Origin of the sequence: Aeromicrobium sp. CF4.19 (assembly GCF_051262555.1) — a bacterium.
Lineage (GTDB): Bacteria > Actinomycetota > Actinomycetes > Propionibacteriales > Nocardioidaceae > Aeromicrobium.
This window is the reverse complement of sequence record NZ_JBIMEU010000001.1, coordinates 1-888273: the sequence shown is the minus strand read 5'-3', so window position 1 is coordinate 888273 and position 888273 is coordinate 1. Positions and strand designations below refer to the sequence as shown.

General features: G+C 70.8%; 883 protein-coding genes, 12 tRNA genes, 1 other RNA gene, 2 pseudogenes and 6 riboswitches. Of the genes and pseudogenes, 512 read left to right on the top strand and 386 right to left on the bottom strand.

Annotation, left to right across the window (positions count from 1 at the left end):
• Positions 1-101: 101 nt before the first annotated feature.
• Entirely contained in the window at positions 102-671 is a 570-nt protein-coding gene (locus tag ACHAAC_RS04490; protein WP_435714759.1) for an MOSC domain-containing protein, read from the bottom strand.
• A 149-nt stretch (positions 672-820) separates the two neighbouring features.
• Between ACHAAC_RS04490 and rpsF the strand changes: the two genes are divergently transcribed.
• The 6 genes from rpsF (at position 821) to ACHAAC_RS04460 (ending at position 5009) form a co-directional block, all read left to right on the top strand.
• A complete protein-coding gene (rpsF, locus tag ACHAAC_RS04485) occupies positions 821-1111 on the top strand; it encodes a 30S ribosomal protein S6 (RefSeq protein ID WP_435714781.1) in 291 nt (96 codons plus the stop codon).
• A 93-nt stretch (positions 1112-1204) separates the two neighbouring features.
• On the top strand, positions 1205-1735 hold the full coding sequence (locus ACHAAC_RS04480; RefSeq protein ID WP_435714758.1) for a single-stranded DNA-binding protein: 531 nt from the start codon (positions 1205-1207) through the stop codon (positions 1733-1735).
• 31 nt (positions 1736-1766) lie between these two features.
• Positions 1767-1997, top strand: a complete 231-nt coding sequence (gene rpsR, locus ACHAAC_RS04475; RefSeq protein ID WP_435714756.1) for a 30S ribosomal protein S18 — start codon at positions 1767-1769, stop codon at positions 1995-1997.
• A gap of 14 nt (positions 1998-2011) precedes the next feature.
• A complete protein-coding gene (gene rplI, locus ACHAAC_RS04470; RefSeq protein ID WP_435714755.1) occupies positions 2012-2458 on the top strand; it encodes a 50S ribosomal protein L9 in 447 nt (148 codons plus the stop codon).
• 54 nt (positions 2459-2512) lie between these two features.
• Positions 2513-4192: an ABC transporter family substrate-binding protein gene (locus ACHAAC_RS04465; RefSeq protein ID WP_435714753.1), complete on the top strand. Its 1680-nt coding sequence runs from the start codon at positions 2513-2515 to the stop codon at positions 4190-4192.
• A gap of 7 nt (positions 4193-4199) precedes the next feature.
• A complete protein-coding gene (locus tag ACHAAC_RS04460; RefSeq protein WP_435714752.1) occupies positions 4200-5009 on the top strand; it encodes a siderophore-interacting protein in 810 nt (269 codons plus the stop codon).
• Between the two features lie 106 nt (positions 5010-5115).
• On the opposite strand, the gene ACHAAC_RS04455 is transcribed toward ACHAAC_RS04460, so the two are convergent.
• Complete coding sequence (locus ACHAAC_RS04455; RefSeq protein ID WP_435714750.1) at positions 5116-6423, bottom strand: MATE family efflux transporter; 1308 nt, start codon at positions 6421-6423, stop codon at positions 5116-5118.
• A gap of 372 nt (positions 6424-6795) precedes the next feature.
• On the opposite strand from ACHAAC_RS04455, the gene dnaB reads away from it, so the two are divergent.
• Entirely contained in the window at positions 6796-8208 is a 1413-nt protein-coding gene (dnaB, locus tag ACHAAC_RS04450) for a replicative DNA helicase (RefSeq protein ID WP_435714748.1), read from the top strand.
• Positions 8209-8257: 49 nt separating this feature from the next.
• Here the strand turns inward: dnaB and ACHAAC_RS04445 are convergent, their stop codons facing one another.
• Together ACHAAC_RS04445 and ACHAAC_RS04440 are read right to left on the bottom strand one after the other, a co-directional pair.
• A complete protein-coding gene (locus ACHAAC_RS04445) occupies positions 8258-8755 on the bottom strand; it encodes a hypothetical protein (protein WP_435714747.1) in 498 nt (165 codons plus the stop codon).
• Complete coding sequence (locus tag ACHAAC_RS04440) at positions 8752-9813, bottom strand: MerR family transcriptional regulator (RefSeq protein WP_435714745.1); 1062 nt, start codon at positions 9811-9813, stop codon at positions 8752-8754. The genes ACHAAC_RS04445 and ACHAAC_RS04440 overlap by 4 nt, the downstream gene beginning before the upstream one ends.
• An 800-nt stretch (positions 9814-10613) precedes the next feature.
• Here ACHAAC_RS04440 and ACHAAC_RS04435 point away from each other — a divergent pair.
• The 3 genes from ACHAAC_RS04435 to ACHAAC_RS04425 all read left to right on the top strand — a co-directional run bounded on the left by ACHAAC_RS04435 (position 10614) and on the right by ACHAAC_RS04425 (position 14691).
• Positions 10614-11363 carry an IclR family transcriptional regulator gene (locus ACHAAC_RS04435; protein WP_435714744.1) on the top strand — a complete coding sequence of 250 codons (750 nt, stop codon included), beginning with the start codon at positions 10614-10616 and terminating at the stop codon, positions 11361-11363.
• Between the two features lie 84 nt (positions 11364-11447).
• Entirely contained in the window at positions 11448-12902 is a 1455-nt protein-coding gene (locus tag ACHAAC_RS04430) for a sodium:solute symporter family protein (RefSeq protein ID WP_435714742.1), read from the top strand.
• A gap of 286 nt (positions 12903-13188) precedes the next feature.
• Positions 13189-14691, top strand: coding sequence for a N,N-dimethylformamidase beta subunit family domain-containing protein (locus ACHAAC_RS04425; RefSeq protein WP_435714740.1), 1503 nt, complete (start codon positions 13189-13191; stop codon positions 14689-14691).
• A gap of 324 nt (positions 14692-15015) precedes the next feature.
• Here the strand turns inward: ACHAAC_RS04425 and hisD (ACHAAC_RS04420) are convergent, their stop codons facing one another.
• The 3 genes from hisD (ACHAAC_RS04420) to ACHAAC_RS04410 form a co-directional block, all read right to left on the bottom strand.
• Complete coding sequence (gene hisD / locus ACHAAC_RS04420) at positions 15016-16332, bottom strand: histidinol dehydrogenase (protein WP_435714739.1); 1317 nt, start codon at positions 16330-16332, stop codon at positions 15016-15018.
• A gap of 110 nt (positions 16333-16442) precedes the next feature.
• Entirely contained in the window at positions 16443-16583 is a 141-nt protein-coding gene (locus ACHAAC_RS04415; protein WP_435714738.1) for a hypothetical protein, read from the bottom strand.
• A gap of 27 nt (positions 16584-16610) precedes the next feature.
• Positions 16611-16937, bottom strand: a complete 327-nt coding sequence (locus ACHAAC_RS04410) for a hypothetical protein (RefSeq protein ID WP_435714736.1) — start codon at positions 16935-16937, stop codon at positions 16611-16613.
• Positions 16938-17179: 242 nt separating this feature from the next.
• On the opposite strand from ACHAAC_RS04410, the gene ACHAAC_RS04405 reads away from it, so the two are divergent.
• Positions 17180-18094, top strand: a complete 915-nt coding sequence (locus tag ACHAAC_RS04405; RefSeq protein ID WP_435714735.1) for a LysR family transcriptional regulator — start codon at positions 17180-17182, stop codon at positions 18092-18094.
• 144 nt (positions 18095-18238) lie between these two features.
• The gene (locus ACHAAC_RS04400; RefSeq protein ID WP_435714733.1) at positions 18239-18394 is read left to right on the top strand and encodes a hypothetical protein; all 156 of its coding nucleotides are present in this window, start codon (positions 18239-18241) and stop codon (positions 18392-18394) included.
• Positions 18395-18408: 14 nt separating this feature from the next.
• On the opposite strand, the gene ACHAAC_RS04395 is transcribed toward ACHAAC_RS04400, so the two are convergent.
• The gene (locus ACHAAC_RS04395) at positions 18409-18858 is read right to left on the bottom strand and encodes a DUF6841 family protein (protein ID WP_435714731.1); all 450 of its coding nucleotides are present in this window, start codon (positions 18856-18858) and stop codon (positions 18409-18411) included.
• Positions 18859-19124: 266 nt separating this feature from the next.
• Between ACHAAC_RS04395 and ACHAAC_RS04390 the strand changes: the two genes are divergently transcribed.
• From ACHAAC_RS04390 to ACHAAC_RS04380, 3 genes are all read left to right on the top strand, one after another.
• Positions 19125-19694, top strand: coding sequence for a hypothetical protein (locus ACHAAC_RS04390; RefSeq protein ID WP_435714730.1), 570 nt, complete (start codon positions 19125-19127; stop codon positions 19692-19694).
• Positions 19695-19758: 64 nt separating this feature from the next.
• The gene (locus tag ACHAAC_RS04385; RefSeq protein WP_435714729.1) at positions 19759-20319 is read left to right on the top strand and encodes a GNAT family N-acetyltransferase; all 561 of its coding nucleotides are present in this window, start codon (positions 19759-19761) and stop codon (positions 20317-20319) included.
• 311 nt (positions 20320-20630) lie between these two features.
• A complete protein-coding gene (locus ACHAAC_RS04380; RefSeq protein WP_435714728.1) occupies positions 20631-20954 on the top strand; it encodes a hypothetical protein in 324 nt (107 codons plus the stop codon).
• Between the two features lie 6 nt (positions 20955-20960).
• Here ACHAAC_RS04380 and ACHAAC_RS04375 read toward each other — a convergent pair whose 3' ends face one another.
• A complete protein-coding gene (locus ACHAAC_RS04375) occupies positions 20961-21701 on the bottom strand; it encodes a MerR family transcriptional regulator (protein ID WP_435714727.1) in 741 nt (246 codons plus the stop codon).
• Between the two features lie 128 nt (positions 21702-21829).
• Between ACHAAC_RS04375 and ACHAAC_RS04370 the strand changes: the two genes are divergently transcribed.
• Together ACHAAC_RS04370 and ACHAAC_RS04365 are read left to right on the top strand one after the other, a co-directional pair.
• The gene (locus ACHAAC_RS04370) at positions 21830-23401 is read left to right on the top strand and encodes an alpha/beta fold hydrolase (protein ID WP_435714725.1); all 1572 of its coding nucleotides are present in this window, start codon (positions 21830-21832) and stop codon (positions 23399-23401) included.
• A 112-nt stretch (positions 23402-23513) separates the two neighbouring features.
• Positions 23514-26513, top strand: coding sequence for a glycine--tRNA ligase (locus ACHAAC_RS04365; protein ID WP_435714724.1), 3000 nt, complete (start codon positions 23514-23516; stop codon positions 26511-26513).
• Positions 26514-26523: 10 nt separating this feature from the next.
• Here ACHAAC_RS04365 and ACHAAC_RS04360 read toward each other — a convergent pair whose 3' ends face one another.
• Positions 26524-28002, bottom strand: coding sequence for a hypothetical protein (locus ACHAAC_RS04360; protein WP_435714723.1), 1479 nt, complete (start codon positions 28000-28002; stop codon positions 26524-26526).
• A 77-nt stretch (positions 28003-28079) separates the two neighbouring features.
• Between ACHAAC_RS04360 and ACHAAC_RS04355 the strand changes: the two genes are divergently transcribed.
• Positions 28080-28757 carry a DedA family protein gene (locus tag ACHAAC_RS04355; RefSeq protein WP_435714780.1) on the top strand — a complete coding sequence of 226 codons (678 nt, stop codon included), beginning with the start codon at positions 28080-28082 and terminating at the stop codon, positions 28755-28757.
• A 42-nt stretch (positions 28758-28799) separates the two neighbouring features.
• A complete protein-coding gene (locus ACHAAC_RS04350) occupies positions 28800-30278 on the top strand; it encodes an NAD-dependent succinate-semialdehyde dehydrogenase (RefSeq protein WP_435714721.1) in 1479 nt (492 codons plus the stop codon).
• 3 nt (positions 30279-30281) lie between these two features.
• On the opposite strand, the gene ACHAAC_RS04345 is transcribed toward ACHAAC_RS04350, so the two are convergent.
• On the bottom strand, positions 30282-30845 hold the full coding sequence (locus tag ACHAAC_RS04345) for an NYN domain-containing protein (protein WP_435714720.1): 564 nt from the start codon (positions 30843-30845) through the stop codon (positions 30282-30284).
• A 133-nt stretch (positions 30846-30978) separates the two neighbouring features.
• On the opposite strand from ACHAAC_RS04345, the gene ACHAAC_RS04340 reads away from it, so the two are divergent.
• Together ACHAAC_RS04340 and ACHAAC_RS04335 are read left to right on the top strand one after the other, a co-directional pair.
• Positions 30979-31629, top strand: a complete 651-nt coding sequence (locus tag ACHAAC_RS04340) for a hypothetical protein (protein ID WP_435714719.1) — start codon at positions 30979-30981, stop codon at positions 31627-31629.
• The gene (locus ACHAAC_RS04335; protein ID WP_435714718.1) at positions 31626-32291 is read left to right on the top strand and encodes a hypothetical protein; all 666 of its coding nucleotides are present in this window, start codon (positions 31626-31628) and stop codon (positions 32289-32291) included. The genes ACHAAC_RS04340 and ACHAAC_RS04335 overlap by 4 nt, the downstream gene beginning before the upstream one ends.
• A gap of 10 nt (positions 32292-32301) precedes the next feature.
• Here ACHAAC_RS04335 and ACHAAC_RS04330 read toward each other — a convergent pair whose 3' ends face one another.
• The 5 genes from ACHAAC_RS04330 to ACHAAC_RS04310 form a co-directional block, all read right to left on the bottom strand.
• Positions 32302-34254 (bottom strand): ABC transporter ATP-binding protein, encoded by a 1953-nt coding sequence (locus tag ACHAAC_RS04330; protein WP_435714717.1) that lies wholly within the window; start codon positions 34252-34254, stop codon positions 32302-32304.
• Positions 34254-34562 carry a hypothetical protein gene (locus ACHAAC_RS04325; RefSeq protein WP_435714715.1) on the bottom strand — a complete coding sequence of 103 codons (309 nt, stop codon included), beginning with the start codon at positions 34560-34562 and terminating at the stop codon, positions 34254-34256. Before ACHAAC_RS04325 ends, ACHAAC_RS04330 begins: the two co-directional genes overlap by 1 nt.
• A gap of 29 nt (positions 34563-34591) precedes the next feature.
• Positions 34592-35506 (bottom strand): DAPG hydrolase family protein, encoded by a 915-nt coding sequence (locus tag ACHAAC_RS04320; RefSeq protein WP_435714713.1) that lies wholly within the window; start codon positions 35504-35506, stop codon positions 34592-34594.
• The gene (locus ACHAAC_RS04315; RefSeq protein ID WP_435714712.1) at positions 35503-35766 is read right to left on the bottom strand and encodes a hypothetical protein; all 264 of its coding nucleotides are present in this window, start codon (positions 35764-35766) and stop codon (positions 35503-35505) included. Before ACHAAC_RS04315 ends, ACHAAC_RS04320 begins: the two co-directional genes overlap by 4 nt.
• 80 nt (positions 35767-35846) lie before the next feature.
• Complete coding sequence (locus ACHAAC_RS04310; protein ID WP_435714711.1) at positions 35847-36692, bottom strand: SDR family oxidoreductase; 846 nt, start codon at positions 36690-36692, stop codon at positions 35847-35849.
• Between the two features lie 54 nt (positions 36693-36746).
• On the opposite strand from ACHAAC_RS04310, the gene ACHAAC_RS04305 reads away from it, so the two are divergent.
• Genes ACHAAC_RS04305 through ACHAAC_RS04295 form a run of 3 tightly spaced genes read left to right on the top strand, consistent with a single transcriptional unit; the run spans position 36747 to position 38707 of the window.
• A complete protein-coding gene (locus ACHAAC_RS04305) occupies positions 36747-37601 on the top strand; it encodes a hypothetical protein (protein WP_435714709.1) in 855 nt (284 codons plus the stop codon).
• A 9-nt stretch (positions 37602-37610) separates the two neighbouring features.
• Positions 37611-38201 (top strand): rhomboid family intramembrane serine protease, encoded by a 591-nt coding sequence (locus tag ACHAAC_RS04300; protein WP_435714708.1) that lies wholly within the window; start codon positions 37611-37613, stop codon positions 38199-38201.
• Positions 38189-38707: an N-acetyltransferase family protein gene (locus ACHAAC_RS04295; protein ID WP_435714706.1), complete on the top strand. Its 519-nt coding sequence runs from the start codon at positions 38189-38191 to the stop codon at positions 38705-38707. Before ACHAAC_RS04300 ends, ACHAAC_RS04295 begins: the two co-directional genes overlap by 13 nt.
• 3 nt (positions 38708-38710) lie before the next feature.
• Here the strand turns inward: ACHAAC_RS04295 and ACHAAC_RS04290 are convergent, their stop codons facing one another.
• From ACHAAC_RS04290 to ACHAAC_RS04260, 7 genes are all read right to left on the bottom strand, one after another.
• Positions 38711-39085, bottom strand: coding sequence for an SIP domain-containing protein (locus ACHAAC_RS04290; protein WP_435714705.1), 375 nt, complete (start codon positions 39083-39085; stop codon positions 38711-38713).
• Positions 39086-39163: 78 nt separating this feature from the next.
• A complete protein-coding gene (locus ACHAAC_RS04285; protein WP_435714704.1) occupies positions 39164-39667 on the bottom strand; it encodes a Dps family protein in 504 nt (167 codons plus the stop codon).
• A 136-nt stretch (positions 39668-39803) separates the two neighbouring features.
• Positions 39804-40691, bottom strand: coding sequence for a phosphotransferase (locus tag ACHAAC_RS04280; protein ID WP_435714703.1), 888 nt, complete (start codon positions 40689-40691; stop codon positions 39804-39806).
• Positions 40692-40723: 32 nt separating this feature from the next.
• The gene (locus tag ACHAAC_RS04275; protein WP_435714702.1) at positions 40724-42964 is read right to left on the bottom strand and encodes a heavy metal translocating P-type ATPase; all 2241 of its coding nucleotides are present in this window, start codon (positions 42962-42964) and stop codon (positions 40724-40726) included.
• A 32-nt stretch (positions 42965-42996) separates the two neighbouring features.
• Positions 42997-43221, bottom strand: a complete 225-nt coding sequence (locus ACHAAC_RS04270; protein WP_435714701.1) for a heavy-metal-associated domain-containing protein — start codon at positions 43219-43221, stop codon at positions 42997-42999.
• Between the two features lie 124 nt (positions 43222-43345).
• Positions 43346-43642: a metal-sensitive transcriptional regulator gene (locus tag ACHAAC_RS04265; RefSeq protein WP_435714699.1), complete on the bottom strand. Its 297-nt coding sequence runs from the start codon at positions 43640-43642 to the stop codon at positions 43346-43348.
• A complete protein-coding gene (locus ACHAAC_RS04260) occupies positions 43635-44162 on the bottom strand; it encodes a DUF305 domain-containing protein (protein WP_435714697.1) in 528 nt (175 codons plus the stop codon). Before ACHAAC_RS04260 ends, ACHAAC_RS04265 begins: the two co-directional genes overlap by 8 nt.
• A gap of 83 nt (positions 44163-44245) precedes the next feature.
• Here ACHAAC_RS04260 and ACHAAC_RS04255 point away from each other — a divergent pair, with 83 nt between their 5' ends.
• Positions 44246-44674 carry a PaaI family thioesterase gene (locus tag ACHAAC_RS04255; RefSeq protein WP_435714695.1) on the top strand — a complete coding sequence of 143 codons (429 nt, stop codon included), beginning with the start codon at positions 44246-44248 and terminating at the stop codon, positions 44672-44674.
• A gap of 7 nt (positions 44675-44681) precedes the next feature.
• Here ACHAAC_RS04255 and ACHAAC_RS04250 read toward each other — a convergent pair whose 3' ends face one another.
• Entirely contained in the window at positions 44682-45017 is a 336-nt protein-coding gene (locus tag ACHAAC_RS04250) for a UBP-type zinc finger domain-containing protein (protein ID WP_435714693.1), read from the bottom strand.
• A 73-nt stretch (positions 45018-45090) separates the two neighbouring features.
• A riboswitch (ZMP/ZTP riboswitch) is annotated at positions 45091-45190 on the top strand.
• Between the two features lie 39 nt (positions 45191-45229).
• Between ACHAAC_RS04250 and serA the strand changes: the two genes are divergently transcribed.
• Positions 45230-46486 (top strand): phosphoglycerate dehydrogenase, encoded by a 1257-nt coding sequence (gene serA / locus ACHAAC_RS04245; RefSeq protein ID WP_435714778.1) that lies wholly within the window; start codon positions 45230-45232, stop codon positions 46484-46486.
• Here the strand turns inward: serA and ACHAAC_RS04240 are convergent.
• Positions 46479-47315, bottom strand: coding sequence for an NAD-dependent protein deacetylase (locus tag ACHAAC_RS04240; protein ID WP_435714691.1), 837 nt, complete (start codon positions 47313-47315; stop codon positions 46479-46481). The genes serA and ACHAAC_RS04240 overlap by 8 nt on opposite strands.
• Before the next feature lie 209 nt (positions 47316-47524).
• Here ACHAAC_RS04240 and ACHAAC_RS04235 point away from each other — a divergent pair, with 209 nt between their 5' ends.
• Positions 47525-47680 (top strand): hypothetical protein, encoded by a 156-nt coding sequence (locus ACHAAC_RS04235; RefSeq protein WP_435714689.1) that lies wholly within the window; start codon positions 47525-47527, stop codon positions 47678-47680.
• A gap of 66 nt (positions 47681-47746) precedes the next feature.
• Here ACHAAC_RS04235 and ACHAAC_RS04230 read toward each other — a convergent pair whose 3' ends face one another.
• From ACHAAC_RS04230 to ACHAAC_RS04210, 5 genes are all read right to left on the bottom strand, one after another.
• On the bottom strand, positions 47747-48265 hold the full coding sequence (locus ACHAAC_RS04230) for a DUF1697 domain-containing protein (protein WP_435714687.1): 519 nt from the start codon (positions 48263-48265) through the stop codon (positions 47747-47749).
• Positions 48266-48344: 79 nt separating this feature from the next.
• Entirely contained in the window at positions 48345-48608 is a 264-nt protein-coding gene (locus ACHAAC_RS04225; protein WP_435714686.1) for a GlsB/YeaQ/YmgE family stress response membrane protein, read from the bottom strand.
• A gap of 82 nt (positions 48609-48690) precedes the next feature.
• On the bottom strand, positions 48691-49719 hold the full coding sequence (locus ACHAAC_RS04220; RefSeq protein WP_435714685.1) for an NADP-dependent oxidoreductase: 1029 nt from the start codon (positions 49717-49719) through the stop codon (positions 48691-48693).
• A gap of 128 nt (positions 49720-49847) precedes the next feature.
• Entirely contained in the window at positions 49848-51899 is a 2052-nt protein-coding gene (locus ACHAAC_RS04215; protein ID WP_435714684.1) for an FAD-dependent oxidoreductase, read from the bottom strand.
• Positions 51896-52285: a nuclear transport factor 2 family protein gene (locus ACHAAC_RS04210; RefSeq protein ID WP_435714683.1), complete on the bottom strand. Its 390-nt coding sequence runs from the start codon at positions 52283-52285 to the stop codon at positions 51896-51898. The genes ACHAAC_RS04215 and ACHAAC_RS04210 overlap by 4 nt, the downstream gene beginning before the upstream one ends.
• Here ACHAAC_RS04210 and ACHAAC_RS04205 point away from each other — a divergent pair.
• Entirely contained in the window at positions 52280-52582 is a 303-nt protein-coding gene (locus ACHAAC_RS04205; RefSeq protein WP_435714682.1) for an SCO4848 family membrane protein, read from the top strand. The genes ACHAAC_RS04210 and ACHAAC_RS04205 overlap by 6 nt on opposite strands.
• Here the strand turns inward: ACHAAC_RS04205 and ACHAAC_RS04200 are convergent.
• Positions 52485-53075 carry a PadR family transcriptional regulator gene (locus ACHAAC_RS04200; RefSeq protein ID WP_435714681.1) on the bottom strand — a complete coding sequence of 197 codons (591 nt, stop codon included), beginning with the start codon at positions 53073-53075 and terminating at the stop codon, positions 52485-52487. The genes ACHAAC_RS04205 and ACHAAC_RS04200 overlap by 98 nt on opposite strands.
• Positions 53076-53182: 107 nt before the next feature.
• Here ACHAAC_RS04200 and ACHAAC_RS04195 point away from each other — a divergent pair, with 107 nt between their 5' ends.
• Positions 53183-53461, top strand: a complete 279-nt coding sequence (locus tag ACHAAC_RS04195) for a YciI family protein (RefSeq protein ID WP_435714680.1) — start codon at positions 53183-53185, stop codon at positions 53459-53461.
• On the top strand, positions 53461-54477 hold the full coding sequence (locus tag ACHAAC_RS04190; RefSeq protein WP_435714679.1) for an alpha-hydroxy acid oxidase: 1017 nt from the start codon (positions 53461-53463) through the stop codon (positions 54475-54477). The genes ACHAAC_RS04195 and ACHAAC_RS04190 overlap by 1 nt, the downstream gene beginning before the upstream one ends.
• Here the strand turns inward: ACHAAC_RS04190 and ACHAAC_RS04185 are convergent.
• Positions 54467-55576 (bottom strand): ABC transporter ATP-binding protein, encoded by a 1110-nt coding sequence (locus tag ACHAAC_RS04185; RefSeq protein WP_435714678.1) that lies wholly within the window; start codon positions 55574-55576, stop codon positions 54467-54469. The genes ACHAAC_RS04190 and ACHAAC_RS04185 overlap by 11 nt on opposite strands.
• Before the next feature lie 235 nt (positions 55577-55811).
• Between ACHAAC_RS04185 and ACHAAC_RS04180 the strand changes: the two genes are divergently transcribed.
• From ACHAAC_RS04180 to ACHAAC_RS04155, 6 genes are read left to right on the top strand one after another with little or no spacing between them, the layout of a single operon-like run.
• Entirely contained in the window at positions 55812-57101 is a 1290-nt protein-coding gene (locus ACHAAC_RS04180; RefSeq protein WP_435714677.1) for an ABC transporter substrate-binding protein, read from the top strand.
• On the top strand, positions 57098-58087 hold the full coding sequence (locus ACHAAC_RS04175; protein WP_435714676.1) for a carbohydrate ABC transporter permease: 990 nt from the start codon (positions 57098-57100) through the stop codon (positions 58085-58087). Before ACHAAC_RS04180 ends, ACHAAC_RS04175 begins: the two co-directional genes overlap by 4 nt.
• Entirely contained in the window at positions 58084-58908 is an 825-nt protein-coding gene (locus tag ACHAAC_RS04170; RefSeq protein WP_435714675.1) for a carbohydrate ABC transporter permease, read from the top strand. The genes ACHAAC_RS04175 and ACHAAC_RS04170 overlap by 4 nt, the downstream gene beginning before the upstream one ends.
• A complete protein-coding gene (locus ACHAAC_RS04165; RefSeq protein WP_435714674.1) occupies positions 58905-60362 on the top strand; it encodes a glycoside hydrolase family 1 protein in 1458 nt (485 codons plus the stop codon). Before ACHAAC_RS04170 ends, ACHAAC_RS04165 begins: the two co-directional genes overlap by 4 nt.
• A gap of 31 nt (positions 60363-60393) precedes the next feature.
• Positions 60394-61404, top strand: coding sequence for a LacI family DNA-binding transcriptional regulator (locus tag ACHAAC_RS04160; RefSeq protein ID WP_435714673.1), 1011 nt, complete (start codon positions 60394-60396; stop codon positions 61402-61404).
• A gap of 18 nt (positions 61405-61422) precedes the next feature.
• Positions 61423-62430: an adenylate/guanylate cyclase domain-containing protein gene (locus tag ACHAAC_RS04155; RefSeq protein WP_435714672.1), complete on the top strand. Its 1008-nt coding sequence runs from the start codon at positions 61423-61425 to the stop codon at positions 62428-62430.
• Here ACHAAC_RS04155 and ACHAAC_RS04150 read toward each other — a convergent pair.
• Both ACHAAC_RS04150 and ACHAAC_RS04145 read right to left on the bottom strand, forming a co-directional pair.
• Entirely contained in the window at positions 62405-63478 is a 1074-nt protein-coding gene (locus ACHAAC_RS04150) for an FAD-dependent oxidoreductase (protein ID WP_435714671.1), read from the bottom strand. The genes ACHAAC_RS04155 and ACHAAC_RS04150 overlap by 26 nt on opposite strands.
• Before the next feature lie 38 nt (positions 63479-63516).
• Positions 63517-64338, bottom strand: coding sequence for an alpha/beta fold hydrolase (locus ACHAAC_RS04145; protein ID WP_435714670.1), 822 nt, complete (start codon positions 64336-64338; stop codon positions 63517-63519).
• Between the two features lie 112 nt (positions 64339-64450).
• On the opposite strand from ACHAAC_RS04145, the gene ACHAAC_RS04140 reads away from it, so the two are divergent.
• The 3 genes from ACHAAC_RS04140 to ACHAAC_RS04130 are packed head-to-tail and all read left to right on the top strand — an operon-like array spanning position 64451 to position 67700.
• Positions 64451-65629 carry a CaiB/BaiF CoA transferase family protein gene (locus tag ACHAAC_RS04140; RefSeq protein WP_435714669.1) on the top strand — a complete coding sequence of 393 codons (1179 nt, stop codon included), beginning with the start codon at positions 64451-64453 and terminating at the stop codon, positions 65627-65629.
• On the top strand, positions 65626-66768 hold the full coding sequence (locus ACHAAC_RS04135) for an acyl-CoA dehydrogenase family protein (protein WP_435714668.1): 1143 nt from the start codon (positions 65626-65628) through the stop codon (positions 66766-66768). Before ACHAAC_RS04140 ends, ACHAAC_RS04135 begins: the two co-directional genes overlap by 4 nt.
• Positions 66765-67700 (top strand): alpha/beta hydrolase, encoded by a 936-nt coding sequence (locus ACHAAC_RS04130; protein ID WP_435714667.1) that lies wholly within the window; start codon positions 66765-66767, stop codon positions 67698-67700. Before ACHAAC_RS04135 ends, ACHAAC_RS04130 begins: the two co-directional genes overlap by 4 nt.
• Here ACHAAC_RS04130 and ACHAAC_RS04125 read toward each other — a convergent pair.
• Entirely contained in the window at positions 67697-68407 is a 711-nt protein-coding gene (locus ACHAAC_RS04125; RefSeq protein ID WP_435714666.1) for a MerR family transcriptional regulator, read from the bottom strand. The two genes, ACHAAC_RS04130 and ACHAAC_RS04125, sit on opposite strands and share 4 nt — an antisense overlap.
• Before the next feature lie 46 nt (positions 68408-68453).
• Here ACHAAC_RS04125 and ACHAAC_RS04120 point away from each other — a divergent pair, with 46 nt between their 5' ends.
• The 3 genes from ACHAAC_RS04120 to ACHAAC_RS04110 all read left to right on the top strand — a co-directional run bounded on the left by ACHAAC_RS04120 (position 68454) and on the right by ACHAAC_RS04110 (position 72590).
• Positions 68454-69035 (top strand): thermonuclease family protein, encoded by a 582-nt coding sequence (locus ACHAAC_RS04120; RefSeq protein WP_435714665.1) that lies wholly within the window; start codon positions 68454-68456, stop codon positions 69033-69035.
• Between the two features lie 116 nt (positions 69036-69151).
• Positions 69152-70366 (top strand): acetyl-CoA C-acetyltransferase, encoded by a 1215-nt coding sequence (locus tag ACHAAC_RS04115; RefSeq protein WP_435714664.1) that lies wholly within the window; start codon positions 69152-69154, stop codon positions 70364-70366.
• 34 nt (positions 70367-70400) lie between these two features.
• Positions 70401-72590 (top strand): 3-hydroxyacyl-CoA dehydrogenase NAD-binding domain-containing protein, encoded by a 2190-nt coding sequence (locus tag ACHAAC_RS04110; protein ID WP_435714663.1) that lies wholly within the window; start codon positions 70401-70403, stop codon positions 72588-72590.
• 206 nt (positions 72591-72796) lie between these two features.
• Here ACHAAC_RS04110 and ACHAAC_RS04105 read toward each other — a convergent pair whose 3' ends face one another.
• Both ACHAAC_RS04105 and ACHAAC_RS04100 read right to left on the bottom strand, forming a co-directional pair.
• Positions 72797-73363 carry an HNH endonuclease signature motif containing protein gene (locus ACHAAC_RS04105; protein ID WP_435714662.1) on the bottom strand — a complete coding sequence of 189 codons (567 nt, stop codon included), beginning with the start codon at positions 73361-73363 and terminating at the stop codon, positions 72797-72799.
• Complete coding sequence (locus ACHAAC_RS04100; RefSeq protein WP_435714661.1) at positions 73299-74000, bottom strand: DUF222 domain-containing protein; 702 nt, start codon at positions 73998-74000, stop codon at positions 73299-73301. The genes ACHAAC_RS04105 and ACHAAC_RS04100 overlap by 65 nt, the downstream gene beginning before the upstream one ends.
• Before the next feature lie 47 nt (positions 74001-74047).
• Here ACHAAC_RS04100 and ACHAAC_RS04095 point away from each other — a divergent pair, with 47 nt between their 5' ends.
• Positions 74048-74335 (top strand): hypothetical protein, encoded by a 288-nt coding sequence (locus tag ACHAAC_RS04095; protein ID WP_435714660.1) that lies wholly within the window; start codon positions 74048-74050, stop codon positions 74333-74335.
• On the opposite strand, the gene ACHAAC_RS04090 is transcribed toward ACHAAC_RS04095, so the two are convergent.
• Positions 74336-74581, bottom strand: coding sequence for a hypothetical protein (locus ACHAAC_RS04090; RefSeq protein WP_435714659.1), 246 nt, complete (start codon positions 74579-74581; stop codon positions 74336-74338).
• Positions 74582-74614: 33 nt separating this feature from the next.
• Positions 74615-74821 (bottom strand): hypothetical protein, encoded by a 207-nt coding sequence (locus tag ACHAAC_RS04085; protein WP_435714658.1) that lies wholly within the window; start codon positions 74819-74821, stop codon positions 74615-74617.
• Between the two features lie 73 nt (positions 74822-74894).
• Between ACHAAC_RS04085 and ACHAAC_RS04080 the strand changes: the two genes are divergently transcribed.
• From ACHAAC_RS04080 to ACHAAC_RS04050, 7 genes are all read left to right on the top strand, one after another.
• Complete coding sequence (locus ACHAAC_RS04080; RefSeq protein WP_435714657.1) at positions 74895-75116, top strand: hypothetical protein; 222 nt, start codon at positions 74895-74897, stop codon at positions 75114-75116.
• Between the two features lie 20 nt (positions 75117-75136).
• A complete protein-coding gene (locus ACHAAC_RS04075) occupies positions 75137-75418 on the top strand; it encodes a hypothetical protein (protein WP_435714656.1) in 282 nt (93 codons plus the stop codon).
• Between the two features lie 216 nt (positions 75419-75634).
• Positions 75635-77128, top strand: coding sequence for an alanine/glycine:cation symporter family protein (locus tag ACHAAC_RS04070; RefSeq protein ID WP_435714655.1), 1494 nt, complete (start codon positions 75635-75637; stop codon positions 77126-77128).
• A 106-nt stretch (positions 77129-77234) separates the two neighbouring features.
• Positions 77235-78221: an ABC transporter substrate-binding protein gene (locus tag ACHAAC_RS04065; protein ID WP_435714654.1), complete on the top strand. Its 987-nt coding sequence runs from the start codon at positions 77235-77237 to the stop codon at positions 78219-78221.
• Complete coding sequence (locus ACHAAC_RS04060; RefSeq protein WP_435714653.1) at positions 78218-79270, top strand: FecCD family ABC transporter permease; 1053 nt, start codon at positions 78218-78220, stop codon at positions 79268-79270. Before ACHAAC_RS04065 ends, ACHAAC_RS04060 begins: the two co-directional genes overlap by 4 nt.
• Before the next feature lie 4 nt (positions 79271-79274).
• Positions 79275-80345 carry a FecCD family ABC transporter permease gene (locus tag ACHAAC_RS04055; RefSeq protein WP_435714652.1) on the top strand — a complete coding sequence of 357 codons (1071 nt, stop codon included), beginning with the start codon at positions 79275-79277 and terminating at the stop codon, positions 80343-80345.
• Positions 80342-81220 (top strand): ABC transporter ATP-binding protein, encoded by an 879-nt coding sequence (locus ACHAAC_RS04050; protein ID WP_435714651.1) that lies wholly within the window; start codon positions 80342-80344, stop codon positions 81218-81220. The genes ACHAAC_RS04055 and ACHAAC_RS04050 overlap by 4 nt, the downstream gene beginning before the upstream one ends.
• Before the next feature lie 7 nt (positions 81221-81227).
• Here ACHAAC_RS04050 and ACHAAC_RS04045 read toward each other — a convergent pair whose 3' ends face one another.
• On the bottom strand, positions 81228-81842 hold the full coding sequence (locus tag ACHAAC_RS04045) for a DUF998 domain-containing protein (protein WP_435714650.1): 615 nt from the start codon (positions 81840-81842) through the stop codon (positions 81228-81230).
• 310 nt (positions 81843-82152) lie between these two features.
• On the opposite strand from ACHAAC_RS04045, the gene ACHAAC_RS04040 reads away from it, so the two are divergent.
• A complete protein-coding gene (locus tag ACHAAC_RS04040; protein ID WP_435714649.1) occupies positions 82153-82833 on the top strand; it encodes a hypothetical protein in 681 nt (226 codons plus the stop codon).
• Between the two features lie 42 nt (positions 82834-82875).
• Positions 82876-83094, top strand: a complete 219-nt coding sequence (locus ACHAAC_RS04035; RefSeq protein WP_435714648.1) for a hypothetical protein — start codon at positions 82876-82878, stop codon at positions 83092-83094.
• Positions 83095-83102: 8 nt separating this feature from the next.
• Here the strand turns inward: ACHAAC_RS04035 and ACHAAC_RS04030 are convergent, their stop codons facing one another.
• From ACHAAC_RS04030 to ACHAAC_RS04020, 3 genes are all read right to left on the bottom strand, one after another.
• Complete coding sequence (locus ACHAAC_RS04030; protein ID WP_435714647.1) at positions 83103-84569, bottom strand: SDR family oxidoreductase; 1467 nt, start codon at positions 84567-84569, stop codon at positions 83103-83105.
• Between the two features lie 46 nt (positions 84570-84615).
• Entirely contained in the window at positions 84616-85740 is a 1125-nt protein-coding gene (locus ACHAAC_RS04025; protein ID WP_435714646.1) for a Fic family protein, read from the bottom strand.
• Positions 85741-85841: 101 nt separating this feature from the next.
• Complete coding sequence (locus tag ACHAAC_RS04020) at positions 85842-86162, bottom strand: hypothetical protein (protein WP_435714645.1); 321 nt, start codon at positions 86160-86162, stop codon at positions 85842-85844.
• Between the two features lie 163 nt (positions 86163-86325).
• Here ACHAAC_RS04020 and ACHAAC_RS04015 point away from each other — a divergent pair, with 163 nt between their 5' ends.
• Positions 86326-86754, top strand: a complete 429-nt coding sequence (locus tag ACHAAC_RS04015) for an OsmC family protein (protein WP_435714644.1) — start codon at positions 86326-86328, stop codon at positions 86752-86754.
• Here the strand turns inward: ACHAAC_RS04015 and ACHAAC_RS04010 are convergent.
• Positions 86738-87598 carry an SDR family oxidoreductase gene (locus ACHAAC_RS04010; protein WP_435714643.1) on the bottom strand — a complete coding sequence of 287 codons (861 nt, stop codon included), beginning with the start codon at positions 87596-87598 and terminating at the stop codon, positions 86738-86740. The two genes, ACHAAC_RS04015 and ACHAAC_RS04010, sit on opposite strands and share 17 nt — an antisense overlap.
• A 92-nt stretch (positions 87599-87690) precedes the next feature.
• Here ACHAAC_RS04010 and ACHAAC_RS04005 point away from each other — a divergent pair, with 92 nt between their 5' ends.
• From ACHAAC_RS04005 to ACHAAC_RS03995, 3 genes are read left to right on the top strand one after another with little or no spacing between them, the layout of a single operon-like run.
• Entirely contained in the window at positions 87691-88548 is an 858-nt protein-coding gene (locus ACHAAC_RS04005) for an alpha/beta fold hydrolase (protein ID WP_435714642.1), read from the top strand.
• Positions 88545-89312, top strand: coding sequence for an enoyl-CoA hydratase (locus ACHAAC_RS04000; RefSeq protein WP_435714641.1), 768 nt, complete (start codon positions 88545-88547; stop codon positions 89310-89312). Before ACHAAC_RS04005 ends, ACHAAC_RS04000 begins: the two co-directional genes overlap by 4 nt.
• 5 nt (positions 89313-89317) lie before the next feature.
• Positions 89318-89992: a nitroreductase gene (locus ACHAAC_RS03995; protein WP_435714640.1), complete on the top strand. Its 675-nt coding sequence runs from the start codon at positions 89318-89320 to the stop codon at positions 89990-89992.
• Positions 89993-90090: 98 nt separating this feature from the next.
• On the opposite strand, the gene ACHAAC_RS03990 is transcribed toward ACHAAC_RS03995, so the two are convergent.
• From ACHAAC_RS03990 to ACHAAC_RS03980, 3 genes are all read right to left on the bottom strand, one after another.
• The gene (locus ACHAAC_RS03990; protein ID WP_435714639.1) at positions 90091-90933 is read right to left on the bottom strand and encodes a hypothetical protein; all 843 of its coding nucleotides are present in this window, start codon (positions 90931-90933) and stop codon (positions 90091-90093) included.
• 144 nt (positions 90934-91077) lie between these two features.
• Positions 91078-91644 (bottom strand): hypothetical protein, encoded by a 567-nt coding sequence (locus tag ACHAAC_RS03985; protein WP_435714638.1) that lies wholly within the window; start codon positions 91642-91644, stop codon positions 91078-91080.
• 104 nt (positions 91645-91748) lie between these two features.
• The gene (locus ACHAAC_RS03980; RefSeq protein ID WP_435714637.1) at positions 91749-93176 is read right to left on the bottom strand and encodes a hypothetical protein; all 1428 of its coding nucleotides are present in this window, start codon (positions 93174-93176) and stop codon (positions 91749-91751) included.
• A 139-nt stretch (positions 93177-93315) separates the two neighbouring features.
• Here ACHAAC_RS03980 and ACHAAC_RS03975 point away from each other — a divergent pair, with 139 nt between their 5' ends.
• From ACHAAC_RS03975 to ACHAAC_RS03960, 4 genes are all read left to right on the top strand, one after another.
• The gene (locus ACHAAC_RS03975; RefSeq protein ID WP_435714636.1) at positions 93316-94893 is read left to right on the top strand and encodes a molybdopterin-dependent oxidoreductase; all 1578 of its coding nucleotides are present in this window, start codon (positions 93316-93318) and stop codon (positions 94891-94893) included.
• Between the two features lie 26 nt (positions 94894-94919).
• Positions 94920-95579: a fasciclin domain-containing protein gene (locus ACHAAC_RS03970; RefSeq protein WP_435714635.1), complete on the top strand. Its 660-nt coding sequence runs from the start codon at positions 94920-94922 to the stop codon at positions 95577-95579.
• A gap of 139 nt (positions 95580-95718) precedes the next feature.
• On the top strand, positions 95719-96702 hold the full coding sequence (locus ACHAAC_RS03965) for an ATP-binding cassette domain-containing protein (protein ID WP_435714634.1): 984 nt from the start codon (positions 95719-95721) through the stop codon (positions 96700-96702).
• Positions 96699-97538, top strand: coding sequence for an ABC transporter permease (locus tag ACHAAC_RS03960; RefSeq protein WP_435714633.1), 840 nt, complete (start codon positions 96699-96701; stop codon positions 97536-97538). Before ACHAAC_RS03965 ends, ACHAAC_RS03960 begins: the two co-directional genes overlap by 4 nt.
• Positions 97539-97545: 7 nt before the next feature.
• On the opposite strand, the gene ACHAAC_RS03955 is transcribed toward ACHAAC_RS03960, so the two are convergent.
• A complete protein-coding gene (locus ACHAAC_RS03955; RefSeq protein WP_435714632.1) occupies positions 97546-99081 on the bottom strand; it encodes an ATP-dependent DNA ligase in 1536 nt (511 codons plus the stop codon).
• Positions 99082-99141: 60 nt separating this feature from the next.
• Here ACHAAC_RS03955 and ACHAAC_RS03950 point away from each other — a divergent pair, with 60 nt between their 5' ends.
• Genes ACHAAC_RS03950 through ACHAAC_RS03940 form a run of 3 tightly spaced genes read left to right on the top strand, consistent with a single transcriptional unit; the run spans position 99142 to position 101375 of the window.
• A complete protein-coding gene (locus ACHAAC_RS03950) occupies positions 99142-99792 on the top strand; it encodes a histidine phosphatase family protein (RefSeq protein ID WP_435714631.1) in 651 nt (216 codons plus the stop codon).
• Between the two features lie 31 nt (positions 99793-99823).
• On the top strand, positions 99824-100624 hold the full coding sequence (locus ACHAAC_RS03945; protein WP_435714630.1) for an SDR family NAD(P)-dependent oxidoreductase: 801 nt from the start codon (positions 99824-99826) through the stop codon (positions 100622-100624).
• A gap of 1 nt (position 100625) precedes the next feature.
• Positions 100626-101375, top strand: a complete 750-nt coding sequence (locus ACHAAC_RS03940) for an SDR family oxidoreductase (RefSeq protein WP_435714629.1) — start codon at positions 100626-100628, stop codon at positions 101373-101375.
• Positions 101376-101384: 9 nt separating this feature from the next.
• Here the strand turns inward: ACHAAC_RS03940 and ACHAAC_RS03935 are convergent, their stop codons facing one another.
• Positions 101385-102176, bottom strand: a complete 792-nt coding sequence (locus ACHAAC_RS03935; RefSeq protein WP_435714628.1) for an SDR family NAD(P)-dependent oxidoreductase — start codon at positions 102174-102176, stop codon at positions 101385-101387.
• 22 nt (positions 102177-102198) lie between these two features.
• Positions 102199-103089 (bottom strand): NAD-dependent epimerase/dehydratase family protein, encoded by an 891-nt coding sequence (locus ACHAAC_RS03930; protein WP_435714627.1) that lies wholly within the window; start codon positions 103087-103089, stop codon positions 102199-102201.
• Between the two features lie 205 nt (positions 103090-103294).
• On the opposite strand from ACHAAC_RS03930, the gene ACHAAC_RS03925 reads away from it, so the two are divergent.
• Positions 103295-103675 carry a hypothetical protein gene (locus tag ACHAAC_RS03925; protein ID WP_435714626.1) on the top strand — a complete coding sequence of 127 codons (381 nt, stop codon included), beginning with the start codon at positions 103295-103297 and terminating at the stop codon, positions 103673-103675.
• Between the two features lie 38 nt (positions 103676-103713).
• Positions 103714-104400, top strand: a complete 687-nt coding sequence (locus ACHAAC_RS03920) for a TetR/AcrR family transcriptional regulator (protein ID WP_435714625.1) — start codon at positions 103714-103716, stop codon at positions 104398-104400.
• Positions 104401-104425: 25 nt separating this feature from the next.
• Here the strand turns inward: ACHAAC_RS03920 and metX are convergent, their stop codons facing one another.
• The 3 genes from metX to ACHAAC_RS03905 all read right to left on the bottom strand — a co-directional run bounded on the left by metX (position 104426) and on the right by ACHAAC_RS03905 (position 108268).
• Positions 104426-105535 carry a homoserine O-acetyltransferase MetX gene (metX, locus tag ACHAAC_RS03915; RefSeq protein WP_435714624.1) on the bottom strand — a complete coding sequence of 370 codons (1110 nt, stop codon included), beginning with the start codon at positions 105533-105535 and terminating at the stop codon, positions 104426-104428.
• On the bottom strand, positions 105532-106821 hold the full coding sequence (locus ACHAAC_RS03910) for a bifunctional o-acetylhomoserine/o-acetylserine sulfhydrylase (protein WP_435714623.1): 1290 nt from the start codon (positions 106819-106821) through the stop codon (positions 105532-105534). The genes metX and ACHAAC_RS03910 overlap by 4 nt, the downstream gene beginning before the upstream one ends.
• A gap of 127 nt (positions 106822-106948) precedes the next feature.
• Positions 106949-108268 (bottom strand): ATP-dependent 6-phosphofructokinase, encoded by a 1320-nt coding sequence (locus ACHAAC_RS03905; RefSeq protein WP_435714622.1) that lies wholly within the window; start codon positions 108266-108268, stop codon positions 106949-106951.
• Positions 108269-108446: 178 nt separating this feature from the next.
• Between ACHAAC_RS03905 and ACHAAC_RS03900 the strand changes: the two genes are divergently transcribed.
• A complete protein-coding gene (locus ACHAAC_RS03900) occupies positions 108447-109097 on the top strand; it encodes an SIMPL domain-containing protein (RefSeq protein WP_435714621.1) in 651 nt (216 codons plus the stop codon).
• 70 nt (positions 109098-109167) lie between these two features.
• Positions 109168-110388 (top strand): alpha/beta hydrolase, encoded by a 1221-nt coding sequence (locus ACHAAC_RS03895; RefSeq protein ID WP_435714620.1) that lies wholly within the window; start codon positions 109168-109170, stop codon positions 110386-110388.
• A gap of 14 nt (positions 110389-110402) precedes the next feature.
• Here the strand turns inward: ACHAAC_RS03895 and ACHAAC_RS03890 are convergent, their stop codons facing one another.
• Together ACHAAC_RS03890 and ACHAAC_RS03885 are read right to left on the bottom strand one after the other, a co-directional pair.
• Positions 110403-110996, bottom strand: a complete 594-nt coding sequence (locus tag ACHAAC_RS03890) for a class F sortase (RefSeq protein ID WP_435714619.1) — start codon at positions 110994-110996, stop codon at positions 110403-110405.
• 7 nt (positions 110997-111003) lie between these two features.
• Complete coding sequence (locus ACHAAC_RS03885) at positions 111004-112056, bottom strand: hypothetical protein (RefSeq protein WP_435714618.1); 1053 nt, start codon at positions 112054-112056, stop codon at positions 111004-111006.
• Positions 112057-112242: 186 nt separating this feature from the next.
• On the opposite strand from ACHAAC_RS03885, the gene ACHAAC_RS03880 reads away from it, so the two are divergent.
• Positions 112243-112842: a TetR/AcrR family transcriptional regulator gene (locus ACHAAC_RS03880; protein WP_435714617.1), complete on the top strand. Its 600-nt coding sequence runs from the start codon at positions 112243-112245 to the stop codon at positions 112840-112842.
• A complete protein-coding gene (locus tag ACHAAC_RS03875) occupies positions 112839-113630 on the top strand; it encodes a TIGR03084 family metal-binding protein (protein ID WP_435714616.1) in 792 nt (263 codons plus the stop codon). The genes ACHAAC_RS03880 and ACHAAC_RS03875 overlap by 4 nt, the downstream gene beginning before the upstream one ends.
• 7 nt (positions 113631-113637) lie before the next feature.
• Here ACHAAC_RS03875 and ACHAAC_RS03870 read toward each other — a convergent pair whose 3' ends face one another.
• Positions 113638-113940 (bottom strand): putative quinol monooxygenase, encoded by a 303-nt coding sequence (locus ACHAAC_RS03870; protein ID WP_435714615.1) that lies wholly within the window; start codon positions 113938-113940, stop codon positions 113638-113640.
• Positions 113941-114063: 123 nt separating this feature from the next.
• On the opposite strand from ACHAAC_RS03870, the gene ACHAAC_RS03865 reads away from it, so the two are divergent.
• The 9 genes from ACHAAC_RS03865 to ACHAAC_RS03825 all read left to right on the top strand — a co-directional run bounded on the left by ACHAAC_RS03865 (position 114064) and on the right by ACHAAC_RS03825 (position 127167).
• Positions 114064-114642 carry a hypothetical protein gene (locus ACHAAC_RS03865; protein WP_435714614.1) on the top strand — a complete coding sequence of 193 codons (579 nt, stop codon included), beginning with the start codon at positions 114064-114066 and terminating at the stop codon, positions 114640-114642.
• 32 nt (positions 114643-114674) lie between these two features.
• Positions 114675-116495: an acyclic terpene utilization AtuA family protein gene (locus tag ACHAAC_RS03860; RefSeq protein ID WP_435714613.1), complete on the top strand. Its 1821-nt coding sequence runs from the start codon at positions 114675-114677 to the stop codon at positions 116493-116495.
• Positions 116492-117646: an acyl-CoA dehydrogenase family protein gene (locus tag ACHAAC_RS03855; RefSeq protein ID WP_435714612.1), complete on the top strand. Its 1155-nt coding sequence runs from the start codon at positions 116492-116494 to the stop codon at positions 117644-117646. Before ACHAAC_RS03860 ends, ACHAAC_RS03855 begins: the two co-directional genes overlap by 4 nt.
• Before the next feature lie 10 nt (positions 117647-117656).
• Entirely contained in the window at positions 117657-119246 is a 1590-nt protein-coding gene (locus tag ACHAAC_RS03850; protein WP_435714611.1) for an acyl-CoA carboxylase subunit beta, read from the top strand.
• 124 nt (positions 119247-119370) lie between these two features.
• Positions 119371-121371 carry an acetyl/propionyl/methylcrotonyl-CoA carboxylase subunit alpha gene (locus ACHAAC_RS03845; protein WP_435714610.1) on the top strand — a complete coding sequence of 667 codons (2001 nt, stop codon included), beginning with the start codon at positions 119371-119373 and terminating at the stop codon, positions 121369-121371.
• Positions 121368-122585 carry an acyl-CoA dehydrogenase family protein gene (locus ACHAAC_RS03840; RefSeq protein WP_435714609.1) on the top strand — a complete coding sequence of 406 codons (1218 nt, stop codon included), beginning with the start codon at positions 121368-121370 and terminating at the stop codon, positions 122583-122585. The genes ACHAAC_RS03845 and ACHAAC_RS03840 overlap by 4 nt, the downstream gene beginning before the upstream one ends.
• 16 nt (positions 122586-122601) lie before the next feature.
• Positions 122602-123351, top strand: coding sequence for an enoyl-CoA hydratase-related protein (locus tag ACHAAC_RS03835; protein WP_435714608.1), 750 nt, complete (start codon positions 122602-122604; stop codon positions 123349-123351).
• A gap of 112 nt (positions 123352-123463) precedes the next feature.
• Positions 123464-125572 (top strand): HelD family protein, encoded by a 2109-nt coding sequence (locus ACHAAC_RS03830; RefSeq protein WP_435714607.1) that lies wholly within the window; start codon positions 123464-123466, stop codon positions 125570-125572.
• Complete coding sequence (locus ACHAAC_RS03825; RefSeq protein WP_435714606.1) at positions 125569-127167, top strand: metallophosphoesterase family protein; 1599 nt, start codon at positions 125569-125571, stop codon at positions 127165-127167. The genes ACHAAC_RS03830 and ACHAAC_RS03825 overlap by 4 nt, the downstream gene beginning before the upstream one ends.
• 12 nt (positions 127168-127179) lie before the next feature.
• On the opposite strand, the gene ACHAAC_RS03820 is transcribed toward ACHAAC_RS03825, so the two are convergent.
• From ACHAAC_RS03820 to ACHAAC_RS03805, 4 genes are all read right to left on the bottom strand, one after another.
• Entirely contained in the window at positions 127180-127500 is a 321-nt protein-coding gene (locus ACHAAC_RS03820) for a hypothetical protein (protein ID WP_435714605.1), read from the bottom strand.
• Positions 127501-127566: 66 nt separating this feature from the next.
• The gene (locus ACHAAC_RS03815; RefSeq protein WP_435714604.1) at positions 127567-128787 is read right to left on the bottom strand and encodes an ArgE/DapE family deacylase; all 1221 of its coding nucleotides are present in this window, start codon (positions 128785-128787) and stop codon (positions 127567-127569) included.
• Positions 128788-128792: 5 nt separating this feature from the next.
• Entirely contained in the window at positions 128793-129164 is a 372-nt protein-coding gene (locus tag ACHAAC_RS03810; protein WP_435714603.1) for a type II toxin-antitoxin system death-on-curing family toxin, read from the bottom strand.
• Positions 129161-129364 (bottom strand): CopG family transcriptional regulator, encoded by a 204-nt coding sequence (locus tag ACHAAC_RS03805; protein ID WP_435714602.1) that lies wholly within the window; start codon positions 129362-129364, stop codon positions 129161-129163. The genes ACHAAC_RS03810 and ACHAAC_RS03805 overlap by 4 nt, the downstream gene beginning before the upstream one ends.
• A gap of 188 nt (positions 129365-129552) precedes the next feature.
• On the opposite strand from ACHAAC_RS03805, the gene ACHAAC_RS03800 reads away from it, so the two are divergent.
• Positions 129553-131442 carry a chorismate-binding protein gene (locus ACHAAC_RS03800; RefSeq protein ID WP_435714601.1) on the top strand — a complete coding sequence of 630 codons (1890 nt, stop codon included), beginning with the start codon at positions 129553-129555 and terminating at the stop codon, positions 131440-131442.
• A 10-nt stretch (positions 131443-131452) separates the two neighbouring features.
• On the opposite strand, the gene ACHAAC_RS03795 is transcribed toward ACHAAC_RS03800, so the two are convergent.
• The 9 genes from ACHAAC_RS03795 to ACHAAC_RS03755 all read right to left on the bottom strand — a co-directional run bounded on the left by ACHAAC_RS03795 (position 131453) and on the right by ACHAAC_RS03755 (position 139373).
• Positions 131453-131668: a DUF2945 domain-containing protein gene (locus ACHAAC_RS03795; RefSeq protein ID WP_435714600.1), complete on the bottom strand. Its 216-nt coding sequence runs from the start codon at positions 131666-131668 to the stop codon at positions 131453-131455.
• 41 nt (positions 131669-131709) lie between these two features.
• Positions 131710-132627, bottom strand: coding sequence for a DMT family transporter (locus ACHAAC_RS03790; RefSeq protein WP_435714599.1), 918 nt, complete (start codon positions 132625-132627; stop codon positions 131710-131712).
• A gap of 109 nt (positions 132628-132736) precedes the next feature.
• Entirely contained in the window at positions 132737-134293 is a 1557-nt protein-coding gene (locus ACHAAC_RS03785; RefSeq protein WP_435714598.1) for a trypsin-like peptidase domain-containing protein, read from the bottom strand.
• A 72-nt stretch (positions 134294-134365) separates the two neighbouring features.
• The gene (locus ACHAAC_RS03780; protein WP_435714597.1) at positions 134366-135811 is read right to left on the bottom strand and encodes an ATP-binding protein; all 1446 of its coding nucleotides are present in this window, start codon (positions 135809-135811) and stop codon (positions 134366-134368) included.
• On the bottom strand, positions 135808-136500 hold the full coding sequence (locus ACHAAC_RS03775) for a response regulator transcription factor (protein WP_435714596.1): 693 nt from the start codon (positions 136498-136500) through the stop codon (positions 135808-135810). Before ACHAAC_RS03775 ends, ACHAAC_RS03780 begins: the two co-directional genes overlap by 4 nt.
• A 59-nt stretch (positions 136501-136559) precedes the next feature.
• Positions 136560-137435 carry a fructosamine kinase family protein gene (locus ACHAAC_RS03770; protein ID WP_435714595.1) on the bottom strand — a complete coding sequence of 292 codons (876 nt, stop codon included), beginning with the start codon at positions 137433-137435 and terminating at the stop codon, positions 136560-136562.
• Positions 137436-137458: 23 nt separating this feature from the next.
• On the bottom strand, positions 137459-137962 hold the full coding sequence (locus tag ACHAAC_RS03765) for a low molecular weight protein-tyrosine-phosphatase (RefSeq protein ID WP_435714594.1): 504 nt from the start codon (positions 137960-137962) through the stop codon (positions 137459-137461).
• A complete protein-coding gene (locus tag ACHAAC_RS03760; RefSeq protein ID WP_435714593.1) occupies positions 137959-138345 on the bottom strand; it encodes a phage holin family protein in 387 nt (128 codons plus the stop codon). Before ACHAAC_RS03760 ends, ACHAAC_RS03765 begins: the two co-directional genes overlap by 4 nt.
• 59 nt (positions 138346-138404) lie before the next feature.
• Positions 138405-139373: an EamA family transporter gene (locus ACHAAC_RS03755; protein WP_435714592.1), complete on the bottom strand. Its 969-nt coding sequence runs from the start codon at positions 139371-139373 to the stop codon at positions 138405-138407.
• A gap of 97 nt (positions 139374-139470) precedes the next feature.
• On the opposite strand from ACHAAC_RS03755, the gene ACHAAC_RS03750 reads away from it, so the two are divergent.
• From ACHAAC_RS03750 to ACHAAC_RS03735, 4 genes are all read left to right on the top strand, one after another.
• Positions 139471-140532 carry a histidinol-phosphate transaminase gene (locus tag ACHAAC_RS03750; protein ID WP_435714591.1) on the top strand — a complete coding sequence of 354 codons (1062 nt, stop codon included), beginning with the start codon at positions 139471-139473 and terminating at the stop codon, positions 140530-140532.
• Positions 140533-140709: 177 nt separating this feature from the next.
• Positions 140710-141843 carry a pyruvate dehydrogenase (acetyl-transferring) E1 component subunit alpha gene (gene pdhA, locus ACHAAC_RS03745; protein ID WP_435714590.1) on the top strand — a complete coding sequence of 378 codons (1134 nt, stop codon included), beginning with the start codon at positions 140710-140712 and terminating at the stop codon, positions 141841-141843.
• 76 nt (positions 141844-141919) lie between these two features.
• Positions 141920-142915 (top strand): alpha-ketoacid dehydrogenase subunit beta, encoded by a 996-nt coding sequence (locus ACHAAC_RS03740; protein ID WP_435714589.1) that lies wholly within the window; start codon positions 141920-141922, stop codon positions 142913-142915.
• Positions 142916-142925: 10 nt separating this feature from the next.
• The gene (locus tag ACHAAC_RS03735; protein WP_435714588.1) at positions 142926-144239 is read left to right on the top strand and encodes a dihydrolipoamide acetyltransferase family protein; all 1314 of its coding nucleotides are present in this window, start codon (positions 142926-142928) and stop codon (positions 144237-144239) included.
• Between the two features lie 15 nt (positions 144240-144254).
• On the opposite strand, the gene ACHAAC_RS03730 is transcribed toward ACHAAC_RS03735, so the two are convergent.
• The gene (locus tag ACHAAC_RS03730) at positions 144255-144848 is read right to left on the bottom strand and encodes a DUF1684 domain-containing protein (protein WP_435714587.1); all 594 of its coding nucleotides are present in this window, start codon (positions 144846-144848) and stop codon (positions 144255-144257) included.
• A gap of 8 nt (positions 144849-144856) precedes the next feature.
• Complete coding sequence (locus ACHAAC_RS03725) at positions 144857-145111, bottom strand: hypothetical protein (RefSeq protein ID WP_435714586.1); 255 nt, start codon at positions 145109-145111, stop codon at positions 144857-144859.
• A gap of 74 nt (positions 145112-145185) precedes the next feature.
• On the opposite strand from ACHAAC_RS03725, the gene ACHAAC_RS03720 reads away from it, so the two are divergent.
• Complete coding sequence (locus tag ACHAAC_RS03720; RefSeq protein ID WP_435714585.1) at positions 145186-146484, top strand: MFS transporter; 1299 nt, start codon at positions 145186-145188, stop codon at positions 146482-146484.
• 66 nt (positions 146485-146550) lie between these two features.
• On the opposite strand, the gene ACHAAC_RS03715 is transcribed toward ACHAAC_RS03720, so the two are convergent.
• The 5 genes from ACHAAC_RS03715 to ACHAAC_RS03695 all read right to left on the bottom strand — a co-directional run bounded on the left by ACHAAC_RS03715 (position 146551) and on the right by ACHAAC_RS03695 (position 151534).
• Positions 146551-147009 (bottom strand): GNAT family N-acetyltransferase, encoded by a 459-nt coding sequence (locus ACHAAC_RS03715; protein WP_435714584.1) that lies wholly within the window; start codon positions 147007-147009, stop codon positions 146551-146553.
• A 141-nt stretch (positions 147010-147150) separates the two neighbouring features.
• Positions 147151-148080 carry an oxidoreductase gene (locus tag ACHAAC_RS03710; protein WP_435714583.1) on the bottom strand — a complete coding sequence of 310 codons (930 nt, stop codon included), beginning with the start codon at positions 148078-148080 and terminating at the stop codon, positions 147151-147153.
• A gap of 38 nt (positions 148081-148118) precedes the next feature.
• A complete protein-coding gene (locus ACHAAC_RS03705; protein WP_435714777.1) occupies positions 148119-148907 on the bottom strand; it encodes a maleylpyruvate isomerase family mycothiol-dependent enzyme in 789 nt (262 codons plus the stop codon).
• 2 nt (positions 148908-148909) lie between these two features.
• Positions 148910-149461 (bottom strand): hypothetical protein, encoded by a 552-nt coding sequence (locus ACHAAC_RS03700; protein ID WP_435714582.1) that lies wholly within the window; start codon positions 149459-149461, stop codon positions 148910-148912.
• Between the two features lie 210 nt (positions 149462-149671).
• On the bottom strand, positions 149672-151534 hold the full coding sequence (locus tag ACHAAC_RS03695; RefSeq protein ID WP_435714581.1) for an acyl-CoA dehydrogenase: 1863 nt from the start codon (positions 151532-151534) through the stop codon (positions 149672-149674).
• A 403-nt stretch (positions 151535-151937) separates the two neighbouring features.
• On the opposite strand from ACHAAC_RS03695, the gene ACHAAC_RS03690 reads away from it, so the two are divergent.
• Entirely contained in the window at positions 151938-152852 is a 915-nt protein-coding gene (locus tag ACHAAC_RS03690) for a LysR family transcriptional regulator (protein ID WP_435714580.1), read from the top strand.
• Positions 152853-152861: 9 nt separating this feature from the next.
• Here the strand turns inward: ACHAAC_RS03690 and ACHAAC_RS03685 are convergent, their stop codons facing one another.
• The 13 genes from ACHAAC_RS03685 to ACHAAC_RS03625 form a co-directional block, all read right to left on the bottom strand.
• Positions 152862-153614, bottom strand: coding sequence for an enoyl-CoA hydratase (locus ACHAAC_RS03685; RefSeq protein WP_435714579.1), 753 nt, complete (start codon positions 153612-153614; stop codon positions 152862-152864).
• 68 nt (positions 153615-153682) lie between these two features.
• Positions 153683-153856 carry a CsbD family protein gene (locus tag ACHAAC_RS03680; protein WP_435714578.1) on the bottom strand — a complete coding sequence of 58 codons (174 nt, stop codon included), beginning with the start codon at positions 153854-153856 and terminating at the stop codon, positions 153683-153685.
• Between the two features lie 31 nt (positions 153857-153887).
• Positions 153888-154472 (bottom strand): hypothetical protein, encoded by a 585-nt coding sequence (locus ACHAAC_RS03675; protein WP_435714577.1) that lies wholly within the window; start codon positions 154470-154472, stop codon positions 153888-153890.
• Positions 154469-154789 carry a DUF6286 domain-containing protein gene (locus tag ACHAAC_RS03670; RefSeq protein WP_435714576.1) on the bottom strand — a complete coding sequence of 107 codons (321 nt, stop codon included), beginning with the start codon at positions 154787-154789 and terminating at the stop codon, positions 154469-154471. Before ACHAAC_RS03670 ends, ACHAAC_RS03675 begins: the two co-directional genes overlap by 4 nt.
• Positions 154747-154983, bottom strand: coding sequence for a hypothetical protein (locus tag ACHAAC_RS03665; RefSeq protein ID WP_435714575.1), 237 nt, complete (start codon positions 154981-154983; stop codon positions 154747-154749). Before ACHAAC_RS03665 ends, ACHAAC_RS03670 begins: the two co-directional genes overlap by 43 nt.
• Positions 154980-155375 carry an Asp23/Gls24 family envelope stress response protein gene (locus tag ACHAAC_RS03660; protein WP_435714574.1) on the bottom strand — a complete coding sequence of 132 codons (396 nt, stop codon included), beginning with the start codon at positions 155373-155375 and terminating at the stop codon, positions 154980-154982. Before ACHAAC_RS03660 ends, ACHAAC_RS03665 begins: the two co-directional genes overlap by 4 nt.
• A complete protein-coding gene (locus ACHAAC_RS03655; RefSeq protein ID WP_435714573.1) occupies positions 155368-155544 on the bottom strand; it encodes a DUF2273 domain-containing protein in 177 nt (58 codons plus the stop codon). Before ACHAAC_RS03655 ends, ACHAAC_RS03660 begins: the two co-directional genes overlap by 8 nt.
• 14 nt (positions 155545-155558) lie before the next feature.
• On the bottom strand, positions 155559-155789 hold the full coding sequence (locus ACHAAC_RS03650) for a hypothetical protein (RefSeq protein WP_435714572.1): 231 nt from the start codon (positions 155787-155789) through the stop codon (positions 155559-155561).
• Positions 155786-156073, bottom strand: coding sequence for a hypothetical protein (locus ACHAAC_RS03645; RefSeq protein WP_435714571.1), 288 nt, complete (start codon positions 156071-156073; stop codon positions 155786-155788). The genes ACHAAC_RS03650 and ACHAAC_RS03645 overlap by 4 nt, the downstream gene beginning before the upstream one ends.
• Positions 156066-156518 carry an Asp23/Gls24 family envelope stress response protein gene (locus ACHAAC_RS03640; protein ID WP_435714570.1) on the bottom strand — a complete coding sequence of 151 codons (453 nt, stop codon included), beginning with the start codon at positions 156516-156518 and terminating at the stop codon, positions 156066-156068. The genes ACHAAC_RS03645 and ACHAAC_RS03640 overlap by 8 nt, the downstream gene beginning before the upstream one ends.
• 109 nt (positions 156519-156627) lie before the next feature.
• Complete coding sequence (locus tag ACHAAC_RS03635) at positions 156628-157074, bottom strand: hypothetical protein (protein ID WP_435714569.1); 447 nt, start codon at positions 157072-157074, stop codon at positions 156628-156630.
• Positions 157065-157616 (bottom strand): RNA polymerase sigma factor, encoded by a 552-nt coding sequence (locus ACHAAC_RS03630; protein WP_435714568.1) that lies wholly within the window; start codon positions 157614-157616, stop codon positions 157065-157067. Before ACHAAC_RS03630 ends, ACHAAC_RS03635 begins: the two co-directional genes overlap by 10 nt.
• A 57-nt stretch (positions 157617-157673) precedes the next feature.
• Positions 157674-158387 carry an SGNH/GDSL hydrolase family protein gene (locus tag ACHAAC_RS03625; protein ID WP_435714567.1) on the bottom strand — a complete coding sequence of 238 codons (714 nt, stop codon included), beginning with the start codon at positions 158385-158387 and terminating at the stop codon, positions 157674-157676.
• 389 nt (positions 158388-158776) lie between these two features.
• Here ACHAAC_RS03625 and ACHAAC_RS03620 point away from each other — a divergent pair, with 389 nt between their 5' ends.
• From ACHAAC_RS03620 to ACHAAC_RS03585, 8 genes are all read left to right on the top strand, one after another.
• Positions 158777-160066, top strand: coding sequence for an MFS transporter (locus ACHAAC_RS03620; protein ID WP_435714566.1), 1290 nt, complete (start codon positions 158777-158779; stop codon positions 160064-160066).
• Positions 160063-160821, top strand: a complete 759-nt coding sequence (locus ACHAAC_RS03615) for an alpha/beta fold hydrolase (RefSeq protein WP_435714565.1) — start codon at positions 160063-160065, stop codon at positions 160819-160821. Before ACHAAC_RS03620 ends, ACHAAC_RS03615 begins: the two co-directional genes overlap by 4 nt.
• A gap of 52 nt (positions 160822-160873) precedes the next feature.
• On the top strand, positions 160874-162271 hold the full coding sequence (locus tag ACHAAC_RS03610) for an MmgE/PrpD family protein (RefSeq protein WP_435714564.1): 1398 nt from the start codon (positions 160874-160876) through the stop codon (positions 162269-162271).
• 54 nt (positions 162272-162325) lie between these two features.
• Positions 162326-163084 (top strand): FadR/GntR family transcriptional regulator, encoded by a 759-nt coding sequence (locus tag ACHAAC_RS03605; RefSeq protein WP_435714563.1) that lies wholly within the window; start codon positions 162326-162328, stop codon positions 163082-163084.
• A gap of 253 nt (positions 163085-163337) precedes the next feature.
• Entirely contained in the window at positions 163338-163868 is a 531-nt protein-coding gene (locus ACHAAC_RS03600) for a MaoC family dehydratase (protein WP_435714562.1), read from the top strand.
• Between the two features lie 19 nt (positions 163869-163887).
• A complete protein-coding gene (locus ACHAAC_RS03595; protein ID WP_435714561.1) occupies positions 163888-165156 on the top strand; it encodes a CaiB/BaiF CoA transferase family protein in 1269 nt (422 codons plus the stop codon).
• A gap of 68 nt (positions 165157-165224) precedes the next feature.
• The gene (locus ACHAAC_RS03590; protein WP_435714560.1) at positions 165225-166385 is read left to right on the top strand and encodes an acyl-CoA dehydrogenase family protein; all 1161 of its coding nucleotides are present in this window, start codon (positions 165225-165227) and stop codon (positions 166383-166385) included.
• On the top strand, positions 166382-167248 hold the full coding sequence (locus tag ACHAAC_RS03585; RefSeq protein WP_435714559.1) for an HpcH/HpaI aldolase/citrate lyase family protein: 867 nt from the start codon (positions 166382-166384) through the stop codon (positions 167246-167248). The genes ACHAAC_RS03590 and ACHAAC_RS03585 overlap by 4 nt, the downstream gene beginning before the upstream one ends.
• Before the next feature lie 6 nt (positions 167249-167254).
• On the opposite strand, the gene ACHAAC_RS03580 is transcribed toward ACHAAC_RS03585, so the two are convergent.
• Positions 167255-167968 (bottom strand): SGNH/GDSL hydrolase family protein, encoded by a 714-nt coding sequence (locus tag ACHAAC_RS03580; protein ID WP_435714558.1) that lies wholly within the window; start codon positions 167966-167968, stop codon positions 167255-167257.
• 175 nt (positions 167969-168143) lie between these two features.
• On the opposite strand from ACHAAC_RS03580, the gene ACHAAC_RS03575 reads away from it, so the two are divergent.
• Positions 168144-168467, top strand: coding sequence for a nuclear transport factor 2 family protein (locus ACHAAC_RS03575; protein ID WP_435714557.1), 324 nt, complete (start codon positions 168144-168146; stop codon positions 168465-168467).
• Between the two features lie 52 nt (positions 168468-168519).
• Positions 168520-169725 (top strand): NAD(P)/FAD-dependent oxidoreductase, encoded by a 1206-nt coding sequence (locus ACHAAC_RS03570; RefSeq protein ID WP_435714556.1) that lies wholly within the window; start codon positions 168520-168522, stop codon positions 169723-169725.
• 9 nt (positions 169726-169734) lie between these two features.
• Here ACHAAC_RS03570 and ACHAAC_RS03565 read toward each other — a convergent pair whose 3' ends face one another.
• Positions 169735-170535 (bottom strand): SDR family NAD(P)-dependent oxidoreductase, encoded by an 801-nt coding sequence (locus tag ACHAAC_RS03565; RefSeq protein WP_435714555.1) that lies wholly within the window; start codon positions 170533-170535, stop codon positions 169735-169737.
• Positions 170536-170685: 150 nt separating this feature from the next.
• Between ACHAAC_RS03565 and ACHAAC_RS03560 the strand changes: the two genes are divergently transcribed.
• A complete protein-coding gene (locus tag ACHAAC_RS03560; protein ID WP_435714554.1) occupies positions 170686-171462 on the top strand; it encodes an alpha/beta fold hydrolase in 777 nt (258 codons plus the stop codon).
• Between the two features lie 33 nt (positions 171463-171495).
• Entirely contained in the window at positions 171496-171891 is a 396-nt protein-coding gene (locus ACHAAC_RS03555) for a MerR family transcriptional regulator (protein ID WP_435714553.1), read from the top strand.
• Positions 171892-171913: 22 nt separating this feature from the next.
• On the opposite strand, the gene ACHAAC_RS03550 is transcribed toward ACHAAC_RS03555, so the two are convergent.
• Positions 171914-173419: a SulP family inorganic anion transporter gene (locus ACHAAC_RS03550; RefSeq protein ID WP_435714552.1), complete on the bottom strand. Its 1506-nt coding sequence runs from the start codon at positions 173417-173419 to the stop codon at positions 171914-171916.
• 334 nt (positions 173420-173753) lie between these two features.
• Here ACHAAC_RS03550 and ACHAAC_RS03545 point away from each other — a divergent pair, with 334 nt between their 5' ends.
• Together ACHAAC_RS03545 and ACHAAC_RS03540 are read left to right on the top strand one after the other, a co-directional pair.
• Positions 173754-174224 (top strand): hemerythrin domain-containing protein, encoded by a 471-nt coding sequence (locus ACHAAC_RS03545; RefSeq protein WP_435714551.1) that lies wholly within the window; start codon positions 173754-173756, stop codon positions 174222-174224.
• Positions 174225-174276: 52 nt separating this feature from the next.
• Positions 174277-175857, top strand: a complete 1581-nt coding sequence (locus ACHAAC_RS03540; protein ID WP_435714550.1) for a peptide chain release factor 3 — start codon at positions 174277-174279, stop codon at positions 175855-175857.
• Position 175858: 1 nt separating this feature from the next.
• Here the strand turns inward: ACHAAC_RS03540 and ACHAAC_RS03535 are convergent, their stop codons facing one another.
• Positions 175859-176215 carry an ArsR/SmtB family transcription factor gene (locus ACHAAC_RS03535; protein WP_435714549.1) on the bottom strand — a complete coding sequence of 119 codons (357 nt, stop codon included), beginning with the start codon at positions 176213-176215 and terminating at the stop codon, positions 175859-175861.
• Between the two features lie 109 nt (positions 176216-176324).
• Here ACHAAC_RS03535 and arsB point away from each other — a divergent pair, with 109 nt between their 5' ends.
• The 5 genes from arsB to ACHAAC_RS03510 are packed head-to-tail and all read left to right on the top strand — an operon-like array spanning position 176325 to position 181128.
• A complete protein-coding gene (gene arsB, locus ACHAAC_RS03530) occupies positions 176325-177422 on the top strand; it encodes an ACR3 family arsenite efflux transporter (protein ID WP_435714548.1) in 1098 nt (365 codons plus the stop codon).
• On the top strand, positions 177419-178039 hold the full coding sequence (locus ACHAAC_RS03525; protein WP_435714547.1) for a three-helix bundle dimerization domain-containing protein: 621 nt from the start codon (positions 177419-177421) through the stop codon (positions 178037-178039). The genes arsB and ACHAAC_RS03525 overlap by 4 nt, the downstream gene beginning before the upstream one ends.
• Positions 178040-178056: 17 nt before the next feature.
• A complete protein-coding gene (locus ACHAAC_RS03520) occupies positions 178057-178476 on the top strand; it encodes an arsenate reductase ArsC (protein WP_435714546.1) in 420 nt (139 codons plus the stop codon).
• Positions 178477-178479: 3 nt separating this feature from the next.
• The gene (locus ACHAAC_RS03515) at positions 178480-179823 is read left to right on the top strand and encodes an FAD-dependent oxidoreductase (RefSeq protein WP_435714545.1); all 1344 of its coding nucleotides are present in this window, start codon (positions 178480-178482) and stop codon (positions 179821-179823) included.
• A 42-nt stretch (positions 179824-179865) separates the two neighbouring features.
• Positions 179866-181128 (top strand): APC family permease, encoded by a 1263-nt coding sequence (locus ACHAAC_RS03510; RefSeq protein ID WP_435714544.1) that lies wholly within the window; start codon positions 179866-179868, stop codon positions 181126-181128.
• Here the strand turns inward: ACHAAC_RS03510 and ACHAAC_RS03505 are convergent.
• Positions 181112-181963, bottom strand: a complete 852-nt coding sequence (locus ACHAAC_RS03505) for a hypothetical protein (RefSeq protein ID WP_435714543.1) — start codon at positions 181961-181963, stop codon at positions 181112-181114. The two genes, ACHAAC_RS03510 and ACHAAC_RS03505, sit on opposite strands and share 17 nt — an antisense overlap.
• A gap of 305 nt (positions 181964-182268) precedes the next feature.
• On the opposite strand from ACHAAC_RS03505, the gene ACHAAC_RS03500 reads away from it, so the two are divergent.
• Both ACHAAC_RS03500 and ACHAAC_RS03495 read left to right on the top strand, forming a co-directional pair.
• A complete protein-coding gene (locus tag ACHAAC_RS03500) occupies positions 182269-183885 on the top strand; it encodes a DUF262 domain-containing protein (protein ID WP_435714542.1) in 1617 nt (538 codons plus the stop codon).
• A complete protein-coding gene (locus tag ACHAAC_RS03495) occupies positions 183882-185117 on the top strand; it encodes a type II toxin-antitoxin system HipA family toxin (RefSeq protein WP_435714541.1) in 1236 nt (411 codons plus the stop codon). Before ACHAAC_RS03500 ends, ACHAAC_RS03495 begins: the two co-directional genes overlap by 4 nt.
• A gap of 184 nt (positions 185118-185301) precedes the next feature.
• Here ACHAAC_RS03495 and ACHAAC_RS03490 read toward each other — a convergent pair.
• Positions 185302-185375: transfer RNA gene (locus ACHAAC_RS03490), tRNA-Gly, on the bottom strand.
• Positions 185376-185466: 91 nt separating this feature from the next.
• On the opposite strand from ACHAAC_RS03490, the gene dcd reads away from it, so the two are divergent.
• From dcd to ACHAAC_RS03460, 6 genes are all read left to right on the top strand, one after another.
• Complete coding sequence (gene dcd / locus ACHAAC_RS03485) at positions 185467-186042, top strand: dCTP deaminase (protein WP_435714540.1); 576 nt, start codon at positions 185467-185469, stop codon at positions 186040-186042.
• Complete coding sequence (locus tag ACHAAC_RS03480; protein ID WP_435714539.1) at positions 186042-186959, top strand: pseudouridine-5'-phosphate glycosidase; 918 nt, start codon at positions 186042-186044, stop codon at positions 186957-186959. The genes dcd and ACHAAC_RS03480 overlap by 1 nt, the downstream gene beginning before the upstream one ends.
• Positions 186956-187873 (top strand): carbohydrate kinase family protein, encoded by a 918-nt coding sequence (locus tag ACHAAC_RS03475; RefSeq protein WP_435714538.1) that lies wholly within the window; start codon positions 186956-186958, stop codon positions 187871-187873. Before ACHAAC_RS03480 ends, ACHAAC_RS03475 begins: the two co-directional genes overlap by 4 nt.
• Positions 187870-188400 (top strand): hypothetical protein, encoded by a 531-nt coding sequence (locus ACHAAC_RS03470; protein ID WP_435714537.1) that lies wholly within the window; start codon positions 187870-187872, stop codon positions 188398-188400. Before ACHAAC_RS03475 ends, ACHAAC_RS03470 begins: the two co-directional genes overlap by 4 nt.
• A gap of 18 nt (positions 188401-188418) precedes the next feature.
• Complete coding sequence (locus ACHAAC_RS03465) at positions 188419-188616, top strand: matrixin family metalloprotease (RefSeq protein WP_435714775.1); 198 nt, start codon at positions 188419-188421, stop codon at positions 188614-188616.
• Positions 188617-188686: 70 nt separating this feature from the next.
• A complete protein-coding gene (locus ACHAAC_RS03460) occupies positions 188687-190090 on the top strand; it encodes a GntP family permease (RefSeq protein WP_435714536.1) in 1404 nt (467 codons plus the stop codon).
• Positions 190091-190093: 3 nt separating this feature from the next.
• Here ACHAAC_RS03460 and ACHAAC_RS03455 read toward each other — a convergent pair whose 3' ends face one another.
• The 7 genes from ACHAAC_RS03455 to ACHAAC_RS03425 form a co-directional block, all read right to left on the bottom strand.
• On the bottom strand, positions 190094-193288 hold the full coding sequence (locus tag ACHAAC_RS03455; protein ID WP_435714535.1) for a heterodisulfide reductase-related iron-sulfur binding cluster: 3195 nt from the start codon (positions 193286-193288) through the stop codon (positions 190094-190096).
• A 115-nt stretch (positions 193289-193403) separates the two neighbouring features.
• The gene (locus ACHAAC_RS03450; RefSeq protein WP_435714534.1) at positions 193404-194588 is read right to left on the bottom strand and encodes an MFS transporter; all 1185 of its coding nucleotides are present in this window, start codon (positions 194586-194588) and stop codon (positions 193404-193406) included.
• Positions 194589-194640: 52 nt separating this feature from the next.
• Entirely contained in the window at positions 194641-195174 is a 534-nt protein-coding gene (locus tag ACHAAC_RS03445; protein WP_435714533.1) for an N-acetyltransferase family protein, read from the bottom strand.
• Positions 195171-195716 carry an NUDIX hydrolase family protein gene (locus ACHAAC_RS03440; protein WP_435714532.1) on the bottom strand — a complete coding sequence of 182 codons (546 nt, stop codon included), beginning with the start codon at positions 195714-195716 and terminating at the stop codon, positions 195171-195173. Before ACHAAC_RS03440 ends, ACHAAC_RS03445 begins: the two co-directional genes overlap by 4 nt.
• Before the next feature lie 46 nt (positions 195717-195762).
• Entirely contained in the window at positions 195763-196455 is a 693-nt protein-coding gene (locus ACHAAC_RS03435; protein WP_435714531.1) for a GOLPH3/VPS74 family protein, read from the bottom strand.
• A gap of 4 nt (positions 196456-196459) precedes the next feature.
• On the bottom strand, positions 196460-196804 hold the full coding sequence (locus tag ACHAAC_RS03430; protein ID WP_435714530.1) for a hypothetical protein: 345 nt from the start codon (positions 196802-196804) through the stop codon (positions 196460-196462).
• Positions 196805-196894: 90 nt separating this feature from the next.
• Positions 196895-197491, bottom strand: a complete 597-nt coding sequence (locus tag ACHAAC_RS03425) for a hypothetical protein (protein ID WP_435714529.1) — start codon at positions 197489-197491, stop codon at positions 196895-196897.
• A 54-nt stretch (positions 197492-197545) separates the two neighbouring features.
• Here ACHAAC_RS03425 and ACHAAC_RS03420 point away from each other — a divergent pair, with 54 nt between their 5' ends.
• The 4 genes from ACHAAC_RS03420 (at position 197546) to ACHAAC_RS03405 (ending at position 200926) form a co-directional block, all read left to right on the top strand.
• Positions 197546-197920, top strand: a complete 375-nt coding sequence (locus ACHAAC_RS03420; protein WP_435714528.1) for an ankyrin repeat domain-containing protein — start codon at positions 197546-197548, stop codon at positions 197918-197920.
• Positions 197921-197938: 18 nt separating this feature from the next.
• A riboswitch (TPP riboswitch) is annotated at positions 197939-198049 on the top strand.
• Positions 198038-198679: an ECF transporter S component gene (locus ACHAAC_RS03415; protein ID WP_435714527.1), complete on the top strand. Its 642-nt coding sequence runs from the start codon at positions 198038-198040 to the stop codon at positions 198677-198679. (Overlaps the previous riboswitch by 12 nt.)
• Positions 198586-200124, top strand: a complete 1539-nt coding sequence (locus tag ACHAAC_RS03410; RefSeq protein ID WP_435714526.1) for an ABC transporter ATP-binding protein — start codon at positions 198586-198588, stop codon at positions 200122-200124. The genes ACHAAC_RS03415 and ACHAAC_RS03410 overlap by 94 nt, the downstream gene beginning before the upstream one ends.
• Before the next feature lie 103 nt (positions 200125-200227).
• Complete coding sequence (locus ACHAAC_RS03405) at positions 200228-200926, top strand: energy-coupling factor transporter transmembrane component T family protein (protein ID WP_435714525.1); 699 nt, start codon at positions 200228-200230, stop codon at positions 200924-200926.
• A 95-nt stretch (positions 200927-201021) separates the two neighbouring features.
• Here ACHAAC_RS03405 and ACHAAC_RS03400 read toward each other — a convergent pair whose 3' ends face one another.
• Positions 201022-202224, bottom strand: a complete 1203-nt coding sequence (locus ACHAAC_RS03400; RefSeq protein ID WP_435714524.1) for an ROK family protein — start codon at positions 202222-202224, stop codon at positions 201022-201024.
• 108 nt (positions 202225-202332) lie between these two features.
• Here ACHAAC_RS03400 and ACHAAC_RS03395 point away from each other — a divergent pair, with 108 nt between their 5' ends.
• From ACHAAC_RS03395 to ACHAAC_RS03335, 13 genes are all read left to right on the top strand, one after another.
• On the top strand, positions 202333-203886 hold the full coding sequence (locus ACHAAC_RS03395; RefSeq protein ID WP_435714523.1) for a sugar ABC transporter ATP-binding protein: 1554 nt from the start codon (positions 202333-202335) through the stop codon (positions 203884-203886).
• Positions 203883-204926 carry an ABC transporter permease gene (locus ACHAAC_RS03390; RefSeq protein WP_435714522.1) on the top strand — a complete coding sequence of 348 codons (1044 nt, stop codon included), beginning with the start codon at positions 203883-203885 and terminating at the stop codon, positions 204924-204926. The genes ACHAAC_RS03395 and ACHAAC_RS03390 overlap by 4 nt, the downstream gene beginning before the upstream one ends.
• Before the next feature lie 54 nt (positions 204927-204980).
• Positions 204981-206018, top strand: a complete 1038-nt coding sequence (locus tag ACHAAC_RS03385; protein WP_435714521.1) for a substrate-binding domain-containing protein — start codon at positions 204981-204983, stop codon at positions 206016-206018.
• A gap of 97 nt (positions 206019-206115) precedes the next feature.
• On the top strand, positions 206116-207297 hold the full coding sequence (locus ACHAAC_RS03380) for a Gfo/Idh/MocA family protein (protein WP_435714520.1): 1182 nt from the start codon (positions 206116-206118) through the stop codon (positions 207295-207297).
• On the top strand, positions 207294-208301 hold the full coding sequence (locus ACHAAC_RS03375; RefSeq protein WP_435714519.1) for a sugar phosphate isomerase/epimerase family protein: 1008 nt from the start codon (positions 207294-207296) through the stop codon (positions 208299-208301). Before ACHAAC_RS03380 ends, ACHAAC_RS03375 begins: the two co-directional genes overlap by 4 nt.
• A 66-nt stretch (positions 208302-208367) precedes the next feature.
• On the top strand, positions 208368-208832 hold the full coding sequence (locus ACHAAC_RS03370; RefSeq protein WP_435714518.1) for a MaoC family dehydratase: 465 nt from the start codon (positions 208368-208370) through the stop codon (positions 208830-208832).
• A gap of 1 nt (position 208833) precedes the next feature.
• Positions 208834-210057 (top strand): acyl-CoA dehydrogenase family protein, encoded by a 1224-nt coding sequence (locus tag ACHAAC_RS03365; RefSeq protein ID WP_435714517.1) that lies wholly within the window; start codon positions 208834-208836, stop codon positions 210055-210057.
• On the top strand, positions 210054-210872 hold the full coding sequence (locus ACHAAC_RS03360; RefSeq protein WP_435714516.1) for an SDR family oxidoreductase: 819 nt from the start codon (positions 210054-210056) through the stop codon (positions 210870-210872). The genes ACHAAC_RS03365 and ACHAAC_RS03360 overlap by 4 nt, the downstream gene beginning before the upstream one ends.
• Before the next feature lie 127 nt (positions 210873-210999).
• Entirely contained in the window at positions 211000-211293 is a 294-nt protein-coding gene (locus tag ACHAAC_RS03355) for a GNAT family N-acetyltransferase (RefSeq protein WP_435714515.1), read from the top strand.
• A gap of 84 nt (positions 211294-211377) precedes the next feature.
• Positions 211378-213543, top strand: a complete 2166-nt coding sequence (locus ACHAAC_RS03350; RefSeq protein WP_435714514.1) for a choice-of-anchor I family protein — start codon at positions 211378-211380, stop codon at positions 213541-213543.
• A gap of 166 nt (positions 213544-213709) precedes the next feature.
• Entirely contained in the window at positions 213710-215113 is a 1404-nt protein-coding gene (locus ACHAAC_RS03345) for a DEAD/DEAH box helicase (protein ID WP_435714513.1), read from the top strand.
• A 101-nt stretch (positions 215114-215214) separates the two neighbouring features.
• Positions 215215-216432, top strand: a complete 1218-nt coding sequence (locus tag ACHAAC_RS03340) for an Nramp family divalent metal transporter (RefSeq protein WP_435714512.1) — start codon at positions 215215-215217, stop codon at positions 216430-216432.
• Between the two features lie 41 nt (positions 216433-216473).
• Positions 216474-217541, top strand: a complete 1068-nt coding sequence (locus tag ACHAAC_RS03335) for an alpha/beta hydrolase (protein ID WP_435714511.1) — start codon at positions 216474-216476, stop codon at positions 217539-217541.
• A 53-nt stretch (positions 217542-217594) separates the two neighbouring features.
• Here the strand turns inward: ACHAAC_RS03335 and ACHAAC_RS03330 are convergent, their stop codons facing one another.
• The gene (locus ACHAAC_RS03330; RefSeq protein ID WP_435714510.1) at positions 217595-218641 is read right to left on the bottom strand and encodes an NAD(P)-dependent alcohol dehydrogenase; all 1047 of its coding nucleotides are present in this window, start codon (positions 218639-218641) and stop codon (positions 217595-217597) included.
• Between the two features lie 101 nt (positions 218642-218742).
• Here ACHAAC_RS03330 and ACHAAC_RS03325 point away from each other — a divergent pair, with 101 nt between their 5' ends.
• Positions 218743-219606, top strand: coding sequence for an Fpg/Nei family DNA glycosylase (locus ACHAAC_RS03325; RefSeq protein WP_435714509.1), 864 nt, complete (start codon positions 218743-218745; stop codon positions 219604-219606).
• Between the two features lie 3 nt (positions 219607-219609).
• On the opposite strand, the gene ACHAAC_RS03320 is transcribed toward ACHAAC_RS03325, so the two are convergent.
• Positions 219610-220437, bottom strand: coding sequence for an EamA family transporter (locus ACHAAC_RS03320; protein WP_435714508.1), 828 nt, complete (start codon positions 220435-220437; stop codon positions 219610-219612).
• A 111-nt stretch (positions 220438-220548) separates the two neighbouring features.
• On the opposite strand from ACHAAC_RS03320, the gene ACHAAC_RS03315 reads away from it, so the two are divergent.
• Positions 220549-221175 carry a hypothetical protein gene (locus tag ACHAAC_RS03315; RefSeq protein WP_435714507.1) on the top strand — a complete coding sequence of 209 codons (627 nt, stop codon included), beginning with the start codon at positions 220549-220551 and terminating at the stop codon, positions 221173-221175.
• Positions 221176-221183: 8 nt separating this feature from the next.
• On the opposite strand, the gene ACHAAC_RS03310 is transcribed toward ACHAAC_RS03315, so the two are convergent.
• The 3 genes from ACHAAC_RS03310 to ACHAAC_RS03300 are packed head-to-tail and all read right to left on the bottom strand — an operon-like array spanning position 221184 to position 223229.
• Entirely contained in the window at positions 221184-221777 is a 594-nt protein-coding gene (locus tag ACHAAC_RS03310) for a TetR family transcriptional regulator (protein WP_435714506.1), read from the bottom strand.
• 10 nt (positions 221778-221787) lie between these two features.
• Positions 221788-222516, bottom strand: coding sequence for an ABC transporter permease (locus ACHAAC_RS03305; RefSeq protein ID WP_435714505.1), 729 nt, complete (start codon positions 222514-222516; stop codon positions 221788-221790).
• On the bottom strand, positions 222513-223229 hold the full coding sequence (locus ACHAAC_RS03300; protein ID WP_435714504.1) for an ABC transporter ATP-binding protein: 717 nt from the start codon (positions 223227-223229) through the stop codon (positions 222513-222515). Before ACHAAC_RS03300 ends, ACHAAC_RS03305 begins: the two co-directional genes overlap by 4 nt.
• A 59-nt stretch (positions 223230-223288) precedes the next feature.
• Here ACHAAC_RS03300 and ACHAAC_RS03295 point away from each other — a divergent pair, with 59 nt between their 5' ends.
• Positions 223289-223852 (top strand): antibiotic biosynthesis monooxygenase, encoded by a 564-nt coding sequence (locus ACHAAC_RS03295; RefSeq protein ID WP_435714503.1) that lies wholly within the window; start codon positions 223289-223291, stop codon positions 223850-223852.
• Positions 223853-223855: 3 nt separating this feature from the next.
• Here ACHAAC_RS03295 and ACHAAC_RS03290 read toward each other — a convergent pair whose 3' ends face one another.
• On the bottom strand, positions 223856-224344 hold the full coding sequence (locus ACHAAC_RS03290; protein WP_435714502.1) for a universal stress protein: 489 nt from the start codon (positions 224342-224344) through the stop codon (positions 223856-223858).
• A gap of 23 nt (positions 224345-224367) precedes the next feature.
• Positions 224368-225735: an APC family permease gene (locus tag ACHAAC_RS03285; RefSeq protein ID WP_435714501.1), complete on the bottom strand. Its 1368-nt coding sequence runs from the start codon at positions 225733-225735 to the stop codon at positions 224368-224370.
• 105 nt (positions 225736-225840) lie between these two features.
• Here ACHAAC_RS03285 and ACHAAC_RS03280 point away from each other — a divergent pair, with 105 nt between their 5' ends.
• Positions 225841-227343 (top strand): cobyric acid synthase, encoded by a 1503-nt coding sequence (locus ACHAAC_RS03280; protein ID WP_435714500.1) that lies wholly within the window; start codon positions 225841-225843, stop codon positions 227341-227343.
• Between the two features lie 119 nt (positions 227344-227462).
• On the top strand, positions 227463-228203 hold the full coding sequence (locus tag ACHAAC_RS03275) for a cobalt-precorrin-6A reductase (protein ID WP_435714499.1): 741 nt from the start codon (positions 227463-227465) through the stop codon (positions 228201-228203).
• Between the two features lie 29 nt (positions 228204-228232).
• On the opposite strand, the gene ACHAAC_RS03270 is transcribed toward ACHAAC_RS03275, so the two are convergent.
• From ACHAAC_RS03270 to ACHAAC_RS03235, 8 genes and pseudogenes are all read right to left on the bottom strand, one after another.
• On the bottom strand, positions 228233-229207 hold the full coding sequence (locus tag ACHAAC_RS03270) for a cobalamin biosynthesis protein (protein WP_435714498.1): 975 nt from the start codon (positions 229205-229207) through the stop codon (positions 228233-228235).
• The gene (gene cobT, locus ACHAAC_RS03265) at positions 229204-230277 is read right to left on the bottom strand and encodes a nicotinate-nucleotide--dimethylbenzimidazole phosphoribosyltransferase (protein ID WP_435714497.1); all 1074 of its coding nucleotides are present in this window, start codon (positions 230275-230277) and stop codon (positions 229204-229206) included. Before cobT ends, ACHAAC_RS03270 begins: the two co-directional genes overlap by 4 nt.
• 135 nt (positions 230278-230412) lie before the next feature.
• Positions 230413-230865: a histidine phosphatase family protein gene (locus tag ACHAAC_RS03260; protein ID WP_435714496.1), complete on the bottom strand. Its 453-nt coding sequence runs from the start codon at positions 230863-230865 to the stop codon at positions 230413-230415.
• A gap of 8 nt (positions 230866-230873) precedes the next feature.
• The gene (gene cobA, locus ACHAAC_RS03255; RefSeq protein WP_435714773.1) at positions 230874-231614 is read right to left on the bottom strand and encodes a uroporphyrinogen-III C-methyltransferase; all 741 of its coding nucleotides are present in this window, start codon (positions 231612-231614) and stop codon (positions 230874-230876) included.
• Positions 231615-231668: 54 nt separating this feature from the next.
• Positions 231669-231875 (bottom strand): annotated as a pseudogene (locus ACHAAC_RS03250) (NAD(P)-dependent oxidoreductase); the annotation flags it as partial.
• A complete protein-coding gene (locus tag ACHAAC_RS03245) occupies positions 231872-234340 on the bottom strand; it encodes a cobyrinate a,c-diamide synthase (RefSeq protein WP_435714495.1) in 2469 nt (822 codons plus the stop codon). The gene ACHAAC_RS03245 and the pseudogene ACHAAC_RS03250, both read right to left, overlap by 4 nt.
• The gene (cobO, locus tag ACHAAC_RS03240) at positions 234334-234948 is read right to left on the bottom strand and encodes a cob(I)yrinic acid a,c-diamide adenosyltransferase (protein WP_435714494.1); all 615 of its coding nucleotides are present in this window, start codon (positions 234946-234948) and stop codon (positions 234334-234336) included. Before cobO ends, ACHAAC_RS03245 begins: the two co-directional genes overlap by 7 nt.
• Positions 234948-237137 (bottom strand): VWA domain-containing protein, encoded by a 2190-nt coding sequence (locus ACHAAC_RS03235; RefSeq protein WP_435714493.1) that lies wholly within the window; start codon positions 237135-237137, stop codon positions 234948-234950. The genes cobO and ACHAAC_RS03235 overlap by 1 nt, the downstream gene beginning before the upstream one ends.
• A riboswitch (cobalamin riboswitch) is annotated at positions 237134-237289 on the bottom strand. It overlaps the preceding gene by 4 nt.
• Before the next feature lie 131 nt (positions 237290-237420).
• Between ACHAAC_RS03235 and cbiE the strand changes: the two genes are divergently transcribed.
• Both cbiE and ACHAAC_RS03225 read left to right on the top strand, forming a co-directional pair.
• Entirely contained in the window at positions 237421-238836 is a 1416-nt protein-coding gene (gene cbiE / locus ACHAAC_RS03230; RefSeq protein ID WP_435714492.1) for a precorrin-6y C5,15-methyltransferase (decarboxylating) subunit CbiE, read from the top strand.
• A complete protein-coding gene (locus tag ACHAAC_RS03225) occupies positions 238833-239582 on the top strand; it encodes a cobalt-precorrin-4/precorrin-4 C(11)-methyltransferase (RefSeq protein WP_435714491.1) in 750 nt (249 codons plus the stop codon). The genes cbiE and ACHAAC_RS03225 overlap by 4 nt, the downstream gene beginning before the upstream one ends.
• A 118-nt stretch (positions 239583-239700) precedes the next feature.
• On the opposite strand, the gene ACHAAC_RS03220 is transcribed toward ACHAAC_RS03225, so the two are convergent.
• The 7 genes from ACHAAC_RS03220 to ACHAAC_RS03190 form a co-directional block, all read right to left on the bottom strand.
• Positions 239701-241233, bottom strand: coding sequence for a precorrin-2 C(20)-methyltransferase (locus ACHAAC_RS03220; RefSeq protein ID WP_435714490.1), 1533 nt, complete (start codon positions 241231-241233; stop codon positions 239701-239703).
• On the bottom strand, positions 241230-241898 hold the full coding sequence (locus ACHAAC_RS03215) for a precorrin-8X methylmutase (protein WP_435714489.1): 669 nt from the start codon (positions 241896-241898) through the stop codon (positions 241230-241232). Before ACHAAC_RS03215 ends, ACHAAC_RS03220 begins: the two co-directional genes overlap by 4 nt.
• On the bottom strand, positions 241895-242773 hold the full coding sequence (locus tag ACHAAC_RS03210; protein ID WP_435714488.1) for a nitrite reductase: 879 nt from the start codon (positions 242771-242773) through the stop codon (positions 241895-241897). The genes ACHAAC_RS03215 and ACHAAC_RS03210 overlap by 4 nt, the downstream gene beginning before the upstream one ends.
• Before the next feature lie 166 nt (positions 242774-242939).
• On the bottom strand, positions 242940-243353 hold the full coding sequence (locus ACHAAC_RS03205; RefSeq protein WP_435714487.1) for a hypothetical protein: 414 nt from the start codon (positions 243351-243353) through the stop codon (positions 242940-242942).
• Between the two features lie 106 nt (positions 243354-243459).
• Positions 243460-244371, bottom strand: a complete 912-nt coding sequence (locus ACHAAC_RS03200) for an SMP-30/gluconolactonase/LRE family protein (protein ID WP_435714486.1) — start codon at positions 244369-244371, stop codon at positions 243460-243462.
• A 31-nt stretch (positions 244372-244402) separates the two neighbouring features.
• Positions 244403-244675, bottom strand: a complete 273-nt coding sequence (locus ACHAAC_RS03195; protein WP_435714485.1) for a hypothetical protein — start codon at positions 244673-244675, stop codon at positions 244403-244405.
• A riboswitch (cobalamin riboswitch) is annotated at positions 244672-244856 on the bottom strand. (Overlaps the previous gene by 4 nt.)
• A gap of 37 nt (positions 244857-244893) precedes the next feature.
• Positions 244894-246309 (bottom strand): DUF222 domain-containing protein, encoded by a 1416-nt coding sequence (locus tag ACHAAC_RS03190; protein WP_435714484.1) that lies wholly within the window; start codon positions 246307-246309, stop codon positions 244894-244896.
• Between the two features lie 171 nt (positions 246310-246480).
• Positions 246481-246664: riboswitch (cobalamin riboswitch) on the top strand.
• 57 nt (positions 246665-246721) lie between these two features.
• Here ACHAAC_RS03190 and ACHAAC_RS03185 point away from each other — a divergent pair.
• The 8 genes from ACHAAC_RS03185 to cobF all read left to right on the top strand — a co-directional run bounded on the left by ACHAAC_RS03185 (position 246722) and on the right by cobF (position 256682).
• Complete coding sequence (locus ACHAAC_RS03185) at positions 246722-247702, top strand: ABC transporter substrate-binding protein (RefSeq protein ID WP_435714483.1); 981 nt, start codon at positions 246722-246724, stop codon at positions 247700-247702.
• Positions 247702-248766 carry an iron chelate uptake ABC transporter family permease subunit gene (locus ACHAAC_RS03180; RefSeq protein WP_435714482.1) on the top strand — a complete coding sequence of 355 codons (1065 nt, stop codon included), beginning with the start codon at positions 247702-247704 and terminating at the stop codon, positions 248764-248766. Before ACHAAC_RS03185 ends, ACHAAC_RS03180 begins: the two co-directional genes overlap by 1 nt.
• Complete coding sequence (locus tag ACHAAC_RS03175; protein WP_435714481.1) at positions 248763-249554, top strand: ABC transporter ATP-binding protein; 792 nt, start codon at positions 248763-248765, stop codon at positions 249552-249554. Before ACHAAC_RS03180 ends, ACHAAC_RS03175 begins: the two co-directional genes overlap by 4 nt.
• Positions 249547-250194: a (2Fe-2S) ferredoxin domain-containing protein gene (locus tag ACHAAC_RS03170; RefSeq protein ID WP_435714480.1), complete on the top strand. Its 648-nt coding sequence runs from the start codon at positions 249547-249549 to the stop codon at positions 250192-250194. Before ACHAAC_RS03175 ends, ACHAAC_RS03170 begins: the two co-directional genes overlap by 8 nt.
• 34 nt (positions 250195-250228) lie before the next feature.
• The gene (locus tag ACHAAC_RS03165; protein ID WP_435714479.1) at positions 250229-251284 is read left to right on the top strand and encodes an alpha/beta hydrolase family protein; all 1056 of its coding nucleotides are present in this window, start codon (positions 250229-250231) and stop codon (positions 251282-251284) included.
• A complete protein-coding gene (locus ACHAAC_RS03160) occupies positions 251281-251970 on the top strand; it encodes a (2Fe-2S)-binding protein (RefSeq protein ID WP_435714478.1) in 690 nt (229 codons plus the stop codon). Before ACHAAC_RS03165 ends, ACHAAC_RS03160 begins: the two co-directional genes overlap by 4 nt.
• Positions 251971-252133: 163 nt before the next feature.
• Positions 252134-255769 (top strand): cobaltochelatase subunit CobN, encoded by a 3636-nt coding sequence (cobN, locus tag ACHAAC_RS03155; RefSeq protein ID WP_435714477.1) that lies wholly within the window; start codon positions 252134-252136, stop codon positions 255767-255769.
• A gap of 154 nt (positions 255770-255923) precedes the next feature.
• Entirely contained in the window at positions 255924-256682 is a 759-nt protein-coding gene (gene cobF / locus ACHAAC_RS03150) for a precorrin-6A synthase (deacetylating) (protein WP_435714476.1), read from the top strand.
• Positions 256683-256734: 52 nt separating this feature from the next.
• Here the strand turns inward: cobF and ACHAAC_RS03145 are convergent, their stop codons facing one another.
• Positions 256735-258702: a BCCT family transporter gene (locus ACHAAC_RS03145; RefSeq protein ID WP_435714475.1), complete on the bottom strand. Its 1968-nt coding sequence runs from the start codon at positions 258700-258702 to the stop codon at positions 256735-256737.
• A gap of 204 nt (positions 258703-258906) precedes the next feature.
• Between ACHAAC_RS03145 and cobU the strand changes: the two genes are divergently transcribed.
• Complete coding sequence (cobU, locus tag ACHAAC_RS03140) at positions 258907-259437, top strand: bifunctional adenosylcobinamide kinase/adenosylcobinamide-phosphate guanylyltransferase (protein ID WP_435714474.1); 531 nt, start codon at positions 258907-258909, stop codon at positions 259435-259437.
• A gap of 69 nt (positions 259438-259506) precedes the next feature.
• Here cobU and ACHAAC_RS03135 read toward each other — a convergent pair whose 3' ends face one another.
• The 7 genes from ACHAAC_RS03135 to ACHAAC_RS03105 all read right to left on the bottom strand — a co-directional run bounded on the left by ACHAAC_RS03135 (position 259507) and on the right by ACHAAC_RS03105 (position 267373).
• Entirely contained in the window at positions 259507-260262 is a 756-nt protein-coding gene (locus ACHAAC_RS03135) for an adenosylcobinamide-GDP ribazoletransferase (protein ID WP_435714473.1), read from the bottom strand.
• A gap of 188 nt (positions 260263-260450) precedes the next feature.
• The gene (locus ACHAAC_RS03130) at positions 260451-261293 is read right to left on the bottom strand and encodes an SCO6745 family protein (protein WP_435714472.1); all 843 of its coding nucleotides are present in this window, start codon (positions 261291-261293) and stop codon (positions 260451-260453) included.
• 75 nt (positions 261294-261368) lie between these two features.
• Positions 261369-263804, bottom strand: a complete 2436-nt coding sequence (locus tag ACHAAC_RS03125) for an ABC transporter permease (protein ID WP_435714471.1) — start codon at positions 263802-263804, stop codon at positions 261369-261371.
• A complete protein-coding gene (locus tag ACHAAC_RS03120; protein WP_435714470.1) occupies positions 263801-264571 on the bottom strand; it encodes an ABC transporter ATP-binding protein in 771 nt (256 codons plus the stop codon). The genes ACHAAC_RS03125 and ACHAAC_RS03120 overlap by 4 nt, the downstream gene beginning before the upstream one ends.
• 121 nt (positions 264572-264692) lie before the next feature.
• Positions 264693-265370 (bottom strand): response regulator, encoded by a 678-nt coding sequence (locus ACHAAC_RS03115; protein WP_435714771.1) that lies wholly within the window; start codon positions 265368-265370, stop codon positions 264693-264695.
• 96 nt (positions 265371-265466) lie between these two features.
• Complete coding sequence (locus ACHAAC_RS03110; RefSeq protein WP_435714469.1) at positions 265467-266648, bottom strand: sensor histidine kinase; 1182 nt, start codon at positions 266646-266648, stop codon at positions 265467-265469.
• 92 nt (positions 266649-266740) lie between these two features.
• Entirely contained in the window at positions 266741-267373 is a 633-nt protein-coding gene (locus tag ACHAAC_RS03105) for a DUF2461 domain-containing protein (protein ID WP_435714468.1), read from the bottom strand.
• A gap of 119 nt (positions 267374-267492) precedes the next feature.
• Here ACHAAC_RS03105 and ACHAAC_RS03100 point away from each other — a divergent pair, with 119 nt between their 5' ends.
• The 4 genes from ACHAAC_RS03100 to ACHAAC_RS03085 are packed head-to-tail and all read left to right on the top strand — an operon-like array spanning position 267493 to position 272712.
• Positions 267493-268977 carry a pyridoxal phosphate-dependent decarboxylase family protein gene (locus ACHAAC_RS03100; RefSeq protein WP_435714467.1) on the top strand — a complete coding sequence of 495 codons (1485 nt, stop codon included), beginning with the start codon at positions 267493-267495 and terminating at the stop codon, positions 268975-268977.
• A complete protein-coding gene (locus tag ACHAAC_RS03095; RefSeq protein ID WP_435714466.1) occupies positions 268974-270347 on the top strand; it encodes a lysine N(6)-hydroxylase/L-ornithine N(5)-oxygenase family protein in 1374 nt (457 codons plus the stop codon). Before ACHAAC_RS03100 ends, ACHAAC_RS03095 begins: the two co-directional genes overlap by 4 nt.
• Positions 270344-270910 carry a GNAT family N-acetyltransferase gene (locus tag ACHAAC_RS03090; RefSeq protein ID WP_435714465.1) on the top strand — a complete coding sequence of 189 codons (567 nt, stop codon included), beginning with the start codon at positions 270344-270346 and terminating at the stop codon, positions 270908-270910. The genes ACHAAC_RS03095 and ACHAAC_RS03090 overlap by 4 nt, the downstream gene beginning before the upstream one ends.
• On the top strand, positions 270907-272712 hold the full coding sequence (locus tag ACHAAC_RS03085) for an IucA/IucC family protein (protein ID WP_435714464.1): 1806 nt from the start codon (positions 270907-270909) through the stop codon (positions 272710-272712). The genes ACHAAC_RS03090 and ACHAAC_RS03085 overlap by 4 nt, the downstream gene beginning before the upstream one ends.
• A 36-nt stretch (positions 272713-272748) precedes the next feature.
• On the opposite strand, the gene ACHAAC_RS03080 is transcribed toward ACHAAC_RS03085, so the two are convergent.
• The 5 genes from ACHAAC_RS03080 to ACHAAC_RS03060 all read right to left on the bottom strand — a co-directional run bounded on the left by ACHAAC_RS03080 (position 272749) and on the right by ACHAAC_RS03060 (position 278110).
• Complete coding sequence (locus ACHAAC_RS03080; protein ID WP_435714463.1) at positions 272749-273525, bottom strand: hypothetical protein; 777 nt, start codon at positions 273523-273525, stop codon at positions 272749-272751.
• A gap of 21 nt (positions 273526-273546) precedes the next feature.
• Positions 273547-274506: an NADPH:quinone oxidoreductase family protein gene (locus ACHAAC_RS03075; protein ID WP_435714462.1), complete on the bottom strand. Its 960-nt coding sequence runs from the start codon at positions 274504-274506 to the stop codon at positions 273547-273549.
• A 56-nt stretch (positions 274507-274562) separates the two neighbouring features.
• Positions 274563-275258: a hypothetical protein gene (locus ACHAAC_RS03070; protein ID WP_435714461.1), complete on the bottom strand. Its 696-nt coding sequence runs from the start codon at positions 275256-275258 to the stop codon at positions 274563-274565.
• A gap of 68 nt (positions 275259-275326) precedes the next feature.
• Complete coding sequence (locus tag ACHAAC_RS03065; protein ID WP_435714460.1) at positions 275327-276562, bottom strand: cytochrome P450; 1236 nt, start codon at positions 276560-276562, stop codon at positions 275327-275329.
• Between the two features lie 81 nt (positions 276563-276643).
• The gene (locus ACHAAC_RS03060; protein WP_435714459.1) at positions 276644-278110 is read right to left on the bottom strand and encodes a flavin-containing monooxygenase; all 1467 of its coding nucleotides are present in this window, start codon (positions 278108-278110) and stop codon (positions 276644-276646) included.
• Positions 278111-278176: 66 nt separating this feature from the next.
• Here ACHAAC_RS03060 and ACHAAC_RS03055 point away from each other — a divergent pair, with 66 nt between their 5' ends.
• Complete coding sequence (locus ACHAAC_RS03055) at positions 278177-278788, top strand: TetR/AcrR family transcriptional regulator (RefSeq protein WP_435714458.1); 612 nt, start codon at positions 278177-278179, stop codon at positions 278786-278788.
• 179 nt (positions 278789-278967) lie between these two features.
• Here the strand turns inward: ACHAAC_RS03055 and ACHAAC_RS03050 are convergent, their stop codons facing one another.
• Positions 278968-279510, bottom strand: coding sequence for an inorganic diphosphatase (locus ACHAAC_RS03050; protein WP_435714457.1), 543 nt, complete (start codon positions 279508-279510; stop codon positions 278968-278970).
• On the opposite strand from ACHAAC_RS03050, the gene dacB reads away from it, so the two are divergent.
• From dacB to ACHAAC_RS03025, 5 genes are all read left to right on the top strand, one after another.
• A complete protein-coding gene (gene dacB, locus ACHAAC_RS03045; protein WP_435714456.1) occupies positions 279511-280932 on the top strand; it encodes a D-alanyl-D-alanine carboxypeptidase/D-alanyl-D-alanine endopeptidase in 1422 nt (473 codons plus the stop codon).
• 121 nt (positions 280933-281053) lie between these two features.
• Positions 281054-282190, top strand: coding sequence for a peptidoglycan-binding domain-containing protein (locus tag ACHAAC_RS03040; RefSeq protein WP_435714455.1), 1137 nt, complete (start codon positions 281054-281056; stop codon positions 282188-282190).
• Positions 282191-282289: 99 nt separating this feature from the next.
• The gene (locus tag ACHAAC_RS03035) at positions 282290-282460 is read left to right on the top strand and encodes a hypothetical protein (RefSeq protein WP_435714454.1); all 171 of its coding nucleotides are present in this window, start codon (positions 282290-282292) and stop codon (positions 282458-282460) included.
• Between the two features lie 2 nt (positions 282461-282462).
• The gene (locus ACHAAC_RS03030) at positions 282463-283752 is read left to right on the top strand and encodes a cupin domain-containing protein (RefSeq protein WP_435714453.1); all 1290 of its coding nucleotides are present in this window, start codon (positions 282463-282465) and stop codon (positions 283750-283752) included.
• Positions 283753-283763: 11 nt separating this feature from the next.
• Positions 283764-284657, top strand: coding sequence for a sucrase ferredoxin (locus tag ACHAAC_RS03025; protein ID WP_435714452.1), 894 nt, complete (start codon positions 283764-283766; stop codon positions 284655-284657).
• Between the two features lie 18 nt (positions 284658-284675).
• On the opposite strand, the gene ACHAAC_RS03020 is transcribed toward ACHAAC_RS03025, so the two are convergent.
• On the bottom strand, positions 284676-285206 hold the full coding sequence (locus ACHAAC_RS03020; RefSeq protein ID WP_435714451.1) for a hypothetical protein: 531 nt from the start codon (positions 285204-285206) through the stop codon (positions 284676-284678).
• 60 nt (positions 285207-285266) lie between these two features.
• The gene (locus ACHAAC_RS03015) at positions 285267-286115 is read right to left on the bottom strand and encodes an SDR family oxidoreductase (protein ID WP_435714450.1); all 849 of its coding nucleotides are present in this window, start codon (positions 286113-286115) and stop codon (positions 285267-285269) included.
• A 101-nt stretch (positions 286116-286216) separates the two neighbouring features.
• Here ACHAAC_RS03015 and ACHAAC_RS03010 point away from each other — a divergent pair, with 101 nt between their 5' ends.
• A complete protein-coding gene (locus ACHAAC_RS03010; protein ID WP_435714449.1) occupies positions 286217-287032 on the top strand; it encodes an exonuclease domain-containing protein in 816 nt (271 codons plus the stop codon).
• A gap of 6 nt (positions 287033-287038) precedes the next feature.
• Here ACHAAC_RS03010 and ACHAAC_RS03005 read toward each other — a convergent pair whose 3' ends face one another.
• Both ACHAAC_RS03005 and ACHAAC_RS03000 read right to left on the bottom strand, forming a co-directional pair.
• A complete protein-coding gene (locus tag ACHAAC_RS03005) occupies positions 287039-287884 on the bottom strand; it encodes an alpha/beta fold hydrolase (protein WP_435714448.1) in 846 nt (281 codons plus the stop codon).
• A gap of 86 nt (positions 287885-287970) precedes the next feature.
• On the bottom strand, positions 287971-292371 hold the full coding sequence (locus ACHAAC_RS03000; protein WP_435714447.1) for a glycoside hydrolase family 97 catalytic domain-containing protein: 4401 nt from the start codon (positions 292369-292371) through the stop codon (positions 287971-287973).
• A gap of 154 nt (positions 292372-292525) precedes the next feature.
• Between ACHAAC_RS03000 and ACHAAC_RS02995 the strand changes: the two genes are divergently transcribed.
• Positions 292526-293692, top strand: a complete 1167-nt coding sequence (locus ACHAAC_RS02995; RefSeq protein ID WP_435714446.1) for an ROK family protein — start codon at positions 292526-292528, stop codon at positions 293690-293692.
• A gap of 119 nt (positions 293693-293811) precedes the next feature.
• The gene (locus ACHAAC_RS02990; protein WP_435714445.1) at positions 293812-294972 is read left to right on the top strand and encodes an NAD(P)/FAD-dependent oxidoreductase; all 1161 of its coding nucleotides are present in this window, start codon (positions 293812-293814) and stop codon (positions 294970-294972) included.
• Positions 294973-295005: 33 nt separating this feature from the next.
• Here the strand turns inward: ACHAAC_RS02990 and ACHAAC_RS02985 are convergent, their stop codons facing one another.
• Positions 295006-295764 carry a lysophospholipid acyltransferase family protein gene (locus ACHAAC_RS02985; RefSeq protein WP_435714444.1) on the bottom strand — a complete coding sequence of 253 codons (759 nt, stop codon included), beginning with the start codon at positions 295762-295764 and terminating at the stop codon, positions 295006-295008.
• Positions 295765-295840: 76 nt separating this feature from the next.
• Positions 295841-296485 carry a lysoplasmalogenase family protein gene (locus ACHAAC_RS02980; RefSeq protein ID WP_435714443.1) on the bottom strand — a complete coding sequence of 215 codons (645 nt, stop codon included), beginning with the start codon at positions 296483-296485 and terminating at the stop codon, positions 295841-295843.
• 108 nt (positions 296486-296593) lie between these two features.
• Here ACHAAC_RS02980 and ACHAAC_RS02975 point away from each other — a divergent pair, with 108 nt between their 5' ends.
• From ACHAAC_RS02975 to ACHAAC_RS02965, 3 genes are read left to right on the top strand one after another with little or no spacing between them, the layout of a single operon-like run.
• A complete protein-coding gene (locus ACHAAC_RS02975; RefSeq protein ID WP_435714442.1) occupies positions 296594-297733 on the top strand; it encodes an acyl-CoA dehydrogenase family protein in 1140 nt (379 codons plus the stop codon).
• Between the two features lie 46 nt (positions 297734-297779).
• The gene (locus tag ACHAAC_RS02970; RefSeq protein WP_435714441.1) at positions 297780-298535 is read left to right on the top strand and encodes an SDR family NAD(P)-dependent oxidoreductase; all 756 of its coding nucleotides are present in this window, start codon (positions 297780-297782) and stop codon (positions 298533-298535) included.
• Positions 298532-299314 carry an enoyl-CoA hydratase/isomerase family protein gene (locus ACHAAC_RS02965; protein WP_435714440.1) on the top strand — a complete coding sequence of 261 codons (783 nt, stop codon included), beginning with the start codon at positions 298532-298534 and terminating at the stop codon, positions 299312-299314. The genes ACHAAC_RS02970 and ACHAAC_RS02965 overlap by 4 nt, the downstream gene beginning before the upstream one ends.
• A gap of 14 nt (positions 299315-299328) precedes the next feature.
• Here the strand turns inward: ACHAAC_RS02965 and ACHAAC_RS02960 are convergent, their stop codons facing one another.
• The 8 genes from ACHAAC_RS02960 to ACHAAC_RS02925 form a co-directional block, all read right to left on the bottom strand.
• Positions 299329-300306 (bottom strand): NAD(P)H-dependent flavin oxidoreductase, encoded by a 978-nt coding sequence (locus ACHAAC_RS02960; protein ID WP_435714439.1) that lies wholly within the window; start codon positions 300304-300306, stop codon positions 299329-299331.
• Positions 300306-300902 (bottom strand): TetR/AcrR family transcriptional regulator, encoded by a 597-nt coding sequence (locus ACHAAC_RS02955; protein ID WP_435714438.1) that lies wholly within the window; start codon positions 300900-300902, stop codon positions 300306-300308. Before ACHAAC_RS02955 ends, ACHAAC_RS02960 begins: the two co-directional genes overlap by 1 nt.
• A gap of 51 nt (positions 300903-300953) precedes the next feature.
• Positions 300954-301649 (bottom strand): aspartate/glutamate racemase family protein, encoded by a 696-nt coding sequence (locus ACHAAC_RS02950; protein WP_435714437.1) that lies wholly within the window; start codon positions 301647-301649, stop codon positions 300954-300956.
• Complete coding sequence (fdhD, locus tag ACHAAC_RS02945; RefSeq protein WP_435714436.1) at positions 301646-302461, bottom strand: formate dehydrogenase accessory sulfurtransferase FdhD; 816 nt, start codon at positions 302459-302461, stop codon at positions 301646-301648. The genes ACHAAC_RS02950 and fdhD overlap by 4 nt, the downstream gene beginning before the upstream one ends.
• Positions 302458-302712, bottom strand: coding sequence for a DUF6457 domain-containing protein (locus ACHAAC_RS02940; RefSeq protein WP_435714435.1), 255 nt, complete (start codon positions 302710-302712; stop codon positions 302458-302460). The genes fdhD and ACHAAC_RS02940 overlap by 4 nt, the downstream gene beginning before the upstream one ends.
• An 11-nt stretch (positions 302713-302723) precedes the next feature.
• The gene (mobA, locus tag ACHAAC_RS02935) at positions 302724-303320 is read right to left on the bottom strand and encodes a molybdenum cofactor guanylyltransferase (protein ID WP_435714434.1); all 597 of its coding nucleotides are present in this window, start codon (positions 303318-303320) and stop codon (positions 302724-302726) included.
• Positions 303321-303383: 63 nt separating this feature from the next.
• The gene (locus tag ACHAAC_RS02930) at positions 303384-304739 is read right to left on the bottom strand and encodes a DUF222 domain-containing protein (protein WP_435714433.1); all 1356 of its coding nucleotides are present in this window, start codon (positions 304737-304739) and stop codon (positions 303384-303386) included.
• A gap of 112 nt (positions 304740-304851) precedes the next feature.
• Entirely contained in the window at positions 304852-305349 is a 498-nt protein-coding gene (locus tag ACHAAC_RS02925; RefSeq protein ID WP_435714432.1) for a DoxX family protein, read from the bottom strand.
• Between the two features lie 85 nt (positions 305350-305434).
• Between ACHAAC_RS02925 and ACHAAC_RS02920 the strand changes: the two genes are divergently transcribed.
• Positions 305435-306052, top strand: a complete 618-nt coding sequence (locus tag ACHAAC_RS02920) for a GNAT family N-acetyltransferase (protein ID WP_435714431.1) — start codon at positions 305435-305437, stop codon at positions 306050-306052.
• Positions 306053-306239: 187 nt separating this feature from the next.
• Here ACHAAC_RS02920 and ACHAAC_RS02915 read toward each other — a convergent pair whose 3' ends face one another.
• Complete coding sequence (locus ACHAAC_RS02915) at positions 306240-306893, bottom strand: TetR/AcrR family transcriptional regulator (protein WP_435714430.1); 654 nt, start codon at positions 306891-306893, stop codon at positions 306240-306242.
• Between the two features lie 151 nt (positions 306894-307044).
• On the opposite strand from ACHAAC_RS02915, the gene ACHAAC_RS02910 reads away from it, so the two are divergent.
• Positions 307045-308295, top strand: coding sequence for an MFS transporter (locus tag ACHAAC_RS02910; RefSeq protein WP_435714429.1), 1251 nt, complete (start codon positions 307045-307047; stop codon positions 308293-308295).
• Positions 308296-308424: 129 nt separating this feature from the next.
• On the opposite strand, the gene ACHAAC_RS02905 is transcribed toward ACHAAC_RS02910, so the two are convergent.
• Positions 308425-308497: transfer RNA gene (locus tag ACHAAC_RS02905), tRNA-Lys, on the bottom strand.
• Between the two features lie 453 nt (positions 308498-308950).
• On the opposite strand from ACHAAC_RS02905, the gene ACHAAC_RS02900 reads away from it, so the two are divergent.
• The gene (locus tag ACHAAC_RS02900) at positions 308951-309352 is read left to right on the top strand and encodes a DUF302 domain-containing protein (RefSeq protein WP_435714428.1); all 402 of its coding nucleotides are present in this window, start codon (positions 308951-308953) and stop codon (positions 309350-309352) included.
• The gene (locus tag ACHAAC_RS02895; protein ID WP_435714427.1) at positions 309352-309633 is read left to right on the top strand and encodes a metal-sensitive transcriptional regulator; all 282 of its coding nucleotides are present in this window, start codon (positions 309352-309354) and stop codon (positions 309631-309633) included. Before ACHAAC_RS02900 ends, ACHAAC_RS02895 begins: the two co-directional genes overlap by 1 nt.
• On the opposite strand, the gene ACHAAC_RS02890 is transcribed toward ACHAAC_RS02895, so the two are convergent.
• The 7 genes from ACHAAC_RS02890 to ACHAAC_RS02860 form a co-directional block, all read right to left on the bottom strand.
• On the bottom strand, positions 309630-310835 hold the full coding sequence (locus tag ACHAAC_RS02890; protein WP_435714426.1) for a histidine kinase dimerization/phospho-acceptor domain-containing protein: 1206 nt from the start codon (positions 310833-310835) through the stop codon (positions 309630-309632). The genes ACHAAC_RS02895 and ACHAAC_RS02890 overlap by 4 nt on opposite strands.
• Positions 310828-311571 carry a response regulator transcription factor gene (locus tag ACHAAC_RS02885; RefSeq protein ID WP_435714425.1) on the bottom strand — a complete coding sequence of 248 codons (744 nt, stop codon included), beginning with the start codon at positions 311569-311571 and terminating at the stop codon, positions 310828-310830. Before ACHAAC_RS02885 ends, ACHAAC_RS02890 begins: the two co-directional genes overlap by 8 nt.
• A 1-nt stretch (position 311572) precedes the next feature.
• Entirely contained in the window at positions 311573-311953 is a 381-nt protein-coding gene (locus ACHAAC_RS02880; protein ID WP_435714424.1) for a hypothetical protein, read from the bottom strand.
• Positions 311953-313482 (bottom strand): Ig-like domain-containing protein, encoded by a 1530-nt coding sequence (locus tag ACHAAC_RS02875; RefSeq protein WP_435714423.1) that lies wholly within the window; start codon positions 313480-313482, stop codon positions 311953-311955. Before ACHAAC_RS02875 ends, ACHAAC_RS02880 begins: the two co-directional genes overlap by 1 nt.
• Before the next feature lie 80 nt (positions 313483-313562).
• The gene (locus ACHAAC_RS02870; RefSeq protein WP_435714422.1) at positions 313563-314255 is read right to left on the bottom strand and encodes a signal peptidase I; all 693 of its coding nucleotides are present in this window, start codon (positions 314253-314255) and stop codon (positions 313563-313565) included.
• A 142-nt stretch (positions 314256-314397) separates the two neighbouring features.
• Positions 314398-314928, bottom strand: a complete 531-nt coding sequence (locus ACHAAC_RS02865; protein ID WP_435714421.1) for a TasA family protein — start codon at positions 314926-314928, stop codon at positions 314398-314400.
• A gap of 153 nt (positions 314929-315081) precedes the next feature.
• Positions 315082-316269: a sensor histidine kinase gene (locus ACHAAC_RS02860; protein ID WP_435714420.1), complete on the bottom strand. Its 1188-nt coding sequence runs from the start codon at positions 316267-316269 to the stop codon at positions 315082-315084.
• A gap of 204 nt (positions 316270-316473) precedes the next feature.
• Between ACHAAC_RS02860 and ACHAAC_RS02855 the strand changes: the two genes are divergently transcribed.
• From ACHAAC_RS02855 to ACHAAC_RS02845, 3 genes are all read left to right on the top strand, one after another.
• Positions 316474-316623 carry a hypothetical protein gene (locus tag ACHAAC_RS02855; RefSeq protein WP_435714419.1) on the top strand — a complete coding sequence of 50 codons (150 nt, stop codon included), beginning with the start codon at positions 316474-316476 and terminating at the stop codon, positions 316621-316623.
• A 79-nt stretch (positions 316624-316702) separates the two neighbouring features.
• Entirely contained in the window at positions 316703-317320 is a 618-nt protein-coding gene (locus ACHAAC_RS02850) for a DUF47 domain-containing protein (RefSeq protein WP_435714418.1), read from the top strand.
• Positions 317321-317340: 20 nt separating this feature from the next.
• The gene (locus tag ACHAAC_RS02845) at positions 317341-318345 is read left to right on the top strand and encodes an inorganic phosphate transporter (protein WP_435714770.1); all 1005 of its coding nucleotides are present in this window, start codon (positions 317341-317343) and stop codon (positions 318343-318345) included.
• Between the two features lie 3 nt (positions 318346-318348).
• Here ACHAAC_RS02845 and pstB read toward each other — a convergent pair whose 3' ends face one another.
• The 5 genes from pstB to ACHAAC_RS02820 form a co-directional block, all read right to left on the bottom strand.
• Positions 318349-319128, bottom strand: coding sequence for a phosphate ABC transporter ATP-binding protein PstB (gene pstB, locus ACHAAC_RS02840; RefSeq protein WP_435714417.1), 780 nt, complete (start codon positions 319126-319128; stop codon positions 318349-318351).
• Positions 319129-319132: 4 nt separating this feature from the next.
• On the bottom strand, positions 319133-320209 hold the full coding sequence (pstA, locus tag ACHAAC_RS02835) for a phosphate ABC transporter permease PstA (protein WP_435714416.1): 1077 nt from the start codon (positions 320207-320209) through the stop codon (positions 319133-319135).
• A complete protein-coding gene (gene pstC, locus ACHAAC_RS02830) occupies positions 320209-321156 on the bottom strand; it encodes a phosphate ABC transporter permease subunit PstC (protein ID WP_435714415.1) in 948 nt (315 codons plus the stop codon). The genes pstA and pstC overlap by 1 nt, the downstream gene beginning before the upstream one ends.
• Before the next feature lie 86 nt (positions 321157-321242).
• Positions 321243-322343, bottom strand: coding sequence for a phosphate ABC transporter substrate-binding protein PstS (pstS, locus tag ACHAAC_RS02825; RefSeq protein WP_435714414.1), 1101 nt, complete (start codon positions 322341-322343; stop codon positions 321243-321245).
• A gap of 144 nt (positions 322344-322487) precedes the next feature.
• Positions 322488-323414 (bottom strand): NUDIX hydrolase, encoded by a 927-nt coding sequence (locus ACHAAC_RS02820; protein ID WP_435714413.1) that lies wholly within the window; start codon positions 323412-323414, stop codon positions 322488-322490.
• 52 nt (positions 323415-323466) lie between these two features.
• Here ACHAAC_RS02820 and ACHAAC_RS02815 point away from each other — a divergent pair, with 52 nt between their 5' ends.
• Positions 323467-324492 (top strand): hypothetical protein, encoded by a 1026-nt coding sequence (locus ACHAAC_RS02815; RefSeq protein WP_435714412.1) that lies wholly within the window; start codon positions 323467-323469, stop codon positions 324490-324492.
• Between the two features lie 23 nt (positions 324493-324515).
• Here the strand turns inward: ACHAAC_RS02815 and ACHAAC_RS02810 are convergent, their stop codons facing one another.
• Positions 324516-324812 carry a HigA family addiction module antitoxin gene (locus ACHAAC_RS02810; protein WP_435714411.1) on the bottom strand — a complete coding sequence of 99 codons (297 nt, stop codon included), beginning with the start codon at positions 324810-324812 and terminating at the stop codon, positions 324516-324518.
• Between the two features lie 134 nt (positions 324813-324946).
• On the bottom strand, positions 324947-327055 hold the full coding sequence (locus tag ACHAAC_RS02805) for an RNA degradosome polyphosphate kinase (RefSeq protein ID WP_435714768.1): 2109 nt from the start codon (positions 327053-327055) through the stop codon (positions 324947-324949).
• Positions 327056-327274: 219 nt separating this feature from the next.
• Here ACHAAC_RS02805 and ACHAAC_RS02800 point away from each other — a divergent pair, with 219 nt between their 5' ends.
• Positions 327275-328318: an alpha/beta hydrolase gene (locus ACHAAC_RS02800; RefSeq protein WP_435714410.1), complete on the top strand. Its 1044-nt coding sequence runs from the start codon at positions 327275-327277 to the stop codon at positions 328316-328318.
• A 102-nt stretch (positions 328319-328420) separates the two neighbouring features.
• On the top strand, positions 328421-328894 hold the full coding sequence (locus ACHAAC_RS02795; protein ID WP_435714409.1) for a nucleotidyltransferase domain-containing protein: 474 nt from the start codon (positions 328421-328423) through the stop codon (positions 328892-328894).
• A gap of 168 nt (positions 328895-329062) precedes the next feature.
• On the opposite strand, the gene mshD is transcribed toward ACHAAC_RS02795, so the two are convergent.
• Together mshD and ACHAAC_RS02785 are read right to left on the bottom strand one after the other, a co-directional pair.
• Positions 329063-329875, bottom strand: coding sequence for a mycothiol synthase (gene mshD / locus ACHAAC_RS02790; RefSeq protein WP_435714408.1), 813 nt, complete (start codon positions 329873-329875; stop codon positions 329063-329065).
• Positions 329876-330052: 177 nt separating this feature from the next.
• Positions 330053-331489 carry a carboxyl transferase domain-containing protein gene (locus ACHAAC_RS02785; RefSeq protein WP_435714407.1) on the bottom strand — a complete coding sequence of 479 codons (1437 nt, stop codon included), beginning with the start codon at positions 331487-331489 and terminating at the stop codon, positions 330053-330055.
• A gap of 113 nt (positions 331490-331602) precedes the next feature.
• On the opposite strand from ACHAAC_RS02785, the gene ACHAAC_RS02780 reads away from it, so the two are divergent.
• A complete protein-coding gene (locus ACHAAC_RS02780; RefSeq protein ID WP_435714406.1) occupies positions 331603-332505 on the top strand; it encodes a formylglycine-generating enzyme family protein in 903 nt (300 codons plus the stop codon).
• Positions 332506-332520: 15 nt separating this feature from the next.
• Here the strand turns inward: ACHAAC_RS02780 and betC are convergent, their stop codons facing one another.
• A complete protein-coding gene (betC, locus tag ACHAAC_RS02775) occupies positions 332521-334044 on the bottom strand; it encodes a choline-sulfatase (RefSeq protein WP_435714405.1) in 1524 nt (507 codons plus the stop codon).
• Between the two features lie 98 nt (positions 334045-334142).
• Positions 334143-334886 (bottom strand): winged helix-turn-helix transcriptional regulator, encoded by a 744-nt coding sequence (locus tag ACHAAC_RS02770; RefSeq protein WP_435714404.1) that lies wholly within the window; start codon positions 334884-334886, stop codon positions 334143-334145.
• On the opposite strand from ACHAAC_RS02770, the gene ACHAAC_RS02765 reads away from it, so the two are divergent.
• Complete coding sequence (locus ACHAAC_RS02765; protein ID WP_435714403.1) at positions 334878-335270, top strand: MoaD/ThiS family protein; 393 nt, start codon at positions 334878-334880, stop codon at positions 335268-335270. The two genes, ACHAAC_RS02770 and ACHAAC_RS02765, sit on opposite strands and share 9 nt — an antisense overlap.
• A 35-nt stretch (positions 335271-335305) precedes the next feature.
• Positions 335306-336115, top strand: a complete 810-nt coding sequence (locus ACHAAC_RS02760) for a hypothetical protein (protein WP_435714402.1) — start codon at positions 335306-335308, stop codon at positions 336113-336115.
• Positions 336116-336134: 19 nt separating this feature from the next.
• On the opposite strand, the gene ACHAAC_RS02755 is transcribed toward ACHAAC_RS02760, so the two are convergent.
• The gene (locus ACHAAC_RS02755) at positions 336135-337313 is read right to left on the bottom strand and encodes a DUF222 domain-containing protein (RefSeq protein WP_435714401.1); all 1179 of its coding nucleotides are present in this window, start codon (positions 337311-337313) and stop codon (positions 336135-336137) included.
• 191 nt (positions 337314-337504) lie between these two features.
• Here ACHAAC_RS02755 and ACHAAC_RS02750 point away from each other — a divergent pair, with 191 nt between their 5' ends.
• The 3 genes from ACHAAC_RS02750 (at position 337505) to ACHAAC_RS02740 (ending at position 340665) form a co-directional block, all read left to right on the top strand.
• Positions 337505-337936, top strand: a complete 432-nt coding sequence (locus ACHAAC_RS02750; protein ID WP_435714400.1) for a TlpA family protein disulfide reductase — start codon at positions 337505-337507, stop codon at positions 337934-337936.
• Positions 337937-338092: 156 nt separating this feature from the next.
• Positions 338093-339376: a Vi polysaccharide biosynthesis UDP-N-acetylglucosamine C-6 dehydrogenase TviB gene (gene tviB, locus ACHAAC_RS02745; protein ID WP_435714399.1), complete on the top strand. Its 1284-nt coding sequence runs from the start codon at positions 338093-338095 to the stop codon at positions 339374-339376.
• A 44-nt stretch (positions 339377-339420) separates the two neighbouring features.
• Positions 339421-340665, top strand: a complete 1245-nt coding sequence (locus ACHAAC_RS02740; protein WP_435714398.1) for a lipopolysaccharide biosynthesis protein — start codon at positions 339421-339423, stop codon at positions 340663-340665.
• A 638-nt stretch (positions 340666-341303) separates the two neighbouring features.
• Here the strand turns inward: ACHAAC_RS02740 and ACHAAC_RS02735 are convergent.
• The 12 genes from ACHAAC_RS02735 to ACHAAC_RS02680 all read right to left on the bottom strand — a co-directional run bounded on the left by ACHAAC_RS02735 (position 341304) and on the right by ACHAAC_RS02680 (position 354394).
• The gene (locus ACHAAC_RS02735) at positions 341304-342059 is read right to left on the bottom strand and encodes a class I SAM-dependent DNA methyltransferase (RefSeq protein WP_435714397.1); all 756 of its coding nucleotides are present in this window, start codon (positions 342057-342059) and stop codon (positions 341304-341306) included.
• 9 nt (positions 342060-342068) lie between these two features.
• Positions 342069-343661, bottom strand: coding sequence for a DapH/DapD/GlmU-related protein (locus tag ACHAAC_RS02730; RefSeq protein WP_435714396.1), 1593 nt, complete (start codon positions 343659-343661; stop codon positions 342069-342071).
• On the bottom strand, positions 343658-344782 hold the full coding sequence (locus ACHAAC_RS02725) for an O-antigen ligase family protein (protein WP_435714395.1): 1125 nt from the start codon (positions 344780-344782) through the stop codon (positions 343658-343660). Before ACHAAC_RS02725 ends, ACHAAC_RS02730 begins: the two co-directional genes overlap by 4 nt.
• A gap of 71 nt (positions 344783-344853) precedes the next feature.
• Positions 344854-345837, bottom strand: a complete 984-nt coding sequence (locus ACHAAC_RS02720; RefSeq protein WP_435714394.1) for a glycosyltransferase family 4 protein — start codon at positions 345835-345837, stop codon at positions 344854-344856.
• Between the two features lie 32 nt (positions 345838-345869).
• Positions 345870-346805, bottom strand: coding sequence for an NAD-dependent epimerase/dehydratase family protein (locus ACHAAC_RS02715; RefSeq protein ID WP_435714393.1), 936 nt, complete (start codon positions 346803-346805; stop codon positions 345870-345872).
• Entirely contained in the window at positions 346802-347998 is a 1197-nt protein-coding gene (locus tag ACHAAC_RS02710) for a glycosyltransferase family 4 protein (RefSeq protein ID WP_435714392.1), read from the bottom strand. Before ACHAAC_RS02710 ends, ACHAAC_RS02715 begins: the two co-directional genes overlap by 4 nt.
• Positions 347999-348190: 192 nt before the next feature.
• Complete coding sequence (locus tag ACHAAC_RS02705) at positions 348191-348739, bottom strand: GNAT family N-acetyltransferase (RefSeq protein ID WP_435714391.1); 549 nt, start codon at positions 348737-348739, stop codon at positions 348191-348193.
• A complete protein-coding gene (locus ACHAAC_RS02700) occupies positions 348736-349368 on the bottom strand; it encodes a sugar transferase (RefSeq protein ID WP_435714390.1) in 633 nt (210 codons plus the stop codon). The genes ACHAAC_RS02705 and ACHAAC_RS02700 overlap by 4 nt, the downstream gene beginning before the upstream one ends.
• Before the next feature lie 10 nt (positions 349369-349378).
• Complete coding sequence (locus tag ACHAAC_RS02695; RefSeq protein ID WP_435714389.1) at positions 349379-350395, bottom strand: GNAT family N-acetyltransferase; 1017 nt, start codon at positions 350393-350395, stop codon at positions 349379-349381.
• Complete coding sequence (locus ACHAAC_RS02690) at positions 350392-351429, bottom strand: hypothetical protein (RefSeq protein WP_435714388.1); 1038 nt, start codon at positions 351427-351429, stop codon at positions 350392-350394. Before ACHAAC_RS02690 ends, ACHAAC_RS02695 begins: the two co-directional genes overlap by 4 nt.
• Positions 351426-352559: a DegT/DnrJ/EryC1/StrS family aminotransferase gene (locus ACHAAC_RS02685; protein WP_435714387.1), complete on the bottom strand. Its 1134-nt coding sequence runs from the start codon at positions 352557-352559 to the stop codon at positions 351426-351428. The genes ACHAAC_RS02690 and ACHAAC_RS02685 overlap by 4 nt, the downstream gene beginning before the upstream one ends.
• Positions 352556-354394, bottom strand: a complete 1839-nt coding sequence (locus ACHAAC_RS02680; RefSeq protein ID WP_435714386.1) for a polysaccharide biosynthesis protein — start codon at positions 354392-354394, stop codon at positions 352556-352558. Before ACHAAC_RS02680 ends, ACHAAC_RS02685 begins: the two co-directional genes overlap by 4 nt.
• 191 nt (positions 354395-354585) lie before the next feature.
• On the opposite strand from ACHAAC_RS02680, the gene ACHAAC_RS02675 reads away from it, so the two are divergent.
• Positions 354586-355557 (top strand): hypothetical protein, encoded by a 972-nt coding sequence (locus ACHAAC_RS02675; protein ID WP_435714385.1) that lies wholly within the window; start codon positions 354586-354588, stop codon positions 355555-355557.
• A 15-nt stretch (positions 355558-355572) separates the two neighbouring features.
• Here the strand turns inward: ACHAAC_RS02675 and ACHAAC_RS02670 are convergent, their stop codons facing one another.
• Positions 355573-357204, bottom strand: coding sequence for a polysaccharide biosynthesis tyrosine autokinase (locus tag ACHAAC_RS02670; protein WP_435714384.1), 1632 nt, complete (start codon positions 357202-357204; stop codon positions 355573-355575).
• A gap of 66 nt (positions 357205-357270) precedes the next feature.
• Positions 357271-358353: an LCP family glycopolymer transferase gene (locus ACHAAC_RS02665; RefSeq protein ID WP_435714383.1), complete on the bottom strand. Its 1083-nt coding sequence runs from the start codon at positions 358351-358353 to the stop codon at positions 357271-357273.
• Positions 358354-358675: 322 nt separating this feature from the next.
• Here ACHAAC_RS02665 and ACHAAC_RS02660 point away from each other — a divergent pair, with 322 nt between their 5' ends.
• From ACHAAC_RS02660 to ACHAAC_RS02640, 5 genes are all read left to right on the top strand, one after another.
• On the top strand, positions 358676-359113 hold the full coding sequence (locus ACHAAC_RS02660; protein ID WP_435714382.1) for a DUF4395 domain-containing protein: 438 nt from the start codon (positions 358676-358678) through the stop codon (positions 359111-359113).
• A 61-nt stretch (positions 359114-359174) separates the two neighbouring features.
• A complete protein-coding gene (locus ACHAAC_RS02655; RefSeq protein ID WP_435714381.1) occupies positions 359175-360023 on the top strand; it encodes a sulfurtransferase in 849 nt (282 codons plus the stop codon).
• A 1-nt stretch (position 360024) separates the two neighbouring features.
• Complete coding sequence (locus tag ACHAAC_RS02650) at positions 360025-360342, top strand: DUF1416 domain-containing protein (RefSeq protein WP_435714380.1); 318 nt, start codon at positions 360025-360027, stop codon at positions 360340-360342.
• A 196-nt stretch (positions 360343-360538) separates the two neighbouring features.
• Positions 360539-361303, top strand: a complete 765-nt coding sequence (locus tag ACHAAC_RS02645) for an LPXTG cell wall anchor domain-containing protein (protein WP_435714379.1) — start codon at positions 360539-360541, stop codon at positions 361301-361303.
• 71 nt (positions 361304-361374) lie between these two features.
• Positions 361375-363150, top strand: a complete 1776-nt coding sequence (locus ACHAAC_RS02640; protein ID WP_435714378.1) for a DUF4012 domain-containing protein — start codon at positions 361375-361377, stop codon at positions 363148-363150.
• A 47-nt stretch (positions 363151-363197) separates the two neighbouring features.
• Here ACHAAC_RS02640 and ACHAAC_RS02635 read toward each other — a convergent pair whose 3' ends face one another.
• Positions 363198-364313, bottom strand: a complete 1116-nt coding sequence (locus ACHAAC_RS02635; RefSeq protein ID WP_435714377.1) for an LCP family protein — start codon at positions 364311-364313, stop codon at positions 363198-363200.
• 268 nt (positions 364314-364581) lie between these two features.
• On the opposite strand from ACHAAC_RS02635, the gene ACHAAC_RS02630 reads away from it, so the two are divergent.
• On the top strand, positions 364582-365895 hold the full coding sequence (locus ACHAAC_RS02630; protein ID WP_435714376.1) for a DUF222 domain-containing protein: 1314 nt from the start codon (positions 364582-364584) through the stop codon (positions 365893-365895).
• A gap of 77 nt (positions 365896-365972) precedes the next feature.
• Here ACHAAC_RS02630 and dtd read toward each other — a convergent pair whose 3' ends face one another.
• On the bottom strand, positions 365973-366395 hold the full coding sequence (gene dtd / locus ACHAAC_RS02625) for a D-aminoacyl-tRNA deacylase (RefSeq protein ID WP_435714375.1): 423 nt from the start codon (positions 366393-366395) through the stop codon (positions 365973-365975).
• Positions 366396-366454: 59 nt separating this feature from the next.
• Between dtd and ACHAAC_RS02620 the strand changes: the two genes are divergently transcribed.
• The 6 genes from ACHAAC_RS02620 to manA all read left to right on the top strand — a co-directional run bounded on the left by ACHAAC_RS02620 (position 366455) and on the right by manA (position 373283).
• Positions 366455-366967 (top strand): FABP family protein, encoded by a 513-nt coding sequence (locus ACHAAC_RS02620; protein WP_435714374.1) that lies wholly within the window; start codon positions 366455-366457, stop codon positions 366965-366967.
• A gap of 25 nt (positions 366968-366992) precedes the next feature.
• Complete coding sequence (ygfZ, locus tag ACHAAC_RS02615) at positions 366993-367916, top strand: CAF17-like 4Fe-4S cluster assembly/insertion protein YgfZ (RefSeq protein WP_435714766.1); 924 nt, start codon at positions 366993-366995, stop codon at positions 367914-367916.
• Positions 367913-368443 (top strand): hypothetical protein, encoded by a 531-nt coding sequence (locus ACHAAC_RS02610; protein WP_435714373.1) that lies wholly within the window; start codon positions 367913-367915, stop codon positions 368441-368443. Before ygfZ ends, ACHAAC_RS02610 begins: the two co-directional genes overlap by 4 nt.
• Positions 368444-368560: 117 nt before the next feature.
• Positions 368561-370117 carry a sugar transferase gene (locus ACHAAC_RS02605; RefSeq protein ID WP_435714372.1) on the top strand — a complete coding sequence of 519 codons (1557 nt, stop codon included), beginning with the start codon at positions 368561-368563 and terminating at the stop codon, positions 370115-370117.
• 113 nt (positions 370118-370230) lie between these two features.
• Positions 370231-372051: a DEAD/DEAH box helicase gene (locus tag ACHAAC_RS02600; RefSeq protein WP_435714371.1), complete on the top strand. Its 1821-nt coding sequence runs from the start codon at positions 370231-370233 to the stop codon at positions 372049-372051.
• A 47-nt stretch (positions 372052-372098) separates the two neighbouring features.
• Complete coding sequence (gene manA / locus ACHAAC_RS02595) at positions 372099-373283, top strand: mannose-6-phosphate isomerase, class I (protein WP_435714370.1); 1185 nt, start codon at positions 372099-372101, stop codon at positions 373281-373283.
• Positions 373284-373422: 139 nt separating this feature from the next.
• Here the strand turns inward: manA and ACHAAC_RS02590 are convergent, their stop codons facing one another.
• Positions 373423-374511: a mannose-1-phosphate guanylyltransferase gene (locus ACHAAC_RS02590; RefSeq protein ID WP_435714369.1), complete on the bottom strand. Its 1089-nt coding sequence runs from the start codon at positions 374509-374511 to the stop codon at positions 373423-373425.
• Between the two features lie 175 nt (positions 374512-374686).
• Here ACHAAC_RS02590 and ACHAAC_RS02585 point away from each other — a divergent pair, with 175 nt between their 5' ends.
• From ACHAAC_RS02585 to ACHAAC_RS02570, 4 genes are all read left to right on the top strand, one after another.
• Positions 374687-375610, top strand: coding sequence for an asparaginase (locus ACHAAC_RS02585; RefSeq protein ID WP_435714368.1), 924 nt, complete (start codon positions 374687-374689; stop codon positions 375608-375610).
• Between the two features lie 76 nt (positions 375611-375686).
• Positions 375687-376100 (top strand): helix-turn-helix domain-containing protein, encoded by a 414-nt coding sequence (locus tag ACHAAC_RS02580; RefSeq protein ID WP_435714367.1) that lies wholly within the window; start codon positions 375687-375689, stop codon positions 376098-376100.
• On the top strand, positions 376097-376837 hold the full coding sequence (locus ACHAAC_RS02575; protein WP_435714366.1) for a hypothetical protein: 741 nt from the start codon (positions 376097-376099) through the stop codon (positions 376835-376837). Before ACHAAC_RS02580 ends, ACHAAC_RS02575 begins: the two co-directional genes overlap by 4 nt.
• 80 nt (positions 376838-376917) lie before the next feature.
• A complete protein-coding gene (locus ACHAAC_RS02570; protein ID WP_435714365.1) occupies positions 376918-377178 on the top strand; it encodes a DUF2516 family protein in 261 nt (86 codons plus the stop codon).
• Between the two features lie 20 nt (positions 377179-377198).
• Here the strand turns inward: ACHAAC_RS02570 and ACHAAC_RS02565 are convergent, their stop codons facing one another.
• Complete coding sequence (locus ACHAAC_RS02565; protein WP_435714364.1) at positions 377199-377510, bottom strand: hypothetical protein; 312 nt, start codon at positions 377508-377510, stop codon at positions 377199-377201.
• Complete coding sequence (locus ACHAAC_RS02560) at positions 377507-377965, bottom strand: GbsR/MarR family transcriptional regulator (RefSeq protein WP_435714363.1); 459 nt, start codon at positions 377963-377965, stop codon at positions 377507-377509. The genes ACHAAC_RS02565 and ACHAAC_RS02560 overlap by 4 nt, the downstream gene beginning before the upstream one ends.
• Before the next feature lie 71 nt (positions 377966-378036).
• Here ACHAAC_RS02560 and ACHAAC_RS02555 point away from each other — a divergent pair, with 71 nt between their 5' ends.
• The 4 genes from ACHAAC_RS02555 to ACHAAC_RS02540 all read left to right on the top strand — a co-directional run bounded on the left by ACHAAC_RS02555 (position 378037) and on the right by ACHAAC_RS02540 (position 382069).
• Positions 378037-378939, top strand: coding sequence for an ATP-binding cassette domain-containing protein (locus tag ACHAAC_RS02555; protein WP_435714362.1), 903 nt, complete (start codon positions 378037-378039; stop codon positions 378937-378939).
• Complete coding sequence (locus tag ACHAAC_RS02550; protein ID WP_435714361.1) at positions 378936-380516, top strand: ABC transporter permease; 1581 nt, start codon at positions 378936-378938, stop codon at positions 380514-380516. The genes ACHAAC_RS02555 and ACHAAC_RS02550 overlap by 4 nt, the downstream gene beginning before the upstream one ends.
• Positions 380517-380548: 32 nt before the next feature.
• On the top strand, positions 380549-381205 hold the full coding sequence (locus ACHAAC_RS02545) for an alpha-ketoglutarate-dependent dioxygenase AlkB (protein WP_435714360.1): 657 nt from the start codon (positions 380549-380551) through the stop codon (positions 381203-381205).
• A gap of 390 nt (positions 381206-381595) precedes the next feature.
• On the top strand, positions 381596-382069 hold the full coding sequence (locus tag ACHAAC_RS02540) for a hypothetical protein (RefSeq protein WP_435714359.1): 474 nt from the start codon (positions 381596-381598) through the stop codon (positions 382067-382069).
• 150 nt (positions 382070-382219) lie between these two features.
• Here the strand turns inward: ACHAAC_RS02540 and typA are convergent, their stop codons facing one another.
• Positions 382220-384088: a translational GTPase TypA gene (typA, locus tag ACHAAC_RS02535; protein ID WP_435714358.1), complete on the bottom strand. Its 1869-nt coding sequence runs from the start codon at positions 384086-384088 to the stop codon at positions 382220-382222.
• A gap of 170 nt (positions 384089-384258) precedes the next feature.
• Here typA and ACHAAC_RS02530 point away from each other — a divergent pair, with 170 nt between their 5' ends.
• The 3 genes from ACHAAC_RS02530 (at position 384259) to ACHAAC_RS02520 (ending at position 386810) form a co-directional block, all read left to right on the top strand.
• Positions 384259-384723, top strand: coding sequence for a MarR family winged helix-turn-helix transcriptional regulator (locus ACHAAC_RS02530; RefSeq protein ID WP_435714357.1), 465 nt, complete (start codon positions 384259-384261; stop codon positions 384721-384723).
• On the top strand, positions 384720-386306 hold the full coding sequence (locus tag ACHAAC_RS02525; protein WP_435714356.1) for a DHA2 family efflux MFS transporter permease subunit: 1587 nt from the start codon (positions 384720-384722) through the stop codon (positions 386304-386306). The genes ACHAAC_RS02530 and ACHAAC_RS02525 overlap by 4 nt, the downstream gene beginning before the upstream one ends.
• A gap of 75 nt (positions 386307-386381) precedes the next feature.
• The gene (locus ACHAAC_RS02520; protein WP_435714355.1) at positions 386382-386810 is read left to right on the top strand and encodes a hypothetical protein; all 429 of its coding nucleotides are present in this window, start codon (positions 386382-386384) and stop codon (positions 386808-386810) included.
• A 78-nt stretch (positions 386811-386888) separates the two neighbouring features.
• On the opposite strand, the gene ACHAAC_RS02515 is transcribed toward ACHAAC_RS02520, so the two are convergent.
• Complete coding sequence (locus tag ACHAAC_RS02515; protein WP_435714354.1) at positions 386889-388619, bottom strand: BCCT family transporter; 1731 nt, start codon at positions 388617-388619, stop codon at positions 386889-386891.
• A gap of 124 nt (positions 388620-388743) precedes the next feature.
• Positions 388744-389487: an SDR family oxidoreductase gene (locus tag ACHAAC_RS02510; protein ID WP_435714353.1), complete on the bottom strand. Its 744-nt coding sequence runs from the start codon at positions 389485-389487 to the stop codon at positions 388744-388746.
• A gap of 131 nt (positions 389488-389618) precedes the next feature.
• On the opposite strand from ACHAAC_RS02510, the gene mshA reads away from it, so the two are divergent.
• Genes mshA through ACHAAC_RS02495 form a run of 3 tightly spaced genes read left to right on the top strand, consistent with a single transcriptional unit; the run spans position 389619 to position 392077 of the window.
• Positions 389619-390893: a D-inositol-3-phosphate glycosyltransferase gene (gene mshA, locus ACHAAC_RS02505; protein ID WP_435714352.1), complete on the top strand. Its 1275-nt coding sequence runs from the start codon at positions 389619-389621 to the stop codon at positions 390891-390893.
• Positions 390886-391383 carry a YbjN domain-containing protein gene (locus ACHAAC_RS02500; protein ID WP_435714351.1) on the top strand — a complete coding sequence of 166 codons (498 nt, stop codon included), beginning with the start codon at positions 390886-390888 and terminating at the stop codon, positions 391381-391383. The genes mshA and ACHAAC_RS02500 overlap by 8 nt, the downstream gene beginning before the upstream one ends.
• Before the next feature lie 34 nt (positions 391384-391417).
• A complete protein-coding gene (locus ACHAAC_RS02495) occupies positions 391418-392077 on the top strand; it encodes a DsbA family oxidoreductase (RefSeq protein ID WP_435714350.1) in 660 nt (219 codons plus the stop codon).
• Here ACHAAC_RS02495 and ACHAAC_RS02490 read toward each other — a convergent pair.
• Entirely contained in the window at positions 392044-392649 is a 606-nt protein-coding gene (locus tag ACHAAC_RS02490) for a hypothetical protein (protein ID WP_435714349.1), read from the bottom strand. The genes ACHAAC_RS02495 and ACHAAC_RS02490 overlap by 34 nt on opposite strands.
• Before the next feature lie 57 nt (positions 392650-392706).
• Between ACHAAC_RS02490 and ACHAAC_RS02485 the strand changes: the two genes are divergently transcribed.
• Entirely contained in the window at positions 392707-393453 is a 747-nt protein-coding gene (locus tag ACHAAC_RS02485) for a phosphoglyceromutase (protein ID WP_435714348.1), read from the top strand.
• A 106-nt stretch (positions 393454-393559) separates the two neighbouring features.
• On the opposite strand, the gene ACHAAC_RS02480 is transcribed toward ACHAAC_RS02485, so the two are convergent.
• Positions 393560-394240 (bottom strand): response regulator, encoded by a 681-nt coding sequence (locus ACHAAC_RS02480; RefSeq protein WP_435714347.1) that lies wholly within the window; start codon positions 394238-394240, stop codon positions 393560-393562.
• Complete coding sequence (locus ACHAAC_RS02475) at positions 394237-395376, bottom strand: sensor histidine kinase (protein WP_435714346.1); 1140 nt, start codon at positions 395374-395376, stop codon at positions 394237-394239. The genes ACHAAC_RS02480 and ACHAAC_RS02475 overlap by 4 nt, the downstream gene beginning before the upstream one ends.
• Positions 395377-395508: 132 nt before the next feature.
• Between ACHAAC_RS02475 and phoU the strand changes: the two genes are divergently transcribed.
• On the top strand, positions 395509-396159 hold the full coding sequence (gene phoU / locus ACHAAC_RS02470) for a phosphate signaling complex protein PhoU (RefSeq protein ID WP_435714345.1): 651 nt from the start codon (positions 395509-395511) through the stop codon (positions 396157-396159).
• Positions 396160-396232: 73 nt separating this feature from the next.
• On the opposite strand, the gene ACHAAC_RS02465 is transcribed toward phoU, so the two are convergent.
• Positions 396233-396802: a hypothetical protein gene (locus ACHAAC_RS02465; protein WP_435714344.1), complete on the bottom strand. Its 570-nt coding sequence runs from the start codon at positions 396800-396802 to the stop codon at positions 396233-396235.
• A gap of 176 nt (positions 396803-396978) precedes the next feature.
• Between ACHAAC_RS02465 and ACHAAC_RS02460 the strand changes: the two genes are divergently transcribed.
• Positions 396979-397464, top strand: coding sequence for a CarD family transcriptional regulator (locus ACHAAC_RS02460; RefSeq protein WP_435714343.1), 486 nt, complete (start codon positions 396979-396981; stop codon positions 397462-397464).
• Between the two features lie 448 nt (positions 397465-397912).
• Here ACHAAC_RS02460 and ispF read toward each other — a convergent pair whose 3' ends face one another.
• Both ispF and ACHAAC_RS02450 read right to left on the bottom strand, forming a co-directional pair.
• Entirely contained in the window at positions 397913-398386 is a 474-nt protein-coding gene (gene ispF / locus ACHAAC_RS02455; RefSeq protein ID WP_435714342.1) for a 2-C-methyl-D-erythritol 2,4-cyclodiphosphate synthase, read from the bottom strand.
• Between the two features lie 17 nt (positions 398387-398403).
• The gene (locus tag ACHAAC_RS02450) at positions 398404-399648 is read right to left on the bottom strand and encodes a peptidase C39 family protein (protein ID WP_435714341.1); all 1245 of its coding nucleotides are present in this window, start codon (positions 399646-399648) and stop codon (positions 398404-398406) included.
• A 93-nt stretch (positions 399649-399741) separates the two neighbouring features.
• On the opposite strand from ACHAAC_RS02450, the gene cysS reads away from it, so the two are divergent.
• Together cysS and rlmB are read left to right on the top strand one after the other, a co-directional pair.
• Positions 399742-401166 carry a cysteine--tRNA ligase gene (gene cysS, locus ACHAAC_RS02445; RefSeq protein WP_435714340.1) on the top strand — a complete coding sequence of 475 codons (1425 nt, stop codon included), beginning with the start codon at positions 399742-399744 and terminating at the stop codon, positions 401164-401166.
• Positions 401166-402113, top strand: coding sequence for a 23S rRNA (guanosine(2251)-2'-O)-methyltransferase RlmB (gene rlmB / locus ACHAAC_RS02440; RefSeq protein WP_435714339.1), 948 nt, complete (start codon positions 401166-401168; stop codon positions 402111-402113). Before cysS ends, rlmB begins: the two co-directional genes overlap by 1 nt.
• Positions 402114-402204: 91 nt before the next feature.
• Here the strand turns inward: rlmB and galE are convergent, their stop codons facing one another.
• Both galE and ACHAAC_RS02430 read right to left on the bottom strand, forming a co-directional pair.
• Entirely contained in the window at positions 402205-403227 is a 1023-nt protein-coding gene (gene galE / locus ACHAAC_RS02435) for a UDP-glucose 4-epimerase GalE (RefSeq protein WP_435714338.1), read from the bottom strand.
• A gap of 19 nt (positions 403228-403246) precedes the next feature.
• A complete protein-coding gene (locus ACHAAC_RS02430; protein WP_435714337.1) occupies positions 403247-403846 on the bottom strand; it encodes a flavin reductase family protein in 600 nt (199 codons plus the stop codon).
• Between the two features lie 78 nt (positions 403847-403924).
• Between ACHAAC_RS02430 and ACHAAC_RS02425 the strand changes: the two genes are divergently transcribed.
• The gene (locus ACHAAC_RS02425; RefSeq protein ID WP_435714336.1) at positions 403925-404425 is read left to right on the top strand and encodes a CoxG family protein; all 501 of its coding nucleotides are present in this window, start codon (positions 403925-403927) and stop codon (positions 404423-404425) included.
• Here the strand turns inward: ACHAAC_RS02425 and ACHAAC_RS02420 are convergent, their stop codons facing one another.
• From ACHAAC_RS02420 to ACHAAC_RS02405, 4 genes are all read right to left on the bottom strand, one after another.
• On the bottom strand, positions 404426-405307 hold the full coding sequence (locus tag ACHAAC_RS02420; protein ID WP_435714335.1) for a phenylalanine 4-monooxygenase: 882 nt from the start codon (positions 405305-405307) through the stop codon (positions 404426-404428).
• A 130-nt stretch (positions 405308-405437) separates the two neighbouring features.
• Positions 405438-405980 (bottom strand): DinB family protein, encoded by a 543-nt coding sequence (locus ACHAAC_RS02415; RefSeq protein ID WP_435714334.1) that lies wholly within the window; start codon positions 405978-405980, stop codon positions 405438-405440.
• A gap of 55 nt (positions 405981-406035) precedes the next feature.
• Positions 406036-407337, bottom strand: coding sequence for a D-arabinono-1,4-lactone oxidase (locus tag ACHAAC_RS02410; protein WP_435714333.1), 1302 nt, complete (start codon positions 407335-407337; stop codon positions 406036-406038).
• Positions 407334-408512, bottom strand: coding sequence for an alanine racemase (locus tag ACHAAC_RS02405; RefSeq protein ID WP_435714332.1), 1179 nt, complete (start codon positions 408510-408512; stop codon positions 407334-407336). Before ACHAAC_RS02405 ends, ACHAAC_RS02410 begins: the two co-directional genes overlap by 4 nt.
• 81 nt (positions 408513-408593) lie before the next feature.
• Here ACHAAC_RS02405 and ACHAAC_RS02400 point away from each other — a divergent pair, with 81 nt between their 5' ends.
• The 7 genes from ACHAAC_RS02400 (at position 408594) to ACHAAC_RS02370 (ending at position 415227) form a co-directional block, all read left to right on the top strand.
• Positions 408594-409337 (top strand): hypothetical protein, encoded by a 744-nt coding sequence (locus tag ACHAAC_RS02400; protein WP_435714331.1) that lies wholly within the window; start codon positions 408594-408596, stop codon positions 409335-409337.
• 10 nt (positions 409338-409347) lie between these two features.
• On the top strand, positions 409348-409932 hold the full coding sequence (locus ACHAAC_RS02395) for a nucleotidyltransferase family protein (RefSeq protein ID WP_435714330.1): 585 nt from the start codon (positions 409348-409350) through the stop codon (positions 409930-409932).
• A gap of 96 nt (positions 409933-410028) precedes the next feature.
• Complete coding sequence (locus ACHAAC_RS02390; RefSeq protein WP_435714329.1) at positions 410029-412407, top strand: molybdopterin cofactor-binding domain-containing protein; 2379 nt, start codon at positions 410029-410031, stop codon at positions 412405-412407.
• Positions 412408-412415: 8 nt separating this feature from the next.
• A complete protein-coding gene (locus tag ACHAAC_RS02385) occupies positions 412416-412898 on the top strand; it encodes a (2Fe-2S)-binding protein (protein ID WP_435714328.1) in 483 nt (160 codons plus the stop codon).
• A 2-nt stretch (positions 412899-412900) separates the two neighbouring features.
• A complete protein-coding gene (locus ACHAAC_RS02380) occupies positions 412901-414076 on the top strand; it encodes an XdhC family protein (RefSeq protein WP_435714327.1) in 1176 nt (391 codons plus the stop codon).
• Between the two features lie 76 nt (positions 414077-414152).
• A tRNA-Thr gene (locus tag ACHAAC_RS02375) sits at positions 414153-414225 on the top strand.
• 141 nt (positions 414226-414366) lie between these two features.
• Entirely contained in the window at positions 414367-415227 is an 861-nt protein-coding gene (locus ACHAAC_RS02370; protein WP_435714326.1) for an alpha/beta fold hydrolase, read from the top strand.
• Between the two features lie 67 nt (positions 415228-415294).
• On the opposite strand, the gene ACHAAC_RS02365 is transcribed toward ACHAAC_RS02370, so the two are convergent.
• From ACHAAC_RS02365 to ACHAAC_RS02350, 4 genes are all read right to left on the bottom strand, one after another.
• On the bottom strand, positions 415295-415759 hold the full coding sequence (locus tag ACHAAC_RS02365; protein ID WP_435714325.1) for a hypothetical protein: 465 nt from the start codon (positions 415757-415759) through the stop codon (positions 415295-415297).
• Positions 415760-415857: 98 nt separating this feature from the next.
• The gene (locus ACHAAC_RS02360; protein ID WP_435714324.1) at positions 415858-416799 is read right to left on the bottom strand and encodes a glucosyl-3-phosphoglycerate synthase; all 942 of its coding nucleotides are present in this window, start codon (positions 416797-416799) and stop codon (positions 415858-415860) included.
• A complete protein-coding gene (gene folP, locus ACHAAC_RS02355) occupies positions 416792-417658 on the bottom strand; it encodes a dihydropteroate synthase (RefSeq protein WP_435714323.1) in 867 nt (288 codons plus the stop codon). Before folP ends, ACHAAC_RS02360 begins: the two co-directional genes overlap by 8 nt.
• A 12-nt stretch (positions 417659-417670) precedes the next feature.
• Entirely contained in the window at positions 417671-418570 is a 900-nt protein-coding gene (locus ACHAAC_RS02350; protein WP_435714322.1) for a MerR family transcriptional regulator, read from the bottom strand.
• Positions 418571-418686: 116 nt separating this feature from the next.
• Between ACHAAC_RS02350 and ACHAAC_RS02345 the strand changes: the two genes are divergently transcribed.
• Positions 418687-418980 (top strand): WhiB family transcriptional regulator, encoded by a 294-nt coding sequence (locus ACHAAC_RS02345; protein WP_435714321.1) that lies wholly within the window; start codon positions 418687-418689, stop codon positions 418978-418980.
• 57 nt (positions 418981-419037) lie between these two features.
• Here ACHAAC_RS02345 and ACHAAC_RS02340 read toward each other — a convergent pair whose 3' ends face one another.
• Positions 419038-420282 (bottom strand): AI-2E family transporter, encoded by a 1245-nt coding sequence (locus tag ACHAAC_RS02340; protein WP_435714320.1) that lies wholly within the window; start codon positions 420280-420282, stop codon positions 419038-419040.
• Positions 420283-420291: 9 nt separating this feature from the next.
• Positions 420292-420975: a uracil-DNA glycosylase gene (locus tag ACHAAC_RS02335; protein WP_435714319.1), complete on the bottom strand. Its 684-nt coding sequence runs from the start codon at positions 420973-420975 to the stop codon at positions 420292-420294.
• A gap of 66 nt (positions 420976-421041) precedes the next feature.
• On the opposite strand from ACHAAC_RS02335, the gene ACHAAC_RS02330 reads away from it, so the two are divergent.
• The 5 genes from ACHAAC_RS02330 to ACHAAC_RS02310 all read left to right on the top strand — a co-directional run bounded on the left by ACHAAC_RS02330 (position 421042) and on the right by ACHAAC_RS02310 (position 426551).
• Complete coding sequence (locus tag ACHAAC_RS02330; protein ID WP_435714318.1) at positions 421042-422250, top strand: MFS transporter; 1209 nt, start codon at positions 421042-421044, stop codon at positions 422248-422250.
• Positions 422251-422451: 201 nt separating this feature from the next.
• Entirely contained in the window at positions 422452-423141 is a 690-nt protein-coding gene (locus ACHAAC_RS02325) for a FadR/GntR family transcriptional regulator (protein WP_435714317.1), read from the top strand.
• Entirely contained in the window at positions 423138-423899 is a 762-nt protein-coding gene (locus tag ACHAAC_RS02320) for a creatininase family protein (protein ID WP_435714316.1), read from the top strand. Before ACHAAC_RS02325 ends, ACHAAC_RS02320 begins: the two co-directional genes overlap by 4 nt.
• A 109-nt stretch (positions 423900-424008) precedes the next feature.
• Complete coding sequence (locus ACHAAC_RS02315) at positions 424009-425019, top strand: alpha/beta hydrolase family esterase (RefSeq protein WP_435714315.1); 1011 nt, start codon at positions 424009-424011, stop codon at positions 425017-425019.
• Entirely contained in the window at positions 425016-426551 is a 1536-nt protein-coding gene (locus tag ACHAAC_RS02310) for an AbgT family transporter (protein ID WP_435714314.1), read from the top strand. The genes ACHAAC_RS02315 and ACHAAC_RS02310 overlap by 4 nt, the downstream gene beginning before the upstream one ends.
• Before the next feature lie 54 nt (positions 426552-426605).
• Here the strand turns inward: ACHAAC_RS02310 and ACHAAC_RS02305 are convergent, their stop codons facing one another.
• The 4 genes from ACHAAC_RS02305 to ACHAAC_RS02290 are packed head-to-tail and all read right to left on the bottom strand — an operon-like array spanning position 426606 to position 430593.
• Positions 426606-427187 carry a GNAT family N-acetyltransferase gene (locus ACHAAC_RS02305; protein WP_435714313.1) on the bottom strand — a complete coding sequence of 194 codons (582 nt, stop codon included), beginning with the start codon at positions 427185-427187 and terminating at the stop codon, positions 426606-426608.
• A gap of 31 nt (positions 427188-427218) precedes the next feature.
• Positions 427219-428637, bottom strand: coding sequence for a pyridoxal phosphate-dependent decarboxylase family protein (locus tag ACHAAC_RS02300; RefSeq protein ID WP_435714312.1), 1419 nt, complete (start codon positions 428635-428637; stop codon positions 427219-427221).
• The gene (locus tag ACHAAC_RS02295) at positions 428634-429956 is read right to left on the bottom strand and encodes an MFS transporter (RefSeq protein WP_435714311.1); all 1323 of its coding nucleotides are present in this window, start codon (positions 429954-429956) and stop codon (positions 428634-428636) included. The genes ACHAAC_RS02300 and ACHAAC_RS02295 overlap by 4 nt, the downstream gene beginning before the upstream one ends.
• A 25-nt stretch (positions 429957-429981) precedes the next feature.
• Positions 429982-430593: a TetR/AcrR family transcriptional regulator gene (locus ACHAAC_RS02290; RefSeq protein ID WP_435714310.1), complete on the bottom strand. Its 612-nt coding sequence runs from the start codon at positions 430591-430593 to the stop codon at positions 429982-429984.
• Positions 430594-430657: 64 nt separating this feature from the next.
• Here ACHAAC_RS02290 and ACHAAC_RS02285 point away from each other — a divergent pair, with 64 nt between their 5' ends.
• A complete protein-coding gene (locus tag ACHAAC_RS02285) occupies positions 430658-431377 on the top strand; it encodes a GAP family protein (protein ID WP_435714309.1) in 720 nt (239 codons plus the stop codon).
• Positions 431378-431383: 6 nt separating this feature from the next.
• On the opposite strand, the gene ACHAAC_RS02280 is transcribed toward ACHAAC_RS02285, so the two are convergent.
• On the bottom strand, positions 431384-432820 hold the full coding sequence (locus tag ACHAAC_RS02280; protein ID WP_435714308.1) for an alpha,alpha-trehalose-phosphate synthase (UDP-forming): 1437 nt from the start codon (positions 432818-432820) through the stop codon (positions 431384-431386).
• Between the two features lie 9 nt (positions 432821-432829).
• Positions 432830-433810, bottom strand: coding sequence for a Gfo/Idh/MocA family protein (locus ACHAAC_RS02275; protein WP_435714307.1), 981 nt, complete (start codon positions 433808-433810; stop codon positions 432830-432832).
• A gap of 62 nt (positions 433811-433872) precedes the next feature.
• On the opposite strand from ACHAAC_RS02275, the gene ACHAAC_RS02270 reads away from it, so the two are divergent.
• The 9 genes from ACHAAC_RS02270 (at position 433873) to ACHAAC_RS02230 (ending at position 440875) form a co-directional block, all read left to right on the top strand.
• Entirely contained in the window at positions 433873-434169 is a 297-nt protein-coding gene (locus ACHAAC_RS02270; RefSeq protein WP_435714306.1) for a DUF3263 domain-containing protein, read from the top strand.
• Between the two features lie 14 nt (positions 434170-434183).
• Positions 434184-434732, top strand: a complete 549-nt coding sequence (locus ACHAAC_RS02265) for a LytR C-terminal domain-containing protein (RefSeq protein WP_435714305.1) — start codon at positions 434184-434186, stop codon at positions 434730-434732.
• A gap of 8 nt (positions 434733-434740) precedes the next feature.
• Positions 434741-435586, top strand: coding sequence for a trehalose-phosphatase (otsB, locus tag ACHAAC_RS02260; protein WP_435714304.1), 846 nt, complete (start codon positions 434741-434743; stop codon positions 435584-435586).
• Between the two features lie 10 nt (positions 435587-435596).
• On the top strand, positions 435597-436028 hold the full coding sequence (locus tag ACHAAC_RS02255) for a hypothetical protein (RefSeq protein WP_435714303.1): 432 nt from the start codon (positions 435597-435599) through the stop codon (positions 436026-436028).
• Between the two features lie 114 nt (positions 436029-436142).
• A riboswitch (SAM riboswitch) is annotated at positions 436143-436254 on the top strand.
• A 10-nt stretch (positions 436255-436264) separates the two neighbouring features.
• Positions 436265-437539 carry a threonine synthase gene (gene thrC / locus ACHAAC_RS02250; RefSeq protein ID WP_435714301.1) on the top strand — a complete coding sequence of 425 codons (1275 nt, stop codon included), beginning with the start codon at positions 436265-436267 and terminating at the stop codon, positions 437537-437539.
• A 12-nt stretch (positions 437540-437551) separates the two neighbouring features.
• On the top strand, positions 437552-437827 hold the full coding sequence (locus ACHAAC_RS02245; RefSeq protein ID WP_435714299.1) for a MoaD/ThiS family protein: 276 nt from the start codon (positions 437552-437554) through the stop codon (positions 437825-437827).
• A gap of 378 nt (positions 437828-438205) precedes the next feature.
• Positions 438206-438406 carry a cold-shock protein gene (locus tag ACHAAC_RS02240; protein WP_435714297.1) on the top strand — a complete coding sequence of 67 codons (201 nt, stop codon included), beginning with the start codon at positions 438206-438208 and terminating at the stop codon, positions 438404-438406.
• Positions 438407-438783: 377 nt separating this feature from the next.
• Entirely contained in the window at positions 438784-440424 is a 1641-nt protein-coding gene (groL, locus tag ACHAAC_RS02235; protein WP_435714296.1) for a chaperonin GroEL, read from the top strand.
• Between the two features lie 82 nt (positions 440425-440506).
• Positions 440507-440875 carry an MmcQ/YjbR family DNA-binding protein gene (locus tag ACHAAC_RS02230; RefSeq protein WP_435714294.1) on the top strand — a complete coding sequence of 123 codons (369 nt, stop codon included), beginning with the start codon at positions 440507-440509 and terminating at the stop codon, positions 440873-440875.
• A gap of 15 nt (positions 440876-440890) precedes the next feature.
• Here ACHAAC_RS02230 and kynA read toward each other — a convergent pair whose 3' ends face one another.
• The 8 genes from kynA to ACHAAC_RS02190 form a co-directional block, all read right to left on the bottom strand.
• Positions 440891-441727, bottom strand: a complete 837-nt coding sequence (gene kynA, locus ACHAAC_RS02225) for a tryptophan 2,3-dioxygenase (RefSeq protein ID WP_435714293.1) — start codon at positions 441725-441727, stop codon at positions 440891-440893.
• Positions 441728-441752: 25 nt separating this feature from the next.
• Positions 441753-442631 carry a biotin-dependent carboxyltransferase family protein gene (locus tag ACHAAC_RS02220; protein ID WP_435714291.1) on the bottom strand — a complete coding sequence of 293 codons (879 nt, stop codon included), beginning with the start codon at positions 442629-442631 and terminating at the stop codon, positions 441753-441755.
• Positions 442632-442767: 136 nt separating this feature from the next.
• Positions 442768-443361, bottom strand: a complete 594-nt coding sequence (locus ACHAAC_RS02215; RefSeq protein WP_435714289.1) for a 5-oxoprolinase subunit B family protein — start codon at positions 443359-443361, stop codon at positions 442768-442770.
• Positions 443362-443526: 165 nt separating this feature from the next.
• Positions 443527-444216 (bottom strand): LamB/YcsF family protein, encoded by a 690-nt coding sequence (locus ACHAAC_RS02210; RefSeq protein ID WP_435714287.1) that lies wholly within the window; start codon positions 444214-444216, stop codon positions 443527-443529.
• 235 nt (positions 444217-444451) lie between these two features.
• Positions 444452-444889: a VOC family protein gene (locus ACHAAC_RS02205; RefSeq protein WP_435714285.1), complete on the bottom strand. Its 438-nt coding sequence runs from the start codon at positions 444887-444889 to the stop codon at positions 444452-444454.
• A gap of 9 nt (positions 444890-444898) precedes the next feature.
• Entirely contained in the window at positions 444899-445105 is a 207-nt protein-coding gene (locus tag ACHAAC_RS02200; protein WP_435714764.1) for a hypothetical protein, read from the bottom strand.
• Positions 445044-445418, bottom strand: a complete 375-nt coding sequence (locus ACHAAC_RS02195; protein WP_435714283.1) for an AraC family transcriptional regulator — start codon at positions 445416-445418, stop codon at positions 445044-445046. Before ACHAAC_RS02195 ends, ACHAAC_RS02200 begins: the two co-directional genes overlap by 62 nt.
• The gene (locus tag ACHAAC_RS02190) at positions 445415-446572 is read right to left on the bottom strand and encodes a class I SAM-dependent methyltransferase (protein WP_435714282.1); all 1158 of its coding nucleotides are present in this window, start codon (positions 446570-446572) and stop codon (positions 445415-445417) included. Before ACHAAC_RS02190 ends, ACHAAC_RS02195 begins: the two co-directional genes overlap by 4 nt.
• Before the next feature lie 353 nt (positions 446573-446925).
• On the opposite strand from ACHAAC_RS02190, the gene groES reads away from it, so the two are divergent.
• From groES to guaB, 7 genes are all read left to right on the top strand, one after another.
• Entirely contained in the window at positions 446926-447216 is a 291-nt protein-coding gene (gene groES, locus ACHAAC_RS02185; protein WP_435714281.1) for a co-chaperone GroES, read from the top strand.
• Positions 447217-447407: 191 nt separating this feature from the next.
• Positions 447408-449009 carry a chaperonin GroEL gene (gene groL / locus ACHAAC_RS02180; RefSeq protein WP_435714280.1) on the top strand — a complete coding sequence of 534 codons (1602 nt, stop codon included), beginning with the start codon at positions 447408-447410 and terminating at the stop codon, positions 449007-449009.
• Positions 449010-449151: 142 nt separating this feature from the next.
• Positions 449152-450135, top strand: a complete 984-nt coding sequence (locus ACHAAC_RS02175; protein WP_435714278.1) for an ABC transporter substrate-binding protein — start codon at positions 449152-449154, stop codon at positions 450133-450135.
• Entirely contained in the window at positions 450132-451145 is a 1014-nt protein-coding gene (locus ACHAAC_RS02170) for an ABC transporter substrate-binding protein (protein WP_435714277.1), read from the top strand. Before ACHAAC_RS02175 ends, ACHAAC_RS02170 begins: the two co-directional genes overlap by 4 nt.
• A 77-nt stretch (positions 451146-451222) precedes the next feature.
• A complete protein-coding gene (locus ACHAAC_RS02165; protein ID WP_435714276.1) occupies positions 451223-451894 on the top strand; it encodes an SIP domain-containing protein in 672 nt (223 codons plus the stop codon).
• A gap of 64 nt (positions 451895-451958) precedes the next feature.
• Positions 451959-452717: an ABC transporter permease gene (locus ACHAAC_RS02160; RefSeq protein WP_435714274.1), complete on the top strand. Its 759-nt coding sequence runs from the start codon at positions 451959-451961 to the stop codon at positions 452715-452717.
• Between the two features lie 66 nt (positions 452718-452783).
• Positions 452784-454295 carry an IMP dehydrogenase gene (guaB, locus tag ACHAAC_RS02155; protein WP_435714272.1) on the top strand — a complete coding sequence of 504 codons (1512 nt, stop codon included), beginning with the start codon at positions 452784-452786 and terminating at the stop codon, positions 454293-454295.
• Between the two features lie 103 nt (positions 454296-454398).
• On the opposite strand, the gene ACHAAC_RS02150 is transcribed toward guaB, so the two are convergent.
• Positions 454399-455646 carry a Fic family protein gene (locus tag ACHAAC_RS02150; RefSeq protein WP_435714271.1) on the bottom strand — a complete coding sequence of 416 codons (1248 nt, stop codon included), beginning with the start codon at positions 455644-455646 and terminating at the stop codon, positions 454399-454401.
• Positions 455647-455864: 218 nt separating this feature from the next.
• Here ACHAAC_RS02150 and ACHAAC_RS02145 point away from each other — a divergent pair, with 218 nt between their 5' ends.
• The 3 genes from ACHAAC_RS02145 (at position 455865) to ACHAAC_RS02135 (ending at position 460356) form a co-directional block, all read left to right on the top strand.
• Entirely contained in the window at positions 455865-456971 is a 1107-nt protein-coding gene (locus ACHAAC_RS02145; RefSeq protein ID WP_435714269.1) for a GuaB3 family IMP dehydrogenase-related protein, read from the top strand.
• Between the two features lie 97 nt (positions 456972-457068).
• Positions 457069-458619: a succinic semialdehyde dehydrogenase gene (locus ACHAAC_RS02140; RefSeq protein ID WP_435714267.1), complete on the top strand. Its 1551-nt coding sequence runs from the start codon at positions 457069-457071 to the stop codon at positions 458617-458619.
• A gap of 48 nt (positions 458620-458667) precedes the next feature.
• A complete protein-coding gene (locus ACHAAC_RS02135; protein WP_435714266.1) occupies positions 458668-460356 on the top strand; it encodes a GMC oxidoreductase in 1689 nt (562 codons plus the stop codon).
• Between the two features lie 121 nt (positions 460357-460477).
• Here the strand turns inward: ACHAAC_RS02135 and ACHAAC_RS02130 are convergent, their stop codons facing one another.
• Positions 460478-461296, bottom strand: coding sequence for an adenylate/guanylate cyclase domain-containing protein (locus ACHAAC_RS02130; RefSeq protein WP_435714264.1), 819 nt, complete (start codon positions 461294-461296; stop codon positions 460478-460480).
• Between the two features lie 238 nt (positions 461297-461534).
• Between ACHAAC_RS02130 and guaA the strand changes: the two genes are divergently transcribed.
• From guaA to ACHAAC_RS02085, 9 genes are all read left to right on the top strand, one after another.
• Entirely contained in the window at positions 461535-463103 is a 1569-nt protein-coding gene (guaA, locus tag ACHAAC_RS02125; protein ID WP_435714262.1) for a glutamine-hydrolyzing GMP synthase, read from the top strand.
• Between the two features lie 148 nt (positions 463104-463251).
• A complete protein-coding gene (locus ACHAAC_RS02120; RefSeq protein ID WP_435714261.1) occupies positions 463252-465987 on the top strand; it encodes a DUF4040 family protein in 2736 nt (911 codons plus the stop codon).
• The gene (locus ACHAAC_RS02115) at positions 465984-466373 is read left to right on the top strand and encodes a sodium:proton antiporter (protein ID WP_435714259.1); all 390 of its coding nucleotides are present in this window, start codon (positions 465984-465986) and stop codon (positions 466371-466373) included. The genes ACHAAC_RS02120 and ACHAAC_RS02115 overlap by 4 nt, the downstream gene beginning before the upstream one ends.
• Positions 466370-467878, top strand: coding sequence for a monovalent cation/H+ antiporter subunit D family protein (locus ACHAAC_RS02110; RefSeq protein WP_435714258.1), 1509 nt, complete (start codon positions 466370-466372; stop codon positions 467876-467878). The genes ACHAAC_RS02115 and ACHAAC_RS02110 overlap by 4 nt, the downstream gene beginning before the upstream one ends.
• Positions 467875-468243 (top strand): Na+/H+ antiporter subunit E, encoded by a 369-nt coding sequence (locus ACHAAC_RS02105; RefSeq protein ID WP_435714256.1) that lies wholly within the window; start codon positions 467875-467877, stop codon positions 468241-468243. The genes ACHAAC_RS02110 and ACHAAC_RS02105 overlap by 4 nt, the downstream gene beginning before the upstream one ends.
• Complete coding sequence (locus tag ACHAAC_RS02100; RefSeq protein ID WP_435714254.1) at positions 468240-468497, top strand: monovalent cation/H+ antiporter complex subunit F; 258 nt, start codon at positions 468240-468242, stop codon at positions 468495-468497. Before ACHAAC_RS02105 ends, ACHAAC_RS02100 begins: the two co-directional genes overlap by 4 nt.
• Positions 468494-468853 (top strand): cation:proton antiporter, encoded by a 360-nt coding sequence (locus tag ACHAAC_RS02095; protein ID WP_435714252.1) that lies wholly within the window; start codon positions 468494-468496, stop codon positions 468851-468853. Before ACHAAC_RS02100 ends, ACHAAC_RS02095 begins: the two co-directional genes overlap by 4 nt.
• Positions 468854-468863: 10 nt before the next feature.
• A complete protein-coding gene (locus ACHAAC_RS02090; RefSeq protein WP_435714250.1) occupies positions 468864-470399 on the top strand; it encodes a gamma-glutamyltransferase in 1536 nt (511 codons plus the stop codon).
• A gap of 178 nt (positions 470400-470577) precedes the next feature.
• Positions 470578-471600: a glycerophosphodiester phosphodiesterase family protein gene (locus ACHAAC_RS02085; protein ID WP_435714249.1), complete on the top strand. Its 1023-nt coding sequence runs from the start codon at positions 470578-470580 to the stop codon at positions 471598-471600.
• Here ACHAAC_RS02085 and ACHAAC_RS02080 read toward each other — a convergent pair.
• The 3 genes from ACHAAC_RS02080 to ACHAAC_RS02070 are packed head-to-tail and all read right to left on the bottom strand — an operon-like array spanning position 471533 to position 473413.
• Positions 471533-471769 (bottom strand): PspC domain-containing protein, encoded by a 237-nt coding sequence (locus ACHAAC_RS02080; RefSeq protein WP_435714247.1) that lies wholly within the window; start codon positions 471767-471769, stop codon positions 471533-471535. The two genes, ACHAAC_RS02085 and ACHAAC_RS02080, sit on opposite strands and share 68 nt — an antisense overlap.
• The gene (locus ACHAAC_RS02075) at positions 471741-472100 is read right to left on the bottom strand and encodes a hypothetical protein (RefSeq protein ID WP_435714246.1); all 360 of its coding nucleotides are present in this window, start codon (positions 472098-472100) and stop codon (positions 471741-471743) included. Before ACHAAC_RS02075 ends, ACHAAC_RS02080 begins: the two co-directional genes overlap by 29 nt.
• Positions 472097-473413, bottom strand: coding sequence for a PspC domain-containing protein (locus tag ACHAAC_RS02070; protein WP_435714245.1), 1317 nt, complete (start codon positions 473411-473413; stop codon positions 472097-472099). Before ACHAAC_RS02070 ends, ACHAAC_RS02075 begins: the two co-directional genes overlap by 4 nt.
• Before the next feature lie 130 nt (positions 473414-473543).
• Between ACHAAC_RS02070 and ACHAAC_RS02065 the strand changes: the two genes are divergently transcribed.
• Positions 473544-474821, top strand: a complete 1278-nt coding sequence (locus tag ACHAAC_RS02065; protein WP_435714244.1) for an ATP-binding protein — start codon at positions 473544-473546, stop codon at positions 474819-474821.
• Positions 474818-475477, top strand: a complete 660-nt coding sequence (locus ACHAAC_RS02060) for a response regulator (protein ID WP_435714243.1) — start codon at positions 474818-474820, stop codon at positions 475475-475477. Before ACHAAC_RS02065 ends, ACHAAC_RS02060 begins: the two co-directional genes overlap by 4 nt.
• Before the next feature lie 32 nt (positions 475478-475509).
• Here ACHAAC_RS02060 and ACHAAC_RS02055 read toward each other — a convergent pair whose 3' ends face one another.
• A complete protein-coding gene (locus tag ACHAAC_RS02055; protein WP_435714242.1) occupies positions 475510-475926 on the bottom strand; it encodes a DUF2000 family protein in 417 nt (138 codons plus the stop codon).
• A 49-nt stretch (positions 475927-475975) separates the two neighbouring features.
• On the opposite strand from ACHAAC_RS02055, the gene ACHAAC_RS02050 reads away from it, so the two are divergent.
• On the top strand, positions 475976-476824 hold the full coding sequence (locus tag ACHAAC_RS02050) for an AraC family transcriptional regulator (protein ID WP_435714241.1): 849 nt from the start codon (positions 475976-475978) through the stop codon (positions 476822-476824).
• Here ACHAAC_RS02050 and ACHAAC_RS02045 read toward each other — a convergent pair.
• Together ACHAAC_RS02045 and ACHAAC_RS02040 are read right to left on the bottom strand one after the other, a co-directional pair.
• Positions 476817-477650: an ABC transporter permease gene (locus ACHAAC_RS02045; RefSeq protein WP_435714239.1), complete on the bottom strand. Its 834-nt coding sequence runs from the start codon at positions 477648-477650 to the stop codon at positions 476817-476819. The two genes, ACHAAC_RS02050 and ACHAAC_RS02045, sit on opposite strands and share 8 nt — an antisense overlap.
• Entirely contained in the window at positions 477647-478558 is a 912-nt protein-coding gene (locus ACHAAC_RS02040) for an ABC transporter ATP-binding protein (protein ID WP_435714238.1), read from the bottom strand. The genes ACHAAC_RS02045 and ACHAAC_RS02040 overlap by 4 nt, the downstream gene beginning before the upstream one ends.
• Before the next feature lie 126 nt (positions 478559-478684).
• Here ACHAAC_RS02040 and ACHAAC_RS02035 point away from each other — a divergent pair, with 126 nt between their 5' ends.
• Both ACHAAC_RS02035 and zwf read left to right on the top strand, forming a co-directional pair.
• Positions 478685-479074 carry a hypothetical protein gene (locus tag ACHAAC_RS02035; RefSeq protein ID WP_435714237.1) on the top strand — a complete coding sequence of 130 codons (390 nt, stop codon included), beginning with the start codon at positions 478685-478687 and terminating at the stop codon, positions 479072-479074.
• Between the two features lie 251 nt (positions 479075-479325).
• A complete protein-coding gene (gene zwf / locus ACHAAC_RS02030; RefSeq protein ID WP_435714235.1) occupies positions 479326-480759 on the top strand; it encodes a glucose-6-phosphate dehydrogenase in 1434 nt (477 codons plus the stop codon).
• A 17-nt stretch (positions 480760-480776) separates the two neighbouring features.
• Here zwf and ACHAAC_RS02025 read toward each other — a convergent pair whose 3' ends face one another.
• Entirely contained in the window at positions 480777-481391 is a 615-nt protein-coding gene (locus ACHAAC_RS02025; RefSeq protein ID WP_435714233.1) for a TetR/AcrR family transcriptional regulator, read from the bottom strand.
• A gap of 45 nt (positions 481392-481436) precedes the next feature.
• Between ACHAAC_RS02025 and ACHAAC_RS02020 the strand changes: the two genes are divergently transcribed.
• Positions 481437-482690, top strand: coding sequence for an oxygenase MpaB family protein (locus ACHAAC_RS02020; protein WP_435714232.1), 1254 nt, complete (start codon positions 481437-481439; stop codon positions 482688-482690).
• On the opposite strand, the gene ACHAAC_RS02015 is transcribed toward ACHAAC_RS02020, so the two are convergent.
• From ACHAAC_RS02015 to ACHAAC_RS02005, 3 genes are read right to left on the bottom strand one after another with little or no spacing between them, the layout of a single operon-like run.
• Positions 482659-483102, bottom strand: a complete 444-nt coding sequence (locus ACHAAC_RS02015) for a GNAT family N-acetyltransferase (RefSeq protein ID WP_435714230.1) — start codon at positions 483100-483102, stop codon at positions 482659-482661. The two genes, ACHAAC_RS02020 and ACHAAC_RS02015, sit on opposite strands and share 32 nt — an antisense overlap.
• Positions 483099-483461: a GntR family transcriptional regulator gene (locus ACHAAC_RS02010; RefSeq protein ID WP_435714228.1), complete on the bottom strand. Its 363-nt coding sequence runs from the start codon at positions 483459-483461 to the stop codon at positions 483099-483101. The genes ACHAAC_RS02015 and ACHAAC_RS02010 overlap by 4 nt, the downstream gene beginning before the upstream one ends.
• Entirely contained in the window at positions 483458-484285 is an 828-nt protein-coding gene (locus ACHAAC_RS02005) for a hypothetical protein (RefSeq protein WP_435714227.1), read from the bottom strand. The genes ACHAAC_RS02010 and ACHAAC_RS02005 overlap by 4 nt, the downstream gene beginning before the upstream one ends.
• 137 nt (positions 484286-484422) lie before the next feature.
• On the opposite strand from ACHAAC_RS02005, the gene ACHAAC_RS02000 reads away from it, so the two are divergent.
• Positions 484423-486807, top strand: a complete 2385-nt coding sequence (locus tag ACHAAC_RS02000; RefSeq protein ID WP_435714225.1) for a UvrD-helicase domain-containing protein — start codon at positions 484423-484425, stop codon at positions 486805-486807.
• 68 nt (positions 486808-486875) lie between these two features.
• On the opposite strand, the gene ACHAAC_RS01995 is transcribed toward ACHAAC_RS02000, so the two are convergent.
• On the bottom strand, positions 486876-487826 hold the full coding sequence (locus ACHAAC_RS01995) for a DUF559 domain-containing protein (protein ID WP_435714224.1): 951 nt from the start codon (positions 487824-487826) through the stop codon (positions 486876-486878).
• 169 nt (positions 487827-487995) lie between these two features.
• Positions 487996-488781 (bottom strand): M23 family metallopeptidase, encoded by a 786-nt coding sequence (locus ACHAAC_RS01990; RefSeq protein WP_435714223.1) that lies wholly within the window; start codon positions 488779-488781, stop codon positions 487996-487998.
• A gap of 161 nt (positions 488782-488942) precedes the next feature.
• Here ACHAAC_RS01990 and ACHAAC_RS01985 point away from each other — a divergent pair, with 161 nt between their 5' ends.
• A complete protein-coding gene (locus ACHAAC_RS01985) occupies positions 488943-489212 on the top strand; it encodes a hypothetical protein (protein WP_435714222.1) in 270 nt (89 codons plus the stop codon).
• A gap of 11 nt (positions 489213-489223) precedes the next feature.
• Here the strand turns inward: ACHAAC_RS01985 and ACHAAC_RS01980 are convergent, their stop codons facing one another.
• A complete protein-coding gene (locus ACHAAC_RS01980; protein WP_435714221.1) occupies positions 489224-490132 on the bottom strand; it encodes an alpha/beta fold hydrolase in 909 nt (302 codons plus the stop codon).
• A 151-nt stretch (positions 490133-490283) separates the two neighbouring features.
• On the opposite strand from ACHAAC_RS01980, the gene sucC reads away from it, so the two are divergent.
• On the top strand, positions 490284-491453 hold the full coding sequence (sucC, locus tag ACHAAC_RS01975) for an ADP-forming succinate--CoA ligase subunit beta (RefSeq protein WP_435714219.1): 1170 nt from the start codon (positions 490284-490286) through the stop codon (positions 491451-491453).
• A gap of 1 nt (position 491454) precedes the next feature.
• Positions 491455-492351 carry a succinate--CoA ligase subunit alpha gene (sucD, locus tag ACHAAC_RS01970; RefSeq protein WP_435714217.1) on the top strand — a complete coding sequence of 299 codons (897 nt, stop codon included), beginning with the start codon at positions 491455-491457 and terminating at the stop codon, positions 492349-492351.
• Between the two features lie 74 nt (positions 492352-492425).
• Here sucD and ACHAAC_RS01965 read toward each other — a convergent pair whose 3' ends face one another.
• Entirely contained in the window at positions 492426-494255 is a 1830-nt protein-coding gene (locus tag ACHAAC_RS01965; protein ID WP_435714215.1) for a hypothetical protein, read from the bottom strand.
• A 70-nt stretch (positions 494256-494325) separates the two neighbouring features.
• Here ACHAAC_RS01965 and ACHAAC_RS01960 point away from each other — a divergent pair, with 70 nt between their 5' ends.
• The 3 genes from ACHAAC_RS01960 to purH all read left to right on the top strand — a co-directional run bounded on the left by ACHAAC_RS01960 (position 494326) and on the right by purH (position 497729).
• Entirely contained in the window at positions 494326-495543 is a 1218-nt protein-coding gene (locus tag ACHAAC_RS01960; RefSeq protein WP_435714214.1) for a cell division protein PerM, read from the top strand.
• Entirely contained in the window at positions 495446-496096 is a 651-nt protein-coding gene (gene purN, locus ACHAAC_RS01955) for a phosphoribosylglycinamide formyltransferase (RefSeq protein WP_435714212.1), read from the top strand. Before ACHAAC_RS01960 ends, purN begins: the two co-directional genes overlap by 98 nt.
• Positions 496097-496172: 76 nt before the next feature.
• Positions 496173-497729 carry a bifunctional phosphoribosylaminoimidazolecarboxamide formyltransferase/IMP cyclohydrolase gene (purH, locus tag ACHAAC_RS01950; protein WP_435714210.1) on the top strand — a complete coding sequence of 519 codons (1557 nt, stop codon included), beginning with the start codon at positions 496173-496175 and terminating at the stop codon, positions 497727-497729.
• 32 nt (positions 497730-497761) lie between these two features.
• Here the strand turns inward: purH and ACHAAC_RS01945 are convergent, their stop codons facing one another.
• Positions 497762-498415 carry a TetR/AcrR family transcriptional regulator gene (locus ACHAAC_RS01945; protein WP_435714209.1) on the bottom strand — a complete coding sequence of 218 codons (654 nt, stop codon included), beginning with the start codon at positions 498413-498415 and terminating at the stop codon, positions 497762-497764.
• A gap of 179 nt (positions 498416-498594) precedes the next feature.
• Between ACHAAC_RS01945 and ACHAAC_RS01940 the strand changes: the two genes are divergently transcribed.
• Complete coding sequence (locus tag ACHAAC_RS01940) at positions 498595-499452, top strand: bifunctional methylenetetrahydrofolate dehydrogenase/methenyltetrahydrofolate cyclohydrolase (RefSeq protein WP_435714207.1); 858 nt, start codon at positions 498595-498597, stop codon at positions 499450-499452.
• On the top strand, positions 499449-499733 hold the full coding sequence (locus ACHAAC_RS01935; RefSeq protein WP_435714205.1) for a DUF3017 domain-containing protein: 285 nt from the start codon (positions 499449-499451) through the stop codon (positions 499731-499733). Before ACHAAC_RS01940 ends, ACHAAC_RS01935 begins: the two co-directional genes overlap by 4 nt.
• 112 nt (positions 499734-499845) lie before the next feature.
• On the opposite strand, the gene ACHAAC_RS01930 is transcribed toward ACHAAC_RS01935, so the two are convergent.
• On the bottom strand, positions 499846-500832 hold the full coding sequence (locus ACHAAC_RS01930) for a malate dehydrogenase (RefSeq protein ID WP_435714203.1): 987 nt from the start codon (positions 500830-500832) through the stop codon (positions 499846-499848).
• Positions 500833-500984: 152 nt separating this feature from the next.
• Between ACHAAC_RS01930 and ACHAAC_RS01925 the strand changes: the two genes are divergently transcribed.
• The 3 genes from ACHAAC_RS01925 to ACHAAC_RS01915 all read left to right on the top strand — a co-directional run bounded on the left by ACHAAC_RS01925 (position 500985) and on the right by ACHAAC_RS01915 (position 506082).
• Complete coding sequence (locus ACHAAC_RS01925; protein WP_435714201.1) at positions 500985-501458, top strand: Fur family transcriptional regulator; 474 nt, start codon at positions 500985-500987, stop codon at positions 501456-501458.
• A gap of 46 nt (positions 501459-501504) precedes the next feature.
• Positions 501505-503709 (top strand): catalase/peroxidase HPI, encoded by a 2205-nt coding sequence (gene katG / locus ACHAAC_RS01920; RefSeq protein ID WP_435714763.1) that lies wholly within the window; start codon positions 501505-501507, stop codon positions 503707-503709.
• 156 nt (positions 503710-503865) lie between these two features.
• Positions 503866-506082, top strand: a complete 2217-nt coding sequence (locus ACHAAC_RS01915) for an NADP-dependent isocitrate dehydrogenase (protein WP_435714200.1) — start codon at positions 503866-503868, stop codon at positions 506080-506082.
• A gap of 76 nt (positions 506083-506158) precedes the next feature.
• Here the strand turns inward: ACHAAC_RS01915 and ACHAAC_RS01910 are convergent, their stop codons facing one another.
• The 4 genes from ACHAAC_RS01910 to ACHAAC_RS01895 form a co-directional block, all read right to left on the bottom strand.
• A complete protein-coding gene (locus ACHAAC_RS01910; RefSeq protein WP_435714199.1) occupies positions 506159-507757 on the bottom strand; it encodes a catalase in 1599 nt (532 codons plus the stop codon).
• 91 nt (positions 507758-507848) lie between these two features.
• Positions 507849-509387, bottom strand: a complete 1539-nt coding sequence (locus tag ACHAAC_RS01905; protein ID WP_435714197.1) for an AMP-binding protein — start codon at positions 509385-509387, stop codon at positions 507849-507851.
• A gap of 1 nt (position 509388) precedes the next feature.
• Positions 509389-510516: a DUF5938 domain-containing protein gene (locus ACHAAC_RS01900; RefSeq protein ID WP_435714196.1), complete on the bottom strand. Its 1128-nt coding sequence runs from the start codon at positions 510514-510516 to the stop codon at positions 509389-509391.
• A gap of 1 nt (position 510517) precedes the next feature.
• Entirely contained in the window at positions 510518-511312 is a 795-nt protein-coding gene (locus tag ACHAAC_RS01895; protein WP_435714194.1) for an SDR family NAD(P)-dependent oxidoreductase, read from the bottom strand.
• 134 nt (positions 511313-511446) lie between these two features.
• On the opposite strand from ACHAAC_RS01895, the gene ACHAAC_RS01890 reads away from it, so the two are divergent.
• Positions 511447-512082 carry a TetR/AcrR family transcriptional regulator gene (locus ACHAAC_RS01890; RefSeq protein WP_435714192.1) on the top strand — a complete coding sequence of 212 codons (636 nt, stop codon included), beginning with the start codon at positions 511447-511449 and terminating at the stop codon, positions 512080-512082.
• A gap of 135 nt (positions 512083-512217) precedes the next feature.
• Entirely contained in the window at positions 512218-513405 is a 1188-nt protein-coding gene (locus ACHAAC_RS01885) for an MFS transporter (RefSeq protein ID WP_435714190.1), read from the top strand.
• Here the strand turns inward: ACHAAC_RS01885 and ACHAAC_RS01880 are convergent.
• The 10 genes from ACHAAC_RS01880 to galK form a co-directional block, all read right to left on the bottom strand.
• Positions 513315-514316 (bottom strand): hypothetical protein, encoded by a 1002-nt coding sequence (locus ACHAAC_RS01880; protein WP_435714189.1) that lies wholly within the window; start codon positions 514314-514316, stop codon positions 513315-513317. The genes ACHAAC_RS01885 and ACHAAC_RS01880 overlap by 91 nt on opposite strands.
• A 106-nt stretch (positions 514317-514422) precedes the next feature.
• Positions 514423-515379 carry a sulfate/molybdate ABC transporter ATP-binding protein gene (locus ACHAAC_RS01875; RefSeq protein ID WP_435714187.1) on the bottom strand — a complete coding sequence of 319 codons (957 nt, stop codon included), beginning with the start codon at positions 515377-515379 and terminating at the stop codon, positions 514423-514425.
• Positions 515369-516199 carry a sulfate ABC transporter permease gene (locus tag ACHAAC_RS01870; RefSeq protein WP_435714186.1) on the bottom strand — a complete coding sequence of 277 codons (831 nt, stop codon included), beginning with the start codon at positions 516197-516199 and terminating at the stop codon, positions 515369-515371. The genes ACHAAC_RS01875 and ACHAAC_RS01870 overlap by 11 nt, the downstream gene beginning before the upstream one ends.
• On the bottom strand, positions 516192-517046 hold the full coding sequence (gene cysT / locus ACHAAC_RS01865) for a sulfate ABC transporter permease subunit CysT (RefSeq protein WP_435714185.1): 855 nt from the start codon (positions 517044-517046) through the stop codon (positions 516192-516194). The genes ACHAAC_RS01870 and cysT overlap by 8 nt, the downstream gene beginning before the upstream one ends.
• Complete coding sequence (locus ACHAAC_RS01860; RefSeq protein ID WP_435714184.1) at positions 517043-518062, bottom strand: sulfate ABC transporter substrate-binding protein; 1020 nt, start codon at positions 518060-518062, stop codon at positions 517043-517045. Before ACHAAC_RS01860 ends, cysT begins: the two co-directional genes overlap by 4 nt.
• A 267-nt stretch (positions 518063-518329) precedes the next feature.
• Positions 518330-518800 carry a hypothetical protein gene (locus ACHAAC_RS01855; RefSeq protein WP_435714183.1) on the bottom strand — a complete coding sequence of 157 codons (471 nt, stop codon included), beginning with the start codon at positions 518798-518800 and terminating at the stop codon, positions 518330-518332.
• Between the two features lie 144 nt (positions 518801-518944).
• Positions 518945-519811 (bottom strand): formyltetrahydrofolate deformylase, encoded by an 867-nt coding sequence (gene purU, locus ACHAAC_RS01850; RefSeq protein WP_435714181.1) that lies wholly within the window; start codon positions 519809-519811, stop codon positions 518945-518947.
• 95 nt (positions 519812-519906) lie between these two features.
• Complete coding sequence (locus ACHAAC_RS01845) at positions 519907-521031, bottom strand: GNAT family N-acetyltransferase (RefSeq protein ID WP_435714180.1); 1125 nt, start codon at positions 521029-521031, stop codon at positions 519907-519909.
• A 36-nt stretch (positions 521032-521067) separates the two neighbouring features.
• Complete coding sequence (locus ACHAAC_RS01840; protein ID WP_435714179.1) at positions 521068-521934, bottom strand: prephenate dehydratase; 867 nt, start codon at positions 521932-521934, stop codon at positions 521068-521070.
• Positions 521931-523019, bottom strand: coding sequence for a galactokinase (gene galK / locus ACHAAC_RS01835; protein ID WP_435714177.1), 1089 nt, complete (start codon positions 523017-523019; stop codon positions 521931-521933). The genes ACHAAC_RS01840 and galK overlap by 4 nt, the downstream gene beginning before the upstream one ends.
• A gap of 83 nt (positions 523020-523102) precedes the next feature.
• On the opposite strand from galK, the gene trpS reads away from it, so the two are divergent.
• The gene (gene trpS / locus ACHAAC_RS01830) at positions 523103-524143 is read left to right on the top strand and encodes a tryptophan--tRNA ligase (protein ID WP_435714176.1); all 1041 of its coding nucleotides are present in this window, start codon (positions 523103-523105) and stop codon (positions 524141-524143) included.
• On the top strand, positions 524136-524660 hold the full coding sequence (locus ACHAAC_RS01825; RefSeq protein WP_435714175.1) for a 2'-5' RNA ligase family protein: 525 nt from the start codon (positions 524136-524138) through the stop codon (positions 524658-524660). The genes trpS and ACHAAC_RS01825 overlap by 8 nt, the downstream gene beginning before the upstream one ends.
• 29 nt (positions 524661-524689) lie before the next feature.
• Here the strand turns inward: ACHAAC_RS01825 and ACHAAC_RS01820 are convergent, their stop codons facing one another.
• On the bottom strand, positions 524690-525562 hold the full coding sequence (locus tag ACHAAC_RS01820; protein ID WP_435714174.1) for a LysR family transcriptional regulator: 873 nt from the start codon (positions 525560-525562) through the stop codon (positions 524690-524692).
• A gap of 82 nt (positions 525563-525644) precedes the next feature.
• Between ACHAAC_RS01820 and ACHAAC_RS01815 the strand changes: the two genes are divergently transcribed.
• From ACHAAC_RS01815 to ACHAAC_RS01805, 3 genes are read left to right on the top strand one after another with little or no spacing between them, the layout of a single operon-like run.
• Positions 525645-526367: a succinate dehydrogenase cytochrome b subunit gene (locus tag ACHAAC_RS01815; protein WP_435714173.1), complete on the top strand. Its 723-nt coding sequence runs from the start codon at positions 525645-525647 to the stop codon at positions 526365-526367.
• Positions 526364-528358 carry a fumarate reductase/succinate dehydrogenase flavoprotein subunit gene (locus ACHAAC_RS01810; protein ID WP_435714172.1) on the top strand — a complete coding sequence of 665 codons (1995 nt, stop codon included), beginning with the start codon at positions 526364-526366 and terminating at the stop codon, positions 528356-528358. The genes ACHAAC_RS01815 and ACHAAC_RS01810 overlap by 4 nt, the downstream gene beginning before the upstream one ends.
• A complete protein-coding gene (locus ACHAAC_RS01805) occupies positions 528355-529101 on the top strand; it encodes a succinate dehydrogenase/fumarate reductase iron-sulfur subunit (protein ID WP_435714171.1) in 747 nt (248 codons plus the stop codon). The genes ACHAAC_RS01810 and ACHAAC_RS01805 overlap by 4 nt, the downstream gene beginning before the upstream one ends.
• Before the next feature lie 16 nt (positions 529102-529117).
• On the opposite strand, the gene ACHAAC_RS01800 is transcribed toward ACHAAC_RS01805, so the two are convergent.
• On the bottom strand, positions 529118-529552 hold the full coding sequence (locus ACHAAC_RS01800) for a hypothetical protein (protein ID WP_435714170.1): 435 nt from the start codon (positions 529550-529552) through the stop codon (positions 529118-529120).
• 330 nt (positions 529553-529882) lie between these two features.
• Here ACHAAC_RS01800 and ACHAAC_RS01795 point away from each other — a divergent pair, with 330 nt between their 5' ends.
• The 9 genes and pseudogenes from ACHAAC_RS01795 to ACHAAC_RS01755 all read left to right on the top strand — a co-directional run.
• Positions 529883-530086, top strand: a complete 204-nt coding sequence (locus tag ACHAAC_RS01795) for a hypothetical protein (protein WP_435714169.1) — start codon at positions 529883-529885, stop codon at positions 530084-530086.
• 74 nt (positions 530087-530160) lie between these two features.
• Entirely contained in the window at positions 530161-530322 is a 162-nt protein-coding gene (locus ACHAAC_RS01790) for a hypothetical protein (protein ID WP_435714167.1), read from the top strand.
• A gap of 13 nt (positions 530323-530335) precedes the next feature.
• Entirely contained in the window at positions 530336-531211 is an 876-nt protein-coding gene (locus ACHAAC_RS01785; RefSeq protein WP_435714165.1) for a PqqD family protein, read from the top strand.
• On the top strand, positions 531208-531954 hold the full coding sequence (locus tag ACHAAC_RS01780) for an ABC transporter ATP-binding protein (RefSeq protein WP_435714164.1): 747 nt from the start codon (positions 531208-531210) through the stop codon (positions 531952-531954). Before ACHAAC_RS01785 ends, ACHAAC_RS01780 begins: the two co-directional genes overlap by 4 nt.
• A complete protein-coding gene (locus ACHAAC_RS01775) occupies positions 531951-533390 on the top strand; it encodes a hypothetical protein (RefSeq protein ID WP_435714162.1) in 1440 nt (479 codons plus the stop codon). Before ACHAAC_RS01780 ends, ACHAAC_RS01775 begins: the two co-directional genes overlap by 4 nt.
• Positions 533390-534070 carry a hypothetical protein gene (locus ACHAAC_RS01770; protein ID WP_435714160.1) on the top strand — a complete coding sequence of 227 codons (681 nt, stop codon included), beginning with the start codon at positions 533390-533392 and terminating at the stop codon, positions 534068-534070. Before ACHAAC_RS01775 ends, ACHAAC_RS01770 begins: the two co-directional genes overlap by 1 nt.
• A gap of 82 nt (positions 534071-534152) precedes the next feature.
• A complete protein-coding gene (locus ACHAAC_RS01765; RefSeq protein ID WP_435714158.1) occupies positions 534153-534563 on the top strand; it encodes a MarR family winged helix-turn-helix transcriptional regulator in 411 nt (136 codons plus the stop codon).
• Between the two features lie 43 nt (positions 534564-534606).
• Complete coding sequence (locus ACHAAC_RS01760) at positions 534607-535989, top strand: MFS transporter (RefSeq protein ID WP_435714157.1); 1383 nt, start codon at positions 534607-534609, stop codon at positions 535987-535989.
• Positions 535928-536290 (top strand): annotated as a pseudogene (locus tag ACHAAC_RS01755) (SRPBCC family protein); the annotation flags it as partial. The gene ACHAAC_RS01760 and the pseudogene ACHAAC_RS01755, both read left to right, overlap by 62 nt.
• 3 nt (positions 536291-536293) lie before the next feature.
• Here ACHAAC_RS01755 and ACHAAC_RS01750 read toward each other — a convergent pair.
• Together ACHAAC_RS01750 and ACHAAC_RS01745 are read right to left on the bottom strand one after the other, a co-directional pair.
• Positions 536294-536521 (bottom strand): hypothetical protein, encoded by a 228-nt coding sequence (locus tag ACHAAC_RS01750; protein WP_435714156.1) that lies wholly within the window; start codon positions 536519-536521, stop codon positions 536294-536296.
• Entirely contained in the window at positions 536518-536805 is a 288-nt protein-coding gene (locus ACHAAC_RS01745) for a hypothetical protein (protein WP_435714154.1), read from the bottom strand. Before ACHAAC_RS01745 ends, ACHAAC_RS01750 begins: the two co-directional genes overlap by 4 nt.
• A 95-nt stretch (positions 536806-536900) precedes the next feature.
• Between ACHAAC_RS01745 and ACHAAC_RS01740 the strand changes: the two genes are divergently transcribed.
• Positions 536901-538079: an amidohydrolase gene (locus ACHAAC_RS01740; protein ID WP_435714153.1), complete on the top strand. Its 1179-nt coding sequence runs from the start codon at positions 536901-536903 to the stop codon at positions 538077-538079.
• A gap of 26 nt (positions 538080-538105) precedes the next feature.
• On the opposite strand, the gene ACHAAC_RS01735 is transcribed toward ACHAAC_RS01740, so the two are convergent.
• Positions 538106-538489, bottom strand: a complete 384-nt coding sequence (locus ACHAAC_RS01735; protein WP_435714152.1) for an FmdB family zinc ribbon protein — start codon at positions 538487-538489, stop codon at positions 538106-538108.
• A gap of 84 nt (positions 538490-538573) precedes the next feature.
• Here ACHAAC_RS01735 and ACHAAC_RS01730 point away from each other — a divergent pair, with 84 nt between their 5' ends.
• The 4 genes from ACHAAC_RS01730 (at position 538574) to ACHAAC_RS01715 (ending at position 544005) form a co-directional block, all read left to right on the top strand.
• Complete coding sequence (locus tag ACHAAC_RS01730) at positions 538574-539959, top strand: hemolysin family protein (RefSeq protein WP_435714150.1); 1386 nt, start codon at positions 538574-538576, stop codon at positions 539957-539959.
• Positions 539956-540996 carry a hemolysin family protein gene (locus ACHAAC_RS01725; protein ID WP_435714149.1) on the top strand — a complete coding sequence of 347 codons (1041 nt, stop codon included), beginning with the start codon at positions 539956-539958 and terminating at the stop codon, positions 540994-540996. Before ACHAAC_RS01730 ends, ACHAAC_RS01725 begins: the two co-directional genes overlap by 4 nt.
• A 38-nt stretch (positions 540997-541034) precedes the next feature.
• Positions 541035-541448, top strand: coding sequence for a VOC family protein (locus ACHAAC_RS01720; protein ID WP_435714147.1), 414 nt, complete (start codon positions 541035-541037; stop codon positions 541446-541448).
• Between the two features lie 61 nt (positions 541449-541509).
• Positions 541510-544005 (top strand): penicillin acylase family protein, encoded by a 2496-nt coding sequence (locus tag ACHAAC_RS01715; protein ID WP_435714146.1) that lies wholly within the window; start codon positions 541510-541512, stop codon positions 544003-544005.
• Between the two features lie 22 nt (positions 544006-544027).
• On the opposite strand, the gene ACHAAC_RS01710 is transcribed toward ACHAAC_RS01715, so the two are convergent.
• The gene (locus ACHAAC_RS01710) at positions 544028-544615 is read right to left on the bottom strand and encodes a 5-formyltetrahydrofolate cyclo-ligase (RefSeq protein ID WP_435714145.1); all 588 of its coding nucleotides are present in this window, start codon (positions 544613-544615) and stop codon (positions 544028-544030) included.
• An 18-nt stretch (positions 544616-544633) separates the two neighbouring features.
• Here ACHAAC_RS01710 and ACHAAC_RS01705 point away from each other — a divergent pair, with 18 nt between their 5' ends.
• From ACHAAC_RS01705 to ACHAAC_RS01635, 15 genes are all read left to right on the top strand, one after another.
• Complete coding sequence (locus ACHAAC_RS01705) at positions 544634-546001, top strand: UTP--glucose-1-phosphate uridylyltransferase (protein WP_435714144.1); 1368 nt, start codon at positions 544634-544636, stop codon at positions 545999-546001.
• 5 nt (positions 546002-546006) lie between these two features.
• On the top strand, positions 546007-547362 hold the full coding sequence (glp, locus tag ACHAAC_RS01700; RefSeq protein WP_435714143.1) for a molybdotransferase-like divisome protein Glp: 1356 nt from the start codon (positions 546007-546009) through the stop codon (positions 547360-547362).
• Between the two features lies 1 nt (position 547363).
• Positions 547364-547852 carry a cyclic pyranopterin monophosphate synthase MoaC gene (gene moaC, locus ACHAAC_RS01695; RefSeq protein ID WP_435714141.1) on the top strand — a complete coding sequence of 163 codons (489 nt, stop codon included), beginning with the start codon at positions 547364-547366 and terminating at the stop codon, positions 547850-547852.
• Entirely contained in the window at positions 547849-548358 is a 510-nt protein-coding gene (locus ACHAAC_RS01690) for a MogA/MoaB family molybdenum cofactor biosynthesis protein (RefSeq protein WP_435714139.1), read from the top strand. Before moaC ends, ACHAAC_RS01690 begins: the two co-directional genes overlap by 4 nt.
• A 14-nt stretch (positions 548359-548372) precedes the next feature.
• Positions 548373-548948 carry a GNAT family N-acetyltransferase gene (locus tag ACHAAC_RS01685; RefSeq protein ID WP_435714137.1) on the top strand — a complete coding sequence of 192 codons (576 nt, stop codon included), beginning with the start codon at positions 548373-548375 and terminating at the stop codon, positions 548946-548948.
• An 81-nt stretch (positions 548949-549029) separates the two neighbouring features.
• Complete coding sequence (gene sepX, locus ACHAAC_RS01680) at positions 549030-550001, top strand: divisome protein SepX/GlpR (protein WP_435714135.1); 972 nt, start codon at positions 549030-549032, stop codon at positions 549999-550001.
• A gap of 73 nt (positions 550002-550074) precedes the next feature.
• A tRNA-Ala gene (locus ACHAAC_RS01675) sits at positions 550075-550147 on the top strand.
• A 421-nt stretch (positions 550148-550568) separates the two neighbouring features.
• The gene (locus ACHAAC_RS01670) at positions 550569-551057 is read left to right on the top strand and encodes a tripartite tricarboxylate transporter TctB family protein (protein ID WP_435714133.1); all 489 of its coding nucleotides are present in this window, start codon (positions 550569-550571) and stop codon (positions 551055-551057) included.
• A 34-nt stretch (positions 551058-551091) separates the two neighbouring features.
• Complete coding sequence (locus tag ACHAAC_RS01665) at positions 551092-552714, top strand: tripartite tricarboxylate transporter permease (RefSeq protein WP_435714131.1); 1623 nt, start codon at positions 551092-551094, stop codon at positions 552712-552714.
• Between the two features lies 1 nt (position 552715).
• Positions 552716-553702 (top strand): tripartite tricarboxylate transporter substrate binding protein, encoded by a 987-nt coding sequence (locus tag ACHAAC_RS01660; protein WP_435714129.1) that lies wholly within the window; start codon positions 552716-552718, stop codon positions 553700-553702.
• A 123-nt stretch (positions 553703-553825) separates the two neighbouring features.
• Positions 553826-553993 (top strand): hypothetical protein, encoded by a 168-nt coding sequence (locus ACHAAC_RS01655; protein WP_435714127.1) that lies wholly within the window; start codon positions 553826-553828, stop codon positions 553991-553993.
• A gap of 202 nt (positions 553994-554195) precedes the next feature.
• Entirely contained in the window at positions 554196-555659 is a 1464-nt protein-coding gene (sauS, locus tag ACHAAC_RS01650; RefSeq protein WP_435714126.1) for an acylating sulfoacetaldehyde dehydrogenase, read from the top strand.
• Positions 555660-555664: 5 nt separating this feature from the next.
• Positions 555665-556840, top strand: a complete 1176-nt coding sequence (locus ACHAAC_RS01645; protein ID WP_435714125.1) for a succinate--CoA ligase subunit beta — start codon at positions 555665-555667, stop codon at positions 556838-556840.
• Positions 556837-557730 (top strand): succinate--CoA ligase subunit alpha, encoded by an 894-nt coding sequence (locus tag ACHAAC_RS01640; RefSeq protein ID WP_435714123.1) that lies wholly within the window; start codon positions 556837-556839, stop codon positions 557728-557730. Before ACHAAC_RS01645 ends, ACHAAC_RS01640 begins: the two co-directional genes overlap by 4 nt.
• A gap of 267 nt (positions 557731-557997) precedes the next feature.
• Positions 557998-558786, top strand: coding sequence for an IclR family transcriptional regulator (locus ACHAAC_RS01635; RefSeq protein ID WP_435714121.1), 789 nt, complete (start codon positions 557998-558000; stop codon positions 558784-558786).
• A 45-nt stretch (positions 558787-558831) separates the two neighbouring features.
• Here the strand turns inward: ACHAAC_RS01635 and ACHAAC_RS01630 are convergent, their stop codons facing one another.
• Both ACHAAC_RS01630 and ACHAAC_RS01625 read right to left on the bottom strand, forming a co-directional pair.
• Entirely contained in the window at positions 558832-559827 is a 996-nt protein-coding gene (locus tag ACHAAC_RS01630) for a DUF4349 domain-containing protein (protein WP_435714120.1), read from the bottom strand.
• A complete protein-coding gene (locus tag ACHAAC_RS01625) occupies positions 559824-560432 on the bottom strand; it encodes an RNA polymerase sigma factor (RefSeq protein WP_435714118.1) in 609 nt (202 codons plus the stop codon). The genes ACHAAC_RS01630 and ACHAAC_RS01625 overlap by 4 nt, the downstream gene beginning before the upstream one ends.
• A 334-nt stretch (positions 560433-560766) precedes the next feature.
• On the opposite strand from ACHAAC_RS01625, the gene ACHAAC_RS01620 reads away from it, so the two are divergent.
• The 13 genes from ACHAAC_RS01620 (at position 560767) to ACHAAC_RS01560 (ending at position 571634) form a co-directional block, all read left to right on the top strand.
• Positions 560767-560955, top strand: a complete 189-nt coding sequence (locus tag ACHAAC_RS01620) for a Flp family type IVb pilin (protein ID WP_435714117.1) — start codon at positions 560767-560769, stop codon at positions 560953-560955.
• A 137-nt stretch (positions 560956-561092) separates the two neighbouring features.
• Complete coding sequence (locus ACHAAC_RS01615) at positions 561093-561464, top strand: TadE/TadG family type IV pilus assembly protein (RefSeq protein WP_435714116.1); 372 nt, start codon at positions 561093-561095, stop codon at positions 561462-561464.
• Entirely contained in the window at positions 561452-562780 is a 1329-nt protein-coding gene (locus ACHAAC_RS01610) for a TadE/TadG family type IV pilus assembly protein (protein ID WP_435714114.1), read from the top strand. The genes ACHAAC_RS01615 and ACHAAC_RS01610 overlap by 13 nt, the downstream gene beginning before the upstream one ends.
• A 39-nt stretch (positions 562781-562819) precedes the next feature.
• Positions 562820-563500, top strand: a complete 681-nt coding sequence (locus ACHAAC_RS01605; RefSeq protein WP_435714112.1) for a hypothetical protein — start codon at positions 562820-562822, stop codon at positions 563498-563500.
• The gene (locus ACHAAC_RS01600; protein WP_435714110.1) at positions 563497-564699 is read left to right on the top strand and encodes an AAA family ATPase; all 1203 of its coding nucleotides are present in this window, start codon (positions 563497-563499) and stop codon (positions 564697-564699) included. The genes ACHAAC_RS01605 and ACHAAC_RS01600 overlap by 4 nt, the downstream gene beginning before the upstream one ends.
• Positions 564696-566096 (top strand): CpaF family protein, encoded by a 1401-nt coding sequence (locus ACHAAC_RS01595; RefSeq protein WP_435714109.1) that lies wholly within the window; start codon positions 564696-564698, stop codon positions 566094-566096. The genes ACHAAC_RS01600 and ACHAAC_RS01595 overlap by 4 nt, the downstream gene beginning before the upstream one ends.
• Before the next feature lie 2 nt (positions 566097-566098).
• Positions 566099-567046 carry a type II secretion system F family protein gene (locus ACHAAC_RS01590; RefSeq protein ID WP_435714107.1) on the top strand — a complete coding sequence of 316 codons (948 nt, stop codon included), beginning with the start codon at positions 566099-566101 and terminating at the stop codon, positions 567044-567046.
• A 9-nt stretch (positions 567047-567055) separates the two neighbouring features.
• On the top strand, positions 567056-567925 hold the full coding sequence (locus ACHAAC_RS01585; RefSeq protein ID WP_435714105.1) for a type II secretion system F family protein: 870 nt from the start codon (positions 567056-567058) through the stop codon (positions 567923-567925).
• A gap of 220 nt (positions 567926-568145) precedes the next feature.
• Positions 568146-569351, top strand: coding sequence for an alkane 1-monooxygenase (locus ACHAAC_RS01580; RefSeq protein ID WP_435714104.1), 1206 nt, complete (start codon positions 568146-568148; stop codon positions 569349-569351).
• 1 nt (position 569352) lies between these two features.
• On the top strand, positions 569353-569601 hold the full coding sequence (locus ACHAAC_RS01575) for a rubredoxin (RefSeq protein ID WP_435714103.1): 249 nt from the start codon (positions 569353-569355) through the stop codon (positions 569599-569601).
• On the top strand, positions 569598-569762 hold the full coding sequence (locus tag ACHAAC_RS01570; protein WP_435714102.1) for a rubredoxin: 165 nt from the start codon (positions 569598-569600) through the stop codon (positions 569760-569762). The genes ACHAAC_RS01575 and ACHAAC_RS01570 overlap by 4 nt, the downstream gene beginning before the upstream one ends.
• Before the next feature lie 4 nt (positions 569763-569766).
• A complete protein-coding gene (locus ACHAAC_RS01565) occupies positions 569767-571029 on the top strand; it encodes an NAD(P)/FAD-dependent oxidoreductase (RefSeq protein ID WP_435714101.1) in 1263 nt (420 codons plus the stop codon).
• Positions 571026-571634, top strand: a complete 609-nt coding sequence (locus tag ACHAAC_RS01560; protein WP_435714100.1) for a TetR/AcrR family transcriptional regulator — start codon at positions 571026-571028, stop codon at positions 571632-571634. The genes ACHAAC_RS01565 and ACHAAC_RS01560 overlap by 4 nt, the downstream gene beginning before the upstream one ends.
• On the opposite strand, the gene ACHAAC_RS01555 is transcribed toward ACHAAC_RS01560, so the two are convergent.
• Positions 571635-573149 (bottom strand): dolichyl-phosphate-mannose--protein mannosyltransferase, encoded by a 1515-nt coding sequence (locus tag ACHAAC_RS01555; RefSeq protein ID WP_435714099.1) that lies wholly within the window; start codon positions 573147-573149, stop codon positions 571635-571637.
• A 153-nt stretch (positions 573150-573302) separates the two neighbouring features.
• Positions 573303-574259 (bottom strand): hypothetical protein, encoded by a 957-nt coding sequence (locus ACHAAC_RS01550; protein ID WP_435714098.1) that lies wholly within the window; start codon positions 574257-574259, stop codon positions 573303-573305.
• Between the two features lie 264 nt (positions 574260-574523).
• Here ACHAAC_RS01550 and rsmI point away from each other — a divergent pair, with 264 nt between their 5' ends.
• The 7 genes from rsmI (at position 574524) to ACHAAC_RS01515 (ending at position 582972) form a co-directional block, all read left to right on the top strand.
• Positions 574524-575354, top strand: coding sequence for a 16S rRNA (cytidine(1402)-2'-O)-methyltransferase (gene rsmI, locus ACHAAC_RS01545; protein WP_435714097.1), 831 nt, complete (start codon positions 574524-574526; stop codon positions 575352-575354).
• 32 nt (positions 575355-575386) lie between these two features.
• Positions 575387-576961 (top strand): methionine--tRNA ligase, encoded by a 1575-nt coding sequence (gene metG / locus ACHAAC_RS01540; RefSeq protein ID WP_435714096.1) that lies wholly within the window; start codon positions 575387-575389, stop codon positions 576959-576961.
• Positions 576958-577830 (top strand): TatD family hydrolase, encoded by an 873-nt coding sequence (locus ACHAAC_RS01535; protein WP_435714095.1) that lies wholly within the window; start codon positions 576958-576960, stop codon positions 577828-577830. Before metG ends, ACHAAC_RS01535 begins: the two co-directional genes overlap by 4 nt.
• Before the next feature lie 95 nt (positions 577831-577925).
• On the top strand, positions 577926-579068 hold the full coding sequence (locus tag ACHAAC_RS01530; protein WP_435714094.1) for a transglycosylase family protein: 1143 nt from the start codon (positions 577926-577928) through the stop codon (positions 579066-579068).
• Positions 579069-579358: 290 nt separating this feature from the next.
• On the top strand, positions 579359-580222 hold the full coding sequence (gene rsmA / locus ACHAAC_RS01525; RefSeq protein WP_435714093.1) for a 16S rRNA (adenine(1518)-N(6)/adenine(1519)-N(6))-dimethyltransferase RsmA: 864 nt from the start codon (positions 579359-579361) through the stop codon (positions 580220-580222).
• Between the two features lie 50 nt (positions 580223-580272).
• A complete protein-coding gene (locus ACHAAC_RS01520) occupies positions 580273-581181 on the top strand; it encodes a 4-(cytidine 5'-diphospho)-2-C-methyl-D-erythritol kinase (protein WP_435714092.1) in 909 nt (302 codons plus the stop codon).
• Between the two features lie 3 nt (positions 581182-581184).
• On the top strand, positions 581185-582972 hold the full coding sequence (locus ACHAAC_RS01515; protein ID WP_435714091.1) for an ABC-F family ATP-binding cassette domain-containing protein: 1788 nt from the start codon (positions 581185-581187) through the stop codon (positions 582970-582972).
• A gap of 15 nt (positions 582973-582987) precedes the next feature.
• Here ACHAAC_RS01515 and ACHAAC_RS01510 read toward each other — a convergent pair whose 3' ends face one another.
• Positions 582988-583461, bottom strand: a complete 474-nt coding sequence (locus tag ACHAAC_RS01510) for a hypothetical protein (RefSeq protein ID WP_435714090.1) — start codon at positions 583459-583461, stop codon at positions 582988-582990.
• Positions 583462-583496: 35 nt separating this feature from the next.
• On the bottom strand, positions 583497-584012 hold the full coding sequence (locus tag ACHAAC_RS01505; protein ID WP_435714089.1) for a MarR family winged helix-turn-helix transcriptional regulator: 516 nt from the start codon (positions 584010-584012) through the stop codon (positions 583497-583499).
• Positions 584013-584097: 85 nt separating this feature from the next.
• On the opposite strand from ACHAAC_RS01505, the gene ACHAAC_RS01500 reads away from it, so the two are divergent.
• Positions 584098-585432: an amidase family protein gene (locus tag ACHAAC_RS01500; protein ID WP_435714088.1), complete on the top strand. Its 1335-nt coding sequence runs from the start codon at positions 584098-584100 to the stop codon at positions 585430-585432.
• Complete coding sequence (locus ACHAAC_RS01495; RefSeq protein WP_435714087.1) at positions 585429-586199, top strand: methyltransferase domain-containing protein; 771 nt, start codon at positions 585429-585431, stop codon at positions 586197-586199. The genes ACHAAC_RS01500 and ACHAAC_RS01495 overlap by 4 nt, the downstream gene beginning before the upstream one ends.
• Before the next feature lie 10 nt (positions 586200-586209).
• Here ACHAAC_RS01495 and ACHAAC_RS01490 read toward each other — a convergent pair whose 3' ends face one another.
• Positions 586210-586605, bottom strand: a complete 396-nt coding sequence (locus ACHAAC_RS01490) for a VOC family protein (RefSeq protein WP_435714086.1) — start codon at positions 586603-586605, stop codon at positions 586210-586212.
• A gap of 67 nt (positions 586606-586672) precedes the next feature.
• Here ACHAAC_RS01490 and ACHAAC_RS01485 point away from each other — a divergent pair, with 67 nt between their 5' ends.
• Both ACHAAC_RS01485 and ACHAAC_RS01480 read left to right on the top strand, forming a co-directional pair.
• The gene (locus ACHAAC_RS01485; protein ID WP_435714085.1) at positions 586673-587338 is read left to right on the top strand and encodes a winged helix-turn-helix transcriptional regulator; all 666 of its coding nucleotides are present in this window, start codon (positions 586673-586675) and stop codon (positions 587336-587338) included.
• A 37-nt stretch (positions 587339-587375) separates the two neighbouring features.
• Positions 587376-587457 (top strand) — tRNA-Gln (locus ACHAAC_RS01480).
• A gap of 27 nt (positions 587458-587484) precedes the next feature.
• On the opposite strand, the gene ACHAAC_RS01475 is transcribed toward ACHAAC_RS01480, so the two are convergent.
• The gene (locus tag ACHAAC_RS01475) at positions 587485-589191 is read right to left on the bottom strand and encodes a CapA family protein (protein ID WP_435714084.1); all 1707 of its coding nucleotides are present in this window, start codon (positions 589189-589191) and stop codon (positions 587485-587487) included.
• A gap of 52 nt (positions 589192-589243) precedes the next feature.
• On the opposite strand from ACHAAC_RS01475, the gene glmU reads away from it, so the two are divergent.
• The 15 genes from glmU to ACHAAC_RS01400 all read left to right on the top strand — a co-directional run bounded on the left by glmU (position 589244) and on the right by ACHAAC_RS01400 (position 604470).
• Positions 589244-590677, top strand: coding sequence for a bifunctional UDP-N-acetylglucosamine diphosphorylase/glucosamine-1-phosphate N-acetyltransferase GlmU (gene glmU / locus ACHAAC_RS01470; protein ID WP_435714083.1), 1434 nt, complete (start codon positions 589244-589246; stop codon positions 590675-590677).
• 31 nt (positions 590678-590708) lie between these two features.
• The gene (locus ACHAAC_RS01465) at positions 590709-591647 is read left to right on the top strand and encodes a ribose-phosphate diphosphokinase (RefSeq protein WP_435714762.1); all 939 of its coding nucleotides are present in this window, start codon (positions 590709-590711) and stop codon (positions 591645-591647) included.
• A 320-nt stretch (positions 591648-591967) separates the two neighbouring features.
• Complete coding sequence (locus ACHAAC_RS01460; RefSeq protein ID WP_435714082.1) at positions 591968-592645, top strand: 50S ribosomal protein L25/general stress protein Ctc; 678 nt, start codon at positions 591968-591970, stop codon at positions 592643-592645.
• Positions 592642-593208: an aminoacyl-tRNA hydrolase gene (gene pth, locus ACHAAC_RS01455; RefSeq protein ID WP_435714081.1), complete on the top strand. Its 567-nt coding sequence runs from the start codon at positions 592642-592644 to the stop codon at positions 593206-593208. Before ACHAAC_RS01460 ends, pth begins: the two co-directional genes overlap by 4 nt.
• The gene (gene mfd / locus ACHAAC_RS01450) at positions 593209-596688 is read left to right on the top strand and encodes a transcription-repair coupling factor (RefSeq protein ID WP_435714080.1); all 3480 of its coding nucleotides are present in this window, start codon (positions 593209-593211) and stop codon (positions 596686-596688) included. It abuts the gene before it with no gap.
• A gap of 48 nt (positions 596689-596736) precedes the next feature.
• Positions 596737-597372: a hypothetical protein gene (locus tag ACHAAC_RS01445; protein ID WP_435714079.1), complete on the top strand. Its 636-nt coding sequence runs from the start codon at positions 596737-596739 to the stop codon at positions 597370-597372.
• 2 nt (positions 597373-597374) lie between these two features.
• A complete protein-coding gene (locus ACHAAC_RS01440) occupies positions 597375-598226 on the top strand; it encodes a MazG family protein (RefSeq protein WP_435714078.1) in 852 nt (283 codons plus the stop codon).
• An 88-nt stretch (positions 598227-598314) separates the two neighbouring features.
• Positions 598315-599595: a phosphopyruvate hydratase gene (eno, locus tag ACHAAC_RS01435; RefSeq protein WP_435714077.1), complete on the top strand. Its 1281-nt coding sequence runs from the start codon at positions 598315-598317 to the stop codon at positions 599593-599595.
• Between the two features lie 38 nt (positions 599596-599633).
• A complete protein-coding gene (locus tag ACHAAC_RS01430) occupies positions 599634-600188 on the top strand; it encodes an FtsB family cell division protein (RefSeq protein ID WP_435714076.1) in 555 nt (184 codons plus the stop codon).
• Between the two features lie 2 nt (positions 600189-600190).
• Positions 600191-600718, top strand: a complete 528-nt coding sequence (locus ACHAAC_RS01425) for a DUF501 domain-containing protein (RefSeq protein ID WP_435714075.1) — start codon at positions 600191-600193, stop codon at positions 600716-600718.
• Positions 600715-601449, top strand: coding sequence for an SIR2 family NAD-dependent protein deacylase (locus tag ACHAAC_RS01420; RefSeq protein WP_435714074.1), 735 nt, complete (start codon positions 600715-600717; stop codon positions 601447-601449). Before ACHAAC_RS01425 ends, ACHAAC_RS01420 begins: the two co-directional genes overlap by 4 nt.
• 9 nt (positions 601450-601458) lie before the next feature.
• A complete protein-coding gene (locus ACHAAC_RS01415; protein WP_435714073.1) occupies positions 601459-602388 on the top strand; it encodes a Ppx/GppA phosphatase family protein in 930 nt (309 codons plus the stop codon).
• A 66-nt stretch (positions 602389-602454) separates the two neighbouring features.
• On the top strand, positions 602455-603372 hold the full coding sequence (locus ACHAAC_RS01410) for a 2-hydroxyacid dehydrogenase (protein WP_435714072.1): 918 nt from the start codon (positions 602455-602457) through the stop codon (positions 603370-603372).
• 104 nt (positions 603373-603476) lie between these two features.
• The gene (locus ACHAAC_RS01405; RefSeq protein ID WP_435714071.1) at positions 603477-604343 is read left to right on the top strand and encodes an aldo/keto reductase; all 867 of its coding nucleotides are present in this window, start codon (positions 603477-603479) and stop codon (positions 604341-604343) included.
• A 53-nt stretch (positions 604344-604396) separates the two neighbouring features.
• Positions 604397-604470, top strand: a tRNA-Leu gene (locus ACHAAC_RS01400).
• 305 nt (positions 604471-604775) lie between these two features.
• Here the strand turns inward: ACHAAC_RS01400 and ACHAAC_RS01395 are convergent.
• Entirely contained in the window at positions 604776-605303 is a 528-nt protein-coding gene (locus tag ACHAAC_RS01395) for a sigma factor-like helix-turn-helix DNA-binding protein (RefSeq protein ID WP_435714070.1), read from the bottom strand.
• Positions 605300-605509 carry a type II toxin-antitoxin system HicA family toxin gene (locus ACHAAC_RS01390; protein ID WP_435714069.1) on the bottom strand — a complete coding sequence of 70 codons (210 nt, stop codon included), beginning with the start codon at positions 605507-605509 and terminating at the stop codon, positions 605300-605302. Before ACHAAC_RS01390 ends, ACHAAC_RS01395 begins: the two co-directional genes overlap by 4 nt.
• A gap of 154 nt (positions 605510-605663) precedes the next feature.
• On the opposite strand from ACHAAC_RS01390, the gene ACHAAC_RS01385 reads away from it, so the two are divergent.
• Together ACHAAC_RS01385 and ACHAAC_RS01380 are read left to right on the top strand one after the other, a co-directional pair.
• Positions 605664-605843, top strand: coding sequence for a hypothetical protein (locus tag ACHAAC_RS01385; protein WP_435714068.1), 180 nt, complete (start codon positions 605664-605666; stop codon positions 605841-605843).
• Between the two features lie 53 nt (positions 605844-605896).
• Positions 605897-607174, top strand: coding sequence for a uracil-xanthine permease family protein (locus ACHAAC_RS01380; protein WP_435714067.1), 1278 nt, complete (start codon positions 605897-605899; stop codon positions 607172-607174).
• Positions 607175-607177: 3 nt separating this feature from the next.
• Here the strand turns inward: ACHAAC_RS01380 and trmB are convergent, their stop codons facing one another.
• Positions 607178-607912: a tRNA (guanosine(46)-N7)-methyltransferase TrmB gene (gene trmB / locus ACHAAC_RS01375; RefSeq protein WP_435714066.1), complete on the bottom strand. Its 735-nt coding sequence runs from the start codon at positions 607910-607912 to the stop codon at positions 607178-607180.
• A gap of 35 nt (positions 607913-607947) precedes the next feature.
• On the opposite strand from trmB, the gene ACHAAC_RS01370 reads away from it, so the two are divergent.
• Together ACHAAC_RS01370 and ACHAAC_RS01365 are read left to right on the top strand one after the other, a co-directional pair.
• Complete coding sequence (locus tag ACHAAC_RS01370; protein ID WP_435714065.1) at positions 607948-608535, top strand: DinB family protein; 588 nt, start codon at positions 607948-607950, stop codon at positions 608533-608535.
• Positions 608536-608576: 41 nt separating this feature from the next.
• Complete coding sequence (locus tag ACHAAC_RS01365) at positions 608577-609431, top strand: Bax inhibitor-1/YccA family protein (RefSeq protein WP_435714064.1); 855 nt, start codon at positions 608577-608579, stop codon at positions 609429-609431.
• Between the two features lie 76 nt (positions 609432-609507).
• On the opposite strand, the gene ACHAAC_RS01360 is transcribed toward ACHAAC_RS01365, so the two are convergent.
• Positions 609508-610422: an SGNH/GDSL hydrolase family protein gene (locus ACHAAC_RS01360; RefSeq protein WP_435714063.1), complete on the bottom strand. Its 915-nt coding sequence runs from the start codon at positions 610420-610422 to the stop codon at positions 609508-609510.
• An 86-nt stretch (positions 610423-610508) separates the two neighbouring features.
• On the opposite strand from ACHAAC_RS01360, the gene ACHAAC_RS01355 reads away from it, so the two are divergent.
• From ACHAAC_RS01355 to ACHAAC_RS01345, 3 genes are all read left to right on the top strand, one after another.
• Positions 610509-611186 (top strand): tyrosine-protein phosphatase, encoded by a 678-nt coding sequence (locus tag ACHAAC_RS01355; protein WP_435714062.1) that lies wholly within the window; start codon positions 610509-610511, stop codon positions 611184-611186.
• Between the two features lie 173 nt (positions 611187-611359).
• Positions 611360-612256: a pirin family protein gene (locus ACHAAC_RS01350; protein ID WP_435714061.1), complete on the top strand. Its 897-nt coding sequence runs from the start codon at positions 611360-611362 to the stop codon at positions 612254-612256.
• A gap of 67 nt (positions 612257-612323) precedes the next feature.
• Positions 612324-613142 carry an SDR family NAD(P)-dependent oxidoreductase gene (locus ACHAAC_RS01345; RefSeq protein ID WP_435714060.1) on the top strand — a complete coding sequence of 273 codons (819 nt, stop codon included), beginning with the start codon at positions 612324-612326 and terminating at the stop codon, positions 613140-613142.
• 120 nt (positions 613143-613262) lie between these two features.
• Here ACHAAC_RS01345 and ACHAAC_RS01340 read toward each other — a convergent pair whose 3' ends face one another.
• Positions 613263-615251, bottom strand: a complete 1989-nt coding sequence (locus ACHAAC_RS01340) for a M13 family metallopeptidase (protein WP_435714059.1) — start codon at positions 615249-615251, stop codon at positions 613263-613265.
• An 18-nt stretch (positions 615252-615269) separates the two neighbouring features.
• On the opposite strand from ACHAAC_RS01340, the gene ACHAAC_RS01335 reads away from it, so the two are divergent.
• Positions 615270-616112, top strand: coding sequence for a siderophore-interacting protein (locus ACHAAC_RS01335; RefSeq protein ID WP_435714058.1), 843 nt, complete (start codon positions 615270-615272; stop codon positions 616110-616112).
• Positions 616113-616191: 79 nt separating this feature from the next.
• Here the strand turns inward: ACHAAC_RS01335 and ACHAAC_RS01330 are convergent, their stop codons facing one another.
• A complete protein-coding gene (locus tag ACHAAC_RS01330) occupies positions 616192-617460 on the bottom strand; it encodes a DUF6716 putative glycosyltransferase (protein ID WP_435714057.1) in 1269 nt (422 codons plus the stop codon).
• 207 nt (positions 617461-617667) lie between these two features.
• On the opposite strand from ACHAAC_RS01330, the gene ACHAAC_RS01325 reads away from it, so the two are divergent.
• Genes ACHAAC_RS01325 through ACHAAC_RS01315 form a run of 3 tightly spaced genes read left to right on the top strand, consistent with a single transcriptional unit; the run spans position 617668 to position 621317 of the window.
• Positions 617668-618942, top strand: coding sequence for a cytidylyltransferase domain-containing protein (locus ACHAAC_RS01325; protein ID WP_435714056.1), 1275 nt, complete (start codon positions 617668-617670; stop codon positions 618940-618942).
• Complete coding sequence (locus tag ACHAAC_RS01320) at positions 618935-619828, top strand: N-acetylneuraminate synthase family protein (RefSeq protein WP_435714055.1); 894 nt, start codon at positions 618935-618937, stop codon at positions 619826-619828. Before ACHAAC_RS01325 ends, ACHAAC_RS01320 begins: the two co-directional genes overlap by 8 nt.
• 19 nt (positions 619829-619847) lie before the next feature.
• On the top strand, positions 619848-621317 hold the full coding sequence (locus ACHAAC_RS01315; RefSeq protein ID WP_435714054.1) for a DUF6716 putative glycosyltransferase: 1470 nt from the start codon (positions 619848-619850) through the stop codon (positions 621315-621317).
• Between the two features lie 7 nt (positions 621318-621324).
• Here the strand turns inward: ACHAAC_RS01315 and ACHAAC_RS01310 are convergent, their stop codons facing one another.
• From ACHAAC_RS01310 to ACHAAC_RS01295, 4 genes are read right to left on the bottom strand one after another with little or no spacing between them, the layout of a single operon-like run.
• Positions 621325-621792 (bottom strand): adenylyltransferase/cytidyltransferase family protein, encoded by a 468-nt coding sequence (locus ACHAAC_RS01310; protein ID WP_435714053.1) that lies wholly within the window; start codon positions 621790-621792, stop codon positions 621325-621327.
• 29 nt (positions 621793-621821) lie between these two features.
• A complete protein-coding gene (locus ACHAAC_RS01305) occupies positions 621822-622817 on the bottom strand; it encodes a glycosyltransferase family 2 protein (protein ID WP_435714052.1) in 996 nt (331 codons plus the stop codon).
• 44 nt (positions 622818-622861) lie between these two features.
• Complete coding sequence (locus ACHAAC_RS01300; protein WP_435714051.1) at positions 622862-623113, bottom strand: DUF6752 domain-containing protein; 252 nt, start codon at positions 623111-623113, stop codon at positions 622862-622864.
• A complete protein-coding gene (locus tag ACHAAC_RS01295; protein ID WP_435714050.1) occupies positions 623110-624687 on the bottom strand; it encodes a methyltransferase domain-containing protein in 1578 nt (525 codons plus the stop codon). The genes ACHAAC_RS01300 and ACHAAC_RS01295 overlap by 4 nt, the downstream gene beginning before the upstream one ends.
• 518 nt (positions 624688-625205) lie before the next feature.
• Between ACHAAC_RS01295 and ACHAAC_RS01290 the strand changes: the two genes are divergently transcribed.
• Positions 625206-626867 carry a methyltransferase domain-containing protein gene (locus ACHAAC_RS01290; protein WP_435714049.1) on the top strand — a complete coding sequence of 554 codons (1662 nt, stop codon included), beginning with the start codon at positions 625206-625208 and terminating at the stop codon, positions 626865-626867.
• A gap of 87 nt (positions 626868-626954) precedes the next feature.
• Here the strand turns inward: ACHAAC_RS01290 and ACHAAC_RS01285 are convergent, their stop codons facing one another.
• Complete coding sequence (locus ACHAAC_RS01285; protein ID WP_435714048.1) at positions 626955-629081, bottom strand: CDP-glycerol glycerophosphotransferase family protein; 2127 nt, start codon at positions 629079-629081, stop codon at positions 626955-626957.
• Positions 629082-629091: 10 nt separating this feature from the next.
• On the bottom strand, positions 629092-633168 hold the full coding sequence (locus tag ACHAAC_RS01280; protein ID WP_435714047.1) for a CDP-glycerol glycerophosphotransferase family protein: 4077 nt from the start codon (positions 633166-633168) through the stop codon (positions 629092-629094).
• On the opposite strand from ACHAAC_RS01280, the gene ACHAAC_RS01275 reads away from it, so the two are divergent.
• From ACHAAC_RS01275 to ACHAAC_RS01260, 4 genes are all read left to right on the top strand, one after another.
• A complete protein-coding gene (locus ACHAAC_RS01275; protein WP_435714046.1) occupies positions 633131-634753 on the top strand; it encodes a TylF/MycF/NovP-related O-methyltransferase in 1623 nt (540 codons plus the stop codon). The genes ACHAAC_RS01280 and ACHAAC_RS01275 overlap by 38 nt on opposite strands.
• A 159-nt stretch (positions 634754-634912) precedes the next feature.
• Positions 634913-635773: an ABC transporter permease gene (locus ACHAAC_RS01270; protein WP_435714045.1), complete on the top strand. Its 861-nt coding sequence runs from the start codon at positions 634913-634915 to the stop codon at positions 635771-635773.
• Between the two features lie 40 nt (positions 635774-635813).
• Positions 635814-636542 carry an ABC transporter ATP-binding protein gene (locus tag ACHAAC_RS01265; protein WP_435714044.1) on the top strand — a complete coding sequence of 243 codons (729 nt, stop codon included), beginning with the start codon at positions 635814-635816 and terminating at the stop codon, positions 636540-636542.
• Positions 636543-636625: 83 nt separating this feature from the next.
• Complete coding sequence (locus tag ACHAAC_RS01260; protein WP_435714043.1) at positions 636626-638098, top strand: polysaccharide pyruvyl transferase family protein; 1473 nt, start codon at positions 636626-636628, stop codon at positions 638096-638098.
• Positions 638099-638220: 122 nt separating this feature from the next.
• Here ACHAAC_RS01260 and ACHAAC_RS01255 read toward each other — a convergent pair whose 3' ends face one another.
• From ACHAAC_RS01255 to ACHAAC_RS01240, 4 genes are all read right to left on the bottom strand, one after another.
• Positions 638221-639345: an acyltransferase family protein gene (locus ACHAAC_RS01255; RefSeq protein ID WP_435714042.1), complete on the bottom strand. Its 1125-nt coding sequence runs from the start codon at positions 639343-639345 to the stop codon at positions 638221-638223.
• A gap of 95 nt (positions 639346-639440) precedes the next feature.
• On the bottom strand, positions 639441-640670 hold the full coding sequence (locus ACHAAC_RS01250) for a polysaccharide pyruvyl transferase family protein (RefSeq protein ID WP_435714041.1): 1230 nt from the start codon (positions 640668-640670) through the stop codon (positions 639441-639443).
• Positions 640667-641665, bottom strand: coding sequence for a lysylphosphatidylglycerol synthase domain-containing protein (locus ACHAAC_RS01245; protein ID WP_435714040.1), 999 nt, complete (start codon positions 641663-641665; stop codon positions 640667-640669). Before ACHAAC_RS01245 ends, ACHAAC_RS01250 begins: the two co-directional genes overlap by 4 nt.
• A complete protein-coding gene (locus ACHAAC_RS01240; protein ID WP_435714039.1) occupies positions 641665-642738 on the bottom strand; it encodes a nitroreductase family protein in 1074 nt (357 codons plus the stop codon). Before ACHAAC_RS01240 ends, ACHAAC_RS01245 begins: the two co-directional genes overlap by 1 nt.
• A gap of 182 nt (positions 642739-642920) precedes the next feature.
• Here ACHAAC_RS01240 and ACHAAC_RS01235 point away from each other — a divergent pair, with 182 nt between their 5' ends.
• Positions 642921-644099 carry a DUF222 domain-containing protein gene (locus ACHAAC_RS01235; protein WP_435714038.1) on the top strand — a complete coding sequence of 393 codons (1179 nt, stop codon included), beginning with the start codon at positions 642921-642923 and terminating at the stop codon, positions 644097-644099.
• A gap of 101 nt (positions 644100-644200) precedes the next feature.
• Here ACHAAC_RS01235 and ACHAAC_RS01230 read toward each other — a convergent pair whose 3' ends face one another.
• The gene (locus ACHAAC_RS01230; protein ID WP_435714037.1) at positions 644201-645208 is read right to left on the bottom strand and encodes a glycosyltransferase family 2 protein; all 1008 of its coding nucleotides are present in this window, start codon (positions 645206-645208) and stop codon (positions 644201-644203) included.
• 152 nt (positions 645209-645360) lie between these two features.
• On the opposite strand from ACHAAC_RS01230, the gene ACHAAC_RS01225 reads away from it, so the two are divergent.
• Together ACHAAC_RS01225 and ACHAAC_RS01220 are read left to right on the top strand one after the other, a co-directional pair.
• The gene (locus ACHAAC_RS01225; protein WP_435714036.1) at positions 645361-647238 is read left to right on the top strand and encodes a hypothetical protein; all 1878 of its coding nucleotides are present in this window, start codon (positions 645361-645363) and stop codon (positions 647236-647238) included.
• 118 nt (positions 647239-647356) lie between these two features.
• Positions 647357-649252 (top strand): hypothetical protein, encoded by a 1896-nt coding sequence (locus tag ACHAAC_RS01220; protein WP_435714035.1) that lies wholly within the window; start codon positions 647357-647359, stop codon positions 649250-649252.
• A gap of 27 nt (positions 649253-649279) precedes the next feature.
• Here ACHAAC_RS01220 and ACHAAC_RS01215 read toward each other — a convergent pair whose 3' ends face one another.
• Positions 649280-650575: a UDP-glucose dehydrogenase family protein gene (locus ACHAAC_RS01215; protein WP_435714034.1), complete on the bottom strand. Its 1296-nt coding sequence runs from the start codon at positions 650573-650575 to the stop codon at positions 649280-649282.
• A 131-nt stretch (positions 650576-650706) separates the two neighbouring features.
• Between ACHAAC_RS01215 and glf the strand changes: the two genes are divergently transcribed.
• Complete coding sequence (glf, locus tag ACHAAC_RS01210; protein WP_435714033.1) at positions 650707-651864, top strand: UDP-galactopyranose mutase; 1158 nt, start codon at positions 650707-650709, stop codon at positions 651862-651864.
• Positions 651865-651887: 23 nt separating this feature from the next.
• Here the strand turns inward: glf and ACHAAC_RS01205 are convergent, their stop codons facing one another.
• The 3 genes from ACHAAC_RS01205 to ACHAAC_RS01195 all read right to left on the bottom strand — a co-directional run bounded on the left by ACHAAC_RS01205 (position 651888) and on the right by ACHAAC_RS01195 (position 657062).
• Positions 651888-653462, bottom strand: coding sequence for a BNR-4 repeat-containing protein (locus tag ACHAAC_RS01205; protein ID WP_435714032.1), 1575 nt, complete (start codon positions 653460-653462; stop codon positions 651888-651890).
• A 118-nt stretch (positions 653463-653580) separates the two neighbouring features.
• The gene (locus tag ACHAAC_RS01200) at positions 653581-655164 is read right to left on the bottom strand and encodes a DUF2142 domain-containing protein (protein ID WP_435714031.1); all 1584 of its coding nucleotides are present in this window, start codon (positions 655162-655164) and stop codon (positions 653581-653583) included.
• Positions 655161-657062 (bottom strand): glycosyltransferase, encoded by a 1902-nt coding sequence (locus ACHAAC_RS01195; RefSeq protein ID WP_435714030.1) that lies wholly within the window; start codon positions 657060-657062, stop codon positions 655161-655163. The genes ACHAAC_RS01200 and ACHAAC_RS01195 overlap by 4 nt, the downstream gene beginning before the upstream one ends.
• A gap of 104 nt (positions 657063-657166) precedes the next feature.
• Here ACHAAC_RS01195 and ACHAAC_RS01190 point away from each other — a divergent pair, with 104 nt between their 5' ends.
• A complete protein-coding gene (locus ACHAAC_RS01190; RefSeq protein WP_435714029.1) occupies positions 657167-657871 on the top strand; it encodes an IspD/TarI family cytidylyltransferase in 705 nt (234 codons plus the stop codon).
• 105 nt (positions 657872-657976) lie between these two features.
• On the opposite strand, the gene ACHAAC_RS01185 is transcribed toward ACHAAC_RS01190, so the two are convergent.
• Positions 657977-658948, bottom strand: a complete 972-nt coding sequence (locus ACHAAC_RS01185; RefSeq protein WP_435714028.1) for a glycosyltransferase — start codon at positions 658946-658948, stop codon at positions 657977-657979.
• 127 nt (positions 658949-659075) lie between these two features.
• Between ACHAAC_RS01185 and ACHAAC_RS01180 the strand changes: the two genes are divergently transcribed.
• The 4 genes from ACHAAC_RS01180 to ACHAAC_RS01165 all read left to right on the top strand — a co-directional run bounded on the left by ACHAAC_RS01180 (position 659076) and on the right by ACHAAC_RS01165 (position 663296).
• On the top strand, positions 659076-660422 hold the full coding sequence (locus ACHAAC_RS01180; RefSeq protein WP_435714027.1) for a TrkH family potassium uptake protein: 1347 nt from the start codon (positions 659076-659078) through the stop codon (positions 660420-660422).
• A complete protein-coding gene (locus tag ACHAAC_RS01175) occupies positions 660415-661089 on the top strand; it encodes a potassium channel family protein (RefSeq protein ID WP_435714026.1) in 675 nt (224 codons plus the stop codon). Before ACHAAC_RS01180 ends, ACHAAC_RS01175 begins: the two co-directional genes overlap by 8 nt.
• Positions 661090-661207: 118 nt before the next feature.
• Positions 661208-662935 carry a sodium:solute symporter family protein gene (locus ACHAAC_RS01170; RefSeq protein WP_435714025.1) on the top strand — a complete coding sequence of 576 codons (1728 nt, stop codon included), beginning with the start codon at positions 661208-661210 and terminating at the stop codon, positions 662933-662935.
• Positions 662936-662945: 10 nt separating this feature from the next.
• Complete coding sequence (locus tag ACHAAC_RS01165; RefSeq protein WP_435714024.1) at positions 662946-663296, top strand: hypothetical protein; 351 nt, start codon at positions 662946-662948, stop codon at positions 663294-663296.
• 9 nt (positions 663297-663305) lie between these two features.
• On the opposite strand, the gene ACHAAC_RS01160 is transcribed toward ACHAAC_RS01165, so the two are convergent.
• The 3 genes from ACHAAC_RS01160 to ACHAAC_RS01150 form a co-directional block, all read right to left on the bottom strand.
• Positions 663306-663962 carry a response regulator gene (locus ACHAAC_RS01160; RefSeq protein ID WP_435714023.1) on the bottom strand — a complete coding sequence of 219 codons (657 nt, stop codon included), beginning with the start codon at positions 663960-663962 and terminating at the stop codon, positions 663306-663308.
• A complete protein-coding gene (locus ACHAAC_RS01155; RefSeq protein ID WP_435714022.1) occupies positions 663959-665080 on the bottom strand; it encodes a sensor histidine kinase in 1122 nt (373 codons plus the stop codon). Before ACHAAC_RS01155 ends, ACHAAC_RS01160 begins: the two co-directional genes overlap by 4 nt.
• A gap of 148 nt (positions 665081-665228) precedes the next feature.
• A complete protein-coding gene (locus ACHAAC_RS01150) occupies positions 665229-666239 on the bottom strand; it encodes an MsnO8 family LLM class oxidoreductase (RefSeq protein WP_435714021.1) in 1011 nt (336 codons plus the stop codon).
• A gap of 214 nt (positions 666240-666453) precedes the next feature.
• Here ACHAAC_RS01150 and leuS point away from each other — a divergent pair, with 214 nt between their 5' ends.
• The 7 genes from leuS (at position 666454) to holA (ending at position 676186) form a co-directional block, all read left to right on the top strand.
• Entirely contained in the window at positions 666454-668979 is a 2526-nt protein-coding gene (leuS, locus tag ACHAAC_RS01145) for a leucine--tRNA ligase (RefSeq protein WP_435714020.1), read from the top strand.
• Positions 668976-669854 (top strand): DegV family protein, encoded by an 879-nt coding sequence (locus ACHAAC_RS01140; RefSeq protein ID WP_435714019.1) that lies wholly within the window; start codon positions 668976-668978, stop codon positions 669852-669854. Before leuS ends, ACHAAC_RS01140 begins: the two co-directional genes overlap by 4 nt.
• A gap of 107 nt (positions 669855-669961) precedes the next feature.
• Complete coding sequence (locus ACHAAC_RS01135) at positions 669962-670765, top strand: helix-hairpin-helix domain-containing protein (protein WP_435714018.1); 804 nt, start codon at positions 669962-669964, stop codon at positions 670763-670765.
• Positions 670762-673020, top strand: coding sequence for a DNA internalization-related competence protein ComEC/Rec2 (locus ACHAAC_RS01130; RefSeq protein ID WP_435714017.1), 2259 nt, complete (start codon positions 670762-670764; stop codon positions 673018-673020). The genes ACHAAC_RS01135 and ACHAAC_RS01130 overlap by 4 nt, the downstream gene beginning before the upstream one ends.
• Positions 673021-673050: 30 nt before the next feature.
• Positions 673051-674535, top strand: coding sequence for a hypothetical protein (locus ACHAAC_RS01125; RefSeq protein WP_435714016.1), 1485 nt, complete (start codon positions 673051-673053; stop codon positions 674533-674535).
• Positions 674535-675179 carry a hypothetical protein gene (locus tag ACHAAC_RS01120; protein WP_435714015.1) on the top strand — a complete coding sequence of 215 codons (645 nt, stop codon included), beginning with the start codon at positions 674535-674537 and terminating at the stop codon, positions 675177-675179. Before ACHAAC_RS01125 ends, ACHAAC_RS01120 begins: the two co-directional genes overlap by 1 nt.
• 35 nt (positions 675180-675214) lie before the next feature.
• Positions 675215-676186 (top strand): DNA polymerase III subunit delta, encoded by a 972-nt coding sequence (holA, locus tag ACHAAC_RS01115; protein ID WP_435714014.1) that lies wholly within the window; start codon positions 675215-675217, stop codon positions 676184-676186.
• Positions 676187-676255: 69 nt separating this feature from the next.
• On the opposite strand, the gene rpsT is transcribed toward holA, so the two are convergent.
• Positions 676256-676513 (bottom strand): 30S ribosomal protein S20, encoded by a 258-nt coding sequence (gene rpsT, locus ACHAAC_RS01110; RefSeq protein ID WP_435714013.1) that lies wholly within the window; start codon positions 676511-676513, stop codon positions 676256-676258.
• Positions 676514-676694: 181 nt separating this feature from the next.
• On the opposite strand from rpsT, the gene ACHAAC_RS01105 reads away from it, so the two are divergent.
• The 5 genes from ACHAAC_RS01105 to hemW all read left to right on the top strand — a co-directional run bounded on the left by ACHAAC_RS01105 (position 676695) and on the right by hemW (position 682788).
• The gene (locus ACHAAC_RS01105; RefSeq protein WP_435714012.1) at positions 676695-677033 is read left to right on the top strand and encodes a hypothetical protein; all 339 of its coding nucleotides are present in this window, start codon (positions 676695-676697) and stop codon (positions 677031-677033) included.
• Positions 677034-677068: 35 nt separating this feature from the next.
• Complete coding sequence (gene lepA / locus ACHAAC_RS01100; protein WP_435714011.1) at positions 677069-678925, top strand: translation elongation factor 4; 1857 nt, start codon at positions 677069-677071, stop codon at positions 678923-678925.
• 110 nt (positions 678926-679035) lie between these two features.
• The gene (locus ACHAAC_RS01095; RefSeq protein WP_435714010.1) at positions 679036-679662 is read left to right on the top strand and encodes an MOSC domain-containing protein; all 627 of its coding nucleotides are present in this window, start codon (positions 679036-679038) and stop codon (positions 679660-679662) included.
• 126 nt (positions 679663-679788) lie between these two features.
• The gene (locus tag ACHAAC_RS01090) at positions 679789-681627 is read left to right on the top strand and encodes an AMP-dependent synthetase/ligase (protein WP_435714009.1); all 1839 of its coding nucleotides are present in this window, start codon (positions 679789-679791) and stop codon (positions 681625-681627) included.
• Positions 681628-682788, top strand: a complete 1161-nt coding sequence (gene hemW, locus ACHAAC_RS01085) for a radical SAM family heme chaperone HemW (protein ID WP_435714008.1) — start codon at positions 681628-681630, stop codon at positions 682786-682788.
• Positions 682789-682880: 92 nt separating this feature from the next.
• On the opposite strand, the gene ACHAAC_RS01080 is transcribed toward hemW, so the two are convergent.
• Both ACHAAC_RS01080 and ACHAAC_RS01075 read right to left on the bottom strand, forming a co-directional pair.
• Positions 682881-683714, bottom strand: a complete 834-nt coding sequence (locus ACHAAC_RS01080) for a DUF3097 domain-containing protein (RefSeq protein WP_435714007.1) — start codon at positions 683712-683714, stop codon at positions 682881-682883.
• Entirely contained in the window at positions 683707-684132 is a 426-nt protein-coding gene (locus ACHAAC_RS01075; protein WP_435714006.1) for a hypothetical protein, read from the bottom strand. Before ACHAAC_RS01075 ends, ACHAAC_RS01080 begins: the two co-directional genes overlap by 8 nt.
• 219 nt (positions 684133-684351) lie before the next feature.
• Between ACHAAC_RS01075 and hrcA the strand changes: the two genes are divergently transcribed.
• The 9 genes from hrcA to era all read left to right on the top strand — a co-directional run bounded on the left by hrcA (position 684352) and on the right by era (position 691991).
• Positions 684352-685371, top strand: coding sequence for a heat-inducible transcriptional repressor HrcA (gene hrcA, locus ACHAAC_RS01070; protein ID WP_435714005.1), 1020 nt, complete (start codon positions 684352-684354; stop codon positions 685369-685371).
• A 15-nt stretch (positions 685372-685386) separates the two neighbouring features.
• Positions 685387-686544 (top strand): molecular chaperone DnaJ, encoded by a 1158-nt coding sequence (gene dnaJ / locus ACHAAC_RS01065; RefSeq protein ID WP_435714004.1) that lies wholly within the window; start codon positions 685387-685389, stop codon positions 686542-686544.
• 118 nt (positions 686545-686662) lie between these two features.
• Positions 686663-687001: an HIT domain-containing protein gene (locus tag ACHAAC_RS01060; protein WP_435714003.1), complete on the top strand. Its 339-nt coding sequence runs from the start codon at positions 686663-686665 to the stop codon at positions 686999-687001.
• Positions 687002-687067: 66 nt separating this feature from the next.
• Entirely contained in the window at positions 687068-688087 is a 1020-nt protein-coding gene (locus ACHAAC_RS01055; RefSeq protein ID WP_435714002.1) for a PhoH family protein, read from the top strand.
• Complete coding sequence (gene ybeY / locus ACHAAC_RS01050; protein WP_435714001.1) at positions 688065-688586, top strand: rRNA maturation RNase YbeY; 522 nt, start codon at positions 688065-688067, stop codon at positions 688584-688586. The genes ACHAAC_RS01055 and ybeY overlap by 23 nt, the downstream gene beginning before the upstream one ends.
• Positions 688583-689902 (top strand): hemolysin family protein, encoded by a 1320-nt coding sequence (locus tag ACHAAC_RS01045; protein ID WP_435714000.1) that lies wholly within the window; start codon positions 688583-688585, stop codon positions 689900-689902. The genes ybeY and ACHAAC_RS01045 overlap by 4 nt, the downstream gene beginning before the upstream one ends.
• On the top strand, positions 689886-690215 hold the full coding sequence (locus ACHAAC_RS01040; RefSeq protein ID WP_435713999.1) for a cytidine deaminase: 330 nt from the start codon (positions 689886-689888) through the stop codon (positions 690213-690215). Before ACHAAC_RS01045 ends, ACHAAC_RS01040 begins: the two co-directional genes overlap by 17 nt.
• Complete coding sequence (locus tag ACHAAC_RS01035; RefSeq protein ID WP_435713998.1) at positions 690212-691078, top strand: EamA family transporter; 867 nt, start codon at positions 690212-690214, stop codon at positions 691076-691078. The genes ACHAAC_RS01040 and ACHAAC_RS01035 overlap by 4 nt, the downstream gene beginning before the upstream one ends.
• Positions 691071-691991: a GTPase Era gene (era, locus tag ACHAAC_RS01030; RefSeq protein ID WP_435713997.1), complete on the top strand. Its 921-nt coding sequence runs from the start codon at positions 691071-691073 to the stop codon at positions 691989-691991. The genes ACHAAC_RS01035 and era overlap by 8 nt, the downstream gene beginning before the upstream one ends.
• A 15-nt stretch (positions 691992-692006) precedes the next feature.
• Here era and ACHAAC_RS01025 read toward each other — a convergent pair whose 3' ends face one another.
• Complete coding sequence (locus ACHAAC_RS01025; protein ID WP_435713996.1) at positions 692007-692273, bottom strand: acylphosphatase; 267 nt, start codon at positions 692271-692273, stop codon at positions 692007-692009.
• A gap of 33 nt (positions 692274-692306) precedes the next feature.
• On the opposite strand from ACHAAC_RS01025, the gene ACHAAC_RS01020 reads away from it, so the two are divergent.
• A complete protein-coding gene (locus tag ACHAAC_RS01020) occupies positions 692307-693317 on the top strand; it encodes a PHP domain-containing protein (RefSeq protein WP_435713995.1) in 1011 nt (336 codons plus the stop codon).
• A gap of 60 nt (positions 693318-693377) precedes the next feature.
• Here ACHAAC_RS01020 and ACHAAC_RS01015 read toward each other — a convergent pair whose 3' ends face one another.
• The 3 genes from ACHAAC_RS01015 to ACHAAC_RS01005 all read right to left on the bottom strand — a co-directional run bounded on the left by ACHAAC_RS01015 (position 693378) and on the right by ACHAAC_RS01005 (position 695492).
• Positions 693378-694100, bottom strand: coding sequence for a hypothetical protein (locus ACHAAC_RS01015; RefSeq protein ID WP_435713994.1), 723 nt, complete (start codon positions 694098-694100; stop codon positions 693378-693380).
• A 31-nt stretch (positions 694101-694131) separates the two neighbouring features.
• Positions 694132-694503 (bottom strand): hypothetical protein, encoded by a 372-nt coding sequence (locus ACHAAC_RS01010; protein ID WP_435713993.1) that lies wholly within the window; start codon positions 694501-694503, stop codon positions 694132-694134.
• 83 nt (positions 694504-694586) lie between these two features.
• Positions 694587-695492 (bottom strand): LysR family transcriptional regulator, encoded by a 906-nt coding sequence (locus tag ACHAAC_RS01005; protein ID WP_435713992.1) that lies wholly within the window; start codon positions 695490-695492, stop codon positions 694587-694589.
• Positions 695493-695574: 82 nt separating this feature from the next.
• On the opposite strand from ACHAAC_RS01005, the gene ACHAAC_RS01000 reads away from it, so the two are divergent.
• Entirely contained in the window at positions 695575-696912 is a 1338-nt protein-coding gene (locus tag ACHAAC_RS01000; protein WP_435713991.1) for an aspartate aminotransferase family protein, read from the top strand.
• Between the two features lie 22 nt (positions 696913-696934).
• Here ACHAAC_RS01000 and ACHAAC_RS00995 read toward each other — a convergent pair whose 3' ends face one another.
• Positions 696935-697420 carry a flavodoxin family protein gene (locus tag ACHAAC_RS00995; RefSeq protein ID WP_435713990.1) on the bottom strand — a complete coding sequence of 162 codons (486 nt, stop codon included), beginning with the start codon at positions 697418-697420 and terminating at the stop codon, positions 696935-696937.
• Positions 697421-697539: 119 nt separating this feature from the next.
• Between ACHAAC_RS00995 and ACHAAC_RS00990 the strand changes: the two genes are divergently transcribed.
• The 3 genes from ACHAAC_RS00990 to ACHAAC_RS00980 are packed head-to-tail and all read left to right on the top strand — an operon-like array spanning position 697540 to position 701907.
• A complete protein-coding gene (locus ACHAAC_RS00990) occupies positions 697540-698469 on the top strand; it encodes an AAA family ATPase (protein ID WP_435713989.1) in 930 nt (309 codons plus the stop codon).
• A complete protein-coding gene (locus ACHAAC_RS00985; protein ID WP_435713988.1) occupies positions 698466-699755 on the top strand; it encodes a DUF58 domain-containing protein in 1290 nt (429 codons plus the stop codon). The genes ACHAAC_RS00990 and ACHAAC_RS00985 overlap by 4 nt, the downstream gene beginning before the upstream one ends.
• Complete coding sequence (locus ACHAAC_RS00980) at positions 699742-701907, top strand: transglutaminaseTgpA domain-containing protein (protein WP_435713987.1); 2166 nt, start codon at positions 699742-699744, stop codon at positions 701905-701907. Before ACHAAC_RS00985 ends, ACHAAC_RS00980 begins: the two co-directional genes overlap by 14 nt.
• Before the next feature lie 9 nt (positions 701908-701916).
• Here ACHAAC_RS00980 and ACHAAC_RS00975 read toward each other — a convergent pair whose 3' ends face one another.
• Complete coding sequence (locus ACHAAC_RS00975; RefSeq protein ID WP_435713986.1) at positions 701917-702951, bottom strand: glutathione S-transferase C-terminal domain-containing protein; 1035 nt, start codon at positions 702949-702951, stop codon at positions 701917-701919.
• A gap of 207 nt (positions 702952-703158) precedes the next feature.
• On the opposite strand from ACHAAC_RS00975, the gene leuA reads away from it, so the two are divergent.
• Positions 703159-704892: a 2-isopropylmalate synthase gene (leuA, locus tag ACHAAC_RS00970; protein ID WP_435713985.1), complete on the top strand. Its 1734-nt coding sequence runs from the start codon at positions 703159-703161 to the stop codon at positions 704890-704892.
• Between the two features lie 114 nt (positions 704893-705006).
• Here the strand turns inward: leuA and ACHAAC_RS00965 are convergent, their stop codons facing one another.
• Positions 705007-705930 (bottom strand): LysR family transcriptional regulator, encoded by a 924-nt coding sequence (locus ACHAAC_RS00965; protein ID WP_435713984.1) that lies wholly within the window; start codon positions 705928-705930, stop codon positions 705007-705009.
• 91 nt (positions 705931-706021) lie between these two features.
• On the opposite strand from ACHAAC_RS00965, the gene ACHAAC_RS00960 reads away from it, so the two are divergent.
• From ACHAAC_RS00960 to ACHAAC_RS00890, 15 genes are all read left to right on the top strand, one after another.
• Positions 706022-707110 carry a saccharopine dehydrogenase family protein gene (locus ACHAAC_RS00960; protein ID WP_435713983.1) on the top strand — a complete coding sequence of 363 codons (1089 nt, stop codon included), beginning with the start codon at positions 706022-706024 and terminating at the stop codon, positions 707108-707110.
• Complete coding sequence (gene amaB / locus ACHAAC_RS00955) at positions 707107-708618, top strand: L-piperidine-6-carboxylate dehydrogenase (RefSeq protein WP_435713982.1); 1512 nt, start codon at positions 707107-707109, stop codon at positions 708616-708618. The genes ACHAAC_RS00960 and amaB overlap by 4 nt, the downstream gene beginning before the upstream one ends.
• A 14-nt stretch (positions 708619-708632) precedes the next feature.
• Positions 708633-709838, top strand: a complete 1206-nt coding sequence (locus ACHAAC_RS00950; protein WP_435713981.1) for a 2-oxoadipate dioxygenase/decarboxylase family protein — start codon at positions 708633-708635, stop codon at positions 709836-709838.
• Positions 709839-709893: 55 nt separating this feature from the next.
• The gene (recO, locus tag ACHAAC_RS00945) at positions 709894-710622 is read left to right on the top strand and encodes a DNA repair protein RecO (protein ID WP_435713980.1); all 729 of its coding nucleotides are present in this window, start codon (positions 709894-709896) and stop codon (positions 710620-710622) included.
• Positions 710622-711410: an isoprenyl transferase gene (locus ACHAAC_RS00940; RefSeq protein ID WP_435713979.1), complete on the top strand. Its 789-nt coding sequence runs from the start codon at positions 710622-710624 to the stop codon at positions 711408-711410. The genes recO and ACHAAC_RS00940 overlap by 1 nt, the downstream gene beginning before the upstream one ends.
• Positions 711411-711420: 10 nt before the next feature.
• Positions 711421-711858: a hypothetical protein gene (locus ACHAAC_RS00935; protein WP_435713978.1), complete on the top strand. Its 438-nt coding sequence runs from the start codon at positions 711421-711423 to the stop codon at positions 711856-711858.
• Between the two features lie 149 nt (positions 711859-712007).
• The gene (locus ACHAAC_RS00930; protein ID WP_435713977.1) at positions 712008-712652 is read left to right on the top strand and encodes a peptidylprolyl isomerase; all 645 of its coding nucleotides are present in this window, start codon (positions 712008-712010) and stop codon (positions 712650-712652) included.
• A 61-nt stretch (positions 712653-712713) separates the two neighbouring features.
• On the top strand, positions 712714-713493 hold the full coding sequence (locus tag ACHAAC_RS00925; protein WP_435713976.1) for a fumarylacetoacetate hydrolase family protein: 780 nt from the start codon (positions 712714-712716) through the stop codon (positions 713491-713493).
• Positions 713486-715018, top strand: a complete 1533-nt coding sequence (gltX, locus tag ACHAAC_RS00920) for a glutamate--tRNA ligase (protein ID WP_435713975.1) — start codon at positions 713486-713488, stop codon at positions 715016-715018. The genes ACHAAC_RS00925 and gltX overlap by 8 nt, the downstream gene beginning before the upstream one ends.
• A 76-nt stretch (positions 715019-715094) precedes the next feature.
• Positions 715095-715166 (top strand) — tRNA-Gln (locus ACHAAC_RS00915).
• 26 nt (positions 715167-715192) lie between these two features.
• Positions 715193-715265 (top strand) — tRNA-Glu (locus tag ACHAAC_RS00910).
• A 43-nt stretch (positions 715266-715308) separates the two neighbouring features.
• A tRNA-Glu gene (locus ACHAAC_RS00905) sits at positions 715309-715381 on the top strand.
• A 164-nt stretch (positions 715382-715545) separates the two neighbouring features.
• The gene (locus tag ACHAAC_RS00900; RefSeq protein WP_435713974.1) at positions 715546-716340 is read left to right on the top strand and encodes an NYN domain-containing protein; all 795 of its coding nucleotides are present in this window, start codon (positions 715546-715548) and stop codon (positions 716338-716340) included.
• Positions 716341-716344: 4 nt separating this feature from the next.
• Entirely contained in the window at positions 716345-717283 is a 939-nt protein-coding gene (locus ACHAAC_RS00895) for a DNA-3-methyladenine glycosylase family protein (protein WP_435713973.1), read from the top strand.
• Positions 717280-717744, top strand: coding sequence for a methylated-DNA--[protein]-cysteine S-methyltransferase (locus ACHAAC_RS00890; protein WP_435713972.1), 465 nt, complete (start codon positions 717280-717282; stop codon positions 717742-717744). The genes ACHAAC_RS00895 and ACHAAC_RS00890 overlap by 4 nt, the downstream gene beginning before the upstream one ends.
• Positions 717745-717852: 108 nt before the next feature.
• On the opposite strand, the gene ACHAAC_RS00885 is transcribed toward ACHAAC_RS00890, so the two are convergent.
• The 4 genes from ACHAAC_RS00885 to ACHAAC_RS00870 form a co-directional block, all read right to left on the bottom strand.
• Positions 717853-718266: a class F sortase gene (locus ACHAAC_RS00885; protein ID WP_435713971.1), complete on the bottom strand. Its 414-nt coding sequence runs from the start codon at positions 718264-718266 to the stop codon at positions 717853-717855.
• Between the two features lie 190 nt (positions 718267-718456).
• A complete protein-coding gene (locus ACHAAC_RS00880; RefSeq protein WP_435713970.1) occupies positions 718457-719278 on the bottom strand; it encodes a CHRD domain-containing protein in 822 nt (273 codons plus the stop codon).
• Between the two features lie 157 nt (positions 719279-719435).
• On the bottom strand, positions 719436-720041 hold the full coding sequence (locus tag ACHAAC_RS00875; RefSeq protein ID WP_435713969.1) for a class F sortase: 606 nt from the start codon (positions 720039-720041) through the stop codon (positions 719436-719438).
• Complete coding sequence (locus ACHAAC_RS00870) at positions 720028-720732, bottom strand: CHRD domain-containing protein (RefSeq protein ID WP_435713968.1); 705 nt, start codon at positions 720730-720732, stop codon at positions 720028-720030. Before ACHAAC_RS00870 ends, ACHAAC_RS00875 begins: the two co-directional genes overlap by 14 nt.
• Positions 720733-720861: 129 nt before the next feature.
• On the opposite strand from ACHAAC_RS00870, the gene ACHAAC_RS00865 reads away from it, so the two are divergent.
• The 3 genes from ACHAAC_RS00865 to ACHAAC_RS00855 are packed head-to-tail and all read left to right on the top strand — an operon-like array spanning position 720862 to position 722643.
• Complete coding sequence (locus ACHAAC_RS00865; protein WP_435713967.1) at positions 720862-721464, top strand: sigma-70 family RNA polymerase sigma factor; 603 nt, start codon at positions 720862-720864, stop codon at positions 721462-721464.
• Positions 721461-722144 carry a hypothetical protein gene (locus ACHAAC_RS00860; protein ID WP_435713966.1) on the top strand — a complete coding sequence of 228 codons (684 nt, stop codon included), beginning with the start codon at positions 721461-721463 and terminating at the stop codon, positions 722142-722144. Before ACHAAC_RS00865 ends, ACHAAC_RS00860 begins: the two co-directional genes overlap by 4 nt.
• A 58-nt stretch (positions 722145-722202) precedes the next feature.
• Positions 722203-722643 (top strand): hypothetical protein, encoded by a 441-nt coding sequence (locus tag ACHAAC_RS00855; RefSeq protein ID WP_435713965.1) that lies wholly within the window; start codon positions 722203-722205, stop codon positions 722641-722643.
• Between the two features lie 6 nt (positions 722644-722649).
• Here the strand turns inward: ACHAAC_RS00855 and ACHAAC_RS00850 are convergent, their stop codons facing one another.
• Complete coding sequence (locus tag ACHAAC_RS00850) at positions 722650-723366, bottom strand: IclR family transcriptional regulator (protein ID WP_435713964.1); 717 nt, start codon at positions 723364-723366, stop codon at positions 722650-722652.
• Positions 723367-723492: 126 nt separating this feature from the next.
• On the opposite strand from ACHAAC_RS00850, the gene leuC reads away from it, so the two are divergent.
• The 4 genes from leuC to ACHAAC_RS00830 all read left to right on the top strand — a co-directional run bounded on the left by leuC (position 723493) and on the right by ACHAAC_RS00830 (position 727591).
• Positions 723493-724920 (top strand): 3-isopropylmalate dehydratase large subunit, encoded by a 1428-nt coding sequence (gene leuC / locus ACHAAC_RS00845; RefSeq protein WP_435713963.1) that lies wholly within the window; start codon positions 723493-723495, stop codon positions 724918-724920.
• Positions 724921-725009: 89 nt separating this feature from the next.
• A complete protein-coding gene (gene leuD / locus ACHAAC_RS00840) occupies positions 725010-725609 on the top strand; it encodes a 3-isopropylmalate dehydratase small subunit (protein WP_435713962.1) in 600 nt (199 codons plus the stop codon).
• Positions 725610-725613: 4 nt separating this feature from the next.
• Positions 725614-727089, top strand: coding sequence for a hypothetical protein (locus tag ACHAAC_RS00835; protein WP_435713961.1), 1476 nt, complete (start codon positions 725614-725616; stop codon positions 727087-727089).
• 40 nt (positions 727090-727129) lie between these two features.
• Positions 727130-727591: a hypothetical protein gene (locus ACHAAC_RS00830; RefSeq protein ID WP_435713960.1), complete on the top strand. Its 462-nt coding sequence runs from the start codon at positions 727130-727132 to the stop codon at positions 727589-727591.
• Between the two features lie 43 nt (positions 727592-727634).
• Here ACHAAC_RS00830 and ACHAAC_RS00825 read toward each other — a convergent pair whose 3' ends face one another.
• A complete protein-coding gene (locus ACHAAC_RS00825; protein WP_435713959.1) occupies positions 727635-729719 on the bottom strand; it encodes a hypothetical protein in 2085 nt (694 codons plus the stop codon).
• A 180-nt stretch (positions 729720-729899) separates the two neighbouring features.
• On the opposite strand from ACHAAC_RS00825, the gene ACHAAC_RS00820 reads away from it, so the two are divergent.
• Both ACHAAC_RS00820 and ACHAAC_RS00815 read left to right on the top strand, forming a co-directional pair.
• Complete coding sequence (locus ACHAAC_RS00820) at positions 729900-730637, top strand: lysophospholipid acyltransferase family protein (protein ID WP_435713958.1); 738 nt, start codon at positions 729900-729902, stop codon at positions 730635-730637.
• Positions 730637-731638, top strand: a complete 1002-nt coding sequence (locus ACHAAC_RS00815) for an NAD(P)H-dependent glycerol-3-phosphate dehydrogenase (RefSeq protein ID WP_435713957.1) — start codon at positions 730637-730639, stop codon at positions 731636-731638. The genes ACHAAC_RS00820 and ACHAAC_RS00815 overlap by 1 nt, the downstream gene beginning before the upstream one ends.
• A gap of 15 nt (positions 731639-731653) precedes the next feature.
• Here the strand turns inward: ACHAAC_RS00815 and ACHAAC_RS00810 are convergent, their stop codons facing one another.
• Positions 731654-732718, bottom strand: coding sequence for a trans-sulfuration enzyme family protein (locus tag ACHAAC_RS00810; protein ID WP_435713956.1), 1065 nt, complete (start codon positions 732716-732718; stop codon positions 731654-731656).
• A 36-nt stretch (positions 732719-732754) separates the two neighbouring features.
• On the opposite strand from ACHAAC_RS00810, the gene ACHAAC_RS00805 reads away from it, so the two are divergent.
• Positions 732755-733825 carry a D-alanine--D-alanine ligase family protein gene (locus ACHAAC_RS00805; RefSeq protein ID WP_435713955.1) on the top strand — a complete coding sequence of 357 codons (1071 nt, stop codon included), beginning with the start codon at positions 732755-732757 and terminating at the stop codon, positions 733823-733825.
• 6 nt (positions 733826-733831) lie between these two features.
• On the opposite strand, the gene ACHAAC_RS00800 is transcribed toward ACHAAC_RS00805, so the two are convergent.
• On the bottom strand, positions 733832-734284 hold the full coding sequence (locus tag ACHAAC_RS00800) for a DUF3515 domain-containing protein (protein WP_435713954.1): 453 nt from the start codon (positions 734282-734284) through the stop codon (positions 733832-733834).
• A gap of 20 nt (positions 734285-734304) precedes the next feature.
• Positions 734305-734541, bottom strand: a complete 237-nt coding sequence (locus tag ACHAAC_RS00795) for an Lrp/AsnC family transcriptional regulator (protein WP_435713953.1) — start codon at positions 734539-734541, stop codon at positions 734305-734307.
• Positions 734542-734621: 80 nt separating this feature from the next.
• On the opposite strand from ACHAAC_RS00795, the gene ACHAAC_RS00790 reads away from it, so the two are divergent.
• Positions 734622-735605, top strand: a complete 984-nt coding sequence (locus ACHAAC_RS00790) for a thiamine-phosphate kinase (protein ID WP_435713952.1) — start codon at positions 734622-734624, stop codon at positions 735603-735605.
• A gap of 10 nt (positions 735606-735615) precedes the next feature.
• Here the strand turns inward: ACHAAC_RS00790 and ACHAAC_RS00785 are convergent, their stop codons facing one another.
• Entirely contained in the window at positions 735616-737025 is a 1410-nt protein-coding gene (locus ACHAAC_RS00785) for an amidase (protein WP_435713951.1), read from the bottom strand.
• 12 nt (positions 737026-737037) lie between these two features.
• Entirely contained in the window at positions 737038-737223 is a 186-nt protein-coding gene (rpmB, locus tag ACHAAC_RS00780) for a 50S ribosomal protein L28 (RefSeq protein ID WP_375000230.1), read from the bottom strand.
• Between the two features lie 166 nt (positions 737224-737389).
• Here rpmB and ACHAAC_RS00775 point away from each other — a divergent pair, with 166 nt between their 5' ends.
• From ACHAAC_RS00775 to coaD, 4 genes are read left to right on the top strand one after another with little or no spacing between them, the layout of a single operon-like run.
• Positions 737390-738988 carry a DAK2 domain-containing protein gene (locus tag ACHAAC_RS00775; protein ID WP_435713950.1) on the top strand — a complete coding sequence of 533 codons (1599 nt, stop codon included), beginning with the start codon at positions 737390-737392 and terminating at the stop codon, positions 738986-738988.
• A gap of 8 nt (positions 738989-738996) precedes the next feature.
• A complete protein-coding gene (gene recG / locus ACHAAC_RS00770) occupies positions 738997-741159 on the top strand; it encodes an ATP-dependent DNA helicase RecG (RefSeq protein WP_435713949.1) in 2163 nt (720 codons plus the stop codon).
• The gene (gene rsmD / locus ACHAAC_RS00765; protein WP_435713948.1) at positions 741156-741740 is read left to right on the top strand and encodes a 16S rRNA (guanine(966)-N(2))-methyltransferase RsmD; all 585 of its coding nucleotides are present in this window, start codon (positions 741156-741158) and stop codon (positions 741738-741740) included. Before recG ends, rsmD begins: the two co-directional genes overlap by 4 nt.
• Positions 741737-742216, top strand: coding sequence for a pantetheine-phosphate adenylyltransferase (gene coaD / locus ACHAAC_RS00760; RefSeq protein ID WP_435713947.1), 480 nt, complete (start codon positions 741737-741739; stop codon positions 742214-742216). The genes rsmD and coaD overlap by 4 nt, the downstream gene beginning before the upstream one ends.
• Positions 742217-742228: 12 nt before the next feature.
• On the opposite strand, the gene dinB is transcribed toward coaD, so the two are convergent.
• Positions 742229-743428, bottom strand: coding sequence for a DNA polymerase IV (gene dinB, locus ACHAAC_RS00755; RefSeq protein WP_435713946.1), 1200 nt, complete (start codon positions 743426-743428; stop codon positions 742229-742231).
• A gap of 143 nt (positions 743429-743571) precedes the next feature.
• On the opposite strand from dinB, the gene ACHAAC_RS00750 reads away from it, so the two are divergent.
• Genes ACHAAC_RS00750 through mutM form a run of 4 tightly spaced genes read left to right on the top strand, consistent with a single transcriptional unit; the run spans position 743572 to position 745911 of the window.
• A complete protein-coding gene (locus ACHAAC_RS00750; protein ID WP_435713945.1) occupies positions 743572-744135 on the top strand; it encodes a YceD family protein in 564 nt (187 codons plus the stop codon).
• A gap of 2 nt (positions 744136-744137) precedes the next feature.
• Positions 744138-744323, top strand: a complete 186-nt coding sequence (gene rpmF, locus ACHAAC_RS00745; RefSeq protein WP_435713944.1) for a 50S ribosomal protein L32 — start codon at positions 744138-744140, stop codon at positions 744321-744323.
• 35 nt (positions 744324-744358) lie between these two features.
• Entirely contained in the window at positions 744359-745042 is a 684-nt protein-coding gene (rnc, locus tag ACHAAC_RS00740; RefSeq protein ID WP_435713943.1) for a ribonuclease III, read from the top strand.
• Positions 745043-745050: 8 nt separating this feature from the next.
• Positions 745051-745911, top strand: a complete 861-nt coding sequence (mutM, locus tag ACHAAC_RS00735; RefSeq protein ID WP_435713942.1) for a bifunctional DNA-formamidopyrimidine glycosylase/DNA-(apurinic or apyrimidinic site) lyase — start codon at positions 745051-745053, stop codon at positions 745909-745911.
• Between the two features lie 274 nt (positions 745912-746185).
• Here mutM and ACHAAC_RS00730 read toward each other — a convergent pair whose 3' ends face one another.
• From ACHAAC_RS00730 to ACHAAC_RS00715, 4 genes are all read right to left on the bottom strand, one after another.
• On the bottom strand, positions 746186-747037 hold the full coding sequence (locus tag ACHAAC_RS00730) for a nitrilase-related carbon-nitrogen hydrolase (RefSeq protein WP_435713941.1): 852 nt from the start codon (positions 747035-747037) through the stop codon (positions 746186-746188).
• Positions 747038-747041: 4 nt separating this feature from the next.
• Positions 747042-748208 (bottom strand): hypothetical protein, encoded by a 1167-nt coding sequence (locus ACHAAC_RS00725; protein ID WP_435713940.1) that lies wholly within the window; start codon positions 748206-748208, stop codon positions 747042-747044.
• A gap of 31 nt (positions 748209-748239) precedes the next feature.
• Positions 748240-749238: an ester cyclase gene (locus ACHAAC_RS00720; RefSeq protein WP_435713939.1), complete on the bottom strand. Its 999-nt coding sequence runs from the start codon at positions 749236-749238 to the stop codon at positions 748240-748242.
• A 179-nt stretch (positions 749239-749417) separates the two neighbouring features.
• On the bottom strand, positions 749418-750419 hold the full coding sequence (locus ACHAAC_RS00715) for a LacI family DNA-binding transcriptional regulator (protein ID WP_435713938.1): 1002 nt from the start codon (positions 750417-750419) through the stop codon (positions 749418-749420).
• Positions 750420-750566: 147 nt separating this feature from the next.
• Between ACHAAC_RS00715 and hisD (ACHAAC_RS00710) the strand changes: the two genes are divergently transcribed.
• The 3 genes from hisD (ACHAAC_RS00710) to ACHAAC_RS00700 are packed head-to-tail and all read left to right on the top strand — an operon-like array spanning position 750567 to position 753387.
• Positions 750567-751892: a histidinol dehydrogenase gene (gene hisD, locus ACHAAC_RS00710; RefSeq protein WP_435713937.1), complete on the top strand. Its 1326-nt coding sequence runs from the start codon at positions 750567-750569 to the stop codon at positions 751890-751892.
• Positions 751889-752647 carry an SDR family NAD(P)-dependent oxidoreductase gene (locus ACHAAC_RS00705; protein ID WP_435713936.1) on the top strand — a complete coding sequence of 253 codons (759 nt, stop codon included), beginning with the start codon at positions 751889-751891 and terminating at the stop codon, positions 752645-752647. Before hisD (ACHAAC_RS00710) ends, ACHAAC_RS00705 begins: the two co-directional genes overlap by 4 nt.
• Positions 752644-753387, top strand: a complete 744-nt coding sequence (locus tag ACHAAC_RS00700; protein ID WP_435713935.1) for an HpcH/HpaI aldolase family protein — start codon at positions 752644-752646, stop codon at positions 753385-753387. The genes ACHAAC_RS00705 and ACHAAC_RS00700 overlap by 4 nt, the downstream gene beginning before the upstream one ends.
• On the opposite strand, the gene ACHAAC_RS00695 is transcribed toward ACHAAC_RS00700, so the two are convergent.
• The 6 genes from ACHAAC_RS00695 to ACHAAC_RS00670 form a co-directional block, all read right to left on the bottom strand.
• Positions 753384-754097: an alpha/beta fold hydrolase gene (locus ACHAAC_RS00695; protein ID WP_435713934.1), complete on the bottom strand. Its 714-nt coding sequence runs from the start codon at positions 754095-754097 to the stop codon at positions 753384-753386. The genes ACHAAC_RS00700 and ACHAAC_RS00695 overlap by 4 nt on opposite strands.
• A 1-nt stretch (position 754098) precedes the next feature.
• Entirely contained in the window at positions 754099-754998 is a 900-nt protein-coding gene (locus ACHAAC_RS00690) for a carbohydrate ABC transporter permease (protein WP_435713933.1), read from the bottom strand.
• Complete coding sequence (locus ACHAAC_RS00685; RefSeq protein WP_435713932.1) at positions 754995-755864, bottom strand: carbohydrate ABC transporter permease; 870 nt, start codon at positions 755862-755864, stop codon at positions 754995-754997. The genes ACHAAC_RS00690 and ACHAAC_RS00685 overlap by 4 nt, the downstream gene beginning before the upstream one ends.
• 65 nt (positions 755865-755929) lie before the next feature.
• Complete coding sequence (locus ACHAAC_RS00680) at positions 755930-757243, bottom strand: ABC transporter substrate-binding protein (protein WP_435713931.1); 1314 nt, start codon at positions 757241-757243, stop codon at positions 755930-755932.
• A gap of 99 nt (positions 757244-757342) precedes the next feature.
• A complete protein-coding gene (gene hisD, locus ACHAAC_RS00675) occupies positions 757343-758668 on the bottom strand; it encodes a histidinol dehydrogenase (RefSeq protein WP_435713930.1) in 1326 nt (441 codons plus the stop codon).
• A 128-nt stretch (positions 758669-758796) separates the two neighbouring features.
• On the bottom strand, positions 758797-759870 hold the full coding sequence (locus ACHAAC_RS00670; protein ID WP_435713929.1) for an ABC transporter ATP-binding protein: 1074 nt from the start codon (positions 759868-759870) through the stop codon (positions 758797-758799).
• 345 nt (positions 759871-760215) lie between these two features.
• Here ACHAAC_RS00670 and ACHAAC_RS00665 point away from each other — a divergent pair, with 345 nt between their 5' ends.
• The 10 genes from ACHAAC_RS00665 to ACHAAC_RS00620 all read left to right on the top strand — a co-directional run bounded on the left by ACHAAC_RS00665 (position 760216) and on the right by ACHAAC_RS00620 (position 769681).
• Positions 760216-761445 carry a deoxyguanosinetriphosphate triphosphohydrolase gene (locus tag ACHAAC_RS00665; RefSeq protein WP_435713928.1) on the top strand — a complete coding sequence of 410 codons (1230 nt, stop codon included), beginning with the start codon at positions 760216-760218 and terminating at the stop codon, positions 761443-761445.
• A gap of 104 nt (positions 761446-761549) precedes the next feature.
• Complete coding sequence (gene dnaG, locus ACHAAC_RS00660) at positions 761550-763427, top strand: DNA primase (protein ID WP_435713927.1); 1878 nt, start codon at positions 761550-761552, stop codon at positions 763425-763427.
• 88 nt (positions 763428-763515) lie between these two features.
• Positions 763516-764133 (top strand): sigma-70 family RNA polymerase sigma factor, encoded by a 618-nt coding sequence (locus ACHAAC_RS00655; protein WP_435713926.1) that lies wholly within the window; start codon positions 763516-763518, stop codon positions 764131-764133.
• Positions 764124-764196 (top strand) — tRNA-Asn (locus tag ACHAAC_RS00650). The genes ACHAAC_RS00655 and ACHAAC_RS00650 overlap by 10 nt, the downstream gene beginning before the upstream one ends.
• 435 nt (positions 764197-764631) lie before the next feature.
• Positions 764632-765636, top strand: a complete 1005-nt coding sequence (locus ACHAAC_RS00645; protein ID WP_435713925.1) for a LacI family DNA-binding transcriptional regulator — start codon at positions 764632-764634, stop codon at positions 765634-765636.
• Positions 765636-766595, top strand: a complete 960-nt coding sequence (locus ACHAAC_RS00640) for a ribokinase (RefSeq protein ID WP_435713924.1) — start codon at positions 765636-765638, stop codon at positions 766593-766595. The genes ACHAAC_RS00645 and ACHAAC_RS00640 overlap by 1 nt, the downstream gene beginning before the upstream one ends.
• Complete coding sequence (locus tag ACHAAC_RS00635; RefSeq protein ID WP_435713923.1) at positions 766573-767025, top strand: RpiB/LacA/LacB family sugar-phosphate isomerase; 453 nt, start codon at positions 766573-766575, stop codon at positions 767023-767025. The genes ACHAAC_RS00640 and ACHAAC_RS00635 overlap by 23 nt, the downstream gene beginning before the upstream one ends.
• Positions 767026-767046: 21 nt before the next feature.
• Positions 767047-768504 carry an Nramp family divalent metal transporter gene (locus ACHAAC_RS00630; protein ID WP_435713922.1) on the top strand — a complete coding sequence of 486 codons (1458 nt, stop codon included), beginning with the start codon at positions 767047-767049 and terminating at the stop codon, positions 768502-768504.
• Positions 768504-768869: a hypothetical protein gene (locus ACHAAC_RS00625; protein WP_435713921.1), complete on the top strand. Its 366-nt coding sequence runs from the start codon at positions 768504-768506 to the stop codon at positions 768867-768869. The genes ACHAAC_RS00630 and ACHAAC_RS00625 overlap by 1 nt, the downstream gene beginning before the upstream one ends.
• Complete coding sequence (locus ACHAAC_RS00620; RefSeq protein ID WP_435713920.1) at positions 768866-769681, top strand: NAD(P)-dependent oxidoreductase; 816 nt, start codon at positions 768866-768868, stop codon at positions 769679-769681. The genes ACHAAC_RS00625 and ACHAAC_RS00620 overlap by 4 nt, the downstream gene beginning before the upstream one ends.
• A gap of 33 nt (positions 769682-769714) precedes the next feature.
• On the opposite strand, the gene ACHAAC_RS00615 is transcribed toward ACHAAC_RS00620, so the two are convergent.
• The 5 genes from ACHAAC_RS00615 to ACHAAC_RS00595 form a co-directional block, all read right to left on the bottom strand.
• The gene (locus ACHAAC_RS00615; protein ID WP_435713919.1) at positions 769715-769888 is read right to left on the bottom strand and encodes a hypothetical protein; all 174 of its coding nucleotides are present in this window, start codon (positions 769886-769888) and stop codon (positions 769715-769717) included.
• Positions 769889-770045: 157 nt separating this feature from the next.
• The gene (locus ACHAAC_RS00610; protein WP_435713918.1) at positions 770046-771488 is read right to left on the bottom strand and encodes an aspartate ammonia-lyase; all 1443 of its coding nucleotides are present in this window, start codon (positions 771486-771488) and stop codon (positions 770046-770048) included.
• A complete protein-coding gene (locus ACHAAC_RS00605) occupies positions 771485-772633 on the bottom strand; it encodes a M20 family metallopeptidase (RefSeq protein ID WP_435713917.1) in 1149 nt (382 codons plus the stop codon). The genes ACHAAC_RS00610 and ACHAAC_RS00605 overlap by 4 nt, the downstream gene beginning before the upstream one ends.
• Positions 772634-772637: 4 nt before the next feature.
• Positions 772638-773306, bottom strand: coding sequence for a DUF1028 domain-containing protein (locus ACHAAC_RS00600; protein ID WP_435713916.1), 669 nt, complete (start codon positions 773304-773306; stop codon positions 772638-772640).
• Positions 773303-773770 carry a RidA family protein gene (locus ACHAAC_RS00595; RefSeq protein ID WP_435713915.1) on the bottom strand — a complete coding sequence of 156 codons (468 nt, stop codon included), beginning with the start codon at positions 773768-773770 and terminating at the stop codon, positions 773303-773305. Before ACHAAC_RS00595 ends, ACHAAC_RS00600 begins: the two co-directional genes overlap by 4 nt.
• A 273-nt stretch (positions 773771-774043) precedes the next feature.
• Here ACHAAC_RS00595 and ACHAAC_RS00590 point away from each other — a divergent pair, with 273 nt between their 5' ends.
• The 3 genes from ACHAAC_RS00590 (at position 774044) to ACHAAC_RS00580 (ending at position 777827) form a co-directional block, all read left to right on the top strand.
• Positions 774044-775300 (top strand): flavin-containing monooxygenase, encoded by a 1257-nt coding sequence (locus tag ACHAAC_RS00590; RefSeq protein WP_435713914.1) that lies wholly within the window; start codon positions 774044-774046, stop codon positions 775298-775300.
• Between the two features lie 99 nt (positions 775301-775399).
• A complete protein-coding gene (locus ACHAAC_RS00585; RefSeq protein ID WP_435713913.1) occupies positions 775400-776308 on the top strand; it encodes a LysR family transcriptional regulator in 909 nt (302 codons plus the stop codon).
• 190 nt (positions 776309-776498) lie between these two features.
• On the top strand, positions 776499-777827 hold the full coding sequence (locus tag ACHAAC_RS00580) for an MFS transporter (protein ID WP_435713912.1): 1329 nt from the start codon (positions 776499-776501) through the stop codon (positions 777825-777827).
• A 64-nt stretch (positions 777828-777891) separates the two neighbouring features.
• Here ACHAAC_RS00580 and ACHAAC_RS00575 read toward each other — a convergent pair whose 3' ends face one another.
• The 6 genes from ACHAAC_RS00575 to ACHAAC_RS00550 all read right to left on the bottom strand — a co-directional run bounded on the left by ACHAAC_RS00575 (position 777892) and on the right by ACHAAC_RS00550 (position 783010).
• Complete coding sequence (locus ACHAAC_RS00575; protein ID WP_435713911.1) at positions 777892-778350, bottom strand: C40 family peptidase; 459 nt, start codon at positions 778348-778350, stop codon at positions 777892-777894.
• A gap of 326 nt (positions 778351-778676) precedes the next feature.
• On the bottom strand, positions 778677-779288 hold the full coding sequence (locus ACHAAC_RS00570; protein WP_435713910.1) for a response regulator transcription factor: 612 nt from the start codon (positions 779286-779288) through the stop codon (positions 778677-778679).
• On the bottom strand, positions 779285-780442 hold the full coding sequence (locus ACHAAC_RS00565) for a histidine kinase (RefSeq protein ID WP_435713909.1): 1158 nt from the start codon (positions 780440-780442) through the stop codon (positions 779285-779287). The genes ACHAAC_RS00570 and ACHAAC_RS00565 overlap by 4 nt, the downstream gene beginning before the upstream one ends.
• Before the next feature lie 11 nt (positions 780443-780453).
• Complete coding sequence (locus ACHAAC_RS00560) at positions 780454-781218, bottom strand: ABC transporter permease (RefSeq protein WP_435713908.1); 765 nt, start codon at positions 781216-781218, stop codon at positions 780454-780456.
• The gene (locus tag ACHAAC_RS00555) at positions 781215-782156 is read right to left on the bottom strand and encodes an ABC transporter ATP-binding protein (RefSeq protein WP_435713907.1); all 942 of its coding nucleotides are present in this window, start codon (positions 782154-782156) and stop codon (positions 781215-781217) included. The genes ACHAAC_RS00560 and ACHAAC_RS00555 overlap by 4 nt, the downstream gene beginning before the upstream one ends.
• An 86-nt stretch (positions 782157-782242) precedes the next feature.
• On the bottom strand, positions 782243-783010 hold the full coding sequence (locus tag ACHAAC_RS00550; RefSeq protein ID WP_435713906.1) for a PIG-L deacetylase family protein: 768 nt from the start codon (positions 783008-783010) through the stop codon (positions 782243-782245).
• Positions 783011-783131: 121 nt separating this feature from the next.
• Between ACHAAC_RS00550 and ACHAAC_RS00545 the strand changes: the two genes are divergently transcribed.
• The 4 genes from ACHAAC_RS00545 to ACHAAC_RS00530 all read left to right on the top strand — a co-directional run bounded on the left by ACHAAC_RS00545 (position 783132) and on the right by ACHAAC_RS00530 (position 786167).
• Positions 783132-784835, top strand: coding sequence for a carbon starvation CstA family protein (locus ACHAAC_RS00545; RefSeq protein WP_435713905.1), 1704 nt, complete (start codon positions 783132-783134; stop codon positions 784833-784835).
• A 7-nt stretch (positions 784836-784842) separates the two neighbouring features.
• Positions 784843-785103, top strand: a complete 261-nt coding sequence (locus tag ACHAAC_RS00540) for a cory-CC-star protein (RefSeq protein WP_435713904.1) — start codon at positions 784843-784845, stop codon at positions 785101-785103.
• Positions 785094-786053, top strand: a complete 960-nt coding sequence (locus ACHAAC_RS00535; RefSeq protein ID WP_435713903.1) for an ArsA family ATPase — start codon at positions 785094-785096, stop codon at positions 786051-786053. Before ACHAAC_RS00540 ends, ACHAAC_RS00535 begins: the two co-directional genes overlap by 10 nt.
• Before the next feature lie 40 nt (positions 786054-786093).
• Positions 786094-786167: transfer RNA gene (locus tag ACHAAC_RS00530), tRNA-Ile, on the top strand.
• 11 nt (positions 786168-786178) lie between these two features.
• On the opposite strand, the gene ACHAAC_RS00525 is transcribed toward ACHAAC_RS00530, so the two are convergent.
• Complete coding sequence (locus ACHAAC_RS00525) at positions 786179-786970, bottom strand: IclR family transcriptional regulator (protein ID WP_435713902.1); 792 nt, start codon at positions 786968-786970, stop codon at positions 786179-786181.
• 89 nt (positions 786971-787059) lie between these two features.
• Between ACHAAC_RS00525 and eda the strand changes: the two genes are divergently transcribed.
• From eda to ACHAAC_RS00475, 10 genes are all read left to right on the top strand, one after another.
• Positions 787060-787719, top strand: a complete 660-nt coding sequence (gene eda / locus ACHAAC_RS00520) for a bifunctional 4-hydroxy-2-oxoglutarate aldolase/2-dehydro-3-deoxy-phosphogluconate aldolase (protein WP_435713901.1) — start codon at positions 787060-787062, stop codon at positions 787717-787719.
• A 1-nt stretch (position 787720) separates the two neighbouring features.
• Entirely contained in the window at positions 787721-788824 is a 1104-nt protein-coding gene (locus ACHAAC_RS00515) for a sugar kinase (RefSeq protein ID WP_435713900.1), read from the top strand.
• Between the two features lie 20 nt (positions 788825-788844).
• Positions 788845-789939 (top strand): aminotransferase class V-fold PLP-dependent enzyme, encoded by a 1095-nt coding sequence (locus tag ACHAAC_RS00510; protein WP_435713899.1) that lies wholly within the window; start codon positions 788845-788847, stop codon positions 789937-789939.
• 160 nt (positions 789940-790099) lie between these two features.
• Entirely contained in the window at positions 790100-790918 is an 819-nt protein-coding gene (locus ACHAAC_RS00505) for a transporter substrate-binding domain-containing protein (protein WP_435713898.1), read from the top strand.
• Between the two features lie 14 nt (positions 790919-790932).
• Complete coding sequence (locus ACHAAC_RS00500) at positions 790933-791586, top strand: amino acid ABC transporter permease (RefSeq protein WP_435713897.1); 654 nt, start codon at positions 790933-790935, stop codon at positions 791584-791586.
• Between the two features lie 10 nt (positions 791587-791596).
• Positions 791597-792244, top strand: a complete 648-nt coding sequence (locus tag ACHAAC_RS00495; RefSeq protein ID WP_435713896.1) for an amino acid ABC transporter permease — start codon at positions 791597-791599, stop codon at positions 792242-792244.
• Positions 792241-792972, top strand: coding sequence for an amino acid ABC transporter ATP-binding protein (locus ACHAAC_RS00490; protein WP_435713895.1), 732 nt, complete (start codon positions 792241-792243; stop codon positions 792970-792972). Before ACHAAC_RS00495 ends, ACHAAC_RS00490 begins: the two co-directional genes overlap by 4 nt.
• A gap of 2 nt (positions 792973-792974) precedes the next feature.
• Entirely contained in the window at positions 792975-794162 is a 1188-nt protein-coding gene (locus ACHAAC_RS00485) for a M20 family metallopeptidase (protein ID WP_435713894.1), read from the top strand.
• A gap of 22 nt (positions 794163-794184) precedes the next feature.
• A complete protein-coding gene (locus ACHAAC_RS00480) occupies positions 794185-794574 on the top strand; it encodes a RidA family protein (RefSeq protein WP_435713893.1) in 390 nt (129 codons plus the stop codon).
• 78 nt (positions 794575-794652) lie between these two features.
• Positions 794653-795087: a hypothetical protein gene (locus ACHAAC_RS00475; protein ID WP_435713892.1), complete on the top strand. Its 435-nt coding sequence runs from the start codon at positions 794653-794655 to the stop codon at positions 795085-795087.
• 3 nt (positions 795088-795090) lie between these two features.
• Here ACHAAC_RS00475 and ACHAAC_RS00470 read toward each other — a convergent pair whose 3' ends face one another.
• On the bottom strand, positions 795091-795408 hold the full coding sequence (locus tag ACHAAC_RS00470) for a GNAT family N-acetyltransferase (RefSeq protein ID WP_435713891.1): 318 nt from the start codon (positions 795406-795408) through the stop codon (positions 795091-795093).
• A 186-nt stretch (positions 795409-795594) separates the two neighbouring features.
• Between ACHAAC_RS00470 and ACHAAC_RS00465 the strand changes: the two genes are divergently transcribed.
• Positions 795595-796095 carry a DUF3145 domain-containing protein gene (locus ACHAAC_RS00465; protein ID WP_435713890.1) on the top strand — a complete coding sequence of 167 codons (501 nt, stop codon included), beginning with the start codon at positions 795595-795597 and terminating at the stop codon, positions 796093-796095.
• Positions 796096-796099: 4 nt separating this feature from the next.
• Here ACHAAC_RS00465 and ACHAAC_RS00460 read toward each other — a convergent pair whose 3' ends face one another.
• Positions 796100-796906 carry a phosphopantetheine-binding protein gene (locus ACHAAC_RS00460; RefSeq protein ID WP_435713889.1) on the bottom strand — a complete coding sequence of 269 codons (807 nt, stop codon included), beginning with the start codon at positions 796904-796906 and terminating at the stop codon, positions 796100-796102.
• Positions 796907-796984: 78 nt separating this feature from the next.
• On the opposite strand from ACHAAC_RS00460, the gene ACHAAC_RS00455 reads away from it, so the two are divergent.
• Positions 796985-797935, top strand: a complete 951-nt coding sequence (locus ACHAAC_RS00455; RefSeq protein ID WP_435713888.1) for an alpha/beta fold hydrolase — start codon at positions 796985-796987, stop codon at positions 797933-797935.
• Here ACHAAC_RS00455 and ACHAAC_RS00450 read toward each other — a convergent pair.
• Entirely contained in the window at positions 797881-798945 is a 1065-nt protein-coding gene (locus ACHAAC_RS00450) for a phosphatase PAP2 family protein (RefSeq protein WP_435713887.1), read from the bottom strand. The genes ACHAAC_RS00455 and ACHAAC_RS00450 overlap by 55 nt on opposite strands.
• Positions 798946-799011: 66 nt before the next feature.
• Positions 799012-801774: a pyruvate dehydrogenase (acetyl-transferring), homodimeric type gene (gene aceE / locus ACHAAC_RS00445; protein ID WP_435713886.1), complete on the bottom strand. Its 2763-nt coding sequence runs from the start codon at positions 801772-801774 to the stop codon at positions 799012-799014.
• Between the two features lie 168 nt (positions 801775-801942).
• Between aceE and ACHAAC_RS00440 the strand changes: the two genes are divergently transcribed.
• The 6 genes from ACHAAC_RS00440 to ACHAAC_RS00415 all read left to right on the top strand — a co-directional run bounded on the left by ACHAAC_RS00440 (position 801943) and on the right by ACHAAC_RS00415 (position 806207).
• Positions 801943-802329: a DUF3052 domain-containing protein gene (locus tag ACHAAC_RS00440; RefSeq protein WP_435713885.1), complete on the top strand. Its 387-nt coding sequence runs from the start codon at positions 801943-801945 to the stop codon at positions 802327-802329.
• A 27-nt stretch (positions 802330-802356) separates the two neighbouring features.
• On the top strand, positions 802357-802815 hold the full coding sequence (locus ACHAAC_RS00435; RefSeq protein WP_435713884.1) for a peroxiredoxin: 459 nt from the start codon (positions 802357-802359) through the stop codon (positions 802813-802815).
• Between the two features lie 4 nt (positions 802816-802819).
• Positions 802820-803119, top strand: a complete 300-nt coding sequence (locus ACHAAC_RS00430; RefSeq protein WP_435713883.1) for a thiamine-binding protein — start codon at positions 802820-802822, stop codon at positions 803117-803119.
• A gap of 256 nt (positions 803120-803375) precedes the next feature.
• Positions 803376-803861 carry a hypothetical protein gene (locus ACHAAC_RS00425; RefSeq protein WP_435713882.1) on the top strand — a complete coding sequence of 162 codons (486 nt, stop codon included), beginning with the start codon at positions 803376-803378 and terminating at the stop codon, positions 803859-803861.
• Between the two features lie 85 nt (positions 803862-803946).
• Positions 803947-804020: transfer RNA gene (locus tag ACHAAC_RS00420), tRNA-Val, on the top strand.
• Positions 804021-804071: 51 nt separating this feature from the next.
• The gene (locus tag ACHAAC_RS00415; RefSeq protein WP_435713881.1) at positions 804072-806207 is read left to right on the top strand and encodes a RecQ family ATP-dependent DNA helicase; all 2136 of its coding nucleotides are present in this window, start codon (positions 804072-804074) and stop codon (positions 806205-806207) included.
• A gap of 9 nt (positions 806208-806216) precedes the next feature.
• Here the strand turns inward: ACHAAC_RS00415 and ACHAAC_RS00410 are convergent, their stop codons facing one another.
• Positions 806217-806816: a cysteine hydrolase family protein gene (locus ACHAAC_RS00410; protein WP_435713880.1), complete on the bottom strand. Its 600-nt coding sequence runs from the start codon at positions 806814-806816 to the stop codon at positions 806217-806219.
• Positions 806817-806926: 110 nt separating this feature from the next.
• Between ACHAAC_RS00410 and ACHAAC_RS00405 the strand changes: the two genes are divergently transcribed.
• Genes ACHAAC_RS00405 through ACHAAC_RS00395 form a run of 3 tightly spaced genes read left to right on the top strand, consistent with a single transcriptional unit; the run spans position 806927 to position 809984 of the window.
• Positions 806927-808069 (top strand): Nif3-like dinuclear metal center hexameric protein, encoded by a 1143-nt coding sequence (locus ACHAAC_RS00405; protein WP_435713879.1) that lies wholly within the window; start codon positions 806927-806929, stop codon positions 808067-808069.
• A complete protein-coding gene (locus tag ACHAAC_RS00400; RefSeq protein WP_435714761.1) occupies positions 808027-808809 on the top strand; it encodes a zinc ribbon domain-containing protein in 783 nt (260 codons plus the stop codon). The genes ACHAAC_RS00405 and ACHAAC_RS00400 overlap by 43 nt, the downstream gene beginning before the upstream one ends.
• Positions 808806-809984, top strand: a complete 1179-nt coding sequence (locus ACHAAC_RS00395) for a bifunctional RNase H/acid phosphatase (protein ID WP_435713878.1) — start codon at positions 808806-808808, stop codon at positions 809982-809984. Before ACHAAC_RS00400 ends, ACHAAC_RS00395 begins: the two co-directional genes overlap by 4 nt.
• Before the next feature lie 15 nt (positions 809985-809999).
• On the opposite strand, the gene ACHAAC_RS00390 is transcribed toward ACHAAC_RS00395, so the two are convergent.
• The 4 genes from ACHAAC_RS00390 to ACHAAC_RS00375 all read right to left on the bottom strand — a co-directional run bounded on the left by ACHAAC_RS00390 (position 810000) and on the right by ACHAAC_RS00375 (position 813068).
• The gene (locus tag ACHAAC_RS00390) at positions 810000-810764 is read right to left on the bottom strand and encodes a YaaA family protein (RefSeq protein ID WP_435713877.1); all 765 of its coding nucleotides are present in this window, start codon (positions 810762-810764) and stop codon (positions 810000-810002) included.
• A 16-nt stretch (positions 810765-810780) separates the two neighbouring features.
• On the bottom strand, positions 810781-811854 hold the full coding sequence (locus tag ACHAAC_RS00385) for an SLC13 family permease (RefSeq protein ID WP_435713876.1): 1074 nt from the start codon (positions 811852-811854) through the stop codon (positions 810781-810783).
• Between the two features lie 43 nt (positions 811855-811897).
• Positions 811898-812479 (bottom strand): TMEM165/GDT1 family protein, encoded by a 582-nt coding sequence (locus ACHAAC_RS00380; protein WP_435713875.1) that lies wholly within the window; start codon positions 812477-812479, stop codon positions 811898-811900.
• 190 nt (positions 812480-812669) lie between these two features.
• Positions 812670-813068: an ACT domain-containing protein gene (locus tag ACHAAC_RS00375; RefSeq protein WP_435713874.1), complete on the bottom strand. Its 399-nt coding sequence runs from the start codon at positions 813066-813068 to the stop codon at positions 812670-812672.
• Between the two features lie 66 nt (positions 813069-813134).
• Between ACHAAC_RS00375 and rnpB the strand changes: the two genes are divergently transcribed.
• An RNA gene (rnpB, locus tag ACHAAC_RS00370) (RNase P RNA component class A) lies at positions 813135-813506 on the top strand.
• Positions 813507-813631: 125 nt separating this feature from the next.
• Positions 813632-814840, top strand: a complete 1209-nt coding sequence (locus ACHAAC_RS00365) for a DUF222 domain-containing protein (protein ID WP_435713873.1) — start codon at positions 813632-813634, stop codon at positions 814838-814840.
• A 9-nt stretch (positions 814841-814849) separates the two neighbouring features.
• On the opposite strand, the gene ACHAAC_RS00360 is transcribed toward ACHAAC_RS00365, so the two are convergent.
• The 3 genes from ACHAAC_RS00360 to map are packed head-to-tail and all read right to left on the bottom strand — an operon-like array spanning position 814850 to position 818108.
• Positions 814850-815878 (bottom strand): CNNM domain-containing protein, encoded by a 1029-nt coding sequence (locus ACHAAC_RS00360; RefSeq protein ID WP_435713872.1) that lies wholly within the window; start codon positions 815876-815878, stop codon positions 814850-814852.
• Complete coding sequence (locus tag ACHAAC_RS00355) at positions 815875-817254, bottom strand: hemolysin family protein (RefSeq protein WP_435713871.1); 1380 nt, start codon at positions 817252-817254, stop codon at positions 815875-815877. The genes ACHAAC_RS00360 and ACHAAC_RS00355 overlap by 4 nt, the downstream gene beginning before the upstream one ends.
• Entirely contained in the window at positions 817248-818108 is an 861-nt protein-coding gene (map, locus tag ACHAAC_RS00350) for a type I methionyl aminopeptidase (protein WP_435713870.1), read from the bottom strand. Before map ends, ACHAAC_RS00355 begins: the two co-directional genes overlap by 7 nt.
• A 51-nt stretch (positions 818109-818159) precedes the next feature.
• Between map and ACHAAC_RS00345 the strand changes: the two genes are divergently transcribed.
• Both ACHAAC_RS00345 and ACHAAC_RS00340 read left to right on the top strand, forming a co-directional pair.
• A complete protein-coding gene (locus tag ACHAAC_RS00345) occupies positions 818160-818357 on the top strand; it encodes a hypothetical protein (protein WP_435713869.1) in 198 nt (65 codons plus the stop codon).
• On the top strand, positions 818354-818611 hold the full coding sequence (locus ACHAAC_RS00340; protein WP_435713868.1) for a hypothetical protein: 258 nt from the start codon (positions 818354-818356) through the stop codon (positions 818609-818611). The genes ACHAAC_RS00345 and ACHAAC_RS00340 overlap by 4 nt, the downstream gene beginning before the upstream one ends.
• A gap of 9 nt (positions 818612-818620) precedes the next feature.
• On the opposite strand, the gene ACHAAC_RS00335 is transcribed toward ACHAAC_RS00340, so the two are convergent.
• The 3 genes from ACHAAC_RS00335 to ACHAAC_RS00325 all read right to left on the bottom strand — a co-directional run bounded on the left by ACHAAC_RS00335 (position 818621) and on the right by ACHAAC_RS00325 (position 822002).
• Entirely contained in the window at positions 818621-819328 is a 708-nt protein-coding gene (locus ACHAAC_RS00335) for an SDR family NAD(P)-dependent oxidoreductase (protein ID WP_435713867.1), read from the bottom strand.
• A gap of 5 nt (positions 819329-819333) precedes the next feature.
• Positions 819334-820179, bottom strand: coding sequence for a 3-methyl-2-oxobutanoate hydroxymethyltransferase (panB, locus tag ACHAAC_RS00330; RefSeq protein WP_435713866.1), 846 nt, complete (start codon positions 820177-820179; stop codon positions 819334-819336).
• Positions 820180-820241: 62 nt separating this feature from the next.
• The gene (locus tag ACHAAC_RS00325; protein WP_435713865.1) at positions 820242-822002 is read right to left on the bottom strand and encodes an NAD+ synthase; all 1761 of its coding nucleotides are present in this window, start codon (positions 822000-822002) and stop codon (positions 820242-820244) included.
• Positions 822003-822081: 79 nt separating this feature from the next.
• Here ACHAAC_RS00325 and ACHAAC_RS00320 point away from each other — a divergent pair, with 79 nt between their 5' ends.
• The 3 genes from ACHAAC_RS00320 to ACHAAC_RS00310 are packed head-to-tail and all read left to right on the top strand — an operon-like array spanning position 822082 to position 827254.
• The gene (locus tag ACHAAC_RS00320) at positions 822082-823419 is read left to right on the top strand and encodes a glutamine synthetase family protein (RefSeq protein ID WP_435713864.1); all 1338 of its coding nucleotides are present in this window, start codon (positions 822082-822084) and stop codon (positions 823417-823419) included.
• On the top strand, positions 823416-826328 hold the full coding sequence (locus tag ACHAAC_RS00315) for a bifunctional [glutamine synthetase] adenylyltransferase/[glutamine synthetase]-adenylyl-L-tyrosine phosphorylase (protein ID WP_435713863.1): 2913 nt from the start codon (positions 823416-823418) through the stop codon (positions 826326-826328). The genes ACHAAC_RS00320 and ACHAAC_RS00315 overlap by 4 nt, the downstream gene beginning before the upstream one ends.
• 2 nt (positions 826329-826330) lie before the next feature.
• Complete coding sequence (locus ACHAAC_RS00310; RefSeq protein ID WP_435713862.1) at positions 826331-827254, top strand: DUF3152 domain-containing protein; 924 nt, start codon at positions 826331-826333, stop codon at positions 827252-827254.
• A 45-nt stretch (positions 827255-827299) separates the two neighbouring features.
• Here the strand turns inward: ACHAAC_RS00310 and ACHAAC_RS00305 are convergent, their stop codons facing one another.
• Entirely contained in the window at positions 827300-827581 is a 282-nt protein-coding gene (locus ACHAAC_RS00305; RefSeq protein ID WP_435713861.1) for a WhiB family transcriptional regulator, read from the bottom strand.
• Positions 827582-827820: 239 nt separating this feature from the next.
• Here ACHAAC_RS00305 and ACHAAC_RS00300 point away from each other — a divergent pair, with 239 nt between their 5' ends.
• Complete coding sequence (locus ACHAAC_RS00300; protein ID WP_435713860.1) at positions 827821-828606, top strand: enoyl-CoA hydratase/isomerase family protein; 786 nt, start codon at positions 827821-827823, stop codon at positions 828604-828606.
• 24 nt (positions 828607-828630) lie between these two features.
• Here the strand turns inward: ACHAAC_RS00300 and ACHAAC_RS00295 are convergent, their stop codons facing one another.
• The 6 genes from ACHAAC_RS00295 to ACHAAC_RS00270 all read right to left on the bottom strand — a co-directional run bounded on the left by ACHAAC_RS00295 (position 828631) and on the right by ACHAAC_RS00270 (position 835394).
• Entirely contained in the window at positions 828631-829407 is a 777-nt protein-coding gene (locus ACHAAC_RS00295; protein ID WP_435713859.1) for a LuxR C-terminal-related transcriptional regulator, read from the bottom strand.
• 159 nt (positions 829408-829566) lie between these two features.
• Complete coding sequence (locus ACHAAC_RS00290; protein WP_435713858.1) at positions 829567-830805, bottom strand: class I SAM-dependent methyltransferase; 1239 nt, start codon at positions 830803-830805, stop codon at positions 829567-829569.
• Positions 830802-831575: a DUF1365 domain-containing protein gene (locus ACHAAC_RS00285; protein WP_435713857.1), complete on the bottom strand. Its 774-nt coding sequence runs from the start codon at positions 831573-831575 to the stop codon at positions 830802-830804. Before ACHAAC_RS00285 ends, ACHAAC_RS00290 begins: the two co-directional genes overlap by 4 nt.
• Entirely contained in the window at positions 831572-832837 is a 1266-nt protein-coding gene (locus ACHAAC_RS00280; RefSeq protein WP_435713856.1) for an NAD(P)/FAD-dependent oxidoreductase, read from the bottom strand. Before ACHAAC_RS00280 ends, ACHAAC_RS00285 begins: the two co-directional genes overlap by 4 nt.
• A gap of 166 nt (positions 832838-833003) precedes the next feature.
• Entirely contained in the window at positions 833004-834275 is a 1272-nt protein-coding gene (locus ACHAAC_RS00275; RefSeq protein ID WP_435713855.1) for a fatty acid desaturase family protein, read from the bottom strand.
• 15 nt (positions 834276-834290) lie between these two features.
• A complete protein-coding gene (locus tag ACHAAC_RS00270) occupies positions 834291-835394 on the bottom strand; it encodes a ferredoxin reductase (RefSeq protein ID WP_435713854.1) in 1104 nt (367 codons plus the stop codon).
• A gap of 156 nt (positions 835395-835550) precedes the next feature.
• On the opposite strand from ACHAAC_RS00270, the gene ACHAAC_RS00265 reads away from it, so the two are divergent.
• Positions 835551-836180: a TetR family transcriptional regulator gene (locus ACHAAC_RS00265; RefSeq protein ID WP_435713853.1), complete on the top strand. Its 630-nt coding sequence runs from the start codon at positions 835551-835553 to the stop codon at positions 836178-836180.
• A gap of 1 nt (position 836181) precedes the next feature.
• Here ACHAAC_RS00265 and ACHAAC_RS00260 read toward each other — a convergent pair whose 3' ends face one another.
• Positions 836182-836589, bottom strand: coding sequence for an SRPBCC family protein (locus tag ACHAAC_RS00260; protein WP_435713852.1), 408 nt, complete (start codon positions 836587-836589; stop codon positions 836182-836184).
• Positions 836590-836732: 143 nt separating this feature from the next.
• On the opposite strand from ACHAAC_RS00260, the gene ACHAAC_RS00255 reads away from it, so the two are divergent.
• From ACHAAC_RS00255 to ACHAAC_RS00245, 3 genes are read left to right on the top strand one after another with little or no spacing between them, the layout of a single operon-like run.
• Complete coding sequence (locus tag ACHAAC_RS00255; RefSeq protein WP_435713851.1) at positions 836733-837422, top strand: VOC family protein; 690 nt, start codon at positions 836733-836735, stop codon at positions 837420-837422.
• Entirely contained in the window at positions 837419-837565 is a 147-nt protein-coding gene (locus tag ACHAAC_RS00250; RefSeq protein ID WP_435713850.1) for a hypothetical protein, read from the top strand. The genes ACHAAC_RS00255 and ACHAAC_RS00250 overlap by 4 nt, the downstream gene beginning before the upstream one ends.
• Positions 837562-838080 carry a GNAT family N-acetyltransferase gene (locus tag ACHAAC_RS00245; RefSeq protein ID WP_435713849.1) on the top strand — a complete coding sequence of 173 codons (519 nt, stop codon included), beginning with the start codon at positions 837562-837564 and terminating at the stop codon, positions 838078-838080. The genes ACHAAC_RS00250 and ACHAAC_RS00245 overlap by 4 nt, the downstream gene beginning before the upstream one ends.
• Before the next feature lies 1 nt (position 838081).
• Here the strand turns inward: ACHAAC_RS00245 and ACHAAC_RS00240 are convergent, their stop codons facing one another.
• On the bottom strand, positions 838082-838597 hold the full coding sequence (locus ACHAAC_RS00240; protein WP_435713848.1) for a mycothiol transferase: 516 nt from the start codon (positions 838595-838597) through the stop codon (positions 838082-838084).
• A 31-nt stretch (positions 838598-838628) separates the two neighbouring features.
• Between ACHAAC_RS00240 and dapE the strand changes: the two genes are divergently transcribed.
• Together dapE and ACHAAC_RS00230 are read left to right on the top strand one after the other, a co-directional pair.
• Positions 838629-839690 carry a succinyl-diaminopimelate desuccinylase gene (dapE, locus tag ACHAAC_RS00235; protein WP_435713847.1) on the top strand — a complete coding sequence of 354 codons (1062 nt, stop codon included), beginning with the start codon at positions 838629-838631 and terminating at the stop codon, positions 839688-839690.
• On the top strand, positions 839687-840412 hold the full coding sequence (locus ACHAAC_RS00230) for a TIGR00730 family Rossman fold protein (RefSeq protein WP_435713846.1): 726 nt from the start codon (positions 839687-839689) through the stop codon (positions 840410-840412). Before dapE ends, ACHAAC_RS00230 begins: the two co-directional genes overlap by 4 nt.
• Before the next feature lie 13 nt (positions 840413-840425).
• On the opposite strand, the gene ACHAAC_RS00225 is transcribed toward ACHAAC_RS00230, so the two are convergent.
• Positions 840426-841157: an ion transporter gene (locus ACHAAC_RS00225; protein ID WP_435713845.1), complete on the bottom strand. Its 732-nt coding sequence runs from the start codon at positions 841155-841157 to the stop codon at positions 840426-840428.
• Between the two features lie 371 nt (positions 841158-841528).
• On the opposite strand from ACHAAC_RS00225, the gene ACHAAC_RS00220 reads away from it, so the two are divergent.
• The 4 genes from ACHAAC_RS00220 to ACHAAC_RS00205 all read left to right on the top strand — a co-directional run bounded on the left by ACHAAC_RS00220 (position 841529) and on the right by ACHAAC_RS00205 (position 844733).
• Positions 841529-842716 carry a S1 family peptidase gene (locus ACHAAC_RS00220; protein ID WP_435713844.1) on the top strand — a complete coding sequence of 396 codons (1188 nt, stop codon included), beginning with the start codon at positions 841529-841531 and terminating at the stop codon, positions 842714-842716.
• A gap of 795 nt (positions 842717-843511) precedes the next feature.
• Entirely contained in the window at positions 843512-844117 is a 606-nt protein-coding gene (locus tag ACHAAC_RS00215; RefSeq protein ID WP_435713843.1) for a hypothetical protein, read from the top strand.
• Positions 844118-844223: 106 nt separating this feature from the next.
• Positions 844224-844385, top strand: coding sequence for a DUF3117 domain-containing protein (locus ACHAAC_RS00210; protein WP_435713842.1), 162 nt, complete (start codon positions 844224-844226; stop codon positions 844383-844385).
• A 30-nt stretch (positions 844386-844415) separates the two neighbouring features.
• Positions 844416-844733, top strand: a complete 318-nt coding sequence (locus ACHAAC_RS00205) for a hypothetical protein (protein WP_435713841.1) — start codon at positions 844416-844418, stop codon at positions 844731-844733.
• An 11-nt stretch (positions 844734-844744) separates the two neighbouring features.
• Here the strand turns inward: ACHAAC_RS00205 and ACHAAC_RS00200 are convergent, their stop codons facing one another.
• Entirely contained in the window at positions 844745-845410 is a 666-nt protein-coding gene (locus tag ACHAAC_RS00200; protein ID WP_435713840.1) for an O-methyltransferase, read from the bottom strand.
• 114 nt (positions 845411-845524) lie between these two features.
• Here ACHAAC_RS00200 and sigE point away from each other — a divergent pair, with 114 nt between their 5' ends.
• From sigE to ACHAAC_RS00185, 3 genes are all read left to right on the top strand, one after another.
• The gene (gene sigE, locus ACHAAC_RS00195; protein WP_435713839.1) at positions 845525-846115 is read left to right on the top strand and encodes an RNA polymerase sigma factor SigE; all 591 of its coding nucleotides are present in this window, start codon (positions 845525-845527) and stop codon (positions 846113-846115) included.
• Positions 846115-846954, top strand: coding sequence for an anti-sigma factor family protein (locus ACHAAC_RS00190; RefSeq protein ID WP_435713838.1), 840 nt, complete (start codon positions 846115-846117; stop codon positions 846952-846954). The genes sigE and ACHAAC_RS00190 overlap by 1 nt, the downstream gene beginning before the upstream one ends.
• A 152-nt stretch (positions 846955-847106) precedes the next feature.
• Entirely contained in the window at positions 847107-850784 is a 3678-nt protein-coding gene (locus tag ACHAAC_RS00185; RefSeq protein WP_435713837.1) for a hypothetical protein, read from the top strand.
• Positions 850785-850838: 54 nt separating this feature from the next.
• Here ACHAAC_RS00185 and ACHAAC_RS00180 read toward each other — a convergent pair whose 3' ends face one another.
• Positions 850839-851147: a sec-independent translocase gene (locus ACHAAC_RS00180; RefSeq protein WP_435714760.1), complete on the bottom strand. Its 309-nt coding sequence runs from the start codon at positions 851145-851147 to the stop codon at positions 850839-850841.
• An 18-nt stretch (positions 851148-851165) separates the two neighbouring features.
• On the bottom strand, positions 851166-852347 hold the full coding sequence (locus ACHAAC_RS00175) for an Mrp/NBP35 family ATP-binding protein (RefSeq protein WP_435713836.1): 1182 nt from the start codon (positions 852345-852347) through the stop codon (positions 851166-851168).
• A gap of 83 nt (positions 852348-852430) precedes the next feature.
• On the opposite strand from ACHAAC_RS00175, the gene ACHAAC_RS00170 reads away from it, so the two are divergent.
• A complete protein-coding gene (locus tag ACHAAC_RS00170; protein ID WP_435713835.1) occupies positions 852431-853006 on the top strand; it encodes a hypothetical protein in 576 nt (191 codons plus the stop codon).
• Positions 853007-853022: 16 nt separating this feature from the next.
• On the opposite strand, the gene ACHAAC_RS00165 is transcribed toward ACHAAC_RS00170, so the two are convergent.
• The 3 genes from ACHAAC_RS00165 to ACHAAC_RS00155 are packed head-to-tail and all read right to left on the bottom strand — an operon-like array spanning position 853023 to position 855558.
• Positions 853023-853715, bottom strand: coding sequence for a spermidine synthase (locus tag ACHAAC_RS00165; protein ID WP_435713834.1), 693 nt, complete (start codon positions 853713-853715; stop codon positions 853023-853025).
• 3 nt (positions 853716-853718) lie between these two features.
• The gene (locus ACHAAC_RS00160; RefSeq protein WP_435713833.1) at positions 853719-854303 is read right to left on the bottom strand and encodes a DUF1003 domain-containing protein; all 585 of its coding nucleotides are present in this window, start codon (positions 854301-854303) and stop codon (positions 853719-853721) included.
• A complete protein-coding gene (locus ACHAAC_RS00155) occupies positions 854296-855558 on the bottom strand; it encodes a magnesium transporter MgtE N-terminal domain-containing protein (RefSeq protein ID WP_435713832.1) in 1263 nt (420 codons plus the stop codon). Before ACHAAC_RS00155 ends, ACHAAC_RS00160 begins: the two co-directional genes overlap by 8 nt.
• 112 nt (positions 855559-855670) lie before the next feature.
• On the opposite strand from ACHAAC_RS00155, the gene ACHAAC_RS00150 reads away from it, so the two are divergent.
• The gene (locus ACHAAC_RS00150) at positions 855671-857194 is read left to right on the top strand and encodes an OFA family MFS transporter (protein ID WP_435713831.1); all 1524 of its coding nucleotides are present in this window, start codon (positions 855671-855673) and stop codon (positions 857192-857194) included.
• A gap of 16 nt (positions 857195-857210) precedes the next feature.
• Here ACHAAC_RS00150 and ACHAAC_RS00145 read toward each other — a convergent pair whose 3' ends face one another.
• Positions 857211-857984: a hypothetical protein gene (locus ACHAAC_RS00145; protein WP_435713830.1), complete on the bottom strand. Its 774-nt coding sequence runs from the start codon at positions 857982-857984 to the stop codon at positions 857211-857213.
• 278 nt (positions 857985-858262) lie between these two features.
• On the opposite strand from ACHAAC_RS00145, the gene ACHAAC_RS00140 reads away from it, so the two are divergent.
• Positions 858263-858754, top strand: coding sequence for a hypothetical protein (locus ACHAAC_RS00140; protein WP_435713829.1), 492 nt, complete (start codon positions 858263-858265; stop codon positions 858752-858754).
• Between the two features lie 16 nt (positions 858755-858770).
• On the opposite strand, the gene ACHAAC_RS00135 is transcribed toward ACHAAC_RS00140, so the two are convergent.
• Together ACHAAC_RS00135 and ACHAAC_RS00130 are read right to left on the bottom strand one after the other, a co-directional pair.
• Entirely contained in the window at positions 858771-861164 is a 2394-nt protein-coding gene (locus ACHAAC_RS00135) for an FdhF/YdeP family oxidoreductase (protein WP_435713828.1), read from the bottom strand.
• A gap of 59 nt (positions 861165-861223) precedes the next feature.
• The gene (locus ACHAAC_RS00130) at positions 861224-862279 is read right to left on the bottom strand and encodes an alpha/beta hydrolase (protein WP_435713827.1); all 1056 of its coding nucleotides are present in this window, start codon (positions 862277-862279) and stop codon (positions 861224-861226) included.
• Positions 862280-862576: 297 nt separating this feature from the next.
• Between ACHAAC_RS00130 and ACHAAC_RS00125 the strand changes: the two genes are divergently transcribed.
• From ACHAAC_RS00125 to ACHAAC_RS00110, 4 genes are all read left to right on the top strand, one after another.
• A complete protein-coding gene (locus tag ACHAAC_RS00125; RefSeq protein WP_435713826.1) occupies positions 862577-863950 on the top strand; it encodes a WS/DGAT/MGAT family O-acyltransferase in 1374 nt (457 codons plus the stop codon).
• A gap of 105 nt (positions 863951-864055) precedes the next feature.
• Positions 864056-864952 (top strand): DMT family transporter, encoded by an 897-nt coding sequence (locus ACHAAC_RS00120; RefSeq protein ID WP_435713825.1) that lies wholly within the window; start codon positions 864056-864058, stop codon positions 864950-864952.
• 91 nt (positions 864953-865043) lie between these two features.
• Positions 865044-866252 carry an acyl-CoA dehydrogenase family protein gene (locus ACHAAC_RS00115; RefSeq protein WP_435713824.1) on the top strand — a complete coding sequence of 403 codons (1209 nt, stop codon included), beginning with the start codon at positions 865044-865046 and terminating at the stop codon, positions 866250-866252.
• Positions 866253-866281: 29 nt separating this feature from the next.
• Positions 866282-866770, top strand: coding sequence for a general stress protein (locus ACHAAC_RS00110; RefSeq protein ID WP_435713823.1), 489 nt, complete (start codon positions 866282-866284; stop codon positions 866768-866770).
• Positions 866771-866779: 9 nt separating this feature from the next.
• On the opposite strand, the gene ACHAAC_RS00105 is transcribed toward ACHAAC_RS00110, so the two are convergent.
• A complete protein-coding gene (locus ACHAAC_RS00105) occupies positions 866780-867439 on the bottom strand; it encodes a hypothetical protein (RefSeq protein WP_435713822.1) in 660 nt (219 codons plus the stop codon).
• Positions 867440-867536: 97 nt separating this feature from the next.
• Here ACHAAC_RS00105 and ACHAAC_RS00100 point away from each other — a divergent pair, with 97 nt between their 5' ends.
• The 4 genes from ACHAAC_RS00100 (at position 867537) to ACHAAC_RS00085 (ending at position 870575) form a co-directional block, all read left to right on the top strand.
• The gene (locus ACHAAC_RS00100) at positions 867537-868580 is read left to right on the top strand and encodes a MaoC family dehydratase (protein WP_435713821.1); all 1044 of its coding nucleotides are present in this window, start codon (positions 867537-867539) and stop codon (positions 868578-868580) included.
• Positions 868580-869152, top strand: a complete 573-nt coding sequence (locus ACHAAC_RS00095) for a histidine phosphatase family protein (protein ID WP_435713820.1) — start codon at positions 868580-868582, stop codon at positions 869150-869152. Before ACHAAC_RS00100 ends, ACHAAC_RS00095 begins: the two co-directional genes overlap by 1 nt.
• 9 nt (positions 869153-869161) lie before the next feature.
• Positions 869162-869989 carry a PHP domain-containing protein gene (locus ACHAAC_RS00090; protein WP_435713819.1) on the top strand — a complete coding sequence of 276 codons (828 nt, stop codon included), beginning with the start codon at positions 869162-869164 and terminating at the stop codon, positions 869987-869989.
• Between the two features lie 64 nt (positions 869990-870053).
• On the top strand, positions 870054-870575 hold the full coding sequence (locus ACHAAC_RS00085; protein WP_435713818.1) for a hypothetical protein: 522 nt from the start codon (positions 870054-870056) through the stop codon (positions 870573-870575).
• Between the two features lie 38 nt (positions 870576-870613).
• Here ACHAAC_RS00085 and ACHAAC_RS00080 read toward each other — a convergent pair whose 3' ends face one another.
• From ACHAAC_RS00080 to ACHAAC_RS00065, 4 genes are read right to left on the bottom strand one after another with little or no spacing between them, the layout of a single operon-like run.
• Complete coding sequence (locus tag ACHAAC_RS00080) at positions 870614-871306, bottom strand: FAD-binding oxidoreductase (RefSeq protein WP_435713817.1); 693 nt, start codon at positions 871304-871306, stop codon at positions 870614-870616.
• 10 nt (positions 871307-871316) lie between these two features.
• Positions 871317-871940 carry a sulfite oxidase-like oxidoreductase gene (locus tag ACHAAC_RS00075; RefSeq protein ID WP_435713816.1) on the bottom strand — a complete coding sequence of 208 codons (624 nt, stop codon included), beginning with the start codon at positions 871938-871940 and terminating at the stop codon, positions 871317-871319.
• Positions 871937-872779 (bottom strand): alpha/beta fold hydrolase, encoded by an 843-nt coding sequence (locus tag ACHAAC_RS00070; RefSeq protein WP_435713815.1) that lies wholly within the window; start codon positions 872777-872779, stop codon positions 871937-871939. Before ACHAAC_RS00070 ends, ACHAAC_RS00075 begins: the two co-directional genes overlap by 4 nt.
• Positions 872776-873531, bottom strand: a complete 756-nt coding sequence (locus ACHAAC_RS00065) for an SDR family NAD(P)-dependent oxidoreductase (protein ID WP_435713814.1) — start codon at positions 873529-873531, stop codon at positions 872776-872778. The genes ACHAAC_RS00070 and ACHAAC_RS00065 overlap by 4 nt, the downstream gene beginning before the upstream one ends.
• Before the next feature lie 62 nt (positions 873532-873593).
• Here ACHAAC_RS00065 and ACHAAC_RS00060 point away from each other — a divergent pair, with 62 nt between their 5' ends.
• Complete coding sequence (locus ACHAAC_RS00060) at positions 873594-874349, top strand: ParA family protein (protein ID WP_435713813.1); 756 nt, start codon at positions 873594-873596, stop codon at positions 874347-874349.
• Positions 874350-874375: 26 nt separating this feature from the next.
• On the top strand, positions 874376-875023 hold the full coding sequence (locus ACHAAC_RS00055; protein WP_435713812.1) for a L,D-transpeptidase: 648 nt from the start codon (positions 874376-874378) through the stop codon (positions 875021-875023).
• 170 nt (positions 875024-875193) lie between these two features.
• On the opposite strand, the gene ACHAAC_RS00050 is transcribed toward ACHAAC_RS00055, so the two are convergent.
• Positions 875194-876642 carry a DEAD/DEAH box helicase gene (locus ACHAAC_RS00050; RefSeq protein ID WP_435713811.1) on the bottom strand — a complete coding sequence of 483 codons (1449 nt, stop codon included), beginning with the start codon at positions 876640-876642 and terminating at the stop codon, positions 875194-875196.
• 125 nt (positions 876643-876767) lie between these two features.
• On the opposite strand from ACHAAC_RS00050, the gene ACHAAC_RS00045 reads away from it, so the two are divergent.
• On the top strand, positions 876768-877466 hold the full coding sequence (locus tag ACHAAC_RS00045) for a ferritin-like fold-containing protein (RefSeq protein WP_435713810.1): 699 nt from the start codon (positions 876768-876770) through the stop codon (positions 877464-877466).
• Between the two features lie 14 nt (positions 877467-877480).
• Here the strand turns inward: ACHAAC_RS00045 and ACHAAC_RS00040 are convergent, their stop codons facing one another.
• Genes ACHAAC_RS00040 through ACHAAC_RS00030 form a run of 3 tightly spaced genes read right to left on the bottom strand, consistent with a single transcriptional unit; the run spans position 877481 to position 879240 of the window.
• Positions 877481-878209 (bottom strand): YqjF family protein, encoded by a 729-nt coding sequence (locus ACHAAC_RS00040; RefSeq protein ID WP_435713809.1) that lies wholly within the window; start codon positions 878207-878209, stop codon positions 877481-877483.
• Between the two features lie 54 nt (positions 878210-878263).
• The gene (locus ACHAAC_RS00035) at positions 878264-878497 is read right to left on the bottom strand and encodes a DUF3107 domain-containing protein (protein ID WP_435713808.1); all 234 of its coding nucleotides are present in this window, start codon (positions 878495-878497) and stop codon (positions 878264-878266) included.
• Between the two features lie 2 nt (positions 878498-878499).
• A complete protein-coding gene (locus ACHAAC_RS00030; RefSeq protein WP_435713807.1) occupies positions 878500-879240 on the bottom strand; it encodes a TetR/AcrR family transcriptional regulator in 741 nt (246 codons plus the stop codon).
• A gap of 130 nt (positions 879241-879370) precedes the next feature.
• On the opposite strand from ACHAAC_RS00030, the gene moeZ reads away from it, so the two are divergent.
• Genes moeZ through nudC form a run of 5 tightly spaced genes read left to right on the top strand, consistent with a single transcriptional unit; the run spans position 879371 to position 888176 of the window.
• Positions 879371-880543: an adenylyltransferase/sulfurtransferase MoeZ gene (gene moeZ / locus ACHAAC_RS00025; RefSeq protein WP_435713806.1), complete on the top strand. Its 1173-nt coding sequence runs from the start codon at positions 879371-879373 to the stop codon at positions 880541-880543.
• Positions 880544-880579: 36 nt separating this feature from the next.
• A complete protein-coding gene (locus tag ACHAAC_RS00020; protein ID WP_435713805.1) occupies positions 880580-880876 on the top strand; it encodes an MGMT family protein in 297 nt (98 codons plus the stop codon).
• Positions 880877-880921: 45 nt separating this feature from the next.
• Positions 880922-884173, top strand: a complete 3252-nt coding sequence (locus ACHAAC_RS00015; protein WP_435713804.1) for an ATP-dependent helicase — start codon at positions 880922-880924, stop codon at positions 884171-884173.
• Positions 884173-887304 (top strand): UvrD-helicase domain-containing protein, encoded by a 3132-nt coding sequence (locus tag ACHAAC_RS00010; RefSeq protein ID WP_435713803.1) that lies wholly within the window; start codon positions 884173-884175, stop codon positions 887302-887304. The genes ACHAAC_RS00015 and ACHAAC_RS00010 overlap by 1 nt, the downstream gene beginning before the upstream one ends.
• Positions 887301-888176, top strand: coding sequence for an NAD(+) diphosphatase (gene nudC / locus ACHAAC_RS00005; protein WP_435713802.1), 876 nt, complete (start codon positions 887301-887303; stop codon positions 888174-888176). Before ACHAAC_RS00010 ends, nudC begins: the two co-directional genes overlap by 4 nt.
• Positions 888177-888273: the final 97 nt, after the last annotated feature.

Below are 888273 nucleotides of genomic sequence, written 5' to 3'. Positions count from 1 at the left end.
TCCTCGATCTGCACGGGTTCTTTCCCGTGCAGATGAAGGAAAGCCGTGCAGCTGTGCTGGTTCCCATGTCGACCTGGGAATCTTGGGACCAGGGGGGCGGGTCAGCGGGCAGCGTCGAGGGCGCTGCGCCGCAGGGCGGTGAGCTCCTCGGGACCGAGGCGCTGGACGTCCAGCAGCCGCACGGCCCCGAGACGCAGCTCGCCGTCGTCCAGCGGCTCGCAGCGGATGCCGGCGTGGCCGCGCATCGCCCGGTGCGCGCCGTCGGCGTAGGCCCCGTTCATCCACGCGCACGGGTTGGCGCGGGTCAGCGAGCGGAAGCGGATCGGCCCGGCTCCGCCGTCCAGGGTGAACTCGGTGTGCACGAGGTCCTCCACGTCCAGGCCGCTCGTGACGACGTTGCGCCGCGCCAGCACCGGATCGAAGGGCGCAGCACCGCGAGGGAGGGGGCCGAGCTCGTCCTGCAGCCGCTCGACCGACTCCCGCGCGATGAACGACACCGACGCGAAGCGGTGCCGCGTCCCGAAGTAGCGGTCCCCGACGAGGCCGCGGTGTGCGCGCACGATCACGCGGTCCGTGGTCTCGGGCCCCACGACGGGCTTGGGCCCGTCCGCCGGCCGCCCGTCGTAGCGATGGCGCGGCGAGACCAGCAGCGTCACGATCCGTCCGTCCACACCCCGACGCTACCGGGCCTCGGACCGGATTTGGACTGCACCGCCGGGCACGGATAGACTCTCCAGGTTGCCCGCCCCCAGACGGCGGGCCGACTCTCCTGCTGCGGATCGTCCGCAGCCGTCCAGACCGAAGGAGGGCGCACGTGTCGTTGCGTCAGTACGAAGTCATGGTCATCCTCGATGCCAGCCTCGATGAGCGCACGGTCGCTCCGAGCCTGGAGACCTACCTCAACGTCGTCACGAACGATGGCGGCACCGTCGAGAACATCGACGTGTGGGGCAAGCGTCGCTTCGCCTATGAGATCAACAAGCAGAACGAGGGCATCTACGCCGTCCTCGAGCTCACTGCCACGCCGGACACCGTCAAGGAGCTGGATCGCCAGCTCGGGCTCAACGAGTCCATCGTCCGCACCAAGGTCATTCGCCCCGACGTGAAGTGATCCGCCGCCGCAGGTTGTGGACAGCGCCGACGCACTGTCAGCGGCCTGCGGTTCCATGGAGTCAGACATCATCCACCTGAAAGGCTGAGCCTCATGGCTGGCGAGACCCCCATCACCGTCATCGGCAACCTCACCGACGACCCGGAGCTCAAGTTCACGCCCTCCGGCGCCGCGGTCGCCAACTTCACGGTCGCCTCGACGCCACGCACGTTCGACAAGCAGACGAACGAGTGGAAGGACGGCGACGCGATGTTCTTCCGTTGCGCCGCCTGGCGTCAGATGGCCGAGAACGTCGCGGAGTCCCTGCAGAAGGGCCACCGCGTGATCGTCCAGGGCAACCTGCGCATCCGCAACTTCGAGCGTCAGGACGGCTCCCGTGGCACGAGCGTGGAGATCAACGTGGACGAGGTGGGCCCCTCGCTGAAGTGGGCGACCTCCAAGACCACGAAGGCCTCGCGCTCCGGCGGCAGAGACTTCGGTGGTGGCGGATCCGGTGGCGGGGCCCCGCAGGGCGGCGGCAACGCCAACCCGTGGTCCAGCCAGCCGCAGCAGTCCGGCAACGCCGGTGGACAGTCCGACGCCTGGGGCGGCGGTGGCGCAGCCTCCGACGAGCCCCCCTTCTAAGACACCCCTTAACACCTGGAGCACCAACATCATGGCCAAGCCAGTCATCCGCAAGCCGAAGAAGAAGAGCAACCCGCTCGCTCGCGACACCACGATCGACTACAAGGACACCGCGCTGCTGCGCAAGTTCATCTCCGATCGCGGCAAGATCCGCGCGCGCCGCGTCACCGGCGTCAGCGTCCAGGAGCAGCGTCTGATCGCCAAGGCGATCAAGAACGCCCGCGAGATGGCGCTGCTGCCCTACACGTCCACCAACCGCTGAGGGAGGAACTCACCATGAAGCTCATCCTCACCCACGAGGTCTCCAACCTCGGCGAGCCCGGCGACGTCGTCGACGTCAAGGACGGCTACGGCCGCAACTTCCTGCTGCCGCGCCACTATGCCATCCGCTGGACCAAGGGCGGCGGACGCCAGATCGAGTCCATCCGGGCCGCCCGTGACGCGCGCGCCGTGCACGACCTCGAGGAGGCCCAGCAGATCAAGGGCCGCCTGGAGGCCGAGCCGGTCAGCGTCAGTGCCCAGGCGGGCGAGGGCGGACGGCTCTTCGGTGCCATCACGCTCACCGACATCGCCGCGGCCCTGGAGGCCGTCGGCGGCGCGGTGGACAAGCGTCGCATCGAGGTCGGCAACCCGATCAAGTCGCTCGGCACCCACGACGTCACCGTGCGGGTCCACTCCGAGGTCGTCGCCCAGGTGCGCCTCAACGTGGTCGCCGCCAAGTAGGACTCCTGACGCACGGGGCCCGGGGCACCCCGGGTTCCGTGCGTCTGTCGTCTCATGACTCCCCGCCGCCTGCTCGTCCTGCTGAGCGCCCTGCTGCTGCTCGGTGGCTGTGGCCTGTTCGGGGGCGGGGAAGGCTCCGCCGACCAGACGCCGGGTGCCGGTCCGGACCCCGACGAGCTTCCACTGACGGGCTGGAGCGACGTCCCCGCCGACGAGGTCGGTGACGGGGGGACCCTGCGCCTGGCCGTCGGCACCGTCCCGGCCACGTTCAACCCGGCACACGCCGACGCCGGGACCAGCTTCGGGACCTCCGAGCTCGAGCGGCTCCTGGGCCCGACGAGCGGCAGCGCCGTCCGGATCACCGAGGACGGCGGGTGGGAGGTCGATGAGAACTACGCGGAGTCCGTCGAGGTCGTGCAGGAGGACCCGCTGACCGTCCGGGTTCGGCTCAACCCCGACGCCGTGTGGGAGAAGGGCAGCCCGATCACGGCGGCGGACATGCGCGCCTACTGGCAGGCCATGAACGGCTCGGGCGACGCCTACCGGGTCTCCTCGACCGAAGGCTTCGACGACATCTCCTCCGTGGAGGAGGGCGACGACGAGCTCGAGTATGACGTCACGTTCGAGCGGGCGCGCTCGGACTGGCCACGGTTCGTCTATCCTCGGCTGCCGAGCAGCATCAGTGCCGACGCCGAACGCTTCAACGAGGCCTACACCGAGCAGGCGGTCCCCTCCAACGGCCCGTTCGTCATCACCGGCATTGATCTGGAGACCGGCACCGTCACCCAGGAGCGCAACCCCCGCTGGTGGGGGCCGGCTCCGCGGCTGGAGGCCATCCAGTGGCGCGTCGCCGCGCTCGACGTCCAGGCCGAGGCCTACGACGCCGAGGAGCTCGACGTCATCGATGTCGACTCCGAGACCGCGGGCGGGGTCGATGCCGAACGGCTGCGACGCGCCGCCGGCTCGCGATGGTCGCACCTGACGCTCAACGCCGGTGGCGGACCGCTGGAGGACCCTGACGTGCGCCGAGCCGTCGCCCTCGCGCTGGACCGTGAGGAGATCGCCACCGACGGGGTCGAGGGGCTCTCCACCCCGGCGCGGGTAGCCGGCAGCCTGTTCACGGTCCCGGGCCAGCAGGGGTACAGCGACGCTGCGGGGGAGGTGCTCGGGCGCGACGTCGAGCAGGCCCGGGGGCTGCTGGAGGGTGCCGGCTACGAGGTGGGGGAGGAGACGACCCGCGACGGGGAGCAGCTCACCCTGACCCTGCCCGTGCCCGAGGACAGTCCCGGCGTCGAGCGTCGCGCCGAGGTCATCGCCGGAGACTTGGCGGAGATCGGCATCGCGGTGGAGAGTCCGCGCGTCCCGCTGGAGGACTTCTCCGAGGCCGTCCTCGTGCCGCTCGACTTCGACCTGGTGACCTTCTCGTGGGACGCCTCGGTGCTGGGCGTGGAGTCCGCACAGTCACGGTTCCGCCCGGTCGACTCACCGGCGAACCTCACGGGCGTGGAGTCGGGCCGGGCCGGCACCTGGTCGGAGGTGGCGGGAGCTCTCGACGACGAGAACCGCCACGAGGCCGCGACCGAGCTCGACACGGCACTGCTGGAGCGCTTCGTCATGGTGCCGCTGGCGGTGCAGCCGAGCGTGATGGCGGTCCGCGAGAACGTCGTCAACCTCGGGCCGTCGTCGTTCGAGAAGCCCGACTACACCGTCGTCGGCTTCTCCGCGCAGGACTGAGCCATCGGTGGCCCGGTCCCGCAGGGAGAGCGCGACGATCGGCGCCGTCGTGCGTGAGCTCGAGGTCGCGCGCGTCCACGACGTCACGGTCGGCATGCGGCGGGTGACCCTCACCGGGGAACGGCTCGGCGCCGGCGAGGTCGACGGCGTGGCCGTGCCGGCGTTCAGCACGCCGGGCTTCGACGACCACGTCAAGGTCCTGCTGCCCTCGCCCGGCCATGATCGCCCCGTCCTGCCGGTGCAGGAGCCCGACCGGCTCGACTGGACGGCCGGTGGCGTGCGGGCGATCCATCGTGACTACACCCCGCGCCGCTGGGACCCGATCGCGGGCGAGCTGGACCTGGACTTCGTGCACCACCCCGGTGGCCATGCCGCCTCGTGGGTGGGCGCCGTGCGACCCGGGGACCCGGCCTGGATCGTCGGCCCGACGATCACGGCGTCCTTGCCGCACGGGGTCGACTGGCTGCTCGTGGCGGGGGACGAGACGGCCCTGCCCGCCATCGGACGGTTGCTGGAGGAGCTCGGGCCCGAGCACCGTGCCCAGGTGTTCGTGGAGGTCGCCGACGCCGATCACGAGCAGGACCTGCAGACCCGCGCGGACGTCGACCTCACCTGGTTGCACCGCGACGGCGCCGCTCCCGGCTCCACCGACCTCCTGCCCCGCGCGGTCATGGCCGCGGAGTGGTGGGGCGGTGAGGTCTTCGCCTGGGTCTCGGGGGAGTCCTCGATGCTGCGCCCCATCCGCCAGTACCTCAAGACCGAGCACGCCGTCCCCCGCGACTGCCTCGACCTCACCGGCTACTGGCGCCACCGCTGACCGACCCCCCGGATGTCGGTTTACCACGGTCCCTCGGTGAGCTGACACTTCCCCACGGATACTTCCCGCGGGATGTGAGGGTTTGCCGAGGGGTCATCGCTGACCGTCAGGCGCCGAGGACGAGCCAGGTGTCACCGCGCTGGCGCCACCAGAGCGTGGCCAGGCGGGCCAGCTGGAAGCCGGCGTAGGCGGCCCAGAGGCCGACGAGCCCGGTGCCCAGGGCCTCGGCACCGATCGCGAGCGGCACGTAGGCGAGCAGCACCAGGACTCCGGCCCACGCCAGGAAGACCCCGTCACCGGCACCGATGAGCACGCCGTCGAGGACGAAGACGACCCCGGAGACCGGTTGCACCAGGGCGACGACGAGCAGTGCGGGCACCAGTGCCTCGTGCACGGCGACATCGGGCGTGAACCAGGGCCCGAGGAAGGGCGCCAGGGCAGCGAGGAGCGCCCCCGCGACGACCCCGGACCCGATGCCCCAGCCGATCATCCGGCGGGTGAGGGCTCGGGTGCCGGCAGCGTCCCCGGCTCCCAGGGTCCGGCCGGTCAGGGTCTGCCCGGCGATCGCGATGGCGTCCATGGCGAAGGCGAGGAAGGACACCAGGGTCGTGGCCACCTGGTGCGCGGCCAGGGGAGCGTCGCCCAGCTGGGCGGCCAAGGTGGTCGCGAGCAGCAGGGCCGTGCGCAGGGTGGCCGTCCGGGCCAGCAACGGCAGCCCGGCACGCGCGGCTCGCAGGACCCTCAGCACCCGGGGCGTCGACCCGGCTCCGGCACGTCGCGCGCCGCGCACGAGGACGAGGACCAGCCACACGGCCGCCACCCACTGGGCCACGACGGTGCCGAGCGCGGCCCCGGCGATGCCCTGGTCGAGACCGTGCACGAGCCAGGTGCTCAGGGCTGCGTTGAGGACGTTGGCGACGATCGAGACCACGAGGGGTGTGCGCAGGTCGAGCACTCCGCGCAGGGCACCGGTGGCCGCGAGCATGATGAGCATGGCGGGCACGGCGGCCGCACTGAGACGCAGGTACGTGGTGGCCTGGTCGGCGACGTCGGGCGAGTCGGCAATGACCTCGACGATCGGCCTCGCCCCGACCGCCAGGCCGACGGCGAGCACCGCCCCGAGCGCCGCCGCGAGCCAGACACCCCCCATCGCATCGAGGTAGGCCTCGTCCTCGCGACCGGCGCCGTGCAGACGACCCACGCCGGCCGTCGTGCCGTACGCCAGGAAAACGCACAGGCCGACGACGGTCAGCAGGATCGTCGAGGCCACCGCCAGGCCGGCGAGTGGGGTGGTGCCCAGCCGGCCGACGATGGCGGTGTCGGCCAGGAGCATGGCGGGCTCGGCCACCAGGGCCACGAAGGCCGGCAGCGCGACGGCCGCGATCTGGCGATCCACGGGGGAGAACAGGCTCATCGAAAACCCTCATCCTGTGGATGACGGTGTGCTAAGAGGCCGGAGTCGACATGTCGATCAGTCCGCGGTGTGGGTCGAACAGCCAGAAGATTCACTGTGGCTCCACACCGGTGCACGGACGTCTTCGCAGGTCAGAGGGCATGAGGGGGGACAACTTTCTTGGTCGTCCACAGTGCTGTCCACGGACTGTGCACAGTCCCGTCGGCGTTTTCCACACCCTGGATGATGTTGTCCCCAGGGGGTGTGGGGACAGGACTTCCCTCAGCGCTCGCACGGCTCTAGTGTGACGCGTCGGCGCGGCGCCGAATGGCGTGCCCGACGTTGTCGGTCCGCGCCCGTAGCGTGAAGTCCATGGAGAGGAGAGCAGGCCCAGTGAGTGTGGCGGACCTGTACGAGCCAGCACCGGAGCCGAGCGACGATCAGGCCTCGGCAGCACGGGTCCCACCGCAGTCCATCGACGCCGAGCAGAGCGTCCTCGGGGCCATGCTCGTGAGCAAGCAGGCCATCGACGTCGCCGGCGACGTCCTCGATGGCCGCGACTTCTACCGCCCGGCGCACGAGCTGGTCTTCGAGACCATCACCTCGCTCGCGGGACGCGGGGAGCCGGCCGACGCCATCACGGTCGCCGCGGAGCTGCAGCGTCGCGGTGAGCTGACCCGCGTCGGTGGGGCCCCCTACCTGCACACCCTCGTGGCCGGCGTGCCGATCGCCTCCAACGCCGACTTCTACGCCGAGATCGTCCGGGAGAAGGCCGTGCTGCGCCGGCTCATCGAAGTCGGGCAGAAGATCGCCGGGCTCGGCTGGGCGGAGACGGGCGAGATCGCCGAGCTGGTCGACCGGGCCCAGGCCGAGGTCCTGGAGGTGGACGGCTCTGCCGCCGTGGACGACTTCCGGGCCGTCTCCGCGCTCATCCCCGACGCCATCCAGGAGATCGACGACATCCAGAACCGCGACGGCGAGATGGCCGGCGTGGGGTCCGGTTTCCCGGACCTGGATCGTCTGACCACCGGCTTCCGGGGCGGTCAGATGATCGTCGTCGCCGCCCGACCCGGCGTCGGCAAGTCCACGCTCGGCCTGGACTTCGTCCGCGCCGCCTCGATCGCCCAGGGCAAGCCGTCGGCCATCTTCAGCCTGGAGATGACGGGCGCCGAGATCGCCATGCGTCTGCTCTCGGCCGAGGCCCGTGTCGCCATCCACCACATGCGCGGCGGCGGCATGACCAACGCCGACTGGGACGCCATCACGCGGGCGATGCCCCGCGTCAACGCCGCCCCGATCACGATCGACGACTCGCCCAACATGACGATGCCCGAGATCCGCTCCAAGGCGCGACGGATCAAGAAGCAGCACGGCCTGGAGCTCGTGGTGCTGGACTACCTGCAGCTGATGACCTCGGGCAAGAAGGTCGAGAACCGCCAGGTGGAGGTCTCGGAGTTCAGCCGCGCCATCAAGCTCCTGGCCAAGGAGCTCGACGTCCCCGTGATCGCCATCAGCCAGCTGAACCGAGGCTCCGAGCAGCGCACGGACAAGACGCCCCAGCTCTCGGACCTGCGCGAGTCGGGATCGATCGAGCAGGACGCCGACATGGTCATGCTGCTCAACCGCCCCGACGCGCACAGCGCCGGTGAGTCCGAGCGCCCCGGCGAGGCCGACATCATCCTGGCCAAGAACCGCTCCGGCCCCGTCAACCGCGTCGCCGTCAGCTTCCAGGGCCACTACTCCCGCTTCACCCCTATGGCCCGCGACGCCGAGGCCCCCGGCGCCGCCGCCGGCGAGTTCTACTGAGCTGTCGTGTTGTCGTTCGCTGCGCTTTGACGCAGATCCACCAGGCGATCTATCTCGCTGGTCCCCAGGCGTTGCTGCGCGGGGCGGTGTCGTGCTGGTTGATCGCTGTCTCGACCTCGGTGATCGCGGTGCGGATGAGATCGCCGTACTCGTCAGCTGCGAGTGCTCCTGCGTGTCCCTTGGCGGCGGTGATGTGCTCGCTGGCGAGGTCGAACGCGCCGAGTCTGCGGTAGCCGTCGGCGAGGTTGAGATGGAGCGACGGGTAGAAGCCGGCGATGTGCAGGCTGGCGTGGTGTTCCTGGACGCGGTGGTCGGTGACGGCTTCGGCGGCGTCGTAGGCGCGGATGTCCCATGCAAGGGCGGCGGCGGGATCGTCGTGGAGGTCGGCCAGAAAGTGAGCAAGGGTGCATCGGTGTAGCGGATCCCCGGTGACTCCGACATCGCCCCACAGTGAGAGGAGCCGCTGTCGTGCTGAGTCGATCTGGCCCTCGCGCCCTGCCGCGACTGCTTCGGTGATGGCTTTCATGGTGGGGTCGGGAGTGGTCATGGCGTTCCTCTGCTGGAGTGGTCCGGATCGACGGGCATGGCGAGGGTGGTCAGGTCCCCGGCGTCCGCTGACCTGATGGTTGCGGGGAGCTCGGCGCTGCGGAGGTCGAGCATGATGTCTGGGCCGAGGGCGCTGCTGATGGCCGGGTAGAGCGTGGTCAGCGCGAACACCACCGTGAGTGCGGGTCCGTCGACAGCGCTCGTGAGGGTGATGTCAGAGCCGTCATCACTGGAGACCAGGATGCCGGTGTGGTCGACCTGCAACCGGACGACCGTGTGGTTGGACTGCTGCTCGAGGACCTCCAGGAGGGCGTCGCGTCGGATGGTCGCCCTGGTGGTGACCGGATCGAGGGCCGAGAGCAGCAGGCGGTGGTCGGGGTAGTCGCCAGGGAGGAGCCGGCAGTGCCGGGAGGTGTGGTCCGGCAGCGTGAGCCAGGCATCGTGTGTAGTGGTCTCGAGGTGCACTGCGGTGCTGCGCCGTGCTTCCTGCAGGACGCCGCGCAGGTCGTCGCTGTGCAGGGTCCCTCGCCACGTCTGGCCGTAGAGCGCCACCGGGACGAGGGTCCGGGTGGAGAGGCGGTAGCGGTCGGTCGCGGTGAGCGTCACCGTCTCCTCCTCGGCCTCGAGGCGCAGCCCTCTCAAGATCGGTGGATCCCCGGGTGAAGCGGTTGCCGTCAGCACCTGCTCGATCGCGGCGGCCATGGAGGGTCCGTGCACGGTCGCGATCCGTGCGCGCGGTGAGGATGTCAGCGATTCCTTGACGGCGGCGGCAGTCAGCCGAGCCTCGTCGACGCTTCTGATGGCGGCGTCGATGTGGGCGTCGATCAGCGTGGCAGCCTGTGACGGGTCACGGCTCAGGAGCTCGCTGATGGCAGCCAGGGGCATGTCGATCTCGCGCAGCCGGCGAATGGTGACGCCTTGGCCCACCTGGTCGTCGCAGTAGTAGCGGTAGCCCGACGTGGGATCGACCTCCACGGGTGGCAGGAGTCCGGCGTCGGCGTAGAAGCGAACCGCGCTGACCGTCAGCCCACAGCTGTGGGCGAACGCTCCGATCGACATCCGGTGAGAACGTGGCACCTCGTCATCATGAAGCCTCAAGCAGCCTGAGACTCAAGCCAAGGCCCCGCGCGGGAGTCCCGCTGCCGATCCACCGTGAAGATCAGACACCCCTACGCAGCGACGGCGATCGGTGCAATCTCGCCCGGTGATTCTGTGCAATCGTCACCGCGCACCGACAGAGCGTCTTGTCTGTCGCTGTGCAAGGCAGATGGCAAGCGGCACTTGACGGTCGAAAGACCCGGGCAGGTCTCACTCGACCTAGCGATGCGGCAGTTTCGGTGACCCACGCAGCCGATGGATCCCCGCCGTAGCAAGAGATGGAGGGATCGCCCCAACGGCCTCCTGGAGTCTTCATCGACGTTCCAGGCTGCCCGAGATCGCCAGCGACGTTGCCGGGGGCGAATGCCTTGGGCCGGAGTCGAATGGGGCCCTGCCTATTGACATCTGCCGAAGACGCACGATCATTGCAGGATCGGAAATAGATCCAGCGTTGCGCATAGAGAGATGTCTGCTTTGAGCTCACATGGTCACCACATCGGAATAACATCGCGCCGGCGGTTTGCGGTACAGCAGCTTGACGCCGACATCGTCTGGGTCAACGCGGTGCATCGGCTTCATCCAGGAGTTCCCTACGGCGGGCGCCGTCAGTCCGGCCTCGACACCGAGATTGGCACCGGGGCGCGGCACGAAGGCAGGCAGCCCAAGACCGTGTGGCAGGGCTGGAGTTCCCCGTGGGCGTGACTTCCAAGAAGGAACCAGACGTCCAACCCCCGCTGGGCGACGGCGCCCCCTTGCGGACCGTGGACCGCGCCTTGCAGCTGTTGACGACTTTCGACAGTGCGCATCCACAGTGGCGGGCCAGGGATCTGTCCCGGCAGCTTGGTTGGGACAAGTCGGTCACGCACCGGATCTTGACGACCCTGACGCGGCGCGGCTTCCTGCTGGTCGACTCCCGCACCCACGCCTACCGTCTCGGACCTGCGGTGTACCACCTCGGGCAGCTCGCAGCGAGGGACAACCCGATGGTTCCGATGGTGCGTCCGACCCTGCACGAACTGGCGATGCGGTGCGGGGAGACGGTGCTGTTCACCGTGCCCGACGGAGACGAGGCACACTGCGTGGCCGCCGTGGAAGGACCCTCACCGATTCGATACTCCACCCGCGCCGGGTCGAGGGTGCCCGGACATACTGGCGCAGGCGCCAAGGTGCTGTTCGCCTGGCGAAGTGAACGCGAGCAGCGCAGGCTGTTCGGTGGCCGGACCTTGGCTCGCTACACCGATCACACCATCACCGATCTGGACCTGCTTGTCGCCGAGTTCGCGAGAGTCCGGGACGCCGGCGTTGCAGTCAGCGTCGGCGAGATGGACCCCGATGTGGGTGCTGTGTCGGTGCCGGTGTGGGCCGGGCACACCACCGTGGTGGCCGCGCTGAGCGCAGTCGGGCCGCTGGCGCGGGTGCAGCGCGAGACCACGCAACTGAAGGAGGCGTTGGCAAGCGCCGCCACGGAGGTGTCGGACCGGCTGACCGAGCACGACGCCGTGACGGCTTAGCCCCGAGACCGCCCAAGACGGCTCCTCCTTGTCCGGGAGTCGTCTCGCTTCTCCCCTCCCAACCACGCGCAGAAGGAATTCATCATGGAGAACTCTGTCATCATCGTGGTGGCATTCGTCGCCTACTTCGTCCTCGTACTCGCACTCGGGCTCTACCACAAGCGAGACATCTCCACACAGGAGGATTTCTCGGTAGCCGGACGCAACGTGTCATTTTGGCCGCTGGTCGGCACCGTCGTCGGCACCAACATCGGCGGCGGCACACTGATCGCTGTCACCGCGGGCGCCTACGAAACCGGGCTGTCAGCCGCGGTGCCGTTTCTGTCTGCGTACTTCTTCATCATGATCTGGGCACTGCTGTTCGTCCGCTACATCAACCGGATCCGGCAGTTCACACTGCCCGACTTCTTCGCACTTCGGTTCGGTGAACGGGTCCGCGTGCCATCCGCGATCTTCACGATGAGCCGCTCGATCATTCTGACTGGCATGCAAATCCTCGCCATGGGCGGGGTGATGTCGGTCGTGATCGGCTGGCCGCTGGAATTGTCGATGGTCGTATCCACGGTGGTCACCGTCGTCTACTGCCTGATGGGTGGGATGCGCTCGGTGATCGTCACCGACGGGCTGCAGACCGTGCTGCAGACCCTCGGCCCGGTCGTGCTGCTGGTGCTGCTGTTCGCGCAAGTCGGCACCGCCCCGATCACCGCTCCGTCCGTGCCAGACACATGGTCGATATCGGCGACCGGCTGGGGGGTGTTCTTCGGACTGGTGGCCGCATCGGGCCCCTACTACTTCATCTACCAGCCGATGTGGCAACGCACCTATGCCGCCAAGGACGAAGACACCGCCTACCGGGGCATGACCATCGGCACCATCCTGTCCTTTTTCAGTCTGGTGCTGCCGATCCTGATCGGCGTGCTGGCCCGCGATGTGGTGCCTGGCAACGTGGACCCCGCCCAGGCGCTGCCACACCTGTACCTGCAGGAGATGCCAACGTGGGCAGGCGCTCTGTTCGCGGTGTCGCTGGTCGGCTCGATCATGTCGGTGCTGGACTCGATGGTCCTCGACGCCACTGCCAACTTCGTCCGCGACATCTACCAGAAGCGAATGGGAGTCGTCGACGAGGTCAAGCTCGTCCGCGCCGGTCGGGTGTGCACCGTGGTGGTCTGCGCCGTCGGACTGGCGATGGCGTTCACCATCACCGACCTCGGCCAACTGTTCGTGCTCGGCAACGCCCTTGCCACCGGAGGCCTGTTCGTCGTCGCCGTCGCTGCATGGGCCTCGCGACGCGCGACCGCCACCGGCGCATGGTCGGCGATCGTCCTGGGCGGCGGCGCCACCGTTGCCGTCGCGGCAGCCTCGTGGCTGCTGCGAGGCGATCCCGCAGTCGGGTTCTTCGGCATCACCCCGGTCTACGCGGCGTTCATCGTCGGTGCCCTCGCGCTCATCGTCGGATCCCTCATCTCGTCGCCGGCACCCGAGGAAGACCCAGACTCCACCCTGTGGTCGCAACAGCTGGCGCGGCGGCGGGCCAAGTGAAGGCGGGTGCGCCGTATCCACGCCGAGAGGCCACGCCACCCACAGGCCCTCCCGCCGTTCGAGACGCATCCTCGACCGCGCATCCTGGCCCGGACGACAACAGGAAGAGACTCACATGACCACGTCCCCCGCGACCGGGTCGCGCCCCGGCGGTGACATCACCCCCGAGAGCGTGTCCGGACTACCGCCCGGCGCCCAACGAGTCTGGGTCGAGATCCCTCGGGAGGACGGCCATCCCGCAGCGTGGTGCTATTCGGACAAGCGATCGTACCTGCACGGTGAGACGGTGGATCTGTTCATCTCCTCCACCGTTTCGGAGCTGGACCTACGGATCTACCGAGATGGGTTCCAGGAAACGACGGTTCACCAGAGTCGCCACACTCCGGTCAGTTTCCAGCCTGTCGCTGCGAATGCATACGAGGCTGGCTGCGGCTGGACCGTCACGGACTCGTGGACCGTCCCGGAGGATCTGGAGCCGGGGCCGTACCTGGTCGAGATGCGCGACTCTCGCGCGCCGAAGGGCGCACGGCCGCTGGGCCACCACTTCTTCATCGTTCGCAGTCCAGCCGCCGGCACCAAGGCGATCGTGCAGGTACTGGCCACATGCACCTGGTCTGCGTACAACGACTGGGGCGGAGCAAGTCACTATTTCGGCTTGACCCCCGACACTGCCCGCGGGCGATCCCCCATCCTGTCCACCCAGCGTCCATGGGCCCGCGGACAGGTCTGGTTGCCCGATGGTGCTCCTCGCATGGTCAGCCCTGCCCGACCCAGCAGACCCCAGCCGCCTCGCTACGAGTTCGTGGAGTGGGCCTACCTCAACGGTTACGCCAAGTACTACGCCGCTTCGGGGTGGGCGACCTACGAACGCCATTTCTTCCGCTGGGCGGAGGCACAAGGCCACGAAGTCGACCTCCTTGTCCAGGAAGATCTCCATGCAGAGGCCGAGGCTCTTTCGCCCTATCGATGCGCAGTGTTCTCAGGTCACGACGAATACTGGACGACGCAGATGCGGAGCCACGTCGACGACTATGTCGCCGCAGGCGGGCACGTGGCCCGTTTCGCCGGCAACTTCATGTGGCAGATCCGACTCGACCTGGAACAGGGGCAGCAGGTTGCCTACAAGTACGACGCCACCACCCAGGATCCGGTGGCAGGTACCGAGGCGCAACACTTGCTGACCGGTGCCTGGGAGGAGCCTGCTGTCGGAAACCCCGGCGCCACAACCTTCGGGGTCAACGCATTGCGCGGTATGTACGCGGGCTTCGGCGCCTTCGCGCCACGCTCATCGCGGGGCTACACGATCTTCCGGCCTGAACATTGGTCGCTCGATAGCACCGGCCTCGGCTATGCCGACACCGTCGGCGACGAAGCCGCCGTCTTCTCCTACGAAGTCGACGGCCTCGATTATGTGTTCCGAGACGGTCTCCCTTACCCAAGCGGAACCGACGGAGCACCTGAGAACCTGCAGATCATTGCGATGAACTGGTCGACGGCCGCCGAAGACGGCCGGGACGTCGACGAGAGCTACTTCATGCTCGGCGACGGGGATGCTCGATACCGCGCCAGCATCGCAGGAGAGGACTACACCGAACAGAACCGCCGCCGCTTCGCCCGCGGGGCGGGAATGATCGTCTCCTTCCAGCGCGGCGCAGGCGAGGTGTTCACTGCAGGAACCTGCGAGTGGGTGAACGGACTTCGTGTCCGCGACCACTACGTCACCGCGATCACCGACAACGTCCTGCGCAAGTTCGGCGGGGCCGCACGACGCGGAGGCCCGTCGACGTAGGAGGACGCCGGCAGATCGTCGCCGAACTTCTCGGACCACTCCGGGACCTGCGGGATCTCGGCCTTCCACTCCTCCGGGCCAACCGCGAGCGCCTCCTTGGTCATGGTGAGACCGTGCGCATCGAGCGAATCCGGTGCCGTGACATGGCCGATCCGGGTCTCGACCGCGGCGGCCTAACCGTCGATCCGCTCGACGATCTACGTGAGCACTCGACTGTTCTCGCCGAAACGGTCGCGTTTGGCAAGCGCTGCGACCTCTTCGACCGATCGGCGATTCCTCGACAGGTGGGTGGCTACCCGATGCCTGTGTGCTCTCACCGCCCGATCACTCCGCGATCCGCTCGAGTCGCATGGTGGCAGTGGCGCTGTGTGCGGCCATTCCCTCGGAGTCGGAGATGATCTGCACCGCGTGAGCCAACTCGGGCGTCGCCTCGCGGGTGACCTTCTGGTAGGTCAGCGGTTTGACGAAGCGCGACACGCTGAGGCCCGCGCTGTGCTTTGCACCGCCCGCGGTCGGAAGCACGTGGTTCGTGCCGGCCATGCCCTTGTCTGAGTAGGCAACCGTGCTCCACGGGCCGATGAACAGAGAGCCGTAGTTCGTCAGGTTCGCGTGGTACCAGCCGTCCTCGGAGGTGATGATCTCCAGGTGCTCGGGGGCCAAGTCGTCCATGAGCTTGGCAGCGCTCTCCTTGTCGCGAGCGACCGTCACACTGCCGTAGTCGCGCCAGGCCGGCCCGCAGATGTTCGACGTCGAGAGTTCGGCCAGCTGGCGCTCCACCGCATCGAGCACTTGCTGACCCAAGGCCTCCGAAGTGGTGATGAGTGCCGCAGGAGAGTCTTTGCCGTGCTCTGCCTGGCCGAGCAGATCGGCAGCGACGATCTCGGGGTCGGCGGTCTCGTCGGCGATGACAGCCACCTCGGAGGGGCCTGCGAGAAGGTCGATGGCCGCGCGACCGAAGAGCTGTCGCTTCGCCTCGGCCACGTACGCGTTGCCCGCGCCTACCAGCATGTCCACCGGGGCATCCTCGAGGAGCCCAAAGGCCATGGCGGCCAGAGCCTGCACACCACCGAGCACGAATACTCGGTCCACACCCGAGACATGAGCGGCGTAGACGACTGCATCGTTGGCCCCTCCGCCGGGTTGCGGGGGAGTGCAGCTGATGACCGTCGGCACGCCTGCAGCCTTCGCGACGTTCACAGTCATGAACGCGCTTGCCGTGAGCGGGAATTGACCAGCGGGCAGATAGGCACCCACCCGCGACACGGGCACGTACTTCACCCCTGTGACCATGCCCGGCAGGATCTCAGTCTCGAAGTCCGTCAGGTGGGAACGTGTCTCGGAGGCGAAGATCGCGGTCCGCTCGGCGCCGAGCTCGATGGCCTGGCGTAGGTCGTCGGGAAGGCGCGAGCCGCTCTCAGCAATCTCCTTCGGCGTCAACTCGATCTCGCTTCCCTCCCAGCCGTCGAGCTGCTTGGCGTAGTCGAGGACCGCGTCCATGCCTCGCTTCTGAATATCGCTGAGCATGGTGGTCACAGTCTCGATGACCTGCGGATCGCGCTGCGCGGACGGAGTGTCGGAGCCGGGCTTGAGGTGGTGGAAGGAGCCCTCGAGCTCGGCGAGGATGTCCGGTGAAAAGCGCATTCTTGGTTCCAATCGTTGTTGTACTCGTTGTTGTATGAAGGGCAGCAGACGAAGCCCACCCGGAAGGGTTGGGGGCGGGTCGTCCCGCCACTCGGTCGAGATGACGCTGCTCAAAAGAGGGGCGGGTGCTTGGGGTGGCCAAGCACCAGAGCGGTCGAACCTTTCTCCACGACCAGCTCTGCCCCTGGCATGACGACGATGCGACCGGCGGTCTCGCGGGCCAACTGCATCTCGTGGGTGACGGTCATCATCGCTGTCCCTCGACGCTTCCCACGCGATCAACGCCGGCCGCGCGCGTTTCTCTCCTCGAGCGCGCGGTGCAGGTCATCCTCGGCATCCTGTCCCGGCGCGATCCCCCGCGGGATCCGAAGCAGGAACACGGCGCCCAGCACCCACCATGCGACGAACAGGATGTACGACGCCGGACTGATCGATGCGGGCATGCCCGGGATGTACAGGCTCAGCAGCCCCGCGCACAGGACGACGCCTGCGACGCCGAGGGCAGTGCCGCGCGCGCCCGAACCGCCGGCGACGAAGGGCCGGTGCATGCCTGGCTCTCGCCGCCGCAGGATGACGAACACGACGCACACGAGCAGGTAGGTCACGACAATGCTCGGCGACCCAGCGTCCACGAGCCAGCCGAGCATGTCCGCACCGAAGAACGGCGATCACCGACAGCGCTCCGACGACCAGCACGCGTTCACGGGCGTGCGGAACCGCGGGCGCGGTTGGGCGTGCCATGGATGCTCCGGGGTCTCGGCGGGTTCGGTGGTTGGTCAATGACGGTATGAGACCCCGTCTCATAACACAATCGGGGTTTTCAGGGCTTTTAGCATAGGGTTTACCTGTGACATTGGCGCAGCTTCGAGCCTTCGTGACCGCGATGGAGCTCGGGACCTTCACCGCGGCGGCGGACAAGTTGGGCATCTCGCAAGCGTCGATCTCGGAGCTCGTCGTTCGGCTCGAAACCGAGATCGCGGCGCAATTGTTCGTGCGAGGAGGCCCCCGTCGGCTTGTCCCGACCGCCGCGGCCTCCGAGCTGCTCTCGCATGCCAGGAAAACTCTGGGTGCCGCCGACGACGCAGCGTCGGCGATGCGCTCGCTCAACTCGCTCGAGGGGGGCGTCGCGACGTTCGGCGTGCTGCGGAACGCCGAGTACTACGGCCTGTCGAACCTGGTCCATGACTTCCGCCAAGCTCATCCCGGCGTGCGCGTCCGGATGGTCGGGCTGAACTCGCACGCGGTCGCCAAGGCCGTTTCTGCCGGCGAGCTCGAGGCGGGGTTGGTCGTGCTGCCGGTCACCGACGCAGGCCTCGACATCGAACCCCTCATGGTCGACAACGTGCTGTTGGCGACGCGCGGCACGCCCCCTCCCGGTGGGCGGGCATCCCTGCAGCACCTCATCGAGCGAGGCACGATCCTCTACGACGCCACGAGCGGGTGGGACGATCCGACGCGGAGACAACTCATGGACAGGGCGCACGCAGCCGGCCTCAGGGTTGAGCCGGAGATCGAGGTCGAGCACGCGAGAGCCGCGCTCTCGCTGGTCGCCGCCGGTGCGGGCGCGACGATCGTGAGCGCGTCGATCGTCCGCAGCGCAGCCGTGCCGGACGGGGTCGACACCTATCCGTTCGAGGAGCCGTTCCAGGAGACGATCGCGCTGGTGACGAGACGCGGCGCTCCCGTCTCACGCGCCACGCAGGTGATCGTCGGCACCGTGAGGCGCACGATCGTGCAGTGGACTCCGTCCGCGGACACGTGACCCAGGGTCAGCGCTCGAGCCGGTACGGCGCCATCCTGCCGTGCGCGCCTGCATCGCCCGCTGCTGGCCGGCGGCGCCACCCCGCCGGAGCCAGCCAACCGGGTGATCGAGCTTCTCACCCCGGCGCCGCTCACTTCACTGGTCGTGGCGAGCACGTTCGGGGACGGTCAGAGCCTGGTCATCGATGCACGCTTCGCCGGCGTGCTCCTCGTCCTGGCTCTCCTCTGGCTCCGAGTGCCCTTGTTCCTATGCCTGGTGGCCGCGGCTACCACGGCAGCACTGGTCGGCACCATCTCGTAGTGCTGTTCCTTCGCTCAGTCGTTGGTGAACGTGGCCAGGTCGATGCCGCGTTCGGTGGCGAGGGCTTGGAGCTTCTCGGCGTCGTCGGTCTGGATGCAGACGCAGGCCTGGAGGCCGTCGTCGTCGCGTCGGACGATGTAGTAGGCGTTGCTGTCGGTGAGCTCTTCGCCGTCGGTGTCGTGGAAGAGCCAACGGACCTCGATGAGCTTGATCGCGTCGGTGAGCTGCTGGATGTCGAGGCATTCGTGGCTGACCGACGCGAGGCCGAGCTCGCGGTACAGGGGATAGGACTGCTCGAGGCCTTGGGCCATGGACTCGCGGTCGTCGAGAACGCCGGCGAAGCTGTCGTCGATGATCATGCCGGGTGTGGCCCACAGGTCGGCGGCGGCCTCGGCATCGAAGGCCGTGAGGGTGGCGGCGTAGCGAGTGAGGTAGTCGTCGACCTCGGGGTCGGTGTGGTTCATTCCTCGACCCTAGGTGCGACCGCCCTCAGGGCCGTGGTGGCGCTTGGGATGCCCCAGCGATCCGGGTGCGATGTTCACCGCGCACCGACAGCAGTGCAGATTCAGAGAATGAGCCTCGGGCACTGGAAGATCTGGAATCTCCGTCGTGCAGGCGAACGGGCGCTCGATGGTCATGCGTCCACTAGGCTCACTGACGACCCGAGGTCAGGAGCTGAAGTGCCCACGTGAACCATCCACCGCAACATCGCCCGCCGATCGACCAGGCCGTGAGCCACGTTCGCCGGCTGCGGGCACAGGGCACCCCCGACCTGGAGATCGAGCATCAGCTCCTCCGGTCCGGGTGGCCACGTCCGTTGGTGCGTAAGGCGCTTCGAGGTGTGCAGCCGTCCGGGTTGCGGCGCTACACCGTGCCCGCCGTGGTGCTCTTCGCGATCTCGGCCCTGCTCTTCGTCGTCGGGCTCGTGCTGCCGGCCTACGAGACCCTCGCGCCGGACGGCCCGTCGACCAACCTCGGTGCACAGGCCTTCTTCCTGGGAGCCCTCTACTTCTGGTGGCCCGTCGGCTGGTGGGCGGCGTGGTGGGCTAATCCCCTCATCTGGTTCGGCGTCATCCTGCGTACGTGGCTGCCCAGAGCCGGCATCGCCGGCGCGATCGTGGCCACAGCGGCGGTCCCGCTCGGACTGGTCGCGCTGACGGCACGCACGACCTATCTCAACGAGAACCTCGACGAGGCCCCGGTCGAGGTCGGTCCCGCTGCCTACGTCTGGGTGGCCTCACTGCTGTTCGCCGTCATCGCGCTTTGGCTGCCGCACCGGAGGGAAGCCGCGGCCCGGTGATCTCGGCCCATCCCAGCCGTGAGGACACGGTGCCGTCTCGCAGCGCTGAGTCCATCATAGAGCCATGACCTCGTCCCCGCTCCCGCCGTGGCCGAGGACGCCACCGGCGCACGGCAGGGTCGAGCTCCGGGCGGTCGCAGAGCGCGACGCGGGGATGGCCCGGGAGCTGTCGAGCGACCCCTACGTGCCACACGTCAGCTCGCTCCCGGCCGATGCCAGCGAGGTCGACGCCCTGGCCTGGGTGGAACGACAGCAGGGCCGTCACGCCGAGCGAGCCGGGTTCTCCTTCACGATCGTGGAGGCAGCGACCGAGGAGGCCGTGGGGCACTGCGGGCTCTGGCTCGAGGAGCTCGACGAGGGGCGGGGCACTGCGGGCTGCTCGATCATCCCTTCGGCCCGTGGACGGTGGCTGGCTGCCGACGCCCTCTCGGCGCTCACCGTGTTCGGGTGGACGCTGCCGGGCTTGTTCAGGATCGCGCTGTACATCGAGCCCTGGAACGTCAGGTCGATCCGGACCGCCGAACGGGCCGGTTACGCCCACGAAGGCCTGCTGCGCAGTCACCGGGTGATCGCGGGTCAGCGTCGAGACATGCACCTCTATACGGCCATCAGGCCGGTCGAGTGAACACCAGCCATGGCTGAGCACGGTCACGCCCTGTCCGTGGGGCGGGGCTGACAGCGATGTACGAGCAGCGCGAGGGGACCGATCCCGGTCAGCTCGTGCAGATGCGGGAGCTGGCGAGCCGTGCGTGGAGCTGGTCGAGCCGATGGCATCCGGGCGAGCTGGCCTGGTTCTGGTGGGAGCACGGTGGTCCCTTGGCCGCCTGGCAAGTCTCCACGTGGCGAACGAACGGAAGGGCGGTCGCCTGGCCAGTACCTCTCGATGGCGTTACGGTCGACGGAAGGTCACTCCAGTCGATCCCCGGGGGGATTCCCATGAAGATGCTCCGTTCCGTGCTCGCCGTCGTGATGATGGCGAGCATGCTCATTCTCGGTCAGGGACTCACGTCCTCGGCGTCCGCGGCCCCGCAGTGTGAGGGTGAGTACAAGCCGGGCGTGGTGTGCGAGACCGGAACGTTCCGGCAGGGCTTCTACCAGACTCCGCTGGCCTGTGACCGACAAGGCCGCTACTACGTCGACACCGTGCGCCAGGAGACCAGTGACGGCCCGGTCGGCTGGTACACGTGGGAGTGCGACTCCTACCAGACGGTGGACGGCCAGGTGTGGCTGCTGCTCCTGCGTGGTCTGGTCAAGAAGTAGGACACGTCAGCGGGCCTCGCGTCGCGGGGGCCCGGCGAGCATGATGGCTCGCGCGACGACGTCGACTTGGGCCCGGTTGTACAGGTGCTCGGTCGCCAGGTCGAGGGCCCGGGTCGCCGCGCTCCTGCCCACCGGCGAGCCCGTCGTCGGGTCCTGCAGCAGCGGATCCTGCTCCCGCGTCAGACGCATGGAGGGGGTGAGCCGCTCGGCAAGGGCGGCCCGGGCTGCCTCGTCGGCATCGACGGGCAGCGCGTCGAGCTCGGCCAGGACGGGGTCGTCCTGCATGGCCAGCACCCGCTCGGCATAGGTCTGCAGGACCTCGGGACTGACCACTCGCGCCAGGATCGTCTGGAAGTGGCGGTCGGCGTCGGTGAGGTCGTGGTCCGCGAGAGGGAACAGGCGCTCGTCGTGGTCGATGCCTCGCGAGGGCTCGTCCAGCACCTCGGCGAGTCGCGCCCGGGTCCGCTCCAGCCGCTCGATGGAGGCGGCCAGCTCGGCATCAAGGCGCCGCAGCTCCTCGGTCGAGTGCTCGGGGTCCTCCGGTAGATCGGCGATCTCCGAGAGGCTGAACCCGAGATCCACCAGGGAGCGGATCCACAGCAACCGCAGCAGGTGCGGGACGCCATAGGTCTTGTAGCCGTTGACGCGACGCTCGGGCACCTCGAGCAGCCCGACCTCGTGGTAGTGCCGCACCGCCCGCAGCGTCGTTCCGGCCAGCTCGGCCAGCTCACGCGTGCTCCACGCCATGTTCGCCCCCGGTCCTCGCGGGCCGCCCGGACCGGGTCCCGCGTCTGCGACTTGACTATGCCGCAACGGCACGGTGTGGGCTAGCCGGGTCGACGTCGCCACTCGGGGGACGTCCAGCGAGGAGGATCATGTCTGCCCACCGCCCGTATCGCCACCCGCGCCGTCGGTCCGTCACCGTCGCGGCGGCTCTGACCGCCCTGCTGGCCGCGACCGCCTGCACCGCTGGCGGCTCGTCCGAGGACGATGCCCTGGAGCGTTTCCACGACCAGGAGCTCTCCTGGGGGTCCTGCGAGGGAAAGGAGCCCTCCGACGTCGAGAAGGAGCTGTTCGTCGACCCGTTCGAGTGCGCTGCCCTGGAGGTGCCGCTCGACTACGACGACCCCGACGGCGAGACGATCGACATCGGACTCATGCGCCTTCCCGCCAAGGGCGACGCGGACGAGCGGGTCGGGTCCCTCGTCCTCAACCCCGGTGGGCCCGGCGGCCCCGGCACGGCCCAGGCGGCCGTGGCGTCCGTGGCCTTCAAGGACACCCGGGTGGCGGAGCAGCTCGACGTCGTCGGGTTCGACCCCCGCGGCGTCGGGACGTCCGAGCCGGCCGTCAAGTGCTTCACCGACGAGGAGCAGGACGCCGGCGACAACCAGGTGACCCTCCTCGGATCCGCCGGTGAGTGGGACGAGGAGGACGTCCGGGCCCTGCGCGACCGCTGCGCGGAGCACTCCGGCGGGGAGGAGATGCTCGGTGCCGTCGGCACGCGCAACGTCGCGCAGGACATGGACGTGCTGCGCGAGGCCCTGGGGGACGAGAAGCTGACCTTCGCCGGACAGAGCTACGGCACTCGCCTCGGCGCCGTGTACGCCGAGATGTTCCCCGACAACGTCCGGGCGATGGTGCTCGACGGTGCGGTCGACCCCACCCAGGGCACCGCGGAGCGACGCCGGGACCTGCACGAGGGGTTCCAGAGGTCCTTCGACCTGATGGCTGCCGACTGCGCAGAGCAGGAGGACTGCCCCCTCGGTGACGACCCCGAGCAGGCGACCGAGGTCTTCCAGGACCTCGTCCGCCCGCTCGTGGACGACCCGGTGCCGGCCGGCGACGGTCGGACCCTCGGGTTCAACCTGGCGACCGGCGGCGTCACCTCCGGCCTGTATTACGCCGAGCAGTGGCCCGCGATCATCGACGGCATCAGGCAGCTGAAGGACGAGGGGCGCGGTGACGTGCTCATCGCGCTCGGCGACACCTTCGGCGCCCGCGCGGAGTCCGGGAGCTGGAACAACCAGACGGAGGTGAACCTCGCCATCAACTGCAACGACGAGCAGCGCCGAACCCCCGAGGAGGAGGAGCAGCTGCGTCAGGACACCTTCGATGCCAGCCCGTTCATGGATCCCGGACGTCCGGTGGAGGGCGTGACCCGCGACGCCTGCGAGGACTGGCCGAGCGAGCCCACCCTCGGGTTCCCCTACGCGCAGGACGTGGAGGAGCTCCCCGAGTCGCTCGTCATCTCCGTCACCGGCGACCCGGTCACGCCTTTCGAGGCCGGCCAGAGCCTGGCCGACTCGCTCGGCGGCACCGTCCTGGAGGTCGAGGGGGAGCGGCACACCGTCTTCCAGGCGGGTCTCAGCCCGTGCGTCACCGAGGCCGCCGTCGACTATCTCGTCGACCTGGAGATGCCGGACCCGGAGCTGCGCTGCGAGCTGTGACGCCTGGCCTTCCTGGCCGAGTCCGCCGTGCCTTCCACGGCACGGCGGATTCGGTGCGGGGCGGCGGCGCAGATAGGCTCGGACGGTCCCCGCCCTCGATGAGTGAAGAGCCATGACGACGACGCCCGCCCCCTCGGTCCCCACGATGCAGCAGGTGATCCTGCGGCTCCAGAAGTTCTGGTCCGAGCGCGGCGCCCTCATCGGTCAGCCCTTCAACACCGAGGTCGGCGCCGGTACCGGCAACCCGTCCACCGCCCTGCGGGTCCTGGGCCCCGAGCCGTGGAACGTCGCCTACGTCGAGCCCAGCGTCCGGCCCGACGACGCCCGCTACGGCGAGAACCCCAACCGGCTGCAGACGCACACGCAGTTCCAGGTCATCCTCAAGCCCCCGCCGGGCAACCCGCAGGAGATCTACCTGGAGAGCCTGGAAGCACTGGGCATCAACACCCGCGCGCACGACATCCGCTTCGTGGAGGACAACTGGGCCTCCCCGGCGCTCGGTGCGTGGGGCCTGGGCTGGGAGGTCTGGCTCGACGGGATGGAGATCACCCAGTTCACCTACTTCCAGCAGGCCGGCGGCCTGCCGCTGGACCCGGTCGCCGTGGAGCTCACCTATGGCCTCGAGCGCATCGTGATGTCGCTGCAGGGCGTCTCCCACTTCACCGAGATCCAGTACAACGACACCGTCACCTACGGCGACGTCTACCTGCAGTCCGAGTACGAGATGAGCCGGTACTACCTCGACGATGCCGACGTCGAGCTGAACCGCCAGCTGTTCGACTCCTACGCCGCCGAGGCGCAGCGGATGATCGAGGAGAAGCTGCCCGTCCCGGCGTACTCCTACGTGCTCAAGTGCAGCCATGCCTTCAACGTGCTCGACGCCCGCGGCGCCATCAGCACCACCGAGCGGGCCCGCTCCTTCGGGCTGATGCGCAGGCTGACGCGCGCCGTCTCAGAGCTGTGGGTGGCCCGCCGCGAGGAGCTGAATTTCCCGCTCGGCCGGCCTGAGCCGTTCGTGGCGCCGGAGGTCGAGGCCCTGCCCACCGTCGAGGACACACGATCGCTGCTGGTGGAGATCGGCGTCGAGGAGCTGCCGCACACCGACGTCCTGCGCGCCGAGCAGCAGGTGGCCGACGCCGTCCGTGAGCACCTCTCCGCGACGTCCCTGGAGCACGGCGACATCGCCGTGCACGCCACGCCGCGCCGCATCGTGCTGACGATCGCCGACGTCGCCCCGGGGGAGGCCGACTCCGCCAAGACCGTCCGCGGCCCCAAGGTGGCCGCCGCCTACGACGACGCCGGTGAGCCCACCAAGGCGCTCGCCGGGTTCCTGCGCGGCAACGGCGCCGAGCCCGACGACGTCGTGAAGGCCGAGATCGACGGCAACGAGTACGTCACCGTGGAGAAGCAGGTCACCGGCCGCCCCTCGCCGCAGATCGTCGCCGACCTCGTGGGCGTGGCCGTCCGCTCGCTGCGCTCCGAGCGCAACATGCGCTGGGGCGATCCCGAGCTCAGCTACTCCCGACCGATCCGCTGGCTCGTCGTCCTGCTGGGCGAGGACGTCGTGCCGGTGGCCGTCTCGTCCCTCGTCTCGGGCCGCACCACGCGCGTCCTGCGCAAGGCCGCCACGGAGCTGGTGGAGATCACCAGCGCCGAGGCCTACGCCGGGGTGCTCTCGAACCACAACATCATCGTCGATCGCGACGAGCGGCGTGAGGTCGTGGCCAACGCGGCCGTCGGCGTCGCCCGCGAGATCGACGGTCGGGTCGACGTGGAGGCCGAGTCCGCCCTGGTGGATGAGATCACCGATCTCGTGGAGGACCCCCATCCCATCCTCGGCTCCTTCGAGGAGCGCTTCCTGGAGCTGCCGACGCCCATCCTGACCACCGTGATGCGCAAGCACCAGCGCTACCTCCCGGTGGTGGACGAGTCCGGTGAGATGCTCCCCAGCTTTGTCACGGTCGCCAACGGCCCGTGCGACCGCGAGGCCGTGCGCGCGGGCAACGAGTCGGTCATCCGGGCCCGCTACGAGGACGCCGCCTTCTTCTGGCGAGCCGACCTCGAGGTCACCCCGCAGGAGCTCCGCTCGCGCCTGGACGCACTGACCTTCGAGACCCGGCTGGGATCCTTCGACGACCGCGTGAATCGGATCGCCGCGCTCGCCGACGTCCTGCTGGAGTCCTACGACCTCCCCGAGGAGGACGTCGCCACGGTGCGCCGCGCAGCAGAGCTCGGCAAGTTCGACCTCGCCTCCCAGATGGTCGTCGAGCTCTCCTCCTTGGCCGGCACGATGGCGCGCGAGTACGCCGTGCGCGGCGGTGAGACCGAGGCCGTCGCCCAGGCGATCGCCGAGATGGAGATGCCCCGCACCGCCGCTGCGGCCGGACCCCAGAGCGTGCCCGGCGCGGTGCTCTCGCTGGCCGACCGGTTCGACCTGCTCACCAGCATGTACGCGATCGGCTCCATCCCCACCGGCACGTCCGACCCCTACGGCGTGCGTCGTACCGCCCTGGGCATCGTGCGTGTGCTGCGCGAGTTCGGTCAGCTGAACGCCGTCTCGGTGCCCGAGGGCATCGCTGCCGCCGCCCGGCGGTTGTCGGCCGACGGCATCGAGGTCGACCCGGCGGCGCTGGAGCAGGCGGCCGCCTTCGTCCGCCAGCGCTACGAGCTGCAGCTGCTGGACGCCGGCGCCCGGCACGAGCTCGTCCGCGCGGTGCTGCCTGCCGCCGATCGGCCGGCCGCCGCGGATGCTCTGCTCGCCTCCCTGACCGAGGCCGTGGAGGCGGACACCGACGGGGCCGTCCTCGGGGCCGTCCAGCGCGTCCTGAGGATCCTGCCGCCGGACACGCCCACGAGCGACGTCCCGGCCGAGACTCCGGCCGAGCGCGCCCTCGAGCGCGAGGTCGTCCGCCTGGAGGAGGCGATGTCCGGCCGCGACCACGACGTCGCGCACCTGTTCGCCTCGGCGGGAGACCTGCCGGCCTTCGTGGAGCAGTACTTCGAGGACGTCCGGGTGATGGACCCCGACCCCGACGTCAAGGCGGCACGTCTCGGCCTGCTCGCCCGCCTGGCCGCCGTGGCCGTTCCCGTCGTCGCGTGGAACGAGCTCTGAACCACGGCCGTCACTGGTAGGTGACGAGGTCCGGCGTGGGGTCGATCCTCCACGTGGCCCGGGGGTCGAGCATCGGCTCGTCCTCGTCGATGAAGTTCTTCCAGCCCCAGGCGATCCCCTCGGGGGCGCCGCGGCGGATCGTGCCCCACGTGTCTCGCTTGGCACCGGGAGTGCCCTGACCGTCGACGTGGATGACGGTGGTCAGCTCGGGGTGGGTGGTCACGAGGTCCCCGCGGTCGCGGATCATCGGTCGGGAGAACTGGTGCAGCACGAAGAGCTTCTGGGGCAGACCCGCGTCGCGGGTGAGCTCGGCCAGCCATGCCGAGACACGGTTGACCTCACCGGCGGAGACGGAGCCGATCTGGCGCAGGTGACGCTGCCCGCGGCCCAGCCTCCACTCGGGATCCAGCGCCAGGCCGACGTGCGGTCGCTCCAGCAGGCTGCGGTACCGCTTGGCCTGGGTGAGGAAGTCCGTTCGGCCGGGCTGGAGGTCGAGCACGACGTACATCCCGGCCTCCTCGGCGGCACGGACGAGCGGCTCGACGTCCGCCACGTCGGTCTCGGCAGAGAAGTCCTTGTCCCGGCCCGGCTCCGAGGAGGCCACGGTCACGATGAGCTCGAAGGCAGGGACCACCGGGTCGTCGGCGATCCGGTCGTAGCGGGCGGCGAGCCGCTCGGCCCGCTGCACCGACGCTCGGGGGCCCTGCTCCCCGAGCAGACCGAGCGAGGGGCTGCGGTGATGCCCGTAGAGCGCCACGAGGTGACGGCCCGGAAAGACCAGGAGCCCGCCGCCGAGCTGTTGGCGATCCTCGCGGATGCTGTCGACCTGGTAGCGCAGACCGTGACGGAACGATCGTCCGAGCCCGACGACGGGCGCCTGCGGTCGGGCCGCGAGCACGTCGACGGCCTCGGGCGTGGCGCGCGGGTCGGACGAGGGCACCTCCACGACGTCGGCCCCGGCGTTGCGCGCGGTCGTGACGGCGGCGCGGGACCCTGCGGCATCGCGCACCAGCACCACCGCGTCGTTCTCCTGCTCCTCGGGCACGTCGTGCGTGCGTCCGACGTCCTCGACCGCGGCGTCGACAGCCTCCTCGGTGGGCTCGACCTGCCGGCTCCGCGCGACGTCGGACGTCGCGCCGACGCTCAGGACGACCTCGGCACCCAGGCGGTCCAGCTCCTCATCGACCGCTCGCGACTCCAGCAGGACCGGGGCGCGCAGCGCGGCGCCCGCGCGGGTAGCCAGCTGTTGCGCCTCGCCCGCCTCGGCCGGCGCGAGCACGGCCACCTCGGAGGAGGCGTAGAAGCGTCGCGCGGCCTCCAGGGCGAGCCCGGCCGGCGTCCGCGCCTCGGCCACGTCGACGTCTCGTTCCAGGGGCGTGAACGTCGCCGCACCCGAGCGGATCGCCCCGTCGTCGGTGCAGGCGGTGAGGGCCGCGGCTGACAGGGTCACGCACAGCAGGAGACGCGTCGCGCGCACGGACAGGGCCACGGCCCAGACGGTAGGCGTTGGCACGCGGGACCGTGAAGTCGGGTTGTCCGTCCGGCTATCCTCCTCAGGTGACGTCGATGGTCGGGCCAGCAGCGCTGTCCCAAGCCGCTGCCGATGGCCCCGACGGCGGGCTCGCCGGGTTCTTCGTCGAGCTGATGGACCGGCTGGGTCTGCTGGGTGCAGCCATCGCCGTCGGCGCCGACAACCTCTTCCCGCCGATCCCGAGCGAGATCATCCTGCCGCTGGCCGGGTTCGCCGCCGCCCAGGGCACCTTCTCGCTCACCGGCGCTCTCCTGGCCACCACCGCGGGGTCGGTCATCGGCGCGATGGTGCTGTACTGGCTCGGCCGTGGCTACGGTCGCGAGCGCACGGTGTGGGTCTTTGAGAAGACGCCGCTGCTGAAGGTGAGCGACCTCGAGCGCACCGAGGCGTGGTTCACCAAGCACGGCTACAAGGCGGTGTTCTTCGGCCGGATGGTGCCGATCTTCCGCAGCCTCATATCGCTGCCTGCCGGGGTCGAGAAGATGAGCTTCGGCATGTTCATCGCGCTCACCACCGCCGGCAGCGCGCTGTGGAACTCGATCTGGGTCATCGCCGGATACCGGCTCGGCGCCGAGTGGGATCGCGTCGAGCCCTACGCCGACACCTTCCAGAAGCTCGTGATCCTCGCGGTCCTGCTGGTCATCGCCGTGTTCGTCGTCGTGCGCGTCCGCCAGCTGCCGCGCTTCCCGCGCCGTCGGCCACGCAAGCCCTGAGCGGGAGAGCCGGACGCTCGTCGCCGCGCTAGGGTCGGCCGCATGAGCATCTCGTCGTTGTCAGGGGCCGAGCAGCAGGCCATCGAGTCCGTCCACCCGCGTCTCCTCATCGGCGGTGAGTGGCGTGACGCCTCAGACGGGGCGACGCTCCTCGTGGAGGACCCCTCCACCGGTGGCCCGCTCACGAGCGTCGCCGACGCGACGGTGGCCGACGGCGCGGCCGCGCTCGACGCCGCCGTCGCAGCCCAGCCCGACTGGGCCGCCACTCCTCCGCGCGAGCGCGGCGAGATCCTGCGCCGCGCCTTCGACATGGTCATCGAGCGGACCGAGGAGCTGGCCCTGCTGATGACGCTGGAGATGGGCAAGCCGCTCGCGGAGAGTCGCGCCGAGATCGCCTACGGCGCGGAGTTCCTGCGCTGGTTCTCCGAGGAGGCCGTGCGGGTCTCCGGCCGCTACTCGGTGGCCCCCAACGGGGCCACCCGCCTGCTCACCCTGAAGCAGCCGGTCGGGCCGTGCCTGATGATCACGCCGTGGAACTTCCCCCTCGCGATGGGCACCCGCAAGATCGCACCGGCCGTCGCGGCCGGCTGCACGATGGTCGTCAAGCCCGCCTCGCTCACCCCGCTCACCATGTTGTGGCTGGCCGGCGTGATGCGAGAGGCCGGGCTGCCCGACGGCGTCCTGAACATCGTCACGACGTCGCGCACGGGCGAGGTGATGGAGCCGCTCATCCGCGACCCGCGGCTGCGCAAGCTCACCTTCACCGGGTCCACGGCCGTGGGTCGCTCGCTCGTCGAGCAGAGCGCCGAGGGCCTGCTCCGCGTCTCGATGGAGCTGGGTGGCAACGCCCCCTTCGTGGTCTTCGACGACGCCGACCTCGACGCCGCCGTCGACGGAGCGATGCTCGCCAAGATGCGCAACATCGGCGAGGCCTGCACCGCGGCCAACCGTTTCATCGTGCACGAGTCGGTGGCGCAGGAGTTCGGTCGACGCCTGGCGGAGCGGATGGGTGCGCTCAGGGTGGGCCGCGGGACCGGTGACGACGTCGAGGTCGGCCCGCTGGTCGAGCAGAAGCAGCGCGACTCCGTCGCCGAGCTCGTCACGGAGGCCGTCGACGCCGGGGCCACGGTGCTCACCGGTGGTGAGGTGCCGGACGGGGCGGGATGGTTCTATCCGCCCACGGTGCTGACCGACGTCCCGCTCACCGCACGAGTGGCCACCGAGGAGATCTTCGGCCCCGTGGCACCGATCTTCACCTTCTCCACCGAGGAGGAGGCGCTGCGCATGGCCAACGACACCGAGTACGGGCTGGTCGGGTACGCCTTCACGCGTGATCACGCCCGCGTCGTCCGGGTCTACGAGGGCCTGGAGACCGGCATGGTCGGCATCAACCAGGGCATCGTCTCCAACCCGGCCGCCCCCTTCGGCGGCGTCAAGGCCTCCGGCTTCGGTCGTGAGGGCGGCTCGGAGGGCATCGAGGAGTACCTCGAGACCAAGTACGTCGGTCTCGGCGGCCTCTGAGGCTCAGAGGAAGTCGGCCGGGTCGAACTCGTCGATCGGGATGATCCGCAGGCGCGGCAGCGTCACGGTGAACGCCTCGACGTCGTGCTCGAGGTCCAGCAGCTCCAGGCCCCGGGCCTCGAGGGCGTCGAACCCGCCGTTGCGGAACTCGTCGAAGCCCATGACGGCGACGCGCCGTTCGCCCTGCACGAGCGCCTCGACCTGGGGGAGGAAGTCGCCGTCGTTGCTGGCCAGCACGACGTCGTCCTCCCGACCGGCCAGCTCGGCGAGCGTGCGCTGGATGGCGATGTCGACGACCTTCTGGTCCGGCTGTCCGGACAGCGCAACCGGTCGGTAGCCGATGGCCGTCAGCGCCTGCACGAACGTCATCGGCAGCTCGTGATGAGTGACCGCGAGGAAGAAGAGCCCCTTGACCGGCTGGTCCCAGTGCGCCTCGGTGAAGCGCAGCAGCCGGTCCCATCGCGGACGCTCCTGCGACTGCGGTCGACGGCCGAGGATGGAGACCCCGAGCGTGGCGTCGATGTTCTCGCCGTCGACGAGCAGGTAGGTGGTGCGGGCTGCGTCCATGCGCGCAGCCTACGACGCCGCGGTCACAGGGACGGCCGTGCGCGCCTCGACTCCAGCATCAGGCCGCCCCGACGGCGTCGTATGCTGCCGTGACGACGAGGCCTCGGGGCCGAAGGGGGTGGCGACGATCCGAATGGTCGACAGGCGGTGGGTCGCGATGCTGCTGGCGCTGCTCGTGGTGGCAGGATGCAGCGCCGACGAGGTCACGACGGATGAGTCCGAGGGTGCTGCCGAGCAGGTGGGTGAGGAGCTGCCGAGGATCATCGGCATCCTGAACTACGACCTCGACGCCGATCTGCGCCGGCAGACGCTCGATGCGACGGCGACGGCGGCGGGCCGCGAGGTCCTGCGCAGCGAGATCGAGCGGCTCCGGGGGGCCGACCTGCGCGAGGCCCTCGCCGAGGACGTCGACGTCGAGACGCAGCGGTACGCGCGCATCGGGTCGGCCATCACCCCCTGGGTGCGGGTGCAGGGATTCCTCGATGCTGCTGCCGCACAGGACGCCGAGGTCGATGAGATCGATGAGGCACGCATGGGCCGTGAGTCCTTCGGACCGCTCAGCATCGACACGGTGGTGGCGATGGTGGGCTCCGGTGTCGTGGCGGGGGACGAGCTCCCGGACGCGTTGCGCGGGGCCCGGTCCGGTGACGCCGAGGACCTCGAGGCCGAGGAGCGGGCGGAGCTGACGAGCGAGGCCCTGGTGGTCGTCGGCGACTACGTCGCGCCGGCGGACCTGATCAGCATCTACCGACTCGGGATCGACGACTGGAGGGCGACGCAGTGAGGCTTCGCAGGATGTCGCTCGCCGGCATCGCCGCACTCGCGCTGGCGCTCGCTGCGTGCGGCGGCGAGGAGGTCACGACGGCCGAGTCCGAGCGCGCTGCCCGGGGCGTGGCTGAGCAGGTCCCCGCGATCGGTGAGCGGCTCTATGCCGACCCGGATGCGCTGGTGGCCCGTCGCGACGACGTGGCCGTCGCCGCCGCCTCTCCGTCCGGCCGGGAGCTCCTGCACGCCGCCGTCGACGAGCAGCGGATCTCCGAGCTGCAGGCCGTCCTCGACGACGACCTGCGTGACCCCGTGCGCCACCAGCGGATCAGGATCGTCCTGCAGCGCTGGGTGGAGGTCCAGGGCTTCGTCGACGGGGCGGCCGTGGTCGCTGACGACCGTGCCGGGGACGATGACGAGGAGCTCGAGGAGGATCGCCGTCTCGGCTCCAGCACGGCCAGGATCGCCACGGCGCTCGCCCTCGTGGAGCTCGACATCGTGCCTCGAGACGAGGTCCCCGACCAGCTCCTGCGTGACGGCGAGCCCGTCGTGCTGGAAGACCTCGACGAGGACGAGCTGGGCAACGCGCACCAAGCGGCAGAAAACGTGGCGAACGGGAACCTGACCTACCAGGACGTGGTGATGGCCCACGAGCGGGGCTTCGACCAGGCCCTCGAGTGAGGCGCCGCGGTCACAGGGGGACGTCGGCTCGACGTGAGTCGGGCCGTCCGCCGCGCCGCTCCTGGGTGAACTGCTCGGTGTAGAGCCGGGCGTACAGGCCGCCGGCCTCCAGCAGCTCGTCGTGCGTGCCCTGCTCGACCAGCCGCCCGTCGGAGATGCCGAAGATCACGTCGGCGTTGTGGATCGTGGAGAGCCGGTGCGCGATGGCGATGGTCGTGCGGTTGTCGGTGGCCCGCTCGAGGGCCTCCTGCACCAGCCGCTCGGTCTCGGTGTCCAGGGCCGACGTCGCCTCGTCGAGGATGAGGATGCGGGGGTCCTTCAGCAGGACCCGGGCGATCGCCAGGCGCTGCTTCTCGCCACCGGAGAGCCGGTACCCGCGCTCCCCGGTGACGGTGCTGTAGCCGCCGGCGAAGCCCATGATCCGGTCGTGGATGTTGGCGTCGCGGGCCGCCTGCTCGATCTCGTCGTCGCTCGCGTCGGGCCGGGCGTAGGCGAGGTTGTCGCGGATCGTGCCGTGGAAGAGGTACGGCTCCTGGGTGACCATGCCGACGGCGTCGGCGAGCGAGCCCATCGTCAGGTCACGCACGTCGTGACCGTCCACGAGCACGGCCCCTCGGGTGGCGTCGTAGAAGCGCGGCACGAGGTAGGTGGCCGTGGTCTTGCCCGAGCCGGAGGGACCGACGATGGCCGCCAGCTGCCCGGGCTGCACCCGCAAGGAGACGCCCCGCAGGGCCCACCCGTCGGACCGCTCCGGCTGGTCGGCGTCGACGGGCCGGTCACCGTCGCCGTAGCGCGAGCGTGCCGGGCTCCCGGTGAGGGTCCGCGGCTCGGGGTAGCGGAACCAGACGTCCCGCAGCTCCACGCCACCGGCGGCACGAGGATCCAGCGCCACCGCCGCCTCGCGCTCGGTGATGGCCGGCGTCAGGTCGAGGTACTCGAAGATCCGGCGGAACAGGGCGAGCGACGTCTGCACGTCCAACGTCACGCGCATCAGCTGCAGCAGGGGCATCTGCAGCCGCGCCTGCAGCGTCGTGAACGCCACGAGCGTGCCGGCCGTCAGGGCGGCGTCACCCCCGGGCATCGCGCCGGTCAGCATGAGCCCGGCCACGAGGTAGATGAGCGCCGGGGTGATGGCGAAGAACGTCTGCACGGTGGCGAAGAACGTTCGGCCCGTCATGGCCTGGTCCACCTGGAGCCGCACCTGCTCGCGGTTGGACTCGCGGTAGCGCTCGGTCTCGGCGTCGGCCCGGTTGAACACCTTGGACAGCAGGATGCCCGACACGCTCAGTGCTTCCTCGGTGATCGCCGTCATCTCCGACAGCGACTCCTGGGACTTGCGGGCGAGCTTCTGGCGTCGCTTGCCCACCTGCAGCTGGACGGCGATGAAGACGGGCATCAGGATGAGCGTCAGGATGGTCAGCTGCCACGACAGCAGCAGCATCGCGATGAACGCCGCGGCGACGGTGACCGTGTTCTGCAGGATGGTGGTCGCCGTGTCGGTGAGGACGGTGCGCACGCCGGCGACGTCGTTGGCCAGCCTGGACTGGATGGCACCGGTCTTGGTGGCGGTGAAGAAGGCCAGCTCCATCTTCTGCAGGTGCTCGAACAGGGCACCGCGCAGGTCCGCCATCGCGGAGTTGCCGACCGTGGCGGTCAGCCAGTTCTGCCCGACCGAGATCAGAGCCGTGACGACGGGGATCGCGCACATCGCCGCAACGAGCCAGCCGAGCAGCCTGAGGTCACGGCTGCCGCCGTCGGTGGGGAAGAGCGCGTCGTCGAAGACCGCCTTGGTCAGGAACGGGACGACGGAGGTCAGTCCTGCGGCGATGACGACGGCGATGCCGACGAGCACCAGCTTGCTGCGGTAGGGCCGCAGGAGGGTGGCGATGCGTCCGAGGACGGGGCCGTTGTCGGCGCGGATCTCCTCCTCGTCGAGGTGCGTGACGTTGACCCCGCGGGGCATCAGCCGTCGACCCGCGAGAGCACCAGCTCCTCGCGCAGCGTGACCAGCTCGGGGGTGCCCCAGACGCCCGCGTCGGTGCGGAGCATGGCCCACAGGCGCAGACCGCCGGGCGTGGGGGCGAGCGTGGCGTCGACGGTGAGCTCGAAGGGCGTGTCGGCCTCGGTGGCGGCGACGGCCACGGCGGCGAGGACCTCACCGTCCTTCGTGACCAGCTTGACGGTGAGCACGCCGGCGGCCGGTGGCTCGGCGTGGTCGCGGATCGTGGCCGAACCGGTGACGGACAGGACGGCGTCGGTGCTCGTGGTCATGCCTCCAGCCTAGGTGCATCGAGTGCGGTTCACGGGGTGCCGTCGAACTCCCGGTGGAGGTCGGGAAGGAAGGAGGCGAGGTGGTTCATCTCGGCGGCACAGTGGACGACCATGTCGTACCCGACGTCGGGCCCCATCACCGTGGCGATGACACGGGGGAGCACGGCGTCGCCGAGCGTGCGGGCGGCCGGGCGGGTCAGGAGAGCAGCGCCCCGCCCGTGCACGGAGTGAGCCGGTAGGTCGAGCACCTGGGAGTCGCTGAGGAAGAAGCGGCTGCGCATCTCGCAGCCATGGTCGGTGGGACGGATCTGGTGGATGAGCCAGCCCATGGCCACGGGGTACTGGCTGAGCCCGACGCGGGCGCAGATCACGGTGTTCCCGGGGGCGGGTTCGTCGAAGCCGAGCCGCGTGGGGTCGAGGAAGCGGATGGCGAGGCGCTGCAGGGTGCCACCCACGTACTCGTCGGCGTAGGAGACGTTGTCGATGTAGCGCTGGCGGTCGGTGAGGGTGCGGTCGGCGCTGCGGTTCTCACCGACGGCCGTGAACTGGTGGGCGTCGGGGTGCCACAGCTTGTAGCGGGCGCTCTCGCAGGAGTGCCAGCCGAACCACCAGTCCCACATCTCTGCGGTGACGTTCGGCATGTCGGTCAGGACGTTGATCATCCATCCGCCGGGGACGCGGGTCCATCCGGTCTCCATCTTCTGGTAGCCCGGTCGCGACATGATGCGGGCGGCGTCCTCAAGACCGTAGGCGTGCTCGGTCGGGGCCATGCCTGAGAGCAGCACCTCACGGACGTGGTCCTGGACGGGCAGGCAGTCGGTGCGGAAGTACGGGGCGTACGGCTTGGCCATGTCGTCGTCCCGGTAGCCGAGGTAGCGGGGCTCGGCCCGGTAGGTCGCGGGGAGGGGAGCGCGGTCGGTGGCGGTGGGGACGTACTGACTCATGCCGGTTCCTTTGCGGGTCGGGGCGCAGGCGGCGGGGGCAGATCCCGGGGCATGCGGTGGGCGTGCACGATGCTGACGACCATGACGATCAGGAACCCGGCGAGATGGCTCAGCAGTCCCGCGCTGACCCCGACGTCGATGGCGGGAAGGACGAGTCGTCCGACGAGGTAGAGCGCCAGGGCGGCGGTCAGCGGGCAGAGGACTCCGTGCGTGATCTTCATGCGCAGCGCGAAGGCAAGCCTGCGGAAGTGGCTGTTCATCGAGTCATCCCTTCGCCTGACGTTGACGAACCCTCTCCATCGTGCCCACGACGGAGGGGTCTGCGCCAGTCCCTGCTCGCTCAGCGCGCCCCGGGTGAACCGGCGACGGCCTTCTCGAAGGTGGTGGCGGGTCGCCCGAGCAACGCCTCGACGTCGCCGCTGACCGCGGCGAGCTCGCCGTCGCGGATCGCGGTGTAGGTGCTGACCCAGGCGTCCATCTGCCACGCCGGTGCTCCGTAGGAGGCGCGGCTCGCGCGGGCCTCGTCCTCGCTCTCGTCGACGAAGGTGTGGTCGCGGCCGGTGACGCTGGTGAGCCGCTCGGCGATCTCGGTCAGGGTGAGCGCCTCGGGGCCGGTGAGGTCGTAGGCCCGGCCGGTGTGGGATCCAGGGTCGGCGAGGACGGTCGCGGCGACGGCCGCCACGTCGTGCTGGGACACGGCAGCCACCCGACCGGACCCGGCGGGGCCACGGATGACGCTGGACTCGTCGGCGAACAGGGCGAAGACCTCGGCGTAGAAGCTGTCCCGCAGGAAGGTGTGGTCCAGACCGGAGTCCACGACGATCTGCTCGGTGGCGCCGTGGTCGCGCCCGAGTGTGAAGGTCGACGTGGGGGACGCCCCGACGAAGGAGGTGTAGACGAGGTGCTGCACCCCGGCCTCGCGGGCGGCCCGGACGAGGGTCGTGTGCTGGTCGAGCCGGTCGGCATCCTCCCGACCGGACACGAACAGCGCCACGTCGACGCCTTCGAGAGCGTCGCGGGCCCCGGTGAGGTCGGCGTAGTCGCAGTGCGCCGTCGGCAGGTCGACGGCACCGAGCCTCTCCGGACGCGGGGCGAGCAGGCGGGGGCGGTGGCCTGCGGCCGCGAGCAGGCCCGCGGTCAGCCCGCCGATCACGCCGGTCGCGCCCGTGACGGCGATGGTGGTCATGGTCGGCTCAACCACGGGTGGCCCCGGCCGATTCCCGCGGCTACCGTCGTCGAGGTGGGGGCACCGGCGAACGACGCGGTCAGGACGTACCGATTCCTGCGCCTGGCGATCGTCGCGCTCGTGGTGCTGCTGGCGGCGTCGGTGGCGATCGACTGGCTCGCCGTCGGACGGGACTGCTGGGAGCGCTCGATCAGCGACTACCACCACACGCCGGCTCGCTCGGTCTTCGTCGCCTCGGTGGTCGCGGCAGGCGTGTGCATGATCGTGCTCAAGGGCGTCACCGAGGTCGAGGACGTCCTGCTCAACCTCGCCGGGATGCTGGCCGGCGTCGTCGCCTTCGTCCCGACCTCCGAGCCGAGCACGTGTCGACCGGGTGTGGCCGGCACCGGCGACGGCACGCCGGCCGTGGAGAACAACGTCTGGGCGTTGCTCGCCGCAGGTGTGGCCGGTCTGCTGATCGCGTTCCTGACGCGGCGACGCTCCGGACTGGCCCCGCACGCCGCCGCTGCCCATCGTGTCGGTCTGCTGTCCGCCCTGGGCGTGCTGGTCGCGCTCGCCGCCTGGTTCCTCCTCGGCCGGGAGAGCTTCGTGGCGCACGCGCACTACGTCTCGGCGGTCGTCATGTTCGCGTGCATCGTCGCCGTGGTCGTGGTGAATGCCCGCGGCGTGGATCTCGCCCGTGGCATCGACGGGCCGACCTGCGGTGCCCGCAACCGCTACACGGTCATCGCCGCCGCGATGGTGGTCAGCGTGGTCGGGGTGGGCGGCGCGGGACTGCTGACCGGGTGGGAGCACACCGTCCTGTGGGTGGAGGCGCTGGTGCTGGGTCTCTTCGCGACCTTCTGGGCCCTGCAGACCCACGAGCTGTGGGACCACGGCGTGCGGCCGCGCCTTGACCGTGCGCCCTAGTCTCGAGCCATGCAGCTGACCCAGGGCGCGCCGCGCAGGGCCGCCGTGCTGATCGCCTGGTTCGTGGGGGCCCTGTGGGTCCTGGAGATCACCGACGCCGTCCTGCCGATGAGTCTGGACCAGTACGGAATCCGGCCCCGCGACACCGGCTCGCTGGAGGGCATCGCCCTCGCGCCGCTGCTGCACGCCGGGTTCGGCCATCTGATCAGCAACACCGTCCCGTTGCTCGTCATGGGCTTCTTCCTCGCGCTCTCCGGGCTGCGGACGTTCGTCGGCGTGACCGCTGTCATCTGGGTCGTCAGCGGGGTCGGGACGTGGCTCGTCGGCCAGACCGGCAGCATCCACATCGGGGCGTCCGGCGTGGTCTTCGGCTGGCTGGTCCACCTCGCGGTGCGGGGGCTGATCAACCGCGACGGTGCGCAGATCGTGCTCGGCGGGATCATGATCATCGCCTACGGCGGGATCCTCGTCGGTGTGCTGCCCGGTGTGCCCGGCGTCTCCTGGGAGGCCCACCTGTTCGGTGCCCTCGGCGGTCTCGTCGCGGCCCTCGTCGTCCGAGGGCGCAGACGACCCCGAGAGGACCGGACGTGGGCGGCCTGACGCCCGGCCCGGTCCGGCCGGCGCGCGCCGACGACGCGGCAGCGCTGCGATCCGTGGACGCCGCCACCTGGGGGTCGCTCACCTCGCCCGCCCCGGCGCCGGACCCGGCCGCGCCGCACCCGTTCTTCTCCGGGGAGCGGAGCCCGGACGGCTTCCTCGTCGCCGAGCTGGAGGGCGCCGTCGTCGGATACGTCGGACTGCACCGGACGATCCCTCTCGCCTCCCATGCGCACGTGCTGACGATCGACGGGCTCGGGGTGCTGCCGTCGGCGTGCGGTCGCGGCGTGGGCCGCGCGCTCGTCGAGGCGGCCGTTGCGGCCGTTGCCCTTGCCGCCGAGCGCGGCGCCCGGCGGGTGACCCTGCGGGTCCTGGCCCCCAACGAGTCCGCGCGACGGCTCTACGAGCGCTGCGGCTTCGAGGTCGAGGGCGTCCTGCGCGGTGAGTTCCACCTCGAGGGTCGCGACGTCGACGACGTCCTCATGGCACGGACGCTCCAGGGGGAATGAACCTCAGGGGGTGCTGACGAGGCTGCGCAGGTCGAAGCACTGGGACGCCACCGAGGTGGCGCAGGTGCTGCCGAGCCAGACCCCGACGCTGCGGTGCGGATCGGGCTCCTCGGGCAGCCACTCGGCGAGCCAGGCAGACACGGCGCGCGAGAGTGCCGTCCCCGTGGGCTCGGTCGGCACAGGACGGATCCGCTGGACGGTGACGCGGGCGGGAGCGTCGAGATCCGCGAGCACGACGTCGTCGTGGACCTCGAGGAGGACCTGGCCGTAGGCGTCCGACGGCAGCATGCTCAGCAGCGCCCGCATGCAGGCGATCTCCTCGGTGCTGCCGGCGATCAGGACGTGCGGCACGGGGGTACGTCGACGATGGGTCCTCACGCAGTCAGTATAGGCTTACCTATCCTGACATGAGTAAGGGTGTCGCACGGATCACATCCCGCGCCGTCGTCCGAGGGCTCAGGAGGCGACGTGGGCCTGCAGGAGCCAGCGATCCTTGGTGAGACCGCGCTCGATCTCGATGGCGACGTCCTGGCTGCTCAGGTCGATGTCGTCCAGACCGGTCACGGCAGCGCGAACCGTCACGAGCGCGGCGTCGATCTGCGCGACGACCTCGGCGATCGTCTGCTCGTACTGCTGGAACCCGTCGCTGAGCGGCGGGAGCGTGGCCTTGGCCGCCACGGTCTCCAGGCGGGCGTCGAGCGGCAGGCCGAGAGCCACGACCCGCTCGGCGGCGGTGTCGGCGAAGTCCTGCGCGTGGGCGACGAGGTCGTCCAGCAGAGCGTGGACGCCGGCGAAGCTGCCGCCGCGCACGTGCCAGTGGGCCTGCTTGCCGTTGACGACGAGAGCCTCGAGGTCGTGCACGGCGGGGGTCAGGAACTGTGCGGCGCCGGCCGCGACCTCATGGGTGGAGGCGAGGGCCGACGGGGCCTGGGGGGTGGGGGCGCTGGTGGTGGTCGACATGGCTCCACTTCCTGGTGACTCGATGTGTTGTCTTGACCAACAGTCCCCCGAAAGGGCCGTGATTTCAACGAAGAACAGCCTGCCCTAACGGTAGCGGAGGCTGTCCTCATCCCTCAGCGAGCGGTCTGGGTCGTCGTCAGTCGGCGACGGCGGCGAGGTGCCGCAGCGACGAGGCGAGCAGCGCCTCGAGACGGCTGTCGTGCGCGTAGGAGGCGACGGCGGCGAGCGAGAAGACCGCCATGGTGCGGCCGCGCAACATCGTGTCCTCGTCGATCTCGCCGTAGGCCGCCCAGAACGTCGGCCGGTGCTGGGGCAGCAGGGCGCTCCAGACGAACGCGAGGTCGACGCTGCGCGGGGCGGCGCACAGGTCGCCCCAGTCGATGACGCCGCTGGCCCGCCCATGTGTGTCCACGAGGACGTGCCGCGCGTACAGGTCGCCGTGGCTGGTGACAGTCTCGCTGTCGGGGGGTGCCGCGGAGCCGGCCCGTGCCAGCAGCTCCTCCACGGCGGGGTCGGAGTCCCACAGGCCCGACTCGGCCAGGTTCGAGAGCATCTCCCGGGCCCGCGCGGCGCGATCGGGGGCGTGGCTGCGGCGCATCGGGTCGACCGGCAGGGCCGGGTCCACGGGCACGGAGTGCAGGGTGCGCAGGAAGTGGCCCATGGCGTCGGCGACCTGCTCGGCGTCGGCGTGCTCGCTGACGGCGAGCTCGGTGCCGGGCAGCACGCGTGCTCCCCAGAACGTCCACGGTGGCTCGCCGCACGAGCCACGGTGCTCCGGAACGGGGATGGGCAGCGGCAGCGATGGCGCGAGCCGGGGGAGGTGCTCGAGCTCGCGCTCGACTCCCGGCAGGGCGATGCGTCGGCGCGGGAAGCGGAAGAGCCAGACGTGGTCGACCGCGATCACGGTGTTGTCCCAGCCGGAGGCGACGTGCTGGACCTCGTCGCCGGCCAGCCCGAGCTCTCGCACCTGCACCCGGGCCTCCTCCACGGAGATCTGCCGCTCGGGTCGCCATGGACTGCTCATCACCCCAGCATGCCCCATGGCGGGGGTCGCGGCTACGCCCCGAAGCGGCGCAGGCGCAGGCTGTTGGTGACCACGAAGACCGAGCTGAGGGCCATCGCGAGCCCGGCGATCATCGGGTTGAGCAGCCCGGACATTGCCAGCGGGATGGCTGCCACGTTGTAGGCGAAGGCCCAGAACAGGTTCATCCGGATGGTGCGCAACGTGGCCCGGGCGAGGCGGACCGCGTCGACGGCGGTGGCGAGGTCGCCCTTGACCAGCGTGAGGTCCGACGCCGCGATCGCGACGTCGGTGCCGGTGCCCATCGCGATGCCGAGGTCTGCGGCGGCCAAGGCTGCGGCGTCGTTGACACCATCACCCACCATCGCCACCGCTCGACCCTCGGACTGCAGGGCCTGGACCGTCCGGAGCTTGTCATCCGGAGTCACCTCGGCCTGCACCCTCTCGATGACGACCTCGGCCGCCACGGACTCCGCCACGGCCCGCGCGTCGCCGGTGAGCAGCACGGGCTCCAGGCCGAGTGCACGCAGGTCGGCGACGGCCTGGCGCGAGGACCCCTTGACGGTGTCGGCCACGGTGATGGTGCCGAGCAGCTGCCCGTCGGCCTCGACGGCGATCGTCGTGCCGTCGACCTCCGGACGCGGGACGTCGTCGGCGATCCAGTCCGGGCGGCCGGCGCGCACGTGACGGCCGTCCACGACGCCGCTGACGCCGAGGCCGGGGTGATTGGCGAAGTCCGTGACCTCGCCGGTGTCGGTCAGACCGGCGATCGCCCGCGCCACCGGGTGCTCCGACGCGTGCTCCAGCGTCGCCGCGAGGTGCTCGAGGTCCGTGCGGCGGACACCGTCGGCGGGGCTGACGTCGACGACGCTCATGACGCCGGTCGTGATGGTGCCGGTCTTGTCGAGCACGACGGTGTCGATGCGGCGGGTGGACTCCAGCACCTGGGGCCCCTTGATGAGGATGCCGAGCTGGGCGCCCCGCCCGGTGCCCACCATCAGCGCCGTGGGCGTGGCCAGGCCGAGTGCGCAGGGGCAGGCGATGATGAGGACCGCCACGGCGGCGACGAACGCTGCGGTGACGTCGTCGCCGAGGACCAGCCAGGCGAGGAAGGTCAGCAGGGCGAGGGCGATGACGGCCGGCACGAACCACGCCGAGACGCGATCGGCCAGGCGTTGGACGTCGGCCTTGCCCTCCTGGGCCTCCTCCACCAGCCGTGCCATCTGGGCCAGCTGGGTGTCGGAGCCGATGGCTGTGGCCCGCACCAGGAGGCGTCCGCCCTGGTTGACGGTGGCACCGGTGACGGTGTCGCCGATCGTGACCTCGACCGGGACGGACTCGCCGGTGAGCATCGACTCGTCGACAGCCGACGCCCCCTCGACGACCTCGCCGTCGGTGGCGATCTTCTCGCCCGGGCGGACGATGAACTCATCGCCCGCGTGCAGGTCGTCCACCGGCACGGTCACCTCTGTGTACCGATGGGCCGCCCCAGGCCCGGCACCCCCGCCGGGGCCGTCGCGACGCACGGTGACCTCCTTCGCGCCCAGGTCCATGAGGGCGCGCAGGGCGGCACTGGAGCGTTGCTTCGCGTTCGCCTCCAGGTAGTGACCGGCGAGGATGAACGTGGTGACGACGGCGGCCACCTCGAAGTACACCTCGTGCATGCCCGTCCCGAGCAGGGACCACTCCATCCGCATCCCCGGGTCGCCGGCGCCACCGAGGAACATCGCCCACAGGGACCACAGGTAGGCCGCGCCGACGCCGACGCTGACCAGGGTGTCCATCGTCGCAGCACCGTGGCGGGCGTTGGTGATGGTCGCGCGGTGGAAGGGCCAGGCCCCCCACGTCACGACGGGGGTCGCGAGGGCGAGCACCACCCAGGTCCAGTAGTCGAACTGCAGCGGCGGGACCATCGAGAGCAGCAGCACCGGCAGGCTCAGCGCGGCCGCGACGAGCAGGCGTCGTCGCATCGACGCCGCGCCGTGCAGGCCCTCGTGGTCGGCGCCGTGGTCGTCTCCGCTCCCACCGGACCCGCCCTCGGACCGCACCGTCGCGGAGTACCCGGTCTGCTCCACCGTCTCGAGCAGGGTCCGGTGGTCCAGGCCCTCGGGGACCTGGACGGTGGCCTTCTCAGTGGCGTAGTTGACCGATGCGTCGACGCCGTCGAGCCGGTTCAGCTTCTTCTCGATGCGCATGGCGCACGACGTGCAGGACATGCCCTGCACGTCCAGACGCACGGTGTGGCGGGTGTCGTCGGTGTGGGTCGGGTGGGACACGGGGATCGCCTCCTGGCGACGTGGGGTGGGGTTCAGGCGGGCGGGGAGTCGGCCAGGGCGTACCCGGCCTCGTCGATCGCCGCCGCGACCCGCTCGGGGTCGGGGGTGGACTGGCTCGTGACGGTGACGGTGGACGCCCCGCCGGCGACGAGGGCGACGGTCACGTCGGTGACCTCGGCCAGATCCTGCAGCTCCTCGGTGACGGCCCGGGCGCAGTGCTCGCAGGTCATGCCGGTCACGCGGTACTCGGTCTCCATGTCAGCCTCACCCTTCACTCGATTCCCATGTCGACATGGGAATCCTCGATTCGCACGGGTTGCTTCCCGTGCAGATGAAAGAAAACCGTGACTCTGCGAGCCCTCGGGTGGTCGACAGGCGACCTCATGAGCGCACCAGTCGTGCGATGGCGTCGGACGCCTCCTTGACCTTGATCTGCGCCTCGGGTCCGCCGGCGCGGGCGGCGTCGACGACGCAATGGGCGAGGTGCTCGTCGAGCAGCTTCAGCGCGACGGCCTCCAGGGCCTTGGTCGTGGCGCTCACCTGGGTGAGCACGTCGATGCAGTACGTGTCGTCCTCGACCATGCGCGTGAGGCCGCGGACCTGGCCCTCGACGCGACGCAGGCGCTTGAGGACGGCCGTCTTGTCGTCGCTGTAGCCAGGGGTGGTGGGATCAGTCATCGAGCAGCTCCTGCATCTCGGTGATCTCCGCCTCTTGGGCGGCGGTGACCTCGCGGGCCAGTGTGGCGACCTCGGCGTCCTCGCCCTCGGACAGGACGTCCTCGGACATCGCCACTGCCCCACGGTGGTGGTCGATCATCATCGTCAGCCAGAGCCGGTCGAACGTCGCTCCGGTGGCGTCCTGCAGCGCCCCCATCTGCTTGCCGCTCATCATCCCGGCCATGTCGTGGTCCCCCGTGCCAGGAGCCTCGGCGTCCCACTCCTGCAGCCAGCCCTGCATCTGCTCGATCTCGGGCGCCTGGGCGGCCTCGATGCGGGTGGCGAGGTCCCGGACCTCGGGGGAGGCGTCGGCCCCGTCGTCGACCAGGGCCGTCATCTCGACGGCCTGCTCGTGGTGGGGGATCATCGCCCGGGCGAACTCGACGTCGGCCTCGGCAGGGTCGTCGCCGGACCCGTTGGCGCATCCCACCACCAGGAGCGCGGTGGCGACCACGGCGGCGGCGCGAAGGATTGGGTTCATGTCTCGACTATACCCCTAGGGGGTAAAGGTATCAAGTCAGGACCTCGTGCGGGTCGGCGCGCGTGCGGGGCTAGGGTCGCCGCATGAGCGAAGTTCCCGGTCTGGACGGTGTCCTCGGCGTCGAGCACGTGGAGGTCGGACGCGACAAGGTCGTCGTCCGCTTCACCATCGGCGAGCACCACCTGCAGCCCTTCGGCATCCCGCACGGCGGCATCTACTGCGCCGTCCACGAGTCCACGGCCAGCACCGCCGGCCAGGTCTGGCTCGGCACCGAGGGCGTCGTCGTGGGCACCAACAACATCTGCGACTTCGTCCGTCAGGCCGCGGTGGGCGACACCATCACCACGACCGCGACGCCCGTGCACCGCGGCCGCACCCAGCAGCTGTGGCACCTGGATTCCCTGGACCAGGAAGGCAGGCTCATCGCCCAGGGCCAGGTACGCCTGGCGAACCTGGACCGGCCGATCCCACCGGAGGCCCTGGCGAAGTTCGGCATCACGCCCGAGGGCTGAGCCGACGTCAGTCGATGAGGTCGCGCCAGTTCTGCGGCACCATGCCCGCCGGGCCGGGCGCCGGCTGGTCCGGCGGGTGGCTCGACGGCCCCTGCAGCTCGTAGCCGTCCGCGGGCTCCCCGGTGGCGAAGTCGTAGAACCAGCTCTCGCCGGGCTCGAAGCTGGTCATGACGCGGTGGCCCGTCGAGCGGAAGTGGGCGGTGGCGTGCTTGCCCGGTGACGAGTCGCAGCACCCGACGTGGCCACAGGCCGCGCAGCGCCGCAGGTGCACCCACCAGCCGTCAGCCTCCAGGCACTCCTGGCACCCCGTGCCGCTCGGTGGGACCTCGGGATCGATGGTCATGGCAGTACCTCCTCCTCCCAGTGTCCGCTCTTGTGAAGCTCCCGTCGAGCACGTGACGCGCCGGGTAGACTGACGGGGTCGGCGCGACTGGCGTTGAGGTGGATACCACCGGGGAGCCCGACCAGATCGACACGACGACATCGACTTCGGGACCGTTCGCCTGGGCCCCGCGTCAGCCAGATCCACCGCTGACCAAAGGCCCCGCCATGATGATGACCATGAATCCTGACGCCCGCGCCCTCGCGGCGCCCACCACCATCGACGACGGTGACGTCCGCGTCCTGCTGCTGGAGAACATCCACGCCGACGGGCGCGACTTCCTGCGTGGCAAGGGCTACCAGGTCGAGACGCGTGACGGCGCGCTCGGCGAGGACGAGCTCATCGAGGCGGTGCAGGGCGTCCACCTGCTGGGCATCCGCTCCACGACCTACCTGACCGAGAAGGTCCTGGACGCCGCGCCGGACCTGCTGGCCGTCGGTGCGTTCTGCATCGGCACCAACCAGATCGACCTCCCGGCCACCGCGGCGCGCGGCGTCGCGGTCTTCAACGCGCCCTACTCCAACACGCGCTCGGTCGTGGAGCTCGCGATCGCCGAGATCATCTCGCTCGCTCGTCGCCTGCACGAGAAGTCCACGGCGATGCACGACGGCGTCTGGAACAAGTCGGCCGCCGGCAGCCACGAGGTCCGCGGCCGCACGCTCGGCATCGTCGGCTACGGCAACATCGGCAGCCAGCTGTCCGTCGTCGCCGAGGCGCTCGGGTTCAAGGTCGTCTTCTACGACATCGACGACAAGCTCGCCCTCGGCAACGCGCAGCGCTGCTCGACGGTGGAGGAGCTGCTGGAGATCGCCGACGTCGTGACGCTGCACGTCGATGGACGCCCCGGCAATGCGGGTCTGTTCGGCGACGAGCAGATGCGCCGGATGAAGCCGCGTGCGCTGTTCCTCAACCTCTCGCGCGGCATCGCCGTCGACACCGCGGCGCTGAGGGGACACCTGGAGTCCGGTCACATCGCGGGTGCGGCGGTCGACGTCTTCCCGGTGGAGCCCAAGCGCCAAGGCGACCCGTTCGAGTCCGAGCTGCGCGGCGTACCCAACGTCATCCTCACGCCGCACGTGGGTGGGTCCACCGAGGAGGCGCAGCAGGACATCGGTCGCTTCGTCGCCTCCAAGCTGCGCTCCTACGCCTCGTTCGGCAGCACGTCCCTGAGCGTGAACTTTCCGGAGATGAACTTGCCGGCCGACAGCTCGCGCACGCGTCTGGCGCTGGTGCACCGCAACGCCCCCGGCGTCCTGGCCACCATCAACGGGCTGCTCGGTGAGCACGAGGTCAACATCGAGGCGCAGTCGCTCGCGACGCGTGGCGAGATCGGCTACGTCGTCACCGACATGGCCCAGTCGGTCACGCCGGACGTGCTGACCGCGCTCGCCCAGCTCCCCGAGACGGTTCGCCTGCGCCAGCTCAGCTGACCCTCTGGCCCGTCGCGGCGAGGGTCTCAGAGCACCCGGCGTCGATGCGCAGGGTGGCAAGGGTGTCTCCCCGGGTCGCGCCACGGTTGACGATGACCACCGGGATGCCGCGGGCGTGCGCGCGACGGACGAAGCGCAGGCCGGACATCACGTGCAGCGAGGACCCGACCACGAGCAGCGCGTCGGCAGCGTCGGTGAGATCGAAGCAGTGGGCCACCAGCGGCTTGGCCACGCTCTCACCGAAGAACACCACGTCGGGCTTGAGCCGTCCGCCGCAGCGTTCGCAGTCCGCGACGACGAATCGGTCGGTGTGCTCGAGCACGACGTCGCCGTCGGGGGCGATGACGGCCTCCTGCTCCGACCACCCGGGGTTGAGCTCGTCGAGCCGTCGCTGCAGTGATGCGCGGTCGGACAGGTCGCCGCAGTCCAGGCAGAGCACACGGTCGATGCGGCCGTGCAGGTCGACGACGTCGGCGTGTCCGGCCCTGGCGTGCAGGCCGTCGACGTTCTGGGTGATGAGGCCGCTGAGCCGGCCCTCGTGCTGCAGCGCGGTGAGCGCCAGGTGCCCGGGGTTGGGCTCTGCCGAGCCCATCCGGGCCCAGCCCACGTGGGAGCGGGCCCAGTACCGCCGGCGGGCCTCGGGGGTGGCGATGAACTCCTGGTACGTCATCGGGGTGCGTGGTGGCGAGCCCGGCCCCCGGTAGTCGGGGATGCCGGAGTCGGTGGACAGTCCTGCACCGCTGATGACCAGGCAGCGGTGCTCGCGCAGGAGGGCGTCGAGCCGCTCGATGTCCTGCGCTGCCGGGGTTCGCCAGCTCTCGCCCGTCACCCGATCAGCCTAGGCTCCCCCGGCCCGATCGGCGCGGGACGTCACGCCGATCATCACCCGGCGGCCCTCGCGGTCACCCACCGCTGCACAGCCATCTGACCGACGACGGGGAGAGAACTGACCATTCGAGGTGCGCCGATCGGTGGAGTGCGTAGGTTGTTCAAGGTCTCGATGCCGAACGGCATGGAGACAGAGAGGGAGGAACAAACATGATCATTCTTGGAATCATCCTGCTCATCCTGGGCGCGGTGCTCGATGTCTCGATCCTGTACACGATCGGTGGCATCTTGGTGCTCATCGGCGTCGTGCTGTTCGTGCTGGGAGCGCTCAACAAGGGCGTCGGAGGAAGAAAGCACTACTTCTAGGCCACAAGCCCCGCAGGACACAGGCCGGCCGGTCAGCACCACGCTGACCGGCCGGTCTTCTCGTGCTCATCGCGACAGCTCGATGAGCTTGCGCACGGTGTTGAGGTTGCGAGCGGTGCCGGGGACGCCGAGCGCCCGACCGATCGAGGCGGCCTTCATCTGCGGTCGACCGGCCCCGTCGGCGTAGCGGACGTGCATCTCCCGTCCGAGGACCTCCCAGCGGTCGTCGCCCGTGGAGAACGTCTGCGCCTTCTCGATGGCGGTCGGCTCGGGCTCGGCGAGCAGGAACGTGACGTAGGAGTACTTGGGCTCCACCACCTCGAAGGGATGCACGTCGAGGGCGCGCTGCAGCTCGTCGGGGCTGCGGGAGATCACCTCCCGGAAGAAGCCGAAACGCTCCTGCACGGCCTGCTCCAGGGCGCGCTCGAAGCCGACCGCGTCAGCCGGAGGGGTGCACAGCAGGTTGCCCGAGGCGATGTGGGTGCTGACGTCCGTCGCACCGAGACCTGCCGCGAGCTCCCGGAGGTCGGCCATGGGCAACGTGGCCCCACCGACGTTGACCGCGCGCAGCAGGTGGATCCGCATGGCAGCAGTATCGCGCGCCGCAGCGCGCATGACGAGGGCCCGCCGACGGTGTGGTCGGCGGGCCCTCGTCGGGTCAGGATCAGGCGCGGGTGCGGCGACCCGCCACGGCGCGGTAGATCAACAGCGCGACGATGGCGCCGATGATCGACAGGATCAGGCCGCTGGTGTTGAAGTCGAGGACGCTGCCGCCGGAGAACAGCGAACCGATGACGCCGCCGACGAACGAGCCGATGACACCCAGCACGAGAGTGCCGATGATGCCCATCGGGTCCTTGCCGGGGACGAGGAGACGAGCGAGCGCGCCGGCGATCAGCCCGACGATCAGCAAGGTGATGATGCCCATGATGTGTCCTTTCGCGGGGTGGGGCCGGTCTGACCCCAGCGGACCACGTTACGGGCACTGGCCGATCTCGCACGTCGAACGATCAGGCCGTCGGGTCGTCCCCCACCCGCACGAGCAGCTTGCCGAGGTTGCGCCCCGTGAGCAGCCCGCGGAAGGCCTCCAGCGCGTTCTCCAGCCCGTCGACCACGTCCTCGCGGTGGCGGACGGACCCGTCACCGACCCACCGGGCCATCTCGGCGAGGAAGGCCTCGTGGTGCGTGCGCGTGAACTCGTCCTGGATGAAGCCGCGGACCGTCAGGCTCTTCACCAGGACGTTGGAGAAGAACCCGGGGAACGTGAAGTCGCTGTGCGGCGCCTCGGTGGCGTTGTAGTTGGCCACCAGCCCGCACACCGGCACGCGTCCGTAGGTGTTCATGCGCCGCAGCGCCGCCTCCCCGACCGGCCCGGCGACGTTCTCGAAGTAGACGTCGATGCCGTCGGGCGTCGCGGCGGCCAGATCGTCGGCGAAGGACTCCGAGCGGTGGTCGATCGCCGCGTCGAAGCCGTACTCCTCGACCAGCAGGCGGCACTTCTCGGGCCCTCCCGCGATGCCGACGGCCCGGGCCCCCTTGAGCCGGGCGATCTGCCCGACGGCCGAGCCGACGGGGCCCGTGGCCGCCGCGACGACGACGGTCTCGCCCTCGGCGGGCCGGCCGATCTCGAGCAGGCCGGCGTAGGCGGTGAAGCCGGGCATCCCGAGCACGCCGAGTGCGGTGGAGACCGGTGCCTCGGCGGGGTCGAGGCGGCGGGTGTGCCTGGCCTGCGCGACGCCGTGGGTCTGCCAACCGGTGTAGGCCAGGACGATGTCACCGACGGCACGGCGGTCCGAGCGGGACTCCAGGACCTCGCACACGGTGCCGCCCTCCATGACGTCACCGAGCTCGACCGGCTTGGCATAGGACTTGGCTGCGCTCATCCGTCCGCGCATGTACGGGTCGAGCGAGAGGTAGATCGTGCGCAGCAGCACCTCACCCTCGGCGAGCTCGGGGAGGTCGACGGTAGCGGTCTCGACGTCGCTGTCCTTGGGCTCGCCGACGGGTCGGGCGGTGAGGCGGATCTGTGTGGTCTGCATGGGTGCTCCCTCGGTTCGGTGGACGATCATCTGCACGGTTCTCCCACGTTTGCACGGTTCGCAACCCGTGCATCTGCGGGAAAACCGTGCAGCCGTGCTGATTCCCATGTCGACATGGGAATCGGTGGTCAGAGGCGGGCGGCCAGCTCGGTGGCCTGCTTGATGGCCCGCTTGGCGTCGAGCTCGGCGGCGACGTCGGCGCCACCGATGACATGGGTCGTGACGCCGGCCGCCTCCAGCGGCTCGACGAGGTCGCGCACGGACTTCTGACCCGTGCACAGCACGATGGTCTCGACGTCGAGGCAGCGCTCCTGCGCATCGTCCTGCCCCTTGCGCAGGGTGATGTGCAGGCCGTCGTCGTCGATGCGCTCGTAGGTGACGCTCTTGACCATGTCGACGCCGGAGTCCTTGAGCGTGGTGCGGTGCACCCAGCCGCTCGTCTTGGCCAGACCCTTGCCCAGGCTCGTGGACTTGCGCTGCAGCAGGTGCACGGTGCGCCGTGCGGGTGCCTTGACCTTGGTGCCCAGCCCGCCCCGCGCGCCGCCCTCCACGCGCTCGTCCGGATCGACGACGCCCCAGCGCTGCATCCAGTCCTCCACGGACTCGTGGGGCTCGTGCAGGAGGAACTCGCTCACGTCGAAACCGATGCCGCCGGCGCCCATGACGGCCACCGACGCACCGACGGGAACGCGCTCGCCCACGACCTGCTGGTAGGTCACGACCTTGGGGTGATCGATGCCCGGGAGGTCCGGCACTCGCGGCTCCACGCCCGTGGCGATGACGACCTCGTCGAACCCCTCGGCGACGAGCTCGTCCGCCGTCACGCGACGCTCCAGGTGCAGGGTGACGCCACGGACGTCGATCATCCGGCGGTAGTAGCGGACGGTCTCGGTGAACTCCTCCTTGCCGGGAATCTGCATCGCGAGCTTGAACTGTCCACCGATCTCGGGCGAGGCCTCGAACAGCTCGACGTGGTGCCCACGCCCGGCGGTCTCGACGGCTGCCGCCAGGCCCGCGGGGCCGGCGCCGACGACGGCGATCCGCTTGGCCCGCTGCGTCGGCAGGAGCACCAGCTCGGTCTCGTGCGCGGAGCGCGGGTTGAGCATGCAGGTGGCCCGCTGGTTCTTGAAGGTGTGGTCCAAGCAGGCCTGGTTGCAGGCGATGCAGGTGATGATCTCGTCGGCACGACCCTCCGCCGCCTTGACGACGAAGTCCGGGTCGGCCAGCAGCGGGCGGGCCATCGAGACGAGGTCGGCCTGGCCGGAGGCCAGGATCTCCTCGGCCACCTCGGGGGTGTTGATCCGGTTGGACGCGACGACCGGCACGTCCACGGCTTCTCGGAGCCTGGCCGTCGTCCAGGCGAACGCCGCCCGCGGCACCGAGGTGACGATGGTGGGGATGCGAGCCTCGTGCCAGCCGATGCCGGTGTTGATGATGGAGACGCCCGCCTCCTGCAGCAGGTGCGCCAGCTCGACGGTCTCCTCCCAGGTCTGGGCGTCGTCGACGAGGTCGAGCAGGCTCATCCGGTACATGACGATGAAGTCCTCGCCCACCAGCTCCCGGGTCCGCTTGACGATCTCGACCGGGAAGCGCATCCGCTTCTGCGCGGTCCCGCCCCACGCGTCGGTGCGGTCGTTGGTGCGGGCGGCGAGCATCTGGTTGATGAGGTAGCCCTCCGAGCCCATGATCTCCACGCCGTCGTACCCGCCTCGTCGGGCCAGGGCAGCAGCCTCGGCGAAGTCGGTGGCCGTCCGGTCGACCTCCTTCGTGCTCAGCGGCGAGGGCTTGAACGGCGTGATCGGCGACTTCTTGGCCGACGCCCCCTTGGAGAAGGGGTGGTAGCCGTACCGTCCGGCGTGCAGGACCTGCATCGCGATCTTGCCGTCGTGCTCGTGCACGGCGTCGGTGACCAGGCGGTGCTTGTCGGCGAGGCGACCGTTGTTCATCGTCCCGCCGAAGGGCAGCAGCCAGCCGCGGCGGTTGGGGGAGTAGCCGCCGGTCACCGAGAGCGCGACGCCACCCTTGGCCCGCTCCGCGAAGTAGGCCGCGAGCTTGGGCAGGTCCTTGGCGCGGTCCTCCAGCTTGGTGTGCATCGAACCCATGACGACGCGGTTGCGCAGCGTCGTGTGGCCGAGGTCGAGCGGGCTGAGCAGGGTGGGGTAGTCGGGGTGCGTGCTCATCGGGACTCCATGGCCTCGGTCTGGATCTGCGGGAACTGGGCACCCATGGCCTCGGCCAGGGCGTGGGCGGCCGACAGTGGGCGCACCATCACGGTGAGCTCGCTGATCAGCCCGTCGTCATCGACGGTGATGAAGTCGCAGCCGTGCAGGGACACGTCCCCGACGCGGGTCTGGAACACGAGCGCGTGCCGCTGTTCGGCGGCGAGCTCGTCGACGTAGTGGAAGTCCTCGAAGACCCGGCCGACACCGCGCAGGATGGCGGTCACGAGCGGACGACCCTCGTAGGGCCGGAAGGCGACGGGACTGCGGAAGACCACGTCCTGCGCGAGCAGGTCGCCGAGGGCGTCGAAGTCGCCGCGCTCCACGGCGTCACGGAAGGCGTGCATGGTCAGCTCCTGGTGGTGTGGTGCGATGGGGCGGTGATCTCGAGGTTCTCGGCCTGGCTGCTCGTCGCAGCCGGTGTGTTCAACGTCGTCATCTGGCCGCGCTTCGCCAAGGCGATCGTCGACGATGAGCGGGCCTGGTCCGGCGAGGCCTGGAGCAGCGCTCCGACGTCGTTCCTGTGGGTGCACGCGGTGCTGATCGTCACGGCGATCGCCTTCGGCCTGTGCGTGCTGGTGATCGGGGCGCGGGCGTTGCGTTCCCACCGGTCAGCGCAGCGAGGATCTCGTCGCACCACGTGATGCCGCCCTGCTCGGCCAGCAGCCCGCCGCGCAGCACGAGCCAGGCGCCGAGCTCGTCGTCGGCCACGGCGCTCGGATCCGGGTAGAAGCGGGCGGCGCTCTCCTCGTAGTACGAGAGCTTCTCGACGTGCTGCTGTCGTCGCCGTCGCACGTCGGCGACGGTGGTCTCCCGGTCGGCAAAGGGCAGGGCCCGCAGCTTGACCGCGAACTCGCTGCGCAGCACCTCCGGCGGGGTCGGCGAGACGGCGAATCGGCGCAGCTCGTCTCGGCCCGCCTCGGTGAGGGCGTAGACCTTCTTGTCCGGGCGATGGTCCTGGGCGACGAGGCGGGACTCCACGAGACCGTCGGCCTCCATGCGCCCCAGCACCTTGTAGATCTGCTGGTGGCTGGCCCTCCAGAAGTTGCCGATCGACGCGTCGAAGCGCCGGGCGAGCTCGTAGCCGCTCGCGGAGCGCTCCGCGAGGGAGACGAGGATCGCGTGCTCCAGGGCCATGGCGGGGACCCTACTATGCAACGAGTTGCACTGCAATGGGGTGCACCCGATCCATGGATGCAGCAAGGCCACCGGGTGCAACAGGCCCTCGGTCTAGGCTGGCGTGCATGTCGATCTACGTCGTGACCTACGCCTACTCCGCCCACGAGAGCGACCTCGCCATCCGACGCGTCGAGCACCGCGACTACCTCGCCGGACTCGACGAGCTGGTGGTGAGCGGTCCGGCCGAGCGGGGCCGTCGGGCCGTGCTGGTCTTCCGGGCGGAGAGCCGCGAGGACGTCGAGGAGCTCGTCGCGGCCGACCCGTTCGTGGCCGCCGGCTTCGTCGGCGAGCGCGTCGTGCTGGAGTGGGACCCCATCCTCGGCTCGCTGGCCGAGCACTTCTGATGGACGACGAGCTGATCGACCTCCTCGGCGAGGGGGCGCACGGGTACTTCGCCGGTGGTGCTGGTGATGAGATCACGCTGCGCGAGAACGACCACTCATGGTCGCGGCTGCGGCTCGCGCCGCGGGTGCTCGTCGACGTCTCCGAGCGCGACGCGTCCGTCGAGCTGCTGGGTCGGCGACGTCCGAGCCCGCTGCTCGTGGCCCCGATGGCCTACCAGAAGCACGTGCACCCCGACGGCGAGCTGGCCTCGGCCCGTGCCGCGGAGCAGACGGGGACGGGGTACGTGCTCTCCTCCCAGACGACGACGTCACCGGCCGAGGTGGCCGCGGTCGCCCCCGCCGACCGGTGGTTCCAGCTCTACGTCTTCCGCGATCGCCAGATCTCGCTCGACCTCGTGGCCCAGGCCAAGGAGGCCGGGTACGAGGCGCTCGTCCTCACGGTGGACTTCCCGGTGGCCGGCTGGCGCGAGCGGGACCGCCGCTCGGGCTTCAAGGTCGAGCACCCGATCGCGCTCAACCCCGAGGGGCCGGCGCTCACGACCGAGGAGCTCTTCGCGATGCACGACCCGAGCCTCACGTGGGACGACATCGGTGCGTTCGCCGAGGCTGCTGGCATGCCGCTGCTGCTCAAGGGCATCCTGCGACCGGACGACGCCGAGCGTGCAGTGGACGCGGGTGCCGCGGGCGTCATCGTCTCCAACCACGGGGGCCGCCAGCTCGACACCGTCCTCACCGGGGCCGAGGCGCTGCCGCCGGTCGTCGAGGCCCTGGCCGGGCGGGCTGACGTCCTCGTCGACGGTGGCGTGCGGCGCGGATGGGACGTCGCCAAGGCCCTGTGCCTGGGAGCCAGTGGTGTGCTCGTGGGTCGCCCGGTCCTGTGGGGCATGACGCGTGACGGGCAGGCCGGGGCCGCGGCGGTGCTGGAGCAGCTGCACGCGGAGCTGGACTCGACGCTCGCCCTGCTGGGGTGCCCGCGTGCCGCCGACCTGGACGAGAGCTTCCTCATCAGGCAGTGAGGCGGTCCCCGGTGCCGGAGTCGAAGACGTGGAGGGCCTCGGGGTCGACCGTGAGCTCCAGCTGTTGCCCGGGCTGCAGGCGACGACGCCCGTCCAGACGCACCACCACCGACGGGCCGGGGTCTGCTGTCTGGTCCGGAGCGGGTGTCCCCGCGGGTCGCCCGTAGACGAAGGCATCCGACCCCAGCTCCTCCACGACGTCGACCGTGACGACCAGGCCGCTCTCGTCGGAGGTGGCGATCCGCCAGTCCTCGGGGCGGATCCCGAGCATGAGGGCCCCGGAGCTCGCTGCCCCGGTGACCGACCGGGGTACCGCGACCTGGTGCCCGTGCAGGACTGCCGAACCGTCGCCCCGGGTGGCGGCCGGCAGCAGGTTCATGGCCGGCGAGCCGATGAAACCCGCGACGAAGAGGTTGGTGGGGCGCTCGTACAACGCCAAGGGGGTGTCGACCTGTTGCAGGACGCCGTCCTTGAGCACGGCGACGCGATCCCCCATGGTCATGGCCTCGACCTGGTCGTGGGTGACGTAGACGGTGGTGACCTCGAGGCGCCGCTGCAGCGCGGCGATCTGGGTGCGGGTCGAGACGCGTAGCTTGGCGTCGAGGTTGGACAGCGGCTCGTCCATGCAGAAGACCTGGGGCTGTCGCACGATCGCCCGGCCCATCGCGACGCGCTGCCGTTGCCCTCCGGAGAGCACACGGGGCTTGTGGTCGAGGACGGCCGTGAGGTCGAGGAGCTCGGCGGCCTCACGGACCCGCCGGCTGCGCTCGGACCGGGGCACCCGCGCGACCTTGAGGGCGAAGGCCATGTTCTCGCCCACGGTGAGCTGGGGGTACAGCGCGTACGTCTGGAAGACCATGGCGATGTCGCGGTCCTTGGGGGCGACGTCGGTGACGTCCTGGCCGCCGATCCGTATCGAGCCGGAGCTGATCTCCTCCAGGCCGGCGAGCATGCGCAGCGAGGTGGACTTGCCGCATCCGGAGGGCCCCACCAGGACCATGAGCTCGCCGTCATGGATGTCCAGCTCGAGGTCGTCGACCGCGGGACGCTCGGCGCCCCGGTAGGTGTGAGCGGCGTGGTCGAAGCGGACCTGGGCCATGGACGGGCTCCTCTGCACGGCCCGGGCGCTGTGGTCCGGGCTCACGGGAATGTGTCCCACAGGAAAGCACAGACGCCACGAAAGTGGAAGCGCTCCCACGCCAAGGGGCGCGCCTCGAGGGACCGTCTACCGGGCGGTCCAGGAGGAGGTTGACAAGCAGGACGACCGATGTCAGGGTGAGCCGCATCACATTTGTGGAAGCGCTCCCACGCTTCGCCAACCCGCAGGAGTCACCGTGCGTCCCACCACCCGCAACCGCCTGGCCGTCGGCGCCGCCGCCGCGACGCTGGCCCTGACCGCCGCCTGCAGCAGCGGCGGCGACCCCGCAGCGTCCTCCGAGCAGGAGGCCCTCGCCGAGGGTGAGGCGCTGACCATCACGACCTTCGGCGAGTTCGGCTACGACGAGCTGATCGCGGAGTGGAACGAGGCCAACCCCGACCTCCAGGTCGAGCAGACGAAGGTCTCGCAGTGGGACGACTGGAAGAACGAGATCAACACCAAGCTCCAGGCCGGGTCGGGGCTCCCGGACCTCGTGGCGGTCGAGGGGGACTTCATGCCCGCACTCGTCGCTGCGCCGGACCGCTGGGTCGACATGTCCTCGTCGGACGTCGAGGGTCGGTGGCTGGACTTCAAGGAGGAGGCAGCCACCACGCCGGACGGCGAGCTCCTCGGTTATGCGACGGACGCCGGTCCCGAGGCCATCTGCTACCGCGCCGACCTGTTCGAGGAGGCGGGCCTCCCGTCCGAGCGGGACGAGGTCGCCGAGCTCATGACCACCTGGGAGGACTACTACGCCCTGGGCGAGCGATTCACGCAGGCGTCCCCCGACGTCGCGTGGTACGACTCGTCCGGCTCGGTCGCGCAGGCGATGCTGAACCAGGTCGAGTTCCCCTTCCAGCAGGCCGACGACACCGTCGACGTGGAGAACGCCGAGCTCATGGAGGTCTTCGACACGGTGTCCGCGAACTCCGACGCACTCTCGACCCAGGCCGCGCAGTGGAGCGACGACTGGAGCGCGGGCTTCACCCGGGACGGCTTCGCGACCGTCCCGTGCCCGGGCTGGATGCGCAGCAACATCCGCGACAACACCGGCGACCCGGCTCCCGACGGTGTCGAGTGGGACATCGCCGACGTCTTCCCGGGCGGGGGCGGCAACTGGGGCGGCTCCTTCCTGACGGTCCCCACGACCTCGCCGCACCAGGAGGAGGCGATGGAGTTCGCCACCTGGCTCACGGCGCCCGAGCAGCAGATGAAGATCTTCACCACGCTCGGCAACTTCCCCTCCCAGGTCGACACCCTGCAGGACGAGGAGCTGCTGTCCGCGACCGATGAGTACTTCAACGATGCGCCCGTCGGTGAGATCTTCTCCGCCCGGGCCGAGGCGATCGACGTGCAGCCCTACCAGGGGCCGCTGTACTCCGACATCCTGACCAAGTTCCAGGACGCCATCGTCCGGGTCGACCAGGGAACCGCCCCGGACGACTCGTGGCAGACCTTCCTGTCGGAGGTCGAGGCACTGCAGTGAGCCATCTCCTCGAGCGTCCCGCGGCCGGGGCCACCGATCAGGTGCCCCCGCCGCGGGACCGGGCCAGGCTGCTGCGCCGCCAGCGACGTAGCCGCTGGGACATGCGGCTGGCCCCCTACCTGTACATCTCCCCGTTCTTCGTCCTCTTCGCGCTGGTCGGCCTCTACCCACTGCTCTACACCGGGTACCTGTCGCTGTTCGACTGGGACCGGGCAGCGTACGTCCGCGGTGAGTTCGTCGGCCTGGCCAACTACGCGTTCGTCCTGGGCGATCCCGTCTTTCGCAAGACCCTGGTGAACACGTTCAGCATCTTCGTGATGTCCTCGATCCCGCAGGTGGTGATCGCGGTCGTGGTCGCGGCACTGCTCGCCGGGAACCTGCGCGGGCGGACCGTGTGGCGGATGAGCGTGCTGCTGCCCTTCGTCGTCGCGCCGACGGCCGCGGTCCTGATCTTCGGCAGCCTGTTCGCCGACCGCTACGGCCTGGCCAACGCCGTCCTCGCCGAGGTCGGTCTCGAGCCCATCCGCTGGCACGTCGAACGATGGTGGAGCCACGCCGCCATCGCCGGCATGGTCAACTGGCGGTGGACCGGGTACAACGCCCTCATCTTCCTTGCGGCGATGCAGGCCGTTCCGCGCGAGCTCTATGAGTCCGCCGCGCTCGACGGCGCCGGTCGCGTGCGCCAGTTCCTCTTCATCACGCTCCCGCTCATCCGCCCGACGATGATCTTCATCATCGTCACCAGCACCATCGGTGGCCTGCAGATCTTCACCGAGCCGCGGCTCTTCGACGACAGCCCGGCACGCGAGGGCGGACCCAACCAGCAGTACATGACCACGACGCTCTACGTGTACGCCCGCGGCATCGAGGACCAGTTCTACGGACGCGCCTCGGCCGCGGCATGGGTGCTGTTCGTCATCATCATCCTCGTCGTGGCTCTCAACTTCGCCATCACGCGCGCCGTCACCCGAAGGAGCGTCCGATGACCCGACGACCGGGGTTCCTCGTCTACGGGCTGCTGGCCGCGTTCGTGCTCGGCTCGGCCCTGCCGCTGTACTGGTCGTTCGTCATCGGCTCGCACACCAGGGGCGAGGCCAACACCTTCCCGCCGCCGCTGCTGCCCGGCGGACACTTCCTGCAGAACGCCGCGCGGGTGCTCGACACGGTCGACTTCTGGCAGGCGCTGCTCAACAGCCTGCTGGTCTCCACGGCCTGTGCGGTCTCGGTCGTCTTCTTCGCCACGCTCGCCGGATTCGCCTTCGCCAAGCTCCGCTTTCGTGGCAGCAACGTCCTGATGGGCTTCGTCGTGCTGACCATGGCGGTCCCGACCCAGCTCGCGATGGTGCCGTTGTTCATCCTGATGCGCGACTACGGGCTGCTGGACACCCTCACCGCGGTGGCCCTGCCGACCCTCGTGACCGCGTTCGGCGTCTTCTTCATGCGCCAGTACCTGCTGGACGCGGTCCCGGACGAGCTCATCGAGGCTGCTCGCATGGACGGCTGCTCGATGCTGCGGACGTTCTGGACCGTCGCCGTGCCCGCCGCCCGACCGGCCATGGCCATCCTCTTCCTCTTCACCTTCATGCAGGTGTGGACCGACTACATGTGGCCGCTCGTCGCGCTGCAGAGCACCGAGACGCTCCAGATCGCCCTGGACCGTCTGGCGCTGACCGGGCAGGGACAGACGACCGACTACGGCCTGGTGCTCGCCGGTGCCGCCATGTCGACGATCCCCCTGCTGATCCTGTTCGTCGTCGCCGGTCGACAGCTCGTCGCCGGCATCATGCAAGGAGCCGTCAAGGGATGACCACGACCACCGCACCACTCACCGCGGGCAGCTCGCTCACCTTCCCGCCGGACTTCCTCTGGGGCACGGCCACCGCGGCGTACCAGGTCGAGGGCGCCGCCCACGAGGACGGGCGGACGCCGTCGATCTGGGATGCCTTCAGCCGTCTGCCCGGAGCCGTGCTGAACGGCGACACCGGTGACGTCGCCTGCGACCACTACCACCGCATGGAGGCCGACGTCGCCCTGATGGCCTCCCTCGGCCTCGGGGCCTACCGGTTCTCCACCGCCTGGCCGCGCATCCGCCCCGATGCCGGACAGCCCAACCAGCGCGGCATCGACTTCTACTCACGCCTCGTCGACACGCTGCTCGAGCACGAGATCACCCCGTGGCTGACCCTCTACCACTGGGACCTGCCCCAGTCCCTGGAGGACGCGGGCGGCTGGACCAGCCGTGAGACCGCCCATCGGTTCGCCGAGTACGCCCTGACGATGCACGACGCCCTGGGGGACCGGGTGCCGTTCTGGACCACGATGAACGAGCCGTGGTGCTCGGCGTTCCTCGGGTACACCGGCGGCCAGCACGCTCCCGGGCGACAGGAGGGAGCCGCCGGGCTCGTCGCCGCCCACCACCTGATGCTCGGCCACGGGCTCGTGGTCGATGAGCTGCGGCGTCGCGGCGTCGACGACGGGCTGGGCATCACGCTGAACCTCACGGTCGCCGAGCCGTTCGACCCGCAGCAGCCGGAGGACGTCGATGCGGCCCGTCGTGTCGACCACCTGTGGAACCGGGTCTTCCTCGACCCGATCCTGACCGGCGACTACGCCGAGGAGCTGCACGACATCACCGACGCGATGACCTGGCAGGGTCGTCCCTGGCAGGACGTGATCCTCGACGGCGACATGGGCGTCATCTCCACCCCGCTGGACGTCCTGGGCGTGAACTACTACCACGGTGACGGAGTCTCGGGCCGTGCCCACCCGCCCGAGCAGGTGCTCGGCTGGCGAGCGAGGCACCCCCCGCGCCCCACCCGTTCGCCCTTCCCGGGCGGGGACGACATCACCTTTCCCCGTCGTGGGTACCCGACGACCGGCCTGGACTGGGAGGTGCAGCCCGAGGCGCTGACCGGACTGCTGGTCAGGCTGCACGAGGAGTACGACGTCCCACCGATGTACATCACCGAGAACGGTGCGGCCTACCCCGACGTCGTCGGACCGGATGGAGAGGTCGACGATCCCGAGCGCATCGTGTTCGTCGACGGGCACCTGCGGGCGGTGCACGCTGCCAGGGAGCTCGACGTCGACGTGCGTGGGTACTTCCTGTGGTCGTTCCTGGACAACTTCGAGTGGGCCTACGGGTACGCCCAACGGTTCGGGATGGTCCACGTCGACTACGCGACCCAGCACCGCACCCCCAAGTCCAGCGCTCTCTGGTACGCGCGGCTGGCGGAGACCGGCCTCCTGGAGGACCGCTAACGTGCCTCGGGTGAACGATCAGGTACCGAGCGTGGGCGCCACCACCCCCACCCTCGACGAGGTCGCGCAGGTGGCCGGAGTCTCACGGGCCACGGCGTCCCGGGCGATCAACGGCGGCAACCGGGTCTCGCCGCGGGCGCTCGCGGCGGTCGAGGACGCGGTCCGGACGCTCGGCTACTCGCCCAACCCGGCCGCCCGCAGCCTGGTCACCCGTCGTACGGAGTCCATCGCGCTCGTGGTGCCCGAGCCCGACGAGCGCGTCTTCGCCGACCCGTTCTTCGGTCACACGCTGCGCAACGTCAACCGGACCCTGGACGACCGCGACCTCCAGCTGGTGCTGCTGCTCGCCCGGTCGGGGGAGGAGGGGCGGTTGCTGCGCTACCTGAGTCGGCGCAACGTCGACGGTGCGCTCGTGGTGTCCCACCACCGCAACGACCGCCTGGCCGAGCATCTCGTCGGGCTGGGGCTGCCGTGCGCCTTCGTGGGGCGTCCCTGGACCCATGCCGATCAGATCTCCTACGTCGACACCGACAACCAGGCCGGGGGGCGAATGGCCACGCGGCACCTCCTGGATCGCGGATGTCGGCGCATCGGCACCGTCGCGGGCTCGATCGACATGGCCGCCGGGGTGGACCGCCTGGCCGGGTGGCGCGAGACGCTCGCGGCGGCCGGGCAGGCGTCCGACGCGGTGGCGCACGGTGACTTCACCGAGGAGGGTGGCGTCGCTGCGGCCCGGAGCCTGCTGCAGCAGCATCCCGACCTCGACGGGCTCTTCGTCGCCTCGGACCTCATGGCCGTGGGGGTGATGCGCGTGCTCGCCGAGCGCGGGCTCGCGATCCCGCGGGACGTCGCCGTCGTCGGCTACGACGACCTCGACGCGGCCGAGCGGACGGTTCCGGCGCTCACCACGATCCGGAACCCGGTCGGCGAGATGGCCGAGAACGCCACCCGCCTGCTGTTGGAACAGCTGGGGCAGAAGGCGCCGCCACCCCCGGTCCGGGTGATCTATCCGCCGGCCTTGGTCCAGCGGGACAGCGCCTGAGCGCACTACCATCGGGCCGTGGACACCTCCGATGAGTCGGCGTTCGACCCCTCGCTGCTGATCGACGTCGCGCACGAGTTCCTCTTCGACGGTCAGCCGACGTTGACGCAGCGGGAGGTGGCCGAGCGCGCGGGCGTCGACCTCGACGTCGCGAACGACCTGTGGCGCTACCTCGGCTTCTCCGTCGTCGGCGACGACAACGTGGCCTTCTCCGAGACCGACGTCGAGGCCATCAAGGTGACGCAGCGGCTCACCGAGCTCGGCATCGTGAGCCCGGAGACCATCCCGCAGTTCGTGCGCGCGCTGGGGCGCAGCTTCTCGCGTCTGGCCGACTGGCAGACGCGGCTCCTGCTGAGCTCGATCTCGGAGTCGGCCGACGAGGAGGGTCCGCCGCTGGAGGTGATCAGCGAGGTCATCCCGATGGTCGAGGAGGTCCAGGCGTACGTCTGGCGGCGCCATCTGCTGGCGGCCGCGAGCCGGATCGCGATGCGGACGGCGGCCGATGAGTCCTCCGGCCCGACGGTGGTGGGGTTCGTCGACATCGTCGGCTACACCTCGCGCAGCCGGCAGATGAGTGCGCGCGACCTCGCCGAGCTGGTGGAGCACTTCGAGCGCGTCGTCACCGAGCTCGTCGTGGACGCCGCCGGTGTCGTGGTCAAGACCATCGGCGACGAGGTGCTGTTCACGGTGGACGACCCGGCGGACGCGGCGGAGGTCGCCCTCTCGATGGTCGAGCAGGGCGAGGACGAGGACGTGCTGTTCCCCCAGGTCCGGGTCGGCCTCGCGCACGGTCCGGTGCTGGCGCGGCTGGGCGACGTGTTCGGGCCCACGGTCAACCTGGCGTCACGGCTCACCTCGGTGTCCCGGCCCGGCCGGATGCTCATCGACCACGACCTCGCGATGGTGCTGCGCGAGCTCGACGAGGACGGCGAGAGGTGGCGGCTGCGACGCACCCGCCGCACCTCCGTCAAGGGGTATGAGCACCTGGAGCCGTGGTCCCTCAAGCGTCCGCGGGAACGCTCCTGAGCGATGCCAGCTGGTCTCGCACCGCGATCGCGGCGAAGCGCCCTGCTCGGTTGGCGCCGATGGTGGACGCCGACGGCCCGTAGCCCACGAGCTGGACCCGCGGGTCGGCCATGGCCGTCGTGCGCTCGAGCTGGATGCCTCCGTGCTCGGAGCGCAGCTGCAGGGGGCCGAGGTGTGCCACGGCCGGGCGGAAGCCGGTGGCCCACAGGATGGCGTCGACGGGCTCGAAGGAGCCGTCGTCCCACCGCACGCCCTCGGGCTCGATGCGATCGAACATGGGCAACCGGTGGTAGGCGCCGAGCCGGGCGGCTTCCGCCTCCTGGGGTCGGAGCATGAGTCCGGTGACGCTCACGACGCTGGTGGGCGGCAGACCGCGACGCACCCGGTCCGCGACCAGGGCGACGGCCTCGCTGCCGGCCTCCGGGTCGAAGGGCTCGGTGCGCCAGACCGGCTCGCGACGCGTCACCCACAGCGTGTCGGTCACGGGGCGCAGCGCACCGAGGAACTGCACGGCGGAGGCGCCACCGCCGACCACGAGGACCCGGCGCTCGCGGAAGTGGTCCGGTCCCGGGTAGTCCACGGTGTGCAGCTGCTCGCCGCGGAACGTCTCGGTTCCCGGGTAGTGCGGCACGAAGGGCTGCGTCCACGTGCCGGTGGCGTTGACGAGGGTCCGGGTCAACCACCGGCGGTCCCCGGCCTCCACGCTCAGCAGGCCCCCCTCGTCACGGCCCGGCGCGTCGCGGACTGCGGCCACGTGGACGGGCCGCAGCACGGGCAGCTCGTGCCGGCGCTCGTAGTCGGCGAAGTAGGCGGGCACGAAGGTGTTGGCACGCTCGCTCCCGGTGTCCGGGGGGACGGGGCTCTCGGGCAGGTCGGCCACGCGGTGGACGTCGTGCATCGTGAGCGCGTCCCACCGGTGCTGCCAGGCCCCGCCGGGGGTCTCGTCGGCATCCAGCACGACGTGCTCGACGCCCCGGCGGCGCAGGTGGTAGGACGTGGAGAGCCCGGCCTGGCCGGCGCCGATCACGAGGCTGTCGAGGACGTCCACGGCAGGGTCAACGTCCGGGACCGGCGCGGTATGCCCGCTCAGCCCCCCAAGGGGTGCAGGCCCCGCGTCGCCCGTCCGACCGTCTGCTCGATGACCCGGGTGACGAGGTCCGGGTCATCGCCCATCGGGACGTGGCCGCAGCCGGGCAGGTCGACGTGGTGGGCCCTGGGCAGCCGGGCCCGGGCGGTGGCCGCCTGCGAGTGGGGCAGGATCCGGTCACGTGTCCCCCAGGCGACCGTGGTCGGGACGGGGACCTGCTGGTCGAAGCGGTACACGACGCCCTCGCGAGCGGTCCGCTCGAAGGCGGTGGCGTGCCGCAGGGCCAAGGAATCGCCGTAGGTCGAGTCCGCGTCGTGGCGCTCCGGCCGGGAGTACAGCACCCAGCCGATCAGACGGCGCCCCCGCGGGTCCGCGGCCATCCGGCGCAGCACCGCCTTGGGGGACAGGACAGCGAGCAGCCGCATGAGGGTGAGGGGGACGAGGGCCTGGAACCGGCTGACCGGTCCGAAGAAGCCGGCGGGGCTCAGCGCGGTGACGGAGGAGACGAGGCCGCGAGCCCCGAGCTCGAGCGCGATCGCGCCACCGAGGGAGTTGCCGACGACGTGCGGCTTGGTCACGCCCCACTGCTCGAACTGGCCGAGCAGGTGGTCGCACGCGTTGTCCATGGAGTAGCGGACGCCACCGGCGAAGGCGGGAGACTCACCGAAGCCCGAGAGGTCGGGTGCGATGACGTCGTGGTGCTCGGCCAGACGCTCGATCACCGGGCCCCAGGCCTGGCGACGGTGCCCGATCCCGTGCAGCAGCACGAGCGGAGGCGCTCCGGGAGTGCCGTGTCGGGTGAAGGCGAGGTCGGGGTGCATGGCAGGGATCGTGACACATACCGTCGGTATCCGACAATGGTCTCCGGATGTGCCGTGGCTCCCACTCGACCCGGTCTCGACATTGTGACAGCGCTACTGTCACAATCGTGGTGTGAACGTTCAGAGGTCCGGCCCACTCGCCGGTGTACGTGTCGTGGAGATGGTCGGCATCGGCCCCGGCCCCTTCGCGGCGATGCTGCTCGCCGACCTCGGCGCCGACGTCGTACGCGTCGATCGTCCTGGAGGAGGCGGCCTCACGCTCGTCCCGCCCGAGAAGGACCTGCTCGGGCGCGGGCGGCCCTCCGTCGCCCTGGACCTGAAGGACCCACGCGGGGTCGAGACGGTGCTGCAGCTCGTCGAGCGTGCCGACATCCTCATCGAGGGCTTCCGGCCGGGGGTGACCGAGCGACTCGGCATCGGCCCGGAGGCCTGCAACGCCCGCAACCCCGCCCTCGTCTACGGCCGGATGACAGGCTGGGGCCAGGACGGGCCGCTGTCCTCCACCGCCGGTCACGACATGAACTACATCTCCGTCGCCGGGGCGCTCGACCCACTGGGCCGCCGTCCGGAGGACGCGCCCACCTTCCCCATGAACCTGCTGGGCGACTTCGGAGGCGGCTCCCTCTACCTCGTCACCGGCGTGCTGGCAGCACTGACCCACGCTCGTTCCACCGGTGAGGGCCAGGTGGTCGACGCCGCCATCACCGACGGCACCGCGCACCTGATGTCCATGGCCGTCACGATGCAGCAGGCGGGCATCTGGGACGGCCGCCGCGGCACCAACCTGCTGGGCGGGGCCGCCCCGTTCTACGACGTCTTCGCGACGTCGGACGGCCGGCACATGTCGGTGGGGCCCCTCGAGCCGCAGTTCTTCGCGGCCTTCGTCGAGCTCATGGGGGGCGACTTGCCTGCGCAGTACGACCTCGCCCAGTGGGGCGAGCTGCGGGCCGAGCTGACCCGCCGCTTCGCCACCCGCACCCAGGCCGAGTGGGCCGAGGTGTTCGAGGGCACCGACGCCTGCGTCGCGCCGGTCCTGCCGCTCGCCGAGGCCTACGAGCACCCGCACAACGTGGCCCGCGGGACGTACGTCGAGCACCACGGCACCACCCAGCCGGCCCCGGCCCCGCGGTTCTCCGCCACCCCCGCAGCCCTGTCCACCCCGCCGACACCACCCGGGGCCGACACCCGGGTGGCACTGACCGCCTGGGGCATCGACGACGTCGACGACCTCATCACCGACGGCGTGGCCGTCCAGTCCGATCCCGCCCCCACCGATGGAGACCCCTCATGAAGCGCACGATCTTCGACGCCGACCACGAGTCCTTCCGCGACACCGTCCGCACCTTCTGCGAGAAGGAGGTGGCGCCGCACCACGATCAGTGGGAGAAGGACGGGATCGTCCCGCGCGAGGTCTGGGAGAAGGCCGGGGCGATGGGACTGCTGGGCTTCATGATGCCCGAGGAGCACGGCGGCGGCGGGATCGAGGACTTCCGCTACAACGCGATCCTGTCCGAGGAGATCACCCGCGTCGGCGCCAGCGGGATCGGCTTCGTCATCCAGACCGACCTCGTCTCGGGCTACCTGCTCTCCTACGCCAGCGAGGAGCAGAAGGCGCGCTGGCTCCCCACCTTCTGCAGCGGCGAGATGATCACGGCGATCGCCATGACCGAGCCCGGCACCGGCTCGGACCTGCAGGGCATCAAGACCACCGCCAGGCGCGAGGGCGACGAGTGGGTCATCAACGGCTCCAAGACCTTCATCACCAACGGCATCAACGCCGACCTGGTGCTCGTGGTGTGCCAGACCGACCCCGAGGCCGGCGCCGGGGGCTTCTCGCTCATCGCCGTCGAGCGCGGCGCGGAGGGCTTCGAGCGCGGCCGCAACCTGGACAAGATCGGCCTGAAGGCCCAGGACACCGCCGAGCTGTTCTTCGACGACGTCCGGGTGCCGGTGACGAACCTCGTCGGCGAGGAGGGCAAGGGCTTCATCTACCTGATGGAGAAGCTGCCCCAGGAGCGGCTGTCCATCTCCGTCGTCGCCGCCGCCGCGTGCCGCGCCTCGATCGACATGACGCTGGACTACGTCAAGGAGCGCAAGGCGTTCGGCAAGCCGATCGGCTCCTTCCAGAACTCCCGCTTCGTGCTGGCCGAGCTGGAGACCGAGGCGCGCATCGCGCAGGTCTTTGTCGATGAGTCCATCACCCAGCACAACCGAGGTGACCTCACCGTCTCCGACGCCGCGATGGGCAAGTGGTGGACCACCGAGCTGCAGAAGAAGACGGTGGATGCGTGCCTGCAGCTGCACGGCGGCTACGGCTACATGAGCGAGTACCCGATCTCCAAGGCCTACCTCGACACCCGCATCCAGACGATCTACGGCGGGACGACGGAGATCATGAAGGAGATCATCGGTCGTACGATGGGGTTGTGACGGGCTGGAACCCTCTCGAGTGGCCGAGCGCCCTGCTGGTGCGGCACGTCTTCCGCGGTGGTGGCGAGCGGACAGCGGCCTCGATGGCGACGTACGAGCCGGACGGCATCGACTCCCGGCTCGACCTCGCCTACGGTGCGGACCCCGCTGAGCGGCTCGACGTGCATCGTCCGGCGGGCGCCGACGGGCCCCTCCCGGTCGTCGTGTGGGCCCACGGCGGGGGCTGGGTCGGGGGCGACAAGTCCGAGGTCCGGACGTACCTGCAGATCTTGGCGGCGCAGGGGCATGCCGTCGTGGGGATCAACTACACGCGGGCTCCCTCGGCGCGACACCCCACCCCCGCCCGTCAGACGAGCGCGGCGCTGCTGTGGCTGGCCGAGCACGCGGAGGAGCTCGGACTCGACCCCGGACGCGTCGTGCTCGCCGGGGACTCCGCGGGAGCCCAGGTCGCCGCCCAGCTGGCTGCCGCCATGACGAGCCCGGCGTATGCGCTGGCCCTCGGGCTCGAGGCCCCGCTGCCGTCTGCCGCGCTACGCGGCGTCGTGCTCGACTGTGGCGCCTACGACCCCGGCCGGCTCGCCGAGGGCGGCGCCGGCCTCGTCGGGTTCCTCACGCGCACCACCGTCCGTTCCTACCTCGGCCGCCCCTGGCAGGAGGCCGCCGCGCAGGCCAAGGTGCTCGACCACGTCGGCCCCGACTTCCCCCGCACGTGGATCTCCGCCGGCAACGACGACGGGCTGCAGGTGCAGGGCCACGCCCTCGCTGAGCGCCTGCGGGAGCTCGGCGTCGACGTCACCGCGCTGTTCTACCCCACCGACCACCGACCGTCGCTGGGCCATGAGTACCAGTTCGACCTGGCGGGCGCCGACGGGCCGGCCGCCCTGCGCAGCACGATCGACTTCCTGGCCGACGCCTTCGACCTCTCGTCCTAGGTGCGCTTGCGAATGGTGTCGCGCTTCTCGTCGTCCACGGCCTCCTCGTAGGCGCGCACGAGCGCCTGGACCGTGAGGGGCTTGAACCGCTCCACCATCGCGGTCATCAGCTCCGGGGGATGACCCGACGACTTCAGCTGCGGCCACACCTCAGTGCGGAACAGCTCGGTGAGCTCCTGCGCGAGGGCGCGGCCGTGCCCGGTGATGATCCGCCGAGCGGCGAGGGCGGCGTCGACCGGGAGTCCGGCGTCGAGGAAGCCGATGCCGACGGCCAGGTGGGCCGCGGCCACGTTGAAGCGGTCCTCGGTGGGGGTCGGCTCCACGATGCCGATGGCCACCAGCACCTCGAGGTCGTCGTCGCTGAGGGACCGACCAGCCCGCGTCTCCAGCTCCGCGCGCTCGAGGGTCTCGGGCATCGACGGGGCCCACGGGGCCAGCAGGGTGCGGTGCAGCGCGACCTCGCCCGGGGTCGCCGCTCCGGGGATGTGGGCGAGGTAGCCCTCGATGGCCGAGAGCGTGAACCCGTGGGCCTGCAGCTCCTTGACCAGCTCCAGCCGGGCCAGGTGGTCCGGGCCGTAGTACCCGTTGCGACCCTCGCGGCGCGGCGGCGGGATCAGGCCGCGTCCGGCGTAGAACCGCACCGTCCGGACGGTCATGCCGACCCGGGAGGCCAGCTGCTCCACGCTCAGGGTGTCTGTCTCGCTCACCAGCGGAGCCTATCCACAACAGCGCCGGTTCTGACATGATCCGTGCGTGGATCAGCTCCGGGGGAAGAACTCAGCCTTGTTCATCGTGGTCATCGTGGTGGCCGCCGGCATCTGGTACTTCGTGCTCGGGGGCCCATCGGGCTCGAGCTCCAGCGTCGAGGACACGCTCACGAAGAAGCCCAGCAACGCCTTCCAGGTGAGGGTGGGGTCGGTCCAGTCCGACGGCTCCTTCCGCGGTCAGGTCGAGCCGGCGGACCGGCAGGCGAAGCGTGGCCTCGAGGCGATCGGCACCGACGAGCGGGTGACCCTGCGCCTTGCCGACCTCGAGCCGCTGGACCCGGTGCGCGACGAGTGCTGGGCCGCCGAGGGGCAGGCCGCCATCAAGGAGCTCATCGGCGGTCGGATCTGGGTCGACCCGGACGACGTCGACCAGCAGGGCCGGGGCACGTTCCTGGTCTACGCCTGGAACGCCGACGACGTCTTCGTGCAGGAGAAGCTCCTGCGCGACGGTGACGCCAGGGTCTTCGTCGGCCAGGTCAGGCCGGCCCTGGAGGACGTCCTTGCCGAGGCCGAGGAGGAGGCCGCCACGGCCGAGCGCGGCCAGTGGGGCACCTGCGCGGCACAGTGACGCGGCGTCCGTCGGTTCCCGGGGCCGCTCTGGAACTCTGACAGTGATGGTGTCACAATCGGGGTAGTCGACGTCCGCCCTTGGGGCGTCACCCCGAGCTCGCGAGGAAACTCACCATGACCGACGCGTTCATCTACGACGCCATCCGCACGCCGCGTGGTCGCGGCAAGAAGACCGGCTCCCTGCACGAGATCAAGCCGATCTCGCTGGTGAACGGCTTGCTCGACGAGCTGCGGGGCCGCAACCCCGACCTCGCCCCCAACGAGGTGGACGACGTCATCCTCGGCGTCGTCTCGCCCGTGGGTGACCAGGGCGCGGACATCGCCCGCACCGCCGTGCTGGCCTCCGGCTTCGGCCAGCAGGTCGCGGGCGTCCAGCTGAACCGCTTCTGCGCGTCCGGCCTGGAGGCCGTCAACCAGGCCTCCGCCCGGGTCAAGTCCGGGTGGGAGGACCTCATCGTCGCCGGCGGCGTCGAGTCCATGAGCCGCGTCCCGATGGCGTCCGACGGCGGCGCGTGGGCGATGGATCCCGAGACCGCCCTCGCGACCGACTTCGTGCCCCAGGGCATCGGCGCCGACCTCATCGCGACCCTCGAGGGCTACAGTCGCGAGGACGTCGACACCTTCGCCGCGGAGTCCCAGGCTCGCGCCGCCAAGGCCATCGCCAACGGCTACTTCTCCCGCTCGGTCGTCCCGGTCAAGGACCAGACCGGCATGCTCGTGCTCGACCACGACGAGTTCGTCCGCGAGGGCACGACCGTGGAGTCCCTCTCCGGCCTGGGCCCGTCGTTCGCGCAGGTCGGCGACTTCGGCGGCTTCGACTCCGTCGCGCTGGAGAAGTACCACACGGTCGAGAAGATCAACCACGTCCACCACGCCGGCAACAGCTCCGGCATCGTCGACGGCGCCGGCCTGGTGCTCATCGGCAACGAGACGGCGGGCGAGCGTCACGGCCTCAAGCCCCGGGCGCGCGTCGTCTCCACCGCCGTCGTCGGCTCCGAGCCCACCATCATGCTGACGGGCCCCGGCCCGGCCTGCCACAAGGCGCTGGCCAAGGCCGGCCTGTCCATCGAGGACATCGACCTCATCGAGATCAACGAGGCGTTCGCCGCCGTCGCGATGCGGCTGATGAAGGACCTCGGCGACTACCCGCACGAGCAGACCAACGTCAACGGCGGCGCCATCGCGATGGGCCACCCGCTCGGCGCCACCGGCGCCATGATCCTCGGCACCCTCGTGGACGAGCTCGAGCGCCGCGAGAAGCGCTACGGCATGGCCACGCTGTGCATCGGCGGCGGCATGGGCATCGCCACCATCGTCGAGCGCGTCTGATCCCCCCGACCTCACTCCAGGAGAGAACCCCCTTATGACTGAAGCAGTGCGCTACGAGGTCGACGGCGGCATCGTCAACCTCGTGATCGACGACCCCAGCCAGAACGCCAACACCATGAACCAGGCCTACTCGGACTCGATGGCCAAGGCCGTCGACCGCCTGGTCGAGGAGATCGCCGCGGATGGCGACGCGATCAAGGGCGTCATCGTCTCCTCGGCGAAGAAGACCTTCTTCGCCGGCGGCGACCTCAAGCTCATGACCCAGGCGACCCCGGACGACGCCCAGCAGCTCTTCGACAACGTCGAGGGCATCAAGGCGACGCTGCGCCGGCTGGAGACGTGCGGCAAGCCCGTCGTCGCGGCGATCAACGGCGCCGCGCTCGGCGGTGGGCTCGAGATCGCCCTCGCGTGCCACCGGCGCATCGCCGCCGACGGTCGCTACGAGATCGGCCTGCCCGAGGTGACCCTGGGCCTGCTGCCCGGCGGTGGCGGCGTCACGCGCACCGTCCGCATGTTCGGCCTGCAGGACGCGCTCATGAACGTGCTGCTGCAGGGCCCGCGGATGAAGCCCGCGGTGGCCCAGTCCAAGGGGCTCGTCGACGAGGTCGTCGAGGGCCAGGACGCCCTGCTGCCCGCCGCCAAGGCATGGATCGAGTCGGTGCAGGGCGATGAGGAGGCTGCGACCCAGCCGTGGGACCGCAAGGGCTACAAGATCCCCGGCGGCACCCCGTCGTCCCCGAAGCTCGCGCAGTTCCTGCCGGCGTTCCCCTCCAACCTGCGCAAGCAGACCAAGGGCGCCCCGTTCAAGGCGCCGCGCAACATCATGAGCGCGGCCGTCGAGGGCGCGCAGGTCGACTTCGACACCGCGTCGCGGATCGAGTCGCGCTACCTCGTGGAGCTGCTGGTCGGTCAGCAGTTCAAGAACATGACGCAGGCGTTCTTCTTCGACCTCTCCTCGATCAACGCCGGTGGCTCACGCCCCGAGGGCATCGAGCCGCGCACGTTCACCAAGGTCGCCGTGCTCGGCGCCGGCATGATGGGTGCGGGCATCGCGTACGTCTCGGCCAAGGCCGGCATGGAGGTTGTGCTGAAGGACGTCAGCCTGGAGGCCGCGCAGAAGGGCAAGGCGTACAGCGAGAAGCTGCTCGCCAAGCAGCTCGAGAAGGGCCGCACGACGCAGGACAAGGTCGATGAGCTCCTGGCGCGCATCACCCCGTCGGACGACTACGCCGACCTTGAGGGCTGCGACCTCGTCGTGGAGGCGGTCTTTGAGTCCGTGGAGCTGAAGCACCAGGTCTTCGGCGACCTGCAGGACGTCGTCAAGCCGGACGCTCTGCTCGGCTCCAACACCTCGACGTTGCCCATCACGGACCTTGCTGCGGGCGTCACGCGTCCGGAGGACTTCATCGGCATCCACTTCTTCTCCCCGGTCGACAAGATGCCGCTCGTGGAGATCATCGCCGGAGCGAAGACCGACGACGCCGCGATCGCCGGTGCGCTGGACTACGTCCGGCAGATCAAGAAGACGCCGATCGTCGTCAACGACAGCCGTGGCTTCTTCACCAGCCGCGTGATCGGCACCTTCGTCAACGAGGGCCTGGCGATGCTCGCCGAGGGCGTCAACCCGAACTCGATCGAACGAGCGGGCACGCAGGCCGGCTTCCCGGTCGGCGTCCTGCAGCTGAGCGACGAGCTCAACCTGGAGCTGATGAAGAAGATCCGCATCGCCTCCCAGAAGGCCGTCGAGGAGGAGGGCGGCACCTGGGACAAGGCCACCGCCGAGGACGTCATCGACACGATGATCGACCTGGGTCGCTCCAGCCGCCTCGTGGGCCAGGGCTTCTACGACTACGAGGACGGCAAGCGCGCCGGTCTGTGGTCGGGCCTGGCCGAGCAGTTCTCGGCATCGGCGGACCAGCCGGCGTTCGACGACCTGAAGGAGCGGCTCACGTTCATCATGAGCCTGGAGACGATCAAGTGCCTGGAGGAGGACGTGCTGCGCACGGTCCCCGACGCGAACATCGGCTCGATCTTCGGCATCGGCTTCCCGGCCCTGCACGGTGGCGCCATTCAGTACGTCAACGGCTACGAGGCGGCGGACGGCTCCATCGGCGTCGAGGCGTTCACCGCCCGCACCCAGGAGCTGGCGCAGACCTACGGCGACCGCTTCGAGCCGCCGGCGCTGCTGCTGGAGAAGGCCAAGAACGGCGAGAAGTTCAGCTGATCGAACGCCGCTGAACGCCCCCGGGACCGCAAGGCCCCGGGGGCGTTCCTCGTCAGATGTCCTTGCTGATCTGTTCCCACACGATCCAGGCCGACGACGGCGCCGGCGAGGACGAAGACGACGAAGCGGACGGCGAGTGAGTCCATGATTCCCCGTGGATCGATGTCTTCCTGATGATGACATCACCGAGGCAGGGCGTCCCGCGGTCAGGGCACGTAGTCCACGACCGTGGTGGCGAGCAGGTGTTCCGCCTTCGACGGATCGGGTGGTCGGGGGAGATGCTCGGTGCTCCCGGCAGGGGCGGTCCGGCCGTCGGGCAGGACCCACTGCAGGACTTGGTGTCCCTTGAGTGTGTGGTGCCGTCGGCACAAGGCCCAGATGTTCGATGCGTTGGTGGCCCCGCTGGGCCAGGGTTCTCGATGATCCAGATCGCAGCGTTCAGCCGGCACACGACAGCCCGGGGCACGACATACGCCGTCCCTGAACTGGATCGCCTTGGCGAGCAGCTCTGGTGCGAAGCGTCCGACGTATTCGTGGGCCAAGACGTCTGAGGTGATCGGGTGGATCAGCAGTCGATGCCAGAACGCGGTTCCGTTAAGTGCTTCGTCGAGGATCCAGGAGGCGGGGACGGCCCAGGAGCCGTCGGTGGCGTCGGCGAATCCGTTCTTGAGTCCGGTGAGGACGTCGGCCTCGATGGTCACGGCGATGTCAGAGACGAGCGTGGTCTCGGTGGCTTCGCTGGTGGTGGTCCAGGAGGCGAGGAGGTCGGCCATCCTCTGGGGCTTGGTGCGTGGGTCGTCGGCACCCAACGCTTTGGCCTCGCGGACGAGGCGCTTGCCGATGGCCGCGGCGACGTGAGGGAAGGTAGGCGTTGAGCCAGGCCATGGAGTCCTCCACGTGCACGACCTCGACGTGGCGGTCCTCGCGGGCCTTCTCGGCGCGCTCGCGCTGCAGGTCCTCCTCCACGCGCAGAACGAATCGCTTGAGCCAGACCCGGAGCTCGGCGACGGTGTGGCCGGTGGCGTAGGCGATGACCGATCCGTCCAGCCGCAGCCAGGACTCCACACGCTCCAGACGGTCCAGCGTGGAGGAGATCTCCCGGACCCGGGCGGCATCGACCCTGCCCGCCTGGAAGGCCAGCCAGGTGCGTGGTGCCCGCTCGTGGACCCGGTCGGCGACCGCGAGCCGGGCGTGCACCTGGGCCTCGGACAGCCCGGCCGACTGGGCGATCTCCAGCACGACCCCGGCCCGCTCGGCCAGTCGCCGCAACGGCGACTCCAGCGCATCGATCCGGGCCAGCTCGGCATCGCGGAAGGCGACCATCGCCGTCCACTCACCGGCCTCGGCCTGCGCACGCTGGCCCGCGAGCTCGGTGATCCGAGCACTCGAGGGAGCCTGCGTAGTGTCCATAAATCAAACATACATGCGATCACTGACACCATTTTCGCACGCGATCGATGTCATCGTGCAGGACAACCAGCCACGGCGGCTCCGGGGGCCAGAAGAGCCCCGGCCCGACGATCGAGAAGGCGCAGACCGTCCTCAACCGCTGGTGCCCCGCGGTGAACAACCACGGTGGGTTCGGGCGGTGGGGCTATGTAGAGATTGACACGATGTTCAGGGTGCGGGAGACGCTCGCCGGGGCGATCGAGTCGGTCTACGCCGACGGGTTGGTCATCGGGGACGCGGAGGTCATGGACTTCGGGCGGACAAGGGCCAGCGAGGTGCTCGGTGGCCTTCGCTGATCAGCGCGCTCGCCCGAAGCGCTCGTGGGCCGCCTGCCGTGTCGTGTCCATGGCGGCGCCGATGATCGTCCAGGAGTCACCGGCCTCGCGCGCGGCCTGGACGGCCTCGCGCAGGCCATCCTCGGCGTCGGAGACCTGCTGGCGCGCCGCGACGATGCGTCGGAAGTGCACCGCGTCCCGCGCCGGCGCCGTGGCGGGGTCGAGGTCGTCGAGGCCCGTGGCCTCGTGCTGCGTCACCTTGGACATCTCATCACCTCAAGTAGTCGTGGAACCTCGGTCTCAACAGGTCGGCGTGGATGATGCGGGTCGGCTTCCTGCCGGGACCGCGACGAGCTCGAGGAGTCGGCCGGAACGACCCGGGCCGATGACGAGCAGCCGGTCCTCGCCGTCGTACTCATACTCCACGAGGCGGAGGGCGTTCTCGAAGGCGTGCTCGATCTCATCGGCGGACATGCCGTGCCGGTAGGCCGCCCCCGCGATCTCCACACTGTCAAGTGTGCCCTGACAGTTCACCAGCGTCAAGTCTGCCTTGACGGAGCCGATGTGAGGAGCGCTCTCCATGGCGCGTAGAGCCAGACCGACCGGACCCAAGCCCGTCGAGGTGCACACCCACACCGACAAGCGGCCGAACATCCCCACGGCCGATGCGCAGGAGCTTGTCGACCCCGATCTCGCGGAGTCGCGGTGGGTGGGAGTGGAGCGCCGGCTGCCCACCCCGGAGCTGCTGTGGCGGACCTCTCCCACCTGCGGGATCGCCTCGCCGTCGCGCGCGACCTGCTGACCGAGAGTGGTAGCTGCTTCGTGCAGATCGGCGACGAGAACGTGCACCTCGTGCGGAGTCTGATGGACGAGGTTTTCGGCCCGGACTTGCTTGAGAAGACCGGCACCGGCAACTTGTTCACGGTCCTCGGCGAGCCCGACATCGACGTACGGCAGGACGATGCCGGCGTGGTCGTCGAGCTCCGCGGTGTCGACGTGTACGACCCGACCACGGGCGAGGTTGGCAGCGACGGCACCGACCGGATCGCCCTCTGGATGATCGACACTGACTACGACGAGGAGTCGTTCTACGTCCGCCACTGATCGATGCCGACGCATGGGCGACCCTCTACTCCACCGTTTCGCGCCCCTTCGACCGCCCGACCACAGGCAAGATCGCGGTCAAGGCGATCAATGACTACGGCGACGAGGTGATGAAGGTCTTCACCGTCGAGTAGTCCGCTGTGATGGGGCGGCCCTCCTGGATGACATTTCGGTTTCCCGCTTGCCATGAGACCTCAGTCACGGTTGGCTGTCCCGATGGACGTCTCAGGCCTCGAGTCAGGCATCGACCGCTTCTTCGCTCCGGTGGCGGACTTCGTGTCCGGCATCATCTTCTACGAGCTGACGATCGGCGGTGTTGCGTTCCCGTTGATCGTCTTCTGGCTCGTGATCGGTGCGCTGATCTTCACGGTCGCCTTCAGGGCCCCCCAGACTTGGGGCGTCGGCCACGCCATCGAACTCGTTCGAGGCCGGTTCGACCGACCGGATGACCCCGGCGAGGTCACCCACTTCCAGGCATTGGCGTCGGCGCTGTCCGGCACGGTCGGGCTCGGCAACATCGCGGGTGTGGCCGTCGCCGTGACCCTGGGTGGCGCGGGTGCGACGTTCTGGATGATCGTTGCCGGCCTCCTGGGCATGTGCACCAAGTTCGTGGAGTGCACGCTCGGCGTGAAGTACCGCGAGCAGCACGAGGACGGCACGGTCAGCGGCGGCCCCTTCCGCTACCTGCCCGTCGCCTTCGCCCGCTTCGGCTCGGCGGCGTCCACCATCTTGACCGGCATCTTCGCCGTGGCGATCTTCTTCTTCGGCGCTGTCGGCGGCAACATGTTCCAGGCCAACCAGACCTTCGCGCAGGCGCGCAACGTCACCGGCGGCGACGACGGGCCGCTCGCCAGCGACGGTGCGTCGCTGGCCTTCGGCATCGTCCTGGCCATCCTTGTGGGCTTGGTCATCATCGGCGGCATCAAGTCCATCGGACGCGTCACCGAGAAGCTCGTGCCCTCCATGGCCATCGTCTACATCCTCGGATGCCTCACCGTCATCGTGGTCAACATCGACCATGTCTTCCCGGCTCTCGGCGAGATCATCACCCGCGCGTTCAACCCCGAGGGAATTACCGGTGGCATCGTCGGCGTGCTCATCATCGGGTTCCAGCGCGCCGCCTTCTCCAACGAGGCCGGCGTCGGCTCGGCTCCCATCGCCCACTCCGCCGTCAAGACCCGCCGTCCCGCCAGCGAAGGCTTCGTCGCCCTGCTGGAGCCGTTCATCGACACCGTCGTCATCTGCACGATGACCGCCTTGGTCATCGTCATCGCGGAGCCGCAGAGCTGGTTGGACGGCCAGGCCGCCGTCGCCGCCGGCGAAGCCCCTGACCCCGACGGCGTGGTGCTCACCTCCGACGCCTTCGAGTCGGTCATCTCCTGGTTCCCGATCGTGCTTGCCTTCGCGGTAGCCCTGTTCGCCTTCTCCACCCTCATCACCTGGGCCTACTACACCCAGAAGGCCTGGACCCACCTGTTCGGCCGGTCGGTGCTCAAGGAGCGGATCTTCCAGGTCATCTTCTGCCTGTTCACGGTCTTCGGCTCGGTCGTCACCCTGAGCGACGTCATCGACCTCGCCGACTCGATGCTCTTCCTGTGCGCATTGGTCAACATCTTCGGCCTCTACCTGCTGCTGCCGGTGGTCCGCAAGGAGATCAAGGAGTACTGGGCGGACAAGAAGGCCGACCGGTTGGTGCGCGCGGAGGACTGACGCCGGGGTGCGGACGACGTGACCCACTCCACCTGTGTGATGAGGCTTTCCTAAGTTAGGGTGGCCTGTGGCTCCGGGACGGTCCCGGGGTCAGCACAGGAGAGTCATGTCGCGCATGCGTCCTCTCGTCGGCCTGGTGGCCGGCGCCGCCCTGGCCCTCGCGGCCTGCGGCACCACCTCCCCGGAGTCCGGCGGCGACGCCTGGACCTACGAGTCCGGCGACGGCAAGACTCACACTGCCGACGAGGTTCCCTCCCGGATCATCGCCCAGGCGGATGCAGCAGCTGCCCTCATCAGCAACGGCATCAGGCCCGTCGGCATCTTCCTGAGCCAGCCGCTGGACGAGACCAAGTCGCTGAGCGGCCTCGACCTCGAGGGCATCGAGATCGTCGGCGAGACGTGGGGGAAGATCGACGGCGAGAAGGCTGCCTCCCTGGACCCCGACCTCATCGTCTCGGGCTACTGGGAGGTCGAGGAGGCCTATGGCGGCCTCGAGGAGAGCGTGGACGCGGAGACCAAGAAGGTCGCCGACCTGGCGCCGGTGGTGGGCCCGGCGGTCGAGGACTCCGTGGTCTCCATGCTGGAAGGCTTCGAGGAGCTGGCCGTCTCCTTGGGGGCCGACGTCGACGCCCCGGACGTCGCCGAGGGCAAGGCGGCCTTCGAGAAGGCCAAGCAACGCTTCCAGGAGACCGTGGCCGCCAACGAGGGACTGACGGCCCTGGGCGTCTCCCCGGCCGACGACCTGCTCTACGTGGCGGTGCCCGAGAACTCCGCCGAGCTGTCGGACTTCACCGACTGGGGCCTCGACGTGATCGTCCCCGACGCGCCGGACCCGAGCTTCCCCTACTGGGAGAACCTGAGCTGGGAGCAGGCCGACAAGTACCAGCCGGACCTTGTCCTGATGGACGACCGAACCTACGACTCCAGTCTCAGGACAGCCGAGAAGCAGCCCACGTGGGATCAGATCGACGCCGCCGAGTCCGGTGCGATCGTGCCGTGGCCGGCCTTCTGGATCAGCACGTACGCCGCCTACGCCGATCAGCTCGACCAGCTGAGCGACGCCATCGACGAGGCTGACCCGGGCCTCACGTGACGACGCTCGCCGAGCGGGGGACCCCGACGTCGACGCCCGAGCGGACTCGCTCGGGTGCGGGGCTGACCGCCGGGCTGCTCGCCGCGCTCGGCGTCCTCGCCGTGGTGGCCTTCGTCAGCATCACGTTCGGATCGCGCGGGATCACCCTGGCCACGATCTGGACGGCCTTCGCCGACTTCGACCCGGACTCCGCGGCGCAGACCGTGATCCGCGAGCTGCGCGTCCCGCGGACGCTGCTGGGCCTGCTGGTGGGATCGGCACTCGGCCTCGGTGGTGCGGTGCTGCAGGGCGCGACCCGCAACCCGCTGGCCGACCCGGGGATCATGGGCGTCAACGCAGGCGCAGCGGCGTTCATCGTCGTGGGGATCCTCGTCCTGGGTCCACTGCCGCTGAGCGTCACGGTGTGGTTCGCGTTCCTGGGGGCGGGCGCCGCCACCGCCGCGGTCTACGCCGTGGCCTCCTTCGGCAGGGAGGGAGCGACGCCGATCAAGCTCGCGCTCGCCGGTGCGGCCATCAGTGCGGGCCTGTACTCGGTCACGACGGGCGTCGTCATGACCAGCTCCGCCGCCCTCAACGAGCTGCGCTTCTGGCAGGTCGGCTCGCTCGCGGGGCGCTACTGGCCGGTCCTGACGCAGGTCGCCCCGTTCCTCGTGCTGGCCATCCTCGTGGCCCTGGCGTGCGGCCGGCTGCTCAACGGCCTGGCTCTCGGCGACGACATGGCCACCGCCCTGGGTCAGCGGGTACGTCTCACGCGGACGGTGCTGTTCGTGCTCGTCGCGGTGCTGTGCGGGGCGGCCACCGCGGCCTGTGGTCCGATCGTCTTCGTGGGGCTCGTGGTGCCGCACATCGCGCGAGCCATCTGTGGCCCCGACTATCGATGGATCATGGTCTACAGCGCGGTGCTGAGCCCGATCATCCTGCTGGCTGCCGACGTCGCCGGCCGCGTCGTGCTGAGCCCGAGCGAGCTGCAGGTTGGCGTCGTGCTCGGCGTGCTCGGCGCCCCGGCATTCATCGCTCTCGTCCGCTACCGCAACCTCGCGGAGCTCTGAGCCGATGAGCGTCGAGACCCTGACCCCGCCCAGAGACGAAGACAGCGACGCGCCCACTGCGGTCATCGACGACCGTCGCTCGCGCCGCCGTCGTGCCGTCGTCGTCACCTCGGCGCTCGGGCTGCTGGCGCTGACGCTCTTCGTGGTCACGATGATGGTCGGTGGCTCCCGGCTGTGGCCGTGGGAGGTCGTCGCGTCCGTGCTGGGGTTCTCAGGGGACCCCGCCACGGACTTCGTCGTCCGCGGGCTGCGGCTGCCGACGGCGACGACCTCGGTGTTCGTCGGTCTCGCCCTCGGCGTGGCGGGCCTGGCCTTCCAGCGACTGTTGAACAACCCCCTGGCGTCACCGGACTTCGTGGGGATCTCCACCGGTGCGAGCCTGTTCGCGGTCACGTCGATCATCCTGCTCAACTTGGCCGCGATCCAGGTCGCGGGGGCCGCGCTCCTCGGCGCCCTGCTGACCGCCTTGCTCATCTACCTGCTCGCCTGGCGTGACGGCATCACCGGCTACCGCTTCATCCTCATCGGGATCGGCATCAGCGAGCTGCTGCGGGCACTGGTGGGCTGGGTCATCGCCCGGGCGGAGCTGTTCGACGCACGTGAGGCGATGACCTGGTTGGTGGGCTCCTCCGGCCGGGCCGGCACGGTGGAGCTGCGGATCCTGGTGGCGTCGGTGGCGATCCTGCTGCCCATCATGCTGCTGCTCTCGCGGCCGCTCGGCGCCCTGGAGCTGGGCGACGAGACGGCCAAGGGGCTCGGCGTCGGGGTCGAGGCCGCGCGGATCGTGGTCCTGGCGATCGCCGTCGTGCTCGTCGCGGTCGCCACCGCGGCGGCCGGTCCCATGGCGTTCGTCGCCCTCATCGCCGGACCGATCGCCGTCCGGCTGCTCAAGGGCGCGGGGATGGGTCTGCTGGCGGCGGCGCTCGTCGGCGCGTGCATCGTCCTCGCCGCAGACCTCGTCGCGCAGAACGTGCTGCCGGTCGCGCTGCCCACGGGCGTCGTCACCGGCGCGGTCGGTGCCCCCTACCTCATCTGGCTCCTGATCCACGTCAACCGGGAAGGACGCGGCGGATGACCCCCTCCTCCGACCAGCAACGGCACGACCTGCGAGCCCAGGACCTCAGCCTCGGCTACACCGACACCGACATCGTGTCCCACTTGGACGTGCAGGTGCCGCCCGGGCAGATCACGGTGATCGTCGGGGCCAACGCCTGCGGCAAGTCCACCCTTCTGCGCGGCCTGGCCCGTCTGCTCAAGCCGCGCTCCGGCGCCGTGATGCTCGACGGCGAGGACGTCGGCGGCATGCGCAGCATCGACGTCGCCAAGGTCGTCGGTCTGCTGCCCCAGACACCGGTCGCCCCCGACGGGATCACGGTCGCCGACCTCGTCGGCCGGGGTCGCTACCCGCACCAGGGGTGGTTCCGGCAGTGGCGTCCCGAGGACGACGAGGCCGTCCAGGCCGCGCTGGAGGCCACGGGGACCGCGCCGCTGGCCGACCGCCGCATCGCGGAGCTGTCCGGTGGTCAGCGCCAGCGCGTGTGGGTCGCGATGACGCTCGCCCAGGACACCGACGTGCTGCTGCTCGACGAGCCCACCACCTACCTGGACATCAACCACCAGGTGGAGCTGCTGGACCTGCTCACCGACCTCAACCGCTCGCACGGCAAGACGATCGTGATCGTCCTGCACGACCTCAACCTGGCGTGCCGCTACGCCGACCACATCATCGCGATGAAGCAGGGCAGCATCGCCTGCGAGGGTGCCCCGCGCGACGTCATCGACGCGAGCGTCGTCACCGACGTGTTCGGCCTGTCGTGCGAGGTCGTCCCCGACCCCGTCTGCGGCTTGCCGATGATCGTGCCCCGCGGGCGCCACCACGTGCAAGCCCTGACGCCCGACCCCGAGCCGGACCCGGGGTCGGACCCGGAGCCGGCCACCGCCGACGCCTGAGGAGTCGTCACGGCAGGAGGTGCCAGCACAGGAGCGCGAGCCACGACCAGCCCACGACGATCGCGAGCTTCTGCAGCAGCCCGGTCCGGGGGCCGTCGGCCTCCCACGCGGCCCCGAAGGCGAGCAGCAGGATCGTGAACGCGACCGCCGTCACCCCGGAGGCGACGGCCCACGCGGCGTCGTCGATCACCAGGACGGCCACGGCCGCCGCCGCCGGCAGCGCGGTGAACACCACGGCCCCGGCCCAGTCGTGCACCCGGTGCTGCATGCTCACGACCTCGGGCGTGTCCTTCGTGGCGCCGGGTGGGTAGCCCCGCATCGGATCCATCCGGAACAGGCCGGAGACGACGAGAGCCACGCCGAAGACCGCGATCGCGAGGCCGAGCACGAGGCTGCCCGAGGCCGCTCGGACGCCGATGGATGCGACGGTGACGGCCAGCCCTGCGAGCAGGAAGCTCACGGTCTGCAGCCACCTCCGAGGCCCCAGGGCCAATGCGCTGACCGTGTGGTGCATCGGCTCGTAGCCGGCACGGGTGGTGCCGTCCAGGAGGAAGGTGATGACGAACAGCGGTGGCGCCAGGACGCCGCAGGACAGCGTCAGCGTCACGAGGGTGTCGTTCATCGAGGTCTCCTGGTGGTGCGGGCCGGCGCGTCGGCCACGGTCCCCGCCACGGTGGACCGGACCGAGTGCCCTGCGCCAGTGCCGATCGTCACGGAGCCAGCCGGATGAGAGGCTCCGGCGCGTCCTGCCCGCTTCGGGCGCCCGCGCGGTTGACACTGGTGGGCACCGGTCGCGACGGAAGGACCACCATGAGCGAGCGCCAGCTGGGGGTACCACCCTGCACGAAGCGAAGCGGAGTGCTCGGGGGAGAGAACGGGGAGCGCCTCATGCGAGCACGCTCCTACGGTGGGTTTGCAGAGGACGTGGTCGCATGAGCACGCACACGGTCGAGACGAGCTCGTACCCGGTCGATGAGTGGGACGAGCGCAGCGAGCGCGTCTACACCGGCGAGGAGCTTCGGGCGTCCGAGGCCCCAGTGCTCACGGCCGCGGAGCGTCAACGTCAGGCGTACGGCGGCGTCAGCGCAGGGGCCGCCTTCTTCGGCTGGCTGAGCGCCCTGGGGGTCGTGGCCCTGCTGGCCGCGGCCGCGGGCACGATCGCCGTGCTGCTCGGCCTGGTCCAGGGGCCGTCCGACACTGGCAACCTGGTCGTCGGCCCGACGACGGCCCTGACGGCCGCGATCGGCGGCACCGTCCTGCTCGTGATCGGCGCCTACTCCGGCGGGTACGTCGCGGGACGGCTGGTGCGCTTCGACGGGGGCCGCCAAGGCGTCGCCGTCTGGTTCCTCGTGGTCCTGGCCGGCCTCTTCGTCGCCGGCGCCGCCGTGATCGCCGATGCTCAGTACGCCGTGCGCGAACGAGCCGCGTTCCCCGTCGTCAACATCCCCACGGGCGACCTCGTGCTCGGCGGTGCGATCACTCTCGGCGTCGTCCTGCTGCTGACGGCGCTCGTCGCGGTCGGCGGGGGCAAGGTCGGCGTCCGCTACCACGCCAAGGTGGACCGCTCGGCCCTCGACCCCGCCACCCCGGTGGAGCCGGACGAGACCGCCTGACTCGGCGCTGCGGGCTCGCCCGGCCCCTCCTACCGTGGACTCATGACGAGCTACGGAAGCACCGAGATCGAGACCATCCAGGCAGTGGTCGACCGCGTGAGCAGCTACCAGGACGGGGCCCCCGAGGGCACCGTCGCGGCCGAGCTCCGCAGGGGCCTGTACGAGGCCGGGATGGAGATCGACGAGAGCGAGATCGACTCGCTGGCCGATGCGATCGAGTCCGCGAACGGAGACGTCTCCGCCGCCTCCGTCCTGGGCTGACCGGCCCCCTACGCCTCGAGGGCCTCGGCTGCCTTGGCGATGTTGCGCTGCATCGAGCCGAAGATGATGCCGTGGAACGGGTAGATCGCCCACCAGTAGGCGTGGCCGAAGAGCCCTCGTGGGTGGAACAGAGCACGATGGTGGAACGTCGTGGTGCCGCCCTCGGTGGAGCCCACCTGCAGCTCCAGCCATGCCAGTCCCGGCACGCGCATCTCCGCGCGGAGCCGCAAGAACGTCGCGTCGTCGGTCTCCTCGACCCGCCAGAAGTCGAGCGCGTCGCCGACCCGGAGGTCCTTGTCGTTGCGTCGGCCTCGCCGCAGCCCCGGCCCGCCGACGACGCGATCGAGGATGCCGCGTACCCACCAGGCGAGCGCCCAGGAGTACCAGCCGTTCTTGCCCCCGATGCCCTCGATGACCGACCACAGTGACGCGGGGGCGGCGTGGACCTCGCGAGTGCGCTCGTCGGTGTAGAGCGAGCCGCCGGCCCAGTCAGGGTCCGAGGGCAACGGTTCCGAGGGTGCTCCCGCGGGCGTGGAGGACGACCATCGCGTGGGGACCTCGAGGTTCTGGATCCGGGTCAGTGCCAGCTCCACGGCGCGGTCGAACCCGATGAGCCCCTCCGGCGGATCGGGCACGTACCCGCGGATGTCGTCGTCGGTGGCGACGACGGTGTTGCGCAGCGACTCCACCAGCGGGCGGGCGATGGACGCGGGGACGGGCGTGATGAGGCCGACCCAGTGGCTGGAGAGCCCGGGGGAGAGCACGGGGACCGGGAGCACCCGGCGACGCGGCAGACCGGCGACGGCCGCGTACCGCTGCATCATCTCGAAGTAGGTCAGGACGTCCGGGCCGCCGACGTCGAACGCCCGGTTGACGTCGGCGGGCAGGTCCGCACAACCGACGAGGTAGCGCAGCACGTCGCGGATGGCGATGGGCTGGATCCGGGTGTGCACCCAGCGCGGCGTCACCATGACCGGGAGCCGCTCCGTCAGGTAGCGCAGCATCTCGAACGACGCGGAACCCGAGCCGATGACGATGCCGGCCTGCAGCACGGCGGTCGGCACACCGGAGTCCAGCAGTGCTTGGCCGACGCGCTGGCGGGAGGCGAGGTGCTCGGAGAGCTCCTCGCCCTCGGGGTCCATGCCGCCGAGGTACACGATCCGCGAGACCCCGGCCTGCTGGGCCTCCTCGGCGAAGCCCTCGGCCATCTCGCGCTCGGTGTCGGCGAATCCCTCGCCGCTGCCGATGGAGTGCAGGAGGTAGTACAGGACGTCCACGCCCGCCATGGCACGCGTGACGTCCTCGCGGTTCGTCGCGTCGCCCTGGACGATGTCGACGTGCTCGGACCACTCGTGGGCGCGGGCCTTGCGCTCGTCGCGCACGAGGACCCGCACGTCGTGGCCGGCATCGAGGAGCTGGGGGACGAGGCGTCCACCGACGTAGCCGGTGGCACCGGTGACGAGTGAGAGGGGCATGCCCTCCAGTCTCCCGGCCTCCCGGTGGTGACGCAGCGCGAAGGATCTAGAAGAGTGCTCCCTGAGCACGATGCTGGGCGGGCAGCTCGCGCCTGGCCAGCACGTCGAGGAAGTCACGGTTGACGAAGAGACGGTCGCGTCCAAGCTTGATGTCGTCCAGGAGCCCCGCACCGGCCAGCGCGGACAACCAGCTCGTCGCGGTCGGCCGAGACACTCCGCAGCGCTCCATGACGATTCCGATGCGGCAGTACGGCTGCTCGAAGAGCAAAGAGAGCAGCTCGGCGTCTGATCCTCCGCGAGAGACAGTCCGGGCACGGGCCGCGAATCGGTCCTGCAGCTCACGAACGGCGCTGATCTTGCTCAAGGTCGACAGCGAGGTCTGCCGCACGCCGTCGAGCACGTAGAGGATCCATTCCTCCCACGTCCCGCGCTGTGTCACGTCGAGCAGCAGCCGGTAGTACTCGGACTTGGTCTCGATGATGTAGCGGGACAGGTACAGGGTCGGCTGATGAAGCATGCCCGCCGAGACGAGCATGAGGATGTTGAGGATGCGTCCTGTCCGTCCATTGCCGTCAGCGTATGGATGGATGGCCTCGAAGTGATAGTGCGCAGCGGCCATCCGGACGATGGGGTCGAGGTCGTCGTCAGCATGGATGTAACGCTCCCACTCGCTCAACTTCTCAGCGATGACCTGACGGCCTTCAGGAGGGCTGTAGGTGACCTCCCCGGTGGCACGATTCCCGATGCGCGTGCCGGGAAGCGCCCGGACGTCCATAGGCTTGCCCTTGATGGTGCTGCAGATGGCGGAGGCCGTGTTGACGGTGAGCCCGCGTGTCACGGTGGCCTCGAAGCCGGTGCGCAACGCCGTGCGGTACCTGAGAGTCTCTCGGGTCGCGGGGTCGTCGGGGGCCTCGTCGTCGCTCAGATGACGAAAGAGATCGTCCGAGGTCGTCACGATGTTCTCGATCTCCGAGCTCGCCTGGGCCTCCAGCAAGGGAATGGTGTTGATGAGCACCGAGGGATTGGGGATCGACCGCGCGGCTTGGTCGAGCTGCGCGAGGGCCCGATGGGCCGAGACCGCGGACTTCAGGACGGCGCGAGTCTCCAGCTCGCCTGGGCCGGGCGGGGGAGCGAGATCGTTGAAGGGGACGTCGGCGCGCCAGCTGGTCATGTCAAGAGAGTGACACCCGCAGGAGCGTCATGTAAAGAAAGTGCAAAAAAATTTTACATGTTTTGCTGGTACGTCAAGCTTCTTGCCATGACCTCTGAGGATCAGCCGACGCGGTGCAGCTCGACGTCCTGGTAGGCGTGCGCGTACGGGAAGTCCAGCGGCCTGCCGGGTGTCCCAGTGGGCACGACGAGGCCCGGGTCGGGGATCGCGACGTCGCACTCCGGCCGGTGTCCGTCGTTGCGGCGCACGAGCCGGTCGCCGATGACCGATCCGAGGTAGCGGCCCTCGACGTCCACCACGTCGCAACCCTTCCACGGCTGGACACCCAGACACTGGCCGTCCACGGCGAACACGTACCTGTCGTCCCAGGTGCGGCGGAAGGCGATGGGGTTGCCGTCGATGTCGAAGAGGTAGATGCTCATGCGTGCTCCGGTGCCGCTTCCAGTGGCTGGTGTGACAGGTGGGGTCAGGGAGAATCTAACCTCGCCGCCGCCGTGGCGCGGGCGAAACGCCGAGAAATGACCCTGAAGGATCAGCCGCCGTGGGCGGTGCGGGGGAGTGAGGTGCCCGCGAGAGGATGGGGTCATGAACGACGAGCACAGAAGCATCGAGATCGAGCGCGTGGGCCGGGGACGGTTCCGCGCCACCAACACGCGGGGCGGGACGCTGGAGCTGGGCCAGGGTGAGGATGACTCCTTCACGCCGGTCGAGCTGCTCCTGGTGGCCATCGCCGGGTGCAGCGCCGTGGACGTCGACCTGCTCACCACCAAGCGAACCGAGCCCGAGCGGTTCACCGTCGCGGCGTCGGGGGAGAAGATGCGTGACGATGCCGGCAACCGGCTGCGTGACCTCCTGGTGGAGTTCGACGTCGAGTTCGGCGACGACGATGCCGGCCGCGCGGCGACCGAGCGGCTGCCCGGAGCGGTGGCGACGTCCCACGACCGGCTGTGCACCGTGAGCCGCACCGTGGAGACGGGGACCCCCGTGCAGGCGAGGCTCAGGCCCCCATCGTGAGGTTCGGGTCGTGGGGGCCCTTGGGCTCGACCCAGAAGTCGAGCGCGAGGTCCTCCTCGGCGCCGCCGTTGAGGTAGACGGAGAAGTCGGTCACGCCGGCCGCCTCGAGCACGTCGTCGTCGATGAAGAACTGGCCGGTGACCTCGCGCGAGGGCTTGATGAGGATCTCGTGGGCGGCGTCGGCCATGATCTGCGGCGTTCGTGAGTGCTTCAGAAGCCCTGCGCCGACGACGTTGCGCACGGCCGCGGTGTCGATGGCGGTGCGCGGCCACAGCGAGTTGGCCGCCACGCCGTGCTCGGCGAGCTCACCGGCCATGCCGAGCGTCACGATGCTCATGGCGTACTTGGCCATCGTGTAGGCCGTGTGCCGGGTGAACCACTTGGGATCGGTGCTGATCGGCGGCGACAGCGTCAGGATGTGCGGGTTCGCCGCCTGCTTGAGCCAGGGGATCGCGGTCTTGGACAGCAGGAACGAGCCCCGGGCGTTGATGTCGTTCATGAGGTCGTACTTCTTCATCGAGACGTCCTCGGTGCTCGACAGGTCGATCGCGCTCGCGTTGTTGACCACGATGTCGATGCCACCGAACCGCTCAGCCGTCTGCCGCACCGCCTCCTCGACGAACGCGTCGTCACGGATGTCACCCACCAGCGGCAGGGCCTGTCCCCCGGCCCGCTCGATGGCCTCGGCCGCCGTGTGGATGGTGCCGGGGAGCTTGGGGTGCGGCTCGGTGGTCTTGGCCAGCAGGGCGACGTTGGCGCCGTCTGCCGCCGCCTTGACGGCGATCGCCTCGCCGATGCCCCGGCTGCCGCCGGACATGATGATGGTCTTGCCGGCCAGGCTCATGCGAGGCTCCTCGTCAGGGGGATGGTTCCTCGCTATCGTGCTGGGTGGAGCCTGAAACAGTCAAGGCTGACGGTTTGTTGTTCGGAGGAGTCATGGAACGTCCCGCGTGGTTCGACGCCGCGCTCGCCGAGGAGCCCGAGCACAGGACGGTCGACGTCGGGGGCGCGGCGATCGCCTACCGGTCGTGGGGGCCGGTCGGCGCACCCGTCACGGTGCTGGTGCACGGCGGTGCTGCGCACGCCGGGTGGTGGGACCACGTGGGCCCGCACCTGGCCGATCAGCACCGGGTGCTCGCGCTGGACCTCTCCGGCCATGGCCGCAGCGGGCACCGGGAGACCTACACGCTCGAGCAGTGGGCCGGTGAGGTCCTCGCCGTCGCCCGGTCCGAGGACTCCGACGCCCCTGTCGTCGTGGGCCACAGCATGGGTGGCTTCGTCGCCCTCACGGCAGCGCGCGAGCACGGAGCGTCGCTGGCCGGCGTGGTCGCCATCGACTCCCCGGTACGGCAGATGTCTCCCGAGGCGCGAGCCTGGCTGGACTCCCACCCCGACCCGCCGCCGCACAAGGTCCACCCGACGCGCGAGGCGGTCCTCGCGCGGTTCCGCACCCTGCCCGAGGACGACGCAACCCTGGAGTTCGTGCGCCGACACATCGCCGAGGAGTCCATCGCTGCGGTCGAGGGCGGCTGGTCGTGGCGCTTCGACCCCCGCATCTTCCTCAGCACGCGGATGGAGCCCTCGGCCCTGGCGGCGGCGCAGTGTCCCGTGGCCCTCCTGCGTGGCGAGCGCGGGATGGCGACCCGCGACATCACCGCGACGGTCGCGCGGGAGCTCGGCGGTGGCGTCCCGGTCACGACCGTCCCAGACGCCGGGCACCATGTCATGCTCGACCAGCCGGTCGCCCTCATCGCGGCCATCAACGTCCTGCTCGGCCAGTGGAGGCGCACATGAGCACGCATGAGCACGACCCCGGCGACGAGATCGTGGTCAGCACCAAGGACGACGTCCTCACCATCACGTTGAACCGGCCGGACGCGCTCAACGCCGTCGACGGGCCGATCCTGCAGGCCGCGGCCGACGCCGTGGAGCAGACGACGGCCCGAGTGGTGGTCATCACCGGTACCGGACGGGCGTTCTGTGCCGGGGCCGACCTCCACCGCATCCAGCAGGGCGGAACCCAGGCCGGCGGCAACCGACTCGTCCGCACGATGCTCTCAGCCCCTCGCCCGGTGGTCGCCGCCGTCAACGGCCCGGCGGCGGGCATCGGCAGCTCCGTGGCGCTCGCGGCGGACCTGACCGTGGCGCACGAGTCGGCCTACTTCCTGCAGGCGTTCGTGAACATCGGCCTGATGCCCGACGGGGGCGGCACGCAGCTCGTGGCGGCTTCCCTCGGCCGCGCCCGGGCCCACCGGATGGCCCTGCTCGGTGAGCGGCTGCCCGCCGAGGAGGCGGCCCGGCTCGGGCTCATCGAGCAGTGCTGGTCCGACGGCGAGTACGCCGACGGTCTCGCCGCCCTGGTCGAGCGCCTGGCCGCGGGCCCGACCCTCGCCTACGCCGAGACCAAGGCGGCCCTGAACGCCGCGACCCTCGCCGGCCTGGACGCCACCCTGGACCGGGAGATGGCCGGCCAGGACCGGCTCGGTGCGAGCAAGGACTTCGAGGAGGGCGTCGCCGCCTTCCTCGCCAAGCGACCCGCCACCTTCGAAGGACGGTAGACGACATGAGGGCTTCTGACGTGGGCGCCGACGTGCTCGAGCAGGTGCTCGGCGAGCGGTGGAGCTGTCGCGGCTACACCGATGAGCCCGTGGCACCGCAGACCTTGGATCGGCTGCTCACCATGGCCGGCCGCACGCCGTCGTGGTGCAACACGCAGCCGTGGAACGTCGAGGTGACCTCCGGCGAGGCGACGGTGCGCCTGAAGGAGGCGATGGCGGCCGACGAGCGGTTCGGGCCCGACATCGACTTCCCCGCGTCCTACGACGGCGTCTATGCCGAGCGGCGGCGGGAGTCCGGCTGGCAGCTCTACGAGGCGGTGGGCGTCGCCAAGGGCGACCGCGCCGGCTCCGCGGCTCAGACCATGCGCAACTTCGAGTTCTTCGGGGCACCGCACGTCGCGATCATCAGCACGACGGCGTCGCTGGGGCCGTACGGCCTGGTCGACTGCGGGCTGTACGTGCAGACCTTCCTGCTCTCCGCGCAGGCACTGGGGCTCGGTGCGTGCGCGCAGGCGGCGGTCGCGATGCGGTCAGAGTTCCTTCGTGACTGGTTCGCGATGGACGACGACCGCCAGATCGTCTGCGGCATCGCGTTCGGCCACCCCGATCCGAGTCATCCCACCGCGTCCTATCGCACGACCCGCGTGTCGCAGCCCGAGTCGGTCACCCTCCACGACTGACCGCGGCAACGGTGCGCCCGCGGTGCCGGGACAGACGACGGCCCCGAGAGCATCATGTGGCTCTCGGGGCCGCCGTCGGGATCAGCGGATGCTGTCGTTCAGGCTCCGGTGTCGACGCGCTCCGGGCGAGTCGGCGCGGCCGGGGAGTCCTCGTCGTCCTCGTCGCCCGCCTGCGGATCGCTCGGGGCGGGGTCGGTCGGGATGGTGCCGTCGTCCTCGGTGGCCGTGACGTAGTAGTTGACCGTCCCCTCGGTGGCGTCGATGGAGACCCGGAAGGCGTTGCCGGGGCTGGCGTTGATGATCGTCAACGTGCCCTCGCCGGAGCCGTCCGGTCCGAGCGTGGCGGCGAAGTCGCCGATGGTGTCGTACTCGCCGGTCTCGGGGTTGAAGAACTCGATGTCCCCATCGATCGACTCGTCGGGCTGGAAGCCCGCGAACTCGAGGTCGATGCCCTCGGCCAGCTCGCCGACGGTCGCGTTCTCCGGGCCGCTGACAGACAGGCCCTCCTCGATCGTCAGCTCGACGCTGTCGCTGACGAACTGGGCCTCGCCCTCAGCGTCCTCGTAGGAGTAGCTCGCGGTGGCCGTGTACTCGGGGAACCCGTCGGCATCCGGGGCCACGGGCGCAACCTCGCGCGGCGGGGTGATGTTGCCGGTGTAGGAACCGTCGGTCTGCTCGTCGGCCTGGATCGGGTCGGCAACGGGGCCGGCACCGTTGCGACCCGCAGACCCGATCGTGAGTGTGATCTCGTCGACCTCCTCGGGAACGTCGGTGACGACGAAGTCGACACCCTCGCCCCAGCTGCCGGCGGTGAACGTGTCGTTCTCGACGGCGAGGCTGATGGGATCACCGAGGTCGGCGGAGGCGGGAGCCGCGAGGACCCCCAGGCTGAGGGCGCCGGCGCCGACGAGGGCGAGCGCTCCGCGCGTGATGTTTCGCATGTGGTCCTTTCGATCGACCACGCGTCGTGGCGCGGTCGCAAGTGAGCAGAATGGCGCGATTTACTCCAGCGCTCTCACGAGACCCCGGCACGCGGTACCAGCCAACCACAGTGGAACGCGCGAGGACCACTTCCGTGACGTGCGTCACGCCGCCCTGGTGGCGATGATGATGTCGTTCTCGTCGTACTCACCGGTCTCGGGGTCCAGGATGCAGGTGATCACGACGATGCGGTCGGGATCGTGGTCCCAGATCTCCTGCTCGGCGATCTCGTCCTTGTCGATCTCGATCTTCTCCTGCACGACGAAGTCGTCACCGCGATAGCTGAGACGGTCCTCGGCCTCCAGGGTGCGAACCTGGTCGCCTGCACACTGCCCGTCCTCACACGCGTGAGCGAGGATGAAGTCCGTCCCGCCGTCCTCCGGATAGCCGTTGTCCGGGTCGACCACCTGCCAGAAGCTCTCGCCCTCGTCAGGTGGATTCCAGACCGCGGTGTACGGCATCGACTCGGTCTCGTCGATGGAGACCTTCGCGTCCGGCTCGGGCGTCGGGGTCGACAGCTCGGCGCTGGCCCGCGGTGTCGAGGGTCCATCCTCATCCGCCGACCCGAGAACGCCGGTGAGCACGAGGGCGAGCGCCGCCGCCCCGATCAGCAGCAGGACTCCGCCGGCGAACCATGGCCAGCGACGTCTCTGGGTGGCGGTGGGCTCCACGGTGGTCTTGGCCTCTCGGTCGTCGGGCGCAGCGTCGGGAGAGGGTCCCGGGCCGCCGTCACCCTACCGACCCCGCCCGGGCCGGTACTCGGCTCCTCGTGGACTCAGCCGCGCAGGGAGCCGACGCCCAGGACGGCGGCCAGGCCGAGGGCGCTGCGGGGGTGGTAGGCGGCCGTCCACAGGCCGCCGTGGGCCGCGGCGAACGCCTCGTCCTGCCAGGGCTCGGGCTGCGGTGCGACATCGGCCCGCAGGTCGTGCACGAGCAGCGCGGCCATGAGCGTGTTGGACGTCGCCGGGTCGAACACCTCGACGCCGAAGCGGTGTGCGCCGGCGTAGGCGGCCGCGAGGGCCCGGTTCTTGAGCACCGAGCGGGTGCGGGTCGACGGCGCGACGTTCATCGAGACCGTGGCGCCTGCCTGCCGGGCGGCGGTGGCGCGCCAGCGCTGCACCCGCTTGGCCAGCGCGTAGTTCGGGCCCTGCTGGGGGACGAGCGCGTCGCACAGCCCGGGGTCGGCGCCCGGCGGGTAGTTGCGCTGCAGGAGCCGCCCCCGGCTGGCCATGCGCACGGTGCTGCGGACGGTGCGACCAGCCCGGCCCTTGGAGTACGCGAGCTCGGAGCGGTCGACCTCGTCCTTCGGCACGGCGAACACGTCGGTGGGTGTCGCCAGGTAGGCCAGCGCGGTGTCCGGGCGCCGGTCGAGCAGGTGCGCGGCGAGGGCGTCCGCCGCTGCGGAGACTCGGACGTGCTGCCCACCGTCGGCGTAGCAGTAGTTTCCCAGCACGAGGCGCCCGCTGAAGGACTCCAGCCAGTGCGCGACGGCCGGGAGCTCGCGCACCAGGTCGGCACCGATGTCGGCGTCGGCGTCGGTGACGATCCGGGACGGCACGTGCACGGTCCCCGCGCCGGACTGTGCGACCTCGTGGATGCGTCCCTGCACGTCCGCGTGCGGGAGGTCGACGGCCACGACCTGCGCCCCCCAGCGCTGCAGTGCACGGTAGGGGCCCATCTCGGCGCCGGCTCCGAGCACGACGACGACGTCACCGTCCAGGCGCAGCCACTCCGGGTGCTCCAGCACCGTGGTGGCGGCGTCGACGCACGACTGGGTGATGACCCCGCGGTCGTGCCAGTCGTGCAGCTGCTGCTCGACCTGGCGGCCACGGAGCCTCTCGCCCCGGTAGGGGAGGGTCAGCTCGGTCTCCGGGTCCTGGGTCCCCGACGCGGTGGTGGTGTGGAAGACCTGCTGCAGCGACGAGACGCCGATGGCCTCACCGAGGGGGACGTCCTCGAATCGCAGCTGGCGGTGCAGGGACTCCAGTCCTGACTCGGCGATGGAGTGCGCGGCGGCGGCATCCCCGACCCCGGCCTCGACGGCGCGACGGAAGTGCGCGAGGTACTCACGACGCCACCCCGTCTCCTGGTCGACGGCTCGCGCACCCACCGGGTCCGCCTTGCGCAGGGCGTCGGCAAGGACGGCACGAGCCGTGGCGGACGTGCTGGAACCCGGGAACGAGACTCCCTCGATCGCGCTCATCTGCCCACCCTAGGAATGCCCGGCATCGCAGGGGAAGACCTTCGCGCCGGTAACTTCGCGACACGCCCGGGATGGCAGCCTGCCGAAGAAAACCGCGTCGTCGACCCATCCGGTCGGACCCGTGTGGCGAATGACGGGCATGACCACCACGGAGAGCACGGAGCGATCGGCTCGGAGCCGCGCCACCGCGCCGTGGTGGGCCGGCGTCCTCGCGGGCGTGCTCGCTGCCACCTGTGGCGTGGCGCTCGGCAGTGGCCTCGCCGCTCTCTTCACCGGTGTGCCGACGCCGATCGAGTCCGTCGGCAACCGCTTCATCGACCTCACCCCGCCGTGGCTGAAGGACTTCGCCATCGAGCAGTTCGGCGACAACGACAAGGCGGTGCTCATCGGCGGCACGGTCGTGACGCTGCTGCTGCTCGCCGCGGTGGCGGGCTTCATCGGCCTGCGCCGCCCTCCCGTGGCCTTCGCCCTCACCGCCGTCCTCGGGCTGGTCGCACTGGTCACCGCTGCCATGGACCGCACCGCGACCGCGCCGCGAGCCCTGGTGCTGCTGCCCGCGCTGGTGACCCTGGCCGTCAGCCTGATCGCGCTCGGGGTGATGCTCCGCGCCCTGGAGCTGACACCCAAGCCCGGCGACGACGTCCCCGGCACCTTCGACCGTCGCGCCTTCATGCGGGCGGTGCTGGCCACGAGCGCAGGCATCGTCGTCGGCGGAGCGGCGTGGCGATTCCTCGGCAGCCGTGCCGCCGCGGAGGCTCGCGAGAGCGTCAGCCTGCCGCGACCGGCCGACCCGGCACCCGCCGTCCCGGCCGGTGCCCAGGCCGACGTCGACGGCATCAGCCCCTACATCACGCCGAACAAGGACTTCTATCGCATCGACACGGCCCTGCGGGTCCCGCAGGTCCCGATCGAGGGCTACTCCCTGCGCATCCACGGCATGGTCGACAACGAGCTCAACCTGAGCTTCCGCGACCTGCTCGCCGAACGCCTCGTGGAGCGCCGGATCACCCTCACCTGCGTCTCCAACGAGGTCGGTGGGCCCTACGTCGGCAACGCCGCCTGGCTCGGCGTGCTGACCAGCGAGCTGCTGGAGCGAGCCGGCGTGCAGGACGGTGCCGATGCGGTGCTCAGCAGGAGTGCCGACGACATGACCATCGGGACCCCCCTGGACGCGCTCACCGACGACCGTGAGTCCCTCATCGCCATCGGCATGAACGGTGAGCCGCTCCCCCTGGAGCACGGCTTCCCCGTGCGGATGGTGGTGCCCGGCCTCTACGGCTACGTCTCGGCCACCAAGTGGCTCGTGGACATCGAGGTCAGCCGCTTCCAGGACTTCGAGGCCTACTGGACCCCGCGCGGCTACTCCGCGGAGGCGCCGATCAAGATGTCCTCGCGCATCGACGTCCCGCGGTCCTTCGCGGCCCTGCCTCGCGACAACGTCCGCATCGGTGGCGTGGCGTGGGCCCAGGACACCGGCATCGAGCGGGTGGAGGTCCAGATCGACGACGGTTCCTGGCAGGACGCCGAGCTCGCCGACGAGGACACCATCAACACCTGGCGACAGTGGTCCTGGACGTGGCAGGACGCCACCGAGGGCACCCACAGCGTCACCGTCCGGGCGACCGACGCCCAGGGCGAGACACAGACTTCCGAGCGGGCTCGCATCCTGCCCGACGGAACGACCGGCTGGCACAGCGTCCAGTTCCGCGTCGAGTAGCAAGAACCCAACCAGAGGAGAATGAAATGCGTACGACCAAGACCGGCAAGACTCTTGCCATCGCCGCCGTCTCGTCGCTGGCTCTGTTCACCGCCGCTTGCGGTTCGAGCGACGACGACACGAGCTCCGACACCGCCACCGAGGAAGCACCCGAGGAGGAGGGCGCCGACGACGTCGCCGCCGATCTCGCGGGACCGGGCTGCGAGGACTACGCGGCCGAGAACCCCGAGGGCGCCGGCTCCGTGGAGGGCATGGCCCAGGAGCCCGTCGCGACCGCGGCCGGCGGCAACCCGCTGCTGACCCAGCTCGTGTCCGCCGTCAGCGGCGAGCTGAACCCGGACGTCGACCTCGTCGACACCCTCAACGGTGGCGAGTTCACCGTCTTCGCGCCGGTCGACGACGCGTTCGCCGCCCTGCCCGAGGACACCGTGGCCACGCTGCAGACGCCCGAGGGTGCGGAGACGCTCTCCTCGGTCCTGACGTACCACGTCGTCGAGGGTCAGATGACCCCCGACGAGATCGCCGGCCAGACGTTCACGACGGTCAACGGTGCCGAGCTCAGCATCGAGGGCGAGGCCGACGCGCTCACCGTCGGCCCCGACGGCGCCAACGTCATCTGCGGTGGCGTCAAGACCGCCAACGCGACGGTCTACCTGATCGACGCCGTCATGATGCCGCCGGCCTGATCGGCTGACGGACTCCCTTCGCGGGGATCGCGCGACCGGACCGCCGGAGCCCTCGGGCTCCGGCGGTCCGCTGTGTTCACCGAGAGGTCACCGAACTGGCACTTGTTCCTAGTCGGAACATGGGGGTAGGGTGACCGGCATGAACGATTTCGCCATCCAGACCCGCGGTCTGGTCAAGGTCTTCGGTGACAACCGTGCCGTCGACGGCGTCGACCTCTCCGTCCCCAGCGGAGGCGTCTACGGCGTCCTCGGGCCCAACGGGGCCGGGAAGACCACCGTCATCCGCATGCTCGCCACGCTGCTGCGGCCCGACGGCGGCGAGGCCACCGTGCTCGGGCACGACGTGGTCGCCGAGGCCGCCATGGTCCGCTCCAAGGTGGCGATGACCGGGCAGTTCGCCTCGCTCGACGAGGACCTCACCGGCCTGGAGAACCTGCAGATGCTCGCCCGCCTGTACGGGTTCAAGGGCGCTGCCGTCCGGCAGCGCGCCGGTCAGCTGCTCGACGCCTTCGGGCTGGAGGAGGCCGCGGACCGTCAGGTCAAGAAGTACTCCGGCGGCATGCGTCGGCGTATCGACATCGCCGGGAGCATCGTCGTGCGGCCCGAGCTGATGTTCCTCGACGAGCCCACCACGGGCCTGGACCCGCGCAGTCGCAACCAGGTGTGGGCCATCGTCCGGGCGCTCGTCTCGGCGGGGACCACCATCCTGCTCACGACGCAGTACCTCGACGAGGCCGACCAGCTGGCCGACCGGATCGCCGTGATCGACCACGGCACGGTCATCGCCGAGGGCACGAGCGGCCAGCTCAAGGCGTCGGTGGGCTCAGGAGCGGTGCACGTCCGTCTCGCCGACCCGGCGGAGCGGGAGCGGGCCGCGGACCTGCTCGGCCGGGCGCTGCACACCGACGTCCTGCGCGAGTCCGACCCCTACGCACTCAGCCTGAGCGTCGACGACCCGGGTGCGGTACCCGAGGCGCTCGTCCGGCTCGGGGCCGAGGGCATCACGGTCGGCGAGTTCTCCCTCGGCCAGCCGAGCCTGGACGAGGTCTTCCTCGCTCTCACCGGCCAGCCCGCCCACGACGAGACCACCCCCGAGGCCGGCACCGAGGAGATCAGCGCATGACCATCGACACCCAGACCACGACGCTCTCCATGGATGCCAAGGTGCGCGAGGCGCTCGGCTCGGGCGAGCGTCCGGAGCCCGCGTCGGCGCTCTCGTCGTCGCTGACCTTCACCCACCGTGCGCTGCTGAAGATCAAGCACGTGCCCGAGCAGCTGCTCGACGTCACGATGTTCCCAATCCTGTTCACGCTGATGTTCACCTACATCTTCGGTGGCGCGATCTCCGGCTCCACGGCCGCCTACCGCGACTACCTCGCCCCCGGCATCCTCGTGCAGACGGTCGTGATGATCACGATGTACACGGCGATGACGATCAACAACGACATCGAGAAGGGCGTCTTCGACCGCATCCGGTCCCTGCCGGTGTGGCGCCCCTCGCTGATGGTCGGCTCGCTGCTCGGTGACACGCTGCGCTACACGATGGCCTCGGCCGTCATCCTCACGGTGACGATGCTGATGGGCTACCGGCCGCCCGGGGGCTTCGTCGGTGTGGTCTCGGCGGTCGCGCTGCTGCTGGTGTTCTGCTTCAGCGTCAGCTGGATCTGGACCCTCCTGGGCTTGAAGCTGCGCACCCCGAACGCCGTCATGGGCGTGAGCATGATGGTGATGTTCCCGCTGACGTTCCTGTCCAACGTCTTCGTGCCGATCGAGACGATGCCGGGCTGGCTGCAGCCCGCGGTCGAGAACAACCCGATCTCGATCCTCGTGGTCGCCGTCCGGGGCCTGATGACCGGCGACGTCGACGGGGGAGCGATCGTCACGGTGCTGGTCATCTCCGGCGTCATGGTCGCGATCTTCGGGCCGCTCACGATGCGGACCTACACCCGCAAGACCTGAGGGCTCATCAGGTCCGCAGGGCCAGCACGGAGTCGATCGTGTCGGCCTCGGACGCGGGCTTGTCGTCGCGGTGGCGCACGACGCGGGCGAACCGCAGGGCCACGCCGCCCGGGTAGCGGGTCGAGGCCTGCAGTCCGTCGATCGCGATCTCGACGACCTGCTCGGGCCGAACGTGAACAACGTGGCCCTCCCGGTGCGTCTCCAGGCCCAGGAAGCGCTCGGTCTGCCAGGCGAGCATCTCGTCGGTCATGCCCTTGAAGGTCTTGCCGAGCATGACGAAGCCACTGGGCGTCGAAGGGTCCCGGGCGCCGAGGTGCAAGTTGGACAGCCACCCGGTCCGCCGTCCGGAGCCCCACTCCACGGCCAGGACCACCAGGTCCAGGGTGTGCACGGGCTTGACCTTGACCCAGCCGGTGCCCCGGCGCCCTGCCGCGTACGGCGCCGCGAGGGACTTGACCACCACGCCCTCGTGTCCCGCCGCGACGGCCTCGTCGAAGAAGGCGGCGGCCACCTCGGGGTCGTCAGTCACCCGACGCGGGATCCGCAGGTGCTCGGGCGCCAGGGCGTCGAGGCGGGCGGTGCGGACGTGTCCGGGCTCGTCGAGCTGGTCCTGCTCGCCGATGAGGAGCGCGTCGAAGAACTGCGGGGTCAGTGGTACTGCGCGGCGGAGCTCCTCGGCGTCGCCGCGCTGCGCCGTCCGCGATCCGGTCTCCTGGAACGGGCGGGGCCGGCCGCCCTCGTCCAGGGCGATGGCCTCCCCGTCGAGCACCAGGGGGTCGGCCTCGAGCGACTCCACGGCTTCGACGACCTCCGGCACCCGGGACGTGATGTCGTCCAGGCTGCGGGTGAAGACGGTGACGGTGCCGTCGACCTTGTGCACCTGGATCCGGATGCCGTCGAGCTTGGTGTCGACGGCCACCAGCTCCCCGTCGGGCGCGGCCTTGGTGACGGCGGCGCGGACGTCGGGAGCACTGGAGGCGAGCATCGGCAGCACGGCCCGGCCCGGCTCGAGGCGGAAGGCCGCCAAGTCGGCCTCGTCGCCGGCGAGTGCCGCGGTGGCCACGCGGCTGAGCCCTCCGCCCAGCATCGCGGCACGTCGCACCGAGTCGACAGGACGTCCCGAGGCGTGCGCGATGGCGTCGAGCAGCACCCCCTCGAGGGCGCCCTGGCGCAGCTCGCCGGTCATGAGGGCGGCGAGGTGCCGTTGCTCCTCTGCGGTGGCGAGCGCGAACAGCTCCTCCACGAGGCGCGTGCGCCGCTGCTGCGAGCCGGCCCCGGCGACGGCCGAGACCTCCTCGAGGCGCCGGTCTACGTCGAGCACCTCGAGCGTCGGCGCTGTCGCGGGGTCGGGCAGCGTGCGCAGTGAACGATGGCCCACGCCTGTGCGTCGTTGGGTGAGCGAGCCGGCCAGGTAGGCGGTGACGACAGGGACCTCGTCGGGCTTGGCGCGGCGCAGGAGGGCCGAGAGAGCCTCGGTCTTCGTGCGCCGCGAACGGGTCGCCGCGACGGCGGCCGAGGTGGAGACGAGATCGACGAGCAGCACCGTCCCATCGTCCCGCAACCGGCCGAGGGTGCCACCCGGCACATGTCCTAGGTTGACTGCGTGGGCGCACTGCATCTGATCCGGCACGGCCAGGCCTCGTGGGGCGCGCAGGACTATGACCAGCTGTCCCCGCTCGGCGTGCAGCAGGGATCGCTGCTGGGCACGGCCTGGGAGGCAGGCGACTGGGCTCCGGCGCACTGCGTCGCGGGCTCGCTGAAGCGCCATGCCCAGACGGCGGTGGCCACCATCGACGCGTGCGGTCAGGGAGACGGGTACGACGTCGACGGCGGGTGGGACGAGTACGACGTCACCGGCCTGCTGGACGCCCTCGCCCGACGAGCCGACGGGCAGGAGGTCACGCCCCGGGAGTTCCAGCCCCTGCTCGACGCCGCCCTGGGGCGCTGGGTGGCGGGCGAGGACGAGCTCGGGACGAGCTTCGAGCAGTGGAGCGGTGCCGTGCGCGGTGCGCTCGACCGGGCGATCGAGCGGGCTGCGGGCAAGGGTGAGCAGGTGGCCGTGTTCACCTCCGGCGGTCCCATCGGCCTGGTCGTCTCCCACCTGCTGACCGGCGACGACTCCCTGTTCGTCCGGCTCAATGCCGTCGTCGTGAACTCCTCCGTCACCACGGTGATCGTGGGCTCCACGGGGCCGCGGCTGCTGACGTTCAACGAGCACGGCCACCTGCCGCGCGATCTCGTCACGTTCCGTTGAGACCAGTTCGGATACCGGTAGTATCTGAATTATGAAGATCACTCCCGGTTCCCGCACCCTCGTCACGGGTGCCGCCTCCGGCCTCGGCCTGGCCCTCGTCCAGCAGCTGGCTGAGCGCGGGTGCACCGTGCTCGCCACTGACGTGCACGCCGAGGTCCCCGCCTCGCTCGCCGCGCTGGAGGCCGTCACCTACCGCACGCTCGACGTCACCTCCGACGTCGACTGGCTCTCCACGCGTGACTGGGTGCTGGAGGAGTGGGACGGGCTGGACCTGCTGTTCAACAACGCCGGCGTCGCGGCAGGCGGCCGCATCGAGCTGACCGAGATGGACCAGTGGCAGTGGATCGTGGACATCAACCTGCTCGGTGTCGCCCGTGGCTGCCGCACCTTCGTGCCGATCATGAAGGAGGCCGGTGCGGGCCACGTCGTCAACACCGCATCGGCGGCCGGCCTCGTGCACCCGCCCCGGATGAGCGAGTACAACGCGGTGAAGGCGGCCGTCGTCGCCCTGAGCGAGACGCTGCTGCACGAGCTGCGGCCCTTCGGCATCGAGGTCAGCGTCATCTGCCCGACGTTCTTCAAGACCAATCTCACCGCCTCGCTGCGGGGCAAGGACGCGTCCGCCCGCGATGCCGCGGCCAAGCTCATCGACGGCTCCAGCCGAACCGCTGACGACATCGCCCGCATCGTGCTCCGCAAGGTCGAGAAGGACACCCACATCATCCTGACCGACCGTGAGGGCGTGGTGGCCTACGCCGCAAAGCGCTTCCTGCGACCGCTCTACTACCGTGAGATGGCCAAGGCAGCCGTCCGCATGGGGCGAAAGGACTGACGTGCGCAAGAACATCCTGATCACCGGTGCGAGCGCCGGGCTGGGAGCCGAGATGGCCCGCCAGCTCGCCGCCAAGGGCCATCACCTCGCGCTCACGGCGCGCCGAGTCGACCGGCTGGAGGAGCTGCGCGGCGAGATCCTCGCCGCGCACCCGGACGTCGAGGTCGTGGTGCACGCCCTCGACGTGAACGATCACGACCAGGTCTTCACGGTCTTCGAGCAGGCCGCCCGGGACCTCGGAGGGCTGGACCGCGTCATCGTCAACGCCGGCGTGGGCAAGGGCGCCCGCGTCGGGACCGGCGCGTTCCACGCCAACCGTGAGACGGCGGAGACCAACTTCGTCGCCGCGCTGGCCCAGTGCGAGGCTGCGATGCAGCACTTCTACGAGCGCAAGACCGGCCACCTGGTGGTCATCTCCTCGCTCTCGGCCATGCGCGGCCTGCCGTCGTCGATGACGACGTACGCCGCCACGAAGGCCGGCATCGCCCACCTCGCCGAGGGCATCCGGATGGACCTCATCGGCCGCAAGGGTCTCGACATCGAGGTCACGACGTTGTTCCCCGGCTACATCGCCTCGGAGATGAACGAGCAGGAGCAGCGACTCATGGTGGACACCGTCACGGGGGTGCGCGCCATGGTGAGGCTCATCGACAAGGAGGTCGCCGAGGCGAGCGTCCCGCCGTGGCCCTGGGCTCCGCTGGGCAAGGTGCTCAAGCACGCTCCGCTGGGAGTGGTCCGCAGGCTCGTCTAGCCCCTGCGCTCAGGGCGCGATCGCGTCGACGTAGCCGCCGTCGACCCGCAGTGCCCCGCCGGTCGTGGCCGAGGCGAGGGGCGAGGCCAGGTACGTCACCATGTTCGCGATCTCCTCGGGCTCGATCAGTCGCTCGATGAGGGACTGTGGTCGGTGCTCGCGCATGAAGACGCGCTGGGCCTCGTCCCACGGGAGGTCGTCGCCCACGAGCGAGCGCGCGAACTCCTCCACGCCCTCGGTGTGCGTGGGCCCGGCGATGACGGAGTTCACGGTCACCCCGGTCCCCGAGGCCACCTTCGCGAAGCCACGGGTGACGCCCAGGAGAGCGGTCTTGGAGGTGCCGTAGTGGATCATCTCGACCGGCGTCACGAAGGCGGAGTCGCTCGAGATGGCCAGGACGCGCCCCCAGCCCTGCGCGGTCATCCCCGGAAGGTAGGCGCGGATCAGGCGCACCGCGGAGAGCACGTTGACGTCCATGAAGCGGCGCCACTCGTCGTCGGTGATCTCCAGGGCCGGTCGGGCCCCGAAGATGCCGAGGTTGTTCACGAGGACGTCGACGTGCGGGAGCGTGTCGAGGAGCAGCGCCAGTCCCTCGTCCGTGGTCACGTCCGCCGCCGCCTCGACCACCTCCGCCCCGGTCTGCTCGCGCAGCGTGGCGGCGACGCTCGTCACCTTCTCGGCCGTGCGGCCGTTGACCGCCACCCGGGCGCCGGCTCGCGCGAGACCGGTGGCGATCGCCAGCCCGATGCCCTGGGTCGATCCGGTGACGAGAGCGGTGCGTCCGGTGAGGTCGATGTGCATGCCTCCACGCTAGCGGGGCCCCTCAGACCGGGATGGTCGCCGTCGCCACGACGTCGAGCGCCGTGGCGTCCACCCCGAGGTCGGCACGCGTGGCCGAGAAGTCCAGCTCGAGCGGCTCGGTGAAGAGGTAACCGGTCTGCGCGATGGTCCGGGTCTCGCGGTGGACCGCTCCGACGGCACGCAGGACCCACAGCGGGACGGGCCGGACGCTCGGGACCGCCACGCTGCCGGCCTGCGCGAACGCGGTCACGAGCTCCCGCTGGGTGGCGTGGACGGCCGGGGCGACGACGAGGGACTCGCTCGGCCGGGCCGCTGCCGCGACCATCGTCGCGGCGAGATCCGGTAGGTACGTCCATGCGTGCACGGTGTCGACGTCGCCCACCGGGCGGACGGCCCTGCCGGCGAGCGTCGGCCTCCACATGCGGGGCCCGGCGTGCGACTGGTCTGCGCCGGGGCCGATGAAGTCACCCGCGACGACGCTCACGGTACGTGCTGCGGACTCCGAACGCTGCTGCAGGAGCTCGCGACGCACCTCGCCGAGAGGACTGCGCGGTGCGCAGGGGGAGTCTGCCCGGACCGGGCTCGACGTGTCGAAGGCGTAGACGCTCTCGGGGAACACGACGGTCGTCCCCGTGGCCGCCGCGGCCTCGAGCACGACCCGCTCCAGCGTGGGGAGCTCACGCCGCCAGACGTCGTCGCGGTACGCAGAGGCGTGCAGGCACAGGTGGAGGACGTCGATCTCCGCGAGGCCGCGGCGCAGGGCCTCGCCGTCGGAGGCGTCGAGCGTCATGGTGGCGAGGCCGGAGGGCCCGCGTCCGGAGCGGGTGGCGATGGTGACGGACTCGCCGGAGTCGGCGAGGTGGCGTGCGACGTACGGACCGATCTGGCCGGCGCCGATGACGAGTGTGGACATGGCTGCATCCTCAATGTGTGAACGATGTTCTCTATCTCAAGAATGCGACGACGTGGAGTCGTTGTCAAGAACAGCGTTCTCGAATATCGAAAATAAGAGAACAGTGCTCTTGACATGGGCGAGAGAGTGCGCCAGTCTCATCGTTATGAGAACGCTGTTCTCGATTCGCGGCGACCGTCGGTCGCCTCCAGGAGAGGAAGTCACCATGTCGTCACTGTCCGCAGCAGGCACATCCACTGGGACCGGCCACGCCGGACGCTCACGCAGGGACCGCGCCGGTCGGCGACGGACGCTCGTCCCGGCGTTGCTCGTCCCCGTCATGATCGCGAGCGGATTCGCGATGGTCGCGATCCTCCCGGTGGCCCTGGTGGTCCGCGGGGTCCTGAAGGACGACCGGCTGCGCCGACTGCGGCCGTGGGCGGGAGTGCTGGCGGTGGCGTACCTCGTCCCCCTCGCTCTGTGGGCCGTGCACCCCGACCGTGCGCCCAGCCTGACCAAGGACATGCACCCGGCCTTCGCCGTGGGCATCATCGCCGCCGCCCTGGCCTACGTCGCTGCCTACGTCGCCGAGGCACGCCGCCGGTGACCGACCAGGTGCCGGCGACCGGGCGGTACGGTGACGCCATGCCCACCCCTCGGCAGCTCGCGCGCGAGCAGATGATGCGCGACATCGTCCGAGTGGGTGGCGAGCATCTCGCCACCGGCCCGCCGGGAGACCTCTCCCTGCGGGCCGTGGCGCGCGACCTGGGCGTCGTCCCCTCGGCCATCTACCGCTATGTCCGCGATCGCGACGCCCTGTTGACCCTGCTCATCGTCGATGCCTACGACGACCTCGGGGCCGAGGTCGAGGCCGCCGTGGCGGCGGCCTCCCGCCGTGGACCCCGGGCGCGCTCCTTGGTGGCCTGCCAAGCGTTCCGCACGTGGTCGCTGCGCGAGCCGTCACGCTTCGCGCTCCTGTTCGGCACCCCGGTGCCGGGGTACGCCGCGCCGGCCGACCGCACCGTCGAGCCCGGCACCCGCGTTCCCGGAGTACTGCTCGGGCTCCTTGAGGAGGCGTGGCTCGCCGGCGACCTGACCCCACCGGACGGCTCGTTGCCGCGGTCGGTCCGACGTGACATGGAGGGCGTGCGTCGCGAGTTCGGGCTGACCGTCCCCGCGCCGGCCCTGGCCAAGGGGGTTGGCCTGTGGTCGGCGCTCGTCGGCGCGGTCTCCTTCGAGGTGTTCCACCAGTACGGTCCGGACACGCTCACCGAGCCGGACACGTTCTTCGACCTGCACCTCACCGCCCTGATCGACGCCCTGGGCTACTGACGCCCGCTCGCCGACGCCGAGGTGCTCAGTCGAGCAGGCGGGCGGCGAGGGTGCCGACCTGCTCGGCCTCCACAAGGAAGCCGTCGTGCCCGTGCAGCGAGCTCACGACGTCGAGGCCCTCGCAGCCCGGGATGAGGCCGGCCAGCTCCTGCTGCTGGTGCACGGGGTACAACCGGTCGGAGTCGATGCCGGCCACCACCGTCCGCGCGGTGATCCGGGCGAGGGCCGCGGCCGAGCCGCCACGGCCCCGACCGACGTCGTGACCGTCCATGGCCCGGGTGAGCACGAGGTAGGACCCCGCGTCGAAGCGGCTGACGAGCTTGTCGCCATGGTGGTCCAGGTAGGACACGACGGCGAAGCGTCCATCGGGCTGGACCTCGCGGCCGAATCGCTCCTGCAACTCGGGCTCGCTGCGGTAGGCGATGTGCGCGATGCGTCGGGCGAGGTCGAGCCCGTCGGCCGGCCCGCGCTCGTTCTCGAGGTAGTCCCCGCCGGCGAAGTGGGGGTCCTGGGTGATGGCGGCCTGCTGCGTCGACGACAGCGCCACCTGCTCGGCCGAGGCCGCCGCGGACGTCGCGAGCAGGAAGAGGCGGTCGACCCGCTCGGGGTGCTCGATCGCCCACTCCAGTGCCCGCATCCCTCCGGCCGAGCCGCCGATGACGCCGTGCCAGCGGTCGATGCCGAGGGCATCGGTGAGGGCGAGCTCCGCGGCCACCTGGTCGCGCACCGTGATCTCGGGGAAGCGGCCCGCCCATGGCCGACCGTCCGGGTGCGTCGAGGCCGGCCCGGTCGTCCCCTGGCACCCGCCGAGGATGTTGGCGGCCACGACGAAGAACCGCTCGGTGTCGATGGCCCGACCGGGGCCCACGACGTCGTCCCACCACCCGGGGGAGAGGTGACCCGGGCCGACCGGGCCGAGCACGTGGGAGTCACCGGTCAGGGCGTGCAGCACCAGGACCGCGTTGTCGCCGGTGAAGCTGCCCCAGGTCTCGTACGCCATGCGGACGTCGGGGAGGGTCGCTCCACTCTCCAGGGCGATCGGCCCCACGTCGAGGAAGCGTCGGTCCCCGACAGGATCGCCCTCACGCCACGCTCCGGTGACGCGAGGGCGACCTGTGGGATCTGGCTGTGTCACTTCGCCGCGCGGAACCCGGCGTCGAGGTCGGCGAGGATGTCGTCGATGCCCTCGAGGCCGACGGCGAGCCGCACGAGGCCCGGGGTGACACCGGTCGCGGCGTGCTCCTCGGGCGTGCCCTGCGAGTGCGTCGTGCTGGCGGGGTGGATCGCGAGGCTGCGCACGTCACCGATGTTGGCGACGTGGCTGTGCAGCTCCAGCGAGTCGATGAACGCCTTGCCAGCCTCGACGCCGCCGGGCAGCTCGAAGGTCAGGACGGCGCCGGCACCCTTCGGGACGTACTTGTCGGCGAGCTCCTTGTAGGGGTTGCCGTCCAGGCTGGCCCACGTGACCTTCGAGACGTCCTCGCGGGCCTGCAGCCACTCCGCGACCTTGCGGGTGTTCTCGATGTGGCGCTCCATGCGCAGGCTCAGCGTCTCCAGGCCCTGGGCGAGCAGGAAGGCGTTGAACGGCGAGATCGCCGCGCCGATGTTGCGCAGGTACTGCACGCGCAGCTTGGCGATGAAGGCGGCCGGGCCGAGGGCGTCGGCGAACACGAGACCGTGGTAGCTCTCGTCCGGGGTCGTGAAGCCGGGGTACTTGTCGCCGTGGGCGGCGTAGTCGAACGTGCCGCCGTCGATGACGACGCCGGCGACCGTCGTGCCGTGGCCGCCGATGTACTTGGTGGCCGAGTGGATCACCGTGTCGACGCCGTGCTTGAGCGGGTTGAGCAGGAACGGCGTGGCCACGGTGTTGTCCACCATGAACGGGACGCCGACCTCCTTGGCGACCGCCGCGACGGCCTCGAGGTCGAGGACGTCGCCCTTGGGGTTGCCGATGGTCTCGCCGAAGAACACCTTCGTGTTGTCCTGCGTCGCGGCGCGCCACGCCTCGGGGTTGTTGTTGTCCTCGACGAACGTGACCTGGATGCCCAGCTTCGGGAACGTGTGGCGCAGCAGGGCGTCGGTGCCGCCGTAGAGGCTGGCGGAGGCGACGACGTGGTCGCCGGCCTCGGCCACGTTGGTCAGCGCACCGGTGGTGGCGGCCTGCCCGGAGGCGAACAGGAGCGCGCCCACGCCGCCCTCGAGCGCGGCGAGACGCTGCTCGACGGTGTCCTGCGTCGGGTTCATGATGCGCGTGTAGATGTTGCCCGGCTCGGCGAGGCTGAACAGGTCAGCGGCGTGCTGGGTGTCGCGGAACTGGTAGGACGTCGTCTGGTAGATCGGCAGCGCGCGGGCGCCGGTGGTGGGGTCCGGCACCTGGCCGGCGTGGATCTGCTTGGTCTCGAAGGACCAGTTCTCGCTCATCGTGGCTCCTGGGGTGCGGGGAACGGGGGGACTCCACGGTCGCACCGTTTCGCACCGGTGCACGGACGTCTCGCGATGCGGACCGTCCCGCCGGTGGCGCGGAGCTGGCGGTAAACCGGCAGGCCGCTCAGGCCATCGTGAACGGCTGCGCCGTGGACTCCAGGACGCTGAGCCACAGGTCGCCGTCGGGGGAGACGCTGTGCGAGCCGCGAGTCACCAGGGGGATCGGCACGTGCACGAAGCGGTGGCGCCGCCGGCCGACCACGAGGTCGGTCCGTCCAGCCATCGCGGCATGGACGGCCGTCTGGGCCAGACGGGCACAGTAGACGGAATCCGAGGCATCGGCCGGCACAGACCGGATCTGGTAGCCGGGGCTGAAGAAGCGCATCGTCAGCGGCAGGCCCACCCGTTGGAAGTGGGTCGAGATCTGCTCCCGCAGGTGTCCGGCGATGTCGCTCAGGACGGCGTTGCCCGAGGCGTCGGTGCGCTCGCTCGCCTCCAGCAGGCCCTGTCCCGCGCCCTCGGCGAGCACGACGACGGCATTGCCCCGCTCGCGCACGCGCTCCTCCAGCAGGGCGAGCAGCCCACGCTCGCCCCCGAGCCCGAACTCGACCTCAGGGATCAGCACGAAGTCAGCGTCGTGGTTGGCCAGGGCGGCGTAGCAGGCGATGAAGCCGGCGTGCCGGCCCATGACCTGCACGAGCCCGACACCACCCATCGCGGCCTCCACCTCGATGCGGGCGGACTCGATGGACTCGGCCGCCTTGCCGAACGCGGTCGCGAAGCCGAAGCTCTGGCCGATGTGGGGGATGTCGTTGTCGATGGTCTTGGGCACGCCGACGACGGCGATCGGCAGGTCGCGTCGCCGCAGCTCGTCGGTGAGCAGGTGGGCGCCGCGCATCGACCCGTCGCCGCCGACGACGAAGAGCATGTCGATCTCCAGCTCGACGAGCCGGTCGGCGACGCGAGACATGTCCTGGGCGCCTCGCGACGTGCCCAGGATGGTGCCGCCGCGCTGGTTGATGGTGGACACGATCTCGGGCGTCAGAGCGATCGGGTCGGGTGTCGCGCCGGGGATGAACCCGGCGTAGCCGTGGTGGAAGCCGGTCACGTCGTGCACGCCGTAGTGCTCGGCCAGCTCCAGCACGACGGCCCGGATGACGTCGTTCAGGCCCGGGCACAGACCACCGCACGTGACGATCCCGGCACGGGTGGTGGCGGGGTCGAAGTAGATCTTGCGCCGTGCGCCCCCCGTCTCGAACGTGGGGAGCTCCTCCAGCGGCACACCACGGCGCTTGATCAGCTCCACCGTGTCGTCGTAGAGGACGCGGTCGTCCTCACCGACGTAGTACTCGTTGGTGGCCCGTCCTCCCACGTAGTGCGCGAGCGGGGACTCGACGGTGCAGGGGCCGAGGGTGCGGACCTCGAGGTCAGCGCGGGTCACCATGGCTCAATCCTAGGTTCGTGCGGTGCTGCGCCATGCGCTCGGGCACGATGGAGGTCATGAGCGAGCGACAGCGAGTGAACAATGAGGACCGCCCCCAAGTACTGCGCTGCGCTCCGTACTGGGAGGGACCCCCAATGCGAGCACGCTCCTACCGTGGTTCTTCTGAGGACGTGGTCGCATGAGCTTGCAGATCACCGTGCGTGGATCGGCCGAGGAGCGCCATGCCGCCGAGCGGGCCACCGTCGAGCTGGCGGCCGCCGTCGAGGGCGAGGACAAGGACGACGTCCTCGCCGAGGCCGTCTCCGTGCAGGAGCCGCTGACCCACCAGCTGCGCTCCCTCGCCGAGCGAGGGGCCGTGACGGCGTGGTCCAGCGACCAGCTGCGGGTCTTCAGTCATCGGCCGTGGCGTGGCGACGAGCAGTCCTCCACGCCCGTCCACACCGTCAGGGTGCACGTCACGGCCGAGTTCGGCGACTTCGAGAGGCTCAGCGGCTTCATCGGGCACTGGGCCGGCCACGACGGCGTCGAGGTCAAGGGCGTGACGTGGGACGTGACCGCCAAGAACCGCCGTGTCTACGAGGCGGACGTCCGCAAGGCCGCGGTCGACGACGCAGTCACCAAGGCCCAGGCCTACGCCGACGCGGTCCGGCGAGGTCGCGTCACGGCGCTGGAGCTCTCCGACCCGGGGATGCTGGACGGTGCCGGGTCCGAGCCCCCGGTGACGATGGCCCGTCTGGCCAGTGCCGAGGCGCCCGCGGGATCGCTGGCCCTGGAGCCGGACGACATCGTCATCCACGTCGACGTGGACGCGCGGTTCAAGGCCGACTGACGGCTCAGCTCCCCGGCAGGACGTGACGCACGTCGTTGTCCTCTCCACATACCGGCGGTACGCTAGCGGAATGTGGTGGGACTCCCTGCGGCGCAGACTGACGTCGCTCGTGCGCCGTCCGGCCTCGGAGCCACGTCGCCGGGTGCGGGTGAACGTGCCGAGCAGGCGTCGGGAGTTCCGGGTCGCCCACCAGGACGTGGTCATCCACGAGGACAGCAGCCTGCAGGCCAAGATGCTCGGCCGGATGGCCAGGATCGTCTTCAAGCCGATCCTGCACCTCGCCCCCCTCAACGACCGGACGCTGCTGACGATGCGCTCGTTCGACAAGCTCTCCGCGCGCGGCCCGCGCTCGCGCTTCGTGGAGCCGGTCGCCTTCGAGCTCGGTGGTGTGCCCGTGGAGTCCATGGCGCACCGGTACGGGCCGACGAGCGCCATGACGGTGCTCTACCTGCACGGGGGCGGGTTCTTCTCCTGCGGCATCGAGACGCACCGACGCATCTGCGAACGGCTCGCGCTCTACACGGGTGCCGTCGTGGTCTCTGTCGAGTACGTGCAGCTGCCCGAGGGCTCGGTGGCCGACTCCGTGCAGGACGCGATCGCCGCCTACGAGGCGCTGCTGGACATCGCGGAGGACCCCGCCAAGGTCGTGGTCGCCGGGGACTCCGCCGGTGGCTACCTGACCATGAAGGTCGCCGAGCTCGCCGCACGCCGTGGGCTGCAGAAGCCGGCCGCGCTGCTGGGCTTCTCCCCGTTGCTCAGCCTCGACCCGGACCTGGAGAAGGAGACCGTCCAGCGGGTGGCCCGCGTGCGCGACGCCTACCTCCCGGTGCGTCGGGTGGCGCTGATCCGCGAGCGCTGGCTGCCGGTGGGATCTCGCATCGAGGGGTGCGTCTCGCCGCTGGAGGCCACGGACCACATCGACTCCCCGACCTTCCTCGTCGGGGTGGAGGACGAGATGCTCCGCCCCGAGATCGAGGCGATGGCCCTGCTGCTCAACGAGCAGGGCGTCGAGGTGGAGACCCACCTGTGGCGCGGTCAGGTGCACGCCTTCCCCGTCATGGCCGACGCCCTGCCCGAGAGCCGGCAGGCGCTCAAGCTGGCGGCCGACTTCGCCCGGCGGGCGGTGGGCGAGCCGGCCCTGCACGGTGAGGATCAGTCGCCGACCCACGAGGAGCCGCTGGAGGGCGAGCTCGTCGAGGAGCCGCGCGACGTCGGTGACGACGTCATCGACGTCGAGCTGGAGACCTCCGGTCGCGACTCTCGCCGCCGCTGGTTCTTCCAGGCGTCCTGACCCGGCAAGGGTCGTCAGGCGGGCTCGGCGTGCACGATGACGGTGGTCTCGAACTCCTCGCCGTTCCAGTCGCCGCACGTCATCAGCACCAGGCCGCTGTCGCCCTCGGTGCGGTAGATGTCGGCCGCGACGGTCCCGAAGTCCGCGACGGGCACGACCTCGCTGCGCACGACGTCGAAGGCGAGTGAGCCGTCCTCGCCGGTGACGATGACCTCGTCGCCCTCCTCGATGTCCACGAGCGGGTCGAAGACGCCGTCGTCGGAGGAAGCGGTGTGCCCGACGATCACCGCGTTGCCGGACGCGCCCGGCACGGCCCCGTCACGCCACCAGCCGGTCTCGTCGAGCGCGGCCGGCACCTCCTGGGCGTTGTCCGGCGTGCTGCCGACGGCCATCACGGGCGCGTCGACGTCCAGCGACGTGATCTCGAGCCGTTCGGGAGTGCCCACCGGGCCGTCGGCCATGTCCCGTGCCGGCTCGGGCGACGGGCTGGGAGCAGCGGCGACGGCTTCGGGCTCTCCGCGGCCGGGCTCGTCCTCGGGCAGGTTGACGAACACCGCCGCGGCCACGAGGGCCGCGGCGGTGATCGTCGCAAGGAGGTTCTTCTTCACTGCTGGGTCACGCGGCGGCACGCAGACGACGTGCGCCCAGCAGGCCCATGCCGATCAGCGCGGCGACGGCCAGGGCGCCGGTGGCACCGGCGCTGGAGGCGTCACCTGCACCGGCGGCCGGAGCGACCGTCGGGTGATCCGCACCGGCGCTGGCCGGCGTGCAGTCCTGCTCGACCTCGACGAAGCCCTGCTGGTCCGGGGCCGTCTGCTCATCCCCTTCGCGGTCAGAGAGGTAGTAGACCAAGTCGCGGTCGGTGCTGACCGTTCGATCGGCTCCGGCGGCGAGCTCGAACGTCTCATCGGCGTTCTCCTCGGTGACGTCGCCGTACTGCACGAAGAGCGTGTCGTCGGTGGTGTTGGTGAACGTCACGCCCTGGCAGATGGCCTCGGCCTCGACGAGCTGCGGGAAGCAGTCCTGTGACGGGGTGACCTCGTAAGCAGTCTGTGCGTCCTCGGGGAACGTGAAGCCCTCATCCGCGATGGCGTAGAAGGTGACGGGCTCGCCCAGGTTGTAGTAGTCAGCGAGGTTGACGTCGCCGGTGTCGTCGATTTCGCCACCGGACTGGCCGGTGCCGACGCCGTAGCTGACGTTCTCGGTCTCGGGCAGGACGACGGTGCACTCGTCGGGGAAGGTGATCTCGGGTGCGGGGATCTCCGTGGGCGGCACTTCGTCGGCCTCTTCGACAGTGACGGTGATCTCGTCGGAGAAGCCGTCCGCCTCGCCCTCCTCCTCGGCACGGACCTGGAAGGTGTAGGTGCCGGGCTCGTCGAACGTCACGGAACCGGTGAAGCCGAAGCCGTCACCGCCGCTGCCGCCACCGAAGTTGCCGCTCCAGCCGGAGACTCCCGGGTTGTCGGCAGCGTCGCCGTCGGCGAACAGGTCGAACTCACCGACGGACGAAGCCGTGATCGAGTACTCGACGGAATCGCCCACCTGGGCGGTGAAGTCGGCGGCGCCTCCGTCGAGCGTGAACTCATCGACGGTGGCGGCGTTGGCCGGCGCGGCGACGAAGAACACCGCCATCAGGGCCAGGATGGGAACGAACAGGATACGGCGCACGAGGGGGGTCCTCCCGATGGATGGTGACGGTCGAGAAGACCGACGAGAATGAAGGAAAGGTAGCAGCATGTGGAACCCCCGCGTACCCTTTTTCCGCCCTGCGTCTCACCAGGTGGAGTGAACAGTCCGCGACCGCAAAAACAAGCAGACTTGACGGTTTTTGGCCGACGGCTCCATCATGATCAGGTGACGACCGCCCGTACGCCCCAGGCCGAGCGCACCGCCGCGATGCGGCAGCGCCTGCTGGAGGCGACGATCGAGTGCCTCGTGGAGCTGGGATGGTCCGGGACGTCGACGACGGTCGTGAGCCAGCGCGCCGGCGTGAGCCGGGGAGCGCAGCTGCACCACTTCCCGACCAAGCAGGCTCTCGTTGTCGCGGCCGTGGAGCACCTCACGGAGCGGCGTCGCGACGAGCTCACCCGGGTCGCAGGTGAGCTGCCGGCGCAGGGCCGGACCCGCGCCGTCCTCGACATCCTCGCGGCGCAGTTCACCTCGCCGGTCTTCTTCGCCGCCCTGGAGCTGTGGGTGGCCGCGCGGACGGACGCCGAGCTGCAGCGTGCCGTGGCGCCGCTGGAGCGCCGCATGGGCCGAGAGACGCACTCGCACGCGCTGAAGCTGCTGGACGTCGACGAGTCCCGCGGCAGCAACCGTGCCCTCGTCCAGGCGACCCTCGACCTCCTGCGCGGCCTCGGCCTCGCGGCCTCGCTGAGTGACGACACCGCCCGTCGTGACGCGATCCTCGACGCCTGGGCGGCGACCCTCGAGAGCGAGCTGGAGCACTCATGACGACCCTGGACGACGTCCTGGCCGACCTGGCCGTCGAGAGCGAGCAGCTGGAGAGCTGGGTCGCCCCGCTCGATGATGCCCAGTGGGCCACGGTCACCACGCCCGAGGGCTGGACCGTCGCCCACCAGGTGGGACACCTGGCCTGGACAGACGAGGCGTCACTGGCCGCAGTGACGCATGACCCGTCCTTCGGCGAGGGCATGAAGGCCGCTGCCGCCAACCCCACCGGCTTCGTCGATGATGCGGCGGCGCAGTGGGCGGCCAAGCCGGCGGCTGAGCTGCTGGAGCAGTGGCGCGCCGGTCGCGCCCGGCTGGCCGAGGCGCTGCGTGCCGTGCCCGAGGGCGAGAAGGTTCCCTGGTTCGGGCCGCCGATGAGCCCGACGTCGATGGCCACGGCCCGTGTCATGGAGACGTGGGCGCACTCCCACGACGTGGCCGAGGCCCTGGACGTCGCCGTGCCGCAGACCGACCGCTGCCGGCACGTGTGCCACATCGGCGTCCGCACGCGCGGCTTCGCCTACCTCGTGCGCGGCCAGGAGGCGCCGGGCGTCGACGTCCATGTCGCCCTCACCGCGCCCTCGGGCGACGTCTGGACATGGGGACCGGCGGATGCCCCCGAGCGGGTCACCGGATCCGGCCACGACTTCGCCCTGCTGGCCACGAGGCGACGGCACCCCGACGACGTCGACGTGCACGCCGAGGGTGAGCACGCCGCGCACTGGCTGACCATCGTGCAGGCCTTTGCCGGCCTGCCGGGCAGCGACCCGAAGCGGCTCGCCGACCGCTGAACCCTGCTCAGTCGCGCAGCGGGGAGCCCGCGACGTCGAAGTGGAAGCCGCCCATCTCCCCGGACAGCAGGGGCATGGCGGTGGCGATGGACTCCTGCACCTCGGGCAGCTCGAGCGAGGCGCGGTGGGCCTGCTCGGACGTCCAGAGCTCCAGGACGAACACGGTGTCGGGGTGGTCGTGGTTGACTCCGACCTCGTAGGCGAGGCAGCCGATCGCAGCCAGGGCGTCGGACCGGCGGGTCAGGTGGGCGACGAGCTCGTCGCGTCGTCCGGGGGCGGTGCCGAGCGAGCCGGCGTTGGCGAAGGTCATGGGTAGGAACGTAGGTGGACGGTCCGACGTTTCGTGGTCTCGGCCCGGCTGGCTTGAACGGCGCCCGGTTCGAGGCCATGCTCAGGCCGTGGCGAGGCGCGTGGGCGGATGGTCGGTCCGACGATGATCGATCCCGCCTTCGTCTTCCTCGGTGCCGTCTTCTCGCTGGTCGGCAGCGGACGCCACGCGTGGCTCACCGTGCAGGGCAGGACGCGACCGAATCGCGTGTCCTGGTTCCTGTGGGGCGCCGTACCGGTGGTCGGGTTCCTGGCGCAGGTGGACGAGGGAGTGGGCCTGCCGGCGGTGCTGACCCTGTCGATCGGCGTCGGTCCTCTCATGGTGTTCGTCGCCTCCTTCGTCAACCCGCTCAGCGTCTGGCGACTCACGCCGTTCGACCTGTGGTGCGGCTCCCTCGCGGTGGTGGCGGTGGTCGTCTGGCAGGGCCTCGGTGACGCGTCGACGGCCATCCTGCTCGCCGTGGCAGCGGATGCCGCGGCCGCCGTGCCGACCATCCGCAAGGCCTGGCGGACACCGGCGTCGGAGAAGTCCGCGGTCTACGTCCTGTCAGGGGTGAACGGGACCATCGCGCTCCTGACCATCCAGGACTGGACCCCGGCGACGTACGCGTTCCCGGTGTACGTGGTGTGCCTGACCACCATCCTGACCGTGCTGATCCTCAGACCCATAAACAAGCAGGCTTGACTGTTTGTTGATCCGAGGTGCATGCTCGTGCCGTGACGATTCGTGTGGGCAACTGCTCCGGCTACTACGGCGACCGTCTCTCCGCGATGCGCGAGATGCTGGAGGCGCCCGAGCCGCTCGACGTGCTGACGGGTGACTACCTCGCCGAGCTGACGATGCTCATCCTCGGCAAGGATCGGATGAAGGACCCGTCGCTGGGCTACGCCAAGACCTTCGTGCGCCAGATGACGGACTGCATGACGCTGGCCAAGGAGCGTGGCGTGCGGATCGTCGCCAACGCCGGTGGCCTCAACCCTGCCGGGCTGGCGGAACGTCTGCGGGAGATCGCGACCGAGCAGGGCGTCGACCTCGCAGTCGCGCACGTCGAGGGGGACGACCTGCGCGAGCGGGCCGAGGAGCTCGCCCAGAGCAGTGGACACAGCGGGGGCGTGCTCACCGCGAACGCCTACCTCGGCGCGTTCGGCATCGCGTCGGCCCTGAAGGGAGGGGCCGACGTGGTGGTGACCGGCCGGGTCACCGACGCCTCGGTGGTGATGGGCCCGGCGATCTGGGCGCACGGCTGGGGTCGGGAGGACCACGACGCCCTCGCCGGCGCGCTCGTGGCCGGGCACGTCATCGAGTGCGGCACGCAGGCCACCGGTGGCAACTTCAGCGGGTTCACCGACCTCGACGTCACGCAGCCTCTCGGCTTTCCCGTGGCGCACATCGCGGCCGACGGCTCGTCGGTCATCACCAAGCCCGCCCGCACCGGGGGAGCGGTCACCGTCGACACGGTCACCGCCCAGCTCGTCTATGAGATCCAGGGCCCGACCTATCTCAACCCTGACGTCGTCGCCCACCTCGACACCATCGAGCTGTCGTCCGGACAGGGTCCTGACGGGCAGGACGGGGTGCGAATCGCAGGGGTCCGGGGCAGTGCGCCGCCGGCCACCACCAAGGTGTGCCTCAACGGCCTCGGCGGCTTCCGCAACAGCGTCGAGCTGCTGCTGACCGGCCTGGACATCGACGCCAAGGCGGCCTGGGTGCGCCGGCAGGTCGAGGCCGGGCTGGCGCAGTCACCGCCGGACGAGGTCGTGTGGTCGCTGGACCGTACCGACGTCGTCGACCCGCCGTCGCAGGCCGCCGCCACCTCGATCCTGCGCTGCCACGTCAAGAGCGCCGAACCGGACCCGGTCGGGCGTGCGTTCAGCGACGTCGCGGTGCAGCTGGCCCTGGCGTCGTATCCCGGCTACACGCTGACTCGCCCCCCGGCCGCGGCCACCCCGTTCGGCGTCTATCGCGCCGGGTACGTGCCGCAGGCCGACGTGCCGCACGTCGTCGTGCACGCCGACGGTCGTCGCGAGGACGTCCCCCCGCCCGCCGTCACCCCCCTCGGGTCCCCGGCTGGGGGCACCTCCCGCTTGCGGGGGAGTGGCGCAGATTCGCGACGACACGCCGTCCAGAATCGCGATCTTGCGCCACTCGGGGACGGGTCTGCGCCACTCGGCGACTCCGCGACCCTGCGGGTTCCCTTCGGCACCCTCGTGCACGCGCGCTCGGGCGACAAGGGCGGCGACGCCAACATCGGTGTCTGGGTGCCCGCCGCACACCCGCAGCGTGAACGCGCGGTCGCCTGGCTGCTGGCCGAGCTGACGCCGGATCGGGTGCGGATCCTCCTGCCGGAGGCGAGCGAGCTGGACGTCGACGTGCACCCGCTGCCGAACCTCGGCGGCGTCAACGTCGTGGTCCACGGGCTGCTCGGCGAGGGCGTCGCGTCGTCGACCCGGCTGGACCCGCAGGCCAAGGCCCTCGGTGAGTGGCTCCGGGCCCGCGACGTCGACATCCCCGCCGAGCTGCTGGAGGAGACCGCATGAGCACCCTGTGGTGCACGCCTGAGCGACAGGCGCTGCGCGCGGCGGTGGAGCAGTTCACGCAGCGGGAGGTCGTGCCGCACCTGGCGCAGTGGGAAGACGACGGACAGCTCCCGCGCGAGCTGCACGCCACGACGGCCAAGGCGGGTTTCCTCGCCGTGGGCTACCCCGAGGAGGTCGGAGGCGCGGGCGGCGACCTGCTCGACGCGTGCGTCGTCACCGAGGCGATGCTCGCGGCCGGCGGCTCGACCGGTCTGCAGGCCAGCCTCTACACGCACAGCATCGCGCTGCCGCACATCATCGACACCGGGAACGTCGACCTCGTCGACCGCTACGTCCGCCCGACGTTGGCCGGAGAGATGATCGGCGCCCTGGGCGTGACGGAGCCCGGCGGCGGGTCCGACGTCGCGAACCTCCGGACGCGAGCGGTGCGCGACGGCGACCACTACGTCGTCAACGGCGCCAAGACCTTCATCACCTCCGGCGTCCGTTCCGACTTCGTGACGACGGCCGTCCGGACCGGCGACGACGGGCACGGTGGCATCAGCCTGCTCGTCATTGACAAGGACTCGCCTGGGTTCACCGTCAGCAGGAGCCTGCGCAAGATGGGCTGGCACTGCTCCGACACCGCCGAGCTGTCCTTCGACGACGTGCGGGTGCCGGCGGAGAACCTCGTCGGCGAGGAGAACGGTGGCTTCTACCTCGTCATGCAGCAGTTCGTGGGCGAGCGGCTGGGGCTGGCGGTCCAGGCCTACGGCACGGCGCAGCGCGCGCTCGACCTCGCCACCGCCTACGCCCGCGAGCGCGACACGTTCGGCAAGCCGCTCGTCACCCGCCAGGTGATCCGGCACAAGCTCGTCGAGATGCACTCGCGCACCGCTGCCGCCCGGGCCCTGACCCGCGACGCCGTTGAGCGCGCGCTCCAGACGCCGCGCACCGACCCCTCGCTCATCCTCGACGCCGTGGTGGCCAAGAACGTCTCCGTCGCCGCCGTCGAGCACGTCGTCCACGAGGCCGTGCAGGTCTTCGGCGGGATGGGCTACATGCGCGAGTCCGAGATCGACCGCCACTACCGCGACGCCCGCATCCTCGGCATCGGCGGCGGTGCCACCGAGGTCATGAAGGACCTCGCCGCCAAGCTGCTGGGCTACTGAGAGAGGCACGATGAAGACCACCGTCGACCCGGAGACACCGGGCTACGCCGAGAACCGCACCGCGATGCTCGAGCGCGTCGCCGACCTCGCCGAGCAGCACGCCAAGGCGCTCGCCGGCGGCGGGCAGAAGTACGTCGACCGCCACCACGCGCGCGGCAAGCTCACGGCGCGCGAGCGGATCGAGCTGCTGCTCGACCCCGACGCGCCGTTCCTGGAGCTCTCCAGCCTCGCCGCCTGGGGCACCGACTTCGCCGTCGGCGGCTCCATCGTCACCGGCATCGGCGTCGTGGAGGGCGTCGAGTGCATGATCGTGGCCAACGACCCCACCGTGAAGGGCGGCTCGTCCAACCCGAGCACGCTGCGCAAGGGCCACCGGGCCGCGCAGATCGCGGCGGAGAACCACCTGCCGACGATCAACCTCGTGGAGTCCGGCGGCGCCGACCTGCCGACCCAGAAGGACATCTTCATCCCGGGCGGCAAGTCCTTCCGCGACATCACCCGCGCCTCGGCCGCCCGCACGCCCACCGTGGCCCTGGTGTTCGGCAACTCCACGGCGGGCGGCGCGTACATCCCGGGCATGAGCGATTACGTCGTCATGGTCAAGGAGGGCGCGAAGGTCTTCCTCGGTGGCCCGCCGCTGGTCAAGATGGCCACCGGCGAGGAGTCCGACGACGAGTCGCTCGGTGGTGCGGAGATGCATGCCCGCACCTCCGGCCTGGCCGACTACCTCGCCACCGACGAGCGCGACGCCATCCGCCTGGGTCGCCAGATCATCCGACGGATCAACTGGGAGAAGAAGGGCCACGCGCCTGCCGCCGACTTCGCCGAGCCCGTGCTCGACCCCGAGGACCTGCTGGGCATCGTGCCCACCGATCTCAAGGTGCCCTTCGACCCGCGCGAGGTCATCGCCCGGATCGTCGACGGCAGCGCTTTCGACGAGTTCAAGCCGCTGTACGGGCCGAGCCTGGTCACCGGCTTCGCGCAGCTGCACGGCTACCCCGTCGGGATCCTCGCCAACGCCCAGGGCGTGCTGTTCAGCGAGGAGGCGCAGAAGGCGACGCAGTTCATCCAGCTCGCCAACCAGACCGACACGCCGCTGCTGTTCCTGCACAACACGACCGGCTACATGGTGGGGGCGGAGTACGAGCAGGGCGGCATCATCAAGCACGGCGCGCAGATGATCAACGCCGTCTCCAACTCCACCGTCCCGCACCTCTCGGTGGTGATGGGCGCCTCCTACGGCGCCGGCCACTACGGCATGAGCGGACGCGCGTACGACCCTCGGTTCATGTTCAGCTGGGTCGGCGCCAAGTCCGCCGTGATGGGCCCGGCGCAGCTCGCCGGCGTCATCTCGATCGTCGCGCGGGGGGCGGCCGAGGCCAAGGGCCAGCCCTACGACGAGGAGGGCGACACGGCGATGCGCGCCTACGTCGAGCAGCAGATCGAGGAGCAGTCGCTCGCCTACTTCACCTCGGGGATGCTCTACGACGACGGCGTCATCGACCCGCGCGACACCCGCAGCATCCTGGGCATCTGCCTGTCCGCCATCCACACCGCCGAGGTCCGCGGCGCCGAGGGCTACGGAGTGTTCCGCCCGTGAGCCATCGCTGCAGTGCCGGTTTACCACGGTCCCTCGGTAAACCTTCACTCCCCAGGGGAAGTTCCCCACGGGAAGTGAGTGCTTGCCGAGGGACCGTGGTAAACCGACGTCAGGAGGAGACCCGATGATCCGTTCCGTTCTCGTCGCCAACCGGGGGGAGATCGCTCGTCGGGTGTTCCGGACGTGCCGGGACCTCGGGATCGAGACTGTCGCCGTGCACTCCGACGCCGACGCCGACGCGCCCTTCGTCCGCGACGCCGACCGGGCCGTGCGGCTCCACGATCCATCGGCCTCCGCCGGGGCCGGCAACGCACCCGGCGACACCTACCTGCGCGGGGACCTCGTCATCGCCGCAGCACGCGCGGCCGGTGCCGACGCCATCCATCCCGGGTACGGCTTCCTGTCCGAGAACGCCCAGTTCGCGCGCGACGTCGCCGACGCGGGCCTGGTCTGGATCGGCCCGACGCCGGAGTCCATCGAGGCGATGGGCAGCAAGATCCGCGCCAAGGAGCTCATGGCCGCCGCCGGGGTCCCGATCCTCAGCGTCGATCCCGCAGTGCTGTTGAAGGAGGGGGCGAAGCCAGGCGACTTCCCCCTGCTGGTGAAGGCATCAGCCGGCGGTGGGGGCCGCGGCATGCGCGTCGTGGACGACCCGGCCGACTTGGCCGGCGAGCTCACCGCGGCGGCCGCCGAGGCCGCCTCGGCGTTCGGCGACGACACCGTGTTCGTCGAGCCCTACCTGCCCACGGCCCGGCACGTCGAGGTGCAGGTGCTGGCCGACACCCATGGCACGACGTGGGTCGTCGGTGACCGGGACTGCTCCATCCAGCGCCGGCACCAGAAGGTGGTGGAGGAGGCTCCGGCCCCCGGGCTGTCGGAGGCCGTCCGCACCACGCTGCACGACGCGGCCCGCGCCGCTGCCGAGGCGGTCGGCTACGTCGGCGCCGGGACCGTGGAGTTCCTCGTCGACGCAGAGCGTGTCTGCTTCCTGGAGATGAACACGCGTCTGCAGGTCGAGCACCCGGTCACCGAGGCCGTCACCGGACTCGACCTCGTCGCGCTGCAGCTCGCCGTCGCCGAGGGGCGCACGCTCGAGGGCAAGCCACCCACGACGACGGGGCACGCCGTGGAGGTGCGGCTCTACGCCGAGGACCCCGCTGCGGACTGGGCGCCCCAGACCGGCACCGTGCGCACCTTCGACGTCGACGGCGCCGCCTTCGCCGGCCCGGTCGGAGCCGGCCTGCGCATCGACTCCGGAGTGGAGTCCGGCAGCGTCGTCGGCTTCCACTACGACGCGATGCTCGCCAAGGTGATCGCGCTCGGGCCGGACCGGCTCTCCGCCCTGCGGATGCTGGACGGCACCCTGCGTCGCGCCCGCGTCACCGGCGTCACCACCAATATCGCCCTGCTGCGGGCGATCCTCACCGACGAGGAGTTCGTCGCCGAACGGGTGCACACCGCGCTGCTCGACGAGCGCCGGGAGGCCTGGACGGCGCCGGCCCACGACGAGCCGGCGTTGCGGCGGTTCGCCCTGGCAGCCGCGCTGGCGTCCGCACGATCGGCGACGGCGAGTGCGCCCGTGCTCGGCCGCATCCCGTCGGCCTTCCGCAACGTGCCCTCCCAGCCACGGACCCGCACGTTCTCGCTTGGCGACACCGAGATCGAGATCTCCTACGCGGCTGCCGGTCGTGCTCTCGTCTCCGACGCGGTCGAGGGCACGAACGTCGTCGACGCCACGCCCACCCGGGTGCGGCTCTCCGTCGACGGGGTCGTCGAGACCTACGACGTGGCGGTCGCCGAGGACGCGGTGGACGTCGCGGGCCCCGCCGGCAGCCTCGCCCTCACCCCGGTCCCGACCTTCGTCGATCCGGCCGACGTCGTCGCCGAGGGCTCGCTGCTCGCGCCGATGCCGGCGACCGTCGCGACGGTCGGCGTGGAGCAGGGGCAGGCGGTCACGGCCGGCCAGACCGTGGTCGTGCTCGAGGCCATGAAGATGCAGCACACCATCACGGCGCCGATCGACGGCGTCGTCACCGATCTCGCGGTCGCCGCGGGCCAGCAGGTCGAGTCCGGCGCGGTGCTTGCCGTCATCGAGGACCCGGCCGAGGGAGAAGGAGAGTCATGACCATCGCATTCAGCGAGACCGCGGAGCGCCAGGCGCTGCGCAAGGCGGTCCGCGACCTCGGTCGCAAGTACGGCCGCGACTACTTCATCAAGGCCGACGCCGAGGGGCGCAAGACCACCGAGCTGTGGACCGAGGCGGGCAGGCTCGGCTACCTCGGCGTGGCCGTGCCGGAGGAGTTCGGTGGGGGCGGGGGTGACATCGGTGACCTCGCCGCGGTCTGCGAGGAGCTTGCCGCCGCGGGCTCGCCGCTACTGCTCATGGTCGTCTCGCCGGCCATCGTCGGCACGATCATCGCGCAGTACGGCACCCCCGAGCAGCAGCAGCGCTGGTTGCCCGGTCTCGCCGACGGCACGGCGACGTACGCCTTCTCGATCACCGAGCCCGACGCCGGCTCGAACAGCCACAAGATCACCACGACGGCCCACCGCGAGGACGTTGCCGATGAGAAGGGGGGAGCCTGGCGCCTGACCGGCGGCAAGACCTACATCTCCGGCGTCGACGAGGCCAGCCACGTGCTCGTCGTGGCGCGCACCGCCGACGCCCGCCCCGGCGGGGGTGCCGGGCCGGGGGCGGCGAACGGCGCTGCGAACCTCAAGCCGGCCCTGTTCATGGTGCCCACCGACGCACCGGGGCTGGAGTACACCGAGATCCCGATGGGCATCGTGAGCCCGGAGAAGCAGTTCACGCTGTTCTTCGACGACGTCCGGGTGCCGGCCGACGCGCTCGTCGGCAGCGAGGACGCCGGCATCGAGCAGCTGTTCGCCGGTCTCAACCCCGAGCGCATCATGGGCGCCTCGTTCGCCACCGGCACGGCCCGTCTCGCGCTGGAGATGGCCACCGAGTACGCCAAGGAGCGGGAGGTGTGGAAGGCGCCGATCGGTGCCCACCAGGCCATCGCGCACCCGCTCGCGCAGTCCTACATCGAGATCGAGTCCGCCCGCCTGCTGACCCAGCGTGCGGCTGCGCTCTACGCCGCCGGGGACCACATGGCGGCCGGGGAGGCGGCCAACATGGCCAAGTACGCCGCGGGCGAGGCGGTCTGCAACGCCGTGGACCGGGCCATCCAGACCCATGGTGGCAACGGCCTCGCCGAGGAGTACGGCCTGGTCCAGATGCTCGCCGGCTCCCGCCTGAGCCGCATCGCCCCCGTGAGCCGGGAGATGGTGCTCAACTTCATCGCCCAGTTCTCGCTCGGCCTGCCCAAGTCCTATTGACCAGGAGGATGATCCCATGACCGAGCTGGTGCACCTGGGCATCGACGATGCCGTCGCGACGATCACGCTGGACAGCGAGCACAACCGCAACGCCCTGAGCAGGCAGCTCGTCACCGAGCTGGCGGCCCACCTTGCGACGGCCGAGGACACCGAGGGCGTGCGAGCCGTCGTCGTGCGCTCGGCGCACCGCGTCTTCTGCTCCGGCGCGGACCTGTCCGAGGCGGCCGAGGGCGGCATGGCCGAGAGCGCCTCGGCGATCGTCGCCCTGCAGCGCCGGATCGCGACGATGGGCGTGCCGGTCGTCGTCGAGCTGGCCGGGCCCGTCCGGGCCGGCGGCCTGGGCATCGTCGGGGCGGCCGACGTGGTCCTGGCGGGCGAGTCCGTCACCTTCGCCCTGACCGAGGTCCGCCTCGCGCTCGCGCCCGCGATCATCTCGCTCTCCCTGCTCGAGCGATTCACCGACCGCGCCGCCGCCGACCTGTTCCTGACCGGCCGGACCTTCGACGCCGCCGCGGCGCAGCGCGCCGGTCTGGTGACACGGGCAGTGCCCGACGACGCCCTCGCCGATGAGGTCTCGGCCGTGGTCGACGACCTCGTCAAGGGCTACCCGCAGGGCCTGCGCGAGACGAAGAAGCTGCTCAACCACGACCTCGTCGCCCGGATCGACGCGCTGGGCGAGCAGGTCGCGGCGCAGTCGGCCGAGCTGTTCGGCAGCGACGAGGCCCGCGAGGCGATGATGGCCTTCCTGCAGCGCGCGAAGGGCTGAGCGCAATGGGCAGGACGTCGCTGGTCACTCCCGGGGGACCCGACGACGGGAACAGTCCCGCGGCATAGAATGTTCTGTTCCGTGCCGGAGCAGGATCGATGAAGCGAGTGCCGTGACCAACCCCGAAGTCGAGCAGCGAGAGATCGCCGCCGAGCAGGCGTACGTCGACGTCGTCCACGAGCGCCTGGGCGAGTCGACCAAGGTCGCGGCGGCCATGGTCAAGGAGGGCTACGAGCGCATCAACATCGGCAACGAGGGTGGTCTCGTGGAGCGCGACGCCATGGTCTTCCAGGCGCAGCGCCGGCTCTCGGCCCTGAACGCCGCGCACGACGGGCTGGTCTTCGGGCGGCTCGACCTCGTCAGTGGAGAGCCCCGCTACATCGGTCGGATCGGCGTGCGGGACGCCGATCGCGAGATCCTGCTCGTCGACTGGCGGGCACCCGCCGCCGCCCTGTTCTACCAAGCCACCGCGCAGGACCCGACCGGCGTGGTGCGGCGCCGTGTGCTGCGCTGCTCGGGCCAGCGGGTCGTCGGTGTCGAGGACGACCTGCTCGATGCCTCGGCGGCTCCCGACGACATGGCGATCATCGGCGAGGGCGCCCTCATGGCCACCCTGAGCCGCGCCCGCGACTCCACGATGCACTCGGTCGTCGCCACCATCCAGAAGGAGCAGGACGACGCCATCCGGGCTCCCGTCCGCGGGGCGACGATCATCGGTGGGGGACCCGGCACGGGCAAGACCGTCGTCGCACTGCACCGCGCGGCGTTCCTGCTCTACAACGATCGGCGTCGCTTCGAGCGTGGCGGGGTCCTCGTGGTGGGCCCCTCCTCGGTGTTCATGGCCTACATCGAGCGGGTGCTGCCCAGCCTGGGTGAGACCGCCGTGACGCTGCGCTCGCTCGGCGAGGTCGTCAACGGCGTCCCGGCCGCCGCGCACGACGACGCCGTGGCGGCAGCCGCCAAGGGGTCGGTGCGGATGTTGACCGTCCTGCGCCGGCTAGTGGCCGCCCCGCAGACCGGCGAGCCCACGGATCTGCGCTACTTCTACAAGGACGACGTCCTGCGTCTGGATGCCCGCCAGCTGGCCGCGATCCGCCGCCAGCTGCTCTCCGGCCTCAAGCGCAACCAGGCCTTCAGTCGCGCACCCGCGGCGGTGGCCACCGCGCTGTGGCGCCAGGTCAGCGGTGAGCGTGCGCTGGAGAAGGGCGAGGCGGAGTTCCTCGACGTCCTGACGTCGGACCACCGCTTCGTCGACTTCATCGAGGCGTGGTGGCCCCCGGTCGACGCCGTCCAGATGTGGCGGACGTTGTCGCACCGCGTCGCCGAGCTTGCCGACGGCGCCTTCGACGCCGCGGAGCTGGAGGCGCTCAAGGCCTCCTGGGTCGACGGCGTGCCCAGCATCGAGGACGTGCCGATCATCGATGAGCTGCGCTACCTCCTGGGGGAGGTCCCACTTCCCGAGGACGAGGCCGACGACGCGCCCAAGCAGCTGATGAGCTTCGAGCGACGTGAGCGCGAGCGCGAGGACGAGCTCCGGACCACCGGCAGCATCGAGGACGACGGGTACGCCCACGTGCTGGTCGACGAGGCGCAGGACCTCTCGCCGATGCAGTGGCGGATGCTCGGTCGTCGCGGCCGCCAGGCCAGCTGGACCATCGTCGGCGACCCGGCCCAGTCGTCGTGGCCGTCCCCCGAGGAGGCCCGGGCCGCGCGCACCGAGGCGCTCAAGGGCAAGGAGGAGCACGTCTTCCGGCTCTCCACCAACTACCGCAACTCCGCGGAGGTCTACGACCTGGCCGCACGGGTCGCCAACGTCGCGATCCCGGGGGCGGACCTCGCCGACGCCGTCCGGCGCACCGGCGAGGAGCCCGAGCACCGGTGGGTGGCCGAGGCCGCGCTCGCCGACTCCGTGGTGGAGGGGACTGCGGAGCTGCTGGAGCGCGTCGCGGGCACCGTGGCCGTCGTCGCGCCGCGTGCCCGACTGGCCCAGGCACGTGCTGATCTCGCCGGTCTGCTGCAGGCCGACCCGGCACGGTTGCGGGTGCTGGACGGCCTGGACACCAAGGGCCTGGAGTTCGATGCCGTGCTCGTGATGGAGCCGGACGAGATCATCGCGGAGTCAGAGGCCGGGTGGCGTACTTTCTACGTCGTGCTCACTCGCGCCACGCAGCTCCTCATCACCGTCGGGACGAGCGAGACCTGGTTGTCGCGCGTCTCATGAGAACACTCTTGGGCACGCTGGCCGCCCTGGCGCTCGGGCTGGTCGTGACGGCTCCGCTGTCCGCCGCATTGTTCACCGACAGCCAGCGCGAGCTCTCCATCGGCCCGCACCAGGCGTCGGTCCGCCCGGCCTTCGACGGCAACGCGACCTTGGACTTCGGCCCCCTGCTCCCGCGCGTCCGCATCCCCGTCGACGCGCCGGGCCCCCTCGGCGTGGACATCCGGCTCGGTCAGGCCGAGGTGACCAGCCTGGAGGAGCTCGTCCAGCAGGACGCGGTGATCGCGAGCCAACCGCAGGGCGAGATCGCCGCGGTCCGTGAGGTCGTCGTGGACATGGGGCGGGTGGCCGTGCTGCAGGGCGCCGGCGTCGGTGTGCTGGTCGCGGTCAGCGCCGCGGTGGCGTGGCGCTCGGTGGGTCCGGTGCGGCGGCGCCGGCTCCTGCACGACGCGATGCACCCGGCGCGACCGCAGCTCGTCCGCGGTGGGGTCGTGATCGTCGCCATCGCCACCGGTGTCGCACTGGTGGTGGTTCCCCAGCACGACGAGCAGCTGCCCGAGCCCCAGTGGACGGCGGCCCGTGACGTCTTCCCGGAGCTGCCGGCCAACGGCGTCCTGGACTCGCTGGAGATCAGCGACGGCTCGATCACCCGCGGGAGCCGGGCTCTGGTGGAGGGTGCGCTGTATCTGTACGAGGACTCGGTGAGCTTCTACGGTGAGCTCGCCGAGCAGGCACGGGAGACGCAGGTCCGGACGCCCGGGGAGGACGAGCGCACGGCCCTGGTGGTCACCGACCGGCACGACAACATCGGCATGGACCCGGTGGCGAGGATCATCGCCGACCAGGCGGAGGCCGAGGTGCTGATCAACCTCGGCGACGACACCTCCCAGGGAGACAGCTGGGAGCGGTTCAGCATCAACTCCCTGGCCGATGAGTTCGACGGCTTCGAGCGGGTCGCCGTCGCGGGCAACCACGACTCCAGGACCACCGTGGAGCAGCTCCGCTCGGCCGACTTCACGGTGCTGGAGGGCGAGCCTGTGGAGGTGGCCGGCATCCGCTTCCTGGGTGATCACGACCCGAGGGGCACCACGCTCACCGGGTACACCGGCAGCGCCGACCAGCGCGATGACGACCTCGCCGTCCAGGACGAGGCCCTCACCGGTGTCGCGTGCGAGGCAGACGAGGCGGACGAGCGGGTGGGGGTGCTGGCGGTGCACTCGTGGGCCTCCGGCAAGCAGGTCGCGGCCAGCGGCTGCGTCGACCTCGTCCTCACCGGCCACCTGCACTACCAGGTGGGGCCGACGGCGATCGACGGTCCCGAGGGCACCACGACCACGCGCCTCACCACGGCCAGCACCGGTGGAGCGGTCCTGCCGTTCGCCCTGGGCAGCAGCCTGCGGCGTGAGGCCCAGGTGACCCTCGTGACCTTCGACGAGGACGGCGGGCCCGTCGGGCTGCAACCGGTCTCCTTCATGCCCTCGGGCCAGATCGACGTGGCCGACTACGTCCCGCTGCCGCTGGCCGGGCAGGACGACGAGCCCGACGAGGACACCGACGGCACCGACGGCGGCGAGGACCTGGAGGAGGACCTCCCCTGACGCCTCAGGGCGTCACGGTGCGATGTAGCAGAGCCTGACGACGTGGCCCTTGCCGTCGGCCAGCGAGCCGGACCTGATGGTCTGACCGGTGAGGTTGCTGGTCGCCCGGTAGGTGATGGCCCCGTTGTAGGTGAGCGCGGGCGACGTCCGGCGGGACCCCACGACGATCGTGTCGCCCTCGTTGACGGACCCCGAGGAGACCGTGACGGCGAACGGGCAGTAGTTGGCGTAGACGACGCCGCTGGCGGCGCTGGCAGAGGACGCCGTGGCCGCCAGGACCCCAGCCGCCCCGATGATGGCGGACGTCGTCAGTGCGGTCAGTCGATGGCGCATGGGCGCACACCCCCCGGTGCTCGATGTTCCTCGACGGTAGCAGCAGCATCGGTCCGGCAGGGCGGCTCAGCCGCAGATCTCCAGCAGGAGACGGGCGTAGGTCTGGGCGCTGCGCTCGACCTCGTCGATCGGGACGTACTCGTCGACGGCGTGTGCCTGCTCGATGTGGCCCGGGCCGAACTGCAGCGTCGGGATGCCCTGTGCGGCGTACTGGCGCAGGTCCGAGCCGTACGGTGCGCCGATGAGCTCGGGCCGGGGCGCTCCGGTGGACGCGACGGCGTCGGCGACCTGCTCGCCGAAGGCGTGGCCCGGGGGCAACGTCCCGGCGGCGAAACGCCCTCCGGGCCAGCTCACCTGGATCGGGTGCTCGCGCAGCCACGGCTCGTCGAGGTCGGCCATGGCCTGCTCGAAGACGGCCATCGCGACCTCGAAGGACTCCCCGGGCATGACGCCGAAGCGCCCCTCCGCCACGACGAGGTCGGGAACGGTGCTGGCCCAGTCGCCGGCGTGCACGATGCCGATGGAGATCGGCCACGGTCGTTCGCCGAACGGGTGCGGCGGTGCCACGTTGCGTCGCGCGTCGAGAGCCTTCAGCTCGGCGTTCACGCGCTCGAGGAGGTCGAGTGCGCTGAGTCCGCGACCGGCCATGGAGCCGTGCGTGGCGCGACCTCGGATCTCCATCCGGAAGGTCAGGGACCCGGCGTTGGCCGAGACGATCCGCCCGTCGGTCGGCTCGGCGATGAGGCACAGGGCGCCGGTGTGGCCGCGGCGCAGGGTGGCGAACGTGCCGAGGCCGCCGTCCTCCTCCCCGATCACGGTGTGCACCGCGAACGGCCTGGTGAGCTGATCACCCACGGCGCGGACGGCGGCGAGGATGGCCACCACCCCGCCCTTCATGTCGCACACCCCACGGCCGTACCAACGGTCGTCGGCCTCGTGCAGGTACCAGGGGTCGTGCCCGGTCCACCACTCCGTGTCGCCCGGGGGGACGACGTCGAGGTGGCCGTTGAGGATCAGCTCGGGCACGGCGTCCGCGGCCGCACCCTCGGGGCGCCACGTGCCGACGCAGCCCCACGCCTCCTCGCGCTCGACCTCCTCGCCGGGATGGTCCGGGTCGGCGCGCAGGGCGTCGAGGTCGAGCGGCCACAGGTCGACGTCGAGGCCGAGACCCTGCAACGTCGCGGCGCTCCAGCGCTGCACGCTGGCCTCGGACTGGCTTCCGCCGATGCTGTCGTAGCTGACCAGCTGCGCGAGGTCGCGCCGGATCAGGTCGAGGTCAATGTCCACGAGTTTCACGCCCCTCTCAGTGCCGCAGCGATGTCCGACACGTCGGGCAGCTCGCCCGTCGCCACTGCGATGACGAGATCGTAGGCGGGGCCGTCGTCCCCGAGATCGAGCGGTGCTCCGTTGAGGGTGAGGAAGACCGAGACGCAGGCGAATCCGAGCCGCTTGTTGCCGTCGACCAGGCCGTGGTTGAGCACGAGCGACTGCAGCATCGCCGCAGCCTTCTCCTCGAGCGAGTCGTAGGCGTCCCGACCGAAGACCGACGTGCGGGGCCGAGCGAGGGCCGACTCGACGAGCCCGAGGTCGCGGATCTGCGGTGGCTCTCCGAGCACCGACTCGGCGATGCGCAACGCCTCCTCCAAGGTGAGGTGGCGTGTCATTCGCCCAGACGCCGGATGGTGTCGGGGTAGCGGGTGAGGGTGTCCGTGATCGCCAGGTCGAGCGCTCGCTCGTCCTCTGCACGACGTCGTGCCTCTCGGATGGCGCGAAGAGCGGCCTCGTTCTTGCTGATGCCGTGCGCCTGCGCCAGCGCGGCGAGTGCAGCGTCGTCGGCGTCGTCGAGCCTCAGGGTCATGGCCATGCTCCGATGGTATCCCGGTGGTATCAGGTGCTCAAGAGGCTAGGCTGCCTCCATGACAGTCCACGTCAGCACCTGGTGGCGCCTCCCGTAGAGGAGGACTGTCGACGCGACCACGCCCAGACCCCCTCGTCGGAGGTCTGGGCGTTTCGGTGTCCACGCGGCCGACGAGGACCGACGAAGGAAACGACATGACCCTGCTGGACGAGCTGCTCTCCCAGCCCGCGTTCGCGCTCGTGCGCAGCCGCGACGCCGACATCGTCACGCTCATCGGGGGACCCCGCGTGGACGTCGACATGCTGGCCGACGTCCCCCTGTCCGACGGTGGCGCCACCGGCAGGCCGGAGTGGGACTCCCTGGTGCTGGTGCCCTTCGCGCAGGCGCGGGAACGAGGCTTCGAGGCCCACCAGGACGGCACGCCGCTCACCGTCATCGAGGCCCGCGTCCGGCACGAGGTGCCCCTGGACGACCTCCTGGCCATGCTCCCCGACGTGCCGATCGAGCTGGCCGACGCCGGCGGCTTCGAGACGTCCGACGACGAGTACGCCGCCATGACGCGCCGCGTCATCGAGCAGGAGATCGGCCGCGGGGAGGGCGCCAACCTCGTCATCGGCCGGCACTACCGGGCGAAGGTCGCCGACTGGGGCCACGACCGGGCGCTCACCGTCCTGCGCCGTCTGCTCGAGCGCGAGCGTGGCTCGTTCTGGACGTTCTGCGTCTTCACGGGGGACCGGTACCTCGTCGGCGCGAGCCCGGAGCGGCACGTGAGCGTGGAGGCGGGCAACGTCCGCATGAACCCGATCAGCGGCACGTTCCGGCTGCGCGGCCTGGAGACCCATGCGGACCGCACGCGCGAGCTGCTGCGCTTCCTCTCCGACGAGAAGGAGATCTACGAGCTCTTCATGGTCGTGGACGAGGAGCTCAAGATGATGTGCGACATCTGCCACGAGGGCGGCCTCGTGCTCGGCCCCTACCTCAAGCCGATGAGCCACCTCGTGCACACCGAGTACCTCCTCGCCGGTCGCACCGACCGCGACGTCCGCGACGTCCTGCGCGACTCGATGTTCGCCGCCACGGTCACGGGCAGCCCCGTGGAGAACGCCTGCCGGCTGATCAAGCAGTACGAGGAGCACGGCCGTGGGTACTACGCCTCGGTCGCGGCGCTCGTGGGTCGTGACGCCGACGGCGCGCCGATGGTCGACGCGCCCATCCTCATCCGCACCGCCGACGTCGACCTGGAGGGCAACCTCACCGTCACCGCGGGCGCGACGCTCGTGCGTGACTCCGACCCCGTCCACGAGACCACCGAGACGTGGGCCAAGGCGTCGGGAGTGCTGTCGGCCTTCGGGCTGGTCGACGCCGCCCCCACACCGACCGAGGGCATCGACGCCTTCACGCGGGACGACGAGGTCCTCATCGCGCTCGGCTCTCGCAACCAGCGGCTCAGCCAGTTCTGGCTCTCCGACCAGTCAGGAGCCGCCCCCGAGGCGTCGCTGCAGGGCAAGCGGGTGGTCGTCCTGGACGCGGAGGACGACTTCGTCAACATGCTGGCCCACGTGTTCGGCGTGCTCGGCATGACGACCGACGTGGTGCGACACGACTCCGCCCTGCTGCGGGACGAGGGCCCGGCCGCGTTCCAGGACTACGACCTGGTGGTCGTGGGCCCCGGGCCGGGCGACCCGCGCGAGAGCGACGACGCCAAGATCGCCGTCCTCGACCGTGCCGTCACCGAGCTGCTCTCGCGCGAGCAGCCGTTCCTGGCGGTGTGCCTGGGTCACCAGGTGCTGAGCCGTGCTCTGGGCCTGGACCTGGCGTTCAAGGACATCGTGTTCCAGGGCACGCAGTCCCGGCTGTCGGTGCTCGAGCGTCCCGAGACCGTCGGCTTCTACAACACCTTCGTGGCACGTGTCGGCCCCGCCGGACTGCCACCCGGGGTGACGGTGGAGCGCGACGACGCGACGGGCGACGTCCACCACGTGGCCGGTCCGCACTTCCACGGCATCCAGTTCCACGCCGAGTCGATCCTCACGCAGGGCGGCTTCGGGGTGCTGCGGGACCTCGTCCTGGACCTGCTCGACTGACGCGGGGAGGTCAGCCCTTCAGCCTGCGCAGCGCGGCGGCCGCGTGGGCCGCGCGGGCGCCGGTCTTCTCGCTCTCCACGACGTACTTGGGCTCGTCCTCGCTCGCCCGCCACTGCTGCTCGGCGAGCTGGAAGTCCTTGGTCTTCCGCTCGACGACACGCCCCTGGGTGCGTCCCTGAGGCGTCTTCCAACTCACCCGGTCCCCGGTCTGCAGCTCCTTCGTCATGATCCCACGATGCGCCGAGGCGCCGGGCCCCGCACGTCGGCTCAGTGCGGAGCCGGGGCGCGCCGCGGGCGCCAACGGGTGACGGCGACGCCGATCAGGCACAGTGCGCCCCCTGCGAAGGCCAGCGGGGCAGGGACCTCGTCGAGGAGCACCCAGGAGATCGCCGTGGCCACGACGGGGACCAGGTAGGTCGTGGAGGCCACCTGGCCCGAGCTGAGCCGCTTGAGCGCGTAGGCCCACGCAGCGAAGCCGATGGCCGTCGGGAAGACCCCGAGGTAGACCACCCAGGCGATCTCGCCGACCGTGGCCTCGCCCAGCTGCGTCAGCAGTCGCGGCAGGAAGGGCAGGCAGGCGACCGCGCCGATCGTGCAGGCCAGCCAGACCGACATCGCCGGAGTGGTCACGGCGAGGGTCGGCTTCTGCGCGAGCGCACCGATGGCGTAGAGCACGGCGGCTGCGACTCCCAGCAGGACGCCGGTGGTGCTGGCCGTCTCGACGGCGGAGTCCTGGCGCGTGCTCAGGGCGATGAGCACGACGCCCGCGAACGCCACGAGCATGCCGATCATCAACGGGCGGGGAAACCCCTCCTTGAAGATCAGGCCGGCGCCGAGGACGATCAGGATCGGTCCGATGTTGACCACGAGGGCCGTGGTCCCGGCGTCCAAGGTGGTCTCTGCGGCGTTGAGCGCGATGTTGTACAGACCGAACCAGGCGACGCCGTAGAGCACGACGAGGCTGAGGGTGCTGCCCCCGGGGATGCGCTGCCGCCACGGACGCGCGATCACGGTGAGTGCGAGTGCCCCGACCACCAGCCGACCCAGGGAGAGGGGGCCGGGGTCGAAGGCGTCGGCGACGGCTCGGATCCCGACGAACGCCGAGGCCCAGAGCAGGACGACGGTGCCGAGGGCGAGCAACGTCAGGTCGACGCCGACGCTCCGGTCGGCCGTGGGGGCGGTCACGACTCCGAGGCTACGAGGAAGGACTGGTCAAGGCGACGGGGGTTCCGGACGTCCGAGCACGAGATCCCGCCACCGAGCGGTGACGGGACCTCGTGCCGGGAGCGCGGCGTCAGTCGGAGGTGTTGCCGCCGTCGGAGTCCAGCGTGACGTCGACCTGCTGGGACTCACCGTCGCGCTGGAAGGTCAACGTGACCTCGTCACCGGGCCGATAGGCGCGGATCGAGGCGACGAGTGCGTTGGAGCTGCCGACCGGGACGTCGTCGAGGGAGGTGATCACGTCGCCCTGCTGCAGACCTGCCTCCCCGCCGGCGCTCCCGTCGGCGACCTCGACGATCTCGGCACCGATGCCGGTGATCTCGTCGTTGTCGACGGCCGGTCGGACCGTGACGCCGATCTGGGCGTGCTCGACCGTTCGGCCCTCACGCAGCTGCTCAGCGACGCTCTCGGCGAGGTCGACCGGGATGGAGAACCCCAGGCCGATGGACCCGGCCTCGCCACCGGCCGAGGTGCCGGAGCGGATGGCGGAGTTGATGCCCACGACGCGGCCCTCGAGGTCCACGAGAGGGCCGCCGGAGTTGCCGGGGTTGATGGCAGCGTCGGTCTGGACGGCAGGGAAGACGGTGGAGTCGCCGCCGGCGCCGTCGGAAGAAGCCACCGGACGGTTCAGGGCGCTGACGATGCCGCTGGTGACGGTGCTCTCCAGGCCGAACGGCGAGCCGATCGCCACGACCTCCTGGCCGACGGTCAGGTCGTTGGAGGAGCCGAGGGTCGCGGGCTGCAACCCGCTCTTGCCCTCGGCCTTGATCACGGCGAGATCGGTCTTGGGGTCACGCCCGACGATCTCGGCCTCGGCGTTGGTCCCGTCGCTGAACCCGACGGTGATGGTGCCGTCGTCCGCGGCGGCCTCGACGACGTGGTTGTTGGTGAGGATCTCACCGTCGGAGCTGATGATGATCCCGGTGCCGGAGCCCCCGGCGCCTCCGCCGGCCACGTTGATCTGGGTGACGGACGGCAGGACGTTGGCGGCGACCCGCTCGACCTGGCCCTCGGGCGCGGAACCGCCGTCGCCGTCGTCGCCGCCCAGCGAGCTGATCACGCCGGTGCCCCCGTCCGTGCCCCACTGGTCGTAGGCCGCCGCGCCCCCGATGCCGGCGGCGCCGGCGAGCAGGACCAAGGCAAGGACGCCCGCCAGGGCGCGGCCACGGCGCTTCTTGGGCGCGGCCGGCGTCGACGCGGTGCCGGGCGGCTCCTGGCCCCATCCGCCACCGTCTCCGCTGCCACCGGCCGGGACCGCGGCGTAGGCCGTCGTGTGCTCGGACTGCTGGGCGGGGGCGGGTGCCTGCGGGTCGGGGCGGCCGCTGCCGTGCTGCTGCGCGGTCGCCGCCCCAGCGGCGGACCGGTCGGCGTATCGGTGAGAGTGCGACGGGGCCGAGTCGTGCGGCAGCTCCTGCGTCGGTTCGTGCCGGCCCACGTCGGAGCCGGACGGCACCTCCACCGTGGACTCGTGGTCGGGGCTCTGTGGCGTGGTGTCCCGGGGCGCGTCGCCGGTGGCGCCGGGGGAGGTGTCGCCAGAGTCGTGATCGCTCGCGTCCTGCGGCGTGTTCCCCTCCCGACGGTGGGGGGGCACGTACGGCTGGGAGTCGAACGGGTCGTTCTCATGGCTCATGGGACAACATTGTTCCGCATGACTGAGAACGCGCTGAGCGGCACGTGTGACAGGCCGAAGAACCCCGAGATGTCAGTCGTCGAGCGGCCCGTCTCGGCCGGGGATGCTCATCGTGAACATCGTTCCGCCGGACTCGGGGCAGGCGGCCTCCACTGAACCGCCGTGTCGCTCCGCGGCACGCCGCACGATCGAGAGGCCCAAGCCCGACCCGGGCAACGTCCTCGCCTCCGGGGAGCGGTAGAAGCGGTCGAAGACGTGGGGGAGGTCCTCCGCGGCGATGCCCGAGCCCTCGTCGCGCACGGTGAGCTCACCGGCGTGCAGGCGGATCGTCACGGTGCCACCGTCAGGGCTCCACTTCACGGCATTGTCGAGCAGGTTGGTCACGGCCCGCTCGAGCAGGGGTGCCTCCCCGTGCACGATCCACGGCTCGTTCTCGGTGATGATCCGAAGGCCCAGGGCACGGGGCCGGACCCGCTCGACGGCATGGGTCACGACGTCGGCGAGGTCGAGCTCTTCGGGTGCTTGGTTCATCGGCTCGTCGCGCGCGAGCTCCACGAGGTCACCGACGAGCGTCGTCAGCTCCTGCAGCTGCAGCCGGACGTCGGCCATGATCTCGCCACTCTGCTCTGCGGTCAGGGACCGGTCCGGGTTCTCCGACGCCTGGCCGAGCAGCTCGATGTTGGTGCGCAGGCTGGTGAGCGGGGTGCGCAGCTCGTGGCCGGCATCGGCGACGAGCTGGCGCTGTCGCTCCTGCGAGGCCTCCAGCGCCAGCAGCATCTGGTTGAACGACGTCGTGAGCCTGGCCAGCTCGTCGTGCCCGGAGACCTCGATGGGACGCAGCTCGCTGGTCCGTGCGACCCGCTCCGTGGCGGCGGTGAGCCGGCGGACGGGCCGCAGCCCGTTGGCGGCGACGACCCACCCGGCGAGACCGGCCACGAGGATGCCGGCGGCCGACGTCATGACGAGCACGAGCTGGAGCCGGTCCAGCGACCGCTGGGTCGACTCCATCGACTGCGCGAGCACGAGAGCCTGCCCGGGACCGGCCTGCACGGCGACGACGCGCCACGGCTCGTCGTCGATCGTCGTGGTGCGGCGCGAGCTCTGGGCCTCGCCGATGGAGACGGCGATCTCGCGGCGGTCGTACGGGAAGTCGGCGTCGGCGCGACGGGTGAAGACCTGTCCGCCCTCCACGGCGATGAAACGGATCCCGAACGCCGAGAGCAGGTCGGCGTCTTCCTCGTTCATCGCACCGGGGCTGTAGCCCGCGCTGACGGCGGCCTCGGCGCGCTTGAGGAGCGTGTCGTCCAAAGCGTCCTGCAGCTCGGCGCGCACTGTCACGTAGATGACGGCGCTGGCCACCGTGAGGACGGCGGCGACGGCGCCGGTCGTGAGGAGGGCGACACGCAGCGCGAGGGATGCCCGTGCGGTCCAGGGGTGGATGGTGCGACGCGCCGCCTCCAACGCTGCCCCCACGGGGGCCGAGCGGCCGCGGGCCTGCGTGCCTTCCGCATCGCTCACGGCGGGGTCTCGCGCAGCACGTAGCCCACGCCACGCACGGTGTGCAGCAGACGGTCCTCCCCCTCGGCCTCGAGCTTGCGGCGCACGTACCCGACGTAGACCTCCAGGGAGTTGGCGGTGGTGGGGAAGTCGAACCCCCACACCTCCTCGAGGATGAAGGACCGCTCGAGCACACGCTTGGGGCGCTGCATGAACAGCTCCAGCAGGGCGAACTCGGTACGGGTCAGGGAGATGGAGCGCTCGCCGCGGGTGACCTCCCGCGTCACGGGATCGAGGGTGAGGTCCGCGAACGACAGGGGTGCCTCGTCGGCCTCGATCTCGGCCCGCCGCGTGGACCGGCGCAGCAGGGCGCGGACGCGAGCCAGCAGCTCGTTGAGGGCGAACGGCTTGGTCAGGTAGTCGTCCGCTCCGGCATCGAGACCGTCGACCCGGTCCGAGACCGCGTCTCGGGCCGTGAGCACGAGGATCGGGACGTCGTTGCCCGCGCTGCGCAGAGCCCGTGTCGCCTCCAGGCCGTCCAGCCGCGGCATCATGACGTCCATGACGATGACGTCGGGGTCGATGCGGGGCACCTTGGCCAGCGCCTCGGCGCCGTCGGAGGCCAGCTCGACGGTGTAGCCGTTGAACTCCAGGGAGCGGCGCAGGGAGTCGCGCACGGCTCGATCATCGTCGACCACCAGGATCCGCATGACCCCAGTGTGCCCAACCCGCCTGAACTGGTGCTGAAGCCCGGCCGGGAACGACGGCGTCAGTCGTCCCGGGGCTGCAGCGCGGCCTGTGCCGCGGCGGTGGCACGCGAGCCATAGCTGCCCCCGAACATGACCGCGTGCACCAGCAGCGGGTGCAGCTGGTGCAGCGGGACGCGACGCCGCCAGCCGTCGGCGAGGGGCGCGGCCTCCTGGTACGCGTCCAGGATGCGCTGCAGGTGCGGTGCGCCGAACAGCGCGAGCATGGCGAGGTCGGTCTCCCGGTGCCCGCCGTGGGCCGCGGGGTCGATGATCCAGGCCCGACCCTCGGTGGACCAGACGACGTTCCCGGACCACAGGTCGCCGTGCAGGCGGGAGACGGGTTCCTGCGGTCCGGCGATGTCGTGGATGCGGCGCATCGTCGCCTCGATCGTGCCGGCCTGCTCGACGGTCAGGGCCTTGCGGTCCAGGGCGGCGCGGACGTAGGGCATCACGCGGCGGGAGGCGTAGAACTCCGGCCAAGTCTCCAGTGGCCGGTTCGGCAGTGGAGCCATGCCGATGTAGCCGTCGTCAGCGGCGCCGAAGGTCGGTGCTCCGGCCCCGTGCGTGGTGGCCAGGCCGCGGCCGAGCTGCTCGGCCGCCTCCGACGTCGGCTTGCCCGGCTCCACCCACGACAGCACGAGGCACTCGTCGTCGACCCCGAGCACCTCGGGGACCGGTGCGCCGCCGGCCTCTCGCAGCCAGGCCAGCCCCTCGGCCTCGCGGCGGAAGAAGCCCGCCGGGGCCTGCGGTCGGGTCTTGATGACGGCGTTGCGCCCATCGCTGAGGCGCAGTCGCGTGGCCGTGCAGATGTCGCCACCGGCCACGGGGGTCGTGGAGACGACGCCGTGGCCGATGAGCGCTTCGGCGCGTGCCGCCGTGCCTGCCATGCGAGCCATGTGGGCAGGTTACCGGGCGGGGGTCAGCGGTCGCGGTCGGTCCGCAGACCGTCGACCTGCTGGACGATCGCGTCGACCGTGCGCTCGATCATCGTGAGGACCTCCTCGAACCCGTCCTCCGAGCCGTACCAGGGGTCCGGCACCTCCTGGTCACCCTCGGTGGCCACGGGGTCGAAGGACCGGAACATCCGGAGCTGTCGCTGCTCGTCGACCGTCGGCGCGGCCTCCGCCATGTCGGCGTGGTTGGCGGCGTCCATCGCCAGCAGGAGGTCGTGGTCGGCGTACCAGTCGCGATCGAAGGTCCGGGCGCGGTGTCGGCTCGGGTCGTAGCCGGCGGCCGAGAGCGTCGTCGCGGCACGGGGGTCCATCGGCTCGCCACGGTGCCATCCGCCCGTGCCGGCCGAGGTGACCTCCACCTCGCCGTCCAGCCCGGCGGAGCGCAGCCGGTCCTCGAGCACGACGTGGGCCATCGGCGAGCGGCAGATGTTGCCCAGGCAGACGAGGCCGATGCGGTAGGGCTCGCTCACCGCTTGTCCCCGGCGAAGGCGCCGAGCACGGCGTTCACGATCGAGATGATGATCGCCGCGGCCACGGCCCACCAGAAGCCGTTCACCATGAACTCCCAGCCGATGGCGTCGGCGATCCGCTCCGTGAGCAGCAGCATGAGGGCGTTGATGACGAGCAGGGCGAGCCCGAGCGTCAGGATGATGAAGGGCAGCGAGAGGAACTTGACGATGGGCGCCACGACCTGGTTGATGACGGTGAAGACCGCCGCCACGGCTGCCAGGGTCAGGAGGCGCTCGTCGGTGGGGTCGGTGCCGTCGCCGATGCTCATCTGCTCGCCGAGCAGCCACGCGGCCGTGGCGAGCGCAGCGGCGTTCAGCACCCACGCGGTGAGGAGTCGGATCATGGCGTCATCCTCTCAGGCACCGCAGCGCGGCGGCGAAGGCCGCGGAACACGTTCCGGCCTCACGTGGTCGGGGGCAGGGCCGGGTCGATGACCCTGCGCCGAGCCGTCTGCGCGAGCACGATGCCCGCGAGCACCGCGAGCACACCGCCCACCTGCAGGGGGGAGAGGGACTCCGAGAACCAGGCCCAGCCCACGATCGTCGCCACCACCGGCTCGAGCATCGCCACGACGCTGACCACGACGGCCGGCAGCGCCCGGAGGGCGAGCAGCAGCAGGAAGAACGGTGCCACGGTGCCCAGCACGATGGTGGCGGTCATGGCCGACCACGCCGGCACGGAGAACGCGTCCAGACGACCCAGCATCGACGCCTGGACGCCCAGCTCGGTGGCGGTCCACGCCGGTCGCACGACGGTCATGAGGACGGCGGCGGCCACGAGTGCCCAGACGAAGTAGCGCAGCGGCTCGGCCGAGACCCGGCCGTCCTCGCCGAGGAGGAAGTAGGCGGCGAGGCACACGGCGGCACCGAGCGCCATGACCACGCCGAGCCCGTCGAAGGCCAGTCCGCTCCACACCTGCCCGACGACGGCGAGTCCCACGAGGGTCAGCAGCAGCGCGGGCCACACCCGCCGGTGCACCGGCTCGCGGCGGCCGAACCGCACCCACAGCACCACGAGGACCGGCCCGGTGTACTCCAGCAGCAGGGCGATGCCCAGCGGGAGGCGGTCGATCGCGACGTTGTACAGGCCCTGCAGACCGACGATGCCCACGACGCCGAGTCCCACGACGAGCGGCACCTCGCGCCAGGAGGGGGGCCGCAGGGCGGTGCGGTCCACGACGAGGGCGATGAGCACGACGAGCACCATGGCCCCCGTGATGCGCACCGACGTGAACGTGGTGACGTCGGTGCCCGAGCGCAGCGGGACGCGGGTCATCCCGGCATTGATGCCGAAGAGAACCGCCGCCGTGAGCGCCAGCACGTAGCCGATGACGGGCGAGCGGTTGCTGTGCTGCGATTCGACGGCGGCCACGACGGCATCCTGCCGCACCCTCACCGCGTCGGCAGGAGCGGCGGGGCCCAGTCCGTCGGCTGAGCCGCGGACACCGGTGCGTGGTTACCCTCGGACGGTGCCAGCTCCCGAACCCCGTCCCGCCCTCGCGGGCATCCCCGTCTACCGGGCCGGTCGTCCCGCGGGCAGCGACGACCTCAAGCTCTCCAGCAACGAGAACCCCTACCCGCCCCTGCCGGGGGTCATGGAGCGCGCTGCCGCGACGCTCGGTCGGATGAACCGGTACCCGGACGCCGGGGTCACGGACCTGTACGAGGCGCTGGCCCGCACGACGGGACTGGCGGCGGATCGCTTCGCCGCGGGCACGGGCTCGGTCTCGGTGCTCTTCTCGCTCATGACGGCGTACTGCGGTCCCGGCGACGAGGTCGTCCTGCCGTGGCGGTCCTTCGAGGCCTACCCCATCGCCATCGCCGCGGCGGGCGCCACGGCCGTTCCCGTCCCGCTGCGCGCCGACGCCACCCACGACCTCGACGCGATGGCTGCGGCCGTCACGGAACGCACCCGCGTCGTGCTGGTCTGCACGCCCAACAACCCGACCGGTCCCGTGGTGACGCAGGCCGAGCTCGAGCGGTTCGTCGCGGCGGTCGCGGACCACGTGCTCGTGGTGGTCGACGAGGCGTACGTCGAGTTCGTCCGCCGTGACGATGCCGCGACCGGTCTCTCCTTCCTGGCGGCCGGCCGGCAGAACGTCGTCGTGCTGCGGACGTTCTCCAAGGCCTTCGGTCTGGCCGGGTTGCGCGTCGGGTACGCGATCGCCGACGTCCTGGTCGCCGAGGCCGTGCGCAAGGTGACGCCGCCGTTCGGCGTGACGGACCTCGCGCAGGCCGCCGCCGTGGCCTCCCTGGAGGCCGCCGACGAGCTGGGGGAGCGCGTCGAGGCCGTCGTGACCGGGCGGATCGCGCTGCTGGAGGGCCTGCGGGCCCAGGGCTGGGAGGTCCCGGACAGCCAGGCCAACTTCGTCTGGCTGCCCCTCGGACCCGATGCTCATCTGCTCGCCGAGCGCGTCCACCCCGTCTCTGTCCGGCCGTTCGCCGGGGAGGGAGTGCGGGTCAGCGTCGGGACGCCTGAGGCCTGCGACCGCTTCCTCGACCTCGCGGCACGCTGGCTGACGGGCCGCTGAGCCCGGACCCGGGCGGCCCCCATCGTGGCGGGCTGGCTCGGGGGCGCCCGGTCGTCTACGCTGGGTGCAGGTGTGATGCCAGTCACGCCCGTGTCGACATCGGCCGCCACCCATGGCCCGCGTCGGCACTGACGCCATCGGCGCGGTGATCCCGCAGCCGGTCGACCGAGGAGCAGCATGCCCGTTCCCTCCACCGCTCACCCGACGGACGATCCCGCCATCGTCCAGCTCCTGACGCCGGACGGGGTCCGCGTCGAGCATCCTGACTACGCCTTCGCCGGCGACGACGAGTCGATCCGCGCCCTGTACCGCGACCTCGTCCTGGTCCGCCGCATCGATGCCGAGGCCACTGCCCTCCAGCGCCATGGTGAGCTCGGGCTCTGGGCGCCGTGCCTGGGCCAGGAGGCCGCGCAGGTCGGCTCCGCGCGAGCCTTGGGCACGAGCGACTTCGCCTTCCCGACCTACCGTGAGCACGGCGTCGCGTGGTGCCGTGGCATCGACCCGGCCAAGCTGCTCGGCCTGTTCCGCGGGGTGGAGCTCGGGGGGTGGGACCCCGCGCAGACCGGCATGGCTCTGTACAGCATCGTCATCGGTGCTCAGACCCTGCACGCCACGGGCTACGCCATGGGCCTGACGCTCGACGGGCAGGTCGGCCACAGCGCCGACGAGGGAGGGGACGAGCGCGACGGCGCCGTGATCGCGTACTTCGGCGACGGTGCCACGAGCCAGGGCGACGTCAACGAGGCCTTCATCTGGGCGGCGTCGTTCTCGGCTCCGGTCGTGTTCTTCTGCCAGAACAACCACTGGGCCATCTCGGTGCCGCTGGAGCGGCAGACCCGCGTCCCGCTGGTGCAGCGCGCCTCGGGCTTCGGCTTCGAGGGCGTGCGTGTGGACGGCAACGACGTCCTCGCCGTCAAGGCCGTCACCGAGGCGGCGCTGCAGCGGGCCCGGGCCGGCCAGGGACCGATGCTCATCGAGGCGGTCACCTACCGCATGGGCGCCCACACGACCTCCGACGACCCCGGCCGCTACCGCGACCCCGCGGAGGTGGAGATGTGGCGTGGCCGCGACCCGCTGGCCCGCGTCGAGTCGCTGCTGCGCGCCGGTGGCACGCCGGAGGCGTTCTTCACCGACCTGGCCGAGGAGGCCGAGCACCTGGGCGAGCACCTGCGTGCCGCGTGCCACGCCCTGCCCGAGCCGGACCTCGCCGAGCTCTTCTCCCTCGTGCACGCCGACCAGACACCAGAGCTCGCGACGCAGCGAGCGGAGTACGTCAGCTATCGCGAGTCGTTCGAGGGGAGCCCGGCATGAGCGAGCGCCAGCGAGTGAACAAGGAAGATCTCATGCGAGCACGTTCCTACGGTGGTTTTTCGAAGGACGTGATCGCATGAGCCCCCACAGCAGCACCGCACCCGGCACCACGGCCAGCATCGCCAAGGCGATCAACGCCGGACTGCGGTCCGCGCTGGAGGGCGACGACCACGTGCTCGTCATGGGCGAGGACGTCGGTCCCCTGGGCGGCGTCTTCCGCGTCACCGACGGGCTGCAGAAGGACTTCGGCGTCCACCGCGTCATCGACACGCCGCTGGGCGAGTCGGGCATCGTCGGGGCCGCTGTCGGCCTGGCCTACCGCGGGTACCGACCCGTGGTGGAGATCCAGTTCGACGGCTTCGTCTACCCCGCGTACGACCAGATCGTCAGCCAGGTGGCCAAGCTGCACTTCCGCAGCGGCGGACTCGTGAAGATGCCGATGGTCATCCGGATCCCGTTCGGGGGTGGCATCGGGGCCGTCGAGCACCACTCGGAGAGCCCGGAGGCGCAGTTCGCCCTCACGGCCGGGCTGAAGGTCGTGTCCCCGTCCACCGCCCACGACGCCTACTGGATGATCCAGCAGGCCATCGAGTCCGACGACCCGGTCGTCTTCATGGAGCCCAAGCGGCGCTACTGGGACGCCAGCGAGATCGGCCCCGAGCCGCACCCCCTGCACGCCTCCCGCGTCGTGCGGTCCGGCTCGGACGCCACCCTGCTCGCGTACGGGCCGATGGTGCGCACGTGCCTGGAGTCGGCCGAGGCGGCCACGGAGGACGGCCTGGACCTGGAGGTCATCGACCTGCGGACGCTCTCGCCCCTGGACCTGGAGCCCGTGCACGAGTCCGTGCGTCGGACGGGACGGGTGATCGTCGTCCACGAGGCCGCGCGCACGCTCGGCCTCGGGGCAGAGATCGCTGCGCGGGTGCAGGAGGAGTGCTTCCACTCGCTGGAGGCGCCCGTGCTGCGCGTCACCGGCTACGACCTGCCCTACCCGCCCAGTCGGGTCGAGGAGGAGTTCCTGCCGGACCTCGACCGGGTGCTCGACGCCGTCGACCGCTCGATGGCGTTCTGAGGAGGTGGCGATGAGCGAGTTCAAGCTGCCCGACGTGGGCGAGGGCCTCACCGAGGCCGAGATCGTGACGTGGCACGTCGCCGTGGGCGATGAGATCACCGTCAACCAGACCATCGTGGACATCGAGACGGCCAAGTCCGTCGTGGAGCTGCCGAGCCCCTACGCGGGGACCGTGTCGGCCATCCACGTCGACGAGGGGGCCACGGTGCCCGTCGGCACCCCGATCATCGCGATCGGTGCGTCGTCCGCCGACCCGGACGACGCGGGCGATGAGTCGCAGGCCGAGCCCAAGGCCGAGCGCCAGAGCGTCCTCGTGGGCTACGGCCCACGGACCGGGGTGAGCACACGCCGACGTCGGCGGACGGGTCAGGCCGACGCCGCCACGTCGCAGGCGGAGGCCGAGCCGGAGACCGTGGCGGAGGTCGACCCGCCGTCCCCGACAGTGAGCACCGAACCTCGACCGGTGCGGGCGCTGGCCAAGCCACCGGTGCGCAAGCTGGCCAAGGACCACGGCATCGACCTCGCGGCGGTTCCGTGCGACGGACCGATCGTCACCCGATCCGACGTGGAGGCCTTCATCGAGGGTCGCCAGCAGCCTGCCGCGGTCGCGGCGCCGGCCACCACCGGCGACGTGCGGATCCCCGTCAAGGGGGTGCGCAAGATGACGGCCGAGGCCATGGTCGCCTCGGCGTTCACCGCGCCACACGTCACGGAGTGGGTCACGCTCGACGTCTCGGCCACGATGGCCCTGGTGGAGCGGCTGAAGACGGACCGCGCGTTCGCCGATGTCAAGGTGTCGCCGACGCTCGTCGTCGCCCGGGCCGTGTGCCTGGCGCTGCGCCGGACCCCGGAGATGAACGCGACCTGGGACGAGCCCGCGCGCGAGATCGTCGTGAAGGCCGACGTCAACCTCGGCATCGCCGCGGCGACGGACCGAGGCCTCGTCGTGCCCAACATCCCCGCCGCGCAGACGATGTCCCTGCACGCGCTGGCGCAGGCGCTCGGTGAGCTGACGGCCACCGCCCGCGCCGGCCGGACGCAGCCGGCCCAGATGAGCGGTGGGACGTTCACGATCACCAACATCGGCGTGTTCGGCGTCGACGCGGGCACGCCGATCCTCAATCCGGGGGAGTCGGGGATCCTGGCGCTCGGCGCCATCGAGCGTCGGCCGTGGGTGGACGAGGACGACCTGGTCGTGCCGCGCTGGGTGACGACGCTCGCGCTGAGCTTCGACCATCGCGTCGTCGACGGCGAGCAGGGCTCCCGCTTTCTCGCCGACGTCGCCGCCATCCTGCGGGACCCGGCGCTGGCCCTCACCTTCTGAGGCCGACCTCCCCGGTCAGGGCATGCGTTCGCCGGCCTCGACCGGGGTGGCGATGGTGTTGCCCGGTGCGGCGAGCGGGCAGCGCCAGCGGTCGTCGTAGCGACACGACGGGTGGTAGGCGAAGTTCAGGTCCAGCACCAGCTGGTCGGCCTCGCCCCCGAGCCATGCTCCCTTGGCCGTGTCGAGCACGTAGCGTCCGGCGCCGTAGGAGCCCCGGCCGGCGGTCCCGTCCTTCAGTGGCACGAACAGCCCGCCGCCGTACTGCACGAGCGACCACACGTCGAGCGTCTCCTGCGTGGGCAGCGTGACGCGGCCGATGCGCTGCATCGCGAGCACCCCGGTGTCGGCCGTCTCGAGCTCACGATCCTCCGCCTCGGCCTCATCCACCGCGACGCGGAGCCGCCAGGCCGGGTCGTAGGCCCAGAACGGGAGTCCGGTCTCGCGCAGCAGGTCGCGTGCGGGCAGCGGTGAGTGTGGGTGGGTGCGGAAGAGCTGGTCGCGTCCGGCCCGCCACGTGGCGTGGCCGCGCTCGGGATCGGCGTCGGCGCGCACCGACGCATAGAGGTCGCTGACGCGCGCCCGCCAGTCGGCGAGATCGGTGTGACTCATGCGAAGGATCAGCGGGAGTAGGTGAACGACCCGGTCCACTGCCCCTTGATGTATTGCGAAGGGCTGCACGGAGTGGTCGATCCGATCACCCAGCCCTGGGCGACCAGGCCTCCCGCCGATCGCTTGAGCTGAGCGTTGCACTCGGTCTGGCTGCCACCGTGTGAGTGCCACAGGCGCGCGGAGGCCTGGGCCGGAAGCGCCGAGGTCAGCAGAAGGACGAGGGTGACGATGCCCGCCGCGGCGGGCCGGATGAGCGTGCGCATGCCTCAAACCTCTCACGTCAGCGTCACGGACGCCCCGGGACACGGGTGGGCGGGCCGCCTGCTTCACTGAACGAGTGAGCACGTTCGCGCCGGTCCCGCGTCGGGCCCTGCGCATCTGGCTCGTGGGACTCGCCGTGTACTTCCTCGCCGTGTTCCACCGCTCGTCACTCGCCGTGGCCGGGCTGGAGGCCACGGACCGGTTCGGCATCACCGCCGCCCAGCTGTCGTCGTTCGTGATGCTGCAGCTGGTGGTCTACGCCGGGATGCAGATTCCCGTCGGCCTCATGCTGGACCGCTTCGGCTCCCGGCGGATCCTGACGATCGGCACCATCGTGCTCGTGCTCTCCCAGGGCGCCTTCGCGCTCGCCGACTCCTACGGAGTCGCCCTGGCGGCCCGCGTCTTCGTGGGCCTGGGCGACGCGATGACCTTCGTGTGCGTGCTGCGCCTGGTCAACACCTGGTTCCCGCCTCGGCGCATCCCGCTCGTCACGCAGATGACCGGCGTCACCGGCCAGCTCGGGGCGATCGTCGCGGCCATCCCGATGACCTGGGCCCTGGCCGAGCTCGGCTGGACCCCCACGTACCTGGTCGCGGCCGGCCTGGGCATCGTGCTGCTGGTGGCACTGGTCCTGGTGGTCCACGATGCGCCGGAGCAGCGCCGGATGCTCGGACCGGCGCTCTCCTGGACGGTCGTGCGCAGCAGCCTGGCGGAGTCGTGGCGCCACCCTGGCACGCGCCTGGGCTTCTGGACGCACTTCACCACGCAGTTCAGCGCGACGACGCTGAGCCTGCTGTGGGGCTACCCGTACTTCGTGCGGGGAGAGGGCCGCACCCCGGCCGAGGCGGGACTGCTCCTGACCGTGCTGGTGGTGGCGGTGATGGCCGCGGGGCCCCTGCTGGCGCTGTTCATCACCAGGCAGCCTTGGCACCGCTCAGATCTCGTGCTCGGCATCCTCGGGGCGATCGTCGTGGTCTGGACGGTCGTCCTGGCGTGGCCGGGGCCTGCGCCGATGGGGCTGCTCGTGGTGCTGGTCGTCGTCGTCGGCGTGGGCGGGCCGGCGTCGATGATCGGCTTCGACTTCGGGCGGAGCTTCAATCCCGCTCACCGGCTGGGCACTGCCACCGGCATCATCAACCAGGGTGGTTTCATCGCCTCGTTGCTGCTGGTGATCGCGATCGGCATCGTGCTGGACTGGCGCACCCCGGGCTCCAGCGCTGCCTACACTCCCGAGGCCTTCGTGTGGGCGATGGCTGTGCAGTACGTGCTGTGGAGCGTGGGGATCGTCCAGATCTGGCGGCTGCGGCGCAGGACCCGCGCCAAGCTGCTGGCCGAGGACCCCGAGGCCCGGCGCCGGATGCAGGAGCTCGGCTGACCCCCGACGCGAAGAACCCCGCCGCCTGACGGGCAGGGGCGGGGTTCGTCGGGTGGTGGGGTGCGATCAGTCGGCGGGGCGGACGAACATGATGTTCGTGGTGCCGCCGTGCTCGAGCTCGCCGACCGGCTCGAAGCCGCGGCCCTCGTGGAAGGCCAACGAACCGTCGTTGTGGTCGTAGACCTCCAGCGCCACGGGCTTCTCGCCCTCGATCTCCTCGTACAGGCGCGAGGCGACGCCCTGGCGGCGGTGGGTCTCGGCGACGACGATCCGGTCGAGGTACACGTAGTCCTTCAGGCGTGACTCGAACCAGTCGTAGCGGCTGGACTCGTACACCGCGCCCGTGGGCAGCGTGATGACGAATCCGGCGATGTCGCCGTCGTCCTCGAGCACGAGGGCCTGGTCGGCCTCCTCGACGAGGTGGCTCAGGCTCTCGTGGTCGAGTGGCCCGACCCCTTCGAGAGCGTTCTGGTTGATGTCGATCACCGTGTCGAGGTCGTCGCGCTCGATCTGGCGGAGGGTCATCTGGTCAGCAGGGCTTGTCATCACTGGGCTCATCGGCGTCTATGTTACGTCAACCTGGGTCCGCTGGCTAATCGAACACCGTGGGCCGAGGAAATCGAACACGTGGATGAGGTCGTGCTGGACGACCGGACCCGTGCCGCGTCAGACCGAGAAGTCCACGGCGACCGCGGCCTCCGACGCGGTCCAGAGGGTCGCGCCGAGGTGCTCGTCGCGGGCCGCGCGTGTCATGCCGACGGGGACGGGCCGCCCGCGGGTGCCACCGAGGCTGGCCGGGCCGACGTACTCACCACCCGTCAAAGTGGGGTCGGTGGCGGCCCGCTCCAGCGGCCAGGCGCCGTGCGCCGCCGACTGCGAGACGATCTTGCTGACCTGCGCGAAGGCGCTCCCGGCGAAGGGGCTGCCCATGCCGACCCCGGTCTTCTGCAGGTTGGTCGAGGACAGCCCGGGGTGGGCGGCCACGCTGACGACGTCGAGCCCGGCGGCCTTGACGCGTCGGTCGAGCTCGAGGGCGAAGACCAGGTTGGCGAGCTTGGACTCGCCGTAGGACTGCCACCGCCGGTAGCGCCGCGGGGAGCCCGCGACGGTGAGTGAGGCCAGGTCGATGTCCCGGGCCGCGCTGTGGGCCAGGGAGGCGACGGAGACGACCCGAGCGCCCGAGGCGCGCAGCGTCGGCCACAGCCCGGCCGTCCAGGCGAAGTGCCCGAGGTGGTTGGTGCCGATCTGCAGCTCGAAGCCGTCGGTCGTCGTGGTGTACGGCGGGACCATGATGCCGGCGTTGTTGACGAGGACGTCGATCCGGTCGTGCCGAGCCGTCAGCTCCTGGGTGGCCCTTCGGACGTCGGCGAGGTCGGCGAGGTCCAGGGCCAGCACCTCCACGTCGACCTCCGGCAGCTCCCGGCGCAGCCGACCCACGGTGTCGTCGGCCTTGCGCGGGTTGCGGGCCGTGACGGTGAGTGCGGCGCCGCGGCGGCCGAGCTCGAGCGCGGTGTGGAACCCGAGCCCGCCCGTGACGCCGGTGATGACGGCACGTCGGCCGTCGAGGTCGGGGATGTCGTCGGTGGACCAGGTCATGCGCCCACGGTAGCGAGGTGGGCGCACCTGCGCCGGACTCAGATCGTGAGCGTCATCGAGGCCAGGACCCGGCGGCCGAGGTCCTCGTCGCCGGTGATCTCCACGTCGACGTCCTCGGGCCGCCTGCGCCCCGCGGCGACGATGCAGAAGGCCTGCGACGACAGCGTGATGGTGCACGTGGGGTGGTCCGGCGCCCCGGAGCGGGCGCGGCCCTCGTCGTCGACGGTGGCGCCGACCTCCAGGGGGATGTCACCCGTGATGTGCCAGTGGACGCTGGTGCCCGGGCCGGGGGCCACCTTCTTGCCCAGCACGAAGGGCATCGCGGCGGCGAAGGTGCGGGCCGTCACCTCGGCGCCGGGCGAGTCCAGGCTCCCGGGCCGGTCCAGGGCGCGGCGCATGTCCTGCTCGTGGCACCACATGTCGATGACACGGTTGCGCAGCAGGGTCTCCCACGTCCAGGGGGCGGCGCCCGGGGTGCGGTCCGCCGGGGTTGACGGGTCCTCGGGCAGCTCTGTCAGGTCGGCGTCGCGGGTGGCGAGGGCCGCCCGCAGCTCGGCGAGGATGTCGCTCGTGCTGTGCGTGCGGCGGGTCTGCACGCCGCCCTCGGTGTACGTGCTGACGACGCCGGAGGCCGTGGCGTCGACCTCGGTGTCGGGCACCTGCCCGGCCAGCACCGCCTCCAGGTGGGCGAGGTGGGCGAGGACGTCGTGCACCGTCCAGCCCGGGAGGTCGGTGGACAGCATCCACTCGTGGTCGGCGACGTCCTCGGCGAGGTCGAGCACGGCCTGGCCACTGTGCCGCCAGGCGTCGACGTAGGTCTGCAGCATGGTCACGGGGAGCTCTCCTGGCGGTTGCGGCGGCGGGACATGAAGACGAAGGCGGCGAGCACGACGCCGAGCAGGGTGCCGGTCCAGCCGACCCCGTTCCCCACGTTGGCCTGCTCCTGGACCCCCTCGGCCGCCGCGACGGCGTAGCTCGCGCTGTCGCCCGCGTCGTCGGCCGGTTGGCACGCCACGCTCAGCTCGTCGCGGCCCTCGATGAGGAAGCCGACGAGGTACCAGCTGGTGCCCTCGCTCGTGGCGGTCAGGTCCAGCGGGGCGGCGGGCACGTCGACCGGCTCGGCGTCCTCTCCCGGTGGGGTGGCGGTGCAGGTGATGTCCCGGTCCGGCTGCAGGACGTCGGTGTAGACGGCGAGGGAGGCACCGCCGGCGTCGATGGGCTCGCTGGTGCCGACCGGGTCCGCATCGCGCACGGCGTCCCACGAACCGGCTGCCACGGCGGTCCCGGTGACCTGCCCGCCGAGGGCGAGCAGGAAGGTGGCGAGGTACCACAGCGGGTTGACGAGCCTGATGACGTGCCTCCTAGGTCGAATCTTGAGCATAGGCGTCCGCACGCGCCCCGACGATGAGGCCGAGCCGTGCCCACCTCGATGGGGCGCACGACCCGGCCGGTCGCCACGGGGCTCGCGCAGATGCACGAAGAACTGGCAGATGCACGGGAAACAACCCATGCATCTGCCAGTTCTCCATGCACCTGTGCTGATTCCCATGTCGACATGGGAATCAGGGGTCCCGTGGGGCGGGAGGGGCTCTCAGAAGGCGGCTTCGTCGAGCTCCATGATCGAGTCGTCGATGGACTCGGCCACGGCGCGCTCGCCGGCGAGCTTGGGCAGGACGTTCCTGGCGAAGAACGAGGCCGCGGCGACCTTGCCCTCGTAGAACGCCTTGTCCGACGCCGACACGTCGCCGCCGAGCTTCTCGAGCGCGACCTCGGCGCCGCGCAGCAGCAGCCAGGAGACCACGAGGTCACCGAGGACGTACACCAGGCGGGTGGTGTTCAGACCCACCTTGTAGATGTTGGTGATGTCGCCCTTCTCATCGGCCGGGTTGCTGGCCATGAGGTCCGCGAACGCCACGCCGAGGATGGCCTGGGCGTCCTCCAGCCCCTTGGCGAGCAGCTCGCGCTCGACCTTGAGGCGACCGTTGCCGGCATCGCTCTGGGCGAAGGCCTGGATCTCCTGCGCGAGGTGGCCGATGGCCTGGCCCTTGTTCTTCACGATCTTGCGGAAGAAGAGGTCCTGGCCCTGGATGGCGGTCGTGCCCTCGTACAGCGTGTCGATCTTGGCGTCGCGGACGTACTGCTCCAGCGGGTAGTCCTGCAGGAAGCCCGACCCGCCGAAGGTCTGCAGGGACTCGGTGCCGAGCAGGGTCCAGGAGCGCTCCGAGCCGTAGCCCTTGACGAGCGGCAGGAGCAGGTCGTTGACGGCCTCCTCCAGCGACGCGTCCTCGCCGGCGTCCTCCTTCTGCATGACCGCGTCCTGCCAGGTGGCCGTGTAGAGCATGAGCGTGCGCAGGCCCTCGGCGAAGGACTTCTGCGTCAGCAGGGAGCGACGCACGTCGGGGTGGTGCGTGATCGTGACGCGCGGCGCGGTCTTGTCCGAGGCCTGCGTCAGGTCGGCACCCTGCACGCGCTCCTTGGCGTACTCCAGCGCGTTGAGGTAGCCGGTCGAGAGCGTCGCGATGGCCTTGGCGCCCACCATCATGCGGGCGTTCTCGATGACGCGGAACATCTGGTTGATGCCGTCGTGGACCTCACCGAGCAGCCAGCCCTTGGCCGGAGCGCCGTCCCCGAAGGTGACCTCGCACGTCGTGGAGACCTTGATGCCCATCTTCTTCTCGACGTTGGTGACGTAGGCGCCGTTGCGTTCGCCCGTCAGCTCACCGGTCTCGTGGTCGAAGTGGAGCTTGGGGACGAGGAAGAGCGAGAGCCCCTTGGTCCCGGGGCCGCCGGCGCCCTCCACACCCACGGGGCGCGCGAGGACGAGGTGCATGATGTTCTCGCTCATGTCGTGCTCGGCGGAGGTGATGAAGCGCTTGACGCCCTCGATGTTCCAGGAGCCGTCCTCGTTGGGCGTGGCCTTGGTGCGGCCGGCGCCGACGTCCGAGCCCGCGTCGGGCTCGGTGAGCACCATCGTGGCGCCCCAGCGGCGCTCCACCATGTACTCGGCGATCTTCTTGTCCCGCTCGGTGCCGTTCTCGAAGACGATCCTCGCGAACCCGGGGCCGGCGGCGTACATCCAGACGGCGGGGTTGGCGCCGAGCACGAACTCCGCCGTGGACCAGATGAGCGAGGCGGGCGCGCGCTGACCACCCAGTGCCTCGGGGACCTGCAGGCGCCACCACTCGGCGTCCATCCAGCTCTGGTAGCTCTTGGCGAACGCGGGGTTCATCGTGACCGTCTTCTCCGCGGCGTCGTAGACCGGGGGGTTACGGTCGGCATCGTCGAAGGAGGTGGCGAGGTTCTCGCGGGAGAGGCGATCGACCTCGCCGAGGATGCTCCTGGCGGTGTCGACGTCGATCTCGGCGAAGGTTCCCTGGCCGAGGACGTCGCCGCGCCCGAGAAGCTCGAAGAGGTTGAACTCGACGTCGCGCAGGTTGCTCTTGTAGTGGCTCATGCTGCCTGTGTCCTCAGGTGGGGGAATCGGGTCCGGCGCACAAGTTACCGAGGAGTGCTACCGGCTGGTAACCAGTATCCGTCTCGGCGGGTCCCCAGACAAGTCGTTCGGTGCAACGAGATGACGAAGGGCCGGGACGACCGTCGAGGTCGTCCCGGCCCTCAGGGCTCGGCGGGGCCGCTGCGTCAGTAGCGCTGGACCGTCGTGACGCGGTGCAGGCCGTCGGTGGCGACGAGCCGGACGGTGTGCACCGTGCCGATGACGAGGGCAGCGGCGCCGAGGGTGGCGAGCGTGAACATGGTGCCTCCTGGCGGGGTGTGGGGTGGTTCGGTACCTCCATCGTCGCGCGGCCGATCGTCAAGGACAAGCGCACAGAACTTCACCATCCATGTAGCCTCTCTACATGGATGTGAAGCGCCTGGGGATCCTGCGGGAGCTGGCCGAACGCGGGTCGGTGGGCGCGGTCGCCGATGCGATCAAGATCACCCCGTCGGCCGTCTCCCAGCAGCTCAAGACGCTGGAGCGCGAGGTCGGGTACGTGCTCGTGGAGCCGGCCGGACGTGGCGTCGCCCTCACCGAGGCGGGCCGGGCCCTGGCGCGGACCGCCACGGAGATCGCCACCGCGATCGAGCGGGCCGAGGGATCGTGGCGCGAGTTCATGGCCCAGCCCGCCGGACGCGTCACCCTCACCACGTTTCCCACCGGTGGCGAGATGCTGCTGCCCGGCGTCCTGGGCCGGATGGCCGAACGCGCCGACGTGGAGCTGGAGTGCTCCGACGTGGAGGTCTCCGGCGACTACGCCGAGCTCACGACCGACCACGACGTCGTCGTCTCCGACAGTCCCGCGACATCGGCCACCTGGCACGAGCGGGCCCTGCAGGTGGTCCCGCTGATGACCGAGCCCCTCGACGTCGCCATGCCGGAGGACCACCCACTGGCCGGGCGTCGTTCACTCTCCCCGCGGGACGTCGCGACGCAGACGTGGATCGGGGTGCCACAGGGTCAGCCGTTCGACCAGGTGCTGGAGCAGGTGGTGGCGGCCACCGGTGAGCCCGCGCGCGTGGTGCAGCGCTTCACCAACAACGGGGTGGTGGAGGCGATGGTCGCCGCCGGGCACGGTCTGGCCATCCTCCCGCGCTTCACGACCCGCGAGCACGGCTACGGCATCGCCACCGTGCCGCTCACCGGCATCAGGGCGCGTCGGGAGATCTCGGCACTGCTGCGGCCCGACCGGTTCGAGCGTCCCTCGGTGCGCCTGGTCCTGCAGGCGCTCAAGGACGAGGCGCGTGCGGTCGCGGAGGCCCACGCCGTCGTCTGACCGCCACGATCACTGCTGGGCGAAGCGGGCGGCGAACGCCTCGAACTCGGCGCTGGAGAGCGACTCCGCCTGGGCCGTCGCCTCGAAGTCCAGTGACGTCGCCACGTCCGAGCTCTCGGCGAGTCGGATCGAGCGCTTGATGTCGGCCATCAGGGCGGGGTTCCGCTCGGCGTAGGTCGAGGCGAGCTCGGCGGCGCGGGCCCCCGGCTCGTCGATGAGCTCCTGGGCGATGCCGAGGCGCAGGGCGGTGGCGCCGTCGATCACGTCTCCGGAGTAGAGCGCCGCTGCGGTGTTGGCGCTGCCGATTCGCTGGGTGAGCATCCAGGTGCAGCCACCGCCGGGGTGCAGCCCGATCTTGGAGAACGTCGGGCCGAAGCCGGCCCGCGGCCCGGCGACGATGACGTCGCACGCCAGGGCGATGTTGAGCCCGGCGCCCACCGCGGCGCCCTGGACGGCAGCGACGGTCGGGATGGCGAGGTCACGCAGGCCGAGGAAGGAGCGGTAGACCTGCATCAGGTGCTCGCGCAGCTCGGGCACCGGTCGGGTCCGATCGCCGAACAGGTTCTCCAGGTTGGCGCCCGCGCAGAACGCCTTGCCCTCGCCCCGCACCACGAGCGCCCGGGCCTGGGTGTCGGCCGCGACCGTGTCGATGGCGGCGCGCAGCTCCTCGAGCAGCGGCCAGTCGAGGGCGTTGCGCCGTTCGGGTGCGTTCAGGGTGATGGTGCGGACCGGTCCGTCGGTCTCCAGCAGGACGAGAGGCATGGCCCCAGCGTAGGGAGCACGCGAACGCGCCCGGTCGGGTACCGACCGGGCGCGCTGCAGGCCGCCGACTACTTCTTGAAGGCGTCCTTGACGTTCTCGCCGGCGTCCTTGACGGACGACGAGGCCTGGTCCTTCTTGCCCTCGGCCTTGAGATCGTCGTTGTTGGTGGCGTCACCGACGGCCTCCTTGGCCTTTCCGGCGAGGTCCTCGGCGGCGTTCTTGGCCTTGTCTGCGATTCCCATGATGTTTCCTCTCTTGTTGGTCGTGCTGCGGTCAGTGGACCCTGGCCGGTCCACTGGTCTTGGTGAGCGGCAGGCGCCGCGGGGCATCGAGCAGCACGCGGGTGGTGGGCTCGGCGTCGTCCAAGGAGGCTGCGACCTCCTGCGTCGTCCGGGCGGCCACGGCGTGCACGAGCTCGGCATCGGCGCGGAGGTCCACGCGGGCCCGGAGCTCGACGACGTCATGGCCGGCGACGGTGCGGCACGCCCCCGAGGTCTCGAGCACGGGCGCGAGGCTCCCGAAGCGGTCGGCGGCCGCCGTGGCGATGGAGCTGAGGTCCACCCGCACCGACCCGGTGCGGTCACCGGACTCGACGCGAACCTGGGTGCCCTGGGGGCGTGGCGTGTGGGCGAGCAGCCACCAGAGCCCGAGGAGGCCGAGCAGCAGCGTGGCACCGGCGACCGCCCAGGCGAACCAGGCCGCGCTGGCGAGGTCGGAGACCGCGGTGGCGTCGAGGCTCTCGGGCCACGGCAGGACGGCTCCGAGCTGCCAGTCGACGAGGGCGAGCCCGCCGGCCGCGAGGGCGACGCCCACGACGAGGGTCACGACGCGGTCCAGGAGGGCGAGGCGGCGGGTCATGGCATGGCCTTTCGGACGGTGATCTTGGCAGGCTTGGCGAGGAAGCCACCGACGGCCTGCTCCACGGCGTCGCGGACCAGCGGCTCGGCATCCTCCCCAGCGGCCCGGACCCGGACGGTGAGGCGGCGGCGGGTCATGGCGTCCACGGACACCACGCCCGGGACGCGCTCCACGGCCTGCTCGGCGAGGCGGCTGAGAGCCGACCGGCTGATCCAGACCTCGGCGTCCTTGCTCGGAGTCAGCACGTGGGTGCGTCGTGCGGGACGGAGCACGGTCAGCACGAGGACGAGTCCCACCAGGGCCAGGCCGACACCCACGGCGGTCGTGACCGGTCCGGCGGTGAGACCGTCGCCCGCGTCGATCGCGGACTCGGTCCAGCTCGACCGTCGATCCAGCCGAGCGTGACGGCGAGGTCACGCAGGCCGGCGACGGCCAGGGCGACGAGCGCGATCCCGAGCAGGAGGGCCGGCCAGGTGACGACCGGTCGGCGGGCGGGGGTGCGAGTGCTCACTGGACTCTCCTCTCCTTCTCGCTCTCGGGGGTGATGACGTGCACGGTGACGTCGAGCCGCTCGACGTGGACGCCGCCCAGGGCGGCGACACGCTCGGCCACGCTCGACCGCGTGCGCTCACCCAGGTCGTGCAGGTCGCAGGGCCAGGCGCCGGCGACGTCGAGCTCGATCCACGCCCGTTCGCCGAGCACGGAGACCGAGGCGTCGGGGTAGCGGTGGCGCCCCAGACCCGACAGGCCGGCGCTGCGGTGCACCGTTCCGGCCACGTCGGCCGAGGCACGTCGAGCGAGCTTGGCCAGGACGCGGTCCTTGATCTCCAACGTGCCGCGCTCGGCGGCGGGGCGATCGGCCCCGCGTCCGGGGAGGTCGGACAGGGCGAAGTCGTCACTCACGATGGCTCGGCAGAAAGTCGTTCACGTCGACGCGTCCGTCCAGCTGTGCCCCGACGACGAGCCCGACGCCGCCCAGCACGAGGGCGAGCAGGAAGCCGGTGAACCCGCCGGTGGCGATGGCGACGGCCAGCAGGAGTCCGGCGACGAGGCCGGTGTGGGTGTGCGACATGGGAGTTCCTTCGTTCAGAGGATGGTGGTGGTGCGTCGTCGGGGGAGCCGGTGGCGCAGTGATCGCAGGACGTGCGTCACACGTCGTCGGACCGGGTGCCGCACGACGACTGTGACCGCGCGTCGCTCATGGGGAGCGGGCGCGTCTGAGGCCATCGCGGCGATGAAGGCCTCGTGCGAACCGCCCGCGTCCGGGTGCGTCGCCCGGGCGACGGCGCGGCGTCGACGGATGGCCTCGTCGGTCATGACCGGTTCACGGCCCGGGGGTCAGCGACGTCCTCGATGATGACGTGGACGGGTCCGTCGACGAGCGGCTCGACCGCCCGGCGAACCTCGTCGCCGGTCGGCAGGAGGGGAGCTCCCCAGCGGAGCACGACGTGCACCTCGGTGCCGTCGGCGTCGCTGCGGATGCCGGCGACCCGGCGCCCGGGGAGGTACGTGGCGACCTCGCCCAGGGCGCCGCCGTGCAAGCCGTCGACACCGTCGATGGCGAGCACGGACGCGGCGATCCGGTCGGCGAGGTCACTCAACGCGGGCGACCTCGGCCTCGTCGTGATCCTCCTCCGGGAGGTAGATGTCGTTGACGGTGATGTTGACCTCGGTGACCTCCAGGCCGGTCATCCGCTCGACGGAGCTGATGACGTTGGAGCGGATGCCGGTGGCGAGGTCGGCGATGGCGACGCCGTACTCGGCCACGACGTCGATGTCGAGGGCGGTCTGACGCTCGCCCACCTCGACCGAGACACCTTGGCGGGCGTTGACGCGCGAGCCCGGGATGCGCTCACGGATGGCACCGACCGTGCGGGCCGCCCCGCCGCCGAGGTCGTGGACGCCGCTGACGTCACGGGTGGCGATGCCGGCGATCTTGGAGACCACGGTGTCGGCGATGGCGGTCCGGCCCAGGTCGCTCACGAGGGCGGAGCTGGTCGCCTGGGTCACGTCGGTGCCGGGCTTGGGGGTGGTGGTCTCGGCCATGGTGGTGAACCTCTCTCTGCGGGGAGTCGCCCTCGTGGAGCGACCTCGTTCTTGCCCGTTAGTCGTTGGCCGGTCCCGCTTCCTCACGCCCGGACGGACGTGACCTGCCTCACTCGACGTCGACGTCGACGTCGACGTCGACGACGTGCACGTCCACGGGCACGTCCCCGTCCGGGCCCAGGGTGGACACGAGCGTGGCCTCTGCGACGGCTCGGGCCTGCTCCGCCTCGTCGACCATGTCCGTCCCGTAGGGACAAGCCAGGTCGAGCCGGAGCCGCACGATCCGGCCCTCCTCGACCTGCATCTTCGCCCCGGCGAGCGAGCTCCGGCCGAGGTTGATCGCGTCCCTGAGCATGAGACGCAGGACGCGGTCGGCGACTGCCACGGTCGAGCCGCGCTCGTTCGGACCGGTCCCGGCCCGCAGGTCGACACCCCGGCGGACCGTCGTCTCCACGGCGTCGCGGATGGACTGCGACAGCTCGACCCAACCGGGTTGCTCCTGCTGGCGCATCGCACGGGTGGCTCGCTCGAGGGGAGAGCTCTCGTTCATCGCCATGGGGACATCCTCTCGGACAGCGCGGATCGAGCACGGTGAAGAAGGCCCCGGACGCTGTCCGGGGTGGTGGCGAGCGCCTCGGCGATCTCGTCGTAGGACATCTGCTCGACCTCGCGCAGGAGCCAGGTGGCCCGCTGGGAGCGGGGGAGCTCGAGCAGGGCGGACTGCAGGGCCTCCACCAGCTCGTCCTCCAGCACCCGCTGCAGCGGGTCGCCCTGCTGGGGCGGGAGCAGCGTGGCGATGCCCTCGTCGTCCACCGGCGTGGGCGTGCGCCGCCGCTGCAGGTCGACGGCGCGGCGATGGGTGAGTCGCAGCAGCCACGTCGAGAAGGTGGACCGGCCCTCGTAGTGCTCGAGGTCCTTCCAGGCCGAGATGAAGGCCTCCTGCACCGCGTCGCGGGCGTCGTGGTCGTCGCCGAGCATGCGCAGTGCGAAGCGATACATCTGGGGACCGTGCAGGTCGACCAGCCCGCCGAAGGCCCGGCGGTCACCCAGGCGGGCGTCGCGCAGGAGCCGCGCCTCGTCGAGAAGGAGTTCGTCCACCTGTTCATCGTGGCCCGAGATGACCCCGGGTGCTCGACAACCGGGCGCCGGGGTCGATCAGAGGTCGAGGGCGCGGGCGATGATCGTGGCCATGGCGGCGTAGCCGGTGTCGTTGGGGTGGAAGTGGTCGGCGGCGAGGCGGCCCCGCCACGAGCGCATGTCGGGGACGCGGAACTCGGCCACGCGGACGCGACCGTCGCGCGCGGCGACGTCGATGGCCTCGTTGACCATGAGGGCGGAGCCTTGGGCGCCCGGCTGGGTGGCCACGACGGTGCCGCGGGGAAGTCGGCGCAGCAGGTCGGGCATCGCCGTGGGGATCTGGCGGCGCCAGCTCCGGCTGTTCATGTCGTTGTTGCCGACCATGAGCGTCACCAGGGCGGGGCGGTTGCGATGGGCGAGGGCCAGGTCCTCCATCGCGGGGAGCTGGCGACCCAGGACGTCATCGATCCGTGCACCGTTGAAGGAGAGGTTGACGATCGGCAGGTCGACGCGCGTCGCGAGCTGGCCCACCCAGCCCCGGTCCGCGGCGCTGGCGCCGATGCCCTGGGACATCGAGTCGCCGAGGACCGCCCACCAGCGTGCACCGGCGGCGACCTGCTGCACGCTCGCGGCATTGACCCGTTCCCAGTGATGGGCGTAGGGCTCGACGTGCTCCTGCACCTCGCGGACGCCACGCAGGACCCGGGACAGCGCCGAGACGACGGGGCCGGTCGGCCGTCCACTCAGGTTGGAGTACCGGAAGTCGACCGTCCCGCCGTCGTCGTCCGTCATGACCCCAGCCTGTCAGTGCCGCTACCCCCTGGCCGACCAGATCCACGAGGACGCCACCGAGCGTGGCACCTCGCTCGGTCCGCGTGAGTGCACTCGGGTCCGATGACCGGCCCCGGCGGTGGACTCATGTGGCGGTGCCCGTGGTGATCAATGGAAGTGCTCTTGATGCCATTTCCGTTGACAGTGAATACGTCTGATGTTTATATGTGATCGACGGCACACGACATCACGGGCCGTCACGGTCGTGCCACCCCCGGTCGGCCGAGGCCTCGTCGCAGGAGTTGCAAATGAATCCATCAACCCGTGTCAGCTCGGGAGCTCGGCTCGACAGGTTGCCCGTGTCGAGGTTCCACTACACACTGTTGCTGCTCGTGGGAGCAGGAGCCTTCGTGGACGCGTTCGACGTCTATCTCGCCGGCGGAGTGGTGGCCGCGATGATCGACGAGGGCTTCGCGACCGTTGACTCGAGCGCGGTCTTCATGTCGGCAACTTTCTTCGGGATGATGCTGGGAGCCGCTGCAGGCGGTCTGATCGGTGACCGGTTCGGACGCAAGGCGACCTATCAGATCAACCTGCTCCTTTTCGGCCTTGCCTCGATCGCGGCGTTCTTCGCCCCGAACATCGAGACCCTCACCGTCCTGCGATTCATCATGGGGCTGGGTCTGGGGGCCGAGCTTGTGGTGGCCATGGGAATGATTGGTGAGTTCGTTCCCCCGGGCAAGCGCGGACGGTTCGCCGCGATGCTCTCCACCATCATTGCGGCGGGTCTCCCTGCCGCATCGTTCGTCGGTCTCTGGGTGATCCCGACCTTCGGCTGGCGTTACATGTTCGCCATCGCCGGTGTGGCGGCACTGCTCATCTGGGTCGCCCGCGCGAGGATGCCCGAATCCCCGCGGTGGCTGGAATCCCAGGGTCGACTGGACGAGGCCGACGCCATCGTCGCGCGAATCGAGGAGTCGGCCGTCGCGGCTCATGGGACGCTTCCCCCCGTGAAAGCCACTCCGCAGCCGGCCGTCGCGCCGGCAGAGCTTCGGGACCTGATCCGGCCGGGAGTGCGCCAGCGGCTCTTCCTGGCGATCCTGCTCCTGGTCACGATCAACGTCACGGTCTACGGCTTCATCTCCTGGTTGCCCACGCTGCTGGTCGAGCGGGGAATGACCGTCACCGGGTCCTTGCTGTTCACGGCAATGATCAGCGCTGGTGCGATTCTCGGATCCCTGGTTTGCGTGTTCCTGGCCGACAAGATCTCGCGCACAAGCGGCCTTGCGCTCGCTTCTGGCGCGACGGTCGCCCTGGGAGTGGTGTACGCACTCGCCCAGTCCGATGCGATGGTCCTCGCGGTAGGCCTCCTGCTGGTCAGCTCGGTGTACTTCCTCGTCGCGCTGGGCCAGTTCGGCTACACGCCCGAGCTGTTCCCGACCGCGCTTCGCCTGCGCGGATCCGGACTCGCCAGCATGTGTGGTCGGGCAGCGGCGATCGGCATGCCCTTCGTCACCGTTTGGGTGATGGGTTGGGTTGGCCCCGTCGGTGTCGTGGGCATCGTGGTCGTCCTGAACGCCCTGCTTGTCGTGTCGATCCTGAGCGTTCGCCTGGAGACGACCGGACGGTCGCTGGAGGACATCCAGTCGGGGGTCATCACAAAGACCGAGAGCACCAGTCCTGCACGGCGCCGAGCGTGAGCCCGAACCCTGGGGCCGAAGGGTCGCCCAGTGCGACGTTCGTCCTTGTCCACGGTGGTTTTCACGGCGGATGGTGCTGGCGAGACGTGGCTGACCTCCTGCGGGCGGCGGGCCACCGTGTGACGACCCCGACCCAGACCGGAGCGGGCGAGCGCTCGCACCTCTTGCACGAGAGCATCACGCTGGAGACCTTCGTGAGCGACGTCGTCGCCCACGTGCAGTACGAGGATCTGACCGACGTGATCCTGGTTGGGCACAGCTTCGGCGGCTGCTCCGTCGTGGGCGCAGCAGATCGAGTGCCAGAGCGGATCCGGCATCTTGTCCTGCTCGACGCCCTGGTCCCGGAGTCGGGGAAGACAGCGCTGGAGGTGCTGGACGACGAGTCGCGCGCCGCCCGCGAGGCGCTGGTCGTGCAGACCCCCGCCGGCGCAGTCCTGCCGAGCCCCCCGGTGGAGGCGTTCGGGATCCCCGCCGATCATCCCAGCGCCTCGTGGGTCCGCGACCGGTTGACACCCCACCCGGCTCGCACCTACAGCACGAGCATCGAGCTGAGCGGGCCTGTCGGGGCCGGCCTCCCGGTGACGTACGTCGCCGCGACCGCACCGCCCTACCCCGCGTTGCTGACGACTCGGCAGTGGGTGAAGCGGAACCGCCCGGACTGGCAGTTCCGGGAGATCGCTGCCTGCCACGACGCGATGGTCGTGGCTCCGAAGGAGACTGCCCAGATCCTCCTCGACGTCGCACGGCGCCCATGACCCCGCCACCATCGCCCGCCATGACCTTCGCAGTAGAACGGAGCCCCCATCGATGACCAGCCCGGAACCACTCGCCCACCTCATCGCTCAGTTTGCCGTCGACCTGCAGTGGAAGGACATCCCCGAAGAGGTGCAGGAAAAGGCGACCCTGCTGTTCCTCGATGCCGTGGGGGTCGCCGTCGCCGCCACTCCGTCGGAGTTCGCCGACCGGGCGTGGAACGCCATCGGGACGATGTCGGAACCCTCCGAGCACGGAGTCAGCGTGATCGGCAGGCAACAGAAGCTGCCGCTGCGGGACGCCGTGATGATGAACGGTCTGCTCGTGCACGGTCTCGACTTCGACGACACCCACCCCGGCAGCGTGGTCCATGCCAGCGCCAGCACGGCTGTCACGGCGCTGGCGATGGCTGAGCAGGTCGGAGCCAGCGGTCAGGAGCTCCTCACCGCCTACGTTGTCGGCCTGGAGGTCGCCACTCAGCTTGGCCTGCCTGCCCGGGGCGCGTTCCACCGCCATGGTCTGCACCCGACTGGGCTGCTCGGTGCCTATGCCAGTGCGGTCGTCGCCGCCCGGCTGCGTGGCCTGACCGTCGACCAACTGGCCGGTGCCCAGGGGGTGGTGCACAGCTTTGCCTCCGGCTCCCTGGAGTTCTTGCAGGACGGGGCCTGGACGAAGCGTCTCCACCCGGGCTGGGCGGCAGTCGCCGGGGTGACGGCTGCAGCATTCGCCTCGGTGGACTACGTGGCGCCCAGTCGCCCCTACGAGGGTCGCTTCGGTCTCTTCGCCACACATGCTCGGCTCGACGATCCCGATCTCGAGACGATCGCCTCGAACCTCGGGGTCGTGTGGGAGACCAGCGCGGTCGCCGTGAAGCCGTACCCTGCGTGCCACTTCACCCACGCGTTCGTCGACGCGGCGATCGCGTTGCGCACCGCGAATGCCCTGGATTCGCGGGACATCGCGCGCGTACGCTGTCTCATCGCCGAGGACGAGGTGCCGGCTGTCTGCGATCCGCTCGACGCCAAGCGACGACCGACCACAACCTACGAGGCGCAATTCTCCCTCCCCTACGTCACAGCGACCGCCCTCGTGCGTGGCGCGTTCACGCTCGACCACCTCGAGCCGGACCAGCTGATCTCGCCGGACGTCCTTGCGCTCGCCGATCGCGTCACCTACGAGCTCGACAGCGACAGTGCCTTCCCATCGGCCTTCTCCGGGGAGATCATCATCGAGCTCCACGACGGCCGGGAGCTACGTCACCGCGAGCAGGTCAATCGTGGCGCCGCCGATCGACCGCTGTCCCCGGCCGACGTGATGGCGAAGTTCGGCACGACGGCGGGCACCGTGCTCGGGACCGAGGAGGTCGATCGGTTGCGTGACGCCGTGCTGGACCTGCACCGGTCGCCGGATGTCGCCTCGCTCACTGCTCGGTTACGTACCGCTGCACCCTGAGGGGCTGCGGATCTGCCGAGACGTAGAGTTGGGCCGTCGAGGAGGAGGTGCGTCATGGGCAAGAACGGTCCGGACGAGCCAGCTGGTGGCCGGTCGGCCCTCGCGTTGCAGAGGGTCCGTCCCGCCTACGAGCAGGTCGCCGAGCAGCTACGGCGGCAGATCTTGGATGGAAGCCTGCGCGCTGGCGACCGCCTGCCCCCCGAGACCCAGCTCCTGGAAATGTTCGGCGTCAGTCGCAGCACCTTGCGAGAAGCGCTGCGGGCGCTCGCAGCGCGCGACCTCGTGCACACCACACGTGGTGTCGCCGGAGGCACCTTCGTCTCGCAGGTCAATGCCTCCCACGTGCGGTCCTACCTCGAGGCGAGCCTGGGGTTGATGTCGGGAAGTGACGCCCTCTCGGTGCAAGAGCTGCTCGAGGCACGAGAAACGTTGGAGGTCCCGGCAGCGCGGCTCGCCGCCAGTCGCGCGACGCCGGCTCAGATCGACGGTCTGCGTGCCGCTGCGGGCCGTGAGACGGCGCACGAGATGGTCAAGGAGCGCTTCGAGGAGCGTTTCGAGGAGCGCAAGACCTTCCACACGTTGCTGGTCGAAGCGTCCGGGAACCGCCTCCTCGCCATGATGAACGAGCCCAACTTCCGCATCCTGGGCTCGAAGTTCCGCCGGTCCGACGTCTCGAACGACGTGTGGAGAAGCATCGACGTCGACCATGTCGAGATCGCCGACCACGTCGCTGCCGGGGACGGGGACGCGGCCGCGCAAGCCATGCACGGCCACCTCCATCGACTCCGGGACATCTACCTGCCGGCGGAGTGATCGGGGCGCTCGACCGCTCTGCGGCTCCCGTCGTCCCGGTGGCCCGAGTTCACGTCCGTCAGGCCTCGCGGTGGTCCTGGCGAACGTGAACTCCGTGCTGTCACGCGCCGTCGAGATCGGCGCGCCCCGCGGCGCCGATCGGATCGGCGGTGACGGTCGAGACGAAGACCTTGACCAGAAAACATCAGACATTTACAGTTGTCTTTGTCCGAGACAGACGTGGCGGCAGTGACGCCGGGAGCAGGAGAGCGACATGAGCATCGAGCCGGGCTGGTCCGGGAGATACTTCGAGGACTTCGAGGTAGGTGCGATCTATCAGCACCCGCTTGGTCGCACGATCAGCGAGACCGACAACACCTGGTTCACGTTGATGACGATGAACACCAGCCAGATGCACTTCAACGACGAGTACGCCGCTCGTTCGGAGTTCGGGCGGCCGATCGTCGTCTCCACGCTCACGGTGGCCATCGCTGTAGGCCAGAGCGTCACCGACCTCACCCAGAACGCGATCGCCAACCTCGGCTGGGACGACATCAAGATGACGCACCCCGTCTTCGCGGGTGACACCGTGTTCAGCGAGTCGGTCGTCCTGGAGAAGCGCGAGAGCGGAAGCCGTCCACACGCCGGAATCGTCACGGTCAAGACGCGCACCCTGAACCAGGACGGCATCGAGGTCTGCTCGTTCCTACGCACGTTCCTCGTCCACCGTCGCGGCTCCGAGCAGCTGCAGGGTCTGTTCCCGAAGGCTGCCAAGCCCATCGTCGACCCCGCGACATCGGCCTGAGTGCCGGAAAGGAGTGACCATGCTGCCGCTGCAGGACGTTCGCATCATCGCCATCGAACAGTACGGAGCCGGACCCTGGGGGAGCGTGCACCTGGCTGACCTCGGAGCCGAGGTGATCAAGGTCGAGGAGCCCACGTCGGGAGGTGACGTCGGCAGGTACGTGCCCCCGTACGCCGAGGACGAGGACTCGCTGTTCTTCGAGGCCTTCAACCGCAACAAGCGAAGCCTCTCCCTGGACATCACCAGCGCCGAGGGCCGGACGGTCTTTGAGGACCTCGTTCGCAACGCCGACGTCGTCTACTCCAACCTGCGCGGCGACGTCCCGGCGAAGATCGCCATCACCTATGACGATCTGAAGCACCTCAACCCGGCGATCGTCTGCTGCTCCCTGACTGGCTTCGGCATGACCGGCCCTCGTCAGAAGCAACCCGGGTACGACTACGTGTTGCAGGGCCTCGCCGGGTGGATGGACATCACCGGTGAACCCGGTGGCCCGCCCACCAAGTCCGGCCTGTCCCTGGTGGACTACTCCGGCGGGTACGTGGCGGCGCTCTCCTTGTTGGCCGGTCTGCACGCGGCCCGTCGTGACGGAATCGGCATGGACTGCGACGTCAGCTTGTACGACACCGCGATCTCGATGCTCAACTATCCCGCTGCGTGGCACCTGAACGCAGGCTTCGAGCCGGTGCGCACCCGTCACTCCGCCCATCCCTCACTCGTGCCGTTCCAGGCCTTCGAGGCGGCCGACGGATGGATGGTGGTGGGCTGCGCCAAGGAGAAGTTCTGGCACCGACTCGCCGCGGTCCTCGGTCGTCCGGAGTGGGCGACCGACCCCCGGTTTGCGACCTTCGCCGACCGCCAGCGCAACCAGGACGAGCTCATCGCGCTGCTCGAGCCAGAGTTTCGCACCCGCGGTGTCGAGTCGTGGATCGCGGAGCTGTCCGACGCGGCGATTCCCTGCGCGCCGATCAACACGGTGGGCCAGGCGCTCGACGACGAGCACACCCGAGCCCGGAACCTGGTCGTGGAGACCGAGCACCCCCGGTGGGGGACGGTGCGACAGGTGGCCTCGCCCGTGCGGGTGGGCACGGAGACGCCGCAGTACCGACGGGCACCCACGCGGAACGAGGACCAGGCCTACGTCCTGAAGGACGTCGCAGGGTACGACGACGAGCGCATCGAGCGGCTGCGCACGACCGGTGCCTTCGGCGAGGCCCCCGGGCAGCGGGTCGACCACGCACCGCAGGCCGAGCCAACCCCCCGTGAGATCGAGGGCGCTGCCAAGTAGACCGCGGGCATCACGAATGACATTGCCGTCCGGCCGGGCGGCACGCCACAGGCAGAGAGGTAATGACCATGGACTTTGAGTTCACGCAGGAGCAGCAGGACTTCCGTCGCGTCCTGAGAAACTTCGTCGATCGCGAGATCATCCCAGTTGCGCGCGAGTGGGAGCAGTCGGGGCGCTACCCGACGGAGATCGTCCAGGGACTCGCCGACCTCGGCCTGTTCGGCATGACCGTCCCGGAGGAGTACGGCGGGCTCGACCTCGACGCGGTCTCCTTCGCCATCGTCTTCGAGGAGCTCTCCCGCGGTTGGATGGGTATCGCGGGCATCCTCGGCAGCCACTCGCTGTCCTGCCGGATGGTCGCCATGCACGGTACCGAGGCGCAGAAGAAGCGGTACCTTCCTGAGCTGGCGACCGGCGAGCGGCGCACGGGACTGGGTCTCACCGAACCCGGGGCGGGCACGGACATGCAGGGCATCCGGACCACTGCCCGGCTCGAGGGCGATGAGTACGTCATCAACGGCACCAAGATGTGGATCACGAACGCCCGCTTCGCGAATCCGCTGCCGGTCATCTGCAAGACCGACCCGACGGCCGATCCCAGGCACAAGGGCATGAGCGTGCTGCTCGTCGAGCAGGGCACTCCCGGGTTCGAGGTTCTCAAGGACATCGACAAGCTCGGCTACAAGGGCCCCGAGTCGTGCGAGGTGCTGCTCGACAACGTGCGGGTACCCGTCGAGAACCTGCTCGGCGGCGTCGAGGGGTCCGGCATGAAGCAGACCCTCTCGGCTCTGGAGTGGGGACGCGTGAACATCGCGGCCCGATCCGTCGGGGTCGCCCAGCGAGCCTTCGACGAGGCGCTGGAGTACTCCAAGGTGCGCGAGGCCTTCGGCCAGCCGATCAACGAGTTCCAGGCCATCGAGCTCAAGCTCGCCACGATGGCGACCAATCTGCAGGCCGCGCGACTGATGGCCTACTGGGCCGCGGACAGCGTGTCCAAGGGACGCGCCGACGCAGCGACCGGCATGGCCAAGATCTTCGCCTCCGAGGCGGCGATGGAGGCCGCCGTCGACTCCATGAAGGTGCACGGCGGCTATGGCTTCTCCAAGGAGTACGAGATCGAACGTCTCTACCGTGACGCACCGCTGATGAGCATCGGTGAGGGGACCAATGACGTCCTGCGTACCGTGGTGGCCAAGGCGCTGGTCTCGGGGCGGGCGAGCGTCGGATGAACGCTGACGTCCTGCCCCGGTCCTACCTCTACGTCCCGGGGGTCTCGCCCGAGCGGATGCCGAAGGCGTACGCCAGCGAGGCGGATGCCGTCATCGTCGACCTCGAGGACGCCGTTCCGCTTGACGCCAAGGAGCAGGCGCGCCGGTGGACGACGGAGTGGATCGCCTCGCTCCCGAGGGTGCGGGACACCGAGGTGTGGGTACGGATCAATCCCGGACCGCTCGGGGAGGAGGACCTCGCCGCACTCGTCGAGCTCGGCGATCTTGACGGAATCATGCTCGCCAAGGCTGACGCCGCAGGGCTCACACGCGCTCGAGGCATCCTCACCGGCAGCGGCCACGACTGGGCGCTGAGCCCGCTCGTCGAGACACCAGGAGCGTTGTTCGACGTGCGTGCGCTCGCCGCGGTCGACGGAGTCTCACGGTTGCAGCTCGGCGAGTACGACCTGTGCGCAGAGCTGGGCGTGCAGCCGGGGCAGGACGAGCGCGAGACTGACTGGCCCAGGGCGATGCTGGTGGCGGCGAGTGTCGAGGCCCGGATCGATCCGCCGGTGGCGCCGGTCTCGGTCGTCATCAAGGATGTCGAGGCGCTGGCGACGTCGACGCTCCGTGCACGACGGCAGGGTTTCGTCGGGCGCGCCTGCATCCATCCGGCGCAGATCTCTGCGGTGCACGAGGTCTTCACCCCCACCGATCGCGAGGTCGAGGACGCCGAGGCGATGATCGGGCTGTTCGAGCAGGCGGCGGTACAGGGCAGCGAGGTCGTGGTTGACGCACAAGGCCGGATGGTGGACCGTGCCACGGTGCGATCGGCGCGGCGCACGCTGGCGATGTCGAGGAGCGCCACGGCGATCTCCGAATGAGTGCGCTCACAGGACCGCGTGGACGACCTCGGCCATCTGGGAGTACCCACGGTCGTTGGGGTGGAAGAAGTCGCGCCCCAGTCGGCCGAGGAAGTCGCGCAGGTGCGGGATGCGGAAGTCGGCGACCGTCAGGTCACGACGTGCCGCGGTCTCGTCGACGACGGCGTTGAAGGCCCGGGCCGAGCGCTGCATCCCCGGCTGCGTGGCCACGACCGTGCCGTCGGGGACTCGTTCGAGCAGCCGCGCCATCGACGGAGCGAGGTCCCGGCACCAGCGTGGGCTCATCAGGTCGTTGTTGCCGATGAGCAGCGTCACCCTGGCGACGTCGTGGTGCCGGCGCAGCACGTCGTGCGCGGCCAGCTGGCGCTCGAGAACGTCGAGGACCCGAGCACCGTTGAAGGAGAGGTTGACGACAGCCGCGTCCCGCAGGGTCGGCGGCGGGTCCTCGGCGATCAGTCCGACCCACCCCCGGTCCGGGGCCGTGGCGCCGATGCCCTGCGAGAGGGAGTCGCCGAGCACGATCCACAGCGGTCGGTCGGACGCCAGCGCGCGCCGGTTGCTGGCCTCCCACCAGGCCGCGTAGGGAGCCACCTGGCTCATGACGTCGTGGACACCGGGCACGACCCGGGCGAGCCGGGTGACGACGGGACCGGGAGGACGGTTGCTGTGGTTGGAGTAGGCGAAGGGGAGCGCCGGTGCGCGCTGGAGCATCTCCGTCATGAGTCCGAGGGTGCCAGCGTGGCGGCCGGGCGGCACGGTGACCGGCCGGCGTCACGCAGTGTTCAGGTGATCGTCACACGTCGCCTGCACGGCGGTTCCCCACCATCGACAACACCGGCGCCACCGGCCATGCTGGTGGCCCGGAGTCCTTCCCACGACCTGCTGAGGAGCACGCATGACCGACCTTCCCGAGCCCGTCGCCTCCTTCGTCGCGACGGTCAACCGCCACGACGAGGAGGGCTTCCTCGCAGCCTTCGCCGAGGACGGCTTCGTCGACGACTGGGGCCGTGTCTTCACGGGCCGCGAGGCGATCAAGGGGTGGAGCGACGGTGAGTTCATCGGCGCACAGGGAGTGCTGACCCCCGAGGAGGTGCAGGTGGACGGGCAGACCGTCGACGTGGTCGGCGACTGGCGCAGCACCCACGCGAACGGCCGCAGCCGCTTCACCTTCGTGACCACGGGTGACCGGATCCTCTCCATGACCATCCGCGAGGGATGACGGCCGCTCCCGTGGGCGTGCGGTCCCGCGCGACCTCGCGCACGCTGGAGGAATGAGTGACCAGACGACGTACGTGATCATCGGTGCCGGCATGACGGGCGATGCCGCGGCCAAGGGCATCCGGGCCGTGGACGAGTCGGCGGACATCGTGCTCGTCGGTGAGGAGCCGACGTCGCCCGTGCCCCGGCCGGCGCTGTCCAAGAAGCTCTGGACCGACCCGGACTTCACGCTCGAGGACGCCGACCTGCACACCGCCGAGGAGTCAGGTGCCCGGCTCGTGCTCGACGCCCGGGTCGACGGGCTCGACCTCGAGGACCGCGTCGTGACGACGTCGGACGGTCAGCGCTTCCCCTACGACCGGCTGCTCATCGCCACCGGAGGCCACCCGACCCGTGTCGAGGGCCTGGAGCCCGGCGACCGCGTCGTGTACTTCCGGACCTTGACGGACTACCACCAGCTGCGACGGCTCTCGCGCTCCGCGCCGTACGTCGCCGTCGTCGGCGGTGGCTTCATCGGCACCGAGATCGCCGCGGCCCTCGTGCAGAACGGCTGCACGGTCTCGCTGCACCACCCGGAGCGGACGCTCAACGCCTCGAAGTTCCCGGCGCCGATCGCGGCGGCGTACGAGCAGCGGTTCCTCGACGCGGGCGTGGACGTGCAGGGTGGCTCGACCGTGGAGCGCGGCGAGGACCGTGACGACCGGGTGCGGCTGACACTCGACGACGGCTCGACGCTGGACGCCGATGCCGTCGTCGTCGGGCTCGGCATCGAGCCGGCCGGCGACCTCGCAGCGGCCGCCGGCCTGCAGATGGCCGAGGACGGCGGGATCGTCGTCGACGAGCGGCTGGCCACGAGCGCGCCGGGCGTCTGGGCAGCCGGGGACGTCGCGCAGTACCCCGACGTGCGCCTGGGCCGCAGCCGTGTCGAGCACGTCGACAACGCCACCACGATGGGCGACGTCGTGGGCCGGATCATGGCCGGCGACGACCAGGTCTACGACCACACGCCCTACTTCTACTCCGCCGTCCTCGGCGTGCGCTTCGAGGCCGTGGGCACGCTCGACTCGAGCCTGGAGACGGTGATCGACGAGCGCGACTCGGGCTCCAGCGTCGTGCTGTACCTCGACGACGGTGCCGTGGCCGGCGTGCTGCTGTGGGACGCGGAGGAGGAGGGCGGCGAGGATGCCCGGGACGCCGCGCGGGCGCTCATCGGTGAGCAGGGCGACGCCGCGGAGCTGGCTGCGCGGATCCCCCAGTAGCCGCGCGGCTCAGATCGTCGCGACGGAGCCGGAGTCGACCCGGTACTCCGAGCCGTTGACGAAGCTGGCGCGCTCCGAGCACAGGAACGTGACCACGGCAGCCGCCTCCTCGGGCTCGCCGCGACGTCCCAGCTCCATGAACGGACGCTCCTCGGCCAGGAACGACTCGACGGCCTCGTCGAAGGTGACACCGAGCTCGTCGGCCCGCTTGGTCATCATCGCGTCGGTCATCGGGGTGCGGATGAAGGCCGGCGAGACGCAGTTGACCAGGAGTCCCTCGGAGGCGTAGCTGCGGGAGAGCCCCTTGGCGAAGGACAGCACCCCGGCCTTGGCCGCGCAGTACGGGAGCTCGTCGTCGTAGGGCTGGGTCGCGTCCTCCGACGTCAGGTAGACGATGCGACCCCAGCCGCCCTCGCGCAGCGCGCCGATGAACGCGCGGGTCACCCGCACGGGGGCGAGCAGGTCGGTGGTCAACGTGTCCACCCAGCCCCGGTCGTCGATCTCGTGGAACATGCCCTGGGCCCCGGTCACGCCGGCGCCGTGGACGAGGATGTCGATGGAGCCGACGGCAGCGCGCACGTCCTGCTCCAGCTGCTCGACGGCCTCCAGGGTGTCGAGGTCGGCGGCCACCTGGTGCAGCGCGCCCTCGGGAGCCCGGAGCGTCGCCGCCGACTCGGCCAGGGCGTCGGCCTCCTTGTCGCTGACCACGACGGTGACGCTCTCGTCCAGCAGCATCTGGGCCGTGTGCCAGCCGATGCCGGAGTCCGCCCCCGTCACGAGTGCGGTGCGTCCGGCGATGCCGAGGTCCATGGGTGTCCTCCCGATCGGGTGCGCGGGTGACGGGTCGTCGCCGCAGCTCTCAGTGAACGGGGCGTCTGCCGGTTCCGCATCTCGGCGGCGTGGCCGTGCGAGCCCGCTCCGGCCGGGCGACGATGGTGCTCCACGGAGGAGGGGAGCGGCATGGGCCTGGCTCGGCACGACCACGGCGGTGACGGACCGCCGCTCGTGCTGCTGCACGCGTTCCCGCTGGACGGCACGACGTGGCGTCGTCTCGTGTCGCCGGCCCGACGGGCCTGGCGACCGATCTCGGTCGACCTGCCGGGCCTGGGCGGCAGTCCCGTGCCGGCCGACGCTCCGTCGATGTCGGTGGTGGCGGACCTGGTGCTCGACGTGCTGGACGACCTGGGCCTGGACCGGGTGACGGTGTTCGGGGTCTCGACCGGCGGGTACGTCGCCCTGCAGCTGGCCGAGTCCGCGCCCGAGCGGCTCGCGGCTCTCGTGCTGGGCAGCACCACGACGCGCACGGGAGCCCCCGACGATCCGGACGGCCGGCGCCGTGACGCCGACGAGCTCGAGGCCTCCGGCAGCACCGACGTCGTGGCCGCCAGCGCGCAGGAGGGTCTCGGGGCGACCGCCCGCCGCGAGCAGCCGGAGCTGGAGCGGGAGCTGACCAGCCTCATCGCGGGTGCGGACCCCCGCGGCGTCGCCTGGCTCGCCCGTGCCATCGCCTCGCGGCACGACACCACCGACGTGCTGGCCGCCTTCGACGGGCCGGTCCAGCTCGTCTTCGGCGACGAGGACCTCGCCACGCTGCCGTCCGTCGCAGCGGCCCTGCGCGCGTGCCGGCCCGACCACCTCCCCACCCGGCTCGACGTGCTGGGCGGCACCGGACACCTCGCCGCGCTGGAGCAGCCCGAACGGGTGCTCGCCACGCTCGCCTGGCTGCTCCGTCGCTAGAGTCTCCCGCACGGACTGAGGGCGGAGGACGTCGTGGACGAACGGATGAAGATCGGCGAGGTGGCCGACCGGGTCGGCCTGAGCCTGCGCACCATCCGCTTCTACGAGGAGGCCGGACTCATCACGCCGGATGCACGCAGCGCCGGTGGGTTCCGGTTGTACTCCGACGTCACGGTGGAGCGGCTCAAGCTCATCAAGGCGATGAAGCCGCTGGACTTCACCGTCGAGGAGATCGCCGGCATCCTCGTCAGCCTGGACCTGCTGGACGACGACGGGTCCTCGCAGGAGGCCCGGCGGGGGGCGGTGGAGCAGGTGGTCGCCGTCCGCGACGTCGTGGACGAGCGACTCTCCCGCCTGCTGGAGCGTGCCGAGCGGGCCCGGGAGTTCGCCTCGATGCTCGACGACGTCCGCGCCCGGCACGACGACTGACCGTCACCGCGCCGGGGATGCGTCAGTGCCCGGCGCCCAGGTGGCCGGCGAGACGGCGATGGCGGTCCAGGCTCGAGTCGTTCAGACCACGGATGTCGACCGACGTGCCCTTGGCGGCGTACTTGGTCTCGATGGCGTCGAGCGCGGCGACGGTGGAGGCGTCCCAGATGTGTGACTCGGACATGTCGATGACGACGCGGTCCGGGTCGCCGGCGTAGTCGAACTGGTAGACGAGGTCGTTGCTGGAGGCGAAGAACAGCTCGCCCACCACCTTGTAGACGCGGACTCCGGGGTCGGGCTGGTCGACCACCACGACCTCGCTGAAGTGTGCGACGCGTCGGGCGAACATGACCATCGCGACGATCACGCCGACGATCACGCCGATGGCGAGGTTGTGCGTCACGACCACGACGGCGACGGTCGAGACCATCACGAACGTCTCGCTCTTGGGCATCCTGCGCAGGGTCGACGGGTGGATGCTGTGCCAGTCGAAGGTCGACACGGCGACGACGATCATCACGGCCACGAGGGCGGCCATGGGGATGATGGCGACCAGGTCGCCCATGCCGACCACGAGCACGAGCAGGAAGACGCCGGCCAGGAAGGTCGAGATCCGGGTGCGGGCGCCGGAGGCCTTCACGTTGATCATCGTCTGGCCGATCATCGCGCAGCCACCCATGCCGCCGAAGAAGCCGGTGACGACGTTCGCGATGCCCTGGCCGCGGGCCTCGCGGGACTTGTCGGAGTGGGTGTCGGTGATGTCGTCGACGAGCTTGGCCGTCATGAGCGACTCCATCAACCCGACGAGCGCCAGGCCGAGGGCGTACGGAGCGATGATCTGCAGCGTCGCCAACGTGGGCGGGACGTCGGGGATCAGGAGGAACGGCAGGCTGTCGGGCAGCTTGCCCTCGTCGCCGACGTCGGGGACCGTCAGGGCGAAGGCCACGGTGACGGCGGTCAGCACGATGAGCGCCACGAGGGGTGCCGGGACGGTCCTGGTGAGTCTCGGCAGCGCGACCATGATCGCCAGGCCGGCGCCGATCATCGGGTAGACCAGCCACGGCACGTCGACCATGTGCGGGACCTGGGCGAGGAAGATGAGGATCGCCAAGGAGTTGACGAAGCCGACCATCACCGAACGTGGGATGAACCGCATCAGCTTGGCGACGCCGAGCAGGGCGAGGACGAGCTGCATGATCCCGCCGAGGACCACGGTGGCGAGCAGGTAGTCGAGTCCGTGCTCGCGGGCCACGGGGGCGACGACCAGGGCGACCGCGCCCGTGGCGGCGGAGATCATCGCGGGCCGACCGCCGGTGAAGGCGATGGTCACGGCCATCGTGAAGGAGGCGAAGAGCCCGACACGGGGATCGACGCCGGCGATGATCGAGAAGGCGATCGCCTCGGGGATGAGGGCGATGGCGACGACGAGCCCGGCGAGCACCTCCGTGCGCAGGATGCGGGGTGAGCGCAGGGCGGAGCGGACGCTGTCCGTGGAGTCGGCCTCCCGGGGGCGAGCGGGAGAGGGCATGAGGCTCCGTTCGAGCAAGCAGGAGAAGAAGGGGTTCGTGGCGCACGAGCCGGTCGGGAGCGGGGCAGGGCCACGCCGGCATGGACGAGCCGCGAGGCGGCTGGTTGCCCGGTGCCGGATGCGTGATCCGGGGCCTCGCGGCGCACACTGCACTCTACCGTAGGGTGAGGGTTGGGTCCACCTCGGCAGCGTCGTTCCGGAGTGAGGGTGGTGAAGGTCACCTGACCGAGGGGGATAGTCTGACGGCAACGTCGCGTGCCGGTGGCAGACCGTGCCAGGCATGGAGGCGCCGGACGGAAGGAGTCGACCATGACGTCGTCCCCTTCGTTCTCGCGTGACTGAGCGCGAGACGACCAGGCTGACGGCCTGGAGCAGCGAGCTCCGCAGGGTGCACCAGCGCCTGCGCGAGGCGCTGGAGGTGACCCGTGCGTCGCTGCGCGACGGTGATCTGGGCGAGAGTGCCACTCGGGACCTGCTGCTGTACTGCCACGGGTTCTGCACTGCGCTGGACGCGCACCACCGGGGCGAGGACCGAACCCTTTTCCCGGCGATCGAGGCCGCTCATCCGGAGCTGGCGCCGGTGCTGCGCTCGCTGCAGCAGGACCACTCGATGATCGACCACCTGCTGCAGGGGCTGGCCGACGCCGTCGAGCGCTCGGCCACGCCGGCGGAGCTCGACCGGCACCTGGAGGGCATCGCTGCGATCATGGAGAGCCACTTCCGCTTCGAGGAGCGCCAGCTGCTCACGGTGCTGGAGACGCTCGAGCTGACGGCGAGCCCGCCGACCGTCCTGGGACCGTTGTGACCGGCGCGGGCGCGGGGACGGGACCACTCTCCAGCAACGTTAGGGTCGAGGAATGGACATCGTGCGAGAGGCCCGCAGGCGGCGGACGTTCGCCATCATCTCGCACCCCGACGCCGGCAAGTCGACGCTGACCGAGGCGCTTGCGCTGCACACGCAGATGATCGGCGAGGCCGGCGTCACGCACGGCAAGGCCGGGCGTCGTGCCACCGTCTCGGACTGGATGGAGATGGAGAAGGCACGCGGCATCTCCATCTCGTCCACGGCGCTGCAGATGGAGTACGGCGACCACGTCATCAACGTCGTGGACACGCCCGGTCACGCCGACTTCTCCGAGGACACCTACCGCGTGCTCGCCGCCGTCGACGTGGCGGTCATGGTGCTGGACGCCGCCAAGGGCCTGGAGCCGCAGACGCTGAAGCTCTTCGACGTCTGCCGACGCAGCGGCATCCCGGTGATCACCGTCGTCAACAAGTGGGACCGCCCGGGCCTGGACCCGTTGGAGCTGCTGGACCAGGTGCAGCAGCGGCTCGGCATCGTGCCGACGCCGGTGACGTGGCCGATCGGCATCGCCGGTGACTTCAAGGGCGCGCTCGACCGCCGCACCGGCCGCACCCTGCTCTACGAGCGCACTGCCGGTGGCGCCACGGTCGCAGGGGAGCGTGTGCTCGAGGACGACGAGGCCCGCGAGCTGATGGGGGTGGACTGGCAGGACGCCGTCGAGGGCGCGGAGCTGCTCGAGGCCGACGACCTCGTCCACGACCAGGAGACGTTCCTCGCCGGAGCCACCAGCCCGGTCCTGTTCGCGGCCAGCCTGCTGAACTTCGGCGTCGCGCAGCTGCTCGAGGTCCTGGTGGACATCGCGCCACCGGCGGCGGCCCGGCCTGATGTGACCGGCGAGCCCCGACCGGTGGACGCACCCTTCAGTGCGTACGTCTTCAAGGTGCAGGCCGGGATGGACAAGGCGCACCGCGACCACGTCGCGTTCGCCCGGATCTGCTCCGGGGTCTTCGAGCGCGGCGAGGTCGTGGAGCGCGCCGCCACCAGCAAGCCCTTCGCCACGAAGTACGCCCAGAGCATGTTCGGCCGGGACCGCACGACGGCCGACCTCGCCCTGCCCGGCGACATCATCGGACTGGTCAACGCGTCAGGACTGCGGATCGGTGACACCCTGCGCGCGCCCGGGGAGAAGGTCGAGTTCCCTGCCGTGACCAAGTTCGCTCCCGAGCACTTCGCCGCCGTCCGCTCGGTCGACACGGGACGCTACAAGCAGTTCCGCCGCGGCATCGAGCAGCTGGACGCCGAGGGCGTCGTGCAGGTGCTCCGCTCGGAGCTCCGGGGTGACCAGGCGCCGGTCCTGGCAGCCGTCGGCCCGATGCAGTTCGAGGTCGTGCAGGACCGTCTGCTGCACGAGTTCAAGGCCGAGACGCGGTTGGAGTCGCTGCCCTACTCGTTGGCGCGCGAGCTGGCGAGCGCGGACCGGCCGGTGCTCGCCGGGCTGTCGGGCGTCGAGACCTTCGAGCGCAGCGACGGCGTCGCGCTGGCGCTGTTCACCGACAAGTGGCGGCTCCGCTCGGTCGAGCGGGCGAACCCGGACCTCGAGCTCGGGGTCCTGGCCGCCGACGTCGAGCTGTGAGTCAGCTCGGCGTGCCCAGGGCCGCGGCGAGCTCGTCGAGGGCGCCGGGGACGAGCGCGTAGAAGGACCAGGTGCCCCGACGGGTGCGGGTGACCAGGCCGGCGTCGACGAGGACCTTCAGGTGGTGCGAGACCGTGCCCTGGGTGAGGCCGATCGGCTCGGTGAGGTCGCACACGCACGCCTCGTGCTCCTGCTGCGCGGCGATGATCGAGAGCAGCCGCAGCCGGGTCGGGTCGCCGAGTGCCTTGAAGCGCCCGGCCAGGCTGCCGGCGGCCTCGCCGTCCATGCCGCCGCCTGGACCACCGCTTGGGCCGGTGACGCAGCAGGCGAGATCGGCGGTGGGCAGCGAGGCGGTCATGGGGCCAGTATGCCCGACGCATTGACAACTGTCGATGAATGCGGTTCGCTTCTTGCATCGACGTTCGTCGATGAACATGGACGCGAGATGAACACGATCGAGGAGACACGTGAGCGACGTCGTGCACGAGGCCCCACGCGGCGGACCCGATGACGCGGTGGTGGCGAGGCTGTCCCGCCTGGACCGGTTCCTGCCGGTCTGGATCCTGCTGGCGATGGCCCTGGGCCTGCTGCTCGGCCGGGTCTGGCCCCAGCTCGTCGAGTCGCTGGACTCCTTCACCGTCGGCTCGGTCTCCGTGCCGATCGCCATCGGACTGCTGGTGATGATGTACCCGGTCCTGGCCAAGGTCCGCTACAGCGAGACCGCTCGCGTGACCGGCGACCGACGCCTCCTCGGTGCATCGCTGGCGCTCAACTGGATCGTCGGCCCGGCCCTGATGTTCGCCCTGGCCTGGCTGCTCGTGCCGGACCTGCCGGAGTACCGGACCGGGCTGATCATCGTCGGGCTCGCCCGCTGCATCGCGATGGTGCTGATCTGGAACGACCTCGCCTGCGGCGACCGTGAGGCTGCCGCCGTGCTGGTGGCCATCAACTCCGTCTTCCAGGTCTTCGCCTTCGCCGCTCTCGGCTGGTTCTACCTGCAGACCCTGCCGGGCTGGCTGGGCCTGGAGACCACGAGCGCTGAGTTCTCCCTCTGGGCCATCACGGCCAGCGTCCTGGTCTTCCTCGGCATCCCGCTGCTGGCCGGCTTCCTGACCCGGGTCATCGGCGAGCGCGTCAAGGGCCGGGAGTGGTACGAGGAGACGTTCCTGCCGCGGCTGGGCCCGTGGGCGCTCTACGGCCTGCTGTTCACGATCGTCCTGCTGTTCGCGCTGCAGGGCGAGGCGATCACCAGCAACCCGCTGGACGTCGTGCGGATCGCCATCCCGCTGCTGGCCTACTTCGCCATCACCTTCGCCCTGGGCATGGTGCTGGGACGACAGCTCCGGCTGGGCTACGCCAAGAGCGCCACGTTGGCGTTCACCGCCGCCGGCAACAACTTCGAGCTGGCGATCGCCGTCGCCATCGGCACGTTCGGCATCACGTCCGGACAGGCCTTGGCCGGCGTCGTCGGACCGCTCATCGAGGTCCCGGTCCTGGTGGGCCTGGTCTACGTGGCCCTGTGGGCCCGCAAGTTCTTCCCCTCTGCGCAAGGAGCTTCCACATGACCACTTCTTCGTCTCCCGTGGACACGGCACGGCTCCTGGAGGAGCTGAGCTATGACTTCGACGGCGTCTTCACCACCGACGAGGTCGCCGACGCCGTCGACCGCGCCTCCCGGGCGCTAGAGCCCACGGCTACGGTGACCACCTATCTGCCCGTGCTGGTCAAGCGCTACGCCTCCGAGCTGCTCGTTGCGTCGGCACAGGCCGACGGCAGGACGGCGAAGTTCGTGCCGGAGCTGCTGTTCGTGTGCGTGCACAACGCGGGTCGCTCGCAGATCGCCGCCGCCCTGGCCGCGCACCTCGCGCCCGGCAAGGTGCACGTCCGCTCCGCGGGGTCCAGGCCGACCGGGGAGATCAACCCCGTCGTGGTCGAGGCCCTCGCCGAGCGCGGCATCGAGCTCACCGAGGCGTACCCGAAGCCGCTGGCCGACACGGTCGTCCGCGCCGCTGACGTGATCGTCACGATGGGCTGCGGCGACGAGTGCCCGTACTTCCCCGGCAAGCGCTACGAGGACTGGCAGGTCGCCGACCCCGACGGAGCCTCGTTGGAGGCCGTGCGCGACATCCGCGACGACATCCAGACCCGCATCACCGCGCTGCTGCGCGACCTCGACCTCTGAGAACCGAAGGAGTCACCATGAGCGTGTCCCGACCCACCGTCCTGTTCGTCTGCGTGCACAACGCCGGCCGGTCCCAGATGGCCGCGGGCTTCCTGCGCGAGCTGTCCGCCGGCAGCGTCGAGGTCCTCTCGGCGGGATCGATGCCCGGCGACCAGGTGAACCCCGTCGCCGTCGAGGCGATGGCCGAGCTCGGCATCGACATCGCCGGAGAGCAGCCCAAGAAGCTCTCCGAGGACGCCGTGCGCGTCTCCGACGTCGTCATCACGATGGGCTGCGGCGACGAGTGCCCGTTCTTCCCCGGCAAGCGCTACGAGGACTGGGAGCTGACCGACCCCGCCGGACAGGGGCTGGACGTCGTGCGCGAGGTGCGCGACGAGGTTCGAGCGCGGGTCGAGAAGCTGCTCGCCTCGCTCGACGTCCCGGCGACGGAGGGCTGAACCATGGCAGCGGATGTGGCGAACCTTCCGGTCGTGGTCATCGGGGCCGGGCCCATCGGGCTGGCCGCCGCGGCGCACCTGCGGGAACGAGGTCTGGATGTCGTCGTGCTGGAACGTGGTGCCACGGCGGGCGCCGCTGTGCGGGAGTGGTCGCACGTCAGGCTGTTCTCGCCGTGGTCGGAGGTCGTGGATCCGGCGGCACGGCGACTGCTGGAGTCGCGCGACTGGGACGCCCCCAAGCCCGCGCGTTATCCCACGGGCGGCGACTGGGCCGAGCAGTACCTGCAGCCGCTGGCCGACGCGCTCGGCGTCGTGCGGTACGGCCACGAGGTCACCGGCGTCGCCCGCCTCGGCCGGGACCTGGTGGTGGACTCCGGGCGGGAGTCCTCGGCGTTCACGGTGCACGTGCGCAGCGCGTCGGGTGAGGAGCGCATCGCCGCCCGCGCCGTCCTGGACGCGTCCGGCACCTGGGCCGGCGTCAATCCACTCGGCTCGGACGGCCTGCCGGCCGCGGGGGAGCGCGCCCACGTCGACCGCATCGCCTACCGCGTTCCTGACTTCGGCGACGAGGCCGCTCGCGAGCGCTACGCCGGGCGTCACGTCGTGGTGGCCGGAACCGGCGCGTCGGCCAAGACCGCGCTCATCGCGCTCGGTCGGCTGGCCAAGGAAGAGCCCACCACCCTGGTCAGCTGGCTCGTGCGCCGCCCCAGCGCGGCCGCGGCCTTCGGCGGTGGCGAGAACGACGAGCTGTCCGAGCGCGGTGCCCTCGGCGACCAGGCCAAGGCCGTGGTCGGCGACGGCGCGGTGCGCACGTCGACCGGCTTCCGGACGGCCGCGGTGGACCGGCAGGAGGACGGCCGGCTCCGGCTGACGTCCGAGGACGGGCAGACGGTCGACGACGTCGACGAGGTGCTCGTGCTCACCGGCTTCCGCCCGGAGCTCGGCCTGCTGTCGGAGGTCCGGCTCGACCTCGACCCCGTCCTGCAGGCCCCGCGTCTGCTCGCCCCGCTCATCGACCCCAACGTGCACTCGTGCGGCACGGTCTACCCGCACGGCGTCACCGAGCTCGCCCAGCCCGAGGCAGGTCTGTACCTGCTGGGGATGAAGAGCTACGGCCGGGCGACGTCGTTCCTCGCGCTGACGGGGTTCGAGCAGGTCCGGTCCGTCGTGGCCGAGCTCGCGGGCGACCACGAGGCCGCGACGGCGGTGGAGCTGGTGCTGCCCGAGTCGGGCGTCTGCGGCGGGTCCGGTGACTTCGACGAGGCCGAGAGCGTCGGTGGCGGATGTTGCGGCGCTCCCGTCGAGGCTCCCGAGGTGCTCACGCTCGGGGTGCGGTCCGGGGTCTGAGCACTGCCATCATGGGGACATGAGCGGCAGGGGGGTGCGCGGGTGAGCGCGGAGCAACCGTCGCTGGCCCGCCGCCTGGGCACCGGCGACGCCGTGCTCATCGGGCTGGGCTCGATGATCGGTGCCGGCATCTTCTCGGCCTTCACGCCGGCCGCGGCGGCCGCCGGCTCGGGCCTGCTGATCGGCCTGGGCATCGCCGCCGTCGTGGCGTACTGCAACGCGACCGCATCGGCCCAGCTCGCCGCGCAGTACCCGACCTCGGGCGGGACGTACGTCCACGGCCGTGAGCGGCTCGGGCCGTGGTGGGGGTTCCTGGCCGGGTGGGCGTTCGTCATCGGCAAGACCGCCAGCTGTGCCGCGATGGCGTTGACGGTCGTCGCCTACGCGGTTCCCGCGGACTGGCAGCGGCCGGCCGCGGTGGTTCTCGTCGCGGCGGTGACCGCCATCGCCTATCGCGGCGTCACCCGCACGGCACGCGCGACTCGCGTCGTCGTGGCGGTGACGCTGGTGTCGCTGGCCGTGGTGGTCGTCGCCGGCCTCGTCGCCCCAGGCGCCGAGCCCGCCCGAGCCGTGCCCCGCATCGACGCCGACCTGGGCTGGTACGGGGTGCTGCAGTCCGCGGGCCTGCTGTTCTTCGCCTTCGCCGGGTACGCGCGGATCGCCACGATGGGGGAGGAGGTGCGCGACCCGGCCCGGACCATCCCCCGCGCCATCGTCGGTGCCCTCGCCCTGACTGTCCTCGTCTACGCCGCGGTCGCCGTGGCGGTCCTCGCCGCGCTCGGGCCCGCGGGGGTGGCCGGTGACCCGGCCCCGCTGGTGGCGGTGGCCGAGGCGGGCGCCGGGGACTGGGCCGGGCCCGTCGTGCGCGTCGGGGCGACGGCCGCGGCGCTGGGCGCACTGCTCGCGCTCATGGCCGGCGTCGGGCGCACGACGTTGGCGATGGCGCGAGAGGCTGACCTGCCACCGTGGCTCGCCGCCGTGCATCCGGTGCACCGCGTCCCGCACCGTGCGGAGCTGGCGCTGGGGGTGGTGGTCTGCGTCCTCGTACTGACCGTCGACCTGCGCGAGGCCATCGGCTTCTCCTCCCTCGGCGTCCTGCTCTACTACCTCGTCGCCAACCTGTCCGCGTTCACGCAGGGCAGGGAGCACCGCCGCTTCCCGCGAGTGCTGCAGGTGCTCGGCGCAGCCGGGTGCGTCGTGCTCGTGGCCACGCTGCCGCCGGGGTCGATCGTCGCTGGCCTGGCGGTGCTGGCCGTGGGCGTGGCCTACCGCGTGGCGAGGCTCGGACTCACGGGGCGAGCGTGAGCTTGTAGTGCAGCCGAACCGCTCTCATCGACCACAGCCGCAGCTCGTGATCGGTCCGCAGCACCCCCTCGGCATCGACGTAGACCAGGAACCTCTCGTGGATCGGCACTCTCGCGGCGTGGGCGCGGCCGCCCTTCTCCACGACGACGTAGGCGCCGTCCTCCCCGAAGGTCCCGGCGGGTGAGCTGAGCTCGAGCGAGCCGTCCGGCAGGGCGCGAGGCCGGAGGAAGACCTGGACGTTGCCGGCCTCCAGCGGGAAGGCCACATGGACGCCGGTCTGGTCCGAGGAAGGCAGCTGGCGGGCGGAGTAGCAGCCGCTGTAGACGTGGTCGCCCGTCGACCGAAGCGTCCGGATCCATCCGGCCGCCTGCTGCTCGCCGTCGGCATCGACGATGGGGACCACCCTGCTGTCGGTGCCGAGCGCGACGTCAAGAGGCCGGGTGGGCAACGCCAGCTGCTGGACCCGGCGACCGAAGAACCTCGTGACGAGCTCACCGCCGGGCTGGAGGAGGGGGTTCCACTGCGTCCAGATCTCCATCCGCCACTGCGAGGTGTGCTCGTAGAAGTGGCGGACCTCGGGCCTGACGTCTGACGCCGAGAAGCTCGGCCCGTCGAGCCGGGCCAGGTCGGGAAGGAGGCCGGCGCTCTCAACGTCGTGGCTCACGGAGCCTCCGAGAGCCTTGGCGGCCGCCGCCATCCAGGAGTCGCCGACGCTCGGGCCGTGGTGCATCGGGGCGGCCAGCCACTCCTCGTCCCTGTGGAGGTCCACCGGGCGGCCGGTGGCTCGCCAGAAGGTGCGGGTGGCCCGGTCCACCCACGGCATCGGTGACGTCATGGCCTCAGCCTGCCCGAGACGATCGCCCGATGCGACAAGGCTCCTACTGCCTGGGCCTGCGGCAGGTGTCAGCCGAGCAGGGCGGTGCTGTCCCGGCCAACGGAGCCGCGTCCATCCGCACACACTGAAGCAGTGTGGTCTTGCAAACGTTCTCGTCCCTACCAAATCGGATGCGACTCACGGTCAGGGGCAACCGCCTCGGCAAAACGAGCGACCGATCAACGGGTCACACGTGTGGTGACGCTCGAGCCAGATGTCGTGACTCCGTGAAAGACTGGCGACAGCAACTACTAGAAGGACACGCCATGACAGTCGCCACGTCGCCGCTCGACAGGTCAATGTCGAGTTCAACGACTTATGATATTCCGCGACTTCTCCATTTGGCATCGACCGGCGGACTGCGCGTGCCTAAGTTCCAGCGTTCGTTCGTTTGGGACGCGTCTGACGTGAGGAGCCTCTTCGACAGTATTTACAGAGGTTTCCCGGTCGGCACATTGTTGCTGTGGCGGCAAGAGGTCAAGGCCGAACGGGTGTCGTTCGGCGGCGTTGCGTTCCAAGCGCCCGCGAACAACGACGCACTGATGGTCGTTGACGGCCAACAGCGGATAACCACTCTGGTTGCGGCGCTCACGTCGGGTACGCGCGAAGTCGACGAGCGCTTTGAGGTCTACTTCGACATCGCAAAGCGCCGTTTCGTCGGGCCTAACCGAGGAATGCCACCCCCTCGATCAATTCCCGTTCGCGAGACGCTCGAGTCGCGCAGCCTCCTCGCTTGGCTCCGGGAACACGGGGACGAACTTGAGGACGGCGACCTCGAACTTGCTGACGAGTTGGGCGGAGCCCTCCGCGACTACCGCGTACCCGCCTACATCGTGGAGGGCAACGACGAACGTCTGTTGCGTGAGGTATTCGACCGTGTCAACAGTGCCGGAAAACCGATCACGAGGGCGCAGGTCTTTCATGCGCTGTTCGCGAATGAGTCGGAGCCGGGCAGCCCTGCCACCGTTGTTCAGGAGTTGGAGCGCACCGGTTTCGGCCAGGTCCCAGAGAATCGAGTCGTTCAGAGCCTGTTGGCCATGCGCGGGGGCGACGTCCAACGCGACATCCACGATGAGTTCGCTGAGGGCGAAGATCCCGCAGACTGGTACGAGCAAACTGAGCGAGCTCTCGACCAGAGCATTAGGTTCATCCAACAGGAGGGCGTGGCACATCAGTTGCTGATGCCTTCGAGTTTCCCACTGCCTGTGCTTGCTGCGTTCTTCCACTTACATCCCGAGCCGGAATCGGCCATCACTAAATTGCTGTCGAGGTGGCTGTGGCGCGGCTGGCTCCACGGCTACGGCCGCGAAGGCGGTCAGACGCCGTCCCTTCGCCGTGCTGTGCGATCCATAAATCCCAAGAAGCGCTTTCCAGATCTGGCGCCAGATGAGTTCACCGCCGTCAGTTTCTTGCTTGATCATGTACGTGATCAAGAGCTCTGGCAGCTTGGCCTTACGACCTTCCGAACGGATAACGCCAACGCACGGCTCGCTCTAATTGCTCTCGCGTCGCTCAAGCCTCTAGACCCAGAGGGCAAACCGCTAGACATTGCCCACGCTCTCCGCGAGCACGGCGTGGAAGCGATCGGCGATCTCGTTCCGAAGGCGCGGTCGAATCTAGGTGCACGCGGCTTCTGGTTACCCGACTGGCCGTTGCCATCCGGACACGAGGACCGGGCAGTGCTGATCAGCCACGCAATCACTGATGAAGCAGCGGCTCATCTCCGAAGCGGCGAACTGGACGCGTTCTTGCTTGCTCGTTCACGCTACGTTGAACAGATCACCGTGCACAAAATAAACAGTAAACTGGCAACCGGTATGAGATCGCAACCGCCGCTTTCGACTCTGCTTGTCCCGGACCCAGACCCGGACTCTGCGCGATGACGGACGATGCTTTGGTAGTGCAATTGCAGCGCCCATTGGGGGACTGGGTGGATGTCGGTCTCTTTCGAAGTCGCAACAATACTAACTGGTTTGAAGCGCTAGATGAGTACTGGGACCTCCCCCGGCGACCTGTACTTGGTCAAGTTTTCGAGGACCGTCCGAGGGAGTGGAAACCAAGCACTCGTGTTGCGCTCCCCCATTGGTTTTCACATTTGCTGCCCGAGGGACGTTTACGTCAGGCGGTCGCTTCCGCAGCAGGAGTAAGCGAGTCAACAGAACTGAGGCTCTTGGCGATCCTCGGCGCCGATGACCTGCCGGGAGCGGTTCGCGTCTTGCCGTGGGACCAAGACGTCGGGGCACATGTTCCCGAGGCGGTCCGAGAGGAGCTGGACGAAGAAGCCACGGATCCAGTGCTCAAGTTTAGCCTCGCGGGCCTACAAATGAAGTTCTCAGTCCAGAAGACTGACCGCGGATTGACAGTCCCGATTTCTGGCAGCGCGGGAAATATGATCTTGAAGCTGCCGGATGCTCGAATTGGATTTGAGGGGGTGCCCGAAGCCGAATTCGCAGCCATGAAACTCGCTGACGAGGCGGGAATTCGTACTCCGTCCGTCGAGCTGGTGGACGCCAACGTCGTCGAAGGCTTGGGGCGCTGGGGAGCGGCCACTGGGAGGTCGTCATTTGCAGTAGCACGGTTCGATCGGCTCGGCGATGACCAGCGTGTCCACGCGGAGGAGTTCGCTCAAATTTTGCACATTCCGACCGCACGCGCAGGTGTCAAGTACACGCACACCAATTTCGAGGCCGTGGCGAATGTTTCGGCTCGACTGGCAGGGGTGGAAACCGTCGGTGAGGTTATCGATCGGATCGTACTAAACGTGCTGGTGGGCAATGGTGACGCACACTTAAAGAATTGGTCGATGTTTTACCCTGATGGGATGAATCCTGCGCTCAGCCCTGTGTACGACGTGGTGCCGACGGTGCTGTATGTAGAAAACGATGACTTGGGCCTCAACCTGAACGGATCGAAAAAGTTCACCGAGGTTAATCCCAAGAGTTTTGAGCGAATGGGTGCAATCACTGAGTACGGCGCCGATGCGGCACGAGAGAGGGCGCGCGAGGCGTCCGAGCGTGTGCTTGAAGCTTGGTCTGTATTGAGTGAATTGCTACCAGAGGATCAACGAGAGAGATTGACTCGTCGACTGAGCGACCTTCCCTTAGCTAAGAGCTGAATCGGGTCCGTACCAGCGCTGCCGCGCCCAATTGCCGCGAAGAGACCTGCGACGTTGGTTTCGCAGGGAGGGCCGATGAAGGGATCCCTCGCTGGGCGGCGCCCAGAGGCGGCTTCGCCGCGGTGGGGCGCCGCGTCGGTGGGGCCCGACTCGATTCCCGTCATCGAGTCGGACGCCTGCGGCGTGGAGCCGATGACGGGAATCGAACCCGCATATCTTGCTTGGGAAGCAAGCGCTCTACCACTGAGCTACATCGGCGTGGTGGGTCCACTCTAACCACGAAGTCTCACGGCCCTGAGACAGCACCGGTTCCTGTTCCGACGAACCTCGGGCGTACTAGGGTTTGACCGTGCTTCTCTCCGATCGCGACATCCTCGCCGAGCTCGACGCCGGCAGGGTCCAGCTCGAGCCGCTCGAGCGCGAGATGATCCAGCCCTCGAGCATCGACGTCCGCCTGGACAAGTACTTCCGGATCTTCGACAACCACAAGTACCCGCACATCGACCCCGCGGCCGACCAGTCCGACCTGACCCGCACCTTCGAGGCCAGCGGTGACGAGACCTTCGTGCTCCACCCGGGTGAGTTCGTCCTCGGCTCCACCTACGAGCAGGTCACCCTCCCCGACGACATCGCCGCCCGCCTGGAGGGCAAGTCCTCGCTCGGGCGCCTCGGGCTGCTGACGCACTCCACCGCCGGATTCATCGACCCCGGGTTCTCCGGCCACGTCACGCTGGAGCTCGCCAACGTCGCCACCCTGCCGATCAAGCTCTACCCGGGCATGAAGATCGGCCAGCTGTGCTTCTTCCGGCTCAGCTCACCCGCCGACCACCCGTACGGCTCGCAGAAGTACGGCTCCCGCTACCAGGGCCAGCGCGGGCCCACCGCCTCCCGCTCCCACGCCAACTTCCACCAGACGAGCATCTGATGCCCCTGTCCGACACTCCCCTGAGCGTCAGCCACGACGTCGCCGACGCGCTCTCCTCCGGCACCCCCGTCGTCGCCCTGGAGTCGACGATCATCTCCCACGGCCTGCCGAAGTCCGAGGCGCTCGACGCAGCGCACCGCTTCGAACAGCTGCTGCGTGATCAAGGGGTCGTCCCCGCGACGGTCGCCGTGCTCGACGGCCGGATGCGGGCAGGGCTCACCGAGTCCGAGCTCGAGCGGGTGGCCACCGAGGACCTGCCCAAGCTCAGCATGCGTGACCTGCCCGTGGTCCTGGCCCGAGGGGGCAGCGGATCCACGACGGTGGCCTCGACGTCCTTCATCGCCGACCAGGCCGGCATCCGGGTCTTCGCCACCGGTGGCCTCGGCGGCGTGCACCGCGGAGCCGCGCAGAGCTTCGACGAGTCCGCCGACCTCAAGACCCTCTCCGAGGTGCCCATCACGGTCGTCTCGGCCGGGGTCAAGTCGATCCTGGACATCCCCGCGACGCTCGAGCGGCTGGAGAGCCTGGGGGTCATCGTGCTCGGGTACGGCACGGCGGAGTTCCCCGGCTTCTGGCTGTCCTCCTCGGGCCAGCCGCTGGACTGGTCGGTGCCCGACGCCGATGCCGTCGCCGCAGTGATGGAGTCACGCGAGCAGCTGGAGATGTGCGAGGGGATCATCGTCGCCAACCCCCTGCCGGTCAGCGAGCAGCTCGACCCGGAGGTGCACGACCGCGCGCTGGAGGAGGCGCTGCGGCGCGCCGGTGAGAAGCAGGTCGAGGGCAAGGACGTCACGCCGTTCCTGCTGAGCAGCATCGTGGAGCTCACGGCGGGCCGCAGCCTGGCCGTCAACCTCACGATCGTCGAGAACAACATCCGCGTGGGCGCGGAGATCGCCACGGCCTGGGCGAGGCTTTGACGCGGGTCCTGGTGCTCGGCGACCTCGTCGACGACATCAGCGTCCTGCCGCTGGAGGCCACGACGGCCGCGAGCGACACCAACGCCGAGATCCGGATGCGCCCCGGTGGGTCGGCGGCCAACGTCGCGGCGTGGCTGGGCCACCTCGGGGTGGAGGCCACGTTCGTCGGTCGTGCCGGCGTGGACGGCGTGCAGCGCCACGTGGACGCCCTCGTCGGGCACGGGGTGCGCGCGCTCGTGGCCGGGGACCCGGACCTTCCGACCGCCACGATCGTGCTGCAGCTGGACGCGTCAGGCGAGCGGACGATGTTCGTCGATCGCGGCGCCAACGCCAACCTCGCGCCCGCCGACGTCCCGGCCGAGGCCTGGGACGACGTCGACTGGTTGCACCTGACCGGGTACAGCTACTTCGACGCCGGAACCCGCCCCGTGGCCCAGGCCGTCGTCGCCGAGGCGCGGGAGCGCGGGATCGGAGTGAGCATCGACCCCAGCACCGTCTCCTTCCTCCGTGCGTGCGGTGGCGCGACCTTCCTGGAGTGGGTCGAGGGCGCCGACCTGCTCCTGCCCAACCTGGAGGAGGCGCGGGTGCTGGTCGAGTCCCGCGGACCCCACGTCGACCTCGACGCCCTCGCCTCCCGCTTCGGAGCCGTGGTGGTCACGCTCGGCCCGATGGGTGCCGCCTTCGTCGCGCGAGGGGCCGACGGCGAACCGGTGCGCGAGCAGGTGACGGCCCCGCGGACCGAGGTGGTGGACACCACCGGCGCGGGCGACGCCTTCGCTGCGGGGTTCCTCGCCTCGTGGATCGGCGATGAGCAGGAACGGGACGTCCACGCGGCCCTGGAGTCCGGTCGCGCCGCCGCTGAACGGTGCATCACCCGGATCGGGGCCCGCCCACCCGGCACACTGTCGAGGTGACGACCCGCACCGCCCCGCGACGGGCCAGACGCCGCGCCGTCATCGCGGTCAGCGTCTTCCTCGTGGTCCTGGGCGGCCTGATGGCGAAGATCGTCCTGGACCCCGAGAGCACCGGGGTCGTCGTCACGGCCGATCCCTCGGCCGTCGCCGACCCCTCCGACGTTCAGACAGGGCCTGACGGCGGCCAGTTCGCGTTCCTGCAGACCCAGGCCGACTCCGAGCAGCCGGTCACCTACGACCCCTGCGTCCCGATCCGCGTCGTGGTGAACACCCGCACCGGCCCGGACGACGCGGAGGCCGTGACGGCGTCAGCGCTGGAGGACCTGGCCGAGCTGACCGGGCTGACCTTCCGTCTCGAGGGCACCACGACGGATCCGCCCGAGCAGGACTGGGTGCCGGAGCGCGAGGGCGACGACTGGGAGCCCGTGCAGGTCTCGTGGACCGACCCGGGCGAGTTCGTGGAGCTGGAGGCGTCCGTCGCCGGCCTGGCAGGCAGCGCGTGGAGCGAGGAGGACGACCACCGCTGATACACCACCGGACGGGTGATGCTGGATGGCCCGCAGCTGGCCTCGCTCGACTCCGAGCGCTCGCGGGCGGTGCTCCTGCACGAGCTCGCCCACCTCGTCGGGCTCGACCACGTCGACGACACCGACGAGCTCATGTACCCCACGAGCGGACCGCTGGAGTGGGGGCCGGGCGACCTGGCCGGGCTGGAGGCGCTCGGCGAGGGTCGCTGCGCCTGAGGCACGCCACTACAGTGGCCCGGGTCACGCGACGGCACCCCGCACCGCCGCCCGTCCCCGGGAGAGCCCCATGGATCTCGTCCTCGTCCTGCTCGGCGTCGTCGCACTGATCGTCGTCGCCACCACGTGGCTCAAGCTGCACCCGTTCCTGGCGCTGCTGATCGCGGCCCTGGTCGCCGGCTTCGGCCTGGGCCTGCCCGGTGGGGACGTGGTCACCACGGCCACCGAGGGCTTCGGCGCGATCCTCGGTGGGATCGGCATCGTCATCGTCCTCGGCACCATCATCGGGGTCATCCTGGAGCGCAGCGGCGCGGCGGTCACGATGGCCGACGTCGTCATCAGGGTCGTGGGCAAGCGCCACCCGACGCTGGCCGTCTCGATCATCGGCTACATCGTCTCCATCCCGGTGTTCTGCGACTCCGGCTACGTCATCCTCAACTCGCTCAAGGAGTCGCTCGCCCGCCGCACGGGGACCTCGCCGGTGGCGATGTCGGTGGCGCTGGCCACCGGCCTGTATGCCACCCACACCCTCGTCCCGCCGACGCCCGGGCCCATCGCGGCGGCAGGCAACCTGGACCTCACCGACCAGCTGGGCCTGGTGATCCTCGTCGGGCTCGTCGTCTCCCTGCCGGCAGCAGGAGCCGGCCTGCTGTGGGCCAGTCGCTTCCGTGAGGAGCAGCCCCGGGGCGAGGTCAGCGACGCCCTGCTGGAGGCCACCGAGGAGTTCGACGCGCTGAAGGACAGCTACGACCGTCTCCCGAGCCCCGCCGCGGCACTCGCGCCCATCGCTGTCCCGATCCTGCTCATCTGCCTGGGCTCGGTGGCGGCGCTCCCGGCCGCTCCGTTCGGCGACGGAGCGGTCGTCGACGTGCTCGCCTTCCTCGGCTCGCCCGCCATCGCGCTGCTCGCCGGCGTGGCGGCGGCACTTCCGCTCATCGGCTCCCGGGCGCGCGTCAGCACGGCGGCCAGCACCGGTGCGGGCAGCCCGGACTCCTGGCGTGACCGCTTCCAGACCGACGTCGCCGGGGGCATCACGGCCAGCGCACCGATCCTGCTCATCACCGGGGCCGGCGGCGCCTTCGGGGCGGTCATCCAGGCCAGCGACGTCGGCGACTACCTCGGCAGCAACCTCTCCTCGCTGGGCATCGGGGTCTTCATGCCGTTCCTCGTCGCCGCGGCGCTGAAGTCCGCGCAGGGCTCCTCCACGGTCGCGCTCGTGGCGACCTCGGCCCTCGTCGCACCGCTCGTGGGCGACCTCGGGCTCGACTCCGACCTGGGCCGCGTGCTCGTCGTGATGGCGATCGGTGCGGGCGGGATGACCGTCTCCCACGCCAACGACAGCTTCTTCTGGGTCGTCACGCAGTTCTCCCGCATGAGCGTGGCCCAGGCCTACCGCGCCCAGACGGTGGCCACCCTGCTGCAGGGCGTCACCGCGATCCTCGTGACCTGGGTGCTCGCCCTGCTGCTGGTGTGAGGATCAGCCGGTCGGCTTGTCGCCGTCGTCCTCGCCGGTCGACTCGTCCTCGTCGCCTGCTGCGGCGGTCGCGGCCTCGCTGAGGTCGGCGCCGCTGGGGTTGGCGTCGGTGAGCTCCGCGGAGTCCTCCGAGACGGAGTCCGTGGTCGGAGCGTCCTCGACGGCGACGATCTCACCATCGGTGGCGACCGGGGTGGACGCCGCACGGGACTGGGCCGTGGGCTGCTCGTCCACCTCGTCGGTGGCCTCCTCGGCCTCCTCCTCGCGGGCGTCACCCTCGACGGTCTCCTCCGACGGATCCGCCTCGGGAGCGGCCTCCTGCGGGTCGGCGTCGTCTCCGGAGCCGGGGCCGTCGTCCTCGGCGGGCACGGCCTCGGTGTCGGGCTCGACGACGTCGCCCTCCTCCGGCTCGGGGTCGGGGGTCGGGGCGCCGTCACCGGAGGAGTCCTCGGCGGTCTCCTCGGTCTTGGCCGGAGCGTCCGGGGTCAGGTCGGTGTTGACGGCACCGACGTTGGCCCAGGCCGCCTTCTCCTTCTCCGAGGCCTCCTCGGGAGCCGCGTCCTCGGCCGCGGGCTCGTCGCCCTTGTCCTCGTCCGGCGACTCATCCTCGGCGGGCTCGGTGGCCTCGTCGGCCGGCTGAGGTGCCGTCTCCTCCGACGCGTCCTCATCGCCGTGGGCGCTGCCCTTGTCGTCGATGTCGACGTTGTGCTCGGCGGCGACCTCGTCGTCGGCCTCGTCCGACGTCGACTCGGGCTCGTCCTTGGGCTCGTCGGAGGCTTCGACCGCGGTCTCGGAGGCGTCCTCGTGGGCATCGGCGGCCGCGCCGACGTCGGCCGTCTCGGTCACCGTCTCGGGGTCGGAGGCGTCCTCGGCGTCGGGCTCGGCCTGCGTGGCCCGGTCCTTGCCCTCGTCACCGCCGGTGGCGGCAGCGGCCGTGGCGGCCTCGGCCTCTCCCACGACGTCGTCATCGTCCTGCGCGGTCGGCTTCTCGGTGCGCTTCACCGAGGCGAGCAGCATCTGGGCCACGTCGAGCACCTCCACTTCCTCACGGGCCTCGCCCGCGGCCTGCTGGGCGGTGAGCCCGTCGGACAGCATGACGCGGCAGAACGGGCAGCCGACGGCGATCTGGTCGGCACCGGTGGCCACAGCCTCCTGCGTGCGGTTGACGTTGATCCGCGAGCCCAGGTTCTCCTCCATCCACATGCGAGCGCCACCGGCACCGCAGCAGAAGGACTTCTCGGAGTTGCGGGGCATCTCGGCGAACTTCGCGCCCGGGATGACGTTCAGCAGCTCACGGGGCGCCTCGTAGACCTGGTTGTGGCGGCCCAGGAAGCACGGGTCGTGGTAGGTGATCGTCTTGGTGTTCTCCGACTGAGCGTCCTCGGCCTGGGCGGCGTCGCTCCCGCTGGGGGCGACCGGGGTCAGCTTCTTCTCCCGCACCAGGCGGTTGAGCAGCTGCGTGTGGTGCACGACCTCCAGCTCGACGCCGAACTCGGCGTACTCGTTCTTGAGCGTGTTGAAGCAGTGGGCGCACGTGGAGACCACCTTCTTGGCCTTGGTCTCCTTGAGCACCTCGGCGTTCTCCATGGCCAGCTGCATGAAGACGACCTCGTTCCCGGCACGGCGGGCGGGGTCACCGGTGCAGGTCTCCCCGTCACCGAGGACGGCGAAGTCGACGCCTGCGGTGTTCAGCAGCTCCGCTACGGCCTGCGTCGTCTTCTTGGCGCGGTCCTCGAAGGCGCCGGCGCAGCCGACCCAGAACAGCCACTCGACCTCGTCGAGGTCCTCGACGTCCACGCCGACCTGCTTGACCTCGAAGTCCAGCTCCTTGGCCCAGTCCATCCGGTGCTTGGGGTTCATGCCCCAGGGGTTCCCCTTGCGCTCCAGGCCCTTGAAGATGTTGTTGAGCTCGGCGGGGAAGTTGGACTCCACGAGCACCTGGAACCGGCGCATGTCATCGATGTGGTCGACGTGCTCGATGTCGACGGGGCACTGCTGGACGCAGGCGCCGCAGTTGGTGCACGACCACAGGACGTCTGGATCGATGACGCCGAACATGTCCTCGTCACCGATGAGGGGGCGCTCCTGCTCCTTGCGCTGCTCCTCGGTGAGGGACTCGGGGTCGGCGTCCAGGTGCGGGATCTTGGCGTAGGCGTGCTCGCGCAGGCCCATCACCAGGAGCTTCGGGCTGAGCGGCTTCTCGGTGTTCCAGGCCGGGCACTGGTCCTGGCACCGGCCGCACTCGGTGCAGGTGGTGAAGTCGAGCAGGCCCTTCCAGGAGAAGTCCTCGACCTTGCCGGTGCCGAGCTTCTCGAAGTCCTCCTCCTCCAGCTCCTCCATGGCCTCCATGTCGAGCGCCTTGCCGTCGATCATGATCGGGCGCAGGCCGCCCAGGGCGACGGAGCCGTCGTCCTCGCGCTTGAACCAGATGTTGACCCAGGCGGTGAAGCGGTGCCAGGCGACGCCCATCGTGATGTTGCGGGCGATGACGATGAGCCAGGTCATCGAGACGACGATCTTGATCATCGCGAACAGGAAGACCAGGTTCTCCAGCGTGCTCAGGCCGAGCCCGGTCCAGGCCTCGCCCATCCAGAACATCGTCGGGAAGTGCGAGATCCCGCCCTGGGCGGCGGCCTCGGCGTGCTCGGCCTGGTAGTCGGCGTTGTTGAGGATCGCGTACTCCAGCGTGCGCAGGAGGATGCCGAGCAGGACGACGGCGAGGATGACGGCCTCGACGAAGTAGGCCTGCCAGAAGGTGGAGCCGAAGAAGCGGCTCTTGCGCTCGAGCTTTCGCGGGTGGTTCTTCTGGCGGACGAAGATCAGGTACAGGATGCCGACGAGGGTCAGCCAGGAGAGCGCCTCGACGGGCCACTCGTAGACGCGCCAGTGGCCGATGATCGGGAACGCCTGGTGCGGGTTGAAGAGCTGCAGGTAGGCGCCGGCGACCAGCGTGGAGAGGAAGATGAACCCGGCCATCACGAACCAGTGCATGGCGCCGACCCAGGTCAGCTGCAGCATGCGCGTGTGACCGAGGGTCTCGGTGAACATGGTCTTCCAGCGGCCCGCCTTGTTGCCGGTGCGACCCGGCGCGGGAGCGCCGGCGCGGACGACCGCGGTCATGTCCCTGATGGCCTTGGCCGCCAGAGCGACGGCGACGGCCGTGATCGCCAGGGAGACGACGATGGCGACGATCTGCATGAGTGCCCCTTCGGCTGGGTCGACCGTGACGCGTGACCGACCGTGACAGTTGGACTGACATTAACGCGGGAAAGGGGCGGACGCGCACTAAGGCTCCCCAAAGGAGACGGGGGTCTCAGGTGGCGGGCACGCGCTCGCTGCGCACGGGGACCAGGGCCACGGCGAGCAGGGGGAAGAGCGCCACGAGGGCGAAGGCCGCGGCGTATCCCTGCCAGGCGATCAGTGCCCCGATCACGGGTGGGACGGCCGCACTCACCAGGTACTGCCCCGTGTTCTGCACGCCGAGGGCACGGCCCGACCAGTACGGCCCACCGATCTCGGCGACGGACGTGAAGGCCAGCCCGTTGTCGGCCACGGTCACGGCCGTGGCCAGGACGATGAGCGCGACTGCTGCCGGCGTCGGCTCGAGCACGCCGAGGGCCAGCATCGTGACCGCGGCGGCTACGGCCACCAGGCGCATCGGGCGCATCCGGCTGCCGGCCCGGTCCGACCACCAGCCCACGCCGATGCGGCCGGCGGCGCCCAGCAGCTGGGTCGAGGCCACCAGGGCACCGGCAGCGGCGGCCGCCCACTGCCGCTCGTCGATGAGCCAGACCAGCATGTAGGTCCAGACGGTGAACTGCGGGATCACCAGCAGTGCGGAGGCGGCGTGGATCCGCAGCAACCGACGATCCGCCACGTAGGGGTTCTGCAGCTGGCCGAGGTCGGCGGCCTCGGTCCGCGGCAGCCGGGGTGCGTCCACGACCAGCAGGGCCGAGGCGAGGGTCGCGACGGCACAGAGTCCGGCGACGACCAGCAGGGTGGCGGGCAGATCGACCCGTTCCACGAGCACGGGGACCATCAGGGCGGCCGCGCCCACGCCCAGCGGCAGCGCGGTCTGGCGGATGCCCATCGCCGTCCCGCGACGCCGTGCCGGGAACCAGCCGACCACCAGGCGCCCGCTCGCGGAGTTGGTGCTGGCCAGGCCGAGGCCGCCGACGAAGAAGCAGGCGGCGAGGGCGAGGTAGGAGTCCGCGAGTGCCGAGGCGGCGAGGGCGGCTGCGGTGACGATCGCCAGGCCGCCCGCGAGCGAGACGCGCTCTCCGAGCCGGTCGATCACGATGCCCCACGCCACGAGCGAGACCGTGGTGCCGGCCAGGGCCATCGACGCCAGGGCGCCGGCCTGCACGAGCGTGAGTCCACGCTCGAGGTGGAAGTAGGGGATGAGGAACGCCGCCGCGTTGGCGAAGACGGTGCCCGAGGCCTGGGCGAACATCCCCACGGCCAGCATCAGCCAGCGGTTCGGATCGGCGTCACGCACGGTGCCATCCTGCTCCCGCCCGCTCACGTCGGCTCACCCGGGCGGCTCCGGCTCAGAGGTACTTCTTCATCCCGACGTGACTCGCCACGTAGCCAAGTCGGTCGTAGAAGCGGTGGGCGTCGTGTCGTTCCTTGTTGGTCGTCAGCTGCAGCCGGGCGGCACCACGTCGGCGCGCCTCGTCCTCGACGTGCGCCATGAGAGCCGCTCCGATGCCGCGACCACGCAGGGCCGCGTCGGTACGGACACCCTCGACCTGGCAGAACAACCCGCCGTCGGCCAGGAGCGTCCTGATCCACGTCACCTGGCAGGTCGCGACCACGACGCCGTCGACCTCGCCGACCAGCTGCTGCTGGTGCGGGTCGGCCGTGGGGGCACCTCCCTGCACGGAGCGCAGCGGAGTGCTTGGGGGAATCTCGGCCAGGGCGGAGTGCTGCGCATCGGTGACTCCCGCCGGCTCGGTGTATCCCCCACCGCTATGCGCCTTCTGTGGGGGTGCCCCCAAGTGCATCGAGTCCTGGCCGGTCAGCTCCAGGATGCGGGCGAGGTCGTCCGGCACGGCCTCGCGGACGTCCAGGCGGTCCGTCATGGAAGGCAGCCGAGGTGGGAGAGCGCCTGCTTGAGCAGGGTTCCGCGCCCCCCTTCCAGGTCCGCGAGGACCTCGGGGTCGGCCGCCTCGGCCGGGGTCAGCCACGTGAGCTCGAGCGCGTCCTGGCGGGGCTCGCAGTCACCCGTGACCGGGACGACGTACGCCAGGGCCACGGCGTGCTGGCGCGGGTCGTGCAGCGGGGCGACGCCCGGGAGGGGGAAGTACTCGGCGACGGTGAAGGGGGTGATGGTCGGTGGCAGCTGCGGGAAGGCCGTGGGGCCGAGGTCCTTCTCCAGGTTGCGCATCAGCGCCCCGCGGACGGACTCACCGTGCATGACGCGCCCGGAGATGAGCGTGCGGGTCATCGCGCCGGTGGTGGGGGACCCGCGCAGCAGGACGCCCACCTGCTCGACCTGCCCGAGCGCGTCGACGCGGACGGGCACGCCCTCCACGTAGAGGATCGGCACGCGGGAGCGCGTCTCCTCCAGGGCGATGTCGGAGAGCCAGCCAGGATTCGGGTCGGGAGTGCGCACGGAGGCCATGGCTCCATTGTCCAGCACGGGCGAGACCGCGCCGTGGCGACTCGACTCAGGCGGCGCCGGCCGCCGCGCCACTCGCCATCGCCGCCGTGATCGCCGCCTGGCCGGCGGCGACCGCCTGCCGGACACCATCGGCCGCCCAGTCGCCCTCGGCCACGATGGCGGCGCGGGCCTTGGCCTGCCGGTGGTCCGGACGCTCCACGACCAGGCCCAGCAGGTTGGCCGCGAGCAGCAGGCCCACGAGCGGCCCGGTGTCCTCGTCGGCCGGCTGGTCCTGCAGCAGCACCGCGCGCAGTCGAGCGACGAGGCCATCGCGTCGTGCGGCGTCCAGCAGCTCGAAGCGCTGCACAGCGATGCCGAGCACCTTCGCATCACGGTGGCTCAGGACGCCTTGCTGGACGAGGGCGCTCAGGACGCCGGGCCGGTACCCCTTGCCGAGCCGGCCGACGGCTTCGCGGGGCGCCTGCCGGCCGCGCTGGCGGATGCGTCCGAAGGCGGCCTCCAGGCCCGGGTCCGAGACGGGCGTCGGGTCGATGGTCAGGACCCGTGCCTTGCGCCCCGCGCCCTCGACCCCCACCCGGCCGAGATGCACCAGCTGGACCAGCGCGGCCCCGCCCAGCACGGGGTCGGTCCGCGTCGACTGGATGCGGACCTTGCCCGAGGACGGGTCCAGCGCGACGAGCAGCAGGTCCTCCGCGAGGTTCATGGCCCCCACATTAGGACTGCCGTCGGCAGGGGTCATTCCGTCAGAGTCGCTTGATCTTCTCGAACGGGTAGGCGGCGAGGGTCGCGATCAGCAGGCCGTAGACGCCCAGGACGATCAGCATCGGCATCGTCACGGGATCGTCGACCTCACGAACGATGACCCAGATCATGAACCCCACAGGGGCCAGGCAGAGCCCGGCGAGGAGCGTCCCCCACCAGGCCACGATGTCGTTGGCCTGCTTCCTCAGCTCGGGGTCGGAGGAGACGTGCGCAGGTACGCCGTAGCCGTCCTTGCTGTGGGTCACCTGGCCGCGGCGGGCCGTGATGACGGCCAGGATGGACACGATGGCGCCAACCAGGAAGATCAGGGCGATCAGCCAGGGCACGGTGCCTCCTCGACAGGCCCGGCTCCGGGAGTCGGGTTCTCGACCGGCGTGGGATCCGCGACGTCCATGGCCCCCACGGTAGGACTGCCCTCAGGGTTGGGCGAGGCCCTCGACGTCGGGCAGCTCGTGCGGCGTCACCCTGCTGCGGCGCAGGGCGTGGCGCAGGATCGTCGCGGCGGCGACGTTGAAGGAGACAGCGATCGCGAGCATGAACGGGACCATCGTCCAGTTGCCGGTCGACAGCGCCAGGGCGGTGCCGAACCAACCGAGCAGGGCCGCCAGCGCAGCCACGGTGCCGACGACGAGGGGAAGCAGTCCGGCTCGACGCCACGAGCGGTCGGGAACGAGGGCATCGTCCAGCTCGGCCCACCACAGCAGGGCGTCGCTCACCGCGCGTCCGGTCCGGACCAGCACCCAGCCGCCGGTGCCGCACACCAGCAGGAGCACGAGGCCGGCGACGGTCAGGACCGTGGCCGCCGTGGCATCGGTGGAGCCGATCCCGGCCGACACCAGGAAGCCGCCCAGCGTGCATCCCAGGACCGCCCAGACCCCGAGGTACTGCCGCAGCGGGTGCTCGGACTCGCCCAGCAACGCCACCACGGCGAACGGTGCGTCACTCGGGTGCTCGGAGGAGCCACGGACACCGTCGACGACCCAGTCGCGAGCGCCCTCGGTGATCAGACGCACGGTGACCTCATGGGGGAGGATCCTACCGATGGGTCGCCCACCTACGCTGGCTGCATGGCTGATGTGGATCCCCGTCTCGTCGAGCTCGCGCACCAGCTCCTCGACCTCGCCCGCGCGGGTGAGACCGGTCAGCTGGCCGCCGCGGTGGACGCGGGAACGCCCGCTGACCTCACCGACGCGGTCGGCAACACCCTGGTGATGCTCGCCGCCTACCACGGCCACCCCGTGACGGTGCAGGCCCTCGTGGAGCGCGGCGCCTCGGTGGACACGCTGAACGACCGCGGTCAGAGCCCGCTGGCCGGAGCGATCTTCAAGGGCGAGGACGACGTGGTGCGCGTGCTGCTGCAGGCAGGCGCGGACCCTGACGTCGGCCAGCCGTCGGCCCGCGAGACCGCCCTCATGTTCGAGCGCTCCGACCTGCTCGACTGACGACGCAGTACAGTCGGCGGTACACGACAGGGGAGCGCCACCCGCAGAGGCGCTGAGAGTGCGGATCAGCCGCAGACCCTTGAACCTGCTCCGGCTAGCACCGGCGAAGGGAGTCACATGAGTTCTGCATCCCCGTCCTCACCGACACCGTCCTCACCAGCACGAGGTCGCTACCGCACGATCGACCTCGTCACCATCGCCTCGCTGGGCGTCGCCTTCGGCGTCGTCTTCTGGGCCTGGGGGAAGCTCTACGGCATCATCGACCTCGCCGCGACGGTCGGCTACCCGCCGGCCGGGGGCCTGCTCGCGGGCCCGTGGCTCATCGCGGGCATCGTCGGCGGACTCATCGTCCGCAAGGCGGGTGCCGCCTTTGCGACCGAGCTCGTCGCCGCGATCGTCTCGATGTTCGTCCTCGGCGGCACCGAGTGGGGCTTCACGGTCTTCTTCTCCGGGGTCGTCCAGGGTCTCGGGGCCGAGCTCGTGGTGCTGGTCTTCGCCTACCGACTCTGGACGCTCCCGGTGGCGGTCCTCATGGGCGCGATGTCCGGGGCCCTCGGGGCCGTCTATGAGGCATTCGTCCTGTATCCGGACTGGACCGTGGGCCACCAGCTGGTCTACGGCGTCCTCTTCGCCCTGTCCGGGGCGGTCGTCGCCGGCGGCCTGGGGTGGGTGCTCGTCCGGGCCCTCGCGGGAACCGGCGCGCTCGATGCCTTCCCGGCCGGGCGCGAGGCCCACGACCGGGACGCAGCGCTCACCTGAGCGTGTCGTCCTCGTCCAGCCAGGGCAGGGTGACTCCGCCGGTCGGTGCCCGCTTCGAGGGCTTCGGGTGGCGCCCGCTGGGGCGGCGCGTGCCCGTGTTCACCGGCCTCGACCTCACGATCGAGCCCGGCGAGCGTGTCCTGCTCGCCGGGCCGAGCGGGTCGGGCAAGTCGACGCTGCTGCACGCGCTCATCGGCGCGCTCGGCGACACCTTCGCCGGTGACCTGAGCGGTCGGGCGACTGCCGACGGCGCCATCGGCCTGGTGAGCCAGAACCCCGGCGACGCCGTGGTCGCGGGTCGGGTCGGGCGTGACGTCGCCTTCGGCCCGGAGAACCTTGGCCTCTCGCGGGAGGAGACCTGGCAACGCGTCGACGCGTCGCTCGCCGCCGTGCGCCTGACCCAGGGACGACGCCACCCGACGGACGCCCTCTCCGGTGGTGAGCTGCAGCGGCTCGCCCTCGCCGGCGCACTGGCGATGCGGCCGGGGCTGCTCCTGCTCGACGAGCCCACCTCGATGCTCGACGACACGAACGCACGCGCGGTTCGCGCGGCCGTCGCGGAGGTCCTCGACGCCACGGGGTCGACGCTGGTCGTCGTGGAGCACCGCATCGAGCCGTGGCTGGACCTGGTGGACCGGGTCGTCGTGCTGGGGCGTGGTGGTGAGGTTCGGGCCGACACCGACCCGCGGAGCTTCGTCCGGGAGTGGCGCGACGAGCTGGGCGACCTGGGCGTGTGGATGCCGGGCCTTCCGCCTCCCACACCCCGCCCGGTGCCGGAGGCCCTCGTGGCGCCCGAACCACCGCCGGAACCTCGGATCGTGCGAGACCTCGGCGTGACGCTGACCCGCCGCTCCCTGCAGGGCTCGGTCAGCACCGTCGCGCTCGATGGTCTGGACGCCGACCTGGCCCCCGGCCGCGTGCACGCCGTCGTCGGTCCGTCGGGAGCTGGCAAGTCGACGCTCGTCAGCGTCCTGGCCGGTCTCCAGCCCCCGACACGGGGCGTGGCGGGTGGGTCGGACCGCCTCGCATCACGCGATCTGGCCGAGCGGTCCGGCTGGGTCCCTCAGCAGCCCGAGCACGGCATCCTCGCGCGCACCGTCGCCGAGGAGGTGGCGCTCACCGCCGCCACGCTGGGAAGGACGGTCGACGTCGAGGCTCTCCTGGAGCACCTCGGCCTCGCCCACCTGGCCGGCGCCAACCCGCACCGGCTGTCCGGCGGCGAGCAGCGTCGGCTCGCGATCGCGGCGGCCCTGGCCCACCGGCCCGGCACGGTGCTGCTCGACGAGCCCACGGTGGGTCAGGACCGGCTCACCTGGGCGGCCGTGGCCGGCTGGGCCACGTCGGCGGCGACGGCCGGGGCGCTCGTCGTGACGGCGACCCACGACGCCGACCTCGTCGCGCTCGCCGACGAGGTCGTCGAGCTCGAGGCAGGAGCGCGGCGATGACCACGCCGAGTGGCGCAAAGCCGACCCCGAGTGGCGCAGATCCGTGCGACACGCCGTCTCACTTTCGCGAATCTGCGCCATTCGCGGGAGAGGGGGGAGGGCGATGAGGGGGTGGCTGCCGCGCGCCAACCCGCTCGCGCTGCTCGTCGTCGGGATGGCGTCGGTCCCGGCGTCCCTTGCGGTGCGGTCGTTGACGGTGGCGCTGGTGACGGTCGCGGTCTACGCCGTGGCGGCGTTCCTGCTCGTGCCCTCGGTGCGCTACGTGCTGCTGTGCCTGGCCTTCGCGGTGTTCGCCGGCCTGACCGTCGCCTACTCCACGTGGCGGCTCGGCGGCCACGACGAGGTGGTGGCGCTGACCGCCGGGCTGCGCATCGTCGTGCTCGCCTGGCCGGGATCACTCCTCGTGGTGCTCATCGACCCTGCCCGCCTGGGCGACCACCTCGGCCAGAACCTGCGGCTCCCGGCCCGACCCGTGGTGGCCGTGACCGCCTCGTTGCAGCAGGCCGGCGAGCTGCTCGGGGTGTGGCGCGAGCTCGGTCGCACGCGCCGGGCCCGTGGCGTGGCACCGGCCCGTGGAGTGGCGGCACGCGTCCGGCACGGGGCGTCGATGGCGTTCGCCCTGCTCGTGGCCTCGTTGCGATCGGCGTCGCGTCGCTCCGTGGCGCTCGATGCTCGCGGGTTCGCCCAGGCCACGCACCGGACGTGGGCCGAGCCGGCGCCGTGGACCCGGCTCGACGTCGCCGTCGTGCTCGGTGGCCTCGCGCTCGCCGCCGTCCCCGTGACGATGCATTTCCTCGGCTGAGTCCCCGAGCCCCAGATTCGTGAGCGCCAGCACCCACATCGGCTCTAGGGACCAGATGTGCGTGCTGGCGCTCACACATCTTGGTGCACTCGACGTCAGCCGGTGGCGTGGAGCGCGCCTCGGCTCACGAGCTGGTCGACGGACTGTGCGGACAGCACCTCGTCCAGGACCAGCGCGCCGGCTCCGACCAGCGCGGCGCGATCACCCTCGGAGGCCGTGACGACGCGCAGGTCCTTGGTGGCCAGAGGCAGCGAGCGCTGGTAGATGACCTCCCGCACGCCGGCGACGAGCTGGTCGCCGGCAGTCGACAGCGTGCCCCCGATGACGATGACGGAGGGGTTGAGCAGGTTGACGCACATGGCCAGGACCCCACCGATCGCGCGTCCGGCCTCGCGCACCGCGCGGCCCGCGGAGGCGTCACCACCGCGGACGGCGTCCACCACGTCCTGCGAGGTGGAGGCCTCGACCCCGCTCTCCCGCAGCGCCCGGGCCACGGCCGGACCGGCGGCCACGGCCTCCAGGCAGCCGGTGTTCCCACAGCGGCAGACGACGGCCTCGTCCACCTCCACGATGCGGACGTGCCCGAGGTCGCCGGCGGTGCCGACCGCCCCTCGGACGAGCCGCCGGTGGGAGACGATGCCGGCGCCGATGCCCGTGGCGACCTTGACGTAGAGCAGGTGCTCCTCGGTCGCCCACGGGCCGGCGTGCTCGCCGAGGGCCAGGACGTTCACGTCGTTGTCGACCAGCACGGGGCCCGCGAAGTGCTGGTTGAGGTGGGCCGGCACGTCGAACTCGTGCCACCCCGGCATGATCGGCGGATGCATCGGGCGGCCGGTGGAGTGCTCGACCGGCCCCGGCACGCCGATCCCGATGCCCACGACGTCCGTCGTGTCGAGGCCTAGGTCGGCCAGCAGTCCGCGGGCCAGCTCGGCCACACGATCGAGCACCGGTTCGGGCCCCTCGGCGATGTCGGACGCGACGCTGGTCTCGGCGCGGACGGTCCCGCTGAGGTCGATCACGGCGACTGCGGTGTGTGATGCACCGAGGTCGACGCCGAGCACGGCACGCGCCGAGCCGTCCAGTGCGAAGCGGGTCGGCGGACGTCCGCCCGTGGAGGCGGCCTCGCCCACGGGACGCAGCAGCCCACTCGCCACGAGGGCGTCCAGGCGGGTCGAGATGGTGGACCGGGCGAGCGAGCTCAGCTCGGCGAGCTCGGCCTTGGTCCGCGCGCGTCCGTCCCGCAGGTGCTGGAGGAGCTCTCCGGCACCGCTCGCGCCTGGGGTCGGGCCGGTCGTCATGGGATCAGTGAACCACCTCCGCTTTTGAAGTCAAGAGGGACTGAAGTTCGTCGATGAGTCTTCGACTTTTGGTTGACAGCCGTCAGAACATGTGACTACGGTCACGCCATGGTCGAGACGAACGATGCCGGGGCCGGCACCGGTCCCCTGATGACGATGCGCGGCATCGTCAAGGTCTTTCCCGGGGTCAGGGCGCTCGACGGCGTCGACCTCACGGTCCGCGCGGGCGAGGTGCACTGCCTGCTCGGCCAGAACGGAGCCGGCAAGTCGACCCTGATCAAGGTCCTCGCCGGTGCCCACGAGGTCGACGGGGGCGAGATCCGGTGGGAGGGCGAGCCGGTGACCTTCCGCACGCCGCAGGACTCCATCGCCACCGGCGTCGCCACCATCTACCAAGAGCTCGACCTGGTGCCCGGGCTGAGCGTCGCCGACAACATCTTCCTCGGTCACGAGAAGTCCCGCGCCGGCATCACCCGCCGCTCCGACTCCGTCGCGGCCGCTCGCGAGCTGCTCGACCGGCTCGGCCACTCCGAGATCTCGCCCACGCGTGAGGTCGGGTCGCTGTCCGCGGCCTCGCAGCAGATCGTCTCCATGGCCCGCGCCCTCTCGCACCGCGCCCGCGTCATCGTCATGGACGAGCCGTCCGCGGTCCTGGACCCCGACGAGGTCGACGGCCTGTTCCGCGTCGTGGCGGACCTGCGGGCCGAGGGTACGGCCGTCATCTACATCTCCCACCGCCTGGAGGAGATTCGCCGGATCGGCGACCGCCTCACCGTCCTGAAGGACGGTCGCACCGTGGCCTCCGACCTCGACGCCCGCGAGACCCCCACCTCCGAGCTCATCTCCCTCATGACGGGCCGCAACCTGTCCGCCGCCTACCCCGAGCGCCGCGTACCCCCACCGTCGGAGTCGCCGCTGCTGGTCGTCGACGGACTGGCCCGCGCGGGCGAGTTCGCCGACATCTCCTTCGAGGTCCGCCCGGGAGAGATCCTCGGGATCGCCGGGCTCGTGGGCGCGGGGCGCAGCGAGATCGTCGAGACGGTCTTCGGCGCGCGTCGCGCGGATGCGGGCACCGTCAGCGTGGACGGTCGCACCCTCTCGCGCGGCTCCGTGGCCGCCGCGGTGTCCGCCGGCGTCGGGCTCTGCCCGGAGGAGCGCAAGTCCCAGGCCCTCGTCCTCGACGACGCCATCTACCGCAACGTCTCGCTCGCCAGCCTCGGTCGGTTCTCCCGCTGGGGCATCAGCGCCGATCGTGCCGAGCGCCAGGCTGCCGAGCAGGCCGCCCAGTCCGTCGACGTCCAGCCGCTGCACCTCGACCGCCACGTCCGGACCCTGTCCGGCGGCAACCAGCAGAAGATCGTGCTGGCCCGATGGCTGTTGCGTGAGTGCCGCGTCCTGCTGCTCGACGAGCCCACCCGCGGCGTCGACGTCGGCGCCCGGGCCGAGATCTACGCCCTCGTCCAGGACCTCGCGGAGTCGGGCGTGGCCGTCGTCGTGGTCTCCAGCGACCTCGAGGAGGTCCTCGGGCTCACCCACCGCACGCTCGTCGTCGCCGACGGCCGCGTGATCCACGAGGCCGGCAGCGACGCCCTCACCCCGTCCGACGTCCTGGACCGCATCCTCGCCCAGCACGAGACCCACCAGAAGGGAGACGCCGCGTGAGCACCCAATCGTCGGCCCCATCCTCATCAGCACAGTCCTCGCCCACCGCCGCCCCGGGACCCGCCCAGCCGGACGAGGGCGGCTCGCGCGCGATGCCGGCGGGCTTCGTCCGCAACCTCGGCCTCGTGATCGCCCTCGCGGTGCTCTGCGTGGTCGGTGCGGTCACCGCGGGCGACCGCTTCACCAGCGTCGACAACCTGATGACCGTCCTGCGGCTCGCCTCGGTCCTCGGGGTCGTCTCCGTGGGCATGACCTTCGTCATCACCGGCGGCGGCATCGACCTGTCGGTCGGAGCCGTCCTCGCGCTCGCCTCCGTCTGGGCCACGACCACCGGCACCCAGGCGATGGCCGACAGCTTCGGCTGGATCGCGATGGTCTTCACGGCCGTGCTGGTCGGCACGCTGTGCGGTGTCGTCAGCGGCGTCGTCATCGCCTACGGCAAGGTCGTCGCGTTCATCGCGACCCTCGCGATGCTCGTCTCGGCACGCGGCCTCGCGGAGATCCTCGCCGACCGCAAGACCCAGATCGTCAGCAACCAGGGCTTCCTGGACGTCTTCCGCTCCGCCCCGCTCGGCATCCCGTTCATCGTCATCATGTTCGTGGTGGTCGCGGCGGCCGGGTGGTTCCTGCTCAACCGCACGACGTTCGGCCGACGCACCTTCGCCGTCGGCGGCAACCCCGAGGCGGCTCGCCTCGCCGGCATCAAGGTGCAGCGGCACACCGTCTACCTCTACGCCCTCGCCGGCATGTGCGCCGGCATCGCCGCGGTCATGATCATGTCGCGCACGACCACCGGGTCCTCCACGCACGGCACCCTCCTCGAGCTCGACGCCATCGCCGCCGTCGTCATCGGCGGCACCCTCCTGCAGGGCGGTCGCGGCACCGTCGGCGGCACGCTCTTCGGCGTCCTCATCCTCACGACGCTGACCAACGTCTTCACGCTCAACAACCTCTCCACCTCCGCGCAGGCCGTGGCGACGGGCGTCATCATCGTCGCCGCCGTCCTGCTGCAGCAGCGAGTCGCCCGACGCAGCGGCTAGCCAGCCCACCGGTTCCCCACCCAACCCCCGCCCCACCCAGCAAGGAGCACGATCATGACCCTCCCCACCCGACATCGCGCACTGCGTGCCACCACGGCCGTCGCGGCCGCCGCCCTCTTCCTGGGCGCCTGCACGAACAGCTCGGACTCCGACAACTCCTCCGTCGCCAACGCCGGCGGGGAGAACGACGAGTCGGGCGACACCGTCCAGATCGGCTTCTCCGCCCCCGCCGCCGACCACGGCTGGATGGGCGCGATCAGCGAGAACGCCGTCGCCCAGGCCGAGGAGTACGACGACGTCGAGCTCGTCAACGCCGAGGGCACCAACGACGTGAGCCTGCAGATCTCGCAGGTCGAGACCTTCATCAACGACGGCGTCGACGCCATCGTCCTGCTCCCGTTCGACGGTGCGGCGATGACCGAGGTCGCGCAGCAGGCGATGGATGCCGGCATCCCGGTCATCAACGTCGACCGGGAGTTCAGCGCTCCCTCCGCGGCGCGCACGACGGTGCTCGGTGACAACTACGGCATGGGCCGCTCCGCCGGTGAGTACGTCTGCGAGCAGGCCGACGGCGACGAGGATGCCGTCGTGGCCGAGATCGCCGGCATCGACTCCCTGCCGCTGACGCAGGATCGCTCGCAGGGCTTCGAGGACGCCCTCGAGACCTGTGGCCTGGACGTCGACAACCGCGTCGCCGCCGAGTTCACGGTGGAGTCCGGCGAGAGCGCGGCCTCCAACCTGCTGCAGGCCGCCCCGGAGATCGACTTCCTGTGGAACCACGACGACGACCAGGGCGTCGGCGTCATGGCGGCCATCGAGAACGCCGGACGCGACGAGTTCGTCATGATCGGTGGCGCCGGCTCGGCCAACGTCATGCGTGAGATCGAGGCCGGTGACTCGGTCCTGAAGGCCACGGTCATCTACCCCTCCACCCAGGCGGCCGACGGCATCAAGCTGGCTCGCCTCGTCGCGCAGGGCAAGGCGATGAGCGACCTCGCCGAGATCGAGGTGCCGCGCATGGTGCAGCTCGCCGCCCCGGTCGTCACCGCGGAGAACGTCGAGGAGTACATGGACTCGGCCTTCGAGTCCTGATCCGACCCGTCCGCGTCCCCACCCCCGGGTGGGGACGCGGGCACCGGACGTCGCAGCCCGCCCCCTTCGGACCCCGCCCTCGAAACAAGGGAACCTCATGACCCAGCGTGACCTCGGCGTCGCCATGATCGGCTACTCCTTCATGGGCGCCGCCCACTCCCAGGCCTGGCGCACCGCCCCGGCCTTCTTCGACCTGCCGATGCGGCCCCGCCTGCGGGCCGTGTGCGGCCGCGACGCCGACGCCGCCGGAGCCGTGGCCGGCCGGTTCGGCTGGGAGTCCATCGAGACCGACTGGCGCGACGTCCTCGAGCGCGACGACATCGACCTCGTCGACATCTGCACCCCCGGAGACACCCACGCAGAGATCGCCATCGCGGCCCTGGAGGCCGGCAAGCACGTCCTGTGCGAGAAGCCGCTCGCCAACACCGTCGCCGAGGCCGAGAAGATGGCCGCCGCCGCCCGGGAGGCCCGCGCACGCGGAGTCCGCTCGATGGTGGGCTTCACCTACCGGCGCACCCCGGCCGTCGCACTGGCTCGCCGGCTCGTCGAGGAGGGTCGCATCGGCACCGTCCGTCACGTCCGGGCGCAGTACCTGCAGGACTGGCTCGCCGACGAGGACGCACCGATGAGCTGGCGCCTGGACCGCTCGAGGGCCGGCTCGGGGGCCCTCGGGGACATCGGCGCGCACATCGTCGACATGGCCCAGTTCGTCACCGGCGACACCGTGGTCAGCGTGGGCGGCATGCTCGAGACGTTCGTGACGTCGCGGCCGGTCGCCGGCACGCACGCCACGCTGGGCGGCTCCTCCAGCGGGGAGGGCGAGCGCGCTGAGGTGACGGTCGACGACGCCACGGCGTTCACGGCCCGATTCCACTCCGGCGCCCTCGGTGTCTTCGAGGCCACCCGGTTCGCGACCGGCCGCAAGAATGCCCTGCGGCTGGAGGTCAACGGCACGCACGGCTCGCTCGCCTTCGACTTCGAGGACATGAACGTGCTGGAGCTCTTCGACGCCACCGAGGACGCCAGCACCGCCGGCTTCCGCCGGATCATCGCCACGGAGGCCGACCACCCCTACATCGCGGCGTGGTGGCCGCCGGGCCACGGCCTCGGCTACGAGCACGGATTCACTCATCAGGTCGTCGACCTCGTCACCGCGATCGCCGACGACACCGACCCCCGCCCGAGCTTCGCCGACGGACTCGCCGTGCAGCGTGTGCTCGGAGCGGTCGAGAGCAGCGCCGCCGCCGGCGCCGTCAAGAACGTGGAGGAGAACCGATGACCCGACCCATCACCCTGTTCACCGGCCAGTGGGCCGACCTGCCCTTCGAGGAGGTCGCGAGCCTCGCCGCCGGGTGGGGCTACGACGGCCTCGAGATCGCCTGCTGGGGCGACCACCTCGACCCGTGGCGCGCCGTCGAGGAGGACGGGTACATCCAGACCCGGCTCGACATCCTGGCGAAGCACGGCCTGTCCGTGCACGCCATCTCCAACCACCTCAAGGGCCAGGCCGTCTGCGATGACCCGATCGACGAGCGCCACCATGACATCCTGTCGGCCCGCGTGTGGGGCGACGGCGACCCCGAGGGCGTGCGCCAGCGAGCCGCCGAGGAGATGAAGCACACCGCACGCGCCGCCCGGATGCTCGGCGTCGACACGGTGGTCGGCTTCACCGGCTCCTCCATCTGGAAGTACGTGGCGATGTTCCCGCCCGCCTCCGAGGCGATGATCGCCGCCGGCTACCAGGACTTCGCCGATCGCTGGAACCCGATCCTGGACGTCTTCGACTCCGAGGGTGTGCGCTTCGCCCACGAGGTGCACCCCAGCGAGATCGCCTACGACTACTGGACCACGCACGCCGCTCTGGAGGCCATCGGTCACCGCGAGGCGTTCGGGCTCAACTGGGACCCGTCGCACTTCGTGTGGCAGGACCTGGACCCGCTCGGCTTCCTCTGGGACTTCAAGGACCGGATCTACCACGTCGACTGCAAGGACGCCCGCAAGCAGGTGGGCAACGGCCGCAACGGGCGGCTCGGCTCGCACCTGCCGTGGGCCGACCCGCGCCGTGGGTGGGACTTCGTGTCCACCGGTCGGGGTGACGTGCCCTGGGAGCAGTGCTTCCGGATGCTCAACTCCATCGGCTACCAGGGCCCGGTCTCGATCGAGTGGGAGGACGCCGGCATGGACCGGCTGCTCGGAGCCCCCGAGGCGTTGGCCTTCGTCAAGGCGAACCTCTTCGACGCACCGGACGCTGCCTTCGACGCTGCCTTCTCCTCCAGCTCCTAGCCAAGGGACCCGAGGGGGACTAGGGTCGCAACTAAGCAAGCGCTTAGTTTCTCTGTGGAGGTTCCCATGACCCGTGTGTTCGACAGTCTCGACGACTTCAAGGCGGCCGCCGGGGAGGAGCTCGGCACGAGCGACTGGGTCACGGTGACCCAGGAGCAGATCAACACCTTCGCCGACGCCACCGGTGACCACCAGTGGATCCACGTCGACCCCGAGCGGGCCGCCTCGGGGCCGTTCGGCACGACCATCGCCCACGGCTACCTGACGCTCTCGTTGCTGCCGGTCTTCTCGGCCGCGATCTACGAGGTCAGGGGTCTGGCGATGGGGGTCAACTACGGCGCCAACAAGGTGCGGTTCCCCAACCCCGTCCCGGTGGACTCCCGCCTTCGGGCCACGGCGACGCTCAAGGAGACCAGCGACATCCCCATCGGGACGCAGGCGGTGATCACCTTCGTCGTGGAGCGCGAAGGTGCCGAGAAGCCGGTGTGCATCGCCGAGGTCGTGTACGTCATGGCAGCGCAGGAGGCCTGAGATGCACTTCGCCTTCGACGACACGACCCAGGAGCTCATCGGGACGCTCGAGAGCTTCATGGACGAGCACGTGTACCCCGCCGAGCCCGAGGCCCACGAGCAGATCCAGGCCCTGCTCGCCGAGGACCGCTGGGACCCGCCGGCCGTGCTGGACGGCCTCAAGACCGAGGCGCGAGAGCGCGGCCTGTGGAACTTCTTCCTCGCCGGCCACCCGGAGCACGGTGGGCTGACGAACCTGCAGTACGCGCCGCTCGCGGAGATCACCGGCCGCAGCATCCAGCTGGCCCCGTCGGCGCTGAACTGCGCGGCCCCGGACACCGGCAACATGGAGGTGCTGACGATGTTCGGCACCGACGCGCAGAAGGAGCAGTGGCTCGACCCGCTGCTCGGCGGCACGATCCGCTCTGCGTTCGCCATGACCGAGCCCGACGTCGCGTCGTCCGACGCCACCAACATCGAGCTCTCGATCGTCCGTGACGGCGACGACTACGTCATCAACGGGCGCAAGTGGTGGATCACGGGCGCGATGAACCCGAATTGCCGGGTCTTCATCGTCATGGGCAAGACCGATCCCGACGCGGAGCGGCACCGCCAGCAGTCGATGATCCTCGTCCCGCGGGACACCCCGGGGCTCGAGATCGTCCGCGGCATGCACGTCTTCGGCTACCAGGACCGCGACCACGGCGGTCACGCCGAGCTGCGCTTCACCGACGTCCGAGTCCCTGCCGCCAACATCATCGGCGGCGAGGGGGAGGGCTTCGCGATCGCCCAGGCCCGCCTGGGGCCCGGCCGCATCCACCACTGCATGCGCTCCATCGGTCTGGCCGAGCGGGCCGTGGAGATGATGTGCCGCCGGGCGCTGGACCGCACGACCTTCGGCAAGCCCGTCGCCCAGCAGGGCGTCGTGCAGGACTGGATCGCCGAGTCCCGCGTCAAGCTGGAGCAGCTGCGCCTGCTGACGCTCAAGACCGCCTGGCTCATGGACACCGCCGGCAACCGTGGCGCCCACAAGGAGATCCAGGCCATCAAGATCGCCACGCCGCAGACGGTGGAGTGGATCCTGGACAAGGCCATCCAGGTGCACGGCGCCGGCGGCCTGAGCCAGGACTTCCCGCTCGCCGAGATGTTCGCCGGCATCCGCACCCTGCGCTTCGCCGACGGGCCGGACGAGGTGCACAAGGCCTCGCTCGCCCGGGCCGAGCTCAAGAAGCACGCCGCCCGATGAAGGTCGAGGGGGCGAGCGCCGTCGTCACGGGCGCTGCCGGAGGCATCGGGGCGGCCATCGCCCGACGCCTCCTCGAGCGTGGCGCCGACGTCGTGCTGGGCGACCTCGAGGGCGACCGGCTCCACGGGACCGCCGACGCGCTGGCCGAGGAGTTCGGTGACCTCGTGCACCGACGGTCGGTGGACGTCACGAGCGAGCTCGGCGTCTCCGCACTGCTCGAGGCGGCACCCCGACCGGTCGACCTGTACGTCGCGAACGCCGGCGTCTTCCGGGGCTTCGGCCTCGACGCCACGCCGCAGGAGTGGGCCGCGTCGTGGGACGTCAACGTCATGGCCCACGTCAACGCGGCGCAGGCGCTCGTCCCGGGGTGGCTGGAGGCCGCCGCCGACGGCAGCGGGGGCGGTTGCTTCGTGAGCGTCGCCTCGGCCGCCGCCCTGCTCACCCAGCTCGGCTCGCCCACCTACTCCACGACCAAGCACGCCGCACTTGGGTTCGCGGAGTGGCTCGCCGCCACGTACGGCGACCGCGGGGTGCAGGTGTGCTGCGTGTGCCCCATGGGGGTGCAGACGCAGATGCTCGACACGGGCCGCACGAGCGACGACGCGGACGCCTCGCTGGGCATGCGCGCCGTCACCACGGCCGGTGCCGCCATCGAGCCGCTCGACGTCGCCGACGCCATGCTCGCCTCCGTGACCGAGGGGCGTTTCCTGGCCCTGCCCCACCCCGAGGTGGCGACGATGCACGCCCGCAAGGCCGAGGACCACGACGGCTGGCTCGCCGGGATGCAGCGCTTCCGCCGCTCCCTGGAGGGCTGAGCCGCCGCCCCAGACGAGTGGCGCAGATCCGGCGCCGAGTGGCGCAGATCTGCGCGACACGCCGTCTCAGGATCGCGAGCTTGCGCCACTCGCGGATCACCCGACGGAGCGTGCCTAGACTCGGGGCATGACCAACGATCCCCTCGTCACCGTCATCCAGAACGCCCGCGAGCCGCAGTACGACATCATCGTCGGCGGCGAGGTCGTCGGGTTCACGCAGTACGAGGAGGCCGACGACGACGTCCACCGCTACGTGCACACCGAGATCGAGCCCGAGCACGGCGGGCACGGCTACGCCGGCATCCTGGTGCGCTCGGCCCTGGACGCCGAGCGCGAGGCCGGCCACCGCGTCGAGGCCGTGTGCCCGTTCGTGAAGAAGTTCATCGACGAGAACCCGCAGTACGCCGACCTGCTGGCCTGATCGACGCGGGACGTCGCGCACTGGTCGGGCCGGGTTCACCTGCTGATCGCCGCCCGGCCACCCGGCATCCCTAGCGTTCGGGCGGTGTCATCCACCCTTCGCAGCGTCCTGGCTGCCAGCGCCCTCGTCCTCCTCGCCTCGACCGCAGCGGTGGCGGTCGACTCGCCGCCCACCACCTCGGCCGACGACGCCGTCCTCGGGCTGGAGCCGCTCGGCACCCACCGGACCGGCGTCTTCGACGCCAGCGCCGCCGAGATCGTCACCTTCCACGCGGGCACCGAGCAGACCTTCGTCGTCAACGCCGAGTCCGGTCGCGTCGACGTGCTCGACGCCGCAGACCCGATGGACCCGAGGCTCGAGACCTCGATCAGCGTCGCCGGCGTGGAGTCCGCGGACGGGTCGGTGGTCCCCGACGGCGCCGTGGCCAACTCGGTCGCGGTGCGTGAGGACGGACTCGTGGTCGTGGCGGTGGAGTCCGACGTCAAGACCGACCCGGGGTGGCTGGTCTTCCTCGACGCCGAGGAGCTCGACTCGCTCGGCGCCGTCCGGGTCGGTGCGCTGCCGGACATGGTGACCGTGACGCCCGATGGCGGCCAGGCGGTCGTCGCCAACGAGGGCGAGCCGAACGACGACTTCGACGTCGACCCGGAGGGATCCGTCGGTGTGGTCGGCCTGCCGGACGAGCTCGCAGCACCGGCACAGTCAGCGGTTCGCACGGCCGACTTCCGGGCCTGGGACCCGGACGGCTCCCGCACGCTGCCCGAGGACGTGCGGGTCTTCGGACCGGTCCTCGATGAGGAGCGTCGCGTCTCCACCAACCTCGAGCCCGAGTACGTCGCCGTCGACCCGGCCGGGGGTGTCGCGTACGCGGCGCTGCAGGAGGCCAATGCCGTGGCGGTCGTGGACCTCGACTCCGCCGAGGTCCTGGACATCTGGCCCATGGGCTTCAAGGACCACTCCGTGGCGGGGCAGGGGATGGACTCCTCCGACCGTGACGACGCGATCGCCATCGAGCCGCGCCCGGTCAAGGGCATCTACATGCCCGACGGCATGGAGGCGTACACGGCGCAGGACCAGACCTACCTGGTCACCGCCAACGAGGGCGACGCCCGCGAGTGGGGCGGCTACGTCGAGCCCGCGCGGGTCAAGGACCTCGGTGACGACGGTCTCGCGCCGATCTGCGAGGACAGCCCGCTGGCCGACCTCGCCGGCGACGCGCAGCTGGGCCGTCTGAACGTGACCACCGCGGACGGTCTCACCGCCGACGGTGACGGTGGCGAGTGCTACGAGGAGCTCTACTCCTTCGGCTCGCGGTCCTTCTCGATCTGGACGCCGGACGGTGACCTCGTCTTCGACTCCGGCGACGACTTCGAGCGCATCACCGCGCAGGCCTCGGCCGAGTTCTTCAACTCCAACCACAGCGAGTCCAACCTCGAGGGCCGCAGCGACGACAAGGGCCCGGAGCCGGAGAACGTGGCGATCGGCCAGGTGGGCGAGCGCATCTACGCCTTCATCGGGTTCGAGCGCGTCGGCGGCATCGCCGCGTACGACATCACCGACCCTGACGAGGCCTCGTTCGTCACCTACCTGAACAACCGCGACTTCTCGGTCTCGGTCGAGGACGCCGAGGACCCGCAGGCCGTCCTGGACGACGCCGGCGACCTCGGCCCGGAGGGCGTGGAGCTCATCCCCGCCGAGGACTCCCCGACGGGGCAGGCCCTCGTCGCCGTCGGCAACGAGGTCTCCGGCACCACGAGCTTCTTCGGCATCACCGCCGAGTTCACGCGTGCCTCTGCTCCGACGATCGAGGGCACGCCCCGGGTCGGCGAGGAGCTGACGGCCCAGGTCCAGCCGTGGTCGCCGGAGGCGGACTTCGCCTGGCAGTGGCTGCGGGACGGCGATCTCATCGACGGCGCGATCGTGCAGACCTACGAGCCGACCCGGGAGGACGCCGGTGCCGAGATCAGCGTCCGCGTCACCGGCTCGGCACCGAGCCATGCCGACACCAGCCGCACGAGCGAGTCGCAGCAGGTCGAGGCGGGCGCGACCGACCCGGCCGAGCAGGACCCGGTCACCGTTCCGGCCGCCTCGGGATCCGGAGCCGGTGATGACGCCGGGGCTGGGGGCGACGCGGGGGCGGGGGGGCTGCTCCCCGATGCCGGAGCGCCGGCCATGCTGGTCCTGCTCCTGCTCGGACTCCTTGCCGTGGTGGCCGGGGCCGTCGCGATGACGGTGCGCTCCAACGACTGACGGCCGACGTGTGACGCGAGGCACCGGCTCGATCGGGGCTCGGGAGGGGCTGTCGCTGGTAGGGTGAGGATGCTGCACCGCACGCCGCGTGTGCAGATCCTTCACCCCCGGCTCCGCCGCGCTCGACGCGCCTGAGCGGTCCCGGACCCCAATGTCTGAGAGACCAGTGAACAACGTTGCCGACGGCCGTGCGCCGTCCACCCCGTCCGACTCCGCCACGACCCAGCCCACCACCGGACTGTCCGACCTCGGCCTGCCGAAGGTCGTCGTCAAGGCTCTCGCCCGTGAGGGCATCACCGAGCCGACCCCCATCCAGCAGGCCGTGCTGCCCTCGGCACTCGCCGGTCACAACGTGCTCGGCCGCGCCAAGACCGGCTCGGGCAAGACGCTGTCCTTCGGGCTGCCCGTGCTCGACCAGCTCGCCGGCGGCGAGCGACGCTCCAAGGCGCCGCGCGCCCTGATCCTGGTGCCCACCCGCGAGCTCGCCAACCAGGTGCAGCGAGCGCTCGCGCCGCTCGCCGCGGCACTGCACCTGCGCATCGCGACGGTGCTCGGCGGCGTCCCGATCAACCGGCAGATCAAGACGCTCAAGGACGGCGTCGACCTGGTCATCGCGACCCCCGGTCGACTGACCGACCTCATCGACCGTCGCGCCTGCTCCCTGGAGCACATCGAGATCACGGTGCTGGACGAGGCCGACCACCTGTGCGACCTCGGCTTCTACAAGCCGATCGACGCCCTGCTGGCCAAGACGCCAGCCGGTGGGCAGCGCCTGCTGCTCTCGGCCACCCTCGACGGTGACGTCGACAAGCTGGTGCGCCGCCACCTGCCGCAGCACGTCCTGCACGAGGTCGAGTCCGACGTCGCCGACGAGGGCGTCATGGAGCACCACGTCCTGGTGAGCGAGCGCAGCGACAAGATCGCCACGGCCAAGCGACTGCTGGAGCAGAACCCCCGGAGCATCGTTTTCGCCCGCACGCGCCGCGGTGCCACGCGCCTGGCCAGGCAGCTCACCACCGCGGGTGTCGACGCCGTCGACCTGCACGGTGACCTCGACCAGCGCAAGCGTGAGCGCAACCTCGCGAGCTTCAGCAACGGCTCCGCCTCGGTCATCGTCGCGACCGACATCGCCGCGCGCGGCATCCACGTCGACGACGTGCGTCTCGTCGTGCACTACGACGTGCCGGCCGAGCACAAGGCCTACACGCACCGCTCGGGCCGCACCGCCCGCGCCGGCGAGTCCGGCACCGTCATCACGATGACCACCCCGGAGGACCTGCGCGACGTCGTGGCGCTGCAGCGCAAGGCCGGCGTGAACGCCCGCCAGCACCGGGCCACCGCGACGCCCGACCCGATCACCCCGCAGTCGCTCGCCACGGGCGGGACCCTGCCCGATCCGGCGACCCAGCAGCGTTCGGGTGGAGCACGCAAGCCGTCCGGCGGCCAGGGTGGCGGCGGCCAGCGCCGTGGTGGTCACTCCGGCGGCGGTCGCCCCAACGGCGGCGGTGCAGGCTCCGGCGGCAACCGCAACCGAAATCGCAGCCGTCGCGGCGCCCCGGCTTCTCGCTGACCGAGGCGAGCTGAGTGTGACGTCTCCGCCCCAGAACCGGTGGTTCCGGGGCCGAGACGTCACACTCAGCGAAGCATGCGCGAGGCGCTAGCCTGCTCCCGATGATGTCCGCCGTCCCGCTCCGACGGCGCCTCGTCCTGCTGGGGCCGGCGTTCATCGCCGCCGTGGCCTACGTGGACCCGGGCAACGTCGCCACCAACGTCACCGCTGGGGCGTCGTTCGGGTACACGCTCGTGTGGGTGGTCGTGCTGGCCAACGTCATGGCGGTGCTGGTGCAGTACCTCTCGGCCAAGCTCGGGCTCGTGACGGAGCGGTCGCTCGCGACGCACGTCGGCCAGCGGCTCGATCGCGGACCTCGACTGGCCTACTGGCTGCAGGCCGAGGCGATCGCGATCGCCACCGACCTGGCCGAGGTCGTGGGCGGGGCGATCGCCCTGTACCTGCTGTTCGACCTGCCACTCATGGCCGGAGCGGTCGTCACCGCTGCGGTCTCCCTGCTCATCCTGAAGGTCGGCGACGTACGCGGTCAGAGCGCGCTCGAGCGGGTCATCATGATGTTCCTCGCGCTCATCGCCGTCGGCTTCATGGCCGGCCTGGTGGTCAACCCGCCTGAGGCGGCGCCGTTCGCCGCGGGGCTCGTGCCGACCTTCGCCGGAACCGAGAGCGTCCTGCTCGCGTCGGGCATCATCGGCGCCACCGTCATGCCCCACGTCATCTACCTGCACTCGAGCCTGACCGTCGACCGGCTCGGGGCGCGAGGGGCCGCGATCGGCCTGGCCGGCCTGATCCGCGCGACGCGTTCCGACGTCGTGCTCGCGCTGGTCCTCGCGGGGCTGCTGAACCTCTCGCTGCTCGTGGTCGCGGCGGCGGGCCTGCAGGGCCTGCCGGGAACGGAGACCCTCACCGGGGTCCACGCCGTGGTGACCTCGGAGCTGGGTGCGGGCGTCGCGCTGCTGTTCGCGGTCGCCCTGCTCGGCTCAGGTCTTGCCTCGACGTCCGTGGGCAGCGCCGCCGGAGCGGAGGTCATGCACGGCCTGCTCGGCGTGCGGGTGCCGCTGCTGCTGCGCCGCGCGGTGACCGTCATCCCCGCCCTGGTGGTGCTCGGTCTCGGCGTGGACCCGAGTCGGGCGCTCATCGTCTCGCAGGTCGTCCTCTCGATCGGGATCCCCTTCGCCCTGGTGCCGCTCGTACGCCTCACGGCCAGTCGCGAGCTGATGGGGGAGCACGTGAACCGGCGTGGCACGACGCTCGCGGCCTGCTGCGTCGCGGCCGTCGTCATCGTGCTCAACCTCGCCCTGCTGTACCTGACCTTCGCCTGACCCCGTCGGTCGTGCGGCCCGAACTCTGACAGGATGCGGGCGTGTCACTCCTCGCCCCCCGGATCCCCCGGGACCTGCACGCGGCGGGCGCGAACCTGCAGGACAAGCTGCGACGCCGACCCCTCGCCGACCTGCGGCAGACGCCTCGGACCCTGGTGAAGGTCACCGAGCACGCCTCGCTGTACCGCTACGACCCCGTGCCGGGCGTGCAGCAGCATGGTCACCCGCTGCTGCTCGTCCCGCCACTCGCGGCGCCTGCCCTGGCGTTCGACCTGCGGCGCGGCAACAGCGTCGTGGAGCACTTCGTCCACGAGGGCCGCCCGGTCTACCTCATCGACTACGGGCCGGTGAGCTTCGAGCACAAGGACCAGGGCATCGAGCACTGGGTGGACACCGTCATCCCCAAGGCCATCGGGCACGTCGTGGCCGATGCCGGTGCCCCCGGCGTCCACCTGGCCGGGTGGAGCCTCGGCGGCATCTTCACGATGCTGGCGACGGCGGCCGACCCGAGCCTGCCGATCCTCACCGCGACGGCAGTCGCCAGCCCCTTCGACCTGCGCCAGGTGCCGCTGCTGGCGATCGCGAGGCCCGTCAACGCCGTGGTCGGGCCCCTGGTCGGCGCCGCCTACCGCGGGATCGGTGGGGTGCCGGCCACCCTGACGCGGCTCGGCTTCCAGATCTCGGCCATCGACAAGTACCTCACCAAGCCGTTCGCGATGCTGACCCATGCCGACGACCGCGACTTCCTCGCCCAGCTCGAGGCCGTGGACCACTTCATGGACAACATGTACGCCTATCCGGGGCGCACGTTCGGGCAGCTGTACCACGTGATCATGCGATCGAACGAGTTCGCGACCGGGACGATGCAGCTCGGCGGTCGGCCGGTGCACCTCGCCGACATCGACAAGCCGGTGCTCGTCGTGGCCGGTCTCGGTGACACGCTCGCTCCGCTGCCGGCGGTGGAGCACCTGCTCGAGCTGGTGCCCCACGCACCGGACACGCAGCTGGTCGAGGCGCCCGGCGGCCACCTCGGCGTCCTCACCGGCCGGGCCGCCAAGCGGACGACCTGGCCGGCCATGGAGGGCTTCTACGCCCGCCACGACACCTGACGACTCGCGGGTCCGTGGGAGTGACTCGCGGGTCCGTGGGAGTGACTCGCGGGTCAGCCGAGGGTCGAGGCGTCGATGACCGCCCGGTAGCGGACGTCGCCGTCGACGATGCGGTCGAAGTACTCATCGACCTGAGTGCCGTCGATGACCTCGACGGTGGCGGTGATGCCGTGCTCGGCGCAGAAGTCGAGCATCTCCTGGGTCTCGGCAAGGCCACCCACCATCGATCCCTCCATCCGGCGGCGGTACGTGAGCAGGGAGAATGCGGAGGCCTGCAGCGAGTCGCTCGGGGCGCCGAGGTTGATCATCGATCCGCCGCGGTCGAGGAGGCCGAGGTAGGCGTCGAGGTCCACCGCGGCGCCGACGGTGTTGACCAGCAGGTCGAAGCTGCCGGCGAGGTCGGTGAAGACCGACTCGTCCTCGGTGGCGTGGTAGGCGGTGGCGCCGAAGGACAGGCCGTCCTCCTGCTTGGCCGCGGTGCGGCTGAGGACGGAGACCTCGGCGCCCATGGCGGCCGCGATCTTGACCGCCACGTGGCCGAGCCCGCCCATGCCGATGACGCCCACCCGGGTGCCCGCGCCGACGTCGTGGCGCCGCAGCGGCGCGTAGGTCGTGATCCCGGCGCACAGCAGGGGCGTGGTGCCGGCGTGGTCGACACCGTCGGGGATGGAGACGACGAAGTGGTCCCGGACCACGACCTGTCGGCTGTAGCCGCCCCGGGTGACCTCGCCGTCGTAGCCCTTGTCGGAGTACGTCTGCACGACTCCCTGCGTGCAGAACTGCTCCTCGCCGTCGCGGCAGGGCTCGCACTCCAGGCAGGAGTCGACGAAGCAGCCGACGCCCACGACGTCGCCCACCGCGTGCGAGGTGACGGCGGAGCCGACCTCCTCGACGGTCCCGAGGATCTCGTGGCCCGGGGTCATCGGGAAGATCCCGCCGCCCCACTCGTCACGGGCCTGGTGGATGTCGGTGTGGCAGATGCCGGCGTAGGCGATCGCGATGCGGACGTCATTGTCACGCAGGTCTCGGCGCTCGATCTCGGTGGGCTCGAACCCGGCCCCGGCCTCGGGCGTGGACAGGGCGGCGACGGTGGTGCTCATGGGGTGCCTCTCGATGGTGTTCAGGGCCTCGTCGAGTCTGCCCGGCCTGGACCGGCTCGCAACTCGGGCCCGGTGTCGCCGCGCGAGGCTAGGCTGGGGGCATGCCGGAGATGCCGGAGGTGGACGCCCTCGTGGCGTTCCTGCGTGAGCGTGCGGTCGGTGCCGTCGTGGCCGAGGTCGAGCTCGCGTCGTTCTCGGTCCTGAAGACCTACGACCCGCCGGTCACGGCTCTCTCCGGCCTGCAGGTGACCGGCGTCGCCCGACACGGCAAGTTCATCGATCTCGAGGTCGACGGGCTGCACTTGGTCATCCACCTTGCCAAGGCGGGCTGGCTGCGCTGGGCCGACTCCTTCACCGACAAGCGCCTGCGCATGGGCAACGGACCCCTCACGGCGCGGGTGCGGCTCGATGCGGGCGAGGGCCCGCACCTCGGCTTCGACGTCACCGAGGCCGGGACGCGCAAGGGCCTGGCGATGTACGTCGTGCGGGACCCGGCGGACGTCGAGGGCATCGCGGCCCTCGGTCCGGACCCGCTCGGCGACGGTTTCGAGCTGGCCCCCCTGCTGCAGGGGCGGCGCATGCAGGTCAAGCGGTTCCTGCGTGACCAGAAGATCCTCGCCGGCATCGGCAACGCCTACAGCGACGAGATCCTGCACGCCGCGCGGCTCTCGCCGTTCGCGCTCGCGTCCGAGCTCGACGCCGAGCAGGTCGCTCGCCTGGCGGCGGCGATCCCCGAGGTCCTGCAGCAGGCCCTCGCGTCGGCGCACGGCAAGCCGGCCGCCGAGCTCAAGGACGCCAAGCGCGGCGGGATGCGGGTCCACGGCCGCACCGGCGAGGCCTGTCCGGTGTGCGGCGACGCCGTCGCCGAGGTCACCTTCAGCGACTCCTCGCTGCAGTACTGCCCCACCTGCCAGACCGGAGGCAAGCCGCTCAAGGACCGCGCGACGAGCAGGTTCCTCAAGTAGCCCTCACCCGAGCGCGACGAGGGAGACCGCCCCGGCAGCGAGCGCGAGCCCGACGCCCTGCCAGGCATGGATGCGTTCGGAGAGCACGAGCGCGGCCAGCAGCACCGTGATCGCGGGATAGAGCGAGGAGATCACCGCGACGACCGAGAGCAGGCCGTAGGTCGTCGCGACGAGGAAGGTGCTCGTGGCGAGGGCGCCCAGCGGGCCCATGACGATCGCCCGCCAGGCTGCCGGGTCACGCGGGACCCAGGCCTGGCCCAGGGCGAGGGCCGTCAGCACCACGCTGACCACCGAGAACCCCTGCGTGAGGATCAAGGGGTAGAGCCCGGCCTCGTCGCCCACCTGACCGAGCGCGGCGAACAGCATGCCGAACCCGAGTCCGGCGAGGATCCCGTCGACGACCCCGCCGCGGTGGGACGGGTCCTCATCGACCATGCGCGAGATGAGCAGGATGGCCGGAAAGGCCAGCACGATGCCGACCGCCGCGAGCAGGCTGGGGCGCTCCCCGACGGCCAGCCCGACGGCCACGGGCAGCAGCGCGCACGTGACGGCCGACAGTGGCGCGACCACGCCCATCCGTGCGCCGGCCAGGCCTCGGTAGAGGAAGGCGGTGCCGATGCCGCCGCCGAGCCCCGCAGCCGCTCCCCAGAGCCAGTCGCCCCGCGTCGCTGCGCCGCCGATGACGAGCGCGGCGACGCTGACGCAGGCCGTGGAGGACAGCTGCCCGACGAACGCGACCTGCCACGCCCCGGCCCGCTTGGCGAAGATCCCTCCGAGGAAGTCGGACACGCCGTAGGACACGGCGGAGAGCAGGGAGAGCAGGATCGCCACCAGCGAAGCCTAGGGGCGAGGCGACGCCCACGTGCCGGCGGCCACACCACGACGGTGCCGCCATCGTCCGCGGGGCGGGGACGACGTGGGGCGCCCGCCTAGACTGGGGCCATGGAGAAGCGTCGTTCCTGGGGAGCCCGCGCCAACAAGAGCGTCGGCTCGATGACCGGGCGCGTCGACGGCCAGACGTCGCAGGCGGCCCAGCACGCGACGATGGTGATCGTGCCGGCGGTCCGGCTGCTGCGTCTGCCGACGCTCGCTCTGCTGGTCGTGCCTCTCCCGTTCATCCTCACGACCCTGGCCCTGGGCCTGGCCACGGACGGCCCCGCCCGGATCGTGCTGGTCGTCATCGCCCTGCTGATGGGCCTGGTGTCCCTCGCCTTCGGAGCCCGCCGGCAGCGGATCCTGCGCGCCGTCGAGGAGCCCGAGGTCCTGGCCACGGAGCTCGGCATCGCGGTGAGCCTGAGCGACCGCGTCGATGAGACCCGCGGCGTCCTCACTGCGATCGGCGGCGGGGGCGGTGCGCGGGTGTTCTCCCGACTGCGCGGACTGTGGAGCGGCGTCACGATGACGGGGCGCTGGATCGACGGCGTCGACGACCTCGAGCGGGCGCGCTACTTCCTCCCGCCGAAGATCGGCACCACCGTGACGGTCGCGGTCGCCGCGCTGTGGCTGGTGCCCGTCTCGCTCGTGGTGGCCCTGCTCAGCGTGATCACCGTGCTCGCCCGCGCCCTCTGACCGGCCGCTCAGTCGTCGACGAGAGCCTGGATCGCCGACCCGTGGCGGACCGCGACGTCCTCGACGACGGCCGAGGCGAGGGGCTCGACCTGCATGACGTACCGGGCGACGCCCAGGCCGAGCACCTGGCTCACGACGAGCGAGGCCCGCAGCTCGGCGTCGTCCCCGTCCAGGACGTCGGCGAGCTGGTCGCGCAGTACGGTGCGCACCATCTCGAGCACGGGGCCCGTGGCCTCGGGGGACTCCACCAGCCCGGTCCGCACGATGGCCGCGAACACCGCAGGGTGCGGGTCCCAGCTGGACAGGAAGGTCCGCACGAGACGTTCCCCCAGTCCTTCCGTGCCCTGGTCGAGCACGCCACGGATGCGAAGGAGCGGGTTGACCGGAAGCTCCAGCGTCTCGATGAACAGCCCCTGCTTGTCGCCGAAGTAGTGATTCACCAGGCTCGCGTCGACCCCGGCCTGCGCCGCGATCGAGCGCAGCGACGCCTGGGCGTAGCCCTTGGCTGCGAACTGCTCGCGTGCCGCGTCCAGGAGTGCGGTCCGTCGGTCCACGCCGTCGACGGCGACCGGCCGTCCCCGGCCCCGCCGCTCCTGCGCCATGGGCGTCAATCTACGGCGTGCGTCGCCGCAGCGTCAGCGAGGCCAGCCCCACTGCCACGGCGCCGAACCCGACGAGCACGCCGAGGTCCGACCACAGGGCGGCGGACATCCCCTCGGTCGTGAGCGTCGCCGTGAAGGCGTCGGTCGCGTAGCTCAGCGGCAGTGCGTCGGAGAGGACGTGCAGGGCGCCGGCCATGTCTTCGCGGGGCGCCAGCAGTCCGCACAGCAGGACCTGTGGGATGACGACGAGGGGCATGAACTGCACGGCCTGGAACTCCGTGCGGGCGAAGGCCGAGGTCAGCAGCCCCAGTGCGGTGCCCACCACGGCGACGACGACGGCGAGCACGACGACCACCCAGGGAGACGGCAGCTCCAGCCCGAGGACCCAGATGGCGACGGCCGACGTGAGGCCGGCCTGGGCCAGGGCGGCGAGGCCGAACGCGAGCGCGTACCCACCCACGAGCTCAGCGCGCCGCAGCGGGGTGGTGAGGATGCGCTCGAGGGTGCCCGACGTCCGCTCGCGAACCATCGTCACCGAGGTCACGAGGAACATGACGGTGAAGGGGAAGATGCCCAGCAGCTGGGGACCCACCCGGTCGAAGACGCCGGGTGAGCCGGCGAAGACCTCGCTGAAGAGCCACAGCAGCAGCGACGGGAGGACGAGCACGAGCGCGACGCTGCGGTGGTCGTGACCCAGCTGGCGCAGGACCCGCACGGCGGTGCCGACAGCCCGTCTCATGCGGCACCCGCCTCGGCGATCGTGAGGAAGGCCTGCTCGAGGTCGTCGGAGCGGCCGGCGCGGCGCAGGCCGGCGGGGGAGTCGTCCGCGAGCAGCCCGCCGGCGCGCATCAGCAGCACGCGGTCGCACCGGCCCGCCTCGTCCATGACGTGGCTGGAGACCAGCAGCGTCGCGCCGTCGGCCGTCAGGGCGGCGAAGAGCTGCCAGAGGTCGCGGCGCAGCACCGGGTCGAGCCCGACGGTGGGCTCGTCGAGCAGGTACAGCTCGGGCCGGGCGAGCAGGGCCGCAGCGAGCGAGACCCGGGTGCGTTGCCCGCCGGAGAGGTGACCCGTGACCTGAGAGGCCTGGTCGGTGAGGCCGACCTCCGACAGCGCGCGATTGACGTCGGCCGAGCCGGCGCCGGTGAGCGTGGCGAAGTACTCCAGGTTCTGCCGAGCGGTCAGGTCGGGGTAGACCGAGCTGGCCTGGGTCACGTAGCCGACCCGGGAGCGGTTGGCCGGTGACCCGGCGGGCTCGCCGAGGACGGTGACGGAGCCGGAGGCGACCTGCTGGGTACCGGCGACGCACCGGATCAGCGTCGTCTTCCCGCACCCGCTCGGGCCGAGCAGGCCCGTGATCGTGCCACGGCCGACCGACAGCGACAGGTCCTGCAGCACGACGCGTCGGCCGCGCCGCACGGTCAACGCATCGACCTCCACACTTGAATTCATCATGCGTTGAATATAGGGCAGGTCGGGGCGCCCGTCAACGGTGCCGACCCTAGGGTGGAGGCATGCCCGGACCCGTCACCGTCTCCATCACCCGCCACGTGGATCCCGCCCAGGAGATGCAGATGCTCGCCTGGCTGCGGGCCGGGATGGAGATGGCCGAGCGGTTCGACGGCTTCCTCGGATCCGGCTGGGTGCGGCCGTCACCCGGGTCCGCCGAGTGGCACATGCTCTACCGCTTCGCCGACGCCGACCACCTCGAGGGCTGGATGACCTCCGAGCAGCGCCGCTGGTGGCTGGACTCGGCCCAGGGCCTCGTCGATGAGTCGATGCTGGAGCGGCGCACGGGGATCGAGGGCTGGTTCGACGAACCGTCCAGCGTGGACGTCGAGGACCTGCGGCCGGCGCCTGCACCTCCACCGCGCTGGAAGCAGATGGTGGCGATCTTCATCGTGTTCTGGCCGCTCAGCCTGGTGACGAACACGCTGGGTGCGTGGGCGGCGCCGGACCTGTGGCTGCCCGCACGCGTCACGCTCACCGTGTGCCTCATGACGCCGCTCATGACCTACCTGCTGCTGCCGTGGATCACCGGGTTGCTGGCGCCCTGGCTGAGTCGCCGTCGCGCCTGAGCGTCAGTCCTGCTTCCGAGCCTTGCTCGCGGTCTTGCGGGCCGGCTTCTTGGGCTTCTGGCCGGGACGGTGCACGAGCACCGGGCACGTCGCCTGGTTCATGACCCGGTGCGCCACCGAGCCCATCAGGACGGCCTGGGTGCGGGTGCTCTGGCTGGCGATGACGATGAGCCCGGAGCCGAACCGGTTCGCCGCCTTGATGATCTCCGAGGACGGTGAGCCGCTGTAGATGTGGGTGCTGACCGGCGGGCCCCAGTCCGCCAGGGCCTCGGACAGCTGCTGTGTCGCCTTCTCCGCGGATCGGCGGAAGGACAGCTCGTCGATGGACTGCTTGCCCCCGCTGTCGTCGCCCGCGAAGGGCACGGCGGCGAGCGGGCTGACGACGGCCACGACGCCGACCTTGGTGACGCTCTCGGGGTCGACGATCGAGCGCAGGAACGTGGCGGAGGCCAACGACTGACGTGATCCGTCCGTGGCGATGAGGATGTGCATGGTGGTGCTCCTGTCGGGTCGGCTCAGCCGGCGATCTCGTCGGCGTCGATGGGCGGGGGATCTGCGCGGGTGAAGGCGTTGTTGACGAAGTAGAGGACGACGCCGACCGCGAGGATGCCGGCGCACCACACGATGGATCCCGGATCGTCCCACATCGTGTAGAGCAGGATGGCGAGGTTGGCGACGACGCCGAGCACCAGGATCCACGTGGGAGCCCGGTAGTGGTCGTGGTCCATCGGGGCGCCGCGGAGCTTCAGCGCCGCCAGGCAGACCATGCCGTAGACGACGATGAGGAACAGCACCGTGACGGTGGCGAGCCGGTCGACGTCGGCGAGTGCCAGCAGCAGGCACACCATGCCCGCGGTGAAGATGATGGAGACCCAAGGAGTGCGCCGCACCGGGTGGGTCTTGGCGAAGACCCTGGGCACGATGCCCTGCTTGGCCATCCCGTACATGATGCGCGACTGCGCGACGAGCGAGACGAGGGCGGTGTTGGTGACGGCGACCAGCGCGATGGCCGAGAACAGCGCCGACGGCACGGGCAGCGGGCCGTACTCCACGACGGTGAGGAGGCTGCCGCCGCTGCCCTCGTCGGCGCCGAGCTCGTCGATGGGGGCGACCATCGCCGCGATGAACGCGATGATGACGTAGAGGACACCGGCCAGCGTCATCCCGCCCAGCAGCGCCTTGGGGAACACCCGGGTGGGCTCGCGGGTCTCCTCGGCGATGTTGGCGGCGTTCTCGAAGCCGGTCATGGCGAAGAACGCCAGCGCCACGCCACTGAGGACGACCAGGCCCGCGTTGCCGTCGTTGAGCTGGAACGGCTGGTCAAGGTTGGCCTCGCCGCTGCCCACCACCATCACCCCGATGATGAGGATGAGCACCAGGCCGGTGCTCTCGACGAGCGTCATGACCATGTTGGCCCAGACGGACTCGGTGATGCCGCGGAAGTTCAGCAGTGACAGCGCCACGATGAACGCGATGGCCACCACTGTCGTCGGCACGCCGCCGATGAGCGACTGGAAGTACGGGCCGCCGAAGACGCGGGCCAGCGTCCCGGCTGCGGCGATCGTCGCGGCGAGCAGGCAGAAGGTCACGAGGAAGGTGAGTGGGCGGTTGCCGAACGCCTTGTGGGTGTAGAGCGCCGCCCCGGCGGCCTGCGGGTACTTGGTGATCAGCTCGGCGTAGGCGAAGCCGGTGAGCAGCGCGACCGAGACGCCGACGACGAAGGAGAGCCAGAACGCGCCGCCGACGGTGAAGGCCATGACACCGATGAGCGCATAGATGCCGGAGCCGAGCACGTCGCCGAGGACGTAGAAGAAGAGCAGCCGGCCCGTGATGGAGCGCTGCAGCTCCTCGGCTTGGCGTGGCACGGCATCACTGTCAGCCATGGGCTCCCCTCGGTGGTCCGTCTCATCGTGGCGGCGCGTCCCTCGGTGCGCAAGCCCTGGGCGGCTCCGGCGGGTCGGCGGTCAGCGGGCCCTAGGGTGTGTCGCATGCCCGGCTCGTTGCTCGTCGCCGGCACGACCTCCGACGCCGGCAAGAGCGTCGTGACGACCGGTCTGTGCCGGGCCCTCGCGCGCCGTGGCCTGCGGGTCGCGCCGTACAAGGCGCAGAACATGTCCAACAACTCGATGGTCGTCGCGCACCCGGACGGGGGCGGGGCCGAGATCGGCCGGGCGCAGTGGGTGCAGGCCCTGGCCGCCGGGGCCGTGCCGGAGCCGGCGATGAACCCGGTCCTGCTCAAGCCCGGGGGCGACCGGCGCAGCCACGTCGTCGTGATGGGGCGTCCCGCGGGTGAGGTCTCGGCCAGCGACTTCGTCGACGGCCGACGACACCTCGCGCGTGCGGCGCACGACGCGTACGACGACCTCGCAGGGCGGTTCGACGTCGTGGTGGCCGAGGGCGCCGGCAGTCCTGCGGAGATCAACCTGCGCTCGTCGGACTACGTCAACATGGGGCTGGCGCAGCACGCGTCGATGCCGACGGTGGTGGTCGGCGACATCGACCGCGGAGGCGTGTTCGCCGCGATGCTCGGCACCGTCGCCCTGCTGGACGCGTCGGACCAGGCGCTCGTGGCGGGGTTCGTCGTCAACAAATTCCGCGGTGACCCGTCGCTCCTGACCCCCGGGCTCGATCGGCTGGAGGCGCTCACCGGGCGGCGCGTCTACGGCGTGCTGCCGTGGGACCCGACGCTGTGGCTGGACTCCGAGGACGCGCTCGACCTCGAGGGCCGTCGCTCGAGCGGGTCCGGCCTGCGCGTGGCCGTCGTGCGGCTGCCCCGGATCAGCAACTTCACCGACGTCGACGCGCTGGGCATCGAGCCGGGCGTCGACGTCGTGTTCGTCTCCGAGCCGCGTGACCTCGCCGGGGCCGACCTCGTCGTCCTGCCCGGCACTCGGTCGACGGTCGAGGACCTCGCATGGCTCCGCTCGCGCGGGCTGGACCGGGCCGTCGAGCAGCACGTCGCGTCGGGACGGTCGGTGCTCGGCATCTGCGGCGGGTTCCAGATGCTCGGCCGCAGGATGCTGGACCCCGACGGCGTCGAGAGTGGCGAGCCCGCCGACGTGCCGGGCCTGGGGCTGCTCGACGTCGAGACGCGGTTCGCGGCGGAGAAGGTGCTGCGCCTGCCGGTCGGCGAGGCCTTCGGGCAGCCGGTCAGCGGCTACGAGATCCACCACGGGCGCATCACGACGGGCCTCGACGAGCAGTTCCTCGGTGGCGCGCGTCGGGGGTCGGTGCACGGCACGATGTGGCACGGGAGCCTGGAGTCGGACGGGTTCCGGCGCGCCCTGCTGGCGCGGGTCGCCGAGGCGTCCGGGGTGGACCTGCCGGCCTCGGACGTCTCGTTCGCGGCGCTGCGCGAGGCGCGGCTGGACCGCCTCGGGGACCTCGTCGAGGAGCACCTCGACGTCGACGCCCTGCTGGCCCTCGCCCGCGACGGCGTCGGGCCCGTCCCGCTGCTCCCTCCCGGCGCCCCGACTCCCCGAGATTCGTGAGCGCCCGCACCCGAAAGACCGTCAGGCCGTGGTTCTGGGTGCCGGGGCTCACACATCGTGGGTGGCTAGGCTGGGTCGGTGAGCGCCCTGACTGATGTCTCGACTCCAGAGGGGCCGGCATGATCCTCGTGCTCGGCGGCACGGGTGAGGCGCGGGAGCTGGCGCGGCTGCTGCAGGAGTCCGGGGTCCGGTTCGAGTCGTCGCTCGCGGGCCGGGTGGCGCGGCCTCGGATGCCGGAGGGTGCGGTGCGGATCGGCGGGTTCGGTGGCGTCGACGGTCTGCGCGCCCACCTGCGCAACGCCGGGGTCACCGCCGTGGTGGACGCGACGCACCCCTTCGCTGCAGGCATCACGCGCAACGCCGCAGTGGCCTGTGCCGCGGAGGGCGTCCCGCTGCTGCGGCTCGAGCGGCCCGGCTGGACCGAGCACCAGGCGGCGGCGTCCTGGCACTGGGTGGACGACCACGCCGCGGCCGCGCTCGCCGCGGCCGCGCTCGGCAGCAGGCCGTTCCTGACGGTGGGACGGCAGTCGCTGGCGCGCTTCACGGGGCCGCTCGGAGAGAGCGATGCCCTCGTGCGCGTCGTCGACGCCCCGGACGTCGAGCTGCCACCGCGCTGGACCGTGCTGCACAGCCGTGGTCCCTACGACGCGGCGTCCGAGCGGGAGCTGATGGACCGGCACGGGGTGGACGTCGTGGTCACCAAGGACTCCGGCGGCAAGCACACCGTCGCCAAGCTCGACGTTGCCGCCCGGCTGGACGTCCCCGTCGTGGTCGTCTCGCGGCCCCCGTCACCGGCCGGCATCGCGACGACGCCCGACGTCGAGGCCTCCGTCGCGTGGTCCTTGCGCCACGATCTGTGAGCACCTGCCCCCAAGACGGCCCCCATGCGTCATGTCGTGTGCAGGCGCTCACGAATCTTGAGGACCAGGGGTGGAAGGACGAGGGTGCCGAGGACGGCGGTGGCAGCCGTGGCGAGGTCGACGGCGCGGGCGAGACGGGTCGCGCGGGTGATGTCGCCGCGCTCGGGGGCGGGGCCGTCGCCGAGGGTGTGGCGATCCTCGACCTGCCCGGCGTAGACGTTCACGCCACCGAGGGTGATGCCGAGCGCACCGGCGAAGGTCGCCTCCACCGGACCGGCGTTCGGACTGGGGTGATGCGGCGCGTCCCGACGCCAGGCGCGCGCCGCGGCGGCGGGTGACCCGGCCACGACGGGAGCCGTCACCGCCGCGGCCACGGCCGCGACGCGGGCGGGCACGAGGTTGAGCAGGTCGTCCAGGCGGGCCGCCGCCCACCCGAACCGCTCCAGTCGCGGGGTGCGGTGCCCCACCATCGCGTCGAGCGTGTTGGCCGCGCGGTAGCCGAGCAGACCCGGCACGCCCGCGACGGCGCCGGCCAGCAGCGGGGCGACGACGGCGTCCGACGTGTTCTCGGCGACCGACTCGATCGTCGCCCGCACGACCGCGGCCTCGTCGAGCCCGGACGGGTCACGGCCCACGAGGTGGGTGACGCGCCGGCGGGCGGCGGGGAGGTCGCCGGCTGCCAGCAGGTCGCCGACCGTGTGGGCCTCGCGCTCCAGCGAACGCCCCCCGAGCACGGTCCAGGTGGCCAGTGCGGTGGTCACGACCTCCGCCGTCGGCCCGACCCTGCGTGCGCCACGCTCGGCGACGAGCCCGAGTGCGACGGCGCCACCGACCAGTGTCGCGACGTGCAGGACACCGGCCGGACGTGCGTCGGCATAGGTCCGTCTCTCCAGGGCGGCGGCGACGCGTCCGAAGCCGGCCACGGGGTGGCCGCGTCGTGGGTCGCCCAGCGCGAGGTCGAGGACGAACCCGAGCACCAGGCCCCGGGCCCGCGGTGAGGTCACAGGACGTCGCGCAGGAGGGCCGTCTCGGACAGCAGCAGGGCGGCCGAGCGGAGCAGGGGCACGGCGGCCACGGCGCCGCTGCCCTCGCCCAGGCGCATCCCGACGTCGATGATCGGCTCCAGCCCGAGCTTGTCCAGTGCAAGGCCCTGGGCGGGCTCGGTCGAGCGGTGCCCCGCGACGAACCACGCGCTCGCACCCGGCGCGAGGTCCTCGGCCGTCAGGGCGCAGGCGACGGAGATGAGCCCGTCCAGCACGACCGGGACGCCGGACCGGGCCGCCTCGACGAGGAAGGCGACCGTGGCGGCGAGATCGGCACTGCCGAGCGCGGTCAGGCGGTCGACGGCATCGTCGACACGGCCGCCGGCGCGGGTCAGGGCCGCATCGACGACCGCCGTCTTGTGCACGAGGGCGGTCTCGTCGATGCCGGTGCCGCGTCCCACGACCTCGGCAGCGGGCAGGCCCAGCGACGCCGCCACGAGCGCGGCGCTCGGGGTGGTGTTGCCGATGCCCATGTCGCCGCCGATCAGCAGGTCGGCCCCGGCCGCGATCTCCTCGGCGGCCACGACGGTCCCGACGGCGAGGGCCTGCTCGGTCTCCGCCCGGGTCAGGGCGTCCTCGACGTGGATGGCGCCGCTGCCGCGCCGCACCTTGTGCGCGGTGACGGCAGGGTCCACCCCCGCCAGGTCGTCATCGACCCCGAGGTCGAGCACCCTGAGCCCGACGTCGTGCTGGCGGGCCAGGACGCACACGCCGGCGGTCCCGGCGACGAAGCTCCGCACCATGGCGGGGGTGACGGCCGGCGGGTAGGCCGAGACCCCGTGTGCCGCGACCCCGTGGTCGCCGGCGAAGACGACGGCGTGCACCGAGTGAGGCGGCGCCGGCGGGACCCGTCCCTGCACGCCGGCGAGCCACACCCCCAGCTCGCCGAGTCGACCGAGCGCCCCGGCAGGCGTCGCGAGCCCGGCGAGGCGCTCCGAGGCGGCGTCGATCACTGCAGCGTCGGGCGTGGGGACCGCGCGGCTCGGCGTTTCCCGGTGCTGGCGGGCGGCGTCACGACAGGGCTGACTCACGGGGGCCTCCTGAGGGATTCCTGCGTCCCGGTGGTGGATGGGCTGTCCACGGCGGGGTCTGACTCCACCCGGAGCGGGTGTCACAGTAGCGCGACTGTGCCGGAATCTCACCGGCTTCCTCGACCGCGGACGCGCTCAGCATAGGACATCGGCACGCCAGCCGGGAGGGGTTGCACGGGTGACGAGACGCAGGACCGAGCCGTTGCCCGGGACCGTCGGAGCCAGGCCCGCGAGGAGGTGGGCGGCGTACCCGATGACGTCGCCGTGGGTCACCAGCAGGGTGCCGGGCGCGGGCACCGACGCCACGACCGCCCGGATGCGGGCCTCGACCGACTCCCACGTCTCGTCCAGCCCCCGCTCCACGAGCAGCGGGTCCTCCCGGACGTCGAGCCCCAGCCGGGTGGCGACGATCGCGGCGCTCTCGGTGGCGCGACGGGCCGGGGAGGTCACGATGCCGGTGACCCCGGACTCCAGGAGCGTCTGCGTCGCCTCCTCCACCTGGGCCCGGCCGAGGTCGGTGAGCGGTGGGGTGGGGTCCTGGCCCTGCATCCGTCCGGCGGCGTTCCACGTGGACTCGCCGTGACGCATCCACAGGATCACGGCAGGTCGGCGATGTCGGCCACCTCGCCGATGACGGCAATGGCCGGAGGCCCGACCTGGGCCTTCTCGCTGAGCTCGGTGATCGTGCTGACCGTCCCGCGCACACGGACCTGGCTGGGCAGCGTCGCGTCGGCCACGACGAGGGCCGGTGTCCCGGGCGGGAGGCCGTGGTCGACGAGGCTCTCGCAGATGGCCTCCAGGGTGCGCACACCCATGAGCACCACGAGCGTCGTGCCGGCGCGGGCCAGGGCGGCGTAGTCGAGGGTCGAGGTCGGGTCGTCGGGAGGAACGTGCCCGGAGACGACGGTGAATCCCTGCGTCAGCCCGCGGTGGGTGACGGGCACACCCGCGGCGGCCGGCCCGGCGATCGACGACGACACCCCCGGCACGACGCGCACCTCGACGCCTGCCCGAGCGCACGCGACGGCCTCCTCGCCGCCACGTCCGAAGACGAAGGAGTCACCGCCCTTGAAGCGGACCACGTGCCGTCCGGCCTTGGCCCCGTCGATGAGCATCCGGTTGATCTCGGTCTGGTCCGTGCTGCGTCCGCCCGGGATCTTCCCGACGTCGACGATCTCGGCGTGTGCCGGTGCCCAGCGCAGGGCGGCGAGGGGAGCGAGCCGGTCGGCCACGACGAGGTCGGCGCACTCCAGCGCCTCCCGTCCCGCGACGGTCACCAGCCCCGGGTCCCCGGGACCACCGCCGACCAGGGTGACCCGGCCGGGTCCACCGCGCACGGGTCCGCTGCCTGGCGGGACGTCCTCGCGTGGACGGGGGTGCACGACGAGGTCGGCCGCGGCGAGGTCGTGCTCGTGAGGTGCTCGATGCTCCCACCGGATGAGTCCTCGGTCGGCCAGGTCGTCGATGGCGGGGCAGACCTCGGGGGCCGCCACGGTGACGTCGGCGCCGGCGTCCAGCAGCGCGCCCACCTCGGCCGCCGCCGCGGCGTCGCCGCCGACCACGAGGACCCGGCGGGCGGTGACATCCAGACCGCTCATCCCAGCTCGATCCGCAGCGTCGCGAGGAGCTTGCGCGTGACGTCGGGCCGACGCACCGACAGGCGCACCCAGGTGTCGTCGAGGCCGGGGAAGGTGTCGGCTCGACGCACCGCGAACCCCGCCTCGCGCAGCCGGGCGCGGACGCCGAGGCCGAGGCGCGCCAGCACGAACGGCGCCGGGCCGTGGACGAACGGGACGCCCAGCTCGGTGAGCCCGTCGGTGAGGACGGCGCGCTGGCGCACGAGGGCGGTGGCCCGGGCGGCGGACTCGGTGCGCGCCTGCTCCGAGGAGCACGCGTGCATCGCGGCGAGGGCCTGCGAGCCCACCGACCACGGCGTCTGCCGCTCGCGCAGCTGCGCGACGACGTCCTCGGCGCCCAGCACGTACCCGGCGCGGACTCCGGGGATGGTCCACAGCTTGGTCAGGCTGCGCACGACCAGCACGCCCGGGACGGGCTGCTCCGCCAAGGACTCCGGCTCACCGGGCAGTCCGTCCATGAAGGCCTCGTCGACGACGACGAGCCGCCCGGGGCGGCGCAGCGCGCGGATCTGGTCGGCGGGGTGCAGTACACCCGTGGGGTTGGTGGGGTTGCCGACGACGACGAGGTCGGCCTCCTCAGGGACCCGGTCGGGCTCGAGGGCGAACCCGGCTCCCGGGTCGCACAGCACACGCCGGACGGTGTGGCCGGCGCGCTGCAGGGCGACGTCGGGCTCGGTGAACTGCGGGTGCACGACGACCGGGCAGTGCCACGGTCGCAGCCCCGCGACGAGCGTGAACGCCTCCGCGGCACCCGCGGTCGCGAGCACCTCGGCCGGGCGGCGGCCGTGGCGTCGTGCGACGGCGGTCTCGGCGTCGGTGGGGTCCGGGTAGTGCGTCGGGTCGGCCGACGTGAGCGCCTCGTCGAGCCAGGTGGGGCGAGGCCCGTCGAAGGTGTTGACCGCGACGTCGACGAGCCCCTCGGCGAGCTCGCGGTCGCCGTGCCAGGAGGTGTCGGGGTGCTCGACGTCGTGGCGCGAGCGGGCGGCGTCGAGACGGTGAGCGGGCGTCGCGGCTTCGCACGGGATCGTGGCCGAGGAGGTCGCGTCGGCCGGCGTCGCGGCTCGGGCGGCGGCGGCGAAGCGGTGCGCCATCTGGGGGTGGCCGGCCCAGTGCGTGTGCAGGTAGGAGGCGTGCACCGAGCCGTGGGCGAAGCCGGCCGGTCCCTGCGGGCCGGTCCAGGCCGCCGTGTCCGCGGCGACCGGGGAGACGAGGGTCCGGTGGAACTCGTGCCCGGTGACGCGGGTGCCTGCAGCGGCCACGAGAGAGTCCTGCGGCGCCACCCAGGTGCGGTAGGCCAGCGTCAGCCTGGGTGCCATGGCGGCCGTGGCGTCGAGCGCGCCCACCATCGGGGCGCCGTCGACGGAGCGGCACAGGTAGAGCAGGCCGGCGCACTCCGCGTACGTGGGCAGCCCGGCCTCGACGGCGGCCCGCAGCGACGCGCGCAGCGGGGCGTTGGCCGACAGCCCGGCGGCATGCACCTCGGGGAAGCCGCCGCCGAGGTAGAGGGCGCTGGTGCCCTCCGGCAGGGCCTCGTCCGCGAGCGGGTCGAAGACCGCCACGTCGCACCCGAGAGCGGTGAGCATCTCGGTGGTCTCGGCGTAGCGGAACGTGAAGGCGCGGCCTCCGGCGACGGCCACGACGGGCCTGGCCCCGGAGGTGTCGGTGCCGGCGGGCGGCCCGGGGGGCTGCCACGGCCGGGCGTCGAGCGGCGGGGCCGTCCTGGCCAGGGCGACGACCTGCTCGAGGTCGACCGTGCGGGCGATGCTGTGCGCCAGGCGGTCCAGCGACTGCGCCGCGTCGTCGCGCTCGTCGGCGGGCACCAGCCCGAGGTGCCGGGAGGGTGCCACGACGGCGTCGTCGCGGAACAGGATGCCGAGCACGGGCACGCCGGTCTGCTCCATCGCGCGGCACACCTCGTCGGCGTGCCGCTGCGTGCCGACCTTGTTGAGGATGACGCCGACGACGCGGACGGTGGGGTCGAACGTGACCATGCCGTGCACGAGGGCGGCGATCGACCGGGAGGCGTGGGAGACGTCGACGACCAGGACGACGGGGCTGCCGGTGGCCTGGGCGACGTGGGCCGTGGACGCGAACCCGTCACCGCCGATGCGGCCGTCGTAGAGCCCCATGACGCCCTCGATGACCGCCAGGTCCGCCGGGGCGGGGCCGTCGATGCCGGCACCGTGGGCGAGCAACGGCCCCAGCTGGTCCTCGGCGACGAGGTGCGGGTCGAGGTTGCGGCCGGGGCGACCCGTCGCGAGGGCGTGGTAGCCCGGATCGATGTAGTCCGGCCCGACCTTGTGCCCCGACACCGTGTGCCCCGCACGTGAGAGGGCGGCCATCAGCCCCGTGGCGACGGTGGTCTTGCCGTGCCCGGACGCCGGAGCGGCGATCACCAGGCGCGGCAGGGGCGCGGCGCTCACCACTCGATCCCCCGTTGGCCCTTCTGGCCGCGGTCGAACGGGTGCTTGACGTGCTGCATCTCGGTGACGAGGTCGGCGACCTCGACGAGCCGGGCGTCGGCACGGCGCCCCGTGACGATGACATGCTGCCGGCCCGGCCTGAACGCCAAGGTCTCGACGACGTCGTCGACGTCGACCCAGCCCCACTGCATCGGGTAGGTGAACTCATCGAGCACGTAGAGGTCGTGCTGCTCCCGGGCGAGGCGACGCTTGACCTCGGCCCACCCCTCCGCGGCGTCGGCCGCATGATCCTCGACTGAGCCCTCCTTGCGGGACCACGACCAGCCCGAGCCCATCTTGTGCCACTCGATCGGCCCCCCGATCCCGGTCTCGTCGTGCAGCTCGGCGAGCCGCTCGAGGACCGTCTGCTCCCCGATGCGCCACTTGGCGGACTTCACGAACTGGAACACACCGATGTTCCAGCCCTGGTTCCACGCCCGCATCGCGAGCCCGAACGCGGCGGTGGACTTTCCCTTGCCGTCACCGGTGTGCACCATCAGCAGCGGCTGGTTGCGGCGCTGGCGCGTCGTGAGGCCGTCGTCGGGGACCGAGAGTGGCTGGCCCTGGGGCATCAGGCGGCCCCCCGGTCGCCGGCGGACGAGGGTCCCTGTTCTCCACGGACGACACCCGTGAGGGCCTCGGCGCTCACGTCGCCGAGCGGGACGTGCTCGGCACGCAGGGCGTCGGCCAGGCGTTGGCCGAGGCCAAGGCGGAAGCGGCCCGTCTCGCAGTCCACGACCACGCTCGCCACGCCGGTGTCGGCGACGTGGGCGGCGGCCTGCTGGGCGCGCACGAGCGGGTCGGCTCCGTGCGTCGCGCGGCCATCGGTGATCACGACGAGCAGGGGACGACGCCGCGGGTCGCGGACCTTCTCCAGCCTCAGCGCGTCGGCAGCCTGCAGCAGTCCCTCGGCGAGCGGGGTGCGGCCCCCGGCCGGCAGGTCCTCCAGGCGTCGGGCGGCGATGTCGATCGACGACGTCGGTGGCAGCGCGAGCTCGGCGTGGTCGGCGCGGAAGGTCACCAGCCCCACCTTGTCCCGACGCTGGTACGCGTCGAGCAGCAGCGACAGGATCGCGGTCTTGACCTGCTCCATGCGCCTGCGTGCCGCCATCGAGCCGGAGGCGTCGACGCAGAACAGGACCAGGTTGGACTCGTGCCCCTCACGGACCGCGACGCGCAGGTCGTCGGAGCGGAACATGATACGCCGGGCGGCGTCGTCGGCCGGCGGCCCGTCGGCCCGGCGCGCTGCCTGGTGGGGGGCGGCGGCGCGGATGGTCTCGGTGAGGTGGATGCCCCCGCCCTGACCGATCCGCCCGGCGCCGATGCGGCGTCCGTTGGAGGTGACGGCGCGGGAGCGACGCCCCGCCTCGCCGGCGCCCGTGCCGCGCACCGTGAACAGGCGCGGCCGATAGGGCTGCTGGGCCTGCACGACACTCGTCGGGTCCTGGCCACCGGGTGCCTGCGTCGGGGCGGGCTCGGCGTCGTCGGTGAGGTCCCGCGGCTCGGGCCCGTCCTCGCCCCCATGCTCCCCAGCCTCCCCGGGCTCGTCATCGGTGGAGCCCGTCGGTCCGTCGGGTGCGCGGGACGGATCCGAGGGGTCCTCGCCACCCTCGGGAGGCGCATCGAGGTCCGCCGGGTCCGTCTCGGGGCCACCCTCGGGCGCACCGTCGTCACCCGGGCCGTCGGTGTCGTCGTCGGGCGTGGGAGGCGGTTCGTCGTCGCCGAGGATCCGATCGAGCAGGTCCTCGTCGATGCCGGGCGCGTCGAAGGGGTTGCGCCGGCGCCGGTGCGGCAGCGAGAGCCGAGCGGCGGCGCGGATGTCCTCGCGCAGGATCTCCAGCCGACCGTTCCACGCGGCGTGGGCGGCCGCGGCACGGGCCGTGACGATGTCGGCGCGCATGCCGTCGACGTCGAACGCGGCGCACACCTGGGCGATCTTGAACAGGGCCCAGTCGCTCGGCTCGACCTTCTCCACGAGGCTCTGGGCGGAGCGGATCCGAGCGGTGAGGTCGGCCTCGGCCTCGGCGAAGCGGGCTCCGAAGGCGTCGGGATCGGACTCGAAGGAGATCCGTCGCCGCACGACCTCCACCCTCGTGGCGGGGTCCCGAGGGGCGGCGACCTCGACGGTGAGCCCGAACCGGTCGAGCAGCTGCGGGCGCAGCTCACCCTCCTCGGGGTTCATCGTGCCGACGAGCACGAAGTGGGCGGCATGCTCCACCGAGATGCCGTCCCGCTCGACCGTGGAACGGCCCATCGCGGCGGCGTCGAGCAGGAGGTCGACCAGGTGGTCGTGCAGGAGGTTGACCTCGTCGACGTAGAGGACTCCGCGGTGCGCCTTGGCCAGCAGGCCGGGCTCGTAGGTGGTGACGCCCTCGCTGAGTGCCTTCTCCAGGTGCAGCGACCCGAGGACGCGGTCCTCGGTCGCACCCACGGGCAGCTCCACGAGACGGACCGGGCGGGTCTCGACCTGCGGATCCGGGCCGAACGGGCCGTCGGGGGACAGGGGGGTGCGCTCACGCGGGTCGGTGGAGAAGCGGTCACCGGCGACGACGTCGATGGGCGGGAGGACGGAGGCCAGGGCGCGCACCATGGTCGACTTGGCGGTGCCCTTCTCCCCGCGCACCAGGACGCCGCCGACGGCGGGCGAGACGGTCGTGAGGACGAGGGCGAGCGCCATGTCGCCGAGATCGTCCGGCTCTGCGCCCACGACGGCGCTGAAGGGGTAGTGCTGTGGCATGAGGGCTCCCGCTCGATCTGCCATGCGATCAGCTCGAGGCCGGTCTTCGGACTTCCCGTCACCACCGAGGTGGCTCCGGGTCACCGCAGCGGACCCTGTGCCGGACTCTCACCGGCTTCCCGATTCTCCCCACCCGACGGTCGTCGTCGCGGGGCACCTCGAGCTGTTGGACCCCCACAGGCTACAGACACCGGACCCCGCCCGGGAGAAGACACCGTCACAGGGACCCGGACCGGTGTGCTCGGTACGTGTGCCGGGACGAGCCGCCGCCGGTGGACGGCCCTCGGGTCCGTTAGTGTCGCGCCTCATGGGAACGAACATCACCGTCGTCGGAATCGGTGCCGACGGCTGGTCCGGTCTGGACGACCCCCGCCGCGAGGCCGTCCTGGAGGCCGCCGTCGTCCTCGGCGGCGAACGTCACCTCGCACTCCTGCCGGAAGAGGTCGACGCGGAGCGCGTGCAGTGGCCCTCGCCGCTCCGGGAGGAGCTTCCGGCGCTGCTGGACTCGCTGGAGGGCACCGTCGTGGCGCTCGCGTCCGGCGACCCGCTCGTCGCGGGCATCGGCACGACCCTCGTCGAGCTGCTGGGACCGGACGCCGTGACGATCCTGCCGGGCGTCTCGTCGGTCTCGTTGGCCATGGCCAGGATGCGTTGGCCTGCCGACGACGTCGTGGTGCTGCGCCATCACGAGCGACTGCTGCGCCACCTGCGTGAGGGTGCCCGCGCCGTGGTGCTCTCCGACGACGAGTCGACGCCCGCCCTCGTGGCCGCCTCGCTCTCGCGGGCCGGCTACGGAGCCAGCGCGCTGACCGTCCTGGCCGACCTCGGCGGCTCCCAGGAGCTCGTGCAGCACGGGCTCGCAGCCTCGTGGGGCGAGGCGGCCGTGCCGCGGCTCAACCTCGTGGCCGTCCAGGTCCGCAGCTCCGGCGGGCGGGTCCTCCCGCTCGCACCGGGGCTGCCCGACGACGCCTTCGAGCACGACGGCCAGGTCACCAAGCGTGACGTCCGGGCCAGCGCCATCGCCCGGCTCGCCCCGGGTCCCGGTCTGCTCTGGGACGTCGGCGCCGGCGCGGGGTCGGTGGGCATCGAGTGGGCCCGTCAGCACGTCGACGCCGCGGCGATCGCGGTGGAGGTGCGTCCCGACCGTGCCGAACGGGTGGAGCGCAACGCCCTCGCCCTCGGCGTGCCGGACCTGCAGGTCGTGGTCGGGGAGGCGCCGGACGCCCTCGACGGCCTCCCGGCCCCCGACTCGGTGTTCGTCGGCGGCGGCGCCACGGATCGCGGCCTGCTCTCGACCTGCTGGTCGGCCCTGCGTCCGGGCGGTCGGATCGTCGTCCACGGCGTGACGCTGGAGACCGAGCAGGTGCTGAACGAGTGGTACTCGCGTCACGGGGGCGAGCTCACCCGCCTGCACGTCGAGCACGCCGCACCCATCGGCGGCTTCACCGGCTGGACACCGGCTCGCGCCGTCACGCAGTGGGCCGCCACCAAGCCCGAGGACGACGCCGTGCGCACGCAGGACCCGGCGACGTCCGTCCCGACGCGGGAGGCCGAGGTGAGCGAGTCCGCCGACGAACCGGTGGAGGCCGCCGCCTCCGAGTCGGCGCTGCCCGAGTCGGCCCCGTCGGAGTCGGCCCTGCCCGAGACGGCCGAGCACGACGGGTTCGGCTCGTGGGAGCAGCACGAGGAGGCCGTGGGCGACGACCCGCAGGAGCGGGCGTGACCGTCCGCTTCGTCGGCGCCGGACCCGGCGCCGCGGACCTGCTGACCCTGCGGGCCGCGTCGCTGCTGGCTGCGGCCGACGTCTGCGTCTACGCCGGGACGTACGTCGCGGCGGTGCTCGCACACTGCCGCGAGGACGCACGGCTGGTCGACACGCAGGACCTCGACCTGGACCAGATCATCGACGTGCTCGTCGGCGCCCATGGCGAGGGCCTGGAGGTCGTCCGCCTGTGCTCCGGCGACCCGTCCCTGTACTCCGCGCTGCACGAGCAGACGCGGCGGCTCGACGCCCACGGCGTCCCGTGGGACGTCACCCCGGGCGTGCCCGCCTACGCTGCCGCCGCGGCCCGGCTGGGTGCTGAGCTGACGGTCCCGGAGGTCGTGCAGTCGGTGGTGCTGACGCGCACGCAGGCGCGGTCCACGGCGATGCCGGAGGGCGAGTCGCTCGCCGCGTTCGCCGCGACGGGCGCCACCCTGGCGCTGCACCTGGCCATCACCCGCACGCGTGAGCTGGCGGCCCAGCTCGCCGAGACTCACGGCGACGACTGCCCGGTGGCGGTCGTCGCGAACGCGTCGCAGGAGCGCGAGATGGTGCTGTGGGGCACCCTTGCCGACATCGCCGACCAGGTCGAGGCCGCGGGCCTGCGCCAGGCCGCCGTCATCCTCGTGGGCCGCTCGCTCGGCGAGCCCGACGGCACCGAGTCGTTCCTGTACTCCACGGAGCGCGACCGCCCGTCCCGCTCCTGACCCGGTGACGACCCGTGGGCGGTGACCTACTCGTCCTACCTCAGACCGATCGGTGGCGTGTTCGTGGAATGGCGGCTCCATCCACGAACAGGTCACCGCCTACGGGTCGTGGTCCCGGTCAGTCGACGTAACGGGGGGTCCAGGTCTGGCCGGCGGCGGTGACCCGGGTGGAGGAGGCGCCGACGATCAGCAGGCACTTCATGTCGATGGACTCCGGATCCAGGTCGGCCAGCGTCGTGACGGTGAGGGACTCCTCGGCCCGTCCGACGTCGCGGCCCACGACGACCACGGTCTCGGGCGCCTTGTGCTCCAGCATGATGCGCTGCAGGTCCGTCACCTGCGTCGTCCGGGAGCGAGACGCCGGGTTGTAGACCGCGAGCACGAGATCGGCCTCGGCGATCGCGCGCACCCGCCGCTCCACCACGGCCCACGGCTTGAGCCGGTCCGACAGGCTCAGCACCGCGAAGTCCGCACCCACGGGAGCTCCGGCCCGCGCCGCCACCGCCTGCACCGCGGACACCCCGGGCAGCACCCGGATCGGCACGTGGGCCAGGGCGGGGTCCTCGGCCGCCTCGAAGACCGCCGAAGCCATGCCGAAGACCCCCGCGTCGCCGCCGGAGACGATCGCGACCCGCTCGCCGCCGGCTGCGAGCTCCAGCGCCTGCCGTGCACGGTCGACCTCCACGGTGTTGCCCGACGCGTGCCGGGTCAGTCCCACACGCTGCGGCACGCGCTCGACGTACGGCCCGTAGCCGACGACGTGGTCGACCTGCGCGAGCGCCTCGGTCACCTCGGGGGTCACCCAGTGGTCCGGCCCGGGACCGAGCCCGACGACAAGCAGCTCCGTGGCCGGCGAGGGCCCGGGTTCCGCCGTGGCGGTGACCGGCGGAGCGTCGTAACGGGCACCCACCCCGTCGCCCGGGACGATGACGAGGGAGAAGTACGGCACCGAGTCCGGGTCGACGTCGGCCACCGGCAGCCAGCGTTCCTGCGGCATCGAGGCTCGCTCGACGTAGACCGCGTCGTCCAGACGTCCGGCCTGCTCCAGCGCACTCACCACCGCCGGGAACGTCCGCCCCAGCTTCATGATCACGGCACCGTCGGTGTCGGCGAGGCGTCGGGCGAGCTCGGGCTCGGGCAGGGTCCCGGGCAGCACCGTGAGCACGTCGGTCTGCCGCACGAGGGGCACACCCGCCGTCGCGGTGGCCGCCGCGAGCGCCGGGACACCGGGAACGACCTCGGCCTCGAAGCGCCCGCCTGACTGCACGGCCAGCCGATCGTGCAGGTACATGTAGGAGCCGTAGAACAGTGGATCGCCCTCGGCCAGCACCACCACGTCGCGGCCGGCCTCGAGATGGGCGGCGAGGCGCTCGGCGCACTCGGTGTAGAAGTCGGCCATCGCGCCCGCGTAGCCACCGGGGTGCTCGGTCGTGCCAGTCGTCACGGGGTACTGCAGCACCTCCTCGACGGCCCCGGCGGGAACGAGGTCGTCGGCGATGCGTCGTGCGTTGGACTGCTTGCCGACGCCCTGGTGGTAGGCGACGACGTCGGCCGAGGCGATCAGCCGGGCGGCCTTCCGCGTGATGAGCTCGGGGTCGCCGGGGCCCACCCCCACGCCCCACAGACGTCCGGGCGTCGCCCGGCTGCTCACTCGCGCTCCTGGGCGAGGGCGTTCAGTGCCGATGCGGCCATGGCCGAGCCGCCGCGGCGACCCCGCACGGTCACGAAGGGCACGTCGACGTCGTGGTCGTGGGCGAACGCCGCCAGGGCGTCCTTGGACTCCGCGGCGCCGATGAAGCCCACCGGCACGCCGACTATGGCCGCCGGTCGGGGGGCGCCGTCGATGAGCATCTCCAGCAGGTGGAACAGGGCGGTGGGGGCGTTGCCGATCGCGACGACGGCACCCTCGAGCCGGTTCGCCCACAGCGAGACCGCGGCTGCGGAGCGCGTCGTGCCCCACCGGGAGGCCAGCTCCGGCACGCGCGGGTCCCGCAGCAGGCAGACGACGTCGTTGTCGTGGGGGAGCCGGGCTCGCGTGACCCCCGAGGCCACCATGTGTGCGTCGGTGAGGATCGGCGCCCCGGCCTCGAGCGCGCCGCGCGCGGCAGCGACGAGACCGGGATGGATGACGAGGTCGTCGGACAGGTCGGTCTGCCCGGTGCCGTGGATCATCCGGACGGCCACCTTCTCGGCGTCGGCAGGGATGCGCGAGAGGTCGGCCTCGCGGCGGATGGTCGCGAAGGAGTCGTCGTAGATGGCCGAGCCGATGCTCTCGTAGGCGTAGCGGCTCGGGGGCGGACCGATCAGGTTCGTCATGCGTTCTCCAGGTCGGGCAGGATCAGGCTGCGCCAGGGCGTGACGACGACGTCGCGTCCGGCGAGCGCCAGGATCCGCGTCGCGAGGTCGTGGGTCAGGACACCGCCGGGGACGTCGACGTGCAGGGCGGTGCGGCCATCGTCCTGGTGCAGCGTGTCGTGGGGGACGGGCAGGGCGTGGACCTGCGTGCGCAGGTCACGGGCATGGTGGGTGTCCAGCATCGCGGCGCCCGCGTCGGGGAGCTCGTCGACGTGCCACGCGCCGGTGCCGGCCTCCTCGCGCAGGTGCCGGAACCGGTGCGCGAGGTGGACGAGCACCTCGGGAACCTGCTCCATGGCCACGACCTCGCCCCAGTGCTCACCGACGCGCAGCTGGGCCTGCTCTGCGTCCACCGCCATCAGCCCGAGGTCGAGCGAGCGGTCCACGAGGTCCCCGCGCCCGTCGTCCAGCACGACGAGGAATCGGGCCGAGAGGTCGGCGAGGTCAGGATCGGCGCACAGCAGCTCGTCGAGCCGCGACGCCACGGGGCGCAGGTCGGCACGACCCGCGAGCCGCCCGGACAGGGGCGAGACCATGATGTTGCGGACCAGCTCGTGGCTGCGCGAGGGCAGCAGGCCGGTGGCGGCGACCGCCCGGACGAACTCGGGGTCGGCCTCCCCGTCGGCGTGACGCACCCCCCGCACCTGCAGGTTCGCCCGTCGGGTGAGGTGCACGTCGCCGTTCCCGTGGCGGCCGGAGACGAGGACGAGGTCCGCCAGCTGCTGCGTCGGCAGGGCACCCCCCACGAGACGCAGCCGGACGAGGGCGCCGTCGTCGGCGATCCACGGTCGCAGCACACCGGGGCACCGGTCGGTGCGGTCGCGCTCGACGCTCATGCTGTCACGTCCTCCGAGGACCGGGGGAGTCGTGGCGGGCGCCACGACCGTCCCATGATGGAGCATCGGCCTGATCGCCCTCGCACGTGCCCGGACGCAGCGAGGCCGCGGTCACCCGGGGGTGACCGCGGCCCCGTGCTGCTGTGGTGCCGTGCTGTGGTGGTGGTCAGGCGTTGCAGAGGTCGTTCAGCGTCTGAGCCTGGTCCATGATGCCCGAGGAGGCATCGGTCAGCTTGCCGGAGACCTCGGTGAGGGCGTCAGGGTCTTCGCCGGCCTCCTGCAGCTCGGCGAAGATGCCGGAGAGCTCACCGAACTGGTCGGCCAGGTTCTGCACCTCGGTCTTGACCTCCTCGTTCTCCAGGCTGTCGGCGCTGGAGCTGAGCTCCTCCTCCAGCGAGGAGATCATCTCGCCGCTGCCCTCGGGATCGGTGGGCGAGATGGACGAGAGGTCGGAGGTCGCCTCGGTGGCGTCCTCGTTGGCGGTCTGGCACGCGTCCTCGACGGACTGGCCGCCGCACGCGGTGAGGCCGAGGCTGAGGACCACGGCAGCGGTGGCGATGGCTGGCTTGCGAAGGTTCACGGATTCTCCCCTGGAAGGTGTGGGGCTCCGCGACCGCGACGCCCCCGTCGTCTTGACGGCACGACCCTACTGTGGGATCAGGGGGGTGCGGAGGCGAGTCCGCTGATCAGGGGCGACCGGCGTGCGGGACGTCGACCCGCACCGCCCGGATCTGTGCCTCGCGGGCGCTGCTGCGCGCGTGCTCGTCGAAGTCGGGTGCACAGCACAGGAACAGCGTCCGGCCGTCGGCGCCACCCAGCATGCAGGCGAAGACACCGCTGCCCGGCGCGACCTCGTCGACGATCTCGCCGCCCTCGCGGACCCGCAGGGCGCGCCCACCCAGGGCGTCGGCGACCCACAGGCAGCCGTCGGCGTCCAGGCCGCAGCCGTCGGGCGCGACCTTCAGCTGCGCCAGGGCGTCCTGCAGGCCACGGGCGGTGGGCGGCTTGCCGAAGACGGCCCAGTCGCGGCGTGGGCCGAGGGACCCGTCGGCGTCGACGTCGAACGCGCTGACCCGGTTGCCGAACGTCTCGTCGACGAGCAGGGTGCCGCCGTCGGGCGTCAGGACGCTGCCGTTGGGGAACCACAGGTCCTCGGCCACGCGGGTGACCGTGCCGTCGGGGTCGATGCGCAGCAGTCCTGCGGTGGTGACGTCGGCGCCGCCCATGAGGTCGAAGCCGAAGCTGCCCAGCCAGCCTCGACCCTGCTCGTCGATGACCATGTCGTTCGGGTGCCCGGTGACGTGCTCGGAGACGTCGGCATGGGTGACGAGCGAGCCGTCGGCCTCTCGGCGCAGGACCCGGCGGTCCTTCATCGAGACCACGAGCAGTCGACCGTCGGGCAGCCAGCCCAGGCCCGACGGCTGCTTCGGCACCTCGGCCTCGGTCCGCAGGTCGGTGCCGTCCTCGGCCACGGAGCAGACGACGTGGGTGTAGAAGTCGACGAACCACAGTCGGTCGTCGTGCCAGCGCGGACACTCCGTGAACGACATCCCCGAGACGACGGTCCGGATCTCGCGTGACGACGTCTCAGTGACCATGGTCACACCGTAGCGCTGGAGGGTGTCGCGGTCAGAGCGGTCGGGTGAACCGCACGTGAGGGACGCCGCTCTCCAGGACAACGGTCGCCTCGACGGCGTAGACCTCCGCGATGAGCCGTGGCTCGATGACCTCTGCCGGCCGCCCGGTCGCGCGCACCCGGCCCTCGTGCAGCACCACGACCTCGTCGCAGTAGGCGGCCGCGAGATTGAGGTCGTGCAGGGCCATGACCGTGGTGGTGTCCGTCGAGGTGACGAGCTCCAGCAGCTCGGTCGGTTCCTGGGCGAGCGCGCGAGCGATCTGCACTCGGTGGTGTGCCAGCAGGTCTTCGGACTCGAGCCGTTCGCGCCGGGCACCTTCCCGGACCGTGACGGTCCAGTGGTCTTGCGCCCGACTCGCGACTCATACCGCTGCGCGTCAGTCCCGGGTTCTCACCGGGTTCCCTCGGCCCGGTTTCCCGGGCACGACTGGCCTGCGTACCGTAGCGCGTCGCGGCAGCCTCCGGGAACGACCGGTGAAGCAGGTCACACTCGGCCCGCGGTCAGCCGGGCAGAGCTCTCCCCGGGGTGTCGGCTCTGGTGTCTGAAGCGGTCGTGCAGGCGGGGTCGGCGTCGGGGGTCGAGCGTGGCGGGTGGGACGAGGGCGGGGTGGCCTCGTTCGTTGAAGATGATGTCCCAGCCGTCGGCGTGGAGGATCCGGTGGTGGTGGGGGCAGAGGAGGACGCCGTCGTTGAGGTCGGTGCCGCCGCCCTCGGCCCAGGTCCTGCGGGCGTGATGGGCGACGCACCAGCCGGGTGGTCGATCACATCCGGGAAACACACATCCGCGGTCGCGTAGGGCGAGGCCTTGGCGCTGGTGGAGGGTGAAGAGTCGCTTGTCGCGTCCCAGGTCCAGCGGGAGCGACTCTCCGCCGAGGACCGCGGGGAGGAGCCGGTGCTCACAGGCCATGCGCCGGGCTTGTCCGGCGGAGATCCGTTCTCCGGTGGAGAGGGTCGCCACCTTGAGTCGTTCGAGGAGGGTGGCGAGGTCGAGGTTGATGGTCAGGATGGGTCCGAGGTTGTTGGTCTCGGGGAGCTTCTCGATCGGCAGCAGCTCACACAGGCAGGTGAACGCCCAGCCCTGACGCGTCCGGCAGGAGGGTCGTTCGTCCAGCAGCACCTCGCCGGTCCTGCGGGACAGGCTGGAGGGTCCGGTGATCTCCACCTGTGGTGCGCACAGGGCGTCCATCGCCACGCGGAGCTGGGCGGCTTGGGCTTCGGGGATGGTGAATCCGCCTTTGACCAGCCCGTCCACGGCCGGCCCCATCCAGAAGTCCGCGTTGTCCCAGGCTCGCTTCTCACGGGCCGCAACGAGGTTGTTCTCCGCGGCATCGAGGTCGGACTTGTCCCCGGTCTCGTCCTCGGTGGTGGTGAGGAAGTGGCCCACGACCCGGTCGGCGTGGCGCTCGAACTGCTTGAGGTCCATCCGGGGTGCGTCCTCGACCAGCTGCGTCTCACACGCCTCACGCTGGACGGCAGTGACGGTCTTGGGGAGCTGGTCCAGGGCCCGGCCAATCGCCTTCACCTGACGAGCCGACAGGCTCCCGTTGGCCATCGCCTGATGCGTCTGAGGGGTCGTGGTGATCCGCTTGGCCTGCTTGACCGTCGCATCAGCACCACGACGATCGCCACCGAAGTCACCAGCGATCAAGGAGCCGGTCGAGGAAGCGCCTTCACGGCGCGCCTCACCCGAGGACTCCACCGCCGCGACAGCCGAGAGCTTCAACGCCACCGCCCGGGCCTCGAGCCGGGCCAACGACGCCGCCGCCTCGCGCTGACGCCCCCCGGACAACCCGACGAACCCGCCGACCCCGACCGAGTCCAGCAGCGCATGCACCCGCGCGAGCGTCGCGACCACGTCACCAGCGAGGACGGGCTGCTGCTCCAGCAAGGGTGCGGCCATCGGGCTCTGCCTCCAAACATCCTTTATCGAGTGGATGTTCCCATCATAGAACCCACCACCGACACCCACCACAGACACGAGACTGACCTGTGGACGGCACGGTTGCACGCGGACGGGGAAGCAGCCCGAGTGCCGCTCGCGTCTCTGCCGGTTCCGCCCCGCACGACTCGCTGCTACATTGCCCGTGCCAGTCGTGCTCGAGGTTGAGCCAGGGAACCCGGTGAGAGTCCGGGACTGACGCGCAGCGGTGAGGGTGGCGGGCGAGGCAACGTGCCACTGGGTCCTTCGGGGCCCGGGAAGGCGTCTCGTCCGGTGGAGCCCGAGTCCGAAGACCTGCTGGCCGTGGACCCCTGTGTCCGCGTGACCGATCAGCAGGCTCTCGCGACCGGAGCCTCGACGGAGAAGAGAACCGATGACGACCACCCGTCGTTCCTTGCCCATCGCCCTCGGGACGCTCGCCCTCCTGGGCGCCTGCGCCGGGGCGCCCACGCCCGACGAGTCCGGCACCGGCGGTGCCGGCTACCCGCTGACCGTCGACGACTGCGGCACCACCGCCACCATCGAGCAGCGTCCTGAACGGGCCGTCACGATGAACCAGGGCGCCACGGAGGTGGCCCTCGCGCTCGGCCTGCAGGACCGGCTGATCGGCACCGCCTACCTCGACAACCCGGTCGCCGAGCGATGGAGCGACGCCTATGAGTCCGTCGACGTCCTGTCCGACGCCTACCCGGACCAGGAGTCGCTGCTCAGCGCCGAGCCGGACTTCGTCTACGCCTCCTACGGCAGCGCGTTCGAGGACGAGGAGGTGGCCGGGCGGGAGGAGCTGGCCGACCTCGGCGTCGGCACCTACACCTCCCCGCTGGGCTGCAGGAACGACGAGGCGCCGACGGCAGTGACGTTCGAGTCGGTGTGGGACGAGATCGACACGGTGGCTGAGGTCTTCGGCGTTCCCGAGCGTGCCGAGGAGATCCGGGCCGAGCAGGAGGACCTGCTGGCCGAGCTGACCGAGCGGGCCGACGGTGACGGGCTGGACGTCTTCTGGTTCGACTCCGGTGACAAGGCCGCGTTCGCCGGGGTCGGCGAGGGCGGCCCACAGCTCGTCCTCGATGCCGTCGGCGCCACCAACGTCTTCGCCGACGTCGACGGCGAGTGGGCCGACGTTCCCTGGGAGGACGTCGTGGCCGCCGACCCCGACGTCATCGTCCTGGCCGATGCGTCGTGGTCCTCCGTCGAGGAGAAGAAGAAGCTGCTCGCCGACGACCCCGCCCTTCGCGGGCTGACGGCCGTCGCGCAGGAGCGGTACGTGGAGCTGCCGTTCAGCGCATCGACCCCCGGGGTCCGGCTCGCCGAGGGCGCCGAGACCGTCGCGAAGCAGCTCGCCGAGCTCGGCTGATGCACGACACCCGGCCGAGCACGGCCCGCACCCGCCGCTCGTCGGTGGGTGTGCCCGTCGCCGTGCTCACGGTGGTGCTGGCGGTGACGATGGCGGTGGCCCTGGGCATCGGCAGCGTCTCCCTCCCGGTGGGCACGGTCCTGGAGGTCGTGGGCCGGCGCTCCGGGCTCGTCGATCCCGACGTCTCGGTGCTGCACGACCGGATCGTCTGGGAGCTGCGGATGCCACGCGTGGTCGGCGCGGCCGCGGTCGGTGCGGGTCTCGCCGTCGTGGGGGCTGTGCTGCAGTCGCTCACCCGCAACGACCTCGCCGACCCGTACCTGCTGGGCATCTCCGGCGGCGCGACGGTCGGCGCGGTCAGCGTCATCGTGCTCGGCCTGGGGACGGGCACGGTGCTCGCCACGATCGCCCTGACGTCGGGCGCGTTCGTGGGAGCGCTCGGTGCGCTCGTGCTCGTGGTCGGGCTCGCGGCGGGACGCTCGGGCGTGCTGCCACCGACGCGGACGGTGCTCGCCGGTGTGGCGATCGGCCAGCTCTGCGCGGCCTACACCTCTTTCGTCGTCATCGTCTCCGGCGACCGCGACTCGGCCCGCCGGGTCCTGACCTGGACGCTCGGCAGCGTCGCCGGTGTCCGGTGGTCCACCGCCCTGCTGCTGCTCGCGGTGGCCGTCGTGGCGTGCGTCCTGGTGCTCGGCTTCACGCGGCACCTCGACGCGTTCGCGTTCGGCGAGGCCGCGGCCGGCTCGCTCGGGGTCCGGGTGGAGCGGACCCGGTGGACCCTGATGGTCGGCACGGCGCTCCTGACCGCGTGCCTGGTCGCCTTCACCGGAGCGATCGGGTTCGTCGGCCTGGTGGTCCCGCACGTCGTGCGCCTCGTGGTGGGGCCGGCGCACGCCCTCGTGCTCCCGCTGAGCGCCCTGGGCGGAGCCATCCTGCTCGTCTGGGCCGACACGGTGGCCCGGTCGCTCGTCGACGGCCGTGAGATCCCCATCGGGGTGGTCACGGCGGCGGTCGGTGCGCCGGTGCTGGCCTGGCTGCTGCGGCGGGAGGCGAGGGCCACGTGAGCGACGCGACGCTGTGTGCTGAGGGCATCGCCTGGGGCACGTCGACCACGACGATCATCCACGACGTCGAGCTCGTGGCCGAGGCGGGAACGGTCACGGGGCTGCTGGGACCGAACGGGTCGGGCAAGACCACCCTGCTGCACGTGCTGGCGGGCCTGCGCCGGCCGACGGCCGGGACGGTCCGGCTCGGCGACGTCGACCTGCACGACATGCCCGCCAAGGACCGAGCGCGACGCGTCGCCGTCCTGGAGCAGCACGCCACGACGGGCCTGGACCTGGGCGTCCGGCAGGTCGTGGAGCTGGGGCGGATCCCGCACCGGGGCCGGTGGTCCCTGGGGGTCCCGGACGACGGGGACGTGGTCGAGGAGGCGATGCACCACGGCCGCATCGAGCACCTGGCCGAACGTCGCTGGGCCACCCTCTCCGGTGGCGAGCGGCAGCGCGTCCAGCTGGCCCGTGCGCTGGCCCAGCAGCCCGACGTCCTGCTGCTCGACGAGCCCACCAACCACCTCGACCTCGGGCACCAGATCGACTTCCTGGCCACCGTCCGCTCCCTCGGCCTCACCACCGTCGCCGCGCTGCACGACCTCGAGCAGGCGGCGGCGTCGTGCGACCGGCTCGTCGTGCTGGACGGCGGTCATCTCGTGGCGGCCGGCGGCGTCCAGGAGGTCCTGACCGACACGCTGCTCGACGACGTCTACGGCGTCGAGGCGCGCGTCGCGCGGGACGCCTACGCCGAGCGCCAGCACCTCACGTGGCGGCGCACGAGCCGGGCGCCCGATGCCTGACGCCGTCGTCATGGTCGCGATGGGCGTCGACGCCGAGCGGCACGTCGACGACCTGCTCGACCTCGCGTGGGCCACCGGCGCCACCCTCGCCCACCTGCAGGGCCGCGACCCGTCGGTGGCCGCCGAGCTGGACCGCCTGCGTGCCACCGGGGCCACGAGCGTCACGCTCGTCCCGGCCAGCCTGGGCCACCGGGCGCCGACGCGCACCTGGCTGCGCCGGATCGCTGCCGACTGGTCGCGCCGTCACCCCGACGTCCGGGTGGACGTGGCCGGGCGAGAGGTCACGGGTCGCGAGGCGCCCCTGACCTCCGCGGCGTGGGAGCACGTTCCCGACCACGCCCGTCAGGTCCTCGTCTGCCGCGGGCCACGGTGCTCGGCCCGCGGCGCGGGGGAGACGGCCGCCGCCCTGGACGACGCGCTCACCGTCCGCGGGCTCGGCGACGACGACGTCCTCGTGACCCAGACGGGTTGCCTCTTCCCGTGCAACCACGCGCCTGTCGTGGTGGTGCACCCCGAGGACACCTGGTACGGCCGGGTCGGCGTCCCGGAAGCGTCACGCATCGTGGACGAGCATCTCGTCGGTGGAGAGCCGGTGACCGGTCTGGAGCGTCCCAGGGTGCGGGGAGCGGCTCGTCGTTGAGCGGTCGCCGGCGTGGTGGCGGAGAATCGGCAGCATGAGAGCCGGTGTCCTGCTGCTCGCCGTCGTGCTCGTGCTCACGGGCTGCACGGGCGAACCCGACCCGGCGCCCTCGACGTCGCCCTCCGCCGAGCCGAGTCCCACTCCGACGACGAGCCCGACCCCGACCCCGACGTACGACCCGGCCTCGCTCGGTGCTGCCCTCGACGACGAGGTCACGGGTGGCGACCTCGAGCGGGTCGGGCCCGCGCAGGACGTCGGGCCGTACACGCGGCAGGAGGTCCGGTACTCCAGCGACGACGTCCGGGTCTCCGGGGTGCTCCTGGTGCCCGACGGCGAGGGTCCCTTCCCGGCGGTCGTGCTCAACCACGGGTACATCGACCCGGCCGCCTACGTCACCGGCCAGGGCATGCAGCGCGAGCAGGACTATCGCCCCCAAGCACTCCGCAGAGCTCCGTGCAGGGAGGTACCCCCAGCCCGTGAGGGCTGGGTGGTGCTGCACACGGACTACCGCGGGCATGCCGGCTCCGACGACGTCGGACCGCTGGAGCAGGAGCTCCGCGTGGGCTACGCGCGGGACGCCATCGCCGGAGTGGAGACCCTGCGGGAGCTGGAGTCCGTCGACCCCGACCGAGTGGCGATGTTCGGTCGCTCCATGGGTGGCGGGGTCACGCTCAACGCCCTCACGATCGCCCCGGACGTCGTCGACGCGGCGGTCGTGCACGCCTCGGTCAGCAGCCGGTTCGAGGACAACCTGAGCCAGTTCACCGAGCGCAGCCGGCCCGACCGGGTCGCGTCGATGCGGGAGCGCTGGGGGAGCCCGCGGGAGGCGCCGGACTTCTGGGACTCCCTCTCCTCGCGCACCTACGCCGACCGGGTGGAGGCCGACGTGCTGATGATCCACGGCGAGCAGGACGACACCTGCCCCGTGGACTGGGCTCGGGACACCGAGGAGTCGTTCACCGAGGCCGGCGCCGACGTCACGCTGCGCCTCTACGAGGGTGAGGGTCACACCTTCGAACGCCGAGTGGGTGGACTCCATGCGCCGCACGGTCGACTTCCTCGAGCGGCGGACCGGTGGCTGAGCGCATGAGCCCGGACGACAGCCGTCGCGAGGTCGCTGCCCTGGGCGACTTCTTCGTCGTCGAGGCGGCCGATGCCCCCGGCGCGTGGCGAGGCATCGACGACCTGGTGGCGGGGCCAGCCCTGGCCGAGCGGGTCGAGGCCACCCGGGCCGCGCTGGAGCGGGTTGCCGGGAGCACGGTGGAGCCGCGGGTCGCGAACTCGACCGCGTCGCTGGGCCTGTTCGCCCGACTGCTCTCCCCGCCGCTGGGGGCACGACTGCTCGGGCTCCTCGGCCCGGCGCCCGCCGGCCTGCAGTGGCGCGCCGCCCCGACGGGCCCGCTTCCGCTGAGGGGAGCCGCCTGGTGGGACGACGCGCTCGAGAGGGTGCTGGCCGACGTCGTCGCGCCGCTGGCCGAGCGCCTCACCGGTGAGCACGGCCTCGCGGAGACGGTGGTGCGCGGCAACGTCGCGTCCGCGGTCATGGGGTCCCTGCGGATGGCGGTCACCGCCCGCCCCGACCTCGCACCTGCCGCCGGCAGCGTGGCCACCGAGCTGTTCGCGACGCCGCTGCTGACCGGGACCTCACTGCACGGCCGGCCGTTCGTGCGTCGCTCCTGCTGCCTGTACTACCGGCTGCCCGGCGGGGGCTACTGCGGCGACTGCATCCTCGCGCCCCAGCACCGCGAGCGCGTCACGGCGGACGCGCAGCGCTGAGCAGACCGCTAGGCTGACCCCGATCCGTCGCCGCGGATCACGGGAAGCGGGTGAGACCCCCGCGCGGTTCCGCCACTGTGAGGCCCGGTCAACACGGGTCGCAGCCAGACACCGACCGCGGCGACTCCCAGCCACCGGGGCGAGAACCCCGAGGAGGAACCCGATGACCCGCATCGCGCTGCTGTCCACGTCCGACACCGACCTGCTCTCGGCCCGCGCGAGCGGCGCCGACTACCTCTACGCCAACCCCGGGCGGGAGTCGGCCGGCCACCAGGACATGGGGGCCGCGATCGAGGCGGCGGACCTCGTCCTGGCGCGCGTGCTCGGCTCGCCCGGCGACCTGTGCTCGGGCTTCGCGCGGATCCGTGACCTGGGGACGCCGATGGTCGTCCTCGGTGGCGAGCAGACGCCCAACGCCGAGCTGATGGAGATGTCGACCGTCCCGATCGGCATCGCCGCCGACGCCCACACCTACCTGGCAGAGGGCGGGCCGGACAACCTCGCCCAGCTGCACGCCTTCCTCTCCGACACCGTCCTGCTCACCGGTGAAGGCTTCGAGCCGCCCGCCGTCGTGCCGGCCTGGGGCCTGGCCCCTCGGGTCGCCAAGCCGGACGACGAGGGCAAGCCCCGCGTCGGCGTCCTGTACTACAGGGCCCACGAGGCGAGCGGCAACGCCGGCTTCGCGCACGTGCTCGCCGAGGCCGTCGACGCGACCGGCGAGGCCGTCGGAGTCCCCATCTTCAGCTCCTCCCTGCGCTCCGCCCCCGATGAGCTCTACGCAGAGCTGGGCACCCTCGACGCCCTCATCGTCACGGTGCTGGCCGCCGGCGGCACCACGCCCGGCGGCGCCAGCGCCGGTGGCGACGACGAGGCGTGGGACGTGGAGCGGATGGCTGCGCTGGACATCCCCGTCCTGCAGGGCCTGTGCCTGACCTCCAGCCGCGAGGAGTGGGAGGCCAACGACGACGGCGTCACCCCGTTGGACTCCGCCAACCAGATCGCCATCCCCGAGTTCGACGGCCGGATCATCACCGCCCCCTTCTCCTTCAAGGAGATCGACGAGGACGGCCTGCCCCGCTACGTCGCCGACCCCGAGCGGTGCGCGCGCGTCGCCGGCATCGCCGTCAACCACGCGCGGCTGCGCCACACGCCGCCGGCCGAGCGCCGGCTCGCGCTGATGCTCTCCGCCTACCCCACCAAGCACAGCCGCGTCGGCAACGCCGTCGGGCTGGACACGCCGGTCTCCACGATCCGTCTGCTGCGCCGCCTGCGGGACGCGGGCTACGACCTCGGCCCCGCCGACGGCCCGGTGCACCGCTTCATGGACATGGCGGACGACACCGAGGCCGGCGACGCGCTCATCCACGCGCTCATCGACGCCGGCGGCCAGGACGAGGAGTGGCTGACCCACGCGCAGCTCACCGAGAGCCACGTCCGCATCAAGCCCGATGACTATCGCCGCTGGACGTCGCACCTGCCCGCCGAGCTGATGGACGACGTCGTCGAGGCGTGGGGCGAGGCACCCGGCGAGCTCTTCGTCGCTCCATCACCGGACGGGGGAGCCGGTGAGATGGTGCTGGCCACGATCCAGGCCGGCAACGTCGTGCTGCTGATCCAGCCGCCCCGGGGGTTCGGCGAGAACCCCGTCGCGATCTACCACGACCCCGACCTCGCCCCCAGCCACCACTACCTCGCGGCCTACCGCTGGCTGGAGAACCTGCCCGAGGACGGGGGCTTCGGCGCGCACGCCGTCGTCCACCTCGGCAAGCACGGCTCGATGGAGTGGCTGCCGGGCAAGAACGCCGCCCTCTCCGCGTCCTGCGCCACCGACGCGGCCATCGGCAACCTGCCGCTCGTCTATCCCTTCCTCGTCAACGACCCCGGCGAGGGTGCGCAGGCCAAGCGCCGTGCCCACGCCACGATCGTCGACCACCTGATCCCGCCGATGGCGCGCGCGGAGTCCTACGGCGACATCGCCAAGCTGGAGCAGCTGCTCGACGAGTACGCCAACATCGCCGCGATGGACCCGCCCAAGCTGCCGGCTGTCCGCGCCCAGATCTGGACGCTCATGCACGCCGCGGAGATGCACCGCGACCTCGGGCTGGAGGAACGGCCCGACGACGAGGAGTTCGACGACTTCATCCTGCACGTCGACGGCTGGCTGTGCGAGGTCAAGGACGCCCAGATCCGCGACGGCCTGCACGTCCTCGGCCAGGCGCCGGAGGGTGAGGCGCGGGTCAACCTCGTTCTCGCGATCCTGCGGGCCTCGCAAGTCTGGGGCGGCGAGGCCGGGTCGCTGCCCGGCCTGCGTGCCGCCCTCGGCCTGAAGGAGGGCGCCGAGCAGGTGGGCGCCGTCGACGAGATCGAGACGAGGGCCAAGGCGCTCGTGCAGTCCATGGAGGACGCCGGCTGGGATGCCGGTGCCGCCGCCGGACTGCACGACGACACCACCGTGGTGGAGGTGCTGCAGTTCGCTGCCGAGCAGGTCGTCCCTCGCCTCGCCGGCACGGCGAACGAGCTCGACGCGGTGCTGCACGCCCTCGACGGTGGCTTCATCGCGGCCGGTCCCTCGGGCTCGCCGCTGCGCGGACTGGTGAACGTGCTGCCCACGGGTCGCAACTTCTACACCGTCGACCCGCGCGCCGTTCCGTCGCGGCTGGCCTACGAGACCGGCCTCGCGATGGCCGACTCCCTGCTCGAGCGGCACGTGGCCGACACCGGTGAGCACCCGCGCTCGGTGGGCCTCTCGGTGTGGGGCACGTCGGCGATGCGGACCTCCGGCGACGACATCGCCGAGGTGCTCGCGCTCATCGGCGTCCGTCCGGAGTGGGACGAGGCGTCGCGTCGGGTCAACGGTCTCGAGGTGGTCTCCCTGACCGAGCTCGGCCGGCCGCGCATCGACGTCACGGTGCGCATCTCCGGCTTCTTCCGCGACGCCTTCCCGCACGTCATCGAGATGCTCGACGACGCCGTGCGGATGGTGGCCGAGCTGGACGAGCCCGAGGACCAGAACTTCGTCCGGGCCCACGCGCAGGCCGACCTCGCCGAGCACGGCGACGAACGTCGCGCCACGACCCGTATCTACGGCTCGGCCCCCGGCTCCTACGGCGCCGGCATCCTGCAGGTCGTCGAGGCGGGCAACTGGCGCGACGACAACGACCTCGCCGAGGTCTACACGCAGTGGGGCGGCTTCGCGTACGGCCGTGGGCTGTCCGGTGAGCCGGCCGCCGACGACATGCGCGCCAACTACCGGCGCATCCAGGTGGCGGCCAAGAACATCGACACCCGCGAGCACGACATCGCCGACTCCGACGACTACTTCCAGTACCACGGCGGCATGGTGGCCACGGTCCGTGCGCTCACCGGTGTGGAGCCCAAGGCCTACGTCGGGGACTCCACGACGCCCGACGCCGTCCGCACCCGGTCGTTGTCGGAGGAGACCGCGCGCGTGTTCCGGTCGCGGGTCATCAACCCGCGCTGGATCGGGGCGATGCAGCGGCACGGCTACAAGGGCGCGTTCGAGCTGGCGGCGACCGTCGACTACCTCTTCGGGTTCGACGCCACGGCCGGCGTCGTGCACGACTGGATGTACGAGAAGCTCGCTCAGGAGTACGTCCTCGACGAGGACAACCAGGCCTTCATGAAGAAGTCCAACCCCTGGGCGCTGCGCGGCATCGTGGAGCGGCTGAGCGAGGCCGCCGACCGTGGCCTGTGGGCAGAGCCGGACCCCGAGACCATGGCCGCGATGCAGCAGGTCTACCTCGACGTCGAGGGCGATCTCGAGGACCGCGAGTCATGACCCGCCCCCCTCGCGAGTCACTCCCACGAGCTGGCGAGTCACTCCGCCGGGGTCGCGAGTCACTCCGCCGGGGTCGCGAGTCACTCCGCCGGGGTCGCGAGTCACTCCCGTCGGCTCGCGAGTCACTCCCGTCGGCTCGCGAGTCGATCCGACGATGACGGACCCCCGACGCGTCCGCGTCGTCGGCATCGGTGCCGGCCACCCGGACCAGGTGACGGTCGAGGCGGTGAAGGCCCTCAACGCGGCGGACTACGCGATCGTCGCGCAGAAGAGTGACGACGACCCGCTCGTCGCACTGCGCCGCGCGCTGCTGGACCGTCACGCGCCCAACCTGGACGTCGTGCCCGTGCGTGACCCCGAGCGGAACCGGACGGCGCAGGCCACCGGGACGCTGGCCGACTACGAGGGCGTCGTCACCGACTGGCACGAGGCCCGAGCCGCCGCCTACGAGCAGGTGCTGCTCGAGCGGCCGGGTGACGTCGCCTTCCTGGTCTGGGGCGACCCGGCCTTCTACGACTCCACCATCCGCATCGTCGAACGCGTCCTGCGCCGCGGGGCCGTGACGTTCGACTGGGACGTCGTGCCGGGCATCTCGGCGCTGCAGCTGCTGGCGGCTCGGCACCGCATCGTGCTGCACGAGGTGGGCCAGCCCATCGTCGTGAGCACGGGCAGGCGGCTGGCCGAGGCTGTCGAGGCCGGCGCGGACAACGTCCTCGTCATGCTGAGCCGCTCGCTGGAGCTGGAGGGTCTCGACGACTGGCACATCTGGTGGGGCTCAGACCTTGGGACCGATCACGAATGCCTGGTGAGCGGCCGGGTGGGTGAGGTCCGTTCGATGATCCAGGCAGAGCGTGCCCGGACCAAGGCCGAGGCCGGCTGGATGATGGACGTCTTCCTGCTCCGTCGACCGTGAGGCCGCCCGCCCTCGCGGTGACCGCGCCCGAGATGACCGCGGATCGAGGGCGTCAGCGTCCGTCCTCTCCTGTCTCCTCAGCCTGCTCGGACGCCTTGGAGTCCGCCGCCGTGTCCGACTCCGGGCTCCAGCCGTCCTCCCACTCCCCGGTGTCGTAGTCATAGCCGACCGGGGCTCCGTCCTCGTCGGTGCGTCGGTACCACGACGTGTAGGTGTCGTCCGTGGAGTCGATGTCCGAGCCCGCGCCGGTGCCGGGCTCGGCCTCGGAGACCTGCAGCGCGAAGTCGTCGCCGTACCGGTCGACGCCGTCGATCACGGCGTTGCTCATCGCGTTGAGCGCGTAGTGGTGACGCAGCGCCAGCGGGTCGGTGCGGAGGTCGCGGAACCACGCCACGATGATCAGCAGCATCACCACGGCGAACGGCACCGCGGTGACGATCACCAGCTGCTGGAGCCCCTCCAGCGCCGTGGCGTCACCGAGGGACAGCATGACCGCGGCGATCCCCGACATGACCAGGCCCCAGAACACGACCACCCACCGGCGCGGCTCCTGGTCGCCCTGGCTGGAGAGCATGCCCATGACGACGGACGCGGAGTCTGCCGAGGTGATGAAGAAGATGGAGAGCACGACGATGACGAGGAAGGGCAGCCATCCCGCGTACGGCAGGTTGTCCAGGAGCGCGAAGAACACCTCCGGTGGCGCCATGTCGGCCGAGAAGCCCTCCGCCCCGTCGCGGTACATCCAGATCGACGTCCCGCCCATGATCCCGTAGGCGACGAACAGCAACGAGGACGGGATGACGATGGTGCCGAGCAGGAACTGCCGGACGGTGCGCCCCCGCGAGATGCGGGCGATGAAGATGCCGACGAACGGTGACCAGGAGATCCACCAGGCCCAGTAGTAGACGGTCCAGGTCGACTGGAACTCCTGGGTCGCCTCGCCCCACGACAGGGACCGACCCATCATGTCCACCATGGATCCGGCGTACTCCATGCCGGCCGAGGGGAGCAGGTTCAGCAGGAACAGCGTCGGCCCGAGGACGAGCACCGTGCCGACCAGCCCGACCGTCAGCACGATGTTGATGCTGGAGAGGTAGCGGATGCCGCGGGCGACGCCGGAGACCGCCGAGATGATGAAGCCGACGGTCAGGAGCGCGATGATGACCACCAGCATGGTGTTGGTCAGCTCTCCGGCGCCGGAGACGATGCTCACGCCGGTGCCGATCTGCATGGCGGCGATCCCGAGGGCGGCGGCGGTGCCGAAGAGCGTCGCGACGATCGCGAAGATGTCAATGAGCTTGCCGGCCACGCCGTTGGTGTGCCGCTCGCCGAACAGGGTGCGGAAGATGGAGGACATCAGCAGTGGCCGGCCGCGCCGGTAGGCGGCGTACGCGACCGCGCCGCCGACGAGGGCATACATCGCCCAGGCGTGGAACCCCCAGTGGAAGTAGGTCTGGGCCATCGCCTGGTGGAGCGCCTCGGTGGACTCGGCCTCGTTCGTCAGCGGCGGCGGGGACGTGAAGTACGTCAGCGGCTCGGAGGGGCCGAAGAACAGCACCCCGATGCCGATGCCGGCAGCGAACAGCATGGCCACCCAGGCGAAGGTCCCGAACTCGGGCTCCTCGTCGTCCTTGCCCAGCGGAATCCGTCCGTAGGGGGAGAAGGCGATCGCGAGGAGCGAGAAGAGGACGACGATGGCCACGATGTTGAACAGCCAGCCGAGGTTGGTCGTGGACCAGACGAAGGCCGCGCTGGAGACCTGGGAGACGCCCTCGGAGTCCACGAGCCCCCAGATGACGAAGGCCACCGTGAAGACGCCGGCGACGGCGAAGACCAGCGGGCTGAGGCGGTAGCGACGCCGCTGCTCGTCGATCGAGATGCCGGGGACGAGGGCGGGATGGATGTCGTGGGGGTACCCGGGGCGTTGGTAGTCCAGGTGCCCGAGGGTGCGACTGGCGCGGCGTCCGGCGTCCTTGGCCTCCTCGATCCTCTGACGGGACGGTCGCTCGTTCGTGGGCATGGGATTCACTCCAAGCGTGGTGTGTGGCAGCAGACCTCGCGTCGCAGGCAGGAGCAACGAGGCCGTCCGAGCATTCGCGCATCCTAGCAACGGCGGGTCCCGTGGTGCCCCGGTCCGCTGGGGTCGTCCGCGTCCCGTTCCGGCGGGTCCCGGGAGCACAGCGGCGGGGGTAGGCTCCGCTCAAGGTCGAGCGGAGGTGTGCGGATGAAGGTGCTGGTCACCGGTGGGGTGCGGTCCGGCAAGTCGTTCCACGCGGAGTCGCTCGTCGTGGCCGAGGACGTCGTCACGTATGTCGCGCCCGGTCCGCCGGCGGACCCCGAGACCGACCCCGAGTGGGCATCGCGGGTCGAGCGGCACCGCGAGCGTCGGCCGTCGTACTGGCAGACGCTGGAGACGCAGGACCTCGCCGCGGCCATCGAGTCCGGCGAGGGCGCGGTGCTCATCGACTGCCTCGGCACGTGGCTCACCAGCCAGGTCGACGAGCTGGACGGTTGGGACCAGGTCCGCGAGGACTGGGAGTCGGTGCTGCTGGGGCGCGTCGACGAGGCGGTGCAGGCGCTGGGCCGGACCGAGCGCACGGTCGTCGTGGTCACCAACGAGGTCGGCCTGGGCGTCGTGCCAGAGCACCGCTCCGGCCGGATCTTCCGTGACCTGCTGGGGGTCGTCAACCAGCGTTTCGCCGCCGAGTGCGACGAGGTCCTGCTCGTCGTCGCCGGCCGCGTCCTCTCCCTCTGAGACTCGTGACCCCGTGGGAGTGACTCGTGACCCCGTGGGAGTGACTCGCGGTCGCGTGGGAGTGACTCCTCAGGTGGCTGCGAGCAGCAGCGCCGCGAGGCTGAGCTCGATGCAGGCGCCGAACACGTCCCCCGTCACCCCACCGATGCGGCGGAGAGCGCGGTGCACGACGAGAGCGACGACGACGATCGCGGCGGCAGCGGCCAGCGGACCGCGCCACCACCCTTCGTCGACGAGCACGAACCCCGCAGTTGCCGCGGCCGTCAGCAGCAGCCAGACCAGGATCGTCACGGCAGGGTGGACGGCGCCGACGTACGTCGCGCCGAGTCCCTCGGTGCGCGCTCCCGGCACCCCGCGCATGCACGTGATCGCCACGGCGCCGCGTGAGACGACGACGAGGATCCCGGCCAGCCACGGGCCGTGGTCGTGCTGGAGCAGGGCGGCGATCGCGGCGGCCTGCACACCGAGCACGAGCACGAGCGACGCGGCTCCGGCAGGACCGACGTCACCGGTCCGCATCACGGCGAGGGACCGCTCGCGCTCGTAGGAGGCGGTGAGGCCGTCGGCGGTGTCGGCCAGCCCGTCGAGGTGGAACGCCCGGCTGCCCAGGGCGAGCGCCCCGACGGCGGTGATGGCGACGCCCAGCGGGGCGAGGCCGAGCTCGCGACCACCGAGACAGACGAGCGCGACGAGCAGCCCGAGCGGGACGACCGCGAGCGGGGCGAGCACCATCGCCGGTCCGGTGACGTCGCGGTCGGCACTGCGCGGCATCCGCACCGGGATGGCGGTGAGGGTGCCCACTGCGAAGCGCCAGGAGTCGAGCATGGGCCTCAGTCTGCCGCGTCAACCGCGACACCGGGCGAAGGGTGCGAGGAGCAGTCCGGCGACACGCTGCTCGTCACCGCGGAGACGTCTCTCGTCACCGGAGGAGAAGTCTCTCGTCGGCGTGGGGGAAGTCTCGCCCCCGAGCCCTCCGCAGGCTCCGTGCAGGGGGCACCCCCAGTCAGCGTTGGTCAGGGGCGCTGGTTGCCGGTCGGGTTCGGGAAGGCGACGACCCCGGACTCGAGCACCGCGCGAGCCGCGGCCCGCAGTGCGTCGCTCACCGCCACGGCGTGCGCCGTGGACTCCCGGTCCATGAAGGCCTCGCAGGAGCGGTCGGTGGCGTCCTCGAGGCGCTCGCGGGCGACGCGGCCGGACTCGGTGGCCGCGCCGTCGGCGTCGACCCAGCCACGGTTCCGCACGTCCTCGACGGCAGCGGCCCACTCCTGCTCGGTCCAGCCGCGGAGCTGCCGCTGGTGCTCCGGCGCCTTGCCCACGGCCACCTGCAGGACGTTGGACGTCGTGCCGCTCAGCCCCGCGGCGACCAGGACGCCGACGTGGCAGTCGCCGCGGAACTCCCGCAGCACGGTCAGGTGGTGCCAGAACGCCTGCACCGGGTCGGCCGGTGCGGTGAGGGACAGCTGCGCGGCGGCGAGCGGCTTGCCCGCGACGTCCAGTCCCTTCGCCGCCCCGGCCAGGCGGGTGGTCATGGCCGCGATGTCGTGGTCGGCCAGTCCGGGACGCAGCGCGTCGGCCGCGACGGCCGCGCGCTCGGCCAGGACGGCGTCGCGGTCGGCCATCGACCACGCGTCCGGCAGGGCGCGGGCGACGATGGCGGGGGAGAACCCGTGGAACGTCGCGGTGACCAGCTCGGGGCCCGGCGTGCCGAGCGCGGCACCGCGGGAGGCGAAGTACCCCATCCAGTAGCCCTTGAGGCCGAGCGCCTCGTACCGCTCCTTGGCGTCGGGCGCGAAGTAGACGACGGCGTGCACCGTGTTGACGGCGCGCCAGAACGGGGTGAGTGCGGAGTCGGCCATGGCCCGAGTGTGCCGCATCGGGCCCCGGCGTCGGGAGGTGACGCCGGGGCCCGGAGCCGGCCGGGCTGCTCGGGCTCAGTCGAGGGTGAGGCCCTCGGCCGGGGTGACGCGGGCAGCGCGTCGAGCCGGCAGCACGCACGCGGCAAGCCCGGCTGCCGCAGCGGCCGCGACCACGCCGGCCAGCTGACCCCACGGCACCACGACCGATGCTGCGGGAATCGACGACTGGATCACCGTCACGACGCCGAGCCAGCCGTACGTCACGCCGAGCACGGTCCCGAGCAGCGCCGCGACGAGCGCCAGCAGCAGGCCCTCGGCAGCGAGAACCCGCCGCAGCTGGCGCTTGGTCAGCCCGAGCGCCCGCAGCAGGGCGTGCTCACGTCCGCGCTCCAGCACCGAGAGTCCGACGGTGTTGGCGATGCCGACGAGCGCGATCGCGACGCCGACGCCGAGCAGGCCCAGCACCGCCCCGACGAGGACGTTCATCTGCAGGTCCACCCAGGCCCGGTCCTGCAGTGCATTGGTGGTCTCCAGGCCGGCATCACGCGCCAGGGCGCCGAGGTCGCCGCCGATGGCGTCGGCGTCTGCGCCGTCGTCGGCTCGCACCCACAGGGCCATCGGCTCCGAGACCGCACCGATCTCGGCGAGGGTGTCGGGTGACACCAGGGCGCTCGGCCCCCAGTCGGTGCCGACGACCGTGGTGCGCAGGACGGTCTCGCGACCACCCACCGTGACCGTCACCTCCTCGGGCAGTCCGTCCGGGAGGTCGCGGAGCAGCGTGATGGGCACGAGGATCTCGCCCTCGCCGGCCGTGAGGGCCTCGGCCTCGCGGGCCACCGCCTGCTCCTCGGCACTCGGGCCGAGGACGGTGACGTCACCGATCGCCTCGACGTCGGCCACCGCACCGGGCACCGCGACGGCGTCGTCGACGTCCGGGGCATCCTGCACCGCGGTCAGCAACGACTCGTCGACCGCGCTGGTCCCGGTGAGCGCGACGTCGACGGGATGATCGGCGTCCATCTGGTCGTCGAGCGTGCCTCGGGCGCTGGCCATGCCGGTGAGGACGGCCGTCGTGAGGGTCACTCCGACCAGCAGCGATGCCGTGGTGGCCGCGCTGCGTCGAGGGTTGCGGACGGCGTTCGCCGATGCGATGCGGGCCGACGGGCCGGTGCGGCCCAGCGCGCCACCGAGCAGGCGCAGGAGCGCCGGAACGACGAGAGGCCCGAGCAGCAGGACGCCGACGAACGACGTGATGCCGCCCAGCATCAGCAGCTCCATGCTCTCGGCCGCGGCCGCCGCGGCGAGCACGCCGGCTCCGAGGACCACGACGATCGTGCCCAGTGCGATGCGCCACCGCCCGGAGCCGGTCTGGACGCCCGGGTCCGCCGCGGGCCGCAGCGCGGCGAGCGGGCTCACGCGCACGACGGCGCGGGTCGGCCACCAGGCGGCGAGGAGCGTCGTCAGGACGCCACCGACGAAGGCGGGCGCCAACCACGCGGCCGAGAGCTCGACGGCGCCGACCGAGTCACTGAGGAACAGCCGCACGACGGCGGCGATGCCGTACCCGGCAGCGGCGCCGCCGACGAGACCGACCGTCGAGGCGATGACGGCGAGCGCGAGCGACTCCAGCCGCACCGAGCGCAGCACCTGCTTACGGGTGGCGCCGACGCAGCGCAGCAGAGCGAGGTCGCGCGTGCGCTGCGCGAACAGGATCGTGAAGGTGTTGGTGATGACGAGCACCGCGACGAACCCGGAGATGGCGGCGAACAGCAGCAGCAGGTAGCTGACGACGTCGACGCCCTGGTTGACCGTCGTGACGCGCTCGTCCACGTAGTCGTCGCGCGAACGGACCTCCGCAGAGACCGCCTCGCGCAGGGCGTCGGCCCGGGAGTCGACGGAGGAGCCGTCAGCGGCGGCGTAGGTCACGGCGTCGGTGGCGGTGCTGGGCAGCTGCGACAGCGTCGCCCACGGGACGTGCACGTCGGCGGACAGGTAGGACGTGGAGGCAGCCAGTCCGACGACCTCGACCTCCTGCGCCTCAGCGCCTCGCCCGAGCGTCAGCGTGTCCCCGGTCTCGATGCCGGCGGCCGTGGCGGCGGCCTCGTCGACGAGCGCCTCGTCGGCCCCCTCGGGGGCTCGCCCGGAGGTGACCTCCTGACGTCGCAGCTCGGGGGTCTCGGCCACCGTGCTGACGGAGGTCTCGTCACCGAGGGAGGTGCCGTCCACGGACACCGGCATCCACCCACTGCCCACGACGGCGGCGGCGTCGCCGTTGCGATCCGCCTCGGCCAGGGTGGTCTCGACGTCCTCCTCGGGCAGCCCGTACTGGTCACCGACCACGAGGTCGGCCCCGGGGTAGGCCTCGTCCACCCCTGCGGAGAGGCCGTTCTTGGTGGCGGAGGCGAGCGCGTTCGTGACCACGACGAAGCCGACGGCGATGGTCACCGCGAGGAGGGCGGCGACGTAGCGACGTGTGTGGGTGCGCAGGGAGGCGATCAGGACGGTTCTCATCGGGCCACCTCCGTGGTCGGGTCGGCCTGGAGGGCGGCGACGAGCTCGGCCCCGTCCGGGGCGGTGAGATGCGTGCGGACCCGGCCGTCGGCGAGGACTACGACGTCGTCGGCGTATGCGGCCGCGTCCAGCTCGTGGGTCACCATGACGACGGTCCGACCCAGCTCGCGGACCGTGCGTCGCAGGTAGGACAGCACCTCGGCGGAGGTGGTGCTGTCGAGGTTTCCGGTGGGCTCGTCGGCAAAGACGATCGCGGCGTCGCCGACGAGCGCACGGGCGATGGCGACCCGCTGCTGCTGCCCGCCGGAGAGCTCGGCGGGCCGGTGGCTGAGACGGTCGGCCAGCCCGAGCACGTCGACGACCTGCTCGAGCCGACGTGCGGTGGCGTCGTCGGTGCGACGGCCGGCGAGCTCCAGCGGCAGCATGATGTTCTGCCGGGCCGTGAGCATCGGCAGCAGGTTGAACGCCTGGAAGACGAAGCCGAGGTGGTCGCGGCGGAACCGGGTGAGCTCGTCGTCCCCGAGGTCCTGCAGGGCGATGCCGGCGACGTGCACCATGCCGGCGCTAGGACGGTCCAGTCCGGCGAGGCAGTGCATGAGCGTGGACTTTCCGGAGCCCGACGGGCCCATGATGGCGGTGAAGCGACCGGGGGCGAGGTCGACGTCGATGCCGTCGAGGGCGTGCACGGCCGCCGGCCCGGTGCCGTAGGTCTTGGTGAGGCCGCGAGCGGAGGCGGCGGTGGAGGTTTCCGGTGTCGTCGTGATCATGTCCACGACGCTATGGATCGTGGCGCCCGGAATCGTCACCTCGAGGGTTGGTCCTGCTCCTCATGCCCGGGGTGGACGAGGAGGGGCCGGCTCATCCCACGGGATGAGGGCGGGTCGTCGCTCAGTCGCCGAGCCCGGCCTCGAGGGCGAGCAGCACGAGCTGGACCCGATCGCGCGAGTCCGTCTTGGCGAGCAGGCGGCTGACGTGGGTCTTGACCGTGGCCTCGGACACGAACAGGGTCTCGGCGATCTCGGTGTTGGTCAGACCGCGGGCCACCTGACCCAGCACCTCCCGCTCACGGGCCGTGACCTCGGCGAGGCGACGCTCGGAGGTCGGGCGGGGGGCCGTCGAGGCTCCGACCCGGGGCGCGGAGGTGAGGAAGTGGTCCAGCAGGCGTCGGGTGGTGGAGGGTGCGACCACGGCGTCCCCGGCCTGCACCGCCCGGATGGCACCGAGCAGGTCCGGGGGCGCCGCGTCCTTGAGCAGGAAGGCCGATGCGCCCGCCTGCAGTGCGGCGAAGGCGTACTCGTCGAGGTCGAAGGTCGTCAGCACGATCACCCTCGGACCGTCGTCCGGGGTGAGGCGACGCGTCGCCTCCACGCCGTCCATCCGGGGCATCCGCACGTCCATCAGCACCACGTCCGCCGGGGTCTCGGCCAGGCGCTCCAGAGCCTCCTGGCCGTCCCCGGCCTCGCCCACCACGTGCATGTCGGGCTGGCTGTCCACGAGCATCCGAAAGCCCGCACGCACCATCTGCTGGTCGTCCACGATCAGGACGCGGATCGGGTTCTCGGTCATCGCGTCACCACCGTCAAGAAAGGCGCAGAAGAGTGCGGTGATGGCGCGACGACGCTCCGTCGGGTCGCTCGCTGGCGCTCGCTCACCGGTCCTCACTCACTGGGGGATCCTCGCACGCACGGCCCACCCGCCCCCGGGCTCGGGGCCCACGACGAGCGTCCCGTCGTGCACCTCGACCCGTTCCCGCATCCCCAGCAGGCCCAGGCCCGAGCCCTCACCGGACGCCGCGCCGTGCCCGTCGTCGACGACCTCGACCTCGAGGAACCCGGAGGTCGCGCGCAGGCGGACGGTGGTGGTGGCGGTGGCGCCGGCGTGCTTGCGCACGTTGGTCAGGGCCTCCTGCACGAGGCGGAAGACGGTGAGCCCGACGCCGCTGGAGACCTTCGGTGCAGGGTCGGGGAGGTGGACGACCACCCGGCCGGTCTCCACCTCGGCGGCCAGCAGGTCGGGGAGGTCGCCGAGGCCCGGCTGGGGCGCGAGACCAGGGTCGGTCGTCCCGCGCAGCAGGCCCAGGAGGCGCCGCATCTCACCCAGCGCGTCCCGGCCGGCCTCGGCCACCGTGCCCAACGTGTCGACGGCGACCTGCGGGTCCTGCGCGGCGGCGTACCGGGCGCCGTCGGCCTGCACGATGACGACGGACAGACCGTGCGCGACGACGTCGTGCATCTCGCGGGCGATGCGCGAGCGCTCGTCGGTGGCGGCCATGAGGGCTCGTTGCTCGGCCTCGGCCGCGAGCTGCTGGCCACGCTCGAGCAGCGTGGCCTCGTAGGCCACGCGGACGCGGCTCTGGGTGCCCAGGGCCCAGGCGGCGATGACGATGGCGCCGATGGTCAGGAACATCGGGAGGTAGGAGGTCCACTCCAGGTCGCCGCGGTACTCCAGGGGTACGTCGGTGTTGAATGACCGCGTCCAGACGATGGATGCCGTGGCTGCGCCGGCGAGGCCGGTCCCGAGCCCCAGCCAGCCCTGCAGGGGGCGCCCGTAGCGGGCGAGCGAGTACAGCGCGACGGGGAAGGCCAGCTGTCCCCAGATCGGCTCCTGTCCGAGGACGGCCTGGGCGACGCTGGCCGCCGCGACGAGCGTGAAGGTCGTCGCCGGCCTCACGCGTCGCAGGTACAGCGGGATGGTCTGCGCCAGGCTGAGCAGGAGGGCGGCCACCCCGATGGAGATCATGACGGACGAGCCGAGCACGAGGGTGGTGGCCAGGACGGCGTCGAACCAGCGGCGGGCTCGCGGTCCGAGACGCCACGGTCCGTCGCCCCGCCTCACGACCGTCATGGCGTCGAGCCTAGGGCCGCCGCCGGGCGCGATCATCCCCCCACGGTCTGATCTGTCCGGCGCACGGGTGGCGGTTCGAGGGGCCTCCCTGGTCAGCCGGCGGCGCGAACGACCCAGTCGACGAGCGGGCGAGCGGCCTGCCAGTCCGCGCGGACGTGGTCCAGCAGGTCGGCGGTGTGCACGTACGGCGCGAACCCGTGGTCGCGGGAGAGGGCGAGCGAACGGTGCCGCAGCAGCTCGATGCGGGGGTGGTCGGCGTCGTAGCCGCGTGGTGAGGTCTTGAGCCGATCCCCTCCCACGCTCCAGCCGTCGTCGACCAGCGCGGCCAGGATCCGCTCGAGCCGGCGGCCGCTGCGGGCGTCGTCGATCGCCTCGCGGATGGCGGCGAGCTGCGCGGGCTCGGCGCGGTAGAAGCCGGCGCCGGTGCGGACGCCCGGTGCGCCGACCTGCACGTACCAGCCCGTGGACGCGCCGGCGGCCACGAAGGCGCCCTGGTGCGTCTTGTACGGCGTCTTGTCCTTGGAGAAGCGCACGTCGCGGAACGGGCGGAACACCTTGGCCGGCCCGAACTCGTCCTCCAGCCCGGCGACGAGGGCCCGCATCGGTGCGGCCACGGAGGTGTCGTAGATGCCGCGGTGCTCGGTCCAGAAGGCCTTGGTGTTGTCGATCTCGAGGTCGTCGTAGAAGTCCAACGCGGCCTCGGGGAAGCCGTGGAACGAGTGCATGGCTCTCCTCTGGAAACGATGTGAGCAGCCTCGCACCGGCCGGGCTTGTCGCCTGCCGAGACATCTGGTTAGGTGAGGCTTGCCTTAGCGGATCATCCGCATTCTCGGGAAGGGATGGCGTGAAGCATCATCTGTTCGGTGCCGACACCGTCGAGCACTATGCCACCACCATGCAGCGTGGGGTCGACGCCCTCGTGCGCCGGGTCCGTGACGTCGAGGGCCCGTTCTCGGGGCGGACCGTCGACGAGGTCGCCCCAGCCGTGGAGGCCGTCGACCTCGACGCCCCGCTCGGGGACGTGGACGCCGTGCTGGCCGAGCTCGGCGAGGTCTACCTCGGCGACGCCGTCTGGTTCCACGAGCCGACGTACGCCGCGCACCTGAACTGCCCCGTCGCCGTCCCCGCCCTGCTGGCCGAGGTGTTCGTCTCCGCGATCAACTCCTCCCTCGACACCTGGGACCAGAGCGCGGGCGGCACGCTCATCGAACGCCGCCTCATCGACTGGACGACCGAACGCATCGGCTTCGGTCCGGCCGGCGACACTGCCGCGGACGGTGTCTTCACCAGCGGCGGCACGCACTCCAACCTGCAGGCCCTGCTGCTGGCGCGCGGCGAGGCGTTCCTGTCCGGCCACGCCGACGCCGCCGCGCCCTTTGCCGAGACGATGGCGCGGTTCCGCGTCCTGGCCTCGGTGGACAGCCACTTCAGCGTGCAGAAGTCCGCGACCGTCCTGGGCCTGGACGCCGATGCCGTGGTCGCGGTGCGCGCCGACGCCCACCACCGCATGGACCCCCACAGGCTCGACCTCGAGCTCACCCGCTGCCGTGCGGCGGGCAAGGTCCCGATGGCCGTGGTCGCGACGGCGGGCACGACGGACTTCGGCGCCATCGACCCGCTCGAGGACATCGCCGACGTGTGCGAACGGCACGGCGTGTGGCTGCACGTCGACGCTGCCTACGGCGGTGGGCTGCTCGCCTCGACCCGTCGGCGTCACCTGATCGCCGGCATCGAGCGGGCCGACTCCGTGACCGTCGACTTCCACAAGACGTTCTTCCAGCCGGTGTCCTCCAGCGCGGTGCTCGTGCGTGACGGCGCCACCCTGCGGCACGTCACCTACCACGCCGACTACCTCAACCCCCGCACGGCGACGCTGCCCAACCAGGTCGACAAGAGTCTGCAGACCACGCGCCGCTTCGACGCCCTCAAGCTGTGGCTGACGCTGCGGATGATGGGGGCCGACGCGGTGGGCGAGGGCTTCGACACCGTGATCGACCTGGCGCGGGAGGGCCACGCGATCCTGCGCGACGACACCGACCTCGAGATCCGCGTCGCACCCGCGCTGAGCACGCTCGTCTTCCGCTACCGGCCGGACGGACTCCCCGAGGACGTGGCGGACCACGTCAACCCGCGGATCCGGGCGGCGCTGTTCCGCGGCGGGCGAGCCGTCGTCGCCGGCACCACCGTGGACGGTCGCTCGTGGCTCAAGCTCACGCTGCTGAACCCTGCCGCGACGATCGATGACGTCCGCGTCGTGCTGGAGCAGGTTCGTGCAGCCGGACGGGACCTGCTCGACGAGACGCATCCCTACCAGGAGGTCGGCCGATGAGCGCTCGGGACCTCGCTGCCGTCGAGGGTCACGTGCACGACGTCATCGCGGTCGGTGCGGGGCCGTTCAACCTCGGCCTGGCCTGCCTCGCGGCGCCCGTCGACGGGCTCGACGTCATCGTCCTGGAGTCGCGAGAGCGGCTGGCCTGGCACCCGGGCATGCTGCTGCCCGACGCCACCCTGCAGGTGCCGTTCCTGGCCGACCTCGTGACGATGGCCGACCCCACGTCGCCGTACTCCTTCCTCAACTTTCTCAAGCACACCGGACGGCTCTACCCCTTCTACATCCGGGAGAGCTTCTACCCGCTGCGTGCCGAGTACGACGCCTACTGCCGCTGGGCGGCGGACCGGCTCGGCACGGTGCTGCTGGGTCGGCACGTCGAGAGCATCGTCGCGGAGCCCGGAGCGGGGGACGAGACCGTCTACGTCGTCCGTTCCCTGACGCCCGACGGCACCGAGACCCACCGCGCCCGCCACCTCGTGCTCGGCACGGGGACGTCGCCACACGTCCCGGACGCCCTGCGCGACGTGGTGCAGACCTCCGGCGGGGACACCGGGCGTGGGGGCCCGGCCCTGCACAGCGCCGACTACCTCGAGCACAAGCGGGCGCTGCAGGCCACCGGGTCCATCACCGTCGTCGGCAGCGGGCAGAGCGCGGCCGAGATCTACCGCGACCTGCTGGAGGACGTCGACAGCCACGGCTACCGGCTGACGTGGGTGACGCGCTCGCCGCGGTTCTTCCCGATGGAGTACACCAAGCTGACGCTGGAGATGACGTCACCGGAGTACACGCGGTACTTCCAGTCGCTGCCCGCCGAGACGCGGGACCGTCTCCTCGCCGAGCACAAGCCGCTGTACAAGGGCATCAGCGGCGACCTCGTCGACGACATCTTCGACACCCTCTACCGCAAGAGCGTCGCCGGTCCGGTCACGACGGACCTGCTGACGGGGACGTCGCTCACCGCGGCCACGTGGGACGCGGACGCCGGTCACCATGCGCTGGAGCTGCACCACGCCGAGACGGGCGTGCCGTTTCGCACCACGACCGAGTCGCTCGTCCTCGCCACCGGCTATCGGTCCCACGTGCCGGGCTTCGTCGAGCCGTTGCGTCAGCGCATCCGGTGGGACGAGCAGGGTCGCTACGACGTCTCGTCGCACTACACGGTCGACGACGCCGGCACGATCCACGTGCAGAACGCCGAGGAGCACACGCACGGCTTCGTGGCGCCGGACCTGGGCATGGGGGCGCACCGCAGCTCGGTCATCATCAACCAGATCGCCGGTCGTGAGGTGTACGCGGTGGAGGACCGCATCGCCTTCCAGCAGTTCGGCCCCGCGGGGGCGTCGGCCCTGGTCGGAGGCCGGCGGTGAGGGCCGCCGCCGGGCGCGCCGTCCCGGGCGTCCGGCTCGAGCCGCTCGACGTCGACGAGCACGTGACCATGCTGCACGCGTGGGTCACCGACCCCAAGGCGGTGTTCTGGATGATGCAGGGAGCGACGCTCCAGGACGTGCGTGTCGAGTACGAGCGCATCGCGGCCGACCCGGACCACCACGCGTGGCTCGGCCGAGTCGACCGGGTCCCGGCATTCCTCGCCGAGACCTACGACCCGGCGCGCTCCCCGCTGGCCGGCCGCTACGACGCCCGGTCCGGCGACCTGGGGATGCACGTCCTCGTCGCACCCACCGAGGAGCCGGTCCGCGGCTTCACCGCCCGGGTGTTCACCGCCGTGATGGCGCACTGCTTCGACGACCCGGCCGTGGGCCGGCTCGTCGTGGAGCCCGACGAGCGCAACCACGCCGTCGCCGAGCTGAACGCCCGCGCGGGCTTCCTCGTGGACCGACTCGTCGACCTGCCCGACAAGCGGGCCGCGCTCAGCCTCTGCACCCGCGAACGCTTCGCCGAGAGCCCGTTGGGGCGTCAGGAGACCGCATGACCAACATCCCCACCAGCCCGCCGCTCGATCGGCTGCTCGATCGGGCTGGGCACCTCACCCCGGAGTCGATGCAACGGGCACAGCGACGCCTCGTCGCCAAGGCGCTCGCCGAGCTCTCCCACGAGCGGCTCCTCGCCCCGGAGCCCGTCGCGGGGGACGAGACCTTCCACGTGGTGCACGCCGGGGACTCGACCTACCGCTTCCACGCGCACTGCCACGAGCTCGACCACTGGGTCGTGGACCCGTGGTCGGTGACGTGCGACCGCGCCGGTGTCCCGGCAGACCCGGACGCGCTGGAGCTCGTCGCCGAGCTGCACACCGACCTCGGCATCCCCGAGAGCCTGCTCGCCACCTACCTGGAGGAGCTCAGCGCGACGCTCGCCGCGGCGGCCTGGAAGGACGCCCACCACACGCTCTCGTCGGCCGACCTCGTGCACGCCGACCTGCAGACCATCGAGTCGGCGATGAGCGAGGGCCACCCCGCGTTCATCGCCAACAACGGTCGGATCGGCTTCGGCCTGGACGACTACCGCGCCTACGCGCCGGAGACCGGCAGCGACGTCCACCTCGTGTGGCTGGGCGTGCGTCGCGAGCACGCGCACCTGTCGTGTGGAGACGGTCTGGACGAGCGCACCCTCTACGCCCACGAGCTCGGCGAGGACGAGCACGACGCCCTGCTCGGTCGGCTGGCTGACCTCGGCCTCGACCCCGCCGACTACCTGCTCATGCCCGCCCATCCCTGGCAGTGGACCAACAAGCTGGCGGTGACGTTCGCCGCCGACGTCGCCCGCCGCGACATCGTCCCGCTCGACGTGAGCCGCGACGCCTACCGTCCGCAGCAGTCCATCCGTACGTTCTTCAACGTCACCCGGCCCGAGCGGCAGTACGTCAAGACGGCGCTGTCCATCCAGAACATGGGCTTCATGCGGGGCCTCTCCCCGCACTACATGGGTGCGACCCCGGCCATCAACGACTGGGTCCAGGGCGTGGTCGCGGCCGATCCTGAGCTGCGCTCGTGCGGGTTCGACGTGCTGCGCGAACGTGCCGCCATCGGTTACACCGGGGGCGTCTACCGGCAGCTGCCCGGCCGTTCGCCGCAGGCGAAGATGTTCTCCGCCCTGTGGCGCGAGAGCCCCGGTGCCCGGCTGGGGCCCACCGAGCGGGCGTCGACCATGACGGCCCTCCTGCACCGCGACCGGCACGGTCACGGTCACGCCGCCGCGCTGGTCCGGGCGTCGGCGCTCGACCCCGGGGAGTGGGTGCGCCGCTACCTCGACGCCTACCTGCGACCCGTCGCGCACTGCCTCTGGGCACACGACCTGGCCTTCATGCCGCACGGGGAGAACGTCATCCTCGTCCTGGAGGACCATGTGCCGACGCGGATCCTGATGAAGGACGTCGGCGAGGAGGTGGCCGTCCTGGGTGACGGTCCGCTGCCGGCCGAGATCGAGCGGATCCGGGCCGACGTCCCGGAGTCGATGCGCGCACTGAGCATCTTGACCGACGTCGTCGACGGCTTCCTGCGCTTCCTCGCGGCCGACCTGGCCGAGGACGGCGTGCTCGACGGCGCGACCTTCTGGGGCATCGCCGCCGCCTGCCTGCGCGACCTGCAGGTCGACCACCCCGAGCTGGCCGACGCGCATGCCCGCTACGACCTGTTCGCCGAGGAGCTCGACCACTCCTGCCTGAACCGGCTCCAGCTGCGCAACACGCTGGAGATGGTGGACCTGGCCGACCAGGCCCAGTCGCTGATGTTCGCCGGCACCCTTGCCAACCCGCTCGCGAGGTTCGACACGCGGTGAGCGCGCACTGGCGGTGGCGACGCGGAGGGGGTGACGTCAGGCCGAGCGGAGGACGTCTCGGGTGAGGACGTCGGCCAGCTCGGACTCGGGGAGGCGCAGGTCGTGCCAGCCGGGGGCCAGCTCGCGGGAGCCCTCGACGGGCCGCTCCAGCATCAGTGTCGCGATGCCGTCGGTGACGTCGACGACGCGTCCGGGCGCGCCGTCGTGCACGACGAGCGAGACCCGCTCGTAGAGCTCGCACTCGCCGGCGGGGACGGTGCGGCGGGAGACGCGGGTCTTGGTCCACTCGAAGCCGTCCGGCGGATCCTCGTCGACGCTTGCCCGGGCCACGAGGTGCACGTCGTCGGTCCCGTCCTCGAACGCGGCGATGACGTCGAGGTCCCGCCATCGGGCCCGCAGGCCGACGTCGCTGGTCGGCCAGACCGGACCACGCATGTTGCGCCAGCCGAAGGCCGGGGTGTCGAAGTGGGAGATCAGGTGCCGCGACCCGTCAGCCTCCAGGCGCCAGTAGGACGCACCGGACGGCACCCGCGTCGGGGCGAGCTCGCCGCCCCCCACCTCGAGCACTGCGACGTCGAGCACCGGGAGGTCGTCGGGCAGCAGCAGGTAGTCCACGAACTGCCCGGCCTCCGCCGACGGTGCGGGGTGACCGAAGGCGGCGCGGGCGGCGTCGGCGTCGGCGAACGTGGCCTCGTCCTGCGGCAGCACTCGTCCGGCGACGACGTCCAGACCCTCCAGCAGCAGGCCGGTGGTCTGCGCAGGGGTGAGGAGGTGGAACCAGGTCACTGTGCCGACCTCATGGGCCGACCTCATGGGCCGACCTCACGGCCGACCTCACGGGGTGAGCAGGATCTTGCCGGTCGCGCGGCGCTCGTCGATGGCCAGCAGCGCCTGCGTGACGTCGTCGAGGTCGAACGTCGCACCGATCGGCGGGTTCAGCGCCCCGGACGCGACGTGCGGCGCGATGGCGTCCCACTCCTGCACGAAGTGACCGGGACGACTCATGGCGTAGGCACCCCAGCCGACGCCCACGAGGCTGATGTTGTTGAGCAGCAGCCGGTTGACCTTGACCTGCGGGATCTCGCCGGCGGTGAAGCCGATGACGAGCAGGCGGCCGTCCTCCTTGAGGCTGCGCAGCGAGTCGGTGAAGCGGTCGCCGCCGACGGGGTCGACCACGACGTCGACCTTGCCGGAGGCCTTGACCGACTCCAGGAAGCCGTCGGCCAGCACGAACTCGTCCGCGCCGGCGTCGATCGCGACGGCACCCTTCTCGGCGGTGGACGTCACCGCCACGACGCGCCCGGCGCCGAAAGCCTTGGCGACCTGGATGGCCGAGGTGCCGATCCCGCCCGCGGCGCCGTGCACGAGCACGGACTCGCCCTCGGCGAGACGTCCGCGCTCGACGAGAGCGAAGTGCGACGTCAGGTAGTTGAACGGCAGGGCCGCGCCGGCCTCGAAGGAGACCGAGTCGGGAAGCGGGAAGACGGTGCCCACCTGCGCCACGGCCAGCTCCGCGTAACCACCGAGCAGGGGCAGGGCGCACACCCGGTCGCCGGGGGAGAAGCCGGAGTCGTCGGGGGCGGAGACGACCTCACCGGCCACCTCGGCACCCGGCACGAACGGCAGGTCCGGCTTGAGCTGGTAGAGCCCGCGGGACTGCAGGACCTCCGGAAAGGCGACGCCGGCCGCCTTGACGCGGATCAGCACCTGCCCCTCGGCGGGGGTGGGGTCGGGGAGCTCGGTCACCTCGACGGCCGTCGGCCCGTCGAGCGACGTGATCTGCACAGCACGCATGGCCCGACCCTACACACAGGTTAAGCAAGCGCTTAGCGGTCGGCGGCGCGGCTTCCTCAGCCCAGCGTCGACCACGTGGTGTCGGCGTCGACGAGCCAGTGGTTGCGCAGGGTCAGGGCACGCTCGGTCGCGGCGAGGATCCCCGCCACCAGCAGGGTGACGTCGGCCCAGCCCGGCAGCTGGATCGGGGACGTGAACGTTCCGACCTGCTCGGCGATGCGGTCCTGCTGGGTGATCAGCTCAAGGGCCTGCGGGATCCCGACGACGAGACCGACGAGGAGCACGAGGATCGCCACCAGCCCGATCGCGCTGCTCCACCGGGGGAAGCGGTTCGCGAACCGTGCCCGAAGGCCCTCCTGGGAGGACCGGTGTGGCTGCAGCGTCCGCTCGGCCCCGGACTCGCTGACGTGATGCATGCGCTTGAGGCCGTACAGACTGGTGGCGACCTGGATCATCCCGTCCGGCACGGGAAAGGTCGCCGGTACGTCGGCACGGTGGGTCTGCACGCCGTCGAGGTAGAGCGCAGCCTGCGGCGCGTCGTCGTCGCCCTCGTCCTCCTCCATGTCGCTGAGCGAGTCGGCGAGAAGGCGCACGTCGACTGCGTACACGTGGGGTTCCCCCGCGTCATCGACGAGCTCGAGGAAGAACAGGGAGCGAGTGAACAGCTGGTGAGCGCGGTAGCGCGGCAGCGCGCTGCCGTCGCCGGGTCGCAGCGTGGCGAGCTGTCGACGACCTCTCCACTTCTCGTACATCTCGTGGTCCCCTGAGTCCCGACGATGCTGACGTCCACGAGCCTACGAGACCGCGCGTCCGGCCTGGGTCAGCGGCGGTGCAGAACGAGGGGGGCCTTGTCGGCCGGGACGTTGGTGATGTTGCGCAGCCGGTTGGGGGCGGGCCGCTCCGCGTGCACGTCGAAGCGCTGCAGCACCTCGCGCAGCACGACGGTGCCCTCCATGAGCGAGAACGCGGCGCCGATGCAGCGACGCGCACCGCCGCCGAAGGGGATCCAGGTGTTGGCCGCGATCGTGTCGGTCAGGAAGCGGTCGGGCCGGAACTCGTGGGCATCGGCGAAGCTCTCCTCGCGGGAGTGCGACAGCATGATCGACGGCGAGACCGTGACGCCTGCCGGGAGCCGGTACCCGCCCACGACCTGCTCGCTCTGCAGTGTTCGCGCCACGAAGTCGATGATGGGGTGCAGGCGCATGGACTCCTTCAGGCACGCCTCCAGGAACGCGTCGTCACCGGTCTGGGCGGCCGTCACCGCTCGGACGTGCAGATCGGGGTGGCGACCGAGCTCGTGCAGCGTCCACGACAGGGCCGACGCCGTGGTCTCGTGGCCGGCCAGCAGCAGGGTGACGAGCTGGTCGCGCATCTCCACGTCGCTCAGCGCGGGAGTGCTGTCCTCGGCCCCGACGCGCAGCAGTCTCGAGAGCACGTCTTGGCGGCCCTGGAGGTCGTGGGCCTCCCGGCGGTCGGCGATCTCGGCGAACAGCAGCGCGTCGACGGCCCGCTGGTTCTTGAAGTAGCCCCGCCACGGCGGCAGGGCACCGAGCCGGGGGATCAGCCACGCCAGCAGGATGCGGACGTCGATGTCGACCATCCGGTTCACCTTGGGTCGCAGCACCGCCAGACGCTCCTCGTCGGTCACGCCGAAGACCACCTGCAGGATGACGTCCAGGGTGATGGCGTTCATCCGGTCCAGCGTCACCAGGCGCTGTCCGTCGTGCCAGGAGTCCACCTCGGCCTTGGCGATGGACTCCACGAGCGGCACGTAGCCCCGCATCGACGGTCCCGTGAACGCGGGCATCAGCAGCTTGCGGGCGCGCTGGTGCTCCAGGTCGTCGGTGAGCAGCACCGAGTGCCGGCCCATGACCGGCTTGAGGATGTCGTTGCCCTTGCCGGCATGGAGCTGTGCCGGGTCGGACGCGAAGATCTCCTTGACGTCGGCCGGGTCGCTGAAGATCACGAAGTGGCGCGGGCCGGGCAGGATCGAGATGGAGAACGTGTCGCCGTACTGCTCGTGCAGGTGCGGGACGAGGGTCTTGCGGTCACGCATGAACGCGATGGTCATGCGCCACGACGAGCCCCGCGGGCCGTCGGGGATCCCACGGTCGCGGAGCTCGTCGCCCGGCACGGTTCAGGCCGCCTTCTGCCAGGCGAAGTGGTCGGACTCGACCTTGCGGGTGCGCCACCAGTACCGGAACGTGAAGCCGGGCCAGATGGTGCGGTTCTTGCCCTGGCTGTCCAGGTACCAGCTGGTGCAGCCGCCCTGGCTCCACACGCCCTTCTCGACCTTCTCCTGCAGCTGGTCGTTGAACTCGCGCTGTGCCTGCGCGGTGGGCTCGACGGCCTCGGCGCCGCGCTCGTCCATCTCGTCGAGCATCGCGAGGACCCACTTCGTCTGCTGCTCGATCATGAACACGACCGAGTTGTGCCCGAGGGCGGTGTTGGGGCCCAGCATGAGGAAGAAGTTCGGGAAGTGCGTCACCGAGATGCCCAGGTAGGTCTCGATGCCGTGCTCGTCGAAGGTCTTGGACAGGTCGCGCCCGCCCTTGCCCGTGACGTGCACCCACTCGAAGGCGTCGGTCACGTGGAAGCCCGTGCCGTAGATGATCACATCCGTCTCGCGGAAGTCACCCTCCATGGTCACGATGCCGGTCGGCGTCACTTCACGAATGCCGTCGGTGACGAGCTCGACGTTGTCCCGGTTGTAGACCGGGACGTAGTTGTCGGTCTTGAGCACGCGCTTGCAGCCCAGGCGGTAGTCCGGGATGAGCTTCTCGGCCACGGCGGGGTCGTCGACGGTCTTGCGGATGTAGTCGGCGACCTTGTTCTCCACGAGCTTGGTGATGCCCTGCGCCGGTCCGGTGAAGCCCAGCTGCGTGGCCTCGTTCATCCAGTACAGCGCGTTGCGGTAGGCGCGGGTGCCGCCGGGGACCTTGGTCAGCAGGCGTGCCTTGCGGCCCGTGATGTCGTGGTTGAGCTTGGGCACGACCCACGGTGCGGAGCGCTGGTAGACGTCGAGCTGGGCGACGTCGCCGACGATCTGGGGGATGAACTGGATGGCGCTCGCGCCGGTGCCGACGACGGCCACCCGCTTGCCGGTGAGGTCGACGTCGTGGTCCCAGCGGGCGGAGTGGAAGCGGGGGCCGTCGAACGTCTCAGCGCCCGGGAGCTCGGGGATGTTGGGGATGTGCAGGCCACCGATGCCGGAGACCAGCACGCGGCACTCGTAGGTCTCCTTGCTCGTGGTGACCGTCCAGCGCAGCGTGTGCTCGTCCCACGTCGCGCCGGTCATCTCGGTCTCGTAGTGGATGACGTCGTCGAGCCGGTGCTTGTCGGCCACGGAGCGCATGTAGGCGTGGATCTCCGGCTGGGCCGAGTACTCGCGCGACCACTCGGGGTTGAGCTCGTAGGAGAAGGAGTACATGTGGCTCTGGACGTCGCACTCGGCACCGGGGTAGGTGTTGTCCCGCCAGGTGCCGCCGACGTCGTCGGCCTTCTCGATGATGATGAAGTCCGTGCGGCCGGCCTCGCGCATCTTCATGGCCATGCCCATGCCCGCGAAGCCGCTGCCGACGATGATGGTGTCCGTGGTGATCACCGTTCGGATACTATCGGTATCCGAACGGTGTGCCAAGGTGATGTGTGTGACGGAGAGGGAGAACCGGTGACGGTCGAGCAGGCGCCCAGGACGAGGGCAGAGCGGCAGGCGCAGACGCGCGAGCGGCTCATCGAGGTGGCGCGCGAGCTGTTCCTCGACGCCGGCTACGCCGCGACGTCGCTGGACAAGGTGGCCGTCGCGGCCGGCTTCTCCAAGGGGGCCGTGTACTCCAACTTCGCCGGCAAGGAAGAGCTCTGCATGGCGGTGCTCGACACCATCCACGAGGAGCAGATCGAGGGCGTCGTCGCCGCGTTCACCGTCGATGCCGACATCGACGGCCGCATCGACGCGTTCGCGGGGTGGGTGCGCGAGAAGCTCGGCCACCCGCGGTGGACGGCGCTGGAGGTCGAGTTCGCCGCCGTGGCGCGGCACAGCCCGTGGGTCGCCTCGGAGCTGGTCAAGCGCCACCGGATGCTCGTCGAGGCCTCGGCCCGGCTCATCGACCAGGTCATGGCCGACGCCGGGCTCGCGCTGGACATCGATGCACGCAAGTCCGCGACGGCACTGCTCAGCCTCGGCATCGGGCTGGGCGCGATGCGCTCACTGGACGCCGAGCTGGACGTCGACGTCTTCGCCGAGACGATGCGCGCCCTGCTGCGTGGCAGTGCCCGGTCGTGATGGGCCCGGTCGTGATGGGCCCGGTCGTGATGGGCCCCGCGCCGAACGTCTGACCCTGCACCCTGCTGCATGGTTTTCCTCGATCTTCACGGGAAGCAGCCCGTGCCAATCGAGGAATGTCGTGCAGCTGTGCTGATTCCGCCCATGTCGACATGGGAATCAGGGGGCCGGTGGGACGGTCAGTAGCCGCCGTTGTCCTTGTAGCGCTGGAAGCTGCGCTCGACCTCGGCCTGGGCCTCGGCGCGGCCGGTCCAGGTGGAGCCCTCGACGGACTTGCCGGGCTCGAGGTCCTTGTAGACCGTGAAGAAGTGCTCGATCTCGAGCCGGTCGAACTCGGGCACGTGGTGGATGTCGCGCAGGTGCTCCTGGCGCGGATCCGTCGCGGGGACGCACAGGACCTTGTCGTCGCCGCCGGCCTCGTCGGTCATGCGGAACATGCCGATCGCGCGGCACGTGATGACGCAGCCGGGGAACGTGGGGGAGGGCAGCAGGACGAGGGCATCGAGCGGGTCACTGTCCAGGCCGAGCGTCTCGTCGATGTAGCCGTAGTCGGCGGGGTACTGGGTCGCGGTGAACAGCGTGCGGTCCAGACGGATGCGGTGGCTCGCGTGGTCGACCTCGTACTTGTTGCGCTCGCCCTTGGGGATCTCCACAGTCACATCGAAAATCACGGTGCTCGGGCCTCTCGGTCGCGTCGGCGGGGTGGACCTAGTCTGGCCCATGTGAATCGACGCCGATCAGCGAGGGGGCGTGTCAGCCCGGCGTGGCTCGTGCTGAGCATCGGGCTGGTCCTCGTGGTGCTCGGCGTCCTCGTCGCGGCGGCGTGGAGCACCGGGCGGCTGAACGCCGTGGTGTGTGGTGGCGACTGTGGTCCCGAGGCGGTGGCCGACCCCGCCGGGCTCGAGCGGGCCGACGGTCTCGCGGCGCGGGATCCACGTGCGCCCGTGCGCGCCAGCGTCGATGCCGCCGCCGTGGAGGACGCGCTCTCCGGACCGCTCGAGGCCGATGCCCTGGGTGACCGGGTCGGTGTCTCCGTCGTCGACCCGGCCACCGGTGAGGAGGTCTTCTCCAGCGGCCCGGAGACCCTCGTGCCGGCCTCCACCACCAAGGTCCTCACCGCGGCGGCCGGCCTGGTCGCCCTGGACCCGCAGCAGCGGTTCGAGACGTCCGTCGCGCGGGACGGCGACGCCCTCGTGCTCGTCGGCGGCGGGGACCCGTACCTCGTCGCCTCCCGCGACGACAGCGGCTACGCCCAGCGCGCCGACCTCACGACGCTGGCCGAGCGCACCGCCGCCGCACTGCAGGAGGCCGCGTCGCAGGGGGACGGGCCCGAGGAGGTCTCGCTGGGCTACGACACGACCCTGTTCACCGGCCCGGGGGACAACCCCGACTGGGAGAACGGGTACGTCTCCGGTCAGATCGTCACGCCGATCGCTCCGCTGTGGACGAACCGTGGCATCTCGCGCGGGGTGCGGTCCTCCGAGCCCGCACGAGCGGCGGCCGAGACGTTCGCCCGGCTGCTGCGCCGACAGGGCGTCGACGTCACCGGAGACGTCGAGGACGCGCAGGCCCCGGACACCGAGCCGATCGCGACGGTGCAGGGAGCGACGGTGGAGCAGGCGGTGGAGGCGTTGACCCTGTCCAGCAACAACGAGGCGGCCGAGGTCCTGGCCCGCCACGTGGCGATCTCGCAGGGTCAGGAGGCCGACTTCGCCGGCGGTGGGACGGCCGTCGCCGAGGTCCTGCAGGAGGCCGGCGTCCCCACGGCCGGCCTCGAGCTCGAGGACGGCAGCGGCCTGTCCCGCGGGAACCGGATCGCGCCCGTGACCCTCGCCCAGACGGTGGCGCTCGGCATCAGCGAGCAGGCGTGGCCGGATCTCCTGGCCGCGCTGCCGGTGGGTGGTTTCAGCGGCTCGCTGGAGGATCGCATGGACGGGGACGCCTCGTCCGGGGCCGGCCTCGTCCGCGCCAAGACCGGGACCCTGACCGGCGTCCACTCCCTGGCCGGCTACGTCACCGATGCCCGGGGGGTGCCGCTGGCCGTCGCCCTGATGGTGGATGACACCGAGGAGATCAGCGCCCTGGAGACCCGCGACGCCCTCGACGCCGCCGCGGCGGCGCTCGCCTCCTGCGCGTGTGGATGACTCCCTGGAACGACGGGAAGAAACTACAGTGATGTAGTTCTGTGAACGGAGTGACAGAAGGGTCCGATGGTGCGCACACTGGTCCTCGACCCGGGCCCTTCCGGGGCCTCGAGGGAGAATCATGCGCAAGCTCGCGATCACACTGACCGCTGCCGTCCTGGCGGTGACGGCATCGGCAGGGACGGCTCACGGAGCCACCACCCCGGTGCCGTTCCCGTCCTCGCCGAAGGGCATGAAGGCGCCCGGCCCGGTCGGGCACGCCCTCGACCCGGTGCCGGCGTACGCCCCGCAGAACGCCTGCCAGCCGGGCACGCCGACGGGCGTCGCCAAGCTCCGCTCCCACGTGCTCAAGACCTACGGGGTCGGCGGTGCCGGCAACACCGCCCGCACGTGTGCGGAGGGCAGCTCCGAGCACGCGGACGGGCGCGCCTGGGACTGGATGGTCAACGTCAAGAACTCCAAGGAGAAGGCGGCCGCGGCCAACTTCCTCGGGTGGCTGACGCGCGACAACGGGCGGGCCGCCCGCCGGCTCGGCGTCATGTACGTCATCTACAACAAGAAGATCTGGGCCTCCTACCGAGCCAAGGACGGCTGGCGGGCCAGCTCTGGCCACACCGACCACATCCACGTGTCGTTCTCGTGGAACGGCGCGCGCGGCAACACCTCGTGGTGGCGAGGTGCGGTCCAGCCGACCGACTACGGACCGTGCCAGCGATTCGCGGGACAGCCGTCGGCCGTGGACACCAAGGCCGTCAACCTCAAGCCGTGTCCCGCGCCGAGCCCCCTGATCAAGACCACCAACCTGCCGACGCTGGAGTACGGCCAGCGGCACAGTGCCGTCTCGACCGCCCAAGGTCTGCTCGGGCGGAGCAGGACCGGCACGTTCGACTCCGGGTTGCGGGCCAAGCTGATCAGCTGGCAGCGGGCCAACAACCTGCCCAAGACCGGCGGGCTGGACCAGCCGACGTGGGCGATCCTGCGGACCTCCTCGGTCAAGACCAACGTCGCCAAGCAGTACACGGCGACCTCGGCACGCGCCTACGGCCTGAAGAACTACTCCAAGCTCTCGCTGAAGAGCCTGGACACCGGACGGTCGGTGCTGGTGCTGCAACGTGCGCTCGGCCTGTCCCTCAAGCTCTCGACCGGCTACTTCGGGGCGCAGACGACGGCAGCGGTCAAGGCCAAGCAGTCCTCGCTCGGCCGCCCCGCCACGGGCGTGTGGACCGGCGCGGACTGGAAGGCGCTGTCGCGTTCCTGACCTCATCGGCCCCCGAGTTGCGGGGGCTCACCACGGTGCCATCGTGGATCGTGGCGGCCGTGTCCACGACCGCCACGATCGCATCGAGGAGGTAGCGACATGAGCCAGACGACTCCTGAGGGTCCCGCTGACAGTGGTGCCGAGGGCACGCCCGGCGTGCACGACGGTGGCGCCGATGGTGGTGCCGAGGGTCCCGCTGACGGTGGTGCCGAGGGCACGCCCGGCGTGCAGGACGGCGGCGCCGACGGCGGTGCGGACGACTCCGTCTGACCGTGTCCGTCTCCACGACCGCTCGGGTGCCCGGCTCCGGTGACGACCACCGGGCCGGGCCCCCAGCCCAGTCCCGGGCAGCCCAGTCCCGCTCGGCGCTGTCCCGACTCGTCGCCGACCCTGCCGCGTTCGCCGTGGACGTGTGGGGGCGTGATGCGCTGCTGACCCCGGCTGCTGAGCTCCCACGCGGCTTCGAGGACGTCCTCGACGAGGCCGCGGTCGACGAGCTGGTCTCCTCCCGCGGTTTGCGCACGCCGTTCCTGCGTGTCGCACGGAACGGCTCCACGGTGCCGACCGGGCAGTTCACCAGCGGTGCTGGGGCCGGCGCCGGGATCGCCGACCAGCTCGACGACACCCGCCTGACCGCGCTGTTCGCCGACGGCGCGACGCTCGTGCTCCAGGCGTTGCACCGCACGTGGGAGCCGGTCCGGCGCCTCGCCACCGACCTCGGCGAGGAGCTCGGCCACCCCGTGCAGGTCAACGCCTACGTCACGCCGCCGCAGTCGCGCGGCTTCGACGACCACTACGACGTGCACGACGTCTTCGTGCTGCAGATCTCCGGCGAGAAGCGCTGGCGCATCCACGCGCCCGTCCACCCGGCCCCGCTGCGCGACCAGCCGTGGACCGACCGTCGCGACGCCGTCGCGACCGAGGCCGAGCGCGAGCCGGTGATCGACACCGTCCTGCGTCCCGGCGACTGCCTCTACCTGCCGCGCGGCTACCTGCACGCGGCCACCGCGCTGGGCGACGTGAGCACCCACGTCACGATCGGCGTGCACACCTGGACCCGGCACGCCCTGGCCGAGGAGATGCTGGATCGCGCCGCCGAGCTCCTGGCCGAGGACGAGGACGTGCGCGCCTCGCTGCCCCTGGGGGTGCGCGTCACCGACGCCGCCGACCTCGACGCCGACGTCTCGATGGTCCGCCAGCGCCTGCACGACGCGATCGACGCGGTCACGCTGGCCGCCCTGGCCGCCCGTCTCGCTCCGCGGGTAGACGCCGCGACCCGACCGGCGCCCGTCGGACCGCTGGCGCAGCTGCGGGCGGCGCAGTCGCTCGGCGACGACACCGTCATCGTCGTTCTCCGTCCCCACGTGCGGGCCAGGCTCGAGGAGACCGATGGGGCCAGCCGCCTCAGGAGCAGGGCCGGCGTGCACGACGTCGCCCCCGAGCACGTCGATGCCGCGCGACGACTCATCGACGGGGAGCCGCTGGAGGTCGCACCGCACGACGAGTCGGCCCGGGACCTCGTCGCCGCCCTGCTGGCCGCGGGTCTGGTCGAGCCGGCCTGAATACTGATCGGATGGCCGACCCTCCCGTGCTGTGCGCGGACACCGCACGCGACCGCGGCGACCCGATCGTCGGCACGGCCCTGCACGTCCGACGCTTCCTGCTCGTCGAGCACCCCGGCCCCTGGCCGTTCCACGCCCTGGAGGCCGAGGGGCTCCAGGACGTCGTGCCGGAGCTCGTCGCGGCGACGCGAGCCGCGAGCGGCCGCACGTTCCTGATCCGCCGGCACGGTCGGCAGGACGCCGACGGACCCCGCGCCTGGGCTGTTGCCGACGTCGCGGCGGGACGCATCATCTGGGGGACGTGGCAGGACCCGAGCGACCTCCGGGCCGCGGTCGCGGCCCTCGCGGCGGACTCGACGTCGTGGAGCGAGGAGCCCGTCCTCCTCGTGTGCGCCCACGGTCGGCACGACACCTGCTGCGCCGTGCGGGGACGGCCGGTGGCTGCGGCGCTCGCCGCACGGTGGCCGCAGGCCACGTGGGAGTGCAGCCACGTCGGCGGGGACCGCTTCGCGGCGAACGTCGTGGTGCTGCCGGACGGCACCTACTACGGAGGGCTCGACGACTCCACGTCGCCGGAGGTGGTGCAGACCCACCTCGAGGGCGCCGTGGCGACGGACTTCCTGCGCGGCTCGAGCACCCTGCCCCCGGTGGCGCAGGCCGTCGCGGCGCAGGCACTGAGGCGCTGGGGCCCCGCTGGCCCTCGGGCCGTGACGGCCGGCCACGTCGAGCAGGTGGCCGACGACGCCTGGCGGGTCCGGCTGGACGCCGTGGTGCCACTCCCGAGCCTCGTGACGGCGTCGGTGCGTGCCGTCCCGGCCGACCCGGCCCTGCTGACCTGCCATGCGCCGCGCGCCACCTCGGCCCGCCGGTTCGAGGTAGAGGATCTCCTCGGCGCGTGGGACTGAGATAGGGCGTTGGGCGGGTCAGTCCTCCGCCCAGCAGCCCGCCAGCTCGACCAGCTCGTCCAGGACCTCCCGGGCCCCTTCCGGCTCGCCGGCACCCTGGCCGTTGCCGGTGTCGTCCTCGACTCTCGCCGTCACGACGACCTGGCCGCACATCGCCTGTCCGCCGGTCTCGGTGGCGTAGCCGACGACCTCGCCGTCCCTGAAGAAGCCGTCCGGCTCGGCCGTCAGGCCGTCCCTACGATCGCCGGCCTCCGACTGCACCGTCACGATCTCGGTGACGAGGCGCAGCTGCTGGTCCCCGCTGTCGACGAGGCAGGCGCCCAAGGTGTCGACCGTGTCGAACCGCAGGTCGACGTCGAGGATCTCGTCACCGTCGTAGGGCATCGGTGCACTCTTGTCCCACGCGACCTCGAAACCCCGGGTCTCGAGCGCTCGTGCGACGGCGTCGCTGGACACCCCGCAGATCTCGGGCTCCTCGTAGTCGGGCGGGCCGCAGGCGGCCGCCAGCGCCGCCACAGCCACCATGACCGGTGCCAGTCGTCTCCACATGGATCCCCCTGCCCAGCGACCGCGAGAGCGGTGGACGCTGGGCGCGATCATACGGAGTCCCTACCGCAGCACCTTCACGACGCGGCGGTTGAGGAGCCGCATCGCCGTCGTGTAGCCGAACGGGACGAAGCGCTGGGCGAGGTGGCCCAGGCGGATGTCCGGCGAGGTGAGCACGAGGTAGCGGCCCTTGCGCACGGCGCGCAGCATCTGCTCGGCGACGTGCTCGGGCGAGACGGCGTGCTTCTCGAAGCGGGCGACCAGCCGCTGCACGCGGGGGTTCTCCCGGTCGACGCCGACGATGTCCACCGTCCCCACGAGCGGGGTCCTGACCGCACCGGGGCAGACCAGCGTGACGCCGATGCCGTGGGCCTCGAGGTCGAAGCGCAGGACCTCGCTCACGCCGCGGATCCCGAACTTGGCGGCGCTGTAGGGCGCGTGCAGCGGCAGCCCGAAGAGTCCGGCGGCGGAGGAGACGTTGACGACGTGCCCTCCGCGTCCGGCCTCGATCATGGGCGGGACGAACGCCGAGAGCACGTGGATCGGCCCCATCAGGTCGACGTCGACGGTGCGCTGCCAGTGCTCGGGCCGCAGGTCCTCGATCCGACCCCACGTGGAGATGCCGGCCACGTTCATGACGAGGTCGACGGAGCCGACACTCTCGTGCACCCGCGTTGCGAAGGCCTCCACGGCGACACGGTCCGCCACGTCGAGGGCCTCGTGGTGCACCACGTCACCGCCGGCGGCGCGGATGCTCGCCGCCGCGTGCTCCAGCCCGTCGGGCGCCACGTCGGTCAGCACCAGGCGCACGCCCTGCTCCGCGGCGAGCCGGGCGGTCGCCAGGCCGATGCCGCTCGCGGCGCCGGTGACGAGGGCTATGCGCCCCGAGGGCTCGGTGCGGATGCGGGGCATGACGACCTTCCAGTCAGAGTGGGACGAACGTACCAATACTCCGTGTCGCTGCAGGGAAGTGTCCGCGGGCGGCCCTAGCCTCAGCGGTGTCAGGAGGTGCCGTGAGGCCCAACAGGTTCGACGGATTCTGCGATGCGTGCTCGGTCCACGTGGCGGCCGGCGGTGGAGCGCTTACCGGGCTGCCGGGCCAGTGGCGCACGTGGTGCCTGGCCTGCTCGCCCCAGCCGCCCGAGCGAGGCGCGCACGACGGCTGGCACCGGCTGCCGCTGGCGTCGCTCGACCTCGAGACCACGGGGGTGGACCCCCACGGCGATCGCGTCGTCTCCTACGCCCTGCTGGACGAGCCGGGCTTCGAGATCACCGGCCTGGTGAATCCCGGCGTGCCCATCCCCGCCGCGGCCGCGGCGGTGCACGGCATCACCGACGCCATGGTGGCGGCTGCCCCGCCGCCGGCCGATGCGCTCGCCGTCGTCCTCGACTGGGTCGACACCCTCGTGCAGCGCCGCGTCGGGCTCGTGGTGTTCAACGCCTGCTACGACCTCACGATGCTGCGGGCCGAGGCGGTGCGGCACTCCCTGCCGCAGCCGGACTGGGACCGCCTGCTCGTGGTCGACCCGTACGTCGTGGACTGGGGCATCGAGCGCGGACAGCTCGGGCAGCGGCGCCTCGTCGACGTCGCCGCCTACTACGGCGTGAGCGTGGACGGCGCGCACGACGCGACGGTCGACGCCCGAGCGGCCCGCGAGGTGGCCGTCGAGCTCGCCGCCCGGCACGCCGAGGTCGGTGGGACGCCGCTGGAGGACCTCATGACCCACCAGCGCGCGTGGTACGCCGATCGCGCAGCGGACTGGAACAGCTACGCCCGGCGGGTCGGGCGCGAGCTGGACGATCCCGACGGCTGGCCACTCACCGGCTGAGCGGGGTCAGGCCGTGGAGCGGACCCGGGCCAGAACGTGCTCGGTGACGACGTCTGGCGCCTCCTCGGGGATCCAGTGCGAGACCCCCTCCAGCACGACGTACGTGAAGTCGGCGTGCACGTGCTCGTGGCAGGCGTCGGCGCCCGCGCGGGCGATGGCCATGTCGCCGTCGCTCCAGAGGTAGGTCGTGGGCACCTCGACGGCGGGGAGCTCGGCCAGCGCGGGCGTCATGGCGCGGTACCAGGCGAGGGCGGCGGTCAGGGCGCCCGGCTGCTGCAGGTGCCGGACGTAGGCGTCGACCTGCACGGCCGGCACGACACCCTCGTACATCGCCCGCAGTCGCCGGGCGTCGTCCTCGAGCAGGGCCTCTTCGGCCTTGCCCTCCTGGCGCAGCAGCCGGATGTAGGACCCCTTCTGCTGGGCCTCGGGATCCGAGCGCAGGGCCGCGTTGTAGGCGACGAGGTGCGGCACGGAGAGCGCCGTGAGGCTGACCAGCCGCTCGGGGTGCCAGGCGGCGGTCGCCCACGCGACGGCCGCACCCCAGTCGTGCCCGACGAGGTGGAAGCGCTCCAGACCGAGGGCGTCGGCGAGCCCGACGACGTCCCCGGCCAGCTGGTCGGTGGTGTAGGCCGAGACGTCCGCCGGCCGGGCGCCGGGGGAGTAGCCCCGTTGGTCCGGTGCCACGACGCGATAGCCCGCCTCGACGAGCCGCGGTGCGACGGCGTCCCAGCTCGCCGACGTCTCGGGGAAGCCGTGCAGCAGCACGATCGCCTCCCCATCGGCCGGGCCGGCCACGCGGACGTCGAAGAGGAGGTCGCCGACCGGGACCTGTCGGAGCTCGCCGGGAGTCATGGCCCCATCATCACCGATGCCGGTGCTGACCGTCACGGCACACGCGACGCGGCCCGGGGCAGCTGCCCCGGGCCGCGCCTCCTGCCTCAGCCGTCCAGGCTTCGTCGGCGTCGCAGCGCCAGCCCGACGCCGACCATCAGGGCCGCCAGGGCGAGGAGCCAGGCCGCGGGGCCACCGGTCGAGGGGAGCCATCCGCCGTCGGCGGCGTCCGATTCCCCGGCCGCGTCGTCGCCTCCGGGTGACCCGGCGCCCTCGCCACCGTCGTCGCCACCGCCGTCATCTCCGCCGTCACCGGGTCCACCGCCGTCTCCACCGCCGTCGACGGCGACCACGCGCAGCCCGACGGTGTCCGCCGAGGGGGCGAAGTCGTCGCTGCCGACGTAGCGCACGGTGAGCGTGCGCTCCCCGACGTCGAGGCCCTCGACCTCGATCGACGCCGCCCCGTCCTGCAGCTCGCCCCGGGCCAGGACCGTGCCTGCCTCGAGCACCTCGACCTCACCGGTCGGGGTGTCGCCGGGAGCCCTGCTGGTCGGCTCGTCCTCCTGCGGGTCCGGTCCGGAGACCGTCACGTCGACCTGCGCGGCCTGCCCCTGCTGCACCGACTCCGGGGCCTCGGCGACGGTCGTCGTGGCGGCCCGCACCGTCACGGTGTCGACCTCCTCCACGTTGCCGGCCCGGTCCACGGCACGGAACTCCAGGGTCGCTCCGACGTCGGGCACGGAGACCGGCTCGTCGTAGGTCTCGAAGTCTCCCTCGCCCGCCGTGCGGACCTGGACCTGTGCAACCCCGGACGTCGCGTCCTCCGCCTCGATCGTGACGGTCCGTTCCCCTGCGTCGACCGTAGTGGAGGACTCCGGTGCGGTGCCGTCGATCTGCACCTCCTGCTCGGTGGTCGCCGAGACCTGGTCACCGGCGACGGCCCGGGCCGCGACGCGGTACCGCCCGTCCTCGGTCAGGCGCAGCGGCTCGTCAGCGTCCTCCCACGCGCCACCATCGATCCGCAGCTCGGGCTCGGCGCCCTCGACGTCTCCCGCCGTGGCGGTCACGTCGACTGGACTGGTCCACCAGCCGTCGCTCCCGTCGGGCGTCGCCGGGTCCAGCGTCATCGCGATGGTCGGGACACCGATGCCCGCCGACTCGGGGATGACGCCCGGGTCCGGGGCGAGCGTGAAGGAGTCGACGTTGACGTTGCCGGTGTCCTCCTCGTCGTAGCAGAGCTTCAGCGGATCGTCGTCGCCGACTGTGAAGGGGTACGGGTCGGTGTCCGCCCACCGGCGCCAGCGGTCGGAGCCCTGGCCCTGGTTGGGGAACTGGACCTTGGAGGACCGGTCGCCGACGGTCATGGTCAGCTGACGGTCCAGCGGCGCGACGGTCATGCCGTTGGCGAATCTCGTGGTCACCAGGTAGGGGCCGGAGGGCACCTCGGTGGTTGCGACGGCGACGCAGGCGTCCACCGCGTTGAACGTCCTGGCGAACCCTGAGCCGGTGAAGCCCGGGTGTTCGTCGTCGACCTCGGCGCCGCCGGACCGCTCGCCGTCCTCGGCCTCGAGGAGGGCGTCGGCGGACTGCTGCTGGGACACGGTGGCGCGCAGCGTCTCGGCCACCTCGCCCTCGACGTCCGCCAGGCTCTCGGCCAAAGCCTCCAGGGCCGCCTCCAGGCCCTCGTCGTCCTCGCGGATGGCCGCTCGAACGGCCGTGACCGACTTCTCGCGCCAGTCGCTGGCCTGATCCTCAGTGATGGTGCCGTCGTCCTGGGCGGCCCGCACCCGGGCGAGCACGTCCATCAGGCCGTAGGGCTCGCCGAGCCACCGTGCGGCGATGCCGTCCAGCTCCTCGAGGGCATCGGACGACACCTCTGCGGGAGCCGCCCCCAGCAGCCGCAGCCGGATGCTCTGCATCGCCAGCTCCACGCCGGTGAGGTCACCGTTGCCGGCGCGGTCGATGGCGCCCTCGAGCAGCTGCCGGATCCTGGACGCGATGTCTCCGCTGAGGTCCTCGGACTCCTCGAGCTCGCCGACCCTCTCGACCATGCTCTGGTCCGGGAAGGGCAGCAGGGCGACGCCGACGGTCTCGTCGGGGACCGCGCTGCCGTCACCGAGGCCGACGTCGGTCCGCGGGGCGTAGGGGAAGGACCCCACCGGGACGGTGGCCGAGAGCGTCGTGCTCTCCCCGCCGTCCAGGCGCACTCTGGCCGAGTCGATCCGTGTGCCGTCGAGGTAGAGGTAGGAGGACGCGACGCTCGCTCCCTCGTTCGTCACCTCGGCCTCGATGGTGACCTCGCGCTCGAGCGGCTCGTATGTCGCCGTGGGCTCGCCCGCCAGGCTCAGCTGGCCGGCACCGAGCTCGGGCAGCTCCTCGACCTGCTCCGGCGTCGCCTCGGTGAACCGGACCGCCTGTCCACCGGCGCCGACCATCGACGCCGACAGGGTGTCGCCGGACTCCACGATGCTGCGGGTCCGCGTGACGGCCGTGGGGTTGCCCTTCCACGAGGCGTCCGCCGCGTCGGCGAAGACGTCGGCGACGTAGGTGGTGTCGGGCTCCAGGAAGTCCAGTGGGACGTCCACCGTCCGGTCGTTCTCGTCGGTGATGGTCCCGAGGTACCAGTCCTCGCCGGAGCGTCGGGCCGTCGCGACGTGGTCACCGATCTCGGCGTCGAGGACGTGCGACTCGTCCCACGTGGACGGGATGTCCTTGAGGTACTCGAAGGCGGTGTCCTGCGCGGCGTAGTTCTCCGGCGTGTCCGCCAGCATCTGCAGCGGGCTCCAGAAGGTCGTGTAGAGCGCCAGCTGGTGGGCCGTCGTCGACTGCACCCGCGTGTTCAGGTTGCCCGGGTCCCAGAGCACGTCCAGCACGCCCGGGGTGTAGTCGGCCGCCCCGCCCATCCAGCGGGTGAAGGGCAGGATCGAGGCCTGCTCGGGCGGGTTGCCGCTCGCGCCCTTGTAGTTCTGCTGCTCCATCCCGGCGACGCCCTCGCCCGTCATCATGTTCGGGTAGGTCCGGTGCAGGCCGGTCGGCTTGATCGCCTCGTGGGCGTTGATGTTGATCTCGTGCTCGGCGGCGACCTCCATGACCCGCTGGTAGTGCCGCACCGCTTCCTGGTCGTAGTGGCTGCGGCCGGTGCCGCCGAGGTCGAAGCGGGTGGCGTAGCCCGTCTTGATGGCGTGGATGCCCCACTCCTGGTACTGGGCGAAGATCTCCTCGATGTTCTCGTCGTAGTAGTCGACGTAGCCGCGGGTCTCGTTGTGGGCGACGAAGCCGACGTCCTTGGACTCGGCGTACGCGAGCACCTCGTCGATGTCGAAGTCGTCCATCGGGGTCAGGAAGTCCTGGTTGGTCCAGCTGCCTCCGGCGTTGACGTTCCAGCCCTCGGCCAGGACGTACTTGGCGCCGGCCTCGTCGGCCAGGTCGATGTACTCCTTGGTGCGTTCCGTCGTCGCTCCGTGGTTGGGCCCGGCGTTCCAGGTGGTGTCGCGTCGCTGCAGCTCCCACCACACGCCGGTGTAGGTGCCGGGATCGATCCAGTCGGCGGTGTCCGCCGTCCCGTCGTCGTCGGAGTCGACGTCGCAGATGGTGCACGGCGGGTTGAGGTTGGCGATCATGTGCGACTCGGCCAGGTCGCCGGCGTCGCGGCCCACGGTGATCGTGCGCCACGGGGTGGAGAAGTCCTCCTCGCTGACGTCGAGGACCGCCTTGATGCCGTTCGGCAGCGCGATCAGCTCGCTGACGAGCTGGCCCTCGGGCCCGTCGCCGCGCTCGACGGTCATGCTCGGGTAGTCCACGAGAGCGGCCTCGTGCAGGCTCATGAAGAGACCGTCGTCGCGGGAGAACGTGATCGGTGTCTGGGCGTCGGGCACCTCGGCGATCGGAACGGTCTGGTAGTGCCTCTCATCGGCCGCCTGGTCCGTGCCGGCCCGCAGGTAGTAGGCCGTGAGGTCCGACGAGAGCCCGAACTGGGTGTCCTCGGCGGTGACGTTGAACTTGCCCAGCTCCTCCTGCTGGGGGAAGGTGTAGCGCAGTCCGAAGCCGTCGTCGAAGACCCGGACGCTGACGTCCAGCTCGGTGTCGGTGGGGGTGTGCACGGCGCTGACGACCAGCTCCTCGTACTGGTTCTGCACCGAGGAGTCGGTGCCCCACGCGGGCGTCCACGTCTCGTCGTGGGTGTCGCGCTCGACGCCGGTGATCTCCATGTCCTCGGTGAGGTCGACGTCCGGATCGGACAGCGTGAAGCCGAGCCCGGAGGGAGAGACGACGGACGTGGCGCCGTCGCGCACCACCTCATAGGTGAGGCGTCCGTCGACGACGCCGACGGTCGCGCTGATCGAGCCGTCAGGCGAGCTCACCTCCTCGCCGTCGAGGGCCCCGACCTCCCCCGGTGCGGCCTGGGCCGGTGCGGCAGCGAGGCCGGTCGTCGTCCCCACCGCCAGCACGAGGGAGAGGGCGCCGAGCACGGCGGCGCGGAGGGCGGGAACGGTGGAGGAGGGGCGCATCGGCTCGGCTCTCGTCGGGTGCAGCAGCGTGACTCGCATCACAGCTCGGTGTGGGGCTCAGCGTGGCCCACTTTTTTCGAGGCGTCAACCGCGCTAATCAAAATGATTTTGCACAGTTCTCGTACAAATAGGTCGCGGGCACTACGGTGAGCCCATGACGGTCGACGCACGCGCAGAGCGGAGCAGGCAGGAGATCCGCGCCGCACTCGCTCGCCTGCACGCTGCCTCGCGGCGGGAGATCCAAGCCGCGACGGGGCTGAGCGCGAGCACGGTGGCCGGCGTCGTCAGGGCCATGATGGCTGACGGCGTGGTCCGCGAGATCGGCCCGGCGCAGGTCCGGGGCCGGGGTCGTCCGGTCACGCGGCTGGTGCTCGACGACCGCCCGGGCCACGTCGTCGGCATCGACATCGGCCACCGACATGTCGCCGTCGCCCTGGCCACCTCGGGGGAGCAGGTCCTCGGCGAGCGGTGGGTCGACAATGACGGGACCGACGCTGCCGATGAGCTGCTGAGGCAGGCGGCCGACCTCGTCGCCGAGCTGCTGGAGGAGCACGGGATCGAGTCACGGCTGGTGGAGCACGGGGTGATCGCGGTGCCCGCTCCGGTCGAGCCCGCCACCGGCCGGGTCCACGTTGCGCCGATCGTCGTGCCGACCTGGCGAGGCCGGCGTCCTGCGCAGGAGCTGCAGCAGCTGGTCGGCTTCGAGCTGACACCCGCCAACGACGCCAACGCCGGCGCCATGGGTGAGCGGGTGCACGGCGTGGGTGCCGGGATCGACGACCTCGTCTACCTCAATGCCACCGTCGGTGTCGGCGCGGGGCTGATCCTCGGCGGCCGGTTGTACACCGGCCCCGACGGGGCGGCGGGCGAGATCGGCCACATCCGGTTGCCGGGTGCCTCGGCGCTGTGCCGTTGCGCCCAGTACGGCTGCCTGGAGTCCGAGGCGTCCCTGCGCGCCCTCACCCCCAGGCTCGCGGCCGTGGGCGTCGAGGTGGGGCCCATCGTCCAGCACGACGAGCTGCGCGACTGCGCGGGGCAGCCCGCCGTGCACCGGCTGCTCGTCGAGGCAGGACGGGGGCTGGGCAACGTCCTCGCGGACATGTGCAACCTGCTGTCACCGGCGATGATCATCGTCGGAGGGGAGCTCGCGGCGGGCGGGGCACCGGTCCGCGACGGCATCGCGGAGTCGTTGGAACGGCACGCCCTGTCGACGATCGCGCGGACCGTGCGGATCGAGTTCTCCACCCTCGGGCCCCGGGCTCCGATGCGTGGTGCCGTCGCGCTCGCGGCGCAGCAGGCTCGTCTTCGGGGTCCTGGCTGAGCCCAGGCAGGTGGTGGTGCGGCCAGGGCGTGCGCGTCGGCGTCGTCGGGAGGACCTCGCGGGGCGACCCCCTCTGGAGGCACGATGGCAGCCGAGCCCCGATGCATGCAGGAGCACCCATGTCCCGTCCCGACCTCCCAGTCTCAGCCGACGTCGTGGTCATCGGTGGCGGAGTCATGGGGCTGAGCGCCGCGTGCCACCTCGCCGAGGCCGGCGTCGAGCGGGTCGTCGTGCTGGAGCGAGGGCCCCTGGGAGGCGGGTCCACGGTCAAGGCGGCGGGTGGGGTGAGGGCGACGTTCTCCGACCCGCTCAACATCGCTCTGGCGATGCGCAGCCTCGACGCTCTCGAGCAGTTCGGGTCCGAGCGTGACCAGGAGATCGACCTGCACCGGGTGGGCTACCTCTTCCTGCTGGACGACCCTTCGGACGTCGAGACCTTCACCCGCGACGCGGAGCTCCAGCAGCAGATGGGTCTCCCGAGCCGGATGGTCTCGGTGCAGGAGGCGGGCCGGCTCTCGCCACTGGTCCGGGCCGAGGGCCTGCTCGGTGCCATGTTCTCGCCTCGGGGAGGGCACTGCGCCCCCGAGTCGGTGGTGCTCGGCTACGCGCGGGCGGCCAGGCGCGCAGGGGCGACGATCCTGACCGACAGTCCGGCCACGGGGCTGCAGATGGCAGGCGAGGAGATCCTCGGGGTGCACACGGCAGCCGGCACCATCGCGACGAGCACGGTGGTGTGCGCTGCGGGTGCGTGGTCGCGCGAGGTGGGGCGCTGGGCCGGGGTGGACCTGCCGGTCGAGCCGCTGCGCCGCCAGGTGGCGATCACCGAGCCGGTGCCGGGGCTGGACCCGCAGACGCCCTTCACGATCGACTTCTCGACGTCGTTCTACCTGCACGGCGAGGGGCAGGGTCTGCTCATGGGGCTCCCCGAACGCCGCGACAGCTGGGGCTTCGACCAGTCTCGGGAGCCGCGCTGGCTGGAGGACCTCGCCGAGGCGATCGAGCACCGCGCGCCGAGCCTGGCCGACGTCGGGATCGCCGCCGGGTGGGCCGGGCTCTACGAGATGACGCCGGACTGCAACGCCCTCATCGGACGATCCGCGACGGTGAGCGGCCTCGTCTACGCCTGCGGCTTCTCCGGGCACGGATTCCTGATGGGCCCCGCCGTGGGGGAGGTCGTCCGGGACCTCGTCCTGGGAGCGCGCCCCTTCGTCGACGTCGGCGCGCTGGCCGTGGAGCGCTTCGCCGACTCGACGACCCGCCCGGAGACGGCGATCATCTGACGCCGGTAAACCGCCGCCACGGGTGGACCTGTGTCAGTCGCCGGGGGCGCCGATGCGGCGCAGGGCCTCGCGGTCCAGGGCGGCGGCGGTCTCGACGTCGGGGGCGGTGCCGCCGCGGTCGTGCGGGACCCACCATCGGTCCGCGTCGTCACGGGGGACGTCGGGGTAGGCGTCGACGGCCTCGGCCAGGAGCGTGCTCATCGCCTCGTGCAGGCGATCGGTGAGCTCGTCGGCGGTCTCGTCGGCGCGTGGCACGAGCGGTTCCCCGAGCAGGACGGTGACCGGGATGCCGCGTCGCAGGCTGCGTCGACCGTCGACCGTCAGGATCCGGTGGGCGCCCCACAGCACGCACGGCACGAGCGGGACGTCGCGGGACAGGGCCAGCCCGGCGGCACCCGGCTTGAGTCTCTTGACCCGCCACGAACGGCTGATGGTGGCCTCGGGGAAGACGCCCACGACCTCGCCGTGCGCGAGGAGGCGCCGCGCTCGCCGGTACGCGCTCGCCCCGGTCCAGCGGTCGACCGGGATGTGCCCCATCGCCCGCATCAGCCTGCCGACGACGGGGACCTCGAAGACCGACGTCTTGCTCATGAAGCGCACGAGTCGGCCACGATCCCGCGCTGCGTAGCCGACGACGGTGAAGTCGATGAAGCTGATGTGGTTCGACGCGACGACCGCGCCGCCGGTCCGGGGCAGGTGCTCGCCGCCGCGCACGGTGAACCGCACGCCCAGGACCCTGAAGATCCCCCCGATGATGCGCACCACGACGCGGTACGTCCGGTCGGACCTCATGCGGTCACGCCCTCAGAAGAACCACCGTAGGGACGTACCCGCATGAAGGGCTTGTTGCTCGTTCGCTGGCGTTCTCTCATGCGGCCGGCGTGGCGTCGTGTCGCAGGATCCCGGCGGTGAGCAGCAGGATCGCCGCGGAGTACAGCGTCATGACGGCCAGGCCTGTCAGCGTGGCGCCGGAGTCGATGCGGCCGGCCTCGCCCAGGGCGATGATGCCGTCGGAGACCAGGAACAGCAGGCCACCCGCGCCGGCCACCCTGTCGACGCCGGCCGACGTGGCGGCAGTGGCCAGCAGCAGCACGGCGTAGACCGGCACGGGGGCCTTGAGCTCGTCGGGCAGCCCGCCCCAGGCCCAGGCGACGAGGACGATGGCCGCCACCACGTACACGGCCACGATCCAGGGTCTGGCGCGCAGCGCCTCTAGTGCTCCGCGGCGGACCAGCAGGACCACCAGGCACACGTGGCCGAGGGCGAAGGCCGCCATGCCGACGATGAAGAGCCCGTCGAGCTCCAGGAACAGATCGCCCAGGAAGCAGAAGACCAGGGCCGCCACGAGCAGGTGCGGTCCCCGGACGGCGAGGACCCAGCACACGAGCAGGGGCGCGAGGAGACACTTGGTGATGCTGTCCCACGGGGAGAGGTCGGCACCCAGCAGCACCAGGTGGAGCGCGACGGCGGCACCGAAGGCCGCGACCCACGGGCCGCGGAGCGTCGTCGTCATGGGGCGACGGTATCGGTCCGCGGTGGCCGGTGCTGGCGCTCGGGACCGCGCCGGTACTGTGGGACGTTCCGTGGTACTCGTCACGGTACTCCCGATCCAGGAGACTCGATGCCCGTCCAGCGCCTGATGCCCACCGAGGAGTCCGCCGACCTCGTCGAGCTGACTCGCACCCTCGTCGAGGCAGAGCTGCGGCCCCGGGTCGACGAGACCGAGCGGACCGGGGCCTTCCCGCGAGAGGTCTTCCGCACCCTGGGCCGGGCCGGGCTGCTGGGCCTGCCCTACCCCGAGGAGCTGGGCGGCGGAGGACAGCCGTACGAGGTCTACCTGCAAGTCGTGGAGGAGATCGCGACGGGGTGGGCAAGCGTGGGCGTGGGAGTCAGCGTGCACGCCCTGAGCTGCTTCGGCCTCGCCACGGCCGGCAGCGTCGAGCAGCAGGAGCGCTGGTTGCCGAACATGCTCGGTGGGGACCTGCTCGGCGCCTACTGCCTCTCCGAGGCCCATGCCGGGTCCGACCCGGCGGCGATGCGCACCAAGGCCGTGCGCGACGGGGACGAGTACGTCATCAACGGTGCCAAGGCGTGGACCACGCACGGGGGGGAGGCGGACTTCTACAAGGTCATGGCCCGCACGTCCGACGACGGTGGCGGCATCACCTGCTTCCTCGTCCCGGCCGACACCGCCGGGCTGAGCGCCGACCCCCCGGAGCAGAAGATGGGCCTGATGGGCTCGCCGACGGCCACGATGCTCTTCGACGACGTCCGTGTCCCGGCGGAGAACCGCCTCGGCGAGGAAGGACGGGGACTGTCGATCGCCCTGGCCGGGCTCGACGCCGGTCGTCTGGGCATCGCGGCGGTCGCCACCGGCATCGCCCAGGCCGCACTGGACACGGCAGTGGCCTACGCCAAGGAGCGGGAGGCCTTCGGCAAGGCGATCATCGACCACCAGGGCCTGACCTTCCTGCTGGCCGACATGGCCGCGGCGGTGGGCTCGGCCCGGGCCACGTACCTGCACGCCGCTCGCCTGAAGGACGCCGGCCGTCCCTACGGCCGCGAGGCGTCGATCGCCAAGCTCGTCGCCACCGACCAGGCGATGCAGGTGGCCACCGATGCCGTCCAGGTCCTCGGCGGGGCGGGCTACACCAGGGACTTCCCGGTGGAGCGGTACATGCGTGAGGTCAAGGTCATGCAGATCTTCGAGGGGACCAACCAGATCCAGCGCCTCGTCATCGGTCGGCACCTCGCCGGCTGACACCGGCTGCAAGGATGCACGAGTCTCGACACCAAGGAGAGTGAGCATGGAGCTCAAGGACACGTCCGCCGTCGTCACCGGGGGAGCCTCGGGGCTCGGCTCGGCCACCGCTGCCGCCCTCGCCGAGCGCGGTGCACAGGTCGTGGCGATCGACCTTCCGTCCGGCATCGAGCAGGCGCCGACCGTGGACGGCGTCACCTACGTCGCTGCCGACGTCACCGACGAGGAGCAGGTCCGCAGCGCCCTCGGCGTCGCTGCCGACCTGGGCCCGTTGCGCACCGTCGTCAGCTGTGCCGGCATCGGACCCTCGGCGCGGATCCTCGGCCGCAAGGGCGTGCACGACCTGGGGCTCTACGCCAAGGTCGTCCACGTCAACCTCGTGGGCACCTTCACCGTCATGGCCCTCGCCTCCGAGACGATGGCGCAGACCGAGCCAGACGAGCACGGCCAGCGAGGCGTCGTGGTGAACACGGCCTCGATCGCCGCCTTCGACGGCCAGGTCGGCCAGGTGGCCTACGCCTCGTCCAAGGGCGGAGTGGTGGGCATGACGTTGCCGGCCGCACGAGACCTGGCGCAGCACGGCATCCGCGTCAACACCATCGCCCCGGGCATCGTCGAGACGCCGATGCTCGCCACGGTGAGCGAGGAGGTCCGTGCCGGGCTGGCCGCCGGCGTCCCGTTCCCGCAGCGGCTCGCCCGGCCCGAGGAGTACGCCCGCCTGGTCACGATGATCGTCGAGCACGACTACCTCAACGGCGAGACCATCCGGATGGACGGCGCCCTGCGGATGGCGCCCCGATGAGCCCCCGACCGAGCACCGGGCAGGAGCCCGTCGTCCTGACCGTCACCGAGTCCGGCGTCGCGCGCATCGAGCTCAACCGGCCCGAGGCCGCCAACGGCCTGACCGTGCCGATGGGCGAGGCGCTGGAGCAGGCGCTGCTGCGCGTGCGCGACGACGATGCCGTCAGGGTCGTGCTGCTGACCGGCCGCGGGGCCCGGTTCAGTGCCGGCGGCGACCTCGCTGCCATGGCGGACGCCGACGACCGCGGCACGTTCGTCAGTGGTCTCGCCGACCTCGCCCACCGCAGTGTCCGGCTGATGTGGGACCTGGACAAGCCGGTCGTCACCGGCGTCCAGGGTGCTGCGGCGGGAGCCGGACTCTCGCTCGTCCTGGCCAGCGACCTGGTGGTCGCCGGACGCTCGGCCGCGTTCGTCACGGCCTACACCGCCGTCGGCCTCACCCCTGACCTCGGCCAGTCCTGGTTGCTGCCGCGGGTCGTGGGCCTGCAGCGGGCCCTGGATCTGACGCTCACGTCGCGCAAGGTCACGGCGCAGGAGGCCGCCGACTGGGGCATCGTGAGTCGGCTGGTGGACGACGCCGACGTCGAGAGCGAGGCTGTCACGCTCGCCGAGAAGCTCGCTGCCGGACCGGCGGGGGCCTTCGGCCGTGCGCGCCGACTGCTGCGCGACGGCCTCACGGCGAGCCTGGACGAGCAGCTCGACGCCGAGGCGGCGAGCATCGGTGCGAGTGCCGCCACCGCCGAGACCGGGGCGCTCATCGACGGCTTCCTGCGCCGGTAGCCGGCCGGGACCGGTCAGCGCACGAGGCCGGGGAGCGTCGTGCCCAGCAGCTCGGTGGCCTCGGCGATGATCGTGTCGACGACCTGCTGCGTCGACCCGACCTCGTGGATGAGCCCCTGCGCCTGGCCGGCCCACCACATGCCGCCCTCCATCTCGCCCTTGCCGAGCACCTCCGAGCGGCCGCGCTGACCGGAGGCGAGCGCGGCGATGTCGTCGAAGGTCGCCCCGGGGCGACGGCTGATCTCGGCGATCTCGGTGGACACGGAGTTCTTGACCACGCGGGCGGTGTTGCCGAACTCGCGGAAGACCAGCTGGGTGCTGCGCTCGTCGTTGGCGACGATCTGCTGCTTGACGTTGTCGTGGATGGGCGCCTCGTCGACGGCCATGAACCGGGTGCCCATGTTGGCCGCGCACGCGCCGAGGGCGAGGGCCGCCACGAGCCCTGACCCGGTGGCGAGCCCACCCGAGGCGATGATCGGGATGTCCAGCGCCCGTGCCGCGGCCGGGATGAGCACGAGCCCGGGGACGTCGTCCTCGCCCGGGTGGCCGGCGCACTCGAACCCGTCGATGCTGATGGCGTCGACGCCCTTGCGCTGCGCCGAGAGCGCGTGACGCACGCTCGTCGCCTTGTGGATGACCTTGATGCCCGCGGCCTTGAAGTCCGGCAGGTGTGGCTCGGGGCTCGAGCCGGCGGTCTCCACGACCTTCACCCCGGACTCGGCGATGGCGGCGCGGTACTCCGCGTACGGCACCTCCTGGATGGTCGGCAGGATCGTGAGGTTCACTCCGAAGGGCTTGTCGGTGAGGTCGCGGGTGCGGGCGATCTCCTTGACCAGGTCCTCCGGCGTCGGCTGCGTGAGGGCGGTGAGGAAGCCCAGCGCACCGGCGTTCGCGACGGCGGAGATGAGCTCGGCGGTGCCCAGCCCGGTCATGCCCCCGCACAGCAGCGGGTGCTCGACGCCGAACGTCTCGGTGAACTCGGTACGAATCATCAGGGGGTCCTCTCGGATGGTCCGGCGATGCCGGCGGTGATCAGCTGGGCCAGGGCGTGGAAGGCCTCGGCGTCCCCGAGGCCGGTGGCGGCCTCGATGCGGCGACGTTGGATGGCCTCCATGACGAGCCCGGCGACGGTACCGACGAACGTCGGGTCGACGGCGTCGGCCCCCGCCTCACGCAGCAGCTCCTGCACGCGTGCCGCGGCGATCGCGGTGTTCTGCCGGTAGACCTCGTGCGCGGGCGCGTGGGCCTCCAGGTCCGCGAAGTAGGCGGGGGAGGCGGGAGACAGCTCGGTGGCGATGGCCTCGAGGTAGACCCCGATGCGCGCCACGGGGTCCGGCTCGCGGGCCACCCGCGCCTCGACGCGATCGGTGGAGCGTCGGAAGACGGCTCGGACCACGGCGACGACGATCTGCTCCTTGCTGGTGGCGACGACGTACAGCGTCGACTTGGAGCACCCGAGGCGGCGGGCCAGGTCCTCAACGCTCAGGTGGGCGAAGCCCTCGCCGAAGAAGACGTCGATGAGGGCGGCCAGCAGCTCTTCGCGTCGCGTCGTCGCACGCTCGGCGGACCGAGCAGCACGAGGGGGCATGCGCCACAGGGTACTCGGAGGGTTCCTGGAGTACTGACGTTGCGGTGCGGGTCAGTCGTCCCGCAGCGCATGCGCCACGGCGGCCTCGGCGTGCAGCCGCGTGGTCGGGAAGACCGGCACCGGGGAGTCGTCCTGCGTGATGAGCAGCTCGACCTCCGTGCAGCCCAGGACGACGCCCTCGACGCCGTCGTCCGCGAGCCGGCCGATGATCTCGGCGAACCGGCGCCGCGAGCCGTCGCGCACCTGCCCGAGCACGAGCTCGTCGTAGATGACGCGGTGCACGTCCGCACGCTCGTCGGCGTCGGGCAGCACCACGTCGAGCCCGTGCCGGGCGAGCCGCTCGCGCAGGAACGGCTGCTCCATCGTGAAGGCCGTCCCGAGCAGGGCCACCGTGCGCACGCCGGCCTCTCGGGCCGCCTGGGCCGTCACGTCGCCGATGTGCAGCAGGGGGATGGAGATCGCCGACTCGATCGTCTCGGCGACCAGGTGCATCGTGTTGGTGCACAGCACGAGCACGTCGGCGCCTGCACGCTCGAGCTGTCGTGCCTCCTCGGCAAGCAGCCGCCCGGCCTCGTCCCACGCCCCGGCGGACTGCAGCGCCTCGACCTCGGCGAAGTCCACCGAGCGCAAGGTGCATCGGGCCGAGTGCAGCCCGCCGAGCCGTTGCTGCACTCCCTCGTTGAGCAGTCGGTAGTACAGCGCCGAGCTCTGCCAGCTCATCCCGCCGAGCAGACCGATGTTCCTCACGTCAGTCGCTCACCGTGGGCGTAGACGTTGAACGAGGACCCTCGGGAGAACCCCACGAGCGTGATGCCGGAGCGCTCGGCGAGGTCGACGGCGAGGGAGGAGGGCGCGCTCACGGCGGCCAGGACGGGGATCCCCGCCATCGCCGCCTTCTGGACCAGCTCGAAGGACGCCCGTCCGGAGACCTGCAGCACCGTGCCGGGCAGTGGGAGCCGGTTCTCGCGCCACGCCCAGCCGACGACCTTGTCGACGGCGTTGTGCCGGCCGACGTCCTCGCGCACGCACAGCGCCGTCCCGTCGGCCGCGAACAGTCCCGCGGCGTGGACGCCACCGGTGGACTCGAACACCCTCTGCTGCTCACGCAGTCCGTCAGGCAGTGCGGCGAGGACGTTGATGTCCACGCGCACGTCGTCGGTGGCCACCTCGAAGCGTGAGGTGGTGGCGACGGCGTCGATGGAGGCGAGCCCGCACACCCCGCACGAGCTGGACGTGTAGACGTGCCGCTCACGCACGGCCGCGACAACGGCGCCGGCAGGAGGGACCGCGACGTCGATGATGTTGTAGGTGTTCTCCTGCTCGCCGGCGCAGTAGCGCATCGCCTGCAGGTCGTCCGGACCCGCGGCGATGCCCTCGGAGACACAGAAACCCGCGACGAGGTCGAAGTCGTCGCCGGGGGTCCGCATCGTCACGGCGAAGGCCTTGCCGCCGAGGCGGATCTCCAGGGGCTCCTCCGTGGCGAGGGAGTCGTGCCGGGGGCGGGAGCCCTCCACGATGTCCACCCGCGTGAGGCGTCGACGTTGCACCGCCTTGGTCACGCCGATTCCCCGTGTCGCTGGGCAAGCAGGTGGGCGACGGCGCGGGCGCGTTCCACCGCGTCCTCGCCACCTCCGGCGAGTCCGGCGGCGTAGCCCACGAGGAACGTCGTGAGCGGGGCAGCCGGGCGCACCACCTCGTGCGCGGCGGTGGCAGCGAGGTCCAGCACGACGTCCGGCGTGGCGGGTGCGTCGACGTCGAGCTCGGCGCACAGCTGTGCCCACCAGTGATCGATCAGCTGCTGGTCGGCCATCGGGTGCCTCCTCAGGCGTCGGGCAGGTCGTCGGGAGTGTCGACGTCCCAGGTCGGGTCGCTGGTTCGACCGGCGTCGTCGTGTGGCAGCACCCCGACCTTCTCCCACTCTAGGTGCGAGAACAGACGGCGCAACGAGGCGTCGGTGGGGTCGCCCAGCTCGCGCAGCGCCGTGGCCAGCCGGCCTCGACGCAGCAGGCTGGCGGTCCACTGGGCGCGACCGTCGGCGTCGACCACGACTCGTGCGTCGCCGCTCGGAGGCGCGGCGAGCAGGGCGGTTGTCAGGACGTCGGCGTGCGGCAGGTCGGCTGCGAGAAGCAGGACCAGCTCGGCGCCATCGGGCAGCTCGGCGAGCCCGGCGGCCAGCCCGGCGACGGGGCCGGCGAAGGGCGGTGACTCGCGCGTCCACCGCACGACACGAGGCAGCTCGGCGTCGCGCCGGGGGCCCACGACCACGATGTCGCGAGCCTGGGTGGCGGCGGCAACGGCAGTGGCCAGCAGGGTCCGGCCGCCGCTCTCCACGAGCACCTTGTCGATCCCACCGAGGCGTCTGGCCTGTCCGCCGGCGAGCACGACGGCGTCGTGAGCGGGGGTGGCAACGGACGGCATGGGAGCCACCCTAGGACCGGACCTTGCCCACGCGCGTGGGAAGGCAGAGCCCTCCTAGGGACGTCAGACGTGGGTTCTGAAGCGGTCGTGCAGCCTGGGCCGGCGATCGGGGTCGAGTGATGCCGGTGGAATCAACGCGGGGTGGCCTCGTTCGTTGAAGATGATGTCCCAGCCGTCGGTGTGCAGGATCCGGTGGTGGTGGGGGCAGAGCAGGACGCCGTCGTGGAGGTCGGTGCCTCCACCGTCGGCCCAGGTGCGTCTGGCGTGGTGGGCGACGCACCAGCCCGGTGGTCTGTCGCAGCCGGGAAACACACATCCGCGGTCGCGTAGGGCGAGGCCTTGGCGCTGGGCCAGGGTGAAGAGTCGCTTGTCGCGTCCCAGGTCCAGCGGGAGCGACTCTCCGCCGAAGACCGCGGGCAGGAGCCTGTGCTCACAGGCCATGCGCCGGGCTTGTCCGGCGGAGATCCGTTCTCCGGTGGAGAGGGTCGCCACCTTGAGTCGTTCGAGGAGGGTGGCGAGGTCGAGGTTGATGGTCAGGATGGGTCCGAGGTTGTTGGTCTCGGGGAGCTTCTCGGTGGGCAGGAGCTCGCACAGGTAGGTGAAGGCCCAGCCCTGTCGAGTCCGGTAAGAGGGGCGCTCGTCGAGCAGGACCTCACCAGCTCGGCGGGCGAGGTTTGTGGGGCTGGTGATCTCCACCTGTGGTGCACACAGGGCGTCCATTGCCACGCGCAGCTGGGCTGCTTGGGCCTCGGGGATGGCGAATCCACCCTTGACCAGACCGTCGGTGGCGGGTCCCATCCAGAACTCCGCCGCGGCCCATGCCTTCTTCTCGCGCTGCTCGACGAGGTCGTTCTCGGCCGCGTCCAGGGCATCATCGTCGTCGGACTCGGTCAGGAAGTGGCCCACGACCCGGTCGGCGTGGCGCTCGAACTGCTTGAGGTCCATCCGGGGTGCGTCCTCGACGAGCTGCGTCTCGCACGCCTCACGCTGGGCGGCGGTGATGGTTTTGGGGAGCTGGTCCAGGGCTCGGCTGATCGCCTTCACCTGCCGGGTCGAGAGCCTGCCGTTGGCCATCGCCTGGTGGGTCTGGGGCGTCGTGGTGATCTGCTTGGCCTGTCGCACCACGGCATCGGCACCACGACGGTCTCGACCGAAGTCACCAGCCAACAGGGAGCCGGTGCTGCTCGCGCCCTCGCGGCGGGCCGCTCCGGAGGACTCCACCGCGGCCACGGCAGCCAGCTCGTGCGCGGTGACCCGCGCCTTCAGTCTCGCCAGCGAACCGGCCGCCTCACGCTGCTCCCGACCGGCCAGTCGGGCGTAGTCGGCCGTGCTGATCGAGCCCAGGATCTCGTGCACCCGCGCGAGCTTGGTCACCACACCATCAGTGACGGTGGTCGGTTCCGGCAGGGGTGCAGTCACGGGACTCTGCCTCCAGACATCCGTTATCGAGTGGATGTTCCCATCATAGAGCCCACTACCGACACCCTCAAGAGAGACGAAACCGACCTGTGGACGAAGCGTCCGGGCGGCGTCAGTCGTCGTCGAGCGGGGGTCGCCAGCAGACCGCGAGCATCCCGACGGCGCCCAGGATCCCTGAGCCGAGTGCACCGACGCCGACGGCCCAGCCGCTGAGGTCGATGTCGAGCACGCCGTCCAGCGACCAGCTGCCGGCGCCGAGCATCGCGAGCGCGGTGAGGGCGGCCGTGAGCACGAAGACGTACTCATAGCCCTCCTTGATGATGAAGAAGCCGTTGGGGCGGTGCACCGTGGCGTACGCCGTGACCATGACGCCGATCCCCGCGGCCGCGGCGACGGGCACGAGCAGGCCGAGCAGCAGGGCCGTCCCGACGGCCATCTCCAGGTAGGCGGAGACGGCGGCCTGCAGGCGCGGCGGCCGGAGTCCGAGGCTCTCGAACCAGCCCGCGGTGCCGTCCAGACCTCCGGGGCCGTAGGCGTGGTTCCAGCCGTGGGCAAGGAAGACGGACCCGAGCGTGAGGCGCATGACGAGCTGGGCGAGGTCGAGGTCCATGCCCCCATCATGGATCACCTCCCCCCGGTCGTTCCGATCTCCTACGATGTGAGAACCCCGGGCGGACGTGGAGGGTCGGATCATCGTGGACAGTGACGCGAGCGGGGACACGGGTGGCGACTCGGCCGGGGAGGTCACCTTCCGGCCGGTGTCGGCCGAGGACTTCGCCCTGCTCGCCCGATGGCTCGCCCATCCACACGTCCTTCGCTGGTGGCACCAGGAGTCGACGCCAGAGGCGATGGAGCGGAACTTCGGGCCGTCTCTGCGCGGTGAGGAGCCCGGCGAGGACCTCGTCGCCGAGATCGACGGTCGCCCGGTCGCGCACCTGCAACGATCTCGATGGCACGACTACCCCGAGGAGCTGTCGGAGATCGCGCCGTGGACGGACGTGCCCGAGGGCGCCGTGACGATCGACTACCTCATCGGCGATCTCGCTGACACGGGGCGAGGTCTGGGGCCCCGGCTCATCGCGGCGCTCGCTCGCGACACATGGGCGCACTTCGACGACTGCCCGGCGATCATCGTTCCCGTCGCGGCGGGGAACCGGCCGTCATGGCGGGTCTTGGAGCGGGCGGGGTTCCGTCGAGTGGGTACGGCCCAGCTGCAGCCGGACAACCCGATCGACCCGCCGGACCACGTCGTGATGCGGCTCGATCGACCGCCCCGGGCGTCGTCCTCGATCGACCGGGGCGCCCGCCGCTGACCCCGAGAGTGATGCCGGCGGCGAGAGAGACCGGCACCGGTGCCGGGGAGAGTCGAGCTGGCACCGGTGCCGGCCTGCGTGACGCCCAGGCTTCGGCGCCACGGCTCGAGGTGACGTCGACGGACGAAGTCCCGACCGTCGAGCGCCAGGCGACCAGCGTAGCGGACAAAATGTCCGCTTGTCCAGATCAGGAAGGCCGTCGTCGTCGGTGCGCCACCTGCGTGAGCTGCTCGGCGGAGATCGCGTGGGAGGGCAGCGGGTGCAGCGCGGCGCCGGACGGGGCGATGGAGTCCAGGGCGAGAGCGCGCATCCGGGGCAGCAGGACGGTCCGTTCGGGCTCCTGGAGCCAGACCAGGTCGGCGAGCATCCCGGCGAGGACGGCGATGTCCGTCGCGTCGACGTCGTCGCGGATCTTCCCCTCCGCCTGGGCCTGGGTGACGGCCTCCATCACGACGGCGGCGGCCGGGCTGACGCGGAGCTCCTCGGGAAAGACGCGCTTCATCCTTGCTCCCACGGCGCGAGCGATGGGTGACTCGACCGAGAAGTCGACGGAGACGTCGATGAAGCGCACGACCCGCTCGTAGGCGTCGTCGAGTTCCAGCAGGTCCTCACCCGCGGCCACGATCCGTTCCTGGAAGCGGTGGTACAGGCTCAGCAGGAGGTCGTCGTGGGTGGGGAAGTGCCGGTAGACCGTCCCGATGCCCATCGAGAGCTCCTCGGCGATGCGGTGCAGGCTGACGTCGAGTCCTTCGGCGTTGAGGACACGCTCCGCGTGGTCGAGGATCCGCTGGCGGTTGGCCAGGGCGTCCTTGCGGGGGCGCCGTCGGGGGGCATCGGTCATGGGGTCATCATGCCGCGCACGACCCGCGCGGGAGGCCTGGCCCGGTGGTCGAGGACCTCGCATCGACGAACGTCGATGGATAGGGTGGGCGTGCTGGCCGTCCTGCGCCGTGGGGCCGGGAACGGGGCGCTATGCAGAGGGGGACGACGAGATGCGGGGCCGCCAGGACGGGAGGCCCGCGTCGGAGACTCCGCAGCACGGCATCCTCGGCGTGGCCGCGCTGCGCCGGGTCGTCGGCGTCCTGTGCCTGACCGAGATCGTGAGCTGGGGCGTCCTCTACTACGCCTTCACGGTGCTGTCGCCGATGATCGTGGCCGACACGGGGTGGTCGACGCCGGGCGTCGTCGCCGCGTTCTCCCTCGGCCAGGTGGTGTGCGCCGTGGGAAGCGTGCCGGCCGGCCGCCTGATGGACGCCTTCGGCCCGCGGGCCGTGATGACCACGGGCTCCCTGCTTGCCGGCCCGGCCCTGTGCGGCATCGCGCTCGCCCCGACCTACCCGCTGTTCCTCCTCGCCTGGGCGGTGGCCGGAGTCGCGATGGCGGCGGTCCTCTACGCGCCGTCGTTCGCGGCGGTCACGGGGTGGGCGGGGTCGGACGTGCGCCGTCGGGTCAGGGCGCTGACCGCGATCACCCTGGTCGCCGGCCTGGCCAGCACGGTCTTCGCCCCGCTGACGGCCGCCATCGCCACCCAGCTCGACTGGCGGGAGACGTACCTCGTCCTGGCGGTCGTCCTGGCGGCGATCACGGTCCCGGCGCATGCGATCGGTCTGCACCACCCTTGGCGGCCCGAGCGGTCGGTCGACCGTGCGACGCGCAAGGCCGATGCGGCGTCGAGGCGGCGGCCCTTCGTCGTGCTCGCGCTCAGCTTCGGCCTGGTCTCGTTCACCCTGTACGCGGTGCTCGTCAACCTCGTCCCGCTCCTCGTGGAGCAGGGGGTGTCGGTCGGTGCCGCGGCCTGGGTTCTCGGCATCGGTGGCGTCGGGCAGGTCGTGGGGCGGCTCGTGTACGCACCGCTGGCCACCCGCACGGGCCTCGTGCCGCGCACGGCGTCGGTGTTCGGCCTGGTGGTGGTGACGACGGCCGCCTTCGCGGTGGTGCCGGGCCCGGTCGTGCTGCTGGCCGTGATCTCCTTCCTTGCCGGGACGGCCCGTGGTGCCGCCACGCTCCTGCAGGCGACGGCCGTGAGCGACCGGTGGGGCACGGTGGACTTCGGCCACCACAACGGCCTGCTGACCGCGCCCATCATGATCGCCGCAGCCGTCGCGCCCTGGGCCGGAGCCGCGCTCGCCGGACCGCTCGGTGGCTACGCGCCGGCCTTCGCGGTCCTGGCGGGCATCGCCGTCGTCGGGGCGCTGCTCGTGCCGTTCACGGTGCCCCGCGGTCACGAGCAGACCGCCCCGTGAGGCGCGACGATCGCGAGGTGGCGCCGCGGAAGGCCCGGATCGAGGTGCTGGACACGACGATCGGGGCCGGGACGGGGGGAGAGCATGCCAACGCTGCTGCTGGCAAGGGTTCGAGCATCGTGCGTGCGGTGGGCCCCCAGGGGATCGAACCCTGAACCCGCGGATTAAAAGTCCGCTGCTCTGCCAATTGAGCTAGGGGCCCGAGATGTGGGAGCACCGCCGGGAGAGGCCTCGCCACGTCACGGCGTCAGTCTCTCAAAGACCGGGCGGCAGTCTGCCCCGGACGCCGGCCACGGGAAGGACATCGCGAGAAGGCGATGCACGGTGCACCCCCAGCGCGGGGAGATGGCGGCTCATCCACGACCGAGGAGGCGGGCGAGGCGACCGGGTGACCGCTCGGCCGGGGCATGGCCGGGGCATCGCTCGGTCTTCGGGACGCGCGCCATGACGGCATCGACGTGCTGGCCGCACCCCGCCCACGTCGTCCTCCCGCAGGTCCTGCATCGCACGGCTCGGCACATCGCGTACTCCTCGCGTCATGGACGCTCGGTCCCTCGCGGTCGAGGGGCACGCCGGGCGTCAACAGCGAGTGTATCCCCCCGGGGGGATACACTCAGGGGGTGGGAAGCCGCCCACGCGACGACGAGGAGGACCCATGACTGACCTGACGATGAGGGTGACCACCCGGCACGGCTACGACGAGACCGTGGCCCTGGTGCGTGACCAGCTGGCCGAGGCCGGCTTCGGCGTCCTCACCGAGATCGACATCAGGGCGACGCTCAAGGCCAAGCTCGACGTCGACGTCGAGCCCCAGATCATCCTGGGGGCGTGTCGTCCGCAGCTGGCGCACGGGGCCCTGCAGGAGGACCCGTCGATCGCCGCCCTGCTGCCGTGCAACGTGGTGGTCCGCCGTGCCGGGGACGAGACGGTCGTGGAGGCCTTCGACCCCCGAGCGATGACGGCGCTGGCGGCCGACGCCTCGGACACCCTGCTCGACGTGGCCGCCGACGCACGGACGCGTCTCGTGGGTGCGCTCGAGGCCGTGCGGGTCGCCTGATGGCCGGCGCGGAGGCGATGGGCCTGGAGCCCGCCGAGATCAAGGCGATCATCACCCGCATGAAGCGTGCTCACGGCCACCTGGGCAGCGTGATCAGGATGATGGAGGAGGGCTCGGACTGCGAGGCCGTCCTGACCCAGCTGGCGGCGGTCGACAAGGCGCTGTCCCGGGCCGGCTACGCCATCGTCGCCACGGGGATGCAGCACTGCCTCACCGAGGGCGACGGGCCCGACGGCGTCGACGCCAAGAAGATGGAGAAGCTCTTCCTCGCCCTGGCCTAGGAACCCTGCGCCGACGGCAGGACGAGCGCCACCCGGTGGTTCTGGGTGTCCTCGACGAGCAGGTGACCCCCCAGGGACTCCGCGACCTGCGCCGCGGCGGCCAAGGGCTCGGCGCTCCCCGTCGCGCCACGGTGCACCTGCCCCGTGGGGACTCGCCGGTCCCCCTCGTCGGAGACCACCACACGCAGCACGGAGTCCACCGCGCGCACGTCGACGCCGATCGCGCCCTCGCCACGACGCGCCGCGTCCTCGAGCAGCACCTCCAGCACCTCCAGGACCCCGGCAACCTCCAGCCGGGCGGCGACCACGCCGGTGCTGCTCACCCGCACGTCGCGCCCGCGGAGCCCGGCCCGCGTCCTCCAGCGCTTCACCCCGTCGCGGACGAGCGCCGCGAGGTCGAGGTCGAGCGCGTCCTCGTTGTCGCGATCGAGCAGCCCGTCCACCGCCAGGGTCAGCCGGTCCAGCTCACCGATGGAGCGTTGCAGCTCCGCCGACACGTCCGGGGGCGTCTGCTTCCAGAGGGTGAGGTCCTCCAGGGAGAGCCGCAGCGCGGTGATGGGGGTCCGCAGCTCGTGCGAGGCGTCCACGGCGAGGGACCGCTCGCGCTCGACGTGGTCGCGGATGCGCAGCACGGCGCCACCCAGCGCGAGGCGCAGGCGCTCGGCCTCGGGCACGGAGTACGACGGGAGCTCGCGTGCATCCCCCTGCCCGGTGAAGGCCTCGGTGGCGCCCGCCAGCTCGCGGAACGGGCGAGCCAGGCGTCCGGCCAGCACCAGGCCGACGAGACCGGCCCCGGCTGCCAGGGCGATCACCAGCAGGACGAGGGGCACCAACGCCTCGGACACACGGTCGTCGACGATCCGGTGGGACCGGCTGAGCACCACGGTGCCGCCGTCGGGCAGCGGCTCGGTGACGCCGCTGCCTCCGTCGGTGGATCCGGCCATGACCACGTTGCCGTCGGCGTCGGTGTAGGTGACGGCTTCCCCCTGCTCCAGCAACGACTCCAGCAGGTCCACCGTGACGGGGGAGCCCTCTGCCGTCCGACTCTGCACGACGGTGGCGACGGTGGACGCGGCGCGCGCGGCCTCGCGTCGGTCCTGGTCCTGCACCAGGTCGGCCGTGGCGTACGCGCGAGGGATCGCGAACAGGGCGAGCACCACGACGGTGAGCCCGACGAACGCGACCACCAGCCGCTCACGCATCCAGGGTGTCGCTCTCCAACCGGAACCCGACGCCGCGAACGGTCGTCACGCGGGAGCGGGCTCCGGCGTCGTCGAGCTTCTGCCGCAGCCGGCCGAGGGTGGCGTCCAGCGTCTTGGTGGAGCCGAACCAGTTCTCGTCCCAGACCTCGTCCATGACCCGCTCACGGGTGACGACGTTGCCCTGCTCTGACGCGACGAGCGCCAGGACGTCGAACTCCTTGGCGGTGAGGGCGAGCTCGGCACTGCCCGCCCACGCACGTCGGGCCTGCGGGTCGATCCTCAGCTCGCCTTCGGACGGGGGAGTGGTGCTCGGTGTCGTCGTCGGGCTCGCGGCGGCAGGCTCGGTCGGCGCAGCAGCCGCGGGCCGGCCGACGCTGCGCCGCAGCAGCGCACGGACGCGGGCGAGCAGCTCTGCGAGCGGGAACGGCTTGGCCAGGTAGTCGTCGGCGCCGACGTCGAGCCCGACGACGCGGTCCAGCTCGCCTCCGCGGGCAGTGAGGATCAGGATGCCGCCCTCGAATCCGGAGCCCCGGGCCCGTCGGCACACCTCGAGTCCGTCCACGTCGGGGAGCCCGAGGTCCAGCAGGACGAGGTCGACGCCGCCGCTCTCCAGCCGCTCGAGGGCGGCCGTCCCGGTGTCGACCCGCTCCACGAGGTACTCCTCGCGCTCGAGCGTGCGGATGAGGGGCGTGGCGATCTGGTCGTCGTCCTCGACGAGAAGCAGCTGGTGAGGCATCTCAGAGAGCATAGGGCGAACTGGCGGTGGGAGCGGCGGCACGGCGCAGACGGTCGGCGGCCAGGAGTGCCGGCACGGCGAGCCCCAGGCAGACCAGGGCGACGGCACCACCGTCGAGAGGCCGTGCCGCCTCCCCGGGCAGCCCCACGGTGGTCACGATGAGTGCCCCGGCCGCCGCCGTCAGCACGGTGATCGAGGCGAGCAGGCGGGACTCCGGGCAGTGGCAGCGCCACATCCTGGCCGCCGCGACGAGGGAGGTCGCTGCCACGGCGGCACCCGCCACCAGGACGTAGGGCGTGGAGTCGACGACGAGGGCGATCAGTACGAGGGCGGAGGCGGTCGTGGCCAGGGCGGCCAGCCGGACGGTCCGGTGGGGCCGCATCAGAAGTCCCGGTCCGCGGTCCCGGACTCGATGACCGCTGCACCCGAGGCTGCGCGGCTGAGCAGGTCCCGAACAGCCGCTGACGGGGTCCAGGTCATCGTCGCGTTGTTCGCGACGGTCACGGTCGATCCGGAGACGGAGTTGAGCCGGACCGTGACGACCGTACGGGGGACGCCGTCCACCGTCTCGGTACTGGCCGTCATGGTCGAGCCGATGGAGATGTTGTTGTTGAGCGTGGCGTTGTAGCGGGCCCCGAGGTCGATCCGGCCGAGGTTCGCACCGTCGACCTCGAAGGAGCTGATGCTGCCGAACCAGCCGACGTCCAGGCTGGCCGTGACCGCCCGCGAGGAACCGTTCCATCCGGAGACGATGCTCGCGGGGTTGACCTGGCGGCTGAAGGTGTAGATCACGGTGTCGCCCGCGTCGGGTCGTCCGGCGGTCCCGCCGTTGGTGGTCTGGATGTCCACGGCTGTCAACGGCGAGTTGTCCACGCGGCGGTTGGCGACCACGGCGGAGGTCGTGGTCTTGCCGTTGGTGTCGGTGAGCACGGCGCGCAGGTCGTAGAGGCCGTCCGGCGTGCCGGTGGTGGTGACCCATGAGCAGGCGTAGGGCGATGAGGTGTCGGAGCAGACATCGGTCCAGCTGTTGGCGCCGGCGGGGCTGCGCTGGATGGCGACGGACTTCACGCCGGCCGTCGAGGTGCCCGTGGCGGTGAGGTTCACGGTGCCGGCGAGGTGAGCGCCAGGATCGGCGAGGGTGACGGTCGCGACGGCGTTGTCGACCACCCGGTTGGTCACGAGGGCCGAGGTGGCGGTGTTGCCGGCCTTGTCGGTGGCCACGGCGCGGAAGGAGTACGTGCCGCCGGTGAGCTGCTTGGTGTCGTACTCGCACGAGTACGGGCTCGAGGAGTCGGTGCAGATCGTGGACCAGGTGCTGCCGTTGGACGAGGCCTGGATGACCACCTGCGCGACACCGGAGTGGGCGTCGGTGGCGGTGGCGGCGAAGGTGCGGGTCCCGCTGAGCTGGTTGCCGGGATCGGTCATCGTCACCGTGGGCGCCTGGTTGTCCACGAGGGTGCGCACGGTGGCGGACGTGGCGGTGTTCCCGGCCTTGTCGGTGGCGATGGCGCGCAGGTCGTACGAGCCGTTGGTGGCGCCCGTCGTGTCGGTCGAGCAGGTGTACGGCGCGGAGGCGACGGAGCAGACCGTGGTCCAGTCGGCGCTTCCGGCGGCTCGCTGCTCGATGCGGACGTCCTTGATGCCGGAGCCGGCGTCGGAGGCGGTGGCCGTGACGGTGACGGTGCCGCGGACGGCGGCCGGCGGTGTCTGCAGGGAGACCGTCGGCGGGGTCCAGTCGTCGGCGGCGGAGACGGTGCCGGTGCCGGAGAAGGTGCTGGAGGTGAACGTGGCGGAGGACAGGCCCGGCACCGCGAGGATCGCCACGGCCAGCAGGACGCCGAGGGGCACGAGGATGAGGACGTAGCGCTTCACGCGGTTCCTCTGCTCTCGGTGGCGGGGGGTGTGCTCCATGGTTCTGACGCTACGCAGGAGCGATCCACGCTCGTCCCACACGAGATCGACGCCCGTTCCACAAGGTCGGACGGATCGCGTCAGCCGCGAAGGGGCTCGGGGTCCAGCACCCCGACCGGCACCAGCGGGCGCATGGGAGCGGACGCTCCGCGCACCGGGTCGGGAACCACGGCGTTCGGCGGCGCGGGGACGATCGGGTCGCCCGAGGCGGACAGGCGCCGGCCACCGGGTCGTGCCGGTCGCAGCGCCTTGGCGAGCTCGACCAGGCTGGCCAGGGCGATGAGGGCGGCGGGGGCCCCGATGACGAGCATCCGCGTGTCCCGGTCCGCCAGGGCCACGAACACGTGACCGAGCAGCGGCACGGTGTGCTGGACGACCGGCTGCGTGCCCTCCACGAGGGTGAACGTCCACGGGTCGGGGTCGGGGTTCGCGTCGCCCTGGGTGGTGAACAGGCGCGCACCGGCCTCGCTCACGTCGGCATCGACGATGCGGTGGGTCACCAGGGAGGTCACCCCGCTGTCGGCGGGCGGCTGGTAGGTGATGACGTCACCGACCGCCAGGTCCTCGACCGCGACCTGCTTCTCGAAGGCGACGGAGTACTTCTCGAAGGTTCCGGACATCGAGCCGCCCGTGATGACGTAGCGCTCGTAGCCGAACAGGGCCGGTGCCAGGTAGGCCAGGCCGGCGAGGGTGGCGGCGACCAGCACGAGGTGGACCAGCCCGGAGAGGACGCGGGCGGTGCGGCTGCGGGCCGGCTGCTCGGTGCTGCTCATCGGGGTGCTCCTGTCGTGGCGTGGCGGGGTGTGGCGGGGTGTGGCGGGAAGAGAGCAGGGGCGCCCCCTCCCTCGCCCGGGGCGCCCCTGCTGTGGTGGGGCCGGGACGAACCACCAGGGGTGGGTCGTCCCGGCCCGTGGATCACTGGTTGGTGGTGGTGGCGTCCAGCTGGACGGAGTCCCACTGGTAGGCCGCGGAGGCGGTCTTGCCCTGCTGGCTGTTGGGCGCGTCCTGGTCCAGCGTGACGCTGAAGACGAAGGAGTTCGCGTCGCCGGCGGTGATGGTGCCGAGGGCGGACTTCTGGCCGTCGACCAGCTCGCCGAAGGTGCCGGAGAAGACCTCGTCACCCGTCGTGGTGTTGGTGATCTCGAGCGTCAGGTTGTCGCTGGCGAAGCCGTTGGTGGAGGACGTCTCGGTCAGGCTGAAGGCCGCGTCGAGCGAGCCGGTGTTGGTGATGACCAGGCCGCCGTTGACGACGTCGCCGGGCTTGATGTTGCCGAGGTCGAAGATCGCGGCGTCGGCCTTGGAGTTCGTGTGGCTCAGCGACCCGGAGGTGACCGAGCTGACCGAGTTCGCCGTGGTCGAGGTGAAGGTGGCACCGGAGCCGATGACGACGGCGCCGGCGGCGACGAGCGTGGCGAGGGGGACGAGGATCTTCTTCTTGGCGTTCATCTGGCTTCTCCTGGGGTGTGGGTCCTGCGAAGGTCTAGGTGATGTCTCCGACCTTATGAAGGCTCGATCCACACGAGAGCCACACGACTTCTCCACCGAGTCCACACTTTCGAACTGTGTGGAACGGGTCCGGCGCGTGTCGCCGGAACCGGCTCAGGCCGGGAGCTCGAACCAGACGCCGACGCCGCCCAGGGGGGAGTCGTCGACGCCGCACCGGCCGCCGTGGGCCTCCACGAGGCGGCGCGTCGTGGCGAGACCGATGCCATGGCCGTCCACGTCGGACGCGGCCCGCTCGTAGAGGCCGAAGACGTGCTCGCGCCGATCGGGCGCGATGCCGCGGCCGTTGTCGTCGACCCGCACCCGCCAGTGGCCCGCGTGCCGCTCGGCCGAGACGCTCACCCGCGGAGGGACCTCGGGCCTGGCGAACTTGAGCGCGTTCGCGAGCAGGTTCAGCAGGACGGAGTAGAGCATGTCCGGGTCACCCTCGACGGTCGGCAGGTCCACGAGGGACACCTCGGCGGCGCTTCGGTCGACGACGGGCCGCAGGTCCTCCAGAGCCGCCTCGGCGACCGTGTCCAGCACGACGTCGGTGATCCGCAGCCGTCCACCCTCCAGGGCGAGCTGCAGGGCCTCCTCGATCATCCCGTTCATCCGCTGTCCCGCCCGGCCGACGGCCTCGACCATCGCGACCAGCTCCGTGTCACCCTCGACGGCCGGCTCTGCGGCCAACATCTCCGCCGTCGTCAGGATGGCGGTCAGGGGGTTGCGCAGGTCGTGGCTGACCTGACCGGCGAAGTGCGCGAGGTGCTCGTTGGAGCGACGCAGCTCGTCGCGGGCGGCGGTGAGCGCAGCCAGGCTCTCCTGCAGCTCCCGCCCGCGGTAGCGCAGCTCCAGCACGTCCATCACCTGGCGAGACAGCGTCATGAGCGCGCGCTCCTGGCCTTGCGTGAGGGTGCGCGGCTGCAGGTCGAACACGCACAGCCGTCCCAGCACGAAGCCGTCCGGAGTGATGAGGGGCGAGGAGGCGTAGAAGCGGACGGAGCCGATCTCGCCGGTGACGAAGGCGTTCTCGGCGAAGCGGGGGTCCAGGCTCGCGTCGGGCACCACCACGGGCGCCTGCTCGTCGAGCACCAGCGCGCACATCGAGTCCTCCCGGCGGCACACCGAGGCGTCGAAGCCGGCGGTGGCGACCTGGTGCTGGTGGTTGCGCGAGAGGATGTTGATGGCCGCCGTCGGCACGTCGCACACGTCCGCGACCAGGTCCACGAGGTCCTGCAGGTCCTCGCCCGGCGGGTCGCTCAGCACCGCGTAGCGGTCGAGCTGGGCCTCACGTGCAGGCACCGTCGACGCTGGTGCGCTGTGTGACATGGAGTCTCCCGAGACGGCGTGGACGCTCACGTACGCGAGCACGGTAACCCACGGCCCGTCCACGGCTCACGCCTCGACCCGTGGATGTGGCGGTTCATCTGCCCTGCAGTGGTGGTGGGCGCTATTCTCGGAGCATCCTCCGTGTCCCCCGCCGGAGAGCACGATCCGGAGACCGCCATGCCTGAGCCCCTCGACGAACGACTGCGCGACGACGCCGCGCTCGATGAGATCGAGCTGGTCAGCAGGGTGATGATCGCAGCGTCGGAGGCGGCCGGACCGCTCACGCAGTGCGAGGTCGATGAGATCCTGGGCATCGCCTCGGCTTGATCTCGCGGGCGATTGACGCTTGTGTGCGGGGTGGCCCTAGCATGGGCGAGGCCATAATCGTCCTGACAGGAGTGGTGGCGTGCGCATTCGCATCAGACCGGTGGAGACCAGCTTCTACGATCTCTTCGCAGAATCGGCCTCCCAGCTGGTGAAGGGATCGACCCTGCTGTCGCAGGTCCTCGACCCCAACGCCGACCGCAAGGCCCTCGGTGAGCAGATGCGTGACGCCGAGCACGAGGCGGACGAGATCACCCACCGCATCGTCAAGCGGGTCAACAGCACCTTCGTCACGCCGTTCGACCGCGAGGACATCTACCGCCTCGCCAGCAGCCTCGACGACGTCATGGACTACATGGAGGAGACCGTCGACCTCATCGGCCTGTACGAGGTCGACGAGCTGCCGGCGCAGGTCGCCGACCAGATCGAGGTGCTCCAGCGCGCCTGCGAGCTGACCGCCGACGCCATGCCCCGCCTGCGCACGATGAAGGACCTCGAGGAGTACTGGATCGAGATCAACCGGCTGGAGAACCAGGGCGACCGCTCCTACCGCCGCATCCTGGCGGACCTGTTCAACGGTCAGCACAAGGCGCTGCAGGTGCTCAAGCTCAAGGACATCGTCGACTCCCTCGAGCACGCCATCGACGCACTGGAGTCCGTGGCCAACACCGTGGAGCAGATCGCGGTCAAGGAGTCCTGAGCGTGGACCTCGTCCTGGCGATGGTGATCGCCGTGGTCGCGATCGCGCTGATCTTCGACTACACCAACGGCTTCCACGATGCCGCGAACGCCATCGCCACCTCGATCTCGACACGAGCGCTGACGCCTCGCGTCGCCTTGGCGATGGCCGCCATCCTCAACTTCGTGGGTGCCCTGCTGGGTGTCGGCGTCGCCCAGACCATCCAGGGCATCATCGACATCGAGGAGGCCGCGGGGCCCGGGGGAGTGGACTCCGCCCACGCGCTGACGATCGTCATGGCCGCCCTCATCGGCGCCATCACCTGGAACCTCATCACCTGGTACTTCGGCATCCCGTCGTCCTCGTCACACGCCCTCATCGGCGGCATCGTCGGAGCGGGCGTCGCGTCGGCCACGACGGTGGACTGGACCACGATGGTGGACAAGGTGGCCATCCCGATGGTCCTGTCGCCGCTGCTGGGGTTCTTCGGCGCCTTCGCCGTCATGACGTCGATCCTGTGGATCTTCCGCAAGGCCAACCCGCACAAGGTGAGCCGCGGCTTCCGGTTCTCCCAGACCATCTCGGCCGCCGCGATGTCGCTGGGCCACGGGCTGCAGGACGCGCAGAAGACGATGGGTGTCATCGTCCTGGCGCTGGTGGCCGGTGGCTTCGAGGACGGGTCGGACGTCCCGCTCTGGGTCATCGTCGCTGCGGCCACCGCCATCGCGCTGGGCACCTACTCCGGCGGCTGGCGCATCATGCGCACCCTCGGACGACGCATCATCGACCTCGACCCGCCCAAGGGGTTCGCGGCGGAGTCCACCGCCGCCACGGTGCTCTACGTGATGGCGATCGGTCTGCAGGCGCCCGTCTCGACGACGCACACGATCACGTCGGCCATCATGGGCGCCGGGGCCACCAAGCGCTTCAGCGCGGTCCGCTGGGGCGTCGCCAAGGGCATCGTGATGGCCTGGGTCATCACCATCCCGGCGGCCGGTGGCGTCGCGGCGGGGACCTACTTCATCGCCCGGATCTTCCTGCCGTAGGGCCTAGCCGAACCGGCCCTGGATGTAGGCCTCGGTGGCGGAGTCGTCGGGGTTGGAGAAGATCTTCTCGGTGGCGCCGTGCTCGACGAGCTTGCCCGGCTTGCCGACGCCGGAGAGGTTGAAGAACGCCGTCTCGTCGGAGACGCGGGCAGCCTGCTGCATGTTGTGCGTGACGATGACGATCGTGTAGCTCTCCTTGAGCTCGTGGATCAGGTCCTCGATGACGCTCGTGGAGATCGGGTCCAGGGCCGAGCACGGCTCGTCCATGAGCAGCACCTCGGGCTCGACCGAGATGGCGCGCGCGATGCACAGCCGCTGCTGCTGGCCGCCGGACAGGCTGGAACCGGGCTTGCCCAGGCGTTCCTTGACCTCGGCCCAGAGACCGGCCGCCCGCAGGGAGCGCTCGACGACCGCGTCGGAGTCGGACTTCTTCATCCGCTTGCTGTTGAGCTTCTGCCCGGCCAGCACGTTGTCGTAGATCGACATCGTCGGGAACGGGTTGGGCCGCTGGAAGACCATGCCGATCATCCGGCGCACGTTGACGGGGTCGATCTCGTCGCCGTAGAGGTCCTCGCCGTCGATGAGGACCTTGCCCTCGACGTAGGCGCCGGGGATGACCTCGTGCATGCGGTTCAGCGAACGCAGGAAGGTGGACTTCCCGCAGCCCGACGGACCGATGAACGCGGTCACGGAGCGTGCGCGGATCGGGACGTTGACACCCTCCACGGCGAGGAAGTCGCCGTAGTAGATGTTCAGGTCGGAGACGTCGATGCTCTTGGCCATGGGTCTACCTTTCGCCCTTGGGTGAGAAGAAGTGGGACACGAGTCGGGCGACGAGGTTCAGCACCATCACGATGATGAGCAGCATGAGGGCCGCTCCCCATGCGCGGTCGAGGCTGAACTCGGGAGGAACACCCGGGTTGCGGATCGAGGTGTAGGCGAAGACCGGCAGTGTCGCCATCCGGCCGTCGAAGAGGTTGGCGTTCACGGAGTCCGTCATGCCGGCGATGATGAGCAGCGGGGCCGTCTCGCCGATGACGCGGGCGACGGCCAGCGTGATGCCGGTGACGATGCCGGCGAGGGCCGTCGGGAGGACGACCTTGGAGATGGTGCGCCACTTGGGCACCCCGAGCGCGTAGGCGGCCTCGCGCAGCTCGTTCGGGACGAGCTTGAGCATCTCCTCGCTGGATCGCACGACGACGGGGATCATCAGGACCGAGAGGGCCACGGCGCCGCCGATGCCCAGCCGTACGCCCGGGCCGAAGACCAGCACGAACAGCGCGTAGGCGAACAGGCCGGCGACGATGGAGGGGATGCCGGTCATGACGTCCACGAGGAAGCGGATCCACCGGGCCATCTTCTTGCCCTCGCCGTACTCCACGACCCAAATCGCCGCGAACAGGCCGATCGGGATGCTGATGACGGCGGCGGCGCCCGTGATCAGCAGCGTGCCGATGGTGGCGTGGTAGATGCCGCCGCCCTCACCGACCACGTTGCGCATGGAGTACGTGAAGAACTCCGCGCTCAGCACCGGGGCGCCGCGGCTCACCACCGTCCAGATGATGCTCACCAGCGGGACCAGCGCGATGCCGAACGTGGAGCAGACCAGCAGCGTGACCAGCCGGTCCACGGCCTTGCGGCGGCCTTCCACCACGACCGACCACGCCGGCAGGGCGGCGAGGACCAGCCAGCCGAGCAGGACCGAGCGTACCGGGCCGATCCCGCTGAGGAAGGCCAGGAGCGCGGCGCTCAGGGCGACGCCGACGACGACGCGTCCCGCGCTCGGCGGCAGCGTGCTGCCCCGCAGGGACGTGGCGACGTCCTGGGGAGGCCGGGGGGTCTGGGGCTCGAGCGTCGTCGTCATCAGTTCGCTCCGGAGAATTCCTTGCGGCGGTCCACGATGCTGCGGGCCGCGAAGTTGACCAGGAAGGTGATCACGAACAGCACCAGGCCGGACGCGATGAGCGCGTTGACCGTCAGGCCGCTCGCCTCGCCGAAGCTGAGGGCGATGTTGGCCGCGATCGTCGAGGGGTTGGTGGAGCTGATCAGGTCGATCGTGATGACGCCGGTCGCGGACAGGACCATCGCGACGGCGAGCGTCTCGCCCAGCGCGCGGCCGAGCCCCAGCATCGAGGCCGAGACGATGCCCGAGCGGGCGTAGGGGAAGATCGCCATCCGCGCCATCTCCCACCGGGTGGCTCCCAGGGCGAGAGCGGCCTCCTGGTGCAGGCGGGGGGTCTGCAGGAAGATCTCTCGGCACATGGCCGTCATGATCGGCAGGATCATGATGGCGAGCACGAGGCTGGCGGTCAGGATGGTGCGGCCGGTGGCCGAGGCGGGGCCGGCGAAGAAGGGCAGGAAGCCGAGGTTGCGCTCGAGCCAGCTGTAGGGGCCGACGAGCTGTCCGGCGAGGAACGCGATGCCCCAGGCGCCGTAGACCACGCTCGGCACGGCGGCCAGCAGGTCGATGACGTAGCCGCAGAGGGCGCCGATGCGGCGGGGTGCGTAGTGCGAGATGAACAGTGCGACGCCCACGGCGACGGGCACGGCGATCACCAGCGCGATGAGAGCGGCCAGCAGGGTGCCGTAGACGAGCGGGACGACGAAGGGCAGGAACGCCTCGCCGCTCTTGACGTCGTCCGGCGAGGCCGTGATGCCGGGGATGCCCTCGATCGTGAGGAAGATCCCCACCCCGGCGAGCGTCAGCAGGATCAGCAGACCGGCGCCGTAGGAGAGCCCGGCGAACACGCGGTCACCGCGGCGCTGGACCGGCTTGGCCTGGCGCGGTTGCTGCGGGGTGGTCGTGCTCAACGTCGTACCTCTCGGGCTCGGGGGGAGGGATGAGGATGACCCGCGGGTCCGTCGATCAGTCTCGACGGACCCACGGGCCCATGGTGTCAGCTACCGGCGGTGATCGTCTCGATCGCGGTGGTGGCCTGCTCCTGGAACTCGGTGGACAGCGGGGCTGAGCCGGCGTTCTCGGCCGCGGTCTGCTGTCCCTCCTCGCTCACGACGTAGCTCAGGAAGGACTTGACCAGCTCGGCCTCCTCCTCGTCCTCGTACGTCTGGCACGCCATCATGTAGGAGACCAGGACGATCGGGTAGACGGCGCCCTCGTCGACGGCGCGGTCGACCTCGATCGCAATGTCGGTCTCGCCGCGTCCCTCGGCCTGCTCGGAGTTGTCCAGCACCGCCGCGGCGGCCTCCGGGGAGTACTCGACGAACTCCTCGCCGACCTGCACGGATGCAGTGCCGAGGTCGCCGGCCTGGCTGGCGTCGGCGTAGCCGATCGTGCCCTCGCCGTTGGTGACGGCGGAGACGACGCCGGAGGTCTGCTCGGCAGCCTCGCCGCCGTCGATGGGCCACTCCTCGACGACACCCTCGCTCCAGGAGCCACCGGAGGCGGCGTCGAGGTAGTCGGTGAAGTTCTCGGTGGTGCCCGAGGCGTCGGAGCGGTGCACCGGCGTGATGGCACCGGAGAGCTCGGCGTCGGGGTTCTCCTCGGCGATGGCCGGGTCGTCCCACTCGGTGATCTCGCCCTGGAAGATGCCGCCGATGGCCTCGGGGGTGAGGTTCAGGGTGTCCACGCCGGGCAGGTTGTAGACCACGGCGATGGGGGAGACGTAGTTCGGGACCTCCACGATCTCGCCGCCGCTGCAGCGCTCCTGCGCGGCGGTCAGCTCCTCGTCGTCGAGGTAGGCGTCGGAGCCGGCGAAGGCGGTGCCGCCGGAGATGAACTGCTCGCGACCGCCGCCGGACCCGATCGGGTCGTAGTTCACGGTGGCGTCGGGGTTGGCCTCCTGGAAGCCGGCGCGCCACGCCTGGACGGCGGACTCCTGCGAGCTGGCGCCGGCGCCGGCGAGCGTGCCGGACACGCCGTCGCCGTCGGAGGAGCCGGACCCGGAGTCCTCGTTGCCGGCGCCGCAGGCGGTGAGGCTCAGACCGAGGGTGATGGCAGCGGCGACGGGGGCGACGCTGCGCAGCTTGATGCGGTTCACGGGGGGTTCCCTCTCTGGTTCAACAATCTGATGACAGACCAGACGCTAAGCAGGGCAGGTGTATCGACGGCCCGCAGACGGTGAACGGAGCGTGAACGATCGTCGAAGGGTGGGGGCTCCCCGCAGGTCAGGGGGTGCCCCACGTCACTGCGTGGCTACGGTGCGCTCTTGCGGCTGTGGCTTGCCCAGCGGCTCGGTGGTGAGCACGACGCCCTTGCGGTGGTGCACGACCAGCCCCTCGCCGGGGGCGAGGTCGACGTCGGGGAGGTCGAGTGCCGCGAGCACCCAGGGCAGCGTCGGCCGATGGGTGCACAGCACCGCTGGCTTCTTGCGGTCCAGCAGGGCGGCGACGCTGCGGCGGACGTCGGCCGGGCGGGCGTCCTCGGTGAGGCGGGCGTCGGTGACCAGCGGAACCTCCGCCAGGCCGGCGAACGGCTCGACGGTTCGGGCGCAGCGGACGGCGGGGCTGGTGGCGACGTGGCGGACGCCGTAGGCGGTGAGCAGGTCCGCGACGTCGAGGGCACGCTGCTCCCCGGCTCCGGTGAGTGGGCGGTCGGCGTCCGGACCGGTCCAGGAGTCCCGGGCGCGGGCCTTGGCGTGCCGCAGCACCACGAGCGTGCGGGCGCGGTGCGTCTTGGTGTCGCGCAGGTCGGTGAAGGCCTCGAGCAGGTCGATGTCGTGCTCGTAGGTGAGCAGCGCCCGCGCGTCGCGGGGGCGGACCCAGCGGACCTCGTCGACCTCGCGGTTGGACGTGAAGGGGGGATCGGTCTGTCCCGTGCTGCGCCCCACCCAGTAGCTGACGCTCTTCGGACCGGCCGAGACGTGGTAGCGGGCGTCGGGCAGCGGGACGCCGAGCCGGACGACCTCACCGGTCTCCTCGGCGACCTCGCGGACCGCCGTGGTGAGCAGGTCCTCGCCGGGGTCCGGCTTGCCCTTGGGGAACGTCCAGTCGTCATAGCGCGGCCGGTGCACGAGCAGGACCTCCACGGCCCGGCGGCTGCTGGCGGCCTCGGACCTGCGGCGGCGCCAGACGATGGCACCCGCTGCGGTCACCAGTCGTTCACGTGCCATGGGTCGTATTGTCCCCTGCGTAGGTGTCCACGAGGTAAAGGGAGGTGCAGACGTGAGCCGATCCGTGCGCTCCTCGCTCGTCGCCGTGCTGGTGATCGCCGTCGTCGTGGCCGGTGGCTGGGCCGCGCGCTCGCTGTCGACGCCCCCCACGCCCGCGCTGACCGCGGCGCTTGCGGTCCTGCCGGAGGAGACACGGGTCGTCGGGTTCACCGACTGGTCCACCCTGCGCTCCGGGCCGGTGGCCCACGACGACCTCGGTGAGCGCGACGTCGCCACGCGCTCGGAGCTGTACGGCTTCGAGGACCCGATGCAGGACCAGCTCGGCTGGTCGGTCCTGGACGCCGAGTGGGAGGTGTACGGCCAGGCTCCCGGCGGGGGCGCGCTCGTGGTGCAGCTGGACCGCTCCGTCAGCGCCGGGGACGTCGAGGACGGGCTGGAGGCCACCGGGTTCACCCGGGAGGACGACTGGTGGACCCTGGGGCCGGCACAGCTGCAGGACCTGGGCCTGAGCACCATCCTGCAGAACGTGCGCGTGCTGGGCCGGGAGGGCCTCGTCGTGATGACGGACGCGCCGCCCTCGGGCGCCGCCGTCGAGGACGTGGTCCGCTCGGGTGCGCCGGCGGTCACGCGTGATCGCGAGCTGGTCGACGTGGCCTCCTCGCTGGCGGGCTCCGAGACGGCTCTGCTGGAGCGGTCGGGCCTTGGCTGCGCCACCACCGCGATGCCGGACGACGAGGCCCGGCAGCAGGCGAGCGTGGCGTTGGACGGCACGGCCGGACTGAGCGCCTACGCCGCGAGCGGCCGGGGGCTGGTGGACCGCGGTGGCGAGGGCGTGGATGCCCAGGACGTCACCTTCGCGCTGCGCTTCGAGTCTCCGGGCACCGCCCGCGAGCAGGCCTCGGTGCGCGAGACGGTCTCCGCGGGCCCGTTCATCGGCCGGGTCGGCGAGGTCGAGGACGCGCTGCGGCTGGACGACGTCCGCGTCGACGCCGCCACGACCCTGCTGCGCTTCGGGCACGACCCGGGCGCCGACGTGATCATGACCGGCCAGGGCCCACTGCTCTTCGCCAGCTGCTGAGCCCCAGGCCAAGGACGGCCCGGTCAGCTGGCGACGAGCGGGATGACCTTGGCCAGCTCGGCGCCCTGGAGGTCGCGCTCGACCTCGAGGTCGTAGTCGATCTGGACGTTGATCCAGAACCGGTCGTCGGTGCCCAAGGCCCGGGACAGGCGAAGGGCGGTCTCGGTGGTGATCGAACGCCTGCCACGGACGATCTGGCTGATGCGGGTCTGGGGAAGCCCGGTGGCCTGGGCGAGGCGGTACTGCGAGATCGACAGCGGCTCCAGGAACTCGGTGAGCAGGATCTCGCCGGGAGTGATCGGCTCGTGCGCCGTGGTCATGGCTTGACCCCTTCTCGGTGCCGCGGTTCGCGGGCGACCGGATCACCGTCACTGCTGACGCAACACGATACTATCACCAAACGTCAGTGCTCCCCTGGTTGCGCCGCGTCCTCCCCGACCACGCAGCCTCCGGGTCAGGGGCTCGACGGGGCAGCCGAGCCCGAGGCGTCGCGGCGGCTGCGGCGGCGACGGGCCCGCTCGATGAGCTCGGTCTGGATGTCGTGCTCGCCGCCGTGCCGCGTCCACACGCCATCCTCGCCCAGGTGCCACGACGTCACGGCGTCGTCGCTCATCCGCTCCAGGAGAGCGCCGAGGTCGGCGACGTGCTGCTCGCTGGGGATCTTCACGAGCACCTCCACGCGACGGTCGAGGTTGCGGTGCATGAGGTCGGCCGAGCCGATCCAGGCCTCCGGCTCCCCGCCGCCGGCGAACCAGTACACGCGGCTGTGCTCCAGGAAGCGGCCCAGGACGCTGCGCACGCGGATGTTCTCGCTCAGGCCCGGCACCCCGGGGCGCAGCGAGCAGATGCCACGGATGACCAGGTCCACGGGGACGCCCGCGCGGGAGGCCTCGTAGAGCTTGTCGATGATCATCTCGTCCACGAGCGAGTTCACCTTGAACCGGATGGTCGCCTCGCGGCCCTGCCGATGGTGCTCGATCTCGCGGTCGATGCGTTCCATCAGACCGTCGCGCACCCCGGTGGGCGCCACCATGAGCTGGCGGTAGTCCGCCTCGGGGGCGAAGCCGGAGAGGCTGTTGAACAGCTCCAGCAGGTCACCGGTGATGACCGGGTCGGTGGTGAGCAGGCCCAGGTCCTCGTAGAGGCGGGCGGTCTTGGGGTTGTAGTTGCCGGTTCCCAGGTGGGCGTAGCGGCGCAGCCCGTCCGGCTCGTCGCGGATCACCAGGGCCAGCTTGCAGTGGGTCTTGAGCCCCACCAGGCCGTAGACGACGTGGCAGCCGGCGCGCTCGAGCTTGCGGGCCCAGCGGATGTTGGCCTGCTCGTCGAAGCGGGCCTTGATCTCCACCAGGACCAACACCTGCTTTCCGGACCGGGCGGCGTCGACGAGCGAGTCGATGATGGGGGAGTCGCCCGAGGTGCGGTAGAGGGTCTGCTTGATGGCCAGGACGTGCGGGTCGGCCGCGGCCTGCTCGATGAAGCGCTGCACGCTGGTGGCGAAGGAGTCGTACGGGTGGTGCACCAGGACGTCGCGACGGCGCAGGGCGCGGAACATGTCCGCGGGGCTGGACGTCTCGACCTCGGCCAGGTGCTCGTGGGTGCCGGGCACGAAGGGGTCGAAGCGCAGCTCGGGAAGGTCCAGGTCGGCGACCTCGCCGAGGCTGCGCAGGTCCAGCGGTCCGGGCAGGCGGAAGACCTCGTCGGTGCTGACGCCGAGCTCGGAGACGAGCAGGTCGAGCACCTCCTCGTCGATGCTCTCCTCGACCTCCAGGCGGACCGCCGGGCCGAAGCGTCGCCGCAGGAGCTCCTTCTCCAGCGCCTTCAGGAGGTTCTCCGCGTCGTCCTCCTCGACCTCGAGGTCCTCGTTGCGCGTGACGCGGAAGGTGTGGTGCCCCACGACCTGCATGCCGGGGAAGAGCAGCCCCAGGTGGGCGGCGATGACCTCCTCGACCGGGACGTGGCGACCGGGCGAGACCTCCAGCCACCGATCGATGATCGGGGGGACCTTGACGCGGGCGAAGTGGTCCTTGCCGGTGGCGGGGTTGCGCATCACGGCCGCGAGGTTGAGCGACAGGCCGGAGATGTACGGGAACGGGTGGGCGGGGTCCACGGCCAGCGGCGTGAGGATGGGGAAGATGCGCTCGCGGTACACCTCGCCGAGGTGGGCCTGCTCCTGGGCGGTCAGGCCGTCCCAGTGCACGAGGTCGATGCCGGCGTCGGTGAGCGCGGGCACGATGTCGGCGGCGAACATCTGCGCCTGTCGGCTCATCAGGGCGTGGCTCTGCGCGAGGCTGCGGCTGAGCACGTCGCGCGGGTTGAGCCGGCTGGCCGACGGGACGGCGACGCCGGCCGCGATGCGGCGCTTGAGGCCGGCCACGCGGACCATGAAGAACTCATCGAGGTTGCTGCCGACGATCGACAGGAAGCGCACGCGCTCGAGCAGCGGCAGCGAGGGGTCCTGCGCGAGCTCCAGGACGCGCTCGTTGAAGGCGAGCCAGGACAGCTCGCGGTCGAGGAAGCGGTCGTCGGGAAGCGCGCCCTGCTCCGGGTCGAAGGGCGGGTCCACGTCGAACTCGTCGGGGGAGGCGGGCACCTCCACGGGGGACAGCTCGATCTCTTGGGTCACGGACCCATTCTTCCAGCCACAGGTGAACGATGCCTGAACTCCGCCTGCGACGTGGCCTGCCACGGGCTATGTTGCGCGCATGAGTGAGCGCCAGCAGAGGAACGAGGGACCGTGCGTACGAGCACGCTCCGAGGGTGGATCTCCTGAGGACGTGATCGCATGACCGACTCCAGCACCCCGGTGCTGCGCCTCAATAGCCTGCTGGCCCGCGGCGTGTTCACGGCCCCCGGGCCCGTCCTGCGTCGCTTGGCCGGGCGGCCCGTGGTCGTGGAGGGGCGCACGCTCGACCCGGAGATGCAGCTCATGCTGTGGGTCATGGCGCTCGACGGCCCGCCGGCGGAGTCGATGCCGATCAGCAAGGGACGCCGGTCCGTGCTGTCCAACGCGGTCGTCGCCGGCGGCAATCAGCCGGTCGGTGCGGTCACCGACCGGTCCATCGACGGCCCGGGTGGTCCGCTCGGGCTGCGCTTCTACACACCACGGGGGCTGTCGGGCCGCTCGCCCGCGCTGGTGTTCATCCACGGGGGCGGGTGGATCTACGGCAGCACCGACAGCCACGACGCGCTGTGCCGCTTCCTCGCCGAGGAGGCCCAGGTGCGGGTCGTCTCGGTGGACTACCGCCTCGCGCCGGAGGCTCCCTTCCCGGCGGCGTTCGACGACTGCTGGACGGCGTGGCGCTGGGTCGTGGAGCATGCGGCCGGCCTCGGCATCGACCCGGGCCGCATCGCCGTCGGCGGCGACAGTGCCGGGGGGAACCTCGCCGCGGTGATCGCCCAGGAGGCGGTGCGGACCGGGACGGAGGCCCCGGCGTTCCAGCTGCTGATCTACCCCGCCACGGACTTCGTGGAGAAGGCCTCCAGCCGTGCGACCTACCGGGAGGGCTTCTTCCTGACCCAGGCGTTCATGGACCTGGCCGAGGAGAACTACGTGGCCGCCGACGACGACCGGGCCGACCGCCGACTCTCGCCGCTGCGTCATGACCCGGCCGGGGTGGCCCCGGCCTACGTCGTCACGGCGGGGTTCGACCCGCTGCTGGACGAGGGCCGGGCCTACGCCGAGCGGATGGGCGCGGCGGGCGTCCCGGTGGAGTACGTCCAGGAGGACGGCCTCATCCACGGCTTCGCCAACATGGTCGGCATCGGTCGTTCCGCGCCGCGGGCCATGCGCCGGGCGGCCGCCGCCCTGCAGCGCGGCCTCACCTGAGCGGCGGGTCTACCACTGGGCCGCCGCCACGACTTGCTGTGGGTCGAGGGGCCTTCTCAAGTGGTGGGTCACCTCGAAGCCGGCGGCTGATAAGGTTGCCTTATGACGCTGCTGGATGAGTATCGGGATGCACGGCGCGACGAGGAGGTCGCCAGACTGCGTCGCGCACTCACCCTGCGTGCGATGGTGGCCACCGGCATGACCCAGCGCGAGATCGCCGAAGCCCTCCGCATCACGCAGCCTGCGGTGAGTCAGCAGCTGAAGCTCGCCCGCGACCTCGACCAGGTTCACCCCGAGGTCCTGCTCGAAGCCGCCGCGCCGATCCTCACGTCGCTCGCTGCCGATCATGGTTACGGTCGGCTCGCCGTCTTCGGATCAGTCGCTCGGCATCACGCTCGTCAGGATTCCGACATCGACCTGCTCGTGGAGACGCCCCCGGCGACCTCGTCCTTCGCGTTCGTCCGCTTCAGGCAGCTCCTCGAGCAGGTCCTCGGTCGGGAGGTCGACCTGGTCGACTACGGCGGGCTGAAGCCGCGTCTGGACGATGACATCCGCCGCGAGGCGGTGCTGCTGTGATGGATCACAGAGCAGCCAAGGAGCTGCTGCACATCCAGGGCTGGCTCCGACGGGTCCATGAGATCGTCGCGCGCGGCAAGGATGCCTACCTCGACGACGCATCGTGACCACGTCGCGTCGACGCAGTCTCCTGGCTCGCGCCGAGCGCTGACCTCTGGAGCTCAGGACTCAGGTGGCGTAGAGGACGTCGCGGGCGTGCTCGGCGAAGCCCAGGCGGTGGTAGACGGCGAGGGCGGGGGCGTTGTCACCCTCGACGTAGAGGTCGACGACGCAGACGCCGGACTCCCACAGGTGCCGCACGCCGCGGGCGGTGAGCGCGGTGCCCAGGCCGCCGCCGTGCGCGGACGGGTCGACGCCGACGACGTAGACCTCCCCGACGCCGTCCTCGATCTTGGTCCAGTGGAACCCGACCACCTCGCCGTCGGGCCGGACCGCGACGAACAGCCCCGCGGGGTCGAACCACGGCTCCTCGCGGCGTCGGTCGAAGTCCGCCCGGTCCATGGCGCCCTGCTCGGGGTGGGATGCGAAGGCCTTGGCGTTCACGGCGATGATGCCGTCGGCGTCGGCCTCCTCGAAGGCGCGGATGCGCAGGTCGGGCAGCTCGCGCTCCGGCTCCGGGGCGTCGCTCAGGCCCAGGCGCAGGACGAGCAGGGTGCGCACGGGCTCGGCGCCGACGGTGGCGGCGAGCGCCTGTGCACCGGGCAGGTCGCCGTGGGCCCAGAAGTGGGTCGCGCCCGCGTCGACTGCACGCTCCCACAGGGCCCGGCCGAGGCCCTGGCGACGGTGCCCGGGGTGCACGACGAGCTCGGTGGGGGAGTCGGCGAAGCCGAGGGCCACGCCGGCGAGGACGTCGTCCACCAGCACCCGCTCGTGGACGCTCGGTGCGTCCCCGGAGCGCAAGGAGATCTGGGTCGCCTCGTTGAGGGGGGCGACGGCGTCGGTGTCACGGGCCGCTGCACTGAGCGCGAGAAGCTCTTCCATGCCCCCATCATGCCGACCGGCCCGAGACGGGTGCCGAGAGCAACCGAACGGCCAGGCCCACGGTGCGCGTCGGTGCGTGAGCAACCGAATCAGCGGTCATTGGGTTGCTGGGGCACCAATGCGGGCTGGGGGAGTGGTCATGGGGTTGCTGAGACACCGATACGGGTCGGGCGAGGGCTAGCGGGGGTGGTCCTCGAGCAGGCGGCGCAGCTGGTGCCCGACCTCGGCGGCGACGGCCTTCGCCAGGGCGTCGGGGGAGTCGCCCGCCGGCTCGGGCACGAGGTGGTGCACCGTGCCCAGCTCGTGCAGGTCGATGGCGGAGACCCGCTGCTGCTCGGCCATCTCGGGGGCGTGGTCGACGTCGCCGTGCACGATGGCGCTGGCCCCCTCCGGCGGCAGCGGCGACAGCCACGCGTTCTCGGTGGCCACCACGACGTCGGCCGGCAGCATGGCCAGCGCCCCGCCACCGCAGCCCTGCCCGAGCAGGACGGAGACGGTGGGCACCCGCATCGTCGCCATCGAGCTGATGCAGCGGGCGATCTCCCCGGCGATGGCGCCCTCCTCGGCCTCGGGGGAGAGCTCCGCGCCCGGGGTGTCGATGACTGAGACGAGCGGCAGGCCCAGCTCGTCGGCCAGGCGCATCCCCCGACGTGCCTCGCGCAGGGCGCCCGGGCCCATCGGCGAGGAGGGAGTCTGCTTGGTGCGGTCCTGCCCGATGAGGACGCACGCGACGCCGTCGAGCCGCGTGAGCGCCACGAGCATCGCGCTGTCACGTTCGCCCTCGTCGGTGCCCTGCAGGCGGATGGTGGCGTCGCTGCCGTGCCGCAGGACGTCACGCACGCCGGCTCGACCCTCCTGGCGGGTCACCTCGATGGACTCCCACGGCGTGCGCTGCCGCTCGACGGCGCCGGTGCGGCGCTCGCGGGTGGGCTCGGCCGTCTGGTCGCGCAGCAGGCCGATGGCCCGGTCGACGACGTACGGCAGCTCATCGGGCAGCACGACGGCGTCGATGATGCCGCGGTGCGCGAGGTTCTCGCTCACCTGGATGCCGGGCGGGAAGGGGCGGCCCTCGAGCAGCTCGTAGACCTTGGGTCCGAGGAAGCCGATGAGCGCGCCGGGCTCGGCCACGGTGATGTGGCCCAGCGAGCCCCAGGACGCGAAGACCCCGCCGGTGGTGGGGTGGCGCAGGTGCACGAGGTAGGGCAGGCCGGCGGCGCGGTGGTCCATGATCGCGCGGGAGATGTCCACCATGTGCACGAAGGCGGGCGTGCCCTCCTGCATCCGGGTGCCGCCGGACGCGGTGGACGCGAGCAGGGGCAGCCCCTCCGCGGTGGCGCGGCGGACCGCGGAGACGATGCGGGTGGCCGCGGCCCGGCCGATCGACCCGGCGAGGAAGCCGAACTCGTTGAGCAGGACGGCCACGGGCCGGCCCTTCACCAGGCCACGTCCGGTGACCACGGACTCGTCGACGCCGGAACGCTCGGCGGCCTTGGCCAGCGCCCGCTGGTAGTCCGCCGGCTGGTCGGAGATGTCGATGGGCTCGTCCCAGGACTCGAAGGAGCCGGCGTCGAGAACCAGCTCGATGAGGTCGTGTGCGGTGAGAGGGTCGCTCATCGCTGTCCTTCCACCGGGTGCTCGGGGTGCTCTGGCAGGCCCAACGTACCGAGGGTCGGGTGCTCGGCGGCCAGGCGGACTGGCCTCGTGCCCCGCGGCGCTACCGTGGCCGCGTGGAGAACGGCGACGCGATGAGCGATCACTGCTGCTCGCCCCACCGTGACGGTGGCGGCGCGACCCCGGGCCCTGCGGCGCCCGACCCGACGCCCGCCACCGACGGGCGGCTCCCCGGTCTGGTCGACGTCCCGGGCGGGGTCTTCCTGATGGGCAGCGACGACGCCCTCGCCTACCCTGCCGACGGCGAGGGGCCCGTGCGCGAGGTGGGTGTGGACGCGTTCTCCATCGCCGCGACGGCGGTCACCAACGAGCAGTTCGCCCGCTTCGTCGACGCCACCGGTCACGTCACCGACGCCGAGCAGTTCGGCGACTCCCTCGTGTTCGTCGGTCTCCTCGCGCCGGACGCCCCACCGACGCGAGCCGTGGCGGCCGCGCCGTGGTGGCGCCAGGTGCCGGGGGCGAGCTGGCGGGCGCCCGAGGGGCCGGGCAGCACCGTGGAGGGTCGGGAGGACCACCCCGTCGTGCACGTGTCGCACCGCGACGCGGTGGCCTGCGCTGCCTGGGCCGGCGGCCGCCTGCCCACCGAGCCGGAGTGGGAGCTCGCGGCGCGCGGGGGCCTCGTGCAGCAGCCCTACCCGTGGGGGTCCGAGCGGGAACCGGGCGGCGTCGCCCGCATGAAGACCTTCGCGGGGACGTTCCCGGGCGGACCGAGCGAGCCCGTCGGCACCGCTCCGGTCGACGCCTACGAGCCCAACGGGTTCGGACTGTCCAACACCACCGGCAACGTGTGGGAGTGGACGAGCGGCAGCTTCACCGCCGGCGACCCCCGGTTCACGCTGCGCGGTGGCTCCTACCTGTGCCACGACTCCTACTGCCGCCGCTACCGGGTGTCGGCGCGCACCGGCAACACCGCGGACACCTCCCTGGGGCACACCGGCTTCCGGCTCGTGCGGGCCTGAGCCCTCGGGCAGGCGTCAGTCGGGGTCGTTGATCGGCACGATCCGTCCGGTATGCAGGGCCGCCCAGAAGTCACCGCGCACGTACTTCGTCGGGTCCACCGGCAGGTGCTCCCAGGACGTCGCCACTCCGTGGGCGAGAGCCTGCTGGACGTAGCGCCGACGTTCCTGGCTCTCGCGCACCTCGGCCTCGAGCGTCGCGAAGTCGTAGCGACGCTCGATCTCGGCCCGCAGCTCGGCGAGAACGCTGCTGGAGGCCGGGTCGTCGACGAGGTTCACGAGCTCGTCGGGGTCAGCGACGACGTCGAAGAGCAGGTCCGGGTCGGTGGGACAGACGATCAGCTTGTGCGGACCGCGCACGAGGGTGATCTGCGGGGCGACGACCCCCTCGGCCAGGTACTCGATGATGGCCTCGTTCGGTCCCTCGTCACCGCCGTCGGCGAGGGTGACCAGGCTCGAGCCGGCGCCGGGGCGCGCCTCGCCGTCGGCGAGCTCGACGAGCGTGGGGGCGAGGTCGACCAGGGAGACGGTGTTGTCGACCCGTCGGGGGGTGAACCGCCCCGGGGCGTTGATGATGAGCGGCACGCGGGAGGACTGCTCGAACGGCGACATCTTGTACCAGAGCCCCCGCTCTCCCAGCATGTCGCCGTGGTCGGCGGTGACGATGATGACGGTGCTCTCGCGCAGGCCGAGCTCCTCCAGGCGGTCGACGATCTTGCCGACCTGGTCGTCGACGTAGCTGACGCAGGCGTAGTAGGCGCGGCGGGCGTGCTGCACCTCCTGCGCCGTCGGGGTCCGCTCGTCGAGGCCGCACAGCGTGAGCAGGCGGCGGCTGTGCGGGTCGAGGTCGTCCGGGTCCATCGTCGCGATCCGCGGTGCGTCGATCTCGACGTCGTCGTAGCGGCGCCAGTGCTCCAGGGGAGGCTCGTAGGGGTCGTGCGGGTGGATGAAGGAGGAGACGAGCAGGAACGGCTGGTCGTCGCGAGCCCTGACCCGGTCGTTGAGGAAGCGCAGCGTGCGGAAGATGACGTCGTCGTCGAAGTCGCGCTGCACCGTCGCCGTGCTCACGCCGGCGCCGAACACGCTCTCGGCCTCGTGGTACCACTGCAGCCGTTCGCCCTCGGGCAGGTCCCAGTCCGGCACCATGTCGAGGTCGGCGGGGTAGACGTCGGTGGTGAGGCGTTCCTCGAAGCCGTGCAGCTGGTCGGGACCGATGAAGTGCATCCGGCCGACGAGCGAGGTGTAGTAGCCGGCGGTGCGCAGCTGGTGGGCGAACGTCGGCACCGACGCAGCGAAGTCGGCGGCGTTGTCGTACCCGCCGATGGTGGACGGCAGCTCCCCGGTCATCATCGACGCCCGCGAGGGGGCGCACAGCGGCGAGTTGCAGTAGGCCCGGTCGAACACGACGCCCTCGTCGGCCAGGGCGTCCATGTGCGGGGACTGCACGGTGGAGTTCCCGTAGGCACCCAGGGCGTTGGCGGCCAGCTGGTCAGCCTGGATGACGACGATGTTCGGGCGGTCGGTTCCGGTCGCGGACGTCACGGGGTGTCTCCTGGCCATCGGGGTACGGGCAAGCCTGCACTCCCTGATCTACCAGTCGCGCCTCAGGATCCGCCACCCCGGGGCGTGCGGCGCGGGCCTCAGGCGCGGGCGCCCGGCCCGGGCACGGAGTGCTCCTCGGTGCGCTGGGCGTCGGCCGCGGCGTCGTCCTTGGTGGCCACGAAGCGGTACCCCACGTTGCGGACGGTGCCGATGAGGGTCTCGTGGTCCGTGCCGAGCTTGGCGCGCAGCCGGCGCACGTGGACGTCGACGGTTCGGGTGCCGCCGAAGTAGTCATAGCCCCACACCTCCTGCAGCAGCTGCTGGCGCGTGAAGACACGGCCGGGGTGCTGCGCGAGGAACTTGACCAGCTCGAACTCCTTGAAGGTGAGGTCGAGTGAGCGCTTCTCCAGGCGGGCGGTGTAGGTGGCCTCGTCGATGGTCAGCCCGCTGGAGGAGATGACCTGCGTGTCCTCCGCTCCGGCGACGCCGGCGGCGATGCGACCGATGCCCAGCCGGAGCCGGGCCTCGAGCTCGGCGGGACCGGCCGTGGTGAGGATGACGTCGTCCATGCCCCAGTCGGAGGCGGCGACGGCCAGCCCGCCCTCGGTGAGGATGAGGATGAGGGGGCACTCCACCCCCGTGGTGCGGATGACGCGCGTCAGGCTGCGCACCTGGGCGAGGTCGAGGCGGCCGTCGACGAGGACGGCGTCGGCCTGGGGCGCGTCGATGAGCGCGCTGGCCTCGGCGGGCAGGATCTTGACCGTGTGCGGGAGCAGTGCGAGGGCGGGCAGCACCTCGACCGATGACTGGGTGCTCCGGCTCAACAGCAACAGGTGGGACACAGGTCCTCCAGGTCCTACAGAAAGAGGCCCGGTGGATGTCACCGTGGCCTCGTTGCGTGCACCACAATACGTCATGTGTCTCCCAGGTCTCCATCAGATGTCGAGAATGCGAACCACGTCACAGTCCGTTACTGGGCTGCGGCGCGCGCGGCCGCGGGGGTGGAGCACGATCTCGTCGACGTGTCCGACCCGGCCGCGCGCACCCTCGCCGCGGTGCTGGACGAGGTGGTCCGACGTCGGCCCGGTGACCGCCGTTTCTCCGACGTCGTGGACATCTGCTCGGTGCTGGTGGGGGAGGTTCCCGTCGGGGCGCGGCCGCACGAGGACGTGACCCTGGCGCCCGGGGACGTCGTGGAGCTGCTGCCACCGTTCGCGGGAGGCTGACCCACCCGCGAGCCGGCACCTGACATCATTTCGACATGTCACGGATCCCGGCCTCGCTGTTCTCCACGGCGTTGCTGGGGTTGGTGGTGCTGGCGGCGCTCACCGAGGTCTCGGTGCTGGTGGCGGCGCCCGTCCTGCTCGTGCAGGGCCTGCTGGCGGCGGCACCGAGCCCTCCGGACGCCCAGGGGCGTGCCCACGGAGGTCCCCGGTTCTGGCCGGCGCTTCTGGCGGGACTCGTGGCGACGGTGCTGGTGACGTGGCCGGGCCTGCTCGCGGGGCCGGAGGGGATGCGCGCCGGGCGCGAGGCGTTGGTGAGCAACGGGGTCATCTCCGGCATCATCCCGGCGGTGGCCGTGGCCGTGCTGGCGGCGCTGGTGGCGCAGATGCTGCGCCGCGACGGACGCCCGCACCTGGTGGCCTCCACGGGGCATGCGGCCACCCTCGGCGTGTTCGCCGCCCTGGCCGCGTGCTGGATCTCCGCGACCAGGGCCTCGCTGGGCGCAGAGGTGGTGATCGTCGCCGCCGTGGGCATCGCGGCGGCCCTGCTGGTGTGGGCGCTGCCGCTGGATCGCTTCGTCAGTGCGGGGCTGGCGCTGGTGGCGGGCGGCCTGGCGGCCGCGGGTGCCGGTGCCGTGCTCGACGGCCTGACGACGTGGCTGTTCGGCCTGGTGCTCGGCATGACGGCCTCGATCTTCGCGATCCTCGGCCAGGTGCTGGGCCGGGCATGGTCGGCCGGCCGCATCCATGCTTCCCAGGGCTGGGGCTTCCCCGGTGCCCTGGCGGTGACGTTGCCCGCGCCGGTGGTGCACGTGTGCGGCCAGCTGCTCGGCCTGCCCGGTCTCTGACGATCGGGTCGGGTGCTGGTCAGCCGGCGCGGGGTTGTCGTGGTCTGGTGCGGGCGGGCCGGGGTGTGAGCCGCCGGTTGATCTGGTGTGTGCCGGGGTCGATGGTGAAGTGGCCGGCGTGGACCAGTGAGTGGCATCTCGGGCAGAGGCCGATGAGGTTGGCGAGGTCGGTGGGGCCGCCGTTCGACCAGTAGACGACGTGGTGGATGTGGACGACGGGTCCGCGGCAGCCGGGGCCGGCGCAGAGGTCGTCCTGGCGGTGTCTGACGGCTCGGCGTTGTGCGGTGGTGCAGAGGCGGACGGCGCGTCCGACGTCCAGGACGGCGTGCTTGCCGCTGGTGAGGATGGGGGTGAGGTCGCTCTCGCAGAGCATCTGCTGCAGCTGTGCGGGGCCGATGGCGCCGAATCCGGCGAGGTGGCCGGTGGTGGTGTCGGGGTTGTCTGCGAGGTCGGTGAGGTCGACGGTGAGGTCGACGTGGGGGCGCACGCCCCTGTCGCGGGGCAGTCCGGAGGCGAGCACGTCGCTGAGGAGCTGGTCCAGGGCGGTGATGCGTCGCTCGCTGGTGGGTCGGTCGTCCTCGGCGCAGGTGGGCGCGGAGAGGGTGTCGAGCACGGTGGCGAACTTCGCTCCGGTGGAGGCGGGCAGGAACCCGGTGAGGTGGAAGCCGTCGCCGACGGGGCTGAGGTGGACGTCGTGCTTGTTCATGCCGCGTTGCCAGCGGTCGTCGAGGTCGTCGGGGTAGGTGATGTTGCGCAGCTCGCGGGTGGCGGCGCGTAGCTGTTGGGGTTCGGCGGCGGAGGCGAGCTGGAGCATCCAGTCCTGGGCGTCGATGACGATGCCGGCCTTGATGTGCTTGAGCGCGTAGCCGAAGGAGTCGACGTGCTCGAGGCTGATCGTCCCTGCGTCGGCTGCGGCGGCCACGTCGGGAAGGTCGGTGACGGTGCGTCCGGCCCGGATCAGGCGGTGGGCGTCGGCGGCGTCGAGGTGGAGCTGGTCGCGCAGCCAGTTCTTGACGCTGGAACACCCTTCGGCCTCGTGCTCGCCACGCTCGCTCATCTCGCGCACGAGCCAGACCTGCGCGGCCTGGACGGCGTTGACGGTGCGCTGCAAGGCGCGCAGGGCCTCGGTGGAGGGCGGGAAGGCATCGAGCAGGGCTGCGGTCTCCCGCAGCTCCTGGGCCACCTCCTGCGTCATCATCCATCTAGTATACAGAACAGATGAGCGATTTCAAGAGGTTCGGCCCTGCACTGAGTGACTTTCTCGGGCCTGTCGATGGATCCGGAGACCATGCCTGCTCCCCAGTGCGCCGCACCCCGACCACTCCCGGCAGAGCTCGAGCCGGGACCGAGTGCCAGGTGTGGTGTGGGCGTCGGCGGTAGCCTGAGGGAGTGTCCGGTCTGATCGTCCTGCTGCTCGCCCTCGCCCTGGCGGCCGTCGTGGCGCTGGTCTGGAAGCGCAGCAACGGACGCTTCCGCGACGCCGACGAGCCGCAGCAGGATGATGACCGCGAGGTCCTGAGCACCGAGGAGATCGGTGCCGACCTCGGCGACCGCGTCACCCTCGTGCAGTTCTCCACCAGCTTCTGCAGCCCCTGCCGCGCCACTCGGGCACTGCTCGCCGACGTCGTCTCCCGGCGCCCGGACGTCGCGCACGTGGAGATCGACGCCGAGTCCCACCTGGACCTCGTCCGCCGGCTCGACGTCCGCCGCACGCCCACCGTCGTCGTCCTCGACGCCACGGGCACGATCGTCGGCCGAGCCTCGGGCCTGCCGAGCCGCGAGCAGGTCGAGACCGTGCTCGACGGCGTCCCCGCCCGCTGACCGTCCTTGCACTGACACCCTCGCTCCAGGCCGGGCGTGGATGCTCACGCGTGCCACGGGCGCTTTACGCCAAGACGTGGTCCGTGAGCCGCCACTCGCCTATGCTGCGTGGGGCCGCCACGCACTCGATCGAGATCTATGGGGGAATTCCTCGCAATGATGATGGAACTGCGAGATGTACGGATCGGTGTGATCGGGCTCGGCTACGTGGGGCTGCCACTGGCGGCCTCGTTCTCCGCAAAGTTCGATGTGGTCGGGTTCGACATCAACGAGTCCCGCGTGGCGGAGCTGAACCGAGGCCATGACCGGACCAGGGAGCTCTCGGACCACGAGCTCGCTGCCGCACGGCGCCTGACCTTCACGACCGATCCGGAGCAGCTGGCCTCGGTGAACGTCTTCATCGTCACGACGCCCACGCCGATCGACGCGCACAAGAAGCCGGACATGGGATCAGTCCTCGCGGCGACCCGGACGGTCGGAGCGGCGCTGCAGCCGGGGGACGTCGTCATCTACGAGTCGACCGTCTATCCGGGGGCGACGGAGGAGGACTGCGTTCCCCTCCTGGAGCAGGTGAGTGGCCTCGTTCTCGATGAGGACTTCTTCGTGGGGTACAGCCCCGAGCGCATCAACCCGGGCGACAAGGAGCACCGCTTCGAGACGATCTGCAAGGTGACTTCTGGCTCGACGCCGGAGGCTGCGGCATTCGTCGACTCCCTCTACCGTGAGGTCGTCACGGCGGGCACCCACTGCGCGCCGTCGATCAAGGTGGCTGAGGCCGCCAAGGTCATCGAGAACACCCAGCGTGACGTGAACATCGCCTTGATCAACGAGCTGGCGATGGTGTTCAACCGGTTGGGCATTGACACGCACGACGTCCTGGCCGCCGCCGGCACCAAGTGGAACTTCCTGAACTTCAAGCCCGGCCTGGTGGGCGGTCACTGCATCGGTGTGGACCCGTACTACCTGACGCACAAGGCCCAGGAGGTCGGCTACCACCCAGAGGTGATCCTCGCGGGCCGCCGCCTGAACGACTCGATGGGCGAGTACGTCGCGTACCAGCTCGTCCGGGAGATGCTCCGACGTGGCATCGACACACGAGGTGCCCGGGTGCTGATTCTCGGCCTCACGTTCAAGGAGAACACCCCGGACCTGCGCAATACGCGGATCGTCGACATCGTCGCGGAGCTCACCGAGTTCGGTCTGAAGGTCGACGTCCACGACCCCTGGGTTGACGCTGACGAGGCCCTCGAGGAGTACGGGATCGAGACCGTATCGGATCCGGAGTCAAGCGCCTACGCTGCGGTTGTCCTGGCCGTCGCCCATCAGGAGTTCCGTGACCTAGGCTCAGAAGGACTACGGGCGTTCGGTGTCGACGGCGACCACGTGCTCTATGACCTCAAGGGAATCGTTCCGAAGGAGCAGTCCGATGCTCGGCTCTAGGGCATGGTTCGCCTGCTCATGATCCCGACGAGCTAGGCACTGCCATGAGTGCACGCCTCGGATCGAGGCTCCGCCGGATGGCCCGGCACCCGGTCGTCGGAGCCTCAGGGCTGAGAGTCCTCGGCACCTTGCTGGGTGTCGTCGCGAGCGTGATCATCGCTCGCCTCGGGGGCGCCGAGGTCAAAGGAATCGCCAGTGCCTACGCAGCCGCCAACGCCCTTGCCTTCCTCGTCGTCAACTTAGATCTCGCTCAACAGGTCCTTAAGGATGGTCGACGTCGAGCTGACCTGAGGTCAGTACCGCGGAGGATCGTTCGGCTCTGGCCACTTTACGCCGCTCTGGCTGGGGTGGTGATGCTGCTCGGCTTCGTGCTCGGGGGTGGGGTGGCGTGGCTTGCAGCCGGCACATTCGCGTTCTTGGTCGGAGCGCAGCTTGGCATGATCTCCAATGCTCTTGCCGGCCCGATGATTGCTGCTTGGGGAGCAGTGCTCCAGCAGGTTGGCATGGCCATCGGGGCAGCGATCGTGGCACTGACGTACGGTCTCGATACTGACAGTGTCAGAGCGATCATCATCCTCTCCTACCTCGTGCCGATGCCGCTCTTCGCGTGGGCTGTGCTCAAGAAGAGCGTCCCCCCGGCCGTGGAGCCTGTGCTTCCCCCACAGGGTCTCGATCGACTGGTACGAGGGGGACTAACGTGGCAGCCCGCTCGACTCGCGCAGTTCGTCATGATGCGTGCTGACACGTTGCTGGTCTTCGCTTGGCTCGGGCCGGCGGCTGCCGGCGTCTACTCGGTCGGACTCGCAACAGCCACCTTGGCAGGGCTCGTCCCGGCCCAGTTCGCTGCCGTCACCACCTACTCAGCCACGATGAGCTTGGGCGGGTCCGCACGGACGAACGCCGTGCGAGCGCTCTACACGGGAGCCGGAGCTAGTGTCGTCCTCGTTGCCGTGGGGTATCCGCTGATCCTTGTGGCCTATGGTGCCGAGTTCAGCGAGGCCTACGGAGTGCTCGTCGTCTCGTCGGTGGGTGTGACCGGCTATGGGGTGCTCCAGGTCTTGACCGCGCACGCACGGATTGTCTCGGGTCCACAGATCATCACCATGTCCAGCATGGCTGGCGCCAGCGCGATGCTGATTTCGCTCGCAGCGCTCGTGCCGACCTTCGGCCTGCTGGGTGCAGCTGCGGCCTCCTCGCTCGGTCCCTGCGTGGCGGTGGCTGTCGCTGCTGCACTATTGAGGCGGAAACGGGCCTTCGGTACCGGGACGCCAGGGGACCGGGACCTCTGAGGCGAACCTGACCACCTCATCGACCGTCGGGAGCCTGATGACCTTTGACGCCGTCGATTGTGCGAGTGCCTCGACGATCGCTTCATAACTGCGGTCGTGGAGAAACGTCTGGATCTCGTCGGCACTCGTTGTTTCGTTGAAGCGGGCTGATGACCGACCTGGGCGAAGAAAGTTGGCGACACAGTCGCCCCGGGGTACGTCCAACCAGATGAAGATGTCTATCGAAGCGGACAGCATCCTGACTGCCCAACGGAGAAGTACGTCGCTACCACGACGACGCCGTGTTCCATAGAGCCCGACGAACAGGGCATGCAGCGGGCCTTCATCGAAGAATGTCGGAGTGGTTCGGCCGGCCTTGGCTGATAGGTACCGTCTCGTCACGGAGGCGACTCTCCGCAGCTCCGGGCCCGAACTGGCACCCCGCATGATGAAAAGCACGTAGAGCACTGAGTGGACCCACGGAGCGCGCAGAAACAGGGCCATCGTCGGAGGCAAGAGGCGAGACTGGTTGTACGCGTTGCTCCACTCAGTCTGTGTGGAAGATGCCGTTTCGATCTCGATGCGTTGGATCGCGGTGGACTTGCCGGCTCCGGGAAGTCCGAGGAGCTCGACAATCGGACTGCCACTCGAAGCGCGCTTCATCCAGAACGCTTCAGGAGCCAGATGGTGTTGGTGCCGAGACGATGTCGGCGGCTCAAGCGATTCAAGTTGTAGGACTCAATTCGCTCAGCGATGGAGTCAGAGAATCCGTAAACGTGCGAGTCTGAGTGAGGCAGGACCCCCAGAGAGTGGGACTTTACGACGTGGAATCCACGTTCGCGAAGTGGCTGGAGAAGCTCGCGGTTGAGGGCCCCGGGCGCGGCGGAACCGCGTGTACGTCGCACGACGTAGGACGGTGACCAGAAGTTCCGATGATTGTTCAGCAGCAAATGACCACCAGGGCGGACTGCGCGCGCGACTGCTTTGAAGCCTTCGTCTCTCAGCGCTTGGTCGGCATTGGGAAAGAACCGGAATGCACTGACAAGATCGATTGATCCATCCGGTACCTCTCGATGAAGATCTTTAATGTCGCAGTGGGTGAACTCCGCGCTCAAGACTCGCGTTCGAGCGACATCGAGCATCGAGCGAGAAACGTCGACGCCCGTAATCTGCGCGCCCGGGAACACATCGCTGAGCAGGGAGGTGATGCGACCTGTGCCGCAAGCGATATCGAGCACACGGTCCACAGAAACGTTCTCAAGCAACTTCGCGATCGCTTGTGATTCAAGTTCGGTCAGCAAGGCGCGGACGGCAAGCAAATCGAAATTGTGATCGTAGTCCGTCCCGCGGCCGACGTGACTCGCGGTGTAGTCGTCGGCCTGGCGGTCGGGAGTTCGCCGGAAGATTGCCTTCATCGGATCGTCCTAAACTTTCCGTGTCTTGACGATTTTCGCTGGGTTGCCTACGACCGTTGCCCCGGGTGGAACATCCTTCGCGACAACGGATCCAGCTCCTACGGCCGCTCCGCGGCCGATGGTCACACCAGGGAGAACCGTCACACGTCCGCCGATGAACGCATCCTCCTCGACGCGGATGGGCCTGTGAACGGACCGCATGTCGCGAAAAGACCCGTGATCTGGAGGGACTGGATGGTCTCCGGTGACGAAGTAGCAGTCTGGCCCCATGGTGACGTGCGGCCCGATGTGGACTTCACCGCTGAGAATCGAGCGTTCTCCTACGCCGCCGTGCGGCCCGATGGTGACGCGCCAACTGAGGCGGGCCTTCCGATTGATGGTGGCCGTCTTGTCGACGGATGCGCAGAAGCCCCTCGCGCAGAGGACCCGGAGACGCTTCCCGGTGCGGAGCCAGCTCGGAAGGTGGCTGACGAATAGGGCGTAGGCAAGCCAAGCTATGAGAGGTTTGGGCGCCGGGATCGTTCGCTTCGAGTTCAAAGAGGTCGCTCCGATCATCTCTTCGCGCCACATGCGCGACGCTTCCGTGGATGTTGTGACCCTGCCCTGTCCGGGTAGTTCAAGGAGGTGGCACCGCAGTAGCTCCTGCGCCACTTCCGTCGGGTCGGCTAGGTCGCACGTATGGACGTGGGTAGGAAAATCTCCTCGGAGTTCTTCCAGTCCGGCATTCTGTCCACCTACGACATGGCAGCCGCTGGATATCGCTTGGAGTGCAAGGTTCGGCGATCCCTCGGAAGGAGAAGTGTTCAGCAGACACCGCACCTGTGTGAGGAGAGAGGCCGGCTTCTCGATCCAGCCAGCGGATTGGATGTTCGGCAGGGTCGAGTCCACCGCTGCGCCGATGACTGTGAAGCTTAGCTCGGGGCAATGAGCTGCGACCTCGTGGAGAACCGGAGCGTCTCGCGGGGTCCCGCTCCGCGCGTACCAAAGCACCCCTAGGCGGGACGTCTCCGTGCCAGCATGTGGCGGGTCGACATCGACGCCATTGGGCAGCAGCCTCGTCTCGATCGCGATGCTCGGGAAGAACTCGCTGAAGTCGTTGAGTAGGTGGCGGGCGGGAGCGATCAAAAGTTTCCCGCGTCCCCATGTTCCAATTTGTACCAGCAAGCGACCGCGGCTAGATGAGGCGCGGGCCTCCGGCTCACTTCTGAAGGTCTCACTTCCACCACCGGTGAGTCGAACGACGTGTCGTGCGCGGATGATATTGGCGGCCATCGACGCGGCCACTGTGGCAGAGCCGAACTGGAGCGACACGACCGTCGCGGGCCTGGAGCAAAGAACCTGCAGAAACGCGGCGACCACGAACGTCAGCTGCCCAAGCCGCGGCGCCTTGGAGAGAGCAGCGCTGGACCCAACTCTGTGGACCGTCAGGGGCAGGTGGGGGTCGACGTACCGTTTCGGCTGACCGGGAAGTGCTTGGGTGACGACTTGAACACGTTCACTCGATGCCGCGAGCTCAGAAAGAACTGTCCGAAGTTGCCGCTCGGCCCCTCCCTCGCGCGGCCAGAAACTTCCTGACACCAACGTCACGACCGGTCTCTTCATACCGTTTCCTTCCTGGGGACTGCCAGCGCAAGAATGGCCCACGTTGCTGGGGCGAGCTCGATCGACTGAACCATCTGGGAGACGACGACGACGATGACTGACGCGAGCGCGAGAGTCCCGGCGCGGAGGCTCCGGAGGGCGGAATGCGCCGCTATGACGAGAGCCGCGATCCAGAGCACTGCGCCGACGATCCCGGTGGCAGCTGCGAATCCGAGGATGGAATTGTGGGTGGATCGCTCTACAACAAGGCCCTCGCTCACCCGAAGAGTGCCGGAGCCGATGAACGGACTGGCGAGAAAGTCCCGCCACGCCACTCCGTATAGATCGGTCCTGCCTGACAGTGACAGGGTGTCGTTGGAGAGAGTCGAGACGACATCTTGCTGCAGACCCGCGAGTGCCAGTGCGGTCACTCCGAGTGCTGCCGTGATGAGCGTGCCGACACGGTCAAGGCGTCTCGATACGACCAGTGCTCCGGCAAGGAGCAAGGCGGCCAGTCCGGCGATCCCCTGATCTGAGCCCGACCGGAGAATCGCGATCGGCACCGCGACAACCCCGGCTCCCATCGCTAGCGTGGCGAGGGGAGTGACTCTCCTCAACATGTACGCCACCATGGGAGGCGCAAAGATCAGCAGGCCGAACACCATTCGGTTCGGGTTACCTGAGATCCCTTCAAGACGCAGGCCGGTTGGGTCCACCGAGCCTAGAACGATGCTCGCGGCGACGAACAAGAGACCGACGATCGCGAAGGGCGGCACCCAGTCGCTCTCTTTGTGTCGACAAGCTAGAGCCAAGATGAGTGCACCCGCACTCGCGGCGACGGCGCGGGCGACGTCCACCTCCGCTTCTAGCAGCAGTCGGAATCCCAACCAGCCGAGTGTTGTTGTCAGTAGGGCGCCCCACAAGCCGACAGTTCGCCGATTCGCGACGCTGTCGATAGCTGCGACTGCACCGCCCAAGACCAGGAGGTAGGAGCCGGCGAGAACTGCCGGTCCGAATTGCGAAGAGGTGAGCGTCGCCCCGACCCCTACCGCCAGGACGACTTGGGGGCACCGCAAAGCAGCCACGACCGTTCCAACGCTCGCCGCTACCGCCCCGGCGAGGGTGGGGCTGACAACGGCCACGAGGCCTGCGACGATGCCAGCCGGGATGGTGGCGAGGGAGGTTAGCCAGATGCATGCGTCTTGGCGCGGCCTCATCGTGGGATCGCGCACACTTCGAGAAGATCCTGGCAATACTGATCGATCGTCCGGACGGGATCCGGTAGCTCACTGGCTGAAGCGGACTCGTCGAGGGCAAGCTTGAGGGCGTTGGTCAGAGACTTGCGGTCTGCGGGGGGAACGCAGCGGTCGCGCGGACCAAGCACCATGGCGGTGTCACCAACATCTGTCGCTACGACGCGAACGGATTGCGCTTTCGCCTCCAGCACGACCCGAGGAAGACTCTCGGAACGAGATGGATGCAGCAAGACCGAAGCGCGTGCGTAGTCCGCTGGAGTGACCAAGGTCGATTCGAAGATCTCCATAGTTTTCTCTGATCCCGGAGCAGCGAGTGCCCACGCGTTCCGCACGGCGGAGCCGTCGTTCGTGAATACGACTAGGTGTAGGGGGATATCGACCGCGAGAGCTGCCGCAACCCCATCGAGTTGCGCCTTCTCCGGTCGGGCGTTGCCGATCATCAGAACACGTCGCTTCTCTCGAACGACATCCTGTTTCGAGAGCCAGTCGCCCCCAAGCGCACTGGCGTTGGTGCGCACCCGATGCGGCGCTATGCCGTGCCGGGTCAAGACCTCGGCCGCTGCCTGAGAATTGGTCATGTATCGGTGGACGAGCCGCTGCGTCCAGCGGTCGACCGTCCATCCGGCACGACCGCGCCCGTACTCCAAACCGTTCCTCGCGTCCACGACGAGCGCCTGCGTTCCTACAAGGCGAGCGAACCTGGCGATGAGCGAGGCGCGGAGTCCGAACGCGAGGATGACGTCTGACCGCTCATTGCGGAGATGCCGAAGAGCGTCCAACGGAGATGTGGCCCGGAGAGTCCTTGGGCCGAGGCTGTGGAGGAAGGAGTCGAATCGAGCGCCCTTCTCCCCGAGGTGGAGCGATTGGCAGTCCACGCCGAGCTCGGCCAGCCGCGGTATGAACTCGGCCGCTCGGCGCTCGGTGCCTCCGATACCGGTCACTCGACCCCAGAGGAACGTTATCGATGGGTGGCTCACAGCGCGCGGAACTCTCTCATCCACTCCGCCGTATTCGAGAGTCCGGTCGGGAGCGGAGTCGGCGCGACCTCTCCGAACAAGGCGCGAAGTCGACTGTTGTCGGCCTGCGAGTGCTTGACGTCGCCGGGACGCTCCTCGACATGCTCCACGTCGATCGAGTGACCGAGCGTGGTCTCGATGAGTTTCACGATGTCGAGCAGCGACGTCCGGGTGCCGAAGGCCAGATTGCATGGCGGCGAAGTCGTTCGCTGCAGGAGTGCCGAGGTGATGAGCTCCGCAACCGTTCCAACATAGGTGAAGTCTCGGGATTGTTCGCCAGATCCGTGGACGGTCAAGGTGTCACCGCGAAGTGCAGCATCTAGGAATGCGGGGATTACAGCAGCGTACGCGTGCCCAGCGCGCTGGCGAGGGCCGTAGATGTTGAAGAAGCGAAACGGCAATACGGGGAGTTCGTAGCAGTGATGAAATGCCATGGCGTACTGCTCCGTCGCCAACTTCGAGACCGCGTACGGGCTCATCGGAGCGCAGGCTAATGTTTCGGCTTTCGGAAGCGTCGGGTTCGCGCCGTACACGGACGAAGACGAAGCAAGAACCACGTGAGCGTTGTTGCTGCGTCGAGCTGCCTGGAGCACATTAAGGGTGCCCGTGGCGTTCGCCTCATGGGACCCGAATGGGTCGGCGACACTACGCGGAACTGACCCGAGGGCAGCCAAATGAACGATTGCATCGGCACTGTCAGCTGCCCGCGCGAGCACGTCTGGATCGACAATGCTGCCCTCGACGAGCTCGACCGGGAGACCCTCCAGGTTTGAGACGAAACCGGTGGAGAAGTCATCGATGACCCGGACCTGTTGCACCTCGGGCTGTCGGGTGAGTGCCGCACACAGATTGCTGCCGACGAACCCGGCGCCGCCAGTGACCAGAACCTTCATTGTTGACCTCCATACTCTGGGGTGTCGGTGTGAATCTTCGCGCTGAGTTGTTGATGGCGGCGTTGGGAGCCTTGAGTCTGTGGGAGCAAGCTGAAGAGATAGTCGGCGTGGGAGGCCTGAACCACCTGTCTCGAGAAGTGCGTCGAGACGTACTCTGCCGCTGCGGCTCCTAGCCGGTGCCGCAACGCGTCGTTCTCAACTAGAACCGTCAGCCAACGGGCGAGATCTTCGGCATCGCCGACCCGCGCAACGAGGCCGGTAACGTCATGGATAACCGAGTCCTTTGCGCCAGTAGCCGATGTCGTGACAGTGGGTACCCCGGCAACCGCAGCTTCGAGCACTACGTTCGGGAACCCCTCCCTATATGTTGGCAGACACAGCACATCCATGAGCGGGAAGTATCGTTCCGGATCGTCCACGTGGCCGGCGCATACAGTGCGCCTCTCTTGGCGAGTTTGACCCTCCAAGATAGGCGGCGAATCGTCGCCATCAGCGCCGCCAATTATGAGTAGGACATGCCTAGTGCCGGCTTGGCCAAGCATCGTGCTCGCTTCGTTCAGGTCTGCAATTCCCTTGTCGGGAGTCAGTCGCCCGACAAAGCCGATGACCTTCTCGTCGATGCCGATAGCGAGTTCGCGGCGTAGGTCTGCCACGTCGGACGGATCGGAAGGGTTCCTCACGGCCACTCCGTTTGAACTACCCTTACCAATCACAACGATCTTGGGCTCAGCGCAGAGCCCCAACTCGATGGCGCGATTTCGCAGACTCGGACTGACCGCAATGACGTGCGTGGCGTTTCCACAGGCGACTCGTTCGAGAAGGGATAAGAGCTTGTGTCTGAGGCCGTGTTCAGATTCGAGCCTTAGCCCTCGTAGGAGATAGACGCGAACTGGAACTCCCGCCCAGCGTGCCGCCACCATTCCGAGGAGGCCCGCTTTCGGAGTGCCGGTCTCTACGATATCGGGGCGAACCCGTCGCAACATCCGATGCCACCGCAGCATCGCGAGCAGGTCCGCGAATGGCCTCGGCTCTCTTGCCATAGAGATGTGGTGGTGCTGGACTCCAGGGTGTGCGGTGCTGCCTTCTCCTTCGGGCACGACATGTACGTCGGCGCCCGAAGAAGCGAGGAACTCGGGGAATCCATTTAGCAGCCGAAGTGAGAGCGGCGACGTGACCCCGAGGACAAGTCGCACCTCGGGAAGCCGACGAGGGCCAGCGTGACCTTCAACATCGTCAGCCATTGGCACAGCCGCGCAAAGGACACACGCCGATAGCTCTCGGTCCCAAGACCGGATTCGTGCCGACACCGATCGTGCGAGCACCCTTGCAACGGTGGCACGCACAACCGTAGGGAGGCGCGGACCTAGCGATCCGGGTGGAAAGTGTCATGGTTCCACACTCATAGGTTTCGAAAGGTACTCAGAACTCAGGATGCCAACCTGCACAAGGTCAATATGCTTTCCAGCGCGCCAGACATGTTGGCGGAGGCGCCCCTCTTCACGCCAGCCGCACTTGTCGATGTACACCCGCAGGGACGGGGCGTTGGTCGCCAAGATTGTGCTGTGGAGTCGGTGCAGACCCACGTCCTGGAAGGCAAAGTCGGCGATGGCACGCACGGCGGCCGCGCCGTAGCCCTGCCCGCGAACGTCGCGTGATCCGCCCAGCTTGAGTGCCGTCATCGCGTTGCCGTTGCGGAAGTCGACGTCCCACAAGCCCGTCATGCCGATGGGCTCGCCTGCTTCGTTCAACACCGTGAAGCGGCGCTCGGTCGGTGAACTGGCCGCGCGGTCGTACCAGGCCTCTTGGGTGGACCGGGCGAGAGGCCAGTCCCAACCTACGACGCGGTTTCTGACACCCGGATCGTTCGCGAGTTCGGCCAAGAACCCGAGATCATCGCGCTCCAGCGGTCGAAGGGTGACGCTCTTGTTCGTCATCGCGGTGGCTCCTTGTCCTGGCGTTCAGCACGACCAAGGTCGTCGACCTCTCCGGCTGTCTGGTCGAGTCGCACCCCCCGTGCCGTGGCAACTCCGACGATCGTGCTCCACAACAGGCTGGCATCGAGCACGGGACCGACGCGACGGACGTACTCAAGGTCGGACTCGATCCTCACAGACCACAGCGCGTCGTTGCGATACCGGACCTGCGCGAGCCCAGTGACCCCCTGCGGTACTTTCAACCGGCCACGTTGCTCCTCGGTGTAGCGCTCGACCTGGCTCGGCAGGGCTGGGCGAGGCCCGACGAATGACATGTCACCTCGCAGGATGTTCACAAGCTGGGGAAGCTCGTCGAGACTGGTCCGTCGGAGTGCCTTGCCGAGTGGTGGAACAAGGTCTAGCCCGGCTGGCATATAGCCGCCGCCTGCCTCCTCTGCTCCGTTGACCATGGTGCGGAACTTGTACAGTGTGAATGGCCCGCGGTGACCTATCCGTCGGTGCGCGAAGATCACGGGCTGACCCATCCGGGTCCTCACGAGTACTGCGATGATCGCGAAGAGCGGCGCGGACAGGACGAGAGCGATCCCGGAGAGGATGACCTCGGCGAACCGACGGACGCTCAGATACATGGGCAGGATCCTAGGCGCTGGTAGCACGGTAGGCCGGGAAGAAGCCGGTCTCGGAAAGGGCGGACGGGGATGTCTCGAGCTCCTGGGATCGGGCCACCGTCATGGCCTCGTACTGCGGACGATCCACGACAAGCCGACCAATCTCGAACGGCCGGGCGGAGCCACCGAAGGACTGCTTGAAGTCGAAAAGCGAGTCGTTGGCCCGGAGCCCACCCCCGAGGTGGACGGACGTCCTCTCGTTCTCCCCGGCCCACGTCAAGAGGCGCCACAGCATCAGGTTCGTTGCGCCCGGGGCAGTTCCGCTTGATCCAGACAGGTGGTAGTGCGCGATATCGCTGTCGAGCAGGACGAGACAGCTTGCTACGGCCGTTCGCTCCCTGTCGACGACGCGGACCATCCGCACACGGTCGGGTTTCTCGAGGAGCTGGTGGTAGTAGTCCAGACCGTGCCGGTGCTGACCAGCGGCGCTGACTCTTTCCATTGTTTGGTCGTAGAGACAACGGAACGTGTCGAGACCTTCTTCATCGACACACCCGACTGTCGCGCTCAGTCCGGCCTTCTCGGCCGCCCGCACTGCCGTCCGAGCCCGGCCCCGCATCGTCGACCACATGGAGTCCGGATCTGAGATCTCCACCAGGACGGTGTCTGAGAGATGCTCGACCTCTAGACCTTCGAGTGCGCGAACCTGTGCCGCGCTGCCGCTGGCGGCGAACGGTGCGAATCTGAAGAACACGGAGATGATGTTCTGGTCGCACAGCAACTGGAGGAAGGCGCTCCACAGAGCTGATCGCTCATCCGGCCGTAGCGATGTATCGATGTGGATACCGCCGTACCCGTAGGGCGTAATGGCGTCTCTGGCGCCATCAATTGACAGAGGGCGGATGAGGAGCGGCACCTGGAAGCGGCCGTCCGGTGTACTGGCCACGCGCCAGTCGCCCCCCTCGGACGCCGAGACCGCGCGTCCATACTGCGCCTCGGCGTAGATGGTGGGGGGTGCCACGGGGTTGCGCTGGGCGAGTTCGATCATGCGTTGACCAGCTCTCGGACGGCAGTCCCGATGCGGCTCATGTCTGCTCGGTTGTAGCGATGGTCGATGGGTAGCGAGATGAGATCACAGGGAAAGGAGGCCTCGGCCAAGCGGGGTGGACGCGGCCAGTGGATGGGGCAGTAGATCGCTTGCTTCGCGAGGGCCTGCTGCATCGCGCGAGGCTCGTCCACCCGCAGCGGGAGATGGGACGGCACACTAGCCTCGACAAGGATCTCGTGGTTCACCGGAAGAGCGGATCGGAGTGCTTCTGCGTTGGAAGTTCGACGATTGGCCAGTTGCCGGTGGCTAAGCCGGGACAGAGCTTCCAGCGTGCGCGGTGACAGCAGCGCGGGTTCTAGCTGGGAGAGAGCACGGTCGCTCTGCGTGAACAACTCACCTGCCCGTTCGAGGTCGCCAGCTGACTTCGCCTCCATCGCCTCCCACCCCGGGTGGGACCTCGGGCCCTCGGGAGCTGAGTGTTCAAGGATCGCAGGAGCCAAGACCCCTCGTAGGTAGGCCCCGTCCGGAACGGGAATAGTCTTGCGGAGACTGGCCACCGCCACGTCGCCGATGGGACGGGTGCTGGCAGTCAGCACACGGTGCGTTTCGTCCTCAATGACCCGGGCCCCCTTTGCTTGCAGAATCTGCAGCGTCGCGATGTGCTCGGAGTCGGGAGCGGCGCCGAAGTACGCCATCGTGAGGACGACGCAGCGCTCGTGTTGCGAGATGATCGTCGAGAGTGCGTGCGTGTCTGGACGGAGAGAGGCGTCGACAGGAAACGAGACGAGCGTCCATTCCGCTTGGGGAAACGGAGCGAGCATGCTGTCACAAGCAAACTCCGGTACGACCACGATATCTCGTCCCTCTACCTCGGAAAGGTAGCTGGCACAGGCACGAAGTGCCTGTTGCCCGGATTGGAGGTATGCGAGCGAAGTGTCAGGTTGCTGCCACGGGATCTCGGCAACGTCTCTCACCAGGTCGTCATTCGCAAGTTCGAAGAACGAGCCGATAGGGGTGAAGCGGAGAGGCGTCACAAGGTGGCTCGCAGGAATGTCTCGATCAGCCCCAGCACTCGATCACGAGCCGTCTGGTCCATGGCGGAACCGCTGGGCAGCGAAAGGCCCGTGCGAAACAGCGAATCCGAGGCCCCGGTCAGGAAGGACGGGCGGCCGGCGTAGACGGGCTGCAGGTGCATGGGCTTCCAGAGCGGTCGGCTCTCGATGTCGTCCTCGGCGAGTGCCTCGAGCAGGTCCGTGGTCGACCATCCAGCCGTCTCCGGGTTCACGACGATGGCGGTCAGCCAGCAGTTGTCCTGCGTGTCGCGCTCACGCCCGAAGATCTCCACACCAGGAACCTCGGCAAACAGTTCGGCGTATGCCTCGCGACGCTGGCGTCGGCGGGCGATCATCGAGTCCAGCCGCTCCAGCTGGGCTCGTCCGACGGCGGCGAGCAGGTTGGACAACCGGTAGTTGTAGCCCACCTCGTGATGCTCGTAGTGCACGGCGGGCTCGCGGGCCTGGGTGGCGAGGAAGCGGACGTGGTCGGCCAGGCCGGCATCGTCGGTGAGCAGCATGCCGCCACCGGAGGTGGTCATGATCTTGTTGCCGTTGAACGACAGGACGGCTGCGTCTCCCCAGCCGCCGGCCTGCACGCCCGCCCGAGAGGCGCCGAGAGACTCGGCCGCGTCGGAGAGGATGCGCACGTCGTGCCGACGGGCCACCTCGCTGATGGCCTCGTAGTCGGCGCACTTGCCGAGCAGGTCTACCGGGACGACGGCTGGGACGTTCTTGCCTTCACGGCGCAGCTCGGTGATGGCGTGGTCCAGCAGCTCGGGGTCGATGTTGCCGGTCACCAGGTCGCAGTCCACGAAGACGGGCGTGGCGCCGGTGTAGGTGATGGCGTTTGCTGTGGCGACGAAGGTGAGAGTCGACGTCGGGATGAAGTCTCCGGGGCCCACGCCCCACGAGACCAGGGCGAGGTGCAGTGCCGCCGTGCCGGAGGAGAGCGCCACGGCGTGGGACGTGCCGACGCGGTCGGCCATCTCACGCTCGAAGGCGTCGACGTGCGGCCCCAGGGGCGCCACCCAGCCAGATCGGATGGCGTCGACGAGGTAGCGCTCCTCAAGCTCTCCGACGTCGGGGGAGGACAGGTGGATCCGGGTCATCGGCCGGCGTCCCCAGCGTGGGGTCGGGTCATCGCCTCGCACGCATGTCGCATCTCGACCATGGTGTCAGCACGGTCTGGACGCAACAAGACGTCACCGGCCGTGTCGACGTGCGGGACCGTCACGTGGGAGATCAACGGGTGCACGGGCCGCTCGTCCGGTTCCGAGGGTGCGAAGAGCACCTCGTGCAGCTTCTCACCGGGCTTGAGCCCGGTGAACACGATGTCGATCTTCTCGCCAGCCTGGTCGATCATCTGCCGGGCGACGTCGATGATCTTGACCGGTGTGCCCATGTCCAGGACGAGCGCCTCCCCGTCACGCCCGATGGCCGCGGCCTGCACCACCAGCTGCACCGCCTCGTCCACGGTCATGAAGAAGCGGGTCACCTCCGGGTGGGTGACGGTCACTGGTCCGCCGTCGGCGATCTGGGCGGAGAAGGTGCCCAGCACCGAGCCGCGGGTGCCGAGCACGTTGCCGAAGCGCACGCTGATGTACGTGCCGTCCGCCTGGGCGCCCCGCTGGGCGGTGAGCCCCTCGGCGAGGCGCTTGGAGTAGCCGAGGGCGTTCTCGGGGTCGGCGGCCTTGTCGGTGGAGATGTTGACGAAGTGCTCGACCGCGGCGTCGGCAGCGGCCGTCAGGACGTTGGCGGTGCCCAGCACGTTGGTCTTGACGGCCTCCTGCGGGTGCCGCTCCAGGATGTTGACGTGCTTGAGCGCCGCGGCGTGGAAGACCACCTCGGGGCGGTGCTCCTGGAAGACCTCGCGCACCCGGTCCGCGTCGCGGATGTCGGCGAGCACCACGTCGGGCGACTCCAGGTCGGCCCGGCCCCCGAGGCTCAGCAGCAGCGCGTGCAGGGCCGACTCGTCACGGTCGAGCATCACGAGCCGTGCAGGAGAGAACTGGCTGATCTGGCGGCACAGCTCCGAGCCGATCGACCCCCCGGCTCCGGTGACGAGCACCCGCCGGTCGGTGAGGTAGTGGGCGATGGAGTCCAGGTCCGTCTCCACCTGGTGCCGGCCGAGCAGGTCGGCGGGGGAGATGTCGCGGACGTCGGCCAGGGACACCCGGCCGTCGAGCAGCTCGTGCACGTTGGGCAGGACCTTGACGTCGAGGTCTGCCTGGCGTGCTAGCTCGTAGACGCGGGAGATGACGGTGGAGTCCACGCTCGGCATCGCGATGATGAGGGTCGTGGCGCCCGTGCGCCTGGCCACGGCAGCCGCGTCGTCCGTGGTGCCGCGGACGGTGACGCCGCGGTGCCGGAAGTGCTTCCTGGCGGGGGCGTCGTCCAGGTAGGCAACCGGGTCCCAGGTGCCCCGGGGGTCGCGGCGCATCGTGCCCACGAGGTCACGCCCTGCCTCGCCGGCGCCCGCGATGATCACCGGCGTGCCGACGCCCGCTGCGTGGGTGAGCCTGGGCTGGACCACCACGGCCCGCCACAGGGCCCGGGGCCAGGCGCACAGGACGAACACGACGACGGTGGTCACCAGCACCGACGTCCGGGGCACGATCTGCTGGCCGCCGATCATGTTGATGACGCCGATGAAGATGCCTGAGGCGAGCACGATGGATCCGAGGGCGAACATCTCCTCGAACCCACCGATGGTGTGTCGGCCCTGGTGCAGGCGCAGCAGCCAGGCCAGGGCGCAGTGCACCACGGCGGCCACCCCGCCGAGCACGAGCACGCCGTAGAGCGGCACGCTGCGTCCGGCGTCGCTCATGTCGAAGGTGGCGGTGATGGCCGGGGTCTCGAACCGCAGCATCACCGCGAGGGCGAGGGCGACGAGCCAGGCCGAGCCGTCGAGCAGCAGGAGCAGGGGCACACGCGCACGACGCATGGCGAGAACCAGCCTGGCGCGCACGGCAGTGTTCCCCCCTCGCGATCGTGTCCGCGGTCCCTCACCGCCAACAGCCGCCCACTATGGCACGCACCCCTTGTTTTTGTGACATGTTTGCGCAAGTTCTGGAGCCCTTCGTACACCCCTACGATGGACCCCAGACCATCGAGACGAGGAGCGGGAGGTCCGTCGTGAAAAGGCTCGCCCTGCTGGTCGTCGGGCTGCTCGTGGCTGTCAACGTGGTGCTGCTGGTGGCCGTGGCGCGCACCGACAACTCCGCGGCTGGGCCCGACGGAGAAGGGCCAGACGAGACGTCCCCTGCTGCCTCCCCAACGTCGGGGACGACCGAGGATGGCGAGACCACCGAGTCCGCGTTCGGCGAGGACGCCGCAGTGGCGCTGGCTGTGGCCGGCGACGGCACGGTGCTGCGGTCCTGGCGAGGCGCGTGTGCCCGGGCCGGCACGGCGCGCGTGGACGTCTCGAGCGATGGAGGCGGCGGCTTCGACGAGCTGGCGCTGCCGCTGCAGCCTGCCGAGGACGGTGAGGACCAGGAGAGCGCACTGCGCACGGTGCTGGCCGTGCAGGCCGAGTCCGCCGAGGAGATGACCGTCATCGGCAACAACGCCGACTGCGACGTCCGGGCCTTCACCACCACCGACGGCGGGCAGGACTGGTCGCCAGAGGAGGACGTCGACGACTGGTACGTCGCCGCCTCCGGCGGTGAGCTGGGCTCGCCGGCGGGCATCGTCATGCCGGGGTGCGACGCGCTGCGTGTGGACCCCCTCAGCGACAGCAACGCCAAGGTGCTCTGCTCCGACGGCGCCATCCGGGGCACCAACGACACCGGGGTCGCATGGACGCTGCTGGGCATCCTGCCCGACGCGGTGGACCTCTCCTTCACCTCGCTTGGCGAGGGCCTCGCGCTGGTGCCCGGCGAGGAGTGCGACGCCCAGGTGCTGTCCTCCGGCGACGGCGGAGGACAGTGGGGGCCCGTCGGGTGTGCATCGTCCTCGGAGCCGCCGCGCTCACTCGTCGCCCGCGGCGAGACGGTCTACGCCCTCGCCGGCGCGCAGGTGCGGGTCAGCACCGACGGGGGAGCCACGTGGGCCGATGCGGGCGAGGACGACGAGGAGGACGAGGGCCAGGACGCCGTCGCCGAGTGAGCTGACCGGGCTGGGTCAGCGGCCGCGACGAGGCCGGTTGCGGCCGTCGGGGTCAACCGTGAGTGCGTCCTCGATGGCCGTCTCGTCCGGCGCGATGGGCCGCTCGGCCTGCGCCGTGCGCTCCGGCTCGCCCGGCTGGTGGCGCCGGTGCGGTCCTCCGAACGGGTCCTCCGAGGGGGCACCTGCACCGCCGGCTCTGCGACCCGTGCTTCCACCCGACCCGGCGGCACGCCGCCCACCACGCCTGCCGCGGCTCGTGCCCTGCGTCGGCTCTGCGACCACGGTGGAGGCGTCCGGTGCGTATCCGTAGCCATACCCGTAGCCGTACCCGGAGGCACGCTTGGACGTCGGCGACATGTTGGTGATGCTGCCGAGCAGCTTGGCGCCGACCGACTCCAGCCGGTCGACGGCCGCCTCCACCTGGTCGCTCGTCGTCTTGTTGTGGCGCACCACCAGCAGTGCTCCGTCGGCCTGGGCGGCGAGCACCGCGGCATCGGTGACGGGCAGCAGCGGGGGCACGTCGACGAGCACGTAGTCATAGCGCTGGCGCGCCTCGGTGAGCAGGCGGTGCATCGCCTCGGACTGCAGCAGCTCCGACGGGTTGGGCGGGGTGGGCCCGCTGGCCATCAGGGCACAGCGCGGGCTGACCTCCTGGACGGCGTCCTCGAAGCCGACCTTGCCCAGCAAGACGGTGGTGACGCCGACATTGGGCTCGAGGCCGAAGTACCCGGTGGCCTTGGGCCGGCGCAGGTCGGCCTCCACCAGCAGGACGGAGAAGCCGCCGTCGGCCAGGGCGAGCGCCAGGTTGCACGCGGTGGTGGACTTGCCCTCGCCGGGCAGGGCGCTCGTCACGACGAAGACGCGGCCCGCGGAGTCGACGTTCAGGAACTGCACGTTGGTGCGCAGCACCCGGAACGCCTCGGCCCGCGGCGAGTGGCTGTCGAGGCTGCTGAGCAGCGGCTGCTTCGGGGTGCGCTTGTCATAGGAGATGTGTCCCAGCGCCGGTGCGTCGCCCGTGGCCTCCTGCAGGTCACGCGGGGACTTGATCCGGGTGTCCAGGGTCTCGCGCAGGACGGCGATGCCGACGCCCAGCAGCAGGCCGAGCACCAGCGCGAGGCCGAGGTTGCGGACCGGCTGGGGCGAGACCGGCGAGCCCGGGGCGCTGGCCCGGTCGGTGATCGAGGCCTTGACCGGAGCGGTGGTCTGGCCGGGCGGCGTCTCCAGCTCGGTGACGTACTCGGTGAAGACCTCGGCCGTGGTCTGTGTGAGCTCACGGGCGCGGTCGGCCGAGGCGTCGGTGACCGAGATCTCCAGCACCACCGTCTCCGGCTCGACGGTGGCGGTGATCTGGTCCGCCAGCGCCCGCGGGGAGATGTCGCTGTCGAGCTCCTCGGCCACGCGCCGGGCCATCTCCTCGCCGGTGATCAGGCTGGCGTAGGAGGTGATGCGCTGCTGGGAGAACAGTCCGCCCTGGTAGGCGTCGGTGGTGTTGGACTCCGACGTCGAGACGAACAGCCGTGCGGTCGACTGGTACTGCGCCGTGGTGGTCAACGTCAGGGCCGAGGCCGCGGCCAGCGCCAGAAGGACCGTCACGGCGATCAGGATCCACCGTTGCCGGAGGATCCTGACGTAGTCCCGCAGTTCCATGCTTCCCCGATCGAGTCGTTGACAGGCTCCGGTCACCCTAGACGACAGCTACGTGGCCGTGCTGGCTCAGTCGACCTCGTCCGAGGGCGGCAGGGTGAGGTCGGGGTTGGCGTCCAGGTACTCGACCAGACCACCTTCGGACACCGCCTCGAAGAGGCTGGTGAGGCCGTCGGGGTCCAGCCGGACGATGCTGCCGGCGTCGGGGACCGTGTCGGTGCCCTGCGTCGGCACGGTCATGAAGGTGACGTCGCCGGGGCGGACGCCGCGCATCGCGACCGCGAGCGAGCGGATGTCGCCGTTGGACCAGTCGTCGTCGACCGCGAGGTTCTGGGCGACGGACGACACCGTGCTGCGCAGGCGCAGCGGGTTGGTCAGGGTGTCGCGGCTCAGCGTCTGCACCATCACGGCGCGCAGGAAGTTCTGCTGCCGCTGGATCCGGCCGAAGTCGCCGCCCTCGACGTCGTAGCGCTCGCGCACGTAGTCCAGTGCCTGCTCGCCGTCGTACTCGCTCGTGCCCTCGTCGGTGGTCATCGTGATGCCACCGAGGGAGTCGGTGATGGAGCGGAAGCCGTCCCAGTCGACCATCGCCACGTGGTCCAGCCGCAGGTCCGTGAGGTTCTCCACCGTGGAGATGGCACCGGAGGGGCCGTACAGCGACAGGGCGGAGTTGATCTTGTTGCGCCCGGTGGACTCGCCCCGCTCGTCGTTGACCTCGACGTAGCTGTCGCGCGGGATGGACATGACGACGGCGGACTCACGATCGCCCGGGATGTGCACCAGCAGGGTGGCGTCGCTGCGGTACTTGCCGGAGGGCCAGTCCCCGGAGGCGGCGTCCTGCAGGATGCTGCGCCCGTCGGTGTTGCGCTCGCTGCCGGCGTCGGTGCCGAGCAGCAGGATGTTGATGGCGTCGCCGTCCTCGCTGGGGGCGGGGCGGTCGGCGTCCTCCAGCGTCACCGGGACGCGCTCGATGTCGCCCAGGCTGCTGTTGAGCCAGATCGCGAACCCGCCGGCGATGAGCAGCAGCGTCGCGAACAGGCCGACGACGGCGGACAGCGCGCGGTGCCGACGGATGAAGCCGCGGCGAGGGCCAGCGTTGTCGGAATCAGCATCGTCGCTTGTGGTCGCGGTGTCGTCGCGATGTGATGCCATGGGCCCAGCTGTCCGTCCCTCGATGCGGTACCGCCCGGTGGGGCAGCGGGCCCATGGTATCCGGCCGCCACCGCTGATCTCGCACGTGCGAACATCCTGGGTCATATCGAATGGCGGACGCTCGTCTCACATGAAGAGACGCCGGGCTGTGGTCGGGCACCCCCCGACGTAGGCTGGCCGCATGTTCCTGACGACACACCTCACGCGGCGCCTGGCGGTCGACAACTGCCGTACGCGCTCCGCGCTGTGTCGCGACGCCTGAGCACACCGCCCCCGTCTCAGGAGCCGCCCCTCAGTGGCGCCGTCATCTGCAGGAGTCCGCATGTCCCAGCCCGAACGCGTCGACCCGCGTGCGCTGCGCTTCAACGCCGCCGCCACGTCGGTGGTCCTGGCGCTGGCGCTCGTGGCCTCGACGCCGCTGGCCATCGCGCTCGTCGCCCTGCAGACGGTGGTCTTCGCGATCAGCGCCCTGGTGGACCTGCGGCTCTCGCCGTACTCCCTGCTCTACTCGCGGCTGGTGGCCCCACGCCTGGCACCGCCGAGCGAGCTCGAGGACGCCCGCCCGCCGCGCTTCGCGCAGCTGGTGGGACTCACGTTCGCGGTCGTCGCCCTGGGCGGGCTCGCCCTCGGGCTGCCGGCCGTGTTCCTCACCGCGACGGCGCTGGCGCTCGTCGCGGCCCTGCTCAACGCAGTCGTCGGCCTGTGCCTCGGCTGCGAGATGTACCTGACCGCACGTCGGCTCACACCGGCGCGCGGCTGACCGACCGCCCTTTCCACATCGTCATTCCCACAACGCCCACCGGGCACAACGGAGGTATCCCATGAGCCGCGAGAACGCGCTCGTCACCGCTGACTGGGTCGAGGAGCACCTGAACGACCCGTCCGTCGTCCTCATCGAGGTCGACGAGGACACCGAGGCCTACGACAAGGGCCACATCCCCGGCGCCATCAAGCTGGACTGGAAGAAGGACCTCCAGGACGGCGTGCGCCACGACTTCGTCACCAAGGGCCAGCTGGAGAAGCTGCTCGGCGAGAAGGGCGTCGGCACCGGCGACACGGTCGTCTTCTACGGCGGCAACAACAACTGGTTCGCCGCCTACGCCTACTGGTACCTGAAGTACTACGGCCACCAGGACCTGCGCCTGCTCGACGGTGGCCGCAAGAAGTGGGAGCTGGACTCCCGCGAGCTCACCGCCGACGTCCCCAGCCGTGAGGCCACCACCTACACCGCGCAGGAGCCGGACGAGAGCCTGCGCGCCTACCGCGACGAGGTCGTCGCGGCCATCGGCACCAAGAACCTCATCGACGTCCGCAGCCCCGACGAGTACGCCGGTCGCCTGCTCGCCCCGGCGCACCTGCCGCAGGAGGCTGCACAGATCGCCGGCCACATCCCCACGGCGGGCAACGTGCCGTGGAGCAAGGCCGCCGAGGACGACGGCACCTTCAAGAAGGACGAGGAGCTGCGGGAGCTCTACGCCGCCGTCGGCTTCGACGACGCCAAGGACACCATCGCCTACTGCCGCATCGGTGAGCGCAGCTCGCACACCTGGTTCGTGCTGCAGGAGATCCTCGGCCACACCAACGTCAAGAACTACGACGGCTCGTGGAGCGAGTACGGCTCGCTGCGCGGCGTGCCCGTGGCACTGGGCGACGAGCGCGGGGAGGCCTGACATGTGCGGAGCCATCAAGGGCGGCCCGAGCCTCGAGGGCGTCGACGTCGCGAACCAGTCCGTCATCCAGGGTGTCGTGACCCGCGGCGAGGAGCCCGTGGGCAACGCCTACGTCCGCCTGCTCGATCGCACCGGTGAGTTCACCGCGGAGGTCCCCACCTCGGCCACCGGCCAGTTCCGGTTCTTCGCCGGTCCCGGCGAGTGGACGCTGCGCACGCTCGCGCCGCGTTCCGAGGCCGTCGACCTCGCCGTGACCGCGGCGCAGGGCGTCGTCGCCGACGTCGTCGTCGACATCGACAGGGTCTCCGTCTCCGTCTGACGCGACCCCTGCTCCACGAGGGCCCCGGCCGATCGGCCGGGGCCCTCGTGCGTGCGCACGCGCGGTGCTCGCACCGCGAAGTGGACCCCGGGCCGTAACCGATGACCGCCACGGCTCGTTCAGAGAGGTGGTGGGACCGGTCGTCCACGCCTGGTGGCGATCGCGGATCGGACAGCAGTCAGCTCAGGAGCACGCAATGAAGAAGCTCAGCGTCACGGTCGTCGCTGCCCTCGTCGCGGCCTTCGCCGTCGTGCTCCCCGCGCAGTCGGCCCAGGCGGCCGATGCCTACCCCGACCTCGTCTGCGACCTCGGGGTGAACACCTCCAGCATCATCGGTGGTGAGGACATCGCGATCAGCGTGTCCGCCGACGTCCCCACCGACCTCTCGCTCTCCTTCCTGGGTGAGACCCGGACCGGCGACGACTCCACGCTGCCGATCCAGGTCTTCCGGACGCCCGTCGTGGACACCCGCCGCACCGCCCTGGTCCGGGCCTCGTGCGCCCTCAGCACCCGCATCGCGGTCGTCGAGATCCTGCCGATCGGCGGCGACGACGGTGACGGCGGAGGTGACGGTGACGGCGGTGGCGGTGACGACGGCACGGGTGCCGACGGCGACGGCCTGGACGGTGACGGGCTCGACGGTGGCGGCCTGGATGGTGACGGGCTCGACGGCGGCGGACTGGACGGTGACGGCGGCGGCGCCGACGGCGGTGCCGACGGCGAGGACGTCTCTGCCGGTGCCGACGGCCTCGACGGTGACGGCCTCCTCGTCGACGGTCTCGACGACGCCAGCGCGAACGCCGCCGGCGACCGCGACGCGGCCCTCGACGGCAGCGCCGACGAGTCCTTCCTCGCCGGGGTCCTCCCCGACACCGGTGGCCCGGCCTGGTGGCTGATGCTGCTCGGCCTGGTCCTGGCTGCCGCCGGCACCGTCATCGCCGTGCACCGTCGACGTGCCTGAGACCGGACCGCGCTGCTCGTACGCCCTCGTCACCGCCCGGTGCGACCCCGTCCCGTCCGATGATGTGACCCATGTGGGCTGATCTGCTGCGCGACGAGCGTCGCCGACGCGTCGTCGTCCTGGTCGTCGTGACAATCCTGAGCCTCCTGCTCATCCTGCTCCTGTGGCAGGTGGCTCGCGCAGTCATCGCCCTGGACCGCGTCGGCAGCAGCGCGCCCGTGCTCGCAGGCCAGGTGAGCACGGGTGACGTCGACGGCGCCAGGTCGAGCCTGGAGCGGCTGCAGGACCAGGCGGAGCAGGCCCGGGACAGCTCCGACGGTCTCGTGTGGTCCGTGGCCGCGTGGTCACCGTTCGTGGGGGACGACCTCGACGCGATCCGCGTGCTGGCCCGGGAGCTCGACGTCGTCGCCACCCGGGCACTGCCGGCGGTCGTGGACGTCGCCGACGAGATCGCCCTGGACACCTTCACCCCCCGCGACGGGCGCATCGACCTGGAGGCCGTCGAGCGCGTCGCCCCGGTCGTGGCCAGCGCGAGCGAGGTGCTCGCGACGTCCAACCGGGAGGTGCAGGCCATCGACACCAGCAAGGTCTTCGGCCGGCTGCGGGTCCCGCTGCGCGACGTGCAGCGCACCCTCGACTCGGCCACGGTCGCGGCCTCCGCCGCCGACACGGCCGGGGCCCTGCTGCCGACGATGCTGGGTGGCGAGGACCCGCGTCGCTACCTCCTGCTGATCCAGAACAACGCCGAGCTGAGGAGCCTGGGCGGCATCCCCGGCTCGATCGCCGTCATCGACGCCGACGACGGCCGGCTCTCGATGGGCCGGCAGGGGTCGGCCCTGGACGTGCGTCCGGTGGACGAGCCGGTGGTGGAGCTCACCGAGGGCGAGCGGTCGGTCTTTCCCACCACGATCGGCACCGACCTGCGCAACACCACCTTCAGCCCCGACTTCTCCCGCGCCGCCACCATCGCGAGCGAGCTCACCGGCGACGCCTTCGACACCAGCTTCGACGGCGTCGTCTCCGTCGACCCCGTGACGCTGGCCTACCTGCTCGGCGGCCTGGGCAGCGTCACCCTCGACAACGGCACCGAGCTGACGGCCGACAACGCCGTCGGTGAGCTCCTCAACCGCGTCTACCAGCGCTACGACGACGACCTCATCGGGCAGGACGACGTGTTCGCCGACGCCGCCCGGCGGATCTTCGACTCCTTCGTGACCGGCGAGGGGAACGCCCAGCTCGTCCTCCAGGGCCTCGTGCGGGCGGCCACCGACAACCGGATCATGCTGTGGTCGGCGCAGGAGGGGGAGCAGGAGCAGATCGCCACCACCGGCATCGCCGGCGAGCCCCCGGGCGGGTCGCAGGCCCCAAAGGTCGGGGTCTACCTCAACGACGCGGTCGGCAGCAAGATGCAGTTCTACCTCGACGCGTCCCACCGCCTGCGCTCGGTGCAGTGCCTGGAGGACGACACCCAGCGCCTGGAGCTGCGGACCCGGCTGACGTCCAACGCTCCTCTCGCGGCGGCCGAGCTGCCCCTGTCCATCACGGGCTTCAACCCCGAGGCCGAGGTGCCCCGCGGGCACCAGCGGCTCAACCTGCGTGTCGTCGCGCCGGTGGACGGGCGGATCGAGAGGCTGACCGTGGACGGTGAGGAGCAGCTGGTCGTCGGCGGAGACCTGGACGGGCGTCAGGCCGCGATCATCCCGGTCGAGCTCCCACCGAACACCACGGCCAACATCGCCCTGACCATCCGGTCCGGCCCGGACCAGGCAGGCCGGGCCGTGCTGACCAGCACCCCCGGCATCGTCCCGGTCGCCAACGACGTGCGGGTCGGCAGCGCCTGCGGCTGACCTGGAAGGCACGGCCTGCGGCTGGCCTGGGAGATACAGCCCGCGGATCAGTCGATCTCGTCCTCGGAGGCCAGCTTGTCGTCGGGGTACTTCTTCAGGTACGAGCCCATCGAGTCACGACCGAGCGCCGTGAACAGCTCCTTGCTCTTGGCCTCGTCCAGGCGCACGACGTTGCCGAGGCCGGCGACGTCCTCGGTGGTCGCCACCGGCGCGGTCAGGAAGGTGACGTCGTCGGCCTTGGTGCCGCGCAGCGAGAGTGCGAGGGCGCGCATGTCCTGGGGGGCCCAGTCGCCGTCGACGGTCAGGTTCTCCGTGACCGCGCCGAGCGTCCGGGTGAGCTTGACGGGATTGGTCGTGGTGCCGCTGGCGAGCATCTCCTTCATCAGCGAGCGCAGGAAGTTCTGCTGCCGCGCGATCCGGTCGAAGTCACCACGCAGCAGGCCGTATCGGGTGCGGACGTAGGCGAGCGCCTTCTCGCCCTCGAGGGTCTGCTCGCCGGCCTCCCACTGCAGGTCCTGCTTGGGGTCGTAGAACGCCTCCGGAATGGTCACCGGGACCCCGCCGACCGCGCTGGAGAGGTCCTTGAACCCGTCCCAGTCGATGATCGCCAGGTGGGCCATCCGCAGCCCGGTGAGCTGCTCCACGGTGGCGATCGCCCCGTTGGGCCCGTGCTCGGAGAACGCGGCGTTGATCTTCTGCTCCGACGTCGGGTCGCCCTCGGCGTCGTAGATCATCGTGGAGGTGTCGCGGGGGATCGAGACCAGGTCCACCGAGCGCCGGTCCTCCGAGATGTGCGCGATCATCATGGTGTCGCTGCGGTACTTCCCGCTGGGCCAGGAGCCGGCCGTGGCGTCCTCGGCCACCGTCGTGCTGCCGGACTGGTCGCCCTGCGGCTCGCCCTTGTCCGAACCGAGCAGCAGGATGTTGAGTGCCTTGCCCTCGTCGGGGTCCGGGCGGTTCTTGATCGCGTCGGTGTCGACGCGCTCGACGTTGCCGAGCTGGGAGTTCAGCCAGTAGGCGTAGCCCGTCACGGTCCCCAGGGCCAGGCCGACGACGCTCACCAGCACCACGAGAGCCTTGCGGTGACGGCGGTGGAAGGGGATGCCGCCGGCACGGCGCTTGCCCGCGACGCTCTTGCGCGGGCTCGAGTCGCGTCGAGCCATGGGTCTCCCTGAGGTGATGAGTGGGAGGTCGTCCGGACGCGTCCCACCCAGCAGTCTAGGCCCCTTCCCTGAGCGCCGTTTCAGGAAGTCTTCGTGCTGGCTCGAGGGTGGGAGGTCGCCCTGTCAGCGGCACCATCTCCGGGGAGAGGCGCGGGTGTGGCGTGCTCAGCCTAGCGCCGCCCTCAGACACTCAGCAGGGCCAAGAAAAGACCGGAACAGCAGGCTGAAAGGGTTGCAGCACGTACATCTGTTCGATAAAATGGTGGGCATGATCGAGCGTGAGAAGACCATCGAGGCGCTGCGGGAGGCAGCTGCCGCGATGCGCTCGGTCTCCACTTCCACCACCGATGAGCTGCGGGCCATTGCCCGGGCCAAGCGTGCCTTGGAGGCCGCGCAGATCGAGCGGCTGGCTCTGCTGGAACAGACCCGTGAGCACGAGGACGAGGGCTCGTCCTCGATCGCCACGTGGGCCAAGCTCGCGCTGCGCGAGGACACCAAGTCCACCCGCGCGATGCTCAAGGCCGGTGCCACGCTCACTGCCCTGCCGGGCCTCAGTGCGGCCGTGGAGGCCGGCGAGGTGTCCTTGGAGCACCTCAGGGCGTTCACCTTCGGGCTGAATCACCTCGGTGCCGACCTCATGGCCACCGCCCAGGACTGGCTGATCGAGCTGGCTCGCACGTGCGAGCCGGCCCTGGTGATGGACAAGATCCGTGCCCTGCGCGCGGCGGTGTTCCCCGATGAGCTGGACCGCGCCTGGGCCAAGGGCATGTCCAAGCGGGACGTCAAGCTCGCCAAGACCATCGACGGCTGGGTTCTCACCGGCTTCCTGGACATCGAGACCGGCGCAGCCTTCAAGCTCGTCCTGGACTCCCTGTCCGCCCCGCGCGATGGCGACGACGAGCGGGACGCCGCCGAGCGACGCATCGACGCTCTGGCTGACCTCTTCGCCAGCATCCTGGATGCCGGCGCCCTGCCCACCGACAACGGCGTCAAGCCACACCTGAACGTCATCGTCGGCTCCGACGCCCTGCGCGCCGCCCTCGCGCCCACCCCAGAAGGTAAGGCAGACGTCAGGGCAACGAACAAGGACACGACGCTGCCGGGGATGCCTCCCCTCGCCCGGGCCGCGGTCCAGCCCGCCCACCTCATCGGCTTCGGCCCTGTCGGGCCCCAGCTCCTGGCCTACCTCACCTGCCAGAGCGACCTCACACCGATCCTCGTCGACTCCATCAGCCCCAACTCACCGATCCTCGACGTCGGACGCTCCTCGCGCCTGGCCAGACTCCCGCAGCGGCGAGCGATCCACGCACGGCAGGCTGGCGTGTGCGCCGCCCCCGGATGCTCCCACCCGATTCGTCACATCCACCACGTCGTGTGGTGGAGCCGCGGTGGCAGGACCGACCTCGCCCACCTCATCGGACTGTGCAGCAGCTGTCATCGATTGGTGCATGCCGAAAAGCTGCACATCGACACCGGTCCCCACGACTCCTTCACCTTCAGCAACGCCCGCGGCCACCCCATCAGGGGCCGAGACGACCTGCACACCGTCAAGACCCTCACCCGACTCACCCGGGCCGCCTGACCCATGTAGGGGGAGGTGTCCCGGCGCCCTCAGCGACGTCCGAACCACTACGTGTTCAACAACCACGCCTCCTCAGGTCAGGTCTCCAGCACGAGGGTCGTCGGGCCGTCATTGACGAGGTGCACGGCCATGTCGGCGCCGAACTCGCCCTCGGCGACCGTCGCTCCGGCCGCGCGGAGCGCTGCGCAGAAGTGGTCGTAGAGCGGCTCGGCCACGGGGCCGGGTGCGGCCGCGCTCCAGGACGGGCGGCGGCCCTTGCGGGCGTCGCCGTAGAGCGTGAACTGGCTGATCACCAGCAGGCCCGCGTCGCCGTCGGACACCGACGTCTCCCCGCGCAGGATGCGCAGCCCGTGGATCTTGCTCGCGAGCCGCTCCGCGTCGGCCGGGGTGTCGTCGTGGGTGATGCCCAGCAGCACCACCAGACCGGTGCCGATGGAGCCGCTGACCCGTCCGTCGACCTCGACGCGCGCCTCGCTCACCCGCTGCACCACTGCTCGCACCGGGCCAGCGTAGTCACGCCAGCCGTCGATCCCACCGGGTCCTCGTTACGATCGAGGACATGGCGTTCGAGATCCCGGCCGGCCTGCACCCCGACCTCGCCCCCGTGGCGTGGTTGCTGGGCACGTGGCACGGCAACGGTCGTGGGGAGTACCCGACGATCGAGCCGTTCGCGTTCGAGCAGGACGTGGCCTTCCGGCACGACTCGCGCCCCTTCCTGCACTACTTCAGCCAGACGTGGATCACCGACGACGAGGGCGAGCGGCTGCGGCCGGGTGCCCTGGAGACCGGCTTCCTGCGGCTCGGCGGCCCTGCGCCCGAGGGCGACGGGACGTCGGTCGAGCTCGTGCTCGCGCACCACAGCGGCGTCGCGGAGATCTGGTACGGGGTCGCCGACGGCCCCCGACTGACGATGGCCACCGACGCCGTGGCCCGCACGGAGACCGCCAAGGAGTACACCGCCGGCCAGCGCATGTACGGGCTCGTCGAGGGTGCCCTCATGTACGCCGTCGACATGGCCGCCGAGGGGCAGACGATGCAGTCGCACCTGTGGGGAAAGCTCGCCCGTGTCTGAGCGTCCCGAAGGCTGGCGGAGCCCGCTGCTCGACCTCCCCGATGCGGTGGAGGGCGATCCTCCCGACGAGGGCGTCGCGGCCCACCACGGCACCATCGCCCGCGAGCAGCGTCGGCTCGAGGCCGGTGAAGGATTCGTCGACCTCTCCCATCGCGACGTCCTGACGGTGAGCGGACCGGACCGCCTCACCTGGCTGCACTCCCTGACCACCCAGCACCTGACGGACCTCCCCCCGGGACAGCCCACCGAGGTGCTGCTGCTCTCGCCCCAGGGACGCATCGAGCACGCCTTCTCCGGGATCGACGACGGCGAGACCTTCTGGGCGCACACCGAGCCCGGAGCCGCGGCGGCCCTGGTCGCGTTCCTGGACTCGATGCGCTTCATGATGCGGGTCGAGGTGGCCGAGGTCACCGACGCCCACGCCGTCATCGGCCTGCCGGGCCTCGCGTGGCGGATCGTCCCGCGCGCCGACCTCGCCGGCCTGCCCGACGAGCTCGGCGAGCCGTCCGGCACCTGGGCCTGGGAGGCGTTGCGGGTCGCCGCCGGTCTCCCGCGCGTGGGCCTGGACACCGACGACCGCACCATCCCCCACGAGGTGGGCCTGCTGGAGCGGGCCGTGCACCTGGACAAGGGGTGCTACCGGGGGCAGGAGACCGTGGCGCGCGTCCACACCCTCGGGCGGCCGCCCCGACGGCTCGTGCTGCTCCACCTCGACGGGTCGGCCGAGCACCTGCCCGTGCACGGCGCGCCGATCGAGCACGACGGCAAGACGGTCGGCACGCTCGGCTCGTCGGCCCGCCACCACGAGCTCGGACCGATCGCCCTCGCGGTGGTCAAGCGCAACGTCCCGGTCGACGTCACCCTGCTCGTCGACGGCGTGCCTGCGGCCCAGGAGGTCGTCGTCGACCCGGAGGCGGGTCTGCACGTACGCCCTCGGCTGAAGGAATGAGGAGACGCTTCGCGGTCCTGGTCGTCTGCACGGCGAACATCTGCCGTTCGCCGCTCGCCGAGCTCCTGCTCACCGCTCGGCTGGATCGACGCCGCTTCGAGGTGGCCAGCGCCGGAGTCCGTGGCTGGGAGGACCACCCGATCGACGAGAGTGTCCAGCAGCAGGCGCTCCGGCTCGGGGTCGACGGGTCGTCGTTCCGATCCCGGCCGCTCCTGTCGGTGCACGTCGCGAACGCCGACCTCATCCTGACGGCGACGCGCGAGCACCGGGGAGGCGTGCTCGAGCTGGACCCGACGGCGCTGCGCCGCACCTTCACGCTGCGCGAGTTCGCCGCGCTGGGGCACGAGGTCGCCGCCGGTCCCGACCTGCCCGAGCTGGTCCGCACGGCGGCGTCGCGTCGCAGCACGGGACCGGTCGACATCGACGTCCCCGACCCGTTCCGCGCGGAGCCGGACACGCACCGCCGGGTGGCCGACCTCGTCGACGACTCCGTCCGCGACATCGCCCGTCACCTGGGGCACGTCTGACCGCCGCACCGTAACCTCCGGCCCCCTCGCTCGGTTAGTCCACTCGAATCGGGCAGAGCGGTCAGGAGGTACTGGGTCGTGACCCAGAGAATGGAACGCAGCATCAGCGGGGACTCCATGAGCCGCGCGATCCTGCCACCGCTGGCCCCGACCCTGCTGCGCGAGCCGCTCTCGGCCCCGCCGCCGCCCCCGACGCCACTGCCCACCCAGACCCGGCCCGAGGGCGCGGGCCTCGGTCCGCCCAGCGGCCGACGCCGCTGGCAACGCACGTTGGCGCGGAGCATGTTCGTCACCGACGCGGCGTCCATCTCGCTGGCCTTCGGACTGGCTTACCTGCTGTGGATCGGTCCACAGCCCGCCGAGATCACCTTCGCCGGGCTGGACTACTGGGTCCTCAGCGTCGGCTTCGTGCTGGCCTGGCTCGCAGCCACCACGGTGTTCCGCACCCGGGACCACAAGCTCCTCGGCGCCGGTGCTGCCGAGCACCAGGCCCTGGCCAAGGCCACGTTCTTCGTCTTCGGCTGGGTCGCGATCATCTCCCTGCTCTTTCGCTGGAACCTCTCGCGCGGGTACCTGCTGCTCGCCTTCGCCATCGGCTTCGGGCTGCTGCTCGCCAGCCGGTTGGCGTGGCGGGTCTGGTTGCGCCGGCGGCGCAGCCGGCGTCGTCTCGTGGCGCGCACGCTCGTCATCGGTGGCACGCGCAGCGCCCGCACCATGGCCGCACGGTTCGAGACCGATCCCAGCTCGGAGTTCGCGCTCATTGGCCTGTGGGTGCCGGACCGCTCCGCCATCCCCGATGAGTCCCTCCACGTGGGGGGCCTGACCATCCCGGTGCGGGGGGTCGAGACCGACCTCTCGGCGATCCTGGACCTCGGCGGCATCGACACCGTCGTGGTCACCGACACCGAGCACCTCGGCCACGACGGCATGGGTGAGCTGGCCTGGGAGCTGGAGGGTCGCGAGATCGACCTCCTCGTCGCCCCCAACATCCTCGACGTCGCGGGCCCTCGCATCCATGTGGACGCCCACGGCGCGATGCCGCTCATCTACCTCTCCAAGCCGACGTACTCTGCTGCGAGAACCTTCCGCAAGGCGATGTTCGACCGCTGCATCGCCCTCGGTGCGCTCACCCTCGCCGCACCCGTCCTCATCACCGCCGCGCTGGCCGTGCGGCTGAACGGGTCCGGCCCGATCTTCTACCGTTCCGAGCGCATCGGGCGGAACGGACGGCCGTTCCAGATGCTCAAGCTCCGCACGATGGTCGACGGGGCCGACCGGATGCGAGCCGACCTGGAGTCCTCCCACGACGGTGCGGGCCCGCTGTTCAAGCTGGTCGACGATCCACGGGTCACCGCGGTCGGTCGGTTCCTGCGTCGCTACAGCATCGATGAGCTGCCGCAGTTCGTGAACGTCCTGCGGGGTGAGATGAGCGTCGTCGGCCCCAGGCCGCCGTTGCGCACGGAGGTCGACCTCTACGACGACACCGTGCGTCGTCGGTTGCTGGTGCAGCAGGGCGTCACCGGGCTGTGGCAGGTGAGCGGGCGCTCCGACCTCTCGTGGGAGGACGCCGTGCGCCTGGACCTCACCTACGTCGAGAACTGGTCGATGCTGCGCGACCTGCACATCATCGCGCGCACGGCCAGGGCCGTCTTCCTCGGCCGCGGCGCGTACTGACCCCTCCCTCGGCCTCGGCCCCGATGCGGGCCGACGACGTCGGTGCGGGACAATGATGGGGTGCTCCAGGTCGTGAGCCCAGACATGTGAGCCCAGTACGCCAGGAGTCCTCGATGACCACACCGCCCCCCGAAGCCGCCACCCCGCAGGGCTTCGCCGACCTCGGTCTCGATGCTGCCGTCGTGACGCTCCTCGACGGCCTCGGCTACGAGCAGCCCACCCCCATCCAGGCCGCCGCCGTGCCGGTGCTGCTGGCGGGGCGTGACGTCGTCGGCCTGGCCCAGACCGGCACGGGCAAGACGGCGGCCTTCGCCCTGCCCATGCTGCAGCGCCTGGACCCGTCCCGCCGTTCCACGCAGGCGCTCGTCCTCGCGCCGACCCGTGAGCTCGCGCTGCAGGTGTGCGAGGCCCTCACCACCTACTCCAAGGCGGTGCCCGGCCTGCGGATCCTGCCCGTCTACGGCGGCCAGGGCTACGGAGCACAGCTCGCCGGGCTGGAGCGTGGCGCGCAGGTCGTCGTGGGCACGCCCGGGCGCGTCATCGACCACCTCGAGCGCGGCAGCCTCGACCTCACCGGGCTCGACGTGCTCGTGCTCGACGAGGCGGACGAGATGCTGGCGATGGGCTTCGCCGAGGACGTCGAGCGGATCCTGCGCGACACCCCCGAGTACAAGCAGGTGGCGCTGTTCTCGGCCACCATGCCGCCGCAGATCCGACGCCTGGCCAAGAAGTACCTGCACGAGCCGGTCGACATCGCCACGCCCAAGACCACGGCGTCGACCTCGACGGTGCGCCAGCGCTGGCTGCAGGTGCCCCACCACGCCAAGCTCGACACCCTGACGCGGGTGCTGGAGGTGGAGTCCGGCGACGGGATGATCGTCTTCGTCCGCACCAAGCAGGCCACCGAGGACCTCGCGACCGCACTGCGCTCGCGCGGGTTCGCTGCCGGGGCGATCAACGGTGACATGGTCCAGGCCCAGCGGGAGCGGACGATCAGCTCGTTGAAGTCCGGCGCGCTCGACCTGCTCGTGGCCACCGACGTCGCCGCCCGTGGCCTGGACGTCGAGCGGATCTCCCACGTCGTGAACTACGACGTCCCCCACGACAGCGAGTCCTACGTGCACCGCATCGGTCGCACCGGGCGCGCCGGTCGCAGCGGCGAGGCGATCCTGTTCGTGACGCCGCGCGAGCGCAGGATGCTCTCGGCCATCGAGAAGGCCTCGGGACGACCCGTGGAGCAGATGGCGGTGCCCACGGCGGAGGAGGTGAACGAGCGACGCTCGGAGCAGTTCGTCGCCGCGATCACCCAGAGCATGGGCTCCTCGCAGTTCCAGACCTTCCGCACGCTGATCGAGGAGTACGCGGGCTCGCACGACGTCGCCATGACGGACGTCGCCGCGGCGCTGGCCGTCATGAGCACCGACGACAAGGAGTTCTTCCTGCGTCCGGACCCGCCGCCGAGGGCCGGGGCCGAGCGGACCTCGGACCGCGAGCGCGACCGTCCCCGGGAGCGTCGCGAGAGCGGACCGCGGCCGTCCACACCGGGCATGGCCTCGTACCGGATCGCCGTCGGCAAGCGGCACAAGGTCGGCCCGTCGGCGATCGTCGGTGCGCTGGCCAACGAGGGCGGGCTGCGCCGGGCCGACTTCGGCAAGATCACGATCGGGGGAGCGCACTCCGTCGTGGAGCTGCCGGCCGAGCTGCCCCAGGCGGTCTTCGACGCCCTCGCCGACACCCGCATCTCCGGGCGTCGCATCGACCTGCAGCCCGACGACGGCCCGCCCGGCGGCTCGTCCCGCAGTGGCTCTTCCGGTGGCAGGCCCAGCGGTGGCTCATCACGTGGGCAGCGTCCGCCCTCGCGCGGACCGAGCTCGTCGTCCCGCCCCTCGGACGGTCCGCCCCGCAAGGCCCGAAAGCCCCGTCACCCGAAGTGATCCGTCGATAGGGTGACCGGCGTCGGACGCCCAGCGGAGAGGACGAGATGAGGCGACTGGAGAGCTCGCGTCGTACCTACGACTGGGGGTCCACCGACGACATCCCCGGCTTCCTCGGACAGCCGCCCGACGGCGAGCCGGTGGCCGAGGTGTGGATGGGCACCCACGCGCTGGCCCCCTCCCGGGTGGCCGGCCCGGACGGGCCCCGCTCGCTGCGCGACGTCGTGGGGGAGCTGCCCTTCATGCTCAAGCTCCTGGCAGCGGCACGACCGCTCTCCCTGCAGGTGCATCCCGGCTCCGACCTCGCCCGCACCGGCTTCGACGCCGAGGAGTCCGACGGTGTCCCGCTGGACGCGGCGCACCGCGTCTTCAAGGATCCGCACCCCAAGCCGGAGATGGTGCTCGCGCTCACGACGTTCGACACGCTGGTCGGGTTCCGGCCCACCGCGGAGATCCTGCGGATCCTCGAGGCCCTGCCCGTCCCGCTCGCCCGGGAGCTGGCCGACCAGCTCCGCTCGGCGCCCGGGTTCGCCGGCATCGTGGACCTCGTCGAGCGGCTGGTGACGCAGCCGCCCACTCGAGCCGAGGTGGCCGAGGTCGTCGCCGCGTGCGCGGACGCCAAGGCCAAGGGCATCGACATCAAGCGTGCCTACCTGACCGCGGTCGAGGTGGAGGGGCACCATCCCGGTGACGTCGGGGTCGTCATCTCCCTGCTGCTCAACCGGCTCACGCTGCAGCCCGGTGAGGCGGCCTACCTGGCCACCGGCATCATCCACGCACACCTGCGCGGCATGTGCCTGGAGGTCATGGTGGCCTCGGACAACGTGCTGCGGGCGGGCCTGACCTCCAAGCACCTGGAGCCGGAGAGGCTGCTGCGCTGCCTCGAGGGCGGGATGTCGCGACTCGCGCGAGTGGAGCCGCAGCAGTTCGGCCAGTCCACCGACGTCTTCAGCCCGGGCCTGCGCGAGTTCGCCCTCTCGATCACCCAGAGCTCACCGGCCGAGCCCCACGGGGCGCCGCTGCCCGACCAGGGCCGCCGCATCGTCGTCTGCACCGGGGGCACGGTGGAGCTGGTCAACGGTCAGGGTGAGCGTGAGGTGCTCACCCGCGGGCAGGCCGTCTACGCCGACGCCTCCGACGGCGCCCTGCTGGCACTCGGTACCGGCGAGGTGGCCCAGGCCTACACACCGACCGCCGAGGACAGGGCCACCCCGCTCACCGACCTCGTCTGACCCGGCCCCCCGCTGGGGGCACCTCCCGCTTGCGGGGGAGTGCTTGGGCGAGTGGCGCAGGTTCGCGAATCTGAGACGGCGTGTCGCGCGGATCTGCGCCACTCGGAGCCGGGTTTGCGCCACTCGGCACTCGGGCGGGTCAGAGCAGGTCGTCGCGGCCGGTCTCGGCGAGCCGCGCCGGCACCCGCTTGACCTGCTGGACGTGCTCCACGGTGGTCACCAGCAACGCGTCGCCGGTGTGCACGACCACCGCACCAGGGATGCCGACCACCGCGATCGCGACGCCCTCGGTGCTGAGCGCCAGCCCGTCGGCGTCGACCCAGACGGTGTTGTCCGGGGGGCCGTCCTCCGGCGAATCGTCGTGGCGCAGGTCGAGCAGCGCGGCGAAGTCCCCGATGTCGTCCCAGCCGAACCGACCGGGCACGACGGCGATGCCGCCCTCGAGGGAGACCGGCTCGGCGACCGCGTGGTCGATGGCGATCCGCGTCAGGCTCGGCCAGGTCCGCTCCAGCATGTCCTGGCGATCGACCGCCGGTGCTGAGGCGATCTGCCCCAGCCCGTCGTGCAGCGTCGGCTGGAGCCGGGCCAGGTGGCCGAGCAGCACGCTGGCCCTGGTGACGAACATGCCGGCGTTCCAGCTGAACGAGCCGTCCGCGACGTACCGCCGGGCCGTGGCAGCGTCGGGCTTCTCCACGAAGCGCCGGACGGCGCGGGCATCCGAGGCCCCGGGGACGGCCAGCGCATCGCCGGACTCGATGTAGCCGAAGGCCGTGGATGCCGAGCGGGGCGCGATGCCGATGGTCACCACGCGTCCCGTCCGTGCGGTGACCACGGCCTGGGTCACCGCGTCGGCGAAGGCCTCCGCGTCGTCGATGACGTGGTCCGCCGCGAACGAGGCCACGACGGCGTCGGGGTGCTCCTGCGCGATGAGGGCGGTGGCGAGGCCGATGGCGGGCATCGAGTCCCGCGGGGAGGGCTCCACCAGCAGGTGCTGCAGGTCGGGCAGCTGCTCGGCCACCGCGTCGGCGTGGTGGGGGCCGGTCACGACGTGGACGCGCTCGGGGGGCACGAGGGCACCGACCCGGTCCCACGTCTGCTGCAGCAGGGTCCGGCCGCTGCCCGTCAGGTCCAGCAGGAACTTGGGCCGGCTCGCACGGGACAGCGGCCACAGGCGCGTGCCAGCCCCTCCGGCGGGGATCACGACGTGCAGGTCGTGCAGGTCGCGCACGCTGGTCCTCTCGACACGGGGAGCCGGGTGCCGGTCGCGTCACGGACGGCGCGGGCCGGCGAGGTGGTCTGCCACACCCTATGTCGCCGATGACGCGGTGCGCAGCGTCTTGGGGCGCGGGCGTCGGCGCGGGGCAGCAACCCTCGGTCGCCCCGCCTGCCCCTACGCTGCCGTCATGGACGTGCTCGCCGAGGTGACCCGATCAGGACTCGTCGAGAGTCGCCACCGTGGGGTGGCCGTGCTCGTCGACCACGAGGGTCGCGTCGCCTGGTCGATCGGGGACCCGACGACGACGATCTTCCCGCGCTCGGCCAACAAGCCGTTCCAGGCGCTCGGGATGCTGCGCGCCGGCCTGCCCCTCGAGGGGCGGCTGCTCGCGCTGGCGTCGGCGAGCCACTCGGGGGAGTCCTTCCACCTGGCGGGCGTGCGGGAGATCCTCGCCCTCGCCGGCCTGGACGAGTCCGCGCTCCAGACCCCGGCTTCCTACCCTCTCGACCGGCACGAGCACGCGGCCTTGCTGCGTGCGGGCGGCGAGCGGGCGCCGATCCTGATGGACTGCTCCGGCAAGCACGCCGCGATGCTGCTCACCTGCGTCCAGCGGGGCTGGGACACCGCGACCTACCTCGAGCCGGAGCACCCCGTGCAGCAGCACGTCGCCGCGGCGTTCGCCGATCTGGTGGGCCCACCCCCGGTCGTGGGCGTGGACGGATGCGGCGCGCCCCTGCTCGCCGCCTCCGTGGCGGACCTCGCCGCCGGGGTCGGCCGGCTCATGGGTGCGGCGCACGGGCCCGAGCATGCTGTCGTGCGGGCGATGGTCGAGCACCCGGAGCAGGTGAGCGGGACGCGGCGACCGGACCTGGCCCTGGCCTCGGCGGTGCCGGGGAGCCTGGTCAAGTCCGGCGCGGAGAGCGTCGTGGTCGTCGGGCTCGCGGACGGCTCTGCCGTGGCGGTGAAGGTCGAGGACGGTGGCGAGCGCGCGCTCTTCGTCATCGCGCACCGGGTGCTGGAGCTGGCAGGCGTCGACGCGGCCCTGCTGCAGGAGCGACCGGAGGTCCTGGGCGGTGGCCGCCCGGTGGGGCAGGTCCGCCCGGCGTTCTGATCCCTGCTCAAGGGTGTGAGCCACCTCGCATGCAGGGTTGCTTGCAAATGCTTGCTCGAGCAAGCAGCATGGAGGCATGGCCAAGCTGAACGTGCAGGAGACCGTGGGCAACCTCGGTGAGTACCTGCGCGAGCAGCGCCGCCAGGCGCAGATGTCCTTGCGACAGCTGGCCGAGGTCTCGGAGGTCTCCAATCCGTACCTCAGCCAGATCGAGCGAGGCGTGCGTCGTCCCTCGGCAGAGGTGCTCCAGCAGATTGCCAAGGCGCTGCGCATCTCCGCCGAGTCGCTCTACGTCAGGGCCGGGATCCTCGACATCGACGAGACCGGAGCCCGGATGGTCGAGGATGCGATTGCCCTCGACAGCCGGCTGACCGAGCGGCAGAAGACGGCACTGCTGGACATCTACCGCTCGTTCGTCGGCGCGAACGTCGTTCCAGACGGCGACCTCGCCGACGTCGTCACCGAAGCCAACCAGGAGGAAACCGCATGAGCATCACCGATCAGATCAACAGCCAGGTCAAGGTCCTCGCCGCCGAGGTCAAGAACCTCACCGACACCCTCAAGAAGCTCGACGTCGACGACATCCGCTCGCAGGCCAACGAGGCCGTCGCTGCGTCCAGCACCGTCGCGCGGACGCGCTATGAGGAGCTCGTCAAGAAGGGCGAGGAGCTCGTCGTCGAGGCCCGCGCCCTGAGGCTCGACGACGTGCAGAAGCGCGCCGAGAAGTTCGTCGAGAGCCTGCGCAAGGACGCCAGCAAGAACATCAAGGACGCTCGCAAGGCTGCCGAGGACACCGCGTCGGACGTGCAGAAGCGCGCCGAGGACATCGTCGCCGAGGCCCAGGCCACGGTGAACAAGGTCGCCGGCCGCGGCACCACCAAGAAGTCCACGACCGCCCCGGCCAAGACCAGCGCCGCCGCTCGCTCCACCGTCACGCCGACGGCGAAGAAGGCTCCGGCCAAGAAGTCGACCACCGCGAGTGGCTCGACCGCCAAGAAGGCCACGGCGAAGAAGGCTCCGGCCAAGAAGTCGACCACCGCGAGTGGCTCGACCGCCAAGAAGGCCACGGCGAAGAAGGCTCCGGCCAAGCAGACCTCCACCGCCAAGAAGACCACGGCGAAGAAGGCCCCCGCCAAGAAGACCGCCACGGCCAGCGGCTCGCCCGCCAAGAAGACCACGACGGCCAGCGGCTCGACCGCGAAGAAGGCCCCGGCCAAGAAGGCCTGACCCCTTCCGCACCCGGACCGAGCCCCCTCCCGCACGGGAGGGGGCTCGGGCGCGCTCGCGGGACCGGATAGCCTGCACGCGTGCTCGAGGTCCAATCCGGAATCACCCTGGTCCTGACGGTGATCCTCTTCGTCGTCAAGGCGTTCGCCCTGGTCGACTGCGTGCGCCGTCCGCCGGCGGACTTCGCCGTGCGCCAGACGCTGGAGAAGAACGCCTGGCTCGTCATCCTGGGCCTCGCCGTCGTGGCGCACCTGCTGCTCTGGAGCCCCCTCGGCCTGCTCAACCTCGTGGGCACCGTGGCCGCCCTGGTCTACCTCGCCCAGCTGCGCAGCCCCGCCTGAGGGCCTGACCCTCTCCTCGATCAGAGAGCGGCGTCGAACGACCGAGCGGTCTGGTCCAGTCGGCCGGGGTGCAACCAGCGCGTCACGATGACCCGCAGCGTGCTCAGGGCGCCGTCCGGCTGCTCCTGGGCGCGCTGGAGGGTGGCGTGGGTGCCCAGGAGCACGACGAGCCAGCGGGCGCTGTCGGCCGGGTCCAGCTCGCGATCGGCCATGCCGTCGCGCATCGCTCCCACGAGGAGTTCTGCGAGCTCCTCCTCGACGCCGTCGGGGAACGGCGTCCCGGCGTGCGACAGCGCGTCGAGGCGATCGAGGAGTCGGTCCCAGGGGCTCACGAGGGGGAGTCTCGCACCTGCCGCCACTCCTGCACGAGGTCGGTCATCCGATCGGCGAAGAAGTGGAAGAAGTCACGGGACTCGCGCAGGCGTTCCAGGGCCGCCGGGTCGTCGGTGCTGGAGATGCCGTCGTCCATCGTCTCGGCCCAGCCGCGGACCTGCTGCGAGCGGGCGACCATCGACTCCCCCCACGACGAGCCCCGCACCGTGAAGCGGTCGCTGCGCTCGCCGGGGGTGCGACGTCGATCGGCCAGGCCCATCTGCGTGAGGTAGCGGGTCGCGCCACTGACCGCGCCCGCGCTGGCGCCGAGGGCGTCGCCGATCTCGGCCGCCGTGTGGCCCCCGGCCGGAGCGAGGAGCAGGGTCGCGAACACGCGTGCTCCCATGCGCTGCATGCCGGCCGTGCTGAGCTGGAGCGCCAGGCGCTCGACGAACTCGGCGTGATCGGAGGGCATGCGCACATCCTATGAAGATTCACGCACTACACAAGTTTCACAAAGATGTGAAATAGCAGTACGGTCGACGCATGGAGAAGGTCATCGACATCGCCGGGCTCCGCAAGAGCTTCGGCTCCACCACCGCGCTCGACGGGCTGGACCTCGCGGTCGCCCGCGGCGAGGTCCACGGCTTCCTGGGCCCCAACGGGGCCGGCAAGTCCACCGCCATCCGAGTGCTGCTGGGCCTGCTGCGGGCCGACGCGGGGACGGTCCGGCTCTTCGGTGGCGACCCGTGGAAGGACGCAGCGGCGCTGCATCGCCGGCTCGCGTACGTTCCCGGCGACGTCACGCTGTGGCCCAACCTCTCCGGCGGCGAGGTCATCGACCTGCTGGGCCGGCTCCGCGGCGGACTGGACCGGCGTCGACGCGACGACCTCGTCGAGCGCTTCGAGCTCGACCCCACCAAGAAGGGCCGGACGTACTCCAAGGGCAACCGGCAGAAGGTGGCGCTCGTGGCGGCGCTGGCGGCCGACGTCGAGCTGCTCGTCCTCGACGAGCCCACGTCGGGCCTGGACCCGCTCATGGAGGCGGTCTTCACGCAGTGCGTCGATGAGTTCAAGGACGCCGGCCACGCGGTGCTGCTGTCCAGCCACATCCTCGCCGAGGTCGAGCGGCTGTGCGACCGGGTCAGCATCATCCGCAGCGGCCGTACGGTCGAGTCCGGCACGCTGGCCGAGCTGCGTCACCTGACCCGGACCTCCGTCTCGGCCGAGCTCGATCGGGTGCCCGAGGGACTCGATGCGGTGCCCGGGGTCCACGGGCTCGTCATCGAGGACCGTCGCGTGGTCCTCGAGGTCGACAGCGACCGGCTCGGGCTCGCCCTGGAGCGGCTCACCGCGGCCGGTGTCCGGACGCTCACGAGCCAGCCCCCCACGCTCGAGGCGCTGTTCATGCGGCACTACGGCGACGACGTGGCCGAGGCGGGGTCGTGAGCGACTCGCTGACCGGGCTCGGCACCTTCGTCCGCTTCTTCCTGCGTCGCGACCGCTGGATGATCCTGTGGTGGACCATCGGCGCGACGCTCCTGTACTGGACGCAGGCCGTGAGCGTCGAGGGGCTCTACGCGACGCAGGCCGAGCTCGATGCGGCGGCGGCAAGCATGGAGGGCAACGCGGGGTTCATCGCCATGGCGGGGCCGCCGCGGGTCCTGGACACCGTCGGAGGCCAGGTGGCCTGGCAGTCCTCGGCGTTCGGCGCGATCGTGGCCGGCCTGATGAGCATGTTCCTGGTCGCGCGGCACACGCGTGCGGAGGAGGAGAGCGGACGCGAGGAGCTCATCCGCTCCGGCGTCGTGGGGAGCCGGGCCACGGTCGCCGCGACGATCGTCGTGGTCGCCCTGGCCAACGTCGTCCTCGGCGTTGTGATCACCGGCAGCCTCGTCGGCTACGGGCTCCCGGTCGCCGGGTCGGCCTCGCTGGGCCTGGCGGCAGCCCTGGCCGGCTCGGTCTTCGGTGCGGTGGCGCTCGTGGCGGCACAGCTGACCGACGGTGTTCGTGCCGCCCACGGCATCACGGGAGCGGCCATCGCCCTGGCCTACGTCCTGCGAGCGGCCGGGGACGTCGCGGAGAACGGGGCGTCGTGGCTGTCGCCCATCGGCTGGGGTCAGGCGATGAACGCCTACGCCGAGGAGGACTGGTGGCCCGCGCTGCTCTCGCTCGCCGTGGCGGGCCTGCTCGTCGCGCTCGCGCTCGTGCTGCTGGGTCGTCGCGACGTCGGGTCCGGAGTCTGGCCGGCTCGTCGTGGACCGGCGAGGGGATCGCTGGGCCACCTCGGGCTCGCCTGGCGTCTGCAGCGCGGCACGCTGGTCGGCTGGAGCCTCGGCATGCTCTTCGTGGGGGCGGCGTACGGCTCCATCGGCGACAGCGTCGGGGAGGTCCTGGGAGACTCGGAGTTCTCCGAGAGCCTGCTGGCGGCGGGGGCGGACACCATCACCGATGCCTTCTACGGCACCGCCATGCTCATGCTCGGTGTCATCACCTCGGCCTACGCCGTCTCCTCCGCCCTGCGGCCGCGGGGCGAGGAGACGGCCGGTCGGGCCGAGCCGCTGCTGACCACCCCCCTGCCGCGGTTGCGGTGGGCGCTCGCCCACACGGTGATCACTGTGGTCGGCGTCGTGGTCGTGCTGGCGGCGGCCGGCCTGGCGACCGGAGCGGTCCTCGCGGTCGTCGTCGGCGACGCCGGCCAGGTCCTCCGCCTCACGGGGGCGGCCCTGGCGTACGCACCGGCCGTCCTCGCGCTCTCCGGCGTCACCCGGCTCGCGTACGGCATCGCGCCTCGCGCCGCCACGATCGGCTGGTTCGGTCTGGCGTTCTGCGCGGTGGTGATGATGTTCGGGGAGGCATGGAGGATCCCCGGGTGGGTGCGGGGCTTCTCGCCCTTCGAGCACCTGGCCACGGTGCCGGTGGAGGACTTCGCCCTCGGCCCGGCGGTGACGGTCGGGGCGGTGGCGCTCGCCCTCAGCGCGGCCGGTCACCTGCTGCTCACGCGACGCGACCTGGCCTCGACGTAGAACATCTGTTCGAAGTCACCTAGGCTGGGCGCATGTGGTTCCAGGCCTCCCTGCTGGACTCCGGCGGCTCGGGCTCGGTCGGGGCGCTGGGCGCTGCCGTGCAGCGACGCGAGCTCGCCGGGGGAGCGTGGGTCGACGTCCGTCCGGGCTGGATGGCGGGGGCCGACGCGGTCTTCACGGCGCTGCAGACGCAGGTGCGCTGGCGCGCGGAGAAGCGCCAGATGTACGACCGGGTCGTCGACGTTCCTCGGCTGCTGAGGCACTACGGCGTGGGGCAGGAGCTGCCCGACCCGGCGCTCACGATCGCCCGGGAGGCGTTGAACGAGCACTACGGCGACGAGCTCGGCGAGCCGTTCGTGACTGCGGGCCTGTGCTACTACCGCGACGGTCGCGACAGCGTCGCCTGGCACGGTGATCGCATCGGTCGGGGGCAGAGCGAGGACACGATGGTGGCGATCCTCTCGCTCGGGGCCCCTCGACGCCTCAGCCTGCGTCCACGCGGCGAGCCCGCAGCGAGTGGGTCCGGCCCCGGGCAGGACGGGGGGCCCGTCGGCTTCGTGCTCGGCCACGGCGACCTGCTGGTCATGGGCGGCTCGTGCCAGCGCACCTGGGACCATGCCGTCCTCAAGACCGCCAAGCCGACCGGCCCGCGCATCAGCGTCCAGTTCCGTCCCGCCGGAGTCCTGTGACCACCTGCCCCGCACCCCAGCAGGCGGTGACTTGCTCGTCCTACCCCTGCGGTCGGTGACTTGCTCGTCCTACCCCCGCTGCACCGGTGGGTGAGTCGTGGAATGAGCGCCCGTTCCACGACGGACTCACCGCCCGGCGCTCGCGGGGCGCACGTCCACAGCTGCACGCTCCGAGGTTCGTTGTCCACAGCCGCACGTCGCAGGGGTGGGGGTCGTGGGAATCCTGGGGCTTGATGGAGTCATGCCCCGACGCCCCCGTGTCCCCGAGGCGCTTCGACACGGACCCTTCGCCCAGAGGTGGCCCGCGAGCACGGCGTCACCCCCACGATGCTCGGCGGGCCCACGTGGGTCAGGGTGCATCCGCGGGTCTGGGTGCACCGCGATCACCCCATGAGCGACCTCGACTGGATCACCGCCGCGACCTTGGCCATGCCCGGCCGCGCCCACCTGAGCCACGCGAGTCGCCTGCAGGCTCTCGGCCTCACCATCGCCGACCTGCTGCCGATCCGCTTCACGGTCCGGGGTGACCTCCACCTGGACCTCGCGGGCATCTTCCTGCACCGCACGGTCGCGCTCCCACCGTTGGACGATGTCGGAGTCACGCCGGCGGCAGCCTTCATCCAGATGTGCGCGGAGGGACGGCTGATCGACGTCGTGGTGGCCGGTGACTGGTTGCTCGCGAACGAGCACACGACGATCATGGCGATCGACCAGCTGGCCCGGCTCCAGGACTGGAGGCCCGGTGCGCTGATGAGCGTCGTGCACGCGGCGCTCGTGCGTCGTGGGTACGACGGCCCGCCGCCGGTCTTCGGGGGCGCATGGTTCGACCTCTTCGAGCCGATCGCCCTTCCGCCGGGGAGCTGATCGTGCGTCGAGGCGCGAGCCTTCGCGCCGCCGTCGGTGAGTCCGTCGTGGATACCGGTGCCATGCGGCTACTGAGTCACCGCTGAGCCATGCGTAGGACTAGTAGGTCACCGCCCACGGGGGTAGGACGACTGACTCACCGCCTCGGGGTCAGCGGCGCGACTTGGAGGCGCGCAGCCGCTCGGAGGAGTTCAGGATCAGCTTGCGGATGCGGACGTTCGCCGGCGTGACCTCGACGCACTCGTCCTCGCGGCAGAACTCCAGGCACTGCTCCAGCGACAGCTTCTTCGGCGGGATCAGCTTCTCGAAGTTGTCGGACGTGGAGGAGCGCACGTTCGTCTGCTTCTTCTCCTTGGTGATGTTGACGTCCATGTCGTCCTCGCGGCTGTTCTCGCCGATGATCATGCCCTCGTAGACCTCGGTGGTCGGGTCGACGAACAGCGTCCCGCGCTCCTGCAGGTTGGTCATCGCGTAGGACGTCGCCGCACCGGTGCGATCGGCGACCAGCGAGCCGGATCGACGGGTGGAGATGTCGCCCGCCCACGGCTCGTACCCCTCGAAGACGTGGTGCGCGATGCCGGTGCCGCGGGTGTCGGTGAGGAACTCGGTGCGGAAGCCGATGAGGCCGCGCGCCGGCACCAGGAACTCCATCCGCACCCAGCCGGTGCCGTGGTTGGTCATCTGCTCCATGCGCCCACGCCGCACGGCGAGCAGCTGCGTGATGGTGCCGAGGTACTCCTCGGGCGCGTCGATGGTCAGGCGCTCGACGGGCTCGTGCACCTTGCCGTCGACCTCGCGCGTGACGACCTGCGGCTTGCCGACGGTGAGCTCGTAGCCCTCGCGCCGCATCTGCTCGACGAGGATCGCGAGCGCCAGCTCGCCACGGCCCTGCACCTCCCACGCGTCGGGGCGGTCGGTGGGCAGCACGCGGATCGAGACGTTGCCCACGAGCTCGGCATCGAGCCGGTCCTTGACCAGCCGCGCGGTCACCTTGGTGCCCTTCTCGCGGCCGGCCATCGGCGAGGTGTTGGTGCCGATGGTCATGGAGATGGCGGGCTCGTCGACGGTGATGAGCGGCAGCGCCACCGGGTTCTCCGGGTCGGCCAGGGTCTCGCCGATGTTGATGTCGGGGATGCCGGCGATGGCGACGATGTCACCCGGGCCGGCCTTCTCACCGGGCTTGCGCTCCAGGGCCTCGGTGACCAGCAGCTCGGTGATCTTGACCCGCTCTGTGGTGCCGTCACGCCGCATCCACGCGGCCTGCTGGCCCTTCTTCAACCAGCCTTCCTTGACCCGCACCAGGGCCAGACGGCCGAGGAACGGCGAGGCGTCGAGGTTGGTGACGTGCGCCTGCAGCGGGGCGTCCTGCGTGAACTCCGGCGCCGGGACCGCCTCGAGGATGGTCTGGAACAACGGCACGAGGTTCTCGTCGTCCGGCAGCCCGCCGTCGTCCGGCTTCGTCAAGGAGGCGCGGCCGGCCTTGGCCGAGGCGTAGACCACGGGGAAGTCGAGCGCGTCGTCGCCGGCGTCGTCGGGCAGCAGGTCCAGGAAGAGCTCGTAGGTCTCGTCGACGACCTCGCCGATGCGGGCGTCGGGACGGTCGACCTTGTTGACCACGAGGATGACCGGCATCTGGGCCATCAGTGCCTTGCGCAGCACGAAGCGGGTCTGGGGCAAGGGGCCCTCGGAGGCGTCGACGAGCAGCACCACGGCGTCGACCATCGACAGCCCGCGCTCGACCTCGCCACCGAAGTCGGCGTGGCCGGGGGTGTCGATGATGTTGATGGTCACACCGCCGTCGGGCGCGCCGGGCCCGGCGTAGCGGACGGCGGTGTTCTTGGCGAGGATGGTGATGCCCTTCTCGCGCTCGAGGTCACCGGAGTCCATCACCCGGTCGGTGACCGCCTGGTGCTCGGCGTAGGCGCCCTGCTGCTGGAGCATGGCGTCGACGAGCGTCGTCTTGCCGTGGTCGACGTGGGCGACGATCGCGACGTTGCGCAGATCAGAACGGATGGGCATGCGAAGAGACATCCTTGCGAAGGGGGAGAGGTCCCGCGACGGCGGGACCGGTCCAGTCTAGTGGGGCGCAGCGGACGTCCCCGACGTGGCGGCCCCCGTGTGACCGATGTCATTGCATGTTCATGACATTGTCGCTTTCACAACTGTTGCACCATCGTTAGCATTCTCGGGTGAGTGCGACGCGCGATGACCTGTACGGCACGCTCGAGGAGTTCCTCGAGCGGGTCCTCAGCTTCTGCCAGACCGACGCCATGGACCAGCTCGTCGACCTCGACGTCTCGTTCTCGCAAGCCCGGATGCTGTTCGTCCTGGCCCCGGCGAGCGAGCCTCTGGCGATCAACGAGATCGCGTCGCGGCTGGGCCTGTCGGTCGCCGCGGCCGGTCGCAACGTGGACAGCCTGGTCCGGCTGGGGGTGCTCGAGCGACACGAGAGCCCCGATGACCGCCGGGTCAAGCTCGTCGCCCTCACCGAGCGCGGCTTCGACATCGTCGATGCGCAGTTCGCCCAGCGCAAGGCGGCCCTGCGGACCTTCGCCGAGCGCGTGCCCCAGACCGAAGCGCAGGACCTCGTCGCGGCCCTGCGTCCCATCCTCGCGGGGGACTACCTGCGAGAGAGCACGAAGGACACACCATGACCTCATCCGCCCCCGCGGCGCCGATGCCGGACAAGCTCGACGCCGCCGTCCTCAAGGTGGCCGGCGTCGTCGTCCTCGGCGCCATCATGTCCATCCTCGACATCACCGTGGTCAGCGTCGCCCTGCCGACGTTCGCCTCGGTCTTCGACTCCACCCTGGCCACGGTCGCCTGGACGATGACCGGCTACACGCTCGCCCTGGCCACCGTCATCCCGCTCACGGGCTGGGCGGCGGACCGCTTCGGCACCAAGCGCCTCTACATCGCGGCGCTCGTGCTGTTCACGGCCGGCTCGGTGCTGTGCGCCCTCGCGACCTCGATCGAGATGCTCATCGCCTTCCGCGTCCTGCAGGGGCTCGGCGGTGGCATGCTGATGCCGCTGGGCATGACGATCATGACGCGTGCGGCCGGCCCCGACCGGATCGGCCGGCTGATGGCGGTGCTCGGCATCCCGATGCTGCTCGGCCCGATCAGCGGCCCGATCCTCGGTGGTTGGCTCATCGACGCCTTCAGCTGGCACTGGATCTTCCTGATCAACCTGCCCATCGGCATCGTCGCGATCGTGTACGCCTCGATGGTGCTGCCCAAGGACACCGAGTCCCGGGCCGAGCGCTTCGACGTGGTCGGGATGCTCCTGCTCTCGCCGGGTCTGGCAACGTTCCTGTTCGGCGTCTCCTCGATCGCCGAGGGTGGCGACGGCGTGCACCTCGGTCCGCGTGTGTGGATCTCGATGACGATCGGCGCGCTGCTGATCGGTGCGTTCGTGTTCCACGCCTTCCGGCCGGAGCACCCGCTCATCGACCTGCGGCTCTTCCGCAACCGTCGCCTGACGGTCGCGACGCTCTCCCTGTTCGTCTTCATCATCGCCTTCATGGGCGCGGGCCTGCTCTTCCCGAGCTACTTCCTGCAGGTGCGTGGCGAGACGACGCTGATGGCCGGCCTGCTGATCGCGCCGCAGGGCATCGGGGCCATGGTGACGATGCCGATCGCCGGCACCCTGGCCGACCGCGTGCCGGTGGGTCGGACCGTCCCGTTCGCGATCCTCCTCATCGCTGCCGGCTTCGTCGCCTTCACCCAGATGGGCCCGGACACGTCCTACTGGCTGCTGTGCGGCTCGCTGTTCGTCATGGGGCTGGGCATGGGCGGCACGATGATGCCGCTCATGACCTCCGCGCTGAAGACCCTCACCAGCCACGAGGTGGCCCGGGGCTCGACTCTGGTCAACATCGTCCAGCAGGTCGGCAGCTCCGTCGGTGCCGCTGTCATGTCGGTCATCCTCACCAACAACCTGCAGGGCTCCGCAGCGGTCTCGGGTGCGGTCGACCCGGAGTCCGGGGAGGCCCTGACGGAGGCGGAGCTCGCCATCGCCTCGCAGATGGAGCCCGGCCTGGCCGAGCAGATGGGTCTGCCCGGTGACCTGATCAGCAGCGGCCTGGACTACGCGGCGAGTGCGTTCGCGTCGACCTTCACGGTGGCGCTGGTCCTGGTGCTGCTGACCCTCGTGCCGGTGCTCATGCTGCCGCGCCGTCGGGAGGAGTCGAACCTGTTGGAGGACGAGGACCGGCCCCCGGTCATCGTGCACTGAGGCTCGTCAGACCGACGACGCCCCGGCCCGCCGAGTGCGGGCCGGGGCGTCGGTGCGTCCCGGTAGCGTGGCGCCATGGCTGGTGGTGACAAGGAATCGGTGCAGCCGCTCGACGTCGCGCTGGGAGTCGGGACGGCGCTCTGGTACGCACTGCCGGACGTCGTGGAGTCACGCCGGGTGCGAGGCGTCGTCAAGACCGCCGTGGTGGTGGGCGGTGCCGGTCTCGTGGCTGTCCGGGCCCACGTGCGTCACGACCCGGTGCTCGACGACTCAGACGTGACCGAGGAGCAGCCGACCGCATCGATGGCGCCGGGCCGGGCAGCCGCCACGGTCGCGGTCACGTCGCTGGCCAGCATCGCCGGCACGGTCCTGCTCGATCGTTGCATGGTGGCGACCGCCCGCCGGCTGCGCGGGCACGGGGTGCGCCGTCCCTACACCGTCATGGGTGCCGGGATCGGCGCCGCGGCCATCGTCTCTCGCCCCTCGCAGACGTGGCGCGGCTGATCCAGTCCCTCCCTCGGGCGCTCGGAGACGACCGAGCCCCCACCGCCGTGAGGCGATGGGGGCTCGACAGGGTTCGGCTCAGCGCTTGCCGCGGCCCTTCTTGAGCGCGTGGTCGATGCGCCCGTCGACCGGTGCGGCCAGGTGCTCGTCGAAGTTCTCGACCAGCTCGTCCGCGACCTGATCGGACAGCTCCTGCTGCCACTCGCGCTCGCGCGCGCGGCGGGCCAGTCGGGTGATCTCCCGGTGCTCGCTGCTGAGCGCCTTGTAGGTGGCGAACGTCATGGCGATCATCACCACGCTGAACGGCACCGCTGTGAGGATGGCTCCCGTCTGCAGGGCAGCCAGACCACCAGCGAGCAGCAGGCCGATCGCCACGGCACCCTCGAGCACGGCCCACATCACGCGACTCCACGTCGGCGGGTCCTGGTCGCCTCCGGAGGCGATCATGTCCACCACGAGCGATCCGGAGTCCGAGGAGGTGATGAAGAAGATCGTCACCAGGACGATGGCGATGCCCGAGAGCAGTCCACTTGCGGGGAAGGTGCCCAGCAGGTCGAAGAGCACGTTCTCGCTGGCTCCGATCCCGTCCTCGCCGACGAGGTCGCCGACCTCCATCTGGCGCATGATGGCGCTGCCACCGAGAGCGGTGAACCAGACTGCGGTGACCAGCGTCGGCACGAGCATGACGCCGGCCACGAACTCGCGGACCGTGCGACCGCGGCTGATGCGGGCGATGAAGACGCCGACGAAGGGCGCCCAGCTGACCCACCAGCCCCAGTAGTACGTCGTCCACGCGGCCTGCCAGTCGATACCGGCCTGACCGGACAGCGCGCTAGTGTTGAAGCTCAGCGGGACGATGCCGGCGAGGTAGCCGCCGATGTTCTGCACGAAGTCGCGGAACAGGAACAGCGTCGGGCCGAGGACGATGATGAGCACGAGGAACACGCCGGCGAGGGCGAGGTTCGCGTTCGACAGCCACTTGATGCCCTTGCCGACGCCGGAGACCACCGAGATGGTCGCGACGGCCGTGATGGCGACGATGACGCCGACCCGCAGGCCGTTGGTGGGCTCGTCGACCACCCCGATGCTGGCCAGGCCCGCGGTGATCTGCTGCACGCCCAGGCCGAGCGAGGTGGCGACACCGGCGACGGTGCCGACGATGGCGATGACGTCGATGACGTCTCCGAGGCGCCCCTTGACGCGGTCACCGAGGAGCGGCTCGACGGTCCAGCGCAGAGACACGCTGCGGCCCTTGCGGTGGATGGCGTAGGCCATGGCGAGCCCGACGACGACGTAGATCGCCCACGCGTGGAAGCCCCAGTGCAGGAAGACCTGGGTCATGGCCGAGTTGGCCAGGTCGCCTTCGCTCCCGCTCGTGCCCGGCTTGGGGTCGGTGAAGAAGGTCAGTGGCTCGGCGGCCCCCCAGAACACCAGGCCGATGCCCATGCCAGCGGCGAACAGCATCGAGAACCAGGCGAAGATGCCGAACTCGGGCTTCTCGCCGTCCGGGCCGAGGGTGATGTCCCCGAAGCGGCTCAGGCCCATCCAGAGGGCGAAGATCACGAAGCCGCTCACGGCCATGGTGTAGTACCAGCCGATCGCGCCGACGACGTTGGACTGCAACGAGCCGAGCAGGTCGGCGGTGGCGTCCGGGAAGAGGATGCTGAGCGCCACGACTGCGGCCAGGATGATGACGGAGGGGTAGAAGACCCAGGGTGCCTTGGAGCCGACGACCGTCACGCCGTCCGTTCCGGGCTCGTGCGGGTCGGGTGGGGTGGATGGGTCCTTGTCGACAGTGGGGCTGCTCACGGCGGCCTTTCCGGTTGGAGGATGACTGAACCAGTCGTCCATACTCGCAACTTCTCAGGCTCTCCTCAACTCTGTCCCCGGCCGAGCATCCCCAGGAGCGTCGTCCGACGGCCCGTGCGACCCCCTACTGGGGGCGTCGTGCGACCTTGTGGTGCGAGGCCTGGTCCAGCGGCTTGACCACCACCAGGTCCACGTTGACGTGCGCGGGTCGGGTGGCCATCCACGCGATGACGTCGGCCACGTCGTCGGCCTCCAGCGGGTCCACGCCGGCATAGACGGCATCGGCACGGTCGGCGTCCCCCCGGAAGCGGGTGAGGGAGAACTCCTCGGTGCGGACCATGCCGGGGGCGATCTCGCAGACGCGGACGGGCCGGCCGCTGAGCTCCAGGCGCAGCGTCTCCGTCATGACCGCCACGGCGTGCTTGGCCGCGGTGTACCCGCCGCCGCCCTCGTAGGCGATCCGCCCGGCGGTGGAGCCGACGTTCAGGACGGTGCCCCCGGCGTCGGCCTCCAGCGCAGGCAGCAGGGCCCGCGTCGCCTGCAGGGTGGCGATGACGTTGATCTCGTACATCTGCCGCCAGTCGTCGGCGACCGCGTGCTCGAGGGGCTCCAGGCCGATGGCGCCGCCGGCGCCGTTCACGAGCAGGTCAAGCGAGTCGCCGACGGCCGCGGCGAGCGTGGCCACCTGATCGGCATCGGTGAGGTCGCACGTCACGGCCCGGCCACCGATCTCCTGCGCGAGCACCTCGATGCGCTCGGACCGGCGGGCGACGCACACGACGTCGAACCCCTCGGTGGACAGGCGACGGGCCGTGGCGGCACCGATCCCCCCGCTGGCTCCGGTGACGACGGCCGTTCGACGGTGCATGGCACCACGCTAGTCCAGCGTTGGCGTGTCGGCCGTGACCCGTCCGTGGGCCACGCCACGAGCGCCTGCGCAGGGCCAGCGCGAGGAACGTGGCGGGTTGCCCGCGTGGTGGGGTGCGTCAAGATGGTGGGGTGAGCACCGGACCCGACCCTCGTCGCGTGGCGATGCTGTCGGCCCACACGTCGCCGCTGGAGCAGCCCGGCACGGGGGATGCCGGCGGCATGAACGTCTACGTCCTGGAGCTGGCCAAGCGCCTGGCCGCCCGCGACGTCGCCGTGGAGGTCTTCACCCGTTCGACGTCCCGCCACCTGCCGCCGGTCGTGGAGGCGTGGCCCGGCGTCACGGTGCACCACGTCAGCGCGGGCCCGTTCGACGGGCTCACCAAGGACGACCTGCCCTCCCAGCTGTGCGGCTTCGTCCGCGACGTCCTGCGCGAGGAGGTCCAGCGCGGGCCCGACCACTTCGATCTCGTCCACAGCCACTACTGGCTCTCCGGCCAGGTGGGCACGGTGGCGGCCGAGCGGTGGGACGTGCCACTCGTGCACACGATGCACACGATGGCCAAGGTCAAGAACGCCAACCTCGCCGCCGGGGATCGCGCGGAGCCGGTGGGGCGCATCGCCGGCGAGGAGGAGATCGTGCGGCTGGCCGACAGCCTCGTGGCCAACACCGACGACGAGCGTCGTGAGCTCATCGACCTCTACGGAGCCCGACCCGACCAGGTCCGCGTGGTCCACCCGGGCGTCGACGTGGACGTCTTCCGAGGCGGTCGACGCGAGGAGGCCCGCGCCGCACTGGGCATCCCCGACGATCAGCACGTGCTGCTCTTCGCCGGACGCATCCAGCCGCTCAAGGCGCCCGACACGCTCGTGCGGGCAGCGGCGATCATGCTGGCCGAGCGGCCGGACCTGCGCTCGACGCTGCGGGTCGTCGTGGTCGGTGGGGCCTCCGGCTCCGGCCTGGACCGGCCGACGGCGCTGGCCGAGCTGGCGGAGCGGCTGGGCGTCTCCGACGTCGTCACCCTGGTGCCGCCCGTGGAGCAGGCCGTGCTCGCCGACTGGTACGCCGCCGCCTCGGCCGTGTGCGTGCCGTCCTACAACGAGTCGTTCGGCCTCGTGGCCATCGAGGCCCAGGCCTGTGGCACCCCGGTCGTGGCCGCTCGCGTCGGCGGGCTCACGACGGCCGTCGCCGACGGGGTCAGCGGAATCCTGGTCGATGGCCAGGACCCGGCCCACTACGCCGCGGCCCTGGGACGTCTGATCGCCGACCGGCACCTGCGCGAGGCCATGGGCGCCAAGGCCGTCACGCACGCTGCCTCCTTCGGGTGGGACGCCACCGCGGAGCGGACGCTGGAGGTCTACCGTCTGGCGATGAGCCAGCACCAGGAGAGGAGGCTCCGTGCCTGAGCTGCACGGGGAGGCGCGTGAGGTCATCGCCGCCGTCCTGGCCGAGTCCGAGATCGAGCACACCGAGCATCGGCCCGGCGTGTTCGACGTCGACCTGCCGGGCGAGCGAAAGCTCACGACCACCGTCCGGCTCGAGGTCGGCCAGCACGCCCTGGGGGTCCACGCGTTCGTCGCGCGACAGCCCGATGAGAACCACGAGGGCGTCTACCGCTGGATGCTGGAGAAGAACCTCAAGATGTTCGGCGTCGCCTTCGCGCTCGACGCCGCGGGGGACATCTACCTCGACGGTCGCCTGCCGCTGCAGTCGGTGACGCCACAGGAGGTGGATCGTCTGCTGGGGGCCGTCCTGTCCTACTCCGACGACTCGTTCAACACGATCCTCGAGCTGGGCTTCGCCTCGTCGATCCGCAAGGAGTGGGAGTGGCGCGAGTCCCGCGGCGAGTCCACCAAGAACCTCGAGGCCTTCACCCACCTGCGCCCCACCGACTGACCGCTGAGACCGGGTGGGCACGTAGCGTGGAGGCATGCAGGTCTCGGTCTTCTGCGACGTCACCGATCCGTGGTCGTACATCGGCGTCACCCGGCTCCATCGGGCCGCCGCGACGTTCACCATCATCACCGGCGAACCGGTCGTCACCGCGTTGCGGGCGAGCCAGCAGTCACCGGACGAGCCGAGTGACGGACGCCCGCTGATGACGGCGCTCGCCGAGGAGCTCGGTGGCACGGACAAGGCCGAGCTGCAGGGAGCCCAGGTGACGGCGGCCGCCAAGATCACCGGCATCGAGCTCAACCTGGTCGAGGCGGTGAGGGCCAACTCCTTCGACGCCTGGCGGCTCCTGACCTGGGCCGACGAGTCCGGGCCGGGCGTGCAGCACGCCCTCGCGCAGCAGCTGTGGCGGGCCCACTTCCTCGAGGGTGCCGACATCGCCGACCCGCTCGTGCTGTCCTCGAGGGCGGCTCTCGTCGGCCTGGACCTGGAGACGGCCGACGCCCTGCTGGCCAGCGACGAGTACGTCGACGCCGTGCGCACGCAGCACGAGACCGCGGCCTCCCTCGGCGCGCAGCAGCTGCCGTTCGTCGTCGTGGAGTCGCGCTGGACGCTCGCCGGCGCGCAGTCGCAGGACGACTACGTCCAGGCGCTGCATCAGACCTACCGGGAGTGGCGAGACTCCCTCGAGGGCTGAGCGGTCCGCTGGACGAACGCCTCGCCTCGGGGCGAGAGCCGGTAGCCGAGCTCCAGGCTCTCGGTGAGACCGAGCTCCTTGAGTCGGCGGACGTCGTTCTTGAAGGCCGCCCGGTCGCGGCCGAGCTCCCCGGCCAGGTCGGCTGCGGGTGTCGCGGGTCGCCGCGCGACGACCCCGAGCACGTCGCGCGTCCAGGGGCCACGTCGGCTGCGGGTGTCGATGTCGTCGAGCCGGGCGCTGATGCTCGCGATCGTGGCGTCGTCGAGGTCGGCGTCCTTGCTCAGGCCGATGCGTGGGTCGGCGCCCGCGTGGTGCAGCGTGATCCGGTAGAGGGTGCCGTCGCGCTCGCTCAGGGTCGCGAGCAACGACGACCGGCTTCGCTCGCCGGCGGTGCGGGCGTCGGCGGCGGTGATGCGCGAGAGCGAGGTGGTCTCGACCGCGTCGATGGCGACCACGCCCAGCGCGGTGCGCAGCGTGCCACCGGCGCGAACGGTGGGCCGCGTCCATCGGCGGAACTGCAGCGTCACCTCGCCGTCGCGGATGCGCTCCAGGACCGCGCGGGCGATGAGCACACGACCATCCTCCCGCCGGGCGCCGGCGGTGTCGAGCCGCGCCGGTAGGGTCGAGTCATGACCTACACGCTCGTCCTGCTGCGTCACGGACACAGTGAGTGGAACGCCAAGAACCTGTTCACCGGCTGGGTCGACGTCGACCTCAACGAGCAGGGTGTCGCGGAGGCGGGGCGGGGTGCGACGCTGCTCGCCGAGGCAGACATCGCGCCCGACGTGGCCCACACGTCCTTGCTGCGTCGAGCCATCCGCACCTCCGAGATCGTGCTGGACGGCATCGATCGCCACTGGATCCCGGTCAAGCGTTCGTGGCGGCTCAACGAGCGGCACTACGGCGCGCTGCAGGGCAAGGACAAGAAGGCCACGCTGCAGGAGTACGGCGAGGAGCAGTTCATGACGTGGCGTCGCTCCTACGACACGCCGCCGCCCCCGCTCGCCGACGACGCGGAGTGGAGCCAGGCGGCCGACCCGCGCTACGCCGACCTGCCCGACGAGCTGCTCCCGCGCACCGAGTGCCTGTCGGACGTGCTGGACCGGATGCTCCCCTACTGGTACGACCAGGTCGTCCCGGACCTGCTCGGCGGCAGGACCGTGCTCGTCACGGCGCACGGCAACTCGCTGCGCGCCCTCGTCAAGCACCTCGACGGGCTGGGCGAGGACGAGGTCGTGGGGCTCAACATCCCCACCGGCATCCCGCTGGTCTACGAGCTCGACGCCGACCTGCGTCCGACCGTCGTCGGTGGCCAGTACCTCGACCCCGACGCAGCCGCCGACGCCATCGCCGCCGTGGCGGGGCAAGGCCGCTGACGCCGCATCAGCACCGTCTCGAATGCGGCTGCAGTGGCTTCACGGTCCGACGCCTCCGGCGTGAGACGTTCAACCTGCCGCGTGAGCTCGGGCGCTGAGCGCCTCGTCACGCGTCAAGCTTGTAGCCCAGGCCGCGGACCGTGGTGAGGATGACCGGGGTGCCGGGGTCGGGCTCGATCTTGGCGCGCAGACGCTTGACGTGGACGTCGAGCGTCTTGGTGTCGCCGACGTAGTCCGCGCCCCAGACGCGGTCGATGAGCTGGCCGCGGGTGAGGACCCGTCCGGGGTTGCGCAGGAAGAACTCCAGCAGCTCGAACTCCTTCAACGGCAGGCGAACCGTCTCGCCGTCGACCGAGACGAGGTGCCGCTCGACGTCCATGCGCACCCGGCCGGCCTCCAGCACCGCGTCGTCGTCGATCTCCTCGGCGATGCCGCGGCGCAGGACGGCGCGGATCCGGGCGACCAGCTCACGGGGGGAGTAGGGCTTGGTGACGTAGTCGTCGGCGCCGAGCTCCAGTCCCACGACCTTGTCGACCTCGGTGTCCTTGGCGCTGACCATGATGATCGGCACCGACGAGGTCTGCCGGATCTGTCGGCACACCTCGGTGCCGGGCAGGCCGGGCAGCATCAGGTCCAGCAGCACGATGTCTGCGCCACCTCGCTCGAACTCGGTCAATGCGTCCGGGCCCGTCTCCGCGACCGCGACGTCGAAGCCCTCCTTGCGCAGGACGTAGGAGAGTGCCTCGCTGTAGGACGCCTCGTCCTCGACCACCAGTACGCGTGTCACGCGGGCTCCTCCTCGAGCTCGAGCCGGTGCTCGGGCAGCACCAGCGTGAACGTCGAGCCCGCTCCGGGCTCGCTCCATACCTCGACCGTGCCGTTGTTGCTGGCCGCGACGTGCTTGACGATCGAGAGTCCCAGTCCGGTCCCCCCGGTGGCACGGGCGCGCGCCGGGTCGACGCGGTAGAACCGTTCGAAGATCCGCTCGAGCTCCTGCTCGGGGATCCCGATGCCGTGGTCGGCGACCGTGATGCGCACGGTCCCGGCGTCGAGCTTCGCGGTCACGGCGACGCGTGAGCCCTCTGGGCTGTAGGCGACGGCGTTCTCGACGAGGTTGCTCACGGCGGCGTGCAGCTGGCTGCGATCACCGTCGACGAGCAGCTCGGGCTCGACGTCTCGGACGATGTCGATCCGCTTGTTCTCGGCCTCCGTGGCCGAGTGCTCGCAGGCCTCGGAGACGAGCTCGTCGACCTTGACCACGGCGGCATCGTCGCTCACGAGGTCGTTCTGCAGACGGGCGAGGTCGATGATCTGCTGGACGAGGCGGGTGAGTCGCTCGCTCTCGGAGTGCATGCGACCGGCGAACCGCTGGACCGCCTCAGGGTCGTCCTTGGCCTCGGAGACCGCCTCGGCCAGCAGGCCGATGGCGCCGACGGGTGTCTTGAGCTCATGGCTGACGTTGGCCACGAAGTCGCGTCGGATGGCCTCGACGCGACGCTCGCGCGTCTGGTCCAGCGCCAGAACGATGATCAGTCGGGACGTGAGGCTGCCGACGCGGACGCGGACGTGGGCGGTCGAGCCGCGTCGGGGTTGCAGGTCGAGGTCGACCTCGCGCACCTGGCCGTCGCGACGCACCTGGCGCACGAGGCCGAGGATCTCCTCGTGGAGGACCCGGCCGTCGTGGACGATGCCCAGCGCCACGGCGGGGGCGGAGGCCTTCACGACCTCCTCGGAGGCGTCGAGGATGACGGCGGAGGAGGACAGGACCGACAGCACGGCGTCGGCACCCGGCGGGACGAGCGGAGCGGGCTCGGGCGGGGCCTCGACCTGGCGCCGCTCGCTGAAGCGCCAGGTGTACGTGATCAGTGCGCCCAGCAACGCCCCCACGACGCCCGCCGTCAGCAGGCCTGCTCCGATGTCCACGACCTGATCGTAGGCCCACGCCGTCGGCCGACCAGTGCGTGAACGTCGTGTGACGAGGTCCTTTACGACGCTGTTCACGCCACGTTCACCGCGGTACGCCGCTCGTTCACCCGCTCGCCCTAGATTGGGGTCATGCGCGACCAGTACTACGAACAGCTCGACACCATCGTCGACGACCTCGTGACCCTCACCGGCACCGTCCGCAAGGCGGTCTCCGCAGCGACGGCAGCCCTGCTCAACGCAGACGGCCCGCTCGCGGAGTCGGTGATCGCCGGCGACAAGGCGATCGACGAGACGACCGAGGAGATCGAGGAGCGTGCCCTCCTGCTCCTGGCGACCCAGCAGCCGGTGGCCACCGACCTGCGCCAGCTCGTGGCCACGTTGCGGATGCTCACCGACCTGCAGCGGATGGGCGACCTGTCCGTCCACGTCGCCAAGGTCGCACGGCTGCGGATGCCCGACGTCGCGGTGCCCGGCACGCTGCAGCCCACCATCATGGCCATGGCCTCGGTGGCCGACCAGATGATCCACGCCGCCTCGCGCATCGTCGCCAACCGCGACGTCGACGCGGCCGCCCGGCTGGAGGACACCGACGACGAGATGGACCGCCTGCGCAAGGACCTCTTCCGCTCGTTGCTCGGCGGCAGCTGGGAGCACGGCATCGAGCCGGCGATCGACCTGGCGCTGCTCGGCCGCTACTACGAGCGCATCGGCGACCATGCCGTCTCGATGGCGCGACGCGTCGTCTACCTCGTCACCGGCGAGATCACCCCGCCGGGCTGACGCGCCCCACGCACGACGGGGCCCCGCGACCGAGTGGTCGCGGGGCCCCGTCGTCTCGTGCGCGGGTCCGGTCTCAGGGCGTTGCCGTTGTCTCCGGGTCGTCGGCCCCGTCCTCGGAGTCCTCCTCGGGCTCCACGGGCGCCGCCGCGACACCGGAGTAGTCGGCAGTGCGCTCGACCACGGGCGCGTCGACGGTGACGTCGCCGGCACCGTCGAAGGTCAGCGTGATGGTGACGTACCGTCCCTCGCTGGTGCCGGGGACCTCCAGGCCCGCGAGCTCGCCCGCCGAGCCGATGGTGAAGACGCCGCCCGCGGCCACCGTGACCTCGGAGGAGGGGGTGACCTCGGTGAGCTCGGCGGCGTCGTCCTCGGAGGTGCTGGGGACGAACGAGGCACCCTCCAGCGTCTGGGGCTCGTCGACGTCGTTGACGATGCCGCCGGAGAAGGACAGCGTGCCGTCGCTGTTCTGGACCAGCAGTGCGTTGTAGACGGTCACGTCGCCCTCGCGCTGGTTGGCGCCGATGCCCGGCTGGTACTGCTGGTTGGTGGCTGCATCGAAGCCGGTGCCGCACGCGGAGAGGCCGACGGCGGCGGCGAGCGCGAGGGTGGCGGCCGCAAGGCGGCGGGGTCGGTCCGTGGTCACCGGATACCTGCTTCCCGTCGAAATGGGGTGGCTGAGCGTGGTCGCTCCGATGCTATCGGAGACGCGCTCTGGACAGCGCGTCGACCTTGCTGCTATGGGCGATGTCCCCTCGCATTGCGGGGATTTGGCGTCCGCGCCCCGTGTTAGACTGGTCACCTAGGAAAGGTGCGCCTTATATGATTTTCACTGTCGGAGAGACGGTTGTGTACCCCAATCACGGGGCCGCAGTCATCGAAGACATCGAGACCAGGACCATCAAGGGGGAGGAGCGCGAGTACCTCGTGCTCCGGATCGTCGCCCAGAACGATCTCGTCGTCCGTGTCCCAGCATGCAACGTCGACCTGGTCGGCGTGCGGGACGTGGTGGACGCGGACGGACTGGAGAAGGTCTTCGGAGTCCTCCGCGCGGAGCACGTCGAGGAGCCGACCAACTGGTCGCGCCGCTACAAGGCGAACCTCGAGAAGCTGCACTCCGGTGATGTCATGAAGGTGGCCGAGGTCGTGCGCGACCTCTGGCGCCGCGACCACGAGCGCGGGCTGTCGGCCGGGGAGAAGCGGATGCTGGCCAAGGCCCGCCAGATCCTCGTCTCCGAGCTGGCTCTCGCCGAGAAGACCAACGAGGACAAGGCCGAGAGCCGCCTGGACGAGGTCCTCGCCTCCTGAGTCGCACCCCAGCTCGACGCCCCTGCCCATCGGGCAGGGGCGTCCTGCGTCCCGGGGGCCTCCTGATTCCCATGGCGGGTCCGCAGCGTGGATGCAACACCTGATGATGTGAAGGTGTTGATGATGGTTGATAGTCGGTTTTCGCCGCGGATGCGGTTGGATCTGCAGCAGCGGATGTGGGATGTGTGGCTCTCGGGCCAGGAGATGGATGTCGTGGGGGCTGCGGTCGGCCTCGATCGCAAGTCGGTGTTCAACCGGGTCAGTCAGGCCGGTGGGATCCGTCCACGGCGACGCCAGACGCGGGCACGGTTGTCCTTTGAGGATCGGGTCCACATGGGAATCAGCAGAGCTGCACGAGAATCTTGCATGTGCACGGGTTGCTTCCCGTGCACATGCAAGAAAACCGTGCACCTGGCGTGGGGCGACGTGCAGGCCGCCCAGCCGCGGCTCAGTCGGCCGTGAGCAGGGCCGTCGCGATGGCGGCGACGCCCTCGCCGCGACCGGTGAGCCCGAGGCCGTCGGTGGTAGTGGCCGAGACGCTCACCGGGGCCCCCAGGACGTCGGTGAGGAGCTGCTGGGCCTCGCCCCGCCGGGGCCCGATGCGCGGGGCGTTGCCGATGACCTGCACCGCGACGTTCGCGATGTCGAAGCCGGCCTCGTGCACCAGTCGCGCCGTCTCGGCGAGGAACGCGGTACCGGCGGCACCGGACCACTGGGCGTCGGACGTGCCGAAGCGGGAGCCGATGTCACCGAGCCCGGCGGCGGACAGCAGGGCGTCGACGATCGCGTGGCACGCGGCGTCGCCGTCGGAGTGTCCCTCCAGGCCCGCGGGCTCGTCCGGCCACCGCAGCCCGAGCAGGTGCATGGGGCGGCCCGCGACGAGGCGGTGGACGTCGGTGCCGAGGCCGGTGCGCAGGCGCATGGCCCCATCCTGTCGCACTACCAGCGCCAGGTGTCCTTGGGCAGCGCCTTGCCCTTGGGTCGCATCACGTAGGTGACGCCGCCGCTGCCCTTCAGCCAGGCGCGCTCGAGCTGCGTCCGGGAGTAGACGCGACGCACCGAGGTGTTCGACGGCCCGGCGGGGTCGTTGACGATGACACGGCCGTCCGCGGTGAACCCGCGGACGACCAGCAGGTGGCCGTTCGTCGAGGAGATCGGCGCACCGCTCAGCTCGCCGCGGCCGAACCTGACCGAGAGCACGAGGGGGATGCCGGCCTTGATGAACGCCTCGGCGTCGCGTAGGTCAGAGAGCCTGGCGACGAAGGAGTCGAGTCCGTGCTGGGCGGCGTAGGCGGTGCTGAACGACCAGTTGCCCGTGCCCTTGTAGCGGTGGTCGTAGGAGTAGCGGGCGGCGTGGTCGACCTGGCCGTCCGTGCCGGCCCAGGCGTGCTTCGAGGCGGGCGGCCCCGCCTTGAAGTAGCGCAGGATCATGGCCACGGACGTCGGCGAGCACCAGGCCTCCCCGCCCCCGCCCCACTGCGGGAAGTGGCCACGGTGGGTCATCTGCGACATCGACGGGACCCGCAGCTCCTGGGTGCGGGTCATCGTCGTCCTGCTGGTGCCGATGCTCCGGGTGGCGTAGGAGGAGATGGACGCGCCGACCGAGGAGACCTTGGGGGTGTGCGTCGTGCCGGGCTTGCGCAGCAGCTCGATGCGCAGCTGCCACGAGCTGAAGCGCTTGTTGGGGTTGGCCTTGACGGTGTCGGTGGCGACGGAGGCCAGGTCGTCGGACTGGGTCGGACCGGAGCTGCGACGGGTGCTGTTCGGCCCGTAGGACCACTCGCCCACGACGTCCCAGCTGCCCACCGTCGAGCCGCGCTTCACCCGGGCCAGCACGCGCACGAAGGTGCCGTGCGGCAGCGATGCGCCCCAGGACGGGATGAGTCGGTTGGCCTGGGTCCCCGCGCTGGTCCAGGGCGACGTCCAGTGGCCGTAGCTGTAACGCACGCGCCGGTTGCCCGAGAACGTGTCGGTGTGCACCTTGCTCGAGCGGGGGTTGGACAGGACGAGCGACGAGCCACTGACCTTGACGCCGTGGAACGAGCCGGCGCCCAGACGAGCGGGTGAGTCCCAGCGGACGGTGCGGGAGTGGTCGGTGACGGCACTGGCCGGCGCGGCGGTCAGTCCGGTGGCGAGCAGTGACAGCACGGCCACGAGGGCGGCACCAACGGAAAGTCTGCGCATCGCGTCATCGTAGGTGAATCCTGGGACGCGTGGGGCCAGTGTGAAAACTTCCGCGGGCACCGGTCGGCCGATGGCGCCCGATAGGGTTGGTGGGTGAGCATCCGCCTGTACGACACCGCGACGCGTCAGCTGCGCGACCTCGACCCGGTCGTGCCGGGACACGTGGGGATCTACCACTGCGGACTCACCGTGCAGGGGCCCCCGCACATCGGGCACATCCGCAAGGAGGTCGTGTTCGACGTCCTGCGCCGCTGGCTCGAGCGCGACGGCCTCGACGTCACCATCGTCGCCAACGTCACCGACATCGACGACAAGATCCTCGCCAAGGGCCTGGAGCAGGACCGCCCCTGGTTCGCGGTGGCCTACGAGAACGAACGCGCGCTGCACGCCGCGTACGAGGTGCTGGGCTGTCGCCCCCCGACGTACGAGCCTCGGGCCACGGGAGTCGTTCCGGAGATGATCGAGCTGATGGAGACGCTCATCGAGCGGGGCCACGCCTACGCCGCCTCCGACGACCCTGCTGACGAGAGCTGGGGCGACGTCTACTTCGACGTGCGCTCCTGGCCGGACTACGGCGAGCTGAGCAACCAACGGGTCGAGGACATGCAGGCCGCGCCTGACGCCCCGCCGGACGGCAAGCGCGACCCCCGCGACTTCGCCCTGTGGAAGGGCCACAAGCCCGGTGACCCCGAGTCCGCCTCCTGGCCGACGCCGTGGGGACGCGGGCGTCCCGGCTGGCACCTGGAGTGCTCCGCGATGGCGGCCAAGTACCTCGGCACCGAGTTCGACATCCACGGCGGCGGCCTGGACCTGCGCTTCCCCCACCACGAGAACGAGATCGCCCAGTCCCGCGCCGCCGGTCAGCCCTTCGCCCGGCACTGGATGCACAACGGGATGCTCAACCTGAGCGGCTCCAAGATGTCCAAGAGCGTCGGCAACACCCTCCTGGTCAGCGAGGTGGTCAAGCGCGTCCCGGCGATCGCGCTGCGCTATTACCTCGTGGCGGCGCACTACCGCTCGATCATCGAGTTCTCCGAGGAGTCGCTCGCCGAGGCCGCCGTCGCCTTCGAGCGCATCGAGGGGTTCGTGCGACGTGCCGCCGAGCGGATCGGACCCGGCGCCCTCGGCGACGTCGCGCCCGGGTTCGCTGAGGCGATGGACGACGACCTCTCGGTGCCGGCCGCCCTCGCCGAGGTGCAGGCCGCCGTGGGCGAGGGCAACAAGCTGCTCGCCGACGGGTCGGACGACGCCCTCGTGGCCGTGCTCGCATCGGTGCGTGCCATGCTCGACGTGCTCGGTCTGGACCCGCTGGCCGAGCCGTGGGCGACGGCTGCCGGCGACGACGCTCCGGCCCGGGCACTGGCGCCGCTCGTGGACTCGCTGCTGGAGCAGCGTCAGCAGGCTCGCGCCGACAAGGACTTCGCCACCGCCGACCGGGTGCGTGACCAGCTCGCCGCGGCGGGCATCGACATCGAGGACACGGCGCAGGGTCCGCGCTGGTCCGTGAGGAGCACCTGATGGCCGGCAACAGCAAGCGTCGCGGAGCGATCCGCACCTCCAGCAAGGGCAACCCGACCGCCGGGTCGGGAGGACGTCGACGCAAGGGACTCTCGGGCAAGGGGCCCACGCCCCGCGCCGAGGAGCGTCCCAACCACAAGGCGTACAAGGAGGCCCGCGCCACCGACAAGCGTGAGGCCGCCCGTCCCAAGCGCAAGAAGGCCGACGGTGGGCCGGAGTGGGTGGCAGGTCGCAACAGCGTCGTGGAGCTGCTGCGGGCCACCGTGCCCGTGGCCGGCCTCTACATCGCCGAGGGCGCCGAGCGCGACGAGCGCATCCGCGAGATCTTCCGCCTCGCTGCCGACCAGCACGTCTCGCTGCTGGAGATCGGCCGGCCCGAGATGGACAAGCTCACCGGTGGTGCTGTGCACCAGGGTGTCGCCGCGAAGCTGAACGCCTATGACTACGCCGATCCCGAGGACCTGCTCGCTGCGGCGAAGGAGCGGGACGAGCCGCCACTCGTCATCATGCTCGACGGCGTCACGGACCCGCGGAACCTGGGCGCGGTCGTGCGCTCGGCCTCCGGCTTCGGAGCCCACGGCGTCGTGATCCCCGAACGACGCTCCGCGCAGATGACGGCCGCGGCGTGGAAGACCTCCGCCGGCGCCGCGGCACGCGTCCCGGTGGCCCGGGCGACCAACCTGACCCGACAGCTCAAGGCCTACCAGGAGGCCGGCCTCATGGTCGTCGGCCTGGCCGCAGACGGCGACGTCGCGCTGCCCGACCTCGACCTCGCCGACGGCCCTCTCGTGGTGGTCATCGGCAGCGAGGGCAAGGGCATCTCACGGCTGGTCGGCGAGACGTGCGACCAGATGGTCTCCATCCCGATGGCCACGAGCCTGGAGTCGCTCAACGCGGGGGTCGCCGCCGGCATCGCGCTCTACGCGATCTCCCAGCACCGCGTCTGACGCCAGGGGAGTCCCCAAGATTTGTGAGCGTACGCACCCATAGGTCCTTCACGGGCTCCACTCGGGTGCACCCGCTCACAAATCTCGGGGATCAGGCGTCGGCGTAGCCCTGGGGGTTCTGGGACTGCCAGTTCCAGGTGTCGCGGCACATGTCGTCGACGCTGCGCGCCGTGCGCCAGCCCAGCTCGCGCTCCGCCTTGGTGGGGTCGGCCCAGAAGGCGGGCAGGTCACCGGCGCGACGCGCGACGACCTCGTGCGGGATCTCCCGGCCGCTGGCGCGCTCGAACGAGCCGATCATCTCCAGCACGGAAGTGCCCTGCCCGCTGCCGAGGTTCCAGGTGTGCACCGCCGCGTCCCCAGCGGCGATCGCGTCGAGCGCGACGACGTGACCCTCGGCGACGTCCTGCACGTGGATGTAGTCCCGCTCGCACGTGCCGTCCGTCGTGGGGTAGTCGCCGCCGAAGACCGACAGCTTCTCGCGCCGGCCCACCGCCACCTGGGCGATGAAGGGGACCAGGTTGTTGGGGATGCCGCGCGGGTCCTCGCCGATGCGGCCGGAGGGATGCGCGCCGACGGGGTTGAAGTAGCGCAGCAGGGCGATCCGCCAGCGCGGGTCCGCCGCCGCGACGTCGGTGAGGATACGTTCGGTCATCACCTTGGTCTGGCCGTAGGTGCTGGAGGAGTCCAGGGGCTCGAAGTCCTCGACGTAGGGCACCGGTGCCTTCTCGCCGTAGACGGTGGCCGAGGAGGAGAACACCAGCGTGCGGACGTCGTTCTCGCGCATGGCGGCGAGCAGCGAGAACGTCGTGCCCAGGTTGTTGGCGTAGTACTCCAGCGGCTTCTGGGTGCTCTCGCCGACCGCCTTGAGCGCCGCGAAGTGGATCACCGCGTCGACGTCGATGCGACTGAGAAGGTCCGCGGTGGCGGCAGCGTCGGCGAGGTCCACCTCGTGCAGCGGGACCTCGGCGCCGGCCAGCTCACCGGCGCGGCGGACGGCCTCGGCGTTGCCGTTGACGAGGTTGTCGACGACCTCCACCTCATGGCCGTCCTCCAGGAGCGAGACGACGGTGTGGGAACCGATGTAGCCGGCGCCGCCGGTCACGAGAACGCGCATGGCACCACCCTAGGGCCCGTCAGGTGATGTCCTCGGGGCGTCGTGGCCGCGGGACGGCCGTCACCTCGGGCGGCAGCCCCCACTCGTCACGACCCAGGCGCGACAGGGGTGCGAGCCGCTCGATCTCGGGGTGGCCGTCGACCATGACGTCGGGGTCGACGGTGATGGCCAGGACGTCGCCGAGCACGAGCACGGAGTTGCCGAGGTCGTGGGTCGAGTGCAACCTGCACTCCAGGGAGGCGGGGGAGGAGGCCACCCGCGGGGTCGAGACGTGCGCACTCGGCTCCATCGCGATGCCCAGGGCGTCGGCCTCGTCGACGTCGGCGGCGAACCGGGCGCTGCTGTTGTTGATGACCTCGAGGTGCTCGCGGCTGGCGATGTTGACGACGAACTCCCCGGTGGCCATGACGTTGGCGAGCGTGTCCTTGCGGCCGACGGAGGTGAACGACACGATCGGCGGATCGGCGCAGGCGACGCTGAAGAACGAGTGCGGCGCGAGGTTGCCGACCCCGTCGGCCGAGAGCGAGGAGATCCACGCGATGGGGCGGGGGACCACGAGCGCGGTCAGCAGCCGGTAGGCGTCGACGTCGTCGCTGTCGGTGCGGAGCACGGTGCGCATGCGGGTGATTCTCCCCGTCACCCGCGACAGTCGCCCGCTGGGGAGGCGATCGTGGCCCGCTCGGGTGAGGATGGTCGCGTGACGTGGTTCGAGGCGAGCAGAGAGTCCCAGGCAGTCGTGCGTGCGAGCCCGGAGAGGATCTGGGCCATCCTCACCGATCCGGGGCTCGTCGCGGAGATGACGCCGTTCGTGCGTGCCATCACCGAGGACGGCGACCACTGGCGGTGGGACCTCGCCACCATCCCCGGCCTCGGCGTCTCGATCGCCCCGTCGTTCACGGTCCGGATGGAGTTCGACGAGCCGCGCCGCATCGGGTTTCGCCACGACCCGCCCGACGGCGAGCGCGAGCGTGCCGGTGCCGACGGGACGTACGTGCTGGAGGAGGTCGAGACCGGGACCCGGTTGTCCATCGATCTCGCGACGAAGGTCGACCTCCCGCTCGCGCGCCTTGCCTCGCCCGCCGTGTCGGCCACGATGCGGGCGGTCCTGGCCGAGATGGGCCGCCGCTTCTCTTCCAACCTGCTGGAGCACCTCGACACCACCGCCGACGAGCTGCCCGAGGACCTCCGGGAGGGCTAGCTAGGCCGCGGCGAGGGCGATGATGGTGTCGTCGTCGCAGGAGCTCCAGAATCCGCCGACGACATCCTCCACGTGGTTGAACGACTCGGCCGCGTAGAGCACCTCCTGGTAGTGGGTGATGTCGTAGGAGGTCGTACCCATCGCGACGAGGTCGAGGGGCCGGATGGTCATGCCCCGGAACTCCTCGATCTCACCGGGGCTGGACAGGATGCCGGCTCCATAGGCCTTGAGGCCGTCGACCTCGCGCAGGATGCCGAACTCCAGGGTGAACCAGAAGACCTTGCTGATGAACTCCAGCGCGGCGTCGCTCTCCACCCGGCGGGCGGCCGCGCCGGCCGCCTCGTAGAGCGCGGTGAAGCGGGGGTGGGCCAGCGTGTTGCCGTGGCCGACGACCTCGTGCAGGACGTCGGGCTCGGGCGTGTAGAGCGGGACGGAGTGGTGCCGCACGTACTGCGTCGCCCAGAACTGGTGGTCGGCGAGGACGCCGTAGAAGTCGCGCAGCGGGACGAGGCCGGCGGCGGGGCGGTAGGCAAAGCCGGTGAGGGGCTCGAGCGCCGCGCTCAGGTCCTCCAGCTGGGGGACGTGGTCCAGGGGCAGGCCCAAGGCCTGCTTGCCCTCGAGGAACTCCTGGCACGCATAGATGCGGTGCTTGGCCTGCAGGTTCTCGCTGACGACGCGCCAGACGTCGTGCTCGTCGTCGGTGTACTCCACGCGGGGGCACGGCTGGCCGGGCTGCCAGGCCGCCGCAGTGGTGGCGAGATGGTCACGGCGCTCGCGGTAGACCGGGTCCTGCAGGCCGGGATGCCCCTCCCCGAGCTCCACGGCAAGACTGCCGTCGCCCTTGTCGACGATGGGGGCGAAGTGCTGGCCTTCCTCGAACATGCTTCCTCCTGTCCGCGGACGACGTGGTGGACGCCCGCCGGTGGTGGCGGTCCGACGGCGGGTCACGCCGTCGGACAGGACCCGCCGCCTGGTGTGTCGCGGGTCACATCCATGAAAGCACAGGTCGTGCTCACTCCCCGACGGAGCCGTCCAGCGCCTCGCGGATCAGGTCGGCATGACCGTTGTGGCGGCTGTACTCCTCGATCATGTGCACCACGATCCAGCGCAGGCTGAAGTGCTCCCCGGTGTGCCGGTCGGGGCGGGTCGAGAGGGTGTCGAGGCCGTCGGCCGCGGCGGCGAGGAGCCGGTCGGACTCCGCGACGCGGGACTCCCACAACCTCAGCACGTCAGCGGGCGCGTCCTCCCTGGTGGAGCTCCAGTCCCAGTCCGGGTCGGCCCTCCAGTCGACACCGTCGAACGGTGCGGTGGCGTCGTTCCCGGCGAGCACGATGCCGAACCACCAGTCCTCGACGTAGGCGAGGTGCTTGACCATGCCGAGCAGGGTCATCGACGACGGTGGGTGGGGCGTGCGCAGCTGCTCGGCGCTCAGGCCCTCCGTCTTCCAGCGCAGCGTGCCCCGGTGGAAGTCGAGGAAGGCGCGCAGGGTGGTGACCTCGTCGGACGCCAGCGGTGGGTCGGTGCGGCCCTGCTCGTCGACGCGCGGTGTGCTCATGAGGTCACTGTGCCACCGCCCGGTGACAGCTCGAGTCGTCGTGGACGGGCCTGGCTCAGCGTCCGAGCACGCGCTCGAGGTAGGGGTTGGTGAACGTGCGCGCGGGGTCGGCCTCGTCGCGCACGGCCAGGAAGTCGTCGAACCGCGGGTAGAGGCCGCGCAGGTGCCCGGCGTCCAGCGTGTGCAGCTTGGCCCAGTGCGGGCGACCCTCGTGCGCGGTGAAGATCTCCTGTGCGGCGGCGAAGTAGGCCGTGGGGTCGGTCCGGTGGTACTGGTGCACGGCGACGTAGGCGTTGTCACGCTCGTGGCCCGTGGACAGCCAGATGTCGTCGGCCGCGGTGAACCGGACCTCCAGCGGGAAGCTGATGGTCTCGTGCCGAGCATCGAACCAGCGAGTCAGCTCGGAGACGACGTCCGGGAGGGCCTCCCGCGGGACCGCGAACTCGGACTCGCGGAAGCGCACCCGCCGAGGCGAGACGAAGACCTCGTGGGAGTGGTCGGTGTACTCCCGGGCCCCGAGCGTCGACGCCGCGAGGCCGTTGATCCGGGGGATGAGCGACGGCCGGAGCCGGCCGGCACGGTTCAGGGCCTCGAAGCCGACGTTGCTGGCGAGCTCGTCGTCGAGGAGGCGCCGGGTGCGGCTGAGCGGCTGACGTGCCGTGCCGTCGGGGACCCGGTTGTTGCGCTTGAGCAGCGCCTTGTCGGTGTGTGGGAACCAGTAGAGCTCCATGTGGTCGTTCTGCTCGACGAGGTCGGGCAGCTGCGCCATCACGTCGGACAGCGCGGCCGGCTCCTCCCGGGCGTGCAGCAGGAAGGCCGGCACGCACTGCAGCGTCACCTCGGTGAGGATCCCGAGGGCGCCCAGCCCGACACGGGCGGCGCCGAACCAGGGGTGCTCCTCGTCGACCTCGACCACGTCGCCCGAGCCGGTGACGATCTGCAGCCCGGCGACGGCGGCGGCGATGCCGTGCAGGCGGCCACCGGTGCCGTGCGTGCCGGTGGAGATGGCGCCGGCCACGGACTGCGGGTCCACGTCGCCGAGGTTGGGCAGCGCGAGGCCCAGCGCGAGCAGCTGCGGGTTGAGCTCGTGCAGCGAGATGCCGGCCTGCACCCGGACTCGACCCGTGGCGGGGTCGTGCCACAGGACGGTGCTCATCCGGTCCAGCCGCAGCAGCAGGCCGTCGGTCGCGGCGATCGGCGTGAAGGAGTGGCCGGCGCCGACGGCCTTGACGCGCAGGCCGGCGCTTGCGGCCTGCGTCACGAGGGCCGCGACCGCTCCGGTGGAGGACGGGTGCTCCACGCGCACCGGGTGGGCGCGGACGTTGCGGGCCCAGTTCTGCCAGACGTTCACGCTCATCCGAAGTTCTTCCCCTCGCCCCGGTAGGTGGGCAGCTCCTCCACGATGCCGGTGGAGTCCACGAGCGCGACGGCATCGAACCGCTCGCACATCTCGCCCGCCTTGGCGTGGCGCATGAGCACGCGCTCGCCCACGTGCAGGTGGGCCGCCGCCTTGCCCGTGACGGGTGTCTGCACCTCGCCGGCACCCTCGGAGCCGAGCAGGCTCAGGCCCTCGGGCCACACCGGGGTGGGCTGGCGGGAGTCGGTGGCCGGGCCGGAGGCGATGTAGCCACCGGAGTACAGGGTGGCGACGGAGCGCCTGGGCCGACGGACCACGGACAGGGCGTAGTAGGCGGCCGGGTGGGCCTCGAAGGCGTCGTAGCGGTCGAACAGCGTGGGCATGAACAGGCCGGAGCCGGCGGTCAGCTCGGTGATGGTGGCGTCACTGCCGGTGGTCTCCAGGCTCCCGGTGCCGCCGGCGTTGACGATCTCCAGCCCCGCATGCTCGCCGACCGCGGTGACGACGGCGCGGCGACGCGAGTGCAGCTCGGCGTTCGAAGCCTTCTTGACCAGCCGCACGGCGGGGGAGGAGTCCGGCAGGCCGGCGATCTGCGCGTCGTAGAACATGACGCCCACCAGGTCGAAGCCGCGGCGGACCTCCACGGCTCGCGCCACGGCTCGGGCCTGCTTGACGGTGTGCACCGGCGAGCGTCGTACGCCCAGGTGTGCTGCGGTGAGGCCGAGCGCGCCGACCCGCAGCGACGCGTCGACGTCCAGGCAGACGCGCAGAGGACGGTGTCCGCCGCCGGTGGCGTGGTCGATGAAGTCCAGCTGGTCGACCGAGTCGATCATCAGGGTGATGGCGGCCCGGGCCCGGTCGTCGGCAGCCAGCGCCTCCAGGCCGGCGGCGTCCGTGGTGGGGTAGGCGAGCAGGACGTCGTCCACGCCGTGCTCGACGAGCCACAGGCTCTCGGCGAGGGAGTAGGACATGACGCCCGCGAAGCCCTCGCGCTCGAGCGTGCGCTCGATGATCTGCCGGACGCGGACGGACTTGCTCGCCACCCGCACCGGCACACCAGCGGCGCGGCGCACGAGCTCGTCGGCATTGGACCACAGCGTCGGCTCGTCGATGACGGCCAGCGGGGCCGGGAGCTCGGCGGTGGCGGAGAGCAGGCGCCCGTACGGTGCGGTCACCGAGTCAGGATGGCACGACTCGGTGCCGCGACGGGGCTGGGCGACGCAGGCGAGGCGTCGGCCCTGAGTACCATCACCGGCATGACTCGGGGAGCTCTGTCGTCACTGGTCCTGGCCGCTGTCGCGGCGTTGGTGCTGGGTGCGTGCGGTGGAGGTGGAGACGACGCGCCTGAGGTCGAGCCCATCGAGATCGTGACGCCGCCGGACGGCACCGGCGAGCCGATCGACCTGGACCTCCCGGCGGACCCCTCCGGCGCGTTCGAGCTCGAACGGTGGCCGTCGGCATGCGAGCTGGTCAGCGAGGAGACCGTGAAGGCGATCTTCCCGCAGGCCGAGGGGCTGGACCAGGACCCCACCGCACAACAGATCCAGATCATCAACATCACGCCGGATGGTGAGGCGCGTGGGCCACAGACAGTGCCGGAGGCCGACTGCCGGACGCGGGTCGGCTTCTCGCAGGAGGGCCTGGGCCTCTCGGACGGCGTCGTCGTGCTGGAGGTCGCCTCGTCGGTCCAGGCCGCCGGGGAGGCGGAGTTCGTCGAGCGCAACGCGCAGGAGACGGCCGGGGAGGACGTGGAGCTGGCCGGCGCGCCGTGCACCCTCGCCGACGACGGTCGCACCTACCAGTGCAACGTCGGACAGGTCGTGTTCACGATGACCATCGACATGCGCCAGTACGCGCAGTACGTCGGCACCGACGGCAGCGAGTACACCGTCGACGGCGAGGCGATGACGTTCAGTGGCCAGGACCCCGCGTTCGACGCGGTCGGCACGGACCAGGTCCTCACGCCGCTGGCGTCGGCGGCGGTCGACCGTCTGGGCTGAGGGAGGACCCGTGGACGCGAGCGAGGAGCCCGAGGGACTGCTGCTGGCCGCCGGTCGCGGGTCGCGGATGGGTCGACCGAAGGCGCTGATGGCGACCGACGACGTCTCGTGGGTCGCGCGCGCCGCGGAGGTGCTCCGCGAGGGCGGTTGCGGGCGCGTGACGGTCGTCCTGGGCGCTGCCGCGGAGGAGGCGCGCGGACTGGTCCCGGCAGGGGTGACCGTGGTGGTCGCTGCCGACTTCGCGACGGGCCTCTCGGCGTCGCTGCGCACCGGGTTGGAGGCGCTGTCCGCGGGCGACGCGACCTCCGCACTGGTGCACCTGGTGGACCTCCCCGACGTGACGCCCGCCGTGGCGCGCCGGGTCCTGCAGGCCGGTGCCGCGGCAGGATCGTTGGCCCGCGCGACGTATGCCGGACGCCCCGGCCACCCGGTCCTGATCGGGCGGGACCACTGGTCGCCGGTCCTCGACTCGCTGTCGGGCGACGAGGGTGCACGTGGCTACCTGCAGTCCGCAGATGTCGGCTTGATCGAGTGCGGTGACCTGGCCGGCGGCGAGGACGTCGACCGACCCGGTGGCCGCCGCAACCGTTGTTGACTCTTTGCCAACAGCGGTGGTAGACATCACATCTCGGACGTCGTCCCCCCGCTGCGCTCCGGTCTTTCCCCTTCCACTCCAACGGAAGAGACCACCGTGACACTTCCTGAAGACCTGCCCGAGGACGCCTCGGCACCCTCCCGCGAGCCCCACGCACCCGATGGCGGCACCCCCGACCCGGCCGGCCTGAGCCGGCGCCGCTTCGTCGGATACGTCATCGGCGGCGCCGGCCTCATGGTGGCCGCTGACCTCGGGCTCGGCGGCTCTCCGGCGCAGGCGCTGCCGGTGCCCTCGGTCCCACAGATCCCCGAGGCGTACGACCTCAACGACTTCCTGACGCACTGCGCCCTGCCGACGTCGGCGCTCATCGCGATCCACGTCGACGAGAAGGGCGACGCACACTTCGCGCTCCCGCGGATGGAGGTCGGCCAAGGCATCACCACCTCGACGGCGATGATCATCGCCGACGAGCTGGACCTCCCGATCGAGCGGGTGCACGTCACCCTGGCCCCCGCTCGGCCGGAGCTGTTGTTCAACCAGCTCACCGGCGGGTCGAACACGACGATCTCCACCTACACGCCGATCCGCGTCGCAGCCGCTGTGGCGCGCAAGGCCCTGCTGGACGCAGCGGCGATCGCCCTCGGCGCCCAGGTGGACAGCCTGGTGATCAAGGGCGGCAACATCATCGACTCCCTCGGATCCTCCCTCGGGTTCGGCGAGGCGGCCGGCCTGGCCGCCTCGCCGGAGAGCCGCGAGGTCGAGGTGGACCTCAAGGCGACCAGCGAGCGCACGGTCGTCGGCACCCGCCAGCGGCGCGTCGACGCCCGGGACGCGGTGACCGGGGCGAAGAAGTTCGCGATGGACCTCGAGGTCCCGGACGCCCTGCCCACCATGGTGTGCCGGGCCCCGGACCTGAACGGCACGGCGACCTCGGTGCGGAACCAGTCGGCCGTCGAGTCCATGCCCGGCGTCACGCACGTCGCGATCATCCCCACGGGGGTGGCCGTGCGCGCCAAGACCTTCGGGCAGTGCATCGACGCGGTCCGCGCGCTCGACGTCGAGTGGGAGGCCGGCACCGTGGCCGGGAAGTCCTCGCAGGACATCCTGAAGGAGCTGAAGCGGGCCGAGCTCCCGCTCGCGGCGCCCGCTCTCGGCGCGCTCAGCGTGGAGGGCAGCTTCGTCTTCCACTTCCGCAGCGGCTCCGCCCTCGAGCCGAACTGCGCCATCGCCGACGTCCGCTCCGACTCCGCCGAGATCTGGTCCGGCCTGAAGTCGCCGATCGACGCGCAGTCCAAGGTCGCCAAGGCCGTCGGACTGCCCCAGACCAAGGTGAAGGTCAACGTCATCACCGGTGGTGGCTCCTTCGGCCGCAAGCTCTTCAGCGACGGAGCGATCGAGGCGGCTCGTGCGTCCAAGGCGTTCGGCGCCCCGGTCAAGCTCATGTGGCATCGCGCCGACGAGCCCCGCCAGGGCCGGGTGCACCCGATGACCACGTCCCGGAGCCGGGCGACGTCCCTGCTGGGCAGCGTCGCCACGTTCGAGCAGCGGCACACGTCGGTCACCACCGACTTCACCCACGGCCTGGGCGAGCGGATCATCGCCGAGGCGGCGGCGCTGCCGACCGGAGTGGGCAACCAGGGGTTCTCCCAGACGGTGTTCCTCCTGACGCAGGAGCTGCCCTACAACTTCGGGGTCGTCACACAGCTGCTCAACGAGACGGACTTCGACGTCGAACGCTTCAACACCAGCTCGGTGCGCAACATCTACTCGCCCGAGGTGCGGATCGCGAACGAGCTGATCGTCGACCAGCTCGCGAAGCGGCTCAAGCGCGACCCGGTCGAGTTCCGTCGCGCCCATCTCAAGAGCAGCGTGGTCAAGCGGGTGCTCGACCGTGCCGCCGAGCTCGGGGAGTGGGGCAAGTCCATGCCGGCCGGCACGGCCCAGGGCATCGCGATCCACAAGGAGTACAAGGGCGCGACGGCCGTGGTCGTCGATCTCGACTGCCGACCCGAGACCGTGAACCGCCAGGTGCGGGAGGCCGTGACCGGTCCACGCGTCACGAAGGCCACCGTGGTCGTCGACTGCGGCCTGGCCATCAACCCCCTCGGCATCGAGGCGCAGATGATGGGCGGCTTCAGCGACGGGATGTGCCAGGTCCTCACCTACTCCAACCACCTGGTCGACGGACGCTTCCTCGAGGCCAGCTGGGACAACTCGGCGTACACCCGACAGTGGAACACCCCGCTGGAGTTCCAGTGCGAGGTGCTGGAGTCCGACAGCCCGGAGCCCGGGGGCATCGGCGAGGCGGGAGTGGCAGCCTCGGCGGCCGCGGTCGCCTGTGCCTACGCCCGTGCCACCGACACCATGCCGACCGAGTTCCCGATCAACTTCTCCGACGAGCTCTTCTTCGAGCCCAAGCCCTTCGTCCCGTCCGTCCCCGAGTCGCCGACCAACGGCCTCGACGTCGTCTCCTGAGGTGTCACGTGCCCCGATACAGCTTCCAGCTCAACGGTGAGAACGTCACGGTGGACGTCGAGGAGGGCGTCCGTCTGCTGTGGGTCCTGCGGGACGTCCTCGGTGTCACCGGCCCGAAGTACGGCTGCGGCATCAACGTCTGCAAGGCCTGCACGTCCCACATCAACGGCAAGGCCTTCAACCCCTGCGCCGTCCCGGTGGACGCGATCAAGGCCACCGACGAGGTGACCACGATCGAGGGGCTGGCCGACACCGTCCCCGGTGACGGCCTGCACCCCATGCAGGACGCGTGGCTCGAGCAGGACGTCGTGCAGTGCGGCTACTGCCAGCCCGGCCAGATCATGGCGGCGGTCGACCTGGTCGAGCGGGTCCAGGGCGAGGGCCGTGCCATCACCGACGACGACCTCGACTCGATCCGCAACGTGTGCCGCTGCGGCACCTACTCGCGGATCCGCGACGCGGTGCGTACCGGCGAGAAGCTGATGAGGTAGTCGTGGCCGTCGCAGACGACGTGCTGGCCTCCACCGCCTCGTGGAGCGCCGAGGCACCGGTGGCGCTGGCCACGGTCACGGCGGTCTCGGGGTCCGCCCCGCGGACGCCGGGAGCGTCGATGGTGGTCTCGACGGATGGGCGGGTCGCCGGGTCGGTCTCCAGCGGATGCGTGGAGGCCGCGGTCTTCGCGCAGGCGCAGGAGTGCCTCACGTCCGGCGAGCCGACCGTGCTCACCTTCGGCGTCGCGTCCGACGACGCGTTCGAGATCGGTCTGACGTGCGGTGGCCGGATCGAGGTGTTCACCCAGCGTCTGACGGCCGCCGACGGGCTCGATCGGCTCGGCGCCCAGGTCGCCGCCGGCGACCACGTGGCGGTGGTGACGGTGCTGGAGCATCCGGACCCCGCCGCCATCGGGACCCGGCTGACGATTCGTCCCGGCGAGATGACGCCGGGTGCCCCGTCGCCGACCGTCTCGCGTCGGCTCGTGCGCAGCCTCGCTGACCGGGCGGAGGCGATGCTCTCGGTCGGTACGGACGGCCAGGTCCGCTGCGGTCCCGACGGCTCGCCGCTGGGTGAGGGCGTGCGGGCCTTCGTGCAGGTCTGGTCCCCGCCTCCCCGCCTGCTGGTCTTCGGGGCGATCGACTTCGCGGGTGCGCTGGCAGGGGCGGGTCGGTTCCTCGGCTACGACGTGACGATCTGCGACCCGCGAGCCGTCTTCGCCACCGCGGAGCGGTTCCCCCAGGCCCACCGGGTCGTCGTCGACTGGCCGCACCGCTTCATCGAGCAGGAGGAGGCCGCCGGCCGGATCGACTCGCGGACCGCGATCTGCGTGCTCACGCACGACGGCCGGTTCGACGTCCCGGCGCTCGAGCGGGCGCTCCGCCTGCCACGGGTCGGGTACGTCGGCGTCATGGGGTCACGACGCACGCACGACGACCGGCTCGCCCGGTTGCGGGCTGCAGGGATCACCGACCTCCAGCTCGCCCAGCTGCGGTCCCCCCTCGGCCTGGACCTCGGGGGACGCACGCCCGAGGAGACGGCGCTCAGCATCGTCGCCGAGCTCGTGGCCGACCGTCGTGGCGGGAGCGGTCGACGGCTCGGTGAGCTGCGCGGCCCGATCCACGGCCTCGACGACACGGCGGACGACGTGCTCGACGCCGACGCCGCATCGGCCTGAGCCCAACGATCCGAGGCGGCCGCGGCCCGGCTCGCGCCGCGTTCTCCACTACGATGGCCGGGCGGCATCGCCGCAGGCCTCCGTAGCTCAGTTGGTAGAGCGCCTCACTTGTAATGAGGATGTCGCGGGTTCGACTCCTGTCGGAGGCTCTGAGCGTGAGGCCGTCGACCTGCCGGGAACGCTGGCTCGTCGCGGCTGTCCGCTCTGGGCGTCGCGGCTCGCGCGTGTCCCGGCGCCCCCCGGCTCGTTCGGTGAGCTCGGCGAACCGATGACGACCACGGGGGCAGTCGATGACTCAGAGCAGCGGGCGGGGCGACGCAGGAATCTGGACGAGCGAGGACGGGGCCGCCGCCGTCCTGGAGCGCTACGAGCAGCATCTGGCCGCCTGGCCGGTCCCGGTGCGGCGCCACACGCTGGACACGACCCACGGCTCGACGTTCGCCCTCACCTGTGGCGACGACGAGGCCCCGGCGGTCGTGCTGCTGCACGGAACCGGCGCGAACAGCTCCGTCTGGCGGGACGGGATCGCCGAGCTCGCGGCCGAGCACCGCGTGGTCATGGTCGACCTGCTCGGTGAGCCCGGCTTCAGCTCCCCCGTCCGGATCGATCTCGCGACACCGGACACCGCGGACTGGCTCGTGCAGACGCTCGATGGGCTGGGAGTCGGCTCCGCGGCCGTCGCCGGACTGTCACTGGGCGGCTGGACCGCCGCCGACCTCGCGAGCCGGCACCCTGATCGGGTGCAGCGCCTCGCCCTGCTGAGTCCCGCCGGGATCGGGCGACAGACGATCTGGAAGGTTGCTCCGGCGTTCTTCCTGAGCTTCCTCGGCGCCAGGGGCCGTCGTCGCTCGGCAGAGATCGTCACCGGGCTCGACGGCCGTGAGCATCCTGGCGTGCTCGAGGAGATCGACCTGGTGTTCCAGCACTTCCGCCCCCGGACGGAGCGGTACCCGGTGCTCGGGGACGACGCCCTTCGACGACTGACGATGCCGGTGCTCGCCGTCGTGGGTGCCCGGGAACGGGTCTTCGACCCGGTGCAGACGCAGCGACGGCTGACGGCGCTGCTGCCGGACGTGCGCGTGGACGTCCTGCCCGACGCCGGGCACGCCCTTCTCGGGCAGGTTCCGCGGATCGCGGAGTTCCTCGCGTGAGGGCGGGCTCTCCGCCGCCGAGGCCGCCCGGGCTCCGTGCGTCGGTGAGCCGCTTCTCGTGCCGGAGTCAGTTCCCGAGCAGGGTGCCCAGCAGGTCGCCCAACGGGCCGCGCTCCCGCTCTGGGGTGGGGGACGGGCTGGGCTTGGGGGCCGGCTTCGGGCTGGACGGCGTCGACGTGCTCGAGGTCGTGCGGCGTGGCGTCGGCGAGGTCGTGGCCGGAGCGCGGCTGACATCGGGCTCGGGGGAGGTCGAGGAGCGGGGCGGCGTGGAGGTCGCCGCCGGTGCGGGGTCGTCGGTGCCGTCCGCGGGGGGCTCGTCGGCATCGGTATCGGCGTCGTCGTCCCGGGTGTCGGGGGAGGCCGAGACCGAGGGGGTCGGCAACGGGCTGGACGGCAGGTCGGGCGCACCCTCGGCGGCCTCGGCCGCGACGTCGTCGTCACCGCGGTCGGCGGTCACCACCGAGAGGGTGCCGGCGGCGAGCATCGCCACGACGGCTCCGGCGCCGACGCGCTTGGCGATGGTGGATCGCATGGTCTCTCCTGCTGGTGGGCACGCTGCTCGTGGTCAGCCGACGACGATACCGCGCTCAGCCGCTCGGGGACAGGCCGTGCGTCACACCGTGCAGCGCCTCAGTGCGTCGTGGCTCCCGCGGGCGGCGGCAGCAGGCGTGTGGTGACGGTCTCGGTGCGCAGCGCCGTCGTGCCCGCCTCGTCGCGACCGAGCATCGTGCGCACCGTCTCCACCACCTCGCGGTCGTCGAGCACGAGGTCGAAGGCCGCTGCCACCTGCAGGGCCATCCGGCCGAGCGCGTGCAGGTCCTGGTGCCGGTGCAGGCGGCGGCCGAGGTCGGCCTGGGCGACGGCGTCGAGGCCGTGGGCGCGGACGGTCTGCAGGAGCATCGCGACGTCCACCCCGTAGCCGGAGGCGACGGGCTGGGCCGCCACGGCGTCGCGGACGAAGGCGCACTCGCCCGACAGCGGCTGCACGAAGCCGGCCAGCTCCGGCGCGCGGCGGGCGATCAGTGGGCGGGCCACCAGCTCGGTGACCCGGCCACCGCCGGTAGCGCCGCTCGGTGTCTCCGGGCCGACGTTCCAGGGGCGGTCGTAGAAGGCCTTGACCATGACCAGGCCCGGGTCCCGCAGCAGTGGTGTCAGCAGGCCGCGGACGAAGTCGGTGCCGAAGTCCCTGACGTCCGCGTCCAGGAAGACGCCGACGTCGCCGCTCATGTGGGCGATGCCGGTGCGCAGCGCGCCGCCCTTGCCGGTGTCGCCGCCGTCCGCGGCGTCGTCCACCGGCACCACCGTGGCCCCGGCCTCCCGTGCGACGGCCGCCGTCTCGTCGCGCGAGCGGGAGTCGACCACGAGGATCTCGTGCACCAGGCCGGTGCGACGCAGCTCGGTGTCGACCGCCCGGATGATGGCGCCGACGGTGGGCGCCTCGTCGCGGGCCGGGAGCACCACGCTCACCCGACGACCGGCAGCCATCCGGACCAGCTCCTGCGTCGTCCCCGGCGGCCCGTGATGGGTGTGGGTGGTGAACCAGTCGCGCACGCGGTGGTCGACGTCAGGCAAGGCCGCGCACCGCCCGGGCCGGGGAGCGGTCGCCGGTGATCGAGGCCGTCATCTCCAGCACCCGCACCGTCGCGGTGACGTCGTGGGTGCGAAACAGGGCGCAGCCGGCGAGGGCCGCCACGGTGGTGGCCGCGAGGGTGCCCTCGAGCCGCTCCTCGGGCGGCAGGTCGAGCGTCTCGCCCACGAAGTCCTTGCGCGAGAGGGCCATGAGCACGGGCCGGCCCGTGGCCACCAGCTCATCGACCCGGCGCAGCAGGCTCAGGCCGTGATGGGTGTTCTTGCCGAAGTCGTGCGTCGGGTCGATCAACAGTCCGGCCGCCGGCACGCCGAGCCGTTCGGCCCGGTCGGCGGCGGCGGTCGTGGTGCGGACGACGTCGGCGACCACGTCCTCGTAGGCCACGCGGTGCGGCCGGGTGCGGGGGGCGGCGCCTCCGGTGTGGGAGCACACGAACCCGGTGCCGAACGCCGCGGCCACCTCCACGACGCCCGGGTCGTGCCCGGCCCACGTGTCGTTGACGACGTCGGCACCGGCGTCCGCCGCGGCCTCGGCCACCTCGGCCCGCCAGGTGTCGATGCTGATGACGGCCTCGGGGAACCGGTCGCGGACCAGCGCCACGAAGGGCACGGTGCGTTCGCGCTCGGTCGCGGCATCCACGGGGTCGCCGGGACCGGCCTTGACGCCGCCGACGTCGATCACGTCGGCACCGGCGTCCAGTGCTCTCCCCACGGCCTGCAGGGCGTCAGCCGGGTCGAAGGTCGCGCCGCGGTCGTAGAAGGAGTCCGGGGTGCGGTTGATGATCGCCATGACGAGGGCCCGGTCCCGGCGCACACGTCGGCCGCGAAACGTCAGGTCTGGCACGGGAACAGCGTCTCAGGACTGGTCGAGCGCGTCGCGCACGGCCTCGAGCGCACCGGTGATGGACTGGCACAGGCGTGCGTCGCCGGTGTCGACCGCGCCCCACCCGGGTCCACCGAGCAGGACCACGGAACGTTCGGCCGCCGCCGTGACGACGCGTGAGAGGGTGTCGCCCTCCACGCGGGGCAGCGAGGCCCAGAGGAAGACGGCAGCCGGGTCGATGCGCAAGGTGATGCCCGCGACGCTGGAGGCCGGGGTCCGTGCGCCGAGCACGTGGCAGAAGACGCCCTCGTCCGCGAGCGCCGCCTGCAGGGCCAGCAGCGGCAGGGCGTGCTGGTCGTCCTCGGCGCTGGCCAGCAGGATCGGGCGGTGGGCGGTGGGCCCCGTCGTGCGCACGTGCGTGTAGGAGCGCAGCGCAGCGACGATGCTGTCGCTGACGAGGTGCTCGCCACCGACGCCGAGCCCGCCGGTGCTCCACTCCTCACCGACGCGGCGAAGCGTCGGTGCCAGCTTGGTGGTCCAGGCCGTCGCGACGTCCTCGTCCTGCAGGCACTGGGAGACGAGCTGGTTCAGCGCCATGCTGTCGTAGGCGCGGGCAGCGACGACGACGGCGTTGGTGAACTCGCTGGGCTCGTCGAGTGAGTCGTGGGTGGTGGTGCCGGCAGCCTCGGCGCGGTGGACGATGCGGGCCGCCTCCGCGGCGGACACGCCTTGCGAGACGAGCGAGGACATGTGCTGCAGGCGGACGGCGTCCTCGGCGACGTAGCGTCGGTGCCCCCCGGAGCTGCGGGCGGTGGGCCCGATGCCGTAGCGCCGCTCCCACGTGCGCACCGTGGAGGCGGGCAGCTCCAACCGGCGGGCCACCTCACCGACGGACCACAGCTGGTCGGTCTCCCACAGCGGCGTCGTCGACATACATCCATTCTATGTTCTTGTTCAGGCGCTTGCATCCCTGAACAAGTTCGGGATAGGTTCTCAGACATCACTTGAGCAAAAGGTGAGCAGAACTTCCACCGTCAGGGGACGTTGTCATGGCGAATCTCAAGAACCTTCCACTTCCACTGCAAGAGGTCTACGAGTGGCAGTACGACGCCGCCTGCCAAGGCCTGGAGTCCGCCCGCTTCTTCTCCCCGGACGCCGAGCGCGGATCGCGTCGACGTGACCGCGAGGAGCAGGCCAAGACCATCTGCGGCTCCTGCCCGGTGCTGGACCGCTGCCGTGAGCACGCACTCTCCGCCAAGGAGCCCTACGGCGTCTGGGGTGGCCTCACCGAGCACGAGCGTGCTGCCATCATCGCGGCAGAGAGCGAGTCGTTGGCCAGCTGACGGCCTCGACCGGTCCCGGCAGCAACACCGCGTGCAGCGTGCGGCCGGCCGGATCGGTCAGTCTTCTGCGCCTGCGTCGTGGAGCAGCTCGGCTGAGTGTGAGTCCTCCCTCGGCGCGGCCGGATCCACTCCACGATCGATCTGCTCGTTGCCGTAGCGCAGCACCTCGGTGACGACAGCCGCCACGGGCACTGCGAGGAACGCGCCGGTGATGCCGAAGAGGGTTCCGCCGGCGGTCACCGACATCAGCACGACCCCCGCGTGCAGGTTCATGCTCTTGCCCTGCAGCCACGGCGAGAGGACGTTGCCCTCCAGCTGCTGCACCGCCAGGACGATGATGGCGGCGATGACGGCCGCGCGGAAGTCGACCGTCACGAGCGTCACGAGCACCGCCAGGAAGCCGCTGACCAGCGCACCGATGATCGGGATGTAGCCACCGAAGAACGTGATGACGGCGAGCGGGACGGCGAGGGGGACGCCCAGGATCCACAGACCGACGCCGATGATGACGGCATCGATGAAGGACACCAGGGTCTGCGTCCGGATGAACCCGCCGAGCGTCCGCCAGGAGCGCGACAGCACCTGCACGAGGTGGTCGCCGACGCGTCGACCGCCGAGGGTGTGCACCCACGGCAGGAAGCGGTGACCGTCCTTCATGAAGAAGAACGTCAGCATCAGGACCAGGACGAGGTTGATGATGGCGTTGGTGGCGGCGCTGAGCCCGGAGAAGACGCCGGAGCTGATGGCCGTCGCGCTCTCCTGGAGCCGGTCCTGCACCGCGCCGATGGCTGCGGTGATCTGGCCCTCGGTCACGCCGAACGGTCCGTCGACGAGCCAGGTGCGCACGCGTTGCAGGCCGTCGGAGGCCTGCTCGGCGATCTGCGGGGCCTGGCCGGCCACCTGGGGCGCGAGCACGGCGACGATCCCGGAGATGAGGCCGAGGAAGATGAGCATGACCAGCGCCGCCGACAGTGCGGCCGGGACCCGGCGCGTGCGCAGCGCGGACGCTGCAGGCTGCAGCACGGTGGCCACGACGAGCGCCAGCGAGATCGGGAACAGCACCATCCAGAACGTTCCGGCCACCCAGCCGAGCACGTACAGCGCGGCCGCGACGACCACGATCCGCAGGCCCCACGTCTGCATCGAGCCGGCCCAGTCGTTCAGGACGTCGCCGCGGTCGCGGTAGCCGCGATCGGCGCGGGGGCTCCGGGCCGGGCTCCGCGTCGCGTCGCCGTGGTCTGTCGTGCGGTCGTCCTCGGGCAGGGGCGCGTCGGCCGAGGGGGGACGGGGAGTGTCGCTCACGTCCCAACCCTAGGTGGTCAGACGCCAGTCCGGCGGCTCGGCGCCCTGGGCGCGCAGGAGCTCGTTCGCGCGGCTGAACGGTCGCGAGCCGAAGAACCCCTTCGAGGCCGAGAGCGGACTGGGGTGCACGCTGCGCACGAGCGGGGTGTCACCCAGGAGAGGGGCCAGCTCCTGGGCGTGCCGTCCCCACAGGATCGCGACGAGCGGGGTGCGGCGTTCCACGAGAGCCACGATGGCCCGCTCGGTGACGGCCTCCCAGCCCCGGCCGCGGTGGCTGCCGGACTCCCCGGCGCGGACGGTGAGGGCGCGGTTCAGCAGGAGGACGCCCTGGCCGGCCCACGCCGAGAGGTCTCCGTGGGGTGCCGGCTCGATCCCGAGGTCGTCGTGCAGCTCGCGGTAGATGTTGACCAGGCTCCGCGGCAACGGGCGAACGTCGGGCTGGACGGAGAACGACAGGCCCATGGGGTGACCGGGCGTCGGGTAGGGGTCCTGGCCCACCACGAGGACCCGGACGTCGGCCATCGGCTCGGCGAACGCTCGCAGCACGGCGTCCCCGGCCGGGAGGTAGGGGTGTCCGGCGGCGACCTCGGCGCGCAGGAGGTCACCCATGCGCGCGACGTCGTCGGCCACGGGGGCGAGGGCCTCGGCCCAGTCCGCGGCCATGAGCTCGTCCAGGGGTCGGGGGGCTGCCATGGCCCCACCCTAGGAGGACGAGGCGACGGCGGGACGCGCGTCGGCGTCCGTAGACTGACCGGCGCAGTGTCAGCCATCACCGCGTACCGCACGCTGCTGCGGACGGTCGGGCCCGCCTACGTCGTCGTAGCCTTCCTCGGGCGAGTTCCGCTTGCCATGAGCCAGATGGGCACCCTGCTGCTCGTCAGCCAGGCCACCGGGCGATACGCCCTGGGCGGCGCGGCTGCCGGCGCGCTCGCGGTGGCGAACGCGCTCGGCGCCCCGTTCTTCGGCTCGCTCGCCGACCGCATCGGGCAACGGCCCGTCGTGCTGGCACAGTCGCTGGCTGGCGCCGCCGGCCTGGTTGCCATCGTCCTGGTCACCAACGCCGACGCGCCGGCCTCGGCGATCATCGCCACGGCCGCCCTCGCCGGCCTGGCCACCCCGCAGATCGGCCCTCTGGCCCGTGTCCGGTGGCAACCCATCACCCGTCGCTCGAGTGACCAGCGGCGCCTCGTCGACGCGGCCTTCTCCTACGAGGGCGCGGCGGACGAGGTGTCCTTCGTGCTCGGGCCGGCGATGGTCGGGGCCGTGGCCGTCATCATCGACCCCGGCGGCGCCCTGCTGGTCGCCGCCGTCGTGCTGGGTGCCTTCGGCTCGTGGTTCGCGGTGCACCCGACCGCAGCGCTCACCGTGCCGGACGCCGACGAGTCCCGCTCGACCACGCGGGTGCTGAGCGTCGTGCTCGTGGCCCTGGTGGTTGCACAGATGTTCATCGGTGTGCTGTTCGGGGCCACGCAGACCGGGTCCGCGGTGCTCGCGACGGCCGAGGGCCAGCCCGGGCTCGCGGGTCTCATCCACGCGACGCTGGGAATCGGCAGCGCCATCGCCGGGCTCGCCGTGGCCGCGCTGCCCGAGCGCATCGGCTACCCCCGGCGGATGCTCGTCTCGGCCGTCGGCCTGCTCGTCCTCTCCGCTCCGCTCCTCCTGGTGGACTCGGTGGCCCAGCTCGTCGTGGTGATCGCGTTCCTGGGGTTCGCCGTCGCTCCCTACATGATCAGCAACTTCGCGATGGCGGGGCAGGTCGTGGCGCCCGATCGCGTCGGCCTCGCGATGACGCTCCTGGCCGGCGCGACGGGGATCGGCTACGCCATCGGCTCGTCCTTGGCCGGCCGGCTGGCCGACGCCGCGGGCACGGACGGTCACACGCCTGCCTTCGCCGTCACGGTCACGGCCACTGCGGGCGCCGCCCTGCTCTCGCTCGTCTTCGCATGGCGTTCCCGCGTCGGGCGGTGACCTGCTCGTCCTTCCTGAGTGAGCGGTGATCTGCTCGTCCTTCCTGAGTGAGCGGTGATCTGCTCGTCCTTCCAGGGCGACGGCGGTGGCTCACTCGTGGATACGCCCGTGATTCCGCGAGCCACTCACCGCCCGAGCGGGTGGAAGGACGGGGAGCGTGACCCTTGACACATCTACTGAGTAAGTGATTTAGTCACTTTCGTGACCACGACCACACTCTCCCTGTCAGAGCGCCTCGCCGAGAGCATCGTCGAGCTGATCCGCGACGAGGGCCTCGCCCCCGGCGACGCGCTGCTGTCCTCCCGTGACCTGGCCCGACGCTTCGACGTCACCACGCCGACGCTGCGCGAGGCGCTGCGCCGGCTGGAGGCCAACGACCTCATCCGCTTCCGCCACGGGTCGGGGACCTACGTGGGCGACGGCATCGGTCGTCGGCTCATGTCCAATCCCTATGCGGGCCCGGTGGATCACGACTCGGTCCTCGAGCTCGTGGAGGCCAGGCTCGTGCTCGAACCGGGCATCGCCGCCTCCGCGGCCACCCAGCGCACCGACGCCGACCTGCAGCTGTTGGACGCGGCCACGGCCAACGCCCTGGAGCCCCAGCGCGGTGATGAGCGTCCCGCGGTGCACTTCCACGTCGCCGTGGCTGCCGCCGGCCGGAACCGGTTGGTCCGGGAGGCGGTCGAGGCGTTGCTGCGCGTCCGGGTCCGCGACCAGGTCGAGATCCGGCACCGCTACGACGACCGCGACCGTGACCACACCGAGCACCTGCAGATCGTCGAGGCCATCCGGGACCGCGATGCGTCCGCCGCCGAGCACCTGACCCGGGAGCACCTGGAGTCCATCCGCGCCACCGTGCTGGCCCGCGCCACGGAAGGAGGCCTCGCATGAGCAACCGCCTGGCCGACATGACCACCCACGAGGCCGCCGACGCCGTCCGCCGCGGGACCACCGTGCTGCTGCCCGTCGGGGCCTTCGAGCAGCACGGCCCCGGGCTGCCCCTGGCCACCGACATCGTCAGGGCCGAGGCCGTGGTCGAGCGGGTGGCCGACCAGCTCGGGGACGGCGTGGTCGTCGGGCCGTCGGTCCCCGTCGGGGTCTCGCCGCACCACCTCGCCTTCGCCGGCACCCTCAGCCTGCGTCCCGCCACGTTCGTCGCGGTGCTGCACGAGTACCTGCAGGCGCTCGCCGGCCACGGCTGGCGCCGGGTCCTCATCGTCACCGGGCACGGCGGCAACAACGCTGCGCTCGGCGTGCTCGCCCAGGACGTGCTCCGCGACCTGCCGGACCTCGAGCTCGCGTGGACGCCGGTCACCGCGCTCGCCGCAGACCACGTCGGAGCGATGGACGTGAGCGAGGTGCACGGCCACAGCGGTGAGGCGGAGACCGCCCAGATGCTGCACGTCGCGCCCGACTCGGTGCGACGCGACCTGCTCGAGCCGGGCACCACGACGCTCGACGAGCTCGACCCGCTCTCCCACCTCGCCCGCACCCACGGGCCACCCACGCTGGCGCTCCCCTACGACCGACTGAGCAAGAACGGTGTCCTCGGCGATCCTCGCCGCGCCACCGTGGACGACGGCCGCGCGATCATCGACCTGGTCACGCAGCGCATCGTCACCTTCCTCGCGGAGTGGTCCACCACCTAGCCGCTCCCGCCACTGCCACTCAGTGGCTCCGCCCGCCCGACCCTGCCGGGGACGTCCCACGTCCTCGGGCGATCCCGCACACCCTCGACCCGTCCGGAGGACGATCACGATGCACCCCACCCACCGACCTCGCGGCCACGCCAGGTCCGCCCGGTCAGCACTGCTGGTCGTGACGCTCGTCGCAGCCGTGCTCCCCGGAGCGGCGGCGGCGTCCTCGGGGCCTGCGCCCCAGGATCGACCGTCGCGCTGCACGCTGCCCACCGACCAGGAGCCCGCCAGCAGCCAGAAGCACACCATCGACAGCGGCGACCGTGAGCGCTCCTTCATCCTGCGCCTGCCGAAGGGCTACGACCAGCGAGCCGACTGGCCGCTGGTGGTCGCCTTCCACGGCCGTGGCAGCACCGGGGCGGAGGTCGAGGGTTACTCCGACCTCTCCTCCCTCCCGGCCGTCGTGGCCTACCCCGACGGGGTGGCCGATGCCGAGGACGGCGAGCGCTTCCGCAAGGCCTGGCAGGGTGCCCCCTACGAGGTGGACGGCGTCGACGACGTCGCGTTCACCGAGGACCTGCTCGACCACCTGCAGTCGACGACGTGCGTCGATGAGACCCGGACCTACGCCACCGGCAAGTCCAACGGCGCCGGTCTCGCCGCACTCCTGTCGTGCCGGCTCCCGGACCGCTTCGCTGCCGTGGGCCTCGTGGCGGCGGCGCTGTACCCGGGGACGCAGGACGGATGTGCCGACGCCCCGCCCGTGCCGCTCGCCCTCGTGCACGGCGAGGGTGACGCGACCATCCCCTACGACGGTGACGCGGACCGTGACCTCCCCGCCGTCCGTGACTGGCTGACCGAGCGCGCCGAGCGTGACGGCTGCCGCACCCCCGGGCGGACCGGGCGGATCGGACGCGACGTCACGACGGTGCGCTGGACCGGCTGCGACGACGGGTCGGAGCTGCGCCACCTCGCCGTCGCCGACGGCGGCCACGTGTGGCCCGGCGCCGTGACGTACTCCGGTGGCGGCCACGTCACCAGCACGATCAGGACGCACCAGCAGCTCTGGTCGTTCTTCCGCCAGCACGAGCTCACCGCCGGTGGGCCGGACGTCCAGGAGGATCCCCGATGAGTGCATCGACCACTGCCAAGCAGGACGAGCTGCCCCGGATCATCCGGGCGTTGGGCGTCATCGAGCGTGTCGGCAACAAGCTGCCCCACCCGTTCTGGCTGTTCTGGATCCTCGCGGCCATCCTCGGGGTGGCCAGCGCGATCATGGCCACGGCCGGCGTCACGGTCATCTCGCCCAGCGACGGGGAGACCGTCGCCGTGCAGAACCTGTTCAGCGGCGAGGGCCTCGCGATGGCGCTGTCCACCGCGATCGACAACTTCGCGACCTTCCCACCGATGGCGACGATCATCGTCGTCATCATGGGCGTCGCCGTGGCCGAGCGGACCGGTTTCCTGCAGGCCGCGATGAAGGTCGGTGTCTCCCGGGTGCCCGCAGGATGGGTCGTCTTCGCCGTCGCCTTCATGGGCACCGCGTCGCACGTCGCCTCTGCGGCGGCCTACATCATCCTGGTGCCGCTGGGTGGGCTCGCGTTCCGAGCGGTCGGCAAGTCCCCGATCCTCGGCATCGTGGTGGCCTACACGTCGATCGCGTCGGGCTACGACGCCAGCCCGATCCCGACACCCAACGACGCGATCTTCGCCGGCATCACGACCGCCGCCGCGCAGATCGTGGACCCGGACGCCTACGTCTCACCCCTGAGCAACTGGTACTTCAACATCGCCTCGTCGCTCCTGCTCGCGATCGTCATCACCCTGGTGACCACGCTGCTGCTATCCAAGCGACCCGACATCGAGGCCGACGAGGATGCCGATCACGGCGACGACACCCTGGTGCTCTCCGACCGTGAGCGGTCGGGTCTGCGCCTGGCCATGGCCGCCATGTTCGCGGCGTTCTTCGTGCTGGCCGTCATCGTGGTCCCGGCGGGCTCCCCGCTGCGTGGCGACGGTGGCGCCCTGGCGGAGTCGCCGTTCCTGGACGGCATCGCCATGGTGGTCGCCCTCCTGTTCGGTCTGGTCGGCATCGTCTACGGACGACGCACGGGGGCGATCACCAAGCCCGGCGACGTCCCACCGCTGATGGCCCAGGGCATCAAGCAGATGGCGCCGGTCATCGTGCTGTTCTTCGCGATCGCGCAGTTCCTGGCCTACTTCGACTGGACCCGCATGGGCGACGTCATCGCCGTGGAGTCCGCGGCCCTGCTGGAGCAGAACAACGTGCCGGTCTGGGTCATCTTCCTGATGGTGCTGCTCCTGCTGAGCGTCGTGAACGTCATGGTGACCAGTGGCTCGGCGATGTGGTCCATCGCAGCCCCGGTGCTGGTGCCGATGTTGATGATCCTGGCCGTGCCGGCAGAGACGACGCAGGCACTGTTCCGCATCGCCGACTCGGGCTCGACCTCCATCACGCCGATGAGCCCGTACTTCGTCATGGCGCTGGGGTTCCTGCAGCGGTACCGCAAGGACGCCGGCATCGGCACCCTCGTGTCGTACACGCTGCCGCTGGCGATCCCGATGACGATCATGTGGACGCTGCTGTTCTTCCTGTGGTGGGGCCTGGGCATCCCGCTCGGCCCGGGCGCCCCCGTGCGCTGACCGCCCGACCCGCCGACGACGGCCGTGCCCACGGGCACGGCCGTCGTGGTGTCCTCAGGCGGCGAGGCGGGCCTGCAGGGCCGCGCGGACCGCCGGCCACTCGTCGTCGAGCATCGAGAACTGCACCGTGTCGCGCCAACTCCCGTCCCGACGCACCTTGTGCTTGCGCAGCACGCCCTCCCGCTGGGCGCCGAGGCGCGCGATGGCCGCCTGCGAGCGCTCGTTGCGGATGTCGGTGTGCCACACGACGCGGACGCAGCCGAGCGTCTCGAAGGCGTGGGTGAGCAGCAGCAGCTTGGCCTCGGTGTTCACGGACGTGCGCCAGAAGCGGCGGCCGAGCCACGTGTGGCCGATGGCGACGGTCCGCAGCTCCTCGTCGACGTCGTAGAACGTCGTCATCCCGGCCACGTCCCCGCTCGCGACGTCGCGCTGGGCCCAGGCCGAGACCGGCATCGCGAGGTAGCGGGCGACGAGGGCCTCGGCCTGCTCCATCGTGGTGGGCCGGGCGGGCCGCAGGTGCTCGAAGACGGCATCGTCGTCCGCGGCCGCAAGCAGGCCACCGGCGTGGCCCGGGTGCAGCGGCTCGAGCCGGACGTGGCGCCCGGCGAGCTCGACGGCGTCACCCCAGGTGGTCATGGGCCCATCGTGCCGGGTCGTCGACACCGGTTCAGGGCCGGGTGAGCCGGTCGAGGAAGGCGACGAGCAGCGCCTCGCGCAGCGCCGGTGGGGCGACGTCCAGCAGGGCGTTCACCGGGGCCATCCGCTCGGGCACCGCCACGACTCCGCCCTCCCCGGCCAGCCCGGCGACCTGGAGCAGGCCGTCGAAGGTCGCGTCGTCGAGCGCGGCCGGGTCGATGCTCTCGGCCGCGGCCCTCAGGTTCGCGTCGACGACGATCGGGCCGGCCGCCACGGCCTCGATGACGCTCTCGCGCAGCGCGTCGAGCAGGGCGGGGACCGACGCCGCGGTCGCGGCCGACACCGAGAGGTGCAGCGTTGCCGGGCCGCCGCGGAAGCCCATCTGCGGCTGCACGAACCAGCCACGCTCCAGCATCAGGTCGCCGAGGGTGAACACGTCACAGGCCCCGTCCGTGCCCACGGCCACGAGCGAGGAGTCCGGCGGGACGACGACGTGCAGGTGCTCGAGCCCCTCGACGCCGTCGACGAGCGCCCGGGTGCCGCCCATCGTGGTGCGGACCAGGCGTGCGTAGCCCTCCACGCCGAAGTACTGCACGACGGCCCACGCCGCGGCGAGGGGACCGCCGGACTTCGTGCTCTGCACGGTGGAGTTGAGCATCGTGTAGCCGGGCCAGTCGGCGCTGGCGAAGAACTGCGTCCGGCGGCCGTCCGGGTGCGCGTGCAGCAGCAGCGAGACGCCCTTGGGCGTGTAGGCGTACTTGTGCAGGTCCGCCGAGATGCTCGTGACGCCCGGCACTCGGAAGTCCCACGCCGGTGCGTCCTCGACCCAGGGCAGGACCCAACCGCCGATGCACGCGTCCACGTGCAGGCGCAGGCCACGCGACGAGGTGGCTGCGGCGAGCTGCTCGATCGGGTCCACGACGCCGTGCGCGTAGGACGGGGCGGACGCGGCCACCAGGACCACCCGCTCGCGGTGGTCGTCCATGGCGGCGGCCATCGCCGCGGGGTCGGCGCGGAACGTCACGGGGTCCACGTCGACCTTGACCGTGGCGACGCGCAGGTAGTGCGCCGCCTTGTCGAACGCGGCGTGGATCGTCGTCGGGACGATCATCACCGGGTCGGAGACCTCCGGCATCGCGTCGCGGGCCGCCTTGACCGCCAGGATGATCGACTCGGTGCCTCCGGACGTCGCGGAGCCGACGACGTCTGGCCCGCCGTGCAGGACGCCCCGGGCGAAGGCCACGAGGTCGTTCTCCATCGCCAGCAGGCTCGGGAACGCCGTCGGGTCCAGGCCGTTGGTCCCGCCGTACATCGCGAGCGCGTGCCGGCCGAGCTCGTCGGCCTCGGCGACGCCGGAGTCGTAGACGTAGGCCAGGGTGCGACCGCCGTGCGTGGGCAGGTCCGCCTCGCGCAGGGCGGCGAGCCGGTCGATGATCTCCGCAGGTGTCACGGGGCGAGCTCCTCGTCGAGTCGGTAGTGCCTCAGGATCAGCAGGCTGGCCGCGATGAGCACGGCCGGCACGACGGAGAAGCCGACCGCGATGGCGGTGAGCGCCGAACCGGGCTGCACGGCATCGGCGCCGGGGCCGGAGGACACGTAGCCACCGACGGCCAGGATGACGGCGAACAGGCCGGGTCCGAGCGCCAGGCCCAGCGTCTCGCCGGCCGTCCACACGCCGGTGTAGACGCCGATCCGGTTCTCACCCGTCCGCTCGGCGTCGCGGGCGGCCGCGTCGGGCAGCATCGCCATCGGGAAGACCTGCGCCCCCGCGTACCCGATGCCCACCAGGGCTGCGGCGGGGTAGACGACGACGCCGAGCGCCTCCCGCGAGGCGAGCAGGGCCAGCGCCCCGACCGCCATGCACAGCGACGCGGCGACGTACCCGGCCTTCTTGCCGCGACGGACGAAGGCCCGCTCCCACAGCGGTGTCACCAGCAGGGCCGGCCCGACGAACGCCGCGAACAGGAAGGTCGCCGCGCTCGCGGAGTCGAAGAGCTGGTTGGCCACGTAGGCGACGCCCGCGAGCATCGCCCCGATGCCGAGCGCCTGCACGACGAAGGTGAGCAGCAGTGCCCGGAAGTCGGGCTCGGCCGCCACGAGGCGCACCTGCTCGCGCAGGGAGCCGCCGGCCGGGACGACGTCGTCGCTGCGCGGGGCGTCGCGCGTGCCCCACCAGGCGCCCACGACGCCCGCGGCGATGATCACGGCGACGTACACCCCCATGAGGCGGTAGCCCTCGGGGCTCGGCTCGCCACCGAAGGCGTTGACGACCATCGGAGCCGTGGCGCCCGACAGCAGGATCGCCAGCGCCAGCACCACGACGCGCCACGTGAGCAGCCGCGTGCGCTCGGTGTACCCGTCGGTCATCTCCGCCGGCATCGCCACGTAGGGCACCTGGAAGAACCCGTACGCCGCCGCGCACAGCATGAACGTCACCACCACCCACGCTGCCCCGGCCACGGGGGAGACGGGGCCGGCGAACATCAGGGCGAAGAACAGCGCCAGGAGAAGTCCGCCGCGCAGCATGAAGGGCCGACGCCGTCCGGCCGGATGGGTGGAACGGTCGGACATGCGTCCCGCCACGGGGTCGAGCACGACGTCCCACAGCTTCGGGACCACGACGATGATGCCGGCCACCGCGGCGGCCACGCCGAGGGAGTCGGTGAGGTACGGCAGCAGGAGCAGGCCGGGGACCGTGCCGAACGTCCCGGTGGCGACGCTCCCGAGCGCATAGCCGCGACGCACCGACGGCGTCAGCTCGCTGCTCATGCGGTGAGGCTAGGGCAGTCGTGGCTCAGGTCCACGACGCCAGCTCCGCGACGACCTCGTCGTGCAGCACCTCCGGCGTGACGATGCCGGGATAGCTGATGGCCTGGACGGCCCACCCGTCGATGAGGACGTGGAGTCGCCGGGCGCGGGACTCCAGGACCGGGTCGTCCAGGACGTCGGCGAGACCGTGGGGGCGGGGCGCTCCGGCGAGGTCAGCCGCGACGATGCGAGCCACGTGGCGCGTGCCGTCCCAGCCGGCCTGGCGGACGTGCCCGAGGTCGGGGTCGAGGCGGGACCGGTCGGCGAACGCCACCCACACCAGGCACTCGCCGCGGCGGGTCTCGTCCAGGGGGAGCAGCTCCTCGACGAGCCGGACACCTCGCGCGAAGGGGTCCGTGCGGTCGTCGGCCACGTGGGCGCGCACGCGGGCCGAGGTCTGCTCGATCATGAGCTGCAGGGCGAACCCGAACAGCTCGTCCTGCGTGGAGAAGTAGTGCCGCAGCGCCCCGGCGGACCAGCCCGCCTCGGCCGCCACGGTGCGGACGGAGGTGTCGTCCACGCCGTGCGTGCGGAGCACGCGCCACAGCGCCGCCGCGAGCTCGCGGCGGCGCGCGTCGTGGTCGACGATCCGGGGCACGTGGACATTGCAGCACGGCTGTGCTGGAATCGTCACGACACAGTCGTGTGAAAAAGGGGTGGGCGTGGAGACCTGGAGCCTGGGCGGCCTCGTGGTGCTCGCTCTCGTGGACAGCACGAGCTTCGGGACGCTGCTGATCCCGCTGTGGATGATGCTCGCCCCCCGCGTCCGTGCCGCCCGGCTGCTGCTCTACCTCGTGGTGGTGGCCTTCTTCTACTTCCTGGTGGGCCTCGCGCTGCTCGCCGGCCTCGACGTCGTCATCGCCGCCGCGTCCGACGTCGCGGAGAGCCGGGCCGCCCGGGTCGTCCAGCTCGTGCTGGGGGTCGGGCTGGTCCTGCTGAGCTACGTCATGGACCCGGCCTACGACGGCATCGGCCGCAAGCGGCCGGCCGGGGAGCGCGGCCCGAGCCCGCGGGCCCTGCGCTGGCAGTCCCGGCTGACAGCGTCTGACGCCTCCGTGCGCACCGTGGTGGTGATCGCCCTGACCGCCACGGTCCTGGAGGTCGCCACGATGCTGCCCTACCTGGCGGCGGTGGGGATCCTGAGCACCTCCGGCCAGCCGGTGGCCCTCCAGGTGGGCCTGCTCGGGGCCTACGTCCTGGTGATGGTCCTGCCGGCCCTCGTGGCCCTCGGTCTCCGGCTCGCGGCCCGGCGACTGGTGGAGCCGCTGCTGGAGCGCCTCAGCGGCTGGATGACCCAGAAGGCCGGGAGTGCCGTCGCCTGGGTCGTGGGCATCGTGGGCGTGCTGCTCGCGCTCAACGCGGTCGGCTCGCTGCAGGGGTGACGCGGGTCAGCGGGAGCGGGACGGTCGCATCTTCTTGTCGTGCGTCCCGGTCATGGCACCGAGGTCGTCGAGGAAACCGGTGGCCCACGCATCGATGTCGTGCTCGATGACCTGCTTGCGCATGGCCTTCATCCGTCGGCTGTTCTCCTTGGGAGTCGCCCGCATCGCGTCCTGCAGGGCCGCCTTCATGCCGTTGATGTCGTAGGGGTTGACCCGGTAGGCCTGCCTCAGCTCGGCGGCGGCCCCTGCGAACTCGCTCAGCACGAGCGCGCCGTCGTCGTCGTAGCGGCACGCGACGTACTCCTTGGCCACCAGGTTCATGCCGTCGCGCAGCGGCGTGACGACCATGACGTCGGCCGCCCGGTACAGCGCAGCCATCTCCTCGCGCGGGTAGGAGGCGTGCAGGTAGGTGACCGGCTGCTGGCCGATCCGTCCGACGTCGCCGTTGATGCGACCCACGAGCCGGTCGATGTCGTCGCGCAGGATCCGGTACTGGTCCACCCGCTCGCGCGAGGGCGTGGCCACCTGCACGAACACGGCGTCGTCGGCGTCGAACGAGCCCTCGGTGATGAGCTCGCCGAAGGCACGCAGACGCTGCCGCAGGCCCTTGGTGTAGTCGAGCCGGTCGATGCCGAGCAGGACGTGCTCGGGGTTGCCGAGGCTCTCGCGGATCTCCGCGGCCCGGGCCGTGACCTCAGGGGACCGGGCGAGGGTCTCGAAGCCCTGGGTGTCGATGGAGATGGGGTAGGCGCGCGCCGTGACGGTCCGGTTGTCCGGCAGGTAGACCGTGTCGCGGTGCGTCTTGTGGCCGACGCGCTGGCGCACGAGGCGGACGAAGTTCTGCGCCGCCCCGGGCAGCTGGAAGCCGACGAGGTCGGCACCGAGCAGCCCCTGGAGGATCTGGCGGCGCCAGGGCAGCTGCTGGAACAGCTCGGCGGGCGGGAACGGGATGTGCAGGAAGAAGCCGATGCGCAGGTCCGGGCGCAGCTCGCGCAGCATCTGGGGCACGAGCTGCAGCTGGTAGTCCTGGATCCACACCACGGCACCCTTGCGGGCCACCTTGGCGGCACGCTCGGCGAAGCGCTGGTTGACCTCCACGTAGGAGTCCCACCACTCGCGGTGGAACTCAGGGGGAGCCACGACGTCGTGGTAGAGCGGCCAGAGGGTCGCGTTGGAGAAGCCCTCGTAGTACTCGCGGACCTCCTGCGACGTCAGGTGCACCGGGACGAGCTTGAGCCCGTTGTGCTCGAAGGGCCGCAGCCGCTCGTCGGCCGCACCGTGCCAGCCGATCCAGGCGCCGCCGTTGCGGCGCATCACCGGCTCGAGGGCCGTCACCAGTCCGCCGGGAGAGGTGCGCCACGTGGTGCCGCCGTCCGCGGTCGCGACCCGGTCGACGGGCAGGCGGTTGGCGATCACGACGAATTCTGCGAGACCGACCGGCATGGCCTCACCCTATGCCGACGGCCCTCCCGCGGCGATCTGTCGCCGGATCTCGTCCATCTGCGCCATCACCGACAGGGTGCCCTCCAGGGGCAGCAGCGTGGACTCGGTCCGCCCCTCGCGCAGGCACCGGGCCACCTCCATCACCTCGTGGGCGTAGCCGCGGCCGACGACCGGCTCTGCGACGACGCGTCGGGTGTCGCCGTTGATGACGGTGAACTCGGTGGGGTGATGGAAGCGGGAGGGGACCTCGATGCGTCCTTCGTCCCCGGAGACGGAGGCGAGGTTGTCGGTCCACGCCAGCTGGGTCCAGGCGATGCTCGCCACGGCGCCGCCGGGGTAGACCAGGGTGGCGCCTCCGCCGGTGTCGAAGCCGTCGTCGTGCCACGTGCCGGCCGCGCTGATCCGATCCGGCTCGCCCAGGACGGCGTGCGCGAAGGTCAGGGGGTAGATGCCGAGGTCGAGCAGCGCACTCGCCCCCAGCGCGGGATCCCAGAGGCGGGTGACCTCGGGGCCGGCCACGAAGCCCAGCTCCGCGCGCAGCTGGGCGACCGTCCCGAGCGTGCCGTTCCCGGCGAGCTCGACGATGCGGCGCACGTTGGGGTTGACCCGCATCCACATCGCCTCGGCCAGGAACAGGCTGCGGTCGCGCGCCACGCGAACCAGCTCGGTGCTGCTGGCGAGGTCCAGGGTCAGGGCCTTCTCGCACAGCACCGCCTTGCCGTGCTCCAGGCACATCAGCACGTCGTCGTGGTGCCGGCCGTGGGGGCTCGCAACATAGACGACGTCGACGTCGGGGTCGGCGGCCAGCGCCTCGTAGGAGTCGTGTGGGGTGCCACCGTGCTCGGCGGTGAAGGCGCGGGCCGAGGTCGCCGAGCGGGAGCCGGCCGCGACGAGGGTGTTGTCCTCGACGAGGGCGAGGTCGCGGGCGAAGGTGTGGGCGATGCGGCCGGTGGCGAGGATGCCCCAGCGCACGGTGGGGTGGGAGGACACGTACGCCATCCTCACACCTGATCGAATGACAGCGGTGTTGTTCGTGCCGTAGGATCCCTGACATGAGCGCAGTCGAGCAGTCGAACCACGACCTGGCGACGGACTCCAGCTCCCTCAGCGAGCGAGATCGCGAGATCCTCTCCCTCGAGCGTCTCTGGTGGCAGTACGCCGGCGCCAAGGAGCAGGCCATCCGTGAGAAGTTCGACATGTCCTCCACGCGCTACTACCAGGTGCTCAACGCCCTGATCGACCGTGACGACGCCCTCGCCTTCGACCCGTTGCTCGTCAAGCGTCTGCGTCGTCTGCGGGCCCAGCGCCAGCGGAGCCGTTCCGCGCGGCGCCTCGGCTTCGACCTCTGACGAGAGGGCGGTCGGTGGTCGCGCACCGCAGGACGGTCAGCAAGCGGGGCTCGGTCCTGCCCGGGTGGTTCTTCGTCGTCGTGGCGCTGCTGAGCGTGGTGGGCACGGGGGCGCTGGGCTACGTCGCCTACGACGTGTTGAGGCCCTTCGACGACCGGGACGCGGTCTCGGCCCCGCCGTCGTCGGCCTCACCGACACCCACCCCCACACCTTCGCCGACACCCACCCCGACCCCGACCCCGAGTCCCAGTCCGACGCCGAGCCCCACGCCGTCGCCGACTCCCGAGGCGAGCCGGGGCGACATCGCCGTCGTCGTCCTCAACGCCACCCGGATCACCGGGCTCGCGGCGCAGGTGGGCGGCCGCGTCACCCAGGCCGGGTGGACGCTCAGCGCGACCGGCAACTGGCGGGCCGCCGCGGCCCAGACCGCGGTGCACCACCCGCCGGGACGCGAGGCCGAGGCTGAGCTCCTGGCCGAGGACCTGGGCATCCCCGCGGTCTCGCCCAGCGTCCAGGGCATGGCCGCCGACCGACTCACGGTGCTCGTGCTCTCCCTGCCATGATGACGCGCATGCCTGCGCGATCGCACGAGGTGGGGACCGGCCCGCCCGACGGACCGGTCGTCCACGACGCGGTCCTCGCCGACCCGGCCGGCACCCTGCTCGGCCTGGACTTCGACGGCACGTTGTCGCACGTCGTCGACGACCCGACGCAGGCCTTCGCCCACCCGGACTCGGTACGGGCGGTCGCGACGCTCGGGAGGCACCTGGGTCAGGTCGCGATCATCACGGGCCGACCCGTGCGTCAGGTGCTGGAGCTCGGTGGGTTCGAGGGACTGGAGGGACTGGAGGGGCTGGTCGTCTGCGGTCAGTACGGAGCCGAGCGCTGGGACGCGAGCACCGACGAGCTGGTCGTGCCGCCTCGCCCCGAGGCGATCGAGGAGCTGGCCGGGCTGCTGCCGAGCTGGCTGGCCGCCCGTGGAGCCGCGACGGCTCGCATCGAGGACAAGGGCCTGGCCATCGCGATCCACACCCGCGGCCTCGCACCGTCGGTCCTGCACTCGCTGACGGGGCCGATCGGTGACCTGGCCGCCGAGCGCGACCTGCACGTCGAGCCGGGCCGCCAGGTCCTGGAGCTCCGGGGCAGCGCCGTCGACAAGGGCACGACGCTGACCGGTCTGGTCCACGACCTCGGGACGCGGCACGTCGTGTACGCCGGTGACGATCTCGGTGACCTGCCGGCCTTCGATGCCGTCGACGCCCTGCGTCCGCGTGGCGTCACCGGCTTCCTGGTGTGCTCGGCCTCGGCGGAGCAGGATGCTCTCGTGGAGCGCTCCGATCTCGTCCTCGACGGCCCGGACGCCGTCGCGGGCTGGCTGGGGGCGTTCGCCGACGCGGTCGTCGCCCGGGCGGGGTAGGTGGTCGGAGATGGGCCAGACCTCCTGGACGCGGGTCCGGGAGATCGTCAACTGGCTCAACCTCAGCACGCCGCTCGGGCTCGCGGTGGCGCGGCTGGGCGGCGCCCACGTGGTCCGGCACGAGCGCGGGACGTGGCTCGCGGGTGGGTATCGCTGGGGGTTCCCCGTGGCCGGCGCCTTCACGGTCGGCAACGTCATCCTCAGCCGGCGCGACGTCGAGCAGCTGCGGACCCGGCCCCGGCTGCTGCGGCACGAGGACCGGCACTGCACGCAGTACGCGTTCGTCGTCGGACCCCTGCTGCTGCCGCTCTACGGCATCTTCGCGCTGCTGTCCTGGGTGGTGGCCGCCGACTGGCACTCGGTCAACCCGTTCGAGCGCCTGGCGGGGCTGGAGGACGGTGACTACCCGCCGCCCACCACACGGATCGCCCGGCGGCGTTGAGTCCTGACGGCGGCGGGCGGACTCCCGCTCCGTCGGTCTGACCACCTCCCGAGACCGACCATCTCGCATCGCGGACCAATTGGACGCATGGTGAGACGGTTTGTAGGCTGACGGTGCTCATCCAGAGGGGTGGAGGGAACGGCCCGACGACACCCCAGCAACCAGCTCATCCGCGAGCCAGGTGCTAAATCCGTCCCGGCGCAGGTGCGACCGGGGGAGATGACCAGGAGGTTCACGTGAGCACCACGACCGCTCCACCCACCGGCACGACCACGGTGCGCGACGGCGCCTTCGGGCCCGCCCGCGAGCTCGTCTGTCGCGAGTGCGGCAGCACCCAGCCCCTCGGCCCGTTCTACGTCTGTCACGAGTGCTTCGGCCCGCTGGAGATCGGCTACGACTTCGGCACCGTCACCCGTGAGCAGATCGAGAGCGGGCCCGCCAACATCTGGCGCTACAAGGCCCTGCTGCCCGTGCCGGACGACATCGAGACCAGCCCCAACACCGAGCCGGGCTTCACGCGGCTGCTGAAGGCGGACAACCTCGCCGCGGAGCTCGGCCTGCGTTCGCTGTGGGTCAAGGACGACAGCACCAACCCGACCAACTCCTTCAAGGACCGCGTCGTCGCGATCGCCCTCTCGGCGGCCCGCGAGCTCGACGCCAAGGTCTTCGCCTGCCCCTCGACCGGCAACCTCGCCAACGCGGTGGCTGCAGCGGGCGCCAGGGCGGGCATCGAGACCGTCGTGTTCATCCCGAGCAACCTGGAGACACCGAAGCAGGTCAACTCTGCGGTCTTCACCGAGAAGCTCGTCGCCGTCGAGGGCAACTACGACGACGTGAACAAGCTCGCCAGTGAGATCGCCGGCGAGGAGGAGGGCTGGGCGTTCGTCAACGTCAACGTGCGCCCCTACTACGCCGAGGGCTCCAAGACGCTGGGCTATGAGATCGCCGAGCAGCTCGGCTGGCGCCTGCCCGACCAGATCGTCATCCCCGTCGCCTCCGGCTCGCAGCTGACCAAGGTGCACAAGGCCTTCCGGGAGCTCGTCGCGCTGGGACTGGTCGAGGACAAGCCGTGCAGGATCTTCGGCGCTCAGGCCGAGGGGTGCAACCCGGTCGCGACGGCGTTCAAGGACGGCGTCGACGCGATCCGCCCGGTCAAGCCCGACACGATCGCCAAGTCGCTGGCCATCGGCAACCCCGCGGACGGCATCTACGTCCTGGACATCGCCCGGGAGACCGGCGGCGCGGTCGAGCAGGTCACCGACGACGAGATCCGCGAGGCGATCGTCCTGCTGGCCCGCACCGAGGGCATCTTCACCGAGACGGCCGGCGGCACGACGCTCGGCGTCCTCAAGAAGCTCGCGGCCTCCGGCCACCTCGACCTCGAGGCCGAGACCGTGGTCATCAACACCGGGCACGGCCTGAAGACGCTGGACTCGGTGTCCGGCACCGTCGGTCCGTTCGCCACCATCGCCCCCACCTACGCCGCCTTCACCGCGGCCGGCATCGCCTGAACAGGAGCAGCCTTGTCCGTCTCAGTTCGCATCCCCACCATCTTGCGCAGCTACACCGACGACACCTCGCAGGTCAGCGCCGAGGGCGCCACCCTGACCGAGGTCCTGGACTCCCTGGAGTCCAACCACCCCGGCATCAAGGCCCGGATCGTCGACGACAACGGCGCGCTGCGTCGCTTCGTCAACGTCTACGTGGCCGAGGAGGACGTCCGGTTCGCCCAGGGTCTGGACACCCCGACCCCCGACCAGACCCAGATCTCCATCATCCCCGCTGTCGCCGGGGGATGAAGAGCTCTCGGGGATGATGAGGGGCGGAGCCCCGCTGTCGCGGGAGGCTGAAGAGCTCTCGGGGATGATGAGGGGCGGAGCCCCGCTGTGGCGGGAGGCTGAGCGCTTTCGCACGGTGATGAGGGGTGAAGCCCCGCTGTCGCGGGAGGCTAAAGAGCTCTCGGGGATGATGAGGGGCGCCGGTTTACCACGGTCCCTCGGAATCTTGTCACTTCCCGTGGGATCTCTCCCACGGGAAGTGACGGTTTGCCGAGGGACCGTGGTAAACCGTCACCCCCGGCAAACCTGCGGTGAACGGGGAGCCGCCCGGCGTATACGCTCATGGGCGTGGGTCGCCCGGGCAGGGGGCGGCCCGACTCAGGCAGGTGGGAGCTCGTCATGGTGCACGGCACCGTCAAGTGGTTCAACGCGGACAAGGGCTACGGCTTCATCGAGGTGGAGGGCCAGGACGACGTCTTCGTCCACTGGTCCAAGATCAAGTCCGACGGCTACAAGACCCTCGAGGACGGCCAGGCCGTCGAGTTCGACGTCGTCGACGGCCCCAAGGGCCGCGAGGCGCACGAGGTCGTGACGCACTGAGCCAGCCCGCTGATCCCGCACCTGGGGCCGGCTCTCCGGCCCGTCGCGCAGATGACGACGACGTGAACGACGGTGGCGCAGGGCAGGGCGTGACGCAGGCCATCTGACGCCTGGCGTGGCGAGTGGCGCCGTGCATGCACTCGGTCTGTTGCCGGCTGCCGAACCGCCCCGGCGTGTGATCCGTGATCACCCCGCACAGGAGGTCAGGGACCCCGGCGTTGCGGCCGGTTGATTAGCACTCCTATAGTGAGAGTGCTAGACATCGGGACTGGCTTCGATGAGGGCGTGAGCCGAGGCGGGAAGGGTTCGCCGACAGCAGCGCTCGTCCGTCGCGGGCATCGAGCCGTCCATCACCACGTCGAACCGGAGAGTTCCACATGGCCAAGTCCATTGCGTTCAACGAAGAGGCCCGTCGCGGCCTCGAGCGCGGCATGAATCAGCTTGCCGACGCCGTCAAGGTGACGCTCGGCCCCAAGGGTCGCAACGTCGTCCTCGAGAAGAAGTGGGGCGCCCCCACGATCACCAACGATGGTGTCTCCATCGCCAAGGAGATCGAGCTCGAGGAGCCCTACGAGAAGATCGGTGCCGAGCTCGTCAAGGAGGTCGCCAAGAAGACCGACGACGTCGCAGGCGACGGCACCACCACCGCCACCGTCCTGGCCCAGGCACTCGTGCGCGAGGGTCTGCGCAACGTCGCCGCGGGCGCCAACCCGATGGGCCTGAAGAAGGGCATCGAGGTCGCCGTCGAGGCCATCAGCAACCAGCTGCTGGGCCTGGCCAAGGACGTCGAGACCAAGGAGCAGATCGCCTCCACCGCGTCCATCTCGGCCGCCGACTCCACGGTCGGTGAGGTCATCGCCGAGGCGATGGACAAGGTCGGCAAGGAAGGCGTCATCACCGTCGAGGAGTCCAACACCTTCGGGCTGGACCTCGAGCTGACCGAGGGCATGCGCTTCGACAAGGGTCACCTGTCGGGCTACTTCGTCACCGACGCCGAGCGCCAGGAGACGGTGCTGGAGGATCCCTACATCCTCATCGTCAACAGCAAGATCAGCACGGTCAAGGACATGGTCCCGGTGCTGGAGAAGGTCATGCAGTCGGGCAAGCCGCTCGTCATCATCGCCGAGGACGTCGAGGGCGAGGCCCTCGCGACGCTGGTGGTCAACAAGATGCGCGGCACCTTCAAGTCGGTCGCCGTCAAGGCCCCCGGCTTCGGTGACCGCCGCAAGGCCATGCTGGCCGACATCGCCATCCTCACCGGTGGCGAGGTCATCAGCGAGGAGGTCGGCCTGTCGCTCGACACCGCCGACCTGTCGCTGCTCGGCACCGCCCGCAAGGTCGTCACGACCAAGGACGAGACCACCATCGTCGAGGGTGGCGGGTCGCAGGACCAGATCACCGGCCGGGTCAAGCAGATCCGTGCGGAGATCGAGAACTCCGACTCCGACTACGACCGCGAGAAGCTGCAGGAGCGCCTGGCCAAGCTGGCCGGCGGCGTTGCGGTCATCAAGGTCGGCGCGGCCACCGAGGTCGAGCTCAAGGAGCGCAAGCACCGCATCGAGGACGCCGTGCGCAACGCCAAGGCGGCCGTCGAGGAGGGCATCGTCGCCGGTGGCGGCGTGGCACTCGTCCAGGCCACCGCGGCAGCGTTCGAGAAGCTGCAGCTCGAGGGTGACGAGGCCACCGGTGCGAACATCGTGCGCACCGCTGCCTCGGCCCCGCTGAAGCAGATCGCCATCAACGCCGGCCTCGAGGGCGGCGTCGTGGCGGAGAAGGTCGCCGGTCTCGAGCCGGGTCACGGCCTCAACGCCGCCACGGGCGAGTACGTCGACCTCATCGCCGCGGGCATCATCGACCCGGCCAAGGTCACGCGCTCGGCGCTGCAGAACGCAGCGTCCATCGCGGCGCTGTTCCTCACCACCGAGGCCGTCGTCGCCGACAAGCCGGAGCCTGCCGCCGCCGGCGGCGGCGCCCCGGACATGGGCGACATGGGTGGCATGGGCGGAATGGGCTTCTGAGGCTCGTCCGCTGACGAGGGCCCCGCACGCATCGCGTGCGGGGCCCTCGTGCGTGTCGGTGGCTGCTGGCAGGCTGGTGGCCGTGACACGCGCACCCGTCCCCGACCACTGGATCACCCGCGTGCGCGGCATCGTCGAGGCGTGGCCCCAGGTGCGGCAGGAGAAGGCCTGGACGGGGATCCGGTGGACGGTGCGCGGCGCGACCTTCGCGCACGTCTTCGGGGGCGAGGACCAGCTCGTGCGCATCACGCTGCGGGCCGAGATGGCCGAGGTGGCCGCGTTCGAGCACTTGGGGGAGCGGTACTTCCGTGTCGGCCGTGTCGGCAACGCCGTCGGCATCGTGCTCGACGACGCGACCGAGGTGGCAGAGCTCGCCGAGCTCCTGACCGACTCCTACTGCCTGCAGGCCCCGCAGTCCCTCGCCGAGCAGGTCTCCCGCCCGGCCCCGTGAGCCGGCCGGGCAGGCTCACAGGTGCGTGCGGACGTCCAGCAGCTCGGGGAAGAACGTCAGGTCCAGGGCACGCTGCAGGAACCCGACGCCGCTCGAGCCGCCCGTGCCCCGCTTGAAGCCGATGATGCGCTCGACGGTCTTGAGGTGACGGAAGCGCCAGAGCTGGAAGCTCTCCTCGATGTCGACGAGCTCCTCGCAGGCCTCGTAGTCCGCCCACTGCCGTTCGGGGTCGGCGTAGACCCGCCGGAACATCTCCACGACGCCGGGGTGGGACTCATAGGGCTGGGTGACGTCCCGCTCGAGCACGTCGGCCGGGACGTCGTGGCCCCGGCGGGCGAGGTGACGCAGGAAGGTGTCGTAGAGCCCCGGCGCCTCGAGGTCGGCCTGCAGCTGGTCGTGCAGGACGGGGTCGTGGGCGAAGACCCGCACCATGCCAGGGGTCTTGTTGCCCAGCAGGAACTCGACCGTCCGGTACTGCGCCGACTGGAACCCCGAGGCCTTGCCCAGCGAGTGGCGGAACTGCACGTACTCCACCGGGGTCAGCGTCTCCAGCACCGACCACTGCTCGAACATCTGGCGCTGGATGGCCTTGATGCGGGCGAGGCGCTTGAGTGCGGGTGGCAGGTCGTCGGCGCCGATGAGGGCGATGGCCGAGCGCAGCTCGTGGACCAGCTGCTTGAGCCACAGCTCGGTCACCTGGTGCTGGATGATGAACAGCATCTCGTCGTGATGGTCCGAGACGGGCTGCTGGGCGCTGAGCAGGGTGTCGAGCTGTAGGTAGGAGCCGTAGGTCTGCTCGCCGGCGAGGTCGGTGGCGACGCCCTCCTCGATGGGGCGGTGGGACGACGTCATCGGGCCACGGTAGCCCCGCGTGCGCTCAGCGACGCAGCCGCACGCTCTCGCCCGGGCGGACCTGGGCCAGGCGGTCGACCCCGTCGCCGACGACCACCGCCACGACGGGGTAGCCGCCGGTGACGGGGTGGTCCGGCCCCAGGACGACGGGGTGTCCGGCCGAGGTCACCTGGATGCTCCCGCGCACGCACGGCTCGCTGGGCAGCTCCGCGGTGACGGCGCGCTCGAGGGCCGGGCCTTCCAGCCGGACCCCGATGCGGTCCGAGCGCGAGGAGACCGACCAGGGGGTGGACAGGAGCGTGCGCACGGCGGCCTCGGTGAACCAGTCGTCGCGTGGGCCGAGGACGACGTCCACCGTGGTCTCGCCGGGGCTGAGCAGCGCGGGAACGTCGAGCAGGTTGGGCAGCCCGACGCCGGGATCGGCCGGGGGCAGGTCGGTGGTCTCGGTGCGGCCGACCTCGAGCCGGTCGCCGTCGGCCACCTGTGCGGGCCCGAGCCGGCTCATCAGGTCTGTGGACCGGGACCCCAGGACGGGCGCGACCTGCAGGCCGCCCGCGACGCCGACGTAGGCGCGCAGGCCGTGGGACACCGGGCCGAGGCTCAGCCGCTCGCCGCGCCGCAGCAGCAGGACGCGGCCATGGGCGGCCGGACGTCCGGCGACGTCGAGCGGCCCCACGCCACCGGTGACGGCCACGCGGTGGTCCCGCTCCGCCTCCAGCTCCAGGCCCCCGCCGAGCACCTCCAGAACGGCGGCCGTCGGCTCGTGCCCGAGCAGGTCGTGCACCTGGGCGAGGGCTCTGCGGTCGAAGGCGCCCGCCCGGCCGACGCCCTGAGCCGCCAGCCCGGGTCGGCCCGCGTCCTGCACGAGCGTCATCGCCCCCGCTCGGCGGACCGTGAGGCTCACGCGAACACGTCCTCAGAAGAACCACCGTAGGAACGTGTTCGCATTGGAGGTACCCCCAGCTGGCGCGCCCCCACGCCCCCACTCGCAGAGCTCGCGGGAGGTGCCCCCAGCAGAGCTCGCGGGAGGTGCCCCCAGCTCACGGGGCCTCCTGGAACCGGACGCGGGCGCCGGCGGTCAGGAGCGCGGCGGGGTCGCGGTCGACGTCGAACATCACCGCGTCGGTGCTGCCGATCAGCTGCCAGCCGCCGGGGGACTCGCGGGGGTAGATGCCGCTGAACTCACCGGCCAGGCCGACGGCGCCGCGAGGCACCGCCCCGCGAGGGGTGTCCCGGCGGGGGACGACGAGCCGCTCGTCACCGCCGACGAGATAGGCGAAGCCGGGTGCGAATCCGCCGAAGGCCACCGTCCAGGGCGTCGCGGTGTGGGCCCGCACCACCTCGGTCTCGTCGAGCCCGGTCAGTCCCGCCACCTCGACGAGGTCGGGGCCGTCGTACCGCACGTCGATGACGACCTCCTCGCCCTCGCTCGGTGCTGCGTGGTCGAGGAGCGTCGTCGCGGAGACCACGGACCGCAGGCGCTCGGGGTGGCCCCGCAGGAGCACCGTCCGGGCCCCGAGGACCGCCTCCTCGACGTCCTCGTGGTCGGCGAGCGTGGCGAGCCAGCGCTGGGCGTCGGCCAGGTCGTCGCAGTCCAGCAGCACTGCCGCGTCGCCGCACGGCAGAACCCTCATCGCGCTCCTGCCGGGCTGCTCATGCGATCACGTCCTCAGAAGAACCAGCGTAGGAACGTGATCGCATTCGGGATCTATTGGTCACGCCCCCTGCGCCCCCACTCGCAGAGCTCGCGGGAGGTGCCCCCAGTAGAACTCGCGGGGGTACCCCCAGCTGCCGCTTGCTCATGCGAAGGCCCGCACCTCGGCGCCAGCAGCCACCAGAGCGGTTCGCACCGACCGGGCGAGGGCGAGGGCACCGGGGGTGTCGCCGTGCAGGCACAGCGACTCCACATCGCTCGCCAGCCGCACGGCCTGGGCCGTGACGTCGTCCTCGAGCTCCAGGACGGCGCCCGGCTCGGATCGCGGGACGAGCGTGCCCTCCGGCGTGTACGCACGATCCGCGAAACCCTCGACGACGACCGGCAGGCCCTCGGCGCGCGCGATCCGCAGGACTGCCGACGTCGGCAGTCCCAGCAGCGGCAGGCCGTAGGGAGCGACCGCTTCGACGACCGCCGCCGCTTGCCGCTCGTCGTGCACGATCGTGTTGTAGAGCGCACCGTGCGGCTTGACGTAGGAGACGCGGGTGCCGGCAGCATCGGCGATCTCGGCCAGCAGGTCGACCTGGCCGCGAACCTGCTCGACGAGCTCCTCGTCGGACGGGTCCATGGGGCGGCGGCCGAAGCCCTCCGGGTCGGGATAGCCCACCTGGGCGCCGACGGCGACGCCGTGACGCACGGCCGCCTCGCAAGCGGCCTGCATGAGCTCGGCGCTCCCGGCGTACGCGCCGCAGCAGACGTTGGCGCTCGTGACGACGTCCAGGAGCGAGAGGTCGTCCTCGCTCTCGGCGACGTCGGCGTTGAGGTCGATCAGCACCCCGCCAGCCTAGTGGAGCGGACGCGCTCGCTTCGCTTCGCGCTCGGGCGTGCTGGAGCGGACGCGCTCGCTTCGCTTCGCGCTCGGGCGTGCTGGAGCGGACGCGCTCGCTTCGCTTCGCGCTCGGGCGTGCTCGGCGCCGGGGCGCCTCGCACTGCCGCTCCCTCGTCGCTTCGCTCCTCGCTACGGGACCCCCCCGTCCGGGTGGCGGGTGGCGGGGAACGTGGCCTGGGCTCTAGCCTTGCCAGTCGCCCAGCGTGTCGAGCGGCGCGATCTCCCCGATCCGCAGGGCGTTGCCGAACGGGTCGCGAAGTCCCATGTCGCGGCCGTAGGACATGTCGGTCGGGGGTTGGGTGATCTGCACGCCCTTGGCCACGAGCTCGGCGTGCAGGGCGTCGACGTCGTCGGTCGAGAAGCCGATCCAGCCGCCGCCGGCCCCCTTGCTCACCAGGGCGCGGACCTCGTCGGCCGTTGCGGGGTCGTGGGCCGGTGGCCCTGGGCGCTCGAGGAGGATCTCCCGGTCGTCTCCGGGAACCTTGACGGTGAGCCAGCGCATGAAGCCGAGGTCGGCGTCGACGGCGACCTCGAGGCCGAGGACGCCGACGTAGAAGTCCAGGGCCTCGTCCTGGTCGAGGACGAACAGTGATGACAAGCGGGTGTGTGTGAGTGGCATGTCCTGAGGCTAGGACGCCGGTGGCGTGGGGCGCTTCTCCGAAATCGACGAGCTCGCCGTGGGGTGCGTCGACGTTGCCGGCCGCTGCCACGCCATCAGGAAGCAGCCAGCGGTCGCAGGCAGCGGTCCGCGTCGACGATGCTCGCTGGGTGACTCACCCACGATGTTCGCGAAGGTCCGGCTGAACGTCCCGAGGCTCGTGAAGCCGACCCGCAGGCAGACCTCGGTGATGGAGCGGACGCGCTCGCTCCGCTTCGCGCTCGGGCGTGCTCGGCGCCGGAGCGCCTCGCTCTGCCGCTCCCTCGTCGCTCCGCTCCTCGTCATGGCTGAGTCGCTCGATCCGTCGGCGCTGCAGGTAGCGGTGCGGCGTCTCGCCGAAGGTCTCGCGGAACTGGCGGACCAGGTGGTCGGGGGACAGGTGGACCGAGGTGGCCAGCGTCGCGAGGTCGAGCGGCTCGCCGTACCGGGCGTCGATGGCGTCGCGGACCCGCAGCATCTCGCGGTGGCGGGTCGGCCGGGCCGACGTCACCGGACCGGATCCACGAGGAAGGCGCGGGCGCCGGGGCCGATGCGGGCGAGCACGATCGTGGCGGTCCGCGTGCCGGTGAGCCGCAGGCGCCGCACGAGCTGCTCGGGGACGACGTCGACACCACGCTTCTTGACCGTCAGGGTGCCGACGTCACGGGCGGCCAGGGCGGCCTTGAGCTGCTTCTCCCGGAACGGCAGCTCCTCGACGACGGTGAAGGAGCGGGCCATCGGGTCGGTCACCGGCTCGTCGGTGGTGACGTAGGCGAGGTGCGGGTCGACGAGCCTGCCGGCGATGCGCTGGGCGAGCTCGCCGACGAGCCCGGCGCGGATCACGGCGTCGTCGGGCTCGTGCAGCCACGCGCCGACATCGCCCACCTCGCCCGGTTCTCCGGAGCCCGTGAGCTCGTGGCCGCCGGGCAGCACTGTCGCGCGGCGGGGTGGGCCGGCGAGCGCGCCACCCCACAGGCAGGCCTCCACGAGGTCACCGCCGTCGCTGACCCACTGCGCTTCCACGCCGTCCGGGACCATGGCGTGGGCGAGGCCGGGCTTGGTCTTCACGACCGCGCCCCGCGCCAGCATCCGCTCGACGTAGGACCACGGCGGCGTCATCTGCTCCGGGTCGAGCACGCGGCCGCGGCCGTCCCGGCGGGCGGGGTCGAGGAAGGGCACCTCGTCGTCGTGCGTGACGACGTCGGCGAGGTCGGCCTCGAGGACCTCGCCGTCGAGGCCGAGCGCGGCAAGGTTCGCCCGGGCGACGGCCGCGCGGACGGGGTCCAGCTCCACCCCGCGCACCCGCAGCCCGGCCCGGGCGAGGGCCACGAGGTCGCCCCCGATGCCGCAGCCGAGGTCGAGGACGGCGACGACGCCGGACGCGGCAAGTCGCTCCGCGCGCAGCGTCGCCACGGGGGCCCGGGTGGCCTGCTCCAGGGCGTCGTGCGTGAAGTACATCCTCGCCGCGTCGTCGCCGAGCTTGGCCCGTGCGAGCCCGCGCAGGTGGTTCTGCGTGACGGCGGCTGCGACGAGCCCCACGTCGTGGTCGCGACGCAGCCGGGTGCCGAGGGCGAGGTCGGACTCGATGCCCGCCCGCTCGTGCACCTCGGCGAGCAGGTCCTGCCCCTCGGGGCCGAGCAGCCGCTCGAACGTCGCCAGGTCCACACCCCCATCCTCCCAGCTGACACCTCCCACGGAGGCTCGCGTGGGGCGGAAGGTTCCCGTAGCGAGGAGCGGAGCGACGAGGAGCGGCAGTTCGAGGCGCCCCGGGAGGTGATGACTCGCCGGGGTCTGGGGGTCCCCGTGGCGAGGAGCGGAGCGACGAGAAGCCGCAGTGCGAGGCGCCCCGGCGCCGAGCACGACTGAGTGCGCAGCGAAGCAAGCACGTCGGCTTAGCACTCCTAGACCCTGAGTGCTAGATTCGGAACTGGCACTCGTCCTAGCCGACTGCCAACCGTGCACGACCCCCGCGACGGCGTGCACACACCCATCGTTCATCTGCCTGAAGGGAGTCGACAGTGTCGACCATCAAGCCGCTCGAGGACCGCGTCGTCGTCAAGACCGTCGAGGCCGAGCAGACCACCGCATCCGGTCTGGTCATCCCGGACACCGCCCAGGAGAAGCCGCAGGAAGGTGAGGTCGTGGCCGTGGGCCCCGGTCGCATCGACGACTCGGGCAACCGCGTCCCCGTCGACGTCTCCACCGGCGACCGTGTCCTGTACAGCAAGTACGGAGGCACCGAGGTCAAGCACGGCGGCGAGGAGTACCTCATCCTCTCCTCGCGCGACCTGCTCGCCGTCGTCTCCTGACGCAGCACCCCGCGGGCCGTCCCCGGAGGACGGCCCGCGGGATCCGCGTCCCTGTGAGCCGGATGCTGCCCGAGGCAGCCACGCTCGCGCCCGCGGCGATGTTCGCCGCCTGAGGCGCGAGGACTCCCCGCCATCGGCGAGCCGCCCCAGGGACGCACCCCCTGAACACCTCTGATCCAGAAGGAACCCAGATGCCCAAGATTCTCGAGTTCGACGAGGACGCGCGCCGCGCCCTCGAGCGCGGCGTCGACAAGCTCGCCGACACCGTCAAGGTCACCCTCGGCCCCAAGGGCCGCTACGTCGTCCTGGACAAGAAGTGGGGCGCCCCCACGATCACCAACGACGGCGTGACCGTCGCCCGTGAGATCGAGCTGGACGACCCGTTCGAGAACCTCGGCGCCCAGCTCGCCAAGGAAGTCGCCACCAAGACCAACGACGTCGCCGGTGACGGCACCACCACCGCCACCGTCCTGGCCCAGGCCATGGTCCACGAGGGCCTGCGCGCCGTGGCCGCCGGCGCCAACCCGGTCGGTCTCAAGAAGGGGATCGAGGCAGCCGTCGAGGCCGTCTCGACCCGCCTGCGCGAGAACGCCCGCGACGTCGACGACATCCAGGACATGACCTCGGTCGCCACCGTCTCCTCGCGTGACGGACGCATCGGCGAGCTCATCGCCGAGGCCTTCGACAAGGTCGGCAAGGACGGCGTCATCACCGTCGAGGAGTCCAACACGCTCGGCACGGGCCTGGACTTCACCGAGGGCATGCAGTTCGACAAGGGCTACCTCTCGCCGTACATGGTGACCGACACCGAGCGCATGGAGTCCGTCCTCGACGACCCGTACATCCTGGTCAACCAGGGCAAGATCTCCTCGGTCGCCGAGGTGCTCCCGCTCCTGGAGAAGGTCATCGCCGAGGGCAAGAGCCTGTTCATCATCTCCGAGGACGTCGAGGGCGAGGCGCTCTCCACGCTCGTGGTCAACAAGATCCGCGGCACGTTCACCTCGGTCGCCGTCAAGGCCCCGGCCTTCGGTGACCGGCGCAAGGCCATGCTGCAGGACATCGCGACGCTCACCGGCGCCACGGTCGTCACGCCCGACGTCGGTCTCAAGCTGGACCAGGTCGGCCTGGAGGTGCTGGGCACGGCTCGCCGTGTCGTCGTCACCAAGGACGACACGACGATCATCGACGGCGGCGGCGAGGCCGGCGAGGTGCAGGGTCGCGTGGGCCAGATCAAGTCCGAGATCGACAACACCGACTCCGACTGGGACCGCGAGAAGCTGCAGGAGCGCCTGGCCAAGCTGGCCGGTGGCGTCTGCGTCATCCAGGTCGGCGCCGCCACCGAGGTGGAGCTCAAGGAGAAGAAGCACCGCATCGAGGACGCCGTCTCCGCGACGCGCGCCGCGATCGAGGAGGGCATCGTCGCCGGTGGCGGTTCGGCCCTCGTCCACGCGGTCTCCGTGCTCGACGACGACCTCGGCCTCAGCGGCGACGAGGCCGTGGGCGTGCGCATCGTCCGCAAGGGCGCCGACGCCCCGCTGGAGTGGATCGCCCGCAACGGCGGCGTCTCCGGGGAGGTCGTGGTGTCCAAGGTCCGCGAGTCCGGTGACGGCTACAACGCCGCCACCAACGAGTACGGCGACCTCGTCGCCCAGGGCGTCCTCGACCCGGTGAAGGTGACGCGCTCCGCGCTTGCCAACGCCGCGTCGATCACGGCCATGCTGCTCACCACCGAGACGCTGGTGGCCGAGAAGCCCGAGCAGGACGAGGACGAGCACGCAGGGCACTCGCACTGACGTTGCCCTGAGCCTTCCCGGCGCCCGTCCTGCCCCACCGTGGGCAGGGCGGGCGCCGTCGGCGTTTCCAGGGACGGGGGTGTGGCGCAGACCACGGCACCTCCGCACCCTCGCGGCCTGACGTCAGGTTAGGCTTCCCTACATGAATCTTCGACACATCGCCGCAGGCGCCGCGCTCGCGCTGGCCCTGCCCCTGGCTGCCTGTGGCGGCTCGGACGACTCCGGGTCCGGCGCCTGGACCTACACCGACGACGTCGGCACCGAGCTCTCCCTCGACGCGGCCCCAGAACGGATCGTGGCCCACAAGGACGTGGCCGTGGCCCTGGCCGACATGGGCTTGGGAGACCAGGTCGTGGCGACCTTCGGCGCGCCGGCCAACAGCGATCCCGACCTGGGCCTGCAGTCGGAGAACCTGGACCTCGAGGAGGTCGAGGACGTCACCGGCGGCGGCGACTACGGTGACATCGACCTGGAGCGCCTCGCCGGGCTGGAGCCCGACCTCATCATCACGAGCACCTTCGGGGACGACACGCTCTGGTACATCAACGACGAGGTCGCCGGGAAGCTGGAGGGCAGCTACGACATCGCCGTCCTCAACTACGAGGGCGAGACGGTCGAGAGCGTGCTGGACAACGCAGAGCGCCTCGCGACCGCCCTCGGTGCCGAGGAGGCCGACTTCGAGGAGGGCCGCACCGCCCTGGCCGACGTCAACGAGCGGTTGGCCACGGTCGCGTCCGAGGCGGGCGACCCGAGCATCCTCGCCGTCGCGCCGAGTGCGGACCTCCTCTACGTGGCGAACACGCCGGCCTACATCGATCTGATCCACCTGCGGGACGAGGTCGGCCTGGACCTGATGACGCCCGACGAGAGCGACCTGGACGAGGGCGGCTACTGGCACAACCTGAGCTGGGAGAACGCCGACTTCTACGACCCTGACATCGCGATGTGGGACTCCCGTGGCGGCGAGGCGAACCGCGACATGCTCGAGGACCAGCCCGTGTGGAACGGCGTCACGGCCGCCGAGGAGGACGCCTACGTGCCGTGGCGCGTCGAGACGGCGCCCAGCGCGCTCGGTTACGCCACCACGTTCGGACAGTTCGCCGACGACTTGGAGGAGATCTCATGAGGACACGTCGCCACACGAGGACACAGAAGGGACTCGTCCGCCTCGCGGTCGCGGGGGCGGTCGTGATGGTCGCGGCGGCGTGCGGCTCGTCCGGGTCGGGCGATGACGGTGATGCCTGGACCTTCACCGACGATCTCGGCACCGAGATCGAGCTGGACGCCATGCCCGAGCGCATCGTGGCGCAGTCCTCGGTCGCGGCGGCCCTCACCGACCTCGGGCTGGGCGACAAGATCGTCGGCGTCTTCGGCCCGGTGGAGGGTCCCGACGGCGGCCTCGACCCGCAGGCCGAGGGCCTGGACGTCGACGCCGTCGAGGACGTCACCGGCGGTGGCGACTACGGCGACATCGACCTGGAGGCCCTCGCCGGCCTCGAGCCGGACCTGGTCGTCACCAGCATGTACCTCGAGCCGCAGCTCTGGTACATCAACGAGGACGTCAAGGAACGGCTGGACCAGGGCTACCAGACGGCCGTCATCAACTTCGAGGGCGAGTCGCTGCCGGGGATCTTCGACAACACCGAGCGGCTCGCCGCCGCCCTGGGTGGCGAGGAGTCCGACTTCGCCGACGGACGCGAGGCGTTCACGGCAGCGGGCGAGGCGCTCACGGCTGCCGTGACCGAGCAGGGTGACCCGACCTTCGAGGCCGTCGCGCCGGACACCGACATCATGTACGTCTCCAACCCCGACGCGAACCCGGACCTGAAGTACTACCGCGACGAGCTGGGGCTGGACATCATCACGCCTGAGGAGTCCGAGCTCGACGAGGGCGGGTACTGGCGCTCGGTGAGCTGGGAGAACGCCGACGCCTACGACGCCGACGTCGCCATCTGGGACGCTCGCGGCGGCCAGGCGAACCTCGACGCCCTCAAGTCGCAACCCGTCTGGGGCCAGACGACGGCGGCCCGCGAGGACGCGTACGTGCCGTGGAACTCCGTCGCGCCCCCGAGCGCGCAGGGCTACGCCACCGTCATCGAGCAGTTCACGGCCGACCTCGAGTCGCTCCAGCGCTGACCGGGGGTCGCACGCTCGCCTTCATCGCGGACCGCGTCGACGCGTCCGCCCACTCGTCGAGCGTCGCGGTCACCGAGGTGCTCTCGCCCGGGCTGCGCAGGCTGGTCCTGCGCAGCCCGGACTTCGCGGAGCTGGGTACGGACCCGTGCGACGTGACGGCGTTCCGGGTCTCTCGCGTCGACTACCGGCACTACACGCCGGCCGGGCTGGAGCCCGTGGACGGCGGCGCGGACCTGACGATCATCGTGCAGCGGCACGGTGAGCACGTCGCCGACGAGCCGACGCCCGGCCACGACCTCATCGAGGGTTGGACGGCGGGTGACGACGTCCGCGTCTGCCAGTGGTCCTCCACGCGCGCCTTCCGCTGGCACGAGGACGACTCGCCGGTCCTGCTGCTCGGGGACGCCACGGTCATCAGCCTCGCGACGGCCATGCAGCGACGGGCGACGCGGGAGGGACGCGACCTGCTGTCCGTGCTGGAGGTCCCCGTCGAGGACGTCGACGCGGCACTGTCTCTCGTGCCGGACGCCGTGGTGGTGCCTGCCGGACGCGAGCCGGGCATCGCGACCGACGCGTGGCTCGCGGAGAACGTCGAGGCGCTGCGCCTGCTCCACGCGCCGAAGGCCTACCTGGCCGGGCACGGGCAGTCCATCCAGCGCCAGCGGTCCGTGCTGTGCGACGTCGTCGGGCTGGACCGTCGCAGCATCCGGACGCAGCCGTACTGGGCGACGGGCAAGGCCGGCCTGTAGTCCTGACGTCGTGCAAGGCCCGCCTGCGCAGGACGCGGCGCCGGAGTGTCGCTAGCGTGCCGGTGTGACGATCGAGCCCGGACTCCCCGTCGGCCTCGCCCTCGTGGCGCTGCTGGCCCTCGCGCTGGTGGTCCACCGCATCGGCGGGTACGGGCTGGAGCGCGCCACGGCGATCGCAGCCGCCAGGGCGCTGCTGCAGCTCGCGGTCATCGCGCTCGTGATCGCCGCCGTGGTCGAGAACCTCGCGCTCACCGCCGTGCTGGTCGTGGTGATGTTCGCGACCGCGGTGCTCACCACGTCCCGCAGGGTCGGGTCGATCGCGCTGTGGCCGGCGGCCGCGCTGGCCATGGGTGCGGGTCTGCTGCCCGTCCTGGCGATCATCCTGGCCACCGGGGCCGTCCCGCTGGAGGGCATCGCCATCATCCCGATCGCCGGGATCGTCATCGGCAACACGATGTCCGCCCACACGCTCGCCGCCCGACGCGCCCTGGACGCCCTGCGTGACGAGACGTCGCAGTACGAGGCCGGGCTGTCGGTGGGGCTGCGGCCCGCGCAGGCGATCCGCGAGGTCGTCCACGGTCGCGTGCCGGAGGCGCTGCTGCCGGACCTGGACAAGCTCAAGACCACCGGACTGGTGACGCTGCCCGGCGCCTTCATCGGCGTCCTGCTGGGTGGTGGGTCACCGGTGCAGGCGGGCACGGCCCAGGTGCTGGTGCTGTTCGGCATCATGGCCGCGCAGGTCATCACCGTCGTGCTGGTGGAGCGGCTGGTGGCCGCCCGGATGCTGATGCCGGCGGACCTGCGGGATGCACTGCCCGCCTGACCGGGGCCGCTCGCCCGCACCGCCGCCGGGGGCACGTGGGCTGGATCACGGGCGTAGGATCGGCGCATGGATCAGCCGGGCATCCCAGACAAGTTCGCCGCCCTCGGACTCACCTACGACGACGTCCTGCTGCTGCCGGGCGAGACGGACGTCATCCCGAGCGAGGTCGACACCACGGCGCGGCTGACGCGTGAGACGACGCTGCGCATCCCGCTGCTGTCCAGCGCGATGGACACCGTCACCGAGTCGCGCATGGCGATCGCGATGGCGCGCGAGGGCGGCATCGGCATCCTGCACCGCAACCTGTCCATCGAGGACCAGAGCTACCAGGTCGACCTGGTCAAGCGGACCCAGACCGGCATGATCCCCAACCCGGTCACGATCGGCCCGAAGGCGACGCTGGAGGAGCTCGACGAGATCTGCGGCGAGTACCGCGTCTCGGGCCTGCCCGTCGTCGACCCCGACAACCGCCTGCTGGGCATCATCACCAACCGCGACCTGCGCTTCACCCCGGTGGCGGAGTGGGCGACGACCCTCGTGGTCGACGTGATGACGCCGATGCCGCTGGTCACCGGGCCCGTCGGGATCTCCCGCGAGGACGCCTCGGCCCTGCTGCGCCAGCACAAGCGCGAGCGGCTGCCGATCATCGACGCCGACGACCGGCTCTCGGGCCTGATCACCGTCAAGGACTTCGTCAAGAGCGAGCAGTACCCCCTGGCCAGCAAGGACGACGAGGGACGCCTGCTCGTCGGCGCCGCGGTCGGCTTCTTCGGTGACTCCTGGGACCGGGCCAACGCCCTGCGCGAGGCCGGGGTGGACGTGCTCGTCGTCGACACCGCCCACGGCCACGCCCGGCTGCTGCTGGACATGATCCGCCGGCTCAAGGCCGACCGCGCCTTCGACGGCATCCAGGTCATCGGCGGCAACGTCGCCACCCGGGCCGGCGCCCAGGCGCTGGTCGACGCCGGGGTCGACGCCGTCAAGGTCGGCGTCGGGCCGGGCTCCATCTGCACCACGCGCGTCGTCGCCGGGGTCGGCGTGCCGCAGATCTCCGCCGTGTACGAGGCGTCGCTGGCCTGCGGCCCGGCCGGCGTCCCGCTCATCGCCGATGGCGGTCTGCAGTTCTCCGGCGACATCGCCAAGGCGCTCGTGGCCGGCGCGGACACCGTCATGGTGGGCTCGCTCCTGGCCGGGTGCGAGGAGAGCCCCGGCGACCTGATCTTCGTCAACGGCAAGCAGTTCAAGAGCTACCGCGGCATGGGCTCGATCGGCGCGATGGCCTCGCGCGGCAAGCAGTCCTACTCCAAGGACCGCTACTTCCAGGCCGACGTCGTCAGCGACGACAAGATCGTCCCGGAGGGGATCGAGGGCCAGGTCGCCTACCGCGGTCCGCTCGGCGCCGTCGCGCACCAGCTCGTGGGCGGCCTGCACCAGTCGATGTTCTACGTCGGCGCGCCGACGATCCCCGAGCTGAAGGAGCGCGGCCGCTTCGTGCGGATCACCACCGCCGGGCTCAAGGAGAGCCACCCGCACGACATCCAGATGGTCGCCGAGGCCCCCAACTACGGCAGCCGCTGACCGACTCGCTGCGCGTCGTCTCACCCACGCAGGCTCGTCCGTCGACCTGACGTGCACCCTTCGCTCCTTGCGTCGCTCGTTCATGGTCGGGGGTGCGCGGGCCTCAGATCTCTCGCATCGCGCGCGTTGCGATGCGCTTGCCGAGGTCGTCCAGCTCGTCCAGGACCGCGCTCGCTCCCCACACCTGGTTGCGCTTGCGTCCGGTGAGGGCGCTGAGGATCCCGGCCTCCTCCAGCCTCGCAATCGACTTGTAGACGCTGCGCTCCGGCACGCCGGGCAGCCGCCTCTCGATGTCGTCGGCAGAGGTGATCGGGGTGTCCTGCAAGAGCGTGAGGACGCGGTCCGTCGCTGAACCTGTGCGGACGCGCCCGAGGGTCTGTCGCCATGTGGTGGGCACCTCGGCCAGGAGGTCGGCCGCCTTGCTGGACTCCTCGGACGCGATCTTGGCTCCGGCCGTGAAGGTCGTGAGCAGTGGCGCGACGTGCCCGGAGCGGTAGGCCCCGAGATCGGAGAAGTAGCGACTGCGACGGGCGACGATGGCGCTCGCGAGCGGGACCACGCAGTAGGTGGTCACACCTCGGCGACGGAGGATGGCGTTGATCAGCGCCCTGCCGGTGCGACCGTTGCCGTCGGTGAAGGGGTGGATGGACTCGAACTGAGCATGCGAGATGGCCGCCTGGGTGAGAACGGGGATGTCGTCGCGGTTGGCGTACGTGACGAGGTCGGCCATGTACTCCTCGACAGCCTCGGGCGGCGGTGGCACGTAGTCCGCCGCGATGGGAGAGTGGTCACTCGTGCCGCCGATCCAGTTCTGCATGTCTCGAAGGACCCCGGCGTAGCCGCGCTCGGACGGGTCGTCTGACATCAGCGCCTCGTGCGCCCTCAGGATCGAGGACGACGAGATCTGCTTGGTTCGACCGACCTCGTCGACCATGGCTGCCAGTGCTTCGGTGGCCGCGACCATCGATGTGGCGGATGCGTTGGCCTTGATGCCGTGCAGGGCGCGAGCGTAGTCCTCCACGTCTGCTTCGATGTCCTCGATCTTCGACGACGCCACCGACTCGGTGCGGATCAACAGGGCGTTCAACGACCTCAGGCTGCCGCCGTGGACCTGGTCGAGGCGGTTCACCTGGCGCAGCGCGTCCTCCATGGCGGCCAGAAGTGTCGGGGCAGCGTTGTGGTCGAGGTCGGCGATATGCGGCGGCAGGTTGACCTCGACCTCGGTGAGCTCCCTGTCGATGCGACTCGCGGCACGGTTCCGGCTCGACCACGCGACGGTCTCCTGACCGTGCGGGGGCCAGTCGCTGGAGTCCGTCTCCCCGCGTGGGTGGCGTCGTGGGTCGATGGTCATGAGGTGTCCTCGTCTGGCTGGTGGGTCCGCAACTGACAACAACTCTACCGTTGTTGTCAGTTGACCTCGGTAACTGACACTTGAGACGCGGTGGTGCCAGGTGGCTCTGAGACCCCAGTGCCTGGTTGCCGCTGCTTCCGTCGAACCGGAAGAGTCCCCAAAGGGTCACGTCCGCGTCGCTGGATGGGACGACCGGGGTTCCCCCTTAGGGTGAGCGCATGGCTGAGATCGAGATCGGGACCGCCAAGCGCGGCCGCCGGGCATACTCCTTCGACGACATCGCGATCGTGCCGAGCCGGCGCACCCGCGATCCGGAGGAGGTCTCCACCCACTGGCAGATCGACGCCTACCGCTTCGACCTGCCGGTGATCGCCGCGCCGATGGACTCCGTCATGAGCCCGGCGACGGTCATCGAGCTCGGCCGCCACGGTGGCCTGGGCGTGCTCGACCTCGAGGGCCTGTGGACCCGCTACGAGGACCCCGAGCCGCTGCTGGCCGAGATCGCCAGCCTCGACGGCGTCACCGCCAACGCGCGCATGCAGGAGATCTACGCCGAGCCGATCAAGGCCGAGCTCATCACCGCCCGGCTGCAGGAGATCCGCGATGCCGGGGTCACCGTCGCCGGCGCGCTCTCGCCCCAGCGGACCAAGGAGTTCGCTGACGTCGTCGTGCAGGCCGGGGTCGACCTCTTCGTCATCCGCGGCACCACCGTCTCCGCCGAGCACGTCTCCGGGCAGACCGAGCCGTTGAACCTCAAGGAGTTCATCTACGAGCTCGACGTCCCGGTCATCGTGGGCGGCTGCGCCACCTACCAGGCGGCGCTGCACCTCATGCGCACCGGCGCGGCCGGCGTCCTCGTCGGCTTCGGCGGCGGGGCGGCGCACACCACCCGCTCGGTCCTGGGCGTCGCGGTGCCCATGGCCTCGGCCGTCGCCGACGTCGCCGCGGCCCGGCGTGACTACCTCGATGAGTCCGGTGGCCGGTACGTGCACGTCATCGCCGACGGCTCGATCGGCCGCAGCGGCGACATCGCCAAGGCCGTGGCCTGCGGCGCCGACGCCGTCATGATCGGCTCGCCCTTCGCCCGCGCCACCGAAGCCCCGGGCCGCGGCTTCCACTGGGGTGCGGAGGCCTGGCACTCCGAGCTGCCGCGTGGCGAGCGCGTCGGCTTCAGCACCGTCGGGTCGTTGGAGTCCGTGCTGTTCGGTCCCTCCTCGGTCCCCGACGGCACGATGAACCTCATCGGGGCCCTGCGCCGTGCGATGGCCACCACCGGGTACACCGAGCTCAAGGAGTTCCAGCGGGTCGAGGTCGTCGTCTCCTGACCACTCCCGCGGCGGTCCGCGCCGTCGCGTCGACCCGGCGCGAGAGGATCGCCACAGGGTGGTGCGCAGATCACATACCGGCGGTATCCTGACGCTCATGTCCATCGCCGGCGTCGTCCCCGAGTCCCGTGTTCGCAGCCTCACCGGGATCATCCGCAGCACCACGCAGGAGACCCGGACCACGTCCTCGCCGCTGACCGGCGAGGCCGTCGCCGCCGTCCCGACGTCAAGCATCGACGACGTCGAGACGGCCTTCGACACCGCCCGCGTCGCACAGGAGCGATGGGCGCGCACTCCGCTGCGCTCGCGCTCCGAGGCCCTGCTGCGCCTGCACGACCTCATCCTCGATCACACCGACGAGCTGCTCGACCTCATCCAGGTCGAGTCCGGCAAGTCCCGCGCCCACGCCTTCGACGAGGTCGCCCACCTGGCGCTCACCGCCCGCTTCTACGCCCGCCGCCTGCGCCGCCAGCTCGCGCCGCACCGACGCAACGGGGCGCTGCCCGGCTTGACCAGTGTCGAGGTCAACCAGGTGCCCAAGGGCGTCGTCGGCATCATCAGCCCCTGGAACTATCCGCTGTCGATGGCACTGGCCGACGGCATCCCGGCCATCGCCGCGGGCAACGCCGTCGTGCTCAAGCCGGACAGCCAGAGCCCGCTCATCGCCCTGGCGGGGGTGGAGCTGCTGCGCCGGGCCGGCGTCCCGGCCGACGTGTGGCAGGTCGTCAGCGGCCCCGGCTCGGTGGTCGGCACGGCGATCATCGAGCGCGCCGACTACGTCTGCTTCACGGGCTCCACGGCCACGGGGACGATGGTCGCCAAGCAGGCCGCGGAGCGGCTGATCAGCTGCTCGCTGGAGCTCGGCGGCAAGAACCCGATGATCGTGCTGCCCGGTGCCGACGTCGAGCGGTCCGCCGCCGGTGCCGTCACCGCGTGCTTCTCCTCGGCGGGCCAGCTGTGCGTCTCGATCGAGCGGCTCTACGTCCACGAGTCCCAGTACGACGCCTTCCGCGACGCCCTGGTCCGTCGCGTCCGGGCGCTGAGCCTCGGCGCCTCGCTGGACTGGGACACCGACATGGGATCGCTGATCTCGCAGTCGCAGGTCGAGACCGTCACCAAGCACGTCGAGGACGCGGTGGCCAACGGAGCCACGGTGCTCACCGGTGGTCGTGCCCGTCCGGACCTCGGCCCCTACTTCTTCGAGCCGACCGTCCTGGACGGCGTCACCAACGCGGCCGAGTGCTTCGCGCAGGAGACCTTCGGCCCGCTCGTCTCGCTGTACCCCTACCGCAGCGTCGAGGAGGCGGTCAGCCTCGCCAACGCGGGTGACTACGGCCTCAACGCATCGATCTTCGGCTCGGTGCGCGAGGCCCGGCGCATCGCCCCGCGCATCAAGGCCGGCACGGTCAACATCAACGAGGGCTTCGCCGCGAGCTTCGGCAGCATCGACGCCCCCATGGGTGGCATGCGCAGCTCGGGCGTCGGCCGCCGGCAGGGCATCGAGGGCATCCTGCGCTACACCGAGCCGCAATCGGTGGCCGTGCAGCGGGCCGTGCCGATGGGTGGACCGGCGTTCGTCCCGCCCGAGACGTACTCCAAGCTGCTCACCGCCGGCCTGAGGGTCCTGCGGCGGACACCCCGAGCGTGACGGCCCGAACGGTGCGCGGAGGCAGGGCACGACCATGAGGAGGAACGGATGAGCGGGTTCGACCACGACGTCATCGTCATCGGCTCGGGCTTCGGCGGCAGCGTCTCGGCGCTGCGCCTGACCGAGAAGGGCTACTCGGTGGCCGTGCTGGAGGCCGGCAAGCGGTTCCGGGACGAGGACTTCGCCAAGAGCTCGTGGCGGCTGCGCAAGTTCCTGTGGATGCCGCAGATCGGCTGCTACGGCATCCAGCGCATCGACAAGCTCAAGGACGTCCTGATCCTGTCCGGCGCCGGGGTGGGCGGCGGCTCCCTGGTGTACGCGAACACCCTCTACGAGCCGCTCGACCCGTTCTACAAGGACCCGGCCTGGGGCCACATCACGGACTGGAAGAAGGAGCTGGCCCCGTACTACGACCAGGCCAAGCGGATGCTCGGGGTCACGACGTACCCGATGCAGACGCCGGCCGACCGGATCATGAAGCAGGTGGCCACCGACATGGGCGTGGAGGGCACCTTCCACCACACACCGGTCGGGGTGCTGTTCGGTGAGCCCGGGGACAAGGTCGCCGACCCCTACTTCGGTGGTGCCGGGCCGGAGCGCAACGCCTGCATCAACTGCGGCGAGTGCATGACGGGCTGTCGCCACAACGCCAAGAACACGCTGGTCAAGAACTACCTGTACCTCGCCGAGCAGAACGGCGCCGAGGTCCATCCGCTCACGACGGCCACGGCGGTTCGTCCCCTGCCGGGAGGCGGGTACGCGGTGGAGGTCCGAGGCACCGACAAGCGCTTCCGCCGGCGTCGCACGATGACGGCCGAGCAGGTGGTCTTCGCCGCCAGCACGATGGGGACGCAGAAGCTCCTGCACGCGATGCGCGACACGGGCGTCCTGCCGGGCGTCTCGCAGCGCCTGGGGCTGCTCACGCGCACCAACTCCGAAGCCCTGCTGGGCGCCATCGCCGACGGCACGGACGTCGACTACTCCGAGGGCGTGGCGATCACGTCGTCCTTCCACCCCGACGAGCACACGCACGTCGAGCCGGTCCGCTACGGCAAGGGCTCCAACGCGATGTCGCTCATGCAGACGGTCCTGACCGACGGCAGCGGCCCGAACGCCCGCTGGCGGGTCTGGCTGCGCGAGATGTGGGTGCAGAAGCGCAACCTCTTCAAGCTCTACGACCTGCGCCACTGGTCCGAGCGGACCATCATCGCGCTCGTCATGCAGACGCACGACAACTCGATCACCACCTACACCAAGCGCGGCCTGCTGGGTCGTCGCCTGACCTCCAGGCAGGGCCACGGCGCGCCGAACCCGGCCTTCATCGAGCCCGGCCACGAGGCCGTCCAGCACATGGCCAGGCACATGGGCGGGACCGCCGGCGGCACGATCGGCGAGCCGTTCAACGTTCCGCTGACGGCGCACTTCATGGGCGGTGCCTGCATCGGCGACTCGGCCGAGAGCGGCGTCATCGACCCGTACCACCGGCTCTACGGCCACGCGGGCCTGCACGTCGTGGACGGCTCGGCGATCAGCGCGAACCTGGGCGTCAACCCCTCGCTCACCATCACGGCGCAGGCCGAGCGGGCGATGGCGTACTGGCCCAACAAGGGCGAGAGCGACGTCCGGCCGGCGGTGGGCGAGGGCTACCGCGCCCTGGACCCGATCGCGCCGAAGAACCCGATGGTCCCCGACGACGCCCCCGCGGCGCTCCGCCTGCCCATCGTGGGGGTCAGCTAGTCGCCTCGTCCCACGAATTTCGTGAGCCAGTGCACCCAGATGTGTGAACAGTCGGCATGGTGGGTGCAGGGGCTCACGAAATGTGGGCAACGTGGACGGTCGGCGTTGGCGTCGGGTCGGGTCAGCGGGCCCAGTCGATCGCGTGGACGTGGTGCGAACCGGGGATGCCCTTGAGCTGCACCTCGCGGGAGTCGGTGACGACGAAGTCCTGCTCGTCCAGCTGCTCCAGCACCGTGTCGCTCACGAGGATCTCGCCGCCCTCGGCCTGCGAGGCCACGCGAGCGGCGTGAGCGACGTTGCGGCCGAACAGGTCGTTGTCGCGGTGCACCGTCGAGCCCCGGTGTGCCCCGATGCGGACGTTGACGGCCGAGAAGCGCGAGCCGGGCCGCACCATCGCAATGTCGCGCTGGACGTCGATGGCTGCGCGCACCGCCTGCTCGGGGGAGCCGAAGGCCACCATGAAGCCGTCACCCTGGGTCTTGACCACGTGTCCACCGTGCTCCTGCACGGCGCGGTGGACGATGCGGTCGTGCCGCTGCAGCAGGTGCACCCAGGCGCGGTCGCCGAGCTCGTGGTTGAGCGCCGTGGAGTCCTCGATGTCGGAGAAGAGGATGGTCACGGTGCCGTCGAGGGCGGCGATGCGCACCAGGTCCGGCCGCTCGACGTCGGCCCAGCCGGCCAGGTCCTCGATCGAGCTGCGCAGGACCCCGCCGAGTCCGTGGTCCTTGACCATGATGGCGGTCTCGACGGCACCTCGGACCGCCTGCGTCGGGGTGGGGACGAGCCGCCGGCGACGACGTCGGGGCTGCTCGACCTGGTCGAGCCGCTTGCGCAGACCGATGGCCTTGCGCCGTGCCCGAAGCCACAGCACCGTCGTCACGACCCATGCGGCCGAGAGCAGCGCGACGACCGGCAGGAGGACGAGCTCGAGGATGGACATCAGCTGAAATCTAGCGTGAGAGGGCGCAGAGGCGCGGACGGTTCGAGGCCTGGCTGGGACGGACGGCCCCGGACAGCACAGGACCCGGTCGGGAGGGAGCTCACGGACCGGGTCCTGTAGTGCCACCAGGAAGTGGACACCAGATCCAACGGGAGGGAGTGTTGTCAGATCTATCCGGTTCAACGATGCGCGTCCCGGGGGGTTACGAGGTGATCGAGAGAATTTTCGCGCCGATACGATGAGGCGTGTGACCCCAGACCATGACCTCGTCCTCGTCGTCGACTTCGGGGCGCAGTACGCCCAGCTCATCGCCCGTCGCGTGCGAGAGGCCAAGGTCTACTCCGAGATCGTGCCCCACACCATGCCCGTCGAGCAGATGTTGGCCCGCGAGCCCAGGGCCATCATCCTGTCGGGGGGCCCGGCGTCGGTCTACACGCCCGGCGCCCCGCACCTGGACCCGTCCCTCGTCGACGGCCGGGTGCCGGTGTTCGGGATCTGCTACGGCTTCATGGCCATGGCGGCGGCGCTCGGGGGCGATGTCGCCCGCACCGGGCAGCGTGAGTACGGACGCACCGCCGTGGAGGTCGTCGAGCCGGGAACGCTGCTCGACGGACTGCCGTCCTCGCTGGTCTCGTGGATGTCGCACGGGGACGAGGTGGTCGGTGCGCCCGAGGGCTTCGTCACCACCGCCCGGTCCCCACGGGCCACGGTCGCGGCGTTCGAGGACGTCGAGCGTCAGCTGGCCGGGGTCCAGTGGCATCCCGAGGTCCTGCACTCCGAGCACGGCCAGGACATCATGCAGCGCTTCCTCGTGGACATCGCCGGCTGCCGCCAGACGTGGACGAGCGTGAACATCGTCGAGGAGCAGGTGGAGAAGATCCGGGCCGAGGTGGGCGACGCGCGCGTGATCTCCGCCCTGTCCGGTGGCGTCGACTCCGCCGTCTCCACCGCGCTGGTGCAGCGCGCCGTGGGGGACCGGCTCACCGCCGTGTTCGTCGACCATGGCCTGCTGCGACGCGGCGAGGCCGAGCAGGTCGAGAAGGACTACGTCGAGGCCACCGGCGTCGACCTCAAGGTCGTCGATGCGCGGGAGCAGTTCCTCGGCCACCTGGCCGACGTCACCGACCCGGAGGAGAAGCGCAAGATCATCGGCCGGGAGTTCATCCGGGTCTTCGAGGAGGCCGAGCGCGAGGTGCTCGCCACCCCCGGGCCGCCGGTGAGGTTCCTCGTGCAGGGCACGCTGTACCCCGACGTCGTGGAGTCCGGCGGCGGCGAGGGTGCGGCCAACATCAAGAGCCACCACAACGTGGGCGGCCTGCCCGAGGACCTGGAGTTCTCGCTGATCGAGCCGCTGCGCACACTGTTCAAGGACGAGGTCCGCGAGGTCGGGCGTCAGCTCGGCATCCCCGAGGCGATCGTGGGCCGTCACCCGTTCCCCGGCCCGGGCCTGGCCATCCGGATCATCGGCGCCGTCGACGCACACAGGCTGAGCATTCTCCGCGCGGCGGACGCCATCGTGCGCGAGGAGACCACGCGGGCCGGGCTGGACACGGACATCTGGCAGTTCCCCGTCGTGCTGCTGGCCGACGTCCACTCCGTCGGCGTCCAGGGCGACGGACGGACCTACGGCCACCCCGTGGTGCTGCGGCCGGTCTCCAGCGAGGACGCCATGACGGCGGACTGGAGCCGCCTCCCGTACGAGGTCCTCGAGCAGATCTCCACGCGCATCACCAACGAGGTCGAGGACGTCAACCGCGTGGTGCTGGACATCACGAGCAAGCCGCCGGGGACCATCGAGTGGGAGTGAGCGCCGTGCGGGAGTCGACCCCCGCTGGTCCGCGCCCCCCGGCTCGCTGCGATAGGTTGGAGGCTGGTGAGCCGGGAAGTCTGGTCGGCACCGTGTCGTCGACCCCAGAGAGCCGTTTCGTGATCCTGCCTGTCCGAGGCCCCGTCCGGTGAGCCTGCTGCTCCTGGTCGCGGCGACCACCGGTCTCGTGGCCCTCGCCCCGTTGCTGGCCGCGACGCTCGGTCCGCGCGCCGGGTGGCCGCTCGCCGCCGGGCTCGGTGCCGGCACGGCGGGCGCGGTCGTCCTGTGGTCGTCCGGGGAGCTGACGCAGAGCGTCCCGTGGATTCCCTCGCTCGGCGTCTCGTTCAGCCTGCGCATGGACGGCCTCGGCCTGCTGTTCTCGGTGCTCGTGCTGGGCATCGGTGCGCTCGTGATGCTCTACAGCGCCAGCTACATCACGCAGGCCCGGCCGTTGGCCTTCTACACGCTCATGGTGCTCTTCGCCGCGGCGATGCTCGTGCTCGTCCTCGCCGACGACCTCGTGCTGCTGTTCGTGGCCTGGGAGCTGACGACGCTGTGCTCCTACCTGCTGATCCTGCGCTCGGGACCGAACGCGGTGGCCCCGGCGACCCGCACGCTGCTCGTCACCGCGATGGGTGGTCTGTGCCTGCTCGGCGCCGTCGCCCTGATGATTGCCCGCACCGGGACGACCAGCCTGTCCGAGGCACTCACCGACGACGCCTGGACCACCGACCCTGCCTTCGCCACCACGGCCGCCGTCCTGGTGGCCGTGGCGGCGCTGACCAAGTCGGCCCAGTTCCCGTTCCACGCCTGGCTCCCCGACGCGATGGTGGCCCCGGCCCCCGTCAGTGCCTACCTGCACGCCGCGGCGATGGTCAAGGCCGGCATCTACCTGCTCCTGCGCTTCGCCGACGCGGCGTCGGCCTCCCCGGCCTGGCCGGTCCTGCTGGTGGGCCTCGGTGTCGTGACCTCGGTGATGGCGGCGGTGTTCGCCCTGCAGCGCACCGACATCAAGGAGCTGCTCGCGTACTCCACGGTGAGCCAGCTGGGCCTGCTTGTCGCCATCATCGGCGTGGGCGGCTCCCACGCGATGCTCGCGGCCTGCGTGCACGTGGTCGCGCACGCCCTGTTCAAGTCGGCCGGGTTCATGTACGTGGGGCTGATCGAGCGCCGCAGCGGCACGCGGGACATCCGCGAGCTGCACGGGCTGGCACGGGCCATGCCGTGGACCTCGCTCATGCTGGCGCTCGCGGCGCTCAGCATGGCGGGCGTCCCCCCGCTGCTCGGCTTCGTGAGCAAGGAGCTGATCTTCGACGCCGGGCTCGACGCGCAGGGCTGGGTGGCCGTGGCCGGCATCGCTCTCGCTGCCGTGTTCACCGCGGCCTACAGCGCCCGCCTCGTGGTCCACACCTTCGCCGGTTCGCCGATGGCGCTGAACGGGCCCCGCGGCACCGTCTCGATGGTCTCGGCCGTCTCGGTCTCCGCGCTGGGAGGCGCCCTGCTCGGCTTCGGCGCCCCGCTGCTGGACTGGATCGTCCGTCCGGCCGCCGCGGCGGCCGGCGGCGTCCCGCTCGCCGAAGTGCCTGACGTCTACCTCTGGCACGGACTCAACACCGCCCTGCTCGTCTCCGCCGTCGTGCTGGGCCTCGCGCTCGCGCTCGTGCTGGCCCGTCGACGGGTGGACGTCGTGCTGGATCGTCCCCTGTTCCCGGGCACCGGTGTCGCTGCCGTGAACCGGGTCCAGGAGGTCGTCATCGCCGGCGGCCGGCGCGTCGGCGACCTCACCCGCACCGACCAGCCGGCCGCACACCTCGCCGTGCCCATCGTCCTGGTGGCGCTGGCGGGGGTCGCAGCGGTGGTGTCCACCGGCGGGTGGCGCTCCGGAGCCCCGGCCGCGGAGCCCGTGGATGCCGGTCTCCTGCTCCTGGTCACGGTGGGCGTCGTCGCGGTCGTCTCCTCGACCAGCCGCATGGGTGCGGTCATCTCGGCGGGCATCGTCGGCTTCAGCGTGGCCCTGTGGTTCTTCGTCCTCGGTGCGGCAGACGTGGCGCTGACCCAGCTCCTCGTGGAGTTCCTGACCGTCGTCATCATCGTGATGGTGCTGCGTCGCCTGCCGCGGACGTTCCGCCCCCGGGCGCCCCGTCGCCGGGCCGTCACCGGCGTGGTCGCCGTCGCCGGTGGCGTCGCGGCCACGGTCGCCACGCTGGCGCTCACCGGCCGCAGCACCCTCTCGCCGGCCGGTGAGTACTACGTTCGTGAGGCCGAGAACGAGACGGGCGGCAGCAACGTCGTCAACACGATCCTGGTGGACTTCCGTGCCCTGGACACCTTCGGCGAGCTCGTGGTCCTCGCCGTCGCCGGCCTCGCGATGGCGGTGCTGCTGCGCTCTCGCCGCCCCCTGGAGGGCCCACCGGTCACGATCGACCACACCGCCCTGGACGACTCCCCGGACAACCTGGTCTTCCTGCGCACCCTCGCGCGCGTGCTGGTGCCGATCATGGCCGGCTTCTCCCTCTACGCGCTGCTGCGCGGCCACAACGCCCCCGGTGGCGGGTTCATCTCCGCCCTCGTCGGTGCCGCAGCGGTGGGCGCGGCCTACCTGTCGGCCTCCAGCGACCGATGGACGACGCGTCGCCTGCCCTATCTGGCGATCGCGGGATCCGGCGTGCTGCTCGCGGCCGCGATCGGGTTCGTCGGCCTGGTCGACGGCTCGTTCCTCCAGCCGATCAAGCTCGACCTGCTCGGCTGGGAGGTCTCGACGGCGCTGGTGTTCGACCTCGGCGTCTACCTCGCCGTCTTCGGCGTGATCCTGGCCGCCATCAGCCTGCTGGGGTCCCCTGTCGTCGAGGACGACGAGGCACCCCTCGAGGAGGCAACGCGATGATCCTGGCCCTGACCGTCGGCGTGCTGACAGCCGGTGCGCTCTACCTGCTGCTCGACCGCACGTTCCTGCGCGTCGTGCTCGGGTTCGTCGTGCTGAGCCACGCCGTCAACCTCGTGATCTTCGCCGCGGGAGGGAGCGCTCGGCGGGTGGAGCCGCTCGGCAGCGACCTCGACCCCGCCGTCGTGGCTGACGCCCTTCCGCAGGCGTTCGTGCTGACGGCCATCGTCATCGCCTTCTCCATCACCGTCTACCTGCTCGTCCTGGCCGTCACCGGTCGTGAGGACGAGGAACCGGGGCTGCTGGACGAGGAGCCCGGACTCGATGGGCCCGGACTCGATGGGCCCGGACTCGATGGGCCCGGAGTCGAGGAGGGCGGACCGCGATGAACGACGTCATCCTGCCCCTCATGGTCGCGGTGCCCCTGGGCATGGCCGGCCTCACCGCGATGGCCCCCGCGGCCGCCCGGTGGGTGCTGCCGGTGGCCTTCGCCTCCCTGGTCGGACTGCTGGTGGTCTCGGGCCTGTTCGTGGCCGAGACGAGCGACGGCGAGGTCGTCTCCCATGCCGTGGGGGGCTGGCCCGCCGGCATCGCCATCCCCTTCGTGGTCGACCAGCTCTCCGCACTCATGCTGACGGCCACCGGCCTGCTGGTCCTGGTGTGTGCGTGGTTCGCCGTCGCCTCCGGTCCCGGCCGCGAGCCGCTCTTCGCGCCGCTGCTCCTGGTGGTGACGGCCGGCGTCAACGGAGCCCTGCTCACGGCGGACATCTTCAACCTCTTCGTGTTCATCGAGGTCATGCTGCTGCCGTCGTACGGGCTCCTGGTGCTGGCGGGGCGGCGCAAGGGGACCGATCGATCCGTGCGCGGATCGCGTCTCTACGTGGCGTTCAACCTCTTCGTCTCCACGCTCTTCCTCGTCGGCGTCGCCTTCGTCTACGGCACCGCCGGCACCGTCAACCTGGGTGAGCTCGCGGGCCGGGCCCAGGAGTCGCCCACCGTCGCGGCGGCCACCGCCGTCTGCCTCGTCGCACTGTCGATGAAGGCGGCGACCTTCCCCACGCACGGCTGGTTGGCACGGGCCTATCCCGCCACCTCGCCCGCGATGACGGCGCTGTTCTCCGGGCTGCACACCAAGGTCGCGATCTACGCCATCTACCGGATCTACTCCGTGGTGTTCGACGGCGACGAGCGCTACCTCTGGATCGGTCTGGTGGCCTTCAGCCTGACGATGCTGGTGGGCGCGCTCGGGGCGGTGGGGGAGCGGACGATGCGCTCGATCCTGGTCTTCAACATGATCAGCGGCATCGGCTACGTCCTGGTGGGGCTGGCGCTGTTCACGGGCGCTGGACTGGCGGCCGGCATCTTCTACCTGCTGCACCACATGATCGTGAAGGCGTCGCTGTTCCTGTCCACCGGCGCGGTCGAGGTCCGGCACGGCACCTCGCGGCTCGCCGAGATCGGGGCGGTCGCGAGACGCGAGCCGGTGGTGGCTGCCGCCTTCCTGATGGCTGCCCTCTCCCTGGCCGGTCTGCCGCCGTTCTCGGGCTTCGTGGGCAAGGTGGCGGTGGTCGTGGCGGCGGTCGAGGCCGACCAGCTGGCGGTGGCCGCGGTGGCCGTCGCGGTGAGCCTGCTGACCCTGCTGTCGATGCTGAAGATCTGGGACGCGGTCTTCGTCTCGCCCGAGACCGAGACCGAGACCGCGACCGAGACCGCCACGGGTGGGCCCGTGGCGGCGCCGCCGAGGGTCGGCCTGGCGCTCGCCGGCCCGGGCCTCCTGCTCGCCGTCGCCACCCTTCTCCTGGGCCTCGGCGGTGAGGGCCTGCTCGCCCTCACCGACGTCGCGGCGGCCGGGCTGCTGGACACCACCAGCTACGTCGAGGCGGTGCTGTCATGACGGGGACGAAGCGTGCACTGCTCCTGCCCGGCCGGCTCGTGGTCTTCACCGGGTGGTTCGCCTGGCAGGTCCTGATCTCCTCGGGCAAGATCCTGCACGACATCGCGACCCCGGGCTCGGACGCGACTGCCCGCGTGGTGCGGATGCCGTTGCGCTCGCGCACCGACGCCGAGGTGACGCTGATCGGCACGTTCATCACCCTCACCCCGGGCACGCTGACGCTCGGCGTCGTCCCCCGCGAGGACGGCGGCCGGTGCCTGCTCGTGCACTCGATGTACCACGCCGACCGTCACTCGGCCCTGGCCGACCTGAGCCACATGGAGGACCGGATGCTGCACGCCCTGGCCGTGGAGGACAGCCGATGATCGGGCTCGACGTCGCCCTCGTGGCGTGCGGCTTCGCCTCGGTGCTCAGTGCGTACCGCATCGTCGTGGGGCCCACGCCCGCCGACCGTGCGGTGGCCTCGGACCTGCTGACCTTCGCCCTCGTTGCGCTCGTCGCACTCATCGGCGTGCGGGCCGGGAGCACGGCCACGCTGGACCTCGTGCTCGTGGCGACGCTCGTCGCCTTCCTGTCCTCGGTCTCCCTGGCCCGTGCCCTCACCAGGGGGTGGCGATGACCACCGTGCTGGAGGTGCTGGGCCAGGTCTTCCTCCTGGCCGGCGCCATGGTGTTCATCCTGGCCGCGGTCGGCCTGATCACCCTCTTCGACCCCTACACGCGAGCATCGGCGGTGGCCACCGCTGCGGGCATCGGTGTCGGCTTCGTCGTGGTCGGCGTGGTGCTCCTGGACCCGTCGGTGTCCAACGCCGTCAAGGCGGTGCTGGCGATCGCGCTGCAGCTGGTGACCTCGGCGATCGGCGGCATGGCCATCGCGCGGGGAGCCGTGCTCACGGGCCACGACTTCGAGCCCGGTACCGACGCCTCGGAGCTGCACGACCTGCACGACCCCGGTGACGAGCCCGACGCCCGATGAGACCGGCCCCATGACCGACGTCGCCCTCGCCGCACCCAACGAGGCCTCGGCCGACGCCGGTGAGCAGGTCGCGCGCGCCGGCGGCAACGCCGTGGACGCTGCGATCGCGGCGGCCCTGGTGACGATGGTCAACGAGGTGGGCATCGTCTCGCTGAGCTCGGGCGGGTTCGTCACGGTGCAACCGCCCGACGGCTCCACCCCGGTGACCGTGGACGGGTGGATGGACATGCCCGGGCGCGGTGGGCGGCGACCGGCGGACGGGAGCGGGACGTGGGACGTCCACACCGAGTACGGCGGTGGCGTGACCGTGACGATCGGCCCGGGCTCGGTGGCCGCACACGGTGCGGTGGCCGGCTTCGAGGAGGCGCACCGACGCTGGGGGCGCATGCCGTGGCGCGAGCTCGTGGCCCCGGCCACGGACGTCGCCCGTGGTGGCTTCCGTCTGGGCTCGGCGTCGCGCTTCTACCTGGAGCACGTGCACGACGACATCTTCGGCTGGGACCCGCGCAGCCGCTCCGCGGTGCACGAGACCCGGAAGGGCTTCGAGGGTGAGATCGCCACCGACCTCGTGGTCGTCCCCGACCTCGCCGGCTCGTTGGAGCTCATCGCCGAGGAGGGCGCTGCCGCGCTGCACACCGGCGACCTCGCCCGGTTGATCGCCGAGGACGTCACGGCTCGCGGTGGACTGCTCGGGCGGGAGGATCTCGCGGCGTACCGGCCGGTGGTGCGTCCCAGCCTCGCGACGCAGGTCGGCGGATGGAGCCTCGCGACCAACCCTCCGCCGGCCGTCGGGGGTGTGTGCGTCGCGGCCATCCTCCGGCTGCTCGACGGCCGCCCGCACGAGGTCGTCGACGGCCGCTGGTCGGATGCGGACGTCGACGTGCTGGTGCGCGCCCAGCGGGCCGTCCTCGGTCACCGACTCGACGTCCTGGACCACAGCGACGACCTGGAGCGAGACGCCGCCGAGCTGCTGCGCCTCGTCTCGGAGCAGCCGGGAGCCCTGCTGGGCCACGCCTCGGGCTCCACGGCGCACGTGTCCGCCACGGACAGCGAGGGAGGTGCGTGCGCGATCACCGTCTCCTCGGGGTACGGCTCGGGGATGGTGGCACCCGGCACCGGCATCTGGCTGAACAACTGCCTGGGGGAGCAAGAGCTGAACCCGGCCGGGCTGCACGGTCTCCCGCCGGGCACCCGGCTGCTGTCCAACATGGCGCCCACCGTGGGCCGGCACGCCGACGGAGCGGCCCTGGCCATCGGGTCCCCGGGAGCCGACCGCATCTCCACGGCGATCGCGCAGGTGCTCGCCGGCTTCGCGGGCGGGGGGCTGGGTCTGCAGCAGGCGGTGAACCACCCGCGCGTCCACGTCCATCGGGCCGGTCGTGCAGACGAGGTCGTCAAGCGGGAGTCGGACCTGACGATGTACTACGGCGGCGTGGGCGCCACCCTGCTGCGTCACGGCGACGGCGGGCGCGCCCACCTTGAGGCCGCAGCAGACCCTCGCCGCGACGGGGCGGTCCGCCTCGTCCGCGCCGGCGGCGGTGAGTAGGCCGTGCTACCCCTGCGGGCGGTGAGTCGGTGGTCCCACCTCGGCGCGGGCGGTGTGTTGGTCGTCGAATGGACGCTCATTCCACGAGACACTCACCGCCTCCGGGGCCGGCGGGCCCGGCGGGACACGGGACGCGCGCGTCCCGCCGCGTCACGGCAACGGATGATTGACTGAGGGCATGAACGCGCCGGTCGTCATCGGCCATCGTGGTGTCCCGGGGCACCGCCTGGAGCACACCCGCCCGTCCTACGAGCTCGCGATCGCGCAGGGTGCCGACTACATCGAGCCCGACGTCGTCGCGAGCAAGGACGGGGTTCTCGTGGTCCGCCACGAGAACGAGATCGGGCACACCACCGACGTCGCGTCCCGGCCGGAGTTCGCCGACCGACGCACCACCAAGCTCGTCGACGGGGTGGCCTTCTCCGGGTGGTTCACCGAGGACTTCACCCTCTCGGAGCTGACCTCGCTGCGCTGCCGTGAACGCCTGCCGCAGCTGCGCGAGCACAATCTCGCCCTCAACGACACCGAGCCGATCATGACCTTCGACGAGGTCCTCACCCTTGCGCGCTCAGCCGATCGGACGGTGGGCGTCTACGTCGAGACCAAGCATCCGACGTACTTCCACGACCTCGACCTGGACCTCGACGACCTGCTCGTGGACTCGTTGGAGCGGCACGGCCTCAACCGGCCGGACGCGGACGTCCCCGTCATCATCCAGTCCTACGAGATGCAGAACCTGCGCGGCCTGCGGCCGCGGACCCCGCTGCCGCTGGTGCAGCTGATGGACCGTGCGGGCGCCCCGTGGGACCTCGTCGTGGCGGGGGACGCCAGGACGTACGCGGACCTGGAGTCGGCCGAGGAGCTGGCCGGCATCGCCCGCTACGCCGACGGGATCGGGCCGAGCAAGAGCCAGGTGATCGGCCGCGACGACGAGCACCGGCTCACCGGACCCACCGGGCTGGTGGAGCGCGCGCACGCGGAGGGGCTCTTCGTGCACATCTGGACGATGCGCGACGAGAACAACTTCCTGCCGCTGGACTTCCGTCAGGGGCACGAGAGAGCCGCCCACGGCGGCGCCGAGAGCGAGTACCTCGCGTTCCTCGACGCCGGCGTGGACGGCGTGTTCTCGGACTTCACGCAGACGGCGGTGGCGGCTCGTGCGCGATGGTCTGCGAGCCGGGCGGCGCCTGCTGGGGCATGATCAGCCAGGCCAGCAGGTAGATCAGGATGAGCGACCCGAGGCCCAGGACCGTGGCGATGACCACGATCAGCCGGACCAGGTTGGCGTCGATGCCGGCGTAGCGGGCGACGCCGCCGCACACGCCACCGATCCACTTGTCATCAGTGCTGCGTTGGAGCTTCTTGCCCATCGGGGGCCTCCTCGGTGTCGGTGTTGGTGTCGGTGTCAGTGCTGAGGTCGGGGGTGCCGACGTCGTCGGGATCGTCGGTGGTCTCGAGCCTCTCACCGTCGTGGTCAGGACGCTCGGCCGACGGGGGGACGGATGGTTGGGCCGGCCGGCGGGAGATCCGGACGGTCGCCACGATGCCCAGGATGCCGAGCACGATCAGCGAGGCGGCGACCGCCGCACCCGCCGTCTCGGCGTCGAGCACGTCGAGCTCGCTGACGCTCCAGGCCAGGACGGTTCCGGCGAACAGGAGCCCGAAGACGGCACTGCCCCAGCGGAAGGGATGTCGGTTCATCGTCGCACCACCCTGATCTGTCCCATGGACTGCTCCATCTCCAGCGTGAGGACCGGGGCGGTCGCGTCGCTGCGTTGCTCGATGTCCAGGCCCGTCCCGCTCCAGCGTCGGTCGAGGAACGCGACGGCACCGGCCGTCATCCTGGCGTCGAGCTCGACCTCGAGCTCCTCCGGGACGATGACGACGGTCTCGCCCATGCCGTGCCTCAGGTCGACCGTGCGGCCCTCGAGGGCCGAGGGGTCGCGGACGTCGGTGAGGTCGAGCGTCAAGCGGCCCATCCCGAGGCTGTACTCGGACTCCACCGCAGCGGCCGACCGTGGTTCCCACCGCGGATCGCCGGCGTGCAGCGACGGCAGGAGCGCGCCGACCAGCAAGGCGAAGGTCAGCACGAGCCCGACGGGGATCAGGGGTCCGGCGTTGCCGACCACGGTCCCGACCAGCAGGCCGGCCGCGGTCAGGCCGAGCGCGACGGCGACGTAGACCGTCCAGCGCAGCGCCTCGCCCTGCTCGGCCCACAGGAACAGGCCGGCCATCGTGATCGCGGTGATCGAGACGGTCAGGAGCGTGAGAGCCCAGGAGAACGGCCGACGCTGCCTCGGTGGTCCGGGCGCCGGGGGAGGGGCGTACGGCCCGGGGCCGGGAGGCTCCGCGGGGGGCGGCCAGCCTGTGGCCGGGGTGTCGGCTCCATGCCCGGGGCCCGCCGCGGGGGCCTGGAGCGTCGTCGTGCCGTCGGACGGCGTCCAGGTCGACTGCTCGGCCTGGGGCTGGGTCGTCCAGGGCTGGGTCGTCGAGGGATGGGCGGGGGAGGTCGGGACCGCCCCGGCCTGCTGCCTGCGCGCCTTGCGGGGGCGGACCACGAGGAGCCAGTACAGGCCGACGACCGGGAGACCGAGCCAGGCCAGGACCCACAACGGCCAGAACGTGAAGCCCCAGCTGGTGTCGCCGATGACGGCGAGCAGGGCGAGGAGGCCGGCGACGAACAGGCCGGTCGTGCGGACCTGCGGCTCGCTCGGGCCGATGTCGAACCACTCGGCGGTGAGGCTGCGCTCGGCGTCGTCGGAGGGGAGGAGCAGCCACGCGGCGACGTAGATGATCAGTCCGGCCAGCCCCGCGAGGCACAGGACGGCCAGGACGACGCGGACGATGATCGGGTCGATGTTGAGATGACGGCCGGCGCCGCCGCACACGCCGGCGATCAGGCGGTCGTCCTTGGAACGACGCATCTCACCGACGGTGCGGACGCGGGCGGCGTCGAAGCCGTCACCGGGGGCGTCGTCGGGCCCTGTGGTGGGGCCCGGTTCGGTCTGGTTCATGCCAACATCCTGCCCAGCCCGCGGCCGGCGGACCATCGGGCACCACCCTGAACGGACCCCGGGATCACTCAGGGGGTGACCCGGGACGTCTCGGTGGCGCGGGCTCGCGCGCGCGTGTGACGATCATCAGGTGACCGAGACCCGTCGTGCCTACCGACCAGCCGAGCACCGGCTCGTCGGGGGTGTCGCCACGGGCGTCGCCGAGCACCTCGGGCTGCCGGTCCTCTGGGTGCGGGTCGCGTTCGTCGCCGCCACCTGGTTCAACGGGGCCGGCATCATCGCCTACCTCGCCCTGTGGCGGTTCCTGCCCCTGCGCACGCCGGAGCTGGCTCCCGGTCTCGACGCCGCGACGCGGCGCGGTGCCCGCCCGGGTGGCCGCCCGGGCGTCGTGGAGATCGTGCAGACCGTGGCCGTCCTGGCGCTCGGGGCGGGCGTGCTCATCCTGCTCGCGGTGACCGGCCGGGGGCTGCCCGGCGGCACGCTGCTGCCCCTGCTCGTGGCGGTCGTCGGGGTGGCACTCGTGTGGCGCCAGATCGATGACGCGACGTGGGGCTCCTGGCTGCAGCAGACCCGTGGCCTCGGCTTCGTGGCACGCCTGGTCGCCGGCGTCGTGCTGGTCGGGATCGCGGCCATCTACCTGCTGACGCAGGAGCGTGGGCTCGGGGCTCTGCGTGACCTGGGCTCGGCCTTCGGCATCGCCCTCGTCGGCCTGCTGCTCATCCTGGGCCCGTGGATCGTCTCCCTGGTCACGGACCTCTCATCGGAGCGGCGGGAGCGGATCCGTTCCCAGGAGCGCGCCGACGTCGCCGCCCACCTGCACGACTCCGTCCTGCAGACCCTGGCCCTGCTGCAGAAGAACGCCGATGACCCACCCACCGTGGCGACCCTCGCCAGACGGCAGGAGCGGGAGCTGCGGGCCTGGCTCTACGGCGACGAGACCGACCACGGCACGTCGCTGGGGGCGGCGCTGCGTGCCGCGGCCACCGAGGTGGAGGAGGCGCACCACGTGCCGGTGGAGCTGATCGTCGTCGGTGACACTGCTCTCGCCCCCGACGTCGTGGCCCTCGTCCGGGCCGCTCGCGAGGCGATGGTCAACGCCGGCACGCACGCCGCTGCGGATCGCGTGGACGTGTACGCCGAGGCAGGTGCAGGGCTCGTGGAGGTCTTCGTCCGTGACCGCGGAGTCGGCTTCGACCCCTTGAACATCGCCGAGGACCGGATGGGGGTGCGGGGGTCCATCGTCGAGCGCGTCGAGCGCCACGGGGGCCGCGCCGAGATCCTCAGCGCCCCCGGCGAGGGCACCGAGATCCGTCTCTCGATGCCCGTCCGGACCGGCGGCACACCCCGGCACGAACCCGGCACCGACGCGATGCCCGTCCAGCCCGACCCCCAGGAGGCCCCTCGATGACAGCCCTGCGCGTCGTGATCGTCGACGACCACGCGATGTTCCGCACCGGTGTGCGCTCCGAGCTGGAGCGCGGTGGGGTCGACATCGTGGCCGAGGCCGAGGACGTCGACACCGCGGTCGCGGCCATCACCGAGGCGGCGCGCACCGGGGAGGGGCCTGACGTCGTCCTGCTGGACGTCCACATGCCCGGGGGTGGTGGCGCGGAGGTGATGCGCCGGCTCGCCCAGCGTGGTCCGCAGACCACCTTCCTGGCCCTGTCGGTGAGCGACGCCGCCGAGGACGTCATCGGCATCATCCGTGCGGGCGCCCGCGGCTACGTCACCAAGAACATCTCCGGCCCCGAGCTCATCCAGGCCCTGGACCGGGTCGCCGGCGGCGACGCGGTGTTCAGCCCACGCCTGGCCGGCTTCGTGCTCGACGCCTTCGCCGGCACGATCGAGGTCGCGCACGTCGACGAGGACCTCGACCGCCTCACCGAGCGCGAGCGGGAGGTCATGCGGCTCATCGCTCGCGGCTACGCCTACAAGGAGGTGGCCAAGGAGCTGTTCATCTCGATCAAGACCGTCGAGACCCACGTCTCCAGCGTCCTGCGCAAGCTGCAGCTCTCCAGCCGCCACGAGCTCACCAAGTGGGCCAGCGACCGGCGCTTGATCTGAGACCCGCAGGCCGCAGCCGCGCAGCAGACCACCTACGGATGCATGGTCAGTCCCTTCGTCACCTTGTCGACGCCGTTCCTGGGGCCGTGCACGGCGATGCCGACGAGGTCCAGGTCGTCACGAGCCGCCGCCGCGACGACCGCACGGTTGTCCTCGTCGTTCCCGGTCGTGAACATCTCCCGGGTGTAGACGGCCAGCGGGTACCCACGGTCGACCGTCTTGCGGTGCGCGGCGCGGAGCTGCTCGCGGGAGCCCTGCAGCACCACGACGGGCTGCCCGAGGAGCGCCAGGTAGTGGGTGCCGTCGGCGTCCTCGTAGGGCTCACCGACCAGGTCGGGGTGGGCCGCCGTGATCCCGCTGGTGAGGAAGGCCGTGACGTTGAGTGCCTGCCAGGGCAGGAGATCGTCACCCAGGACGACGGTGATCTTGGTGTCGAAGCGTTGTGCCATGCCCTCAGGATCGGTGACCGGCCTCGGGCGGGTCTTGTACGTTCCTGACATGCAGGCGCCCGAGCGAGTCCGCGCGTGGCGGCCGGCCGTCCCCGGCGTCGCAGAGGTGCTCCACGCGCACTTCACCGAGCACGCCTATCCCGCCCACACGCACGACCACTGGACGGTCCTGCTCGTCGACACCGGTGGCGTCGACTACCTCCTCGGGCGTGACGGGCACCGTGCGCCGGCGGGGTCCCTCACGATCCTGCCCCCGGACGTCCCGCACGACGGCCAGTCGGCCCGGGTCGAGGGCTTCGACAAGCGCGTCGTGTACCTGGACGAGCGCTGGCTGCCCCTGGATCTCGTCGCCCGGGTGGAGCGCGACCCGCTCGTGCGCACTCAGGGCGTTCGACGAGCCGTGGCCGATCTGCACGACGCGCTCGGGTGCGCCGGGGACGAGCTGGAGAGCGAGTCGCGCCTGGCGCTGGTGGCCGAGGCGATCGGCGACCAGCTGCGCCGACGCGACCGTGTGGAGCACCGCGCGGCCCCACGGGTCGCTCGTCTCGTGCGGGACCGCCTGGACGCCGCCCTCGACCGGCCACCGACGCTGTCCGACCTCGCGGCCGAGCTCGAGGTGCACCCGACGCACGTCGTGCGGGCCTTCGCCCGGGAGTTCGGCGTGCCACCCCACCAGTACGTCCTGGGTCGCCGCCTCGACCACGCACGACGTCTGCTGCTGGACGGTGTCCCGGCGGCACAGGTGGCCACGGAGACCGGGTTCTTCGACCAGGCGCACCTCACGAGGCACTTCCGTCGGCTCCTGGGCGTGACACCCGGCGTGTTCGCCCGGCGTGCCACGGAGCCCGCCCCGCCCTCGGTGGGCGAGACGGGCTCAGGGCACGTGCCCCCTACTTGATCTCGGCTCGCAGCAGCATCCAGAGGCCGAGGGTGAAGGGGATGACCAGCCAGGCCAGCCCGGTGACGCCGAGGTGCGCCCACTCGATGCCCGTCGGGACCCTCTCGTACATCAGGGTCTGGTTGTAGCTGAAGTCCACCCAGGGCATCACGTCGCGGTACCACTCCTGCATCGAGGCCAGCAGTCCGCTCAGCGTCGGCACGAGTCCCCAGTAGATGAAGTACGCCACGATGGCGGCGGCCGAGCTGCGCAGCAGGACTCCGAGCATGAGGCCCACGCCCATGCCGAGCACCTGGGAGAGGACCAGGCTGGCGGCCTGGTCCAGCGAGAGGTCGAACGTCGGGTCGATCCCGCGGAGCATCGGCCCGACGAGGGCCCCGAGGGCGGCGACGGCCAGGGCGACGAGGATCGAGACGACGCCGATGAGCAGGGCCACGAGCGCCTTGGCCGCGATGGTCCGGCCACGCCGGGGCACGAGGGTGAACGTGGTCAGCCCCGTGCGCTGGCTCCACTCGCTCGTGACCGAGAGGATCGCCACCATCGGCAGCAGGATCGCCATCGGGGTGCCGACGGCGGCCCCGAACGTGTTGTAGGTGAGGGCCTCGTCCGGGGCCCACAGCATGACCGACGCCGTGGCGAGGACGGCCACGATGCCGATGCTCGCCAGCAGCCAGAAGCCGGCCCTGGTGTCGAAGCACTTGCGCAGCTCCACCATCACGACCCGGCCGAAGGGGATGGGCGCGGGGGCGGGGCGGGAGCCGCGTTCCCCGGGCAGGGGGCGAGGGGTGGAGGTCGTCGGCGACGACGAGGTGGTCAGGGTGGTCATGCTGCTGCTCCTTCGGAGGGGGTGGATTCACGCTGGGTGGCGGCGGTGAGCTCGAGGAACATGTCCTCCAGCCCCGCACCGTCGGCGGCCCGCAGCTCGGTGAGGTGGATGGACCCGGAGAGCGCCACGTGACCGATGCGGTCGGTGTCGGCGTCGACGCGGAAGGTGTCGCCGTCACGGGTGAAGGCCAGCGCCGCCGTCTCGAGCGCGCGAGCCAGGGACTCGGGCTCGCTGCTGCGCACGACCGCTCCGGCCGATGCGAGCAGCTCGGCCTTCGTGCCGCGCGCGACGATGCGCCCGTGGCCGATGACCAGGAGGTCGTCCGCCACGACCTCGATCTCGTGCAGCAGGTGGGAGGAGAGCAGGACGGTGGCGCCCTGGTCGGCGTAGCCACGCAGCAGGTCGCGCATCCAGCGGATGCCGGCCGGGTCCAGGCCGTTGGCCGGCTCGTCGAGGATGAGCACCTCGGGGTCGCCCAGCAGGGCGGTGGCCAGGCCGAGCCGCTGTCGCATGCCGAGGGAGTAGTGCCGCACACGACGCTCGGACTCTGCCGCCGTGAGGCCGACCAGGTCGAGCATCTGCGTGACACGGAGGGCGGGCAGCCCCATCGTCCGGGCTGCGACGGTGAGCACCTCGCGGCCGGTCCGCCCGGCGTGCTGGGCGGACGCATCCAGCAGGACGCCCACCTCCAGGCCCGGGTTGGGCAGGTCGGCGAACCGGCGGCCGCACACGAGCGCGGAGCCGGAGGTGGCGGGCGTGAGGCCGGTCATGACGCGCATCGCGGTCGACTTGCCGGCGCCGTTGGGGCCGAGGAAGCCGGTCACCCGACCGGGCTCGGCGGTGAAGGTGACGTCGTCGACGGCGGTGAATCGTCCGTACGTCTTGGTGAGGGACTCGATCGTGATCATGGACGCCACACTGGCGTCGAGCGTCCTCCGCCCACATCGGGGAAGACGCTGGTCCTGACCCTGAGGCGACCCCGAGACGCCTCGGTGCCCGGCCGCTGACCCTGGTCTTGAGCCTAGGATGGGCGCATGGAAGCGCGCGGGACGAGTGTCTCGACACTGACGGTCTCCGGGGTGCTCGTCGTGCTCTCGGGGTTCCAGGCCGGCCTCGCCGCGGGTGCTCCCTGGGGAGCGATGGCCTACGGGGGCCAACGGCCGGGGCGCCTGCCGGACGGCCTGCGGCGCACGAGCGGCGTTGCTGCCGCGGGGTATGCGGTCGGGGCTGCCTGGCTCGTGACCGGCTCCGGCAGCACGGCAGCCCGACGACGGACGCTCACCGGCCTGGTCGCCCTCATGGGGGTCGGCAGCGTGATGAACACCGTCTCCCGCTCACCGGCCGAGCGGGTGTGGGGCCCGGTCTGCCTCGTCGGGGCGACGGCCGCCTGGCGGGCGCGCGCCGACCTGCCTCGCGGGGACTGACGGCGGCGTTCACCCGGACGCAACGCATCGGGTCTAGCCTCGGTGCATGGACGAGCCACGAGGAGCTGCCGCATGAGCTGGGGGCACCGCCCGCGAGCTCTGCGAGTGGGGGCGCGGCAGCGAGTGAAAAGAAGGAACCGCCCCCAAACACGCCCCCGCAAGCGGGAGGTGCCCCCACGCTTCGCTGCGTGCAGGGTGGGACCCCCAATGCGATCGCGTTCCTACGGTGGTTTTTCTGAGGACGTGATCGCATGAGCGAGCCACACCTGATCGTGCTCTTCGGCGCCACGGGGGACCTCGCCCGACGCAAGCTGCTGCCCGGCATCCTGCACCTGCTGCGCTCCAACCTCGTCGCCGACTCCCGCATCATCGGCGTCTCGATGGACGACTTCGACGACGACTCGTTCCGGGCCTTCGCGCAGGAGGCGTGTCGCGAGTTCGGCCGCGAGGTGCCGGAGTCGGAGTGGGCGGAGTTCGCGCCCAAGCTGCACTACGTCAACGTCGAGGACGGCGCTGCCGTGCTCGCCGCCGTCGCGGGGAGGCTCGAGGCCGAGCTGTCCGGGGACGTGCGTCGCCTGCACTACCTCAGCGTCCCGCCCAAGGCCGCCCTGGACGTCGTCCACACCCTTGCCGAGGCGGACCTCGTCGAGCGGTCGCGGATCATCATGGAGAAGCCCTTCGGGACCGACCTGGCGTCGGCCAAGCGGCTCAACGCCGAGATCCACGAGGTCTTCGACGAGCAGCAGATCTTCCGCATCGACCACTTCCTGGGCAAGGAAGCGGCGCTCAACATCCTCGCGTTCCGGTTCGCCAACGGCCTGTTCGAGCCCATCTGGAACCGCACGTTCATCGACCACGTGCAGATCGACGTCCCCGAGACCCTCTCGCTGGAGGGACGGTCGGGCTTCTACGAGGGGACCGGCGCCTTCAAGGACATGGTGGTCACCCACCTGTTCCAGGTCCTGGCGTTCATGGCGATGGAACCGCCGACGTCGCTGGACTCGGAGTCGATCAGCGAGGAGAAGAACAAGGTCTTCCGCTCGATGCTCCCCCTCGAGCAGGCCGCCGTGGTCCGCGGTCAGTACCAGGGCTACCGCGAGGAGGAAGGGGTCTCCCCGGAGTCCGAGACCGAGACCTTCGTGGCGCTGCGGGCCGAGATCGACAACTGGCGCTGGGCCGGGGTGCCGTTCTACCTGCGTACCGGCAAGCAGATGGCCGAGGGGGCGCGGATCATCTCCATCGCCTTCCGCGAGCCGCCCAAGTCGATGTTCCCGCCAGGCTCGGGCGTCGGGCTGTCCGGGCCTGACCACCTGACCTTCGACCTGGCGGACTCCTCCCGCATGTCGCTGTCCTTCTACGGCAAGCGGCCCGGGCCGGGGATGACCCTGGACAAGCTCTCGATGCAGTTCGCGATGCAGGAGACCGAGCGCGCCGGCGACGTCCTGGAGGCCTACGAGCGGCTCATCCTCGATGCGATGAAGGGCGAGCGGACGTTGTTCACGACGGCGCAGGGCATCGAGCGGCTGTGGGAGATCTCCCAGCCGCTGCTGGAGGACCCACCGCCCGTGCGCCCGTACGCTCCCGGCACCTGGGGGCCCAACTCCGTGCACCAGCTCATCGCCCCGAAGGCGTGGCGGCTGCCCTTCGAGCGGACCTGGCGCAAGCCCAACCCCCTGGGGGAGTAGGCGGGTGCCGTGGCGCCTCAGGCCGGCTCGGAGCCCAGGTAGCCGAGGACCAGCTGCACCAGCTCGGACACGAACTCCTCGCGAGCGATGTCCGGCCGATCCAGCACGTAGCGCACCGTGAGCTGCTCGATCGCGCGCACGAGCAGCCAGGCCGCGGCAGGCGGCGCGACGTCGCGCAGGCCGCGCTGACCGCTGAGATAGGCGGCGACGAGATCGGTCACGCGATCCTCCAGGGCCGTGAGCCGGTGCCGGTGCTGGACCGACGGCAGGCCCTCGACGACCACGCGCAGGAAGGCCGCGTTGGCCTCGAGCGCGTCGAGCAGCGCCTCGACGCTGGAGCGCACCATCGGTGCACCACGCTCGCCGAGGTGGTTGGTGAAGGAGGCGGCGATCTGGCCGGAGAGGTCCTCGGAGTACCGCTCCACGACAGCCGCGACGATCGCCTCCTTCTCGCCGAAGTACTGATAGAGCGAGCCGGGACTGACGCCGGCGTGACGAGCGATGCGGTTGGTCGAGGCGGCGTCGTGGCCCTCGGTCAGCAGCACCTCCTCGGCAGCGTCCAGGATGCGCTCGACCATCAGCCGTGAGCGCTCCTGCTGAGGGAGCTTGCGGGGGCCGGGGGCGGAAGCCATGACGCGAATTGTATGCGAGTGATCGCTCGTGTCAGGCTCGAGGGCATGACGGTGACGAAGGACCTCCCGATCCCCACCCGGTTCCGGGCCGCCGAGGCCCGCGGCGAGCGGCTCGGCCGCCCCCTGCGGCGCTACGGTCGGGTCGGCGCGGTGGACGAGGAGCTGATGGCCCGCCTCGGACGCGGACTGATGGCCGTCGACGAGCCGGGCGATGCCCTTGCGCGGGCGCTGCGCGCCGGACCCGACGACCCCGACCGGGTCACGATGGCGCAGCTGCGCCGGACCCTCGCCCAGGGCATCGAGAACGTCCCCGACGCGCCGGAGCCGCTCGCGGCGTTCTTCGCCACGGTGCAGCAGGTGCCGGAGTGGGTCGACCTCGACCTCGTGGACGAGGGCGCCGCCGTCATGCGCCGGCTCGGACGGAACGCGGCCGACGTGCTCCTGCAGCTCTCGCTCATCGGCGGCTACCGCTTCGGCGGCCCGCCGGACCTGCTCGTCGCCACGGGCGGCCTCGTCGGTGATGCGACGCTGCGTCGCCTGGGAGAGACGCAGCAGTGGACGATCGCGGTCGCCCAGGACGGCGGACTGCGCCCCGGGGGCGAGGGCCTGCGCCTCACCCTGCACGTGCGCGCCATGCACGCCCTGGTCAACCGGACCTTCGCCGGTCCCGAGGGCAAGGGGCAGTGGGACGTCGCCCGCTGGGGCATGCCGATCAACCAGACCGACCAGGCGGCGACGCTCGGCCTGTTCAGCGGGGTCCTGCTGCTGGGGTGCCGCGCCCTCGGGGTCAGGGTGACCAAGGACGACTCCAGAGCCGTCATGCACCTGTGGCGCTACGTCGGGTGGCTGCTGGGCATCGACGAGCAGTGGCTCGTGGAGACCGAGGCCGAGCAGCACCGGCTCAGCTACCACGTCCTGCTGGCCCAGGAGGGCGCCACTGACGCCGGGGCGGCGCTGTCCCGCTCGATCGTGCAGGCGCAGTCACGGTTGCACGTCCGGTTCCCCACGCGGCTGCGTCGCTGGTACGCCAAGGAGAGGCTGCTCAGCATGCTGACGGTGTTCATGGGGCCGACGAGCATGTGGGAGCTCGGCCTGCCCCTGCGCCCGCCGTGGGCGATGCCGATGGTGATGACAGCCAACGTGGTCCGCTACCACCTGGTGGGACGCACCGCATGGGGTCGCGGGCGACTCCAGAAGTGGGGTGACCGGGTCCAGGCCGAGGTGCTGCGACGGCACTTCGGTCCCGACGAGGCGACGGTCGGGCGGCTCAGCGACCGGGGTCGCGTTGCAGGTGGATGACCGGGAACGGTCGCCCGAACGCATCCGTCGTGTGGGTGCGCACCCGGTGGAACCCACGGGACTCGTAGAACCCCAGGCCGTGCGTGTTGCCGGCGTAGACCTCCACGCTCGTCGGACCCGCCTCGCCGACCTGGTCCAGCAGCCGCGTGCCCAGGCCGGTGCCGTGCTGGGACGGCTCGATGTAGAGCATCTCCACGTGCGAGCCCCGGGCGCCGACGAGGCCGACGGGCGTCCCCTCGACGTCCTCGGCCAGCCAGACGTCCATCGACGGCAGCAGGTGGTCACGCACGTAGGGCCGGGCCTCGGCGAAGTCCTCGTCGCCCATGAAGCCGTGGGTGCTGCGGGCCGCCCGCTCCCACACGTCGGTCAGGGCGTCGAGGTCCGCCTCTCCGGCGACGCGGATGGTGCTCATCGGCTCCACTCCTGCTCCACGAGGCGCACGGCCTCGTCGCGCGACAGGCCGATGCGGCGAGCCGTCGCGACGTAGCCCTCGGCGGCTGTCGTCGCATCCGCGTCCGCGAGCAGCCGACTGGCGAGGAACGTCCCGCGTCGACCGTGGGTCTCGATGACTCCGTCGGCCTCCAGCTCGCGGTAGGCCCGTGCCACGGTGTTGACGGCGAGTCCGAGGTCGGCCGCCAGCTGGCGCACGGTGGGCAGCTTGTGACCCGGCGCGAGGGTGCCGTCGTTGGCCGCCGTGGCCACCTGCCGGCGGATCTGCTCGAACGGGGGCTCGGTAGCGGTCGGGTCGACCGCGACGGCGAAGGTGATCATGCGACCGCTGACCGCTGGGCACGGCGTCGCGCGGTCGAGGCCGTGGCGACCACCCAGGCCGTGACGGCCAGGAGGGCGATCGCCACGGCGACCCCCACCGCGTCCAGGCCGGGTGCGATGACGATGGCCACGTAGAGCAGGAGGACGAGCCCGTTGCTGAGGAGGTTCTCGGTGAACCGGTCCGCCGTGGCCGTGGTGAGGAGCTCGGCAGAGACGGCGTCGTCGGTGCTCCCCGCCGGGACGGGCCGTGCGAGCACCCAGCGACGGGTCAGGGCGGTCGCCGCGATCGTGAGCACGGCGGCCGCGGCGCAGGTCGTGGCCGCAGCGGCGTGCTCGACGCCGGCCCACCACGCGAGGGCCGCGAGAGCCAGCGCGAGGCCCGCGATGACGATGAAGGCGTTCTCGGCCGCTGCCTCCCTGCGGCTCAGGTGCGGCTCGCGCGACTGCAGACCGGCCACCCGCACCCCGGCGGGGGGAGCGGGGGTCGTCCGGGTCACGTGGACGACCTCCACGCCCACCGATGCGACGACGACGGCGGCCAGCACGATCGCGATGGGGAGCAGGCCCGGGGAGCCGGTCGGCTCGGCGATCACGAGCCAGAGCGCGATGGTGGCACCGACTGCGCCGACGGCCCCGCCGATGCTGGCGGCCCGGGTGCGCCGCGTGAGCGCGGAGACCAGCGCCGCGCCCGCGTCGACGCTGATGGTCTGCTCGTTCTCCTGCAGGCGCCGCACGGCCAGGCGGTGGGCGGAGTGCGGTGCGAAGAGGTACTGACATCCCACGATGGTGAGCAGGAGCAGGGAGACGAAGGTCAGGGCGATCATGGTTCCTCCCGAGGTGTTTGTGCCAACCACTGTAGCAATTGTATTGAGACAATCAAGTGGAGCGTCGTGCTCCCGTGCGTCAGGACCGTCGACGGGCGCGATCCGCTGTCGTGGGTGCCCTCTAGGCTGGACCCACGATGACGTCGCCGTTCCCCGTGCCCTCCGCCGCCCGCCCCGACCCGTCGGACGAGTCCTCGCGCGGTCGACGCCGTCCCCGGTCCGAGACCCTGCTGGAGGGCCTGAACGACGCCCAGCGCGAGGCGGTCGGCCACGGCGGTGGGCCCCTGCTGGTCGTGGCCGGCGCCGGGTCGGGCAAGACGCGGGTGCTGACCCGGCGCATCGCCTGGCTGATCGCGGCCCGGGGAGCGCACCCCGGCTCGGTCCTGGCCATCACCTTCACCAACAAGGCCGCCGCGGAGATGCGCGAGCGCGTCGCCGAGCTCGTCGGGGGAGCGGCCCGGATGATGTGGGTGAGCACCTTCCACAGCGCCTGCGTGCGGATCCTGCGTCGGGAGGCCAACCGCTTCGGCTACACCTCGACGTTCAGCATCTACGACGCCGCGGACTCACGCCGTCTGATGACGCTGGTGTGCCGCGACCTCGGCTACGACCCCAAGCGCGTCAACCCGCGAGCCGTCCTGAACTGGGTCTCCAACCTCAAGAACGAGCTCGTCGACCACGAGTCGGCCGGGTCGCGCGTCAGCAACCCCACCGAGGAGCTGTACGTCGACGCCTACCAGCACTACCAGCGGCGTCTCCGGGCCGCCAACGCGATGGACTTCGACGACCTCATCATGTCCACGGTGCACCTGTTCCAGGCGTTCCCGGACGTCCGTGAGACCTACCGCCGGCGCTTCCGGCACGTCCTGGTCGATGAGTACCAGGACACCAACCACGCGCAGTACGCACTCATCCGCGAGCTGTGCGACGAGTCGTCCGACCTCATGGTCGTCGGTGACTCCGACCAGTCCATCTATGCCTTCCGGGGCGCGAGCATCCGCAACATCCTGGAGTTCGAGGCCGACTTCCCCGGCGCCGACACCGTGCTGCTGGAGCAGAACTACCGCTCCACCCAGACCATCCTGACCGCCGCCAACGCCGTGATCAGCCGCAACGAGGGTCGCAAGGAGAAGAACCTGTGGTCCGCACAGGGCGAGGGTGAGCGCATCGTCGGCTACGTCAGCGACGACGAGCGGGACGAGGCCCAGTTCGTCTCCGACGAGGTGGACCGGCTCACCGACGCCGGCGACGCCAAGCCGCAGGACGTGGCGATCTTCTACCGCACCAACGCGCAGTCCCGTGTCTTCGAGGAGGTCTTCATCCGCGTCGGACTGCCCTATCGGGTGGTCGGAGGCGTCCGCTTCTACGAGCGCAAGGAGATCAAGGACGCCCTCGCGTACGTGCGGGTCCTCATCAACCCGCGCGACGCCGTCTCGCTGCGCCGCATCGTCAACGAGCCCAAGCGTGGCATCGGTGACGGTGCGCAGGCCGCGCTGGAGCGCCTTGCCGCGCGGGAGGAGATCAGCGTCTGGGAGGCGATGGGCCGGGTCGAGGAGGCCGATCTCGCGAGCCGGTCCGCCAAGGCGGTCGCTGCCTTCGCCGAGACCATGCAGGGCCTCATGGACCTGGCCGAGTCGGGGGCTGCGGCCGATGCCGTGCTGGAGGCCGCGCTCACGCAGAGCGGCTACCTCGCGGCGATCGAGAACAGCAAGGACCCCCAGGACGAGACGCGGGTGGAGAACCTGGCCGAGCTCGTCGCCGTCGCGCGTGAGTTCGTCTCGGACGCCTCCACCATCGAGGACTCCCCGGCCGAGGAGGCCCCCACTGACGGTGACGCCGCGGAGGGGCCCGCCCGGGACGACGCCGTCGAGGCGGTCCCGGACGAGGCCCCCGAGGGGCTGGCTCCAGGATCGCTCGGGGCGTTCCTGGAGCGGGTGGCCCTCGTGGCCGACGCCGACTCCCTGCCCGACGACGGCGACGGTGTCGTCACGCTGATGACGCTGCACACCGCCAAGGGGCTGGAGTTCCCCGTCGTGTTCCTCACCGGGCTCGAGGACGGAGTCTTCCCGCACCTGCGCTCGCTGGGTGACCCGGTGGAGCTGGCGGAGGAGCGTCGCCTGGCCTACGTCGGCATCACCCGTGCCCGTGAGCGCCTGTACCTCACGCGGGCCACCAGCCGCGCGGCCTGGGGGGCGCCCTCCTACAACCCGGCCTCGCGCTTCCTGGACGAGGTGCCCGACCACCTCGTCGACTGGCGGCGCGAGGCCCAGGCGCCCACCCAGTGGACCCGCACGCCGGCGGCGTCGGCGAGCTTCAGGTCGTCCACGGTGGCGGCGAAGTCCAAGCGCTCCCGTGACGTCCCCTCCCTCTCCCCGGGCGACCGGGTCTCGCACGACAGCTTCGGCCTGGGCACCGTCGTGGCCCTGGAGGGCCAGGGCGACAACGCCGTCGCGAGCGTCGACTTCGGCTCGTCCGGCGTCAAGCGCCTGCTGCTGCGCTACGCCCCCGTCGACAAGCTCTGACCGGCCCCAAAATTTTGTGAGCACGTGCACCCGAATGGGGCCCTAAGCCACGTTCGGAGTGCAGGGGCTCACGAAATTCCTGGGCTCAGGCGTGGCGAAGGGTGAGCCAGCGGTAGCGGTCGTAGACCGGGACGTCCCCCCGGTATCCCGCGCGGTGCAGTGCCTCCCAGACCCTGGTCACGACGCGGGCCGGTGTCGCCATGTCCTCGTTCACCCACCACGACGACCGTCCAGCCGGCAGCCTCGAGCCGTTCGCGTCGCCGCAGGTCCTTGTGCCACTGGACCGGGTCCTCGGCGTGATGTCGCCCGTCGTACTCGACCAGCACCCGATGGCGCCGGTACACGAGGTCGCCTCGTGCAAGGAACTGCCCGGCCGCGTCATGGATCTCGACGTTGACCTCCGGCTCGGGAAGACCGCTGGAGACCAGCAGAAGCCGCACATCGGTCTCGCGCGCGGAGTCGACTCGTTCCCGGACGTGGGCTGCGGCCCGGCGGGCAGCCTGGACGCCGTCGAGGTGATGAGTCAACGCGAACCTGGTGAAGGCGTCGGGCAGGAGATCGCCACGACGCACGAGCTCGTCCGCCACCCGCACGAGCGCGGCGGCAGGAAGCATGGCCGCGGCGTCGACCAAGAGACGTTCGGGGTCGAGGGTGCGACGCCCTCGCGCCTCGACGGTCTGCAACCGGTCCTGGCGACGGTGGAGCACGACGTCTCGCAGCGTGCTCTGCGAGGTGGTGTTTGTGGAGTAGTGCCTCGGGTCGCGCGTGCCGATGTCGATCCCGAGCCACTGCAGCCCGGTGACGTGGCTCAGATGTGCATCGGCGGGCAGGCGCAGCAGGTCGGCCTCGACCAGCATCTCGAAGGTCAGCACCGTCCCGGTGGGCAGGTAGACACCGCGGTGCACCTGGACGAAGTGTCGGCCCTGCAGCACGCGACGGGTCAGGCCATGGACCGTGGCCTGGGCGGCGGTGAACGCGTGACCGCGCAGGGCCCACGGCAGATCAGCTGGGTCGAACACGCTCCCAGCCTGAGCGCACGGGCGGGCTGGCCCAAGACCCACGTCTTCGACCTGTGGACAACTCTCGGGCACCCGCTCGAGCGCTCCACGATCTGTGAGCGCATGCACCCGATGTGGCCGTCAGACCCAGTTCTGGGTGCAGGAGCTCACAAAATTTGGGGAGGGGGACCTACGGGTTGACGCCGTGCTCGGCGAGGACGCCGATGGGGTCGACCGGGTCGCCGCCGCCGGGGCGGATCTCCAGGTGCAGGTGGGGTCCGGTGACGTTGCCGGTGGACCCGGTGTATCCGATCGTCTGGCCGGGAGCGATGGAGTCGCCGACGTTGACAGCGGTGCGGCTCTGGTGCGCGTACCAGACCTCCGTGCCGTCCTCCAGTGTGACGACCGTCTTGTTGCCGTAGGCGCCGTCGTAGCCGGTCTCGGTCACCGTTCCGGCCGCGATCGAGACGATCGTGGAGCCGGAGGGGCCGGCGAGGTCGACGCCGGTGTGCGTGCTGGACCACAACGAGCTGCTCTGGCCGAACTGGGCCGAGAGCCGGTACCCGGTGACGGGAAGGACCCACTGGTCGGACTCGAGCTCGTCGGCCGCAGCCTGCGCACGCTCGGTGAGGCTCGCCTGGGCCTGCATGGTCTGCTCGGCCTGGGTCGCGGTCTGCTCCTCCAGAACCTCTGGATCGAGGTCCTCGGTGATGTCGACGTCGCCCCCGGCACCGTCGGCGCTGCCGGTGTAGCTGGCCGAGATCGTCTGGTAGCTCGCGGCGAGCGAGTCCGAGTCCGTCTGGGAGGACACGGCCCCGGCGCCCACACCGGCGACGACCAGGACGAAGGCGCCCACCATGGCGGGAGTGAGACGCAGCGTTCGGCGTCGTCGGCGCGGCCGCACGGCCGCGCGCTTTCCGGCCGCACGGGGTGCCTGACGGACGTCCAGTCGGCGTTTGGGCGCAGACGAACTCACGCAGGAAACCTCCGGCTTGGTGGGTGGGACCGTCCGAGTCTAGGGGACAGGGGGTCACATTCCAACCGCGTTCAACCACCTGTGGACGTCCGACCGGGGCATTCTCGCGGGGGACCGGCGTCGGGGGTGACGCCTCTCACCCCGTGCGGGACCATGAGCAGATGAGCAGACGCAGGGTCGTGGTGGCCGCGACGGGGCCGGTTCGCGGCGATGAGGACGCGACGCTGCCCGCCTCCCGGCGGCTGCTGCTCGAGGGCGATGAGGTGGTCCACCTCGGCACTGGGCTGGGCATCGACGCCGTGGCCAGGGCAGCCGTGGCCGAGGATGCCGTGCACGTCGTGCTGGTCGAGCCCACGCCCGAGGACCTCGCCTCGTTGCGTGCGGCCCTCGACGCCCTGGACGCCGACGACGTGTCAGTGGCCGAGGACTGAGCCGCGGACCCTCAGCCGGTCTGCGTGACGTCGATCGAGGAGAGGTCGGCCACGAACGAGCGGATCGCGTCCGCGACGAGATCGGGCTGCGTCCGCACCACCCAGTGGCCGGCGACGACGTCGATGCGGCGCAGGTCCGAGGCGAAGCGGTCCAGCTCGTCGTGCACGGCCGGCATCACGTAGTGGTCCTTGGTCGGGACGAGGAGCTGAACGGGCAGGCTCGTCGAGGTGGGTCGGCCCGCGATCCGCAGGGCGTTGGCGCGATAGAGGTTGAGGCCGTTGAGCGCGTCGCGCACGAACGTCGCGCCCCAGTGGCTCTCGTTCTGGTCCTGATCGGGCAGTCCCTCGCGGGCGGCCAACGACACCGCGAGACGTCGCCCCGTCCGTGAGATGACGAGCTCGGGCAGGACGGGAAGCTGGAAGGCGGCGGCGTACCAGGACCGTGCGAGCTGCCGCGCGACGGTCAGCACCCGGCCACGGCGCAGCCCATGTCGCACGAAGTGCCCGTACAACTCCAGGCCCGGCCCGCTGATCGAGGTGAACGAGGCGATCCGGCCGGTGAGGCGCTCGTCCTCGTCGTGCCGGGCCAGGACTCCCCAGCCCTGGATGGAGCCCCAGTCGTGCCCGACGAGATGGACGGGACGGCCCGCCCCGACGACCTCGTCCAGCACGGCCACGAGGTCGTCGACGAGGCGGTCCATGCGGTAGCCGCGGCGCCCGTCCGGGGCGCTGGATCCGCCGGCACCGCGCACGTCGAACGTGACCACGTGGTGGTCGGTGGACAGCCGATCGGCCACCGGGTCCCACACGCCGCGATGGTCCGGGAAGCCGTGCACGAGCACCACGACCGGCGCATCGAGGGGGCCGCGTCGCTGGAGTCGCAGGCGGACGTCGGCGGTGTCGATCGACGAGACGGACATGGCCCGACTGTCTCAGATCGGTCGCCGCCTCGCCCGCCTCGGCTCGACCCCACGCCGCGTGGGCGAAGGAGAACGGCTAGAGTCCGAGAGGCCCTGGACCTACCGGCGGGGCCGAGATCGCAGCACTGGACTACCGAGAACAGGCTTCACCGTGGATCTGATGGAATTCCAGGCGAAGGAGCTCTTCGCCAAGCACGACGTCCCGGTCACGACGGGCATCGTCGCCACCACTGCCGACGAGGCGAAGGCCGCTGCTGAGCAGCTCGGCGTCGTCGTCGTCAAGGCCCAGGTCAAGGCCGGAGGTCGCGGCAAGGCCGGCGGCGTCAAGCTCGCCAAGACCCCCGACGAGGCGTTCGAGCACGCCACCAACATCCTGGGCATGGAGATCAAGGGCCTCACGGTCCACCGTGTCCTGATCGCCCCGGCGGTGGACATCGACCAGGAGTACTACTTCTCCTTCCTGCTGGACCGCAGCAACCGCAGCTACCTCACGATCGCGAGCGTCGAGGGCGGCGTCGAGATCGAGGAGGTCGCCAAGACCAACCCCGACGCCGTGCGCCAGGTCCCGATCGACGCCGGCACGGGAGTCGACGAGGCCAAGGCCCGCGAGATCGTGGCCGATGCCGGGTTCCCGGCCGATCTCACCGACCAGGCCGTGCAGACCGTCCAGGCGCTCTGGAAGGTCTTCGTCGAGGAGGACGCCACGCTCGTCGAGGTGAACCCGCTCGCGCGGCTCTCGGACGGCACCCTCGAGGCGCTCGACGGCAAGGTCTCGCTCGATGAGAACGCCGAGTTCCGACACGATGACCACGCCGCCTTCGAGGACAAGGAGGCGGCCGACCCGCTCGAGGCGAAGGCCAAGGCCAAGGGCCTGAACTACGTCAAGCTCGACGGCGCGGTCGGCATCATCGGCAACGGCGCGGGGCTCGTCATGAGCACGCTCGACGTCGTCGCCTACGCCGGTGAGAAGCACAGCGGCGTCAAGCCCGCCAACTTCCTCGACATCGGCGGAGGCGCCTCGGCGCAGGTCATGGCCGACGGCCTCGACGTGATCCTCGGCGACGAGCAGGTCAAGAGCGTCTTCGTCAACGTCTTCGGCGGCATCACCTCGTGCGACGCGGTGGCCAACGGCATCAAGGGCGCCCTGGAGCTCCTCGGCGACGACGCCACCAAGCCGCTCGTGGTCCGCCTCGACGGCAACAACGTCGAGGAGGGTCGGGCGATCCTGGACGAGCTGAACCACCCGCTCGTCACGCAGGTGGACACCATGGACGGGGCGGCCGACAAGGCCGCCGAGCTGGCGAACGACGCGAGGGGCTGACATGTCGATCTTCCTGAACTCACACTCCAAGGTCATCGTCCAGGGCATCACCGGCGGTGAGGGCTCCAAGCACACCGCCCGCATGCTCGCGGCCGGCACCGACATCGTCGGCGGCGTCAACGCCCGCAAGGCGGGCACGACCGTCACCCACACCGACGCGTCCGGCGCCGAGGTGGAGCTCCCGGTCTTCGGCTCCGTCGCCGAGGCGATGGAGAAGACCGGCGCCGACGTCTCGGTGGCGTTCGTCCCGCCGGCCTTCACCAAGGACGCCGTCGTCGAGGCCATCGACGCCGAGATCGGCCTGCTCGTCATCATCACCGAGGGCGTCCCCGTCCAGGACTCCGCGGAGTTCTGGGCCTACGCCCAGGGCAAGAAGACGCGCATCATCGGCCCGAACTGCCCCGGCATCATCACGCCGACGGAGGCCCTCGCGGGCATCACGCCGGCCAACATCGCCGGCAAGGGTCCGATCGGCCTGGTGTCCAAGTCGGGCACGCTGACCTACCAGATGATGTTCGAGCTGCGTGACCTCGGCTTCTCCACCGCCATCGGCATCGGTGGTGACCCGATCATCGGCACCACCCACATCGACGCCCTCGAGGCGTTCGAGGCGGACCCGGAGACCAAGGCCATCGTGATGATCGGTGAGATCGGCGGCGACGCCGAGGAGCGGGCCGCCGACTTCATCAAGGCCAACGTCACCAAGCCGGTCGTCGGCTACGTGGCCGGCTTCACGGCTCCGGAGGGCAAGACGATGGGCCACGCCGGCGCCATCGTGTCCGGCTCGTCCGGCACCGCTCAGGCCAAGAAGGAGGCCCTCGAGGCCGCCGGGGTCAAGGTCGGCAAGACGCCGTCGGAGACGGCGAACCTGATGCGGACGATCCTGGACGAGCTCTAGTCCGCAGGGGCTCCCGAGCCCCACGAGACGAGGCCCCGGCACCCATCATGGGTGCCGGGGCCTCGTCGTCGGGCTCACTCCTGCGGGAAAACGAGCCGCTCGCCCGCCCGGGTGACCAACCGGTCGAAGGTCCGCTCGCTGATGTCGAAGTCACCCGAGGGGGTGAACAGGACCTGGGCGACAGTGTCGCCTCGCCGGACGATGCCGGTGCGGTACACGACGTCCTCGCCGTCCTCGACCTCGAAGCGCACGAGCCACGTGCTGCCGTCGATGTCGTCGCCGCCGATCTCGGTCTCCTCGCCCACCGACGCCGACAGGTTCTGGTCCTCGCACCCTCGGACCTCCTTGCGCACCGTGGCCACCAGGTCCTCGGCGCTCTTCTGCGAGGTCATGGAGAAGACGGTCTCGGTGACGCCGAACTCCTGGGGCAGCTGCTGTGCCTGGGGGATCACGAAGATCCGGCTGAGGGCCTTCTCGATCGAGTCTCCACGGGCGGCCGTGTCGTCGCACAGCGTGGCGGCCGGGTTGCGGCCCTCCTCCGGCTCGAAGGGCTCGATGCCGGACCAGACGCGGTCGACGTCGGAGATCGGCGGGAGGTCGACGATGCCGAGGAACGCGGAGGCGTCGGAGGTGCGTGGGGGTGCGGCGTCCGCCACGGTGACCTCGTCGGAGCACTGACCACCGCTGTCGCGGCAGATCTTGGCGACGGACGTGTTGAGCATGCGGGCGAAGTCCTCGATCTCCGGGCCCTCTGCGCCGTTCTGCTCGTGCACCACCGTGCTGCTCACGCTGCCGGAGTGGGTGAACCCGACGGTGAAGACCCGCTCAGGGTCGCGGTAGGAGCGCAGCCGCATGATCCGGAAGTCACCGAAGGGACGCTTGACGACGAAGGAGCCGGTCAGCTGCACGCGGGGGTGGGCGCAGTTGGCGTACCAGCCCATCGTGGTCCGGTAGGCCTGCGTCGCCTCCTCGTCGGACCCGGAGACCTCGATCGCCTGGGCGACCCGGGTGCTGTTCTCGTCGTCGCCGTCGGCCTCGAACGTCCGCAGGAACACCCGGCTGGGGTCGTCGTCAGCGAACCGCTGGGGCGGACAGGTCGCGTACGGGGTGGTGTTCGCGGGGTCCTCGTCCGTGGCGGTCGTCCGCCAGCGCGCCTCGGGATCGAGGTCGGCGACCTGACTGGCCGTGAGCAGGTTGTCGCCGGCGATCTTGTTGGCCTCGAGGATCACGTCGGGGCGCTCGGCGCCCAGCTTCTCCCGGTAGGGCATGGATGCCTGGGTCGCGAGACCGTCACCGTCGGTGACGACCAGGCCCCCACCGAGGACGACGAGGACGGAGGCCGCCACCAGCAGGATCGTGTTGCGGCGGCGGCCTCGCTTCGCGGCGGTACGCACCTGGTCCGCCGGCGGCATCTGCAGGGTCTCGGTGACCGCGCCGAGGCCGACGAGTCGGCGCTCCAGCGCAGCCAGGTCGGCCCCGAGGCCGCTCTCGAGGGTGTCGAGCGCGACCCCGACCCGCTCGATGCCCTCCTCCTCGCTGACATCGACCTCGCGGGAGGCCTGCGCGAGGTCGGTCTCGCCCAGGGTGAGCAGGACCACGAGGCGTCGGTCGTCGGTGGCGAGGTCGTGCAGCGCGCCGAGCAGCTCGGTGTCGGCGTCCTCCTCGTGCCGACGGCGCAGCGGGTGCGTCCCACGACTCAGCGCGACGGCCTTCCAGGCCTCCGTCCGGACGTAGGCGAGGGGGCGTCGGTCCCGGATCTTGGTCCAGTCGCGCCAGGCGCGACGGTAGGCGTCGACCGTGGCCTCCAGAGCCACCTGCCGATCGCCGCAGAGGGCGTACGTGACGCGCAGGGCATCGGCCGACGTGGCGGCGTAGAAGCTGTTGAACTCATCGACGCGGGTCATCGGTCAGACCTCCCTCTGGTGCTCGGCGTGGCTCGGTGCAACGGCCCGACTTTACAGGTTGGATGGCTGGGTGCCTCCATCCGTCACGGCGCCCGACGAGGCGTCGTCCCTGCGTGCCGGGATGGTGACGGGGCTCGTGGCGACGATCGTCGGGGTGCTGCTCGCGACCGCGGTGGCGGCCGTCTCCGCCGTGGGTGAGGTCTCGCTGCTCGGCGCCTTCCGGTCCGGAGCACGGGCCTGGCTCGTGCCGCTCGGCTCCGGTATCGAGGTGCAGGGAGCCTCGATCGGGCTCATCCCGGTGGGTGGCACCCTCGTGGCCGCGTCGGTGGTCGCCCTGGTGGTGCGCTGGGTCCTGCGCGAGCCTCTCGCCGACGTCGCCCCCTTTGCGGCGACGGTCGCCGGGACGGCGGGTGTCCTCGCGGCGGTGCTCTCCGCGCTCTCGGACACCGACCAGGTCTCCACCTCCGGGGTGCGCGCGGCCTTCGGGGCCTTCGTGGTGGCCGGACTGGCGGCGGCCGTCGCGGCCCCGCGCTCGCCCGAGGTCGAGGCGACGCCGCGATGGCTGCGGACCCGACCCGCTGCCCTGGCCGTCGCTCGTGCCGCAGCCAGGGGTGCCGTGGTCTTCCTCGTCTCGTGCGCCGTCATCGTGCTCGTCCTGCTCGTCGGCTCGCTGCAGCGGGCCGGAGAGCTGTGGGCGGCTCTCGATCCCGGCGCGGGGGGCAGTGTCGCCCTCGGGCTGCTGTGCGTCGTCGCGGTTCCGACCCTCGTGCTCTGGGCGGGGGCCGTCGTCCTCGGCCCGGGGGTGCAGATCGGCACCGACACGACGTTGGACCTCACCGGTGCCTACCTCGGCCAGGTGCCGGGCCTGCCCGTGCTGGCCGCCCTGCCCGGGCCCGGCGCCTTCGGTGACTGGGTCGTGGTGCTGGGACTCGTCCCGGTGCTCGCCGGACTGGCGGCAGGCTGGGGCCTGGTCCTCCCGGGGGAACCTGCGGTCCTGCGTCGCGTGGGACTGGGAGCTGCCGCCGGTGCGACGGCGGGCCTGGTGGTCGGCGCGCTGGTCGGCCTGTCCGCGGGCTCGGTCGGGCCGGGACGCATGGCCGACGTCGGGCCCGTCGGTCCGTGGGCCCCGGTGCTCGCCGTGCTCGTCCTGGGCGCGGGCGGTGCCGTCGGTGCCGCGCTGGCGCACTATCGTGGCGTCCGTGCCCAGCAGCCGTCCGCCCGCGAGGATCGTCGTCCTCGTCTCCGGTTCCGGGACCAATCTCCAGGCCCTGATCGACGCGACGACTGACCCGGCCACCGGGCCCGCCTTCGGGGCGCGCGTGGTGGCGGTGGGCGCGGACCGCGCCGGCATCGACGCCCTCGCACGGGCCGACCGGGCGGGCATCCCCACGTTCGTGGTCGGCCTGGGCGAGCACCCGGACCGGTCCGCCTGGGACGAGGCGCTGACCGAGGTCACGGCCGAGCACGCGCCGGACCTGGTGGTCCTCGCCGGCTTCATGAAGATCACCGGACCGGCCTTCCTGGCCCGTTTCGGTGGACGCACCCTCAACACCCACCCCGCGCTCTCGCCGGCCTTCCCGGGCATGCACGCGCCTCGCGACGCCCTGGCGCACGGGGTCAAGGTCACCGGTGCGACGCTGTTCGTCGTCGACGAGGGGGTCGACACCGGGCCGATCGTGGCCCAGGTGGCCGTCCCGGTCCTGCCCGACGACGACGCCACGACCCTGCACGAACGCATCAAGGACAGCGAGCGGACGATGCTCGTGGAGCACGTCGGGCAGCTGGCCCGGCACGGCTTCACGGTGCGCGGACGCACCATCGATCTCGGAGGACTCCCATGAACGAGCGGCAGCGAGGGAACCATGGGCGTGTCATGCGGGCACGCTCCTACCGTGGCTTTTCTGAGGACGTGATCGCATGACCCATCGACCCCTGCGCCGAGCGCTCGTCTCCGTCTACGACAAGACCGGTCTGGAGGACCTCGCCCGGGACCTGCACGCCGCCGACGTCGCCATCGTCTCCACCGGGTCGACGGCCAGGACGATCGAGGCGGCCGGAGTCCCGGTCACTCCCGTGGAGGAGGTCACGGGCTTCCCCGAGTGCCTCGACGGCCGGGTCAAGACGCTGCACCCCCGCGTGCACGCGGGGATCTTGGCCGATTCCCGCCTGCAGGACCACGTTCGTCAGCTGGCCGAGCTCGAGGTCGAGCCGTTCGACCTCGTCGTGGTCAACCTGTACCCGTTCACGCAGACGGTCGCCTCCGGCGCGACACCGGACGAGTGCGTCGAGCAGATCGACATCGGTGGCCCGTCGATGGTTCGCGCCGCCGCGAAGAACCACCCGAGCGTCGCCGTCGTCGTCTCGCCCGATGCCTACGACGACGTTCGTGAGGCGCTGGCCGGCGGCGGATTCACGCTGGAGCAGCGCAAGCGGCTCGCGGCGACCGCCTTCGCCCACACGGCGGCCTACGACGTCGCGGTGGCCGAGTGGTTCGCCGGCACCCTGTCCGATGACGTCGAGGGTGAGTGCGGCTGGCCCGCGTTCGGCGGTCTGACGGTGAGCCGCCAGGCCGTGCTCCGCTACGGGGAGAACCCGCACCAGCAGGCGGCGCTGTACAGCGACGGCACGGGCGGCTTGGCCGCCGCCGAGCAGCTGCACGGCAAGGAGATGAGCTACAACAACTACGTCGACACCGATGCGGCCCGACGCGCCGCCTTCGACCACGACGAGCCGGCCGTCGCGATCATCAAGCACGCCAACCCGTGCGGCATCGCCGTCGGGGACGACGTCGCCCAGGCCCACGCCCGGGCCCACGCGTGCGACCCGGTCTCCGCCTTTGGAGGCGTCATCGCCACCAACCGCCCCGTCAGCGTCGCGATGGCCGAGCAGGTCGCCGAGGTGTTCACCGAGGTGATCGTGGCCCCGGAGTACGAGCCCGGGGCGGTCGAGGTGCTGCAGGGCAAGAAGAACATCCGCATCCTGCGGTGTGCGGCCGACGACCGCGACGGGTTCGAGATCCGCCCGATCTCCGGCGGAGAGCTCGCCCAGCAGCGCGACCTCGTCGACGCTCCGGGCGACACCCCCGACGGGTGGTCCCTCGTCGCCGGCGAGGCCGCCGACGAGGCCACGCTGGCCGACCTCGCGTTCGCCTGGCGGGCGGTGCGGGCGGTCAAGTCCAACGCCATCCTGCTCGCCGACGGCGGGGCGTCGGTGGGCATCGGCATGGGACAGGTGAACCGGGTCGATTCCTGCCGGCTCGCGGTGGAGCGTGCCGGCCAGGAGCGAGCCCGCGGCTCCGTCGCCGCCTCGGACGCGTTCTTCCCCTTCGCCGACGGTCCCCAGATCCTCATCGACGCCGGGGTCCGCGCCATCGTGCAGCCGGGCGGGTCCGTGCGTGACGAGGAGACGATCGCCGCGGTCGAGGCCGCCGGCATCACGATGTACACCACGGGGACGCGGCACTTCTTCCACTGAGCCGTGAGGGGGTGCCGCTCCGGCGGTACGCCCTACGGCTCGAGACCGGTGGCGTCGGCGATGATCGCGTCGACGGTCGTGCGGCCCTGCAGGTGGGCGCCGACGAGGTCGCGCAAGGCCTCGCTGAGGATCCGCGCCTCCTCCTGCTCGGGGTACTGGCCGCTCTGGCGACGCAGCGCCGTGCCGGCCACGAGTGCGAGCATCGCCGGGGCCAGCCGGTCGGGGTCAGGGATGCCCAGGGTCGTCAGCCATCGGGTGGCGAGCCGCTCGAACCCCTCGAGCGCTGCACGGGCCTCGCCACGCAGGGCCTCGTCGCGGCAGACGGCGAGCAGGATGGCCAGCTCTCGGCCGGCGACCTCCGGCCCACGTGCCGCGAACACCTGGGCGACGACGGCTGTCGCGGCGTCGATGCGGATCGGGCCGGCCGGTGTGGTGTCGAGCCCGGACAGCAGGTCGAGCTCCTGCCGCCACCGTGCGACGTGGTCGGCCAGGGCCTCGCGCAGGAGCTCCTGGATCGACGCGAAGTAGTAGGTCGTGCTGGCGGGCGGCAGACCGGCCCGGGCAGCGACGGCGCGGTGGGTGACCGCGCGGGAGCCGCCCTCGGCGAACAGGTCGATCGCCGCGGCGAGCAGGTCCTCGCGGCGTTGCCGGCTGCGGTCCTGGCTCAGCTGCGCGCGATTGGCCATGGAGCACCCTGTCGACGGAACCGGTGGTGCGTACACACTATGGCCTGGGTCTGGCCATGGGCGGGTCCCGATCCAGCCACGAGGAGACTCCATGCGACGCTTCGCCCGTGCCGAGCCTGCCCGTGGGCTGACCCAACCACCGGCCCACGAGGCCGCCCGCCCGTGACAGACTCTTCAGCGTGACGGCGCAGATCCTCGACGGCAAGGCCACGGCGGCCGCCATCAAGACCGACCTCACCTCCCGCGTGGCGCGGCTGCGCGACCAGGGCCTCGTGCCGGGCCTGGGCACGATCCTGGTCGGCGACGACCCCGGCAGCCAGTGGTACGTCGGGGCCAAGCACCGCGACTGCGCCGAGGTGGGCCTCGAGTCGATCCGCATCGACCTGCCGGCCACGGCGACGCAGGCCGAGGTCGAGGCCGCGGTCGACCAGCTCAACGCCGACCCCGCCTGCACCCTCTACATCGTCCAGCTGCCGTTGCCCCGCGGACTGGACGAGAACGCCGTCATCGGCCGGATCGACCCCGACAAGGACGCCGACGGCCTGCACCCCACCAACCTCGGCTGGCTGGTCCTCGGTCGCGAGGCCCCATTGCCCTGCACGCCGCGCGGCATCGTGGAGCTGCTGCGTCGACACGACGTGGCGATCGCAGGCGCGGAGGTCGTCGTCGTCGGGCGGGGGATCACGGTGGGGCGTCCACTGGGGCTGCTCCTGACGCGCCGCAGCGAGAACGCCACCGTGACGCTCTGCCACACCGGCACGCGCGACCTCGCCGCCCACGTCCGACAGGCCGACATCGTCGTCGCCGCGGCCGGGGTCCCGGGCATCATCACCGCCGACATGGTCAAGCCCGGAGCGGCCCTGCTCGACGTCGGCGTGAGCCGGGACGACGGGGGCAGGATCGTCGGCGACCTGGCTCCGGACGTCCACGACGTCGCCGGCTGGGTGGCGCCGAACCCCGGTGGGGTCGGACCGATGACTCGCGCGATGCTCCTGAGCAACGTCGTCGACGAGGCCGAGAAGCGCGTCGGCCGGTGAGATCGCTCGTTCCCCGCAGTCGCGGGTCGCGGATCTACCTGCTCCTGCTCCTCGGGGTGGCGGGCGGACTCGCCCTGGTGGGCCTGGGCGCCTGGCGCGTCGGGGTCCTCGCCATCGGCGTCTCCTTCCTCGTCGGTGCGGTCGCTCGCGTCGTGACCCCGCAGGACCACGTGGGCATGCTCCGGGTGCGTGGCAAGGCCTTCGACATCTTCTGGATGACGACGCTCGGCGCGAGCCTGGTCGTCCTCAGCGTCGTCGTTCCCCCCGGCCCGCCGGCCTGAGGCAGGGTGCGGCCCGCCGGCCCAGGCACCGAAATTCGTGAGCCCCTGCACCCGATCAGGTCCAATCACGACCTTGTGGGTGCAGGGGCTCACGAATCTTGGGGATGAGGGCTCAGATGAGGCCGAGCTCCTTGACCGCGTCGCGCTCCTCGACGAGCTCGGCGGCGGTGGCGTCCATCTTGCCCCGGCTGAAGTCGTCGATCTGAAGGCCCTGGACGATCTCCCAGTCACCGTTGCTCGTGGTGACGGGGTAGGAGTAGATGAGTCCCTCGGGGATGCCGTAGGACCCGTCGGACGCGACGGCCATCGAGGCCCAGTCGCCCTCGGGGGTGCCGGTCAGCCAGTCGCGGGCCGCGTCGATCGTGGCCGACGCGGCAGACGCGGCCGAAGAAGCGCCGCGGGCATCGATGATCGCAGCGCCACGCTTGGCGACCGTCGGGATGAAGTCGTCGGCGATCCAGGCCTGGTCGTCGACGACCTCGGCGGCGTTCCGACCGGCGATCTCGGCGTGGAAGATGTCCGGGTACTGCGTGGCCGAGTGGTTGCCCCAGATCGTCATCTTGCTGATGTCGGAGACCTTGGCGCCGGTCTTGGCGGCCAGCTGGCTCAGGGCCCGGTTGTGGTCCAGGCGGGTGAGCGCGCTGAAGCGCTCGGTCGGGATGTCGGGAGCGTTGCTCAAGGCGATGAGGGCGTTGGTGTTGGCCGGGTTGCCGGTGACGCCGATGCGCACGTCGTCGGCGGCGACCTCGTTCAGGGCCTTGCCCTGGGCGGTGAAGATGGCGCCGTTGGCCTCCAGCAGGTCGCCGCGCTCCATGCCCTTGCTCCGCGGGCGGGCACCGACGAGCAGGGCGAGGTTCACGCCGTCGAAGATGGTGGTGGCGTCGTCGCCGATCTCCACGGAGTCCAGCGTGTCGAACGCGCAGTCGTCCAGCTCCATGACGACGCCCTCGAGCGCCTTGAGGGCGGGAGTGATCTCCAGCAGACGCAGCTGGACCGGTGTGTCCGGGCCCAGCAGGGCCCCACTGGCGATGCGGAAGAGAAGGCTGTAGCCGATCTGGCCGGCGGCGCCGGTGACGGCGACCTTGACGGGGGTGCTCACGAAGATGCTCCTTGGGGACGACACTTTGCGACGATTCTGGGCGGTGCATCTCCGAAACTAGCCCACCAGCGCGCCGTCGGCTCCCCAGGGTGGCGAGACCCGAGCAGGGAGCCTTTCTGGAACTGTTCCAGAAAATCTGTCATGATGGATCCATGGTGATCGCGGCGGGGAAGTCCGGGGCCGAGGACGTCGGCGCCGTCCTGCGCGCCCACGGCCTGCGCGTCACCCGGCCACGGCTCGCGGTGATGGCGGCACTCGAGGCCCACCCCCACGCCGACGCGGAGGCGGTCGCCGACCTGGCCCGCGCCGAGCTGGGGACCGTCTCCACCCAGGCCGTCTACGACGTCCTGCACGCCCTGACCGACGCCACGCTCGTGCGTCGCATCGAGCCGGCCGGCTCGTCGGCTCGCTACGAGCTGCGGGTCGGCGACAACCATCATCACGTCGTGTGCCGCTCCTGCGGCGCGATCGCCGACGTGGACTGCACGGTGGGGCATGCGCCCTGCCTGCACACCGAGGACCACCACGGCTTCGTCATCGACGAGGCCGAGGTCACGTACTGGGGCCTGTGCCCCGACTGCAGCACCGCACGCTCCCTGACACACCGGAAGGACGACCATGACTGACCCCGCACACGACACCGCCGGGAAGCCCGACGCCGAGGTCGGCGAGATGAACCAGCCGCAGGAGGCAGCCGGCGCGTGCCCTGTCGGACACGGCAAGCTGCCCTACCCCACCGAGCGCAACGCCAACAAGGTGTGGTGGCCCGAGAGCCTCAACCTGAAGATCCTGGCCAAGAACCCCGCGGTCGCCAACCCGCTGGGCGGCGAGTTCGACTACGCCGCGGCTTTTGAGTCCCTCGACCTCGCCGAGGTCAAGCGCGACATCGAGCAGGTGCTCACGACGTCCCAGGACTTCTGGCCCGCAGACTTCGGCCACTACGGCCCGCTCATGATCCGCATGGCCTGGCACAGCGCCGGCACCTACCGCGTGTGGGACGGTCGCGGTGGCGCCGGGGCCGGGCAGCAGCGCTTCGCACCGCTGAACAGCTGGCCCGACAACGGCAACCTCGACAAGGCCCGGCGGCTGCTGTGGCCGGTCAAGAAGAAGTACGGTCGCAGCCTGTCCTGGGCGGACCTCCTGGTCCTCACCGGCAACGTCTCGCTTGAGTCGATGGGCTTTGAGACCTTCGGCTTCGCCGGCGGCCGCGAGGACGTCTGGGAGCCGGACGACGACGTGTACTGGGGACCGGAGACCGAGTGGCTCGGCGACGATCGCTACACCGGCGACCGGGAGCTGGAGAAGCCCCTCGCGGCGGTCCAGATGGGCCTCATCTACGTCAACCCCGAGGGTCCCAACGGCGAGCCCGATCCCCTGGCCTCGGCCCGGGACATCCGCGAGACGTTCGGCCGGATGGCGATGAACGACGAGGAGACCGTCGCGCTCATCGCCGGTGGCCACACCTTCGGCAAGACCCACGGTGCGGCCGACCCCGACGAGCACGTCGGTCCCGAGCCCGAGGGCGCCTCCCTGGAGGACCAGGGGCTGGGCTGGAAGAACAGCTTCGGCACCGGCAAGGGCGAGGACGCCATCACCAGCGGCCTCGAGGTCACCTGGACCAGCACGCCGACGCAGTGGAGCAACGGGTTCTTCGACCACCTCTTCGGCTTCGAGTGGGAGCTCACCAAGAGCCCCGCCGGTGCGCACCAGTGGCAGCCCAAGGACGGCGCCGGCACGGACGCCGTGCCCGGACCCATGCCGGAGTCGGCCCGTCGCGTGCCCACGATGCTCACGACGGACCTGGCGCTGCGGATGGACCCGATCTACGAGCCCATCTCGCGTCGCTTCCACGAGAACCCGGCCGAGTTCGCCGACGCGTTCGCCCGCGCCTGGTTCAAGCTGACCCACCGCGACATGGGACCCGTCGTGCGCTACCTCGGCCCCGAGGTGCCCAGCGAGACCCTCATCTGGCAGGACCCCCTGCCCGAGCCCGAGGGCACGGTCGTCGACGCCGCCGGCGTCGCGGACCTCAAGGAGCGCATCGCAGCCACCGGCCTGGGCGTGAGCGACCTCGTCGCCACGGCGTGGGCCTCCGCGGCCTCCTTCCGCGGCAGCGACAAGCGCGGTGGCGCCAACGGCGCACGGGTGCGGCTCGCTCCGCAGAACGGCTGGGAGGTCAACAACCCGGCCGAGCTGCGTCGCGCCCTGGGGGCGCTGGAGGGCGTGCAGTCCGAGTTCAACGCCGCGCAGTCCGGTGGGACGCACGTCTCGCTCGCCGACGTCATCGTCCTCGCCGGCGGTGTCGGAGTGGAGCAGGCGGCCAAGGCGGCAGGGCGTGAGGTCGAGGTGCCCTTCACCCCGGGGCGCGTCGACGCCACCGACGAGCAGACCGACGCCGAGTCCTTCGACTGGATGGAGCCGCGCGCCGACGGGTTCCGGAACTACCTCGGCAAGGGCGCCCAGATGCCGGCGGAGTACCTGCTGCTGGACCGGGCCAACCTGCTGAACCTCAGCGCCCCGGAGATGACCGTCCTCGTGGGCGGCCTGCGGGCCCTCGGAGCGAACCACGACCGCTCCGACCTCGGCGTGCTCACCGATCGCGTCGGTCAGCTGACGAACGACTTCTTCGTCAACCTGCTCGACCTCGGGACGCAGTGGACGGCCTCGCAGACCGAGGGCGTGGACTACGAGGCGCGTGACGACTCCGGCGCGGTGCGCTGGACCGGCAGCCGCGTCGACCTCGTGCTCGGCTCGAACTCCGAGCTGCGCGCGATCGCGGAGGTCTACGCCAGCGACGACGCCGCGGACGCGTTCGTCGCGGACTTCGTGGACGCGTGGGTCAAGGTCATGGAGCTGGACCGCTTCGACCTCGCCTGAGCGCTCGACGCACGACGGGGCCCCGAGCCACTGGCTCGGGGCCCCGTCGCGTCGCGGTGGTGCCCGGCCCGGGCGGACCTGCGGGATCGTGGGGCGCGCGAACCGATATCTTGAGGTCGAGAGATTCCGGTCGACCGACATGAGGGGTGGCCACGCATGGCCAAGATCATCTACACGCACACCGACGAGGCGCCCATGCTGGCGACCTACTCCTTCCTCCCCGTGATCGAGGCCTACGCCTCCACGGCGGGTGTGGAGGTCGAGACCCGCGACATCTCCCTGTCCGGGCGCATCCTGTCGGCCTTCGCCGACCAGCTGCCGGCCGAGCAGCAGGTCGACGACGCGCTCAGCGAGCTGGGCGCCCTCGCGGAGCAGCCCGAGGCCAACATCATCAAGCTGCCCAACATCAGCGCCTCCACGCCCCAGCTCAAGGCCGCGGTGAAGGAGCTGCAGGAGAAGGGCTTCGCGCTCCCGGACTACCCGGACGACCCGCAGACCGACGCAGAGAAGGACGCGCGCGCCCGCTACGACACCACCAAGGGCAGCGCCGTCAATCCCGTCCTGCGCCAGGGCAACTCCGACCGTCGCGCCCCCGCGTCGGTCAAGAGCTACGCCCGCAAGAACCCCCATTCCATGGGCGAGTGGAGCGCGGACTCCAAGACCTCCGTCGCCACGATGGGTGCCGACGACTTCCGGTCCCACGAGACGTCCGTGGTCATCGACGGCGACGACACGCTGACGATCCGCCACGTCGCGGCCGACGGCACCCAGACCGTGCTCAAGGAGTCGCTGCCGGTGCTGGACGGCGAGGTCGTCGACGCCACGTTCATGAGCGCCCGCGCCCTCGACGCCTTCCTGGCCGAGCAGATCGCGAAGGCCAAGGCCGACGGCGTGCTGTTCTCGGTGCACCTCAAGGCCACGATGATGAAGGTCTCGGACCCGATCCTGTTCGGTCACGTCGTCAAGGTCTTCTTCGCCGACGTCTTCGCCGAGCACGGCGACGCCCTCGCCGCCGCCGGCCTGAGCCCGAGCGACGGCCTCGCCTCCATCTTCAGCGGGCTGGAGAACCTGGAGAACGGTGCGGAGATCCGTGCCGCCTTCGACCGGGCGATCGCCGACGGCCCCGAGCTGGCGATGGTCGACTCGAGCCGTGGCATCACCAACCTGCACGTGCCGAGCGACGTCATCGTCGACGCCTCCATGCCGGCGATGATCCGCACGTCCGGCCACATGTGGGGCCCGGACGACGGCGAGCACGACGCCCTGGCCGTCATCCCCGACAGCAGCTACGCCGGCGTCTACCAGGCCGTCATCGACGACTGCAAGGCCAACGGGGCCTACGACCCCACGACGATGGGCACCGTCCCCAACGTCGGCCTCATGGCCAAGGCGGCCGAGGAGTACGGCAGCCACGACAAGACCTTCGAGATCGAGACCGACGGACGGGTGGAGGTGGTCGACTCCTCCGGGACGGTGCTGCTGAGCCACGACGTCGAGGCCGGCGACATCTGGCGCGCCTGCCAGACCAAGGACGTCTCCATCCGCAACTGGGTGGAGCTCGCCGTCGAGCGGGCTCGCGCCTCCAGCACCCCGGCGATCTTCTGGCTCGACGAGCAGCGCGCCCACGACCGCAACCTCATCGCGAAGGTCGAGACGTACCTCGCGGACCTGGACACCGACGGACTGCAGATCGAGGTGATGGCCCCGACCGAGGCGACCACCTTCTCGGTGCAGCGGATCCGTCGCGGCGAGGACACCATCAGCGTCACCGGAAACGTGCTGCGCGACTACAACACCGACCTCTTCCCGATCCTGGAGCTCGGCACGAGCGCCAAGATGCTCTCGATCGTGCCGCTCATCAACGGTGGCGGCCTGTTCGAGACCGGCGCCGGCGGCTCGGCGCCCAAGCACGTGCAGCAGCTGGTGAAGGAGAACTACCTGCGCTGGGACAGCCTGGGTGAGTTCCTGGCCCTCGCGGCCAGCTTCGAGCACCTCGCGCAGCGCTTCGGCAACCCGCGGGCGCAGTTCCTGGCCGACACGCTGGACCGCGCCACCGGCACGTTCCTGGACGAGAACCGGTCCCCGGGACGCAAGCTCGGCACGATCGACAACCGCGGCAGCCACTTCTACCTCGCCCTCTACTGGGCCGAGGAGCTGGCCCGCCAGAGCGAGGACGCCGAGCTGGCGGCCGCGTTCGCCGACGTCGCCGGGCAGCTGCGGTCCAACGAGCAGGCCATCACCGAGGAGCTCGTCGCCGTGCAGGGCTCGCCGGCCGACGTCGGCGGCTACTTCCGCCCGGACGACGAGAAGGCGGAGGCCGTGATGCGCCCGTCCGAGACGTTCAACCGCGTGCTGGGTTCGCTCTCGCTCTGACCCCGGCCCCGAGCCGACGACGAACGGCCCCCGACCTCGCAGCGAGGTCGGGGGCCGTTCGGGTCCGGCGCAGTGGTCAGCGGGCGTGCGTGTCCCGCTCGACCGTCGGATCGGTGGCCTCGGCCTTGGCGGCGTCGTCCTCGCTGCCGGGGTTCGGCTCGCCGCGCTCTGAGCGGACGAGCTCCTCGATGCGCTTTCCGGTGTCGGCGTCGACGTTCTTCCAGTAGTCGAAGGCCCGCTCGAGGACGTCACCCTGGACCCCGCCGAGCAGGTGCCCGGCGACCGTCTGCACGAACTCCTCGCGCTGGGTGTCGTCCCACACCTCGCGCACGAGCTGTCCGGCCTGCGACCAGTCGTCGTCGTCCGCGCGCAGCGTGTAGGCCTGGCGCACCATGGCGCCGTCGGCCTCCCAGCCGTCGTCGACCACACCGGTCTCGTCGCTGTAGCCACGCCCGGCGGAGTTCGGTGCGTACTTCGCCTCGTCGCCGGAGTGGTCGTAGGCCATCGGACCGTCGAACGTGTAGGTGTTCGGGTTCTCGACGTTCTTGGGCCGGTTGACGGGCAGCTGGTGGTAGTTCGGCCCGATCCGGTAGCGCTGGGTGTCGGAGTAGGAGAACACCCGCCCCAGCAGCATCTTGTCGGGGCTGAAGCCGATGCCGGGCACGATCGCGGACGGCTCGAAGGCCGCCTGCTCGATCTCGGCGAAGAAGTTCTCCGGGTTCCGGTTCAGCTGCATCGTGCCGACCTTGACCAGCGGGTAGTCCTCGTGCGGCCAGACCTTGGTGAGGTCGAACGGGTTGATCCGGTAGCCCTTGGCGTCCTCGTACGGCATCAGCTGCACCGAGAGCGTCCAGCTCGGGAAGTCCCCGGCCTCGATCGTCTCGAACAGGTCGCGACGGTGGAAGTCCGCGTCCTTGCCGGCGATCGACTCGGCGTCCTCGCCGCTGAGGCCCTCGACACCCTGGTTGCTGTGGAAGTGGTACTTCACCCAGTGCTTGTCACCGGCCGCGTTGATCCACAGGAAGGTGTGCGAGCCGTAGCCGTTCATGTGACGCCACGTCTTGGGGATGCCACGGTCACCCATCAGGTAGGTGACCTGGTGGGCCGACTCCGGGTTCAGGCTCCAGAAGTCCCACTGCATGTGGTTGTCGCGCAGGCCGCTGCCGCCGCGACGCTTCTGGCTGCGGATGAAGTGCTGGAACTTCATCGTGTCCCGCACGAAGAAGACCGGGGTGTTGTTGCCGACGAGGTTGTAGTTGCCCTCGGTCGTGTAGAACTTCAGCGCGAAGCCGCGGGGGTCGCGCCACGTGTCGGGCGAGCCCTGCTCGCCTGCGACGGTGGAGAAGCGCGCGAGCATCTCGGTCTCGACGCCGGGCTGAAACATCGCGGCCTTGGTGTAGGCGCTGACGTCCTCGGTGGTGGTGAACGTGCCGAAGGCACCGGAACCCTTGGCGTGCACGTTGCGCTCCGGGACACGCTCCCGGTTGAAGTGCGCCATCTGCTCCAGCAGGTGCCGGTCGTGCAGCAGGATCGGGCCGTCGGCGCCCAGCGTGAGGGAGTTGCGGTCCGAGCCGGCCGGTGCGCCGGTCTCGGTGGTGGAGCCGAGCTGGGCCTCCGGGGAGGGGGCGGTGGCGACCGAGTGGTCACCGTCGGGCTGTGGGACGTGGTGGGACATGTGCCGGCTCCTGACGTCGGGGGCGATCGCCCGTGGGGGCGCGTGCCTCCAGCCTCTCTCCCGTGTGGTGAACGCGCGAGTCGAGACGGTGTCAGGAGCGGGGGAGCAGGCGGGCCTTGATCTCGGGCTTGGTGACCTTGCCGACCTTGGAGCGGGGCAGGTCCTCCCACACGTGAACCTCCTTGGGAGCCTTCACGCTGCCGATCGAGGCCTTGACGAAGGTGATCAGCTCCTCCGGGTCGGCCACGCGGCCGGGTCGTGCCTGGACGACGGCGACCACCCGCTCGCCCCACCGCTCGTCCGGTCGGCCGATGACCGCGCAGTCCTGGACCGCGTCGTGCTCCATCAGGGCCTGCTCCACCTCGGCGGAGTACACGTTGAACCCGCCGGTGATGATCATGTCCTTGGCCCGGTCGACGATGAACAGGTAGGTGTCCTCGTCGAGGTAGCCGATGTCGCCGGTGTGGTGCCACCCGTGCTCCGACGCGGCCGCCGTCGCCTCGGGGTCGCGGTAGTAGCCCGCCATGACCAGCGAGCCCCGGACGACGATCTCGCCCCGCTCGCCCGGCCGCAGCAGGGCCCCGTGCTCGTCCATGATCGCGACGGTGACCAGAGGAGCGGGGCGTCCGGCGGACGACAGCCGTGACGTCGCGACGGAGCCGTCCTCCTCGAAGTGCTCCCGCGGCGGCATCATCGAGATCATCATGGGGGCCTCGGTCTGTCCGAAGAGCTGGGCCATGACCGGCCCGACGCGCTCGATCGCCTCCTGCAGGCGGGCGATCGACATGGGAGCGGCGCCGTACCAGAAGCAGCGCAGGGAGCTCAGGTCGGTCGAGCCCAGCGTCGGTGCGTCGAGCAGCATGTAGATGAGCGTCGGGGGCAGGAAGAGGTGCGTGACTCGGTGCCGCTCCACGGTCTGCAGCATCAGCGTGACGTCCGGCCGGCGCATGATGACGATCTCCCCGCCGCTGACGAGGATCGGGAAGCACAGGACCCCTGCCGCGTGGGTGAGAGGGGCCACGGCGAGGTAGACCGGACGGTCGCCGATCGGGTAGCCCATCAGCGTGAGGGACGTCATCGCCTCGAGGTTGTGGTGCGTGAGCATCACGCCCTTGGGACGCCCGGTGGTCCCACCGGTCCCGACGATCATCGCCAGGTCGTCGGGCCCATGACGGTCCACGCGAGGACCGTCGGGGGCCGCGGCGAGGAAGTCCTCCCATCCCAGGTGCTCCCCGCGGGGGCCCTCCAGGCAGACCCAGGTGTGGATCGTGTCGAGATCGGGCGCGATGGTGTCGACGAGCGCCGCGAAGGAGTCCTGGTAGATGAGGACCTCGCAGTCGAACCGGTCCAGCAGCTCGCGGTTCTCGTCGGCCTCGTTGCGGGGGTTGATCGGGCACCAGACCGCCCCGGCCCGACTGATGCCGAACACGCAGGCGAACGCGACAGGATCGTTGCCGGACAAGATGGCGACCTTCGCGCCGGGGGCCACGCCTGCTGCGGCAAGACCCCCGGCGATCCGGTCGGAGAGCTCGCCGACCTCTCGATAGCTCAGCGAGACCCCGTCGGTCGTCAGGCAGGGTGCGCCCGGGGCGACGGAGATGCCCTTGTCGAGATGGTCGACGAGCCGCATGTCAGCCCTCGATCGTCAGGCGCGGCTCGGAGACGAGCCCGAACGAGCGCAGCACACCCAGGAGCTCACGGTGACCGAAGGCCTGGCACCCGCTGGCGAAGCCGACCCGCCTCGGCGGCGTCTGGATCAGGGAGTAGGCGGCGTAGGCCTGCAGCAACCCGGTCTGCTTGTAGTTGCTGTTCCCGTGGATCACGCAGTGCGCTCGCCCGAGGGGACCGGATGCGTGGACGGAGTCCAGGGACTTGTTGACCCGGGGGTTCTCCCTCGGCGGCATCACGCTCATGACCTGACGGGCCGTCTCGGTGAGCGTGGCGTCGCGAGCGTCCTCGTCCATGTCCTTGGTGGCCTCCAACGCTCCCGCCACGATCTGGGGCACCCCGTGCATCAGCGCGGTGTTGAAGACCCCGCCCTGTGCCTTGCAGCTGGCGACGCGCGGATCGTTCTTGAACCACACCGGGTGTGACGTCCCGCCCCAGGGCAGGGACAGCGCGAGCTCGTGCTGTCCCGGCACCACCAGCGGGACCAGCCCCTGCTCGGCGTCGAACGGAACGTAGGCGTTCTGCTCCAGGTAGTGGGCGGTCGACGTTGCGGCGTTCACGAGAATCGTCCGGGTCGAGGCGATCGTGGGGCTCCCGCCCCAGAAGACCGCGATGTCGAGGGTGTCCAGTCCGGGCGTCTCCAGGCAGAGCTGGGCCGCGATCTCCCCGGTCGTGTACATCTGCGCGATCCCGGGGGAGAGCAGCAGTCCGGCCGCGGCGAAGCGCGCCCCGAACTGCTCCTCGCAGGTGATCAACCAGTCCTGCTCTCCCGTGGTGTCGGTGTAGTGGACGCCCGCGGCCAGGCAGGCCTCGACGACCTCCGGCCCCAGGTCGCTGAAGGGGCCGACGGTGTTGAGCACGACGGACGCGCCCGTGAAGAGCTGGGTCAGGGAGGCCACGTCGTGCTCGACGGCGACCACCTCGTGGTCGGCGGTCTCGATCCCGGCCACGTGCGAGTCCATGGACGTGCGCAGCGTCTCCTCGCTGCGACCGGCCGCGACGAACGGGACGTTGTACTCCCGCAGGTACTCACAGACCAGACGTCCTGTGTATCCGGAGGCCCCGTAGACCACCACTGGCTTGTTCGTCATGTCACATCCCCATTCCGCCGTCGACCGGCAGGCCGACTCCTGTGATGAACCGTGCTGCGTCCGAGGCCAGGAACACGACCGCGTCCGCGATGTCCGGCACCTCGCCGAGGCGGCCGGCCGGAGTGAGGTCGACGACCGCTCCGACGGCAGCCTCCGGGGACTCGAAGAGCCCGAGGGCGGCGACGTCGTTGGCCAGTCCCGCGCCCATGGCCGTCGGCACCAGCCCGGGGTAGACGCAGTTGACCCGGACCCCGTGACCGAGCTTGCCGGCCTCCATCGCCGCGACCCGGGTGAGTCGGTCGACGGCGGACTTGGTGGCGGAGTAGACCGAGATGCCCGGGAAGGCGATGGTCGCGGCGACGGAGGACACGTTGACGATCGCTCCGCCTTGGCCGGCCGCCCCCTCGGGGCGCATGGTCCGCAGGCCGTGCTTGATCCCGAGCGTGGTGCCGAGGACGTTGACCTCGAGCATGCGTAGGACGTCGGCCGGGTCGACCTCGGTGATGAGGCTGGTGACCTCGATGCCGGCGTTGTTGATGAGGATGTCCAGGCCACCCAGCGTGGACACCGTCGTCGCGACGGCGTTCTCCCAGCTGGCCTCGTCGGTCACGTCGTGCTGCACGAAGGCGTGGTCGTCGCCCAGGGACCGAGCGGCGGCGAGCCCCTCGTCCCCTTGGACGTCGGCGATCATCACCCGTGCGCCGGCGGCCGCGAGGGCCTCGGCCATGCCTTGGCCGAGCCCTTGGGCTCCGCCGGTCACCAGCGCCGTGCGCCCGGTGAGGTCCATTCCACTCATGTCGATGCTCCTTGCTCGAAGTGATGCACGACACACCATCGTCACAATGCTGGACAGTTGTCAAGAGTTTTCTGGACAGTCGTCAAGTTCGGGACGGGTCGGGGTAGTCTGAGCCGGGTGAGTGAGGGAGGACCATGTCCGGCACAGCGCAGGTGACCCGGGTCGACAAGACCGAGCAACGTCGACTCGAGCTGGCCGCATCCGCACTGAGGACGCTCGGCGAGCTCGGGTACGCCCGGACCGGGCTGCGGGAGATCGCTGCCAACTCCCCGTTCAGCCACGGGGTCGTGCACTACTACTTCCGGGACAAGACCGAGCTGATCACGTACTGCGTGCGGCACTACAAGACGTTGTGCTCACGGCGCTACGACGAGACGGTCGACAGCGCCACGACGACCGCCGAGCTCGCCGACGGCATCGTCGCCGTCATGGGCAGGACGCTCCTGGAGGACGACGGTCTGCACCGGCTCTGGTACGACCTGCGCACCCAGAGCATGTTCGAGCCGGACCTGCGTGACCAGGTGGCCGAGATCGACGGGCTCCTGCGGGACATGACCTGGCGCATCGTCGCGCGGTTCGCCGAGCTCAGCTCCACGACGGTGGTCGTCGACGCCCCCACCGCCTATGCCGTCGTGGACGGACTGTTCGAGCAGGCCCTCGTTGCTCGTACGGACGATCCCGACGTGGCCGCTGCCCATCTGGCCGAGCGGGTCCGAGCCCTGATGCCACTGCTGGTCGGCCCCGTACCCGGCGCTGCGGACCTCGACTGAGGCGCCACCGACTGCCTCGCTGCAACGCGGTGGCACCACACCCACCACCACGCCACCGACCCGGGACCGCCGGCACCGGGGCATGAGTTCAGCCACACCGGGAACATCGCGTCCACGCGTCGTCTTGGACCAGACGTGACCCTCGTCGACTCCCGCCCCGAGACCCGGGCCTCCCACGCCCCACTGGCCATCGTCGCGCTGGCCCTGGGTGGGTTCGCCATCGGCACCACGGAGTTCGTGACTATGGGCCTGCTGCGCGAGATCTCGGCCGGCATCGGAGCGTCCATCCCGCGCACCGGGCACATCATCAGCGCGTACGCCCTGGGCGTCGTCGTCGGCGCGCCACTGATCGTCTCCCTCGGGGCCCGCCTGCCGCGTCGCGCCCTCGCCGTGGGGCTGGTGCTCGCGCTCGCGGTGGGCAACGCCGCGACCGCTCTCGCCGCCGGCTACGACCAGCTCATGGTGGCGCGCTTCCTCGCCGGGCTGCCGCACGGTGCGTACTTCGGTGTCGCCTCCCTGCTGGCTGCCTCCGTGGTGCCGCCGGAGCGTCGTGGGCGCGCGGTCGCCGGCGTCATGCTCGGCCTGTCCGTCGCGACGGTGGCGGGCGTCCCGGCCAGCACCTTCCTCGGCCAGAACCTGGGCTGGCGCAGCGCCTACTGGCTGGTGGTCGTCCTCGCGGTCGTGACCGCAGCGCTGCTGCTCGCCGCCGTACCGGCCCGTCCGGGCGACCCGACCGCCTCGGTTCGCTCGGAGCTCGGAGCTCTCGCGAAGCCGCAGGTGCTGTTCGCGGTCTCCGCCGGCATGGTCGGGTTCGGTGGCGTCTTCGCCCTCTACAGCTACGTGAGTCCGCTCGTCACGGAGGTCACGGGCGTGGCGTCGACAGCCGTCCCGTGGTTCCTGCTCGCCTTCGGGATCGGGTCCGTGCTCGGCTCCTGGATGGCGGGCATCCTGGCCGACTGGGACGTCGTGCGCACGGTCGTCGGTGGCTTCGTGATCCTCGCGGTCGTCCTGGTCGCGTCGTGGTGGCTGACTCCGTCCGTGGCCGGAGCCCTGGCGACGATCCTCGTGGTCGGCATCCTCGGCTCGGTCCTCGCGATCGCCCTGCAGATCCGGCTCATGGATGCCGCGGGCGACGCCGAGATGCTGGGCGCGGCTCTCAACCACTCCGCGCTGAACGTCGCCAACGGCCTGGGTGCGGCCGTGGGCTCGGTCGTCATCGCCGGTGGCCTCGGCTACCGCGCCCCCGGTGTCGTGGGCGCCGGGCTCGCCGGCGTGGGTCTGCTCGTCTTCCTCACCGGCCTCGCGGTGTCGCGCCGCTCCTGAGCAGGAGCGGGACCCGTCGGACGGTGGGGCCGGTGGTCGTCGGTCCGTCCGGCCGTGAGCCGGACGGCAAGCACCGTGGTGATGCCGGCGACGAGGGACACGGCGGGAGCCACGACGTCCCATGCGGTTCCCCCGGGCGGTGCGAGGTCGTTCGGCACCGTCGCGAGGACCAGCTGGTAGGCGCCCGACGCCGTCACGGCGCTCGAACCGACCCACAGCGCGAGGGCAGCCCCCCACCGCGGGCCGCGACCGAGGTGCAGCAGCAGGAGCCCTGCGGCCGCGACCAGCACCATCGAGGTGTCGCCGAGGAGGTTGGGCCAGGAGACCGGTGGGTGGCGACGGGCGTCGAGCGGGACGAGGACGGCGGTCGCGGTGAGCAGGGTCAGCGCAAGGAGGGTCGTGCCGTGCACCCGGGTGCGGACCGACCGCAGGCGGGCGACGTGCCCCCAGCGTTCGTGGGCGAGCAGGCCCAGCAGGGTGAGCAGGGCGACGCCCTGCCACAGGAAGCCGGCGTAGACCATCAGGAAGACCCAGTCGGCGATCGGGGCCGTCTCGCTCGGCGCCCGCTCCGGGGTCCCCAGCACCACCTGCAGCGGCACGATCACCAGGACCGGGGCCAGCAGACCGGTCCCGACCCACAGCGGAGCCAGCAGCACGGGAGAGGGCACCCGGTGGCGCCAGCGCGCTGCGCAGGTCACCGCGAGGGCCACCGCCGCTCCCTCCATCACGACGGTGAGGGCGTTCGCGGCCATCATGGTCGAGCTCGTGCCGAAGTCGGGATCGAGCAGCCCGACCCGACCTCCACCCATCCAGACCAGCTTGAGCACGAGGTACGGCATGACGCCGACGACGACGGCCGCCGCGAGGACGATCCGGAGGCGGGCGGAACCGGCGATGCGGTGCAGGGTCACGTCACCAGCGTGGGCCGGGGCCGGCCGCCGGGCCATCGGTGACGTCCCTGGCGTCACCCCGAGTGCCGCCCGCGCGGCCCTCCACAGGGCGGCGGGCGGTGGGTGGTCAGTCCAGGCCCGGCCGGGGCCGCAGCCAGACGCGGTCGCCGGCGTGCAGGCCGAGGGCGTTGGCGTCGGCCCGGGTGACGACGACCTGCACCGGCGGGCCCGGGCGGGGCCCCTCGGGGGTCACCTCGAGGCGGACCTCGAAGCCGACGCGGGTCCACCGCGTGATCGTGCCGACGGCGGTCGCCGCCTGCTCGTACCGGGAGATCTCGATGTCGTGCGGGCGGATGAGTCGGTCGCCGAGCGTCGTGACGGGCCCGAGGAAGCTGAGCACGAAATCGCTGGCCGGCTTGTCGTAGAGGTCGTCGGGGGTGCCGATCTGCTCGATGCGGCCCTCGTTGATGACCACGATCGTGTCGGCGACCTCCAGCGCCTCCTCCTGGTCGTGCGTCACGAACACCGTCGTCACGTGGACCTCGTCGTGCAGGCGCCGCAGCCAGTCGCGCAACTCCTTGCGGACCTTGGCGTCCAGCGCGCCGAACGGCTCGTCGAGCAGCAGGACGGACGGCTCGATGGCGAGGGCACGGGCGAGGGCCATGCGCTGTCGCTGGCCCCCGGAGAGCTGCGACGGCATCTGGTCGGCCCACTGCGTCAGGTGGACGAGCTCCAGCAGCTCATCGACCGTCGCCTTGATCCGTGCCTTGGGCTGGCGGCGAATCTCCAGGCCGAAGGCGATGTTCTTGCGGACGCTCATGTGCTTGAACGCGGCGTAGTGCTGGAAGACGAAGCCCACGCCCCGCTTCTGCGCCGGCACGCCGGTGGCGTCGACGCCACCGATCTCCACGCGTCCCGCGTCCGCGCTCTCCAGTCCGGCGACGATGCGCAGCAGCGTGGACTTGCCACCGCCACTGGGTCCGAGCAGTGCTGTCAGGCCACCACCGGGAACGGTCAGGTCGATGTCCTGCAGTGCGACGAAGTCACCGAAGTGCTTGGTGACGCCGCTGACCTCAATACCCATCTCGGTCCTCCCGGGGGCGCAGGATCGCCACGACGACGATCGCGGCGACGGCGACGAGCGCGAGCAGGAACGACGTCGCGTAGGCGGTGCCCTGCTCGAACTCCTGGTACTTCTCCTCCACGAGGAGGGTGGCGGTCTGCGTCTGGCCGGCGACGTTGCCGGAGATGATCTTGACGGCGCCGAACTCACCGAGCGCGCGTGCCAGGCTCAGCACGACGCCGTAGACGAGGGCCCAACGCATCGACGGCAGGGTGATCCGCACGAATGTCTGGCACCCACCCGCACCCAGGCTGCGGGCAGCCTGCTCCTGCTCGGCGCCCACCTCCTGCAGCACCGGGACGATCTCGCGGATCACCAGCGGCAGGCTGATGAACGCCGTGGCGAGGATGATGCCCAGGGGCGCGTAGGCCACCTGTAGGCCCGCCCCCTCCAGCGTCGGTCCGAGGAAGCCGTTCGAGCCCCCGTAGGCGAGCAGGAGGGCCAGGCCCACCACGACGGGCGAGACCGACAGCGGCAGGTCGATGAGGGCGGACAGCAGCGCCTTGCCCGGGAAGTCGTGCCGCACGAGCAGCAGGGAGATGCCCACGCCGAAGACCGTGTTGACGACGACGGCCCACGTCGCGACGTAGACGGTCATCTGCAGGGCGAAGAGCACGTCGGCGTCGCCGAAGGCCGCCCGGAGGTTGTCCAGGCCGCCCTCGAAGGTGGCGGTCACGACCAGGGAGATGGGCCACACCACCAGGAGGCCGAGGTAGGCCACCACGAGGACGCGGCGCGCCCAGGTCCCGGGCGTGACGGGGGCGGCGGTCCGGCTAGCCACGGCGGGCCACCCATCGGTTGACCAGCTGCAGGGCACCGATCGCGGCGAGTGCGACGAGCAGAAGGAGCACGGCGACGCAGGCTGCGGCGGCGTCGTCGCCGTTCTCGATGTAGGTCAGGATGCGCACCGACGCGACCTCGGTCTGGCGCGGCAGGTTGCCCGAGAGCAGGACGAGGGACCCGTACTCGCTGATCCCGCGCGCGAAGGACAGCGCAGCGCCTGCCGTCACGGCCGGGGCCAGCGCGGGAAGGATCACCCGCCGCAGCGTCGTGGCGCGCGAGGCGCCGAGCGACGCTGCCGCCTGCTCCACCTCCGGGTCGAGCTCGAGCAGCACCGGCTCGACGGTGCGCACCACGAACGGCAGCGTGACGAACAGCAGCGCCAGGAAGACGCCCCACCGGGTGTTGCTGACGTCGATGCCCAGCGGGCTCCCCGGCCCGTAGAGGCTCAGCAGGACCAGGCCGGCGACGATCGTCGGCAGCGCGAACGGGATGTCGATGACGACCTCGAGCACCCGCTGACCCGGGAAGCGGTCCCGCACCAGGACCCAGGCGATCAGCGTGCCCATCACGACGTTGAGCGCCGTCACGAGCAGCGCCTCGCCGACGGTGAGGACGAGCGCGTCCACGGTCTGGGGGTTGGTGAGGGTGTCCCGGAACGTCGCCCACCCGCCGTCGGTGGCCTGGACGACGACGAGAGCGAGAGGGATGAGCACGAGCAGGCTGAACCACGTCAGGGCGACACCGAGCCCGAGGGCCGAGCCCCGGGTCAGGGTGTTCTGCTGCCGGCTGCGACGAGGTCGCCGGGGCGACGGGATGGTCGGCGGAGCGACGGGCGGCGCGCTCATGGCCCGGCCGCCTCGGAGAGCAGACGGGTGACGATGCCGTCCTCGTCGAAGAACGTCGCGTCCACGGCGTCCCACCCGCCCAGGTCGCCGTCGATCGTCGCGAGGCGGTAGGGCTCGGGAAACGGGTCGGACGGGTCCGTGGCTCCCTCGACCTCACCGACGGCCACGCCCTCGACCGAGCGGAGGGGACGGAACCCGGTGGAGGCGTAGAGGGCCTGGCCCTCGGGCGTGAGGACGAAGTCGAGGAAGTCCTGCGCGAGCGGGGAGGCGTCCGTGGTGACGGCGCCCGGGTTCTCGATCAGCAGCGTGTCCTCGGGGACCACGTAGTCGACGTCCTCGCCGTTCTCCCGGGCCAGGATCGCCTCGTTCTCGTAGGAGATCAGGACGTCACCCGTGCCCCCCTGGAACGCCGTGGTCGCGTCGCGGCCCGACCCCGGGAGGGCCTCGACGTTGTCCAGGACCGTGGACAGGAAGTCCTCGGCCTCCTCCCGGCTTCCCCCGGCGCCTGCCACGTGCAGCCACGCCGCGAGGACGTTCCAGCGCGCGGCGCCGGAGGACCCGGGGTTGGGCGTGACGATGCCGACGTCGTCCCGGGCCAGGTCGTCCCACCCGGCGATGCCCTTGGGGTTGCCCTCGCGCACCACGAGCACGACGACGGACTCGGTCACGATGCCGTGGCTCGGACCGGCGTCCCAGTCCTCGTGGACCATCCCGGCGTCGACGAGGCGGGTGACGTCCGGCGTGATGGAGAAGTGCACGTAGTCGGCCGGCAGGCCGCCGGCGACGGCTCGGGACTGCTCACCTGATGGCCCGTAGGACTCCCGCCACGACGAGCCGCTGCCCGCGTCGGTCCGGGCGAAGGCATCCTGCGCGGCGTGGTTGCCGGCCTTCGGCACGGCGAACCCGACGAGGCCCAGCGTGCGGGCATCGCTCGAGGCCGATGGCGCTCCCCACACCAGCACGGCAGCCACGACGACGGTCCCGCCGATCGCCCCGATGCGCTGGAGGATGCTCATGCCGTCCCTCGGTCCCGCGCCCGCCCCGGTGGCGTGCGTCGGGACGAACCTAGGCAGATCCCCGAGGCGCTCCGGCCGATCTCACGATGCGGAAACGGCAGGTCGCGTCCACCAGCTCGCGTATGCGGCGAAGGAGGTCAGGCGATCCTGTGGTCGACGTGCCGGGACGGTCGGTGCGCTCGGCGCGAGGCTTGCTCGTGGTGGCTGCGGGAGGACGTCGGCGCCTCGCACGGCCGTGACCGGTTCGTCCGACCGGCTCACCCTGCCTCAGTCGAACCAGCCGAAGAACTCATCGACCGACGCTCCGTCGCGATCGCCCCAGCGGTTGCCGACCCACGTCGTGAGAGCGGCGGTGCCGAGCACGGCGAGGCCGGCGGCGGCGACGACGCCCCAGACCACCGCCTCGCCCGCCTCGGGGTCGACCGCCGCGGCCGTGAGCGCCAGGAGCGGGAAACCAGGTACGACGGTCACGACCAGGGCCACGAGACTCTGCCCGCGGGCCACCCACAGGTGTCCGGCCAGGACGAGCGCGATGGCCACGAGCCCGACGGCCTGGGACACGTCCCGGCTGCCCGTGGTGCATCCGGCCGTCACGACGACCACGCCACTCAGCACGGTCAGAGTCGCGGCGACCAGCGCGGTGCGCCACACCCCACGGGAGTGCCGCGGCGATGGATCCCCGGCCGGGGTCGTCGAGGAGCCCTCGTCGCCGGCTCGGTGCTGGGCATCCCGGTTCACGGTCGACCGGCCCCGGTGCTGCCGGCAGGGGAGTCCCGGGGGCGCTCGGTCCTGAGACGGGGCCCGGGCTCCGGCGGAAGAGTTGGTCGCACGGCAGCATCGTAGGCGGACCGGCGCGGCGCGCCCGGAGGCGACGTCGTGACCTCAGCCGAAGACGACGGTGCGGGGGCCGTTCATCAGGACCCTCGACTCCGCGTGCAGCCGCACCGCGCCGGAGAGGGTCTGGGCCTCGACGTCGCGGCCCACGCGGGCCAGGTCGGCCGGCAGCTGGCGGTGGTCGACGCGCTGCACACCCTGCTCGATGATCGGCCCCTCGTCGAGGTCGGCCGTCACGTAGTGCGCGGTGGCGCCGATCAGCTTGACCCCGCGGTCGTGGGCCTGGTGGTAGGGCCGCGCGCCCTTGAAGCTGGGCAGGAAGCTGTGGTGGATGTTGATCGCCCTGCCGGTGAGGGCCCGGCACAGGTCGTCGCTGAGGATCTGCATGTAGCGCGCCAGCACCACGAGGTCGACGTCCAGCTCGTCGACGAGCGCCAGCAGCCGTGCCTCGGCCTCGGCCTTGGTGTCCTTCGTGACCGGCAGGTGGTGGAACGGGACGTCGTAGTTCGCGGCGAGGCGCTCCAGGTCGCGGTGGTTGCCCACCACGGCCGGCACCTCGATGTTCAGCGAGCCCGTGCTCTGCCGGTAGAGCAGGTCGTTGAGGCAGTGCCCCTCCCGGCTGACCATCACGAGTGTGCGCAGCGGCTGCTCGGCCGCCACCAGCCGGAACCGCATGGCCAGCTCCTCGGCCAGCGGCCCGAAGGCCGCGGTGAGGTCCTGCAGGTCCCGTGGACCCCCGAAGTCGGCGTGCACCCTGAGGAAGAACTCGCCGCCACGCACGACGTCGTCGCTGGGGTCGGTGTACTGCTGGCTGTCCAGGATGTTGCCACCGGCCTCGGCGATCCACCGGGTCACGGCGAAGACCAGCCCGGGACGGTCCGGGCAGGACAGGGTCAGGACGTAGGTCGGGCTCACCCGGGAAGTCTAGGAGTCCTCGGGTCGGCGCGGCTCAGGGCGCCGGCGCCGGAGACCGGCCTGCCGCTGACGTCGCGCTCGGGAGACGGGCGACGTCACCGTCCCTCGTCGCGCAGCAGGTCGTACGTGACGAGGTCGTCGACCGTGCTGTCGCCCAGCAGCTCCGCTTGCCGCTCCAGGCCCGTGCGCACGAACCCGGCCCGTTCAGCCACACGGTTGCTGGCGACGTTGCCGGCCGCCGCCAGCAGACTGAGCCGACGCAGGTCGAGACCCCGCTCGTCGAAGGCGTGCCGGGCGGCGAGCGCCAGCGCCTCGGTCATCAGCCCGCGTCCACGGGCATCGGGGTGCATCCAGTAGCCGACCTCGGCGGTCTGGGGGTTCAGTCCACCGAGGTCCATCACGGCGAGGTTCCCGAGGAAGACGTCACTCGACGCGTCCGCGACGGCCCACGTCAGCTTGAGGCCTGCGGCCGCACGCCACACGCAGTCGTCGAGGTAGGCCCGCGCGACCTGCTCCGTGTACTGCCTCGGCAGCCCGTTGAGCCAGTGCTGCGTCGCGGGGTCGCTGCAGGCCTCGACGACGCGCGGCACGTCCTCGGGACGAAATGGTCGAAGCCGCACTCGGTCGGAGAGGAGGTCGACCGGCTCGGCCCAGCGGGTGCGGGGCAGGGGGGCGTCGCCGAAGCGGATCGAGCCCGTCCAGGCGTCGTGCACCTCACCGCGCTCGACGAGCAGGCCGGGCGAGACGCCGTGCAGCGTGAACCCGCACCGGTGCGCGACCCGCAGGGAGGCGTCGTTCCCGACGCGACAACGCCAGTGCACCACCTCGACCCCGTTCTCTGCGAACACGTGGTCCACGGCCAGTCGCACCGCCCGCGACATGATGCCGCGCCTGCGCGCCCACGGGTGCAGGGCGTAGCCGATGTCGGTCACCGGCCCCGCACCCCGGACGTCGACGTTGCCCGCGTAGCGCGAGGTCCCGTGCTCGTCCTGTGCCTCGATCGCCCAGCCGCGCATCGTGCCCTCGTCCCAGCCGCGGGGGATGGTGTGCAGCGCGAACTCCTCGCTCATCTCCCGGGTGTGCGGGACCGGGATCGCGGTCCACCGCTGCATGTCCGGGTCCTGTGCCATCTGCAGCATCGGGTCGACGTCGGCGGGAGTGTGGGCACGCAGGGTCACGACGCCGTCGTCGAGGACGGGCACGGTCAGGGGCCATTGCATGGGCCCGATCCTTCCACCCTCGTGGCAGGCGGTCGGTCAGCCGTTCTCGGCCCGGAAGGGAGCAGCCGGGTAGACGCCCAGGACGGTGACGTCGGTGGTGAAGAACCGCAGCTCCTCCAGCGCGCGGGCGAGTCCCGGTTCGTCGGGGTGGCCGTCCACCTCGGCGAGGAACTGCGTCGCGGTGAACTCCCCGCCCACCATGTAGCTCTCCAGCTTGGTCATGTTGACGCCGTTGGTCGCGAAGCCGCCCAGAGCCTTGTACAGGGCGGCGGGGATGTTGCGGACGTTGAAGATGAAGCTGGTCATGACGGGGCCGTTGCCCGCGTCGGCGCGGTGCGGCTCGGGGGAGAGCTCCACGAAGCGTGTGGTGTTGTGCTCCTCGTCCTCGATGTCGCGCTGCAGGATCTGCAGGCCGTAGATCTCGGCGGCGAGCGGTGGGGCGATGGCCGCCTGCGTCGGGTCCTGCGCCTCGGCGATCTCACGAGCGGCGCCGGCGGTGTCGCCGGAGATCAACGGCGTCCACCCGTGCTGCTTGATGATCTTGCGGCACTGACCGAGGGCGTGGACATGGCTGTGCACGGTCCGGACCGAGTCCAGCGTGGCGTCGGGAACGGCCATGAGCATGAACTGGATGCGCAGGAAGTGCTCGGCCACGATGTGCAGGCCCGAGGTCGGCAGGAAGTGGTGGATGTCGGCCACGCGACCGGCGATGGAGTTGTCGATGGGGATCATCGCGAGGTCGGCCGCACCGCTCTCGACCGCCGCGAAGACGTCCTCGAAGGAGGCGCAGGCCACGGCCTCGGCGTCGGGGTGGTGCTGCTTGCAGACCAGGTGGGAGTTGGCTCCGGGCTCTCCCTGGTACGCGATGCGTCGGGCCGCTCCGGCCTCGGTGGCTGCTGTCACGGGACCAGTGTGGCACCGGCCGCCGGGCGGACGGCGAAGACCGTCGGCGCCGCCCAGCCCAGGGCGTCGAAGCGATGCTCGACGAGCTCGCGAACGGGTCCGGCCTTGCTCTGCGGGACGAGCGCGATGGCCGAGCCGCCGAACCCGCCGCCGGTCATCCGCGCGCCCAGCGCGCCGGCCTCCGTTGCTGCCTCGACGGCGACGTCCAGCTCGGCGCAGCTCACCTGGAAGTCGTCGCGCAGCGACTCGTGCGAGGCGGTGAGGATGGTGCCGAGCTGGGCCCACTGCTGGTCCCGCAGCGCCCGGACGGCGGCGCGGACGCGCGCGGTCTCGGTGATGACGTGGCGCAGTCGCGCCTTCAGCGTCTCGTCCTCGAGCGTCAGCATGGCGTCCAGACCGGCGTGCGCGAGCAGGTCGAGGCCGAGCTCGGTGGCCGCGCGTTCACACTCCTCTCGCCGCTGGCCGTACCCGCCCGCGGCGTGGGAGTGGTCGGCGCCCGTGGCGATGACCAGCAGCGACAACCCGGCTGCGGTGGGGTCGAAGGCGACCGGGTCCGCGCTGGGTGGATCGGCCAGCGGCTCGGTCAGCAGCGCGTGGCCCTCCTGCCCGTGCACGACGGCGAGCTGGTCCATGAGGCCCGTGGGCGCACCCACGAAGTCGTTCTCGGCACGTTGCGCCAGCAGGGCCCTGGCGGTGCCGTCCAGGCCCGCGCCGCCGAGCTCGTCGAGGGCCGAGACGACGCCCACGGTGAGCGCGGCCGACGACGAGAGCCCGGCGCCCACGGGGAGGTCGGACTCGATCACCAGGTCGACCCCGCGTGACGGGTGTCCGGCCTGCGCCATCGCCCACACGCTGCCGGCGACGTAGGCCGCCCAGTCGTCCACGTCGCCCGGGCCGACGGAGGTCGAGAACGTGGCCTTGCGGCCGGCGCTCCAGGCGTTGACGACCCCGTCCTCTCGCGGCCGGGCCTTGACCGTGAGGAAGCGGTCGATGGCGCACGGGAGCGACGGCCCGCCGTTGTAGTCGAGGTGCTCACCCACGACGTTGACCCGACCCGGGATCTGCCACGTGCGCACGTCGTCCATCCGCCCGAGCGTAGGGCGTGCGCGTCGACGGCCGGCACCGTGGTGTCCACAGGCCGTCGAGTCGTGGCTGGCAGAATGCAGCCATGCCCGCCTCGCTTCCCCGATCGCTGTCCGGCATCCAGCCGACGGCGGAGTCGTTCCACTTCGGCAACTACTTCGGGGCCCTGCGGCAGTGGGTCCGGCTGCAGGACGACCACGACGCGTTCTACTTCCTCGCCGACCTGCACGCCCTCACGGTGCAGCCCGACCCGGCGGCTCTGCGCGACCGGGTGCACGCCTCGGCGGCCCAGCTCCTCGCCGCCGGCATCGACCCCGAGCGCTCGGCGCTGTTCTGCCAGAGCCACGTCGCCGAGCACACGCAGCTCGCATGGGTCTTCAACTGCCTGACCGGCTTCGGCGAGGCCGGCCGCATGACGCAGTTCAAGGACAAGAGCGCCTCGACCGGGGCGGACAAGGCCAGCGTCGGCCTGTTCACCTACCCGATCCTGCAGGCGGCCGATATCCTGCTCTACCACCCCCAGCACGTCCCGGTCGGTGAGGACCAGCGCCAGCACCTGGAGCTCTCGCGCAACCTGGCGCAGCGCTTCAACCACCACTACGGCGAGACGTTCCCTCTGCCCGAGCCCTACATCGTCAAGGGCACCGCACGGATCTTCGACCTGCAGGACCCGACGGCCAAGATGAGCAAGTCGGCGTCGTCTCCGAGCGGCATCATCGACCTGCTCGACGAGCCCGGGCGCGCGGCCAAGAAGATCCGCTCGGCGGTCACCGACTCCGGCGACGAGATCCGCTTCGACCCCGAGGGCAAGCCCGGCATCTCCAACCTCCTGACGATCTACTCGGCGATCAGCGGCGACGACGTCGACGCGGTGGTGCGCGAGTTCGAGGGTCGGCAGTACGGCCACCTCAAGGTCGCGCTGGGTGACCTCGTGGCCGAGTTCGTCGGGGGCTTCGGCGAGCGCACCCGGGTCTACCTCGACGACCGCGCAGAGCTGGATCGCGTGCTGGCCCGCGGTGCCGAGCGGGCGCGGGAGGCCGCGGCGCCGGTCGTGGCGGACGTCTACGCCAGGATCGGGCTCGTCCCCGATGCCCGGGGACCCCTTGCCCGAGGATCCGGTGCCTGACGACCTCAGGTACGGGGTCGCCATCGCGATCCCGGAGCCGCACGGATCCAGCCTGCGCGCGCGGCGGGCCTCCTTCGGGGACCCGCTCGCCGTGGAGGTGCCGACCCACGTCACGATCGTCCCGCCCACCGACGTCGCTCCGGACGGGCTCGCACTCGTCACGGAGCGGGTGGCCGAGGTGGCCTCCGGCATGGACCCCTTCACGATGACGCTGCTGGGCACCGGGACGTTCCGGCCGGTCTCCCCGGTGGTCTTCGTCGCGGTGAGCCGCGGCATCGCCGAGAGCGAGATCCTGGCCGACCGCGTGCGCACCGCACTGGACGCTCAGCCCACGCAGTTCCCCTACCACCCGCACGTCACCGTCGCCCAGCACCTCGACGACGAGGCGCTCGACCGGGCCCATGGCGAGCTGGCCGGCTTCACGTGCACCTTCGAGGTCGCCGAGGTGGCGCTCTACCTGCACGACGCGACGACCGGCTGGGCCCCGCACGTGGCATTGCCCTTCGCGGGCGGCTGAGCGTCGCGGACGGATGGGCGGCGGGCTCGTCAGGTGAGGCTGGCGAGCAGCTCGTCGCGGAAGGCGGCGGCCGCCAGCTGCAGCTGGGCCGGTCGGTGCGCGAGGGCGATCTGGCGCTGCAGCGACGGGTTGCGCAGGGCCGCGGTTCGCAGACCTGGGCGGTTGGTCATGACCATCTCCGGCACGACGGCGTAGCCCAGCCCCGCCTCGACGAAGCGCAGGACGGCGCTCATCTCCCCACCCTCGACCGCGAGGTGCGGGGTGAACCCGGCCTCGGCGCAGGCGTGCAGGGTCACCTCGCGCAGGTCGTAGCCCTCGCGGAACATCACCAGGGGCAGGTCACGCAGGTCGGCGACGTCGATGCTCGGGGGCAGGTCGGCGTCGACGGGCCCGGCGAGCACCAGCCGCTCCCGGAGCACGGGGACGGTCTCGAGCTCCTCCTCGTCCTCGCGCAGCGGGACGATGACGAGGGCCAGGTCCAGCCGGCCGCGGCCCAGCTCCCTGGTCAGGAGGCGTGAGCCGGCCTCGCGGACCTCGAGCTCGACGCCGGGGTGCGCCGCGTGGAACTGGGTCAGGACGTCGGGCAGCAGCCCGTCGCACAGCGAGGGGGTGGCGCCCAGCCGGACCCGGCCCCTGCGCAGCCCGGCCACCTCGTGCACCGAGCGCTGCGCCTGCTCGACGTCGACGATGATCCGCTGGGCGTGGGGGAGCAGGGCCTCGCCCGCGCTCGTCAGCTCGACGGCGCCGCGACCTCGGACGAGCAGCGGGGTCCCGAGGGAGTTCTCCAGGACGCGGATCTGCTTGGAGAGCGTGGGCTGCGCGACGCCGACGAGGTCGGCCGCCCGGGTGAAGTGCCGGGTGCGGGCCACGGCCACGAAGTAGGAGAGCTGTTGGAACTGCATGCGCCCATCATGCCTGATGTCTATGAAGGTCCACCTCACCATGACTTAGCGCGCATGGCCGGTCTGGGTCTACCGTGACCTCGTGGCCACGACTCAGCTCCCGCGGACGTCGGCGAAACGCTCGACGGTCGCCCTCAAGTACTCGATGGCGGTGTCCGGGCTGATCATGCTCGGCTACCTGCTCGTCCACATGTACGGCAACCTCAAGTTCTTCCAGGGCCAGGAGTACTTCGACTCCTACCTGGCGGGCCTGGAGGACCTCTTCACGCCGTACCTCCCGCACGGCGGCCTGCTGTGGATCATGCGCGTCGTCCTCGTCGCGGCCTTGGTGATGCACGTCTACGCGGCCATCACGCTGTGGCGTCGCAACAAGGTGGCTGCCGGGTACGCCGGCGGCAAGCGCTACCACACCACCAAGAACCGCACTGGCGTCCAGCGCTCGTACGCCTCGTTCACGATGCGCTGGGGCGGCGTCATCCTGCTGCTGTTCATCATCGGCCACGTCGCGCAGATGCTGCCCAACTGGCTGGCGCCCGGCGGCGGCTCGGACAGCAAGTACGAGCGCGTCGTCAACGGCTTCGAGCTGTGGTGGGTGGTGCTGCTGTACACGATCGGCCTCGTCGCCGTCGGCTTCCACCTGTGGCACGGCTTCTGGAGTGCGCTCACGACGCTCGGCCAGAACCGCAGCGCCCGGCGCAAGGAGTCGGCCATCACCTGGGTCTCGACCTTCGTCGCCGCGCTCATCTGCTTCGGCTTCCTCGTCGTCCCGTTCGCGATCCTCTTCTTCGGAGTCGGTACCTCATGACCCAGAGCACCTCGGACACCAACGTCCCCCAGAACGCCTCCGAGCAGTTCCACGGTCTCGGCGAGGACATCCACGACACCCGGGCGCCCGGTGGTCCGATCGAGCAGCGTTGGGACAAGCACTCCTTCGACGGCAAGCTCGTCAACCCGGCGAACCGGCGCAAGATCAGTGTCATCATCGTCGGCACCGGCCTGGCCGGCGCCTCTGCGGCCGCGACGCTCGGCGAGGCCGGCTACCAGGTGACGAGCTTCTGCTACCAGGACAGCCCGCGCCGCGCGCACTCGATCGCCGCGCAGGGTGGCATCAACGCCGCCAAGAACTACCGCAACGACGGTGACTCGATCTACCGACTCTTCTACGACACGGTCAAGGGCGGCGACTTCCGCGCCCGGGAGTCCAACGTCTACCGGCTCGCCCAGGTCTCGGTGAACATCATCGACCAGTGCGTCGCCCAGGGCGTGCCGTTCGCGCGCGAGTACGGCGGCCTGCTGGACAACCGCTCCTTCGGTGGCGTCCAGGTCTCCCGCACGTTCTACGCCCGCGGCCAGACCGGTCAGCAGCTGCTCATCGGCGCCTACCAGGCGCTGGAGCGCCAGGTGGCCGCCGGCACGGTCACGATGAACACCCGGCACGAGATGCTCGAGCTCATCATGGTCCCCGATTCCGACGGTACCGAGCGGGCCCGCGGCGTCATCGTGCGCGACATGGTGACCGGGGAGATCGAGACCCACACCGCCGACGCCGTCGTGCTTGCGACAGGCGGCTACGGCAACGTCTTCTTCCTCTCCACCAACGCGATGGGCTCCAACGTCACCGCCACGTGGCGCGCCCACCGCAAGGGCGCCTACTTCGCGAACCCCTGCTACACGCAGATCCACCCGACGTGCATCCCGGTCTCCGGGGACTACCAGTCCAAGCTGACCCTGATGAGCGAGTCGTTGCGCAACGACGGCCGCATCTGGGTGCCCAAGGACAAGGCCGACGTCGACAAGGACCCCCGGGACATCGCCGAGGAGGACCGCGACTACTACCTCGAGCGCATCTACCCGGCGTTCGGCAACCTGGTCCCGCGCGACATCGCCTCCCGTGCCGCCAAGTACCAGTGCGACGACGGCAAGGGCGTCGGCCCCGGCGGCCTCGGCGTCTACCTCGACTTCGCCGACGCGATCGAGCGCATGGGGCGGGACACCGTCGAGGCGAAGTACGGCAACCTCTTCGACATGTACGCCCAGATCACGGGCGAGGACCCCTACGAGCAGCCGATGCGCATCTACCCGGCGGTCCACTACACGATGGGCGGGCTGTGGGTCGACTACGACCTGCAGAGCAACCTGACCGGACTGTTCGTCGCGGGCGAGGCCAACTTCTCCGAGCACGGCGCCAACCGTCTCGGCGCCTCCGCCCTCATGCAGGGCCTGGCCGACGGCTACTTCGTGCTCCCGAACACGATCGCCAACTACCTGGCCGACAGCCCGTTCGAGAAGATCGCCGACGACCACCCGGCCGTCGTCGCGGCCCGCGAGGCCGTCGAGGAGCGGGTGACGAAGCTCTTGTCGATCGACGGTGCGCGCACCGTGGACTCCTTCCACAAGGAGCTCGGCCACATCATGTGGGACTACTGCGGGATGGAGCGCTCGGAGGAGGGCCTGATCAAGGCCATCGGCATGATCCGTGAGCTCAAGGACGAGTTCTGGAGCAACGTCAAGGTCACCGGGGAGGCCGAGGAGCTCAACCAGGCCCTCGAGCGCGCCAACCGGGTCGCCGACTTCTTCGAGCTCGGTGAGCTCATGTGCATCGACGCGCTGAACCGCCGGGAGTCCTGCGGCGGCCACTTCCGCGCCGAGAGCCAGACCGAGGACGGCGAGGCGCTGCGGCACGACGACCAGTTCGCCTACGTGTCGGCCTGGGAGTTCGGGGACGAGCAGCCGGTCCTGCACAAGGAGCCGCTGGAGTATGAGTACGTCGAGATGAAGTCCAGGAGCTACAAGTGAAGATCACCATCAGGGTCTGGCGCCAGAAGAACGCCGACGACAAGGGCCAGATGGTCTCCTACGGCCTGGACGACGTCAGCGAGCACATGTCCTTCCTGGAGATGCTCGACGTCCTCAACGAGCAGCTCACCCTCGCCGGGGACGAGCCGGTGGCCTTCGACTCCGACTGCCGGGAGGGCATCTGTGGTGCCTGTGGCGTCGTCATCAACGGCATCGCGCACGGGCCCGAGGTCACCACGACCTGCCAGCTGCACATGCGCTCCTTCTCCGACGGCGACGTCATCGACATCGAGCCGTGGCGCGCGGGCGCCTTCCCGGTCGTCAAGGACCTCGTCGTCGACCGCGGAGCCTTCGACCGCATCATCCAGGCGGGCGGTTACATCAGCGCGCCCACCGGATCGGCCCCGGAGGCCAACAACCTCCCCGTGCCCAAGGAGGATGCCGACCACGCCTTCGCCTCGGCCGCGTGCATCGGCTGCGGTGCGTGCGTCGCAGCCTGCCCGAACGGCTCGGCGATGCTGTTCACCGCCGCCAAGATCAACCACCTGGGCCTGCTGCCGCAGGGTCAGCCGGAGCGTGAGTCCCGCGTCATCGGCATGGTGGAGCAGCACGACGCCGAGGGCTTCGGCGGCTGCACCAACATCGGCGAGTGCACCGCGGCCTGCCCCAAGGGCATCCCGCTGGACGTCATCAGCCAGCTGAACCGCGACCTGCTGGGTGCCTTGGCGGCCGGCAAGGCCTGACCTCGTACAGGCTGGGTCAGGGGGAGTCGAGGGCCGCTTCGACGGCTCCCTCGTCGGGTCGAGCGGTCAGCACCAGGTCGACCTCCTCGCCGTCGATCATGGCCGTCGTGCTCGTGCGATCTCCGCGGGCCAGCGCGTGCACGTCGATCTCGCCGACGTCGCTCATGGAGCCCTCGGCCTGCAGCGCGCGGGCGATGGAGGGGCCGTCCTCGTAGGCGTCGCCCATCTCCAGCGCTGCGAGCACCGCGAGCCCGGCCCCGAGGGCTGCGAGCACCCCCGCGCGGCCCCGCAAGCGGCCCATCACCCGCAGTGCCGCCACCCCGACCACGATCGCGAGCCCGAGGACGAAGAAGCCGACGGACGCGTCAGCAGGCAGGCGCGAGAGCGGGTTCCACCACGGCAGGGTCAGGATGGCTGGCTCGACGATGACGTCGACGCTGGCGCGCTGCACGTGACCTCCTCGGTCGGGGAGCTTCGACTGAAGTCGACCCTAGCAATTCCCGGGCTTCATTCGCCGTTCCGATATCACCTCGGCGCGAAAGGGATATCCACCCGGGGTGATAGAACATTCATCTCACATGACGAAATGAGAATTTCCTCGTCAATTGACGGAGTGGATTCTCGCTGCAACCGCAGTCCTGAGGAGGGGCTGGCACCGGCCTCGATCCCGGTCCGACCGTGGCGTAAATCATAGTGACACGTTGCCGTACCATCGCGGTCCGTGTGTCATCGGTGGCAACAGAAGGAACACGATATCGAGGGGGAATTGACCATGTCCGTCATGGCTTATGAAGCGCCGACCATCAACGCGGCCGACTTCGGGGAGAACGAGGCAGTGCCCGCGTTCATCCTGGCCGCGGCGCCGGTGCTCGGCGTGAGCGCCGCGTACATCGTCTGGGTGTGCGACCAGTGCGTCCGGACCGACTGCAACAGCTTCGGCAACACCGTCACCGCGGTGCGCCGCTGGTGGGGCGACGGCTGCTGATCGGTCCAGCGGGGTGCTCCGGGCTCGGAGCACCCCGCGGCCCGACCGTCCCGGACCCCGTCGAAAGGATTCCCATGAAGACCTCCACCGGCATCTCCCTGGCGACGCTCCTGTCGTTCGTCGGGCTCGTGGTGTTCGCGTTCCTCTGCTACGCGTTCATCATCTGGTCCAACTGCGACTCCAGCCTCTCCAGCTTCTTCTCGGACTTCCGGGCCTTCCACGGCTCGGGCTGCTGACACCATGAGTGCGGTGATCGACCAGGGGGCCGACCTCTCCTACGCGCGCGAGGACGTCGTGACGTGGGTGGACGGCGCCAGGTATGGCGACCTCAATGCCTGTGGTCGGTTCGTCCTGGACGTCGTGTCCTCCCAGGGGCAGGTCACCCTCGGTCGGCTCGCCGACATGCTCTCCACCACGTACGGCATCGATGAGGAACGCGCCTTCGGCGACGTCGGGAGGTTCGTCCACCAGGCCCAGGTGGCCGGCGTGCTCTCGATGCGATCGTCCTGGCGCCAGCAGGTCCAGCACTCGCTGGTCCGCCCGTTCCTCGACCTCGCGATGTTCCCGGTGCGGCTGAACTACCCCGCCCGGGGCGCACGTCGTCGCCACCTGGTGCCGAGTGTCGCCGTCACGGCGAGGGCGGCGCTGGAGTCACAGGTCGCGCTCGGCGTGGTGCTGCTCGTGCCGTTCGCGGCGGTGATCGCGATCGCCCTCGCCCCGCCGGATCCCCTGCTGTTCGTCGCGGCCTTCGGCGGGGTCTTCCTGCTGACGATGGCGGTCACCGGCGTGGTGCACGAGCTCGCCCATCATGTCGTCGCCGGGGCCTGCGGCCTGCGGCTGGACATCGTCTACCGGGAACGGTTCACCGTCGGCCTGCGTCGCGAGCGGGGCAGCTCCGCCCAGGAGGCGCTGATCACCGTCATCGGACCGGTGGCCGCACTCGCCCTGGTGATCACGGCCCTGCTCACGCTGGGGGCGGGATCGTGGGACGGTCAGGCCGGCTTCGTGGTGCGTTGCGCCGTGCTGGGTCTGCTCGCCGCAGGTTCCCTGCACCTGGCGTGCCTCGTGCCACCGAGTGCCGACGGCCGGGCGTTGGTCCGTGCGGTGAAGGACCTGAGAACATGACTGCCGTGGACGCACCTCGCCGAGAGCTCCTCACCCTCGCGGTGGAGGGCCTGCAGGTGCGACTCGGCTCCTTCGTGCTGGGCCCGCTCGACCTGGAGATCACCCCGGGGATCACCGCCCTGCTCGGACCCAACGGCAGTGGCAAGACCACCCTGCTGCGGGCCGTCAACGGACTGATCCCGTCAGCTCGGGGGACTGCCCACGTCGGCGGCTCCGACCTGATGTCGCGCAGCGTGGAGGGTCGGCGTCGGGCAGCCTTCGTCCCCGACGGTGACGAGCTGCTCTTCTCCGAGCTCACCCTGGACCAGTTCTTCTCCTTCGTCGCCCGCGTCCGTGAACGCTCGTTCGGCGACGACCCGGACGTGCTGTTCGACCGGGCCGCCACGCTGAGCGTCCGATTCCAGCTGGACCCGGGGACCACGCGGATGCGTGACTTCAGCATGGGCATGAAGCGCAAGGCCCAGCTCATCACCGGCATGATGGCCGACCCCGACCTGCTCATGATCGACGAGCCGCAGAACGGGCTCGACTTCGTCAGCAGCCGCGAGATCCGCACCGCCCTGAGCGACCTGTGCGACGACGGAGCCACCATCGTGATGTCGAACCACGACCTGGACTCCGTGGCCCGGATCGCCGACCACGTCGTCATCGTCAACGACGGCCGGGTCGTGGCGGCCAGCGACGAGCCGTTCTCCTCCGGGGCGGAGTGCGAGCGGTTCGTGGCCGGGTACTTCGAGACATGACGCCGGTCCCGGTGGTCCTCGCCACGGCGACGCAGCAGGTCGGGCAGGTCAGTCGCGGCCTGCACCGGCTGACCGTCGGACGGCTCGTCCCCTACTCGGGGTTCGTGGCCTTCGTGGTGGCCGCCGGGCTCAGCCTCGTGACGGTGGCGGCCCTGCAGTCAGCACAGCTGGGGCGCACGATGTCCGACGGCCCGCTGGACGCCTCCCTCTTCCTGATCGGTGTCCTGGCCTGGTCGGGGGCCCTCGGTGGCACCTTCGCCGTGGTGAGCCGCGACCTGTGGCGACGCCAGGTGCTCAGCGAGCGGGAGCGCCTCGCGGTGCTCCCGCTGGGGCGCCGTTCGCTGGCCCTGCTGTCGTTGGTCCCGGTCCTGCTGCCCACAGTGGTCGGCGGGGCCGTCGCGGTGGTGTGCGTCGCCGCGTACTGCCTGGCATCGGGCGCGAACCCGTTCGGCGTGATCACCGGCTTCGCCTCAGGTCTGTTGCTGGCCTTCGTGCTCGGAACGGTGGCGTCGCTGCTGGCCCGGCTCCCGGGGCTGCGCCGGCTGGGGGTCGGGCTGCCCGTCGGGATCGGCGTGATGCTGCTGATCGCCCACGCCGTGTGGGCGATCAGCGACCCGGCCAGGGCCGGGCTGGCGCCGCACCGTTGGTCCCCGCTCGTCGGTCCGTTGTCGCGGGAGGACCCGTACGCCTCCTGGCAGGTGGCGGCGGTGCTGGCGTGCCTGCTCGCCGCGGTCTGGGCCTGGGTGGCGACGGACACCGGCGCGGCGACGACCCGCAAGGGCGTGACGTTCCGGGACGGGACCAGCAGTGGTGGACGGGTGCCGGGATCGTGGCGAGTCCCCGTGGGCGTCGCCACGACGATCGCCCGCCAGTCCACCCTCGCCACCGAGATCGGCTTGGCCGTCGTGGTGTGCGGTGGTGCCGCCTGGGTCGCGGCCCGCATGGATGCGTTGGACCGGGCCGAGGCCGCTGCCGGCACCGTGCTGGTCGCCGCGGTCTTCAGCGCCCTTCCCGTGCTGGGTCTGCGCAGCAGCCTGGGTCCGGTCGGACGGCTGTGGGTCCTCGGCGCCCGACCGGCCGACGTGCGCCGCGGTCTCCTCCTGGCCTGCGTGGGGGCGCAGGTGCCGGGTGTGCTCGTGGCCACCGCCGTGCTGGTGCTCTCCTCGACCTCGGCGGGCGTCGTGGTCCGGCTGCTGGTGCTCAGCGTCACGGCACTGGGGATCGCCGTGCTCGTCGCGAACGTCATGCGGTCGGTGACCGACCAGAGCGTCGGACGTGCCCTGGCGGGGCTCGCCCTGGTGGCGCCGGTCTTCGTCGGCCTGCAGGCGGGCGCGGCACAGGCGTCGATCGCGGCCGTCGTCGGGGGCGCGGTGGTGGCCGGGGCGGCCGGACTCGCCGCCCTCAGGCTCACCCTCAGCCCGCGGGTCGTGACCTGATGTCGGCTCCCGCGCAGGATCGCGCCGGTCGCGTCAGGGCGGTGATCCTGCTCGTCCTCGTGCTGGTCGTCATCGCGGCCGTCGGCGTGCTGTACCTGCAACTCCGCCAGGAGACGGCCGAGAAGGCCGCGCAGTACGAGCGCGACGCCCGCGTGGCCGCGCCGGCCGGCTTCGGCGACGCCGGGCTGGAGCTCTCCCGGGGCGGCGATGCGGAGCTGGTGGTGCAGACCGACCTGACGTGCCCCCACTGCCAGGAGTTCTTCGCCGAGCACGGCGACGACCTCGCCCGCGAGGCCGAGGCAGGTCGACGCACGGTGGTGCTCCAGGTGGTCGAGGCACGCGGAGGCTCGCGGACGAACGAGACGGCCCTGGGCTACCTCGTCGCTGCCGTGCAGGACAGTGACGTCGAGCCGCTGACGCTCTACCGCGCGGTGTCGGAGGCAGTGACCGGGATGGACGACGACGCCCCGGTCGACGAGGTGGCCGGATCGGTCCGTGGGGCGCTGTCCGACGTCGGCGTCGACGTCGGACAGGAGGTGCCGACGCTCTCTCGTGACGAGCGGCGATGGTTCGCCGCGCGGACGTACGAGAATCGTGAGGGGCCGGGCTCGGTGCCGGCTGTCCTCGTCGACGGCGAGGAGGTCGACCCGGACGAGGGCCTCGCACCACCATCTCCCTGAGCGACGTCCGGACCCGCGCCGGGCGGTCTCGACCGATGGTTGCGATGTTGAATTAACATGGTTAATGAACTATGCTAAGCACATGCCCACCGACACCCAGACTCTCGCGATGGCGGTGGCCCGACTCAATCGTCGACTGCGCCAGGAGCGGCAGTCCGACCTGACGCCCACCCAGCTGTCCGTCCTCGGCACGCTCTGGCAGCTCGGTCCGACGACCCCTTCTTCCGTCGCCGCGCGCGAGCGGGTCAGTGCACCGTCCGTCACCCGCACCATCAACTGCCTCGTGGAGAACGGCCACGCCACCCGCGAGCCGCATCCGCAGGACGGCCGACAGGTCGTCGTCGCCATCTCCGAGGTGGGGGAGAAGGTGCTGGCGGAGGAGCGCCGGCGCCGGGACGCGTGGTTGCACCAGCGCCTGCAGCACCTCGATGCCCGCCAGCGTGCGGTCCTGCGCGAGGCCTCGGCCATCCTGACCGGGATCGCCGAGTCATGAGAGACGTCACGGGGAGGGCCACGAGGGGTGCGGTGAGGCCCCGGTGAGCCCCACGTTCCGCGCCCTGTCCGTCCGCAACTACCGCATCTACGCCTCTGGCTCCCTGATCTCCAACACCGGCACCTGGATGCAGAACACCGCCCAGGCGTGGCTGATCCTCGTCCTCACCGGCAGCGGCACCGCGCTCGGCTTCACCGTCGCGCTGCAGCTGCTGCCCACGCTGCTGCTCTCGCCCTTCGGTGGTGTCCTGGCCGACCGCTTCGCCAAGCGCACGCTGCTGCGCATCATGCAGGTCGCCATGGCCGTCCCGGCCGGCGTGCTCGGCGTCCTGGCGGTCACCGGTGTCGTGCAGGCCTGGCACGTCTACGTGCTGGCCCTGGTCTTCGGCATCGGCCGCGCCCTGGAGGCTCCGGCACGCCAGTCCTTCGTCCCGGAGATGGTCGGACCGGAGGACCTCGGCAACGCCGTCGCGCTCAACTCCGCGTCGTTCAACGCCGGCCGCCTGGTCGGGCCCGGGCTCGCCGGGCTGATGATCGCCGCCCTGGGCGGGGGCGTCGTCGGCACCGGGTGGGTCATCACGATCAACGCCGTCAGCTACCTCGCCGCCTACTGGGCGCTGCAGGTCATGGACACCGAGCGACTCACGCCCACGCCGGTGATCGGCCGCGGCAGGGGCGCCGTCCGGGAGGGCCTGCGGTACGTGCGCTCGCGGCCCGACCTGGTCCTGGTGCTGACGTGCGTGCTCTTCCTCGGCGGCTTCGGGATGAACTTCCAGATCACCAGCGCGCTCATGGCCACCGACGAGTTCGGCCGTGGGGCCAGCGAGTACGGCCTGCTGGGGTCGCTGCTGGCCATCGGCTCCCTCGCCGGAGCCCTGCTCGCCGCTCGCCGCACCACCCCGCGCATCCGCTTCGTGGTGCTCTCGGGGCTGGCCTTCTCGGTCGTGCAGATCCTCTCCGGCCTCATGCCCACCTATGCCACCTACGCCCTGGTGCTGCCGCTCATCGGCGTCAGCGTCCTGACCATGGCGACGACCGCCAACGCCTACATCCAGACGACGGTGACGCCGGCCATGCGAGGACGCGTCGCGGCGCTGTACATCATGGTCTTCATCGGCAGCGTGCCCTTCGTGGCACCACTCGTCGGCTGGGTGGGCGAGGTCTTCGGCGCGCGGGCCTCCGTCATCGGCACCGGCGCAGCGGCTGGACTCGGGGTCCTGGTCACGACGCTGTGGTACCTGGCTCGCCGCGAGGGACAGCGCGATGAGTTGCGCGCCCTCGCAGCGGACCTACGCTCCAGGCATGGACGTCGAGCGCACCTTCCACGTCGGGCGGCCGGTCGAGGACGTCTTCGACTTCCTCAGCGACTTCGAGAACACCGAGCAGTGGGACCCCGGGACGATCGAGACCCGGCGAACCTCCGGTGACGGTGGTGTGGGCACCACCTACCTCAACCGGTCGAGGTTCCTGCGTCGCACCGTGGAGCTGACGTACGAGACGATCGCCCACGACCGCCCCTCGCACTTCGTGTGCCGGGGGCGCAACGGCAGGACCACGGCCACCGACCACCTGGCGTTCACGCCGGACGGCGAGAGGACGCGGATCCACTACCGTGCGGTCTTCGACTTCCCGTTCCCGTTGAACGTCCTCGCCTCGCTGGCTCGCGGCAGGCTGGAGAGGCTCGGCGACGAGACGGTCGAGCAGATCAAGGCGACGCTGCAGCCCTGATCCTCACGAGGGGTCCTCACGCCCGGCCCGACGGACGCGCCGCAGGCCCTGGCGCCCGACGACGAGGCAGAGGGCCAGCACGACGGTCCAGAACGCCACGCCGCCCCACACGTCGCGGGCGATCGTGACGCCGACCATCACGGCGGCGCACAGACCGAGCAGCACCGCGCACAGCACGACGACGCGGTCCATCGCCCCACCGTCGGCGCTGACCCACGACGTGCCGCTCACGTTTCCCCCTGGCCGAGCACCTGCTGACGGGCCGCCGCGTGCTGCTCGGCGTCGACCAGGTCGCGCGAGCGGAGGTCGTCGACGAGGGTGAGCCGCTCGCCCACGCTCAGTCCCGGGGCATCGACGGCGGTGGCGAGCAGGGTCACGGCGACGTCGGCAAGCATCTGGGCGAGCTCGTCCGTCTCGTCCACCGGGACGGGCTCGACTGCACGGGTGCGGCGCCAGATGAGGCCTGCAACGCCCGCGACGATGAGCCCCACGATAAACCCGAGAGCCACGTCCACCAGCCCACCGTAGCCGCATCGACCCCGGTCGACGCTGCATGCCGGGCCCCGGCCGAGGGGCCGCGGGGCCGGCCGGCAGGACGTATCCTGATCAGATGCCTTCCGAAGCCACCCCGTCCGCGGCCATCGCCCGGTCGGTCGAGGTCGTCACTCCCGACCTCATCGAGCTGCGGCGGGACCTGCATGCCAGCCCGGAGCTCTCGTGGCGCGAGGAGCGGACGACCGACGTGGTCGCGGCCTGGATGGACAAGCTCGGGCTGTGGCACGAACGCCTCGAGGGAACCGGCGTGGTCGCCGAGGTCGGCCCCGAGGGCGGCCCGATCGTGGCGCTTCGCGCCGACCTCGACGCGCTGCCGGTCAGCGACACGACGTCGGACCCGTGGCGCTCGACCGTGCCCGGCGTCGCCCACGCCTGTGGACACGACCTGCACGTCGCCGCCCTGGTCGGCGCCGCGGTCGCCCTGCGTGACCTGCACGAGGCCGAGGCGTTGCCCCGGCGCGTGCGCCTCATCTTCCAGCCGGCCGAGGAGGTCATGCCCGGCGGAGCGTTGAGACTGCTCTCCGGTGGGATCCTCAGGGGAGTCTCGCGCATCTTCGCGCTGCACTGCGACCCGTCCCTGGACGTCGGACTGGTGGGCGTTCGTGAGGGCGCCATCACCGCCGCGACCGATCGCCTCTCCATCGCGCTCAGCGGGCGGGGTGGGCACACCTCCAGGCCACACCTGACCGAGGACCTGACCTACGCCTTGGCGAGCCTGGTGACCCAGCTGCCCGCGGTGCTCTCGCGTCGCTTCGACCCGCGCGCCGGCGCGAGCCTGGTCTGGGGACAGCTCTCGGCCGGCAACGCGCCGAACGTCATCCCTGCCACCGGAGAGGTCGGAGGCACGCTGCGGATGCTCGACGCCGCCGCGTGGCACCAGGCCGAGCACCTCGTGCGCGGCCTGATCACCGACATCCTCGCCCCGTTCGGCGTCAGCGCCGACGTCACCTACGTCCGGGGCGTGCCGCCCGTGGTCAACGAGTTCGGGGCCACGGAGGCCCTCCGTCAGGCGGTGACCAGCGCTGTCGGTCCGGCGGCCGTCGCCTCCACCACACAGAGCCTCGGGGGAGAGGACTTCGCCTGGTACGTCGAGGCCGTGCCCGGGGCGATGGGCCGGCTGGGGACGCGGACGCCGGACGGACCCACCTACGACCTGCACCAGGGCAACCTGCGGGTCGACGAGCGCGCGATCGCCGTCGGCGCGAGCGTCCTGGCCGGCGTCGCGGTGGTCTGAGCGGCACCGAGGTCCTGCGGAACCTCTCAGGCGGCCGAGCCGGAGCCCTGGCCCGAGGAGGACGTGCTCGAGGACTTCGTGGACGCCGACGTGCCCGAGTCCTTGCTGCTCGTGGACTCCTTGCCGGAGGACGACGTGCTCGAGGAGTCAGTGCCGGAGGACCCTGCGCCCGTGGACTCCTTGCCTGCGGCCGGCGCGCCGGAGGAGGACTCGCCACCCTCGGAGGGGGCCTGGCCGCGGCTGTCGTTGCGGTAGAAGCCCGAGCCCTTGAAGACCACTCCGACGGCGTTGAAGACCTTGCGCAATCGCCCTTCGCACTCCGGGCAGACGGTCAAGGAGTCGTCGCTGAACGACTGCTGGACCTCGAGTGCGAGGGCGCACTCGGTGCACTGGTACTGATAGGTGGGCACGGCTACTCCGACTCGTCGTGGGTGAGTGGCCAAGGGTATCGTTCGGCGCATTGTGGATGATCCCCAACCTCCCAGATCCCCGTCATGACCGAGGCCCTCCTGCTCGCGTCCTCCCTGCTGCTGATGCTCGCCTGTGGCGTCTTCGTCGCGGCGGAGTTCTCCTTCGTCACCGTCGACCGCGCCACGATCGAGCGGGCGGCCGAGGCCGGTGAGCCAGGTGCCGCCGGAACGCTCAGGGCCCTGCAGACCCTCTCGACGCAGCTGAGCAGCGCACAGCTCGGCATCACGATCACCAACCTCGCGATCGGCTATCTCGCCGAGCCCGCCATCGGCCGGCTCGTGCGCGGCCCGTTGGAGGACGTCGGTGTCACCGGAACCGCGCAGAGCATCGCCTCCTACGCCATCGCGATCACCCTGAGCACCATCGTGACCATGCTGGTCGGCGAGCTGATCCCCAAGAACCTGGCCCTCGCCCGGCCCCAGGCCACGGCGGCCGTCACGCAGCTGCCGCAGCGCTGGTTCACCGTCGCCATGGCGTGGCCGATCCGGTTCCTGAACGGGGTCGCCAACAAGACGTTGCTGCGCCTGGGGGTGGAGCCGCAGGAGGAGCTGCGCTCGGCCCGATCGCCGCTGGAGCTGCGCTCCCTCGTGCTGCGCTCGGCCCAGGAGGGTTCGATCGACGACGAGACGGCCGACCTGGTCGCCCGCAGCATCGCCTTCGGCGACCGCGCGGCCGCCGACGTCCGCACGCCGCGCGTGCGCGTGCACTTCCTGGAGAGCGACGACACTGCCCAGGACGTCATCGAGGCCACCCGCCAGACCGGGCACTCCAGGTTCCCGGTCATCGGTCGCTCACCCGACGACGTCGTCGGCATCGTGCACATCAAGCAGGCCGTGGGTGTGAGCCCGGATCGGCGGCGCTCGGTGCGGGTCGAGGACATCGCCGGTGCGGCCGCCACGGTGCCCGACACCCTGGAGCTGGACCCCCTGCTGGTGGTCCTGCGCGAGCAGGGCATGCAGATGGCTGTCGTCGTCGATGAGTACGGCGGCACCGACGGCGTCGTGACGCTGGAGGACCTCGTGGAGGAGATCGTCGGCGACATCGCCGACGAGCACGACCGGCTCTCCTCCCGCAGCCGGCACCGGCGGGACGGCACGTGGTCGCTGTCGGGCCTCCTGCGTCCGGACGAGGTGCTGGAACAGACCGGCATCGCGCTCCCCGAGGGCGAGGACTACGAGACCATCGCCGGCCTGCTGCAGGCCGAGCTGGGCCGACTCGGCCAGCGCGACGACACCCTGCGCCTCACGCTGCCGGGCACCGGCGACGACGAGGAGGGCCTGCCTCGCACGGTCGACGTCGACCTGACGATCGAGCGGATGGAGGGCCGGCGCATCGACCGCGTCTCCCTGACCGTGGTGGACCCGAGCGAGGACGGGGTCACAACCGACCCGGGGCGTGAGCGGGCATGAACGACTACCTCGGAGTGGGCCTCACCGTCGTCCTGCTGGCGCTCAACGCGCTGTTCGTCGCCTCGGAGTTCGCGCTGATCTCGGTCCGTCGCACACAGATCGAGCCCCTCGCCGCGGCCGGGAAGCGCTCGGCCAAGCTCGCGCTCAAGGCCATGGAGAACGTCACGCTCGCGATGGCGGCCGCCCAGCTGGGCATCACGATCTGCTCGCTGGGGCTCGGTGCCATCAGCGAGCCTGCGCTCGCCCACCTGATGGAGCCGATCTTCGATGCGCTCAACGTGCCCGACGACCTCGTGCACCCGATCGCGTTCGTCATCGCGATGAGCATCATCGTGTTCCTGCACGTGGTCTTCGGCGAGATGGTGCCCAAGAACCTGGCCCTGGTGAAGCCGGACCGCGCGTCCCTGCTGCTGGGCCCGTTCATGCTTGGCGTCATCGCGGTCCTCAAGCCCGTCGTCGTCAGCCTCAACGGCATCGCCAACGTCTCGGTCCGGCTGCTGCGGGTCGAGCCGGTCGACGAGGTCGCGTCCACCTACACCCACGACGAGGTGGCCGGCCTGGTGGAGGAGTCCCGACGGGAGGGCCTGCTCGACGAGGAGGAGTACGGGCTGGTCTCGGGGGCGCTGGACTTCCACGGCGGCACGGTCGACCAGGTGCTCCTGCCACGGGACGGCCTGGTCACCATCGCTCCCTCGGCCACCCCCGTGGACGTGGAGGAGGCCTGCGCGGAGACCGGGTTCTCCCGCTTCCCCGTCACCGACGCCTCGGGCGACCTCGCCGGCTACCTGCACATCAAGGACGTGCTCGAGACCGACGACGACGCCCGCGTCCAGCCGATCGCCGACAAGTGGCTTCGTCCGCTGTCCACGGTGGCGCCCGGCTCCGGCCTGTACGAGGCGTTGCGCACGATGCAGGCGCGCGGCTCCCACATGGCCCGCGTGGCCGACGCCGAGGGCCACGTCCGCGGCGTCATCATGCTCGAGGACGTGCTCGAGGAGCTGGTCGGTGAGGTGCGCGACGTCGAGCGGTCCCGCTGATCGAGCATCGTCGGCGGGTCGGGTGCGACGATGGCGGGGTGCAGGCACGGATCAGCTTCATCACGCTCGCGGTGCCGGACCTCGCGGCGGTGCGCACCTTCTACGTCGACGGTCTCGGCTGGGCGCCCGCGCTGGAGGAGCCGGACGAGGTCCTCATGATCTCGGTGGGGGAGCGGATCGTCCTGTCGTTGTGGTCCGAGGCGGGCTTCGAGGCCGAGGTCGGCCCGATCAGGCGCGGGGCAGGACTGGTGCCGATCACGCTGGCCCACAACGTGCCCACGGCGGACGCGGTCGACACGGTGCTCGAGCAGGCCCGGACCGCCGGGGCGCCCGAGGTGTCACAGGGGCAGTGGCGGGAGTGGGGCGGGTACTCGGGCTACTTCGCCGACCCTGCCGGGTTCCGGTGGGAGATCGCTTGCAACCCCGGGCCGATCGGCCAGAGCGTCCTCTGAGCCCCCGAGCCGCGGCGGGGACTCGTCACCACCTGACGTCCCCGTGGGTGATGATGTGCGGGTGCGTCGACTACTCATCGGGACCGTCGCGGTCGTCCTGGCCCTCGCCCTGGCGATCGGGACACTCGTCTTCATCAACGTGCGCGGCCCGTTCCCCGACGTCACCGGCGAGCGGACGATCAGCGGGCTGACGGCGGACGTCACGATCGGCCGCGACGCACACGGCATTCCGCAGGTCGAGGCCGAGCACGAGCTGGACCTCTTCTTCGGACAGGGCTTCGTCCATGCCCAGGACCGCTTCTACGAGATGGACTTTCGCCGTCACGTCACCTCTGGCCGGCTGGCCGAGCTCGTCGGGGAGGGCGCCCTGGAGACCGACCAGTTCGTGCGCACCCTCGGGTGGCGTCGCGTCGCCGAGCAGGAGTACCGCCAGCTCGACGAGCCGACCCGGAAGCTGCTGCGCGCCTACGCCCGCGGCGTCAACGCCTACATCGACAACCGGTCGGGCTCGGACCTCGCCCTGGAGTACACGGTCCTGTCCCTGACCGGGCCGGACTACCGCCCCGAGCCGTGGACACCGGTGGACTCCCTGGCCTGGGTCAAGGCGATGGCGTGGGACCTGCGCAGCAACATGAACGACGAGATCGGGCGTGTGCAGGCCGCCGAGGACCTCACGACCGCGCAGGTCGAGGAGCTGTGGCCCGGCTACCCCGAGGACCACGCCACCATCGTCGGTGGCGGCGAGGTCACTGACGGCAGCTTCCGCGCCGACGACGCGGCGGACGCGCGACGCGCATCGGCCGCGGTCGACCGGCTCGGGTCGGCGCAACGCGCAGCCGAGGCCGTCCCGGCCCTGCTCGGGACCGGGGACGGCATCGGGTCCAACTCCTGGGTGGTCTCCGGGGACCGCACCGCCACCGGGAAGCCGATCCTCGCCAACGACCCGCACCTCGCGCCCTCGATGCCGGGGATCTGGTACCAGGTGGGCCTGCGGTGCCGTCAGGTCACGTCGGAGTGTCCCTACGACGTCGCGGGATACTCCTTCTCCGGCCTCCCCGGCGTGGTCGTGGGCCACAACCGGAAGGTCGCGTGGGGCGTCACCACGATGTACGCCGACGTCGCCGACCTCTACCTCGAGCGCGTCGACGGCGAGACCTATGAGTTCGAGGGTGAGCAGCTGCCGCTCGAGACCCGCGAGGAGACCTTCGAGGTGGCCGGCGGGGAGCCCGAGACCATCACGGTGCGCGAGACCCGGCACGGCCCCATCCTGTCCGACCTCGACGAGAACATCAGCGAGGTCGGCAGCGGCACCGTGCGGGACGTGGAGAAGGGGGACTACGCCGTCTCGCTGCAGTGGACGGCCCTCACCCCGCGGCCGACCATCAAGGCGGTGTTCGCGCTCGGCCGGGCCCAGGACTGGGAGGACTTCCGCGACGCGGCCGAGCTGTTCACCGTTCCCTCGCAGAACCTCGTCTACGCCGACGTGGACGGCAACATCGGCTACCAGTCACCCGGCGCCATCCCGATCCGCAGCCGCGGCAACGGGCGCTACCCGGCGCCGGGATGGACGGGCACCCACGAGTGGACCGGCGAGATCCCGTTCGAGGAGCTGCCCAGCGTGCTCAACCCCGACGAGGGGGCGATCGTCACGGCCAACAACAGGGTCATCGGCAGCTATCCGTACACGCTGGGTGCCGACACGGCTGCGGGATACCGCTCCGAGCGGATCCGTGACCTGCTGCAGGCCGGGGACGGCTTCGACGTCGCCGACATGACCGCGATGCAGACCGACACCCACAACGGCAACGCCGAGCGGCTCGTGCCCTACCTGCTGGACGTCGAGCTCGGGGACGAGTTCGACCGCCAGGGCCAGGACACGTTGCGCGGGTGGGACTTCTCCCAGCCGCCGGACTCCTCGTCGGCCGCCTACTTCAACGTCGTGTGGCGTCACCTGCTCGAGCTCACCTTCCACGACCAGCTCCCGCCGGAGCAGCATCCCGACGGCGGGGAGCGCTGGTTCAACGTCCTGGACCGCATCATCGACGACGAGGAGAGCCGTTGGTGGGACGACGTCGACACGCCCGGTGTCGAGGAGGACCGCGACGTCATCCTCGCCGAGGCCATGCGCCGGGCCCGCGACGAGCTGACCCGTCGGCAGTCGCGCGAGCCGGAGGACTGGACGTGGGGCCGTCTGCACCGCCTCGAGCTGGTCAACCAGACGCTCGGCACGTCGGGCATCGGTCTCGTCGAGGGCCTGTTCAACCGGGGGCCGTACGAGCTCGGTGGCGGGACCGGCATCGTCGACGCCACGGGCTGGGACGCCAGGGAGGGATACGACGTGACTGCCGTCCCCTCGATGCGGATGGTGGTGGACCTCGCGAACCTGGACCGGTCCCGCTGGATCAACCTCACGGGTGCCTCCGGCCACGCCTACCACCCCCACTACGTCGACCAGACCGAGCTGTGGGCCCGTGGCGAGACGCTGCCGTGGGCGTTCTCCGGCGCCGCGGTGGAGGCCGCGACGGAGGAGACCCTCGTCCTGCGCCCCGGCGGCTGACCGACGCCGGCGGAGGGCCCGCTCAGGGGACGCGGAAGATGCCGGACTCCGTGGCCGCCATGGTGACCGGGACGTCGTGCGGCTCGGCCGGCACCTCGGGCAGCAGCTCGTCGGCGTGGACCAGCGCGACCACGGGCGCCCTCACCTCGCCCAGTGCACGGTCGTAGTAGGCGGCGCCGCGGCCGAGCCGGCGCCCCGCATGGTCCACGGCGAGCGCGGGGACGATCACGACGTCGACCTCGAGCAGGGCGGCGCGGCCCAGGCGGGGGCCGCTCGGTTCCTCGACGCCGATGCTGCTGCGCTCGGTGGGATCGTCGGGGTCGTGGCGGACCCAGTCCAGCCCGTGCTCGTCGACCACCGGAACGAGCACCCGCGTGCCACGTGCGAGCAGCTCCGCCAGCAGCGGCTGGGTGCCGGGCTCCGCGGCCATCGACCGGTAGGCCGCCACGCTGCCTGCCCTCGCGACGACCGGCTCGGCCAGCAGGTGCCACGCCAAGGCCTGCGCCACCGCCTCGCGTTGCGACGTCGAGCGGGCGCTGCGCGCCGCGAGCAGCCGCTCGCGCAGCCGCCACTTCGCGTCGACCGGCGATCCCGCCGCGGACCCGGACATGTGGCTACCCTAGGCCCGATGACCCCACTCGAGCAGGCGCAGCGCAAGATGGCCGACGCCGACGTCGCACAGGGCGCGATCGACGTCTTCACCGACTTCTACCGGCAGCTGGAGGCCGGGGCCACCGGGCTCGTCCGCGAGGACGACGTCGACCCACTGACCGGCATCGACCGGGCCCACGACGTCCACGCCGACCTGCAGGCGCAGCGCGACGCCGCAGCGGTCACCGCGATCATCAAGCTCAACGGTGGCCTCGGCACGTCGATGGGCATGGACCGGGCCAAGACGTTGCTGCCGGTGCGCGACGGACTCACCTTCCTCGACGTCATCGCCGGCCAGGTCAAGCACGTGCGCGCCGAGCTCGGCGTCGCGCTGCCCCTGCTGTTCATGCACAGCTTCCGCACCCGCGACGACTCGCTGGCCGCCCTGGCGCCGCACGGGCTGGAGGTCGACGGGCTGCCGCTGGATTTCCTGCAGAACCGGGAGCCCAAGCTCCGCTCCGACGACCTCACCCCCGTCGAGTGGCCGGCGGACCCCACGCTCGAGTGGTGTCCGCCCGGCCACGGTGACCTCTACACGGCCCTGCTCGCCTCGGGCGTGCTCGACGCCCTCCTCGACGCCGGCTACCGCTACGCCTCGGTCTCCAACTCCGACAACCTCGGGGCCGCGCCGGACCCGGCGATGATGGCCTGGTTCGCCGGCACCGGGGCGCCGTACGCGGCGGAGGTGTGCCGACGGACGCCGGCTGACGTCAAGGGCGGCCACCTGGTGGTGCGGCGCAGCGACGGCCGGCTGGTGCTGCGCGAGACCGCGCAGACGGCGCCGGAGGACGCGGCGGCCGCGACCGACCTGCAGCGGCACCCGTACTTCCACACCAACAACCTGTGGTTCGACCTGCGCCAGGTGCGCGACACCCTGCGCGAGCGTGACGGCGTGCTGGGGCTGCCGCTCATCCGCAACCACAAGACGGTGGACCCCGCGGATCCCTCGTCGCCGGAGGTCATCCAGATCGAGTCCGCGATGGGCGCGGCCGTGGAGGTCTTCGACGGCGCCACCGCCATCGAGGTGGACCGCTCCCGCTTCCTGCCGGTCAAGACCACCAACGACCTGCTGCTGCTGCGCTCGGACGTCTTCGACGTCGGTGCGGACTCACGCCTGCGTGCCCAGGTCGACCCGAAGCCGCTCGTCGACCTCGACAAGCGGTTCTACAGCCGGATCGCGGACTTCGACGCACGTATCCCGCACGCCCCGTCCCTCGTCGACGCGGACTCCTTGGGCGTCGAGGGCGACTGGCACTTCGGGCGCGACGTCGTCGTGACGGGCTCGACCCGCCTCACCGACGACGGCACGGCGCAGCAGGTCCCTGCGGGGGCACGGTTAGGCTGACTCGCATGTCGTCGGACACACCGAAGACCGAGGACCCGGTGCAGCCGGAGTCCTCGGGAGCCGAGACCGCGCAGGAGGCGAGCACGTCCGCCCCGCGAGGTCCGCGTCCGCGACCCCGACCGGAGAGCATCCCCGAGGGCATCCTGACCGTCGAGGACCACCTCGAGGCGATCCTGCGCGGCATCGGTCCGCTCGCCCCCTACGACCAGCCCCTGGTGGAGTCGTTGGGCCTGCCCCTGCACGAGGACTTCGTGGCCAACGCCGACCTGCCCCGCTTCGACAACTCCGCGATGGACGGGTACGCCCTGCGGGCCGAGGACGTCACCGGTGCCACGGAGTCCGACCCGGTGACCCTCCCCGTCGTCGGGGAGGTGCACGCCGGCTCCGGAAAGCCCTTCGCGATCTCCGCCGGCACCGCCGTCAAGATCATGACCGGGGCGGCCATGCCGCGTGGCGCGGACACGGTCGTCCCGTTCGAGCAGACCGACCGGGGCAACGCCCGCGTGGCGATCAGGAAGGCGCCCTCGCCCGGTGCGGCCGTGCGTCGCAAGGGGGAGGACGTCCGCAGCGGCGAGGTCGTCGTCCCCGCCGGCACGGTCATCGGCCCGCGGGAGGTCGCCCTCATGGCCTCGCTGGGCTCGGCCCGCGTCCAGGCCCGACCCCGCCCCCGCGTCGTGGTGATCTCCACCGGGGCGGAGCTGCGCGAGCCCGGCGCCCACCTGGACCACGACTCCATCCACGACGGCAACAGCTACATGATCGCCGCGGCGGTGCGGGCCGCCGGCGGCATCGCCTACCGGGTCGGGGCGGTCAGCGACGACCCGCGCACGTTCCGTCGCCTCCTGGGTGAGCAGCTCGTGCGCGCCGACCTCGTGGTCACCAGCGGCGGCATCAGCGAGGGTGAGAAGGACGTGGTCAAGGAGACGTTGTCGGCCCTGGGCACGGTCGACTTCCCCAAGGTCGCCATGCAGCCGGGCCGTCCGCAGGGCTTCGGCCGCGTGATGGACGAGCAGACGCCGATCATCACCCTGCCCGGCAACCCGGTCTCCGCGTACGTCTCGTTCGAGGTGTTCGTGCTGCCCGCGATCCGTCGCCTCATGGGCCTGGTGCCCTACCGGCGCCCGATGGTGCACGCCGTCCTGGCGGCGGACGTCTCCTCGCCCCCCGGCAGGCGCCAGTACGTGCGCGGCGTCTTCGAGGTCACCCACAAGGGCGCCAAGGTCACCCCCGTCGGCGGCAGCGGCTCGCACCTGCTCGGCTCCCTCGTGGAGTCCAACGCGCTCATCATCGTGGGAGAGGACGAGACCGCCCTCAACCTCGGCGACACCGTCCGGACCCTCGTGCTCGACCGGTCGTTCTGAGATGACCCGGGCGGCAGACCAGCACGGCCTGACGCACGTCGACGACGAGGGCGCGGCCCGGATGGTCGACGTCGGCGGCAAGGACGTCACGGACCGCTCCGCCACTGCTCGTGGTCGGGTCGAGGTGGGGCCGGAGGTCGTGAGCCTGCTGCGCGGGGACGGCGTGCCCAAGGGCGATGCGCTGGGCGTCGCGCGCGTCGCCGGGATCATGGCGGCGAAGCGGACGCCGGACCTCGTTCCGCTGTGCCACCCGCTGGCCATCAGTGGCGTGACGGTGGACCTGGAGGTCCTCGACGACGCGGTCCTGGTGACGGCGCAGGTCCGCACCACCGACCGCACGGGCGTGGAGATGGAGGCGCTGACCGCGGTGAGCGTCGCCGCCCTGACGGTGATCGACATGGTCAAGGCAGTCGACCAGCACGCCCGCATCACCGACGTCGAGGTCGTGGCCAAGTCCGGCGGCCGCCGGGGCGACTGGAGCATCGAGTGAGTCTCCAGGGCACCGCCGCCGTGGTCGTGGCGTCCAACCGTGCCTCCCAGGGGGTCTACGAGGACACCACCGGCCCGCTGCTCGTGCAGGCCCTGACCGCATGGGGACTGCAGACGCCCGATCCCGTCGTGGTGCCGGACGGCATCGCGGTGGGCGAGGCGATCGAGGCGGCAGTAGCGGCGGGCGCCGACGTGGTGCTCAGCACCGGCGGCACCGGGATCAGCCCCACCGACCGTACGCCTGACGTCACCCGGCCCCTGCTCGATCGCGAGCTGCCGGGCCTCGCCGAGGCGCTGCGCGCCGCCGGGGTCGCCAAGGGCGTGCCCACGGCGGTCCTGTCCCGTGGTGTCGCCGGGGTGGCGGGCCGCACGCTCGTGGTGAACCTGCCGGGGTCTCGGGGCGGCGTCAAGGACGCGATCGAGGTCCTGGCCGACGTCGTGCCGCACGCCGTCGAGCAGCTGCGTGGTGTCGACCACCGTCAGGAGCCCACCGGGGGTGTGGGCTGACGCCCGGCTGGCCGGTGACGCTGCGCCACGGTGGCGTCGAGGTCCGGCCGCTGCGCCGCTCCGACGCCGGCGCGTGGCGCCGCATCCGTGAGACCTCCGCGACCTGGCTCGCACCGTGGGAGGCCACGCTCCCACCGGGTGCCGGCCTGCCGTCGACCTCGTACTCCGCGATGATCCGCGCGATGCGGCGTCGGGCCCGCAGCGGCTCCTCGATGCCGTTCGCGATCGCCGTGGAGGGCCAGATGGTGGGTCAGGTGACGGTCAGCGGCATCGCCGGAGGGTCGGCCCAGTGGGCGAGCCTGGGCTACTGGATCTCGCCCGAGCACGCCGGCCGGGGCATCACGCCGGTGGCGGTGGCGCTGGTGGGCGACCACCTGCTCGACGTCGTGGGGCTGCACCGGCTGGAGATCGCCGTCCGGCCCGAGAACGTCGCGAGCCTGCGCGTGGTGGAGAAGCTGGGCCTGGAGGAGATCGGGCTGGCCCGCGGCTACCTGCACATCGCAGGGGACTGGCGGGACCACCGGGTCTTCCAGGTGCTCGCCGATCGACGGGTCGGACGGCTGCTGCAGCGGGCCACCGGAACCTCTTGAGTCACATCTGTCACAGAGATTCCTTCGACACACGGCCCGGCCTGCGCGGTTGCCGGGTGCGCGCGGCCTACCGTTTCCTGCATGGGTGGAGCCAATGGACTGATCGTGGCGTTCGTCGTCGCGGTCTGGGCGGCGTACTTCGTGCCGCTCGTCCTGCGCCGCTACGACGACGCCTCCACGTCCTCCTCGCTGGAGTCGTTGAGCCCGTTGAGCAGGGTCATCGCACGCCGTGGGGCGAGCGATGCTCCCGAACCGGAGGCCGACGTGAACGACCAGACCGCCACTGCTGATGCCACCCCCGCGGCGACGGCGCAGCCCGCGTCCGCCTCGGACGCCTCGCGGGGTGAGACCGTGCAGGCGCTGTCACGCGAGGCACTGTCGCGCATCGAGCCGCCGGCCCGACCCAGCGTCACCGGAAAGGCCGCCGCGATCGCGGCGCGCCGCCGTCGCCGCACACTGCTGACCCTGCTGACCGCGCTGCTCGTCGTCGGCGGGCTCGCCTTCTTCTCCGTCGTCGCTCCCGTGTGGGTGTCCGCCCCGGCCGGGCTCGTCGTGGCCTGGCTCGTGGCCTGCCGCGTCCAGGTGCGAGGCGAGCGCGGCATCTCCGGCAGTCGACGGTCCTTGCCGCGCGTCCGGCTGCCCCGGGTGCCGATGCCGAAGCTCTCCCGTCCGAAGCGTCCGCGCGCGGCGCGTCCGCAGCGCGCGGAGTCCTCCGCCGCCTCTCACGAGGAGGACACGGTCATCGTCCAGCTCGACGACGTCGAGCCGGACCGCAGCCACGTCATGGAGCCGGCCGAGCTGCACGAGAGCGCGCTGGACGACCAGGTCGTCATCGCCGTGCCATCGGTCTCCACGGCCGGTGAGCCGTTGTGGGACCCGCTCCCGGTCACCGTGCCGACCTACGTCACCAAGCCCCGTGCCGGCCGCACGGTGCGCACGATCGACTTCGACGCCCCGGGTGCCTGGACGTCGGGCCACATCGAGGGCGAGGACGTCGAGCTGCCGGGACGCCCCGCGCAAGCCGAGGCGCCCCGCCGCGCCTCCGGCCAGTAGTCGGCACAGGTCGCCGGCTCCGACACGACCCTGGGTGGGCCCTCGGCGGGCCGGTGGTAATCTCGGGGGTCCTGGGGCATTGGCGCAGTTGGTAGCGCGCTTCGTTCGCATCGAAGAGGTCAGGAGTTCGAATCTCCTATGCTCCACTCGCAGTTGAGGGCTCCACGGCGACCGTGGGGCCCTCGGCTCTTCTCTGCTGTGCTCCACCCATCGTGAGAATCTCGACCCGGCCCCGCCTGATGGCGGGGCCGCAGTCATGTGCGGGCCGTGGGCTGCGTCCGTCCCGCAGGGGTGGGTCGATCGATGTGCGGATTCCCGCGGACGTGATTGACGCCACACCGAGCGAGGCGTACCGTCGTATAGAAGTCTCTCCCAACATGTGGGAGTGCATCGTCCGACGACAATGACGGAGGCGCCATCGTGCCGGGGACTCGACCGAAAGACACTCAGACCGCAGGGCCGTCGAAGGGTGGACCCAGTCCGGACCGAGCCGGGGCGTCGCCGTCCGAGCGACCATCGTCCAGTGGTCCTGCGTGGTGGCGGGTGCTGCCCGAGGTGTTGGTCCTGGTGGGACTTCTCCCGCTCTGGACGACCGCCTCGCAGTGGAGCTCGACGGTCGGCGGACCCGGCCCGGCGTTCTACCCGCGGCTGCTCATCGGGCTGCTCGCGTTGTGCCTGGTCCTGCGCGTGGCGCAGGAGGTCAAGGAGATGAGGCAGGTCGCCGCAGGGACACCCACCCCCGTGCCGGACGATGCCGAGGGGGAGGGTGAGGGCCCCGTCGACTTGCGGTACGCACTGTTCGCGCTCGGACTCGCCGCGCTCTACGTCTGGGGCACCTTGTGGATCGGTTGGGTGATCGCGACCTTCCTGGCCGTGGTGGTCTTCCTGGTCGTGGCCGGAAAGCGGAACCCGCTCGTGATCGTCCCGACGGCGCTGGTGCTCTCCGTCGGCATGGCCTACGTCTTCATCAAGGTCGTCTACATCGCCTTGCCGACGGGCACCGGGATCTTCGACACGGTGACCTTCGGACTGCTCCGGCTCATGGGGGCGGCGTGAGAACCCGCCGGCACGATCGAGGAGCTGACGCCTGATGGAGACCTTGATCGGCGTCTTCAGCGCCCTCGGCTCGTTCTCGTTGGAGCTCTGGCTCATCCTCCTGCTCGGTGTCATCACCGGGTTGATCGTCGGCGTGCTGCCCGGACTGACCTTCGTCATGGGCGTGCTGCTGATCCTGCCCTTCACCTACGGGATGGAGGCCGACACAGGCATCGTCCTGATGCTCGCCGTGTATGTCGCGGGCACCTACGGCGGCGCGATCACCTCGATCCTGCTGCACGTGCCGGGTGAGCCGAACAACGTCCCGCTGCTCTGGGACGGCTACACCATGACGCGCCAGGGGCGCGGCGCGGAAGCGCTCGGGTGGGCAGCGATCGCTGCCCTGGTGGGCGGGGTCGTGGCCTGGCTGCTGCTGGTGTTCGCCGCACGGCCGTTCGCGCAGATCGCGCTGAAGTTCGACCAGGCCGAGTACTTCGTGATCATCCTGCTCGGACTCACCAGCGTGCTCGCGCTCGCCGACCGGTCGATCATCAAGTCACTGGCCGCCCTGCTGATCGGCATGCTCATCGCGACCATCGGCGTGGACGACGTCTACGGCACGGTGCGCTTCGACTACGGCACGACCGTCCTGCGCGACGGTGTGGACTACCTCCCGGTGATGGTCGGCATCTATGCCCTCGGCCACGTCCTGGTCCGCTACGGCGAGCGCTTCTCGCAGGAGAACGCGCCCAAGGTCGGCCGTGTCCGCACGACGATCCCGGGTCTGCGTGCCCTGCGGGAGCGCAGCGGGAGCATGGGTCGAGGCACGGTCACGGGAACCATCCTCGGCGCGGTCCCCGGAGCGGGCGCGACGGTGGCCTCATTCGTGGCCTACGGCATCGAGAAGCAGTTCGGCAAGGACAAGGGCAACGTCGGCAAGGGCTCGCCCAACGGTGTGATCGCACCGCAGGTGGCCTCGACCTCGACGGTCGGGGGCGCGTTCATCCCCCTGCTGGTCCTGGGGATCCCCGGCAGTGCCGCGACGGCGGTGATCCTCGGGGCACTGCTGATCCACAACGTGCAGCCGGGTCCGCAGATCTTCCAGACCCAGCCCGAGCTCGTCTACACGATCATGGCCGCGCTGCTGGTCAGCGTCCTGATGATGTTCGTCATCGGCCTGGCCGCGAGCGGGCCGATGGTGCGGCTGCTGCGCGTTCCCGAGCCCTACGTCGCGGTGCTGATCGTGCTCTTCGCGTACATCGGCGCCTTCGCCATCCGCAACTCCATCTCCGACGTCTGGGTGATGGTCCTGGCGGCGGCGGTCGGCTTCGGGATGCAACGCTTCGGCTATCCCTTGGCGCCGCTGGTGCTGGGGGCGATCCTCGGCCCCTTGGCCGAACGGTTCTTCGTGACGGCGATGATCTCCGCCGACAACGACATCAGCATCTTCGTCACCCGGCCCATCTCCGCGGGGCTGGTCGTCCTCTGGGTGCTCGTCCTGGGCTTCCTGGTCTACCGCGCCGTCGTGGGACGTCGCGTCGGGGTGCTGGCCACCGACGTGGCGCCTGCCGGGTCCGAGCCGGGCCATGATGCCGGCCCGGACGGGCCAGAGGGGACGGAGGCCGTTGCGCCAGGTCCCGACCCGTCCGATCCCGCGAACCCATCCTCCAGGAGCTGACATGACCCATCGCAGAACGCTGCTCCCAGCAGTCGCAACGACAGTCCTGCTGCTTGCCGTGGCGTGCGCGCCGGCCAACACGCGGACCCTCAGTGGTGATGCGTCCTTCCAACGGCCCGTGGACATGGTGATCCCGTTCGGGGCCGGGGGAGGAGCGGACCAGGTGGGCCGCGCCGCCGGAAGTGCCATGGAGGACGAGATCGACCAGCAGATCCCCGTGGTGAACGTGCCCGGGGCGACCGGCAGCTCGGGAATGACGAACATGCTCTCCTCGCGGCCGGGGGAGTCGATGGCCGTCCTGATCCAGGACACCCTCACCACCGTCCCGGCCGGGAGCGCCTCGTTCGCCACTGACGAGCTGCGTGCGGTCTGTCGCCTGCAGTCCATGCCGTCGGCGCTGATGGTCAGGCGTGACACGTACGAGGACTGGCAGGACCTCGCAGACGCTGCGCAGGACGAGCCCGGCGAGCTCACGGTGGCGACGGTCGGGGCCAACAGCGTCGATGACATCGTGCTCGCGGCCCTGGCGGAGTCCGAGGACACGCAGTTCCGACCCGTCCCCTACTCCGAGCCCGCGGAGCGCTACGCCGCCCTGCTCGGTGGCGGGGTCGACATCCTCTACGAGCAGCTGGGCGACGTCACGCAGTACCTCGACTCGGGGGACTTCGTGCCGCTGCTGATGGTGTCCGACGAACGGGTGGAGGGTTTCGAGGACGTCCCCACCGTGGGAGACCTCGGACTCCCGCCGGAGGTCGTCCTGCCGCAGTTCCGCGGACTCATGGTCTCTGCGGATGCCGGCGACGAGGTCGTCGCCGCCTTGTCGGAGGCGTGCGAGGCGGCGGTCGCCACTCCTGAGCTCGAGGACTTCCAGGAGCTCGTCTACGCCGACGCCGACAGCTTCCAGGACGCCGAGGCCTTCCAGGAGTTCCTCGACGAGCAGGAGGCACTGATCAGCGAGCAGCTGAAGCAGTACGGCATGGGCAACTGAGGAGGGTCCGACGGCGAACCGTGGCGTGACGTGATGGACGGCACGCACGTTCTGTGAGCGCGGGCACAGCGTGCGGGGCGTGGGGTCGGCGATGATGAAGGAGTTCGTCGAAAGGACTCCCTCGTGACCACCACCACGCTCTTCCGCACCAGCGATGCCCCGTCTCCTGCGCCGGTTCGCACCGCCCCGCTCCCGCCGCTGCGCGACCACGTCGAGCGAGGTCCTGAGGTCACGTTCGCCCATCGACTGGTCGCCGCCCTGCGGACCAGCCGACCCGGCGTCGGCGACTGACCTTCTCGGCTGTCACCACCACGACCCACAACCCACGACCCCACAGCGCTGCGCGAGCAGCGGGTGGGGTCGTGGTGTGCGTGGGTGCGTCGGGCGTGCTGCTGGCCTGACCGGCTGGTGCCCGGTGGCCGGAGTGTGTTGACGGCCACATCGTCTCGGCCTATGTTGTGTGGAAGTGATTCCCACATCGTAGGAGAGTCGTATGTCGGTCGATGCCTCAGCCAAGACCCCCAGCACACCGCCGGCCCCGGGAGGGGCGAGCGCTCCCGGCGGTGACGCGCACGAGGAGATCGCCCGGGTGGTGGCGCGCGCCCGCGCGGCCCAGGCGGTGTTCGAGACATTCGACCAGGAGCGCGTCGACGCAGCGGTGACGGCCGTCGCCTGGGCCATCGTCGAGCTGGGCCGCGCCCGCCGCCTCGCCGAGCTCGCGGTCGCGGACACCGGCCTCGGTGACATCGAGGACAAGGTGACCAAGAACCGCCGCAAGACCATGGGGACGCTGCGTGACCTGCAGGGTGCGCCCTCGGTCGGTGTGATCGCCGATCTCCCGGACCTCGGCATCACCGAGTACGCCAAGCCGATGGGCGTCGTGGGAGCGGTGTGCCCGTCCACGAACCCCGCGGCGACGCCGGCGAACAAGACCATGATGGCGCTCAAGGGTGGGAACGCGGTCATCCTGTCGCCCTCACCGAAGGGTGCGAGCACCTGCCGGCTGCTGGTCGAGATGATCCACGACGAGCTCGACAAGGTGGGCGCCCCGCGCGACCTCGTGCAGTTCCTGGACAAGCCGAGCAAGGCACTCACCTATGAGCTGATGGAGCAGGTCGACTTCGTCGTGGTGACGGGCTCGCAGAAGAACGTCCGCGCCGCCTACAGCTCGGGCACCCCCGCGATCGGCGTGGGTGTCGGCAACGCGCCGGTGATCATCGACCGCTCCGCAGACCTCCCCGAGGCTGCGCGCAAGGTTCGCGTCAGCAAGACGTTCGACCACGCGACGAGCTGCTCCTCGGAGAACTCGCTGCACGTGCACGAGGACGTCTACGACGAGGCGATCGCCGCACTGGTCCGCGAGGGAGCCTGCCTCCTGGACGCCGACGAGAAGGCCGCGCTGCAGAAGACGATGTGGCCCGACGGCGCACTGAGCCAGGCCGTCACGGCCCAGTCCCCGCGGCGCATCGCCGAGGCCGCCGGACTCACACGGCCGGAGGCGCTCGACGCCTCGTTCTTCCTCGTGGAGGAGGACGGCTGGGGGCCGGAGCACCCGTTCAGCGGGGAGAAGCTCTCCGTGGTGCTGACGGTCTACCGCTGGCGAGAGGCGGAGGACCTGATCAACCGCATCCAGGGGATCCTCGACTTCCAGGGCGCCGGCCACTCCTGTGGCGTCCACACCAGCGACCCCGACCTCCCGGGCCTCCTCGCCGAACGACTGCGTGTCGCTCGCGTGCTGGTCAACCAGGCCCACGCGCAGGGCGTCGGCGGCGGCTTCGACAACGGCCTCGGCTTCACGTTGACGATGGGAGCGGGAACCTGGGCCGGCAACAGCATCAGCGACAACCTCTCCTACCGCCACTTCCTCAACACCACCCGGCTGGCACGGACGATCCCGCCACGGGAGCCGAGCGAGGACGACCTCTTCGGCCACTACACGACGACGTACGGGAGGTGAGCGGCATGGATCTGCTGGAGCACCAGGGCAAGCACCTGCTGATCGACGGAGGTCTCCGCGTCCCTCGTGGCCAGGTCGTCACGAGTCCCGAGGCGGCGCGCGACGCCGCGTCGGCGCTCGGTGGCCGCGTGGTCTGCAAGGCGCAGGTCGCCACCGGCAAGCGTGGCAAGGCCGGCGCCGTGCGCCTCGTCGACGGGCCCGAGGAGGCCGCGTCGTTCGTCTCCGAGCTGCTGGGACGTGACATCGCCGGACACCTGGTCGAGACCGTCCTCGTGGAGGAGGCGGTCCCCATCGCCCGCGAGCTCTACGTCGCGGTCCTCGACGACCCCACGAGCAAGTGCCCCACGGTGCTGTTCTCGACCCAGGGAGGCATGGACATCGAGGAGGTGAGCGCGTCACACCCCGACAGCCTGCACCGTGTGAGCGTGGACGTCCGTGAGGGTCTGACCGGCGCGCAGGCCGCGGAGCTGATCGCCACCGCGGGCATCTCAGGCGCTGCTGCGCCGGCGCTCGCCACAGCCCTGGAGCAGCTCTACGCGGTCTACGCCGCCGTCGACGCCGCCCTGGTGGAGGTGAACCCGCTCGTCCTCACCGACACCGACGAGGTGGCGGCCCTCGATGCGAAGGTCACGATCGACCCCGGGTCGGTACCGCGTCAGCAGGCACTGCTCGACGACCTGCCGGGCGGACGTCCCAAGGTGCTGAGCACCGACCTGGAGTCGCGCGGCCGGGACCTCGGCCTGCAGTACATCGAGCTCGACGGCGACGTCGGCGTGCTGGCGAACGGCGCCGGGCTCACCATGACGACCCTGGATGCCGTGGCGCACTTCGACGGCGAGGCCGCGAACTTCCTGGAGATCGGCGGCGACGCCTACACCAAGGCGACCCCGGCCCTCGAGCTCGTGCTCTCCAACCCACGGGTGCGCTCCCTGCTGGTGAACTTCTGTGGAGCCTTCGCGCGTACCGACGTGATGGCCGAGGGCGTCGTGGCCGCGATCGAGGAGCTGCGGCCGACGCTGCCCATCTCGTTCACCATCCACGGGACGGGCGAGCGGGAGGCGATCCAGCTGGTGCGGGACCGACTGGGGATCGAGCCCCACGACCTGATGGACGACGCCGTGCGCGAGGCGGTCGATGCCGCGCGAGCCGCGTCCAACTCCGGAGAGGAGCTGGCCCGATGATCGTCAGCGGAAACGATGCAGTGCTGGTGCAGGGGATGACCGGTCGGCAGGGCAGCTACTGGACCGAGCGGATGCTCGAGGTGGGCACCCGGGTCGTGGCCGGCGTCAGTCCGGGCAAGGGTGGCCGCGAGGTCGCCGGGCGCCCGGTCTACGACACCGTCGCCGACGCCGTGGCGCAGCACCAGATCGACGCGAGCGTGCTCTTCGTCCCGCCGGCGGGCGCCGGCGCGGCCGTGACGGAGGCGGTCACCGCGGGCGTCCGTTCGGTGGTCTGTCTTGCCGAGCACATCCCGTCCTCCGACGTGATGCGCATGCTGGCCGTGGCTCGCGACCACGGCGCCCAGGTCCTGGGGCCCAACACCGCGGGACTGGTGGTGCCGGGCGAGTGCAGCATCGGCATCATGCCCGGCTTCGCCGACAACATCTTCCGACGCGGCAACGTCGCGGTGGTCTCCCGGAGCGGGAGCCTCGGCACCCTCGTCTCGATGAACCTGGTCGACGAGGGCTTCGGGCAGTCGGTCTTCCTCGGCATCGGTGGCGACCCCATCCTGGGGACCACGACCCTGGACGCCGTGCGTGCTGCCGCGCAGTACCCCGGCACCGAGGCCGTCGCGCTGGTCGGCGAGATCGGCGGCGGCATGGAGGAGGAGGCCGCCGAGCACCTGGGCGAGCTGGGTCTCCCGGTCGTCGCCTACATCGCCGGACGCAGCGCACCCCCCGGCCGTCGCATGGGTCACGCCGGGGCGATCGTCACCGGCGACCGAGGCAGCGGCACCTCGAAGGTGTCGGCCCTGACGGCCGCCGGGGCGGTCGTGGTGGACATTCCCAGCCAGGTGGGGGCGGCCCTGCGGGACCTGGGGGTCAAGCCTGCCGTCGACGCCGGGCGGTAGGCGCACGGAGCTGGACCACCACCGCTGGGCCGGAGCAGAGCGCTCCGGCCCAGCGGTGCTGACGCGTCCGCGGGGTCGTGGGGGATCGCCGATGGAGACGGTGGCGGACAGCCAACTGCTACATTGTGGTCAAGAATTCCACGCCGACGCGGGTGGGACCGTCCGGATCGCACTCCGGCAGCGGCGCTCCAGTGCGCGGCACCGGGGGCCGGGGTCGCCGAGCCGTCGGCGTGGGTCGTCCCTGACCAGGAGCGGAGCAGCAGCCCCATGAGCGAGGTCTCCTCGGACCGGCCGCCCGGCGGTGGTCGCATCGCCGGCACGCAGGCGATCGGACGGGCCTTCGCCGTGCTGGACATGTTCCGCAGTGCGGGAACCGACCTGGGCGTCGTGCAGATCTCCGAGCAGCTCGGCTTCACCCTCTCGACGTCCCACCGGATCGCGAGGGCGCTCGTGGCCGAGGGGTACCTCGCCCAGGGTGAGGGCCGCGAGCGCTATCGGCTCGGGGTGCAGGCCCTCCTGCTCGGTCAGGCGGCGCAGCGCTCCCTCGGCCTGCAGGTCGCGCGGCCCGTCCTGCAGGGCCTGGCCGAGCAGACCGGGGAGTCGATCAACCTCGGTCTCGCCGACTTCGACCGCGCGGTCGTCGCCCAGCGCATCGAGTCGCGCCAGGCGCTGCGGCTCTCGGTCGAGGTGGGCTCGAGCGTCGAGCTGCACGCGACCTCCATGGGCAAGGCGCTGATGGCCTTCAACGACGACCTGCGTCGTCGCGTGCTCGAGGGTCCCGAGCTGCCGGCCCTCACGTCGCGCACCCTGACCACGCAGGCCCAGCTGGCGGCGGACCTCGAGCAGATCAAGCAGCGCGGCTGGAGCATCGACGACGAGGAGTCGATGCTCGGGGTGCGGTGCCTGGCGGCCCCCATCATCGCCCCCGACGGTGTGGCCCGAGCCGCCGTCGCCGTCCAGGCGCCCGCCGTCCGGATGCCCGATGGTCGGTTCGCCGAGCTCGGCCCCGAGGTGCGTCGGGCCGCCGACGAGCTGGCGCGGATCCTCCCGCTCTGACCGCGGGACCACCGGAGCGCGCTGCATGGTCGTGAGCCCTCGCGCTCACCGCGGCGCGCCTGGCCCGCTTCCGCGCGTCCGGCGCACGACCCGCCACCCGACGTAGCCGGCGGCGAGCAGGCCCAACCACGGGAGCAGCACCCCGATCACCCTGACGACGTCCGTGGCCGTGGAGGTGAGGGCGTCCCACCCGGTCTGCAGGCCGTCGAGGAAGCCGGATCGGTCCTCGTCGGTGGGGGGCTTTTCGGTCTGTCGCTCCTGCGTGAGGTCGACGGTGAGCGTGGAGAGGGCGACCCGGTCGGCCAGGGCGTCCTTCTGGGCCTGCAGGGACTCCAGCTCGCCCTGGCGTTCCTGGATGGCCCGCTCGGTGGCGAGCAGGTCCGCGCTCGAGCCGGCCTCGGCGAGGATCGCCTCCAGGCGCTGCACCGAGACCTCGAGCGAGCCGATGCGGGCGTCGAGGTCCCGACGTTGTGCGGCGACGTCCTCCCGGTCGAGGTCGACACGCTCGACGTCGCCCAGCTCGTCGAGCTCGGCCAGCGCGGCGTCCACGTCGGAGGCAGTCACCCGGAGGGTGAGCCGGGCGCTGGAGCGGGCGCCGTCGGCCTGCTCCGCACGGGCATCCACCCGACCGTCGCGACCCTCGACCCACGTCGCCAGGCGAGCGGCGGCCTCGCGGGCGTCCTCCACCGTCACGTCGACCGAGCCGGTGACCACGACGTCACGCTCGGCGGACGGCTGGGTGGTCAGGTCGGGCCCGGACTCGCCGTCAGCCTCGGGCTCGGCGGCGTCGCGTTCGGCGGCCCCGCTCCGTCCGCCGTCCGGCTCGGTCTCGGCCGTGCTGCTGACCCCGCTGCCCGACCCGGTGCCGAGGGGGCCGGTGAGCGTCGCGAGTCCCACCCCGCCGATGACCAGCACGAAACAGGCGGCCGCGCCGGCGCCGAGGACTCGGCGGGTGCGCCGGCCGCGGCGCTCGGCGTCGGCGTCGACGCCGGCGAGGACGTGGTCACGCATCCGGTCGATGCGCTCGTCGGTCAGGGTCATGACGTCTCCCTCATGGATCGCAGGTCCGCACGCAGGCGGGCGCGCAGCCGGTGGACGCGGTTGCGGACGCTGCCGTGGCTGACGCCGAGGACCCGGGCGGCCTGCTCGTAGGTGTGCTCGCCGTCGACGCACAGGGCGTAGAGCTCCTGGTCGGTGGGCGAGAGGGCGGTGACTGCGGCGTCGATCTCCCGGCGCACCCAGGCGTCGTCCACCTCGTCCTCGACGCTGCGCGCAGCGGCCGGCTCCACCTCGAGCTCCTCGGTGCGGTGGTCCGGACGGGCGCGTCGGCGATGCGCGTTGAGCGCCGTCTGTCGGGCAGTGACCAGCAGCCACGGGAGGGCCGAGTCGTCCACGACGCGGATGGACCGGACCCGGCGCCACGCGGTGAGGAAGACGTCCTGGGTGGTCTCCTCAGCGAGGTCGGCGTCGCGCAGCACGCGGTAGGCCTGCCAGTAGACGGCCCGGACGTGCTGGTCGTAGAGCCGGGCGAACGCCTCGCGGTCGCCCTGCTGGGCCCGGCCGAGCAGGTCCGCGTCGCCGGCCGGGCCGGGAGGTGCGGGGTCGCGGTCGCCCTGGGTCACGTCGTCCTCCGAAACGATGGTCACGTGAGGTTCGTGTCTGGTCGTGCTGGATCGTCTCGCGCCGGCCGGACGATGTCCACGAACGATCACGTGAGATGGGGGCCGAAGGTCCCGTCCGCGCTTCGCGGACCGCGGAAGACGCTCCGCGAGGATCCGCTCACCGGCCCTGTCACTGGCCCGACAGAGCCACGGCGTCTGGCTCCCAACGAGCGGGGCGGATGAGGGTTACTGGTCCTTTGGAACCATTTTCGGGACTTTCGTCCTGTAACTGTGTGTGACACGGGACCGCTCGGGCCTACCTTCTGTCTCGGGAGCACCGTCGACGGTCGGCGGCCACAGACACAGAGGGAGCACCACCATGGAGAAGCTGATCTTCGCCTACTCGTACATCACCGGCGCGCTTACCGCACCCAAGCGTGATGAGAAGGGCGCGACGGTCGTCGAGTACGCCCTCGTCATCGGCCTCATCTCGCTCGTGCTCATCGGTGCCTGGGCCATCCTCGGGACGCGCATCCAGAACATGGTCAACGGCATCACGTTTACCTGAGTTCGAGCCCGGTGGTTCAGCCGCCGGCAGTTGACGATTGCTCTGGCAGTCGTCACCCACGAGGAGCGGGGTGGGTCCGGTCTCGGACCCACCCCCTGCCTCGCTATGGGCACCTACTCGACACGGGCGGAAAAAACATGCACGCATCACGCGAACGTGGTGCCGCGGCCATCGAGTTCGCCCTGGTGGTACCTCTGCTGGTCACGTTCATCTTCGGCATCGTCGAGGGAGGAACGCGGTACGCCCAGCAGAGCGAGGTCAACCACTGGGCGTTCGTTGCGGCGCGGGACCTGTCGATCGACCCCGGCAAGAGCGCGACCTCGGTCGTCGACAGCCTGAAAGGCGGCGACGAGACCGAGTACTCGGTTAGCTCGACCCCGGCCGACGCCTGCGGCGTTGGCGGCACGACGGCTGTGACCGTCACGGTGAGTGCCACCAAGGTCTCACCCACCCGGTTGTTCGGCGACTACACGATCACCGGTGAGGGGGTGGCGAGGTGCGAGAATTGATCGACCACCTCAACCATCCGCGCGATGAACGAGGCGTGAGCGCCGTCTTCTTCGCCCTGGTGCTCGTCGTCATGGTCGGTGCCCTCGGGCTCAGTGTCGACATTGGCAACGTCGCCTACCAGCGGACCCAGGCGCAGCATGCCGCCGACACCTCGGCACGTCACCTCGCCTATCAGTGCGCTCGATACCCGTCCGAGGTCCAGTGCTCCGCGCTCCAGTCCTCCGCGGAGACCATCGCGGCGGAGTCCATCAACGGAAGCAGCGTCACGGCCACCCAGGACACGACGCAGAAGTCGGTGACGGTCTCGGTCGCCAAGAACATCGAGACCAACCTGCTCGCCGCGATCGGGTCACCGACCAAGGAGGTCATGGCCACCGCAACGGCGAAGGTCGGTGTCATGCAGCCTCGTGAGGCCCACAACGTCCTCCCGCTCGGCGTCCACTACTGCACCTGGAAGAACTGGAGCGACCTCGCCGGCACGCCGGACGAGGCCACGCGCAAGACCACGCTGCGCACCGACGTGCTGCAGGGCGTTGAGAATCTGCTCTCGTCCGTCACGAGCGGGCTGGCGAACACCGTCGATACCAAGGGCCTCACCGACCAGCTGGGCACCGACGCCGTGGCGCGCTGCAATGACGCGGACGAAGAACAAGTGCTGACGCTCAACGGCGCCAGCTGGCTCACCGGCGAGACGGTTGTCACGGGCGTCGTCAAGGGTCTGTTTGGCTGGGACGCGGCCAAGTGCGAGCTCGATGTGGACAGCGACCTCGAGTCTTTCCTCGGCGGCCTGGAGAACAGCGGCTTCATGCCGCAGGGCTGCCCCTCGCAGTTCGGCAGCGGCAAGCTCGTGGACAAGGGCAAGACGATCCTGCTGCCGGTGTTCAAGCCGAAGTCCCAGCTGCAGGATCGACTCGACTTCGAACTTCTGGACGTATGCGCGAGCGCTCTGGGGTCCAGTCGCACCTGTGTAGAACTTCCGCCGAAGATCGGCGTGGAGATCGTCGGCTTCGCGCCCTTCCATGTCACCGGTTGGGACTACCCCGGGAACCCGAAAAATCTAGACCCGACGGTCGGCTGCGCCGACATCCCCCTCAGCCTCGATCTCAAGAGCATTGTCAACAACTTGCTGTCAACGGTCGAGCGAATCCTGAATGCCATTCTGCTGGGCCTCCTCGGAGACCTCAACCTCACAGCCTCCATCTCGTGCAACGGCCTGCAGGGCTACTTCACCAAGTCGTTCACGAAGGACCCCAATGTCACCTACGAAGTTGGCGGCGAGGACCTCGGCGCCAGCTATGCGTCGCTCATCGACTGAGCGTCGTCCATCCACCATCGGTGAAGGGAAACCATCGATATGAGCAAGAGAGTCATCGCCGTCATCGTGGCCGTGGTGTTGGCCATGGCCGGCATCGTCGTGCTGCTGGTGTGGGCCAACAACGCCCAGACCCGCGCGTACGAGGGGGCCGAGCTCACCGAGGTCGTGCAGGTGCAGCAGCAGGTGCCGACCGGCGCGACTGCCACCGAGCTCGCCGAGGCCACCAAGGTCGTCGAGATCCCGAGCAGCACGGTTCCCGAGGGCGCTATCCGGGACCTGAGTGAGGTCGCCGGGCTCGTGACGACCACCGCGCTCCAGTCCGGCGAGGTCTTGCTCGAGGTGCGCATGGCCGAGCCGGGTGCCGCCACCGCTGACCTGGGGGGTGTGCCAGAGGGCCTGCAGGAGATCTCGATCTCCCTGGAGACTGCCCAGCTGGTCGCGGGTGACATTGCGGCCGGGGACGAGGTGGGCGTCATGGCCGGCTACGACAGCCCGCAGCAAACGGTCGTCGTCCGAGACGGCGTCCTTGTCACGGGGACCAACGTCGCCGATCTCGGGGAGAACGCCCAGGGCGCGGCGATCATCACGCTCGCCGTCAACGAGGACACGGCCAAGCGGATCGCGCACGCCGGTCTCTACGGGCGGGTGTGGCTGACCAAGCAGAACGAGACCACTGAGCACGATGACGGTCTGATCGAGCGAGAGGACATCACACGATGACGCGCGTGATCCTCGTCGGGGCCGACGACCGCTTCGTGTCCCGCATGAATGTCCTGCCTGGCACACAGATCATTGCCCTCGACGCCGATCGCATCGAGTCGAAGTCGTTCGACCTCATGCGCAGCCTCGACCCCGAGTCCCTCCCGGATCTCATCATGTTTTGCGACAAGCTCGCGATCGAGACGGCCCTCGCGCTGGCGGCCGAGGCCGAGGAGCGCTTTCCGTCCATTGACCTCATCCTCGTCGGGGAGCACGCACCCGACGTGGCGGTCGATGCGATGCGCGCCGGCATCCGCGACATGGTGGAGCCGGACAGTGCCGAGGAGCAGTTTGTCGAGATCATGCGAAGGGCCGAGAAGACCCGGGCCCCGGCCGAGCAGACCACGCAGGCGGCCGGGGCCGCCGCGGGCACGGCAGGCCGGCCCGAGCACAGCCGCACCATCACGGTGGTCTCACCGAAGGGCGGTGTCGGCAAGACCAGCATCTCCACGAACCTGGCCATTGGGCTGGCCGAGAAGATGCCGCAGGACGTAGTCCTAGTCGACCTGGACCTGCAGTTCGGCGACGTCGCGGCCACCCTCGACCTGGTGCCGAGCCGGACCATGGAGGACGCCCTGGGCACCGAGGCTGCCGTAGACACCTTGGTGCTCAAGACCATGTTGGCGGTGCATCCCGCAGGCTTCTTCGTGCTGTGCGGTGCCGAGTCGCCAGCGGCGAATGAGAATGTGACGGGTTCGCAGGTCCTCCGGCTTCTGCAACAGCTCTCCAGTCAGTTCTCCTGCATCATCGTCGACACGGCGGCCGGCCTCGACGAGCCGACGCTCGCAGCGCTGGAGGCGACCGACGACGTCGTCATCGTGTCGACGATGGACGTGGCCTGCGTGCGCAGCGTGCGGCGTGAGGTCGACCTGCTGGTCTACCTCGGCCTCCTGCCGCAGTCGCGCACGTTGGCGCTCAACCTCGCCGACCGGCGGAGCGGCATGAAGGTCAAGGACGTGGAGGCCGTCGTGGGCCTGCCCGTCGACATCGTGATCCCCCGCTCGAGCGACGTGCAGCTGGCCGCTAACCACGGCCAGCCCCTCATGCTGCGCAAGAAACGCGGTGGGCCCTTCGTCAAGGCGGTCAGCTCCATGATCGAGCGTCTGCACGGCAAGGGCGAGGGCCCGGACTCCAAGCACAAGCGGCTGGAGGTCGCATGAGCATTTCCGATCGGCTCGACACGGCGCGCGACCGCGCCGAGCTGGCCCCGACCTCCGCCAAGGGGACCACGTCGGCGCCGCCACGTGCCGCCGCGGCCCCGGTCGCGCCACCTGTCACCGATGCGTTGTCCGCGGTCAAGGCCCGAGCCACCGAGGAGCTGTTCCACCGGATCGGCTCACGGATCAACGACTCCTCGCTCACCGAGGAGGTGCTGCACGAGATCGTCCGCGAAGAGCTGATCTCCATCATCGATGCCGAACAGCTGTTGCTCACCGCCGACGAGCGGAACCGGTTGATCCAGGACATCGAGGACGACGCCCTCGGGCTCGGCCCGTTGCAGCGGCTGCTGAAGGACTCGGCCGTCAGCGAGATCATGGTCAACGGGTATGACCGCATCTACGTCGAGCGCAACGGCAGGCTCGAGCTCAGCACGTCGCGCTTCGCCTCCGAGCACCACCTGAGGCGGGCCATCGAGCGCATCGTCAGCAAGGTGGGCCGGCGCATCGACGAGTCCTCGCCGATGGTGGACGCGCGCCTCTCTGACGGCTCTCGCGTGAATGCCGTGGTTCCACCGCTTGCCGTGAAGGGGTCCTCGCTCACGATCCGCAAGTTTTCGGAGACACCACTCACGGTCGAGGACCTCATCGGCTTCGGCTCCATGACGCCGCAGATTGCCGAGCTGCTGCGCGCCGCCGTGGAGGCACGGCTCAACATCCTCGTCAGCGGAGGCACCGGTACCGGCAAGACGACGCTGCTCAACGTGCTGTCCAGCTTCATCCCGGCGGGTGAGCGGATCGTGACGATCGAGGACGCGATCGAGCTCAACCTCCAGCAGGACCACGTGGTGCAGCTGGAGTCCCGCCCGCCGAACATCGAGGGCTCCGGTGCGGTGAGCATCCGCGATCTCGTGCGGAACTCGCTGCGGATGCGGCCCGACCGCATCGTCGTCGGCGAGTGCCGTAGCGGCGAAGCGCTGGACATGCTGCAGGCCATGAACACGGGTCACGACGGATCGATCAGTACCCTGCACTCCAACTCGCCACGGGACTGCATCGCCCGGCTCGAGACGCTGGTCCTCATGGCCGGCATGGACCTGCCGCTGCGGGCCATCCGGGAGCAGGTCGCCTCGGCGGTGGATCTCATCGTGCAGATCCAGCGCCTGCGCGACGGCACCCGCCGTATCACCCACGTGACCGAGGTGATCGGCATGGAGGGCGAGGTCGTCACCCTGCAGGACGCCTTTCTGTTCAACTTCTCCGCCGGAATCGATGCCAAGGGCACCTTTCTCGGCGTCCAGGAGCCGACCGGCGTCCGACCACGCTTCTCCGACAAGTTCGAGGAGCTCGGTATCGAGTTCGACCTCAACGCTTTCTCGACCACGGCGTGGAGGCGGTGACGATGGTCGACGTGCCCGTGCTGCTCACCGGTGTCGCGCTCGTCCTCGGTGCAGTCGGAGCCGTGGCCTACGTGCTGCTCGGCTCGACCGTGCCCCGCATCTCCAAGGACCGTCGTCGGGGCACGGCCATCCCGCAGGAGCCGCTCGCGCGGCGTGCCTACCGTGGCTTCATCACCGGCATCGACGCGGTGCTGCGGAGGCGCGGCTGGATGCCGTTCCGGGCCAGCGAGCTGCAGCAGGCGAACATCCGGAAGCCGGCGAGCGTCGTGGTTGCCTGGTTGCTGATCGGCACGGCGGGGTCGTTCGTCGTCGGCTTCTTCCTTGGCGGCGGCCTGCTGCTCGCCGTCCTGTTCGCCTTCGCCGTGCCAGTCGGCCTCAAGCTGGTCCTGAAGATGCGGACGCGCAAGCAGCGCAAGAGGTTCGAGGCGCAGCTCGACCCCACTCTGCGCATCATCGCCTCTGCCCTTCGCGCGGGCCAGAGCCTCCCGATCGCCATCGCCTCGGTGGCGAGCGATGCCGAGGAGCCGATGTCCGACGAGCTCAGTCGGGTCGTCAACGAGAGCCGAGTGGGGCGCGACCTCGTTGAGGCGATGCTGGAGTCGGCCGACCGGATGCACAGCGAGGACTTCCGCTGGTTCGCCGAGGCGGCAGAGGTGCAGCGCGACACCGGTGGCAACCTCAACGACATCATCGACGTCGTCGCCGCGACCATCCGCGACCGGGCCGAGATTCGCGAGAAGGTCAATGCCTACGCCTCCGAGGGCAAGGCCTCAATGTGGGTGCTCATGGGTTTGCCGGTGGCCCTCGGGGTGCTCTACACGATCATCCGCCCGGGCTACCTGGACCCGTTGTTCGTCACCACGGTCGGCCGGATGCTGTTCGGCGCCTCCATCGTCTTGTACGGCATCGGCTACGTGTGGATGCGGTCAATCGTGGACATCAAGGTCTAGGGGGCGGTCATGGTCATCATCGGCATCCTGTTCATCGTGCTCTCCGTCGCCGCGCTGAGTGTCGCGCTCGGGGTCGTGGCGCTGCCCGACCGCACCGTCCGGGACCGACTCCTTCCCCGGGACACGCCCACCGGCCAGCCGACCTCGCGCCGAATGCGCCAGCTCGACCAGCTCAAGGACTCAGAGCGGCGCGTCATGTCGGGGGCGATGTTTCGTCGGCTCCAGCGCAATCTCGTGCTGGCGGGCCATCCGGACCTGTGGTCGATGAGGAACATCGCGTTGGTGAAGGTCATCCTGCCGGTCGTCGTGCTCTTGATCGTCTCGCAGTTCGCGTTCGGCGGGGGGACCGTGCTGCTGGTCGTCGGCGTCGCGTCAGTCGTCATCGCCTACTTCGTGCCGGACCTGCTCGTGCACAGCCGCGCCTCGGAGCGCCAGGACCAGATCCAGCGCGAGCTGCCGGACGTCCTGGACAAGATCGTCATCTCGATCGAGGCGGGGCTCGGCTTCGAGGCCTCGTTGGCCAAGACGGCGCGGACGGGCGACGGTCCGCTCTCCGATGAGCTCGTGCGCACCGTCCAGGACATCAGCCTTGGAATGGGGCGGCGGGACGCGTACGAGGCGCTGCAGCGCCGGACCAGCTCCGAGGACCTCATCTCCTTCATCCGCGGGGTGACCCAGGCCGAGGAGCACGGATCGTCGATGTCGTCGATGGTCCACATCCAGAGCAAGGAGATGCGCCTCAAGCGCAAGCTCCGTGCCGAGGGCAAGGCCGGAAAGGTCTCCATCAAGCTGCTTGCCCCGCTCATGGCGTGCATCTTTCCCGTCCTGTTCATCGTCGTGCTTGCGCCCGGCATCATCAACGCCGCCGCCATGTTCTGACCCAAGCCTCCGCGCTGCCTCTACCCGGCGCGGACCGGACCGCCGGGCGGTGGAGTTTCCCCTGCGGCCCGGCGCCGGCCGCCCCCGCCGTCTGCGCGGGGGCGGCCACCCTCCACCCACCGGTGTCTTGACATTCATGTGTCTATTGTCAAAGTACTTGACACTTGGTACGTTGATGTCAACCGCGCGGCCGGGCAGGGCCGCAGCACGAGGAGGACGCATGAGCATCCAGGCAACCGTCGACGGCGAGCTCGTCGAGTGGACCGACCGGAAGCGCTACCTGTGGATCATGGGGGCGATCATCCCGCTCATCCCGGGCATCATCTGGGGGGCCTACGCCGCCACCGGCTGGAGCATCTGGTGGTTCTTCGGGCCGTTCTTCGTCTTCGTCCTCATCCCGCTGTTCGACCTCGTCGCCGGGCTGGATCCGAACAACCCACCCGATGAGCTCATCGAGACGCTCGAGGAGGACCGCTACTACCGCTGGGTGACGTACGCCTTCATCCCCGCGCAGATCGTCGGCTTCGTCTGGGGCGCCTACCTGCTGGGTGGCGGCACGCTGCCGGGCATCCCCGAGGCGCTCACCGTGGTGGAGAAGATCGGCCTGGCCACCGGCCTGGGCATGGTGGCGGGCATCGGCATCAACACCGCCCACGAGCTGGGCCACAAGAAGCAGGAGCACGAGCGCTGGTTCGCCCGCGTCGCGCTCGCTCAGACCTTCTACGGCCACTTCTACATCGAGCACAACCGCGGCCACCACGTCCGCGTCGCCACGCCGGAGGACCCGGCCTCGGCCCGCCTGGGCGAGACGGTCTGGGAGTTCATGCCGCGCACCGTGTGGGGCAGCCTGAAGAGTGCCTGGGGCCTGGAGAAGAAGCGTCTCGGCCGCCAGAGCAAGTCCCCCTTCACCCTCAGGAACGACCTCATCAACGCCTGGGCCTTCTCCATCCTGCTGTGGGGCGGCGTCATGATCGCCTTCGGCTGGCAGATCTTCCCCTACCTCGTGCTGCAGGCCGTGCTGGGCATCTGGCTGCTGGAGAGCGTCAACTTCCTGGAGCACTACGGCATGAAGCGGGGGAAGCTGGAGTCGGGCCGCTACGAGCGGGTCAACCCCTCACACAGCTGGAACAGCAACAACATCGGCACCAACGTCCTGCTGTACCACCTGCAGCGCCACAGCGACCACCACGCCAACCCCACCCGTCGCTACCAGGCGCTGCGCGACTTCAAGCAGGCCCCGGTCCTGCCCACCGGCTACGCGGGCATGATCGTGCTCTCCTGGGTGCCGCAGGTCTGGCGACGCGTGATGGACGAGCGGGTGCTCGGCCACTACGACGGCGACCTCACCCGCACCAACCTGCACCCCCGTACCGCAGAGAAGTACGCGCGGAGGTACGGCAGCACGACGACGGAAGCGGCGGCCTGACATGAGCACCCAGTACGTGTGCCCCAACTGCGAGTACGTCTACGACGAGGCGAAGGGCGACCCCCGCGAGGGCTGGCCCGCCGGCACCGCGTTCACCGACATCGATCCGGACTGGACGTGCCCGGACTGCGGCGTGCGCGAGCAGGTGGACTTCGTGCCCGCGGAGGAGTTCACGCACAATGACCAGGACGGCAACATCATCAGCGCCGAGACCCGGGCCCGCCAGGCCCAGGAGGGACAGCAGCAGTGAAGACGTGGGAGTGCCAGCAGTGCGGTTTCATCTACGACGAGGCGCAGGGCTGGGAGGAGGAGGGCTTCCCGCCCGGCACGAAGTGGGAGGACATCCCCGACGACTGGACCTGCCCCGACTGCGGCGCGGCCAAGGCCGACTTCACCATGGTCGAGGCCTGAGCCGATGACGGGACCGACGACCGGGCCGACGACCGAGCCGACTCTGGGCCGGCTCGTGGTCGTCGGCGCCGGGATCGCCGGCGTCAGCGCCGCCGCGGGCGCACGGGCCGGAGGATTCACCGGCGAGGTCGTGCTCCTGGGGGCGGAGGACCAGCTGCCCTACCGCCGGCCGCCGGTCTCCAAGGAGGTCGTCCGGGGCGACAAGACGCCCGACGACATCCGCATCAAGAAGGCCGAGTGGTACGAGACGCAGGGGGTCCGACTGCGCACCGGGACCCGTGTGGTCTCGGTCCAGCCCGAGGAGCACACCGTCACGACGGCCGACGGGGAGAAGATCGAGTACGGCTCGCTCGTGCTCGCCACCGGTGGGCGTGCCCGCACGACGCCGACGGACTCCACCCGGGTGCGCACGCTGCGGGACGTCGGGGACGCGGAGGCCCTGCGCGCCGACCTCACCCCCGAGGCGCACCTGCTCGTGGTGGGCGCCGGACTGATCGGCTCGGAGATCGCCGCCAACGCGCGCGCGGCCGGAAGCGCCGTCACGGTGCTCGAGGCGGCCGACCTGCCTCTGCCCCACGTCCTGCCCGCGCAGCTCGGGCAGTGGTGCGCCGACCTGCACCGCGACCACGGCACGGACCTGCACACCGGCGTCCTCGTCGAGGGCATCGCGGATGTCGCTGACGGTGTCGAGGTCCGTGCCGCCGACGGCCGCACGTGGACCGGCACGAGCGTCGTGCTCGCGATCGGTCAGGAGCCGGGGGTCGAGCTCGCCGCGGAGGCCGGCCTGGACGTCGCCACACGGGCCGACGGGGGAGGGGTGCTCGTCGACGAGCTCGGCCGGACCAGCGCGGCCGACGTGTGGGCGGCGGGTGACGTCGCGCGGATGCCCAACGACGTGCTCGGGGGCGTGCACCGCGTCGAGCACTGGCAGAACGCGCAGAACCACGGCACCGCCGTCGGCAAGAACGTCGCCGGCGCAGGCGTCGGGTTCCACGAGGTTCCGTGGTGCTGGTCGGACCAGTACGGCTGCACACTGCAGGTGACGGGCTGGCCGTCCTCGCAGCACGATGTCGTGGTGCGCGGCTCCCTGCCCGATCGCGACTTCACCGCCTTCTTCCTGTGCGACGGCGTCATCCGCGGTGCCGTCACGGTGGGCCGACCCGCCGAGGTGCGCAAGGCGCGTGCGTGGATCGCGTCGCGTGAGCGACCCGACGCCGCGCGGCTGGCCGACCCCGACTTGGCGCTGGACGAGACACTGGTGCCATGACCGCCACCTACCGCGAGTCGGTGCAGGGCCTGCTGCGAGACCGCCTGCTCGACGCCACGCGCGAGATGGTCGAGACGTCCGGCTGGGCCTCGGTCACGATGGCTCGGGTGGCTGCTGTGGTGGGGGTCAGCCGGCAGACGGTCCACAACGAGATCGGCACGCGTCAGGACCTCGCCCAGGCCCTCGCCCTGCGCGAGCTGAGCGCGTTCCTGGACGTCGTGCGGGCCCGGATGTCGGCCGAGCCCGACATCATCTCCGGCATCCGCGGCGCCTGCGTGGGCGTGCTGGTCTTCGCCGAGTCAAGCCTGCTGGTGCGCACCATCGTCACGTCGGTGCCGCACGAGCACGACGCCGAGCTGCTCAAGACCATCACCACCGAGTCCGGCCAGATCGTCGACGTCGCCGGCACGGTGGTCAAGCAGTGCATCACCGAGGGCTTCGCCCCGCTGCCGCTGGACGACGCCGAGCTGGACGTCGCCGTCGAGACCGTCGTGCGGCTGGTGCTCTCAGCCATCACGAGGCCGTCCAAGCCGCCCGCCGAGACCGCCGACGACATCGCGTGGATCGTCGGCCTGGCGCTGCAGGGTGCGACGCAGCGCGGCTGATCAGATCCAGGTGCGGAACCACATCCGGGTCTCCCAGGCCTCGCGGGTCATGAGGTCCCCGGTGTACACGGGGTGGAAGAAGCAGAACAGCGTCACCGTGGCCACCAGGAGCAGCCCCGCGCCGCCCCACACGGCGTAGCGGCCACGGGGGGTGGTGACGCGTCGGCGGGCGTGATCCACCACCAGGCAGATCGCGATGATCGTGAACGGCACGATCACGACGGCGTAGAAGTTGAAGATCGGCCGTCCGCTGCCCAGGAACCACGGCAGCCAGGACGCTGCCACGCCCACGAGCGGGATGCTCCACCGGGCGTCGCGACTGCGCCACCACAGGAAGGGGGCCGCGAGCAGGGCGAGGACGCCCGTCCACCACAGGGCGGGGTTGCCGACGGCGAGCACCTCGCGGATGCAGGAGGAGTCCGCCGCGGCACCGCACTCGGCGGCGGGGATGTCGTTGACGGCGTCGAAGGCGACCGGTCGCTCCAGGATCAGCCACCCGAGGGGATGGGAGGAGTAGGGGTGCGTCGCCTCCGCGAGGTAGTCGCCGGTGTGGAAGTCGAACGTGAGCAGGTGGTAGTGCCACAGGGCGCGCATCGCGTCGAGGGCACCGCCGAGCGGGCCCGCGGACGGCTCGGTCACCCAGGCGCCCCACGGGTCGTCGCCGGCGCCGAAGCGTTGTGCGTACAGGTCATGGTGCAGCAGGAAGCCGGTCCACGTCAGCACGTAGACGACGAGCGCCACGAGGACGAGCGAGGCGAAGGCGGGCAGGCCGACGAGCAGCGTCGTGCGGAGGACGCCGTGTCCCACGCCGGTGGCCCGCCGCACCTCCCAGCGGCTGAGGACCTCCCAGCCGACCACCAGCAGGCCGAACCCCGCCAGCACGTAGACGCCGTTCCACTTGGTGCCGCATGCCAGGCCGAAGCAGACGCCGGCCGCGAGCTGCCAGGGCCGGACAGGGTGCAGGGTCGTGAGCCGGCGGCGGATCCAGTCGCGGTCGGCCACCAGGCACGCGACGGCACACACCACCCAGAACGTGAGGAAGATGTCGAGCAGGGCGGTGCGGGACATGACGAAGTGCAGGCCGTCGAAGGTCAGCAGCAGCCCGGCCAGGCAGGCGAGAAGCACCGAGTCGGTCAGCCGCAGCACCAGTCTCGCGAGGACCAGGACGGTCAGTGCACCCACGACGGCCGCGGCGAACCGCCAGCCGAACGGGGTCATGCCGAACAGCTGCTCACCGGCGGCGATGAGCCACTTGCCGCCGTCGGGGTGGGCGATCTGCGCCGGCTCGGGCTCGGAGAGACGGGTCAGCACGCCGTCCTCGATGCGGTCGTTCGCGCGCTCGGTGAAGCTCTGGACGTAGCCGTGCTGCAGCAGGGAGTAGGCGTCCTTGGCGTAGTAGGTCTCGTCGAAGACCAGTCGCCGCGGGTGCGCGAGGTTCCACAGCCGCAGCACGAGGGCGAGGGCCGCGATGGCGAGCGTCGCGAGCCAGCCCACGAGCCGCCTGTCCACCCTCACCGGGCCATCCTGCCACCCGCCATCGGTGAGCCCTCCACCGAAAGCAGCCACGGGGCCCGGTCATCGGTGCCTGAGCAACGGAATGGCGGGCGGGGGTGGTGAATCGGTGCCTCAGCAACCCATAGAGCACTCATTCGGTTGCTGATGCACCGATCAGGCGGGTGGCCGTCGATGATGCCACGGCTCCGGCTCGGGGAGCAGGCGCTGCCAGTCGGCCCCGAACCGTGGCGGTGGGCCGTCGTACCCACGCTCGACCATGGCCCGGTGGATGGTGTGGACCAGCGTTCGTGGCGTTTTCATCATGGGTGCCGTCACTTGGACGTAGGCCAGGTCGCGGGCCCGGAACCCGGCATACCGGTGGACGTCGCGCTGGAACTGCGCAGTGTCGAGGGCATGCTGGCGTCCCTCGTACTCGATGATCAGTCGTAGCCGCTTGTAGACCAAGTCACCGCAGCCCACGAAGACGCCCTTCTCGTCGTGCAGATCGAGGTTGGTCTCGGGGCAGGGGAGCCCGGAGGCCACGAGCAGACAGCGCACCTCGGACTCGGGCAGGCTGCGGGAGCGACGTTCCAGCAGTGCCAGAGCCCGACGCGCACAGTCGACGCCCGGGCGCCAGTGATCCTGTTCCAGGAGACGGACCAGGACATGAAGATCGAGCTCGTCGCGGTGGAGCAGCCAGTCGCCGACCTTCACGGCGTCGAGGAGTCGCAGCAGGGATGCAGCGCCGACGAACGCAGCGGCGACGCTGACGCCGTCGTGGCCGACGGTCGGCATCTTGACGGTGCGATGCAGGAAGACGTCCTGCAGTGCGGGGCGGTGATGGTCCCGCCCGATGGTGAAGTGCAGGGGGAACAGGTCGCCGATCTGCAGCCCCAACTGGACGAAGCGGGTGAGATGGCTGACCTTGGCATCGCTCGGGAGCGTCAGCTCAGCCGCCCTGATCCAGTCGAGCGGCGCGAGCTCGACGTGCTCGAGGCGGTAGACCGACGGGAACACCTGGACGAAGCGGGGATGCTGCAACATGCGCGAGGTGACGCCGAGCTCCAGGGCGCGCTGACGGTGGAAGACGCCCATCGAGAGCTCGTCCGGAACGGTGTTGGTGGTGCGCATGAGCCCCATCGCAGCGGATCCAGCCGTCTGCGCACAGATGTCGCGCACGATGCTGTGGACAACTCCCGCGGCGACACGGCCCGGTGGACACGTCGTCCTGGCTACCGATCGGTGCCTGAGCAACGCAAAGGGCGAGCTTTGAGTTGCTGAGGCACCGAACCGGCCGTCCCCGAGCGCTTTCGGTTGCTGACACACCGATCCGACGGGGGACCAGACCCATTCGGTTGCTGAGGCACCGATCCGGGGGAGTGGGACGATGTCGGGGTGCTGATCCTCGGCGGGACCCCGATCGGTCGACCGGACGACGCCTCGCCCCGGCTCCGGGAGCTGCTGGCGACGGCCGACGTCATCGCGGCGGAGGACACGCGACGCCTGGGGCGCCTGACCTCCGACCTCGGGATCGAGGTCACCGGCCGGGTCGTCTCCTACTTCGAGGGCAACGAGTCCGCTCGCACGCCCGAGCTCGTCGACCTGCTCCGGTCCGGCAGCACCGTCCTGCTCGTCACCGACGCGGGCATGCCGAGCGTCTCCGACCCCGGGTACCGCCTCGTCGACGCGGCGCTCGCGGCCGGCGTGGACGTCACGGCCGTGCCCGGGCCCTCCGCGGTCCTCACCGCGCTGGCCGTCTCGGGCCTTCCGGTCGACCGGTTCAGCTTCGAGGGGTTCGCACCCCGCAAGCAGGGCGAGCGCTCGCGCGTGCTCACCGCGCTGGCCGACGAGCGACGCACCATGGTCTTCTTCGAGTCCCCGCACCGCACGCGGGCCACGCTCGCGGCGATGGCCGACGTGTTCGGCCGCGACAGGCCCGCCGCGCTGTGCCGCGAGCTCACCAAGACCTACGAGGAGGTCGTGCGTGACGGGCTTGGAGCACTCGTGGAGTGGGTAGACGCGCAGGAGCACGGAGTACGTGGCGAGGTGACGCTCGTCGTCGCCGGTGCGCCCGACCGTCACGTCGACCTCGACGTGGACGCCCTGCGCGAGCTCGTCCGCGACGCGGAGTCCTCGGGCATGAGCACCAAGGACGCCGTCGCCCGCGTCGTCGCGAGCACCGGCGTCCGCAAGCGCGTCGTGTACGAGGCCGCCCACACCCGGTGATCGGCGCCGCGGCGGCTCACTAGGATTGAGCGGTGTCCTACTACGTCACCACGCCCATCTACTACGTCAACGACGCGCCGCACATCGGCCACGGCTACACGACGGTCATGGGCGACATCATCACGCGCTGGCACCGCCAGCGCGGCGAGGACGTCTGGTACCTGACGGGCACCGACGAGCACGGCCAGAAGGTGCTGCGCAAGGCCGAGCAGAACGGCGTCAGCCCGCAGGAGTGGGTGGACCGCCTGGTCGAGGACGAGTGGAAGCCCGTCCTGGCCAAGCTCGACATCGCCAACGACGACTTCATCCGCACCACCGACCCACGCCACGAGGCCGGCGCCCAGGCCTTCTGGACCGACGTGCACGAGCGCGGCGAGGTCTACAAGGGCTCCTTCTCCGGCTGGTACTCCGTCGGCTCGGAGGAGTTCGTGGCCGAGGACGACGTCACGGACGGCGAGGGCGACGACGAGGGGCACAAGGTCTCCGCCCTCGACGGCTCCCGTCTGGAGCACATGACGGAGGAGAACTACTTCTTCCCGCTCAGCGCCTACCGGGACCGGCTGCTGGAGCTCTACCGCGAGCGTCCCGACTTCATCCAGCCGGCCTCGGCCCGCAACGAGATCATCTCCTTCGTCGAGCGCGGCCTGCGGGACCTCTCCATCAGCCGCTCCACGTTCGACTGGGGCATCCCGCTGCCCTGGGACCCGTCGCACGTCATGTACGTCTGGATCGAGGCGCTGCTCAACTACGTCACGGCCGCCGGGTACGGCGTCGACGACGAGCAGTTCGAGCGGTTGTGGCCCGCCGACGTCCACATCGTCGGCAAGGACATCGCCCGCTTCCACGCCGTCATCTGGCCCGCGATGCTCATGGCCGCCGGCCGCCCCGTCCCGCACCGGGTGTTCGCGCACGGCTGGCTGCTGGTCGGCGGGCAGAAGATGAGCAAGAGCAAGGCCAACGGCATCCGGCCCGACGAGCTCGTGGACGTCTTCGGCTCCGACGCCTACCGCTACTACTTCGCGCGGGCGCTGACGTTCGGGGCCGACGGCTCCATCTCCTGGGAGGACATCCGGGCGCGGTACCACGCGGAGCTGGCCAACGGCTTCGGCAACCTCGCGTCGCGCGTGTCCGGGATGATCGGCAAGTACTTCGGCGGCGAGCTGCCGGCCGCTGGTGCGCTCGACGCCGCGGAGGAGACGTTCGTGGCCACGGTCGCCGAGGCGACGACGGCGGCCGACGGCGCCATGGACCAGCTGGCGCCGCAGGACGCACTGACCCAGGTCTGGCGCATCGTCGACGACCTGAACGGCTACCTCACCGAGCAGGCGCCGTGGCAGGTCGCCAAGGATGACGCGCAGCGTGAGCGCCTGGCCACCATCCTCGCGACCGCGGCCGAGGGCCTGCGCGTCCTCGCGGTGCTGCTCAACCCGGTGATGCCCAAGGCGTGCGCCTCGCTGTGGGAGTCGCTCGGTGCCGAGCCCACGCTGGGCGCCCTGGCCGACCAGCGCATCGCCGACGCCGCCACGTGGGGGCAGCTGGCACCCGGGTCCACGATCACCAAGGTGCCGAGCCTGTTCCCGCGGATCGAGGAGGAGAAGCCGGAATGAGCGCCGGCGTCACCGACCCCGCCGAGTGGCCCTGGCCCGAGGCGCCCGAGCCGCTCCCCTCGCCGGTCGTCGACAACCACTGCCACCTGGACCACAGGATCAAGGGTGGACTGCTGATCGACGTCGACGACGCGATCGCCCGCGCCGCCGCGGTGGGAGTGACTCGCATCGTGCAGGTGGGCTGCGACGTGGAGGGATCGCGGTGGGCCGTCGAGACCGCCGCCGCCCACCCCTCGATCGTCGCTGCCGTCGCCCTGCACCCCAACGAGGCCCCGGGCCTGGAGCAGGAGGGGACGCTCGAGGCCGCCCTCGCCGAGATCGACCGGCTCGCGCAGGACCCGCACGTCCGCGCGGTGGGGGAGACGGGGCTGGACTACTTCCGCACCGGTGCCGATGGCCGCGACGCCCAGCACCGCAGCTTCCGCGAGCACATCGCGATGGCCCACCGCCACGACCGGACCCTCGTCATCCACGACCGCGACGCCCACGACGACGTCCTGCGCCTGCTCGACGAGCAGGGAGTGCCCGAGCGCACCGTCCTGCACTGCTTCTCCGGCGACGCGGCGTTCGCGCGGGAGTGCCTGGACCGCGGCGCCTACCTGTCCTTCGCCGGCACGGTGACGTTCAAGAACGCCGATCCGCTGCGCGAGGCCCTGGCCGTCACCCCGCTGGACCGCATCCTCGTCGAGACCGATGCGCCCTTCCTCACACCGATGCCGCACCGCGGGAAGCCCAACGCGTCGTTCCTGGTGCCCCACACAGTGCGATTCATGGCTGAGGTCGTGGGGATTTCCGCCGATGTGCTGTGCCAGGCCATCGACGAGAACACCAGCCGGGCCTTTGGTGGGGTCTGGGAGTCTGTCACTTGACCTGACCCACGTGATGCGCTCATGGTGGATCGGTTGTCCTGTCCCCGACCGTGAGGTCCTACGTGCACCACGCTCGCCATTCCTCCAAGCCAGCCATGACCGACGCCCCCGGTGGCATCAGCAAGCGGCTCGTCATCGCCCTCAACCTCGCGGTGCTGATGGTCCTCGGCGGCGGTGTCGCCGCCTACGGTGCGTTCAGCAAGACGGTGACCGTCGACGTCGACGGCAGCACCGACACCGTTCGCACCTTCGGTGCCTCCGTCGACTCGATCCTGGAGTCGCGTGACGTCGAGGTCGCCGACGAGGACGCCGTGAGCGCCGAGCCCACCGAGCAGGTGGACGACGGCGACACGATCGAGGTCCGCTACGCCAAGCCCATCACCATCGCGGTGGACGGCGAGGTCAAGCAGGAGACGCTTCACGCCGCCACCGTCGGTGAGGCGCTGGAGGAGCTGGACGTCGACCCGGCACCGAAGGCCCACGTCTCCGGCAACGAGGACACCCAGCTCGACCGCGACGGCGACGAGGTCGTCGTCAGCAACCCCAAGAAGATCACCGTCGAGGCGGACGGGGAGAAGACCGAGCTCACGACGGCCGCCCCCACCGCTGCTGACGTGCTCGAGGAGGCCGGTGTCGAGCTCGAGGACACCGACCGGGTCGACGGCGGCGTCAACTCCTATGTCACCGAGGACGCCACCATCGAGGTCAAGCGCGTCGAGATGGAGCACGACGTCGAGAAGATCGAGAAGAAGGCCCCCGTGGACTACCGGGACGACGACGAGCTCGCCGAGGGCGAGACCGACGTCATCGAGGAGGGCGCTCCGAGCATCACTCGCGAGACCGTCCTGCTGACCAAGACCAACGGCAAGGTCACGAACCGTCTGGTGCTGGCCACCGAGTCCGTCCAGAAGGCCGAGAAGCGCATCGTCGCCCGCGGCACCGGCCCGGCCGAGACCGAGGAGGCCGAGGCTCCCGACGAGGATGCTCCCGGCGTCGAGGACGGCAGTGTCTGGGACCGTCTCGCGCAGTGCGAGTCCGGTGGCAACTGGTCCGCCAACACCGGCAACGGCTACTACGGCGGGGTGCAGTTCAGCCCGCAGACGTGGACCAGCATCGGCGGACCCGGCCTGCCCCACGAGAACAGCCGTGAGGTGCAGATCAAGTACGGCAAGATCCTCCAGCAGCAGTCCGGCTGGGGTCAGTGGCCCGCCTGCGCGGCCAAGCTCGGCCTGCTCTGAGCCACCTCGGCTGAGCCGGCTCATCGTCGGCACCACCTCGACCCGGGTCCCACGGCGGGACCCGGGTCGACGTGCGTCGATGTCCGCCGTGCCGCGGACGATCCACGCCGGCGGGGCCCCGCGTGAGTCGGTGAGTCAGTAGTCCTTCCCCCATGAGGCGGTGACTCAGTGGTGGAATCGGACGGCATTCGACGAACTATCCACCGCCGCCGGGTGCGTAGGACTACCAACTCACCGTCTAGAGGGCGGAGGCCGCGCGGCTCGCCGCCGCGGTGCCCTACCGTGTCGGGGTGAGCGAGCCCGAAGCCCGACCCGTGCGCCTGCTGGGCGCGTCAGACGTGCGGCGCATCGCGGCGGACATCGGGCTGCGGCCCACCAAGCAGCGTGGCCAGAACTTCGTCGTCGACGCGAACACGGTGCGTCGGATCGTGCGTACCTCCGGCATCGGGCCGGACGACGTCGTCGTCGAGGTCGGACCCGGCCTGGGCTCCCTGACCCTTGCCCTGCTGGAGGTGGCTCGGCACGTGGTCGCGGTGGAGGTGGACGACGTCCTCGCGGAGCGACTCCCGCAGACCGTGGCGGAGCTGGCACCAGGTCATCGCGATCGCCTGGACCTCGTGCACGCGGACGCGCTGCGCGTGCAGGAGCTGCCGGGCCCCGCGCCCACGGCCCTGGTCGCGAACCTGCCGTACAACGTCTCCGTCCCCGTCCTGCTGCACCTCCTGGAGCGCTTCCCCAGCATCGCGACCACGCTCGTCATGGTGCAGGCGGAGGTCGCGTACCGGCTCGCCGCCGGGCCAGGGTCGCGCACGTACGGCATCCCGAGCGTGAAGGCCGCCTGGTACGCCGACGTGACGCTCGCGGGGAGCATCGGCCGCTCGGTGTTTTGGCCGGCCCCGAACGTCGACTCCGCGCTGGTCTCGCTTCGCCGCCGACCCGAGCCGGGCGACGAGGAGCTGCGTCGCCGTACCTTCGCCGTGATCGACGCCGCCTTCGCCCAACGGCGCAAGATGCTGCGCTCGGGCCTGGCCTCGATCGCCGGCTCGTCGGCCGCTGCCGAAGTGGCACTGCGCGCGGCCGGCGTCGATCCGCAGACCCGCGGCGAGCAGCTCACGGTGGCCGACTTCGCTCGCATCGCGGCCGCGATGCCCTAGGTGATCCTGCCCATCCTGTGGCCTGCCCGGGTCATGGATAGGTTGGTCGGGTGACCACCGCCACCGTCCGAGTCCCGGCCAAGATCAACCTGTGCCTGGGCGTGGGACCCGTCCGCGTGGACGGGTTCCACCCGCTCGCCACCGTCTACCAGGCGCTCGACCTGCACGACGAGGTGCGCGCCACGGTCGACGACGCGGGAACGCTCTCGGTGGCCACGCGCACCACGGAGGAGGAGCGGGCCGACGTGCCCGAGGGACTGGACAACCTCGCACTCGAGGCTGCCGCGCTGCTGCGTGAGCGGACCGGCGTCGAGGCCGGTGTGGAGCTGAGCATCCGCAAGGTGATCCCGGTGGGCGGGGGCCTGGCCGGGGGGTCGGCCGACGCGGCTGCGGCACTCGTCGCGTGCAACGAGGTCTGGGGCACCGGTCTGTCGCGCCACGAGCTCGAGCCCCTCGCCGCCGAGCTGGGCAGCGACGTCCCCTTCCTGCTGCACGGAGGTATCGCCATCGGCGGTGGACGTGGGGAGACGGTGAGCCCGGTCCTCGCCCGTGGGTCCTACCACTGGGTGCTGGGGGTGGCCGCCCAAGGGCTCTCCACCGCTGCGGTCTACGCCGAGTTCGACCGTCTCACGCAGGACCGGGAGGTGCCCGAGCCCGAGGTCTCCGACGCCCTGCTCGCTGCGCTGCGCGCCGGGGACGCCGAGCTGCTCGGCCAGGCCCTCTCCAACGACCTCACCGAGGCTGCACTGTCGCTGCGGCCGGAGCTGCGCTCCACCCTCGACCTCGGGCTCGAGGCCGAGGCACTGGGCGCCGTCATCTCCGGATCCGGGCCGACGTGCCTGTTCCTGGCCTCCGACGAGGAGCACAGCCTCGACATCGCCATCGCGCTCGCCGGCGCCGGAGCGTGTGCCGACGTCGTGCAGGCTCGCGGTCCGGTCTCCGGCGTCCGCTTCGTCTGAGTCATGACCCCACTCATCGGCGGTGAGGACCTGCACCTGTCCTTTCCCACTCGTGACGTCCTGGAGGGCGTGACCGTCGGCCTCGCCGAGGGTGACCGCGTCGGCATCGTCGGGCGCAACGGTGACGGCAAGTCGACGCTCATGCGCGTGCTCGCCCGGCGCCAGCCGGTCGACTCCGGGCGCGTGACCTGGCGACGTGACCTGCGGGTCGGGTTCCTCGAGCAGCGCGACAGCCTCGACGTCGGGCACACCGTCGGGCACGTCGTCGTGGGCGAGCGGGCCGACCACGAGTGGGCCGGTGACCCCCGGATCCGCGACGTCGTCGGCGGCCTGCTGCACGACGTGGAGCGCGACGCCGTGATCGGTGACCTCAGCGGCGGCCAGCGGCGCCGCGTGGCGCTGGCACAGGTCATGGTCGGTGAGCACGACGTCCTCTTCCTCGACGAGCCCACCAACCACCTGGACCTCGAAGGCGTCACGTGGCTCGCCGAGCACCTCGCCGGCACCGGCAGGGCCGCGGGCCCCTGGGCGGGCGGTGGCACCGGAGCGCTGGCGGTGGTGACGCACGACCGCTGGTTCCTCGACGCCGTCTGCACCCGGACGTTGGAGGTGCACGACGGCGTGGTCGACGGCTTCAGCGGTGGGTACGCCGCCTACGTCCTGCAGCGGGTCGAGCGCGACCGGCAGGCGGCCGCGGTGGAGAAGCGTCGGCAGAACCTCATGCGCAAGGAGCTGGCCTGGCTGCGGCGCGGTGCTCCGGCGCGTACCGCCAAGCCCAAGTTCCGCATCGACGCGGCCAACCAGCTGATCGAGAGCGAGCCGCCCATCCGTGACGACGTCGAGCTGCAGCAGCTGGCCACGGCACGGCTGGGCAAGGACGTCGTCGACCTGCTGGACGTCACGGTGGCCTTCGGTGACCACGTCGTGCTGCGTGACGTGACGTGGCGGGTCGCGCCGGGGGAGCGGGCCGGCATCCTGGGCGTCAACGGGGCCGGCAAGAGCACGCTGCTCGGGCTCGTGACGGGTGACATCACGCCTGTGTCCGGCCGGGTCAAGCGGGGCAAGACGGTGCAGGTGGCCACGCTGTCGCAGTCCCTGGACGAGCTCGAGGCCGTCGCCGACGACCGGGTGAGCGACGTCGTGGGCCGCCAGCGCGCGACCTACGTCGCCGGAGGCAAGGAGATGACCCCCGGACAGCTGCTGGAGCGCCTCGGGTTCACCAGCGCCCAGCTCTCGACGCCGGTGCGGGACCTCTCCGGGGGCCAGCGTCGCCGGCTGCAGCTGCTGCTGATCCTGCTCGACGAGCCGAACGTGCTGATCCTGGACGAGCCCACCAACGACCTCGACACCGACATGCTGGCCGCGATCGAGGACCTGCTCGACACCTGGCCCGGCACGCTGCTCGTCGTCTCCCACGACCGTTACCTCCTGGAGCGGGTGACCGACCACCAGTACGCCGTCACCGGTGGGAACCTCAGACACCTGCCCGGGGGCGTGGAGGAGTACCTGCGTCTGGGGAGTGCGCCCGAGGCCACGAGCCCCGAGGCCCCGCGGGACGGGAAGTCACGGTCCACCTCCCAGGACGAGCGCCGTGCCCGCAAGGAGGTCGACCGTCTGGAGCGTCAGGTCGAGCGGCTCGGTGCCCGGGCCGTGGCGCTGGAGCAGCAGATGGCGGGCTCGGCCTCGGACGCCGGGACGCTGACGGACCTGGCGCGCGAGCACGCCGAGGTGGTGCAGGAGCGCTCGGAGCTGGAGGAGCGCTGGCTGGAGGTCAGCGAGGCGCTGGAGTGAGGTGCTCCCGGGCGGTCATGCGGGGCAGGTGACGCTCCCGGAGACCGTCCCGGCCTCGATGCTGCCGGTGAAGGTGAAGCCGGTCTCGGTGACCTCGACGCCGAGGTCGGCGGCTGCGGACTCATCGGCGGTGAACGGGCCGAAGCCCTCGCCGCTGGCCACGAAGTTGGTGACGGACCCATCGGCGCCGACGTCGAGCTGGACCGTCGACAGCGGCGTCGCGACGGCGTTGAACGCAAACCCACCGTCCCGCTCGGCGCAGGTGGCGCTCCAGTCGTCGCCGGGCACCGGGTCGCCGGCGATCTCGAGCGCCACGTCGCCTTCTCCGGTGCCCTGCGGGAGGGCGGTGGTCGGCTCGGGCTCGGGTTCCTGGGAAGGCTCGGGCGCGCTGGTCGGCTCGGGGGGAGGCGACTCCTCCTCCGTCCCGCAGGCCGCACCGAGCAGCAGCATGGGAGTGATCAGGACTGCCAGGAGGTGTCGTCGGCTCACGCCCGACACCGTAGCGAAGGACGGTCGTCGCGGCCCTACAGGGAGCGGGCGAGCACGCGGAGCGTGGCCGCGACGTGCTCGCGGTCGGCGGCGTCGAGGGCGGAGAGGATCGAGCGTTCCCACTGCAGCAGCTCATCGAGCGCGGCATCGACGGTCTGCCGGCCGAGGGGGGTGAGGATCACCAGCACCCCTCGGCGGTCGTGCGGGTCGGGGGCGCGGTCGACGAGCCCACGATCGACCAGGCGGTCGACCCGGTTGGTCATCGTCCCGCTCGTCACCATGGTCTCGGCCACCAGTCGGCCCGGCGAGAGCTGGTACGGGTCGCCGGAGCGTCGCAGGGCGGAGAGGACGTCGAACTCCCAGGGCTCGATGCCATGGGTGGCGAAGGCGGTCTTGCGGGCGCGGTCGAGGTGGCGGGCGACGCGGGTGATGCGGCTGAGGACCTCCATGGGAGAGAGGTCGGCGTCGGGCCGTTCTCGCTGCCAGGCATCGACGATGGCGTCGACCTCGTCGCCGTCCCTCGGTCCACCGTCCATCGACTCGACCTCCATCGATCCAGCGTAGTCGGTCAAGAATCTTGATGTCGAGATTGTCGGTGACCTCACACGGCCCCACGTCGGGCCGTACGCTCACCCCGTGGACGTGGAGACGCTCGTCGGTGCCGGCCCGACCGCCCAGCTGCAGGCCATGCGGCGTGGTCAGGTCAGTGCCCGCCGCCTCGCGGTGGCGACGCTGGCCGCCCTGGAACGCGAGGACGCCCGGTTGAACGCCGTGGTGGCGATCCTCAGCGACGAGGCCTTCGACGCCGCGGCCGAGGCCGACGAGCGCCGATCCCGCGGCGACGAGGCGCCGTTGCTCGGCGTCCCCGTCGCGATCAAGAACGACGTCGACGTCGCCGGTCGGGTCACCGCGCTGGGGTCGAGGGCCGTGTCCCGGGCCGCCCCGCACGACGGCGAGCTCGTCACCGCCCTGCGCGCCGCGGGCGCGGTGCCGGTCGCGACGACGACCCTGCCCGAGCTGGCCATCTACGGCTACACCGAGTCCGTCGCACGGGGCATCACCCGCAACCCCCACCACCTGGACCACACGCCCGGCGGCTCCTCGGGCGGTTCGGCGGCGCTCGTCGCGGCGGGGGCCGTGGGGATGGCGACGGCATCGGACGGCGCCGGCTCGATCCGCATCCCGGCCGCGTGCTGCGGGCTGGTCGGGTTCAAGCCGACGCACGGCACGATGCCCGGGTCCGGGGGCTGGTTCGGGATGTCCACCCAGGGCGCCGTCACGCGTCGGGTGGAGGACACCGCTCTCTACCTCGACGCGATCGGGACCTTCCCCGCGTCGCTCCTGGGTGCGTGCGCCGCGCCGCCACGACCGCTGCGGATCGGCGTCACCACCAGCGCCTCCGCCGCGCTGCGCGCCGACCGGCTGGACCCCCCGGTGCGAGCGTCGCTGAACCACGCTGCCGCGCTCCTGGCTGACCTCGGCCACGACGTCCGGCCGGTCGACGTTCCCTACGGTCTCGACGCCAAGGGCCTCACGGTGCGCTACCTGGCCGGCATCCGGGCCAAGGCCGCGGAGGTCGACGACCCCGCGCTGCTGGAGCCGCGGACCCGCCGCATCGCCCGCCTCGGGCGGCCGTTCGGGCACCGCTCCCTCGAGTGGTCGCGGCAGGCGGGGGAGCGCTGGGGCGATGCGGTGCACGACGACCTCGGCGTCGACGTCCTGCTCTCGCCGGTCATGAGCTCGGCCGCTCTGGAGGTCGGGTCGTTCTCGCGCCGCAGCGGACTGCGCACCGTGCTGTCGATGAACGCGTTCTTCCCTTACACGGCGCAGTGGAACCACGCCGGCCTGCCGGCGGTCTCGATGCCCCTGGGCCTCGACGAGGGCCTGCCGCTGGCCGTCCAGCTCATCGGACGCCGGCACGACGACGCGACCCTGATGTCCGTGGCGGCGCAGCTGGAGCAGGACGGGTGACCCGCTGGGACCCCGCGCTGTACCTGCAGCACGCGGACGAGCGGACGCGGCCGTTCCTGGATCTCGTCGGCCGCATCGAGGGTGACCCGAGCAGCATCGTCGACCTCGGGTGCGGGCCCGGTCACCTCTCGGCCGTGCTGCGGGCACGGTGGCCTGCTTCGCGGATCCATGGCGTCGACTCCTCTGCGGAGATGGTCGAGCGGGCGGTGGAGCAGAACACCGACACGGCCGTGACGTACGAGCGGGCCGACGTCACGACCTGGGCGCCGGAGGCGGCCGTGGACCTCGTCGTCTCCAACGCGATGTTCCAGTGGGTGCCGGACGCGACCGCCGTGGTGCGTCGTCTCGCGGGGCACGTGGCGCCTAGAGGGACGTTCGCCCTGCAGGTGCCGCGCAACTTCCATGCACCCAGCCACGTCCTGCTGCACGAGATCGCCTCCCGCCCGCCCTTCGCGGACCACACCCGCGGCCTGCACGAGGCTCGCGGCACCGACGTCGACACCTACCTGGAGCTGTTCGCCGAGCGGGGGTGGGAGGTCGACGCGTGGACGACGACCTACCAGCACGTCCTGGCCGGGGAGGATCCCGTCTTCTCCTGGATCTCGGGCACCGGAGCCCGCCCGGTCCTGCAGGCCCTGTCGGAGTCCCTACGGCACGACTTCGAGCAGGAGTACACGGCGGCGCTGCGCGAGGCCTACCCGCGCCGCGCCTGGGGCACGGTCCTGCCGTTCGAGCGCGTCTTCGTGGTGGCACGCCGTCCGGGGTGAGGCGTGTGGATCAGGCGGTCGGCGCGGAGAGGTTGAGCGGGTTGCCGTCGACGTCGCTGACGTGCCCGACGCGCAATCCCCACGGCATGTCGGTGGCGGCGTCCGGTGCGTCGCCGCCGGCGCTCGCCACGGCGCGCAGTGCCTCGTCAACGTCGGGCACCGAGAGGTCGAGCAGGATCCGCCCTGCTGGTGCCATGCGGGACGCGTCCGGGGGACCTGAGTAGGACCCGTCCTCGCCGGCCGCGCGCACGATCCCCAGAGTCGCCGCACCGATGGTCAGGTTGACGAAGAACGTGTCCCCCTCCTCCGGCACGCGCTGGCTCTCCGTGGCTCCGAAAGCCTCCCGGTAGAAGTCCGCCAGCCGCTCGATGTCCGCGGTCTCGATGATGGGGGTGATGGTCGACATGATGCTCCCTACTTGTTTTTTGCAACTTCAGTTGCCACTGTCGCCGCGTTCGAGGAGAGTGTCAAGCATGAGGTCGTACGGACAGTTCTGTGGGCTCGCCCGTGGTTTGGAGGTGGTGGGTGAGCGGTGGTCCTTGCTGATCGTGCGCGACCTGCTCACCGGCCCCCTGCGGTTCGGCGACCTCCGGGACGGCCTCCCGGGTGTCCCCACGAACATCCTGACCAGCAGGCTCCGCCACCTGGAGTCCGAGGGAGTGGTCACCCGCCGTGTCCTGCCGTCGGCCGGTCGATCGGTCGTCCAGTACGAGCTGACCGAGCACGGCGCCGGTCTCGAGGACACCGTGCGGGCACTCGGGCGCTGGGGCGCCTCGACGATGTCGGAGCCGCGCGCCGGTGAGGTCGTGACGGACCGGTCGTTGGCGGCGGCCCTGCTGGCGGCACACACCGGGACGCGTCACCGACGCCGGTCCTTCCAGGTCGAGGTCGTCGACGCCGTTGCGCACGCCGTGACGTCCGGCACGCAGGTCCAGGTGAAATCCGGACCGGCCCACCGGCCGGACCTCGTGGTGCGCGGCACCGGGCTGCGAGCCCTCCTGGCCGGCACGCTGTCGCCGACCGCGGCCCTGCGAGAGGGTCGGATCTCGCTCGAGGGGCCACGGCCCCTCCTGGAGGAGTTCACGCAGCTCTTCCACGTCCCGTTGGAGTCCGCGCTGGGGAGCACGGCCTCCTCGTGATCCGTCGAGAGGGTCATGGACGATAGCCTGACTCCGATCCCCGGTTGGTCTGTCGGCAGGGCCCGCCTGACTTTGAATCAGGACAAGCGACGCAGGTTCGACTCCTGCCCGGGGAGCCAGGTCGGGCGGCTCGGGCCGAGCAGGATCTACGGCCGACGCGGGTCGGCGTCGGCGAAGTGCTGGAAGTCCGGCTCCTCGAAGTCGGCCCCCCACTCCCAGCCGACGGACGCGAAGGCATCGGCCACGACGTCGTCCGCGACGATGACCCCGGCCTCTGCGCGAGCTCCGGCGGACCGGTCGACGTCGACGTAGGACTGGGCGGCCGGGGGCCGGGCGGTCCCGTCGACGACGTAGGGGTTCTGCACCGGGTTGATGTCCACGGCGCGGCCGTAGGCGTGCGCGGACCACGCCGAGCTCCCGGCCACTCGGCGGCAGTTGTAGGCCGATGAGTTGTTGGCCGCCATGACGCGGTCGTCGTCGCCGCCGAACTCATCGACCAGACGCATGGACTGGATCGGGAAGCGGGCCTCGTAGAGGGACTCGAAGATCCCGGCCACCTCCTCGGCGACGTCCTCGTGCACGACGAGCTCACCTTCGTGGGCGGACCCGTCGAAGCCCACGTGGTCGACCTCGAGACGACGCAGGTCGGCCCAGGAGACCGGGCACGTCCCCTCCTCGTGACTGGTCATGCGCTCGCGGGTCGCGGCGTCGATCTCGCGCACGGCGGCGGAGAAGTCCGGCATCTCCGCCGGTGGCTGCTGCGGATCCTCGCCCGGTCCGGCGGCCAGGTCGGTGCGTCCGCGCAGGCCGCGCCAGCTCTCCACGGCCTCGTCGGCGTCGCCGCCGCGCAGGATGCTCGCCGGCCCGCCCTCCGGTGGGATCGTGCCCGGCACCCAGGCGTCCTGCACGACCGTGCCGTCGCGCACGGTCAGCTCCAGCACCCCGGTCTCGGCGTTGTCGCCGTGGTACCAGAAGAAGTTGCCCAGCCCATAGCTGACGTAGGTGTCGTCGACCGTCCCGGCACCCAGGGGGACGTGCGCGTGCGCGCCCGCCACGACGTCGGCACCGGCCTCGGCCAGCTCGGCCGCCAGGGACTGCTGGTCCCCGGTGGGCTGGCTGCTGCCCTCGGTGCCCCAGTGCAGGTAGACCACCACGACGTCGTCGACCTCGGCCGACTGCCGGACCTCCTCCACCAGCCGTTCGCGGCTCTCGCCGCGCGCGGCGGCGATGCCGGGCCCGCTCCCCGGCGTCGCGTTCCAGGTGTCGTCCTCGCTCTCCAGGGGCGAGGCGTCGGCGGCGTGGACGGCGACGCTCGTGTCGCGCACCGTCCGACGGACCGGGGCGAACGCCTCCTCGTCGTCGAGCCCGATGCCGACGAGCGAGACGTCGCTGTCCTCCCCGGCCGCGACGCTGTCGCGCACACCGGCCACGCCGTAGTCCGCGCCGTGGTTGTTGGCCATGGAGACCACGTCGACCCCGGACCGGGCCAGCACGTCGAGCGCGGCGGCGGGGGTCCGGAACCAGAACCGGGCGTCGGGGTCTTCGAGCTCCTTGTCCGCACGACCACGCCGCGTGGTCACCGAGCTCTCGAGGTTGAGGATGGCCAGGTCGGCCTGCGCCAGCCGGCGCGAGAGCGAGCCCAGCGTGGAGTCCTCCTCGCGGGGGGTCTCGGCCAGCTGGGCGGCGAAGTGGACGTCCCCGGCCAGGGCCAGGGTGACGGTGTCCGCGGCGCGCTCGTCCTCCGCGTCCTCGTCCCTGCCGTCGACCACGGTGCAGGCGGAGACCACGGCCGTCGCGCCCAGCAGCAGGCGCGCGGACCGCAGGATGCTCCGACGCGAACCGCGGTCGTTCATGCGTCAACTATCCCGGAGGTGCCAAACGCGCGCGATCCGTACACTGGCGGGCGTGTCTGATTCCCTGACCGCGATCGTCCTGGCCGCCGGAGCCGGAACGCGGATGAAGTCGAGACGGGCCAAGGTGCTGCACGAGATCGGTGGCCGCAGCCTCGTGGGCCACGCGCTGACCGCCGTCCGTGAGGTCGGAGCCGCCCGCGTCGTCGCCGTCGTCGGCCATGACCGAGAGCAGGTCTGCGCCGCCGTCACCGAGATCGATCCCGGCATCGTCCAGGCCGTGCAGGAGGAGCAGCGCGGCACCGGCCACGCCGTCCAGGTGGCGCTGGATGCACTCGGCGATGCGCCCGAGGGGACCGTGCTCATCACCTACGGCGACGTCCCGCTGCTGCAGGCCCAGACGCTGTCTGAGCTGCTCATCGACCACCGTGGCGCCGGCCGGGCGGTGACGATCCTCTCCGCCGAGTCCGCCGACCCCTCGGGGTACGGCCGCATCGTGCGGGACTCCGAGGGCGCCGTCGCGGCCATCCGCGAGCACAAGGACGCCACCGACGACGAGCGCGCGATCCGCGAGATCAACAGCGGCATCCTTGCCGTCGAGGCAGCCTTCCTCGAGCACGCGGTGCACTCGCTGGAGGCGAACAACGCCCAGGGCGAGCTGTACCTCACCGACATCGTCGCCAAGGCGGTCCGCGAGGGCAGGCCGGTGGGCGCCCACGTGCTGGAGGACGTCTGGCAGACCGAGGGGGTCAACGACCGCAGCCAGCTGGCGCGTCTCGGCGCAGTGCTCAACCGCCGCACCACCGAGCACTGGATGCGCGAGGGGGTCACGATCATCGACCCGGCGACGACGTGGATCGACTCCGCCGTCACCCTCGAGCCCGACGTCACGCTGCACCCGGGCACCCAGCTCCTCGGTGCCACCAGCGTCGGTGCCGGGGCCGAGATCGGCCCGGACACGACGCTGCGCAACGTCGAGGTGGGAACGGAGGCGACCGTCGTCCGCACGCACGGGTCCGACGCCGTCGTCGGCGCCGGGGCGACCGTCGGCCCGTTCGCCTACCTGCGCCCCGGTACCGAGCTGGGGGAGCGCGGCAAGATCGGCACGTTCGTGGAGACCAAGAACGCGATCATCGGCGCGGGGGCCAAGGTCCCGCACCTGACGTACGTGGGCGACGCCGACATCGGCGAGGGAGCCAACATCGGCGCGGGCACGATCTTCGCCAACTACGACGGCGTCGCCAAGCACCGCACCAGCGTCGGCCGACACGCCAAGACCAGCTCCAACAACACCTTCGTCGCTCCCGTCGCCATCGGTGACGGTGCCTTCACCGGCGCCGGCACCACCGTGCGCGAGGACGTCCCGCCGGGGGCGCTCGCCGTCAGCGCGGGCCAGCAGAGGACGATGGAGGGATGGGTGCGGCGCAAGAGGCCGGGCACCCCGTCAGACGAGGCCGCACAGCAAGCCCAGGAGTCCGCCGGTGAGTAGCCTGCTCAAGAAGATCCCCGAGAAGAAGATCATGCTCTTCTCGGGACGAGCCCATCCGACGCTCGCGGACGAGGTGGCCAACCTCCTGGAGATCGACCTCGTCCCGACGACGTCCTACGACTTCGCCAACGGCGAGATCTACGTGCGCTTCGACGAGTCGGTCCGCGGCAGCGACGCCTTCGTCATCCAGAGCCACGCCGCGCCCATCAACGAGGCGATCATGGAGCAGCTCATCATGATCGACGCGCTCAAGAGGGCCTCCGCCAAGCGCATCACCGTGATCCTGCCGTTCTACGGCTACGCCCGCCAGGACAAGAAGCACCTCGGCCGCGAGCCCATCTCCGCGCGACTCATGGCCGACCTGTTCACTTCCGCCGGCGCCGACCGGCTCATGACCGTCGACCTGCACACCGCGCAGATCCAGGGCTACTTCGACGGTCCGGTCGACCACCTGCTCGCGATGCCGATCCTCACGCGGCACGTCAAGAAGAAGTACGCCAAGCTGCCGCTCGCGGTCGTCTCGCCCGACGCCGGACGGATCAAGGTCGCCGAGTCGTGGGCCAACTCCCTGGGTGGCGTCCCGCTGGCCTTCATCCACAAGTCGCGCGACCCGCACCGTCCCAACGAGTCCCGGGCCAACCGCGTCGTGGGAGAGGTCGAGGGCCGCACCTGCATCCTCGTCGACGACCTCATCGACACCGGCGGCACGATCGTCCAGGCCGCCGAGGCCCTCAAGGCCGACGGCGCCGCCGACGTGGTCATCGCCGCGACCCACCCGGTCTTCTCCGGCCCGGCCGTCGACCGGCTCAAGAACTCCGTCGCGAGCGAGGTCATCGTCACCAACACGCTGCCGCTCTGCGACGACCAGCGCTTCGACAAGCTCACCGTGCTCTCCATCGCCCCCCTGCTCGCGCAGGCCATCGCGGCGGTCTTCGAGGACGGTTCCGTCACCAGCCTGTTCAAGGACTGACGCCTGGGGCCGCCGGTTTACCACGGTCCCTCGGTAGACCCGCACTTCCCTCGGGAAGTTCCCTTGGGGAAGCACCAGCTTGCCGAGGGACCGTGGTAGACCGTCAGGCTGGGCCGGCGGATTTTCCCCGGCCGCCCTGCCTGCGTTAGACTCCCACGGTTGCCTCGGCGAGGGTCGGATCTCCGGCCGTGATCGACAGGGCGCTCCACAGGAGTGCTGTGTCGAGCGCCCAGCAACCCCGCACAGCACCACCGTGACCGTTCGCCGTCACGACCCCCAAGCCATCTGCACGCTGAACCACTCCGAGGAGCACGAGCCCCGTGGCCGAGATCAAGATTGCCGCCGATACCCGCACCGAGTTCGGCAAGGGTGCCGCCCGCCGCATCCGCCGTGACGACAAGGTGCCCGCCGTGCTCTACGGGCAGGGCAACGACCCGCTGCACGTCACGCTGCCGGGCCACAGCCTGATGCTGGCGCTGAAGAACTCCAACGCCCTGCTGACCATCAAGCTCGGCTCGGACACCCACCTGGCGATCCCCAAGCAGGTCCAGCGCGACCCGCTCAAGGGCTTCATCGAGCATGCCGACCTCCTGATCGTCAAGAAGGGCGAGAAGGTCACCGTCGACGTCGGCGTCCACCTCGAGGGCGACGCCGCACCCGACACCCTCGTCGTGCTGGAGAACTCCTCCGTCTCGCTCGAGGCCGAGGCCACGCACATCCCCGAGTGGGTCGAGGTCTCCATCGAGGGCCTCGAGGTCGGCTCGCAGGTGCTCGCCTCCGACCTCGTGCTGCCCGACGGCAGCAGCCTGGCGGTCGAGGACGACCTGCTCATCGTCAACATCACCCACGCTCCCACCGCCGAGGAGGTCGAGGCCGAGCTGGAGGACGCCGAGGCCGAGGCCGGCATCGAGCGCGACGAGTCCGACGAGAGCGCTGCTGCGGAGGCCGCCGATCCCGAGGCCGCCGATCCGTCGGCCGGGGACTCCGAGGAGGAGTGACCTGGCTGGTCGTCGGGCTCGGCAACCCGGGCCCGACGTACGCCAGCACCCGGCACAACGTCGGGTACCTCGTGACCGACGTCCTCGCCGAGCGCATGGGTGGGCGCCTGAAGGCCCACTCCTCGCGCCTCGCCGATGTCCTGGAGGGCCGTCTCGACGGTGAGCGCGCCGTGCTCGGACGGGCCCGGTCCTACATGAACGAGAGCGGTGGGGGCGTCAAGGCGCTCGCCTCGTACTTCGACGTCGAGCCCGAGCAGGTCGTGGCGATCCACGACGAGCTCGACATCGACTTCGGCGCCCTGCGGGTCAAGCTCGGCGGCGGGGACAACGGCCACAACGGCCTGCGCTCGATCCGCCAGTCCCTGGGCACCGGTGACTTCCACCGCGTCCGGGTCGGCATCGGACGCCCTCCCGGCCGACAGTCCGTGCACGACTTCGTGCTCAAGCCGTGGTCGTCCACCGAGCGCCGTGAGCTGCCCGTCAACGTCGAGGAGGCGGCCGACGCCGTGGAGAGCCTGATCACGCGGGGACTGGAACCGACCCAGTCGGCGTTCAACCGATAGATGGCACTCTCCTCCTGGCTGCGCGACACCGCCCTCGACGACACCCCGTTCGTCGAGGCGTTGCGCGAACGCCCCCACACCCTCGCCCTCCAGGCCCCGCCGGCCGCGCAGCCGTTCGTCGTGCGCTCGCTGGTGCGCGACGACGTCCCGGTCGTGCTGGCCGTGACCTCCACCGCACGGGAGGCGGAGGACCTCGCCAGCGATCTCGGGGCACTGATGGATCCCGACGCCGTGGCCGTGTACCCGGCGTGGGAGACACTCCCGCACGAGCGTCTCTCACCGCGCTCGGACACCGTGGGCCGCCGGCTCGCGGTGCTGCGTCGCATCGCCCACCCCGGGCCCGGTGCGCCGGCCGTCAGGGTGGTCGTCGCCCCGGTGCGCTCGGTGCTGCAGCCGCAGGTGGCCGGCCTCGCCGACCTCACCCCCGTCGAGATCGCCAACGGCCAGCAGGTCCGCCTCGGTGACGTCGTCCGTGACCTCGCCGCCGCGGCCTACACCCGCGTCGACCTCGTCGAGCGGCGCGGCGAGTTCGCCGTCCGTGGCGGCATCGTCGACGTCTTCCCGCCCACCGAGGAGCACCCCGTCCGCGCCGAGTTCTGGGGCGACGAGGTCGATGAGATCCGGCACTTCTCCGTGGCCGACCAGCGCTCGCTCGAGCCCGTGGAGCGGCTCTGGGCGCCGCCGTGCCGAGAGCTCCTGCTCACCGACGAGGTCCGGCAGCGAGCCACTGAGCTGGCCGCCGTGCATCCCCAGCTGGCCGAGCTGTTCGGCAAGCTCGCCGAGGGCCATGCCGTCGAGGGCATGGAGTCCCTCGCCCCCGTGCTCGTCGAGGAGATGCAGCTGCTCGTGCAGGTGCTGCCGCAGGGCTCCGTCGTCGTGCTGGCCGAGCCCGAACGCATCCGGGCCCGCGCCGCGGACCTCACCGCCACGAGCGAGGAGTTCCTCGAGGCGTCGTGGGCCTCGGCGGCCTCCGGGGGACAGGCACCCATCGACCTCGGGCCGGCGGCCTTCCACGAGCTCGACGACGTCCGTGAGACCGCGCGGGAGGCGGGCCTGGCGTGGTGGACGGTCGCACCGTTCGGCCTGGACGACGACTCGACCCTCGCCCTGGAGGTCGAGGCGTCGCCCACCTACCGCGGCGACACCGAGGCTGCGATTGCCGACATCCGAGGCTGGCTCGCCGAGGGTCGCCGCATCAGCATCGTGGGCGCCGGTGCGGGCCAGGCCCAGCGCACCGTCGAGTGGCTCGCCGAGCACGACGTCGCCGCGGCCCTCGCCTCGCCCGAGGCCGACCAGGACGGCCCCGCGTCGGTCGTCGCCGTCGTGGAGGCCGACCTGGACCACGGGCTCATCGCCCCCGGCGCGGTGCTCCTGACCCACGACGACCTCGTCGGCCAGCGTGCCGCCGAGCGCACCGCCCGCTCCATCCCGGCACGGCGGCGCAAGCAGGTCGACCCGCTGGAGCTGGAGCCCGGCGACGTCGTGGTGCACGAGCAGCACGGCGTGGGTCGCTACCTCGAGCTCATCACCCGCACCGTGCAGGGCGCCGCGCGCGAGTACCTCGTCATCGAGTACGCGCCCAGCAAGCGGGGCCAGCCCGGCGACAGGCTGTTCGTGCCGATGGACCAGCTGGACCAGGTCAGCCGCTACGTCGGCGGGGAGAACCCGAGCCTGGACCGCCTCGGCGGCTCGGACTGGTCCACGCGCAAGGCCAAGGCCCGCAAGGCCGTACGGCAGATCGCCGACGAGCTGATCAAGCTCTACGCCGCCCGTCAGTCCACGCAGGGCTACGCCTTCGGCCCCGACACCCCGTGGCAGGCCGAGGTGGAGGACGCCTTCGGCTTCGTCGAGACCCCGGACCAGCTCTCCACGGTCGAGGAGGTCAAGCGCGACATGGAGCGCACCGTCCCGATGGACCGTCTCGTGTGCGGCGACGTCGGCTACGGCAAGACCGAGATCGCCGTCCGGGCCGCGTTCAAGGCGATCCAGGACGGCAAGCAGGTGATCCTGCTCGTCCCCACGACGCTGCTGGTCCAGCAGCACTTCGCGACCTTCGCCGAGCGGTTCGGCCAGTTCCCGATCACCATCAAGGGCTTGTCCCGCTTCCAGACCGAGGCCGAGTCCAAGGCCGCCCTCGACGGCCTCGCCGATGGCAGCATCGACCTGGTCATCGGCACCCACCGACTGCTGCAGCCGGGGGTCCGCATCAAGGACCTCGGCCTGGTGATCGTCGATGAGGAGCAGCGCTTCGGCGTCGAGCACAAGGAGGCGCTCAAGCACCTGCGCGCCGCCGTCGATGTCCTCTCGATGTCCGCGACGCCGATCCCGCGCACGCTGGAGATGGCCATCACCGGCATCCGCGAGATGTCCACGATCGCCACGCCGCCGGAGGAGAGGCACCCCGTCCTGTCCTTCGTCGGCGCGTTCGACGAGAACCAGGTCAAGGCTGCCGTCCGCCGCGAGCTGTTGCGCGAGGGTCAGGTCTTCTACATCCACAACCGGGTGCAGAGCATCGACAAGGCCGTCCAACGTCTGCAGCGGCTCGTCCCCGAGGCCCGGGTGGCCGCTGCGCACGGCCAGATGGGCGAGCACCGCCTCGAGCAGGTGATGGTCGACTTCTGGGAGAAGCGCTTCGACGTCCTGGTGTGCACCACGATCGTGGAGTCCGGCCTGGACGTGTCCAACGCCAACACGATGATCATCGAGCGTGCCGACACCCTCGGTCTGTCCCAGCTGCACCAGCTGCGCGGGCGGGTCGGCCGCGGGCGGGAGCGGGCCTACGCCTACTTCCTCTACCCGCCGGACAAGCCGCTCACCGAGACCGCCCACGACCGGCTCACCACGATCGCCCAGCACTCCGAGCTCGGTGGTGGCATGGCCGTGGCGATGAAGGACCTGGAGATCCGCGGCGCCGGGAACCTGCTCGGCGGCGAGCAGTCCGGGCACATCGCCGACGTCGGCTTCGACCTCTACGTCCGCCTCGTCGGTGAGGCCGTCGCCGAGTTCCGGGGCGAGGGTGCCCCCGAGCGCGAGGTCAAGATGGAGCTGCCCGTCGAGGCGAACCTCCCGCACGACTACGTGCCGAGCGAACGCCTGCGCCTTGAGATGTACAAGCGTCTGGCGGACGTGCGTGCCGCGAGCGACGTCGACGCGCTGCGCGAGGAGCTCGTCGACCGCTACGGCACCCCTCCGGAGACCACCGAGGTGCTGCTCGACGTCGCGCGCCTGCGGGTCAAGGTCCGCGAGGCCGGGCTCAGCGAGGTCACCTCGGCGGGTTCCAACATCCGGTTCTCCGAGGTCGAGCTGCCGGAGTCCGGGCAGATGCGGCTGCGCCGGGTCCACCCCAAGAGCATCTACAAGCACGCCGCCAAGGTGGCGCTGGTGCCGCATCCCAAGACGGCGCCGGTGGGTGGACGGCCGCTGCGCGGGCGCGAGCTGCTGACCTGGGTCGGTGGGGTGCTCGAGACCCTCGCAGGCTGAGCCCGGCGCACGCTCCGGCGGCGGTGAGCCCGTGGGTAGGGTGAGCCCATGAGGTTGCGCGTCGTCGCCGCGGTCGCCGCGGTCACCGTCCTGGCAGGGTGCAGCACGGGTGGTCCCGGGGCCGCCGTCGTCGTGGGCGGCACCACCATCTCCATGTCCCACGTCGACGAGACCGCAGAGGTCATCTGCCAGCTCTCCGTGGCCCAGCAGCCCGAGGCCGTCATCCCGGGCGCCGAGGTCCGTGGCCAGGCCGCCACGGAGCTCGCGCTCACGGTGGTCGCCGAGGACGTCGCAGAGCGGGAGGGCATCACGGTGCGCGAGTCCGACGTCCGTGTGGGCGAGGACGACCGCCGACAGATCGCCGCGCAGTTCCCCGACCTGGAGCTCGACACGGTCATCGCCGTCCTGGAGGACGGGACGCGGGTGGCTCGGATCGCCGAGGCACTCGGCGAGGAGGCCTCGGGCGAGGAGATCACCGAGCAGACGGCCGCGGCCATCCAGCAGGCCGGCCGCGAGCTGCTGCTGGAGGCCCTCGCCGAGACCGACCCCGAGTTCAGTCCCCGGCTGGAGATCGGCGAGCTCGCCGCCCAGGTCGACCAGCCCGGCCCCCTCGCGGTCACGGCCGCGGCGGCCGACGACGAGGACCCGGCGCAGCCGGTGGCCACGCAGACCTGCACGGCGTGACCATGCGGGTGCTCGTCCTGAGCCCTCGGGTCGCGCCCGGCCTGCTGACCGCCGCGGCCTGGGAGCTGTTGCTCTCCGCGGACCGGGTCGTCGCCTCCATCGACGACACGCACACGGCTGCCCTGCGTGCCGCGGGCGTGACGGTGCACGTCAGATCTCCCGAGGGGGACGACGACGTGTGGCTGCCCGCTCCGGGCGACGTCGCCTGGCGAGAGCAGCTGGACGGTGCCGACGTCGAGGTGGTCCAGGGGGCGATGGAGCTGCCCGGCTCGCGCCTGCTGGACGTCGTGGCCGTGATGGGGCGACTGCGCCGCGAGTGCGCATGGACACGCCAGCAGACCCACGCCGGCCTCGCGCGCTACCTGCTGGAAGAGGCGCACGAGGCCTTGGAGGCACTCGACGCCGGTGACACCGACCTGCTGCGCGAGGAGCTCGGCGACCTGCTGATGCAGGTCGTCTTCCACGCCGCCATCGCCCAGGAGGCCGAGGGCGTCGCCGCGTGGGACGTCGACGATGTCGCCGCCGGCATCGCGGCCAAGCTCGTCCGACGCAACCCGCACGTCTTCGGTGACGGTCCGGCCCGGACGCCCGAGGAGATCGACGCCGCTTGGCAGGCCGTCAAGGCGCAGGAGAAGCCACGCGAGCACCCGCTGGAGGGGATCGCCTCGACGCTGCCGGCGCTCGCCCTCGCCACGAAGGCACTCGAGCGGGTCCCCGACCTCGAGACCGCCCCCGATGCCGATGGCGACGACATCGGCAGTCGGCTTCTCGCGCTCGTCGCCGAGGCACGTGCCGCCGGCGTCGATCCCGAGCAGGCACTGCGCCGCACCGTGAACGACCGCCTCGCCCCGTGAGTCATCCGCGGCAGCGGGGTCCCCGACGACGCCTGCAGGGCCACTAGGCTGGGACCGAACCTCCATCCGACCCCCCGAGGAGCACGCAGTGGCACGCATCGAAGCCGTCGGAGCACGCGAGATCCTGGACTCTCGCGGCAACCCCACCGTCGAGGTCGAGGTCGCCCTCGACGACGGCACGATCGGGCGCGCCGCCGTCCCGTCCGGTGCCTCCACGGGCCAGTTCGAGGCCGTGGAGCTGCGCGACGGTGGCAAGCGCTACCTCGGCAAGGGCGTGCAGAAGGCCGTGGGCGCGGTCAACGGCAAGATCGGCTCGGCGCTGGCAGGGTTCGACGCCGACGACCAGCGCGCCATCGACGCCGCGATGATCGACCTCGACGGCTCGGACAACAAGGCCAAGCTCGGCGCCAACGCCATCCTCGGTGTCTCCCTCGCCGTGGCCAAGGCCGCCGCGGAGTCCGCCCGCCTGCCGCTGTACCGCTACGTCGGTGGCCCGAACGCGCACGTCCTGCCGGTGCCGATGATGAACATCCTCAACGGCGGCGCCCACGCCGACTCCAACGTCGACGTGCAGGAGTTCATGATCGCGCCGATCGGTGCGCCGACCTTTGCCGAGGCACTGCGCCAGGGCACCGAGGTCTACCACGCCCTCAAGGCCGTCCTGAAGGCCGACGGCCTGGCCACCGGGCTCGGTGACGAGGGCGGCTTCGCGCCCAGCCTGTCGTCCAACCGTGCCGCGCTGGAGCTCATCGCCCGCGCCGTGGACGACGCGGGCCTCACGCTCGGCACCGACATCGCCCTCGCGCTGGACGTCGCCGCCAGCGAGTTCCACGAGAAGGGCACCTACACCTTCGAGGGCGCGGGCAAGAGCTCCTCGGAGATGGCGGCGTACTACGAAGGTCTCGTCGACGACTTCCCGATCGTCTCGATCGAGGACCCGCTCGACGAGGAGGACTGGGACGGCTGGGCCGCCCTCACGGAGGCGGTGGGCGAGCGAGTCCAGATCGTCGGCGACGACCTGTTCGTCACGAACGTCGGCCGGCTCGGCCGAGGCATCGAGGAGGGGGCCGCCAACGCCCTGCTCGTCAAGGTCAACCAGATCGGCTCGCTCACCGAGACGCTGGACTCCGTCGAGCTGGCGCACCGGCACGGGTTCGCCTGCATGATGAGCCACCGCTCCGGCGAGACCGAGGACGTCACGATCGCCGACCTCGCCGTGGCCACCAACTGCGGCCAGATCAAGACCGGCGCCCCCGCCCGCTCGGACCGGGTGGCCAAGTACAACCAGCTGCTGCGCATCGAGGAGATGCTCGGCGGGGCCGGCGTCTACGCGGGCGCCTCCGCCTTCCCGAGGCTGCTCACGTCGTGAGCCCGGTCCTTTGAGCCCAGTCCGATGAGTCCAGTCCGATGAGCAGCCCGCGTCGACGCACCCGACCGCCGAGCCGGCGGCCGGGTGGCTCGGCGCGTCCGGGTCGCGGTCCGGGCGCGGCCCGCTCGGGTGGTGGCACTCCACCCGTCAAGGGCCGACGGGTCCCGCAGCTCACGACGCGTGCCGTGCTGCTGATGTCCGTGCTGCTCCTGCTGCTCGCCTCCTACACGTCGTCCCTGCACGCCTGGTGGCAGCAGCGGGGGGAGATCCAGGCCACCAAGGCCGAGATCGCCATGCGGGAGGCCACGATCGAGGAGCTCACCGACACCGAGGCGCGGTGGGAGGACCCCGCCTTCGTCGAGGCGCAGGCCCGACAGCGCTTCGGCTGGGTCATGCCCGGGGAGGTCGGCTACCGTGTCATCGGGGCCGACGGTGAGGTCCAGGGGGAGGCCCCCTCGCTGGCCGAGCCGCCCGATCCCGAGCAGCAGTCGTGGTACGACGCGCTGTGGGGAAGCACCCGCGAGGCGGGGGTCCCGCCGGACTCCAGCACGACGCCGCGACCCGATCCGGACGACGTGCTCGGGGACGACTGAGCATGTCCGCACCCACCGTCTCCCGTGCCGACCTCGACGCCGTGGCCGAGCAGCTGGGACGCCCCCCGCGCGGCACCGTGGAGGTCTCCTCGCGCTGTCCGTCGGGCCATCCGAACGTCGTCAAGACCGAGCCGCGGCTTCCCGACGGCACCCCCTTCCCGACGTTGTACTACGTCACCTGTCCGCGGCTCGCCGGCGCCATCGGCACCCTGGAGGCCTCGGGACTGATGGCCGACATGACCGCGCGTCTGGTCGAGGACGAGGAGCTGGCCACGCAGTACGCCGCCGCCCACGAGCACTACCTGCGCGAGCGGGAGGCGATCGGGCACGTGCCGGAGATCGACGGCATCAGCGCCGGGGGCATGCCGACCCGGGTCAAGTGCCTGCACGTCCTCGTCGGCCACAGCCTGGCCGAGGGGCCCGGTCTGAACCCGCTGGGCGACGAGGCCATCCGCCTGCTCGGTGACTACTGGGGCCACTCCGCCTGCGCCCCGGCCGGTGCGGCGACGTCCGGCACCGTCACGCCGTGACGATCTCGGTCCCCGACGACGTGCTCGACGTCCTCGCCGGCGCCGAGCGGGTCGCGGTGCTCACGGGCGCCGGGATGTCGGCCGAGAGCGGCCTGGCGACCTTCCGCGCCCCGGAGTCCGGTCTCTGGTACAGGTTCCGACCCGAGGAGCTGGCCACCCCGCAGGCGTGGGAGGCGGACCGGCCCCTCGTGTGGGCCTGGTACCAGTGGCGCACCGCACGCGTGCTCGGCGCGGAGCCGAACGCCGGACATCGGGCGCTGACCGGCTGGTCGGCGATCGACACCGTCATCACCCAGAACGTCGACGACCTGCACGAACGTGCCGGCAGCAGTGACGTCCTGCACCTGCACGGCAGCCTGCTCGCCCCGCGCTGCGAGGCCTGCGGCAGCCCTGCCACCACGCCGCCTCCGCCTGCAGACGTCCCCGAGCGGGTCGACCCGCCGCGCTGCGACGCGTGCGGTGCGGCCGTCCGTCCAGGCGTCGTGTGGTTCGGGGAGCAGGTCCCGGCGATCGACGCAGCGGTGGAGGTGGTCCGTCGATGCGACGCGCTGATCGTCGTCGGCACGTCCGGGTCGGTGCACCCCGCGGCTGGTCTCGCCGACCTGGCCCACGGGGCCGGCGCTGACGTCGTGGAGGTCAATCCCGAGGCCGACCCGGCCTCCGGCCACGTCGCGTGGCGCACGACGGCCGCCGTCGGCCTCCCCGCACTGGTGGCCGCGGTGGCTCGATAGGGTCGGTCCATGCCGGATGCCTGTCGCGTAGCCGCCATCGACTGCGGAACCAACTCCCTGAGACTGCTCGTCACCGACGTCCGGGGGGATCACAAGCAGGACATCGTGCGCGAGATGCGGGTCGTCCGCCTGGGTCAGGGCGTCGACGAGACCGGTCGGTTCGCCCCCGAGGCGCTGGACCGGACCCTGCAGGTCACGCGCGAGTACGGCGAGCTCATCGCCATGCTCGGCGCCACGCAGGTGCGCTTCTGTGCCACGTCGGCGGCCCGTGATGCCGAGAACGGCGACACCCTGCTGGACGGTGTCCGGTCCGTCCTCGGGGTGGACGTCGAGGTTCTCTCCGGTGACGCGGAGGCCGAGGCGTCCTTCCTCGGCGCCACGCGCGACCTCGTCGACGTCGAGACCCTCGTCGTGGACATCGGCGGCGGCTCCACGGAGCTCGTCACGGGCCGCAACCGCGAGGTGGCGTGGTCGACGTCGCTCGACATCGGCTCGGTCCGGCTCACCGAGCGTTTCCTGGACGGCGACCCCCCGCAGGTCTCGGAGATCTCTGACTGCATCGCCCACCTCGACGCGACCCTGGCCCCGGCCGTCGCCTCGCTGGGCGCGGTCGACTCCCTCGTGGGCGTGGCCGGCACCGTGACCACCGTCGCCGCGCACTCGCTCGGGCTGCCCTCCTACGACTCCGAGGCGATTCACGGAGCGCGGCTCAACGTCGCCGACGTCCGCCAAGCGTGCCTGTCGCTGGTGCAGATGCCGGTCGCGGACCGTCGTGCCCTGCCCTTCATGCATCCGGGCCGGGCCGACGTCATCGGTGCCGGCGCACTCATCCTGGATCGTCTTCTGGAGGTCCTGCCCCTGCAGGCGGACGACGTCACCGTCAGCGAGCACGACATCCTCGACGGCATCGCCTGGGGTGCGGCCGAACGAGCCTCCTGACCGGAGCGGCCGTGGCGCCACCCCGGGGGTGGTTCCTCGTGCGAGGCGGTGGGGAATGATCGAGGCATGACGTTGCGACTGAGCCTTCCCGATGAACCGACCCTCGCCCGGTACACCGACCTGACCGATGTCGAGCTCGTGCTGTGGGACTTCTCCACCCCGCCTCCCGACGGCCCGTCGATCGACCTGGCGGTCCGGCCGTACGTCCTGAAGGGCGACCTGTCCGTCCTCGACGCCGATCAGGTGCAGGCCGTCCAGTCACAGTCCCTCGGCTACGACGACGCCGTCGGCAACGTCCCGGACGGCATCTCGTGGTGCAACGCCGTCGGCGTCCACGAGGGCCCGACCGCCGAGATCGCCATCGCCTTGATGCTCGCGGCGCAGCGCGGTCTCGACGACTTCGCCCGGGCGATGCCCGAGGGGAGCTGGGAGCAGGTCCCGATGCGGCCCGGCCTGCTGGGCGCGCGGGTCCTGCTCGTCGGCTACGGCGGAATCGGCGCCGAGCTGTACCGCCGCCTGGACGGCTTCGGTGTGGAGGTCACTCGCGTGGCCTCGCGCGCCCGGAGCGACGAGCACGGCGACATCCACGGCGTCGACGAGCTGCCGACGCTGCTGCCGGACGCGGACATCGTGGCCGTGGCCGTGCCGTACGGCGACTCCACCCACCATCTGGTGGACGACGCGTTCCTCTCCGCGATGGCCGAGGGGGCACTCCTGGTCAACGTTGCGCGCGGCAAGGTGGCCGACACCGACGCGCTCGTGCGCCACGCGGCCAGCGGACACGTGCGGATCGCGTCCGACGTCTTCGACCCCGAGCCGCTGCCGGCGGACCACCCGCTGTGGACGACCCCGGGGGTGCTGGTCTCGCCGCACGTCGGCGGTGCCGTCACCACGTGGGCGGACCGGGTGGAGACGCTGGTGCGGCGACAGGTCGCCCACCTGCAGGCGGGCGAGGCCCTGGAGTGCGTCGTCGACGTGTCCTGAGTCCCCCTCGCCGGCTCACGGCCGGGTCGCGGTCCCACCACCGACCCCGCACGATGGAAGCAGAGCCCGGCGGCAGCACGTGCCGCCCCGACCGGAGGAGAACCGTGCAGCAGCGCACCATCGCCGATGTCACCGTCAGCGCGATCGGCCTCGGCGGCATGCCGATGTCCATCGAGGGCCGCCCCGACCGGGACCGAGCCGTCGCCACGATCCACGCCTCCATCGACGCCGGGGTCAGATTCATCGACACCGCCGACGCCTACCACCGCGACGCGGGCGAGGTGGGGCACAACGAGGAGCTGATCGCGCAGGCGCTGCACTCGCACCCCGCCGGCAACGACGTCCTGGTGGCCACCAAGGGCGGGCACCTGCGTCCCGGAGACGGCTCGTGGACGACGAACGGCCGCCCCGAGCACCTGAAGCAGGCCGCCAAGGACTCCGCCCGCCGGCTGGGCGTCGAGGCCGTCGGCCTCTACCAGTTCCACCGGCCCGACCCGGAGGTCCCGTACGCGGAGTCCGTCGGCGCCCTCGCCGACATGCTCGATGAGGGCGTCATCCGCGCTGCCGGCATCTCCAACGCCGACGTCGCGCAGATCGACGAGGCGCAGGAGGTGCTGGGCGGGCGGCTCGCCTCGGTGCAGAACCAGTTCTCGCCGGCGTTCCTGTCCAGCCGCGACGAGCTGGAGCATTGCGCGCGGCTCGGCGTCGCCTTCCTCCCGTGGAGCCCGTTCGGCGGCATCAAGAGGGCCGGCGACCTCGGCACGGACCACTCCGCCTTCCAGGAGGTGGCCGACGCCCGCGGCATCAGCCCCCACCAGGTGGCGCTCGCCTGGCACCTCGCCCAGGCACCGGTCGTGGTCCCGATCCCGGGTGCGTCCCGCCCGGAGTCCGCCACGAGCTCCGCCGAGGCGTCCGACGTCGAGCTCACTGCCGATGAGCTGCAGAGGATCGAGTCCGCGCTCGACGCCTGACCTGTACGCACGGCCGCCGCGGCCCCGGCCCGGAGAACCTAGGCTGGGGCCGCGCTCCCGTAGCCCAATCGGCAGAGGCAGGCGGCTTAAACCCGCCCCAGTGTGGGTTCGACCCCCACCGGGAGCACACCCCTTCGGACTGCATCGCTGCAGGTCAGAGGCATGTTCAATCGTGAACGGGAGGCCGAAATCGGCCCGGTGGTCACGAAGCGGTCACAGAGGCTCACAGCTGCGGCCTTCCGTAGCGGCGATGAAGACGTCCCAACGTCAACGGCGCGCTCGATGGCGACTACTTGTCCCGTGAGGTCGCCCGCCTGGTGACCCACCAGCTCGAGGCCGACATGGGTGGGGCCGTGCTTCCAGGATGACCTACAGCCCAGGCTCGTCAGAGAGTCGCAGGGCGAGCGGGGCGTTCTGTCGTTCACCCGCGGTCTACGTCGAGACCTTCGACCCATCTGAGAGGTAGGCGGCCGCATCCGCAGCTTCCTGGTGAGCCAGGTCTGCCGCGCGCTTTCGCTCCGAGGCGACCGCCCGCGCGCTGTCGAGCTCCTTGCGGGCCTCGGCCAGCGTCTCCTTGAGCCTGTCTTCGGCACCATGGAGCAACTGTGAGACTCGACCGCGGGAGACGCCGAGAATCGCTGCCATGTCGGTGACGCTCAGGCCTTCAGTGCGGAGCCTGAAGGCGACGGTACGGATTTCGCGAGCTGCGGCGAGCTGGGCTGCCGCCGCGGCGTCGGCGGCCGCTCGCGCTGCGGTGACCTCGGCCTCGAGGCCGTCGAGCTGAGGAACGATGGAAATCACCGCATCGGTGACGTCACGGTCGTGGAGGGTCTCGAGGTACGAGCGGACTTGGTCGCGGGCCTTGTCGAGAGTGCGGACCTGGGTGACGCCTTCGCCGTCGATGTGAAGTTCCCATCCCTCGGCCCAGCGGCGGGCTTCGACCCTGTAGGACTCGCTCACTGCAACCACCCCTTCGGTAGGCACTTCATCTTCTTGATGGTGTCGCCGACGGTGCCTGGTGAGACGGTGCCGGGCTTGGTGACGACGGCGATGTGCTGGCCGCACGGGCAGTACCACTTCTCGTGGTCGCCCTTGCCTGGCTTCGATCGGCACCCGTGGGCGCTGAGGGCCTTGGCGACCTCGCGGTACTCCATCGGCTTAGCCATCACTATATTTTAGGCCCCCTAGATAGTCAATGTCAAGGGGGGCTAAACGCCTGCTGGCGGGCTCTGCTCGCCGTCTCTCCCTCGGCCGATCGTCGGTCCGGTCCGGTCGAAGGGCTGATGCTGCGCCCGGGGGGCGTGGCCTACCGTCAGGGGCATGAACGCGATCGCCCACCTGTCCATCGGCGGCCTGCTCATCATCGTCGGGCTGGTCCTCGTCCTCGGCTTCGCCGACGCGGAGTTCCTGTGGTTCACGGGGCGTCCGCTCGGCGTCGTGATGGCCGTCCTCGGCGTCTTCGACGTCTACCAGGGGTTCCGGGCCCGACAGGAGGAGTGAGCGACCGGGACCCCCGCTACCGAGTGGCGCGAGCGATGCGCCACTCTTCTGCCATGGGCTGGCAGCTGCACGGGGACGGACGCAACGTCGACGAGGGCGCGATCGTCGCCCCGCACGAGCGGCTCAGCTGGCCGCGAACCATCGGCTTCGGCGCGCAGCACGTCGTGGCGATGTTCGGCGCGACCTTCCTCGTGCCGATCATCACCGAGTTCCCCCCGTCGGCCACGTTGTTCTTCTCCGGCGTCGGCACACTGCTCTTTCTCATCATCACCCGCAACCGCCTGCCCAGCTACCTGGGCTCGTCCTTCGCCTTCATCGCCCCCATCACGGCGGCGACGGCGGCCGAGTCGACCGGGGCCGCGCTGTTCGGCATCCTCGCGGTCGGTGTGCTGCTGGCCCTCATCGGCGGGCTCGTGATGCTCACGGGCACCGGCTGGATCGACGCGCTCATGCCACCGGTCGTGGCCGGGTCGATCGTCGCGCTCATCGGGTTCAACCTCTCCGGCGTGGCGACCGGCAACGTCCAGCAGGCCCCGTGGACGGCCATGGTCACCCTCGTGGTGGTCCTGCTGGCGGCCGTCGTTTTCACCGGGCTGCTGGCCCGGCTTGCGATCGTCGTGGGCGTCGCCGCGGGATACGTCTTCGCGGTGATCGCCGGGTCGATCGACTTCCGGACCGTCAGCGACGCCGCGTGGATCGGTCCGCCGGACTTCGGCACTCCCGAGGCCTCGTGGGCGGTCGTGCCGGCCTTCCTGCCGGTCGTGCTGGTGCTCGTGGCCGAGAACGTCGGTCACGTCCGCAGCGTCGCCCACCTCGCAGGGGACGACTCGATCAACCGGCTCACCGGCCGGGCGCTGCTCGCCGACGGCCTGGCGACGACGATCGCCGGCGCCGGTGGTGGCTCGGGCACCACGACGTACGGCGAGAACATCGGCGTCATGGCCGCCACGAAGGTCTACTCCACGGCCGCCTACTGGGTGGCCGGCATCGTGGCCATCGGTCTGGGCCTGTCGCCCAAGGTTGGCGCACTCATCAGCACCGTCCCGCCGGGTGTACTCGGCGGTGTGACGGTCGCGCTCTACGGGCTGATCGGCATCATCGGCATCAAGATCTGGATCGACAACGGTGTCGACTTCTCCCGTCCCGTCAACCAGTTCACCGCCGCGGTGGCGCTCGTCATCGGCATCGGCGACCTCACCCTCTCGGCGGGGAGCATGGAGTTCACCGGCATCGCCCTGGGCTCGGTGGCCGCCGTCGTCGTCTACCACGCGATGGCGCAGATCGAGCGGCTGCGAGGCGGTCGCCCGCAGGACCGCACCGCGGGTTCCTGACGCTCAGGCCCTGACGGGGACGGCCCGCAGGTCGTGGATCTCACGCCCCGCGTCGATCCCCTTGGCCTCGAACTTGGTCACCGGCCGACCGGCGAACCGCTCGCACCGACCACCGTCGACCGCGTCCGACTCGGCGATGACGCGCTCCATCTGCTCGGCGTAGTCCGCCCAGTCGGTGGCCAGTCGCCACGTGCCGTCGGGCTCGAGGGCCCGGGCCACGAGGCGGGTGAAGGGCACCGAGACGAGCCGACGCTTGTGGTGCCGCAGCTTGGGCCACGGGTCCGGGAACCAGGTCCGCACCTCGGCGACGCCGTGCTCGGGCAGCCACGTGGCGAATGCCTCGGGGGCGTTGACCACGGCCATCCGGACGTTCGCGAGGCCGAGACGACGGATCATCATCAGCGCCTGGGCGACACCGGGTGTCCAGACCTCCAGGCCGAGGAAGTCGACGTCGGGGCTCTCGGCGGCGGCGGTGCACAGCGCGTCCCCACGCCCCGTGCCGATCTCCACGACGAGGGGTGCGGACCGGCCGAACGTCGCGACGAGGTCGAGGTGGGCGTCCAGGGCGACCGACGTGCTCGCACCGTCTCGCGGCACGTCGACGACGAAGGCCTCGGCCAGGTCGTCCCAGGCCGCCTGCTGGCGCTCGGACAGGCGAACCCCGCGTCGGGCGAAGGACACCGGCGACTGGCGGTGGCCCGTGGCAGGATCTCGACGACTGTCGGCAGCGTGCTCCATGGCCCGAACCCTAGTGCGCCGCCACCATCGTCCCCATGGCGATCACCCCCGACACCAAGGACTGGACGTGGGTCCTCTCCGAGCGCTGCCCCGACTGCGGCCTGGCGGCCGGTGACGTCCCGGCCATGGAGGTGGGTCCCCGGCTCCTGGCGTCGGTCCCGCGGTGGCGGGCGGTGCTGGCGCGGCCGGACGTCGCACGCCGCCCCGACCCGGCCACGTGGTCGGACCTGGAGTACGCCTGCCACGTCCGCGACGTCCTGGCCCTCTTCGCGGAGCGTTTCCGGCTCGTGCTGGAGCAGGACGATCCGCTGTTCCCCGACTGGGACCAGGACGAGACGGCCGTGGAGCGCGACTACGCCGGCCAGGAGCCGTCCGTCGTGGCCGAGGAGCTGGCAGTAAGCGCCGACCGTGCGGCCCACGTCCTCGGGTCGGTCCGGGGGGAGCAGTGGGAGCGTCCCGCACGCCGCAGCAACGGCTCGACCTTCACGCTGCGGACGCTGGCCCAGTACGCGCTGCACGACGTCGTGCACCACGAGGTGGATGTCCGAAGCCGAAGGTCGTTGCATGGTGAAACCACAGAAGTTCGGGAGCAAAACGGGGCGCCCGTGCGTTATGTAGAGTGAGGTCACACTCGACTTCGCAGGACTGATTCCCGGAGGGAACCATGCAGAGCAAGAATCCCGTTTTCGCCCGTTCGGAGGGGTTCAACGGTCGCGGCAGCACCGCCACCGCCCCGGCCGACTGGAAGGTCGATCTCGACGGTGGCCAGGGCACGTCCCACGCACCGGTGGGCACGACCGGGTCCGCCTCGATGACCGTCTCCAGCGTGATCGAGAAGACCGCCATCACCCTCGGTCTGGTCGTCGTGGCCGCTGCCGCGACCTGGTTCGTCATCGGGGACCTCGATCCCAACAGCCCCGACGCCGACCGCAACCTCGCCATGCTCGGCGTGCTGGCCATGGTGGGTGTCTTCGGTGGCTTGGCGCTGTCGCTGGTCAACTCCTTCAAGAAGGTGGTCAGCCCGCCGCTGGTGCTGGCCTACGCCGCCGTGCAGGGCATCTTCGTCGGCGCGTTCTCCAAGGCGGTTGCGTTCTACATCGTCGGTGACCCGTCGATCGTCTTCCAAGCCGTCCTGGCCACGTTCGTCGCCGCCGGCGCCACTCTGGCTGCCTACAAGTTCTTCAACATCCAGGTGACCGCGAAGTTCCGCAAGGTGATGATGATCGCGCTGGTCAGCGTGTTCGGCATCATGATGGCCAACTTCGCGCTGAGCATGTTCGGAGTTCTCGAGCAGGGCGGCCTCCGCGGCTTCAACACCCTCGGACTCGTTGTCTCGATCGGCCTCGCGGTGCTGGCCATCTTCACGCTGGTCATGGACTTCGACATGGTCGAGCGCGGCGTCGAAGCCGGTCTGCCCGAGCGTGAGTCCTGGCGTGCGGCCTTCGGCCTGACCGTGACGCTGGTCTGGCTCTACATCGAGCTGCTGCGCATCCTGGCGATCTTCTCCAGCGGCGACTGACCTCGGCGCGCTGCTGCGCAGAAGAACGGCCGGTCCTCCCTCGGGAGGGCCGGCCGTTCGTCGTGTCGGGGGAGGCTCAGTCGCGGCCGCGGCGCAGCACCCGGGCCCAGCGGCCCTGGCGGCTGACCTCCGTGCCGGGACGCCGGCCGGCACGCTCGGCCGCCTCGGTCAGCGAGACCGAGCCGGCACCGCCGGAGTGCGCGACGGCGAAGTCACGGTTGCGCTCGCGCCATGCGGCCGCCATTGACGGCACCAGGACCGAGACCATGTTGGCGTAGCCGGTCTCGGAGGGGTGGAACCGGTCCTCGCCGAACATGATGTCCGAGCGTTCGGCGAACAGGTCGCCCAGCAGGCCACCGAGGGAGACGGCCCGGCCCCCGGCGCGCACCACGGCGATGGTCTGCCTGCGGGCGAGAGCGCGGCTCTTGCGGCGGGCCAGGTAGCGCAGCGGCTGGGGGATCGGTTCCACCGAGCCCAGGTCCGGGCAGGTGCCCACCACCACGAGGGCGTCCGCGGCCACCAGGCGCGTCACGGCAGCGCCGAGCAGTCGGGTGGAGACGTAGCTCGGCATCCGGTGGGTCACGTCGTTGGCGCCGATGACGATCATCACCAGATCGGGCTCGTGCTCCAGGCCGGCGTCGATCTGCTCGCGCAGGTCGGCCGTCGTCGCCCCCACCACGGCCTCGGAGCGGACGTCGATGGGGCGGTCCAGCACGTGGGCGAGGCCGATGCCGACCATCGCGGGGGGCGTGGCGTCGGCGGTGTGCATGCCGTACCCGACGGCGGCGGAGTCACCCAGCACGAGCACACGGAGCGGGGCACCGGGAAGGTCGTCGCCGTAGACCCCCTCGGCCCGGGGTGGCCGCTCGTCGGTCATCCCGATCGCGCGCTTGGCGATGAGGGCCTGGGTGATGAGGACTCCTTGGTACCCGGTGAGGACGGCACCCCCTCCGGCGGCAGCCTGCAGGGCCGCCTTCTTGATGACAGGCATGCGGCCAGTGTAGGAAACCTCGCCCACGCGGCCGCACCAGAACGGCCTCGGACGAGGTGTGGGTGCTCACACCTACGATGGCGTTCGTGCTTGTCTCGATCCCCAACCTTCGCGACGTCGGTGGCCTGCCCGCCCTGGACGGCTCGGTCGTCAATCACGGCCGGTTGCTGCGCAGCGCCCTGCCGCTCCCCGATGACGTCGTGCCCGACCACATCGCCTGGCCCCCCGCCGTGGTCATCGACCTGCGCTCACCCGTGGAGGGTGCCGAGGACCACCCGCTCACGGGGCTGGGTCCGCGGCTGGTGAACCTGCCGCTCATGCAGTCCCTGCGACCGGGCTGGATGAGCGACTCCACCCTCGCGGACCTGTACTCCCTCGTCCTGGACGACGCCCCGCACCTGCTGGTCCGCCTGGTGCGGGAGGTTGCGGCTGCCGATGGCGCCGCGCTCGTGCACTGCGCGGCGGGCAAGGACCGTACCGGCATCTCGGTGGCCCTGGTCCTCAGCCTGCTCGGGGTCGACGCCGAGCACATCGAGGCCGACTACCTGCGCACCCGGGAGTCGCTGGAGGAGATCGCCGCCAGGTTGCGGCGCGACGAGGCCGCCCACCCGATCAACCCGGTCTTCTTCGCCGTCGACCTGGCGGCCCTGCGGGTCCCGCTGGAGCGCTGGAGCATCCACCCCGGTGGCGCCGCGGGCTGGTTCGAGTCCGTCGGTGGCACCCGGGCCGACGTCGAACGGCTCCGCGAGCAGCTGCTCGGCTAGGGCGGACGTGCCCCAGCCTGGTCAGCTCGTGGCCAGGGCCTGCAGCGCGCCGCCGGTGAGGCGGTGCGGGACCTGGCCGGTCACTCGGTCTCTCGGTCGGCCGGGGGCGAGCTCGGGCAGGTCCATGACCTCGAGACTCATCCGGGCGGTGGGGCGCGACCTACAGTGTGTGCATGGCCTCGGACCAGCTGCTCCCCTCCCGTGACGTCCCCCTCGGGGGCGTGCGCGGCCTCACCGTCCACCGGACACTGCCCCAGCGGGAGATCCCCACGATCGGGGCATGGTGCTTCGTGGACCACTTCGGGCCCACGACGGAGCCGATGCAGGTGCTGCCGCACCCGCACATCGGCCTGCAGACGGTGACGTGGCCCATCGCCGGGACCATCCGGCACCGAGACAACCTGGGCAGCGACGTCGTGCTGCGGCCGGGGGAGCTCAACCTCATGACCTCCGGTGCCGGCGTCTCCCACTCCGAGTTCTCCGTGGGTGACCCGGAGGCTCCGATGCACGGCATCCAGCTGTGGGTGGCGCTGCCGGATGCCACCCGTGCCGGGCCGGCGGACTTCGAGCACGTCACCGAGCTGCCGCGTGTCGAGGGCGAGTCCTGGACCGGCATCGTCATCGTGGGGGCCCTCGCGGGTGGGTCCTCGCCCGCGCGCACCCACACGCCGCTCGTCGCCGCCCAGCTCTCCGTGAAGGGGGGACGGGCGACGATTCCCGTCGACCCGGCCTTCGAGCACGGCGTCCTCGCCGTCGACCAGGAAGTGACGGTCGAGGGCAGCGACGTGCACCACCGTCAGCTGCAGTACCTGGCGCCCGGGCGCGACAGCATCGAGGTCGAGTCCGACATCGACGCCACCCTCCTGCTGATCGGCGGGGAGCCGTTCGAGGAGGAGCTGGTGATGTGGTGGAACTTCATCGGCCGCACCCACGAGGAGATCGCCGCCGCGCGCGCCGACTGGGAGGACGCGGCGGACCGCTTCGGCACGGTCGAGGGACATGGTGGCCGGGTCATCCCCGCACCACCCCTGCCGCAGGTCCGGCTGACACCTCGACGACGCGGGGCTTGAGCACGGAGGCTGGGCCGGTGTAGCCTCTCGTTCGGATACCGTCGGTATCTGGAATGAGAGGATCGTCATGACCCACTTCACCGGCAAGGTCGCCGTCGTCACCGGGGCAGCCTCCGGCATCGGTCGCGCCCTCAGCGTCGAGCTGGCCCGTCGCGGGGCCCGGCTGGCCATCAGCGACGTCGACACCGTCGGCCTGGCCGAGACCGAGCGGCTCGTGACGGCCCTCGGCGTCGAGGTCAAGGCAGAGTTTCTCGACGTCGCCGAGCGCGAGCTGCTGGTGCAGTATGCGGCGGACGTCGCAGCGCACTTCGGCCGGGTGAACCTGGTCTTCAACAATGCCGGGATCGCCTACACCGGCAGCGTCGAGGAGATGTCCTTCAAGGATCTGGACCGCGTCATGGACGTCGACTTCTGGGGCGTGGCCAACGGGACCAAGGTCTTCCTGCCCCACCTCATCGATTCCGGCGACGGACACGTCGTCAACATCTCCAGCCTCTTCGGCCTGCTTTCCGTCCCCAGCCAGAGCGCCTACAACGCCGCCAAGTTCGCCGTGCGTGGCTTCACGGAGTCCCTGCGACAGGAGATGATCCTGTCCGGGCACCCCGTGAAGGTCACCTGCGTGCACCCCGGTGGCATCGCCACGAACATCGCCCGGAACGCCGACCAGGCGGACGGGCGCGACCACGACCGGCTCGCGTCGTCCTTCGACAAGCTCGCCCGCACCAGCCCGGAGAAGGCCGCGGACGTCATCCTGCGGGGCGTCGAGAAGGGTCGCGCCCGCGTGCTCATCGGCGCCGATGCGAAGGCCCTCGACGTGCTCGTGCGCCTCACCGGGTCCGGCTACCAGGGACTCGCGGCCAGGTTCAGCCGCCGCAACGGGCTCTGACGTCGCCCCGCTCTGCCGGTTTACCACGGTCCCGTGGCAAGGACGCACTTCCCGCGGGAAGTTTCCCTGGGGAAGTGCTGGTTTCCCACGGGGCCGTGGTCAATGAGCACGGCCAGTCCGTCACCAGATCGTGACGCGCTCGGCCGGGTCCAGCCACAGGGCGTCGCCCTCGGCCACGTCGAACGCGTCGTAGAAGGCGTCGATGTTGCGCACGACCTGGTTGCAGCGGAACTCCGGCGGCGAGTGCGGGTCGATCGTCAGGCGTCGGACCGTCTCGGCCGGGCGGACCTTGCCCTGGTAGACCTGCGCCCACGCGATGAAGAACCGCTGGTCCGGGGTCAGCCCGTCGATGTCCGGCTCCTCTGAGGCCGTGCCAGCTTCCTGCCTGGCGATCCGGAAGGCACGGTAGGCGATGCCGAGCCCACCGATGTCGCCGATGTTCTCGCCGATCGTGAGTGAGCCGTTGACGGTGTGGTCGTCCGCACCGTCGGGGGTCAGCTCGTCGTACTGGGAGACGAGCGCGCTGGTGAGCTGGTCGAACGCCTCGCGGTCCTCGTCGGTCCACCAGTTGCGCAGCGCCCCGGTGCCGTCGTACTGCGAGCCCTGGTCGTCGAACCCGTGCCCGATCTCGTGCCCGATGACGGCGCCGATCGCGCCGAAGTTGACGGCGTCGTCGGCGTCGGCGTGGAAGAACGGCGGCTGCAGGATGGCGGCCGGGAAGACGATCTCGTTCATCGTCGGGTTGTAGTACGCGTTGACGGTCTGCGGCGTCATGTACCACTCGTCGCGGTCGATGGGGGAGCCGATCTTGGCGAGCTCGCGGTCCATCGCCACGGCGAGGGCGCGCTGGGCGTTGCCGAGCAGGTCCGTGCGGTCGGTCTCCAGCGCCGAGTAGTTCTTGAACTCCTGCGGGTGCCCGATCTTGGGCGTGAACGCCTCGAGCTTCTCCAGCGCCTTGGCCTTGGTGGTCTCGCTCATCCACGACAGCTCGGAGATGCTGCGGCGGTAGGCCTCGATGAGATGGGCGATGAGCTCGTCCATCCGGGCCCGGGACGTCTCGGGGTACTCGCTGCGCACGTAGATGCGGCCCACGGCCTCGCCCATGCTCGACTCCACGAAGCCGACTCCACGCTTCCACCGCGGACGCAGCTCGTCGGTGCCCGAGAGCGCCTTGCCGTAGAACTCGAAGTTGGCGGCGACGAAGTCCTCAGTGAGGTACGGCGCCGCGCTGTGCACCAGGTTCCAGCGCAACCAGTCACGCCACGCGGGGAGGTCGTCGTCGGTGAGCAGGCCCTCCAGGCCCTCGAGGAAGGACGGCTGTGCCAGGACGACCTCGGTGAGAGCGGCGTCAGGGATGCCGGCCGCCCGCGCCCACGCCGTCAGGTCGAAGGACGGGACGAGTGCCTGCAGGTCAGCCAGCGACGTCAGGTTGTAGGTCTTCTGGGCGTCCCGGCACGCGACCCGGTCCCAGTGGTGGGCGGCGATGCGCGTCTCGAGATCGAGGACGCGCTCGGCGCGGCTCGCCGCGGACTCCTCGCCCTCGCCGTCCAGCCCGGCGAGGGTGAACATCGTGCTCAGGTGCTCGGTGTAGGCGGCGCGGACCTCGGCGAAGTCGTCGTCGGTGTAGTACGACTCGTCGGGCAGTCCGATGCCGCCCTGGACGGCGTGCATGACGTAGCGGTCGGGGTTGCCGCGGTCCGGAGCGATGTACAGGCCGAGGACACTGTCGGCGCCTGAGCGCTCGAGCCGGCCCAGCGTCTCGACGAACGCCGGGATGGAGCCGATGCGGTCGATGCTGGCGAGGTCCTCGGTGAGCGGCGTCGCACCGAGCCGCTCCACCCGCTCGGTGTCCATGAAGCTCGCGTAGAGGTCGCCGATCTTGCGTCGCTCGTCGTCATCGGAGGCCGGCTCGTCGCGGCAGGTCTCGATGATGGTGCGGACGATCTCCTCCGCGGCGTCGACCAGGGTCACGAACGCGCCGGCGGTGGCGCGGTCGGGCGCGATGGAGGTCGTCTTCAGCCATGGTCCGTTGACGTGGCGGAAGAGGTCGTCCTGCGCGCGGACGGACGGGTCGAAGGCACTGGTATCGATGGGGGGGCGCTGGCTCACCCGGTTAGGCTACCCATCGTGTCGAAGAACCGTCCCGCGCGCCTGAGCGTGCTGCGCAGCCTCCAGCTCACCCCCGTGATGCGGCGCCTGGTGCTCGGCGACGTCGCCGGTACGACGGACGGGTTCGACGCCTTCGCCGCAGGGTGGGAGGGCTGGACCGACTCCTACGTCAAGCTCGTGTTCCTGGCTGCCGGGCACGAGTACCCCAGCCCGCTCGACCTCGCGGTGGTGCGGGAGACGATGCCCGCGGAGACCTGGCCGATCCTGCGGACCTACACCGTGCGCCGCTTCGACCCCGCGGCCCGCGAGATCTGGGTCGACTTCGTCGTCCACGGCGACGAGGGCGTCGCGGGTCCGTGGGCTGCACAGGCCGAGCCGGGCGAGACCATCCACGTGCGTGGTCCCGGTGGCGCCTACCGGCCCGATCCCGCGGCGGATCATCACCTGTTCGTCGGCGACGAGTCCGCCCTGCCCGCGATCGCTGCATCGGTCGAGGCGCTGCCGGCGGGGAGCGGCGCGACGGTGTTCCTGGAGGTGGCCGGGCCGGAGGAGGAGCAGGACCTCCTCAGCGTCGCCGCGCTGGACGTCCACTGGCTGCACCGTGGGGGCGCCGCGCCGGGCTCGACGTCCCTGCTCGATGACGCCGTGCGGGGCTGGGACTGGCCGGCGGGCCGGGTGCAGGCGTTCGTGCACGGCGAGGCGGGACTGCTCAAGACCGTCCGCCCGCACGTCATCACCGATCGGGGCGTGGCACGCTCCGACGCCTCCGTCTCGGCCTACTGGCGCCGCGGCGACACCGAGGAGTCGTTCCGGACCTGGAAGTCCCAGCAGAGCGACCCCATCCTCCGCCCCGGCCCCTGACCGAATTTTGTGAGCTTCTGCACCCAACATCGGTGCTGTCACCCGTGTTGGGTGCAGGAGCTCCCAAAATTCGGGGTCGTCAGCCCAGGGGGCGGTGCTCGCGCCACCAGTGGCGGACCGGCTTCTGCACGGCCGGGGGTGTCCACTCGAAGCCGACGTGCACCGCGGTGCCCTTGAGCAGGCCATGGTTGGCCCGGCGCCGGGCCAGGATCGACGTGGCGCCGGCCGTCTGGGCGCCACCGCGAGCGCGATGCAGGGCGCGGGCGCTCTGCAGGTACGGCGATGCCAGGGCTTGACGGGAGGGCCGCTCCCCGGCCGTCAGCAGCTCCTCGACGCGGTCCACCACGGCCACCGACGGGGGACGGTCCCGGCCACCGAACCAGCTGTCCAGCCAGGCCGGCGACGGTTCGCCGAGGTCGTCGGCGTCGATCTGGTCGAACGTTCGCAGCAGCCCGGAGTCCAGGAAGACGTGGTTGCCGTGCCGCTCGTGCACCCCGAGATCCAGCACGAGCGCGACGCGGCAACCGTGGTCGACCGCCTCCAGGCACGCCGTCGAGGACATCGTCACCAGCAGGTCCGTCGTCGCCAGCAGCTCGGCCACGGGTCGGTACTCGATGCCGAAGTTGGCGGGAAGATCCTCGCCGCGGAGCAGATCCTCGGGGTGGTGGTGCATGCGGTGGAACGTGCCCTCGCCCGGTCGGTGCCGGGGCTTGAGCAGCACCCGGCGGTCGGGATGACGGCGGGCGTGCTCGACGAGCCGCCGGTAGACGTGCAGCCGGTCCACGGCCGCGTCGGGAACGGTGGGCTGGTCGGTGAACAGCACCGTGCGGATCGGCCCGGTCCGCTGCGGTGCCGGCTGGGTGGACAGGATCGGCAGCCCGGAGAGCACCAGGTTGTCCGTGCCGAGTCCGAGCGTCGTGGCGACCTCCCAGAACTGGCGCAGCTCGTGCGCGGCGTTGACGGCGACGACGTCGGCGGCGCTGCGGTCCAGGTAGCCGGCCATCGGACGCTCGGTGATGACGCCGACCCACCCCGCCACCACCACGGGACCTGCGTCGGCACCGACCCGGTCGGCGAGCTCGAGCGTGAACCGACGTACGTACGGCCCGGACAGCGCGTGCACCACGACGTCGTGCTCGAGGGCGAGGCCGACGAGGTCGTCGGCGGGCACGAGGTCGACGAGGTCGATGCCGGTGGCGGCGACCTGCCCGGCGGACAGCGTCGCCATCTCCCGCGGCGCGACGACGCGGCACGCGTACCCGCGCGAGCGCAGCTCCTCCCACAGCGCTGAGGCCCACTTCAGCTGGGAGTCGAAGGCCGCGACGATCAGAGCGGTCGAGGTCGTCACGACCGGCACGCTAGTCCTCCGGACGTGCGGAGCCGAGGCCTCGAGACAGCTCGACATGACAGTTGCGCCGGCGTTCGCCCGATGGTCGCCGACCGGACCCCTGCAGGTCGTCCACGGCCCGGGCGAGGCTCGCGGTCTCCTGACGTTCGCCGTGACGAGGACGACCGTTCACCAGCCGGTCGAACGCGCTCCCTAGCGTCACGAGCCATGACCCCGCACCACGCCACGACCCCTGCCCGGACGCCGACCACCGCGGTCCGCGCGCGCCCCGAGGCACCCGTGGCCGACGTGTGCGTGATCATCCCGGCCCGCGGCGGCTCCAAGGGCGTCCCGCGCAAGAACCTCCGGCTGCTCGGCGGTGAGCCACTGGTGGCACGCGCCGTTCGCACCGTGCTGGGGGCGCCGGGGGTCGACGGCGTGGTGGTCTCCACCGACGACGCCGAGATCGCCTTCGCCGCGCGGACGGCCGGCGCACGCGTCGTGGACCGGCCCGAACGTCTGGCCGGCGACCTGGCGAGCTCGGAGTCGGCGATCCAGCACGCGCTCGGGCGCCTGGCCCACCACGGCCCCGTGCCGACCGTCATCGTGCTGGTCCAGGCCACGAGCCCCTTCATCGACCCCGGCGCCCTCGGTCGGGCGATCAGCGCGGTGCGGGCCGGCGAGTGCGACGTCGCGTTCAGCGTGACCCGCAGCCACGGCCACCTCTGGCGTCATGGCGCCGACGGCCCGGAGGGCGTCAACCACGACGTTGGCCGTCGCCAGCGTCGCCAGGATCGTGAGCCGCAGATGGAGGAGACCGGCGCCTTCTACGTCATGCGCACCGACGGGTTCCTCGAGCACGGCCACCGCTTCTTCGGCCGCCTGCGGATGGTCGAGGTCGACGCACGCGATGCGCTGGAGATCGACTCCGAGCACGACCTGCGCCTGGCCGAGGAGCTGCTCCTTCGCCGCGAGGCCGAGGGCACCGACACGGCCGCCGCCCCGATCGCGGCGCGCGCCGTGGTGACCGACTTCGACGGCGTCCACACCGACGACAGCGTCCGCGTGGACTCCGCCGGTGTGGAGTCCGTGATCGTCAGCCGCTCCGACGGCATGGGCGTCGCCCGGCTGCGTCGCTCCGGGCGTCCCGTGCTCGTCCTGTCCACCGAGACCAACCCCGTGGTCGACGCCCGAGCGAACAAGCTCGGCGTGCAGGCCATCACCGGGTGCTCGGACAAGCTCACGGCCCTGCGCGAGTGGGCCTGTGAGCACGATGTCGGCCTGCACGACATCGCCTACCTCGGCAACGACGTGAACGACGTCGAGTGCCTGGCCGCCGTGGGCTGGCCGGTCGTACCGGCCGACGCCCACCCTGCCTGCCGCGTCTTGGCACGTCACGTGCTGAGACGTCCGGGGGGACAGGGGGCGGTGCGAGAGCTCGCAGATCGCGTGCTCTCGCCGGAGCAGGACCTGACCACACAGGAGGGATCGGATCATGGCTGAATGGGTGAAGATCGGTGAGCAGATCGTCGGGCGTCGCCGTCCGACGTACGTCATCGCGGAGATCGGCATCAACCACAACGGGGACGTGGCCATCGCCAAGGAGCTGATCGACGTGGCGGCCGCGGCGGGAGCCCAGGCCGTGAAGTTCCAGAAGCGGACCCCGCACATCTCCACGCCGGAGGACATGCGGCACACGATCCGGCAGACCCCGTGGGGCGAGATGACCTACCTGGACTACCGCTACCGCGTGGAGCTCGAGCGCGACCAGTACGCCGAGATCGCCGACCATGCCGATGCCCGCGGGGTCGACTGGTTCGCCTCGCCGTGGGACGTGCCGTCGGTGGAGTTCCTGGAGGACCTGGACGTCTCCTGCCACAAGGTCGCCTCGGCCTCGGTCACCGACCTGGAGATGCTGGTGGCGCTGCGGGCCACCGGCAAGCCGATCATCCTCTCCACGGGCATGAGCACGCTGGAGGAGATCGACCGTGCCGTCGAGGTGCTGGGGACCGAGCAGCTCGTCATGCTGCATGCGACCTCGACGTACCCGTTGCCGGCCGAGGAGGCCAACCTGCGGGTGATCCACACGCTGCAGGAGCGCTACGGCGTGCCCATCGGCTACTCCGGCCACGAGCCCGGACTGGAGATCTCCGTCGCGGCGGTCGCCCTGGGCGCGGTCGCCGTGGAGCGTCACGTCACCCTGGACCGGGAGATGTGGGGCTCGGACCAGGCGGCCAGCCTGGAGCCTCAGCCGTTCATCGATCTCGTCCGGGACATCCGGGTCGTGGAGAGGGCGCTCGGCGACGGGGTCAAGAAGATCATGCCGGGCGAGCTCAAGCCGATGGCGCGACTGCGTCGGCACACGGATCCGGTGAGTGCCGCGTCATGACCGCAGGGGTGAGGACCTCATGAGCAGCGGCACCGTACGGGTCCTGGTCCTTGCGGACACCGACTCCTACGTGAAGTGGGGGGCAGCGCTCGCGGACCACTTCCCGCGCGCCTGGGACGTGGAGCTGGTGCTCGCCCGGAGCACCGCGATGCCGAGCTCGGCCCAGCTGGCGGACGCGTTGGCGGGGACAAGCCAGCCCGGTCGGGACCTTCCGGTCGTCGGTCTGCAGGACCTGCGCCGGCGTCTGGAGACCGACACCCCCGACGTTCTCGTCCTTGCGGCCCGCGGCTGGACGGTGCAGGCGGCCGTCTCGGTGGTGGAGAACGTGCCGACGCGCCCGGTGATCGTCACCGGCCTGCCCGGCGTGGGGGTGCCCGTCCTGCCGTACGGCCTGGGCTTTCGTCGCGCCGCGGACGTCTTCGTGGTGCACAGCCACCGCGAGGTGCGCGAGTTCGGCCATGCGGCCGAGCAGCTGGACCTGCCGAACCACTTCGCACTCGCGCGGCTGCCGTACCTGGACAGGCCGTCGCGACGAGGCTCGATCAGCCGTGGCGGTGGCGACCGGGAGGGCCCTCTCGTCTTCGCGTCCCAGGCGCTGGTACCGGCCACCCACGCCGAGCGGGTGCACCTGGTGGAGCAGCTGGCGGCGGTGGCGCGCGCCGGGCCGCACCGGGAGGTCGTGGTCAAGGTCCGTGCTCGGGCAGGGGAGACGCAGACCCACCACGAGCAGTTCCCGTTCGAGGCGATCGTCGAGTCGCTGCCGCACCGGCCTCCCAACCTCGTGGTCCGCTCCGGACCGATGCACGAGTACCTCGCCGAGGCGAGCGGCTTCGTCACGGTGAGCTCCACGGCGCTGCTGGAGGCCGTCGCCGCAGGGGTGCCGGCCCTGGCCCTGGACGACTTCGGGGTGGGTGTCTCTCAGATCAATCTCGCCCTTCGGGGCAGCGGGCTGCTCGGCTCCGGCGCGAGCCTGCGTGCCGGTCGGTTCGGCTCCCCCCGGCCCGAGTGGTGCGCGGACAACTACTTCCACGAGCCGGCGGATGACACGTGGCTGACGCAGGTGCACGCGCTGGTGCGTCGGCGCCGGACCGAGGGCCTGCCGGCCTACGCCGAGCTCTCGGGCTCCTGGCGCAACGGGTTCCGTGAGGTGCTCTACCGGCACTTCGCGTTCGCGGACGGCTCCAGCACTCCCGACGACCGCAGCCCAGTGGCCGCCATGGCCGAGCGTCAGGTCGCTCTCGGGGCGCTGTGGCTGAACCAGCGACGATCCCGACTGCTCAGGTCCGTCCTGGCCTCCGCCCGCGGCGCGGCGGCCAGGGAGTTCGCTGCGCAGAACGCTCGCACCGCTCCGGGACAGGACGAGGCGCTCTCGGCGAAGTCAGTCGCGCCGGAACCACAGGACGCACCCTCGCGACTGGCGCCGTCGAAGGAGCCCGTCGCGGACAAGGAGCCGATGTCGGCGCAGGAGGCGTGCCTGAGGGTCTCGTGAGGTCGGCTCAGCGCAGGCCGCGGTAGTTGTCGACGACCTGCTGCAGGGTGTCGAGCGCCTCCCGGACGCGATCGACGTCGAGCGACACGGGATCGGACAGCTGCTCCTTGAGCTTCGTGCTGGAGATGCCGTCGGTGCGGTCGAGGTAGCGGATCTCGCACAGGTCGGACAGGTCGTCGAACTTGCCCTGCCAGTCCGAGCCCATCGCGAAGACGTCGACCCCGTGGTCGATGAGGTCCTGGCGCTTCTGCTCCCAGCCGTTCTCGGGGATCACCTTGTCGACGTGACGGACGGCCGAGACGATCTCGGCCCGGTCCGCATAGGAGATGATCGAGGTCTTGCCCTTGAGGGCGTTGAACTCATCGGTCGAGACGCCCACCACCAGCTCGTCGCCGAGCTCCGCGAGACGGCTGAGCAGCCGCACGTGGCCGATGTGGAAGAGGTCGAAGGTCCCGTACGTCAGAACGGTGGTCATGGGGCGCACCTTTCGTGCAGCAGGGTGTCCTAGCGCGGGTCGAGCGAGGAGGGGAGCCGCTCCACCGGCTTGAACTTTCGGCCATTCAGCAGCGCACGGCGGATCCGGCGGCGCAGCGGCTTGGGCACGTCGCCCTGGCGCATCTTCAACGTGACCCAGCGCAGGTAGTTGAGCCAGGAGACCCGACCCTCGTGGATCCAGCGGAAGGAGGACTGGTTGCGTACTCCGTACTCGAACTTCCAGACGTTCTGCTCGTTGATCTGGCCGTAGTTGACGCCGCGGTTCTCACCAGGCATGTCGTGGATCGCGTAGCTGTCGAGGACCTGGATCCCGGCCAGGCCGCTGCGGGCACTCAAGCGCTTGGTGAACTCCTTGTCGTCGAACCAGATGAAGTACTCCGTCAGTGGCAGCCCGTGCTCCTCGACGGTCCAGCGAGGGAACAGCGCCGAGACGAACGTGCACTCGTTGACCTTGACGGCGTTGTACCCGTGCACGTGATAGCGCGGCCAGTCCCACGTGGTGACGGCCTCGTTCATCTCGCACAGGTTGCCGTCGATGTACTTGATCACCGAGCACGCGAAGGGCACCCGGTCCCGGCGCGGCTCGTCGGATGCTCCGGGTCCCTCGAGACCGACCCGCTCCTCGCGCCGCGACTGCTCCTCGTTCCTGACCCATTCCTCGACGGCCGCGTGCTCCTCGAGCAGCCGGCGCAGAGCCTCCGGCTCGGGGTAGCAGTCGTCGTCCATGACCCAGAAGAAGTCCGCCCCCAGCTGGTAGGCGCGCTCCATGCCTGCGGAGAACCCTCCGGCACCGCCGGTGTTCTCGGTCAGTGACAGCACGTGGACGTCCTCGTCACCGGCGATGGTCCGCAGGTACTCGTCGGTGCCGTCGGTGGAGGCGTTGTCGACTATGACGATCGTCCTGGGTGGAAGGTCGGACGCCCGGATCGCTGCGATGCCCTTCTGCAGCTTCTCGAGACGGTTGAAGGTCACGACGACGGCCGCGACGTGGGAATCCTGGATCACGTGTGGGGTGCTCGCTCTTCGCAGTTCGGTGGTGTGGGTGATGGTCAGTCGGAGGTCCGGCCGGCGAGCCGGTTCTCGACGATGTCGGTGAGCTCGACCAGGCGGATGTTGTCGCGGCGGGTCTCGTCGACCTCCGCCTGCAGCTCCTTGACGAGGTCTCGGAGCTCGGCCACGTCCTCTTGCAGGTGGGTGACTGCTCTTGCCCGCCGTGACCAGCCGTGGGACCGGGCGGTGCGCAGGCGGTTCATGGCTCCGGGGGAGACCCGGTTGCCGACGGCGGTGATCTTCTCTCTCATTCCGTCTCCGTCCTCGTCGAGGCGATGTCGGCGAAGTCGATCATGTACGTCGCGCGTTCGACGTCGCGGGGGTTGTCAGCCAGGGCCCTCACGGTCGCGGCTCTCAGGCCGAACGGCTCTGTCTCGGCCGCGATCGTCTCGAGCTCGAGGTGCCACGTCGTGGGGTCGGCGAACGTCACGTCCGGTGCGTGCTGGGCGTCGACGAGGGCGACGGCGCGACCGCCGGCACGGACGACCTGCCGGACGACTCGCCAGGCGTTGGCACGCCCGTGGTGCCCCAGGCGCTCGAGGAGGTGATTGGCCAGGAGGTGCACCGGGCGGTCGGCGCGGGCGATGACCTCGAGCACGTCGGCGACCTCGCGCAGGTCGATGAGGTTCGCCCGGTGCCAGTCGACGCCGTCGCTGCCACTCTGCCGTGCCCGTGCGATCGCTGCGGGGGAGTAGTCGAAGGCCTGCACCCGCCGGCCGTGCTGTGCGAGGTGTTGCGCGATCGATCCGGCGCCGCACCCCAGGTCGATGACGATGTCGCCGTCCGACGTGCTCGCCAGAAGGTGGTCCGCGGCGCGTAGATCGGCTGGATCGTCCACGTCCTCACTCGCGGTGTAGTGCTCCTCCCAGAAGTCACGCTGGAAGTTGTAGGACCCGAAGCAGCTCTGGAAGCGTCGGGCGGTCGCGCGGGGGGTGCGCAGCTTGTAGCCGGGCAGCGGTGTCCGCCAGTTCTCGTCGTAGTTGACGACCAGCCAGTCCTCCGGGACGGCGGGGGCGGGGTAGAGGCGTGCCGCGAGCTCGACCGTGGAGAACGGGGTCATCGACGAGCGAGCCAAGGGACCACGGACGTGGAACGGCTGGTTGATCTGACCGTCTTGCGTGTAGAAGGCCGTGAAGATGTCGATGTAGGTGTCGACCGTGCCGTCGTCGGTGCGGAACGTGATCTGCAGATGGGTGTTGCTGTGCTTGACGATCTCGTATCCACGGCTGGTGAGCTCGTCGGTCAGCCGGGAGTTCTCCAGGGAGATGTCGACGGGGTGGGAGTGCTCACTCAAGTAGGCGATGTCGGCGTCGTCGTCGTGCGAGAGGATCTCGCCAGACCGGACGGCTCCAAGCAGCGTGCCCCCGACGACGAACGGCTTGAACTCCAGCTCCTGCAGCAGCGCGATGAGGATGTCGAGCCGGTCCAGCAGACGGGTGCGCATGCCCTCCTCGGACCCGGAGAAGGTCTTGCCCAGGCGCCCCCACTTGTTCATCGCGACGTGACGCCCGAGGGCGTCCACCACCTCGATGGGATCTTGGCTGTCCCCAAGGTGGACGTCGGCGGTCCACAGCGTGGTGCCGGCCGCGGAGTCGACGACCTGCACGTGGGCGGTGCCGTCGAGGAAGGGGACGAGCGGCCCCGGCCACGGGTGCTCCAGCTGTTCACGCTTGGAGAGGTCGGAGACGAGGTCGATGGACCAGACGCGGTGCCCGTTGAGGATGACGTCGAGCGAGCTGACCGAGGCAGGTGCACGGCCAGGGAGCCTGATGGCGACATCGTCGACGTGCAACCTTCCGCGTGACGCAGTCTCGATCGTTGTCATCTCCTGGCCCTCACCTGTCCTCGACACTCGGTATACGTTGCCAGCCAATTCTAGTCATGTTCATCTCCCGTTCTCCGTGTCGTCGCGAAACCCTGCGTGCTCATGGCGCTGGAGCCCCCGTTTCGGGCACGTCGATACGGAGAAGAACCGGGGTTGGGGTGGCCCGGGACATGGCAGGGCTCGGAGGATCGGGTGACCATCGCTTTGCTTGGGTGCCCTCATGAGCGTGTTCAACTCATAGGCCAGCAGGATTCTGCGAGGGGCGGGCCCTGGCGAAGCGGCGGCACTGGTTACAGGGAATCCGCTCTGGGCTTCGTGAAGTCCCCGCTGTCTTTGCCGTCGATCGGGCCCCGGGCCGATCCACGATACTGTGTCGGCGCTTCTCGAGATCGTTCCACTTCCTGCACTCGTCGTCCTGGATCTGGGCCGGGCTTGGCATGATCGACGCAACGAAGACTGGGGTACGAATGGACAGCTCATCAGACGACCGGAAGGCTCCGGCGCGTCAGCCCCAAGCCATGGTCGAAGCCTTGACGGCTGAAAGTGCCACCGGCTGGGTCGCGGGCCGCGCGGAGGAGTTCCCGGTCCGTGTCGAGTTGTGCCTCAACGATCTCGTGGTCACGACGACTCGGGCGGACCATCCGTCCGACCTCAACTCGACCGGAAGTATCAAGGGTTTTCGGTTCGCGCTCAATGATCTCTGGTCCTATGTGAGTGCGTCTGACCAGGTGAGCTTCCGCGTCGATGGCGAACCGGTCCCGATCGCTGGCGAGGGAATCTTCGTGAGTGGAGACTCAGAGGCTGAGTTCACCGTTCAGGACTTGCAGGACAAGTTCGCCGAAGGCTTCGTCTTCGATCGGACTGGGCGGCTGAAGCTCTCCAAGAAGCTCGACACGCAATGGCAGTCCCAAGTCGTCGGGTTGTACGAGAGGGTTGCTGGAGTCGTGAAGACAGCTACCGGCTACGACATCTTCGTGTTCTACGGGAGCCTGCTCGGCCAGGTCCGCGAGAACGGCTTCATCGGGCACGACGATGATTTTGATGCTGCATACGTGTCGAAGCATGTGGATGGAGCGACCGTCGCCAAGGAGCTTCGGGACGTGGCCTTCGCACTCATTGATGCCGGCATGGACGTGGAGTGCCACTACTCAGCTCTCCACGTGCACGACTCCGCCGATCCAGACGTGCGAATCGATCTCTTCCATACCTACTTCGACCCGGACGACAACCTTGCGCTGCCGTGGGGACGCGCCAGCGAGAGCGAGTTTCGGCGCACTGACTGGCTCGGGATCGCTGAGGGAGAGATGGCCGGCCACAAGGTAGCGGTTCCGGTCAGTGCAGAGAAGCTCGTCGCCCACCTGTACGGAACCAACTGGCGCATTCCGCAAGCAGGGTTCGCCTGGAAGGAAGCGAGGACCACCCGGGACAGAAGCGGTATGACCACTCAGTCAGACCGTGAGTCCGTGTACTGGGCCAACTTCTACGCGCGCAACGAGTTCACGTCCGGGTCCACGTTCTTCGAGGCGATCGACGCTCGACGTGACATTCCGTCAACCGTCTTGGACATTGGTTCAGGAGATGGCCGTGACAGCTTCGCGTTTGCGAAGGCGGGACGGCTGGCGGTCGGAATCGATCGCTCCCTTGTCGGTGTCGAGCATGCGACCCGCAGAGCAGACCGCGCCGGCCTGGGCGACAGGTTGTCCTTCCGGGCCTGCGACGTCACGGACCTTGCGAGCCTTCAGGAGCTCATCGAGGGTGCGAGGGCCCAGGCGGGTGGTGGGGCGTTGTTGTTCTACATGCGCTTCTTCTTGCACTCGATTCCGAAGGACGCGCAGGAAGGTCTGATGGAGACGCTCGCCGCGTGCGCACGTCGGGGTGACTTCCTTGCTGCGGAGTTTCGGACGGAGGCCGACAAGGCGAAGAACAAGACCTACGGAGACCACTATCGACGCTTCCAGAACGGCCCGGAATTCGGTCGTCTGCTCGGTCAGCGTTACGGATTCGTGGTGCTCGAGCAGCAGGAAGGGACCGGATTATCGATCTACAAGGACGAGGACCCTGCGCTCTACCGCGTCGTGGCCCGCAAGGGCAACTCGCCGAGCACGGTCTGGCTCCGCGGGGGACGATTCATGCGGCGTCCACTGCACCACGCGAAGAAGCTTCTGTCGCGAGCGCGGTGACGCTCCATCCGCTACGACAAGACTCCCACCCGTCTACCGAGCGGCGTCGTCCTGCGCGCCATCACCATCTGAACAAGGATCCCCGCTCTAGGTGCGAGGCAACTGCAGGGTCCGTGAGAGATGCTGGCGGTACCAGGTATCAGATTGCTCGTAACTGGGCATAGTGCCGGGCACGGTCAGTTCTGGCAGGCGGCGGGTGATGTTGTCGATGGTGCGGCGGCAGTTGTCTTTGTCCTGGTGAGGAAAGACTGTGGCTGCGAGCTCTTCAGTCTGGGCACGCACCTGGGCCGGGTCAGTGGCGAACAAGCGCTCGATGTCGCCGAGGAGTTCGTGCTCGGTGTGCGACGTCGGGATGCGCTTGATGATCGGGTCGAACTCGGTGCTGGTGTACATGCCCGTCAGCCTCAGGTACCGATCGAGGTCAAACTGGAACAGCAACGCTGGCTTGTGACTCTGTAGGAAGTCCCAAAGGATGCTCGAGTAATCGGTGATGACCGCGTCCGAGCGTTGCACCACTTCTGCGAACTCGATCTTGTCCTGGTCCAACGGCGTGATTCGCGGGCCTGTGCCGTCGAGGAGCGAGATCAGGTCCTTGCTCTTGGGATGTGGAAGGAACTGTAGTTCGGCATCATGTTCCTGCAGCAGCGCGTCGAGCTTGGAAGAACGAAGGAATGAGACGATCGCCTGGGCATATTCCGTCTCACGGAGTTCTCTGGCATCAAAGCCCGCGAGCCATTCTCGCCACGTGGGCATGTAAAGCAGCCGCTTCGGTGGGTTCATGGTCTCTGCCGGACGTCTTGGCTCGAGACGATCCCACCTCGCGAGGCCAGCGACGTCGATTCGTTCTGCTGGCACTCCGTTCTTGACGAGGAGCCCCTTCTCCCAGTCTGCAGCGGCAGCGATCGCTTCGGGAAAAGTTGCTGACCGCGGATCGAACATCGGGCCCGGGCCCTTTTTCATCCCCGTGACGCCGTGCTGCAGGAAGTAGCTCTTGCGCAAGAATGCGTACTTGTCTGCGACTCCGGGCTGAGCATGGGTGTTCGCGATGTGGTACCGCATGTCGGATGAGACAAGGAAGGCGGCCGGGGAGACCAGTAGGCGCCAGTAGGCAAAGGAAAACTTGGGCACGACGCGGTCGAGACCTCTGACGCGGTCCCACTGGCCACCGTCGCGGTCCATGACGTAGTAGAAGTCGAAGCCGGGCGTGTCCTCTGTGTTCAGTAGATGCTGGAACAGGGCGAAGCCGTTGTCCTGAGCCGTTGCTGCATCCTTCTCGAAGATGAGCGCGGTGGCACGGCGTGGACGACCTACGGCGCGCCGAACGCGCGACTCTGTCCTAGCGGCGATGCCATAAAGTCTCTGCCGCAACGGCTCGTTGTCGTAGCGAGTTCTCGGTCTGACGACGAAGCTCACCAGACTGGACTTCGGAGAGTATGCAACGGTGAGAAGTCGGTTGCCCCGCAGACTCGATGTCGGTGGCCGGGGCGTCGTGCGCATTCTCTCGTACAGGGCCTCCGAGACGTGGTTCACCTTTAGATCGAGGACGTCATCCGACGATGGTTCACGAAGGCTTATGTAGAGGGCATAACGAAGGGGCGGCAGGTTGGCGTCGTACGGGACAGGAATGGATACCCTCCCGATGATCGAGCGCCCCCGTGCTTCGTGGGCGAACTCCGAGGCCTCGACCTCGACGACCTCATCATTCGAGTACAGCTTCAGGCGGCAGCGTTCGATTTCGAAGGTACCGCTCTCAGCCAGGTCGATCTCGAATGAGCAGTGCAGGGCGCCTCGATCCATGCTGATCGAGGTGAGTTGGTGGCGGTACTTGAATCGGCGTTCGCCCGAATCGACGTAGGAGGGGTTCCGGACGACGACTGCGAGAGATCCGCTGAGGTCGATGTAGATGTGAGGCAGCATCGGAGCCGCACCCACCGTTGACCGGTAGTACCGCGTCCAGACCGGCGTTTCGGCGTACCCAGGAACATCGAGGCTTTCCGCTTCTTCGTTCCCGGCCTGAACCGCGAGGAGGTCATAGCGTCCCAAGCTGTCCGGCAGCGCGGACTGCAACGCCGTGAAGTCGATATAGAGCTCACTGCCGGAGGTTGTGAACGGGATCCTGAAGAGTTCCGCACTGCTTCGGTCGCGTGCTCGAAGCTCTTGGACCGATGGGCCAACCTCTACGACCAAACCTTCGCCCCGGTGCCGGTGGCTCATGACACGCATCTCAGGTGACCTGGGCCCAGAAGGCGTCGACTGCGTCGCGTTGGTAGGACTCGGGATCGAAGGCCTCGGCCAGTGGCAGTTCAGAGTGCATGATCGTTCTCAACGCCTTCTCCAACCCCTCTACGTCGGGAGATACAAGCATGCCGAGAGCTCCATCTCGAAGCAATGCCGTGGGCCCCGGAATGGTTGTGGCCACGACCGGCGTGTTGAGGGTCATGGCCTCGAGCAGGACCAAGGGCTGGCCTTCGTGTAGCGATGGCAGGACGAGGGCGTCGGCGCGCTTCATCACCGAGTAAGGGTTCGTTCGTTGACCGGCGAACAGGACCTGGTCACTCAGACCGAGGTCGTTCACACGTCGTTGGAGCTCCGGCCTGCTCGGTCCGTCGCCCAGGAGGACCAGACGAGGCGCCGAGCCACCCTCCTGCAGCAGTCGGGCGAGTGCCTGGAACAGCGTGATGTGGTTCTTCTCGACCGACAGTCTGCCGACCAGGACGACGTGTGGGCCTGGTCGTTGTAGCCAATCATGCAGGTCCGCGTCGGGCTCCTGGTCGGCGAGCTGCCTGATCTGGGCGAGATTGATGGTGTTCGGAAGCACCGTGTGGAGCTCCTCGGGAACACCGTGGTCGTTGGCGAGCGCTTCCCGGTTGACGTCGCGGACCGACGAGATCACCGAGGGCAGGCTGTCGAACTGTGCAAGGATCCGCGCCACTGAGCGAAGGTGGGGGAACCGAGTCCTGACTTCTCTGGCGAACTCGTTGTGCAGGATTGACACGGTGCGCGTGGACGCGTCGAATCCGAGTGCCAGCAGTGCGGATTGGTAGAGCCCGTAACCATCGAAGTCGACGACGGCGGCGAAGTGCACGCGGCCGAGGTTGCGCAGACGCTCGCGGCGCACGCGAGATCGCAGGACATCGAGGAGCTCCTCGGTGAGCGGGTCGTCGGAGATCTGCAGCCGCTTCCATGCCAGGTTCTCGCGACGAGTCGCGGCCGCGGCATGCGAGGTCATGCTGAACCCGATCGCCTCGTGGAGCTCACGTGCGACGTCCCAGTTGTACCTGTTCTCGAGCGCGCCTCGGGGGATCGTCAGCTGGGTTGCCTCGGCAATCGCCGGATCTGCGGCAATCAGGTTGCGCAGGGATCGCGTCATGCCGTTGGGATTGAGGCTGCCCATCGAGATGAGGATCGCGGGCGAAGCATCGGGGGAGTCATCCGGGTCCTCATCCTCGTCGTCAAAGAGCAGAGCCATGGCCCGCTCGGTGGAGCGACCGTCCTCGTGCTGCCAGGCGCTCGCCACCGGACTCGACGACCAGTCTGTCGCGAGGTCTCCTCGAACTGCAGACGTCGTGGACGCATACAGCTCGGCTTCGTCCGTGGCCGTGACGCCGGGGATGTCGCTCACATCGAAGTAGAGGCCACGTTCGGTCGCGTACCTCTCCAGGTCGGTGAGGTACCTGATGATGGGTCGGTGCAGAGCAGCGAAGTCGAAGACGACGCTGGAGAAGTCCGACACCAGAACGTCCGAGATGGCCAGGACCTCGTTCGTGTCGATGTCCTCTGGGACGACGGTGACATTGGTCGGGAGGTCCTTGGGGTCCAGCCGCGCTCTCACGTAGTAGTGGACGCGAACCAGCACGTGCGCGTCCGTCACTCTCGCCATGGTCGAGATGGCGCGGAGGTACAGCTCGAACGAGGTGTCACCCGTGGCCAGCTTTCCGCGCCAGGTGGGGGCGTAGAAGACGACCTTCTGAGCATGTGGGACACCTAGCCGCCGACGCAGGTCCCGGCCTTCCTCGGCGCCCATGCCGATGGTGAGGTCCATCCGGGGCTGCCCGGTGATGGAGATGCGGGCTGTGACCAGCTTCTCGACGTCGTGCCGAGTGATGAGGACGTCTCGTGTGTGTGCATCCGGCAGTGCCAGGTGGGTCGCCTGGAGGAGGTTGCGTGCCACGTTGTCGTAGGCGAACGGGTCGTCCGCAATGTCGCGACCCATGGATTTCCAGGGAACGCCGTGCCAGGTGTTCAGGTACCGCTGCCCCTCCCGCGTGGCGAACGGGCGCGGGAACGTCGCATTGTTGACCAGCGTCCCGGCAGTCGCCAGATGCTGGCGGTAGCCGTATGAGTCGTGCTCGACGAACGAGACGAGCGGGTGGCCGAGGAGGCTGGCATGGATTGTCGCGTCCTTCGTGATCGCCCACACCTGGCGCAGGTCCGGGCGCTCCACCAGCAGCCGCTGGGAGATGGCCAAGGGGTTGCAGCCCGTCTTGGCACCGTTGAAGGACTCGAACAGGACGATGCCGTGATCAAGCGCGACCGACTCGCGGGCCTCGGTGTATCGCTCATGTGGTCCAAGCGGATGGTAGCTCCGCTCGGCCTCACTCGGATGGGCAACCTTGGCAGGCGAGCTGAGTGTGAAGTGACGCTCGGCGCGTTCGAGCTCGCCGATGTTTGCGAGAGCCAGTCCTGCGGCGTGGTGCAGCTTCTGCGCGTTGGTCTCCGATGAGCTCGCTGCAGCGAGCCGCTGCAGAAGCGGAGTGGCTTCGGTCCACGACTTGCTCGCGATCAGGGCTCGGGCGAGCTCGGAGTCCTCGCGGAACGATGGGGCGACCTCTGGTGTCAGACGTCGCAGATCTGACGGAATCTCTTGCCACGTCTGAACTGACTCCTCGTGCAGGCCCGCCGATGACAAGGCCCTGGCCAAGCGTTGCCTCACTGGGTAGGAGGAGTTCGGGTGCTGGGCCAGCATCAGCCGGTACTCATCCGCGGCCCGAGCAGGCTGGTCGTCAAGCTCTTGCGCGAGAGCGATGATGGCTGCGACGTCCTCCGACTCAGCGCCGAGGTCGCTGTCCTTGAGATCGACCACAGCCAAGGACGGCTGCTCAAGCCGGCAATGGGTCCGGCCGAGCAAGATCGCTCGTGCCATCTCGTTCTCCCGTCCCGACACCCGCAGCGAGCGCAGCTCACCGAGCGACTCGTGCAGTGCTTCCTGTCGGTAGTGCATCATCGCCGTGCGTAGCGCGGGTGGGACCTCTCCCAGGCCCGCCGCGCCTGTGCGGGCGCCGGTCTCGCCTGCACGGGAGTAGCAGTGCTGTGCATGGTCGCTGTCGCCGGCCTTCTGGTGGCAGACGCCACGCCGGTACCAGTACTCCCACGTCGGCTCGTCGGGCTCACCCCGCTCCAGGTGGAGGAGGGCCTCACCGAACTGGCCCGACCTGTGGAGCTCAGTGCCGATGAACTCGTTCCAGAGCCGCACCTCGGTCGGATCGTGGGTCAGCTCGATGACATATGCGGCTCCCTCGATTGCCGAAGCCGTGTTCCCCCGCCAACGCCGGTTGCGAGCCTGTTCCTTGTACAGCTCCACCCATCGGGGCTCCAACGTCATGGCATGGGCCAGTGCAATGTCTCCCAACCACAGCGTCTGGTTGTCGTAGAACGTCATCGCGCACGCCAGAGCCCACCCAGCGGAATCTTGGGCTCGTGTCTCCCAAACGGTCTCAGCGACCGCCAGCGCCTCGTGGCTGCGGTTGATCCGCCGCAGCTCCCGGACGCTGGGAACCATGGCTGCGTCATGCCGGGACATGGCTCTCAGGAGCCGGGACGCCAGCACGTCGACCAGGCGACGAAACCGGGGGGCTGTCGACCGTTCGGAGTCGATGAGCTTGCGCAACGCGATGACGTCGAGTCGCCAGTGTTGGGAGGAGTCAGCCGCGTATCCCAGATACTGCCGGGCTGCGGCTGCTGTGGGGCGAGTCAAGCGACTGTCCTTCCTTGGGGGCGAACCGAAGGCTGCGCAGGTCGAGCGCACCTCAGGAGTGTACGAACTGTTCGGGCGAAGGACGGCTTCATCGGGTGGTTCCAAGCGGCTCGTGGGGACGCGACCAATGCGAGGCGGCCGCTGCAGGCTGCGCGACGCGACGCGGATCCGAGCCGAATACGATCTGCGGAGGTTACCGTAGGGAGCCAGTGCTCGACCGTCCGGGCGGAGTCCTGGCGACGACCGAGCGCCACTGTCCGTTCGTACTGATCTTCCAGCGAGGAGCTTCATGCATCTGTCGGCCATGGCCAGCATGAAGCGCTGCATCGACACCTACCTGATCGACGATGTCGAGTATCAAGTTCTCGACTTCGGCTCGTTCATCAACACCGGCCAGAAGTTGAGCCATCGACAGCTGCTCGGGCACGTTCGGGCCGTCGTGACCGGGGTCGACATCCAAGCAGGACGCAACGTCGACCGCCAAATGATCGAGCCGTACACGATCCCGGTCGATGACGACTCGATGGATGTCGTGATCACTGGTCAGGTGTTCGAGCACATTCCCTTCCCCTTCGTGTCGATGATCGAGATCGCCCGGGTGCTGCGGCCCGGCGGCTTGTTGTTCTTCGCGGCTCCCTCCAGGGGACACCGACATTCCACCTACGACCTGTGGCGCTATTACCCCGACAGCCTTCGCGCGTTCGCGTCGTTTGCTGAGCTCGAGCTGCTGGAGGCCCACACCGCCTGGCCGCCGACCCAAGATCAACGATTCCTCTACGGCCAGATCGACGCCGACGAGTACTGGGGCGACACCGTGGGCGTCATGAGAAAGCCGACCTGGCGGCCGTCGCGTGCTCGCAAACGTCGCCATCGGGTGCTCCGTGACTGGGCCAACGAGCTCGGCGGGCTTGAGCGCGTACCCATCCCGGGACCGGGTCCGACACCGGATGAGCGAAGAGGTGACCGGGGCGCCGTACGTGAGCTCCTGGAGTCTCCGGAACTTCTCCCACCTGATGCCGGCAGTTCCCGCAACGAATCACTCGCGCCACCAACGAAGGAAGCTCGGATGTCTCTAGTGTCAGTGGCCTACCGGATCGCACCTCAGCCGGTGCGCCGCATTGCTCGACGCCTGAAGCGGGGCCGAAACTTTGATGAGCTGCGGGCTGCCCGCGATGAGCTGGAGACGGCGAAGAGGAAGCTGGCGCCGGCAAAGAAGAAGCCCGCCGGCCCGAAGTACCCGGATGATCTCGATCAGCGCTCGACGGAGATCATGACCGCGATCAAGCCCTACACGATGACGAGCATCGACAAGCAGCACGCACTCATCACGTCGGTCCGGCACATCGTGGACGCCGATATCGACGGAGCAATCGTCGAGTGTGGTGTCTGGCGCGGAGGATCCATGCACGCGGTCATCCACGTCCTGAAGGACTTGGGCGCTCTCGACCGAGAGCTGTACCTCTTCGACACCTTCGAAGGCATGACCGAGCCCACGGAGAAGGACTTGCGGGCCACCGATGGGCGGTCGGCCTCAGAGCTGCTCGAGAAGTACGACCGCACCTCCTGGGTCTGGGCGGTGGCGTCGCTCGAGGACGTGACCGAAGGGCTCGGCACGCTCGGGTACCCGGACGAGCGTGTCCATCTGGTGAAGGGACCGGTGGAAGAGACCATCCCTGCAGGCGCCCCGGAGCGCATCGCACTCCTTCGTCTGGACACCGATTGGTACGAGTCGACCAAGCACGAGCTGGAGCACCTGTACGACCGTCTGGCTCCAGGCGGAGTCCTCATCATCGATGACTACGGGTCGTGGGCAGGCTCCAAGGAGGCCACGGACGATTTCCTCGCAGCGCTCCCGGTGAAACCACTGATGTTGCGTGCTGGTCGCGCTCGAGTCGGGGTCAAGCCCGCCTGATCACCTTCGCACCGAGACTTCCCGTCTGAGGCCGCCCAGCGAGGTTCCGAAAAGTTCATCCCGGTGCGGCTCCCTGCACCGGGGGGCGGGTTGAGGCTCGCGATATGATTCGGAAGGCGGGTTGGCCGCCGATCCCGCACTGAAGGAACCCTCCGTCACGTGACCACCACCGATCTCAGCGAGTTCCACACCCCAGGGCGTGGCCGCGGAATCTTCGACGTCTTCATCTGGCGGTACCTGCTGGGACTGCTGGTGCGCAAGGGGACGCAGACTCGCTACCGCAACTCCGCGCTCGGCTGGACGTGGTCCTACGTCAAGCCCGCTGCCCAGTTCAGCGTCTACTACCTGGTGATGGGCATCTTCCTGCAGTTCCATCGCGACATCGAGAACTTCGCGGTGTACCTGTTCGCGGGCATCGTGGTGGTCAACTTCTTCAACGAGGCTTTCGGCAACGCCACCCGGGCGATCACCGACAACCGAGCCCTCGTCAAGAAGATCTACCTGCCGCGCGAGCTCTTCCCGATCGCGGCCGTCATCGGCGCGTTCATCCACTTCCTGCCCCAGGGCGCCATCCTGCTGGTGGTCTGCATCCTGCTGGGCTGGACGCCGACCGTCACGGGCATTGCCGCCATCTGTGCCGCCGTCGCGATCGTGGGTCTCTTCTCGCTCGGCCTCGGGTTGTTCTTCGGCGCGCTCAACGTGGTCTACCGCGATGCGCAGAACTTCGTGGAGATCATCCAGGTCTTCTCCACCTGGTCCGTGCCGGTGCTCTACACGTACCAGATGGTGCAGTCCCAGACACCTGGCTGGTTCTACAACATCTACATGGCCAACCCGCTGGCCGTCGCGGTCGAGCTGCTGCACGAGGCCATGTGGCGTCCCACCGCTGGCAACCCCTTCCCAGCGCCCGACGGACTCATGCAGAACGGCATCATCGCGCTCGTGGCCTGCGCCGTCTCGCTGGTGGCCGGCCAGTGGGTCTTCCGCAAGCTCGAGCGACGCTTCGCCCAGGAGCTGTGACGACATGACGACGACGGACGCGAAACCAGAGGCGAGTGACGTGACTGCCAAGCCCAGCATCATCGTCGAGGACGTCACGAAGGACTTCCTCCTGCGCCGATCCCACTCCTTCAAGGAGGCGTTCATCGGCTGGACGAAGGGAAAGGACGTCTCCTCGGAGACGTTCCAGGCCGTCGATGGCATGTCCTTCACGATCGGCGAGGGCGAGTCGGTGGCCCTCATGGGCATGAACGGCTCCGGCAAGTCGACGATGCTCAAGATGCTCTCCGGCGTGCTCGAGCCCGACGCCGGCCAAGTACTCGTACGGGGACGGCTGGCGGGTCTTATCGAGGTGGGAGCCGGCTTCCACCCCGAGCTCTCCGGGCGCGAGAACGTCTTCCTGAACGCAGCCATCCTCGGGATGAAGAAGCACGAGATCGAGGCACGGTTCGATGAGATCGTCGCCTTCAGCGAGATCGAGAAGTTCATCGACCAAGAGGTCAAGCACTACTCCTCAGGCATGTTCATGCGACTCGCGTTCTCCGTCGCGATCCACACCGAGCAGGACATTCTCCTCGTCGACGAGATCCTCTCCGTGGGAGATGCGCCGTTCCGCAAGAAGTGCCGCGAGCGCATCCGGCAGCTGGAGGAGGCGGGCACCACGATGGTGATCGTCAGTCACGACCAGTCGATGCTGCGTGAGCTGTGCGACCGCGGCATCGTCATCCAGAAGGGAAAGCAGATCTTCGACGGTCCCATCGAGGAGGCCATCGAGGTGCTCAACCGCTGACTTGGTTTCGTGCGGACGCGGCCGCCGCCCGCCACTAGATAGAGTGCTCACGCACCGTCATCCATGGCACCAGGAGGGCCCACGTGACCCGCAGGATACTCGTGCGATCGGGCAAGGAGCCGTGGGTCAGCATCTCCCCGGAGGCGACGTTAGAAGCGAACGTCCTCGGTGGCAACTGTGGCAATCTGCTCTTTAGCACGGGCGTCTTTGCATCGTTGTCGGTCGAGGGCGCGGATCTTCGCTCGGACTACTTCCAGATCGACAGGGTCGACGGGGCCGACCGTATCGCGGGCGGCATCAACGATGAGTTCGACCACGTGGTGATCCCATTCGCCAACGCCTTGCGGCCCTCTTTCGTACGCAGCCTCGAGCGATGGTCGGCGGTTGTCGAGCGCCTCTCTGTTCCGGTGACCGTCGTCGGCATGGGGGCCCAGATGGCGATGGACCGCGATGCAGTCCGATCGGACGAGAGGGTCGACCGCGCGGCCAGTCGTTTCCTCACTGCTGTGCTGGAGCGAGGGGCGAGTGTCGGGGTCAGAGGCGAGCGGACCGCCGAGTACCTCGCGACTCTTGGGTTCGGTGATGACGTGATCGACGTCATCGGGTGCCCGTCTCTGTACCGGCCCGATATTCCTGTGCGGATGCGAAAGCAGGTTGATGCTTTGACGCGTGAGAGCCGAGTGGCTCTTACGCTGCGGCCGGAGTTGCGGGATGACCCATTGCTTGCCGCTCGCCTGGGGGAGTGGGTCGATGCCAACCTCGCCGAGCGTGAAGCGACGGAGTACGTCCCCCAGGACAACCAGGATCTGCGCCATCTCTTGTGGGCATCGGGACTCTCGCGCGACAGCAGGCGAGATCTACCCCTACACCCAGACCATCCCCTGATGACCTCGGAACAGACCAAGTTCTTCGTCGATGAGCTGACGTGGCGTACGTATCTGTCGGACGTCGACATGGTTGTCGGCAACCGCATCCACGGCGCTGTCGCTGGGGTCCTCGCCGGCGTACCGAGCATGACGCTTCCATTCGACTCCCGCGTCTCCGAGCTGTCCGAGTTTCACAGGCTCCCGCTCCGGCCCCTGCGGTCCATCACCAAGGAGGACACGCCGGCCTCTCTCTACGCTGAGATCGACGTCGAAGCGTTCAACAGTCACCACGGCGTCAACGAGGCTGGGTATCGTGCATTTTTGGAGCGCAACGGTCTGGAACATGCCTTCGGCGTTGACAACCCGACCGGAGGCTTCACCGAACGGATGGCGTCCTTCACGCCCGCGCCGGCCGTCGTGCCGGTCGCTGCCGGCTGTGACTCACCGGGGTTGCTGGATCGTCTGGAGTATCTGCGCCGGCTGGCCGCCGGCCCTGCGAAGGAAACCGTCGCCCGCCGCTATCCCTCCTGGGTGAAGGCGGCGCCTGCGCTGGTCGCCACAGATACGCAGCAGCGCCTCAGCGATCTGGAAGGCCGAACAGGCAGTCAGTTTAGGGACGACCGTCGCCGCGTCTATTCCGCATTCCGGCGTCTGGTCGTGCCCGTCGTGAAGCGGGTTCGTCGTTCCTGACAAGGCAGGCGCTACCTAGGCGGACAGCGGCAGAACCAAAGCTCGGGTGCAGCATCGTCGGCCCGACTGACCCCGGCCGGTGTCGCTGACTTCGGTGCTCAGCATCCCGTTGGCGCCTCGTGTCAGGCTGAGTCGCCGCGGGGTCGTTCCCCCGCCGAGCCAGTGGCCTCACGAGAGAAGGACCGTTGCAGGGCTCCCGCCAACCGGGGTCGTACCGGGCGTTCCACCCATCTCTCCACGGCAAAGGCGATCGCCAGCGTGAAGGCGATGGCACCGCCGAGCACGACCCACTTGTCGAACCGCTGACCGAAGACGGAGAGGAACCACCAGCCCCACGCCTCGTGGAACAGGTAGAGCGGATACGTCAATGCTCCAGCTGTGGTCAGCCACGCAGGACCGAGATGGGCCACGGGCGTCACCGTTGCGATGGCAACGGCGGCGAACATGGCGAGGATGATGACGACGCCGACCGTGGCGGACACGTCCTGCTCTGTGTTCTCGGCGATGGATCCGAGGACCCAGCGCTCGGCCGTCTGGTGTGCGGCGATGCAGGCGTTGAAACCAACCAGGAGCCATCGGACGGTCGAGTGCCCGTGCAGGTGGATGAGGCACAGCGCCATGCCGCCGCAGAAGAGTGAAGCGTAGGTGGGGCTGAGAATGGCCGTGAGGAAGCTGGCGTCGGCGGACTGGGCCACAGCGGCCAGCAGCGGCCAGAGAAAGATGAAGGCCGTGACGCGGGCCTCCGTGAGCCCGGCCACCAGCAGCCCGCCGATCAGCACGTAGAACAGCAGCTCCACCCACAACGTCCAGTACACGCCGTCGACGTGCGGCACGTTGAGTGCTTCTTGCGTCATCGTCAGGTTCGCGAGCACCATGTCGACGGAGATGTCCTTGAAGGTGCCTGGCGCGATGAAGACGTACAGGAACGCTGCGGACAGCACCGCCACCCAGTACGCAGGGTAGAGCCGCGAGACCCTGGAGGTGACGAACTGTGGGAGCGTGCGGCCGTTCGCGGAGAGGAGGATGACGAACCCACTGATGATGAAGAAGAGCTGTACACCGGTGGCGCCGTAGGCCGTGAACCTGGAGATGAACTGGAACTGCTCCTTCGTCTCGACACCCCAGTGCGAGTGATTGAAGGCGGTGTAGTGGTAGAGCAGCACCATCATTGCCGCGACGAGTCGCAGGCTGTCCAGCACGCGGAATCGCGGTCGAGGAGAGACCGACGAGGCCGGCTGTGCTGTCATCGGGTCGTCCCTTTCGGAGTGCAATGTGTCGCCGCGGCGCGCTCGGGCACCTGCCACGTCGGCCGAAGCGGCGACGGGTCGGTTGGCGGCTCGTGTCAGCCGCGGACGATCTCGGCGATCAGATCCGCCTGCATGCGCGAGGTGGCCTTGACCTTCGGCAGGTTCTCGTCGAGCTTGGCCTTGACCTCGTCGCGGCGCTGCTCCAGCTCGGTGAACCGCTCGGCCAGGTAGGCGGGGGTCAGCTGGTCGGAGCCGAACGCCCACTCCTCGACGTCGAACATCTCCAGCACCTCGCGGTACTTGTGGCTCCAGCCGATGACGACCGTCGGCACGGCCATGGCCAACGATGACACCATCGCGTGGAAGCGGCTGGCGACGAACAGCTCGCACTGGCCGATGAGCCAGCGCAGCTGCTGGGAGCTGAGCTCGCGGTCGATGAACAGCACGCCGTCACGCGACGCCAGGCGGGCGTGGATGTCGCGGCACAGTGGCAGGTCGTTGTTGTGGGTCTTGTCGGTGCCGGTGCGCACGCTGTGCGGGATGAGGGCGACCTTGCGACCGCGGGCCTGCAGGGACTCGATGAACTCCGCGACGATGGCGGCGTAGTCACCACCGGAGGCGTCCACCTTCTTCTGCATCACGACGCTGGGGCAGATGCCGACGACGTCACCGTCCTCGAAGAACGACAGGTCGACGACCTTGGCGACGGCGTCCCGCTCGGTGCCGTCCATCTCCAGGGAGAAGGCGTAGTCGGCGCCCGCCACGAGGTTGGTCAGGCCGAGACCCTCGGCGTACTCGTGCGTGATGCGTCCGCGCGTGACGATGGTGTGCGAGCGGGGCAGGAAGATCTTGGAGACGACGCGGTTGATGCGGCCGGTGAAGGGCCCGACGGCCTGCGCGCACTTGAAGACCGGGGTGCGCATGAACAGCGCAGGCAGGATCGAGGCGACGTTGTAGATCAGGAACTTCTCGCGGCCGTCGGTGAAGGTGATCCCGCCCTGGTCCAGCAGCACCTGGGAGGAGGCGAGGGCCGCGACGGCCTTGGAGCGGCGCCGCAGGAGCGGGCGCAGCGGCGGCAGCAGGCGGTACAGCAGGGCGAGCGAGTTGATCGTGACACCGAGCTGCTTGGGAGCCGCCGGCACGATCTCCAGGTTCGGGTAGTGGTTCTGTGCCGCGTCCTCGGCCGGGTACATGCTCAGCAGGGTGACATCGACGTCGCCGACCTTCTCATCGAGCGTCTGCATCGCCGACTCGAGCATCGCCGCAGCGCCCTTGTTGCCGGACAGCGCGGAGCCGATGATCGTGACGTGGGGGCGAGCGGTCATGGACGAAGCTCCTTGGGGATGGTGCGACGGGTGAGGACGTAGATGAGGGCGACGAGCGCGTCTCCGACCGTACTGCACAGGCGCGCGAGCACCGAGACGACGATCGCGGCGGGCAGGCCCACGAACGGGACGAGGATGGCGACGATCACGGCCTCGCGCACGCCCAGGCCGCTCGGGACCAAGACGGCCAGGATGCCGATCGCCCCCGCGAGGACGTATGCGGCACCGAGCACGGCCCACTCGCCGGGCTCGACGTCGGTGACGGAGGTGGTCAGGACGACGAACCCGATGGCGTTGAGCAGTCGGGGGCCCAGGAACCCCACGAGCAGCAGGAGGGTCGAGCCGGTGGAGAGGAAGTGCTCCCGCGGCACGCTGCGCTTGAGGACGCGGCGGGCCACGACGTCCACGACGCGGTGGAACGCCGGGCGCCACAGCACCACCGCGAAGGGCACGAGTGCGAGCAGGGGCAGCAGGAGGACGTAGGGCTCGTCACCGAAGAGTTCTGGTCCGAGGTAGGCGGCGACGATCGCCGCACCCGGAGCGAGGGAGGCCACCTGCAGGAAGACGTTCTCGTAGATGACGGTGATGATCACGACGCCGCGGTTGATGCCCTTGCGGCCGGCCCACAGCACCTTGTTGACCGTGGAGCCGACCTGCCCGGGGATGTACTTCAGCAGCCAGGAGGCGCACTGCACCGAGACCGCCTCGGTGCGGGAGACCTCCACCTGCGGCTGCAGCGTCAGGAGCATGGAGCGCCACAGCACGCCGGTCCACGGCACGGCGAGCGCGAACAGGCCGATCGCGACGGCCCACTGCCAGTCGGGGGTGAGGTCCTGCTCCTGCACGTCCTGCCAGTTGCGCACCAGCGAGACCGTGAAGAGCGCGACGACGGCGCCGATGACCACGACGGTCACCGCGGTGCGAAAGGCCTTGCGCTTCCACCAGGCCTTCGGTGCCGCGGGGCCCTGCGGGGACTCCGCGGGCGGCTCGGTCATCAGTTGTAGCGGCGGAAGGTGTCGAGCTCCTTCTTCTGCGAGTACGGCACCATCCCCTCCGGATGGGCGTAGCCGACGGCGATGAGCATGACCACCCGGTCGGTGAGCTCGAGGTCGAGCTTCTTCTGCATCTTGCGCTCGAGCGGCTCGAAGTCCGGCCAGTTGATGACGCTGGAGCTCAGTCCGAGCGTCTCCAGGCCGAGCATGAACGACATCGCCGCGAGCGATCCGTCGACGTAGATGGCGTGCCGGTCACGCGGGCTGAAGTAGGACTCCAGGCGTCCGACCACCACCACGACGGCGGGGATGTTGTGGGAGTAGCCGGCCGTGCCGAACGGGATGGAGGCGACCTCCTTGACCAGCTCCGGCTCGTCGAACACGCGGAACTCGTACGGCAGGCGGTTGCAGGCCGTGGGGGCCTGGCGGGCGATCAGCATGGCCTGGTCGATGAGCTCGCGGGGGACCGGCCTCTGCTCGAACCAGCGGACGCTGCGGCGCTGCATCACGAGGTCGTCGAGCTCGTCGTAGGAGATCGAGGACAGGGCCTTCTTGATGTAGGGCACCTTGCCGGTGAACTCCGCGTCGTGGCCGGCCCGCTCGAAGCGCTCCCGCGCGGCGTCGATCATCGGGTCGCCGTGCTCGACGGCACGGAAGTAATCGGTGAGGACGTCGTGCGCCCACTCCATCTCGCTGTGCTCCATCGACTGCGGGTCGCGCTCGAGCTGGGCGACGGCCTGCTCGTAGAACTCGATCGTCTCGGTGACGTAGTCGCGCGCGAAGATGGCGCGCCGGGGCATCATGATGAGCCCCTTCTCCAGGCGGTGCACGTTGCGGCGCAGCTCCACGTGGGTACGGCGATCGCGCGACTTGTTGCGGTAGTAGTTGCGCCGGCCCCGCAGCACGGCGGTCTGCTCACGGTTGAAGGTGATGAAGCTGGCCGTGTAGTACAGGTGTGACAGGATCCGGCTCGACCCGAAGGACTCCAGGAAGACGCGATTCACGAGCTCGTAGATCCGGCGGATCCAGGTGATCGCGAGCATCGCCTTGGCGAAGTTCTTGAGCTTGTTCAGCACGGGACGACGGCTTTCGTGTCGACGACGGGGAGGCGGTGCGACGCGTCGGCGCACCGCGTCAGACTACCGCAGGCGCCCCAGTGCTCATCGACGCCATCGAGGCGGATTCGCATCGCCCCACTGGGTCGGACGATCGGGGGGAAATGTCTTGAAATCGCTCACCTGTTCTGTATACTAGATGAATGATGACGCAGGAGGTGGCCCAGGAGCTGCGGGAGACCGCCGCCCTGCTCGATGCCTTCCCGCCCTCCACCGAGGCCCTGCGCGCACTGCAGCGCACCATCAACGCCGTCCAGGCCGCGCAGGTCTGGCTCGTGCGCGAGATGAGCGAGCGGGGCGAGCACGAGGCCGAGGGATGTTCCAGCGTCAAGAACTGGCTGCGCGACCAGCTCCACCTCGACGCCGCCGACGCCCACCGCCTGATCCGGGCCGGACGCACCGTCACCGACCTTCCCGACGTGGCCGCCGCAGCCGACGCAGGGACGATCAGCCTCGAGCACGTCGACTCCTTCGGCTACGCGCTCAAGCACATCAAGGCCGGCATCGTCATCGACGCCCAGGACTGGATGCTCCAGCTCGCCTCCGCAGCCGAACCCCAACAGCTACGCGCCGCCACCCGCGAGCTGCGCAACATCACCTACCCCGACGACCTCGACGACCGCTGGCAACGCGGCATGAACAAGCACGACGTCCACCTCAGCCCCGTCGGCGACGGCTACCACCTCACCGGCTTCCTGCCCGCCTCCACCGGAGCGAAGTTCGCCACCGTGCTCGACACCCTGTCCGCGCCGACGTGTGCCGAGGACGACCGACCCACCAGCGAGCGACGCATCACCGCCCTGGACCAGCTCCTCAGCGACGTGCTCGCCTCCGGACTGCCCCGCGACAGGGGCGTGCGCCCCCACGTGGACCTCACCGTCGACCTCACCGACCTCGCAGACAACCCCGACACCACCACCGGCCACCTCGCCGGATTCGGCGCCATCGGCCCCGCCCAGCTCCAACAGATGCTCTGCGAGAGCGACCTCACCCCCATCCTCACCAGCGGCAAGCACGCCGTCCTGGACGTCGGACGCGCCATCCGCCTCTGCACCACCGCACAACGCCGAGCCGTCAAGCACCGCCAAGACGACCTCTGCGCCGGCCCCGGCTGCCGCGGACCCGTCGTCCACATCCACCATGTCGTCTACTGGTCGAACGGCGGCCCCACCGACCTCGCCAACCTCATCGGCCTCTGCCCCCGATGCCACAGCCTCGTCCACGCCGGCCACATCACCATCGACCCCGACACACACCAGATCAACCGACGACTCACACCCCGACCCGCCCGCACCAGACCACTGCAACCCCGCGCCGGCTGACCAGCACTGACGACCAGCGCATCGGATGACCACACCCTGACCACCGTGCTCGGGTAGCTCGCCGCGGCTAGAAGGGCCCGTCGAAGGCCGGGCCGGACACCTCAGTCGTGCTGCAGGCCGGCCGGGGCCACGTGGACCTCGTCCGGCCGGTGCGGATCCAGCAGCCGCTCCTCGGCGTACTGCACGAGCTTGATCCGTTCCATGGCGTCCTCGAGCAGGATGCGGTTCGTGCGGAGCATGTCGGAGATCACCAGCAGGGCGATGCACAGCAGGCTGGCCACGAGCATGCCCACACCGAAGACCAGGGACTGGATGTTGCCGGCACCGTTGCCGGTGGAGAACAGGATGAGGAACCGCACGAACGGGATGGCGGCGGCGATCAGGAAGATCAGTGCCAACGTGGTGAAGACCGCGTAGGGCTTGAAGATGAGGTAGCTGCGGACGATCGCCTGACCGGACTGCGCCATGTGCTGGAAGATGTTGGAGAACAGCCGGGACTCGCGCGTCTTCGGGTTGGTCTTGATCGGCACGCTCGCGATCCGCAGCCGCTTGTTGCCGGCCTGGATGATGGTCTCCATGCAGTAGCTGAACTGCGTGACGACGTTGAGGCGAATGAGTGCCTCGCGCGAGTAGGCACGAAAGCCGCTCGCGGCATCCGGGAGGTCGGTCTCGGCGGCGTAGTTGACCACCTTGCTGCCCACGGCCTGCATGACCTTCTTGAACGGCGAGAAGTGCTCGATCGTCTTGGTCTGGCGATCACCGATCGCGATGTCGGCCTGGCCGTGGATGACCGGCTGGACCAGCTCGGCGATGCTCTGCTGCGGGTACTGGTTGTCGCCGTCGGTGTTCACCACGATGTCGGCGCCGTGCTGCATGGCGTAGTCGACGCCGTCGCGGAAGGACCGGGCGAGACCCATGTTCCGGGTGTGGAAGACGAAGTGCTCCACACCGTGGGCGCGAGCCACCTCGACGGTGCGGTCGGTGGAGCCGTCGTCGACGATCAGGACGAAGATCTCGTCGATGCCGTCGATCCGCTCGGGGATGGACTCCAGCACGAGGGGGAGGGTCTCCTCCTCGTTCAGGCAGGGGACCTGGATGAACAGCCGCATGATTCCTTCCCGCAGGTCGAGGGCGCAGGTCGCAGGACGTTCCGGCACTCTGGCGCCGCAACGACTGTACCGACTGCGGTGTGCCGGACCGTGGAACGGGGCACGCCTAGTACGTTGAGCCGGTCCGCCGTCGAGCCCAGAGGACAGTGCGCATGTCCAGCCACGAGACGACAGAGGCCCCGGGCCCCTCGTCGCCCAGCCGTCCTTCGCCGACCCTTCCGTGGGAGAAGGCCGCGCTGCCCGGCTCGGAGCGGACGTGGCGGCTGCTGGCCTGGACGTCGGTCGCGCTCTGCCTGCTCGTCAATGTGTACGTGCTGTGGGGCACCACCTGGCCGGCCTTCCCCTACGACGAGGTGACGCTGCTGCAGATGGCCCGCATGCTGGCCGGCGAGTCGGTGCCGGACATGATTCGCGGGGCTGGGTACTACCCGGGCTGGGCAGTGCTCATCGCCCCCGTCTGGTGGTTCACGTCCGACCCGTCGACGGGCTACCAAGCCTCGCTGTGGGTCGGCGTCGTGGTCTCGCTGCTCACCATCTGGCCGCTCGCCCGCATCGTCGGACGGTTCGGGCTCGGCGCGGCACCGGCCGTCGTCGTCGCCTCCATCGCCATGACGCTGCCGGCCCGAGCCGTCCAGGCCGACTTCTCGATGAGTGAGCGCCTCGTGACGCTTTTCATGGTGGTCGCGGTGCTCGCCGCCTTCCGGGTGACGGAGCGCCCCACCGTGGTGCGGCACGCGCTCTTCGCCGGTTCGCTCGGCCTGCTGCTGTTCTCTCACGTGCGCATGACGGTGGTCCTCATCGCTGCCGGGGTGTGGCTGCTCATGCGCATCCCGCGGCACCCGCTGCAGTCGCTCGGTGGGCTCGCGATGGTGGCGCTGTCCTACGTCCTGGCCAACTTCGCGGGGAACGCTTTGAACGAGGCGCTGCTGGGCCGATCGGTGAGTCGGGGTGACGCGCTCCTCGAGCGCATCGGCGACTCGCGCTGGCAGCTGTTCATGCGAACCGCGATGGGCCAGTCCTGGTACCAGAGCCTCGCGTCCTACGGGCTCGTCGCCATCGGGCTGGTGGTGGTCGTCGCGTTGGTGTGGCGCGAGCTGCGCCGGTGGGACTTCGGCGCCGTGACGTTCCTGTTCGGCGGCGCGCTCGTGGTCGTCTTCATCTCCCTGGCCCAGTGGTCGAACGACTTCTGGCTCTACGTCGGGCCGTGGGTCCGCCTGGACGCATGGGTCTACGGACGCTACATCGACCCGATCGCCACGGTCGTCGTCGCGATCGGGCTGGCCGTCCTGCTGCGCGGCGTCTCGCGCGCCGTGCTGATCTGGGCGGTCGGGCTGAACGTCGTCATCGGCGTGGTCGGTGCCGGTTACCTGACCCGGGAGGTGCCGACGTGGGGCTACGTCACGCCGGCCCACGTCCCCGGCATCTTGCCGTGGTGGCGGCTGCTGCCCACCGAGCCGTGGCCGCGCGACGTCGGCATCGTCCCGACCCTGCTGAACGAGAACCGGATCTGGATCATCGCTCCCCTGTGCGTCGTGCTGGTGCTGGTCGCGGCGATCGTCCTGCGCCGTCGCCCGGCACTGGTGGCGGGTGGACTGGTCGTCCTTGCGGTCGGGGGCACGCTGCTGTCCACCGAGAGGTCGCAGCTCTTCCACGAGGCGGAGGGGCGCTCCGTGGACATCCGCCCGATCGTGGAGCCGCTCGTCGAGCTCGGCCCCGACGAACCCATCGGTTACGCACGAGCATGTGGGCCCAGGGCAGGGTTGGAGTCGTCCGGCCAGAACTACCTCGGCTTCGCCGTCGCGCCCTCTCCGCTGCTGCAGGTCGACACCGGGGCCGACGTCACGCCGGACATGCAGCTGGTGCTGGCCTGCGACCGATGGGGTCCCGGCGAGGACCTCGGTGCCCGCCGCCTCGACACCGACTCGGTGTACGCGTCCCACGTGTGGATCATGCCCGGTCCGCTGCAGGACGAGATGGCGTCGCAAGGACGGCTCCTGCCGGTCGCCGAGGGAACGCCGCCAGCACCGTGAGAGGCAGCGGCCGCCGAGAGGCCGGCAGTCTCGACCGGCGTCGTGCTCTGCCGAACGGGGCTGCACGGCCCTGTAGATTGAGCCGGTCTGCCGTCGAGCCCAGAGGATCCTCTCGCGTATGACCAACCCCGATCGCGTCCACGCAGACGGGGTCCCGGCGCACCGTCCTACCGCAGCCTCCGTGCCACCGGCGTCGACCTCCACGGCCGCCGGCCCGGTGCTGCCCTCGAGTCGAGGCTGGGTGGTGCTGGCGTGGTTGGCGCCCTTGGTCTGCCTGGTGGTCCACGCCTACGTCCTGTGGGGCACCACGTGGCCGGGATTCCCGTACGACGAGATCGGCCTGCTGCAGATCTCCCGCCAGCTGGGCGGGGAGGAGATCAGCGACGGTGTGCGTGGGAAGGGGTACTTCCCGCTGTGGGCGGTCCTCACGACGCCGGTCTGGTGGTTCACCTCCGACCCGTCGATCGGCTACCAGGCCACGCTCTGGGCGGGCGTCCCCGTCTCGCTCCTGACGATCTGGCCGCTGGCCCTCATCGTTCGCCGCCTCGGACTCGCCACGGCCCCATCGGTCGTCGTGGCCTCCTTCGTCATGATCCTGCCGGCCCGGGCCATCCAGGCGGACTTCTCGATGAGCGAACGGCTCGTCACGCTGGTCCTGGTGTGCGTGGTCCTGGCTGCCTTCCGTGTGGCCGAGCGTCCGACCGTGCTGCGCCACCTGGTCTTCGCGGCCGCCCTGGGCCTGCTGTTCTTCTCCCACGTACGGATGAGCGTCGTCCTGGCCGCGGCCGCGGTGTGGCTCCTGATCCGGCTGCCCCGTCACGTCCGGTCCTCCGCGATCGGGCTGGTCTTCGTGGCCATCGCCTACTACGTCACCAACTGGGCGGGGCGCTCGATCAACGAGATGGTGCTCTCGGGGAGCTTCCGGCAGGGCGACGGCCTGCTGGACAAGCTGGGCGAGTCCAGGCCGTCGCTCTTCCTGCGGGTCGGCATCGGCCAGGCATGGAACCAGAGCCTCGCGTCGTACGGCCTCGTCACGATCGGCTTGGTCGTCCTGGTGGTCCTCGTCTGGCGAGAGCTGCGCCGATGGGACTTCGGTGCACTGACGTTCGTCCTCGGCGCCACCGCAGCGATCGTCCTGGTCTCCCTCACCCAGTGGGCGAACGACTTCCTGCTCTTCGACAACCCCTGGGTGCGTCTGGATGCGTGGGTGTACGGCCGCTACATCGACCCGATCGCCACCGTCCTGGTGGCGATCGGACTGGCGGCACTTCTGCGGGGCGTCTCTCGGTCCGTGGCGCTCTGGGCCGTGGGCCTGAACGTGGTGACCGCCGCCGCAGCCGTGGTCGTCCTCAGCCGTGAGGTCCCCACATGGGGTTTCGTGACGCCCGCGCACATCCCGGGGATCCTCCCGTGGAACCCTCTTCTTCCCGACGAACCGTGGCCTCGCGACGAGTGGATCGTCCCCAGCCTGACCAACGAGAACCAGATCTGGATCATCGCCCCGCTGTGCGTGCTGGTGGTCCTGATCGCCGCCCTGGCGCTGTGGCGCCGGCCGGTGCTGGTGGGAGCGGCGCTCGTGGTGCTCGCGACGCTCGGCACCGTGATCGGCAGCGAGCGTACGGACCAGTTCCACGCCTCCGAGAGCCAGTGGCTGCCGATGCGCGACCATCTCACCGGCATCACCACGCTGGATCCCGACGACCCGGTCGGCTTCGTGCGACCCAGCGGTGAGGGAGTGGCGGAGTGCGAGGCACGCAAGGGGAGCGGCGCCACCGCGCACAACTACTTCGGCTACGCGGTCGCCCCGGCACCGCTGCGAGAGCTCTTCGAGCCGGAGGACATCGGCGACCTCGAGATCGTCCTCGCCTGCGAGCGGTGGTCGATCGGTGAGGACCTCGGGGCTCGTCGCCTGGACACCGACTCGGTGTACGCGTCCTACGTGTGGATCATGCCCGGTGAGCTGCAGGACGAGCTGGCCGCCGAGGATCGCCTGGTGCCCCCGGGCGACCTGTAGTCGGCGTCGCCCGACCGCCGGATCGCGTCAGGGCCTGCCGAGTCCGCGGTAGGTCCAGCCAGCCTCGCGCCAGACGGCGGGGTCCAGCACGTTGCGGCCGTCGATCATGACGGGCGAGGCGACGAGCGCCTTCGTCTCGTGCGGGTCGAGCGCGCGGAACTGCTTCCACTCCGTGGCGAGCACGACGGCCTCGGCGCCCCGCAGGACGTCCTCCAGGGAGTCGGCGAACTCCAGCTGCGGGTGGGCCTTGCGCGCGTTGGGGACCGCCTCCGGGTCCCAAGCCACGACGTCGGCGCCGAGCCCGTGCAGCTGCACTGCGACGTCGAGTGCGGGGGAGTCGCGGGTGTCGTCGCTGTCGGGCTTGAACGCCAGGCCGAGCACCGCGACCCGCTTGGTGTAGCTGGCGCCGCCGAGCTCCTCCACGACGAGGTCGATGACCCGCTGACGGCGACGCAGGTTGATCGCGTCGACCTCCTTGAGGAAGGCCACGGACTCACCGCGGCCCAGCTCCTCGGCCCGTGCGCTGAACGCGCGGATGTCCTTGGGCAGGCAGCCACCACCGAACCCGACCCCGGCGTTGAGGAACTTGCGCCCGATGCGGACGTCGTGACCGATGGCATCGGCGAGCTGCGTGACGTCGGCACCCGTGACCTCGGCGATCTCGGCCATCGCGTTGATGAAGGAGATCTTGGTGGCCAGGAAGGCGTTGGCGGCGGTCTTGACGAGCTCGGCCGTGGCGTAGTCGGTGACGATGCGGGGAGTGTCGTTGGACATCGCCTGGGCGTAGACCTCGTCGAGGATGTCGACGGCGCGCTGGCTGCGCACGCCGTAGACGAGGCGGTCGGGCTCGATCGTGTCCTTGACCGCGAACCCCTCCCGCAGGAACTCGGGGTTCCACGCGAGCTCGGCCCCGGTGGGCTCGATCAGCGCAGCGAGCCGCTCGGCGGTCCCGACCGGCACGGTGGACTTGCCGACGACCAGGTCACCCGGCGACAGGTGCGGCAGCAGGTCCTCGATGGCGGCATCCACGAAGCGCAGGTCCGCCCCTCCGCCGTCCTGGCGCTGGGGCGTGCCGACCCCCACGAAGTGGACCCCGAAGCCCTTGACCTCGCTGATGTCGGTGCTGAAGCGCAGCTGACCGGTGTCGTGGTTCTCGGTGAGCAGCTCGGGCAGACCAGGCTCGAAGAACGGGGCCTGACCGGCGGCGAGCGCCTCGATCTTGGCCGGGTCGACGTCGATGCCGACGACCTCGTGGCCCAGGCTCGCCATGGCGGCGGCGTGGACGGCTCCGAGGTAGCCACACCCGATGACCGACATCTTCATGGAACTGCTCCTGACGTCATGACGAAGGACGTCTCACCCTATCGATCCCTTCCGCCCGGGTGCGTCGCGGATCGAGTGAGCTCGGCTCGTTAGAGTGAACCGTCATCCGTCGTCGTTATAGGGAGCAGAGCATGGACGCCGACCTCGTCGTCGTGGGATCGGGATTCTTCGGCCTGACGATCGCCGAGCGCGTCGCCCGTGAGCTGGACCGCAAGGTCCTCGTGATCGACCGTCGCGACCACATCGGCGGCAATGCCTACTCCGAGGACGATCCGCAGACCGGCATCGAGGTCCACCGCTACGGTGCGCACCTGTTCCACACGTCCAACGAGTCGGTGTGGGAGTACGTCAACCGCTTCACGACGTTCACGGGCTACCAGCACCGCGTGTACACCCACCACAAGGGCGTGGTGTACCCGCTGCCGATCAACCTCGGGACGATCAACCAGTTCTTCGATGCGGCGTACTCGCCGGACGAGGCCCGCGCACTCATCGCCTCCCAGGCCGAGGAGTTCGACACGGCGACCGCACGGAACCTGGAGGAGAAGGCGATCTCGCTCATCGGGCGCCCCCTCTACGAGGCGTTCATCCGCGACTACACCGCCAAGCAGTGGCAGACCGACCCCACTGAGCTGCCGGCGGAGGTCATCGCCCGCCTTCCCGTGCGCTACACCTATGACAACCGCTACTTCAACGACACCTTCGAGGGCCTGCCCACGCAGGGCTACACGGCGTGGCTGGAGAACATGGCCGACCACCCGAACATCGAGGTGAAGCTGGGCGTCGACTTCTTCGACGACGACCAGCCGGTCAGCAAGTCTGCCACCGTCGGACAGGTGCCGGTGGTCTACACCGGCGCCATCGATCGCTACTTCGACTACGCCGAGGGCGAGCTGTCCTGGCGGACGCTGGACTTCGAGCGCGAGGTCCTGCCCACGGGCGACTTCCAGGGCACCCCGGTGATGAACTACCCCGACGCCGGCTTCGACTACACGCGCATCCACGAGTTCCGGCACTTCCACCCCGAGCGCAAGCACTACCCCGAGGACAAGACCGTCATCATGCGGGAGTTCTCCCGCTTTGCCGAGCGCAGCGACGAGCCGTACTACCCGATCAACACCGATGCGGACCGCGAGCGGCTGCTCGCCTACCGTGCCCTGACCGAGGGTGAGAAGGACGTGTTCTTCGGCGGGCGCCTGGGCACCTACAAGTACCTCGACATGCACATGGCCATCGGGTCCGCACTGACGATGTTCCGCAACGAGGTCAGCCCGCTGCTGGGTGGCTGAGCAGGACGACTTCCCGCGGCGACTCAGCGCAGGCGGAAGGTCTTCACCCTCATGAAGTAGCTGCGGTACGACGAGTACCGGTCCAGGCGCTGGTACATCAGGTCACGTCCGACGGTGATCGGCCGGGCCAGTGGGTGGGTCGACTGACGAAGCAGCCGGGAGGCACCCACCCGGCCGGTGGATCCGAGGTCGGCCGCGGCCAGGTTCCATCGCGACCCTGCCTTGTACCCGATGTAGACCCGGGAGACTCCTGGCCGGTCGTCCAGGGTCAGACCGGGGACGTAGTTCCCGTTGCCCGTGCCGTACCCACCACCCGCCGAGCGGATCGTGTGACGGCTCCAGGTGCCGTCGTCGCGTCGGATCATCTGGATGTAGACCGGCACGTCGTTGGTCGCGTCCCACGTCGCTCCGAAGACCATCGTGCGACCCTGCTTGTCGCCCACGTCGAGCATGCGCACGTGCCGGGTGCTCGGCGGGACGATCTCGGGCGGCAGCAGGTCCGCCTCGGGCATCACGAGCTCCTCCGACTGCGGTGGAACGTCCGGCGACGATGGTTCGGCGTCGGGCTCGACGGGCGGCTCGGTCTGCTCGGGCGGCTCAGGTGCCATCGAGTCGTCGGAGGGCTCCCGCTCCACGTCAGGGCTCGGCTGCTCCTGCGGCTCCGTCGTCGGTGAAGGGACCGGGGTCGGGTCCGCGGTGGCCGTCGGTTCGGGTGTCGGGGTCGCGTCAGCCGTCGGCTCAGGCTTCGCGGTCGCCGCGGAACCCGGTACGGGCTCGTCGCTCGTCCACACCGGCTCCATGGCATCAACCGTGAAGCGCTCGGCTTGCCCGTTCCAGAAGTCACTCAGGGCCAGCTCGCGATACCCGATCACGTTGTCCGGACCACGCTTCGGGTGGTAGTAGGCCGTGACGTGCAGGCGGCCGGGGTCGCTGTCCTTCGGGCGAACCATCAGGTACGCCTGGTGGGACTCGCTGTCGAACAGCTCCGCCGGCTTCGTCCAGGTCCGCCCCGAGTTCTGCGACGTGACGTAGTACCAGCCGGACTTTCCACCCCCGAGGTAGCGCGACAGGACCACCATGCGCGGGCCGTCGCGCAGCACCTGCGCATACGTCGTCGGACGGTCGAACGGCATCCGCCGCTCCTCGCTGAAATCGTTCTTGTGCTTCCTCCCGAGGACCGGATTGGCTCCGGCTGCGGTGCGCCGGTGATACATGACGCCGGGGTGCCCGGTGTAGAAGACCACGGTCGACCTGCCCTTGGCCATCGAGATGGCCGGCGCATTGTGGTCGTCGGCAGCGCGCCGGCGCAGGTTCGTGTAGGTGAGGTGGAGCTCTCGCTTCGCCTTGGTCCGTCCCCAGCGGTAGACGCGCTGGGTCCCGTTGGAGGTGACACCGGTGGAGTAGAAGTTCCCCGGCGTGCGTGCCATCAGCGGCTCGGTCCACCACGTGTACCCGCTGTTGCCCGAGCGTTCGACGGGCGTGGACGACGTGGTGCTCGAGGATGACCCGTCGGCACCGACGGGACTGAGCAGCGCCGCACCGGTCACGAGGGCAACGAGGAGCGCAGACGCACCGTGGCGTCGAAAAGAGAGCGACATGGGACTTCCTGGGAATCGACGTCGCCCTCCGAGCAGCCGCGACGTGGCGAGAGAACCGTACGTCGAGGGGTACCTGCGCGTCCGCCGAATGCGGAAGATCGAGCGGGCCCCGGTGTCGTCAGCCAGCTGGTGCGACGACCGGGTCGCGCGTGGCGGCACTGCGCACCACGACCACGGCCGCGGCCAGGCCGGCCAGTGCGGTCCCGCTGATCACGAGTGCGTGCAACCACACCGGGACCGCCGACGCCTCGACCATCGCCAGGTAGCGCTCGGCGAGGGTGGCGCCTTGCCCTCCCCACTGGACCCTGAACGCGTAGACGTAGCTCCCCACGACGGTGATGCACGTGCACGCCATGACGACCGTGGCGAGGATGATCCCGACGGCGCGCCCCAGGCGGTCGGTCAGCTCCTGCCAGACCAGGGCCAGGGCCAGGGCAAAGAAGGTGAGTCCGCTGTACAGGTACCGCCCCTGGATCCCCGCGAGCTCGCCGAAGTTCCAGTAGATCCGCAAGGCGTTGTAGGTGAACAGCCCGGCGACCAGCGCCGGGTAGACGGCCGTCAGCAGCAGGATCCCGCGCCGTCGAGACAGCACGATGGCGGTGACCACGACGAGCAGCGCCACGGCGCTCATCATGATCACGACCCAGTCGTCATATCCCACCTGCGAGCGGATGGACGCCCAGAAGGTCCGGTTCAGCCGGGCCAGGGCGTCGACCGCGAACCCGGTCAGGCTGTAGCCGTCGAAGGGCTCTGCCGCGCGCGGGTCGTCGTTGTTGCTGGACTGGATCTGCCCGTAGACCACGATGTTGCGCACCCACCACCAGCCGCCGATCGCGAAGGCGATGGCACCGCCCAGCAGCGGGATCCAGAAGCGGGACCGCCAGCCGCGCCCCGCCCGCCGCCCGGCGAGCAGCAGGAACATCGCCAGCACGGCCACCGCCGGCAGCATCAGCCCCTTGGTGAGCAGTCCGACGCCGAGGGCGACCCCGCCGAGGACGGAGGACGAGAGGAGTGTCTTCGGCCTCGTGAATGCACGGATGCCGGCATAGGTCAGCACCGAGCCGAGGAAGGTGATCATGGCGTCGTTCGTGATCAGGCTGTGGGTGTTGAACAGCTGCGGCACCACGAGGAACACGGCGCCGCCCACCAGCGATGCGGGCACGCTGCCCGTGACCAGCAGCAGTGACCGCGCCACGAAGGGCAGCGAGGCGGCCGCGAAGACGACCGAGAGCATGCGTACGGCGAGCACCGTCTCGTCCCAGCGCTGCTCCCCGGGCGTGAGGGCGTCGATCGCCATGACGACTCCCGCGCCGAGCCCGTAGTACGTCGGGGGATGCTGGTTCATCCAGTCCAGCCGCGGAGTCGCCGACTCCGGGGCGTCCAGCGCGAGGACGGCTGACCGCTTCTGCGGGGGCACGTGGCCACGCTGCGCAGGATCGGTGCCGCCGGACTCGGACTCGGCCACCGCGGTGGCCTCCAGGATCGGCGCGGTCTGGGGTGGCGGCCACCCGCCGCCCTGGACCAGCCGGACCACCGAGTTGAAGTGGCGCGGCTCGTCGACGGTCGAGAACGCCGGGGTGAGCGTGGCCCACAGCGTCAGCACGCCGAACAGGGCCAGCGTCAGCAGGGCGACCCCACGGACGAAACCGGGGTGGGCCGGGCAGTCGGCTGCACTCACCCCGTCGATGCGTCGATCCGTCACTGCTGCGAGGTGAAGGTCCGGCGCCACGCCTCCGGCGAGGTGAACTCCGGCAGTGCAGCGCGATACTCCTGTGCCAGCCGGTCCCAGTTCTTCTCCAGCTCACGGTGGAGCTCCCGGCTCTCCTTCCACAGCCGACGGAAGGTGGTCCGGTCGCGGCGGTAGACGGACTTGCCGCGGCCGTCGGCGTTGGAGATGAGCACCGAGTCGTAGGCCGGGACCCGCCACCAGGCGGCGTCGGCCTTGGCGAGCTCGACCTGGGGACGGTCGATGTTGCCCTGGGGCACCGGCGTGCGCCAGTGTCGCGCAGCCGCCTTGAGCGTGAACAGCGCGAGGCGAGGACCACGGGGCTCCGTGTCGAAGTCCTCCGGGAAGAGGCGCTTGCCCTCCCACGTGGACGGCATGTCCTCGGCCTTGGTGATGAGCTGGGTCTCCACGAAGTCGGCCGTGGCCGCTCGCAGCTCCGGCATCGTGGTGGCCATGGTGCGGTGCAGGTGCTCCGGGCCCTTGAGCAGGTCGCGGATCGCCCGGTGGCGCAGCGTCGCCGCGTAGTACTGCATCGTCAGAAGGTGCTTGAGGTCGATCCGCCCGGAGTTGCTGAGCAGCTTGCCGCTCTTGGGATGGGGCGAGTGCAGCAGGCCGGACAGCAGCCGGTTGCGGGCGTGGTAGTAGGCCTGCCAGTCCTGGGAGTCGTCCTTGTCGACCCACGACACGTGCCAGAGAGCGCTGCCGGGCAGGGAGACCGTTCCGTACCCGTGCTCGCGGGCACGCAGGGCGTACTCGGCGTCGTCCCACTTGATGAAGACCGGGATGGACAGCCCGATCTCACGGATCACCTCGGTGGGGATCATGCACATCCACCAGCCGTTGTAGTCCGGGTCGAGTCGCTGGTGCATCCAGGGCGTCTGGCGCAGGTTGGAGCGACGGAAGTCGTGCCGCATCTGCTTGGGCAGTGCCGAGCGCCACACGAAGTACAGCAGGTCGACCGTCTCGGAGAAGGCGTGCAGGATCGGCTTGTCGAGCAGGTCGAACATGTGGCTGCCCACGATCGTGGGCTTGCGGCAGAACCGGGAGAACTGCACCGAGCGGTAGATGCTCTCCGGCTCGATCTCGACGTCGTCGTCGAGCAGGAGCAGGAAGTCGCTGCGGCCCGCGTCGATCGTCTCCGTCATCGCGCGGGAGAAGCCGCCGGATCCGCCGAGGTTGGGCTGGTCGACGATCCGCAGCTGCTCGCCGAGGCGGTCCCGCGCGTCGGGGAACTCGGGCCGGTCGGCCACCTTCTGGTCGCCCTGGTCGACGACGTAGATCGTGTCGATCTCCGCGAGGACCTCGTCCGCCCCAGCGAGGGTGGCCAGGGTCTGGACGCAGTAGTCGGGCTTGTTGAAGGTCGTGATCCCCAAGGAGGTCCGACCGGTCCTGACGGGGTCGACGCCCGTGGACCAGTCACCGCCCTCGATGATGACGTCGGTGTCTCCGGCCACGACGTCGAACCAGTACCAGCCGCCGTCGCCGAAGGCCTGGACCGGCAGGTCGAAGCCGATCTCCTGCGTCCCCTCGACGGCCGTGGAGTCCACGCGCTGCTGCACGCCCTGGGCGTTGGAGCGGTAGACGATGACGGTGCCCGGCCCGGACGTCCGCAGCGTCAGGCGGACGGCGTCGACGACCGTCCAACGTTGCCAGTACGCGGCCGGGAACGCGTTGAAGTAGCTGGCGAACGAGACCCGCTGACCCTTGCGGATCCGGTAGCTCGTCCGCGACAGGATGTCGTTGACGTGCGCCTCGGAGCTGACTTGCACGGGCTGCTTGCGGATGGTGGTCCAGGTCTCCGGGTCCGCGTAGAGCGGCAGGATGTCCGGATCGCGTTCCAGGGGGAAGAGCACGTGCTGCAGGACGTGGGGCATGCCGAGAGTCTCCGGGTCGATGGTCCGCGGCCGAGGCGCCGGGCCGGCGGAGGAAAACGCTCCCTCGAGAGTAGTACCCGGTCGGCTGCGCTAGCCTCACGGGCGTGACCGGCTCGGGCAGGACGTGGGCCGCGGTCCTGGCCGGAGGGTTCGGGCGCCGCGTCGGCTCCGACCGCCCCAAGCAGCTGCTCGACCTCGGTGGGCTCACCGTCGTGGAGCGCAGCGTCGCCGCGTTCCACGGCCACGGGCTCATTGACGGGGTCGTCCTCGTCGTCCCGAGCAGTCATCGCGACGAGGTCGCGTCCCTGGTGCCAGACACGGTGCGAGTCGTCGAGGGCGGTGCCGAGCGCAGTGACAGCACGCGTGCCGCGGTCCGGGCGCTGCTGGAGCAAGGAGCCGACCCCACGGACGGGATCCTCGTGCACGACGCCGCCCGACCACTGGTCAGCGAGCGCATCATCACCGACTGCGTCCGAGCGCTGGAGACCCACGACGTCGTGGCCACTCTCGTCACGACGCCCGACACGATCGTGCGCATCGACCCCGCGACCGGCGCGCCGGGTGAGCCACTGCCGCGCGCCGCGCTGCGACGCCACCAGACCCCCCAGGGGTTCCGGCTCGGCGTGCTGGACGAGGCGCACCGTTCGGCGAGTCAGGACGGCAGCCTCGCTGCCACCGACGACTGCACGCTCGTGATGTATGCCCTCCCGCAGGTGAGCGTCGGCGTCGTGGCGGGGGACCACCGCAACCTCAAGATCACCGACGCGACGGACCTCGTCGTCGCGCGGGCCCTGCTCGAGGCGGACTGACCGGTTGCGTCGAGTGGCGCAAAGACGTCCCCGAGTGGCGTAGATCCGCGCGACACGCCGTCTCAGATTCGCGAATCTGCGCCACTCGGCGGGGCACGGGGGCGCTCAGGTGTCGAGGGCCGGGGGGACGTCGGCCGGGTCCATCGGACGCCACGACGTGTCGCGCCAGATCCGTCGGGCGTCCTTGGCCCCGCGGACGAGGTCGCCCAGGCCACGCAGGGTGCGCTGCACCACGACGAGCCGGAAGACCTCCTTGGCGAAGGTCAGCAGGGTGCCCAGCGCGAAGCCGACGCGGTGCAGCTTGCCGTGCTCGGCGAAGTAGCGGCCGACGTAGGCCCGGTTGCGCATCACGTGGTAGCGGAACAGCGGGCTGCCGTCGTTGAGGTGCCGGACGCCGAGGTTCACCTGCTGCTGCTCACGCTTGCGCTGCAGCACGAAGGCGTCCATGTAGACGACCTCGGTGTGCTGGGCCGCGAGCCACGCGTACGTCGCGTCGTCCCACGTGATGAAGAAGCGTGGGTCCGGCAGGCCGATCAGCCGCACGACGTCGGCGTGGATCAGCATCCCCTCGAAGGTGCCGGAGTTGGTGATGGCGTAGCCCTCGTCGTCGAAGGTCCGTCGCAGGCCGTAGGGGAGGGGGACGCCGAGGAACTGGTTGAACTTGGCCTGCCAGTAGAACGGCGTGCCGTCGAAGTCGTAGCGACGCCCGTGGATCACGCGGAAGCGAGCCATCGCGGGTGCGAACCGCTCCAGCGCCTCGGGCAGGATCTCGACGTCGTCGTCCATCAGCCAGACCCACTGCGCACCGAGCTCCAGCGCGACGCGGGTGCCCTCGCAGAAGCCACCGGACCCCCCGGTGTTCTCGCTCAGGCGATGGTTGACGAGCACGCCGTCCTCGAACCACCCGGCGGCCTCGGCGAGGACCTCCTGGGTGTCGTCGGTGCTGGCGTTGTCGACCACGACGATGCGCCACGGGCTCGTCTGCAGGCGGGTGGCGCTGCGCAGCAGGTCGACCAGGTAGGCCGACCTGTTGAACGTGACGATCACGACGGCGATGGAGCGGGGGACCTCAGGCATCCGAGCCAGCGTATCGGGCCGGGCACGCCGATCCGGGGACGGCCGCCGCGGACGGTCTCGGGACCTCGCCGAGGCGATCCCCCGGTCCGGGTCCGCGACGGGCCCGGGGGAGAGTAGCGTCATCCCGGTGACTCGTCCGCGTCTGCCGGCTGCGATCTCGCACCCGGTCCGGCTGCTGCCGCTGACCTTCCTCGTCCTGATCCTCATCGGGACGTTGCTGCTGCTGCTTCCGTTCGTGCACTCCGGTGACGGCTCCGCGACCTTCGTGGACGCCCTGTTCACCTCGGCGTCCGCCGTCACGGTCACCGGCCTGGCCACCGTGGACACCTCCAGCTACTGGACGCCTGCGGGGCAGGGGGTCATCCTCGCGCTGGTCCAGATCGGTGGGCTGGGCATCGTCGCCCTCGCCACCGTCCTCGGCCTGTTCATCGGTGGCCGCCTCGGCCTGCGGACCAGGCTCGTGGCCCAGACGGACATGCACGTCGTCAACATCGGCGAGGTGCGCCCCCTGTTCCGGCGAGTCGCGATGATGATGATCGGCTTCCAGCTCGCGATCGCCCTCGTGCTGACGCTGCGCTACCGCCAGGAGTACTTCGACAGCTGGCTGACGTCCCTGTGGCACGGCTACTTCGACGCCGTCATGGCCTTCAACAACGCCGGGTTCTCGCTGAACTCCGACAGCCTCACGGAGTACGCGGGTGACGGCCTCATCATCATCCCCATCTGCGTCGGCGTCTTCCTCGGCGCCGTCGGCTTTCCCGTGCTCGCGGAGCTCTTCAAGGAGTGGCGCACCCCCGGCCGGTGGACGATCCACACGCGGTTGACGATCTGGGGCTCGATCGCGCTGCTCGTCATCGGCTCGGCGATCTTCCTGGCCATTGAGTGGGACAACGCGGCCACGCTCGGCGAGCTGCCGTGGCACCACAAGCTGGTGAGCGGTCTGGAGGGCGGCATCATGCCCCGCTCGGGCGGGCTCAACAGCTTCGACTGGGGCGGGGTCGAGGAGGAGACGCTCGCGGTCGGCACGATCCTGATGTTCATCGGTGGTGGCAGCGCGAGCACCGCCGGTGGCATCAAGGTGACGACCTTCCTGCTGCTGGCCTTCGTCATCCTCGCCGAGCTCCGGGGCGACCCCGACGTCACGGTCGGCAACCGCTCGGTGAGCTCCGCCGTGGTGCGCACCGGGCTCAGCATCGCCCTGATCTCGGTGATGCTCGTGGCGTCGACGACGTTCATCATCCTGCTGCTGACGGACTTCACCTTCGAGGACGTCCTGTTCGAGTGCTCGTCGGCCTTCGCCACGGCCGGTCTGAGCACCGGGATCACGCCCCAGATGCCCAGCAGTGCCAAGATCGTCCTGGTCGTCTTGATGTTCGTCGGTCGAGTCGGCACCATTACGGCGGCGTCGGCATTCGTCCTGAGACGACGAGCACCCCGCTACCACCTTCCCGAGGAGCAACCGATCATTGGCTAAGCAGAAGGACACACCCCCGAACGCCCCGGTGATCGTTCTCGGTCTGGGGCGCTTCGGCACGGCTGTCGCACGCTCGCTCGTCCAGCTCGGCCACGACGTCCTCGCCGTGGACGAGCGGGCCGAGATCGTGCAGAAGCACGCCAGCGACTTCACCCACGTCGTCGCGGCCGACACCACCGACACCGAGGCCCTGCGCCAGATCGGAGCCGAGCAGTTCGACGTCGCCGTCGTGGGCATCGGCACCGACATCGAGGCCAGCGTCCTCACCGTCCTCGGCCTGCTGGACCTCGGCGTCAAGGAGGTCTGGGCGAAGGCCATCAGCGGCAAGCACGCGGCCATCCTGGAGCGCGTCGGCGCCACCCACGTCATCCGGCCGGAGTCGCAGATGGGCAAGCGGGTCGCCCACCTGGTGACCGGGACGATGACCGACTTCATCGAGTTCGACGACGGGTTCGCCATCGCCCGGACGAGGGCACCGCAGTGCACGTCGGAGCGGTCGCTGACCGACTCCAACGTCCGGCAGAAGTACGGCGTCACCGTGGTGGGCCTCAAGACCCGCGGCGAGGACTTCACCTACGCCAAGGCGGACACCTTCGTCCGGGAGGGCGACGAGCTCATCGTCTCGGGGCCGACCCCCAAGGTCGAGGCCTACTGCGCCCTCAGCTGACCGTCCTGGGCTGAGCTGGGCCCGCCTCCTGCCCACCGAGTGACGCGCGGCGGGCAGGAGGAGTACGGTGCGTGATGGTTCATCGCGCGGGCGGTGGAACCGGTCCTGAGGGGGGCAGATGCACGAGACGATGCTGGTGGCGGCCGACGACACCTTCCGGCTGCAGGCCGACGCATTCGACTACACGATCGTCGCGCTCTACTTCGCCGTGGTGCTGGGCATCGGGCTGCTGGCCCGGCGCCAGATCTCCTCCAGCATCGACTTCTTCCTCTCGGGGCGCTCGCTGCCCGCCTGGGTGACCGGCCTGGCGTTCATCGCCGCCAACCTCGGGGCCGTCGAGATCATGGGCATGAGCGCCAACGGTGCCCAGTACGGCATGGCGACGGTGCACTACTTCTGGGTGGGCGCCGTGCCCGCGATGCTGTTCCTGGGCATCGTGATGATGCCCTTCTACTACGGCTCCGGCGTGCGCAGCGTGCCCGAGTTCATGCGCAGGCGCTTCGGCACGGGCGCACACCTGGTGAACGCGCTCAGCTTCGCGCTCGCGCAGCTGCTCATCGCGGGCATCAACCTCTTCCTGCTGGCCACGATCATCAACCGGCTGCTGGGCTGGCCGCTGTGGATCTCGCTCGTCGTGGCCGCCGCGGTGGTGCTCAGCTACACCGCCCTGGGCGGACTGTCCGCGGCCATCTACAACGAGGTCCTGCAGTTCTTCGTCATCGTCGCGGCCCTGCTGCCACTGACGATCGTCGCGCTGCACAAGGTCGGCGGTTGGCAGGGCATCGTGGACCGGGTGGCGCCCGCGGACGGGCAGGGAGCCCCGGCATCGGAGCAGCTTTCGTCGTGGCCGGGCACCGACCTGACCGGGATCGACAACCCGGTGCTCTCGGTCATCGGCCTGATCTTCGGACTCGGCTTCGTGCTGTCCTTCGGCTACTGGACCACCAACTTCGTGGAGGTCCAGCGGGCGATGGCCTCGGACTCGCTGTCCTCGGCACGCAGGGCTCCCATCATCGGGGCGTTCCCCAAGATGTTCATCCCGTTCATCGTCATCATCCCCGGCATCATCGCGGCGATCATCGTCCCGGAGCTGGCGGCGCTGAAGGCCGGGGAGAGCGACACGGGAGTCACGTACAACGACGCCCTCCTGCTGCTCATGCGCGACCTGCTGCCCAACGGCATGCTCGGCGTGGCGATCGCGGGCCTGATGGCCTCCTTCATGGCCGGCATGGCCGCCAACATCTCGGCCTTCAACACCGTCTTCAGCTACGACCTGTGGCAGCAGTACGTCGTGAAGGACCGCGAGGACGCCTACTACACCGGCGTCGGCCGCCTGGCGACCGTCGCCGCGACCGTGGTGGCCATCGGCACCGCCGTCATCGCCTCCAGCTACGACAACCTGATGGACTACCTGCAGACGCTGTTCGGGTTCTTCAACGCCCCGCTGTTCGCCACGTTCATCCTCGGCATGTTCTGGAAGCGGATGACCGCCACGGCCGGCTGGAGCGGCCTCGTGGCGGGCACGGGCGCCGCGGTCCTGGTGGCGGTGCTGAGCGAGGACGCGCTCGGTCCGCTCAGCGTCGGCCTCGTCCCCCTGGGTGGTCAGGGGGCGAGCTTCGTGGCCGCGGGCGCGGCGTTCGTCGTGGACATCGTGGTCAGCGTCCTGGTCTCGATGCGCACGAGGCCACGCGTGGAGGCCGAGCTGAAGGGTCTGGTCTACTCCCTGACCCCGAAGGAGGACCTCATCGATCCCGACGAGGCCTCCCTCCCGTGGTGGCAGTCGCCGCCGAAGCTCGCGGGCCTCGGGCTGGCCATCGTCGTCGTCCTCAACCTGATCTTCCGATAGGAGCACGGACATGAGCGAGTCATCCACCCCAGAGCCGTCGGACGCAGGGTCGTCGGGCGCGGGGTCGTCGGGCGCAGGGTCGACATCCGCAGGGTCGTCGGGCACGAGACACACCGCCGGTGCCTTCGACATCCGCGTCATCATCGCCGGGCTGATCGGCGCCTACGGCCTCATCCTGACCGGCCTCGGGATCTTCCGGGCGACCGAGGAGGAGCTGGCCCGCGCCGACGGCCTGAACATCAACCTGTGGGCGGGGCTGGGCATGGTCGCCGTCGCGCTGGCGTTCGTGCTGTGGTCGCGGATGCGGCCGATCATCGTGCCCGAGCCGGGACCGGAGCAGCACCAGGACGACGTCGCGTAAGGCTTCCGGTCAGTCGACCTGAGGCGGATCGAGCAGGCCGAGGTCGAGAGCCCGCAACACGGCTCGGGTACGGTCCCGGGCACCGAGCTTGGCCAAGGCGCTCGAGACGTGGTTCTTCACCGTACCCTCGGCCAGGTGCAGGGCCGCGGCGACGTCGCGGTTGCCGTACCCGCTGGCCACCAGGCGAAGGACGTCGAGCTCCCGCTCGGACAGCTGGACCGGGGTGACCCGGCCGTCCGACCGTCCGCGCCTGCGGGAGGCCTGCAGGAGCCGGTCGGTGACGGCGGGCTGGGCGAGCGAGCCCCCGGCCGCCACCGTCCGCACGCCGTGCACCAGCTGGTCGAGCGAGACGTCCTTGAGCAGGTAGCCACGGGCTCCGGCGACGAGGGCGCCCAGCACCAGCTCGTCGTCGTCGAAGGTCGTGAGGACCAGGGCCGCGGGAGCATCCGGTCGGTCGCGGAGCTCCTCCAGCACTGCGATGCCGTCGCGTCCCGGCATCTGCAGGTCCAGCAGGACGACGTCGGGGCGGTGCTCCTCGACGGCCGCCAGCGCCGCGTCGCCGTCGGCGGCCTCGCCGACCACCTCGACGTCGTCGACGAGGGCCAGCAGCCCCTTGATCCCGTCACGGACGAGCCGCTGGTCGTCCACGACGAGCACGCCGATCATGGGCTCGCTCCTGCCGGCACGCAGAGCCGGACGCCGAATCCGTCGCTCGGCTCGAAGGACACCGAGCCGCCGAGCCCCTCGATGCGTTCGCTCATGCCCCGCAGGCCGTGGCCGAGGGTCCACGTCGCGGCGCCGACCCCGTCGTCGTGCGCCTCGAGGCGGATCTCCCCACCCTCGAGCCCGACGTCGATCCAGAGGACGCCCGCTCGGGCGTGACGCAGCGTGTTGGTGACGATCTCCTGGGTGCAGCGCACCAGTGCCATCGTGGTGGCCGGGTCGGGGGAGACGCCCTCGTCGACGTCGAGGTGGACCTGCAACCCGGGCTGGCCGGTGGTGATCGCGGTCAGGGCCCCGTTCAGGTCCGGAGCCAGCTCGCGCTGGGTCCCCACGGCCTCTCGCACGTCCTGCATGAGGTCCCGGGCGATGCCACGGGCCTTCACCACGTGCTCGCGCGCCTCGCCGTCCACGTGGTGCGAGGCCACCTCCAGCTCCAGGATCAGGCCGGTGAGCTGGTGGCCGAGGACGTCGTGCAGCTCCCGGGCGATGCGCAGGCGCTCCTGGGTCCGGCTGGACTCCTCCAGCAGGACCCGGGTTGCCCGCAGCTCGGCGTTCGTGGCCAGCAGCTCGTGACGGGTCCGCTCCTCGCGCAGCTGCGAGTCGATGCTCATCACCGTGGCCAGCTGGAGCACGAGGTACACCACGCCGGCGAACACGAGCGTGCTCGCCGAAGCGTCCACGGCCCACTGCGCCCCCACGATCACCGCGGTGTTGAGGACGGCGACGGACCGCACCCAGGCCGACGGCAGGTAGTACGCACAGACCGCGACGCTGACCACGGCGACGATGGGGAGGTAGCCCAGGTTCGGGGCGGTGGCGACGACCAGCCAGGTGCTGGTCACCATCGTCCCGAGCGCCAGCAACCGGTAGCGACGGGGCAGGATCTCGGCGAACCACTGGCTCGTCATCATCGAGACGAACATCAGCGCGTACAGGGCCAGCCAGGCCGGCCGCGGGATCTCGAAGACCGCAGCCTCGACGAGGACGGCCGGGACGACCAGCAGCAGCACCAACGTGGCGATCAGCGCGCCGGCCAGGATCTCGGGATCACGGACTCGCATGGCCCTGACCCTACGGAGGGTCGCGGGCGCGCACACGTGCCGATCGTCATGACCGGCGGTGGTGACGGTCGGTACTCCCGTCGGTCGCGTGGTGCTTCCCAGCGTCCTCACGACGGGGAGCAGGGCCCCGTGCTCGTCGTCGGTCTGCTCACCGTCCGCTGGGACGGCTGACGTCGCTGGAGCGGGCCAGGCCGAACAGCTCGGCCAGGGCAGTGTCGGAGGCCGCCAGGGCCTCGGTGTCGAACGTGGACGTCGAGGCCATCAGCTCATCGGCCCGGGTGCGGTGCAGGAGGTCCTCGAGCTGGGAGCGGACGGCCTCGGCATCACCGGAGACCGCACCGTCCATGGTCCGCTCCATGGACCTGCGCTGCCGGTCGGAGATCTCCAGGGAGCGAACGGACTCCACGCTGCGCAGCGCGTCGAACGAGCCGGTCTCGCGCGACGAGGCCATGGCCCACGCCTCCGGCAGCAACAGCTCTCGCGCCTGCTCGGGGGTCTCGCCCACCATGACGTCCAGGCTCACCACGACGTACGGCCGGCTGCCGTCGCGGGGTCGGAAGGACTCGCGGTACCGCTGCAGCGCCGCGGTGTCGCGCAGCACCGGCCCGCCGACCACGAGCGGCAGCCCGGCGCGGGCCGCGACGTCGATGCCCTCGCCCGTGGCCAGGACGAGCACCGGAGGCGCTGCGGTGCGTGGCCGGGCCGTGACGGGGCCGGACCCGTCGAGGAACCCGAGCAGCTCGGCCACGTCGTCCTCGAAGCGTCCGGCATCGCTCTCCTCGACCCGCAGGGCCGCGCGAACGGGCGCGGTGAACCCCACCGACCGGCCGATGCCCAGGTCGATCCGGCCCGGGTCCAGGGACGCCAGGACGAGCGCCTGCTCCGCCACGACCAGCGGCTGGTGGTTGGGCAGCATGACGCCGCCCGAGCCGATCCGGATCCGCTCGGTCCGGGCGGCCAGGGCCGCCATGAGCACGGCGGGACTCCCGCTGGCGATGCCCGGCACGGCGTGGTGCTCGGCCACCCAGAAGCGATGCAGCCCGAGCCGTTCGGCCCGCTGAGCCCGCTCGATCGTGTGCTCCAGTGCCCGGGCGTCGGGCTCGCCCTCGCGGGTGCGTGAGCGGTCCAGGATGGAAAGCCTGAGGTCCGCGAGCGCCATGTCCGTTCCAACCGCGGCGGCCGGCCCGGGATTCCCGCCGGTCGAGTGGGGGACCGTCACGGCGTGGGGCGCTAGCATTGGGCCGTGCGGAACAGCCTGCTCCTTGCCTAGCCGTCGCGGATCATCCGCGAGCGGCCGCCCCTCCCCGTGAGGGGCGTTGCCATGTCAGGGAGCAGGACGACGGGTCGAGGGCGCCAGCGCCGGTGAGGGACAGATGAGCGAGCGAGACGGACACGATTCCTACGACGTCCACGCCGCGGAGGCCAAGTGGCAGCCGGTGTGGGAGCGGCTCGACCCGTTCCGAGCCGACGACGATGCCGTCACCTCGGGCGAGCGGGAGAAGAAGTACGCGCTCACGATGTTCCCGTACCCCAGCGGTGACCTCCACATGGGGCACGCCGAGGTGTTCGCCCTGCACGACGTGATCGCCCGGTACTGGCGCATGCGCGGGTACGAGGTGCTGAACCCCATGGGGTGGGACTCCTTCGGGCTGCCGGCCGAGAACGCCGCCATCCGCGGCGGCGAGCACCCGGCGACGTACACGTACGGGAACATCGAGACCCAGTACGCATCGATGAAGCGGTACGCGATCAGCGTCGACTGGTCGCGTCGCCTGCACACCTCCGACCCGGAGTACTACCGCTGGACCCAGTGGCTGTTCCTGACCCTTCGCGAGCAGGGTCTGGCCTACCGCAAGAACTCGCCGGTCAACTGGTGCCCCCAGGACCAGACCGTGCTGGCCAACGAGCAGGTCCTCGTCGACGGAACCTGCGAGCGGTGCGGAGCCGAGGTCACCAAGCGTGAGCTCACGCAGTGGTACTTCCGCACCACGGCCTACGCCGAGGAGCTGCACGCGAGCCTGGAGGACCTGCAGTCGACCTGGATCGGCAAGGTCGTCAACGCCCAGCGCAACTGGATCGGACGGTCCGAGGGGGCGCACGTCGACTTCCGTGTCGCCGGTCGCGAGGAGCCGATCACGGTCTTCACCACCCGACCCGACACCATCTTCGGCACGACGTTCATGGTCGTCGCCGTCGACGCGGGACTGGCCGACGAGCTGGTCAGCGACGAGCAGCGGCCCGCGTTCGAGACGTACCGGGACGAGATCCGCAAGGCCTCGGAGATCGAGCGCCTGGCCACCGACCGCGCCAAGACCGGCGTCGACCTCGGGGCCCGCGCGGTCAACCCGGTCACCGGTGAGGAGATCCCGGTCTGGGCCACGGACTACGTCCTGGCCGACTACGGCACGGGCGCCGTCATGGGGGTCCCCGGCGGCGACCAGCGTGACTGGGAGTTCGCGCAGACCTTCGGCCTGCCCATCGTCCGCACCACCGAGCCGCCGGCCGACTGGGACGGTGAGGCGTTCGCGGGGGAGGGTGCCGCCATCAACTCCCCGCCGCCGGGCACCGACGTCGACCTGGACATCAACGGGCTCGACGTCGCCGAGGCCAAGGCCGAGACGACTGCCCACCTGGAGCGGACCGGAACGGGCCGCGGGACGGTCAACTTCCGGCTGCGTGACTGGCTGCTGTCGCGCCAGCGGTACTGGGGCGCACCCATCCCGATCATCCACTGCCCGGACTGCGGCGAGGTGCCCGTCCCGCTGGACCAGCTGCCGGTGGAGCTGCCCGAGCTGCGCGGCGCCGACCTCAAGCCCAAGGGCACCTCCCCCCTGGGCGCGGCGACCGAGTGGGTGGAGGTCGACTGCCCCGCGTGTGGGGGTCCGGCGCGTCGCGACACCGACACGATGGACACCTTCGTGGACTCCTCGTGGTACTTCATGCGCTACCTCTCACCCCGCGACGACACTCAGGCCTTCGACCCCGAGCTCGCCCGGGCGTGGGGTCCGATCGACCTCTACGTCGGGGGTGACGAGCACGCCGTGCTGCACCTGCTGTACGCCCGGTTCTTCACCAAGGCGCTGCGAGATGCAGGACTGCTCGACTGGGACGAGCCCTTCTCGGCCTACCTCTCGCAGGGCAAGGTGATCAACAACGGCCGCAAGATGAGCAAGTCGCTCGGCAACGGCGTCGACCTCGGCGCGCAGCTGGACGCCTTCGGCGTCGACGCGGTCCGACTGACCCTGGTCTTCGCCAGCCCCCCGGAGGACGACATCGACTGGGCAGACCTCTCCCCGGCCGGGTCGCTGCGCTTCCTGCAGCGTGCCTGGAGGCTCGCGGGAGACGTCGAGTCCGCCCCCGGCGCCGACCCGACGACCGGCGACCCCACCCCGGCGAGCACAGCGCTGCGCCGGGTCACGCATCGCACCGTGCACGAGGCCGCCCAGCTCGTGGAGTCCTATCGCTTCAACGTCCTGATCGCTCGCACCATGGAGCTGGTGAACGCCACCCGCAAGGCCATCGACGGCGTCGAGGGGAAGGGGGGCTGCGGCCCGACGGACCCCGCGGTGCGGGAGGCTGCCGAGGTCGTGGCGCAGCTGCTGTCGCTCGTCGCGCCCTACACCGCCGAGGAGATGTGGGAGCGGCTCGGCCACGAGCCCACCGTGGCGACGGTGGCCTGGCCGACGGTCGACGAGGGGCTGCTGGTCGAGGACTCCGTGACGTGTGTCGTGCAGGTGCAGGGCAAGGTCCGTGCCAAGCTCGAGGTCTCGCCGGACGCCAGCGACGAGGAGCTCACCGAGCTCGCCCTGGCCGAGGTCAACGTGCAGCGGGCGATCGACGGGCGCGAGGTCCGCAAGGTCATCGTCCGTGCGCCCAAGCTCGTGAGCGTGGTCGTGTGAGCCCCCCCGGAAGCACTGCCGGTCGTCACGCCGGACGCATCGCCGTCGTGACCGACTCGACCGCATCGCTCTCCATTGCCGATGCCGAGGTCGAGGGCATCACGGTGGTGCCGCTGAAGGTGGTCATCGGGGCGGAGACCCACACCGAGGGAGTCGACGTCACTCCCGACGCGATCGCCGACGCGCTGCGTGAGTTCGTCCCGGTCAGCACCTCCAGGCCCACGCCGGAGGAGTTCCTCGCCGTCTACGAGGGGCTCGCGGGGCAAGGGGCGACGTCGATCGTCTCGGTGCACCTGAGCGCCAAGATGTCCGGCACGTTCGAGTCCGCCCAGCTGGCCGCGGGCCGCGCCTCGATCCCGGTCATGTGCATCGACTCCACGCAGGTCGGCATCGCGACGGGCTTCGCCGCGGGCCGCGCCGCCCGCGCCTGTGCCGCCGGTGGCACGGAGGCCGATGCCGTGGGCGCCGCGCTGGGCGCGGGTGAGGCCTCGACGGTCCTGATGTACGTCGACACGCTGGAGTACCTGCGGCGGGGAGGCCGGATCGGCTCGGCCGCCGCGCTCATCGGCTCGGCCCTCGCGGTCAAGCCGCTGCTCACGATCACCGACGGGATGGTCGTCCCGCTGGAGCGTGTGCGCACGACGGCCAAGGCGCTCTCTCGCGTCGAGACCCTGGCGGTGGAGGCGGCCGAGGCCGCTCCCGACGGCGTGGAGATCGGTGTCCAGCACCTGGCCAACGCCGATGAGGCCGACGCCATCGCGGTGCGGCTGGCTGAGCGTCTCGGGCTGGAGTCGGTGCCGGTCAACGAGGTCGGCGCGGTCATCGGCGCGCACGTCGGTCCCGGCATGGTCTCGGTCACCGTCACGCCGCGCTGACCCCGGGACCGGCCGGGCCGTCCACAGGCCCGAGGTCCTCCGCTGCTCATCCACAGGGCGACGGCCGACCGGGTGATCGCGAGGCGGTCTCCTCCTAGCGTCGAGGTGTGAGTGCAGACCGGACCGACGACGCAGGCCAGACCCGGGCCGAGGTCGCACGGCGCCGCCTTGCCCAGCTGAACGCCTCCTTCCACGCCGTCGCGACGCAGCCGCAGGACCTGCCGGAGGAGCCCGAGGGGCCCGCGGAGGAGCCTGTCGCGGCGACGCACCGGGCCTTCGGGGGTCGACGTCCCTCCCTGCGGCCGGTGCACCTGCGGGTCGTCGCCACGTTGGGCGTGGCAGCGGGGGTCGTGCTGACGTGGTGGCTCCTGGCCGAGCGACCCGAGGTCGCGCCGGTGGGGGAGGGCGTCGACCTCACCAGCCAGGGTCCCGGGTCGACGGCGGGGGGCGAGCCGGTCGAGGACGGCGAGGCCACGGGCGAGGTCATCATCGACGTCGCGGGCAAGGTGGAGCGGCCGGGCATCGTGGTCCTCCCGGCGGGCTCGCGGGTCCACGAGGCCATCGACGAGGCCGGTGGGATCTCCGGCAAGGTCGACACGACCACCCTCAACCTCGCCCGGGTGCTCGTGGACGGCGAGCAGGTGCTCGTGGGCGTGGAGCCGGCGGCACCCTCGCAGGGCGGCTCGGCTGGTGGGGGTGGTTCGGGGGATGCGTCGGGACCGCAGGTCAACCTCAACTCCGCCACGCAGGAGGAGCTGGAGACGCTCCCCGGTGTCGGCCCGGTGACGGCGGAGTCCATCATCACCTGGCGGACGGAGAATGGGCGGTTCTCCTCCGTCGACGACCTGTTGGAGGTCAGTGGCATCGGGGAGAAGACCCTCGCCGAGCTGCGCGAGCGCGTGGCGGTGTGAGCACGGACCTCCGACTCGTCCCGCCGGCCCTGGTGGTCTGGCTCGCCGTGGCCCTGCTGCTGGAGCGGCCGAGCAGCGTCGCCGTCACGGTGGCCGTGGCGGCGACCGTCGTCGCCGGAGCGGCGTGGGCGGCTCCTGCTCGGTCGTGGCGGGCCACCCACGCGCTGCGGACCCTGTCGCTGTGCGCGGCGTGCCTCGCGGCCGTGGCCGCCTCGTGCGCCTGGCGGCTCGCCGGGGTCGAGGCCTCACCCCTGGTCTCGCTCGCCGAGCAGCGGCGCGTCGTGGACGCCGAGCTGCAGGTGGTCCTGGACGCCAGGACGTTCACCCGTTTCGGCGACACCTCCGCGGTGGCCGGTGTGCGGGTCCTGCGGGTGGTCGTGGACGGACGGGCGGTGCGGGTCTCCGACCGGGCCACGGCCTTTCTGGAGGGAGAGTCGGCAGACCTCGTCACCGGCCGCCGACTCGTGGTCCGAGCCCGGCTCGGGCCGAGCGAGGCGAGCGACGAGACGGCCACGCTCGACGTGCTGGAGCGCACCGCGTCGCGTGGGGCGGCCTGGTGGTGGGAGGGCTCGGAGTCGCTGCGCGGGTCCATCCGCGGCTCCGTCTCGCACACGGGGGTCGCCGAGTCCGCCCTCGTCCCGGCTCTCGTCGCCGGTGACGACGCGGCGCTGCCGACCGAGCTGGAGGAGGACTTCCGGCGCACGGGGCTGACCCATCTCCTGGCCGTCTCGGGGACCAACCTGACGATCGTCCTGGCCGTGCTGCTGGCACTGGCTCGGGCGGCTCGCGCTCCGCCTCGTGTGCTGCTGGTGGTGGGACTGCTCGGCGTCCTCGGCTTCGTGCTCCTGGCCCGACCCGAGCCCAGCGTCCTGCGCGCCGCCGGCATGGGGCTGGTGGGCCTGGCCGCCGTCGGGTACGGCGGACGCAAGGGTCTGCGGGCGCTGGCCGTCGCCATCGTGGTGCTCCTGTTCCTCGATCCATGGTTGGGCACGTCGGTGGGCTTCGTCCTCTCGGTGTGCGCCACCGCCGGCATCCTGGTCCTCGCGCCACCGATGGCAGAGAGGCTGCGGACCTGGCTGCCGCACTGGGTGGCCCTCGCCGTCGCGGTGCCCCTGGCGGCGCAGCTGGCCTGCACTCCGGCCATCGCCGCGATCTCCGACGAGGTCTCGCTCGTCGCGGTCGCCGCCAACCTGCTGGCGGGTCCGGCCGTGGCCCCGGCCACCGTCGCGGGACTGTTCGGCGGCCTGCTGGACCTCGTGTGGGCTCCTGCGGGCCGCGTCGTCGGGACGGCCGCCGGGCTCTCCGCGGGCTGGATCGTGCAGGTGGCCAGGCACTCGGCGAACCTGGACGGTGCGGCCGTCCCGTGGGCGGCACCGTGGTGGCTGCTCGTTCCGGTGGTGCCCCTCGTCGCCTGGGCCCTGTGGCGCTGGGCGCACCGCCCGGTGGTCGTCATCGGCCTCGTGCTCGGGCTGGGGGTCGCCCTGTGGCGCCCGCCCCAGCCGGGCTGGCCGCCCGAGGGCTGGGTGATGGTGGCCTGCGACGTCGGCCAGGGTGACGCCACGGTCGTGCGCACCGGGCCAGGGGAGGCGATCGTGGTGGACGCCGGCGAGGAGACCGCTCCCGTCGACCGCTGCCTGCGTGGCCTGCGCATCGATCGGGTCAAGGCGCTGGTCCTCACCCATGCCGACGCCGACCACGTCGACGGATGGCCGGGGGTCGTCGAGGGTCGGACGGTCGACGTCGTGCTGCTGGGTCGACGCGGTGTCGACGTGGCGGGCGTGCCCGCGCGGATGGTCGGTCAGGGGGACCGGCTGCGGGTCGGTGACGTCGAGGCCGAGGTCCTGTGGCCCGAGGCCGCGGACGAGCAGGCCACGCAGGACGAGCGCAACGGCCTCAGCGTGGTGCTCCGGGTCGAGACGGCCGGCGTCACGCTGCTGCTCAGTGGAGACCTCGGCGAGGCGGAGCAGGCGCGGTTGCTCGCCGCGTCCCCGCGGGTGCGCGCAGACGCCCTGAAGGTGGCCCACCACGGCAGCGCCGACACCTCCGAGCGCTTCGTCGACGCCGTGGCACCACGCGTGGCGACCATCTCGGTGGGGGCCGACAACGACTACGGCCACCCCGCGCCGAGCGCAGTGGAGATGTTGGAGGCCGTCGGCGCCGGCGTCTGGCGCACCGACGAGTCGGGTGACGTGGCCGTGGTGGTGCAGGAGGGCGGTCTGGGCGTCGTGACCCGCGGCGGGGGCACGGGAGACTAGGATCGTTGCGACCACGGAGGATCGGGGGACGTGCTGATGGTGGACAGCTTCGAGGACTACGCGGACCTGCACGGCGTGGACGCCGACTCGATCCGTGCGGCGGCCGAGGATCCGCGCCACGACTCCGCCGCCCTGCAGTCCCTCGCCAGCGAGCTGGGAGAGGACGAGGCGTCCGTGGTCGAGGACATCGAGGGCGCGATCGTCGAGGGCACTCGCGTCAACCCTCGGGAGGCGCGGGTCATCGCGCTCGATCTCGCGCAGAAGGGGGAGTACGCCGTCGGCCTCCTCCTGCAGTTCGCCGCCGAGGTCGAGGAGTTCGACGGCGAGGTCGAGGAGCTCAACTCCCAGCTGCTGGGCGACACGATGGACATGTGGCGCGCCGAGCACAACGGCACTCCCACGAGCGAGCCGCTGGACGACCCGCGCAGCTATGACGAGATCAAGGGGTCGATCAAGGCCCAGCTCATGCCGCTGTACAGAGCCGCGGTGGAACAGCTGGACACGGCGGCCGAGACCGTCGCCACGTCGTTCGAGCAGGGAGCCACCGACGCCAACGTCAAGCGGCTCATCCTGGACGGGTACATCCCTCTCGCCCAGGCGAGCCTGTGGTCGCAGCTGACGTTCACCGACCACGAGCGCGAACGAGCACTGGCGAACGGTGCCGAGACGACCGCCCGCGCGATGCTGAACGACCTCATCGACGCGGGCCTGGTGGACGAGGAGGTCGAGGAGGACGATCGATACTTCCAGTGGCTCATGAACGCGGCCGAGGGCGGTACCGACTACGGGACGATCCTGGACATCGTCCGGGACCACGAGATCCAGCCGTCCTCCTTCGACGTCCTGTCGGACCTGGAGGAGATCGTCGACCGCGACGGCAAGTCCTACTTCCTGCTGCCCGACGACATCAGCGGCGATGATGCCAGGCAGGCGGTCATCATGACCTATATCTACAACGCTGGCACCGACTACGGCAGCGCCACCGACGACACGGGCACGGAGAACGATTTCGACGAGACGTCCTACTCCTCCGACGAGATCCAGCGGATCATCGACCGGCAGGAGGCCAACAGCTGGAGCTATGACGATGACGTCGACTTCGTGCACCGTAACGGTGGCCGCATGGTCACCACTCCGAACGGCATCTTGATGGGGGCGGGCGGGAACTCGGCTCAAGGCTGGTTCAGCTGGCAGGGCGGCACGGCCTGGGGGGACATCTTCATGGTCAACATCGACAACCCCGACGACGAGGCCGACATGCTCCGTCAGATCGTCGAGAGCGGGGTCAAGCCGGACAACGAGGGACACGAGTTCGGCGGCCCGGATGGTCCCGGAGGCCCCGGCGATCCCGGCGCGCTCGATCTTGATCGACTGCTGCACCACGAAGAGCGCCATGCGCAGCAGTGGGCCGAGAAGGGGTACGGCGCGTTCATCCGTGAGTACGCCTGGGAGCAGATCAGTGGCGGCAACGAGACCGAGGAGGAAGCAGGGCTTTCCGACGGCGGCTACCACTGATGGGCGGGTCACTGCTGTTCGTGGTCGTCTGCACGGTGCTCGGCCTCGTCCTGGTCCTCGCGGCCGTGTTCGGCTCCTCGCGGCTGTGGTTGCGCTGGGTCACGGGAGTGGTGGGGGTCGTCGTCGCCGTCCTGCCGGTCCTGCTGGTAGCCGGGTTCCTCCTGGCCCAGCCCGAACCGCTGGAGCCCGACGAGACCCTCGCGATGGGGGTGCGGGTCGATGACGGGGTGGCGCACGTGTGGCTCGGTCCGGGGTGCGAGGAGGTCGAGAGACTGCAGGTGAGTCTGAAGGTCCAGGGGGCGCCCGACACGGCCGTCCTGGAGCTGCGTGCCGACGGTCCGGCCGTCACGGTCGAGGAGCTCGGCCTGACCCCGGACTCCTATCCCGACGGGATGAGTGCCGTGGAGCCTCTGCCGCAGGAGGCACTCGACCTTGAGCAGCACCGCTCCTTGGGCGTGGAGGAGCGGCGCGGGGCCACGGTGCTCCTGCAGCCGGCGCTCGAGGGATCTGCCGCTCGGCCGGGGGAGCTGTGGCTCGGTGAGGAGCTGGGTTGGATGACGCCGGAGGACGCGGTGCGCGGGGTCGAGAACGGCGACCTCTCGACCATCTGCATGCCGGCACCGGACGGCACCTACGGCAGCTGACGATCCTGTCCGAGACCGCGGCTAGGGTGACCTCCATGGCCTCGGCGTTCGGCAAGATCCTGCTCATCACGGGCAATGCGGAGTTCCTCTCCGATCGCACCCGGGCCCGCGCCGTGGCCGCCATCGCTGCCGAGGACCCCGAGTGCGAGGTCACCACGGCCACCGCGGCCGGGCTCGGCGCGGGGGAGATCGCCGGGCTCACCAGCCCATCGCTGTTCAGCTCGGCCAGCGCACTGGTCCTCACCGAGCTGCAGGACCTTCCGGACGTCGCCCAGGCCGAGCTGCTGGCCTACGCCGCGACGCCGTCGCCGGAGACCGCCGTCATCCTGGTCCACGGTGGCGGGCAGAAGGGCAAGGGCCTGCTGGACAAGCTCCGCGCCCAGGCGAGCGTCCACGAGGTCAAGCAGGAGGCCCCCAAGTACGAGCGCGACCACGCCCGCTGGGTGGCCGGCGAGCTGCGCGACCTCGGGGCCCGGATCGACGAGCAGGCCGCCACCTTGCTCGTGGCCTCCGTCGGCCAGGACCTGCGGGCCCTCTCCGGAGCCGCCAGCCAGCTCGCCGTGAGCATCGACGAGGGGAACGAGGTGACGGTCGAGGTGGTCCGGCGCTACTTCGGTGGCCGGGCCGACGTGCGTGGCTACGAGATCGCCGACGCCGCGATCGACGGGCGCATCGCCGTGGCCCTGGAGCAGGCCCGGTGGGCCGAGACCGCCAAGGTCGCCCCGGTGCTGGTCACCAGCGCCCTCGCCTCCGGACTGCGCTCCCTGGCCCGCCTGGCCGACGCGCCGCCCGGACTGGCCCAGGGCGACCTCGCCCGCCACGTCGGGGTCCCCCCGTTCAAGCTCAAGATCATGCGGCGTCAGCTGGGCCGGTGGAGCTCTGCGGCCCTGGCCTCGGCACTCGACGCCGTCGCCCGGGCGGACCTGGACGTCAAGGGTGGCGCGTCCGACCCGGCCTTCGCGGTGGAGCGGATGGTGCTGCAGGTCGCCGCTGCCCGCGGCCGCTGAGGGGTCGAGGGGCCCGGGAACGACGAACGCCCCCGGCAGGACCGGGGGCGTGTCGTGTGTGGGGCTACCTCAGAGCGAGGAGGCCTTCCTGGCGATGGCCGACTTGCGGTTGGCGGCCTGGTTCTTGTGGATGACGCCCTTGGAGGCGGCCTTGTCCAGCTTGCGGGTGGCCTCGGCAGCGAGGGTCTTGGCCTCGTCGGAGCCGGCGGAGGCGGCCTCGTTGAAACGACGGACGGCAGTGCGCAGCGTGGATCGGACCGCCTTGTTGCGCTCGCGCGCGACCTCGTTCTGACGGTTGCGCTTGACCTGCGACTTGATGTTCGCCACGTGGCTGACCTGTTCTCTCGTGCTGCTGGGGTGGTGGTGCAAGTGAGGTGGGCGTGCCACTGGGCACGCGACGTCCCACACTACCAGCGGCGTGCCGGGTGCCCCAAATCCGAGCGGGGCTCGCTGCGCCGGGGCGTCCTGCCGACCATGATCTACGACGGCGCGTAGTAGCCTGCCGGCCATGCAGACGCTGTACAACCTTCTCGTCGTCCTCCACGTCCTCAGCTGGATCGTCGTGCTCGCCGGCTACCTCAAGGACGTCAAGGGACCGCGCGTCAACCTGTGGATGGCGCACGGCCTGACCGTGGCCTTCGTGCTCGGCCTCGCGCTCACCGGGATCGCCTCGGCGAGCGACGCGGTCGACGACCCGAACAACGCCAAGGTCGCGGTCAAGCTGGTCGTGGCGCTCGCAGCCATCGGCCTGGCCCACGCGACGCGTCGTCGCCCGGCGCCCAACCCGCTGGCCCACGTGGTGGCGGTGCTCGTGGTGGCGAACGTCGTTCTCGCCTACGTCTGGTAGGACCGACGCCTGCCGGATGGGATGATGGGGCCATCATGACCTCACCCGCTCCGCAGCCCGGCGGCACCGATCCGGCGATCTTGCGCAACTTCTGCATCATCGCGCACATCGACCACGGCAAGTCGACCCTCGCCGACCGCATGCTCCAGCTGACGGGCGTCGTCGACGAGCGCGCTGCGCGGGCGCAGTACCTGGACCGGATGGACATCGAGCGTGAGCGCGGCATCACCATCAAGAGCCAGGCTGTGCGGATGCCGTTCACCAAGAGCAACGGTGACGACGCGGGCACCCAGTACGTCCTCAACATGATCGACACTCCCGGCCACGTGGACTTCACCTACGAGGTGAGCCGCTCGCTCGAGGCCTGCGAGGGCGCGATCCTGCTCGTCGACGCGGCGCAGGGCATCGAGGCGCAGACCCTCGCCAACCTGTACCTGGCGATGGAGGCGGACCTGCACATCATCCCGGTGCTCAACAAGATCGACCTGCCGGGAGCGCAGCCGGAGAAGTACGCCGAGGAGATCGCCGGCATCCTCGGCGGCGATCCGGACGACGTCCTGCGGGTCTCGGCCAAGACGGGCCAGGGCGTCGGTGAGCTGCTCGACCTCATCGTCGACGAGGTCCCCCCGCCGACCGGGGATGCCGACGGGCCACCGCGCGCGCTCATCTTCGACTCCGTCTACGACACGTACCGCGGTGTCGTCACCTACGTCCGCGTCTTCGACGGCAAGCTCAGCCACCGCGACAAGATCAAGATGATGTCCACCGGTGCGGTGCACGAGATGCTCGAGGTCGGCGTCATCTCGCCCGAACCGGTCAAGGCCAAGGAGATCGGCGTCGGCGAGGTCGGGTACCTCATCACCGGCGTCAAGGAGGTCCGGCAGAGCCGCGTCGGCGACACCGTGACCTCCAACAGCCACGGCGCCGAGGAGGCGCTCGGCGGCTACCGGAATCCCAACCCGATGGTGTTCTCGGGCCTGTACCCCATCGACGGCGACGACTTCTCGACCCTGCGCGACGCCCTGGAGAAGCTCCAGCTCAACGACGCGGCCCTCGTCTACGAGCCGGAGTCCTCCGGCGCGCTGGGCTTCGGGTTCCGCATCGGCTTCCTCGGGCTGCTGCACCTGGAGATCGTGCGCGAGCGGCTCGAGCGCGAGTGGAACCTCGACCTCATCTCCACGGCGCCCAACGTCGTCTACCGCGTGGAGATGGAGGACGGCAGCGAGCGCGTCGTCACCAACCCCAGCGAGTACCCGACGGGCGGCAAGATCGCCAAGGTCTTCGAGCCGGTCGTCTCGGCCACCGTCCTGGCACCCAGCGAGCACATCGGCGCGATCATGGAGCTCTGCCAGTCGCGGCGTGGTCAGCTCGTGGGCATGGACTACCTCTCCGAGGACCGCGTGGAGATCCGCTACACGCTTCCCATGGGCGAGATCATGTTCGACTTCTTCGACGCCCTGAAGAGCCGCACCAAGGGCTACGCATCGCTCAACTACGAGCTGTCCGGGGAGCAGGACGCCGACCTCGTCAAGGTCGACGTCATGCTCCAGGGCGAGATCGTCGACGCCTTCAGCGCCATCGTGCACCGCGACTCCTCCTACGCCTACGGTGTCGCCCTGGCGGGCAAGCTCAAGGAGCTCATTCCGCGCCAGCAGTTCGAGGTCCCCATCCAGGCGGCGATCGGCGCCCGCATCATCGCGCGCGAGAACATCCGCGCGATCCGCAAGGACGTGCTCGCCAAGTGCTACGGCGGCGACATCAGCCGCAAGCGCAAGCTGCTGGAGAAGCAGAAGGAGGGCAAGAAGCGCATGAAGGTGGTCGGCCGCGTCGAGGTCCCCCAGGAGGCCTTCATCGCCGCCCTCTCCACCGGCGAGACCTCCACGAGGACCTGACCGACCGCCGGGTCCTCGCCGAGTGGCGCAGATCCGCGATTTCGAGACGGCGTGTCGCGCAGATCTGCGCCACTCGACGTCTGATCTGCGCCACTCGATAGCGTGCACGGGTGAGTCATGTGGAGTCGGTCAACGTCGGTCCGGTCGTCGAGGTGCCGTGGGGCTCGCTGAAGCGTTCCGGCATCGACAAGCGTCCGGTGACCGGTGCGGTGCGGGTGGACACCCTGGGACTGTTCGGCGACGCGATCGCCGACCTCCAGCACCACGGTGGCCACGACCAGGCCGTCTACGCCTACGCCGCGGAGGACCTGCAGGACTGGGCGGTCGAGCTGGGTCGTGAGCTCAGGCCGGGACAGTTCGGCGAGAACCTCACCACCCGCGGCATCGACGTCACCGGGGCCCGGCTCGGCGAGCGGTGGCAGGTGGGATCGGCGCTGCTGGAGGTGTGCGCGGTACGCATCCCGTGCTCGGTCTTCCAGGGCTTCCTCGACGAACGCCGGTGGGTCAGGCGCTTCACCGAGCGCGGCGTACCGGGCGCCTACCTGCGGGTGGTCGAGGAGGGGGAGGTCGCCGTCGGCGACGCGATCGACGTCGTCGAGCAACGAAGCCACGACGTCACCGTCGGGTTCGCCTTCCGCGCCCTCACCACGCAGCGCGAGCTCCTCCCCGCACTGGCCGAGGAGCCCCGTGCGTCCGCCAGGATCCAGCGGCGAGTGAGGGCCTTCGCGGACCGTTGAGTGCAGTTCGCAACGGGCTGTTGTGACTCCACGGCGAGGCTCGGCGATGCCCTGCCAAGTGACCGGGCAGTAGGTTAAGGTGAGCCGCACCACATCCCCCTCTGCGCCGACATGTCAAGGAAGTCCATGCCGACCAACGCCACACCCGAACAGCTCAAGATCGTCGAGAACCGGGCGCGCAACGTCGCCCAGATGTTCTTCGACCGCGTCGCGGAGTCCCCCAACCGCGAGGCCTACCGCTTCCCGGACGCCAACGAGAGCTGGCACTCGCTCACCTGGTCGGAGACCGGTGAGGAGGTCACCAAGCTCGCCGCCGGCCTGATCGCCCTCGGCATCGGCTCGGAGGAGCGTGTCGCGATCGTCTCCGGCACCCGGTACGAGTGGATCTTCTCCGACCTGGCGATCAACGCCGCCGGCGCCGCGACCACCACCGTGTACCCGACCACCACGGTCGACGACGAGGCCTACATCCTCTCCGACTCCACGAGCCGCATCGTGTTCGCCGAGGACGACGAGCAGGTCAAGAAGCTGCTGGAGAAGAAGTCCGAGCTGCCCGACGTGGTCAAGGTCGTCACGTTCGACAGCACGCTCGACGACGGCGAGTGGATCATCTCCCTCGAGGCCCTGGAGACGCTGGGCTCGGAGCACCTCGCCGCGCACCCCGATGCCGTCAAGGAGCGAGTCGCGGCCATCGAGCCGGGCCACCTCGCCACGCTCATCTACACCTCCGGCACCACGGGCCGTCCCAAGGGCGTGCGCCTGAGCCACGACGGCTGGACGTACGAGGGTGCGGCCATCGCCGCCGGCGGCTTCCTGAGCATCGAGGACCTGGAGTTCCGCTGGCTGCCGATGGCGCACTCCTTCGGCAAGGTCCTGCTCACCACCCAGCTGCAGGTGGGCTTCCCCGCCGCGATCGACGGCCGCGTGCCGAAGATCGTGGAGAACCTCGCCATCGTCAAGCCCACCTTCATGGGCGCCGCGCCCCGCATCTTCGAGAAGGCCTACGGCCGCATCGTCGGCATGATGGAGGAGGAGGGCGGCGCCAAGCTCAAGCTCTTCCGCTGGGCCGAGGGCGTGGGTCGCGAGCACTCCCGCCTGGAGCGCGCCGGCAAGTCCATCCCGACGGGTCTGAAGATCAAGCACGGCGTGGCCGACAAGCTCGTCTTCTCCAAGGTCCGTGACCGCTTCGGCGGCCGGGTCCGGTTCTTCATCTCCGGTGCCGCGGCCCTGTCCTCCGACATCGCCGAGTGGTTCCACGGCGCGGGGGTCCTGATCCTGGAGGGGTACGGCCTGACGGAGAGCTCGGCCGGATCCTTCGTCAACCACCCCGACGCCTTCAAGCTCGGCTCCGTCGGTCTCGCGATGCCCGGCACCGAGGCACGCATCGCCGAGGACAAGGAGATCCTGATCAAGGGTCCCGGCGTCATGGGCGGCTACCACAACCTGGAGTCCGAGAGCGCCACGACGGTCACCAACGACGGCTGGCTGCACACCGGCGACGAGGGGCACCTGGACGAGGACGGCTTCCTGTTCATCACCGGCCGCAAGAAGGAGCTCTTCAAGACCTCCGGTGGCAAGTACGTCGCCCCGCCGCACATCGAGGGCGTCTTCAAGGGCATCAGCTCCCTCACGAGCCAGATCCTGGTGCACGGCAACGAGCGGAACTTCTGCTCCGCGCTCATCACGCTCGACCCGGACGCCGTCGCCGAGTGGGCCGAGAGCAACGGGATGTCCGGGAAGTCCTACTCCGAGGTCGTCTCCTCGCCGCAGATCCAGGAGATCATCGGCGGGCAGGTCGAGGAGCTGAACCAGCGCCTCAACCGCTGGGAGCAGATCAAGCGGTGGGCCGTGCTCGACCACGACCTGTCCATCGAGTCCGGTGAGATCACGCCGAGCATGAAGGTCAAGCGCGCGGTCGTCGAGGCCAACAACAAGGAGCTCCTGGACTCCTTCTACGCTGACTGAGTGAGCACGCGCGAAGGGCCGGACGTCAGTGACGTCCGGCCCTTCGGCGTCTACGTCCACATTCCGTTCTGCTCGGTGCGGTGCGGCTACTGCGACTTCAACACCTACACGGCCGACGAGCTGGGCGAGGGCGCGACGCGGGACTCGTTCGCCGACACGGCGATCGCGGAGGTGCGCCGCGCCGGTCGGTCCGTGGGGCGCCGGCCCGTGGAGACGGTGTTCTTCGGCGGCGGGACGCCGACCCAGCTGCCGGCCGACGACCTCGTGCGTGTCCTGCGCTCGATCGATGACGAGCTCGGCCTGGCGCCGGGGGCGGAGGTCACGAGCGAGGCCAACCCTGACAGCGTCACGCCCCAGGCGCTCGCCACGATGCGCGCCGGTGGCTTCAACCGGATCTCCTTCGGGGTCCAGTCGGCGGTGCCCCACGTCCTGGCGACGCTGGACCGCACGCACGACCCGGCTCGCGTCCCCGAGGCCGTGCGGTGGGCTCGGGAGGCGGGGTTCGAGCAGGTGAGCGTCGACCTCATCTACGGCACGCCAGGGGAGTCGATGGGCGACTGGCGCGCCAGCCTGGATCAGGCCGTGGCGCTCGAGCCGGACCACGTCAGCGCGTACGCCCTCATCGTGGAGGACGGCACCGCCTTCGCCCGAGCGGTCCGGCGGGGCGAGGTGACCATGCCCGACGACGACGAGACGGCCGACAAGTACCTCCTGGCAGACGAGTTCCTCACCGACGCCGGGATGGGCTGGTACGAGCTGTCCAACTGGGCCCGTGACGATGCCGCGCGGTGTCGGCACAACGCCCTCTACTGGCGCAGCGACGACTGGTGGGGCATCGGTCCCGGCGCCCACTCCCACGTGGCCGGGCAGCGCTGGTGGAACGTCAAGCACCCGGCGGCGTACGCGCAGCGTCTCGCGGCGGGGGAGTCTCCCCGTCATGACGGCGAGGTCATCGATGAGGCGTCGGCGCGGCTCGAGGACGTCATGCTGCGGGTCCGCCTGCGCGAGGGCCTCCCGCTCGACGCGTTGGACGCTGCCGGCCGCGCCGAGGTTCCCGCTCTGCGCGAGCGCGGCCTCCTCGACGTCGGCGACGGGCGCCTCGTGCTGACCCGGGACGGCCGCCTGCTCGCCGACGCCGTCGTCCGCCTGCTCACGCCCTGACGTCGCGAGTCACTCCGAGCCGACCGCGAGTCACTCCGCCGGAGCCGGAGTGACTCGCGAGGGCGTGGGAGTGACTCGCGAGAGTGGGTGGGTCAGGGAGCCGTCACGAAGTCGATGAGCTCCTCGACGCGGCCGAGGAACTCCGGCTCCAGGTCGGTCCAGGAGTCGACCCGCGAGAGGATGTGCTGCCAGGCACGGGCGACGTCCGCCTGGCTCTCGTGCGGCCATCCGAACGCGGCACAGACGCCGCGCTTCCACTCGATCGAGCGCGGGACGGTCGGCCAGGCCTCGACACCGAGCCGTTCGGGCTTGACCGCCTGCCAGACGTCGACGTAGGGATGGCCGACGACCAGCACGTGCGGTCGCCCTGACAGCTGGGCAGCGATGCGCGACTCCTTGGAGCCGGTGACCAGGTGGTCCACCAGGATGCCGAGGCGTCGGTCCGGGCCGGGCGCGAAGTCGTCCACGACGCCCACGAGGTCGTCGACACCGTGCAGCATCTCCACCGCGACGCCCTCGACGCGCAGGTCGTGCCCCCACACCCTCTCGACCAGCTCCGCGTCGTGCTTGCCCTCGACGAGGATCCGGCTCGGGAGCGCCACCGTGGCGCGGTGGTCGGCGACCAGGCGGGATCCGGAGGCAGAGCGGGTCGGGGCGGTCGGGGCCGTCGGCGCGGGAGCCACGAGCACGACGGGTCGACCCTCCAGCAGGAAGCCGGGACCCAGCTCGAACGTCCTGCGCCGTTCGCGTCGGTCCTCCAGGACGAGGGTGCCCAGGTCGCGCTCGACCCGCATGATCTCGCCGCAGAAGCCGCTCGTGGCGTCCTCCACGACGAGCCCCTTCTCGGCCACCTGCTCGCTCGCGCGACCGCGCGGCGGCTCGCGCCAGCCCGAGGCCAGGACGTCCGACCCGTAGCGGTCAGCCATGCAGCACCCCGAGGAGGCGCTGATGGAAGTCCTCCACGTCGGCGCGGGTGACCTCGCCCGAGGAGGTGATGACCCGGGTCCGCTCACTCATCAGGCCGAGGACGAGGTCGACCGCCACCGGCCACTCAGGGCCGACGGCGACGGGCGTCTCGGAGGCGACGAGGTCGCCGAGCGAGACGACGTCCTGCTCCTGCACGACGAGCACCAGCTCGCCCCCCTCGGGGCCGTGGCCCGGGTGCAGCACCTCGACGAACACGTCTCCCAGGTCCCCGGCCCAGACTGCGCTGAGGGTGCCTCCCCGGGACTCGTGCAGGAGCCGGGTGCCGTCGTCGAGCGTCACCTCGCGGGGCCGGTGCACGAGCGTGCGCAGGCTCCCTGCGACGCTCACGTGGTCGTCGGCGACATGGATCTCGGACACGTCGTTAGACTGGCAGTTGGCCCACCCGAGTGCCAGTTGACGCGCGGAGAGGAGATCGCATGAGCGAGCGGCAGCGAGCGAACAAGAGATCTCTCATGCGAGCACGCTCCTACGGTGGTTCTTCTGAGGACGTGCTCGCATGAGCGAGCGGCAGCGAGCGAACAAGAGATCTCTCATGCGAGCACGCTCCTACGGTGGTTCTTCTGAGGACGTGCTCGCATGAGCGCAGACGAACGACGCCTGTCGGTCCTGCGCGCCATCGTGGAGGACTACGTCGCCACCCAGGAGCCCGTCGGTTCGAGGTCCCTCGTCGAGCGGCACCAGCTCGGCGTCTCGCCGGCCACGATCCGCAACGACATGGCGGCCCTGGAGGACGACGGCTACATCGCCCAGCCGCACACCAGCGCCGGGCGCGTCCCCACCGACAAGGGCTACCGGCTCTTCGTGGACAAGCTCTCCTCGGTCAAGGCGCTCTCGACCGCCGAGCGTCGCGCCATCGAGACCTTCCTGACCGGCGCCGTCGACGTCGACGACGTCGTGCAGCGCAGCGTCAAGGTGCTCGCGCAGCTCACCAACCAGGTCGCCATCGTGCAGTACCCGTCGCTCACGCGCTCCACGGTGCGGCACGTGGAGATCGTGGCGCTGGAGAACTCCCGCGTGCTGCTGGTGCTCATCACCTCCAGCGGGCGGGTCGAGCAGCGCATCATCGAGCTCGAGCAGACGCTCGGCGCCGACCTGCTGGTGGACCTGCGTGGCCGGCTCGTCGGGGCCACGGTGGGCCAGCGGCTCCCCGAGGCGTCGCTGCGGCTGGCGGAGATCATCGAGACCTTCGCACCGCGGGACCGTCCGATCATCACGTCGGTCGTCACGACGCTCACGCACGTGCTGACCGGCGAGCGCTCCGACGAGCGCGTCGCCGTGGGCGGCACCGCCAACCTGGCCCGGTTCGGCAGCGACTTCGACGTCACGATCCGGCCGGTGCTGGAGGCGTTGGAGGAGCAGGTGGTGCTGCTCAAGCTGCTCGGCGAGGCCACCTCCGACCCCACCGTGCGCATCGGCACCGAGACCGGCAACGACCAGTTCAGCGGCACCGCCGTGGTCTCGTCGGCCTACGGCTCCCACGACCAGGTGCTCGCGACGCTCGGGACGGTCGGACCCACCCGTATGGACTATCCCGGAACCATCGCCGCCGTCGGCGCGGTCGCCCGCTATGTCGGGCGCATGCTGGCGGACGGCTGAGAGGACCCCAAGCACATGGCACAGGACTACTACGCCCTGCTCGACGTGAGCCGCGAGGCCGGCAACGACGAGCTCAAGAAGGCCTATCGCAAGCTGGCGCGACGGCTGCACCCGGACGTCAACGACGCGCCGGACGCCGCCGACCGCTTCAAGGAGGTCACGAACGCCTACGAGGTGCTCTCCGACCCCCAGAAGCGAGCCGTCTACGACCGCGGCGGCGACCCGCTCTCCTCCGGGGGCATGGGTGGCGGCGGCTTCGGCCAGGGCTTCAGCTTCGACGACATCATGGATGCGTTCTTCGGCCAGGGGGCCGGCGGGCGTGGTGGACCGCGCTCGCGGGTCCAGCGCGGCCAGGACGCTCTGCTGCGGATGACCATCGATCTCGCGGAGGCGGCCTTCGGCGCCACGCACGAGATCAAGGTCGACACGGCCGTCACGTGCGGCACGTGCGACGGTCGCGGTGGCGCCGAGGGCGCCGAGCCGGTCACCTGCGGCACCTGCCACGGGCACGGCGACGTCCAGCACGTGCAGCGCTCGCCGCTGGGCAACATCCGCACCTCCCGGCCCTGCCCGACCTGCCAGGGCTTCGGCTCGGTCATCGCCGACCCGTGCGACGAGTGCGGCGGCGACGGCCGGGTGCGCTCGCGTCGCTCCCTCAGCGTCACCATCCCGCCGGGAGTGGACCAGGGGACCCGCATCCAGATGCCCGGCGAGGGCGAGGTCGGGCCCGGTGGCGGGCCGGCGGGCGACCTGTACCTCGAGATCAACGTCGGTCCGCACGAGGTGTTCACGCGCAGGGGCGATGAGCTGCGCTGCCAGGTGACGGTCCCCATGACGGCGGCTGCGCTGGGCGTGCACGTCGAGCTGCCGACGCTCGAGGCCGACCTGACCGACCACGAGGACGCGAGCGTCGTGGGCCTGGACATCACGCCGGGCACACAGGCGGGTGACCTGATCACCGTGCGCGCCCAAGGTGTTCCGCGGCTGCGGAGCGTCGGTCGCGGCGACCTCGTCGTGGAGGTCGTCGTGGAGACGCCCACCCGCCTGGACGACGAGCAGCGTGAGCTGCTGAAGAAGCTCGCCGCGGTGCGCGACGAGGAGCAGCCCGAGGCACGCATGAGCGACGCCCACCGCGGCAGCGTCTTCGGCCGCATCAAGGGCGCCTTCCGGTGAGGTCTTCCACGGCCCAGCCGTTTCGAGGTCACGTCGACCGACTCACCGGGACCACCCGGTCGACGTGATCTCGCAGAGCCGGTGGTGCGCAACGGCGGGGACGAGGTAGGAAGGACCCATGAGCGACGACTGCCTGTTCTGCAAGATCATCGCGGGCGACGTCCCGTCCGACGCCGTGGCCGAGAACGAGCACGCCTACGCCTTCCGCGACCTGACGCCGCAGGCGCCCACGCACGTGCTGGTGATCCCTCGTCGTCACGAGCCCGACATCGGCAGCCTCGTGGAGGCCGACGCCGAGGCCGCGACGGGGGTCCTGCGGCTGGCCAAGCAGGTCGCCGACGAGGCCGGCGGCAGCTACCGGCTGGTCTTCAACACCGGTGAGGCCGCCCACCAGAGCGTCTTCCACTGCCATGCCCACGTCCTCGCCGGTCGTTCGCTCGGCTGGCCGCCCGGCTGAGCCCCGGTACCGGTGGCCTCACGGCTTCGACAGCCGTCGGCCCGGGCGCGTAAACTCGCAGCACCCATGACAGCAGACTTCACGCCGCACACCTTCACGGTGCCCACCAGCATCGATGCCGTCTCGCTCTTCGGTCCGGGCGATGAGTTCCTCCGCCTCGTCGAGGACTCCTTCGAGGCCGACATCCACGCTCGCGGGAACGCCGTCACCGTCACCGGTGCCCCCTCCGAGGCCGCCCTCGTCGAGCGCCTCCTCGATGAGCTCGTGGCCATCGTGCGCACCGGGCAGAGCCTGTCCCGCGAGACGGTCGAGCGCTCCATCTCGATGCTGCGCACCGAGACCGAGGAACGCCCCGCCGAGGTCCTGAGCCTGAACATCCTGTCCAGCCGCGGGCGCACGATCCGGCCCAAGACCCTGAACCAGAAGAAGTACGTCGACGCGATCGACAAGCACACCGTGATCTTCGGGATCGGCCCCGCAGGCACCGGCAAGACCTACCTCGCGATGGCCAAGGCGGTGCAGGCGCTGCAGGCCAAGGAGGTCTCGCGCATCATCCTGACCCGGCCCGCGGTCGAGGCGGGGGAGCGGCTCGGCTACCTCCCGGGCACCTTGAGCGAGAAGATCGACCCCTACCTGCGGCCGCTCTACGACGCCCTGCACGACATGCTCGACCCCGAGACGATCCCCAAGCTGCTCACCAGCGGCACGATCGAGGTCGCCCCGCTGGCCTACATGCGCGGCCGTACCTTGAACGACGCGTTCATCATCCTCGACGAGGCACAGAACACCACGGCCGAGCAGATGAAGATGTTCCTGACCCGTCTGGGGTTCGGCTCCAAGATGGTCGTCACCGGCGACGTCACGCAGGTCGACCTGCCCGGCGGCGCCACGAGCGGGCTGCGCGTGGTGCGGGACATCCTCGACGACGTCCGCGACATCCACTTCTCCACGCTCACATCCAACGACGTGGTCCGGCACAAGCTCGTCGGGCGGATCGTGGCCGCGTACGACACCTACGAGGCCGGCGGCCAGGGTGCAACGGCCGAGGCAGGTGGACCGGATCGTGAACGTCGACGTCCTCGATGAGTCCGGGACCGACGTCGACGTGGTCGGTCTCACGAGGTTGTGCCGCTTCGTCATGCGGCGGATGCGGCTGCACCCCTCCACCGAGATGACCCTGCGCCTCGTCGACCCCGACACCATCGCGGTGCTGAACGAGCAGTGGATGGGCAAGAAGGGCCCCACCGACGTGCTGTCCTTCCCGATGGACGAGCTGTCGCCCGGGCGCGCCGACACCGGACCCGACGACGTCCCCACCGGCCCGTGGGCCGACGACGAGCACGGGTACCTCGGCGACATCGCCCTCTCCCCGCAGGTCGCCGCGCAGCAGGCGCCGGCCGCCGGGCACGGCACCCACGACGAGATTGAGCTGCTCACCACGCACGGCATCCTGCACCTGCTGGGCTACGACCACGCCAGCCCCGAGGAGCACGCCGAGATGTTCGGCATCCAGGGCAGGCTGCTGCTGGAGTGGCACCGCGTCGCCGCCGGGGTCGACGTCGAGTCCGAGGGGACCCGCCGGTGACCGGAGCGATCATTGCCTCGGCCCTGCTCGCGTTCGTCGCCGGGTTGCTGGCCAGCATCGACGCCGCCGTCTCGTCCTTCTCGCGTGCGCGGGCCGAGGAGCTGGCCCAGCACGACCGCGGCGGGGCCGAGCGGCTCGTCGCGATCATCGACGACCCGGCGCCGGTGCTCAACTCCGTCCTGCTCCTGCGGGTGCTGTGCGAGACGGCGAGCATCGTGCTGGTGGCGATCGTCGTCACCGAGCACGTTGACGGCCTGTGGGTCCAGCTGGCCGTGGCCATCGCGATCATGGTGGTCGTCTCCTACGTCCTGATCGGGGTCGGCCCCCGCACGCTCGGGCGTCAGCACTCGGAAGCCATCGCATTGGCCGCCGCCGGACCGGTCGCGCTGCTCACCTCGTTGCTCGGGCCGTTGCCCAAGCTGCTGATCCTCATCGGCAACGCGCTCACGCCGGGCCGCGGGTTCCGTGAGGGTCCGTTCGCCTCCGAGGTCGAGGTCCGCGAGCTCGTGGACCTCGCGGCGGCGACATCGGTCATCGAGAGCGACGAGTCCAAGATGATCCAGTCCGTCTTCGAGCTGGGTGACACGATCGTCCGCGAGGTCATGGTGCCCCGTCCCGACCTCGTGTTCATCGAGGCCGGGAAGACGCTGCGTCAGGCCACCTCGCTGTGCCTGCGCAGCGGGTACTCACGTGTGCCGGTCATCGGCGAGAACCTCGACGAGGTCGTGGGCATGGCCTACCTCAAGGACCTCACCAAGCGCGTCTTCGACAGCCACCAGGCCGAGTCCACCGAGCGCGTGGAGTCGATCATGCGGCCGGTGCTGTTCGTGCCCGACACCAAGCACGCCGACGACCTCCTGAAGGAGATGCAGGCGCAACGCACCCACGTCGCGGTGGTCGTCGATGAGTTCGGGGGCACGTCGGGGATGGTCACGATCGAGGACATCCTGGAGGAGATCGTCGGCGAGATCACCGATGAGTACGACTCCGAGCCCGAGGAGCTCGAACGGCTCTCCGACGGCTCGATCCGCGTCAGCGCCCGCTTCGACATCGACGACCTCGCAGAGATCGTGGAGCTGGACCTGGAGGACGAGGACGTCGACTCCGTCGGTGGCCTGATGGCCAAGCACCTGGGCAAGGTGCCGATCCCCGGCAGCGAGGTCGAGGTGGACGGTCTGCTGCGGATGCGGGCCGAGGCGCCGTCCGGCCGACGCAACCGCATCGGCAGGGTCCGCGTCTGGCGGCTGGACATCGAGGGCGAGGCCGAGGAGATCGAGCAGGTTCGAGAGGGAGCGGGACGTGGAGCTGACAGCTGAGGACGCCAAGCTCGTGACGCTGGCCAGGGCCTCGCGTGCCCGCAGCGGGACCGGTGCCGGTGCCGCCGTGCGTGACCTCGACGGACGGACGTATGCGGCGGCGTCGGTGGCGTTGCCGTCCCTGCAGCTCGACGCGCTCGACCTCGCGGTGGCGATGGCCGCCTCGTCCGGCGCGGCCGGCCTGGAGGCCGGGGCCGTCGTCCTGGCCGAGGGCGACCCTGACCTGAGCGCCGTGCGTGACCTCGGCGGCACGGACGTCTCGGTCGTCCTGGCCGACCCGAGCGGCACCGTCCTCGCGATCCGTTCCACGTGAGATCCGGCCGGGCCGCCCTGCTCGTGGCGGCCGGAGCCTCCCTCTTCGCCACGGTCGGCATCGCCAAGGGGCTCGGTCCCGACGTGCCGAACCTGCACCTGGCGTGCCTGCGCCTGCTGCTGGCGGCCGGTCTGCTCGCCGTGGTCGCGCGGGGCCTGCGCCTGGACCTCTTCGCCTCCCGACCCCTGCTGGCCGCGGGCCTCGCGCAGGCGGTGTTCCAGGTGGGCCTCTTCACGGCCTTCTCGCGGGTCGGTGTGGCTGTCGGCACGCTGGTGGCGATCGGCCTGTCACCGTTGATCACCGGGCTCCTGACGCGCGCGAGGGGCTGGCGCTGGCTGGGGAGCACGGCCGTCGCCGTCATCGGCCTCGTGCTGCTGGTGGGCACCTCGGGCGAGCCCGACCCGCTCGGCCTCTCGGCTGCGTTCGTCGCTGCCGTCGCCCTCTCCACCTACATCGTCGCCATCGGACGCCCGGACGACCGGTCGGGGACGCTGCCCGAGCGGTTGACCGTGATCTTCGGGACCGGTGGCCTGGCCCTCGTCCCGGTGGCCCTGCTCGCGGGTCCCGCCGGGTGGGCGGGGGTGCCGAGCGCCTGGGTCCTCGTGCTGTTCGTCACGGTCGTGCCGACGGTGCTGGCCTACCTGCTCTACAACGCCGGAAGCCCCCACGTCGGGGCACCGACGACGGCCACCCTCGGCCTGCTGGAGCCCGTGGTGGCGGCGATCCTCGGAGTCACCGTCCTGCACGAGACCATGAGTGCCGTGGGGGCGCTCGGCGCCGCCTTCGTCGTCGCCGCAGTGCTCCTTCTGGTGACCGGCGGTGACCCGTCGAGGCGGTCGGGGGAGACTGTTCACCGTGACTGAGACCTTCCGCTCCGGCTTCGCCTGCTTCGTCGGGCGGCCCAACGCGGGCAAGTCGACGCTCACCAACGCGCTCGTGGGCGAGAAGGTGGCCATCACCTCCTCCAAGCCCCAGACCACCCGGCACGCCATCCGCGGGCTGGTGCACCGCGACGACGGGCAGCTGGTGCTCATCGACACCCCCGGCCTGCACCGCCCCCGCACGACGCTCGGGTCGCGGCTCAACGACCTCGTCCGCACGACGTGGGCCGAGGTCGACACCGTCGTCATGTGCCTCCCGGCCGATGAGAAGGTCGGGCCGGGCGATCGCTACCTCATCGGTGAGATAGCGGCCCTGCGGCGCAAGCCGGTGCTTGCCGTGGCCACCAAGACCGACCTCGTGTCACCGGAGCGGCTCGCGAAGCACCTCATGTCCATCCAGGCCGCCGGGCAGGAGGCCGGGCTGGAGTGGCGGGAGATCGTGCCGGTCTCGGCCGTCGCGGGGGAGCAGGTGGACCTGCTGGCCGACCTCCTGCTGGCCACCCTGCCGGAGGGCCCGCCGCTGTACCCGGAGGGTCATCTCACCGACGAGCCCACCGAGACCCTGGTCGCGGAGGTCGTGCGCGAGGCCGCGCTGGAGGACGTGCGGGACGAGCTGCCGCACTCCCTGGCCGTCGTCGTGGACGAGGTCGTCCCGCGCGAGGGCCGTCCGGCGGACCGTCCGCTGCTGGACGTCCGCGTCAACGTCTACGTCGAGCGCGACAGCCAGAAGGGCATCATCATCGGTCGCAAGGGCGCGCGGCTGAAGCAGATCGGCATCGACTCCCGCAGCCAGATCGAGAAGATCCTGGGCACGCCGGTCCACCTGGACCTGCACGTCAAGGTGGCCAAGGACTGGCAGCGCGACCCCAAGCAGCTGCGCAAGCTCGGCTTCTGATGCGGGGCGGGCAGCTCAGCGCTGCTCGAAGCCGGACAGACCCTCCGGGGGCTCCTCGCTGACGTCGACGCCCGTGACGTGCGACTGCTCCGACCCCTCGTGGCACCAGGCGAGCACCTGGCTGACGCCAGCCTGCTCGCCCTCCAGGAGCACCTCCACCGTGCCGTCGGGCTGGTTGGCCACCCAGCCCGCGACGCCGGCCGCCGTGGCGGTCTCGGCGCACCGGGCGCGGAAGGAGACACCCTGCACCCGGCCGTGCACCACGGCGTGTCGTCGGATCATGCATCCACGGTAGCCAGCGGGCACGATGGGTGCATGGACCCCGTGGCGGCGCTGGAGGAGATCGGCTTCTGGCTGGAGCGTGAGCGGGCCTCGACGTACAAGGTCCAGGCGTTCCGGCGGGCGGCCGACGTGCTCGCTGACCTCGACGTCGTCGACCTCGTCGAGCGCGGCCGGCTCCGCGCGCTCGACGGCGTCGGTGCCCGGACCGCCGAGGTGGTCGAGCAGGCACTGGACGGCCGGGTCCCTGGCTACCTCGCCGACCTCCGGGCCCGGGGCGAAGGGCCCTTGGCCCCGGGCGGCGAGGCGGTCCGCACCGCGTTGCGCGGAGACCTGCACACGCACTCGAGCTGGTCCGACGGTGGCTCGCCGATCGACGTCATGGCTCGGACGGCCCAGCGCCTGGGCCACGACTACCTGGCCCTGACCGATCACTCCCCGCGGCTCACGGTCGCGAACGGGTTGAGCGCCGAGCGGCTCGCTCAGCAGCTCGACGTCGTCGCCGAGGTCGACGCCGGGCTCGACGGCACGCGGCTGCTCACCGGCATCGAGGTCGACATCAACACCGACGGCAGCCTGGACCAGGAGCCGGACCTGCTGGACCGCCTCGACGTCGTCGTGGCCAGCGTGCACTCCGCCCTCCGGGCAGACAGCATCGCGATGACCCGCCGCATGCTCAAGGCCGTGCGCGACCCGCACACCAACGTGCTCGGGCACTGCACCGGGCGGCTCGTCGAGGGCTCACGCGGCGCGCGGCCGCAGAGCACCTTCGACGCCAAGCGGGTCTTCGCCGCGTGCGCCGAGCACGACGTCGCCGTGGAGATCAACGCCCGCCCGGAGCGTCGCGACCCACCGGACCGGCTGATCGGGCTCGCGCTCGACGCGGGCTGCCTGTTCAGCATCGACTCCGACGCCCACGCCCCGGGCCAGCTGGACTTCCTGGACCACGGCTGCGCCCGCGTCGCAGAGCTCGGCGTCCCCCTGGAGCGCATCGTGAACACCTGGCCGGTGGACGATCTGCTCGCCTGGACCCACCGGCACCGCTGAGTGGGACGTTTCGGCCCCATATGAGGTTTCTCGGGCCCGAAACGTCCCACTCAGCGCGGATCACAGGTGTGCGGCGAGCTCCTGCAGCCGGGCCGGGGGGAGGGGGTCGGGCACCCGGCCGGTGACCTCGTCGTAGACGTCGAGGAGGGCGTCGAGGTCGCGCACCTGCCGCAGGGCACGGGAGCGCTCGTCGCCGCAGTCGGCCCGGCACTCGCCGGCTGCGAGCCGATGGGCGGCGACCAGCGCGACCAGTGCCCACGCCTCGGCCGCCCCCAGCTCGGGCGTGCGGACGAAGGCCATGATCCGGGACGCGGTGAGGTGATGGGACTCGTGGGCCGGGCCGAGCTCCCCACTGCGGGCCGGCAGGGTCCGTGCCACGTCCCACGCCTGCTCGACCTCCACAAAGTCATCTCCTGGCACGGTGAGCTCGAGCAGACGCTCGGCCCGCTGCACGTGGACGTCGACGATCGGCCGCATGCTCGGCTCCACCAGCCGCAGCACCTGGCGTGCCTGCGTCAGCCGCAGACGCGTCCTCAGCTCGGGCGAGTCGTCGCGCGTCCCGAAGAGCCTCCCGACGAGCGGCACGAGCCGGGCGCGCTCGTGCTCGCCGAGCAGGTCGTTCGCGGTACGTGCCTCGTGGGCGAGGAGCGGGTGCGTGCACTCGGGCCGGTCCGACCACGGCTCGCCCGACAGGACGGAGACGTACTCCATGACGCACGCCTCGCCGGTGTCGGCGTCGTGGGCTCCGGCGGTCAGGGTCGGCAGCGCGTCAGGAAGAGTCACACGCCCAGTCTTCCCGACGGGTCAAGGCCCCTCAGCTGAAGAACGTGACGCGCTTCCCGGCACAGGAGTTGGTCGGCTTGCTGCACGACATCACCAGGAGCGTGAACCGCTCGTCCTCGGGAATGCTGAGGTTGCGGGTGCACGACCACTTCCGGTCACCGTTGCCCCGGTCGATCTTGGTCCACCGCGGCACGCCGTTCACGAGGATGTGCGCCTCGGCCCACTGCTTGTCGTTCGGTGCGGTGATCTTGGCGCACAGCTGGTCGGTGCGGTCGACGTACTTGGCCGCGGCGCCCAGGTGGGTGATCACCGGGTTGTCGGCGTGCGCCGGGGAGATCGCCATGGCCATGACGACGACGACGCCCGCCAGCACGGCGCCCATCAGTCGGAGCTGCTTCGTCACGTGCGTTCCCCCGGGTGTCGTCGTGCGGATGTCGGCAGGATGCCACGGTCCGGCCCGGCGCGCCAGATGTCGTCTCGCGCCGGTCAGGCGCCACGCAGCTGGTGTGCGCGGATCCGCAGCGCGTCCAGCACCAGGCCCACGGAGGCCCGCGGGGTCGAGCTGGTGCGCACGGCCGCCGTGATGCGTCGCACCGTCCGGGGCACGATCTCACGGGCGACGACGTCGTGCCCGGGGTCCAGGGTGAGCGCGGGGAGCAGGGCCACGGTGCCGGTCGTCTCCACGTGTCGCAGCGTCAGGAGGTAGTTGTTGAGCCGCCCCACCACCCTCGGCTCGAACCCGGCGTGGCGGCACAGGCGCGTGGTGAGGTCGGACATGTAGGACCCCTCGACGTCCAGGACCCAGGACTCCTCTGCCAGAGCGGCCGGCTCCACCTTCTCCTGTCGCTCCACCCAGTGCCCCCGAGGAGCGACGAGCACGATGGCATCGGTGGTGAGGGGGACGAGGTGGATCCCGCGGTGGCGCGGCAGGTCGAGGAAGTCCGTGGTGGTCACGGCGATGTCGGCATCTCCGCGCAGGAGCGTCGAGGTGCTCTCGTGCGGCTCGCGCTCCTCCACGTGGACCTCCACGAGCGGGTGCGCGGCCCGCAGGGCGGTGCTCGTCGGGACCACGAGCGAGTGGATCGCGCTCTGGAAGGCCGCGACACGGACGATGCCGGCGGGTTCGTCACCCAGGACGCGCAGCTCGGCCTCGGTCTCGGTGATCAGGTCGAGGATCTCGCGGGAGCGTCCCACCAGGACGTGCCCCGCCGTCGTCAGTCGCACGCGCCGCCCGGTCCGCTCGAGCAGGGCCGTCCCGGCCTCGGTCTCCAGGACGGCGAGCTGCTGCGACACGCTCGAGGCGCTCTGGTTCACGGCCAGGGCGACGGCGCGCACCGTGCCCAGGGTCTCCAGCTGGACGAGCAGTCGGAGGCGACCCGGGTGCAGTGACATGACTCGATGTTCGGAAGATCCGAACGATCTGTCAACAAATGTGCGATGGACGTGTGCAGCGGTGCAGGCCTAGCGTGGCGTCATGGGACTCAGCACCGCCACCGCGACCACGTCCACCGCCGACGCCTTCTGGAGCGACGCCGACCGTCACCTGGTTCGCTACCAGGGCGCCGGGGCGTTCACGCGCGAGATCATCGAGTCCGCGAGCGGGAGCCACGTCACCACCCGCGACGGCCGACGTCTCCTGGACTTCACCTCGGGCCAGATGAGCGGGATCCTCGGTCACTCGCACCCGGAGATCGTCGCCACCGTGCGCGAGCGGGTGGGGACGCTCGACCACCTCTACAGCGGCATGCTGAGCCCGCCGGTGGTCGACCTCGCCACCCGGCTGGCGGCGACCCTGCCGGACCCGCTGGAGAAGGTGCTGCTGCTGACGACGGGTGCCGAGGCGAACGAGGCCGCCATCCGCATGGCGAAGCTGGTCACCGGCGGGCACGAGATCGTCTCCTTCGCCCGCTCCTGGCACGGCATGACGCTCGGCGCGGCCAACGCCACCTACAGCGCCGGCCGGGTGGGGTACGGCCCCGCCGCGCCGGGCAACTTCGCCATCCCCGCACCGAACACCTACCGGCCGGACCTCGTCGACGCCGAGGGGGAGCTGGACTGGCGGCGCCAGCTCGACCTCGGGTTCGACCTCGTGGACGCGCAGTCGACGGGCAGCCTGGCCGCCTGCATCATCGAGCCGATCCTGTCCTCCGGCGGTCTGCTGGACCTGCCTCCCGGCTACCTGGCTGCGTTGCAGGCCAAGTGCCGCGAGCGCGGGATGCTGATGATCCTGGACGAGGCGCAGACCGGGTTGTGCCGCACGGGCGCGTGGTACGCCTTCGAGCGCGACGGCGTGGTGCCCGACCTCCTGACGTTGTCCAAGACGCTCGGGGCCGGACTGCCCCTGGCCGCCGTGGTCACGTCGCAGGAGATCGAGCGGGTCGCCCACGAGCGAGAGTTCCTGTTCTTCACCACGCACGTCTCGGACCCGCTGGTCGCCTCCGTCGGCCTCACCGTCCTGGACGTGCTGCAGCGCGATCGGCTCGACGTCCGGGCCGCGGAGCTGGGTGAGCGCCTGGTCGGTGGCCTGCGCGAGCTCGCCGACCGCTTCACGACCATCGGAGACGTGCGGGGGCGTGGGCTGCTGCTCGGGGTGGAGCTGGTCCACGACCGCGAGACCAAGGAGAGCTCGGACGCCCTCGGGGCCGCCGTGACCCGCCGGTGCCTGGAGCTGGGGCTGCACATGAACATCGTGCAGCTGCCGGGCATGGGTGCCGTGCTCCGCCTCGCGCCGCCGCTCACCGCCTCCGAGGAGGAGATCGACGAGGGCGTGGCCGTGCTGGGGCGTGCCCTCGGCGACGTCGCCCGGGCCTGAGCGGCCCAGCCCGACCGACCTCTCAGTCCATCAGGAGGGCCGCCAGGGTGGCCCCGAGCTCGTGGGCCTGCTCTGCCTCGGCGTCACCGACGTCACCGAGGACCTCCAGGACCTCGGCGGACTGCGTCCAGCCGAGGGCCTGGACGATGCTCTCGACCGAGCGCACCGCCCCCGTCGTGTCGTAGCGACCGTGGACCCACAGCCCGAACGGCTTGCGTGCCTCCGGCCCACCCGACGCCGAGCCGTCCTCACCCAGGGCCCCACCCGCCTGCAGGAAGATCGTGTCGAAGAAGTGCTTGAGCGCGCCGGACATGTACCCGAAGTTGGCGGGCGTGCCGAGCACGTAGCCGTCGGCGCCGAGGACGTCGTCGGCGTCGGCCTCCAGCGCCTCGCGGACCACGACCTCCACGCCCTCGATGGCGTCGTCGTTCCCGCCCGCCACGACCGCGTCGGCGAGTCGGCGGACGGTGGGCGTCGGGGCGTGATGGACGATCAGCAGCCGGGACATGCTCTCGACGGTAGCGGCTCGAGGGTGTCTGTCGACCGCGACGGAAACTCTCCAGTGGCCTGCATCGTTGGACGGGGCGGGTGATGATGGATCCTGTCCCCACCGGCGCGAGGAGCACGATGAGCAGCACGCGGAAGGTCCTCGAGAACATCGAGTCGGTCGTCGATGGCAAGCCCGAGGTCATCGAGACGGCTCTCGTGGTCCTCCTGGCCGAGGGGCACCTGCTGATCGAGGACGTTCCCGGCGTCGGCAAGACGGTTCTGGCCCGCGCCCTGGCCCGGTCCGTCGACTGCTCCGTGCGTCGCATCCAGTTCACCCCGGACCTGCTGCCCTCCGACGTCACCGGCGTCTCCGCCTACAACCAGCAGGTCGGTGGGTTCGAGTTCAAGCCCGGCGCCGTGTTCGCCAACATCGTCATCGGCGACGAGATCAACCGAGCCTCGCCCAAGACGCAGTCCGCCCTGCTGGAGGCGATGGAGGAGCGCCAGGTCACCGTCGACGGTCAGACCCATCACCTCGAGCGGCCCTTCACCGTCATCGCGACCCAGAACCCGTACGAGATGGAGGGGACGTACGCCCTGCCCGAGGCGCAGCGGGACCGCTTCACCGCCCGCATCTCGATGGGCTACCCGGACGCCTCCGCCGAGCTGGAGATGGTCCGCGAGCGCGACGCCGAGAATCCTCTGGACCTGCTGCGCCCGGTCGTCGGCGTCGACGAGCTGCGCACGATGATCGCCCGGGCGCGGGCGGTCCACGTGTCCGAGGCGGTGGAGCGCTACTGCGTCGACATCGCCCGGGCGACGCGGGTCGACACCGAGATCCGCCTCGGGGCCAGCCCCCGCGCCACGCTGCAGCTCGTCCGTGCCGCCAAGGCGCGTGCCTTCGTCATGGGCCGCGACTTCGTGCTGCCCGACGACGTCGTCGCCCTCGTCCCCCTGGTCCTGCCGCACCGGCTGGTGCCGATGCGGGGGGCCGCGTCGGCGGAGCAGTCGGTCCGTCGGATCATCGCCGAGACGCCCGTCCCGACCGGGGCCGTCGAGCCCCGGTGACCGTCGCGGGTGCCGGGCCGACACGGCTGGGACGGTGGCGTCGCCGGCTGCGTGAGGCCGGTACGTCGGTCCGACCGACGTCGCGCGGCGTCGGCTTCCTCGTGGTCGCCGCTGGCACCTTCGTGGCCGCTCCGCTGCTGTCCCTGCCCGCGCTGCAGCAGGTGACGGGCCTGCTGCTGGGCTTGGTGGTCCTCGCCGCCCTGTTCGTCGTCGCCGGGCACTCCCGGGTGCGCATCGAGCGGACCTTCGACCCCGAGGTCGTGACGCCCGGCAGGGCGTCCCGCGCGACCGTACGCATCACGAACGTGCGCAGCCTGCCCTGCCTGTCCTCGCGCTGGCGCGACACGCTCTCCGCGGGCCTCACCGGCGAGGCCGGCGGCTGGGTCCCCGGGCTCAGCGGCAGCGGGGGGCCGGAGCCGAGCGCCGTCGTGTCCTACGACCTGCACGGACTGCGGCGGGGTCGCCACGGGGTGGGTCCGCTGGCCATGGACGTCGAGGACCCTTTCGGCCTCGTGACCCGGCGGCTGGCGGTGGGAGAGCGCGAGGAGGTCATCGTGCTGCCCCGGCGATCCGACGTCGTCTCCGGGGGGTCGCTGGTGTCGGACCGTGACGGCGCGAGTCGGCCCGCGCCGCAGCACGCGGGCCTGGGCAGTGACGACGTCGTCGCGCGCTCCTACCTGCCCGGTGATGCCCTCAAGCGCATGCACTGGAAGGCCACCGCGCATCGTGGCGAGCTCATGGTGCGGCAGGAGGAGCAGCACGACGACCCCCGGGCAGCCGTCGTGCTGGACACCGACGACATCTCCTTCGGCACCGTGCAGGACCATCGCGGCGTGTGGGACTTCGCCCCCGACCTGGAGTGGGTCGTGAGCGCCGCAGCCTCCCTCGTCACCCATCTCGCGGGCCAGGGGTGCGCCGTCACGGTCCGCGCCCTGGGTGCCTTCGAGCGGCGCGTCGCGGAGCAGGGGGACGCGCTCGAGGACGTCCTGCTCGACCTGGCCGTCCTGGAGCCCACGACCGGGGCGGAGGTCGATCGTGGGAGCGCTCGCGTCGCGGAGCGTGGCGTGATCGTGCTGCTCGGCAGGCCGGAGAGTGGCCGCGCGCTGGCCTGGACCAGGGCACTCGCCGGCTCGACGGTGACCGCGTTCGCGTCCCGGTCCACGCGCTCGGAGGTGCTGGACTCCCTGGAGACGGCCGGCTGGAACGTGGCGACCTACGCTCCCGGTGACGACGTCGGCTCCCTCTGGGCCGAGACCCGCGGAGGTGCTGGCCGTGCTGCGTCCTGAGCGCGGCGCCCGCGGTGTCGCCGTGGCCGGGAGCGGCGCCCGACCGTGGCTCGACCACCTCGCCATCGCCGTGGCCCTCGGGGCACTCCTGCTCGGCTACAGCACGGTCGTCGAGGGGCGCTCGTGGTGGTGGACCGCGATGACCGTCGTCGCCGCGGTCCTCCTGGTCGGTGCCGTGGCGCGCTGGCTCGGCCTGCGCTGGATCGCACCCCTGGAGCTGACCGTCGGGCTCCTGACCACCATCTGGCTCTTCGTCCCCCAGACGCTGGCGTTCGGGGTCCTGCCCACCGCGTCGTCGTTCGTGGGGCTGCGGACGCTGCTGGACCGTGCCCAGGTCTTCATCATGGAGGAGGCCGCGCCCGCCCCGGCGGCCCGGCCGGTCGTGCTCGTGATCGTTCTTGCCTTCCTGGCCGTCGTGGTGGTGGCGGCGGCCCTCGTGCGACGCCGCCACGGTCCGATGCTCCTCGGTGGACTGCTCACGGCCGTCTTCGTGGCTCCGGCCCTCGTGTCGGGGCTGGCGCCGTCGCTCGTCAGCTTCCTGGCCCCGGCGGCGGCATGGCTCGCCGTCCTGTGGAGCCGGCGGTCCGGGCCCGGGGCCCGATCCGGCCCCGTGGCCGCAGCCGTCCTGGGGGCGGCCGGGCTGCTCGCCGGGGTGGTGGTGCCGCCGGCGCTGCCCGACGTCACTGCGGTCGCGCGCGACTGGGGCAATCCGCCGCCGGAGGTCTTCGGGCAGGGCATCAACCCGATGCTGCAGCTCGGCCAGAACCTGCGCCGAGGCGCGACGAGCGTGGCCGCCACCTACACCTCGGACCTGCAGGACCCCCCGTACCTGCGGGTGGCGATCCTGCGCGACTTCAACGGCCGGACCTGGCGCCCGGTCGAGCGGGGAGCACTGGGCCGGCCGGAGAGCGCCGTGTCGATCCGGCCGGACATCGACGCCCCCTCGGAGGAGACCGCGATCTCCATCGAGGAGCTGCGCAGCACGATGCTGCCCTCGCCGTACCCGGCGACGGCCGTCGGCGGGCTCTCCCGGGAGTGGGGGTGGAACCCGGTCGGCCAGACGCTGAGCTCTGAGTCCACCGCATCCAGCGACGAGCAGTACACCGTCTCGAGCCTGGACGTGCAGCCCACCGCCGAGCAGATGCGTGCCCTCCCCGAGCCCTTCCGCCCCGGCATGCAGGACTACCTCCGCCTGCCCCGGGACGTCCCGGAGCTGGTCACCCGCACGGCCCGTGAGGTGACCGCCGGGGCCGAGAACGACTACGACCGCGCCCTCGCCCTGCAGGAGCACTTCCAGACCGAGTACGAGTACTCCGAGACGGCTCCGGTGGCCGGCGACTACGACGGCAACGGCGTTCGCGTGCTGGAGGAGTTCCTGCAGGAGCGCTCGGGGTACTGCGTCCACTTCTCCTCCGGCATGGCCGTGATGGCCCGGGAGCTCGACATCCCCGCCCGGGTCGTCGTCGGGTACGCGCCCGGCCGGTCCATCGGCTTCGAGGAGGGGGAGCAGGTCTACGAGGTCACGTCCGATGACCTGCACGCCTGGCCGGAGCTGTACTTCGAGGGCGTCGGATGGGTGGGCTTCGAGCCGACGCCTTCAGTCGGCTCCCCGACGGAGTTCGCCGAGCCGCAGACCGACTCGGCGGCCCCGGACGACGGCGAGCAGACGTCTCCGGACGAGAGCGCGCGGTCGCAGGAGGAGGAGGCGGAGTCGGCCGCCCAGCAGACCTCGGACGAGGCTCCCGGCAGTCCGGGTGCGTTCGCCGGCGTCGGCGGCCTCCTGCTCGTGCTCGTCCTGGCGCCCGCCGCAGCCCGAGCCGTGCAGCGTCGACGGCGTCTGGCCACGGAGGACCCGGAGGCGTGGTGGAGCGAGCTCCGGGCCGCGGCCGTCGACCACGGCGTCGTGGTGAGCCGGACCGACACGCCCCGCAGCTTCGGAGCACGGCTGGCGGGCGAGCCGGGTGACCCGGGTGACCTCGCGAGGTTCGTGGAGGACGTCGAGCGGCGTCGCTACGGACGGCCCGGCTCGCAGGTGGCTGCGCACCCCGAGCAGGCGAGACGGTTCATCGCGACGTTCGCAGGGCGCGGCACGGTGCTCGAGCGTCTTCGCGCCCGGTGGCTGCCGAGATCACTCGTGCGTCGACGCCCCTGAGCCGGCCGGTCAGGCCGGCGGGGTGCCGTCGCCGAAGGGCGAGCCACCGAGCTGCTCGCGCCCGTGCGGGGTGGTCCAGCCGGAGAGGTCGGGTCCCTTCGGGACGACCTGCGTCGGGTTGATGTCGGTCTGGACCACGTAGTAGTGCTCCGTGATCTGGCCGAAGTCGGTCGCCTCACCGAAGCCCGGGGTCTGGAAGAGGTCGCGCGCATAGCCCCACAGCGCCGGCATCGAGGCGAGCTGTTGACGGTTGGCCTTGAAGTGACCGTGGTAGACGGGGTCGAACCTGGCGAGGGTCGTGAACAGGCGGACGTCCGCCTCGGTGATCGTGTCGCCCATCAGGAAGCGACGCGTGGAGAGTCGCTCCTCCAGCCAGTCCAGCGCCGTCCACAGCCGGTCGTAGGCAGCGTCGTAGGCCTGCTGCGAGCCGGCGAAACCGCACCGGTAGACGCCGTTGTTGACCTCGGTGAAGACGCGCTGCATGACGTCCTCCATCTCCTCGCGCGTCTCGTCCGGCCACAGGTCCGGGGCGCCGTCGCGATGGTGGTCGCTCCACTCGAAGAAGAAGTCGTGGGTCATCCACGGGAAGTCGTTGGTGACGACCTCGCCGGACGGTACGTCCACGACGGCCGGGACGGTGATGCCCTTGGGGTAGTCCGGGTAGCGGGCGAGGTAGGCCTGCTGCAGCCGCTCGATGCCCAGGACCGGGTCGACACCGCCCGGGTCGAGGTCGAAGGTCCAGCTGCGCGCGTCGTGCGTGGGCCCGGCGAGCCCGAGGCCCATGACGCCGTCCAGGCCGAGCAGGCGGCGCACGATGATCGCCCGCGTGGCCCACGGGCAGGCCTTCGCGGCGACGAGGCGGTAGCGGTCGGCCTCCACGGGCCAGCGCGGCGCGTCCGCGGGGCTCTCCTTGCCGGTGCCGGCGCGGTGGTCGACGGGCTCACCTCCGGTCCGGGTGATCCGGTCGGGGATGTAGTCCATGTCGCGCTCGAACTCCTCGCCGGAGTGGACGTAGGACCCGGAGGTGGAGAGCGCATCAGCCATGCGTCGAGCGTATCCGGGCGACCCCGGCCCCGCCTGCCGTCGACATCGGGCAGCCTGCGACGTCGACCCGGTGCTAGGGTTGGCGCATGCGGCTGGCGAACCTGCTTCTTCTCTGCCGCGTCGAGGTCTGCTAGGTCGGACCCCCTCGGCGCGGAGTCTCGTCATGGCCGACCGCGACACGAGAACCCCGAGAAGGATCCGACCATCATGCAGAACAACCCCATCTCACCCCAGCAGCCCTCCCCGATGCCGTTCGGGCGCTACCGAGCCTTCGAGCCGATCGACCTGCCGGATCGCACGTGGCCGTCGCAGCGCATCACGCACGCGCCCCGCTGGCTGTCCACCGACCTGCGCGACGGCAACCAGGCCCTCATCGACCCCATGACGCCGGCGCGCAAGCGTCGCATGTTCGACCTGCTCATCCAGATGGGGTACCAGGAGATCGAGGTCGGCTTCCCCTCCGCGAGCGAGACGGACTTCGCCTTCGTGCGCTCGCTCATCGAGGACGACGTGATCCCTGAGAACGTCACGATCTCGGTGCTGACCCAGGCCCGTGAGGACCTGATCGAGCGGACGACGCAGTCGCTGGCCGGGGCCCGGCGGGCCAACATCCACCTCTACAACGCCGTGGCCCCGCTGTTTCGGCGCGTCGTCTTCAACGCCTCGCGAGACGAGGTCCGGGCGATCGCCACCCGCGGCACCGAGCTGGTGATGAAGCACGCCGAGGCGAACATGGCCGACACCGCGTTCGGCTACCAGTACAGCCCGGAGATCTTCACCGGCGCCGAGCTGGAGTTCAGCGTGGAGGTCTGCAATGCCGTCTCGGACGTCTGGCAGCCCGAGGGCGGTCGCGAGATCATCTTCAACCTGCCCGCCACCGTCGAGATGGCCACGCCCAACACCTACGCGGACCAGATCGAGTGGTTCGGCAGGCACGTCGATCATCGCGAGCACGTGGCGGTGAGCCTGCACCCGCACAACGACCGCGGCACGGCTGTCGCCGCCACCGAGCTGGGGCTCATGGCGGGCGCCGACCGGGTCGAGGGCTGCCTGTTCGGGCACGGTGAGCGCACCGGCAACGTCGACCTCGTCACCCTCGGCATGAACCTGTTCAGCCAGGGCGTCGACCCGCAGGTCGACCTCTCCGACATCGACGAGATCCGTCGCACCGTGGAGTACTGCACCAACCTGCCCGTCCACCCGCGCCACCCCTACGCAGGCGACCTCGTCTACACGGCCTTCTCGGGGTCCCACCAGGACGCCATCAAGAAGGGCCTGGAGGACCTGGAGCGCCGAGCCGCAGAGCAGGACGTGCCGGTCTCGCAGGTCCAGTGGGAGGCTCCGTATCTGCCGATCGACCCGCACGACGTCGGTCGCACCTACGAGGCCGTCATCCGGGTCAACAGCCAGTCCGGCAAGGGCGGTGTGGCCTACGTCCTGAAGTCCGAGCACGGGATCGACCTCCCGCGACGTCTGCAGATCGAGTTCAGCAGGACGGTGCAGGAGCTCACCGAGGGCGAGGCGGGCGAGATCGAGCCGACGGCGATCTGGAGCGCGTTCCGTTCCGCCTACCTGGACCGCGAGGAGCCGTACTCGCTGGTGACGTTCAGCTCCACGACCTCCGCGGACGGTCGGGACGAGCAGGTCGTCGACCTCGTCGTGCGCGGCGAGCACCGCTCGTTCAAGGGTGAGGGCAACGGGCCCGTCGACGCGTTCGTCGACGGGATGCGCCAGGCCGGGGCGGACATCCGCGTCCTGGACTACTCCGAGCACGCCCTGTCGGCCGGCGGTGACGCGCAGGCGGCTGCGTACGTCGAGTGCGAGATCTCCGGTGAGATCGTGTGGGGCGTGGGCATCCACGAGAACATCGTCATGGCCTCGCTGCGCGCCGTGGTCTCGGCCGCCAACCGCGCCGAGGGAACGACGATCCCCACCGCCTGACCCGGACCTCCGCTGGGGGTCCCTCCCTGCACGGAGCGCAGCGGAGTGCTTGGGGGCGTGGCGCAGATCTGCGCTTTCGAGACGGCGTGTCGCACGGATGTGCGCCACTCGGAGTCAGGTCTGCGCCACTCGCTGCAGGGCCTGGACCATTGCGGCGACGAGCGGGCGGTCGAGCTCGCCGGCGCGTGCGGCGGCCCGGACCTCCCGGGAGAGGCCGGGGCGTCCGGGGCGGCGCGGGCCGGGGCGCTCCAGCTCGGTGAGGTGCAGGCCCTCACGCGGCCCGACGGCGAGTCGGGGCAGCAGCGAGATGCCGTGTCCGCCGGCGACGGCGTCGCCGAGCAGCTGCAGGTCGTCGGTCTGCCACCGCACGGTGGGCTCGAACCCGGCCTGGCGGCACGCGTGCCGGACCGCCTGCCCGCACGCGGCCTCCGGGGGAGGGATCACCCAGGGCTCGTCGGCGAGGTCCTTCAGGCGGGCTCCGTCGGGGAGGGGCCGGTCGCTCACCAGCACGAGCGGCTCGACCAGCAGTGGTGTCGCGGTGACCCGCGCGGGGATCGCCATCGGAGCGTGGTCGTAGGCATCGAACAGGACGACGTCGAGCCGCCCCTCCAGCAGCGCGGTCAGGCTGGCCTGGGGCTCCAGCACGATGACGGACGGGTCCACACCGGGGTGCTCGTGCGTGAGACGCGCGAGCGCCGGGACCACGACGGCGGCGGCCGCGGAGGCGATGGTGCCCACGCGCAACCGTCCGGCGACGAGGTCGTCGAAGGAGTCCAGGTCGGATCGGGCGGCCTCCAGGGCTCGTACGACGGCGCGCCCGCGCTCCACCAGGACCTCCCCGGCCGCCGTGAGGGCCACACCGCGGGGGAGCCGCTCCAGCAGTGGGAGCCCGCACTCGCGCTCGAGCTGGGTGAGCTGCTGGGAGAGCGCGGACGCGGTGACGTCCTGCGCCCGGGCCGCCGCGGCGATGGACCCGTGGTCGGCGACCGCGACGAGAACGCGTAGCCGGGACGGGTCGGGCAGGGGACGTCGAGGCATGCCCGAGACATTAGCAAGACTTATGGTGGACCTGGCGGGGGCTAAGCGGTCAAGATGGGCGCAGCAGCCCGACGACGAAGGAGCAGCACCCGTGGCCCGGTCCATCGAGAAGGTCGCCGTCTTCGGCCTGGGCAAGGTCGGTGAGCTCGTCGCCGACCTGCTGACGCGCGCGCGCTTCACCGTCGTCGGGTACGACGCCGCCCCACGTGAGGCACTCGGCTTCGCCGCGCACGCCGTGGACGTCAGCGACGCCGAGGCGGTGCGCAAGGCCTTGACCGACGTGGACGCCGTCGTCTCCTGCTTGCCCTACCACCTCAACATCGCCGTGGCCGAGGCCGCGTACGACACCGGCGCCCACTACTTCGACCTCACCGAGGACGTTCCCACGACGAACCGCGTCCTGGAGCTGTCGCAGAAGCGCCCCGAGAGCGCCTTCGTGCCCCAGTGCGGTCTCGCGCCCGGGCTGATCGGCATCGTCGGGGCCTCCCTGGCCGAGGGCTTCGAGCAGATCCGCTCGATCGAGCTGAAGGTCGGCGCGCTCCCGCAGAATCCCACCGGCCTTCTCGGCTACGCCTTCAACTGGTCCGCCGAGGGGGTCGTGAACGAGTACCTCAACGACTGCGAGGTCCTGCGTTCCGGACGCCGCCAGATGGTGCCGGCCATGTCCGAGAAGGAACGGGTCTTCATCGGGGGCATCGAGCTGGAGGCGGCGCTCACCTCGGGAGGCCTGGGCACGATGTGCCAGACCTTCGAGGGGCGCGTGCACCGGCTCGACTACAAGACCCTGCGCTACCCCGGACACTTCCAGCAGATGCACTTCCTCTTCGAGGAGCTCAACCTGCGGGACCGTCGCGAGGACGTCGGCCGCATCCTCGTCGAGGCCAAGCCGCCGGTCAACGACGACGTCGTCTATCTGCACGCTGCCGTCGAGGGCAGCAAGGACGGCCAGTCGTTCCGGGAGAACTACGTCCGTGGCTACGCGCCGCTGGAGATCGACGGCCGCACCTGGCGAGCCATCAGCTGGACCACGGCTGCGTCGGCGGTGAGCGTGGTCGAGCTCGTGGCCGACGGTGTGCTCCCGCACGCCGGCTTCGTGCGCCAGGAGGACATCCGCCTCGCAGACCTGTTCGGCACCACCTCGGGCCGACTCTTCGCCGACCACGGAAAGGTGACCCGATGACCGACGTCAGCACCCGAGCCAGGGAGATCCTGCAACGACTCGGAGCGGGGGACCCCTTCGTGGACGACGCGAGCGGGGGCCTGGACTGCACCTCCCCGATCGACGGGTCGCGGATCGGGCGGTTGCCCGCCCACTCGGCCCAGGACGTGGCCGGAGCCGTCGCTTCTGCACGCTCGGCGTTCGAGCAGTGGCGCAGCGTCCCGGCGCCCGTGCGCGGAGTCATGGTCCGCGAGCTGGGGCAGCTGCTGCGCGAGCACAAGGACGACCTCGGCGCGCTGGTGAGCATCGAGGCCGGGAAGATCCTCTCCGAGGGCCTGGGCGAGGTGCAGGAGATGATCGACATCTGCGACCTCGCGGTGGGCCTGTCCCGCCAGCTGCACGGCCTCACGATCGCCACCGAGCGGCCAGGGCACCGGATGATGGAGCAGTGGCACCCGCTGGGCGTCGTCGGGGTCATCAGCGCCTTCAACTTCCCGGTCGCCGTGTGGTCGTGGAACAGCGCGCTGGCGTTCGTGTGCGGTGACGCCGTCGTGTGGAAGCCGTCGGAGAAGACGCTGCTGACGGCCCTCGCCTGCCACGCCCTGGCCAGGGAGGCGGCACGGCGCGCCGGGGCTCCCGAGGACCTCGCCCAGCTTGTCCTCGGGGCGCGTGAGGTCGGTCAGGCGATGATCGACGACCCGCGGGTCGCCCTGGTCTCGGCCACCGGCTCCACGCGGATGGGCCGGGAGGTCGCTCCTCGCGTCGCGTCGCGGCTCGGGCGCTGCCTGCTGGAGCTGGGCGGCAACAACGCCGCCATCGTCGCACCGAGCGCCGACCTCGACCTCGCGGTGCGGGGCATCGTGTTCTCGGCCGTCGGCACCGCCGGCCAGCGGTGCACGTCGCTGCGGCGGATCATCGTGCACGAGAGCATCAAGGACGACCTCGTCGAGCGTCTCGCCGCAGCGTACGAGACCCTGCCCGTCGGTTCGCCGCTGGAAGCCTCGACCCTCGTCGGGCCGCTCATCGACGCACGCGCCGCCGAGGCCTTCGACGCCGCGATCGGCCAGGCCGAGTCCGACGGTGGAACCCTCGTGACCGGCGGCGGTGCTACCGAGGGCGTCAGCGGCGGCAGCTACGTCCGCCCGGCCATCGTCGACATGCCCGAGCAGACCGACATCGTGCGGACCGAGACCTTCGCGCCGTTGCTGTACGTCCTGTCCTACGCCACGCTCGAGGAGGCCATCACCCTGCACAACGACGTCACGCAGGGCCTGTCGTCGGCCATCTTCACGCTCGACGTGCGGGAGGCCGAGACGTTCCTGTCCGCGACCGGCTCCGACTGCGGGATCGCCAACGTCAACATCGGTCCGTCCGGCGCCGAGATCGGCGGGGCCTTCGGCGGGGAGAAGGACACCGGCGGCGGGCGCGAGTCCGGCTCGGACGCCTGGCGTGCCTACATGCGACGCGCCACCAACACCGTCAACTACTCCACCGAGCTCCCGCTCGCCCAGGGCGTCGAGTTCCTGTGACCACCCCCGAGCGGGTGAGGCCGACTCGGCTGCGCGCCGCGCTCGCCCGTGCGCTGTCGGTGCTCTACGGAACCGAGGTCCCGGCCTACACGACGCTCGTGGAGGTCTGCGAGCAGATCAACGCCGAGGCGCTGGAGCGGCTGGGGGAGCAGACCGAGCGCCTGGGCACGATCGAGCGCGTCACGGCCGAGCGGCACGGGGCCATCCGGGTGGGCACGCCGGAGGAGATGGCGCAGGTGGGGCGGGTCTTCGGCGCGTGCGGGATGCAGCCGGTGGGCTTCTACGACCTGCGTGAGGCCACCCCGCCGGTCCCGGTCGTCTCGACCGCCTTCCGTCCGGTGGACCGTGCCGAGCTGGCCAGCAACCCGTTCCGCGTCTTCACCTCGATGCTCGTCGTGGACGACCGTCGCTTCTTCGACGAGCGGACCGAGGCGCAGCTGCGTGAGCGACTCGACGCCCGCAGCCTCTTTCCGACCGAGCTGCTGGTGCTCGCGGACCGCATGGAGGCCGACGGTGCCCTGTCGGCGCACGACGCCGACCGGTTCCTGGAGCTGGCCACCTCCTCGTTCGCCCTGTCCGAGGAGCCCGTCGACCGGGCGTGGTACGAGCAGCTGGAGATCATCAGCAGCGTCGCGGCCGACATCGGTGGCGTCACCACGACGCACATCAACCACCTCACCCCGCGCGTGCTCGACATCGATGGGCTCTACCGCCGGATGCAGGACCGGGGGATCACGATGATCGACCGGATCCAGGGCCCGCCGGCCGCTCCGGTCGACGTGCTGCTGCGCCAGACGTCCTTCCGGGCGCTCGACGAGCCGCGGACCTTCCGCGAGCCTGACGGCTCGATCACCACGGGCCACCTGCGCGTGCGCTTCGGTGAGGTGGAGGCGCGCGCCGTGGCGCTCACCCCGCAGGGACGCGCTCTCCACGACGCCGAGGGCATCACGGCGCTTCCCTCCACCGAGGCCGAGCTCGACGCGCAGGACCTCGCCTACTTCACCCGCACCGCGGACGGAGCGCTCGAGCCCATCGTCTACGAGGACTTCCTGCCCAAGTCCGCTGCCGGCATCTTCGCCTCCAACCTGACGAGCGACGGCACCGCCGACGGCTCGCAGCGAGGAAGCCGGCGCGATGCCACCTGGTTGCAGGAGCAGCTGGGTCGACCCCTGCACGACCCCTACGACCTGTACGAGGCCGAGCGCTCCGCAGGCCGATGACGCCAGCGAGGGTGTCCGTCGTGGTCGGAGCCCCGCGACACGGCAGAATGGACGGGTGAGCCTCTACCGGGACCAAGGTGTCGTGCTGCGCACGCACAAGCTCGGGGAAGCGGACCGCATCATCACCCTGCTGACCCGGCAACGCGGACTGGTGCGCGCCGTCGGCAAGGGTGTGCGCAAGACCTCCTCGCGCTTCGGGGGTCGGCTCGAGCCCTTCATGCACGTGGACCTGCAGCTGGCCGAGGGCCGCAGCCTGGACGTCATCACGCAGGTCGAGACCATCTCCGCCTTCGCTCGCGACCTCGGCGCGGACTACCCGCGCTACACCGCCGGAACCGCGATGCTCGAGACGGCCGAGCGCCTCGTGCAGGGTGACGGGGAGCCCGCGGTCCAGCAGTACCAGCTCCTCGTGGGCGCGCTGCGTGCGCTGACGGGCCAGGAGCTCTCCGCCGCCTGGGTGCTGGACTCCTACCAGCTGCGGGCGCTCGCCGTCGCCGGCTACGCCCCGAGCTTCGACGGCTGCGCGCGCTGCGGGACGGTCGGACCGCACCGTCACTTCCACGCCGCGTCGGGTGGCATGCTGTGCGACGTGTGCCGCGTCCCCGGATCGGCAGCGCCCGGGGCTCCCACCGTGGCTCTGCTCGCCGCCCTGCTCGCCGGTGACTGGCCGGTCGTCCGCGAGACCGACGACCGCTCCCGACGTGAGGCCACCGGCCTCGTCAGCTCCTACCTGTCCTGGCACCTCGAGCGCGGGCTGCGCTCCCTGAGCCACGTGGACCGCTGATGGCCCGCACCCCGCGCCGCACGCGACCGCGCGAGCCCAAGCAGCCCGAGCCGCACCCCTCGGGTGCCATGCCACCGGACCTCGCGCCCGAGCAGGTGCCCCGCCACGTCGCCGTCGTCATGGACGGCAACGGCCGCTGGGCCAAGGCGAGGGGCCTGCCCCGCACCGAGGGACACAAGATGGGCGAGTTCGCCCTGCTCGACGTCGTCAAGGGCGCCATCGAGCTGGGCATCGAGGCCGTCTCGGTCTACGCGTTCTCGACGGAGAACTGGAAGCGTTCCCCCGAGGAGGTGCGCTTCCTGATGGGCTTCAACCGCGACGTCGTGCACCGCCGGCGCGACGAGATGCACGACCTCGGAGTCCGTGTGCGCTGGGCCGGACGGCCCCGCCGGCTGTGGCGCAGCGTCATCGACGAGCTCGAGCACGCCGAGGAGCTCACCCGCCGCAACGACGTCCTGAGCCTGACGATGTGCGTCAACTACGGGGGCCGGGCCGAGATCGCCGATGCCGCCGCGGCCCTCGCCCGCGACGTCAAGGCGGGGCGGGTCGATCCTGACCGCATCACCGAGCGCACCTTCGCCCGTTACCTCGACGAGCCGGACCTGCCCGACGTCGACCTGTTCTGGCGCACGTCGGGGGAGCACCGCACGAGCAACTTCCTGCCGTGGCAGTCGGCGTACGCCGAGATGGTCTTCTCCGACATCGCCTGGCCCGACGTCGACAGGCTCGCGCTGTGGGCCGCGGTCGAGGAGTACGCCCGTCGCCAGCGACGGTTCGGGTCCGCATGAGGTGCTCCGCATGAGACGCGACGGGGACTCGCCGCGCCGTCTCCTGACCGACTGGACCACCGAGGCCGGGGCCGCGGGCGACGGCCTCCTGGCTCTGGTGGCCGGCCCCGACGTCACGCCCGAGGGGATCCACCTGGCGACCCTCGGCTATGAGGTCTTCGTCCTCGGGGTGGGGGAGGACCTCTCGCGCGTCCACCACGTCGAGGTCGCCGCGGACGCCCTGCCCGAACCGTGGCACGGCCGCTTCGCCCTGGTCGTCACCTTCGACCCGAGCGTGACGGCGGCACTCGCCGACACCGTTGCCGAGGGCGGGCTGCTGGTGGTGATCGGACCGGCGGGCGCGGAGTTCGCTCTCCCCGGGCTCACCGAGGTCCGGCGTGAGCGGGGCCCGGACCCCGACGACCCCGCCTTGGAGCGGTCGAGGGTGGTCGCCGCGCGGGTCTCGTGACCCCTGCTCGTCCCTGCCGAGCGGTGAGTCAGTCGTGGAATCGGACCCGATTCCACGACTCCGCCACCGGCGCGAGGTTCGTGGGACCAGCCACTCACCGCCCGGTGCCCGTGCAGGCGGTGGTGGAGACCCGCTCTAGCATTCACCCCATGCGCCGCCCCTCGTTCGTCCTCCTCGCCCCTGTCGTCGCCTGCCTCGGCCTGCTCACCGCCTGCGGCAGCGACGACCCCGAGCCGGCCGAGGACGCCTGCAGCTGGATGCCCGGGTCGGGCCCGGTCGCCAAGGACGTCGATGCCCCGGCCGAGGACGCGGAGCCGGCGGAGACGGCGGTGATCACCTTCGCGCAGGGCGACGTCACGGTGACGCTCGACCCCGAGGCCCGCTGTGCGGCGACCTCGTTCACGTCCCTGGCCGAGCAGGGCTACTTCGACGACGGGCCCTGCAGCCGCGTCTCGGACCCGAGCGCCGTGCCCTACGGCATCGTGCAGTGCGGCGACCCCACCGGCACGGGTGGCAGCGGGCCCGGCTACACCTTCGCCGACGAGCTCGAGGGCGACGAGGCCTACCCGCGAGGCACCGTCGCGATGGCCAACGCCGGCCCCGACACCAACGGCTCGCAGTTCTTCCTCAACTTCGACGACTCCGACTTCCCGTCCGACTACACCGTGTTCGGCACGATCGACGAGGCCGGGCTCGAGGTGCTGGACGAGGTGGCCGCCGTCGGTGCGCAGGGCGGCGCGCCCGACGGACCACCGGCCGAGCCGATCGTCATCGAGTCCGTCAGCGTGCCCTAGCCGCACGGCCCCGGACGCCCGGCCCGGCGCGGCCGAGGCCTCGCTCGGTAGGCTCGGGCTCGTGCGTGTCGCCAGGTTTGCCGGAGAGGACGACCCCCAGTTCGGGGTCGTCGGGGATGAGGACGGCGTCCCCACCATCGCCGTCCTGAAGGGCGACCCGCTCTACGCGGGCTTCGAGCTCACGGGCCAGAAGGTCCCGCTCGACGACGTCCGCCTGCTCGCGCCGGTCATCCCGCGCAGCAAGGTGGTGGGCGTGGGCCGTAACTACGCCGCGCACGCCGCGGAGCTCGGCAACGACGTCCCCGAGCGCCCCTTGGTCTTCCTCAAGCCCAACACGACCGTCGTCGGCCCGGGCGACCCCGTCGTGCACCCGGACCAGAGCGAGGACGTGCAGTTCGAGGGCGAGCTCGCCGTCGTCATCGGCCGCATCTGCAAGGACGTCTCCGCCGAGGACGCGCCCAAGGTGATCTTCGGCTACACCGTCGGCAACGACGTCACCGCGCGCGACCTGCAGCACTCCGACGGTCAGTGGGCCCGCGCCAAGGGCTTCGACACCTTCTGCCCGCTCGGTCCGTGGATCGAGACCAACCTCGACCCCGCCGACCTGCGCGTCAGCACCGAGCTCAACGGTGAGCAGCGCCAGGACGGCCGGACGTCGGACATGGTCTTCTCCGTGGCCGACGTGATCGAGTACGTCTCCAGCTTCATGACGTTGCTGCCCGGCGACGTCATCCTGACCGGGACGCCCGAGGGAGTCGGTCGCATGGTCGCCGGCGATCGGGTGAGCGTGACGGTCGAGGGCATCGGCACCCTCACGAACCAGGTGGTCCCCCATGACTGAGTCCTTCACGGGGACCGTCCCCACGGTCGGGGACGACGCCCCGGTGGTCGCGCGCTTCTGCCCGTCCCCGACGGGCAACCCGCACGTCGGGATGGCCCGCACGGCGCTCTTCAGCTGGGCCTTCGCGCGCCATCACGGCGGTCGGTTCGTCTTCCGCATCGAGGACACCGACGCCAGCCGCGACAACCAGGAGTCCTACGAGCTGCTCCTGGACGTCATGCGCTGGCTGGGGCTGGACTGGGACGAGGGCGTCGAGGTCGGCGGACCGAACGGTCCCTACCGCCAGAGCGAGCGGATGGACGTCTACGCCGACGTCGCCCAGCGCCTGCTGGACGCCGGCCTCGCCTACAAGGCCTACGACACGGCCGAGGAGCTGCAGGAGCGCCGTGACGCCGCCCGTGCCGCCGGCCGCCCGAGCGGGTACGACGGCCTGCACCGCGATCTCACCTCCGAGCAGCAGGCGGCGTACGAGGCCGAGGGGCGCCAGCCCGTCATCCGCTTCATGATGCCGGCCAAGGACTGGACCTTCGACGACCTGGTCCGAGGCCCCATCACCTTCGGTGCCGAGAACGTCCAGGACTTCGTCATCGTGCGCGCCAACGGTCAGCCGCTGTACACGCTGACGAACCCCACCGACGACGCCCTCATGGGCATCACCCACGTCCTGCGCGGCGAGGACATCCTCTCCTCCACACCGCGGCAGATCGCGCTGTACGAGGCGTTCGCGCAGATCGGCGTCGGCCAGGGCTTCATCCCCCGGTTCGGGCACCTGCCCTACGTCATGGGCCAGGGCAACAAGAAGCTGTCCAAGCGCGACCCGGAGTCCAACCTCCTGGGCTACCGCGAGCAGGGCTTCCTGCCGGAGGGACTGCTCAACTACCTGGCGCTGCTGGGCTGGTCGCTGCCCTCCGTCGACGGGGTGGAGCGCGACATCTTCACGTTGGCGGAGATGGTGCCGGCCTTCGAGATCTCACGGGTGAACCCCAACCCGGCACGCTTCGACCTCAAGAAGTGCGAGGCCGTCAACGGCGACCACGTGCGGCTGCTGGACGTCGACGAGCTCTGTGTCCGGCTGGCACCGCACCTGCAGGCCGCCGGGCTGGTCCACGAGCCCATCACGGCGGACGAGCACGCCACGCTGACCGCGGCCGCCCCGCTCGTGCACGAGCGCATCTCGTTGCTCACCGAGGCCGTGGCGATGCTGCGCTTCCTGTTCGTCGACGAGGACGCGTTCAGCATCGACGAGACCGACCGTGCCAAGCAGCTCGACGACAAGGGTCGCCAGGTCGTCGGTGCCGCACTTGCTGCCCTGGAGGCGATCGGGGAGACGACGGAGTGGTCGTGCGCCACGATCGAGGGCGCACTGCGCGTGGCGCTGGTCGATGAGATGGGGCTCAAGCCGCGCCTGGCCTTCGGTCCGGTGCGGGTCGCCACCACCGGCAGCCGCATCTCCCCACCGCTGTTCGAGTCGCTGGAGCTGCTCGGTCGGACCCGGTCCCTGGACCGCCTGCGGGCGGCCCTGTGACGGGTCGACCCGGTTTGGGGACACCGGTCGGCGTCCGGTAGAGTCAGACCTCGGCTCGGGCTCGTCCCGACGCCGTTGGGGTATGGTGTAATTGGCAACACAGCGGTTTCTGGTACCGTCGTTCTAGGTTCGAGTCCTGGTACCCCAGCGAAGGCCGTACACTCGTGCGGTCGCGCCCCGTTGGTCTAGCGGTTATGACGCCGCCCTCTCAAGGCGGAGATCGCCGGTTCGAATCCGGTACGGGGTACAGAGGCCGTCGCACGATGGTCTCCATTGGTCCTCGGGCCAGTGGCCCCGTTGTGTAGCGGCCTAGCACGCCGCCCTCTCAAGGCGGTAGCGCGGGTTCGAATCCCGTCGGGGCTACGCAAGAAGATGGCCCCAACGCTGTCGCAACAGGATCGTCTCCGCCTTCCGGTGGGGGCGATCTTCTTGCGTGATCGGGGTGGGCGAGGAGCCGTTCGCAGGCGCGGTGGGGGTGCGTGCCCCGGGCCGCAGGGCCCGCGGGAGCAGTGGCCTAGGGTCGAGACATGTCGACCACCCGCATCGCCGTCCTCATCGACGCCGACAACGCCCCGTCCTCCAAGGCCGGGGCGATCCTGTCCCAGGTCGCCAAGTCCGGCAACGCCCACGTCCGGCGGGCCTACGGCAACTGGAAGAGCTCGCAGATGAAGGGCTGGGAGGGGCGGCTGCAGGAGTTCGCGATCGCGCCCGTCCAGCAGTTCGCCTACACCAAGGGCAAGAACGCCTCCGACATCGCCATGGTTATCGATGCCATGGACCTGCTGCACGCCGGGGTGGCCGACGGGTTCGCGATCGTCTCCAGCGACGCCGACTTCACCCCGCTGGTGATGCGGCTGCGCCAGTCGGGCGCGGAGGTCCTGGGCTTCGGTGCCAAGAAGGCGCCCGACGCCTTCCAGAACGCCTGCTCCACGTTCTACTTCCTGGAGACGCTGCGCGAGGACGACGACGCCGACGATGACGACGCGGAGGCCGCCGAGACGTCCTCCAGCGCCGATGACGCACCGGCCAAGGCGTCCCGGACCCCCCAACGCCTGGACGGCCCCACGCTGCGTCAGGACAACCGCCTGGTCCGGATGCTGCGCACCGCCGTCGACGAGGCCGCGGACGACGACGGCTGGGCGCAGCTGTCCCAGGTCAGCAACCAGATCCGCAACCAGTCGTCCTTCGAGCCCCGCAACTACGGGTACTCCAAGCTGAGCGGCCTGGTCGACGCGATCGACCTGTTCGAGATCGAGCACGACGGCAAGCACGTACTGCTGCGCCGCAAGCCCAGCAAGGGCAGGAGCGGCCGTCGCTCGTGACGCCGTGAGCACCACCCGCACTGCGCTCCGGGCCCGGCCGCCCTTCCACGCCGAGGCCCTGCTGGACTTCCTCGCCGCGCACGTCGTGGACGGCCTGGAGACCGTCGAGGGCACCACGTACGCCAGGGTGCTCGACCTGCCCGGCGGGCCGGGCGTCGTCGCGGCGTCCCTGCATCCCGGGGGAGCCGACTGTCGTCTCGAGCTCACCGACCCCGACGACGAGTCGGTTGCCGTGGCGCAGGTGCGACACCTGCTCGACCTCGAGGCCGACCCCGAGGAGATCGACACGGCCCTGGCCGCCGATCCGGTGCTGGAGCCCCTGGTGCGTGAGTCCCCGGGGCTGCGGGTCCCCGGGAGCACGGACGGGCACGAGACGGCTGTGCGCACCGTCGTCGGCCAGCAGGTGTCCGTGGCCGGGGCGCAGACCGTGACGGCGCGCATCGTGCGGGCGCACGGCGAGCCCGTGGTGCTGGACCTGGCGCGCGAGCACGGGCTGGACCGCACGTTCCCCACGCCCGAGGCGCTGGCCGCAGCCGATCCGACCACCTACGCCATGCCGCGAGCCCGGGCCGAGACGATCAGGCGGCTCTCCGCCGCGGTCGCCTCGGGTGCGGTGGACCTGTCGCCCGGCGCTGACCGTGTCGCCACCAGGGCCGCCCTGGTGGAGCTCCGGGGCATCGGCCCGTGGACGGCGGACTACGTCCTGATGCGTGCGCTCGCCGATCCGGACGTCCTGCTCGCCACCGACCTCGTGCTGAGGCGAGAGCTCACGGCCCGCGACCGCACGCCGACCGACACCGCGCACTGGCGTCCGTGGCGCTCGTACGCTGGGATGCACCTGTGGCGAGCGGGTGCCCCAGCCTTGACCAGCACAGCCTTGACCAGCACAGCCTTGACCAGCAGCACCACCCCGACCGGACCCGGCGAGAGGAACGAGCGATGAGCAGCACCCGATGGATGGACTCACCGATCGGTGGCCTGCGGCTGCACACGTCGGCCGGCCTGCTGACGGCCGTGGAGTTCGACGCGGAGCCGCGCGGCACCCGCCGGGCCGAGACGGTGCTCGACGACGCGCAGCACCAGCTGGAGGAGTACTTCGCAGGGGAGCGGACGACGTTCGACCTCCCGCTCGCCAACGACGGCACCGAGTTCCAGCGCAAGGTCTGGGGCGAGCTGCGCCGCATCCCGTTCGGCGAGACGGTCACCTACGGGGAGATCGCGCGAAGCCTCGGCTACGAGCCGGGCATCTCACGGGCGGTCGGCGCCGCGAACGGGGCCAACCCCCTCCCGGTCGTGGTGCCCTGCCACCGGGTCATCGGGGCCAACGGCACGCTCACGGGCTACGCCGGCGGCCCGGACCGCAAGAGGACTCTCCTGGAGCTCGAGCAGCCGGGCCTGTTCTAGACAACGCTATCCCCAGGATGTGTGAGCGTGGGCACCCGATCAGTGCTTTGGCAGCCTGTTCGGGTGCCCATGCTCACAAATCTTGGGAAGGGGCTGGTCGCGTGGTGGTCAGACCTGCGAGGCGAAGACGACGCGGTTCTCGGTGTAGCGACCGACGCCCTGGTCGTACGGGCCGGTGCAGGTGATCAATCGGATCTGTGACGTCTCGGTCTGGCCGTAGACGTCCTCGGTCGGGAAGTCGTCGTTCTGCGGCACGTCACGCACCTCGTCGATCCGGTAGGTGAACCGCTGGCCCCCGGCGTCGAGGACGCTGAGCTCCTCGCCCACCTCCAGCTCAGTGAGCCGGGCGAAGATCGCCGGTCCGGTGGAGGAGTCCTTGTGTCCGGCGATGACCGTCGGGTAGAGCTCACCGGGCTTGCCGCCACCGGTGAACCAGCCCACGTCCTCGGGGTTCTCGGGAACCTCGAGCTCCTCGGTCTCCTCGTCGATGTCGAGGTCGATGAGGTTCTCGTTGAGTCCCAACGCCGGGATGGTCACGCGAACCGGAGCGGCCGCTGCGCGCTGAGCGGCCGGTGACGGCTCGGGCGTCGGCTCAGCCGTTGTGGGCGTGGGGGTGGGTGCGGGCGGCTCGCCACCCTGCCCGCCGCACCCCGCGAGGAGTGCGGCGGCCAGGAGGACGGAAGCCGCCCGAGGGACGAGCCCTGAGCGTCGGTCAGGCACCGGCGCGGCGGCGAGCGGCGAGCACGCCGACGGCGCCGAGGCCGCCGAGCATCAGCGCGGCGATGGGGGCGACGGGCGTGCCCGAGGCCGTACCGCCGGCACCGGTGTCGACTCCACGGACCGGGACCTCACGCTCGTCGTCGTCCGCGTCGGCGTCATCGTCGCCGGGGGCCTGCTCGCCGGCCTCGTTGGCGGCGTCGAGCAGCTCCTGGTCGAACTCCAGCTGGCCGCGCACCGCACCCGAGACGGCGTCCGTGGTGTGGGTGTCGGCGGAGAAGAGCTCGGCCTCGAGGTCTTCCTCGATCTGCGCGAGCTCGAAGCCCTCGCCCGTGTCGGTGCCCTCCTCGCCGTCGACGGGCAGTCCGGTGGTGAACGGCCCCTCGGAGCAGCCGCTGCTGGTGCGCACTTCGTCGGGGTCGTCGGAGACCGGGTCAGGGTTCGGGAAGGAGAGCCGCGGCGGGCCGTTCTCGCCAGCGGGGTTCTCGTGGATGTGCGTCGACGTCTTCGCGGCGCTCTGGTAGTCGGTCGCGAGCCCGGTCACGGTGATGTCCCAGCAGACGATCTCCTCCTCGGAGTTGATGAGGAAGATGAACTCGCCCTCTGCGCCCTCGACACCGGCGGGGTCGCCGGCCGGGTTGGGCACCACCTGATCGGGGGTCGCGTCCACGGTGAAGGCGCTGGTGAAGCTGTCGGGGCGGTCGACCTGCTCGGGAGTGTCGGCCGTGGCCGGGGACGCGAGGGCGCCCAGGGTCAGCGTGGCGGTGGCGGCCCCGAGGGTGGCGACGCCCCAACGGCTCGTGCGCTTGACGGTCATGAAGTTCCCCTTCGTCGGTGACGCCACACGGCGCCTGTTCCCCACGGGGTACGTCATCCGCGCCGATCACGTTCATCGGTTCTCGAGCTTTTCTGCCGGGAACGTCTCAGCGGTTCAGGAGGGCGGAGCTCAGGGGGCTGGGTTCACGAGGGCTGGGTCACGAGGGCTGGGCGAAGACGACGCGGTTCTCGGTGTACCGGCCGGCCTGCTGGTCGTACGGTCCGGTGCAGGTGATGAGCCGCAGCTCGTCGTCCGCGGTGGCGCCGAAGACCCTCTCGGTGGGGAATCCGCCCTGCTGCGGGAAGTCCTCCACGGCCGAGACGGTGTACTCCACGTCGCCCTCGTCCTGCGTCGTCACCGTGACGGTGTCGCCGGGTGCGAGCTGCGGCACCCGTGCGAAGACTGCGGGACCGGTCGTGGAGTCCAGGTGCCCGACGATGACCGTGGGGCCGGTGCCGCCGGGGCGACCGCCGCCGGTGAACCAGCCGACGTCGGCCGGGTCCTGCGGCACGTCGAGCTCCCCGCTGTCGGCGATGCCCAGGTCGATGACGGACTCGTCCACGTCGATCGCGTCGATCCGCACGCGGACGGGAGGTGAGCCCTGGCTCTCGGGCGTCGTCGGCGCGGGCGAGGCGCTCCGGCTCGCGGACGGGCTCGGCGGGTCGGTGGCCTCGGACGTGCCGCCGCCCTGGCCGCCGCATCCTGCCAGGAGCAGGGCGGCGACCAGGGCGACGCTCGGGAGGGACAGGTCAGGCGTGCGCACGACGACGCATCGCGACGCCTGCCGCACCGGCGAGGACCACTCCGGCGACGCCGAGGGCCGCCACGGTGCCGGTGCTGGTGGACGGCTGGGCCAGTGCGCCCTGCCCGGTGTCGACGCCGTCGACCGGCATCGACTGGAGCTGACCACGGACCGCGCCGGCGGCGAAGTCAGCCGTGTGGGTGTCGGCGTTGAACGACGCCGGGTCATCCTCGATCTGGCTGAGGGTGAAGCCCTCGCCGGTGTCGTTGCCGCCGTCATCCTCCAGGCCGGTCGTGAAGGGGCCCTGCAGGCAGCCGCTGCTGGTGCGGGTGCCCTCGCCCTCGGGATCCGGGAAGGCCAGGCGCGGGGGGCCAGCCTCGCCCTCGGCGGCCTCATGGATGTGCGTGGCGGTCTTGGCGGGGCTCTCGTAGTCGCCGGTGACACCCTCCAGCTCGATGTCGTAGCAGATGATCTCCTCATCGGAGTTGATCATGAACGAGAAGGCGCCGGTGGCGCCCTCCTCGCCGTCCACGGGCTCGCCGTCGGGGTCGATGATGGTGTCGGGGGTGGCCATCGCGGTGAACGCGCTGGTGAAGCTGTCCGGACGCTCGACCTCGGTCTCGGCTGAGGCGGGTGAGCCGGCGGCCATCACGAGGACCGGTGCGGCCATGGCGAGGGCGGCCAGACGGCGCCCACTGGTGCTGGTCTTCATGGTCTTCCCTTCGTCGAGGCGCCCAGATCGGCGCCTTCTGCAGGGGGTACGACATCGAACCGTGCGGCGTTCACTCGTGACGTCCGTCTCGTGGAGAACGCCGGGCCGGTCAGCGTCGTATCCCACGGCATGACCATCGCCCTCGCTCCGGCTGACCTGCGGCTGGACCCCGTGCGGGTTACCGTGGCCGGGCACCGGCGATGGATGAGGAGCCACGGCTTGACGGACGAGGGATCGTCGTTCGACGTCCGGACCGCGTACTCCGACCACGGGTCCGAGCTGTTCGGCTTCGCCCTCAACGCCTGCGGTGATCGCGGTCTGGCGGAGGAGTGCGTGCAGGAGACGTTCACCCGTGCCTGGCGGGCTCGTGAGCGGTACGACACGGCGCGCGGGTCGCTGCGCACGTGGTTGTTCGCCATCGCCCGCAACGTCGTGGTCGACCAGCTGCGCTCCCGTGGGCGCCGGCCCGTGCGCCTGGTGCACGAGGGCCTGGAGCGGGAGGTGGACTCGGCTCATGACCACGTCCGCACCGACGACCACCTGACGCTGGTCTGGGCCCTTGCCCAGCTGAGCGCGAACCACCGCCGGGTGGTCGTGGCCGTCCGGCTGGAAGGCTTGACCTACGAACAGCTGGGACGGCGCGACGGCGTCCCCGTGGCCACCCTGCGGACCCGGATGTACCACGCCTTGCGCGCCCTGCGCGAGATGCTCGAGGGAGAGGAGGAGCGATGAACCGCACGGACGCCCGTCTGGCCGAGCTGCTCGGCGCGGCCGCCGCCGGCGAGCTGAGCGACGCCGAGCGTCGTGAGCTCGACGCGTGGGCCGGCGACGACCCCGCGGTCCGCTCCGAGTGCGACGCCCTCACCGGGGTCGCCGCCCGGGTCAGCTCCCTGACCGGGTGGGATCACGGCTCACCCTCACCCTCGCTGGAGGAGTCGGTCGTCGCCGCGACGACCCGACCCGACTCGCCCCCGGCCCGTCGACGAAGCCGCCTCGTGCTGGCGGTGGCAGCGGCCGGGCTCGTCGTCGCGGGTGCAGGCGGCACGGTCGCGGTCCAGTCGGTCACGGACCAGCCGCAGGAGGGCCCGCCCGGAACGCTGGGCGCCTACGAGCAGGTCGCGTTCGAGCCCGCCTCCGACCCGGCGGACATCGACGCCGAGCTCGTCGCCCACACGTGGGGCACGGAGGCCGTGCTGACGGTCGAGGGTCTCGAGGCGGGGAAGACCTACGACGTCTACTTCGTCGACGAGGAGGGTAGGGAGGTCAGCGCGGGCGCCTTCCTCGGCTCCGAGGTGACGATCGACTGCCGGTTGAACGCCGCCGTCATGCGCGAGGAGGTGGCGTCGTTGCGCATCGAGCGTGCCGACGGTGCCGTCGTGCGCTCGGCCGACCTGCCGACGGTCCGCGGCTGAGGCCGAGGTCGCACCGGCGATTCACCGGACGTTCGCCGGGATCTGCCACAGTACGGCCATGGCGACGAAGGTGAAGGACGACAAGAGGCCGGCCGGCCCGGACGCCGGATCGGCGACGTCGGCGGGCAAGGGCAGCAAGAAGGACCAGCTCAAGGCGGCCGAGAAGGCCCTCACGAAGGACGTCCGGCGGCTCCGGGCGACGATCGACGCACTCGAGGCCAAGCTCGACAAGCAGCGACGCAAGACCGCCAAGTGGAAGAGCGAGGCCAAGGCCGAGCGCACGCGTGCCGCCAAGCTCGACGCCGCACTGCGACGAGCCACCGCGGAGCGCCCGCTCGAGCACGGGGGTGACGTGCCGGTGCCGCCCCCCGGCGGCTCCTCGGGGGGACCGAGCGGGTCGTGGACGGTGGTTCGCCTGCGCGCCGCGGCCCAGGAGCGCGGGGTCGCTGGTGCGTCCCGGATGACGAAGGCGCAGCTCGTGGCCGCCCTCGAGGGCTGACCGCGCTCAGGCCCCGCGGCGCAGGCTCTGCGAGAGTCGTTCGGCGGCCGCTGCGACGGCCGGAGCGTGCATGCGTCCGGGCTGGCGGGTGAGGCGCTCGAGGGGGCCGGAGACCGACACCGCCGCGACGACCTTGCCGGAGGGGGACCGCACGGGGGCGGAGACCGAGCCCACCCCCGTCTCCCGCTCGCCGATGCTCTGGGCCCATCCCCGACGTCGTACGGCCGAGAGCTCGGCCGCGGAGAAGGTCGCCTTGAGCAGCCCCTTGTTCATCCGCTCGGGATCCTCCCAGGACAGCAGCACCTGGGCGGCGGACCCGGCGGACATCGTGAGCTGGCTCCCGACAGGGATGGAGTCGCGCAGCCCGGTGGGGCGATCGGCCGCGGCGACGCACACGCGGAAGTCGCCCTGCCGGCGGAAGAGCTGCGCGGACTCACCGGTGATGTCGCGCAGGCGGGCCAGGACGGGGCCCGCAGCCGCGAGCAGCCGGTCCTCGCCGGCCGCCGCCGCGAGCTCACCGAGCCGTGGGCCGAGGACGAACCGTCCCTGCATGTCGCGCGCCACGAGGCGGTGGTGCTCCAGCGCCACCGCGAGGCGGTGGGCCGTGGGGCGGGCCAGGCCGGTGCTGGTGACGAGGCTGGCGAGCGTCGCCGGCCCCGGCTCGAGCGCCGCGAGCACGAGGGCGGCCTTGTCGAGCACGCCGACTCCGCTAGAGTTGTCCATGCCTTGATACTGCCGTATCGAATGTTGAGACGCAAGTGCTAGGGTGGATGCCGTCCGGGCCGAGCCGTTGTCGCGCTGGGCCGCTGTCGAGAGGGTCGGGTCACGGTGCCGGCCGGAGGAGAGATCATGGGCAAGACGCTCGCGGAGAAGATCTGGGACGACCACGTCGTCCGGCAGGCAGGTGGAGAGCCGGACCTGCTCTACATCGACCTCCACCTGATCCACGAGGTCACCAGCCCCCAGGCGTTCGACGGACTACGGCTGTCCGGCCGTCCGGTGCGCCGCCCCGACCTGACGCTGGCCACCGAGGATCACAACATCCCGACCACGGACCTCGACAAGCCGATCGCCGACCCCGTCTCGCGCCTGCAGGTCGAGACGCTGCGTCGCAACGCCGAGGAGTTCGGCGTCCGGCTCTACCCCATGGGCAACCTGGACCAGGGCATCGTGCACGTGGTCGGCCCCCAGCTGGGTCTCACCCAGCCCGGCATGACGATCGTGTGCGGTGACTCCCACACCTCCACGCACGGCGCCTTCGGCTCCATCGCCTTCGGCATCGGCACGAGCGAGGTGGAGCACGTCCTGGCGACGCAGTCGCTCTCCCAGGCGCGGCCCAAGATGATGGCCGTGGAGGTCGTCGGCGAGCTGCCCGAGGACGCCACGGCCAAGGACCTCGTCCTCGCCCTCATCACGCAGGAGACCACGGGCGGTGGCCAGGGCTACATCGTGGAGTACCGCGGCGAGGCCATCCGCAAGCTCTCGATGGAGGCGCGGATGACCATCTGCAACATGAGCATCGAGTGGGGCGCCAAGGCCGGGCTCATCGCCCCCGACGCGACCACGTTCGACTACATCAAGGGCCGTCAGCACGCCCCCCACGGGGCCGACTGGGACGCCGCCGTCGAGTACTGGCAGAGCCTGGCCACCGATGCGGACGCCGAGTTCGACAAGGTCATCACGATCGATGCCGCGCAGGTCGCGCCGTTCGTCACGTGGGGCACCAACCCCGGGCAGGGCGTCCCGCTCTCGGGCTCGGTCCCTGATCCGGCCCTCTTCGAGGACGCCAACGAGCGGGTCGCCGCCGAGCGCGCGCTGGAGTACATGGGCCTGACGGCCGGGACCCCGATGCGGGACATCGACGTCGACACCGTCTTCATCGGCTCGTGCACCAACGGCCGGATGGAGGACCTGCGGGTCGCCGCCTCGCTCATCGAGGGCCGGGCGGTCGCCGAGGACACTCGTGTCCTGGTGGTGCCGGGCTCGGTCCGGGTACGCCTGCAGGCCGAGGAGGAGGGCCTCGACGTCATCTTCAAGGAGGCCGGCGCCGAGTGGCGCGGGGCAGGCTGCTCGATGTGCCTGGGCATGAACCCCGATCAGCTGGCCGTGGGGGAGCGCGCCGCATCCACCTCCAACCGCAACTTCGAGGGTCGCCAGGGCAAGGGCGGCCGCACCCACCTCGTGTCGCCGGACGTCGCGGTCGCGACAGGAGTCCTCGGCCACCTGGCCAGCCCCGCCGACCTGCCGCCGCTCCAGACCGTTGGACAGGAGGCCTGACGTGAGCTCGACCTACCAGGGCTCGGACCTTGCGCTCGAGCCGAACGCTCACTCGGCCTCGCTCACCTGACAATCACGGGAGAAACCTGATGGAACGCTTCACCACGCACACCGGTGTGGGCGCGCCGCTGCGTCGCAGCAACGTCGACACCGACCAGATCATCCCCGCCGTGTACCTCAAGCGCGTCACCCGGACCGGGTTCGAGGACGGGCTGTTCGCCGCCTGGCGCGGCAACGAGGACTTCGTGCTGAACCAGGACGCCTACCGCAGCGCCACCGTGCTCGTGGCCGGGCCCGACTTCGGCACCGGCTCCTCGCGCGAGCATGCCGTCTGGGCGCTGCAGAACTACGGCTTCAAGGCCGTCATCTCCCCGCGCTTCGGTGACATCTTCCGCAGCAACTCCGGCAAGGCCGGCCTGCTCGCGGCCGAGGTGGACGACAAGGTCGTGCAGCGGCTCTGGGACCACCTGGCCGAGAACCCGGGCGCCTCCGTCACGCTCGACCTGCAGGCGCGGACCGTCAAGGCCGGCGAGGGCGTCGGGGCGATCGAGGACTCCTTCACGATCGACGACTACACCCGCTGGCGCCTGCTGGAGGGACTCGACGACGTGGCGATCACCCTGTCCCACGGGGACGACATCGACTCCTACGAGAGCAAGCGGCTCCCCTTCAAGCCCGTCACGGTCTGAGACCGTGACCCGGGGGACGCTGGCCGGCCGAAGGGTGGCGCTCCTCGCCGCGTCGATCCTGGTGGTGGGCGGCTGCGGTGGCGGCGTGGACGACGACGCGATCGAGGCGCTGAACCAGCTCGAGGGTGTCGAGAGCGCCCGCGCCAGCTGCTACAAGTGGGTCGACTGCGAGGCGAGCGTCGACGTCCGCCCGGACGTCACGCAGGCCGAGCTCGAGGCCGTCCTCGCGGCAGCCCGGGGCACCGACGCCAAGGACATCACCGTCCGCCTCGACCCCGGTGACCCGGACGATGACGAGGGTCCCGGCGCCTCCCTGGAGATGGGTCCGGGTGCCACGGAGGAGCTGGACGGTCCTACGGCATCACTCATGCTCGCCGCGCTGGAGGAGGACCTCGCGTCGCTGCAGATCAGCCGGTACCAGCGCTCCAGTCGGGTCGAGATGAGCAGCGACGGCGCTCGTGCCGACCTCTGGGAGGCGGCCGAGGGCCTGTGGCCGATGGCCGAGCAGCTCTCCCCGGAGTCGATCACGGCCACCAGCACCGGCGACCCCGGTGGTGGCGAGACCATCAGTCGGATCGGCTCCGAGGGGCCGTTCCCCACGGCCGGGGCCGCTCTCGTGCTCGCCCTCGACGGGCAGGACCCCCGCCCGGTCTCGGGCGCCCTCGTGGAGGGTGACGACGTCCTGCTCGGGACGCGGTCGTTGCGGGAGGCCGACGCGCTCGAAGCCGGCCTGGAGGACCTGCCCGAGGCCGAGGGCCTCACCGTGGACGTCGCCGTCACGGACAACGTCGTGGAGTACCAGAACCGCACCACCACCGCGACCGAGCAGGGCAGCGGTGACGATCCCGAGAGCGCCACCGAGGAGCAGCGGCAGTCCGTGCTCCGTGCCTTCGACGAGCGCGACGTGGCCGTCCTGGTCCAGGGGACGACGGTCGTGCTGCGTACGGAGGCCAGTCTTGACCCTCGGCAGGTCCGCCGGGATCTCGCGGAGACCGTGCGTGAGGTTCGTGAGCAGGAGCCCGAGGCGTCGGCGCTCGTCCCCGTGACGGCGGAGCTCGGCGTCGAGCAGACCGTCGAGCTGGGCACGACCGGCAGCCCGGAGCTGGTGGGGCTGGCCGTCGACCTGCTCGAGGAGCAGTCCGTGGTCCCGCTCGGCGTCGGGGCCAAGACGCCGGACGACGACGCCGACCCCCCGGACGACGTCGACGCCACCCTCTTCATCGACGCGGAGGCCGCAACGCTCGACGGGCTCGACGCGCTCGTGGGGGAGGTCGCCACGACGTTCCGGGGGTGGGAGGGCCCCGAGCGATCCTTCGTCGTCGGGGTCACGGCGACGACGCCGGAGGGCCGGAGCCGACAGACGATCGTGCGGGTCGACCGGGAGGCAGACACGTGGGTGCCGTCCAGCGTCGACCGGGGCACGCCCGAGAGCATCCGTGCGGGCATCGGTGCCTGGGAGTCCGCGACGCCGGGTGGCTGAGACGCGCGTTCCATCGTGTCGCACCCTCTATGCTCCCGGCATGGTCGTGGTGGAGCTCAGCTCCGTGGTGCGCGCGCCGACGGACCTCGTCTGGGCCCGGGTCGTGGACCCGGCGGGGATCAACGACGAGCTGATGCCGTGGATGTCGATGACGATGCCCCCCGCCGCACGGCACCTGACCATCGAGACGGTCCAGCTCGGGAGGCCGATCGGTCGGTCGTGGATCAGGCTGCTCGGCGTGCTCCCCGTCGACTACGACGACCTGACGATCGCCGCGCTCGAGCCGGGGCGCTCGTTCCGGGAGGAGTCGACGATGCTCTCGGCGCGCCGCTGGAGGCACGAGCGTTCCCTGGCGCCGGCGGGGGAGGGGGCGACCGTCGTGCACGACCGCCTGACCTTCGAGTCGCGGGTCCCCGGGCGGCTCGCGGCGAGCCTGCACCGCCGTGTGGTCGCTGCGCTCTTCGCGCACCGGCACCGTCGCCTGGCGCGGCACTTCGCCTGACCGAGCGTCCTGAGGCCTCCCGCGAGGCCGCGTCAGCGAGCGCTCAGGGTTGCCGGACGGACGCCGGTGTCCCGGAGCGGAGACGGAACCAGGCCCACACCGTCAGGGACACGACACCGAAGGCACCGAACGTGCCGCTGTAGATGATGCTCTGGCGCGACGCATCGACCCAGGAGTCCGGGAGGGGCACCACGACGAGGACGAACAGGACGAGCGTGAGGGCGTACAGGAGGGCCCACACGGGTCTCGACCAGGTGAGGACCTTGCGCCCCTCGAGGAAGGTGAGGGGCAGCAGGGCGATGACGATCGACCCGATGGTGCCGATGGTGACGGTCGTCAGCACCTCGCGCAGCAGCTCGCCGGTGAAGCTGGTGTCCTCGGTCCCGATCGTGCCGTGCAGAAGCCAGGCGAGCACCCCCAGGCCCAGATAGACGGCGCAGACAGACGCGGAGACCCGCCCCGCCTGCTCGCGGCGCAGACCAGCACCGAACGCCACCGACACCAGCAGGCCGAACAGGATGCCCGGCTGCAGGCCGAGCTGCCGGGAGGCGAGCACGCTGAGAGCGGCGATGAGCAGGAACCCCGGCATCAGCACGAGCCGCGCGGGCACGCCGTACCGGCGACTCCCGACCCAGGCCGACACCAGCGCTCCGGCCCCATTGAGCACGACGAGGGAGAGCAGCACGGCCAGGAAGATCCGTAGGAACACCACCGGGCCGCCCGGGTCCGGCTCCGCCAGGGCGCCGAGCCCCGCCGCGGTCACCAGCACCAGGAGCGGTCCGAGCCACGGGGGCCTGGGTCGCTCGAGCACGGCGGGCAGGCGCGCGCGGATCCGCCGCAGGGGAGCGGGCCAGGCGAACGCCCGGGCGTAGTTCTCGCGCAGGGTGGAGTAGAGCAGCTCGGCCGGGAGGGCCACGAACAGCAGGAACGAGATCGCGGCACCGGCCCCGGCCAGCGCGACGCCGACCGGCAGGTCGAGCACGTCGGACAACGGTCGCAGCCCTGTTCCGTAGCTCGAGGGGCGTCCCCCGGAGGCGGAGCGGTCGCTCCCGGCCGCCTCGGCTCGCGCTGCCTCGGGCTCCTCGCCGCCGCCGCTCGCACCGCTCCCACGGCCGTCATCGCCGTCGGTCGGGACCGGTGGGACGTCGGTGTCCTCGTCGGGTGGTGCCGGCGGACCGTCCGCCGGGGGGTCGACGGGGGCCGGGGACGCCGCCGCCAGAGGTGGGGCCGGCTCGTCCTCGGCGGGTCCGCGGTCGGCAGTCGGCTCCGGGGCCGCAGTGGGCTCCGGCCCGGGGGTGGGTTCCGGCTCCGGTCCAGGCGTGGGTTCCGGCTCAGGTTCCGGCCCGGGCATCCGCTCGACGACGGTCGAACGGAGGCTCGACGCCACCACCCCGTTGGGACCGGGCATGACGGAACGGACCTGCCGCGCGCTGATCTCGTGGGTGCCGACCGTGTCGTCGGGCAGGTCGAAGGTGCAGGACCACTCGCGGCCGTCGCTCGGCTCGTCCGTGCACAGGAGGTCCTCCGGCGACGGCTCGGCCCGGACGCCGCCCTGGAACACCTCGACGGTGAAGCCCGTGGCCCGCGTCCCGCGCAGGGTGACGCTCGAGGTCTCGGTGCTCGTGCTGTCCTCGTCGAGCTCCGGCGGACTGAGGATGTTCACCCCGGACAGAGGTGCGACCTGCGCAGGCTCGTCCGCGCCGAGCGGGATCAACCGGGCCTGCAGGTCGTAGGCGGTGGGCAGCGGACCGCTGTTCAGGGGCACGTAGTGGCAGAGCCAGGAGTCCGTGGGCTCGTCGTACTGCGGTGTGGTGCACAGGGTGAACTCCTCGCCGGTGTCCTCACGCGTGGCGACCACCTCGACGACGAAGCCCTCCACCTCGGGCTCGACCTCGGCTGACCCGCTGAACGCGTAGTCGGATCGAGCGCCCGGGCTGGTGGGCAGGTAGCGACCAGCCTCGCCGACGGGCTGCACCCCGTCGGGATCGTCGAACGTGATCTCCGCGGCGTGGGCCGGGGAGGCGGCCCACGGCCCCATGGTCACGATGGCGGCGAGCACCGCCACCACCAGGAGTCGCGGCAGGGCAGGGCCGATCCCTGCGGTTCGCTGGGCTCGCGTCGCCGTCATGGCTTCGTCCTCGAGGCTCGGGGGCGATGGTCGTGGCGCGGGCGCGGTCATGGACCCGGCCGAGGTCCCACCGTAACCACTATCCGGACTATTTGTCCGCTACTCGGGTGAAGTCAGTCCGGAAGCGTCCCCCAGGGTGGCCGGCAGAGCACGAGCCGTCACTCGGCATAGGCTCGACCCATGCGACACGGCAGGTCTCCCTGGATGATCCGACTCATCGTCCTCGTCCTGCGCCCACTGCTCATGGTCGTCACCAGGCGTGACTGGCAGGGGGCCGCGAACCTGCCCGAGGGCGGCTTCGTGCTGGCGCCGAACCACCTGTCGCACGTGGACCCGATCCTGATCTCGCACTTCATGGTCGACCACGGGATCACGCCGCGGTTCCTGGCCAAGGACACGATCATGCGGGCCAGGGGCGTCGGCTGGGTCCTGCGCAAGGCCGCCCAGATCCCCGTGTACCGCAGCACCGACGGCGCCACCGACTCGATGCGAGCCGCCGTCCAGGCGGTGCGGGACGGCGAGGTCGTGACGATCTACCCGGAGGGCACCATCACGCGTGACCCCGACGTCTGGCCGATGTCGGGCAAGACCGGCGCCGTCCGGGTCGCCCTCGCGGCGGGGATGCCGCTGGTCCCGGTCATGCAGTGGGGCCCCCAGGAGATCCTCTGGCCGTACAGCAAGCGGCTGCGGCTCCTGCCGCGCAGGACGATTCACGTCCGGGTGGGTGACCCGGTCGACCTGGACGACCTGCACGGCAAGGAGCTGACCGAGCCGTTGCTCCGCGAGGCGACCGATCGGCTGATGGACGCCTTGACTGCCATGATGGCCGAGGTGCGCGGCGAGCTGCCGAGTGGCGAGCGCATCGACATCCACACGCTCGCCAAGCCGAGGACGACGTACAAGCCGAAGGAGATCTGATGGCCATCACCGCCGTCATGGGCGCCGGGTCGTGGGGCACGGCGTTCGCGCTCGTCCTCGCCGACGCCGGGAACGAGGTGCGCCTGTGGGGCCGCCGCCCCGAGCTGTGCGAACAGATCAACGACCGTCACGAGAACCCCGACTACCTCCCCGGCATCGAGCTCCCGGCCCAGATCCGGGCCACTGCTGACCCCGCCGAGGCGTTGGCCGGAGCGGAGGTCGTGGTGCTCGCCGTGCCCTCGCAGCAGCTGCGCGGGAACCTCACGGACTGGGGCGGGCACATCGCGGACACGGCGATCATGGTCAGCCTGATGAAGGGGATCGAGCTCGGCACCCACAAGCGGATGAGTGAGGTCATCGCCGAGCTCACCGGAGCCGGCCCGGACCGCATCGCCGTCGTCAGCGGCCCGAACCTCGCCAAGGAGATCGCCGCCCGCGAGCCTGCCGCCAGCGTCGTCGCGTGCGAGGACCGCGCGGTCGCCGAGCAGCTGCAGAAGCTGTGTCACTCCGAGGCCTTCCGGCCGTACACGATCACCGACGTGGTGGGTGCCGAGCTCGGCGGCACGACCAAGAACATCATCGGCCTGGCCGTGGGCGTCTGCCAGGGCCTGGGCTTCGGTGACAACACGAAGGCCTCGGTCATCACCAGGGGGCTCGCGGAGACCGCCCGACTGGGGCAGGCCATCGGCGCCGACCCGGTGACCTTCGCCGGACTCGCCGGCATGGGTGACCTCGTGGCCACGTGCTCGTCGCCGCTGTCGCGCAACCGGACGTTCGGCGAGAAGCTCGGTCGGGGCATGAGTGTCGAGGAGGTCGCCGCGCAGACCCGTCAGGTGGCCGAGGGAGTGAAGTCCTGCCAGTCGGTGAGCGAGCTGGCTGCCCTGCACGGCGTCGACATGCCGATCGTCGAGCACGTCGCCTCCCTCATCGCCGGGACGATGGACCCCGAGCAGCTCGTCAGGGCGCTCATCTCGCGCGAGGCCAAGCCCGAGGTCCGCTGAGCGGTCTACGGGAGATCAGGCCGCTGCCAGCGCGCGCTGGACGTCGGTCCACAGGTCCTCGACGTCCTCGATGCCCACCGACAGCCGGACCAGGTCCTCCGGGACGAGCCTCGGCTCGAGCTCGTGTCGGCGACGACGCTCCCACGTGGACTCCACCCCTCCCAGGCTCGTGGCATAGGTGATGACCTCGCTGGACTCCGTGACCCGCTGCGCGGCGTCCGGGCCCGCCTCGACCTGGAAGGACACGATGGTGCCCCATCCGGGGTAGCGCACGCCCGTCACCCCGGGCAGGCCCTTGAGCCGGTCGGCGAGCTCGCGGGCGTTGTCCTCGGCTCGGTCGAGGCGGACGTGCAGCGTGCGCAGACCGCGTGTGGCCAGCCAGCACTCCAGCGCGCCGGGGGTCCCGCCCATCAGGGTGCGTCGTGCCTCCACGGCCCGGTGGCCGCGCTCGCTGTTGGTGACGACGGCGCCGAGCAGCGCGTCGCTGTGCCCGGCGATGAGCTTGGAGGCCGAGTGGACGACGAAGTCGGCCCCGAGGGCGAGGGGCTTCTGGCGCAGCGGGGTGGCGAAGGTGTTGTCGACGGCCACGGCGGTGCCGCGACGGGCCGTCTCCTGGGTGATGGCCTCGATGTCGGCCACGTCGAGCATGGGGTTCGTGGGGGACTCCAGCCACACCAGGGCGGCGCCCTCCGCCGCCTCCAGCAGCCCTCGGGTGTCGGTGATGTCGACCAGCCGCAGGTCGACCAGCTGACGACGGGCCCGCTGGTGCAGCTGGGCCAGCGTGCCGGAGTACGCGTGCTCGGGGGCGACGACGATGCCGCCGGCGGGGACGAGGTCGAGCACGGCGGTCGTGGCGGCCATGCCGGAGGCGAAGGCCAGTGCACGGCCGCCCTCGAGCGCGCCGAGCACCGCCTCGAACGGCTCCCAGGCGGGGTTGCCCTGACGCGTGTAGTCGGGGCCGTCGCCGGGCACGAGTGCCGTGGCCGGTGCGATCGGGGCGTTGAGGGGCGCTCCGGGAGTGCGGGGAGGGCGCCCGACGCTGACGGCGATGGTCGACGGAGAGAGCTCGGGTCCGTGCATGCCGCCATTGTGCAGGGGCCGATACAGTGAGCGGCCATGAACCCCACGTCTTCCCGGCCCTCGGGACGTCCTCGACTGGCCGTGATCTTCGGTGGTCGCTCCAGTGAGCACCAGGTCTCCTGCCTCACCGCGCGCAACGTGGCCGCCGTGATCGATCGCGAGCGGTACGACGTCGTCCCCGTGGGCATCACCCACGACGGACAGTGGGTCCACGACCCCATGGCGTGGGACGACCTCCCGGACGGAACGCTGCCATCGGTCGACCCCTTCGCCCCGGGCTTCTCCTGGGACGAGCTCCGTGATGTCGACGTCGCCTTCCCGCTGCTGCACGGTCCGTGGGGCGAGGACGGCACGGTGCAGGGCCTGCTGGAGATGGCCGGCGTCCGCTACGTCGGCGCAGGCGTCCTGGCCAGCTCGGTGGGCATGGACAAGCCCTTCACCAAGACCGTGTTCTCCGCCGGTGGTCTGCCCCAGGTCGCGTACGTCACGATCCTTCCCGCGCAGTGGGAGAGCGACCGCGACAAGGTCCTTGCGCGGGTCCGCGCCCTGGGGATGCCGGTCTTCGTCAAGCCAGCCCGCGCGGGGTCCAGCTCCGGCGTGACCAAGGTGGACGACATCGACTTCCTCGTCGATGCCGTCGAGGCGGCCCGCAAGCTCGACCCCAAGGTCATCGTCGAGGCCGCCGCCCGCGGCAAGCGCGAGCTCGAGGTCGGCGTCATCCAGCAGCCCGACGGCACCCCACTGGCCAGCGTCGTCGGGGAGGTCGTGCAGCAGCAGGACTCCCCCCACGACTTCTACGACTTCGAGGCCAAGTACCTCGACGGCACGAGCAGCAACGTGGTGCCGGCCGACGTCTCCGCCACGGTGGCCGAGCAGGTGCGGGCCTATGGCGTGCAGGCCTTCCGTGCCCTCGGGTGCGAGGGACTGGCGCGGGTGGACTTCTTCCTCACCGATGACGGGATCGTCATCAACGAGATCAACACCATGCCGGGGTTCACCTCGACGTCGATGTTCCCCGTGCTGTGGGACGCCAGCGGCATCGACTATGCCGAGCTGGTGGGCCGACTGGTCGACCTGGCGATGGCGCGCGACGTCGGCCTGCGCTGAGCGAGGTCAGACGCAGGGTTGCTCCACCGGGACGTGCTTCTCGATGCTCTCCGCGAGGTCGACCAGGACGTCGGCCGCCGGCTGGACCCCCGCAGGCACCTCGACGCTCACGAAGGCCGCGCGGCCGATCGTCGTGAACAGCCGCCCGTCGGCCGTCGGCTCCTCGAACCACCCGACGCCCTCGACCTCGTCACAGCGTGAGGCCGCGGTGAGGTCCTCGGGCTGCTCGACCCCACAGCGAAGGATGACGGGATCCTCGCCCCAGACCGCTGCCGGCACGTCCTGGGCCACCTCGCCGCGGTCCTGCCCGGCGACGTCGGGCGGCAGGTCCGCCAGCAGCATGTCGCACGTGTCCTCGGTGCCGGGCTCGCGAGGATAGGCGTCGACGAGCACCCCGGCGCTGCACCCGGTGAGCAGGAGGGTCAGGACGGCCGCGAGACCCGCGGCGACGGCACGCACGAACCGGTCAGGTCGCGACGTCAGATCTTGACCACAGGGCAAGTCAGGGTCCGGGTGATCCCCGGCACGGCCTGGATGGTGGAGACGACGAGGTTCCCCAGCTCGTCCATGCTCGGGCCCTCGGCGCGGACGATCACGTCGTAGGGGCCGGTGACGTCCTCGGAGTGCAGGACCCCGCTGATCGCCGCGATCTGCTCGGCGACCTCCGCGGCCTTGCCCACCTCGGTCTGGACGAGGATGTATGCCTGGACCGTCATGCGACCTCCTGCTCGGGAACCTCGGGACACGCTACTAGAAGGGTGACCCGCCATGGGGCCGCCTGCGCGAGAATGGCGGCATGCAGAACCTGGGTGAAGACGCGAGCGACCCGTCCGACGAGGGAACGGTGGGCGCACTCGGCGAGTTCGGCCTGATCGACCTGGTCCGAGCGCAGGCCGGCACGAGCCGGCAGGTGCTGATCGGCCCCGGGGACGATGCCGCCCACCTGGACACCCGCACGGGCCACGTCCTGGTCTCCACGGACCTGCTCGTGGAGCATCGGCACTTCCGCCGCGACTGGGCCACTGCCGAGCAGGTCGGTCGCCGCGCCGCTGCCAGCAACCTCTCCGACATCAATGCGATGGGAGGAGTCGCCACGGCCCTGACGGTCGGTCTCGCCCTCCCGGCCGACCTCCCGACGGCGTGGGTGGTCGACCTCGCGCGCGGCTTCGAGCTGGAGTGCTCGAAGGTCGGGGCGCACGTCATCGGTGGTGACATGACCGCGGCCGACGCCATCGTCGTCGCCGTGACGGCCCTGGGAGAGTCCAGCAGCCCCATCACCCGGGGCGGCGCGGCACCTGGTGACACCGTGGCGCTCGCCGGGCGGCTCGGCTGGTCCGCCGCGGGCCTGGCGGCGCTGAGCCGAGGCTTCAGGTCTCCCCGCAGCGTCGTCGACGCACACCTGGTGCCCGACCCGCCGTACGCCGCGGGCCCAGCGGCCGCGGCCGCCGGAGCCACGGCGATGATCGACGTCAGCGACGGCCTGCTCGCCGACCTCGGCCACCTTGCCGTGGCCAGTGGCGTCGACATCGAGCTCGACTCCGGCACGCTGGAGGTGGGCGAGCCGGTGGAGACCGTGGCGGGCGCGCTGGGTCGTGAGGCCATGGACTTCGTGCTCACGGGGGGCGAGGACTTCGCACTCGTCGCAACGTTCTCCCACCGCAGCGTGCTGCCCGAGGGCTGGCGGCCGATCGGCAGGGTCGTGGAGTCCGGCGGCGCGCCCCGGGTCCTCGTGGACGGCGAGGAGCATCAGGGCGACGGCGGCCACCGGCACTGGGCCTGAGCCTCGGCGCTCAGTCCTGGATGCGGGCGAACGGTCGGGCGTCCTCGAGCTCGTAGGCGATCTCGAGCAGCGTGCGCTCGTCGCCGTGGAACGCCGAGAGGTGGATGCCGAGGGGCAGGCCCGCGTCGGTGGTCGCCAGGGGCAGGGAGATGCCCGGAGCCCCGCAGGCGTTGTGCAGCGGCGTGTAGGCCACGTAGCGCACCAGGCGCTCGAACATCTCGGGGAAGGGGACCGTCGGTGAGAGGTGACCGAGCCTGGGGGTGACGTGCCCCAGGACGGGGGACAGGGCGAGGTCGAGGCCGGCTGCTGCCAGGTGCTGCCGGTAGACCTGCTCGGACCGCTTGAGGGTCCGCAGGGCGCCGGGCGTGCGCCAGGCGTTGCGCAGGAACCGCCCGGAGAGCCACTGGGTCAAGGGGTCGGTCCGGTCGGCGTCGAACTGCGGGTGCATGACGCGCTTGCCGAAGCGGTGCGTCGAGAAGGCCAGGAGCGACCAGTAGTGGGTGAAGGCGTCCTTGAAGGAGTCCATGACCGGCAGGTCGATCTCGACGACCTCGTGCCCGAGCTCTTGCAGCAGCGTCGCGGTGGCGAGCACGGTATCGCGGGTCTGCGCGTCCGGCGGCCCGACGAGGGAGTCCATGACCAGTCCGATGCGCAGGCGACGCGACGACGGCCCCTCCACCAGGCCGACGTGCGGCAGGTGGGGTGCGGGCCGGTGCTCCTCGGCGGCGGCGAGGAACGCGGCCGTGTCGCGCACGGAGCGGGTGACGACGCCGTTGCTGACGATGTCGACCGGCATGGTCGCGGCCTCGGCGGCCTGGGCCATCCGATCGCGGGTGGGCTTGAGCCCGACGAGTCCACAGGCCGCCGCCGGGATGCGGATGGACCCGCCACCGTCGTTGGCGTGAGCGATCGGCAGGACGCCGGAGGCGACCAGGGCTGCGGCGCCACCCGACGACGCTCCGCTGGAGAACTCCGGGTCCCACGGGTTGCGCGTGGGCGGGAGGTGCTCGAACTCCGTGGTGGCGTTGAAGCCGAACTCCGGCATCGTCGACTTGCCCAGGACCACCAGGCCCGTCGACCGCAGCTGGGTGGTGAACGCCGCGTCGGTCTCCGCTGCGGTGGCGGGCACGGCCAGCGAGCCCTGGCGGGTGGGGAGTCCTGCGACGTCCGTGTTGTCCTTGACGACGCTGGGCACGCCCCCGAGTCGGCCGCGCGGCGCAGTGTCGGCCCGGGTGAGTGCACGCTCGAAGTCGCGCACCACGAAGCCGTTCAGCTCCGCATCCACCGCCTCGGCGCGCACGATCGCGGCCTCCGTGGCCTCGCGGGCCGAGAGGGACCCCGCACGAATGCGTTCGGCGACCCCGACAGCGTCGAGGTCGCCGAGAGCGTCGTCGCCGAAGGCGTGGACGCGGGGGCTCACCGGATCAGCCGGTCAGCGCGAGACCTTGCCGGCCTTCAGGCACGACGTGCAGACGTTGACCCGCTGCGGCGTGCCGTCGATGACGGCGCGGACCCGCTGGATGTTCGGGTCGAAACGACGCTTCGTGCGCCGGTGCGAGTGCGAGACGTTGTGGCCGAAGCCCGGTCCCTTGCTGCACACATCACAGACCGCTGCCACGGCGACCACTCCTGAGAATCTTCTGGTGAACGAAAAGAATGTTGGTGCCGCACGACGTCACGCCGCGGGGCAACCGCACCAGAATAGCCGATGGCCCCCGCCGGGAGCGAATCGCCCGGTGACGCGCTCGTCACCGTTGGCCGGGGACGGACGATAATCTTCGGCCATGGTCCTGCGTCTGCGTACCGACGCCTTCCGCGCCTGGACGCGGTTGTGCGTCGAAGCCCTCTCGCGGACCCGTGCCGAGATCGACGCGTTGAACGTCTTCCCGGTGCCCGACAGCGACACCGGGACGAACTCCTACCTCACGGTCGTGGCGGGAGCCGAGGCCGTCGCGGCGCTCGATGACGACACGGCCCTGCCGGACCTGGTCCGTGCCTACACCGACGGCGTGCTCACCGGCGCCAAGGGCAACTCCGGCGTCATCTTGTCGCAGCTGGTGCGTGCCTCGTTCCGCTCCTTCGACCTCGACGCCCCGGTGGAGGCAGCGGACGTGGCGGCCGCCTTCTCCGCCGCGTCGCGGGCCGCGCACGCCGCCGTGGGCGAGCCGGTGGAGGGCACGATCCTCTCGGTCGCCGCCGCGGCGGCCGAGGGCGCCCAGGAGGCTGCGGACGAGGGCCAGTCGGGCCGCCGGGCGTTCGCCCGGGCGGCCAGGGCGGCCCGGGAGGCGTTGCAGCGCACGCCCCAGCAGATGGAGCGGCTGGCTCGCGCCGGCGTCGTCGACGCGGGCGGGCGGGCGCTCGTCGTCGTGCTCGACGCCACCGAGCAGGCGCTCACCGGCCGTGCCCCCGAGCCGGTGCGCACGCACCTGCCGATCCCCGTGGCGGCGGCCGGCGACGACCTCGTCGACGGAGGGCCGGCCTATGAGGTCATGTATCTCCTGGAGGCCGACGACGACGCCGTCCCGGCACTGCGCGAGGCCCTGCAGCCACTCGGGGACTCCCTCGTCGTGGTGGGTGGTGAACGGCTCTGGAACGTCCACGTGCACGTCGACGACGTCGGCGCCGCCATCGAGGCCGGGATGGCTGCGGGCCGGCCCTACCGGGTCGCCGTCACGCACTTCGCCGACCAGATCGCTCGCCAGGGTGAGGCGGGGCGCGCGCGTGGTCGTGCCGTCGTGGTCGCCACGACCGGTGCAGGGATGTCTGCGCTGTGCCGCGAGTGCGGTGCGGACGTCCTGGAGTTCACCCGGGCCGCTCCGCTGGCCTTCGCCCGCATGGCTGCGGCCCTGCGGGAGGCGGGGGCCGACGAGGTCATCGTGCTGCCCAACAACCAGCGCTACGTCGGCCTGTTCGAGGCGGCCGCCCGTGAGGCCCGCGAGAGCGGCATCCGGGTCGCCGTCATCCCGACGCACGCCCAGGTGCAGGGCCTCGCGGCCCTGGCCGTGCACGACGCGGGACGCGGCTTCGACGAGGACGTCGTCGCGATGTCCAGCGCCGCGGCCGCCACGAGTCACGGGGCGGTCACCGTCGCCACCGAGCCCGGCATGACGATGGCAGGACCGTGCCGGGCCGGTGACGCCCTCGGTGTCGTCGCGGGGGACTTCGCGTTCGTGGGCCAGGACCTCGCCTCGGTGGCCGGGCAGGTGCTCGAGCGGCTCATGTCGCCCAGCGCCGAGCTGGTCACCTTGGTGCTGGGCGAGGGTGCAGACCCCGTGCTGGCCGCCACCCTGGAGCAGCGGCTGCGTGACGAGCGGGTCGACGTCGACGTCATGGTCTACGAGGGCGGGCAGGAGAACTACCCGCTCTTCGTCGCGGTGGAGTGAGCCCCACGATGTCCCCCGCCATGAGCCCAGCCGTCACTCCTGCCACGAGGCTCCGATCGGTCGTGGGCGACAAGACCGCCAAGCCCCTCGCGGCCTCGCTCGGCCTGGAGCTCGTCGACGACCTCCTGCGGCACTACCCCCGTCGCTACCTCTCGCTCGGAGAGCTGAGTGACCTCTCGGGCCTGCGCGTCGGTCAGTACGCCACCGTCATGGCCGAGGTCGTGTCGGCGCAGAACCGGTCCTTCGGGCCGGGAGGGCGGCGCACCAGGACTGAGGTCGTCGTCACCGACGGCACGGCCACGCTGTCGCTGACGTTCTTCCAGCAGGTGTGGCGGCTGCGGCAGCTCACCCCGGGCACCGTGGGCCTGTTCGCCGGCGAGGTCGGGGAGTTCCGGAACCGGTTGCAGCTGACCAACCCGATGTTCGAGCCGATCGAGGGGGAGGACGGCCCCGGCGAGGACAGTCGGATGGCCCGCGGCATCATCCCCATCTACCCGGCCAGCGGCAAGGTCTCGTCCGTCGCCCTGGAGCGGGCCGTGGCCCAGGTCCTGGCCGTCACCGACCTCGAGGAGGACCCCCTCCCGCAGGCCGTGCGTGAGGCGCGGGGACTGCCGGGGTCGGTGGAGGCCTTCGAGCACGTGCACCGCCCGCGCTCGGCGGAGCAGTGGCAGCGGGCCCGCGACCGGTTCCGCTTCGAGGAGGCGTTCGTGCTGCAGACCGTCTTCGCGCAGCGCCGCCACGCCGTCCGTCAGGACGACGCCGCCGCCCGACCCGGAACGTCCGACGGGATCCGGGACCGCTTCGTCGAGCGGCTGCCGTTCCGGCTCACCGACGGCCAGCAGCACGTGGTCGACGAGATCACCGCGGACCTGGCGCGCACCCACCCCATGCACCGGCTCCTGCAGGGCGAGGTGGGATCGGGCAAGACGATCGTCGCGCTCATCGCCATGCTGCAGGTCGTCGACAGCGGTGGGCAGGCTGCGCTGCTGGCCCCCACCGAGGTGCTGGCGGCCCAGCACCACCGGGCCATCACCGCGATGCTCGGCGGCCTGGCGCACGCGGGGATGCTGGGCGGCGAGGAGGGCGCCACCCGGGTCCGGCTCCTGACCGGGTCGATGTCCGCTGCAGGGCGCCGCGAGGCGTTGCTCGACGCGGCATCAGGGGCGGCGGGCATCGTCATCGGCACCCACGCGCTGATCCAGGACCACGTCCAGCTGGCGGACCTCGGCCTCCTCGTGGTCGACGAGCAGCACCGGTTCGGCGTCGAGCAGCGCGCCGCCCTGACCGATCGCGCTACCTCCCGCCCGCACGTGCTGGTGATGACCGCGACGCCCATCCCACGGACCGTCGCCATGACGGTCTTCGGCGACCTGGAGACCTCCACGCTGCGCGAGCTGCCCGCCGGACGACAGCCGATCCAGACCAACGTCGTCCCCGTCGCGGAGCGGCCCGCCTGGCTGGAGCGAGCCTGGGAGCGGGTCCGCGAGGAGGTGGCCAAGGGACGCCAGGCCTACGTCGTCGTCTCGCGCATCGGGACGGCCGAGGACGGGTCGCCCGCCGAGACGCGCTCGCTCGTCGACGTCCACGCCGAGCTCTCCGCCGGCCCGCTGCGTGAGCTGCGGGTCGAGGTCCTGCACGGACGGTTGTCCTCGGAGGAGAAGGACGCTACGATGTCAGCCTTCGCTCGGGGCGAGGTCGACGTCCTCGTCGCCACCACGGTCGTGGAGGTCGGCGTCGACGTCCCCAACGCCACCGTCATGGTCGTCCTCGACGCCGACCGCTTCGGCATCTCCCAGCTGCACCAGCTGCGCGGCCGGGTGGGTCGCGGCCGGGAGCCGGGCCTGTGCCTGCTGGTCACCACGGCAGACGCCGAGTCCCTCGCCGCTGAACGCCTGCGTGCCGTGGCGGGCACCACCGACGGCTTCGAGCTCTCCCGGCTGGACGCGGAGCTGCGGCGCGAGGGCGACGTGCTGGGTGCCAGCCAGTCCGGCCTGCGCTCGGGCCTGCGGCTGCTGTCGGTCGTCAAGGACGAGAAGGTCATCGCCGACGCCAAGACGGTGGCCGACGAGGTGGTCGAGTCCGACCCCACGCTGACCGGACTCCCGGCGCTGGCCGATGCCGTCCGTCGTCTGGAGCAGACCCAGCAGGCCGACTACCTGGAACGCACATGACCCGGATCATCGCGGGGGAGTGGGGCGGTCGCCGGCTGCGGACCCCCGCCGGCGACGGCACGCGTCCGACGTCGGACCGCGTGCGGGAGTCACAGTTCTCCTCGCTCACCTCGATGCTGGGCGGCTTCGAGGGCGTCCGCGTGCTCGACCTCTACGCCGGGTCCGGCGCGCTGGCCCTCGAGGCGCTCTCTCGGGGAGCCGCCTCGGCCGACCTCGTGGAGTCCGACGCCCGGGCGGCTGCCGTCGCGGCGGGCAACGTCCGCTCCCTCGGTGCCGCCGCCACCGTCCACCGCACGACGGCGCAACGGTTCGTGGCCGGCCACGCGGACGTCACCTGGCACCTCGTGCTGCTCGATCCGCCCTACGCCGTGTCGACCGCCGAGGTGGTGGCGCTGCTCGGCGACCTCCCCGCGCACCTGGACCCGGACGCGGTGGTGGTCGTCGAGCGATCGGCCCGTGACCCGTTGTCCTGGCCCTCCGGGCTGGAGGCCCTCCGGGACAAGACCTACGGGGAGACCGCGCTTTGGTACGGTCGGCCCGTCCTCGAGCCTCCCTCCGACGAGCACAGGAGCACCCCGTGACCAAGGTCGTCTGTCCAGGATCCTTCGACCCCGTCACCAACGGCCACCTCGACATCGTCGAGCGTGCGGCCCGGCTCTTCGACGAGGTCGTCGTGGCGGTGCTGGTGAACCAGAGCAAGAAGAGCCTGTTCACCGTCGACGAGCGGCAGGCCATGCTGGGCCGGGCGACGGACCACTTGCCCAACGTCTCGATCGGGTCGTTCGAGGGGCTGCTGGTGGACTACTGCACCGAGAACGGCATCAGTGCGATCGTCAAGGGCCTGCGCGCGGTCTCCGACTTCGACTACGAGCTGCAGATGGCGCAGATGAACGGCAGCCTCACCGACGTCGACACGGTCTTCATCCCCACGAGCCCGGAGTACTCCTTCCTGGCCTCGAGCCTGGTCAAGGAGGTCGCCAAGGGTGGCGGCGACGTCTCCACCCTGGTGCCGGGATTCGTCCTGGAGCAGATGACCGAGGCCTTCCGCCGCGCCTGATCGCCGTGGGCCTCAGTCCGGGAGGGTCGGCATGGCCGGCCGCTCGGAGCGGCCGACCTGGGCGGCCCGTCGCAGCGCCGCGGACCCGAAGCGGTCACGGACGGCGTCGACCGCCTCGTCGAGCCCGCGCGTGTCGACGTCGCCGATGGGGAGCTCCAGCTGCTCGCCCTGGCGCTCCAGCCCGGCGCACTGGACGCCGACGAGGGTGATCCCGCGCCGGGCGATCTCCGCCGAGCGCCCTCGCAGGAGGTCCAGGGCAGCTCCCAGGAGGGGGTCGGTGTGGGCGCTCGGGCGGACCAACGTCCGCGAGCCGGTGGACGTGGTGAAGTCGTCGAAGCGGACCCGGACGACCACGGTGGCTGCGGTCTGCCCGGCCGCGCGGAGCCGGCGGGCGACTCGGTCCACCAGGGTCATCAGCACGATCTCGACGTCGTGCGGGGCGTGCGGTCCGCGGCCGAGCGCATGCTGGGCGCCCATCGAGCGTCGACGTCGTGTCGTCTCGACGCGGCGTGGGTCCTCGCCTGAGGCCAGGGCGAGCAGGTGGCGTGCCGCCGCCGGCCCGACCAGCGAGGCCAGCTCGCCCCGATCGAGGCGCGCGACGTCGGCGATCGTGCGCAGCCGCATCGAGTGCAGCTTCTCGGTGGTCTTCGGCCCGACGCCCCACAGGGCCTGGACGGGCAGCGAGTGCAGGAACCGCATCTCATCGGCGAGGGGGACGACGAGCAACCCGTCCGGCTTGGCCATGGCACTGGCCACCTTGGCGAGGTACTTGGTCCGCGCGACGCCCACGGAGATCGGCAGCCCGACACGCTCGCGCACGTCGACCCGCAGCCGAGCGCCGATCGTGGAGGGAGCCCCGCGGATGCGCCGCAAGCCCCCCACCTCCAGGAAGGCCTCGTCGATGGAGACGCCCTCGACGAGCGGCGTGGTGTCGGCGAACACGGAGAACACGTCGCGGCTCGCCTGCGCATAGGCCTCCATCCGTGGGGGCACGACGACGGCGTCGGGGCACAGGCGCAGCGCTTGCCGACCGCCCATCGCGCCACGCACGCCGTGCGCACGGGCCTCGTAGCTGGCGGCCATGACGACGCCGCCACCCACGATCACCGGTCGGCCGCGCAGGGCCGGGTCGTCGCGCTGCTCGACGGCGGCGAAGAAGGAGTCGAGGTCGGCGTGCAGGACCGTCCCCTCCTGCTCCGCGGACGTCTGCACCCCGCCATCGTCCCACCCGGCTCGGACACCTGCCGCTGCGTGAGCGATGTGGATTGGTGCCGGGCTGTGCCCTCGGGGTAGCATGAACGTCGGCCTGTTCGCAGGCCGTGATGTGTCGTGCACTTTCGACGGACGGATCAGACGTGCTTTCCGGACCACTCGTCTTCGACACCCAGGTACTGGGTCGTCGGCCGGGGACCGAGAAGACCTACGAGAAGACCGTCGAGGCGCCGGCAGATCTGGGTCACGACGTCATCGGCGTGCCCGAGGGATCGTCCATCGATCTCGAGCTTCGGCTCGAGGCCGTCATGGACGGGGTGCTGGCCACCGGCACCGCCTCGGCACGGACGACCGGTGAGTGCGTGCGGTGCCTGGCGGCTCTCGATGACGAGATCACCGTGGACCTCCAGGAGCTGTACGTCTACGAACCGGTCGCGACCGGGGAGGACGCCGACGACGAGATGGCCCTCGAGGACGACCTGCTCGACCTCGAACCAGTCCTGCGGGACGCGGTGGTGCTCGCACTGCCGTTCAATCCCGTGTGTGGCCCGGAATGTCCGGGACTGTGCCCCGAGTGCGGGGCGCGGCTCGCGGATGATCCAGACCACACACACGGCGAGGCGATCGACCCGCGATGGGCGACGCTGAGCCACCTGACCACAGAACCGAACGAGCCGGGCTCGGTCCCGGACAGCCCCAAGGAGTAACCGTGGCGGTCCCGAAGCGAAAGCTCTCGCGCAGCAACACGCGTCACCGTCGGTCGCAGTGGAAGGCCACTGCGCCGCAGCTGGCCAACTGCGCCAACCCCGCGTGCGACGCGAAGGTCCTGCCGCACCGCGCGTGCGCCGAGTGCGGACAGTACGGCGCTCGCGGCGAGCGTCGCCAGGTCCTCTGACCGACGGCGCCGCGTCCCCGGACGCGCTGCGTGAGGTGCTCGGTGTCCCAGACCTGGACTCCGGGCTGCTCTCGCACGCCCTGACGCATCGGTCCTACGCCTACGAGCACGGAGGCGTCCCGGACAACGAGCGGCTGGAGTTTCTCGGCGACTCCGTCCTCGGCCTCGTCGTCACCGACGCGCTCTTCACGACCCATCCGGACCTGCCCGAGGGCCAGCTGGCCAAGCTCCGGGCCGCCGTCGTGAGCGCCAAGGCCCTCGCGGAGGTGGCAGAGGTGCTCGACCTCGGGGCCCACCTGCGGCTCGGTCGTGGCGAGGAGGCCACGGGTGGCCGGCGCAAGCCGTCGATCCTGTCCGACGCCGTCGAGGCCGTCCTGGGGGCGGTGTACGTGCAGTTCGGCATCGAGCGGTCCTCGGAGGTCATCCACCGCGTCTTCGACCCCTTCCTCGCGCGGGCCGCCGACCTCGGCGCGGGGCTCGACTGGAAGACGTCGTTGCAGGAGATCAGCGCCGACCACGGTCTGGGTGTCCCCGAGTACGCCATCGTGGGCACCGGACCGGACCACGACAAGACCTTCTCGGCGCGGGTCTACCTTCGCCAGCGCGTCTATGACGGCGGGACCGGGCGGTCCAAGAAGGAGGCCGAGCAGCAGGTCGCCGAGATCGCGTGGCGACGGCTGCAGGCCGAGCTCAGCCCGGCCGACGCCATCGATGCCTGAGCGGGCCCGTGCCTGAGCTGCCCGAGGTCGAGGTCGTCCGTCGTGGTCTGGACGACCACGTCGTCGGCAGGTCGATCACCGGTGTCGACGTGCTCGATGTCCGCTCGTTGCGGCGGCACGCCCCAGGACCGCAGGACTTCGTCGACCGGCTCGTGGGCCGGACCATGGTGGCGGCCCGGCGGCGCGGCAAGTACCTCTGGCTGGCGCTGGACGACGCGCTGGCCGGCGACGCCGTCCTGTGCCACCTGGGCATGAGTGGCCAGATGCTCATCAGCGACGCCGCTGCCGTGCCGCCGAGGCACCTGCGCATCGTGCTGCGCCTGGACGACGGACGAGAGCTGCGCTTCGCCGACCAGCGGATCTTCGGCGGCATGGCCTACAGCGAGGACGGCGCTGTCCTGCCGCCGGAGATCGCGCACATCGCCCGCGACCCGCTCGACCCCGCCTTCGACGTCACCGGGTTCGCGACGTCCCTGACGCGGCGTCAGACGGGCGTCAAGCGTGCGCTGCTGGACCAGACGCTCGTCTCCGGCGTCGGCAACATCTATGCCGACGAGGCCCTGTGGCGAAGCCGGCTGCACTACGCCCGGAACACCCGGAACCTGCGCCCCCGAGAGATCGACACCCTGGTGGGTCACGTCACCGACGTCATGACGCAGGCCCTGGACCAGGGCGGCACCTCCTTCGACGCGCTCTACGTCAACGTGAACGGCCAGAGCGGGTACTTCGACCGTTCGCTCTCCGCGTACGGTCGCGCGGGCGAGCCGTGCTCCCGCTGCGGCACCCCCATCCGTCGCGACGCCTTCATGAACCGCTCGTCCTTCACCTGCCCCCGCTGCCAGCCCCGCCCGCGTAGGGGTCGGTGGTAGTGGCCGGGGCGGGCTCGTTCCGCCCCCTACGCGCTGAGCGCGTGGGAGGTACCCCCAGCCCTCACCCCGTGACTCGCTGGCGCTCGCCACGGCCCGGCCCGCCTCGCTCCGCTCGGCCCATGGTGGCCGGGCGCACTCGCTTCGCTTCGTGCTCACTCCCGTCGCGCCCCCACTCGCAGAGCTCGCGGGAGGTGCCCCCAGCCAGGGCTCGCGTCGGGCCGGCCCGCCTCGCTCCGCTCGGCCCGTGGTCGGGGCGGATCGATGCCTCGATCGGTCAGGCGTACAGGTCGGGCCGACGGTCGTCCAGGGCGTGGTTGTGGCTGCCCAGCGTCTTGGTGCGCGCGGCGGCGAGGTCGACCTCCGCGAGCACGATCATCGAGGTGGCGGAGCCCGAGTCGGCGCAGGCCGGGCCGGCCAGCAGTCGCCCATCGACGTCGGCGACGAGGGACGCGCCGTACCAGTCGACTCCCTGCTCGAGGCCGCACCGATCGGCCACGACGACGTTCAGGCGGTACGTGGCAGCCGCGGCTCGGGCCTTGACCACCTCGAACGGGTCGGTGCGGTGCCCGGTGTCCCGCAGTGGCCAGTTCGCCGGGACGGCGAGCACCTCTGCGCCGTCCTGCGCGGCGAGCCGGACCCACTCGGGGAACTCCAGGTCGTAGCAGACCATGACCCCGACGCGGCCCGCCGAGGTGTCGACGACCAGGGGAGGTGCGTCTCCGAGGTCGAAGGCATCTCGTTCGGCGCCCCAGGGGTGCACCTTGCGATAGACGCCGACGAGGCGCCCGGCGTCGAGGACGACTGCGGAGTTGTGCACGACGGCGTCGTCACCCTGCTCCGCCAGACCGGCCACGACCACGCACCCCGTGGCGGCGGAAGCCTCCTGGAGGGACCGCACCGTCGGCCCGTCGAGCGGCTCGGCGACGGCGCGTGCCTCGGCCGGCGTGCGCAGGATCCCAGCGCAGGCCGTCAGCTCGGGCAGGACGACCAGGCGAGCCCCACGGTCGACGGCCCGCAGGATCGTCGACCGTAGCACCGAGGGGTCCTGCCGGACTGCGGGCACGTCGATCTGGCAGGCCGCGACCGTCACCCGGTCCGGCGGCGCCGTCACGACGTGCCCGCTCACGGACTCAGTCGTCCTCGGTCGCGGTGGCCATGACGCTCGCCGGCGCCCGGTACCCGTCAGGGTCGATGACCGTGCCGGCCGCGCGGGCCGCCTCGACGACCTCGGGGGTCCACTCCAGGCGGGTCCGCCCGTCGCCACCGGTGACGACGACCATCTCGCCCGTCCCGGGCTCGGCGGCCTGTCCCACGGTGTCGTCGATCAGGCGGACCGACCGCCACACGCCCGGGGGGACCGAGAGTGCATCGAGGGGGCCGAGCTCGACGACCTGCTCCTCGCTCCCGCGGTTGAGGGTGACGGCCCAGCGCCCGGCCTTGGCCGTGAGCACCTGGGTCTCGTCGTGGCGGTGCGTGAGCACGCCGTCTCCGGGCCGGGCCCGCAACCAGGCCAGGTCGAAGGTGTGCGGGTTGCCGATCGCCGGCGCTGCCCGTCGGTCCTCACTCGTGCCGTGGCCGATCACGAGGCTGAGCTGGGCGCCACCGCCGGGCAGCTCCGAGCACAGGTAGGGACGCTCGACCCAGACCCGGTCGCCCTGGGTGACGACCCGCTGCCGGAACTGCTCGGGTGCCACCACGTCGAGGCGGTCGATCTCGGCCTGGGGCATCGGCTTGATGAGCTGGGCATCGTCGGGGATCTCGTCGCCGGCGACGGTGTCGATGAGCCGGTTGTCCGAGGTCAGGTGGAGCCCGTGACCCGCCGCGTCGCGCAGGACCTGGGGCCCCCAGATGATCCCGCCGTTGTCGTCCTGGCCGAGCACGGTGAGCAGGACACCCTCGTCGTCGCCGACGTTGGTGAACCCGCGGAAGATCCACGACGGGACGGAGATGACGTCGCCGTCGACGGAGCGGTACTCGCCCTGGGTGCCGTCCGGCCCCCACCGAAGCTGGTAGTCGCCTCCGAAGTTGATGAAGACCTCGGCGGTGAAGTGCATGTGCAAGCTGTTGACGGTGCCGTTCGGCATGCCGGCAGCACCGACGTTGAAGCCGTGCGGCTCCTCGAGGTTCACGAACTGCTGGGCGCTCTGGGAGACGCCGGCTCCGATGAAGGAGTAGTTGTCCTTGCGGTCCGACCCGGGCGTGCGGCAGTCGATGAAGGCTGCCTTGCACGGGACCCAGTCCTTGTGCAGGATCGTGCGCCGGGCGACTTCCGTGGCGCTGATGGTGGAGTCGGTCATGCTGGTGCTCCTTCCGGGCTGTGCGCCCAGGTCAGTAGATGTTCGTGTTGGCGTGCTCGACGTCGCCGCGCGTGGAGTTGATCTGCGCCCGCAGGGCGATCTCGTCGTAGATCCGCTTCTCCTTGACCACGCGGCCGTCCTGCACGAGGAACTGCGAGACGCCGAGCAGGTCGATCGGCTCCAGCGTGAGCGGCCCGTAGTGGGCGGTGCCCTCATAGCGGCCGCTCATCTTCCACATCACGGCGATCCGCAGGCCGCCGTAGCGCTCGCTGCGGTTGGTCTGGACGTCTCGCACCTCGAACTGCGCCTCGGGGAAGGCCGAGACCAGGCGCAGCAGGTCGCGCTGGTAGCCGTCCGCGCGAGTGATCGTGGTGTCGCCGATCGTGTCCAGGAAGAGGTCGCGGTGGACGAAGTCGGTCAGTCGGTTCAGGTGGCGGGCGTTCCAGACCTCGTCGATCAGCTCGAGCACCATCTCGATCTCGGCTCGGAAGTCGTCCGGCCGCGGGCCACTGTCGCCCTCGGCGAGCACGTCCTGGGGCGCTGCCTCGAGGAAGGAGCCCTGGAACCCGCGGAAGGTCTGTCCGAGAGCCACCTCCGCGGGGTCGAGGCCTCGCTGCAGCGCCTGCGCGAGGGTGTCGCGCACGACCCACTCCTCGACCATCCGTCCCTGTCGGTAGAGGCAGTTGGCGATGGTCCGGCTGCGGACGCGACGCAGGGCGCCGTCGATGAGCATCTCGTCGCTGGAGAAGACCAGGTGTGAGCTCAGGAAGGCGTCGTCGCCGCGGGCCTCCCACACGACGTCCTCAGCCACTCCGACGTGCTGCGGTGACTCAGCGATGCGCATGAGGCTGCCGTCGATGACGCCTTGGCGGTCCATCGTCGTGCCGAGTCCGCCGTGGACGATCGAGTCGGGCTCGTAGTTGTCGACGATGTAGTGGATGTCGCGCCCCACCCAGATGCGGTCGGTGACCTCACGGATGAAGTCGTCGGGGTCGGTGTAGGGGCGGTACGCGATGGGATCCAGCGGCACGGGGAGGTCCTTCCGGTGACTGCTCCGCACCCGTCGCGACGACTCGGGGAACCGTGCGACGCGGCCTGCGGAGACCTGACGGGACGTTCGTCACCTCCGGGTCAACCGGTGGCGACATCATCACTGTATGCGTATGCATAGCGCCTCCGCAAGAACCTGGCCCCACCCGAAGTAAGGGTTTACTCAGTGCTCGGCGCGCCGAGGGTGGCGCGGGGGACCCACCGGGTGGGGAAGCTGACGTGCCGGACAGGGGCCTCCGGGCCCTCCTCGACCCGGCGCACCAGCAGTCGGGCCGCCTCGCGGGACATGGCATCGAGGTCGTAGGCCACCGTGCTGAGCCGGACGATCGGCCACCGAGAGGTGGGGAGGTCGTCGAAGCCCAGGATGGAGAGGTCGCCGGGGACGCGCAGACCCTGCTCGGCGGCGGCGTTGAGGGCGCCCAGGGCGACGACGTCGTTGCCGCACAGCAGCGCGGTGGGCGGGTCCGACACCTCCAGGAGCTCGCGGGCGCCCTCCATGCCGGTCTCGAAGTCGAACGGTCCGTGCAGCACGCGGCGGCTCGGCAGGGTGAGGCCTCGTGACTCGAACGCCGAGCGAACAGCCTGCTCGCGCTCCTCGCCGGTGCTGGTGTTGCGCGGCCCGAAGATGGCGGCGATCCGTTGGTGACCGGCGTCCGCGACCGCCTCCGCGAGCGCGACCACACCCTGCTCGGGGTCCACCGTGACGGCATCGGCGGCGACGCCGGCGGCGGTGCGGTTGAAGTACACGAACGGCATGTGCCGGTCCTTCAGGCGGGCCGGCAGGATCGAGTCGACCGTCGTGGTCGCCAGGACGACGCCGCACAGACCGTGGGAGACCAGTCGGTCGGCGACGGGGCTGCTCTCGCTCGTCTCGGTGACGAGCACCAGCTCATAGCCGATCCGCTCGAGCTCGTCGTGCATCGGGGCGATGACGTGGGAGTAGAACTGGTTGGTCAGGTCGGTCAGGACGAGACCGACCCGGGTGGAGCGTCCCGTGGAGAGGGCGCGACCGAAGGTGTTGGGGGCGTAGCCGAGGGCGATCGCGGCCTCCCTGACCCGACGCTTGGTGTCCTCGGAGACCTTCGGGCTGTTGTTGAAGGCGCGCGAGACCGTCGGTTGCGAGACCCCGGCGAGCCGGGCCACGTCGTGACTGGTGATCAAAGCCCCTCCTTGCGCTGTGATCATAGTGCGCCACGGGAGCGGCGTGCCGCTTCGCCTGCCTCTTGACGCCCGACCGAGGGGCAGGTTGAATGGTGCGCATACGTATGTCTAACGATGACCGTTGCTGTCGTCGAGCTGGGAGGAACGATGCCCGAGTACCTGAAGAGCGCCACCCGCGCCACCTTCGCCGACGGGAGCCGGACGGAGCTGTCCGCCAAGGTCGCCGCGATCATCGCCGACGTGCGCGAGCGCGGCGACGAGGCGGTGCGTGAGTACTCGGGCCGCTTCGACAGCTGGCAGCCCGAGGAGGGCTTCCGGCTCTCGCCGGAGAAGGTCGCCCAGATCGTGGACTCGCTGCCGACGCAGGTCATCGAGGACATCGCCTTCGTGCAGGACCAGGTGCGCGGCTTCGCGCAGGTCCAGAGGGACTCCATGCAGGACGTCGAGGTCGAGACCCTCCCGGGGGTGCGGCTGGGACACCGACACGTCCCCGTCGCTGCGGCGGGCGCGTACGTGCCGGGCGGGCGCTACCCGCTGACCGCCTCCGCGCACATGACGGTGGTCACCGCGAAGGTCGCCGGCGTGCCGCGGGTCGTGGCCTGCACCCCTCCGATCGGTGGGGAGATCCCGCCCGCCACCGTCGCCGCCATGAGCATGGCCGGCGCCGACGAGATCAACATCCTCGGTGGCGTGCAGGCCGTCGCGGCGATGGCCGTGGGCACGGAGAGCATCGAGCGCATCGACTTCCTCGCGGGCCCCGGCAACGCGTTCGTCGCCGAGGCCAAGCGGCAGCTCTTCGGGGAGGTCGGGATCGACCTGTTCGCCGGTCCCACCGAGATCCTGGTGCTGGCCGATGAGAACGCCGACCCGTTCACCGTGGCCGTCGACCTGCTCTCGCAGGCCGAGCACGGCCCCGACTCCCCGGCGGTGCTCGTGACGACCTCCGCTGCCCTCGGGGCCGAGGTGCTCACGCTCGTCGACCGCATCCTGCCCGGCATGCCGACGCGTGACTTCGCCGGACCCGCATGGCGCGACCACGGCGAGGTGGTCGTGGTCGAGGACATGGACGAGCTGTGGCGGGTCGGCGACTCCTACGCCTCCGAGCACGTGCAGGTGCTCACCGCAGAGCCGCGTCAGGCCCTGGAGCGGATGCGCGACTACGGCGCACTGTTCCTCGGCGAGAACACGTGCGTCTCCTACGGAGACAAGGTGATCGGTACCAACCACGTGCTCCCGACCCTCGGCAGCGCCCGGTACACCGGCGGACTGTGGGTCGGGAAGTACCTCAAGACGGTCACGTACCAGGAGGTCACCGACCCGAGCACGAGCGCCATGCTCGGCCGGGTCTGTGGTCGGGCCTCGCGGGTGGAGCTCTTCGAGGGGCACGCCCGCTCCGGGGACATCCGCGCCTGGCGTCATGAGGGTGACTCCTACGAGTGGATCGACGCCGTCCATGAGGGCCAGCCGTCGTGAGCGGGGTCGCGGGGCGTCTTGCCGTGGTGACCGGCGGGGGATCGGGCCTCGGAGCCGTCATCGCGGCCCACCTCGTGGCCGGCGGCGCCGAGGTGGTGCTGGTCGGACGCAGGGCGGAGGCGCTCGACGAGGTGGCCCGCGACCTCGGGGGAGCGGCGCGCGCCGAAACCTGCGACGTCGCCGACCCGGACTCCGTGGAGTCACTGGCCGCCAGGCTCGCCGGCGAGCCGGTCTCGATCCTGGTGAACAACGCCGGGATCGCCGGCCCGGTCGCCCCACTCACCGAGATCGAACCGCACGACTGGGACGAGGTCTTCGCGGTGAACGTCCGGGGCACCTACCTCACCTGCCGGGCGTTCCTGCCGGGGATGGTGGAGCGGGGCGGTGGTGACGTCGTCAACCTCGCATCGGTCTCGGGCAAGCGGCCGCTCGCTCGACGGACCCCGTACTGCGCGTCCAAGATGGCGGTCCTGGGTCTCAGTGCCACTCTCGCCCAGGAAGTCGGCCCGTCCGGCGTCCGGGTGAACACGCTCTCGCCCGGTCCGGTGGAGGGAGAGCGGATGGACCGCAACTTCCGGCTGGAGGCCGAGCGCACCGGGCGCAGCGTCGAGGAGGCCCGTTCGGCGTTCGTCGACCGGGCGGCCCTGGGGCGGATGGTCACCCCCGAGGAAGTGGGTCGTGCCGTCGTCGCGATGCTCGACATGCCGGGCATGACAGGGGCCGACGTCGACCTCTCGGCGGGGATGGTCGCGTGAACGCGCACGGACCCGCCTCCCTGCGTTCCAGGCTGTCGGCCGGCGACCGGCTGGTCGGTGGCCTGGTGCGGATGCCCTCGCAGGAGCTGGTCGAGATGATGGCCGTCGCCGGCTTCGACTTCGTGCTCGTCGACTGCGAGCACGGCGCTCCCGACCTGGCCGACCTGCGCCACCACGTCACGGCCGCCGAGGCGTTCGGCCTGCCGGTGATGGTGCGGCCAGGGGAGCATGACCCGGCCTTCGCCCTGCGCGCGCTGGATCTCGGCGTCGGTGGTCTGGTGGTGCCGCACGTCGACTCCGCCGTTGATGCCGACGCGGCCGTGCGCGCGGTCCGCTACCCGCCGCGCGGCTCCCGCGGCTTCGCGCTGTACTCCCGGGCCGGCAGGTACGGGGCCGTCGACGCCCAGGAGCACCGACAGCGCGCCGACGACGTCCTGCTCCTGGCCATGATCGAGTCGCCACGGGCGGTGCTCGCCACCGACGAGATCGTCGGCGTCGACGGCATCGACGGCTACCTCATCGGGACCTCCGACCTGGGTGCCACCCGCGGGCCGCAGGACCCTCCGTTGGACGAGCTGGTCACCCGGACCCACCGCACGGCTGCCACCACGGGTGCCTGGCGAGCCGACCTCGCCGGCGACGCGGCGACGGCGCGCGCCAGTCTCGAGGGCGGCGCCCACCTGGTCGTGCACAACGTAACGATGGCGATGATGGAGCTCCTGCGCGAGCTGCGCGTCTAGGAGGCCATCGGCTCGGCCCACCACAGCGCCAGCGCGTCCCCGACCGCCCCGGGGGCCTCCAGTGGGGACAGGTGGCCGACGCCGGGGAGCACGACGAGTCGTGAACCGGTCACCGCACGGTGCACCTCCTCGTGCCGATCGAGGCCGACGAGGGCGTCCTGCTCCCCGGCGACCACGGTCGTGGGAACGCTGAGGCGCTCCAGCGCGGGGCGCTCGTCGACCCGGGTCGCCTGCAGGGACAGCTGGGCGTCGAGGTCGGCGTCGCCGGTCTCGTCCGCCATCGTCAGCGTCTCCCTCTCCAGGGGCGTGTCAAGGCTCCGTGCCGACAGCAGGACGGGCAGCAGATCGCGCTGCAGGTCCCGGGCCGTTCGGCCGTCGGCGAGTGCGGTGCGCTGAGCGGCCCATGCCTCGCGCTGCACCGGGACCGGCGGGCGGGGGTTGACCGCGAGCAGGGCCAGGCGCTCGACGCGCTCCGGAGCCCGTCGGACGAGCGCCAGCGCCACGATCGCGCCCAGGCTCAGCCCGGCGAGGGCGAAGCGCGGGGGCAGCTGTGCCAGCAGGTCGTCGACGCATCCGTCCAGGGTGGGGCGGCGAAGGCGAGGATGGATCGGGTCGGCGCTCCCGAGCTCCCCGCGGGCGCTGTCCAGGGCAGGTGTCCACAGCCTGGGGGAGCAGTTCATGCCCGGCAGCAGCACCAGGGGAGCGGACACGTCAGCCCTTCACCGACCCGGAGTTGAGTCCGGCGACCAGGTAGCGCTGGGCGATGAAGGCGAAGGCGATGACCGGCATGGTGAGCAGGATCGACGCGGCGCCCGCCTGCTGCAGCATCGGCAGTGTCTGCCCGAGCTGGGTGGCGATGAAGACGGGGACGGTGCGGGCCTCGACGTCGGTGAGGATGAGCGCGGTCAGGTACTCCTGGAAGGCGAACAGGAACATGAAGATCCCCGCGGTCAGGATGCCCGGGCCCATCAGCGGCAGCATGATGCGTCGTAGCGTCGCCCACCGGCTGCATCCGTCCAGCATCGCCGCCTCGTCGAGCTCGCGGGGGATCTCGGCGAAGAAGTTGCGCAGCAACCAGATGCTGAAGGGTTGGTTGATCGCGACGAGCGCCAACGAGAGCGCCAGGGTGGTGTCGTAGATGCCGAGGGCACGGGAGAGGTCGTACATCGGCAGGACCACCGCGAAGCGCGGCAGGGCCCGGAAGATCAGGGCGGCGATGAGCAGCGCGACGGCGACCCAGCTGGGAAAGCGGGAGAGGGCGTAGGCGGCGGGGATGCCGATCACCAAGGAGATGACGGTGCTGATGGTCGCCACCACGAGCGTGTTGAGCACGTACTCGTAGAACAGCGTCGTCTGCCACAGGTCGACGAATGCATCGATCGTGGGGGTCCAGGTGAAGACCGGCGGGCTCAGGAAGGCGACGTCGGTCGGCTTGCTGACCGACATGGCGGTCCAGATGACGGGGCTGAGGAAGGCCCAGCAGATGAGGACCAGCAGGCCGCCGACGATGATGCGGCCTCGGAGGCCGCCGGAGCCCGGGCCGCCGCGCGGCACCTTCGGCCTTGCGGTGGCGGGGGAGGTGGAGCGATCGGTGCTGCGGAGGACACTCATGACTCGCGGGCCTCCTTGGCCGTACGACGGATGAAGGGCAGGAGCATGACGATGATCAGCAGGATCAGCAGGACGTTGACGGCGCTGCCGAGCCCGAGCTGTTGACCGCCGTCACGGAAGGCCACGTTGTAGATGTAGAGCATGAGGGTCTCGTTGCCGATCGAGACCGCCTGTGGCGAGAGCGGGACGAGGTTGTCGAAGACCCGAAGGACGTCCATGATCGAGATCAGGGCGACGAACCCCAGCACGCCGCGGATGCTCGGCATGATCACGTACAGGTGCGTCCGGATGATGGAGGCTCCATCCACGCGCGCCGCCTCGATGATCTCCTTGGGAACGCTCTGCAGGCCCGCGATGATCACCAGCATGGCGAAGGGCAGCATCGCCCAGGCCAGGTTGAGCGCGATGATCAGCCGGTTCGGCCACGCGTCGGTGAACCACAGGACCTCTTGGCCGGAGATCTGGGTCCACGCGTAGTTGAGCACGCCTCCGAAGTTGGAGTTGAAGAGCCAGGAGAACATCGTCGCTCCGACGATGTTGGGCACCACGTAGGAGATGAGCAGGATGCCGAGGACCCATGGCTTGCTGCGTCCGAGGGTGTCCACCAGCGCGGCGAGCACGTACCCGCCCACGACGAGCACGGCCACCACGACGATCGTGAGTCCGACGGTGAACAGCACCGCCCGCCCGAACCGGGGGTCGGTGAGGGCCTCCACGTAGTTGTCCAGGCCCACCCACTCACCGGGCTGGCCGTAGTTGACGCGTTGCAGGCTCCACTCGATGGTGCGGTACAGCGGAAGCACCAACAGTGCTCCCATCACCACCACGCTGGGTGCCACGAACGCTGCGAACTCGCGTCTGCGCATCAGGGGTCCTCCTGACTGGATGGGCCGGGGACGCCGGCCGGGACGAGCCGACCGGCGCCCATGGGCTAGCGGTACTCTGCCAGGATCTTGTCGGCGGCAGCCTGCATGCGCTGTGCCCCGTCGTCGACGGAGGTCCGGCCCAGCACGACCTCGGCCACGATCGGCGTGATCTCGTTGCTGATCTGTGACGTCCACGGGTAGGGCTCGGCCGGCGGGGAGGCTCCCAACGACTCAGTGGCCGCCGCGGCGTACGGGGAGCTGTCGTCGGTGACGGCTCCTTCTCGGGCCGGGTAGGCCGCGGGGATGGAGGCCTCGGACGCGTCCTCGCTGACCGAGGAGGCGATCATCTGGAACAGGGTGTCGGCCGGCACGTCGGTGTTGTGCGGGATCGACCAGCCGTCGACCGAGAGGCTGTTGAAGAGGAAGTCACCGCCGTCGACCGAGGGCGGTGCGGCGAAGGCGAAGCTGTCGGCGAACTGGCTGTTGCTCTCCAGCGAGAGATCGTTCATCCGGCCGGAGAACATGATCGACATGGCCGCCGAGCCGTTGTACATCTGCTGCTGCACGGCGGGCTGGTCGAACGTCGTGACCTCGGGGTCCATGAAGGGCTTGAGGTCCAGCATCGACTCCAGGGCCTGCTTGGACTCGGCGCCGTCCAGGTTGGCCTCCATCGTGTCCGGATCGGTGAGGTCCGCCCCGAGAGAGCCCATCGCGGCATCGTAGGCGGTGACGATGTCGGCGCTGGCCAGCCACGGCAGGGCCAGCGGGTACTGCATGTCGGTCTCCTGCTGGATGGTCTCGGCCGCCTCGGTGAGCTCGTCGAAGGTGGTGGGCGGCTCGATGCCCAGGTCCTCGAAGACGTCCTCGCGATAGACCATGACGAACATCTGGGCCTGCATGGGGAGCCCGAAGAGCTGACCGTCGTAGGTCATTGCCTGGCGCATGTCCTCGTTGAGCGCGTCCAGGCCGTACGCCTCGGCGTGCTCGTCCCACAGCTCGTCCAGCGGCTGGAGCCGGTCCTGGGAGGCGAGCTCGGGAAGGATGAAGGAGTAGGTCTCCAGGATGTCGTACGTCCCGGTGTCCCCGGCAAGCGACGCCGTGGTCTTCTGCACCTGGCCGGCGAAGTCGACCGGTTCGTGCTGGAGCGTGGTGTTGTCCTTGCTGCAGCTCTTGACCATCGTGTTGGTGAACGGGTCGATGGCCGAGGAGTTGTAGGCGAGCACGTTGACGTCGGTGGCCTCGGCGGGGGCGTCGAAGTCGCACTCGACCTCAGCGGCGGTCTCCGAGGCTGTTCGTGAGCCGGCGCCACAGGCGGCGGCCACCAGGCAGGTGGCCGCGACCAGGGCCACGGCCTGGATCGGGCGGCGTGAGATGTTCATGTTCTCTCCAGTGTGGTGAGGGACAGGGGCGGGGACGGGGACGCCGAGCGACTCAGCGTGGTGCGAGGCACGTGGACATACGTATGCGTACCTCGGGACTCAGATCTGTTCGACACGGTCCAGCCGGAGCTGTGCGCTGTCGCGATGGGCGTCCAGCCGCTCGAAGTCCGAGACGGTCACGGTCGGCTCGGCCTGGGCCATGGTCGACTCGCGGGTGGCGCGCTGGTAGGTGAGCTGCTTGAGGAATCCGGCCACGCTGAGTCCTCCGGTGTAGCGAGCACCCCGCACTGTCGGCAGGACGTGGTTGGTGCCCGACATGCCCTTGTCGGCGTAGGCGACGGTGGACCACTCGCCGAGGAAGAGTGAGCCGTAGTTGTGCAACGACCCCAGCCACCAGTCGAGGTCCTCGGCCAGCACCTCGAGGTGCTCCGGGGCCAGGACGTCCATGATCTCGACCGCGGTCTCGCGGGTCTCGGTGAGGTAGATCGAGCCGAAGTCACGCCAGGCGGCGCCGGCGATGTCGCGCGTGGACAACGAGGCGAGCTGACGCTCGATCTCCCGCGGCACCTCGTGGGCGAGCCGCTCGGAGGTGGTGGTGAGGTTGGCCGGGGACGTCGGCCCGTGCTCGGCCTGGCCCAGCAGGTCGGCGGCAACGGTGGTGGCGTCAGCGGTGTCGTCGGCGAGGATGGCAACTTCCGACGGTCCGGCCAGCACGTCGATGCCCACGCGTCCGTAGAGCTGACGCTTGGCCTCGGCGACGTAGGCGTTGCCCGCTCCGACGAGGATGTCGGCGGGGTCGGAGTCCAGCAGGCCGAAGGCCATCGCTGCCAGTGCTTGCACCCCGCCCAGTGCGTGGACGACGCGCCCGCCCGAGACGTGGGCTGCGTACAGCACCGCGGGGTGGGGCGCCCCGGCGTTCGAGGGGGGCGTGCAGCTGACGATGTTCGGGACGCCGGCCACGTCGGCGACCCCGACGGTCATGAAGGCGCTGGCCAGGAGCGGGAAGCGTCCGGCCGGGAGGTAGGCGCCCACGTTGGCGACCGGCACGAACCGCTGACCGCAGACGACGCCGGGAAGGACCTCCTCCTCGAAGTCCTGGAGGCGGGCGCGCTGCATGCCGGCGAAGCGGCGGGTGCGATCGGCGCCGGCCTCCAGCGCCTCGCGCACCGCCGTCGGCAGCAGCTCGCCGGCCTTCTCCAGCTCGACCTCGCCGATCTCGGTCACCGAGCCCTCGAAGCCGTCGAGGTCGCGGGCGTAGCGCAGGACCGCGCCCATTCCCTCGCGCTCGATCGTCGAGAGCATCTCGGAGACGGTGTCGACCACCGCTTGGTCGCGGACGTGATCGGCTGTGGTCGTCGCTGGCTCGCGCACCACCGTGAAGGGTCCGGTCCGGATGCGCGACATGTCCTGTTCGGAGAGGTGCATACGCATACATTATTGTGACCCAGGTCATCTGGCAAGGGCTTGGACCTGCTTGTCGCAAACCCGGGGAACGGCGAAGGACCGCCACCGGCTCGATCCGATGGCGGTCCTTCGCTGCGCGGGGGCGGGTGCTACCCGAGCCTCTCCCCGGTCTCGAGGTCGAAGACGTGCACGTGGTCGGACGTGGGCTGGAAGTGCACCGTCTCACCCTTGCGTGGTGGCTGCTGGCCGTTGACCCGCACGACGAACGGGGCCGCGTCGACCTCGGCGCCGGGCGGGCGTCCGTAGACGAACGCATCGGCTCCGAGCTCCTCGACGAGGTCGATCTGCAGGGACAGTCCGGACTCGGAGAGCTCGAGGTCCTCGGGTCGGACGCCGAGCATGACCTCGTCACGAGCCTTGGCCAGGTGCTCGCGGGCGATGGGGTGGGTGACGTCGCCGAAGCGGATGCCTCCATCGACGACAGGGACGGTCATCAGGTTCATGGCGGGCGAGCCGATGAACCCTGCGACGAAGACGTTCTCGGGCCGCTCGTACATCGTGCGCGGACTGTCGCACTGCTGGAGCACGCCGTCCTTGAGCACCGCCACGCGGTCCCCCATCGTCATGGCCTCGATCTGGTCGTGAGTCACGTAGACGGTGGTGATGCCGAGACGACGCTGCAGTGCGGCGATCTGCGTACGTGTCTGCACCCGGAGCTTCGCGTCGAGGTTCGACAGGGGCTCGTCCATCAGGAACACCTGGGGCTGGCGCACGATCGCTCGACCCATCGCGACACGCTGGCGCTGACCGCCGGAGAGCGCCTTGGGCTTTCGCTCCAGGTACTCGGTCAGGTCGAGCAGCTTGGCCGCCTCCTCGACCCGGGTCTGGATCTCCGCCTTGGGCAGGCCCGCCATCTTCAGGGCGAAGCCCATGTTGCCCGCGACGCTCATGTGCGGGTACAGGGCGTAGTTCTGGAACACCATCGCCACGTCCCGGTCCTTCGGGGGCATGTGGGTGATGTCATCGTCGGCCAGCAGGATGCGGCCCTCGTTGACCTCCTCCAGGCCGGCCAGCATCCTGAGGCTGGTCGACTTACCGCAGCCCGACGGTCCGACGAGGACGAGGAACTCGCCGTCCTCGATCTGGATGTCGAGGCCATCGACCGCGGGGCTCTCGACGCCTGGGTAGGTCCGTGTCACCTTGTCGAACGTGACTGTTGCCATGATGTGCTCCTTCACCGGCAGGTACGTGCCGGACGATCCGTCGTAAAGGATGGAGTCCGCCGCCGGTCGACGGCGGACGGTGTGCTGCTGGCGTCGACAGAACCTCTCTGCCGGCGACAGCGTCGTCATCGTAGCGTCCACCGGGCCCGATGTCGTGATGGCGGTCACAGTGCCGCACTCGCGAGCAGGGTGACTCCTGATTCCCATGTCGACCTGGGCGGAATCAGCACAGGTGCACGGGAATCTGTCAGATGCACGGGTTGCTTCCCGTGCAGACGACAGGAAACCGTGCAGCTGTCACGGCGCGACGACGGCGGCCGCCGCGTGGGCGATAGCCTGCGCGACGTGGAGAGTCCGTACGGCATCGAGGCACGCGCCCGACTCGTCGCCGAGCCGCCCAAGCGTGCCGGCCGCACGCCCTTCGAGCGTGACCGCGCGCGGGTCGTCCACTCCGCCGCGCTGCGCCGGCTCTCGGCCAAGACCCAGGTCATGGGTGCCGGCACCGACGACTTCGTGCGCAACCGCCTCACGCACTCGCTGGAGGTCGCCCAGGTGGCCAGGGAGCTGGGCCAGGCGATCGGCTGTGACCCTGACATCGTCGACTCCGCCGCACTCGCCCACGACCTCGGCCACCCGCCGTTCGGGCACAACGGGGAGGTGGCGCTGGACGAGGCGGCAGTGGCGTGCGGCGGCTTCGAGGGCAATGCGCAGACGCTGCGCATCCTCAGCCGGCTGGAGTCGAAGACGTTCGACGCCGACGGGCGCAGCGTGGGGCTCAACCTCACCCGAGCCACCCTGTCGGCGTGCGTGAAGTACCCGTGGCTGCGTGGCGACGCTCCTGATGGCGGCCCGAAGTTCGGTGCCTACGCCGACGACGTGGCCGTCTTCGGCTGGCTCCGCGACGGGGCGCCGGCCAGGCGCCGGCCCGTGGAGGCGCAGGTCATGGACCTCGCCGACGACATCGCCTACTCGGTCCACGACGTCGAGGACGGGGTCGTGGGCGGGTGGTTCAGCCTCGTCGAGGGCAGGATCGACGTCGCGGCCGTGCACGGGGTCGCGCGGGACTGGTACGACGCCGGCGCCGGGGACGATCGGCTCGACGCCGCCCTGGGCCGGCTGCGGGAGATGCCCGAGTGGCCACGGACCGACTTCGACGGTGGACGCGCCGCGAGCGCCGTGCTCAAGAGCCTCACGAGTGCGCTCATCGGTCGGTTCGCGGTGGCGGCCCAGCGGGCCACCCAGGAGCAATGGGGGGATGGGCCGCTCACCCGCTTCGAGGCGGACCTGGAGGTGCCCCGGGACACCCGCGACGAGATCACGGTGCTCAAGTCCGTCGCGGCGCACTACGTCATGAGGTCGGTCGATCGTGCGGACCACCTGCGCCGGCAGAGAGAGGCGCTCACCGGTCTCGTCGAGCATCTCGCGGCCGGCGACGGCCGCGACCTGGAGACCGAGTTCGCCGCCGACCTGGCCTCGGCCGGCGATGACGCGGCGCGGCTGCGCGTGGTCATCGACCAGGTGGCGAGCCTGACCGATGTCTCGGCTCGCCTGTGGGTGGAGCGCCTGCTGCGGTGACGCAGGCCCCGGCCCCGACGTGGGTCACGCGGCCTAGGATGCACGCATGGCAGCGCGGACCGTGGTGACGTGGACGGTGCCGTCGTGGATGGGACGCCCCTGACGTGGCCGGACTGATCAAGGACGAGGACGTCCAGCTCGTCCGCGAGCGCGCCCGGATCGACGAGGTCGTCGAGCAGTACGTCACCCTGCGCAACGCCGGGGGAGGCTCCCGCAAGGGCCTGTGCCCCTTCCACGACGAGAAGTCCCCGTCGTTCAACGTCCGGCCGGCGCAGGGCTTCTACCACTGCTTCGGCTGCGGGGCCTCCGGCGACGTCTTCACCTTCCTGCGCGAGATCGAGGGCCTGGGGTTCGTGGAGGCCGTCGAACGGCTCGCGGCCAAGTACGGAGTCCAGCTGCGGTACGAGGAGGGCACACCCTCCGGCCCGCGGCGCGACCCGCGCCAGCGCCAGCGGCTGCTGGAGGCTCATCGTGAGGCCGGCGAGTTCTACGCCGAGCACCTCGCCTCCGCCCCCGACGCCCGGGCCGGGCGCACCTTCGTGACCGATCGCGGATTCGACCAGGCCGCCGCCCAGACCTTCGGCATGGGCTTCGCGCCCCGCACGGGCGAGGCCCTCGTCTCCCACCTCAAGGGCAAGGGGTTCACCGACGACGAGCTGCTCGTCGGCGGCCTGGCGTCCCGTGGTCAGCGCGGCCTCTACGACCGCTTCCGAGGCCGCCTGCTGTGGCCCATCCGCGAGATGACCGGGGAGGTCATCGGGTTCGGCGCGCGACGCATGTTCGACGACGACCGGGTCGAGGCCAAGTACCTCAACACCTCCGAGACCCCCATCTACAAGAAGAGCCAGGTCCTCTACGGCATCGACCTCGCCCGTCGCCAGATCTCCGGCTCGAGCCAGGCCGTCATCGTCGAGGGCTACACCGACGTCATGGCGTGTCACCAGGCCGGGGTGCGGACGGCCGTGGCCACGTGCGGCACCGCGTTCGGCGACGACCACGCCAGGATGCTGCGGCGCATCCTGCTCGACCACGGCACGCTTCACGGAGAGGTCATCTTCACCTTCGACGGCGACGAGGCGGGCCAGCGCGCCGCGATGAAGGCCTTCGAGGGCGACCAGGCGTTCGTCGCCCAGACCTATGTCGCCGTGGAGCCACGGGGGATGGACCCGTGCGACCTGCGCCTGGCCGACGGTGACGCCTCGGTGCGTGACCTCGTGGGCTCGCGGGTGCCGCTGTACCGCTTCGTCCTGGACAACATCCTGGCGCGCTACGACCTCGACCGCGCCGACCAGCGCATCGACGCCGCCCGCGAGGCGGTGGGTCTCACCTCCTCCATCCGCGACAAGAGCAAGGTCGAGGAGTTCCTGCGCGAGATCGCCACGCAGGTGGGGGTCGACGTCGACCAGGTCCGCACCGAGCACCGCCGCCATCGGCCCGCCGCGGCCAAGCCGCAGGCGCGTGCGGCCGCCGACGCACCGGATCCGGCCCCCGCGCCGGCGGCACCGTTCGTCAGCTTCGGGGCCCCGGAGTTCACCGACGAGCGGGAGGCGCTCAAGGCCGTCGCCCAGCACCCGCACCTCGCCGCGCCGCACCTGCAGGACGTGCACGAGAACGACTTCACGCACCCGGTGGCCCAGGAGCTGTGGCGTCGGCTCAGCGAGCACGAGTTCCCCACCCAGCCCGATGCCGGGTGGCTGCCCCGTATCTCCGACGCCATGCCCTCGGAGGATCTGCGGCGGGTCCTGGCGGTCGCGGCCGTGGAGCCGCTGCGCACCAGCGACGCCGCGACCCCTGCCGTGGTCGCCTCCGTCTTGGCTCGGCTGCAGCTGCTCACCCTGGAGCGGAGCATCACCGAGATCAAGTCCAAGCTGCAGCGCACCAACCCGGTGGACGAGCCGGAGACGTACAACCGGATGTTCGGCGACCTCATCGCGGTGGAGCAGCAGAAGCGCGTCATGCGCGAGCGTTCCTTCGGAGGGTGATCCACAGGGGAAGCGTCGGTCCCGGCCCGTCCACAGGTGCAGGTCGACCGGTCCCCGCGAGCAGGAGGGGGCAGGCAGGCTCGGGTTCGTGGCCCACCTGGTTCGAGACCTGCTCACCGAGGAGCCGTTGCCTCCGGGCCGCGAGCGGTCCCTGGCGCTGGCCGCGTGCAGCGGGGACCCCCTGGCCCGAGACGCGCTCGTCCGAGAGAGTCTGCGGCTCGTCGCCCTGCGCGTGCGGGCAATGGGCCTCGCCCCGGCCGACATCGACGACGCGATGCAGGAGGGCGCCCTCGCCCTGCTTGCCGCCGTGGACCGCTTCGACCCGGACCGCGGAGCTCGGCTGGCGACGTTCGCCTGGCCACGCATCACCGGGGCGCTCGTGCGCTGGCGCGCGAGCGCCGCTCGGACCGTGCCGGTCGCTCCCGACGAGATGCCGGTGACGGCTGCCGAGCCCGACGAGCGGGACGACTCGGCCGAGGCGTCAGCCCTCCTGCACGCCCTCCCGCCCGGCGATGCGCAGGTGCTCTGGCTGCGCCACGGCCTCGACGCGGAAGGTCGACCGCGCACCTGGGTGCAGGTGGGTCGGGAGCTCGGCATGAGCGCGTCGACGGCCCGCCGGCGAGGTGAGCGGGCCTTGTCACGAGCGCGCCACACTCTTGCTAGCATGGGCGACCGTGCTCCTGGTCCAGGAGCCGATCCCCCGTAGCTCAATTGGCAGAGCATTCGACTGTTAATCGAAGGGTTACTGGTTCGAGTCCAGTCGGGGGAGCACGAGCAAGCCCGGGCCCGCGAAAGTGGGACCCGGGCTTTCTGCTGCCCGCATCGCCGCCGGGGCCGAGGTTGGCCTCCCGGCCGACCCGGTCCCGGCTCCGATGAGCGTCCGCGCACGGTCGGATGTATTGCCTGCGGCGACCGCTCCGGTTCGTGGCCGCCGAATCACTCGCGTGATCGCTCGATGAGGATGCGCTCCTTGAGGAGCGGGCCCTCAGGTGCTGCACGGTGGCGGTGGAGAGAGATTGAGCAGACCTTCCTCTGCCCCTCGGATCCCTTGATCCAGCACCGGGGAACCAAGGCCGTGGCGAGCGCACGCCGGACGGTTGCGAAAGTGACCGGCGTCACCTACCGTGGAACATCAGTCAGTGCGTAAACGTTTACGCATCACCTCGACGAAAGGCCTCGCTGCGCCATGGCGACGATTCGAGACGTGGCGGCACGCTCCGGTGTGTCGATCGGGACCGTCTCACGCGCGCTCAACGGTCGGGCCCGGGTCAGCGACCGGACCCGGGAGCGTGTGCACCGGGTGGCCGGCGAGCTCGGCTACCGCCCGGACGAGGTGGCGCGTCACCTGGTCACGCAGACCACGACCACGGTCGCGATGGTCGTCCCCGACATCACCAACCCGTTCTTTCCCGAGCTCGTGGACGGTGTGCATCGCGCGTGCCAGGGCCGGGGCCACGCGCTCATGCTGCTGCAGTCCCCGCAGGAACCGGCCGAGTCCGAGTCCGTCCTGGAACAGCTGGCGGGACGCCGGCTCGCCGGTGTGGTGCTCGTCGGCGGTGCACTGCCGTTCGATGCCGTGACCACGGCGGTGGGCGCCACCCAGGTCGTGGTGGTCGACCGGGCATCGGCGGCATCGGCGACGACCGTGGGTGCCGCTGTCGTGCGCGCAGACCATCGCGCGGGCGCCCAGTTCGCCGGGGACCACCTCGCCGGGTTGGGGCACAGCCGCCTCGTGCACGTGGCCGGTCCGGCCGGGCTGGTCGTCACCGAGGAGCGCGTCGCCGGCTTCCGTGACGCGCTCACCGGCCGCGGGGTCGAGCTGCCCGACAGCCACCTGGCCGAGGGGGACTTCAACGAGGCGTCCGGGTACGAGGCGATGCGCGAGCTGCTCGCCCGTCACCCTGACCTCACGGGGGTCTTCGCCGCCAACGACCTGATGGCCATCGGTGCCGTCCGCGCTCTCGATGACGCCGGCGTCCGGGTGCCCCGCGACGTGAGTGTCGTGGGGTACGACGACATCCATCTGGCCCGCTACGTGCGGCCGGCCCTCACCACCGTTCGGCAGCCGGTCGCGGAGCTCGGCCGTCGGGCGGTGGCCCGGCTGCTCGACGACGTCGGCGGCGACGGTTCCGGCGATGCCCCCGACACCGTGCTGCCGGTCGAGCTCGTCGTCCGCGGCAGCACCGCGCCGATCCACGGAGGACTCTGATGGGACAGGTCATCGTCCTCGGCAGCCTCAACCGCGACCTGGTCCTTCACGTGGATCGGCTGCCCGGCCCCGGTGAGACGCTCACCGCGACCGGCTCGGCTGAGCAGTCCGGCGGGAAGGGCGCCAACCAGGCGATCGCCGCCGCGAGGGCGGGCGCCGCAGTACGCATGATCGGCGCGCTCGGGGCCGACTCCTCTGCCGCGGTGGTCCTCGACCCGCTGCGCCGCGAGGGGATCGACGTGACTGCCGTCCGTTCCGTGCCCGAGCTCCCGACGGGGCTCGCTGTGGTCAGCGTCGCCGCCGACGGCGAGAACAGCATCGTCGTCCTTCCGGGCGCCAACGGCGACGTCGACGCACGTGAGGTCGCCGCCGCGCGTCCCCGCCGGGGCGATGTGCTCCTCTGCCAGCTCGAGGTCCCGCTGACCGCCGTCGCGGCGGCCGCCGCCCAGGCTCGTGCAGCGGGCGCGCTCGTCGTCCTCAACACCGCTCCGGCCGACTCAGCCGCCACGGCGGTGCTCGGCGACGTCGACGTCCTGGTTGCCAACCAGCACGAGGCTCGTCTGCTCGCCGGCCGCGAGGACTCGCTCGAGGCCGCCCGCCTGCTGGCCGCCGAGCACAACCTGGTCTGCGTCGTCACCCTGGGCGCCGACGGTGCCGTTGCCTTCCGACCAGACGGCGAGATCTTGTCCCGCCAGGCTGTGTCGGTCTCGGCGATCGACACCACTGGCGCCGGTGACACGTTCGTCGGCTATCTCGCGACCGGTCTGTGTGAGGGCCGCGACCTCGCCGAGGTGCTTGCCGACGCGGTCGCCGCCGGCACCATCGCGGTCACCCGCCGTGGCGCGCTGGACGCCGTGCCGCGCCGGGGCGAGCTCGGCGGCAACCACGTCGACCACCACGGAACCAACACCCCCGCCACCGATTCGAAGGACTCACATGCGCATCGCACTCAGCAATGACCACGCGGGACACCCGCTCAAGGAGACCGTCGTACGTCTGCTCGGGGACCTCGGCCACGAGGTCCTCGACTCAGGGACGACCGACGACTCCCCAGTCGACTTCCCCGACATGACGGCCCGGGTGTGCGCCGACATCCTCGATGGCCGGGCCGACCGCGGAGTGCTGGTGTGCGGCACCGGGGTCGGGGCGTCGATCGCAGCCAACAAGACCCCGGGCATCCGGGCAGCCGTCGCGGCGGAGGCCTTCAGTGCCGGTCAGGGAGTCGAGCACGACGACGTCAACGTCCTGTGTCTCGGCGCGTGGCTGGTGGGCCCGGTCTTCGTCGAGCCGATCCTGCGTGCCTTCCTCGAGGCCGAGTTCTCCACCGATCCGGACTTCCGCCGCCGCGTCGACAAGCTCCACGCCCTCGATCGCGCCGGGCGCCACTAGACCTCAACCCAGGAGATTCCCATGTCCACTCCTCAGCACCAGTCCGCCGACACCGAGCGCGAGCCCTTGCTGACCTATCCCGAGCCTCCGGTCCAGCTGCGCAGGAGACTGACGCTCCTCGCAGCGTTCTCCGTCCTGGGGCCGGGCGCCATCGTCGCCTCGGCCAACATCGGCAGCGGTGAGATGGTCTTCGCCTCCCGCGGCGGCGCCATCTTCGGCTACGCCCTGCTGTGGGCGTTCGTGGTCTCCGCGGTGGCGAAGGCGGCTTTGGCCTACTCCTTCAACCGCTACACCGTCGTCGCCGGTGAGCACCCGATGTCGCGGTGGACGACGTTGTTCCGCGGGCCGCGGGGGTGGTTCACCCTCCTGATGGGCGTGGTGTCCGTGGCGGCGATCCCGTCCTGGGTCGGAGGCCTGGGCGTGGGCCTGGGCGACCTGATGGGGGAGCTCACGTCCTCCAGCGGGCCGATGTGGGCCACGGGACTGATCGTGCTGTCCGGCGTGCTGTCCTGGGTGGGCGGCTACAAGGTGCTCGAGCACGCACAGACCGTGCTCGTCGGCTTCATGCTGCTGGCGGTAGCGGTCTCGGTGATCGTGCTCCAGCCCGACTGGTTCGCCGCTCTGGCGGGACTCGTGCCGACCGTGCCGGAGTACCAGCCCTGGCTTGCGGGGGCCTACCCCGAGATCTCCGAACGGTCGGTGTGGCTGGAGGTGGCGGTCTACCTCGGCGCCGTGGGCGGCGGGACGTACGACTACATCGGGTACGCCGGCATGATGCGCGAGAAGCGCTGGGGCCTGCTCGGCGCGCCCGACCAGTCCGGCATCAGCCGGCGACTGCTGGCCCTGCCACGCGGTCGGCGGCTCCCGATCGCCACGGATGCCGAGCAGGTGGCTCGTGCCAAGGCGTGGGCCAGGGCACCACTGGGAGACACGGTGCTCTCGTTCGCGGCCATCGCGGTGTTCGCGATGATGTTCATGATCAACGGCGCCTCCCTCCTCGCCGACGAGCAGACCATCCCGGACGGCAACCAGACGCTGACCTTCCAGGCCGGGTTCCTGACGACGGTCAGCCCGAGCCTGGAGTACCTGTACTACGTCGCCGTGTTCTTCGCGTTCTTCGGCTCCCTCTACGCCTTCTGGGAGCTCTACACCTGGACGGCTTTCGAGACCCTGGCGCCGGTCTTCCCGAAGATCCAGGCTCGCGGGCAACGCGCGATGCGTCCGTGGATGTACGGCTACATCCTGGCTGCCAGCCTCGCCCTCGTCTGGACCGTGGGCGAGCTCGTGGTGATCGTGACCCCGGCCTCGGTGCTCGGCGGTCTGCTCACCTCCGGGTTGTTCTGCCTGGCCATCGTCTGGACCGAGCACAAGGTGCTTCCCCCGGAGCTGCGCCTCTCGACGGCCGGCCGGTGGTGGGTGATCATCTCCGGTGTGCTGTTGACGGTGCTTGGTGTGGTCTCGACCGTGGAGCTGTTCTGATGGCCGCCGGAGGAGTTGCCGCCGCGTGCCTGACCCTGCTGTCGCTGTGGCGGTGGCAGGACGGCGAGATCGGCTGGGCCGTGGCACTCCTGCTGCTCGCACTCGTGCAGCTGGCGCTGGTGGCGCGGCGTACGTCCCGACGCAGGCCGGGCGGGTCGACCGCTGCCGCGGTGCCGACTCCCGCCGAGACCGAGCACGCCCGACGTCACCAGCCCGGTTGGCGGGCGATCGGACTGGTCGCGATGGTGGCAGCGGTCGGCACGGTCGTCGTGTTCCCACCGCTCGCCCTCGTGCTCGCGGGCGTCGGGGTCTATGCGATGTTCCGTGCCCGCGGCTACGGGCGACTGCTCGTCGAGGCCGCATGAGCACCGCGGACACCCGGGTGAGCGTCCTGGGTCTCGGCAACCTCGGTCTGGCCATGGCCGAGCGGTTGGTCGAGGCGGGCTTCCCGGTGACTGGGTACGACGTCGTGCCCGCCGCGCGCACCCACGCGGCCGAGCGCGGGATCCAGGTCGAGGACTCGGCTGCCGCGGCAGCCGTCGACGCCGATGTCGTCTGCCTGGCGGTGGGCACGGCAGCGCAGGTCCGCGAGTGCCTGGACTCCCTCGCGGAGTCGTCCGCCGTCCATCTCGTCCATGCCACGATCGCGCCGGCCGACATGGTCGCGCTCGGCGGCGACGTGCTCGATGCTCCGGTCAGTGGCGGGCCCGACAGGGCCCGCTCCGGGAGTCTTGCGGTGATGGTCGGCGGCGCGGCCGACCTCGTCGAGCGAGCCCGACCTGTCCTGGACTCGCTCGGGCGGACCTTGCTCACCGGTGACGTCGGGTCCGCCCAGGTCACCAAGCTGGTGGGCCAGATCGTCTTCATGACCACCCAAGGCGCCCTGCTGGAGGGCGAACGCCTCGCAACGTCGTACGGGGTCGCGTGGCCCGACGCGCTCGCAGCGCTCGGGGAGGGGACCGCAGACAGCTGGGCTGTGCGGAACTGGGGGTTCTTCGACGAGGTCGCCGCCGACTACGACCGCTCCGGGTTGGACCCTGGCATGCGTCCCTGGGCGAAGGACCTCGCCACCGCACTCTCGCTGGCCGCGGACCACGAGATCGACCTTCCCCTCACCTCAGCAGCTGCTCGTCATGTCCCACCCGCCATCGACACACACGCTCGACCCGACCCCTGAGGACTACGGCGCTCTGCAGGCGGCGGTGGTTCCTCAGCGGCGGACGGAGAGGCGGTTCAGCACGCTGATGCCCTCGCGGACGTGACGGACGACGTCGCGTGTCGTCAGGTCGCGCCAGGGGGTCCGGCGATCGACCGGGTGGGTGTGGCGACCGAGCTCGACGAAGAGGGCGACGGTGAGAGTCACGAGGACGACGGTGGCGAGCACGGAGAACCTCCTGGGGATCGGTGATGCCTCACCAGACTCACCCGGGCTCGGCGGAACCGGAAGGTGCCGGCGCGACGATGGCCCGATCTCCACGGACTTTGGCGGGGACTTGCTGCTTCACCCTGCACGCCCTCGGTGGCATCGGTGAGGGGATCGGTCAGGCGACCGGGTCGCCCACCTCGGGCGCCGTCCATGCAGCCAGGTTGGCGAGGGCGCCGGGCTCCAGCAGGGCCTCGACCTCGTCGGCACCGAGCCCACTGTGCGCGAGCGCGAGCTCGCGCACACCCCCACCTCCACCGAGGACGGCCTTCGCGATCTCGGCGGACAGGGCGTACCCGAGGTGCGGGGTCAGAGCAGTCACGAGGCCCACGTTCTGGGCAGCAGCCTGCTCCAGTCGTGCGACGTCGACCGTGATGCCGTCCACGCAGAGCTCGCGCAACGACTCCAGCGCGGTGCCCGTCCAGGCGAACCCCTGCAGGAGGGCGTGGCACATGATCGGCTCGAACGCGTTGAGCTGGAGCTGGCCGGCCTCGGCGGCCATGGTGACCGTGACGTCGTTGCCGATGACCCAGAACGCGACCTGGTTGACCATCTCCGGGACCACCGGGTTCACCTTCCCCGGCATGATGCTGGAACCGGCCTGGCGTGCCGGCAAGGCCAGCTCGTTCAGGCCGGCCTGGGGCCCGGAGGACAGCAGACGAAGGTCGTTGCAGATCTTCGACACCTTCACCGCGAGCCGCTTGAGGACGCTCGAGGTGTGCACGAAGGCGCCGGGGTCGCTCGTGGCCTCGACGAGGTCGTGGGCGCGCACGAGCGGAAGGCCCGTGATCGCGGCGAGCTCGGCCACCACGAGATGCGGATAGCGTGGATGGGCGGTGATGCTGGTGCCGATCGCGGTCGCGCCGAGGTTGACCTCGCACAGCAGGGCGCGCACGTCGGCCAGCCGCGCGATCTCCTCGCGCAGGGTCACGGCGAAGGCACCGAGCTCCTGTCCCACCGTCATCGGCACGGCGTCCTGGAGCTGGGTTCGCCCGGTCTTGGGCACGGTCCGGAACTCCAGTGCCTTGAGCGCGAAGGCCTCTGCGAGGTCGGCGACGTGGATCGACAGCTCGTCGATCGCACGGACCAGCGCGAGCCTCACGGCGGTCGGGTAGACGTCGTTCGTGGACTGGCACCGGTTCACGTCGTCCAGCGGGTGGATGATGTCGTAGCGGCCGCGATCCTCGCCCATGATCTCCAGTGCGCGGTTGGCGATGACCTCGTTCGCGTTCATGTTGGTGGACGTGCCCGCGCCTCCCTGGACGACGTCGACCACGAGCTGGTCGTCGAGCAGTCCGTCCCGCAGCTCCTCGGCGGCCTGAGTGATCGATCGATGCTTGGCGTCGTCCAGCAGTCCCAGCGTGTGGTTCGTGCGGGCGGCGGCCAGCTTGACCGACCCGAGGGCCTCCGCGAGGTGGCGGTGCTCGCCCACGGGGGTTCCGCTGGCGCGGAAGTTCGACAGTGCCCGGGCGGTGTGCACGCCCCAGTAGGCAGCCTGGGGCACGGCGTGGGTGCCGAGCGAGTCCTGCTCGTGACGCACCGCCCCTTCGAGCGAGCTCACCGGTCCTGCCTCTCGCCCGCCACGTCCAGTGCCGTCCATGCGAGAGCAGTGGCGGCATCGAGCAGGGCCCTCTCGGCCTGCGGACCGACACAGTGCGCAGCGAACTCCGGCTGGTGGTTCAGGGCTGGCAGCGAGTCGATCCCGATGTAGGGGTGGATGGCGGGGACGACCTGGGAGACGTTGCCCATGTCCGTGGAGGCCCGGTTCATCCGCGAGGCCATCGACCCCGACGTGAACTCGCGGCCCAGGTTGACGGCATTGCGTCGGTAGGCCGCGAGAGCTGCCTCGTCCGCACGGAACTCGGCGTAGGGCTTGCTCTCGGGAACGATCTGAAGCGTCGAACCGGTGGCCAGAGCGCCCGCCTCGAAGCATCGCCAGACCCGTTCCTCGGTGACGGCGAGCTCGTCGAGGGACTCCGCGCGTACGTACCATCGGCCCTCGGTGAGGGCCGGGATGGCGTTGGGTGCCTCGCCGCCGTTGGTCATGATGCCGTGCACGCGTGTGGTGTCGGGCAGCTGCTGACGTAGCAGACCGAGGGCGACCTGGGCGATCGTGAACGCGTCGGCGGCGTTGACGCCCTGTTCGGGATAGGCGGCTGCATGGGCGGCCTTGCCACGGTAGGAGACGTGCGAGTGCGACACCGCGAAGGGCCGCGCCTCGGCGACGTCGACCGGTGCGGGGTGGGCCATCATCGCCAGGTCGAGGCCCGCGAACGCCCCGCGGTCGAGCAGCTCGATCTTGCCACCGCCACCCTCCTCTGCGGGCGTGCCGTAGACCTCGATCGTGAGCCCGACCTCGTCGGCAAGTCCGGTGAGCGCGCGGGCCGCGCCGACGGTGATCGCCGAGATCAGGTTGTGGCCGCAGGCGTGACCGAGACCGGGGAGGGCGTCGTACTCAGCGCACAGGCCGAGCCGGAAGGGGCCGTCGCCGTACGTGGCGAGGAAGGCGGTCTCCAGCCCGAGGTAGGGAGCCGTGACCGTGAAGCCGGCATCGGACAGCGTCTCGGCGACCCAGCGGGACGAGCGGTGCTCCTCCCACGCCGTCTCGGGGTTGGCGTGCAGACGCTCGGACAGGTCGATGAGGAGCCGGGTGTCCTCGGCGATGCTGTCGACGACGTGGGCGCGAGAGTCGGTGGTGCTGCTCATCGCGTCACTCGTCCCCGGGCACGCCGTAGGAAGGGGCGGACCTCGGGTCCAGGCCACGGGCCACGTAGTCGTCGCGCTGGGGGAGCCACAGGGTCAGGAGCCGCTGCAGCTCGGTGATGGGCTCGTCGCTCCAGTCGACCCGCAGGTCGCTCTCGCGCCATTCGACGTCACGGACCACGGCCAGTCCGGCGGAGTGCAGTGGTCCGGCCTCTCCGCCGGCGTCCAGGCCGGCGCGCAGCGCTGTGAGCAGGCGGACCTCGAGCTCCCCGGTCGATCCCTCGAACGCATCGACGACCGCGTCGACGACGCCCGGGTCGGCCAGGAGATTTCCCGCGGCCACGACGCGTGTGCCGACTCGATGGTGGTGCACACCCAGGGTCTCGGCGCCGGAGTGCGCGGCGCCGCTCCCGTCGAGCGCCAGCACGCTGAGCTGGCGGTGCTCCACGTGCTCTTGTCCCTCGACGACGTGCTCCAGGGCGCTCTCGGCGGTGTGCCCGGCCTGGAGCGCGTCGAGCAGCGCGGTTCCCAGGCGTGGGTCGGTCACGTTCTGCGAGGCCGCGCCGCCGACTCCGGGCCGAAGGTGCGTGCACCGTGCGGCAACGGCAGGGCTGGAGGAGGTCACGGCCATGCCGACGGCGCCGGTGTCGTCGCTGGCCAGCACCGAGAAGGTCATCGTGTCTCCTCGGGGACGACGGCGATGGCGTCGATCTCCACCAGCCACTCCGGGCGCGCCAAGGCGCTCACGACGAGGCCGGTGGAGATGGGGTGGACGCCCTTCGTCCAGCGTCCGATGGTGCGGTAGACCGTCTCGCGATGGCGAGGATCGGTCAGGTAGATGGTGAGCTTGACCAGATGGCTCATCTGGCTGCCGGACTCCCGCAGGAGCATGTCGATGTTGGCCATGGCGCGATCGGTCTGCGCCTCCACGTCGCCGATCCCGATCGACTCGCTCGTGTCGAGATCCTGGCCGATCTGGCCACGGACGTACACGGTGCGGCCGGCGACCACGGCCTGGCACAGGTCGTTGTCCAGGCTCTGCTCGGGGTAGGTGTCGCGGGTGTTGAACGGTCGGATCCTGGCGTGGCCACCGGCCACGACGTGGCGCGTGTCCTGGGGGATGCGAACAGGCAGGTCCATCGATGCTCCTCTGGGTCGAAGGTCCAGCATGTGCCGGACCGCAACATCTGTCCAGTGATCGTTGTTGGCGCATTGCATCCGATGGATCGATGCAAGGCGAGCAGGTCGAGTGAAGACTTCACGGAAAGGCGGGGAGCCTGGTGAATCGATATTTTCGGATCAAAAGCCCAACAGCATCTGTTGGACAAGATCATGAGGGGTGCCGAGAATCGGGTCAGCGCAGTCAGCGCACATGAACATCGAGGTCCAGACCTCGGCGAAGCGGAGGTAGGCATGTCGACCCACGATGTGGAGGTCCTCGTCGTCGGCGCCGGCCAGGCCGGTGTGGCGATGAGCGAGCACCTGAGCGAGGGCGGGGTGCCGCACCTGGTCCTTGAGCGTGATCGAATCGCCGAACGCTGGCGCACGGAGCGCTGGGACTCGTTGGTGGCCAACGGGCCTGCGTGGCACGACCGGTTCCCCGGACTCGAGTTCAGTGATGTGGGGCCCGATGAGTTCGCGAGCAAGGAGCAGGTGGCCGGCTACTTCGAGTCCTACGCGGAGAAGATCGCGGCGCCGGTCCGCACCGGTGTCGAGGTGACGTCGGTCCGCCGGAACGCCGACGGGCCGGGGTTCACGGCCGAGACCTCCGAGGGAACGGTGCGTGCGCGGTTCGTGGTGGCGGCGACGGGTCCCTTCCAGCGACCGGTGATCCCCCCGATCGTTCCGGAGCAGGCCGGGGTGCAGCAGATCCACTCCAGCTCCTACCGCAACCCCGCACAGCTCCCCGAGGGTTCGGTGCTGGTGGTGGGAGCCGGATCCTCGGGTGTGCAGATTGCCGACGAGCTCAATCGCTCGGGCCGGGAGGTCTATCTCTCCGTAGGGCCGCACGAGCGTCCGCCGCGCTCCTATCGCGGTCGAGACTTCTGCTGGTGGCTCGGCGTGCTCGGCTTGTGGGACGCGGAGACCCCGCCCTCCGGGGCCGAGCACGTCACCATCGCGGTGAGCGGCGCCCACGGGGGTCACACGGTGGACTTCCGTGCCCTGGCCGCGGAGGGGATCCACCTGGTGGGGATGACGGGCTCGTGCACCGAGGGAAGACTGAGCTTCGCCGACGACCTCGCCACCAACATCCTGCAGGGCGACGAGAGCCTGCGGGACCTGCTCGACGCCGCCGACGCCTACGTGGATCGCAACGGTCTCGACCTCCCCGCCGACCCTGGAGCGCGGGCACAGGGACCGGACCCGCAGTGCATGAGGGACCCGCTGCGGGAGCTCGACCTTGCAGCCGCGGGTATCACGTCGATCGTGTGGGCCACGGGCTTTGCCGTGGACTACGGCTGGTTGCAGGTGGACGCGTTCGACGAGACCGGCCGTCCGGACCACCGTCGCGGAGTGTCGACCGAGCCCGGCGTGTACTTCGTGGGTCTGCCCTGGCTCTCGCGTCGGGGGTCCAGCTTCATCTGGGGCGTCTGGCACGACGCGAAGCACGTGGCGGGCCACCTGATGACCCAACGCTCCTACCTGGCCCACGACGCTGCCCGTCGCTGACCCGGCGTGCGACCAGGCGGTGGCGGTGTCGATCGACGAAGTCGATGTCGATCAGTAGCGGTATCGACGTGATCGAAGCGCGTGCGGCACGATGGCGCGATGGCGCGACTCTCCTTCACTCTCGTCCAGCTCCGCTACTTCCTGGCTGCAGCCGAGGAGGGGACGATGACTGGGGCTGCGAAGGCCCTCACCGTCTCCCAGTCGGCGATCTCGACATCGATCGCCCAGCTGGAGCGTGAGCTGGGCGTCCAGCTGTTCGTCCGGCACCACGCTCGGGGCCTGACGCTCACGCCCGTGGGGGAGGAGTTCGTCCGCGAGCTCCGGCCGTTCCTCGCCCATGCCGCCGACCTCGAGGATGCGGCCAAGGGGGTCGCCCGCTCGGTCGTCGGCGAGCTGGTGATCGGATGGTTCTCCACGCTGGCGCCGTTCCGGCTGCCGGGCGTGGTCGCCGCGTTCGAGGAGCGCTACCCCAAGGCATCGGTGCGTGTGCTCGAGGCCGAGCACGCCCAGCTCAAGGAGGCACTGCGCAACGGGCAGTGCGAGGTGTCGGTCATGTACGGGTACGACCTGGGCGACCTGGGGTTCGCGGTCGTCGACTCGGTGCGACCCCACGTGGTCCTGCCGGCCGACCACCAGCTCGCGGGTCGAGACTCGGTCGCCCTGCGAGATCTCGTCGCCGAGCCCATGGTGCTGCTCGACCTGCCGTACACGTCGGACTACTTCCTCGCGCTCTTTCGCAGCCGAGGGCTGGACGAGCCGTCCGTCCGCTACCGGAGTCCGAGCTTTGAGACCGTGCGCTCCATGGTGGCCCACGGCCACGGTTTCGCCCTGCTCAACCAACGGCCGGCGCACGACCTCACCTACGACGGCACGCCGGTCGCCGCAGTGGAGCTCGCCGACGACGTCGAGTCCCTCGACATCGTCGTTGCGTGGCCCGCAGGTGCCCGCCTCACGCGTCGGGCCCAGGCCTTCATCCACGCGATCCGCTCCGGTCACGGTCAGTCGTGAAGCCGGCGCGCTCACCGGCGACCCCGGTCCTCAGGTCTCCATGCATCGCTTGAACTGATGCAAAAGCCCGCTTTCTAGTGTTTTACATATGGCCAGGCCCGCCCCACGATGGTGCGAAAGCGCTGCAGGTCACACCCCGGACGCGAGTCGGGGACCACCGACGCGGCAACGCCGACCGACAAGGACGATCATGGCCCTGGACAACACCCCGACCGACCTGACGATGCAGAAGGGCCTGCGGCGAAGTCTGGTCGCAGGATCGATCGGTGTCTTCGTGCACTGGTTCGACTGGGCCATCTACGCCTACCTGGCCACGACCATCGCCCAGATCTTCTTCCCCGAGCAGGACGGCAACGCGGGTCTTCTCGCGGTCTTCGCGGTCTTCGCGGTGGCTTTCTTCGTCCGACCGCTCGGCTCGGTCATCTTCGGCTACATCGGTGATCGCTACGGACGCAAGACGACGTTGTCGATCGTCATCGTCACGATGGCGGCGGGCACGTTGCTGCTGGGCATCCTGCCGTCCTACGAGACCGCAGGACTGATCGCACCCGTCCTGCTGGTGGTGGCCCGCATCATCCAGGGCATCGCGGCGGGTGGCGAGTTCGGCTCGGCAGCCGCCTTCCTCGCTGAGTACTCGCCCCGTGAGCGACGTGGTTTCGGGTGCTCCTGGATCGAGTTCGGCGCAGTGCTCGGCTTCCTCGCCGCGTCCTTTGTCGTGTGGCTCCTGCAGGTGGCGCTCACCGATCAGCAGGTCCTCGACTGGGGTTGGCGCATCCCGTTCCTGATCACCGTGCCGCTGGCCTTCGTCGGGCTCTACATCCGCATGCGCATCGAGGACACGCCCGAGTACCGCAAGCTGGCCGAGCTGGACACCGTGGCGACCCAGCCAATTCGAGAGGTCTTCCGTGAGAACGGGCGTCAGTTCGTCCAGACCGTCGGCGTCGAGACCTTCATGAACTCGACCTTCTACGTCGTCCTCGTCTACCTGATCACCTACCAGGAGGAGATCATCGGGCTGTCCTCGAGCAACGCCGCGATGTTGTCGGCCGTCGCGTCCCTGACGGCCATCGGCATCATCCCGCTCTCGGGCATGCTCTCCGACCGCATCGGGCGCAAGCCGGTGCTCTTCGGTGCCGCCATCATGCTGACCTTCGGTGCCGTCCCGCTGTTCGCGCTCATGCAGCAGGGCACCCTCTCCACGGGGTTCCTGGCCACGTTCGGCCTGGCGGCCATCCTTGCGGTGATCCTCGGGACGCATGCCGCCACGGTGGCCGAGCTCTTCCCGACACGGACGCGCCAGAGCGGGCTCTCCATGGGGTACAGCGTGGCCGGTGCCTTCTTCGCCGGCACGATCCCGTACCTCAACACCTGGCTGATCGATCGGACCGGGAGCGACCTGGTCCCGGCGTTCGTGCTCGTGGTGGTCGGGATCGTGGGACTCGTGACCGTTTCGACGCTGCCCGAGACGCGGGGACGTGACCTCCTGCACGACAGCGACATGCGCACGAGCGACGCCTGACCAGACGAGAGGGCCCGGGCTGCCATCGGCAGTCCGGGCCCTCGTCATGCGGTGCCGCGACGGATCAGGCGCCGATGCGGCGGACCTTGTAGTCACCGGTCCAGATGCGAGCGAGCTCGACGCTCTTGCCCGTGCTCGGGGCGTGCCAGATCTTCTGGTCACCCTGGTAGATGCCGATGTGGTAGACACCCCCACCGTCGTGGAAGTAGACGAGGTCGCCGCGGCGCTTGTCATCCTTCTTGATGGCCCGGCCCTGCTTCGCCTGGGCGCCGGCGGTCCGGTCCAGGTTGCCGGCACCGGCCTTCTTGAACACGTGCTGGGTGAAGCCCGAGCAGTCGAACCCGCTGCTCGGCGACGTGCCGCCGTAGCTGTACGGAGTGCCCTTCAGGGACTTCGCGATCTTGGAGACCTCGGCCTTCTTCCCGTCGCCCAGGGCCGCCGCGGGTGAGGTCACGGCCACGGGGCCGAGAAGGGAGACGATCATGACGAGAGCGCACGACAGTGCGCGTCCGGAGTGGCGCATTCAAGCTCCTCCACCGCCTGCAAGGTCCACCTGTCGCGCTCGTGCCGACCATGGCGCCCCGGCGTCCGGGGGCGAAGCCGTCGGACGCGGAGCACCGGGTGTCCCGCTCCACCCCAGCTTCTCGGTTCATCACGGAACGGGGGTGGACTCAGCGCCGATCCGCGGCGGGCCTCCCTTGCACGAGGCCGTGATGAACGTAGCCACCTGCCGACCTCGAATCGAGCCGAGCCACCGTGACAAGCGCCACGCGTGATGCTCCTCACGGTTTCCGGCGCTGCGGGACAGACCAGAAAACCCTGCAAGGACGGGCTGTGGCGTGTCAGCGCTCAGATCCACCCGTGGCCACGGGCCCGTTGCGCGGCCTCGACCCGGGTGCTCGCCCCGGTCTTGCCGATGGCGGCCGAGAGGTAGTTGCGCACCGTCCCGGCAGAGAGATGGATGCGAGCAGCGATGTCGGCGACCGTCGCGCCGTCGAGGGCCTCGCGCAGGACGTCGCGCTCTCGTTCGGTGAGCGGGTTGACCCCCCCGACGATGGACTCCGCAGCGAGTGCCGGGTCCACGACGCGCAAGCCGGCATGCACCCGACGCACCGCCTCGGCCAGCTCCCGTGCCGGCGTGTCCTTGACCACGAAGCCACTCGCTCCGGCCTCCAGCGCTCGCCGCAGGTACCCGGGGCGACCGAACGTCGTGACCACCAGCGAGCGACACCCGGGAAGCTCGGCCGCCACTCTGGCGGCCACCTCGATGCCGTCGACGCCGGGCATCTCGATGTCCAGCAGGCACACGTCCACCGCGTGCTCGCGCGCCGCGGCCACGACCTCGTCGCCGCGGCCCACCTCGGCCACGACCTCCAGGTCCGCCTCCAGCCCCAACAGGGCGGCCAGGGCACCTCGGACGAGCGCCTGGTCGTCGGCGAGCAGGATCCGGATCGTGCTCACAGGACCACCTCCAGCCGGGTGCCCGGCCCGTCCGAGACACCCGTGAGCTCCAGCTGGCCACCGGAGGCCGCCACCCGTTCACGCAGCCCACGCAGCCCGTTCCCTTCGGACGCCCCGTGTGACCCCACTCCGTCGTCCTCGACGAGGATGCCGTTCGCCTGCAGCCTCACCGTGCAACGCGTCGCCTCGCTGTGGCGCACGACGTTGGTGACGGCCTCGCGCAGCACCCAGGCGAGGACGATGCGGTGCCGGGGATCGACGACTGCGGGGTCTTCCGGTAGGTCCGCCTCGATGCCTGCTCCTGCGAGCGCCTGCGCGGCCGCAAGCAGCTCGTCGTCGATGCGGGCGACGCGCAACCCGGCGACCGTCGCCCGGATCTCGGCCAGGGCGGTCCGGGTGAGCGTCTGGATGTCGTCGAGCTCGGCCTTGGCCCGCTCGGGGTCGTCGTCGACGAGGCGTCGCGCGAGCTCGGACTTGACGGTCACCACGGTGAGGCTGTGGCCCAGCACGTCGTGCACGTCGCGGGCCACGCGCTCGCGCTCGGAGACGATCGTCATCTGGCGCGACAGCTCACGATGCTCCGAGCCCCGCTCGTCCAGGACCCGGACCAGGCAGGTCGTGACCAGGACCAGGACCACGATGAGCGTGAAGAACCAGTACTCGGCGAAGCTGCCGAGCGCGACGGGCACGGCCACGGCCGTGAGCAGAGCGACGGCGGAGACGCCGAGCGCCGCCCGCAGCTGCAGGCTGAACATCGAGAACGCCACGAGGAAGGGCAGCATCCCCAGTGCCCCCACGCCGATGACGAGGGCCGGAGCGGTGCACAGGAGCACCAGGGCGGCCAGACGCCTCCACCCGAAGCGATGGACGTCCGTCCAGGTGTCCCAGGAGTCCAGGCGGATGAAGGAGTCGACGTAGACCGCGGCGAAGGCGACGATCGAGGCGATCGAGACCAGGCGCCACCCCCATGCTGTGTCGGCCTCGACGGAGCCGACGACAGGGAAGGCCAGGAACACCAGCCAGATGGCCCCCATGATCCAGCCGAAGCGCTCCCACGGATCGTCGGCGTCGCCCTGCTCGGCGCTGGACTGCCCCAGGAGCCGCTGCGGATCGAGGTCGTTGATCTGCGTGGGTCGCCGGGTCGATTGCTCCACGGACTCCGGCGTCACTGCCGCCCCCGGCTCCGACGCACGAGGAGAACCGTCACGACGGCCAGGATCAGGGTCCACACGCCCACATTAAGGGCCGGGATCCACAGGGCCTCCTGCACGGGCGGTCCTCCGTCGGTGCTGGCCATCTCGCCCCCCGTCACCGGGTAGCGCGCGAGGGCCGCGTAGCCGTACAGCGGGGTGAACTTCGCGATGGCGAGCAGGGTCCCCGACAGTGGGAAGAAGATGTTGCCGAGGAAGGCCAGGATGACGAGCGACCCGCTCGCCGCACCGACCGCCGCCTCGGAGCGGAAGGCCAGCCCGAAGGCCAGGCCCCACAGGGCGAAGACCGTCGCACCGACCACGACCACGAGGCCGCTGACGAGCCAGGCCCGCCAGGTTCCCTCCGCGCCGGTGAGCGCGCCGAGGACGTAGATGATCGCGACCGGGATGGCGGCGATCGTCACCGAGACCAGCGCCTTGATGGCGATGTAGGCCGCGTCGCCCATCGGGGTCAGGCCGAGCTGGCGGCCCCAGCCCTGCATCCGTTCCACGGCAGCCATGCCACCGATGCCGGCGGTCGCGGTGACGGCGCCGTAGGCCGCCATCGAGACCATGATGTACATCGTGACGTTGTTGCCGTTGCCGAAGCTCTCGTCGCCGAACTCCTGCGACGCCCCGAAGATCAGGTAGAAGAACGCGGGGAGCACGGCGACGAAGAACATGCTGACGTAGTCGCGGGTGGTGCGCAGCAGCTCCAGCCGTGCGTAGGTGGCGTTCATCGTGCGACCTCCTCGGTCGTGGCCTGCCGTGGTCCGGTGATCTGCAGGAAGGCGCTCTCCAGCGACCCGGAGCTGATCTCCACATCTCGTCCGCCGAGCTCGGTCAGCAGCACGCGGGCGACGACGTCGGAGTCCGCTGAGTGCACCGTGACGCGACCGCCCTGCACGTCGGCGCCGATGACCTCGGGCATGGCCCGCAGGTGAGCGAGGCCTGGCTCGAGGTCGGTGAGGTCGGCCGTGACGACCCGACCGCTGGCCTGGGCGCGGATGTCGTGCGTGCTGCCGTCGGCGACGACCTTGCCGCCGGCCACCATCACGATGCGCCGTGCGAAGGCGTCGGCCTCCTCCAGGTAGTGGGTCGCGAAGACGATGGTGCGGCCCGCGTCGGCGTCGGCGTGCATCGTCTCCCAGAAGCCGGCACGGGAGGAGACGTCCATGCCGGCCGTGGGCTCGTCGAGGACGATCAGGTCGGGATCGGGCAGGAGGGCCAGTGCGTAGCGCAGTCGCTGCTGCTCACCGCCGGAGCACTTGGAGACCTTGCGGGAGGCGATGGGGACCAGGTCCGCCCGCTCGATGACCGCGTCGACCCCCGCGTGCGTGTCGAACGTCGAGGCGATCATCCGCACCGTCTCGCGGACCGAGAGGTCACGCAAGAGGCCACCGGTCTGCAGGACGGCCGAGACGCGCCCCGCCTCGACGGCGCGCCGTGGTGCCTGGCCGTAGACGTCCACCGTTCCGGAGGTCGGTGCGGTCAGGCCGAGGACCATGTCCAGGGTCGTGGTCTTGCCCGCGCCGTTGGGGCCGAGGAAGGCGACGACCTCACCGGGCTGGACGGTGAGGTCCAGGCCGTTGACGGCGGTCACGGCGTCACTGCCGGGCGAGGAGAACGTCTTGACGACGTCGCGCAGCTCGATGGCCGCGGTGGCGTTGCTGTTCATGACCTCATCGTGGCGCCCGCGAGACCGCAGGCGAAGAGTGCGATGTCACGAGCCCGCCATGACATCCGTCAGGAGGCTCTCGGGCCTTACTCCCCGAACGCCAGGGTGAAGACCTCGAACGTCGTGGCGTGGACGACGCCGAGCCGGGACCCTGTCGGCCGGGACATGCCCTCCAGGAACTCCGCGGCGTCGAAGTTCTCCCAGCCGAGGCCGTCGATGTAGGCGCGGTGCGCCTCGAGCGAGGCGACACCGCGGTCGAACGTCGCCGTCGTGTCCACGCCGTGCCGGGCGTCGGGGGAGCCCGCGGCCCACACCTGACGGACGTCGCCCCACGGCTCGAGCCCGTCGTCGCCGCCCGGCTGGCCCACCAGCTGCTCGGGGTAGATCCAGCGGTTGCCGGCGTCCTGGGCGGCGTGGAGGGTGGCGCGTCCGACGGCGATGTGGTCGGCCTGGTTGGGGGTGCTGCCACCCCAGGTCTCGCGGAAGTTGCCGGTGATGACGACGTCGGGGCGGTGCTTGCGGATCTGCTCGGCGATGACGCGGCGCAGCGGCACCCCGAGCTCGAGCACGCCGTCGGGCAGCCCGAGAAGCTCCACCGTGTCGACACCGACCAGCCGGGCGGACTCGATCTCCTCCGCGATGCGCACGCGACGCGCCTCCTCCGGGGCCATGGCATCGATGCCGGCCTCGCCACTGGTCACCATGCAGTAGACGACCGTCTTGCCCTGGTCGGTCCAGCGGGCCACCGCGGCGGCGGCACCGAACTCGACGTCGTCGGGGTGCGCCACCACCACGAGGGCGCGCTCCCAGTCCTCGGTGACGGGCTCGAGCGGCTCGGGTGCGACGTTGCTCATGCCCACAGGCTAACCCGCCCGGCGGGCGGCGTCCTCGGGTCGACGGTCTCGCACCCATGGTGACGCCGGTCACGTCACCGTCGTAGGGTGGGCGCTCACGATTCCGGACGGGGAGGACCCCATGAACTCGCTGGTGCTGCTGCTGATCGGTGTGGCCATGATGGCCGGTGGGTACTTCGTGTACGCCCGGTACCTGTCTGAAAGGGTCTTCCGGCTCGATCCCGCCTACGCGACCCCGGCCCACACGCTCAAGGACGGCATCGACTACGTGCCGACCAACAAGTTCGTGCTCTGGGGGCACCACTTCACCTCCGTGGCCGGCGCCGCGCCCATCGTCGGCCCTGGCATCGCCGTCATCTGGGGCTGGCTCCCCGCCTTCCTCTGGGTCACGCTCGGCACGGTCTTCTTCGCCGGCATGCACGACCTCGGCGCCCTGTGGGCCTCGGCGCGCAACCGCGGGCAGTCCATGGGGACCCTGTCGGGTCGCTACATCGGTCCGCGCGGTCGCAACCTCTTCCTCGTGGTCATCTTCCTGCTTCTGCTGATGGTGATCGCGGCGTTTGCGGTGGTCATCAAGGACCTGCTCATCGGCACCCCGAGCTCGGTGATCCCGGCGTGGGGCGCGATCATCGTCGCGCTGTTCGTCGGTCAGATGGTCTATCGCTGGAAGATCAACCTGGCCCTCACCACGGTCATCGGGGTCACCGCGCTCTACGCCCTGATCCTGGTCGGCGACCGGTTCCCGATCGAGCTGGCCGACTCGACCCTCGGCATGGCTCCCGGCACGTTCTGGATCGTCGCCCTCTTCCTCTACGCCGGTGTCGCGTCCCTGCTGCCGGTCTGGGTGCTGCTCCAGCCGCGCGACTACATCAACGGGGTGCAGCTGTTCATCGGCCTGGGCATCCTCTACGGCGCCGTGCTGATCGGCACCCCGTCGATCGTCGCCCCGGCCATCAACGACAACGTCCCCGAAGGGACCCCAGGACTGCTGCCGCTGCTGTTCGTGACCATCGCCTGCGGGGCGATCTCCGGGTTCCACGGGATGGTCTCCTCCGGCACGTCCTCCAAGCAGCTGGACAGCGAGCCCGACGCCCGCTTCGTGGGCTACTTCGGCGCCGTCGGCGAGGGCCTGCTGGCCCTGGGCGCGATCATCGCCGCCACGGCGGGCTTCCGGACTCTGGCCGACTGGGAGGCCGTCTACAGCGCCTTCGGCAACGGGGGCGTCGGGGCCTTCGTGGACGGCGGTGGGGCCATCGTGGAGAGTGGTCTGGGCCTGCCCGCCTCCCTGAGCTCAACAATCCTGGCCACGATGGCTGTGCTGTTCGCCGCGACCACGATGGACACCGCAGTGCGACTGCAGCGCTTCGTCATCCAGGAGGCCGGGGAGCTGGTCCAGCTCAAGATCGGCAAGGGCATCGCCACCGCCCTCGTGCTGGTCGCCGGTCTGGGTCTCACCTTCAGCCAGGGCGCCGGGGGAGAGGGCGGCATGCGGATCTGGCCGTTGTTCGGCACCACCAACCAGCTGCTCGCGGCCTTGACGTTGTCGATCATCACGGTGATCCTCCTGCGCAAGCGCCGCAACCCGTGGCCGGCTCTGGTCCCGCTCGCCTTCGTCTTCGTCGTGTCCTTCTGGGCCGCCATCGTGCAGCTGGGTGACCTCTACGAGGCACAGGACTGGCTGCTGCTGGGCATCGACGTCGTCATCATCGTGGCGGCGGTCTGGGTGGCGTTCGAGGCGATCATCTCGATGCGCAAGGCCGCTGCCGAGGGTCCGGAGGACGACGACGCGGACCTCTTCACGTCCTCTGAGTCCGACCGGACCTGAGGATGCGGTGAGCGGCGGACGCTGGGCTGCGTTCACGGCGGGCCTGGAGGAGTTCTACGCCGGGCCGTACCGCCGCACGTTCGCCCGGGCCCGGCAGGAGGAGGACGACCTCTTCATGCTGGTCGTGCTGGCCGAGTCGCTCGGGGTGCCCGACCCTGCGGCGTACCACGGGCTGGAGCTGCTGCCCGCCCTCTACCCGGAGTTCCACGCCTGGCACCAGCGGATCGGCCTGGATCGCTCGCCCCTGGACCACGTCGGATGTTGCTGAGCCTGGCCGCGCGTCGGCGGGTGGTGTTCGTCGGCGGCAAGGGCGGGGTGGGCAAGACTTCGATCGCCTCGGCCACGGCGCTCGCGCGGGCCGAGGCAGGCGCGCGGGTCCTGTTGGTCTCCACCGACCCGGCCCACAACTTGGGCCACCTGTGGGGTCGTGAGGTCGGTGACGAGCCGACGCCTCTCGCGGGAGACGGTCTGGCGCTGGACGGTCTGGAGATCGATCCCGACCGCACCGTCGAGCAGCACCTCGCGGCGGTGCGCTCGACGATGCTGCGCCTGCTGCCCGAACGGATGCATGCCGCGGCCGAACGACACCTGGAGCTGGCACGCGACTCGCCCGGCACGCACGAGTCCGCCGTGCTGGACCGGCTGGCAGCGTGCATCGAGGACGGGCTGGCCTCCCACGACCTGGTCGTCGTCGACACCGCTCCCACAGGGCACACGCTGCGTCTGCTCGCACTGCCTGCCCAGCTGACGTCCTGGAGCGAGGGACTGCTGGCCAACCGGGACCGGTCAGAGCGGTTCTCTGCTGCACTGCGTGGGCTGGGACAGGAGGACCGCCACGGCGATCGGGACGCGGAGCTGCGCCGGCTGCTGGTGCGTCGTGGGGAGCGCTTCGGCCTCCTGCGCGACCTGGTGGCCGACTCCCAGGCCTGCTCCTTCGTGATCATCCTGACCCCGGAGCGTCTGGCCGTGCTGGAGTCGACGGCGCTCCACCGGCAGTTGCGCGACCTCGGTGTGGACGTGGGGGCCGTCGTGGTCAACCGTCGCTCGCCGCACGACGCCGGTGGGCTGCTCGCCGAGCGACGGCTGCTGGAGGAGTCACAGCTGGCGGCGGTCCAGGACGGGTTCGCCGACGTCCCGATCCTGGAGGTACCCCTGCTGCCGGACGACCTCGTCGGCACGGCGGGAATGCGCGCCCTCGCCGACGCGCTGGCCTCGTGATGCGCTGGGCAGCAACAGCGATGGCTAGGCTGAGCCTGCAGGGGCGGTAGCTCAGCTGGTTAGAGCAGGCGACTCATAATCGCTCGGTCGTCGGTTCAAGTCCGGCCCGCCCCACCCCACCGGTGTCAGCCCGCGGGGATCGTCCGGTCGTCGGGCAGGTCCGCGAGGGCGCCGCTCACCGCCTTGCCGGTGGCCACCACGGCCGGTGCGAGCGCCGCGATCTGGTCGGGCCCCAGCTCGCGACCGAGGCCCGACATGCTCAGGCCGCCGACGATGGTGTCGTCGCCTCGTGGGACCGCGACCCCGATGCACCGTGTGTGGACCTCGTTCTCGCCGTCGTCCAGCGCCCACCCGCGCTGCCACGCGACCGTCAGCTGGTCGAAGAGCTGGTGCCTGGTGACGACGGTGCGATCGGTCAGGCGACGCACCTGGGTGCCGGAGAGCGTCTCGACGACCTGGTGCGGGTCCATCGTGGACAGCACGGCCTTGCCGATGGCGGTGCAGTGCAGCGGGAGCTCCATGCCGACGTAGGAGCGCATGAGGTTCGACCCCTCACCGTCGACCTTCACCGTGTAGGTCAGCTGTCCCTGTCGTCGGACGGCGAAGTGGACCGTGTACCCGGTCGAGTCGCGCAGGGCGAGCAGGTGGGGGATGACGTGCTCGAGGTAGTCGTCCTGACGCTCCAGCAGGCTCGCCAGGCCGCCAGGTCGCTGTCCGGGGTGGTAGCGACGGTCGGCGTCCTGGTGCACCCAGCCGTGGGCGACCAGGTCGGCCAGGATGCGGTGCACCGTGCTGTAGGAGAGGCCGGTGGTGCTGGCGATGTCGGAGAGACGATCGTGCGTTGCCACGACCTCGAGCACGCGCAGCCCCTTGATCAGGGCGGACTGCTGCGCCACCGATGGAGTCTCGTCGGTCATGGTGATCTTTCCTCCGATGGCGCCCGCGGTGTTTTCCGCTGCATCGAAAACTCTTAACACACGTGGAGGGGGTTCGGCACCCTGTCAGCATGGTCGACCCTCCCGGCAGCCTGCTGCATCGTCGTCTGGTGCCCGTCGCCGTCGTGGACGACGCGGCGTCCGCCGTCCCGCTCGCCACCGCCCTGGTCGCCGGAGGGCTGCCGGTGCTGGAGGTCACGTTCCGCACCGAGGTGGCCGCCGCGGCGATCCGTGCGATCAGCGACGAGGTGCCGGCCGAGGGGCCCGGATCGATCCTGGTCGGGGCCGGGACCGTGCTGACGCCCGAGCAGGTGGACACCGCGGTCGACGCCGGTGCGCGATTCGTGGTCTCACCGGGCCTGAGCCGATCGGTCGTCGAGCGCTGCCGTGAGCGTGGTGTCTACGCGATCGCCGGAGCGGTGACCGCGACCGAGGTCCAGGCCTGTCTCGAGCTCGAGCTCGACCTCCTCAAGTTCTTCCCGTCGGCCTCCAGCGGCGGTCCCGCGGCCATCGCGGCGCTGGCCGGGCCGTTCCCGACGGTGCGCTTCATCCCGACCGGGGGAGTGGGACCGCACAACCTCGCCGACTACCTGGCCCTCCCGTCCGTCCCGGCGGTCGGTGGCAGCTGGATGGTGCCCACCGACCTCGTCCGTTCCCGGTCCGTCGAGCGTCTGCAGACGCTCGCGTCCCAGGCCGCCACCCTCGCTGCCACCATCGCGAAGGAGTCCTGACATGTCCGTCCTGAACGTGCGCCCGGCGCGGGACTGCCGCTACGACGTGCTGGGCCTCGGTGAAGTCATGCTGCGCCTCGACCCGGGGGAGGGCAGGATCCGCAGCGCTCGAACCCTGCACACCTGGGAGGGCGGGGGCGAGTACAACGTCGCGCGCGGACTGCGCAAGGTCTTCGGCCTGCGGGCCGGGATCGTCACGGCGCTGGTCGACAACCCGGTCGGTCGGCTCGTGGAGGAGCTCATCCTGGCGGGAGGTGTCGACACGTCGCTGATCCAGTGGCGCGACGACGACGGCATCGGACGCACGGTCCGCAACGGTCTCAACTTCACCGAGCGCGGCTTCGGGGTCCGTGGTGCCGTCGGCGTCTCGGACCGGGGCCAGACCGCCATCTCCCAGCTCGGCCACGAGGATGTCGACTGGGAGCACGTCTTCGGCGAGTCGGGGGTGCGGTGGCTGCACACCGGCGGCATCTACGCGGGTCTCAGCGACGTCGCCGCGCAGAACCTCCTCGCCGCGGTCAGGACGGCCAGGAAGCACGGCACGGTCGTCTCCTACGACCTCAACTATCGACCGAGCCTGTGGCGGTCCATCGGCGGTCAGGAGCGGGCGCAGGAGGTCAACCGCGAGATCGCCCCGCACGTCGACGTCATGATTGGCAACGAGGAGGACTTCACGGCCGCCCTCGGCTTCGCGGTCGAGGGGGTCGACGAGGACCTTACCGACCTCGACGCCGGCCGGTTCGGGGCGATGATCGACGACGTCGTGGAGACCTTCCCGCACTTGCGGGTGGTCGGCACCACGCTGCGCAGCGTCCGGACCGCGACCCTGAACGACTGGGGCGCGATCGCCTGGTCCGCGGCCACCGGGGTCGTGCGGTCCGCCCACCGGGAGAGCCTGGAGATCCTCGACCGGGTGGGCGGTGGGGACTCCTTCGCGTCCGGACTGGTCTACGGCCTGATGAGTGGCGCGGACCTGCAGACCGCGGTCGACTACGGCGCCGCCCACGGGGCCCTGGCCATGACGACCCCGGGCGACACCTCCGGCGCGAGCCGCGCCGAGGTGATCACGCTCGCCGAGGGGGGCAGCGCCCGTGTCCAGCGCTGAACCGTCGGTACGGTGAGGTCATGTCGGCCAGCGAGGCGTCGCGCCCGGTAGTGCCTGGTCGGGGGTACCTCGACACGCCCAGCATGGGACTGGCACACCCGGCGACCGTCGCAGCGATGCGGTCGGCCCTGGATGAGTGGGCTGCCGGCCGGGCCCACCACGGGACGTGGGAACGATCGGTCGAGGCCTGCCGGCAGGCCTTCGGCCGCCTGGTCGGGGTGCCGGCGAGCGAGGTGGGGCTCCTGCCCTCGATCGTGCCCGCCGTCTCTGCGGCAGCGTCCGTGCTGGCCCGCGAGAGCGGGACGGTCGTCGTGCACCGCAAGGAGTTCCGCTCCCTGCTGCTCTCGGTGCTGGCCCAGGTCGATCCGGACCGGCTGCGGTGGGTCGATGGACCGTACGTCGCGGAGACCTTCGCGTCCGCGGTCGACGAACGGACCGCGGCAGTCGTGGTGTCGGCGATCTCGTCGCACGACGGTGGGCGCCCCTCACTGGCCCGCCTGTCGACCGTCTGCCACGCCGTGGACGCCCACCTCGTCGTCGACGGCACCCAGGCCGCCGGTCTCGTCGTCCCGGACGTGCCGCTGAGCGACCTGCTGCTGTTCGCGTGCGCCGGCTACAAGGGACTTCGGGGCCCGAGGGGCGTCGCCTACGCGATCGCTGACGACACAGTCGCACGGGCGTCGCCGGCGCCGAGCGCGTACGGCATGGCCGACGCCGGGCAGCGCGGCAGCTACGGCCCACCCCTTCGCCCCCGGCTGGGAGCGCCCGGCCTCGACCAGTCCCCGGCCTGGTTGTCCTGGGTGGGGGCGGCTCCCGCCCTCGAGGCGTTGCTGGCCGAGCCCGCAGCACGGCGGGAGCGACACGTGGTGGGACTGGCCGGGACGCTGCGGCCGGAGCTCGAGGCCCTCGGCCTCGAGCCGCAGGTGACCGACCTGCCCAGCCCGATCGTGACCTTCGGCCACCCGGAGCCGGACTCCGTCGTCGAGCACCTCGCGGCTCGCGGGGTCCGGGTCGCGGCGCGACTGGGCCGGGTGCGGCTCGGCTTCCACGTCCATAACAACGAAGACGACGTCGACCGGGTCGGCGACCTGCTGCGGTCCCACCGCGCGGTGTGACGCGCGTCATGATTTTTCCGCCTGGTCGAAAACCCTTCAGCCGGAAGCGGCCCGGCGGCACGCTGAGGCTCATGAACGATGCCCGCCCCCGCCACGAGGACGTCCCGGCACCCGCCGGCGACGCCCGTGCCCGGTCGCGGCACCGGACGGAGGAAGATCGATGACCCGACGACTCAGGCTCGTGCTCATGACGCTGCTCGCCGGCGTCCTCGTGACAGCGGGGTGCACGTCCGACAGCGGCACCGGCGGTGCCGGCGGCGGTGGTGAGAGCACCCTCGACGCCGTCATCGAGCGCGGGGAGATCCGCGTGGCCGTGTTGCCGGACTTCCCCCCGTTCAGCGTCCAGAACGCCTCGGGCGACTTCGAGGGCTACGAGGTCGACCTCGCCAAGGCGCTCGCCGAGGCTCTCGACGTCGACCTGGAGCTCGTGAGCACCGACGGCGCCAGCAGGCTGCCGCTGCTCAGCGCCGAGCGCGCCGACGTCAACATCTCCTCCTGGACGGCCACGGACGAGCGTGCCAAGGCCGTCGGCTACACCATCCCCTACGTCGCCGACGGCGCCAGCGTGCTCTACCGCGCCAGCGACCCGATCGAGGGCTACGACGACCTGGCCGGCAAGTCCGTCTCGGTCACGCGGGGCAGCACCAACGACGTCATCATGACCGAGGACTTCCCGGACACGGAGATCGTCCGGTTCGAGTCGATCGCCGACGCCATCGCGGCCCTGAAGTCGAACAAGGTCGACGCGGCCATCGAGGGCCGGGCCACCGTCTTCCAGGAGGCGGAGAAGGAGGACGGGCTCGAGGCGCTCGACGAGCCGCCGCTGAAGCCGTCGCTGATCTCGATGGGCGCCCTGCCGGGGGACCAGGTGTTCATCAACTACCTCAACAACTTCATCCGGAACCTCAACGCCTCCGGCACCAACGCCGAGCTGTACGAGAAGTGGTTCGGCGAGGACCTGCCGGAGGCCGTCCGCTGAGGCGGAGCACCCCCATGTCCTTCTACTTCGGAGACATTCTCCCCTACCTCCCGACGATGCTGGAGGCGCTGTGGCTGAGCATCTGGGTGACGCTGGCCTCCTTCGCGGTCGGAAGTGGCCTCGGCGTGCTCCTGTCGCTGGCGAAGACGGGGCCCTCACGGATCGTCAGCGTGATCGCGTCGGCCTACATCGAGGTCGTCCGCAACACGCCGCTGCTCGTGCAGCTGTACCTGATCTACTTCGGCCTCGGACAGGTCGGGGTCAACCTGAGCCCGCTCTGGTCGGCGCTGATCGGGCTGACGCTGAACAACGCCGCCTACACGTCGGAGATCTTCCGAGCGGGGTTCGCCTCCGTGCCGGTCGGCCTGCGCGAGGCCGGCAGTGCCCTGGCTCTGTCGAGGTACCAGCTGTTCCGACACGTCGTCTTCGTGCCGGGGCTGCGAGGCATCATCCCCTCGCTCACCAACCAGCTCATCATCTTGTTCCTGTACTCCTCGGTCGCGTCGGTCATCTCGATGGAGGAGCTCACGGCGGTGCTGCTCAACATCAACTCCGACACCCTGCGCACGCTGGAGGTCTTCACCTACGGGGCCGGGCTCTACTGGCTCACGTCGGCGCTGATCGCCCAGGGATCGCGCTCGATCGAAAGGGTGATGTTCCGATGGTAGGTGAGATCTGATGCTCGACGACTTCGGAGCGGACAACCTGCCGCCCCTGCTCGAGGGTGCCGTCCTCACGGTCTTCCTCGTCACGACCTCCGGCTTCCTCGGCACGGTCATCGGCCTCGTGCTCGGGCTGGCCCGTACGGCCCCGAGCCGCGTCGCGAGGATCCTCAGCGGGGCGTACATCAGCCTCATCCGCGGCCAACCTGTGCTGATCATCCTCTTCTTCGCGTACTTCGTCGTGCCGCTCATGTTCCCCGCGATCTCGCTGCCGCGCGGTGTCACCGCCATTGCTGGACTCTCGATCTACGCGGGGGCCTACATCGCCGAGATCGTGCGGGGCAGCCTCCTCGCGGTGCCGAGCGGGCAGTCCGAGGCCGCGGAGGCCTTGGGCATGGGCTACGCGCTCACGCTGCGGCACGTTGTCCTCCCACAGGCGTTGCGGATCGCGGTGCCGCCCGGCATCGGCTTCCTCGTGGCGCTCGTCAAGGCGACGTCCCTGACGTCGGTGATCGGCTATGTGGAGCTGACCCGCGCCGGGCGCATCACCAGCACCATCAACCAGGAGCCGATCCTCACGTTCCTCATCGTGGCCGCCCTCTACTTCGCCATCTGTTACCCGATCTCCCTGGTCGGCCGTTGGTACGAACGGAGACTCGCATGAACCCCATCATCACGGTCGAAGGCCTGCGCAAGAACTTCGGCGACCTCGAGGTCCTGCGGGGCATCGACTGCACCGTCGACGAGTTCGAGGTGGTGTGCGTCGTGGGACCGTCGGGCTCGGGCAAGAGCACCTTCCTGCGGTGCCTCAACCTCCTGGAGCCCATCACGGCCGGCACGGTCTCCATCGCCGGGCACGAGCTGACCGACCGCAAGACGGACCTCAAGGTCGTCCGCCAGGACGTCGGGATGGTCTTCCAGCAGTTCAACGTCTTCCCCCACCTGAGCGTGATCGACAACATCATGCTGGCGCCCGTCAAGGTTCTGAAGATGAAGCCCGACCAGGCTCGGGAGCGTGCCTCGGCGCTGCTGGAGAAGGTGGGGCTGACCGACAAAGCCGACGTCTATCCGAAGAAGCTCTCTGGTGGCCAGAACCAGCGGGTCGCGATCGCCAGGGCGCTCGCGATGCGGCCGCAGGTCATGCTGTTCGACGAGCCGACCTCGGCCCTGGACCCCGAGACCGTCGGCGAGGTCCTGAACGTGATGAAGGCCCTCGCGCTGGAGAGCATGACGATGGTCGTGGTCACGCACGAGATGGGCTTCGCCCGGGAGGTCGCGGACCGCGTCATCTTCATCGACCACGGCCTCGTGGTGGAGCAGGGGACGCCGACGGAGATCTTCGACTCGCCGCAGAACGAGCGCACCCAGGCCTTCCTGAGCAAGGTGCTGTGAGCATGGAGGAGGACGTCCTCGAGCTGACGCGACGGCTGGTGGCGATCGACTCCCAGAACCCAGGGGTCGGCGAGGCCGAGATGGCGACCTACGTGGAGCACGAGGTGGCGAGGCCCGCAGGGCTCCTCGTGGAGCGTCTCGAGCTCGTCCCTGGGCGACCGAATCTCGTCGTGACCGCGGACACCGGGCCCGGGCCGCACCTCGCGCTGAGCGGGCACCTGGACACCAAGCCCGTGGGCGAGGCGGGGGCCCAGTGGCGCACCGATCCGTTCGAGCTGACGGTCATTGACGACCTGGCGTACGGTCTCGGCTCCACCGACATGAAGGGCGGCGTCGCGGCGATGCTGCTGGCCCTGCAGCGGCACGCGGCGGCCGGGCCGCCGGGACGGGTGAGCCTGATCCTCACGGCGGACGAGGAGCAGGGGGCCGACGCCGGCGCGAAGGCCCTGGCGGAGCAGGGGCTGCTCGACGCGGAGGCGATCGTCATTGGCGAGCCGTCGGGCATCGACGAGCCGTGGGAGATGATGGCCCTCGTCTCGCGCGGCATCTGCTGCTTCGAGATCACCATCGGCACCGAGCAGGGTCACAGCGGGCTGTCGCCCCGGCTTGGACGCAACGCCGCCCTCGTGGCGGCGGACGTGCTGCGGGCGCTGGAGGGGTTCGTCCCACCGGTGGCGTCGCCGGGAGCGGTCCCTGCGGAGCCGCTGGTCAACCCCGGGATGTTCGTGCGCGGGGGCGTCGCCTTCGGGACCTGGCCGGGTGAGTGCACCATCGGGTGCGAGATCCGCCTCGTGCCCGGGATGGACCGCGACGAGGTGGTCGCCGCCGTCGAGAGCGTGGTCGCCGGTGCTGTCGGCACGGCACGCTTCGACGTCAGCTACCTCCCGAGCTCGATGGGCTGGATGCCGGCCGTCGAGCTCTCGCCCGACGCGGCGGTCGTGACGGCGGCGCAGGCAGCCTGCCGGGACGTCCTGGGTCGCGAGCTGCCGGTGCGGGCCTATCCGGGCGGCACCGACGCGACGTACTTCCTCGGAGTGGCGGGCATCCCCACGATCAGCAGCCTCGGACCCGGCTGGTTGAGCGTCGCGCACGGGGCCAACGAGACGGTGGCCGTGGCAGACCTGCGCACGGCGGTCGACCTGTACCACCGCCTGATGGCCGCGTACCTGCAGCGGCCCCCATCGCCCTGACCAGCACACGAAGGAGACCAGCATGACCCGAGAAGCGACGACGAGCACTGCCCTGCCACCCCCTGCCGGCCCCTACAGCCATCTGGTGGAGGCGAACGGCATGGTCTTCTCCGCCGGCTTCGGACCGCAGGATCCGACCACCGGACGGGTGCCGGACGGGGTGGCGGCACAGACCGAGCAGGTGATCTCCAACGTCGAGACCGCTCTGGGCCTCGTGGGGCTCGGTCTGGCGGACGTCGTGAAGACGACGGTGCACCTGCAGCACCTCGACCGCGACGGCGCTGCGTACAACGACGTCTACGCTCGTCGATTCCCCCAGCCCTACCCGGTCCGGACGACGGTCGGGAGCACTCTCGCGAACATCCTGGTGGAGATCGACGTCGTCGCCGCCCGCCCCACCGCTGGGGACTGAGCGAGTCGTCGTCGCATCCTTCGAGCCAACGGGAGCGCACGCAGCGTCGGAACGGCCCGATGGGCGAGGATGGACCCCATGACCGCTGCCGTGATCGTCGACCTCGACGGGACGCTCGTCGACGTCGGTGAGATCCTGCACCACGTCGAGGGCGAGGAGCGCGACTTCCACGCCTTCCATGCAGCCTCGGCGGACGCACCGCCCCACGGCGCGGTCGTTTCGGCCGTGCGCGCGGCCCACGAGGCCGGGCTGGCGGTGCTGGTGGTGACGTCGCGCGAGTTCATCTGGCGCGATCTCTCGCTGGACTGGCTCGTCACGCACGACGTGCCGCACGACGAGCTGGTGATGCGGGTCGTGGGCGACTACCGGCCGGACCACGTCGTCAAGGCCGAGATGCTCGATCAGCTCGAGTCCGACGGCTACACGGTCGAGCGGGCCTGGGAGGACAGCCGGGACGTCACCGAGCTGTGGAGTGCCCGGGGCATCGCCGTGACGCACCCCCGCGACCTCTGAGCCTCACGGCTCGCGGGGGAGCCCGAAGGTCTCTCGCTCCGATGCGGGCACGAGGGCCAGGAGCTCGGGGTGGTCACGGATCACCTTGGGCACGAACGGGCAGTACGGCAGCACCGTCCCGCCACGCTCGCCGATGGTCCGCATCGTCTCCACGATGAGCTCGGAGCCGACGCCCTTGCCCTCGAACTTCGGCAGGATGCGGGTGTGCGGGAGGGCGTACTCGCCCTCGTGCTCGCGGTAGTCCACGTAGCCGGCCAGCTCGTCATCGACCGTGATCTCGAACCGGAGCTCAGCGGGATTGTCCGTGACCTGGGTACCCATGGACCCATGGTCACACGCCGGTGGTCCGGGGGCACCGGGACCCGGTGTGGGTGCAACGGCTGGTACTGATGCGACGGATGGGGCTATCATGAGCACAGCACGACGTGTCGATGGACACCGGTACACCGCAGATGGATGCTGTCGAGAACGCTGGGGAAGGCGGATTCTCGAAGCCAGGAGGTACCGATGAGCATCCCCACCCGTGGAGTCCTGTATGTCCACTCCGCGCCCTCCGCGCTGTGTCCGCACATCGAGTGGGCGGCCACCGGCGTGCTCGGGGGCACCGTCGACGTCGACTGGGTCGCGCAGCCGGCTGAGCCCGGCGTCTACCGGACCGAGCTCTCCTGGCAGGCTCCCGTCGGCTCGGCCGCGGCACTCGCCTCCGCCCTGCGCGGCTGGGAGCGCCTGCGCTTCGAGGTCACGGAGGAGCCGACGACGTCCTCGGAGGGAGCACGCTACTCCTACACGCCGAGCCTCGGCGTCTTCCACGCGATGACCGGCCTGCACGGTGACGTCGTGATCCCCGAGGACCGCATCAAGGCCTTCCGGGTCAAGGCCGCATTGGGTGAGGTCTCGATGGACGATGCGCTGGACGGTCTCCTGGGCGTCGCCTGGGACGCCGAGCTGGAGCCGTTCCGGCACGCGGGCGACGGCGCACCCGTCCGCTGGCTGCACCAGGTGATCTGACAGACTACCCGATCGTGACGCTCTGGTCCTCGGTGGTGGTGTCGCTCGCGCGGTGCACCATGCGGAAGTCGCGCTCGCCGGTGCGTGAGGTGTAGACCTGCGTCTGGTAGCGGCCGTCCTCCAGGGTCGTGGCCGTCACCGGGAAGTCCTCCCAGTCGCCGCCCTCCTCCCGCACCTGCACCTGCAGGACCTCGCCGGCATCGAGCTCGGGGAACCTGCCGTTGAGCCCGAAGCGTTCTCCGGGTGCCGGCTCGGTGTTCTCGATGGTGAAGGTGGGCTCCTCCGGCTCGTCGTCCGGGCTGGGGGTGGGTGTCGGCTCGGCGTCGGCGTCGTCCTCGGTGGGCGTCGGCGACGGCTCGGGCGCGGGAGCGCTGATCGGCGGCAGCTCGACCCCGCCGATGCCGGTGGCCGCGATGATGGCGGCGCCGCCCAGGCCCAGGACGCCACCGACGACGGCACCGATGACGATGAACACGACGGCGATCTTGGACATGGCGCTCGTCCGGCCGGCCCTGGAGCGGTCGTCCTCCGGTGGGGCCGGGGAGTGCAGGGTGGTGGCCACCCGACGCGAGACGTCGTGGTCGACGACGGCCCGCACGGCATCGCCCACGGTGACGAGCGCGTTGACGGTCTCGTCGGTGAGGTAGCGGTCGTGCCGGCGACCCAGCTCGTCGGCCAGCTCGACGACCGCGAGGGAGTCGACGCCGAGGTCGGCCAGGCGCGCATCGTCCACCACGTCGGCGGGGTCGCAGTCCACGACGGCGACGAGGATGTCGGTCAGGTCGGACCTGACATCGGCTGGGGTGGGCACGGGCACAGTCTAGCGAGACTTGCCCGACAGTCATGGCCAGACGGCCTGCTGATCGGCCGGACGTCCTACGCTGAAGGGGTGATCAGCGGAGACGACCTGCAGTACGTCGTGGTGCACGGCTATCGGCGGGCCTACCGCCGGGCGGGCAGCGGACCCGTCCTGCTGCTGCTGCACGGCCTCGGGTGCGACTCCTCGACCTGGGACCGCGTGGTCGCCCCGCTCAGCGAGCACTTCACGGTGATCGCCCCGGACCTGCTCGGCCATGGCGACTCGGACAAGCCGGACGCGGACTACTCCCTCGGGGGCTACGCCAACGGCATGCGAGACCTCCTGGCGGTGCTCGGCATCGACAGCGTGACGGTCGTGGGCCACAGTCTCGGCGGCGGCGTGGCGATGCAGTTCGCCTACCAGTTCCCGGACCGCACCGAACGCATCGTCCTGGTCTCGACGGGTGGTCTGGGCCGCGAGGTCGCCCCGCTCGTCCGCCTGCTCACGCTCCCTGGCAGCGGCGCCGCACTGTCGTTCGCCACGCGTGGGCCCTGGCGGGGCGCCGTTGCGGGCGGTCTGCGCGCACTCTCGCGCAGCGGTCTCACGGCGACGCGCGACCTTGGCGAGGTCGCGCGGATCTATGAGTCCTTCGCCGACCCGGCGACGCGTCGTGCCGTGCAGCGGGTCACGAGCCACGTCCTGGACTGGCGTGGCCAGTTCATCACGATGACCGACCGCACCTACCTCGCCACGATCGTGCCCGTCCTGGTCGTGTGGGGAGCCGACGACCAGGTCATCCCCGCCATCCACGCGCAGGTGGCCCGCGACCAGGCATGGTCCGACGTGCACGTGCTGCCCGGGGCCGGCCACTTCCCGCACCGCGACCGGCCCGCCGAGGTCGTCGCACTGGTCCGGGACTTCATGGCCGCCCACGAGCCGGCGCAGTTCCGGCGCGGCACGTGGCGGGCGATGCTGCGCAGCGGGGCTCAGGCCGAGCTGGCCCCGGCGTCCGACGGGTCTGCGGTCACCGTCGCCGGCTGATCGTCGTCCTTGAGGTTGCGCCGTCGTCTTCGGCCGCGGTTGCCCGTCGCCCATGCACCGATCGACACGGCCATCCAGCCGATGACGATGCCACCGATGACGTCGGCGATGTAGTGCCAGCCGAAGTAGACCGTGGCCAGGATCGTGAGCAGGAAGAACACCCAGGCCGCGATCCGCACCACGAGCCGCTGCCCCGTGCGGCCCACGAACAGGGCAGCGGTGAACGTCACCGACGTGTGCAGGGAGGCGAACCCGGCGACGCCGTGGATGCGCTCGCTGACCCAGGGATCGGCCAGGACGTCGACGCGAGCGCGGAACAGTGACTGCTGCAGCGCGGTCACGTTGGTGGTGCTCAGGTCGGTGAACAGCTGCGGCTGCCAGAACGCCGGACCGACCGTGGGCAGGATGTAGTACGAGATCGTGCCGAGCACCCAGTTGAGCCCGAGCGCCGTGGAGTACCAGGCGCCGATGGACAGGTCGCGGCTGAGGACCAGGAAGGCGCCGAGGGTCACCGGGATGAGGGGCAGGTAGGCGATGTAGGCGAAGGAGAGGATCTGTGCCGTGACGTCGGTGCCCATGAGCTCGTGCATGACCAGGGCCGGGTTGCTGCCGAACATCATCCAGTGGTCGAACTCCACCAGCAGGTTGTCCTCGAGCACGCCGTCGCGGTACACGGGCAGGTAGCTCTTGAGGTTGCGGTAGCTGACGTAGCACGCGTAGAAGGTGATCAGCCCGGTGGCGATGTAGCCGACGCGCTTGAGCGACCACTCCTCACGGACGGCGACCGCGATGCCTTGGGGGAGCTTCCTGATGCCGGCACGCTTGATCGCCGACGGGATGATCCCGGCAGCGAAGAACATCAGCGCGAGCAGCGGCAGCCGGACGTACGCCGGACCGAGGAAGCCTTCCGGGTCCTTCAGGGGCAGTCCCAGGTACACGGAGGAGGCCACCGCGGTCGCGGTGATCGCCAGGGCCACCGCCACGGCGAACGTGTAGGGCCAACGACGCATGGCGAACATCCTAGAGGGGGCCGCCTTGGAGTTCGCTGAGACGACCCGCGTTCCCCGACCTCGGGCTCAGGCGTCGCCGCCTTCCTGCTTGACGCCGAGAGTGGCCGTCGGGTCGTCGATCCGGAGCTTCGTGAACGCCTCCTGCGCGACCGAGACGTCGAGGAGCCCGCGCTCGGCCAGGCTCTGCAGCACAGAGACCACGATGGACTCGGCATCCACCTGGAACGTGCGCCGGGCGGCGGCACGCGTGTCGGCGAAGCCGAAGCCGTCGGTGCCCAGCGACTGCCAGTGGCCGGGGACCCAGCGGGCCACCTGGTCCGGGACGGCCCGCATGTAGTCGCTCACAGCGACCGTGACGGCGGAGTCGTCGTCGAGACGCTGCGTGATCCACGGTGTGCGTCGCTCGTCCTCGGGATGGTTGAGGTTCCAGCGCTCGGTCTCGACGGCCTCGCGAGCAAGCTCGTTCCAGGACGTCACCGACCACACGTCCACGGCGACGTCGTACTCCTGCGCCAGGATCTCCTGCGCCCGCAGCGCCCACGGCATCGCGACGCCCGACGCGAGCACGCGCGAGCGGTGCTGTCCGGCGCTCGCCGGTCGATGGACGTAGGCGCCTTTGAGCAGGCCCTCGACGTCGAGGTCCTCCGGCTCGGCCGGCTGGGTGAGCGGCTCGTTGTAGACGGTCAGGTAGTAGATGACGTCCTCGCCGCCCGGGTGCTCGTCGGTGGAGCCGTACATGCGCTCCAGCCCGGCCTTGACGATGTGGGCGATCTCATAGCCCCACGCCGGGTCGTAGTGCACCACGGCGGGGTTGGTCTGGGCGATGAGTGGTGAGTGCCCGTCGGCGTGCTGCAGGCCCTCGCCGGTGAGCGTCGTGCGCCCGGCCGTGGCACCGATGAGGAAGCCTCGAGCCAGCTGGTCGGCCATCGCCCAGATGGAGTCGGCGGTCCGCTGGAAGCCGAACATCGAGTAGAACATGTACATCGGGATCATCGGCTCGCCGTGGGTGGCGTAGGCGCTTCCCGCGGCCGTGGCCGAGCCGACGGCGCCGGCCTCGCTGATGCCCTCGTGCAGGAGCTGGCCCTGCTTGGACTCCTTGTAGGCCAGCAGCAGCTTGCGATCGACGGCCTCGTAGGTCTGGCCGTGCGGGTTGTAGACCTTGGCGGACGGGAACATCGAGTCCATGCCGAAGGTGCGGTACTCATCGGGCGCGATGGGCACGATGCGCTGGCCGATCTCCGGGTCCTTCATGAGGTCGCGGAGCAGCCGGACGAAGGCCATCGTCGTGGCGATCTGCTGCTTGCCCGAGCCCTGCTTCAGCGCCTTGTACGTATCGTCACCGGGCAGCTTGAGCGGCATCGGGTCGACGGTGCGCTGCGGGATCGATCCACCCAGCGCGTCGCGCCGGGCCTTCATGTACTGGATCTCCTCGCTGTCCGGGCCGGGGTGGTAGAAGGGCGCGAGCTCGTCGCCGTCGATCTGCTCGTCGGAGACCGGGATGTTGAGGCGGTCGCGGAAGCCCTTGAGGTCGTCCTTGGTGAGCTTCTTCATCTGGTGGGTGGCGTTGCGGCCCTGGAAGGACTCCAGCAGCCAGCCCTTGATGGTGTGCGCGAGGATCACCGTCGGCTGGCCGGTGTGCTTGCGGGCCGCCTCGAAGGCCGCGTAGACCTTGCGGTAGTCGTGGCCACCGCGCGGCAGCCGCTCGATCTCCTCGTCGGAGAGGTGCTCCACCATCTTGGTGAGGCGCGGGTCGGCCCCGAAGAAGACATCGCGGTTGTAGCCGCCGGACTCCACCGAGAGCGTCTGGAACTCTCCGTCGGGCGTCTTGTTCATCTGGTTGACGAGCACGCCGTCGGTGTCGCGGGCGAGCAGGTCGTCCCACTCCCGGCCCCACACGACCTTGATGACGTTCCACCCGGCGCCGCGGAAGTAGGACTCCAGCTCCTGGATGACCTTGCCGTTGCCGCGGACCGGGCCGTCGAGCTGCTGCAGGTTGCAGTTGATGACGAAGGTGAGGTTGTCCAGCTCCTCCCGGGCCGCGACGCCGATGGCGCCGAGCGACTCCGGCTCCCCCATCTCGCCGTCACCGAGGAAGGTCCAGACGTGCTGCTGGCTGGTGTCCTTGATGCCGCGGTGGTGCAGGTAGCGGTTGAACCGCGCCTGGTAGATCGAGTTGATCGCCGCCAGGCCCATCGAGACGGTGGGGAACTCCCAGTAGTCGGGCATGTGCCGCGGGTGCGGGTAGGAGGACAGGCCCTTGCCGGCGCCGTGCGAGTGCTCCTGACGGAAGCGGTCCAGCTGCTCCTCGGTGAGGCGGCCCTCCAGGAAGGAGCGGGCGTAGATGCCGGGAGCGGCATGGCCCTGGAAGTACAGGTGGTCGCCGCCGCCGGGGTGGCTCTTCCCGCGGAAGAAGTGGTTGAAGCCGACCTCGTAGAGGCTGGCCGCAGACTGGTAGGTGGCGATGTGGCCGCCCACGCCGAGGCCGGGCCGGTTGGCCCGCGAGACCATCACGGCCGCGTTCCAGCGGATGTAGGAACGGATGCGACGCTCGATCGCCTCGTTGCCGGGGAACCACGGCTCGCGCTCGGGGGGGATGGAGTTGATGAAGTCGGTGCTGCGCAGACCCGGCACCCCGACGCTCTGCTCACGGGCCCGCTCCAGCAGGCGGAGCATGACGTAGCGGGCGCGGTCGCGACCACGCTCGTCGACCATCGCGTCGAGGGAATCGACCCATTCGGAGGTCTCGTCCGGGTCGATGTCGGGCAGCTGGGTCGGCAGTCCCTCGTGGATGACGGGCGGACGCTCGGGGGTGTGCGATCCGGAAGGCATGGTGGCGGCTCCTGAGATGTCTTGTGGACCCCTCCATCCTTCCACGGGTCATTCGCTACTGTGAGACCGGCAAGACGGCCATGAAGGCTACGAACGAGTAGGGAATCGACTACCTCCGGGTAGGTTGCTCCCGCCTCACCGTGGCACCACGCATACGAAGGAGTCGAGTTGGACGCCGCCAGGTTGGGCTTCGAGCCCGACACCGTCATCCAGGAGCTGGGCTGGGACGAAGATGTCGACGACGAGCTGAGGTCCGCGATCGAGGCGGTCGTCGGCAGCGATCTCGTCGACGGTGACTCCGATGAGGTGGTCGACGGTGTCGTGATGTGGTGGCGTGAGGGCGACGGCGACCTCGTCGACGCGCTCTTCGACTCGCTGCAGGACCTCGCCGAAGGTGGTTCGGTCTGGTTGCTCACGCCCAAGGTGGGTCGTGAGGGGTACGTCAACAACGCCGACATCGCCGAGGCCGCACCGGTGGCAGGGCTCTCCACCACCACCACGTCCTCGGCGTCTGCCGAGTGGTCGGCCACCAAGCTGTCCACCCACAAGCGCTGACGCGGGGCAGGGTCCTAGGCTCGGGCCATGACGATCGAGATCGGCACCCCGGCCCCAGACTTCACCCTCAAGAACCAGCACGGCGAGGACATCACGCTGTCCGAGCTGCGCGGACGCCCCGTCGCGCTGGTGTTCTTCCCGTTCGCCTTCAGCGGCATCTGCACCGGTGAGCTGTGCGAGATCCGCGACAACATCGGGGCGTTCGCCGACGGCGACGTCGAGGTGGTGGCAGTCTCCTGCGACCACTTCTTCTCCAACCGCGCCTTCGCCGACGCCGAGGGCCTGACCTTCTCGGTGCTGAGCGACTTCTGGCCGCACGGCGAGGTCTCACGGGCGTACGGGATCTTCAACGAGGGTGCCGGCGCTCCGGAGCGGGGCACGTACCTCATCGACGCCGCAGGAGTCGTGCAGTGGAAGGTCGAGCACCCGATCGGCGAGGCGCGCGACTTCGACGCCTACCGCCGTGCGCTCGGCGAGCTGGTCTGAGCCGATGATCGTCGCGTTCAGCATCAGCCCGGGCACGGCCGACGAGACCGGGGGAGTGGCCGACGCCGTCGCGGAGGCGGTGCGGGTCGTCCGCGCCTCGGGCCTTCCGTGCGAGACCAATGCGATGTTCACCAACATCGAGGGCGAGTGGGACGAGGTGATGGCCGTCGTGAAGCAGGCCGTCGACGTCGTCGCGGCATCCTCCCCACGGGTGGGGCTGGTGCTCAAGGCCGACATCCGTCCGGGGCACACCGGGCAGCTGAGCGCCAAGGTGGAGCGGATCGAGGAGCGGCTCGGCGACTGAGTCCTGGCCGCCGATTCCCCCCAATCGATCGGCGAATCCCCCCATTGTGGGCAAACCCCTGCGAGGGCTGTCCCGGTGCGCTTTGATGATCGTGCTGCGGCCGCCGGGGACCCGAGACCTTGGCGGCCGTGGCCCTTCGCCCGCCGGTGGGCCCAGCAGCAGGTGACCACCTGCTGAGATGGTGGCGCGCGCATCAGCCGGACGGGCAGTCGCTGTCGATAGTCTCTCGATCCCTTGGCGTACGAGAGAGAGATCCATGATGCGAACATCGCTCACGTCCATCCTGGCCGCCGCCGTGCTGGTGGCCCCCGTGCTCGTGGTCGTCGGCTCGGCCGCGCCGGCCTCGGCTCAGGGGTGTGGCTCCGCACCCGGCGTCGGCAAGCGGGTGAATGCCCACGGCGTGACGGAGTACTACGAGGACCGGGGGTGCGGAGACCTGCAGAACGGCGTCCGTCCGGTCCAGCCGCCACGCCCGGCGACCCCTCCGCCCACCTCCGGCCACGGCTGCAGCTCCTACCCCGGAGGCGCTGAGCTGTGCGGTGTCGGGATCCCCGCTGGACACACGACGATGTCGCACGCGACCTGGACGCGTCTGTACGGCAGCCCGCAGCCCACGCCCACGGTGCGGGTCGGAGCCCCCGTGACGATCGGTGGGGGTGGCAGTGCAGGTGGTGGCGGTGGCACCGTGACCGTCGGGGCCGTCGAGAACATCAAGGCCAAGAAGAACACCTCGGCCGAGTGAGGCCACGGGACCCGACCACCTCGGTGGTCGGCTCCAGGGCTTGCGGACCCGGTGCCCACCGGGTCGGGATAGGATCGTCCGGCCCGGGCGAATAGCTCAGTTGGCCAGAGCATCCGGTTTACACCCGGACGGTCGGGGGTTCGAGTCCCTCTTCGCCCACCTGTGGACGTCCGGCGGTCGATGTCGGGGTGCACTGTCACGATGGTCCTCATGACGACTCCTGCGACCTCCGTCGAGACCGAGACGCGCGCGCTGGACGCCCTGCGCCGGCTCACCGGACGTGAGGACGCCGTCTTCCACGACGGGCAGCTGGAGGCCATCGGCGCCCTGGTCGATGATCGTCGCCGGGCCCTGGTCGTGCAGCGCACGGGGTGGGGGAAGTCGGCCGTCTACTTCATCGCCACGGCGCTGCTGCGCGAGCGTGGGGCCGGCCCCACGCTCCTGGTGTCCCCGCTCATCGCCCTGATGCGCGACCAGGTGGCCGCGGCCGAGCGAGCAGGGGTCCGCGCGGTCTCCATCAGCTCGGCCAACGCGCACGAGTGGGACGACGTGCGGGCCCGCCTGGACGCCGACGACGTCGACGTCCTGCTGGTCTCGCCCGAGCGCCTGACCAACCCGCGCTTCCGCGACGAGCAGCTGCCGGCGCTGCGTGAGCGCCTCGGCCTGCTGGTCGTGGACGAGGCGCACTGCATCTCCGACTGGGGCCACGACTTCCGTCCCGACTACCGCCGCCTCGCCGACCTGATCGAGTCCATGCCCGAGGGCGTGCCGGTGCTGGCCACCACCGCGACGGCCAACGAGCGGGTCGTCACCGACGTGGCCGAGCAGCTGGGCGGCGGCGGGGCTGACGTCCTGACCCTGCGCGGGTCGCTGGCGCGGTCGTCGCTGCGGCTGGGCTGCCTGACGCTGCGCACGTCCCGCGACCGCCTGGCCTGGCTGGTGAGCCACCTGGCCGACCTGCCCGGCAGCGGCATCATCTACGCGCTGACGGTCTCCGCAGCGGAGGACACCGCCCGGCTGCTGGCCGACGCCGGCCACGCCGTGCGTGCCTACACCGGGCGGACGGACCCCGAGGAGCGAGCCACGCTCGAGCAGGCCCTGAAGAACGACGAGCTGAAGGCACTCGTGGCCACCAGTGCCCTCGGGATGGGCTTCGACAAGCCGAACCTCGGCTTCGTCGTGCACCTCGGAGCGCCCTCCTCGCCGGTGGCCTACTACCAGCAGGTGGGTCGCGCCGGCCGCGCCACCGACAACGCCGACGTCCTGCTGCTGCCGGGGCACGAGGACGCCGACATCTGGCACTACTTCGCCACCGCCTCGATGCCGAGCCCGGACAAGGCCGCGGCGGTGCTCTCCGTGCTCGGCGAGGAGCCCATGTCGGCTCCGGCGCTGGAGGCGCGGGTCGACATCCGGCGCACCCCGTTGGAGCTGCTGCTCAAGGTGCTCGACGTCGACGGCTCGGTGCGCCGGGTCCGTGGTGGCTGGGTGTCCACGGGCGTGCCGTGGGAGTACGACGCCGAGCGCTATGAGCGCATCGCGCAGGCGCGCCGCGACGAGCAGCAGGCGATGCTCACCTACGAACGTGGCGAGACCTGCCGGATGGAGCTGTTGCAGCGCGAGCTCGACGACCCCACGGCGGAACCGTGCGGACGGTGTGACGTCTGTGCGAGCCCCTGGTACCCGGCCGCGCCGACCCAGGAAGCGCGGGACGCGGCAGCCGGCACGCTCGACCGCGTCGGGGTGGCCGTCGAGCCGCGGGGCATGTGGCCCACGGGAGCCCAGCGGCTGGGGGTGGAGGCCAAGGGGAAGATCGCGCCGACCGAGCGGGCCGAGGAGGGCCGGGTCCTGGCCCGGCTCACCGACCTCGGCTGGGGCGGCAGGATGCGCGAGCTCTTCGCTTCCAGCGGGGACGACACAGGCGCCCAGGACACCGAGGTCGACGACGAGCTGCTCGGCGCCTGCGTGCGTGTCCTGCGCGACTGGCGATGGGCCGAGCGACCCACCGGCATCGTGGTCGTCCCCTCGGTGCGACGACCGCGGCTGGTCGAGTCCCTGGCCCAGGGCATCGCCGGGCTGGGACGCCTGCCGATCCTGGGCGCGCTGGACCTGCACCCCGACGCCCCGAGAGAGACCGCGGGAGGCAACAGCGCCTACCGCCTTGCGGCCGTCTGGGGCCGCTTCGGCGTGGGGGCCGACCTGGCGGCCGCCCTGGCCGAGCACCCCGGCCCCGTCCTGCTCGTCGACGATCTCGTCGACTCACGCTGGACCATCACGGTGGCGGCGGGGGAGCTGCGCCGCCACGGCTCTGGGCCGGTCCTTCCGTTCGCGCTCGGGTCGGTCGGCTAGCCGGCGGTCTCAGTCCGCGACGTCGTCCGAGCGTCCGACGACGACGCCGAACATGTCCTGGATCGCGGCGAGGCTGGCCACCTGCAGGGCGGCGGCGGCGACGTCCTGCCCGTCGGGGCCCGGTAGTGACCGGGTCGCCGTCGCACCGGCGACCACCGACGGTCGGTACCCGTGGCTGAAGGCGCCCCGAGCGGTGGAGTTGACGCACATATGGGTCATGAAGCCAGCGAGCAGGAGGTCCTCGGCACCGGAGGCCTTCAGGTGCTCGTCCAGCTCCGTCCCGACGAAGGCGTTGGGGAAGGCCTTGACGATGACGGCCTCACCGGGTCGGGGTGCCACCCGATCGACGATCGCGCCGATCTCCTCCCGGACGTCGTAGGGGGAGCCCGGGCCCGCATCGTGCTGCACGTGGATCACGGGTGTGCCGAGGGTGCGGGCACGATCCAGCAGGACGGCCGCCTCGTCGATCGCGGCCTCCACTCCGTCCAGCTCCATCACCCCGGTGGTGTAGGTGTTCTGCAGGTCGATCATGATCAGCGTCGAGGCCGACATCGGGGCGGGGGACTGAGCCATCCCGGTGAGCTCGCGAAGGGTGGGGCTGGCGGACATCTGGTGCTCCTCACGTGGTCCGGGACACGACTGCCCGGAGTGCTGAGAGTCTGGGACGGCGCGGGTTGCAGATGCGTTGCGCACAGGGTCTGGGCGCATAGGGTCTGGGCATGACCCGCCTGCGCGACGTCGTCGTCGTCCTCGATGAGCTCTACGACCCCCTGTGGGCTGACGACTGGGATGCCGTGGGCACGGTCGTCGGTGATCCCGACGCGGAGGTGCGCAGGATCCTGCTGGCGGTCGACCCCGTCGCAGCCGTGGTGGACGAGGCCGTCGAGTGGGGGGCGGACCTCGTGCTCACGCACCATCCGCTCTACCTCAAGGGCGTGACGTCCGTGGCGGCCACGACGCCGAAGGGCCGGGTGGTGCACCGGTTGATCGAGCACGGCATCGCGCTGCACACGTGCCACACCAATGCCGACAGCCCCCCGCTCGGGGTCTCGGAGTCGATGGCGCTGGCGCTCGGGCTGATCGACGTGCGGCCGCTCGATGCCGACCTCGAGGCCCTCGACGCCTGGGTGGTCCACGTCCCCCGGGACGACGCAGCGGCGGTGGCCGCTGCGATGCATGACGCCGGTGCCGGCGCGATCGGTGCCTATGACCGAGCCTTCTTCGTCGCCGAGGGCACGGGCTCGTTCCGACCTCTGGACGGGGCCAGCCCGGCCATCGGGGCGGTCGGGGTGGTGGAGTCGGTCGACGAGAGCCGGGTCGAGCTCGTCGCCCCTCGACGCCTGCGGGAGCGGGTGCGCGAGGCCATGTGCTCCGCCCACCCCTACGAGGAGGTCTCCCACCAGGTGCTGGAGACCGCGGCGGGCCCGGCCGATCGCGGCAGCGGCCGCCTCGGCACCCTGCCCGAGCCGATGTCGCTCGCCGCGTTCGCCGACCACGTCGCCACCAGCCTTCCGCAGCACCACAGCGCCACGCGGGTTGCGGGGGACCCGGACACACTGGTGCGCACCGTCGCGCTGTGCGGCGGATCGGGGGACTTCCTGCTCGGGGCTGCTGACGCTGCCGGGGCCGACGTCTACGTGACCTCCGACCTTCGGCACCACCCGGTGAGTGAGCATCGCGAAGCGGCGGGTGCCTGCGCCGTCGTGGACGTCCCCCACTGGGCGGCGGAGTGGACCTGGCTGCCGGTCGCGGCGCGTGAGCTGGCGGCCCGCCTGGGCGATACGGTGGACGTCCGGGTCTCGACGATCGTGACCGATCCCTGGACGATGGTCCGGACCACCAGCGCAAGGAGCTCGCCCTGAACGCCGACCACGCCGCCCAGCAGTCCCTGCTCGACCTGCAGGCTCAGGACTCCACCCTGGCCCAGCTCGCGCACCGCCGCCGCTCGCTCCCCGAGCACGCGCGGATCGCCGAGCTGCAGGAGCAGGTCGACGAGGTCGACGGGCGTCGCATCGAGGCGGACACGGCCGTCGCTGACCTGACCCGTGCCCAGACGAAGGCCGACGCCGAGGTCGAGCAGGTCAAGACCCGCCGCACCCGCGACGAGGAGCGCCTCGGGTCGGGAGCGGTGAAGAACCCCAAGGACCTGGAGAGCCTGCAGCACGAGCTCGTCGCCCTGGAGCGGCGCATCGCCACCCTGGAGGACGAGGAGCTGGAGGTCATGGAGCAGCTCGAGGAGGCCCAGACCGGACTGCGGGCCATCACCTCCGACCTCGACGCCCTGCGTACCGACCTCGGCCAGGTCGAGGCTGCCCGCGACGCTGCCATCAGCGAGATCGACGAGCGGGTGGCCGCGGCCGAGCAGGACCGCGAGCTCGTCGTCGCCAAGGTGCCCGATGACCTCCTGGCCCTCTACGACAAGGTCCGTGAGCAGCACGGCGGCCTCGGTGCGGCCGCGCTGCGGGCCCGGCGCTGCGAGGGGTGCCGTCTGGAGCTGAACGGTGCCGACCTGCGCGAGATCGCCGCCCGCGGGGAGGACGAGGTGCTGCGCTGTCCCGAGTGCAGCCGCATCCTGGTCCGGACCGTCGAGTCAGGTCTGTGACCAGGCGAGTCGTCGTCGAGGCTGACGGCGGGTCGCGCGGCAACCCCGGCCCGGCCGCCTTCGGTGCGCTGGTGCGTGACGTCGAGACAGGAGCCGTGCTCGCCACGTGCGGCGAGACCATCGGCACGGCGTCGAACAACGTCGCGGAGTACCAAGGCTTGATCGCCGGGCTCGAGCTGGTCGCCGAGCACGCTCCCGGGGCCGACGTCGAGGTGCGGATGGACTCCAAGCTGGTCGTCGAGCAGATGGCCGGACGCTGGAGGATCAAGCACGACGACATGGTGCGTCTCGCCGCCCGGGCCCGGGAGCTGTCCGAGAACGTCGTGCAGTGGACGTGGGTGCCCCGGGCGGAGAACGCCGCCGCGGACGCCCTCGCCAACGAGGCCCTGGACGAGCAGGCCAGGACCGGTCGCCAGGCCGTCGTCGGCACGGCGGCCCCGGCAGCCCCGCACCCGGCGCCGGAGGCCGACGACCTGCTGGCCGAGGCCCCGGCATCGGCGGAGCAGGGCACCAACGCTGGGCCTGACAGGGAGGGGCTGGGCTGGCGTGGCCGGATGCACGGCGATCCGACGACGCTCGTGCTGCTGCGTCACGGCGTCACCGACCACACCGTCCGCAAGCTCTTCTGTGGCTCGGGTGGGTCCGACCCGGGGCTCAACCCCGAGGGTGAGGCCCAGGCGGTGCGCGCCGCGGCGTGGATCGACCGCACCCTGGACGTCGACGCGATCATCGCCTCTCCGCTGCGTCGCACCCGGGAGACCGCCGGCTTCGTCGCCCGGGAGCTCGGCCTGGAGGTCGACGTCGAGCCCGGTGTCGCCGAGACGGCCTTCGGTGCGTGGGACGGCCACTCCTTCGCCGAGATCATGGCCGGCTGGCCCGACGAGCTCGAGGCCTGGCTCGGGTCCACGGCCGTGGCCCCGCCCGGTGGCGAGACGTTCGACGCCGTGTACGAGCGTGCCGTGCAGGCGCGAGGCCGCATCCTGCACGACCATCCGGGGCGCACCGTCGTGGTGGTCAGTCACGTGACGCCGATCAAGATGCTGGTCCGCGAGGCGCTCGGTGCTCCGATGAGCGTCATCCATGCGATGGAGCTCGCTCCGGCGAGCATCACGACGATCGCGTGGTGGCCCGACGCCACGCCGTCGCTGAAGAACTTCTCCGTCGTTCCCGAGTAGGGCCGCCGGGGCGCCTCAGACCTCGGTGACGACGACGTCGAGTCGTCCGGCGTCGCGCTCGACCGTCCAGCCGAGGTCGCGCAGCGCGGCGGACAGCTCGTCGACGTCGCGCGGGTCGCCACCGTCCTCCAACAGGGCCTGCACGATGCGGCCCTTGGTGGCCTTGTTGAAGTGGCTCACGACCGAGCGCCTGCCGCCCTTCTCGTGCAGCACGCGCAGCGTCGCAGTGCGTTCGGCCAGGGCGCCGCGGGGCTTGTGCAGGTTGACGTACGTGCCCGAGCGCAGGTCCACGAGCAGGCCGTCCCCGACACGCTCGGACAGCTCGGGGCCGAGAGCCGGGCGCCAGAGTCCGGCGACCGTGCCGAGACGTGGCAGCGTGACGGCGCCCGACAGCCGGTAGGCGGGGACGAGGTCGCCCGGCCGCAGGAGGCCGAACAGGCCCGAGGTGATGGCGACGGTCTCGTCGGCCCGTTGCCGGGCGTCTGCGGAGCGTCCCGCCGGGTCCCAGGCGGCGTAGAGCACACCGGTGTAGACGGCGTCGGCGCGGGCGCACGGCTGCTCGACCAGGGTGGCGTTGCGCTCGACGGCATCGGCCTGGGTGGGGCCCAGCCCGAGCCGGTCCATTGCACGATCGCGGTTGCCTTGGCACACGCGCACGAGCGAGGCGAGGATGCGCTGTCGGACCGGCGTCAGGCCGGGGGATCCGAGGGTGTCGAGGTCGAGCGTCGGACCGTTCGTGGGAGTGGTCTTGCCCTCCGAGGGCGGGAGCAGGATCAGCACCCGGGGAGCCTATCGATCAGGCCAGCAGGCTCGTCCACGCCCACAGCGTGCTGGCGCACGCCACCACGACCAGTGGCGTCGTGACCAGCGAGATCCGGTGAAACTCCCGCCACGTGGTCAGCGTCGACCCCGTCGTGCGCCACCACAGGACGTTGCCCAGCGAGCCGATCGCGGTGAGGTTGGAGCCGACGTTGAGCCCGACGAGCATGGCCAGGACGATGACCGGTCCGCCGGCTGCTGCGCCCGGCAGGAGCAGGAGCGTGGCGGGGATGTTGTTGACGAGTCCGGCGAGGACCATCGCGAGCAGTGCGGTGCCGACCACGGCGAACCATCCCGAGCCGCTCGGCACGAGGTCGGGCACCCAGGAGCCGACGGCGGTGTCGCGGGCCGCGATCACGGTGGTGCCCCACACCATGATGACGATGGCGAGGGGCAGCTGGGCGGCCTCGATCACGTCGTCGACCTCCAGCAGTCGGCGGCGCATCGCGGTGGCGGTGAGGATGAGGGCGCCGGCGGTGGCAGGGATCCAGGGCTCCAGGCCGCTCGCGATGCCCAGCAGCACCACGATGAGCACCGCGGTGCAGTGCAGCGGGACGGCGGGGGCATCGGCTGCCGCGACGGCTGGGTCGTCGTGCAGCTCGTCGCGGAACCACCACCGCACGACGGCCCACTCCAGGGCCAGGCCCACGACCCAGACGGGCAGGACCAGCCAGGCGAAGCGCCCGAACGTCAGGCCCGTCGCACCGAAGGCCAGCAGGTTGGTGATGTTGGAGACCGGCAGGAGCATCGTCCCGGTGTTGGAGGACCGTACGGCGGCGTAGGCCGTGGCACGTCGAGCCGACACGGCGGTGGCCGCCACGAGGATCGGGGCCATCAGGACGACGGCGGAGTCGACGGTGAGCGCGACAGCCACGACGGCGCACGCGGCGGTGGCCAGGGCCAACCGGCGCGAGGCGGAGTCCGGGAACGAGCGGGTGACCACCCCCGCCCACGCCTCGAAGAGACCGTGCGCGGCGCAGGCTCGCGCGAGGACGAGGATCGCCACGAGGAAGCCGACGACGCGGAGCAGGAGGAGGACGTCGCCGAGCACGGTCCGACGCTACTCCCTGTGCCCTCGAGGGCCTGCCGGAGCGTCAGAGCAACCGGATGCCCTCGACCATGAGCAGCACGCCGAAGACGAAGAACGCGGCGGCAGCGGCGTACTTGATGACGTTCTCCGGCAGGCGCTTGCCGAGCAGGGCGCCGGCCACGATCGCGAGGGCGTCGGCGGCCACCATGCCGATCGTGCTGCCGACCCAGACGCCGAACCAGTCCTCCTGCGTGGCCAGGGTGATGGTGGCGAGCATCGTCTTGTCGCCGAGCTCGGCCAGGAAGAAGGCAAGGCCCACCGCGAGCAGGGCGGCCCCGGTGCTGCGCTCGGCCTTGGACGCCTCGTCCTCGCTCAGCTCGTCCCCGCGCAGGGTCCACAGGCCGAAGCCGAGGAACGCGAGACCGGCGCCGAGGGAGATCCAGCCCTGGTAGTCGCTGAACGCCTCGCCGATCCAGAATCCGATGCCCACGGACGCGAGATGGACGACCGCCGTGGCGACCGTGATGCCGATGAGGACGTCGCGGGCCCGGTAGCGGGTGGCGAAGGCCATCGCCATGAGCTGGCTCTTGTCGCCCAGCTCGGCGACGAAGATGACGGCGGTGCTGAGCACCAGCGCGTACAACATGAAAAGGCTCCTGGTCCGTCCGGACGAGGAGCGAGTGCGTACGACGAGCCTCGACCGGACATGTCACATGACGTGTCGGTCGAAAGTCTCGTCCGCCAGAAGCCTGGCCTGCTGCACCGGATCTCAGACTCCGTGAGCCCAGGATCAGTATGTCGACACAGCCGTTGGGGACTACTCCCTTTCGTGATCCTCAGCCTAGACCATCGAGCACCTGCATGGCTGCGTGACGTCGGTCCCACGGCACGACGAGGTGGTCGTGGTGGAATCCGGCGACCACGTTGCAGGGCACGTCGGCCTCGGCGAGGGCAGAGCTGAGTCGCGCGGTGATGCCCACGGCTTCGAGGGCGGTCTGCTGGCGCAGCGTGATCCAGGCCCCGACGAACTCATAGACCAGCCCGTCGTCGTCGGCCTCCTCCTGGCCGATCACGACGGTCATGCCCTCGTCCTCGCGGACCGTCGCGAGCGCCCGGCTCGCGTCGTAGCCGGGATTGACGATGGCGTAGACGACCGGCTGCTCGAGCAGCCGGACGCCGGCCACCTCCGCGGAGCGGGCGTCGCTGCCCACCGGCTCGTCCGTCTCGGCATGCATGGGGTGAGCGTAGTGGGAGGGCAGGTTGCACGGAGGTACGTGCGACCCGCATCATGTGGGAGCGAATGAGTCGGCCGGGCGGCCGCGGCGGGCAACCGTCGAGGAAAGTCCGGACTCCACAGAGCACGGTGGTGGCCAACAGCCACCCACGGCGACGTGCGGGACAGTGCCACAGAGAACAGACCGCCAACGGCCCGCGCTCCTCGGAGCGTGGGTGCGGGCAAGGGTGAAACGGTGAGGTAAGAGCTCACCAGCACCGTCGGTGACGGCGGTGGCTCGGCAAACCCCACCGGGAGCAAGACCAGAATGTCGACGGGCTGCTCGTCCGACGTCGGCAGGTAGGTCGCACCGAGGCGCCCAGCAATGGGCGCCCCAGATGGATGGTCGCCCCCGCCCGAGAGGGTGGGACAGAATCCGGCTTACAGGCCGACTCATTCGCGCCGGCGCCTGTCCTCCACTGGGCCGTCGGCCTTGGTCGACCTGCGCGCACGTCGCTGACGCAGCCCAGCCCCGGGCCCGCAGTGGGTGACAGTTCTGTCGGTGGTCGAGCGTATGTTTGATTTATGGAGATCGCGGGAGTCACCGAGGTCGGTCAGCTGACCGCGCTGGTGCGCTCTCGCGCGCAGGCCGAGGCCGGTGAGTGGGAGGCGATGGTGGCCTACCGTGACGCCGAGCTGGCCCGGATCGATGCGATCGCGTCGCCGTTGCGGCGGCTGGCTGAGCGGGCCGGAGTCGTCCTGGACATTGCCCAGGCATCGGGTCTGTCCGAGGCGCAAGTGCACACCCGGCTCGCGGTCGCCGACCGGGTCCGCGAGCGGGCACCGCACGCGTGGCTGGCCTTCCAGGCTGGTCGCATCGATGCCGCCCGGGTCCGGGAGATCTCCTCCACGCTGGATCGCCTGGAGCGTGAGGAGTCCTGGCTGCGGCTGGACGGATCGGTCATCGCCTACGCCACCGGCCACACCGTCGCCGAGCTCCGGATCTGGCTCAAGCGATTCGTCCTGCGGGTCGAGGAGGACCTGCAGCGCGAGCGCGCCGAGAAGGCCCGCGAGGACCGCCACGTCGAGGTCGTGCACGTCGAGGACTCGATGGCCTGGCTCAACGCCTACCTCCCCTCCCACGTCGCCGCGGCCATCCAGAAGCGCCTCGTCCGCGAGGCCAAGGCGTTGGGTGCCGCCGACCCACGCACCAAGCCTCAGAGGATGGCCGACCTCCTCGCCTCCTGGACCACCACCTCAGAGTCGACCGAGACCACATTGGTCGCCGACGTCGCCGTGACCATCGAGGCCGATGTCCTCACCGGACTCAAGAACGGATTCGCCGCCTCCGCCGACGGCTCCTGGGCCGTCCCCGCCTCCTGGATCCTCGACGAGGCACTCACCGGAACTGCGTTCTGGCACAAGATCTTGATCGACCCCATTAGCGACGACATTCTCGCTCACCAGTACGTCGGTCGCTTCGCACCAGAGCTCCTGGCCAAGGCCATTCAGTTCAGGGACGGCATCTGCCGGGCCCCCGGCTGTCGCATTCCGGCCGAACGATGCGATCTGGATCATCGAGAACCCTGGCCCAGCGGGGCCACCACTGCAGAGAACGTCTGGGCACTGTGCAGACGACACCACACGCTCAAGGGACACCGAGTGCTCCAGTGGGTCCTGCCCTCCGGACACACCGCCCCCGCCGGTGCCGCCGAGCACCGGATCAGACCCACCGAGGCCTCACCCGCCGAGCACCGGCTCGCTCGAACGCTCGTCACGCGTCCGCGGCGGTGAGCTCGGCGCTCAGGCCTCCTCCTGCTCGGCCCGGTCGGACTCGCGCAGGAGCCGGTGCACGAGGTCGGCCATGGTCAGCACACCCAGCAGCTCACCGTCGTCAAGGACGACCGCGAACTGGGTGCTGGTGGAGCGCATCCGGTGCAGTGCGTCGGGCACGAGCGTGTCGGCGTCGAGTCGGAGGGGCTCGCGCCACAGCTCGCTGATCGCCCGACCGGGCGGCTCGAGCAGCGTGTCGCGCACGTGGACGACCTGCGCGATCCCGGCGTCCTCGGGCTGCACGAGGATCCGGAGGTGACCGGACTGCAGGGCGGCTTCCTTGACGTCCTCGACCGTGGCGTCGGAGGGTACCGACGTGAGCGGCCGATCGGTCCGCACCAGAGCCCTGACGTCCAGGCTCTCCAGCTCCAGGGCCTGCAGGATCTGCGGGCTGTACTCGGGGTCGAGCGCACCGGCACTCGTCGAGTACTCCACCAGCTGGCGGATCGTCTCGGCGTCCTGGCCACCCACGGCGGCCTGGTCCACCGGCTCGACACCGGTGCGGGCCACCAGGCGGTTGGCGATCGCGTTGACCCAGAGCAGCAGCGGTCGCACCACCCAGGTGAATCCACGTGCCGGGATGCCGATGATGGCGGCGGCCCGCTCGGGATGGGCGATCGCCCAGGACTTGGGGACCATCTCTCCCACGACGAGGTGCAGGAAGGTGACCAGCAGCAGCGAGAGCGCGAAGGCGAGCGCACCGGCGGACCACCCGGGCATGCCGAGATCGACGAGCACCGGTGAGAGTGCGTAGTCGATGGCCGGCTTGGTGACAGCACCCAGGGCGAGGGTGCAGGCGGTGATGCCGAGCTGGGCACCGGCCAGCATGATGGTGAGCTCGTTCATCCCGCGCAGTGCCGCGCGAGCGGAGGCGCTGGTCGCCGCGACCGCCTCGAGACGGTGACGCCGTGCGCCGAGCAGCGCGAACTCGATGACGACGAAGAAGGCACTGAGGACGATGAGACCGATCGTCGCGGCGGTGACCACCCAGGGGTTCATCGGTCTCCCTCCGAGTCCTCGTCGATCGACTGCTCGCGCAGACTCACCCGGATGAGGTGTGGCACGTAGTGCTCCACCTCCAGGACTTCCAGGTCGAGGCTTCGACGTACCTGGTCGTCCTCGATGACCTCACGGGGATCCTCGGGAAGGTCCACACGCACGACATCGCCCACGTCCGGCAGGTCACCGACGGCGTCGATGACCAGGCCGGAGACGGTCTCGACGTCGCTCGTGGGCAGTCGGCGGCCCACGGCTCGCTCGACCTCGTCGAGGTGGGCATCACCGGAGATGAGCCAGACGCCGTCCGCCTCGGGCACGACGATGTCGGCTTCGTACGTGTCGTGCTCATCGGTGATCTCGCCGACGAGCTCCTCGGCGAGGTCCTCGAGGGTGAGCACGCCGGTGAACCCGCCGTACTCGTCGACGACGCAGGCGAGCTGGGCTCGGTTCTGCGAGAACTCCGTCTGCGCGTCGGGCAGGGACATCAGCGTCGGGATCACCAGGGCCTCCATGGCCAGCGGGCCGACGGTCGCGTCGTCGTCGATGCTCGCGTCCAGCAGCTGCAGCATCCCGATCACTCCGACCACGCGGTCCTCGTCGTCGAGCACGGGATAGCGCGTGTGCTCCTCGGCCATCCGACGTCGCACGTCCCCGGCGGTGGCGTCGGACCGGACGGTCCCGACCCTCGAGCGCGGGATCATGGCGTGCTCGACGTCGTGGTCGGGCAGGTCGAGAATCCGGTCGATCAGCAGGGAGAGGCCGGGCGCCAGGTCGCCGGTGGAGCGGGAGTCCGCCACGATCCGCCCCAGCTCCGGAGCCGTTGCGCTGGAGTCGAGGTCGTGCACGGGCTCGATGCGGATCAGGCGCAGCAGGGCGTTGGCCGCGTGGTCGAACACCGTGATGAGCCACCCGAAGGCGGCCAGGTAGATCTGCGTCGAGCGAGCCAGCCGCCGGGCCAGTGGATCGGGGCTGGCAATCGCCAGGTTCTTGGGGAAGAGCTCGCCGAAGATCATCTGCGTCACGGTCGACAGCACCAGGGCGATGACGGTGCCGACACTGATGCCGACCGCCGTGGGAACGCCCACGCCACCGAGCAGCGTGCCGAGGGACTCACCGACGAGGGGCTCGGCGACGTAGCCCACGAGCAGTCCGGTGACGGTGATGCCGAGCTGGGCACCGGAGAGCATGAACGAGGTGCGTCCGGTGACCGCCAGCGCCCGCTCGGCGGCCGCGTCCCCGTCGGCGGCCGCGGCACGCAGGCGGGAGCGGTCCACGCTCATGTACGCGAACTCCTGCGCCACGAAGTAGCCGTTCGCGGCGATGATCGCGAGGATCACCACGATGCCCAGCAGCAGGAGCAGGACGGCGGTCAGCACGGTGCGTCCGAGCGGGTGAGGATCTCTGCCCCGTCGTCGGTGACCAGCAGCGTGTGCTCGAACTGGGCGGTGCGCGACGCGTCGGCGGTGATGGCCGTCCAGCCGTCGTCCCACAGGTCCCACTCCACCGAGCCGAGCGTCAACATCGGCTCGATCGTGAACGTCATGCCTGGCTCGATGACGGTGTCCGCATCTGGGTCGTCGTAGTGCGGCACCACGAGGCCGTCGTGGAAGGCCGGTCCGACGCCGTGCCCGGTGAACTCGCGCACCACGCCGTAGCCGAAGCGAGCGGCGTAGGACTCGATGACCCGCCCGATGACGTTGATCCGACGCCCCGGCTTGACCGCGCGGATCGCCCGCATCGTGGCCTCCCGGGTGCGTTCGACCAGCAGGCGCGACTCCTCGTCGACGTCGCCCACCAGGTAGGTCTTGTTCGTGTCGCCGTGCACGCCCCCGATGTACGCCGTGATGTCGATGTTGACGAGGTCACCGTCCGAGAGCGGGCGGTCGTCGGGGATGCCGTGGCAGATGACCTCGTTGACGCTGGAGCACAGCGACTTGGGGTAGCCGCGGTAGCCGAGCGTGGACGGGTAGGCGTCGTGGGCGACGAGGTACTCATGACCCACGCGATCCAGCTCGTCCGTCGTGACGCCGGGGGCGATCGCCGCCTCCACGGCATCGAGCGCACCTGCCGCGATCCGGCCGGCGACACGCATGCTGGCGATGACGTCGGCGTCGCGCACGAGTGGGCCCCGGTACGGCAGGGGAGCGGACTGCCCGACGTACTCGGGTCGGTCGATGCTCGAGGGGACGGCGCGCTCCGCGGAGACGCGCCCAGGGCTCAGGACACTCACCCGCCGATGCTATCGAGCGACGCCACACCGCCGGTGAGGCAGGATGAACCCATGGCTGACACCGCGTACTACTTCTGCCTCAAGCACAAGACGGTCGAGGGCCCCGAGGGCTGTCGGGCGAAGGATCGGCTCGGCCCCTACGCCACCAGCGACGAGGCGTCCCGGGCGCTGGAGACGGTGCAGGAGCGCAACGAGGCCTGGGACGAGGACCCCGACTGGAACGACCCCCGCACCGACGACCGGACGTGAAGCCGGAACGTTCCGGCCCCTGGGTCGGTGTCGTCGGCCTGGTGGTGATGCTGTGGCTGGTCATCTCCACCGTCCTGTACGCGCCGTGGTGGGGCGTGCTGCTGCACCTCGTCGTGCTCGCCTGCTTCGTCCCGGTGCTGAGGCGTTGGATCAGAGCCCGGCCCGCCCTGGCTCCGGCGGTCCCGCTGATGGCGCTGGTGGCGTGGTGCGCCGTCAACGCCGTCGGCGTCCTCGCACTCGGCTGGAGCCTGTGAGCTGAGGAGTCAGTCCTCGCCCTCCATGGACGCCGCGTAGGTGCGGAACTCGCCGCGCTCGGCGTGGATGGTCCACAACTTCTCCGCGAGGACGTCGGGGTCCTTCTCCGCGCTGCCCTCCTCGATCGCTCCCGGGATGATGAGCTGGGCGACGTGGATGTCCTCGGGTGCGAGCGTCTCGTGCATCATCTGCGCGTAGGCGGACTGCCCCGCGAACGCGATCGACGTCCCGGCGACGTGGGCGCCCGGCTTGACCGCGGAGCCACCGTTGACGAACAGCACCGTTCCCCGACCGATGACCCGCATGCCCTGCAGGACCTGGTGCACGGCGGCCATCGGGCCGTAGACGGAGAACTCCACCGCGGCCGCGGTGTCGGCCGGTGTGGTCTCCAGCACCGGACGCAGGAAGGACTTGTCCGGCAGGGGGCTGTACTGCAGCACCTCGATCGGCCCCTGCTGTGCCGTGACCTCATCGAGCGTCCGGGCGATGGAGGCTACGTCACGCACGTCGGCGACGTAGCCACGGGCGCTCACCCCCTCGGCGCGCAAGTCAGCAGCGAGCGACTCGACGCGTTCGGCGCTGCGGGAGACGAGGGCGATCTCGAAGCCCTCTGACGCGAAGCGGCGTGCGACGGTCGCGCCCAAGCCGCGACCGGCTCCGATGATGGCGAACGTGGTCATGGAGATCTCCGAGCTGTTGATGACGGTGGCCGTCATCCACGCTAGCTCTCGAAGGAGTGCTCCGCAGCGGGGAAGGTCGACCCGGCGACGTCCTCGGCGAAGGCCGTCGCCGCCTCGGAGATGACGCCGTGCAGGTCTGCGTAGCGCTTGACGAAGCGTGGCGCCCGACCCGTGCGCAGACCCATCGCGTCCTGCCACACCAGCACCTGGGCGTCGCAGTCGACGCCGGCACCGATGCCCACGGTGGGGATGTGCAGCCGCCGGGTGATCTCGGCCGCGACGGGCGCCGGCACCATCTCCATGACCACGGCGAACGCACCGGCATCCTGCAGCGCGACGGCGTCGTCCACGAGTCGCTGGCCCGTGTCGCCGCGGCCCTGCACGCGGTAGCCGCCGAGGCTGTGCTCGGCCTGTGGCGTGAAGCCGATGTGCGCCATGACGGGGATGCCGGAGTCGGCCAGCAGCCTGACCTGCGGGGCCATCTCGGAGCCCCCCTCGAGCTTCACGGCATGCGCTCCGCCCTCCTTCATGAACCGGACCGCGGTGTCGAAGGCCTGCTCGGGGGAGCGCTGGTAGGAGCCGAACGGGAGGTCCGCCAGGACGAGCGCGCGCTCGGCCGTGCGGGCCACCGCCTTGACGAGCGGCAGCAGCTCATCGACGGTCACCGGCAGCGACGTCTCGTAGCCGAAGACGTTGTTGGCGGCGGAGTCCCCGATGAACAGCACCGGGATCCCGGCGTCGTCGAAGATCTTGGCCGTGTACTGGTCGTAGGTCGTGAGCATGGCCCACTTGTGACCCTCGAGCTTCCACTGCCGCAGGTGATGCGTGCGGACGCGACGGACGTCGGGTGAGGTGGTGGGGTTTCGGGCAGGGGCGTTCTCGGACATCTGGTGCCTCCTTCTCGCAGCCCCTCGGTGGGGGTCCACGGACGACCCCATCCTGCCACGGCCTACAGGGACTCGCGCCACGCATTCGTCATCGGGACGCGGCGGTCGCGGCCGAAGTTGCGGCGGCTCACCTTGGGACCCGGTGGGTACTGGCGCCGCTTGTACTCCGCACGGTCGACGAGGGTGACGATGCGCTCGACGAGGGCGGGGTCGTGCCCCTCGGCGATGACCTCCGCGGTGCCGAGGTCCCGCTCCACGTACGCGTCCAGCACGGCGTCCAGCACCTCGTACTCCGGGAGCGAGTCCGAGTCCAGCTGGCCGAGACGCAGCTCGGCCGAAGGTGGCTTGCTGATGGCGTTCTCGGGGATCGGCGGCGCCTCGCCGCGGCTCTCGGCCCACGCGTTGCGCCAGCGGGAGACCGCCCACACGAGGGTCTTGGGCAGGTCCTTGATGGGGGCGTAGGCGCCGACGGCGTCGCCGTAGATCGTGGAGTAGCCGGTGGCCAGCTCGGACTTGTTGCCGCACGCCAGCACCAGGTGACCGTGCTGGTTGGACAGCCCCATCCAGATGACGGCCCGGATGCGCGCCTGCAGGTTCTCCTCGGCGACGCCGCCGAGGTCGAGCGCCTCCTGGTAGGCGTCGAAGATCGGCGCGATGGGGACGGTCTGCAGGTCCAGACCGGTGCGGTGGGCCAGCTCGGCGGCGTCGGAGCGGCTGTGCTCGGTGGACCACTCGCTGGGGTTGGAGACGCCGTGCACGTTCTCCGCGCCGAGGGCGTCCACGGCGATCGCGCCGACGAGCGTGGAGTCGATGCCGCCGGACAGGCCCAGCAGGACCGACGATGCGCCGTTCTTGCGGACGTAGTCACGCAGCCCGAGCACGATGGCCCAGTAGCGCTCGCCGAGGTCGTCCCAGCGCTCTGCGACGGTTGCCGGGTCGAGCGGCTCGTACGAGCCGAGCGGCTCGGCGGACACGACGGTGCGGTGCACGCTCAGGCCGTGGAAGCGTGTGCCGGTGTCCGGCATCGGGGCGGTGGCGGCAGGCAGGTCGAGGTCGACCACGAGCAGCTCCGGCTCGAACTGCGCCGTCCTCGCCACGAGCTCGCCGGCTGCGTCGACGACGAGCGAGTCCCCGTCGAAGACCAGTTCGTCCTGGCCGCCGACGAGGTTGACGTAGGCGAGGGCGCAGTCGCCCTCGCGGGCCCGACGGGAGCACAGCTCCAGGCGGGTGTCGTCCTTGGCCGCCTCGTACGGCGACCCGTTCAGCACGACGAGCAGCCCGGCCTCGGCCGCGTCCGCCGCCGCCGACGGGCCGTCCTGCCAGATGTCCTCGCAGATGGCGATGGCGACGTCGATGCCATGCACCTGGACCACTTGGGTCTCGTCGCCGGGGACGAAGTGCCGGAACTCGTCGAAGACCCCGTAGTTGGGCAGGTGGTGCTTGTCGTAGCGGGTGACCACCCGGCCACCGTGCAGGACGGATGCGGAGTTCGTGGGCGCGTTCTTGGGCACGCCGAGCCGCTCGACGTCCACGTGGTCCTTGGCCGAGCCAAGGTGGCCGACGACGACCACGAGGTCACCGAGGTCCTCCTCGGCGAGGGCCTGGGCCAGCCGCGGCACGGCGGCTCGCGACGCCTCGATGAAGGAGGCGCGGTAGGCCATGTCCTCGATCGGGTAGCCGGCCAGCACCATCTCCGGCAGCACGAGCAGGTGCGCCCCCTGCGCGGCTGCGTCCCGGGCCGAGGCGAGGACGAGCTGGGCGTTGCCGTGGAGGTCCCCGACGGTGGGATTGACCTGGGCGAGGGCGAGACGCAGCTGGGGCACGAGTCGAGCCTAGGGGACGCCCACGGACACCGGTCCGAGCGTCATCTGCCTGTCACACGAAGCGTGCGAGGATGACGCCATGGGTAAGCAGGAAGACTTCGTCCTCAGGGCCATCGAGGAGCGCGACGTCCGCTTCGTGCGGCTGTGGTTCACCGACGTGCTGGGCTCGCTGAAGTCCGTGTCGATCGCGCCGGCCGAGCTCGAGGGTGCCTTCGCCGAGGGCATCGGCTTCGACGGCTCGGCCATCGAGGGCTTCGCCCGCGTGCACGAGGCAGACATGCTCGCCAAGCCCGACCCCACGAGCTTCCAGCTCCTGCCGTGGCGGGGCGAGACCCCCGCGACGGCCCGCATGTTCTGCGACATCGCCATGCCCGACGGCTCGCCGTCCTACGCCGACCCGCGGCACGTGCTCAAGCGAGCCCTCACCAAGGCCGGCGACGCCGGGTTCACGTACTACACGCACCCCGAGATCGAGTTCTACCTCTTCAAGGGCAAGCCCCCGCTGGGCGGACGGCCCGAGCCGGTCGACGACTCAGGCTACTTCGACCACACGGCGCAGGGCGCCAGCCAGGACTTCCGCCGCGAGGTCATCACGATGCTGGAGAACATGGGCATCAGTGTCGAGTTCAGCCACCACGAGGGCGGACCCGGTCAGCAGGAGATCGACCTGCGCTACGCCGACGCCCTCTCGATGGCCGACAACATCATGACCTTCCGCACCGTCGTGCGCGAGGTCGCCCTGGGCCAGGACAAGTGGGCCTCGTTCATCCCCAAGGCCTTCACCGAGCACCCCGGGTCCGGCATGCACACGCACGTCTCGCTGTTCGAGGGCGACGAGAACGCGTTCTACGAGGCCGGTGCGCAGTACCAGCTCTCCCAGACCGGTCGCGCCTTCATCGCCGGCATCCTGGAGCACACCCCGGAGATCACTGCCGTCACGAACCAGTGGGTCAACTCCTACAAGCGCCTCGCCGGCGGCGGCGAGGCCCCGAACTACGTCTGCTGGGGCCACAACAACCGCTCCGCGCTGGTGCGGGTGCCGATGTACAAGCCGCACAAGAGCGGGTCGGCCCGGATCGAGCACCGCGGCATCGACGCCGGCTGCAACCCCTACCTCGCCTTCGCGCTCGTGCTCGCCGCGGGGCTCAAGGGCATCGAGGGAGGCTACGACCTTCCGCCGGAGACCGAGGACGACGTGTGGAGCCTGAGCGAGGGCGAGCGACGGGCGATGGGCATCCCGCCGCTGCCGCGCAACCTCGACGAGGCGATCCGCACGATGGAGAGCAGCGAGCTCGTCGCGGAGACGCTCGGTGAGCACGTCTTCGACTTCTTCCTGCGGAACAAGCGTGCCGAGTGGCAGGACTACCGCTCGCAGGTGACGCAGTTCGAGATCGATCGCCTCATGCCCACACTGTGAGCGAGACGCCGGAGCTCGCCCTGGCCCGCCGGGGCTTCCTCGACGGGGAGGCGGCGGCGGCCAACATCGCCCACATCGAAGGGATCGACGACGCGATCGTCGAGCAGCTCGCCGGTGCCCCGAGCCCGGACACCGCGCTCGCCTCGTTGGCCGCGATCGCCCAGTCCTGGGGGGCCGAACGTCTCCTGACCGCGATGCGCGGGGACGACGACCTCCGTGCCCGCCTGCTGCTGGTGCTCGGCACGAGCGACGCCCTGGGCACGTTCCTCGTCCGGCACCCCGAGCACATCGAGCAGCTCGCCTCGGACCGGCTGGCCCGCGAGCCCTTGACGCTCGATCGGATGCGCGAGCAGCTCGGCCGCGCCGACGACCTCGATGAGCTGCGGATCTCCTACCGGCGCAAGCTCCTGCACGTGACGGCACGGGACCTCGCCGGGATCACCACCTTCGAGCAGGTGGCGGCCGAGCTCGCCGATCTCGCCGTCGCCACTCTCGGTGCGGCGCTCGACCTCGCCCGCGAGGACGTGCCGGGGCAGGAGAAGGCGCGGCTGGCCATCATCGCGATGGGCAAGACCGGGGGGCGCGAGCTCAACTACCTCAGCGACGTCGACGTCATCTTCCTGCACGAGCCGGCCGACGGGGCCGACGACGACCAGGCGCTGAAGGCCGCGACGCGGCTCGCGTCCCGCACGATGGCCCTGTGCTCGGAGCACACGGGTGAGGGCTCGATCTGGGAGGTCGATGCCAACCTGCGGCCGGAGGGCAAGAACGGCCCGCTCACCCGCACGCTCGCCAGCCACGTCGCCTACTACGAGCGCTGGGCCTCCACCTGGGAGTTCCAGGCCCTGCTCAAGGCCCGCTACGCCGCCGGCGACGTCGAGCTGGCCGAGGCCTACCTCGAGGCCGTGGCGCCGATGGTCTGGGAGGCGAGCACCCGCGACAACTTCGTGCCCGAGGTCCGCGCGATGCGCAAGCGCGTCATCGACAACATCCCCTCCCACCACCGCGACCGCCAGCTCAAGCTCGGTGCGGGCGGGCTGCGCGACGTCGAGTTCGCGGTGCAGCTCCTGCAGCTGGTGCACGGACGCGCGGACGACTCGCTGCGCAGCCCCACGACGCTCGTGGCCCTGCGCGCCCTCATCGACGGCGGCTACGTCGGCCGGCGTGACGGTGCCACGATGCAGGAGGCGTACGAGTTCCTGCGACGTCTGGAGCACCGCATCCAGCTGTACAAGCTGCGGCGCAACCACGTCGTCCCGGACGATCCGGAGGACCTGCGACGCCTCGGACGCAGCATGGGGTTCGCCCTCAACGCCGGCGAGACCCTGGAGCGTGAGTGGCAGGCACACAAGCGGGTGGTGCGGCGGCTGCACGAGAAGCTCTTCTACCAGCCGCTGCTGGAGGCGGTCACGTCCATCCCCGTGGAGGGCCTGCGACTCACCACCGACGCCGCAGAGGACCGGCTCAAGGCGCTGGGCTTCTCCGACCCCAAGGGCGCGCTCACGCACATCAAGGCGCTCACGTCCGGGGTCTCGCGCCGGGCGACCATCCAGCGCTCGTTGCTGCCCGCGATGCTGGAGTGGTTCGCGGAGTCACCCGATCCCGACGGTGGGCTGCTCGCGTTCCGCAAGATCTCCGAGGGGCTGGGGGAGACACCCTGGTACCTGCGCAAGCTGCGTGACGAGGGGGAGGGGGCCCGGCAGCTGGCCTTCGTCGTCGCCTCCAGCCGGTACGTGACGGACCTGATCCTGCGCGCCCCGGACTCCGTCGCGCTGCTCGGCGACGACACCGAGCTCGTCCCCCGCGACCTGGAGCGGCTCCGCACGGAGATGACGCTGGCGGCGCGGCGACACACCAAGGCGGCCGACGCGATCCGGGCGGTGCGACGGATCCGGCGTCGTGAGCTCTCCCGGGTCGGCATCGCCGATGTCCTGGACCGTCTGGAGGTCACGCAGGCGAGCCGGGCCCTCTCCGACGTCGCGGAGGCCACGCTCTCTGCGGCGCTGACGGCGTCCATCGCGGCGGTGGAGGCCGAGCGAGGTCCGCTGCCCACCCGCATGGCCATCGTCCTGATGGGACGCCTGGGCGGTCGGGAGTCCGGGTACGGCTCCGACGCGGACGTCATGTTCGTCCACGACCCCCTGCCGGACGCCGACGACTCCGAGGCCGCCAGTGCTGCCACGGCGGTGGCCACCGGTCTGCGCACGACGCTCGCGGCCGCCGGCGACGACCCGCCGCTGGAGGTGGATGCCGAGCTGCGTCCCGACGGACGCAACGGCCCGCTCGTGCGCTCCTTCGCCGCCTACCGCTCCTACTACGAGAAGTACTCCGCCGTGTGGGAGGCCCAGGCGTTGCTGCGTGCCCGCGCCAGCATCGGCGACCCGGACCTGTGCGAGCGCTTCACCGCCCTCATCGACCCGCTGCGCTGGCCGAGCGAGGGGATGAGTGAGAAGGAGATCCGTGAGATTCGCCGGATCAAGGCGCGTGTGGAGTCCGAGCGACTGCCTCGCGGCGCCAACCCGAACACCCATCTCAAGCTCGGCCGTGGTGGGCTGGCCGACGTCGAGTGGACGGTCCAGCTGATGCAGCTGCGCCACGCGCACGCGGTGCCCGGGCTGCGCACCACCGGGACGCTGGAGGCTCTGCACGCGGCGGTCGAGGCCGAGCTGATCGACGCAGGCGATGCCGAACAGCTCGAGTCTGCGTGGCGCCTGGTGAGCCGGATCCGCAACGCCGTCGTGCTGATGCGGGCCAAGCCGGCGGAGTCGATGGTGGAGCAGGTTCGCGAACGGGCAGGCGTGGCGCATCTGCTCGGGTACGGTGTGGACGACAACGAACGCATGGTCGATGACTACCTGCGTGCCACCCGGCACGCACGCGGCGTGGTGGAACGAATCTTCTGGGAGTGACGATGAGAACACGTAGTGGCCTGGTCGCCGCCGTGCTGATGGCTCTGGTCGTGAGCCTGGCGCCCAGCTCGGCCGGGGCGGTCGCCGTCCAGGTCGCCCCACCGAGCCTCGCCGCGGCCGAGGCCGCGACGACGGTGGCGGTCGCCGCTGTCAGCCCGCTCACCCCGGGCAGCAAGCCCACGATCTCCGGGGAGCGGCGATACCGCAAGAAGCTCACCGCCAACCCCGGCACGTGGAAGGCATCGGGCCTGACCTTCAGGTATCGCTGGTTCCGTGACGGTCGGCCGATCAAGGGCAAGGGTTCCACCAAGCGCACCCGGGTCATGACGCACGACGAGGTGGGCAAGAAGATGTCGGTGCGGGTGACCGCCTACCGGGCCGGGAACCGCAAGACGATGGGCCCGGTCTCGGACCGCACGGCCGTCGTGCGTCACCTGCACGACCCGCGACGCACCGTCACCTACAGCGTCGTCAACGACGGCTCACGGCTGGACATGGCGCTCACCCGCAAGCGCCTCGCCGCCATCTACGAGGATGCCCGCGGCTGGCGCCGAGGCGCGGTCAAGTTCAAGCAGGTCAAGAGCGGCGGTCACTTCACGGTCGTGATGGCCAAGGCCAGTCGGGTGCCGCGCTACTCCAGCGCCTGCAGCACGAAGTGGAGCTGCCGTGTGGGGCGCAACGTCATCATCAACGAGGCTCGCTGGCGAACGTCCACGCGGGCATGGCGTGCGGCCGGCAAGTCGATCACGTCCTACCGTCACATGGTGGTCAACCACGAGACAGGACACTGGTTCGGCAAGGGTCACGTCGGCTGCGTGGGACGCGGCCGGGCGGCTCCGATCATGCAGCAGCAGTCCAAGGGGCTGCAGGGTTGCAAGCCCAACCCGTGGCCGCGGACCACTGAGGCCGCCAGCATTCGACGGTAGCCTCTCCCCGACGTGGGTCCATCCGTCCGCGCGTCGACGAGGTACTCAGCCGACGTCGCGGCGCAGCAGGTGGCCGCGCTCGGTGGCGTTCAGGCCGCCCCAGACGCCGTAGGGCTCCTTGACCGCCAGCGCGTGCTCCAGGCACTGCGTGACGACCGGGCACTGCTCGCACAGTGCCTTCGCCGCGGCCTCGCGGGCGCGGCGCCGCGGCCCACGCTCGGTCTCGGGAGAGAAGAAGGTGCTCGGGTCGGCGTCGTTGCACGCTCCCTGGTGCTGCCACTCATAGGACTCCTGGATGGGAGCCGGGAGTCGGCTGATGCTGGACATCTGACCTCCTTGGCTGTGCCTGCGAACCGTGGGTCCGCGAAGACCCTGTGTCGATGATTCGCAGCCGTGCCCGGCCCGGATGGGTCAGAACTTTCGACGCCGGTTCCAAACACCCACTTCTGGGGATGGTGGGGCCGGGCCAGGTCGGGAATGGTGAGACCTGCACCACACCGCGCCGCACCATCGTGAATGCCGGTGCGCGTACCGGCATGTTCCACCGTCTCGAAAGGTTCACCATCATGGCCAACGAACTGGGCAACATCGACATCACCGAGGAGGCCGGGGTCCTCACGATCGAGGTCGGTCGGCTGGACGACGCCACGCACGAAGGGCTGGCCAAGGTCTTCCGCATCGCTCACGAGTCCTCCGCCGACGTGGTCGTGCTGACAGGCAAGGATCGCAGCTTCCTCAACCCGATGAACTACGACATCGAGTGGGTCAAGCACCTCGCCGTCTACAAGGACATGTTGAAGATCTTCAAGGAGGCCGAGGACATCATCCGGGACATCATCAATTGCGAGAAGCCCACGATCGCGAAGGTGTTCGCTCCGGGAGCACACAGCCTGGGAGCCTCGATCGCCCTGGCCTGCGACTTCGTCGTCGCTGCAGAGGATGCGACCTTCAGCGACCCCCACCTCTCCGGCTTCGGCGTCGTGCCCGGCGACGGTGGCTCCTTGGTCTGGCCGACCCGCATCGGACTCGGGCGAGCCAGGGAGTTCTTGATGCTGGACAAGGTGGCCAGCGCTCAGGAGGCGCTGGACATCGGGCTCATCAATCGTTGCGTCCCGGTCGACCAGGTCGACGCCGAGGTCGCGGGGATGGTGGAGAAGCTGCAGTCCTACGACCAGGTGGGGGTCAGGTTCTCCAAGAAGTGGCTCAACCAGTACATGCGACAGAACATGAACGTCGCGGGCATGGGAAGCCTCTACGCCGAGGGAATGGTCTTCTCCCACGAGGACTTCGTCGAGAAGGTCGATGCCTACGCGGCCATGCTGCAGGAGCAGGGCGGGTACGAGGAGTCCTGAGTCCAACCGTGGTGGGGCGGGGCGTCAGGGGATCAGACCTCGGCGCCTCGCCTCCACGACGCCAGCATGGCGCGTGCTCACCTCCAGCTTGGCCATCAGGTTGCGCACGTAGGTCTTCACCGTCGCCGTGCTCAGCCTCAGCCGCTCACCGATCTCACTGTTGCTGCACCCCAGCCCGAGGTAGAGCAGGACGTCGATCTCTCGAGGCGTCAGGTTGACGGAGTCCGCTGCCGGGGTCCGTGCCGTGAGCCGGCGCAACGACTCCTCCACCTGACGGAGTCGGGTGCGCAGCCCGACGTCCTCGACGTCGGCGGCAACCTCGCGCAGCAGCAGGTAGCTTTCGGTGATCACGTCGGCCAACCGTTCCTCGCGTGGCGAGGTGTGGTCGATCGTCCGGGTCATCGCGTGGAGTCGTGACTCGACCTCCTCGTGGATGGCCCACTCGTGCCCCAGCGACTGGGCTGCCTCCTCCAGCGCGGCCGCAGAGCGGTCACCCAGGGACGTCGAGGAACGCATCGCGCCGTACAGCACGCCGCGCGTGCGCCGATTGACGACGACCGGCGCCGCGACCAAGGCCAGGATCCCTTCCCTGGTGATCTCGTGCAGGTAGTCGTGAGTGATGCTGCGGGCCGTTCGGTAGTGGTCGACGCGCACGGGACGGTGCTCGACCATGGCCCGGCCGCCGGCACCGCGCTCGGCCTCGATGACAAGTCCGCGCAGCACCTTGCTCCGCGTGCCGGAGAAGTCGGTGAGGTGCAGACGCGAACGTTCGACGCCACCGCCGAAGAGGACGTCGAACACTCCCTCACGCTGCAGTCCTCTGAGCTCGCACCGCAGCTGATCCCTGATCAACGCAGGAAGAGCTCCCTGACCCGCGACGACCATGCCTCGCTCCTCTGTCGGTTCCTGCCATGCCCCGACGTCTGGGGCCACGGTAGTCCACGGGCAGCAGGGGCAGGGTCAGATCTTGCGCTGCATCTGCAGCTGCTGGACGTCGAGGTAGCGAACGCCGAAGCCGGCCTCGCAGTAGGCGAGGTAGAACTCCCACATCCGGCGGAACGTCTCGTCGAACCCCTGGGCGGCGATCGCGTCCCAGCGCGCGTCGAAGCGCTCGCGCCACAGCCGCAGCGTGCGGGCGTAGTCCGGCCCGAGCACCCGGCTCTCGGTCACGAGCAGACTGCCGGTGTGGGACTGCAGCGTCTCGTCGATCGCCTGTCGCGAGGGGATGAGACCGCCCGGGAAGATGTACTTCTGGATCCACCCATAGGAGTTGCGGGTCGTCAGGTAGCGGTGGTGATCCATCAGGATGGCCTGGATGGACACCGAGCCGCCGGGCGCCAGCACCCGGTCGATGGTGGAGAAGTAGGTCGGCCAGTACTCCTCGCCGACGGCCTCGACCATCTCCACGCTGACGACCGCGTCGTACTCGCCCGTGACCTCCCGGTAGTCCAGCAGCTTCAGGTCGATGCGCCCGGCGACGTCCGCGGGCTCCCGGGCGAAGTTCTCCCGCGCCAGCGCGGCCTGCTCCTGGGAGATGGTGATCGTGGTGACCGTCGCGCCGCGTCGTGCAGCACGGATCGCCAACGCACCCCAGCCGCTGCCGATCTCCAGGACGCGAGTGCCCTTGCCGACGTTCGCCTGGTCCAGGATGCCCTCCATCTTGCGCTCCTGCGCGGACTCCAGGGACTCCTCGAAGGACTCGAACCAGGCGGCGGAGTAGGTCATCGTCGGGTCGAGGAACTCGGCGAAGAGGTCGTTGGACAGGTCGTAGTGGCGCTCGATGTTGGAGCGGGAGCCCTCGATGGAGTTTCGTTCGTGCTGCGGAAGGGCGACGTCGACCAGCCGGCGCAGCTTCTGCAGGGACGGGGGGACCAGCGTCGTCAGCCGTGCCGCGAACGGGGTCAGCAGGTCCGCAAGGTCGGTGTCGGGACCCGTGGTCCAGTCGCCCGCCATGTAGGCCTCGCCGAGGCCGATCTTGGTGTCGGCGCCCAGCCGGTTGAACAGGGCCGCGGGGCGTCGCACCACCATCTCGGGGGCGTCGGACCCTCCGGCGCCCCAGTGGCTGCCGTCGGGGAACGTCAGCCGTACCGGCAGGCGGTCGACCGTCGGGCGCAGGATGGCGCGGGCCACCCGGGCCTTGAACGGGGTGCGCGGCGAGTGGGCGAGCCCCGGCCACGCGGACTGCAGTGCCTGGTTCATCGGGTTCCCTCCTGGGGTCGGTGAGTCGGCCGCGGGACGACCGGGAGTCGTCGGAGCCACAGCCACACACCGTGCATTCGGATCAGCAGGCTCACCCGATGGGTCATGAACGGCTGCGTGATGAGCAGTCGCACGAGCCGGCGGGGCGTGGCGGGTGCCGGGGTGCCGCTGAAGGTGGCGCTGAACACGGCCTCGGTGGAGGCTGCGTCGGACGCTGTGCCCTGGCGCAGCACGATGGTGGTGGAGACGGTGTCCGGCTCGAGCCGGAAGCGCAGGTCGTACCGCCCGGCGACCGTGAAGAACGGCGAGACGTAGAACGCCTTGTCGGTCTCGGCCCGGCCGGCCGCGTCGGGCTGCAGCAGGTAGGCGTGGCGCTCACCGTAGGTGTTGTGGACCTCCGCGACGATGCAGGTCAGGTGCCCGTCGGGGGCGATGGCCCAGAACACGCTGAGCGGGTCGAACGTGTGGCCCAGCACGCGGGCGTTGGCCAGCATGACGATGCGGTGGTCGGTGACGTCGAGGTCGCTGGCGGCGCAGAACGTCTCGATGTTCTCGCGGATGCTGCGGTCGGGGTCGCCGATGTGGTCCCCGGCGTGGAAGGAGGAGAACGGCTGCAGCCAGCGCGGCAACCTGGGCATCGCGTCGAGGTCGACGAGCCACTGGTAGACGCGGTACCGGAAGCGGTGCGTCAGGGGGGTGCGCCGGGCGTGCCCCACCGACCCGACGACGAGGGCCGGGAGCTCAGGCGTGATGACGGCATCCGTGCTCACCACGCGCCCCCGAGGGCCTCGGCGGCGGCGAGACCCGATCGTGCCCCGTCCTCGTGGAAGCCCCAGCCGTGGTACGCGCCGGCGAAGGCGGTGCGGCCACCGCTCAGCGAGCCCAGCTCGCGTTGCGCCGCGACCGACGCGGGGGTGTAGAGCGGGTGGGTGTACTGCATGGTCGCCAGGACCGTCGAGGGGTCGATGGCGTCGGCGGAGTTGAGCGAGACGAGGTACGGATCGTCGCTCTCCAGGCCCTGCAGGCGGTTCATCCAGTAGGTGACGGCCGTGCTGCCACCGCTCGTGCCGCACCCGGTCATCCGGTAGTTCCAGGCGGCGCGTGCGGCAGGGGTCGAGGGGAGCCGCCCGGCGTCGTGGTGCAGGACGGTCTCGTTGCGGGAGTAGCCGAAGGAGCCGAGGATGCGTCGCTCCTCGTCGGTGGGGTCGGTGAGCAGGGCCAGGGCGTCGTCGGCGTGGGTGGCGATGACGACGTGGTCGACCTCGTGGGTGGTGCCGGCAGCGTCGAGCAGGTGCACGGCGTCGGGCTTGCGGCTGACCGCGCGGATGGGCGTGGCCACCCGGACGTCGCCGATCGCATCGGTGACCTTGTCGACGTAGGAGCGCGAGCCACCCTGCACGGTGAACCACTGGGGGGAGCCCTTGATGGACAGGAACCCGTGGTGCTTCAGGAAGGCGAAGAGGTAGCGCGCGGGGTACTGCAGGGCGTCGTCACGGCCCGAGGACCACACGCAGGCGACGACCGGGATGGCGTAGTGCGCGATGAAGTGCTGGGAGAACTTGTGCTGGCGCAGGAAGTCGCCGTAGGTGACCTCGTCGTCCGCGGGGGACTCCTGCGCCTCCAGCAGCGCGTGCGCGGCCCGCTGGAACCGCTTGACGCCCGCGAGCATCGACAGGAAGCGCGGGTCCGCGACGCGACGCCGCTGCGCGAAGATGCCGGCGCCTCCACGGCCGCCCGCGTACTCCAGGCCGCAGCCCTCGCAGGAGATGCTCATGCTCATCTCCGTGGGGTGGACGTCGACGTCGAGCTCGGCGAAGAGCCGGCGCAGCAGCGGGTACGTCCGGTCGTTGTGCACGATGAACCCGGTGTCGACGCGGTCCTGGCCGTGCGCCGTGTCGATGGTGTGCGTGTGTGCATGGCCACCGAAGCGGTCGTCGGACTCGAACAGCGTGACGGCGTGGCTGCGCGAGAGCACGTAGGCGGCCGTGAGCCCGGAGATGCCGGACCCGACGACGGCGACGGTGGGGGTCATGTGGGTGATTCGTCAGCGCTCGCCGCAGGGATGGGTCGCATCAGGGTGAGCAGCGTCTCGACTGGTACTCATGCGTGGCTCCGGGTGGGCGGGACAGGTGCGGTCCCATTGTTCCGCAACGGGCCGGGGCCGCACGGCGACGCCGGCCCGTCACGGCCCTCCCGACTCACGCCGTGACGGACTCCCGCTCCTTCTGGGCCGCCTCGCGCTTGGCGCGGCGCAGCGCCTTGGACTCCGGGCTCTTGCCCTGCTTGTACGGGTCGTCGGGCTTGGCCGAGAACGCCGCGAGCTGCCGGGCGACGCTGGCGAGCTGGCGGCTCAGACGACCGCTGTTGTACTGCAGCCCGTTCCGCTCGCAGATCTCCCGGATCTCCGGGGCGATCTTGGGGTAGCGGCGGGCCGGGATGTCCGGGAACAGGTGGTGCTCGATCTGGTGGCTCAGGTTGCCGCTGAGGATGTGGAACGGGATGCTGCCGGAGATGTTGGCCGAGCCGAGCAGCTGGCGCAGGTACCACTGGCCGCGGGTCTCGTTCTCCGCGTCCTCCTCGGCGAAGGTCTGGACCTCGGCCGGGAAGTGGCCACAGAAGATGATGAGGAACGTCCAGATGTTGCGGATCAGGTTGGCGACGAAGTTCGCGCCGAGGACGGCGAGCGGGGCCCACCACCCGACGAACGGCACGAGCGCGAGCGCGAGCACCGGGTAGGCGACGTAGTCCTTGATGATCTGTCGGCGGGCCTTGCGGGCCGCGCGGCTCTTGCGATCGCGGAACTCCTTCTTGGTCATCTTCCCGCCGAGGTACTCATCGAGCTCGATGCCGTGATACATCACGCCCCACTCGAAGAACATCATCAGCAGGAAGGCGGCGGGGAGGTTGAAGCGGTGGTTGGGGTACCACGGCTGGTCCGCGTCGATCCGCAGCAGTCCGTACCCGATGTCGCGGTCCTTGCCGTGGATGTTCGTGTACGTGTGGTGGATGAAGTTGTGGCCGTGCTTCCAGTCCTGCGCGGGAGCCACGTTGTCCCACTCGTACTGCTTGGCGTCCACGAGCGGGTCGTTCATCCAGTCGTACTGGCCGTGCATGACGTTGTGGCCGATCTCCATGTTCTCCAGGATCTTGGAGAGCCCGAGCAGCACGATGCCGGCGATGAAGGTCGGCAGGAAGAACGGCGTGAAGATGCCGATGCGGCCCAGGACCTCGCACGCCTGCTGGATGCGGATGACGCGACGGATGTAGTCGGCGTCGGCCTGCCCGAGGTCGTCGAGGGTCCGCTGGCGGATCGCGTCGAGCTCGAGACCGAAGGTCTCCAGCTCCTCGTGGGACATGTGCTCCAGGCCGATGGTCGAGCGCTTCTGGGCGTCGGCGCCGACGAGCGGCGCCGGGGCGGCGTTGTGGTCGCTGGCGTCGTACGTGGCCACGGTGGGGCGCTTGGTGGACATGGTGTTCTCCCTCTCTCAGAGTGCGACGGTGACGTCGCCGACGGGGACGTTGACGCAGACCTTGATGGTCTCGTCGGTGTTGGCGCCGATCTCGCCGCTCACGACGTGGCGGACGGCGCCGCTGAGCTTCTTGACCGCGCAGGTGTTGCAGACGCCCATGCGGCAGCCGAACGCCGGGGTGAGGCCGGCGAGCTCGGCCTGCTCCAGGATGGTCGCGCCGCTGTTCTGGATCTCGACGACGGGTCCGCGATCGGCCGCGTCGAAGCTGATGGTGCCGGTGGCGTCGGCGGCGTCCAGGTCCACGGACGGGACCTTGAAGTACTCCTGGCGCAGCTGGTCGGCGGCGCCGAGGTCGGTGTAGGTGTCGCGGACCGAGGCGATCAGTCCGGCCGGACCACAGACGAAGGTGAGCGTGTTCGTGGCGTCGACTCCGAGGTGATCGAGGTGATCGACGTGGAAGCGTCCCGTCAGGGCGGCGTCGGACTCGGGAACGCGGGTGTAGACGCGGACCACCTCGGCGTCGTGCATCTCGCCGGCCAGCCGGTCCAGCTCGGGCGTGAACATCTCGTCCTCGCGGGACTTGGCGTAGTGCAGGAACGTGACGTGGCCGCGGTGGTCGCGATCGCGCAGGGTGCGGGCCATCGACATGACGGGGGTGATTCCCGAGCCGCCGCTGAGCAGCAGCAGTCGGTCGGGAGCGGCGGCCGGCAGGGCGAACTCGCCCTCGGCCTGGGAGAGGTGGACGATCGTCCCCGGCTCCAGCTCGCGGTGCAGGAACTGCGAGACGTAGCCGTCGGGGTGGGCCTTGACCGAGACGCTGAAGGTGCGGCCGCGGCCCGCCGCGGAGCTGGCGACGGAGAAGACGCGGACCTTGCGGGTGCCGTCGACCTCGATGCCGAACTGCACGTGCTGGCCGGGTCGAAAGCCCTTCCAGGCGCCGTTGGGGCGCATCACGACGGTGCTGGCGTCGCCGGTCTCGCGGATGACGTCGACGACGCGGGCGCGGACCTGCTCGACGGTCCACATCGGGTGCACCCGATCCAGGTAGTGGTCGAGCGAGTGCGGCGACGTGAGCGTGGCGACGGGGCGCGTGGCCAAGGTCTTGCGGACGAAGCCCATGTGCATCCCTCCACTTTGAGTGAACGACCGTACACCGAAAGTGTGTCTGCTTTCGCACGTCAATGCAAGGGGGTTCCCCGTGACCCCTCGCACGTCGGAACACACCCATGCACTCACCTTGGTGTCGTGCCGCGGGCCAGCCTCTACGATGTGCGGGTGGTCGAACCCGTCGTGCTGAGCCGTCAGGAGCAGAAGGAGCGCACGCGTCAGGCGATCCTCGTCGCGGCCCTGGAGCTCAGCGGCGAGAGCGGGTTCGCCCAGCTCAGCCTGCGCCAGGTGGCGCGCCGGGCCGGGATCGTGCCCACGGCCTTCTACCGGCACTTCACGTCGATGGACGACGTGGGACTCGCCCTGGTGGAGCAGTGCTTCCAGACGCTACGGGCGATGATCCGCGACGCCCAGCGCGACCCGGAGACCTTCGCCGACATCATCGACGCCTCGGCGGAGATCCTCGTGCGGGTGGTCAAGCAGAACAAGACGCACTTCGGCTTCGTCGCGCGGGAGCGCGCCAGCGGGTCCGACTCGGTGCGCCAGGCCATCCAGCGCGAGCTCGAGCTGTTCATCTCCGAGCTGGCGGTCGTGCTGGCCCGGCTGCCGCACATCGAGGACTGGTCGAGCGAGGACGTCCGGATGGCCGCGGGGCTGTTCGTCCGCAACATGGTCTACCGGGCCGAGCAGGTCGTCCACGCTCCCGACGGTCGCGCGGACGTGGAGGAGGACATCAAGCGCAAGGCGCGACGCGAGATGCGCCTGATCGTCCTCGGCTTCGAGAAGTGGAGAAGCTGACTCAGCTGCTGAGCACGCGACCGGCGTGCTCGTCCTGCGCGGCCGAGGCGAGCCGGTCCAGGGCGAGGTTGAAGATGTCGTCGCCCAGCTGGTCCTCGAGCAGCTGCATGATGCCCGGATCCGTCTCGAACTCCGCGGACCACTCGGCGTAGCACGTGCTCTCGGTGTCGGCGACGACGCGGATCGTGGCCCGGTGGTCGGTGATCGGGAACGGCGGCTCGGGCATCGAGTAGACGAGCCGGTGCTGCTCGGCGTCCTGCTCGAGCACGGTCACGACGAGCTCGGGGGAGGACTCGGGGCCGCCGGTGTAGATGTTGAGCCGAGGGTGCCAGCGGGCGAACTCCTGGGCGAGGTCCCACACGAGGGGGCCGGGGGCGGCGACGAAGGTGCGACGAACGATGCGAGGCATGGTGTTCCTGGGTCGACTGCGGATGATCTGCCCCACTAAACCGGTTCGAGGGCCGGTGAGCACCATCGGTGGCGTGAGGCATTGCTCACGTTCGCTCGGTACGGGTCTCGCGCGGTGTGGGTGCTCCGCTCTAGCGTGGCGTCATGGCACTCGTCGCGTACAAGGATCTCTGCATCGACGTCAACGACATGGCGTCGACCACCGCCTTCTGGGGTCAGGCTCTCGGCCTGGACGTCGTCCCTGACGACGACGGCTCCGGCGAGGTGCACCTGGAGGGCCCCACGCCGCGCCACATGGTGCTGCCGTGCATCGTGCCCGAGCCCAAGACGGTCAAGAATCGTGTGCACCTGGACGTCCGCGCCCGCTCGGTCGAGGACCTTCCCGGTGCCACGCGGCTCAGCGACACCGGGGAGTTCCCATGGGCGGTGCTGGCCGACGCCGAGGGCAACGAGCTCTGCGTCTTCACCTACGACGAGGTGCCCGACTACCGGCTCAAGGACGTGGTGGTGGACGCCGCCGACCACGCCGCGCTGGCGAGCTGGTGGGCCGAGGTGTGGGGCGGCACGGTCACCCATGCCGAGGAGGGCTACTCCCACCTCGACGGCGTCCCCGGCGTGCCGTTCGAGTCCTTCGACTTCGTGCCCGTGCCCGAGCCCAAGACCGTCAAGAACCGGGTGCACTGGGACGTGCATCTCCTCGGTGACGCGACGGTCGACGACCTTGTCTCGGCCGGTGCCACGGTGCTGCGGCCACAGGACGACGAGATCGGCTGGACGGTCATGGCCGATCCCGAGGGCAACGAGTTCTGCGTCTTCGCCCGGCGGGACGCATGACCACGAAGGCACAGCTCCGCAAGGCCGCGACCGCCCTGCCGGAGGTCGAGCACGTCGAGGAGGTCGCCGCCCTGCACGGTGTCGGCCCCGAGACCGTGCGTCTGCTGCGTGAGGAGCTGGCGCGTCGAGGGACCAGCTGGTGAGCGTGCTCAGGCTGCTGGAGCTCGACGACGCCGCCGAGGTGGCGGCCCTGTGGCGCGACCATCGTGAGTTCCTGCGCCCCGCCGGCCCGCAGCGCGCGGAAGACTTCTACACGCAGGAGGGTCAGCTGGAGTCCCTGGGGGAGCGGCTCGCCGCCTTCGTGGCCGGGCACTCGGTGCCGCTCGCCGTGGTGGAGGACGGCGTGATGGTGGGGCAGCTGACGATCAGCAGCATCATCCGCGGTGCCTTCCAGTCGGCCAGCATCGGGTACTGGCTCGTCGAGCACGCCACCGGTCGCGGGCTGATGACCCGCGCGGTCGAGGAGGCCGTCGCGAGGGCGTTCGGCGATCTCGGGCTGCACCGCCTGCAGGCCGAGGTGATGCCCTCCAACGCCGCTTCGCTGCGCGTGCTGGAGCGGACCGGTTTCGTGCCGTACGGCCGGGCACCGGACTACCTGTGCATCGACGGCCGTTGGGAGGAGCACCTGCTGCTGCAGCGCATCGCCCCACATCGGTGAGTCAGGAGCGGCGACCCGCCACGCCCAGGACGAACGAGGCCTGACCCAGGTGCTGCAGGCAGTCGCCGATGACACTGACCAGCCGTATCGACGCGGTGACGGGCGGGTCCCACTGCTCGTCCACGACGCGGGCCAGCTCCTGCTCGGTCAGCGACCCCACGTAGCGAAGCGTCAGGTCGTGCACGTCCGCGTGGTAGGCCGCCACCAGATCCGGGTCGGACCGGACGGCCGCCACCTGGTCGGCGTCGTGGCCGTACCCGATGTCATCCGGCGCGAAGGGCAGGTCGAAGCGCTCGCGCCAGCTCTCCCAGGCCTGGTCATGACCGGCCAGGCCCGCGACGTGGTCGTCCTGCACGCGAGCGAGGTGCCACAGCAACCAGATCGGGGTGTTGGCGCCCGGATCCAGGCGCAGGACGGCCGTCTGGTCGTCCAGCTGGCCCGCGACGGACTCGACGAGCTCGCGGATCCGTCCGAAGGAGTCGGTCAGCAGGGAGGTGGTGGCTCGTGGGTCGCTCATGGCTCCACTGTGACACCACTAGGGTGGCGCCATGGCCCGGCTCGACCCCACCCGCGACATCGTCCGGCTCACCGCTGACATCGTCGACATCGCCTCCGAGAGCTTCCAGGAGGCCGAGCTCGCCGACGCCGTGGAGGACGTGCTGCGGTCCCAGCCACACCTGGAGGTCACCCGGGACGGCCACACCCTCGTCGCCCGCACCACCCTCGGACGTGGCGAGCGGGTCCTGATCGCCGGGCACCTGGACACCGTCCCGGCCAACGACAACTTCCCCTCCCGTCTGGAGGGCGACCTCCTGTGGGGGCTGGGGACGTGCGACATGAAGGGCGGCGTCGCCGTCGCGCTCAAGCTGGCCGCCACGCTCCCCGACCCGGTCCGCGACGTCACGTTCGTCTTCTACGAGGCCGAGGAGGTGGCCGCCGTGCACAACGGGCTCGGTCGTGTCGCCCGTGAACAGCCCGAGCTGCTCGAGGCCGACTTCGCGATCCTGATGGAGCCTTCCGTGGCGTCGGTCGAGGCCGGGTGCCAGGGCACCATCCGCATCGACGTCGTGACCCGCGGCGAGCGCGCGCACTCGGCCCGCTCCTGGCGGGGCAGCAACGCCATCCACGCCACCGCACCCATCCTGGCGACGCTCGCCGGCTACGAGCCGCGACGCGTCGTCATCGACGGGCTGGAGTACCGCGAGGGCCTCAACGCCGTGGGCATCTCCGGTGGCGTCGCCGGGAACGTCGTGCCCGACGAGGCCCGGGTCAGCATCAACTACCGCTTTGCGCCGGACCGCAGCGAGACCGAGGCCCTCGCCCACCTGCACGAGCTGTTCGCGGGCATGGAGATCGTGGTCACCGACAGCGCTCCGGGCGCCCTGCCCGGCCTCGACCGGCCGGCTGCGGCGGCGTTCATCGAGGCCATCGGCGCCGAGGTCGCGCCGAAGTTCGGATGGACGGACGTCGCCCAGTTCACCCAGCTCGGGGTGCCCGCGGTCAACTACGGCCCCGGCGACCCCGTCTACGCCCACAAGCAGGACGAGCACGTCCCGATCGCCCACCTGACCGGCGTCGAGGACGCCCTGAGGAGATGGTTGAGCCCATGACATCGTACGACAAGGGGCCGGTGCGGCTGCGTCGTGGCCGCATCCCCAGCAGCACCACCGACCAGCGGCTGCTCGACTCGCGTGGCCAGGTCGACTGGGTGCACACCGACCCGTGGCGCGTCCTGCGCATCCAGGCCGAGTTCGTGGAGGGCTTCGGTGCCCTGGCCGAGCTGGGGCCGGCCGTGGCCGTCTTCGGCTCGGCGCGCACCAAGCCCGAGGACCCCATGTACGAGAAGGCCCGGCTCGTGTCGGAGAAGCTGTGCGAGCGTGGCTACGCCGTCATCACCGGGGGAGGCCCGGGCGCGATGGAGGCCGCCAACCGGGGTGCGAGCGAGTGCGGCGGTGTCTCCGTGGGGCTGGGCATCGAGCTCCCGCACGAGCAGGGACTCAACGAGTGGGTCGACCTCGGGATCAACTTCCGCTACTTCTTCGTCCGCAAGACGATGTTCGTCAAGTACGCGCAGGGCTACATCGTGCTGCCGGGCGGCTTCGGCACCCTTGACGAGCTCTTCGAGGCGCTGACCCTCTCCCAGACGGGCAAGATCACGACCTTCCCCGTCGTGCTGTTCGGCACCGAGTACTGGGGCGGGCTGATCGACTGGCTGCGCTCGACGATGCTGCCGGACGCCAAGATCAGCGAGGCCGACCTCGACCTGCTCCTGCTGACCGACGACGTCGACGAGGCGGTCTCCCACTTCGACGCGGTCGCCTCCTCCGGCTGAGGCCGGGGCTACCTCAGTCCGGCGGACGCCGGACCAGCTCGCTCCTCAGGGCGGCGACCTCGGTCTTGAGGTCGGCGACCGCGTCGAGCAGCGCCTGCTCGCTCTGCTCGACCTCGTCGACGATCTCTCGCGTGTCGTCGTCCTTCTGCATGTCCAGGGCCTCGACCGCCACGGCGATGAACAGGTTCAGCACGATGTAGGTGGAGACGAGGATGAAGCCGATGAAGAACAGCCACGACGCCGGGTGGGCGTCGGTGACGGGGCGGACGACGTTCGCCCAGTCGTCGCCGGTCATGACCTGGAACAGCGAGAGGACGGACCGCACGACGTTGCCGAAGTGCTCGGGGTCGGTGGCCCCGAACATCTGCGTGGCCATGACTGCGGCGATGTAGACCAGCATCACCAGCAGTGCACCGATCGAGACCATGCCCGGGATCGTCGCGGCGAGCGCCGCCACGACGCGTCGCATGGACCGGACTGCCGAGAGCAGGCGCAGCACCCGCAGGACGCGCAGGACGCGCAGCACGCCGAAGGCCCCCGAGGCCGGGATGAGCGCCACGGCAACGACGAACAGGTCGAACAAGCTCCACCCGTCGCGGAAGAAGGAGGTCCCTTGTGTGTAGGGCCCGCGGAGCAATCTCGACGACGAAGCGACGAAGCGACGAAGCGCTGCGCGGTGATGACCTGGGCGCGCACGACGATCTCGAGGGTGCTTTCGGTCTCGAGGGTGCTTTCGGTGAGGCATTCGGAGGTCAGTGTCCCTAGACATCACCAGCCCGGAGACGACTTACCGAATGGAGACCATCGCCGGACACTCCAGATCCAAGCACGAAGAACCCGAGTATGCCGTTTGGGTCGCAACGCCGACCCGCCGTTTGACATAGTCGTTGCATCAGGCGCTCGTCCGAAACCTCGATGATTCTTTGAGCGTTCCCATTATCCCTGACCCTTTCTCGTGATACTGACTTGTGACATAGACCCATAGGCGCGGGAGACGAGTTCCACATGCGATCAACGAGATCGATCCTTGGCACAGTTCTGACTCTGCTGTTCCTGGTTGGCGCGCTGCCCGCGTCACCTGCGACCGCCAGTCCGTCGTCGGACAAGGAACCGGCCGTGAGGGCAGCCCCCACCGAGCGGGAGGCGGTGGTTGTGCACGGGACCGGGTCCTACCAGCCGTCACCCGAGGAGTTGAAGGACTTCGCCTACTTCTCGGACGAAGAGGATTCAGCGACCAGGGAGGCGCTTCGGTCCCAGATGCCGTTCGAGGATTTCGTTGCAGATGTGCGAGAGCGACATGGCGACATCTATGCCGGCAGTGGACTGAACCGCGTCAAGAGCGCGGACGCCTATCTGGCTTTCACTGTGCGACCACCCGAGTCTGTCTTCGAGGGCTTGGAGCAGCTGCCTCTAGATGTTCAAGTGCGATGGGGATACCCAAGCAGCTCCGAAGAACTGTTGAGAGCGTCAGATGCGGCAGTTGCGGCTGTCTCTGAGTCCATTGGACCCGAGGGGATGCTTGCGAGCGAGATCTCTGACGACGATGATGCGATTCACATTTGGTATTCTCAGGGAGAAGCTGACGAGAACTTCAGCGCTGCTCACGCGGAGAAGATCGAACTTGGGGCGAAGACCGCAATCGCCGAGGGCGCATTCGATGGTCGGCTCCCGGTCGAGGTGATCGCCCGCCTGGACCCGGATCTTCAGACTGCAGGTGAGGCCGAGGTTTACGGCAATGCACAAATGAGAAGCACCAGTGGGCTTGCTCGTTGCACTGCAGGGTTCACTGCCGCTCGAAGCGGTCAGCGGGGACTCGTAACTGCGGGGCATTGTATGAATAAGATGCGATTCGGATTCAATGTCGGGTGGATACAGTTTGTCACTGATTTTCCCGCGACACCCAATGGAAATCGAATTGATGTGCAGTTTCATCGGACTATCAGTGGCACGGCGGCGCCAGCAAAGTTCCGAGCGACCTCTTTAAACACTTTTCGAACTCTCAAGAGTCGCAGGGACCCCGTGAAGGGTGGGCGTGTCTGTAAGTACGGAATGTCTACCGGGTACACCTGTGCATACATCTATCGTGCCGAGAATCTTTGCTACAAGTACTCGGGTTATCCCACTTTTTGCGGTCTAGCTGCTGTCGATCGTCACTACAGTTCCGGCGGCGATAGCGGAGCGGGAGTCTTCTTGGCGCAGGCGGCCTACGGAATTCACTCGGGAGTCACCAGGAATGGCCGGTCGATCTTCACGAAGAGCTCAACCGTCGCGAACTACCTCAACGCGTTCTTCCGAACTCAATGAGATGAGGTCATCCATGCGAGCACGGATGGGAATCGTTGCTTTTTCCGTCAGCCTCTTGGTGGCTCTTTCTGGGTGCACCGCTGAAGAACCTAGTGCAACTCCACAATCTGGGTCCGAAGACCCGACGCTCCTCATATCGCAGGATGCGGAGGCCTACCCCGAGGCTCTGGTGGCAGGGACTGTTTCGATCAACGATGAAAACTGTGTCGCCATTGATGGAGCGCTCTTGATTGCACCACCCGGATCGAGTGTGACTCAAAATGGGGAGGTTATTGTTATCCCGGGGTACAAGGACGTCAGAATCGGCAACTCGGCTGAGTTCACTGGCGGGATCAGCGAGAATGTGCCGCGTGATGAACTTCCCAGTGAAGCAGCGAGCTGCACGCCTGGGGCGATCGACTCAGTGAGCCTGGCTGGCGTCACACCTCGCTAGGCTTGCTCGCTTTGAGTCGACTGAGAGTTTGGCAGATGCGTTACGCACGTCTTCCCAACCCCAACCACCTGTGGATCGGAGGACGAACGTCCCGCTCCTGGACAACTGCCCGCGTCGTCGAGCCGCGTAGCTTCACCTGGTAGCCGAGACACAAGAAGCGTGTTGCCGCTGTAGCGGGCACACCTGGGGTCGCGCGGCGCGTGAACTCGACGAGCGCTCGCGCGCCGCACGGGTCCCGGGGCATGGGCAGACCTCCACGAGGTGTCGACGGGGCGGTTCATCGTAGCCACACCCGGCCCGAGCGGTGCGTGGGCTCGGTGCGCCTCCCCGTCCGGAGCGCTCCGCGGACCTATCCTGAACCCATGTCTTCCCCCCGTCGCACCCCCTCTTCCCCTCGAGGTCGACGTTCGGCCGCTCGCTCCGTGCGGGTGCTGGTCGCCGGGCTCCTGCTGCTCACGGCCGTGGTCGCCGCCATCGCGGCGGTCGTGGTCGGTTCCTACGCCGTGCTCGTGGGCGGCATCGGCTACGCCGTGGCTGCTTCCCTCGTCAGTGCGCGCCTGCTGAACGAGGAGACCGCACGCGTCCGGCGCGACTGGGCGCACGATCGTGCCGCCACCGCCCAGAGGAACGCGCGCCAGGCGGAGGTGCGGGCTCGTGACCAGGTCGCGTTCGCCGATCACATGGCCGCCGCAGTCAAGGCCGGTCGCGAGCAGGTCGAGCTGCTGCGGGTCGAGCTGGAGCGCGCGACCTCCTCGCTCACCGAGGTCGAGGCCGCGCGCACCGCCGCCGTGACCCGGGGCGAGGCGACCGCCGCTGAGCTCGCCGACGTCGAGTCGACGCTGGAGACCACGCGCGCCGAGGTGCGCCAGCTGCGTGACGAGCTCACCGCCAGCCAGGCCGCCGAGCTGGAGGCCCGCACCGAGCTGCTGGCCTGGGAGCAGTCCGACAGCTCCCGCAAGTACGCCTGAACCCCCTCGTCGGTCCGCGTGCTGGGTACCGCGTGAGAAGTGCCACCGCCATGGGAGATAATGAACGTACGCACTCGTGCGAGTGCGCCGGACGAGAGGGGTACCGATGGCGGCCATGAAGCCTCGCACAGGTGACGGACCGATGGAGGTCACCAAGGAGGGACGCTGCATCGTCATGCGTGTCCCGCTCGAGGGTGGGGGACGACTGGTGGTGGAGCTCAACAAGGAGGAAGCCGCCACGCTGAGTGAAGCCCTCAAGGCAGTCTGACGCTTGTTCGGCCTGACGATGCGCTGGTCCTTGACCGGCACACCGCCCGAGACGCTCGAGCGGCTCCGCAGCGTCGTCGAGGACACCAGCTTCGCCCGGTTCGCCGGCCTCGACGGCCTGCGCTTCAAGACGTGGCGCGCCAGCGAGGGCCAGTGGTTCGAGGGAACCTACGTCTTCGTCAGTGACGAGGCCCGGGCCGCCTTCCAGGCCGAGATGGAGGCCACGATGGAGGACCTGCCCGGTACGAGGATCGTGGGCAGCCCTCCTGAGCTGGTGGAGGCGTGCGAGATCGTGGCTGTCGTCCGTGGGCCGGCAGGCTTCCGCTCAGCGGCCCGGTTCGAGGCCTGACGCCGCGAGGCTCAGCGCCGACGCATGGCGGCGAGCAGTCCGTCACCCACCGGCAGCAGCAGCGGGACGAGACGTTCGTCGGTGTTGACCTGCTCCAGCATCTCGCGCACGGCGACCGTCTGGGGGTCGCGCTGCGCGGGATCGGCCACGCGGTCGTGCCACAGGGCGTTGTCGACGACGAGCACGCCGCCGGGCCGGACCAGTCGCAGCGCCTGCTCGAGGTACTCGCCGTACTCGACCTTGTCGCCGTCGATGAAGACCAGGTCGTAGGCGGCGTCGGTCAGCCGGGGCAGCACGTCCAGCGCTGAGCCCGCGATGAGGCGGAAGCGTTGCGAGGCGACCTCGGAGGCGGTGAAGACCTGCCGGGCGTGGCGCTGGTGCTCGGCCTCGAGGTCGACCGACGTCAGGACGCCCTCGGCGGACATGCCGCGCAGCAGCCACAGGCCCGAGACGCCCGTCCCCGTGCCGATCTCGACGACGCCCTTCGCGTCCAGCAGCGAGGCGAGGAAGTGCAGGGCGGCACCGCCACCGGCTCCGATGGGGGAGACGCCGACGTCCTCGGCGCGACGCCTGGCGTCGGCGAGGTGCACGTCCTCGACGAGGTAGTCCTCGGCGAACTGGAGGCTGGCTGCGTTGGTGATGACGTGCTCCTTCTCATCAGTCTTCCTGGCCAGCATAGTGAGGTCGACGGCCAGGCCCCGGGAACCCGGCGGCACGGCGAGCGGCCAATTGGATGGGAACCGTCAGCGTGCTCTGGGCGTTCTCTCAGGCAGGGCGGCGACGATCGCACCATGACGACGCAGGACGTGGCAGCACAGACAGCGGGGCAGACGGTGGAGCAGACGCAGGAGTGGGACGACATCGTGGCGGAGCACTCCGCCCGGGTGTACCGGCTCGCCTATCGCCTCACCGGCAACCAGCACGACGCCGAGGACCTCACGCAGGACGTCTTCGTCCGCGTCTTCCGTTCCCTCGATCGCTACGAGCCCGGCAACTTCAACGGCTGGATCCATCGCATCACCACGAACCTGTTCCTCGACCGGGTCCGTCGTGGCGCGAAGATCCGCATGGACGGCTTCAGCGACGGTGCCGAGGAGCGCCTGCCCAGCCGGGAGGTGCAGCCGGACTCGGCGCTGCACGACGCCGCGTTCGACTCCGACATCGAGACCGCGCTCTCCTCACTGCCGGAGGAGTTCCGGGTCGCCGTGGTGCTGTGCGACGTCGAGGGCCTGTCCTACGAGGAGATCGCCGGGGTCCTGGGAGTCAAGATCGGCACCGTCCGCTCCCGGATCCACCGCGGCCGCACCCAGCTGCGTGCTGCGCTCTCGCACCGCGCCCCGTCCCGTGGTCGCACCCGATTCCTCGGACCCGTCACCGGCTGATGGCACACCTGGAGCGGGACGTCGCGGCGTTCGTGGACGGGCAGCTCTCGCCCGAGTCCACGGCGGCGGCACGGCTCCACCTCCAGGAGTGCGACCGCTGCCGTGACGCGGTCTCCCAGCAGCGGTTGCTGAAGACCCGGATGCAGACGGGCTCGGTCCCGGCCCCTCCCTTGGCGCTGCTGGCCTCGCTCAGCTCCGTCCCCACGGTCGCCTCGGTCCCGGAATCGCGGCGTGAGCGGCTGCGTCGATCGCCGCTGCTGGGCGTGGGCGCCGCCCTGGTGGGCGCCTGCGTGGCGGTGGCGGGCCTGGGCTTCCTCGCCGGGGCCCACGAAGATCGCGACGCAGACCCCGTGCGCCCACCGTTCGCGGAGTACGCGCTCGAGTTCGACACCGGTCACAACGTCGCTGCCGACACCATGACGGTCGCCGACCTCGATGAGCTGGACGCGAACGGGTGGCCCTGCCACCAGACCCTTGCCGGTGACCTGGAGCGGGTCGACGGCCGCTGGCACGGCGAGGACGCCTCCACGGTCTCGCTGACCTACACCGATGGGCGGCATCGCCTCCGGTTGTACGAGCGAACGGGATCGCTCGACGAACGAGCCCTGCAGGGCTTCGGGCTGCGCACGATCGGGGAGCGGCAGCTCTGGGTCGACGAGGGCGAGCCGACGGTCCTGGCCTGGGATGCCGACGGGATGGTCTTCATCGCGGTCACGGACCTCGGGGAGGAACGGCTGGCCGAGGTTCTGGCCGAGCTGCCGGAGCCGCGCCAACCACGCGACGCCGCCGCACGCGTGGGCGAAGGACTGGATCGCATGGCGAGCTGGGTCAGTCCCTGACGGTCGGTGCCACCGCCGCGCGGTACCCACGCGTATCAGGATCCACGGTGACGGCGCAAGACCTGATCGGGCCATCGAAAGATGGTCCGTAACGAGTCATGGCTCGTGACGGTTGTCACGTTCGTCTTCATCGTCGTTCGACAGGAGCCTCCGTGCGCCTCCCCGCTGCTCGCCGTCCCCGCCTGATCGCCGTGCTCGCCTCGGCCGCCCTGGCCGCCGGCGTGCTCGCCGCCACCTCCCCGGCCGCCGCCGCGATCTCCACGCCCGGCAACGGAGCGACCGTCTCGGGCAACGTGCCCATCACGGAGGCCCGCGGGTCCACGAACACCTGCATCGCCCGTGACGACAGCAGCTCCCGTCTGCGGGTGCTGAACGAGGCCGGGGCCGTCGTGCACTCGGCCTCGCGCGACGACGCCGGGGCGCTCTCGACGACGTGGTCGTCGGTGGGCCGGCCCAACGGGACCTACCGGATCCAGAGCTTCGCCCGCGACAGCGTGCGCTCCGGCTTCCTCAACCTGGGGTGCACCACCCGGGCGGAGTCCCAGCTCAGCAACACCACCGTGACGCTGGACAACCGCGCGGCTGTGACGCTGACCGCTCCCGTCGAGGTCGTCACCGGTGAGTCGCTGGAGGTCGCGGTGCTCACCACGGTGCAGGGCACGGGCATCTCCAGCACACCGGCGGCCGATCGGGACGTGACGGTCACGGTCCCCGGAGTCGGGGACACCGGTGTCCGAACGGACTCTGCCGGCCGGGGCAGCGTGACCTTCGACCTCCCCGACCTGCCGGTCGGCGCGCTGGAGATCAACGCCACCGTCGCCTCGGACGCGACGCTGCGTGGCCTCTTCGACAGCACCTCGACGACGCTGCTGCCCCGCTCCAGCGGGCTGGAGTACACCGGCGACACCAGGGCGCAGCCCGGCGCAGCCGCCGCGCTCGGTGCACGCCTGGTCGACACGACGCCCGACAGCGACCGGGCCGGCACGCCCCTGGAGGGCGAGGACGTGGCCCTGCGCTTCGGTGACAGCGACGGCTCCGGGGTGACCGACGCCGACGGTGTCGCCGAGCGCTCCGTGGTGGTCCGCGGTGGCAGCCGCACCGAGGCCGTGGAGGCCCGCTTCGCCGGTACGGACGTCTACTCCGGCAGTGACGACGAGGTCACCTTCTACGTCGGCGACGCCGCCGCCCAGGAGGCCGCAGTCGAGCACGACGTGCTGGGCGGGGTCGTGCGTGGGCTGACGACCCTGATCGGGGACCTGTTGGCACCTGTCACCAGAGCGGTCGACGAGCTGGCCGTCCAGGAACCGGTCGCGTCCATCCTGGACCCGATCGACGCGCTGGTCGCCGCCTTGGGCATCCCGCCGCGCACGGGCTCGGTGTGGGACGTCGCCGATCTCGACCTCGCGCTCGACACGGTCCTGCAGACCACGACCGCCGGACTGGTGAAGCTGGCCGACGACACCGACGTCGTCATCGACGACCTGCTGGAGAACGCCAGCCTCGGCGAGGACCTCGACGCACTCGTCGACGTGACCCGATTTCGCTGGCGCTCCGTCGTCGAGGTCGATGGTGAGAGCACGGCCCGGGAGTTCAAGGCGACGCTGGGCGTGCCCCAGCCGCTCGACGTCACCGGCGACGGCCGTCCGGACGTCCTGGCCAACCTCACGCTCGCGAGCGACTTCGCCTCGGTGCGCACCGGTGGTGTGGATGGCGACGTCTCGGTGGACGCCGACCTGTCGGCCGATCCGCTCACGATCGTGCCCCGCCTGGAGATCGCCCGCCTCAGCAGCGCCCCCGAGGAGCTGCCGTTGAGCCTGCAGGCGCTCGTCGCACTGCCGGGATCCAGCGATGAGTTCCGCTTCGGCTACGACAGCCGTGACGGTGAGGCACCGGAGGGCTTCCAGGCCGACCTCGTGCTCGGTGACGGCGAGGTGGGCGTCGAGCTCGCCAGCCGCAGCGACTCCCCGCTGACGCTCTCCGGTGCGGTCGTGCCCGCTGGCGCCAGCGGTGAGGAGGACGCCGACCTCGCTCCGCGCGAGCAGCGCTTCGGGATCGCCTTCGACCGGGCTCCCACGGCGGCCCGCGCCGCCGTCCGGCTGGACGGCGGGCAGGAGGACGTCGCAGCCCAGCTGGCGACGGATGCCGCCACACGGGTGGACATCTCCTTCGCCGACGACTCCGGCGGGGACGAGGTCACGCTGGCCGACGTCACGCTCGACGCGGTCGATGGCACGGCAGGCGTGGAGGTCACGGGCGACGGTGGCGACGGCGTCGGCGCGACGATCCGCAGTGCCGCCGGTCTGGACCGGGTGCTGGTCGACGGCCGGCAGCTGGACGGCGGCAGGACGGTGAACGCGGTGCGGCTCGCGCTTGCGGACGTCCCCGACACGGTCGACTTCTCCCTCGGAGCCGATGGGACGGGCAGCCTGGACGCGAGCGCGCCGATCGGCGTGTTCGAGGCCGGGTACGCCACCGGGGGCTCGATCGCCACGCTGGAGGACGACGCGTACCTACGCCTTCTCCAGGGAGAGCAGGAGCGCAGCTCGGTGGCCGTCCGGTTGCCCGGGTTCGAGCAGATGGCCCTCGGGCTCGGCGACGACCTCTCGGTCGACCTGACCAAGCAGGCCGGACCGCTGCGCCTGCTGGCCGAGCTGGACGACCTGACCTTCGCAGGACGGGTCGAGGACACACCGCGGGAGATCGCGCTGGGCGTCGACCAGTCCGGTGGCGTCTCCGTCGCGGGCTCCGACGCCATCGCGGCAGTCGACCTGCAGGCGTCCTCCTCCGACCCCGAGGGGCTGTTCCAGGGAGCGGAGCAGGTGGACGTCCGTCTGCGCGACGTGCCACAGAGCCTGACGGTGACGGCCGGGGACGACGGCGTCGTCTTCGACGCCGCCGGTCAGCCGATCGGTCTCGTGGAGCTCGACGCCCACTCGGGCGCACCGGTGACGATCCCGGGGGGCGGGGACGGGCTCGTGCTCGACCAGTCCGGGGGATCGACGACGCTGGCGGCCAGGATCCAGGGTCTGCGGACCATCGAGGCCGAGATCGACGAGACCCCGGAGCTGCTGCTGGACACGGTGGCGCGCCAGGTGTTCTCCGTCGCGATCCTCGGCGACAGTCCCGATGAGGCCATCCGGGCGACCCTGGACCGGCTCGTGCCGCAGATGCGCCTGGCTCTCGTGGACGACGGCAGCGGCTCGACGTCGCTGTCCTACCGCGCCTCGGAGGCCACGGAGAGCCTGGAGTTCACGCTGGCGGGGCTGAGCGGCTCGATCAGTGGTCCGCTCCCGGCCGAGCTCGACATCTGCATGGCCGACGGCTCGTCGTGCCTGCCCGATGCCGGGATCGCCGACCCGGAGCTGGGCTCGATCACGTTCGAGGCGGGCGAGTACACGACCTTGAACCTGGCCGACCCGTCCGGTGAGCTGACGGTCGAGGACCTGCGCCTGCGGCGCCTCGACCTCACCGGGAGCATCGGTGAGGACGGTGGACCGCTCTACCTCAACACGACGTCGTTCGACGGGTCCTGCGGCTTCGCCGGCTGCGAGTACCCGCTGCGTGGCGGGCGGGTGCTGTCCAACCTGGGTGACGCCTCCCTGACGTTCACGCCGGGAGACGGGTTCTCGGCGGTCGACGCCGTGACCGAGCTCGAGGTGACGGAGCTCTTCGGGGTCCCCACCGGTCTGCGAGGGCGCAGCGGCACCGGGATCGTTCGGTGCGTCGGTGCCACGGCCCTGCGGGTCGAGCTGGAGATCATCGGGATCCCGATCTCGGTGAACCTGCGCGACGCGGTCTGCAACGTCTCGCGGCCCCCGCGCACGCAGTAGTCGCAGGCGCGCGTGAGGGCGGCACCCCCAGGGGCGATGCCGCCCTCGCGTGCGTCAGGTGGCCTCGGTGTCGAACGGGGGCCGTTCGCCGGGCCGCAGGATCCTGCCGGTCCGGGGGGCGCGAGCCTGACCGGGGGAGTCCAGGAGGTTGCGGCGCACGACCTCGCGGGGGTCCAGGTCGCGCAGGTCCAGCTCGGAGAAGTCCTGGCCGATCTCACGACCGAGGTCGTTCTTGGCGTTGTCGGCCATCTGGCGGACCGTCCGGACCATCTGGGCGGCCTGCTTGGCCATGCCGGGCAGCTTCTCGGGTCCGAAGACGAGCAGCCCGACGACCGCGATGAGCGCGATCTCCGGCCACCCCATGCCGAACACGTCGAGCCCCTAGAGCCGGCCGGTGGGGGAGAGCCCCAGCTGCATCCCGGCCAGGCCGCGCGAGCGGCCGGAGAGCTGGTCGGCGACCTGCTGCAGGATCTTCGCGGACTCCGCGTCGGGGTCGGAGGAGACGATCGGGCGACCGGAGTCCCCGGTCTCGCGCAGGCCGACCTCGAGGGGGATCTGGCCGAGGACGGGCACGTCGTAGCCGAACCGGTGGCTGAGTGCCTGGGCCACGGCGGTGCCACCGCCGGAGCCGAAGACCTCCATGCGCTCGCCGGTGGGGGTCTGCAGGTAGGACATGTTCTCGATGACGCCGACGACGCGCTGGTGCATCATCGAGGCCATCGTGCCGGCCCGCTCGGCCACCTGGGCCGCAGCCTGCTGGGGCGTCGTGACCACCACGACCTCGGCGTTGGCCAGGTGCTGGCCCAGGCTGATGGCCATGTCACCGGTGCCGGGCGGAAGGTCCAGCAGCAGTGCGTCGAGATCTCCCCAGTAGACGTCGCTGAGCATCTGCACGAGGGCGCGGTCCAGCATCGGCCCGCGCCAGGCGACGACCTGGTCCTTCTTGGGCTTGAGCATGCCGATGCTCATGACCTTGACGTCGGGGTGCTCGCGGTCCTGCTCGGGGACTGAGGAGTCGTCGACCGGGGCGGGGACCGGCATGATCATGTCCTCGACCTGGGTGGGCCGCTGGTCGCCGACGCCCATCATGTCGGGGATGGAGTGGCCGTAGATGTCGGCGTCGACGATGCCGACCTTGAGCCCGCGTCGCGCCATGGCCACGGCCAGGTTGACGGTGACCGAGGACTTGCCGACGCCACCCTTGCCGGAAGCGATGGCGTAGACCTTGGTGAGCGAGCCGGCCTGGGCGAAGGGGATCTCCCGCTCGGTGCGTCCGCCGCGCAGCATCTCCTGCATGCTCTTGCGCTGCTCGTCGGTCATGACGCCCATGTCGACGGTCACGGAGTGCGCCGGAGCGACCTCGGCCACTGCCGCGGTGATGTCGCGGTTCAGGGTGTCCTTCAGGGGGCAGCCGGCCACGGTGAGCAGGAGCCTGACCGTGATCGCGGCATCATCGATCGTGATCGTGTCGACCATCCCGAGCTCGGTGATGGGACGCTTGATCTCGGGGTCGTTGACGTTGCCCAACGCCTCGCGGACGGACTCCTCGGTGACGGTTGCCATGGCTCCCATCGTACGGGGGCGGCCACGGCGCACCGAACCAGCGTGACCTAACCGATCGCCGCGACTCGGGCTAGGTTGGCACGATGAGGCTGACGATTCCCGACCCGCGCACCGTCCCCGATCTCATGGCCCGGGGTGGAGCCGCGGCGGAGACGATCATGGGGCTGGTACCTCGTGCCGTCGGCCTGCTCGACGCCGCGGAGGACCTGATCGATCGCGTGGATGCGCTCGTCGCGCGCATCGAGACCACCCGGGAGGCGGCCGACGTCGTCGTCGAGCGCACCGATGCCGTCGTGAGCGACGCCAACGCCCTCATCGTGCGGACGGCGGGCACCGTGGCCAGCGTCGAGCCCACGGTGGCCAAGGGGGAGGCGCTGCTCTCCATGCTGGGCCCGCCGCTGGAGACGTTGCAGCCGACCCTGGAGAAGCTGGCCGAGACGACCTCGCCGGCGGAGGTCGAGGCGATGGTCAGCCTCGTCGACCAACTCCCGCACCTCGTCATGGTGCTCGACCGCGACATCCTGCCCATCATGGCGAGCCTGGGCAGCGTGGCGCCGGACATCCACGAGCTGCTCGACGTGACCCGCGAGCTCAACGAGATGCTCGCCAAGGTGCCCGGCATGGGGATCGTCCGACGCCGGGCCGCCGAGGACGACTGAGAGCGACCTTCGTGCCTCAACCGCGGCGCGCGAGGTAGACGGTGCAGGCCGACTCCCCGTCGATCAAGGGGTTCGGGAACGTCACGACCTCGGCGCCGACGTCGACGAAGACCTGCGAGAGCAGCTCCTCGACGGCACCGTCGGGCGGGTCGTCGGACCACAGGGCGAAGACGCCGCCCGGCCGGAGGTGCTCGCGCAGCGAGACCAGGCCCTCGGTCGTGTAGAAGGCCGCGTGCGAGGGGTGCAGGACGTGATTGGGGGTGTGGTCGATGTCCAGCAGGATCGCGTCGACCTGGCGCTCCGGCTCACGACGCATCGCGACGAAGAAGTCCTGGTGCGCCAGCTCGCACCGGGGATCCTCGAGGAGGTCGCGGGCGTCGGGCAGCAGACCCCTGCGGTGCCAGTCGAGGACCGGCTCGGCGGTCTCCAGCACACGCAGGTGTGCGACGCGGTGGTCCTGCAGCGCCTCGACCGCGGTGTACCCGAGACCGAGCCCCCCGACGACCACCGACAGCTGCTCGCCCTGCACCATCGCGAGCCCGCGGGTGGCGAGTGCCCGTTCGGAGGCGGTGAACAGGCTCGACATGAGGTACTCGTCGCCGAGCTTGACCTCATAGACCTCCGTGCGGGCGGTGAGGTCGTAGCGACGACGCAGGCTGATCTCACCCAGCGGTGTGCGCTGCCAGTCGAGCTCCTCGAAGCGGGCCACGGGTCAGTCCACCGCCGCTGCCGGAGTGCCCGCAGCGTCGTCGTCGGGGCGCTCGATCGCGTCGGTGAGGTCGCGCAGCTCCGACCGGATGAAGTCACGCGTGGCGACCTCCCCGAGCCCGAGCCGCAGGCTCGCGACCTCACGGGCGAGGAACTCCATGTCCGCGTGGGACTGTGCGTCGGCGCGGCGGTCCTGCTCCTGCTGGACGCGGTCGCGCGCCTCCTGCCGGTTCTGCGCGAGCAGGATGAGCGGTGCGGCGTAGGAGGCCTGCAGCGAGAGCATCAGCGTGAGGAAGATGAACGGGTAGGTGTCGAAGCGCGGCCGCTCCGGGCCGTAGGGCACGTTCCACACGACCCAGAGGATGATGAAGCCGGTCATCCAGGCCAGGAACGTGGCCGTGCCCATGAACCGGGCGAAGGTCTCCGCGAAGCTCCCGAACCGGTCGGAGTCGAAGCCCAGCCGCGGTGGCCGCAAGGCCCGGCGGGGGTCCCGCGGCTGGTCCAGGCGGTTGCCGTCGCCGCGCTCGGTGCGGGCGTCACGTCGTTGTCGTCGCGACTCCTGTCGGCCGCGTCCTGAGGCCTCAGGCATGCTCGCTCACCTCCGTCCGGTCCGTGTCGCGCTCGCGCCAGCCCTCCGGCAGGAGGTGGTCGAGCACGTCGTCGATCGTCACCGCGCCCACGAGGTGGGCGTTCTCATCGACCACGGGAAGCGCCACCATGTCGTAGGAGGCCAGCAGGCTGGACACCTGCTCCAGGGTGGTGTCGGGCCTGGGCCAGTCGATGTCGTTGAGGGTGAGGTGACCCACCTGAGTCGAGGGAGGCTCCCGCAGCAGTGCCTGGAAGTGCACGATGCCCAGGAACCGGCCCGTGGGGGTCTCGACCGGGGGGCGGCAGACGTAGACCATCGCCGCGAGCGCCGGTGGGTACTCCTGCTCGCGGATGCGCGCGAGCGCCTCGGCCACCGTGGCGTCCGCGGGCAGGATCACCGGGTCGGTGGTCATCATGCCGCCGGCCGTGCGGTCCTCGTACGTGAGCAGACGCCGCACGTCCTCGGCGTCCTCGGGCTCCATGAGGGCCAGCAGCTGCTCGGAGGTGGCCGGTGGCAGCTCGCCGAGCAGATCGGCGGCGTCGTCGGGGTCCATCTCCTCCAGCACGTCCGCCGCGCGCTCGGGGTCCAGGACCCCCAGGACCTCGACCTGCACCGTGTCGGGCAGCTCCTCCAGGACGTCCGCCAGGCGCTCGTCACCCAGCTCCCCGACGACCTCGGTGCGCCGCTTGGCGGGCAGGTCGAGGACGGCGTTGGCCAGGTCCGCCGGGCGCATCTCGTCCATGATCGCGAGCAGGTGCGTGGCGCCCTGACCGGTCTCCTCCCCGGTCAGGCCGGTGACCTCGTCCCACTGCAGGACGTGGCGCGGGCCGCGACGGCCGAACCGCTTGGAGACCTCCTGCACCGCGACCGACCCGACGAACCAGTCGCGACGGGGGTCCTGCTCCATCGCGAGGTCGTACACGGTGCCGCGGCGGGCGTCGGACAGCATGACCGAGCGGTCGAAGAGCTCGTGGATGGCGAGGGTCTCGCTGCTGCGCTTCTCGAAGCGACGGACGTTGAGCACGCCCGTGGTGATGATCTGCCCGGAGTCCAGGGAGGTGATCCGCCCGATCGGCAGGAAGACCCGACGGCGCCCCAGCACCTCCACGACGAGCCCGAGGACGCGGGGACGTTGGCGACCGGTGCGCAGCGAGACGACGACGTCGCGCAGCTTGCCCACCTGGTCGCCCGCGGGGTCGAAGACCTCCTGCCCGATGATGCGGGACAGGAAGATGCGACCGGGACTCGTGCTCACGGGACGACCCTACCGCCGCCTCGGCGACGTCCCGGAGACCTCGGCGCGCGCTGTCGGGGCCCACGCCCTACGGTGAGACGCGGGTCACCAGGCCCCGTTCGGAAGGAAAGCCATGTCACTTGCCGTGCTCGACCGCGAGCGCACGATCGCCGGTCCGGGGTTCAACCGTTGGTTGATCCCGCCCGCGGCGCTCGCCGTCCACCTGTGCATCGGCCAGGCCTACGCGACGAGCGTCTACAAGGCCTCGCTCGTGCAGCACTTCGACTCCTCGCTGACGGCGATCGGCGTCATCTTCTCCATCGCGATCGTCATGCTCGGCCTCTCGGCCGCGATCTTCGGCACCTGGGTCGACACCGGCGGTCCCCGCCGGGCCATGGTCGCCGCCGCCGTCTTCTGGTCGGCAGGCTTCCTCGTCGGCTCCCTCGGCATCGCGACGGACCAGCTGTGGCTGGTCTACGTCGGCTACGGGTTCATCGGCGGCATCGGCCTGGGCATCGGCTACATCTCGCCGGTCTCGACGCTCATCAAGTGGTTCCCGGACCGGCCCGGTCTCGCGACCGGCATGGCGATCATGGGCTTCGGTGGCGGCGCGATGATCGCCAGCCCGCTGTCGAGCCGCCTGCTCGGCATCTTCGACCCCGTGCAGGAGGGCGGCCTGTACACCGGCGACGCCGTGGCGAAGCTCTTCCTCACCCTCGGCCTGGTCTACCTCGTCGTCATGCTGTTCGGCGCCTGGCTCGTGCGCGTGCCGGCCGACGACTGGCGGCCCGCAGGATTCGACCCGAGCAAGGTCAAGGCCAAGTCCATGATCACCACGAACAGCGTGTCGGCGAACAACGCCGTCAAGACACCGCAGTTCTGGCTCCTGTGGGTCGTGCTCTTCTGCAACGTCACGGCCGGCATCGGCATCCTCGAGCAGGCCTCACCGATGATCCAGGACTTCTTCCGCGAGGGTGCGGAGTCAAGCGTGGCGGCGGCGTCCGCCGCGGGGTTCGTCGGCTTCCTCTCGCTGTGCAACATGGCCGGGCGCTTCGTGTGGTCCTCGACCTCCGACGTCATCGGGCGCAAGAACGTCTACATGATGTACCTCGGTCTCGGCGTGGTGCTCTACCTGACCCTCGCCCTCGGCGGCTCCACGTCGGTGCTGCTCTTCGTGGTGCTGGCCGGCATCATCCTCAGCTTCTACGGCGGCGGCTTCGCCACCGTCCCCGCCTACCTGCGGGACCTGTTCGGGACCTTCCAGGTGGGTGCCATCCACGGCCGCCTGCTGATCGCCTGGTCGGCGGCCGGCGTCGCCGGCCCACTGATCATCAACGGCTTCCTCGACGCCCGTGGGACGCCCGGTGAGCTGACGGCGGCGGACTACCGTCCGGCGCTGCTGACGATGGTGGGACTGCTCGTCATCGGCTTCGTCGCGAACCTGCTCGTGCGCCCGGTCGCGGACCGGTTCCACGAGCCCGAGGACGCCACGGCCGAGCCGACCGCCGACGCAGCGACACCCGCGTCGGGGTCCACGGGTGGGGACACGACCGCGTCGGGCACCTCGCCGCTGCTGGTCGTGGCCTGGCTCGTGGTGGGCGTGCCGCTCGCCTACGGCATCATCGAGACGGTCCGCACCGCCTCCGGGCTGTTCTGATCTGACGAGGACGACGTCAGAAGAGTTCTGCGAGCAGCTGTTCGTACTCGTTCTCGCTCGCACGCGCGCCCGACTCTTCCCGGTCGGGCCAACCGCGGCCTTGGACGTCGGTCTGCTCGGCCAGCGCGCTGACGTAGCTGCCGTCCGCGTCCTCGAACAACAGTCCTTGGAGCAAGGGCCTGTTCAGCTCGGCTTCCTCGACGGGGGGTTGCCAAGGTTGAGTGACCACCCCTCCCCAGCGTTCTGCGATCTCCTGGTCGGTGAGTGCCGGATCGCCCATGAAGAGCACGCGGGCGCCAACGGGCGCGGCCTCCGCCAGGTCATCGACCGACAGCTGGGTGCTGTACCCATCCGGGTCGGGAAGGTCGTCACCATTCTCATCGACGAGCGCGTCGCCACGAGCGACCTCGACGAAGATGCTCCGGGGTTCCGGATCACCCTCGGCATTCCCTGGGCCGGGCGAGCCCTCACCCTGTGCCTCATTGACGGCGATCTCCAGGATGGCGGTCCTGCTCAGCAGGTCGTCTTCCCGGGTGGCGCGGCCGTCGGACCACGACGTCACCGTGCCGGAGACAACGAGGTCGACGTTCTGCGCCACCTCGCTCGCCGAGGACGCGACGTCGTAGTCATGGCTCACGCCGTTGCGCATGACGTTTCCGTCGACGCTCGGCCTGTCCGTTCCGGGACTCGTCCCCTCGTCATTCGGGCCTTCACCGGCGCAGGCCGAGGCGAGCAGCAGCGATGCGGCGATCGCGGCGGCTCCGAGCTGCTGTCTCGTGATGGCGCTCATGTGCACTCTCCGTTCAGCTCGGAGGCTGGTGCCAGGGTTGGTGGGGGTTCATGGTGCATCCGCTGCGCAGGCAGCTGCCCGCGTTCCATCGTTGCAAGTCGGTCCGACGATGCGCGCACAGCTCCCGAAGAGCAACCCGACGTTGGGACGTACGTCTGATCCGGCCACGTTCGTTGACACCCGGCGCCGGGCGTAGTTGGCTCGGCGACGGACGTCCAGCACCGCCTTGGTGCCGTGGACGGGGGACACGACACCACGAGGACGGAGCAGTGATGAGCATGCACGCACGATGGAGGAACCGGGTCGGGATCGCCCTGCTGGGGCTGGGGCTGGTCGTCTCGACGGCGACGGGATCCTCGGCCGCGGCAGCGCCGGACGCCGCGGACGAGCAGACCCGCGTCGAGGCGGCGGCCCAGGTCGACGCGGCCGCGAAGGCCCAGAGCTGCGTGGGGAACCGGGTCGCTCTCATGCGCCACCGCGCCTACGGCGGCAACCGCGTCGCCAACACCGGGGTGTACCGCAGTGGCAACAACTGGTGCGCCGTCACGGTCAAGGTGGGGAACCTGTACGGGAAGTGGAGCCGGATGTCGCTGTCCCTGCGGGCCCGCGACGGCCGCTCGGACCTCGACCGCGGTCGCTTCCAGTACTCGGCCGGCCCGGTCCGGGTGAACAATGCGCGCTGCGTCTACACCGACGTCGCGATGTGGAATCGCCAGGGTGCCGAGATCCTGCAGGACTACAGCTACGGCGGGTTCGGGAGCTGCCCGTAGCGGACTCGGGGCCGTCTCAGGACAGCTGGGACGGCTCCGGGTGGTCCTTGTGGCCCTCGTCGGACCCCTCGGCGTCCTGGCTGCCGTCGGCGCCCTCCGCCCCCGGTGACGTCCCACCCGTCGTCGGCACCAGCCGCACCACGACGGCCTTGGAGGTCGGCGTGTTGCTGTGCTCGGCGGTGGAGTCCAGCGGGACCAGGGGGTTCGTCTCCGGGTAGTACGCCGCGGCACTGCCCCGAGGCGTGTCGTAGGCGATGACGCGGAAGCCCGGTGCCACCCGGTCGACGTCGTCGCCGGGCCAGTGCGCCACGAGATCGACCTGCTGGTCGGGACGAAGCCCGAACGCCGTGATGTCGTCCGGGTGCACGAAGACCACGCGGCGACCGTCCTCGACCCCGCGGTAGCGGTCGCTGAGCCCGTAGATGGTGGTGTTGAACTGGTCGTGGCTGCGCAGGCTCTGCAGCAGCAGGTGGCCCTCGGGCACCTGCAGCACCTCGATCGGGGAGACCGCGATCTCGGCCAGGCCGCTCTTGGTCGTGAAGGTCCGGGAGTCCCGCGGGGGGTGCGGCAGCACGAAGCCGCCGGGACGATCGACCTTGCGGGAGTAGTCCTCGCACCCGGGGACGACGCGGGAGATGCGGTCGCGGATCACGTCGTAGTCGCGCTCCATCGCGCCCCAGTCGATGCCGTGGCGGCCCTGCAGCGTCGCGTCCGCGACACCACACACGATCGAGACCTCCGAGCGCAGGTGCTCCGAGGCGGGCTCGAGCGGCCCACGAGACGCATGCACCGCGGACATCGAGTCCTCCACCGTGACGTACTGCTCGACGCCGTCGTGCACGTCCTGCTCGGTACGACCGAGCGTGGGCAGGATCAGGGCGGCCTCGCCCGTCACGAGGTGCGAGCGGTTGATCTTCGTGGAGACCTGCACGGTGAGCGCGGTGTTGCGCAGCGCGTCGGCCGTCACGGAGGTGTCCGGCGCGGCGTGCAGGAAGTTGCCGCCGAGCGCCATGAAGAACGACGCCTTGCCGTCACGCATCGCGCGGATCGAGTCGACGGTGTCGAGGCCGTGCTCGCGGGGGACGTCGAAGCCGAACTCGGCCTGCAGGTTGTCCAGGAACCACTCGGGGGCACGTTCCCAGATGCCCATCGTGCGGTCGCCCTGCACGTTGGAGTGTCCGCGCACGGGGCAGAGCCCGGCGCCGCGCTTGCCGATGTCGCCGCGCACGAGTGCGAGGTTGCTGATCTCCTTGATGGTGGCGACGCCATTGCGGTGCTGCGTCAGGCCCATCGCCCAGCAGTAGATGGTGGCCGAGGAGTCGCGGATCATCCCGGCGGTCTGCTCGATGAGGGCGCGGGACAGGCCGGTGGCCCGCTCGACCACGTCCCAGTCGACGTCGCGGACGTGCTCGGCCCAGGCCTCGTAGCCGGAGGTGTGCGAGGCGACGAAGTCGTGGTCGATCGCGTCGGACTCCACCAGGAGCGAGCCGATGGCCTGGAACAGCGCGAGGTCGCCGTTGATCTTGATGGGCAGGTGCAGGTCCGCGAGGTCCGTGCCGCGCCCGATGATCCCGCGCGGCTTCTGCGGGTTGCGAAAGTTGACCAGCCCGGCCTCGCGCAGCGGGTTGATCGCGATGATCTTCGCGCCGCGCCGCTTGGCGGTCTCCAGCGCGGAGAGCATGCGCGGATGGTTCGTGCCGGGGTTCTGCCCGGCGATGATGATGAGCTCGGCGTCGTAGACGTCGCGCAGGCTCACGCTGCCCTTGCCGATGCCGATCGACTCCGCCAGCGCGACGCTGGTGGACTCGTGGCACATGTTCGAGCAGTCGGGCAGGTTGTTGGTGCCGAGTGCGCGGATGAAGAGCTGGTAGCTGAAGGCAGCCTCGTTGGACGCGCGCCCCGAGGTGTAGAAGATGGCCTCGTCGGGGCTGTCGAGCCCGCGCAGGTGCTCACCGATCATCGCGAACGCGTCGTCCCAGTCGATGGGCTCGTAGTGCGTGCCGCCGGGGCGCTTGACCATCGGGTGGGTGATGCGGCCTTGCTGGCCGAGCCACATCTCGTCGTGGGCGTCGAGGTCGGCGATCGAGTGCCGGGCGAAGAAGTCCGGCGTGGCGCGGGCCTTGGTGGCCTCCTCGGCCACGGCCTTGGCGCCGTTCTCGCAGAACTCCGCCGTGTGTCGGTTCTCCGGGTCGGGGTCCGGCCAGGCGCAGCTCATGCAGTCGAACCCGTCGGCCTGGTTGAGCTTCAGCAGGGTCTTGGCGGTGCGCTTGACCCCCATGTGCTTGAGGGATCGCTGCATCGACACCCGGACGCCGGTCACCCCCGCGGCAGCACTCTTCGGTGCGTGGACCTCGAGGTCCGACTCGTCCTGGACGCCGAACTCGTCGACCTGATGGCTCTCGTCGCTCATGGAAGCCTCCCTGGCCGCGACCCTACCTGCGCGCCGGCCCTGGCGCGCTCCGGCCGACGTCAGGCGCCGGCAGTGGCCACGGAGGCCGCGCGACGGCCTCGACCAGCCAGTGCAGGCTCGGCCACGCAGGCAACCTCGACGGCGGCCAGCGACTCCACGAACGTGCCGATCTCGGCGATCGCGGCGCGGGCCTCGGGCACCCACGACGCGGCGGCCTGGAAGACGTGGACCTGGCGGTCCCAGACCTGCAGGTCGCAGGGGACGCCCGCGGACACGAGCCGGTTCGCCATGGTCTCGGCGTCGGCGAGCAGGATCTCGTGCGAACCGACCTGGATGAGGGTGGGCGGCATGTCCGCCACCGGCATGTTGACGGGGCACACGCGCTCGCCGGCGATGCCCCGACGGGTGTCCATGCCCAGGGCGAGGTCGGCGAAGCGCTCCAGGGCACGCAGGGGGAACACCTGGCAGCGGTGGGCGTTGCGATGGGCGCGCTTGCCGGAGGCGTCGACGTCGAGCAGCGGCGAGATCGCGACGACGCCGGCGGGTCGGCCGAGACCGGCGTCGATGACGGCCCGGGCCACGCTGAAGGCGAGGTACCCGCCCGCGGAGTCGCCGGCGACGGTCACGTCCTCGGCGCTGTAGCCCTGCTCGAGGAGCCAGGTGAAGGCCTGCAGCCCGTCGGCGACCGACTCGGTGATCGGCTCGTGGGGCATCTGGCGGTAGCCGACGTTGAGCACGGGCTGTCCTGACGCGTGCGAGATGTGCGAGACGAGCCGGCGATGGGTGTTCAGCCCACACGTCAGGAAGGCGCCGCCGTGGAAGTAGAGGATGACGCGCTCGTTGCCACCGTGGATGTCCTGGACGTCCTTGGCGCGCAGCAGCTCGCTCCCACACCCCGGGAGGTCGACCGAGCGCCAGCTCGTGCCCTCGTGGACCGGCAGGAGGCGGGCAACGTGGTCGACGAGGTTGGGCGGGAAGACGTCGAAGGGGAGCCGGGCCCAGAGCCCGAGCAGGGGATGCACCGTGTGGCGCAGGCCGAGGCCGAGGAGCGTGGACGGCATGCTCCTGCCGTCGAAGACGTGGGGCTCGGCGGCCAGCGACAGGTGAGGGCTCATGCGGTCACGTCCTGAGAAAACCCACCGTAGGAGCGCGACCGCATTGGGGGTCCCTCCCAGCACGCAGCGGAGCGGAGTGCTCGGGGGCGATTCCTTTGCTTCGCTCGCTGGGGGCACCACCCTGCACGCAGCGAAGCGGAGTGCTTGGGGGAGCGCTCGCTCATGGCGATCCTTGTCCTCGACGACGGATGTTCACGAATATGTCACACGAGGTGACTTGTGCCACATCCGGTCGTTAGCGTACTGCGGGTACGCCGTCCTGTCCTCATCAACACGAGAGCTGGCCCCATGTCGTTCATGCCTCCCACCGACTCGATGTTCCTGCTCGCGGAGACCAGGGAGCACCCGATGCACGTCGGTGGGCTGCAGCTCTTCGAGCCCCCGTCCGGTTCCGGGCCCGAGTGGACCCGGGAGCTCATCGAGACCTTCCGGGGTGCCGACGACGTGTCCCGGACCTTCCGACGTCGTCCCAAGCAGCCGGTCAGCCTGCTCGGCAGCACCTGGTGGTCCGAGGACACCGCGATCGACCTGGACTATCACGTGCGGCACTCGGCGGTGCCCCAGCCGGGCCGCATCCGTGAGCTGCTGCAGCTGACGTCACGCTGGCACGGGTCGCTGCTGGATCGGCACCGACCGCTGTGGGAGACCCATGTCGTCGAGGGCCTGCAGGACGGGCGCTTCGCGGTGTACAGCAAGATCCACCACGCGATGGTCGACGGCGTCTCGGCCCTGCGCCTGATGCAGCGCTCGCTCTCGGAGGACCCCGAGCGTCGGGACTGCGCGCCGCCGTGGGCCCTTCCCTCGTCCTCGGCGCCGGCAGCGACGCCCGGCGGGTTCGACCCGTTCTCCCTGCTGAGGGCGGGCGCGGGCATGGCGGGCGACGTCGCCGGGATGCTCCCGGCGTCGATGCGCATCGTGGGTCAGGTCCTCAGGGACGGCGACATCACGCTGCCGCGGGCCCCGAAGACCATCCTGAACGGTCCGGTGGGCGGAGCTCGGCGCTTCGCCGCGCAGTCGTGGGAGATCGAGCGCATCAAGCGGGTGGCGAAGTCCTCCTCGACCACCCTCAACGACGTCGTGCTCGCCATGGTCTCGGGTGCCCTGCGCGACTACCTGCTGGAGCAGCACGCCCTGCCCGACGACCCGATGACCGCCATGGTCCCGGTCTCGCTCGCCCTGCGGGCGTCCTCGGCCGGGCAGGACGACGCGGACGGGGGGAACGCCACGGGCGTGATCGTGGTCAACCTCGCGACGGACCGGGAGAGCGGCTCGACCCGGCTGGAGGAGATCGCCTACTCCTCGCGGCAGGCCAAGAAGATCCTGGGTGACCTGACCCCGACGCAGATCCTGGCGTTCTCGGCGCTGCAGATGCTGCCGCTCGCGGCGTACCCGGTGCCCGGGTTCGTCAAGTACACCCACCCACCGTTCAACGTCGTCGTGTCGAACGTGCCCGGGCCGAAGAACCAGACGTACTTCAACGGTGCCCGCCTGGACGGGATGTACCCCGTCTCGATCGTCCTGGACGGCCAGGCCGTCAACATCACCCTGTGCAGCCGCGGTGAGCACCTGGACTTCGGCATCATCGGCTGCCGCCGCTCCGTGCCACACCTCCAGCGACTGCTGATCCATCTGGAGACCGCACTCGCCGAGCTGGAGGAGGCCTGGGGCTGATCGCTCCGAATTTTGTGTGCTCCTGCACGCGAATGGGGAACGCCAAGGGCCTTCGGGTGCAGGGGTTCACAAAATTTGGGGACCTGGGGCGGGCAGGATGGGCGGGTGAACGCCTTCCTCGCCCTCGTGGCGGTGCTCGGGGTCAGCGCCTCCGGTCCGCTCATGGCGGCGATCGCGGCGCCGGCCCTGGCCATCGCCTTCTGGCGCAACGCCGCGGCCACCGCTCTGCTGGCGCCCTGGGCCGCCGCGCGCTCGCGCACCGAGCTGTCGACGCTGGGTGCCCGCCACGTCGCCCTGACGGTGCTGTCGGGGGTCCTGCTCGCCGGGCACTTCGCGGCGTGGGTGACGTCCCTGCAGCTGACCTCGGTCGCAGCGGCCACGGCACTGGTGTCCACCCAGGTCGTCTGGGTCGTGGCGATCGACCGAGTCCTGGGGGAACGGCCCTCCGGGGCCATGCTGCTCGGCTGCGGCGTGGCCGTGGCCGGTGTGCTCGTCGTGACCGGCATCGACCTCACTCTCTCCACCCGAGCACTCGTCGGCGACCTGCTCGCCGTGCTCGGCGGAGCCTGCGCCGCCGGCTACCTGGTCTGCGGCCGCGCCGTGCGCACGCGTCTGTCCACGACGGGCTACACCGCCGCCTGCTACGGCACCTGCTCCGTGGTCCTGCTCGTCGCGGCCCTCGCCACGGGAGCGTCGCTCGTGGGCTTCCCGCTGGAGGTCTGGCTGCTGCTCGCCGCCGTCACGGTGAGCGCCCAGCTGCTCGGTCACTCCCTGCTCAACCACCTGCTGGCCGTCATGAGCCCCACCGTCATCTCGCTGCTGCTCCTGCTGGAGGTGCCCGGCGCAGCGCTGCTGGCGGCGGTCTTCCTCGGCCAGTCCCCGGCGTGGGGCGTCTACGCGGGCCTCGGGCTCATCCTCGCGGGCCTTGCCGTCGTGGTGCGGGGGCGTCGGTCCGACGCCGCCTCATCCGGAGCCGACCCGGCCGTGCCGCCACCGGCGTGAGGGTGTCGGGGGCCTCACCCGGGTGCGCCGGGCGGTCGGCGTTACCGGCCGGTATGGTCAGCAGGTCACGCCAGCCGACACAGGAGCACCCATGGGACGACTCGCCAGCACCGAGGGCCTCAACGACGTCCAGACCGAGATCATCAAGACGGTCCGGCAGTTCGTCGAGGAGAAGATCATCCCGGTGGCCCAGGAGCTCGAGCACGCCGACGAGTACCCCACCGAGATCATCGAGGGTCTCAAGGAGCTGGGTGTCTTCGGTCTGACGATCCCCGAGGAGTTCGGTGGGCTGGGGGAGTCGCTGCTCACGTACGCGCTCGTGGTCGAGGAGATCGCCCGCGGCTGGATGAGCGTCTCCGGTGTCATCAACACCCACTTCATCGTGGCCTACCTGCTCATGCAGCACGGCACCGACGAGCAGAAGCAGAAGTACTTGCCGGCGATGGCCACGGGCGAGGTGCGTGGCGCGTTCTCGATGTCCGAGCCCGCGCTCGGCTCCGACGTCGCGGCCATCACCACCAAGGCGACCAAGGTCGACGACCCAGACTCCGATGGCACCACGTACTCCATCACCGGGCAGAAGATGTGGCTGACCAACGGTGGTACGTCCACGCTCGTCGCGGTGCTGTGCAAGTCCGAGGAGGGCGCCGACTCCGCGTCCAAGAACATGACCACGTTCCTGGTGGAGAAGGAGCCCGGCTTCGGCGAGACGGCGCAGGGCATCACGGTGCCCGGCAAGCTGGAGAAGATGGGCTACAAGGGCGTGGAGACGACCGAGCTCATCCTGGAGGACCACCAGATCGCGGCGGACCAGATCCTCGGTGGCGAGCCCGGCAAGGGCTTCGCCCAGATGATGGACGGGGTCGAGGTCGGCCGCGTCAACGTCGCCGCCCGCGCCTGCGGCCTCGCGATCCGTGGCTTCGAGCTGGCCATCGCCTACGCCCAGCAGCGCAAGACCTTCGGCAAGCAGATCGCCGACCACCAGGCCGTCCTGTTCCGCCTGGCCGAGATGGCCACCAAGGTCGAGGCGTCGCACACGATGATGGTGCGTGCAGCCAGGCTCAAGGACACCGGCAAGCGGCTCGACGTCGAGGCCGGCATGGCCAAGATGCTGGCCAGCGAGTACGCCAACGAGGTCGTGGAGGACTCCTTCCGCATCCACGGTGGCTACGGGTACTCCAAGGAGTACGAGATCGAGCGCCTCATGCGCGAGGTCAAGTTCATGCTCATCGGCGAGGGCACGTCCGACATCCAGAAGATGATCATCGGCCGCTCGCTGCTCAAGGACTACAAGCTCTGAGCTGAGGAACCGCGGTCTACGCTGGAGGCATGGCACCTGTCACCCACGGACCGTTCGCCCTCGACTTCCCGCAGTCTCTCGGCGTCTTCGACGACTACGCGGCGGCCCAGGCGGCCGTCGACCACCTCGCCGACGAGGAGTTCCCGGTCAAGAACGTGCTCATCGTCGGCACCGACCTCAAGCAGGTCGAGCGCGTGACCGGCCGCCTCACGACCGGCCGCGTGGCCCTCATGGGCGCAGCGTCCGGCGCCTGGCTCGGGCTGTTCATCGGCCTGCTCATCGGCCTGTTCGCCGAGCAGGGCAGCTGGGTCTCCACCGTGCTCACCGGCCTCGGTCTCGGCGTCGTCTTCGGCGTCGTCTGGTCCCTGCTCGGCTACGCCGCCACTCGCGGGCAGCGGGACTTCAGCTCGGTCAGCAGCGTCGTGGCCACGAAGTACGAGGTGCTGGTCGAGCACAAGCTGCTGGCACGCGGCCAGGAGCTGCTCGCCCAGCGACCGGGGCAGCCCGTCGACCTCTGAGCCAGCCCCTCAGCGCAGGGCGAGCTCGAGACGACGGGCCTGCGCCTCCAGCTGCGGCGCTGCTGACCGCAGCCGGCCCACCTGCCAGAGCCGGTGGATGACGACTGCGGCGACGAGCGCACCCAGGGTCCCCAGCGTGAGGTCCCCGAGCGTGTCGCGGTAGGCACCGTTGCGCTCCGTGGAGTCGCTCAGGAAGGCGAAGTACTCCGCCACCTCCCAGACCAGCGCGGCGGTCACCCCGAAGGCCAGGGAGCGCTCCACGGTGGCGGCGAACGTCGCCGTGCGGGACAGCGTCAGCAGGATGACGGCAGCCGTCAGGAGGCCGGTGTTCATGAAGTGCACCCAGTCGTCGAACCACACGATGGTGTCGTACAGGTCCATGCGGTTGCCGAGGACGTCGGTGAAGCAGGTGATGGTGACGAAGAGGTCGGCGAGCCACGGGAAGGACGAGCGGTGGCGCCAGAACAGCAGCCACACCACCGGGATGGTGAAGGACAGCATCGGGTAGGTGACGGCGCGCAGGCCGGCGGCCTTGTCGCGCATGTTGCCGAGGTCGGGATGGGACATGGCCAGCGCGAGCAGCAGCAGCAGGGCGATCTTCGCGGTGATGTCGAGCGTCCGGATGACCTGGGGTGTCTCGTGCCTGACGGCGTGGTCGGGCGAGGGCATCTGTGCATCCTAGTGCGCCGTGTCGCGGGGCCCGTGGTCCGTCCCGGCGGCGGGTCTTGGGAAGATGAGCTGCCAGCCGCCCCTCGTGAGGAGATCCATGAGCAAGACCGACCCCGGCAACTTCTTCGAGGACTTCACCGTCGGGCAGGTGATCGAGCACGCGACACCCCGCACCCTCACCGACGGGGACCGTGCCCTCTACTCGGCCATCTACCCGACCCGCTTCTCGATCGCGTCCTCGGCCGAGTTCGCCGCGTCCGTCGGGCTCGCACCAGCACCCGTGGAGGACCTCATCGCCTTCCACGTCGCCTTCGGCAAGACCGTGCCCGACGTCTCGCTCAACGCCGTCGCCAACCTCGGATACGCCGAGTGCCGCTTCCACCGCCCCGTGGTCACGGGCGACACGTTGCGGACGACCTCCGAGGTCATCGGTCTCAAGCAGAACTCCAACGGCAGGACCGGGGTCGTGTACGTCCGCTCCACCGCCACCAACCAGCGAGGCGACGTCGCGCTGGACTGGGTGCGATGGGTGATGGTGCACAAGCGTGACCACGATGCACCAGCGCCCGAGGCCGTGGTGCCGCCGGTCGCCGACGTCGTCGACCCGCAGGACCTTCTGCTTCCCCAGGGGCTGGACCTCACCGACTACGACACCGTCGCAGCAGGGGGGCCGCACCGCTTCGACGACTACGCGGTCGGCGAGAAGATCGACCACGTCGACGGCGTCACCCTGAGCGAGGCCGAGCACATGATGGCCACCCGCCTGTGGCAGAACACCGCCAAGGTGCACTTCAACACCGAGGCGAGGCCCGACGGCAAGCGCCTGGTGTACGGCGGCCACGTCATCTCCATGGCGCGTGCCCTGTCCTTCAACGGCCTGGCGAACGCCCAGCTCGTGGCCGGCATCAACGCCGGCTCGCACGTGGCGCCGGCCTTCGCCGGCGACACGGTGTACGCGTGGTCCGAAGTGCTGGACAAGGCCGCCCCGGACGCCTGGGACGGCACGGGCGTCGGCGCACTGCGCCTGCGTCTGGTGGCCACCAAGGGGCGCGACGAGACCATGACCCTGCGCGGGGAGGACGGGAAGTACGCCGGCGGTGTGCTGCTCGACCTCGACCTCTGGGCCCTGGTGCCGCGCTGATGACCAGCACGCTGTACCTCGTCCGCCACGGTGAGACCGAGTGGAGCCGGACGGGCCGGCACACCGGGACCACCGACCTGCCGCTGACGGAGGCGGGCGAGGCGACCGCACACGGCCTGGCGCACGTGCTGGCCGACCTCGACCCCTCGCTCGTGCTCACCAGCCCGCGCCTGCGGGCCCGTCGCACGGCGGCCCTCGCGGGCTACGGCGAGGCCCAGGTCGAGGACGACCTGGCCGAGTGGGACTACGGCGACTACGAGGGCCTCACGACGCCGCAGATCCGTGAGCAGGTGCCGGACTGGACCGTCTGGAGCCACCCGGTGCCCGGCGGGGAGAGCGCCGAGGACGTGGCGACCCGGCTGGACCGGGTCGTCGACCGGGTGCGCTCGGTCGACGGGACGTCCCTGGTCTTCGCGCACGGCCACTCCCTGCGGGCGCTCACCGCCCGATGGCTGGACCTGCCCGTCGCCGAGGGACGCCACTTCCACCTCGACACCGCGACGTCCTCGGTGCTCGGGGACGACAGGGGCCAGTCCGTGGTGCTGCGCTGGAACGTGCCTGCGCGCGGATAGCCTGACGTCGTGCGCATCGACCTCCACACCCACTCCGACCGCTCCGACGGCACGGACAGTCCTCGTGCGCTGGTGCACAAGGCGGCCCGCGAGGCCGCGCTGGACGTCGTCGCCCTGACCGACCACGACGCCACCACCGGGTGGGCCGAGGCAAGGCTGGCGGCCGACGAGGTCGGCATCACGCTCGTCGAGGGCGTCGAGATCTCCACGACCTACCGCGGCGCGAGCGTCCACCTGCTCGGCTACGCCTTCGACCCGGACGACGCCGCTCTGGTGGAGGAGCTCCGGCGGGTGCGTGCGGGACGCGACGAGCGGTTGCCGAGGATCCTCGCCAAGCTGGCCGAGGCCGGGATGCCGCTCACCGAGGCAGACGTGCTGGTCCACTCCGAGAACGCCGCGGCCACCGGCCGGCCGCACGTGGCGGACGCGATGGTGGCTGCCGGGTACGTGAAGGACCGCACGTCCGCCTTCGACGGCTGGCTGAACACCGGGGGCAGGGCACACGTCGAGCGCTACTCTGCGCCGCTGGAGCAGGCGATCGACCTGGTCAAGGGCGCGGGCGGCCGGACCGTCGTCGCCCACCCGTGGTCACGCGAGAGCCGTGCGGTGCTGGACCTCGAGGTGTTCGCGCACCTCCGGTCTCTCGGCCTGGACGGCATCGAGGTCGATCACGTCGACCACGACCCCGCCTCGCGTGCGGGCCTTCGGGCCATCGCGACCGAGCTCGACCTGGTGATGACGGGCTCGAGCGACTACCACGGCACCGGCAAGTCCGAGGCGTTCAGCCTGGGGGCGAACCTCACCGATCCCGGTCAGCACGAGCGCCTGCTCGGCTGAGTCGGACCCTCCTCCCCGGGTTCCGCTAGCATGCGCGAAGACACCTCACCAGGGAGGCAGCACCATGGGGATGTTCGACAAGATCAAGGCATCGATGACGCCACCGGACCATGCGGCCGTGCTGCAGGCGAGTCTTGGACAGGAGCGCTACCTCGGCCACGCTGTCGCGATCCCCTCGGCCACCGAGAGCACCCGGCGTCACTCGATCCGGGACGCGACCGACGTCGCCCAGGCGGCGGCGCACCGCCTGACCGACAAGATCGTCGAGGACCGCCACATCGGCGGCGACGAGGGCTCGGTCGCGCTGAGCCTGCCTCGCTCGTCGGACCCGATGGTCATCGCCATCTCCGACACTTCCTTGACCTGGTGGAAGTTCGGGCTCGGGGCCAAGAAGACCGAACCGGACCTCGTCGCGAGTGTCCCGCGCGAGGACGTCGTGTCGGTCGCCGACACCGGCAGCCGCAAGGTGCGCGGCCACGTGCGGCTGAGCTTCGCGGACGGTTCGTTCTTCGACTACCAGAGCGTCATGGCGCCGTCGGAGCAGTTCTGGCAGGCCGCGGCAACGTTCGATCCGCCGACCGACTGACGCCGGCGGAGAGACTGCCGCCCCCGAGGAGCGAGGGCTCAGGCGGTCACGCCGAACTGCTCGACCCGCATGACGGACTCCGGCACGGCCTGCTCGCGCAGCAGGCGGGTGGCGTACCCGACGAAGCCCACCGAGCCGCACACGTAGGCTGCCTCGACGTCGTCCAGCAGGGGAGCGACCTCGTCGGGGTAGGGCGTTGCCGCCACGCGGGACCCGAGGTTCTCGCGCGTCAGCGCGACGAAGGCCCCCGCGGCCCGCAGCTCATCGGCGTACGGCAGGACGTCGAGCGTCTTGGCCACGACGACCACACGGAGCCGCTCCTGCAGGCCCTCTGCGACAGCGTGCCGCAGCATCGAGACGACCGGCACCGCTCCGGAGCCGCCCGCGAAGGCGATGGCCCGCTGGGAGCCGTCCCACGTGAACCACCGGCCGATCGGACCCCGCACCTCGACGGTGTCGCCAACCCGGGCCTCGTCGTGCAGGAACCCGGAGACCTCACCGTCGGGCAGCCGTTCGACCATCAGCTCGACGAGCGGGTCGCCCGGCATCGACGCGGTGGAGTAGGAGCGCTGGGCGGTGTATCCGTCCGCGGCCCGCAACCGCACCACCACGTGCTGCCCGGCCCGGTGGGACGTCCAGCCCGGGACGTGCAGCCGCAGCCGCACGAAGCCGTCGATCGGGTGGTCCAGCGCCTGGATCGTCGCGAGCGCCCACGCGGTGTCGTGACTCATGGGCCGGGGCTCACGGATCTCCTTGGTAGCGCTGCTCGCGCCAGGGGTCACCACGATCGTGGTACCCGCCGCGTTCCCAGAAGCCGGGCTCGTCGTGGTCCATGAGCTCGAGCCGGTCCAGCCATTTGGCGGACTTCCAGAAGTACAGGTGCGGCACCAGCAGGCGCACCGGGCCACCGTGCTCCGGGGTCAGGGGCTTGCCGTCGGCCTCCCACACGACCCACGCCCGGCCGTCCCGCACGTCGGCCAGCGGAAGGTTGGTGGTGTAGCCCGACCGGGAGTGCGCCATGACGTGGGTGGCCTCCCCGGCGATGCCGGTGGTGGACAGCAGGGACTCGACACTGACGCCGGTGAAGGTGGTGTCCAGCCGTGACCACGTGGTGACGCAGTGGATGTCGACCGTGAAGGTCTCGTGCGGCAGGTCACGCAGCGCTCGCCAGTCCCACCGGCCGGGGCTCTCGACGGCTCCGTCGACCTGCAGGCCCCAGTGCTCGACGTCGACGTCGGGGGTGGGCTCGGCCGACAGCACCGGCCACAGGGTCCCGGTGTCGTACTGGCCGGGCGGGACCCGGTCGGGCCGGGCGGGACGGCGCCGGCCGACGAAGCCGCGGGTGACGGGCCGGTCGTCGTTCATGAGGTCGCCTCCAGGAAGGGGAGCCAGGTCTCGAGCAGTGCGTCGGGGTTCTCGACGGCGGGGGAGTGGGCGGAGCCCGGCACGACGTGCACGTCGACGCCGAGGCGGGCGGCCGACTCGGCCTGCACCTCGTGCGGCCAGGCGTCGTCGTCGACACCGCGCCCCATCCACACCGGCAGGCCGGTGGCTGCAACCTCGTCGATGCGGTCCGGGGCGTCGAGCAGGTGGCGCGTCATCGCCCGCAGGGAGGCGGCGGCGTTGCTGGTGAAGCGGTGGCGCAGGAACGCGGCGATCTCCGCAGGGGGCGCCTGCCCGGGCGGCATGGCCTGCTCCCGCAGGTCGTGCACCTCGTCGAGAGAGAGGTCGTCCAGGGCCTCGATCATCCGGCCGAGCGGGCGGTCCGCGGACTCGCCCAGCGCCCCGGGGCCGGTGCACAGCAGGCTGACCGAGCGCCACGCCGTGGGGGCGGCGATGACGGCGCTCTGGACGACGAGCCCGCCGAAGGAGTGTCCGAGCAGGTGCGACGCCCGCTCGTCGACCGCGCCGGCCACCACGTGGGCGTCCTCCGCGAACGCCTCGAGGGAGTAGTCGTCGTGCGGTGCACCGGGGGTGTCGAGCTGGCCGCGCTGGTCGTAGGCGGTGGCGGCGAGCCCTGCCGCGCCGAGCAGCGCGACCAGCGGGGTGAAGTCCTCCTTGCTCCCCGTCCAGCCGGGCACGAGCAGCACGTGCGCCCTGGGGGCGGTCGGCCGTGCCACGTGTGCGGCGAAGCTGCCGCGGGAGGTCCGGATGCGCGTGGCCTCGACGCCGGCGGGGATCGTGAGGGTCCGGGGCGTGCTCATCGCCCGCGCTTTGCGACCTTGGCCACGAGCGTGGTCGGCGCATGTCGTGAGAGGAAGGCGAGCACCTTGTAGCGCAGGCTGGGGATGCTGATCGAGCGACCACGCTCCAGATCGCGCAGCGAGGCCTTCACCACGGGACCGGTGCGCAGCCACATCCAGCGCGGGATGGTGCTGGTGTCGGCGCCCATCCGCTGGTGGAACTCCGTGCGGACGAATCCCGGGCACAGCGCCTGGACCCGTACACCGACGTCGGCGTACTGCAGGTTGGCCCACTGGGAGAGGTTGACCAGCCAGGCCTTGTGGGCGGAGTAGGTGCCCCGGGGCGTGAACGCGGCCATGCTCGCGACGTTGATGATGTCACCGTGATGCCGCCCGCTCATCGCCTTCAGCGCGGCGTCCATGAGGTGCATCGGCGCGCGGACCAGGAGGTCGAGCTGCTGGTCCTCCTCGGCGACGTCGGTGGTGCCGAACCAGCCGGGGAAGGAGGATCCGGCGTTGTTGACCAGCAGGTCCACCGGCCGGGTCGTGCTGGTGACGGCGCCGACCGTGGTGGCGAGACCGTCGTCGGAGGTGAGGTCCGCCGTGAGGACGTCGACCTCGATGCCGTGCCTGCTGCGCAGCTCGGTGGCCACCGACTCCAGCCGGACGGTGTCCCTGGCGACGACCACGAGGTCGTGCCCACGGGAGGCCAGCTCGGTGGCGAAGGCGTGTCCGATGCCGGCGGTGGCACCCGTGATGAGTGCTCTGGTCATGATCGCCAGCATGCCACGCACCGTCGTCCCGGTGGACGCGGGCTCGGTGGCATGATGGCCACGTGACGACGACGATCTCAGTGGTGAACCAGAAGGGCGGGGTCGGCAAGACCACGACCGTGGCCTCGCTGGGTGCCGCCCTGGCCGAGCGCGGTCAGCGCGTCCTGCTCGTGGACCTCGACCCGCAGGGAGGGCTGACGTTCTCGCTGGGCATCGATCCCGAGGACGTCGACGTCACCGTGGGTGAGGTGCTGCTCGGCAAGGCCAAGCCGGACGACGCGATCGTGGTCAGCGATGACGGCATGCACATCCTGCCGTCCAACATCACCGTGACGCAGTCCGAGGAGGCCCTCGTCAGCCGCACCGGCCGCGAGCAGCGCCTGCGGGTGGCACTGGACAAGGTGGCCGACGACTACGACTGGATCATCGTCGACTGCCCGCCCACGCTCGGCGTGCTCACGATCAGCGCGCTGTCTGCCTCGCAGGGCGTGCTGATCCCGCTGCAGGCCGAGACCCTCTCCCACCGGGGGGTCGGCCAGCTGCTGGACACCATCCACGACGTCCGTCAGTTCATCAACACCGAGCTGGAGATCATCGGCGTCCTGCCGACGATGTACGACGGTCGCACCAACCACGCCCGTGCCGTGCTGGCCTCCATCGAGGACACGCACGGCCTGCCGGTCGTGCACCCGCCGATCCCCAAGTCCATCCGGTTCGCCGAGGCGCCCGCGATCGGTCGGTCCATCCTGGGCACCCACCGGAACCACAAGGGCGCCGACGCCTACCGTGAGGTCGCGACGTTCCTCCTGCAGCGGTGACGCGGGGCGAAGATAGGATGGGTTCCGTGGGACACCATCGGGCAGCGCGTCGCAGCGTGGTCCACCGCGGCCGGCTCGGCGCCCTCGTCGGTGCCGTGGCCCTCACGCTGGTGATCGGCGTCAGCGGCATCGTGACCCAGCTGAGCAGCGGGCCGGCCTCGGCCGACGACCTGGTGGCTGACGCGGTGGAGCCGGCGCTGCTGGCCGCCGCCCTTCCCGAGGTCGAGCCGCCCGCCGAGCCCGAGGAGCCGGCGGCCGACGCTGACCCTGCCCTGCCTGCCGACTCCGGCGAGGGGCGACGCGTCGTCTTCTCCGAGGGCGATCAGCGGGTCTGGCTGGTGGCCGACGACGGCGCGGTCGAGCGCACGTACCTCGTCTCCGGCAGCAAGCACGACAACCTCGACCCCGGTACGTACGACGTCACGTCGCGCTCGCGGCACGCCACGGCCTTCGACTACTCCGGGACGATGGAGTTCTTCGTCCAGTTCACCACCGGGCGGACGGCTCCGATCGGCTTCCACAGCGTGCCGAAGGACAACGCCGGGGACCTGGAGCAGACCAAGGAGCAGCTCGGCACCGCCCTGTCCGCCGGGTGCGTGCGTCAGTGGCGCGACGACGCCGTGGCCCTGTGGACGTTCGCCGACATCGGGACCACGGTCGTCGTCACCGCCTGAGCCCCGGCCCTCGGAACGGTGACCTGGTCGTCCATCATCGCCCTCGGCGGTGACTGTGTGGCCGAATGGACGCCGATGAGACGACTGATCCACCGCCTCCCGGTCGAACGGGCGACGTAGGACGACCAACTCACCGCTGGGGGAGGGGGTAGAGGGCAGGGGGCCGGTCGCTACTCCGCCGTCTTGGCGACCGTCTCGCCACCGCGGGTGCGGTTGCGGCGGCGTCGACGGCTGCGGCTGGAGCCGCTGCCCTCGCCCTGGCCGCCATCCTGGCGGGCCCCATCCTGGCGGGCACCGCCCTGGGTGGTGGCGTCCTGGCGCTGGCCGTCGCGTCCACCTTGCGAGCGCGAGCCCTGGCCACCACCGGAGCGGCCGCCGCTGCCGGAGCGACCACCGTTGCCGCGTCCGGCGGGCTTGTCCTCCCGCGGCGCCGGCGGCTTGAGCCGGCCCTTGACGTCGCGGGGGATGCCGAGGTCGTGGAAGAGGTGGTCGGAGGTGGAGTACGTCTCCAGCGGCTCGTCGAAGGGCAGGCCGAGCTCGGTGTTGATGAGCTTCCAGCGGGTCAGGTCGGCCCAGTCGACGAACGTGACTGCGATGCCGGAGGCCCCGGCACGACCCGTGCGCCCGATCCGGTGGACGTAGGTCTTGTGGTCCTCGGGGCAGTTGTAGTTGATGACGTGCGTGATGCCGGCGACGTCGATGCCACGGGCTGCGACGTCGGTGGCGACGAGGATGTTGATCTTGCCGTCGCGGAAACGCTGGAGGGCCTTCTCGCGCGCGGTCTGGGCCATGTCGCCGTGCAGCGGGGAGGCGGGGAAGCCGCGGTCCGCCAGGTCGTCGGCGACCCGCTGGGCGGTGCGCTTGGTCCGGGTGAAGACGAGGACACGGCCGACGTCCTCGGCCTGCAGGATTCGTGCGACGACCTCGGCCTTGTCCATCTCGTGCGCCTGCCACACGAACTGTGCGGTGGTGGGCACCATCTGGGTGTCCTCCGAGCTCTCGGCACGGATGTTCATCGGGTGGCGCATGTGCTTGCGGGCCAGGCCGACGATGGCGCCCGGCATGGTGGCCGAGAACAGCATGGTCTGGCGCAGCTCCGACGTCTTGGAGATGATCGCCTCGACGTCGGGCAGGAAGCCGAGGTCGAGCATCTCGTCGGCCTCGTCCAGCACGAGCGCCTTGACGTGCGAGAGGTCCAGCGCGCGACGGTTGGCGAGATCGAGGATGCGGCCGGGGGTGCCCACGACGATGTCGACGCCGGACTCCAGCGCATCCAGCTGCGGCTCGTAGGGCACGCCGCCGTAGATCGTCAGGTTGCGGGTGCCACGGATCCTGGAGGCGGTGGCGACGTCGCCGGCCACCTGGATGGCCAGCTCACGCGTGGGGCAGACGATGAGGGCCTGCGGCTTGCCGGGCGCGGCGAGCTGGTCGTGGTCGGGGTCGTGCGGGGCGACGGCCCGCTGGATCACCGGGATGGCGAAGGCCAGGGTCTTGCCGGTGCCCGTGCGGGCCTGGCCGATGAGGTCGGTGCCCATGAGGGCCACCGAGAGGGTCATCTCCTGGATGGGGAACGGCTCACTGATGCCGACGGCGTCGAGCGCGTCGGCGATCTCGGGCATGACGCCCAGATCTCTGAAGGTAGTCAGGGGTCTCTCGAATCTTGGGACACTGATGGTCGTTGCCCATCCTAACGTCCCGTCCGCCGGCCCTCGGCCGCCGGCGGTGGGGAGTACGCTGCGGTGCCATGGCCCGCCAGGATCCTCCCCCTCCCTCCGCGCTCGACGACCCCGCCTACCGCACGGGCGTGGTGGAGCTGCTCGGACTGCTCGCGCTCGGCGAGATCAGCGCGTGCGAGCGACTGGTGGCCGACGCCCGGATGGCCCCTGACCTGCGGGCCAAGGTCGAGGTCGCAGCGATGGCAGCGGCGGAGTTCCACCACTTCGAGCAGCTGCGCGACCGGCTCGTGGAGCTCGGCGAGGACCCGTTCGCGGCCATGGACCCCTTCGAGTCGATCTTCGCCGCCTTCCACGCCAAGACCCGTCCGTCGGACTTCCTGGAGGGCCTGGTCAAGGCCTACGTCGGCGACGGGCTCGCCTCGGACTTCTACCGCGAGGTCGCGGCCTACCTCGACGGCGAGACCCGCGAGATCGTCGTGGAGACGATGAGTGGCACGGGGCACTCGGACTTCGTCGTGGACCAGGTGCGATCGGCGATCGAGGCAGACCATCGCATCGCCGGTCGGCTGGCCCTCTGGGGCCGACGCCTGATGGGGGAGGCGCTCAGCCAGGCACAGACCGTGGTGGCGGAGCGCGACGCGCTCAGCGCCGTCGTCGTCGGTGGCGCCGACGGTCCCGGCCTGGACCTCGCCGCCATCGGACGCATGTTCACCCGCATCACCGAGGCGCACACCGAGCGGATGGAGACGCTGGGCCTCTCGGCCTGACCCCGCCCGGCGCCTCAGACGCGTCGTGGCAACCCGAAGGTCGTGTGGATGCCCTCGGAGAACAGCACCGAGTCCGGTGCGCGGCCGGCGAGGCCGGGCAGGCCGGCGGCCGTGAGCAGGTCGTCGTCGAGGGAGAGAAGCTCGGCGCGACGCAGCGGCCAGGGCTCGTGGTGGTTCGGAATCCACAGGGTTCGCCCGGCCCAGCGAGTGTGCAGGCCGAAGCGGGCGGTCACGAACTGCTCCACCGGGCCCGGTCTCGCCACGGGCTCGCGGACCTGCACCGACATCGTCGCGGACGCCCCGCGCGGAGTCGGCCAGCGGCGCCGCGAGCGACAGGTGAGCAGGTCCGCATCGCGCTCGAACCGCATCCGCGCCCAGGCGTAGGGCGTCGCGAAGGCCAGCCTCGCCCCGAGAGCGACCAGCAGGCGTGAGGTCTCCAGGGAGAGGAACACGACGCCGTGGCGTCCTCGGTCGTCGACGGAGTAGAGCCGGACGTTCAGCTCCGGGAAGTCCCCGAGGTAGGGCACGGCCGGCCCACGCCCGAGCCCGGCGCGGTGCATCGTGAACGGGATCAGTCCCACGTAGGTCCGTCCGTCGAGCACGTCCGGCCGGGTGCCCGTCGGCAGGAGGTGGCTCACCCGCTCCGGGTCGACCGCCCAGTGGACGAAGGCGATGTCACGCCAGTCCTGACGCATGATGCGTGGCCCCGACAGCGGGGGTGCTGCCGGGTCGAAGGAGCTCACTCCCTGAGTATCCGGCCCGGACCGTGCTCTCGCAGCGCGCCGGGCCCGCTGGGCTCAGCCGCTGGTGCCGAGCCCGAACCCGACCTTGCGGCCGCCCTCGGCGGTGAAGTACAGGTAGGCGACCTTGTCCGCCGGGACCGCGACGGTGCGGCCCTTGGCGTCGGTGAGGCTGAACAGACGATCGTCGCCGAGTGCGCCCTGCAGCGCCTCCAGCACGGTGTCAGGGGCCTCGTCGGTGTCGACGGACAGCTCGCGTGCGGCGTTCTGGACGCCGATCTTGACCTCCATGGTCAGACTTCTCCTTCGTGTCGGTCACTCTGCTGGACGGGCTCGCCCTGTTCACTGTGCATGAGCTCGCTCCGCTCACTCTGCTGCATGAACTCGCTCCGCTCACTCTGCTGCATGAACTCGCTTCGCTCGTGGGGGAACCCGCCGATGCCCCGCCAGGCGAGGTTGCCCAGCAGTCGGACGGCGTCGTCCTTGTCCAGTGTGGACTCCGTCGCCAACCAGTTGCGGGCGGCGACGTGCCCCATGCCCACCAGGCTCAGGGCGAGCAGCTGGGCAGCATCGGCGGGAAGGCTGGTGTCCTCGCGGATGACCTCGGCGATCGCCTGCGCGGACTCGACGATGACGCGGTCGACCTCGGCGCGGACGTCGGGGTCGTTGGTGAGGTCGGACTCGAAGACGAGCCGGAACGCGGCGCCCTCGTCGGCGACGTAGGTGAACCAGAGGTCCATCGTGGCCTGGACACGCTGACGGTTGTCGGTCGTGGAGGCCAGGGCCTGCTTCACGGCATCGATGACGGTGTCGCGTGAGGTCTCCAGCAGCGCCAGGTAGAGGTCGAGCTTGCCGGGGAAGTGCTGGTACACGACCGGCTTGGACACCCCGGCACGCTCGGCGATCTCATCCATCGATGCCGAGTGGTACCCCTGCTCGACGAAGACCTCGAGCGCCACCTCCAGCAGCTGGGCCCGACGTGCGCTGCGAGGCAGCCGCCCCGATCGGGGGCGGTCGGGCATCTGCTGGGTCACCGGGCCAGCCTAGACCGCAGGGGTGTCCGACCCGCGGACGGTGACACGGCACGGCGCCGATCCGGGAACAATGGTCACCGGTGCCGGTGTTGGAACCGGTGAAAGACGTCACCCAGCCAAGGAGGACCCCGTGGTCGCCCCTCTCGTGGAACCCGCCGACGAGCTCACCATCGACGAGGTCCGCCGCTACAGCCGGCACCTGATCATTCCCGACGTCGGGATGGTGGGCCAGAAGCGACTCAAGAACGCGAAGGTCCTCGTGATCGGGGCCGGCGGCCTCGGCAGCCCGGCGCTGCTCTACCTCGCCGCGGCCGGCGTCGGCACGCTCGGCATCATCGACGACGACGTCGTGGACGAGTCCAACCTGCAGCGCCAGATCATCCACGGCCAGTCCGACATCGACCGGCCCAAGGCGGAGTCCGCCGCGGCGTCGGTGGCCGAGACCAACCCGTACGTCACGACGGTCGTGCACAACGAGCGCCTCGACAACGACAACGTCCTGGAGATCTTCGCCCAGTACGACCTCATCGTCGACGGCACCGACAACTTCGCGACGCGCTACCTCGTCAACGACGCGGCGGTCATCCTCGACAAGCCTTACGTGTGGGGCTCCATCTTCCGCTTCGAGGGCCAGGTGTCGGTGTTCTGGGCCCAGGAGGGCCCGCAGTACCGCGACCTCTACCCCGAGCCGCCGCCGCCGGGCATGGTCCCCTCCTGCGCCGAGGGCGGCGTCCTGGGTGTCCTGTGCGCCTCGATCGGCTCGATCATGGTCACCGAGGCCATCAAGCTCATCACCGGCATCGGCGACCCGCTGATCGGCCGGCTGATGGTCTACGACGCGCTGGAGATGCGCTACTCCACCCTCAAGGTCCGCCGCGATCCCAACGGTGAGCTGCCGACGCAGCTGATGGACGACTACGAGGCGTTCTGCGGGGCCATCAGCGACGAGGCCGCCGACGCCGCCGCGGACTCCACCATCTCGGTGGGGACGCTCGACGGCTGGCTCAAGGAGCGGGCCGACGGCGGCCGGGACTTCGTGCTGGTCGACGTGCGAGAGCCGGTCGAGCACGACATCAACAACATCCCCGGTGCCGTGCTGATCCCCAAGGGCGACTTCCTCAGCGGCAAGGCGTTCGAGCAGCTGTCCCAGGACACGCAGGTGGTGCTGCACTGCAAGTCGGGCGTCCGCTCGGCCGAGGCGCTCGCGGTGCTCAAGGGTGCTGGGTACGCCGACGCCGTGCACGTCGGCGGTGGCGTCGTGGCGTGGGTCAACCAGATCGACCCGAGCCAGCCCAGCTACTGAGCACCCGTCGGCCGACGGCCCATCGAGGACGGCGACATGGACGAGCACTACGTGGAACGGGTGCTGCGGTTGGTCGAGGCGATCCCTGAGGCACGGGCGATCACCTACGGCCGCATCGCCGAGCACCTCGCGGGTGGCTACGGCCCGCGCTACGTGGGACGGGTGATGTCGACGTACGGCCACTCCGTGTGCTGGTGGCGGGTCGTGCGGGCCGACGGGACCCTCGCGCCGCCGCTCATGCTGGAGGCCCAGCAGCGGTGGATCGAGGAGGGCATGCCGGTGCGACGCGGACGCGTCCACCTCGCCGAGGCGCTCTGGGACGTCGACGCCTGAGGCGGCTGGTCCGAGGTGTCCGGACCGTCTGGTGGGATGGTCCCCATGCCCGTCGAGTACCTGCTGCAGCGCCCCGGTGACGGTCCGGTGCGTCCGCCGGTACGGCTGGATCCCACGCAGCAGCAGGTGATCGACCACGTCGCCACGGTCGGGGGCCCGCTGCAGGTGCTCGCCGGGCCGGGAGCGGGCAAGACCACCACGCTCGTGGAGCTCGTGGCCGACCGGGTGCACGGCGGAGCGGTCGGCACCGATGAGGTGCTGGTCCTGACCTTCAGCCGCAAGGCCGCCCAGGAGGTGCGGTCGCGGATCGCCCGCCGGCTGGACCGCACCACGGCGACGACGCCGGCCATGACGTTCCACTCCTTCTGCTACGCCCTGCTGCGCGCCGAGCAGCCGGCCTCGGAGTACGCCCAGCCCATCAGGCTGCTGAGCGCTCCCGAGCAGGACGCCGTCATCGCCGAGGTCCTCGCCGGCACCGACCCCGAGCAGTGGCCCACAGCGCTGCGGCCCGCCCTACGCACCCGCGGGCTCACGACCGAGCTGCAACGACTCATGGGTGCAGCTCGTGCCCGGGGCATGGACGCTCTCGACCTCGAGCACCTGGGGGACGAGCACGGCCGGGCGGACTGGTCCGCGGCGGGCCGGTTCTTCGACGAGCTCACCGCGGTCGCCAGCTTCGCCAACACGATCGACCACACCGATCTCGTCTTCCAGGCGGTCCGTCTGCTCCAGGACCCCGACGTCCGCGAGCGGTGGCGGCGCCGGCTCCGACTCGTCGTGGTCGATGAGTACCAGGACACGGACCCGCTCCAGGTCGCGCTGCTGCAGGCGCTGGCCGGTGACGGCCGGGACCTCGTCGTGGTCGGCGACCCGTACCAGTCCATCTACGGATTCCGCGGGGCCGACGTCACCGGCATCCTGCGGTTCCGCGAGAACTTCACGTGGGCCGGCGGCCGCCCGGAGACCATCACCCTGGGTCGCACCAACCGCTACGGGCCCACCATCGCGGCCGCCGTGCGATCGGTGGTGGAGAACCGTGGCGCGCTCGGCGCCGTCGACGGGAGTCGGTTCGATGCCCTCAGGCGTCCGGAGTCGACCGTGGAGGACCCCGGGACGGTGCAGGTGCACACCTACGCCTCGGCCACCGCCGAGGCCGAGCACATCGCACTGACGCTGCGTGAGGCCCACCTCAAGGCCGAGGTGCCGCTGGCCTGGGACCGCATGGCCGTCCTGGTGCGTTCCGGGGCCCAGCTCGGTCCGCTGCAGCGCACCCTCACCGCCGCCGGCGTCCCCGTCGAGGTCGCCGGAGACGAGCTCCCGCTCGTGCTCGAGCCGGCCGTCCGCACGCTCGTTGGGGCGCTGCACGCCGCCGAGACCCTGCACCGTGGAGAGCACCTCGACCCCGCCGTCGCCGCCGCCCTGCTCACCGGACCGCTCGGTGGGCTCGACGCCGGGTCGCTGCGTCGCCTCGGCCGCGTCCTGCGTCGGGCCGAGGCCGATGCCGAGGGCAGGCCGCGGTCCTCACGCCTCCTCGTCGCCGAGGCGCTCGCCGACGCCACCTTCCTCGACTCGCTGCGGGCTCCCGGGCCCACCGGCGACGCGGTCGCTGCTGCCCGCGACGTCGCCCGGCTGCTCGGCCGTGCAGCGCAGCAGATCGACGCCGACGCCTCGGCGGAGGAGGTGCTGTGGACCCTGTGGGACGGCACCTCCTGGCCCCGCCGCCTGCAGGCCGAGGCCGAGGGCGACGGGGAGGGCGCCGGCCGCGCCGACCACGACCTCGACGCCCTGTGCGCGCTGTTCGCCGAGGCGGCCAGGGCCGAGGAGCGTGAGGCGCACCGTACGGTCGCCGAGGTGGTCCGGGCGCTGGAGTCCCAGCAGATTCCCGGCGACACGCTCGCCCAGCAGGGCCAGAGCGGCGCAGCAGTGCAGCTGATGACCGCGCACCGCTCCAAGGGGCTGGAGTGGGACCTCGTGGTCGTCGCCGGCGTCCAGGACGACGTCTGGCCCGACACCCGGCTGCGCAGCACGCTGCTGCAGGCCGACCGACTCGGTGTCGACGGCCCGCTCCCGCCGGCGACGGCCCGCACGTCCGCTGCGGAGGAACGTCGGCTGTTCTACGTCGCCTGCAGCAGGGCCCGCCGACACCTCGTCGTCACGGCGGTCCAGAGCGGCACCGACGAGGGCGACCAGCCCTCGCGCTTCGTCACCGAGCTGCACGCCCACGTCAGCGGAGCAGCGCCCACGACGCGCTCGCTGCCCGAGGTCCGGCACCGCCCGCACCGGGCCATGTCACTGCGCTCGGCCGTCGCGGAGCTGCGCCGCATCGGGGAGGGCACCGAGGACCCCGCCGTCCGCCGCCGGGCCGCCGAGCAGCTCGCCCGGCTGGCCACGCACCCTGCGGGGCGCGCCGCCCATCCGCAGCACTGGTGGGGCCTGGCCGCGCCCACGGCCGCCGAGACCCCGGTCCGTCCCGCAGACACGCCGCTGCGGCTCTCCGGCAGCCAGGTCTCCACGCTGATGACGTGCCCGTTGCAGTGGTTCCTGGATCACGAGGCGCGCGGCGGCCAGGGCACCAGCTCCGCCCAGGGCTTCGGCTCGATCGTGCACGCGATCGCCGCCGACGTCGTGGAGTCCGGGCTGGAGGCCGACCCGGTCGCGCTCGCGGCCCACCTGGATGAGGTCTGGCCCGAGCTGGAGTACGCGCCCTGGGTCTCGGGGCGGGAGAAGCAGGCGGCCGTCGAGGCCATCGGCCGGTTCTGCCGCTGGCACACCGAGAACCCGCGCGAGGTCGTCGCGGCCGAGCACGACTTCACCGTCGAGGTCGACGTCGACGGCCGCACGGTGCAGCTGAGCGGCTCGATGGACCGTGTGGAGGTCGGTGTCGACGGCGTCCACGTCGTCGACCTCAAGACGTCCAAGAACCCGCCCGGCAGCAAGGACATCGCGGTCCACCCCCAGCTGGGCGTCTACCAGGTCGCCGTCGACGCCGGTGCCACGGCGGACGTCGCCGAGGGGGCGCCGGCCGCTGGAGCGGAGCTCGTGCAGCTGCGTGCCGAGGCGGGCAGCACCGGGTTGCCGAAGGTCCAGCCCCAGGACGGTCCACGTCCCGACGAGCCGTTCATCGCGCTCGAGCAGCTGCGTCGCTCCGTGCACGCCATCGACGCCGAGGAGTTCGTGGCCACGGCCTCGCAGTCCGCGTGCGGCTACTGCCAGTTCCACCGCGTGTGCCCGGCCCAGGACGCCGGGGCCAGCGTGCTCGTGCGTCAGCAGGAGCGTCACGGTCGGGCAGGTGGATGATGAGGGCCGTCCGCGACATCGACCACCTCCGTGACCTGCTCGACATCCCGTTCTCCGAGGCTCAGGCCGAGGCCATCACGGCCGGACTCGACCGCCCCGGGGCGATCATCGCCGGGGCCGGCTCGGGCAAGACGACGGTGATGGCCGCACGTGTGCTGTGGCTCGTGGGCCACCTGGACGTCCCACCCGAGCGGATCCTCGGCCTGACGTTCACCAACAAGGCCGCCGCGGAGCTGGGTCAGCGCATCCGCGCCGGCCTGGAGCACCTGCCCGAGGACCCCGACGAGCCGCGCGGCGACCCGGTCGCCTCCACCTACCACGCGTTCGCGGGCTCGCTCATCGCCGAGCACGGGCTCAGGCTCGGCATCGAGCCGGACCTGCGCATCGTCACCGATGCGTCGCGGTTCCAGCGGATGGCTCGCGTCATCGAGTCCCACGACGGACCTCTGGAGCACATCGGCACCCACGTGCCGACACTCGTCGGGCAGGTCATGGCGCTGGACTCCCAGCTCTCCGAGCACCTGGTCGAGCCGCAGACGCTGCGCGAGCACGACGCGGCCGTCGTGGCCGAGTTCGATGCGCTCGGCAAGCCCGCCCTGCTGCGCGACGCGGCCGCCACCGCGCGTCGCCGCACCGAGCTGAGCGTGCTCGTGGAGCGCTACCGCGCGGCCAAGGCCGCCGAGGGCGTCATGGACTTCTCCGACCAGATGGCCTGGGGCGCCCGGCTCGCCGCCCTGCCGGAGGTGGGCGAGGCGATGCGCGAGCGCTACGGCGTCGTCCTGCTCGATGAGTACCAGGACACCTCTGTGGCCCAGCGCGACCTCCTTCGCCACCTGTTCTCCGGGCTCCCCGTCACCGCGGTCGGCGACCCCGCCCAGGGCATCTACGGGTGGCGCGGGGCAGCCACCGGCAACCTCGAGGACTTCCTCGAGGACTTCCCCGCCTCGGACGGTGCCCGCGGACGCCAGTTCGCCCTCGTGGAGACCCGGCGGTGCGCTCCGGAGATCATCGACGTCGCCAACCACCTCGCGTCGCCCTTCTACGCCACATCCGCGGTGGTCCAGCCGCTGGTCTCGGCGCTGCCGCCCGGCGGGCGCGTCGACGTGGCGCTGCACGCCACCGTCGGTGAGGAGATCGCCGCGCTGGTGGCCGAGGTCGTGCGCGTGCACGACGCCGGCACGTCGTGGAAGGACGTCGCCATCCTCGTCCGCGTCGCCCGGGAGAACGGCGAGATCGTCAAGGCGCTGCGCGACGCGCACGTGCCGTTCGAGATCGTGGGCCTGGCCGGGCTGCTCGCCCAGCCGGAGGTGCTCGACGTCCTCTCGCTGCTGGAGGTCGTCGAGGACGTCACGGCCAACCCGGCGCTGCTGCGGCTGCTTTCCGGCCCGCGCTGGAACATCGGCCCCCGTGACCTCGCCCTGCTCGGCAGGCGTGCCGGTGCGCTGAGCGGACGAAGCGGTGGGCGTGACGACGAGACCACCCTCGCCGATGAGCTCGCGCGGGCCGTCGAGGGCACCGACCCCACCGAGGTCGTCTTGCTGGCCGACGCCCTCGACGACCCGGGTGAGCTCCTGTACGACCCGAGCGCACCACCGCGCTTCGCCGACCTCTCCCGCGTCATCCGTCTCGTCCGCAGCCACGTCGGCGAGCCACTGCTCGACCTCGCCCGCCGCGCCGTCCGCGCCCTCGACGTCGACATCGAGCTGGAGGCCGGCGACGTCGCGGGAGGCACCGACAACCTGGCGCTGTTCCTGGAGGCCGTCGCCGCGTACGGACAGACCGACCGGTACGCCTCGCTGTCCGGGCTCGTCGCCTACCTGCGTGCCGAGCAGGACTTCAACGACGGCATGGAGGTCTCCACGCCGTCGGAGTCCGACTCCGTCAAGCTGCTCACGGTGCACAAGGCCAAGGGCCTGGAGTGGGACACGGTCCTCGTGCCGCTCGTCTCCGAGACCGTCTTCCCCTCGGGAGGTGGACGTCCCAACTGGACCACCAGCACCCACACGCTGCCGGCCTCCCTGCGCGGGGACGCCGCGAGCCTGCCCGAGCTGGCCGAGTGGACACCGTCCGCGGGTGCCGAGTACAAGAAGGCGCTGCGTCAGGAGGCGCTGATGGAGGAGCTTCGCCTGGGGTACGTCGCCTACACCCGGGCGAAGCGGCGCGTCGTGGTCACCGGGCACTGGTGGGGACGCACGCAGCTGAAGCCCCGCGGCCCGTCGGCCTTCCTGACCACCACCCGTGACTGGCTGGCCGAGCAGGGCGTCCAGCCACTGCACTGGGCTCCCGCCCCGGCCGAGGACGAGACCAACCCCAACCTCGTGCTCGCCGACGGCATCGCCTGGCCGGCGGCACCGCCACCGCTGCAGGGCCGACGCGCCCTGGCCGCGGAGGTCGTGTCGGCGCTGGAGGAGCCGGGCGAACCCGCCCCGGAGCTGCCCACAGACCGGTTGGCGGAGCTGTCTGCCGACATCGACCTCCTGCTGGCCGAGGCCGAAGCGGCGGCTGCTCCCACGCGCGTCGTCCCGGTGCCGCAGGCCCTGTCGGCCACCGCCGTGCTGGCGATGCACGAGGACGAGGCGGCGTTCGCCCGCTCGCTGGCCCGCCCGATGCCGCGCAGGCCCTCGGGAGCGGCACGCTTCGGCACGCGCTTCCACGCCTGGGTGGAGGCGCACTACGGCCAGCAGCCGCTGCTCGACCCGACCGAGCTGCCCGGTCAGGGCGACGTCGACCTCGCCAGCGACGCCGAGCTCGACGAGGTGATCGCGATGTTCGAGGCTGGTCCGTACGGCGACGCGACCCCCCACGCCATCGAGGCGCCGTTCTCGATCGTCCTGGCCGGGCAGCAGGTGATCGGGCGCATCGACGCCGTCTTCGGGGCGCGGACGCCTGACGGGCCCGGCTTCGAGGTGGTGGACTGGAAGACCAGCCGCACGACGTCGGCTGACCCCCTCCAGCTGAGCCTGTACAGGCTCGCCTGGGCCGAGCTGCAGGGCATCGACCCTGCGCGGGTCACGGCGGCGTTCTACTACGTCCGGCTCGGAGAGGTGCAGCGCTTCGGCGCCGACGAGCTGCTCGGCCGCGAGGCGCTGGAGCGGCTGGCCGGGGAGGCGGGTCCTACGCTGACGCCGTGAGCATCTTCGCCTTCGACCGATCCCACCACGACCGACAAGGGGCTCTGCGCAAGGACGACCTCTGGCGAGCCGAGGACCCGCGCGTCCTGGTGCTCGGCGGCGAGCACGTGGCCACGACCGATGGTCCCGCAGTGCGCTGGATCAGCCTGCAGGAGGCGCCCGAGGGGGAGTGGATCTACCTCGGCGAGCAGCACGGTCGACACCATGCCGCCGTCGTGGTCGATCGGGTGGCGGAGGAGCTCGGGCCCATGAGCCTGCGCATCCTGGCGCCGCTGCTGGACTCCGACGAGCTCTCCCTCGCCCTGCACGGCGTCGCCATGGCCCGATGGCTCATGAGCACGCCGTTCTGTCCGGTCTGCGGTACCCGCACGCAGGTTCGCCAGTCCGGCCACCTGCGCGTGTGCAGCGTCGACGACGGAGGCTGCGGGAAGAGCCACTTCCCGCGCACCGATCCCGCCGTCATCATGCTCATCACCGACGACGAGGACCGGGCGCTGCTCGGGCGTCAGGCCGCGTGGCCCGAGGGCCGCTACTCCACGCTGGCGGGCTTCGTGGAGCCGGGGGAGACGCTGGAGGATGCCGTGCGTCGGGAGGTCGACGAGGAGGTGGGGGTCGGCGTCGGCGAGGTCCGCTATGCCGGCAGCCAGCCCTGGCCCTTCCCCGCCAGCCTCATGCTGGGCTTCCACGGACGTGCGACGACCACCGAGATCACGATCGACGAGGTCGAGATCGCCGAGGCGCGCTGGGTGACGCGCGAGGAGCTCAAGGCAGAGGCCGACGCCGGCACCCTCCTGCTGCCACCGCGAGGCGTCTCCATCTCCAGCTGGCTGGTGGAGTCCTGGCTCCGCGAGGAGATCACGGCCACGTGGTAGCCGGGGCCGGGTGACCGGGAGAGGATCTGCACGGTTTTCCTTCGTCTGCACGGGAAGCAACTCGTGCACACGGAAGAATCCCGTGCAGCTGTGCTGG

Coding starts and splice junctions, on each gene's coding strand:
- ACHAAC_RS04455 (WP_435714750.1), bottom strand. CDS start 6,423: ATGAGCCTGTTCTCCCCCGTGGATCGCCAGATCGCGGCCGTCGCGCTG.
- ACHAAC_RS04020 (WP_435714645.1), bottom strand. CDS start 86,162: ATGAGCATCTACCTCTTCGACATCGACGGCAACCCCATCGCCTTCCGC.
- ACHAAC_RS02135 (WP_435714266.1), top strand. CDS start 458,668: ATGAGCGGGTTCGACCACGACGTCATCGTCATCGGCTCGGGCTTCGGC.
- ACHAAC_RS01105 (WP_435714012.1), top strand. CDS start 676,695: ATGCAGACGCTGTACAACCTTCTCGTCGTCCTCCACGTCCTCAGCTGG.
- ACHAAC_RS03840 (WP_435714609.1), top strand. CDS start 121,368: ATGACCATCGCATTCAGCGAGACCGCGGAGCGCCAGGCGCTGCGCAAG.
- ACHAAC_RS00870 (WP_435713968.1), bottom strand. CDS start 720,732: ATGAAGACCAGCACCAGTGGGCGCCGTCTGGCCGCCCTCGCCATGGCC.
- ACHAAC_RS02060 (WP_435714243.1), top strand. CDS start 474,818: ATGACAGCCCTGCGCGTCGTGATCGTCGACGACCACGCGATGTTCCGC.
- ACHAAC_RS02560 (WP_435714363.1), bottom strand. CDS start 377,965: ATGCCCTCCGATCACGCCGAGTTCGTCGAGCGCCTGGCGCTCCAGCTC.
- ACHAAC_RS03075 (WP_435714462.1), bottom strand. CDS start 274,506: ATGCGTGCTGTGCAGATCACGTCGCTCGACGGGCCGACGGCCGTCGAG.
- panB (WP_435713866.1), bottom strand. CDS start 820,179: ATGTCCGAGAACGCCCCTGCCCGAAACCCCACCACCTCACCCGACGTC.
- ACHAAC_RS03375 (WP_435714519.1), top strand. CDS start 207,294: ATGACCCGACCCATCACCCTGTTCACCGGCCAGTGGGCCGACCTGCCC.
- ACHAAC_RS02400 (WP_435714331.1), top strand. CDS start 408,594: ATGACTCGGGGAGCTCTGTCGTCACTGGTCCTGGCCGCTGTCGCGGCG.
- ACHAAC_RS02960 (WP_435714439.1), bottom strand. CDS start 300,306: ATGATTCGTACCGAGTTCACCGAGACGTTCGGCGTCGAGCACCCGCTG.
- ACHAAC_RS03105 (WP_435714468.1), bottom strand. CDS start 267,373: ATGCACTCGTTCCACGGCTTCCCCGAGGCCGCGTTGGACTTCTACGAC.
- ACHAAC_RS03330 (WP_435714510.1), bottom strand. CDS start 218,641: ATGAGCACCACCGTCGCCGCCCTGTCCACGCCCGAGGCCGGGGCCGGG.
- ACHAAC_RS02205 (WP_435714285.1), bottom strand. CDS start 444,889: ATGCCACTCACACACACCCGCTTGTCATCACTGTTCGTCCTCGACCAG.
- ACHAAC_RS04090 (WP_435714659.1), bottom strand. CDS start 74,581: ATGTCCAAGGTGACGCAGCACGAGGCCACGGGCCTCGACGACCTCGAC.
- ACHAAC_RS02075 (WP_435714246.1), bottom strand. CDS start 472,100: ATGAACCGACATCCCTTCCGCTGGGGCAGTGCCGTCTTCGGGCTCCTG.
- ACHAAC_RS04025 (WP_435714646.1), bottom strand. CDS start 85,740: ATGACCAGCTGGCGCGCCGACGTCCCCTTCAACGATCTCGCTCCCCCG.
- ACHAAC_RS00790 (WP_435713952.1), top strand. CDS start 734,622: ATGCAGAACCTGGGTGAAGACGCGAGCGACCCGTCCGACGAGGGAACG.
- ACHAAC_RS04280 (WP_435714703.1), bottom strand. CDS start 40,691: ATGAGCAGTCCATGGCGACCCGAGCGGCAGATCTCCGTGGAGGAGGCC.
- ACHAAC_RS02785 (WP_435714407.1), bottom strand. CDS start 331,489: ATGAGCGACCCTCTCACCGCACACGACCTCATCGAGCTGGTTCTCGAC.
- ACHAAC_RS04270 (WP_435714701.1), bottom strand. CDS start 43,221: ATGGAGACCGAGTACCGCGTGACCGGCATGACCTGCGAGCACTGCGCC.
- ACHAAC_RS04250 (WP_435714693.1), bottom strand. CDS start 45,017: ATGACCATCGATCCCGAGGTCCCACCGAGCGGCACGGGGTGCCAGGAG.
- ACHAAC_RS01660 (WP_435714129.1), top strand. CDS start 552,716: ATGACCCATCGCAGAACGCTGCTCCCAGCAGTCGCAACGACAGTCCTG.
- ACHAAC_RS03525 (WP_435714547.1), top strand. CDS start 177,419: ATGACCACTTCTTCGTCTCCCGTGGACACGGCACGGCTCCTGGAGGAG.
- ACHAAC_RS00310 (WP_435713862.1), top strand. CDS start 826,331: ATGAGAACACGTAGTGGCCTGGTCGCCGCCGTGCTGATGGCTCTGGTC.
- ACHAAC_RS03420 (WP_435714528.1), top strand. CDS start 197,546: ATGGCTGATGTGGATCCCCGTCTCGTCGAGCTCGCGCACCAGCTCCTC.
- ACHAAC_RS04095 (WP_435714660.1), top strand. CDS start 74,048: ATGTCATCGTGCAGGACAACCAGCCACGGCGGCTCCGGGGGCCAGAAG.
- ACHAAC_RS03180 (WP_435714482.1), top strand. CDS start 247,702: ATGCACGACACCCGGCCGAGCACGGCCCGCACCCGCCGCTCGTCGGTG.
- ACHAAC_RS02895 (WP_435714427.1), top strand. CDS start 309,352: ATGGCCGGCGCGGAGGCGATGGGCCTGGAGCCCGCCGAGATCAAGGCG.
- ACHAAC_RS00175 (WP_435713836.1), bottom strand. CDS start 852,347: ATGGCAACCGTCACCGAGGAGTCCGTCCGCGAGGCGTTGGGCAACGTC.
- ACHAAC_RS01060 (WP_435714003.1), top strand. CDS start 686,663: ATGAGCGACGACTGCCTGTTCTGCAAGATCATCGCGGGCGACGTCCCG.
- ACHAAC_RS02975 (WP_435714442.1), top strand. CDS start 296,594: ATGCCCGTCCAGCGCCTGATGCCCACCGAGGAGTCCGCCGACCTCGTC.
- ACHAAC_RS03500 (WP_435714542.1), top strand. CDS start 182,269: ATGACAGTCGCCACGTCGCCGCTCGACAGGTCAATGTCGAGTTCAACG.
- ACHAAC_RS01560 (WP_435714100.1), top strand. CDS start 571,026: ATGACCGCCACCTACCGCGAGTCGGTGCAGGGCCTGCTGCGAGACCGC.
- ACHAAC_RS03730 (WP_435714587.1), bottom strand. CDS start 144,848: ATGAGTCACACCGATCTCGCCGACTGGCGGGCGCGCGTCAGCGACCTC.
- ACHAAC_RS04320 (WP_435714713.1), bottom strand. CDS start 35,506: ATGAGTCAGTACGTCCCCACCGCCACCGACCGCGCTCCCCTCCCCGCG.
- ACHAAC_RS02025 (WP_435714233.1), bottom strand. CDS start 481,391: ATGGCTTCCGCCCCCGGCCCCCGCAAGCTCCCTCAGCAGGAGCGCTCA.
- ACHAAC_RS01965 (WP_435714215.1), bottom strand. CDS start 494,255: ATGACCCGCGTCGATGAGTTCAACAGCTTCTACGCCGCCACGTCGGCC.
- ACHAAC_RS01600 (WP_435714110.1), top strand. CDS start 563,497: ATGACGCGCGTGATCCTCGTCGGGGCCGACGACCGCTTCGTGTCCCGC.
- ACHAAC_RS00250 (WP_435713850.1), top strand. CDS start 837,419: ATGACCACGAAGGCACAGCTCCGCAAGGCCGCGACCGCCCTGCCGGAG.
- ACHAAC_RS00215 (WP_435713843.1), top strand. CDS start 843,512: ATGTCTTCCCCCCGTCGCACCCCCTCTTCCCCTCGAGGTCGACGTTCG.
- ACHAAC_RS03895 (WP_435714620.1), top strand. CDS start 109,168: ATGTGGTGGGACTCCCTGCGGCGCAGACTGACGTCGCTCGTGCGCCGT.
- ACHAAC_RS03000 (WP_435714447.1), bottom strand. CDS start 292,371: ATGCGCCCCTCCTCCACCGTTCCCGCCCTCCGCGCCGCCGTGCTCGGC.
- ACHAAC_RS02955 (WP_435714438.1), bottom strand. CDS start 300,902: ATGCCCCCTCGTGCTGCTCGGTCCGCCGAGCGTGCGACGACGCGACGC.
- ACHAAC_RS00480 (WP_435713893.1), top strand. CDS start 794,185: ATGACCCGAGAAGCGACGACGAGCACTGCCCTGCCACCCCCTGCCGGC.
- ACHAAC_RS01295 (WP_435714050.1), bottom strand. CDS start 624,687: ATGACAACGATCGAGACTGCGTCACGCGGAAGGTTGCACGTCGACGAT.
- ACHAAC_RS03910 (WP_435714623.1), bottom strand. CDS start 106,821: ATGAGCGAGAACTGGTCCTTCGAGACCAAGCAGATCCACGCCGGCCAG.
- amaB (WP_435713982.1), top strand. CDS start 707,107: ATGACCGACGTCAGCACCCGAGCCAGGGAGATCCTGCAACGACTCGGA.
- ACHAAC_RS01905 (WP_435714197.1), bottom strand. CDS start 509,387: ATGCGGCTCGTCGACCATCTCGACAAGGGCATCTCCGTCGCCCCGGGC.
- ACHAAC_RS00585 (WP_435713913.1), top strand. CDS start 775,400: ATGGCGCGACTCTCCTTCACTCTCGTCCAGCTCCGCTACTTCCTGGCT.
- ACHAAC_RS02885 (WP_435714425.1), bottom strand. CDS start 311,571: ATGCCTCACCAGCTGCTTCTCGTCGAGGACGACGACCAGATCGCCACG.
- ACHAAC_RS03770 (WP_435714595.1), bottom strand. CDS start 137,435: ATGGCTCGCATGGCAGGCACGGCGGCACGCGCCGAAGCGCTCATCGGC.
- ACHAAC_RS01440 (WP_435714078.1), top strand. CDS start 597,375: ATGCGGGTGCTCGTCCTGAGCCCTCGGGTCGCGCCCGGCCTGCTGACC.
- ACHAAC_RS00805 (WP_435713955.1), top strand. CDS start 732,755: ATGAACCCCACGTCTTCCCGGCCCTCGGGACGTCCTCGACTGGCCGTG.
- sucD (WP_435714217.1), top strand. CDS start 491,455: ATGTCGATCTTCCTGAACTCACACTCCAAGGTCATCGTCCAGGGCATC.
- ACHAAC_RS01245 (WP_435714040.1), bottom strand. CDS start 641,665: ATGACCGAGCCGCCCGCGGAGTCCCCGCAGGGCCCCGCGGCACCGAAG.
- ACHAAC_RS04310 (WP_435714711.1), bottom strand. CDS start 36,692: ATGACCACCATCGCCGTCACGGGCGCGACCGGCGTGATCGGCGGGCTG.
- ACHAAC_RS03360 (WP_435714516.1), top strand. CDS start 210,054: ATGAAGGTCGAGGGGGCGAGCGCCGTCGTCACGGGCGCTGCCGGAGGC.
- ACHAAC_RS01020 (WP_435713995.1), top strand. CDS start 692,307: ATGGACCCCGTGGCGGCGCTGGAGGAGATCGGCTTCTGGCTGGAGCGT.
- ACHAAC_RS00425 (WP_435713882.1), top strand. CDS start 803,376: ATGATGCGAACATCGCTCACGTCCATCCTGGCCGCCGCCGTGCTGGTG.
- ACHAAC_RS03035 (WP_435714454.1), top strand. CDS start 282,290: ATGAGCCAGACGACTCCTGAGGGTCCCGCTGACAGTGGTGCCGAGGGC.
- ACHAAC_RS04415 (WP_435714738.1), bottom strand. CDS start 16,583: ATGATGACCGTCACCCACGAGATGCAGTTGGCCCGCGAGACCGCCGGT.
- ACHAAC_RS02925 (WP_435714432.1), bottom strand. CDS start 305,349: ATGGACCTCGACCTCGCCCAGCTCGTCATGCGCCTCACGCTCGGGTCC.
- ACHAAC_RS03920 (WP_435714625.1), top strand. CDS start 103,714: ATGCCCACCCCTCGGCAGCTCGCGCGCGAGCAGATGATGCGCGACATC.
- ACHAAC_RS01665 (WP_435714131.1), top strand. CDS start 551,092: ATGGAGACCTTGATCGGCGTCTTCAGCGCCCTCGGCTCGTTCTCGTTG.
- ACHAAC_RS03930 (WP_435714627.1), bottom strand. CDS start 103,089: ATGTCCACACTCGTCATCGGCGCCGGCCAGATCGGTCCGTACGTCGCA.
- mfd (WP_435714080.1), top strand. CDS start 593,209: ATGGCACTCTCCTCCTGGCTGCGCGACACCGCCCTCGACGACACCCCG.
- ACHAAC_RS01820 (WP_435714174.1), bottom strand. CDS start 525,562: ATGCAGTTCCAACAGCTCTCCTACTTCGTGGCCGTGGCCCGCACCCGG.
- ACHAAC_RS03970 (WP_435714635.1), top strand. CDS start 94,920: ATGCGTACGACCAAGACCGGCAAGACTCTTGCCATCGCCGCCGTCTCG.
- ACHAAC_RS03185 (WP_435714483.1), top strand. CDS start 246,722: ATGACGACCACCCGTCGTTCCTTGCCCATCGCCCTCGGGACGCTCGCC.
- ACHAAC_RS00935 (WP_435713978.1), top strand. CDS start 711,421: ATGAGACGCGACGGGGACTCGCCGCGCCGTCTCCTGACCGACTGGACC.
- eda (WP_435713901.1), top strand. CDS start 787,060: ATGGTCGACCCTCCCGGCAGCCTGCTGCATCGTCGTCTGGTGCCCGTC.
- ACHAAC_RS02990 (WP_435714445.1), top strand. CDS start 293,812: ATGTCCCGTCCCGACCTCCCAGTCTCAGCCGACGTCGTGGTCATCGGT.
- ACHAAC_RS02630 (WP_435714376.1), top strand. CDS start 364,582: ATGATCGAGCGTGAGAAGACCATCGAGGCGCTGCGGGAGGCAGCTGCC.
- ACHAAC_RS00360 (WP_435713872.1), bottom strand. CDS start 815,878: ATGAACCCCTGGGTGGTCACCGCCGCGACGATCGGTCTCATCGTCCTC.
- ACHAAC_RS00380 (WP_435713875.1), bottom strand. CDS start 812,479: ATGTTGTACGCGCTGGTGCTCAGCACCGCCGTCATCTTCGTCGCCGAG.
- ACHAAC_RS00515 (WP_435713900.1), top strand. CDS start 787,721: ATGTCCGTCCTGAACGTGCGCCCGGCGCGGGACTGCCGCTACGACGTG.
- ACHAAC_RS03655 (WP_435714573.1), bottom strand. CDS start 155,544: ATGTCGCACACCCACACCGGCCTCGTCGCCGGACTCCTGCTGGCCGTC.
- ACHAAC_RS00995 (WP_435713990.1), bottom strand. CDS start 697,420: ATGTCCCGGCTGCTGATCGTCCATCACGCCCCGACGCCCACCGTCCGC.
- ACHAAC_RS02740 (WP_435714398.1), top strand. CDS start 339,421: ATGAGTGCACGCCTCGGATCGAGGCTCCGCCGGATGGCCCGGCACCCG.
- ACHAAC_RS00475 (WP_435713892.1), top strand. CDS start 794,653: ATGACCGCTGCCGTGATCGTCGACCTCGACGGGACGCTCGTCGACGTC.
- ACHAAC_RS01370 (WP_435714065.1), top strand. CDS start 607,948: ATGGCGATCACCCCCGACACCAAGGACTGGACGTGGGTCCTCTCCGAG.
- ACHAAC_RS00130 (WP_435713827.1), bottom strand. CDS start 862,279: ATGAGCCCTCACCTGTCGCTGGCCGCCGAGCCCCACGTCTTCGACGGC.
- ACHAAC_RS01410 (WP_435714072.1), top strand. CDS start 602,455: ATGACGTTGCGACTGAGCCTTCCCGATGAACCGACCCTCGCCCGGTAC.
- mobA (WP_435714434.1), bottom strand. CDS start 303,320: ATGCCGTCCGTTGCCACCCCCGCTCACGACGCCGTCGTGCTCGCCGGC.
- ACHAAC_RS03135 (WP_435714473.1), bottom strand. CDS start 260,262: ATGCTCGACTCCTGGCGCTTCGCAGTGGGCACCCTCACCGCCATCCCG.
- ACHAAC_RS04000 (WP_435714641.1), top strand. CDS start 88,545: ATGAGCACGCATGAGCACGACCCCGGCGACGAGATCGTGGTCAGCACC.
- ACHAAC_RS03210 (WP_435714488.1), bottom strand. CDS start 242,773: ATGAGCGTCGAGCGCGACCGCACCGACCGGTGCCCCGGTGTGCTGCGA.
- ACHAAC_RS03305 (WP_435714505.1), bottom strand. CDS start 222,516: ATGAGACGGGCTGTCGGCACCGCCGTGCGGGTCCTGCGCCAGCTGGGT.
- ACHAAC_RS04325 (WP_435714715.1), bottom strand. CDS start 34,562: ATGACCACGAGCACCGACGCCGTCCTGTCCGTCACCGGTTCGGCCACG.
- ACHAAC_RS02345 (WP_435714321.1), top strand. CDS start 418,687: ATGGCGAATCTCAAGAACCTTCCACTTCCACTGCAAGAGGTCTACGAG.
- ACHAAC_RS03025 (WP_435714452.1), top strand. CDS start 283,764: ATGGCCGACCCTCCCGTGCTGTGCGCGGACACCGCACGCGACCGCGGC.
- ACHAAC_RS04185 (WP_435714678.1), bottom strand. CDS start 55,576: ATGGCCCAGGTCCGCTTCGACCACGCCGCTCACACCTACCGGGGCGCC.
- ACHAAC_RS02755 (WP_435714401.1), bottom strand. CDS start 337,313: ATGATGACGCAGGAGGTGGCCCAGGAGCTGCGGGAGACCGCAGCCCTG.
- ACHAAC_RS00535 (WP_435713903.1), top strand. CDS start 785,094: ATGTTGCTGAGCCTGGCCGCGCGTCGGCGGGTGGTGTTCGTCGGCGGC.
- ACHAAC_RS01575 (WP_435714103.1), top strand. CDS start 569,353: ATGAGCACCCAGTACGTGTGCCCCAACTGCGAGTACGTCTACGACGAG.
- ACHAAC_RS04445 (WP_435714747.1), bottom strand. CDS start 8,755: ATGACCACTCCCGACCCCACCATGAAAGCCATCACCGAAGCAGTCGCG.
- purH (WP_435714210.1), top strand. CDS start 496,173: ATGACCCATCGACCCCTGCGCCGAGCGCTCGTCTCCGTCTACGACAAG.
- ACHAAC_RS01645 (WP_435714125.1), top strand. CDS start 555,665: ATGGATCTGCTGGAGCACCAGGGCAAGCACCTGCTGATCGACGGAGGT.
- katG (WP_435714763.1), top strand. CDS start 501,505: ATGAACCAGCCGCAGGAGGCAGCCGGCGCGTGCCCTGTCGGACACGGC.
- ACHAAC_RS00335 (WP_435713867.1), bottom strand. CDS start 819,328: ATGACGGCCACCGTCATCAACAGCTCGGAGATCTCCATGACCACGTTC.
- ACHAAC_RS00280 (WP_435713856.1), bottom strand. CDS start 832,837: ATGACCCCCACCGTCGCCGTCGTCGGGTCCGGCATCTCCGGGCTCACG.
- cbiE (WP_435714492.1), top strand. CDS start 237,421: ATGGGAACGAACATCACCGTCGTCGGAATCGGTGCCGACGGCTGGTCC.
- ACHAAC_RS01230 (WP_435714037.1), bottom strand. CDS start 645,208: ATGCGGCTGTTCATCCAGGTCCCCTGCCTGAACGAGGAGGAGACCCTC.
- ACHAAC_RS01915 (WP_435714200.1), top strand. CDS start 503,866: ATGGCCAAGATCATCTACACGCACACCGACGAGGCGCCCATGCTGGCG.
- ACHAAC_RS02865 (WP_435714421.1), bottom strand. CDS start 314,928: ATGAACGCCAAGAAGAAGATCCTCGTCCCCCTCGCCACGCTCGTCGCC.
- ACHAAC_RS00375 (WP_435713874.1), bottom strand. CDS start 813,068: ATGCATGCCGAGACGGACGAGCCGGTGGGCAGCGACGCCCGCTCCGCG.
- ACHAAC_RS02305 (WP_435714313.1), bottom strand. CDS start 427,187: ATGACCACCTGGGGTGACGCCGTCGAGCTCGCCGGGCGCCACGTCCGG.
- ACHAAC_RS03405 (WP_435714525.1), top strand. CDS start 200,228: ATGAGGGGGTGGCTGCCGCGCGCCAACCCGCTCGCGCTGCTCGTCGTC.
- ACHAAC_RS04365 (WP_435714724.1), top strand. CDS start 23,514: ATGACGACGACGCCCGCCCCCTCGGTCCCCACGATGCAGCAGGTGATC.
- ACHAAC_RS03130 (WP_435714472.1), bottom strand. CDS start 261,293: ATGGCCGACTCCGCACTCACCCCGTTCTGGCGCGCCGTCAACACGGTG.
- ACHAAC_RS01890 (WP_435714192.1), top strand. CDS start 511,447: ATGTCCGGCACAGCGCAGGTGACCCGGGTCGACAAGACCGAGCAACGT.
- ACHAAC_RS04010 (WP_435714643.1), bottom strand. CDS start 87,598: ATGAGCCTGGCCGGCAAGACCATCATCATGTCCGGCGGCAGCCGGGGC.
- ACHAAC_RS02900 (WP_435714428.1), top strand. CDS start 308,951: ATGACTGACCTGACGATGAGGGTGACCACCCGGCACGGCTACGACGAG.
- ACHAAC_RS01380 (WP_435714067.1), top strand. CDS start 605,897: ATGGGCTGGCAGCTGCACGGGGACGGACGCAACGTCGACGAGGGCGCG.
- ACHAAC_RS01465 (WP_435714762.1), top strand. CDS start 590,709: ATGCTCTTCTCGGGACGAGCCCATCCGACGCTCGCGGACGAGGTGGCC.
- rpsR (WP_435714756.1), top strand. CDS start 1,767: ATGGCCAAGCCAGTCATCCGCAAGCCGAAGAAGAAGAGCAACCCGCTC.
- ACHAAC_RS02735 (WP_435714397.1), bottom strand. CDS start 342,059: ATGAAGGCAATCTTCCGGCGAACTCCCGACCGCCAGGCCGACGACTAC.
- ACHAAC_RS04235 (WP_435714689.1), top strand. CDS start 47,525: ATGATCATTCTTGGAATCATCCTGCTCATCCTGGGCGCGGTGCTCGAT.
- ACHAAC_RS02640 (WP_435714378.1), top strand. CDS start 361,375: ATGTGGGCTGATCTGCTGCGCGACGAGCGTCGCCGACGCGTCGTCGTC.
- cobF (WP_435714476.1), top strand. CDS start 255,924: ATGACGGACCCCCGACGCGTCCGCGTCGTCGGCATCGGTGCCGGCCAC.
- ACHAAC_RS00170 (WP_435713835.1), top strand. CDS start 852,431: ATGAGGCTGACGATTCCCGACCCGCGCACCGTCCCCGATCTCATGGCC.
- ACHAAC_RS03065 (WP_435714460.1), bottom strand. CDS start 276,562: ATGCGTGACCGCAAGACCCTCGTCCCGCACCTGCACGAGCAGTACGGC.
- ACHAAC_RS00200 (WP_435713840.1), bottom strand. CDS start 845,410: ATGCTGGCCAGGAAGACTGATGAGAAGGAGCACGTCATCACCAACGCA.
- ACHAAC_RS04265 (WP_435714699.1), bottom strand. CDS start 43,642: ATGACTGATCCCACCACCCCTGGCTACAGCGACGACAAGACGGCCGTC.
- ACHAAC_RS01080 (WP_435714007.1), bottom strand. CDS start 683,714: ATGGCTGACCGCTACGGGTCGGACGTCCTGGCCTCGGGCTGGCGCGAG.
- ACHAAC_RS02875 (WP_435714423.1), bottom strand. CDS start 313,482: ATGGAGCACACCCCCCGCCACCGAGAGCAGAGGAACCGCGTGAAGCGC.
- ACHAAC_RS00410 (WP_435713880.1), bottom strand. CDS start 806,816: ATGTCCGCCAGCCCCACCCTTCGCGAGCTCACCGGGATGGCTCAGTCC.
- ACHAAC_RS04345 (WP_435714720.1), bottom strand. CDS start 30,845: ATGGACGCAGCCCGCACCACCTACCTGCTCGTCGACGGCGAGAACATC.
- ACHAAC_RS00485 (WP_435713894.1), top strand. CDS start 792,975: ATGGAGGAGGACGTCCTCGAGCTGACGCGACGGCTGGTGGCGATCGAC.
- guaB (WP_435714272.1), top strand. CDS start 452,784: ATGGATCAGCCGGGCATCCCAGACAAGTTCGCCGCCCTCGGACTCACC.
- aceE (WP_435713886.1), bottom strand. CDS start 801,774: ATGCCTTCCGGATCGCACACCCCCGAGCGTCCGCCCGTCATCCACGAG.
- ACHAAC_RS03850 (WP_435714611.1), top strand. CDS start 117,657: ATGAAGACCACCGTCGACCCGGAGACACCGGGCTACGCCGAGAACCGC.
- ACHAAC_RS00270 (WP_435713854.1), bottom strand. CDS start 835,394: ATGGGCTTCGTCCGCAAGACCTTGGCCACGCGCCCCGTCGCCACGCTC.
- sigE (WP_435713839.1), top strand. CDS start 845,525: ATGACGACGCAGGACGTGGCAGCACAGACAGCGGGGCAGACGGTGGAG.
- ACHAAC_RS02365 (WP_435714325.1), bottom strand. CDS start 415,759: ATGCGATCCACCATCGCCAAGCGCGTCGGCGCCGGAGCCGTCGTGGCG.
- ACHAAC_RS03635 (WP_435714569.1), bottom strand. CDS start 157,074: ATGGCGATGAACGAGAGCTCTCCCCTCGAGCGAGCCACCCGTGCGATG.
- ACHAAC_RS01445 (WP_435714079.1), top strand. CDS start 596,737: ATGAGGTTGCGCGTCGTCGCCGCGGTCGCCGCGGTCACCGTCCTGGCA.
- ACHAAC_RS00085 (WP_435713818.1), top strand. CDS start 870,054: ATGGGGATGTTCGACAAGATCAAGGCATCGATGACGCCACCGGACCAT.
- ACHAAC_RS01425 (WP_435714075.1), top strand. CDS start 600,191: ATGTCCGCACCCACCGTCTCCCGTGCCGACCTCGACGCCGTGGCCGAG.
- ACHAAC_RS01515 (WP_435714091.1), top strand. CDS start 581,185: ATGACCCCACTCATCGGCGGTGAGGACCTGCACCTGTCCTTTCCCACT.
- serA (WP_435714778.1), top strand. CDS start 45,230: ATGACCATGAATCCTGACGCCCGCGCCCTCGCGGCGCCCACCACCATC.
- rsmD (WP_435713948.1), top strand. CDS start 741,156: ATGACCCGGATCATCGCGGGGGAGTGGGGCGGTCGCCGGCTGCGGACC.
- ACHAAC_RS00505 (WP_435713898.1), top strand. CDS start 790,100: ATGACCCGACGACTCAGGCTCGTGCTCATGACGCTGCTCGCCGGCGTC.
- ACHAAC_RS00225 (WP_435713845.1), bottom strand. CDS start 841,157: ATGCCTCACCGAAAGCACCCTCGAGACCGAAAGCACCCTCGAGATCGT.
- ACHAAC_RS04015 (WP_435714644.1), top strand. CDS start 86,326: ATGAACGACGAGCACAGAAGCATCGAGATCGAGCGCGTGGGCCGGGGA.
- ACHAAC_RS01475 (WP_435714084.1), bottom strand. CDS start 589,191: ATGAACGACCGCGGTTCGCGTCGGAGCATCCTGCGGTCCGCGCGCCTG.
- ACHAAC_RS02605 (WP_435714372.1), top strand. CDS start 368,561: ATGAGCCGCGCGATCCTGCCACCGCTGGCCCCGACCCTGCTGCGCGAG.
- ACHAAC_RS00140 (WP_435713829.1), top strand. CDS start 858,263: ATGCACGCACGATGGAGGAACCGGGTCGGGATCGCCCTGCTGGGGCTG.
- ACHAAC_RS03935 (WP_435714628.1), bottom strand. CDS start 102,176: ATGCACATCGACCTCACCGGACGCACCGCTCTCGTCACCGGATCGACC.
- ACHAAC_RS01255 (WP_435714042.1), bottom strand. CDS start 639,345: ATGACAGCACAGCCGGCCTCGTCGGTCTCTCCTCGACCGCGATTCCGC.
- ACHAAC_RS03125 (WP_435714471.1), bottom strand. CDS start 263,804: ATGAGAACCGTCCTGATCGCCTCCCTGCGCACCCACACACGTCGCTAC.
- ACHAAC_RS03295 (WP_435714503.1), top strand. CDS start 223,289: ATGCCCGGACCCGTCACCGTCTCCATCACCCGCCACGTGGATCCCGCC.
- ACHAAC_RS02100 (WP_435714254.1), top strand. CDS start 468,240: ATGATCGGGCTCGACGTCGCCCTCGTGGCGTGCGGCTTCGCCTCGGTG.
- ACHAAC_RS00815 (WP_435713957.1), top strand. CDS start 730,637: ATGGCCATCACCGCCGTCATGGGCGCCGGGTCGTGGGGCACGGCGTTC.
- ACHAAC_RS02910 (WP_435714429.1), top strand. CDS start 307,045: ATGCGGGGCCGCCAGGACGGGAGGCCCGCGTCGGAGACTCCGCAGCAC.
- ACHAAC_RS02855 (WP_435714419.1), top strand. CDS start 316,474: ATGCCTGAGCCCCTCGACGAACGACTGCGCGACGACGCCGCGCTCGAT.
- mshD (WP_435714408.1), bottom strand. CDS start 329,875: ATGGAAGAGCTTCTCGCGCTCAGTGCAGCGGCCCGTGACACCGACGCC.
- ACHAAC_RS04145 (WP_435714670.1), bottom strand. CDS start 64,338: ATGCACCCCGACCTCGCCTTCACCCGACACGGCACTCCCGGAGCGCCT.
- ACHAAC_RS03640 (WP_435714570.1), bottom strand. CDS start 156,518: ATGGCCGAGACCACCACCCCCAAGCCCGGCACCGACGTGACCCAGGCG.
- ACHAAC_RS00210 (WP_435713842.1), top strand. CDS start 844,224: ATGGCGGCCATGAAGCCTCGCACAGGTGACGGACCGATGGAGGTCACC.
- ACHAAC_RS00545 (WP_435713905.1), top strand. CDS start 783,132: ATGAACTCGCTGGTGCTGCTGCTGATCGGTGTGGCCATGATGGCCGGT.
- ACHAAC_RS04285 (WP_435714704.1), bottom strand. CDS start 39,667: ATGTCGACCACCACCAGCGCCCCCACCCCCCAGGCCCCGTCGGCCCTC.
- ACHAAC_RS00590 (WP_435713914.1), top strand. CDS start 774,044: ATGTCGACCCACGATGTGGAGGTCCTCGTCGTCGGCGCCGGCCAGGCC.
- ACHAAC_RS00020 (WP_435713805.1), top strand. CDS start 880,580: ATGGACGAGCACTACGTGGAACGGGTGCTGCGGTTGGTCGAGGCGATC.
- hisD (WP_435713937.1), top strand. CDS start 750,567: ATGCCCGAGTACCTGAAGAGCGCCACCCGCGCCACCTTCGCCGACGGG.
- ACHAAC_RS03965 (WP_435714634.1), top strand. CDS start 95,719: ATGAACGATTTCGCCATCCAGACCCGCGGTCTGGTCAAGGTCTTCGGT.
- ACHAAC_RS01325 (WP_435714056.1), top strand. CDS start 617,668: ATGACCCCGCACCACGCCACGACCCCTGCCCGGACGCCGACCACCGCG.
- ACHAAC_RS03235 (WP_435714493.1), bottom strand. CDS start 237,137: ATGGCAGATCGAGCGGGAGCCCTCATGCCACAGCACTACCCCTTCAGC.
- ACHAAC_RS02255 (WP_435714303.1), top strand. CDS start 435,597: ATGGGCCAGACCTCCTGGACGCGGGTCCGGGAGATCGTCAACTGGCTC.
- ACHAAC_RS01365 (WP_435714064.1), top strand. CDS start 608,577: ATGCAGAGCAAGAATCCCGTTTTCGCCCGTTCGGAGGGGTTCAACGGT.
- ACHAAC_RS01290 (WP_435714049.1), top strand. CDS start 625,206: ATGGTCGAAGCCTTGACGGCTGAAAGTGCCACCGGCTGGGTCGCGGGC.
- ACHAAC_RS03595 (WP_435714561.1), top strand. CDS start 163,888: ATGCTGCCGCTGCAGGACGTTCGCATCATCGCCATCGAACAGTACGGA.
- ACHAAC_RS03115 (WP_435714771.1), bottom strand. CDS start 265,370: ATGACCGAGAACCCGATCCGCGTCCTGATCGTGGACGACCAGCAGATG.
- ACHAAC_RS04225 (WP_435714686.1), bottom strand. CDS start 48,608: ATGGGCATCATCACCTTGCTGATCGTCGGGCTGATCGCCGGCGCGCTC.
- ACHAAC_RS00470 (WP_435713891.1), bottom strand. CDS start 795,408: ATGGGTACCCAGGTCACGGACAATCCCGCTGAGCTCCGGTTCGAGATC.
- ACHAAC_RS01235 (WP_435714038.1), top strand. CDS start 642,921: ATGATGACGCAGGAGGTGGCCCAGGAGCTGCGGGAGACCGCCGCCCTG.
- ACHAAC_RS01160 (WP_435714023.1), bottom strand. CDS start 663,962: ATGATCGGCGTGCTCGTCGTGGACGACCAGCGGCTCGTCCGTGACGGG.
- ACHAAC_RS04330 (WP_435714717.1), bottom strand. CDS start 34,254: ATGCCCCGCGGGGTCAACGTCACGCACCTCGACGAGGAGGAGATCCGC.
- ACHAAC_RS02620 (WP_435714374.1), top strand. CDS start 366,455: ATGGCGTTCGAGATCCCGGCCGGCCTGCACCCCGACCTCGCCCCCGTG.
- ACHAAC_RS02110 (WP_435714258.1), top strand. CDS start 466,370: ATGAACGACGTCATCCTGCCCCTCATGGTCGCGGTGCCCCTGGGCATG.
- ACHAAC_RS02485 (WP_435714348.1), top strand. CDS start 392,707: ATGACCTACACGCTCGTCCTGCTGCGTCACGGACACAGTGAGTGGAAC.
- ACHAAC_RS04355 (WP_435714780.1), top strand. CDS start 28,080: ATGGTCGGGCCAGCAGCGCTGTCCCAAGCCGCTGCCGATGGCCCCGAC.
- ACHAAC_RS03740 (WP_435714589.1), top strand. CDS start 141,920: ATGAGCCCCCACAGCAGCACCGCACCCGGCACCACGGCCAGCATCGCC.
- ACHAAC_RS01205 (WP_435714032.1), bottom strand. CDS start 653,462: ATGTCGCTCTCTTTTCGACGCCACGGTGCGTCTGCGCTCCTCGTTGCC.
- moaC (WP_435714141.1), top strand. CDS start 547,364: ATGACCCGGGCGGCAGACCAGCACGGCCTGACGCACGTCGACGACGAG.
- ACHAAC_RS01895 (WP_435714194.1), bottom strand. CDS start 511,312: ATGAGTGGAATGGACCTCACCGGGCGCACGGCGCTGGTGACCGGCGGA.
- ACHAAC_RS01300 (WP_435714051.1), bottom strand. CDS start 623,113: ATGAGAGAGAAGATCACCGCCGTCGGCAACCGGGTCTCCCCCGGAGCC.
- ACHAAC_RS03465 (WP_435714775.1), top strand. CDS start 188,419: ATGCTGGATGGCCCGCAGCTGGCCTCGCTCGACTCCGAGCGCTCGCGG.
- ACHAAC_RS00810 (WP_435713956.1), bottom strand. CDS start 732,718: ATGCACGGACCCGAGCTCTCTCCGTCGACCATCGCCGTCAGCGTCGGG.
- ACHAAC_RS01320 (WP_435714055.1), top strand. CDS start 618,935: ATGGCTGAATGGGTGAAGATCGGTGAGCAGATCGTCGGGCGTCGCCGT.
- ACHAAC_RS02915 (WP_435714430.1), bottom strand. CDS start 306,893: ATGACCGATGCCCCCCGACGGCGCCCCCGCAAGGACGCCCTGGCCAAC.
- ACHAAC_RS03835 (WP_435714608.1), top strand. CDS start 122,602: ATGACCGAGCTGGTGCACCTGGGCATCGACGATGCCGTCGCGACGATC.
- ACHAAC_RS00190 (WP_435713838.1), top strand. CDS start 846,115: ATGGCACACCTGGAGCGGGACGTCGCGGCGTTCGTGGACGGGCAGCTC.
- ACHAAC_RS02460 (WP_435714343.1), top strand. CDS start 396,979: ATGATTTTCACTGTCGGAGAGACGGTTGTGTACCCCAATCACGGGGCC.
- ACHAAC_RS01740 (WP_435714153.1), top strand. CDS start 536,901: ATGCCTTCCGAAGCCACCCCGTCCGCGGCCATCGCCCGGTCGGTCGAG.
- rplI (WP_435714755.1), top strand. CDS start 2,012: ATGAAGCTCATCCTCACCCACGAGGTCTCCAACCTCGGCGAGCCCGGC.
- ACHAAC_RS02655 (WP_435714381.1), top strand. CDS start 359,175: ATGAGCCGCGAGAACGCGCTCGTCACCGCTGACTGGGTCGAGGAGCAC.
- ACHAAC_RS01055 (WP_435714002.1), top strand. CDS start 687,068: ATGACAGCAGACTTCACGCCGCACACCTTCACGGTGCCCACCAGCATC.
- ACHAAC_RS04190 (WP_435714679.1), top strand. CDS start 53,461: ATGGACGACGAGCTGATCGACCTCCTCGGCGAGGGGGCGCACGGGTAC.
- ACHAAC_RS00430 (WP_435713883.1), top strand. CDS start 802,820: ATGATCGTCGCGTTCAGCATCAGCCCGGGCACGGCCGACGAGACCGGG.
- ACHAAC_RS04210 (WP_435714683.1), bottom strand. CDS start 52,285: ATGCACGCCTTCCGTGACGCCGTGGAGCGCGGCGACTTCGACGCCCTC.
- ACHAAC_RS00490 (WP_435713895.1), top strand. CDS start 792,241: ATGAACCCCATCATCACGGTCGAAGGCCTGCGCAAGAACTTCGGCGAC.
- ACHAAC_RS02970 (WP_435714441.1), top strand. CDS start 297,780: ATGGAGCTCAAGGACACGTCCGCCGTCGTCACCGGGGGAGCCTCGGGG.
- ACHAAC_RS00180 (WP_435714760.1), bottom strand. CDS start 851,147: ATGGGGTGGCCGGAGATCGCGCTCATCGCGGTCGTCGGGCTGCTCGTC.
- ACHAAC_RS02610 (WP_435714373.1), top strand. CDS start 367,913: ATGAGGAGACGCTTCGCGGTCCTGGTCGTCTGCACGGCGAACATCTGC.
- ACHAAC_RS03800 (WP_435714601.1), top strand. CDS start 129,553: ATGACCCTGCTGGACGAGCTGCTCTCCCAGCCCGCGTTCGCGCTCGTG.
- tviB (WP_435714399.1), top strand. CDS start 338,093: ATGATGATGGAACTGCGAGATGTACGGATCGGTGTGATCGGGCTCGGC.
- ACHAAC_RS03760 (WP_435714593.1), bottom strand. CDS start 138,345: ATGATCCGACTCCTCACCGCGTGGGTGCTGAACGCCGCTGCGCTCGCC.
- ACHAAC_RS03435 (WP_435714531.1), bottom strand. CDS start 196,455: ATGACCCCTGCCGACGGCAGTCCTAATGTGGGGGCCATGAACCTCGCG.
- ACHAAC_RS01640 (WP_435714123.1), top strand. CDS start 556,837: ATGATCGTCAGCGGAAACGATGCAGTGCTGGTGCAGGGGATGACCGGT.
- ACHAAC_RS01925 (WP_435714201.1), top strand. CDS start 500,985: ATGGTGATCGCGGCGGGGAAGTCCGGGGCCGAGGACGTCGGCGCCGTC.
- gltX (WP_435713975.1), top strand. CDS start 713,486: ATGACTGAGTCCTTCACGGGGACCGTCCCCACGGTCGGGGACGACGCC.
- ACHAAC_RS01250 (WP_435714041.1), bottom strand. CDS start 640,670: ATGACCGCTCGCCCCCACGTCACGATCATCGGCTCCGCGCTGTCCGGC.
- ACHAAC_RS01505 (WP_435714089.1), bottom strand. CDS start 584,012: ATGGAGGTCGAGTCGATGGACGGTGGACCGAGGGACGGCGACGAGGTC.
- groL (WP_435714280.1), top strand. CDS start 447,408: ATGCCCAAGATTCTCGAGTTCGACGAGGACGCGCGCCGCGCCCTCGAG.
- ACHAAC_RS03735 (WP_435714588.1), top strand. CDS start 142,926: ATGAGCGAGTTCAAGCTGCCCGACGTGGGCGAGGGCCTCACCGAGGCC.
- ACHAAC_RS03810 (WP_435714603.1), bottom strand. CDS start 129,164: ATGACACGCCACCTCACCTTGGAGGAGGCGTTGCGCATCGCCGAGTCG.
- cobN (WP_435714477.1), top strand. CDS start 252,134: ATGACCCGCATCGCGCTGCTGTCCACGTCCGACACCGACCTGCTCTCG.
- ACHAAC_RS03260 (WP_435714496.1), bottom strand. CDS start 230,865: ATGCGTCACGGCGAGTCCACGTGGAACGCCGCCGGACGGATGCAGGGC.
- ACHAAC_RS01590 (WP_435714107.1), top strand. CDS start 566,099: ATGGTCGACGTGCCCGTGCTGCTCACCGGTGTCGCGCTCGTCCTCGGT.
- ACHAAC_RS04070 (WP_435714655.1), top strand. CDS start 75,635: ATGGACGTCTCAGGCCTCGAGTCAGGCATCGACCGCTTCTTCGCTCCG.
- ACHAAC_RS03355 (WP_435714515.1), top strand. CDS start 211,000: ATGACCAACGATCCCCTCGTCACCGTCATCCAGAACGCCCGCGAGCCG.
- ACHAAC_RS03805 (WP_435714602.1), bottom strand. CDS start 129,364: ATGGCCATGACCCTGAGGCTCGACGACGCCGACGACGCTGCACTCGCC.
- ACHAAC_RS00050 (WP_435713811.1), bottom strand. CDS start 876,642: ATGCCCGAGATCGCCGACGCGCTCGACGCCGTCGGCATCAGTGAGCCG.
- ACHAAC_RS04465 (WP_435714753.1), top strand. CDS start 2,513: ATGACTCCCCGCCGCCTGCTCGTCCTGCTGAGCGCCCTGCTGCTGCTC.
- ACHAAC_RS02880 (WP_435714424.1), bottom strand. CDS start 311,953: ATGCGGCCCCACCGGACCGTCCGGCTGGCCGCCCTGGCCACGACCGCC.
- ACHAAC_RS01005 (WP_435713992.1), bottom strand. CDS start 695,492: ATGTCACTGCACCCGGGTCGCCTCCGACTGCTCGTCCAGCTGGAGACC.
- ACHAAC_RS01185 (WP_435714028.1), bottom strand. CDS start 658,948: ATGCCTGAGGTCCCCCGCTCCATCGCCGTCGTGATCGTCACGTTCAAC.
- sepX (WP_435714135.1), top strand. CDS start 549,030: ATGGGTGGAGCCAATGGACTGATCGTGGCGTTCGTCGTCGCGGTCTGG.
- ACHAAC_RS01615 (WP_435714116.1), top strand. CDS start 561,093: ATGCACGCATCACGCGAACGTGGTGCCGCGGCCATCGAGTTCGCCCTG.
- ACHAAC_RS00435 (WP_435713884.1), top strand. CDS start 802,357: ATGACGATCGAGATCGGCACCCCGGCCCCAGACTTCACCCTCAAGAAC.
- ACHAAC_RS02450 (WP_435714341.1), bottom strand. CDS start 399,648: ATGCGCAGACTTTCCGTTGGTGCCGCCCTCGTGGCCGTGCTGTCACTG.
- ACHAAC_RS00105 (WP_435713822.1), bottom strand. CDS start 867,439: ATGCCCTCGCCCGACCACGCCGTCAGGCACGAGACACCCCAGGTCATC.
- ACHAAC_RS03535 (WP_435714549.1), bottom strand. CDS start 176,215: ATGACCGCCTCGCTGCCCACCGCCGATCTCGCCTGCTGCGTCACCGGC.
- ACHAAC_RS00110 (WP_435713823.1), top strand. CDS start 866,282: ATGGCACCTGTCACCCACGGACCGTTCGCCCTCGACTTCCCGCAGTCT.
- ACHAAC_RS00600 (WP_435713916.1), bottom strand. CDS start 773,306: ATGACCTTCTCGGTGCTGGCCAGCGACGACACCGGCGCCGTCGGCATG.
- ACHAAC_RS02280 (WP_435714308.1), bottom strand. CDS start 432,820: ATGCCGGTCGGTCTCGCAGAATTCGTCGTGATCGCCAACCGCCTGCCC.
- ACHAAC_RS04135 (WP_435714668.1), top strand. CDS start 65,626: ATGAAGCGCACGATCTTCGACGCCGACCACGAGTCCTTCCGCGACACC.
- ACHAAC_RS03575 (WP_435714557.1), top strand. CDS start 168,144: ATGACCGACCTTCCCGAGCCCGTCGCCTCCTTCGTCGCGACGGTCAAC.
- ACHAAC_RS03275 (WP_435714499.1), top strand. CDS start 227,463: ATGATCCTCGTGCTCGGCGGCACGGGTGAGGCGCGGGAGCTGGCGCGG.
- ACHAAC_RS03170 (WP_435714480.1), top strand. CDS start 249,547: ATGCCTGACGCCGTCGTCATGGTCGCGATGGGCGTCGACGCCGAGCGG.
- ACHAAC_RS01580 (WP_435714104.1), top strand. CDS start 568,146: ATGAGCATCCAGGCAACCGTCGACGGCGAGCTCGTCGAGTGGACCGAC.
- trpS (WP_435714176.1), top strand. CDS start 523,103: ATGCCCGCCTCGCTTCCCCGATCGCTGTCCGGCATCCAGCCGACGGCG.
- ACHAAC_RS04100 (WP_435714661.1), bottom strand. CDS start 74,000: ATGGACACTACGCAGGCTCCCTCGAGTGCTCGGATCACCGAGCTCGCG.
- ACHAAC_RS01875 (WP_435714187.1), bottom strand. CDS start 515,379: ATGGGTATTGAGGTCAGCGGCGTCACCAAGCACTTCGGTGACTTCGTC.
- ACHAAC_RS02430 (WP_435714337.1), bottom strand. CDS start 403,846: ATGCGCACCGTGCTCCGCACCGACAGCGACGACGTCGACGCCTACCGG.
- ACHAAC_RS00825 (WP_435713959.1), bottom strand. CDS start 729,719: ATGACGGCGACGCGAGCCCAGCGAACCGCAGGGATCGGCCCTGCCCTG.
- ACHAAC_RS03610 (WP_435714564.1), top strand. CDS start 160,874: ATGACCAGCCCGGAACCACTCGCCCACCTCATCGCTCAGTTTGCCGTC.
- ACHAAC_RS00680 (WP_435713931.1), bottom strand. CDS start 757,243: ATGAACATCTCACGCCGCCCGATCCAGGCCGTGGCCCTGGTCGCGGCC.
- ACHAAC_RS01565 (WP_435714101.1), top strand. CDS start 569,767: ATGACGGGACCGACGACCGGGCCGACGACCGAGCCGACTCTGGGCCGG.
- ACHAAC_RS02645 (WP_435714379.1), top strand. CDS start 360,539: ATGAAGAAGCTCAGCGTCACGGTCGTCGCTGCCCTCGTCGCGGCCTTC.
- ACHAAC_RS02540 (WP_435714359.1), top strand. CDS start 381,596: ATGAGCGACCTCGACTGGATCACCGCCGCGACCTTGGCCATGCCCGGC.
- ACHAAC_RS03215 (WP_435714489.1), bottom strand. CDS start 241,898: ATGACGAACCTGATCGGTCCGCCCCCGAGCCGCTACGCCTACGAGAGC.
- ispF (WP_435714342.1), bottom strand. CDS start 398,386: ATGCGCCTGCGCACCGGCCTCGGCACCGACGTCCACCGCCTCGTCGCG.
- ACHAAC_RS01310 (WP_435714053.1), bottom strand. CDS start 621,792: ATGACCACCGTTCTGACGTACGGGACCTTCGACCTCTTCCACATCGGC.
- ACHAAC_RS03280 (WP_435714500.1), top strand. CDS start 225,841: ATGCCCGGCTCGTTGCTCGTCGCCGGCACGACCTCCGACGCCGGCAAG.
- ACHAAC_RS04385 (WP_435714729.1), top strand. CDS start 19,759: ATGACCTCGTCCCCGCTCCCGCCGTGGCCGAGGACGCCACCGGCGCAC.
- ACHAAC_RS03160 (WP_435714478.1), top strand. CDS start 251,281: ATGAGCCCGGACGACAGCCGTCGCGAGGTCGCTGCCCTGGGCGACTTC.
- ACHAAC_RS01220 (WP_435714035.1), top strand. CDS start 647,357: ATGACCAACCCCGATCGCGTCCACGCAGACGGGGTCCCGGCGCACCGT.
- ACHAAC_RS03080 (WP_435714463.1), bottom strand. CDS start 273,525: ATGAGGTCGGCCCATGAGGTCGGCACAGTGACCTGGTTCCACCTCCTC.
- ACHAAC_RS04165 (WP_435714674.1), top strand. CDS start 58,905: ATGACCACGACCACCGCACCACTCACCGCGGGCAGCTCGCTCACCTTC.
- ACHAAC_RS01770 (WP_435714160.1), top strand. CDS start 533,390: ATGTCGGCTCCCGCGCAGGATCGCGCCGGTCGCGTCAGGGCGGTGATC.
- cobO (WP_435714494.1), bottom strand. CDS start 234,948: ATGCCCCAGGGCCAGCCACTCTCGGTCCCCGACGACGGCCTCACGACG.
- ACHAAC_RS02320 (WP_435714316.1), top strand. CDS start 423,138: ATGAGCAACCGCCTGGCCGACATGACCACCCACGAGGCCGCCGACGCC.
- ACHAAC_RS02410 (WP_435714333.1), bottom strand. CDS start 407,337: ATGAGCGTGAACGTCTGGCAGAACTGGGCCCGCAACGTCCGCGCCCAC.
- holA (WP_435714014.1), top strand. CDS start 675,215: ATGGCCTCGGCGTTCGGCAAGATCCTGCTCATCACGGGCAATGCGGAG.
- trmB (WP_435714066.1), bottom strand. CDS start 607,912: ATGGAGCACGCTGCCGACAGTCGTCGAGATCCTGCCACGGGCCACCGC.
- ACHAAC_RS02575 (WP_435714366.1), top strand. CDS start 376,097: ATGAGCATCACCGATCAGATCAACAGCCAGGTCAAGGTCCTCGCCGCC.
- ACHAAC_RS00595 (WP_435713915.1), bottom strand. CDS start 773,770: ATGGACCTGCCTGTTCGCATCCCCCAGGACACGCGCCACGTCGTGGCC.
- ACHAAC_RS00855 (WP_435713965.1), top strand. CDS start 722,203: ATGGCGACGAAGGTGAAGGACGACAAGAGGCCGGCCGGCCCGGACGCC.
- sauS (WP_435714126.1), top strand. CDS start 554,196: ATGTCGGTCGATGCCTCAGCCAAGACCCCCAGCACACCGCCGGCCCCG.
- ACHAAC_RS02810 (WP_435714411.1), bottom strand. CDS start 324,812: ATGACCACGGCGCACGAGCCGATCACTCCCGGCGAGATCCTGCTCACC.
- typA (WP_435714358.1), bottom strand. CDS start 384,088: ATGCCCATCCGTTCTGATCTGCGCAACGTCGCGATCGTCGCCCACGTC.
- ACHAAC_RS01845 (WP_435714180.1), bottom strand. CDS start 521,031: ATGCAATGGCCCCTGACCGTGCCCGTCCTCGACGACGGCGTCGTGACC.
- ACHAAC_RS03300 (WP_435714504.1), bottom strand. CDS start 223,229: ATGATGAATTCAAGTGTGGAGGTCGATGCGTTGACCGTGCGGCGCGGC.
- ACHAAC_RS00095 (WP_435713820.1), top strand. CDS start 868,580: ATGACCAGCACGCTGTACCTCGTCCGCCACGGTGAGACCGAGTGGAGC.
- ACHAAC_RS01810 (WP_435714172.1), top strand. CDS start 526,364: ATGACCCAGAGCACCTCGGACACCAACGTCCCCCAGAACGCCTCCGAG.
- ACHAAC_RS02150 (WP_435714271.1), bottom strand. CDS start 455,646: ATGACCATCGACCCACGACGCCACCCACGCGGGGAGACGGACTCCAGC.
- ACHAAC_RS00635 (WP_435713923.1), top strand. CDS start 766,573: ATGCGCATCGCACTCAGCAATGACCACGCGGGACACCCGCTCAAGGAG.
- phoU (WP_435714345.1), top strand. CDS start 395,509: ATGCGCGACCAGTACTACGAACAGCTCGACACCATCGTCGACGACCTC.
- ACHAAC_RS02105 (WP_435714256.1), top strand. CDS start 467,875: ATGACGGGGACGAAGCGTGCACTGCTCCTGCCCGGCCGGCTCGTGGTC.
- ACHAAC_RS00465 (WP_435713890.1), top strand. CDS start 795,595: ATGAGCATCCCCACCCGTGGAGTCCTGTATGTCCACTCCGCGCCCTCC.
- ACHAAC_RS00015 (WP_435713804.1), top strand. CDS start 880,922: ATGCCCGTCGAGTACCTGCTGCAGCGCCCCGGTGACGGTCCGGTGCGT.
- ACHAAC_RS02175 (WP_435714278.1), top strand. CDS start 449,152: ATGAATCTTCGACACATCGCCGCAGGCGCCGCGCTCGCGCTGGCCCTG.
- ACHAAC_RS03095 (WP_435714466.1), top strand. CDS start 268,974: ATGAGCGCTCGGGACCTCGCTGCCGTCGAGGGTCACGTGCACGACGTC.
- hisD (WP_435714739.1), bottom strand. CDS start 16,332: ATGCGCTTTTCACCGGACATCCTCGCCGAGCTCGAGGGCTCCTTCCAC.
- otsB (WP_435714304.1), top strand. CDS start 434,741: ATGCCTGCGCGATCGCACGAGGTGGGGACCGGCCCGCCCGACGGACCG.
- ACHAAC_RS02870 (WP_435714422.1), bottom strand. CDS start 314,255: ATGAGCAGCACCGAGCAGCCGGCCCGCAGCCGCACCGCCCGCGTCCTC.
- ACHAAC_RS00150 (WP_435713831.1), top strand. CDS start 855,671: ATGTCACTTGCCGTGCTCGACCGCGAGCGCACGATCGCCGGTCCGGGG.
- ACHAAC_RS01490 (WP_435714086.1), bottom strand. CDS start 586,605: ATGTCGACCATCACCCCCATCATCGAGACCGCGGACATCGAGCGGCTG.
- ACHAAC_RS02115 (WP_435714259.1), top strand. CDS start 465,984: ATGATCCTGGCCCTGACCGTCGGCGTGCTGACAGCCGGTGCGCTCTAC.
- ACHAAC_RS03385 (WP_435714521.1), top strand. CDS start 204,981: ATGACCCTCCCCACCCGACATCGCGCACTGCGTGCCACCACGGCCGTC.
- ACHAAC_RS03870 (WP_435714615.1), bottom strand. CDS start 113,940: ATGACCTTCGCCAACGCCGGCTCGCTCGGCACCGCCCCCGGACGACGC.
- ACHAAC_RS02705 (WP_435714391.1), bottom strand. CDS start 348,739: ATGACGAACAAGAGCGTCACCCTTCGACCGCTGGAGCGCGATGATCTC.
- ACHAAC_RS01225 (WP_435714036.1), top strand. CDS start 645,361: ATGTCCAGCCACGAGACGACAGAGGCCCCGGGCCCCTCGTCGCCCAGC.
- ACHAAC_RS03165 (WP_435714479.1), top strand. CDS start 250,229: ATGAGAGCCGGTGTCCTGCTGCTCGCCGTCGTGCTCGTGCTCACGGGC.
- ACHAAC_RS03460 (WP_435714536.1), top strand. CDS start 188,687: ATGGATCTCGTCCTCGTCCTGCTCGGCGTCGTCGCACTGATCGTCGTC.
- ACHAAC_RS03440 (WP_435714532.1), bottom strand. CDS start 195,716: ATGGCCTCCGTGCGCACTCCCGACCCGAATCCTGGCTGGCTCTCCGAC.
- ACHAAC_RS02545 (WP_435714360.1), top strand. CDS start 380,549: ATGTGGTTCCAGGCCTCCCTGCTGGACTCCGGCGGCTCGGGCTCGGTC.
- rlmB (WP_435714339.1), top strand. CDS start 401,166: ATGGCCGGCAACAGCAAGCGTCGCGGAGCGATCCGCACCTCCAGCAAG.
- zwf (WP_435714235.1), top strand. CDS start 479,326: ATGAGCGAGCCACACCTGATCGTGCTCTTCGGCGCCACGGGGGACCTC.
- ACHAAC_RS04255 (WP_435714695.1), top strand. CDS start 44,246: ATGAGCGAAGTTCCCGGTCTGGACGGTGTCCTCGGCGTCGAGCACGTG.
- ACHAAC_RS01945 (WP_435714209.1), bottom strand. CDS start 498,415: ATGGCCAATCGCGCGCAGCTGAGCCAGGACCGCAGCCGGCAACGCCGC.
- ACHAAC_RS02795 (WP_435714409.1), top strand. CDS start 328,421: ATGACGCTGCTGGATGAGTATCGGGATGCACGGCGCGACGAGGAGGTC.
- ACHAAC_RS00725 (WP_435713940.1), bottom strand. CDS start 748,208: ATGACCGACTCCACCATCAGCGCCACGGAAGTCGCCCGGCGCACGATC.
- ACHAAC_RS04395 (WP_435714731.1), bottom strand. CDS start 18,858: ATGAACCACACCGACCCCGAGGTCGACGACTACCTCACTCGCTACGCC.
- ACHAAC_RS00415 (WP_435713881.1), top strand. CDS start 804,072: ATGACGACTCCTGCGACCTCCGTCGAGACCGAGACGCGCGCGCTGGAC.
- ACHAAC_RS04260 (WP_435714697.1), bottom strand. CDS start 44,162: ATGAACCCAATCCTTCGCGCCGCCGCCGTGGTCGCCACCGCGCTCCTG.
- ACHAAC_RS04215 (WP_435714684.1), bottom strand. CDS start 51,899: ATGAGCACGCACCCCGACTACCCCACCCTGCTCAGCCCGCTCGACCTC.
- ACHAAC_RS03040 (WP_435714455.1), top strand. CDS start 281,054: ATGCGCAAGCTCGCGATCACACTGACCGCTGCCGTCCTGGCGGTGACG.
- ACHAAC_RS03120 (WP_435714470.1), bottom strand. CDS start 264,571: ATGATCACGACGACACCGGAAACCTCCACCGCCGCCTCCGCTCGCGGC.
- ACHAAC_RS03975 (WP_435714636.1), top strand. CDS start 93,316: ATGACCACCACGGAGAGCACGGAGCGATCGGCTCGGAGCCGCGCCACC.
- ACHAAC_RS03325 (WP_435714509.1), top strand. CDS start 218,743: ATGCCGGAGATGCCGGAGGTGGACGCCCTCGTGGCGTTCCTGCGTGAG.
- ACHAAC_RS03070 (WP_435714461.1), bottom strand. CDS start 275,258: ATGTACGAGAAGTGGAGAGGTCGTCGACAGCTCGCCACGCTGCGACCC.
- ACHAAC_RS01280 (WP_435714047.1), bottom strand. CDS start 633,168: ATGCAGCGCTTCATGCTGGCCATGGCCGACAGATGCATGAAGCTCCTC.
- ACHAAC_RS00070 (WP_435713815.1), bottom strand. CDS start 872,779: ATGAGCACGCCCCGGACCCTCACGATCCCCGCCGGCGTCGAGGCCACG.
- ACHAAC_RS01985 (WP_435714222.1), top strand. CDS start 488,943: ATGAGCAGACGCAGGGTCGTGGTGGCCGCGACGGGGCCGGTTCGCGGC.
- ACHAAC_RS00135 (WP_435713828.1), bottom strand. CDS start 861,164: ATGAGCGACGAGAGCCATCAGGTCGACGAGTTCGGCGTCCAGGACGAG.
- ACHAAC_RS01530 (WP_435714094.1), top strand. CDS start 577,926: ATGACCGACGCCCCCGGTGGCATCAGCAAGCGGCTCGTCATCGCCCTC.
- ACHAAC_RS02130 (WP_435714264.1), bottom strand. CDS start 461,296: ATGTCCATCCTCGAGCTCGTCCTCCTGCCGGTCGTCGCGCTGCTCTCG.
- ACHAAC_RS04115 (WP_435714664.1), top strand. CDS start 69,152: ATGACCGACGCGTTCATCTACGACGCCATCCGCACGCCGCGTGGTCGC.
- ACHAAC_RS02665 (WP_435714383.1), bottom strand. CDS start 358,353: ATGGCATCACATCGCGACGACACCGCGACCACAAGCGACGATGCTGAT.
- ACHAAC_RS03550 (WP_435714552.1), bottom strand. CDS start 173,419: ATGCCCTCTCCCGCTCGCCCCCGGGAGGCCGACTCCACGGACAGCGTC.
- ACHAAC_RS00075 (WP_435713816.1), bottom strand. CDS start 871,940: ATGAACGACGACCGGCCCGTCACCCGCGGCTTCGTCGGCCGGCGCCGT.
- ACHAAC_RS03925 (WP_435714626.1), top strand. CDS start 103,295: ATGTCGTCACTGTCCGCAGCAGGCACATCCACTGGGACCGGCCACGCC.
- ACHAAC_RS02170 (WP_435714277.1), top strand. CDS start 450,132: ATGAGGACACGTCGCCACACGAGGACACAGAAGGGACTCGTCCGCCTC.
- ACHAAC_RS03980 (WP_435714637.1), bottom strand. CDS start 93,176: ATGAGCGCGATCGAGGGAGTCTCGTTCCCGGGTTCCAGCACGTCCGCC.
- ACHAAC_RS02140 (WP_435714267.1), top strand. CDS start 457,069: ATGTCCATCGCCGGCGTCGTCCCCGAGTCCCGTGTTCGCAGCCTCACC.
- ACHAAC_RS04105 (WP_435714662.1), bottom strand. CDS start 73,363: ATGGCCGACCTCCTCGCCTCCTGGACCACCACCAGCGAAGCCACCGAG.
- ACHAAC_RS01705 (WP_435714144.1), top strand. CDS start 544,634: ATGACCCCACTCGAGCAGGCGCAGCGCAAGATGGCCGACGCCGACGTC.
- ACHAAC_RS02845 (WP_435714770.1), top strand. CDS start 317,341: ATGGTGATCGCCGTGGTCGCGATCGCGCTGATCTTCGACTACACCAAC.
- ACHAAC_RS03710 (WP_435714583.1), bottom strand. CDS start 148,080: ATGACCTGGTCCACCGACGACATCCCCGACCTCGACGGCCGACGTGCC.
- ACHAAC_RS02995 (WP_435714446.1), top strand. CDS start 292,526: ATGACGGTCGACGCACGCGCAGAGCGGAGCAGGCAGGAGATCCGCGCC.
- ACHAAC_RS01165 (WP_435714024.1), top strand. CDS start 662,946: ATGAGCGAGTCATCCACCCCAGAGCCGTCGGACGCAGGGTCGTCGGGC.
- ACHAAC_RS03560 (WP_435714554.1), top strand. CDS start 170,686: ATGGGCCTGGCTCGGCACGACCACGGCGGTGACGGACCGCCGCTCGTG.
- ACHAAC_RS00860 (WP_435713966.1), top strand. CDS start 721,461: ATGAACCGCACGGACGCCCGTCTGGCCGAGCTGCTCGGCGCGGCCGCC.
- ACHAAC_RS02015 (WP_435714230.1), bottom strand. CDS start 483,102: ATGAGCACCATCCGCGTCGCCGGAGAGGCGGACCTCGACGCCCTGACC.
- ACHAAC_RS03520 (WP_435714546.1), top strand. CDS start 178,057: ATGAGCGTGTCCCGACCCACCGTCCTGTTCGTCTGCGTGCACAACGCC.
- ACHAAC_RS03495 (WP_435714541.1), top strand. CDS start 183,882: ATGACGGACGATGCTTTGGTAGTGCAATTGCAGCGCCCATTGGGGGAC.
- ACHAAC_RS01710 (WP_435714145.1), bottom strand. CDS start 544,615: ATGTCCGGGTCCGCGGCGGGATCGCCGGTCGACGCGAAGTGGCGGCTG.
- ACHAAC_RS03365 (WP_435714517.1), top strand. CDS start 208,834: ATGCACTTCGCCTTCGACGACACGACCCAGGAGCTCATCGGGACGCTC.
- ACHAAC_RS02585 (WP_435714368.1), top strand. CDS start 374,687: ATGGACGTGCTCGCCGAGGTGACCCGATCAGGACTCGTCGAGAGTCGC.
- guaA (WP_435714262.1), top strand. CDS start 461,535: ATGAGGCGTGTGACCCCAGACCATGACCTCGTCCTCGTCGTCGACTTC.
- ACHAAC_RS03705 (WP_435714777.1), bottom strand. CDS start 148,907: ATGCTGCAGACCTACGTCGACGCCTGGCGGCACAGTGGCCAGGCCGTG.
- ACHAAC_RS01170 (WP_435714025.1), top strand. CDS start 661,208: ATGCACGAGACGATGCTGGTGGCGGCCGACGACACCTTCCGGCTGCAG.
- ACHAAC_RS03875 (WP_435714616.1), top strand. CDS start 112,839: ATGACGACCCTGGACGACGTCCTGGCCGACCTGGCCGTCGAGAGCGAG.
- ACHAAC_RS02035 (WP_435714237.1), top strand. CDS start 478,685: ATGGAAGCGCGCGGGACGAGTGTCTCGACACTGACGGTCTCCGGGGTG.
- ACHAAC_RS02985 (WP_435714444.1), bottom strand. CDS start 295,764: ATGAGGTCCGACCGGACGTACCGCGTCGTGGTGCGCATCATCGGGGGG.
- ACHAAC_RS01150 (WP_435714021.1), bottom strand. CDS start 666,239: ATGGCGCTCGCGGACCTCAGGCTTTCCATCCTGGACCGCTCACGCACC.
- ACHAAC_RS04030 (WP_435714647.1), bottom strand. CDS start 84,569: ATGCCCCTCTCACTCGTCACCGGTGCCACCGGCTACGTCGGTGGACGC.
- ACHAAC_RS01790 (WP_435714167.1), top strand. CDS start 530,161: ATGAAGACCTCCACCGGCATCTCCCTGGCGACGCTCCTGTCGTTCGTC.
- pdhA (WP_435714590.1), top strand. CDS start 140,710: ATGCCCGTTCCCTCCACCGCTCACCCGACGGACGATCCCGCCATCGTC.
- ACHAAC_RS00115 (WP_435713824.1), top strand. CDS start 865,044: ATGGGACGACTCGCCAGCACCGAGGGCCTCAACGACGTCCAGACCGAG.
- groL (WP_435714296.1), top strand. CDS start 438,784: ATGGCCAAGTCCATTGCGTTCAACGAAGAGGCCCGTCGCGGCCTCGAG.
- ACHAAC_RS02580 (WP_435714367.1), top strand. CDS start 375,687: ATGGCCAAGCTGAACGTGCAGGAGACCGTGGGCAACCTCGGTGAGTAC.
- ACHAAC_RS00620 (WP_435713920.1), top strand. CDS start 768,866: ATGAGCACCGCGGACACCCGGGTGAGCGTCCTGGGTCTCGGCAACCTC.
- ACHAAC_RS03395 (WP_435714523.1), top strand. CDS start 202,333: ATGGTCGAGACGAACGATGCCGGGGCCGGCACCGGTCCCCTGATGACG.
- ACHAAC_RS04035 (WP_435714648.1), top strand. CDS start 82,876: ATGACGAGCTACGGAAGCACCGAGATCGAGACCATCCAGGCAGTGGTC.
- ACHAAC_RS04480 (WP_435714758.1), top strand. CDS start 1,205: ATGGCTGGCGAGACCCCCATCACCGTCATCGGCAACCTCACCGACGAC.
- ACHAAC_RS03505 (WP_435714543.1), bottom strand. CDS start 181,963: ATGACGTCACCGATGCCGTGGGTGGACCGGGCCACCCGCACCTTCTGG.
- ACHAAC_RS01775 (WP_435714162.1), top strand. CDS start 531,951: ATGACGCCGGTCCCGGTGGTCCTCGCCACGGCGACGCAGCAGGTCGGG.
- ACHAAC_RS02420 (WP_435714335.1), bottom strand. CDS start 405,307: ATGTTCGAGGAAGGCCAGCACTTCGCCCCCATCGTCGACAAGGGCGAC.
- ACHAAC_RS01795 (WP_435714169.1), top strand. CDS start 529,883: ATGGCTTATGAAGCGCCGACCATCAACGCGGCCGACTTCGGGGAGAAC.
- ACHAAC_RS03690 (WP_435714580.1), top strand. CDS start 151,938: ATGGATGTGAAGCGCCTGGGGATCCTGCGGGAGCTGGCCGAACGCGGG.
- ACHAAC_RS01430 (WP_435714076.1), top strand. CDS start 599,634: ATGAGCAGCCCGCGTCGACGCACCCGACCGCCGAGCCGGCGGCCGGGT.
- ACHAAC_RS03725 (WP_435714586.1), bottom strand. CDS start 145,111: ATGCGCACGCTCATCCGGCCCGCCGCGGCGGGCATCGTCACCCTCGTC.
- ACHAAC_RS02055 (WP_435714242.1), bottom strand. CDS start 475,926: ATGGCACAACGCTTCGACACCAAGATCACCGTCGTCCTGGGTGACGAT.
- ACHAAC_RS00795 (WP_435713953.1), bottom strand. CDS start 734,541: ATGACGGTCCAGGCATACATCCTCGTCCAGACCGAGGTGGGCAAGGCC.
- ACHAAC_RS00625 (WP_435713921.1), top strand. CDS start 768,504: ATGGCCGCCGGAGGAGTTGCCGCCGCGTGCCTGACCCTGCTGTCGCTG.
- ACHAAC_RS02335 (WP_435714319.1), bottom strand. CDS start 420,975: ATGGCAGCCCCCCGACCCCTGGACGAGCTCATGGCCGCGGACTGGGCC.
- ACHAAC_RS02820 (WP_435714413.1), bottom strand. CDS start 323,414: ATGGCACGTGAACGACTGGTGACCGCAGCGGGTGCCATCGTCTGGCGC.
- ACHAAC_RS00100 (WP_435713821.1), top strand. CDS start 867,537: ATGAGCAAGACCGACCCCGGCAACTTCTTCGAGGACTTCACCGTCGGG.
- ACHAAC_RS03310 (WP_435714506.1), bottom strand. CDS start 221,777: ATGGCGCAGGAGCGGCGGGGCCGGGGACGGCCGGTCGCCGTCGACGGC.
- ACHAAC_RS03865 (WP_435714614.1), top strand. CDS start 114,064: ATGATCGATCCCGCCTTCGTCTTCCTCGGTGCCGTCTTCTCGCTGGTC.
- ACHAAC_RS04040 (WP_435714649.1), top strand. CDS start 82,153: ATGAGCACGCACACGGTCGAGACGAGCTCGTACCCGGTCGATGAGTGG.
- ACHAAC_RS01910 (WP_435714199.1), bottom strand. CDS start 507,757: ATGTCCCACCACGTCCCACAGCCCGACGGTGACCACTCGGTCGCCACC.
- ACHAAC_RS01620 (WP_435714117.1), top strand. CDS start 560,767: ATGGAGAAGCTGATCTTCGCCTACTCGTACATCACCGGCGCGCTTACC.
- ACHAAC_RS04220 (WP_435714685.1), bottom strand. CDS start 49,719: ATGCAGACCACACAGATCCGCCTCACCGCCCGACCCGTCGGCGAGCCC.
- ACHAAC_RS04440 (WP_435714745.1), bottom strand. CDS start 9,813: ATGTCGATCGGAGCGTTCGCCCACAGCTGTGGGCTGACGGTCAGCGCG.
- ACHAAC_RS02940 (WP_435714435.1), bottom strand. CDS start 302,712: ATGGCCGACCAGCAGCTGATCGATCACTGGTGGGCACAGCTGTGCGCC.
- ACHAAC_RS00865 (WP_435713967.1), top strand. CDS start 720,862: ATGACCATCGCCCTCGCTCCGGCTGACCTGCGGCTGGACCCCGTGCGG.
- ACHAAC_RS00080 (WP_435713817.1), bottom strand. CDS start 871,306: ATGAGTCACGACACCGCGTGGGCGCTCGCGACGATCCAGGCGCTGGAC.
- ACHAAC_RS00640 (WP_435713924.1), top strand. CDS start 765,636: ATGGGACAGGTCATCGTCCTCGGCAGCCTCAACCGCGACCTGGTCCTT.
- dapE (WP_435713847.1), top strand. CDS start 838,629: ATGGCCCGGCTCGACCCCACCCGCGACATCGTCCGGCTCACCGCTGAC.
- leuD (WP_435713962.1), top strand. CDS start 725,010: ATGGAACGCTTCACCACGCACACCGGTGTGGGCGCGCCGCTGCGTCGC.
- ACHAAC_RS00275 (WP_435713855.1), bottom strand. CDS start 834,275: ATGTCCACCAAGCGCCCCACCGTGGCCACGTACGACGCCAGCGACCAC.
- ACHAAC_RS00580 (WP_435713912.1), top strand. CDS start 776,499: ATGGCCCTGGACAACACCCCGACCGACCTGACGATGCAGAAGGGCCTG.
- ACHAAC_RS03715 (WP_435714584.1), bottom strand. CDS start 147,009: ATGACCCTCCGCCAGATCGAGCGCGACGACCTCGACACGGTGATCGAC.
- ACHAAC_RS04080 (WP_435714657.1), top strand. CDS start 74,895: ATGGCGCGTAGAGCCAGACCGACCGGACCCAAGCCCGTCGAGGTGCAC.
- ACHAAC_RS03415 (WP_435714527.1), top strand. CDS start 198,038: ATGAGTTCTGCATCCCCGTCCTCACCGACACCGTCCTCACCAGCACGA.
- ACHAAC_RS03190 (WP_435714484.1), bottom strand. CDS start 246,309: ATGGCCGCACCCTTGCTGGAGCAGCAGCCCGTCCTCGCTGGTGACGTG.
- ACHAAC_RS00560 (WP_435713908.1), bottom strand. CDS start 781,218: ATGAACGCCACCTACGCACGGCTGGAGCTGCTGCGCACCACCCGCGAC.
- ACHAAC_RS00820 (WP_435713958.1), top strand. CDS start 729,900: ATGCGACACGGCAGGTCTCCCTGGATGATCCGACTCATCGTCCTCGTC.
- ACHAAC_RS03285 (WP_435714501.1), bottom strand. CDS start 225,735: ATGGCTGACAGTGATGCCGTGCCACGCCAAGCCGAGGAGCTGCAGCGC.
- ACHAAC_RS03785 (WP_435714598.1), bottom strand. CDS start 134,293: ATGAGCCATGAGAACGACCCGTTCGACTCCCAGCCGTACGTGCCCCCC.
- ACHAAC_RS01780 (WP_435714164.1), top strand. CDS start 531,208: ATGACTGCCGTGGACGCACCTCGCCGAGAGCTCCTCACCCTCGCGGTG.
- ACHAAC_RS02270 (WP_435714306.1), top strand. CDS start 433,873: ATGAGCGCAGTCGAGCAGTCGAACCACGACCTGGCGACGGACTCCAGC.
- ACHAAC_RS03650 (WP_435714572.1), bottom strand. CDS start 155,789: ATGACCGACGAGGCCATCCGTCGACGCCGCGCCGTCGCCCGGGCGACG.
- ACHAAC_RS02080 (WP_435714247.1), bottom strand. CDS start 471,769: ATGGGCAAGAAGCTCCAACGCAGCACTGATGACAAGTGGATCGGTGGC.
- ACHAAC_RS02700 (WP_435714390.1), bottom strand. CDS start 349,368: ATGTATCTGAGCGTCCGTCGGTTCGCCGAGGTCATCCTCTCCGGGATC.
- ACHAAC_RS03315 (WP_435714507.1), top strand. CDS start 220,549: ATGGAGAAGCGTCGTTCCTGGGGAGCCCGCGCCAACAAGAGCGTCGGC.
- leuA (WP_435713985.1), top strand. CDS start 703,159: ATGCAGAACAACCCCATCTCACCCCAGCAGCCCTCCCCGATGCCGTTC.
- ACHAAC_RS04200 (WP_435714681.1), bottom strand. CDS start 53,075: ATGGCCCTGGAGCACGCGATCCTCGTCTCCCTCGCGGAGCGCTCCGCG.
- glp (WP_435714143.1), top strand. CDS start 546,007: ATGTCGTCGGACACACCGAAGACCGAGGACCCGGTGCAGCCGGAGTCC.
- ACHAAC_RS01595 (WP_435714109.1), top strand. CDS start 564,696: ATGAGCATTTCCGATCGGCTCGACACGGCGCGCGACCGCGCCGAGCTG.
- ACHAAC_RS03700 (WP_435714582.1), bottom strand. CDS start 149,461: ATGCTCAAGATTCGACCTAGGAGGCACGTCATCAGGCTCGTCAACCCG.
- ACHAAC_RS00975 (WP_435713986.1), bottom strand. CDS start 702,951: ATGGCTGATGCGCTCTCCACCTCCGGGTCCTACGTCCACTCCGGCGAG.
- ACHAAC_RS04375 (WP_435714727.1), bottom strand. CDS start 21,701: ATGGCGTGGAGCACGCGTGAGCTGGCCGAGCTGGCCGGAACGACGCTG.
- ACHAAC_RS04380 (WP_435714728.1), top strand. CDS start 20,631: ATGAAGATGCTCCGTTCCGTGCTCGCCGTCGTGATGATGGCGAGCATG.
- ACHAAC_RS02685 (WP_435714387.1), bottom strand. CDS start 352,559: ATGACCCGGATCCACCTGTCCTCCCCCGACGTCGGAGAGCTTGAGGAG.
- recG (WP_435713949.1), top strand. CDS start 738,997: ATGTCCCCCGCCATGAGCCCAGCCGTCACTCCTGCCACGAGGCTCCGA.
- ACHAAC_RS00010 (WP_435713803.1), top strand. CDS start 884,173: ATGAGGGCCGTCCGCGACATCGACCACCTCCGTGACCTGCTCGACATC.
- ACHAAC_RS00035 (WP_435713808.1), bottom strand. CDS start 878,497: ATGGAGGTCAAGATCGGCGTCCAGAACGCCGCACGCGAGCTGTCCGTC.
- ACHAAC_RS04370 (WP_435714725.1), top strand. CDS start 21,830: ATGTCTGCCCACCGCCCGTATCGCCACCCGCGCCGTCGGTCCGTCACC.
- ACHAAC_RS03480 (WP_435714539.1), top strand. CDS start 186,042: ATGCCCCTGTCCGACACTCCCCTGAGCGTCAGCCACGACGTCGCCGAC.
- ACHAAC_RS01415 (WP_435714073.1), top strand. CDS start 601,459: ATGCCGGATGCCTGTCGCGTAGCCGCCATCGACTGCGGAACCAACTCC.
- ACHAAC_RS00320 (WP_435713864.1), top strand. CDS start 822,082: ATGGGTAAGCAGGAAGACTTCGTCCTCAGGGCCATCGAGGAGCGCGAC.
- ACHAAC_RS02045 (WP_435714239.1), bottom strand. CDS start 477,650: ATGACCACCCTGACCACCTCGTCGTCGCCGACGACCTCCACCCCTCGC.
- ACHAAC_RS01980 (WP_435714221.1), bottom strand. CDS start 490,132: ATGTCCGTCTCGTCGATCGACACCGCCGACGTCCGCCTGCGACTCCAG.
- ACHAAC_RS03400 (WP_435714524.1), bottom strand. CDS start 202,224: ATGACGACCGGCCCGACCCCAGGCGCGAGCGGTGCCGGAGAGCTCCTC.
- ACHAAC_RS00555 (WP_435713907.1), bottom strand. CDS start 782,156: ATGAACAGCAACGCCACCGCGGCCATCGAGCTGCGCGACGTCGTCAAG.
- ACHAAC_RS03625 (WP_435714567.1), bottom strand. CDS start 158,387: ATGACGGACGACGACGGCGGGACGGTCGACTTCCGGTACTCCAACCTG.
- ACHAAC_RS03680 (WP_435714578.1), bottom strand. CDS start 153,856: ATGGGAATCGCAGACAAGGCCAAGAACGCCGCCGAGGACCTCGCCGGA.
- ACHAAC_RS02350 (WP_435714322.1), bottom strand. CDS start 418,570: ATGTCGACGACGCCGCTGTGGGAGACCGACCAGCTGTGGTCCGTCGGT.
- ACHAAC_RS03945 (WP_435714630.1), top strand. CDS start 99,824: ATGAAGATCACTCCCGGTTCCCGCACCCTCGTCACGGGTGCCGCCTCC.
- ACHAAC_RS00525 (WP_435713902.1), bottom strand. CDS start 786,970: ATGACCGACGAGACTCCATCGGTGGCGCAGCAGTCCGCCCTGATCAAG.
- ACHAAC_RS03540 (WP_435714550.1), top strand. CDS start 174,277: ATGGACATCGTGCGAGAGGCCCGCAGGCGGCGGACGTTCGCCATCATC.
- ACHAAC_RS00305 (WP_435713861.1), bottom strand. CDS start 827,581: ATGTCCAGCATCAGCCGACTCCCGGCTCCCATCCAGGAGTCCTATGAG.
- ACHAAC_RS03380 (WP_435714520.1), top strand. CDS start 206,116: ATGACCCAGCGTGACCTCGGCGTCGCCATGATCGGCTACTCCTTCATG.
- ACHAAC_RS03570 (WP_435714556.1), top strand. CDS start 168,520: ATGAGTGACCAGACGACGTACGTGATCATCGGTGCCGGCATGACGGGC.
- hrcA (WP_435714005.1), top strand. CDS start 684,352: ATGAGCGCAGACGAACGACGCCTGTCGGTCCTGCGCGCCATCGTGGAG.
- ACHAAC_RS00690 (WP_435713933.1), bottom strand. CDS start 754,998: ATGAGTGTCCTCCGCAGCACCGATCGCTCCACCTCCCCCGCCACCGCA.
- ACHAAC_RS01090 (WP_435714009.1), top strand. CDS start 679,789: ATGCCGACCAACGCCACACCCGAACAGCTCAAGATCGTCGAGAACCGG.
- ACHAAC_RS02040 (WP_435714238.1), bottom strand. CDS start 478,558: ATGATCACGATCGAGTCCCTCACCAAGACGTACGGACGATTCACCGCC.
- ACHAAC_RS02730 (WP_435714396.1), bottom strand. CDS start 343,661: ATGAAGAGACCGGTCGTGACGTTGGTGTCAGGAAGTTTCTGGCCGCGC.
- ACHAAC_RS00260 (WP_435713852.1), bottom strand. CDS start 836,589: ATGCCTCGCATCGTTCGTCGCACCTTCGTCGCCGCCCCCGGCCCCCTC.
- glf (WP_435714033.1), top strand. CDS start 650,707: ATGGACGCCGACCTCGTCGTCGTGGGATCGGGATTCTTCGGCCTGACG.
- cobU (WP_435714474.1), top strand. CDS start 258,907: ATGAAGGTGCTGGTCACCGGTGGGGTGCGGTCCGGCAAGTCGTTCCAC.
- ACHAAC_RS03515 (WP_435714545.1), top strand. CDS start 178,480: ATGGCAGCGGATGTGGCGAACCTTCCGGTCGTGGTCATCGGGGCCGGG.
- ACHAAC_RS03005 (WP_435714448.1), bottom strand. CDS start 287,884: ATGACTCCCGGCGAGCTCCGACAGGTCCCGGTCGGCGACCTCCTCTTC.
- ACHAAC_RS00405 (WP_435713879.1), top strand. CDS start 806,927: ATGACCCGCCTGCGCGACGTCGTCGTCGTCCTCGATGAGCTCTACGAC.
- kynA (WP_435714293.1), bottom strand. CDS start 441,727: ATGACGTCGTCCCACCGCCCCATCGAGGAGGGCGTCGCCACCGACCTC.
- leuS (WP_435714020.1), top strand. CDS start 666,454: ATGAGCGAGCGAGACGGACACGATTCCTACGACGTCCACGCCGCGGAG.
- ACHAAC_RS02310 (WP_435714314.1), top strand. CDS start 425,016: ATGAGTGCATCGACCACTGCCAAGCAGGACGAGCTGCCCCGGATCATC.
- ACHAAC_RS03990 (WP_435714639.1), bottom strand. CDS start 90,933: ATGCGAAACATCACGCGCGGAGCGCTCGCCCTCGTCGGCGCCGGCGCC.
- ACHAAC_RS01120 (WP_435714015.1), top strand. CDS start 674,535: ATGGGCGGGTCACTGCTGTTCGTGGTCGTCTGCACGGTGCTCGGCCTC.
- leuC (WP_435713963.1), top strand. CDS start 723,493: ATGGGCAAGACGCTCGCGGAGAAGATCTGGGACGACCACGTCGTCCGG.
- ACHAAC_RS03445 (WP_435714533.1), bottom strand. CDS start 195,174: ATGACGGACCGCCTGGACGTCCGCGAGGCCGTGCCGGACGACCTCGCC.
- ACHAAC_RS03605 (WP_435714563.1), top strand. CDS start 162,326: ATGGGCAAGAACGGTCCGGACGAGCCAGCTGGTGGCCGGTCGGCCCTC.
- ACHAAC_RS00365 (WP_435713873.1), top strand. CDS start 813,632: ATGGAGATCGCGGGAGTCACCGAGGTCGGTCAGCTGACCGCGCTGGTG.
- ACHAAC_RS03960 (WP_435714633.1), top strand. CDS start 96,699: ATGACCATCGACACCCAGACCACGACGCTCTCCATGGATGCCAAGGTG.
- ACHAAC_RS00255 (WP_435713851.1), top strand. CDS start 836,733: ATGGCACTCGTCGCGTACAAGGATCTCTGCATCGACGTCAACGACATG.
- ACHAAC_RS00550 (WP_435713906.1), bottom strand. CDS start 783,010: ATGAGCAACGTCGCACCCGAGCCGCTCGAGCCCGTCACCGAGGACTGG.
- ACHAAC_RS00045 (WP_435713810.1), top strand. CDS start 876,768: ATGGCCCGCCAGGATCCTCCCCCTCCCTCCGCGCTCGACGACCCCGCC.
- ACHAAC_RS01390 (WP_435714069.1), bottom strand. CDS start 605,509: ATGGCTAAGCCGATGGAGTACCGCGAGGTCGCCAAGGCCCTCAGCGCC.
- ACHAAC_RS02370 (WP_435714326.1), top strand. CDS start 414,367: ATGACTCAGAGCAGCGGGCGGGGCGACGCAGGAATCTGGACGAGCGAG.
- ACHAAC_RS02495 (WP_435714350.1), top strand. CDS start 391,418: ATGCAGGTCTCGGTCTTCTGCGACGTCACCGATCCGTGGTCGTACATC.
- ACHAAC_RS02660 (WP_435714382.1), top strand. CDS start 358,676: ATGTCCCAGCCCGAACGCGTCGACCCGCGTGCGCTGCGCTTCAACGCC.
- ACHAAC_RS04065 (WP_435714654.1), top strand. CDS start 77,235: ATGTCGCGCATGCGTCCTCTCGTCGGCCTGGTGGCCGGCGCCGCCCTG.
- ACHAAC_RS00240 (WP_435713848.1), bottom strand. CDS start 838,597: ATGAGCGACCCACGAGCCACCACCTCCCTGCTGACCGACTCCTTCGGA.
- ACHAAC_RS01155 (WP_435714022.1), bottom strand. CDS start 665,080: ATGCGAGTCCGTGATCCCGAGATCCTGGCCGGCGCGCTGATCGCCACG.
- ACHAAC_RS03675 (WP_435714577.1), bottom strand. CDS start 154,472: ATGACCCGCCGCCTCGCCCTCCTGGACCGCGTCGTGACCCTCGTCGTG.
- ACHAAC_RS00125 (WP_435713826.1), top strand. CDS start 862,577: ATGCCTCCCACCGACTCGATGTTCCTGCTCGCGGAGACCAGGGAGCAC.
- ACHAAC_RS04300 (WP_435714708.1), top strand. CDS start 37,611: ATGCAGCTGACCCAGGGCGCGCCGCGCAGGGCCGCCGTGCTGATCGCC.
- ACHAAC_RS02650 (WP_435714380.1), top strand. CDS start 360,025: ATGTGCGGAGCCATCAAGGGCGGCCCGAGCCTCGAGGGCGTCGACGTC.
- ACHAAC_RS01765 (WP_435714158.1), top strand. CDS start 534,153: ATGCCCACCGACACCCAGACTCTCGCGATGGCGGTGGCCCGACTCAAT.
- ACHAAC_RS01535 (WP_435714095.1), top strand. CDS start 576,958: ATGAGCGCCGGCGTCACCGACCCCGCCGAGTGGCCCTGGCCCGAGGCG.
- ACHAAC_RS00900 (WP_435713974.1), top strand. CDS start 715,546: ATGTCGACCACCCGCATCGCCGTCCTCATCGACGCCGACAACGCCCCG.
- ACHAAC_RS02085 (WP_435714249.1), top strand. CDS start 470,578: ATGAACGCGCCGGTCGTCATCGGCCATCGTGGTGTCCCGGGGCACCGC.
- ACHAAC_RS02980 (WP_435714443.1), bottom strand. CDS start 296,485: ATGACGACGACGCTCCGCGGCCCGTGGGTCGCGGCCTTCGGTGCCGCC.
- ACHAAC_RS03145 (WP_435714475.1), bottom strand. CDS start 258,702: ATGCCCACGAACGAGCGACCGTCCCGTCAGAGGATCGAGGAGGCCAAG.
- ACHAAC_RS02010 (WP_435714228.1), bottom strand. CDS start 483,461: ATGATCACCTTCGCCGTCGCGGTCGACCCGACCGCTACCGAGCCCCCG.
- cysT (WP_435714185.1), bottom strand. CDS start 517,046: ATGAGCGCGCCGCCCGTCGCTCCGCCGACCATCCCGTCGCCCCGGCGA.
- lepA (WP_435714011.1), top strand. CDS start 677,069: ATGACCTCACCCGCTCCGCAGCCCGGCGGCACCGATCCGGCGATCTTG.
- ACHAAC_RS04045 (WP_435714650.1), bottom strand. CDS start 81,842: ATGAACGACACCCTCGTGACGCTGACGCTGTCCTGCGGCGTCCTGGCG.
- ACHAAC_RS03775 (WP_435714596.1), bottom strand. CDS start 136,500: ATGCGGATCCTGGTGGTCGACGATGATCGAGCCGTGCGCGACTCCCTG.
- ACHAAC_RS00990 (WP_435713989.1), top strand. CDS start 697,540: ATGAGCAGCACGCGGAAGGTCCTCGAGAACATCGAGTCGGTCGTCGAT.
- ACHAAC_RS01605 (WP_435714112.1), top strand. CDS start 562,820: ATGAGCAAGAGAGTCATCGCCGTCATCGTGGCCGTGGTGTTGGCCATG.
- ACHAAC_RS00830 (WP_435713960.1), top strand. CDS start 727,130: ATGGTCGTGGTGGAGCTCAGCTCCGTGGTGCGCGCGCCGACGGACCTC.
- ACHAAC_RS01195 (WP_435714030.1), bottom strand. CDS start 657,062: ATGCCCCACGTCCTGCAGCACGTGCTCTTCCCCCTGGAACGCGATCCG.
- ACHAAC_RS04230 (WP_435714687.1), bottom strand. CDS start 48,265: ATGCGGATCCACCTGCTGCGCGCGGTCAACGTCGGTGGGGCCACGTTG.
- ACHAAC_RS03015 (WP_435714450.1), bottom strand. CDS start 286,115: ATGCCCCGCATCCGCACCGAGCCCTCGGGGCGCATAGCCCTCGTCACC.
- ACHAAC_RS01360 (WP_435714063.1), bottom strand. CDS start 610,422: ATGCCTGTCATCAAGAAGGCGGCCCTGCAGGCTGCCGCCGGAGGGGGT.
- ACHAAC_RS01215 (WP_435714034.1), bottom strand. CDS start 650,575: ATGAAGATGTCGGTCATCGGGTGTGGCTACCTCGGAGCCGTCCACGCC.
- ACHAAC_RS02965 (WP_435714440.1), top strand. CDS start 298,532: ATGAGCCCCCGACCGAGCACCGGGCAGGAGCCCGTCGTCCTGACCGTC.
- pstB (WP_435714417.1), bottom strand. CDS start 319,128: ATGGCCAAGAGCATCGACGTCTCCGACCTGAACATCTACTACGGCGAC.
- ACHAAC_RS03590 (WP_435714560.1), top strand. CDS start 165,225: ATGGACTTTGAGTTCACGCAGGAGCAGCAGGACTTCCGTCGCGTCCTG.
- ACHAAC_RS02670 (WP_435714384.1), bottom strand. CDS start 357,204: ATGGAACTGCGGGACTACGTCAGGATCCTCCGGCAACGGTGGATCCTG.
- galK (WP_435714177.1), bottom strand. CDS start 523,019: ATGGACGACGTGCGCACGTGGCAGATCCCGGGTCGGGTCAACGTCGTG.
- ACHAAC_RS02715 (WP_435714393.1), bottom strand. CDS start 346,805: ATGAAGGTTCTGGTCACTGGCGGCGCCGGGTTCGTCGGCAGCAATCTG.
- ACHAAC_RS03085 (WP_435714464.1), top strand. CDS start 270,907: ATGACCAACATCCCCACCAGCCCGCCGCTCGATCGGCTGCTCGATCGG.
- ACHAAC_RS04315 (WP_435714712.1), bottom strand. CDS start 35,766: ATGAACAGCCACTTCCGCAGGCTTGCCTTCGCGCTGCGCATGAAGATC.
- ACHAAC_RS03290 (WP_435714502.1), bottom strand. CDS start 224,344: ATGCACATCCTCATCGCCACGGACGGATCACGTCAGTCGTTGGCCTCC.
- ACHAAC_RS03455 (WP_435714535.1), bottom strand. CDS start 193,288: ATGCAGATCGTCGCCATCGTCGTCTCCCTGGCGATCACGGCCGTCGCC.
- ACHAAC_RS02145 (WP_435714269.1), top strand. CDS start 455,865: ATGGCTGAGATCGAGATCGGGACCGCCAAGCGCGGCCGCCGGGCATAC.
- ACHAAC_RS00940 (WP_435713979.1), top strand. CDS start 710,622: ATGGCCCGCACCCCGCGCCGCACGCGACCGCGCGAGCCCAAGCAGCCC.
- ACHAAC_RS03110 (WP_435714469.1), bottom strand. CDS start 266,648: ATGACGGTCGTGAGGCGGGGCGACGGACCGTGGCGTCTCGGACCGCGA.
- ACHAAC_RS00345 (WP_435713869.1), top strand. CDS start 818,160: ATGGCTGACACCGCGTACTACTTCTGCCTCAAGCACAAGACGGTCGAG.
- ACHAAC_RS02000 (WP_435714225.1), top strand. CDS start 484,423: ATGACGTCGCCGTTCCCCGTGCCCTCCGCCGCCCGCCCCGACCCGTCG.
- ACHAAC_RS03795 (WP_435714600.1), bottom strand. CDS start 131,668: ATGACGAAGGAGCTGCAGACCGGGGACCGGGTGAGTTGGAAGACGCCT.
- ACHAAC_RS00510 (WP_435713899.1), top strand. CDS start 788,845: ATGTCGGCCAGCGAGGCGTCGCGCCCGGTAGTGCCTGGTCGGGGGTAC.
- dnaJ (WP_435714004.1), top strand. CDS start 685,387: ATGGCACAGGACTACTACGCCCTGCTCGACGTGAGCCGCGAGGCCGGC.
- ACHAAC_RS02005 (WP_435714227.1), bottom strand. CDS start 484,285: ATGATCGCCCTGACCTTCGTCTCCCTGCTCCTGCTCACCATCGTGGGA.
- ACHAAC_RS01730 (WP_435714150.1), top strand. CDS start 538,574: ATGACCGAGGCCCTCCTGCTCGCGTCCTCCCTGCTGCTGATGCTCGCC.
- ACHAAC_RS03050 (WP_435714457.1), bottom strand. CDS start 279,510: ATGGGCCAGACTAGGTCCACCCCGCCGACGCGACCGAGAGGCCCGAGC.
- ACHAAC_RS03200 (WP_435714486.1), bottom strand. CDS start 244,371: ATGGTCACTGAGACGTCGTCACGCGAGATCCGGACCGTCGTCTCGGGG.
- ACHAAC_RS01485 (WP_435714085.1), top strand. CDS start 586,673: ATGAGGTCGTACGGACAGTTCTGTGGGCTCGCCCGTGGTTTGGAGGTG.
- ACHAAC_RS03565 (WP_435714555.1), bottom strand. CDS start 170,535: ATGGACCTCGGCATCGCCGGACGCACCGCACTCGTGACGGGGGCGGAC.
- ACHAAC_RS01350 (WP_435714061.1), top strand. CDS start 611,360: ATGGCCTCGGACCAGCTGCTCCCCTCCCGTGACGTCCCCCTCGGGGGC.
- ACHAAC_RS00500 (WP_435713897.1), top strand. CDS start 790,933: ATGTCCTTCTACTTCGGAGACATTCTCCCCTACCTCCCGACGATGCTG.
- ACHAAC_RS00450 (WP_435713887.1), bottom strand. CDS start 798,945: ATGCGTCGTTGGCCCTACACGTTCGCCGTGGCGGTGGCCCTGGCGATC.
- ACHAAC_RS02525 (WP_435714356.1), top strand. CDS start 384,720: ATGACCTCATCCGCCCCCGCGGCGCCGATGCCGGACAAGCTCGACGCC.
- manA (WP_435714370.1), top strand. CDS start 372,099: ATGAGGCGACTGGAGAGCTCGCGTCGTACCTACGACTGGGGGTCCACC.
- ACHAAC_RS01630 (WP_435714120.1), bottom strand. CDS start 559,827: ATGACCCTGACCGACGAGCGCATCGACCGGATGCGTGACCACGTCCTC.
- ACHAAC_RS00160 (WP_435713833.1), bottom strand. CDS start 854,303: ATGCCTGAGGCCTCAGGACGCGGCCGACAGGAGTCGCGACGACAACGA.
- ACHAAC_RS02295 (WP_435714311.1), bottom strand. CDS start 429,956: ATGAGCAGCGAGCTGACGCCGTCGGTGCGTCGCGGCTATGCGCTCGGG.
- ACHAAC_RS01275 (WP_435714046.1), top strand. CDS start 633,131: ATGCATCTGTCGGCCATGGCCAGCATGAAGCGCTGCATCGACACCTAC.
- ACHAAC_RS02050 (WP_435714241.1), top strand. CDS start 475,976: ATGCAGGCGCCCGAGCGAGTCCGCGCGTGGCGGCCGGCCGTCCCCGGC.
- ACHAAC_RS02890 (WP_435714426.1), bottom strand. CDS start 310,835: ATGCGTGAGCGGCTGGTGGTCGCGTTCGTCGGGCTCACCGTCGTGGTG.
- ACHAAC_RS02315 (WP_435714315.1), top strand. CDS start 424,009: ATGCACCCCACCCACCGACCTCGCGGCCACGCCAGGTCCGCCCGGTCA.
- ACHAAC_RS00670 (WP_435713929.1), bottom strand. CDS start 759,870: ATGGCAACAGTCACGTTCGACAAGGTGACACGGACCTACCCAGGCGTC.
- ACHAAC_RS02240 (WP_435714297.1), top strand. CDS start 438,206: ATGGTGCACGGCACCGTCAAGTGGTTCAACGCGGACAAGGGCTACGGC.
- ACHAAC_RS02020 (WP_435714232.1), top strand. CDS start 481,437: ATGACGGTGACGAAGGACCTCCCGATCCCCACCCGGTTCCGGGCCGCC.
- ACHAAC_RS00290 (WP_435713858.1), bottom strand. CDS start 830,805: ATGAACCAGGCACTGCAGTCCGCGTGGCCGGGGCTCGCCCACTCGCCG.
- ACHAAC_RS00605 (WP_435713917.1), bottom strand. CDS start 772,633: ATGAGCAGCACCACCGACTCTCGCGCCCACGTCGTCGACAGCATCGCC.
- pstA (WP_435714416.1), bottom strand. CDS start 320,209: ATGACGACGACGCTCGAGCCCCAGACCCCCCGGCCTCCCCAGGACGTC.
- ACHAAC_RS02800 (WP_435714410.1), top strand. CDS start 327,275: ATGACCGACTCCAGCACCCCGGTGCTGCGCCTCAATAGCCTGCTGGCC.
- ACHAAC_RS00575 (WP_435713911.1), bottom strand. CDS start 778,350: ATGCGCCACTCCGGACGCGCACTGTCGTGCGCTCTCGTCATGATCGTC.
- ACHAAC_RS03905 (WP_435714622.1), bottom strand. CDS start 108,268: ATGGTGACCCGCGCTGACCTCGAGGTCCGCACCCTCGGCCCCTGCACC.
- ACHAAC_RS02635 (WP_435714377.1), bottom strand. CDS start 364,313: ATGGCTCGACGCGACTCGAGCCCGCGCAAGAGCGTCGCGGGCAAGCGC.
- ACHAAC_RS01000 (WP_435713991.1), top strand. CDS start 695,575: ATGGGACTCAGCACCGCCACCGCGACCACGTCCACCGCCGACGCCTTC.
- ACHAAC_RS02695 (WP_435714389.1), bottom strand. CDS start 350,395: ATGATCGAACTCGCCCAGCGCAACCCCGTGGCACCCCCCACCATCTAC.
- ACHAAC_RS00850 (WP_435713964.1), bottom strand. CDS start 723,366: ATGGACAACTCTAGCGGAGTCGGCGTGCTCGACAAGGCCGCCCTCGTG.
- ACHAAC_RS01635 (WP_435714121.1), top strand. CDS start 557,998: ATGAGCGAGGTCTCCTCGGACCGGCCGCCCGGCGGTGGTCGCATCGCC.
- ACHAAC_RS02520 (WP_435714355.1), top strand. CDS start 386,382: ATGGCTGGTGGTGACAAGGAATCGGTGCAGCCGCTCGACGTCGCGCTG.
- ACHAAC_RS00775 (WP_435713950.1), top strand. CDS start 737,390: ATGGTCCTGCGTCTGCGTACCGACGCCTTCCGCGCCTGGACGCGGTTG.
- ACHAAC_RS01385 (WP_435714068.1), top strand. CDS start 605,664: ATGAACGCGATCGCCCACCTGTCCATCGGCGGCCTGCTCATCATCGTC.
- ACHAAC_RS02070 (WP_435714245.1), bottom strand. CDS start 473,413: ATGAACCAGACCGAACCGGGCCCCACCACAGGGCCCGACGACGCCCCC.
- ACHAAC_RS03020 (WP_435714451.1), bottom strand. CDS start 285,206: ATGTGGAGACGACTGGCACCGGTCATGGTGGCTGTGGCGGCGCTGGCG.
- ACHAAC_RS03825 (WP_435714606.1), top strand. CDS start 125,569: ATGAGAACACTCTTGGGCACGCTGGCCGCCCTGGCGCTCGGGCTGGTC.
- ACHAAC_RS01315 (WP_435714054.1), top strand. CDS start 619,848: ATGAGCAGCGGCACCGTACGGGTCCTGGTCCTTGCGGACACCGACTCC.
- ACHAAC_RS02095 (WP_435714252.1), top strand. CDS start 468,494: ATGACCACCGTGCTGGAGGTGCTGGGCCAGGTCTTCCTCCTGGCCGGC.
- ACHAAC_RS03600 (WP_435714562.1), top strand. CDS start 163,338: ATGAGCATCGAGCCGGGCTGGTCCGGGAGATACTTCGAGGACTTCGAG.
- ACHAAC_RS04170 (WP_435714675.1), top strand. CDS start 58,084: ATGACCCGACGACCGGGGTTCCTCGTCTACGGGCTGCTGGCCGCGTTC.
- ACHAAC_RS04430 (WP_435714742.1), top strand. CDS start 11,448: ATGGAGAACTCTGTCATCATCGTGGTGGCATTCGTCGCCTACTTCGTC.
- ACHAAC_RS04055 (WP_435714652.1), top strand. CDS start 79,275: ATGAGCGTCGAGACCCTGACCCCGCCCAGAGACGAAGACAGCGACGCG.
- ACHAAC_RS04110 (WP_435714663.1), top strand. CDS start 70,401: ATGACTGAAGCAGTGCGCTACGAGGTCGACGGCGGCATCGTCAACCTC.
- ACHAAC_RS02215 (WP_435714289.1), bottom strand. CDS start 443,361: ATGAGGGTTCTGCCGTGCGGCGACGCGGCAGTGCTGCTGGACTGCGAC.
- ACHAAC_RS03845 (WP_435714610.1), top strand. CDS start 119,371: ATGATCCGTTCCGTTCTCGTCGCCAACCGGGGGGAGATCGCTCGTCGG.
- ACHAAC_RS01025 (WP_435713996.1), bottom strand. CDS start 692,273: ATGATCCGACGACACGCCGTGGTGCACGGCCGGGTGCAGGGTGTCTCC.
- ACHAAC_RS01725 (WP_435714149.1), top strand. CDS start 539,956: ATGAACGACTACCTCGGAGTGGGCCTCACCGTCGTCCTGCTGGCGCTC.
- ACHAAC_RS00965 (WP_435713984.1), bottom strand. CDS start 705,930: ATGCCTCGACGTCCCCTGCCCGACCCGTCCCGGCTACGCGTTCTCGTC.
- ACHAAC_RS01860 (WP_435714184.1), bottom strand. CDS start 518,062: ATGAGCATCCTCCAGCGCATCGGGGCGATCGGCGGGACCGTCGTCGTG.
- ACHAAC_RS02680 (WP_435714386.1), bottom strand. CDS start 354,394: ATGCGTCGTGCGCGTGTGCCCCTGCTCCTGCTGCTCGACGGCTCGGCC.
- ACHAAC_RS00230 (WP_435713846.1), top strand. CDS start 839,687: ATGACATCGTACGACAAGGGGCCGGTGCGGCTGCGTCGTGGCCGCATC.
- ACHAAC_RS00890 (WP_435713972.1), top strand. CDS start 717,280: ATGAGCAGCACCCGATGGATGGACTCACCGATCGGTGGCCTGCGGCTG.
- ACHAAC_RS02415 (WP_435714334.1), bottom strand. CDS start 405,980: ATGAGCACACCGCGCGTCGACGAGCAGGGCCGCACCGACCCACCGCTG.
- ACHAAC_RS01285 (WP_435714048.1), bottom strand. CDS start 629,081: ATGAGCCACCGGCACCGGGGCGAAGGTTTGGTCGTAGAGGTTGGCCCA.
- ACHAAC_RS00065 (WP_435713814.1), bottom strand. CDS start 873,531: ATGACCAGAGCACTCATCACGGGTGCCACCGCCGGCATCGGACACGCC.
- ACHAAC_RS00145 (WP_435713830.1), bottom strand. CDS start 857,984: ATGAGCGCCATCACGAGACAGCAGCTCGGAGCCGCCGCGATCGCCGCA.
- ACHAAC_RS03340 (WP_435714512.1), top strand. CDS start 215,215: ATGATGTCCGCCGTCCCGCTCCGACGGCGCCTCGTCCTGCTGGGGCCG.
- ACHAAC_RS00930 (WP_435713977.1), top strand. CDS start 712,008: ATGCGCCGCCCCTCGTTCGTCCTCCTCGCCCCTGTCGTCGCCTGCCTC.
- ACHAAC_RS04195 (WP_435714680.1), top strand. CDS start 53,183: ATGTCGATCTACGTCGTGACCTACGCCTACTCCGCCCACGAGAGCGAC.
- ACHAAC_RS02510 (WP_435714353.1), bottom strand. CDS start 389,487: ATGCACCGTCGAACGGCCGTCGTCACCGGAGCCAGCGGGGGGATCGGT.
- ACHAAC_RS02760 (WP_435714402.1), top strand. CDS start 335,306: ATGTCACGGATCCCGGCCTCGCTGTTCTCCACGGCGTTGCTGGGGTTG.
- ACHAAC_RS04340 (WP_435714719.1), top strand. CDS start 30,979: ATGGTCGACAGGCGGTGGGTCGCGATGCTGCTGGCGCTGCTCGTGGTG.
- ACHAAC_RS02555 (WP_435714362.1), top strand. CDS start 378,037: ATGGAGAAGGTCATCGACATCGCCGGGCTCCGCAAGAGCTTCGGCTCC.
- ACHAAC_RS04050 (WP_435714651.1), top strand. CDS start 80,342: ATGACCCCCTCCTCCGACCAGCAACGGCACGACCTGCGAGCCCAGGAC.
- ACHAAC_RS00300 (WP_435713860.1), top strand. CDS start 827,821: ATGGCCAACGAACTGGGCAACATCGACATCACCGAGGAGGCCGGGGTC.
- ACHAAC_RS03370 (WP_435714518.1), top strand. CDS start 208,368: ATGACCCGTGTGTTCGACAGTCTCGACGACTTCAAGGCGGCCGCCGGG.
- ACHAAC_RS01345 (WP_435714060.1), top strand. CDS start 612,324: ATGACCCACTTCACCGGCAAGGTCGCCGTCGTCACCGGGGCAGCCTCC.
- ACHAAC_RS04350 (WP_435714721.1), top strand. CDS start 28,800: ATGAGCATCTCGTCGTTGTCAGGGGCCGAGCAGCAGGCCATCGAGTCC.
- ACHAAC_RS00495 (WP_435713896.1), top strand. CDS start 791,597: ATGCTCGACGACTTCGGAGCGGACAACCTGCCGCCCCTGCTCGAGGGT.
- ACHAAC_RS03585 (WP_435714559.1), top strand. CDS start 166,382: ATGAACGCTGACGTCCTGCCCCGGTCCTACCTCTACGTCCCGGGGGTC.
- ACHAAC_RS03695 (WP_435714581.1), bottom strand. CDS start 151,534: ATGAGCCACTACAAGAGCAACCTGCGCGACGTCGAGTTCAACCTCTTC.
- ACHAAC_RS01900 (WP_435714196.1), bottom strand. CDS start 510,516: ATGACGAACAAGCCAGTGGTGGTCTACGGGGCCTCCGGATACACAGGA.
- ACHAAC_RS04005 (WP_435714642.1), top strand. CDS start 87,691: ATGGAACGTCCCGCGTGGTTCGACGCCGCGCTCGCCGAGGAGCCCGAG.
- ACHAAC_RS00685 (WP_435713932.1), bottom strand. CDS start 755,864: ATGCGCAGACGCGAGTTCGCAGCGTTCGTGGCACCCAGCGTGGTGGTG.
- ACHAAC_RS03820 (WP_435714605.1), bottom strand. CDS start 127,500: ATGCGCCATCGACTGACCGCACTGACGACGTCCGCCATCATCGGGGCG.
- hisD (WP_435713930.1), bottom strand. CDS start 758,668: ATGCACCTCTCCGAACAGGACATGTCGCGCATCCGGACCGGACCCTTC.
- ACHAAC_RS03900 (WP_435714621.1), top strand. CDS start 108,447: ATGAGCTTGCAGATCACCGTGCGTGGATCGGCCGAGGAGCGCCATGCC.
- ACHAAC_RS02600 (WP_435714371.1), top strand. CDS start 370,231: ATGACCACACCGCCCCCCGAAGCCGCCACCCCGCAGGGCTTCGCCGAC.
- galE (WP_435714338.1), bottom strand. CDS start 403,227: ATGCGCGTTCTCGTGACCGGCGGCGCCGGCTACATCGGTTCCCACACC.
- ACHAAC_RS01585 (WP_435714105.1), top strand. CDS start 567,056: ATGGTCATCATCGGCATCCTGTTCATCGTGCTCTCCGTCGCCGCGCTG.
- ACHAAC_RS00630 (WP_435713922.1), top strand. CDS start 767,047: ATGTCCACTCCTCAGCACCAGTCCGCCGACACCGAGCGCGAGCCCTTG.
- ACHAAC_RS03995 (WP_435714640.1), top strand. CDS start 89,318: ATGAGGGCTTCTGACGTGGGCGCCGACGTGCTCGAGCAGGTGCTCGGC.
- ACHAAC_RS00880 (WP_435713970.1), bottom strand. CDS start 719,278: ATGACCGTCAAGCGCACGAGCCGTTGGGGCGTCGCCACCCTCGGGGCC.
- ACHAAC_RS02090 (WP_435714250.1), top strand. CDS start 468,864: ATGACCGACGTCGCCCTCGCCGCACCCAACGAGGCCTCGGCCGACGCC.
- ACHAAC_RS03580 (WP_435714558.1), bottom strand. CDS start 167,968: ATGACGGAGATGCTCCAGCGCGCACCGGCGCTCCCCTTCGCCTACTCC.
- ACHAAC_RS01550 (WP_435714098.1), bottom strand. CDS start 574,259: ATGCGCACCACCAACACCGTTCCGGACGAGCTCTCGATGGGCGTCTTC.
- ACHAAC_RS03855 (WP_435714612.1), top strand. CDS start 116,492: ATGAGCACCCTGTGGTGCACGCCTGAGCGACAGGCGCTGCGCGCGGCG.
- ACHAAC_RS03685 (WP_435714579.1), bottom strand. CDS start 153,614: ATGCCTCTCGTCCTGCTGGAGACCGACGGACCGGTCCGCACCATCACC.